This window comes from Lysobacter sp. BMK333-48F3, from assembly GCF_019733395.1.
In the GTDB taxonomy this organism is placed as follows: Bacteria; Pseudomonadota; Gammaproteobacteria; order Xanthomonadales; family Xanthomonadaceae; genus Lysobacter.
Genome location: NZ_JAIHOO010000001.1, coordinates 230687 through 1143987 on the forward strand (window position 1 = coordinate 230687; position 913301 = coordinate 1143987).

Sequence of the window (913301 nt, forward strand, 5' to 3'; positions counted from 1 at the left end):
CGCGCAGGATGGTGTCGATGTCGGTTTCTTCTTTCAGGCAGGCGTCGTGCCCGTAGATCGAGCGCAGCACGCGCAGCCGGGTTTCGCCGCGCAGGCGCTCGATCAGGTCGTAGGACTCGCTCAGCGGGATCAGCCGGTCCTCGCCGACCGCGACCACCGTGACCGGCAGGCGGATGGTCGAGGGGTCGACCTGCTGCAGGTCGATCGATTCGGACAGGCGCAGGAAGGCGGTGGTCGGGGTGCGCGCGACGTACTTGTGGCCGCAATGGTCGAGGTAGTCCTCGGCGTCGACGCGGACCCGGCCGTCGCGCACTTGCGCGGCGCCGAAGCGTTCGGCGAACTCTTCCGGGGTGCGGTAGCTCAGCACCGCCAGCTCGCGCGCCAGCGCTAGGCCCTGGCTCTCGTCGCACTGCAGGGCGCCGAGCGCGACCGCGCGGCGCTGCAGCGCGCGCCACGCCGCGGCATAGGGATGGGCGCGGTGGGTGCCGCTGATCGAGACCAGTTCGCCCAGCCGCGAGGGGTGGCGCGAAGCGAACTGCAGGCCGACCATGGCGCCGTAGGAGTAGCCGATGAAGGCCTGCAGGCAGGAAATGCGCAGCGCGTCGAGCAGGGCCGCGATGGCGTCGGCCTGATCGGCCGGGTCCAGCGGCGCGTCGAGTTCGCCGTCGGCGCCGACCCAGTCGAACGAGACCAGATGGAAACGCTGCGGGTCCAGCGCGCGGCCGGCGCCGACCTGGCTATGCCACCAGCCCGGCTCGGCGAACTCGCGGCTCGGCGCCAGGTGGCGGTGGGCGGAAATGCCGCCGGCGACGAACAAGGCCGGCAGACCGGCCTCGCCCTGGGTTTCGTAACGCAGCGTCACGCGGCGGCGGCCGGCGTGGCGCAAGTCGAGTTCGATCGCGATTTCGCCGCGGGTCGCGGCGCCGCGCGCGCTCAGGCGCTCGACGGCGGGAGCCGGGGCCAGCGCGCTGGCTTCGTGGGAAACGAAGCGTTCGCTGGCGTCGAAACTGGCAACGGGGCTGTGGGCGAAGCTCATGGCGGGCATCCGATAGGAACGGGGCCATCGAGCTTGCAAGTCGCAGGTGCGCCGCGAGGGGCGCACTTCGCAACCATCTTCCGACCGACGCCTCCACACCTCTAGGGCGGGGGCGGGCCGCAGGAATTGGCACCTTCGCGCGGCTTGCGCCGCGTTGGGTTGCCCCGGCTTCTAAGGGCCTGTCCCTCAGCCGGTCTCGATGGATGGGCACAGTCTGCCGGCGCCCCCGGGGGCTGTCAATCGCTTCATCCGCATATAGCGATTTATTATGAGACCCTGCCCCGGCCGACGCTCCCGGCAACCGGACCGCGGTCGCAATCGCAACCGTCCCCCGGTCGCCATGCGTCGCGCATACACTTGCCACGATGACTAGCCGCCTCCTTGCCGTCGCCCTCAGCGCGACCCTGCTCGCCGCCTGCGCCAGCCGCCCGGTGTTGGAATCGGAAACCCGCACCACCTCGGCGGGGCCGGTGCGGTTGCGCACCGTGCCCGAGCGCTTCGTGTCCGCGCCCAGTCCGCAGGACGAGCTCGACTCGCTGGCGACCTGGCCCGGCGAAGACGGCAAGACCTGGCTGATCGCCAGCGCCAAGTCCACCCACCAGTTACAGGTCTACGACGCCGATACCGGCGAGCGCCTGCGCAGCGTCGGCGGCAAGGGCACCGCCCTGGGCCAGTTCAAGCGCCCCAACGGGCTGGCGGTGTTCGGCGACCACGTGTTCGTGGTCGAGCGCGACAACCGCCGGGTGCAGGTGCTGCGCCTGCCCGACTTCGCCCCCTTGGCCAGCTTCGGCGAGGCCCAGCTGCGCAGCCCCTACGGCCTGTGGCTGCACGAGACCGCGCCCGGCGAACTGGAGGCCTACGTCACCGACAGCTTCATGTACGGCGACAAGTACGACCAGGTGCCGCCGCTGAGCGAACTGGATCAGCGCGTGCGCCGCTACCGCCTGCATTTCGACCAGGACGGCCGCCTGAGCAGCGAGTACCAGGGCGCGTTCGGCGACACCAGCGAGGACGCCGCCCTGCGCGTGGTCGAGTCGATCGCCGGCGACCCGGCCAGCGACCGCCTGCTGATCGCCGACGAGGACGAGCGCCATCTGTCGACCCTGCGCGAGTACACCCTGGCCGGCCGCTACACCGGCCGCCGCCTGCCCGACCGCAGCTTCGACGCCCAGGCCGAGGGCGTGACCCTGTGGAGCTGCGCGGACGGCGGCGGCTACTGGATCGCGGTCGACCAGCTGATGCCGCGCACCGTCTTCCACGTCTTCGACCGCACCACCCTGGCCCCGCGCGGCAGCTTCCGCGGCGAGGTCACCGCCCACACCGACGGCATCGTCCTGCACGCCGCCGGCACCGCCGGGTTCCCGTTCGGCGCGCTGTACGCGGTGCACGACGACCGTTCGGTGGCCGCGTTCGACCTCGGCGAGATCGCCCGCACCCTGTCGCTGTCCTCTTCCTGCCTGAACTGACGACCCGCCTCCGATCCGCTCATGCGTGCCTCTCATTATCTTGCCGCCCTGCTCTGCCTGACCGCGCTCGCCGGCGCCGACGCGCGAGCGGGCAAGCTGTACCGCTGGACCGACCGCCAGGGCATCGTCCATTACGGCGATCGCGCGCCCGACCGTGCGCCGCCGGCGGAAATCGAACGCATCCCGTTCCGCACCGAGCCGGGCGCGATCGCCCGCCTGCGCGTGCTGCAGGAAGGCGAGCGCTACCTGGCCTGGGCCGACAACAGCCTGGCCGGGCCGATCGAGGTGCGGCTGGATTTCACCCACAGCAACAACATCGTCGGCTCGCCGCACCTGCCGGCGCGGGCGATCCTGGACGCGCGCAGCAGCGCGGTGGTGGCGGTGCTCAGCGCCCAGGATCCGACCCGCGGCGGCGACTTCGAACTGAACATGCGCAGTACCCCAGGCGACCCGGACGCGCGCGCGCGCAACGTCGACTACCTGCTGCCGCTGCAACAGCAGCAGTTCCGCATCGACCAGGGCTACGGCGGCCACTTCAGCCACAGCGAGCCCGAACACCGCTACGCGGTCGACTTCGCCGCCGACATCGGCACCCCGGTGCTGGCCGCGCGCGACGGCACGGTGATGCAGGTCGAATCCGATTTCGACAAGGCCGGGCTGAACCTGGAGAAGTACGGCGACCGCGCCAACTTCGTCCGCATCCTCCACGACGACGGCAGCATGGCCCTGTACGCCCACCTCAAGGACGACGGCGGGGTGCTGGTCCGGCTCGGCCAGCGGGTCCGCGCCGGGCAGCAGATCGGCCTGTCCGGCAACACCGGCTTCAGCACCGGCCCGCACCTGCACTTCGCGGTCCAGGTCAACCGCGGCATGCGCCTGGAATCGATCCCGTTCCGGATGAGCGGCCCGCAGGGCCCGCTGCACCTGGGCGGCGGGGCGCGCTGAGCCCCGCCCGGCGGCCGCGGGCCGCCCCGCGGACCCGGCCCACCCGGCGCCGGCGGCGCACGCGGGTATAATCGCCGCCTTCCTCTCGACTCCCGACGCGCCCCGGGCGCGCCGTTCCCATGTCCGAAGTCACCCAGCAAGCCCTCCGCCGCCGCACTTTCGCGATCATTTCGCACCCCGACGCCGGCAAGACCACCCTGACCGAAAAGCTGCTGCTGTTCGGCGGCGCGATCCAGATGGCCGGCTCGGTCAAGGGCCGCAAGGCCGCGCGCCATGCGACGTCCGACTGGATGGCGCTGGAAAAGGAGCGCGGCATCTCGGTGACCTCCTCGGTGATGCAGTTCCCCTACGAGGGCCGCATCGTCAACCTGCTCGACACCCCCGGCCACGCCGACTTCGGCGAAGACACCTACCGCGTGCTCACCGCGGTCGACTCGGCGCTGATGGTCATCGACGTGGCCAAGGGCGTCGAAGAACGCACGATCAAGCTGATGGAGGTGTGCCGCCTGCGCGACACGCCGATCATGAGCTTCATCAACAAGCTCGACCGCGAAGGCAAGAACCCGATCGACCTGCTCGACGAGGTCGAGTCGGTGCTCGGCATCCAGTGCGCGCCGATCACCTGGCCGATCGGCATGGGCCAGCGCCTGAAGGGCGTAGTCCACCTGATCAGCGGCGAAGTGCACCTGTACGAGCAGGGCCGCAACTTCACCCGCCAGGACTCGACCATCTTCGCCTCGATCGACGACCCGGCGCTGGAAGCGCGGATCGGCGTCGGCATGCTGGCCGAACTGCGCGAGGAACTGGAACTGGTCGAAGGCGCCTCGCATCCGTTCGACAAGGCCAAGTACCTGGCCGGCGAGCAGACCCCGGTGTTCTTCGGCTCGGCGGTCAACAACTTCGGCGTGCAGCTGCTGCTGGACTTCTTCGTCGAGCACGCACCGTCGCCGAAGCCGCGCGAGACCACCAGCCGCGACGTGCAGCCCGACGAAGACAAGCTGTCCGGCTTCGTGTTCAAGATCCAGGCCAACATGGACCCGCAGCACCGCGACCGGGTCGCGTTCATGCGCATCTGCTCGGGCAAGTTCAGCGCCGGCATGAAGGCCTTCCATCCGCGCACCGGCAAGGAAGTGAAGCTGGCCAACGCGCTGACCTTCATGGCTAGCGACCGCGAGATCGCCGAAACCGCCTTCCCCGGCGACGTGATCGGCATCCACAACCACGGCACGATCTCGATCGGCGACAGCTTCAGCGAAGGCGAGAGCCTGGCCTTCACCGGCATCCCCAACTTCGCCCCGGAACTGTTCCGCCGCGCCCGCCTGCGCGACCCGCTCAAGCTCAAGCAGCTGCAGAAGGGCCTGGCCCAGCTGTCGGAGGAAGGCGCGACCCAGTTCTTCCGCCCGCTGATGAGCAACGATCTGATCCTCGGCGCGGTCGGCGTGCTGCAGTTCGACGTGGTCGCCTACCGGCTCAAGGACGAATACGGCGTCGACGCCAGCTTCGAGCAGGTCTCGGTCGCGACCGCGCGCTGGATCCGCTGCAGCGACGCCAAGAAGCTGGAAGAGTTCCGCGACAAGAACGCGCTCAACCTGGCCGTCGACGCCGCCGGCCAGCTGGTCTATCTGGCGCCGACCCGGGTCAACCTGCAGCTGGCCCAGGAACGCGCCCCCGGCGTCGAGTTCCTGGCCACCCGCGAACACGCGCACGCGGTGGCCGTCGACTGATGTCGCCGCTGCGCCAATGGTGGTTGTACTTGTTGAGCAAGCGCAGCGAAGTCGCCGCGCTCGACTACAAGGACGCCTACATGGCCAAGGTGATCATGGACATCCACCGCCTGCGCGCCGACAAGGCGCAGGCGCTGGTGCCGCTGCGCGAGCTGCACCCGATCCACCGCATCGACCGCGAATCGGCGCAGCAGGCCACCGCGGCGCGCGCCCTGGCGCTGCTCGCGCGCCGCGACGAACTGCTGGCGCGCGGCAAGCTCGATCTGGCCGCGCTGAGCGAGATCATTCCCTCGGTCTCGCAGATCAAGGTGGTCCGCGACGGCGCGCGCTGGCTGGCCTTCGAAGGCAACGGCCGCCTGTATGCGATGCGCCAGGCCTTCGGCGCGGAGTGCGCGCTGCCGGTCGAAGTCGAGGAGTACCGCTTCGCCCGTCCGGCCAAGATCCAGCGCCGGCTGCGCCGGATCCGCCGTCTGAACGAACTCGAGTAAGTCCGCCCGCTCCGATGCTGCGCGGCAGCATCGACTAGCATCGTCCGGTCGGCCGAGCCGGCCGGCGTCCATACGGGAGGGGATCATGTACTACCTGGGCATCGCGCTGTGTCTGATCGGCGGTCTGTGGATCGTGGTCAACGCGTTCCGCAAGAGCATCTGGTGGGGGCTGGGTTCGCTGTTGATACCGTTCGTGGCGCTGGTGTTCGCGATCATGAATTTCGCCGCCAACAAGATCCCGCTGGCGATCTATGTCGTCGGCATCGTGCTGATCCTGGTCGGCATGCCGTCGATGTCGCAGTACGCGACGGCGCCGGCGGGCTGAGCGCATCGGCCCGGTCCGCGGAGTCCCGGCCGGGATTCCGCGGACGACGTGCGCCGCAGCGCCGGCGTGATGCGCTTGGCGAAACCGGACCGCCGTCGCCTTACCGCGTCGGTCGGTTCGCGCCGGGGCCGAGCATTTGCTCCAGACCGCGCTAGGATGCTGGGACCATGCCTATCGCCCATGCCCCCGCTCACGGCGACCATTCGATCCGCGAAGAGATCGCCAATGCCCTGACCCACGGCCTCGGCGCCACCGCCGCGCTCGCCGGCGGTTCGGTGATGATCACCCTGGCCGCCCTGTACGGCGACGCCTGGCAGCTCGGCAGCTCGATCGTGTTCGGGATCAGCCTGTTGCTGCTGTACCTGGCCTCGACCCTGTATCACGCGATCCAGCACCCGATCGCCAAAGGCCGGCTCAAGGTCTTCGACCATTGCGCGATCTACCTGCTGATCGCCGGCACCTACACCCCGTTCACCCTGATCGGCCTGCGCGGCCCCTGGGGCTGGGGCCTGTTCGCGGCGATCTGGGGCCTGGCCCTGGCCGGGATCGTGTTCAAGCTGTTCTACACCGGCCGCTTCAAGCTGTTGTCGACCCTGATCTACATCGCCATGGGCTGGCTGGTGCTGGTGGCGATCAAGCCACTGGTGCAGGCGCTGGAGCCGTGGACCCTGGGTTGGCTGCTCGCCGGCGGCCTGTGCTACACCCTCGGCACGGTGTTCTATCACCGGCCTTCGCTGCGCTACTCGCACGCGATCTGGCATCTGTTCGTCGTCGCCGGCAGCGTCTGCCACTACATCGCGGTGCTGTCGCAAGTGGTGCCGTCGCCGGCCTGAACGCCGCGGCGCCCGTCCACGGCGCGTTCACTTCCGCTTTACCGGGGTCTGGCGATGGTGGGCCCATCGTAGCGAACAGGTCCCCACGCGCGGGCCGAATGGAGTGCGCCGAAGCGCCTCCGGCACGATCGGCCGGCGCCAGCCCCCGCGATGAGCCAGCTCCCGACAAGCCAGCTTCCGATAAGCCAGCTCCCGACAAGCGAGTCCCATCCGCAGACTCCGCAGTCCACCGACGCCGCCGCGCCGTCCTGGCGCGCGCGCCTGCGCCGCCACCCGCTGCGCACCGGCTTCGGCCTGCTCGCGCTCGCCGTGCTGGCGCTGATCCTGCTGTGGGACTGGAACTGGTTCAAAGGCCCGATCGAACGCCAGGTCGAGGCGCGCACCGGGCGCCGGCTGGAAATCGCCGGCGACCTCGACGTCGACCTGGGCCGGACGCCGGTGATCCGCGCCGACGGCCTGAGCTTCGCCAATGCGTCTTGGGCGCGGCGGCCGCTGATGGCCAGCGCGCAGCGCCTGGAGTTGGCGATCGAGCTGTGGCCTTTGCTCAAGGGCAAGGTCCGCATTGCCGAAATCCGCCTGCGCCAGCCGCGCCTGAACCTGCAGGGCGACGCCAAGCACGGCGGCAACTGGAAGTTCGAACGCGGCGGCGACGGCGAGTTGCCGGTGTTCCGGCGGATCTGGATCGACGACGGCCGGATGGAATTCCTCGATCCGGCCGGCAAGACCGATCTGAACCTGCGCGTCGCCAGCCGCGCCGCGCAACGCGCCGATGCCGCGCCGCCGGTACAGGTCGAGGGCAGCGGACGCTGGAAGGGCAATCCGTTCAAGCTGCACGGCCGCGCCGAATCGCCGCTGGAACTGCAGCACGCGCAGCGACCGTACCGACTCGACCTGCGCGCCAGCGCCGGCGCGACCCGCGCCCACGCACGCGGCGAGGTGGTCGACCCGTTCCACCTGCGCGACTTCGAGCTGCAACTGGCCCTGGCCGGCAAGAACCTGGCCGACCTGTATCCGCTGCTCGGCCTGGCCATTCCCGACACCCCGCCTTATGCGCTCGACGGCCGCCTGAGCCGCGAAGGCGCGAACTGGCGCTATCGGCGTTTCAGCGGCCGGGTCGGCGACAGCGATCTGTCCGGCGACGCCAGCGTCGCCACCGGCGGGCCGCGTCCGTACCTGCGCGCCGACCTGGTCTCCAAGCGGCTGGACTTCGACGACCTGGCCGGCTTCGTCGGCGCGCCGCCGCAAACCGGACGCGGCGAAAGCACCAATCCCGAACTCGCCGCCGAGAACGCGCGCCTGCAGGCCAGCCCCAAGCTGCTGCCGGACACGCCCTACCAGCTCGACAAGCTGCGCGCGATGGACGCCGACGTGCGCCTGCGCGCCAACCGCATCAACGCGCCGGGCTGGCCGTTGGACGACATGCAGGCGCACCTGCTGCTGGAGAACGGCCTGCTGCGCCTGGCGCCGCTGAACTTCGGCGTCGCCGACGGCGAGATCCGCTCGAGCATCGTCATGGACGCGCGCCAGGCGCCGATCCGCACCCGCGCCAACATCGACGCGCGCGGCCTGACCCTGGCCAAGCTGTTGCCGAAGGTCAAGCTGGCCAGCGACGCGGTCGGCAAGGTCGGCGGCCGGATCGCCCTCAACGGCCAGGGCAACTCGATCGCGCGCATGCTCGGCAGCAGCGACGGCGAGGTCGCGGTCGGCATGGGTCCGGGCCAGATCAGCAACCTGCTGATGGAATTCACCGGCCTCGACCTGGCCGAGATCCTCAAGTTCAAGCTCACCCGCGACCGCAAGATCCCGATCCGCTGCGCGTTCGGCGATTTCGCCGTCGCCGACGGAGTAATGACCGCGCGCGCGCTGGCCTTCGACACCAGCGACACCTTGCTGGTCGGCAAGGGCACGATCGATCTGGCGCAGGAAAAACTCGACCTGACCATCCGCGCCCGGCCCAAGGACCGCAGCCTGTTGGCCCTGCGCACGCCGCTGTACGTCGGCGGCAGCTTCAAGCAGCCCAGCGCGCGCCCGGACTTCGGCCGCCTGGGCCTGCGCGGCGCGGCGGCGCTGGCCCTGGGCAGCATCGCCCCGCCGGCGGCCTTGCTGGCGACGCTGGAACTGGGTCCGGGCAAGGACGCGAGCTGCGCCGGGCACGCGGCGAACTGAACGCCGGCGCGGCTACGGCTACAGTTCGATGTCCCGGCCGGGATGCGCCAGGTCGTAGACCAGGTTCGCCTGCATGTCGCTGCCGTCGTCCAGCTTCTGCCTGAGCGCGTACTCGCTGCGTCCGTCGCCCAGGCGGCGCTCGCCGACCAGGCGAATCCGATTCAGGCAGGAGGCAATCACCGAGGTGTTGCTGACCGAGCCGCCTGCGGCGTCGAACGCCAGGTTCAGCAGCGTCGTCTCGCGCCCCTTGCGGCAGCGTCCGTGGTCGACCTCCGGATCGCTCGACGCTTCCACCCGCAGCAACAGGTCAAAACGTTCGCCGCGATCTTCCTGGCCCAGGATCGCGACGCGTTCGATCCGGCGCACCGGGTCGGCGAAGATCTGCTCCATCGGCAGCGCGAACGTGCGCACCGCGCTCGTCAGCTGCAGGCTTCGCCCATCGCCGGCGACATCGACCTGCGCCGGGCGTTGCGGTTCCCGCCGCGGCGGCGGCGGCTTCGGACGCTCGTCCTCGTCCTGCCGAATCCGCTGTGTCGAATCGTCTGGCGCACTCGATGGCGCGCGCCTGCGCTCGGCGGCCTCGTCCGCGGCAGGCGGCGCGGCCGCCGGGGTGCAGCCCAGCGCGGCGACGACGATCAAGATCGCGCTGGCGCAGCGCACAGCGAAGCGGTATCGATTCATGCGGTTCCTTGGTCAGACAGGCAGGAACGCTTCCGCCCAGATCCGTGGATTCGCGAGGCGCGACGAAAGCATTCGGCTTAGGGTGTGCGCCGCAGACCGTCGCCTATGAAGCGATCCGATCGGACCGGAACCGCCGGACCAGCGAGGTCGACGCGACGGCGCCGCGCGATCTACAGGGTGATGTCGGCGCCCGGATGGCGCAGGTCGTACACCAGGTAAACCGGCCAGGTATCGCCTTCGGCATAAGTGTGTTCGAGGTCGTACTCGACCCGATCGCCCTGGCGGCGCTCGGCGACCAGGCGGGTGCGCTTGAGGCAGGATTCCAGATCGTGGCTGCCGCTGACCTGGTTGTCGTTGCCGTCGAACGCCAGGGTGCGCAGCACCACCTCGCGGCCGTCGCGGCAGCGGCCGCCCTCGGCCTTGGGATCGCTGGCGCCTTCGATGCGCAGCAACAGGTCGAAGCGCTCGCCCTTGTCCTCCTGGCCCAGGATCGTCACCCGGTCGATCTTGCGCACCCGGCCGTCGAACACATCGGCGATTTCGATCGGGAATTCGCGGATCGCCGTGACCACGTCGACGCGTTGGCCGTCGGCGGCGACCGCCGCCTGGGCCGGACGCGCCGGCGGCTTGGCGGGAACCGGCGCGGCGGCGGGCTTGACCGCCGCGGCGGCCGGTTGCGACTGCGACGAGCAAGCGGCCAGAACGGCGACGGCCAGGGCGGCCAGCGATGGGCGCAGCATTACGAAACGACCGGAACGCATGGTGATCCTTCACTCGGGCATGCGACGAAGCGTCGCCGCCGCGCAGCATAGTCGAATGCGCGCCTCGTGCGGCAAGGCTGCGCCGCACTACGGTCGCGCTCAGCTGGCGATGTAACGCTGCAGTTGGTCGAGTTCGAGCTGCTGGTCTTCGATCACCGCCTTGACCAGGTCGCCGATCGACACCACTCCGACCACCCGGCCGGCGTCGACCACCGGCAGGTGGCGGATGCGGCGCTCGGTGACGATCTGCATGCAGCGGTCGGCGCTGTCGCCGAGCCCGACCACCACCACCTCGGCGGTCATGATCGCGTGCACCGGCGTGTCCGCCGACGAGCGTCCCTGCAGCACGATCTTGCGCGCGTAGTCGCGCTCGGAGAGGATCCCGGCCAGTCGCGGCCCCTCCATCACCAGCACCGCGCCGATGCGTTTCTCGGCCATCAGCCGGATCGCGTCGATCACCGGCGCATCGGGCCCGATCGCGTGGATCTCAGGCGCTTTCGCCTCCAACAACTGTCGTACCGTGCGCATGGCCGTCTCCTTCCGCAAGCTGGGGAAACCGCTTCGGCTCCGAGCATACTCCTGGCGCGGGCTGCCAGGTGTCGATCAGGTACAGGGGCCGCTGTTTGGACTCCTCGTACAGCCGGCCCAGGTACTCGCCGATCAGGCCGAGCGCGATCAACTGCACCCCGCCCAGGAACAGGATCACCGCCATCATCGTCGGCCAGCCCTGCACCGGGTCGCCGAACAGCAACGCCTTGAGCACCACCTTGATCGCGAACGCGAACGCCACCAGCGCCGTGGCCAGGCCCAGGTAGGTGGCCAGGCGCAGCGGCGCGGTCGAGAAACTGGTGATGCCCTCCAGGGCCAGGTTCCACAGCCGCCACAGGTTGAACTTGCTGGCCCCGGCCACCCGCGCCTCGCGGTGGTACGGCAGGGCGACGCGGTTGTAGCCGACCCAGCCGAACAGGCCTTTCATGAAGCGGTGCCGCTCGCGCAACTGGCGCAGCGCATCGAGCGCGCGCGGCGAGAGCAGGCGGAAATCGCCGGTATCGGCCGGAATCGGGGTGCGCGAGAGGCGGCCGATGATCCGGTAGAAGGCGTGCGCGGTGCCGCGCTTGAGCCAGCCCTCGCCTTCGCGCTCCATGCGCGTGCCATAGACGTCGTCGTAGCCCTGCCGCCACAACGCCACGAACTGCGGGATCAGTTCCGGCGGGTCCTGGCCGTCGGCGTCCAGGATCAGCGCCGCGCCCTGCTCGACCCGGTCCAGGCCGGCGGTCAGCGCCGCTTCCTTGCCGAAGTTGCGCGACAGCCGCAGCAGGGCCACGCGCGGATCGTGCGCGGCGAACGCCTGCAGGATCTCCCAGGTGCGGTCGCGGCTGCCGTCGTCGACGTACAGCACGCGTCCGTCGACGCCGTCCGCCGCCAGCGCGTCCAGCGCCGCGGCGATGCGCGGCTGCAGCAGCGGCAGGCTCTGCTCTTCCTCGAAGGCGGCCAGGACGACGGTGACGCGTTCGCGATTCATGCCGCGCATAGTAGCCGCGCCGCGGCGTTGCGGAACGTGATCGCGCCGGCTGCGGCGGGCCCCGCCATGGCGGCCTCGGCCGCCGGCCTCATTCGATCCGCTTGAGGTAGCCGTCGCCGCCGATGTAGCGCATCTGGCGCTGGATGGCGCCGGCCCGGCGCTGCACGTAGGGGCCGGGGCGGGCGATGCTGTAGCGCTTGGGATTGGGCAGCACCGCCGCCATGCGCGCAGCCTCGGCCGGCGCCAGCCGCGCGGCGTCCTTGCGGTAGTAGGTGCGCGCCGCCGCCTGGGCGCCGTACACGCCGTCGCCGAACTCGGCGATGTTGGCGTAGACCTCGATGATCCGGCGCTTCGGCCACAGGGTCTCGATCAGCAGGGTGTACCAGGCCTCCACGCCCTTGCGCACCCAACTGCGCCCGCTCCACAGGAACAGGTTCTTGGCGGTCTGCTGGCTGATCGTGCTGCCGCCGCGCACCTTGCGGCCGCGGGCGTTGTTCTTGCGCGCCTTCTCGATCGCCTTGAGGTCGAAGCCGAAGTGCTCGGCGAAGTTCTGGTCCTCCGAGGCGACCAGGGCCACCGGCAGGTTGGGCGAGATCTGGTCCAGGTCGCGCCAGTCGTAGGCGATGCGGAAGCCGAACTCGCCCTGGCCCCAGGCCTCGAACTGGCGGATCAGCATGAACGCCGACAGCGGCGGGTCGACGAAGCGCAGGGTCGCGACCTGCAGGATCGAGGCCAACACGAACAGCAGCGGCAGCGCCATCAGCCAGCGCAGCCAGCGCCGCAGCCGGCGCGGCCGCGGCGCGGAAACGGCGGCCGCCCCGGTCGCGGCGGCATCCGGACGGGGGGTCAAGTCTTGCACCGACGCCCCTCCGACCCCACTGTGGATGCGACGCGCGCCCGCATCGCTGCCCTCGGTACCGATCGCGTCGGCATGCCTACTCCCCCTTTCACCAGAACGCCTACAGGAACGCGCGCATTATCCGCGAAGCCGCGCCCGCATTCGCAGCCGGGGCCGCTCGCGCGTTCGAGACCGCCAAGATGACCGATTCCCAGACCGCCCCCGCCGCCGACCACGACCGTCTGACCCGCTTCCTGATCGAGGGCGCCGGGGTCCGCGGCGTGCGCGTCCACCTGCACGACACCTGGCGGCAGATCCGCGAACGCGCCGAGTACCCGGCCGCGGCGGCCGAACTGCTGGGCGAGGCCGCCGCTGCGGCGGCCCTGTTCACCGGCCACGCCAAGGTCGACGGGCGGCTGTCGGTGCAGCTGCGCGGCGACGGCGCCCTGCGCACCTTGTTCGCCGAATGCACCTCCGCCGGCACCCTGCGCGGGATCGCCCAGCTCGCCGAGGACGGCGGCACGGTCTCGCGCGACCTGCGCGAACTCGGCCCCGAGGCGATGCTGGCGATCACCATCGAAAACCCCGGCCTGCACGGCCGCGAGCCGGTCCGCTACCAGGGCCTGGTGGCGCTGGAGTCGGACTCCCTGGCCGGCGCCTTCGAGGGCTATTTCCGCCAGTCCGAACAGCTGCCGACCCGGCTGCTGCTGGCCGCCGACGAGCGCCAGGCCGCCGGCCTGATGCTGCAGAAGCTGCCCGGCGACCAGGGCGACGACGACGGCTGGGCCCGGGTCGGGGCGCTGTTCGACACCCTGCGCGCCGGCGAGCTGCTGGAGCTGCCCACCGAAACCCTGCTGACCCGGCTGTTCCACGAGGACGGGGTCCAGTTGCTCGGCGGCAAGCCGCTGGGCTTCGCCTGCTCCTGCTCGCGCGAGCGGGTCGAGGCGATGCTGGTCTCGCTCGGCCGCGAGGAGGCCGACGCCGCCGCGGCCGACGGCGAGGCCCGGGTCCGCTGCGAGTTCTGCGGCCAGAGCTACCGCTTCGACCAGGGCCAGATCGCCGGCCTGTTCGCCGCCGCCGCGGCCGAAGTCGAGGCGCCGCAACGCCTGCAATGAGCGGCCGGATCCGCGACGAACGGTCTCGTGGATCCGAGATTTGGGATCCATATCCGATTGTTAAATAAACATAAACCGACTATAGTCGGAGTTGCCTAACGGGGAACTTCGACCGGCTTCATCCGGTCATAACGGTCGGTCCACGCACTGCGAGATCCATGCTCAAGCTCCTGCGCCCATTGTCGCTCGCCCTGACGCTCGCCTTCGGCGTGGCGACGGGCGCGCACGCGCAGGTCATGCCGGGCAAGCGCGCGGACACCACTTACTTGCCGGTCTGGAACCACAACGGCAAGCTCGAATACCTGTTGCAGCTGGAGCCGGCCAATCAGCAGGCCGCCACCCGCTGGAAGCTCGGCGACAGCTCCGTCGACGCCACCCTCGGCCTGGATGCGGGCGACGGCCTGGGCCTGGTCTGCGACCGCAGGACCGGCCTGGCCGGCGCGATCGGCAACCTCGCCAATCACTGCCTGCTCGCCGCCCTGGACGACGACGGCGACGACAGCCGCCAGATCTCCGCCGGCGCCAGCCTCAACCGTCCGGGTGGACGGGTCGGCGTGACCCTCGGCAGCGGCCGCGACACCTTGCCCGCCTGGCTCAGCCCGAACAGCCGCACCAGCCGGGTCGATCAGAACACCCTGACCGTCTACGTGCAGAAGAAGATCGGCGACGAGGCCATGGTCTCGATCGGCGGCACCAAGGCGCGCGCGCGCCTGATCCCTGCCGGCGAAGTACCGAACGTGGCCGACCGCTGGAGCAGCAAGAGCTTCAGCATTGGCGCCGGGATCGGCAACTTCGCCGCCAACATCGTCGGCCGGGTGGTCAACACGCCCGCGCCCGGCCAGTGGGAAGCGCTGGGCGTCGGCCTGACCTGGCGCACCCCGTGGAGCGGCCAGCTCACCGTGGGCGCCGAGAACGTCGTGACCCGCGGCAAGAACCCGTTCGCGCCGAGCAACGGCAACAAGGACGAGGGCACCGTGCCCTACGTCCGCTACGAACAAGACCTGTAAGTCCGGCGTCGTCGCGGCGCAGCGAGCGCGCTTCTTTATCGAGCGCCTTTTCTCTTTCTCTATATAGATAGCGGCAGGCCGGCGCCTGCGGCGTTCGCGCGCCTTGCCCGACTGCGGCCTGCACGGCCGCCATCCGGAAGCGACGGTCATCGTCGCCGATGATTCCCGGGCGAACCCCTTCGAAGCACGCGCCGCGGGCCCGGCCCCGCCGGCCGCTCGCACTCGGCACATTGTCGTAGGCACGCCGCTGCGCCGGTACCTCGGCCGGGCCGCCCCGCGACGGGAGCAGGAACCGCGGCCCGCGCGCACCAGGCCTCCGGCATCGGCGCCGGGACGGCGCGCCACCTACCCCAGACCGCTTCGCAGCGCCGCCCCCAACCGACGGATCGCCCAATTCAGCAAAGACCGGCGCCTGACGAGAATCGGTTGCATTCAGGCCCCATTTCTGGGTCTAAACACGATTTTTACCACCCTAACTCCCTATTCATAATTTATCTACCGACCTGTTTGCCGATTCACTTTGCTGCACCTGCTCACACAGATGCCACAAATCGACAATTCGCGACGCTTAACAACACTTTAATTTTCCGAAGTGTGCAGTTACGATCCGGCGAGCTTGCTGGATTTGGTGTGCCTATTTGCCCCACCCAGCGGGTCCACGGGTAACACAAAACAGACTCGGAGAGAGAGAAATGACCTTCAAGACCACCCAGCTCCGCGACGCGATTGCATTCGCGCTCGCGGTGGGTAGCACCGCCCTGGTCGGCACCGGCGTGGCTTTCGCGCAGGAAACCGAGAGCAAGGAAGCCACCACGCTCGATCGCGTCGAAGTGACCGGTTCGCGCATCCGCCAGGTCGACATCGAAACCGCCGCGCCGGTGCTGCAGATCAGCCGCGCCGAGATCGAGAAGCAGGGCTTCAAGTCGGTCGCCGACATCCTGCAGAACATCACCGCCGCCGGCTCGCCGGCGATCAGCCGCACCTCGCCGCTGAGCTCGGGTGAAGCGGTCGGTGGCTACTACATCGATCTGCGCAACCTCGGCGCCAACCGCACCCTGGTGCTGGTCAACGGCAAGCGCCTGGGCGCGACCAACGACGGTCTGCAGGACGTGGCCTCGATCCCCTCGGCGATCGTCGAGCGCATCGAAATCCTCAAGGACGGCGCTTCGACCATCTACGGTTCGGACGCGATCGCGGGCGTGATCAACATCATCACCCGCAAGAACTTCGAAGGCGCCGAAGCCAACGCCTACATGGGCCAGTGGGGCCAGGGCGACGGCACCCGCCAGAACTACGACTTCACCATCGGCTTCACCGGCGACCGCGGCTCGGTGACCATCGGTGCGGAATACACCAAGGAAGATCCGGTGTGGGCCCGCGACCGCTGGTTCTCGATCGCCCGCTTCCCGACCGGCGACAAGAGCGAGCCGCGCGACTTCGGCTTCTCCGGCACCACCCAGTGGGGCGCGCTGCTGATCCCGACCGGCGCCACCCTGCCGAACGGCACCCCGGCCATGGGCGCTCCGCGCTTCCTCGCCCGCGAAACCCCGGGCCTGGATCCGCGCAACATCGCCAACTTCCGCGCCCGCAACGGCTCGGACGTCTCGCTGCCGGCCGAACAGTCGACCGTGTATAGCGGCATCGAGCGCAAGTCGCTGTTCGTCAACGCCAGCTACGACATCGCCGACTGGCTGCGTTTCGAAACCGACATGCTGTACACCGACCGCGAATCGTTCGCCCAGAACGCCGGTTATCCGTACCAGTCGGCCGTGCTGTCGCCGGGCTTCAACAGCCCGATCTCGGTCGACAGCTACTTCAACCCGGTCGGCAACCAGCGCACCGGCGCCCTGCCCGCCGGCGTGACCGCTCCGACCTTCGTGCACTTCGTGCGCCGCGGTTGGGAAGTGCCGCGTCAGGTCCGCAACAGCCTGACCACCTACCGCTTCACCGGTACCTTCAGCGGTTCGTTCGAAGTCGGCGACAAGATTTGGGATTGGGACGCCGGCTACCTGTACAACCAGAACAAGGGCGTGCAGATCAGCACCGGCAACCTCAACGTCGCCAACGTGCGCCGTGCGGTCGGCCCGTCGTTCCTCAACGCCAACGGCCAGGTCCAGTGCGGCACCCCGGGCGCGCCGATTCCGCTCGGCGTCGGCGGCGGCCAGTGCACCCCGTGGAACCCGCTGCTGCCGTTCGGCTACGCCGGCTCCAACGGTCTGAACGACCCGAACGTGCAGAAGTTCCTGTACCAGAACGGTCAGGCCACCTCGGAAACCAAGACGGTCGACTACTTCGTCAACCTGAGCGGCGCGATCGCCACCCTGCCGGCCGGCGACCTGAGCCTGGCGGTGGGTTACGAGCACCGTAAGGAAAGCGGCTTCTTCTCGCCGGACGCGATCTCGCAGACCGGCGGCTCGACCGACCTGGCCAGCGGCCCGACCTCCGGCGCCTACAACCTCGACGAGTTCTACGCCGAGTTGCAGATCCCGGTCCTGGCCGACGTCACCGGCGCGAAGGAACTGACCTTCAACGTCGCGACCCGCTACTCCGACTACGACACCTTCGGCAACACCACCAACAGCAAGTTCGGCTTCAAGTGGAAGCCGATCGACTCGCTGCTGGTCCGCGGCACCTGGTCGGAAGGCTTCCGCGCCCCGACCATCGCCGACCTGTACGGCGGCCTGGGTCAGTCGTTCTCGTTCTACACCGACGCCTGCGACACCCTGTTCGGCGACGCCGCCGGCAACACCCGTTGCCGTCGCGACGTGCCGGTCGGCTTCCGTCAGGCCGCCAACACCCCGAGCGGTCTCGCCCCGGGCCCGGGCACCCAGACCAACACGCCGTTCCTGTCGGGTTCGAACGACAAGCTGGTTCCGGAAACCTCCACCTCGAAGACCTTCGGCGTGGTGTGGAGCCCGACCTTCGTCGACAACCTGAACCTGTCGCTCGACTGGTGGAACATCAAGATCGAGAACGCGATCACCGCCGACACCCCGACCCAGGTGCTGGCCGACTGCTACACCCGTGGCATCGAATCGCGCTGCAACACCGCCCAGGATCCGGCCCGCTCGCGCTTCGTGCGTGATCCGATCACCGGCAACATCACCAGCTTCATCTTCGCGCCGATCAACGTGGGCTACAACGAAGTCGAAGGTTTCGACTTCGATGTGAACTATCGTCTCGACACCGAGTGGGGCCGGTTCGGCGTTGCCTGGCTCAACAGCTACACCACCAAGAACGAGCTGCAGACCGACATCCTCGGCGAAGCCGCTCCGACCCAGCAGAACGGCTTCGGCGGCTTCTTCCGCATCCGTTCGAACCTCAACCTGAGCTGGGACAAGGGTCCGTGGGGCTTCACCTGGGGCATGCGTTACTACTCCGGCGTGAAGGAAGAGTGCTACTTCGACGACCGCTGCTCGCTGCCGGACTACATGGCTCCGGACACCAACGGCGAAGTGTCGCCGAAGAACGAGATCGGCTCGAACACCTTCCACGACATGCAGGTCCGCTTCAACGCGCCGTGGAACGCCACCATCGCGGTCGGCGCCAACAACGTGTTCGAGCACTACGCCGCTCCGCAGTACGATCAGCCGAACTCGGGCTACTCGTACTACGGCGGCTACGACATCGGCCGTTTCGTGTACTTCAAGTACCAGCAGCGCTTCTAAGCAACACCGCGGCACCGCAACATGAACACGGCCCCCTCGGGGGCCGTGTTTTTTTGTGCCTGCGGAACTGCGTCGCAGAACGACAAGCGACAGAAATTCGCACTTAACAACACTTTAATTAGTGCGCCAAGCCGTCTACTATCGACGCGGCTTTGCCAACTTAGGCCTGTTTTTTCACGCCCCTTGGCCAGCCCCCTTACGGGATCCGTTCGTTCAGGACACTTGGAGAGAGAGATGACCCTGAAGACCACCAAGCTGCGCGACGCGATCGTTTTCGCGTTGTGCGTGGGCGCCACCAGCCTCGCCGGCACCGGCCTGGCCTCCGCCCAGGACACCCCGGCCCCGGCGCCGGCGGCGTCCGAAGACGCCACCACCCTCGACCGCATCCAGGTCACCGGCAGCCGCATTTCGATTCCCGGCCTGACCACCAACAGCCCGGTCATGACCGTCGATCGCGAAGAGATCGACCGCAACCAGCCGGTCACCGCCGAAGACTTCCTCAAGATCGTGCCCGGCGCGGTTCCGGCGATCGGCCCCGGCACCAACAACGGCGCCAACGGCGGCGCCACCATCAACCTGCGCGGCCTGGGCGACAACCGCACCGTCGTGCTGATGGACGGCCGCCGCGTGGTTCCGTTCAACCTGTTCGGCGTGGTCGACACCAACGTCATTCCGGTGGCGCTGATCGACAGCGTGGACATCGTCACCGGCGGCGCGTCCGCGGTGTACGGCGCCGACGCGGTCGCGGGCGTGGTCAACTTCGTGCTCAAGCGCAACTTCGAAGGCGTCGAGGTCAACACCAGCTACGGCCAGTCGAGCAAGCAGGACGGCGACCGCCGCAACACCACCGTCACCCTGGGCATGAACCTCGACGACGGCCGCGGCAACTTCGTGCTGAGCCTGGGCAAGACCGATAACGACCCGCTGCTGCAGGGCGCGCGCGGCTTCTCCGAGTTCAACCTCGACTCGACCAACGGCGAAGCCGGCGGTTCGGGCACCTCGATTCCGACCCGCGTCGGCCCGCTCGGCCAGATCAATCCGGCCACCGGCCGCTTCGACGGCATCGTCACCCCGTTCAACTACAACCCGTACAACTTCAACCAGACCGCGCTGGATCGTTGGCAGGCCACCGCGCTCGGCCGCTACGAGATCAACGAGCACGCCGAGGCCTACACCCAGCTGCTGTACACCCGCTCCAACGTGTTCTCGCAGATCGCTCCGGGCGGCCTGTTCGGCGGCCGCTTCGACCTGGGCATCGGCAACCCGCTGATCCCGAACGCCGCGCGCCAGCAGATCTGCAACCAGTTCGGCGTTTCCGCCGCCAACTGCGTGGTCGGCAGCACTGCGACCGTCAACACCACGCTGAACCGCCGCACCACCGAACTGGGCACCCGCTCGACCGACTTCCAGAACAAGGTCTTCCAGGCCACCCTCGGCCTGCGCGGCGACATCAACGACCGTTGGCGCTACGACGTCAGCTGGTCGCACGGCGAAGCCGATCAGCTGACCGTGTCGGCCGGCTTCCTGTCCAAGGCCCGCACCCAGCAGGCGCTGCTGTCGACCGACGGCGTCAACTGCGTCGACCCGACCAACGGCTGCATCCCGCTCAACCTGTGGGGCCCCGAAGGCTCGATCAGCAAGGACTCGAAGAAGTTCCTCGAAGTGCTGACCTTCGCCACCCAGCGCGTCGAGCAGGAAGTGTGGTCCGGCTCGGTCAACGGCGACCTCGGCGACAACTTCAAGAGCCCGTGGGCCGATTACCCGATCGGCGTCGCGTTCGGCCTGGAAGGCCGCAAGATGGAAGCGCTGAACCGCGCCGACGCCGCCTCGCGCGATCCGGAGGAAGTGCAGGGTTCCGGCGGCGCCAACCCGGACGTGGAAGGCAACTTCACCCTGCGTGAGGCCTACGTCGAAGCCATCGTGCCGCTGATCAGCGGCCGCACCGGCGCGCAGGCGCTGAACTTCGAAGCCGGCTACCGCCACAGCCAGTTCAAGTCCGGCCAGACCGACACCGACTACGGCAGCTACAAGTACGGCCTGGAGTGGGCGCCGATCGAACAGCTGCGCTTCCGCGGCATGTTCCAGCGCGCGACCCGCGCCCCGAACGTCAACGAGCTGTTCCAGCCGGTCGTGACCGGCCTGGACAACACCGCGGTCGATCCCTGCGAAGCCTCGCAGCTGGCCAAGAACGGCGGCATCACCGGCCAGGTGGCCGCGCTGTGTCTGGCCACCGGCGTGCCGCAGGCGATCCTCAACAGCCAGGGCGGCGTCGACGGTCCGAGCGCGGGTCAGGCCAACGCCTTCGTCGGCGGCAACCCGATCCTGGGCCCGGAAAAGGCCGACACCCAGACCCTGGGCCTGGTGTGGCAGCCGATGGACGACCTGTCGATCACCCTGGACTACTGGAAGATCGACATCAAGGACGCGATCACCCGTCCGGTGCTCGGCGACGCGCTGTTCGGCTGCTACGACCGCGAATTCAACCCGACCCTCAGCGTGTCGCACCCGATGTGCCAGCTGATGATCGGCGCGCGCGAAGCGGTCGACGGTTCGCTCAACGGCGAAGCGCGCGGTCCGTTCCTGAACCGCTCGAACAAGGGCCGCATCACCACCGACGGCTGGGATCTGGGCGTGCGTTACGGCTTCCCGCTGGCCAACGAGTGGGGCCGCCTGGACTTCGCCCTGGACCTGACCAAGACCGACTCCTACGACTACCAGGGCGACCCGCAGGTGGCCAAGCACGACTGCGTCGGCGTCTACGGCGTGTCCTGCAACGTCATCGCCGGCATCGTGTACGACTACAAGTCGAACTTCCGCGCGGTGTGGTCGATCAAGGACTTCGAGCTGGGCTTCAACTGGCGCCACCTGAGCTCGGTGGACGTGGAAGACGGCCCGATCGAATGGTTCCCGGCCTACACCTCGATCGATGCGTACGACTACTTCGATCTGACCATGGCCTACGAACTGCCGTGGAACGCCCGCATCAACTTCACCGTGAACAACGTCGCCGACAAGAAGCCGCCGGTCGTGGGCAGCAACATCGGCAGCACCGGCTTCAATAGCGGCAACACCTTCCCGCAGTACTACGACACCCTGGGCCGCTACTACACCCTCGGCCTGACGATGCGCTTCTAATAAAAAGCATCATCCGAGTCGAATTGAGGCGGGCTTCGGCCCGCCTTTTTTTGTGCCCGGCCGAAAACAATGGGATGTGCCGTAGCAATTGCTGTTGCTGTTGCTGTTCCGAAGAGCTTGGCGCAGCACCGAACTAGCGAAGCCGCCTGCTGACCCGGAGGGCGGCGCACAGGACGTGCGCCGTTTTTCGATAGGACAAGAATGTCCTATCGAAAAATCCCGGCGCGCGCTGCGAACTCGCAGGGGAGCCTTGTCAAGGAAAGCCCTTTTCTTTGGTTACCTTTCTTTTTGGCTCAGCAAAAGAAAGTAACCAGGCCGCGCCAGCGGACGGAAGCTTTGCTCTCGTTTGAAGAGGGAAGCACCGAACCCTACCCTATAGGAGCGACGCAAGTCGCGACCGCGATGGCTCAGTTTCGCGCCGCTGCCGGCTGGAAACCGGACAGGCGCGGCGCAAGCCGCGACCGCGCCAACTGGGTCAAGCGCCAATCCGCGCCTACGCCCCGCCCACGTCCGTCAGCCCGCCAGGAACTCCCGGTGCGCGCGCATCATCGCGTCGACCATCTCGCGTTCGGCCAGCGACAGCAGCGGGTTCCAGACGTCGAAGATCAGCACCACGCGCAGTTCGTCGCTGTCGTTGCGCGCCTCGTGCTCGATCGAGTCGTCGAAGATCAGCACTTCGCCGACGTTCCAGCCGCGGCGTTCGTAGCCGACCCGGTAACTGCAGCCTTCCGGCACGATCAGCGGCAGGTGCACGACCAGGCGCGCGTTGGTCTCGCCGTGGTGCGGCGGGATGTGGGTGTGCGGGGCCAGCACCGAGAACATCGCGTTCGGGCAGACGTCGGCGATCTGGGCCATCTCCACCGCTTCCAGCGCGGCGCGGGTCTGCGGGCAGCGCTGCAGGTGCTCGTGCACCGGCTGGGCGTAGCTCCACAGCTTGTAGGTGCTCCAGCGGCGCGAGTGATTGAGTTCCTGCCACTGGTTGACCGGGTCGCCGGGCTGGTACTCGATGTACGGAGTGAACTCGGCCTGCTCGTTGCGCAGCACCTCGCGCATTTCGCGCTGGATCTCGTAGGTGCGCGCCTCCAGTTCCGGCACCCAGGAAAACTGCGCGCGATCGTAGAACGGGATCGCCGGCAGCCGCGGCACGCACAGCTGGTTGCAGTCGGAGTGGTAGGGCTTGCTGCGCCCGACCATGATCGAGGCGGCCTCGTCCCAGCGCCCGCGCACCCCGGCGTCCAGCGCCGCGCGCGGTCCGCCGACGTGGTGGGCGAGGAACTCGGCGAACTCGTCCTGGTACTGGCCGACCCGCGCCTTGGCGTTCGCCAACTGCTGGCGCAGCATGTCCGGCCAATGCGGCTCGGGCGGCGCCACGGTCAGCGCGTTCTTGTACGCCTGCGCGGCCAGGCGCGCGCGCCCGTGCCGTTCCAGATGGTTGGCCTTGGCCAGCAAGCCGGCGAGGAAGTACGGGTCCAGCGCCAGGGCGGCGTTGATCGCCTGCCACTCCGCGTCGGCGTCGCCGCGCTCGCGCTGCACCATGCCCAGCGAGAGCAGGACCATCGGATCGCTCGGCGCGGCCTGGTGCGCGGCCTGCAGCAACCCGACCGCGGCGCCGGCGTCGCCGCGCTGCAGGGCGTGGATGCCGAGGCTGTACAGCGCCTGCGGATGCTGCGGCGCCAACGCGCGCACCTGCTGCCACAGCCGCTCGGCTTCCTGCCAACGCCCCGCGCGCGAAGCCAGGCCCGCGGCCTGGACCAGTTGATCGATCTGTTGGCTCAAGCGCGGCCCCGCCTCGTTGGAATACCGGCGCACGATACCGCGCCCGGCGCGCGCTGTGGTCGCGCAAAGCGAACGGGCAGGAGCGGCCCGCCCCTGCCCGTCGCTACATGCCTATCGCTACATGCCTATCACTACAGGTCCATCGCCAGCCGGCCTGTCACCCGCCGCATGCTGCCAGCCGCCTGGCGGGCCGGCTCAATTCAGGTCCAGCCTCGCATCGCCGGAGAAGGTCTCGATCCGGACCTTGCCGCTGCCGCTGCCGTAGCGGTGTTCGAAGCTCGAACCCGGGCCGTGCTTGGGACGCTGGATCTGCGCGTCCGGCGCTTCCAAGTCGCCGCTGAAACTCTGCCCGCGCACGTTCGCCGACAGGTTGCGCGGCAAGCTCAGGCGCACGTCGCCGCTGACCGTTTCCAGCGAGATCTCGCCGCCTTGGGCCAGACTGACGTTGGCGCGCAGGTCGCCGGACACCGAATTGCCCGACAGCTTGGTCAGTTGCGACTCGTGGGTGGCCAGGTCGATCTTGCCCGATACGGTTTCCAGGTCGACTTCGCCGCCGAGCCGGCCGCGCAGGCTGAGGTCGCCGCTGACCGTCTGCGCCGACACCTTGCGGCTGTTGAGGGTCAGGCGCAGGTCGCCGCTGACGCTGTCGATCTCGGCGCTGCGCGGCGCGCCGGCGACGGTGACGTCGCCGCTGACGCTGTCGATGCTGAGTTCGCGCGAGGCCACGCCGTTGACGTCGACCGTGGCCGAAACCGCATCGATCTCCAGCGCGGCCTGCAACGGCAGGGTCACCCGCAGTTCGGTGGGCTCGCCGCTGTCGCCGCCGCCGACCAGGAAGCCGATGCCGCTGCCGCGATTGGGATAGCGCACCTTGATCGACAGGCGCTCGCGATCGCCCTCGATCTCCAGCTTCTCGACGCCTTCGCCGAGACTGCCTTCGATCTTGACCTCGGGGCGGTCCCAGACCCGCACCTGGATCAGGCCTTTGACGTTGTCGATCTCGACGCTGCCCAGCGGATCCAGCGGCCGGGTCTGGTTGATCGGCGTCGCCGCCAGGGCCGGCAGGGCCGCGGCCAGCCCCAGGCTCAGCAGGCCGAGCGCGGTGCCTGCGCGGAGAACGCGGCGGAACGAAGAATGGACATGAGACATGGGCGTCCTCCTGGTCAGGTGTAGGCCACGCGCTGGGCCAGCGCGAGGCGACGTGCGTAGGTGCGGCGCAGCTGGTCGAGCAGCAGCCGCGAATCGGGGTCGTGGGCGAGCGCATCGAGGATCAGCGCCGCGTTGCGGTCGAGCTCGTCGAAGGCCGGCTGCAGTTCGCGGTGCTGGCCGGCGGCCGGGGCGACTTCCTGCAGCGCCGCCTGGTACTGGCGGGTCATGCCGGCGGCCTCGCGCTGGACCAGGCTGGCCGGCGCGCCGGCCTGGGCCGCCATGCGCTCCGTCGCAGGCCCGGTGTCGGGCGCGCGGAAATGCGCGGCGATGCCGATCGCCAGCGCGGCCACGCCCGCGGCGAGCGCGACCGGCGCCATCCAGCGCGAACGCACGTCGCGCTCGCGGCGCGACAGAGCGACGACGCTGGCGGGATGCGCTTGCGCGGGAGCCTCGGCGAGGGGGACGGTGCCCGGAGCCTGTTGCGGGCCCAGCCGGGCGGCGATGCCCGGCCACAGGTCGGCGGCCGGCGGCTGGTCGCGGCGCATCGCGCGCAGCTGCCAGCGCAGCGCGTCGGGCAGCTCGCCTTCGCGCGACGGGACATCGTTGGGGGGAAGCTCGCGCTCGTTCATGCCTGTTCTCCGAGCCGCGCGCGCAGCAGATTGCGCGCGCGATGCAATTGCGCCTTGGAACTGCCGACCGCCATGCCGAGTTCGGCGGCGATCTCCTCGTGTTTCCAGCCTTCTACGTCGTACAGCACCAGCACCGCGCGGGCCCGCGGCGGCAGGGTCGCGACCGCGCGCTCCAGGTCCATCGACAGGGCGGTGACATGGCCGGCGGAATCGGCGCTGCCGATCCCGTCGAAGGCGTCTTCGTCGTTGTCTTCCAGCGGCCGGCTGCGGCGCCCGCGCAGCTCCATCAGCGCGGTATTGACCGCCAGCCGGTGCAGCCAGGTGCCGAAGGCCGACTCGAAGCGGAAGTTCGGCAGCGCCTGCCAGGCGCGGACGAACGCTTCCTGGGTCAGGTCCTCGGCGCGGGCGCCGGCATGGCCGACCAGGCGCGCGATCACGCCGTGGACGCGGCCGGCATGGCGCCGGTACAAGGCCTCGAAGGCGGCCACACCGCCGGAGGCGGCCGCGGCGACCAGGGCGCGGTCGTCGTCGGCCTCGGCCGGGGCGGCGAAATCGGGAACGGAGTCGGTCACGGCGGTCAGCATACTGAGTCCGATGCGGGGCCGGGGCTCAGGGTTTAAGCGGTTGAGAGGTGTTGACAGCGGGATCGGGGCGGAACGGGGGCGAATCGGGATGCCGGCCCTGCCAGCGCTGGCAGGGTGGGGATGGCGACACATCTTTTTATGCCGTCGTCCCCGCGAAGGCGGGGATCCAATGCCTCACCGCGACAGAACTCTGAAGTCTCTGGATCCCCGCCTTCGCGGGGATGACATCGGGGAAGGACGACGGCCCGCAGGAAAGAACACAGCGTCAAACAACACGGCCCGAATGCGGGGCATTCGGGCCGCGAGGTCGAGGCTCGGCGCCCCTTCTCACTTTCTCGCAGAAGGGGCCGGCAGTGCGATCAGCCCTTCAGCGCCGCCGCGATGCGCTGCTGCTCGTCGTGCAGGGCCTGCGGCATGCGCGGGCCGTACTCGCGCAGGTATTCGCCGATGCTGTCGAACTCGGCGCTCCAGCCGGCGTGGTCGAAGCCGAACAGCTTGGCGTGGGCTTCCTCGCTCAGGCTGACGCCGTCGAGGTTGAGGTCGCCGGCCTGGGGCAGATGGCCGATCGGGGTGTCGCTGGCGCCGGCCTCGCCCTTGACCCGGCCGATCATCCACTCGATCACGCGCAGGTTGTCGCCGAAACCCGGCCACAGGAACTTGCCGTCGTCGCCCTTGCGGAACCAGTTGACGTGGAAGACCTTCGGCAGCTTCGCGCCGGCCTGGTCGAACGACAGCCAGTGGCCGAAGTAGTCGGCGAAGTTGTAGCCGCAGAACGGCTTCATCGCCATCGGGTCGCGGCGCATCACCCCGACCGCGCCGGTCGCGGCGGCGGTGGTTTCCGAGCCCATCGCGGCGCCGACCAGCACGCCGTGGGTCCAGTCGCGGGCCTCGAACACCAGCGGCACCAGCGAGGCGCGGCGGCCGCCGAACACGATCGCCGAGATCGGCACGCCGGCCGGGTTCTCGGCTTCCGGCGAGTAGCTCGGGCACTGCTTGGCCGAGACGGTGAAGCGCGCGTTCGGATGCGCGGCCGGGCCCTTGGCGGCGTCATAGGCGTTGCCGCGCCAGTCGGTGACCGGGGTCTGGCCGTTGTCCAGGCCTTCCCACCACGGCTGTCCGTCGGCGGTGACGCCGACGTTGGTGAAGATGGTGTTGCTCTGGATCGACTTGAGCGCGTTCGGGTTGGACTTGGCCGAAGTGCCCGGGGCGACGCCGAAATAGCCGGCTTCCGGGTTGATCGCGTACAGGCGGCCGTCGGCGCCCGGGCGCATCCAGCAGATGTCGTCGCCGACCGTCCACACCTTCCAGCCGTCGCGGCGGTAGCCTTCCGGCGGAATCAGCATGGCCAGGTTGGTCTTGCCGCAGGCCGACGGGAACGCCGCCGCGACGTAATGGGTCTCGCCCTGCGGATTCTCGATGCCGACGATCAGCATGTGCTCGGCCAGCCAGCCTTCCTGGCGCGCCTGGTGCGAGGCGATGCGCAGGGCGTGGCACTTCTTGCCGAGCAGGGCGTTGCCGCCGTAGCCCGAACCGAACGACTTGATCGTCAGTTCGTCGGGGAAATGCATGATGAAGCGGCGCTCCGGATCGAGCTCGCCGATCGAGTGCAGGCCGCGCACGAACGAATCGCCGCGCTCGATGCGCTCGAGCGCCGCGGCGCCCATCCGGGTCATCACCCGCATGTTGGCGACCACGTACGGCGAATCGGTGATTTCCACGCCGCAACGCGCCAGCGGCGAGTCGATCGGGCCCATGCAGTACGGAATCACGTACAGGGTGCGGCCCTGCATGCAGCCGTCGAACAGCGCGTCCATCTTGGCGTGCGCTTCATGCGGCGCCATCCAGTGGTTGTTCGGACCGGCGTCGTCGGGTTCGCGGGTGCAGACGAAGGTCAGGTGCTCGACGCGGGCGACGTCGTCGGGATGCGAGCGGTGCAGGTAACTGCCCGGATGGGTGTCCTGGTTCAGCGTTTCCAGGGTGCCGTCGGCGAGCATCTGCGCGATCAGCGCCTGGTTCTCGGCATCGCTGCCGTCGCACCAGTGGATCTTGTCCGGACGGGTCAGCGCAGCGACCTGCGCCACCCAGTGATTGAGGGCCGGCAACGAACTGCCCGCGCTCCCCGGCACGGCAGTCGCGGGGGCGGGATCTTTCAAATTGGCATTCACGGCATTGCTCTCCAGCCGGGGAAACGATGGGTAACTTGTTTACGACGAAGGAATGAGCGTGGCCATCATGTGCTCGACATAGGCCTCGAATTCGTCGTGTTGCATGCGGGTCTGGTGCAGCTGCAGGTTCAGCTGCAGGAAGCCGACGTAGGCGGCGTAGAGCAGGCGGGCGCGGTGCTGCGCATCGGTGCGGCTGAGGCCGGCCTGGCGGAAAGAGGCGGTGAGGTAATCCAGGCGGCGTTCGGAGACGCGGCCGATCACCGGCTGCACGGCGGGATGATCCAGCGCCTTGAGCAGCTCGGAATAGATGATGTGCGACTTGACCTCGTGGGCGACGAGGTGGAACAGCGAGCGCAGGCGCTGGCGCGGATCCGGAATCGGTTCGAGCTGGCCGAACACGGTTTCCTGCTCGACCTTTTCCCAGCGCTCGAGCGCGGCGACCAGCAGCGCATCGCGCGAGGGGAAATGCCAGTAGAAGCTGCCCTTGGTGACGCCGAGCCGGCGCGCCAGCGGTTCCACCGCGACCGCGGCGACGCCTTGTTCGGCGATCAGATCGAGCGCGGCCTGCGCCCAATCGTCGGCGCTCAATCGTCCGCTGCGCTCGGGCTTCGCTTCGGCCTTGGACTCGGTCGCGGCGGTCGTGTCGAGCTTGTGCTCGGGCTTGGTCGGGGCGGGCTGGCTCATGGATGACAAGTTTAACCATACGGCATGGTCGGGAACAGTACGCAGTGCAGCAAAAGCGACGCAATTGGGGATTTGCGATTCGGGATTCGTTCAAGCAAAAGCCTGAGCCCCCATTCAGAAACCCCGCGCCACCCTCCCCCGCGACGCCGACTCCCCATTCCCCATTCCCGATTCCCGCCGTCTGGTTGACAGCTCGGAAACGCGATTCCATACTCGGCCGTATGTTACGCGTTTGATGCCAGCGTTTGAATGCCGGGGCGCCGCACGGAGGTCGGTCCCGCCATCGCCGCCGGCGTCACGCGCATCCGACTAGCTTGAGTCTTAGCCGCATCCTCCGGAGCGCCGCCATGAGTATCGCGATCCCCTTCCTTGCTTTCCTTTTCGTCGGCGCCATCGCCGCGTATCACCGCCTCCGCCTGCCGGTCTGGGCCGCGCTGACCGCCACCGTGCTGGTCGGCTGCTACCTGCTCGGCGCCAACCCGACCGCGACCGTCGTCGCCGCGGTGCTGGTCGCGCTGATCGCGGTGCCGCTGCTGATCCCGCAGATCCGCCTGCCGCTGATCACCAAGCCGCTGCTCGGCTTCTACACCAAGATCCTGCCGCCGCTGTCGGAAACCGAACGCACCGCGCTGGAGGCCGGCACGGTCGGCTTCGAAGGCGAGCTGTTCTCGGGCAAGCCGGACTGGCAGCAGCTGCTGTCCCAGCCCAAGCCGGAGCTGACCGCCGAGGAGCAGGCCTTCCTCGACGGCCCGACCGAAGAGCTGTGCAAGATGACCAACGACTGGCAGATCACGCACATCGATGCGGACCTGTCGCCGGCGCTGTGGGACTTCGTCAAGAAGAACAAGTTCTTCGGCCTCAACATCCCGAAGGAATACGGCGGCCTGGGCTTCTCGGCGCTGGCCAACCACAAGGTGATCCAGAAGCTGGCCTCGGTGTCGAGCGTGGTCAGCTCCACCGTCGGCGTGCCCAACTCGCTGGGCCCGGCCGAGCTGCTGATGCACTACGGCACCAAGGAACAGAAGGATCACTACCTGCCGCGCCTGGCCGACGGCCGCGAAGTGCCCTGCTTCGGCCTGACCGGCCCCTGGGCCGGCTCCGACGCGACCTCGATTCCGGACTACGGCATCGTCACCATGGGCGAGTGGAACGGCGCGCGCGTGGTCGGCGTCAAGCTGACCTTCGACAAGCGCTACATCACCCTGGCCCCGGTCGCGACCCTGATCGGCCTAGCCTTCCGCATGTACGACCCGGACGGCCTGGTCGGCGACAAGCGCGACATCGGCATCACCCTGGCCCTGTTGCCGCGCGACACCCCCGGGGTCGAAGTCGGCCGCCGCCACTTCCCGCTCAACTGCACCTTCCAGAACGGTCCGATTCACGGCAAGGAAGTGTTCATCCCGCTGAGCCAGCTGATCGGCGGCGAAGCCTACGCCGGCAAGGGCTGGCAGATGCTGGTCGAATGCCTGTCGATCGGCCGCTCGATCACCCTGCCCTCCTCCGGCAGCGGCGGCGCCAAGATGGGCGCGGTCGTGACCGGCGCCTACGCCCGCATCCGCAAGCAGTTCGGCCTGTCGGTCGGCCGCTTCGAAGGCGTCGAAGAAGCGCTGGCCCGCATCGCCGGCAAGGCCTATGCGATCAGCGCGCTGTCGCAGGCCACCGCGGCCGCGGTCGCGCGCGGCGAAAACCCGGCCGTGCCCTCGACCATCGCCAAGTACCACTGCACCGAGATGGCGCGCGAAGTCGCCACCGACGTGATGGACATCCACGGCGGCAAGGGCATCATCCTCGGCCCGAAGAACTACGCCGGCCGCAACTGGCAGGCGCTGCCGATCATGATCACGGTCGAAGGCGCCAACATCATGACCCGCTCGCTGATGATCTTCGGCCAGGGCGCGATCCTGTGCCACCCGTGGGTGCTCAAGGAAATGAAGGCGGCGATGCTGCCGGACAAGGCGCAGGCGCTGCGCGAGTTCGACCAGAACCTGTTCGGCCACATCGGCTTCGCGATCTCCAACGCGGTGCGCAGCTGGTGGTTCGGCATCACCGGCGCCAAGCTCGGCGCCGCCCCGGGCGACACCTACACCCGCCGCTACTACCGCAAGCTCAACCGCTACTCGGCGACCCTGGCGCTGATGGCCGACACCTCGATGCTGCTGCTCGGCGGCAAGCTGAAGTTCAAGGAATCGCTGTCGGGCCGCCTGGGCGACGTGCTGAGCCAGTTGTACATCGCCAGCAGCATGCTCAAGCGTTATGAGGACCAGGGCCGCCCGGCCGGCGACCAGCCGCTGCTGGCCTGGGCCTTCCACGACGCCGTGCACAAGATCGAGCTGGCCCTGTCCGGCGCGCTGCGCAACTTCCCGATCCGTCCGGTCGGCTGGCTGCTGTGGGCGCTGATCTTCCCCTGGGGCCGTCGCGCCCAGGCCCCGAGCGACCGCCTCGGCCACCGCGCCGCGTCCTTGCTGATGTCGCCCAACGACGCCCGCGACCGCCTCGCCGAGGGCGTGTTCACCACCCCCTGCGCGAACAACCCGGCCGGCCGCATCAACAGCTACCTGCAGAAGGTGATCCTGGCCGAGCCGGTCGAGCGCAAGTTCCTCAAGGCGCTGAAGAACAGCGACATCCAGGCGCTGGACTTCGCCAGCCAGCTCGACGAGGGCGTGCGCGAAGGCTGGATCACCGCCGAGGAGCGCAAGCAGTTGGAAGAGCTGCGCGAGATGACCATCGACACCATCAGCGTCGACGACTTCGACGCGGCGGAACTGCGTTCGGCGGGCTACAAGCCCTACGCCGACGACGGTGGCCATCACGGCGATACCCGCGCCGCGGCGTAAGCCTGGCGGAACCAAAAACGGCGGCCTGGGGCCGCCGTTTTTGGTTCTGGAATGGGAGTCGGGAGTCGGGAATTGGGAATTGGGAATTGGGAATCGGGAATTGGGATTTTGGGTTCTGAAGTTGGCAGGCGGAACTGGACCCGGGGATTAGCGATTGGGGTTCGTAAAACGAGGTACTGAGGACCTCGGAACCGCACTCCAGGCATCTCTACCGAATCCAGCAGCGCCCGCGCCTCCCACCTACCGTCATCCCCGCGAACGCGGGGATCCAGGGCTTTACCGCAGCATGCCCCTGAAGTCTCTAGCTCCCGCTTTCCCCCGTGCCCCCCGCAAACGCCGCGTCGCTCATCACTCAATTCAAACAGACCTCATAACCGCCGCCATGAGCGCCAACGTCCTCGCCCTCTACCGCAAGCTCACCCGCTACCCCGCCGGCCACTGGCTGTTCACCCGCGCCGTCTGCTTCAGGGCGCCCTACTTCGCCAGCATCTCGCCGCGCTTCGAATCCCTGGAACCCGGCCGCTGCAGCGCCACCATGCGCCACCGCCGCGCCATCACCAACCACCTCGGCACCGTCCACGCCATCGCCATGTGCAACCTGGCCGAACTCACCGGCGGGGTGATGACCGACGTCAGCATCCCCCAGTCGATGCGCTGGATCCCGGTCGGCATGAGCGTGGAATACCTGAAGAAAGCGGTCGGCACCGTCCGAGCCGTCGCCACCCCGGCCACGCCCATCGTCGAATCCGGCAGCGCCTACGACCTGCCGGTCGACGTCGTCGTCACCGACCCGAGCGGCGACGCCGTATTCCGCGCCCGCATCGCCATGCGCGTCTCGCCCAAGCCCAAGCGCGGCTGATTCGCGCTCCTGGCACAATCCTCGGCCGGACGCCGGCGTAGCATCCCGCCACAAGGCATTCCGCACCGGGAGACCCGTCATGAGCGCAAGCGCCTGGATCTGGCTCGGCGGCCTGCACAGCCTGGCCTTCGCCGTCTTCCACATGGCCTTCTGGAAACTGTTCGGCTGGCGCCGAACCCTGCAGACCGCCACCGTCGCCGACCGCGCCATCCTGCAGATCCTCAACCTGCGCCTGATCTACGTCCTGCTCGGCATCGCCGCGCTGTGCTTCTTCTACACCGACCAACTGCAGAACACCGCGCTGGGCCGCGCGGTGCTGATCGGCATGGCCTTGTTCTGGGTGGGGCGGACGGTGGAGCAGTTCGTGTTCCTGCGCATCAACCGGCCGATGGTGCATGCGCTGACTGCGCTGTTCGTGTTGGGAGCGGCGATTTTTGTTGCGCCTTTGTTCTACTGATCGGGGCGCGTCGGCATCCGTTGGAGGAGGATTGGGCTCGGACTGCCTTGCCCTCGCACGTACTGCGACTGATTGCTTCTCATCTCCCGAAAAATCAAAGGGGCTCCGGCTCGTCTTTGCTATCGGGGGGCCTGATGAGAAACAAGGCTGACAGTCGTTGCCACGTTGAACGACGTATTGTCGCCCGCCGGCGAGGCCGGGGCGTGGCTCACGGGGTCTAAGGCCTCCTTTGCAGAGCCCCTTACCCTAGTTAGGACGCACTGACCGTAGTCATAGGAATTCACCGCCAAGTTCTACCCAAAAGAGGCTCTGCCCCCATTTTTATCTATGAAAGTTGGACGATCACCCTAACCCGTCGCCGACATCTCTCCATTACTGGGTTTCCAGCTTCTCAGCGACCGCCTGCATCAGTTGCTTTACCACCCCCAGATCTTTCGGATGTTGGGCCAGGTACATCTCAGCGGCATCATTGAGCAAACGAAAGAAATGCTCGCCAGACACAACCAGCTCTTCGGAAAAAATATAAAGCTTAACCCCCTCAAATTTTCCCTCGTCGAAACCAACCTCTCCCGGAAACTCGCAAACCGCATCATTGAACCCCACCCCGACGCCCCGGGAAAACGCCCTTAAAGTTTCGACGAAATCCCTACTTGGCATAGCATTGAAAAAGGCCTGCACGGGAAACATGTCCGCGTCAAGAACCAGAGGGAAATCCATAAAAGTCCTTGATTCAAAATCTGGGAAGAAAGAAAGCAACGCGCCTTGATTATAGAGATACCCATGAAGCGCAAGCCACTAGGCGCCGCTCCCGCCCTTCCGCGATTCAAGGGCCCGAGTGAGTGCGCTTCAATTGTAGCTTGATAAAACCGGGCACAGCTACTTTTCAACGACTGCGGATAAAGTGGCATTCGCGGTCGGCGCGCAGACCTTACTGTGTAAAGTGACTGAGCTGCGGCGCCATTGCATGCTGAAACTTCGGACCGCCCATGCTCGCTGCTGCGACGGATAGGCTCGAATACATCTTGCTCACTCAGGACTTCTTCGAACAGTCCGCGCTATGCGGCTGTTCGCATCTCGGCTTGCCGCCCCAGCCCCGCAATGTCGAATCAGTAGGCCGGGTCGACGCCGAGGCAGGTGCCGGAGCCGGACATCTGCTCGTGATACTCGACGGCGCGGTTGCCGCGCAGGTCGTAGCCGCTGTACTGCACCTTCAGCTGGATGCCGCGGCAGAAGGTGCGGTTGGTCGCGTTGTCGCCGGCGTCGTAGCCCAGCAGGCAGGAGTCGCCGCCCCCTCGGCGGCTAGCAACAGAGCACGGTCAAGAGACCTACCCAGAGGCACTCTGAACCCTTAACTCCGTTTTCGCTTCTACCCCTATCTAGCCAAGACTCGACCACTAATTACAACATCCTCCTCACGCAACAAAATCGACTCCAAACTGGTAATGAACCAGCGAGCATCCGCCGTCATTTTATCCTCAGCAAAGAAAATTCCGAGGACATCGAAGACAAAGAAAGCGCGAACCATCTCCATGCGAGAACTTTCAGGCAATCGTAAAAACTCATAAAGCGTGGGATAGCCGACCGCCCCCTCATAGGGCGGGTTAAACTTACCGACAATCACATCATCGCGAACCAGCTCATCTATGCACTCATTATAAATCGAATCAAATACATCAACAAAGCACCCCTCCGTTAAATGCAATTCATAACTGCATGCGCCTTGCGGATCTGAATCAAAATGAGCCAACTCCGAAAACGTAACGGAAGAAAAACTTTCCTGCACTCCATCAACAACCAACTTCATCCCCCCCCAGGGGGAATTAGAACAACACGCCCACCCTTCGTGACTGTGAGCGGCCCAGAAGGAACATAAGGCTCACCAGTACGCAAACCGCCCCCGGCCCTGGCACCAGATCCCTGAAAAAATCCTCCCGGATTTATAATACTCTGGCGTCGTAGCCCAGCAGGCAGGAGTCGCCGCCCTCGGCGGTCAGCATAGAGCTGGATCAAAGGCTTTTCACTGTCGAAAATTCACTCCGACCTCGTTTATTTACTATCGGAAAGGGGCTCTGACCCCGTTTTTGGCCGATGGCGCTCCGGCCCCGCTCCTAATGCACATTGACCCCATTGTTATTTCAAAGAAGATCTTTCCACTCCGGGATGATGTCATCCCGATGCAACGACTGAAATTTTCGCAGCGCCGCCCTATACGTTTCGTCAGCACACCCGTCAACATCGGCATGCATCAGATTATATAGCTTCAACGGCCTATCGCGCTCGGGAACGCACTGATACAAAGCCTCTATATTGCCCTCATCCACAAAACGATCCATGAGGCCATAAATATAGAGAGGAGAGTCTTCAAAAACTTTCGCGGCGACGGCATCGGCCAGATCAAAAAAATAGCGGATCTATCTGACACATATCGCGCGACCATTCCCCTACCCAGATCATTCAACTCATCAGAGTATTTATCAAAATTAACAGGCAGCTCAGGGTACCGCTTGAAAGCATCGATAATTACATCAACAACCCATTGATTATTGCTCCCGACCGCCACCTCCGAAACAGAAAAACCCGAGCTCAATTTTGAAAATATCTCCCGAACCAACGGGACGGTAGCCAGTAACGACTCTCCATAGTGCCTTTGCATAAATATCACCGCCCAAACCCCTTCATTACACCACTGTCTACGCGCATCTGAAAAAGCTCAGCAGGGCAGTCCATTCCAACCCCATTGCTAAGAAAGCCTTACCTATCCAAGACCCCAATCAGCTGGGCCACGAAATCACTTCTATCAACCGCCCCAAGGCTCGAGTAGGAAATTACCGCGCCGTCCCTTTTGTATACATAGATCATTTCCTCAATCACAGCCACTACTTGTTTCGGAATCGAATCCAGCAACGCTGGATCCTTGTACCTGATGATGCATTCGCCGACTCGAAATGCCACAACATCAACAGGAAACAACCCTTGACTCCATTTCAGAACCAGCCCCTCCAACTCACAAACCTCACCTTCAGGAGTTCCCATAGAAAAATCTCACCATCTATCCAGTATCCCGCACTGCCCCAACCTGGCACAGGAACCCTCAACCTACCATCTGCTGTGCGACTGGCAATATTGCGCCCGAACGAAACGGGCTTGGCACCCGATGGGCATTGCATGCTGAATTTCGAACTGCCCGATACTCACTACTGCTACAGGCAGGTTCGGATCTCGCCTGTACCCTGCTCACTCGGTACTTCGTCGAACACCCCGCGATATGCGGCTGCGCGCTACTCCGACAAACGGGTCTGATCTCGCTTTGCTGTCCCCTGCAGACCGCCGCCGTCGCCGACCGCGCCATCCTGCAGATCCTCAATCTGCGCCTGATCTACGTCCTGCTCGGCATCGCCGCGCTGTACTTCTTCCACACCGACCAACTGCAGAACACCGCGCTGGGCCGTGCGGCGCTGATTGGCATGGCCTTGTTCTGGGTGGGGCGGACGGTGGAGCAGTTCGTGTTCCTGCGCATCAACCGACCGATGGTGCATGCGCTGACCGCGCTGTTCGTGTTGGGAGCGGCGATTTTTTCTGCGCCTTTGTGCTATTGATCGGAGCGCGTCGGCACCCGTTGGTGGAGGATCGGCCTCGGACTGCCTTGCCCTTCCCGTTGACGGTGACTGACTGCCACAGGATCAGCAGAATCAAAAAAGAGGCTCTGATCTCGTTACCCCGAGCGTTTCTCCGCGCCCTGAGCATGGCTCGCGGCAACGTCGCCCGAAGCCAGGTGCAACTACCCTACAGATTCGTACAGACCACCATCCATGTCGGCGATATCGCTATCCATCTCGACCCGAACGGCGGCAGTACTCGAATCGATCAGAGCGCTGAACAAGACGATAGGACAGACGCCAGAGCGATGAATGATGATTCTCTTCTGACCGCTGCAGACATCTATCTTCGCGAGTACTTTTCGCCCATTACGCATCTCCCAAAATTCGCCCTCCTTCAAGCGAACTCTCGGGTTCACCGTTAGCTCAATCAGCCAAGAACCCGAGGCCCTACGGCCGCCGATGGTTACGCATCGTTCGACCCACTCAGGCAGATGCTCTCTTGGGTGGAGCGCAAAGAACGACTCAAGCGCGAACTGTTTAGCAGCTGAGAAATCCATTAAACCCTCCAAATAAAAATCGGATCACAGCTACCTTCAACGGCTACGGATAGAACGCACTTTCGTGGCCGGTGCACAGGCCCCACCTGTGCAAATCGGCCGAACTGTACCACTATCGCATGCTGAAGCTTCGGACTGCACCATTCTCGCTGCTACAGATGGGTTCGAATGCACGTGATCAGTTATGAGCACATAGGCGTGGACGGCTACGCCGTACCGTAGCGGCGCTTCACGCAACGCAACGAGGCAGCATGCGTAATAGGCTGACCTGAAGAAACAAGGCTGACGGTCGTTGCCACGTTGAACGACGTGTTGGGGCACGCCGGCGAGGTCGGGACGTGGCTGGCGGAGCATAAGGGCCTCCTTTGTAGAGACCCTTACCCTAGTTAAGGCGCACTGTCCTTAACCATAGGAATTCGCCGCTCAACTCTATCAAAAAGGGGCTCTGACCCCTACAGGGACGTCAGACGGCCGACCAGGTCGTAGCTCAGGGTGTTGGTGGTCGGCTTGTAATTGCTGTTAGTGCTGACGCCGCTGACGGTCTTTTCCTTGTAGCTCTCCCAGCCCTCGTAGGTGGTGGTGTAGGTGTGCATGTAGCCCGGGGCGTAGGTGCGGAAGCCCTTCGCCTTGCCGGTGCTGTCGTAGATGCTGTTGCCGGCGGCGTCGACGTACTCGACCCGGCTCTTGAGCGTGTCGAGCACGCTGGTGTCGTAGGTCTGGCGGTTGTCGGTGTTGTACTGCGACGCCAACGGCACCCAGCCCTCGTAGTTGTCCTTGCGGCGCCAGCTCTCCTGGTAGATCAGTCGGCCGTCGGCGTCATAGGAATAGTTTTCGGCATCGCTCAGCCAGCCGCTGAAGTCGTAGGTTTCGTACTCCTCGTAGATCTCGCCCGGGCGCGAAGTCCGGGTCCAGCTGGAACCGGCGGCGAAGTAGCGGCGCGTACCAGTCAGGCGGCTATTGGCGTCGTAGCTGAAGGTGCGGTCGATGCCGAAATAGCCGCCGGCGCCGGACAGCTGCTCGTGGTACTCGACGGTGCGGTTGCCGCGCAGGTCGTAACCGCTGTACTGCACCTTCAGCTGGCTGCCGCGGTAGAAGGTGCGGCTGACCGCATTGCCGCCGGCGTCATAGCCCAGCAGGTAGGAGTCGCCGCCCTCGGCGGTCAACATAGAGCTGGATCAGAGGCTTTTCACTGTCGAAAAGTCACTCTGACCCGGTCTATTGGACTCCGCCCGAACCCGAGGTGCGGGTGCAGGTGGAGTCGAGGGCGAAAAGGCTTACCGCCGTTTGCAACAACACCACCGCCCGGCTGTGCCGGGCGGCGAGTGGACTTTCAGCAGCTGGCGCGAACCGCTAGATCACTATGAAGCCCATTCCAAAACTTCGGGCAAAACTCCCGCCTTCCATTCGCGCGCAACCTTAATGGCGGCGCGGTTGAAGCAATGAAGCCTTTCATCACCCGGCATTGGTTCAATCAGACTTGCCTCACCTGTCACCTTATCGAAGCTAAGCACGCCGCGACGTCCTTGATCGCTCTCAAAAACATAGCGAGCAGACGATTCGCTTTCACCCGTTTTGTTCAGTCGAACATAGAAGGCCATGGTCTTAATCCGGAGTCCAAGTGCGTCGAAAATCGGGGTCAGAGCCACTTTTAAACATCTACAGCTTAAACTGCCTTTCGTGGCCGATGCACCAGCCACACCTCCGACACCATATTTTCCAATCATCTAGTGAGCTTACTCTCGAACCATCCACTCGCAAGAAGCTTTTCTCTGTAGACAGCATCCGCCAAGAAATCTGTTTTTAGGTCCAGGGAGAGAACCGCATCCAAATACTCTTTTGGCGGCGAATAGCCATGCGCCTCAATGTAATGAATGACAGCAACTGGAGATGAGTAAATTCGGCCACTCCCAGGAATCCAAATTTCAGCACCGGGGAGATAACTATCATTGCATTTGATGTACAGCGAACCACATTCTGGACAGCTCGGCGGAGCTCGACTTGGCTCGACTAGCGCTTTTAGCGGGCCGTCAGAGCAGGCTATTCGCTTAAGCTTCTCTGTAAATTCCGACGGCACCTCGCCAGTTGGCACGGGCCCACGAACATCTAGCCAGCCGATGCATACAACATCATCAAATTTGAAATGGCCGAGCATGTGCCCGTAAGGGACGAGATCTTCGTATGCGCAAATCAAATTCATCTCAACCTTCGTGTTCCTGCGGATCAGCCGACCGATGGTGCATGCGCTGACTGCGCTGTTCGTGTTGGGGGCGGCGATTTTTTCTGCGCCTTTGTTCTATTGATCGGAGCGCGCCGGCGCCCATTGGTAGCGCATTGGACTCGGATTGCTGTGCCCTTACCCGTTTACGGCGACTGGTCGATTCTCACCTCTAGCAGAACCCAAAGGAACTCCGCGCCCCTATCCTGCTTACAGCACCACAAGCCGATCGAGGACAGAGTCCTTCGGCACCGTCATCAACCGGCTCAGCTCCTCCAACAAACGCTCAAAAGCGATGTCGTTGGACTCGATCACCAAACCATCCGGCGCCGGGACAATCTCGTAATGCTGGAAGAATCGTTTGGCGGTGTACTCGATCAAGCGCCGAGACTCTTTTTCGGTCAAGACCGAAAAAGGGACTTTGAACCTAACCTGATGCGGCGGCACGAAGATCATATCCCGCAGATCGAGATGCTCGATTCTCGCGCCACACTCGGTACACAATTCCGGACTCGCGGAGTCCATCAGACACACGCAACATGCGAAAGACTCGCCACTACCGGCATTCGCGGCTCGTTTCTTGATGCCCGCCTCAACCGGCTCTTGCAAAGCAAAAACCTCGGCACCCCTGAAAACCCTAAAATCCGACACCTCGCGCAGAGCAAGCCCACCTTCGCCGGCATACAGGCTCCCCGTAATCAACGCCGGGTCACAGTAAAGAAACTGCCCACCCACATAGCAAGGAACACTCTCCAGAAGACGATCCAGAATATCTTGATCTGAAATGGTCAGTTGTGCCCCGCCCCATCGATCGACGCACAAGGCGACGCCGCCGTGTTTCACGGCGAGAAGGCCTCTAATGGAAACCCGAGCATCAAGGAATCGATCGGAGTCCAGAAGCAGGTCTTCGAGCTTGATCTCGTGAGCGTCCATCATCCGTCCAGTCAGCCGTCAAGAAATCAGGGCGCGTTTCGCCCTCTGAAGGCACAACGGCATCCACGGTCGGCTCCACCGAGATCCCATAGCCTTGGGAGCGACGCCCAATCTGTGTGACACGTTCTTTGGCACTGCCAGTTCTGCCCGCCGCGCACCGATTGTTACGCCTTTTTCCAGAGTCCTTGGCGGACTCGAACTCGACCGCCATCTACCGGATGGCTCGCAGCAAAGAGGCAGCCCTCGGTCCGCCGCTTGAGCTCAGTAGATGAAGTCCCCCGAGCAGACCGGACAGACGGGCGGCGAATGAAGTATGTCGTGCACCGCGCAATGACAGGCTGAATTGTTCGGGTCGCAATCGGATTCAGTGACAACCACCGTCTCGTCGATTATCCAGGCGGGCATTTGGGACAACAGCTGGGGCAACTGACTCGCGCCGCGATAGAAATAGAGTCTGACGTAAGCTCCAGCTTCGACAGCCGACCTAATCGCGCGATAGGCTCCCATCTTGCCAATGGAGCACTGTGCCGAAAGCCAGTCTGCGAGCGATACCGCGGATCCTTTTTTCACCTTCGCCCAGACATCGAAAGCCGCCGGATCATGGATCACCTCGCCCTCATCCGCAACGTGTTGCTGCGCCTCAACGGTGCGGCCGTGCTGACGCGGCAGCGACATCCAGGCTTTGATCGCGCCCATCGCGAATATCCCCTTCAGAAGCGCGACAATTTCTTGAGTGTACTCGCCGGGGAAGCCCCCCCGCCGCTGGAGTCGGAATAGGCCACAGCACCTTTAGATAGCCCGCGCATTCGGCGATACCAACCCCGCCGCCAAAGCCTCTCATCCGATCGCGCATTGTATAGCACCATTTGCGAACCGATTTTCCTCCGGACGGCGTGCCCTGGCCCCCCATCTTGTCGGGACAGGGTTCGGCCGATCCCTCGACTTCGACCTCGATCACTCCACTACGCAGCGCCATGGGGCCGAGGCCGACGAGCGTTCAGCGCACCTCCAAGCCGCGCCCATCCTCGGTCAAGTAACGACGGAAGATGTCGTGCATGAGATAGGCGTCGACCACCCGCTTCCTGGCGCTCTGCGGCAGATCAAGCAGCCCATGCAGCGATGGGTAGGCGACAGCCCAGAGATAGAGCGAAGGGGCTCGAATTGCCCAGTCGTCGCATCGTCGCGCGCCACCCCGTCCACGCATGCGTCGTAAACAGCCCGGAGCCTGCCGACGAATTCGTCCGCGGCCAGTCGCCAGAGCGCGCGATCCCGAACGCCGGCCTTGCCCGGCTCAACTCGGAAAGCGGCTGTCGCCACAAGGCGCGTTGCGGCAACTCGCCGGCGTTCGCCGCCCGCCAGTCGGCTGGCTTTTGCCTGCGAGCCGGCTACCGCCGGTGCCATGGCTCACCCGGCAAACGGCGCGGCAGCGAAGAAAGTGTCTGCGACCTTATAAGCGCAGGCGGTTTCGTACATGAAAGAAAGCACGAAATCGCAATCGGCTTGTCGCCGCAATAGTCCTATCAAGCCGTCGATTTCCCGATACGACTGCGTCAGGCGGGCATTGTGCAAGGTAAACAGGACATAGGCGGACAGCAGCCAGCCTTCATCGCGGAACATGTCGGCCGATACCGCCGATCTGCAGGGGTAGAACGAAGCAAGCATGAGCGTTTCAGGAAAGCGCGTGCTGAAGGCTCCATCCGGCCCGCCTCGCCGGATCGCGCCCTGCGGACCGACCGACAGCAGTGCCGCCCTGACCATCTCGGCACCTGCGGCGCCGACTATTTCCAGCGCATAGAAATTCGACACGGACTGTTCTCCCGGACATCGCCGCTGATCATAGCCCCGGCGCGACAGCATGGCCGTTCCGGCGGAGCGACCCGGCTTTCATCAGGCACCGGGGCCGCGCCTGGGCGAAGTGACGAATCTCCGAGGGCGATAGAGCCGCTGCGCCATTTCCAACGCCGCAGCGATATCGGCCTCGGCCAGTTCGCCGCGAAGCGACACCCGGCCTTCATCCAGACAGAAAACGGCTGCGATCGCCGGATCCGATCGCAACAGCGCAACTGCCGATTCGCGCCCCGACCCGAACTCACCGACACGCATCGTCGTCATGCGCGGGAAACGCGCACGCGACTTCAGCCAAGACAGAAGCGTAATACAGACGAACCGCAAATCCTGGCGTCCGACAAGCGCCTCGGCCGGCGCCAACATCGCGTCCGTCGCGCCCGAAGCGACATATTCCGCCATGGCGATCACCAGAGTTTGGGGAAACCGATCTTTGGAGCCACCGATCACTCGACACCCCATATCCCATGGCCGCAGGAGCACCTCGTATGCGCCTGAGGACCTCGCTCGCTTCGGCCAGTTCCTCGACGGCGTGCTCTCTTTCGCGGCCCGCGTTGCGCAACGGCCTTCGGCGTAGCCCGGCCCACGCTTCGGCCCCGATGTATTGCATCGTGCCGCGCGCCGCTCGTCGAAAATCGATAGACGACGTCGCAACGGTACGACGAGACCTTCAACACGTGGGGGAGCGGCGTGAGAATACGCATCGCGTACCAGTTGAAATCCACCAGGTTCGTGGACCCGATGGATCGCCGGTGGATGCACAGGCTGACGAACATCGTATTACCGGCTTCGAAGACGAAGTTTCCGCCGATTCCGCTTTCCTCCCATACCAGCGATACGCCGACCCACTCGCCGGCCGCGGCCTTTTGCTTCGCCAGCGATTCGACCGTCATCTCGCCCGTGCGCCAGTCGAAATCCTCTTTGTCGCCCAGCGGCAGGTAAAGCTGCGCGGGCTCGAGCCGCCAACCCGCATCGATCAAGACAGGCAGCGCGACCCAGGCCAGGCCCTGCGCCGGCGCGGCGTCGACAAAATCCATGTCGATCGAGGCCGATATCGACATTCGTTCCCCTAAACCGTCTTGGTCGAAGCTGTCGCACATTCTATTGGAACAAGCAGCGATCCAGCCTCTCTGAACAAACCGGCCGTTCGGCCGCACTCAAGAGTCGTCGCCAATGGAAGCAGGCCGACCAGTCGGTCATGCCGGTTCGGCTTGGACCGGCGACGGCCCGGCCGCCAGCAGCCCCACCCCCACCAGCACCGACAGCCCGACGATGGCCGCCGCGGCATAGCCCAGCGCGCCGACCCCGATCGCGTCGATGACCCGGCCGCCGACGATGGCGCCGACGCCGATGCCGAGGTTGGCGCCGGAGATGTTGAGCGAGGCGGCGAAGGCCGGGGCTTCGGGGGCCGACTTCATTACCCGCACATGGCTGACCGGGAACAGCGCGGCCTGAGTCACGCCCCACAGCGCCAGGGTCGCGGCGAACAGCGGCAGCGACTGGATCGAGGGCACCACCAGCACCAGGCCCAACGCCATCGGCGCGCTGAAGAGCAGCGACACCGCCAGCGGGTGGCGGTCGACGTAGCGGCCGCCGAGGCTGTTGCCGATCAGGCCGACCGCGCCGAAGGCCATCAGCGCCCAGCCCACCACCTGGCCGTCGAAGCCGGCCAGGCGCTCGAACAGGTCGGCCAGGTAGGTGTAGGCGGTGAACATGCCGGTGAACAGGATCACCGACAGCAGCACGTGGCCGCCGACGCGCGGGTCGCGCAGCACCCGGAACTGTTCGCGCAGGCGCGGCTGCGGCTTGTCGTTGCGGTGGTCGGGCAGGAACGCGAACAGCATCGCCGCCTTGGCCAGCGAGGCGATCGCCAGGGCGACGAAGGCCGCGCGCCAGCCGAAGGCATCGGCGATCAGGGTGCCGGTGGGTACCCCGATCACGGTGGCGCAGATCACCCCGAACGAGATCACCGAGATCGCCCGGCCGGCGCGCTCCTGCCCGGCCAGGTCGACCGCGGTCTCGCTGGCCAGGGCCCAGAACACCGGCACGCCCAGCGCCGGAATCAACCGCGCCAGCGCCATCACGCCCAGGCTGGGGGCCATCGCCGCGATCGCGTTGGACACGGCGAACAGCAGCAGCACCACGATGAACAAGCGCTTGCGTTCGAAGCGCGAGAAATAGGCGGTCAGGAACGGGCCGCTGGCGGCGACCGCGAAGGCGAACAAGGTCACCAGCAGGCCGGCCTGGGACACGCTGACCCCGAGGTCGCGGGCCAGCGGCGGCAGCAGGCCCACCAGGATGAATTCGGTGGTCAGCACGGTGAATCCGGCGGCCGACAGCAGCAACAGGGGCAATAGCACGGGAGGCTCCGAAAGGCGCAGGGACGCCGGACGACGGCGCGCAGCCGTCGCGGCGAGAGCAAAGGGGAAGGATTCGCGGAAGACCGCGCCGCGGTGCGGCGCATGCGGGCCAATCTAGGCGACGCGCGCACGGCGATAAACCGGCCGCGTGCGGCCGCATCGTTCCGCGACGCGAACAGCGCTTTCGCGCTTTGCGAATCGCGCACTTAGCGCGATCGCGGCGATCCGGGAAGGTTTATCCCGCGATGCGCTCTAGTCGCGGCGCGGCGACTGGCTCAGGCTTGCGCCGTTATGCCGACGCGATCGGCGCAAGCCATCGCCCTGCGGACGGCGCAGCGCGCTTCAGCAGCGCCGTGCCGGATCGCTCGCCAACAGCGATCCGAGCGCGCTTACAACAGCCACAGCGCCGCCAGCGCGGCCAGGGCCGGCACCGCCTGCACGTAGAAGATGCGCCGGCTCACCGTCGCCGCGCCGTACGCGCCGGCGACCGTCACGCAGACCAGGAAGAAGGTCGCCACGTCGGTGCGCGCGCAGACCAGGCCCCAGACCAGGCCGGCGACCAGGAAGCCGTTGTACAAGCCCTGGTTGGCCGCCAGCACTCGGGTCAGCTCGGCTTTTTCAGGGCTGTTGCGGAACACCTTCATGCCCAGCGGCTTGGTCCACAGGAACATCTCCAGCACCAGGAAGTACAGGTGCAGCAGCGCGACCAGGGCGATCAGGGCGATGGCGATCCAGGGCATGGCGCGGCGGTCCGGGGCGGGTGTGCGATGGAACAGAAGATAGCGGATCGGGAGATGGAAGGTGACGGGTCGAAAGCCGCCGAGCGGCGGCGGCCGACGCCGCTGCGCTCTTCGCTATCTCCTACCCGCCTTCTGCCGACGCCTGGCGGTATCTCCTACCGAGCCCGCGCATGCCAGGCCTTCAGCACCTGCGCCTCGCGCTCCGGCGCGATGCCGGCCTTGGGCTTGGCGCGCCGGTCGGCCGGCAGTTGCCGCCAATAAGCCAGGGTATCGCGCACGGTTTCGCCCAGCGGGCGGTGGCGCAGGCCGGCGGCCTGGGCCTTGGCCACCGAGGTGCGGCCGAAACCGGCGTACTCGCCGCGCGCCGGTATCCACGCCGGCATGTCCTGCCACGGCGAGACCTTTTGCGTTTCCAGGAACTCGGCCGGCACCCAGGTCAGGCTCGACTCGGCCCCGGCCGCGCGCTGCGACTCGCGCAGCACCGCGCCCATGCTCAGCGTGCCCGGCGCGGCGTCGGCGTTGTAGATGCCGAAGTGGCGGCGTTCGATCGCGGTCAGCAGGAACTCGGCCAGGTCGCGCACGTCGATGAACTGGGTCGGGTCCTCGGCGCTGCCCGGGGCGAGGATCTCGCCGCCGCGATCGGCGCGCGCCGGCCAATAGGTAAACCGATCGGTGCGATCGCCCGGGCCGACGATCAGGCCGGGCCGGACGATGGTGGTGCGGCCCGGCGCCTCGCGCTCGGCCGCGGCCTCGCACAGCGCCTTCAGCCCGCCGTAGGTCTCGCCGGTCACCTCGGTTACGTTCGGATCGGCGAGCTGGGCCAGCGGCGAGTTCTCGTCGGCCGGCACGTCGTTGCGGGCGTAGACCGAGATCGTCGACACCAGCAGGTACTGGCCGATGCGCGGCGCCAGCAGGCCGGCCGAACGGGTCACGTCGGCCGGCAGGTAGGCCGAGGTGTCCAGCACCGCGTCCCAGCGGCGCTCGCCTTCCAAGGCCTTCAGGTCGGTCTTGCGGTCGCCGTGCAATTGCTCGATGTCGCTGAACTCCTCGCCGGCGAACTTTTCCGGCGCCGTCTTGCCGCGGTTGAACAAGCTCAGCTTGTGCCCGCGGCGACGCGCGGCTTCGACGAAATGCGGACCGAGAAAACCGGTGCCGCCGAGCACCAGCAGGGTCATCGGCTTGAGCTTGGGCTTGAGCTTGGCCGTGGCCTGGGCAAAGGCCGGCAACGCCAGCAGGCCGGCGCCGGCCGCGCCGGCGGCGAGAAAGTCGCGGCGGCTGGTAGTCATGTCTCACCTCGCAGGGGTTGGGCAGAAGTCGATAAGGCTGAAGTCGATAAGGCCGAAGCGGATAGGGTCGAAGCAGGCAGGCCCGGACCGGGCGCAGGCGCCGCTTCGCCGAGACCGCGGCGCGCGCGCAGGATCGCGCAGACCCCGCCGAGCATGCCGGCCGCGGCCACCGCGCCAGCGGCGAACACCGTCGCCGTGCCGGCCGCGGCCACCGCCTTGTGGATCCAGACGAAGGCCAGGTCGGTGCCGCGGAACACCGCGGTGTCGATCACCGCCTTGCCCTGATAGCGCGAAGGCCGATCGACCCGGGTGTACAGGGTTTCGCGCGCCGGCTTGGCCAGGGCGAACTCGCCGGCGCGCTGCGCCACCTGCACGATCGCCACCATCACCGGCAGCGGCGAAGCCAGCAGCAGGCCGAAGCCGAGCAGCAGCACCAGCGCCGGCAGCAGCAAGGCCGGCGCCACTCCGAAGCGGCCGAGCAACCAGCGGGTCAGCAGCAGTTGGGTCAGGATCGCCAGCAGATTGACCGCGCTGTCGATGCGGGCGAAGTACGCGGTCGCCGCGGCCGGGTCGGGATAGAACTCGCGCGCGATCGCGGCCTGCTGGTTGTACAGCAGGGTCGCCGCGCCGACGCTGAAGAACAGGGTGATCGCCATCGCCCGCAGCAACGGCCGCTGCCAGACCAGGCGCAGGCCGGCCCAGACCGATCCGCCCATCGCCGCCTCGCCGCTGGCCAGGCCTTGCCGGCGCTCGCGCCGGATCGCCCAGCCGCGCAAGCGCACGATGCACAGCACGCACACCGACAGCAGCGCCGCCGACACCAGCAACAACTGGGCCACGCCGATCCGGCCGACCAAGGCTTGGGTCAGCAGCGGACCGAGCACCGCGCCGGCGGTGCCGCCGGCGCCGATGTAGCCGTACACGCGGCGCGCCTGGGCCTCGTCGAACACGTCGCCCATGTAGCTCCAGAACACGGTCACCGCGAACAGGTTGAACACCGCGATCCAGACGAAGAACAGCATGCCGCGACCGGACAGCTGGGCCTGGAAGGCCCAGTGGAAACCGAGCAGGCAGACGATGAAGCACAGGTACACCAGCGGCAGGAACACCCGGCGCGGAAAGCGCGCCACCAGGGCGCCGTAGAGCGGCTGCAACAGCAGCATGACTACGAAGGTGCAGGTGAACAGCAACTGCAGGACGAAGTCCTTCAACGCCCATCCATGCGCCTGCGCCCAGTCGATCCACGCCGCCGGGAACACCGTCGCCGCATCGGCCGCGGCGCCCATCGCGTCGCGCACCGGCCGCAGCACGTAATAGCCGCACAGCAGGCAGAAGAAGTACAGCAGCGACCACCACAACGGCGGGCTCGCGCTCGCGGCGGCGCGCAGCCGCGCCAGCGCGCTCATGCGCACGCGCCGGCCCCGGGCGAATCGCGGCCGGCGGCGAGCGCGACCATGCATGCCGGCACCGTGGCGTCCTCGCGCATTGCCCGTTCTCCCGTTGGCCGCCGCTCACGCTAACGCCGGCCCCGCGCTCGGCCATCTGCGGATGGTCATCCCAACCTTCGGCAGGGGCTCCGACCGCGGCCTCGTTTTGCCGACGCAGGCGGCGGCGCGGCGATCAGCGCGCGGCGGGAGCGGCGTCGGCGCGGTTGGGAGCGCTGGCCGGCTCGCGCGCCGCCGCGCGCAAGGTCAGCTGGGAAATCTCCGGCGGCACGCCGAAGCGCACCGGCAGGATGCTGGTGCCGATACCGGTGCTGACGAACAGATGCTTGCCGTGTTCGATCAGATAGCCGCCGGCGTAGCGCTGGTCGGCCGGCAGCACGGGCGTGCCGATCCAGGGCAGTTTCACCTGGCCGCCGTGGGTGTGGCCGGCCAGGGTCAGCGAAGCGCGCGGCGGGATGTCGGGGAAGATGTCCGGATTGTGGGTCAGGGCCAGCGCCGGCGCGGCGTCGTTGACTGCGGAAAAGGCCCGGACCACGTCGTGGCGGGTCTCCCATTTATCGCCGATGCCGACCACCCACAAGCGGCAGCCGCCGAGCTCGGTCGCGCGCGCCTCGTCCTCGAGCACGATCACCCCGGCCGATTCCAGCGCCGCGCGCACCTTGTGCCCGTCCTTCCACCAGTCGTGGTTGCCGAGCACCGCATACACCGGCTTGCGCGCGGTCAACGGCTTGAGATGCGGCGCCATCTGGTCGGCGGAGACATAGGTACCGCCGAGCACGCTGAGAATGACGTAGTCGCCGGCCATCAGCACCGCGCGCGCGTCGCTGGCGATCAAGCGCTCGACCAGGCGATCGAGCCGGTCCAGGCCGTTGTGCGGCGAGCCGGTGTGGATGTCGGCGACCACGTCGATGCGCAGCCCCTCGCACTGCGGGCTCCAGTGCGGCAGGCGCAGGTCGTAGCCGCGTTCGACCAACTGCCGCGGTTCCCAGAAGAAGCCCCAGCTCAGGCAGCCGACCGCGATCAGCACCGTGCCGACGAACAGACGTTGCAGCCACGGCTGGCGCGGCCAGGGCCGCCAAGCGCGGTTCACCCGCGCGGCCCGGGTTCGGCGGCGGCGCCGCGCTGCACCCAGCGCGCCAGGTTCCAGCCGATCAGGCCGGCGCCGGCGGCGACCGTGGCGCTGATGCCGGCCAGGCCGGCGACGCCGACGCCGGCGCTGCGCAGGGCCACCATCGCCGTCGCCACGGCCACGTCGCCGAAGCGCCAGGCGGCGGTGTCGACCGCGTTCTTGCCCTTGTAGCGCAGGCTGCGCGCGGCGCTGGCGAACAGGCTTTCGCGCGCCGGGTTGGCCATGCCGTAGGCCAGGCCGCGGCTGACGATCAGGGCCAGCGCCACCGCCGGCATCGCACCGATCGTCGCCGCCACGCCGTCCGGCAGCCAGGCCAGGCCGGTGCCGAACAGCGGCAACGCGCGCGCCAGCGGCGCATGCGGATCGGCGACCAGGGCCACGGTCAGCAGCGCCGCGACCGTGACCAGGGACCAGGCGCCGATCACCGTCGCCGCGCCGCGTCGCGCCAGCAGCCACGGCGTGATCAGCAACTGGGTCGCCAGCGCCAGCAGGTTGGTCATCAGGTCCAGGTCGGCGGCGAAGCGGGTGCGCGCGACCGCATCGACGAAGGTCGCCTTGGAGTAGTCCACGACCAGGCCGTAGTTGACCGTGCCGATCCAGTCGCCGAGCAGCAGCAGGATCGCCATCGAGCGCATGAACGGATTGGCGAACACCTGCTTGAGGCCGTCGAACATGCCGCCGCCGATCGCCGCGTCGTGCGCGGCCTCGTGCCGGCGCGCGCCGTGCACGCGCGCCCAGCGCCCGAGCAGGCCGACGAACAGCAGCGACGAAGCCAGCAGCCCGGCCGAGACCAACAGCAAGGGCGCCACGCCGATGCGTTCGACCAGCACCCGGGTCAGCGCCGGGCCGGCCAGCGAACCGACCGTGCCGGCCACCGCGATCAGCGGGAACAGCCGCCGCGCCTGGCCCTCGTTCCAGATGTCGGTCATGAAGCTCCAGAACACCGACACCACGAACAGGTTGAACACGCTGATCCAGACGAAGAACAAGGTGCCCAGAGCGCGCGGGCTGAGCGGGCCGTGCTCGGCGAACAGCGGCACGAAGCCGAGCAGGCAGGCGATGAAGAAGCCGTACACCAGCGGCACCACGACCCGGCGCGGGTAGCGCGAGACCAGGCCGGAGAACACCGGGGTCAGGGCCAGGGTGGCGACCAGGGTCGCGGCGTAGAACCAGGGCAACTGGGTCGAGCCGACCGCGCCGCTGAGTTGATCGCGCAGCGGCCGGATCACGTAGTACGCGGTCAGCACGCAGAAGAAATACCCCAGCGAGAACGCGACCGCGGTCCATTCTCCGGTGTGGACGCGCCCCGGCCGCAGGCTGGCGTCTTGGACTGCCGACATTCCGTCGCTCCGTGAGGGCGCCGGCACGCGGCCGGCGCTTCGGGGATGTTCGGCGCGGGTCGGCGCGGCGCAAACCGGGCCCGACCGCATCGCCGTCGGCGGACCGGTCGCCGCCGGTCCTCCATTGGCCGGCACGGTAGCCGAACGGGTCGAGGACCGCCACCACTGCGCCGGGCGGCAAGCGCGGCGGCGGCGCCGAGCGCGCATTGGGAGCATTTGCTCTAGTTTTGCCGCTTACGGTCCCCGCACGGCGCCGCACTCGGCGCACAACGGCTTCGGATACCGTGTCCCAAGAGTTCGACTACATCGTCATCGGCGCCGGTTCGGCCGGCTGCGTGCTCGCCAACCGCCTCAGCGAAGATCCCGACGCGCGCGTGTTGCTGATCGAGGCCGGTCCGCGCGACCGCCACCCGTTCCTGCACATGCCCGCCGGCCTGGCCAAGCTGGTCGACAAGAAGGGCGTGAACTGGAGCTACGACACCGCGCCGGAGCCGCAGTTGAACGGCCGCAGCCTGTGGTGGCCGCGCGGCAAGGTGCTCGGCGGCTCCAGCTCGATCAACGCCATGTGCTACATCCGCGGCGTGCCCGGCGATTACGACGACTGGGCCGCCGCCGGCGCCGACGGCTGGAACTGGAACGGCGTGCTGCCGTTCTTCCGCCGCAGCGAGCGCAACAGCCGCGGCGACGACGCCCTGCACGGCAGCCTGGGCCCGCTGTACGTGTCCGACCTGCGCTACACCAACCCGCTGTCGTCGGTGTTCATCGAGGCCGGGGTCCAGGCCGGCTACGTCCGCAACCAGGATTTCAACGGCCCCGAGCAACAGGGCTTCGGCTTCTACCAGGTCACCCAGAAGAACGGCGCGCGCTGCTCCAGCGCGGTCGCCTACCTGGACCCGGCGCGCGAACGGCGCAACCTGCACATCGTCACCGGCGCCCTGGTCGGCCGGATCACCTTCGAACGCGGCCGCGCCACCGGCGTGGTCTACAGCGCCGGCGGTCGCGCCTACCACCAGCGCGCCGCGCGCGAAGTGCTGCTCAGCGGCGGGGCGATCAATTCGCCGCAGTTGCTGATGCTGTCCGGCGTCGGCCCGGCCGCCGAGCTGCGCCGGCACGGCATCGAGGTCGTGCACGACGCGCCGCAGGTCGGGCAGAACCTGCAGGACCACCTCGACGTCTGCACCCTGCAGCACTCGACCCAGCGCATCACCTACGACCGGGTCAGCGATGTGCGCATCGCCTTCGACTACTACCTGCGCGGCCACAGCGGCCCGGGCAGCAGCAATATCGCCGAGGCCGGCGGCTTCGTCCGCTCGGCGCTGGCGCCGGACGCGCGCGCCGACGTGCAGTTCCATTTCGTCCCGGCGATGCTCGACGACCACGGCCGCCGCCGCCTCGCCGGCGACGGCTACACCGCCCACGCCTGCTTCCTGCGCCCGCGTAGCCGCGGCGCGATCTCGCTGGCCAGCGCCAGCGCCGGCGACAAGCCGCGGATCCAGGCCAACTACCTCAGCGATCCGGAAGGCTTCGACCTGAAGATGATGGTCGAGTGCGCCAAGCTCTCGCGCGAGCTGTTCGCGCAGAAGGCCTTCGATCCCTATCGCGGCGCGCCGATCTTCCCCAAGCGCAACGACCTCAGCGACGCCGAATTGGTCGAGTTCGTGCGCGCCAAGGCCGAAACCGTCTACCACCCGGTCGGCACCTGCCGGATGGGCAACGACGAGGCCGCGGTGGTCGACCCGCAGCTGCGCGTGCGCGGCGTCGAGGGCCTGCGGGTGATCGACGCCTCGGTCATGCCCAGCCTGATCGGCGGCAATACCAACGCGCCGACGATGATGATCGCCGAGCGCGCCAGCGACCTGATCCGCGGCCGGCTCTGAGCCGCGGCGGCCGGCCCGGCAGGGTCGGCGCCCCGCTTCCCGGCCGCTTGCGCCGGCCGCTTGCGCGACGGTTTCGCGACGGTTTCGCGCATCGGCCATGACGCAGCGCCGCATGCCGGCGCCGCCCGCGTTCGCGGCGGCGCCGGCGCGACCCTTCGTCGGCGTTTTTCGCGCGCTGGTAGGCCGATCGGCGCACCGGCCATTAATCCCTGAAAAAACAGAAACCTGAACACGCTTGTTGTTCAATTCCCTGAGATCGGAGCTAGAATCGGCCCATCCGATCCATGCAGGCGCCGAGCGATGAAACACGACTCCTCACGACGCTCATTCACTCCCTGGCGCCTCGGCACCCTCGCCGCCCTGCTCACCCTGACCCTGGGTTCGAGCGCGCAGACCTCGCTGCGCTGGGGCAGCGGCCAGGATCCGGCCACCGCGGTCGCGCGCAGCCAGGGCGTCGACGGCAGCGTGCGTCCGGGCCAGTTCTCCACCGCGCGCAGCGTCGGCAACACCCGCGCCCAGCCGCTGGCCGCCGGCTTCGACGTGCAGCAGTTCGAGTCGATGGCCCAGGCGATGGTCGCCGACCAGCGCATCCCCGGCATGGCGATGGCGATCGTGCACAACGGCCAGGTCCTCAGCGCCCGCGGCTACGGCATCACCGACGTGCGCAACGCCGAGCCGATCGACAGCCACACCGTGTTCCGCCTGGCCTCGCTGTCGAAGAGCTTCGCCGGCACCCTGACCGGCCTGCTCGTCAACGACGGCACCCTGCGCTGGGACAGCAAGCTGGTCGACTACATGCCCAGCTTCCAGTTGGTCGACCCCAACGCCGCGCGCACCATCACCGTCGCCGACGTGCTCAGCCACCGGGTCGGCCTGAGCCACAACACCTACGACCGCGACCTCGAGAACTACGCCGACTACCGCAGCCTGACTCAGAAGCTGGCCTATGCGCCGATGACCTGCCAGCCGGGCACCTGCTACGGCTACCAGAACATCGCCTTCAGCCTGATCGGCGACGTGGTCTTCGCCGCCACTGGCGACTTCTACAGCCAGGAAGTGCAGCGCCGCCTGTTCAAGCCGCTGGGCATGAACGACGCCAGCCTCGGTCTGGAAGGCATCACCGCCAGCGCGCGCTGGGCCAAGCCGCACGTGCGCGGCCGCGGCGGCTGGGCCTCGCTGACGCCCAAACCGACCTACTACCAGTTGCCGCCGGCCGCCGGCGTCAACGCCAGCGCCAGCGACATGGCGCAGTGGCTGATCGCCCAGACCGGGCATCGTCCGGACGTGCTGCCCCTGCCGCTGTTGGCGACCCTGCACCAGCCGCTGGTCGACACCCCCGGCGAGATCCGCGGCTCCAGTTGGCGCCGCCAGCGCCTGAGCTCGGCCGGGTACGCGCTGGGCTGGCGCGTGTTCGACTACGCCGGCCACCGGGTGGTGTTCCATGCCGGCGCGGTGCAGGGCTATCGCGGCATGGTCGCCCTGCTGCCCGAACGCGACCTCGGCTTCGCGGTGCTGTGGAACAGCGAAAGCGCGCTGCCGACCGGCCTGCTGCCGACCATGCTCGACCGCGCCATCGGCATGCCGGCGCAACGCTGGCTCGATGTGGACGGCTTCGACGAGACCCTGCTCTACGCCTCCGAAGGCGCGCCGCAGAACCCCAGCGGCAGCAACGCGCAGAAGTCGACCGCCGCGCCGCAGTAAGCGCAGCGGCATCCAAACGACTCAACGGGCCGCGGCATGCCGCGGCCCGTTGCGTTTGCGCCGCCCGCGAAGACTGCGGGCTCAGTGCGGGGCGTCTTCCAGGGTCTGCTTGAGCTTCAGCAGGCCCTTCTCGTAGTCCTTACCGACCATCGAATCCATCGCCAGGCCGAACCAGCGCGAGACCAGGTTGTAGCCGTGCTGGCTGTCCAGCGACCAGGTCACGCGGGTGCCGGCGCCTTCTTCCTGCAGGTCGAAGCGCGCCGTCGCCTCGGTGCCGCCGAAGTCCAGCGCGTTGACGATCCGGCTCGGCGGAGTGGACTCGACGATGCGCTGGCTGCCGCTGCCGACCTTGTCGCCCTGCCACGACATCGCCGCGCCGACGCCGGCCTGCGGGCCGCTGTAGGCGTACTTCGCGGTCGGCTCCATTTCGTACCAGGGCGACCACTCGTTGAAGCGCTGGAACGAGTTGAGCATGGCGTGGACCTCGCCCGGCGGCCGCTCGATCACGATCGAACGTTCGACATGGCTGCTGGCGGGCAGCAGGAAGCCGCCGGCCACGAACACGATGCCGAGCAACAGCAACAGGTACAGCGCCCCCTTCAACAAGGTCTTCATCGCGGCTCCCCCGAGGTTGGATTGCGGCCGAGTCGCGGCCGGTCTGTCCCGGCCGATCCTAACCGCTGCCGCGGCGGGACGACGCCGATGCCCGGCCTCGGCCGACGAGAGGTCGGCCGCGGTGCGTGCCGATTCGCTTGGCACACTTCGGCGGGGGGGGCGGGAGTCGGGAATTGGGAATCGTGGTCGGCGGCGGCGCCTGGTGAGATGCGACGTGTCGGCCGCGGGGCGCGACTGCGCTCGCTCACCCAAGCTCACGCGGTGCGCTACCGCCGATCGGCTGCGGACGGGGACGAGGCGCGGCGAGCGCGTACCGCTCCGATGCCGCATTTCGCCGCGCCCATAAAAAAACTCTCCCCCCGCCTGGGCTGCGGGGAGAGAGCTGGATTACGGCGTATCGGGGTTTCTTATTAGATCAGCGGCGCCGGGGTGGCCGGAAGAGCAGCCGAGGACTTCGCCTTGCGGGCGCGCTTGGCGGCCTTCTTCGGGGCCTTCTTGGCGGCCTTCTTAGCCGTCTTCTTGGCGGCCTTCTTGGCGGTCTTCTTGGCGGCCTTCTTGGCGACCTTCTTCGCGCCAGTCTTCTTGGCGGCCTTCTTGGCAGTCTTCTTGGTCGCCTTCTTAGCCGCCTTCTTGGCGGTCTTCTTGGCAGCCTTCTTGGCGGTCTTCTTGGCGGCCTTCTTCACGGTCTTCTTGGCGGCGGCCTTGCGGGCGGTCTTCTTCACGGCCTTCTTGGCGGCCTTCTTGGCGGTCTTCTTGGTGGCCTTCTTGGCGACCTTCTTCGCGCCAGCCTTCTTGGCGACCTTCTTCGTCGCCTTCTTGGCGGCGGATTTCTTAGCGGCTTTCTTAACGGCCATGGGATGGCTCCTCGTCAGTGGTGATCAGGGATTGATCAGTGGTAGTGCGGTAGGCCCAGTGGAAAGGGACTCTGTGAAGACAGAGCCGCGGGAGTCGGACCCGCGTGCAGCCGCCGACGCGCAAGGCGCGCCGGAACGGATCGGGGATCGCGTCCGGCCGCGGGCGCGGCGGGGGCGATGGCGCGTCGGCCGGAACGGCGGACGAAGGCGGCCGCCAGAACCGGCGGCCAAACAAAAACCCGGCGCGCCGAGTGCGAACCGGGTTGCAGGGTGCGGGACGCCAGCGATGTCATCGGGAAGGTGGATGTCATCGGCGAAGAGAGTGCGGTCAACATTTCTGCAGAGGAAGCGAACCCTGCGTCCACCGTTTTGACTGTCCGGGCGGAGGTCCGATTTGTGCTGCATGTTGTCGCGCTGGGTTTTCTCACTCTCGTCTGCAGGAAACGTCTGCTGGGCGAAACCTAATCACGCTTTTTCGCACTGTCAACAACCCCGCCGTTTTTTCTTTCCGCCGCCCCCGCCCCGACGACGCCTCGCGCGCGTCGCCGGCCGCTTCGACAAACGCGCGCGCGTATCGCGAACGCATGCGGAAGTTTTTTTTCGAGCGCGCTGAAACCCAAGCGTGGCGCGGGTTTCAGAGCGAATCAAGAAATCGATTCGACAATTTCCGCAAGCGTTTCGGGTTCGCATCGCGCATGTCGAAGCGGCGATCGACGGACGTTTCCGGAAGAAAAAATTCCTTCCCCTCGCCCCGGTCGATTTCGCGTCGCACAAGCCGATTTGCGCAAAAGTGCGCGAACGGTTTTTAGCCGCGAGCGCGACGCCGACGAGGCGCGCGCGGCGCGTGCGCGCGCAAACCGCCGACCGCGCGCGGCGCGAAAACCCGGTCGCGCTCGCGCCGGCCGCGCGGCGCCGGCGACCTCCGCGCGGATCGCGACGCCGCCGCGGCGAAACAGAAAATCCCTGCAAATAAGCGGTTTTCCATCGCCGCCGGCGAAACCGCTGCGGACGCGCGTGACGACGACGCGAAGCCGCCCGGGCGCGCGGCGAGCGCCACAGCGCCGGCGCGCGACGCGCCCCGGTTGCGGTCGGCGCGGCCGACGGCGAACGCCGTGCCGAAGCGAAGACGTGCCGAGGCATCCACTGTGAAGCCCGCGCGCGCCGGCCACCCACCGACGACCGTTCGTCGGCGCGCGTTCGATGCCGGTCGCGCGCCGTCGGCGATCGCGCGGCCGACGCGGGAGCATGCGCTCGGAGGCAGGACGCGGCCAACGCCGCCGCACCCGGGCGGCGCGACGCGCGCGGCGCCGACGGTGGAGGTGGGCGCTGCCTCGGTCGAGGCCGCTTGTCTATCGCCACTCCGACGAACAGACGCGTCCTACTGCGTCGGGTGCGAGCAACTGCACCGCGGTTTGCCGGCGGTGCCGCTCAAGGCAGAGTCCAGAGCAAATCCCCCCTGCCCCCCTTTTTCAAAGGGGGGAACAGCCGCATCCGGACGACGACAGCGGCGCCCCATCGAGCAGGGCGGGACGTTCGCATCGCCGCTCACCGACCAAGCCGACCCGTCTCCATCGCCCCCTTCGACAAAGGGGGCGCGCGCCTTGCGTCGCCGGACCCGGGACGCGAGACCGGCGGCACGGGGGATTTGCTTCTTGCCGCAGCTCACGCGAGGCGGAAACCGAAGCAAGTACCTGCCCCGCTACCGCAAGGCAACCGCGAAGCCGGACGACAGTGGGATGCGATGCCGGCGCCGCGGATCGCTCCCTTCGCCCAAGCCGGCCCACCCGCATCGCCCCCTTTTACAAGGGTCTTAGGAAGCAAACAGCCCCTCAGAGTGGGTTGGATCGTAGCAACTTGAGGGTCGCCCGGTAGAGGTCTTCGTGGCGGTGGTTGAAGCGGAACTCGCACTCCTTCAGGTGCAGGTAGAAGGTGGCCTTGGGCACCCCGTTGAATTTGGCCAGGCGCCGCTTGGCGAAGCTCCAGAAGCTCTCGATGCCGTTGATGTGGTTGTCGCCCTCGGCGAAATGATTGCCGCTGTGGCGAATGCGCCAGTGCTTGGCATAGCCCAGGTCGACCAGGCCGTCGTAGCTGGACAGACAGTCGGAGAGGATTTCGCTCTCCAGGCGAATATGCCCACGAATTAAGGCCTGAAGCGTGGCGGTTTTGCAGTTGGGGACGATCTGGGTGTAGACGTGCTGGCCGCGTTTGAGCATGCCGAAGACGATGGTTTTCTTGCCGGCGCCGCGGCCGCGTTTGCCGCGCACGCGCCACGGTCCGAAGAAGGATTCGTCGACTTCCACCTGGCCGGTGAACGGCGAATGCTGCTCGCATTCGGTGGCGATGGCACGACGCAAGGCAAGGAAGATCGAGTTGACCGATCGCACGCTCAACCCGGTCAGTTGCGCGGTGCTGGTCGCGGTCAGGTCCAGGGCCCAGCAGCGCACGAGGGCCCGAAATCGGGCCTCGCTGATTTTCGAACGGCTGTAGTACCTATTTTTCTTATTCATTTCAGGAAGATAGCTGCGTTATGAGGCAGCTTTGCTTCCTAAGACCCTTTACAAAGGGGGCGCGCGCCTTGCGTCGCCGAATCCAGGCGCGATACCGGCGGCGCGGGGGATTTGCTTTTGCCGTCTGGGCCGCGGGAGGCAGACCGAAGTCGTTGCTTCGGCCTCGTTCGGAAAGGCAACGGCAGCCGTCGCCGGCGCAGGCGCGTGGGCGCACCCGGTGCCCACAAACGAAAACGGGGAGCGCCTGGTCGGCCGCTCGCGGCCGCAGTGCGCTCCCCGTGGTTCCGGCGCCGCCCGCAGGCGGCGACGGCGACGGATCAGTGATCGTCGTCTTCGAGCAGTTCGGCGTAGTCGTCCGGGGCGAGCAGTTCGTTGAGCTGGTCAGGTTCCTCGATCGCCACCGCGAAGATCCAGCCTTCGCCGTAGGCGTCTTCGTTGATCGTCTCGGGCTTGTCGGCCAGCGCCGAGTTGACCGCGGTCACGGTGCCGGTGACCGGGGAGTAGACGTCCGAGGCCGCCTTCACCGACTCGACCACGGCGCAGGCGTTGCCGGCCTCGACGCGGTCGCCGACGTTCGGCAGTTCGACGTAAACCAGGTCGCCGAGCAGGCCCTGGGCATGGTCGGAGATGCCGATGGTGACTTTGCCGTCGCCTTCGACGCGGGCCCACTCGTGGGACTTCATGAACTTCAGATCGCCGGGAATTTCACTCATGGCTGGCCTCGAACGTGACGGGAGCGGCTGGTTGATGGCGCGTAGTTTAACGATGCGGAGCGGACATGCGACAGGGGCGGCGCCGGAACTTCAGCGCGCCGCGCCAGGGGCCTCGCTGCGATAGGGCGCGCGACCGCTGCGCAAAGCCTCGCGCAGCGCCTCGACGCGGTCCTGGCCCCAGAACGGTTCGCCGTTCAACACATAGCCGGGCAGGCCCGGCAGGTCGGCGGCGATCGCCGCCTCGGTATTGCGCCGATACCGTTCGTCGGCCGCTTCGGACTCGGCGGCGGCGAGCACCGCCGCCGCGTCGTGGCCGTGCGCGCGCAGCAGCGCGGCGACGGTGTCGCGGTCGGCGAGGTCGCGGTCTTCGGCCCAGACCGCGCGGAACGCGGCATCCATGTAACCGGCCGGATCGGCGCCGGCCTGGTCCAGGACGATCGCGCAGCGGTCGGCCAGCGACGGGTCGACCGGGAAATGCTTGGGCGCCAGGTTCAGCGGCAGCGCGCGCTCGGCGCGCGCGCGCTGCAATTCGAACAGGCGGTAACGCTGGCGCGCCGGCGCGCGCTGGCCCAGCGGCAGGCCGCCGTTGGCGGCGAACAGTTCGAAGATCCGCACCGGCCGGTAGGCCAGGCGCGCGCCGTGCTCGCGCGCCACCGCGACCACCGCGGCGTGGCCGAGGTAGGCGTAGGGCGAGAGCAGGCTGAAGTAGTACTCGACCTGGACCATGTCCGCCGCCTCCGGCTCAGCCGAGCACGCCGTCCTGGGCCTGGCCGTCGCGCACGAACGGGAACTTGACCACCCGCACCGGCACTTCCTTGCCGCGGATGTCGACGCGCACGTTGCCGGCGGCGCCGAGCGGGATCTCGCCGGCCGGCACGCGGGCGAAGGCGATCGACTTGTTCAGGGTCGGCGAGAAGGTGCCGGACAGGATCTCGCCCTCGCCCTGCGCGGTCAGCACCTTCTGGCCGTGACGCAGCACACCCTTCTCGTCCATCACCAGGCCGATCATCTGCCGCGCCGCGCCGCTGGCCCTGAGCTGTTCCAGCGGTGCGCGGCCGATGAAGTCGCGGCCTTCGTCCAGGGCGATGGTCCAGGCCAGCGCCGCCTCGTAGGGCGACACCGCATCGTCCATGTCCTGGCCGTACAGGTTCATGCCGGCTTCCAGGCGCAGGGTGTCGCGCGCGCCCAGGCCGGCCGGCTTCACGCCCGCGGCGAGCAGCGCGTCCCACAACGCCACCGCGCGGTCTTCCGGCACCACTACTTCGAAACCGTCCTCGCCGGTGTAGCCGGTGCGGGCGACGAACAGCTCGATGCCGTCGGCGGTACGGGCCTCGCCGGCGACGAACTTGCCGAGCTTGCCGATCCGCGCGCGGTCTTCCTCGCGCAGCAGGCCGACCACCTTGTCGCGCGCGTTCGGGCCCTGCACCGCGATCATCGCCAGTTCCGGCCGCTCGGTCGCTTCGACCGCGAAGGCCTGCGCCTGCTCGCCGATCCAGGCCAGGTCCTTGTCGCGGGTGGCGGCGTTGACCACCAGGCGGAAGTGGCTTTCGTCGAGGAAGTACACGATCAGATCGTCGATCACCCCGCCCTGCGGGTTGAGCATGCAGGTGTACAGGGCCTTGCCCGGCTTCTGCAGTTTGTCGACCGAGTTGGCCACCAGCCGGCGCAGGAACTCGCGCACGCGCTCGCCGCGCAGGTCGACCACGGTCATGTGGCTGACGTCGAACATGCCGGCGTCGCGGCGCACCTGGTGGTGCTCCTCGATCTGCGAGCCGTAGTTGATCGGCATGTCCCAGCCGCCGAAATCCACCATCTTGGCGCCGAGTGCGCGGTGGGCGTCGTTGAGGATGGTCTTTTGGCTCATGGGGGCGCGGCCTGCTGGGTCGGGGAGATGGAGCCGCCGATTATCCCAGAAGCGCGCGCCGCGCGCGTTGCCCGCGATTGAGTACGCAGGCGAATGGAAATTGCGCGCAGCGGCGCCGGCCCTCGCGCCGGCACGGCGCGCGGTTCACTCGCCGTCGATGCCTTCGTTGTAGCACTGCACCTGGCGCGGATCGAGATCGACGAAACGGCCGCTGGCGCGATCCAGCCGCACCGCCCAGCGCACCGCGGCGAAGGTCTCGCGCGCCTGCGCGTCCTCGACCGCGGTGTCGACGACCGCGATCGCGCCGGCGTCGGCGACTCCGTCGACGGTGCAGGTAGAAATCGACACCCGCTCGCCGCGCTGCAGCTTCGGGTAAGGCACCAGGTCGGTGATCTTCCAGCGCGCCTCGTTGCCGTTGCGGCCGGCCAGCTCGGCGGCATACAGGCGCACCGAGCGGTCGTCGGCGTCGTCGACGGTGCCGATGCTGCGCGCGCAGATCTGCTCGGCATTGCTGCCGGAACCGACGCAGCCGCCGGTATTGGAGCGGAAACCCTCGGGGAACGGCGGCACCACCCGGCCAATCCAGTTCGCCCAGTTCGTGGCGTTCGCCAAATCCGTGCGCGCCGGCTCCTGCGGCTCCTGCGGCTTGTGCGGGCCGTGCGGCGCGGCGCCGACGGCGCCGGCCGCGGCCCACAGCAGCGCGGCGATCGCCGGGGCGCGCAGCGCGTTCATGGCCGGTCCGCCGCCTCGACCTGCAGGTTCATGCCGTCGGTGCCGATCACCCGCACCGGCGTGCCGACCGGCAGGTCGGGGCCGCTGACGTCCCAGAACGCATCGGCGATCTGCACCCGACCCACGCCCTGCACGATCGCCCGCTCCAGCGGCACGACCCGGCCGACCAATTGCTCGGCGCGGCGATTCAGCAAGGGCCGGTCGCTGGCGCGCTCGCGGCCGCGGAACCAGGTCCGGTAGACCTGGATCGAGACGAAGCTCAGCAGCACGAACGCGGCCACCTGGGCCAGCACGGTCAGCCCGGGAAACACCAGCACCAGGGCGAACACCGCGGCCGCGGCAAGGCCGAGCCAGAGCATGAACGCCCCCGGCGCCAGCGCCTCGGCCGCGAACAACAGCAGCGCGATCGCCGCCCAGGCGATGGTCTGCCAGTTCCAGATCATCTCAGCCCCCCGACCGCGGCGGCACGCCCGGGCCGCGCGCCGGCGCCTGCCGGTCCATCGCTTCCTTGGCCAGTTCGGCGATGCCGGCCAGCGAGCCGATCACCCCGGCCGACTCCATCGGCATCATCACGAACTTCTGGTTCGGCGCCTCGGCCAGCGACTTGAACGCCTCGATGTACTTCTGCGCGACGAAATAGTTGATCGCCTGCACGTTGCCGCGCGAGATCGCGTCCGACACCAGTTGGGTGGCCTTGGCCTCGGCCTCGGCCAGCCGTTCGCGCGCCTCGGCCTCGCGATAGGCCGCCTCGCGCTTGCCCTCGGCGGCCAGGATCGCGGCCTGCTTGTCGCCCTCGGCGCGCAGGATCTCGGACTGGCGGTGGCCCTCGGCTTCGAGGATGTTGGCGCGCTTTTCGCGCTCGGCCTTCATCTGCCGCGCCATCGAATCGACCAGGTCGCGCGGCGGCTGGATGTCCTTGAGCTCGATCCGGTTGACCTTCAGGCCCCAGGGATGGGTCGCCGCGTCGACCGCGTTGAGCACTTTGGTATTGATCTCGTCGCGCTTGGACAGCGACTCGTCCAGGTCCATCGAGCCGATCGCGGTGCGGATGTTGGTCATCACCAGGTTGAGGATGGCGATCTCCAGGGTGGCGACCTCGTAGGCCGCCTTGGCCGCGTCCTGGACCTGGAAGAACACGATGCCGTCGACCTTGACCACCGCGTTGTCCTTGGTGATCACGTCCTGGCTCGGAACTTCCAGAACCTGCTCCATCATGTTGATCTTGCGGCCGACGCCGTAGATCACCGGAACCAGGAAGTGCAGCCCGGGGTCCATGGTGTGGGTGTAGCGGCCGAAGCGCTCGACCGTCCACTGGTAGCCCTGCGGGACCATGCGCACGGTCTTGAACAGCAGCACCACCCCGGCGAACACCAGCACCATGGCCAGCAACGACGTACCCATGACTCCCCCTTCTCCTTGTCCGGTGGCCTCAGTATAGGCCTGCCGACCGGCTGCGACCCTTCACGCCCCTGCTGCATCCTTGTCCTGGAATGCCGCCCGAATCCCAGCCCATGCCGCTGTCCCCGCCGGAGCCGACGCGCCCGCTGTCGAGCTTCGCCATCGACGTCCCGGAGACGTTGCTGGCCCGCGCCCGCGCCGGCGAAGGCCCGGCTTTCGAGCAGATCTACCGCTGGTTCGAGCGGCCGGTGTTCACCCTGGCGATGCGGATCGCCGGCGACCGCGACGAGGCCACCGAAGTGCTGCAGGAGACGATGCTCAAAGTGCTCACGCGGATCGGCGACTTCCGCGGCCACCGCGACGGCAGCGGCACGCCGTTCTGGGGCTGGCTGCGCCAGATCGCGGTCAACGAGGCGCTGATGCGGCTGCGCAGCCAGCGCCGCCACGAGCACGCGGTCGAGGCCGAGGACGAACACCTGGCCGACGACCGCACTCCGCCGCCGCCGGCCGCGGCCGACGCCGCCGCGCTCGGCCGCGCCCTGGCCCAGCTGCCCGCCGCGACCCGCAGCGTGCTGTGGCTGTACCACGCCGAGGGCTACACCCACGAGGAGATCGCGTCGCTGATGCAGCGCACGCCGAGCTTCTCCAAATCGCAACTGGCGCGCGGCGGCCGCCGCCTGCGCCAATTGCTGGAACCGGACATGCAACGCAACTCCCTGGAGCAGGCCCATGCCTGACCATTCCCTCTCGCCGCCGCAGGACTGGTCCGACGCGTTCGCCCGGCTCGGTCCGGAAACCCCGCCCGCCGACGGCTGGGCGCGCCTGTCCGCGCAGTTGCAGGCCCACGCCGCGGTCGAACCGCTGGCCGCGGTGCCGGTGCAGCGCCGACGCGGCGCCGTCCAGCGTTGGGCCTGGGCCGCTGCTGTCGCCGCGGCGCTGCCGCTGGCTGCGTTGTGGCTGGTCCAGCGCGAGGCCGATGTGCCGTCGCCGCTGCCGGCCGCGCCGGTCGCCGCGGTCGATGCCGCCGCGCTGCCGGCGACGCAGACGCCTGCGGCCGGACCCACGCCGGCGATCACACCGTCTATTGCGCCGACTATTGCGCCGGCCGTCGCGGCCGACACCCGCAGCGCGGCGGCCGCCACCGTGCCGGCCGCCGCACCGGGCCAGCGGCGCACGCCCGCGGCATCGGCGCCGGCCGCCTTGGCCCAGCGAACGCCGCGTGGCGCGACGGGCGCAGGCGACCGCGAGCGCGCCGCGGCGCCCGCACCGGGTGCCGCTTTGTCTACCGATTCGGCCGTCGACACCGCCGTCGCCGGCACCAGCGCCGAGGACGGCGCCGCCGTCGACCGCATCGCAGCCGCTGGCGGCAGCTTCGGCGCCGCCGCATTGGCGCGCCTGCAAGGCGAATCGGCTCAGCTCGAATCCCTGGTCGCCCTGGCCCGCGACGACCGCGTCGGCAGCGGCGCGGCGACCCTGATGAGCGCCGAACTCGACCACGGCATCGCCGCGATCGACGCCGCCCTGTCCGCCAGCGGCATCGGCGAAACCGAGCGCGTCGCACTGTGGCAACAACGCGTCGACGCCTTGCGCGCGCTCGCCGGCGTCGAAGGCTCGCAGCGCTGGTACGCGGCCCGCGGCGAGCGCTACGAAGACGCGCTGGTGCGGGTCGACTGAGCCGTCCAGCATTCGCCCGTCGCCCTGCCCCGCTGCCGCCCTCCTCCCGTCTTACCCGACCCACCCAGCATCACCGCGGAGACCGCCATGCAACGCCCGATCCTGATTCCCTTGTTGCTCGCCGCAGCCGTCGCCGGCGCGCTCGCCAGCGTCGCCGCGGCCAGTTCCGCGGCCGAACCGGCCGGCGCCGCGCCGCAGGTGCAGCGCAAGACCATCGTCGTCGCCCATCCGGACGGCCATCCGGCGCCGCTGGCGCAGCGGGTCAAGCGGCCCTTGCTGGGCGTGATCATCGACGCCGACGACGCCGCCGGCGTGCGCGTGCTCGCGGTCACTCCCGACGGCGGCGCGGCCAAGGCCGGGCTGCGCAGCGGCGACCGCCTGCTGTCGATCGACGGCAGCGCGATCGACGGCGCCGACCAGGACGCGCGCCTGGCCAAGGCCCGCACCCTGCTCGGCAAGCTGCAAACCGAGCGCGCCGCGCAACTGCGCTACCGCCGCGACGGCCGCGACGCCACGGTCGCGGTCGTCCCGCAGCTCGGCAACCGGGTAGTGGTGCTCGATCGCGCCGACGGCGCCGGACCCGGCCCGCGCCGCGAAGTGCGCATCCACCGCATCGGCGACGGCGAGACCTTCGAGTTCCACGACGCCGGTTTCGACTTCGATTTCGATGCCGCGGTCGCCCCGGCCGTGGCCGCGGCGGTGGCGCCGCAGGTGCGCAGCGAGGTGATCCGGCTCAGCCGCAACGACCGCTGCAAGGGCGGCGATTGCAAGTGGCCGGCGATCAGCGAAGCGCTGCGCTGGAACGGCCTCAACCTGGCCTCGGTCGACGCCAAGCTCGGACGCTACTTCGGCGCCCAGCGCGGCGTGCTGGTGCTCAGCACCGGGCCGGAACTGGCCGGGCTGGAAGCCGGCGACGTGATCCAGAGCATCGACGGCCGTCGCGTCGACACCCCGCGCCAGGCGATGGAGGCGCTGCGCGGCAAGTCCGAGGGCAGCCAGGTCGCGGTCGATTACCTGCGCGACCGGCGCAACGCCCAGACCCAGCTGAAAGTGCCGAAGGCGATCAATTGGACGCCGCCGCGCCCGCCGGCGCCGCCGGCACCGCCCGCGCCGCCGTCCGCACCCGACCTGCCGCCTCCGCCGGCGCCGCCGTCCGCGTCCGACCTGCCGGCTCCGCCGACGCCGCCGGCGCCGCCCGCGCCGCCCAAGCGCAGCGCATCGGCCCGATCGCCGGCCATGGCCTTCGCGCCGCCGGCGCCGCCCGCTCCACCGGCGCCGCCGAGCTGGGCCGACAGCGCCCGGATCCACGCGGTGTATTGAGCCGGGTGCGGACCGGAACGCAGAAACGACGAAGGCCGGAGCTCGCGCTCCGGCCTTCTGCATTGCGCCGGTCGGCCCGGCGCGCGGCGCGCATCCGCGCTTACTCGGCCGGCGCGCGCTCGACCCACTTGGCGAACACCGCGTCGATCTGGCCGGCGCCGACCGGCTTGCCCGCTTCGCGCTGGCCGGCCTGCTCGAACAAGGGAATGATCATGGCCATGCCGTCGACCTTGGTCTTCAGGCGCACGCCCGGGGCCTGGCCGAGATAGCGCTCCCAGCGCTCGCGCACCTGCGCCCAATAGTCCTTGGTCGCAGTCCAGTACGTGTAGGCCGGCTTGAAATCGACTTCGCGGGTCTTCTGGTAGTCGTTGAAGCCGAACTCGCGCGCCAGCTCCTCCTGGCTGCCGTCGGGCTTGCGCAGGACCTTGGTGTTGAACTGCTCGTGGGTCCAGCCGCCCGGGGTCAGGGTGTGGCGGTTGACCGCGACGATGGCGTTGTAGTCGCTGCGCTTGGTGTACTCGCGTCGCGGCAGCGGCCGCCAGCTCGCGTCGCTGGTCCAGGTCGCCACGCCGTTGGCGTAGTCCCAGCGGCCGGTGCCGCAGTAGCGCGGCGCGTCGCTGACTTCGTACACGCATTGGGTCCAGGCGCCGCGGTTGAGCTCGGCCGCGATCGGCCGCACCTGCCAGGTCTGGTCGGCGCTGAATTCGAAGCGCTGCGGGGCCTCGAAGCTCCAGTCCTGGCGCCAGTGCTTGGTCACATGGCCGCTCTTGGCGTCGACCAGGATGTGCTGCAGGACGATCTTGCCGGGCCGGTCCTCGACCACGATCACGGTCTCGTTGCCGCCGCTGCGCATCGCCGGCGCGCGCTCGTAGCCCGGCTTGAGCAGCACGGTTTCGTCGAAGGCGAAATCGACGATGTATTCGCCCTGCATCGCCAGGATCGAGGCGCGATCGCGCTCGGGCGCGGACGCCGCCGATGCGGCGAGCGGAGTCAGCAGACAGATCGCCAGCAGGCTGGCGCGGTGAGTTAGTCGGGTCATGGCGGAAGCTCGTAAGTCGTCGGAGTAGAAAGAAACAAAAGAAGAACAGGGAATGCGGCGCGGCTCAGGCCGGTGCCGCGGCCTCGGCGCGGTCCGACCGGCGCGAGGCCAGGCAGCAACAGGCGTCGGCCTGCGCGTGCAGGCGCGCGCCCTCGGCCGCGGCGATGCGCCGCGCGTGCGCCAGGCCCAGCGCCGACGGCTCGGCGCGATCGGCCAGCAGGATGCAGTGGCCGGCCTCGTCGGCCAGCACCTGCAGGCGCAGGATCTGCGCCTGCCAGGGCCCGCGCAGCCGGCGCAGCCAGCGCCGGCGCAGGCGCGCCCAGGCGCTGCTGCGGGCCTCGCCGCCGCGGCAGGCCGGCAGCGCCGCGATGGCGTCGTCCCAGGCCAGGAAATCGCTGTCCGGCAACAGGTACAGGCACCAGCAGGCGCGCCCGGCGCGGTCGCGGAACAGCACCGCCTCGCAGCGGTCCTCGCCGTCGCGGCGCAGCAGGCGCTCGGCGCGCTGCGCATGCAACCAGCCGTCCAGCGCATCGCGATGGCGCGGCGGATACACGCACAGCACCGTCGCCACCGCGGCCAGATGCTCCGGCGCCGGCATGGCGGCGCCCTCTGCATCGGCGGCAACGGCGGGCGACGGCGCGCGCATGGCTTACCAGCTCACCGAGACGCTGGCGCCGACGTTGCGGCCCGGCGCGGTATAGCGGTCCAGGATGGCGCTGCTCGCGCTCAGGCCCGGCAGGTCGCCGGCGTCCCAGTAGGTCTTGTCGGTCAGGTTGAACACGCCGACGTTGAAGCGCGCGCCGGGGGCGAAGTCCCAGTGCGCGAGCAGATCGAGTGCGCCGTAGCCCGGTGCGGCGAAACGGCCCGGCGCCGGCAGCTCGGTCTTGTGGCGGGCGAAACGACCCGCCAGTTCGACGCCCCAGGCCTCGCGGTCGTAAGCCACGCCCAGGCTGGCGGTGAGCGGCGCGATCGATTCCAACGGCCGGTTCGCGGTCTTGTCCTCGCCCTTGCTGTAGGCGGCCGCGCCGCGCAGCGACCAGCCCGCCAGCGCGTCGTTCCAGGCGCCGAAGTCGATGCCGCCGCGCAGCTCGACGCCGCGGATCCGCGCCTTGGCCACGTTCTGCGACTGGAACACGATCAACGGCGTCTGCGGCGGCGCGCTGACCTGGCGGTTGGATTCGATGAAGTCCTGGTAATCGTTGTAGTACGCCGACAGCTGGGCGTAGCCGACCGAGTTGCTGAAGCGCAGGCCGAGTTCGTAGCCGTCGCTGGTCTCCGGCTTCAGGTTCGGGTTCGGAATCGCGGTGTAGCCGAACTGCAGATTGGTGAAGCCCAGGTTGACGTCGCTGTAGGGCGGCGCACGGAAGCCGCGCTGGTAGCCGCCGTACAGCGACCAGTCCGGGGCGAAGTGCCAGACCGCGCCGAGCTTGGGCGAGACGCTGGTCTTGCTGAGATCGCTGACCTGCACGCCGGGGTTGTCGCCGTTCCAGATCGCGTCCTTCTGCGGCCGCAACTCATAGCGGTCCACCCGCACCGCCGGCACCAGGCGGAAGGCGCCGTCGGCGAAGCGGATCTCGTCCTGGACGAACACGCCGGCATTGCGGGTCTTGCTGACCGGGAAATCGCGCACCGGGAACACGTCGGGCAGGATCGCGTTGCTGACCGCGCCGGTGGTCAGGTTGACCGCGCGGCCGTCGCGCTTCTGGCGGAACTCGGTGGCCTCGTACTCGAAGCCGTAGGTCAGGGTGTGTTCGACCGCGCCGGTGGCGAAGTCCTTGTGCGCGGTGGCCTCGGCGCCGTAGACGCGCTGGTCGAAGTCGAACTCGCGCAGGCGCAGGGTCGGGCTGGTTTCGCGGCCGCCGATCACGCTGACCCGGTGCTCGCGGGTGCGCTGGTTGGTTTCGCTGTCCTGGCGATAGACCTGCCAGCGCAACGAATCGGCCAGGGCGCTGTCGAGCGCGTCGATTTCGTGCGCGAACGCGACCCGGGCCCGGGTCTGGCGGTCGTTGCCGGTCTGCGACAGCACCCGCACCGCCGGCGCGCCGGGCATCGACAAGGCGGTGCCGCGCGCGCTGTAGACGTCGGTGTCGGTCTGGTCCTCGCTGCCTTCCACGGTCAGACGGAAGCGCTGGTTCTCGCTCGGCGCGTACACCAGCTTGGTCAGCAGGCTGCGGCCGTCGTTGCTCTGCGGGTTGGGCCGGGTGCGGCGCGCATCCAGCGAGGCGCGTTCGCCCTGGTTGTGGGTCTCCTCGCCCTGGTGGTGGTTGAGCACCACCAGGCCGGACCAGCGCTCGCCGCCGAACGCGGCGGTGGCGCCGCCGAACAGGCTCTCGTTCTTGCCCTCGTAGCCGAGCTTGAGGCCGAAATAGCTGCCGGCGCCGTCCTTCAGATAGTCCTGCGGGTCCTTGCTGACAAACGCGACCACGCCGCCGAGCGCGTCGGAACCGTGCAGCGCGCTGCTCGGGCCACGCACGATCTCGACTTCCTTGACCGTGTCCAGGTCGACGAAGTTGCGCCCGGCGCTGGAGAAGCTGCCGATCGAGAAGCCGTCGGAGATCGAGATGCCGTCGACCAGCACCCGCACCCGGTTGCCGCCGAGACCGCGGATGCGGATGTCGCCGAGGCCGAAGCGTTCGCGGTTGGAGCCGACCTCGATCCCGGGCTCGTAGCGGAACAGGTCCTTGAGGTCGCGCACCAGCTCACGGTCCATGCGCTCGCGGTCGATCGCGCTGACCGTCGCCGGCACGTCCTGCACCGCGCGTTCGGTGCGGGTCGCGCTGACCACCACGCGCTGCAGTTCGTTGACGTCGCCGGAGGCGTCGGCCGCGTCGGCGGCGTGGGCCAGCGCAGGCAAGGCCAGGCTCAAGGCCAGGGCGAGCGCGCAGCGGGCGGGATGGGAGCGGGCGACGGAAGACAAGGAGGCAACACGGGCGTGGACGCGGGACATGCTTCGACTCGGATAGGGAAGTGGGGCCGAGGCGAGCTGGCGTCCGCATAGATCGGGGCTGGCAGCCTTTGGAGAGAGAAGGTGCTGGCGGGTCGGCGGGGCCGACGCATCGCACCGCGCCCATGCCGGGCGCGGTGCGGGTGGTGCGGGCGATGGCGTTGCGTGCCGGCGCCTCGGTCGCGCTGCGCCGTGCACGGCGCAAGCGACCGACGTGGGGAGGGAGCGCCGTCGGGTGCGTTGGAGCGTGCCGGCCTGGGCGGAGAGCGAATGCCTCTCGTGCCTGATCGGGGCGCATCGAACGCGGGTTTGTTTGGAGCGGACCGGCTTGAGCGAGAAAGCGGGATGTTGCCTTCTCGTGCTTGGCCGGGGCGCGCCGAACGTGGGCTTACTTGGTCAAAATCAACTTGTCGTTGCGGGTATGGCGCAGGCGGTAGACCTCGCCGCCGTGGCGGATCAGCACTTCGCGCGCGCCGCGCAGCAACGAGGTGCTTTCCAACAGCACGCCCTGGGCCGCGGCGACGACGGCCGAGGTCACGGAGGCGGGGGCGACGGCGGCGACCGGCGGGGCCGGCGCGACGATGGACACGGAACGATCAGTACGGGGCTTCAGCTGCAGCACCGGGTTGCGCATGGACATGGCGGTGACTCGTTCGGGGGTGGGCTCGGTAAAAATGATAATGATTCTCATTTAACCGTCAACACCCCGGCGGCCGGAACTGCGACTGAGGTCAAACGCGGCAAAGCCGGGCTCGCGCCGCCCGGCAGCCCTGCCCTGTTCATGCCCCGGCTCAGGCCACCGCGTTCTCGATCCGCAGCCAGTCCGCCTCGCCGATCCGCCCGGCCAGTTCCAGCGCCTGCAGGTTCTGCCGCAGCTGATCGCTGCGGCTGGCGCCGAGGATCACGCTGGACACATGCGGGTTGCGCAGGCACCAGGCGATCGCCAGCGGCGCCGGCGGCTCGCCGAGTTCGCGCGCGATCGCCGCGAAGGCCTCGACCCGGGCCAGCCGGCGCTGCTCCGAGCCGCCGACCACCAGCCGCTGCAGCCAGGCGGTATCGGCCAGGCCGAGCCGGCCCTGACCGGAGAAGCCGTCGCGGTATTTGCCGCTGAGCAGGCCCGAAGCCAACGGCGACCAGGTGGTGGTGCCCAGGCCCAGCTCGGCGTACAGCGGCGCGTATTCCAGTTCGACCCGCTCGCGGTGCAGCAGGTTGTACTGCGGCTGCTCCATGGTCGGCGGATGCAGGTGCTGGGTGCGGGCGATCTTGTGCGCTTCGCGGATCGACGCCGCCGGCCACTCCGAGGTGCCCCAGTACAGCACCTTGCCCTGCCGGATCAGGCCGTCCATCGCCCACACCGTTTCCTCGATCGGCACGTCCGGATCGGGGCGATGGCAGTAGTACAGATCCAGGTGCTCGACCTGCAGTCGGCGCAGCGCATCGTGGCAGGCTTCGACCACGTGCTTGCGCGACAGGCCCTTCTGGGTCGGAAGCGGGTCCTCGACCGAACCGAACATGACCTTGCTCGACACGCAGTAGCCGTCGCGCGGCAGGCGCAACTGCGCCAGCGCCTGCCCCATCACCCGCTCGGCCTCGCCGTTGGCGTAGCCCTCGGCGTTGTCGAAGAAATTGATCCCGTGGTCCCAGGCGGTGGCGATCAGCTCGCGGGCCAGATCGGCGCCGATCTGGCTGCCGAAGGTGACCCAGGCGCCGAACGACAGCGCCGACAATTGCAGCCCGGACGAACCCAGTCGACGATATTGCATGGCGGCGCTCCGCGGATCGGCGATTGCGGGCATGCTACGCCCACGGACGTAAAGGCGAAGGACGGCTTGTGGCGAAATCGGGCATTCGAATCCTGCCGGCGGCGCTGATCGCGATCGCGGTCGCGTTGTTGGGTTGGCAGCTATGGCGCGCGAAAGCGCCGCCACCGGCGGGCCCGGCCGAGCCGGCGCAGACCGCGGACCCGGCGCCCGCCGGCGAGGACGCGGCCGGCGCGCCGGCCGCGACGCAGGCCGAGCGCAAGATCCAGCCCAGCCGCGGCCCGGCCTATCGCAATCCGCAGTTGGCCGATCTCAAGCAACGCGCCGACGGCGGCGACAGCCGCGCCGCCTGCGAACTCGGCGTCGACCTGCTGCGCTGCGTCGACCTGACTCCGGCCGAGCAGGTGCTGGCCAATGCCGAAGCCAATTCGCGCACCCAGATGCCGGCCGAGCAGCGCGCCTACCACGAACGCACGGTCAACCGGGCGCGGCAGTTGTTGGCCGAGTGCCGCAACGCCCCCGAGGACGCCTGGCACCAGGGCAATCACTACCTGCGCCAGGCGGCGCTGGCCGGCGAACCGGAGGCGATGTACCGCTATGCGCGTGGCGATTCGGTGCTGGCCGACTACTCGCGCATGGCCACGCCGGAGTTCGACCGCTGGCGCGCCGAGGCCGGCAACATGCTGCAACTCTCGTTCGAGGCCGGCTATCTGCCCTCGGTATTCGACCTGATGGTCGCCTACAGCGACAACTCGTCGCCGATCGCCGGGCTGGTGGCGAACGACCCGACCAAGGCGCGGGCGATGCGGCTGCTGGTCGGCCGCCTGGCGGGCAAGAACGCCGATCCGCCGGAGGCCCGCTACGCCGCGCTGGAACCGGCAGCCGCGGCGCTGGCGGCGCAATGGCAGCGCGATTACTTCCCCACGGTCAAACCGCCGCTGCAGCGCTTGCCGCGGATCATGCCGGGCGGCTTCGCGACCCTGTTCTCCGAAGACAACGCCGGACCGCCCTGTTCGCAACCCTGACAGGCGCGCTGGCCGACGCCCGCAACGCCGCCGCGCCGTCTGCAGGAGCAGCGTAAGCCGCGACCGGGGACGCGCAGAGCATCCCTCGCCTGCGTCGCCGACCGACGCCGTGCACCATCGCGCGCCGCCACCGCCCAAGGGGTAGGAGCGACGCAAGTCGCGACCGCGCCGCTTCGGCGTCGACGCCGCTGGCCGGAAATCCTCGCGTCTCCGGTCGCGGCTTACGCCGCTCCTACAAGAGCTACCCCTTCGCCTGTAGGAGCGGCGTAAGCCGCGACCGGGGACGCGCAGCGCATCCCTCGCCTGCGTCGCCGATCGACGCCGTGCACCACCGCGCGCCGCCACCGCCCAAGGGGTAGGAGCGACGCAAGTCGCGATCGCGCCGCTTCGGCATCGACGCCGCTGGCCGGAGGACGTCGCGTCTTCGGTCGCGGCTCACGCCGCTCCTACAAGAGCTACCCCTCGCCTGCAGGAGCGGCGTAAGCCGCGACCGGGGACGCGCAGAGCATCCCTCGCCTGCGTCGCCGACCGACGCCATGCACCACCGCGCGCCGCCACCGCCCAAGGGGCAGGAGCGACGCAAGTCGCGACCACGCCGCTTCGGCATCGACGCCGCTGGCCGGAGATCCTCGCGTCTTCGATCGCGGCTGACGCCGCTCCTACAGGGAGCGGTCGGCGCGGGCGACGCGGTGCCGGCAGCCGGCGCGGTAGCCGGGTTGGCGCGGTCGCGACTTGCGTCGCTCCTACCCCGCTCCTGCCCCGCTCCTGCCTCGCTTCGGCTCGCGGCTTGCGGCCTGTCCCAATCGGGCGGTTGCGAAACGTTCTCATTCGCCGGGTATCGCCGAAGCTGACGTACAATCGCCGCACTTTCCTCCTCCGGGGAGTAGCCCACCCGCCGACGCGAGTCCGCGGGGGCATGCGTCAACACACTTGGCCAACCGGCCATGGCGCATGAGCGGCAGCCAGCAGGTCCGCGATCCGGCATTCCGGCGCGGCCGCCAGCCACCACGGGCAAGACCGAAGGCAGGCGTTGCGCGTAACCCGGGTCGGGCCGCGCGGCGTCCGCCTTCGCGTCCACGCGAATGCCCGACCCCGGAGTTTCCATGGATCTGTCCTTCCTGCCGGCCTCGGTCGCCACCACCGCGGTCTCGACCGGCACCGTCGCGCTCGCCGAAATCGGCGACAAGACCCAGTTGCTGGCCCTGCTGCTCGCCGCCCGCTTCCGCAAGCCCTGGCCGATCATCGCCGGCATCCTGGTCGCGACCCTGCTCAATCACGCCCTGGCCGCCTGGTTCGGCACCCTGATCGCGCAGTGGCTGCGCCCGGAAATGCTGCGCTGGGTGGTCGCCGCCAGCTTCCTCGCGGTCGCCTTGTGGACCCTCAAGCCCGACCAGCTCGACGACGAGGAACCGCGCTTCTCCGCCCGCGGCGCCTTCCTCGCCACCACCATCGCCTTCTTCTTCGCCGAGATCGGCGACAAGACCCAGGTCGCGACCGTGCTGCTGGCGACCCGCTACGAACCGCTGTGGGGCGTGATCGCCGGCACCACCGTCGGCATGCTGCTGGCCAACGTGCCGGTGGCCCTGCTCGGCAGCCGCTTCGCCGACCGTCTGCCGCTGAAGACCGCGCGCCTGCTGGCCGCGGCGGTGTTCGCCGCCCTCGCGATCTGGGTCGCCCTGCGCGGAATCGGCTGATTCCCGGCCGATTCCTGCCCCGGCGGGAGCCGCTCGCGCGGCTCTCGCGCTATGCTCGCGGCGACCGCAAACAGGGGAGTCGGGTAGGGATGCACGGCATCGGCGGGAGGCTGCGCGGCGTGGTGCTGGCGCTGTTGGTGCGGCCCGACGAAATCATGCTCGAGATCGGCGCCGGCGGCGAGCTGCTGGTGGCGCGGCTGCGCGCGCTGCTGGCGGCGATGCTGCTGTTGCTGCCGCTGTTCAACGCGATCGGCGGCGGCAGCGTCAAGGAAACTCTGATCGGGCTGGGCGGGGCGATCTTCGTCAACGTGTTCTCGCAGTTGTGGCTGGCCCTGGCCCGGCGCCAGCGCCGCTACCGCTGGCTGCCCTTCGTCACCGCCGCCTTCGACGTCACCACCACCACCCTGGTGCTGATCGCGCTGGCGGCGCAGCACCTGCCGGCCGGGCTCAACAGCCTGATCGTGTGGTGCGGCTATCTGTTCGCGATCCTGCTGACCGCGCTGCGCAGCGACGGCCGGGTGGCGCTGTTCGCCGGCCTGCTGGCCCTGGTCGAGTACGGCCTGCTGATCGTGGGCGTGTTCGCCGCGGCGACCTCGCCGGAAGACCTGCTGTCCAGCGACTACGGCGCGGTCACACTCGGCAGCCAGACCCAGCGCCTGGTGCTGCTGGCGATGATGACCGTGGCCACCTCGATGGTGGTGTACCGGATGCAGCGCCTGATCGAGATGTCCGGCACCGACGGCCTGACCCGGCTGCCGAACCGGACCTGGCTGACCCATCGCATCCCGCGCCTGTTCGACACCGTGCGCCGCGACGGCGGCAGCCTGACTCTGGCGCTGATCGACCTGGACCACTTCAAGCGGATCAACGACGAGTACGGCCATCGCCTGGGCGACCGCAGCCTGCGCCACCTGGTCGCGGTGCTGCGCGAGCAGGCCGAGCCCAGCGAATGGCTGGTGCGGCTGTCCGGCGGCGAGTTCCTGCTGGTGATGCGCAAGCCGCTGGGCACGGCGTTCGAGGAGGTCGACGCGATCCGCCGCACCGTCGCCGAACGCCCGTTCGAACCCGGCCGCGGCGCCGAGCCGCTGTGGCTGAGCTTCAGCGCCGGCCTGGTGACCTTTCCGCAGGAAGGCGGCGACCTCTCGCGCCTGCTGCGCCGCGCCGACCAGCGCCTGCAGCGGGCCAAGCAGTCCGGGCGCAATCGGGTCATGGCGCGGGATATCTGAACCGAATCGCCGCAAACGGCACGGTCGGCTCGTCCGTCCGCGCCGCGGGCGGCATCGGCGCGCCGCCTGCGGGCCCGCCCGGCGTCGCCGGAATGGGCGCATCGTGCGCCGATCCGGCCCGGATCGAGCCCGGTTCGGGGCCGATTTTCGCGCTTCCGAGCCAGCCGCGGCTTGCCGCTGGCGCGGCCAGCCACTAGGCTGCGCCGACTATTAGAACGCTGACAAGCCGCCGGGGCTCCGGCGCCGGGGAGAGTGGAGTGGATTCGATCGTACGCGTGGGCTTCGGCCTGTTCGGTTTGGCGGTGCTGGTCGGCATCGCCTGGCTGTTTTCGGTCAACCGTCGTTCGGTGGACTGGAGGCTGGTGGTCACCGGCATCAGCCTGCAGATCGCCTTCGCGGCCGTGGTGCTGCTGGTGCCGGGCGGCAAGGACGTGTTCGACGCGATCGGCAAGGGCTTCGTGCACGTGCTCGAGTTCGTCGGCGCCGGCTCGAAGTTCATCTTCGGCGACCTGATGGACGTCAGCAAATTCGGCTTCATCTTCGCCTTCCAGGTGCTGCCGACGATCATCTTCTTCTCCGCCCTGATGGGCGTGCTGTACCACCTGGGCGTGATGCAGGCGGTGGTGCGCGGCATGGCCTGGGCGATCACCAAGGTCATGCGCGTGTCCGGCGCCGAGACCACCAGCGTCTGCGCCAGCGTGTTCATCGGCCAGACCGAGGCGCCGCTGACCGTGCGGCCGTACATCCCGAAGATGACCGAGTCGGAGCTGATCACGATGATGATCGGCGGCATGGCCCACATCGCCGGCGGCGTGCTCGCCGCCTACGTCGGCATGCTCGGCGCCGGCGACGCCGACGCCCAGGCTTTCTACGCCAAGCACCTGCTCGCCGCCTCGATCATGGCCGCGCCGGCCACCCTGGTGATCGCCAAGATCCTGGTGCCGGAAACCGGCGAGCCGCTGACCCGCGGCACGGTCAAGATGGAAGTCGAGAAGCACACCGCCAACGTCATCGACGCGGCCGCCGCCGGCGCCGGCGACGGCCTGCGCCTGGCGCTCAACATCGGCGCCATGCTGTTGGCCTTCATCGCCCTGATCGCCCTGGTCAACGCGCCGCTGACCTGGATCGGCGAGCAGACCGGCCTGGCCGCGGCGATCGGCAAGCCGACCGACCTGTCGACCCTGCTCGGCTTCGTGCTGGCGCCGATCGCCTGGGTGATCGGCACCCCGTGGGCCGACGCCAACGTGGTCGGCGGCCTGATCGGCGAGAAGGTCGTGCTCAACGAATTCGTCGCCTATACCCACCTGGCCGACATCGTCAACGGCAAGGTCGCCGGCGTCGCCCTCAGCGACGAGGGCCGCCTGATCGCCACCTACGCCCTGTGCGGCTTCGCCAACTTCAGCTCGATCGCGATCCAGATCGGCGGCATCGGCGGGCTGGCCCCGGAGCGCCGCCAGGACCTGGCCCGGTTCGGCCTGCGCGCGGTGCTCGGCGGTTCGATCGCGACCTTCATGACCGCGACCATCGCCGGCGTGCTGACCCACTTCTCGGTCTGAGCGCATGAGCCAGCCAGTTTCCGGCCGGGTCGTCGTGGTCGGCTCGTTCAACGTCGACCACGTCTGGTCGCTGCCGGCGCTGCCGCGCCCGGGCGAGACCCTGGCCGGCACCTACCACACCGGCCCCGGCGGCAAGGGCTTCAACCAGGCCATCGCGGCGGTGCGCGCGGGCGCGCCGACCCGCTTCGTCTGCGCCCTCGGCGAGGACGCCGGCGGCCAGCTGGCGCGCGCGCTCGCCGCCGGCGACGGCCTGGAACTGCACGACCTGCGCAGCGATCTGCCGACCGGCACCGCCGGCATCTACGTCGACGCCGACGGCCGCAACAGCATCGTCATCGGCGCCGGCGCCAATGCCGAGCTGTCGCCGGCCTGGGTCCAGGCCCAGGCCGATGCGCTGGACGCGGCCCAGGTGGTGCTGAGCCAGTTGGAGACCCCGGTCGACTCGGCCTGCGCCGCGTTCGAACGCGGCCGCCGCGCCGGCGCCGTCGCCCTGCTCAATCCGGCCCCGGCCGACGCGGTCGCCAGCGACGCCTTGTGGGCGCTGGCCGACGTGATCACTCCGAACGAAACCGAGTTCTGCGCCCAACTGCGCCGCCGCTGCGGGATCGAACTCGATCCCGACGCCCTGGCCGGGCTCGACGACGCGGTCTTGCACGGCCATTGCCGCGCCCTGCTCGCGCACGGCAGCGTGGTGGTGACCCTGGGCAAGGCCGGCTGCTTCGTCTCCCATCCCGACGGCGCCCTGCGCGGCGACGTCCGTGCGCACTACCGCTGCCCTGCGGCTGAGGTGCGGGCGGTCGACACCACCGGCGCCGGCGATGCCTTCAACGGCGCCCTCGCCGCTGCTCTGGCGCGCGACCCGTCGGCGGCGTTCGAACGCCATATCGCCTACGCCAGCCGCTACGCCGGCCTGTCCACCGAGCGCCCCGGCGCGGCCGCGGCGATGCCGCGCGACGCCGAGGTCCGGGCGCGGTTCGGCTGAGGCCGCGGGGCGGGCGAACCACGGTCCGCAGCGCAGATTCTGTCGCAGTCGGATTGTCGCGGCTCGCGCCGTAGGTTTCGCCGCAGCTGCGTTGTCGCGGTCGCGGCTTGCGCCGCTCCTACAAGGGGGCTCCGGCACTACGCGATCTCCCTGTAGGAGCGGCGCGAGCCGCGACCGCGGGGACGCACCCACGACGCAGGCTTCGCCTCCGAACCCGCTCCGGCCGCGCGCCGATGCAGCTAAGCATCTGAAAAAATTGGTGTTTCTTCCCTTCGAGGACGCACGTCCCCGGCCTCGGCCTCAGCCAAGCCTTGATTTGAGAATGGTTCGCATTAACATGCCAACCCTGTCGCAGTTCCCAGGCCCCCTTCGATGCCCCGCCTTCCGCTTCTCGCCAGCGCCGTGCTGGCCGCCCTCGCCGCGCCCCTCGCCCACGCCGACGAGGCCAAAGACCTCGACCGGGTCACCGTCTCGGCCAGCACCAGCCGGATGCCGAACTCGGAGGCCGCGCTGGCCAACACCATCACCGTGATCGACCAGGAACAGCTGCAGCAGCAGTTGGCGGTGACCCAGGACGTGTCGCAGGTGCTGGCCAACCTGATCCCCTCGTTCGCGCCCTCGCGGCAGAAGCTGACCAACGGCGGCGAGACCCTGCGCGGACGCAAGCCGCTGTACCTGGTCGACGGCGTGCCGCAGTCGACCCCGCTGCGCGAAGGCGGCCGCGACGGCCACACCATCGACCCGGCGATGATCGAGCGCATCGAGGTCATCCACGGCGCCAACGCGCTGCAGGGCCTGGGCGCTTCCGGCGGCATCATCAACATCATCACCAAGCGCGCGCCGCGTCAGGACGGCGAGCGCTTCCAGGAGCTCAGCCTCGGCGCCAGCACCGCGCTGCCGAACCGCAGCGACAGCGTCGGCTACCGCGGTTCCTACCTGTTCGGCGTCCGCAGCGGCGCGGTCGACTTCGTCGGCGGCCTCAGCTACGCCAGCGAAGGCCTGTACTACGACGGCAACGGCGAGGCGATCGCGGTCAACGACATCCAGGGCGACCTGATGGACGCGCGCAGCTACAACCTGTTCGCCAAGACCGGCTGGGACATCGACGACGACAAACGCCTGCAGCTGACCGCCAACCGCTACCAGCTGCGCGGCAACAACGACTACATCACCGTCAACGGCGACATCCGCACCGGCAAGCTGGCGACCTCGGCGCCGGGCAGCCGCGAGGGCCGCGGCGCGCAGAACCGCTCGACCTCGCTGACCCTGGATTACAGCGACAAGTCGCTGGCCGGCGGCTACTTCAACGCCCAGTTGTTCTGGGTCGACTTCAAGGGCCTGTACGGCGCCACCGACTGGGAAGACTTCTGGCGCGACGGCCGCGACCGGCACTGGTGGGACCAGTCGCAGAACGTGTCGGAAAAGCTCGGCGCCAAGTTCGGCTGGTCGCGCGACAACCTGTTCGGCCTGCGCCTGCGCACCACCTTGGGCCTGGACTGGAACCGCGACAAGACCTATCAGGAGCTGGTCGTGGCCAAGCTCAAGTGGGTGCCGGAAACGCAATACGAATCCTGGTCGCCGTTCGTCCAGGCCGAATGGTGGGTGGCCGACAAGCTGATGCTGACCGCCGGCGTGCGCCACGAGCGCGGCAAGCTGCAGGTCGACGACTTCACCACCATCCCGGCCAACGCCGGCGGCAGCCGCTTCGTCCGCGGCGGCTCGCCCAAGACCCGCGAGACCCTGCCCAACTTCGGCGCGGTGTTCGAAGCCAGCGACGCGCTGAAGTTCTACGCCTCCTACTCCGAAGGCTACACGGTGGCCGACATCGGTCGGGTGCTGCGCGGCATCACCGCGCCGAACCAGCGCGTCGACAACCTGGTCGACCTGTCGCCGGTGGTCTCGGACAACCGCGAAGTCGGCGTCGACTTCGACAACGGGCGTTGGCTGGCGCACCTGGCCGCGTACTGGTCCGATTCCGACCTCGGTTCGCGCCTGGCCTTCGACCGCAACACCCAGAGCTACAACGTGGTGCGCGAGCGCACCGAGATCCGCGGCATCGAAGGCAACGTCGCGTTCCAGTTCTCCGAGGCCGGCCGGGTCGGCCTGGGCTACGCGCGCGCCAAGGGCCGCTACGACAGCGACGGCGACGACCGGGTCGACAGCGACCTGCCGGGCATCAACATCAGCCCCGACCGGCTGACCGCGTTCTGGGACCACACCTGGAACGACCGTCTCTCGACCCGGGTGCAGGGCAGCCGCGCCTTCGACCGCGATTTCGACGCCAAGGGCGTGCGCGTGGCCAGTACCGACGGCGTCACCACCGTCGACCTGCAGGCGCGGGTCAGGTTGCCGGTCGGCCAGCTCAACCTGGGCGTGGAAAACCTGTTCGACGAACAGTACGTGACCTACTACTCGCAGAGCACGCCGCGCAACGACACCTACGTCGCCGGCCGCGGACGGGTGTTCAACCTCAACTGGTCGTATCGTTTCTAAGCCGCCCCCGCCGTCGCGCCCAGCATGAGCCCACGCCAGGCCCCCATCCCCTTCCGCCAGCGCCTGCGCGGTGCGCTGAAGTGGCTGCACCTGTGGCTGGGCCTCGGTGCGGGCGCGGTGTTCGCGGTGGTCGCGCTGTCCGGCACCGTGCTCGCGTTCCAGCGCGAGCTGATGCTGTGGGCCTATCCGCAACTGGGCGAGCACGCCTTGCCGTCGCCGGCGCAACGCGCGCAGGCGCTGGAGCGCATCGTCGGCCATTGGCAGGCGCAGGGCATGAGTTCGCTGGACCTGCCCAGCACGCAGTTGCCGGTGTGGCAGGGGTATTTCCCCGACAACGAACGCCGCTACTTCGACCCGGCCAGCGGCGAACTGCTGCTGACCCGCAACACCAGCAACGACCTGCTGCTGTGGCTGCGCGACCTGCACATCCATCTGCTGGCCGGCAAGACCGGCGAGCAGGTGCTGGGCGTCGCCGGCGTGATCGCGCTGTTCCTGCTGCTCAGCGGCCTGTACCTGTGGTGGCCGCGCTGGTCGGCCTGGCGCGCCAGCCTGCGCTGGTACGCCGGGCCGCCGACCCGGCGCTGGTTCAGCTGGCACCGCGGCCTGGGCCTGTGGCTGTTGCCGCTGACCCTGCTCGCCGCGCTGACCGGCACCGCCATGGTCTACGACGAGATCGCCCGCAACGCGCTGCGCGCCGCCTTCGCCGAGGCCAAGCCGGCCAAGCCGCCGAAGCTGGCGGCCGGCGAAGGCCCGGTCGACTGGGCCGCGGTGTTGCGCGCCGCCGACGCCGCGGCGGCGCCGGGCGGAGCGATGGCCGGCGCGCAGTTGCGCCGCATCGGTTTGCCGAAAGCCGGCAGCGGCCTGGTCTCGATCCGCGCCCGGATGCCGGGCGAATGGCATCCGGTCGGACGCTCGCAGGTGTGGATCGACCCGTATCGCGGCGCGCTGCTCGGCACCCTCGATGCGACCCGCCAGGGGCGCGGCTCGCGCATCTACGAATCGATCTATCCGTTGCACGGCGGCTTCGTCGGCGGCCTGGCCTGGCAGACCGTCACCGCCGTCGTCGGCCTGGTACCGCCGTTCCTGCTGGTCACCGGCTTCCTGTTCTGGCGCCGCCGCCGCGGCCGCTGAGCCTTTTGTAGGAGCGGCGTCAGCCGCGACAACCGAAGCGGTGTACGCGAGCGTTACGGCCGAAATTGCAATGCCGCACGCCCGAATTGGTGGAGCGTTTCGCCTCGAGGCACGGCGTGGGACTACACCGCTTCGGCTGTCGCGGCTCATGACCCGAAGGAAATCCCTGTGGGACGCCGCTCCTACAGGAGCCGGAGCGCTGACAACGCGCTGCGCCAATGCGAAAATGATAAGCATTATCGTTTTCCTGGACGCTCGATGAAGTCGCCGTACCGCTCCGCCCTCGCCGCGCCGCTGCGCCGCAACCTGCTCGCCCTGCTCTGCGCCGCCTTCGCCGCGCCCGCCCTGGCCCAGTCCGCCGCCGACAGCGACAAGACCGCTGCTCAGGACACTATCGAGACCCTCGACGAAGTCACCGTGCAGGCCCAGCGCCAGGCGCGCTATCTGCAGCGCTGGAGCACCGGCGTGACCAAGGCCAACACGCCGCTGCTGGAAACCCCGATCTCGGTCTCGGTAGTGAGCCGCCAGCAGATCGACGACCAGAAGCCGCGCAGCGTGTCCGAAGCGCTGCGCTACACCCCCGGCGCCTTCGTCGGCCTGGTCGGCTCGGCCGACCGCTACGATTACATCGCCCTGCGCGGCTTCATCGACAACAGCACCGACAACAGCATCCTCGACGGGCTCAAGCTGCTCGGCGATTCCTCGGCCTACAACTCGGTGCAGATCGACCCGTATTTCCTCGAGCGCATCGACGTGTTCCGCGGCCCGTCCTCGGTGCTGTACGGACGCGCCTCGCCCGGCGGCTTCGCCGCGTTGACCAGCAAGAAGCCGCAATTCGATTACCTGCGCTCGGTCGAGATGACCGTCGGCAGCCGCAGCCAGGCCGGCGCCGCGTTCGACTTCGCCGGCCCCTTGCGCGAAGGCGACGGCGTGCGCGCCGCCTACCGCCTGACCGGCCTGGGCCGCGCCTCCGACACCCAGGTCGCGCATACCCGCCGCGAACGCTACGCCCTGGCGCCGTCGCTGCTGCTGCAGTTCGGCGAGGACACCAGCCTGTTGCTGCAGGCCAATCTGCAGCACGACCCCAGCGCCGGCTTCCACAGCGGCCTGCCGGCCGACGCCACCCTCAACACCCACCACAACGGCCTGCGCATCTCGCCGCGCTTGTTCGACGGCGAACCCGGCAACGACGACTACTCGCGCACCCAGCGCCTGTACGGCTATCAGTTCGAACACCGCTTCAATCCGGACTGGAGCTTCCGCCAGCACTACCGGCACCTGGATTCGGACGTCGAGCTGCGCCAGATCTACGGCTATGGCTGGGCCGGCGAGCGCGAGCTCAACCGCTACTACACCGGCGGCGACGAATCGCTGCGCGCGCATGCCGTGGACAACCAGGTCCAGGGCCGCTTCGACACCGGCCGGATCAAGCATACCCTGACCGTCGGCGTGGACTATCAGAACCGCGACAACATCGGCTACTGGGAATCCGGCCTGGCCGAACCGCTGGACGCGTTCGCGCCGCGCTACGGCCGCAGCCAGGTGCTGTCCGGGCGCAGCCACTGGCGCCACGATTTCGAGCAGACCGGGCTGTACCTGCACGACCAGCTCGCCCTCGACCAGTGGCGGTTCTCGTTCAGCGGCCGCGAAGACCGCGTGCACATGGCCAACCTCGACCGCGACTTCGGCACCCGCTCGACCTGGAGCGGCTCGCGCTTCACCTCGCGAGTCGGCGCGGTGTACCTGTTCGGCAACGGCGTCTCGCCCTACCTCAGCTACAGCGAGTCGTTCAACCCCAATCTGTATTCCGACCGCAACGGCCAGTTGCTCGATCCGACCGAGAGCCGGCAGAGCGAGATCGGGGTGAAGTACCAGCCGCCGGGCAGCGAAACCCTGCTCTCGCTGGCCGCCTACGACCTGGTCCAGGACAACGTCGCCTCGCGGGTGCTGGCCACCGACTACTACGAGCCGGCCGGCCAGGTGCGCTCGCGCGGCATCGAGCTGGAAGCCAAGTCGCAGCTCAGCGACCGCTTCAGCCTGATGGGCGGCTACACCTTCACCGACATGGAATACCGCCGCGGCGAGATGGCGCCGCGCGGCAACACCCCGTACCAGGCGCCGCGGCACATGGCCAGCCTGTGGGGCGACTACGCCTTCGCCGGCGGCGTCGGCCTGGGCGCCGGCGTGCGCTATGTCGGCACCAGTTGGGCCGACAACGCCAACACCCTCAAGGTGCCGGCTTACACCCTGGTCGACCTGTCGCTGCGCTACGAGCTGGGCCGCCTCAGCCAGGCCATGCGCGGGCTGAGCCTGCGCCTGAACGCCAACAACCTGCTCGACAAGCGCTACGTCTCCTCCTGCGCCAGCCTGCTGTACTGCTACTACGGCGAGGAGCGCAACCTCAGCGCGACCCTGCGCTACGAGTTCTGAGCCTCGCGCGCCCTGCGGACCGCCGACCCTCGCGGCGGTCCGCCCGGCCGGGCGCCGGGCTTGCCGCCGGGCCATCCGGCCGGATCGCATTCACGACTGCGTTCTACGGACGTATAGCAGGAAGTCGGGCCGCTCAATCCGGAGCGGCCGTCCACATCGCGAGGGAAGGACTCATGGCAGGCAAGTACGTCATCAGCAAGCGCAGCAACGGCGAATTCCAGTTCGTGCTCAAGGCCGGCAACGGCGAAACCATCCTCGGCAGCGAGGGCTACGACGACAAGGGCGGCTGCCGCAACGGCATCGCCTCGGTGCAGACCAACAGCGTCGACGACGAGCGCTACAAGCGCAAGACTTCGAGCAACGACAAGCCCTACTTCGTCCTGACCGCGGCCAATCACCAGGTCATCGGCACCAGCGAGCTCTACTCCAGCGAAAACGCCCGCGACAACGGCATCGCTTCGGTCAAGCAGAACGGCCCGACCACCACGATCGAAGACACCACCGCCTGATCGCGGCCGGGCCCATCGCCCCGCCGCCCGCCGACGGCGCCGCCCCGCGGCGCCGTCGCCGCGTCCGGCCTGCGAACCCGTCGGCTCTCCGCGCCGGGCGCCGGTCGCGGAACGCCGCGCCTTCGCGGCCCGCTCCCGCCCGAGCCGATACAATGCGCCGATGCAGATCGGCCGCCATTCCATCGTCCCGCGGGTGATCCTGGCCCCCATGGCCGGGGTCACCGACAAACCCTTCCGGGTGCTGTGCAAGCGCCTGGGCGCCGGCCTGTGCGTGTCGGAGATGACCACCAGCGACCCGCGCTTCTGGACCACGGCCAAGTCTCGCCACCGCATGGACCACGCCGGCGAGCCCGACCCGATCAGCGTGCAGATCGCCGGCACCGTGCCGCAGGTGATGGCCGAGGCGGCGCGCTACAACGTCGACCACGGCGCCCAGATCGTCGACATCAACATGGGCTGTCCGGCCAAGAAGGTCTGCAACGCCTGGGCCGGGTCGGCGCTGATGCGCGACGAGGGCCTGGTCGCGCGGATCCTGGAGGCGGTGGTCGGCGCGGTCGAGGTGCCGGTGACCCTGAAGATCCGCACCGGCTGGGATCACGACCAGCGCAACGCGCCGGCCATCGCCCGCATCGCCCAGGACGCCGGCATCGCCGCGCTGACCGTGCACGGCCGCACCCGCGACCAGCAGTACACCGGCCAGGCCGAGTACGACACCATCGCCGCGATCAAGGCCGCGCTGACCATCCCGGTGATCGCCAACGGCGACATCGACTCGCCGCGCAAGGCCGCGGCGGTGCTGGCCCATACCGGCTGCGACGCGGTCATGGTCGGCCGCGCCGCGCAGGGCCGGCCATGGATCTTCCGCGAGATCGCCCATTACCTGGAACACGGCGAAGAACTGCCGCCGCCGACCCTGGCCGAGGTGCGCGACTGGCTGCTCGGCCATCTGCAACACCTGCACGCCTTCTACGGCGAAGTCTCCGGCGTGCGCATCGCCCGCAAGCACCTGGGCTGGTACGCCAAGGACCGCCCCGAAAACGCCGCCTTCCGCGCCGTGGTCAACCGCGCCGACAGCGCCGAGCTGCAACTGCGCCTGACCCGCGACTACTTCGACGCGCTGGTCGCCGGGGTCAGCCCGGCGCTGGCATCCGCCGCCTGAGGCCCCATGAGCGAATCCCCCGCAACCGCCGACTTCCCCTACCTGCATGGATTCTCGCCGACCGAGCAGGCGCGGCTGATGAAACAGGCGCGGCTGGCCGAATCGACGATCTTCCACAACATCGACTACGGCAACGCCCGCCGGCTGCTTGAAGTCGGCAGCGGCGTCGGCGCGCAGACCGAAATCCTGCTGCGCCGCTTCCCCGACCTGCACGTCAGCTGCGTCGACCTCAACGCGGCCCAGCTCGACGCCGCTCGCGACAACCTGGGCCGGATGCCGTGGCTGCAGGGCCGCTACTCGCTGCAGCGCGCCGACGCCACCGACCTGCCGTTCGAGCCGCGCAGTTTCGACGCGGCCTTCCTGTGCTGGGTGTTGGAGCACGTGCCCTCGCCGGCGCGGGTGCTGAACGAGGTCCGCCGGGTGCTGTCGCCGGGCTCGCCGGTGTACATCACCGAGGTGATGAACTCGTCCTTCCTGCTCGACCCCTATTCGCCCAATGTCTGGCGCTACTGGATGGCGTTCAACGACTTCCAGTACGAAAGCGGCGGCGATCCCTTCGTCGGCGCCAAGCTGGGCAATCTGCTGTTGGCGGGCGGCTTCCGCGACGTCGGCACCGAGATCAAGACCTTCTACTTCGACAACCGCGAGCCGGCGCGGCGCAAGACCATGATCGCGTTCTGGGAAGAATTGCTGCTGTCGGCGGCCGACCAACTGCTCGCCGCCGGCTGCGTGACCCAGGACGTGGTCGACGGCATGCGCCGGGAAATGCACCAGGTGCAGAACGACCCCAACGCGGTGTTCTTCTACTCGTTCGTGCAGGCGCGCGCGACCGTCTACTAAGCGGGCCGCGAGGTCAACGCGCGGCGGCGGCCGGCGCCGTCCGCGCCTCCGCCGGCGCGCCGACCGGCTCGGGCTCGCGCCAGATCCGGCTCCACATCGCCGGCAGCTTGCGCGCCGCGTCCCAGGGCCACTTCAGTTGCTGCGGCGGCACTTCGCGCCAGCCGCCGCCGTCGCGCTGGGCGACCACGAAGCGGAAGCTGTAGTCGGGTTCGGCGCCCATCCGCAGGTCAGTCAGCACGATCTGCCCGTCGCGCTGCTCGGCCTTCATGAAGCCATGGTTGAACCAACGCAGCCGGCGCACCGCCGGGTAGTCGGCGACCGCGGCGAACCCTGCCGTATCGGACGGGTAAAAGCGGAACCGCATCGGCCCGCGGTCGGCGGCCAACGAACGCTCGCCCTCGACGAAACCGTCCGGCGTCATCGCCACCACCCGCCACAGCAGGATGTTGAACGGCATCGGCACCGAGAAACGCGGCGCGTCCTGCAGGCCGAGCCCGGCCAACGCCGGTTCGGCGGCGCGTTCGACCTGCTGCTTGGCCCACAGCGAACCGCCCAGGTACAGCGTGCTCAACGCCAAGCCCAGCAGCAGCGCGGGTTGCGCGCTGCGCCGCTCGCGCGCGAACCAGGCCCACACGCAGGCGATCGCCAGCCACAGCGTGTACAGCGGGTCGATGATGAACACGCTCGACCACATCGCCGGCGGCGGCTGCAGCGGCCACCACAGCTGGGTGCCGTAGACGGTGAAGGCGTCGAGCACCGGATGGGTCAGCAAGGCCGCCTGCATCGCCCAGAACCAGCGTTGCGGCGCCTGCGCGACCCGCCCGCCGCAGCGCCGGAACAGGGCCCAGACCAGCCAGCCCACGAACGGCAGCACCAGCAGCGAATGGCTGAGGCTGCGGTGCCAGGTCATGCGCTCGACCGGGTCGGCGGTGAGCAGGTTGACCGGAATCACGTCGAGGTCCGGCAGGGTCGCCAGCGCGGCGCCGGCGAGCAGGGCGGCGCGGCGATGTTGCGGCGGGGCGATGGCGGCGCTCAGGGCCGCGCCGAGCACGATCTGGGTCAGGGAATCCATGCGCGGATGCTAACCGCAGCCGCGACCGGGCCGGGTTTGTTTTTCGTTGCCGCGCGGCCCTGCACGCGCAGACGCCGGCGACGCATACTCGCAGGCCCGCCCCGACCGACTCCGCGCATGACCGACGCCCCGCCCCTGCACATCGGCATCGTCGCCTGCTCCGCCGAAGGCGCCGCGCTGTGTTACCGCACGATCTGCGCCGAGGCCGCGCCGCTGCTCGGCGCGCACGCGCATCCGACCGTGTCCCTGCACGGCCTGTCGCTGGCCGATTACGTCGAGTGCCTGGACCGCGGCGATCTGGCCGGGGTCGGCGAGCTGATGCTGCACTCGGCCCAGGCCCTGGCCCGGGTCGGCGCGCAGTTGCTGATCTGCCCGGACAACACCATCCATCAGGCCATGCCCTACGTGCTGCCGCGCTCGCCGCTGCCGTGGCTGCACATCGCCGAGGTGGTGGCGCAGGAAGCGAAGGCGCGCGGCTACCGCCGGCTCGGCCTCACCGGCACCCAGTGGCTGGTCGAGAGCGAGGTTTACCCGGAAAAGCTCGGCGCGCTGGGGCTGGACTACCGCCGCCCGGATGCCGGACAGCGTGCGCGGATCGGCCGGCTGATCATGGACGAGCTGGTGTACGGCCGCTTCGAAGCCGACACGGTCGCCTATTTCCTCGAGGTCATCGCCGGGCTGCAGGCGCAAGGCTGCGACGCGGTGGTGCTGGGCTGCACCGAGATCCCGCTGATCGTCGACGACGCCAATTCGCCGTTGCCGACCCTGGACTCGACCCGGCTGCTGGCGCGGGCCGCGCTGCGCCGCGCGCTCGGCGCCGCGGCGGCGACGCCCTGACCGTCCCGCCCTCGCCCTCTCCCCTTCCGTCCTGGAAAGGGAGAGGGCCCTCGTGCCCGGTGCGCGGCGCCGCTCAGGCCGCGTGCGGCAGCGCGCCGCCCAGCCGCCGCGGCGCGCGCGCCGGCAGCAGGGCCAGGGTTTCGCCGGTGTGGGCCAACAGGCGCAGCGTGCCGTCGGGATCTTCGGCCAAGGCGGTCAGGCTTTCGACCCAGTCGCCGTCGTTGGCGTAGACGCAGCCCTCGCGCTCGAACAACGCGGCGCGGTGGATGTGGCCGCAGACGATGCCGTCCAGGCCGCGCCGGCGCGCGTCGCCCAGGCCGGCCTGGACGAAGCGGGCGATGTAGCGTTCGGCCGCGCCGCTTTGCCGTTTGAGGAAGTCGGCCAGCGACCAGTAGCGCAGGCCGAAGCGGCGCCGCACCCGGTTGGTCAGGCGGTTGCCGGTGAGGATGCGCTCGTACAGCCAGTCGCCGAACTTTTCCTGCATGCCGCCGAACTGGGTCGCGGCGTCGTAGTCGTCGCCGTGCACCACCAGCAGGCGGCGGCCGTCGGCGGTGAGGTGGATCGCGCGCCGGCGCACCTGCATGCGCGGCAGCGCCAGGCCGCAAAAGCGGCGGATCGAACGATCGTGGTTGCCGGGCACATAGATCAGCTCGGTGCCGGCGCGGGTCAGCGCGTGCAAGGCCTCGACCACCCGGTATTGGGCCGCGCCCCAGGCGGCGCGATGCTGCGCCATCCACCACAGGTCGACGATGTCGCCGACCAGGTACAGGCGATCGCAACGCAGACTCTGCAGAAAATCGGCGAGTTCCGCCGCGTGGCAGTGCTTCGAGCCCAGATGCACGTCGGACACGAACACCGCCCGGCGGCGTACCGGCAATTGCGCGATCGATGCAGGACTCATGGCACGGCCTCGCTGGCGACGGACTCGGCGTCGGAATCGCTCGCGGAACCGCCGGCGGCCGGCGCCGTCGCGCCGAGATAGCGCTCGCGCTTCTTCGGCCGCAGCCGCAGCAGGTCCACTTCGATCAGGCCGTCGACCGCATCGCTGAACGCCGGATCGACGCCGAACGCGAGGAAGCGCGCGCCGCCGGGTTCGCACAGGTCGGTGTATTGCTTGTACAGCATCGGCAGGGTGGCGCCGAGCGCATCGAGATTGTTCTTGAGCACGCGGAACGCGGTCGCCGCGTCGACGGCGTCGAACTGCGGCGGCGCGGCGCGATAGACGAAGGGCTGGCGCGAGACCGCATCGGCTGCGGCCGCGCCGTAGTAGCGGGCGTAGTAGGCGACGATCTGCTCGCGCGCGTCGGCCGGCAGCGCGGCGCTGATCGACACCGGGCCGAACAGGTAGCGCACGCCGGGGTGGCGCATCAGATAGGCGCCGATGCCCTGCCACAGGTAGTCGATGCTGCGGCTGCCCCAGTACTCCGGCACGACGAAACTGCGCCCCAACTCCATGCCCTGGGCCAGGCGCGGCACCGCGTCGTCGGCGAAGCGGAACAGCGAGGCGGTGTAGAACCCGGCCAGGCCGCGTTCGGCCAGGATCCGGCTGCCGCGGCCGATCCGGTAGGCGCCGGCGATGCGCTGCGCGGCGGCGTCCCACAGCACGATGTGTTCGTACCAGCCGTCGTACAGGTCCACGTCCAGGCGCTGGCCGGTGCCCTCGCCGACCGCGCGGAAGGTCAGCTCGCGCAGCCGGCCGATCTCGCGCAGCAGCGGCGCGCCGGCGTCGAGTTGGCCGACCCGGATCTGCTTGCCGTCCAGGGTGTGGCCCAGCGACTCCATCGCCTCGACCCCGGCCCGGACCAGGGCCGGGTCGACCGCCTCGACCAGCGGTTCGGGACCGACCGGCGCGGCGCGCTCGTGCGCGGTGCCGATCGCATGCAGCTCGCGCCGCACCTCGCGCAGCAACTGCTGCGGGTCGCCGTCGCTCGGCAGTTGCAGCGGCCGGCCGATGCGCAGGGCGATGCGGCGGCTGCGGCGGGCGAACATCTCGCGCGCCAGCAAGGCGGTGCCGGCCGGCTTGAACAGGGCCGAGGCGCCGTAGAACAGGGCCGAATTGCGCGCCTCGATCCGCACCGGCAGCACCGGCGCGGCGGTCTTGCGGGCGAAGCTGAGGAAGCCGCGGCGCCAGCGCCCGTCGGCGACCCCGCGCAGGCCGAGCCGGGCGACTTCGCCGGCCGGAAACACGATCACACACTGTTCGGCGCGCAGCGCCGCCTCGATCGCCTGCAGACTCTCGGCGCTCGGCCGGCCGCCCAGGATCCGCACCGGCAGCAGCAGCCCCGACAGCGGCTCCAGCGCCGACAGCAGGTCGTTGGCGACGATGCGCACGTCGCGCCGGACCCGGCCGACCGCGTCGAGCAGGGCCAGGGCGTCGAGCGCGCCGGAGGGATGGTTGGCGACGATCAGCAGCCGGCCGCGGGCCGGGATCCGCTCCAGCTCGGCCGGATCGACCAGGTAACGGGCCTGGAGGAAATCCAGCGCGCCGCCGACGAAGGCGAAGTCGCGCAGGTGGCCGTTCTCGGCCAGGAAGCGGTCGACCAGGTCGAAACGCGACCAGCGCCCCAGGGTGCGCAACAGCGGCCGGGCCAGGCTGCCGCGGCGGCCCCGGAACCATTGCGGGAAGCGCTCTTGCAGTCGGCGTTCGAGAGGCAGCATCGGCGTCGCAGTCGGCGGCGGTATGCCGCGGAGCCTGCGCCGGGGCGGCGACAGGCCTGTGGCGGTTTGCGGTCAGTGCGATGACAGCCGCCGGCCGGGTGCCCGGCGGCTTTGGCCGAAGATGACCGGCGTAGACCGGCGTTGCCCGCGATCGGCCAGCGAATTAACCCCCGGCAACCCCCGAAAGCGGCACAATGCGCGTTCGCGGCCGAGCCTGTATCATATCCGGCCATCTTTCTATCCGAATACGAGGATATAGCCTCGATGTCCAGCAGCTACCTGTTCACCTCCGAATCCGTCTCCGAAGGCCATCCGGACAAGATCGCCGACCAGATTTCCGATGCCGTCCTCGACGCCATCCTGGCCCAGGACAAGCGCGCGCGCGTGGCCTGCGAGACGCTGGTGAAGACCGGTGCGGCGATCGTCGCCGGCGAAGTCACCACCACCGCGTGGGTCGACATCGAGGCTCTGGCGCGCAAGGTCATCAACGACATCGGCTACAACAATTCCAATGTCGGCTTCGACGGCCACACCTGCGCGATCATCAACATGCTCGGCAAGCAGTCGCCCGACATCGCCGCCGGCGTCGACCGCAAGAAGCCGGAAGAACAGGGCGCGGGCGACCAGGGCCTGATGTTCGGCTACGCCTGCAACGAAGCCCCGGAATTCATGCCGGCGCCGATCTACTACTCGCACCGCCTGGTCGAGCAGCAGGCCAAGATCCGCAAGCAGAAGAACTCCAAGCTGCCGTGGCTGCGTCCGGACGCCAAGTCGCAGGTCACCCTGCGCTACGACGCCGAGCACAAGGTCGTCGGCCTCGACGCGGTGGTGCTGTCCACCCAGCACGACCCGGGCATCAAGCAGAAGGACCTGGTCGAGGGCGTGTACGAGCACATCCTCAAGCCGGTGCTGCCGAAGGCGTGGCTGGAAAAGCTGCCGAAGAACAAGGTCCACATCAACCCGACCGGTATCTTCGTGATCGGCGGCCCGGTCGGCGACTGCGGCCTGACCGGCCGCAAGATCATCGTCGACAGCTACGGCGGCATGGCCCGCCACGGCGGCGGCGCGTTCTCGGGCAAGGATCCGTCCAAGGTCGACCGTTCGGCCGCCTACGCCGCCCGCTACGTGGCCAAGAACATCGTCGCCGCCGGCCTGGCCGACAAGTGCGAAGTGCAGGTCTCCTACGCCATCGGCGTGGCCGAGCCGACCTCGATCTCGGTCACCACCTTCGGCACCGGCAAGATCAGCGACGACAAGATCGAGAAGCTGATCCGCAAGCACTTCGACCTGCGCCCGTACGGCATCGTCAAGATGCTCGACCTGATCCACCCGGTCTACCAGCTGACCGCCGCTTACGGCCACTTCGGCCGCAAGCCGAAGGAAGTCAGCTACGTCGACGCCGCCGGCAAGAAGCACACCGCGACCGCATTCTCGTGGGAAAAGACCGACAAGGCCGAGGATCTGCGCAAGGACGCCGGGCTGAAGAAGTAAGCCCGCGCCGGCGCTATATCGCCGAAGCCACGAGAAAAGGGCCGCGAACGCGGCCCTTTTCTTTTGCCCCGACGGCGGCGGCCTAGTGCGTCTGGGCCTTCTGCTGCTGCATCGGCAAGCCCAAGCCCGGCGGCGGCGCATCCAGAGTTTCCTGGCTGGCTTTGGCCAGGCTCTGCGCATCGGTCTCCAAGATGTTCACGCCCACGCCGGTGTAGGACGATTCTTGCGGCCCCTTGAACACGAACAGTTCGTGGCTGCTGTCGCCCTGGCCGTAGCGGACGGCATCGATCGAATCGTAGATCTTGGCGGCGACGCAACCGCGGGTCAGCTCTGCGGCGACCTGCTCCTGCCAGTACGGGCAGTCTTTCAGCAGCCCCGGCGCCTCCATTTCGCCGATGCATCGCAGGATCGAACCATACAGACCGCCGTGAGGGTGCTCGGTGTGGGTCAGCAGCGTCCCGCCGCTCGCGGACGGCTGCGGCGAGATGTCGGCGAAGATCTTGGTCGCCGCTCCGCCATGTTCCGACAGCAGCGCTCGTTCGACGCCGTCGCGGCCGTCCTCGCTGGTTTGATAGCCGCGGTCGTAATCCGACGCCTTGTCGCCGCCCTTGAGCAGGTAATGCGTCCCGGAGCCGTCCGGCGAGGCCAACACCCGACAGCCTTCGTCCCGGAGCAAGTCGATCTGTTGCACGCCCTTGTCCTGCAGCCATTGGGCCAGCCGCTGCGGCAAGAACTTGCCGGTGTCGTCGACGTCGACGATCACCGCCTTGATCTGCCCGGGAGGGCCCAGCGCCGAGGCCTCGAAGGCCGCATTCAACCGTTCCTCGTAGGCCCGCCAACCGGCCTCGTCGTTGCACGCCGAATACACGTGGCTCAGGGCGAGCCGGCCGTTGCCGGCCAGGCCGACCGCCACACAGCCGAGCAAGCCGTCGGTGATCAGATCGGAGCCGCCTGCCTGCACGCTCAACCATTCGTCCACGCCCACCTTGACCCGGTCGTTCATCGCTCGCTCTCCGCCACCCGCATCGCTGTCCTGCGTCCTGGCACCCGCCGCCCGTGGATCAGACCGTCAGCGCACCGCCGTTGCTCTGCGCCTGCGACGGCTGAGCCGGAGCCGATGCGCCTAGCGCCGGCAAGGCCGCATGCAAACGCCGCGCTTGCGCGCTCAGCGCCGGCATCGACAGGTCGAGCGCGTCGTCGGTGACCACCGAAGCGTGCTGCATGGACTCGCGCCGGCTGCCCTTGATCGCGAACAGCGAGGCGTGGTCCTCGCCGCCGGTGATCACGGTATCGACCTGGCCGATCTGCTGCTTCAGGCATTCCACGGTCAGCGCCGCCGCGGCCTGGCGCGCGGCGTAGGAACCGGGCAGTTCGCCGGCGTTGTCGGCGCCGACCGCCTCGGGCGGAATCTTGGCCAGGATCTGCCGATACAGGCCGTAGGCCGGATGCCCCTCCTCGGTCAGCGCCGCGCCGCCCGCGGCGAGGTCGGCGCGCGGCGGATGCGCGGCGCCGGCCGGCTTGGCCTGGTCCGACAGCGCGCCGACCCGGCTCGCCGCATCGCCGGCGTCGGCGGACACCTGGTAGCCGTAGCGGTAATCGTCCTCGCGATCGGCCTGCTTGAGCGTGCAGCGCAGGCCGGCCCCGCCGGCGCCGATGCGGCAGCCGTTGTCCTGGCGGATCTGCGCCTCGATGCCGTGGCCGTGCAGCCAGTCCTTGAGTTTCCACGGCAGCCAGGCGTTGCTGCCGAGCTGGCTGTCGCCCTGCGCGCAGACCAGCACCGCCTGCGGCCGGTCGCCGAGATCGGACGCCGCCAAGGCCTCATCGAGCCTGGCCCGGTAGCCCTCCCAGTGGCCGGCATCGCAGCCGGAGAACACGTGCGACAACGCGATCCTGCCGTTGCCGGCCAGGCCGACCGCGACACAGCCGGACAGACCGTCGGTGATGAGGTCGGCCTTGCTGGCATCGGCCGCCATCCATTCGTCCAGGCCGACCTTGACGCGTGCGTTCATCGTTCTCTCCGTGTGGGTGGGCGCACGCCGTTCGCGCGCGGCATCGGTGTCTACGCAAAACACCCGCGCGGCCGGCCTGGCGCGCCGACCGCCGTCACAGAACCCCCGCATCGGCCTCACACCGGCCTCATCCTGCGCCCATCGCCGCCGCCGACAGTGCTCGCGCCGGCGCGCCGCCGGCTTGCCCGCGACCCGCCATGTCCCCGCTTCGCATCCTCCTGCTCAATCCGCCGCATACCGCGATCGGCAGCCGCATACCGCGCGAACAACTGCCGCCGCTGGGCCTGCTCAGCATCGGCGGCCCGCTGCTCGACGCCGGCTTCGCGGTCGAACTGCTCGATGCCGAGTTCGGGCCGATGCCGATCGACGAGATCGTCCGCCGGGTGCTCGAACGCGCGCCCGACCTGCTGATGGTCGGCCACTCCGGTTCGACCTCGGCGCACCCGACCATCGCCCGCATCGCCGCGCAGCTGAAGCAGGCGCGGCCGCAACTGCGGATCGTCTACGGCGGCGTATTCCCGACCTACCACTGGTACGACATCCTCAGCCGCGAGCCGGCGGTGGACTGCATCGTCCGCGGCGAAGGCGAGCGCACCGCGGTGCTGCTCGCCACCGCCCTGGCGCGCGGCGACGACCTGGCCGGCGTGCCGGGCCTGGCTTACCGCCGCGACGGCCGCATCGTCGATACCGGCCAGGCCGAAATGCTGACCGACCTGGACCAAGCCCGGGTCGGCTGGGAGCTGATCGATCACGACCGCTATTCCTACTGGGGCGGAATGAAGGCGGTGGTGGTGCAGTTCTCGCGCGGCTGCCCCTATCTGTGCAGCTACTGCGGCCAGCGCGGCTTCTGGACCCGCTGGCGCCATCGCGATCCGGTCCGGTTCGCCCGAGAGCTCGCGCGCCTGTATCGCGAACACGGCGTGCGCCTGATCAATTTCGCCGACGAGCTGCCGACCGGCTCGCGCAAGGCCTGGAAGGCGTTCCTGGAGGCGCTGATCGCCGAGAACGTCGAGCTGACCCTGGTCGGCTCGACCCGCGCCGGCGACATCGTGCGCGATGCCGACATCCTGCATCTGTACAAACGCGCCGGGGTGATCCGCTTCCTGCTCGGCATCGAAAGCTACTCCGAAACGACCCTGCAAACGATCCGCAAAGGCGCCAGCGTGCGCGAGGACCAGGAAGCGATCCGGCTGCTGCGCGAGCACGGCATCATCTCGATGGCCACCTACGTGGTCGGCTTCGACGAGGACCGCGATCGCGACTACTGGAACTCGCTGCGCCATCTGCTGCGCTACGACCCGGACCAGATCCAGTTGCTCTACGCCACCCCGCACCGCTGGACGCCGTACTACGACAGCGTCGCGGCGCGCCAAGTGATCCAGACCGACCCGCGCAAGTGGGACTACAAACACCAGGTGCTGGCGACCCGCGGCGTGCCGCCGTGGCGGGTGCTGCTGTGGGTCAAGGCGATCGAGGCGATCATGCAGCTGCGTCCGCGCGCCTTGTACCGCAGCCTGTTGCACCCCGACCGCGAAGTCCTGCGCGGCATGCGCTGGTACGTGCGCATGGGCCGGCGGGTCTGGTTGCGCGAGTTGTTCGAGTTCTTCTTCGCCGGCGGCCGCACCCGCCGCGGCCCCAGCGTCGAGGAGTTCTGGGGCTCGTCCTTGGCCGAGCACGAGAACGCCTTGGCCAAGCCGAAGCGGCGGCGGATTCCGATCACGACGCTGCCGCAGGCATAAGCGGGCGACGGCTCGACGGTCGTCGGCGGGCGGGCCGGCGAGCCGCGCCCCGGCTTCAGCCGGGAACCTGCTACCCCACGTCCATGTCGAGGCGGACGAAGCCGCGCCCCGCATGGCCGTCGGCCGCATCGGAAATGTCCAGCAGGGTCCCGGCGAAGCCGTACTTGTTCTGGTTCATGTTGCGCGCCATGCCGATCGCGAACTGCAGGGTGCTGGCCGAGCGGCCGTCGCCGTCGTCGGTGAAGTGGGCGATCTGCGGCATGGTGTCGCCGGCCTTCTCGGCCTTGGCGTTCAGGGCGCCCATTTCCGCCTCGGTGAAGGTCAGCTTGAGTTTCTGTCCCGGCTGCGCCGGGCCGCTTTCGGTGACCCCGCCGCTGAGCACCCAGTTGATCTGCTGCGCGGAATGATTGCCCTGCCCGCCGGTGTCGACGGTGTATTCGTAGGTCCGCTCCGACCGCACCTCGTTGCCCTGGGCGTCGAAACGCTGGGTGATAGTCAAGGGCACGTTGTCGCCATAGCTGAATTCGCGGGTCAAGGCGATCGAACCGTCGGGATAGGTGGTCTGGACGACGCTGCCGGCGTTGGCGCCGCCCATGGCGATATCGCCTTCGAGTTCGGCCGCGCCGGTGGCCAGGTGGAGCTTGACCCGGCCCTGCGAAGACACGTCCAGGCGCTGCACCGTCGCCACGCCCTCCACGCCCGGGTCTCCCTGCTCGGCGCGGCCGGTGACGACGAAGCGCTCGTAGGCGGCGCGGCCTTCGGAGCTGTCGAGGTCGAAACGCGCCGTACGCAGGGTCGAATCGCTGACGTTGGTCTGCCCGCCGACGCTGATCGAAGCCTCCACGCCATGCTGATTGAAGCGCAGGCCGCCGCCGCTGAACGACTCCAGCGCCGAGCACGGCCCCTTCATCACCGTGACTTGGTTGCTGTGCGGGTCGCGGGTGATCACATAGGCGGAGCCGCGCGCATCCTTGACCTGGCTCTCGCCGCCGATGTGCTTGAACGAGCCGGCCAGATCGGTCTGCTCGTACTGCTGTCCGTCCATGATCACCGAAGCGCCGGGCGGAATCGTGCTGGGGTCGAAGGGATTGATCTGCGCGACCTTGGCCGGATCGTGGTTCTCTCCGGGCAGGATCACCTTGTAGCGGGCGCGGAAGCCGATGCCGGTGGCGCCCTCCGCCTCGAACTGTCCCGCCCGCCCCTCTGCGCGTACCAAGGTGACGTTGGCGCCGACCACGCTGAACTCGGTGCTCCCGTCCTTCTTGGTCCAACCCACTTCCACCGATACTTCGTTGCTGATCTTGAAGATCGAGTAGTTGCCGGTCTCGTTGGTCTGGGTCGTCCGGGTGACGTTGTCGCCCGGGTTGTGCATGACCTTCACCGAACCGACGGCGCCGGCGTACTCGCTCTTGCTGGTGCCGTGGCCGGCGTCGTAAGGGCTGTCGATCGGCCCCTCGGTCACGCTCATCGCCGCCGCCGGGATCTTCAGCGTGTCGCCGTAGAAGATCGGGTCGGCGCGGCCGGCCTGCTGGGCCTCGTCCTGGCGCCATTTGTCCTGGAACAGTTCCGGATTGGCTTCGCGTAGGGCCTGCGGGGTGACGCCATAGGTGTCGGCGATCTGCAGCAGGGTTTCGCCGGGACCGACCGTGTGCGTGGTCGGGGTCGATTGCGGGGTGAACACCGGCGCGCCGCCGATGCTGTCTGGAGCAAGGTACATGGAGGACCTCCGGTGCGAGTGGGGGATCGCGCCGCAGCGCATGCCCAGGCATGCGGGGTGCGGTACGCGATCAGCCTGCGCTCCTGCCTCCGCCGCGCGCTGTGCGCGGATCGCGCTTCGGCGCCGATCTCGCGATGAGGACAAAATCGCGCGCATCCGCGGCAAACGCGGATCCCGCCAGGCCCGAGCGGCGCGATTGGCCCGTGCGACGCCCCGCGGATTGGCGCTTGCCTCGCGGCTCGCACGACGCTGTCGTGGGCGGATCCGCCGCCCGTCGCCGCATCGCGGCCGATCCGGCGGCGCAAACAGAAACGGAGCGCCAGGCGCTCCGTCTCCACTGCCTCGTCGGCGCCGCGGCGATCGCGCGGTGCCGCTGCGCGATCGCCGTCGCGATGTCTACGGCGCGCTTATTTCGATGCCGCCGCCTTGCCCGTCGCGGCCTTGCCGGCCGCAGCGGGCTTGCCCGCCTGCGGCTTGGCGGTCTTGACGTACAGCTCGAGCCAGCGGTTGGTCTCGGCCAGCATGTGCAGGATCGACTCGCGGGCGCGGTAGCCGTGGCTTTCGTTGGGCAGCATCACCAGTCGCGCCTTGCCGCCCAGGCCCTTCATCGCCGCGAACAGGCGTTCGCTCTGGACCGGGAAGGTGCCGGAGTTGTTGTCCTGTTCGCCATGGATCAGCAGCAACGGGTCCTTGATCTTGTCGGCGTAGTTGAACGGCGACATCGCCTGGTAGGTCGACTGCGCCTGCCAGTAATTGCGCTCTTCGGCCTGGAAGCCGAACGGGGTCAGGGTGCGGTTGTAGGCGCCGCTGCGGGCGATGCCGGCCTTGAACAGGCGGGTGTGGGCGAGCAGGTTGGCGGTCATGAACGCGCCGTAGGAGTGGCCGCTGACCGCGATCCGCTCGCGGTCGGCGACGCCGCGCCGTACCACTTCCTCGACCGCCGCCTCGGCGCTGGCGGTGAGCTGCTCGATGTAGCTGTCGTTGGGTTCGCGCTCGCCTTCGCCGACGATCGGCATCGAGGGGTCGTCGAGCACCGCATAGCCCATCGCCAGGTACGGCAGCGGCCCCCAGAAGCTGACCAGATTGAAGCGGTACGGCGAACCGGTGACCTGGCTGGCCGCGGCGGCCGACTTGAACTCGCCCGGGTAGGCGTACATCAGCATCGGCAGCGGGCCGTCGCGCTTGGGGTCGTAGCCCGGCGGCAGGTACAGGTTGGCGGTCAGCTCGACCCCGTCCTTGCGCTTGTAGCGGATCTGCTCCTTCTTGATCTGCTTCAACTGCGGAGTCGGATGGGCGAAGCGGGTCAGCGGCGCGGGCGCGGCCTCGGCGCGCGCCAGCTCGCGCAGGAACAGATTGGCCGGCTCGGTCGGCGATTCGCGCAGGGTCAGCAGGCGCTGGCCGGCATCGTCGAGCAGCGCGTACGGCGCTTCGTAATGCGGCGCCTGCGAATGGAATAGCCGGGTCTTGGCCTTGCTGGCCAGATCGTAGCGGTCGAGGAAGGGACGGTCGCCTTCCGGCGAAGCGCCCTCGCCGGCCAGGAACAGGCTGGCGCCGTCGGCCGACAACTGCAGCCGCTCGCGGCCGGCCGCGTCGCGCTGCAGCAGCGGGTCGCCCGGATCGTTGTAGCGGTCTTCGCTCAGGCCGCTGTGCAGCAGCTCCGGCTCGCGTCCGCCCTCGTCGGGAGCCACGCGCCAGCGCTTGGCCTGGCGGGTCTTCCACCAGAATTCGTCGATCAGCGCCAGGTCGCCGCGGCCCCAGCGCGCGCGGGCGAAGCGCGACTGCAGCCGCATCAGGGTCTGCGGCGGCTTGTCGAACGGCGCGGCCTGGATCATCACCGCATCGCGGATCTCGGCCGCGCGGCCCGGGTCGCCGCCATCCTGCGCTTCGGCCCAGACCAGGCTCGCCGGCGCGTCGCTGCGCCAGTCGATGTTGCGCACCCCGGTAGGCACGGCGTCGTTGCCGCTCGGCAGGCCGTCGATCAGCGGCAGGCGCGCGACTTCGTGCTCGAACTTGCCGTCGGCGTCCAGCACCTCGATGCGTTGCGGGAACATGCTCGCCGGCACCTGGTAGGAGAACGGCCGCTCGATCTTGGTGGTCAGCAGATGGCGGCCGTCCGGCGAAGGCTTGGCGCCGGTGTACAGCGCCGGCGCGCCGAGCCGGGCGACCGCGCCGGTCAGGTCGACCACGGCCAGCTGCGAACGCAGGTAGTACTCGAACTGGCGCGCATCGCTTTCGTTGCGCAGCAGGTCCTGGAAGGTGCGGATCTGGCGCACGGTCGCGCTGGCTTCGGTCTCCTGCACCGCCGGGCCGGTCGGCACGGTAGCGCTGGCCGGCGCCTCGCCCTCGCCTTCCGGCCGCAGTTGCACCAGCAGGCGGCGGCTGTCGGGCATCCAGGCATAGCCGCGGCCGGCGACGGTGTTGAGCCCGGACGCCACCCGGTGCGCGCGGCGCGAAGCGAGCTCGACCAGCCACAACTCGTTGGCACCGCTGCCGGCGTCGACGCGGTTGAACGCCAGCCAGCGCTGGTCCGGCGACCACTCCAGCGTCGCCAGCGACAGCGGCGACGGCAGGCCTTCGATCTTGTGGGTCTTGGCGCCGTCGATCTGCAGCAGGCTCAGATCGCTGCCGAAGCTGAAGCGGCTCTGCGCGCGCATGCGCGGATGCAGGCGCATGCCGGCGAGCTTGAGTTCGGGCTGGGCGACCACGTCGATGCCCGGCAAAGACGGCGTCTGCACCAGCGCCATCCAGTCGCGGCGCGGGCTCAGCGCCAGCTGCGGCGGACGCGGCGCATCGACGATCGCCTGCAGGGGCTTGGGCGGCAATTGGTAGCCCGCGGCGGCGGCGGTCTGCGCGGTGGCACCCAGCGGCAGCACCAGCAGCAGGGCCGACAGCAGCAAGGCCTGCGGCAGGCGGATCGAAGCAGGCCGGCGGTCGCAGCCGCGGCGTCGCGCAAGAGGTCTCATCGGCGATGGGTTCCTGAGTGAATGAGCGTAGGAGCCGCGGCCGCCGACGCGGACGGCCGCCGCATGGCGCGGGCGCGCTCCCCGCCCCGAGCTTAGCCGGCGTCGACGGCCGCCGGCCTATGCCATTCGGGCTGGTTCGCAGGCGACGGCGCGACGACCGCTGCGGCCGCCTGCGTTCAGGCTCGGCCTGGCCGTCGTGCGGCACTCGGGGAGGCCGCGATATACTGGTCGCTCAGCCCGCCGAGGGGCGCTGCGACCGTGCGATCCACGGCCAGGCTCGGCGAGGCCTAGTCCCAACGGCGCCCGGTTTGAGCTCCACCGCAGACCGCGGTGGCTCGCCGGACCCGGCATCCGCCGGCTCCCCAAAGAACTGGAGCACCCTCGATGAACGCAGTACCCAAGACCTTCTCGACCGAAGGCGACTACAAGGTCGCCGACATCTCCCTGGCCGACTGGGGCCGCAAGGAGCTGGACATCGCCGAGCACGAAATGCCGGGCCTGATGTCGATCCGCAAGAAGTACGCCGCCGCGCAGTCGCTCAAGGGCGTGCGCGTGACCGGCTCGCTGCACATGACCATCCAGACCGCAGTGCTGATCGAGACCCTGCGCGACCTCGGCGCCGACGTGCGCTGGGCCTCGTGCAACATCTTCTCGACCCAGGACCACGCCGCCGCGGCGATCGCCGCCAGCGGCACCCCGGTGTTCGCCTGGAAGGGCGAGACCCTGGAAGAGTACTGGGACTGCACCCTGGCCGCGCTGACCTTCCCGGGCAACGGCACCGACAAGTACCTCGGCCCGGAGCTGGTGGTCGACGACGGCGGCGACGTGACCCTGCTGATCCACAAGGGCTATGAGCTCGAGAAGGGCGACACCTGGGTCGACACCGCCTCGGGCAACCACGAAGAACAGGTGATCAAGAACCTGCTCAAGCGCGTCCACGCCGAGCGCCCGGGCTTCTGGCACACCGTCGTGCGCGACTGGAAGGGCGTCTCGGAAGAGACCACCACCGGCGTGCACCGCCTGTACCAGCTGGCCGAAGCCGGCACCCTGCTGGTCCCGGCGATCAACGTCAACGACTCGGTCACCAAGTCCAAGTTCGACAACCTGTACGGCTGCCGCGAGTCGCTGGCCGACGGCCTCAAGCGCGCGATGGACGTGATGCTGGCCGGCAAGGTCGCGGTGGTGTGTGGCTACGGCGACGTCGGCAAGGGCTCGGCCCACTCGCTGCGCGCCTACGGCGCCCGCGTCGTGGTCACCGAGATCGACCCGATCAACGCCCTGCAGGCGGCGATGGAAGGCTTCGAGGTCAACACCGTCGAGAGCACCCTCGGCCGCGGCGACATCTACGTCACCACCACCGGCAACAAGGACGTGCTGACCCTGGCCCACATGCAGGGCATGAAGGACCAGGCCATCGTCTGCAACATCGGCCACTTCGACAACGAGATCCAGGTCGACGCGCTCAACGCCTCCGGCGCCAAGCGCCTGAACATCAAGCCGCAGGTCGACAAGTACACCTTCGCCAACGGCAATTCGATCTTCCTGCTGGCCGAAGGCCGCCTGGTCAACCTCGGCTGCGCCACCGGCCACCCGAGCTTCGTGATGTCGAACTCGTTCTCCAACCAGACCCTGGCCCAGATCGACCTGTGGGCGAACAAGGACAGCTACGAGGCCAAGGTCTACATCCTGCCGAAGAAGCTCGACGAAGAAGTCGCGCGCCTGCACCTGGAGAAGATCGGCGTCAAGCTGACCACCCTGACCGACGACCAGGCCAAGTACCTGGGCGTCTCGGTCGACGGTCCGTACAAGCCGGATCACTACCGCTACTGATCGGCTTCGCCGCAAGGCGAAACGATGCGACGCAGAAACGGGCGCCCAGGCGCCCGTTTCTGTTTGCGCCTGCGCGGCGCCGGAATCGGATATCGTCGTCGAACCGCGGCTTTCGGGGCGACACGCTCGCCCCCGGGGCCGCCGCCGACGCCGGATGCGCCCATGACGCCCTTGCTCGTTCGTTTGCAGACCTACGCCCACGACCGCGACTACCTGCCGCATGCCGACCCGGCCGATGCCGACTCCGAGCGCATGCTCGACGGCTTCGAGCGCCACTACCCGCAACTGCGCGCGCATCGGCCGGGCAACGACGCCTACAGCCATCGGCTCGATATCCGCTTCGGCCCCGAAGCCCGCGCCGACATTCTGTTGCGCTTCGATCTGCGCGTGTTCGTCGTGCTCGCCTACCGGGTCGAAGGCGCGCTGCGCCACCTGGCGATCGACGACGACGAGCTGGAACTGCGCTGCGCGCCGTTGCTGGACGAGTTGCGCCGCCACGGTTTCAAACGGCTCGCCTTCGCCGATGCCTGCACCAGCCTGTCGCGGCGCATGCTGGCCCACGGCTTCATCGACGACACGGTGCTGGCTTACTTCTTCGAGAGTCTGTAGGCGGCGCGGCACCCCGGGGCCGCGAGGCGGTGTCCCGCCTGCTGCGCCTGGGCCCGGGCTTGCCCTGGCCTTGGCGTTTCAAGACAGCAACGGCAAATCCCCCCTGCCCCCCTTTTTCAAAGGGGGGAACGGCAAGAGCACGGCGCGCGTGGAGACCGAGGTAGGAGCGGCGCGAGCCGCGACCGCGAACCCGCAGGCGTACCGCAAGCCGCGTACCCGCGGACGTGCCGCAGGCCGCGGAAAGGTAGAGGCGCTCGTCCTACCTTGATCGACCCAGTCTGCGCGCCCAGAATCGCCTTGCCCCGCTCCGGGCGCGCCGACGAGACTGCCGATGAAGAAGTCCGTTCCTGCCGCCTCCCCCGACGCCTACGTCGCCGCGCTCGACGGTTGGCACCGGCCCCTGGTCGAAAGCCTGCGCCGCGCCACGTTGGGCGCCGGCACGCTCGACGAACGGATCAAATGGGGCCATCTGGTCTACTTCAGCAACGGCCCGGTGCTGCTGATCCGGGCCGAGGAAAAGCGCGTGCTGTTCGGCTTCTGGCGCGGCAAGCGCCTGGTCGGACTGGAACCGCGGCTCAAGCCCGGCGGCAAGTACGAACTGGCCACGATGGAGCTGCGGGAGGGCGACAAGATCGCACCTGCGCAGGCCAAGAAGTTGGTCAAGGCGGCGATCGAACTCAATCGCAGCGTCGGCGACCCGACTGCTATTTCAGGCGACGGCTGACGCAGCGACGCTCGCGGATCCGCCCGCTCAACCCAGGCTCGGCCCGCTGCGCTGCTGGCTCTGCGCGAGCGCGCGTTCGCGCTCCTGTTCCTGCGCGATGGCCTGGTTGGCAGCGGCGAGCTTCTGGTCGGATTGCTCGACCGGGGTGTTCAACGCTTGCTCAGCGGACACGCAGACGCGCTTGCTGGCCGGGTCGTCCAGCCGACCCTCGACCGCGAAGACATGGCCGTTGTGGCCCATCGCCACATGGTCCACCCGGGTCAGGGCATTGGCCGACAGCGACACCTCTCGGCCCGGATACATCTCGCGGTTGTCCTTGCATGCCGCCAGCAGGCAGCGGCTGATCCGCTCGCTGGCCTCGTCGTAGGGCTTGCCGATGCCGGCGTCGATCGTCCGCATGCCGCGGCGGATCTGCTCCAGCATCTCGTGGTCCGGATGCGCGGGCTGGCTCGGGTCGCGCGCCAACCGCCGGTCGTCGCCCCGCGCCGGCTCGGCGTCGCCGTATTGGCGAGGCAGCGTCCTGCCGTTGGCGACGTCCTCCTGGAACGCACGCGAGATCCGGCTCATGTCGTGGCGCTCGTTGGCGTCGGCGCCGATCGCCGCGCCCTTGGACAGATACTCCACCCACTTAGCGCCCGTCCCCAGCGTCCGGCCGAGCGTCTGATCGAACAGCGGCGTTTCGGCGATCGCGCCGCCGACCAGGCCCAACGCCCATTGCCCGTGCTCGAGCACGCCCTGGCGGCCGGCCAGGCTGGAGATGGACAGCTTGGGGCCGATATGGTCGCCGGTGCGGGCGGAGACGGCGCTGTTGTTGACGGTGTAGTTGAGCAGGCTGGCCTGCTGGACGGTGCCGTGTTCGTAGGCGGGGGCGCCGGGGGGAACGATGCCGTTTTTGTTGCACCAGTTTCTATAACCTTCCGATTCAAGGATGTTCTTCGCGCCTGGCGCATCGAAAGTGCGCCCGCCCCAGCCGAAGGTATGCGCGACGATCTGGGCGTGCGCGCCGCCGAGCGAATGGCCGGTTACTTCGATCTTATGATCGGCGCCGTACTTCCTGTGCATGGCCAAGGCATAGTTCAGTGCCGCTTCTATTTGTGTGTCCCAGTCCTTGCCGCCGCGGGACGAGTACCCTGCGACGGAGCGTTGCACATCGCCTAGTTGCTGCTCGGTGTGCTTGTTTTTGGGTCCGGGCAGCCCCACCGCACCCAGTAAATCGCCATCCGCCGCCAGTTGGATGTTGGGACCGGTCCAGTCCTGCCTTTCGTCGCTACCGCGAAACGCCAGCACGATGCGCCGCTCCGGATCGTTTTGTTTTTCGAAGGCGGCAACCGTTAATCCGTTTCCGCGGTCGTCCTCAAAGTTGTCTCGCTGGAGAGACTCCATCGCACCCAGCAGGGACCACCTTTCGGGAAGCTGATACTCGGCGCTTTTGCCGTCGCGCGCGGCCACCAAGTCGGCATGCTCGCCATAAACGGCGTCGGACAGCATCGCATACGCAGCATCTTCCTTGAGATCCAGCATTGCTCCTGGAAAAGTAGGAACCTTTGCATTCATATCACTGCGTCCTTGTTAGCCGATCTACTCACTCGGTCGGATCGCGTTCCTGGTCTAGATCGTAGAAATCGATTACCACGACTTTCTGACCGCGTTCAATTCGATGCACCCTTTTGAAATCAGCTTTCGTGGACGAGGTCGCCGGGCAAAAGAAACTGGGCGGCGTATCCGGGAAGCTCTTGTAGCTCTGGACCTTGCACGGGACGATGACCGGCGCATCAAGGGAATTCTGCTCGGTCGGACAACGCCTATGGTCTCCGGATCGCGGACTCAAGCTGCAGCCGGAGGCGTCGTACTCATCGTGGTAGAAGCTGCGCGCCTGGATGACCTGCTCGACGACGTCCATCTCCTCGTCGGGTTTGTCGGCTTGCCTGATCCCGGCATTGACCCGCCAGAGTATCCAGTTGCAAGGCCCCGGCAGATACTTGTCGATGACCAATTGAGCGGTGTACCGCCCCTTGGACCTCGCGATATCGAGTTCGTCCACCTGGTAGCTCAGCCCTGGTACCGTCATCGCTTCGGGTAGCTTGAAGCAGGCACTGTCCTTACTGTCGGCGATGTAGGCGGCATCCAGGACGATCTGCAAGGAATCCGGCACCCGCCCTTCGATGCGGACGATGTGCTTGGGATTCTTGTTGAGTACCCGGGTCACATCCTTGGCTTCGCTCGCCGCTTGTTTGCCTTGCGCAGGCGGCATCACGCCCCCGGGCGACTGGTAGCCCGCCAACGACGGCGCGAGCAGCAGCGATACAGCGAGAACGCAGTGGTTGATGCGTTGGCTCATGGAATCCGTCCGTTCATGCGATTCAGTGCCGCTGAAGTCCGGCGGCCGCCGGAATCATGTTGGTCCGGTCCGACGCCCTCCCGCAACTCCGGGCCCGGCCGCGATGCGGGGTTCATCGGCTTTGCGGCAGCGTTTCCAGGCTGGCCGGAGCAGGAATATCGCTCCAGGCCATCAAGGCCTGCTCCACCGTCGCCCCATTGGCCTGCAGCCAGACGCCGAAGTCCTGCGCGGCGGCCTCGCCGTAGTTGCGGTGGGCGTAGATCGCCATCACTCCGGTGCCGTCGACCAGCTTGAACCGCACGAACACCGTCTCGAGGAATCCCTGGCCCGGCAGCAGCGCGATCAGGAAGTGCTCGGCGGGCCGGCTGTCGGTGCGCGGCGTCGATCCGGTCTTGATGATCTTGCCGGCGGACTTGTATTGAGCCAGCAGGGATTCGGCCAGCGCGGCCAGCGTTTCACCGTCGCGGACCTCTTGCCGCGGCACCAGCGTGATCATGTCCCGCCAGGCGGACAGGTCTTCCTGCCCGGCGGGCGTGAACTCGTGCTGATTGCCCTTGGACCAGCGATGGGCGTAGCGAGCGCCATTGAAGGCGAGGCTCGACGGCGCTGGCGCCTGAGCGGCTTCGCGCTGCGGCTTGCGCGACTCGGCCAGTGCGGACGGCGAAACCGCGAACGCCACGACGGCGGCCAGCATCAGATGGAACGGTATGCGGGTGATCGACACTTTGCTCTCCTGTCGCGACGGCGACAGGACCAGTCTCGCCAACCCGCTGGCGGCTGTCCGTAGGAAAAGTCTGATTTTGCAGTGGACGTTCGTCTACGAAGCACACTTGTCGACGCGTCGACATCGTCGTTCGTTTCGCTCGCTTCCGCTTGCCGATCCGCCGTGTGCGCGACGCGCTCAGCTTGCCTATGCGCTGCGCCGCAACGCCCAGAACGGAATATCTCGCCGCAGTTCGAACCCATTGCGCTCGTACAAATCGATCGCGCGCGGGTTGTCGCGGCTGACGTGCAGGAATGGCACGCGGTCGCGGGCGTGGTTGTCGTTGGCCAGGAACACCAGCAGGCGGCGCGCGTAGCCGCGACCGACGAAGTCAGGATGGGTGCAGATCGCGCTGAGTTCGGTGTAGTCGTGAGTGCCCATGCGCTCGCCGGCCATCGCCGCCAGGCGGCCGTCGCAGTAGAGGCCGAAGTAACGCCCCAGCTCGGGCGTGCGCGGACGGAAATAGTGCGGATAGACCAGAGCGGTCAGCGCCAGGATGTCGCCGTGGTGTTCGGGGCCGAGTTCGACGATGCCGTCCGGGTCGGCCTCGCCGGCGACCGGCGCGGCGCAGAGCATCTGCGCCAGGTTGGCCAGGTGGCGCAGCTCCCAGCCCGGCGCGGCCGGCGGCGGCACGCCGAGCAACAACGCGGTGTCGTCGGCCGGAATCAGGGCGGCGAACGCGGCGCCGAGCGCGTCGGAATCGGCGCCGTCCGCAGCCACGCCCAGAAACGGCGCGACCTGGGCCGGGTAGCGCGCCGCCGGCTCGTGGCGCTGCGCCAACTGCAGATGCCGGCTCAGCAGCGACTGCCAGATCGGGTTGTCCAGGACGTGCGCGCTCATGCCGGGCCGGACGCTGGGAGGAATGAACCATCTATAGCGCAGCCGCGCCGCGGCCGCAGCCGACGCCGGACCCGCGGCCGGGACAGGCGCATGGACGGCGCCCCGTGCCGCCAGGCCCGCGGGCCGGAGATTTTCCCCGGCCGAACGCACAGTTTTATTTCATCGCGATAAAGAGATATTATCGGCCTCATCCTTCGCCGCGGCCCTCGCCCATGCTGCCGATCAGTTTCGAGTTCTACCCGCCCAAGACCGACGAACAGCGCGCGCAACTGGACAAGACCGCCGCCAAGCTCAAGCCCCACGCCCCGCACTACGTGTCCTGCACCTTCGGCGCCGGCGGCTCGACCCTGAGCTACACCCCCGAGACCATCCGCCGCCTGCGCCAGGAGCACCGGCTCGACGCCGCGCCGCATCTGTCCTGCGTCGGCGGCACGCGCGGCGAGATCCGCGAGCTGCTCGGCCTGTACCGCGAATTGGGCTGCAAGCGCCTGGTCACCTTGCGCGGCGACCTGCCCTCGGGCATGGCCAGCGCCGGCGACCTGCGCTACGCCAACGAACTGGTCGAATTCATCCGCGCCGAAACCGGCGACCACTTCCATATCGAAGTCGCGGCCTATCCGGAAACCCATCCGCAGGCGCGCGACGCGCTGTCGGACCTGGAGAACTTCAAGCGCAAGGTCCGCGCCGGCGCGAACGGCGCGATCACCCAGTACTTCTACAACCCCGATGCCTACTTCCGCTTCGTCGACGATGTGCGCGCGGCCGGAATCGATATCCCGATCGTGCCGGGGATCATGCCGATCTCCAATTTCAGCCAGCTGCGCCGCTTCTCCGACCTGTGCGGCGCCGAGATCCCGCGCTGGATCGGCCAACGCATGCAGGCCTATGGCGACGACGCCGACAGCATCCGCGAGTTCGGCGCCGACGTGGTCGCGCAGTTGTGCCGCCGGCTGGTCGAAGGCGGCGCGCCGGGCCTGCACTTCTACACCTTGAACCTGGCCAAGCCGACCCAGACCGTATTGGCGCGCCTGGCCTGAGCGCGCCGGCTTAATCGTTCAGCCACGGCGAAAGACAAGCGCAGCCGTCGCAGTTTCGTCTGACCCGGTACGGCCGTTCGTTCGAACTGCCAGCCCAGTTCTCAACCCGCATTTGCGGTCGGACAAGTTCGTTCTTGAGCCCTGCGACGCCGCGGCGGCTCACTGGGTGCAGGATGCATCGCCGCGACGAGCGATGCCCTCGCGACCGCCGCCGCGGCTCCGGCTGCGGCGAGCCGCGGTCCCTCAAAGGAGAGAACGCACCATGTCCGCACGCCACACGTCGTTGTCCCTCAGCGTCGCCGTCGTACTGTCCCTGGGCCTGGCCGGAGCCGCCGCCGCGGCCGAGCCCGCCCCGCTGTTCGGTTCCCCCGCCGCCAGCCTGGCCCGCAGCGTCGGCAGCGACTCCGCCTACCGCGCGGTCCAGGCCGAACGCGCCGCGGTCCGGGTCGACCTGGTCCGCGCCGACACCGCGCAGATCACCGAGACCCAGGACGAACTGCTGCTCAACCTCGCCCCCGGCGTCGTGCTCAAGGCGCACAAGCTGGAGGCCGAGCGCAAGGCCGACGGCGTGGTGATCTGGCAGGGCCTGGTCGGCGACCCGAACAAGCAACTCAAGCGCATCAACAGCTTCACCGGCGCCGAGCTGATCGACGATCCGGAAGAGTCGGCGATCATCGTCCGCAACGGCGACAAGATCGCCGGCACCGTGCGCAGCGGCGGCAAGCTGTACCGCATCGATCCGCTCAAGCACGGCGGCCACACCGTCAGCCTGATCGACGAATCGCGGCTGCCGCCGGACCACCCGGCCTCCGGCTACCGCGCCAAGCCCGTCGTGCCCTTCCTCAACGATCCCAACTTCGACGAGGCCGCCTTCAACCAGAAGGCGCCGTACACGGTGCGGGTGATGGTGGTCTACACCCAGGCCGCGGCCAACGCGGTCGGCGACACCCTGGCCAAGGCCAACCTGGCGATCACCGAGAGCAACCAGAGCTTCGCCAACAGCGCGGTCAACGTGCGCTTCCAGCTCGCCGGCCAGTACACCAGCAGCTACGTCAGCGCCGGCTTCGACAGCGACCTGAGCCGCTTCCGCGGCACCAGCGACGGCTACCTCGACAGCTACCACACCACCCGCAACACCATCACCGCCGACGTCAACGTGTTGATCATCACCGACAACGCGTACTGCGGCCTGGGCTATCTGAACTCGAACGCGGCCAGCGCCTTCAGCGTGGTCAGCCACAGCTGCATGACCGGCTACTACAGCTTCGCCCACGAGATCGGCCACAACTTCGGCGCCCACCACGATCCCAACAGCGGCACCAACACCGTCTACCCCTACGGCCACGGCTATTGGGCGCCGAACAAGACCTGGCGCACCATCATGGCCTACAACTGCGGCTCGAACTGCCCGCGCCTGAAGTATTGGTCGAACCCCAACATCACCTACAACGGCGTGCCGATGGGCACCGCGGCGAAGAGCAACAACGCCCGCGTGCTCAACGAACGCGCCGCGACGGTGGCGGCGTTCCGCTGAGCCCCGGCGCAGGCGGCGCTCGCGCGCGCCGCCTGCGCAATCGTTCCGCACAGACCGGAGCCGGTGCCGCACAGGCGACGGCGCCCGTCGCCTGCGGCGGCTACCGCACCATTCCTGTATGGGCGCACTGTCCCCCGGACGCGCGCGGCGCTAGGCTGGGCGGATGCCTTGGTACGCCCGCTCCCGATCCGATCTGCGCCTGTCGCTGCCGCTGTCCGCGCTTGCCGCCGTCGCGTCCGTCGCCGCCGCGCTCCACTGCGCGCCGGCCGCGGCGCAGATCCGCCGTTGCACCGATGCGCACGGCAATTCGGTCTATACCGACCGCGAATGCAGCGCGGTCGGCGGCGTCGACCGGCTGCCGCGCGGCGCCGCCCAGACGCAGAGTCCGGCCCAGAGCGGCGGCGGCTGCGCGCGCAACCTGCGCGATCTGGTCGGCCAGATCACCCAGGCCATCGACGCCCAGGACGGCAATCGACTGGCCGCGGTCTACCACTGGACCGGAATGTCCGACGACCAGGCTTATGCGGTGATGCAGCGGCTGGACGCGATCGCGCACCGGCCGCTGCTCGACATCGCCCCGGTGCTGCCGGCCGCGCCTGCGTCGCCGCCGCCGGAACCGGGCGCCTGGACCACCCTGCCGCCGCCGGCGCCGAACGCCGCCACCGCGCCGCTGCCGCCCGTGGAGCCGCCCGCGCCTGCCCTGGCCAGCCCGCTGGGCCGCCCCAGCGGCGCCGCTGCGGCCGAGGCCGAAGGCGAGGCCGCGCAGGCCGAGCCCGCCGTCGCGGGCGCCGGCACGGCCAGCGCCGCGGCCGCGGTCGCCGCGACGCCGCGCCGGCGCGCGCCGGTCGGCCTGCGCCTGGAGCAGACCCTGGGCAACGGCATCACCCCGTCGCGCACCGTGTTCGGCCTGACCCGGCACTTCGGCTGCTGGTGGATCAAGGGCTGAACCCGCCTGCGACCGACTCGGCACGCACCGGCACCGCACACAGACTGGCCCGTACGTTGGGCCTGCGCACGCGCGCAGGGCACAATAGGAGGTTCTCCACCCCACGACGGAAGCCGACGATGCAATACCCCGAATGGATCTGGCACAACGGCGCGATCAAGCGCTGGGCCGAAGCGACCACCCACGTCATGTCGCACGCGCTGCATTACGGCTCGTCCGTATTCGAGGGCATCCGCACCTACGACACGCCGCAGGGGCCGATCATCTTCCGCCTCACCGACCACAACCGGCGCCTGTACGCCTCGGCCAAGATCTACGACATGGCCGTGCCCTACTCGCTGGAACAGATCAACCAGGCCTGCCATGAAGTGATCAAGGCCAACGGCCACAGCACCGACTACCTGCGTCCGGTCGCCTACCGCGGCCTCGGCGGTTTCGGCCTGTCCGCCGACACCCCGACCGACGTCGCCGTGGCGACCTGGAAGATGGGCCAGTACCTCGGCCCGAGCGTGCTCGAGGAAGGCATCGACGCCTGCGTGTCGAGCTGGCAGCGCTTCGCGCCCAACACCATCCCGGCCGGCGCCAAGGCCGGCGGCAACTACCTGTCCGGCCAGTTGGTCGCGCGCGAAGCGCGCCGCCTGGGCTTCGGCGAAGGCATCGCCCTGGCCTCGACCGGCCTGCTCTCGGAAGGCGCGGGCGAAAACCTGTTCCTGGTCTTCGACGGCGCCCTGCACACCACCCCGGTCAGCGCGGCCCTGCTCAACGGCATCACCCGCAACACCATCATCACCCTGGCCCGCGACGCCGGCATCGAAGTGATCGAACGCGACCTGCCGCGCGAGTACCTGTACCTGTGCGACGAGCTGTTCATGTGCGGCACCGCCGCCGAGATCACCCCGATCCGCTCGGTCGACGGCCGCCAGGTCGGCAGCGGCCGCCGCGGCCCGGTCACCGAACGCATCCAGGAGCTGTTCTTCGGCCTGTTCAACGGCAAGACGGCCGACAAGTACGGGTGGCTGGAACCGGTGGCTTAAGAGCCGGGAATGGGGAATGGGGAATAGGGAATCGTAGAAGCGGTTCGTCCTGTCCTGCTGATCCTGCGCCCCCCCGTACCAAACAAGAACGCCCGGCTCCTCGAAGCCGGGCGTTCTGCTTTTAGCTCTAAGCCTTTACCTATTCCCGATTCCCGATTCCCAGCCCTCAGAACGTCAACGTCGCCACCACCCCGCGCGCTTCGCCCGGCTTCACCCGCACGTCCCAGCCGTACAGGGCGCACAGGCGGCGGACGATCGACAGGCCGATGCCGCCGCCCTGGGAATGGCCGGCGTGGGTGCCGCGGTAGCCGCGCTCGAACAGCTTGGCCGCGTCTTCGGCGCTGAGGCCGGGGCCGGAGTCGATCACCTCGACCGAGTCGGGGTGCAGGCGCACCACCACCTCGCCCTCGGTGGTGTACTTGACCGCGTTGCCGATCAGGTTGCCCAGCGCCACCGCCACCGCCGCCTCGGGCGCGTCGACCACCAGCCCGCGCTCGCCCTCGATGCGCAGCGCCAGCGGCTTGCCGCCGAGCTGGGCGCGGTGGGCGTCGAGCAGTTGTTCGGACAGCTTGGCGATGTCGGTCGAGCCGTGGCCGCGCTCGTTGCGCGACAGCAGCAACAGGGCGCTGATCAGGTCGGTGCACTGCTGCTCGGCGCGCTGGATACGCAATAGTCGGTTGCGAGTCTTGTCCTCCAGGTCCGGCCGCGACAGCAGCAGTTCGACCGCGCCCTTGATCACCGCCAGCGGGGTGCGCAGCTCGTGGCTGACGTCGGCGTTGAACTCGCGGTCGCGCTGGACCACGTTGGTCAGGCGCTCGGCGTAGTCGTCCAGCGCCTCGGCCAGCTGGCCGACCTCGTCGTCGGGGAAGTGCGCGGCCAGGGCTTCGGACTGGGCGCTGCGGCCGGAACGCTTGAGCCGGTTGGCCAGTTCCGACACCGGGCTCATGACCCGCGAGGCCGCCCACCAGCCGACCAGCAGCGAGAACAGGGTGAACACCAGCACCGACAGGTACAGGGCGCGGTTGAACTGGGCCTCGCCCCGGCTCGCCTGAGTCATGTCGTAGGCGAGGAAGAACCACTCGGTCGGCGTCTTGCGCACCCCGAGCTTGTACGAGAACGGGCTGCCGTCCGGGTCCTTGCCCTGGATGTTGTGGATGCCGTCGGGCAGCGCGTACCAGTCGGGCTGCTCGACCCGCAGCTGTTCGAAGCGGTCGCTTTTGACCACCCGCGCGCGGGTCTGCTGGAACGGAACCTGCGGATTGGAATCCGGCGCCAGGTAGAACTGGCGCGCGTACTCGTCGATATTGCGGTTCATCACGTCCTCGACCAGCTGGTTCTCGACCCGGGTGCGGGTCCAGTTGGTCGCGAACGCGAACATCGTGGTCAGGCCGAAGCCCAACAGCACGAACGACAGGATGATGCGGCTGCGCAGGCGCCGCCGGAAGCGCTTCTTCTTTCTCAGCCGCGCGCTCGCGGCGGGTTCGCCTGAGGCCACGCGTCAACCGTTGTCCGGAGCGGCGATCCGGTAGCCGATGCCATGGCGGGTCTGGATCAGCGGCGTGTCGAAGGGCTTGTCGACCACCGCGCGCAGGCCGTGGATGTGCACGCGCAGGCTGTCGGAGTCGGGCAGTTCCTCGCCCCAGACCCGGGTTTCCAGTTCCTGGCGGGTGACCACCGCCGGCGAGGCCTCCATCAGCGCCTGCAGGATTTTCAGCGCGGTCGGGTTGAGCTGCAGCAGCTTGCCCTGGCGCCGCACTTCCAGCGTGTCCAGGTTGTATTCCAGGTCGGCGGCGTTGAGCACCCGGGTCTGCACGCCGCGGCCGCGGCGCGACAGCGCGTTGAGGCGGACTTCCACTTCCTGCAGCGCGAACGGCTTGATCAGGTAATCGTCGGCGCCGGAATCGAAACCGGCCAGCTTGTTGTCGAGGCTGTCACGCGCGGTCAGCATCAGCACCGGGGTCTGCTTACGCGCTTCGTTGCGCAGCTTGCGGCAGACCTCCAGGCCGTCGATCCCGGGCAGGTTCAGATCGAGGACGATGGCGTCGAAATCGTGCACCACCGCCAGGTGCAGGCCGGTGATGCCGTCGGCGGCGAAGTCCACGGTATGCCCGCGGTCTTCGAGAAAGTCGCCGAGGTTGGCGGCGATGTCCTGGTTGTCTTCGATCACAAGTATGCGCATGGGCTCGTCCCAGTGGGTTGGCGTTCGACCGCGGCCGCACGCCCGGGTTCCGTAGGCGTCGCGCGCGAGGCCGCGACGGCAAGCGAAGGATGATGCCAGAGCGTTTGTAAAATGAACGGGAAACGCCCCGCCCCCATCCGCCGGAAGTCACCCCGGCGTTCATCCCGAATCCCCAATCGCGGCCCAAAAAACAAAGGCCCAGACGCGGGGCCACCGCGCCTGGGCCAAAAGGGTATTGCCCCGATTACCGTAACCTGCTTCGACCAGATACGTCTGACGAGGAGCGTGATTTGGTGGAGCTGCAGTGCTTCGGTCCGGGTAACGCTACGCGGATTTCGATTAAACGGTCGTTAAAGATCGCGTTAAAAGCAAGTTAAATGCAACTTGAAATTGGCCGAGGCCCGGCCCAGCCCTTCCGCGCCGGGGCGCTGCCGTTCGGCGGAGCGCCGACAGATGACCTGCCAGGCTTGCCATTGACGAGGATCGGGCAAGGCCCCGGCCTGGCCGGGGCCCTGTTCAGCGTCGCACCGCAGCGCGGCGGGGGGCCTTTTCGCGCAGCCGGCCGGCCACGTACTGGACGATTTCCCCGGCCACGTCGACCCCGCTGGCCTCCTCGATGCCCTCCAGGCCCGGCGAGGAATTGACCTCCAGCACCAGCGGGCCGCGGGCCGAGCGGATCAGGTCCACGCCGGCCACCCCCAGTCCCAGCACCCGCGCGGCGCGGATCGCCACCTCCTGCTCGGCGGCGCTGGCGCGCACGCCCTTGGCGCTGCCGCCGCGGTGCAGGTTGGAGCGGAAATCGCCCTTCGGCGCCTGCCGCTTCATCGCCGCCACCACCTTACCGCCGACCACGAAGCAACGCAGGTCCGCGCCCTTGGCCTCGGCGACGAACTCCTGCACCAGGAAATTCGCGTACAGCCCGCGCAGGGCCTCGATCACGCCCTTGGACGCCGACAGCTTCTCGGTCAGCATCACCCCGGCGCCCTGGGTGCCCTCGTTGAGCTTGATCACGTGCGGCGGCGGGCCGAGCATCGACAGCAGGTCGGCGGTGTCGTCGGGGTTGTCGCCGAACACCGTCGCCGGCAGGCCGATGCCCTCGGCGGCCAGCAGCTGGTGGCTGCGCAGCTTGTCGCGCGCGCGCAGGATCGCGTCGGAGCTGTTCGGGCTGTAGGTCTCCATCAGCTCGAACTGGCGCAGCACCGCCGAACCGTAGCGGGTGATCGAGGCGCCGATGCGCGGGATCACCGCATGGTAACCGGCGATCTCGCGGCCCTTGTAGTGCATCTGGAACCCGTCCGAAGCGATGCGCATGTAGCAGCGCAGAGGGTCGAGCACGCGCACGCTGTGGCCGTGCTCGCGCGCGGCCTCGACCAGGCGGCGGGTCGAATAGAGCTTGGTGTTGCGCGACAGGATCGCAAGCTTCATCGGGCGGGATTCGCGGAGAGAGGGTGGGAACGCGCGCTCAGACGCTGGACGCGCGGCGGCGCAGCCGACCGTGCAGGAACGAGCGCGCCGGGTCGACCGTGAACGCGCCGATGACCGCGGTGCGGCCGAGCAGGATCGGGAAGCGCATGCCGCGACGATCCGCCAGGTTTATTTCAATTTCGCGTTCGGTGCCGGCCAGGCTCAGCACAGTACGAATGAACAGGCGCCGGGTGCGATGGCCGCCGGAGTCGGTGACCCAGCGCTCGTCGAACACCGGTGCGGCGGCCTCGACCAGGGCGCTGCCGCGACGCGGGCGCAGGCGGAACCCGACCCAGGGCGCGCCGGCCTCGACATAGCTCCAGTGCGACTCCACGTGCAGCGCCGAGCTGCGCGCGCCGGTGTCGATCTTGGCCCGCATCGCGGCGATGCCCAGGCCCGGCAAAGCGGCCAGCTCGCGCCAGCCGAGGACGATCATCGATGACATCGAACCTCCGCTGCAGAGCGAGCGCGACCGAATGGGAACCCTCGGACGATGGCGCTTGGACCGCGGACGGCCGGCGTCGTTCCATCGCGCCGCAAGGCGACAAAAAAAGCGACCTCATGGTCGCCCTCTGGGAGTCCGTTCCGTCGCGACCGGCGCCGCCGCCAGGGCGGCCGCGCCACGTCCCGGAACGGACCGGGCGCGCAGTCTAGCGTGCGTCCCGCGTCAGGTCGATGTGCGCCGCATCGCCGCCTCGACCGCCTCCCGGCACGACAGTGCTCGCCCCGGCATTAGCAAGGCGTGAGCGCAGGTGAGCGGTCCCCGGGACGGAGGGCGTTAAGCCGCCCGATAGCCATCGCCTCCCTCCATCGACCGGTCGGCTTGACGCCCTCCGTCCCTTCCGCAACCCGCCCGGCTTCGCTTGCGGCTACGGTGCCGGTCGGTATCGCGAGCCGGCGACACCCCGGCGCCGGCAACTGCCCAAGAGACCCCGCCGCCGCGGCGAGCGCGATTTCGCCGACGCCAACACCCAGCACCCGCAGCGGGGCGGCAAGCGCCCCGGCGTGGCCTGCGCCGGCGGCAAATATCGTTGGGGTCCGATACGGGTGCATGGACGGACGGTGGATGGCTAGGGGCGATCGGGTGTCGGGCACCTTGGTGCGCTGGAACGACGAGCGCGGCTTCGGCTTCCTCGCGCCGGACGACGGCGGGCCGCAGGTGTTCCTGCACATCTCCGCCCTCGCCGCCGACAGTCCGCGGCCCCTGCTCAACGAACGCTTCAGCTTCGACACGGTCGTCGACCGGCATGGCAAGCTCAGCGCAGCGCAGGTGCGCAGGCCCCACGAATCGGCCCGCGCAACCGCCAGGCCGCACAAGCGCCGCCCGCGCGCGGGTTCGGAAGGCTTTCCCTGGAGCGGCGCCCTGCTCGTGCTGATCGCGATCGGCGGCGCCGGCTGGTACGCGCGCGACCGCCTCGCCAAGCCTTCGTTCGCGCATGCGCAGCCGACGATCGGATCGCGGCCGGCCCGCGCCGACTACGCCTGCGACGGCCGCACCCATTGCAGCCAGATGCGGTCCTGCGCCGAAGCCCGCTACTTCCTCGCCCATTGCCCGAACGTCCAGATGGACGGCAACGGCGATGGCGATCCGTGCGAGCAGCAATGGTGCAACTAGGGCAACGGACCGACGCAGAAAAGTCGCGCGATGGACGATTTCGAGCGGCGAGCGCCGTTCGATCCGAGCTATCGCGGCAATGCGCGCGCGACGCGCGTCGTCGCACTGCGGTGAGACCGGGCGTGACTCCGATTCCGGAAAGGACTTGTGCCGATCCATAGACAGAATTCGAAACGCCAGCGTCGTTCAAAAAACCAAACAAACGTTGCTCGTATAGTGCGGCCGGCACTGCGTCACGCAGATTCCGGGCGCTTGCGCAACGACCGCAAGACTCCTTCATGAGGGCAGGAAGCACTGTCATGGGCATCGGGCAAGGCCAGCAACACTACGCCGACTTCATCGGCGGCTTGGACACCGCAACGCGCACCCAGGACGAGGTGCTGTCGCGCCTCATCGCGCGCGGACGCGACACCGCCTTCGGCCGCGAACACGGCTTCGACCGCATCGACAGCCTGGCCGACTTCCAGCGCCGGGTGCCGTTGCGCGACTACGAACAGCTGCGTCCCTATGTCGACCGGATCGTCGCCGGCGAGCGCGACGTGCTGTTCGCCGGCGACGTGTTCCGCTTCATCTCCAGCAGCGGCAGCACCGCCGGCAAGGCCAAAGTGCTGCCCCTGCCGCGCGCCTACTTCGCCGAGGCGTTCAATCCGTTCTACCTGACCTATCTGGAAGGCGCGATGCGCGCCCATCCGGGGTTCGCGGCCAGCCGCGACCGCACGGTCAACTTCAAGTGGGACCCGCTGCGCGACACCTCGGTGCTGGCCAGCGGCGCGCCGCACGTCGGCCTGAGCCAGGTCAACCTGGCCAACGAATTCGGCAGCGCGGCCTTGCTGGAACCGGGCACGCAAGGCCCCTGGGCCACGGTGCCGGCGGACATCCCGGCCGACCTGGATCGGCTCTACTTCCGCCTGCGGATGGCCGCGGGCCACGACATCCGCCAATTCATCGGCATCAACCCGGCGATCCTGGCGGCGATACCGCAGCTGCTCGACGCCAATGCCGAGCGCCTGTTCGCCGACCTCGCCGACGGCAGCTTCGCCGGCCGCCCGGTCGCCGAGCCCGATCCCGCGCTGGCCGAGCGGCTGGCGGCGCGCCGCGCCGCGCGCGGCCGCCTGCTGCCGGCCGACGTGTGGCCGCAGGTCGAGCGCCTGCTGTGCTGGGACGAAGGCATCGCCGGGATCTACCTGCAACAAGTGGTCGCCGACTACGGCGCCGACGTCGCCGTGCTTCCGGCGCCGCTGGCCGCCTCCGAAGTGCCGCTGGCCATGCACCTGCTGGCCGACGGCCTGCGCGGAGTGATGGCCTACAACGCCGCGTTCTTCGAGTTCCTCGACGTCCAGGCCGGCGACTCGCAGACGCCGTTGCGGCTGCACGAGCTGCGCGAAGGCGGCAGCTACGCGGTGGTGGCGACCCAGGCCGCGGGCTTCTGCCGCTACGTGCTCGGCGACCTGCTGGAAGTGACCGGACGCGCCGGCAGCGTGCCCACGGTGGCCTATGCCGGGCGCCTGACCCAGTCCGCGGCGGTGCCCGAGTCGGCCCTGCTGCGCTTCATGCGCCGCTACAACGACGAGTACGACCTGCGTCTGCGCAACTTCACCTTCGTACCCGCGGCGCAGGGCGTGCTCGACCTGCTGGTGGCCTGCAACGACACCCAGCCGGTCGATATCCGCGAGGAAACCTTGCGCCAGGCCTATGCCGCGGACGCGGCGATGGCCGGCACCCGCCTGGGCGAGGTGCGGCAAGTGCCGCCGGCCTACTTCACCCAGCAATGGTGCGACCGCGTCGCCGCCGGCCTGCGTCCGCCGCAGGTGAAGGACCGCATCGTGAGTCCGCTGCGATGATCGGCTTCGTCCTCGCCATCCTCGGCTGCTTCCTGCTCGGCGACCTGGTGCGCCGCTTCGGCGCGCCGGCCGAAGTCTCGCGCAAGTCGGTGCACGTCAGCAGTTGCCTGGTCATCGCGGCTTTCCCGCTGTTCGGCATCGGCTACCGCGATCTGTTCTGGATCGCCGCCGGCAGTTTCGCCGCGATCGCCCTGTTGCGCGGCACCGTGCTGCTGCGCTCGATCATGGGCGTGGAGCGCAAGTCCTACGGCGATCTGCTGCTGCCGCTGTCGCTGATGGTGGCGACCTCGATCGACCTGTCCTACCCCGCCTTCGTCGCCGCCTACCTGGTGCTGGGCATTTCCGACGCCCTGGCCGGGGTGATCGGCGAAGCCTACGGCCGCCGCCGCTACACCTTGTTCGGCCACGCCAAGTCGTACGCCGGCAGCGCGGCGTTCTTCCTGTCGGGGCTGGCCATCCTGGTGCCGGCCGGCGTGTGGATGGGCCTGCCGGCCACGACCGCCGTGCTGGTCGCCGTGGCGCTGGGCGCCGCGCTGACCCTGATCGAGGCGTTCTCGCACCAGGGCACCGACAACCTGTTCCTGCCGCTGATCGCGGCGATTTCCCTGCAGACGCTGTTGTCCCTGCCACTCCAGGATGCGGCGGTGCGCGCGAGTACATGATGGCCAAGATTCTGGTGGTGATCGGCCCTTCCGGGGTCGGAAAAAGCACCCTGTTCGGACCGCTGCGCCGGGAGGGGCTGGTCCAGCTGGTGCCGACCTGGACCACGCGCAAGCCGCGCCATTACGAAGACCCGGCCAACGCCGACCATGTCTTCGTCGACGACGAGGAGTTCAGCGCGCGCGAACGGGACGGTTTCTTCCTCGAAACCGCGCAGCTGTTCGGCCTGCAGGCGCGCTACGGCTTGCCCCGCCAGGCCCTGCAGAGCGACGGCGGGCGCATCCGCGTGCTGATGATGCGGGCGATGCTGGTGCAGCGCCTGTCGCGCTACTTTCCGACCCATGTGGTCTACCAGGTCGAAGCGCCGCGCGCGCGGGTCGAGGCGCACCTGCGCACGCGCCTGGAACGCGACGGCGACATCGGCTCGCGCCTGGCCGGCTTCGAGGACGAACTGCAGATGGGCCGGCCGCTGGCCCAGCGCATCGTCGACAACAGCCAGGCGCCGGCGCTGGCCCAGGCGCAGCTGCGCGCCTGGTTGCGCGAAGACTTCGCCGAGAGCGGCATGACCGCATGAGCACGCTGTACGCGCCGGTCGGCATCACCCCCACCAAGCCGCTCACGCCCTCGCATCTCAAGGGCGCCTTGCTGCTGGACTTCATGCGCCGCTTCGAAGGCTTGTTCACCCCCGGCGCGATCTGGCACAACCGCCGCCCCTGGGACATCTCGCTGCAGACCATCCGTTTCTGGGACTACCTCGACCGCGAACAGGCCGGCACCGACTTCGAAGCGATGAGCGAGGGCGAGATCGGCGCGCTGTACGTGGAATGCCACCGCAGCGGCCCGCTGCCATCGGCCGAACGCATCGCCGCCTACGCGCGCCGGATCGAGAACGAAGGCTATGTGCATGCCGCTTCGCGCCGCATCCTGGCGCTTTGGGGCCGGGTCTTCGTCACCCTCGGGCTGGCCCCCGACGCCCTGTTCCACTCGGTGCCCTTCGGCCTCGACCAGGACGCCGTGCTGGCGCGACTGCAGGCCCAGGACCTGCTGCTGGACCAGCGCCGCTTCGGCGGCGGCGTCTACCTCGACCTCACCGACCAAGGACGCCCGTTGCGGGTGCTGATCTCGGAACAAGGCCTGCCCAACTACCTGCTGGCGATCCTGCGCGACCTGCTCGACCGCGCACCACAGCACGACCAGGTCTGCCTGTACCACGACGCCAACATCGAGCGCGACTACGAAACTCTGCTGCAGGTGCTGCAGCGCTTCGGCCTGTCCTGCCGCCGGGTCGGCTTCAGCCGCGTGCCGGTCGAAGGCCTGGTGCTCAGCGCCAAACAAGGCGGCTGGGAGCAATACACCGGCGCGCGCCTGCTCGAACGCGTCGCCGGCGGCGCCAGCGACGGCGAAATCCGCCTCGGCTTCCGCCTCTACTTCCTGCATGCGCTGGGCCTGCGCGAACCCGCCAACTACTCCGACGCCGGCCTGGGCCAAAGCCTGGAACGCGCGCGCCGGTTGCTCGCCGCCCACCAGCCGGCGCCGCTCACCGCCGCCGACCAGGCCGCGCTGGCGAAACTGATCAAGCGCGACGGCAGCGCCAACGTCTACGGCGCGCTGTCGGTACTGGAACAGAAGAAAGCCGGCCCCGGCCTGCGCCACGCGGTGATGCAATGTCTGCTGTGACGACCCCGACCGCGACCATGCCGAACGACCTCGATCCTCTGCACGAAACCCTGATGCAGCGGCGGCTGGACGCGGTTGCCCGCGCCGGCGAACACGCCGCCACCCGCCGTACCCTGTTCGTGGTCGTCCGCGAACCCGACCTCCCCGCCCTCGCGCGAGGCCTCGCCCGGGTCATCGCCGACATGCCCGGCGACGACCGCCAAGCCTGGCTGGCCAACTTCACCAAGGTCCGCCTGTTCGCCGGCCACCCCGGCCGCGCCGCCGTCGCCCCGTTGCTGAGCCAGATCGAAGCCGACGCCCTCGGCTTCGCCCTGATCGACGCCGAAGCCCGCCACCCGCGCCTGGCCGATCTGTTGGTGCCGCTGAAGACCCGTACCGGGCCTGCGCCCGACACCGAGATCGAGCTGATCTGGGACGAAGGCGAAGCTTGCTGGGAACTGGAGATCGACGTCAGCGGCCTGGATTGGCCGCGTTATCTGGTGCATGTTCTGCACCTGCTGGCCGAGGCGGCGATCGGGGATCCTAGTTTCGGCGGACGGATCAGGCTGATGCATCGCAGCGCTGCGCCGGTTTGTACCGAGGGTGTGGTGCAACTGCGCTTGGACTTGGATGAGTCGCCGCCGACTTGTCGAGCGGTGCTGCGGCCCGGAGCGGTGGCGAATCAATTTTGAAGCACGGCCTGCTAATGGAAGTTCGCTCGCGCGCAGCTTCATTAAACGCAAGCATCGATGAAGCGATAGACGAAAAGTCGAGCAGTCCTTGTGTCTGGCCTGATGCGAAGCGCGTCGAATGTGTCACCCGACACGAACGTCGATCAACGCCATTCTGGCGCCCTACTCTGCCCGTCCGCTTGACTGGCCGCGAAAAAACGGCCTTGATGCGGAGGTCGGAGCCACTCGCCGTCCGCGCGTCCTGATTGCGTACCGGGCGCTCGCGAAAACAGGACATTGCATGGCACGGAAGACCCCCAACTCTATACCCGTCTTCTCGACCACCTACCGGCGCTCTTCGTGGCTGCTCGTGGCGTTATCCACCGCAGCCCTGGGAGCGTGCGCACGGCCGCCGGCCGCCTCCGCCCCCGAAAGACCCAAGGAGACTCCCGCCATGACGGCATCGACCGCTGCTCCTCTTCATGTCGACGCGACCCCGCAACACGGCGCCGATACGGCCGCAGCGGCAGCCGACCGGGCCGCGGAGTTGGCCACGCGGGCAGCCCAGCCGGCGAACATCGCTCAAGCATCCTCCCCATCGTCCCCTTTGGCTCAAGGCCCCGCCCTGGCGACCGAGCAACTGCGGGCGCGCATGCTGACGCTGATCGGAAACCTGAAAACCGCACGAGACACCGAGCCGTCCCAGTTGGCGCAGGTCCTGGGCGTGGTCCTGGGTCCGGACCCGGAAGACGCCAAGAGCCAGTTGGCCGTAGGCCCGCTGACCGATGGCGGTCGCTACAGCGTCACGGTAGATGCCTTGCATCCAGGCACGCCCGGTCGGCATGTCGCGATCCACTGGACGCCCCCCGGCTGGAAGGGCGACCCGCGCAAGCCCGAGAACGCACTGGCCACGTGCAGTCTGGAGTTCGCACCGCTGAACAACGATATCGCGGCGCTGGGCTACTCGCGCTCCAAGAGCGCGCCGCATCTGAAGGAGTCCTGGTCGTTCCGGAAAGATATGCCCAGCAACAACATCGCCTTCTACCTGGTTGTGAACCTCTATCGCGCGATCGACAGCGCAGATCCAAAGGGACGGCCTTGCGTGCTGTCCGTCGAGATCGACGCGGACCACGCCGAGTCGAGCCATGGCTGAGCCGCTGCCTCCGCAGCTGCGCGCCCTCGTCGGCGAACTCTCCAAGCAGAACGGCGTTCCGCCGAACGCGGCCCAGGACGTCCAAGCGGCGATCGCAAGTTCGCCCTACCTCGCCAGCATCATGATCGATGCCGCCAGCCAGCAGACCCTCAAACACATCGGCGTCACCACCGAGCAGAATGAGGGCGGCCACTACGACAAGGAAACCGGAACGGTCTTCGTCAGCATCGACAGCTTCACGGACAAGACCGCCAGTCCCCAGGCACGTATCGACAACATCACCAGCACCCTGGGGCATGAAACCGGCCACGCGCTGACCGCGAAAGCACGATCGGCGGAGATCGCCCGGCTCGCGACCCTGGGACGCAAGTACGGCGCTATACGGTGCGCCTGGTAGTTGCGCTGGCGGGGGGACAAGCCGAAACAACCCATCTATAAAGGCGTGCAGAAATTTTCGCGATAGAAATTACTCGCGACCATCAGGCTATAAGAGCGTCGGCAGCTCTACGATCTCAAAGTCTCGCGGATTCAGCAGTCTGGCAGTTCTGCTCTTGACATGAACATCCCCCCGGCATCGGACGATCAGCTTTCTATCGTGAGCCAAGACTCCCAAGTGATAGTCCTCGGGCCCAAGCTGGATTTGCACACTGCGCTCAGACTCTCCAACGACCGTTTGAACTGTAATGGTCCCAACTTCATCAACTTGCGGTCGATGCAGATGCTTCACAGACCCCATTATTTCTCGATTTAACAGGACGTAATCGTTCTTGTAATAGCTAGACGCCAGCTCCAACGTCTCAACGTCACTAGAACCGAAAGAGAACGTCTTTGTATCCCGAACAAACAAGGGCCCCGAAGGAGCTGACACCTTGATCTCAAATCCCCGAGTTCGATCCTTCCCGCTGAACCCAAGAAGGGCATCGCACATGTTGGCACTAGCCCCCAACGCAACAGCTCTCTCAAAAGTGCCCAGATCATTGCTCAATTGATAGCGCCCACTAGCTTCGGTCAACGCGGACAAGCCAGCGACCAAGCTATGAGCAACTAATTCCGTCAATGAACTATCGCTATGCCCCTCGTCCGACGACGCCGGAATCGGATGGATTGGAGCAATAATTTTTACAACGTAGCTACCAATCTCCGTTTGGCCTAGCAGCAGGGAATCCATGTATTCCTTTGCGTCTTTCGGCGGCACACCGCTGAACTGTCGCCTCTTGGAATACACAGCCATCGCAGCGGCGTAAAACAGCTCTTTCGCCTTCCGAATGAGCAGGACGCCATCGTCTATGGGTATGCTCCCATCGGAAGTGTCCTGGCCGATCACCCGAACCGCCACCAGATTGACAGCGGCTCCGACGATGTCGTCCGCTACGTCGATAATCTCTCTTTGCTCATATGCAGCCAGCGAGACCAGGGCATCTTTCAGTCTCTGGTCGTAGTCTTTGACCTTGAGGGAAAGGGGGAGCACGACCTCAGCATCGTATGAGTCGTTCCGATGCCAGACAGTTGCCACCCGGCCGATGGCTCCATCGCTCACCCAATTCTTCATCTGAAGATAGGTCTGGATCTGATCAGCACTAACGCGGGGAAGCGGCCGATTGTTCACACTGACCTCCCGTGACTGGCCGCCACGATCATGTCCCTTAGTACATTCGTTGTGAGCCGTTGTGACATCGGGACGTCGACTGTCACGTTTGTTGTGTTACTCGACGCGGGGGCGTCGCGTAGCGAAACCCAGAAGCAAAGGTTGTGAAGTGCCACGCAGTCTTCGTGGTGCAGCACCCACTCTGCGACCTGATCGGGGACGACCAATATTGCGAGATAACGGGGCACGACCACGTCATCGCCGCGCAGATCATCGTAGTTCTTCTTTGGCAAGGGGTACTTGATCACGCCCCCCGAGATGAGGCCACGAGAAGTGCACTTCAGCTGCAGCTGGATTTGCGGGTTCCTGTATGGAGCTACGAACCCCCTTCCTTGGAAGGTGACATCCACGCTGTCATTGTCAACACGGAAGTCTCCCCGGTTGAGACCGGCGTGGGCTGCAAGTGCAGCCACGTATGCGTACTGGAACTCTTCCTTCTGCCTGCTCGGATCCATGGCCATCCAGCCGGCGCCCCCCATTGAGCGATCTGCAGCGTAGTTCAAACCAAACTGCAAAAACAAAAGCCCGCACTTGGCGGGCTTTGATCGGTGTAACGATGCAACGGCAAGGTGTAACGATCCGCCCTGCCTAAGCCTTTCCAAGCCATTGATTGAAAAGGACTTCCTAGTTCTGGAGCGGGTGATGGGAATCGAACCCACGCTAGCAGCTTGGGAAGCTGCAGTTCTACCATTGAACTACACCCGCTTTGCCGGACCAGTCTAAGCCGCGGCCGCGGCGCTGGCAATGCGGGGCCCGGGCGTGCGGCGGTTAACCGGCAAGCCAAGAAAAAACCGGGCCTTGCGGCCCGGTTTTTCGTTTGCAGCCTTATTCGACGACGGCGGCAATCAGAAACCGCTGCCGATCTGGGCGAACACCGTGGTGTTGTTGCCGGCGCCCTGGCCGATGGTGGCGCTGGCGCCGACGTTGGCGTCCAGGCCGAACAGCTTGGTGCGCACGCCGAACAGCATGGTGCCGTAGTTCTGGTCGAAGTGGCGGCCCTTGACCGCGTAGTCGCCCAGGCCCTGCACGCTCTGCAGGCGCGCGAACGCCTGGTCCGGGGCGTCCTCGAACTCGCGGTCCAGGGTCAGGCGCGCGTAGGGGCGGAAGCTTTCGCTGTGGGTGTAGTGGACCTGGTAGCCGACGCTGCCGATCAGCGAGTCGAACTCCTGCTTCGGATAGGCCAGCGAGGTGGCCAGGGTCGGGTCGCTTTCGGCGAAGCCGTCGACTTCGATGGTCTGCGAGACCAGGCCCAGCACCGGGCCGTGGCGCAGCGCGTCGTGGCCGAATTCCCAGCCGCCGTTGACCGCGACGGTGACGTTGTCGCCGTCGGCCGAGCCGTGGTGGACGCGGGAGACCGGGCCGAGGTTGGCGTTGCGGTCGATGTCGTAGTCGAGCTTGGTGTAGCTGACCTGGCCGTTGACCCAGGCGCGCTCGCCGTACCAGCCGGCGAAGCCGCCGATGCTGGCTTCCTTCTGCTCGAACTCGCCGTGGCGCAGGCCGAAGTCCTGCTTCTGCTGGCCGTAGCCGGCGAAGGCGCCGAACACCAGGTTGCCGCGGTGCCAGTCGACACCGCCGGTCAGCGCCGGGCCGGCGCCGTCGTACAGGTCGCCGTGGCCGTAGCGCTGGAAGTCGCCGCGCAGGCTGGCCCACCAGCGCATGCCCTCGCCGTCCGAGCGCTCGCCGATGTGGGTGGTGACCTGGTCGGCGCGGGCGCGGCCGGTGGCCGCGGCCGAGTTCGGCAGCACCGCGATGAAGCGCGGCGCTTCCAGCACGCCTAGGGCGTAGTCGGCGAGGATCTTGTGCGCCTTGCCCGAGGGGTGCACGCCGTCGGCGAAGGCGTAGGTTTCCGGCGCGTCCGGGGTGGCGTAGTTGACCGGGCTGCAGGTCACCGAGGCGGCGGTGATCTGCGGGTTGCAGGCGGTGCCGGTGACGTTGGTGATGCCGTACGGGGCCGGGTTGGCGACGATCTCGCGCAGCAGGCTGAAGGTGTTGAGCGGGATCACCCGCAGGCCGGACGCGGCCAGGCCGCTGTACAGGGCGTTGTTGTAGCTGGTCGCCAGCTGGGTGCCGGTGGCCTGGGCGGCCGCGCCGCCGGCGCGGAACTGCGGGGTCACGCCCAGGTCGGGCACGGTCGGCACCAGGATGTATTCGGCGCCGGCGTTGCGCAGCGAGGCGACCACGCCGATCTGGGCGGTGACGGCATTGGCGATGGTGGTCTGCGCCGGGGCGCCGGCGACCACCGCGAACAGGTCGTTGGCGCCGCCCCACACGCTGTACAGCGCGTTCGGGTCGGCACGGCCGCCGGTGCTGGCCAGGTAGTTCGCGGTCTGGGTGGCCAGCGACGGAATGGTGCCCAGTGCGCCGGTGGTGTTGGTGCCGGTGCGGGCGCCGCCGACGGCGTAGTTGTCGCCGCCCTGGTTGGCGCTGGCGGCGTTGCCGCCGTAGTACTCGCCCAGGTATTCCGACCAGACCAGGCCCGGGTTGGTGGTGAAACGGCCCAGCAAGGCGCCGTTCGGGCCGACCGCCTGGATCAGGCGCGGACGGAACCAGCCCGAGTCGGTCAGGCTGTCGCCGATGAAAACGGTCTTGGAATAATCCTGGGCCAGGGCCGGGACGGTCGCCAGCAGCAGAGCGGCGGCCAGCGCGGTACGAACGGGTTTCATCATGAACTTCCCTGCGGTGATGTGACGGGTGATGGCGGCGGGCGCGGCCCGCGGACGGGCCGGCTCGGGCCGGAAGGAGCTCCGCCCGGGCGACATACGCCGGCGGATGGCCGATCCAAACACGCGCGCACCGGCCAAGGCAAGGCGCAGCGCGTCAAAACGGCGCGGCGATTATCGCCGCTACGGCGGCCGACGACCGCGGCCGAAGGTCACGAACCGGGCAACGCGCCGCCAGCGCCGGCACTGGCCGCTGCGCGGCGCGCACGCGACAATGCGCGCATGAACATCCAGCTCAACGGCGAGCCGCGCACGCTCGCGGCCGCGCTTACCGTGGCCGAACTGCTGCACCAGGAAGGGCTCGGCGAGCGCCGGGTCGCGGTCGAAATCAACGGCGAAATCGTCCCGCGCGGGCGCCACGCCGAGCAGGCGATCGGCGAAGGCGACAAGGTCGAGATCGTGCACGCGCTGGGCGGCGGCTGAGGCGGCGGTCTTCCCCCGCGAGCGGCGCAGCCCCCCCCTGTAGGAGCGGCGTCAGCCGCGACACCGAAGCGGTGGGATACCACGCCGCCGACCGAAGCGTCGCTTCCTCACAGGTCCGAAAGCAAAGCACCGCAGACCGGGCTTCGGCGACGGCGCTTACGTGCGTCGCTGCGGTTGTCGCGGCCGACGCCGCTCCTACAGGTGGCCAAGCACGGCGCTGCTGCCCTGCAGGAGCGGCGTCAGCCGCGACAGCCGAAGCAATGGATACCACGTCGGATCCGAAGCCGCGAATCGTCCGACACCGAGGGTAGGAGCGACGCAAGTCGCGACCGCCATGCCCCAGGTCGCGCCGTAGCTGCGAGGCCGCGGTCGCGGCTTGTGACCGAAGGAAATCCCCGAGGGACGCCGTTCCTACAAGAAGCCGGGCCGCGGCGCCCAAGAAACCAGGCCACGGCGTCGCCCTCCCCTTGTAGGAGCGGCGTCAGCCGCGACAGCCGAAGCGGTGCAATGCCACGCCGCTGTCCGGAGCCTCGAACCGTCCGTCGCCACCGCAAAAAAGAAAAGAGCCCCGGCCGAAGCCGGGGCTCAAGTACGACCTCCAAGCACGCATTCGTATCAGGCGTATCAGGTACCGGCGTCGATGATGGTCGCCGGCGAGCTGGAGCAATGCCCCGGCCCGATGGTGCCTTCGTTGTAGGCAGCCAGGATGCCCGCGAGGTTGATCGCCGTGTCGCGCGCTGCGCCCTTCGGCGCGGCGCTGCTGCGGCCGGTGAACCACGCCGTGGCCTGGGCGATCGCGCTCTGCACCGCAGGCGGCGCACTACCGCCGGCTTCGACGTTGAGGCGAGCGGCCATGTACTGGTGCGCCAGGATGTAGTACGCATTACCACCCTTCGGCGGCGTCCAGAACACCTTGTACCAGGTCTGACCGGAGCTGAAGAACAGCGTATCTTCTCCGATGATCGCCCAGGTCGCGTCGTACGGCGCAGGACCGTACTTCGAGTGGGTCTTCCAGTAACCCTGGGTGTAGGTACAACCCGCGGCGGCGCACAGTTCCGGCACCTTCACGGTGATGATGGCCTCGTCGCTGGCGTTGACGCCGCCCGCTTCGCCGATGCCGCTCACCGTCAGCACGTTGGGAACCATGAACTCGCAGGTGTTGCCCGGACCGGTCTGGGTCGGCAGGATCCACGCGGCGAAGATGTCCAGGCTCTCGACGATGTTCGGATCGGGGTTGATGTCCCCGGTGACGAACTTGGCGAAGCTGTCGCACACCAACGGCTCCACGATCCAGCCGAAGCTGCCACCGAGGTTGAGGCCCGGCGTCCCGTTGAACAGGTCGCTGGCCACGACGCAAGCGTCGGCTTCAGTGGTGGGCGCGCCGAACGAGAACGCGGCCTGGTTCGAGGTGTAGCTCTTGAAACCGCAGTCGCTGGCGTTGCCGGCGGCGTCGTAGCACTTCAGCACGCGCTGGATGCTGGCTTCGTTGTAGCCGGCAGTCTTGTCGGCCACGTCCGCAGCGTAGTCGCAGCTCAGCGAGGTCGCGCCCGGCGGTTCGCAGGTCGGAACCACGGCCTGAGTCGCGCCGCCATCGAAGTGCAGCGTGTCGCTCGGGTCCGCGGGGCTGAACTGCGGCGTCACGTCGCCCGGCCAGGTGATCAGGATGTTGCCGCTGACCCTGAAGCCGCTTTCCGACTCGATGCTGCGGGTCGCCGCGAGACGATAGACCGTCTCGTAGTTGCCGCCGGCATTGAGCAGGACCTGCACGTCGTCGCACAGGAAGTTGCCGGCATAGATGCCGCCCACGATCGGGTTAGGCAGGCAGCCCTGCATGCCGACCACCTTGGCGTCGGCCGGCGAGACCACCACATGCTTGTCCGGAGCCCAGGCATAGTCGCGGTCGTAGCGGGTGTTCGCGTTCTTGATGATCGACACGGTCCGGCAGGCCACGGTGACCATCGCCGAATCGCTGGCGGTGGCGTTGGTGCTGGCGCTGGTGCTCCAGGTGCCGGTCGCGGTGTTGGTGTGCTGGCCTTGATCGGCGCCGCACACGAACGGCTGCGGACGCGGATACGTCCACACGTACGGTCCGTTGCCGAGGCTGAAGCTATGGTCCGGATTGTTCGGCAGGATCGAGTCGTCGATCGCGAAAGTATCGCCGTAGCTCTCGGCCGGGTTGGCCGGGATCGTGAACGGCGCGCTCGCGGTGAAGGTGTAGCTCGTGGTGCCTCCGCTGCTGCCGTCGTCGCTGCAGTCGCAGGACTTGCGCTCGGTGGTGATGCCCGCGGCGTTGATGCCGCCGGTAGCGCTAAGCAGGAACGGATGACTGATGCTGCTCAGCTCGAACGCGTAGCTGCAGGACAGGATGATCTTGTCCGCATTCGGCGCCGGTTTGACGCAGTTGAGGGTGTCGGTGTCGCCACTGGCCGCGGTCCATTGCAGCGTGAACTGGGTCGCGCTGTTGTTGAACTGCAGGGTGTCGACGACCGCGGTGGCCTTCCAACCGAAGCTGAAGGGGTCCTTGACCGTGATGGTGCCGGCGACGCGGTACAGGCCGCGGGTGGTCGGCGTCGCGGTGACGGTGTACTCGACCTGGTGGCTGTCGCCGTCGAGCATGGTGATGCTTTCTGGCGTTACGGTCTTTTCGATCTGCCAGTCGGTGTAGCGCTTCCAGCTGGCCTCAGCGGTCTTGACGCCGGTGGGCTTGGGCAGGAAGCAGAACGCGACATGGCTGACGCCCGCGGGTTCGCCGCTGGAGTTGTTCGGCGCATGCAGATTGATGTCGCTGAGGACCGCAGGGTCGTAGTGGAAGACGTTATAAGCGTTGCCGCCCTTGACCACGATGTAGTCCATCGGGATGGTCGAAGTGAAGCCGATGTACTTGTTTTGCCCGGAGGGCGTGTAGTTGAAGGTGATGGTCTGGCCGTTGCCCAGGTTGTAGACCTGGCCGTCGATGGGTGCGCCGCCGGAACTGGCCCCGCCGCCCTGCCAGGTGCCGACGCCGGGTAGGTCGTCGCAACTGGTGAAGTTGCCGGGGTAGGTGGTGGGTTGCACCGAGGCGGCCCAAGCCGCGGTTGGCAAGGCTCCGACGGAAGCCATTAGCAGCGCCGCTGCGAGCAGCGGACGCCAGCGTCGGTTGGTGGACATGTCAGAACTCCGTGAGCGGGGCAGTAGGCGCCCAGTTCTTCGCGCTCGGTAGCTCGGCCATGCCGCCCCCTAGTACGGATCGGCATCCGTGGCTTTGCGACGCCGGCTCGCGCCGGTTGTGCCTTTTTCGAGTCCTGTACAACGGCGGCACCCGCTTCCCCTGGCGGGCGCCGCGACGGCACTGCAGAGCGCTGTATCGGCAACGCCCTCCCCAGGTACCGCTAGGCCGGACTATACGCCGCATTTTGCGACGTCAATCACATTATTTGAGCCGGACGACGAACGGTCGCCGATTGCGATGGGCGGCCCGCGCAGGCCTCCGGAGTGGCCGGTTTCTGCCGTCGCTGCCGTTGTTGCGCCCCTCGCGTCTGGCGACCGCCCCAGGGACGGAGGGGATTAAGCGAGCTTAATCCCCTCCGTCCCTTTCGCTCCCTTTCGCTCGCCGCTCGCTCGTCAGTCCCCGCTCAGCCCCGGGGTCCAAGCGCCGGCCGATATCCGACATAATTCAACGATGACGAATACCGCCTTCTCCGATCCGCTGGTCATCGCCGGCAAGACCTACCGCTCGCGCCTGTTGACCGGCACCGGCAAGTTCACCGACCTCGAACAGACCCGCCTGGCCACCGAGGCCGCCGGCGCCGAAATCGTGACCGTGGCGATCCGCCGCACGAACATCGGCCAGAACCCGGGCGAACCCAACCTGCTCGACGTGCTGCCGCCGGACCGCTACACCCTGCTGCCCAACACCGCCGGCTGCTACACCGCCGACGACGCGGTGCGCACCTGCCGCCTGGCGCGCGAGCTGCTCGACGGCCACAAGCTGGTCAAGCTGGAAGTGCTGGGCGACCAGCGCACCCTGTTCCCGGACGTGGTCCAGACCCTGGCCGCGGCCGAGACCCTGGTCAAGGACGGCTTCGACGTGATGGTCTACACCTCCGACGACCCGATCCTGGCCAAGCGCCTGGAGGAGATCGGCTGCGTCGCGGTGATGCCGCTGGCCGCGCCGATCGGCTCCGGCCTGGGCGTGCAGAACCGCTACAACCTGCTGGAGATCGTCGAGAACGCCAAGGTGCCGATCCTGGTCGACGCCGGCGTCGGCACCGCCTCGGACGCGGCGATCGCGATGGAACTGGGCTGCGACGGCGTGCTGATGAACACCGCCATCGCCGGCGCCCGCGACCCGATCCTGATGGCGCATGCGATGAAGCTGGCGATCGAGGCCGGCCGCGCCGCGTTCAAGGCCGGCCGGATCCCGCGCAAGCGCTACGCCAGCGCCTCCTCGCCGGTGGACGGATTGATCGGCTGATGACGGACTCCGGCTCCAGGGACAAACCCGGCTCGGGCGAAGGCAAGGTCCCGCCCAAGCCATTCACGATCGAGGAAGGCCGCCGCCAGGTGCGCAGCTTCGTGCTGCGCCAGGGCCGCTTCACCCCGGCCCAGCAGCGCGCCTTCGATGAGTTGTGGCCGCGCTTCGGCATCGACTACCAGGGCGCGCCGCGCGACTACGACGCGATCTTCGGCCGCCAGGCCAGGCGCGTGCTCGAAATCGGCTTCGGCAACGGCGAGGCGCTGCGCTACGCCGCCCAGCACGACCGCGAGCGCGACCTGATCGGCATCGAGGTCCACGCCCCCGGCGTCGGCCGGCTGCTGAACGCCCTGGCCGAGGACGCCAGCGACCACGTTCGCCTGTACCACCACGACGCGGTCGAGGTGCTCAACCAGGAAATCGCCGACGGCTCGCTGGACGAGATCCGGATCTACTTCCCCGATCCGTGGCACAAGAAGCGCCACAACAAGCGCCGCCTGGTCCAGCCGGCGTTCGCGCAGTTGCTGGTGCGCAAGCTCGCCGCCGACGGCCGCTTGCACCTGGCCACCGATTGGCAAGACTATGCCGAGCAGATGTGGGACGTGCTCGACGCCACCACCGGCCTGGCCAACCGCGCCGGCCCGCGCGGCAGCGTGCCGCGGCCGGACTGGCGCCCGCAGACCCACTTCGAGACCCGCGGCCAGAAGCTCGGCCACGGCGTCTGGGATCTGTTGTACGACCGAGTCCGGGAATCGGGAATGGAGAATGGGGAATAGGACCGGAGACTGGCTTGGAAACCGTGGCGGACTATTCGCGACATTCGCAAAGGCCCGAATCGCCGGTCGGCGGGTTCGTTCGCTTTAACGATTCCCAACTCCCCATTCCCCATTCCCGCCGCTGATGGACACCGCCCTCGCGCTCACCACCGACATGAAGCTCGTTCTCGGGCTGGTGGTGTTCACGATGGCGATGTTCCTGTTCGAGCGCATCCGCGCCGACGTGGTCGCGCTGGTCGTGCTGGTGCTGCTCGGCCTGTCCGGGCTGGTCGAGCCGGACGAGTTGTTCAACGGCTTCTCCGGCAACGCGGTGATCAGCATCATCGCGACCATGATCCTCGGCGCCGGGCTCGACCGCACCGGCGCCCTGAACCGGCTGGCCGGCTGGCTGCTGCGGCGCGCGCACGGCATCGAACAACGCCTGTTGCTGCTGACCACCGCGGTGGCCGGGCTCAATTCCTCGTTCATGCAGAACCCGTCGGTGATGGCGCTGTACATGCCGGTCGCCTCGCGCCTGTCCTCGCGCACCGGCCTGTCGCTGCCGCGGCTGCTGTTGCCGATCGCGGCCGCGATCGTGATGGGCGGCGCGCTGACCATGGTCGGCAATTCGCCGCTGATCCTGCTCAACGACTTGCTGCTCAACGCCAACAGCAACCTGCCCTCGGGCGCGGCGACCATCGAGCCCTTGAAGATGTTCGCGCCGCTGCCGATCGGCCTGGCCCTGCTCGCCGCCTCGCTGGCCTACTTCCATTTCTTCGGCGACAAGCTGCTGCGCGACGACGGCGAGAAGGGTGCGACGCCGGCCCGTACCCAGAGCTATTTCGCCAAGGCCTACGGCATCGAGGGCGACGTCTACGAGCTCACCGTCACCGCCGACAGCCCGCTGGTCGGCATGTCGCTGGGCGAGGCCGAGGCCCTGCGCGGCGCGCCGCTGCTGCTGGCGTTGAAGAGCGACAACGAATCGCGCCTGGCGCCGCCGGCCGACACCCGGATCTGGGTCGGCAGCGTGCTCGGCGCGATGGGGCCGAAGCAGCAGGTCGCCGACTTCGCCCAGAACCATTTCCTGCGCCTGTCCTCGCGCCTGCGCAACTTCGCCGACCTGTTCAATCCCAGCCGCGCCGGCATTTCCGAGGCGGTGGTGCCGGCGACCTCGGGCTACATCGGCAAGACCGCCGGCGACCTGCACCTGCGCAAGCAGTCCGGGCTGAGCCTGCTGGCGATCAACCGCGACAAGAGCGTGCTGCGCGAGAACGTGCGCAGCGTGCCGATGCGCGCCGGCGACATGCTGGTGTTCCACAGCATCTGGACCGACCTGGCCAGCGCTGCGGCGAGCAAGGACCTGGTGGTGGTCACCGACTACCCCAAGGGCGAGCAGCGCCCGCACAAGCTCAAGATCGCCCTGGCGATCTTCGCCGTGGCCATGCTGCTGGCGCTGTCCTCGCGCCTGCCGGTGTCGATCGCGCTGATGACCGGCGTGGCCGGGATGCTGATCGCCGGGGTGATCAACATCGACGAGGCCTACGCGGCGATCAACTGGAAGACCGTGTTCCTGATGGCCTGCCTGATTCCGCTGGGCTGGGCGATGGATTCCAGCGGCGCGGCGGCGTGGATCGCGGGGCACAGCATCGAGCGGCTGCCGCACGGGACGCCGGTGTGGCTGCTGGAGATATTGGTCGGACTGCTGACCACGGCCTTCTCATTAGTGATCAGCCACGTCGGCGCGACCATCGTGGTGGTGCCGCTCGCGGTCAACCTGGCCCTGGCGGCCGGCGGCAACCCGACCGCGTTCGCGCTGATCGTAGCGCTGTCGGCGTCGAACAACTTCATGACCGCGTCCAACCCGGTGATCTCGATGATCACCGGCCCGGCCGGCTACAGCGGCAAGGAACTGTGGAAGATCGGCGGCCCGTTGTCGCTGATCTACACCGTGGTGACGGTGCTGATGGTCAACGTGTTGTTCTGGGGCAAGTAGGCGGGCCAGCAGCAGCGGGCGGCCTGGACGCGGGTTTGGGCGAGCAAGAGCAAATCCCCCCCTGCCCCCCTTTTTCAAAGGGGGGAATGCTTCGGCGGGATTCGTCGCAGCCACAAGAGGAATGCTTCGGCGGGATTCGTCGTATCCACGAGGGGGAATGCTTCGGCGGGTTCGTCGCATCCACGAGAGGAGTGCCTGCGCACGGCCCCGCTGCCTACCCGAATCGCTCACGCCGCAACGTCGCCACCTATCAGCTTCCCCCCTTTGAAAAAGGGGGGCCAGGGGGGATTTGCTTTTGAGCTTTTGAGCTGTGCAGTCTTCGAACCCTACCCGCTCACCCCAGCCACACCGCCCCGTCGCGTACCGTCACCGCGACCGCGCGCAGCGCTTCGCCGCGGCAGGGGCCGGCGGTGCACAGCCCGGCTTGCAGTTCGAAGCTGGCGCCGTGCGCGGCGCAGACCAGCAGGCCGTCCTTGCTCTTGAGGAACTGGCCCGGCGCCCAGTCCAGACGGCGTCCGGCATGCGGGCAGATGTTGAGCCAGGCGCGCACGGCGTCGCCGTCGCGGTACAGCACCAGCGATTCGGCGTCGCCGTCGAGGGTCGCCTCGACTTCGGCGAAACCGCCGTCGGCCAGGCGCTCGAGGGCGATCAATAGTTGACCGCCGGGGTCGCTGCCGCCGGCCGGGTTTAACGAAGTTCTCACACCCTCGTCCATGCCTGCAACGATACTCACGTGTCCGGCGAATGGCCGCATTGTCTCACGACACCCGAAATGTTTGCCCACAGCTTCCGCTTCACCGATCACCGGTCGCAATGGAATGCGTTCCAGTCGCGCATGCGCAGCGCTTTCGAGCCGCGCAAGCCGCGCCATCGCCTCCTGCGGTTCGCGCTCGGCGTGGTCGGGCTGGGGCTGCTCGCCTTGCTGGTGATGTTCAGCGTGTTCGTCGGCGCGGCGATGATCGCCGCCGGCCTGGGCTACAAGCTGTGGAAGCGCCGCGGCCGGCCGGTCGCGCGCAGCCGCGGCGGCCGCGACGTGGTCGAAGGCGAGTACCGCGTCGTCGCGCCGGCCCTGCTCGGCCGCTCTTCCACGCCGAATGCCCGCTGAGCCCATGACCGACGTCGTCGCGGCGCCGCCGCTCACCCGCATTCCGGTCCGCGGCGCCGATGTCGCCGACGGCACCTTCTTCCCGGTCCGCCGCGTCTACTGCGTCGGACGCAACTTCGCCGAACACGCGCGCGAAATGGGCGCGGCGGTGCCGACTTCGGCCGCCGACCGCGGCCGGCCGGTGTTCTTCCTCAAGCCGCACGACGCGATCGAGCTCGGCGAGGACGTGCCCTACCCGCCCGGCACCGACGACCTGCACCACGAGGTCGAACTGGTGGTCGCGATCGGCCGCGACGCGCCGCTCGGCGAACTGTCCGTCGCCGACGCGCCGGGGCTGATCTACGGCTACGCAGTCGGCCTGGACCTGACCCGCCGCGACCTGCAGGCGCAGGCCAAGGCCAAGGGCCTGCCCTGGGACATCGGCAAGGCCTTCGACCACGCCGCCCCGATCAGCGCCATCGTACCGGCCGCCGACGTCGGCGAGCTCGGCGCGCGCGCGCTGACCCTGGAGGTCAACGGCGAGCTGCGCCAGCGCGGTTCGCTCGACGACCTGGTCTGGAACGTCGAGGAAATCCTGCACGAGCTGTCGCGCCTGTACGCGCTGCGCGCCGGCGACCTGGTCTACATGGGCACCCCGTCCGGGGTCGGCCCGCTGCAGCCGGGCGACCGCTATCGGGCGACGCTGGAAGGCGTGGCCGAACTCCACGGCCGCATCACTCCGGTCCGGGCATAGTCCGCGCCGGCGCGATGGCGCCTCATTCATGTCGTCAACCAGGGAGAGCATGCGATGGGCATGATCAGCGAGTTCAAAGAGTTCATTGCGCGCGGCAACGTGGTCGACCTGGCGGTCGGCGTGGTGATCGGCGCGGCGTTCGGCAAGATCGTCACCGCCCTGGTCGACGGCATCGTCATGCCCGCGGTCGGTTATTTCAGCGGCGGGGTCAACGTCAGCGACTGGAAGCACGTGCTCAAGCCGGCCCAGTTGGACGCCGCCGGCAAGGAAGTCGCGGCCGAGGTCGCGATCAAGTACGGCAGCTTCCTGCAGACCGCGATCGACTTCGTCCTGATCGCGTTCGTGATCTTCCTGTTCCTCAAGGCCTACAACCGCCTGCGCAAGCCGGCCGCCGACGCCCCGGCCGCGGTGCCGGAAGACGTGCTGCTGCTGCGCGAAATCCGCGACTCGCTGAAGAAGTAAGCCGCATACGCCGCAACTGCGAACGGCCGCGCCCTGCGCGGCCGTTCGCGTTTGCGCCCAGCGCTTTTGTAGGAGCGGCGTGAGCCGCGACAGCAGAAGCGATTGACGCCAGCGCGGCGTCCGAAGCCGGTGTCGCCGTGCGCCGGCTCGTTTGCTCACCGAATCGGTCTTCGGACAAGACGCTCTCGCACACCGCTGCGGCTGTCGCGGCTCATGACCGAAGGAAATCCCTGTGGGACGCCGCTCCTACAGAAAGCGCGCATACCGCCAATTTCGGCAAAGCGTTGCCGCGATCGCCTCAAACGCGGCGATAGCCAGCGACAAAAACCGCTCAAGTCCGACGTGACTTTCCTCAGATAGCGACGCCCATCGCGGTTGCTAAGCTCGCGGTTTCGCCTTATGCCGACCGACCTCCCGGGCGGCGGGCCAGCACCAGGAGATGGGGATGCGCGCACCGTTGTGGGCAGCGTTGGCTGCCGTGTTGTTCTCGGGTTCGATCGCGGCCGGCCATGCCGCGGCCGCCCAGCGCGAAACGCGCATTCCGCAGACCGCGCTGGACGCCGTGCCCGAGCTGCGCGAACGCGCCCTGGCCAGCGACCTGGGCTATCGCATCACCGAGTCGCTGACCACCGAAGTCGGCCCGCGCCTGGCCGGCAGCGAGGCCGATGCGCGCGCGGTGCAGTGGGCGCAGGCCAAGTTCAAGGAGCTGGGCTTCGACAAGGTCTGGATCGAACCGGTGACCTTCCCGAAGTGGGAGCGCCGCAGCGAACACGCCGAAGTGCTGGGCGTCCATCGCCAGCCGTTGGCGCTGACCGCGCTGGGCGGCAGCCCGGCCGGCAAGGTCGAGGCGCAGGTGGTGCGCTTCGCCGACCTGGCCGCGCTGGAGGCCGCACCGGCCGGTTCGCTGGCCGGCAAGATCGCCTTCGTCGATTACCGCATGGAGCGGGCCCGCGACGGCGCCGGCTACGGCCCCGGCGGGCGGGTGCGCAGCCGCGGTCCGTCGGCGGCGATCCGCGCCGGCGCTTCGGCCTTCCTGATGCGCTCGGCCGGCACCGACTCGCACCGCAATCCGCACACCGGCATCACCCGCTTCGACGACGGCCTGACCCCAATTCCCTCGGCCGCACTGGCCGCGCCCGACGCCGACCAGCTCGCCCGCCTGGCCGCGCGCGGGCCGGTGCAGGTGCGCGTCGCCCTGGACTGCGGTTGGGACGGCCAGGCCAGTTCGCACAACGTGATCGGCGAGATCCGCGGCAAGAGCAAGCCCGACGAAGTGGTGATCATCGGCGGCCACCTGGATTCCTGGGACCTGGGCACCGGCGCGATCGACGACGGCGCCGGCGTCGGCCTGACCATGGCCGCGGCCAAGCTGATCGGCCAGACCAAGCTGCGTCCGGCGCGCAGCGTGCGGGTGATCGCCTTCGCCAACGAGGAACAGGGCCTGCACGGCGGCAAGGCCTACGCGCTCAAGCACGCCAAGGACGTGGCCAAGCACCAGATCGGCGCCGAGAGCGACTTCGGCGCGGGCCGCATCTACGCCTATTCCAGCTCGGCGCCGGACTACGCCCGGGCGGCGGACAAGCAGATCGCCGAGGCGCTGGCGCCGCTGGGCATCGAGCACACGCCCGGCAAGGGCGGCCCGGGCCCGGACATCTCGCCGTTCGCGGCCGGCGGCCTGGCCTGGGCGCGGCTGGCGCAGGACGGCAGCGACTACTTCGACTACCACCACACGCCCGACGACACCCTGGACAAGATCGACCCCAAGGCGCTGGCGCAGAACGTCGCCGCCTACGCGGTGTTCGCCTATCTGGCGGCCTCGGCCGAGGGCGATTTCGGCAGCGCGCCGAAGCAGGTGACGCCGCCGGAGGAGTGAGGCTCCAAGAGCGGGAACGAGTAGAGAGGAACGAGCGGGGTCCGCTCGTTCCTTTTTTTTGCCGCCGGAGCGGCGCGCTCGGGGACGGAGGGGGTTAAGCGCGCTTAACCCCCTGCGGCCCCTGCCCTATCGGCGCGGATAGTTTCTGCTCGGTCACAGAATCGTCGCGAAGCGCGCCCGGTTGCGGCCGCGCTTTGCGTTATTCCAGGACGCACGGCTGCATGCCGCTCACTTTCACAGGGGGAATCCAATGCCGGACACCGTCGTAAATCCGCAAATCACCGACGCCATCACCCAGGCCAACGTCAAAGTCCTCGGCCAAGCGCCGGCCATGGCGATGGGCTCGATCTACCAGTCGGTCGCGCACGCGCTTTCGATCCTGTACATGGACGCCGTGACCGGCCAACAGCAGCTGCAGATCACCGCGCAGGCGTCCCTGACCCAGGGCGTGATGCAGCTGTATAGCGTGGACACCGCGTCCGACGCAGGCCCGCAACAAGTGGAGACCGCCGTGAACGACACCGCACAAGCGCTGAACGCCTTCGCCTCGACCAAGAACGCCCAGTTCGGCGGCGAAGTCTCCGGCCAGGTCAAGGACGCGGTGAATTTCACCCAGGAAAAGGTCCTGAGCGCGGCGGGCGATTTCGCCTATGGCCAGCGCGCCTGCAGCGACGCCTTCGTCGCCGCCCTGGAGCAGGTCGGCGCCGCCCAGCACCGGCAGCGGATGCAGGTGCTGCAGGAAGCCGCCAGCGCGGTGTGCCTGAGCGCGATGCTGAAGTCGCCGGAGCAGGCCGAGGCTTACGCCGAGCTGCTGGAACGGATCAAGCGGCTGGTCTGAAACCGCGCCGCGGCGGCGCGTGCGCTCAACGGCGCGCGCGCCACGCCGCCAGCAGCACCGCGGTGGCCGCGGCGACGTTGAGGCTTTCGACCTGGCCCGAACCCGGAATCGACAGGCGCTGGTCGCAGGCCGCGGCCAGTTCGCGGTCCATGCCCTCGCCCTCGGCGCCGAGCACGTAGACCAGGCGCTCGGGCAGCGGCGCGCGGAACAGATCGTCGCCGCCCTTCACCACCGTCGCGGCCAGGGCGAAGCCGGCGCCGCGCAACTGCGCCAGGGCATTGTCGCTGCGGCCCATGCGCACCATCGGCACCGCTTCGGCGCCGCCCTCGGCGACCCGCGCGGCGGCGCCGGACAGGGCCAGGCTCGCCTCTTTCGGCAACAGCACCGCGCTCACGCCGAAATGCGCGGCCGAGCGCAGGATCGCGCCGAGGTTGTGCGGATTGCCGACCCCGTCCAGCCACAGCGCCAGCTGCGGCCCGGCCGGCAGATCGCGCAGCCATTCCGACAGCGACACCGGCTCTTCGCGCAATACATCGGCGACCACGCCTTCGTGGTGGCTGCTCGCCGCCAGGCGGTCCAGGTCTTCCTGCTCGACCACCCGGTAACCGACCCGGTTGGCCACGCACCAGGCCAGCAGCGGCTGCAATTGCGGGATCCGCGGCGCGTCCAGATACAGCTTGCGGATCGCCTGCGGACGGCGCGCGTACACCGCGCGGATCGCGTTGAGCCCGTACAGGCGCACCTCGGCGTCGCGGCGCGCGCGCTGCGGCGAGGGCGCGTCGTAGCCTTCGTCGTCGCCGTCCTCGAAACGGGCGCGGACCTCGTCGCGGGCCCGATGGCCGGCGCGCTCCGGTCGCGGCGCGCGCTCGCCGTCGCGGCCGGCGTCGCGATAAGGGCCGTCGCCGTGGCGATGGCGCTGCTCGCGGCGTTCCGAACGCGAATGCGGATGGGCGTGGCCGCGGTGCGGCACGGCGTCGCGACTGTGCGGCTCTTCGCCGGCCGGCCGCGGCGGCCGCGCGTCGTCGCGGCGCTCATCGCGACGGGGCGCGCTGCGCCAGGGGCTCTCGCCCGTGCCGCCGGGCTTGCGCGGGCCGCGCGGGGGATCATGTCGCATCGTCCAGACTCCTTCTAACCTTAGCGAACACCCGCAGATCGTGCAGTTGCCCGCGCTTGTACACGGCGCAGCGTTGCGCGCCTTCTTCGTCGAAACCGTTCTTCAACAGCACCCGCGCCGAGGCCGGGTTGTGGTCGAGCACCGTCGCATACAGGCGATACAGCGACAGCTCGCGCATCGCCCAGGGCGCATACGCGGCGACCACCCGGGTCATCACGCCGCCGCCCCACAGCCGGCGGCCGAGCCAATAGCCGAACTCGGCGCAATGGGCGCGCTCGCCCTGGCCCGGACGCGCGCCGATGCCGCCGACCGCCTGGCCGTCGACCTCGATCGCGAACACCGAGGCGTTCAGATCGACCACCTCGCCGGCAAGGAAGCGCTCGCCGTCCTGGCGCGTGTAGGGATAGGGAAAACGGTCGCTGGTCGCGCGCGAAACCTGCTCGTCGTGCGCGTGCGCCACCAGGCTGTCCAGGTCGTCGCGGCGCCAGCGGCGCAGGACGAAGCCGTCGCCCGTGAGGGGGCCGGCAGGGGAAGCGGGGGCGTTCATGCGGTAAGCCTAATTAGCCGGCCGCCGGCCTGCAAACGGCAAGCCGAAATGCCGCTCCGCTCCCTTGTAGGAGCGGCGTGAGCCGCGACAGCCGAAGCTGCAGACGAAAGCGCACGGGCCGAAGCCCGGAACCCCGGCCAGCCGTCGCCTTTGCCGTTCATCCGGTCTGCGGACACGACGCTTGCGTACACCGCTTCGGTTGTCGCGGCTCACGCCGCTCCTACAAAAGCCCGTCAGGCGTGGCCACCGGCCTGCGGGGTTTCCTGTTCCAGCTTCTCCAACTCGTGCGCGACGGCTTCGGGCGACTTGGTGTAGCGCGCCAGCAACACGTAGAACGCCGGCACGATGAACAGCGACAGCAAGGTCGAGAACGAGACGCCGAAGATCACCACCACGCCGATCGTCGCCCGGCTGGCCGAGCCGGGACCGCCGGCCAGCACCAGCGGCACCGCGCCGACCACGGTCGCGATCGAGGTCATCAGGATCGGCCGCAACCGCACCGCCGAGGCCTCGACGATCGCGTCGTGGATCGACCGGCCTTCATCGCGCAACTGGTTGGCGAACTCGACGATCAGGATGCCGTTCTTCGCCGCCAGGCCGACCAGCATGACGATGCCGATCTGGCTGAACAGATTGAGCGTGCCGCCGGTCATCCACAGGCCGAGCAAGGCGCCGAGCACGCCCAGCGGCACGGTCAGCATGATCACGAACGGATGGATGAAGCTTTCGAACTGCGCCGCCAGCACCAGATACACCACCAGCAAGGCCAGGGTGAAGGTCATCAGCACCGCGCCGCCGGCCTTCTGGTATTCGCGCGACTCGCCCTTCCAGTCGATCTGGGCCTGCTCCGGCAGTTCCTCGGCCACCACCTGATTGAGCCAGGCGATCGCCTCGCCCATGGTGTAGCCCGGCGCGAGGCCGGCGCTGATGGTGATCGCGCGCAGGCGGTTGAAGCGGTTCAGGCTGCCGGGCTCGGCCAATTCGTTGAGCGTGACCAGGTTCGATAGCGGCACCAGGCCGCCGTCGCGGGCGCGCACCTGGATCGCCGCCAGGTCTTCCGGCGAGGCGCGCAGCACCCGGTCGGCCTGGGCGATCACGTCGTACTCCTCGCCGTTCTGGACGAAGGTGGTGACCCGGCGCGAGCCCATCAGGGTCTCCAGGGCGTGGCCGATGTCGGTGACGCTGACGCCGAGGTCGGCGGCGCGCTGGCGGTCGATCTCGACCCGCATCTGCGGCCGGGTTTCCTTGTAGTCCGAGTCGGCCGAGAACATGCCCTTGTTCTGTTCGATCCGCGCCAGCAGGCGGTCGCGCCACTGCGCCAGTTGCGCGTACTCGGGGCCGCCGAGCACGATCTGGATCGGCTGGCCGCGGGTGCGCACCAGGCCGCCGCCGACCTGCGGCAGCGCGCGCACGCCGGTCAGCTGGCCGAGCTCGGCGCGCAGGCTGTCGGCGACCTGGGCCGTGCTCTGCTCGCGCTTGTCCCAGTCCTGCAGGAACACCGCGATCCGGCCGGTATGCATTTCCTCGCTGGCGCCGAAGCCGCCGGGCACGCGCGGGTTGTAGCGCTGGATGGTCTGGTCCGGGCCGGTGTGCGAGGCGACGATCTTCTCGACCTGCTGCACCTGCTTGACCGTGTAGTCGAAGCCGGCGCCTTCCGGGCCGAGGATCGAGATCTGGAACGAGCCGCGGTCTTCCTGCGGCGCCAGTTCCGAGGGCACCAGCTTGAACAGGCCGAAGCTCAGCGCCAGCGCGGCCAGCATCAGCGCGCCGAACAGCCACGGCCGCTCGACGCTGTGGTCGAGCAGGCGCCGGTAGCGGCGGCCGATGCCGTCCAGGCGCGCGTTGACCCAGCGGTTGATCGGGTTGGACTTCTCTTCGCTGTGCGGACGCACGAACTTGGACGACATCATCGGCGTCAGGGTCAACGCGACGAAGGCCGACAGCGCGACCGCGCCGGCCAGGGCCACCGACAGCTCGCGGAACAGCCGCCCGGTGTTGCCTTCCATGAAGCCGACCGGCAGGAACACCGCGACCAGCACCGCGGTGGTCGCGATCACCGCGAACGCCACCTGCTTGGTGCCGCGCGCGGCGGCGACCAGCTTGGGCTCGCCCAGGTCGGCACGGCGCTGGATGTTCTCCAGCACCACGATCGCGTCGTCGACCACCAGGCCGATGCACAGCACCAGCGCCAGCAGGGTCAGCAGGTTGATCGAGAAGCCGAACGCGTACAGCGGGATGAAGGCCGCGATCAGGCATACCGGCACCGTCACCGCCGGGATCAGCGCGGCGCGGAAGCTGCCCAGGAACAGCCAGATCACGATCAACACCAGGGCCATCGCCTCGAACAGCGTGTGGTACACGCGCTCGACCGCCGACTCGATGAAGATGGTGGTGTCGAAGGCGACGAAGATGTCGGTGCCTTCCGGCAGGCTGGGCCGGATCACGTCGGCCTCGTCGCGGATCGCCCGGGCCACGTCCAGGCTGTTGGCGGTGGAAGTCTTGACGATGCCCAGGCCGATGTTGGGCTCGCCGTTGCTGCGGTAGTAGGCGCGGCGCTCGGCCGAGTCGAGCTGGATCCGGGCCACGTCGCCCAGCCGCACCACATAGCCGTCGGCGCCCTTGCTCAGCGGAATCTGGGCGAAGTCTTCGGGCTTCTGGTAGCTGCGCGCCACGCGCAGGGTGAAGTCGCGCGATTCCGATTCGATCCGGCCGGCCGGCAGTTCGACGTTCTCGGCGCGCAGCGCGGCCTCGACCTCGTTGACGGTGATGCCGCGCGCGGCCAGCGCGTTCTGGTCCAGCCAGATCCGCATCGCGTAGCGCTGCTGGCCGCCGATCCGCACCTGAGCCACGCCGTCGACCGAGGACAGCCGGTCGACCACGTAGCGCTCCGCATAGTCGGACAGCTGCAGCGTGTCCATCTGCTTGGAGCTCATGTTCAACCACAGGATCGGGTCGGCGTCGCTCTCGACCTTCTCGATCTGCGGCGGGTCGGCCTCTTCCGGCATCCGGTTCGACACCCGGCTGACCGCGTCGCGCACGTCGTTGGCGGCGGCCTCGATCTCGCGCTGCAGGGTGAACTCGATGCTGATCGAGGCGCGGCCGTTGACGCTGCGCGACTCGATGCTTTCGATGCCCTCGATGCCGGCCAGGGCGTCCTCCAGCACCTGGGTGATGCGGGTTTCCACCACCGCCGCCGAAGCGCCGGGATAGGTCACGTCGACCGAGACCACCGGCGGGTCGATCGCCGGCAATTCGCGCAGGGTCAGGCGCGAGAACGCCATCACCCCGAGCACGATCAGCAGCAGGCTCATCACCGTGGCGAACACGGGACGGCGGATCGAAACGTCGGAGAGCATCACCGGCCGTCGCTCCGGCCGTCGCGGCGCTTGGGCGCGATGTAGACCGGCGCCGGCTTGGCGCCGTCGCGGTCTCGCTCGGCGGCGGCCGGGTCCGCCGCCGCGTCATCGCGCGCCGCGCCCGGCAATGCCGGCAGCAGCGCGCGCAGCCATTCGGACAGGCGCGAGGGCTCAGTCATGCTTGCGGCCCTGCTCGCCGGCGGCCTGGGCCGCAGGCGCCTTGCCGGTGGCGGCGGCGATCTTGCTGCCGACGCGCAGCTTGCCGGTGCCGTCGACGACGATGCGGTCGCCGACCTTCAGGCCTTCGACGATTTCGGCCAGTCCCTCGCGGCGCGCGCCGACCCGCACGTCGGCGCGCTCCACCGTCTGGTCGGGCTGGACCCGGAACACGTAGGAATCGGTACCGACCTGGACCACCGCGATCTCCGGCACCAGCAAGGCCTGGCGCTCGGGCTGCAGCAGGGTCACCTGGATCAGCATGCCCGGGCGCAGCAGGTGCTCGGGGTTGGCGAACTCGCCGCGCACGGTGATCGCGCGCGTGGCCGGATCGACCCGCGCATCGACCGTGCCGACCGTGCCTTCGAACTTGCGCCCCGGATAGGCGGCGCTGCCGCCGTCGACGCGCTGGCCGCGGGCCAGGCTCGCCAGGCGGGTTTCCGGCACCGGGAAATCGACATAGACCCGGTCGGTGTCGTCGAGGGTGGCGATCGGCGTGCCCGGGGTGACCAGCGAGCCGGGGCTGACCTGGCGGATGCCGAGCACGCCGGCGAACGGCGCGCGGATCACCCGGTCGCCGATGTCGGCTTTCATCTGTTCGACCCGGGCGCGGGTGGCATCGCGGGTGGCGCGCTGGGTGTCCAGCGCCGAGCGCGCGATCAGCTGCTGCGCGGCCAGCTCGCTCTGGCGCTGGTACAGGGTGTCGGCCTCCTTGGCGGCGGCCTCGGCCTGGGCCAGGGCGGCCTGCTGGGCCTTGCCGCTGAGGGTGACCAGCGAGGCGCCGGCGGCGACCCGGTCGCCGCTGTCGAAGTGCACGGTCTGGACGATTTCGCTGACCTTGGCAGTGACCGTGATCGACTCGCGCGCCTTGACGTTGCCCAGCGCCTGCAGGCTGTCGTTCCACGGCCGCAGCCGCACCGATTCGACCGTCACCGGCACCGGCCGGTCGCCGCCCTGGCCGCCTGCGGCAAGGGCGAGCGCGGAAGCGAGGACGAAACACAGGGGAAGGCCGGTACTGGATCGCATGCGGTTCTCTGAACGGGGGCCCGGAGGGGCGACGGCGCGGACCGGCGCGGCCCGATCGGGGCTGCGGCGGACGGAACGCGCGGCGGACGCGACGCGCGCGGCCAGCAAACCGCGCGAGTCTAGCGGTGGGTCATGAACGCATGCGTGGGCCATTGGTTGACCACCGTATCGGCAAAGTCGTGCCGGCCATGTGTTCGGGCCGCGACCGGTGTTGCAGTCCGGTAACCGCGGCGGCGCCGCCGCGGTTACCGGACTGCAACACCGGTCGCGGCCCGAACACATGGCCGGCACGACTTTGCCGATACGGTGGTCAACCAATGGCCCACGCATGCGTTCATGACCCACCGCTAGACTCGCGCGGTTTGCTGGCCGCGCGCGTCGCGTCCGCCGCGCGTTCCGTCCGCCGCAGCCCCGATCGGGCCGCGCCGGTCCGCGCCGTCGCCCCTCCGGGCCCCCGTTCAGAGAACCGCATGCGATCCAGTACCGGCCTTCCCCTGTGTTTCGTCCTCGCTTCCGCGCCTCGCCCTTGCCGCAGGCGGCCAGGGCGAGCGCGGAAGCGAGGACGAAACACAGGGGAAGGCCGGTACTGGATCGCATGCGGTTCTCTGAACGGGGGCCCGGAGGGGCGACGGCGCGGACCGGCGCGGCCCGATCGGGGCTGCGGCGGACGGAACGCGCGGCGGACGCGACGCGCGCGGCCAGCAAACCGCGCGAGTCTAGCGGTGGGTCATGAACGCATGCGTGGGCCATTGGTTGACCACCGTATCGGCAAAGTCGTGCCGGCCATGTGTTCGGGCCGCGACCGGTGTTGCAGTCCGGTAACCGCGGCGGCGCCGCCGCGCCGGCCGGCGAAGTTCATACTCGCAGCACTTCCCCCAAGGATTAGGTCAGGAGTCTTCGCCATGATCCACGACAGCATTCTCGACACCGTCGGCCGCACGCCGGTGGTGCGCCTGCACCGCCTCGCCCCCGACCACGTGACCCTGTACGCCAAGGTCGAGGCCTTCAACCCCGGCGGTTCGGTCAAGGACCGCCTGGCCCTGGCGATCGTGCTCGACGCCGAGGCGCGCGGCCTGCTCAAGCCCGGCGACACCGTGATCGAAGCGACCTCGGGCAACACCGGCGTGGCCCTGGCGATGGTCTGCGCCGCGCGCGGCTACAAGTTCGTGGCGACGATGAGCGAGACCTTCTCGATCGAGCGGCGCAAGCTGATGCGCGCCTACGGCGCCAAGGTGATCCTGACCCCGGCCGCCGAACGCGGCAGCGGCATGGTCCGGCGCGCCGCCGAACTGGCGCAGAAGCACGGCTGGTTCCTGGCCCGCCAGTTCGAGAACCCGGCCAACCCCGCCTACCACCGCAGCACCACCGCCGCGGAAATCCTGCAGGACTTCGCCGGCCGCCGGCTGGATCATTTCGTCAGCGGCTGGGGCACCGGCGGCACCCTCACCGGGGTCGGCGAGATGCTGCGCCTGGCCCGCCCCGAAGTGCAGATCACCGCCTGCGAGCCGGCCGGCGCGGCCCTGCTCAGCGGCAAGGAATGGCAGCCGCACAAGATCCAGGGCTGGACCCCGGACTTCGTCCCGGCGGTGCTCAACCGCAATGCCGCGCACGCGATCCTGTCGGTCGACGACGTGCTCGCCCGCGACACCGCGCGCCGGCTCGCCGCCGAGGAAGGCGTCTTCGTCGGCATCTCCGCCGGCGCCACCGCGGCGGCGGCGCTGGAAGTGGCGCGCACCGCCGAACCCGGCGCGGTGATCCTGGCGATGCTGCCGGACACCGGCGAGCGCTACCTCAGCACCTTCCTGTTCGAAGGCATCGCCGAGGGCAGCGACGACGAGTGGCTGGCGTCGCTGGGATAAGCGCGGTTATAGGCGTGGTTACAGGGACGGAGGGGGTTAAGCGCGCTTAACCCCCTGCGTCCCTGCGAGTTCGGAGTCATACCCGGATAAAGCCCTGGATGCCCGCCTGCGCGGGCGTGACCTCAGGCGGGATCGGCGGCGTCTCTTGCGGCTCGCCTGCGCCTCAGGCCAATACGTACCAGGCGCCGCCGGCCAGCAGGGCCGCGAGCGCGGCCCACACCAGCCAGCGTCCGCCGCCGTCGCCGGCGGCCACGGTGGCCTGCTGGCGTCCGCCGCCGCGGCCGATCCGCTGGCGCTCGTGCAGCAAGACCTGGCGCAGGGCCTCCATCGGCTCCAGGCCGTGGCGGTTCTGCAACAGTTCCAGTGCGCCCTCGCGGTCGCCGCGCAACAAGGCCATGGCGACATCGCCCGGCACCGCGGCCATCACCGGCGCGCGGCCGGAGACGAAGGCCTTGTCTTCTTCCGCCTCGAACGCTTCGACCTTGGACAGGGCGTCGCGCAGGCCCAGCCCCAGCGCCTCGCGCACCCGCTTCACCGCCTCCAGCCGGCGGCCGCTGCGCAACAGGCTCACCGCGTCGTCCGGCAGCCCGCCGGTGGTGCGCGGCGCCGATGCCGGTTCGGCCGCGGCCGGCGCGGCGTTCCAGCCGCCCGCCTCGATATAGGCCTCGACCGCCTCCTTGGCCTCGGCCAGGCGCATGCCCGGGTTGGCCTCCCGCACCAGCTTGATCGCCTCGATCGTGTGTCCGGCGCGCACCGCGGCGGCGGCGGCCGGCGGGATGGTCGGCATGGAGGTCTCGGTCATGGCATGGCTTCCCTGCGGCAAGACCCGCAGCTTACGGCCGGCGCCGGTCGCGCGCACCGGCGGTGCGCGGTCTGCGGCGCAAAAACGAAAACGCCGGCGCAGGGCCGGCGTTTTCGAAGCTGGATCAGCGGACGGGGTCGGCTCAGGCCGCCTTCTGCCACTGGCCCAGCGCGGCCAGGCCGTTGGCCTTGGCGCGCTCGTACACGGTCTGCTGGGCCTTGGCGACGTTGCCGGCCAGGTCCTGCGACCACAGCTTCAGCGCCGCCGACTGCATGGCGCGGCCGTAGGAGAACGACAGCGGCCACGGGTTCGGGCCCATCAGGTTCATCGCGTTGAGGTGGGCGGTGGCGTCCTCGTCGGACTGGCCGCCGGACAGGAACACGATGCCCGGCAGGGTCGCCGGCACGGTCGACTTCAGGCACTGCAGGGTGGCGGCGGCGACTTCCTCGACGCTGGCCTTGTCCGCGGCCAGGGTGCCCGGCAGGACCATCGAGGCCTTCAGGATGGTGCCTTCCAGCAGCACGCTGTGCTCGTACAGAGCGCCGAACAGCGAGCGCAGGGTGACTTCGGTGACTTCGAAGCAGGTGTCGATGTCGTGGCTGCCGTCCATGATCACTTCCGGCTCGACCATCGGCACCAGGCCCTGCTCCTGGCACAGCGCGGCGTAGCGCGCCAGGGCGTGGCTGTTGGCCTCGATGCAGGTGCCCGAGGGGATGTCGTCGCCGATGTTGATCACCGCGCGCCACTTGGCGAAGCGGGCGCCGAGCTTGTAGTACTCCTCCAGGCGCGCGCGCAGGCCGTCGAGGCCTTCGGTGACCACTTCGCCCGGGAAACCGGCCAGCGGCTGCGGGCCCTTGTCGACCTTGATGCCCGGGATCACGCCGTTGTCCATCATGATCTTGGTGAACGGCACGCCGGCCTTGGTCGACTGGCGGATGGTTTCGTCGTACAGGATCGCGCCGGAGATGTAGTCGCCGATCTTCGGCGTGGTCAGCAGCAGCTCGCGGTAGGCGCGGCGATTTTCTTCGGTGTTGTCGATGCCGACGCCGGCGAAGCGCTTGGCGATGGTGGCGTTCGACTCGTCGATCGCGATGATGCCCTTGCCCGCGGCGACCATGGCCTGGGCGGTTTCGGCAAGCTGTTCGATGCTCATGGAGATCCTGCGGGAGCGGTGGGAAGCCCGCGATTATAGCCGCTGCCGGTGAACACTGCCCTGACTGCGCCCTGTTCAATCAGGGACTTGCGACGTGCGGCGCGGGTAACCGGTTACAAAACGGGGCGGCCGTAGCGACCGACACCGATGTCATCGGGAGCATCGCACCCCGATCCAGCCCGCAGCCGAGGCATGCGGGCCGTCAACTCGACGGCCGAGGCACGCTGCTTACACAGTTGCGTCCGCCTCCGCCCGCACGCGAGCCGACGCCGGGGCGCTCCATGCCGAAATCCCGTCGGGCACCGGCGGACGGTCTGGCCGTCCGCCGGCGGTTACACCTCAGAACGGAATGCTCTCCAGCGAGTAGCACCCGGTGTACTGGCAGAACAGATTCGACGACGGCGACGGCGTGTTGTTGTCGCCCTTCAAGATGCCGTAGTGGTGCTCGGGATCGGGCGCCGTGATCAGGTCGCTGTGCACGTCGCTCATCCGGAACCAGATCAGATAGGTCAGCCACGGCATCGCCGAGGCCTCCGGCGACTGGCTCAACTCCAGGGTGTGCTGCATCCAGTCGCGCAACTGGGTCGCCGAACGCTCCTGGCACGAGCCGGCGCTGCAGGACACTGACGAATTGCCGGCCTCGGACAGGATCACCGGCACATCGCCGTCGCCGTAATTCTCCAGCACGTCGTGGATGGCGTTGTTGGTCTGCAGCCAGCTGGCCGCGGTCGCATCGCCGAAGATGTACGGATGCCAGGACACGCCGTCGAAGTAGTCGCGCGCGCTGGTGCTGGGCCGGTTGCCGGCGGCGATGTTGGCGTAGACCGCGCCTATGAAATTGGCGATCGGCGCAAGGCTGACGTCGCCGAGCGGCGACGGCGGCGGGAAGAAGGCCAGCGCCTGCGGATTGCCGGCCTTGATGCCGCGGCGCGCATGCAGCATCAGGTCCATGGTGATGTCGACCCGGTCCTGGTCGTTGAACTGGACGCGCCCATTGGCGCAAGCGCCGGGCTGCCCCGCCAGCGGCGCCGCGAACACGTTCACGCCATTGGTCTCGTTCGCGACCTGCCACAGCTTGATCTGCGGATAGGTACGGGCGATGGTAGTCCAGCTCTTTTCGTAGCGCTGCAGGAAGCTGGCATACGTCGCCGAACCCGATTCCGGACACGGCAGGATCCAGGCCCCGCCGGACCGCTCCGGCACCCCGGTCAGCCAGGCAGGAAACGAATTGTCCACCCCGACCAGGGTGATGTTGGCGTCGGCCAAGGCCTGTACCGCGCGCTGATGCAGGTGGGCATAGGGCCCCAGGGTGTTTTCGTCGGTCAGGATGTGGGTATTGAGCATCCACATCCGGAACACCCGCGGACGCAGCCCCTTGGCCAACAGCACCTGCCGGTCGACGTCAGCCTGCTGTTGCGCCGGATCGTGCGGATAACGCGAGACCGCATTCGGCACGATCGGCTCGCCCAGCCCCAGGCTGCCCTTGCCCGCCGGCTGCAGGCTCGCGTTCTGCGGCTTGCCGCAGTAGTAGAAGGTGTAGTCGATGTTGGGGCTGCCCAATGCGGTGTAGCGCGAATAGCCGCTCGGGCAGGTATGGGCGACGCCGGTGGCGGGGTTGGCGTACGGCGCGGCGCCGTCGCCGGTCATGCCGGCGAAATCCATCCGCAACCCGCCCTCGACGTGCGGCCGGTAGCAATAGAACAGGTTGTGGTCGACGTTCGGCGTGCCCAGCGCCTGGCGGCGCTGATAACCGTCCGGGCACTCGTGGGTGCGGGTGAACGGATTGACGAAGTAGTGATAGCCGCGCCACGGCAAGGCGCCGTTGTCGGCACTGTTGGCCAGGCCGATCATGCCGCCGAAGTCGTACAGCGGCGCGCGTCCGGCGAGGTGCGGGCGGGTGCACAGGTACATCGACCAGTCGACGTTGGCCGTGCCGTAGACCAGGTGGGCGTCGTAGCCGGTCGGGCAACTGGCCGCGCCGGTGGCCGGGTTGGCGTAGTACTGCACGGTGCCGCCGGCCGGGTACAGGCCGTACATGCCGCCGAAGTCGTAGGCGTCGCCGTCGGCCGCCCAGGCCGAGCCCGCCGAGGCCAACAGAGCGGCGGCCAGCGTCGACCGCACGATGGTTGCGAATTCCTTGTTCATTGCTTCCTCGATTGCATGGTGTTCGAAGCGGCGCCCGCATGCGGCTGCCGCGCGCCCCTTTTACCCCACCGCCGTCGCTGCCGGCGAGATGTGCCATCGATGGGCGCGGCAGCGGTCCGATCCGGGCTGTACAGCGCGACCGCCGCCGCCCTAAGCTCTGCGGCCGAACCAACGCCGCACAAGGACCGCGCGCATGTCTTCGAATTCTTCGTCCCGCCCCCTGCTCCGTCCGGCCCTGACCGCGCTTGCGCTGAGCGTTCTGGCCGCCGCACCCGCCGCCCAGGCCCAATCCAGCGACGCCGACCGCGAGTACCGCGATGCGGTCGCCAAATGCCAAGCCCAGCCGCAGCGCTCGACCCGCTACGTCGTGGTCGACGCGGCGCGGATGCGCTCGCTGCCGCGCGCCGACGGCGGCGCGGTGACCTCGGTGCCGATCGGCGCCGAGGTGCTGGTGCAGTGCTTGCTCGGCGACTGGGTGCGGGCGACCTCCGAACGCCCCAACCCCTCGGTCGGCTGGATCCGCGCCGATCTGCTCGGCCCGCGCGCGCCGACCGCGGCTTCGCTGGAACAGGACTACCGCCGCGCCGCCGGCGCCGAACGCCGCACCGTCGCCGAACGCGCGATCGCGCTGAGCCCGTTCTCGCGCGCCAGCCACCAGTTGCTGATCGACGCCCTGCAGGCCGACGGCGACAACGCCGCCGCGAGGGCGGCGATCGAACGCCGCGAGCGCATGACCGCGCCCAAGGTCGAGCGCCTGGCCGGCGAGCCGCGCCTGCTGTTCGGCGTCGACCACGGCTACCTCACCGCGATCGCCCGCATCGACGGCCGCGGCCGCTACGCCGAGGCCACCACCGGCGACGACACCTACCCGGTCTGGCGCGGCTTCCACTTCTACCGCCACGGCGCCGGCGACGGCCTGGTCCAGGTGATCGAACGCGGCGAAGAGGTCGGCCTGGGCCTGGAGGCCAAGGTCCGCCATCCGCCCGCGACCGAACGCGATGAGAAGTTGGCCGGGCTGGCCAGCAACGAAACCCTCGGCACCGGCGCCGCGCGGGTCGAGGCCAAGCTGTCGGCCGACGAACGCCGCGCGGTCGAGCGCGAACTGCGCGCGATGCTGACCGGCAAGCGCCTGGACCGCGCAGCGATCGACAAAGCCCTGCGCCCCTACGACGAAGAACAGCGCGCCGGCCTGCGCGTCAACGCGGTCGTACTGGCCGGCGGCCAGCGCCTGCTGGTCGCCACCGCCGACGCGGCGGTGCCGCCCAAGCGCGCCGATCAGGCCGACACCGTCCTGGATGCGGTCCTGGTGCTGGAGGCCACGGGCAAGCAGTACCGCAATGCCGGCAGCATCGGCGACGAAACCGGCGGCGACATGATCGAGACCCACTCCTTCCACGACGCCCTGGACCTGGACGGCGACGGCGAAGCCGAGCTGATCTTCCGCCTGCACCAGTACGAAGGCAGCTCGTACCAGATCTGGACCCGCCAATCCGGCCAATGGAAGCCGGTGTACGCGGGCGGCTACACCGGCGCCTGAGCCGCAAAGACCCTGTCCTGCGGCGGATACGGAAAGGCCCAGCGCGAGCTGGGCCTTTCGTTTACGCGATGAAAGCCGCGACGGGCCGGCTTACAACTCGCCCAGCCCCTCGGCGCAGCCGCCCGCGCCGACCTGCAACAGGCGCAGGGTATTGGTCGCGCCGTGCTGCTCCATGGTGTCGCCGCTGGTGAAGATCACCCGCTCTTCCTGGGCCAGCTTGCCGGTGTCGAACAGCTGCTTGACCGCGCTGCGCGCTGCATCGCGCGAGGCCAGGCCGCGACTGTCGAAATCGATCGGATACACGTCGCGCATCAGCGCCATGCGCCGGCGCGCGCCGGCGTGGCGCGAGAAGGCGTAGATCGGCGCGTTGGAGCGGAACCGCGACAGGAAGCGCACGGTGCCGCCGGACTCGGTCATGGCGACGATCGCGCGCACGCCGATGTGCTCGGTCAGGAACATCGCCGCCATCGCGATCGCCTGGTCGGCGCGTTCGAGATTGCGCGGCGCGGCCTCGAAGTCGGTGTCGTGGTCGAACTGGCGCTCGGCGCCGAGGCAAATGCGCGCCATCGCCTCCACCGCCTTGACCGGATAGCGGCCGGCGGCCGATTCCTGCGACAGCATCACCGCGTCGGTGCCGTCGATCACCGCGTTGGCGACGTCGAGCACTTCGGCGCGGGTCGGGATCGGGTTGTCGACCATCGACTGCAGCATCTGGGTGGCGGTGATCACCACCCGGTTGCGCGCCAGCGACTCGCGGATGATCTTCTTCTGCAAGCCGGGCAGCTCGGCGTCGCCGATCTCCACGCCCAGGTCGCCGCGCGCGACCATCACCACGTCGCTGGCGTCGACGATCTCGCCCAGGTTCTCGATCGCCTCGGCGCGCTCGATCTTCGACACCAGGGCGGCGTCGCAGCCGGCCTCGCGGGCGATCCGGCGCGCCTCGTGCATGTCGTCGGCGTTGCGGCAGAACGACACCGCGATGAAATCGGCGCCGAGCTCGGCGGCGATCTTGATCAGCTCCTTGTCGCGCTCGGTCAGCGCGCCCAGCGACAGGCCGCCGCCGAGCTTGTTCAGCCCCTTGCGGTCCGACAAAGCGCCGTCGTTGAGCACGGTGGTGATGATGCGCGCGCCGTCGACCGCGCCGACCCGCAGCTGCAGCAGGCCGTCGTCGAGCAGCAGCACATCGCCCGGGGCGACGTCGTTGGGCAGGCCGAGGTAGCTAACCCCGACCTCGCGCAGATTGCCCGGCGGCGCGTCGGTGCTGGCGATCAGGTCGAAACGGTCGCCGGCCTTGAGCAGCACCCGGCCTTCGGCGAAGCGCTCGATGCGGATCTTCGGCCCCGGCAGGTCGACCAGGATCCCGACCTCCACCCCCTGCCGCTGCGCCGCCTCGCGCACCGCCTGCGCCCGCGCCACCTGCCCCGACGGATCGCCGTGGGAGAAGTTCAGGCGGACGACGTCGACGCCGGCATTGAGCAGGGCGTCCAGCACGCCCGGCGGATCGGTGGCCGGGCCGAGGGTGGCGAGGATCTTGGTGCGACGCAGATTCGAGGACATAGGGGGCTCTCAGGACTTGGCCCAAAACTAGCACAGCTGGGCCGGCGGCCGGAGGCGCGAATCGGCGCTGCGCAACGGCCGCGACGATGCGGTGGCGAATGTCATGATCCGGGGCGTTGGTTTCGCCCGAAACGCTTTCTCGCAACGATCGCCGGCACGGACGTTTTTCGACGTTTTTACGCGTTCGCGCCGATGGCACATTCGTTCAAACCGATGCGGCAAAACTGCGGCTCGCAGCGCCCGCGACGCTTGCCTTTTAGCCTGCCGTCTTCGACCATGATCGCGCGGCCACGGAGCATGGCCCGCCACCGATCGATACCGTCGCCAAGGAAGGAGGACGCCGCTACTCGGTTTTCTGCGTCACTCGCTTTCCCCCTCCCCTATCAGGCTTGCGCCTCGCTCATCCCGGAGAGCGAGCGGCAGCCGTATATCTCGAACCAAGGATCAGGTATGTCGATCAGACATTTCGAGCCGCCCCGGCTCGGCCCGACAGCCCGTCGGGCAAGCAAAACACGACCCACCATCGCCCGTTACCTGCTGGCTGCTGCCTGCGCCTTGAGCGCCGGCGCCCATGCGCAGGAAAGCGGCATCAAGTGGAAGATCAGCCAGCCCATCGGGCACGCAACCGTATACGACACCCAGAACCTCGCAGCGGAAGCGATCTGGGAACTGCCGGCGCCGACGCCGGAGTTGGACGGTGCCTTTCTCTACGTCGACAAGGTCAAGGACACCAAGGTCGACGAAGACGGGAACCTGCACGTCACCTACTGGATGGGCGAAGGCCCGCCGAAGGATCCCGACTGGAAATACGGTTCCGACCTGGGCGGAGGCTTCGCGACCGAAGCCGAAGCGCTGGCGCTCTGGATTCAAATGCTCGACGACACCAGTCCGGCTTGCGCACCCTCGGCGGCGATGACGCCGACTCAGGCCTGGACTCCGGCATCCCCGGAACAAGAAGGCAAGTTTGAGCGTCGCGGCTACCTACCATCGGTGAAAACGGGCGAGAACACGCCTGAGAATCCCTGCACCGTCCAAACTCTTCAGCCGACTGAGCTGTCCCGGCAGCGACGTCTGCAATGCCCCAATCCGTTCATGGTCTGGAACGACGACAAGGGCACCTGCATTGATCCGGCCGAACTCACGGCGACCTTGGCCTCCGGGGTCAACTCCTGCGAGACGGACGGCGGCAGTTCATCGGCGGGCTTGGTCGGCAATCCCTGCGACGTCAAGACGGGCGAGAAATTCCAGATCGAAGCGGATTTCGACCTGGGCTGGATCAGCCTGACCCGCTACTACCACTCGGGCAGCTCCACCAGCACGGCCGGGTTCGGTCCTGGATGGTCGCACTCCTTCGGCACTCGCCTGGCGATCGGCGGTACGGCGATCGGCCTGCTCGATGCCGGCGGCTATCAACAGCGCTTCAAGAACACGGGGGCCGCGTATTTCGCCACCAACGACAGCGGAGACCGGATCGTCTCTTCCGGTACCGGCTGGACGCTTTACCGCAACGGCAGCGTCCTGCAGTTCGATGCCGCCGGGCGGCTCGTCTCCGAGACGGCCGAGGACGGAACGTCGCTGAGCCTGACCTACGATCCGTTCGGCCGGCTGGATCGCGTCACCCATTCGACCGGGCGTTCGATCCAATTCCATTATGTCGACACATCCAGCGACGCCCAGATCTCATCGATTTCGTCGGAAGGCACCACGCTGGTCAGCTACACCTACTACTTCGAGTACCCGGAGTTCCCTGTAGGGCTGGTTGAAACGGCGACCTATGCCGACGGGAAGCAGCGCAAGTATCACTATGAGGACACCCGCTTCACCCGCCATTTGACTGGGGTGACCGACGAGAGCAATACGCGCTTCAGCACCTTTGCCTACGACGCCAAGGGCCGGGTCACCTCCAGCGTCCATGTCGGCGACAACGATGGCGTGACTCTGGCCTACTCTCCGCAGGGCGGCGGTACGGTCACGGATGCGCTCGGCGCTCAGGAAAGCTTCGGCCTTACGGCGGTTGCAGGCGCTCTTCCACGCAAGATTTCCGGCCTGACCGACAGCCGTGGCCCGGTGTCCCAGACCTTCTACGACGCCGCCAGCGACTTCCGCCGCCGCCTGGACACCGTCATCGACCGCAACGGCACCCAGACCAAGCACAGCTACGCCGAAGCCAACGACCCGGTCACCGGCCAGCCGGCGCGCACGCATACGGTCAAGGAAGCCGTCGGCCTGGCCCAGGAGCGCACCAGCCTCGAACGCCGCGACATCGCCGGCAACCGCACCGTGCTGACCCAGCTCGGCAACCGCGAGACCCGGATCGTCCGCAACGCCCGCCTGCAGCCGGTCACGGTCACCGTGCGCGACACCACCACCAACCAGACCCGCACCACCACCTACGCCTACTGCGAAGCCGCCGACGTCGCCGCCGCCAACAGCACCTGCCCGACCCTGGGCCTGCTGAAGTCGGTCGACGGCCCGCGCAGCGACGTCAGCGACTTAGTGACCTACCAGTACTACGGCAGCGACGACAGCACCTGCGCCACCCAGCCGGCGCTGTGCACCTACCGCAAGGGCGACCTGCGCAAGACCGTCGACGCCCTTGGCCGCGCCACCGAGATCCTCGGCTACGACCCGCAGGGCCGGCCGCTGTCAATCCTCGATGCCAACAACGTGGTCACCGACTACGAGTACCACCCGCGCGGCTGGCTGGCCGCGACCAAGTTGCGCGGCGCCGACAACGCCGTCGAAACCGACGACCGCATCACCCGTATGGAGTACTGGCCGACCGGCCTGCTGCGCCGGGTCACCCCGCCGGGCGGCGCCTACGTCACCTACAACTACGACGCCGCCCAGCGCCTGACCTCGGTGACCGACAAGGCCGGCAACAAGCTCCAGTACACCCTGGACAAGGCCGGCAACCGCAAGCAGGAGGACACTCAGACCCCGACCGGCACGGTCCGCCAGACCCTGTCGCGGGTGTTCGACTCGCTGGGCCAGCTGCACCAGGCCAAGGACGCCGCCGCCCACGCCACCACCTTCAGCTACGACGCCGACGGCAACCCGGACCTGACCACCGACGCCCTGGGCCGGATCAGCGACCAGAACCACGACCCGCTCAACCGGCTCAGCCGACTGCTGCAGGACGTCAACGGCCTGGCGGTCGAGACCCAACTGGCCTACAACGCCTTCGACCAGGTCACCCAGGTCACCGACCCCAAGGGCCTGAACACGGTCTACGCCTACAACGGCTTCGGCGACCGCACCCAACTGAGCAGCCCGAACACCGGCATCACCGATTACAGCTACAACCCCGCCGGCCAGTTGGCGACCAAGAAGGACGCCAACGACGCCATCGCCCACAGCTACACCTACGACGCCCTGGGCCGGCCGAAGACGATCTCCTACGGTTCGGGCAGCAACGACGTCGAATACGACTACGACACGGTCAACGCGGTCTGCGCCGCGGACGAGACCTTCGCCCTGGGCCGCGTCACCGCGCTGCGCACCGAAGGCACCGAGCTGAAGTACTGCTACGACCGCTACGGCCAGCTGGTGCGTAAGGTCCAGGTGGTCGACAGCAAGTCCTTCGTCCTGCGCTACGCCTACACGACCTCCGGCCAGGTGCGCACCATCACCTACCCGGACAACGCCATCGTCGACTACGTCCGCAACACCCTGGACCAGGTCACCGAAGTGGGCGTCAAGCCGGCCGGCGGCGTGCGCACGGTGCTGCTCAACGGCGTCGCCTACGAGCCCTTCGGCCCGGCCACCGGCTGGACCTACGGCAACGGCCGCAGCCTGGCCCGCAGCTACGACCTCGACTACCGCGCCAAGACGATTCATGACAACGCCGCCGGCGGCCTGTCGCTGGGCTACGGCTACAACGAAGTCGGCGAGCTGACCGAGCTCAAGGACGGCCTGCAGAGCGCGGTGCTGGCTAAATACGACTACGACAACCTGGGCCGGCTCAAGATCACCCGCGACGGCCCCAGCAACACCCCGATCGAAACCTACGGCTACGACGCCACCGGCAACCGCACCAGCCTGCTGCATGGCGGCACCACGACCACCTACACCTACCCGACGACCAGCCACCGCCTGAGCAACGTCGGCGGCGTCGCCCGCGGCTACAACGCCGTCGGCAACACCACCAGCATCGGCGGCACGGCCAAGGAGTTCGTCTACAACGGCAACGACCGCATGAGCCAGGTCAAGCTGGCCGGCGTGGTCAACCGCAGCTACCGCTACAACGCCAAGGGCGAACGCGTGGCGGCGAGCAACGGCGCCAGCGGCCCGGTCGCCATCTACACCCTGTACGACGAAGCCGGCCACTGGCTCGGCGACTACGACGCCAACGGCGCCACGAAACAGCAGGCCGTCTGGCTGGGCGAGTCCCCGGTCGGCGTCCTGGCCGGCGCCGGCACCGCGCAGAAACTGCACTACGTCCAACCCGACCACCTGGGCACCCCGCGCACGGTGATCGACGCCACCCGCAACGTCGCCATCTGGTCCTGGAACGCCAAGGGCGAAGCCTTCGGCAACGACACCCCCAACCAAGACCCCGACCAGGACGGCTCCGCGTTCGTGTTCGACCTGCGGTTTCCGGGGCAGCGGTATGACGCTAACACTGGGCTGCTCTACAACTACTTCCGGGATTACGATGCGGCTAGCGGAAGGTATGTGCAGAGTGATCCGATTGGATTCAACGGCGGGATATCAACATACGCTTATGTCGAATCTGATCCATTGACTGGAATCGACTCCAACGGACTGCAAACGATACGATCGGGAGGCGGTCCTCGGACCTGGGGTAACGGTGGAAGTGTGACCTATGTTTACACTCCTCTAGCCACTCAGGCCCGATCAACGATTAACCAAATACAAGCTCTCAACCCAACTTTCAGGTTTCAATCGATCGGTCCGAGAGGAGGTAGTGCTAATCAGCAGGATGTAAATTCACTCAATCAAACCCTGTACCTAACAAGGGCTGCTCATCAATCACTCTGGCCGAATAGCTGCCCTACACGCAGCAGGCAAAATAGCGACCGGCTCAATGACGAGATTACGAGGCGCCTAACGGGGCAGAATTATGACGTCAACGCCATGGCTCAAGCTGCTGCGGCCCCTGATCGAAGTGGATTAACGCGAGCTGGGCGCGCGCTCGACAAACATGGTGCTGGCCAGCGTAGTGACACCTCTCCATTTCCTGCTGTGAGAGGTGGCCCCGCCGCGAAAAATGCAGCAGGACAGTTTCAGGTAGAAGATATTCTTACACACCCCAACTCTGTATTTACCCCATTAGGGCGAGGAGGAGTAAGTGTACGGGCGCCAGATGGCAGAGAGATAAGATTTGACGCCAATGGACGATTCTCTGGGTTTATAGAATAGACACAAATATGAATAATTCATCAGAATTTCAAATAGCCCCATTCAGCGACCTGGATTACGAGGGGATGACCGTGGAGATTCGCTACAAAGGAATTCCCATCGCTGAGCTCAATAAAGACAAGGGGCTGGATGCATGCGAGCTCGTTATTCCGTCCAGGTTCTCGCCTGTTGACGCTACTTTCGAACTTCCTCTTGACGCCTTCTTGGAGACACTAAATTCGGCGAAATTGTTAATCGCCGAGCTTGGCTAGCCCCCGAGAATAGTTAACAGAGAGAAAGGCCTCAGCTTGCCAGGCCTTTCTTTTTGGCAGTTTCGTGCCAAATATAAACAAAATTAGAGAGGCGTGCTGCAAGGCAAATAGTTATCATTATTTTCTGGTCAGTCCACCTACGCCCTGACTGCCCCACTGGCTAACGGCGCCAATTGCCACCTGAGACTACGGTGCCGCACAGCACCCGACCGCGTTTACCATCAGGGTGAACCCTCGCCAAGACGAAAACTGGGAAAACCGGGTCAGAGCACCTTTCCATTTAGCCTGTCGGAAAGTCGCTCTGACTCGGTTCTTCCGCTGACCCGGTTCCTCCAGATCACCTGCGACGGCCCCAGCAACACACCGATCGAAACCTCCGGCTACGACAAGACCGGGAACCGTACCAGCGTCTTGCAAGGCAGCAAGACGACTAACTACACCTACCCGGCCACCAGCCACCGCCTGAGCAACGTCGGCGGCGTCGCCCGCGGCTACAACGCGGTCGGCAACACCACCAGCATCGGCGGCACCGCCAAGGAGTACCCCGCGCACGGTGATCGACGCCACCCGCAACGTCGCCATCTGGAGTTGGAACGCCAAGGGCGAAGCCTTCGGCAACGACACCCCCAACCAGGACCCCGACCAGGACGGCACTGCGTTCGTGTTCGACCTGCGCTTCCCGGGGCAGCGGTATGACGCGGCTACGGGGCTGAATTACAACTACTTCCGGGATTACGATGCGGGGAGTGGGCGGTATGTGCAGAGTGATCCAATTGGCTTATCAGGGGGAATCGGAACTTTTCTTTACGTCGATAATTCACCCTCAGCCAGCCTCGATCCTTTTGGACTCAGCAAGGGCGAAAAAAGAAATCTAAGCGTCGGAAGCCTTAACAAAAAATCCAGTGCCAAAGAGGTTGAAGCCGCACTCAAAGACGCAAAGAAAAACGGCGCAAGCAAGTCTCACATAAACAACCTCAGAGGGCTCCTAAAAGTAATCAAGCGTGGCGGCACAATGGCTGAGGGAGCCCTCCCTCTTTGGCTCCTTGAAAATCTCTGGAAAGAGCAGTGCGAGGCAGGCGATTACAACGCATGCTCGTTCTACTGCCAGTTCAACGAATGCACCATCGAACAGCCTCCCGTAGCAACGATTCAAAATATTAGAATGCCCTTCATGAGCAACTCCCCCATGGGGCCCGACCAGAACGAACAAGAAGGTATTTGCGAATGAGAAGAAGATATGCCGCAAAGTTACTTTTCCAGTTCAGATACTCGAACGAAGATAGCAGCTATTCCCTGCGCACAGTCGAGGAACGAATCATCCTGATCGAGTCAAAGAGCGCAAAATCGGCTCTTTCCGAAGCCCGCAGACTGGGAAAATCCGAGCAATTCTCGAACCATGAAAATCCAGATGCAAGCTATCATTTTGAATTTATCGGCATAATGGACCTTTTGCACTTAGGCATTGAGACCGACGCCAATCAAGTCTGGTATGACATTCGCCGCATGAAGAATCCAATGGAGCGCAAGGACGACATCTTGCCAAATGAAAGCGATTTGAATGCAATCAGAGAGGAAGCCGCGCCAGTCAGAACGAAAAACATAAAGAAAACTAATCGACAGCGTCGATAGGTTGCCGACAACATTGGGCTTCCAGTATCTAATGGAGTACCGGGTCAGAGCAATTTTCCGTCTAGACATGCCGGAAACCTCTCTGACCCGACCCTTTCCAACTGCATATCCAGCAACGAATCGGCAATGAACGTCCATCTGATTGTCGACGCCGCCAACATTGACGCCCGCGCATCGCGACCAGCACTAGGCTGCATCTACATATCAATGGACGGAACGGACTTTCCAAGCTCGGACTGGAGCGACTTCGTTGTAGTGGTTCTAAGGTGGTGGCTAAGAGCCGTTTACAACTTGACCGTCGGAGGCCGTAAGCGGGAGATCGTGAATTTCATGGACGGTCCGTACAGCGTGGAGATCGAGAAGGAAGCCGACGGCATCCTCCGATTCAGGGCTTTGACCGGGGATGGCCGGCGAAACGTGTTCGCTGAAGCGGAAGCGGATGCTGCGTCTTTCGCTGGCGATTTGCTGAAGCGGGCCAAGGCTGTCCTCGCCGCGTGCAGGGAAAGCGGCTGGACATCTCCCGACCTCGACGAGTTGCAGAACTCTGCGGACGCACTGGAACGCGCGTTTGCCACGCAATGACTCTCAAGCCTCGGCGGACGCGCAACTTTACCGAACTGATCAAAGCGTTTTTCCGTTCAAACTTGCGGAAAACGCCCTCAACGGGCCTTCCAGAAAATGAGCACCGATCAAATCACTATCAACTTCGGCGACGAGCACGACGACGCTCTTAGGGACGCGCTTCGGACAGTCCTTATCGAAAATCAAGCGATCTTCCTTAACGGGTCGTGGGGGATGGGCGGCTCGCAGCAACTCGAAACGCTCAAGGTAGGGCTAGGGGAGGTCCTGGTTACGATCGAGTCCGAAACATACATAGGACTTACCATCACAGGCCCGACCTCGACCGTTGAAATGCTTGTCGAAGAGGCCCGGGGCAAGCTCAACTACTCGCAGCACCATTAGATCGGGTCATCAACGTCTCGCCGGGGACGCATGGACCTTAACTGAATTTCCCTCGCGCCCCGAAGATCAATATGAATGACACAAGGGTTCTGCATACGGTAGCGATCTACCTGAAAGGCGACGATTTGGTTCCAGAGGAGTTGAATGCACGGATAGGTACTGAAGCAGATGAGTCGCACAGGCGCGGGGACAATTACATCTCAGCGAACGGAAGGGAGATCACCCGGCGCACAGGCCTCTGGAAGCTGACCAGAACCGAGAAGTCGACAATAGATTTACCGGCATTGCTGAAGCAGCTCACCTCTGAACTTTCGGTCAATAGTGCCGACCTCTCCGACCTCCCCGGAGTCGAAGAGGCCTTTGTGGATGTCTTCATTGCGCAGGCCGCCGAAGCTGGCGGCGGTGGAACAAGCGAGTTCGCGATCGACTCGCCATCAATTGCAGAGCTTGGCAAACTTGGCCTGCCGATCCGCTTCACGGTTGCGATTATTCGCGACTAGTGCCACCGCCTCTTAACGCTGCCGGATGATCTTCAAAGCATCAGTTGCAATGACGGGAAGCCCCTCTAGCCCCATCACAGCCTTAATCAGGAGCGGCTGAGTGCGATATCTAAAGGCCATATGGCATCGTGCAGGCAAGCACGATCCAATCGTCCTGATCAGCGAACTGGACGACGAGCGATACGAGGTCAGAAAGGTCGAGGTGTTCGCCGGTGGCTTGCTCGGGTTTGCCGGCGAACAGGCATCGGCCAGGGGCACCCGGCTTGGGACCGACCGTGCGTGAATGAAGCAGGCGTTGGAACATCGCGACCGTTTGCCGACGCGCGAGGACGATCCGGACGCGATGCGCGAGGCAGTGGTTGGCGATCCGAAGCGAGGTGGACGATGACGGGGAACGGCAGCGAAGCAGGTCCGACCGACGAGCGCGGCGGCGAGGGTTATTGGTACGCGGCCAGTCTGATGTACCAGGCCTGTCATCGGCCGCCGCGCAAGGATGGGTTGTGGGAGGAGCGGATCGTGCTGATTCGGGCCGGATCGCAGGCGCAGGCGCTGGAGCAGGCCGAGCGGCTGGGACCGGCGGACGAGGTCGGTTATGCGACCGTCGAGGGCGAGGTGCAGTGGCGGTTCGCGCGGGTCGAACGGGTTTGCGCGATCGAGGCCGAGGTGCTTCGTTCGGGCACGGAGGTGTTTTCGCGGTTTCTCAGCGCGGGAGAGGCGGAAAGCCTGGGCCGGCCGCTGGAGTGAGCGTCGTGGGAAACGCCTTCGCGCGGGTTCGGCGCGAGGTGCGGCGGCGTGGTCGCGGCTTAAGCCGCTCCTACCCTTGCTGGCGTCGGGGCTTGGGTGCGGCGGCGACGAGGCGATGCGGTGGTTTCGGCGCGAGGTCGCGGCGACGCGGTCGCGGCTTGCGCCGCTCCTACCCCTTGGCGCCGGATCGGCGGCTGCGAAAACAAAAAGCCCCGGGCTGGCGCCCGGGGCTTGGTGTTTGGTGGGTCGTGAAGGATTCGAACCTTCGACCAAAAGATTAAAAGTCTTCTGCTCTACCGACTGAGCTAACGACCCGAAAGCTCGATTGCTGGCCCCAGCGCGCGGCCGGGGTCGGTCATTCTAGCAAAACCCGTGCGGCCGAGTCAGCGCCCCCGTTCGCGGCGCGGTTCAGGCGCGCCGGCTCAGACGTAGCGGGTCGGGTCCGGCACGCCGGCGGCGGCGAAGCCTTCGGCGCGCAGGCGGCAGGCGTCGCAGTGGCCGCAGGCGCGGCCGGCGTCGTCGGCCTTGTAGCAGGACACGGTTTCGGCGAAATCCACGCCCAGGCGCACGCCTTCGCGGACGATGTCGGCCTTGCTGAGGAATTGCAGCGGCGCCTGCACGCGCAGGCCGGCGCCTTCGACGCCGGCCTTGGTCGCCAGGTTGGCCAGGGTCTGGAAGGCCTCGATGAACTCGGGGCGGCAGTCCGGGTAGCCGGAATAGTCGACCGCGTTGACGCCGCAGAAGATGTCGTTGGCGCCCAGCACTTCGGCCCAGCCCAGGGCGATCGACAGCATGATGGTGTTGCGCGCCGGCACGTAGGTGACCGGGATCGCGTCCTTGGCCGCGTCCTGGCCGATGGCGTGGCCGTCGTCGTCCAGCGGCACCGAGATGCTCTCGTCGGTCAGGGCCGAGCCGCCGATGCTGCGCAGGTCGACCGCGACGGTCTTGTGCGCGACCGCGCCCTGGGTGGCGGCGATGCGCGCGGCGGCGTCGAGCTCGGAGGTGTGGCGCTGGCCGTAGCGCACGCTCAGGGCATGCACGGCATAGCCCTGCTCGCGGGCGATGGCGGCGACGACGGCGGAGTCCATGCCTCCGGAGACGAGTACTACGGCTTTTTTCATGGTCGGGATTCGGGATTCGGGATTCGGGATTCGGGATTCGGGAAAAGGCTAAAACGGCGACTTTGCCTTTCGCTTGTTCTTGCTCGTCATCCCCGCGAAGGCGGGGATCCAGGGCTTTACCGCGGCATGGCTCTGAAGTCTCTGGATCCCCGCCTTCGCGGGGATGACGAGCCAGAGCAACGCCGGTGAATGGAAACGTCTGTCGGCTTCCGATCCAACACCAGATGGCGCTACAACATCAGACGCCGCTCTATCCGCGGGGATCGATCCGCTCAAAGCGAATCCCGAATCCCCAATCCCGGCTCCTCAGCGCCCCGGCTCGTCCTTCCAGAGGATCTTGTGCAACTGCAGCTGGAACCGCACCGGCAGGCGGTCGGCGACGATCCAGTCGGCCAGGTCGCTGGGCTTGATCTGGGTGAAGCTGGGCGAGAACAACACGTCGCAGACTTCGGTCAGGCGGTGCTCGGCGACCACGGCCTTGGACCAGTCGTAGTCTTCGCGGCTGCAGATCACGAACTTGACCTGGTCGCGCGCGGTCAGCAGCGGCAGGTTGCTCCACAGGTTGCGGTGCACTTCGGCCGAGCCCGGGGTCTTGATGTCCAGCACCCGCGACACGCGCGCGTCGACCGGGCCGATGTCGATCGCGCCGGAGGTCTCCAGCGAGACGTCGTAGCCGGCGTCGCAGAGCTTTTCCAGCAGGGCGATGCAGCGCTTCTGCGCCAGCGGCTCGCCGCCGGTGACGCAGACGTGGCGGGCGCCGTGCTTGGCGACCTCGGCCAGGATCGCTTCGAACTCCCACCACTCGCCGCCGTGGAAGGCGTAGGCGGTGTCGCAGTACTGGCAGCGCAACGGGCAGCCGGTCAGGCGCACGAAGACGGTCGGCCAGCCGATGCTGTTCGATTCGCCCTGCAGCGACAGGAAGATTTCGGTGAGCCGCAGGCGCTCGGACGGCGCGGCGGCCGTCTCGGAGGTAACGGCGGTATTCACGGTGGGACTCAGTTGCGCAGCCGGCTCAGCTGGATCGCGTTGAGGCGATCGGAGGCGGTGCGGGCGGCATCGGTGCCCGGATAGCGGGCGGCGACGTCGGCGAGGGTGCGTTCGGCGGCGTCGACCTGTTTCAGCCCGAACTGGGCCAGGCCGATCTTGAGCAGGGCGCCGGCGGCCTTGTCGTGGGTCGGGTAGCGGTCGAGCAGGGCCTGGAACTGCTCCTGCGCGAGCTGGTAGTTCTGGGTCACGTAATAGCTTTCGCCCAGCCAGTACAGCGCGTTGGGCGCGTAGGCGCCGCCGGGGAAGTTGCCGAGAAAGGCCTGGAACAGGCGCGCGGACTCGACGTACTGGCCGGCCTTGAGGGCGTTGAACGCGGTGTCGTAGGCGCCGCGCTCGTCGCCGCTCTGGGCCAGCAGGCCCGGATCGCCGTGCACGCTCGGCGCGCTGTCCTTCACCGCCGGCGGCGGCGGTGTCGGAGCGGCGGCCTGCGGCGCGGCCCCGGCCGCCGGCGCCGCGCCCGCGCCGCCTTCGAGGCGGTTGAGGCGGCCGTCGGTGTCCAGGTACTGGGCCTTGCTGGTTTCCTGCAGCTGCCGGTTGAGCTGCTGCAGTTCCTCGACCTGGGCGCGCAGGGACTGCAGCTCGGTCTTGAGCTGGGTCACCTGGTTGAGCAGATCGAGATTGGCCTGGTTGTCGGCGGCGCGCTGCTCGAGGACCGCGACGCGGTCGGCGAGGCTGGCGCGCTGCGCGAACGCGGGCGTGGCGGCCGAGAAGGCCGCCACGATCGCCAAGGCTAGTGCGAACTTACGCATCGCTGTGAGCCTCGTGGTTCTGCGTGGACGCTACGACGGCCGATTACTTGGCGGTGTAGACGATCTCGACGCGGCGGTTCTTGGCCCAGCAGTCTTCGTTGGACTCGGTGCAGACCGGGCGCTCTTCGCCGTAGGAGGTCACGGTGATCTGGCTGCCCGAACCGCCGTTGGCCTGGATCGCCGAGGACACCGCGTTGCCGCGGCGCTCGCCGAGGCCGAGGTTGTACTCGCGGCTGCCGCGCTCGTCGGCGTTGCCTTCCAGGGTCATGCGCGAGGACGGACGGTCGCGCAGGTACTTGGCGTGGCAGCCGACGATGTTCTGGAATTCCGGCTTCAGCGAATCCTGGTCGAGGTCGAAGTACACCACGCGCTGACGCAGGCAGGCGTCGGTGTCCAGGTCGTTCGGGCCGTAGGCGCCGGAGGCGACCGGGCCGGTGTCGCTGGGCACGGAGGTCGACGGGCCGGTGCCGGTGTCGGTCGGCGGCACTTCCTTGACCTTCTTCGAGCAGGCGACGGCCGCGGTACACAGCACGGCGGCGAGCAGGAGGCGAGCGGTGTTGTTCATGGGGTTTCCTCGTCAGATGGAGCTGTGGGGCAGGAGTCGTTCGGGGGTGTGGCGCGATCCGCGCGCGGGGCGTCCCGGCGCGGCCGGCGGGTCAGCGCGGCAGGCGGTAAGGTCCCCAGGCCGGTTCGCGCACATCGCCATCGGCGAGGACCAGGCGCTGGCGCACCCGGGCATCGGCGGAAACGGCATAGAGCACGCCACGGCGTCCTTCGCGCGCAGCATAAATGATCATGGAGGCGTTCGGGGCAAAGCTGGGGGACTCGTCCAGCGAGCCCGGCGACAGGGTGGTCCAGCGCGGCGAGCCCAGGCTGGCGTCCATCATCGCGATCCGGTAGGTGTTGCCGGCGCCCTGGGCGGTGGCGATCTTCTTGCCGTCGAAGGACACGCTGGCGCTGGCGTTGTAGCTGCCCTGGAAGGTGACCCGGGTGGCGCCGCCGCCGCTGGCCGCGACCTGGTAGATCTGCGGCTTGCCGCCGCGGTCGGAGGTGAAATAGATCTTGCTGCCGTCGGCCGACCAGGTCGGCTCGGTGTCGATGCCGAAGTGGTTGGTCAGCTGGTTCAAGGACTTGCTGCCCAGATCCATCACGTAGATCTCGGGGTTGCCGCTGCGCGACAGGGTCAGGGCCAGGCGGCGGCCGTCCGGCGAGAACGCCGGCGCGCCGTTGATGCCGCGGTACTTGGCGATCAGCTCGCGGCTGCCGGTGCCGATGTTCTGGATGTAGATCGAGGAGTTGCCGCCCTCGAAGCTGACGTAGGCCAGGCGGCTGCCGTCCGGGCTCCACGACGGCGACAGCAGCGGCTCCGGCGAGCGGACCACGGTCTGCGGGTTGTAGCCGTCGGAGTCGGCGACCATCAGCGCGTAGTTGCTGCTGCGGCCGGTGCCGGTGGCGGTGACGTAGGCGATGCGGGTGAAGAACGCGCCGCGCACGCCGGTGATCTTCTCGTAGACCGCGTCGGCGATCTGGTGGGCGACGTCGCGCATGGCGTTGGAGCGCGCGGTCAGGGCGAAGCCGAGCAGGCGCTGCTGCTTGGCCACGTCGAACAGCTCGTACTCGACCCGATAGCTGCCGGCGCCGGCGTCGGCGACCCGGCCGACCACGATGTAGTCCTGGTTCAGCGCGCGCCAATCCGGGTAGCTGATTTCGCTGCCGCGGGTCGGCTTGGCGGCCATCTGGTCCACCGGCAGGCCGCGGAACTGGCCGGAACGATTGAGATCGTTACGCACCACCTCGGCGATGTCGGTCCCAGGCGCGGCCGCGCCGCCCTGGTAGGGCATCGGCACCACGGCGATCGGCAGGGCCGAGGCGTTGCCGCCGACGATGTCGATTTCCAGCCCCTGCTGCTGGGCCGAGGCCGCCAGAGGAAGCAGGAGAGCCAGCAGCGTAGCCAGCCAGCGCGCGGGTCGTTTCATCGGCACTCCGTGACAGTTCGACGGGGATTTGTTCAGGTTCGGCATTGTTAACGCTGAAGAGTGAACGTGGGCTCAAAGCCGGGGGTCAATCGTGTGGCCAGGGCGGTTTCGGCCGCAAAAGGCACGATCGGCATGGCGCGGATCGGGGCAGCGGCAGGCGGAAGTGCCGCCCTGCCCTGTTCAGCGATCCCGGCCGCGCTCGCGCAGGCGCTGCCACCAGCGTTTGGGCGGCGGATCGTCGGGGTCGGGGCCGCGGATCTCCAGCCGCAGCACCGGCCGGAACGCCTGCTCGTAGCCCTGGTAGGGCAAGGGCTGGGCGGCGCGCGCGGCGGCGATGAAGGACTCGCGCGCCGGCATGTCGAAGGCGCAGGGCGAGACCGCGGCGACCGAGTCCAAGCGGCCGCCGGGGCGCTGGCGCAACTCGAACACGCAGACCCGGTCGGCGCCCAGGCCGGCCGGCGGCTGCCATTGCGCCATTACCGCGTTCTGGATTTCCTCGGCGTAGCGCTGGGCCTTGTACGGCGCGCAGCGCTCGGGCCGGGCGGCGCAAGGATCCGGCGCCGGGCCAGCCGCGCCAGCGGCGAAGGCGCAAGCGGCCAGGACCGCGACGGCCGGCCAACGGGCGCCGCGCATGCGGGTTCGATCGCCGTCCGTGGCCGCCACTCAGCGGTCCTCGGCTCTGAAATTGAGGTTGAGGTTGCGCGAGAACACCTTCTCGAAACCGGCATAGGGCAAGGGCTGGGCCTTGAGCACCGCGGCCTCGATCGAGCGCCGGCCCTGTTCGTCGTAGGCGCAGGGCTCGACCACCTCGACCCCGCTGACCTGCCCGCCGGGCAGCTGGCGGATGTTCAGGCGGCAACCGGCGCCGACCGGGATCGACTCGGGCCGGGTCCACTTCTGGACGATCGCCGCCTGCAGGGCCGCGGCGTAGCGCGCGGCCAGGCCGGTGTCGACGCCCTGGTTGCCGCTATTGGCCAAGGTCGACGCCGCGGCGGCCTGGCTGGCCTGGTTGGCGCGGGCGTCGGCGATCTGCTGCAGCTTCTGCGCGCTGAGGTCCTGCTCGCGCTGCAGGCGCGCGCGTTCGCGGCGGATCTGCTCGAGCTTCTTCTGGTTTTCCAGCAGTTGCTGCTCGGCCAGGCGCTGCTTCTGCTGCGCTTCTTCCTGGCGCTTCTGCTCGGTCAGGTCGACCTGGGCCTGCTTGGCCTTGGCCTCCTGCACCTTCTGCTCTTCGGCGCGGTTCGGCGTGGGCGTGTCGACCACCTGTTCCTGGGTGGTCTCGTCGGGCACCGGGATGAAATCCTGCGGCGACTGCTGCTGCGGCGCGACCGCGTCCTGCGGCTTGGGTTCGGGCACCGGCTGCGGCAGCGGCTGCGCCTCTTCGGGTTCCGGCTCGGGCTGCGGCAGCGGCTCGGGCCGATTGCGCAGGGTGCGCTGCATCGCCGCCGACAGGTCGCTGAACTCGGTCAACTCGGACGACAAGGGCGAACCGGCGGCGGACACCTGCTCGCTCGGCCGCCACAGCATGCTCAACAGGATGGCCGCGACCAGCAGGCCGTGCAGCAGCACGGCCAGCAGCACCGCTTGGGTGGTGTCGGCGCGGGTTTCCCTCATCGCTTGGCGCCCTTCTCCGGCTGGCTCATCAGGCCGACCTTCTGCACCCCGGCGTCCTTCAGGATGTTCATCGCATCCATGATCGGCTGGTAGTTAGCGCGGCCGTCGCCGGCGACGAACACCTGCAGCTTGTCCTTGCCGTTCTGCTGGACCAGGGCGTGGACCTTGGTGCGCAGGGTGTCGCGGTCGACCGCCTCGTTGCTGCCGGCCTTGACCGCGAGGAAGAAGTTGCCCTTCTCGTCGACCTGGACCACGACCGGGTCGGTCTTGGTGTCCATCGACTTGAGGTTGGAATTGGGCAGGTCGACGTCGATGCCGAGCGTCAGCAGCGGCGCGGTGACCATGAAGATGATCAGCAGCACGAGCATCACGTCGATGTAGGGAACGACGTTGATCTCGGCCTTGAGCTTGCGTTTGCGATGGCGGCGGATGGCGGTGCCGGACATGGCGGACTCCTCGGTTAGGCGCGTTGCCCGCGGCGATGCGGGCGCGGGCGGGTCGGGGCGACGGGCTTGCGCCGCATCACTCGTCCAGGTGCGCCTGGCGCTGCAGGATCGAGGAGAACTCTTCGGAGAACGCGTCGTAGCGCACCGCCAGGCGCTCCACGCCGGTGGCGAAGCGGTTGTAGGCCCACACCGCCGGGATCGCCACGAACAGGCCCATCGCGGTCGCCAGCAGCGCCTCGGAGATGCCCGGAGCGACGTCGGCGATGCCGACCTGCTTGGACGCGGAGACCAGCGAATGCATGGTCACCATGATGCCGAACACGGTGCCGACCAGGCCGATGTAGGGCGAGGTCGAGCCGATGTTGGCCAGCAGTTCCAGGTTGTGCTCCAGGCCGTCGAGTTCGCGCGAGCCGGTCGCGCGCATCGCCCGCTGGGCGCCTTCGAGCTGGGCGCGGGCGTCGACGCCGCGGCGCTGGCGGATGCGGTTGAACTCGCGGAAGCCGGATTCGAAGATCGCCTCCAGGCCGCCGATCGCGCGGCTGCGCTCGGTGCTGCCGGCGTACAGCTTGGACAGCTCGGCGCCGGACCAGAAGCGCTCTTCGAACTGATCGGCTTCGGTCTTGGCGCGGCGGATCACTTTCCACTTGCGGAAGATGATGATCCAGGACGTCAGCGAAGCGACCACCAGCAGCAGCATGATGAACTGCACCGGGATGCTGGCCTTGATCACCAGATCCCACAGGTTGAACGAGGCGGCGGCGTTGCCGGCCGCGGCCGCGCCCTGCGTCACGGCCTGGGCGGCTTCCTCCGGCAGGGCTTCCACGGTCGTGGCCAGAAGCGCGATCAGCGATGACGTCATGCTTGGTTCTCCATAGCCCGAAACGCGGGCCTGTGTCGGGGCGGGCGGTGCGTGGGAAGTAACGTACCGCCGGTCAAAATGGGGTGGATGGCGCCGGGATCAGCCGGCCGGGTCCGGGGCCAGCTGCGCCTGCAATTGCGCATACAGCTCCGGCGGGATCGGGCACGGACGCAGCTGCGCCGCGTCGACCGCGGCGACCCGCACCTCGGCCTCGATCAGCGCCTCCTCGCCGCGCCGCACCGTCTGCGCGAAGATCAGGCTGGCGCGGCGGCAGCGCCGCAGTTCCACCGTGACCTCGAGCGCGTCGTCGAGCCGGCCCGGCTTGAGGAAGCCGATCTGCATGCCGGCGACCACGAACAACAGCCCATGCTGCAGGCGCAGACCGTCCTGTCCGTACCCGAGCGCACGCACCCATTCGCTGCGCGCGCGCTCCATGAAGGCCAAATATTGGGCGTGATACACCAGCCCGCCGGCGTCGGTATCTTCCCAGTAGACGCGTGTCGGCCAACTGAACATGAGGGATGGGGGCTGGGGGATCAGGGATTCGGGGGACATGGCGACTTCCAGGTTCGCGGGGACGGGACTCAGAACAGTTCGCCCGGCTCCCCGTTCCCGATTTTCGATTCCCTGGGGTCCAGGCCGATATGACGGTAAGCGCGCGGGGTGGCCATGCGGCCGCGGGCGGTGCGGACCAGGTAGCCCTGCTGGATCAGATAGGGCTCGATCACGTCTTCCAGAGTGCCGCGCTCCTCGCTCAGCGCCGCGGCCAGGGACTCGACCCCGACCGGGCCGCCGTCGAAGGCCTCGATGATCGTCTTGAGCAGGCGCCGGTCGAGCTCGTCGAAGCCCTCCGGGTCGACCTTGAGCATGGCCATCGCCGCGTCGGCGGTGGCGCGATCGATCATCCCGCCGGCGCGGACCTGGGCGTAGTCGCGGACCCGGCGCAGCAGGCGGTTGGCGATGCGCGGGGTGCCGCGCGAGCGCTTGGCGATCTCGGCCGCGCCCTCCGGTTCGCAGGCGATGCCCAGGATCTGCGCCGAGCGGCGCACGATCCGGGTCAGTTCCTCGGCGTTGTAGAACTCCAGGCGCTGGACGATGCCGAAACGGTCGCGCAGCGGCGCGGTCAGCAGGCCGGCGCGGGTGGTCGCGCCGATCAGGGTGAACGGCGGCAGGTCGAGCTTGATCGAGCGCGCCGCGGGGCCCTCGCCGATCATGATGTCGATCTGGTAGTCCTCCATCGCCGGGTACAGCACTTCCTCCACCACCGGCGAGAGGCGGTGGATCTCGTCGACGAACAACACATCGTGCGGCTGCAGATTGGTCAGCAGCGCGGCCAGGTCGCCGGCCTTCTCGATCACCGGACCCGAGGTCTGGCGCAGGTTGACCCCGAGTTCGTTGGCGATGACATGGCTGAGGGTGGTCTTGCCCAGGCCCGGCGGGCCGAAGATCAGCACGTGGTCGAGCGCCTCGCCGCGGTGCTTGGCGGCCTCGATGTAGATCTTCAGCTGCTCGCGCACCGGTTGCTGGCCGAGGTATTCGTCCAGGCGCTTGGGCCGGATCGAGGCCTCGATGGCCTCGTCTTCGCGGGTGGCGCCGGCGGCGATGATGCGGTCGTTCATGCGGCTATGTTCGCATGGGACGGGCGCGGGCGCAGGGGTGGGAAGTGCCGGCGGGCTTCGGCTTACGACTTCGCTTAGGCAGGCGGCCCGCGTTGCAGAACCGTGACCGCCGGGGTTCGCATGCGCGGGAATCGGACCTGGAGAAACGGGCGCATCAATCGGCGCCCCCTTTGGAAAAGGGGGCTGGCGCCCGGCGAGGGCACGAAGTCGGACCTGACAGGCGGCGCGGGGGATTTGCTTTTCGGCTTTTTGCTATGAAAGCAGAAGCAAATCCCCCCTACCCCCCTTTTTCAAAGGGGGGAATTGCAAAGGCGATGCCGGGCTAGCTCAAACGAAAGGCATGCGGCGGGCCGGGCGCTCAAACGAAATGCACGTCGTAGCGTTCGTGCATTTCGGCCAGGGACTCGGCGTCGACCTCGCCGCGCAGGATCGCCGGCAGGGCGCGGAAGTAGTCGAAGCGGTCCACGCCCGGGGTCAGGGTCACGAACACGTCGGCGACCTGATCCGGGCCGGCGGCGAAGGAGTGCACCACGCCGGCGGGAATCACCGCGTAGCCGCCCTGCTCCACCCGCACCGGCTCGCCGTCGATGACCATCTCCAGCGCGCCGTCGAGGACGTAGAAGGCTTCGCTGGAACGTTTGTGCAAATGCGGCCGGGCCCCGGCCGAGCCGGGCTCCAGGCGCAACCGGTTGGCGCCGAGCGCGCCGCAGCAGTCGCTGGCCTCGGCCAGCAGCCACAGCTGCGAACCGTTGCCGTGCAGGGTTTCGGCGTCTCGTTCCTGGATCACGAAAGCGCGGGGCTGGGACATCGCGGACACCTCGTCGTCGGGAAAGTGCCGACGAAGCTAGGCGCAGCCGGCGCCCGGCGGAATCCGCCGCCGCTGCAACGGTGCTTCCCGTCGCGCCCGGCGCACCGCAGCGTTGCCCGCGACGCTATTGCCTTGGGCGGGGATTGGGATTGGGGATTGGCCAAGCGGTGGCGTCGTAGCTGGGCCTGTGGAACGCCTTCGCAGCTTCACTGCCTAGGATTCGAGCTGAAATCCGCCAGAGCCAAAGATCCCGCCCTTGGCTCTTACCATTCCCAATTCCCTATTCCCCATTCCCGGCAGCGCGCTGCGCGCGCTTAGATCTCCACCTGCGCACCCAGCTCCACCAGGCGATTGCCCGGGATGCGGAAGAAGCCGGTCGCCGGCGCCGCGTTGCGGTGCATGAAGGCGAACAGGCGGTCGCGCCAGATCGGCATGCCGCGGTGGCGGCTGGCGACCACGGTCTCGCGGCTGGCGAAATAGGTGGTGTCCATCGGGTCGAAGTAGATCCCGCCGGCGTCGCAGGAGCGCATCAGCGCCAGCGGCACGTCGGGCACTTCCATGAAGCCGAAGCGGATCAGCACCCGGTAGAAGTCGTTGCCGATCGCCTCGATCTTGAGCCGCTTGTCCTTCGGCGCGTACGGCACGCCCAGGGTCTCCACGGTCAGGAACACGTTGCGCTCGTGCAGCACCTTGTTGTGCTTGAGGTTGTGCAGCAACGCGTGCGGCACCACGCCCTTGTCGGCGGTCATGAAGATCGCCGTGCCCGGCACCCGCACCGGCGGCGCCAGCATCAGCCCGGGCAGGAAGCTGTCGAGCTGGATGCCTTCCTTGCGCACTTCCTCGTGCAGCAGCTCGCGGCCGCGGCGCCAGGTGCGCAGCAGGGTGAACACCACCAGGCCCAGCACCAGCGGGAACCAGGCGCCGTCGAAGAACTTGGCGCCGTTGGCGATCACGAAGCCGACGTCGACCACGAAGAACACCACGCACAGCGGCAGCACCCACTTGCGCCAGCGCGGCCACAGCGCGCGCGCGACCAGGGCCAGCAGCAGGGTGTCGATCAGCATCGTCGCCGACACCGAGATGCCGTAGGCGCTGGCCAGCGCGGTCGAGCTGCGGAACGCCAGGACCACGGTGATCACCGCGATCGCCAGGATCCAGTTGATGTAGGGCACATAGATCTGGCCGATGGTGCTGCTGGAGGTGTGCTTGATCTGCATGCGCGGGATGTAGCCCAGCTGCATGGCCTGGCGCGCGACCGAGTAGGCGCCGGTGATGACCGCCTGCGAGGCGATCACCGCGGCCATCGTCGCCAGCACGATCATCGGGTACAGCGCCCAAGACGGCACCGCCTCGAAGAACGGGTTGACCACCGCGCGCGGGTGCTGCAACACGAACGCGCCCTGGCCGAGGTAGTTCAGCATCAGGCTCGGCAGGACCATGATGTACCAGGCCCAGCGGATCGGCTTGGCGCCGAAGTGGCCCATGTCGGCGTACAGCGCCTCGCCGCCGGTCACCGCCAGCACCACCACGCCCAGGATCAGCACCGACTGCGCGCCGTGCTCCATGAAGAAGCGCACGCCCCACCACGGGTTCAGCGCCTTCAGCACCTCGGGCTCCTGGACGATGTTGTAGACGCCGATCGCCGCCAGCGAGACGAACCAGATCATGGTGATCGGCCCGAACACCTTGCCGACCTTCTCGGTGCCGAAGCGCTGGGCCAGGAACACCATCACCAGGATGACCACGGTGATCGGCACGATGAAGCGGTGCAGGCCGGGCGCGGCGACTTCCAGGCCCTCGACCGCGCCGAGCACCGAGATCGCCGGGGTAATGACGCTGTCGCCGAAGAACAGCGAGGCGCCGAAGATGCCCAGGATGCCGACGACATAGGCCGAGCGCCCGCCCTTGGCCAGGGTGCGCTGGGCCAGGGTCATCAGCGCCATGATCCCGCCTTCGCCCTCGTTGTCGGCGCGCATGATGATGGTGACGTACTTCAGCGTCACCACGATCATCAGCGCCCAGAACACCAGCGACAGGATGCCGAGCACGGTGTCGTGGTTGCTGGTCAGGTGGAAATGCGGCGAGAACGCTTCTTTCAGCGTGTACAGCGGGCTGGTGCCGATGTCGCCGAACACCACCCCGATCGCGCCCACGATCAGGCCGGGCAGCCCTTGCTTGGGATGGTGGCCGTGATGGCCGCCATCGGCGGAGGGCGCATGCTTGGACTGGGAACTGGGAACCGTGGAGGACATTCGTATGCTTCCGGGAACGACCCGAGGGGGCTCAGCGCAGCGCGGACTTTAGCGCTTTGCGGATGATGGCGGCAGCATCGTCGCCGGCGGCGGCGGCATCGCGGACCATGCGCGCGGCTTCGGCCGGCTTGTAGCCCAACTGCTGCAGGGCCACCACCGCCTCGCTCTGCGGGTCGGCCGGCACGCCGCCGGAGCCGCCGAGCGTGGCGCCGGCACCGGCCAGGTCGGCGGCGCGGTCGCGCAGCTCGACCACCATGCGTTCGGCGGTCTTCTTGCCGATCCCGGGGATGCGGGTCAGCGCGGTGACGTCGCCGGCCTGGACCAGGCGGGCGAATTCCTCGACCGGCACGCCCGACAGCACCGCCAGGGCGATCTTGGCGCCGATCCCGCTGACCTTCTGCACGTCGCGGAACAGGCGCCGCTCGGTTTCGCGCAGGAAGCCGTACAGCGAAACGCTGTCTTCCTTCTGCGCGTAATGCGTGAACAAGGCCACTTCGCGGCCGAGTTCGGGCAGGTCGTAGAACGTGCTCATCGGCGCTTCCAGCTCGTAGCCGACGCCGTGGACGTCGACCACCAGCCACGGCGGTTGCTTGTGGACGAGAATGCCTTTGAGGCGACCGATCACGACCTGACTCCAGATGGACGATGCGGCGCGCCACGCGGGGCGCAACCGAAGAACGAGAAGACGGGCGGCGGGACAGCATCCACGCCCGCCCCGGATACGACGCAGCCGCGCGCGCGGCACCCTACCCCGTGCGCCGGGACCGATGCGCCGCCGCCGGCGGCAGGATGGACGGCGGCCATCTCAGGCGCCGCGCCTGCGCAGCTGATGAGTGGCGATGCCGGTGCGCTGGGCCGTGGCGCTCATGTGGGCATGGGTCAGGGCGACCGCAAGCGCGTCGGCGGCGTCGGCCTGCAGCTTGGCTTCGGGAATGTTCAGCAACAGCCGCACCATGTGCTGGACCTGCTGCTTGTCGGCGGCGCCGCGGCCGACCAGGGACTGCTTGATCACCCGCGGCGGGTACTCGCTGATCGGAATGCGTCGGCGCACCACCGTGGCCAGGGCCGCGCCGCGGGCATGGCCGAGCTTCAGCGCCGAGGTCGCCGACTTGTCCATGAACACCGTTTCGATCGCCATCTGGTCGGGCCGGAACTCGTCCAGCACCGCCTCCAGGCCCTCGCACAGCAGGCCCAGGCGCGAAGGAAAGTCCTCCGCGTCAAGCAGCTTCAGCGCCCGCGCATGCACGTAGACGCAGCGCCCGTCGGCGCCGACGTCGATCACGCCCACGCCGGTGCGCTGCGACCCGGGGTCGATGCCCAGGATGCGGCGGCTGCCGGGACTCGGGACTCGGGACTCGGGACTCGGATTGGAAGCGGGAGGCGACATGAGGGCTGCGGTCGGCTCTGGGGCTCAGCCGCAGAAGCCGCAAGCGGCTGTGCAAGCCGCTCGCGAGTCCCGAGTCCCGAGTCCCGAGTCCCGCGCGTCACGCATACGCGTCTTCGCCCAGGTCGGCATTGGAATAGACGTTCTGCACGTCGTCCATGTCTTCCAGCCAGTTCAGCAGCTTGACCACCTGCTGGGCGGTTTCGCCGGCGACGGCGATGTTGTTGTCGGCGCGGAAGGTGACCTCGGTCTGGCCGGCGGCCAGACCGGCGGCGTCCATCGCCGCCTTGACCGCGGCGAAGGCGTCCGGCGCGGTCAGCACGTCGATCGAGCCGTCCTCGGGGTAGACAACGATGTCGTCGGCGCCGGCCTCGATCGCGACCTCGGTGATCTTCTCTTCGTCGGCGCCGGCCGGGAACCACAGCACGCCGCGCTTGGCGAACATGAACGACACCGAGCCGTCGGTGCCGAGGTTGCCGCCGAACTTGCCGAAGGCGTGGCGCACGTCGGCGACGGTGCGGACCTTGTTGTCGGTCAGGCAGTCGACGATCACCGCGACCCCGCCGGGGGCATAGCCCTCGTAGCGGATCTCTTCGTAATCCACGCCTTCCAGCGCGCCGGTGGCCTTCTTGATCGCGCGCTCGATCACGTCCTTGGACATGTTGGCCGACAAGGCCTTGTCGACCGCGCTGCGCAAGCCGGGATTGCCGTTGGGGTCGCCGCCGCCGCGGCGCGCGGCGACGCTGATCTCGCGGATGATCTTGGTGAAGATCTTGCCGCGACGCGCGTCTTCGGCGTTCTTGCGTGCTTCGATCGACGGACCTCTACCCATGGCGCTACCGGCGTATTTTGTGAACGAACCGGTGATTTTACTCGATTGCGCCGCGCCGCCGGCGATCGGCTGCGATCGACCGGCGCCGCCGCCTCAGTCGCCGAAGCGCCCGCGACGGAAAAAGGCCTCGGCCAGACCCGCGGCCTGGGCCGAGAACAGCAGGCCGCTGTGGCTGGCCGGGATCACGGTATGCGCGGCCAGGCCCGGCAACCGGGTCTCGTCCACCGCCACGGTGCCGTCGCTGTCGCCCTGGAAGCGGCCGAAGAACTGGCCCAGGCCGTGCGGGCTGCGGCCGGCGATCACCCCGACCTCGGCCGCGCCCTGCCAGGGCGGGCAACCGCGCTGCAGCAGCTCGGCGGCGCGGCCCAGGGCCGGCGCGCTCCAGGCGTGGCGGGCCAGGCCGCCGGCCGCGGCGCTGCCGCACAGCGGCGAGCCCAGGCACACCACCCGCCGCACCGGCAGCCGCGGGCGCTCGCCCAGGGCGCGCAGGGCGATCAATCCGCCCAGGCTGTGGGCGAGCAGATGGCAGGGCGCGTCGAGCCGCTCGATCTGTTCGATCAGGCGCGGCACCACCGCCTCGGGACCGGCGCCGGCGCCGGCGTAGGCAAACACTTCCGGCTCGAACCCGGCCCGGGCCAGGCGCGCGCCCAGCCAGGCCATCGACAAGCCCGGCATCCAGATGCCGTGCAGCAGCAGCACACGGCGCGGACCGCGCGGGCGGGCGGAGGGCTGGGCGGGTGCGGCGGCGGCGACGGGACTCATGCCCGGACTATGGTCGCCGCCCGCGCCGAAACCAAGCCCGCGGCCGGCGCGCGATCCGGCGCCGGCGGCCGCGGCCATCCGCAGCGCGACCGGTGCGGGCAAAGACGCAGATAAAAACAAACGTCCGGATGGAATGTGACTCAGTTCCGATCCAGCGCAGGCCGGCGGCCGCGACCATGCACGACCTCCCCTCGCCCCCGGACGTCCCGTATGACTCTGCGGCACTCGCCCCTGCCTATCGCCAACGTACTCGCTTCGGCTCTGCTGGCCGCGCTTACGGTGTTTCCAGCAGTACGCGCGGATGCAGGCGAACTTCGCCCCGCGCAAAGCAGCGACGACCTGTCCAATCCTCATCGCGGCTTCCTGCTCTGGGGCACCACCGTCGCCGCCGACGGCGGGCTGCCGGACAACCACTACGGCGCGACCATGTACCAGGTCTACGTCCCCTGGCGGGAAATCGAAACCGCAGACGAGCAGTACGACTGGGCGGGTTTCGAGAAACGTCACCTGGAACCGATCCTGAAGGAGAACCCGAACGCGACCTTCGTGCTGCGTCCGGTCGCCGACTATCCCGATGGCGTGTCCAACAACATCAGCCACTTCTTCAACGCCGCCGAAGGCCAGCTCGAGCGCGACTACCCGAAGTTCCTCGAGCAGGCGCCGTTCAACGTGGTCGGCCACGACTACAGCAGCTGCGGCGGCGACGGCCCAGGCCGCGCGCCGGAGTACAACACCCCGGCAATGCGCGAGCAGTTGCGCCAGTTCGTGCGCGCCTTCGCCGCGCGCTACGACGGCGACCCGCGCATCACCGCGGTGCACGTCGGCCTGCTCGGCTTCTGGGGCGAGTGGCACACCTCCGGCTGCGAAGCCTGGGAGCCGGACGCGACCACCCGCGCCGCGGTGCGCGACGCCTACGCGAGCGCGTTCGTGCAGACCCCGGTGCACACCCGCTACGCCCGCGCCAGCGACATCGGCGGCGCCGACTTCGGCATCAGCGAAGACTTCTTCCCCTCCTTCACCGCGATGTGCAACCTGTTCGCCACCCGCATGCCGCGCTGCGACGACACCGGCTGGTGGAACCTGGAATGGGGCTACCGCAACGAAGTGCCGGCCGCGCGCGCGAACTGGAAGACCAACCCGATCGGCGGCGAAAGCCCCTACGCCGACCAGAAGAAGACCTGGACCTCGCGCACCGCCGACATCGTCAAGCTGCTGCGCGACTACCACTTCAGCTGGCTCGGCCCGGCCGGCCAGCACGAGAACACCGGCACCGGCTTCCCGGCCAAGATGCGCACGATCAAGCGCGCGCTGGGCTACGAGTTCACCGTGCGCCAGGCCAACTGGCCCGACGCCATGCAGCCCGGCGCGACCATCGCGCTCAAGCTCGCGCTCGAGAACACCGGTTCGGCGCCGCTGTACCACGTCTACGACACCCAACTGCACTGGGTCGACGGCACCGGCGTGACCCGCGCCAAGGCCGGCTTCGACTATCCGCTCAACGCGCTGCTGCCGGGCGCGCCGGCGACGCTGACCGACGCCAGCGCGCAGGTGCCGGCGACGCTGGCGCCGGGCAGCTATTCGCTGCGCCTGGCGATCGCCGACAGCTGGCCGGGCCGTCCCGGCATCGCGCCGCAGAACCTCGGCCGCGACGGCAGCGGCCGCCTGGTCTTGGGGACGGTGACCGTCGCGACGACGGCCCGTCGGTGACCGCGGCGGGCCGGCGTGGCGGTGGTCGCGCGCCGGTCCGCCCGCTCATCGGGCAGCGCTGCATAAAGCACATTCACACGGTGGTTCCGGTACGAAGCCGGTCCCGCTCACACATGCGCGCGCCGCTGCTGCGGCGGCGCGGCGGGCGCCTGCGAAGCGCGCCGCCAGTCACGGTCCGCGCCCCGGCCCCCGCCTAGATTGCCGACGCCCGCATCGGGCATCACCAGGGAGTCGGTATGAATCGATCGTCATGGTTTCTGGCGCTGGGCCTGGCCCTCGCGCCCTGCTTCGCCGTGCACGCCGCGCCGCCGCGGGTCACGCAGGGACTGGTCGGGGAATGGCATCTGGACCTGTCAGGCACCACCGCATTCGACACCAGCGGCTACGGCCGCAACGGCACGCTGGTCGGCGGCACGGCCTCGTCCTGGGGCTGGCTCAACACCGCCGGCGATTTCAGCGGCGGCAAGTACGCGCAGGTGCCGAACTCGGCCAACCTCAATTTCGGCACCGGCAGCTTCACCCTCGCCGCCTGGGTGCGGATGGCCAGCCCGTCCTCGTCCTCGGTCAAGACCATCATCGACAACCGCGCCAGCGGCGCCGGCCGCGGCTACTCGTTCACCGTCTACAACGGCCAGCACCTGTTGCTGCAGCTCAACAACGGCACCACCTGGGACAACTACGTCTCCAACGGCAGCCGCACGCTGAGCCCGAACCGCTGGCACCACGTCGCGGTGGCGGTCAACCGCAGCACTTCGCCGGCGACGATCTCGTTCTACATCGACGGCTACCGCACCACCGACCAGCAGACGCCGCGGCTGGACAACATCGACAACTTCGACGGGCCGTTCCTGATCGGCGGACACAAGGACATCGCCTCCTACCGCTTCAGCGACCGCATCGACGAGGTGCTGGTCTACAACCGCAGCCTGATCCCGGATACCGCCGGCGGCATCGGCCAGATCATGGCGCCGGGGCGTACCGCGTTCCAGCCGACCTACTGGAACGACGGCAGCACCCGCCAGCGCAACAACAACTGCTACAACTACGCCAACAACAAAGCCACCAACACCTTCGCCCAGCCCGGCCGCGCCGCCGGCGCGATGTACACCTCGCTCAGCTGCACGGCGGTGGTCGCCGCGGCCAACCGCGACGGCCTGGAACCGGTCGCCGCGACCCAGATCAACGACCTCAGCCACAAGAACATCGCCGCCCTGGTCGTCGCGCCGGGTTACGACTACCACTGGTATCGTCGCGATGCGAACGGCAAGTGGACCCACAAGCCCGGCGGCACCGCAGCCACCAACCGCGACAACTCGGGCAACGAGATCCTCGACCCGCGCAACGCTAACCGCGGCCCGTACTCGGACTTCTGCGGCTTCTACCGGGTCTGGTCCGACAGCATCGAGGGCGCCGGCCATGAGCAAGTCAACTGAATCCCAGGCTCACGGAGGAACCACGACCATGTCCAAGTTCAAGACCCTGTGCGCGTCCCTGCTGTTGCTCGCCGCCCCGGCCCTGGCCGGCGCCGCCGAATCGCCCGGGCTGCGCATCACCTACCTGGTGTATTCGGGCCGGCCGAATCCGGAGCTGACCGTCACCGACCCGGCCTCGCTGCGCGCGATCGAAAGCCGTCTGGCCGATGCCCTGGCCGCGCCGGCCAAGCAAGGCGCCGCGGCCGAACCGGTGCTGGGCTACAACGGCATCCTGATCGAGCACGTCGGCGGCCCGGCGGCGAAAGTCCAGCCGCAGCCGCTGACGATCAAGGGCCGCGAGGTCCGCATCGACACCGCGCCGGCCAGCGATTTCAAGGCCGCCGCGGCGACCACCCGGGTCTCGGCCGCGGCCGGCGATCTGGAGGCGATGCTGCTCAAGCTCGGCCACAAGCGCGGCGCGCTCGACGCCAAGACCCTGAACGTATTGCTCGACCAGCCCTGAGCGGGCGCACGGCTCCGCCCTCGCGGGCGGAGCCGTCTCGCCGCGCATCGCCGGAAGCGGCAATCCGCTTCTGTAGGAGCGGCGTGAGCCGCGACCACCGCAGCGGTATACGCAAGCGGTTCGTCCGAAAACCGGATATCCACACCTTCGGATGCCGCGCTTTCGATCGTCGCTGCGGCGGTCGCGGCTTACGCCGCTCCTACAGGGGGCAGTCGTCGCGCCCGGAGCGGGCGCTCAGCCGCGCGCGTCGCGGCGCAGGATGAACTCGTGGTCGCGGGTGTCGCCGACCACGAATTCGTAATGCCCCACTTTCTCAAAACCGTGCCGGCCGTAGAAGCGCTGCGCGCCGTAGTTCTCCGACCACACCCCGATCCACAGCCTGCGCGGGCCGTCGCGCTCCAGCCAGTCCAGCACCGTCTGGAACAGGCGCCCGCCCCAGCCGCCGTTCTGCGCCTCGCGCAGCACGTACAGGCGCTTGAGTTCGCCGTCGCCCGGCGCGACGTCCGCATGCGGCAGGCCGCAGGGGCCGGCCAGGGCGTGGCCGACCGCGACGCCGTCGCGTTCGAGCAGCCAGGCCGCGTAATGCGGATCGGCCAGCAAGGCGTCGATCGCCGCGTGCGAATAAGTCTCGGCCAGAAACCGGGTCAGATCCTCGGGCGGATACGAATCGCCGAAGGTTTCGACGAAGCTGCGCGCGGAAATCTCGGCCAGGACGGCGGTGTCGGCCGGCGCGGCGCGGCGGATGCTGAAGTTCTCGGGCTGGGCGTCGGCGTTCATGTGCGCGGTCGTTCGACTCGGTGGGTTGAAAATTCGACGCGAAAGGGCCTCGGCGCCGGCGCATCGGCCCGGGCGGTACGGCCCGATCGAATGCGCCGGGGCCGAGGCCCCTGCTCCAAGACGCAACGTCGCGACGACGGCCCGGCCTCCGCCGGACCGCCGCGCGCGTGGCTCAGGCCGGGTCCTTCGGTCGCACCATCACATGCACTTCGGCCAACTGCGCGTCCGGAATCGGCGACGGCGCGCCGGTCATCAGGCATTGCGCGGTGGTGGTCTTGGGGAAGGCGATCACGTCGCGGATCGACTCGGTGCCGGCCATCAGCGCGGCGATGCGGTCGATGCCGAAGGCGATGCCGCCGTGCGGCGGCGCGCCGTACTTGAGCGCGTCGAGCAGGAAGCCGAACTTGGCTTCGGCCTCCTCGGCGCCGATGCCGAGCAGGTCGAACACCGCCGACTGCATCTGCGGGCGATGGATGCGGATCGAACCGCCGCCGATCTCGTTGCCGTTGAGCACCATGTCGTAACCGCGCGAGACCGCGGTCTTGGCGTTGGCGCGCAGGTCGGCGATGTCGTCCACCGCCGGCGCGGTGAAGGGATGATGCAGGGCGACGTAGCGCTGCGCTTCCTCGTCCCACTCGAACATCGGGAAGTCGGTGACCCACAGCGGCTTCCAGCCGTCCTGGACCAGGTTCAGGTCGCGGCCCAGCCTCAGGCGCAGCGCGCCCATGAAGTCGCTGGCGGTCTTGTAGTCGGCGGCGCCGAAGAAAATCATGTCGCCGGTTTGCGCGCCGGCGGCGGCGACGATCGCCGCCAGGGTGGCGTCGTCGAAGAACTTGGCGATCGGCGAGTTGATGCCCTCGCGGCCCTTGCCGGCGTCCTCGATCTTCATCCACGCCAGGCCCTTGGCGCCGTGCTTGGCCGCGTGCGCGCCGGCCTCGTCGATCTGCTTGCGCGACCAGCCCGCGGCGCCCGGCGCGCGCAGCGCGATCACCCGGCCGTCGGCATGGTTGGCCCAGTCGGTGAAGACCTTGAACTCGCAGCTCTTGACCCGTTCGGCGATGTCGACGAACTCCAGGTCGATGCGCAGGTCGGGCTTGTCCGAACCGTAGCGGCGCATGGCCTCGGCATAGGTCATGCGCGGGAACTGCGCATCGAGTTCGACCTCGATGGTTTCCTTGAACACCTCGCGGATCATGCCTTCGACGGTGTCCTGCACGTCGCGCTCGGAGACCCAGGCGAACTCCATGTCGAGCTGGGTGAACTCGAGCTGGCGGTCGGCGCGCAGGGCTTCGTCGCGGAAGCAGCGCGCGATCTGGTAGTAGCGGTCGAAGCCGGCCACCATCAGGATCTGCTTGAACAGCTGCGGCGACTGCGGCAGGGCGTAGAACTCGCCCGGATGCATGCGCGCCGGGACCAGGAAGTCGCGCGCGCCTTCCGGCGTGGCCTTGGTCAGGATCGGGGTTTCGATGTCCTGGAAGCCGCGCGCGTCCAGCCAGCGGCGCAGCGACTGCACCAGGCGGATGCGGGTGCGCATCATCTTCTGCATTTCCGGACGGCGCAGGTCCAGGTAGCGGTAGGTCAGGCGGGTCTCTTCGCCGGCGTTCTCGTGGGCGTGGAACGGCAGCGGCTCGGCCTTGTTCAGCACTTCGATCGCGCTCGGCAGCACTTCGACCTTGCCGCTGCGGATCTTGTCGTTGGCCGCGCCGCGCGCGCGCACCGTGCCGGTCACCCGCACGCAGCTTTCCACGCTGAGGTCGCCGGCGGCCTTGAACAGCTCGCCCATGTCCGAATCGACCACGATCTGCACCACGCCTTCGTGATCTCGCAGATCGGTGAACACCACGTGGCTCTGGACGCGATTGGTGTTGACCCAGCCGCACAGGGTGACGGTCTGGCCGATCAGCGCCTCGTCGACGAGGCCGCAGAAGTGGGTACGCATGAAAGCTCCGTTTGGTCGATCGGTGAATCGTGGGGGTTGCAGCAGGAGGGCGGGCCGCAAAACGCCGGCGGCCCGCGCCGGCTTGGGGCCGGGACCGACCATTCTAGTCCAGGCCGCACGCCGGCGAAGGGTCCGGCGGCGCCGGCGCGGCGCCGCAATGCCGAACGGCCCTGCCCCGGGGCCCAAAGGGGACCGCTAGCGGCCGAAACCCCGTCCCGATGCGCAGCAGCGCCTTGCGGCCGGCCGTGGCCCAAGCGAAGGGCGCCTTGCGGCGGGAGTGGGCCTCATCCAAAACAAAGGGGCGCCTTGCGGCGCGGGGGGCCTCATCCAAAGCAAAGAGGCGCCTCGCGGCGCGGGGGCCTCCTCCAAAGCAAAGGGGCGCCTCGCGGCGCCCCTGCGACAACGACCGGCGGCGGCCGGTTCAGGCCGCGCCGGAGGCGGGCTTGCTGGCCGGGGCCGGCGTCGGGTCGGCCTTCTTTTCGGCCTTGGCCTCGGCCGGCTTGTCGGCGGGCTTGGCCTCGCCGGCGCCCGACGAGGCGCCGCCGTCGGCCAGATTGCGCTTCTTGTCGCCATCCTTCTTGAAATCGGTCTCGTACCAGCCGCCGCCGGCGAGGCGGAACTGCGGCGCGGTCAACTGGCGCCCGACTTTCTCGGCGCCGCATTCGGGGCAGACGGTCGGATCGGCGTCGGACAGCTTCTGCAGGCGGTCGAAGCTATGGCCGCAGGCGCTGCACTGGAAGGCGTAGATCGGCATGGCGGTAACGATTGGAGCGGGTGGGAGGGGCACAGTGTGGGGCCGGACGGCGCGGATGCAAGCGCCCGGGGCGCCGGCCGGGAGCTTCCCTGACCCGCAATCCCAAGAACCTCAAGGCTCAGGCAGTCTCGTACATCGCCATCCAGTCGGCTTCGGCCCGGGCCAGCTCGGCGGCGACCTGCTCGCGCTGCCGGGCCAGTTCGGCGGCGTTGTCGCCGCCGCCGGCGTACTTGGTCGGGTCGGCCAGATCCATGTCCAGGGTATGCAGCTTGGATTCCAGCTCGGCCACGCGCTTTTCCGCCTCGGCCAGCTTGGCCGGGTTGACCTTGCGCCCGCCCTTGCCGGAACCCGCGCCCTTGCCGGACGCGGCCGCCGCGGTCGCCTTGGCTGCGGCCTTGGCCACCGCCGCGCCCTTGCCGTCGTTGCTGTTGTCGCGCGTGCGCAGCCACACCGCATAGGCGTCGAGGTCGCCGTCGAACGGCTGCGCCACGCCGTCTGCCACGCGCCAGAAGGTTTCGCAGACCAGGCCGATCAGGTGGCGGTCGTGCGAGACCAGCACGATCGCGCCGGGGAAATCCGACAGCGCTTCGGCCAGGGCCTCGCGCACGTCCAGGTCCAAGTGGTTGGTCGGTTCGTCGAGCAGCAACACGTTGGGCTTGCGCCAGGCGATCATCGCCAGGGCCAGGCGCGCGCGCTCGCCGCCGGAGAACCCGTCGACCGATTCGAAGGCGCGGTCGCCGGGGAAATTCCACTTGCCGAGGAAGTCGCGCAGTTGCTGGGTCGGCACGCCCGGGGCGATCTCGGCCAGATGGTCGATCGGGCTGACCCCGGCGTGCAGCGACTCGACCGTGTGCTGGGCGAAGTAGCCGATGCGCAGGTCGGGGTGGCCGCCGCGTTCGCCGGTGAGCAGTTCCAGTTCGCCGACCAGCGACTTCACCAGGGTCGACTTGCCCGCGCCGTTGGGGCCGAGCAAGGCGATGCGGTCGCCGGCTTCGAGAATGAAGCTGACGTCGTCCAGCACGACGTGGTCGCCGTAGCCGCAATCGGCGTGGATCAGGCGCAGCAGGGCGTGCGGCAGCTTGACCGGCGCCGGGAACTCGATCCGCATCGCGCGCTCGACCCGCACCGCCTCGGTGCCGACCATCTTGGCCAGGCGCTTGACCCGCGACTGCGCCTGCTTGGCCTTGGCCGCGCTGGCGCTGAAACGGTCGATGAAGCTCTGCAGGTGGGCGCGTTCGGCCATCTGCTTTTCGTGGGTGATCTGCTGCAGGCGCAGGTGTTCGGCGCGCTGGCGTTCGAAGGCGGTGTAATCGCCGGTGTACAGCTTGGCCTTGCCGTCGTGCAGATGCAGGGTGTGGGTGGTGACTTCGTCGAGGAACTCGCGGTCGTGCGAGATCAGCAGCAAGGTGCCCGGGTACTTGAGCAGCCACTGTTCCAGCCACAGCACCGCGTCCAGGTCCAGGTGGTTGGTCGGTTCGTCGAGCAGCAGCAGGTCCGACGGGGTCATCAGCGCGCGGGCCAGGTTCAGGCGCACCCGCCAGCCGCCGGAGAACTCCTTGACCGCGCGTTCGTGGGTGTCGGCGCTGAAGCCCAGGCCATGCAGCAGCTTGCCGGCGCGCGCGGTGGCGTCGTAGCCGCCGAGCTCTTCCAGCTGATGGTGGGCCTCGGCCACCGCCTCCCAGTCCTCGCGTTCGACCGCTTCGCGCTCGGCGACGATGACCTGGTAGACCCGGCTGTCGCCGGACAGGACGAAGTCCAGCGCCGGGTCGGACAGGGCCGGGGTTTCCTGGGCCACGCTGGCGATGCGCACCCGGTTGGGCACGTCGATGTCGCCGCGGTCGGCCTCGACTTCGCCCTGGATCGCCGCGAACAGCGAGGACTTGCCGGTGCCGTTGCGGCCGATCACACCGACCCGCCAGCCCGCATGCAGGGCCAGGTCGACTTGGGACAGCAGCAGGCGTTCGCCGCGCCGCAGGGCGAAATCACGGAAGGAAATCATCCCGATATGGTCGCATGACTGATCGGCATTTGCTCATGAGGACATGTTCGGCCGCGGCCGCGACCGCCGTCGAATAATCGCTCCGTCGGTATCCGACCGCCCCCACGCGCCAATCCGGACGCCTTCTGCGGCAAAGCGCGCCACGCGCCGGCCGCAGCGGCGGCGTTCGGCCCGGCGTCCCCCGCTCGATCCGTCCGGAGTCTCCATGCAACGCCGCAACCCGTCCCTGCTCGCCAGCGCCGTCCTGCTCGCCCTCGCCGCCTCGCCCGCCTGGGCGCAGGCCCCGGCCGACGCCCCGGCCGAGGCCAACCCGACCAACCTCGACACCCTGATCGTCACCGGTACCCGCGTGTCCGACCGCACCGTGGCCGAATCGACCGCGCCGATCGACATCATCACCCCGCAGACCCTGGAGGCCACCGGCACGGTCGAGCTGGCCACCGCCCTCGCCCGCGCCCTGCCCTCGCTGAACTTCCCGCGCCCGGCGATCACCGACGCCACCGACGCGGTGCGTCCGGCGCAGTTGCGCGGCCTGGCCCCGGACCAGGTGCTGGTGCTGGTCAACGGCAAGCGCCGCCACACCACTTCGCTGATCAACCTCAACGACAGCATCGGCCGCGGCTCCTCGCCGGTCGACCTCAACGCGATCCCGATCGCGGCGATCGAGCGGGTCGAGGTGCTGCGCGACGGCGCCTCGGCCCAGTACGGCTCCGACGCCATCGCCGGCGTGGTCAACGTGGTGCTCAAGGGCGCCGGCGAAGGCGGCTCGGTCGCCGCGCGCTACGGCCAGTACAGCGCCGGCGACGGCGAGCAGTACCAGCTCTCCGGCGACGCCGGTTTCTCCTTCGGCGAGAACGGCAAGCTGCACTTGGCCGCGCAAGGCGGGCACCAGGACAACACCAACCGCGCCCGCCCCTACCTGGGCACCGTCACGCCGACCAGCAATCCGCCCGGCAAGGTCGTGCACCGCTACGGCGACCCGGAAATCGACCAGGCCGCGCTGGCCTACAACGCGCAGTGGAGCCCGGCCGAAGGGGTGGAGTTCTATTCCTTCGGCACCGCCAGCCGCCGCCGCGCGATTTCCAACGGCTACTTCCGCGCCCCCGGCAACCCGAACAACATCCGCTCGGTGTACCCGGACGGCTTCCTGCCGCAGATCGACAACCTCAGCCAGGACCGCGCCTTCGTTTTCGGCCTGCGCGGCCGGACCGCCGGCGGCTGGAACCTGGACCTGAGCTACAACTACGGCCAGAACCAGCTCGACTTCGACGTCCGCCACAGCCTCAACCGCAGCCTCGGCGCAGGCTCGCCGCGCGATTTCTACATCGGCGCGCTGGAAGTCACCCAGAACGTGCTCAACGCCGACTTCAACAAGGCCTTCGACCTGGGCTGGCTGGACTATCCGCTGACCGTCGCCTTCGGCGCGGAATGGCGCAGCGAGAAGTTCAACCAGTCGCCGGGCGAGTTGGCCTCCTACGTCGCCGGCCCCGAACCGGGCGCGCCGGGCGCGCAAGTGTTCCCCGGCTTCACCCCGGCCGACGCCAGCCGCCGCAATCGCAACAGCCACGCCTTCTACCTGGACCTGGAGACCGACGTCACCGACAAGCTGTCGCTGGGCGCAGCGGCGCGCTACGAAAGTTATAGCGACTTCGGCCAGACCACTTCGGGCAAGCTGTCGGCGCGCTACGCCTTCACCGACAAGGTCGCCCTGCGCGGCACCGTGTCCACCGGCTTCCGCGCGCCGTCGCTGCAGCAGCAGTTCTACCAGTCGACCCAGACCGTGATCGTGCTCGGCGACCCCAACCCGTTCCAGGTCCGCACCTTCGCCGTCGACGACCCGGCCGCGATCGCGCTCGGCGCCGAGCCGCTCAAAGCCGAGGAATCGACCAACATCGGCCTGGGCCTGGTGCTGCAGCCGCTGGAATCGCTGTACATCACCGTCGACGCCTACCAGATCGACATCGACGACCGGATCATCCTGTCGGAGAACCTGCGCGGCCCGGCGGTGGCGCGTTTCCTGGAAGCGCGCGGCTACCCCGGCATCAACGGCGGCCGCTACTTCACCAACGCGGTCGACACCCGCACCCGCGGCCTGGACATCGTCGGCAGCTACCGCTGGCCGCTGGCCGGCGGCGCGCTGGACCTTACCGCCGGCTACAACCGCAACAAGACCACCCTGGAGCGGATCGCGCCGAACCCGCCCGGCCTGACCGCCGGCGGCCTCAACCTGCAGCGCATCGGCCGGGTCGAGCGCGGCCGCATCACCCAGGGCGCGCCGCGCGACAAGTTCTTCCTCGGCGGCAGCTGGAACACCGGCGGCTGGCGCTTCGACGCCACCGCGACCCGCTACGGCGAGTTCCACACCTTCAACGACGACCCCAGCGGCGCGCGCGACCAGACCTTCGCCGCCAAGTGGACCCTCGACCTGGCCGCGACCTACGCGGTGAACGGCTGGGAATTCACCGTCGGCGGCGACAACGTGCTCAACGAGTACCCGGACGAAGCGATCTACGCCAACAGCGAAAACGGCCAGCTGCCCTACAGCAGCTACGCCCCGTTCGGCTTCAACGGCGCCTTCGCCTACGCCAAGGTCGGCTACAAGTGGTGAACCCGCTACGCGCTTGAACCGCCCCCCGAAGGCCGCATTGCGGCCTTCGTTTTTGCCGTTGCCGTTGCCGTTGCCGTAATGAGCTTGGCGCCGTATCGAACTCGCGATAGCAACTCGTAGCCCCGAAGGGCGGCCCGCAAGGATGCGGGCCGTGCGCAGCCAGGCCAGGGATGGCCTGTGCGGAGCAGCCCCGCGCGAACTTCGTCCCATAGTGGCTTTTGATTCGAAACAGTTATGGCGTTTTCTTTGGTCACTTTCTTTGTCGCCTTGGACAAAGAAAGTGACCCGGCCGCTTGCGGACGGAAGCTTTGCTTTTGAAGCCTTCGAATACAGACGCCGCGAGACCGCAGCAGCTCGGTCGCGGCTTGCGCCGCTCCTACAGGGGGCGCAGGACAAAGACGCGGCGAACGGGCTAGATGGCGGTCGCGGCTTACGCCGCTCCTACAGGGGCGCAGGACAAAGACGCGGCGAACGGGCGGGATGGCGGTCGCGGCTTACGCCGCTCCTACAGGAAGCACGCGCCGCCGCTGCGCGGTCTCGCGCAAATTCACATGGCGCATACGCGAAGCGGCGCATCGGGCTGAATCGGCATTCATGCGCGCGGCCTAGCCGCGCCGCCGCACACCGCCTGCGCCCGCTTGCGGACAAACCCCTGAAATCCAGGCCCGCAGCCTGCGCGCCGTTCGTCGCCGGCCCGGCCGACCGGATAAAAATCAAGCAGAAACAATCATTTGCAAGCATCGAAATCGGCGAAAACACTTGCGCCGAAACCCTGCTTGCACACATTCTTGCAAGGACCAGACCACAGGAGAGCCGATGCACCACACGTCCCTGATCGCGATTCTGGTAGCCGGCTTCGTCCTGGCCTTCATCTTCGGAATGATCGCGCAACGCCTGCGGCTGTCGCCGCTGGTGGGCTACCTCATCGCCGGCATCGTCGCCGGCCCCTTCACGCCCGGTTTCGTCGGCGACCAGACCCTGGCGCCGCAGTTGGCCGAGATCGGCGTCATCCTGCTGATGTTCGGCGTCGGCCTGCACTTCTCGCTGCGCGACCTGCTCGAGGTCAAGGGCATCGCCCTGCCCGGCGCGGTGGTGCAGATCGTGGTCGCCACCGCCCTGGGCTGGGGCATGGCGTGGATGTTGGGGTGGTCGCACGGCGCGGGACTGGTGTTCGGCCTGGCCTTGTCGGTCGCCAGCACCGTGGTGCTGTTGCGGGCGTTGGAAGAACGGCGCCTGGTCGAGACCGGCAAAGGCCGGATCGCGGTCGGCTGGCTGATCGTCGAGGACCTGGCGATGGTGCTGGCCCTGGTGCTGCTGCCGGCGCTGTCGGGCCTGCTCAAGGGCGAGGCCACCGACGGCGCGCAGATCTGGTCGCAGTTGTTCACCACCCTGGCCAAGGTCGGCGCCTTCATCGCGGTGATGCTGATCGTCGGCCGGCGGGTGATCCCGTGGATCCTCGAGCGCGTCGCCGGCACCGGTTCGCGCGAACTGTTCACCCTGTGCGTGCTGGCCATCGCCCTGGGCGTGGCGTTCGGCTCGGCCGAATTGTTCGGGGTATCGTTCGCGCTCGGCGCGTTCTTCGCCGGGATGATGCTCAACGAATCCGAATTCAGCCATCAGGCCGCCAACGAAACCCTGCCGCTGCGCGACGCCTTCGCGGTGCTGTTCTTCGTCTCGGTCGGCATGCTGTTCAACCCGATGATCCTGATCCAGGAGCCGCTGGAAGTGCTGGCGGTGTTCGCGATCATCGTGCTCGGCAAGTCGGTGGCCGCGTACGCCATCGTGCGCGCGTTCGGCAAGCCGCACACCACCGCGCTGATGATTTCCGCCAGCCTGGCCCAGATCGGCGAGTTCTCCTTCATCCTCGCCACCCTCGGCCTGGACCTGGAGATCCTGCCCAAGGAAGGCCAGGACCTGATCCTGGCCGGCGCGCTGCTGTCGATCATCGTCAATCCGCTGCTGTTCGCCTGGCTGGACCGCAAGCAGGCGCGCGAAGCCGCGGCGCTGCAGGAGGCCAAGACCGATCCGGTGGTGCCGTCGGTGCCGGCCGACATCGACCGGCACGTGATCCTGATCGGCTACGGCCGGGTCGGCAGCGAACTGGCGCGGCTGCTGACCGACCGCGGCGTGCCGCTGGTGGTGATCGACGGCGAAGACAGCCTGATCGCCAAGGCGCGCGCCGCCGGCCTGCCGGCGATCCTCGGCAACGCGGTCAACGAGCGGGTACTGCGCGAGGCGGTACCGGAGCGCGCGACCACGGTGATGCTGGCGATCCCGCAGGCGCTGGAGGCCGGCGAGATCATCGCCAAGCTGCGCGAGATCAACCCGGGCCTGAGCATCGTCGCCCGCGCGCACAGCGACAACGAAGTCCGGCACCTGCTCGAACACGGCGCCGACGGCGCGGTGATGGCCGAGCGCGAGCTGGCCCACAGCCTGGCGGAAATGGTCATGGCCGCGCCGGTGTATCGTGGCGGCCGCCATCTGCCGCCGTCGACCGCGCTGACCTGAGCCCGCGCCCACGACTCTTTCCCACGACCTGCTGCGATACCGTCATGAGCGAAGCCACCGACCCGACCCCGACCCAGGACGCTTCCGAATCCGCCGCGCCGCAACTCAGCGCGGCCGAGGCGCGGATCGTCGCCTGCCTGATCGAGAAAGAGGCGACCACGCCCGACGTCTACCCGCTGACCCTCAACGCCATCGTCACCGCCTGCAACCAGAAGACCGCGCGCGAGCCGACGATGCAGTTGGAGCAGGGCGAGATCGCCAACGCCCTGCGCCGGCTGGAACCGCGCGGCTGGGTCAAGTCGCAGCACACCGCGCGCGCCGAGCGCTATTCCCACCGCGCCGCGGCGGTGCTGGACCTGACCCGTCCGCAGGCGGCGCTGGTCGCCCTGCTGATGCTGCGCGGCCCGCAGACCGCTTACGAGCTGCTGTCGCGCAGCGAGCGCCTGGCCAAGTTCGATTCGGTCGGCGACGTGCAGTACGCGCTGGAGCGCCTGGCCCAGCACAGCCCGCCGCTGGTGCGGATGCTGGGGCGGCAGAGCGGCCAGCGCGAAGACCGCTACGGCCATCTGCTTAGCGGCGAGCCGGTCTGGCACGGCAGCGCGCACGACGCCGGGCATGGCGACGGCGGCGGCTCGGCCGAGGCGCAGTCGGCCCTGGTCGAACGGATCGAAGCGTTGGAAGCGAAGCTCGCCGAACTGGAAGCGCGGCTGGAGGCGGCGGGGGCCTAGCTCCGTCGACGGGATGCCCTTAGCTTCTGCTGAAGCGGCGTCCCACGGGATTTGTTGCGCTCGTAAGCCGTGGCTCAGGCTTGCAGCGGCAGGTAGACGTCGGTGCGCAGCAAGGCCTGCGGCACTTGATCGGGATCGTCCAGGTAATCGTGGTAGAGCGGCGCGTCGCCGATGCGCTCGCCGCTGGCCGGCAGCCAGCGCGCGAGCAGCGCATCGGTCAACGCCTCCAGGCCGTCGAAGGCGCCGACATGGCGCACCCGAGCGTAGCGCCCGCCGCCCAGCCGCAGCAGGCGCAGGCCCGGTGCGCCCGCCAGGTCCAGGTCCGCGCCCAGCGCCAGCATGCAGTCGAAGCGGCATTGCGGCTCGGCCACGTCGCGACGGTCGTCCACGGCCACGCCGTACAGACCCTGCAGCCGGTCCAGCAGACCGTGCTCGCCGGCCCAGCCGAACAGGCGCTCGTAGCCGGCGTGCTTGGCCTGGTAACCGCCTTCCACCCGCAGCGCCACGACCTGGAACGGATCGATGCTGACCACTTCGACCCGCAGCGGCGGAGCGTCTTCGCCCTGCTCCGGCTGCGGCGGCTGCGCCAGCCGGTCGATCTCGCGCCATAGCCGCTGCGGTTCGGCGCGCAGCTCGCTAGGCGCGGTGCCCAGGCTTTGGCGCAGCGCGCGGGTGAAGGCCTGCGGGCTCTGGTAGCCGACCGCGAGCGCGGCATCGGTGACGCTGCGCTGTTCGCTGGCGAGCAGGCGCAGCCCCTGCAGCAGGCGCAGCCGGGCTACGGTCTGGCCGGTGGTCTCGCCGGTCATCGCGCGGTACACGCGGTGGAAGTGGAACGGCGAGAACGCCGCCGCTTCGGCCAGTCGGCCCAGCTCGGGCGGCTCTTCGCCCTGGGCGATGGCGCGTTCGATCAGGGCGATCGCGCGCTCGATGCGGCGCTGGTGCGCGTCGCGGGTGCCGGCTTTGAGCGCGGGACGTGCGGCTTCGTTGACGGGGGCCATCGCGGTGTCCTCTGGGAGGTCGGGCGGGATGCGGCCAGGATGGCCCGCGCCGGCGCCGCCGGCGGTTCCGATCTTGCGCTTTCGCGCCCCGCCGCGGCTCAGACGCTGGCCGCGAACCCCACCAGCACGGCGGCCTCCACCGCTTCGGCCAGGGCGCCGCAGCAATCGCCGGTCATGCCCTGCAGGCGCTCGCGCCAGGCCCGGCGCCACAACGCGAACACCAGCAGCGCCAGGCCCAGCGCCAGCGCACCGCGCCAACCCGCCAGGGCGCAGGCCGCGGCGCTGATCAGCAATGCGGCGATGCAGGCCGCGCGCGGCGCGGCGACCAGGGACTGGCCGAGCCCGCCGCTGCGCACATAGGGCGTGCTCAGAAACGCCAGGGTCAGGGCCGCGCGCGCCAGCACCGGCGCCAGCAGCAGCGCCGCCCAAGCCGGCGCCGGCAGGCTGGCCAGCGCGGCGAATTTCAGCACCAGGACCAGCACCACCGCGACCACGCCGACCGGGCCGCTGCGCGGATCCTTCATGATCGCCAGGGTGCGCTCGCGCCGTTCCTGCGCGGTCGCGCCCATGCCGCCGACCCAGCCATCGGCGCTGTCGGCCAGGCCGTCCAGGTGCAGGGCTCCGGTCAGGCCGACCCAGGCCGTCAGCAGCAGCGCCGCCGACAGCAGCGGCGGCCGGGTCTGCAAGGCCCAGGCCAGTGCGCACAGCAGCGCGCCGATCGCCAATCCCGCGGCCGGGTACCAGGCCAGCGAGCGCGTCTGCGCCTGCGGATCCTCGAACACCCGCGCCGGCACCGGAATCCGGGTCAGGAACCCGATCGCCGCCAGCAGCGCGCGCATCAACCGCCGACCGGGTCCGCTTCGAGGCGTTCGCTGCGCTCGGCGCGGTGCAGCGGATGGCCGGCGCCGAGCGGCGCGCTGGCCGACGCCGGCGGCGGCCACGGCAACGGGTGCAGCGAGGCGTGGCCGACGTCGATCGCCAGCATGTCGCTGTAACGGCGCCCGGCGGCCAGGCAGCGCAGCAGGCGGATCACCCCGCCGTGGGTGATCACCAGCACGCGTCGGCCGGCATGCTGCTGGGCCAGGTCGTGGGTCGCCGCGACCAGCCGAGCGGTGAAGGCCTCGAAGGTTTCCGCGCCCGGCGGCGGGTAGGCGACCGGGTCGGCCCAGAACTGCGCCAGCGCCTCGCTCTGGTGGGCGGCGATGGCGTCGACCGAGCGCCCCTGCCAGTCGCCGAAGTCGTACTCGACCAGGCGCGGTTCCAGGCTCAACGGCAGCCCGCGCGACTGCGACAGGTCGCGCGCGAACGCGGCGCAACGCTGCAGGGGCGAGCTGACCACCGCATCCCATTCGCGCCCGCGCACCGCGTCGCGCATCTGCCGCCAGCCGAGCTCCAACAGGCTGTCGTCGAGCTGTCCGCGATAGCTGCGATGGCCGGTGTCGCCATGGCGCAGCAGGTCGATCTGGGCAAGCGTCATCGCTTCGGCTCCGTTCCGTGTGCGCGTCGAGCGGTGGGAGCCCCCATCATGCCCGCTCCGCGTGACCGGTGGAGACGCCGGCTTGTATGAAAGTCGCCATTTCGCCATGCAGCGCACAGGACAGGCGCAGCAGCGGTACCGCGACCGCGGCGCCGCTGGCTTCGCCCAGGCGCATGCCCAGGTCGAGCAAGGGTTGCGCCCGCAACGCGTCCAACACCGCGGCGTGGCCGCGCTCCTGCGAACGGTGCGCGTACAGCAGCCAGGGCTCGCAGCCCGGATTGAGCGCGCGCGCGGCCAGCGCGGCGACGCTGGCGATGAAACCGTCGACCAGCACCGCCAGGCCGGCCTGGGCCGCGGCGAGGTAGGCGCCGGCCAGCGCCGCGATCTCGAAGCCGCCGAGCCGGCGCAGCCGCTCGGCCGCGACCTGCGCCGCATCGCCCGGCCCGGCCGACGCGTGCAGGGCCAAGGCGCGTTCGATCACTACGATCTTGTGCTCGATCCCGGCCGCGTCCAGGCCGGTGCCGGCGCCGGCCAGTTCCGCCGGCGCGCGCCCCAGCAACGCGCAGGCCAGGGCCGCCGCCGCGGTGGTGTTGGCGATGCCCATCTCGCCGCCGACGAACAACTGCGCGCCGTGCTCGCGCGCCCGGCGCACGCTGTCGGCGCCGGCGGCCAATGCGGCTTGCAGCTGCGCCGGAGTCATCGCCGCGTCCTGGCAGAAGTTGGCGCTGGACGGCGCGATCCGGATGCGCCGCACGCCGGCGATCGGGCCGGGGTCGTTGACCGTGCCCAGGTCGACCACGTCCAGGTGCGCGCCGAGGCTGCGCGCCAGCACCGCGATCGCCGCGCCGCCGCCGGCGAAGTTGCGCAGCATTTCGCCGGTCACCGCTTGCGGAAACGCCGATACGCCCTCGGCGGCGACGCCGTGGTCGGCGGCGAACACCGAAATCCAGACCCGATCGACGGTCGGCGTCGACGTGCCTTGCAGGCCGGCCAGGCGGATCGCCAGGTCCTCCAGCCGGCCCAGCGAACCGGGCGGTTTGGTCAGTTGGCCCTGGCGCGCCTGCGCCTGCGCCTGGACCTCGGCCTGCGGCTGCGCGCACGCGCGCCGCCACCACGATGCATCGTCGTTCATTGTTCGACTCCTGCTATCGCGCCCGTCCCGCCCAGCGCGGGCGGCGCGCCTTTCAAAACCAGAGGAAGGCCCGCGGCGACGAACAGCACCTGCGGGCACAACGCGCCCAGCGCCTGGTGCAGCCGCCCGGCCTCGTCGACATAGCGGCGGCTGACCTCGCCCATCGGCACCACCCCGAGCCCGACCTCGTTGCTGACCAGCAGCACCCGTCCCGGCAGCGACGGCAGGGTCGCCAGCAGGTCGGCGCGTTCGCGCTCGAACGCGGCCGGTTCGGCGCCGAACAACAGATTGCTCAGCCACAGGGTCAGGCAGTCGACCAGCACGCAGCGCTGCGGCGCGGCATGCGCGCGCAAGGCCGCGGCCAGGGCGATCGGCTCTTCGATACAGCCCCAGTGCGCCGGCCGGCGCGCGCGGTGATGGGCGATGCGTTCGGCCATTTCCGCGTCGCCGGCCTGGCCGGTGGCGATGTAGACCACCTCGGCATGCTCGCCGGCGATGCGTTCGGCCAGCGCGCTCTTGCCCGAGCGCGCGCCGCCGAGGATCAGGCTGTGCATGCGGGCTCCTCCAATCCGAAGCATTGCGCCAGGCGTGCGGTGTCCAGGTGCGCCTCGACCGCGTCGGCGAGCCGCTCGATGCCGGCTTCGCGCAAGGCGGCCAAGTCCAGCGGCTGCGCCTGTTCCAGCCCGGCCCAGCGCAGCAGCGCGGCCAGCGCCTGCGGCGTATCGAACAGACCGTGCAGATAGGTGCCCAGCACCTGCCCGTCGGCGGACAGCGCGCCGTCGTCGCGGCCGTCGTCCAAACGCAGGGCGGGCCGCTGCAGCGCGAGGCCGTGGCTGACCCCGCAATGGATTTCGTAACCGGCGACAGTCGCGGATTCGTCGTCGAACGCGAACCGTCCCTGCACGTTGCGCAGTTGCTTGTGCGGCTCCAGCGTGGTCTCCAGCTCCAGCCAGCCCAATCCCGCGCTCGAGCCCGCCTCGCCCTCGATGCCGTGCGGATCGTGCACCGCGCGGCCGAGCATCTGCAGCCCGCCGCAAATGCCGATCACCCGCCCGCCATAGCGCAGATGGCGGGCGATCGCCTCGGCCCAGCCGTGGCGGCGCAGCCAGTCCAGATCGGCGCGGGTCGACTTGGAGCCCGGCAGCACGATCAGGTCGCAGGCCGGCGGAGTTTCGCCGGGGCCGACGAAGCGGCACTCGACCTGCGGGTGCGCGCGCAGCGCATCGAAATCGTTGTGGTTGCTGATCCGCGGCAGCGCCGGCACGACCACGCGCAGGCGCGCGCCGGCCTTGGCCGCCGGTTCGCGCGGCAAGGCGTCCTCGGCCTCCAGGTGCAGCCCGTGCAGATACGGCAGCACGCCGAGCACCGGCTTGCCGGTCTCGCGCTCCAGCCAGTCCAGTCCGGGTTGCAGCAAGGCGATATCGCCGCGGAACCGGTTGATCACGAAGCCGGTCACCCGCGCGCGCTCGCTGTCCGACAGCAGGGCCAGGGTGCCGACCAGATGGGCGAACACGCCGCCGCGGTCGATGTCGGCGATCAGCACCACCGGGCAGTCGACCGCCTCGGCATAGCCCATGTTGGCGATGTCGCGGTCGCGCAGGTTGATCTCGGCCGGGCTGCCGGCGCCTTCGACCACCACCGCCTGGAACCGTTCGCACAGGCGCGCGTGCGAGGCCAGCACCGCGGCCATCGCGGTGCGTTTGTAGTCGTGATAGGCGCGCGCGTCCAGGTTGGCCACCGCGCGGCCGTGCACAATCACCTGCGCGCCGGTGTCGCTGTTGGGCTTGAGCAGGATCGGATTGAAGTCGGTATGCGGCGCCAGCCCGGCGGCCTGCGCCTGCACCGCTTGCGCCCGGCCGATCTCGCCGCCGTCGGCGGCGACCGCGGAATTCAGCGCCATGTTCTGCGGCTTGAACGGCGCCACCGCCACGCCGCGCCGGCGCAGCCAGCGGCACAGCGCGGTGACCAGGGCGCTCTTGCCGGCATCGGAGGTGCAGCCCTGCACCATCAGCACGCGCGCGCTCAACGCTGCGTCTCCATCGTTGCTATCTCCTCCACCGCAGCGGCCAGCGCCGCATCGAGCCGGCGCCACTCGGCCTCGTCCCCGGGCAGGCCGAAGCGCAGGCTCGACGGCTGCTCGAACAGGCGAGTCAGCACGCCGCGCCGGGCCAGGGCCTGGTGCAGCGCCGCAGCCTCGTCGCAACGGCGCCATTGGAAGAATGCGCTGCCGCCGCTCGGCGCCAAGTCGTGCGCGCTCAGCAACGCGGCCAGGCGCGCGCCTTGCGCGAGCAGGCGCTCGCGCTGCGCCGCCTGCCAATCGCGGTCGGCCAGCGCCGCGCGCACCACGTGCCGGGCCGGGCCGGTCAGGGTCCACGGCCCCAGCCGTTCGCGCAGCGCCTGCAGCAGCGCCGGCGCGGCGCAGACGAAGCCGGCGCGGGCCCCGGCCAGGCCGAAGAACTTGCCGACCGACCGCAGCACGATCAGCCCCTCGCCTGCGCTGTCGGCGCACAGGCTGTGCTCGGGGGTCGCATCCATGAACGCCTCGTCGACCACCAGCCAGCCGCCGCGCGCGGCTAACGTGGCCTGCGCCTGCAGCAATGCCTCGCGCTCGAAGCGGTCGCCGCCAGGATTGTTCGGATGGATCAGCACCAGCACGTCGAACTCGTCGACGCGGCGCAGCAGTTCGGCCGCCGGCAGGGACTGCACCGCGTGGCCGCAACGCCGCCAGGCGTGCGCATGCTCGGCGTAGCCGGGCGCGAGCACGCCGACCCGCGCCGGCGCGCGCAACTCCGGCAAGGCCTGGATCGCCGCCTGCGAACCGGCTACCGGCCACAGCGCGGGCGCGCCGTAGTAGGCGCAAGCGATCTCGACCAGGCCGTCGTCGTCTTCGGGCAGGCGCTGCCAGGCGCGCGCCGGGATCGCCGGCACCGGCCACGCATACGGGCTGATTCCGGTCGACAGATCGAGCCAGCGCTCCGGCGCGATGCCGTAGCGCTGCGCCGCGCGCAGCAAGCGCCCGCCGTGTTCAAGCATGGGTCGACTCCGGATCGGGGCCGCTGCACGAGGCAGCGCAACGGCCGATGGAAAAGCGGAACTCAGGATACCGACGCGCCCGCAGCGGCCGCGCCCGCAGCGCCGGCAGGACGATAGCGCGCTCAAGCCGCGGCATCGGCCAGCCTCCGCGGCAGCACGGCCGCGCCGCGCGCACGCCGTGCGGCGCGCGCCAGGGCGATCGCACGCAGGCGCTTGCAGGCGACCAGGATCGCAGTGACCGCCAAGGCCGCGCCGATCGCCAGGCCGCCCAGCAACAGACCCAGGCGCAGGCGCGGACGTTGCAGCAGCCACGGCAGGTCCCAGCTGTGCAGGCCGTGGTAGAGCCAGCGTTCGACGCGGCTGCGGCGGTCGCTGCTGGCGACGATCTCGCCGCGCGCCGGTGCGATCTGCACCCAACTCGCGGCCGGATCGGCCAAACGCAGGCGCCAGACCGGCAACGGCGGCGGGTCGCGATGCGCGGCGTGCAGGTAGTAGGCGTCGTAGGCGCGCAGTTCCTGCCGCGCAGCGATCTTCACCCCGCTGGCGGCTTCGGCGCGGCGCAGCGCGGCGCCCAGGTCCGGCGCCTGCGCGGCATCGGCCAGCGCCGGTGCCCAGGCCGTCGCGCCCTGGCGCGACTCCAGGCGGTACCAGGGTTCGCCGGCCAACCACAGCAATTCGGCTTCGAGCCAGCCCGGGCCCGCCGGCAGGCGCGCGCTCCACTGCGCCGGCCATGTCGGCGGCGGCGCGGCATAGGCCTCGCGCCAACGTTCCAGCGCCGGGTTCGGCGGCGCGCGCAGCGGCCCCATCGACATCCAGCCGCTGAACAGCCAGCTCAGCATCAGCAACCCGCCGCCCCAGCCGAGCCAGTGGTGCCAGGCGTACACGCCGCGGTACTGAGTGACCCGGCGCACGCGCCGCCAGGCGTCGACGCTGCGCCAGGAGCCGATCGCCACGCCGGCCAGCGCGGCGAGCAAGGCCGCGCCCGACAGCCACATCACTACTTGCCGCCACAGCGCCGGTTGCGCGCGCAAGGCGGTCGGATAAATCCAATGCACGATCGCGCCGACCCAGTTCCAGCCGCGCTCGCTGCGGGTGCTGTCGCGCACCACCTCGCCGGTGGTCGCCGAGACGTACAACTCGGTCGCCCGCGCATCGGCGAAACGCAGCTTGTGCAAGGGCGGACGCAGGCCGGACAGGCCGTTGAGGGTCCACTGATCGCGCTCCAATCGGCCGAGGTAGCGCGGCGTCGCGGCCGGTTCGCCGCGCCGGCGCTGGAAATCGCGCGCTACCGCCGCCGCGGCCGAGGCGTTGAGCGCGGGCAGCACGCGGCCGTCGTCGGCGCCGACCAGATGCCAGCGCTCGTCGCGATCGCGCAGCCGCCATACCGGCCGTGCGCCGAGCATGCCCAGCCGCGCGCGCTGCGGCGGGCCGTCCAGCCCGGCCGCCTGCGCCGCCTGTCGCGCGTCGATGCGCACCGCCGCCAACGCCAGCTGCGCACGCCCGGCGCGCGCCTCGGCTTCGCTCAGGCGCGGGAACGGCACGAACAGCAACACCGCACCGGACACGAACCACAGCAACACCGGCAGCGCCAGGAACACGCCCAACCAGCGATGCCACCACTGCAACTGGCGCTTGAGTGCGTTCAAAAACGCTGCGCCCATTCCAGCTCGAACTCGCGTCCCGGGCCGAGCAGGGCCTGCGAGCGGCCGGAGCCAACGTACAGCGCGTCGCCGAGGTTGCGCGCGCGCAGAGTCAATCGACTGCCGACGCGCGCACGCCAGGACAGCTGTGCGTCGGCGACGGTATAGCCGTCGATGCGCGAGCTGTTGGCGTTGTCGTTGTAGCGATGTCCAACTCGGCGCAAGCCCAGCGAGGCGTTCCAGGCCTCGATCGGATCGAAGCCCAGCCACAGGTTGAATACCCGCTCCGGGGTGTTCGCCGGAGTCCGGCCGTCGCGCGAAACCAGACGGCCGGCGACGACTTCGCTGAAATCGTCGAAACGCGCGTCCAGCAGCGCGGCATTGGCGTCGATCCGCCAGCGCGGCGACAACGCATAGCCCAGGCCGAGCTCCAGCCCGCGCGAACTGCGCTGGCCGATCTGCTGGACCCGGTTCGGGTCCTCTTCGTCGCGGCTGAGCAGGTTGCGCTTCTCGATCCGGTACGCGGCCAGCGTCCAATCGCCGCGGCCGCCGGCGAAACTCTGCTTCAGGCCCAGCTCGATCTGCCGCGCCGGGGTCAGCGACCAGTCCTTCTGCGCCAGCGGCAGGGTCACCAGCCCGGAAATCGGATCGATGCCCTTGCTGGTCTGCGCGTACAGCGAGGTGCGCTGGTCGAGCGCGAACACCGCACCCAGGCGCCAGGCGGTGAAATCGAACCGTACGCCGAAGCCGGTACCGGTCAGCAGCTCCTTGCGCTGCAGTTCGATGCGCTCGCGGCGCAGGCCGCCGACCAGGGTCCAGCGCGGCCACAGCTCGACGCTGTGTTCCAGGTACAGCGCGCGCTGGCGGGTGATGGTGCCGAAACGCGGCTGGGTGCCGGCCAGGTTGACGAAGCCGCCCGGGGCGAAATCGAACGCCGGCACGGTGTCGCGGCCGCCGTAGGGGCCGTTGTTGCTGTGGGTGAAACGCACCCGCGCGCCTTCCACACCCAGGTTCAGGCGCTGCGCTCGGCCCCACAGCTCGCCCGCGGCGAGCAGGTCGAAACGCTGGCCCCATTGTTCCTGGTCGTGGCCGATCTCGATGAAGTCGCTGCGTACGACCAGGTTCTTGCGCGGATCGAAGGCGTAGCTTTCGGCGTTGCGCCAGCGCCGGTCGATCGCGACATGGTAGGTCTCGGCGACCAGTTGGGCGCGTTCGCCGAGGGCGTAGTCGAAGCGCAGCCGCGCCAGGCCGTCGTCGTAGCGGATATGGCTGTCGGCGACGTCGTAGTTGCGCTCGCGCAGGCGACGGTCGAGGCGGCCGTCGGCCAGCGGCGTGCCGAAGTAGCGCGGATCGTGGCGGCGCCCGCCGTCGTACTTCAGCGTCGCGGTCAGGCGCGGGCTCAGGTCCCAGGCCAGGGCGCCGGAGAAGCCGTAGCGTTCGTAGCCGGCGCGGTCGATCTCGCCGTTGCCGCCGGCGCCGGTCAGGTCGGCGCGCCAGCGCACGCGCTCGCCCACGCCCTGCCCCGCGCCGAGGCCGAAGCGGTAACCGTCCCAGCTCGACATCGCCAGCATCGCCTCGCGCCGCGGCGCGCTTTGCAGGGCGCGCGGCACGTAGTGCACCACGCCGCCGACGCTGCTGTCGCCGAACAGCACCGAGGCCGGGCCGCGCAACACTTCGATCCGATCGAGCTGCCAGGTGTCGCCGGGAAAGCTCAGCGTGCCGGAGGCGACGAACACCCGGGTGCCGTCGTAGACCTGTGCCACCGAACCGTGACCGGAGAAACCGCGCAGGCTCAGCGAAGAATTTCCGTTGCCGGGCGCGCCCATCGGCACCACCCCGGCGGCGCGCGCCAGCGCGCGTTGCGGCGTATCGTCGCCGCGTTCGCGCAGGGTTTCGCCGTCGAGAATCTCGACCGCGGCGGGCAACTCGCGCAGGCTCAGGCCGAGCCGGCTGCCGGCCTCGGCGACGCGCTCCAGCGGCGACTGCGCGCGCACCTGCACCGCGTCGAGGGTGGTGGAATCGTCGGCGCAGGCGGCCTGCGCGAACGCCAGGCCGGCCAGGGCCAGGCCGAGGCGGCGCAACGCGGGAGCATGGCGGCTGAAGCGGCGGGTACTGCGATGGGAAGTTCGGACGGACAAGCGGGCGGTCTCCGGTGCTGGCGCACGGGATGCCTGCAGATCCGGAGCGGCCGGCGCCGGCGCGCCGCTGTGCCGCGACGCGTCCACGCACGAACCCGGCCCGCGCGCGTACGCAGCGGCCGGGGCCGGGCGCGACGCGATCGGGATTCGACTCCAGTCCCGCGCCCGCACCCCGGAGCGCATGTTCGACTGATCGCCGCAGGGTCGGTCTTCTGGCTCGCCGTCGACCTCCTCCGCCGGCCTTCCCGGTCGCGGCGACCAGTGGCATGTGGGCGGATTCGTCAGGCTTACAGCAGCGGGGGCTGCGCCGGAATGGCCGGGCCGCATCGCGGCGCCGGCGTCACCGGACTTCCCTTCGGCCTTGCGGCCGATGCCGCGCGATGGCTTGCGCGGCGAACCCTGTGGACGGCGCGAGCTTAGGCGAGCGCTGAAGGCGCCGCAACTGCACAGCGCGGTATGGCGCGAAGCTCGCGCCGCGCGGCCGACGCGGCGCGTCACAGCGCGCGCCAGGCCCATGCGCCGAACGCGATCGCCGCCAACCACAGCAACACGCCGCGCCCGACCAGGCGCTGCGCGCGTTCGACCGAGCCCGCATCCGGCGGCTCGCCTTCGCCCAGCGATGGCCGCGGTTCCCACACGCCGTGATACGGCGCGGCGCCGCCCAGGCGAACGCGCAGGGCGCCGGCACCGGCGGCCATCACCGGGCCGGCGTTGGGGCTGTCCCAGTGCGCCGCCTGCGTGCGCCAGCAGCGCCACGCCGCGGCGGTGTCGCCGAGCGCGGCATAGGTGATCGCGGTCAGTCGCGCCGGCACCCAGTTCAGCACGTCGTCGATACGCGCCGCGGCCCAGCCGAAGCGTTGGTAGCGCGGGGTGCGATAGCCCCACATCGCATCCAGGGTATTGGCCAGGCGATAGCCGACCGCGCCGGCCGGGCCGAGCAGGACGAACCAGAACAGCGCGCCGAACACCGCGTCGTTGCCGTTTTCCAGCACCGACTCGGTCGCCGCCGCGGCCACGCGCTCGGCATCCAGCGCGGCGGTGTCGCGGCTGACGATGCGCGACACCGCGGCCCGCGCCGCTTCCAGGTCGCCGTCGCGCAAGGCGCAGGCCACCGGTATCGCGTGTTCGTCGAGGCTGCGCAAGCCGATGCACAGATACAGTGCGACCGCGCCGAACAGCACCTGGGCCCAGGCCGACCACGCGGCCAGCGCCAGTTGCACGTAAGCCGTCGCCGCGACGATGGGAACCACCGCCAGCACCCAGGCCAGCACGCCGCGCAGGCGCCCGTCGGCGTGCGCCTGGGTTTCGATCGCCCGCGCCAATCGGCCGAAACCGACCAGCGGATGTGCGCGCCGCGGTTCGCCGAGCGCGGCGTCGAGCATTACCCCGGCGAACAGGGTCAGCACCAGCAACGCGGCGCTCATGACGACAGGCTCATGACGGCGGGCTCATGGCAGAGCATTCATGGCAGGGCATTCAAGGCAAGAACAGACGCACCGCCGCGTCGGGATTGGAAGGGAAATAGAAGTGCACGAAGCTGGCGTTGAGCCGGCGGTCGCGGTACAGCGCCTCGCGGCTGGGGCCGCCGTTGGGGTTGTGCGAATGCGCGATCGGCGCAGCGGCTATCTCGGCGCGCGCGTAGTGGAAGGTGTGGCCGCGCAGTTCGCCCTCGGGCAGCGCGACCGATTGCAGCCCCAGCGCGGCCAGCTTCGGCTGCAACGCGGCGTGGCCCGGCAGCAGGCCGGCCATCTCGCCCTGGGCGCCGTCGCGGTCGCTGAGCCGGTCCAGCGCGTACAGCAGGCCGCCGCATTCGGCCAGGATCGGCGTGCCGGCGTCGCGGCGCGCGCGCAGCTCCGCGCCCAGGTCGGTGCGCGCCGACAAAGCCGGCAAATGCAGTTCCGGGTACCCACCCGGCAGCCATACCGCGTCGCAGGAAGGCAGCGCATCGCCCGCCAGCGGCGAAAAAAACGCCAGTTCGGCACCGGCTTCGCGCAGCAAATCGAGGTTGGCCGGATACAGGAAGCAGAACGCGGCATCGCGGGCGATCGCGATGGTCTTGCCGCGCAACGCCGGCGGCACCGGCGGCACCGGCGGCGGCGCGCTCGCGGCGAACTCGACCGGCGGCGGCAGTTCGGCGTCGGCGTGTCGGCCCCAGGCGTCGGCGAGCGCGTCCAGACGCGCATCCAGATCGCCGAGTTCGCCCGCCGCCACCAGGCCCAGGTGCCGTTCCGGCAAGGCCATCGCCGGATCGCGCGGCAAGGCGCCGAGCCAGCGCAGCGACTCCGGCAGGCTCTCGCGCAACAGCCGCGCGTGATACTCGCTGCCGATCCGGTTGGCGGCGACGCCGTACACGCGCACGTCGTCGCGGTAGCGCGCCAGGCCGGTGGCGAGCGCGCCGAAGGTCTGCGCCATCGACGAGCCGTCGATCACCGCCAGCACCGGCACGCCGAGCGCGACCGCCAGGTCGGCGCTGGACGGCTTGCCGTCGAACAGTCCCATCACCCCTTCGATCAGGATCAGGTCGGCCTCGCCGGCCGCCCGATGCAGGCGCGCGCGCACCTCGGCCTCGCCGCACATCCACAGATCGAGTTGATAGGCCGGATAACCGCTGGCCGGCTGCCCGCTGGCGCGCTCGAGCACCATCGGGTCGAGAAAATCCGGCCCGGTCTTGAATACCCGCACCCGCCGCCCCTGCCGCGCGTGCCAGCGCGCGATCGCCGCGGTGACGCTGGTCTTGCCCTGGCCGGAGGCGGGGGCGGACACGAGCAGGGCCGGACAGGAAGCGGGATTCGGGACTCGGGACTCGGGAGCTGTAACGGCAGGGTTCGCGGTTGCTTCAAGCGCGACGGCGATTCCCGATTCCCGATTCCCGTTTCCCGCAGTGCTCACAGCTCGATCCCCTTCTGCGCCTTGATCCCCGCCTTGAACGCATGCTTGACCATGCGCATCTCGGTGACCGTGTCGGCGGCCTCGACCAGCGCGTCGGGCGCGCCGCGGCCGGTGATCACCACGTGCTGGCGCTCGGGCCGGGCCGCGGTCGCGGCCAGCACGTCGTCGAGGGCGATGTAGCGGTGCGCCAGGGCGATATTGAGTTCGTCGAGCAGGACGAAGTCGTAATCCGGGTCGGCCAGCATCCGCGCCGCCACCGCCCAGGCCGCCTGCGCGGCGGCGATGTCGCGCTGCTTGTCCTGGGTCTCCCAGGTGAAGCCCTCGCCCATCACGTGATAGTCCAGTTCCTCGAACTTGCGGAAGAACGCTTCCTCGCCGGTCGAGAAACTGCCCTTGATGAACTGCACCACGCCGCAGCGCAGGCCGTGGCCGAGCGAGCGCGCCAGCATGCCGAAGCCGGACGAGCTCTTGCCCTTGCCGTTGCCGGTGTTGACCACCAGCACGCCGCGCTCGACCGTGGCGCGGGCGATCTTGCGGTCGATCAGTTCCTTCTTGCGCTGCATGCGCTCGCGATGGCGCTCCTCGGTGGTCGCGGCATAGCCGGCGCGCGATTCCGCAGCGTCGTCGGCAGGCCCGTGCGCGCTCATGCCGCCGCTCCGACCCGCTGGCGCTGGCCGGCCAGCCGGGCCAGCGCGTACACGGCGAAACCGGCGCCGACATAACCGGCCAGGGTGCCGAGGCTGCGCGGGTAGTACTGCGGCACGCGCTCGAGGAAACCGGCCAGGCTGGCGTCGGGATAGCGGCCCGACAGGAAGTAGAAACCGCCCTTGGAAATCAGGTACGCCGCCACCGAGGTCGCCAGCAGCACCAGCGCCAGGCGCGGCACCGCGCTCCAGGCGTCGCGATGCGCTCGCGCATAGATCCGGCCGCCGAACCACAGCGCGCCGTAGGCGAAGGCCAGCGCCCAGTACGCCGGCGACAGGCACCAGTCGGTGATCCGCCCCTGCGCCAGGCTGCCCAGGTCCAGCGCCGAGGACAGCAGGAACAGCGCCGGAAAGCTCCAACCCGGGCGCAGCAACGCGCCGGCGAGGAAGAACACCGCCCAGGACGCGCTGGGCAGCGCGTCGACGCTGGCGAAGTGCTGGCCGCGGGTGCAGATCATCAGCACCGCCAGGGCCAGGCCGACGCCGATCTGGGCGGCGCGCGAACGCAACGGCAAGGGGGCGGAAGCGGTGTGTTCGTGGGTCGTGGACATGCTCGGACTCCGGTGGCGGAACGGATGGATGGCGGCGCGTCGCGGTTCTCGGCGAACTCAGCCGCGACGCTGGGCGATGGCGAGCTGGCGCAGGTGATGGGCGATCACCGCGTAGAAACCCAGGGCGACGGCGACGTAGCCCAAGGTGGTGCGCACGAACAGCGGACCCCAGCGCCACAGCCGGCTCAGGTACTCGGCGAAGTTGGGATCGGCGTAGCGTCCGCCGAACCAGTAGAACGCGCCGTTGGAAATCAGGAACGAGACCGCGGCGGCGAGCGCGGCGACCGCGAACACCGTCGCCAGCGCGCGCCATTGCGGCGCCAGCCGCGGCGCGATCCAGCGCCCGCCGTACCACAGCGCGGCATAGGCGAGCAGCAGGAAGGCATAGGACGGGGTCACGCAGTAGTGCTGGAAGAAACCCAGCCCGCGCGAGGTGATGGCGAGGTAATCGACCGCCACCGCCATGCCCAGGTACGCCACGAAGCCCGCGTGCCGGCGCAGCAACAGGCCGCCGAGGAAGAACACCGCCATCGAGGCATCCGGCAGGTGCAGCAGGCTGCCCAGATGGTGGAAGCGGGTGCCGAGCATCAACACCAGCAAGGCGCCGGCCACCGCAGCGCGGACCGGCGCGGACCAGGCGGTCGCAGCCGCAGGCGCTACGGCGTGGGCATGGGCGGCGATCGGGCGGGACGATGGGTTCATCGGCGGATCTCGGTGGGGCCGGCGCACGCCGGCGGTGGCGCTGGTTCTCAGCGGGAGGGCCGGTAGCGCAGGCTCAGCAGGTAGTTGCGTCCGGGCTGGTTGTAGAACGCGGCGGTCTCGTAGCGGCGGTCGAACACGTTGTTGGCGCTCAGTTGCACGCTCCAGGCCGGATGGAAGGCGTAGCCCAGGCGCAGATCGGCCAACGCGTAACCGCCCAGCCGGCGGCTGTTGGCGAGGTCGTCGTAGCGCTCGCCGGCGGCGTAGACGCTGGCGCCGAAGGAGAACGCGGACACGCGCCGGTCCAGGTCGATGCGCGCGCTGTGCCGCGCGCGGCGCGGCAGCCGATTGTCGCGATGGGGGCCCGGGCTGAGGTTGCGCGGGTCCAGCCAGGTCGCGCTGGCGCGCAGGTCCCACTGCGCCAGCTGCGTGTCCAACGCCGCCTCCAGGCCGCGGATGCGCGCGCTGTCGACGTTGCCGGGCAGGCCGATCGAGGCGTCGTAGGCGATCAGGTCGTCGATCTTGTTCTGGAAGGCGTTGAGCGACCAGACGTGCTGGCGGCGCTCGCCCCAGGCGGCGCGCAAGCCGAGTTCGACGCTGCGCGAGGTTTCCGGGCCCAGCTCGCGGTTGCCGTAGTTCGGGTAGTACAGCTCGTTGAAGGTCGGCGCCTTGAACGCGGTGCCGTAGCTCGCGGTCAGGCGCCAGGTGTCGTTGAAGTCCCAGCCCCACAGCACGCTGCCGGTGGTCTTGCCGCCGAACTGGCTGTCCTCGTCGCGGCGCAGGCTGGCCTGCACGGCGTGGGCGCCGAAGTCCTGCTGCCACTGGCCGAAGGCGCCGCGCAGGATCCGCCGGTCGCGGGCGTAGGCGACGTTGCTGTCGATCCGGTCGCGCTGCCAGTCGAATCCCAGGCTCAACAGGCCCGGCCCGAGGCCGAGGTCGGCCTGCAGCGAGCCCAGCTCGCGCCGGGTTTCGAAGGTGCTGGAGTACTTGCCGTTGCGATAGGCCTCGCTGAGATCTTCGCTGCGCCCGGCGCTGGCGCTGAAGCCGACGCGCTCGCTGGGGCGATAGCGCAGCTTGGCGCCGAGCACCTGCTGCACGCTGTCGGCCTGGTTGTTCTGGCTGCCGTCGTATTCGTTGTAGGCCTCGGCGCGGAACGCGCGCGCTTCTGCTTCCCAACGGTCGTCGAAACGGTAGCCGCCCTGCACGGTCAGCGACTGGTTGCGGTAGCCGTCGCGGTCGGGCGAGTGGGTGAAGCAGCCGGCGCCGCGCGGCGCCGGCTTGCCGCGACAGGCGTTGATGGCGTCGGTGTCTTCGTGCGCGGCGTTGACCGAATACCAGCCGCGCTCGCCCTTGCCGGCCACGCCGGCGCTGGCGCGATGGGTCTGGTAGCTGCCGATCGCGGCGCTGAAGCTGGGCGCGAACGCACCCTGCGGGCGGCGGGTGAACACCTGGATCACTCCGCCCAAGGCTTCGGAGCCGTACAGGCTGGAGAACGGCCCGCGCACGATCTCGACCCGCTCGATCTGCTCGACCGGAATGTCCTGCAGCGCGGTGCCGCCGCTGGTCGCCGAACCGAGCTTGATGCCATCGACCAAGACCAGCACGTGGTCGGATTCGGTGCCGCGCAGGAACAGCGAAGTCTGCTTGCCGGCGCCGCCGTTGTTGGCCAGCGACACGCCGGGCGCGCCGCGCAGCAGGTCCGGCAACGAGGCCGGCTGGCGACGCTCGATCTCGGCGCGGTCGATCACCGTCACCGCGGCGAGGGTGGCGTCCTGGGTCTGGGCGGTGCGGGTGGCGGTGACCACGACCTGGTCGAGATCGACCGCGGCCGGCGCGGCGAGGGCCAGCGCGGGAGCGGCGAGCACGCCGCCGGCGAAACACAGGGAAGCAAGACGCAGACGCGGGGCGTAGCAAGGCAAAGTCACAGGCGGTCTCCATGACCGCGCTCTCCCGCGCGGCCGTGATCGGTCGTGACAGAAGGCGGAAACGGCCAGGAGACGGCGCACGCGCGCCTTCGCCCCGAGACCGGCCCACCGCCTGTCGGTTCGCGCTCCGGGCCGGTCTCCGGGCTCGCGAGCCGATGCGGTCCTGTGCGGAACCGGCATCGCGTACCGCGCCTTCCCGTGTCGAAACACAGTGGCTGCGTGCGGTACGTCTACTCGCCTACCGTTGCGGGGGCAGCTCCGGCTTGGCCGCCTGCGAGGCAGGACGACGACCGGATTCCCGTTTCAATCGCCGGCGAATGTGCCGGCGATCACCTTGAGCGCGGGCATCTTAACAGTCGGGCCAGGTGGCGACGCCAGCGTATGGGGTCGCTTGGCCTGAATGAGCGACGCTGTATGGGGCAACGGCGACCAGGCGGAACGCCGAATCGGCGCCAAGATGTGTTTCGTGGCGCACTACCACTTTTGGACTATTGCCGATAGTCGGATTTTGGCGGCTTTATTGACCGATTGTTATGCGCGTGTTAAATCGCAATGACATCGCTGTCAGTCCCTCAAGGAGTCGCCATGCACGTCCGCCGTACCCCCGCCGGCCCGCGCCATCCCCTGGCCCTGGCTCTGCTGCTCGCTCTCGCTGCCCCGGCCTACGCGCAGGACGCGCCGCAAAGCGACGCCAAGACGCTCGACCAGGTGATCGTGACCGGCACCCGCGTGTCCGACCGCACCGTCGCCGAGTCGACCGCGCCGATCGACATCATCACCCCCGAAACCCTCGAGGCCACCGGCACGGCGGAGCTGGCGACCGCGCTGTCGCGCGCCCTGCCCTCGCTGAACTTCCCGCGCCCGGCGATCACCGACGGCACCGACGCGGTGCGCCCGGCGCAGCTGCGCGGCCTGGCCCCCGACCAGGTGCTGGTGCTGGTCAACGGCAAGCGCCGCCACACCACCGCGCTGATCAACCTCAACGGCAGCCAGGGCCGCGGCTCCTCGCCGGTCGACCTCAACGCGATCCCGATCGCCTCGATCGAGCGGGTCGAAGTGCTGCGCGACGGCGCCTCGGCCCAGTACGGCTCCGACGCCATCGCCGGCGTGGTCAACGTGGTGCTCAAGGGCTCGGGCCAGAACGGCTCGATCGCCGCGCGCTACGGCCAGTACAGCGCCGGCGACGGCGAGCAGTACCAGCTCTCTGGCGACGCCGGCTTCAATCTCGGCGAGAACGGCTGGCTGCGCCTGGCCGCGCAAGGCGGCCACCAGGACCAGACCAACCGCGCGCGCCCGTTCCAGGGCCGGGTCGAACAGCGCTACGGCGACCCGGAAATCGACCACGGCGCGTTCTCCTACAACGCCGAGTACTCGCCGGTCGAGTACCTGAGCTTCTATTCGTTCGGCAGCTACAGCGAACGCGACGTGCTGTCCAACGGCTACTTCCGCTTCGCCGGCGACCCGCGCAACATCCCCTCGATCTACCCCAACGGCTTCCTGCCGCAGATCCACAACGTCAGCAAGGACCGCGCCGCGGTGCTGGGCGTGCGCGGCGAAACCGCCGGCGGCACCCAGATCGACTTCAGCTACAACTACGGCCATAACGGCCTGACTTTCAACATCGAGAACACCCTCAACCGCAGCCTGGGCCCGAGTTCGCCGACCGAGTTCTACGCCGGCGCCCTGGAAGTCACCCAGCACGTGCTCAACCTCGACTTCACCCGCGCCATCGAGCTGGGCTGGAAGTACCCGCTGACCCTGTCCTGGGGCGCGGAATGGCGCGGCGAGGAGTTCAGCCAGCGCGCCGGCGAGCCGCTGTCCTACGCCAACGGCGGCGTCGCCGCGCCGAACGGCCAGATCATCCCCGGCGCTCAGGTGTTCTCCGGCTTCCGCGCCAGCGACGCCGGCGACTTCGACCGCCACAGCTACTCGTTCTATCTCGACGCGGAAACCGACGTCACCGACAAGTTCTCGATCGGCGCCGCGGCCCGCTACGAAAGCTACAGCGACTTCGGCGAAACCACCTCGGGCAAGCTGTCGGGCCGCTACGCCTTCACCGACAAGGTCGCCCTGCGCGCCACCGCCTCGACCGGCTTCCGCGCGCCGTCGCTGCAGCAGCAGTACTTCCAGTCGATCGCGACCAACTTCATCAGCGGCATCCCCTACGAGATCGGCACCTTCCGGGTCGACAATCCGGCCGCGGTCGCGCTGGGCTCGGAGCCGCTGAAGGCCGAGGAATCGACCAACTACAGCCTGGGCCTGGTGCTGCAGCCGGCCGACGCGCTGTACATCACCGTCGACGCCTACGACATCAAGGTCAAGGACCGCATCCTGCTGTCGGAAAACCTGACCAGCACCGCGGTGCGCAACTACCTGCAGGCCAACGGCTATCCGGGCATCGGCGGCGGCCGCTACTTCACCAATGCGGTCGACACCAAGACCCAGGGCGTGGACGTGATCGCCACCTACGGCTGGGAGCTGGCCTCCGGCAAGCTCAACCTCACCGCCGGCTACAACTACTCCAAGACCGAGATCGACAAGATCGCGCCGAACCCGCCGCGGCTGGCGGCGATCGACCCGGCGGCGGTGCGCATCGGCCGCACCGAGATCGGCCGCATCACCAAGGGCGCGCCGAAGGACAAGTTCTTCCTCGCCGGCGACTGGAAGACCGGCAACTGGAGCTTCAACGCCACCGCCACCCGCTACGGCCAGTTCACCGAACTGCACGCCACCGACCCGCGCCAGGACCAGACCTTCGGCGCCGAGTGGACGCTGGACCTGGCCGCGACCTACCGCCTGGACCGCTGGGAATTCACCCTCGGCGGCGACAACGTGCTCGACGCCTATCCGGACGAGTCCAAGCTGGTGCGCGGCACCCGCAACTACCTGCCGTACAACACCGCCTCGCCGTTCGGCTTCAACGGTGCGTTCGGCTACGTCAAGGTCGGCTACAAGTGGTGAACCTCCGGGCGTGACGGACTCACGCTGCGAACGGATGCGCGAAGGCCCGGAACGATCCGGGCCTTCGCTTTTGCGGCGGGACGTTCTTCGCGGTTCGGACCGGCCCGGATCGAGGCGCGCCGGCGGCGCGTAGCGAACGCCCAGCGGCCGGGAGCCGCGTTTTCGTGTTTCCGGCACATCCCGGGCGCAGCGGATCGGCTATACAACGCCGGGGCGCATCCGCGCCGCCGCACGCCAGAACACCCTGCCGGAGCCCGTCGATGCGCCCGATCGTTGTGCTGTCGCTGTGCCTGTCCGTCGCCCTCGCCCTTCCCGCCGCCGCTGCGCCCGGCAAACGCGACTACGTGGTGCTGATGCAGGGCCGCGTCGCCGGCGAGCAGAGCGTCGCCACCGCCGCCGACGGCTCGGTGCAGGTCGAGTACCAGTTCGCCGACCGCGGCCGCGGCGACCGCAGCAGCACGCGCTGGCGGATCAACGACGACGGCACCCTGCGCGAGTACAGCGGCCAGGGCAACGACTACCTCAAGACGCCGTTCGAGGAGAGCTACCGGGTCGACGGCAGCCAGGCCCGTTGGAGCAATCCCAGCGAGCAGGGCCGGCGCGACCTCGCCGCGCCGGCATTCTTCCTGCCGCTGCAGGCCGCGCCCGAAGCCACCGGCGCGCTCGCCCGCGCCCTGCTCAAGGCGCCGCAGCGCCGGCTCGCCCTGCTGCCGGCCGGCGAGGCCAGCAGCCGCGATCTGGGCGAACACGAGATCGCCGGCGCGCAAGGCCCGGTCAGGCTGCGCCTGCAGGGCATCGAGGGCCTGGACTTCACCCCGCGCCTGGTCTGGCTGCGCGAGGACGGCAGCACCGCGGCGGTGATCGCCGCCGCCGGCTGGTTCTCGGTGGTCGATCGCGAGTTCGAGGCGGCCACGCCGAAACTGATCGAGTTGCAGGAAGCCGCCGCCGCGGGCTGGGCCGCCGACCTGGCCCGGCGCCTGACCCATGCGCCCACCGGCCCGCTGCTGATCCGCAACGCGCGCGTGTTCGACCCGCGCGACCTCAGCGTCGCCGCCGGCAGCAGCGTGCTGATCGAAGGCGAACGCATCGTCCGGGTCGCGCCCGACGCGCAGTTGAGCGCGCCGGCCGGCGCCGAAGTGTTCGACGCGCGCGGGCGCTTCCTGATGCCCGGCCTGTGGGACGTGCACAAGCACTACACCGGCGCCCACGACGGCGCGCTCGACATCGCCGCCGGCATCACCAGCGCGCGCGACGTCGCCAACGACTTCGAAGCCTTCCCGGCGCGGGTCAAACGCTTCGACGCCGGCAGCGAAATCGGCCCGCGGGTGATGATGGCCGGCTTCATCGACGGCCCCGGCCCCTACGCCGGGCCGACCAAGATGCTGGTGGCCACGGCCGAGGAAGCGCGCAAGGCGGTGGATTTCTACGCCGACCGCGGCTACATGCAGATCAAGAGCTACTCCTCGCTCAAGCCCGAGCTGGTGCCGGTGATCGCCGACCGCGCGCACCGGCGCGGCCTGCGCTACAGCGGCCACGTGCCGGCGTTCATGTCGGCGCGGCAGTTCGTCGAGGCCGGCGCCGACGAGCTGCAGCACCTGCTGTTCGTCGAACTCAATTTCATGTATCCGCGGGTACAGGACACCCAGACCATGAAGCGGCTGACCGAAGTCGCCGCGCATGCGCACGAGTACCCGCCCGAGCACCCGCAGGTGCGCGAGTTCATCGACTTCCTCAAGCGCCACCGAACCACGCTCGACCCGACCATGGCCCTGGCCGAGGACCTGTTCGGCGGCGATCCCAGCGACAAGACCCCGCCCGGTCTGCGCGGCGTGGCCGAGCGGCTGCCGCCGCAGGCGCAGCGCAATCTCAGCTGGGGCGCGCTGAAACCGCCGCAGGGCGAGGAGCAGGCCTACCGCCAGGCCTTCCCGAGCATGCTCAAGCTGCTCAAGGCCTTGCACGAGGCCGGGGTGATCCTGCTGCCGGGCACCGACGCTCTGGCCGGCTACATGCTGCATGCCGAGTTGGAGGTGTACGCGCGCGCCGGCATCCCGAATGCCGAAGTGCTGCGCCTGGCGACCCTGACCCCGGCGCAGGTGTTCGGCGTCGATACCCAGCGCGGCGCGATCGCGCCGGGCCGCTACGCCGACCTGGTGCTGATCGACGGCGATCCGCTGCGCGACATGCGCGACATCCGCAAGGTCGACGCGGTATTCAAGGGCGGCAAGCGGTTCGACCCGGAGCAGATCGAGCGGGCGCTGGGGATCGTGCCGCGCAAGGCGGCGCAGTGAGGCGCCTTTTGTAGGAGCGGCGTAAGCCGCGACCCCAGTGGCGACGTACGCGAGCGTAGCCGTAGTCGCCGCAGCCCAGGCAATAGGGTTTCTTCGCCTTGTCGCGTGGCCGCAGTATGGAAATCCGTGGCTTCGCCGGTCGCGGCTTACGCCGCTCCTACAGGACCGGCTGCACAACGAAAAACGGCCCGCATCGCGGGCCGTTTTTTCTCGATCGCCGTTGGCTCGATTCAGCCCTTGCGGAACACCAGGTGCCCGCCCTCGGCCTCGACCTGGATGGTGTCGCCGCTGACGAACTCGCCGCCGAGGATGCGCTGCGCCAGCGGGTTCTCGATCTGCTGCTGGATCGCCCGCTTGAGCGGACGCGCGCCGTAGACCGGGTCGAAACCGACGTTGCCGATCAGGTTCAACGCAGTCTCGCTCAGCGCCAGCTTCAGGCCGCGTTCGCCCAGGCGCTTCTCCAAACCATGCAACTGGATCTTGGCGATCTCGCGGATCTGGCCCTTCTCCAGCGGGTGGAACACGACGATATCGTCCAGGCGGTTGATGAACTCCGGGCGGAAATGGGTCTGGACCACCCCCATCACCGCCGCCTTCATCTGCGTATAGGCCTCGGCCGAAGTGTCGTTGCTCAGCTCCTGGATCATCTGCGAACCCAGGTTCGAGGTCATCACGATCACCGTGTTGCGGAAGTCCACGGTGCGGCCCTGGCCGTCGGTCAGGCGGCCGTCGTCGAGCACCTGCAGCAGGATGTTGAACACGTCCGGATGCGCCTTCTCGACCTCGTCGAGCAGGATCACGCTGTACGGGCGGCGGCGCACCGCTTCGGTGAGGTAGCCGCCCTCTTCATAGCCGACATAGCCCGGAGGCGCGCCGACCAGGCGGCTGACCGCGTGCTTCTCCATGAACTCGCTCATGTCGATGCGCACCATCGCATCCGAAGAGTCGAACAGGAACTCGGCCAGGGCCTTGCACAGCTCGGTCTTGCCGACGCCGGTCGGGCCCAGGAACAGGAACGAGCCGCTGGGACGGTTGGGATCGGACAGGCCGGCGCGCGAACGCCGCACCGCGTCGGACACCACCCGCACCGCCTCGTCCTGGCCGACCACGCGCGCGTGCAGGGCCTGCTCCATCTTGAGCAGTTTCTCGCGCTCGCCTTCGAGCATCTTCGACACCGGAATGCCGGTCCAGCGCGCCACCACCTCGGCGATCTCTTCCGCGGTGACCTTGTCCTGCAGCAGCTTGAAGCCCTGGGTCTCGGCTTCCTGCGCGGCCTTGAGCTGCTTCTCCAGCTCCGGCAGCTTGCCGTACTGGATCTCGCTCATCCGGCCGAAGTCCTGGGTGCGCTGGGCGGCCTCCAGGTCGAGCTTGGCCTGCTCGATCTGCTCCTTGATCTTGGTCGCGCCCTGCAGGGTCGCCTTCTCGGCCTTCCACACCTCTTCCAGGTCGTTGAACTCGCGCTCGAGCACGCCGATCTCGGCTTCCAGGTCGGCCAGGCGCTGCCTGGATTCGGCGTCCTTCTCCTTCTTCAGCGCCTCGCGCTGGATCTTGAGCTGGATCAGCCGGCGTTCCTTGCGGTCGAGCTCTTCGGGCTTGGAGTCGATCTCCATGCGGATGCGCGAGGCCGCTTCGTCCATCAGGTCGATGGCCTTGTCGGGCAACTGGCGGTCGGCGATGTAGCGGTGCGACAGGGTCGCCGCGGCGACGATCGCCGGGTCGGTGATCTCCACGCCATGGTGCACCGCGTAGCGCTCCTTGAGGCCGCGCAGGATGGCGATGGTGTCCTCGACCGAGGGCTCGCCGACGAACACCTTCTGGAAGCGGCGCTCCAGCGCGGCGTCCTTCTCCACGTACTTGCGGTACTCGTCCAGGGTGGTCGCGCCGATGCAGTGCAGCTCGCCGCGCGCCAGCGCCGGCTTGAGCATGTTGCCGGCGTCCATAGCGCCTTCGGCCTTGCCGGCGCCGACCATGGTGTGCAGTTCGTCGATGAACAGGATCACCTGGCCTTCGTTCTTGGCCAGGTCGTTGAGCACCGCCTTCAGCCGCTCCTCGAACTCGCCGCGGAACTTGGCCCCGGCGATCAGCGCGCCCATGTCGAGCGACAGCACGCGCTTGCCGCGCAGGCCTTCGGGCACTTCGTTGTTGATGATGCGCTGGGCCAGGCCCTCGACGATCGCGGTCTTGCCGACGCCGGGCTCGCCGATCAGCACCGGGTTGTTCTTGGTCCGGCGCTGCAGCACCTGGATGGTGCGGCGGATTTCCTCGTCGCGGCCGACTACCGGATCGAGCTTGCCGTTCTCGGCGCGCGCGGTCAGGTCGATGCAGTACTTCTCCAGCGCCTGGCGCTGTTCCTCGGCGTTTTCCGATTGCACGCTTTCGCCTCCGCGGAGTTTGTCGATGGCCGGCTCGAGCTTGGCCTTGCTCGCGCCGGCCGCCTTCAGCGCGCGGCCGGCGTCGCCGCTGTCGTCGAGCGCGGCGAGCAGGAACAGTTCGCTGGCGATGAAGGCGTCGCCGCGCTGCTGGGCCAGCTTGTCGGTGACGTTGAGCAGGCGCGCCAGGTCGTTGCCGACCGAGACCTGACCGGCCTGGCCGGACACCTTGGGCAGTTTTTCCAGCGCTTCGCCGAGGCGCTCGCGCAGCAGCGGCACGTTGACGCCGGCCTGGGCCAGCAGGGGCCGGGTGCTGCCGCCGTTCTGCTCGAGCAAGGCGGTCAGCAGATGCGCCGGTTCGATCACGCTGTGGTCGCGCCCGACCGCCAGCGACTGCGCGTCCGACAGGGCCTGCTGGAAGCGCGAGGTCAGCTTGTCCATCCGCATGGAGGGTTCTCCGTAAGGTAGGGGCGGCTGGAGCGCGAGTGTCGCGCGGCGGCCGCGAATGAGCTGTTAATGCGGCCGCAGGGACGCCTTTCAAGGCGCGCGCAGCCGGGCCGGCCTCAAGGCAAGGGGGCCGCGACCGGCGCCTGGCGAGCGGACCGGTCGATGGTCGGGGCGCGGGGGATAAGCGTCGGGGCGCGACGGGGCGGCTGACTTTGGGGCGATGGGCAAGAGCAAATCCCCCCTAGCCCCCTTTTTCAAAGGGGGGAACTGCGGTGTGGCGGTTTACAGGCGGGGAACTGCTGTGCGGCGCTTGAAACGGCGCTCGCGAGGCGGGGACGACGGTCGTGGAGCGTCGTTGCCCCCTTTGGAAAAGGGGGCGGCGAGCGCGCAGCGGTCGCGGGGGATTTGAGCTTTTGCGGTTGAGAGCTACGGCAACAGCAAATCCCCCCTAGCCCCCCTTTTTCAAAGGGGGGAACGGCCGGCGCAAGGGGCGAGGCTCATCAGGAACCGGAGCGGGGTTGGGTTCGCGGCGCTCAGATCCGCGAGGTCGGCTGCAGGATCTCGACCCAGTAGCCGTCCGGATCCTTGATGAAGGCGATGTCCTTCATCCGGCCATCGGTCAGGCGCTTCTGGAACGCTACGCCGAGCGCTTCGAAGCGGGCGCAGGCGGCCTCCACGTCGGGTACCGAGACGCAGATGTGGCCGAAGCCGCGCGGTTCGCTGTTGCCGTGGTGATAAGCGAATTCGGCGTCGGTTTCGGTGCCGTGGTTGTGGGTCAGTTCGAGCACGCCGGGCTGGCTCAGCAGCCATTCGCCGCGCGCCGGCTCCTCGGCCGGGATCGCGCTCTTGTCGGCGACCAGAACCAGGAAGTACAGGCTGAACTTGGCCTCGTCGAAGTCGCGCCGGCGCACCAGGGTGAAGCCGAGCACGCGGGTGTAGAAATCCAGCGAGGCGGCCGGGTCCTTGATCCGCAGCATGGTGTGGTTGAACACGAAGCCGCGGGTCGCGGCTTCGGGCGCGGCGGTCACGCCGGGCACGGCGTCGAGTTGGGTCTGCAGGGACATGGCGCGGGCCGGTTCGAAGGGGAACCGGCTATTTGCGGACTGCCGGCGCCGGTCTCAAGCCGACGGCGCCGACGCCACCGGATCGCGCTGCAAAGACAGCAGACCCAGCAAGATCGCCAGCCCCAGGTAGGCGCCGATGAACTGCCAGGCGATGGTGCGCTGCAGGCCTTCCAGGGCCCAGGGCAGGTACACCCCGCCGCGCGCGTCGACCGAATGGATGATGCCGAACAGGCTCAGACCGGCGCCGCCGAGCAGGAAGGCCGCAGCGCGGCGCAGGCGGCCGTCGACCATCGCCGCGACCGCCGAGGTCCAGATCATCGAGGTCATGATGAAGCCGTTGCCCAAGGCCACGATCACCGCCAGCTCCGGCAGGCCGTGGCCGTCCAGCGCGCCCATCAGCTGGGCGTGCCGGGCCGGGTCGATCCAGGCCGGGTTGCCGGTCTTGATCGACAGCATGTAGGCCACCGGCGGCAGGAAGCCGAACACCATCGCGGTGGCGTGCTTGGCGGGCGTGGCCTGGAAGGCCTGGGTGGTGATGTCGAGCGCGACGTAGACGATGATCGGCGCCAGCACCGTCAACGGCAGCCACTGCACCAGGCCCGAGATCAGCCCGAGCATGCCGCCGAGGCCGACGAACAGGCCGGTCAGCAGGGTGTAGCCGCTGCGCGCGCCCATGTGCTTGTAGGCCGGCTGGCCGATGTAGGGCGTGGTCTGGGCGACGCCGCCGACGAAGCCGGCGATCAAGGTCGAAAAGGCCTCGGCCAGCAGGATGTCGCGGGTGCGGTAGTCGTCGCCGGCGGCGCGCGCGCTCTCGCTGACATTGATGCCGCCGACCACCATCAGCAGGCCGAACGGCAGCAGCAGCGGCAGATACGGCACGGTGTAGGGCAAGCCTTCGAGGAAGCCCAGCGTGGGCAGCGGCAATACCGGCTGCAGCGGCTGCGGAGTCGGCCACTCGAAGCCCGGCGCTCCCCACCCCAGCGCCCCGAAGCCGTAGAACAGCACGGTGCCGAACACGAACGCGACGAACACCCCCGGCAGCTTCACCGGCAACCGCCCCTTCGCCACCAGCACGTACAACAGCAGCCCCAGGGTCATGAATCCGACCAGCGGCGAGCGCAGGGTTTCGATCAGCGGCAGGAAGCCCATCAGCACCAGCGCGGTGCCGGCGATCGAGCCGAGCAGGCCGGCGCGCGGAATCAGCCGGGTCACCGCATCGCCGGCGAAGGACAGGACGAACTTCAGCGCGCCCATCACGATCAGCGAAGCCATGCCGAGCTTCCAGGTGGCGTCGGCGGCGGCGGCCTCGTCCATGCCGGCCTGCTTGAAGCCGACGAAGGCCGGGCCGAGCACCAGCAAGGCCATGCCGATGCTGGTCGGCGCGTCCAGACCCAGCGGCATCGCGGTGACGTCCTCGCGCCCGCTGCGCGCAGCCAGGCGCCGCGCCATCCGGGTGTAGATCAGATTGCCGACCAGCACGCCGAACGCGGTGCCGGGAAACATGCGCGTGTACACGACCTCGGCCGGGAAGCCGAAGATGCCGATCAGGGCGGCGGCGATGAAGCCGAGGATCGACAGGTTGTCGACCACCAGGCCGAAGAAGCCGTTGAGATCGCCGGCGACGAACCACGAGCGCCGAGAACGCTGCATACCGCCGTTCACCGTCCGCGTCCCCCGTACCTCTTACCCGACCCCAGCCATCCCCGGCCACTCCACGCCGGCCATGCCCCGCACAGCGCCCCCCGCCCCGGCTCCGGCGCGGACTCGAAACAGGATGCCAACCAACCAGCAGGAACGTAGCTCATCGACGGTACTCGGGACGCGGGAGGGGCGCTTCCATGCCGGGCGGGTCTGCGATCAGTGCGCAGCCGCGAGTGTGCCGCGATTCGGCCGGCTTGGGGCGGTTGCGCGCCGGCGAATGGGTTATCGGCTTATGTCGGAATGCGCGGCCGGCGCCGGCCGCGCTTCAGTCGTCGACGTCGAGCCAGCCGCGGTAGCGCACCAGCAGGCCGACCAGCGGCAGCCGCGCGGCGACGTCGAAGTGGTAGCGGCCGTCGCGCTCGAACTCGCGCGCGCGCACGCCGGAGAACCAGCTCGTCGGCAGCGGCAGGCCGAGCGCGCGCACCCGCATCAACCGCCAGCACAGGCCCGGATCCTCGACCTCGACCTCGGCGTCGCCCTCGCCCGCTGCCGGCAGCGGCGTCACCGCCGAAGCCACGGTCACCTGCGCGCCGCCCTGCAGCGACAGCACCCCCGACGCGGCCGCCTCGGGCAGGTCGCCGGCCAGTTCCAGGGCGAAGCCGAAGCGCATCGGCCCCAGCCGCTCCAGCACCAGACCGTTGCGCTCGACCAGGCGCGAACGCATCGTCGACTTGCCGAACCGGCGGGTCCAGGTTTCGCCGCGCGCGCCGGCGTCGATCTCGACCTCGATCGGCCCGGCATGCGCCTTGGGCAGGCGGGCGATGCGGGCGAACAAGCGCGCGCACAGGCCCTGGCCGCGCTCGACCTGGGCCTCGCCGCGATAGCTGCGGCGCCCGTCGCGGCCGTGCAGTTGGCGCAGGGTCGGCGGTAGGAACACGAAGCGCACGCCGAGCGCGCGCGGGTACAGACCGGCGCGCGCGCCCAGCCGCGCCGCGTCGCGCGGCGCCTTGTCGACTGCCTGGTTTCGCATCACAGCCCGCGCAGCGCTTCCGGCACGACGTATTGGCGGCCGTCGAAGGCCAGGCGCAAGCTGCTCTTCTCGGTCTTGCCGGGCACGTCCGCGCAGTCCTTGCCCTTGGCCACGTTGCGCCGATGCTCGGTCGTGCTGTTGATGCGCAGCCCGGCGTAGCCGCGGTCGCGCTTGGGGTCGATGGCTACGGTGCGGCGCACGGTTTCGAATTCGCCGGCGCAATTGGTGTCCCACTCGCCGCGCTCTTTTTCGACCTCCAGCTTGCTCAGCACCGGCCGCAGCCGGCCGGCGGCGTCGGCGGCGTACAGGTTCAGCACCGTGCTGCCGTAAGGGTTGGCGCGCGAGGAACCGCTGTAGCCGATGCGCAGGCCGAACGCGGTGGTGCGCTCGTCGAGCTTGTAGCGGGCGGTGTCCAGGCTCAACGAACTGATCTGCACCGCATCGGAGGTCAGCGCGCCGTTCTCGCGGTAGCGCTGCAGGATGCGCGGGCGGACCGAGTCGACCACCAGCACTTCCAGGTCGGCGGTGTCCACGTCCAGGCCGGTGGCGGCTTCGTGCTGCAAGGGCACGGCGAGCAAGGTCTTGTCCGGCGAGGCCGGCCAGACCTTGCAGACGACCTTGCCCAGGTTGACCCAGCGCGTCGACGCGCCGGCGGTGCGCAACAACTCGCCCTCGTCGCCGGTTTCGCCGACCGCGCCGGGATAGGCGGCGCGCAGCAGGTCGTAGGTGCGGTGCTGGCAGTCGACCGCGGCGGCATCGGCGCTGACCAGCGCGGCGAGGGACAAAGACAGGGACAGGACCGTCCGTTGGGCCAAGAGCATCGTCAATCCATCCAGATCAGGGTCGCCATGCGCCCGGTGATGCGGTCGCGGCGGTGGGAGTAGAAGCGTTCGCGGTCGGCGATGGTGCACAGGCCGCCGCCGTGGACATGATCGGCGCTGAGTCCGGCGCGCGCCAGACGGTCGCGCGCCAGCCGATACAGATCGACCCGCCAGTGGCCGGGCCGGGTCGCCGCGAAGGCCGCCGCGGCGGCCGGGTCGGCGGACACGAAAGCGTCGTAGACCTCGGCGCCGATCTCGTAATGCTGCGGACCGGCGGCCGGGCCCAGCCAGGCGTACAGGCGCGAGGGCGCGGCGCGCATCGCCGCGACCGTGGCCTCGAGCACGCCGCCGGCCAGGCCGCGCCAACCCGCATGCGCGGCGCCGACCTCGCCGCCGTCGTCGGCCGCGAACAGCACCGGCAGGCAGTCGGCGGTGAGGATCGCCAGCACCGTGCCCGGGGTCGAGGTCACCGCGGCGTCGGCTTCGGGCTCGTCGCCGTGCGCCTGGCCATCGAAACGCAGCACGCCGGCGCCGTGCACCTGGTGCAGCCAACGCGGCTCGCCCGGCAGGCCGGCGCGCTGCGCCAGCAGTTCGCGATTGCGGCTCACCGCGGCGGGGTCGTCGCGGTGCTCGCCGTAGCGGGTGCCGAGGTTGAGCTGATCGAACGGCGCGGCCGACACGCCCAGGCCGCGGCGCACGGTGGTGAAACCGCGCACCGTGGCCGGCAGCGGCCAGTCCGGCTCGATCCAGGGCGCCGCGCCGGCGCCTGCGCTCATCGCCCGGCCTCGGCCGCCGCGCGCGAATCGGCGCGCAGTTCGGCGACCAGGTGCGACAGATCGGCCGGCACCGGCGCGGTGCAACGCACCGGTTCGCCGCTGAGCGGATGGACGAATTCCAGGGTTTCGGCGTGCAGGGCCTGGCGCTTGAAGCCGCGCAGGGTTTCGATCAGGCCGTCGCTGGCGCCCTTGGGCAGCTTCAGCGGGCCGCCGTACAGCGGGTCGCCGACGATCGGGTGCTTGAGGTGGGCCATATGCACGCGGATCTGGTGGGTGCGCCCGGTTTCCAGCCGGCATTCCAGCAGGGTGTGGGCACGGAAACGCTCGCGCAGGCGGTAGTGGGTGACCGCGTCGCGGCCGTCCTCGCGCACCGCCATGCGCAGGCGGTCGCGCGGGTGGCGGTCGATCGGGGCGTTGGCGGTGCCGCCGGAGACCAGCGCGCCGACCACCACCGCCAGGTACTGCCGGTGCACTTCGCGCGCCGACAGTTGCTCGACCAGCGAGGTATGCGCCGGCAGGGTCCGGGCCACCACCATGACCCCGGAGGTGTCCTTGTCCAGGCGGTGGACGATGCCGGCGCGCGGCAGCGCGGCCAGGCCGGGGTCGCGGTGCAGCAAGGCGTTGACCAGGGTCCCGGCCGGGTTGCCCGCGCCGGGGTGCACGACCAGGCCGGCCGGCTTGTCGAGGACGATCACCTGCTCGTCCTCGTACAGGACGTTCAGGGCGATGTCCTCGGCCACGGCATGGGTCTGGGTGTCGAGCACGACCACCAGTTCGACCGATTCGCCGCCCTGCACCGGGTCGCGCGGCCGGGCTTCGCGGCCGTTCAGGCGGGCGTCGCCGGACTTGATCCAGGCCGCCAGCCGCGAGCGCGAGTAGTCGGGGAACAGTTCGGCCAGCACCGCGTCGAAGCGGCGCCCGGCGGCGCTGTCGGGCACGGTGGCGGTCAGGGTCTCGCGGGTCGGGGTCATCGGCAGGATCTGTGCAGCGAAGGGGAGTACGGGTTCGGTTAAGGGGCTCGACCCGCGGACTGCTATTATCGGCTCTTCGTGCCTCCGGCGCCCGTCGATGCCTGCCATGACCGTACGCTCTGCCCCGTCCCGCGGTTTCATTCGCCTGCTGTCCCTGCTGTTGGTCGTGGCCGTCGCCGGCACCGGCTGCAGCCGCGTCGGCAAGTTGTTCAAGAAGGACAAGGACGCGGACGAGGGGCAGCCGGTCGAGGCCATCTACCAGAAGGCCCACACCTCGATGACCAACGGCAACTGGGCCTCGGCCGAGGTCAGCTTCAAGCGCCTGGTCGCCCAGTACCCGTACGGCCCCTACACCGAGCAGGCGCTGATCGAGACCGCCTACGCCCAGTACAAGTCGGGCAAGCACGACGACGCGATCAGCAGCATCGACCGCTTCATCCGTACCTACCCGACCCACCGCAACATCGCCTATCTCTATTACCTGCGCGGGCTGGTCAATTCCAGCCGCGACACCGTGTTCCTGCAGCGGGTCTGGCGCCTGGACGTCAGCCGCCGCGACCTGGCCACCCCGACCCAGGCCTACAACGACTTCCTGATCGTGCTCGAGCGCTATCCGAACAGCCGCTACGCCGAGGATTCGCGCAAGCGGATGATGGTGCTGCGCGACACCTTCGCCCGCCACGAGCTCGACGCCTCGCTGTACTACCTGCGCCGCACCGCCGACGTCGCCGCCGCCGACCGCGCCAAGTACCTGCTGGAAACCTACCCGCAGAGCCGCTACCAGTACGACGCCGTGGCGGTGCTGCTGACCGCCTACGAGCGCCTGGGCAACCAGACCCTGGCCGCGGACGCGCGCCGGGTGCTGCAGCAGAACGACCCCAACCATCCGGCGCTGAGCGGCGAATGGCCGGACTACCCGAGCAACCTGCGCAAGCTCAACCCGTTCGCGGGCGAGAAGTCGGCGGTGGACAACCGCGACAAACTGGAAGCCGAGCGCCAGAAGCAGTAAGCGCTCCTCGCGCAACGCCGGACACGAAAACGCCGCCCTCGGGCGGCGTTTTTCGTTGCGGCGCGGCTGCGCGGCTTCCTGTGGGGGCGGCGCGAGCCGCGACAACCGGAACGGTTGGATACCGCGCCCCAGCCGAAGCCAGCCCGCGGCAAGACTGCGGGCCCGGACGGCCCGGGCTTCGGCCGCGGCGCTCGCGTACACCTCTGCGGTTGTCGCGGCTCACGCCGCTCCTACAGGGGCGGGGCGGATCCGCTCAGCCGGCGTAGCCGTTGGTGATCGGGTAGCGCCGCTCGCGGCCGAACGCGCGCCGCGACACCTTCGGTCCCGGCGCGGCCTGATGCCGCTTCCATTCGCTGATCCGCACCAGGCGCAGCACCTTGTCGACGATCGCCGGCTCGAAGCCGGCGGCGACGATCTCCTCGCGCGACTGCTCCTGGTCGACGTGGCGCAGCAGGATCGCATCGAGCACGTCGTAGGGCGGCAGCGAGTCCTGGTCCTTCTGGTTCTCGCGCAACTCGGCCGAGGGCGGCCGGTCGATCACCGCCCAGGGAATCACCGGCGCCCCGGCGATCGCGTTGCGCCAGCGCGCCAGCGCGAACACCTCGGTCTTGTACAGGTCCTTGATCGGCGCATAGCCGCCGCACATGTCGCCGTAGATGGTGGCGTAACCGACCGCGTACTCGCTCTTGTTGCCGGTGGTCAGCAGCAGGCCGCCGAACTTGTTGCTCATCGCCATCATCAGCGCGCCGCGGGTACGCGACTGCAGGTTCTCTTCGGTCACGTCCACCGGCTTGCCCTCGAAGGCCTCGGCCAGGGTGTCGAGGAAGCCCTGGAACGGCTTCTCGATCGGCAGCGCCAGCAGCCGCACGCCCTGGGTCGCGCACTGTTCGGCGGCCAGGTCGTTGGACAGGTCGGCGGTGTAGCGCGAGGGCATGCGCACCGCGATCACGTTCTCCGCGCCCAGCGCGTCGACCGCGATCGCCATCACCAGCGAGGAGTCGATCCCGCCCGACAGCCCCAGCCAAACCTTGTCGAAGCCGTTCTTGCGGCAGTAGTCGCGGGTGCCGCGCACCACCGCGCGCCAGGCCAGCGCGTCGCGACCCTCGTCGGCCTCGGCCGGCCAGGCCACCGGCACGAAGCGCCGCTCGCCGTCGTCGTAGTCGGCGATCAGCCAGTGGTCCTCGAACGCGGCCGCGGCCGGGTGCACATGGCCGTCGCCGTCGGCCAGCACCGAGGCGCCGTCGAACACCAGCGCGTCCTGGCCGCCGACCACGTTCAGATAGGCCAGGGCGACCCCGGTCTCCTGCGCGCGCTGCTCCAGCAGGGCATCGCGCTGGGCGTGCTTGTCGCGCTCGAACGGCGAAGCGTTCGGCACCAGCACCAGGCGCGCGCCGGCCGCGGCGGTCGCCGCCAGCGGTTCGGCGAACCATAGGTCTTCGCAGATCACCACCCCGACCGGCACGCCGGCGACCTCGAACACGCAGGCCTCGCCGTCCGGGTCGACGTCGAAGTAGCGGCGCTCGTCGAACACCGCGTAGTTGGGTAGTTCGCGCTTGCGGTAGGTGGCCGCGACCCGGCCGTCGCGCAGCACGCTGGCGGCGTTGTAGACGATCGCCCCGGCCGCCTGCGGCCAGCCGACCACCGCGACGATGCCGCGCGCGGCGCTGGCGATGCGCTGCAGCGCCGCCTCGCATTCGGCCAGGAAGCTCGGCCGCAGCAGCAGGTCTTCGGGCGGATAGCCGCTGATCGCCAGTTCGGGGAACAGCACCACCTCGGCGCCGTGCTCGTCGCGGGCCTGGGCGATCATCGCCGCGATCCGTTCGGCGTTCTTGGCCACCGCGCCGACCGGGAAGTCGAACTGGGCCAGGGCGATGCGCAGGGTCTTGGGCATGGGAATCTACAGGCAGGCAAGTCAGTCGTCGCCGACACGATCGCGGCCGAGGGCGGCATGGATCTGCTCCAGCACCGTTTCGGTCCGCACCAGGACGGCATTGTTCCAGAATCTGAGCACGCGGTAGCCCCGCGCATGCAGATAGGCCGTTCGCGCCAAATCCGGACCCGAGCCGGCATGCTGGCCGCCGTCGGCTTCAACCACCAGAGCGCGTTCGATGCAGACGAAATCCGCCACGTACGGGCCGATCGGGTGCTGACGACGGAACTTGCACCCCATCAGGGCGCGGTTGCGCAGGTGGAACCAGAGCCGGAGTTCGGCATCGGTCATGCGCCGGCGCAATTCTCGGGCGAAGTCGCGTTTTCGGCCTGCGCGCATGAGAAGGACGATCCGGGATCCGGAACTTCAGTCTGATTGCGCGGGATCGTGGAGGACCTAGGAAAGCCCCGGCCCTCACCCCAACCCCTCTCCCGCAAGCGGGAGAGGGGCATTGCCGCGGTCCGACGTAGGGAATCGCCGCCAGGCCGCTCCCAAAACCCGCTAATACCCGGCTCCTGTCGGGCTTCTACCCAACTCCTGTCCAGCTCCTGTCCGGGTACTACCCAGCTTTGGGCCCGGCTCCGGCTTCATTCCCGCCCGGCCCCTCCCCGCTGCTGCCCGCATCCACCCGATCCCGGCGATGCCTAGCCCCTCTCCCGCTTGCGGGAGAGGGGTTGGGGTGAGGGCCCGCCCAACAACGAAGAGCCGCCCGGAGGCGGCTCTTCGAGGCTTCGGCCCGCCGCAGCCGTCTTACTTGGCCAGGCGCGCAGCGATCGCCGCGCCCAGGTCGCCCGGCGACTTGACAGTGGTGACGCCGGCCTTTTCCATCGCCGCGAACTTGCCTTCGGCCGTGCCCGAACCGCCCGAGGCGATCGCGCCGGCGTGGCCCATGCGCTTGCCCTTCGGCGCCGAGGCGCCGGCGATGAAGCCGACCACCGGCTTGGTCACGTACCGGGCGATGAACTCGGCCGCTTCTTCCTCGGCCGAACCGCCGATCTCGCCGACCATGATGATGCCTTCGGTCTGCGGGTCGTCCTGGAACCACTTCAGCGCGTCGATGAAGTTGGTGCCGTTGATCGGGTCGCCGCCGATGCCGATGCAGGTCGACTGGCCCAGGCCCACGTCGGTGGTCTGCTTGACCGCTTCATAGGTCAGCGTGCCCGAACGCGAGACGATGCCGATCTTGCCCGGCTGGTGGATGTGGCCCGGCATGATGCCGATCTTGCACTCGCCCGGGGTGATCACGCCGGGGCAGTTCGGGCCGACCAGGACCACGTCCTCGAAGCCGTTGAGCACGTTCTTGACCCGCAGCATGTCCAGCACCGGAATGCCTTCGGTGATGCAGACGATGACCTTGATGCCGGCGTCGGCGGCTTCCAGGATCGCGTCGGCCGCGAACGGCGGCGGCACGTAGATGACCGAAGCGTCGGCGCCGGTCTCGGCGACCGCGTCGGCGACGGTGTTGAAGACCGGCAGGCCCAGGTGCTCGGTGCCGCCCTTGCCCGGGGTCACGCCGCCGACGACCTTGGTGCCGTAGTCCAGCATCTGCTGGGCGTGGAAGGTGCCTTGCGAGCCGGTGAAGCCCTGCACGATGACCTTGGTGTTTTTGTTGATCAGAACGGACATGTCATCGGCCTCTTACTTACCGGCGGCGGCGGCAACCGCCTTCTTCGCGCCGTCGTTGATGTCGTCGGCCGCAGTGATGGCCAGACCCGAGTTCTTCAGCAGTTCCTTGCCGGCTTCGACGTTGGTGCCTTCCAGGCGCACGATCACCGGGACCTTGACGTCGACTTCCTTGACCGCGGCGATGATGCCTTCGGCGATCATGTCGCAGCGGACGATGCCGCCGAAGATGTTGACGAAGATCGCCTTGACCTTGTCCGAGCTCAGGATCAGCTTGAACGCCTCGGTCACGCGCTCCTTGGTGGCGCCGCCGCCGACGTCGAGGAAGTTGGCCGGCGAGCCGCCGTTGAGCGAGATCACGTCCATGGTCGCCATCGCCAGGCCGGCGCCGTTGACCATGCAGCCGATGTTGCCGTCCATGGTGACGTAGTTGAGGTCGTGCTGGCTGGCCTTGACCTCGGTCTCGTCTTCCTGGCGGATGTCGCGCATCGCGGCCAGTTCGGCGTGGCGGAAGGTCGCGTTGTCGTCGGAGTTGATCTTGCCGTCGAGCACGGCCAGGTCGCCGTTGGTCAGGATCGCCAGCGGGTTCAGCTCGACCAGCGCCAGGTCCTTTTCGTTGAACAGCTTGTACAGGCCCAGCATGATCTTGGTCAGCTGGCCGACCTGCTTGGCGTTCAGACCCAGGTCGAAGCCGAGGTTGCGGCACTCGTAGGGCTGCAGGCCCTGGACGTAGTTCACGTTCAGGGTCTTGATCGCTTCGGGCTTCTCGTGCGCGACCTGCTCGATGTCCATGCCGCCTTCGGCCGAGGCGATGAAGGTGATCGAGCGGGTGCTGCGATCGACCAGCACCGACAGGTACAGTTCCTTGGCGATGTCGGTGGCCTGGGTCACCAGCACGCTGTCGACCGGCAGCTCGACGCCGGCGGTCTGGTAGGTGGCCATCTTGGTGCCGAGCATGCCCTTGGCGTACTCGCGCACTTCGTCGTAGGTCTTGGACAGCTTGACGCCGCCGGCCTTGCCGCGGCCGCCGGCGTGGATCTGCGCCTTGACGACCCAGAAGTCGCCGCCGATCGCCTTGGCAGCGTCGACCGCTTCTTCCGGAGTGCGCGCAACGCGCCCGGCCGGCACTGCGATGCCGTAGTCGGCGAACAGCTGCTTAGCCTGATATTCGTGAAAATTCATGCGTCACCGAGGGGAGTGAAAGACGTCCCGCGCGGACGCGCGGCCAGGGGGCCGGAGCGCGCGCGAGGGGGCCGCATTGTCGCCGATCGGGGCGGGCCGAGCAAAACCCCGCCGCCCGGGCCGCCCGGCCGGGGCCGCAGCGGCCAGGGTCGGGACCGGTCCGGCCAAGCCGCTCGCCCTATACTGCGTGCCATTCCGCCCGCGCCGGGAAACTCCGCTTGCCGTCAGGTCTCGCCCATTCCAGTCCGGCCGATGCCGATCTCGCGCTACGGCGCGAACTGTACTTCTTCACCCTGTACCGGCTGCTGGAAGCCGCGTTGCTGGTGTTTTTCCTGTTCGGCCCGGTCGAAAACCTGATCGGCAGCCCGCGCCACGACCTGTTCGCCCGCTCGCTGGCCCTGGCCTACCTGTTCATCGCCGGCCTGCTGTTCCTGTTCAACGGCCGCGGCGAGCTGCGCAGCCAGGTCTTCTCCGGCATCGCCAGCGACCTGTTCTTCGGCATCCTGGCCATCCACGCCCTGCCCGGCGCCGGCACCGGCATCGCCCTGATGCTGATGTTCAACGTCGGCGCCGCGGCCCTGCTGCTGCGGGCCCGCTACGGCATCGGCGCGGCGGTCGTGGCCTGCCTGGGCCTGATCGGCGAATGGATCTGGAACTGGATCGGCGGCGAAAGCCTGAGCCGGACCATCGCCGAGCCGATCATGTTCGCCCTGGCCTACCTCTCGATCGCCCTGCTCACCAGCGCGCTGGGCCGGCAGATGCGCGAGAGCCAGGAGCTGGCCGAGCGGCGCGGCGCCGAGGCGGCCAACTACGCCGAGGTCAACGAACTGATCATCCGCCGGATGCGCACCGGCGTGCTGCTGGTCGACGGCGAGGGCCGCCTGCGCCTGGCCAACGAGGCGGCGATGCTGCTGCTCGGCGACAGCGGCGAGTACGACGGCCAGCGCCACGGCCACCGGGTGCTGGCCCTGGCCGCGCCGGAACTGGCCCGGCGCCTGAGCCGTTGGCGCACCGAGGGCCGGCCCGACGAAAGCCCGATGCAGTTGGCTCCGGACCTGCCCGAGGTGGTGCCGCGCTTCACCCGTCTGCTCGCCGGCAGCGACCAGACCCTGATCTTCCTCGACGACACCTCGCTGGTCTCGCGCCACGCCGAATCGATCACCCTGGCCGCGCTGGGACGCTTCTCGGCCAGCCTGGCGCACGAGATCCGCAACCCGCTGGCGGCGATCAACTATGCCGTGCAGTTGCTGGAGGAGTCGCGCGACATCGCCGTGTCCGACCGCCGCCTGCTCGAGATCGTGCGCCAGCAGGGCGTGCGCATGAACGGCATCGTCGAGAACGTGCTCGGCATGGCCCGGCGCGAGCCGGCCAAGCCCGAGCACGTCGAGCTGATGGGCTTCGTCCGCCAATTCGTCGACGAATACCGCGCCAGCCACCCGATCGAGCAGGACACCCTGCGCGCGACCGGACCCGACCACCGGGTCGAGACCATGGTCGACCCGCGCCAGCTGCATCAGGCGCTGACCGTGCTGGTGCACAACGCCCTGACCTACGGACGCATGCCGGGGCAGCCGGCGCGGGTCACCGTGAACGTGTATTTCGACGACGTCGGCCTGCCGGCGATCGACGTGCTCGACCGCGGCCCGGGCATTCCCGACTCGGTCGCCGAGCGCCTGTTCCGGCCGTTCTTCACCACCTCCAGCCACGGCACCGGCCTGGGCCTGTATATCGCCCGCGAGCTCTGCCGCGCCAACCAGGCCTCGCTGGATTATGTGCCGGTGCCCGGCGGCGGCGGTTGTTTCCGTATCCGCCTCACCGGCCCCAGCGCTTTGCCGACGCGTTGACCGTACCGCTGCGCATCCCATTCCGGACATATTCAAGCAGAGCATGCTTGGCCGCCACCGCCACGTTAAGATATCGTGGTCGGTGGAGGGCTCATGGCTGAAACCCGTAGTGCATTGGTGGTCGACGACGAACGCGATATTCGCGAGCTGCTCGTCATGACTTTGGGCCGGATGGGCCTTCGTTGCGACACCGCGTCCGGCATCGGCGAGGCGCGCAGTCAGCTGCTGCGCAATCGTTACGATCTGTGCCTGACCGACATGCGCCTGCCCGACGGCTCGGGCATGGAGCTGGTCGCCGAGATCAGCCAGAAATATCCGAATACCCCGGTCGCGATGATCACCGCCTTCGGCAACGTCGAAGCCGCGGTGGAAGCGCTCAAGGCCGGCGCCTTCGATTTCGTCGCCAAACCTGTGGACCTGGCGGTGCTGCGCGACCTGGTGCGCCATGCGCTGGAGCTCAACGAGACCCGGCGCAGCGCAAGCGAGGCGGTCGGCTCGCGCCTGTACGGCGAGTCGCCGGCGATGATCAAACTGCGCCAGACCCTGGCCAAGGTCGCGCGCAGCCAGGCGCCGGTGTATATCGCCGGCGAATCCGGCGTGGGCAAGGAACTGGTCGCCCGCACCATCCATTCCGAAGGCGGCCGCGCCGACGGCCCGTTCGTGCCGGTCAACTGCGGCGCGATCCCGGCCGAGCTGATGGAAAGCGAGTTCTTCGGCCACAAGAAGGGCAGCTTCACCGGCGCCCACGCCGACAAGCCCGGCCTGTTCCAGGCCGCCGACGGCGGCACCCTGTTCCTGGACGAGGTCGCCGAGCTGCCGCTGCCGATGCAGGTCAAGCTGCTGCGCGCGATCCAGGAAAAATCGATCCGCCCGGTCGGCGCCCAGGCCGAGGTGGTGGTCGACGTGCGGATCCTGTCGGCGACCCACAAGGATCTCGCCGCCCTGGTGGCCGACGGCCGCTTCCGCCAGGACTTGTACTACCGCATCAACGTCATCGAGCTGCGCGTGCCGCCGCTGCGCGAGCGCCTCGACGACCTGCCCGGCCTGGCCGCCAAGATCCTGCAGCGCCTGGCCGGCAACCAGGGCCGCGCGGTGCCGCGCCTGGGCGACGACGCGCTGGACGCGCTGCGCGCCTACGGCTTCCCCGGCAACGTGCGCGAGTTGGAGAACATCCTCGAACGCGCCCTGGCCCTGGCCGAAGGCGAGGTGCTCAACGCCAGCGACCTGCGCCTGCCGCGCCTGGCGACCCAGGGCGCCCCGGTCGAGACCGGCGCCGGCGCTGGCGCAGTGGCCGGCTCCAGCGCACCGGCCGCGCCCGCGGCCGTCGACCCGCGCACGCTCAACCCCCGCGACACCGCCACCAGCGCCCTGCCCTCCTACATCGAGGAGATCGAGCGCGCGGCGATCCAGCAGGCGCTGCAAGAGAACCGCTACAACAAGACCCGCACCGCCGCGGCGCTGGGCATCACCTTCCGCGCCCTGCGCTACAAGCTCAAGAAGCTCGGCATCGACTGACCCGGCCCGGTCCGTCGCGGCTCGCGACGGCCCCCTGGCGAACCGCGGCGGTTCGCCACGGCCGCAGCCCCTGCGGCGAAAGCAGCAATGCCGTCGTCCGCAGACATCCACCGGCCGCACCGCTTCGGCCGACCCATCGCCTCGATGGGCCCGGCTGCGGCCGCGGCGCTGGCCGCCACACGTCCAACCCCACTCCGGGCAAGAACTCATCCGGCCAGCGCTTGCCTGGCGACCGCACCGGCGGCCCGCCCGCGCGCGCCGATCCGGCGCAGACCGTCCTCCTCACGCCGTGCCGCGACCACCGGCATGCGCGTGTTCGTACGCCCCCAATGCCGCCCCGTCCGTACAGCAAACACGGCCGCTTCCGGCCATCGTATTCAGCCTGTAATGTGATTCACGTCTCGATTCATGCACGCAACACCGAAATCGAGCGGCGGGCTCAAGCACCTCGCCGGCAAGTCGCGAAACCATTGCGCGATAAAGCTCACGCTTTTTAACGACGAATGTTCAACCTGACACATTTGGTCACCGTGAAGCCCCCGTGACTGACCTTCCACGTCACTTCATCCGGACCCTATGCCCGGCGATACGTGACCTCGCTATCAGTTTCTGACCGGGGCCTTCGCAGCCACGAGGTTGGCATGGGATGTGCGTATTCCCTGGTGCACGTGCGGCACGCACGGCTGCCGAAGGACCGAGCAACGGACCTGCCGGCACGTGAAGCAACTCAATCACTCCTAGGGGATACACCATGAAGAAGCAGCAAGGCTTTACCCTGATCGAACTCATGATCGTCATCGCGATCCTCGGCATCCTGATCGCCATCGCCCTGCCGGCGTACCAGGACTACACCATCCGCACCAAGAACGCCGAGTGCCTGAACGTCGCCGCCGGCGCCAAGCTGGCCGTGTCGGAAACCGCTCAGGACCGTGGCTCGCTCGCCGCCGTGACCCAGGCCAACTCGGGCTACAGCTTCGTCGCCAGCAGCTACTGCAACAGCATCGCGATCGCCAACGGCGGCACCATCACCGCCACCACCGTCAACACCGGCGGCCCGAACATCGCCTTCACCCTGGATCCGACCATGGGCGCTGGCCGCATCGAGTGGGATTGCTCGGCCACCGCCGGCGTCAAGCAGTCGCTGCTGCCGGCCGAGTGCCGCGCCAACTAATGCTTTACCCAGGTCTCGCCTAATCGCTGGACCCAAGAAACCCCGGTTCGCCGGGGTTTCTTCTGGCAATACCGGCAATACCGGCAACACCGCTCCACGGACCGCACTGCCCCTGCGTTCCGGCACTGATCGGATCACCCCCCTGACGATCCGCCTTCCAGGCTCGCACCACCGTCCAGATTCCGGGGTTCCATCATGAAGCGTCAAAACGGCTTTACCCTCATCGAACTGATGATCGTCATAGCCATCGTCGGCATCCTCAGCGCGATCGCGCTGCCGGCCTACCTGGACTATGTCTCCCGCACCAAGAATGCGGAATGCCTCAACATCGCCGCCGCGGCCAAGCTGTCGGTCTCCGAGACCGCGCAGGATCGCGGCTCGCTGAGCCTGGTGACGGCGACCAACACCGGCTACAGCTTCATCGCCTCCAGTTACTGCGCCAGCGTCGCGATCGGCAGCCGCGGCGTGATCACCGCGACCACGTCCGCTCCGAGCGGTGCGATCACCTACACCCTGCGCCCGGTGGCCGCGGCCGGCTCCCTGGAGTGGGACTGCAGCGTGCCCAGCGGAACCAATCTGACTCTCGTTCCGGCCGAATGCCGTTGAATCCAGACCAGGGGAAGCGGGGCGAACAAAACGGGATTGCATCACGGCGCGGATAGGCAGCGATCAGCAGATCTGGTCATCTCCCGTATAGTCGCCCCAGCCTTTCTCAGGATCAGGATTCATGCAGGCCCGTATTCTGCTTTGCGTCGCTCTGGCGCTGACCGCATTCGTGTACTGGACGGGGCTCTCCGGCCCGTTCCTTTTTGACGACCTGCCCAACCTCAATCCGATCCAGAGTTGGCTTGACGGCACCGCCACCTGGCAGTCGATCGTGTTCGGCAACGCCTCCGGCGTGCTCGGCCGTCCGCTGTCGATGGCCAGCTTCCTGCTCAGCGCCGAGCTGAGCGGACACACCCCTTACGCCTACAAACTGGGCAATCTGGTCGTTCATCTGCTTTGCGGCCTGCTCGGCTGGCAGGTGGTGCGGCGCCTGCTGGCCCAGGACGAGCGCCTGGCGCCGCGCGCCGACCTGCTGGCGAGCATCGTCATCGCCCTGTGGCTGCTGCATCCGATCAACGTCAGCACCGTACTGTATTCGGTGCAGCGCATGGCCCAGCTCAGCACCCTGTTCGTGCTCGCCTCGCTGCTGGCTTACCTGTTCGCGCGCCGTCAGCTCGCCGAAGGCCACACTGGACGTGCCGGCATCGCGTTGTTCGCCCTGTTCCCGCTGTTGGTTCTGGCCGGCCTGATGAGCAAGGAGAACGCCGCGGTCGCGCCGGCCTTGTGTTTGGTGGTTGAATTGGGCTGCTTCCCCGCTGCGCGCGCGCAGCGCGGCAAACTGATCAAGGGCTTTTTCGGGGTATTCCTGATCCTGCCCGCCATCGCCGCCGCCGGCCTGCTGGCATTCTTGCCCAGCCGCTTGCTGGTCAATTACGCCGAACGCGACTTCACCCTGGTCGAACGGCTGCTCTCGCAGTCGCGCGCGCTGATGGACTACGTGGTGACGCTGCTGATCCCGCGCACGCCGCTGCTGGGCCTGTATACCGACGACTTCCAGTCCTCGACCGGATTGCTGTCGCCGCCGACGACGCTGATCTCGCTGCTGGCCTTGCTGGCGATCAGCGCCGGTGCGATCGCCCTGCGCAAGCGTGCGCCGATGGTCTTCGTCGGCTGGTTCTTCTTCCTGGTCGCGCACGGCGTCGAATCCGGCATCCTGCCGCTGGAGCTGTATTTCGAACACCGCAACTATTTGCCGGCGATCGGCTTGATACTGGCCGTCGTCGGCCTGACCGCGCTGATCCCGAAGGACTTGCCGACCAATGTCCTCACGCCCAAGCAGTTGGGCATCCTCGCCGCCGCGGGTTTTTGTCTCTCGTTCGCTTTTGCAACCAACGGTCGCGCGCGCGTCTGGCAAGCCGAAGATACGATCCTGGCGCAGGGCCTCAAGCACCATCCTGACTCGATGCGGGCACAATTGCTGCGCGCGACCATCGCGATGCACCAGGGCAATAACCAGGGGGCGTACGACGCCTTCGCCGACCTACTCGCCAGCAAGAATCCGCGCAACAGGGTAGTCGGCCGCATCAGTTGGATCACCCTCGACTGCATCCGCGGCCTTGATGTACCGGTCGAGGACTTGAAGCGCGCAGTGGCGGAAGCCCGCCCCAGCGTCACCATGGCAGAAGTGCCGGCGCTGCGCCTGCTCGCACGCGTGGTCCGCGAACGCGGTTGCGGTCGGATCGATCAGGGCGTGCTTGCCGGCGGCCTGGCTTCGATGCTGGAAAAAGCCTCGTCGCAAGCCGAGCGCTCGCGCTCGAAATGGCTGACCCGGTTCCTGACGGCCGAAATGTATCTGCACTCCGGACGCCTGCCCCAGGCGCGGCAACAGGCCGAGCTGGCCTGGCGCGCCAGCGGCGACCTGCCGGTCGGCGTGTTGCTGGCCCAGATTTACGCCCTGCAGGGCGCGCGCGAGGACGCGCAGCGATTGATCGCCGAACTCGACCGGCGGATCAAACCCTACGATACGGCCGGCCGCGCCGAGCTGGCCAAGGCGCAAACCCTGCTGCAACAGGCACGCTGAAGCGCGCTCGCGTTTCCATGTCGTCGGCGGCCGGATTCGACCGGCCGCCCATACTCCGGCCCATCGAATGACGTTCGCGCCCACCGCCAAAGCCTGGACGATCGCCGCGCTGATCATTGCGGTCTGCGCATACTGGATCGGACTCGACGGTCCGTTCCTGCTCGACGATCTGGCCAACTTGACGCCGGTGCAGCAGTGGGCGCATGGCCGCATTCCGTGGCACGAGGCGGTGTTCGGCAACTATTCCGGCGCGCTCGGCCGGCCGGTCTCGATGGCCAGCTTCCTGCTTACCGCCGGCCCGCTCGGCAATCATGCCTTCACCTTCAAGCTCGGCAATCTGCTGGTCCATCTCGGCTGCGGCTGGCTGATCTGGCAACTGATGCGTCGCCTGCTCGCCCGCGACGCGCGGCTGTCTCCGCGCGCCGACGCGGTAGCCGCGCTGATCGCCTCGCTATGGCTGCTGCACCCCTTGCACGCGAGCACGGTGCTGTACGCGGTACAACGCATGGCGCAGTTGGCCACGCTGTTCAGCCTGGCCAGCGTGCTGATCTACGTCGAGGCGCGCACCCACGCCCTGGCCGGCGACGACAAGGGCGCCCGACTCAGGCTGTTTCTGGGCTTTCCGCTGCTCTACGCCGCCGGCTTGTTGAGCAAGGAGAATGCGGCGGTCGTGCCGGCGCTGTGCGCGGTCATCGAGTTGGCCTACTTCGCCGGCGCGAAGCGAGATCGCGCGGTCGTCGCCTTCTATTCCGTATTCCTGGCCCTACCCGCGGCGGCCATCGCAGCCATATTCGTCTTCGCACCCGAGCGGCCGCTCGGCGGCTATGCGGTACTGGACTTCACGCCGGTCGAGCGCCTGCTGAGCCAGGGCCGAGCGCTTGCCGACTACCTCGGGCAACTGCTGTTCCCGCGGATCGATTCGATGGGGCTGTACACAGACGATTTCCGCGCCTCGACCGGCTTGCTCGCACCGGCCTCGACACTCGCCTGCCTGACGCTCCTCTTTGCGGTCACCGTCGGTGCGTTCCTCTTGCGGCGGCGTCTTCCCAGCGTGTTCGCCGGCTGGATGTTCTTCCTCGTCGCCCATGCGGTCGAGTCCACGATACTGCCGCTCGAGCTGTACTACGAACACCGCAACTACCTGCCCTCGGTCGGCGTTTTCCTGGCGATCGCGGGCTTGATCGGCGCGTCCCTGAGCGGCCGGCGGCAGGCCTGGCGAGCGGCCACCGCCGTTGCGATCGTCGCGCTCGCCACACTGTCGTGGCTGACCCTGCAACGCGCCCTGACCTGGCGCGACAAGGACGCCATCGTCGATCTGGCCTTGACCCATCATCCCGAATCCCTGCGCGCCAGCCAAACCAAGGCCATGCGCGAACTCAACGCCCGCGCGTTCGAGCCGAGCATGGCGATCCTGCAGCGGATCGCCGACGGCGACCGCCCACGCGACCGGCTGCAGGCGCGGATCGATCTGGCCACGGTGCGGTGCTATGCCGGCCTCGGCGTGCCTGCGGACTACTTCGGCCAAGACGTAATGGCCGATGCCCGTCCCAAGATCACCGTCGGCGAAGTCCAGGCCTTCGATGTCCTGGCGCGAGCCAGTCGCGACGGCCGCTGCGGCGCGCTGACCGATGATGCGGTGCTTGCCGCGATGGAGCGGCAGTTGCAGACAGCCCGCGACCAGCCCGAGCGCGCCCTGCCCAAGCAGCAGTTCCGCTTCCTTACCGCGATCGTCGCGGCGCAAACCGGACAATGGCCACGCGTCGCTGAACAAGCGCAACTGGCATGGCGTCACGGCGGATCGGCTGAAGTCGGTCTGTTGCTTGCGCGCGCCCGCGTCCATCTCGGCGATCTCGACGGCGCGGCCGAGGCCTTGCGCGCGGCCGAACCCCGGATCGCAGCCGGCAACCGCTTCCAGCGCCGGCAAGCCGATGAGGTGCGAGGGTTGATCGAGCAGGCACGCACCCCATCCAACGCTCCTGCCGGAGATTGAGCTTGGCCACCAATATCGCGCCGTCCTTCCGCGCCGATCGCCCTAAGGATCTGATTTCATCGACGCAACTGGCCTGGGCTGCGGCCGTCGCACTGGCGTTCTTGCTCGGCTTCCGCTTCGATGCACAGGCCGCCGGCTACGACATCGACCCGTCATGGGCAGCGGTGACGACCTGGGGATTCGAACACGGCGCGCAATGGGGGCGCGACCTGGTGTTCACCTATGGGCCGCTGGGCTGGATGAGTCCGCAATTCAGCTACTTTCCTTCGATGGTGGCTACCGCCGCCATCGCCCAGGTGGCGTATGCGGCGTTGTACGCGGTCATGCTCGGCCTCGCCGTACGTGCATTGGCGCGCCCGGCGCGCTTCGCCCTGGTCGCTGTGCTGCTCTGGTTCGGCATGCACTGGGCCGGCGACGTATTGTGGCTGACCGTGTTTCCGCTCAGCGCCATCGCCTTGTGGCATTGCGACCAGAACCACTCGCGCTGGACGCCCGCAGTCGCCTTGCTCGCCGGTTTGGCCTGCGCGCTGCCATGGCTGATCAAGTTCAGTCTGTTCCCGCTATGGCTGGTCTGGCTGGCGGCCAGCCCATGGCTCACCCGCCGGACGCGCTGGGCCGGCACGGCAGCGGCGCTGTCGAGCGTGCTGGCTGCAATGGTGTGCTGGCGGCTCGCCGGACAAGCGTGGTCGGGTCTGCCCCGTCATCTGCAGTTGTGCATCGACGTCGCAGTGGGCTACGGCACGGCCATGCAGCGGCCGGGACCCGGCTGGACCGATGCGCTGGGGCTGGCGGCCCTGGCCTGGGCGATCGCCGTAATGGTCGCGACCGCACTGCGCAGCCGGATCGCGCTCGCTCCGCGCCTGGCCTCGACCGCGATCGGGTTGGCCACGCTGGGGCTCGCGTTCAAGGCCGGCTTCACCCGGGTCGACACGGTCCATCTGATGATTTTCTTCCCGGTGCTGGCGACGACGCTGGTGGTCTTCACCGCGCTCAGCGCGAGCGCGGCGGCAACGCGCGCTGGAGTCGCTGCAGCGCTGCTCGGCGCCGCAACGGTGTGGGCCTTGCCGACGCTGCCGAGCGGGCAGAAGTTGTTCATGGCTACCGGCATGCCCAGCGCCGACACCGCGCTGACCCGCCTGAACCTGTTGTTCGATTGGAATTCGCGGGCGCAGCGGCTGGAGCAGGTACGCCAGCGTCTGCAGCAGGAATCCTCGCTGCCCCGGACGCGCAGCGCTGTCGGCGATGCCCCCATCGACATCGTCTCGGTCGGCCAGGGCGTGATCTTCCTCAACGACCTCAACTACCGGCCGCGCCCGGTCTTCCAGGGCTATTCCGCCTATACGCCGCAGCTGGCCGGACTCAACCGCGATTGGTTCGCTTCGAAGGCGGCTCCAGCCTGGGTGTTGCTCGATCTGCGCGCGATCGACGGGCGGCTCGCGACCAGCGAGGATCCGCAGGCTCTGCTGCAGATCCTGTCCGCCTATCAGCCGCGCTTGCGCGAGCGCGGACTGCTGTTGATGCAGCGCCGGCCTTCATCGGCCTCGGCTGTTTCGGACTTGGCGCAGAGTCAGGCGCGCCAGGGCGAGGCGATCGCAGTTCCCGATCCGGGCGAGGCGGCCGTGGCGGTCTCGATCGAAGCGCAACCGACCCTGTGGAACCGCGCCGGGTCCTTGGTGCTGCGCGCGCCGCGACTGTACCTGGAGTTGGAACTCGACGACGGCCGTACGTTCAGCCGGCGCATCGCCCCGGGCGCGGCCGCGGCCGGCTTCCTGATTTCGCCTTCTATCGAGTCCACCGACGGCCTGTGGCGTTGGCTGGCTACCGGGGAGGCGCCACGGGTGCGCCGCTTGCGCCTGCGCGAAGAGTCATGGGGCGGCCTGCCGGGCTTCGAGCCGGCCTACCGTATCCGCTACCAACGTTGGCCGGTCGCTGCGCGCGCCGCCGCGGGCGCTCAGGTATCCAGTGCGTCCCAGGCGCGCAACAGCGCCTCCGCGCCCAGCCAACGCTCGAAGTAGCCGGCGCCGGCGGCGGCCGCGGCGAGGCGGCGCTGCGGATCGTCGGCCAGCGCGACCAGCCGCTCGGCCAAGGCCTCCGGGTCGTCGACCGGCACCGCCTCCAGCGGCGGTGCAGGCGCGCCTGAGGGCACGGAGAGTTGCGCTTGGCTGACGACGGCCCGGCCGCTCGCCAGGTACATGTAGAGCTTGAACGGCAACACGCGCGCAGCCTTGCCCGCGCCGCCGAACACGCCCAGGCAAATGTCGGCTGCAGCGATTTCCCGCGCGACGGCATCCAGCGGCTGCCACTCACGCACCCAGGCAACGCGCTCGGGCTCGTGACGTTGCACGAACTCGTTCAACAACGGGCCGAGCTGGCCGTCGCCGAGGAAGCGGAAGCGGAAGCGGTCGCGCTGGCTCGGCGAATCCAGCAAGCACTGCAGCGCCTGCAGGATCGTGGGCACACCGTGCAGCGGAATCAGGGTGCCGACGAACAGCACCGTCAGCGCCCGATCCGGTTGCGACCGATAAGCGGCGGCGGCGCGGAACGCAGCGGCGTCGATCGCCAGCGGCAGCGACCGCACCCGGTTCGGGTCCAAACCGAAATCTTCGATCAGGCAGGCCCGGTTGGCTTCGGTGTCGACCAGCACTCGCGCCGCGCTGCGCAGCGCGCGCCCCTCGATCCGCTTGATCCAGCGCGAGGCCGCCGAATCGCCGCCGCGGGCCCGGTCGCGGAACATCGAGTCCCATACCGAGATGTAGGCGTCGGCGATGCAGTACGGCCGCCGCGCGGCCGGCAGCCACGACAGCAACCACAGAAAGAACACGCTCGGGTACGGCACGTAGACGCGGCTGTCCGGGGTCGCCGCACGCAGCACCCGGACCAGGCTGAGCAGGTTGCCCAGGCCCAGGCGCGCCAGGGCCAGCAACAGCCGATGCGGCGGCAGGCGGCTGAGCTTCCACAGATGCAGGTCGGCCGGCAGGGCCCGGCCGAGGTCGCGGATCGCGTAGTCGCCGCGCTCGCCCAGCAGGCGGATGGTCTGCTCGGCGTTGGGATATCCCTCGCCCGAAGCGCGCAGGCCCGCGACGATCAATTCGGCCTTCACCGCGGTCCGCTCCGCGTCCGCAGCAGCGCTTGTCCGACCAGCGAAGCCAGCACTTCGGCGCTCAGGATCAAGGCCCGCGCGGCGACCACTCCGGCCAGCACCGTTTCCGCCGCACCCGCACCCGACCATGCCGCCACGACCGACTCGCGCACTCCCAGGCCGCCGGGCACCAGTACCGCCAGAACTCCGGCGACGGTGCCGGCGAACAAGGCCTGCACGAATCGCAGCGGTTCGGCCGGCTGCACCAGGACCAGATAGGCGGCCGCATACGGCAGCATCGCGATCGCGTAGCAAGCCAGCGCCGCCAGCCACAGCATCGGCCGCAGGGCGGTGCGCCGGCGCAACCACCAGGCCGCACCGAGCAGGACGCCGCCGCCGGAGATCGCCAGGGCCGACCCGACCGGCCACCCGGCGGCGTGGCCGGCGGCATAGGCCAGCAGCGCGATCGCCGCGCACAGCCCCAACGAGACCGCTTGTTCGAACAGACCGACCCAGGCCGTGGCGCGGGCGGGTACGCCGTATCGCGACAGCACCAGGCCGCGTCCGAGCACATGGCCGATGCCGACCGGCACGTACTTGGCCAGCAGCGTCGCCAGCCAGGCGCCGGCCAGGACCCGTGCCGGCGCAACCACCGACAGGGCCCGGTTGGCCAAGGCGAAGCCCAGGGCGTTGACGCCCAGGCCCAGCGCGAACCAGGCCAAGGCCAGGGCCAGGTGCGCGGGCGGCAGGCGTCGCAGCGCTTCGACGAAACCCGCGCCCTGCACGCCCAGGTAGCGCACGCAGAAATACAGCGCCAGCGCGGCCAGCGCATAGGCCGCCGCCAGCCGTCGCCAGCCGCTGCGCTCAGCCGTCATGGCCGGCGCAGGTCCAGCGATGCAGATACTGGAAGGTGACGAAGCCGCGAAACGGCCAGAAATCCAGCGGTTTGGCCAACACCAGGCTCCAGGCGCGCGACTCGAACAGACGCACGTTGCGCCGTTCGGCGCGCAGTTCCAGGCCGGCCTGCTCGCCCAGGCGCAGGATGTCGCGGCGAGCGAAGAAGCGCAGATGGGTACGGTCGTGGATGCCGCGGTCGCGCGCCGGCCAGGTGCCCAGCAAACCCAGCGCCACGAAGGTGGACAGATGGCGGACGTTGGGCAGGCTGGTCACCAGGCATCCGCCCGGCGCCAGGCGCTGCGCCAACGCGCGCAGCACCGGCAAGGGCTCGGCCACGTGCTCGAGCACGTCGGCGCAGACGATCGCATCGAACGGCGCTTGCGCGGCCAGTCGCTCCAGTACCGCAGGATCGTCGATCCGGCCGACGATCAACTCGTCGACCTGGGCACGCGCATGCTCGGCCAGCTCGGCCATCGGCTCGACCCCGACCACCTGCGCGCCTGCGCAGCGCTCGCGCACCAGGGCTGCGGTCATGCCGGCGCCGCAACCCACGTCGAGCACCCGGCCGAGCCCCGACTCCGGCAGCAGCCGGATCACGTCGGGACGCGCACCGGAGTAACCGCGAAAGCGGCCGCGCAGTCCCGCGCCCGCGGCTAGCGCCATTCGGGATTCTCTTCAGGGTCGATCGAAGCGTCGCGGCCGTGCAGATAGGTCAGGCCGGTGATCTGCTCGGACACCAGCCCGATCAGGAACACGATCACCGCCGCGCTCAGCAGCAGCACGCTCATGTTGGTGAAGCGGCCCTGGGTGGCGAACGTCCAGGCGTAATGCCCCAGCCCGAGCGCGGCGAAACCGATCGCCGCCGGGGCGAACAGCTTCAGCGGCGAATACAGGGTGGCGATCTTGAAGATGATCAGCAAAAAGCGGATGCCGTCGCGCAGGGGACGGATATGGCTGTTGGTGCCGACCCGGCGCGCCACGTCCACCGGGACGTAGGTCACCGGATAGGCGCTGCGGAAGAACGCCATGGTGCTGGTGGTCGGGTAGCTGAAGCCGTTCGGCAGCAGGTGCAGGAACTCGCGGAACTTGTTCGCGCGCACGGCGCGGAAGCCCGACGTCAGGTCCTGCACCTTGTGCCCGGTCATCCAGGTGGCCAGGCGGTTGTACAAGGCGTTGGCGGCGCCGCGGCCGACGCTGGCCTGGCCGCTGGCGTTGCGCGCGCCCACGACCATGTCGTAGCCGGCTTCGAGCCGCTCCAGCAGGCGCGGGATCTCGTTCGGGTCGTGCTGGCCGTCGGCGTCCATGAACACGATGACCTCGCCGCGGGCCGCCCGGGCGCCGCGCTTGATCGCCGCCCCGTTGCCCATGGAATACGGCGAAGACAGGACCTTGGCCCCGAGCCCGGCCGCGACCGCAGCGGTGTCGTCGGTCGAGCCGTCGTCGACCACGATGATTTCAGCCCCAGGCAGAACCTGGCGCAGCAATGGCAGGGTACGACCCAGCCCCTCCGACTCGTTCTTGGCCGGCAATACTACGGATACGTGCATGTCACCTCCCCAGGGCGCAGGATAGCCGGTGTGCGCTGGGGCTCAAACCACCCGGCTCCAGAAAAGCGACACAGGTCAGCTCGCCAACCACTGAGATTCAGGTAAAGTCAGGGTGGGGAAAACTGAGGGCTGCAATGTCCATCGCAACTGCCAATCTGGTGGGAATCACCGGCATTGCCCGGCGTCTGGTTATGGACGGCGCCCTGGACGAGGTCAAGGCGCGCGAGGCCATGGCCGCGGCCAGCGCCGACCGCAAGCCGATCGCCACGTATCTGGCCGAACAACGCCTGGTCACGTCGGGGCAGTTGGCGGCCGCCAACTCGATCGAGTTCGGCGTGCCGCTGTTCGACCCATCGGCCATGGACCCGAGCCAGTCGGCGGTGCGTGCGATCAGCGAGGAGCTGATCCGCAAGCACAATGCCCTGCCGCTGTTCAAGCGCGGCAACAAGCTGTTCATCGGCCTGGCCGACCCGACCAACACCGGCGCCCTGGACGAGATCAAGTTCCAGACCAATGCCGCGGTCGAGGCGATCCTGGTCGACGAGGAGCTGATCCGCCGCACCCTGGACCGCTGGCTGGAAAGTTCCGACAGCCTCGGCAATGCGGTCGGCGACGGCGAAGGCCTGGAAACGCTGGAGATCGGCAAGGACGAGGACATCGCCAGCGTCGGCGGCGACAGCGGCATCGACGCCAAGGGCGACGACACCCCGGTGGTGAAGTTCGTCAACAAGGTGCTGGTCGACGCGATCCGCCGCGGCGCCTCGGACATCCACTTCGAGCCTTACGAAACCGACTACCGGGTGCGCCTGCGCATCGACGGCCTGCTCAAGCAGGTCGCCAAGGTGCCGAACAAGCTGCACGCGCGCATCGCCGCGCGCCTGAAGGTCATGGCCCAGCTCGACATCGCCGAAAAGCGCGTGCCGCAGGACGGGCGCATCAAGCTCAACCTGTCCAAGACCAAGCAGATCGACTTCCGCATGAGCACCTTGCCGACCCTGTTCGGCGAGAAGATCGTGCTGCGTATCCTCGACGGCAGCGCGGCCCGGCTCGGCATCGAGAAGCTCGGCTACGAGGACGACCAGAAGGAGCTGTTCGTCGGCGCGGTGGTCAAGCCCTACGGCATGGTCCTGGTGACCGGCCCGACCGGCTCGGGCAAGACGGTGTCGCTGTACACCGCGCTCAACATCCTCAACGACGAGCAGCGCAACATCTCCACGGTCGAGGACCCGGTCGAAATCCGCGTGCCGGGCATCAACCAGGTGCAGATGAACGTCAAGCGCGGCATGACCTTCGCCGCGGCCCTGCGCAGCTTCCTGCGCCAGGACCCGGACGTGATCATGGTCGGCGAAATCCGCGACCTGGAGACCGCCGAGATCGCCATCAAGGCCGCCCAGACCGGCCACATGGTGCTGTCGACCCTGCACACCAACGACGCCCCGCAGACCATCGCCCGACTCATGAACATGGGCGTGGCGCCGTACAACATCACCTCCTCGGTCACCCTGGTGATCGCCCAGCGCCTCGCCCGCCGTCTGCACGACTGCAAGCGCGAGGTGCACCTGCCGGAACACGCGCTGCTCGCCGAAGGCTTCAGCCACGAAGAGATCGCCTCCGGCTTCAAGCTTTACGAGCCGGCGGGATGCCCGGACTGCACCGAAGGCTACAAAGGACGTACCGGCATCTACCAGGTCATGCCGATGACCGAAGAAATCCAGGCGATCGTGCTCGAAGGCGGCAATGCGATGCAGATCGCCGACGCCGCTCAGCGCTCGGGCGTGCGCGACCTGCGCCGCTCGGCATTGGTCAAGGTGATGAACGGCGTCACCAGCCTGGCCGAAATCAACCGCGTAACCAAGGACTAAGCCATGTCCGCGACCCGATCCGCCACCCGCGCCGCAACCAAACAACAGCCCCAGGTGCGCCGCGCCAACCCGCTCGACGTGTTCGTCTGGGAGGGCACCGACAAGCGCGGCGTCAAGATGAAGGGCGAGCAGGCGGCCAAGAACGCCAACCTGTTGCGCGCCGAGCTGCGCCGCCAGGGCATCACCCCGACCGTGGTCAAGCCCAAGGGCAAGCCCCTGTTCGGCGCCGCCGGCAAGCGCATCACCCCGGGCGACATCGCCATCTTCAGCCGCCAGATCGCGACCATGATGAAGTCCGGCGTGCCGATCGTCGGCTCGCTGGAGATCATCGGCGAGGGTCACAAGAACCCGCGCATGAGAAATTTGCTCAACGCCGTGCGCACCGACCTGGAAAGCGGCCTGTCGCTGCACGAGGCCATGTCCAAGCACCCGGTCCAGTTCGACGAGCTGTACCGCAACCTGGTCAAGGCCGGCGAATCGGCCGGCGTGCTCGAGACCGTGCTCGACACGGTCGCGACCTATAAAGAGAACATCGAAACCCTCAAGGGCAAGATCAAGAAGGCGCTGTTCTACCCGGCCACCGTGGTCGCGGTCGCTATCCTGGTCAGCGCGATCCTGCTGATCTTCGTGGTGCCGCAGTTCCAGTCGACCTTCAAGAGCTTCGGCGCCGACCTGCCGGCCTTCACCCTGATGGTGATCGGCATGAGCGATTTCATGATCGCCTGGTGGTGGGCCATCCTGCTCGCCGTGATCGGCGCCGCAGTCGCCTTCATCATGGCCAAGAACCGCTCGCCGGCGTTCGCTCACTTCCTCGACCGGGCCATGCTCAAGCTGCCGGTGGTCGGACAGATCCTGCACAACGCCGCGATCGCCCGCTTCTCGCGTACCCTCGCGGTGACCTTCCGCGCCGGCGTGCCGCTGGTCGAGGCGCTGGACACGGTCGCCGGCGCCACCGGCAACGTGGTCTACGAAAAGGCCGTCAACCGCATCCGCGACGACGTCTCGGTCGGCTACCAGGTCAACATGGCGATGAAACAGGTCAACCTGTTCCCGCACATGGTGATCCAGATGACCGCGATCGGCGAAGAGGCCGGCGCGCTCGACACCATGCTGGTCAAGGTCGCCGAGTTCTACGAGCAGGAGGTCAACAACGCCGTCGACGCCCTGTCCAGCCTGCTCGAACCGCTGATCATGATCATCCTCGGCGTGATCGTCGGCGGCATGGTCGTGGCCATGTACCTGCCGATCTTCAAACTTGCTGCGACGATCTGATCGGCGAAGTATCCTGACCGCATGGCATTTCTAGATCAGAACCCCGGCCTCGGGTACCCGCTCGTGGCCGGCTTCGGACTGCTGCTCGGCAGCTTCTACAACGTGGTCATCCTGCGCCTGCCCAAGCGATTGGTGTGGGAATGGAAGAAGGACGCCCGCGAAGTCCTGGAGTTGCCGGAGGTCTACGACCCGCCGCCGCCCGGCATCGCGGTCGAGCGCTCGCACTGCCCGCATTGCAAGCGCCAGCTGTCCTGGTACGAGAACATCCCGCTATTCAGCTACCTGGCGCTGCGCGGACGCTGCCGCACCTGCAAAACTCCGATCTCGATCCAGTACCCGGCGGTCGAGCTGCTGACCATGCTGGTGATGCTGGCCTGCGTGGCCTGCTTCGGCTTCGGCTGGCAGGGCTTCGGGGCGATGGTGTTCACCAGCTTCCTGATCATCCTGTCCGGGATCGACCTGCGCACCCAGTACCTGCCCGATAGCCTGACCCTGCCGCTGATGTGGCTGGGCATCATCGCCGCCAGCGACAACCTGTATTTCCCGCTCAAGCCCTCGGTGCTCGGCGCGATCGCCGGATTCGCCGCGCTTTGGCTGGCCGGCGAATTGCACCGGCAGTATCAGATCGTGGTCAAGCGGGTCAAAGTCCCCGAAGTCGGCATGGCGCCTGGCGATATGAAGCTGCTCGCGGCGATCGGCGCCTGGGTGGGGCTCAAGGGCGTGCTGCCGGTGATCCTGTTGTCCTCGGCGGTCGGCGCGGTCTTTGGCTCGTTGTGGCTGCTGTCGAAGGGGCAGAGCCTGAAGATCCATATCCCTTTCGGCCCCTACCTGGCCATCGCCGGCGCGATCGTGTTCTTCAGCGGCGACTCCCTGCTCCAGGCCTACCTGCGCTTCTCCGGCCTGGCCTGAGCCGATGGCCGGGTTCTGCGTCGGCGTCACCGGCGGTGTGGCCTCGGGCAAGAGCGAGGTCACTCGCCGCTTCGAGGCCCTGGGCGTCGCGGTCGCCGATGCCGATCTGGCCGCGCGCGCCGCGGTCGCGGCCGGCAGCGCCGGCCTGGCCGAAATCGTCGCCGCCTTCGGCGTCGAAGTGCTCGATCGCGACGGCGGCCTCGACCGCGCCGCGATGCGCCAGCGCGTGTTCGGCGACGAAGCCGCGCGCAAGCGCCTGGAAGCCATCGTCCATCCGCGCGTGCGCGAGATGCTGCAGTTGCAGTGCCGGCAGGCGCCGGGATCTTATACCATCGCCGCGATCCCGTTGCTGACCGAAGGCGGCGGCCGCGAGGCCTATCCCTGGCTGCAGCGGATCCTGGTCGTGGACGTGCCGGTCGCGACGCAACAGGCGCGGGTCATGCAGCGCGACCGCATCGATGCCGAACTGGCCCAGCGCATGATCGCCGCCCAGGCCACGCGCGAGGCGCGGCTGACGATCGCCGACGACGTGATCGTCAACGACGGCCCGCTGGACGCGCTACAGGCCCAGGTCGAAGCCCTGGACCGGCGCTACCGCGCCCTCGCCGCAGACGCCTGAGCAGGAGGCGGGCTCAGCCCGCCGGCCACAGCGAACGGATCGCGGCGATGCCCTGGGCGCCATGGCGCCGCGCCTGGGCCAGATCGTCCGGCGCTAGGCCGCCGATGGCATAGATCGGCAGCGACACCGACTCGCGCAGGCGCGCGAACGACTCCCAACCCATGCCCAGTCGGCCCGGATGGCTGGGGGTCTCGTGTATCGAACCGAGCACGGCGAAGTCGCAGCCCAGGGCCTGAGCCGCGCGCAGTTCGTCGGCATCGTGGCAGGACGCCGCCAACGGCAAGCCGTCGGCGAGCGGCCGACGGTCGAATTCGCGCAGTTGCGCCGCACGCAGGTGCAGGCCGGCGCCGAGCGCGGCCGCCAACGCGGCGTCGCCGCCGATCAGCGCCTCGGCCTTGGCCGCACGGCAACGCTGCACCGCCGCGCCCGCCAGGCGCTGCCAGCGCGCGCCGTCGAGCCCGGGCGCGCGCAAGTGCACGCGCCTGACTCCGCCCGCCAGGGCGCGGCTCAGCGCGTCCAGCCAGGCGCCGTCGTCGTCGCCGGGGGGCGGCGTGACCAGGTAGGCCGGCGCCTGCTGCAAGGCCGCCACCACCGGCCGATCGGCCGGCGGCATCGCATAACTGGCCAGCTTGTGCGGCGGCGCCCAGACCAGGGCCTGGCCCTCGCGGCCGCGCGCCGCGCCGCGCCAGGCGCGGATCTCGCGCACGTCCAGCACCAGTCGCTTGTCGGGATAGGCCTGCGGCACCCGGATCAGCTCGGCGCCGGGTTCGACCTCGATGCCGAGCTCTTCGTGCAGCTCGCGGACCAGGGCCGCCTCCGGCGTCTCGCCGGCCTCGCGCTTGCCGCCCGGAAACTCCCACAACCCGGCCAGGTCCCGGCCCTCGGTGCGGCGGGTCAACAACACCCGCCCGCGCGCGTCGCGGATCACCCCGGCGACGACGTCCACCACGCGGGCATGGGGAATGGAGGATGGGGAATCGGTCGCGGCTGCCGCGGCGGAAACTGCGTCGACGGGAGTCGAATCGGCCCCCGCTCTCCTATTCCCTACTCCCGATTCCCGACTCCCGGATTCAGGCCAACTGCCCATGGCAGTGCTTGTACTTCTTGCCGCTGCCGCAGGGGCAGGGATCGTTGCGGCCGACGTTGGCGAAGGCTTCCTCGGACACCTGCGCGGCCTCTTCGTCGGCGCCGAAGCCGCCGGCGGAGGCGTGCTGGAACTGCATCTGCCGCGCCTGCGCCTCGGCCTGGGCGCGCTCGGCGGCCTCCAGCTCGGCGATTTCCTGCTCGCTCTGGATCCGCACGCGGGCCAGGATGGTCACCACCTCGCGCTTGACCTTGTCGAGCATCTCCGAGAACAGCTCGAAGGCTTCCTTCTTGTACTCCTGCTTGGGCTGCTTCTGCGCGTAGCCGCGCAGATGGATGCCCTGGCGCAGGTAGTCCATGCGCGCCAGATGCTCCTTCCAGTTCTGGTCGAGCACGTTGAGCATGATGTGCTTCTCGAGCATGCGCATGGTCTCGCTGCCGAGCTGCTGCTCGCGCGCGGAGAAATGCGCGGTCACCGCATCCTGGACCTGCTGGGCGACGGTCTCGGCGTCCAGCTCCTCGGCCTTGCGCGCGGTCTCGACCAGCGGCACCTGCACGTTGAGCTCCTGCGCCAGCGACGCCTCCAGGCCCGGCAGGTCCCACTGGTCGTCGACCGAGTTGGCCGGGACGTGGCGCTGGACCAGGTCGGCGACCACGTCGCCGCGGATGCCGTCGACGTTGTCCTGCACGCTGTCGGCTTCCAGCAGCTCGTCGCGCTGGCCGTAGATGACCTTGCGCTGGTCGTTGTTGACGTCGTCGAAGTCGAGCAGGTTCTTGCGGATGTCGAAGTTATGCGCTTCGACCTTGCGCTGCGCGTTGGCGATCTGCTTGGTCACCAGCGGGCTTTCGATGATGTCGTCTTCCTTCAGGCCCATCCGCGCCATCACCTTCTGCACCCAGTCGGCGGCGAAGATGCGCATCAGATTGTCTTCCAGCGACAGGTAGAAGCGCGACGAGCCCGGGTCGCCCTGGCGGCCGGCGCGGCCGCGCAGCTGGTTGTCGATGCGGCGCGACTCGTGGCGTTCGGTGCCGATGATGTGCAGGCCGCCGGCGGTCTTGACCTGATCGTGGCGCTCCTGCCAGGCGGCCTTGAGCCGCTGGTGGCTGACTTCGTCGACGGCCTGGCCGCCGTTCTGCGCGGCCAGGTCGGTCAGTTCGGCCTCCAGCGAGCCGCCGAGCACGATGTCGGTGCCGCGGCCGGCCATGTTGGTGGCGATGGTGATCGCGCCCGGACGGCCGGCCTGGGCGATGATGTTGGCTTCGCGTTCGTGCTGCTTGGCGTTGAGCACTTCGTGCTTCACGCCGGCTTCGGTCAGCTGCTGGCTCAGCATCTCGGAGACTTCGATCGAGGTCGTGCCGACCAGGACCGGCTGGCCGCGCTCGTGCGCCGCCTTGATCTCGCCCAGCACCGCCCGGTACTTGCCGTTGCGGTTGAGGAACACCTGGTCGGAGTGATCCTTGCGCTGCGCCGGCCGGTTGGTCGGGATCACGATCACTTCCAGGCCGTAGATGCTCTGGAACTCGTAGGCTTCGGTGTCCGCCGTACCGGTCATGCCGGCCAGCTTCTTGTACATGCGGAACAGGTTCTGGAAGGTGATCGAGGCCAGCGTCTGGTTCTCGCGCTGGACCGGCACGCCTTCCTTCGCCTCCACCGCCTGGTGCAGGCCGTCCGACCAGCGCCGGCCCGGCAGGGTGCGGCCGGTGAACTCGTCGACGATCACCACTTCGCCGTCGCGGACGATGTAGTCGACGTCGCGCTGGTAGATCGCGTGCGCGCGCAGCGCGGCGTTGAGGTGATGGACCACGCTGATGTTCTGGCCGGCGTACAGCGAGTCTTCGTCGCTGATGATGCCGGCCTTGCGCAGCAGTTCTTCGGCGTGTTCCTGGCCGGATTCGGACAGGTGCACCTGCTTGCCCTTCTCGTCCACCCAGTAATCGCCCTCGCCGTCCTCGGCGGTCTGCCGGGTCAGCGTCGGAACGATGCGGTTGACCTTGATGTACAGCTCCGGCGATTCGTCGGCCGGGCCGGAAATGATCAGCGGCGTGCGCGCCTCGTCGATCAGGATCGAGTCGACTTCGTCGACGATCGCGTAGTGCAGGCCGCGCTGGAAGCGGTCGTCCTTCGACAGCGCCATATTGTCGCGCAGGTAGTCGAAGCCGAATTCGTTGTTGGTGCCGTAGGTGATATCGGCGGCGTAGGCGGCGTGCTTGTCCGAGTGCGGCATGCCCGGATAGACCACGCCCACGCTCAGGCCGAGCCAGTTGTACAGCTTGCCCATCCACGCCGAGTCGCGCCGCGCCAGGTAGTCGTTGACCGTGACCACGTGGGTGCCCTTGCCTTCCAGGGCGTTGAGGTAGACCGGCAGCGTGCCGACCAGGGTCTTGCCCTCGCCGGTGCGCATTTCCGCGATCTTGCCCAGGTGCAGGACCATGCCGCCGATCAGCTGCACGTCGTAATGGCGCATGCCGAGCACGCGCTTGGACGCCTCGCGGCAGACCGCGAAGGCTTCCGGCAGCAGCTTGTCCAGCGCCTCGCCTTCGGCGATGCGCTTTTGGAATTCCGGCGTCTTGGCCTGCAGCTGGGCGTCGGAGAGCTTTTCCATCTCCGCTTCGAGCGCATTGATCTTGACGACGGAGCGTTGCAGTTGGCGCAGCAGGCGGTCGTTGCGGCTGCCGAAAACGCGGGTAAGCAAGCTGTTGAGCATGAACGGGTCCGTGTAAAGCGAACGGGGTTGCGCAGGCGGGACGTTCTAAGAGCGCGCCGCCGGCGGCAAGTTCCCCAGGAATCCAGGACGACCGGCCCTCCCGACCGTTTCGGTGTCGCCGAAACGCGATCGGGGGCGCCGTGCGCCCCCGATCGGATCGAGCCTGGTCTTTGGCCACACCCATTCTAGCGTGGGGGGCGACCTGAACGGTATCAAGGGGGTTGGATGCCGCTGAATCGCGGAACTTTGCCGAATGCTGCGGTTCGCGACGGGAGTCGCTGAATCGGGGGGCGGGGTGTGTTGGCCGATCGCCTGTAGCCGACCCCGCTCGTCGAGGGCGCCGGCGTGACGCTTTGCCCGAGCTAGGAGACGAGTCTTGGGCGGCGACTTCCGCCGGGGGCGGTCGCGGGTCGGGCCCGCCGCAGCGCGGCGGGCGCTCGCCCTTGCTTTACTGCTTGATCTTCAGGCTCGCCTGAAGCGGGGACTGCTGGCTGAGGAACTGCTTCGGGTTCACCACCCGGCCGTTCTCCCACACCTCGAAGTGCACGTGGGCGCCGGTCGAGCGGCCGCTGGAGCCGGCCTTGGCCACTTCCTGGCCGGCGCGGACCAGCTCGCCGACCTTGAGCAGCAGGCGCGAGTTGTGCGCGTAGCGGGTCGTGTAGCCGTTGCCGTGGTCGATCTCGACCACGTTGCCGTAGCCCGAACGCACGCCGGAATAGCTGATCACGCCGTCGGCCACGGCCAACACCGGGTCGCCGACGTCGGCTTCGAAGTCGATGCCCTTGTGGAAGGCGGCGCCGCCGTTGAACGGATCGGCGCGGCCGCCGAAGCCGGAGGTGATGTAGCTGTTGGCGATCGGCGCGCGCGACGGCACGGCGTTCATGTCCAGCTGACGGTTGAACAGCAGCGATTCCAGCACCGACAGCTGCTCGCCGGAGGCCTTGAACTGCTGCTGCAGCAGGTCCATGCCGGCGTCGAGCTCGGGCTTGGCCATGTCGCGCACCGGGCCGGCGCCACCGACGCCGACCGGCTTTTCGAAGTCGAATTCGCCGTCCTGCAGCTGACCGATGCGGGTCAGGCGCTCGCCGAGGGCGTTGAGGCGGTTGGCCTCGGCCTGCAGTTCGCCCATGCGCGCGGCCAGGGCGTTGATCTCGCGTTGCGCGTCGCGGCGGGTGGCCGCGATTTCCGCCTGCTGCTGCGACAATTGCCCGCGTAGCATGCGGTTGTCGGCGATGCCGGCGCCGGCGCCGATGCTCAGGCCGGTGCCGAGCAGCAGAGCCATGGCGAGCGCCGGTCGGCGGGCGCCGAGGCGGCCGGCGTGCTGGAACCAATCGCCCAGCCGGGCTCGCGTGTTGTTTACGATGGATTGATAGGTCATGTGTCCGATGTCTGATTCCAAGCCCAAGCGGCCGGCCCGCGGTCCGTCGAACGCGCGCATCGCCCTGGATGCGTTGCTCGAGGATCCGGCCGGCAACCCGATTCGCCGAGCTTTGTGGCTCGACGAAGTGGACCGTCGGTTACGCCCCTACCTGCCGCCTTCGCTCGCCGCGCATGCGCGGCTGGCCAACATCGAACGCGGCAGGCTCGTATACGTCGTCGATGCCCCGGTGTGGCGCGCCAAACTGCGGCTCGCGGCTCCGGAACTGCTCGACGCAGCCCGATCCATCGGACTGGAAGTGGCCGAATTCGTCGTCAAGACGACGATCCCGCCGCCGGCGGCAGCGCCGGTGCGGAAGGCCAAACCCATGTCGGCCACGACGCAGAAAGCGTTGCAGGCCGCGCTGGCGTCGCTGAAGAAGCCCGATCCGTCGGGTTCCAGCGACGCCGGCTGACATTCGGACGGGCCGCGTACCGACGCGGCCGGCGGGGGTTCCAAATGCCGGGTCGGGGCATCCTACTGACCCCAACCCGCAGGAATGTTAAAGGGAAGGAAGCATTCCGGAAAAGTTTCGTTAGAAAATCGTTAATCCGTCACGTGCCGTTCACGACTGTGATCAGGTTAACGTTCCTGACTTTTCCGGCCCGCGATCGGCTCGCGGGTGCGACGCGCGTCGCAGCCCCGGACGGGGCGGACGGCTGCAGCGGCTCAGGCGAAGGCCGGTTCGGGCGAGCCGTAAGCGACCGGAGTGGGCTCCGAGCCGGTGTAGCTGACCAGTTCCCAGGCCGAGCGTTCGGCCAGCAGGGCCCGGACCAACTTGTTGTTGAGAGCATGACCGGACTTGTAGCCCTCGTAGGCGCCGATCACGGCGTGGCCGGCCAGGTACAGGTCGCCGACCGCATCGAGGATCTTGTGGCGCACGAACTCATCGGCGTAGCGCAGGCCGTCGTCGTTGAGCACGCGGAACTCGTCCAGGACGATGGCGTTGTCCATCGAGCCGCCCAGGCCGAGGTTGCGCTCGCGCATGTACTCCAGGTCGCGCATGAAGCCGAAAGTGCGGGCGCGGCTGACTTCGCGGATGTAGTTCTCGGTCGAGAACTCGACTTCGGCCCGCGACTGCGAGGCCGGGATCGCCGGATGGTCGAACACCACGGTGAAACCGAGGCGGAAGCCCTCGTACGGCTCGAAACGGGCGATCTTGTCGCCGTCGCGGACTTCGACCGGGTGCTTGATGCGGATGAAACGCTTGGGCGCGTCCTGCTCGGCGATGCCGGCGGACTGCAGCAGGAACACGAACGGGCCGGCCGAGCCGTCCATGATCGGCACTTCCGGCGCCGACAGCTCGACGTAGCAGTTGTCGATGCCCAGCCCGGCCATCGCCGACAGCAGGTGCTCGACGGTCATGACCTTGCCGGCGCCGTAGGTCAGGCCGGTGCACAGCGTGGTCTCGGTGACCAGGTCGGCGCGCGCCGGCATCTCGACCACCGGGTCGAGGTCGACGCGCCGGAACACGATGCCGGTGTCCACCGGGGCCGGACGCAGGGTGAGAAACACCTTCTCGCCGCTGTGCAGGCCCACGCCGGTGGCGCGGATCACGTTCTTCAAAGTGCGTTGGCGCAGCATGGTCGTGGGGACTTCCGCGATGGGGGGCGGCCGGCGCCCGGCGGGGCGCGACGGCCCGAAGGGGGCGACGGACCAAATGGGGGCGTCACGAAACCGCGCAAGATTAGCACGCGGGTCCCTGAACCTGAACGGAAAAGACACACTGTCCTGCCCTTGTCAACAGCGGCGGACAAAGTGACCGGTCGACCTGCCCTCGCGGGCGGGCCGACCGGCCCAAACGCCCCGTGCGCCTGAGCGCCGGGGCAAGGTGCCCTGCGGGCCGGGGACGAGTCCGGCCCGGGTTTGAGGCAGAGACGAGCGGGAAGCAAAGAGCGGCGAGCGATCGGCCCTGCTCGCTCCTGGTTACTCCACCCTCGTCCCTCGCTTTCAGTCCGCCTGCCGGCGCAGGAACGCCGGGATGTCCAGGTAGCTGTTGTCACTGCCGAAGTCGGCCACCGCCGGACCGGTTGGCTCCTGGCGAGCGCTGCCGCGCAGGCTGCCGCCGAAGCTCGGCATCGGCGCATGGCCGACGTCGTCCATGCCGAACTCGGCCTGGCCGGTGGTGGCGTTGCGCACCAGCTGGATCGGCGCGCGCTGCGCTTCGCGTTCGTAAGCGTGGCCGTGGCCGCGCACCGACTGCTTGGCGGCGACGCGGTTGAGGCCGGTGGCGACCACGGTGACCTTGACCTCGTCCTGCATGTCCGGGTCGAGCACGGTGCCGATGACCACGGTCGCGTCTTCGGAAGCGAAGTTCTCGATCGTGCGGCCGACTTCGTCGAACTCGGCCATGGTGAAGTCCGGACCGGCGGTGATGTTGACCAGGATGCCGTTGGCGCCTGCCAGGTTGACGTCGTCGAGCAGCGGGTTCTGGATCGCCGACTCGGCCGCGGCCTGGGCGCGATCGTCGCCGCGCGCGGCGCCGGTGCCCATCATCGCCAGGCCCATCTCGCTCATCACCGTGCGCACGTCGGCGAAGTCGACGTTGATCAGGCCCGGGCGCACGATCAGGTCGGCGATGCCCTGGACCGCGCCGAGCAGCACGTCGTTGGCGGCGCGGAACGCCTGGATCATGGTCGCGTTGCGGCCGAGCACGGTGATCAGCTTTTCGTTCGGGATCGTGATCAGCGAGTCGCAGTGGTGCGACAGCTCTTCGATGCCCTTGAGCGCCACCTGCATGCGGCGGCGGCCCTCGAACGGGAACGGCTTGGTGACCACGGCGACGGTCAGGATGCCCATCTCCTTGGCCAGCTGCGCCACCACCGGCGCGGCGCCGGTGCCGGTGCCGCCGCCCATGCCGGCGGTGATGAACACCATGTCGGCGCCGGTCAGCGCGTCCATGATGCGCTCGCGGTCTTCCAGCGCGGCCTGGCGGCCGACTTCCGGGTTGGCGCCCGCGCCCAGGCCCTTGGTGACGTTGCTGCCGAGCTGCAGCTGCAGCTTGGCGCCGCAGTTCTTGATCGCCTGCGCGTCGGTGTTGGCGGTGATGAATTCCACGCCATCGACATTGCCGCTGACCATGTGCGCCACGGCGTTGCCGCCGCCGCCGCCCACGCCGACAACCTTGATGACCGCGTTCGGGGCCATTTTTTCAACCAGTTCGAAATGTGCCATGTCCTCGTCCTCTGTGAGCCGGGATTTCGGGATTGGGGATTCGGGATTCGCAAAGCGCGACCCGATCCGATATCACCTTCCCGGCGTTTATGGTTTTTATGTTGAACAGCTAAAACGAATGCCGCTTCGCTACGACTTCCTTGCCTTGTCCGGGATTCGGAATCAGAGATCGGGATTCGCGCCCTGCTCCGCCGCCTCGTCTCGGTTTTCCACTTCAGGTTGAACCGCTACGGCGCGCGTCTCGTCACCCACGCCGCCCCTGTTCCGCTTTTGCCTAGCTTTGTCTTTTGCTCTAACCAATCCCGAATCCCGAATGCCGACTCCCGGCTTTCAGAACTCGCCGCGATACCAGTTCTTGATCTTGTTGAAGAAGCTGCCGGCGCGGCCGGTGGAGATCACCGGACGGCGCGGGTTCTCGATCTGGCTGCCCATCAGCAGCAGGCCGACGCCGGTGGCGTGGACCGGATTGCCGACCACCTCGCCCAGGCCGGTGACGTGCTGGGGAATGCCCACCCGCACCGGCATCTGCAGCATTTCCTCGGCCAGCTCGACCACGCCCTCCATCTTGGCCGCGCCGCCGGTCAGGACCATGCCGGCGCGGACGTGATGCTCGAAGCCCGAGCGGCGCAGCTCGGCCTGGATCATTTCGAAGATTTCCTCGTAGCGCGCCTGCACCGCCTGCGCCAGCGAATGGCGCGGCATGCGCCGCGGCGGACGGTCGCCGACGCTGGGCACCTGGATCGACTCCTCGGCGGTGGCCATCTGCGCCAGCGCGCAGGCGTAGCGCACCTTGATCTGCTCCGCTTCCGGGGTCGGCGTGCGCAGCATGTGGGCGATGTCCTCGGTGACCTTGTCGCCGGCGATCGGCAGGCTGGCGCTGTGGGCGATCGCGCCCTGCACGAACACCGCGATGTCGGTGGTGCCGGCGCCGATGTCGACCAGGACCACGCCGAGCTCGCGCTCGTCGCTGGTCAGCACCGCGTTGCTCGAAGCCAGCACGCCCAGGATCAGGTCGTCGACCTGCAGGCCGCAGCGCTGCACGCACTTGCTGATGTTGGCCGCGGCCGACTGCGCGCACACCACCAGGTGCGCGTGCACCTCCAGGCGCACGCCGGTCATGCCGACCGGGTTGCGGATGCCTTCCTGCGAATCGTCCAGCACGTAGTCGCGCGGGATCGCGTGCAGGATCTTCTGGTCGGCCGGGATGGCCACGGCCTTGGCCGCTTCCAGCACCCGGTCCAAGTCGCCGTAGGTGACCTCGCCGTCGCGGATCGGGGCGATGCCCTGCGAATTGCGGCACTGGATGTGGTTGCCCGAAATCGAGGCGTAGACCGAGCGGATCTCGCAGCCGGCCATCAGCTCGGCTTCCTCGATCGCGCGCTGGATCGACTGCACGGTCGATTCGATGTCGACCACCACGCCGCGCTTGAGCCCGCGCGATTCGTGCGAACCGATGCCGATGACTTCGATCGGGTTGCCCGGCCGGCCGTCGGAAGGCGAATACTCGCCCACCAGCGCCACCACCTTGGAGGTGCCGATGTCGAGGCCCACGATCAGCGACTTGTCGCCTTTGCGATTCATGACTGTCCTTGCTGCTGTTGCGGTGCCGCCCCGGTCGCCTGCACCGGCGCCCAAGACAGCGAAAAACCATTGGTGTAGCGAAGATCGGCGCGCGCCAGCACCTGCGCGCGCTGGGTCAGCAGCTGCGGCAGCAGGCGCACGAAACGGCTCAGCCGCGCCCGCGCCTCGCTGCGCCCGACCACGACCTGGGCGCCGTTGCCCAGGGCCAGGGTCCAGCTGCCGCGCTGGTCGACTTCGACCCGGCGCACGTCCATCCCGACCGGCGCGAACAGTTCGCGCGATTCGTTGTACAGCGCGACCACGTCGGCGACCCGCGCCTCGGGGCCGTTGAACTGCGGCAGGCCGTCGGGCACCTGGATGCCGGCGACCGGGAACAGGCGGCCGTGCTCGGACAGCAACCGGTCCTCGCCCCAGCGCGCGAACGGCTTGTGCTCGACCACGCGGACCTCCAGCACGTCCGGCCAGCGCTTGCGCACCTCGGCGCGCTCGACCCACGGCAGCCTGGCCACCGCGTCCTGCGCCGCCGGCAAATCGACCGCGAAGAACCCGCGCTGCGCGTACGGCAGCAGGGTCTTGCGCAGTTGCGTCGCATCCACCCGCTCGAACTCGCCGGTTACGCGCAGGCGCTTGAGCGGCCACTGGTCCGCGCCGATCCAGCCGTTGAGCACGGCGACGACCGGCAGCGCGACCAAGGCCAGCGCAAGCAACCAACCGACCAGGCGGAGCATGGCGTTCACGCCGCGTCACCTCCTCGCACGGTCGCTTCCAGCACGCGCCAGCACAGCTCGTCGTACTCGATCCCGACCTGGCGCGCCGCCTTGGGCACCAGCGAATGGCTGGTCATGCCCGGCGCGGTGTTGACCTCGATCAGGTAGAGCTGGCCGCTGTCGCGATCGCGCATCACGTCGACCCGGCCCCAGCCCTTGCAACCGGCGGCGACGAAGGCTTCCATCGCCAGGCGGCGGATCTCGTCCTCGGCCGCGCCGTCCAGGCCCGGGCACAGGTATTGGGTGTCGTCGGCGATGTACTTGGCGTGGTAGTCGTACCACTCGCCCTTGGGCACGATCCGGATCGACGGCAGCGCGGTGTAGGCCTCGCCGTTGACCAGCACGGCCACGGTCAGCTCGTCGCCGATCACCATCTGCTCCATCAGCATCTCGCCGGGGTAGCGCGCGGCCAGCGCGACCGCCTCGTCGATGTCGGCGTCCTTCAGCACCCGCGACACGCCGACGCTGGAACCCTCGCAGGACGGCTTGATGATCACCGGCAGGCCGATCTCGCGCGCCGCCGTATGGACGTCGCCGCCCTTGGCGATGCGCTTGTAGCGCGGGGTCGGCAGGCCGGCGCCCATCCACACCTGCTTGGTGCGGATCTTGTCCATCGCCAGCGCCGAGCCGAGCACGTCGGAGCCGGTGTAGGGCACGCCGAAGGCTTCCAGCACGCCTTGCAGCACGCCGTCTTCGCCGCCGCCCTTGTTGCCGTGCAGGATGTTGAACACCCGGTCGACGCCGCCGCCGCGGATCGCATCGATCAGCGCCGGAATGCCGTCGACCGCGAACGCGTCGACCCCGCGCGAGCGCAGCGCCTCGAGCACGCCGCGGCCGGAATCCAGCGACACCTCGCGCTCGGCGCTGGTGCCGCCCATGAGCACGGCGACGCGGCCGAACACGGCCGGGTCGGTCACGCGCAGCGGTGCGAACTGCAGACTCACTTCGATTCTCCCTGGAAACCATTGGACGCCAGCTGCTGCGCGGCGGCGCCGATGTCGCCGGCGCCCATCAGCAACAACAGGTCGCCGTCGTTCAGAACGTCCGGCAGCACGCCGGCCAGATCCGCGGCGCCGCCGACCACCACCGGGTCGATGCGGCCGCGGGCGCGGATCGCGCGCGCCAGCGACTTGGCGTCGGCGCCGGCGATCGGCGCTTCGCCGGCCGGGTAGACCTCGGTCAGCACCAACGCGTCGACCGAGGACAGCACCGCGGCGAAGTCGTCGAACAGGTCGCGGGTGCGGCTGTAGCGGTGCGGCTGGAACGCCACCACCAGGCGCTTGTCCGGCCAGCCGCCGCGGGCCGCGGCGAACACCGCCTCCAACTCCTTGGGGTGATGGCCGTAGTCGTCGACCAGTTGCACGGTCGCGCCCTTCTCGGTCTTGAGCTGGGCCAGCAGGTTGAAGCGGCGGCCGATGCCGGCGAACTTCTCCAGCGCGCGCGCGATCGCGTCGCTGGTGACGCCGAGCTGCCAGGCCACCGAGGCCGCGGCCAGCGCGTTGAGCACGTTGTGCCGGCCCGGCAGGGCCAGGGTCACCGCGGTCCGGCTGGCGTCGGGCAGGCACAGGGTGAAGCGCATCGCCCCGCCCTGCTGGCTGACCTCCTCGGCGCGCACGTCGGCTTCCTCGCTGAAACCGTAGGTCATGACATGGCGCGGGGTTTCGGCGGCGAGCCGGGCAACGTTGGCGTCGTCGATGCACAGCACCGCCAGGCCGTAGAACGGCAGCCGGTGCAGGAATTCCTCGAACGCGGCCTGGACCTTGGCGAAGTCGCCGCCGTAGTTCTCCAGGTGGTCGGCGTCGATGTTGGTGACGATGGCGATCTGCGGATTCAGGCGCAGGAAGCTGCCGTCGCTCTCGTCGGCCTCGGCGACCAGCCACTGGCCGCCGCCGAGGCCGGCGTTGGCGCCGGCGGCGAGCAGCTTGCCGCCGATCACGAAGGTCGGGTCGATCCCGCCCTCGGCCAGCACGCTGGCGGTCAGCGAGGTGGTGGTGGTCTTGCCGTGGGTGCCGGCCACCGCGATGCCGCGGCGGAAGCGCATCAGCTCGGCCAGCATCTCCGCGCGCGGCACCACCGGAATGCGCTGGGCGCGCGCTTCCATCAGTTCCGGGTTGTCGCGCTTGATCGCGCTGGACACCACCACGCAGTCGGCGCCGAGCACGTTGGCCGCGGCGTGGCCGCGGTGCACGGTCGCGCCCATCGCCGCCAGGCGCCGGGTCACCGCGTTGTCGGCCATGTCCGATCCGGACACCTGATAGCCCAGCGTGCACATGACTTCGGCGATGCCGCTCATGCCGGTGCCGCCGATGCCGACGAAATGCACGCGCGGAAACGCCTTGGCCAGGTCGCCGGTGTGCTGCAGGCGGCGGCGGAGGGCGGTGCTCATGGTGTCGAATCCGGGAATGGGGAATGGGGAATGGGGAATCGGTTCAAGCGAATGCAGCCACTGCTGAAAATACGATTGCGAAAACGAACAGCCGAAAAGGCAGGGGTGCGAGCGCTCAAGCGCCCATTCCCCACTCCCGATTCCCTATTCCCGCGCTTCATCGCGAAGCCTCCAGCACCGCGTCGGCCACCCGCTCCGCCGCATCGGGCTTGGCGATCAGGCGCGCGGCCTCGGCCATCTGCAGCAGCACGCCGCGTTCGGCCAGGATTTCGATGGTCGCCGACAGGCGCGCGCCGAGGTCGTCGCCGCCCTGCGGCAGCAACTGGGCGGCGCCGCGGTCGACCAGGTAGCGCGCGTTCTTGGTCTGGTGGTCGTCGACCGCGAGCGGGAACGGCACCAGCACGCTGCCGACGCCGGCCGCGCACAGCTCGGCCAGGGTCAGCGCGCCGGAACGGCACACCACCAGATCGGCCCAGGCATAGGCGGCGGCCATGTCGGCGATGAACGGTTCCAGCGTAGCGATCACCCCGGCCTTGGCATAAGCCTCTTGCGCATCGGCGAGCAGCTTTTCGCCGCACTGGTGGCGCACTTCGCAGGGCACTCGCCCGCGCAGCCCGGCGATCGCTGCGGGCACCGCGCGGTTCAGCGCGCGCGCGCCCTGGCTGCCGCCGAGCACCAGCAGGCGCAGCGGACCGCTGCGCTGGGCCAGGCGCTGCGCCGGCGCGGCGATCGCCGCGATCTCGGCGCGCACCGGGTTGCCGACCACGGTCTCGCGTCCGCCGGCGAAAGTGTCCGGGAACCCGGTCAGCACTTGCCGGGCCAGGCGCGACAGCACCCGGTTGGTCATGCCCGGGGCGCGATTCTGTTCGTGCACGATCAGCGGCAGGCCGGCCAGGCGCGCGGCCAGACCGCCCGGACCGGCGGCGTAACCGCCGAAGCTGATCACCGCGCGCGGCTGGCGCCGGCGCAGCACGCTGCGCGCGGCCAGCACCGAGGCGGCCAGCCGCGACGGCGCGCGCAGCAGCGTCGCCAGGCCCTTGCCGCGCACCGCGCTGATCGCGATGGTGTCGATGTCGATGCCGTGCTGCGGCACCAGGCGGGTTTCCATGCCGCCGTCGGCGCCGAGCCAGGTCACCGCCACGCCGCGCGCGCGCAGCGCCTTGGCCACGGCCAGGCCGGGGAAGATATGGCCGCCGGTGCCGCCGGCGAGAATCATGACCGGACGCTCGCTCATGCCGACCTCCCGAGCGAGGGTTCGACCCGCTGCTGCAGGCGGCTGGTGCCGCGCGCGGCCGCGGCCGGCGCCGGGCTGGCGACCGCGGCGCCATTGCCCGCCGGCGCCTGCGCCGCGTCGCCGCGCAGGCGCGCGACCTGGCGCTGGGCGCGGTCGAGCTCGTAGGACACGCGCAGCAGCACGCCGAGCGCGGCGCAGCTCATCAGCACGCTGGAGCCGCCGGAGGAAATCATCGGCAAGGTCAGGCCCTTGGTCGGCAGCAGGCCCAGGTTCACCCCGATCGAGACGAAGCTCTGCAGCCCCATCCACAGGGCGATGCCGAACGCCACGTAGCCGGAAAAGTGCCGGCGCATCTCCACGCACTTCAGGCCGATCCACAGCGCGCGGCCGGTCAGCAGGGTGTACAGGCCGACCACCGCGCACACGCCGACGAAACCGAATTCCTCGGCGATCACCGCCATGATGAAGTCGGTATGCGCCTCGGGCAGGTAGGACAGCTTCTGCACCGACGCGCCCAGGCCGACCCCGGTCCACTCGCCGCGGCCGACCGCCATCAGCGCATTGGTCAGCTGGTAGCCGGTGCCGAACGGGTCGACCCAGGGATTGAGGAACGAGGTCAGGCGGGTCACCCGGTAGGGCTCGGCGATGGCGACGATCGCCAGCAGCGGCAGGCCGACCAGCACCGGGCCGAACATCCGCGGCATGTTGACCCCGCCCAGCACCAGCATGCCGGCGGTGATCGCCAGCAGCAGCGAGGACGAGCCGAAGTCCGGCTGCATCAGCAGCAACGCGACCAGCACCGCGGCTACGCCGATCGGCTTGAGCATCGCGCCCCAGGTGGCCGAGATGTCTTCGCTGAAGCGCTTGAGGTAGCTGGCCAGCCAGACGATGTAGAGCAGCTTCACCGCTTCCACCGCCTGGAAGCCGACCGGGCCGACGTTGATCCAGCGCTTGGCGCCGTTGACCTGGCGGCCGATCACCGGCACGAACACCAGCAGCAGCAACACCAGGCAGACCAGCAGCAGCCACTGGTTGTGGCGCTCGATGGTCTTCAGCTCGGTGCGCATCAGCCACACGCCGATCACCAGGCCGACGCCGAGGAAGACCAGGTGGCGGTTGAGGAAGTACAGCGGCTCGACCTCGTGGGTCGAGGCCACGCCGAGCGAGGCCGAACCGACCATGATCACGCCGACGCAGGCCAGCACGACGGACACGGCCATCAGCCACGGGTCGTAGCGCCCGTGGATGGCGTCCAGTCGCGTTGCCTGGCGTGCGGCGTTTTCCATCAGCGCACCTTGAGCGTGGCCAGGCCGACCAGGACCAGCACCACCGAGATGATCCAGAAGCGCACGATCACCCGCGGCTCCGGCCAACCCTTGAGTTCGAAGTGGTGGTGGATCGGCGCCATCCGGAACACGCGCTTGCCGGTCAGCTTGAACGAGGCGACCTGGATCATCACCGACAGGGTCTCGATGACGAAGATGCCGCCCATGATCACCAGCACCAGCTCCTGGCGGACGATGATGGCGATGGTGCCGAGCACCGCGCCCAGCGCCAGCGCGCCGATGTCGCCCATGAACACCATCGCCGGGTAGGTGTTGAACCAGAGGAAGCCCAGGCCGGCGCCGGCGATCGCCGCGCAGATGATCACCAGCTCGCCCGCGCCCGGCACCGCCGGAATCTGCAGGTACTTGGAGAACTCGGCGTGGCCGGAGGCGTAGGCGAAGATGCCCAGGGCGCAGGCGACCAGCACGGTCGGCATGATCGCCAGGCCGTCCAGGCCGTCGGTCAGGTTGACCGCGTTGGAGAAGCCGACGATCCAGAAATAGGCGATGGCGACGAAGCTGATCCCGGCCAGCGGCAGCGCCACCGACTTGAACAGCGGCACGTAGAAGGTGGTCGCCGCCGGCACGTCGGCGTACAGCCACAGGTACAGGCCGGCGGCCAGGCCGAACACCGACTGCAGCAGGTACTTCCAGCGCGACTTCAGGCCGTTGGGATCGCGCTTGACGATCTTGATCCAGTCGTCGTACCAGCCGATCGCGCCGAACGCCAGCATCACCAGCAGCACGATCCACACGTATTTATTGCGCAGGTCGCCCCACAGCAGCACCGAGGCCATCACCGTGAACAGGATCAGCGCCCCGCCCATGGTCGGCGTGCCGGCCTTGGAGAAATGCGACTGCGGACCGTCCTTGCGGATCGGCTGGCCGCCCTTGAGCTGGCCGAGCTTGCGGATCACCGCCGGGCCCCACCACAGCGACAGCGCCAGCGCGGTCAGCGCGCTGAGGATGCCGCGAAAGGTCAGGTAGCCGAACAGGCCGAACAGGCTCTGGAGCTGCTCCAGCCATCGAGTCAATTCAAGCAACATGCGTCGTGCCCTCCCCTTGCTTGGGCTTCTGTGCGGACAGCAACGCCGTCACGATCTTGTCCATCGCACTGCTGTGCGAGCCTTTCACCAACACCCGCACGCCGTCGCCGAGCTCGGCGGCCAGCGCCGCGGCCAGCGCGTCGTGGCTGTCGAACACCTGCGCGCCCTCGCCGAAAGCCTCGGCCGCGGCGGCCGGCAGCGGCCCCAGCGCGTACAGCCGGTGCAGGCCGGCGGCCTTGGCGCGGCGGCCGATCTGCGCATGCATGGCGATCTCTTCGTGGCCGATCTCGCGCATCGCGCCGAGCACCAGCCAGTTCTGCCCGCCCATCTCGGCCAGGGTGTCGATCGCCGCGGCGGTCGAGCCCGGGTTGGCGTTGTAGCTGTCGTCGATCAGCACCGCGCCGTTGTCCAGGCGATGGGTGATCAGGCGGCCGTCGACCGGCTCGGCGGCGTTGAGGCCTTCGGCGATCTGCGCCAGCGGCACGCCGGCGCCCAGCGCCAGCGATGCGGCGGCCAGGGCGTTGCGCACGTTGTGGCGGCCGACCAGCTTCAGCGCGATCGGCGCACGACCGAGCGGGGTGACGAGCACGAAAGTGGAACCCTCGGTGCCGACCCGGACTTCGTGCGCGGTCACCTCGGCGCTGGCGTCCAGGCCGAAGCGGACGATCCGCCGGCCCGCCGCGCGCTGCTCGAAGTAAGGCGCGAACGCGTCGTCGGCGTTGACCACCGCGACGCCGCCGGCCGGCAGCGCGTCGTAGATCGCCGCCTTGGTGTCGGCGATGCCGAGCAGGCTGCCCATGCGCTCCAGGTGCGCCGGGGCGATGTTGTTGACCAGCGAGACCTGCGGCTGGGCGATGTCCACCAGGTAGGCGATGTCGCCCGGCTTGCCGGCGCCCATTTCGTAGACCGAGTAGCGCGCGTCTTCCGGCGCGTCCAGCACCGCCAGCGGCAGGCCGATCTCGTTGTTGCGGTTGCCCGGGGTCGCGTAGGTGCGGCCGGCGCGCTCGAGGATCGCCTGGGTCAGGGCCTTGACGCTGGTCTTGCCGTTGCTGCCGGTGATCGCGACCACGGTGTTGCCGGCGCGCTGCGCCTGCACCGCGGCGGCGAACGCGGCCAGGGCGCGCTCGGTGTCGGCGACCAGCACCTGCGGCAGGGCGGCGCCGGTCTCGCGCGACACCAACGCCGCGACCGCGGCGGTGCCGGCCAGCTTGGGCAGGTGATCGTGGCCGTCGAAACGCTCGCCCTTGAGCGCGACGAACAGCGCCGCGCCCGACGCCGGCAGGGCGCGGGTGTCGGTGGCGACGGCATCGATCGCGACGTCGGCGCCGATCAGGCGGCCGCCGGTCATGCGCGCGATCTCGCTCAGCGGCAGGCGCTTCATGCCCTGGCCTCCAGCGCCGCGTGAGCGACCAGTGTGTCGTCGAAAGGATGGCGCACGCCGTGAATTTCCTGATAAGGCTCGTGGCCCTTGCCGGCCACCAGCACGATGTCGTCGGGACCGGCCTGGCCGATCGCCTGTTCGATCGCGGCGCGGCGGTCGCGCTGCACGATCGCCCGCTGCGGGTCGCGCAGGCCGGCCACGATGTCGGCGACGATGGCGTCGCCATCCTCGCCGCGCGGGTTGTCGTCGGTGATCACCACCAGGTCGGCGCCGTGCTCGGCGATCGCCGCCATCTGCGGGCGCTTGCCGCGGTCGCGTTCGCCGCCGCAGCCGAACACGCAGATCAGCCGCGCGTTGGCGTGCGCGCGCAGCGAGGCCAGGGCCTGCTCCAGCGCGTCCGGGGTGTGGGCGTAATCGATCACCACCAGCGGCAGGCGGCCGTCGCCGCCGAGCCGGTTCATGCGGCCGTGGATCGGCTGCAGCTGCGACAGGGTTTCGGCGATCCGCGCCGGCGCGTCGCCCAGCGCGTACAGCGCGCCGGCCACCGCGAGCAGGTTGTCGACGTTGAAGCGTCCCAGCAGCGGCGAAGCCACCGGGTGCGCGCGGCCGTCGGCGACCAGGTCGAAACCGATGCCGCGGCTGTCGAAGTTCAGCCGCTCGGCGCGCAGGCTGGCGCCGTCGCGGCCGCGCGAGCTCAGGCCGAGCGCGCGCACGCCCTTGGGCAGCTGCGCGATCAGTTCGCGGCCGAACTCGTCGTCGAGGTTGATCGCCGCCGCCTTCAGCCCCGGCCAGGCGAACAGGCGGGCCTTGGCCGCGCCGTAGCTGGCCATGTCGCCGTGGTAGTCCAGATGGTCGCGGGTGAGATTGGTGAACACGCCGACGTCGAAATGCACGCCGGCCACGCGGCCCTGATCGAGCGCGTGCGAGCTGACTTCCATCGCGATCGCCTGCGCGCCGGCCTCGTGCATCTGCGCCAGCAGCTCGTGCAGTTGCAGCACCAGCGGGGTGGTGAAACCGGTCGGCACGATCCGCCCGTACAGGCCGGCGCCGAGGGTGCCGACGGTGCCGCAGGCGATGCCGCGCAAATGCCAGGCCTGGGCGATCAACTGCACGGTCGAGGTCTTGCCGTTGGTGCCGGTCACCCCGACCACGTCCATCGCCGCGGTGGCGCGACCGTGGAAGCGGTCGCCCATCTCGCCCAGGCGCGCACGCAGGCCGGGCACGGCGATCGCGTCGGCCGGCGCCGGCAGCTCGGCGGGCGCCGGCGGCTCGAACAGGATCGCGGCCGCGCCGTTGGCGCGCGCCTGCTCGACGAAGCCGAGGCCGTGCGCGCCGAAACCGGCGATGGCGACGAAGGCATTGCCCGGGCGCACCGCGCGGCTGTCCATCACCAGCCCGGTGATGCGCAGATCGCCGGGGAGGCCGGCGATGTCGGGCAACAGTTCGGCCAGGGGCAGGCTGCGGTTCATCGCGCGCCTCCCTGGGCCAGGCTGGCGGCCGCGATCGGCGGCGGCGCGGCGGCGGTCGTCGCCGCCGGCAGCACCGGCCCGGTCGGCTTGCCGCCGTTGAGCTTGATCCGCTTGGCCTCGGCCGCGGCCTGCACCGCCAGCCAGGTCTCGATGTCGTCCGGGGCCACGTCCATCAGCCGCAGCGCGCCGTCCATGACGTTGCGGAACACCGGGCCGGAGACCGAACCGCCGTAGTAGCCGCGCTTGGTCGGATCCGGCTCGCTGACCACCACCACCATCGAGAAACGCGGCTTCTCCACCGGCACCACGCCGGCGAACAACGACACGTACTTGCGCGAGTAGCCGCCGGTGGCGCTGAACTTGCGCGTGGTGCCGGTCTTGCCGGCGACGTGATAGCCCAGGATCGCCGCCTGCTTGGCGGTGCCGCCCGGCTCGGTCACGGTCTGCATCATGCGCATGATCTCGCCGGCCACGGCCGGCTCGAGCACCCGGCGCGGTTCGTTGCGCTGGCCCTTGATGAAGGTCGGCTGGATCAGCTGGCCGCCGTTGGCCATCGCCGCGTAGGCCATGGCGATCTGCAACGGCGTGGCCGACAGTCCGTAGCCGTAGGACATGGTCGCCTTGGTGGTGCCGCTCCAGCGCGACGGCGGCGCCAGCAAGCCCGAGGACTCGCCCGGGAAGCCGCTGCCCGGCTTGTTGCCGTAGCCGAAGTTGTGGATGAACTTGTAGTAGTAGTCGTTCGGCAACGGCAGGGCGAGCTTGGCGGCGCCGATGTTGGAGCTCTTGGTGATCACCCCGGTCACGGTCAGCACGCCGTTGTTGTGGGTGTCGGTGATCCGGTAGCGGCCGTTCGGCATCCACCCCGGCGAAGTGTTGACCAGGGTGGTCGGCTTGACCGTGCCGGCAGCGAGCGCCGCGGCGACGGTGATCGGCTTCATCGTCGAACCCGGCTCGACCACGTCGGTGATCGCGCGGTTGCGGTGGGTGTCGCGGTTGCCCGCGCCCGGCAGGTTCGGGTTGTAGGTCGGCAGGTTGGCCATCGCCAGCACTTCGCCGGTCTCGATGTCCAGCACCACCGCCGAGGCGCTGGACGCGCCGGTGTCGGTCAGCGCGCGGCGCAGTTCGCGATAGGTCAGGTACTGGATGCGCCGGTCCAGGGTCAGGGTGATGTCCTTGCCCGGTTCGGCCGAACGCACCAGGTCGACGTTCTCGACGATGCGGCCGGCGCCGTCGCGGATCACCCGCTTGGTGCCGGGCTTGCCGCGCAGCTCGTGATCGAACGCCAGCTCCAGGCCTTCCTGGCCCAGATCGTCGATGTTGGTGTAGCCCAGCACGTGCGCCATCGCTTCGCCCTGCGGGTAGAAGCGGCGGAACTCGCGCTGCGAGAACACGCCCGGAATCTTGTGGGCCAGGATCTTGCGCGCCTCGTCCGGATTGATCCGGCGCTTGAGGTACATGAATTCCTTGCCGGCGCGCTGGGCCAGCTTGCGGGTCAGCTCGTCCGGCGACACGCCCAGGGCCTTGGCCAGCTCCGGCAGGCGCGCGGGGTTCTTGGCCAGCTCCTTGGGATTGCCCCAGATCGACTCGACCGGCGTCGACACCGCCAGCGGCTCGCCGTTGCGGTCGGTGATCATGCCGCGCGAGGTCGGGATCGGGATTTCGCGCAGCGAGCGCGCGTCGCCCTGCTGGCGATAGAAGTCGTTGCTGATCACCTGCAGGTCGAGCGCGCGCGCCACCAGCGCCACCGCGCACAGGCCGAGCGCGCCGCCGACCAGGATCAGCCGGTTGCGCAGGTTGAACTGGGCGCTGCGGCTGCGCGGCTTGGCGCCGCCGCGGCCGCGCTCTTCGCGCATCTGGGCGATGCGCTCGCGCAGCGATTCGGCCAGCCGCCGCACGCCGCCGCGGCCGGCGCGCTCGCCCAGCACCCGGTCGAGCGGGCCGCTGCGGCGGGAACGGTTGGAATTGCGGCCGGTCATGGACGGATCACCACGGTTTCGGCGCCCTCGGGAAACTTCATCCCGATGCGCTCGCGCGCGACCTGGTCGATGCGGTTGCTCTCGGCCCAGGTCGCCTGCTCCAGCTGCAAACGGCCGAACTCGATGTTGAGCTCATCGCGCTCGCGCTGCAGTTTGTTGAGCTGAACGAACAGTTGGCGATGCTCGTGACGGGCGAACACCACCAACAGCGCCGAGACGACGTTGGCGACGATCAGCAGGGCCAGCAGCAGGCGGGTCATCGGGCGCCTCCTGTCGGAGTCGCCGGGAATCGGGAATCGGGAATGGGGAATCGGGAAAGCGAGTGCGCGCTGAAGCTTCGGCCGGACGCGGCGTGGCCCTTGCCGATTCCCGACCCCCGATTCTCGATTCCCGGCTGCTCCGCCAGCTTCTCGGCCACCCGCAGCACCGCGCTGCGCGCGCGGGGGTTGGCGGCAAGCTCGGCCTCGTCGGCCTTCTGCGCGCCGTCGATGGCGAGCAGGGTCGGGGTGAAGGCGACCTCCACCGGCATCCGGCGGTTGGCCGGCGGGGCTTTGGAATGGCGGGCGATGAACTGCTTGACGATGCGGTCTTCCAGCGAATGGAAGCTGATCACCGCCAGCCGGCCGCCCGGCTTGAGCCGCGCCAGCGCGGCGTCGAGCCCGACCTCCAGGTCGGCCAGCTCGCGGTTGATGAAGATGCGGATCGCCTGGAAGCTGCGCGTGGCCGGGTGGATCTTCTGCTCGCCGCGCGGCATCACCGAGGCGATCAGATCGGCCAGTTGGGCGGTGCGCAGCAGCGGCTGGGCGTCGCGGCGGGCGACGATGGTGCGGGCGATCTTGCGGCTCTGGCGTTCTTCGCCGTAGGTCCACAGCACGTCGGCGATCTCTTTCTCGGTCGCGCTCGCCAGCCATTGGGCCGCGCTCTGGCCGCTGTCCGGGTCCATGCGCATGTCCAGCGGGCCGTCCTTGCCGAAGCTGAAGCCGCGCTCGGCGACGTCCAGCTGCGGCGACGACACGCCCAGGTCCAGCAGCACGCCGTCCAGGCCGGCGGCGGTCGCGTCCCAGTGGCCCAGCTCGGCGAAGCTGCCGCGGTAGATGGACACGCGCGCATCGCCGCCGAACTCGCGTTCGGCCACGGCGATCGCTTCCGGGTCCTTGTCCATCACCAGCAGCCGGCCTCCGGCGTCCAATTGGTCGAGCACGCCGCGGGCATGCCCGCCGCGGCCGAACGTACCGTCCAGATAGGCTCCGTTCCCGTGCACCCGCAGGCCGTCCAGCACCTGCCGATACATCACGGGAAGGTGGCCGGACCGCGCGTGCGTGCGTTCCATGCCACCCCCCGTCATAGCTGCAAATCGAGCAGCTCGTCGCTCAGATCGTCGTCGGTGATCGTCTGACGGATCTGGGCGTGATGCGCTTGCTCGCTCCACAGCTCGAATTTGTCGCCCATGCCCAGCAACACGGCCTTCTTGTCGATGCCGACCGCGGAACGGTGGCTCGGCGGCACGGTGATGCGGCCGTTGCCGTCGAGTTCGACGAACGCGGCCGCACCGACCAGCTTGAGCTGCATGTTGCGGTTGACCTTCTTGGCCTTGGGCAGCTTGTTGACCTGGTCGCGGACGCGTTCCCAGATCGACAGCGGGTACAGATAGAGGGAACCGGCCTCGAACGGGTTGTAGGTGATGACCAGGCGGTTGCCGCATTCGCGCGCGACAAGATCTCGGTAGGCGGTGGGCACCGCCAGCCGGCCCTTGTCGTCGATCGTGATGGCGGTTTCGCCTTGGAACATTGCGCACCTATGCGGCTCCCGTCTCTACCGGACGGGTCACCTCAGTTCATCCGCCCGGCTGAGCGGCTGGCCTCGAAACCCCACAAAAACCCAGGATTTCCCTCGGATGTCCACATTAGCAGGGCGCACAGGGTTGTCAACAACTTTCCGGGACAAATTTCGCCTGTCGCATCAATGGCTTGCAGCGAACTTCAGAGTCTTATTCAAGAGTTATCCACTAACCTTTGTTTAGTCTCAGGTTTTGAGACTCTGAACGTCACAAAGTGACCCTCGCGCGATGTCCGTCACAGTTGTTAAGACCTTGTTGCGCAGCAGCAATCCCTGCCGATAGACGCAAAAGGTCGAAGTTCGATACCTGATCGGCGGCAGCTATCGGAACATCCGCGAGCGCACAGGCGGCCTGGAGCTGCCGCGCTGGGACACCCGACTGGAGGGGTCGCCCGCCGCGCGGGCCGCAGTTCCCGCCGAGCCCGCCTGCCCTCACCCCGGCCCTCTCCCGCAAGCGGGAGAGGGAGACAAGCCCGGGAATCGGGAATCGGGAATCGGGAAAGGCAGCAAGCAACGACACTCTTACGCAACCGAGAGCCCCCTTTAGTAAAGGGGGCGCCCCGAAGGGGCGGGGATTTGGAGACACATAGCGGGGCCCGAAATTTGCAAAGCAAATTTTGGGTTTGTAGGGCGAAGCCCGAAAAACGCCGCCCCCAACGGGGGCGGGGATTTGGAGATGCGGAGCGGGGCCCGAAATTTGCAAAGCAAATTTTGGGGCTTTTCCAGGCGCAGCCTGGAAAAGCGCGGAGCCGGCCGATAAGCCGGGTTCTGTCGTGGACAGTCATTCCTCTAGGCGCCGCGTCGCCGCGACGCTCAAGCAACCTACCCGGAGACACCGCGGGCCGCGGCATCGTCTCCCTATTTGGTTTTGCTCCCGGTGGGGTTTGCCGTGCCGGTCCGTTGCCGGACTCGCGGTGCGCTCTTACCGCACCGTTTCACCCTTACCACGCACCCTTTCGGGCCGTTCGGCGGTCTGCTCTCTGTTGCACTTTCCGTCGGCTCGCGCCGCCCAGGCGTTACCTGGCACCGTGCCCTGTGGAGCCCGGACTTTCCTCGGCACCGGAACTTGCGCTCCGATGACGCGACTGCCTGGCCGACTCCGCGGGCGCATTGTCGCATGCCGGGCCCGCTCACGCGCCGATGCGCTTCATGTCCGCCTCAGCCGCAGGAATGCACGCGCATCGAGCCGCCCTCGCCCGCCCGGGGCGTCAGTCCTCGTTGCGCCCATACAGCGCCTTGCGCGGCGCCCCGCTCAGCTCGGCGGCCAGCTTGGCCGCGGTCGACGGCGGCAGGTGCTCGCTGAGCTTGGCGTAGATGCGCCGGCCCTCGACCACCTTGGCGTCGGCGTCGTCGCCGGCGCCTTCGACGATCAGCACGAACTCGCCCTTGCGCTGGTTGGGGTCGGCGGCCACTTTCTGCGCCAGTTCGCCCAGGGTCCCGTCGAGCACGGTCTCGAACAGCTTGGTCAGCTCGCGCGCTAGCACCGCCGGGCGCTGTTCGCCGAACGCGCCGGCCATGTCGGCCAGGGTTTCCTCGATCCGGTGCGCCGATTCGTAGAACAGCAGGGTCTGCGGCTCGGCCGCCAGGCGCGCCAGGCGCTCGCGCCGGGCCGAGGCCTTGGCCGGCAGGAAGCCTTCGAAACTGAACCGGTCCGAGGCCAGGCCGGCCACGCTCAGGGCGGCGATCGCGGCGCAGGCGCCTGGCACCGGCGAGACCCGGATCCCGGCCGCGCGCGCGGCGCGGACCAGGCGGAAGCCGGGATCGCTGACCAGCGGGGTGCCGGCGTCGGAGACCAGGGCCAGCGAATCGCCGCCCTGCAGCCGCGCCACCAACTGCGCCGCCTGCTGGTCCTCGTTGTGCTGGTGCAGGGCCAGCAGCGGCCGCTCCAGGCCGAAGTGGGCCAGCAGTTGGCGGGTGTGGCGGGTGTCCTCGGCGCAGATCGCCGCGACCGAGCGCAGGGTGTCCAGCGCGCGCGGAGTCAGGTCGCCGAGGTTGCCGATCGGGGTGGCGACAATATGAAGGGTGCCGGAAGTGAGCATCGTACGGGTGCGGTGAGGCCGGGTAGAATCCTAACCGGTCCCACAGGAACGCCGCTGGACGGCGGAAGCAAGCCGATGAATCAGAGCAAGAACCGGCCCGCGATGACATGGATGTTCAGCCTGCTCGCCGCCACCGCCGTGCTCGGCGGCTGCGCCACGGTCGAAACCCGCCCCACCGCGGCGGTCAACGCCTCCAATCCGCTGGTCGCCCAGGCCGGGCACCTGGCGCGCAACAACGCCGACCTCAGCGGCGCCCAGCGCACCGAGAACGAGCGCCAGATCGAGCGCCTGCTGTCTCAGCTCGACAACGCCGCGCTGGCGCGCGAGGCCGAAGCGCTGCCGGTCGGCGACCCGCTGTACAACTTCGTCGGCCGCCAGCTGATGCAGCGCGGCCTGCCCCTGCCGCGGCCGTTCGACCAGACCTCGAACTGGCGCTACCAGGCCTCGGCCCAGCGCCCGCCGGCCGACAGCGACGGCTATCGTCCGCCGCTCAAGCTGGCCGTGCTGCTGCCGCTGTCGGGCTCGCTGGCCACCGCCGCCGCGCCGGTGCGCGACGGCCTGCTCGCCGGCTACTACGGCGAGACCCGGCGCCGCCCGGAAATCATCTTCTACGACACCAACGGCACCGCCGGCGGCACCCTCGCCGCCTACGACAAGGCCGCCGCCGAGGGCAACGACTTCATGGTCGGCCCGCTCGGCCGCGACGAAGTCAGTGCGCTGTTCGGCAAGGATGCGCTACCGGTGCCGGTGCTGGCGCTCAACCGCGGCAACGTCGCCCCGCCCAGCGGCACCGTCAGCTTCTCGCTGACCCCCGAGGACGAAGGCGTGGCCGCGGCCGACTACCTGCTCGAGCGCAAGGCGCTGCGCGTGCTCGCGATCGGCGGCGGCGACGACAGCCAGCGCCGGGCGATCGCCGCGCTCAAGGAGCGCCTCGGCGCACGCGGCGCCCAGGTCACCGACACGATCGGCGAAGGCACCGCCGACCTGGCGCCGTTCGCGAGCAAGGAAGGCGGCATCGACGCGGTGTTCCTGGCGGTCAAGGGCAGCGCCGCGCGCGGCCTGATCCCCAAGCTCGCCCTCGCCGGCCTGGCCGACAAACCGCGCGTGGCGACCTCGCAGCTGCTGTCGGGCACCGGCAAGCCGGAGCAGGACCGCGTGCTCGACGGCATCGCCTTCCCGTCCGAATCCTGGACCAGCGGCGGCGTGCGCGGCCTGCCGCCGGCGCCGGGCGTCGCCGCCGGCCTGCCGACCGCGCGCGGTCCGGCCGCGCGCCTGTTCGCGTTCGGCTACGACGCCTGGTTGCTGTCGGCCTACCTGGAACGCCTGGCCGGCCGCTCCGACGCCTTCGTCGCCGGCGCTACCGGCGTGCTGCGGGTGGACGGTTTCGGCAGCGTGCTGCGCACCCCGGCCTGGTCGACCTTCAGCAGCGGCGTCGCTGTGCCGCTGGCGGATGCCTCGCGCCGCTGACCGCGACGCCCACCCCGCGGGTGCGCCGTCGCGGCGCGCCCGCGGCGCCGCGATCGAAGCCGCCGCGCGCCGCCACTTGCGCGATGCCGGGCTCCGCGAAGTCGCCGCGAACGCCAACTACCGCTGCGGCGAACTCGATGCGGTGATGCTCGACGGCGCGGTGCTGGTGTTCGTTGAAGTGCGCTATCGCCGCGACGACCGCTACGGCGGCGGCGCCGCCTCGGTCGACGCGCGCAAGCGGCGCAAGCTGCTGCTGGCCGCGCAATCGTTCCTGCTCGCCCATCCGCATTACGCCGATCACGCCTGCCGTTTCGACGTGATCGAAGCGCAAGGCGACCCCGCCGCGCCGCAACTGCGCTGGCTGCGCGACGCGTTCCGCGCCGACGACGCCTGAAGCCCCACCCATACTCGCCCCATACTCGACCGAGACCGAGCCGTACGATGCCGACCGTGATGACCCATGCCGCCGTTCCGCTGGCCCTGGGCCTGGCCTTGGGCGCGCGCGCGATTCCGCCGCGGCTGCTGGTCGCCGGCGCGCTCGCGGCGATGCTGCCCGACGCCGACGTGGTCGCGTTCAAGTTCGGCATCGCCTACGCCGACGATTTCGGCCACCGCGGCGCCAGCCACTCCTTCGTCTTCGCCGCGCTGATCGCCGCGCTCGGCGCGCTGGCCGCGCCGTGGCTGCGCGCCCCGCCGTGGCGCGCCGCGGCCTGGCTGTTCCTGTGCACCGTCTCGCACCCGCTGCTCGACGCCTTCACCAACGGCGGACTCGGCGTCGCCCTGTACTGGCCGTGGTCGGAGCAGCGCCTGTTCGCGCCGTGGCGGCCGATCGAAGTCTCGCCGATCGGCGCGCGTTTCTTCAGCCTGCGCGGCCTGCAGGTGCTGTGGTCGGAAGCGCGCTGGATCGTCCTGCCCGCGTTCGCCCTCGGCCTGTGCGGCGTCGCGCTGCGGCGCCTGACCGCGCCGCGCGCGGAGGCGGCGCGATGATCGCCCTGCCCGACGCCCTGCAACGCGAGCTGGCCGCCGTATTCGGCGACGGCTGGCTGACCGACCCGGGCGAACGGCTGGCCTACGCCTACGACAATTCGCGCCGCCAATCCCTGCCCGACGCGGTCGCGCTGCCGCGCACGCGCGAGCAGGTGCAGGCGCTGGTGCGCGCCTGCCGCCGCCATCGCGTGCCGGTGATCGCGCGCGGCCGCGGCACCAACACCACCGGCGCCTCGGTGCCGGTGGCCGGCGGCGTGGTGGTTTCGTTCGAACGCATGGACCGGATCCTGGAGATCCGCCCCGGCGACCGCTGCGCGGTGGTCGAGCCCGGCGTGCTCAACGGCGACCTGCAGGCGGCGCTGAAGCCGCACGGCCTGTTCTGGCCGCCGGACCCGACCAGCGCGGCGTTCAGCACGGTCGGCGGCAACCTGGCCTGCAACGCCGGCGGCCCGCGCGCGGTGAAGTACGGCGCCAGCCGCGACAACGTGCTGGCGCTGACCGCGATCACCGGCGCCGGCGAGCTGATCGTCTGCGGCACCGCCACCACCAAGGGCAGCACCGGCTACGACCTGCACCGGCTGCTGGTGGGCAGCGAAGGCACCCTGGCCCTGATCGTCGAGGCCAGCCTGCGCCTGACCCCGAGCGCGCCGGCGCGGGCGGCGTTGCGCGGGATCTATCGCGACGTGTCCAGCGCGGCGCGCGCGGTGGCGCGGCTGATGGCGCAGCCGGTCACGCCGTCGATGCTGGAATTCATGGACGCGCAATGCGTGCGCCTGGCGCGCGACGTCGGCGGCGCCGACCTGCCGCACCAGGCCGGCGCGCTGCTGATGATCGAAGCCGACGGCGACGCGTACACCCTGCCGCACGCGCTGGAGGCGCTGCGGCGCGCGGCGGCCGGCGACGGCCTGATCGCGCTCGACGACGCCGTCGACGAGGCCGCGCGGGAAAAGCTATGGGCAGCGCGCAAGGCGCTGTCGCCGGCGCTGCGCACCCTGGCGCCGGGCAAGATCAACGAAGACGTGGTGGTGCCGGTATCGCGCATCCCCGAACTGGTCGACGGCGTGCAGGCACTGGCGGGCGAGTTCGACCTGCCCATCGTCTGCTTCGGCCATGCCGGCAACGGCAATCTGCACGTCAACCTGCTCTACGACCCGGCCGACGCCGCGCAGAGCGAGCGCGCGCACGCGGCGATGGCGCGGGTGTTCGCGCTGGCGCTGGCGCTCGGCGGCACCTTGTCCGGCGAGCACGGCATCGGCCTGGCCAAGCGCGATTTCATGCCGCAGGCGGTGGGCGCGCAGACCCTGGCGCTGATGCGCCAGCTCAAGCAAGTGTTCGACCCCGACGGCATCCTCAACCCCGGCAAGCTGCTGCCGGATCCGTAGCGCGCCGACCGAAGCCTGCCGGCGCGCGATTCATAGCGGACGCACTCCGGGCAACCCACTGAAATACGCTCCGACCTCGCCCGCATTCGCCTCGGCCTGTCCCGGCCGGCCGGGCGCCCCGGTCGGGCCGGAACGGCCGGAGAAGCCATGGCGGCCGGACCTGCCGCTATGGCCGCCGTTCGCACTGCCGCCGCTGCCTTGGCTGCCGGCACTGCCGCTACCGCCGCCCGCGCCGCCCGGACCGCCGGCCACATCGAACCGCAGCCATTGCGCCAACTCGGGATAGCGTCGGTCGTAGGTAAGTTCGATCCGTCCGCCGCTGCCTCCGACGCCGCCGGGTGCGCCATCGCCACCGTCGCCGCCGTCGCCGCCGGAACCACCGTTGCCGCCACTGTCGAAATGGCGCTTGCCGCCTTGGTCCCGCACGCCTTCGCCCCGGCCGCCATCGCCGCCGCGACCGCCGTTGCCGCCGTTGCCGCCCGCGCCGCCGATGCCACCGGCCGCGACCAAGGTCAGCGGACGATCGGCAGGCGCCAGCACGAAGTCGTCGAAATCGCCGGTCACCCGCACTGCGATCAATTTCGGATGCGAGCGCGTGCTCACGTAAGTGGCGTACATGCGCAATCGCGGCCCTTCGTACCCCGGACCGCCGAGTTCGCCACCGCCGCCGTCGCGGCCGTGGTCGCCTTGCTCTCCGTCGACGCCGCTGCGGCCGTCGCGGCCGTCGTAACCGCTGCTGCCGTCGCGGCCCCGCTGGCCCGGCCCGCCGGGCGTGCCGACGCTGACGATGCAACCGTAGTCGGCCGGGTAATGCCGCGATTGCGCCAGTTGCGCGCGCGGATGCAGCAATCGCGTGGATATCGCGAAACCGCTGTCCACGCTGACCAACACGTCGGGATCGGGCGTGTACCAACCCAACTCGTCGAACCGGCCTTGCGCGCTGGAAAAGGCGAAGTTGCGGAAATCCAGCATGCCGTTGCGGCGGGTGCCGTTGCCGCCATGCCAGGTTTCGTATTCGGAAGGCGCCGACTCGCGCCCCAGCCGAGCGCTGACTGCCACGTGCATCTGCACCGGCTGACGCGGACAGATAGTAGCCACGCCCGGGCCTATGTCGGCTTCCATCGCGCTGACCTGCGCGTCGCGCAACTGAACCGTGTTGATGCCGGCGATCGAACGCACCGCGCCGCAGCCGCTCGACACGACGCCGATCGCCAAAGCCAGCGCGATATTGAAGCCGGCGCAGACACCGCCGGCGCGCTCCGATTCCAGGGTGAACAGACCGCGTTTCGGAGCGGAGTGGCGCATCAGCGGGGGCTCGGTTTAGAAGTTTCGCCACCCTCGCACTCAGGCGATTAAGCAGGTCTGAACTCTTCAGAAATCCGGCCTAAACGACGGCACACATTCCGATGCGAACAACGATCAGCCGAAGTGCTGATATCCCTTCCGGCTCGGTATCCACGTCGAGCCATCGCTCGTGTGCACGCGCACCGCGCACTCCGCCCCTACCGGCCGCGCTTCGATCCGGCCGATCACCCGTGCCGCCGAATCGACCCGACTCAAAGTCTGCTCGATCGCCGCGTGTCGCCCCGGCGATGCGGTGAAACACAGTTCGTAGTCGTCGCCACCGCTCAGTTGCAAGGTCCTGCGCGCATCGCCGATGCAGGCCGCGGCCAAGGCGCGCGACACCGGCAGCGCATCGGCATCGATGCGCGCGTCGACGCCCGAGGCCGCGCAGACGTGGCCGAGATCGGCGAGCAGGCCGTCGGAGACGTCGATGCCGGCCCGCGCCAGGCCGGCCAGCGCACGCCCGGCGGCGACCCGCGGCGTCGGCCGCGCCAAACGCTCGTGCAGGCGCGCCGCATCGGTGGCCGGATCGCCGGCGCAGCGGCGCACCGCCTGTTCGCGGTAAGGCGCGATGCCGTCCAGGGCCAGCGCCGCGGCGGCGTCGCCGAGGGTGCCGGTGACCCAGATCTCGTCGCCGGCCTGGGCCGCATCGCGGCGCAAGGCCGCGCCCGGCTCGATCAGGCCGAGCACGGTCACGCACACCGACAGGGGCCCGCGGGTGGTGTCGCCGCCGACCAAAGCGACCCGATGCTGCGCCGCCAGGCCGAGGAAACCGTCGAGAAAACCGTCGAGGAAATCGCGCTGGTCGGCCTGGCCGGGCAAGGACAACGACAAGGTGCACCAGGCCGGCTCGGCACCCATCGCGGCCAGGTCGGACAGGTTCACCGCCAGCGATTTCCAGCCGATATCGGCGGCCGCGGCGGCCTCGCCGAAATGCACGCCGCGGTTGAGGGTGTCGGTGGCCACGACCAGTTGCCGGCCCGGCGGCGGCTGCAGCAGGGCGGCGTCGTCGCCGATCCCCAACGCGACGTCGCCGCGCGTGCCGGCGCGCGCGCGGATGCGCGCGATCAGGTCGAATTCGGCCGCGCTCATCGCGCCGCCCGGCGCGGCGCGCGCCGACGCGCGACCGCGCTGTGGCGCTGCGCGTCGGCGCAGCGCCGGCGCATCAGCGCTTCTTCGACGCGGCGAATTCCACCGCGCGCCAGTCGGCCGCGGCGTGGTCGAGCACGCCGTTGACGTAGGTGTGGCCGTGCTCGGCGCCGAAACGCTTGACCGTTTCGATCGCCTCGTTGATCACCACCCGGTAGGGCACGTCGAGGCGGTGGCGCAGTTCGTAGGCGGCGATCCGCAGCGCGGCGCGCTCGATCGGGTCGACCTGCTCGACTTCGCGGTCCAGGAACGGGGTCAGCGCCTTGTCCAGCTCGGCGCGGTGGCTGTCGACGCCGCGCACCAGGTCTTCGAAATAGGCCAGGTCGGCGACTTCGTGGGCCTGTTCGTGGGCGAACTGGGCGATGACGTCGTTGGCCTTGGCGCCCGACATCTGCCAGGCGTACACGGCCTGCAGCGCGCGGCGGCGAGCGCGCGAGCGCGCGACCGGATCGATTCCATCCTGACGACGGCGGTTCATGGCAGTTGTTCCAGCAAGTGACTCATCTCGAGGGCGGCCAGCGCCGCTTCCTCGCCCTTGTTGCCGTGGCTGCCGCCGGCGCGGGCCATGGCGTCCTCGTGCTTCTCGACCGCGAGCACGCCGTTGGCGATCGGCAGGCCGTAGTCCAGCGAGATGCGCATCAGCCCGTCCGAGCAACCGTCGGCGACCTGTTCGTAGTGGCGGGTGTCGCCTCGCACCACGCAGCCCAGCGCGACCACCGCGGCGTGGCGGCCGGCCGCGGCCAAGCGCTTGGCCAGCACCGGAAGCTCCCAGGCGCCGGGCACCCGGATCACGTCGATCGCGTCCTCGGCGATGCCGTGTTCGGCGAAGGTCTTGCGGGCGCCGGCCACCAGGGTGTCGGTGATGCGCGGGTTCCAGCGGCTGGCGATGATGGCGTAGCGCGCGCCCGGGGGGCTGCGCAGGTCGCCTTCGTAATGGGGCATGGTGGGGGATCGACCGGACGAAAGGGGTAGTTTAACGGGTTGGCGGCCGGCTCAGGTCCGGCGGCCGCGCCGGCGGCAGGCCGCCGCCGACGCTGGCGCGTGCGCGCGGGGCTCAGCCGAGCCCGTGCGGATCGACGTACTCGACCACTTCCAGGCCGAAACCGGCCAGGCCGATCTGCCGCCGCGGGGTGCCGATCACGCGCAGCTTGCCCAGGCCCAGGTCGGCCAGGATCTGGCCGCCGGCGCCGTTGCGGCGCCATTCGGCCAGGGCGTGGCCGCGGGTCGGCGGCACGGCCTCGTCGTGGCCGCCCTCGCCGGCCGGCTCGTGCGCGGCCTGGCCGCGCACCCGCGCCAGCAGCGCCTCGGCGTCGGCGTGGTCGGCCAGCACCACCAGCGCGCCGCGGCCCTCGCGGGCGATCGCGCCGAGCACCTCGCCGATCGCCGGACCGAAGTCAGCGCGGCGCCAGTGCAGCGCATCGGCGAGCGGGTTCTGCAGATGCACCCGCACCAGGGTCGGCTCGGCCGGGTTGGGCTCGCCGCGCAGCAGGGCGAAATGCAGGGCGTGGCTGAGCCGGTCGCGGTAGCTCAGCAACTGGAACGGGCCGTGCTCGGTCTCGATCGTGCGCGCGTCGACCCGCTCGACCGTGTGCTCGGTGGCCAGGCGGTAGCGGATCAGCTCTTCGATCGAGCCCATCTTCAGGCCGTGCTCGGCGGCGAAGGCCTCCAGCTCCGGCCGGCGCGCCATGCTGCCGTCGGGGTTGAGCACTTCCACCAGCACCGCCGCCGGCTCCAGCCCGGCGAGCAGGGCCAGATCGGTACCGGCCTCGGTGTGGCCGGCGCGGCTGAGCACGCCGCCGGGCTGCGACATCAGCGGGAAGATGTGGCCGGGCTGGGCCAGGTCGCTGGGCTTGGCGTCGGGACGCACCGCGGTGCGCACGGTGTGGGCGCGGTCGTAGGCCGAGATGCCGGTGGTGACGCCTTCGGCGGCCTCGATGCTGACGGTGAAGTTGGTGTGGTGCGGCGAAGTGTTGTCGCGCACCATCGGCCCCAGGCCGAGCTGCAGGCAGCGCTCGCGCATCAGCGACAGGCAGACCAGGCCGCGGGCGTGGGTGACCATGAAGTTGATGTCGGCCGGGCGCACCAGCTCGGCGGCCATGATCAGGTCGCCTTCGTTCTCGCGGTCCTCGTCGTCGACGATCACGACCATGCGGCCGGCGCGGATCTCTTCCAGCAATTCGGGAACGGTGGCGAAGCTCATGCGGTTTCCTCCGCGCGCGCGCCGAGCAGGCGCTCGACGTAACGCGCGACCAGGTCGATTTCCAGATTGACCGCGTCGCCGACCGAGGTCGCGGCGAAGGCGGTGTGGGCGACGGTGTGCGGAATCAGCGCGACCTCGAAGCCTTCGGCGTCGACTTCGTTGACCGTCAGGCTGACCCCGTCGACGCAGATCGAGCCCTTCTTGGCGATGTAGCGCAGCAGCGACGCCGGCGCGCGGAAGCGCCAGCGCTGCGCGCGCGCGTCCTCGTGCACGCCCAGCACCGCGCCGACGCCGTCGACGTGGCCGCTGACCATGTGCCCGCCGAGGCGGTCGGTCGGGCGCATCGCCCGCTCCAGGTTGAGCACGGCGCCGGGATGCAGCGCGCCGAGCGTGGTCAGCGACAGGGTTTCGGTGGAGGCGTCGGCCTCGAACCAGTCGCGCTCGAACGCGATCACGGTCAGGCACACGCCGTTGACGGCGATGCTCTCGCCGAGCTTGGGAGCGGAGAAATCCAGCGAGCCGGTGGCGATGCGCAGGCGCACGTCGCCGCCGAGGTCCTGGGCGGCGGCGAGCGCGCCGACGCCTTCGATGATGCCGGTGAACATCAGCCGGCCTCCGGGCGGTGGGCCGCCGGACGGGAGTTGCGAACGAACTGGGTCATGAAACGTTTCCCGCGTGATGTTGAGCGAAAAACGCCTCAAGGCTCGAAGACAACGCACGGGCCGCGGCGTCGCCGCAGCCTCGGTCCGCCCGTCCTCGCGGCGGGCGTCGCGCGTAGCCGTCTTCTTTCATCCGGACTATGACCGTCGGCTCCGGCATCGGACCGGATCTGCTGACCCGCCCGGCCGGGACGTCCTGGGACGCGGGGCCGGGCAGCGCTCGCGGGCTCGCGCGTCGCCGCGCCTACCGCCGGTGGGGAGTTCCGCCCCGCCCTGAAGACGTTACCTGTGGGTGCCGGCGAACCGGCGCGCGTAGTTTAGCACCCGCCGCCGGGACGGCCCGGCGCTGGCGCCGCCGCGGGCGCGATGCAGCGTTCCGCGGCGCCGGCCCCCGACCGGGCCCGCCGGACCGGCCGACCGGATCGGCCTCAGCCCGGCTTGCGCCGCAAATGCAGGTGCAGCGGCCACTGGATCGTGCGCAGGTCTTCGGCCGCGCCCCAGGCCGCGCTCAGCGCCGTGCGGTGCAGCGCCACCGGGTCGTCGCCGGTGGCGGCGCGGCAGCGCTCGACAGCCGACAGACTGTGCAAATAGCCCAGCCAGCGGCCCAGGCTCCATTCGGCCTCCAGCCACAGCTCCGGCGCCGGCAAGGCGGCGAACGGCCAGGCGTAGCCGGCATAGCGGTCGCGGACCTCGGCGTTTTCCGGCTGCCAGTACGGGTCGATCCGGGCGCGGAACGCCTCGACCGCCTCGACCATGCCTTCGGGGGCGAGGAAATCGCCGTAGGCCCAGACCGCCAGCACCCCGCCCGGCACCAGCACCCGCTCGCATTCGGCGAAGAAGCGCTCGCGCTCGAACCAATGCATCGCCTGCGCGACCGCGACCAGCTCGACGCTGGCGTCGTCCAGCGAACACCGCTCGGCCGGCTCGATCGCCAGCTCGACCTTGCCCTCGCCGCGCAACGCCGCTTCGCGCGCCCAATGGCGCTCGATCTGCGCCGCGCTGGGCTCGGTCGCATGCACCCGCTGGTAGCGCGCGGCCAGACCGCGGGTGGCCTGGCCGCTGCCGCAACCCGGTTCCCACACCCGCACCGGTCCCGCCGGCAGATGCGCGCCGATCGCGTCGAACAAGGCGTCGGGATACTCCGGACGCGAGGCGGCGTAGCTGCGCGCAAGAGCGGAGAAGTGGTCTTTGAAGGGATTCGTGCTCATGAGGCTGGCAAGACCCGGCTGATAGCTGATGGGAGTAGCGAAGCGGCTTCGCTCGTCCGGGAAGGAAGTCGCGGCCCGCGTCTGCCGCCTTTCGCCGACTCCTGCCCGCTCGCTTCTAGCCCTTGGGCCGCAACAGCACCCGCATGTCGCCGCCCAGTTGGCGTACGTCGACCAGTTCCAGATGGCGCTTGTCCGCCATCGCCTCGATGCCGAGGCCGTCGAACAGCGGTCGGGCGTGTTCGCCGAGCAGAACGGGGGCGACGTAGAGCAGCACTTCGTCGACCCAGCCGCCGGCCAGGAAGGCGCCGGCCAGGGTCGCGCCGGCTTCGAGCTGGATCTCGTTGACGCCGCGCTCGGCCAGCAGCTTGAGCACGGCTTCCAGGTCGATCCGGCCTTCGCGCATCGGCACCGCGGCGTGCTCGGCGGCGAAACCGCGCGGCAGCTTGGCGTCGGGCGCGTGCAGGTACAGGGTCGGCGCGTCGCCGCCGCGCACCCGGCCGCGGGCGATCGTGGCCAGGCCGGGGTCGAGCACCACCCGCAACGGCGCCACGAACGGCGTGTCGTCGCCCAGGCGCACGGTCAGTTCGGGATCGTCGGCGAGCACGGTGCCGGCGCCGGTGACGATCGCGCCGCTGCGCGCGCGCCAGCGCTGCACGTCCAGGCGCGAGGCCGGGCCGCTGATCCATTTCGACTCGCCGCTGGCCAGCGCGCTGCGGCCGTCCAGGCTGGTCGCCAGCTTGACCCGCAGCCACGGCCGGCCGCGTTCGATCCGCGACAGGAAGCCGCGATTGAGCGCGCGCGCCTGCGCCTCCATCAAGCCGTCGGCGATCTCGATGCCGGCCGCCTGCAACTGGGCGAAACCGGCGCCGTCGACCTGCGGGAAAGGATCGCGCATCGCCGCGATCACCCGGCCCACACCGGCCTCGATCAGGGCCTGGCTGCAAGGCCCGGTGCGGCCGGTATGGGCGCAGGGCTCCAGGGTCACGTAGGCGGTGGCGCCGCGCGCGCGCTCGCCGGCGGCGCGCAACGCGAGCACTTCGGCGTGCGGCTCGCCGGCGCGTTCGTGCCAGCCTTCGCCGACGACCTCCTCGCCATGCGCCAGCACGCAGCCGACCATGGGATTGGGCTTGGTGGTGTAGGCGCCCTTTTCGGCCAGGCGCAACGCGCGGGCCATCAGGGCGTGATCGATGGCGCTGAAGGAGGCGGTCATCGGCTCATTTTGGGCCCGATGCGCGCGAATAGCGACCCACGGCGGCGGGGCGGCCCATCGGGTCGTCGGGTCGTCGGGCGGGCCCGGCTGGAGCATGCCCATTGCAGTCAGGCCCACTGCAGTCAGGCCGATCAGAACAGGCCGATCAGAACAGGCCGCTGCAACGCAGCGGCTTCGCGCTCAGCGCTTGCGGTTGCGCTCGTGCGGCTCGTCGCCGAGCAGGGGCAGCTGGCCGTCGCCCGGCGCATCGCGCTCGAGCCGGTCGAGTTCCTCGCGGAAATCGGCCACGTCCTCGAAGGCGCGGTAGACCGAGGCGAAACGCACGTAGCCGACATGGTCGAGTTTGCGCAGCTCGTCCATGACGAAATCGCCGACCCGGCGCGAAGCCAACTCGCGCTCGGCGGTCATGCGCAGCCGGTGCACCACCGCGCGCACCGCGGCTTCGACCTGCTCTTCCGAGACCGGCCGCTTGTGCAGGGCGCGGTCCATGCTCAAGCGCAGCTTGCGCGCGTCGAACGGTTCGCGGCGGCCGTCGCCCTTGATGATCATCGGCAGCTTGAGCTCGATGGTCTCCAGGGTCGAAAACCGCTCGCCGCAAGCCTCGCAAACGCGCCGGCGCCGGATCGTGGCGCCGTCGTCGGACACCCGCGAGTCGATCACGCGGGTGTCCTGGTGCTGGCAGAAGGGACAGTGCATCAGCGTCGCCGCCTGCGGGACTCGGGACTCGGGATTCGGGACTCGGAGGAAAGGCACGGGCAAGCCGGTCGGAAAACGACCGCGCCTACTAGGTCGGGACGCGGCTTTATGCCGAGTCCCGAGTCCCGAGCCCCGAGTCCCGTCAGGTCAACCATAGACGGGGAACTGCGCGCACTGCTTGGTGACGTTCTCGCGCACGCCGGCGATGACCTGGGCGTCCTTGGGGTTGTCGAGCACGTCGCAGATCCACTCGGCCAGGGCCACGCAGTCGGCTTCCTTGTAGCCGCGGGTGGTCACCGCCGGGGTGCCGATGCGCAGGCCCGAGGTCACGAACGGCTTCTGCGGGTCGTTCGGCACCGCGTTCTTGTTGACCGTGATGTGGGCCTGGCCGAGCGCGGCCTCGGCGTCCTTGCCGGTGATGCCCTTGCCGATCATGTCGACCAGCATCAGGTGGTTGTCGGTGCCGCCGGAGACGATCTTGTAGCCGCGGGCGATGATCGTCTTGGCCATCGCCTGGGCGTTCTTGACCACCTGTTCCTGGTAGGCCTTGAATTCCGGGTCCAGCGCTTCCTTGAACGCCACCGCCTTGGCCGCGATCACGTGCATCAGCGGGCCGCCCTGGATGCCCGGGAAGACGATGCTCTGCAGCTTCTTGGTCAGCTCCTCGTCGGCGCCCTGGGCCAGGATGATGCCGCCGCGCGGGCCGCGCAGGGTCTTGTGGGTGGTCGAGGTGACCACGTGGGCGTGCGGCAGCGGGTTCGGGTAGACCCCGGCGGCGACCAGGCCGGCGACGTGGGCCATGTCGACGAACAGGTAGGCGCCGATCTTGTCGGCGATGGCGCGGAAGCGCGCCCAGTCGATCTTCTGCGAATAGGCGCTGAAGCCGGCCACGACCATCTTCGGCTTGTGCTCCAGGGCCAGCTTCTCGACTTCGTCGTAGTCGATCAGGCCCTGGGCGTCGACGCCGTACTGGACGGCGTTGAACAGCTTGCCGGAGGCGTTGACCTTGGCGCCGTGGGTGAGGTGGCCGCCGTGGGCCAGCGACATGCCCAGGATGGTGTCGCCCGGGTTGAGCAGGGCGAAGTACACCGCCTGGTTGGCCTGCGAACCCGAATGCGGCTGCACGTTGGCGTACATATCTGCCGTGGAGCCCGCGCCGAACAGCTGCTTGACCCGGTCGATCGCCAGTTGCTCGGCGATGTCGACGTATTCGCAACCGCCGTAGTAGCGCTTGCCCGGGTAGCCTTCGGCGTACTTGTTGGTCAGCACGCTGCCCTGGGCTTCCAGCACGCGCGGGCTGGCGTAGTTTTCCGAGGCGATCAATTCGACATGGTCTTCCTGGCGGCGGGCCTCGGCGGCGATGGCCTGGGCGAGCTCGTCGTCGAATCCGGCAATACGGGTGTGGCTGGGGAACATTCGCGGCCTCGGAAAGAAGTACGGACGGGAGGGGGGGAGGTACGCCGCGCCAGGCCGGGCCCGTGTGGCAGGGGGTGGGCTTGACGTAAGACTTGAAATGTTAGCCTAGGGGCGTATGGCGGCCAACCGCCAAAGCCGGGCTGCCGCGGCGCCCCGGCCCGGCGGACAATGCGCCGACCTCCCCTTCCCAGGCCCGCCGCTCCCCGGCCGGCCCGTTCGACCTTGGATGCCCCGACCGTGAAATGGGTCTTCGTCTTCGCGTTCCTCGCCAGCGCCGTGTACGTGCACTTCCGCGGCAAGGTCCGGCACCGGCTCGGCCGCCAGCTGCTCGACCATTCGACCTTCATGGCGCCGGTCAACGTGCTGATGTACGCCTGCTCGCGGGTGCCGACCACCGCCTTCCTGAACCCGGACCAGTACTTCCCCGAGCTGGAACCGCTGCGCGCGCGCTGGCGCGAAATCCGCGCCGAGGCCCTGCACCTGCGCGAGCTGCAGCAGATCAAGGCCGCCGACGGCTACAACGACGTCGGCTTCAACTCGTTCTTCCGCCGCGGCTGGAAGCGCTTCTACCTGAAGTGGTACGACGACGCCCACCCCTCGGCGGCCGAGCTGTGCCCGGTCACCACCCAGCTGCTGCGCGAGATCCCCGGGGTCAAGGCGGCGATGTTCACCGAGCTGCCGCCGGGCGGCGAACTGCGCCCGCACCGCGACCCCTATGCCGGCTCGCTGCGCCTGCACCTGGGCCTGGACACGCCCAACGACGACGCCTGCTTCATCGACGTCGACGGCCAGCGCTACAGCTGGCGCGACGGCGAATGGACCATGTTCGACGAGACCTATATCCACTGGGCCCAGAACGGCTCCGGCCAGAACCGGATCATCCTGTTCTGCGATATCGAACGGCCGATGCGCTGGGCCTGGGCGCGCGGCCTGAACCGCTTCATCGCCCAGCGCCTGATCGCCGCCGGCGCCTCGCCGAACCAGGAAGGCGACAAGACCGGCGCGATCAACAAGCTGTTCAAGTACTTCTACGCGGTGCGGTTGAAGACCAAGGCGCTGAAGGAACGCAGCAAGGGCACCTACTACGCGCTCAAGTACCTGGCGGTGCTGGCGGTGGTGGCTCTGATCGTGTGGTGGTGAGCCGCCGCGGAGCGCGGCGGCCTGGAAACCTCGCAGGGACGGAGGGGGTTAAGCCCGCTTAACCCCCTCCGTCCTTTCTTTCGCCGCGGCATGGCATTGCCGGGACATGACGCTGAAGTCTCTGGATCCCCGCTTTCGCGGGGATGACGGCCCGGGAGTACGCGTCGGAACCTACCTGTCGTCATCCCCGCGAAAGGAAAGGCCGCAGGGACGGAGGGGGTTAAGCTCGCTTAACCCCTCCGTCCCTTCTCTCGCCGCGGCATGGCAGTGCTGCGGCATGGCGCTGAAGCCTCTGGATCACCGCGTTCGCGGGGATGACGGCCCGGGAGTACGCGTCGAAACCTACCTGTCGTCATCCCCGCGAAAGCGGGGATCCAGGGCCTCATCGCGACACGGCTTCGGGCTCCGGATATCGGCCGCGCAGGCAGGGCGGCCAGGCCCGAGCGGCGGATCCGCCCGCCGGCCGCGGTCGTGCGTCCGCCCGCGCCCCGCCGCCCGCAGATTCACCTTCCCGCAAGACCCCGCGCTGGTACCCGCCCGCCGGCTGCGGGATAATCGGCTATTCGCAACGCCCCCCGCCCCGCCTCCCGGCCGTTCCGGCCCGGCTCGGCGCGCGCCTCTGCTTCGGAGTCTGCATGCAATACATCTACACCATGAACGGCGTCAGCAAGACCGTGCCGCCGAAGCGTCAGATCATCAAGGACATCTCGCTGTCGTTCTTCCCGGGCGCCAAGATCGGCCTGCTCGGCCTCAACGGCGCCGGCAAGTCCACCGTGCTCAAGATCATGGCCGGCGTCGACACCGACTTCACCGGCGAGGCGCGCCCGGCCAACGGCATCAAGGTCGGCTACCTGGCCCAGGAGCCGCAGATCGATCCGGAGAAGACCGTGCGCGAAGCGGTCGAGGAAGGCGTGGGCGAAGTGCTCAACGCCCAGGCCGCGCTGGAGGGCGTGTACGCCGCCTACGCCGAGGAAGGCGCCGACTTCGACGCCCTGGCCAAGGAGCAGGAGCGCCTGGAGGCGATCCTCGCCGCCGGCGACGCCCACACCCTGGAAAACCAGCTCGAAGTCGCCGCCGACGCGCTGCGCCTGCCGCCGTGGGACGCGGTGGTCGGCAAGCTGTCCGGCGGCGAGAAGCGCCGCGTCGCCCTGTGCCGCCTGCTGCTGCAGAAGCCGGACATGCTGCTGCTCGACGAACCGACCAACCACCTGGACGCCGAGTCGGTCGAGTGGCTGGAGCAGTTCCTGGCCCGCTACACCGGCACCGTGGTCGCGGTCACCCACGATCGCTACTTCCTCGACAACGCCGCCGAGTGGATCCTCGAACTCGACCGCGGCCGCGGCATTCCGTGGAAGGGCAACTACACCGAGTGGCTGGTGCAGAAGGACGAGCGCCTGAAGCAGGAAGAGAACCAGGAAAAGGCCCGCCAGAAGGCGATCCAGAAGGAACTGGAATGGGCGCGGCAGAACGCCAAGGGCGGCCGTTCCAAGGGCAAGGCGCGCCTGGCCCGGATCGAAGAGCTGCAGGCGGTCGACTATCAGCGCCGCCAGGAAACCAACGAGATCTTCATCCCGCCGGGCGAGCGCCTGGGCAGCAAGGTGATGGAGTTCAAGAACGTGTCGAAGAAGTTCGGCGACCGCCTGCTGATCGACGACCTCAGCTTCGTCGTGCCGCCGGGCGCGATCGTCGGCATCATCGGCCCGAACGGCGCCGGCAAGTCGACCCTGTTCAAGATGATCATCGGCCAGGAGAAGCCCGACTCGGGCGAGATCGACATGGGCCCGACCGTCAACCTGGCCTACGTCGACCAGAGCCGCGACAAGCTGGAAGGCAACCACAACGTCTTCCACGAAGTGTCCGGCGGCCTGGACATCCTCAACATCAACGGCATCGAGATCCAGTCGCGCGCCTACATCGGCCGCTTCAACTTCAAGGGCCAGGACCAGCAGAAGATGGTCGGCAGCCTGTCGGGCGGCGAACGCGGCCGCCTGCACCTGGCCAAGACCCTGCTCCAGGGCGGCAACGTGCTGCTGCTCGACGAACCGTCCAACGACCTCGACGTGGAAACCCTGCGCGCGCTGGAAGACGCCCTGCTCGAGTTCCCGGGCAACGCCTTCGTGATCTCGCACGACCGCTGGTTCCTCGATCGCATCGCGACCCACATCCTGGCCTTCGAAGGCGACTCGCACGTCGAGTTCTTCCAGGGCAACTACCGCGAGTACGAAGAGGACAAGAAGCGCCGCCTGGGCGAGGAAGGCGCCAAGCCGCATCGCCTGCGCTTCAAGGCGCTGAAGTAAGCCGCAGCCGCCCGCACGGGCGGCCGCCGCAGCGACCCAGGCGACGGGACCGGCGACGGTCCCGTCGCGCTATCCGGCGCCCTCCCGCGCCGAGGCCGCGACCGCACCGCCGGCGACCGTGCCGCGAACTGCGCCGCAGCGCGGTTTTCCCCGCTCGCCGCCGGCGTTACCCTGCCACCAGCACCGTCCCGGGATTCCGCCATGACCGTACTGCACGCATTCGAACTCGAAGGCCTGCGCCGCGCAGGCTCGCTGGTCGCCTCGATCCTGGCCGCCATGCGCGAAGCCGCGGTGCCCGGCGCGGTGTCGCGCGACCTCGACGCGATCGGCGCGGCAATGCTGCGCGAAGCCGGGGCGCGCTCGGCGCCGCAGCTGACCTACGACTTCCCGGGCGCGACCTGCATCAGCATCAACCAGGTTGCCGCGCACGGCATTCCCGACCTCAGCGTGTTGCGCGAGGGCGACCTGGTCAACATCGACGTCTCGGCCGAGCTGGACGGCTATTTCGCCGACACCGGCGGCAGCTTCGTGGTCGGCCAGGCCAGCGCCGCGCAGCAGAAGCTGCTCGACGCCACCCGCGAGGCGCGCGACGCCGCGATCGCGCAGTTGCGCGCCGGCCAGCCGATCAACAGCATCGGCCGCACGGTCGAGTCGGTCGCGGCCCGGCGCGGCTTCAAGGTGATCCGCAACCTCGGCAGCCACGGCGTCGGCCGCGCCCTGCACGAGGCGCCGGGCAACATCCCCGGCTATTACGACCCGCGCGACACCCGCCGCCTGCACGAGGGCATGGTGATCACGGTCGAACCCTTCCTGGCCACCCACACCACCCGCACCGAAGAGGCCGAGGACGGCTGGTCGATGCTGTGCCGGCGCGGCTTCGCGGCACAGTTCGAGCACACCGTGGTGGTGACGTCGGGCGAGCCGATCGTGGTGACCTGAGAGCCGGGAATCGGGAATCGGGAATGGGGAATGGGGAATCGCAGAAACCAGAGCTTTTTTGTTTGAACTTGCATTCGCATAGGACTTGATCGCCATGAATTTCATGCAGACGTTGCGCAACCGCTGGCAGCAGGCCGGCACCCTGGTCTGCGTGGGCCTGGATCCGGAACCGGCCAGGTTTCCGGCGCGCTTCGCCGGCGACGCCGATGCGGTGTTCGCCTTCAACCGCGACATCGTCGACGCCACCGCCGAGTACGCCTGCGCGTTCAAGCCGCAGATCGCCCACTTCGCCGCGCTCGGCGCCGAAGCCGCGCTGAGCCGGCTGATCGAACACATCCACGCCGCCCATCCGGGCATTCCGGTGATCCTGGACAGCAAGCGCGGCGACATCGGCAGCACCGCCCAGCATTACGCCGCCGAAGCCTTCGACCGCTACCGCGCCGACGCGGTCACCGCCAATCCGTACCTGGGCCGCGATTCGGTCCAGCCCTTCCTCGACCGCGCCGAGCGCGGCGTGGTGGTGCTGTGCCGCACCTCCAACCCGGGCGCCGGCGACCTGCAGGACCTGATCGTCGACGGACGCCCGCTGTACCAGCACGTCGCCGAGAAGGTCGCCCGCGACTGGAACGGCCACGGCAATTGCGCGCTGGTGGTCGGCGCGACCTGGCCGGCGCAGCTGCGCGAAGTGCGCGCCATCGTCGGCGACGTGCCGTTCCTGGTTCCCGGCGTCGGCGCCCAGGGCGGCGACGTCGAAGCGGTGGTCGGCAACGCCAAGACCGCCGACGGCAGCGGCCTGATGGTCAGCAGCTCGCGCGCGATCCTGTACGCCTCCTCGGGCGACGACTACGCCGCCGCGGCCGTGGCCGCGGCGCGCGAGTTGCGCGACCAGATCAACCGCTATCGCTGAGCGCTTCGACGCCGGCGAATTCGTGCAGCCGCCCGTCGCGGTGCACGTATAGGCGCGGCGACAGGTTGTAGGCCGAGGATTGGGCGATTTCGTCGGCCACGCCCTGCAGCGAGGCCAGGCTGTCGGCGTCTTCGCTGCCGCAGATCATCAGCTCGTCGCGCGCGGCGATCGCGAACACCGGCTCGCCGCGGATTTCGATCCGGTCGCGCCAATGCTCGAACAGCAGCACCATGCTGGCGTCGTAGTTGCGGTCCAGGCGCGCGGCGTAACGGCCGCCGCCGCCCTGCAGTTCCAGCTCGGGCAGGAACCGGGTCAGGTTCTCCAGCGCCTGGCTGCGCAGCGCCTGCGCATCCAGGCCGCGGCGCTCGGCCTCGGCCGGCGACAGGTAGCTCATCGAATCCGGCGAATCCTCGACGTAGGTCAGCACCAGGTCGCCGGCCAGCGGCTCGACGATGAACGGCATCGCGTTGCGCATCCCCATCGAGCGGGTCTGCTGCAGGGCGATCTCGTGCCAGCCGCGGGTCTTGAGCACCGGCAGGATGGTCGCGCGCGCCGCATCGCTGCCGCGGCCGATGCCCAACTGCAGTTCGCGCGCCGAGGCGATCTGCTCGGCGAACACCGCTTCCGGCCGGTCCGGCGCGTCCAGATAGCGCTGGTAGCTGTTGCCGAGGAAATGGGTGGCCTGGAAACCGTCCGGCAATCGCCAGTCGATCCTGGCGTCGGCCGCGCCGGCGCCGTGCGAGATCGCGACCTCGGCCTCGGGCCAGGCCGCGCGTATCGCCTGCGCATAGCGCTCGGCGAACACCACCAGATCCATCGGCTCGGCGTGTTGCGCCACGTCCTGCCTGCCGCCGAACAACTTGCTGAAGAACGACATGACCTACCCCCTGTGGGCCACCGTCCCGGGACTATACGGTGCATGTGACAGGCGCAATCGTCGCCGCAGCGGTTTTCCGACTGACGGCACACGTCTTCGGAGACGCTAGCCCGCGCGGCCGCAGCGCGCTGTGACGATGGCCCTCGCGGCCACGCTCGCCGCCGACGGTCGCGGCCGCGGCTCGCTGGGGCCGAGGCCGGGCCGGCGTTGCGGGAGGGCCTGCGCGGCAGGCCCCGCGGCCGCCGCTCAGCGCATCCAGGCGCGCAGGGCGGCGACCGGAAAGCGCAGCCAGATCGCCGCGAACACCCCGGCGCGCATCGCCGCGCCGCGCCGCGGCGCCTCGAACTTGCGGAAGTAGCGCCACAGCCCGCGATGCTTGTGCCACTCGACGAAGAACGGCCGCGAGCGGCTGGACACGCCGCGCACGTGCACCACCGGCACGCCGTTGGCGACCGCGACCGCGGCGCCGGCCTGGCGCACGCGCCGGCACAGGTCCAGGTCCTCGGCGTGCAGGCGGTAGGCTTCGTCGAAGCCGCCGATGCGTTCGAACAGGCGCCGCGGCATCAGCATCAGTGCGCCCGAGGTCGCCTCGACCGGCTGCAACTCCACGCTGTCGTCCGGCGCGATCGCCATCTTCGGCGCCGCCCACGGCCGCAACAGGCCGGCCAGCATCGCGCCGAAATCCGGATCGCGCCGGCGCACCGCGGCGTCGCGCTCGCCGTCCTCGCCGACCAGGTCGGCGCTGACCAGCGCCTCGCCCAGCGACACCGCCGCGGCGCGCAGGCGCTGCAGGGTGTCCGGCTCGACCATGCAATCGGGATTGACGAACGCCACCCAGCCGCAATCGCGGCCCGGCGGCGGCGGTTCCAGCTCGGCCACGCCCTGGTTGCAGCCGACCGAGAAGCCGGGGTTGTCGGGGTTGGCGATGAAGCGCACCCGCGGGTCCAGCGAGGCGTGGCGCTGGACGATTTCCAGGGTGCCGTCGTCGGACTGGTTGTCGACCACCCGGATCGCGTCGACGCCGTGGGCGTTGCGCAGCCGGGTCAGGCACTCGTCGATGGTCGCGGCGCTGCGGTAGCTGACCACGACCGCGCCCAGTTCGACCCCGCTGTCGCCGGCGGGACGGACGGAGGGATCGGGTTCAGAGGAAAAAATCACGTTGCGGTTCCGGTGGGCCGACGCGCTCCAGGCGCTCGGCGAGTTGTTCGCGCAGCCCGCGCAGCGGGTCCTGCATGAGGAAATGCGCCAGCCGCGGGTGCCAGTCCGGCCAGCGTGCGGCCAGCGCTTCCATGTCGCCGTCGCAGGGACGGCCTTCGCCGCCGCGGGCGACGTAGGCGGTGTCGCACAATACGTTGCGCCAGCCCAATCCGGCCAGCCTCAGCGACAGATCGGTCAACGCCGCGTACCAGGAACCGTAGCTGGCCGCGTCCAGGCCGCCGGCGCGGCGGCGCGCCTTGCCGCGCAACAGCACCGCATGGCCGACCGCCGCCGGCAGTTCCGGGTGCGCCGCCGGCATCTGCGCCAGCGCGCGCGCCAGGCGGTCGGCGTCGTCGCCGTCGGGATGCGGCGCGATCTCGCCGATGCGCGGCCAGGCCGCGGCCTCGCCGGCGTTGCACCACGGCGTAGCGGTGGCGATCGCGCCGTCGGCGGCGAAGCAGGCGCACAGCCGCGACAGCCAGCCCGGCGCGGGCACCGCGTCGGCCGCCAGCACCGCCACGTCGGCCTCGCCGCAGGCGCCGAGCACTTCGTCCAGATGGGCGACCTCGCCGATGCTGCGCTGGCGGCGGCTGTAATCGGCGCGCAAGGCAGTGCGCGCCAGCCAGCGCTCGATGATCGCGTAACCGCGCGGCCCGGCCTGGGCGTCGTCGGCCAGCCAGACCCGCGCGCCCGGCGGCGTGCACAGGTCCAGCGCGGCCAGGCAGGCGTCGAGCGCGTCGTCGTCGACCCCGACCGGCACCACGACGATGGGCAGTTCTGTCATGCCGCGGTTCTATCACGAACCCGCGCCGTCCCGCAGCCGGGGCGGCCGCAAGGCCGCCGCCGGACCGCCCCGCTTACTTCTTCTTCGGCTGCAACGGTTCCATGGCGCGGAAGCGGCGGCTGTACTCGTCGGTCAGGTCGCGCGACTCCATCGGATTGCGGACCAGGGTCGGGGTCAGCAGGATGATGGTCTCGCGGCGGGTGGTCTTGGAGTTCTGCCGGCCGAACAGGCCGCCGACCACCGGGATCCGGCTCAGCCCCGGCAGGCCCTTGGAACCGCGGTCGGTCTGGTCGGCGATCAGGCCGGCCAGCAGCACCGTCTCGCCGCTCTGCACCGCGGCCTCGGTCTTGAGCTTCTTGGTGTTGATGGTGACGTTGTTGCTGTTGGCGTTGATCGGATTGCCCGCCGAGCTGACCTCCTGGACGATGTCCAGGAACACCATGCCGTCGCGGCTGACCCGCGGCCGCACCTTGAGGATCACGCCGGTGTCCAGGTACTGGACCTGGCTGTAGGTGTTGTTGTTGCCGACCCCGGCGTTGACCGACACCGACTCGATCGGAATGCGCGTGCCGACGTTGAGGGTGGCCTCGGCGTTGTTGCGCACGAACACCGACGGGGTCTGCAGGATGTGCACGTCGGTGACCTGGTCCAGCGCCGTCAGCACCGCCGCGGCGTTGTTCTTGATCAGCGACCAGGCCAGGCCATCGCCGCTCCTGCCGCCGATGCTGCCGGCGATCGTGCTCCACTTCGACGGCACCAGCGGATTGGTGCGGCGGTTGAGGTCGCCGAAGCCGTTGTCGATGGTGGCGCGCTCCAGGAACCACTGCACGCCGTATTCCAAGCCGTTGTTGAGCTCGACCTCGGCGACCTGGGCCTCGATGTGGACCTGCATCGGCATGACGTCGAGCTTGTCGATCACGTCGCGGATCGACTTCCACGCCTGCGGGCTGCTGCGCACCAGGATCGAATTGGTTTCCTCGACCGCGGCCACGCCGACCTTGGCGCCGTCGACCTCCAGGGTGACCGCGCCGTTGCCGGCCTGGCGCGAGCCCAGCGACATGCCGCTGCCGAGGCCGCCGCCGCTGCTGCCACCGCTGGAACCGCTGTCGCTGGAGCCCTTGCCGATGTCGGCGGTGGAGCCGCCGTCGCCGTCGCGCAGCTCGACCGACTCCAGGCCCGGCATCAGCGAGGGCGCGCCGTCGCCGTTGCCGCCACCGCCGCTGCGGCCGGCGCCGTAGACCTCGGCCAGCCGGTCGGCCAGGTCCTTGGCCTTGATGTACTTGAGCTCGCGGGTGTACAGCTGGACGTTGTCGCCGGCGCTGTCGATCCGGTCCAGCCAGTCCTTGATGTCGTCCAGGTAGTCGGCCTGCGGGGTGATCACCATCACCGCGTTGGCGCCTTCCAGCGGCATGAAGCGGAACATGCCCGAAACCGGCGACTTGCTCTGCTCGCCGAACACCTTCTCCAGGTCGGCCACGACCTTGGTCGCCTTGCCCGACTGCAGCGGGAACACGCCCACCGACATGCCCGACAGCCAGTCGACGTCGAACACCTCGACCGTGCGCAGGTAGTTCTCCAGCTCGGCGCGGGTGCCGCCGACGGTGATCACGTTGCGCGAGTTGTCGACGTTGACGATCGCGTTGGGGCGCGCGTACGGCTTGAGGATCTTCTCCATCTCGGTGGCGGAGATGAACTTCAGCGGCACGGTGCGCACTTCGAAGCCGCGCGCCGACGCCGGCGAAGCGGTGCTCGGGGCGACGTTGCCGGCCAGGGCCTGGTCGGACGGAACGATGTTGTAGCGGCCGCCGGTGTAGACCAGGCGCGCGTTGTTCCAGCTCAGCACCATCTCCAGCAGGTTCAGCGCTTCCGAGGCGCTGACCGGCTTGGGCGTGGCCAGGGTCACGGTGCCCTGCACGCCCGGGGCGATGACGTAGTTCTGCCCGAGCATGTCGCCGAGGATGGCCTTGGCCACCGCGTGCACCGACTCGCCTTCGAAATTGAAGGTGGCGCTGCCGCTGGTCGCGCCCAGCCCCGGCGGCGGCGAGGCCGCGGCGCGCCGGTTGATGGTCTGGCCGGTGCCGCGGCGGATCTGCGCCTGCGGCCCCTCCTCGCTGGCCTGGCCGTCCAGCGGTTGCTGGACCACGCCGTCGCGGGTGACGCGCACGCCGCTGTCGGCGGGCTCGCCGGCCTGGTTGCCGCGCAGCGCGGCCGGATCGCCGTCGCGATGCACGCGCGGCGAGACCACGCTGGCGCACGAGGCCAGTTGCGTGGCGATGATCGCCGCGACCAGTGCGTTGCTTGCGTATTTCTGGGGACGTGGCTTCATGCGTTCACTCTACGGCGTATTGGCCGGGGGTTGAGCGGCTTGCTGCTGCCGCAGTTGCGCGCGTCGCGCCTCGATCCGCTTGCGGATCGCTTCCATCTGCGCTTGCTCGGTCAGCGGCGCGGAATTGTTGCCGTCGGTCTGCGTCGCCTCGGCCGGCTTGACCGGCTGCGGCGGCGGTACCTGCGACACGCTGCGATTGGGCGGCTGGGGCTGCGGTTGGGGTTGCGGTACCGGTTGCGGCGGTTGCGGCGGCGGCATCGGCCGTCCCGGCTGCGGCGCCGCGCCCGGCACGCTGCCCGGCGCGGGGCCGGCGACCTGGGTCGGCGGTTCGCCGCCCTGGCCGTTGAACACGCGCAGGTCCAGCTCGCGCCGGCCTTCGGGGCCTTCGAACACCGCCCGCCGCGGCTCCAGCGAGGTCAGGCGCCAGGCCGGATGCGATTCGGGCACTTCGCCCAGCTTGACCCGCACCGACTCGCTGCCGTCGGCCGGCTGCAGGAAGGCCATCGACAGCTGCGGGGTGATCAGCACGCTGGTCAGCAGGTAGTCGAACGCCGCGGCCTGGTTCTCGCCCTCGCCCTTGCCCTGCATGAAGAACGGCTTCGGCCGGCGGTCGTCGACGAACAGCGGCCGCGCCGCGATCTCGCTGTACTTGGCCAGCGGGCCGAGGCTGTCCGGCGCGCTCTTGCCCAACTGCGGCAGCGGCTTGATCAGGGTCGGGTCTTCGTCCAGCTCGGCGACGCTGCGGCCCATGCCGGCCAAGGCCAGCACCCAGGACAGCAGCGCCCAGCCGGCCACGGTGGCCAGCAGCCAGGTGCGCGGGCTGGCGTCGTCAAAGCGCATCGGCGTCCCCCGCGGCGGTGCTGGTGGTGGCGGCGTCGGCCGCGGCGCCCGGGTTCGGACGCAGGTAGCCGTACAGGTCGAAGCTCACGTCCAGGCCGCCGTCGTTGGCCGGGCCGGCGGTGCCGGGCACGAAGTAGCCGCGGGTGGACAACAGGTTGAGGTTGCCGACGAACAGGCGCGGCGAACCGCTTTCCAGCGAATGCAGCACCGCCGCGGTCTCCGGCGCGCCGCAGCGCAGGCGCACCTGCACCACCACCCGCGCGTAGCGGTCGCGGCGCGGTTCGGCCAGCGGCGAACGGTTGACGATGCCGCAGCTGCGGTTGCCCGGGCTGGCCTGCAGCACCACGGTTTCCAGGCGCTGGACCAGGCCGGCGGTGGCCAGCTCGGCGGTCGCCTCGGGCAGGAAGCCGGGGCGGTCGGCCTGGCGCTTGCGCACGTCGTCCAGACGGTTGCGGATCTGCGGCGCCTGCCTGAGCTCCATGCGCTGGCGCAGTTCGCGCTGCTGCAGGCCGGACAGCTCGTCGCCGGCCTCCATCATCGGCACCGTCCACCAGGGGTGGATCAGCACCGCATAGGCGAGCGCCAGCGTCGCCGCCAGCAGGCCCAGGGCCAGCCAGCGTTCGCGGTCCGCGCCGAGGGATCGCCAGTTACGGGCCACGCGCGGCCTCCGGATTCTGTTTGGGCGGGCCGATCTCGGCGGTCAGGGTGAAACGGTCGCGGTTGGTGGCCGGGTCCGGCTGCACCGCGCCGGTCAGCGCCGGCGAGCGCCACAGCGGCGTGCCCTGCAGCTTGCCGATCAGCGACGAGGCCTCGCCGCTGAGGCCGATCATCAGCAGGCTCTCGTCTTCGATCGCCAGCTTTTCCAGATAGGTGCCGTCGGGCAGGCGACGGCTGAGTTCGTCGATCACCTCGACCGTGCTCGGCCGCGCCTTGCGGGTGCGGTCGAGGAAGGCCTGGCCCTCGATCAGGTCGACCAGCTGCTGGCGCTGGATCGCGGCCTGGCGCGCGCCGGCGGCGTTGCGCGAAATGGTCTGCTTGAGGTCGGCGATCGCCTCGCGGCGGTTCTCCAGCACCTGCCACAGGGTCGCGGCCAGGGCCAGCACGGCCACCGCGGCCAGGGCCAGGTTCCAGTAGCGGAACGGGTCGCTGCGGGTGCTGCGCTGCGCCGGCGGCAGCAGGTTGACCCCGAGCGGGGCGCCGTCGGCGCCGGCGACCTCGATCCCCGACAGGGTCGAGGCCAGCGGGCCGATCGCCGCCAGCTGCGGGTCCAGGGCCTGGCGCGGCACCGCGACCAGTTCCGCATCGAGCTGGCCGTCGGCGTCGCGCCGCGCCAGCACGCGCGCGTCGTAGGCGACCGCGTCGGCGGTGAACGGGGTTTGCCGGTCGATTTCGAAACCGACCACGTCGCGCAGGCGCTCGGCCGCGGCGGCCGGCAGGTTCAGGCGCCGGCGCAGGCTGGCCGCCGGCGGCAACAACAGCCAGCGCGGCAGTTCGGCCACCCGAGGCGGCAACAACGGCGCCAGCGGATCGGAGGCCGTGGCCGCGCTCAGGTCGGCCAGGCTCGGCAGCACCGCCAGGTCGCGCACCTCGCCGGCCTGTTGCAGGCGCAAATGCACACTGTCGCCGTCGACCTGCAGCAGCAAGCGGCCGCGGTCGACGCCGAGCGCCTGGCGGGTCCGCAGCGGCAGCCACGACGCCAGGGTGCGCCCCCACCAGGAAAAAAAGCCGCCCGCTCCCGGCGCGAGCCGGGCGCTTAGACGTCGCAGCCGGTCGTTGCCCGACCGGCCTTCGGCAACCTGCGCATTCATCGTGACGAAGCTCCCTCCTCCCAACGCAGCGCCGTGTAGGCCATCCCAGGCATGGAACCGCCCCCTGCCCGAACCACCGCTCGCAACACCGCCTCGCGGCCATCCGCTAGCCGGGCGCGGCTGTCGATACTATAGGTGCCGCTGCGTTCGCCGACGAGACCGGGAAGATCTCCGCCGCCGGCGCCGCCCGGCAATTGTGATCCGGGCTGCGTTCTGCGCCGTTGCTCGACGATCTGCGCACCGTTCATGCCGATAGCATCGAGCACTTCTCTGGACGCGAACGCAGGTTCGGGCCGGGTGCGGCCGCTGTAAACCGTGACATGAGGCTCGATCTTCTCGTACAGCGCGGGCGTGAAGCCCAGTACCTGCTCGAGTTCGGCCACGCTTTCGAACTCCGCATCCTTGGCGCCGTAAGGGCGGCCGGCCGATGCGTAGTCGGCGTCTTCGGCGCCGCCGGCCGGCTGGGTCAGGGTGTCGGCATCGCGCCAGTCCATGATCGCCGCGGCCAGGCGCGCGGCGTCGGCCTGCTCCAGTCCGCCGGCGCTCTGCATCAATCCGACGAGCACGGTGAGGTCGCCCTGGTTGAGGTCGACCTTGCCGTTCTCGTCGACGATGCCGATCTCCAGCTGCGCGTCGCCGAAGCGCCAACGATGCGGGCGTCCGTCGGGCTGCCACTGCAGCCTGGGGTCGTTCATCGCGACCCGGGTCATGGCGTATTCCAGTCCGGCCCGGGCCGCGTTCTGCGCCACCAGGCCGCGCACCATCACCCGCCCCTGCAGGTTCTCGGTGCGCGCGGTCAGGGCGAAGGCGCCGATCAGCGCGGTCAGCAGCGCGATCAGCCACAGCACCAACAGCAGCGCCGCGCCGCGCGAACCTCGCGCGATGCCGCCGGCTGTCGTCCTGCTGGCTCGAAGCGCGCTCATCACAACTCCGGCACGAAGCCGCCGCTGGCGCTGGCCAGCGGCAGGGACACGATCAGCGGCGGCCAGGCGCGACCGTCGCGATCGACCAGGTTCACTTCGACGAACAAGGGCAACTGTTCCGGCGTCGCCCAGCGTTCCTGCCATTCGCCCAGTTCGCCGCGTTGCGGGTCGATCGAGCGGTAGCGGAAGCGCGCCGACTTCAGTCCGTCGATCAGCAGCTCCGGCGGACGCGGCTGCGGGTCCTTGATGGTTTCGCCGGCCAGCACCATCGACAGCGACAGCAGCATGCGCGCCTGGTCGCCGTCGTTCTCGATCGCGAAATCGTGCAGATAGGGGCCGCCCTGGCCGAGGTAGTCGGGCAGGTCGGCGACGAAACGCAGCCGGTCGGGCTCGCCGACGAAGCGTTGCGGCACCGCGGTGGCCTGATCGAAGGCGAACGGGATCGGCCGGGTCGCGGCGATGCGCTTGCGCAGGAACCCGGCCACCGCGCGCTCGCGTTCGCTGCGCTGGGCCAGGGTTTCGCCGCGCGAGGCGGTCTTGGTCGCCGCCGAGAGGGTGGCGAAGGCCAGGGTCAGGCCGGCCACCAGCAGCACCATCGCCAGCAGCACTTCGATCAGGGTGAAGCCGCGCGCGCGCGGCGCGGCCGTGCCCGCTCGCCGGCGCAGCCGGCTCACGACGACGACGCCCATGGCGACGCCGCTCATGGCGAAATCTCGTTCGAAGCCGGCGCGCTGCGCAGGCTGCGCAGCAACAACCGCCGCCCCGGGCCGCCGTCGCCCCACTCCACCGCCAACTGCACTTCCATCAAGCGCAGCGCATTGGGATCGATCGGCTGGGTCGAAGCCGGCGTCGGGTCGCGCCACGGCCGGACCCCCAGCGTCCAGCGATAGCGCCCCTGTTCGAAATCGCCGCTGCGCTGGCCGGGCTTGAGCGCCTGGCCGACGCCGACCTGGTCGATCAGCGATTGCGCGTACATCGCCGCGCGCCCGGCATCGCTGGACCAGCGCACTTGGCGGGCGGCGCCGGACAGGGTGCCGAGCAACAGGGTCAGGGCCATGGCGAGCAGAGCGAAGGCGACGATCACTTCGAGCAGGGTATAGCCGCGCGATCGCGCAGGCCGCGACGCCGCGACGCGCATCCGCCGCCGGCTCATCGCGGCGCCTCGCTGCGCTTGAGCTTGACCTCGCCGGTCAGCCAGGCGACGTCGACGTTCCACGCCGCCTGCTCGATCGACAACCGCACCCGGCCGCCGGTGGAAGCGCCGTCGGCGAAAAACACGATCGCGCCTTCGCCGCGGCGCGGCTGCACTTCGCGCGCGCCGGTGAAAGCGATCCGCACCTTCTGCGGGATCTCGCCGCTGCGCCCGTTCGGCGCGCTCCAGGTGTGCGCGGACGGGTCCAGGGTGAATTTCTGCGGCCGCCCGGTGGAGATCGCCTGGCTGCGGGTGAAGCGCAACTGGGCGGCCACTTCCTTGGCCGCGCTGCGCAGCTGCATGCCGGCCACGCCGCCGGTGAGCGCGGCCACGGTCAGCACCCCGATCGCGGCGATCAGCGCGATCACCAGCAGCATCTCCAGCAAGGACATGCCGCGCGAGCGACGGCGCGGCGAGGCCGCGCGCGGTGAGCTACGGTGAGCGAACGCCGCGCCGTCGCGGCCGGCCGCATTCCGCGCCGCGGTTGCGTTGCCGCACCCTCCGGCGCTGGAAAGGCTATGCCGCGGGCGCGTCATGGGCGGTGGGCTCAGTTGTTCTTGATGTCGGCGTCGACGCTGCTGCCGCCGGCCTTGCCGTCCTTGCCGTAGCTGACCAGATCGTAGGGGCCGCTCTCGCCCGGCTGGCGGTACTCGATCGGATGACCCCACGGGTCCTTGAGTTCGGCGTCCTTGGCGTAGGGGCCGAGCCAGCCGTTGGCGTCGGCCGGCTGCTTGACCAGTTCTTCCAGCGAGCCCGGCAGGCGGCCGGTGTCCATCTGGAACGAATCGACCTTGCCGGCCAGCGTCTGGATCTGGCCCTTGGCCAGGTTGTAGTCGCCGCGGTCCTTGCCGCCGAGCACGCGGTTGCCGACGAAGGCGAGCACCGCGCCGATCAGCACGATCACGATGATGATCTCGATCAGGCTCATGCCGCGCTGGCGGGCCGGGGACGGGGAGCGGGTCATCGAACGGGGATTGCGCATTTCGATCGTCATCCGTAGGTGGTGGTAGCTGAATAAGACGCGGGCCGGCCAGGGGTTCAAACGCGCCAGCGGCGGCCGCGGGGTCGAGCGCGCACAGCGGCTCGCCCAGGAGTGTGTTCCGCGTGGATTTGCAAAGTTCGGCCAGCGCCGGCGCCGGTACAGCCGGCGTTCAACCAGGCGACGGCGAATGGCGGCGGCGGCAGGCGCTCCATGCTCATCCGATCGCGTTGGTCAGGTCGTACAGCGGCAGCAGCACCGCCATGACCACGGTGGCGACGATGCCGGCCAGCAGCACGGTCACCACCGGCACCAGCGCCGCCAGCATCCGGTCCAGGGCCATGCCGGTGTCCTGCTCGAAGGTCTCGGCGGTCTTGATCAGCATCGCGTCCAGCGCGCCGGACTCCTCGCCGACCTGGATCATCTGCACCGCCAGGCGCGGGAAGCGCTTGCCCTTGCCGAGCGCGGTCGACAGGGCGACGCCGTTCTTGACCTCTTCGCCGGCCGCATCGACGTCGGCGGCCAGCACCCGGTTGTCGAGCACGTTGCGGCCGATGCCGATCGCGGTCATCAGCGGCACGCCGTTGCGCACCAGGGTGCCGAGGGTGCGCGCCAGGCGCGCGGTCTCGATCTTGCCGATCAGCGGGCCGACGAACTTGCGCTGCAGCAGCCAGGCGTCGAGCGCCTCGCGGAAGGCCGGGTCGCGGCGCTTGCGGTCGAACCACCACACGGCCAGCGCCGGGGCGACGATCAGCACGATCCACCAGTCGCGCACGAACAGGCCCAGCGCCAGCACCACCTGGGTGAACATCGGCAGTTCGGCGTCCAGGCTTTCGTACATCGCGCCGAACTGCGGCACCACGTAGCCGAGCAGGAACAGCAGGCTGGCGCCGACCATCAGCAGCAGGATCGCCGGATAGATCAGCGCATTGATCACCCGCCCCTGCAGCTGGCGGCTGCGTTCCAGGTAGTCGTCGAGCCGGGCCAGGGTTTCGTGCAGGTTGCCGCCGGCCTCGCCGGCGCGGACCATGTTGATGTAAAGGCGCGAAAACGTGCCGTGCTGGCGCTCCAGCGCCACCGACAGCGAGGTGCCGCCGCGCACCGCGTCGCGGATGTCGGCGACCGTGCTCTTGGCCGCCTCGTCCTCGGGCAGGTCGAGCAGGATGGTCAGGGCGCGGTCCAGCGGCTGGCCGGCGCCGAGCAGGGTCGACAGCTGCTGGGTGAACTGCACCAGCCGCGCGCCGGTGAACGGCTTGGGCTTGAACAGGCCCTTCCACGACGAAGCCGCGCCCGCCTCCGACGCCAGCTTGGCCTCGACCGGCAAATGCCCCTGCTCCTGCAGGCGCTGCACCACCTCGGTATTGCTCGCGGCCTCCATCTGGCCGTCGAGCAACTCGCCGCGCGCGTTGAGGGCTTTGTAGTGGTAGAGGGGCATGGCCGGGGAATCGGGAATGGAGAATGGGGAATCGGTTAAAGCAAAGGCCGCGGAACCTGGAGGATGGCGGAGACGGGACCACTTCGATTCCCGAATCCCGATTCCCCATTTCCGGCTTCAAGCATCCTCGGTCACCCGCAGCACTTCCTCGATCGTGGTCTGCCCGGCCAGCGCCTTGACGATGCCGTCCTCGTACATGGTGCGCATGCCGGCCTGGCGGGCGATCTGCTCGATCTCGCCCATGCCGGCGTGGCGCATCACCGCGCGGCGCAGTTCGTCGTTCATGACCAGGAATTCCATGATCGTGGTCCGGCCGAGGTAGCCCGACGGCGCCAGCGCCGAGCCGCGCGGGCGGTACAGGTAGATCTCGCCCTGCGGCTGGTAGCGGCGCAGGCCGAACTTGTCGATTTCCTCCGGCGAGGCCGGGTAGCGCTCGGCATGGGTCGGCTCCAGCCGGCGCACCAGGCGCTGGGCCAGGATGCCGTTGATGGTCGAGGTCAGCAGGTAGTCCTCGACCCCCATGTCGAGCAGGCGGGTGATGCCGCCGGCGGCGTTGTTGGTGTGCAGGGTGCTGAGCACCAGGTGGCCGGTCAGGGCCGACTGGATCGCGATCCGGCAGGTCTCCAGGTCGCGCATTTCGCCGATCATGATGATGTCCGGGTCCTGGCGGACGATCGAACGCAGCGCATGGGCGAAGTCCAGGCCGATCTGCGGCTTGGCCTGGATCTGGTTGATGCCTTCGATCTGGTATTCGACCGGATCTTCGACGGTGATGATCTTGACGTCGCTGGTGTTGAGCTTGCTCAGCGCGGTGTACAGGGTGGTGGTCTTGCCCGAGCCGGTCGGGCCGGTGACCAGCATGATCCCGTGCGGCTGGTCCAGCACCTTCTGGAACTGCGGCAGGAACTCGTCGGTGAAGCCGAGCTTGTAGAAGTCGAACACCACCGTTTCGCGGTCGAGCAGTCGCATCACCACCGACTCGCCGTGCGCGGTCGGCACGGTGCTGACGCGCAGGTCGAGCTCCTTGCCCTGCACCCGCAGCATGATCCGGCCGTCCTGCGGCAGGCGGCGCTCGGCGATGTTGAGCTTGGCCATGATCTTGATGCGGCTGATCACCGCCGCGGTCAGGTTGGCCGGCGGGCTCTCGCCCTCGGCCAGCACGCCGTCGATGCGGTAGCGCACTTTCAGCCGGTTTTCGAACGGTTCGATGTGGATGTCCGAGGCGCGCAGCTCGACCGCGCGCTGGATCACCAGGTTCACCAGCCGGATCACCGGCGCTTCCGAGGCCAGGTCGCGCAGGTGCTCGACGTCGTCCAGGTCGCCGGCGCCCTCGCCCTCGGCGGTCTCGACGATCGCGCCCATCGCGCTGCGGCCCTGCCCGTACCAGCGCTCGACCAGGTCGCCGACCTCCGAGCGCAGGCCGACCAGCGGCCGGATCTCGCGCCCGGTCGCCAGGCGCAGGGCGTCGACCTGGTAGGCGTCCTGCGGATCGGCCATCAGCACGTCGACCCGCGACTCGCTCTCGGCGACCGGGCAGACGGCGAACTGCTTCATGAATTTCGGCGTCAGGCTGACCCCTTCCGGGGGCAGCTCGGGCGCGTCCTTGACGTTGACCAGCGGCAGGCCGAGCACCGCGGCCACGGTCTCGGCGTGGTCGCGCTCGGACACCAGGCCGAGCCGGGCCAGCAAGGCCAGCAGGCTGCCGCCGGTCTCCTCCTGCAGACGCCGCGCCCGCGCCAGGTCGGGCTCCTTGAGCCGCCCCTTGGCCAGCAGCGCATCGACGATGCGCGCGTCGACCGCAGCCTGACCGTCTTCGGCCGTGCCGCCCCCGATCCCGCCGACGCTCGCGTCGGCACTGTTCACTACTGCGTTCACGTCACCCTCCTGCGCGTGAACCTTGGACTTTAGCAGCTTCGCCTGCGGTCTCTACCAGACCGCGCGCGACCGCTTCCGGTTCCCGGCCGACCTGTCCCACCGCGCGTTCGCACAGAGTGCGCGAGAGTTGTCGCACGAGTTCGGATTCAGGCGGCAAAGCACGATCGGACTGGACGGATCATCACATTTCCCATGCCTTCCGCATCGAACGGACACGCCGCCGACGCCGGATTCATGCTACGCCTTTCAGACCCTCGAAACCGCAACCGCAAGGCACATCGGGCGACCTGCGCCGACCTCGCCGATTGCCGCTCCGGCGAAGGCACCCCCGCGGGGCGAACCGGCTCGCCTTGAGCCGCATGCCTTGGCGGCGATCGGCGGTCAGGGCAGCGAACGCACGCCCCGCTCGGCCGGGCGACGTGCGGCGAGGCGGAGGCGGTGAGGAAGCAACACTTAGTGTTAGAAACCGAGAGCAGGACTTGCGGCCGGGGCGATTTCGGTCCAGGCCAAACACAGCGCCCCACGGCCGCCAGGACTCGCATCCCGCCGCGGAACCGCAGCTTGCGGCCGCATGAGCGCATCGCGGCACTCGATGACCGATGTTACGGGAACCGTCGTGACCCTCCCTATCCGCGCAGTTCCGGAAACAGCAAACGCCGAAAGAACAGGTCCATATCCGGATAGGCAGCCGCATCGCCCAATAGGAACTCCTGCCGCATGTGCTGCAACAACCGCCCTGCCCCGCCTAAGTCGGCGAGCAGGGCCGTCATCGGCTCCGGCTCTCCGCCGAACACGGTGAGGTCCGCATCCGCCCAGCCTCCGCACATCCGATCGGAGCTCGCCATCCGATATTCGATCGAGCCTAGCTCCGGCCGTGACATGAATTCACGGTAGCGATCCCACTCGAAAGGCACGACACACACGTCCACAAACCTCGCCTGGGCGAAGCAGTCGCCTGCGATCAACAGTCTTACCGCGCCGTCTCCATTGAAGCGCTTCGCCGCCGCTCGGAAAAACCACTCCGGCATGCGTGCGTGACCGTGGGCATTTCTCTCGAACGCCACGGCGATCCAGCCGCTGTCCCGGAACGGGAAATCGGACTTCCCCGGGCCGGTGAACACGCTGCCGAACGCGTCGGCAGACATCAGGTGTCGCGGCCTTCGAAATGAGGTCGACCCTGGCCCGAGCCGGCGCTTTCGTCGCCCGCCGCCGCGACCAAGGGTCGGGACCAGACGAAGCGCTCGGCTTCCAGGCGCAACCGGTCGCCGGACTGGAGGCGCAACTCCAGCCCGAAGACACCGTCCTCGAGCGCGACAGGACCGATCATCTCGTGCACCGAAACGCTGAAACCCCAGGGCAGATCCCGATCCACCACCAATCGGCGCAGGCCTTCGGCGACCAGGGTCTTCGGCGAAGACGCGCCGTCGACGAAGCCGATGGCCGCCGTAGCGCCGGTCCAGTCCATCTCTATCCCAATCAGCACCCAGTCATGCACACACATTTGTGCGATAGGCATCGATTCGATCCTCACCTCTCGACGGTGGTCCTTTCGATCCGCCGAGTTATGCGCCGGCCTAGCGAAGACGGGCGCCTATTCGGGCGCCCGTCTTCGTTGCGAACCGATGCGAACGCCGGCTCAGCCCACCCACACCCGCGCGTTGCGGAACATCCGCAGCCACGGCGAGTCGCCGCTCCAGTCCTTCGGCGCCCAGCTGAAGTTGGCGCTGCGCAGGGTGCGCTCGGGGTGCGGCATGAGGATGGTGGCGCGGCCGTCGGCGCTGGTCAGGCCGGCGATGCCGTCGGGCGAGCCGTTGGGGTTGAGCGGATAGCGATCCGCGACGCGGCCGTCGCCGTCGACGTAGCGCAGCGAGACGTTGGCCGCGGCCTGGTCCAGGCCGCTGGCGAAGTCGGCGCGGCCTTCGCCGTGGGCGACCGCGACCGGGATCCGCGAACCGGCCATGCCGCGCAGGAACAGCGACGGCGACTCGACCACTTCCAGCAGGCCCAGGCGCGCTTCGAACTGCTCGCTGCGGTTGCGCAGGAACACCGGCCAATGCTCGGCGCCGGGCACGATCGGCTTGAGCTGGGCGAGCATCTGGCAGCCGTTGCAGACGCCGAGCGAGAAGCTGTCTTCGCGGGCGAAGAACGCGGCGAAGGCGTCGCGCAGCGCGCTGCGCTCGAGGATGCTGGTGGCCCAGCCGCGGCCCGCGCCGAGCACGTCGCCGTAGCTGAAGCCGCCGCAGGCGGCGAAGCCCTTGAAGTCTTCGAGCTGGAAGCGGCCGGCGATCAGGTCGCTCATGTGCACATCGAAGGCTTCGAAACCGGCCTGGTGGAACGCCGCCGCCATTTCGATCTGGCCGTTGACGCCCTGCTCGCGCAGGATCGCCACCTTGGGCCGCGCGCCAGTGTTGATGAAGGGCGCGGCGATGTCCTCGTTGGCGTCGAAGCCGAGCTTGGGCTTCAGCCCCGGGGCGTTGAAGTCGCGCGCGATCGCGCGCTCCTCGTCGGCGCAGTCGGGGTTGTCGCGCAGCTTCTGCAACGCGTGGCTGGTCGACCACCAGGCGTCGAACAGGTCTTCCCAGCGCCATTCGACCAGGACCTTGCCGTCCTCCTTGACCCGCACCGAGGCGGCGGTGGTCGGCTTGGCGATGCGCTGGGCGCAGTCGATCAGGCCGTGGCGGGCAACCAGGTCGGCGAACTCGGCGCGGTCCTCGTCGTGGATCTGCACGATCGCGCCCAGTTCTTCGTTGAACAGGGTGCGGAACGGATCCTCGCCCCAGCCGTCGAGGCTGATGTCCAGGCCCAGGCGCGAGCAGAACGCCATTTCCGCCAGGGTCGCGAACGCGCCGCCGTCGCTGCGGTCGTGGTAGGCCAGCAGCAGGCCGGCCTCGCGCGCGTCGCGGATCAGTTCGAAGAAGTCGCGCAGGCGCTGCGGGCTGTCGAGGTCCGGCACGCCGGTGTCGAAGCGCGCGCCCTCGCCCGGCACGCCGGCGAACGCCGGCAGGCCGTCGGCCGCGCCGGCTTCCGGATGGACCTGGGCCAGCACCGAGCCGCCGAGGCGCTGCTTGCCGGCGCCCAGGCCGATCAGCCACAGCTCGGTCTCGGCCTCGCGCGACAGCAGCGGGGTCAGTTGCTGGCGCACGTCGACCACCGGCGCGAACGCGCTGACGATCAGCGATACCGGCGACACCGACTTGTGCACGGCGGGATTCGGGACTTGGGACTCGGGACTCGCAACAGCCCCCGCTCCCTCTTGTCCTTCATCCGCCTGTCGAGTCCCGAGTCCCGAGTCCCGAGTCCCGAGCCACTGCGCCTGCATCGACAGCGAATCCTTGCCGACCGGGATGCTCAACTCGAGCTCCGGGCACAGCTCCAGGCCGACCGCCTTGACCGCATCGAACAACAGCGCGTCTTCGCCCGGATGCGAGGCCGCGGCCATCCAGTTCGCCGACAGCTTGATCCGGTTCAAGGACTCCACCGGCGCCGCGCACAGGTTGGTGATCGCTTCGCCGACCGCCATGCGCGCGGCCGCGGCCGTGTCGAGCAGGGCCAGCGGGGTGCGTTCGCCGATCGCCATCGCTTCGCCGACATGGCCGTCGAAGCCGCTGAGGGTGATCGCGCAATCGGCCAGCGGCAGCTGCCAGGGGCCGATCATCTGGTCGCGCGCGACCAGGCCGCCGACGGTGCGGTCGCCGATGGTGATCAGGAAGTTCTTCGCCGCCACGGTCGGATGCGCGAGCACGCGCAGGCCGGCCTGGTGCAGGTCCAGCCCGTCCCAGTTCAGCGCCGGCCACGGCGCCGCGGCCGGGTGGCGGGTGTCGCGGTGCATCTTCGGCGGCTTGCCGAACAGCACGTCCATCGGCAGGTCGATCGACCAGCCGGCATCGGCCTTGGCGCCGGCGCCGTAGACCGACTCGACCGTGGCGCCGTAACCGACCACCAGCCGCTCTTCGGCGGTGGCGTAGCCGACCACCGCGAACGGGCAGCGCTCGCGCTCGCAGATCGCGGCGAAATCGGCGACCCGGTCGGCCGGCAGGCCGAGCACGTAGCGCTCCTGCGATTCGTTGCACCACAACTGCATCGGCGACAGCGACGGGTCGTCGTTGGGCACGCGGTCCAGGTCGATCACGCCGCCCAGGCCGGAGTCGTGCAGCAGCTCGGGAATGGCGTTGGACAGGCCGCCGGCGCCGACGTCGTGGGCGCTGTCGATCGGATTGGCCTCGCCGAGCGCGACGCAGCGGTCGATCACTTCCTGGCAGCGCCGCTCCATTTCCGGGTTGTCGCGCTGGACGCTGGCGAAATCCAGTTCCTCGGCGCTGTCGCCGGAGGCGACCGAGCTGGCCGCGCCGCCGCCCAGGCCGATCAGCATCGACGGGCCACCGAGCACGATCACTGCATGGCCCGGCTTGAGGCCGAGCTTGGCCACCTGGACCCGGTCGATCGCGCCGAGGCCGCCGGCGAGCATGATCGGCTTGTCGTAGGCGCGGGCGATCTCGCCCTGGCCGAGCTCGAAGCTGCGGAAGTAGCCGGTCAGGTTCGGGCGGCCGAATTCGTTGTTGAACGCGGCCGCGCCGATCGGGCCGTCGAGCATGATTTCCAGCGCCGGGGCCATGCGCGGATTGAGCGCGCGCGGGCTTTCCCAGGGCTGCGGCAAGGTCGGGATGCGCAGGTGCGAGACGCTGAAGCCGCACAGGCCGGCCTTGGGCCGGCCGCCGCGGCCGGTCGCGCCCTCGTCGCGGATCTCGCCGCCGTTGCCGGTGCTGGCGCCGGGGAACGGCGCGATCGCGGTCGGGTGGTTATGGGTTTCGACCTTGATGCAGAACGCCGAAGGGATTTCCGCCTCGGCCGCATAGGCCTGGCTGCCCGGCTGCGGCCGGAACCGGCGCGCGGCATAGCCTTCCACCACCGCGGCGTTGTCGCTGTACGCCGAGAGGGTGTTCTCCGGCGTCTGCGCGTGGGTGTGCTTGATCATCTTGAACAGCGACAGCGACTGCTCGCGCCCGTCGACGGTCCAGGAGGCGTTGAAGATCTTGTGCCGGCAATGCTCGGAATTGGCCTGGGCGAACATCATCAGCTCGACGTCGGCCGGCTCGCGGCCGAGCGCGGCGTAGCGCTCGCGCAGGTAGGCGATCTCGTCGTCGGCCAGGGCCAGGCCGAGGCGGGCGTTGGCCGCTTCCAACTGGTCCAGCGGGATGCGCTCCAGTTCGCCGCGCGCCGGTACCGCGAACAGCGCCGCGGCATCGTCGCGGTCGTCCAGCAGCGACTGGGTCATCGGGTCGTGCAAGGCCTTGGCCAGCGCGCCCTGGGTGGCCGCATCGGCCGGCCAGCCGGACAGGTCATAGCGGGTGCCGCGTTCGACCCGCTTGACCGGCTGCCCGGCGCCGCGCAGCAGCTCGGTGGCCTTGCTCGCCCACGGCGACAGGGTGCCCAGGCGCGGGGTGACGTAGCGCGAGACCGCGCCGTCGGCGCGCACGGCGGCTTCCGGGGCGGCCTGGAGGATGCGGCGCAGGGTCGCATCGTCGGGCGCGGCGCCGGCCTCGGGCTCGACCCAGTACACGGGCCAGGCATCGAGCAGACGCACATCGGGGTGGATGATTTGCAGGCGGGCTTGAAGCCGATCGCGGCGGAACGAAGACAGGGCCGAAGGGCCCTCGAGGACGATCATGTCCGGGGAACCGTGCAACGCAGGGCCCGGTATTGTAACCAAAACGCCGCCCCGGCTCGGGCGGGCGGCATCGGCGGCCGCTTCGGCCGGCCCGGCCGGACCGATTGCCCTGGCCGGATGGCCGAAAGTCGGACCGGCCGGCCCGGGCCGGAGCCTGCCGCGGCCGGCCCTGCCCCTCCCGAGACGCCCCAGCCGCACAAACGACGACGCCGCCCGGAGGCGGCGTCGTGCGATGGCAGCGGCCCGGGCCGGTGTCGGCTTAGAGGCCGCCGGCCGGCGCCGCGACCGCGGCGGTGGGCTTGGCGCCGGCGGCGGCCGGCTTGTTGTCGGCGGCGATCTTGTCCAGGGTCTGGCGCAGCTGCGCCGGCGGCACGTAGCCGCCGACCTGGATGCCCTCGGCGGTGAGGATCATCGGGGTGCCGGTCAGGCCGGCGCGCTGGCCGACGTTGTACTGCTGGGTGACGCTGTTCTTGCAGTCCTTGTTGGGGACGTTCTGCTCGCTCTTGGCGTCGGTCAGGGCCTTGCGGCGGTCGGCCGCGCACCAGACCGACACCATCTTCTTGTAGTCCTCGCTGCCGATGCCCATGCGTGGGAACGCCAGGTACTCGATCGCGATGCCCTGGCGGTTGTACTCGGCGATCTCGCTGTGCAGCTTGCGGCAGTAGCCGCATTCGACGTCGGTGAAGATGGTGACGGTGTGCTTGGGGTTGGCCGGAGCGAACACGATGCGCTCGCTGGCCGGGATGGTCTTCAGCAGGTCCTTGCGCATGCCCGCCAGGCTGTCCTCGCTGAGGTTCTTCTTGGCCTGGGTGTCGAACAGCGCGCCGCCCGAACCGGGCAGGAACAGGTAGCGGCCGTCGTCGCTGATGTAGACCACCTGGCCCTGGGCCAGGGCCTCGCGGAAGCCCGGCATCGGCGCGGCGCCGACCTTGTCGATGGTGATGTTGGGGTTGAGCTGGCGGATCGCCTCGACCGCGCGCGCATCGGCGCTGCCGGCCTTGACCTCCGGCGCCTTGCCGGTCGGTGCGGCGGCGGCCGCATCGGCCTTGGCGGCCGGCTCAGCCTTGGCGGCGGCGCCCTGCGGCGCCTGGGCGCAGGCGGACAGGCTGATCGCGCCGAGCACGGCGAAAATGATGCGCTTCATCCATCGAATCCTTGGTTCAGAGGTCGGTCTTGGACCGCCCGACGGGAAATAGGTTCTGTCGATTGTGGCACGGGCGGCACCGCGTTCGCGGTTCCGCGATCGGATCGCCGCGCGAGTGGCGATGCCGGTCTCGGTTTGCCGGCGCGGGCCGCCCGTTGCGCCGAGTGTGCGCCGGGATCGGCGGGCGGGGGTGAATGCGCCGATGTGCGGGCGCTGGGGGGTGGCAGGCGGAACCCGGGTGCCCCCAGGGACGGAGGGGGTTAAGCGCGCTTAACCCCCTCCGTCCCTTTCGCGACACCTTTCGCGACAGGGTCGGACGGGCCCGGCCCGGCGCAGCGCGCCGGGCGTTCGCCAAGCCCAGGCGGCAGTGCCGCCTAAGCGGGCTTGGCTCACCCCCTCGGGTGATGTTTGGCGTGCAGGCGCTTGAGCTGTTCGCGCGCCACCAGGGTGTAGATCTGGGTGGTCGACAGCGAGCTGTGGCCGAGCAGCATCTGCAGCGCGCGCAGGTCGGCGCCGCGGTTGAGCAGGTGGGTGGCGAAGCTGTGGCGCAGGGCGTGCGGGCTGATCCGCGTCGGGTCGATGCCGGCGACGGCGGCGTAGCGCTTCACCAGGTGCCAGAACTCCTGCCGGCTCGGCGCCTCGCCGGACGTGCCGATGAACAAGGGCGCCAGGGCGCGCTTGCCGGCCAGTTGCGGGCGGGCCTGGTTGAGGTAGCGCTCCAGCCAGTGCTGGGCTTCCTCGCCCAGCGGCACCAGGCGCTCCTTGCTGCCCTTGCCGGTGACCCGCAACACGCCCTGGCGCAGGTTGACCGCGGTCGCCGGCAGGTTCACCAGTTCGCTGACGCGCAAGCCGGCGGCGTACATCAGCTCGAGCATGGCGCGGTCGCGCAGGCCCAGCGGCGCGTCCGCGTCGGGCGCCGCCAGCAGGGCGTCGATCTGGCTTTCCGCCAGCGCCTTGGTCAGCGAGCGCGGCAGCTTCGGCGGCTCCAGCAAAGCGGTCGGGTCGTCGCTGCGCAGGCCGCGGCGCAGGCGCCAGGCGTAGAACGCGCGCAGGGCCGACAGCAGGCGCGCATTGCTGCGCGGCGAATAGCCCTCGCGGGTGCGCCAGGCCAGATACTCGAACAAGGCGGCGCGATCGGCGCCGGCCAGGCCGCGCCCGTCGCGCCAACGCGCCAGGCCCTCCAGGTCGCGGCGATAGCTGTGCAGGGTCTGCTGCGCCAGGCCGTTCTCGGCCCAGATCGCATCCAGGAACCCGGCGATGTCGGCGTCGTCGCGCTCCTCCAGCGGGGGCAAGGCCATGGCCAGGCTGCGGCGGTCGGCGGGAGTGGCGGGCATGGGGGAAGCTTAAGGCGGGGAACGCGTGCAAAGAAACGAGCGACGAGTCCGATTGGCGCCTGCGTTTTCGCCGCGGCCCCGTTCCTGCGCACTCGTTATTCGCCGCAAGCCTTATCCTGCCGCGATGAGCGCAACCGACTCCGCCGCCCCGCCCCGCCCCGCCGCCCTGCTGCATTGGCGGCTGTTCTCGCTGTTCTACGACTTCTGGCCGGTGCTGGCGCTGTGGATGCTGATCGGCCTGGCGGTGGTGCTGGCCTACACCCTGGCCGGCCACGACACCCACGAGAACATCCGGCCGCTGACCGGCTGGTGGTGGCTGGAATGGAGCCTGTGCTGGCTGGCGGCCGGCGGCTACGCGACGCTGAGCTGGCGCCGCGGCGGCCAGACCCTGGGCATGCGGCCCTGGCGGTTGCGGGTGATCGGCGCCGACGGCGCGACCCCGGGCTGGAAGGCGCTGTGGATCCGCTATGCGGTCGGCACGCTCTCGCTGCTGGCCGGCGGGCTCGGCTTCTGGTGGGCGCTGTTCGACCGCGAGCGCCTGACCTGGCACGACCGCGCGAGTGGGACGCGGGTGCTGCGGATGCCGAAGCGGTAGTTGCGAGGGGACGGAGGGGATTAAGCGCGCGCGCTTAATCCCCTCCGTCCCTTACTCAGGCGGCAGTGCCGCTTGCGGCTTCGGGCGGCTATGCATTGGCTGGGAGTTGCGGCCCCGGCCCGGCGCAGCGCGCCGGGCGTTCGCCGAAAGCGCGAGCCAGTGGCTCGCCTCCGTCCCTTATTCAGGCGGCAGTGCCGCAGGCGGCTTCGGGCGGCTATGCGTGGGCCGGGAGGTTGCGGCCCCGGCCCGGCGCAGCGCGCCGGGCGTTCGCCGAGCCCAGGCGGCAGTGCCGCATGCGGCTTCGGGCGGCTATGCACTGGCTGGGAAGTTGCGGCCCCGGCCCGGCGCAGCGCGCCGGGCGTTCGCCGAAAGCGCGAGCCAGTGGCTCGCAAGCTTGCTTTCGGCTCACCCCGACCGACGTTTGAACAGGTAGGCGGAGACCGCCAGCATCACCACGGTCGGCATGGCGTAGGCCAGGCGGAAGTCGAAGTGGAACACCTTGGCCAGTTCGACGAACTGGGTCTGCAGTTGCCAGAACACCAGGGCGAACACGATGCCGATGAACAAGCGCTTGCCCAGGCCGCCGCTACGCAGGCTGCCGAACGCGAACGGCACCGCGGCCAGGCACAGGGTCAGCACGTTGAGCGGGTAGAACCAGCGGCCCCAGTAATGGGCCTCGAACTCGGCCGCATCCAGGTCGTTGCGTTCGCGGTCTTCGATCGCCTTGTGCAGGGCCTTGGCGCTGAGGTAGCGCGGGCGGTTGGTGCCGCTCATCAGCGCCGAGCTGTCGAGCTTGGACTCCCAGCGCTCCTGCGCGACCCGGGTCTGCTCGGCCGACTTGGCATGGAAGGTGGTGCGGGTGACGTCGCGCAGCAGCCAGCCGCCGGGACGGTGCTCGGCGATCTTGGCGATCGCGTACGAGGCCAGGCGGCCGTCGGCGCCGAACTGGTACAGGTTGACGTTGCGCAGCTCCAGCCAGCGGTCCTGGCCATTGCTGCGTTCCTGGCCCTGGCTGGCGCTGAGGATCACGTCGCCCTCGCGCGCCCACAGGCCGGAGTACTCGGCCACGACCTGATTGTTCGACTTGGCCGCCGACTTCAGCGCGTCGGCGCGGCGCTGGCCTTCCGGCGCCAGGGTCTCGCCGTTGACCACCATGACCAGGGTCAGCACCGCCAGCGCGCCGGCCACCGCCAGGCTGAGCCGGCGCCGCGACAGGCCAACCGCGCGCAGCACGGTCAGCTCTGAGGTCGAGGCCAACTGGCCCAGGGCCATCAGCGCGCCGATCACCGCGGCATAGGGGAACAGGCCGTAGGCGCGGCGCGGCACCGTCATCAGCATGTAGGCCAGGGCCTGCATCAGGCCGTAGCGGCCCTTGCCGATGTCGCCGAATTCGCCGACCAGGCTGAGCATGAAGTCCAGGCCCAGCAGCACCGCCCAGGTCAGCAGCACGGTGCCGAGCACGGCCCGGCCGACGTAGACGTCGTGGATCTTGGGGAAGGGCCTCATCGCGCCTTGCTCCGACGCGCGACGCGGCCGTCGCGCAGGTACAGCCAGGCCGACACCGCCAGCAGCGGCAAGGTCAGCCACCACAGGCCGAGGGCGCTGGGGATCTTGCCGTCCTCGATCCAGCCGGTGCCCATCATCATGAAGTTATTGCCGATCAGATAGGCCAGAAAACCCATCAGCACGCTGCCGTAGCGGGCCTGGCGCGGGGTGGTGCGGGCCAGCGGCACCGCCAGCAGGGCGAAGGCCAGGGCCAGCAGCGGCGGCGCGATGCGATAGTGCAGCTGCGCCGCGGCCTCGCGGCGCGGATCGGTCAGCAGCTGCGGGGTCGACATCATTTCCGGCAGCGAGGGGTCGTAGCGGTCCTCGCTGGCCGGCATCAGCACGTCGTTGCTGGCGTAGCGCATCAGCCGGTAGTCCAGGCCGCCGTCCATCGGCCCGTCGACCTCGAAGCCCTCGTCCAGGGTCAGGTAGCGGTCGCCGTTGGCGCGCACGGTCAGGTGGCCGCTCTTGGCGGTGGTCACGGTCTGCCGCTCGGGCTTGTTGCGGTAGATGAAGATGCGCTCGAAACGGCTGCCGTCGCCGGACATGGCGCCGACGTAGATCACCCCGTTGTCGTTAGGCAGGCCGGTGAAGGCGCCCGGCTCCAGGCCGGCCACGACCAGGCTGCGGCTGGCCTCGTTGATCATTTCGCGCGACACCCGGTCGGCCCAGGGGCCCAGCCACAGCGAGCAGGCGCCGACCACGGCCACGATCGGGCCGACCACGTACAGCAGCGGGCGCAGCAGGCGCTTGGGGCCGACGCCGATCGAGGCGATCACCGGCATTTCCGAGTCCCGGTACAGCCGGCCGATGCCCAGCATCAGGCCCAGCATCAGCGCCAGCGGCAGGATCAGCGGCAGCCACTTGATCAGCACCAGGCCCAGCTGCATCAGCATCAGGCCGGCCGGGACCTTGCCCTTGGCGATGTCCTCGAGCACGTCGGTGAAGGCACCGCCGACGCTCACGATCAGCAGCACCACCAGGGTCGCGAAGACGGCCTGGGCGAATTCGCCGGTCAGGTAACGGTCAAGCTTCTGCATGAGGCGTGGGGGCGCGCTTCGGGTTGGGCTTCGGCATCGGGCGGGCTTGCTTTAAACTCGGGGGTTCGTTCGATGGCCGGCCGGCCGACCTCGCCCCGATCCAGGGGCCGCCGATCGGCGCTGCGCCGGACGGCACCGGCTTCGGTCCTGGCCTCAGGCCCTTAGGCAAAGCCGGCCGATTGTACGAGACAACTCCTCTTTTCTGCTGGGAATCTGTTGGATGGCCCTCGAATTCGACCTGAACCGCGACACGCCCGCGGCCGCTCAAACCGATTGCGTCGTGGTAGGCGCCTTCGCCGACAAGACCCTGACCGCTGCCGCGCGAACGCTGGATGAAGTCAGCGGCGGACGCCTGACCGTGCTGCTGGAACGCGGCGACATCAGCGGCAAGACCGGCAAGACCGCCCTGCTCCACGACGTCCCCGGCATGGCCGCGCCGCGCGTGCTGGTGGTCGGCCTCGGCGAGCCGGGCAAGTTCGGCGTCGCCCAGTACCTCAAGGCGGTCGGCGACGCCGCCCGCGCGCTCAAGGCCGGCCCGGTCCAGCACGCCCTGCTGACCCTGACCGAAGAGCCGGTGCAGGGCCGCGACGCCGCCTGGGCGATCCGCCAGGCCGCGATCGCCGCCGACCACGCCTGCTACCGCTACACCGCCACCCTGGGCAAGAAGAAGGACGAGCCCGGCCTGCGCCAGCTCTCGCTCAGCGGCACCGACGCCGTCGCGCTGGCGCGCGGCCAGGCCATCGCCGCCGGCGTCGCCTTCGCCCGCGAGCTCGGCAACCTGCCGCCGAACATCTGCAACCCGGCCTACCTGGCGCAGCAGGCGCAGGAATTCGCCGACCGCTTCGACAACGCCTCCTGCGAGGTGCTCGACCGCGAACAGATGCAGGCGCTGGGCATGGGCTCGCTGCTCGCGGTCGCGCGCGGCTCGGCCAACCCGCCCAAGCTGATCGTGCTCAAGTACGACAACGGCGGCGACGCCAAGCCCTACGTGCTGGTCGGCAAGGGCATCACCTTCGACACCGGCGGCATCAACCTCAAGGTCCAGGGCGGCATCGAGGAGATGAAGTTCGACATGTGCGGCGCCGCCTCGGTGCTGGGCACGTTCGTGTCGGCGGTCGGCATGCAGTTGCCGATCAACCTGGTGGTGGTGGTGCCGGCGGTGGAGAACATGCCCGACGCCGACGCCTACCGTCCCTCCGACGTGCTCACCAGCATGTCCGGCAAGACCATCGAAGTCGGCAACACCGACGCCGAAGGCCGCCTGATCCTGTGCGACGCGCTGACCTACGCCCAGCGCTTCGAACCCAAGGCCCTGCTCGACGTGGCGACCCTGACCGGCGCCTGCGTGGTCGCGCTGGGCAAGTTCGCCACCGGCCTGATGAGCAAGGACGACGACCTTTCCGCCGAACTGCTGCAGGCCGGCGAACAGGTGTTCGACCGCGCCTGGCGCCTGCCGCTTTGGGACGAGTACCAGACCCAGCTCGAGTCCAGCTTCGCCGACGTCTACAACATCGGCGGCCGCTGGGCCGGCGCGATCACCGCCGGCTGCTTCCTGGCCCGCTTCACCGAAGGCCAGCGCTGGGCCCACCTGGACATCGCCGGCGTCTCCAACGAGGAAGGCAAGCGCGGCCTGGCCACCGGCCGCCCGGTGGGTCTGCTGTCGCAGTGGTTGCTGGATCAGGCCGGGATTTGAAGGTCGGAAGCCGGGAATGGGGAATAGGGAATCGGGAGTCGGCAACAGCGGTTTGCGCCGCTGCCGGTTCCCGCCCACTCCATTCCGGTTTTTTCCAGCTCCGGCTGTTTGCTTTTCGCTTCCGCTCGACCCATTCCCCATTCCCGATTCCCTATTCCCGGCCCCCAAATGCCCCGCGCCGACTTCTACCTGATCCAATCGCCGCGCTTCCGCGAGGAGCCGATGCGCTTGGTCTGCGAACTGGCGCGCAAGGCCCACGACGCCGGGCTGCCGACCCTGATCCTGGCGCGCAGCCCCGAGCAGGCCGAGCAACTCGACGACATGCTCTGGGACATGGGCGAGGACGCCTACATCCCGCACCAGATCGCCGGGCTGGACGAGGACGAGGAGGAAGCCGACGTGCTGATCGCCGCGCCCGAATCCGACCCCGCCCTGCGCCCGCTGGTGATCAACCTGCGCGACGCCCCGGTCGGCGAAGGCTTCGACCGGGTACTGGAAGTCGTCCCCGCCGACGACTCCGCGCGCGGCCCGCTGCGCGAACGCTGGAAGCAGTACCAGGCGCGCGGGCTGGCTTTGAATAAGCACGATATGTAAGAAGCGGGAATGGGGAATAGGGAATAGGGAATCGTCAAAGCCCTTCGCCGCCCCCTCCTGCGCTCTTGCTGTTGCCCTACCGACTCCCCATTCTCCATTCTCCATTCCCGGCCCCTATGTCCCTCGCCCCCAGCTACGACCCCAAACAGTTCGAAGCCCGCCTCTACGAACAGTGGGAAAGCAGCGGCGTATTCCAGCCGCGCGGCGAAGGTCCGGCGTACTCGATCCTGCTGCCGCCGCCGAACGTCACCGGCACCCTGCACATGGGCCATGCGTTCCAGCACACCCTGCAGGACGCGCTGATCCGCTACTACCGCATGCGCGGCTACGACACGCTGTGGCAGATGGGCACCGACCACGCCGGCATCGCCACCGAGATGGTGGTGGCGCGCAATCTCAGCCAGGAAGGCCTGACCCGCGACGGCCTGGGCCGCGACGGCTTCATCGAGAAGGTGTGGGAGTGGAAGGCGCATTCGGGCGGCACCATCGAACGGCAGATGCGCCGCCTCGGCGCCTCCGGCGATTGGACCCGCTCGGCCTTCACCATGGACCCGATGGCCTCGCAGGCGGTGATCGAGGCCTTCGTGCGCATGCACGAGCAAGGCCTGATCTACCGCGGCCAGCGCCTGGTCAACTGGGACCCGGTGCTGAAGACCGCGATCTCCGACCTGGAAGTGGTCAACGAAGAAGAAGACGGCTTCCTGTGGTCGATCAGCTACCCGCTGAGCGACGGCAGCGCCACGCTGACGGTCGCGACCACGCGCCCGGAAACCATGCTCGGCGATACCGCAGTGATGGTGCATCCGGACGATGAGCGCTATCAGCACCTGATCGGCAAGAGCGTGACCCTGCCGCTGACCGGGCGCGAGATCCCGGTCATCGCCGACGCCTACGTCGACCGCGAATTCGGCACCGGCGTGGTCAAGGTCACCCCGGCCCACGATTTCAACGACTACGCGGTCGGCCAGCGCCACGGCCTGCCGCTGATCAACATCTTCACCCCCGACGCGACCGTCAACGGCAACGCGCCGGAACGCTTCGTCGGCCTGGACCGCTACGAAGCGCGCAAGGTCGTGCTGGCCGAACTGGAAGCGCAGGGCCTGTTGGTGGAAACCAAGCCGCACAAGCTGCAGGTGCCGCGCGGCGACCGCACCGGCCAGGTGATCGAGCCCTATCTGACCGACCAGTGGTTCGTGCAGATGGACGGCCTGGCCAAGCGCGGCCTGGAACTGGTCGAACAGGGCCAGGTGCGCTTCGTTCCGGGCAACTGGATCAATACCTACCACCACTGGATGGAGAACATCCAGGACTGGTGCATCAGCCGCCAGCTGTGGTGGGGCCACCGCATCCCGGCCTGGTACGACGCCCAGGGCAAGTTCTACGTCGGCCGCGACGAAGCCGATGCGCGCGCCCGCGCCGGCCTCGGCGCCGACGTCGTCCTGACCCAGGACAGCGACGTGCTGGAAACCTGGTTCTCCTCCGGCCTGTGGCCGTTCAGCACCATGGGCTGGCCGGACCAGGCGACGATGGACGCGCGCGGCTTCGAGCGCTACCTGCCGACCTCGGTGCTGGTCACCGGCTTCGACATCATCTTCTTCTGGGTCGCGCGCATGATCATGCTGACCGACCATTTCACCGGCCAGGTCCCGTTCCGCGACGTGTACATCCACGGCCTGGTGCGCGACAAGGACGGGCAGAAGATGTCCAAGTCCAAGGGCAACGTGCTCGACCCGATCGACCTGATCGACGGCATCACCCTGGACGAGCTGGTCGCCAAGCGCACCACCGGCCTGATGCAGCCGAAGATGGCCGAGAAGATCGAGAAGAACACGCGCAAGGAGTTCCCCGAAGGCATCCCGGCCTTCGGCGCCGACGCGCTGCGCTTCACCATCGCCGCGCTCGCCACCCACGGCCGCGACATCAAGTTCGACCTCGGCCGCGCCGAGGGCTATAAGAACTTCTGCAACAAGCTGTGGAACGCGACCCGGTTCGTGCTGATGAACACCGACGGCGCCGGCTTCGCCGGCGCGCCGCAGCCGAAGACCGACGCCGAACGCTGGATCCTGGCCCAATTGGCCAAGGCCGCGGCCGAAGCCGAGACGCACCTGGCCGGCTACCGCTTCGACCTGCTGGCGCAGAGCCTGTACGAATTCGCCTGGAACGCGTTCTGCGACTGGTTCGTCGAGCTGGCCAAGCCGGCGCTGCAGGGCGAGGACCGCGCCGCCGCCGACAGCACCCGCCACACCCTGCTGTACGTGCTCGAGCGCCTGCTCTGCCTGTTGCACCCGCTGATTCCGTTCGTGACCGAGGAGCTGTGGCAGCAGGTCGCGCCCAAGCTCGGCGAGGCCGAATCCACGATCATGCTGCGCGCCTATCCGCAGGCGGCCGAATTCGGCGGCGACTACGCCGGCGCCGAGGCCGACGTGGAATGGCTCAAGGCGATGGTCTCGGCGCTGCGCAAGGTGCGCAGCGAGCTCAACGTCAAGCCGTCCGACCTGGTGCCGCTGCTGCTGGCCAAGGGCGACGCCAGCGACCGCGAGCGCAGCGCGCGCTTCGCCACCCAGCTCAAGTTCCTCAACAAGCTCGAGCGCATCGATTACATCGACGACGTGGCTTCGGCGCCGCCGGCCGCGCCGGCGGTGGTCGGCGAACTGACCCTGCTGGTGCCGCTGCCGGCGGAGAAGCTCGACGCCGAACGCGTGCGCCTGGACAAGGAACGCAAGCGGGTCGAGGGCGAGATCGGCAAGTGCCAGGGCAAGCTGGCCAGCGACACCTTCGTCCAGAACGCGCCGCCGGCGGTGGTCGAGCAGGAGCGCAAGCGCCTGGTCGACTGGACCACGATGCTGGAAGAGCTGGTCGCGCAGCGCGCCAAGCTGGACTGAGCGGCCGCTGCGGTCGCACAGGCGAAAAAGCCGCGGTCATGCCGCGGCTTTTTTGCGTCCGCGCGTTGCTCCTGTAGGAGCGGCGTGAGCCGCGACCACCGCAGCGACGGACGCGAGCGTGGCAGCCGGAGCGCGGATATCCGCGATTAGGGCAGGCAGAGCGGGAAGGGTCGGGGCTTCGGAAGGAGACGTGGTATTTCGTCGCTTCGGTTGTCGCGGCTCACGCCGCTCCTACAGGGGCAGCGTCGCGCTTTGCCGATCCCGAATCCCTAATCCCGTCCCTCGGGCAACAACTCGATCGCCATCACCAGCGCGTCCTCGCGGCCGCCGCGGGCCGGGTAGTAGCGCGGGCGGCGGCCGATCTCGTTGAAGCCTTCGCTGTGGTACAGGGCGATCGCGCCGGCGTTGGAGGGGCGCACTTCCAGGAACACCCGCTCGGCGCCGCGGCCGCGGGCGATCGTGACCAGGGCGCGCAGCAGCTTGCGGCCGAAGCCCAGCCCATGCGCTTCCGGGGCGACGCAGACGTTGAGCACGTGCGCCTCGCCGGCGGCCACGCTCATCAGGAAATAGCCGACGATGCGCTCGTCCTCGACCAGCACCCAGGCCGGGTAATCGGCGCGCAGGCAGTCGCGGAAGATGCCCGGGGTCCACGGGAATTCGTAGGCGCGGATCTCGATCGCATGGACCGCGTCGAGATCGTCTTCGCGCATCGGCCGCAGCGCGGCCGGGGCCGTGGGACGTTCCAGGTCCGAGGCCAGCGCGATCATCGCGGCGCGTTCCCGCGGCGCAGGGCGCGCAGTCGCGGCCACAGCGCGCGCTTGGCGGCCGGGTCGCCGCGCAGCGCGGCGACGTCGAACAGGGCCAGCACCGCCGCGTCGCCGGGCGCGCGGCGCGCGGCGCGCAGCAGGTTGCGCAGCAAGGGGCTGTCGGCGGTCGGCCGGGCCGGGTTCGCCGCAGCGGCGGCCGGGGCAAGCTCCGGCCTGGGCGCGGAAGCGCGCCCGGCGGTCGGCGCGACGGCCGGCGCCGGCTCGGCCTCGTCGCCGGCCAGGCTCAGCACGCTGTGGCCCATCGCCTGCAGCCACTCGCGCTGCTGCGCGCTCCACAGCCCGCTCATGGCGTACCGCCCTCGATCGGCGGCGGCGGCGGAATCCGGCGCACGCGGCGGTAGATCGCCTGCACCGGGCCGGACAACGCGTACGGGGCGAAGATCGCCAGCAGCACCCGCGGCGGGTCGATCGCGATCGCCACCACCACCGCCACCACCACCAGGATCGCCAGGAACGGCACCCGGTCGTTGCGCGGGCCGCTGCCCTTGAAGCTGACGTAGCGCATCCGGCTGACCATCAGCAGGCCGGCCAGCACGGTCACCGCCAGCGCGCCGTAGCGCAACTGCTCGCCGACCAGGCCGAAGCTGTGGCAGGTCCAGACGAAACTGGCGACCAGGCCGGCCGCGGCCGGGCTGGCCAGGCCGATGAACCAGCGCTTGTCGACCTGGCCGACCTGGGAATTGAACCGGGCCAGGCGCAGCGCGGCGCAGGCGGCGTAGAGGAAGGCGCCGACCCAGCCGATCTTGCCGGGGATGACGCCGTCGAGCTTGGTCGACTCCAGCGCCCAGTGGTACATCACCAGCGCCGGCGCCAGGCCGAAGCTGATCAGGTCGGCCAGCGAGTCGTACTGCACGCCGAACTCGCTCTGGGTGTTGGTCAGGCGCGCGACCCGGCCGTCGACGCCGTCGAGGATCGCGGCGATGAAGATCGCCACGCAGGCGTCGTCGAAACGGCCCTGGGTGGCGGCGATGATCGCGTAGAAGCCGGCGAACATGCCGCCGGTGGTGAACAGGTTGGGCAGCAGATAAATGCCGCGTCCGCGGGGGCGGGGCGTGTGATGGGGTTCCATACTGCGAAGTGTAGCGCTTGCCTGCATCCGGACAGGATGCTGCAATCGTAGCTTCCCCCCGCCCGATCGGCGTCTGCCGCCCCGTTCCGCCCGTTGCCCCGGAGCTCCGTCATGTCCCGCCCGACCCGTCCTTCCGCCCGCCGCGCCCTTCCGGCGCTGGGCTTCAGCGCCGCCCTGCTCGTCCTGCTGGCCGCCCCGGTCGCCGCCACCGAGCTGTACCAATGGAAGGACGCCAAGGGCGTCACCCATTACTCCGATTCGCCGCCGCCGAACCAGGCCGGGGTCAAGAACCGGGTGATCAAGAACCGCTCCGGCACCGCCGCCCAGACCGCCACCGCGGCCGACGCGCCGGCGGCCGAGAACCCGCAGTGCGTGACCGCGCGCGGCAACCTCAAGCAGTTGCAGAGCTCGCGCACGGTCGGGGTCGACGCCAACAAGGACGGCAAGCCGGACAACGTGCTCGACGCCCAGCAGCGCGCCGCCCAGGTCCAGTTGGCCGAAGCCGCGGTGCGCGCCTACTGCACCCAGCCGGCCGCGGCGCCGGCCACCGCCACCCCGGCCGCGTCGCGTCCGGCCGCCTCGCAGGGCGACGCCTGAGCGAGCCCCGCTGAGCGCCGGAGCCGCCCGGCGCGGCTTCGGCGCCCGCGCCGGGGTACAGGCCCCGGCCCGGTTCGCGAACGAGCCCGGCGCGCCGGCATGGCAAACTGTTCGCTTTCCCCATCCGCGAACCCCTGCCGATGCGCCTGTCGCAGTTCCATCTCCATACCAGCAAGGAAACCCCCGCCGAGGCCGAGATCGTCAGCCACAAGCTGATGCTCAAGGCCGGCATGATCCGCAAGCTCGCCGCCGGCCTGTACACCTGGTCGCCGCTGGGCCTGCGCGTGCTGCGCAAGGTCGAGCGCGCGGTGCGCGAGGAGATGAACGCCGCGGGCGCGATCGAAGTGCTGATGCCGGCGGTGCAGCCCAAGGAACTGTGGGAAGAGACCGGGCGCTGGGAGAAGTTCGGCGGCCAGTTGCTGAAGATGCAGGACCGCAAGGAGGCCTGGTACTGCTACGGGCCGACCCATGAAGAGGTCGTCACCGACTTCGCCCGCAACGAGCTGGCCAGCTACAAGCAGCTGCCAGTCAACTTCTACCAGATCCAGACCAAGTTCCGCGACGAAATCCGGCCGCGCTTCGGGGTGATGCGCGCGCGCGAGTTCCTGATGAAGGACGCCTACTCCTTCCACGTCAGCGACGAGGACCTGGGCCGCGAATACCGCAACATGTACGACACCTACGGCCGCATCTTCACCCGCCTGGGGCTGAAGTACCGCGCCGTGTTCGCCGACACCGGCGCGATCGGCGGCAGCGCCTCGCACGAGTTCCATGTCCTGGCCGACTCCGGCGAGGACGCGATCGCCTTCTCCGACGGTTCCGACTACGCCGCCAACGTCGAACTGGCCGAAGCGGTGGCGCCGGGCCCGCGCCCGGCCGCGGCCGAGGCGATGCGCAAGGTCGACACGCCGACCCAGAAGACCTGCGAGGACGTCGCCGCCCTGCTCGGCATCGAGCTGGCGCGCACGGTCAAGTCGGTCGCGATCGTCGGCGCCGACGCCGACGGCCAGGCGCAGTTCGCCCTGGCGCTGGTGCGCGGCGACCACGCGGTCAACGAGATCAAGCTGTCCAAGCTGGCCGGCCTGGCCGAGTACCGCCTGGCCAGCGAAGCCGAGATTCTCGAGCACCTCGGCGCCCAGCCGGGTTTCCTCGGCCCGGTCGCGCCGGCCAAGCCGGTGCGGGTGATCGCCGACCGCAGCGTCGCCGCGCTGGCCGACTTCGTGGTCGGCGCCAACGACAACGGCTACCACCTGGCCGGGGTCAACTGGGGCCGCGACCTGGCCGAACCGGCCGAGGTCGCCGACATCCGCAACGCGGTCGCCGGCGATCCGTCGCCCGACGGCCAGGGCACCCTCGGCATCGCCCGCGGCATCGAGGTCGGCCACGTGTTCCAGCTCGGCCGCAAGTACGCCGAAGCGATGAAGCTCAGCGTGCTCGACGAGACCGGCAAGGCCGCGACCCCGGCGATGGGCTGCTACGGCATCGGCGTGTCGCGGATCGTGGCAGCCGCGATCGAGCAGAACTTCGACGACGCCGGCATCGCCTGGCCGGAAGCGATGGCGCCGTGGCAGGCGGTGGTGTGCGTGATCAATCCCAAGAACGACGCCGCCGTCGCCGAGGCCGCGCAGGCGCTGTACCGCGACCTGCTCGCGGCCGGCGTCGACGCCGCGCTCGACGACCGCGGCCTGCGCCCGGGGGCGATGTTCGCCGACATGGAACTGATCGGCGTGCCGCACCGGGTGGTGGTGTCCGAGCGCGGCCTGGCCGCGGGCAGTTTCGAATACCGCCACCGCCGCGCCGCCGAGGCGGAGAATCTCGACCGCGCCGCGGTTCTGGCCCGGATCGCCGGCGCCTGAGGCGACGGTTGCCGATTACCCGCGCCGCGGCGCGGGTAATCCTCCGGCGCCGCCGCAGATAGCGTGCCGCGGCGCACCGGTAATGATGTTCGAAAATATGACGGCAGGCACGCTTTATCGCCCGCCCCGCCGCGCCGATTTTCGTCGCGGCGATGCCGCCGGCCTCGCCGCGCGGCCGCCGCGAAAGCGCCGCGCCCGCGAAAAAACCGATGATTCCGAACGCCGCTGGATTAACCGCTGCCGTTCGCACTAATCGTGCCAACCGACTGCGAATCCGCAAGCGAATATGTCGCGACCATCGGCACATTTACGCCCGGGGTATGTCCCTCTATTATGCTGGCCGCGCGCCAGGGACTGGCCGTATTCCGTCCATACTCCCGGAGGCTTCATGACGATCGATATTTCCTCGTTGTCCGCCAAAGAACTCGAATCCCTGATCAGCCAGGCCAAGAAGCGCAAGACCACGCTCAACAAGCGCAAGCCGCTTGCTGCGGTGCGCAAGAAAATCGCCCAGCTGATCAAGGCCGAGGGCTACACCGCCGAAGAACTGTTCGGCGCCGCGGCCGCGCCGCGCGCCGCCAAGGCCGGCCCCAAGGCCGCCAAGCCGGCCGCCGCCGGCGCGCGCAAGGCGCGCAAGCCGCTCGGCAAGGTCGCGCCGAAGTACCGCAACCCGGCCAATACCGGCGAAACCTGGACCGGCCGCGGCAAGCAGCCGCGCTGGCTGGCCGCCTATACCGCCGCAGGCCGCAAGCTCGACGATTTCCTGATCAAGTAACCGGCCTCGGCCACAGGCGCCGGCAGTAGCCGGCGTTTTCTATTGCGCCGGCGAAAATCGGCCGCGCCGCTGCCCGGGGGAGCGGCGCGGCGGATTCGGTCCGCCAGGGAATCGAAGCCGGCCGGATTCGGCCGGGGACGGAAGGCGGCCGGATCGGACCCCGGTGGAAGCCGGATCAGAGATTGCGCCGCGCCGGCAGCAGCAGATTGCCGAATATCAGCCCGGCGATCAGCGCCAGCAGGATATTGACCACCGCCAGTATCGCGTCCTGGCCGACGTGGACGTCCTGCTGCTGCAGCATGGTCAGCAGCCCGCGCAGGCTCACGCTGCCGGGCACCAGCAGGATGATTCCGGGCACCCGGATGATCGCGCCGGGCCGATTGCCCCAGCGCGCATAGGCGTTGCCCAGCGCGGTCATGACCAGCGCGGCGAGGAAAATCCCGGCCGGATTGCCCCAGGCCAGGCCGCCGAAACGCGAGATCAGATAACCGCCCGCGGCCGCCGCCATCACCTTGGGATAATCGCGGCGATCGGCGCGGAACAATACCGCGAAGGCATAGGCCGATACCGCCAGGCCGCACCACTCCACCCAGGAATCCTGCGGACGCCAGGCCCGCACCACCGGCTCCAGGCCGATCAGGTCGGCCAGGTACAGCCCGATCACCGTGCCCACCGCGAGTTTGACCACGGTGGTGACCGCGCCGGCGAAGCGCGCCGTGCCCGACACCAGGTGCTGGCTGGTCAGCTCGTTGACCGCATTGGTCAGCGCCATACCGGGCAGCAGCACGATCAGCGAGGCGATGATCACCGTGTTCTGGTTCAGCGGGGCGACGAAGTTGGCCGCCAGCACGGTCGCCGCGGCGGCGAACACGCCGGCGATCGCCTCCAGCGCCTCGCGCAGGCGCGGGCGCTGGCCGGAGAAGTCGACCAGCAGGCCGATCATCAGGCCGTTGACCGCGGCCACGCCGATGTCCAGCCACGGCAGGCGCAGCAGGCTGGCCACCGCGCCGGCGGCCAGGCCGTAGGCGATCACCTGCATCGCCCGCCAGCGCCGGGTGCGCGGCCGGTCCAGCGCCTCCAGGGCGGCATGGCCGGCGGCCAGGTCCAGCCGCCCGGCCATGACCTCTTCGGCGATGCGGTCGGTTTCGCTGAGCCGGTACAGATCGTTCTCGCCCGGCGGCAGGCGGATGACCCGGGTGGTGTCGCTGTCGCCCAGCGGCCGTTGCGGATCGCTGAAGGTCAGGATCAGCCCGGTCGGGTTGGACCAGGGTTCGCATTCCAGGCGCAGCTTCTGCGCCACCGCGGTCACCGCCGCCTCCAGGCGCTGGGCGGTGGTGCCGTAGCTGTGCAGGCGCTCGGCCAGCTCGACCACGAAGGCGATGCGGGCCGCGTAGCTGGTGGCGCTGAGCGGATGCGGGACGGACATAGCCGCGAAGCATCGCATGCGCGCGCGCCGCTGGGCAGACGCGGCGCCGGATCGGTGCATGCGGCAGTCAGGCGGACGCGGCCGGTCGCGGCGCAGCGCGTCCGGCATGCCGCGCTGCACTCGGCTCCGCACGCCCCCGCACGGCCGCACACCCGACACTCACCTGTCCGCTTCTAGCCTGTATTCTCCCGCCCGAGAGCCTATGACCGCACCGACCTCGCACGCGCCGGAAATCGCCGCCGACGGCCAAGCGCCTTCGCGCCTGCGCCTGTCCGGCTGCTGGACGCTGGAACATGCCCTGCGCATCGGCGAGGCGCTCAAGCACGCGCCGGAAGGCGCGACCGAGATCGACGCGCGCGGGGTCGAGCGCCTGGACTCGGTCGGCGTGCTGCAGCTGATGCGCTACGCGCGCCGCCACGAACTCGATTTCGACGCCGCGTTCTCCTTCCACGACAGCCACCGCGCCCTGGTCAGCGCGATCGAGGACGTCGCCGACGAGCGGCCGAAGAAGAAGCGCGAATACGGCTTCCAGGCCGCGCTGGCGCGGCTCGGCTTCGCGGTCACCGACAACTGGAAGGAAGTGCTGGCCCTGGTCGCCTTCTTCGGCGAAACCCTGGTCAAGATGCTGCGGCTGTTCAAGAGCCCGGGGCGCTTCCGGCCGACCGCGACCGTCCACCACATGGAGCAGGTCGGCCTCGACGCGGTGCCGCTGATCGCCCTACTGTGCTACCTGGTCGGCGCGGTGGTGGCCTTCCTCGGCTCGACCATCCTCAAGGACTTCGGCGCGACCATCTTCGTGGTCGAACTGGTCAGCATCGCCTTCCTGCGCGAGTTCGGCGTGCTGCTGACCGCGATCGTGCTGGCCGGCCGCACCGCCAGCGCCTTCACCGCGCAGATCGGCGCGATGGTCAGCCGCGAGGAGGTCGACGCGATCCGCACCCTGGGCATGGACCCGATCGACCTGCTGGTGATCCCGCGCGTGCTGGCGCTGCTGGTGATGCTGCCCCTGCTGACCTTCATCGCCATGGTCGCCGGCCTGCTCGGCGGCCTCACCGTCGGCGCCTACGGCCTGGACATCCCGCCGCAGCAGTACCTGGCGCGGATGCACGACACCATGCAGCTGCGCCACTTCCTGGTCGGCATGAGCAAGGCCCCGGTGTTCGCCCTGCTGATCAGCCTGATCGGCTGCCTGGAAGGCCTGCAGGTCAAGGGCACCGCGCAATCGGTCGGCGAACGCACCACCTCCAGCGTGGTCCAGGCGATCTCGCTGGTGATCGTGCTCGACGCGTTCTTCGCGATCTGGTTCATGGAGATGGGCTGGTGAGGCCGGGAATGGGGAATCGGGAATCGGGAATCGGCGAAAAGCGCGCCTCGCCCGCGTTCCTGCACGTCGCGAGGTACTCGCTGTGACGATTCCCGATTCCCGTTTCCCGATTCCCGGCGAAGCCGGCGACGACGTGATCATCCGCATCCGCGGCCTGGTCAACCAGTTCGGCGAACAGCGCGTGCACGACGGGCTGGACCTGGACGTGCGCCGCGGCGAGATCATCGGCGTGGTCGGCGGCTCGGGCACCGGCAAGTCGGTGATGATGCGCTCCATCCTCGGCCTGCGCCGGCCCGACGCCGGCGAGATCGAGGTGCTCGGCATCGACGCGCGCACCCCCGATCCGCGCCTGCGCCGCGAGATCGAACGCAATACCGGGGTGCTGTTCCAGGACGGCGCGCTGTTCTCCTCGCTGACCGTCGGCGAGAACGTGCAGGTGCCGCTCAAGGAGTACCACGGCGAACTGCCCGACTCGCTGCGCTACGAACTGGCCCTGCTCAAGGTCAAGCTGTCGGGGTTGCCGGCCGATGCGATCGACAAGCTGCCCTCGCAATTGTCCGGCGGCATGCGCAAGCGCGCCGGCCTGGCGCGCGCGCTGGCGCTGGACCCGCCGCTGCTGTTCCTCGACGAGCCCACCGCCGGCCTCGACCCGATCGGCGCGGCCGCCTTCGACCGCCTGATCCGCACCCTGCAGCAGGCGCTGGGCCTGACCGTGTTCCTGATCACCCACGACCTCGACACCCTGTACGCGATCTGCGACCGGATCGCGGTGCTCGCCGACAAGAAGGTGGTCGCCTGCGCGCCGATCGAGGAGGTCGAGCGGCTCGACCATCCCTGGGTGCAGGAGTACTTCCACGGCCCGCGCGCGCGCGCCGCCCAGGTCGCGCGCGAGCGCAACCTCCGCGACGCCGACCCGGCCGGCGCATGAGCGGCTGGCCCCTCGACCCGGCGCAACTGCCGAGCCTGGCCGCCTGGGGCGTGCTGTGCCTGGCCGCGGCCCTGCTGTGGTGGCCGCGCGCACATACGCTCAGCGCGGCCCTGCTCGCCGCTGCGGTCGGCGCCGGCTTCGCCCTGGGCCTGCTCGCGCTGCCGGCGCTGGCCGCCTTCGCCCTGCTCGGCCTGGCCGCCTGGCTGGTGCGGCCGGCGCGGGCCCGGCCGGCGCGGATCGCCGGCCACACGCTGTTCGTCGTGGTCGCGTTCGCGCTCGGCCTGCACCTGATGCCGGGCTTCCACAACCCGCAACTGGCCGACGGCCTGCAGCTCAGCGCCGGCGCCGCGCCGATGTCGCTGTACCTCAACTTCGACAAGCCGCTGGCCGGGTTCTGGCTGCTGCTGTGCTGGATCGGCGCCAGCGCCCGCCACAAAGGCGGCGGCGATGTCGCCGCGCCGGCGCATTCGCCGCTGCTCGGCGCCGGTGCGGGCGCGGTCCTGGGCGCCGGCGCGATCGGCGCGGGCGCCGCCGCCCTCGCCTGCCTGGGCCTGGCCCTGCTGCTGGGGGTGGTGGCCTGGGCGCCGAAATGGCCGGCTTTCGCCCCGCTGTGGGCGGCCAACAACCTGCTGCTGGTGGCGCTGACCGAAGAAGCGATGTTCCGCGGCTATCTGCAGCAGGCGCTGCAGCAACGCTGGCGCGCGCTGCGCCACGGCGACGCCCTGGCGATCGCGGTGTCGGCGCTGGCCTTCGGCCTGGTCCATGCCGGCGGCGGCGCGCGCTGGGTGCTGCTGGCGACCCTGGCCGGGCTGGCCTATGGCTGGGCCTACCGCCGCGGCGGCCTGTTGGGCGCGGTGTTGGCCCACTTCGGGCTGAACTTCATTCATTTCACCGCGTTTACCTATCCCATGCTGGCATGATGCCGGCCAAAGCGGCGGCGACGCCCAGTCGCACTGAAGGTGCCTGATGGAAACCAAGGCCAATTACGTCCTGATCGGCGCGTTCACGATCCTCGTGACGCTGTTCCTGCTGCTGTTCGCGTTGTGGGCGGCGAAGTACTCCTCCGAACGCAGTTGGCGCGAGTACGCGGTGATCTTCAACGAGCCGGTGACCGGCCTGTCCGAAGGCAGCACCGTGCAATACAACGGCATCTCGGTCGGCACCGTGCAGCAGCTGAGCCTGGCCCCGGACGACCCGCGCCGGGTCATCGCCAAGCTGCGCCTGCAGGCCGACGCGCCGATCAAGACCGACACCCGCGCCAAGCTGTCGATGACCGGCATCACCGGCAGCCCGATCATCCAGCTCACCGGCGGCAGCCCGAACAGCCCGGCCCTGGCCGACGCCGAGCGCGGCAGCGAGATCCCGATCATCCAGACCGAGGCCTCGGCGCTGCAGAACATCGCCGACACCGCCAACCGCCTGGTCGCGCGCCTGGACCAGGTGCTCAGCGACGAGAACGTCCAGCACGTGTCCAAGACCCTGGCCAACATCGAGACCCTGACCGGCTCGATCGCCGACCAGCGCGACGACCTGCGCGCGCTGATCGCCAACGCGCGCAAGTCCAGCGAGCAGCTCAGCGCGACCCTGGACACCACCAACCGCGCGGTCGAGACCGTCGACCGCGAGATCGCCGGCAAGCTGCCGGGAATCGTCTCCAAGCTCGACAGCACCCTGACCAAGCTCGATTCGGCCGCCACCGGCGCCAACGGCATCCTCAACGACAACCGCGCCGCGATCAGCAGCTTCGCCAACGACGGCCTGGCCCAGCTCGGCCCGACCCTGGCCGAGTTGCGCGTGCTGGTGCGCGACCTGCGCCGGATCAGCGATCGTCTCGACAGCAACCCGACCCGCTACCTGCTCGGTCGCGACGCCACCAAGGAATTCGAACCGGAGCCGGCCGCCCGATGATCCGCATCCCGACCCTGACCCCGTCCGCCGCGCGCCGCCCGGCGCCGTTGCGCGCGCTCGCCGCCGCGCTGTTCGCCGTCGCCCTGCTCGGCGGCTGCTCGATCCTCGACGAGAAGCCGAAGAACCCGACCACCCAGTACGCGCCGGATCCGCGCGTGCCGGACGACCCGGCCTGGCCGCAGGCCGACTGGCAACTGTCGCTGACCGCGCCGACCGCCGCGCGCATGATCGACAGCCTGCGCATCGCGGTGCGCCCCAACGGCGACGAGTTCCAGGTCTACAAGGGCGCGGCCTGGGCCAAGCTGCCCAGCGCGATGATCGAGGACGCCTTGCTGCGCACCCTGGAAGACTCCGGCAAGATCGCCGCGGTCGCGCGCCAGGGCAGCGGCATCGGCGCCGACTACAAGCTGGTGCTGGACTTGCGCCGGTTCGAATCCGACTACGCCGGCCAGGCGCTGCCGTCGGCGGTGATCGAGCTCAACGCCAAGCTGCTGCACAACGCCGACCAGAAAGTGGTCGCGCAACGCACCTTCCTGCAATCGACCCCGTCCGCGAGCACCCAGGTCGGCGACGTGGTCGCCGCGTTCGAGCGCTCGCTGACCGCGACCACCGGCGAGTTGGCCGGCTGGACCTTGAGTTCGGGCGAAGCGCACGAGAAGGCCGCGCACAAGCGCTGAGGCGAGAAGCGAGCGCGCAGGAAACAGGAACGAGTAATCGGCTCTACTTAACCACTCGTTCCCCTCCACTCGTTCCCGCCTTTCGCCGGCCGAATCCAGCGGAACGTCAGATTGATCCGTTCGCCCACCGGCCGCGCCGTGCGCGGCAAGGCATGGCGGTAATTGGCCTGGGTCGCTCCGGCCATCACCAGCAGGCTGCCGTGGCCGAGTTCGAGCGCGCCCTTGAGGCCGTCGCGGCGGCGGTGCTTGAGCGCGAACCGGCGCGTCGCGCCCAGGCTCAGCGAAGCGATGACCGGCGCCGGTCCGAGTTCGGGTTCGTCGTCGCTGTGCCAGCCCATCGCATCGCGACCGTCGCGGTAGCGATTGGCCAGCACGCTGTTGAAGGCCACGCCGAGCTCCTCGCTCAATCGCGACCGCAGCGACGCCAGCGCCGGCGGCCAAGGCCGCGGCTCGAACAGCGCGCCGGAATAGCGATAGCGCGCCTCGGCGTCGCCGATCCAACTGCTCAGCCGCGGCGAATCGTGCTCGCGCCCGAACAAGCGGATCCGGTGCACTTCCCAATCGATCTCCTCGCGCAAGGCCGCGAACAGCGCGTCGGCCGGCTCGCGCGCCAACCAGTGCGAATCGAAGCTCAGTTCGGCGTCTTCCAGCGGCAGTCGTTGCAGGGTCATGAACCACGCTAGCACGCGGCCGGCGCGCGCCGCGTTCCGGATCCTGCGCCGCCGCGGGCGGGCGCCTTGCATACGCCGTCCGCCGCCCGGGCCGCGGACGCCCGCAGGCTCGCGCCTGAAACCGCATTCAAGCCGTTTTAAACGCGACGCCGGCCGCGGGCCGCGGGATCCGCGCCGTCCCGGCTTGGCGCTGCCGGCGCAAACCCGCGACAATGGCGTATTGCACGCCAGAGTCCCGCCAGCATGAGCGAACAGCCGATCGACACGGTCCAGCCGTCCGACACGCCAGCCATCGAAATCGAACGCGACGTCATGGAGTACGACGTCGTCACCGTCGGCGCCGGTCCCGCCGGCCTGTCCTTCGCCATCCGGCTCAAGCAGCTCAATCCCGAGATCTCGGTCTGCGTGATCGAGAAGTCGAGCACCATCGGCGCGCACATCCTGTCCGGCGCGGTCATCGAGACCGGCCCGCTCGACGCGCTGCTGCCGAACTGGCGCGACAATCCGCCGCCGATCTGCGTGCCCGCGACCGAGGACGAGTTCTGGCTGCTCAGCAAGACCGGCGGGCGCAAGCTGCCGGTGCCGCCGGGCATGAACAACCACGGCAACGTGATCGTCAGCCTCGGCGCGATGTGCGCCTGGCTGGCGCCGCAGGCCGAGGCGCTGGGGGTCGAGATCTATCCCGGCTTCGCCGCCGCCGAAACCCTGCACGACGCCGACGGCCGCGTCGCCGGCGTGCGCATCGGCGACATGGGCGTCGCCAAGGACGGCAGCCACAAGCCCGGCTTCACCGCCGGCATCGACATCCGCGCCAAGGTCACCGTGTTCGCCGAAGGCGCGCGCGGCCACCTGACCAAGCGCCTGATCAAGCGCTTCAAGCTCGACGCCGACAGCGACCCGCAGGGCTATTCGATCGGCATCAAGGAACTGTGGCAGGTGCCCGAAGACCGGGTCACCCCGGGCAAGATCGTGCACAGCTTCGGCTGGCCGGCCGACAGCCATACCTACGGCGGCAGCTTCCTGTACCACCTGGACAAGGGCCGGATCGCGCTGGGCTACGTCAGCGGCCTGGATTACCGCGACCCGGACTACAAGCCCTGGGAAGCGTTCCAGCAATGGAAGAACCACCCGATGGTCAAGCCGCTGCTGGACGGCGGCAACCTGGTCTCCGCCGGCGCGCGCGCGATCGTCACCGGCGGCTTCCAGTCGTTGCCGAAGCTGGAAATGCCCGGCGCGCTGCTGATCGGCGACACCGCCGGCCTGCTCAACGTGCCCAAGATCAAGGGCACCCACCAGGCGATCCGCAGCGGCATGCTCGCCGCCGAGCACCTGGCCGGCGCGGAACTGTCGCCGCAGGGCTTCGACGCCAAGCTGCGCGGCTCCGAGGTGATGAGCGAGCTGAAGAAAGTCCGCAACATCAAGCCGGGCTTCAAGCGCGGACTGTGGTTCGGCATGCTCAACGCGGCCTGGGAAACCCTGACCGGCGGCGCTTCGCCGTGGACGCTGAAGAACAAGCCCGACTGGTCCTCGCTGCAGAAGCTCGGCGAGGCCGAACAGCCCAAGCGCGATTACCTGGAGCGCAGCCTGGTCCCGCGCGACCGCCTGGCCGCGGTGTACTTCGCCGCGACCGAGCACGACGAAGACCAGCCGGTGCACCTCAAGGTCGCCGACACCAACGTCTGCGTGACCCGCTGCGCCGAGGAATACGGCAACCCCTGCACCCGCTTCTGCCCGGCCGGCGTGTACGAAATCGTCGAAGAAGCCGGCGCCAAGCGCCTGCAGATCAACGCCGCCAACTGCGTGCACTGCAAGACCTGCGACATCAAGGACCCGTACGAGATCATCAACTGGGTCACCCCGGAAGGCGGCTCGGGGCCGAACTACCAGAACCTTTGAGCGCAGCGGCGGCCGAGCGTCGCCGCGCCGCCCGGAACCGAACGGCGCGATCGATCCGACCGCGCCGTTCGCGTTTTCGGCGCGCGCCGGGTTGCGCCGGATCGCAACCTGCGCCCGGCGCGATGCCCACGGCGCAAAAAAAGACACCGCGCGCAGGCTGCGCGCGGTGTCCCTCAGAGCGCTCGGTTACCGCCCGCGCCGCTTTACTTCCAGTGGAAGGTCCACTGCTGGTTCAAGCCGCGATGGCAGTCCCACATGTGCACCCGCGAGCCGTTGTACTGGCCGTAGCCCGGATCGTCGATGCAGCGGTCGCTCAGCCGGCTGCGGATTTCGCCGCGCAAGGCCCAGGACTGGTGCGCCAGACCGTTGCACGACCACATCCGCACGCTGGCGCCATTGTCCGAACGCCCGTCGGCGACTTCCAGGCAGTTGCCGCCGTAGCCCAGCAGCTGGCCGCCCGGCCCCAGACGCCATTTCTGGTTCGCCGCGCCGCTGCAGTCCCACAATTGCACCGGCGTGCCCGGCCAGGTGCCGCTTCCGGCCACATCCAGGCACTTGCCGTCCTTGCCCTTGATCTCGCCGGTCGCCGGGTTGTACGCCCAGGTCTGATGAGCGCCGTTGCTGCTGTCCCAGATCTGCACCCGGTTGCCGTTCGCCGATGAACCTGCGATCAGATCGAGTACGCGCCCGCCGTTGGCGACGATCGCGATCGAATTGAAGTACCAGGCCTGGTTGCTGGTCCCGTTGGCGTCCCACAGCTGCAGTTGGGATCCGTTGGCGGTGCCGTAGGCCACGATGTCCAGCACCCGACCGCTGGCGACGCCGGCGATAGCGGCCAGATTGTTGGCGAACGACCACTGCTGGTGCGTCTCGCCGCTGCAGTCCCAAACCTGGATCGCGGAGCCGGCGCTGGAGGACTTGCCGCGCACGTCGAAACACTTGCCGCCGACGCCCACGATCCAACCGGCGCGCGGCATGTCCGCGATCGCGGTCGCGCGGAAGGTCGCGATGATCGGCATGGTCTGCGCCAGCGCGCGCGCGTTGTCGGCCCAGTCGGCCACGCCGCAAGGCTGACCGCCGCAGAAGGTGATGCGCGGATTGGAGAACGCCAGATAGCCCGGCTGGCCCGAGTCGCCGTACGCCATGATGGTGTGGAACGACACCGGGCTGCTCTGCTTGTGCCCGAACGCGTAGGCGAACGCGCCATACTGCAGCGTGCCGCTCGAACTGGCGGTGGCGCGGTCGTGCTGCGCGCCCATGTTGTGGCCCATCTCGTGAGCCAGGGTGTCGTCGCTGCAGAAATACGTGGTGCCGCCGCTGCCCGCGTCGCGGCCGTCGCTGACCACCGAATAGCCGTTGCCGGCGTCGGCCGCGCTGATGGCGCGTTGGCCGCCGCCGATCAGCCAGGCGATGCCGCAGCCGCTGTTTTCCGGCTCGTTGAACTTGCGCACCAGCGACACCAGATCGGCGCCGTATTGATCGCGCGCGGCGCGCAAGGCGTTGAACGCCGGATCCACCGGCACCGTGCGGGTGCCGGTCAGGGCTTCCAGGGTATCGCCGTTGTCGGTGTTGTCGGCGTAGTTCACCTGCACGGTGTGCACCAACCGCACTCGCGCGTCGAGCTGGCTGTTGCGATAGCCGTTGTTGGCGACCTCGACCAGATAGTTCAACCGGGTCACCGCTTGCGAACTGCCGCCCAGGCCGGCGGCGAAGCCGTTGGTGTAGCCGAGCACGACGTCGATGGTGGTCGAACCGACCGCGGCGGCGGCCGAGGCGGTCGGCGCGCCGGCGGCGACCGGCGCCGACGACGCCCCTGCCGCCGCCTTGGGCGGCAGCAGGTAGTCGGGCTTGCTCGGCCGGGTCGCGCTGTTGTCGATCTGGGCGATCTTGGTCGGGTCGGTTTCCACCAGCCAGGCTTGGCCGTCGCGCAGGGTCAGCCGCAGCGGCGCCTTGCCCGGTTGGGCGATGCGGCCGAACGCGGCGCGGTCGCCGAAGGTGATGATGGCCTGGTCGGCCGCGGCGCCGTGTTCGAGTTGGCCGACCCAGGTCCAGTCGCCGGAGGCGTGCTCGACATGGCGCTGGTAGCGGAATTGCAGCTTTTCGCCCGTGGGCGCGGTCAGGCTGAGCCGGCCGCCGACGATCGCGGCGATCGCGTGCGCTTCGCTGAGGTCGGCGCGATGCCAGGTATAGGCGCCGTCGCGGACCGCCGGTACCTGCCTTGGATAGGCGACCAGATCGCCGCGGTCGGGCAGCTTGGCGAAGCCCTGTCCCGATACCCGCGGGGCGGGCAAGCGCCAGGGCGCGGTACGGTAGGCGCGGGCGGTAGCCGACGCGGATGCCGGCGCGCCGTCGGCCGCGGCGGCCTGCGTTTGGGCCGAAGCGGCCGTATTCCGACCGGAGTCGGAGGACGAACAGCCGGCCACGAACAAGGCCAGCATCCCCAGAGAAAACCACTTGCGCATTGCGAACCGACCGGAAAAGAACAGCGAGCCATCCTGCATGGCCGGTTCATACACTTCAATGACCGCTCGTGCGGCCCGCCACGCTGAATGCGATGAATGTCTCAATTCGCACTCAGCGTCGCGGCGCGTGATCGGCGCGACCCGCGTATTCGGCCGTTCAGGCGGCCAGCAGGGGCACGCCGGTCTTGGTCCGCAGTTCGTCTTCGTTCACCCCCGGCGCGGCTTCGACCAGGACCAGGCCGCGCTCGGTCACGTCCATGACCGCCAGCTCGGTGATGATCCGGTTGACCACGCCCAGGCCGGTCAGCGGCAGGGTGCACTCGGGCAGGATCTTGTGTTCGCCGTTCTTGGCGGTGTGCTCCATCAGCACCACCACCCGCTTGACCCCGGCGACCAGGTCCATCGCCCCGCCCATGCCCTTGACCATCTTGCCGGGCACCATCCAGTTGGCCAGGTCGCCCTTGCCGGTGACCTGCATCGCGCCGAGGATCGCCAGGTCGATATGGCCGCCGCGGATCATCGCGAAGCTGTCGTGGCTGCCGAAATAGCTGGCGCCGGGGCGCGCGGTGACGGTCTGCTTGCCGGCGTTGATGAGGTCGGCGTCGACTTCGTCCTCGCTCGGGAACGGGCCGATGCCGAGCAGGCCGTTCTCGGACTGCAGCCACACGTCCATGCCCTCGGGAATGAAGTTGGCCACCAGGGTCGGCAGACCGATGCCGAGATTGACGTAAGCGCCGTCGGTGAGTTCCTGCGCGGCGCGCTGCGCCATTTGATCGCGGGTCCAGGGCATGGGGATTCGTCTCTGTATTGAGGTCGAGCCTGCGGCGGTGCCGCGAAGCGTCGATGGTTTTCAGGAACGAGTGAAGAGGAAACAGGAACGAGTGGCGGCCAGAGGCTCGACTCGTTCCTCGTTACTTCCGACTCGTTGCTCGCTTCTGCGGCCGCTCAGCCGGCCCGCACCGTGCGCTGTTCGATGCGCTTCTCGGGCGTGGCATTGACCACGATGCGGTCGACGTAGATGCCCGGCAGATGCACTTGGTCGGGGTCGAGCTGGCCGATCTCGACCAGTTCCTCGACCTCGGCGATGCAGACCTTGCCGGCCATCGCGCAGGCCGGATTGAAATTGCGCGCGGTCTTGCGGAACACCAGGTTGCCGGCCTTGTCGGCCTTCCACGCCTTGACCAGCGAGACGTCGGCCTTGAGCGCGGTTTCCATCACGTAATGGTGGCCGTCGAACTCGCGGGTTTCCTTGCCCTCGGCCACCACCGTGCCGTAGCCGGTGCGGGTGAAGAAGGCCGGAATGCCGGCGCCGCCGGCGCGCAGGCGCTCGGCCAGGGTGCCCTGCGGATTGAACTCGAGCTCGAGTTCGCCGGACAGGAACTGGCGCTCGAACTCCTTGTTCTCGCCGACGTAGGACGAAATCATCTTCTTGATCTGGCGCGTTTCCAGCAGCAGGCCGAGGCCGAAACCGTCGACGCCGGCGTTGTTGGAGATCGCGGTCAGGCCCTTGGCGCCGCTGTCGCGCAGCGCGCCGATCAGCGCCTCGGGAATGCCGCACAGGCCGAAGCCGCCGACGGCCAGGGTCTGCCCGTCGGCCACTACGCCCTGCAGGGCGGTCTGCGCGTCGGGGTACAGCTTGCTGTTCGCGCCGCGGGCGGGCGACGCGGGGGTGGCCTGGGCCATGGGACAACTCCTTTGCGGGATGGGCGAAGTTTAGCCTGCCGCCAACGACGGACGTAGCGGACTTTCGGGCAATACCGCGACAATGCCGGCACCGCCCCGCCCTTTCGCCGCGCCGACGCTAGACTTGCGCCATGAGCCGAATCGCCCTGGTCACCGCCATCGCCGCCCTCGGACAGGACCACGACCTGCTGCCGTTGCAGCGGGCCTGCGCCGACCTCGGCCTGAGCGCCGAGACCCGCGCCTGGGACGACCCGAGCGTGGCCTGGAGCCGATACGACGCCGTATTGCTGCGTTCGCCCTGGGACTACACCGAGCGCCTGGACGAGTTCCTCGACTGGTGCGCGCGCGCCGATGCCGCCGCGCGCCTGCTGAACCCGCTGCCGGTGGTGCGCTGGAACAGCGACAAGCATTACCTGGCCGACCTGGCCGCGCGCGGCGTGCCGGTGGTGCCCAGCGCCTTCGTCGAGCCCGACGCGGACCCCTTGCCGGCGTTGCAGGAGTTCCTCGCTGCGCACCCCGAGTGCGAGGAGTTCGTGGTCAAGCCCGCGGTCAGCGCCGGCTCGCGCGACACCCAGCGCTATGCGCGCGCGCAGGAGTTCGCCGCCGCCAACCACGTCGCGCGCCTGCTCGACGACGGCCGCAGCGTGCTGCTGCAGCCGTACCTGGCCTCGGTCGACCGCGACGGCGAAACCGCGCTGATCCACGTCAACGGCGCCTTCAGCCATGCGATCCGCAAGGGCGCCATGCTGCATCGCGACGACGCCCTGAACCTGCGCGCCAGCGAACGCATCGCCGCGCGCGAAGCCGGCGAGGACGAACGCACCGTGGCCCTGCACGCGCTCAGCGCCGCCAGCGCCCGGCTCGACCTGGAAGAGCCGCTGCTGTACGCCCGGGTCGACCTGATCCGCGACGGCGAGGGTCGCCCGCAGCTGCTGGAACTGGAGCTGTGCGAACCGTCCCTGTTCTTCGCCCACGCCCCGGGCAGCGCGGCGCGGTTCGCCGAGGCGCTGGCGGAGTTGCTGCAGACCATCGCTGCATCCTGAGCCGCGGGCGCGTATCGCCCGGCCGTCCGGACCCCGCAAACGAGAAGACCGGCCGAAGCCGGTCTTCCGTCGAAACTCGCCCGCGCCGGTCAGGACCGCCCGTACACGTCCTCAAGGCGGACGATATCGTCCTCGCCCAGATAGCCGCCGGACTGCACCTCGATCAGCTCGACCGGCTCGGTGCCGCGGTTGCGCAGCCGGTGCGCGCTGCCGAGCGGAATGTAGGTGCTCTGGTTCTCGTGCAGGTCGAACACGCGCTCGTCGCAGGTGACCTCGGCCACCCCGGACACGACGATCCAGTGTTCGGCGCGATGGGCGTGCTTCTGCAGGCTCAGCGCCGCGCCCGGCTTGACCACGATGCGCTTGACCTGGAAGCGCGCGCCGACGTCGATCGAGTCGTAATAGCCCCACGGCCGGTACACCTTGCGGTGGAACAGGTGCTCCTGGCGGCCGGCCTTCTTCAGCTTGTCGACGATGGTCTTGACGTCCTGGACCCGGTCCTTGCGCGCGACCAGGGTCGCGTCGGGCGTATCGACGATGACCAGGTCTTCCACGCCGATGGTCGCGATCAGGCGCCGCTCGGACGCGCGCACCAGGCTGTCGCGGGTGTCGAGCGAGATCACGTCGCCTTCGTAACGGTTGCCGTCGTCGTCGCGCTGCGCGACCGACCACAGCGACGACCAGGAGCCGATGTCGCTCCAGCCGCAGCTGACCGGCACCACCGCGGCGCGCTCGGTCTTCTCCATCACCGCGTAGTCGATCGAATCGCTGGGGCTGGCGGCGAAGGCTTCGGCCTCGACCCGGATGAAATCCAGGTCGCTGCGGGCGCGGGCATAGGCCTGGCCGGCGGCGGCGCGGATCGCCGGCGCCCAGCGCGCGAGCTCTTCCAGGTAGCGCGCGGCGCGGAACAGGAACATGCCCGAATTCCAGGCATAGGTGCCCTCCGCCAGGTAAGCCTGAGCGGTGGCCAGGGCCGGCTTCTCGACGAAACGGGCGACGCGGTAGCCGCCGTCGCCGAGGGCTTCGCCGCGGGCGATGTAGCCGTAGCCGGTTTCCGGATAGTCCGGCTGGATGCCGAAGGTCACCAACCAGCCCTGGTCGGCCAGCGCGGCGGCGCGCCCGACCGCGGCGCGGAACGCCGATTCGTCTTCGATCAGGTGGTCGGCCGGCAGCACCAGCATCACCGCCTCGGGATCGCGCGCCAGCAGGTGCTCGGCCGCCAGCGCGATCGCCGGCGCGGTGTTGCGCGCGGTCGGCTCGAGCAGGATGCCGCCGCTGCCGACGCCGATGCCCTGCAACTGTTCGCCGACCATGAAGCGATGGGCGTCGGCGCAGACCGTGACCGGCGCGCCGGTGTCGGGCAGCGCGCAGGCGCGCAGCACCGTTTCCTGGAACAGCGACCGGTCGCCGATCAGCGACAGGAACTGCTTGGGCTGGTTCTCGCGCGATAGCGGCCACAGGCGCGAACCGCTGCCGCCGCTCAATACGACAGGATGAAGCATCCCGGCTCCGCGAAGCATGGAGGAGCGGCAAGAATAGCCCGGCCGCCGCTGCGCGGCTGCACCCGCGCTGAAGCGCCGCGCCGCCCGCCCCACTCGGCAATACCCCCGCAGCGCGCCCGGCCGCGCCGTTAGAATGCGCCGCCGCCCGGCCGTCGCCGGGCCTTCGCCGAGGAACCACCGCATGGCCGCGCCTGCAGCCCCGATCCGCCTGGCCGGTCCGGCCGACAGCGAGCTGCAGGCGACCGCGTTCGGCGCGCAGCTGTTGTCCTGGCGTTGCCGCGGCCGCGAGCGTCTGTACCTGAGCCCGCGCGCGGACTTTTCCGGCGCGGCGATCCGCGGCGGCGTGCCGGTGATCTTCCCGCAGTTCGCCTCGCACGGGCCCGGCCCGCGCCACGGCTTCGCCCGCACCCGCGACTGGCGTGCGTTGCCGACCGACGCACGCATCCCGCGGCTGGCGTTCGCGCTCGACGACGACGAAGCGACACGGGCGCTGTGGCCGCACCGTTTTCAGGCCGTGCTGGAGGCCGAAGCCGAACCGGACCGGCTGCATATCGGCCTGAACGTGCGCAATCGCGGCGACGACGCGTTCGAATTCACCGTCGCGCTGCATACCTATCTGCGCGTCGACGACCTCGCCGGCGTGCGTCTGGAAGGCCTGGAAGACCGTCCTTACCTGGACTCGGCCGCGGCCGGTCGCGCCTGCCCCGCCGCCGCAACGCCGCTGCGTTTCGAGGGCGAACTCGACCGCATCTATCCCGATGCGCGCGCGCCGCTGCGTTTGTGCGACGGTGAGCACGTCCTGCGCGTGGAAGCGCAGGGCTTCGCCGACGCGGTGGTGTGGAATCCCGGCGCCGCGCTGGCGGCGGGGATGGCCGACCTGGGCCAGGACGAGCAGCGCCGATTCGTCTGCGTCGAAGCCGCCCGCATCGTCGAGCCGGTGCGGCTGGCGCCGGGCGAGTCCTGGCGCGGCCGGCAGAGCCTGATCGTCGAGAGCTGAACCGCAGCCGCGCCGGCCACCGTGCGGCCGGCGCCGATCCGGAACGGAACCGTGCCCATGCCCTGGGTTTCGACGCCGTCCGGCCTCTGCGCCGAGCCCGGCGCAGCCCCCGGCGACTGCGGCCGACTCCCGTCTCCGCTAGAATTGGGGGTTCTCGGCCGCCCGCGGCCAGCACCCCCACAAGGAACCCCCGCACGATGAAGATCCTCGTCGGTTACAAGCGCGTGGTGGACTACAACGTCCGCATTCAGGTCAAGCCGGATGGCTCCGGCGTGGTCACCGACGGCGTCAAGCTGTCGGCCAATCCGTTCGACGAAATCGCCCTGGAAGAAGCCCTGCGCCTGCGCGACAAGGGCATCGCCACCGAGGTCGTGGTGGCGACGATCGCCCCCGCCGACGCCCAGGCCCACCTGCGCAACGGCCTGGCCATGGGCGCCAACCGCGCCGTGCATGTAGTCAGCGACCAGCCGATCCAGCCGCTGACCGCCGCGCGCGCCCTGCTCAAGCTGATCGAGAAGGAACAGCCGGACCTGGTCATCCTCGGCAAGCAGGCGATCGACGACGACGCCAACCAGACCGGCCAGATGCTCGCCACCCTGTGGGGCCGCCCGCAGGCGACCTTCGCCTCCAAGCTCGACGTCGAAGCCGGCAAGGCCACGGTCGTGCGCGAAGTCGACGCCGGCCTGGAAACCCTGGAAGTCGACCTGCCGGCGGTGGTCACCACCGACCTGCGCCTCAACGAGCCGCGCTTCATCAAGCTGCCGGACATCATGAAGGCCAAGAGCAAGCCGCTGGAGACGATCCAGTTCGGCGAGCTCGGCGTCGATACCGGCGACACGCTCAAGACCACCCATTACGCCGCGCCGGCCAAGCGCAGCAAGGGCGTGATGGTCAAGGACGCGGCCGAACTGGTCGCCGCACTCAAGGCTAAGGGGCTGCTGTAATGAGCAAGGTACTCATCGTCGCCGAACACCTGCAGGGCAAGCTCAACGCCTCGACCGCCAAGTGCGTGTCGGCCGCGCAGGCGCTCAAGCCCGAATCCATCGACATCGTCGTGCTCGCCGCCGACCCGGCCGGCGTCGCCGCCGAAGCCGCGCAGATCGCCGGCGTCGCCCGCGTGCTGACCGTGGCCAACCCGGCCAACGCCGATGCCGTCGCCCAGGTCCAGGCGCCGCAGATCGCCGCGCTGGGCAAGGGCTACAGCCACGTGTTCGGCCCCTCGACCACCTTCGGCAAGGACCTGATGCCCTGCGTCGCGGCCCTGCTCGGCGTGTCGCAGGTCTCCGACGTGATGGCGGTCGAAGGCAGCCACACCTTCAAGCGCCCGATCTACGCCGGCAACGCCATCGTCACCGTCGAAGCTCCGGCCGATCATGCCGTGGTCGCCACCGTGCGCACCGCGTCGTGGCCGGAAGCGGCCAAGGGCGGCAGCGCCGCGGTCGAAGCCGCGGCGGTCGACGCCGCGCTTCCGACCCACACCCGCTACCAGGGCCTGGCCGCCGGCAAGTCCGACCGTCCCGACCTGCAGAGCGCCAAGCGCGTGGTGTCCGGCGGCCGCGGCGTCGGCTCGGCGGACAACTTCAAGATCATCTACGACTTCGCCGACAAGCTCGGCGCGGCGGTCGGCGCCTCGCGCGCCGCGGTCGACGCCGGCTATGTGCCGAACGAGCTGCAGGTCGGCCAGACCGGCAAGATCATCGCTCCGGAGCTGTACGTCGCGGTCGGCATCAGCGGCGCGATCCAGCACCTGACCGGGATCAAGGACGCCGGCACCATCGTCGCGATCAACAAGGACGGCGATGCGCCGATCTTCGAGATCGCCGACATCGGCCTGGTCGGCGACCTGTTCAAGCTCCTGCCGGAACTGGAAGCGGCGCTGGCCTGAGCGCATGGCCGCACCCGGCCGCGCCGCGCTCATGCCGCGGCGACGGTCGCCAGGGCAAACTGGCCGGCACGGGTTCGCCCGTGCCGGCTGCGGCCCGGACCTCCGACCCGCAGGCCCTCCCCTCGATCCAGGATGTCCGAGCTTTGACGCAAGACCCGTCCCCTTCCGAGCAGACCGGCGTCGCCCTGTGCGTCGACCTCGACGGCACTTTGTTGAAGTCCGATCTGCTCTACGAATCGCTGCTGGCCCTGCTCAGCAAGCAGCCGTTGCTGCTGTTCCTGCTGCCGCTGTGGCTGCTGCGCGGCAAGGCGGCGCTCAAGCACGAAATCGCCTCGCGGGTGGAGGTCGACGCGACGACCCTGCCTTACGACGAACGAGTGGTCGAAGCGCTGCGCGAGACCGACGCTCGGCCGCGGGTGCTGTGTACCGCAAGCAACACTAAGTTCGCCCAACAGGTCGCCACCCATCTGGGCGTGTTCGATCTGGTCCTGGCCAGCGACGACGGCGTCAATCTGTCCGGCGCGGCCAAGGCACAGGCCCTGGTCGAACGCTTCGGCGAACGCGGCTTCGATTACATGGGCAATGCCGGTGTCGACCTCAGCGTGTGGGCGCGCGCGCGCCATGCCTGGGTGGTCAACGGCTCGCGCGGACTGGCCGAGCGCGCGGCGAAAGTCGGCACGGTCGCCGAGCAGCTGCCGCCCGCCGCCGCCGGCCTCAAGACCTGGATCAAGGCGCTGCGCATCCATCAGTGGCTGAAGAACCTGCTGGTGTTCCTGCCGCTGCTGGCCTCGCACCGGTTCCTGGAACCCGGGGCGGTGATCGCCTCGGCGCTGGCCTTCGTCGCCTTCGGCCTGTGCGCCTCCGGCGTGTATGTGCTCAACGACTTGCTCGACCTGCCGTCGGACCGCCAGCACCCGCGCAAGCGCCTGCGCCCGTTCGCCGCCGGCCGCCTGCCGCTGCTGCACGGCCTGTTCGCGGCGCCGCTGCTGACCCTGGCCGGCCTGGCCCTGGCCCTGCTCGCCAGCCCCTGGTTCGCCCTGGTCCTGATCGGCTACTACGCGATGACCCTGGCCTACTCGCTGCGCCTCAAGCGCATCGTCATGGTCGACGTGGTGTTGCTGGCCGGCCTCTACACCGTGCGCATCATCGGCGGCGCGGCGGCGATCGGTACGCCGCTGTCGTTCTGGCTGCTCGCGTTCTCGATGTTCATCTTCCTCAGCCTGGCCATGCTCAAGCGCCATGCCGAGCTGTCGGCGATCCTCGGCACCGGCCGCAACAAGGCCAGCGGCCGCGGCTACGCGGTGGAGGACCTGCCGCTGATCCAGTCGCTCGGCGCCGCCGCCGGCTACCTGGCGGTGCTGGTGTTCGCGCTCTACATCAATAGTCCGGAAAGCCTGGCGCTGTACGACCGGCCGCAGGTGCTGTGGCTGATCTGCCCGCTGCTTCTGTACTGGATCAGCCGGATGTGGATCATTTCCCACCGTGGCGCGATGGACGACGACCCGGTGGTGTTCGCGGTGACCGACCGGGTCAGCCAGGTCGTGATCGCGCTGTGCGGCCTGCTCGCCCTGGGCGCGATCGGATGACCGAGCCCGGCCAGTCCTGGGGCCGATATCCGCGCGCGCGCCAGCGGATCGCGCCGCTGACCGACCGCCGCCGCGAACTGCCGTCCTTCGACGGCAGCGCCCTGCCCTACGGCAACGGCCGCAGCTACGGCGACAGCTGCCTCAATCCGGGCGGCACCCTGCTGCACGCGCGCGGCCTGGACCGTTTCCTGGCGTTCGACCCGGCCACGGGCGTGCTGCGTTGCGAAGCCGGGGTGAGCTTCGCCGAGATCATCGCCATGGCCCTGCCGCAGGGCTGGTTCCTGCCGGTCACTCCGGGCACCCGCTACGTCACCGTCGGCGGCGCCATCGCCAACGACGTGCACGGCAAGAACCACCACGGCTCGGGCAACTTCGGCCACCACCTGCGCTGCTTCGAGCTGCTGCGCAGCGACGGCAGCCGCCGGGTTTGCACACCGGCGGACGAACTGTTCGCGGCGACCGTCGGCGGCCTCGGCCTCACCGGCGCGATCACCTGGGCCGAGGTCCAGCTCAAGCGCGTGCCGGGGCCATGGCTGGAGGCCGAGTCGATCCGCTTCGGCCATCTCGACGAATTTTTCGCCCTTTCGGCGGAATCGGCGCACAGCCACGAATACACCGTCGCCTGGATCGACTGCCTGGCGCGCGGCCGCTCGCTCGGCCGCGGCCACTTCCTGCGCGCCGACCATGCGCCCGGCGAGCCCGGCCTGCGGCCGCCGCCGTCGACGGCGCGGCTGTCGATGCCGTTCACGCCACCGCTGTCGCTGGTCAACCGGCTCAGCCTGCGCCCGTTCAACTGGGCCTACTACCATCGCCAGCGCGCGCCGCGGCAACGCGCCAGCGTCCACTACGGGCCCTACTTCTATCCGCTCGACGGCATCCGCGACTGGAACCGGATGTACGGCCCGCGCGGCTTCCTCCAGCACCAGTGCGTGCTGCCGCCGGGCAGCGCGCGCGACGGCATCGCCGCCCTGCTCGGCGAAATCTCCCGCAGCGGCAACGGTTCGTTCCTGGCCGTGCTCAAGGAGTTCGGCGACATTCCCTCGCGCGGGCTGCTGTCGTTCCCGCGTCCCGGCACCACCCTGGCGCTGGACTTTCCCAACACCGGGCCGGCGATCTTCGCCTTGCTCGACCGTCTCGACGCCGTCGTCGCCGAAGCGGGCGGCGCGGTCTACCCGGCCAAGGACGCGCGCATGTCCGGCCGCTTGTTCCGCAGCGCCTTTCCGCAGTGGGAGCGCTTCCAGACCCACATCGATCCGCAGTTCTCGTCCGGCTTCTGGCGCCGGGTGATGGAGTGAGCATGCAAAGAGTCCTGATCATCGGCGCCGCCTCGGCGATCGCCGAAGCCACCGCTCGCGTCTACGCCGCGCGCGGCGCGGCGCTGTTCCTGGTCGGCCGCGACGCCGAACGCCTGGCCGGCATCGCCGCCGATCTGAGCGTGCGCGGCGCGGCCAAGACCGCCGTCCGCGCGCTGGACGTCAACGTCTACGAAGCCCACCAGGCCGTGCTCGATGCGGCCTGGAGCGAGTTCGGCGAGATCGACCTGGTGCTGATCGCCCACGGCACCCTGCCCGACCAGCCGGCCTGCGAGGCCTCGGTGGAGCTGGCCTTGCGCGAGTTCTCGACCAACGGCCTGTCGACCATCGCCCTGGCCACCGCGATCGCGCCCAGACTCAAGGCCGGCGCGACCCTGGCCGCGATCTCTTCGGTCGCCGGCGACCGCGGCCGCGCCAGCAACTACCTCTACGGCAGCGCCAAGGCCGCGGTCAGCACCTTCTTCAGCGGCCTGCGCCAGCGCCTCAACGCCGACGGCATCAACGTGCTGACGATCAAGCCGGGCTTCGTCGACACGCCGATGACCCAGTCGTTCAAGAAGGGCGCGCTGTGGGCCAAGCCCGACCAGGTCGCGCACGGCATCGCCGCCGCCGTCGACCGGCGCCGCGGCGTAGCCTACCTGCCGTGGTTCTGGTGGGGAATCATGCAGGTCATCAAGAACATCCCCGAATTCGTCTTCCGCCGCGTCAAGCTTTGAACCGCACACCGATGAACGATAAGCACGCCAAGATCGTCCTCACCGGCGCCGCCGGCCTGGTCGGCCAGAACCTGATCGTCGAGCTGAAGGCGCAGGGCTATACCCGCCTGGTAGCGATCGACAAGCACGGCCACAATCTGCAGATCCTGAAGTCGCTGCACCCCGACGTCGAGGCGATCCACGCCGACCTGGCCGAGCCCGGCGACCTGCCCAAGTGGGAGCCGGCCCTGCGCGAGGCGCGCTGCCTGGTGCAACTGCACGCCCAGATCACCGGCAAGCACACCGAACTGTTCACCCGCAACAACCTCGACGCCACCCGTATCGTGCTGGACGCCTGCAAGCGCAACCAGGTGCCCTACCTGGTGCACATCAGTTCGTCGGTGGTGAACTCGGTCGCCAACGACGATTACACCAACACCAAGAAATCGCAGGAAGCGCTGGTGGTGGAGAGCGGGCTGCGCCACTGCGTGCTGCGCCCGACCCTGATGTTCGGCTGGTTCGACCCCAAGCACCTGGGTTGGCTGTCGCGCTTCATGGCGCGCACTCCGGTGTTTCCGATTCCCGGCGACGGCAAGTTCATGCGCCAGCCGCTGTACGAGCGCGATTTCTGCCGCTGCATCGTCAAGTGCATCGAGCGCGAGCCGGACGGGGAGGTCTACGACATCGTCGGCGACACCCGCATCGACTACGTCGACATCATCAAGACGATCAAGCGGGCCAAGGGCCTGCGCACCTGGATCGTGCACATCCCGATCGGCTTCTTCGCCTTTCTGTTGCGCACCTACTCGTTGTTCAGCCACAAGCCGCCGTTCACCGCCGACCAGCTCAAGGCGCTGTCCGCCGGCGACGACTTCAAGGGCGTCGACACCCGCGCGGTGTTCGGCGTGAGCCAGCATTCCTTCGAGGACGCGGTGCGCGAGAGCTACTGCGATCCGACCTACAGCCACATCGTCCTCAAGCGTTGAGTCCCGCCATGACCGTTAGCAAGAAGAAATTCGCCGTCGTCGGCGCCGGCCCGATGGGCTTGATGGCCGCCATGGACCTGCTCGAGCAGGGCCACCAGGTCGATATCTACGAGCGCGACGACCGCATCGGCGGCATGTCGGCCAGCTTCGATTTCGACGGGCTGAAGATCGAGCGCTATTACCACTTCATCTGCAAGACCGACTACCCGCTGTTCGAGCTGCTGGCCTCGCTGGGCCTGTCGGACCGGTTGAAGTGGACCGACACCAAGATGGGCTATTACTACGACGGCAAGCTGTACAAGTGGGGCACGCCGTTCGCCCTGCTCGCCTTCCCCAAGCTCGGCCTGATCAGCAAGTTCCGCTACGCCCTGCACGTGATGGTCACCAAGGGCGTGCAGGACTGGACCGCGCTGGACAAGGTCAGCGCCACCGTCTGGCTGCGCAAATGGCTGGGCGAGCGCGGCTACGACGTGCTGTGGCGCCGCACCTTCTACCTGAAGTTCTTCGAGTACACCGAGAACCTCTCGGCCTCCTGGATCGGCACCCGGATCAAGCGCATCGCCCTGTCCCGGCGCAGCCTGCTCAGCGAAAGCCTGGGCTACATCGAAGGCGGCTCGGAGACCCTGCTCGAGGCGATGGAGCGATTCATCCTCCAGCGCGGCGGCCGCATCCAGCTCAAGCAGGGCATCGACCAAGTCAACGTCGAACGCGGCCGGGTGACCGGCGTGCGCGTCGCCGGCGAGGACCGGCCCTACGACGCGGTGATCTCGACCGCGCCGATCCAGTACGTGCCGGCGATGGTCCCGGACCTGCCGCAGGAGTTCGCCGACCAGGTGCGCAAGATCGAGAACATCCCGGTCGCCTGCGTGATCCTCAAGCTCAAGCACGCGGTGAGCGAGAACTTCTGGATGAACATCAGCGACGAGAACGTCGAGATCCCGGGCGTGATCGAGTACTCCAACCTCAATCCCGGCACCCGCGAGGGCGAGCACGTCCTGTACGCGCCGTTCTACATGCCCAAGACCCATCCCAAGTGGTCGCTGCCCAACCAGCAGCTGATCGACGAAGTGATCGGCTACCTGTCCAAGCTCAACCCCGCCTTCCGCCCCGATTGGGTGCTGGCGCGCCACTGCCATCGCTACGATTTCGCCCAGACCATCTGCCCGCCCGGGTTCCAGGACATGCTGCCGCCGATGAAGACCCCGGTCGAGGGTTTCTACATGGCCGACACCTCGTACTACTACCCGGAAGACCGCTCGATCAACGAAAGCATCGCTACGGCGCGCAAGCTGGTGGCGGCCGCAACCGGCGCGCAGACGGCGGCGGCATGATCAGCCGGCAGTTCCTCGCCTTCGTCGTCGCGGGCGGCCTCGCCGCCTGCGCCAACTTCGGCTCGCGCATCCTGCTCAGTCTGGTCCTGCCCTACGTGGCGGCGATCGTGATCGCCTATCTGATCGGCATGCTGACGGCCTTCGTGCTCAACCGCCTGCTGGTGTTCACCGAAGCCAAGAACGAACTCAAGCACCAGGCATTCTGGTTCACCGTGGTCAACCTGGCGGCGGTGGCGCAGACCATCGTCATCAGCCTGCTGTTCGCTCGCTGGCTGTTCCCGGCCGTTGGCATGGATTTCCATCCCGAAACCATCGCCCACGGCATCGGCGTGGCGGTGCCGGTATTGACCAGCTACCTGGGCCACAAGCGCTTTACGTTCCGTTCCACGCCCTGAACGCCGCGATGCGCCGCCTTGCCGGCGGCGCAGCCTGGTTACTCCTGCGGCGTTCCCGGCCGCTCGCGCCACAGCGGCATCTGCCTCAGCAGCGGGATCGCCTCGGCCACCGCCTCCCGCGAAGCGGGATCGTGCAGGTAGTAGTACTCCTGGATGTGCTTGTCGGCCACCTCGGCCGCGCTGCGCTTGCTCAACAGCGCGGCCTGCGCCGCCGCGACCTGGGGATAGCCGTCGCGCAACGAGCCGATTCGCCAGTCCGTGTTGTAGCTGAAGATCCATGCCGCGCCCGCCAAGGCCAGCAGCGCCAGCGCGCGCTGGGTGCGCGGCCCGGCGCCGGCGGAGATCAGCGCCCAGGCCGAAAGCGGAATCAGCGTGGTCAGGAAGCCGTAGTGCAACTCCAGGCCGGGCGACCAGGGCTGTGCGACGGCGCGCGATACCGCGACCACCATCAGCGTCAGCAGCGACTGACCGAGAACCGCAAGCACGATCAGCGTCTCGAACCCCCGCCGCTCGCGCAGGCGCCAGCGCCGCCACAGCGTCCACACGCCCACCAGCACCGCGGCCGCGACGATCGCGGCGGTCAACGCGAGCTTCGGCCCATCGTCGGCCATCGCATAGACGCCCATCCAGGACTTGAGCATGCCGGCGAGGAACGGCGGCAACTGCTGGGCCAGACCGTGCTCGGACTGCGCGGTCGCGCCGGAAGGCTTCCAGGTCAGCACCAGCCCCGCCAGCGTCGCCGCCCACAGCCCGACCGCCAGGAAGCGGACCCGAGTGCGCAGGCGGGTCGCAGCGCGATGCTCGGCCGCGCATAGCAGCAACAAAGGCGCGCCCAGCGCCGCAGCGCTGATGATGCCGTTGCCGCCGCACCAGGCGCACAGGATCAACAGCAAAAAGGCGTACTCGACGCCGTAGCTCAAACGACCGCGCAGATACGACACCGCCGCCCATGCCGCCAGCGAGGCGAACGCGACCGAGGAAATGAACTGAAAGCTGAAACCCCAGCTGACGCCGTTGAACCCGCCGCCGAGCAGGATCAGCGGCGCGCAAGCGTCGCCCAGCGACGGGCGCCCGTCGCGCAGCAGCCGGGCGATCCGGATCCAGCACCAGGCCGCGATCGCGGCGAAGGCCATGTTCAGCAGCATCAGCGCCCGGAAGTCGCCGCCGGTCGGCATCAGCAAGAAGTAGTGCAGCAGCTTCTGGATCGGTATGCGGTGGTCGTTATGCAGGCCGAACAGCCATTTCAGGCTGAGCGATCCACCGCCCGACAACGCTTCCAGGTAGGACCAGTCGTCGCTGAACGGATACGGCTTCAGCAGCGGGAACATCAGCAGGAAAAAGACGCCCAGCGCGCCTGCCAGCGCCAGCTTCGGCACCGCCGCTTCCCATCCCCTGTACTTCACGGATACCCCCGTTTCCACCGAGTCACTGCGAGCCAGCCGCTGCCTGGACCGTCACGTTCCACTTCAGGTCGCACTGAATCAAGCCGGCCCTGGTCTGCAGAACCAGGTACAGGCGATAAGCGCCCGGCGGCACGTCCAGCAAGGCTCCGCTACGCCCGTAACCGACGTTGCGATGAATCTCCGAGGCCTTGGCCGCGGCGACGTCCGCGCGTTCCAGCCCGGAATTCAGTTCGACGAAACCACCGGGAGACGCCGCGCCGTCGGCGGGCTTCCACTCCAGCAGCACGCGCTCCACGCTCTCCTGCGGATACGCGCCCCAGCCGGAAATGCCGGTCGGCCGCCCCTGCACCAGAACCTGCGGCGCGGCGCCCTCCTGCCCGAGGTAGTCGAGATTGCATTCGCCGCCCGGCGTGGACGCGCCCCGGATCCCGGCCGCATCCGCGCTCAGCAAGCGGATGTCTTCGCCGTCGCGGTACTTGTCCACCCGCTTGGGTTGGACCAGCGCCGGTTCGGCGCCGGGCCGGGTTCCCTTCACCGCGACATAGAGGCCGGCCAGCGAGAAGCTGCCCACCGCCGCCAACGCGAACGCAAAAAAGAATCTGTTGTCTCTCATATCGCTTGCCTCGCCGAGGGCACCGCTGTCGGCGGCGCCCTGCGTCGCCGCGCTAGGACGTTCCGCGCGAATCCGCCGCTTCGCCGTCGGCGCTTACGCCGGCAGCGGTCTCGGCCGCCGTATCCGTCGCCGCCAGCGCCGGCTCCTGTTCGGAGGGCTCGGATTCGGTGGACGATTCGGACTCCGCAGCCGCCTCGACCGCCGCAGCCGCTTCCGCGACCGCGGCGGCGCCGGCCTCATCGGCGTCCGCCGACGATTCGTGTTCGGTTTGCTCCGCGACGCTCGCCACCGGCACGCCGTACCCGACCAATTCCAGGTTCACCGGCGTGGCCTTGATGAAGAACTGCAGCGCGCAGAATTCGGTCAGCTCGCGCGGCGTCACGCCGTCGATGCGTATCCGGTCGAAGCGCAGCGCCTTGTCTTCGGGCACGCCGGCATTCAGCACCCCGGACAGCGGCGGATCGACGTTCGCCTGGACATGGCGCACGCCGTAGCCGGTCTCCTGCAGCATGCGCACCGTACCGTCGAGGGTGAAGAAGCGGATATGGGTGATGTCCAGCAACCCCCACTTCTGATAATCGAAGCGCCCGTCGGCCAGATCGGACAGCAAGCCGAGATTGCGCACGTTCGGAATGCTGATCACCACCTCGGCGTCGGGCGCCAGGAACGGCTTGATCTGCACCAGCGCGCGCCACGGGTCGTACATGTGTTCGAGCACGTCCGCCAACAGGACCGCATCGACGCTGCCGTAAGCCAGGCCTTCCGCCGCCAGGTCGATTTCGTCCAGGCGCTTGGCGAACACCCGGTCCAACTGGCCGGCCGCCAGCGCCGCCGCCTCGGCCTCGGGCTCCACGCCCCAGGCCTGCAGGCCCGGAATCAGGTGCTTCAGATAGGCGGACGTCGCGCCGCTGGCGCAACCGATGTCCAACAACAGCTTGCGGTCCCTCGAAAACAAACCCGTCAGCTCGAACCGGGCCTGCCCCCGGTACGAAGCTTCGAATTGGTCGCCGGAGGCGGTCTGCCCCAGATGCCGCTCCCACGTGTACATGTCGCTCTCCGCGAAAATATCTACGAGATGGATCTCCAATACGTCCCCGCTCGCATTGGGCCTGATCACCGTTACCGCCCCCCCGCGCCGATCCGGCCGCCGCCTACGGCGCAACGGATGCCGCGGATCGTCGGCATCCGCCCGCCAAGCGGGTCGCTGGCGCGGAACTCACGCATCAATAGCGTGCCTTCAGCACCATCACGGCCTGGGGAAGATAGGCGCGGTCGTCGATGAAATCGACCAGCTCGAAATACTTGGACCAATGAGCCCGGACATAACCTTCCGGAATCACCGCCTCGCCGTAGATCTCGCTGGGCAGTTCGGGACCGCCGCTGCTGGGTTGGTAGAGGTACTGGCCGTCATCATAGTCCTTGCGCGCCTGGTCTGCGTCCATGAAAGCCTGTTGCAGGACCCGATGCCACTCCGTCGCCGGCGGCTCGCCGCGCAACGACTCGCAAAAATCGATGAAGGTGCGTCCCTGGGTGGTCAGGACCAACAGGCCGCCCGGCGCGACCACGCGCGCGAACTCGGCCATCCAGGCGTTGGCCGCCTTCGGGCTGAGATGCGAGAACACCGAGTAGGCGAACACCAGCTTGAACATGCCGTCGCGCAACGGGGTCGGCGGCATCAGATTGCACTTGACCAGTTGCCCGTAGACGCCGGTGCGCTTGCAGATCTCGATCGCCTCGAACCAGGGATCGATTCCGTACAGGCGGTCCCAGGACACGTCGCGGTAGAAGTACCGCATATAGCGGCCCCAGCCGCAGCCGAAATCGAGCACATTATCGCTTTCGCTCAGCGCGATGCCGTTCTTCTCCAGGTGCTCGTGCACGATCCGGTAGAAGACCGAAGCCTCGGTCAGCGCATGCTCGTTCGACGAACCGACGAATCCCGCCTGAACTTCGTCCGGAGGAAAGCCGGGCAGAATGAAGCCGTTCCACTCCCGTTCGGCCACCGAGCCGATCAGGACCTGATACCACTCATCGATACTCGTGATGCGTGCAGCTTGGAAGAAATCCGCCGGCTTCACTCCGCCCTCCGTCAGTCGTCTGTCAGTTCATAGTACGCGCGATATTGGTCCGACCCCATCAACTCCTGGAACGCGACATTCTTTCGCAGCAGTTCCTGTTGCGGATGCTGATCGAATTTGCCGAAGAATTCAGTCAACAACGTTTCGGTTTCGGGCCCGGAAAGGTGGCCCGACGACGAGAACGTATTACTGGTGTGCATCCGGTACAGATACCCGGGCGAATCCACCATCAACAGTTTGCCGTAGAAACTCGCCCGCAGCACGAAATCCCAGTCGTGGCACAGACGCAGCTGGGAGAAACCGCCCAACCGGTCGAACAGGCTGCGTTTGAACACCAGATTGCCGGTGGTGACGCAGACGTTGTACTGCAACAAGTGGACCATTAGCGGGTCGGCGGAGCTGAAGCACTTTTCCTGCCGCCGGTACACTTCGGCGGCGACGGGATGCGCCTCGTCCAGCGGCGCGCCGTCCTGGTCGATCACCGAAATCCGGCTGAACGCCAGACCGGCCCCGTCCTTCTCCATCGCCCCGATGATGGTCGCCAACCGATCCGGGGTCCAGGCGTCGTCGGAATTGATGACCGTGACGTACTCGCCGCTGGAGTTGGCGATGCCGTAGTTGATGACGTTGTACGCGTCGGAATTGATCGGCATGCGGTGCAGCGAAGCCTTGCCGGCGGCGTCGTACTGGGCCAGCACACGCTCGGCGACCGCGTAGGTGCCGTCGGGAGAGCAGTCGTCGATGACCAGCAATTCGAAATCGTCGTAGGTCTGGTCCAGCACGCTGCGGATCGCCTGCTCGACGTACTGCTCGTGCTTGTAGGTCGGCATGATCACGCTGACCTTCGGACGCGCGGCCTTTTCGACCCGGGTCAGGGCGCCGTGGCAAGCCATGAGATTGGCGTAGCCGTAGCGGCGATCCGGTTCCAGATACGCGCCTTCCGCCCATTCGTTCCAGGCGTTGACGAAAATCAGACGCTCGCCGGCCGGCACGTGGCGCATGCTCTGATCGATCAGCGCGTCCAGCCAGCGCCGGAAGCCGCCCGGACTGGAATTGGAGAAGGCATGGGCGCGCTTGCCCTTGCGCGCGGTGTTGTCCCAGCCCGGCATCGCGCAGCGGTACAGCCGGTAGTCCGGGTAGTCGCGGGCCGACTCGGTCTCGACCACGTCGCGGTAGTCGTAGATGGTCATCTTCGAGTCGTCGTGGAAGTGCAGATACTCTTCCTGACGCTCCGGAATCCGCACGCCGTGCGGCGGGAACTCGACGCCGGCATCGAAGCCCAGCGACAGCGGATCGGTCAGGCCGAAACTCTGCGCGGCGACCAGGTGGATCTCGCCGATGCCCTGCTCGATGCAGCGCCGACGCCAGCGCGCCAGGGTCTCCTTCACCTCGGGCAGGATCGCGGCGCGATAGATGATCATCACCGGCTTGCCGTCCACCCGCAGATAACGCGGATCGCGGAACGCCCGGATCAGGTCGTCGATGATCGCGATGTCGTCTTCGGGGGAATGGTTCTGGGCGATCAGGACGTCCTGCTCCGATCCATCCCAGCGCCGGCTCCAGTTTTCGTTCGCCCAGCACAGGCAGAAGCCGATGTCGATCGACGGATCCTTGAGGAAGGCCTCGACCGGCGATTCGAGCAGGCGATGCCCGTCGAACCAGTAGTAGTGGAAGCAGAACGCCTCGATGCCGTGCCGGCGCGCGAGCGCGGCCTGGTCGCGCATGATTTGCGGGTTGCGCAGGTCGTAGTAGCCGAATTCGCCCGGCAAACGCGGCTGATAATGCCCTTCGAACATCGGCATGGCCTTGCCGACGTTGGTCCACTCGGTGAACCCCTTGCCCCACCACTTGTCGTTTTCGGGAATCGGGTGGAACTGCGGCAGGTAGTAGGCGACCAGCCTGACCCCGGCGTCCGGGGCCGGCGCCAGCGCGGGAGCGGCGATGTACTCGCGTGCGCGCTTGGTCAGGTTGTCGACCAGTTGCTTCTGGAAGGCGCCGGTGTCCTGGGCCATCTGGCCCGGCAGGCCGCGCCCGGAGGGGTCGCCGTTGAGCACGCGGTTGGCGACGCCGAAAAGACCGTGGTTGCGCCACACCCGCGCGAGTTTGCGGGCGGCGCCGAGCAAGAGCCGGAAACGCTGAATGGTCACAGAGGGCTTGAGTACGAAGGTGCCGGCAGCGCAGGTCGGATCGAACCGGATCTGCCTGACGTTCGGCGGGATGTTGACGAGATAGGACACCAGGTGCGTGCCCGGCGGCCGCGGCTCTGGCTTGAGCAGGATTTTACCCGAGTCGACCCAGCCTTCGCCGAGATCGAAATACATCAGCGGGTCGATCCACTTGGCCGACCCCGGTTTGGTCTCGAATACGAAGCGGCACGGCCCCGGCGCGAAGCCTCGGCTGCCGGAACGAATCAGAAACTGAGGATCTGCGGCGAGACTTTCCCAGACCCCGTCCGAAGTACTACCGACCGCCTTGCAGTCGTAGTAAGGCTCCAATCTTATCTTCACTCACAACTCCCCGGGCGATCACTGCGCAGCGGAACGCTCTTCCGCAATGATCTTACCGTGCTCCAATGTGATGACGCGGTTACAGACGCTGCGGATCAGATCGAGATTGTGCGACGCCAGAACTATTATCTTGGCGTTGTCGATCAGATTGCGCAGACGCCCTTCGGCCTTGGCGGAGAACTCCGCATCGCCGACGCTGAGCCATTCGTCCATGAGGATGATGTCCGCAGAGACTGCGGTCACGATCGAGAACGCCAGCCGCATCTGCATGCCGCTGGAGTAAACCCGCACCGGCAAGTCGAGATAGTCGCCCAGGCCGGAGAATTCGGCGATGTCCGAACGCAGGCTCTCGATTTGCTCTCGGCTCATGCCGTGGAGCAGGCCGCGCAGGGTGATGTTCTCGTGCCCGGAGGCATCCAGCTCGAAGCCCATCGCCGGGTCGATAAGGCTCGCGACCGAACCGGTGAGCTCGATCGAGCCTTCGCTGGGCGCGTAGATGCCGGCCAACGCGCGCAGCAAGGTGGTCTTGCCGGAGCCGTTATGGCCCCACAAGCCGACCCGGTCGCCAGGCAACGCCTCCAGGTCGAGCGAACTCAGCGCGCGCACCACGGTGATTTCACGCGAGTTGGCGGCGATGCGCCCGCCGGTCGCGGCGCTGATGACCATTTTCTTCAGCGAGCGGCTGGACACCCCGTACAGCGGGTAATCGAGCGTGCAGTTCCGTACCGAAATCTTAGCCATGCGTTCTTACACCCAATACGCGATGCGGCGGCGGTAGCGCGCGAAGAAAACCAAGCCCACGGCCGCCACCGCGACGGTGAGGCCAACGGCACCCGCGTAATGCATGGGCTTGGCGACGTAACCCAGCATCGGCGCGCGGATGATCTCGATCAGCCAGAAGAACGGATTGGCGTCGATGATCGTCGTCCGGCCGTTCAAAGCGCCGGGCTTCCAGATGATCGGGGTCAGGAAGAAGGCGAACTGCAGGACGTTCAGGATGATCTGCTGCATGTCGCGGAAGCGCGCGCAGAACGTGCCCAGCAAGTATCCGGACGCGACGATGAAGGTCGACAGGATCAGCAGGCCGACCGGGAACAGCAGCAGCTCCCAGCCGGGATTGACCCGATAGATCAGCAGAAACGGAATCAGCGCCACCAGGTTGTGCACGAACAGCAGCAGACTGCGCGTGGCTGCGCGCAACACGTGCACGGTCATCGGCGCGGACGTCGACTTGATCAGGTTGTCGGAACCGATGAAGGCGTTGCAGGCCTCGGTCAGCCCGCCGGAAATCAGCGACCACGCGATCAGCCCCGCGGCCAGGTTGGGCACGTAGTCGGACGCGGCGATGTTGAACAGCCGGGCATAAAGCGGCCCCAGCCCGGCGATCACCACCACCATGGTGATGGTGATCCAGAACGGGCCGATCATCGACCGGCGATAGCGCTGACGGATGTCCTGGGTAGCGAGCATCCACCACAGGTCGAAGTTGGAGAATCCGTCGCGCAGATCGTCCCAAACGTTGGCGGCGAACTTCACTGACCCAATCCTCGGTCCAGGTCCGCGCGCAGGTCCGCCGCATCCTCCACGCCCACGCTCAGGCGCACCAGGTTGTCGGCGATGCCGAGGGCGGCGCGGCGGTCGGGCGGGATCGAGGCGTGGGTCATCACCGCGGGATGGTTGATCAGGCTTTCCACGCCGCCGAGCGACTCGGCGATGGTGAACAGCTCGCAGCGCTCCATCATCCGCCGCGCGCCGTCCAGGCCGCCCTTGACGAAGATGCTGATCATGCCGCCGAAGCCGTGCATCTGGCGCTGGGCCAGGGCGTGCTGCGGGTGCGACTTCAACCCGGGGTAGATCACCTTCTCGACCGCCGGATGGGTTTCCAGCCATTCGGCCAGGACCTGGGCGTTCTCGCAGTGCGCCTTCATCCGCAGATGCAGGGTCTTGAGCCCGCGCAGGGCCAGGAAGCTGTCGAACGGCCCCTGGATGCCGCCGACCGCGTTCTGCAGGAAGCCCAGGCGCTCGGCCAGGTCGGCGTCGTCGCCGACCACGGCCATGCCGCCGACGATGTCGGAGTGGCCGTTGAGGTACTTGGTCGCCGAGTGCATGACGATGTGCGCGCCCAGTTCGAGCGGGCGCTGCAGGATCGGCGAAGAGAAGGTGTTGTCGACCACCACCACCAGGCCGCGCTTGCGCGCGATCGCGGCGATCGCGGCGACGTCGACCAGCTTGAGCAGCGGGTTGGTCGGGGTCTCGATCCAGACCAGCTTGGTTTCCGGGCGGATCGCGGCCTCGAAGGCGGCCAGGTCGCTGAGGTCGACCCAGCTGAAGTCCAGCCCGGCGGAACGGCGGCGGACGCGCTCGAACAGGCGGTAGGTGCCGCCGTAGACGTCGTCCATCGCGATCACGTGGCTGCCGGCGTCGAACAGCTCGAGGATGGTCGAGGTCGCGGCGAGGCCGGAGGCGAAGGCATAGCCGCGGCTGCCGCCTTCCAGGCCGGCGACGCAGCGCTCGTAGGCGAAGCGGGTCGGGTTGTGGCTGCGCGAGTACTCGAAGCCCTGGTGCTCGCCGGGGCTGCTCTGGGCGTAGGTCGAGGTGGCGTAGATCGGCGGCATGACCGCGCCGGTGCTCGGGTCGGGCGACTGCCCCGCGTGGATCGCGAGGGTACCCAGGCCGAGCTTGGACGCCCCGCCCTTGGCCTGCTGTTGGCTCATTGAATCCGTCCCATTCGCTGGATGTCGCGCCATTTGGCGTAACCGCGAATTCTAACATCGCCGCCGTGACCGGCTCTTCGCGCCGGCCTCGACTTCAGCCGGGGTGCAGCCGGCTTATGCCCGGACCGTGCGCCCGGTCGCGAACTGAATGGGCGGGGCCGAGCCGTACTCGGGCCCCCGGAGCGGGCACGCCGCCGCATCGCGGCGCGCCCGCCGGCCGGTCACTGGACCCGGCGGCGCAGGAAGTTCAGCAGATCGATGCGGGTGATCAGGCCGAGGAAGCGCTCCCCGTCCATGACGATGGCGACGTGGCCCCGGTCGAACACCGGCAGCAGCGATTCGATCGGCTCGCCGACCTGGATCTTGTCGAGCTTGCTGACCATCGCGGTCGAGACCGGGTCGCGGAAGCGCGACTCGTCGCCGTAGACGTGCAGCAGGACGTCGCTTTCGTCGACGATGCCGACGATGTGCTCGCCGTCCATGACCGGCAGCTGCGACACGTCGTACAGCTTCATCCGCTGGTAGGCGGTGACCAGCAGGTCGGCCGGGCCGACCACGACCGTGTCGCGCTGCGAGTACGGGCGCAGGATCAGGTCGCGCAGGTCGCCCTGGCGCGGGCGCTCGATGAAGCCGTTGTCGAGCATCCAGTAGTCGTTGTACATCTTCGACAGGTACTTGTTGCCGGTGTCGCAGACGAACACCAGCACCTTCTTGGGCTCGGTCTGCTCGCGGCAGTACTTCAACGCCGCGGCCAGCAGGGTGCCGGTCGAGGAACCGCCGAGGATGCCCTCCTTCTCCAGCAGCTCGCGCGCGGTCAGGAAGCTTTCCCGGTCGGAGATCGCATAGGCCTGCTTGACCCGGGTGAAGTCGGAGATCGGCGGCAGGAAGTCCTCGCCGATGCCCTCGACCATCCAGCTCGCCGACTTGTCCGACAGGGTGCCGCGGTTGATGTACTCCTCCAGGATCGAGCCGACCGGGTCGGCCAGGATCAGTTCGGTCGACGGCGACAGCTTGGCGAAGGCGCGCGACAGGCCGGTCATGGTGCCGGAGCTGCCGCAGCCGAACACGATCGCGTCGAGCCGGCCGTCCATCTGCTCGAGGATTTCCGGGCCGGTGCCGAACTCGTGCGCGGCCGGGTTGTCGGGATTGCCGAACTGATTGATGAAGTACGCGCCCGGGGTCTCGCGGGCGATCCGCTCGGCCATGTCCTGGTAATAGTCCGGATGCCCCTTGGCCACGTCGGAACGGGTCAGCACGACCTGCGCGCCCATCGCCTTGAGGTTGAAGATCTTCTCCCGGCTCATCTTGTCCGGCACCACCAGCAGCAGCTTGTAGCCCTTCTGCTGGGCGACCAGGGCCAGGCCGATGCCGGTGTTGCCGGCGGTGCCCTCGACCAGGGTGTCGCCGGGCTTGATCTTGCCGGCCTTCTCGGCGGCTTCGATCATCGACAGACCGATGCGGTCCTTGATCGACCCGCCCGGGTTCTGCGATTCGAGCTTGAGGTAGAGCTCGCAGACGCCGGTGTCCAGGCGCTGGGCCTTGACGATCGGGGTCTTGCCGATGAGTTCGAGTACGGAAGAGTGAATGGCCATGCGGATCCTGCAGCCGCTCCATGCGGCGGTTCCCGGCCATTCTAGCGGGGCCTCCGCGGGCTGCGCCCGGCGCCGGCGGGGAACCGGCATGCCGCCGCCGCGAGCCGCGACGGGCTCGGCGGTTTCGGCGCCGGCGTTCTCGGCCGGGGGCTTCGGAACGGAATTTCGCGAGGGGATGTCGTCGCGGGAGGCCGCAACGGGCCCTGGCGGCCCGCCTTTCGCTGCGGGCGCCTTAAAGCGGGCGTGGTAGCCGCGGGCGGCGGCGGCCGACGAGGATGGCCGCCGCCGCCCGCGCTAAGGGCGGAACCGCGACCGCTACGGGCCGGGGTTCGCTTGGGTCCTGGGCCGGGAGGTCCTGCCCGGCCGTCGCGACACCGGCCTCGCGCCGGCGCCGCAGCATCTGTCGTCAGTGATGCTGATCGTACAACTGGACCAGCCGGTCCTTCGCAGCCAGCTTCTCGCGCTTCATCTGTCCCAGGGTCGTGTCGTCGATCGGCAATACGCCGAGCTCGGCGTCCATGACCTTCTTGTCCAGGTCCTTGTGGCGCTGGTAGAGCTGCTTGAACTCGGGGACGCTCTTGATGAGCGCGTCGATCTCGGGCTGCGGTCGTTCTTCGAACATGAAAGCCTCCTTCAGCACTAATGCAAACGCCCCGGCCGTGAGACCAGGGCGTCGCGGGGGAGCGCAAGGTGGGTCAGGCGGGACGCGGCGCCGGGTTCACGCCGTCCGGCCGCCAGCGAATGCGCGGCGGCGGGATCCTGCGTCAGGGGCGTATCGGTCATCGGCCTGGCTCTCGCCAAGCGGCTGCGGAACCGCTTGGTCATTCGACCCTACTCCTGTCCCCGGCATCCGGCAAGGCCGGCTGCAACCGTTTTCAGGGTCCAGCCAGGATCGGCCGTGGGCTTTGCCGAATCCGGCCAGGCCATTGTTTTGACGAAGATTTGACCGACCCGGCCCGATCCGGAAGCGAGCCGGGCCGGGCACCGCGGCCCAGGCCCGGCGGGCCCGGCCGTTCGTCGGGAGCGGCCGCGCCGTCCGCCGGACGGCGCCGGGCTTACTTCTTCTTTTTCGGCTTGGGCTTGGGCGTCGGCGCGGTCTGGCCGAGCAGTTCGGCCTCCTGCCGCGCCAACTCGGCGTCGCGCTCGCGCGCGGCCTTGAGCTTGGCCGCCTGCTGGCTGGCGACGTTGTCCAGCAGGCCTTCGGCCTCCTGCCGGGCCAGGGCTTCCTGGTCGGCGGCCTGGCGCAGGCGCTCGGCCTCCTCGGCCTGGATCTGCGCCTGCACCCGCAGCCGCTCGGCCTCGGCGCGGGCGCGCTCGGCGTCGCGGCGGCTGGCTTCGACCAGCAGCTCGCTGCGCTCGCGGTCGAGCCGGTCGATCTCGCGCTGGGCCAATTGGGTGCGGGACACGATTTCCGCGGTCTCGACCCGGCGCTCGGCGATCCGCAGCGCCCAGGCGCGGTCGCGGCTGCGCGCTTCGCGCACCGCGTCGATGGCCTGGCGGGCGCGCAGGCGCTCGTAGGCGCCGAACTGGGCGGCATCGGGGCGGGCCTCGATCGCGCTCAGGCGCTGGCTCAGGCGGGCCAGTTCGGGGTCGTCGGCCGGGGCCGCGGCGGCGATGCCGCAAGCGCAGGCCAGGGCCAGGCTCAGGCCCAGGCGGTGGGCGTAACGGCGCGCGCTCATCGGCTGCCCTCCTGCAGGCGGCGCCGCAATTCGGCGATTTCGGCCTGGCGCTGGTCGAATTCGGCCCGTACCACGGCCTCGCGGCTGCGCGCATAGGCCAGGTCGGCCTCGGCCGCCGCGGTCAGCGACAGCCGCCGCGCGTCCTCGTCCTTGCCCTGGGACATCGCCGCCTGGGCCGCGCTGAGCGCGCTGCGGGCGGCGTTGAGGTCCTGCGGGGCGTATTGGTCGGCGTCGGCGTCGTCGGCGCGCATCACCGCCTGACGGGCGCTGGAAAGCTCGCCGGTGGGCGGGGGCGTGGAGGCGCAGCCGGCCAGCCCCGAAGCGAGAACTGCGGCCAGCAGCGGCAAACGAAAGTGTGCGAAGCTTGCGGTCATTGGGGAGCGCCGTACGGAATGGATGTCGCGCGGCCATTGTCGGAAGCCGGCAGCGTGCTTGCAACGGTACGCGCCGTCAACAAGGGGTAAGAATGCATGGACATCGGCTATTTCCTTAAGCTGATGACGGAAAAGAACGCGTCGGACATGTTCCTGACCACCGGCGCGCCGGTCTACATCAAGGTCGAGGGCCGTCTGTACCCGCTCGGCAACACCGGCCTGCCCGCGGGCATGGTCAAGAAGATCGCCTATTCGCTGATGGATGAGGGCCAGGTTCCGCAGTTCGAGCGCGACCTGGAGCTCAACATGGCCCTGGCCCTGCCCGACGCCGGCCGCTTCCGCATCAACGTGTTCAAGCAGCGCGGCGAAGTCGGCATGGTCATCCGCGCCATCCGCAGCATCATCCCGAGCATCGAGGAGCTGCAGCTGCCGCAGGTGCTCAAGAGCATCATCATGGCCCCGCGCGGCCTGGTCCTGATCGTCGGTTCCACCGGTTCGGGCAAGTCGACCACCCTGGCCTCGATGATCGACCACCGCAACAGCAACACCGCCGGCCACATCCTCACCATCGAGGATCCGATCGAGTACCTGCACAAGCACAAGAAGTCGATCGTCAATCAGCGCGAGGTCGGCCTGGACACCCACGCCTTCCACAACGCGCTCAAGAACGCGATGCGCGAAGCGCCGGACGTGATCCTGATCGGCGAAATCCTCGACGCCACCACCATGGAGGCGGCGATCGCGTTCGCCGAAACCGGCCACCTGTGCCTGGCGACCCTGCACTCCAACAACGCCGACCAGACCCTGGAGCGCATCCTCAACTTCTTCCCCGAGGCCGCGCACAAGAACGTGCTGATGAACCTGGCCCTGAACCTCAAGGCGGTGGTCTCGCAGCGCCTGGTGGTCGGCGTCGACGGGCGCCGCATGCCGGCGGCGGAAGTGCTGATCAACACCCCGCACATCCGCGACCTGATGCGCCGCGGCCAGGTGCACGAGATCAAGCAGGCGATGGAAGAGTCGCTGGAAGACGGCATGGAGTCGTTCGACCAGTGCCTGTTCCGGCTGTACAAGGAAGGCCGGATCGAGATGGAGGAGGCGCTCAAGGCGGCCGACTCGCGCGACGGCCTGGCGCTGAAGTTCCGCCTCTCCGAAGGCGGCAGCGGCGAGCACGACCCCTACGCCGACATGTACGACGCTTCGGCGACGCACTGAACCGCCTCGGCGGGCAGCGGCAGGACCACAGGCCGGCGGTCGCGAGACCGCCGGCTTCGTTTTGCCCGGAACGCGCCGGCTCAGGCCGGCCGGTCGGGCTGGTTTTCCGGGCGCGCGGCCTCGAACGCCGGCAGCGCCAGGCAGGCCTGCTCGATCCTTTGCAGGGTCGGGAACGGCTCCAGCGCCACGCCGAAACGGCGCGCGTTGTACATCTGCGGCACCAGGCAGCAATCGGCCAGGCCGGGCGCGTCGCCGGCGCAGAACGCGGTCTCGACGGGGCGCGCGCCGAGCATGGTTTCCAGCACCGCGAAACCGTCGTGTATCCAGTGCTTGACCCACTCGTCGCGCTCGGGCTGGGGCACGTTCCAGGTGCCGTCCAGGTACTGCAGCACGCGCAGGTTGTTGAGCGGGTGGATCTCGCAGGCGATGGTCTGGGCGATCGAACGCACCCATTGGCGCTGGCCCGGGTCCTGCGGCAACAGCCGCGCCTGCGGCCAGACCTCGTCGAGGTACTCCAGGATCGCCAGCGACTGGCTCATGTGCCGCCCGCCGTGCTCCAGCATCGGCACCAGGCCCTGCGGGTTGAGCGCGCGATAGTCGGGCCGGTGCTGCTCGCCGCCGTCGCGGACCAGGTGCACCGGGACGATGTCGTAGTCCAGCCCCTTCAGATTGAGGCCGATGCGGACGCGGTAGGAGGCGCTGGATCGCCAGTACGAATAAAGACGCAATTGATCGCTCACCGGGACTGCCTGGGCTGAGGAACGGTTGAAGAGTAACGAGTAAAGGGCGCGCACGGGGTCGCGGCGGCGCCGGCCTGCGACTCAGGCCCCGTTTCGGCGCGGCCGGCGTCGCGCACCTTGGCCGGCGGCGCTACGGCGGTGGGCGGAAAGCGCGCCGGCGGCACCAACGAAAACGGGCCGCGCGTGCGGCCCGTTTCGCGGCGCGGCGCCGGGGAATCAGGGCTTTTCGATGCGCTGCTCGATCGCGCCGAAGATGCTGGCGCCGGCGCGGTCGAGCATTTCGATCCGCACCGTGTCGCCGAAGCTCATGAACGGCGTGACCGGCTTGCCCTGCTCCAGGGTCTCGACGGTGCGGCGCTCGGCGAAGCAGGACGCGCCCAGCGAGGTGTCCTGGTTGGCGACGGTGCCGGAGCCGACGATGGTGCCGGCCGACAACGGCCGGGTCTTGGCCGCGTGCGCCACCAGTTGGGCGAAGTTGAACTGCATGTCGACGCCGGCTTCCGGCGCGCCGAACCATTCGCCGTTGATGTGGGTCAGCAGAGCCAGGTGGACCTTGCTGTCCTGCCAGGCGTCGCCGAGCTCGTCCGGCGTCACGAACACCGGGCTCAGCGCCGAACGCGGCTTGGACTGCAGGAAGCCGAAGCCCTTGGCCAGTTCGTTCGGGATCAGGTTGCGCAGCGAGACGTCGTTGACCAGGCCGATCAGCTGGATGTGGCCGGCGGCCTGCTCGGCGGTCGCCGCCATCGGCACGTCGTCGGTGACGATCACCACTTCGGCTTCCAGGTCGATGCCGTAGTCCTCGCTGACCACCCGCACCGGGTCGCGCGGGCCGTAGAAGCCGGCGCTGACCGCCTGGTACATCAGCGGGTCGACGTAGAAGCTTTCCGGCACCTCGGCGCCGCGCGCGCGGCGCACGCGCTCGACGTGCGGCAGGTAGGCGCTGCCGTCGACGAATTCGTAGGCGCGCGGCAACGGCGCGGCCAAGGCGGCGGGATCCAGTTCGAAGGCGCCCTCGGCCTGGCCGGCGTTGAGCCGGTCGGACAGCGCATTGAGCCGCGGCGCGGCGTTGGACCAGTCCTCCAGCGCGCGCTGCAGGGTATCGGCGATGCCGGCGGCGCGCACGGCGCGGCTCAGGTCGCGCGAGACGACGATCAGCGTGCCGTCGCGGCCGCCTTCTTTCAGGGATCCGAGTTTCATCCAGGCCTCGAGGTTCGGTGCAGTCGGGTCGATTGGTTTCAATTGTAACGGATTAGCCGGGCGCTCCGCTGGCGTCGCGCCCGTCCCGCTCCGGCCGCGATTGTCGCCCGGGCGGGCCCGCCGCCGCCGCCCTGGCCGCAGGGCATCGGCGCTGTCCTTTTCGAATCAATCACTTGCGATAAACCGAAAAAAAGTTCGCCGGGCCGTGATGGGACCGCGCCCCTTTCGCCGGTTGTTTGGATCAAGCGCGGCGTGGTCACGCCCGGGTCCACCGGGGCAGGCCCAGCCGATGCGGCGGACCGCGCGTCCGCCGCGGCGGTTGAGGGCACGTCCCTCTGCGACCGCGTGAACCCAACCGACAAGGAGTCTTCTCATGAAATCGCAGTCTTCCGCTTCCCTGTTCGCTCTGCGCTCGCTGCCGGCCGCGCTGCTGCTCGCCCTGGGCGCCGCCGGCGGCGTCCAGGCCCAGGCCCTGAACGTCACCGTGTTCAACCCGCTCGAGTCCGGCAAGGTCGTGCTCGAACCGATCGGCCCGGCCAAGGTCGGCGGCGTCATGCAGGGCCGCATCTCGATGGGCATGACCCTGCGCAACAACGACACGATGCCGCTCAAGGTCGTCAAGGTCGAAATCCAGGACCAGATCGCCTCCAACTACCTGACCCCGGCCGAGATCGCCCCGGGCACCGAAATCGAGTTCTGGAACTGCCGCTGCAACTGGTACAACCCCGACGAGACCGCGCCCAAGATACCGAGCTCGTTTCCGATCGTGATCAACGCGCCCTACCCGGCCTCGGTCAAGATCGCGGTCTATCTGCAGGGCTACGCCAACCCGGTGGTGAAGACCCTGCCGCTGGCCACCACCACCAACCAGGGCGGTCCGCTCAACTACGCCGCCCGCGCCAACGACCTGCGCCCGAACGAAGCCTGGCAGACCTCCAGCAACCACCTCGGCAACACCCAGGCGTTCGGCCTGGACACCAGCGTCGCCGGCTGGAACGGCAGCGCCTGGGACGCCAAGCGCCCGGGCGCTACCTCGACCCAGACCGAAGGCCAGCGCGCCTACGGCCTGCCGGTGTACGCCATGACCGACGGCACCGTGTGCAGCGCCCTCAACGACTTGCCGGAGTGGAAGAACTTCCCGCGCGTGTCCGACGAACTGGAGCCCGCGCCGGTGTCGCCGAGCACCGGCAAATACTCCAGCGGCGGCAACTTCCTCAACCTCAAGAACGGCAACGAGATCACCCTGTACGCGCATCTGCAGCCCGGTTCGATCCCGGCCGAACTGCTGGTGCCCGGGGCGACGGTCAAGCGCGGCCAGTACCTGGGCAAGGTCGGCTACACCGGCGCCTCCAGCGGTCCGCACCTGCACGTGCACGTGAGCAAGGAAAGCGGCACAGCGTGCGTCGGCTTCGACAAGCGTCCGCGTCCGATGACCTTCGACGAGATCCAGAGCCTGACCCGGGGCGAAGCCACCACGATGGCGGGGCTGGGCAGCATGGACCCCAGCGACTGGACCGCACTGAGCAACCACTCCGCGCCGCATCCCTACAGCCTGATCTATCCCTCCAGCGCCGCATTTCCGTTCGACGCCGCGGAGAAGGATGAGAAGACCTTCATCGGCGTGTGGCGCCCGAGCAACGCGATCGAGATCCGGATCAACAAGCCCGGCTGGAGCAGCTTCGTCGCCAAGCGCAACGAACTGGTCGGCGACGGCTTCCGCCTGGAGAACATCGACACCTACCTCGAGAACGGCGACCGCCACTTCGTCGGCGTGTTCAAGCGCGCCAGCGGCGGCGGCGCGCTGTACAACGCGCCCAGCTGGGAGCAGTTCACCGCGGTGTGGAAGGAGCTCAGCGACGACGGCCAGCGCCTGGTCGACCTGACCACCTACCTCAGCGGCAGCGAACGCCACTACGTCGGCGTGTTCCGTCCGGGCACCGACCACGCCGGGCTGTGGAGCCACACCGGCTACAGCGCCTTCGCCAACCAGCGCGAGATCGCCGAAGGCCTGGGCCTGCGCCTGATCGACATGGAAAGCTTCGACCTCGGCAACGGCCAGCGCCAGTATGTCGGCGTGTACCGGGCCGGCAGCGACAACACCGAGCTGGCGCGCTCGGCGTCCTGGAGCGAGTTCGTCGCCAAGTGGAAGGAGCTGTCCGCCGCCGGCCAGCGCCTGATCGACGTCGACAGCTTCGTCGAAGCCGGGGTGCGCAACTACGTCGGCGTGTACCGCGCCGGCGGCGGCGTCAGCGCGCTGGAAGCGGTCAAGGGCTGGCAGGGGCTGTTCCAGTCGTCGGAGAAGTACGCGACCCAGAACCTGCGCCTGGTGGACGTGCAGGCGATCGAGTAAGCCCGGATCGATGCGTCAACGCGAAACGCCGCCCGCGAGGGCGGCGTTTCGTCGTTTCGGCGACGGCGCATGCGCAGCCGGCACGATGCGTCGGCCCGGCCGGCGCGCGTCGCTGCCGGACCGACTCAGCGCGCGGCGAGGCCTGCGGCCTTTACCGCGCGCTCCAGCGCATCGACCCGCCGCAGCAATGGCGCGTCGCGGTGCAGTTCCTTGCGCAGCACCGGCGCGGCGGCATCGAACTGCGCCAACGCCGCCGCGCGATCGCCGCGCGCCAGCAGCGATTCGGCGTACGGAACCCGCGCCTTGGCGGTGAGGATCTGCGCCTCGCCGTGGTTCCGCGCGCTATCGGCCACCACCTGCGCCCAGCCGGACACCGCGCGTTCGCGCTCGCCGCGGCGTTGCGCCAGCTCCGCGCGCAGCGCCGGGATCCGCGCCAGCAGGAGATCGTTGTATTCGCCGCGGCCGAGGTCGATCGCATCCAATCCGGTCGCCGCTTCGTCGAGGCGGCCGCTGCTGAGCAGCCATTCGATCCGGACCAGGTCGGCGATCAGCACCCCGACCCGATCGTCGGCGTAGCGCTCGCGCCACAGCGCGAACGCGCGCTCGACCAGCGGCCGCGCCTCCTCGCCGCGGCCGGCGCGCGCGAGCAACCGGCCCAGATAGCTTTCCACCCGCAACACGCGCCGCTCCCGAGGATCCAGGTGCTCGCGCCGGATCGACAGCGCCTCGCGCCACAGCCGTTCGGCTTCGCCGACGTCGCCGCGCTCGTCGGCGAGCGTGGCGGTATTGTGCAGCACCCGCGCATAGTCCAGGCTGCGCGCGCCGGCCACCTTCGCCATGATCGCCAGCGCGACGCGGTAATGATCGCCGGCGATGCGGTAATCGCCCATGTCCTGGGCGGCGTCGGCGATGTCGACGTGGATGTTGGCGACCATGTCGCTCTGCTCGCCGTACAGGTCTCGCGCCAGGCCGAGGTTGTCGGCCAGTTCGCGCCGGGTCTCGGCGAGCCGGCCCTGGCCGAACAGCACCTTCGCCAGGTAGAACTGCTGCACCTGAGCGGCGACGCTGTGCGCGCCGCCGGCGCGGGCCAGATCCAGGGCTTCGCGGAACGCGGCCTCGGCGCGCCCGAGTTCGCCGCGGCGGCGGTACAACTGGCCGAGATTGCCCAGCATCGCCGCGCGCTCCTGCGGCGACTCCCGTATCGCGTGCCTGCGCCGCAACGCCTGCGATTGCGCGAACGCGGCCGCGGCCAGGTCGTAGCGGCTGTCGGCGACGCGGGCCAGGCCGAGCGCGTCGTAAGCCTCGGCCAGCCCGCGCGCGTCGGCCTGGCCCTGGCGCAGCGCCAGCGCGCGCTGCGCGGCCGCCACCGCCTGGGCGCCGTACTGGCGCTCGCTGAGCGAACGCGACAGGTCCAGCAGGGCCTGCGCCGCGCGCTCGGGCTGCGCCACCGCCGGGTCGAGGAACTCGCGCGCGGCGCGATCGAGCAGGGCTTCCGCACGCTGCGGCTGGCCCAGATTGCGGTAGGCGCGGCCCAGCACCGCGCGCAGGCGGGCGCGGATCGCCGGGGTCTCGTCCAGGCCGTGCTCGATGCGCGCGGCCGAGGCGTCGAGCACCTGGCGCGCGCTGACGTCCTGGCGCGCACGCGCGCCACGCATGCTCGGGTCGGCGGCGTCGAACGCCGAGACCAGGAATTCGCCGACCTGTTCGGCCACCGCCGCTTCGCGTTCGGCGCGCGCGCGCTCGGCGCTGACCTGCCAGACGAAACCGGCCGCCAGCGCCAGCACGGCCGCGGTCGCCGTGGCTTCGCGCCAGTGCCGGCGCAGGTACCGGCTAAAGCTATAGCGCCAACTCGGCGCGCGCGCCGACACCGGGCGCCGGCGCTGGTGGCGCAGGAGATCCTGGGCCAGCGCTTCGACCGAGGAGTAGCGCAAGCGCGGGTCCAGCGCACAGGCGCGCTGGGCGATGGCGTCGAGATCGCCGCGCAACTTGCCACGCCACGGGCACTGCGGCGAAGCCAGCGCGCTCGGCGCCGGCACCGCCCGCTCGCGGTCGCCGACGCCGCGGCCGAGCGTGCGGCAGGCCAACAGTTCGGTCAGCAGCACGCCGAGCGCGAACACGTCGCTGACCACGCTGCCCCGCGCGCCGCCGAGCAGTTCCGGGCTGGCATAAGCCGGCGTGCAGAACGCATTGCCCTGCTCCGGATCGCCCTGCTGCCGATCCAGCGCCTGGGCGATGCCGAAATCCAGCAGCACCGGCTCGCCGTCCTCGGCCACCAGCACGTTGGCCGGCTTCAGGTCGCAGTGCACGATCAGGCGTTGGTGCGCGCTTTGCACCGCGCCGCAGATGCGCTCGAACAGGCGCAGGCGTTGCTCGAGGCCGGGCCGGCAGCGTTCGCAGTAGTCGTCCAGCGGCTCGCCCTGCACGTACTCCATGACCAGGTACGGCTGGCCGCAGGGCGTGGTGCCGCCGTCGTAGAGTCGGGCGATGTTGGGATGCTGCAGTTCGGCCAGCAGCTGCCGCTCCGCGGCCAGGCGGCGGGCGAATTCGTCGCGATCGATCCCGATCCGGTAGCGGCCGTCGCCGCGCAGCAGCTTGATCGCGGCTTGCTGGCGGAACAGGCCGTCGGCGCGTTCGGCCACGAACACCGTGCCCATGCCGCCGCTGGCGACGCGTTCGACCAGCAGCCAGGCGCCGAGCCGGTCTCCGGCGCGCGGCTCGGGCGCTCCGTCCTGCTCCGTCGCGTCGCCGCCGGCGGCCAACAACGCTTCCAGCGGCCGCGCCACCGCGCCCAGTTCGTCGGTCTGCGCGCCGAGCAGTTGCAGCGCCTCGTCGATCAAGGCCGGATCCTCGCTCAACCCGGCCAGCGTCTCGCGCCAACGCTGCGGCGGCAGGTCGCAGGCCGCGTCGAACAAACGCCGCAACTCCCGCCAACGCTCCGTCTGCATGCACTCTCCTGCGCCGCGCGCGCGGCCGCTCAGCTCAGTTGCCGGCTCAACCAGGCGCGGGCGAAGCGCAGGTCGCGCTCGACCGTGGGCAGCGAAACCTCCAGCACGCAGGCGATCTCGCCCTGGGCCATGCCGCCGAAGTAGGCCATCTCCACCGCGCGCGCCGCGCGCGGATCGTGTTCGGACAAACGTTGCAGCGCCTCGTGCAAGGCCAGCACGTCCAGCCCGGCGGTGGCGCCGCCGTCGAGGTCGGCGTGCGACAGGGTCAGCATCAGCGGGTCGGCGCCGCGCTTGTCGGCGGCGCGCGCGCGCGCTTCGTCGACCAGCACCGAACGCATCTTCAATGCGGCCAGGGCGAAGAAATGCGCGCGGTCCTGCCAGTCGATCTCGCCGCCGAGCAGCCGCATCAGGGCTTCGTTGACCAACGAGGTGACCTGCAGCGTGCGCCCGCCGCCGCGCGCGCGCAGCCGCGCCGCGGCCATTCCGCGCAGGGTGTCGTAGACCTGCACGAACAGGCGATCGCGCGCGACCGCATCGCCCGCGCGCCAGCCGTGCAGCAAACCGGTCAGATCCTCGCCCATCCGCGTCCCCCGACGCCGTTCCCCGCGCCCGAGACGGACGCGCACCGAGCATCGCCCAGTCGGCCTGCGCGCCGACGCGACCGGCGCCACGATTTCGCATCCGCCGTCGCGCGGCGGCGGCGCGCGGCAACCGCCGCATCGCGCGTCGTCCGCCGGCGGCGCAGCGTTTACAGTCTCCGGCTGGCTCCGATGCCGCCTCGACGGCGCGGGCCGTCCGCTCGAACCGACCCGACGAACCACGCCATGACCGAACTGCGCCCGCTCGCCCCCGCCGACCGCGACCTGGTCCGGCGCTTCCTCGCCCTGCGCTGGGGCAGCGCCACGGTCATGCTCGACGGCCGCGCTATCGACGCCGCGGCCCTGCCCGGCTACATCGGCCTCGACGGCAACGGCGTCGCCGCGCTGGCGACCCTGCTCGACGAAGCCGGGCACAGCGAAATCGTCACCCTCGACGCCGTGCGGCCCCAGTCCGGCCTCGGCACCGCGCTGGTCGAGCTGGCCGCGCAACGCGCCCGCGCGCTCGGCCTGGGCCGGTTGCTGGCCCGCACCACCAACGACAACCTCGACGCGCTGCGCTTCTACCAGCGCCGCGGTTTCCGCCTGCACCGGCTGGCGCCGGGAGCGATCGATCGCGAGCGCGAAGCCGACCCGGCGATCCCGCTGCTCGGCCGCCACGGCATTCCGCTGCGCGACGAGATCAGCCTGATCCGGCCGCTGGGCTGAGGCGCGGGCCCGCCGCGGGGCTGGCGGACCTGCGATCGGAACTGCGATCGGAACTGCGGACCGGAATCCCCCGCCGTGCCGGCGCCGCGTTCAGAAAAACCTTCGGCCAACAAAAAACCCGCCGTGAGGCGGGTTCTTCGTTGCGGCTACGCTGCGCTGCGCGCGACCGGCTTTTGTTTGGCAGCCCCGGATGGATTCGAACCACCGAATGTCTGAGTCAGAGTCAGATGCCTTACCGCTTGGCGACGGGGCTATAAAACGGATTCTAGCGCAAAAATTCGCGACTGCAAAAGCTTGAAGCCGCGAATTCGGCAGTAATCGAAGATTAGCGCTTCGAGAACTGGGTGGCGCGACGCGCCTTGTGCAGACCGACCTTCTTACGCTCGACTTCGCGGGCGTCGCGGGTCATGAAGCCGGCCTTGCGCAGCTCGGACTTCAGGGTTTCGTCGTACTCGACCAGCGCGCGGGCGATGCCCAGGCGGATCGCACCGGCCTGGCCGGTGATGCCGCCGCCGGCGACGGTGACGGTGACGTCGAACTTGTCGGTCGACTGGGTCAGCTCGAGCGGCTGGCGCACGATCATGCGCGCGGTCTCGCGGCCGAAGAAGTCTTCGATCGAACGCTGGTTGATGGTGATCTTGCCCTCGCCCTTGCGCAGGAACACGCGAGCGGTGGAGGACTTGCGGCGGCCGGTGCCGTAGTTCTGCTGGATAGCCATGTTCGTATCTTTACCTTAGATGTCCAACGGCTGCGGCTGCTGGGCGGCGTGCGGATGCTCGGAGCCCTTGTAGACCTTGAGCTTGCGATACATGGCGCGGCCCAGCGGGTTCTTCGGCAGCATGCCCTTCACGCCGATCTCGATCACGCGCTCCGGGTGGCGCTCCAGCGCCTGGCCCAGGGTTTCGCTCTTCAGGTTGCCGATGTAACCGGTGAACCGGTGGTACATCTTGTCCTGCAGCTTGTTGCCGGTGACCGCGATCTTCTCGGCGTTGATCACCACCAGGTAATCGCCGGTATCCACGTGCGGGGTGTAGACAGGCTTGTGCTTGCCGCGCAGGCGGCGCGCGAGTTCCGAGCACAAGCGGCCGAGCGTCTTGCCCGACGCGTCGACGACGTACCAGTCGCGCTGGACGGTCTCGTTCTTGGCGGTAAAAGTCTTCATTGAGAATTCTGCTGTGGGTGACTGGTCGGGCTGATTCCGGACGCCGGCCGCGTGGCCTGGGCGGGCGGAATTTCGCCTCGCGTTGGAAAGGTGGAGCGAAAGAGGCGAGATCATAGCGGTCCCGCCCCGCCGCCGCAAGTCGGCCCGGCCCGGTGCTAGCATTCGCCGATGCCCGCCGCCCGCCCGCCGACCCCGGACCCGTTGCCGCTGGTCGCCCTGGCCGACCGCTGCGTGCAGTGCGGGCTGTGCCTGCCGGCCTGCCCGACCTACGGCCGCGACCGGCTCGAGGCCGAGTCCCCGCGCGGCCGGATCGCCCTGGCGCGGGCCTTGGCCCTGGCCACCATACCCCCGACCGGGGTCGCCGACACCCACCTGGACCACTGCCTGGGCTGCCGCAGCTGCGAGGCGGTGTGTCCGGCCGGGGTCGACTACGGCGCCCTGCTGGTTGCCGCGCGCAGCCGCCAGCGCCAACGCCGGCCGCCGCCGTGGCGGCAGCGCCTGATCGAGGCTTTGGCGCGGCGGCCGCGCCTGCTCGGCGCCGCCCTGGGCCTGTATCGCCTGGCGCACCCCGCCCTGCCGGTCGCCTGGCGGCCGCTACCGCAGCCGCCGGCACGGCCGAGGACCGCGCCCGGCGCACCTGCGCGGGTGCCCGAGGCCCGCGCCGCGGTGTTCGTGGGCTGCGTCGCAGGGGCCTACGAGCGGCCGCTGCGCGAGGCCCTGGCGCGCCTGGCGGGGGCCGCGGGCCTGGCCCTGGACACGCCCGCCGGCCAGGGCTGCTGCGGCGCCCTGCACGCCCATGCCGGCGACCCGGCCGGGGCGGCCGCGCTGGCCGCGGCCAATCGCGCCGCCTTCGCCGGCCACGCCACCGTGCTGACCCTGGCCAGCGGCTGCCACGAATCGGTGGCGCGATCGGTGGCCGGCGTCCGCGACGCGCTGGAGGTGCTGGCCGAGCGCGGCGAGCGCCTGCGCTTCCGCCCCACCGCGCAGCGCGTGGCCCTGCACCTGCCCTGCAGCCAGCGCAACCTGTCGCGTTCGGCGCCGGCGCTGCGCCGCCTGCTGGCGCGGGTGCCGCAACTGCAGGTGGTCGAACTCGACGCCGGCTACGGCTGCTGCGGCGCCTCCGGCAGCCAGATGTTGACCGACCCGGCGCGCGCCGCCGACTTCCGCGCGCCGCTGCTGGAACAGTTCGCGAGCAGCGGCGCGACGGTCTTGCTCAGCGCCAATATCGGCTGCCGCCTGCACCTGGCCGGCGGCACCGCGTTGCCGGTGCGGCATCCGCTGGAGTTTTTGGCGGAGCATCTGGACGAGGAGCGGCCGGCGTAGCCGCCGCTCCCGCCGCTGCCCGATCCATCCCCCGCCGCGCCCGCGAAGGCGGCTTCGCTTCACTTCGGCGTAGCCGACCACCCAGGGCCTCACCGAGGCAGGGCGCTGAAGTCTCTGGATCCCCGCTTTCGCGGGGATGACGGCTGGGGAGCGCGCGCCGAAACCTTCTCCCGCCGTCGTTCCCGTGCAGGCGGGCTCCGCCTCATTTCGGCGCGGCCACTACCCAGGACTTCACCGGAGCAGCGCTTCGAATAGCCGCTGCGCCGGAACAACCACCGGACCGCCCCCGCGCCCCGGACGATTTGTCCACCCGTCTGGCCCGCAACCCTTCCGCGCGCGCCGTAGAATCGGCCCATGACGACTCGCAGCCTCAGCCCCCTGGACCGCGCGCTGGCCGAAGCGCAGCGCGCCCTGGACACCGTGTTCGGCGCACCCGCGGCCGAGCGCCCCAACCCCGCCGGCAGCACCGCCGAGCTGGTGCTGGAAGCGGACGAGCGCCGCCATTCGGCCGGGCTGATGCGGATCAACCACGTCGGCGAGGTCTGCGCCCAGGCGCTGTACTGCGGCCAGGCCGCGGTCGCCCGCGACGAGGCCACCCGCGAGCACCTGCTGCACGCCGCGCAGGAAGAAACCGATCACCTGGCCTGGTGCGCCGACCGCCTGCGCGAGCTCGACAGCCGCCCCAGCCTGCTCAACCCGCTGTGGTATGCCGGCAGCTTCGCCATCGGCGCCCTCGCCGGCCTGCGCGGCGACGGCTGGAACCTCGGCTTCGTGGTCGAGACCGAGCGCCAGGTCGAGGCCCACATCGACGAACACCTGCAATCGCTGCCCGAAGCCGACCAGCGCAGCCGGGCGATCCTGCGCACCATGAAGGCCGACGAGGCCCGCCATGCCGAGAACGCCGAAGCCGCCGGCGCGCGCATCCTGCCGATGCCGGTGCCGGCGCTGATGGCGGCGGCGTCGAAGCTGATGAAGACGGTCGCTTACAAGATCTGAACGGCCGGGATTCGGGATCGGGGATTCGGGATTGGCCTAAGCCTCGCCCCACCCGAAAGCTTCGCCCCCACCCGGAGCCTTCCCCCCTTTGAAAAAGGGGGGCCAGGGGGGATTTGCTTTTCGCCCCACCTCCCCAGCCGCCGCCCCCACAAACGCGAAGCCCGCCTTTCGGCGGGCTTCGGCGTTGCGGCGCAGCAACCGGCTCAGTCGGCCAGGTTGCGGCCGTGGTAGAGCTCTTCGATCTCGCGGCGCAGGCGCGCCTCGATCTTCATCCGTTCCTTGAACGACAGGTTCTTGGCCTTTTCCTCGAACAGGTAGGTGTCGAGGTCGAACTCCTTCAGGTGCATCTTGGTGTGGAAGATGTTTTCCTGATAGACGTTCACGTCGAGCATTTCGTAGCGCGACTTGATGTTCTTGGCCAGATAATCCTGAATCGAATTGATCTTGTGATCGATGTAGTGCTTCTTGCCCTTGATGTCGCGGGTGAAACCGCGCACCCGGTAATCCATCACCACGATGTCGGATTCGAAGCTCTCGATCAGGTAATTCAGCGCCTTCAGCGGCGAAATCACCCCGCAGGTGGCGACGTCGATGTCGGCGCGGAAAGTCGCGATGCCGCTGTCCGGATGGGTTTCCGGATAGGTGTGCACGGTGATGTGCGACTTGTCCATGTGCGCGACCACGGCGTCGGAGATGATCTCCTTGCCGGCCGCCTTCTTGTCGATCACCGGTTCCTCGGAAATGAGGATGGTGACCGACGCGCCCTGCGGGTCGTAGTCCTGGCGGGCGATGTTGAGGATGTTCGCGCCGATGATTTCCGCCACATCCGTCAGGATCTGGGTGAGGCGGTCGGCGTTGTACGCCTCGTCGATGTATTCGATATAGCGCCTGCGCTCGTCTTCCGAGGCAGCGAAGCAGACATCGTAGATATTGAACGAGAGGGCCTTGGTGAGGTTGTTGAAACCCTGCAACCGCAGGCGCGGCAACGGCTTGACCACTGTAGGAGGATCCGGACGGACGGCGAGGGCCGCGATTATGAGGCAATTGGCCTCGGGGGGAAACGCACCGCGTTTTTGGGCGCGGTCGATTACAAAAGCGTGACCGCTTCTGCGCTTCCATCATCGCTCTCTATCGGACCGGGATTTTCAGGGGCAGGATTTGCCCCAGCGGCCGGATCGCCCTAAGCTCGGCCGACAGACGAAGCCCATTCCCAATGTCCGCCAACCCGGTAGCTCCCTTGACCGCACTGCGCCGAACCAACAGCCCGTTGTTGCCTGACGGCGCAACGATCGAACGTTTCCTGGCCCACTGCCATCGCTGCCGCTACCCGTCCCGTACGGACGTGTTCCGCCCCGGCGACCCGGCCAGCACCCTCTATTACGTCGTCTCCGGCTCGGTCAGCATCATCACCGAAGAAGAGGACGGCCGCGAACTGGTCCTGGGCTATTTCGGCCAGGGCGAATTCGTGGGCGAACTCGGCCTGTTCATCGAGAGCGACCATCGCGAGGTGATCCTGCGGACCCGCAGCACCTGCGAGCTCGCCGAGATCGGCCACGAGCGCCTCTACGACCTGCTGCTGACCCGGCTGTCGCTGGACGCGCCCAAGCTGCTGTACGCGATCGGCGCGCAGATTTCCCGGCGCCTGCTCGATACCAGCCGCAAGGCCGGCCGCCTGGCCTTCCTCGACGTGACCGACCGCATCGTGCGCGCCCTGCACGACCTGGCCAAGGAACCCGAGGCCATGAGCCACCCGCAGGGCACCCAGTTGCGCGTGTCCCGCCAGGAGCTGTCGCGTCTGGTCGGCTGCTCGCGCGAAATGGCCGGCCGCGTGCTGAAGAAGCTGCAGGCCGACGGCAAGCTCCACGCCCGCGGCAAGACCGTCGTCCTGTACGGGACCCGCTAAGTCCCGATGGGACGAGTCGCATCGTCCGCCGAGACCGCACCCCGGGTGCGGCTCGCGGAACTGGGCGACGCCAGCGACGTGGCCGAGCTGCTGAGCCAGCTCGGCTACCCCTGCACCCGCGACGAAGCAGCCGAGCGCATCGCCGTGCTGCGCGAAGACCCGCGCCATTACCTCCTGCTGGCCGAGCTCGACGGCCACGCCTGCGGCCTGATCGCCAGCCACACCCGCTATTCGCTGACCCACGGCGCCGACCTGACCCGGATCACCGCGCTGGTGGTGGCCCGCTCCTGCTATCGCCAGGGCATCGGCCGGCTGCTGCTGCGCGAGGTCGAGCGCCGCGCCCGCCGCGACGGGGTCAGCCGGATCGAAGTGACCAGCAACAGCGGCCGCCTGGAGGCCCACGAGTTCTACCGCCGTTGCGGCTATGCCGACGGCTCGGTGAAGTTCGTCAAAACCCTCGGCGATTGACCGGCGATAGATGGCGTTTATCGAAACGCCCCCAGCCCCGCTCCAAATCCCGCGGATCGACCGATCCGGCAAAGCCCGTCCGCACCGTCTCGAAAGCTGAACAGGCTTTCCGCGCCCGTCATGCGCGCGCCGGCGCGGTCGATTTCTTGTTAAGTCCGGCTCAGATCTGCACCGGGCCGGCCGGATCGCCGGCGCGGTCGGGGCAGCCCCAATTGAGGATCGGCGTGCCCGGCGGCAACACCCGGCGGAACATCTCGACCCGTCCGGCCTTGGGGTTGACCACCACCGGCGCGCGCGCCGCCTTCAGCAACGGCAGGTCGGCGCTGCTGTCGGAGTAAGCGATCTCGACCGGGGCGTCGAAACCGACCTCGCGCAGCATGGTCATCTTCATTTCCGAATGGCAGTGGCGGCGCGCGGCCAGCGCGCCCAGGCGCGGGCCGACCAGGGTCCCGACCACCGGCACGTCCTCGTGGGCGACGAAGGCCAGGATCGCCCGCGCCAGCTCCGGCGGTGCGCCGGTCGCGACCACCACCCGGTCGCCCTGCACCCGGTGCCGGTGCAGCACGTCCAGGGCGATCGGCAGCAACCGCGCGCGGATCTGCTCGGTGTGCAGGGCCACGTAGCGGTCGATCATCGCGTCCAGGCTGCGCACCCGGCTCAGGCCGACCGTGCCGATCCAGACGAAGGCGGAAATGCCGCGCCGCCGGGTCGGCAGCCAGGCCACCATCGGCCCGGCCACCGGCGCGATCAGCAGCGCCAGCAGCATCCGCCACCACGAGCGCTTGATCAGCCAGGCGAACAGGTGACTGCCGGAATCGCCGTCGTAGAGGGTGTGGTCGAAGTCGAACACCACCAGCGGCGCGCCCTCGCGCACCGGCGGAAAGTGCGCGGGCCGGACCGCGCTCACGCCGCGAACAGCCGCTGCAGCGCCGCGCCCGGGTCGCGTTCGCGCATGAAGCTTTCGCCGACCAGGAACGTCTCGATGCCGGCCGCGCGCATGCGCGCGACGTCGGCCGGGGTGGCGATGCCGCTTTCGGTGACCAGGGTGCGGTCCGGCGGCACCGCGCTGCGCAATTCCAGGCTGGTGTCGAGCGAGACCTGGAAGGTGCGCAGGTTGCGGTTGTTGACCCCGATCAGCTCGCAATCGGTCTGCAGCGCGCGTTCGAGCTCGTCGATGTCGTGCACTTCCACCAGCACGTCCATGCCCAGCTCCATCGCCAGCCCGGCCATCTCGATCATCGGCCCGTCCTCGAGCGCGGCGACGATCAGCAGGATCGCGTCGGCGCCGATCAGCCGCGCCTCGTAGATCTGGTAAGGATCGACGGTGAAATCCTTGCGCAGCACCGGCAGCGCGCAGGCTTCGCGCGCCTCGCCGAGGTAGGCGTTGCTGCCCTGGAAGAAATCGACGTCGGTCAGCACCGACAGGCAGGCCGCGCCGCCGGCCTCGTAGCTGCGGGCGATCTGCGCAGGCTTGAAGTCGGCGCGGATCAGGCCCTTGGACGGGCTGGCCTTCTTGACCTCGGCGATCACCGCGGCCGCGCCTTCGGCGTGCTTGCGCTTGATCGCATCGACGAAGCCGCGGGTCGGCAGCTGCATCGCCTGCGCGCGCGCGCGCACGTCGACCAGCGGACGCACCCGGCTGCGCTGTTCGATCTCTTCGCGCTTGCGCGCCAGGATGGTGTTGAGGATGTCGCTCATGCCCTGCTCTTGCTCCCGTACGCGCGCTCGACCTTGGCCACGCGCAATTCGAAATGGTCGTACCAATGCTCGCGCCCGTAGGCGCGGGTGGCGGCGTGCTCGGCCTGGCGCTTCCAGGCCGCGATGGCCGCCTCGTCGGCCCAATAGCTTACGGTGATGCCGTAGCCGTCGTCGCCGCGCACCGACTCGACGCCGAGGAAGCCCGGCTGCTGCGCGGCCAGTTCGACCATGCGCTGCGCGGCCTGGCCGTAGCCGGGGTCGTCCTCGCCGTTGCGTTGCGAGCTGAAGATCACCGCGTAGTACGGCGGGCTGGGCAGTTTGGCGAAGCTGGCGCTCATGCTGGCTCCTGGGGGTTCAGGGGTAAAGCGAAGGCAAGGGCAAGGGCAAATCCCCCCTGCCCCCCTTTGCAAAGGGGGGAACGGCAAAGGCGGCGACTTGAGCGAGACGGCGCTTGCGCGATGCGGCGCTTGCGCGACTCGTCCCCCGTTGCGACGCAACGGTTCCCCCCTTTGCAAAAGGGGGGTTAGGGGGGATTTGCTCTGGCCGACCGCCATCACGCCCCCGCCAACTCCCGAGTCAGCGCCACGAACTCGTCCAACTTGGCCCGTGCCGCGCCCGAGGCGATCGCCTGGCGCGCCAGGACGATGCCTTCGGCGATGCTTTCGCTCTTGCCGGCCGCGTACAGCGCCGCGCCGGAGTTCAGCGCGACGATCTCGCGCGGCAGGCCGTCGCGGTTCTCCAGCGCCTGCAGCAGCAACACCCTGGACTCGGCCGCGTCGGCCACGCGCAGGTTGCGGCTGGCGGCCATGGCGATGCCGAAATCCTCCGGGTGCACTTCGTACTCGCGCACCTCGCCGTCGCGCAGTTCGCCGACCAGGGTGCCGGCGCCGAGCGAGAGCTCGTCCATGCCGTCGCGGCCCCACACCACCAGCGCGCGCTGCGCGCCCATCTCCTGCAGCACGCGCACCTGGATGCCGACCAGGTCGGGATGGAACACGCCCATCAGGATGCTCGGCGCGCCGGCCGGATTGGTCAGCGGGCCGAGAATATTGAACAAGGTGCGCACGCCCATCTCGCGCCGCACCGGCGCCACCACCTTCATCGCCGGGTGGTGCACCGGCGCGAACATGAAGCCGATCCCGGCGCGCTCGATGCACTGCCCGACCTGCTCGGGCTGCAGCTCGATCGCCGCGCCCAACGCCTCGAGCACGTCGGCGCTGCCGGACTTGGACGAGACGCTGCGGTTGCCGTGCTTGGCGACCTTGGCCCCGGCCGCGGCGACCACGAACATGCTGGCGGTGGAAATGTTGAAGGTGTGCGCGCCGTCGCCGCCGGTGCCGACGATGTCGACCAGGTGGCTGCGGTCGGCGACCTCGACCGGACGGGCGAACTCGCGCAGCACGGTGGCCGCGCCGGCGATCTCGCCGACGGTTTCCTTCTTCACCCGCAAGCCGGTCAGGATCGCCGCGGTCATGGTCGGCGAGACTTCGCCGCGCATGATCGTGCGCATCAGCTCGACCATTTCGTCGTGGAAGATTTCGCGGTGCTCGATGGTGCGCTGCAGGGCTTCTTGCGGGGTCAGGGGCATGGGATCGGGGCCTGATGGATAGACGGGACGGGCTCGGCGCTGCGGGGCAGGATCAGCCTCGCCATCGCCGCCGGCCGCGTCCGTGGCGCAGGTCGCGCAGCGAACACCGCAGCCGCGCGCTCATCGCTGCAGGAAATTGCGCAGCAGGGCGTGGCCGTGCTCGGTCTTGATCGACTCGGGGTGGAACTGCACGCCCTCGACCGGATGCTCGCGGTGGCGCAGGCCCATGATCTCCTCGAAGCCGCCGTCGTCGAATTCGGTCCAGGCGGTGACCTCCAGGCAGTCCGGCAGGCTTTCGCGCTCGACCACCAGCGAGTGGTAGCGGGTCGCCTCGTAGCCGTCCGGCAGGCCGGCGAACACGCCCCGGCCCTGGTGCCGGATCGGCGAGGTCTTGCCGTGCATGATCCGCTTGGCCCGGATCACCTGGCCGCCGTAGGCCTGGCCCAGGCTCTGGTGGCCCAGGCACACGCCCAGGATCGGGGTGCTCGCGCCGAGCCGGCGAATCACCTCCAGCGATACCCCGGCCTGGTCCGGCGTGCACGGGCCGGGCGAGATCACGATCCGCTCCGGCGCCAGGCGCTCGATCTCGTCCACCGACAGCTCGTCGTTGCGGATCACCTGCACCGGCGCGCCCAGCGCCTGCAGGTACTGGACGAGGTTGTAGGTAAAGCTGTCGTAGTTGTCGATCATCAGGACGGACATGACGCGCCTCGAATGCGGAGGTTGCCGGGGTGCGGGCCGGCCAGGATGCCGGCGTCGGGTTGCGTCGGCTGCGACGCGACGCGGCCGCGTGCGGGCGCGAACGCCGGCGCACGCCCGCGCCGGCGCGAGGGCCGGTGGAGACGGGGTTTACGGGAAGCGATGCAGGCTCCGGCCGGCATGGGACCGGCGGGGCGGCGCGCGCAGGCGCGGCGGGGGGAATCAGCGTCCGGCGGGACGGGGGTCGTAGGCGGGGTCACGCAGCGAATCCTCGGAGGGCGGCAAAGCGGGGACGAAGGCGGCACGCCACCATCGCCAGCCCAGGCCGGCCCCTGCGGATTTCTGCGGAATTGCGCGAACGATCATGGCCCTACTGTAACCGCTAGGCTCGGGTCTGCGCGAGAGGCCCACCCCGCGCCGGCCCGACCGTACGGGGCCCACCGGGCCGACCGCGGCAGCACGGTCTCAATCCGCGCTCGCCAGACTCACCCGCACCCGCAACCCCGGCGCCTGATCCAACAGCGCGATGCGGCCGCCGTGGCGGTGCGCGATCGCCCGCACCAGGCTCATGCCCAGGCCGATGCCGGGCGAGCCGCGATGCGCCTCCAGGCGCTGGAAGCGGTCGAACACCCGCTCGCGGTCGGCGGCCGGGATGCCCGGGCCGCGGTCGCCGATCTCCAGCACGATCTCGTCGCGCTCGCGGCGCAGCGCGACCTCGACCTCGCTCGCCGGCGGCGCGTACTTGACCGCGTTGTCGAGCACGTTGACCAGCAGTTGGAACAACTGATCGGCGTCGCCGCGCACCCGCGCCTGCGCCGTCGCGGCGATGCGCAGCGCGATGCCGCGCTCGGCGGCGATCGGCGTGTACAGCTCGACCGCATCGGCGGCCAGCGCGGCCAGGTCCAGCGCCGGCTCGTCGTGGACCGGCGGCTGCGCCTCGATCCGCGCCAGCCGCAGCAGCGCGCCGAACGACTGCAGCAATTGGTCGGTCTCGGCGATGGCCGCGTCCAGGCGCGCGGCGGTATCGCCTTCGGCGCGCGCGCGCAGTTCTTCCAGGCGGTTGCGCAGCCGGGTCAGCGGCGTGCGCAGGTCGTGGGCGATGTGGTCGGTGGCGTGGCGCACGCCGCCGAGCAATTCCTCGATCCGGTCGAGCATGGCGTTGAAGCGGCGCGCGAGCCGGTCGAAAGCGTCGTCGCTGCCGTCCGGCGTGGCGCGCAGCGCGAGCTCGCCGCGGCCGACCCGCTCGGCGGTGTCGTCGAGATGGCGCAGCCGGCGCGAGACCCAGCGCGAGGTCAGCCAGCCGACCAGCGCGCCCAGGCTGGCCGCGACCAGCAGCGCCACCAGCGCGGTGCGCAGCATCAGCGCCAAGAACCGGTCCTGGCTGCGGGTGCGGGTGCCGGTCAGCAAGGTGCTGCCGTCGGGCAGGCGCTGCAGCTGCGCGACCACGCGCAGCTTGCCGTCGCCGCCCGGCTCGGCGAACTCGATCCAGCGCGCGCCGCGCCGATGGGTCGGCAGGCGCGGATAGTCGCCGACGATCATCCGCCCGTCGTGCGCGGTCAGGGCGTAGACCGCGTCGGGGTCTTCGTCGCTGGCGATGCGCTCGCGCAGTTCGCTCAGCAGCGCGGCGCGGCCGTCGTCGCGGTACAGCTCGACCAGGCCGGCGGCGTCGACCCGGACCAGTTCGCGCGCGTCCTGGGTCAGCAGCGCCGACACCGCGTAATGCACGCCGGCGCCGAGCAGGACGAAGGCGAGCAGGAAGGAGGCGGTCACCGCCAACGCCAGCCGCGCGCTGGTCGAACGCGGCCACGGCCGCCAACGGCTCATGCGCCGAGCCGGTAGCCGGCGCCGCGCACGGTGTGCAGCAGCGGCCGCGCGAAGCCCTGGTCGATCTTCTGCCGCAGCCGGCTGATATGCACGTCGATGACGTTGGTCTGCGGATCGAAGTGGTAGTCCCACACCGCCTCCAGCAGCATGGTCCGGGTCACCACGCGCTCGGCCTGGCGCATCAGGTATTCGAGCAGGCGGAATTCGCGCGGCTGCAGCTCGATGCGCTTGTCGCCGCGACGCGCCTCGCGGCTGAGCAGGTCCAGTTCCAGATCGGCCACCCGCAGCCGGGTCGGCTCGCTGCCGCCGGCCTGGCCGCGGCGGGCGATGCTGTCCAGCCGCGCCGACAGTTCGGCATAGGCGAAGGGCTTGACCAGGTAGTCGTCGGCGCCGGCGCGCAGGCCTTCGACGCGCTGGTCGATGTCGCCGAGCGCGGTCAACAACAGCACCGGCACGCGGTTGCCGGCGCCGCGCAGGGTCTGCAGCAGGGTCATGCCGTCCAGTCCGGGCAGCATGCGGTCGAGCACGATCGCGTCGAAGGGCTCGGTGGTGGCCAGGAACAGGCCGTCCTTGCCGTTGTCGGCATGGTCGACGGCGTGGCCGTCCTCGCGCAGCCCCTTGGCGATGAAACCGGCGGTGTGGGGGTCGTCTTCGACGATCAGGACGCGCATGCCGACTCCGGACTCGCGACGGCGCAACGGGGACGGCGACAGGATACGCCGCCGGCTTGCGGCCGCGACGTAAAACCGCCGCGGCGCAAAGGCGATGCCCCGCCGGCTCGGCCGGCGGGGCATCGGGCCCACGCCGACGATGCGTGGGGCTCGGGGGCTGGAGGCCAGGGCCGGCCGCCGTTCGCAAGGCGCACGGCGCGGACCGGGGGAAGAGTCCGTGCCGCAAGCCCCGGTGGCGGCCGGCGCGGGCTCAGTTCGACGCCGGCGCGGCGACGGCGCGCTTGGCCGCCTTCTTGGCCTTGTGCTGGGTGTGCTTGACCGTCTTCGCGGCCGGCGCGGCGCCGGCGGCGGTGGGAGCCGGCGCGGCGGCGAAAGCGGAACCGGCGAACGCGGTCATGGCGACGGCGATCAGGGCGTTGCGGACGTTCATGGGATAGCTCCTTGCAGTTCGGGGTTGGGAGTCTGGACCGGTGGGGCGAGTCCCCATCGCCGGCTCAGATTGCGCCCCCGCCCCTGCCGGGCGGCTTTCGGGCACATGAACTTTTTTTAATCCGCCGACGCTGCGAACCGCGCCGCGCGTTCTTTGTAGGAGCGGCGTCAGCCGCGACAGCCGCAGCGATGTACGCGAGCGCCGGAGCCGAAGCCGCAAGCCCGCGGGCATGGCACGAAACAGCCGCCAAGCATCCTCGCTTCGACGGCTGCGGTGGTATTCGCTCTCTTCGGGTGGTCGCGGCTAACGCCGCTCCTACAGGGGCACGCGCGGCGCTTACAGGCCGCGCGCTGCCTCGGCCACGGCGCGGAACAGCGCGCGGCCCTTGTTCATCGTTTCTTCCCACTCCTTCTGCGGGTCGGAGTCGTAGACGATGCCGGCGCCGGCCTGCACGTGCAGGCGGCCGTCCTGGATCACCGCGGTGCGGATCGCGATCGCGGTGTCGGCGTCGCCGTGCCAGCCGATGTAGCCGACCGCGCCGGAATAGACGTTGCGCTTGACCGGTTCGAGCTCGCGGATCACTTCCAGGGCGCGGATCTTCGGCGCGCCGCTGACCGTGCCGGCCGGGAAGGTCGCGCGCAGCACGTCGGCGTAGCTCAGCCCCTGCTGCAGGCGGCCGGTGACTTCGCTGACGATGTGCATGACGTGGCTGTAGCGTTCGATCACGAACTGCTCGCCGACTTCGACCGTGCCCGCCTCCGACACCCGGCCGACGTCGTTGCGGCCGAGATCGATCAGCATCAGATGCTCGGCGCGCTCCTTGGGATCGGCCAGCAGCTCGGCTTCCAGGGCGTGGTCTTCCTCGATCGTCTTGCCGCGCGGGCGGGTGCCGGCGATCGGGCGCACGGTCACCTCGCCGTCCTGCAGGCGCACCAGGATCTCCGGCGAGGAGCCGACCACCTGGGTGCCGCCGACGTCGAGGAAGTACATGTACGGCGACGGATTCAACGCGCGCAGAGCGCGGTACACGTCGACCGGGCGCGCCTTGAACGGCACGCTCAGGCGCTGCGACAGCACCACCTGGAAGATGTCGCCGGCGCGGATCAGTTCCTTGGACTTCTCCACCGCCTCGATGAAGCCTTCGCGGGTGAAGCCGGAAACGAAATCGCCCTCGTCCAGGCCGGCCGGATCGAGCGTCTCGGGGTAGCTGGCGCCGCCGATGCGCAGGCGGTGCACGAGCTGGTCGAGGCGGCGGTTGGCGCGGGCGAAGGCCTGCGGCTCGCGCGGATCGGCGTGCACGATCAGGTACAGCCGGCCCTTGAGGTTGTCGAACACCGCGACTTCCTCGCTCTGCATCAGCAGGATGTCGGGCGTGCCGAGCTCGTCGGGCTTTTCGCCGCCGGCCAGGCGGCGCTCGATGTACTGCACGCACTCGAAGCCGAACCAGCCGACCAGGCCGCCGGTGAAGCCCGGCAGGCCGTCGATCTTCGGCACCTGGTACTCGGTGCGCAGGCGCTCGACTTCGGCGAAGGGGTCGTCGACCACCCGGCTGTCGACCAGCTCGCCGTGCTCGCTGACGAACAGGGTATGCCCGGCGAAAGCGTACACGCGCTGCGCCGGCAGGCCGATGATCGAGTAGCGGCCGAAGCGCTCGCCGCCCTCGACCGATTCGAACAGATAGGTATGCGGGCCGTCGGCGAGCTTGAGGTAGACCGACAGCGGCGTATCGAGGTCGGACAGGACCTCGCGCACGACCGGAATGCGGGTGTAGCCGTTAGCGGCTTGCTGCTGGAAGAGTTCGTGCGAGATCACGCGGCGGTTCCTTCATGGGCGAGTGGGCAGGAGCGACGATGGCCGACGGCCACCATCGCCAACCCACGTCGGCGCAGAAGGAGTGCGGGTTCGCCCAGGCGTTCATGGCCACACTGTAACCGCTTCGCGAACGCCGCGCGACGGGTCAGCCGGCGAGCGCGCCGGGCAGCGCCTCGGGCTGCGAGGCGGCCAGCAAGGGGCACCCGGCCGGCAGGTGCATGCGCACCCGTCCGGGCACGCAGTCGACGCGGAAGTGCCGCGCCTGCACCGGTTCGCCGTCGAGGTTGAGGGTCAACGGCGCGGCGGCGTCGATCTCGACCCGGCGCAGGCGCGCGCGCGTCGCGACCCGGTCCAGCGCGGCGTGCTTGCCCTCGGTCAACAGGGTGCGCACGGTCGCGCCGACTTCGCCGGACAGCTCCGGCACGATGGTCAGGTCGAGCAGGCCGTCGTCGATCAGCGCATCCGGGCACAGCGCCTGACCGCCGCCGGCCTGGCGGCCGTTGCCCAGGCCCAGGGCGATGAATTCGCCTTCCCAGTCGAAGCCCTCGCCGTGCAGGCGCGCGCGCAGCGGCTGGATCCGGCCGAGCTTGGCGACGCCGGTGATCAGGTAGGCCAGGCCGCCGAGCATTTTTTTCAGGCCCTCGTCGGTCTCCAGGGTGACCTGGGTACCGAAGCCGCCGCTGGCCAGATTGGCCGCCCAATGCAGGCCGTCCGGCGCCTGCAGGCGGATCAGGTCGATCGCCTGCGCGGGCCGGCGCCGGATCAATCGCAAGGCCTCGCGCGGCGCTTCGGGGATGCCGGCCGCGCCGGCGAAGTCGTTGGCCGTGCCCAACGGCACCAGGCCCAGGCTGGGCAGTTGCGCGGCGCGTTCGTCGCGATGGGCGAGCGTGGTCGCGACCTCGCTGAGGGTGCCGTCGCCGCCGGCGGCGACGATGGTGTCGACGCCGTCGGCGATCGCCTCGGCGACGTAGCGCTCGGCATCGCCGCCTTCCCAGGTGACCCGCACGTCCAGCGCCACGCCGTCTTCGCGCAAGCCCGCCACGGCTTCGCGCAGCGCTTCGTCGCCGGCGGATTTGCCGTTGAGGATCAGACGCCAGCGCGGTGCGGACATGGGCATTCGGGGCGGGCCAAGGTCCCGCGAGGCTAACAGCCGCGGCTCAGGACGCGGTGAACATCAAGATTCGCAACGGCTGTCACACACTTGTCATCGTCGATCCGGAATATGGGAGGCCATATCAGGGACGACGGGCGGAGGCGGGATTGCCTCCAAATCTTCCGGACGCGGGCCATCAGGCCCGCGTCTTTTTCGTTGCGCCGGCAGGGACGCAGGGCGTTAAGCCGCATCACGCTCCCGCCCTCACCGATCTGTCCGTACGGCTTAACGCCCTGCGTCCCTAGCGCAGTTCCTCGTCGGCCAGCACCACGCCGTCCTGGTCGGCGCACAGCCAGTCGCCGGGATGGATCCGCAGGCCGCCGAACTCCACCGGCACGTCGCGCAATCCCTGGCCGAGCTTGTCGGTCTTGCGCGGATTGGTGCCCAGCGCCTTGACCCCGAGCGCCATCGCCCCGATCGCGCCGCTGTCGCGGATCGCGCCGAACACCAGCACCCCGGCCCAGCCGTTCTCCAGCGCCTTGGCCGCGAGCAGATCGCCGAGCATCGCCCGCCGCATCGAGCCGCCGCCGTCGATCACCAGCACCCGGCCGCGGCCGTCCTCGGCCACCGCCTCGCGCACCAGCGAATTGTCCTCGTAGGCCTTGATCGTGCTGACCCGGCCGTCGAAGGCCAGGCGCCCGCCGTAATCGCGCAGCGGCAACTCCAGCACGCGCACCCGTTGCTCGTGGAGATCGCACAGATCGCAGGTGTTCATCGCCTCGCCCCCAGGGCTATCCGATGCCGTCACCATGCCACGCCGTCGCGCCCGCGCCTACCGCATCGGCCGCGTCCTGCGCGGCAGCCGCCGAAGCCATCGCCGGTCGAAGCCGGCCCCTGTAGGAGCGGCGCCCCACGGGGATTTCCTGCGGTCACAAGCCGCGACCGGAGATGCGCAGCGCATCACGCCTCAGCGTCGCGGATCGAAGCCGGAACCGCCGCAGCCGAATCGGGGGTATCGCTCAGCCGCGCGCGCCCGCCACCGCGGCCTTCATCTTGCCGATCACGTCGGCGTAATCGGGCGCGTTGAAGATCGCCGAACCGGCGACGAAGGTGTCGGCGCCGGCGGCGGCGATTTCGGCGATGTTGTCGGCCTTGACCCCGCCGTCGATCTCCAGCCGGATCGGCTTGCCGCTGCGGTCGATCATCTCGCGCACCCGGCGCAGCTTGTCCAGCGCCGAGGGAATGAAGCTCTGCCCGCCGAAGCCGGGGTTGACCGACATCAGCAGCACCAGGTCCAGATCCTGCAGCACCCACTCCAGCACCTCGACCGGCGTGGCCGGGTTCAGCACCAGCCCGGCCTGGCAACCGTGCGACTTGATCAGCTGCACGGTGCGGTGCACATGCGCGCTGGCTTCGGGGTGGAAGCTGATCAGGCTGGCGCCGGCCTTGGCGAAGTCCGGCACGATCCGGTCGACCGGCTCGACCATCAGGTGCACGTCGATCGGCGCGGTCACGCCGTGCTTGCGCAGCGCCTCGCAGACCATCGGGCCGATGGTCAGGTTGGGCACGTAGTGATTGTCCATCACGTCGAAGTGCACCCAGTCCGCGCCGGCCTTGAGCACGTTGTCGACTTCTTCGCCGAGCTTGGCGAAATTGGCCGAAAGGATCGAAGGGGCGATGACGGTGGATTGCATGGGCGGGGCTCGGCGAGGACTTGAGGGAGTATTGTCCCGCAAAAGGCAGGGATCGCGTCGAGGAGCCAGGAATCGGCGCAAGCTCCGCTCCGCCGTTTCCAGCGCCTATGCGCTCACTTCTTGCCCTTGCGCAGGGTCTTGATCCGGTCGTAGGCCCGGTTGATCTCGCGGGCGCGGCTCTCGGCCTGCGCGCGCAGCTCGGGCGCGGCGTTGACCACCCGGTCCGGGTGGTACTGGGCGATCAGGCGGCGGTAGGCCTGATCGACCTCGGCGTCGCTGGCCTCGCGGGTCAGGCCCAGGGCCGCATAGGGGTCGTCGCCGCGCAGGCGGAACCAGTCCGAATCGAAGGCGTGGCCGATCAACAGGCCGATCACCGCGCCGAGGAAGGGATTGGCGCGCAGCAGCGCCGCGCCGGCGAAGAAACCCAGCAATTTGCCGTACCAGCGCTGCATCGCGCCTGCCGTCCCGGGCCGTCGCGGCCGCGTCCAGGCCCGCCCGGGGCCGCCGGACGCCAGTCTACCTGCACGCGGCGCCCAGCCGGCGTACACTGCCCGGCCCTGTCGCGCACGCGCGCGAGCCTCACGGGCTCCGGCGACCGCGGCGGCAGGGGGTCCACGCACCGCCATCAGGGGTTTTCGCCTTGACGACCACACTGCTGCAATCCGAACTGCCCGGCCTGCCCTTGCGCCATCGCGGCAAGGTCCGCGACGTCTTCGACCTGCCCGCCGAGCGCCTGCCGGCCGGCGCCGCCCCCGGCGGCGACTGCCTGCTGATGGTCGCCACCGACCGCCTCAGCGCCTTCGACGTGGTCCTGCCCGACCCGATCCCGGGCAAGGGCGAGATGCTGTGCCAGATCAGCAACTTCTGGTTCGGCAAGACCGCGCACATCATTCCCAACCACCTCACCGGCATCGACGTCGCCGCGGTCCTGCCTGAGGGCGTGGACGCCGCGCTGTACGCCAAGCGCGCGGTGGTGACCAAGCGGCTGAAGCCGGTGGCGATCGAGTGCATCGCCCGCGGCTACGTGATCGGCAGCGGCTGGAAGGACTACCAGCGCACCGGCCGGATCAGCGGCATCGCCCTGCCCAGCGGCCTGCGCCAGGCCGAGCAGCTGCCCGAACCGATCTTCACCCCTTCGACCAAGGCCGCGGTCGGCGACCACGACGAGAACATCGACTTCGACACCGCGGTGCGCACGGTCGGCGCCGAACTGGCCGAGGCGGTGCGCGACGCCACCTTGCGCCTGTACCGCTACGCCGCCGACTACGCGGCGCAGCGCGGCATCCTGCTGGCCGACACCAAGTTCGAGTTCGGCACCGACGCCGACGGCCGCCTCTACGTCATGGACGAGATGCTGACCCCGGACTCCTCGCGCTACTGGCCGGCCGACCAGTACCAGGTCGGCACCAGCCCGCCGAGCTACGACAAGCAGTTCGTGCGCGACTACCTGGAAACGCTGGACTGGGACAAGACCCCGCCGGGCCCGAGCCTGCCGGCCGAGGTGATCGAGCGCACCCGCGCCAAGTACGCCGAGGCGCTGCAGAAGCTGGCCGGGATTTCTGTCGACTGAGGTTTCGGTCGATTGAGATCTCGGTAGATTGAGATTCCGGCAGATCGAAAGCCCGGCCGACCGATCCGGTCCATCCCGAGCGGACGTCCCGGCGCGGGGCGTCCGCGGCCAAGCAGGGGCGGCGATGCGGCCAATCTGCCGCCGCGCCGCACCGGCCCGCGCCGATCCGCGCCACACTGCGCCTGTCCCGTCGGTCACGGATACAGGCCCGAACATGCGCGTTACCCTGCCCGCACCTCCCATCGCACGGGCACCGCATGAACATCGGTTATCTCTACCTGGCGATCGCGATCGTCGCCGAGGTGGTCGGCACCACCGCGCTCAAGGCCTCCGACGGCTTTACCCGCACCGTGCCCTCGCTGATCGTCGCCGCCGGCTACGGCACCGCGTTCTATTTCCTGTCGCTGGTCCTGCGCACGGTCCCGGTCGGGGTCGCCTATGCGATCTGGTCGGGCGTGGGCATCGTCCTGATCGCCGCCATCGGCTGGCTGTTCATGAAGCAGACCCTGGACGCCGGCGCGGTGCTCGGGATCGGCCTGATCGTCGCCGGCGTGGCGGTAATCCAGCTATTCTCGAAAGCTGCGGCGCACTGAGCGCCGCCCTGGCCGGCCGCGCGGACGCCCGTCCGCCGGCGCCGGCACCGTTCCGCCTCACCGGGAGCCGAGCATGAACGCCGTCGCCGAATCGCAACGCCCCATCGACCGCTGGTTCGCCAGCTATTCCGGCGATCACCGCAACGCCGTCAACCAGCGCATCCACGTGGTCGCGGTGCCGGCGATCCTGTGGAGCGTGATCGCCCTGCTGTGGTGCATCCCCGCGCCCGGCACCTGGTTCCGCCCCGGCATCTGGGCCGCGGCGGCGATGTTCGGCGCGATGCTGTATTACTACCGCGCCTCGCGCTCGCTCGGCCTGGGCATGCTGATCCAGTTCGCGCTGTTCTCGGCGCTGACCTGGTGGATCGCGCAAAGCTTCGGCCTGAGCGCGCTGCTGTGGACGGCGGTGGCGGTGTTCGTGGTGGCCTGGATCGCCCAGTTCGTCGGCCACAAGATCGAAGGCAAGAAGCCCAGCTTCCTGACCGACCTGACCTATCTGCTGATCGGCCCGGCCTGGGTGCTGGCCAAGCTGTACCGCAAGCTCGGCTGGCGTTACTGAGCGCCGCTCAGGCAGCGGCGTAACGGGCCGCCGCCAACGCCGCGCCCCACAGCCACAGCGCCGGCAGCAGCGACACCGCCAGCGCGCGCGTCCAGCGCAGGCGCGCGCCGTCGGGCCCGGGCAGGAACAGGCGCACGCCCAGGGCCAGCGCCAGCAACGACAGGACGAAGGCCAGGGCCGCGAACGGCAGGCCGGAACCCAGCGCGCTGTCGTGGGTGAGGATCAAACCGGTTACGGCCAGCATCGCCCACACCACCGCGCCGAACAGCACCGTCCACAGCACCGCGCCGAACGCCGGCCGCGCGCCGAACGCGCGCGCCACGCCGGCACGCAGCCACCAGGCGCCGATCGCCCACCAGGCGAGCGCCGCGACGCCGCCGACGACGATCGCCAGCGGCGGGATTTCCGCTACATGCCTCACAATGCCCTCCTCCGCCCCGCCGTTCGGGCCGCCGTCCAGCCGGCCACGATAGCCCAGCCGCCGTCCCCATGCCCGCCCGCGATCTCGTCCTGCTGCTGCTCGTCGTCCTGTCCTGGGCGCTCAACTTCCTGACCTCGGCCTTCGCCCTGCGCGAGATCCCCCCGTTCCTGTTCACCGCGCTGCGCTTCGCCCTGCTCGCGCTGCCGCTGGTGTTCCTGCTCAAGCGCCCGGCGCCGGGGCAGTGGCCGCGTCTGATCGCGGTCTGCCTGTGCATCGGCGTGCTGCACTTCGGCCTGAGCTTCAGCGCGCTGAAGGCCGCCGGCGATCTGTCTTCGCCGGCGATCGTGCTGCAAAGCTATGTGCCGATGACCGCGCTGCTGGCCTGGTGGCTGCTCGGCGAGCGCTTCGCCTGGCGCACCGGCGCGGCGATCGCGATCAGCTTCGCCGGCGTGCTGGTGCTGGGCTTCGATCCGCTGGTGCTGGACCGGCCGCTGGCGCTGGTGCTGATGCTGGTCTCGGCCGCGTTCCTGGCCCTGGGCACGGTGTTGATGAAGGGCCTGCGCGGGTTGGACATGGTCAGTCAGCAAGGCTGGACCGCATTGATCGCGGTGGCGCCGTTGCTGGCCGTGAGCCTGGTGCTGGAACCCGGCGGCCTGGCCGCGTTGGGCTCGGTCAGCTGGGTCGCCTGGCTGGGCGTGGCCTACGCCGCCTTCGTCTCGTCCTTGTTCGGCCATGGCCTGTACTACGTGCTGGTGCAGCGCTATCCGGTGGCGCAGGTGACGCCCTGGCTGCTGCTGGTGCCGGTATTCGCGATCGCCCTGGGCATCGCCTTCTGGGGCGACCGCCCCGGCCCGCGGCTATGGATCGGCGGCGCGATGGTGCTGGGCGGAGTGTTCGCGATCGCCTTGCGCACCCTGGCCAAGTCGCGCGCGGCAAAGTGATCGCCGTTGCCGTTGCCGTTGCCGTTGCCGTTGCCCTCAAGAGCTTGGCGCAGCAGCGACCTCGCGAGAACGCCCTGCAGCCCCGGAGGGCGGGCCGCAGGGATGCGGCCCGTGCGCAGCCAGGCCATGGATGGCCTGTGCGGAGCAGCCCCGCGCAAGCCTCGTCCGATAGTGGCTTTTGATTCGAAACAGTTATGGCGTTTTCTTTGGTTACTTTCTTTGTCGCCTTGGACAAAGAAAGTGACCCGGCCGCTTGCGGACGGAAGCTTTGCTTTGGAGCTTTAGAAGCCTTCGAACGGCACACGCCGCGAGACCGTAAGAACGTGGTCGCGGCTTACGCCGCTCCTACAGGGGCGCAGGACAAAGACGCGGCGAACGGGCGGGATGGCGATCGCGGCTTGTGACCGAAGGAAATCCCTGTGGGGCGCCGCTCCTACCCCTTGAAGCATGCCGCGCCGGCCGCCGCGGTCATTCGCTCGGCGTATCGAACATCTCCGCCGTCGGCCGGAACGGCCGCGGGGCGTAACCGAAATCGCGCTGCGCCGGCGCCGCGTCGAAAGCCATGTCGCTGCGCATGCGCCGCACCGCCGCCTCGCCGAGCCCGGTCGCGCGCCCGGTCGCCTGCGCGGCGAGCAGGGCCAGGTTGAAGATCGGCGACGGCAGTTCGATCAGCCGCACCGGCGGGCGCAGACAGGCCAAGGTGCGCGCCACCATCTCGCGATAGGTCAGAGTCTCGCCGCCGGGCACGGCGTACACCTGGCCGTAGGTCGCCGGCGCGGCATACGCGGTGAACGCGGCCTCGGCCAGATCCTCCACGTGCACCGGCTGGCGCAGGCCGTTGGCGCCGCGCGGCAGCGGGAAATAACGCAGCCGCCGCGCGAGTTGGACGATCCGGGTCAGGGTCTGGTCGCGTCCGGCGCCGTAGATCAGGGTCGGCCGCAGCACCGTCGCCGCATCGCTGCGCGGCTGCGCGGCGGCGAACAGGTTGGCCTCGCCTTCGCGCAGCTCGGCCGCGACCCGGCGCTCGTCGGCGTCGGCCGAACCGCGCTTGGTCTCGGCGCTGGTCGAGCCGAACGCGATCACCCGCGAGGCCTCGATGCCCGATTGCGCGTACCAGCGCGAGAACTTCAGCAGCGGCCCGCAGCTGAAGATCGCATCGACCCGCGCCGGCAACGCCGGCATCGCGTCCAGGTCGCCGTGCAGCCAGTGCAGGCCGGGGCGATCGTACTGCTCGTGGCGGGAAATCGCGGTCACCCGCCAACCGGCGTGATACAGCCGTTGCAGCAGCGGAATCCCGATCTGGCCGCTGCCGCCGAACACCAACGCATGCTTCATTCGTGCGAACCCTGCCCGCCGCGCGCCGGCAACACCGCGCGCAGCCAGAAATAACCGATCAACGCCGACAACAGCGACGCACCGAGGATGCCGAGCACCGCCTCGTCGTAGCGCAGCGGGTCCTGATACGCCAGCGAGGCGATGAACAGGCTCATGGTGAAGCCGATGCCGCACATCAGGCCGAGCCCGAACATCGCCCGCAGGTCCATCCCGGCCGGGAACCGCGCCCAGCCCAGCGCGCGCATCAGCAGCGCCGCGCCGACGATGCCGACCGGCTTGCCGACCACCAGGCCCAGCACCACGCCCATCGGCAGCGGATCCAGCATGTCCTGCAGCTGGATCCCGCCCAGGGCCAGGCCGGCGTTGACGAAGGCGAACAGTGGCAGGATCGCGTAGGCCACCCACGGATGCAGCGCGTGCTCCAGGGTCTCCAGCGGCGAATGCTCGACCTCGTCGTCGATCGCGTTGCGCTTGTCGACGTGCGGGATCAGCAGGCCGGTGGCGACGCCGGCCAGGGTCGCGTGCACGCCGGACTTGAGCACGCACACCCACAGCACCGCACCCAGCGCCAGGTACGGCGCCAGCGCGGTCACTCCGCGCCGGTTGAGCAGCCACATCGCCGCCAGCGCGACCGCGGCCCAGATCAGCGCGGTCGTCGACAGACCGTGCGAATAGAAGAAGGCGATGATCAGGATCGCGATCAGGTCGTCGACCACCGCAATGGTCGACAGCAGCAGCTTCATCGCCACCGGCACCCGCGAGCCGAGCAGGGCCAGCACGCCGAGAGCGAAGGCGATGTCGGTCGCGGTCGGCACCGCCCAGCCGCGCATCGCCGCCGCGTCGCCGCGATTGAGGGCGAAGAACAGCAGCGCCGGCACGACCACGCCGGCGCTGGCGCAGACCAGCGGCAGCACCAGTTGCGAACGCTCGGCCAACTGGCCGCTGAGCGCCTCGCGCTTGATCTCCAGCGCGACCAGCAGGAAGAACACCGCCATCAGGCCGTCGTTGATCCACAGCAGCAGCGGCTTGTCGATGTCGAGCGGACCGATGCGCAATTGCACCGGGATCTCGCGGAACGCCTGGTAGGCCTCGCGCAGCGGCGAGTTGGCGGCGATCAGCGCCAGCACCGCGGCGGCGATCAGGACGATGCCGCCGGCGGCCTCGAGACGGAAGAATTCGCTGAGCGCGCGCAAGGCGCGCCGCGGCGGCGGGGTGTGAGGGGTTGCGCTCATCCGCCCATTATAGGCGCAGCCCTTGTGGTCGCCCGGCGAAGACCCGGCCTCGCCGGCCCGCTCAGCTGCGCAGCATCGCCACTTCGAAGCCGACCCAGACCAGCAGCGCGACCAGCAGGATCGCGCCCTCGCGCTTGCTGATGCGCAGGTCGCCCTTGAGCATCGGGTACAGCATCAGCGCGAACAGCGCCGCGGCCGGCAGCTCGAAACGCACGAACGAGGCCGGCAGCGGCACGCTGCGCAGCGCCGCCATGCCGCCGATCACGATCAGCAGGTTGAACAGGCTGGAGCCGATCACGTGGCCGACCACGATGTCGCCCTGGCCGCGGCGCGCGGCGGCGATCGCCGCGGCGGCCTCGGGCAGCGCGGTGCCGATCGCCACCGGCAGCAGGCCGGTCAGCAGCGGCGACAGGCCCATCGCCGCGCCGATGATGGCCGCGTTCGGCGAACCGAAGCCGCCGCTGAGCGCCGGCGAGGCGCCGAAGCTCCACAGGCCGTTGCCGCCGACGATCAGGTACGCGCCCAGGTGCAGCAGGAACACCGCGATCAGCACCCGCAGCAGGTTCAGGCCGAGGTGGGTCTGGGTCATGGCGAAGGCGGCGATCGCGTCCTGCAGTTCCGGCGCCTCGCGACGGGTGCGGGCGATCGCGAACGCGACCACGGCGACGAAGACCAGCAGCAGGCCCAGGCCCTCGCCGCGGCCGAGCACGCCGTCCAGGCCCAGCGCGACCACCGCCACGGTGCCCAGCAGCAGCACGATCAGCAGCGGCGCCAGCGCCCGCCAACGCACCAGCAAGGGCGCGGCCAGCGCCGCCAGGCCCAGGGTCAGGCCGAAGTTGACCACGTTGCTGCCGACCGCATTGCCCAGCGCCAGCGCCTGCTGGCCGCGCACGAAGGCCTGCAGGTTGACCGCCAGCTCGGGCAGCGAGGTGCCGAAGGCGACCAGGATCAGACCGGCCGCGAACGGCGAGGCGCCGAAGCGCTGGGCCAGGCCCGAGGCGCCCTTGACGATCGAATCGCCGCCCAGCGCCAGCAGCAGCAGGCCCAGTACGAACAAGCCGACGGCTTCGAACATGACGGTCTTCCCCTTGCGGTCGTTGCCTGGATTCTAGCCACTCTCGGCCGCGACCGAACGCCGCAGCGCGGCGCCGTCGCGGCGCATCCGCTCCAGTGCGCCGCGGCGCACGCGGCGCCGACTCAGGAGCAGCCTTCGACGTAATCGACCTGCGGCGGCTGGCCGATCCGCCAGGCGGTGACCTTGCCGGCGGCATCGGTCTCGAACACCAGCGCGCCGGCGCCTTCGCTCACGCGCAGGTTCTTGGCGCCTTGCACGTATTTATGCGGCTGCTCTTCGATCCGGCCCGGGTACAGGGCGCGGATCTGCTCCGCGCTCATGCCGCGGCGGCCGCCGCCGGGCGCGGTTTCCTTGTCGTTGCCGACGTCGACCCGGACGAACTTGCCGTTCTCGAACATCAGGCCGAATTCGGCCGCGTTCTTGGCCCATCGCGGCCGCAGGTAATAACAGCCGCCATCGGCCGCGGCCTCGCCCTCGAGTTCGCCGCCCCAGGCCTGGCGGGCCTGCTCGGCGCTCATGCCGAAGCGCAGGTCGCCGTAGCCGTCGAAACGGGCCAGGGCGTCGGCCGGCGCGGGCGCAGGCGTCGGCATGGGTGCGGTGGCCGGCGGCACGTCCTCGGCCGGCTGATCGGCGCTGGCCGCGGGCGGCGCGGGCGCGGGCTCCGCCGCGGGCGCGGCCTCGCGCTGGCAGGCGCTCAGGCCGAGCGCGAGCAACACCGCGCAGGCCAGGCTGGGAACGGACGCGGACGGCACCAATTTCATCGGCAAGGCTCCAGCGCGCGCGGCGCTTGCGAAGGCCGCTGCAGCCTAGCCCGGCGGCGTGAATGCAATGCGAAAGACACCGGCGCGAGCCTCGGCGTCATTCGCGTATCCCGGCAGGAGCGGCCTCTTGCGAAGATTGCCTTCGGCCATCCGCCGCGACCGCCGAAGCGACGTTCCGGCGACCGAGGTCGTCGGCCCGGGATCGCTTTCGCACCGTAGCGGCAATGCCGCCGCTGCGCTCGATCAGCCCGCGACGTAGTGCTTGCGCAACCCGGCCCAGCAGGCCTGGTAATCGCGCTGCCGATGCGCCGCCTCGAAGGCCTGCCGGGTCGGCCGGATCACCGCCCGGGTCTCGAACATGAAGGCCATGGTGTCGACGATCACGTGCGGCTGCGAAAGATCCGCGGCCGAGGCCTTCTCGAAGGTCTGCGCGTCCGGGCCGTGGCCGGTCATGCAGTTGTGCAGCGAGGCGCCGCCGGCGGCGAAGCCGTCGGCCTTGGCGTCGTAGACGCCGTGGATCAGGCCCATGAACTCGCTGGCGATGTTGCGGTGGAACCACGGCGGGCGGAAGGTGTCCTGGGCCACCAGCCAGCGCGGCGGGAAGATCACGAAGTCCAGGTTGCTGGTGCCGGCGGTGTCGCTGGGCGAATGCAGGACCAGGAAGATCGACGGATCGGGATGGTCGAAGCTGATCGAGCCGATGGTGTTGAAATGGCGCAGGTCGTAGCGGTACGGCGCGTAGTTGCCGTGCCAGCCGACCACGTCCAGCGGCGAGTGGTCGATCGGCGCGCGCCACAGGTGGCCCTGGAACTTGGCGATCAATTCGAACTCGCCTTCCAGGTCCTCGAAGGCTGCGTTCGGGGTTTCGAAATCGCGCGGGTTGGCCAGGCCGTTGCTGCCGATCGGACCCAGGTCGGGCAGGCGCAGCAGGGCGCCGAAGTTCTCGCATACGTAGCCGCGCGAGGCGCCGTCGGGCAGGCTCACCGCGAAGCGCACGCCGCGCGGGATCACCGCGATCTGCTGCGGCTCGACCTCGACCACGCCCAGTTCGGTGGCGATGTGCAGCCGGCCCTGCTGCGGCACGATCAGCAGCTCGGCGTCGGCGTCGTAGAAATAGCGCCCGCGCATGTCGCGGTTGGCCGCGTACAGGTGGATGCCGACGCCGGTCTGCGCCGCCGGGCCGCCGTTGCCGGCCATGGTGTAGAGGCCGTCGAGGAAGTCGGTCGGCGCCTGCGGCAGCGGCAGCGGGTTCCAGCGCAGTTGCTCCGGGCTCACCGCGCCGTCGCCGAAGTCGTTGTGGAACGCCGGCTGCGCATAGGGCGAGAACGCGCCGTGCATGGCCGCCGGACGGATCCGGTACAGCCAGCTGCGGCGGTTGGCGTGGCGCGGCGCGGTGAACGCGGTGCCGGTCAGCTGCTCGGCATACAGGCCGTGGGCAACGCGCTGCGGCGAGTTGCGCCCCAGCGGCAGGGTCCCGGCGATCGCCTCGCTGGCGAACTCGTTGCCGAAACCGGTTTGGTAGCCAGTGCTGATCGGTGCCATGGGGTCGCTTCGCTCGCTGCGTCCGCAGCCGTGGAAAGAATCGGGGTCGAATACCGGGTGAACCGTGCCGGGGCCGGCGCGGCCGCGCAAGGCGGCCTCAACGGCCGCCGTCCGCGCGCGTCGCCGCGCCTTGCGGCGCGCCGATCCGGCGCGCCGGCTCAAGCCCGGCGATTACAGCACGCCGCGCTTGATCTGGTCGCGCTCGATGCTCTCGAACAGGGCCTGGAAGTTGCCTTCGCCGAAGCCCTCGTTGCCCTTGCGCTGGATGATCTCGAAGAAGATCGGGCCGATCGCGTTCTGGGTGAAGATCTGCAGCAGCTTGCGCTGGTGGGTCTCCGGGTCGGCGTCGATCAGGATCTTGTTCCTGGCCAGGCGCGGCACGTCCTCGCCGTGGTTGGGCACGCGCTGGTCGATCACGTCGAAGTAGGTGTCCGGGGTGTCGAGGAACTCCACGCCCTGGGCGCGCATCGCTTCGACGGTGTCGTAGATGTTGTCGGTGAAGCAGGCGATGTGCTGGATGCCCTCGCCCTTGTACGCGTCCAGGTACTCGTTGATCTGCGACTTGGGGTCGCTGGATTCGTTGAGCGGGATGCGCACGATGCCGTCCGGCGCGGTCATCGCCTTGGACACCAGGCCGGTCTTGGCGCCCTTGATGTCGAAGTAGCGGATCTCGCGGAAGTTGAACAGCCGCTCGTAATAATCCGACCACTTCTGCATGTTGCCGAAGTACAGGTTGTGGGTCAGATGGTCGATGAAGGTCAGGCCGAACCCGGCCGGGTTGCGCTCGGCGCCCGGGATCGGCTCGTAGTCGGCGTAGGGGTCGCCCTTGGCGCCGTAGGTGTCGACCAGGTACAGCATGCAGTCGCCGATGCCCTTGACCACCGGCGCGTCGATCGCGCGGGTCTCGGCGCGTTCGGTCACCGCTTCGCCGCCGTTGCCGAGCACGGTGTCGTAGACCAGTTGGGCCGGCTTCTGGAAGCGGATCGCGAAGCCGCAGGCGCAGGGGCCGTGGGCTTCGGCGAAGGCCGAGGCGAAGCTGTCGGGGGTTTCGTTGACCAGGAAGTTCACCCCGCCCTGGCGGTAGACCGTGATCGGGCGCGACTTGTGGCGCAGCACCGCGCTGAAGCCGAGGCGGCGGAAGTAGTCGTGCAGGCGCTCGCCCTGGCCCTGGGGGGCGGCGAACTCGACGAACTCGAACCCGTCGATGCCGAGCGGGTTGTCGAAGGTGGTGACCTGCATGCCGAGGTTGGGCTGCGCATTCATGGCATTGTTCTCAGGTGGCGGCCGGGTCCGCTGCGGACGGCCTTGGCTAAGGGGTCGTTATAGTTTCACATGAAACCATAAGCAAGGCACAGTGCAGCATGAATCGACCACCGTCCCAGTCCGAATCGCCAGACCCTGAACAGCGCAGCGGCGCCCCCGCCCGCCGTGGCGCGCCCCCGCGCCATGCCGAGCTGGATCTGGACCACTTCCTGCCCTACCGGCTCTCGGTGCTGTCCAACCGGGTCAGCAGCGCGATCGCCCGGGTCTATTCCGAGCGCTTTGCCCTCAGCGTGACCGAGTGGCGGGTCATGGCCGTACTCGGCCGCTTCCCCGGCCTGTCGGCCAACGAGGTCGCCCAGCGCACGGCGATGGACAAGGTCGCGGTCAGCCGCGCCGTGGCCCGCCTGATCGACGCCGGCCGGTTGGAGCGCGACACCCACGACGACGACCGCCGCCGCTCGGTGCTGCAGCTGTCGGCCGACGGCTACAAGATCTACGACGAGGTCGCGCCGATGGCACTGGCCTTCGAGCAGCGCCTGCTGGCTGGGATCGAAACCGCCGAGCGCGAGGCCCTGTTCCGCCTGCTCGACCGCCTGGACGAGCTGGAGATCCAGGCCGAGGCGGAGTTGGCGGCTGTGGGGCGCTGAGCCGGGATTCGGGACTCGGGACTCGGGACTCGGGACTCGGGACTCGGCAGAGCATAGGCCCGGCGATCTCGCGTCGGCGCCCAACGAAATCCCCAGGCCGTTGCCGTTGCCGTGAAGAGCTTGGCGTCGCCACGAACTCGCGAGAAGACCTGAGGCCCCGAAGGGCGGCCCGCAGGGATGCGGGCCGTGCGCAGCCAGGCCAAGGATGGCCTGTGCGGAGCAGCCCTGCGCCAGCCGCGTCCCATAGTGGCTTTTGACTCGAAACAGGAATGGCGTTTTCTTTGGTTACTTTCTTTGTCGCCTTGGACAAAGAAAGTGACCCGGCCGCTTGCGGACGGAAGCTTTGCTTTAGAGCTTTAGAGCTTTAGAGCTTTAGAGCTTTTGAGCTTTGTAGCTTTAGAAGCCTTCGAACGACAGACGGCGCTAGACCGCAGCAGCGCGGTCGCGGCTCACGCCGCTCCTACAGGGGCGCAAGACAAAGACGCGGCAAACTGGCGAGATGGTGGTCGCGGCTTGCGCCGCTCCTACAGGGGGCCTAGGACAAAGACGCGGCGAACGGGCGAGATGACGGCGCGGCTTGTGACCGAAGGAAATCCCTGTGGGACGCCGCTCCTACAAGGGCGACGCCTCGATCGGGCGCGCAAACGAAAAAGGCGACGGCCGCGGCCGTCGCCTTTTCGGATCGCTGCGCGGGGGCCGCGACGCCCGACGGGCGCCGCAGCCGCGCAGACGCTTACTTCACCCCGTGCATCAGCTTCTGCACCAGCGGCGCGACCAGGAACAGCAGCGCGCCGGCGCCGACCAGAGCCCAGAAACCGAAGGTGTAGCCGCCCAGCGCCGAGGTCGTGGTCATGCCGCCTTCGCCGCTGACGTGGCCGGCGAAGATGCCCGACAGGTTGTTGCCGATGCCGGTCGACAGGAACCAACCGCCCATGCCGAAGCCGACCAGGCGCACCGGCGCCAGCTTGGTCACCATCGACAGGCCGATCGGCGACAGGCACAGCTCGCCGATCGACTGGATCCAGTACACCGCGAACAGGGTCCAGAACGGGATCTTGCCGTTGTCCAGCAGGCTGCCCAGGGCGAACATCAACAGCAGGAAGGCCAGGCCGTTGAAGATCAGGCCGAGGCTGAACTTGCGCGGGATCGACGGGTTGGCCCGGCCCATCGCCACCCAGATCCAGGCGATCAGCGGCGCCAGGGTGATGATCGCGACCGAATTGACCGACTGGAACCAGGCGGTCGGGAACACGCGCTCGCCGCTCAGGGTGTAGACCAGGTCCGCCATCGCGCCGGAGAAGATGTCGCGATCGACGATCTTGTCGGCGAGGAAGGTGAACGAGCTGCCGGCCTGCTCGAAGAACATCCAGAACAGGATGTTGAAGGTGAAGATGATCAGCATCGCGATCACCTTGTCGCGCTGCACCGCGCCTTCGCGGAAGCCTTCGACCAGCAGCAGGCCGCACAGGCCCAGGAACATCGCGGTCAGCACGCCCTGCAGCGCGCCGGCGCCCATCGCCAGCAGGAAGTAGACGATCGGAATCGCGACCAGCGCGCCGAGGAACACGTACAGCACCTTGCGGCGGTCGCCCTGGTTCTCCGGCGGACGGCCGATGCCCTGCAGGCCGGCGCGGCCGATCCAGAACCAGACCAGGCTGATCAGCATGCCGACGCCGGCGGAGATGAAGACGATCTTGTAGTCCGGCATCGATTCGCTGCCGAAGATCTTCTGCGCCAGGTACTGGGTCAGCAGCGGCGCCAGCATCGCGCCGAGGTTGATGCCCATGTAGAAGATGGTGAAGCCCGAGTCGCGGCGCTCGTCGCCGACCGCGTAGAGCTTGCCGACCATGGTCGAGATGTTCGGCTTGAACAGGCCGTTGCCGCAGATGATCGTGGCCAGGCCGAGCTTGAAGATCTGCTCGTTCGGCAAGGCGATCATGAACAAGCCCGCGGACATGATCACCGCGCCGAGCAGGATCGAGCGCTGATAGCCGAGCACGCGGTCGGCGATGTAGCCGCCGAAGATGGCCGCGGCATAGACTAGGGCCAGGTAGGCGCCGTAGATGCGGTTGGCCGACGCTTCGCCGGCGGCGTCGCCGCCGTGGAACTGGTGGACGATGTACAGCACGAGCGCCCAGCGGATGCCGTAGAAGGCGAAGCGCTCCCAGAACTCGGTCATGAACAGCATCCACAGGGGCTTGGGATGCCCGAGTCGCTGCTGGAATTCCGGAATGGGCGCCTGGCCCGAGGTGGTTGTAGCGGCTCCGCTCATGCGGTGTCCCCTGTCGTGTGGAAACTGAATAAAAATCCCACGCCGACGGCACGGGCCGGGGAGATTTACCGGCCCGGGGCGGTCCCGTCAAACCTTAGTCGTAGGCGCCGTTCCGTGCTGCGCCGCAACAAACGCCCGCATCCAGGCCTGAATGGGGGAGATTTTTGCGCCATCGGGCGGCTGAAAGTTCGCCGTTCGGGGCCTGGGCCCAGGCGAACGTCGGCGATCGGCCGCGCAATTGTCGGGCCTGATGCGGTCGCCGGCCGCTCGGGCGCGGCGACCGGCGCTGTCCGAACCGGCCCGCGCAGCCGGGCCTCGCCCGCCGGGCGGGTCGCGGCCGCGAACTGCGGCCGCGGTCCGCTGCGGCGCGGCCGGGCTCAGTAGCCCTCGCCGCGCTCCGGGCCGGCGCCGATGGTGGTGCGGACCTCGAACAGCTCGGGGAAGAAGGTCAGCTCCAGGGCCTGCTTGAGGAAGCCGACCCCGCTGGAGCCGCCGGTGCCGCGCTTGAAGCCGATGATGCGCATGACCGTGCGCATGTGGCGGAAGCGCCACAGCTGGAACTGGGTCTCCAGGTCGACCAGGTCCTCGCACAGGGCGTACTCGCGCCAATAGCGGTCGGTGTTCTCGTAGATGCGCTCGAACACCGGCTGCAGGGCGCGGTCGCTGACGTGCGGCCGGCGCCAGTCGCGCTGCAGGTGCTCGGCCGGAATCTCGTGGCCGAAACGGGCCAGGTACATCAGGAACTCGTCGTACAGGCTGGGCGCCGCCAGCGCCTGCTCCAAGGTCGCCTGGCCCTGCGGGTCGTAGGCGAACACCCGCAACATGGCCTCGTTCTTGTTGCCGAGCATGAATTCGATGGTGCGGTACTGCAGCGACTGGAAGCCCGAGGACGGGCCCAGGGTCTCGCGGAAGCCCATGTACTCCGACGGGGTCAGCGTCTCCAGCACCGACCACTGCTCGGTCAGCTGGCGCAGCGCCTGCTTGCAGCGCGCCAGCACCTTCTGGCACTGCCAGACCTGGTCGCGGCGCAGGTGCTCCAGCGCGGCGGTCAGCTCGTGCACGATCAGCTTCATCCACAGCTCCGACACCTGGTGCTGGATGATGAAGAGCATCTCGTCGTGGTGCGGCGGGTCCGACATCCCGCGCTGCGCCGACAACAGCTTGTCCAGCTGCAGATAGCCGCCGTAGGTGATGCGTCCGTGCAGGTCGGTATGGATACCGCTTTCCAGTTCGCGCTGGTTCTTTTCGACGGACATACGGCGGGGCTCGCGGCAGGGGCGCAAAGCGTAGCGCAAACCCAGCCGCGACAGGGCCCGGCGCGCGCAACGCCGGCATCGCGCGGGCGCAACGGTCGCGGCCGGTGCGACGCCTGAATCGGATAATGAGCAGGCCTGCCCAGCACGTCCTGCAGGCGCACTCTCAAGGGGAATCCATGCACGAATTCGCAAGCCGCGCCCTCGCGGCCGGCATCGCTTTGGCTTTGGCCGGCGCGGCCGAAGCACAGGTGGTCATCTCGCAGGTCTACGGCGGCGCCGGCCAGAGCGGCGCGCGCTACAACGCCGACTTCGTCGAACTGCACAACAACGGCAACGCGCCGGTCGACCTCGCCGGCTGGAGCCTGCACTACGCGCCGGTCAACGGCGCCAGCGCCTGGCAGCGCACGCCGCTGAGCGGCGTCATCGCGCCCGGCGGCTATTTCCTGATCCGCCAGCGGGTTTCGCTCGGCTCCACTCCGGTCAGCGCGTACGACCTCAGCGGCAGCGTGTCGCTGAACCAGATCAACGGCAAGCTGGCCCTGGTCAATCACGCCAATCCGATCGCCGTCGCCTGCCCGACCGGCTCGATCGACTTCGTCGGCTACGGCAGCATCGACTGCGCCGAAGGCTCGGCGCCGGCGTCCTCCGCCGGGCTGGTCAGCGCGCAGTTGCGCAAGGACGGCGGTTGCGCCGACAGCCAGGTCAACGCCGCCGACTTCGCCCTCGCTTCGCCGCTGCCGCGTACCCGCAGCTCGGCCACCCGCCTGTGTCCGTCGGGCCCGCCGCCGCGCCTGAGCGCGCTCGACGTCGCCCAGGCCGAAGGCCAGGACGGCATCGCGCCCTTGCTGTTCAAGCTCAAGCTCGATCGCCCCGCCGGCGTCGGCGGCGTCAGCTGGAGCGCCTTCAGCAACGGCCAGGGCACGGCGCGTCCGGACCAGGACTACCTGCCGATCGATCTGCGCGGCACCATCCCTGCCGGTCAGAGCGAAGCCAGCTTCGCCCTGCCGGTCAAGGGCGATGCGCTGATCGAACCCGACGAAACCGTGGCCCTGCAGATCAAGGTCCATTCCGGCGCGGTCACCGCCAACGGCGACTACCTCAACGTCCAGGCCACCATCGTCAACGACGATCCGCAGCAGGCGCCGCCGCAGCTGTCGCTGCACCCGGTCGCGCTCAAGGAAGGCGATGCCGACATCGCGCCGTTCCCGATCGAGCTGCGCCTGGATCGTCCCGCCGACGGCAACGGCGTGCGGGTGCGGGTGAGTTCGAGCGACGGCGGCACCGCCAGCGCGGACGAGGATTACCTGCCGTTCGACTACGAAGCGGTGATCGGCCCGGGCCAGGACCGAGTCCACCTCAGCTTCGGCGTGCGCGGCGACGTCCGCTACGAAGGCGACGAAACGGTCAAGATCAAGGCGCAGATCCTGTCCGGCGCGATCGGCGAGGGCGGCAGCCTCGTGCTGGAAAGCGTCAGTACGATTCTCGACGACGACCTGCGGGTGGTGCCGATCGCGGCGGTGCAGGGGCCCGGCGCGGTCTCGCCGCTGCGCGGCGAGTTCGTCGCGGTCGAAGGCATCGTCACCGCGCTGGGCGAGGACGGCTTCTATCTGCAGAGCGAAGAGTTCGAAAGCGACGGCGATCCGAACACCTCGCAGGGCCTGTTCGTGCAGACCGGCGGCCGTCCCGATCCGCAATGGCGCGGCTTGCGCGTGCGCGTGGGCGGCACGGTGGCGGAACTGTCCGACGGCGGCGTCCATCCCTTGCGCGGCACCATGACCGCGATCGCCGGCTCGCCGGCTGTCGTCCCGCTGACCACCGCGCCGCGGCCGCTGCCGCCGGCGCCGTTGCTGCCCTGGCATCCGACCCTCGGCGCGCCGGATTACGAGGCCTTCGAGGGCATGCGCGTGGGCTTGCCCGAGGCGCGCGTGGTCGGCCCGACCGGCGGCAGCTTCGATGCCGCGCAGGAACGCACCCGCAGCGACGGCCGCTTCCATGTCGCGCTCGGTCCCTACGATCAGCCGGCGCCGATGCGCGAGCCGGGCACGCGGTATCCGCCGATCTTCCGCGGCCAGGTCCAGGGCTGGCTGCCGCGTTGGGACGGCAATCCCGAAGTGATCGGCGTCGACAGCGACGCCGACGGGCATGCGCCGGTCGACCTCGGCGTCGGCGCGCGCGTCGACGGCGTGATCGGTCCGCTGGACCAGCGCAGCGGCCGCCATACCGTGATCCTGCAGCGCGAAGCGCAACTGATCGTGCGCGAATCGCCGCCGGCGCCGCCGCGCATCGAGGAAGGCGATCCGCAGCAGCGCCAGACCAATGTGGCCAGCTACGACCTGAGCGACCTCTACGACGAGTACAGCCCGCCCGGCTCCGGCCAGCCGGCGACGCCGCCGCACGCCTTGGAGCGGCGTCTGGGCAAGATCTCGCGCAGCATCCGCGACGACCTGCAGACGCCGGACCTGGTCGCGATCACCGGCATCGAGAACGAGCCATTGCTGCAGCGCCTGGCCGAGCGGATCAATCGCGACGCCGTCGCCTTCGGCCGTCCCGACCCGCAGTACCGCGCCATCGCCCTGCCCAACGTCGATCCGCTCAAGCCGCAGATCGGCTTCCTCGCCCGCAGCGAGCAAGTCGGCGTGTGGGGCTCGCGGGTGGTGGTCGAGCGCATCGCCCAAGTCGGCCGCGACGCGCTGCTGCCGGGCGGCAACGGCCCGACGGCGATGCTGTTCGACCAGGCGCCGCTGAGCATCGACGCGTCCACCCAGTCCAACGACGGCCACCGCTTCCGCCAGCGCCTGCTGCTGGTGCAACTGGCACCGATGGCCGGCAGCGAAGCCGACACGCCGGAAGCCGAGCGCCAGCGCGACCGTCGCCACCTGCAGGCCGAGTTCGTCGCCGGCTGGGTGCAGCAACAGCAGAACGATCCCGACGCGCTGCCGTTGCTGGTGCTCGGCAAGTTCGACGCGCACGGCTTCAACGACGGCCTGGTCGATCCGGTCGGCACCCTGACCGGCCGCCCGACCGAAGGCGTCTCCACGATGGTCCTCGGCGACGGCATCGATCGCTACGATCCAGACCTGCTCAAGCTCGCCGCAACCGAACCCGAGTCCGAGCGCTATTCCTCGATCGACGAAGGCAACCGTCAGGAACTGCAGCACGCCTTCGCCGACGAGCGCCTGATCGGCGCGACCGACCGGATCCAGGTGCAGCGCCTGCGCAGCAATGCCGGCTACCCGGCGGTGCTGCGCGACGACGACTCGGTGCCGATGCGCGCCGGCGACGTCGACCCGCTGCACCTGCGGCTGGTGCCGCGGACCCACGCCGACGTGCGGGTCTGGGCCGGCCCCTTGCACGGCGAATCCAGGCTGGAGGCCGGACGCCCGCTGGAACTGTCGGTGTCGGTGGACAACCAGGGCCCGGACTGGGCGCGCCAGGTCGGCCTCGGCCTGGCCTTGTCCGGCGCCTGGCCGAACCTGGAGGTCAGCGCGGTCATGCCGGGCTGGCGCTGCGAAGCGCCGACGATCGTGGGCGATCACACCAGCGTGGCCTGCACCGGCGAGCTGGTCGACAGCACCGGCCACCAAAGCCACTGGTTCCACCTGCGCAGCGCCACCGACGCGGCGATGGCCGGGCGCACGGTCGAGCTTGCGGCGTCGGTGACCTCCGCGTCCGCCGATCCGGACCCGGCCAACAACGCCGCCCAGGCGGCGCTGTCGATCGTCGCCCCCGGCACGCCCCAGCCCTGAGCCCTGTTCAGGCCTGAACCGCAGTACCGCCCCCCGGCTCCGGCCGGGGGGCTTCGCCGACGGACGGGCCGGCCGTGCCGGCCCGAACCGGGCCTGGTCCAGAGGCGCCGGTCGGCCGGGCCGGTGCGGTTCGCGACGGCCGTCGAAAAAACCCGGCAGCGGCGTCATCCCGGTGCAACGCCAAGAAGTGAGCATTAGGGCACAATCCACCCCGTCTGTCCGGGGGGATCCAGGCGTTCACATGGGGAGAAACATGGATAAGTGCTTCAGCCGCCTTTCGGCGGCATTGTTGTTGGCTTTGGCCTCGGCTGGATCGGCCCACGCCCAAGTCGTCATCAGTCAGGTCTACGGCGGCGGCGGCAATTCCGGCGCCACGCTCAAGAGCGATTTCATCGAGCTGCACAACAACGGCAGCGACCCGGTCGACCTGACCGGCTGGAGCGTGCAGTACGCCTCCAGCACCGGTTCGAACTGGTCGCGCACGCCGCTCGCCGGCACCATCGCGCCGGGCGGCTATTACCTGATCAAGCAGGCCGACGGCAGCGGCGGCACGGTCGCGCTGCCGACGCCGGACGCGACCGGCACCCTGGCCATGGCCGGCGGCGCCGGCAAGGTCGCCCTGGTCAACCACAACAACGCGCTGGCCGGCGCCTGCCCGCTGGGCAGCGTCGACTTCGTCGGCTACGGCAGCGGCACCAACTGCGCCGAAGGCAGCCAGCCCACCGCCACGCTCAGCGCCATCCTCGCTGCGCTGCGCGCCGGCAACGGCTGCACCGACACCGACGTCAACGGCGCCGACTTCGCCGCCGCGCCGGCCGCGCCGCGCAACAGCGCCAGCGCCGCGTTCTCGTGCGCCGGCGCCAACCTGCCGGTGCTGAGCATCGGCGATGTGCTGCGGCTGGAAAACGCCGGCGAATTCGTCTTCACCGTGACCCTGTCCGAACCGGCTCCGGCCGGCGGCGTCAGCGTGCGCTACGCCACCGCCGACGGCAGCGCCACCGCCGCGGGCGATTACAACGTCGCAACCGGCACCGTCACTTTCGCCGAAGGCCAGACCAGCGCCACGCTCACGGTGCAGGTCAACGACGACAGCGAGAGCGAAGCCGACGAGACCTTCTTCGTCCGCCTCAGCGCGCCCACCGGCGCCCGCCTCGGCGACGCCGAAGCGATCGGCACCATCGTCACCGACGACGTCGAGCTGACCGCGATCCACGCCATCCAGGGCAACGGCCCGACCTCGCCGCTGGTCGGCCAGCGCGTCTACACCTCCGGCATCGTCACCGGCCGCAAGAGCAACGGCTTCTTCCTGCAGGCCCCGGACGACGCGATCGACGCCGATCCGGCCACCTCCGAAGCGGTGTTCGTGTTCACCGGCAGCCCGGTTCCGGCCGCGGCCGCGGTCGGCAACACCGTGCGCGCCAGCGGCCAGGTGATCGAGTACATCCCCACCGCCGATCCGGGCCAGTTGCCGCTGACCGAACTGGGCAACGGCGTGCAGGTCGTGCTGTTGTCGCAGCCGGTGGTGATCGGCCCGAACACCCTGCCGCAGGCGGTCGCGCTGAGCACCGCCCTGCCCTCGCCGGACGGCGGCCTCGACCAGCTCGAGCGCTACGAAGGCATGCGGGTGGTCATCCCCAGCGCCACCGTGGTCTCGCCGACCCAGGGCTCGAAGAACGAAACCAACGCCACCGGCAGCGGCAACGGCATCTTCAACGTGGTCGTCACCGGCCTGCCGCGTCCGTTCCGCGAACCGGGCATCCAGGCGCCGGACGCCGCGCCGGGCGGCGGCAGCATTCCGCCGATCCCGCGCTGGGACTTCAACCCCGAGCTGATCACCGTCGACAGCGACGCGCTCGGCGGCACGCCGTTCAACCTGTCGACCGGCGCGGTCATCACCGACCTCACCGGCCCGCTGGACTACGGCTTCCGCCGCTACACCATCCTGCGCGATCCGGCCGCCCTGTCGACCATCGCCCAGGGCATGCAGCCGGTCGCCTCGCGCCTGCCGCTGCCGTGGGAATTCACCATCGCCGCCTACAACGTCGAGCGCTTCTTCGACGCGGTCAACGACCCGGCGATCGGCGAACCGGTGCTGACCCCGGACGCCTACGCGCGCCGCCTGGGCAAGATCTCGCAGGGCATCTCCTACCTGCAGCAGCCCGACATCCTGGGCCTGATCGAAGTCGAGAACCTGACCGCGCTGCAGGACATCGCCGCGCGCGTCAACGCCGATGCGGTCGCCGCCGGCAAGCCCGATCCGAAGTACGTCGCCCACCTGCTGGAAGGCAACGACATCGGCGGCATCGACGTCGGCTTCCTGCTCAAGACCGCCGAGCTCGGCGGCCAGGCCCGGGTCGAAGTGCAGGCGGTGACCCAGGTCGGCAAGGACGCGACCTGGACCCAGCCCGACGGCAGCAGCGGCCAGCTCAACGACCGTCCGCCGCTGATGCTGCAGGCGACCGTGCACGGCAACGGCGGCCGCAGCTTCCCGGTCACGGTGATCCTGGTCCACCAGCGCTCGCTGATCGACAGCGAACTCGACGACGCCGCCGGCCACCGCGTGCGCATGAAGCGCCAGGCCCAGGCCGAGTTCCTGGCCCGCTTCATCCAGGAGCGCCAGGTCGCCGATCCGGCCGAACGCATCGTCACCCTCGGCGACTTCAACGCGTTCGAGTTCAACGACGGCCTGACCGACGTGATCAACACCGTGGTCGGCACGCCGACGCCGGACGATCAGACCGCGGTGCCGGGCGACGGCGCCGACCTGGTCGAGCCCAACCTGGTCAAGCTCGGCGATCTGGAAACCCCGGATCAGCGCTACAGCTACACCTTCGGCGGCAGCGCCCAGACCATCGACCACGTGCTCGCCAACCAGGCCCTGGTCGGCGCCGCGGCCGGGCTCGCGCTCGACCACGCGCGGATCAACGCCGACTTCCCGGAGATCAACCGCAGCCTGGCCGATTCGCCGTCGCGCCTGTCCGACCACGACCCGGTCGTCGCCTACATCGACGCTCGCCGGCGCGCGGACCTGGCGGTGATCGCCTCGACCTCGACCGCTTCGGTGCGGATCGGCCGCCCGGTGCAGTTCAGCGCGACGCTGAACAACGCCGGTCCGGAACAGGCCGACTACCCGGGCATCGGTTTCGCGATCAACGCCGAATTGCCGGCGCTGAACGTGACCGCTCCGTCCGGTTGGAACTGCGACACCCCGCAGGTGAGCGCCGGTTCGACCCACGTCGCCTGTAACCGCGATGTCCTGGCCAACGGCGAAGGCGCGACCTTCGCCCTGTCGGCGGACGCGACCGAAGCGATGATCGGCAAGACCACCACGCTGGCCGTCGCCGCGCAGGCGCAGTCGTTCGATCCGAACGACGGCAACGACCAGGCCCTGGTCAACGTGGAAGTGACCGCGCGCGCCGACCTGGCGATCGACGTCGACGGCCCGCGCGTGCTGCGCGGCGGCCAGAACGGCGCGTTCTCGGTCGCCCTGCGCAATCGCGGCGGCGACGTCGCGGTGCTGCCGAGCGTGACCCTGTACGGCGACGCGCCGGCGGGTAACGTCTCGATCGCCGCGCCGTCGGGCTGGAACTGCACGGTCGCGCCGCAGAGCGGCGGCTTCGAAGCCACTTGCGAAGGCGCGCGTCTGGCCGCCGGCGCGAGCCAGCGCTTCGACTTCGCCATCGTCGCGCCGCGTCCGGGCCTGTTCGACCGCCGACTGCTGCTGACCGGCCTGGCCGCGTCGGCGGTGGAAGATCCGAATCCGTTCAACGATTTCGACTTCCACCTGGTGCAGTTGACCGGCCGCTGGTGGTGATCGCCGGCAGGAACCGGGCGTTCGCGCCCGGTTCCTCGCCGCAGCGCCGACCCGCCATCGACATCGTGCGACCCAAGCGCGGCTCCGGCCGCGCTTTTTTGTTGCCGCGACGCGCGTCGCGCGGAGCGGACGGCGGCCGGCCGAAACCCGACCGTCGGCGCGTTCGCCGCGTGCCGCAGCGCCCGAATCCATACCGGGCCGTCCTGACCTTATCTGGCGTCTAGCGCGTTCCGGCGAAACTTGCATGCCGCAGCGCGCAACGGCGCTTAACGCGCCTTTGGGTATCATCCGCGCCATGACGCAGCGCCCGCCCAGCGGGCGCCGCGGCTTTAGCCCGGCCCGGAATTCCCGCCCCGACGCGCGGAATCCGGACCCAGCCAGTCTGAAGCTGACCAGCGCGCCCGGCACTGGATCCGGGACCGGAACGATTCGGACCTCATCCCTTTTCCGTGAGGACCTTTCCCGATGACCGTCGCCGCGACGTTCGAAATCGAATACCTCCAATATCTCGGCGCAGACGGCCAACCCGTCGCCGAGATTCCGGCCGCGTTCAAGGACCCCAACGTCCTGCTGCCGCTGTTCAAGCAGATGCTGTTCGTGCGCACCTTCGACAGCAAGGCGATCGCCCTGCAGCGCACCGGCAAGCTCGGCACCTACGCCGCCTGCCTCGGCCACGAGGCCACCCACGTCGGCATCGGCGCCTCGATGCGGCCCGAAGACGTGTTCGCGCCGAGCTACCGCGAATACGGCGCGCAGTTCATGCGCGGCGTGCAGCCGCGCGAAGTGCTGATGTACTGGGGCGGCGACGAACGCGGCAACGACTTCGCCGGTCCGCGCCACGACTTCGCCTGGTCGGTGCCGATCTCGACCCAGTGCCTGCACGCCGCCGGCGCCGCGCTGGCGTTCAAGCTGCGCAAGGAAAAGAGCCTCGCGGTCGCCTGCTGCGGCGACGGCGGTTCGTCCAAGACCGACTTCTACGCCGCGCTGAATTCGGCCGGCGCCTACCAGTTGCCGCTGATCCTGTGCGTGATCAACAACGGCTGGGCGATCTCGGTGCCGCGTTCGGCCCAGACCGGCGCCAAGACCCTGGCCCAGAAGGGCCTGGCCGGCGGCCTGCACTGCCTGCAGGTGGACGGCAACGACCTGATCGCGGTGCTCGAAGGCATGCGCCGCGCGGCCGAACTGGCGCGCAACGGCGGCGGCGGCAGCGTGATCGAATTCATGACCTACCGCCTGCACGACCACACCACCGCCGACGACGCGCGCCGCTACCGCGACGAAGCCGAGGTCAAGGACGCCTGGACCCGCGACCCGGTGCCGCGCCTGCGCGCCTACCTCACCGCCCAGGGCGTGTGGAACGAGGAACTGGAAAAGGCCTGGGCCGAAGAATGCGGCGCCAAGGTCGACGTCGAGATCAACGCCTACCTGGAAACTCCGGTGCAACCGGTCGAAGCCATGTTCGATTACCTCTACGCCGACATGCCGGCGGATCTGCAGGCGCAACGCGCCGAAGTGCTCGCCCAGGAGGGCCGCCGATGAACGCCGCCAGCCAAGCCAAGATCGACACCGCGCAGCCGCTCGCCACGCCGGCCGCGATCACCCTGATCGAAGCCATCACTCAGGCCCTGGCCTACGAAATGCGCCACGACGACAGCGTCCTGGTGCTGGGCGAGGACGTCGGCGTCAACGGCGGCGTGTTCCGCGCCACCGCCGGCCTGCAGCAGCAGTTCGGCCCCGAGCGCGTGCTCGACACGCCGCTGGACGAGACCACCATCGCCGGCCTCACCGTCGGCCTGGCCGCGCAGGGCATGAAGCCGGTCGCCGAAGCGCAGTTCGACGGCTTCGTCTATCCCATGCTCGATCACATCATCTGCCACGCCGCGCGCTTCCGTCACCGCACCCGCGGCCGGCTGAGCTGCCCGATGGTGCTGCGCGTGCCGTGGGGCGGCGGCATCCGCGCCCCGGAACACCACAGCGAAGCCAACGAGGCCTTGTTCACCAACGTGCCCGGCCTGCGCGTGGTGCTGCCGTCCTCGCCGGCGCGCGCCTACGGCCTGCTGCTGGCGGCGATCCGCGACCCGGATCCGGTCATCTTCATGGAGCCCAAGCGCATCTACCGCCAGTACAAGGAAGTGGTCGCCGACGACGGCGAAGCGCTGCCGCTGGACGTGTGCTACGTGCTGCGCGACGGCAGCGACATCACCCTGGTCAGCTGGGGCGCGCAGGTCAAGGAAACCCTGGAAGCGGCCGACAAGCTGGCCGGCGAAGGGATCAGCGCCGAAGTCATCGACGTCGCCACGCTCAAGCCGCTGGACTTCGCCACCATCGCCGAATCGGTGGCCAAGACCGGCCGCTGCGTGATCGTGCACGAAGCGCCCAAGACCGCCGGCTTCGGCGCCGAGATCGCCGCGCGCCTGGCCGAGGAGTCGATGTACGACCTGCTCGCGCCGGTCGAGCGCGTCACCGGCTACGACACCCACATCCCGCTGTTCCGCCTGGAGATGAAGTACCTGCCCAGCGTCGACAAGATCGTCGCCGCGGCCAAGCGCGCGCTCGGCCACGGCTGACATGCGCGCGCTCGTCGTCGCCGGCTACCGCGCCCAGTACCACGACCCGATCGCGTTCGAGCGCGGCGCGGTGGTGCGGCTCGGCGAACGCGACAGCGAGTGGCCGGCGTTCGTGTGGACCACGCTCGACGACGGCCGCGCCGGCTGGGCGCCGCTGGATTGGCTGCGCCCGCTCGACCCCGCTGTCGACGGTGCGCTCCGCGCGCAGGCGCTGCGCGACTACGACGCGCGCGAGCTCGACGTCGAGGCCGGCCAGCGGCTGCGCCTGATCGACGAGCTCGGCGGCTGGTGGTGGGCGCAACGCGAGGACGGCGCGCAGGGCTGGGTGCCGGCGCGCAACCTGGGAACGATCGACGACGGCGCCTGACCGCGCCGATGCCAAGGACGACGCCGGCCCGACCGCGTCGCCAACTTACTCAAGAGACCAACGAGTTATGAGCGATACCAAGACCTTCCTGCTTCCCGACCTCGGCGAAGGCCTGCCGGACGCAACCATCGTCGAATGGGCGGTCAAGGTCGGCGACACCGTCCGCCTCGACGACACCCTGGTGTCGATGGAGACCGCCAAGGCGGTGGTCGAAGTGCCGTCGCCGGTGTCCGGCAAGGTGCTCAAGCTCGCCGGCGGCCCCGGCGACGTGATCGTCACCGGCACCATGCTGGCCGAGTTCCAGATCGACCCGAACCTGCCGCAGCGCGCCGACGGCCAGGACACCGGCCACCACCACGGCGGCGGCCATGCGCCGGCGCCGCAAGCGCAAGCCGCTGCCGCTGAACCTGCCGCCGCGCCGGCCAAGGCCGAAGCCGCCGAACGCGCCGACAGCGGCACCGTGGTCGGGGCGATGCAATCCTCCGACGCGGTGCGCAGCGAACAGGCGGTCGCGGTCGGCGGGGTCAAGGCGATGCCGGCGGTGCGCGCGCTGGCGCGCAAGCTCGGCGTCGATCTGAGCCGGGTGCGCGCCACCGGCGCCGACGGCACGGTCAGCATGGACGACGTCAAGCGCGCCGGCGCCGACGGCTCGGCCAAGGTCGGCTCCGCGCCGCCCGCAGCGGTCGCGCCGCGCGCCGCCGCGGCCGCCGAAGCGCCGGCCGCCGCGCCCGCGCGCAGCACCCTGTCGCAATCGGGCCGGCCGATGCGGACCCAGCCGCCGGGCGTGGCCGCGACCGGCCAGCCCGAACAGCTCAAGGGCGTGCGCCGCAACATGGCCCGGGTCATGGCCGATGCGCACAGCAAGGTCGTGCCGACCACCCTGGCCGACGACGCCGACATCCATGCCTGGGCGCCGGGCAACGACATCACCGGCCGCCTGGTGCGGGCGATCGTGACCGCGTGCAAGGCGGTGCCGGCGCTCAACGCCTGGTTCGACGGCGACAAGCTCACCCGCACCCTGCACCCGCAGGTCGACATCGGCATCGCCGTGGACACCGACGACGGCCTGTTCGTGCCGGCGCTGCGCAATGCCGACGTGCTCGACGCCAACGGCGTGCGCGCGGCGATCAACCGCCTGCGCCAGCAGGTCGAAGACCGCAGCATCCCGGCCTCGGAACTGACCGGCTACACCATCTCGCTGTCCAACTTCGGCATGTTCGCCGGCCGCTACGCGACCCCGGTGGTGGTGCCGCCGACCGTGGCCATCGTCGCCGCCGGCAAGGGCCGCCACCAGATGACCCCGGTGATGGGCGGCTTCGAGTCGCACAAGGTCATCCCGTTGTCGCTGACCTTCGACCACCGCGCCTGCACCGGCGGCGAAGCCGCGCGCTTCCTCAAGGCGATGATCGACGACCTGGCGCGGCCGAACTGAGCCCGCCGCTGCGGCGCGCCACGGCGCGTCGCGGCCGGCCGGCGCGCTGCGCGCCGGCTCCCGCCGACGCCGCTTTCGGGCGGCGTCGGCGTTTCTGCGCGGCCGCGGCCTGCCCCGCGGCCCTCGCCGCAATGGCGTCTCCAGCGCGGCTGCGACCGCGATCCCGATCACGCTCGACGCGTTCGCGGCGTCCAGGAATAAAAAATTCCCTCAAATAACGGATTCGGAATCGCGCTAGCGTCGGCGCGCAATCCCGCTGCCGGCTGCGTCCCGCGCCGGTTCCGCCTGTCCACCTCATCGTCCCTCGAGAGGTTTTCCGATGATCCGTTCCCTGCGTCCGATCCTGACCGGGCTGTCGCTGGCCCTGTTCGGCCTGGCCCTGCCCGCCGCCCACGCCGCCCGCCCGGCGTTCCAGATGCCCTTCCCCTGCGGCCAGACCTGGTACGGCGACACCTATCCCGGCCATGGCCTGCGCTATGCGGTCGACCTCAACCACAAGCCGCGTCCGCTCAGCGACGCCGACCTGGGCTCGACCGTGGTCGCCTCGGCCAAGGGCGTCGCCCACACCTACAACCCGCACCAGGGCACCGGCTACGGCAAGCTGGTGGTGATCGACCACGGCGGCGGCTGGCAGACCTACTACGCCCACCTCAACAGCATCTCGGTCGCCAACGGCGCCAGCGTCGAGCAGGGCCAGAAGATCGGCACGCTCGGCAAGACCACCCGTCCCGGCAACAGCATCTCGGCGCATCTGCACTACGAGCAGCGGCTCAACGGCGACGACCAGAAGATCGTCTGGAACGGTTCGACGATCGTGTACGACCAGTACGAAGTCGCCTACAAGAGCCGCAACGCCTGCAGCGGCGGCGGCGGCCACGCCGGCACCGTGCGCACCAGCGGTTCGCCGTTGAACGTGCGCTCGGGCCCGGGCACCGGCTACAGCATCGTCGGTTCGCTGGCCAACGGCGCCGCCGTCACCATCCGCTGCCAGAAGACCGGCGAGTCGGTGACCGGCACCTACGGCACCAGCAACCTGTGGAACAACGTCGGCGCCAGCGGCAGCAACCGCTATATTCCCGACGCCTACACTTACACCGGCTCCGACGGCCGGGTCGCGCCGGATTGCTGATCGCGCCGGGCCCGTCGCAGCGAACGGAGCGTCCATGAGTCCACGCGGGTTCGGATTCGCCCTGCTCGCCGCCTTGGCGGCAGGCGTCTGCATAGGCCGCCTGCTGCCGCGCGACGACGCTCCTGCAGCCGCTACCGTCGCCGCAACGCCGGCGGCGGCCGCAACGCCGCGCTCCGCTCACGCCGCCCAGGCGTCGTCGTTCGCGACGGCGTCTGCCGCGGCGCGCGGCAGCCAGGACCTCGATCGCGCCATCCGCCGCGCCGCGCAGGACCCGGCCCACTTGCGCGAACTGCTGCGCGAGTACGCCTTCGCCACCGAACTCGACCGCCGCGGCGCACTGCTCTCGGTGTTGCAGGGCGTGGCCAACGACGAGGTGCTGGAGTTCGGCCGCCAGTTGGCCGGCAACGCCGACCCGGCCGTGCGCGGTCAAGGCTATGCCCTGCTGCGAGCGTTTCCGCTCGACCGCGAACAAGCGCGCGCGGTCGTCGCCGACGGCTTGCGGCGCGAAACCGACCCGGCCCTGCTGGCCGAGTTGCTCGCCGGCCTGGAGCCGGCGGTGATCGCCGACGAAGACGCCGCGCCCTTGCTCGAACGTGCCGTCGCCCTGACCCGCCACGCCGATCCGTCGGTGCGCGCCAGCGCGGTAGAGCAATCCGCGCGCTGGAACCGGCGCGACGACGGCGCCGCCGTGCTGGAGCGCGCCCTGCTCGACCCCGCGCCGGAAGTGCGCGCCGCCGCGGTAACCGGCATCGAGGCCTCCGGCGCGCGTTCGCCGCGTCTGCGCGACGCCTTGCTCGACTTGGCCAGCGACGCGAACGCGCAAGCGCCGCTGCGGCGCAGCGCCTGGTTCGCGCTGCAGCGCTTCGCCCTGGGGCGGGAGGAGTACGCCTTGTACCGCCAGGCCGATGCCGAGATCGCCGCTGCCGAGGCCAGGCACGACGCGAACGCGATGCGGCACTGAGCGCAGCGCAAGCCCGGCACTTCCCGCGCCGCCGCCGGCGCGGCACTCTGGCCCTCCCCTACCGCAGCGGAGCAGCGTCATGGCCCATCGCAGCCGACTGGCCGGATTCATCATCGACTGCCAAACCGGCGAGATCGACCAGGCCGCCGAATTCTGGAGCCGGGCGCTGGGCCTGGCCCGGGTCGACGAAGCCTACGACGACGATGGCGCGCAGTACGCCCCGCTGGCCGAAGGCCCGGCCGGACTCAACATCGAAGTGCAGATGGTCGAGCATCCCTCGCGCGTGCACCTGGACATCGAAAGCGACGACATCGACGCCGAGGCCGCGCGCCTGGAAGCGCTCGGCGCCACCCGCATCGGCTTCGTCAAGCGCTGGTGGGTGATGCAGGCGCCGACCGGGCACCGGTTCTGCGTCGTGCGCATGAAGCATCCCGAGCGCGGTCCCGCGCCCACCCTCTGGGATTGAGCCGTCCGGCCCGGGCGCGCGAATCGCGCGCTCAACCCTCGTCCACCGCCAGCCGGTCGCGGCCTTGCGCCTTGGCCAGGTACAGCGCGCGGTCGGCGCGGTCGAACACCTGTTCGGGACGCTCGCGCGAGGGATCGCCGCCGGCGACGCCGATCGACACCGTCAGCGCGAACGGCAGCGAAGCGCGCGCCAACCGCTGGCGGATGCGTTCGCCGACTTCGGTCGCGGTCGCCAGATGGGTGCCCGGCAGCACCACCAGGAACTCTTCGCCGCCGAAACGCACCGCCACGTCGCCGTCGCGGATCGAGGCGGCGATCGCATCGGCGACCGCGCGCAGGGCGCGGTCGCCGAGCAGGTGCCCGTAGCGGTCGTTGACCTGCTTGAAATGGTCGACGTCGACCAGCAACAAGGTATACGCGGCGCGGCGCAAGGACTCCATCGCGTCCTCGCTGCCGAGCAGCTGGCTCAAGGCCGAGCGGTTGAGCAGGCCGGTCAGCGCGTCGTGGCGGGCGCTGTGCTCGAGCAGTTCGTGGCGCCGCTGCAGATCGGCCTGGGCCGATTCCAGTTCCCGGGCGAAGGCCTCGCGCTCGGACAGCAGGCGGCGCTGCTCGATCGCATAGCGGCGCAATTCGAACAGGTGCTGGACCTGGCGCGCGATCACCGCCACGCCGTCGCGCTGGGCCGCGCGCAAGTCGTGCGGCCGATGATCGAGCACGCACAGCGTGCCCAACGCGTAGCCGTCGGGGCTCATCAGCGGCGCGCCGGCGTAGAAGCGCAGCGGCCGCCCGTCGAGCCGCAGGCCGAGTCCGGCGAAGCGCGGGTCTTCGGCGGTATCGGCGATCACCAGCAAACGGTCGGCCTCGGCGTCGGCGATCAACTGGCTGCAGATGCTCTGCGAGCGCACCCGCTCGGTCTCGCCGAAGCCGTGGCGCGCCTTGTACCAGATCCGGCCGTTGTCGACCAAGGCGATCGCCGCCGCCGGCGCGTCGCACAGCGTCGCCGCCAGCCGGACCAGATCGTCGTAGGCCGCCTCCGGCACGCTGTCGAGCAGTTCGTAGCCTTCCAGCGTCGTTTGCCGGGCCGCCTCGTCGTGCGGCTCGGGCAACAGCGGAAACGGGCTGGGGCGCAGCGGCACGATGGGCATCGGTGGGCCGGACCGGGCTTTCGTTGCGACCAGCCTAAATCCGCACCGATTCATGCCCCGTGACGAATCCGTCCGCCGGATTGCGACCGGGTCGCCAGTCCGGCTCAGGCGCGGCTGCGATTCGGGCCGACGCCCCGGCCGCGCCGCCGCTCAACCGCGGTCGAGCCAGACCTGCAAGCCCTGCGCGTTGAGTTCGATGTCCATCGCCAGGATCGCGCGCACCTGCGACTCGTCCAGGCCGCAGCCGTGAGCGCGCACGCGCGCAGCGTAATAGTCGCCCAGTTGCGCGACCAGGCGCGCGTGGCGGTCGCCGCCGGCGGCCTGCGCGGCCAGGGCGATCGCCACCATCGCGTCGATCTGCTCGATCAGCTCGGCGCCCAACCGCTGCACGTCGCCGACCGCGCCGTAATGGGTCAGGCGCATGGCCGCGGGATCGCGCGCCAGCAGCGTCCGGATCGAAGCCTTCAACGGCTCGGGCTCGAACTGCACCGGGGTGCTGGTCGGCAGCGCGTACGGCCCGCGCGCGCTGTCGAACTCGCGGTAGGACAGGCCGAAGGTGTCGCCGGTGAACCAGCTGCGGCTGCGCTCGTCCCACAGGCACAGGTGATGGCGGGCGTGGCCGGGCGTGTCGACGCACAGCAGCGGCCGCCCGGCGAGTTCGGCCACATGGCCGTCGCCGGCGCTGACCACGCGCTCGGCCGGCACCGGCACGATCTCGCCGTAGCTGCGCGCCATTTCCTCCGCGCCGTACACCGCGGTGGCGCCCGCGACCAGGCGCGCCGGGTCGATCATGTGCGGCGCGCCGCGCGGATGCACCAGCAGGCGCGCGTTGGGCAGCTGCCGCATCAGCGCGCCGGCGCCGCCGGCGTGATCGAGATGGACGTGGGTCAGGATCAGCCAATCGACCTCGGCCGGGCTCAGTCCGCGCGCGCTCAGCGCCTGCAGCAGCCTCGGCACCGAATGCTGGGTGCCGCAGTCGACGAAGGCGGCGCGGCCGCGCTCGACGATCAGGTAGGCGGCGTCGAAGGCCGGACGGAAGAAGCCGGTATCGACGGTGTCGATGCCGTAGTCGGCGCAGGCTGCGTTCATGGCGGGGGCCGTCGGGAACGAAGGCCCCAGTCTATGCCGCGCTGCCGATCGCGGCGATGCGGCCCGCGTCGAAAAAACGGCGTTGCGCTCGCCCCGGCTCAGTCGCCGCGCGGATAAGTGCGGCGCAGCCAGTGCCGGCGCAAGGCCCAGGCCAGGGTCAGCACCGCCAGGAACACGCCGTAGCCGAGCGAGGTCGCCAGGATCTGCGGCCACATCGCGCCGTAGTTGGCGCCGGCGTGGGCATGCGCCCAATGCACCGCGAGCACGAAGGCGCACACCGAGACCATCAGCGCCACCGCATCGAACAATTGCCGCGCCGGCGTGCGCGGCCGGCGCGGATACAGCCAGAACAGCGCGCCCAGGATCGCGAACCAGGGCAGGAACAGGATCAGCGCCAGATTGAGCTCGACGAAACGGCTCACGGGGCGGCGCCGGCCTTGGCCGCTTCGGCCTGCGCTTCGGCGTCCACGATCGCCGCCAACGCGGCGGCCGCTTCCTCGCGCTGCGCCGCATCCAACGGCTCGGCCGCGGCCAGCAGCGCATCCAGATCCTGCCGGCCGCTCTTGACCGCGGCGATCAGCTGCCCGGCGTCCTTCGGCGAGGCGAAGCCGCGGCTCTGCACCAGCACCCGTTCGCCGTCGGCGAGCTTGAAATAGAAACGGCCGTCGGCCTCGCGGTACTGCTTGAACAGCGGCAACGCGCGGCGCGTATCCGCCGCGGCCGCGGACGGGCCGGCGACCTGCGACAGATCGCGCAGACCCACCGCCTCGCGCAGCCGCCTCATCGAGGCCAAGGCATAGCGCTCGCGCACCCGCTTGGCGCCGTCGATCAGGATCGCCTCGATCTTCTCCGGCTGCGCCATCAGCGCTTCGTACTTCTCGCGCAGCGGCGCGATCTCGGCGTCGATGCGCTCGAACAGCGCCTGCTTGGCCTCGCCCCAGGCGATGCCGTCGGCGAAGGCCTGGCGCATCGCCGCGGTCTCGGCTTCGCTGGCGAAGGCCTGGTAGATCTGGAACAGCGCCGAGCCCTCGGTCTGCTTCGGCTCGCCCGGCGCGCGCGAATCGGTGACGATCGAATAGATCAGCTTCTTCAGCTGCTCGCGCGGCGCGAACAGCGGAATGGTGTTGTCGTAGCTCTTGCTCATCTTGCGCCCGTCCAGGCCCGGCAAGGTCGCTACCGCTTCCTCGATCTGCGCCTCGGGCAGGACGAAATGCTCGCCGTACAGATGGTTGAAGCGCTGGGCGAAATCGCGCGCCATCTCGATGTGCTGGATCTGGTCGCGGCCGACCGGCACCTTGTGGGCGTTGAACACCAGGATGTCGGCCGACATCAGCACCGGGTACATGAACAAGCCGGCGGTGATGCCGGCGTCCTCGTCGACGCCCTCGGCGTTGTTCTTGTCCACCGCGGCCTTGTAGGCATGGGCGCGGTTGAGGATGCCCTTGCCGGCGACGCAGGTCAGGAACCAGGCCAGTTCCGGAATCTCGACGATTTCGCTCTGCCGGTAGAACCACACCTTGGCCGGGTCCAGGCCGCAGGCCAGCCAGGCGGCGGCGATCTCCAGGGTCGAGCGCTGCACCCGCGCCGGCTCCTGCACCTTGATCAGCGCATGCAGGTCGGCGAGGAAGTAGTAGCTCTCCACCCCGGGAGTGAGGCTGGCGGCGACGGCCGGGCGGATCGCGCCGACGTAGTTGCCGAGGTGCGGGGTGCCGGAGGTGGTGATGCCGGTGAGGACGCGGGTCTGGGTCATGGGCAGCGCGGGGTGGAACGTGGCCGGCCAGTGTACCGCCTGGGCCGGGCCCGGGCGGCGCGCGCCGGCCGCCTGCGCCGGACCGGCTGAGCGGCGGCTGACCGCGCCCAGGCCGGCGCCGGCAGCGCAACCCCGTTGTCGCCGCTGCCGCGTTTCACCTCACGACCACCCTGGAGACGCCGCCATGTTCCGCTCGCTCGTCCTGCTCGCCGCAGCCGTCCTCACCGCCAGCGCCTGCTCCCCGCTGCACGCCCGCCCGCTGGTCGACGTCGCGGTGGTCGACCGCGACAACGGCGACTGGCTGCCGGCCTGGCCGCACCGCGGCCAGCAATGGATCGCCGGCACGCCCGGCCACCGCTATTCGGTGCGGCTGACCAACACCACCGGCGAACGCGTGCTGGTGGTGCTGTCGGTCGACGGCGTCAACGCCGTCAGCGGCCAGACCGCGCATCCCTCCCAGGCCGGCTACGTGCTCGACCCCTGGCAATCGACCGAGATCAACGGCTGGCGCAAGTCGCTCGACGACGTCGCCCAGTTCGTGTTCACCGACCTGCCCGACAGCTACGCCGCGCGCACCGGCCGCCCCGACAACGTCGGCGTGATCGGCGTGGCCGTGTTCGAGGAGTCGCGCCCGGTCTACCGCGAGCCGCGCTATCCCTATCCGGCGCCGGCGCCCTATCCGCCGTACGCGCGCGACCAGGCGGCCAAGGCCGAGCGCCGCGCCGCCGGCAACGCCGCGCCGTCGGCGGCCAGCGAGGCGGCCGCCGACACCGCCGCGCAATCGATCGGCACCGGCCATGGCGCACGCGAATGGTCGCCGGTCGGGCAGACCGAGTTCGTGCGCGCCAGCCGCTCGCCGGCGCAGGTGTTCGAGTTGCGCTACGACGACTACCGCAGCCTGGTCGCGCGCGGCGTGGTGCCGCGCTACCGCGCGCCCTACCGCGAACCGCAGCCGCGCGCCTTCCCCAACGGCTTCGTCGCCGACCCGCCGCCGCGCGGTTGGTGAGGCCCTCGCCGATGGGAGCCGGCGACGGCAAAAGCGAAGGGCCGGACGGAGCCGGCCCTTCGTTCCTCGTCGTAGCGAACGGCATCGGCGATGCCGTCGCGGCGCCACAGCGCGGTCAGTTCAAGGTCTTGCCGAAGTCGCGCACTTCCTTCTCGGCGCGCTCGCGCTCCCAACCGTAGCGTTCCTGCAGCTTGCCGGCCAGGTATTCGGAGTTGCCTTCGGCGATGTCGAATACGTCGTCGGTGAGGTCGCCCCACTTGGCCTGGGCCTTGCCCTTGAGCTGGGTCCACTTGCCGGCAATGATGTCTTTGTTCATCGTTCCACTCCTTCGTTGGGGGATGGATCTGCTTAGCAGCTGGATCTCGGCGCGGTGCGACCGCGCTGCGGCGCGCATCGGGCTTGCCGATATCGCGAAGACAGTGTCGCGGCGCATCCGTTCGCGAACGATCACGATTGCGTTAGCCGGCGCTTGATGTCGGTGAACCGCTTGAACGCTTCAGCCGGCATTCGTGCGCCGGTTCGCATTCAGCAGGAGAGCGGGGGTGAGTCCGCGCCGCGCGCGACGACCGGTGGACGACGAAGCTGCGCATGGGCGCTCGCGCACGACAAAAAAAGGCCGGATCGCTCCGGCCTTTTCGTGTGACGCTGTCGGCGGCTTATTTGCCGTCGCCCGCCTTCTCGGCGGTCTCTTCGACCTTCTCGCCGGCCTTCTGCACGTCCTTGCCGGCGCCGGCGATGGTGTTGCACGCGGACAGGGTGCCGATCGAGAACAGGGCCAGCAGCAACAGGGCAGTCAAACGCTTCATGGGATCTCCTTGACGGTCTGATGGGAACGGCCGATGCGAATACGGCGTCTGCCGCGAGGTTCGTCGGTGGCCGGTGCCGGTCGCGCACTCGTCGCGTCCTGAAGATCATGAAACGCGAGCGAATGTGAAGCCGGCGTGCAATCCGGACCGCCGTCACCGCCGATCAAGGCCTTGCCGCAGACCGTACCCGGGCCGCCGTCAGCCGCGATTCATCGCCGCGGCTGTGGTCGCCGTCCTCAGTCGCGCATCAGGGTCGACTTGCCGAACAGGCTCTCGACCAGGTCGACCGCGAGCTTGGCGGTGCGGTTGCGCTTGTCCAGGATCGGATTGAGTTCGACGATGTCCAGCGAGGCCAGCCGGCCGCTGTCGGCGATCATCTCCATCACCAGCTGCGCTTCGCGATAGTTCGGCCCGCCCGGCACCGTGGTGCCCACGCCCGGAGCGATGCTCGGGTCGAGGAAGTCGACGTCGAAGCTGACGTGCAGATGGGTGTTCTCGTCCACGCCTTCCAGCGCTTCCTCCATCACCCGGCGCATGCCGATCTCGTCGATGTAGCGCATGTCGTACACGTCCAGGCCGTGCTGCTGGATCAGCTGCTTCTCGCCCGGATCGACCGAACGGATGCCGATCTGGCGGATCTCGTCGGCGCGCATCGCCGGCGCCGATCCGCCCAGATGGGTCAGCGGTTCCGGGCCCAGGCCGCACAGGCACGACACCGGCATGCCGTGGATGTTGCCCGAGGGCGTGACCTGACTGGTGTTGAAATCGGCGTGCGCGTCCAGCCACAGCACGCGCAGTTGCTTGCCGGTATCGCGGCAATGGCGCGCCACCGCGGTGATCGAGCCCAGGCCCAGGCAGTGGTCGCCGCCGAGCAGGATCGGCATGCGCCCGCCCTTCAGCTCGGCGCCGACCGCGTCCATCACCAGGCGGTTCCAGGCCACCACTTCGGGCAGGTGGCGATAGCCCTCGACCGGCTTCTGCCATGGATTGCGCGGACCGTCGAGATTGCCGCGATCGACCACGTCGACGCCGCGCGCGCTCAAGGCCTCGCCCAGGCCGGCGATGCGCAGGGCTTCGGGCCCGAGCCGCGCGCCGCGATGGCCGGCGCCGACGTCGGTGGGCGCGCCGATAAGCGAGACCGGGGGGTAGGTACGACTCATGCTGATTCCTCAGGCGGCGCGCAGCGAGGGCGCCGCCTATCGAAGGTGAACGCAGACGATGCCCGCGGCATCGCGCGATCGCCGCAACAGGGCCGCGCGTTGCGCTGCGGCCGCCGACGATGCGGGCATTCTAGCGCAGGGGTGGGGTTGGGCTGGGCTGGGGTGAGCGGCGGGTGTGGATACGGCTAGGCGATGTGCGGATGGTCTACGACGATGCGGGTGCGTAGTGGTCTGGCGGGCCGCGGGTGTGGCGCTGCGCTTGCATACCGCGTCTATCGAATCGCACGAAGTGAAAAGCGCCGGGAGCGATCGCGGCCTTCGGATGATCGGCCGGGCGGTTGTTTTGTTCTCGGGGTCACGTGACCGGGCGGTTGCGCGGAAGCGGTCGTCGCGCTTGAGAATCGAGGGTAGATGTAGGGACTGTCGAAAAAGCACCGGCTGGTTCGCGGCCTTCGGATGGTTGGCCGGGCGGTTGGTTTGTTCTCGGGGTCACGTGGTGCCGCTTGTCCGAATCGAACGGACGACCGCTCGCTTACAAGGCGAGTGCTCTACCAACTGAGCTAAAGCGGCAGGTTGTGACGAGGCCGGAACGGCGACGGACGCGCGAGCGGCGGTCCGAGGCGGCGCCATTCTACTGCCTATCGCGTCGCCGCGGCGCGAGGCCGGAGCGCCGGTCCGTACGCCGCCGGCGAATGCGGCCTGTGCCGCTCAGCCCATCGCCGAACAGGACAGACTGCGCCAGCGCTGCGCGCCGGCGGCGCGGCGCAGCGCGTCGCCGTCGGCGGCGGTCGCGGCGACGTCGATCCAGGTCGCCGCCGAGGTTTCGCCCAGCGCCTGCACCTGCGCCGGGAAGCCGGCCTGGCTCAGCGAGGCGGCGCGTTTGCGCGCCGAGTCTTCGTTGCGGAAGCGGCCGAGGGCGATGCCGTTGGCGTCGGCGCCCTCGCCCATCACGAACAGATCGTCGAAGCCGGCGGCGCGGATGCGCTGCGCGGTCGCCTGCGCGGCGTCGCGGCTGGCTGCCGGCGGCAGGTATACGCGCCAGCCGCGCGCCGCCGTCGCGGCGCCCTGGCTGCGCGTGACCAGCTTCTGCGCCAGCGGCTGCAGTTTGGTCCGCGCGGCGTCGGCGGCCGCGGCGTCGGCGAATGGGCCCAGGCTGTAGCACTGCGCCGGGGCCTGCGCCGCCAGCGCGGCCTCGACCGGCTTGGCGGCTTCGCTCGCGGCCGCGGCCGGCGCGGCAGCCGGTTCCGCCACGGGCGGCGCTGCCGCAGGGTCGCGCGGCGCGGTCGGCGCGGCGACGCCGCTATCGATCGGCGTGGCCGCAGCGGCTTGCGCCGGCGTCGGTGCGGGTGACGCCGCGCCCGTATCGGCGCGTTCGTCGACCAAGCGCAAACGGGCCACGCCCAGCGGCAGCGCGGCCTCGGCCGTTGCGGTCGGGGCAGGACGCGCGATCCACCAGGCGGCGACGCCGATGTTGAGCGCGATCAACAGAACGATGAGAGCACGAACGAGCATGCGCGGATTCTAGCCTCAGCGCCTAGGTCGGCGTCTCGATGCCGGCCCAGATCGCAAGTCCCTCCAGCACCAGGGCCGGCTCCAGGGTCGCCTCCGGCAGCCAGGGCGCCAGCGCGTCGCCGCCGCCGCCGTGCAGCAGCAGCCGCGGCCGCTGCCCCAGGCGCGCGCCGGCGCGCTCCAGGCTGCGTTCGATCAGCGCCAGCGCCGCGCCGTTGGCGCCGGACGCCAGCGCGTCTTCGGTATCGGCGGCGAAGTCGAGCGTCTCGCCGCCGTCCTCGGGCAGTTGCGGCGCGCGCGCGTGCAGCGCTTCGCGCATCAGGGTCGGCGACGGCGCGATCAGGCCGCCGTGGTGCCGGCCCTGCTCGTCGAGCAGGTCGATGGTCAGCGCCGTGCCCACGCCGCAGATCAGCGCCGGGCCGCGCCGCTGCGCATGCGCGCCGAGCAGGGCCAGGAAACGGTCGACGCCGAACTTGCGCGGGTCGGCGTAGGCGATGCGCACCCGGCCATAGCCGTCGCGGGCGAAGCTGGCCTGGGTGCGCGCCAGCGAGATCCGCCGGCAGCGCGCGGCCAGCGCCTGCAGCACCGCCATGCGCAAGGCCGGATGGGCGACGCTGGCCAGGTAGGCGGTATCGATGCGCTGCTCCGGCAAGGCCTCGCCCAGCGCCGCGGCGACGTCGTCCTCGCGATGCGGCAAGGCGCAAATCGGGCCCGGACCACCGTCCGCGCCCAGCGGCGCGCACTTCAACCGGGTGTTGCCGAGGTCGAACAGCCAGGCCGTCATCGCCCCGGCTCCGCGCGGCGCACGCTGACTTCGCCGGCATGGAAGCGGCGCTCCTCGCCGTCGCCCAGGCGCACCCGCAGCGCGCCGTCGTCGGCCAGGCCGAGGGCGACGCCGTCGTGGCGCGCGTCGGCGCCGTGCACGCTCACCGGCTGGCCGGCCAGCGCGTCGAACAGCGCGTAGCGATCCAGGAACGGCTCCAGCCCGGCGCGGTCGAATTCGTCCAGCGCCGGCAGCAGGCGCGCCAGCACCGCCGCGGCCAGCGCATCGCGCGACAGCGCGCGGTCGCCGGCGAGCCCGGCCAGATCGCACCAGGGTTGGTCGATCGCCGCCGCGGCGTCGGCCGGCATGCGCACGTTGAGGCCGAGGCCGATCACCGCGCGCGCCGGTCCGGCGTATTCGCCGCCGCCTTCGATCAGCAGGCCGCCGAGCTTGCGCAGCCCGGCACCGCCGAGCACCACCAGGTCGTTCGGCCATTTCAGCCGCACCGCGGCATAACCCAGCCCTTGCAGGGCTTCGACCGCGGCGATACCGGCGACCAGGCTCAGCCCGCCCAACCGCGCCAGCCCGCCGCCGAAGGTGCGCGCCAGCGACAGGTACAGGTGCGCCGCCAAGGGCGAGGCCCAGACCCGGCCGCGGCGGCCGCGGCCGCCGGTCTGGCGTTCGGCCAGCAGCACCAGCGCGCCCTCGGCCGGGGTCGGCCGGCGCAGCAGTTCGGTATTGGTCGAGTCCAGGCTCCAGGCCACCTCCAGCTCGGCCAGTCGCGCGCGCGCGGCGCCCGGCAAGGCGGCGCGGATGGCCTCGGCGTCGAGCAGATCCAGCGGCTGCGCCAGCGCGTAGCCGCGCCCGGGCTTGGCCTCGATCGCGACCCCGGCCTCGCGCAGGGCTTCGATCCGCTTCCACACCGCGGCGCGGGTCTGCCCGGCCGCGCTGGCCAGCGCGTCGCCGGTCGCCGGACCCTGGATCAGGCGTTGCAACAAAGCACGGTCGTCCATCAGCCGCGCCGCCAGCGATGCAACAGCCGCGCCCGGGCGAACCGCGATTCGGTGCCGGCGCGCAGCCGGGCCAGGTTGCCGCGATGAGTGAAGGCGATCAGCAGCGCCGCAGCGACGGCGAAGCACCAGCGCGGCGCGCCGGCGTCGCCGAGCCAGGCCAAGAGCGGCAGGCAGGCCGCGGCCAGCACCGTGGCCAGGCCGACGTAGCCGCTGAGCACGACGGTCGCCCCCCACGCCAGCAGCAGCCACGGCACGGCGAACGGCCACAGCACCAGCAACGCGCCGACCACGGTCGCCGCGCCCTTGCCGCCGCGGAAACCGTGCCAGAGCGGCCAGATATGGCCGAGCACCGCGGCGAAACCGGCCAGGTAACCGTGCGCGGTCACCGACAGCGCGCCGCCGACCGGGGCGTAGCGCAACGCCAGCCAGGCCGCCAGCGCGCCCTTGCCGATGTCGATCGCGACCACCCCCAGGGCGAAGCGCCAGCCCTGGGTGCGGAAGGCGTTGGTGCCGCCGGCGTTGCCGCTGCCCTGTTGGCGGATGTCCACGCCGCGCCGCCGGCCCAGGACCAGGCTGCCGGACACCGAGCCGATCGCGTAGGCGGCCAGCAGCAAGGCCAGCGTCGCCGGGGCGAGGTCGGACAGGACGGGAATCGGGGCGGTGGGCAGCATGCGCGGATTATGCGCGAGCCGGCCGCGATCCGAGCCCGGTTCGGGCCCGGCGCGGGCCGGCCCGCGCCGAACCGCCGCGCGCGGTCACACGTCGGCGGCCGGCGCCGGCTGCAACGAAACCAGCAAGGCGCCGCGGCCGGCGTGCGCGCCCAGCGCGGGCCCGGTTTCGACCAGCCAGGCCTCGCTCAGCGCCAGCCGGCGGCGCAGTTCGGCCAGCAGGCGCTCGCCGTCGGCCCGCGCGTCGCAATGGCCGACGATCGCCCGCCAGCGCTCGCCGGCAGGCAGTTGCCGGACGACGTAGCGGGCCAGCGCCTGGGCCGCGCCGGCGCGCGCGAACAGGCCGGTGCGCACGCCCAGACGGCCGTCCGCGCGCATCGCCGCGACCGGGGTCAGGCCGGTCCAGCGCACCAGCGCGCCGGCCCAGGCCGGGATGCGGCCGCCGCGCACCGCGTGGCGGATGTCGCGCGCCATCGCCCAGGTTCGAGTCGCCGGACGCAGGCGCTCGAGCTCGCTCACGATCGCCGCCGTGTCCCAGCCGGCCTCGGCCAGTTCCGCCGCGCGCCAGGCCAGCAGGGCCTGGCCGCCGGCGGCGTTGAGGCTGTCGAACACCCGCACCCGCTGCGGATCGGCGCGACTGGCCGCCTGTTCGCCGGCCTGCAGGGTGCCCGACACCGCCCGCGACAAGCCCACGTACAACACCTGGGCGCGATGGCCGAGCAGGAAGTCGAAACAGCGGCGGAAGTCGCCCGGCGGCGGCTGACTGGTGCGTGGCAGATCGGCGCTGACCGCCATCCGGCGGTAGAACTCGGCGGTGCTCAGCGCGGTCTTGTCCAGGTAGTCGCGGCCGTCGATCGACACCCGCACCGGCACCACCTGCAGCGCCAGGCGCTCGGCCAGTTCGTCCGGCAGGTCGGCGGCGCTGTCGGTGACCACCGCCACGCGCTGGCTGCGCTCGACGCTGCGCTGTTGCTGCAGCATGTCGTCGGCCTTCATCGCCTCGACCCCGCCGTGGCCGGCGCAGGCGTCGAACAGGCGTTGCGGCGCGCCGACATGGGCATGCACGCGCAGTCGCTCGCCGCCGCCGGCCAGCACCACCGAATCGGCGCCCAGCGCCTCCAATTGGGCGACCAGGACGGCGCGGTCCATGGCCTCGCCGATCAGCAGACATTCGCAGCACCAACGCCGCTGCGGATCGACCGCCTCGTGCACCGCCGGTACCGCCGCGGCATGCCCGGCGCAGGCGTCGTTGGCGGCGCCGCCGGCGCCGCGCATGCGCAACGCACGCGGGCCGCCGTCGACGAATTCGGCGATGCCCTCGAGCAGGTCGACGAAGCCGCGCGCACCGGCGTCGACCACCCCGGCCCGCTGCAGCAACGCCAGTTGCTGCGGCGTCCTGGCCAGGGCGACGCGGGCCCGCTCCAGCGCCGCGGCGAAACCGGCGCGCGGATCGCCGTCGCTGGCCTGGGCCGCCTCGTCGAGCGCATCGGCGAAGGCGTTGATGACGCTGAGGATGGTGCCTTCGACCGGATGGGCGAGCGCCGCGCGCGCCTGCTCGGCGCCGTGCCGGACCGCGCCGGCCAGGGCGGCGGCGTCGAGTTCGGGCTGGGCGCGGGCGTACTCCGCGACCCCGTACAGGAACTGGGCTAGGATCGCGCCGGAGTTGCCGCGCGCGCCGTCGACCGCGTCGTCGCCGACGCGCTGCAGCAGTTCGCCGATATGCCGGCTGCGCCGGCTCAGCGCCCCGTTCAGCAGGCTGCCGAGGGTGTGGGCGAGGTTGTTGCCGGTGTCGCCGTCGGCGACCGGGAACACGTTGATCCGGTTGAGCCGGTCGCGCCCGGCGATGACCCGGCGCGCACCGGCGATCAGGGCCCGGCGCAGGGCCGGTGCGGTCAGCGGCGGGCGGGCGGTGGGCATGGCGCGAGTCTCGCCCAAACCCGCGCCGGCGCTTGCTGCGGCGCAGCACGCGCGCCGTCGGTCGCCCACCGCCGAAGGGCCGCCGACGCGGTCCTGGTTTCGCGCTATAGTCGGCAATCTCCCGAGGCCGGACGCCGGCCGGGACGACCTCCAAGGGATTCCGCCATGTTACGGATCTGCCTGTGCCTGCTGTTCGCCTTCGCCAGCGCGACCCTGGCCGTTGCGGAGGTCGGTGCGCGCGAGGTCAACAAGCTCAGCCCCAACGACGCCTGCTCCAGCAACGCCAGCGCGCAGCGCAAGGACGCCGCGGCGCGCCCGAGCTCGCGCAACGCCGCGCCGGCCACCGCGCGCGACACCAAGGCCAAGCCCAGCGTGCACAGCGACTCGGAGAGCAACAACCGCCTGCAGTCGCCGCGCTGGCACAATTTCCTGCCGGGCATGTTCCGCTGATTCGCTGACGGTTCGCGCTTGTTCGAGTTCCTGCGCCGGTTGCGGCGCCCGCCCCGCCCCATCGACGACGCCCTGTGGCGCGACACGGTCGCGGCCTTGCCATGGGCGCAGGCGCTGGATCCGGCCCGGCAACAGCGCCTGGGCGAACTCGCCGCGCGCTTCCTGCACGAGAAAACCATCAGCCCGATCGGCGAATTGAGCCTGGACGAGTCGCAACGCGCCCGGCTCGCCGCGCTGTGCTGCCTGCCCCTGCTCGAGTTCGGCGAGGAAGGCCTTCGCGGCTGGTCGCAGCTGATCGTCTATCCCGATGCGTTCCGGGTGAACCGCAGTCACACCGACGCCGCCGGCGTGCTGCACGAGTGGCAGGACGAGTTGATCGGCGAGGCCTGGGAACAGGGGCCGCTGATCCTGTCCTGGGCCGACGTCGCCGCCGACTGCGAGGATCCGCGCGCCGGCTACTGCGTCGCCGCGCACGAGATGGCGCATAAGCTCGACGTGCTCGACGGCCTGCTCGACGGCACTCCGCCGCTGCCGCGCGCCTGGCAGCGACAGTGGGCGCGCGATTTCCAGCGCGCCTACGACGCTTTCGTGCAAGAGGTCGACGCCGGCCGCGAAACCGCGATCGACGCCTACGCGGCCGAAGCCCCGGAAGAATTCTTCGCCGTCGCCACCGAATACCATTTCAGCGACCCACAGCTGCTGCGCGCGGAAATGCCCGAAGTCGCCGCGCACCTGGAGCGCTTGTACGGCCCCTCGCCGTTCGCCTGAGCCGCTGCTGCACAACCGCGCGGCTCAAGGCCTGCGTCGCGACGCGCCCTCTCCGTGTAGGAGCGGCGCGAGCCGCGACCGCGCAGCGATGGTCTCGCCTCGCCCGCCTCAGATTGGAGCACACGATACGAACGCCGGGTTCGGCGCGAGGCCGAAACATCGCGGTCGCGGCTAACGCCGCTCCTACAGGAAGCCGCGCGGTCGCGGCCGGCGCCTACAACCCCGGCGGCAGCTTCACTTCGAAACGCGTGCCGCCCAGTTCCTGCGACGGGGTCACGTCGAGGGTGCCGCGGTAGCCGCGCACCAGGTCCTGCACGATCGCCAGGCCGATGCCGTGGCCGTGCACGCGTTCGTCGCCGCGCACTCCGCGCTGCAGGATCATCGCCACCTTTTCCGGCGGGATGCCCGGGCCGTCGTCGTCGACCGCGATCAGCAGGCCGGGACGGCGGTTGGCCGCGATCTCGCCGGCCTGCACGGTCAGCAACACCCGCGAACGCGCCCACTTGAAGGCGTTCTCGAGCAGGTTGCCGAGCAGTTCCTGCAGGTCGCCCGGCTCGCCGTGGAACTGCACCCCGTCGGCGAGTTCGAACTCGCACAGGATGCCCTTGTTCGAATAGACCTTCTCCAGCCCGCGCACGATCTCCTCGGCATGCGGCTCGATCGCGATCGGCGCGGCGAACAGCGCGTGGCCGCCGGAAGCGGCGCGGGCGAGTTGGTAGGAGACCAGGTCGTTCATGCGCCGCAACTGCACGTCCAGGTCTTCGCGCAGGTCGTCGTCGATCGTGCCGCCGCCGTTGCGGTCGTCCAGGCGCGCGCGCAGCACCGCCAGCGGCGTCTTCAGGCTGTGGGCCAGGTCGGCCAGGGTGTTGCGCTGGCGATCGAGGTTCTCGCGCTCGCTCTCGATGAAGGCGTTGATGCTTTCGGTCAGCGGCTCCAGCTCGCGCGGGTGGCGCTCGCTCATCCGCGAGGCCAGACCGCGCTGGACCCGCTTGAGCTCCTCGATCACCCGCCGCAACGGGCGCAGGCTCCACTGCATGATCAGCGCCTGCAACAGCAGCAGAATCACCCCGGCGCCGCCGAGGTAGTTCCACAAGGCCTTGCGGAACACCGCGACCTGGGCGCGCAGCGCGCTGGTGTCTTCGAGGATGTAGATCGTGTACTGGAACTCCGACTTGCTGTCGCCGTCGACGCTCCAGATCAGGCCGCGGCCGTAGCGGTAGGCCTCGCCGGAGCGGCCGCTGATCTCGTTGATCGGCAGCGGGCCTTCGAAGGTCTCCTGGGCCGGCTTGAGCATGCCGCCGTCGGGCAGCACCGGGCCCTGCGCCGACATCGAGTCCCAATGCCCGTTGGGCAGGATGACTTCGGCATACAGGCCGCTGCCCGGCCGGTCGAAACGCGGATCGGGCGGGTCGTAGGGCGGAATGATCTCGCCGCTGCGGCCGAAATCGGTATCGGCCGCATACGCCAGCGCGTAGCTGGTCAGGCGCTGGCGCAGGTTGCTTTCGGCGGTCTCGAGGAAGGCCCGGTCGAGCGCGTAGCCGGCCAGGGCCAGGAAGGCGAGCAGGCCCAGGCTGGCGGCGAGCAATTGGCGGGCGCGCAACGAGCGCGGCTGGCCCCAGCTCATCGGGCCGCACGGGCCGGCGGGCCCGCCTCGGTTGGGGACGCGGGCCGCATGGGTCGGGTTGCGCTCCTGGATCCAGTTCTTAGTGCGAGGGTTTTCGGTGCGAGGCGGAGCACCGCCCCGCCCGCTTCAATCGCGGCAGGGCAACCTGCTATCGGTGGGGCGCCGCGCAGCTAGCGCCACACTGCGCGCCTTGCCTTGGTCCCCGCTGCGGGGCCGTATCGCTGGGTCCCCGCCGCGCGATCGTAACGCTAAATCCCGGCTGCGCGGCGGTACCGCTTAATCCCCGCTGCGCGATCGTGCTGTTTAGTCCCCGCTTCGCGGCCGTACCGCTTAATCCCCGCTTCGCGGGATGGCGAAACGATAGCCGCGGCCGCGCACGGTCTCGATCGGCTTCAAGGCGCCGTCCGGGTCGAGCTTCTTGCGCAGGCGGCCGATGAAGACTTCCAGCACGTTGGAGTCGCGGTCGAAGTCCTGCTGGTAGATGTGCTCGGTCAGGTCGGCCTTCGAGACCAGCTCGCCGGCGTGCATCATCAGGTACTCCAGCACCTTGTACTCGTAGCTGGTCAGGTCGACGTTGCCGCCGTTGACGCTGACCGTCTGCGCCGCCAGGTCGAGCATGACCGGGCCGCATTCCAGGGTCGGCTTGCTCCAGCCCGCGGCGCGGCGGACCAGGGCGTTGAGCCGGGCCAGCAGTTCCTCGACGTGGAAGGGCTTGACCAGGTAGTCGTCGGCGCCCTGCTTGAGGCCCTCGACCTTGTCCTGCCAGCTCGAACGGGCGGTCAGGATCAGCACCGGGAATTTCTTGCCCTCGTCGCGCAGGGCCTTGATCAGCTCCATGCCCGACATCTTCGGCAGGCCCAGATCGATGATCCCCAGGTCGAACGGCACCTCACGGCCCATGTACAGGCCTTCCTCGCCGTCCTGCGCCGCGTCGACCGCGAAGCCCTCGCGCTTGAGGCGCGCGGCCAGGGTCTCGCGCAAAGGCGCTTCGTCTTCGACCAGCAGAATTCGCATGGGCACTCCCTAGATGTTTGCGGGCCCCGACAGGATCGTGAGGACCGTCGAAGCGAAGGTTAGTCGTTATCGCTGTCTTCACGGCGTGTAGGACGGTCGTTCTCCCGTCCGCCGCGCTGCTGCGGGTCGTCCATGTAGACCCGGACCCGGCCGCTGGAGTCGACGACCTTGATCCGGTTGACGTCCCGCCCGTCGAAGGGGACGCGCTCGGCGCTGAGCACCTGCCCGCCGCCGCTCTCGCGCTCGTAGCGGCGAACCGAGTCCGACAGGGAGCGATGATCGTCGCGCCGGTCGTGCCCGCGGCCCTGCCGCCCGTCGTCGTCGTGCTGGGCCGCAGCCTGGCCGGCCGCCGCCAGCGAGGCGACGAGCAGCAACGAGGACAGGACTCGGGCGGACCGGATGCTCATGACGTTCGACGAAGACCCCAGCGCAACAATAATGGACGAACTAACGACGTGTCGGCATTTTCGAAACGCAGCGGTGAATCCGATCTGAACTTTTCCGCGCCGCCGTGGCCGGTGTTCAGCCCGAGCCGACGGGCGTCACAGGCCGCGCCGCAAACGGCGCGCGGGTGAGAATCATTCCCGGCCCATCCTGGTCCGGAATCCGGCTGAAAACCGGGCAAAAACCCTAGAAAATCTCGCCGACGCAGCAGCGCAGCGAGCCGCCGCCGGCCTCGATCGCGTCCAGTTCGACCGTGGCCACGGCGAACCCGGCCGCGGCCAGGGCCGCGCGGCTGTCCGGGCTCAGCGCGCACCCGGCGGCGGCGCTCATCCAGACCCGATAGGACGACAGCGCGATCGCATTGGCTGCGAACGCACCCTGCTCGGCTGCCGACAATACGATTCCGTGCGGCGCATAGAAAGCCGCGATCGCCGCCGCCACCGCCGGGTCGGCGAAACCGGCCGGGGCGATCAGGGCCGCCCGCCCGGCCAGCACCGCCAGGACCACGTTGGCGTGGTACTCGCCCGGCGCCAGCTCGAACAGCAGGCTGGCGCGCAGGCCCAAGGCCTGGTGGATCAGCCGCGCGCCGGCCTCGTCGCAGCGCTCGGACAGACCGATGTAGCCCAGCCCACGGGCGCGGTCGATCACCGCCGAGCCGGTCAGCTCGCAGGGATGCGGCTGCAGCGACAGGTCGACCTCGGCATAGCCCAGCACCTGGCCGAAGAAGTCGCGGATGTCGGCGCGCGCGGCCTCGCGCTGGCGCACCGGGTGGCGCATGCGCCCGACCACGTAGCGCGCCGGCGGCGTCGGGCCGGCCGGTGGCGAAGACGTTGTTCGGGAACAGCGCGTCCGGGGTGTCCGGATCGCCGGCAAAGCACACCGTCGGCAGGACCTGCGCCAGCGACCGGTGCAGTTCGCGGTGCTGGGCGCTGGCGCGGCCGGGGTCGAAGCCGTCCGCGGCGGCCATGTAGCGGTTGTCGCCGGCCGACTGCTCGGCGCGGGCGAAGCCGTCCGGCGCGACCAGGAACGCGGCGCGCGCCACCGCCGGGCCGAAATCGGCGGCCAGGCCGCGGGCATGGGCGAAGAAGGCCTGCGGGTCACGGCTGATCATGACCGTCTCAGGCCGCGTCGCGCGCGGCGAAGGACTCGGTCACGTCCAGGGCGCGCTCGATCAGCGACCAGTCCGCGCCGGGCTTGTGCGCGCCTTCGCTGAGCACCTGGCGGAAGGCGCGGCCGCCGCGCTCGCCGTGGAACAGGCCGAGCATGTGCCGGGTCATGTGCTTGAGGAACACCCCGCGCTCCAGCTGCGCCTCGACATAGGGCCGCAGCGAGCGCAGCAGTTCGGCGCGGCTGCGCAACTCGCCGCCCCACCAGGCCACGTCCAGCCGGTGCAACAGGTAGGGGTCGTGATAAGCGGCGCGGCCGAGCATGGCGCCGTCGGCATGCGCCAGATGGGCGGTGGCCTCGTCCTGGCCGGCGATGCCGCCGTTGACGATCACCTGCAACTGCGGCCGCTCGCGCTTGAGCCGGTAGGCCCAGTCGTAGCGCAACGGCGGCACTTCGCGGTTCTCCTTCGGCGACAAGCCCTGCAGCCAGGCGTTGCGGGCATGGACCACGAACAGCCCGCAGCCGGCCTGCGCGACCTGGTCGACGAAGGCCTGGAACACCTCGTAGCGGTGATCGTCGTCGACCCCGAGCCGGCACTTGACCGTGACCGGCACGTCGCAGGCACCGATCATCGCCGCCACCGACTCGGCCACCACGCCCGGCTCGCGCATCAGGCAGGCGCCGAAACGCCCGGCCTGGACCCGGTCGGAGGGACAGCCGCAGTTGAGGTTGATTTCGTCGAAACCGAGCTCGGCGCCGATTTGCGCCGCCTGCGCCAGCAAGGCCGGCTCGCTGCCGCCCAGCTGCAAGGCCACCGGATGCTCGACCGGATCCATCGCCAGCAGCCGCGCGCGGTCGCCGTGGATCACCGCATTGGCGTGCACCATCTCGGTGTACAGCCGCGCATGCGGGGCCAGGGTGCGGTGGAACACCCGGCAGTGGGTGTCGGTCCAGTCCATCATCGGGGCCACCGACAATCTAAGCGCCCGAGCATCAATATATTTTTCTTTTAACTCAGGCACTTACAAAAACCCTCGTATTCTGTCCAATCCCTAAAAAGCCGGCTGAATCCGCCCCCCGATGTACCATTAGTGCCCCAACGACAGGGGTGGTACACCGGGTGGCAACACTGCAACCACGCGGCACCAAGTGGCCGGCCATTGTCCGCCGAAAGGGCTTCAAAGCCCAAACAAGGACGTTCCCGACAAAGACCGCCGCTCGGGAATGGGCCGAGCGCACCGAGCGCGAACTAGGCGTGCAAGAGGCACGCGAGAACTGACGCCCGCATATTTCCCTACAACTCTAAGTCTATTGGCACCGCATTCAGAAGAAACTGCGTTGCTCTTGGAATCAAGAACCCAACATTCCACGACTTGCGACACGAGGCCACGCCTCGCCTGTTTGAACAGGGTTACAGTATCGAGCAAGTAGCAGCGGTCACGCTGCATAGAAGCTGGGAAGAACTGAAACGCCACACCCAGCTCAGACCGGAAACGTTGCATCGCGACGAACTCGCCGAGCAGCGACGCCGTAAAGCCGCCTAGGGGAACCCGGAAATGGACGCAGCCGAGTGGAAGCGATGGATTGATGACCTGATCGCGACTGGCGCCGCCGAAACTAGCACTCTCGATTTCAAGGCGAAGCCTCCCAACCTGAAAGAACCAGAAGCCAGAAAAGAATTCCTACAAGACATTGCGGCCTTTGCGAATGCGAGAGGCGGCAGAATTGTCTATGGGATAAAGGAAGCCAAGGGGATCGCATCGCAGGAAGTCGCGTTTCAAGAGAACCCAGACACGATAGCCCAACAGATGCTGGCGGCTGTGGCCTCGATCGAACCTCGAATAACCGGAGCTCAGTTCATCCCGATTCAACGACAGTCGGGATACATGCTCATAGCCGAGATACCGCAGCAGTTCACAGGTCCATTTCTCGCCACGATGGGCAACGAACAGTGGTTTAAAATTCGCAACGGCTTAACCAGGGCCAACATGACACATGAGCAAATTCGTAGCGCTTTCGGTGCCAGAGCTCAGACGATTGCAAATCTACGATCTTGGCGGCGTGCACGTCTGGACGAGTTAAACAGGCACATAGCTGGCGGCCGGATGGCTAAGGTTCCCTGGGGCGTGCTGCATGTGATGCCGATTGCCGCCTTTGCCAGTCCTACAGCACTCGACTTGACCAACACTTACCCGACTTACTCCCGATACCCGGACTCTAGATATAACTTGGACGGAAGATTGTTCCAGCTTGGAAACGATACTCGGGCGCGTCGAATGCAGGTCTTTAGAAACGGAGTCGTAGAGACTTCGTGGCCGGCCGCTTCTAAGTTCGAAGGAACGCGAGAGGGAACGATCTTGTCTAAGAGGGCCGCGCAAGAAACGTGGACCGGACTACGCAATGCTGCCGCGACACTCAAACATTGGGGCTTGGGAGGACCAGTTGCAGTATCGCTGGCGCTATTGAATGCGAGCAACACGGAACTGCACTACGAAATTGATCATCCGACCAAGAGCCATCACGCGTTTGTAGACGACGAGGCGGTTTTTTCCGAGGAGTTTGTCGATAGCTCCGACGCTCTGGAAAACGGGACCGGAACAGTGGCGAAACCGCTAATGGACACACTCTGGCAGGTCTACGGTCTGGATGAGTGCACCTACATCGCGGCAGATGGAACCTGGAAACTATCCCTCGAACACTCAACGATGGCATAGGACTAACGCGGCACTCGGCCGGCACGGAGCCAATCTCGCTCAAGCTGACTCAAAGTCCGAAGGCGCCAGCCTTGCAGGACACCGTTCGCGAGACCACGCAGTTCAACTACGAACAGACGCAGAAGCAGGCTCAGGAGCTGGCGCAGCTGCAGCAACAGCAGAACCAGGAGCAAACGGACAAGGCTCTCAAAATTTCGTTGATGTGACCGATTTAGCCGAACCCAACCGATCAGACGCGATCATGAAAAGGAGGCACGAGCTAGCATAGGAGGTACGGCAGCACGAGAAGCAAGCGGAACAATGCGGTCGCAACCACTAGCGGCCGCTCGATTACATGATCGATTCGGGCACGCATTGCCCTTCACAAGGAGCAGGTGAAATGTGGCGAACTTTGCTATTCGCAGCGGTAATTGGCGGACTCTGTATGTCCAACCCGGCACAAGCCGAGCTTAACGGCACGACGCCAGAAGCGAGGCGCCAATACGCCCAGAAACTCCAGCAAGATCGCCTACAAGCGTTAACGCGGCGCGGCCGTCTGGACGTCTATCAGCAGCTGATTGGAGCCAACAGCAGGGTAAGTGCAGCCCTCCCGGCCAACGCCGAGGCCGCTTCGCGAGATGCCGCGATCGATCTGGCGGCACTTGGCATCACCGCCGCAGATGTGAAGTCCTATCGCGACCTCAACAAGGATCTATTCGATATCGCCTACCGGTTCTTCGTCGGGAGCAGCACCACACCGGCCGAACAGATGCTGCTGGCCGATACGGTGGTTATCGCTACGGCCGGAAAGACCCAAGCAAGCAGGGCGCGCACCGATGGGTTTCTAGCTGAGATTCCTTTCACCGTTGTAAGGTCGCTCAAGGGCAATCGTGCTGCGGGCGACGTGATATTGGTGCCGCGTCACTCTGGACCCACGGGGCCAGAAACCGAGCAGATCGACTTTTCTGAGGCAAAGTTTGCTCCAGGAAAGAAATATCTGCTGGTGCTTTCCAAAAACTGGTACGAACAGTATGTCGCGCTGAAGAACAAGCAAGCCGAACCCCACTTCACAGCTTTGCCCTATCTCGCTTACGAAGTGTCACCCGCTGGCACGCTGCTGCCCGGCCCTCAACCTGCCCGATCCGGCGTCGCGCCCAAAGACCTCAAGTCGATTGAAGCCGAACTGAGGCGATATCAGGAGAAGCACCGGACTGGAGGTGCACTGTGAGGGTCGTAACTCTCCAGTTGATGGCGGCGGCAATTGCCTTGACATGTGCAAGCACAGCAAGTGCCACGCCCCCTGTGATCTTCGGGAAATACGGAGTTCGGTCGGTCACTATCGGATTTCACACCTCTATCCCGACTGACTGCGCGAGCGCCAGCATCTTCGCGGCAAACGAATGGAATGCGGCAGGGGCCGACTTTGATCTAAAGACCACTACAACCTCCCATGCTCGTTTCGAAGATCAGCCCCTGACGTTCGATTACCAGAATGTTACGGTTCAAGATGGCGCGCCGCCCAACCCCAATGCAATCATGACCGCCCGAGTCAAGCGCAACACGACAACGGGCATCATTGAGAATGCCGACATAATTGTTGACCAGCGGCGCATCAATCAAACCGGCCCCCAGCCGGTCGACAAACTCAACTGCGCCGGGCTCAATCCGACTCCCGTTAACGAGGTTGACTTCCATTCCGCCGTCCTCCACGAGCTTGGCCACGTGGTCGGCCTGGAAGATGTTTTGGACGAACCATCCTGCGCCCTCTACTACAGCTTGCCATCCGGGGTTAGGCGTCGCGCCCTGTGTGCAAGTGAGAAGCAAGCCCACATAGCCAACTATGGAAAGAGATTCCAAATAGTGTCGATCCCGAATGTGACTGGCCCACAAGGCGTCAACATTCCGGCACAGATCCACTACGAAGGCACGCCGACGTTTCCCGTCCAAAGGAATACAAAGATCATCCAGTGCGCGAGCGGATGGACTTGCAGTGATTACAACGGCACGTATTCCTCAGCCACCCCATCCCCGCTAAACTTCAACTTCAGGTGTGGGAACTCCTCATCGTTGCCGACCGCCACGTTTCTGTGGCGCACGACACTGACCGATGCCAAGGGCGTCGTGACCAACGCGGTCGAACATACGAGCACATGCACCAGCACGACAGGAGCTAGAGGCACGAACGCCACACCGAAGGCGGTCAACCGGGTCATCATCACCAATTAGGTCGTGCATCTAGCACTACGGTGGGGCGCCCGATGGCGCCCCGTTCTTTGCGTCACATTCGGTGAGAACTAGCTCGCGAGTTCATAGGGCGTGAACCGTACTACTTCCTGGCCGATCGGCCCGCGCGGAGGAATCGCGCTCATTGTCCGTGGAAAGCCCCCTGACCCCAAACTCGGGGCGCGCGCAGGGGCAGCCGCGACGACAGGCGACGCCGGGAATCGAGCCGGACGCTGCCGCCGCATCCCAGCCCCCTGAGCGGCGCCGAGCCGCGTCTGTCGATCCCAAGGCCTGTCGCGACGCATCGCCGTCGCTATCGACCTCGCCGGAATAGACCGTCACCCGCTCCACGATGCTGGGCAGACGCATGAGGCCTTTCGTCGGCCAACGCCGCTCGCCGCGCCTCGATACTCATGCTTCGATCCGAATCGTCATCGCCTGGCGAAGAAGACGTCGAATCGATTTGTGACGCACCTCGCGATCGAAGCACGCGCCGCAGCCGAAATGCGGCACGCGACCGAAAGTCCGGCCGCTGAGTCGATCGCGAAGATTATCCTGGGGTCCATACGAACCGCGATGCGCTGCGCATCGCTCCACCACGCATGGCCGGCGCGCGATCGCGCGATCCGATATCGCTGCCGCATGGCGCTCGAGTCGCCCTGCATCGCTACGCCCCTAACCGGCACCGAACGCTGCGCACGCAGCGTCGCAGCGGCGATGGTTGAACTTTCCGCCGGCCGCCACGCTCAAAACCGAATCGCAACAGGAAGCTACGATGGGAAAGAACGACAAGAACAATGTGATCGAACAGGTCGAGCGGGAATTCGTGACGCCGGAACACCGCGCCGCGATCGAAGAAGCCTCGCGCAAGGGAAATTTCGCCGTCAGCTTCAGGGCGGCGGGCGCGGCGACTCTGGCCGCGCTGGAGCAAGGGGCTGCGGCGAAAGGACACGACATCCTCGAGAAGACCATCAAGTCGTCCTCGATCGCCAAGGCTTATCCGGAGAACTCGGCGGACATGCTGCAGAAAGTCCGCGATGCCGGCATCGAGGGCTATGTCGGCCACTGGGATAAGACCAGCGGGGAACTCAAGGGCATCTACCTCAGCAGCGGCCATGGGCTGGGCGAACAGGTGCAGGGCAAGATCTACCCGCTCGACATGAACCGACTGGACGAGTCGCTGTCCGCGCTCAAGGCGCAGCCGGACTGGAAGGCGTTGCCGTTCACCGGCGACTACGACATGCACGACATGCTGACCTTCCGCGGCGCGGGCCGGCCGCATACGCCGCTGGTCGGGTCCAAGGAAGAAAAGCAGATCATCGACAAGATCAACGAGGAAGTGGCCAAGGTCGATGGCAGGCGCCCGTTCGGCGATACCGAGCACAACGTGATCCGCCACGGCCCGCAGGTCAATTTCCCCAGCTACATGATCGACCACGAAGCCTCGGTGGTGAAGAAGGACGGCGGATTCGTCGGCGCCGTCGCCAAGCCGGGCGAATTTCCGGTCGCGTTCGTCAACCGCGGCAACTGGGCGGTGCTCAACAACGCCCAGGAATTGTCCGAGTACTACACCAAATCCGGCGCGGTGCTGAAGGAAACCTGGAAGCCGGACGGGGTCAGGTCGTTCGCCGATGCGGACAAGCCGGGCATGGTGAAGTTCGGATGGAGCAGCGACCTGCCGTCCAAACCGCCGGTCCCCAAGGCTTCGAACCCGGCCGACGACCTCTCGCAGAGTCTGGATCGCATGCTGTCCGCCGCGCACAGCGGCGATCGCGAAGCGCTGCGCCAGGCGACCCAGCAAGCCGCCGCGGCGACCCCGGGCCGCGAGCTGCGCAACGAGGCGGTGGCGACGGTCGACCGGCAGGAGCAGCAGGCGCGCACCCAGCAAGCGCCCGAGCAAGCCGCGCCGCAGCAACCCGCCGACCACGCCGCGCCCACGCGTACCGGGCCGCGCATGTGAGTTGACCCCGACCCGGGCGCCAACGCTGCGCCGCTCCGATCGGGCGGCCAGCGTTGCGATCGCGTCGCACCGGTTATCCGCTCAAGCGCAAGGCCATGCCGAATCCGATCTCGCCCCGCCTCGCCGCGATCGTCGCCGCCCTGCCCTTGCGACCCGGCCTGCGGGTGCTCGAAATCGGCTGCGGGCCGGGCGTGGCGGCGCGCGCGGTGCTGGAGCGGATCGGCGACGACGGGCGGGTGCTGGCGATCGACCGTTCGGCCAAGGCGATCGCCCAGGCGCTGGCCGGATCGGGCGAACGGCTCGCCGGCGGGCGGCTGGAGTTTCGCCGGGTCGCGGTGGAGGACCTGGTCTTGGAGGACGGCGAGGCGCGCTACGACCTGGCGTTCGCGGTGCGCGTCGGCGCGCTCGACGGGCGCCATCCGCAGGCCTGGGAGGCGGCGTTGGCGCGGATCCGCGCCGCCCTGACGCCGCGGGGCCGGTTGTTCGTCGACGGCGGAAATCCCTTGCGCGAAATCCGTTTGCCGCGACGGCGCCCTTCGGCTTAGGCGAGCGCGCCGGTCGCGCTTGCGCTGGTCCGTCAAGGCCCGTTCCGGCTGACGCGAACGGACTAGGCTCGCGGCACTGCGGCCCAGCCGATCAACGCCGTCCCGATTCGAGCCGCTCCTGTTCCTGCCGGCAGTTCGGCGACACATGGTGGATGTAGGTCGCCCGCTCCTGCTCGCCGCCGCCGCGCGCGTGCTCGGAGGCTTGTTGGTACTGCTGTGCGCACAAGGGCGACAACTCGGCCACGCCGAGGCCGTCGCCGCTGGCGCAAGCGGACGACAGCATCGCGGCGGACAGCGCCGCTGCGCCGAAAAGGACTCGATTCATGCTCGTCTGGCTCGCGTCGATCGGGATGGCCGTCGATCTTAGGCCACCCGCATCGCTCAGGCGGGCGCGCTCCGCGAACGGAGGTCAGCGGTGATTCACTCCGCCATCCGCGGCAAAAAACACACTATCTGCGATCGATCTTGCGTGCCGCCGATTGCCGCTCGCCACATCGACCGATCGCGCCGCATGGCGCACCTGCGGCTCGGCCGCCCGCAGGCGCGGCAGCGAACCGCACCCCGCATCGGAATGCGGCGACACGGACGCGTCGATACCGGCGGCCGGTCAACGGCCAGGTGTAAGTTGCGATATCCATCACGGATTCGATTTTTTCCGGCCGCGCCTAGGGTCGTCCCTGAATGCGTCTGCGCCGTCGCCGTCCTAGCCTGCCCTGCATCGCGGTAACGCACCGCGCCGGCGCGCCGCAGGCGCGGCCGCCATCTCGCCAGGAGCCTCCCATGAGCAGCGTCGACTCCGCCGTATCCACCGCCAAAGACCGGCTCAGCCAGGGCGTGTTCGACTGGGACGTCAGCAAGGGCGATCTCGACGCGATCAGCGCCGAGGTCGACAAGCTCTCGCCGCAGGAGCGCAACGAGTTCATCAGCAAGCTCAGCGACGACGACATCAAGAACTGGACCCAGGAAGTCGACGGCATGATGGGCTCGCTGAGCAAAGGCGAGCGCAGCGACCTGTTCAACAAGCTCGCCGAAGGCATGGACGCGACCCAGACCGCGCGCTTCGTGCGTGCCTTCGACGGCGACAACGGCGGCCGCGAAGCGCTGGCCGACGCGATCGCCAGCCACGGCAGCAGCGACGCCAAGACCGGCTTCGTCGATGCGGTCAAGGGCGACATCGGCGACGAGTACAGCGCCACCCAGGGCACCTGGGGCAACGCCGAGACGGTCGCGGTCGGCAAGGTCCTGGCCAGCCTGGGCAACGACCCAGCCGCGTTCCAGGAGGCGGTCGGCTCGCTGAGCAAGGAGCAACTGCAGGATGTGATGAGCGTGGCCATGGGCCGCCGCCACATCGTCGACTTCAGCGGCCGCACCGCCGGCACCAACCAGTACGATCCCAGCGCGCTGACCGGCATCCTCAACGCCGCTCAGGGCGCCGACCTGCCGACCCGCACCGCGGTGTTCGAAGCGGCGATGCCGCAGCTCAAGACCATGCAGAACGACGATGTCGGCCTGCTCGGCGCCAGCGCCAGCATCGACGGCGTGGCCCAGGCGATGGGCAAGGTGCTGAGCATGGAAGAGGCCGCCAAGGCCGGCCTGATCAACGTGCCCGAAGCGCCCCCGGGGGTGTCGATGGACGCCAACATCGCCGACACCCACAAGCACGAGTTCCCGAACCCGGGCGACATGCAATGGTTCAAGCAACAGGTGCAGGGCGGCGGCCCGTGGGACTTCAAGACCCAGGGCGCGCAGTACGAAAACTACGGCAACTTCCATTTCGGCGTGATCGCCGCGGCGATGGACATTCCCGAGCAGATCGGCCTGCGCGGCGCCGGCTACGTGCAGATCGAGTCCAACACCACCCAGGACGGCTGGGGCAAGCCCTACGACCTGGGCGACAGCAGCTACGGCGACGACCCGCGCGACCAGGCGCAGATCAAGGCCGGCTACGAGTACTACAACTCGGGCATGTGGCGGGTGTGGTCGGACTGAGCCAGGTCCGCCAGCATCGCTGCGAAGACGCCGGCCTGGGGCCGGCGTTTTCGTTTTGGGCTCCACCGCAGCGCGCTTGCTCTATGCTTGCGCCAGCGACGCCGTCCGGCGTCGCCCGGATTCGAGGCCGATCATCATGACGACCCGCCGCCGCTGGGCCGCCGCCGCAGCGCTGTGTTTCGCCCTGCTCGCCGGCTGCGCGCGCGACCCGGCCGCGGACGACGTCGAAGTCGCCCGCGTCGCCTCGCCCGATGAGCGCGCCGACGCGGTGCTGACCGAAGCCAACGCCGGCGCCACCGCCAGCTTCGTGTACCGGATCCGACTGGTCGCGCATGGCGCCGACTGGCGCGCCGCGCCGGCCCTGGCCGAACTGCACGGCGCCACCCGCAACGTCAGCGCCTACGGCGTCGACCTGCGCTGGCAGGACGCGGACACGCTGCACGCCGACTACCTGAAAGCGCGCCTGGTCATCGCCCATAGGGCCACGGCCGAGGTCGCCGGCCACCGCGTCGCGCTGCAACTGCGCAGCGGCATCGCCAACCCGGCCGCGCCGGCCGGCGGCATGGCGCCGCGCGAGCCCTGAGTCCTTGCAGGGCCCGCGCGATCGGCGCGACGGCAGGCACCGCCGCCGCGCCGCCGCGCCGCCGTGCGGTCAGGATTGCACCGTCACCCGCCACAGACGCTCGGCCTGCTGGGTCCAATCGATCTCCACCGGCAGGAATTTCTCGATCAGGCGCGCGTTGCTGATCAGGTGTTCGCTGATCGCCGCGGTGGTGAACTCGCCGGCGCCGGCCAGCGCCATCGGCAGCAGCAACTGGTCCGACAAGTGCTCGCCAACCGCGGCCGGCGAAGCCAGATAAGCCGAGACCTGCCGCGCCAGACCGGTCGCGACCTGCTCGGCGCTGACCCCGCGCTCGCCGAAGGCGGTGAACAGCTCGGTGTGCTGGCCCTCGCCAGCGACCTGCAGGCTCAACACGTTGGCCGGGCTGTGCGCCTGGGCGACCCGGCGCAGTTGCAGCTGCGCCTCGTCCAGGCCCAGGCGCTCGCCGAGCACGCGCAACTCGCGCTGGCCGATCTCGTCGTGCAGCGCCGACAGCAGCACCGCCGCCTGCAGGCTCGGCGCCGGATCGCGCTGGACGAAGGCCTGCGCCTGCAGGGCCGCGCAGGGGCGCACCAGCGCCTGCACGCAACCGCCGCCGGCCGGGTAGAAACCGTAGCCGCGCAGGGCGAAGTCGACCTCGACGCCGATCCGGCGCAGCGCCGGCAGATAGCTGGTGGCGATGAAGTCCGCGCTCGGCGCCAACGGGTTGTGGGTGCCGCCCTCGATGCTCAGCTCCGACGGCTCCGCGCAGCGCCACAGCGCCGGCAGCACGGTCTGCAGCACCAGCGTCGCCGAACCGGCGGTACCGATCGAGAAGCGGTAGCGGCCGGCGCGCACTTCGCCGGGAATGAAGCGCAGCTCGGTGGCGCCGAGCTGGGCGCCGTCGACGTGGGCGCGGCCGATCTGCGCCGCCGCCCCGACCGCGGTCAGATGCTGGCGCATCAGGCCCGGGCGCGAACGCTTGGCGCGGATATGCTGCATTTCGAAGGCCGTGCCGGTGCACAGGCTCAGGCTCAGAGCGGTGCGCAGCAATTGCCCGCCGCCCTCTATGCCGCTGATTTGTATCGTTTCCATCTTGCGGTCCATGACATCCGGGCGGCCCTCCGGCCGCCCTTGCTCCTAGTGTCTTGTCGTTGTTGCGGTGCGCTTCGCCCGTCGCCGGTTCAACCCTTCACGCACACCACCTGACGCAGGGTATGCACGATCTCGACTAGGTCGCTCTGCGCGGCCATGACCGCGTCGATCGACTTGTACGCGGCCGGCGATTCGTCCACCACCTCGGCGTCCTTGCGGCATTCCACGTGCGCGGTGGCCTGGGCGTGCTCTTCCAGGCTGATCCGCTTCTTGGCCTCGGTGCGGCTCATCACCCGGCCCGCGCCGTGGCTGCAGCTGTGGAAGCTGTCCGGGTTGCCGAGCCCGCGCACGATGAAGCTCTTCGCGCCCATGCTGCCGGGAATGATGCCCAGCTCGCCCTTGCGCGCGCTCACCGCGCCCTTGCGGGTCACCAGCACGTCCTTGCCGAAGTGATGCTCGCGATTGACGTAGTTGTGGTGGCAGTTCACCGCCTCGGCCTGGGCCTGGAACGGCTTGTCGATCACCCGGCGCGCCGCCTCGACCACGTGCCGCATCATGATCTCGCGGTTGCTGCGCGCGAACTGCTGCGCCCAGTCGACCGCGAACACGTAGTCGGCGTAGTGGTCGCTGCCTTCCGGCAGATAGGCCAGGTCCTGGTCCGGCAGGTTGATCATCCAGCGGCGCATGTCCTGCTTGGCCAGCTCGATGAAATGGCTGCCGATCGCGTTGCCGACCCCGCGCGAACCGGAGTGCAGCATGAACCAGACCCGGTTCTCCTCGTCCAGGCAGACCTCGACGAAGTGATTGCCGGTCCCGAGCGTACCCAGGTGGTTCAAGTGGTTGCTGCGCTCGAGCTTGGGGTGCTTGGCGACGATGCGCTCGAAGCCCTCGTGCAGGGACGACCAGCGGTCGAGCGAGGCCTGCGGCGGGTTCGCCCAGGCGCCCTTGTCGCGCAGGCCGCGGCCGACGGTGCGGCCATGCGGCACCGCCTTCTCGATCGCCGCGCGCAGCGGGCCCAACTGGTCCGGCAGGTCGTCGGCGGTCAGGGTGGTGCGCACCGCGATCATGCCGCAGCCGATGTCGACCCCGACCGCCGCCGGCACGATCGCGCCCACGGTCGGCACCACCGAGCCCACGGTCGCGCCCTTGCCCAGGTGCACGTCGGGCATCACCGCGACCCAGCGGTGGATGAAGGGCAGCTTGGCGATGTTCTGCAATTGGCGACGGGCTTCGTCTTCCAGCGGCACGCCGCGGGTCCAGTGCTTGATCGGCACCGCGCCTTGCTCGTGGATGACGTCGTATTGGCTGCTCTGGGTGTTCATGGGGTTCGCTCTCTTCGTTGCGGGCGTCCGGCCCAGGCTCTTGCGAGCCCTGATGGGGATGCTGCCTGTCCGTACTTGCCCTGTACTAGAGCAATCGCCGTGCCAACCTCTCAACACAAAAAATAAGCTATTGATTAACAACATATTTCATGCAGCACCTGCCGATCGACTGGCATTCTATCCGGCCGCACTTCTATACTTTCAGATACGAACTTATATTTCTGGATAACCCATGAAACGCCAGGTGGTGATCGGCATGCTCGGCACCCAGCTCGACGCCGGCTCCGGCGCGGGACGTTGGGAAAAGTGGCGGCCGACCGTGGCCCTGGGCATGCACGAGGACCTGTTGCTGGACCGGGTCGAGCTGCTGCTGGACGAACGCCGCTACGGCCGGCTGGCCGAATCGGTCGCCGCCGACCTCGGCCTGGTGTCGCCGGAAACCCAGGTCCGCCGGCACGACACCTTCCTCGCCGACCCCTGGGATTTCGAAAGCGTCTACGGCGCCCTGCACGACTTCGTCCGCGCCTACCCGTTCGACACCGAGCGCGAGGACTACTACGTCCACATCACCACCGGCACCCACGTCAGCCAGATCTGCTGGTTCCTGTTGGCCGAAAGCCGGCTGTTCCCGGGCCGGTTGCTGCAGACCGCGCCGCCGCGCAAGCAGAACGGCCAGACCCCGGGCAGCTATGCGGTGATCGACCTGGACCTGTCGCGCTACGACCGCCTGGCCCAGCGTTTCGCCGAACAGCGCCTGCACGACCGCGAACTGCTCAAGAGCGGCATCGCCACCCGCAACGCCGCCTTCAACCGGATGATCGAGCAGATCGAAACGGTGGCGACGCGCTCGAAGTCGCCGATGCTGCTGATGGGTCCGACCGGCGCCGGCAAAAGCCAGCTGGCCAAGCGGGTGTTCGAGCTGAAAAAGCAGAAGCACCAGTTGCCCGGCCGCTTCGTCGAGGTCAACTGCGCGACCCTGCGCGGCGACGGCGCGATGAGCACCCTGTTCGGCCACATCAAGGGCGCCTACACCGGCGCCTCGGCCGATCGCGCCGGCCTGCTGCGCTCGGCGCACCAGGGCCTGCTGTTCCTGGACGAGATCGGCGAACTGGGCCAGGACGAACAGGCCATGCTGTTGCGCGCGCTGGAGGAGAAGCGGTTCTTGCCGGTCGGAAGCGACAAGGAAGTCGAAAGCGATTTCCAGCTGATCGCCGGCACCAACCGCGACCTGCAGCAGGCGGTACGCGAAGGCCGCTTCCGCGACGATCTGCTGGCCCGGCTCAATCTATGGACGTATCGCCTGCCCGGCCTGGCCGAGCGCGCCGAGGACATCGAGCCGAACCTGGAATTCGAACTGGAGCGGCATTCGCGCGAGCATCGCCATCGGGTCACCTTCAACCGCGAGGCGCGCGAGCGTTATCTGGCCTTCGCCCGCAGCGGCGAGGCGCGCTGGAGCGGCAATTTCCGCGACCTCGGCGCGTCGGTGATGCGCATGGCCACCCTGGCCGACGGCGGCCGCATCCGCATCGACCTGGTCGAGGAGGAGATCCAGCGCCTGCGCCGGCAATGGCAGGACGGCGACGGCGGCCCCGGCTCGGGCGAGAACTCGCTGGTCGAAGACCTGCTGGGCGCGCAAGCCGCACAACTGGACCGCTTCGACCGGGTCCAGCTCGAGGACGTGCTGAAGGCCTGCCGCGGCGCGGCCTCGTTGTCGCAGGCCGGGCGCGAACTGTTCGCGGTCACCCGCGCCCAGCGCGCCAGCACCAACGACGCCGATCGCCTGCGCAAGTACCTGGCCCGCTACGGCCTGGATTGGGAGCGGGTGCGCCGGCGCGATTGAGCCGGACGCCACGGCGCCCGCGCCTCAGGACGCGCCCCTTAGATTTAAAGCACGCGCCTCACCGCACGCAGCTCAGAACACCCGCGCCTCGCGCAGCGCGTGGTTGGCCAGCACCGCCGCGGCGTTTTCCGGCAGGTTGCGCGGCCCGGTCACGCAGCTGACGAACACCAGCTGGCGGGTGCCGCGCCTGACGTGGCCGACCAGCCAGCGCACCGCTTCCTTCTTTTCCTTTTCCTGCATCACCACCGAGCCGCTCTTCGCCGACACGGTCAGGTCGGGGCGCCACGGCATCGGCCCGAACGGCGCCGCGCCGAACGAGCCGACCACCACGCCGGAAGGCTGGCGCAGCGCCGAACGCACCTCGGCCATGGCCTGGCGCTCGATCGGCAGCTCGTCGCGGAACAGCTTGAGCAGGAAACCGAGCTGCTCGCTGGGCGAAATCTTCAGCGCGCCGTCGTTCCAGAACGCCCCCGCGCCGCGGCCGACGTCGCCGTTGCCGTAGCCGAAGCGGCTGAGGTACTCGCGCTCGCGGGTCGGCCCGAGCCGGCCGGCGACGCCGACGAAATACGCGTCGGCCGAGTAGCGCAGCACGGTGTCCACGCCCGGTTCGTTGCCGCGCGCGGTGGTCCTCATCAGGCCGGCGTCGAGCGCGGCCAGGGCGTGCGGAATGTCGAAGGTCGCGGCCGGGCTGACCTGGCGCTGGCAGGCCGGGGTCGGCGCCGGGCCGATATTGCCGGCGCTGAGGTCGTAGAGCAGGAAGCAGGACTGGGTGCGCGGCTCGGCGTCGGCGGCATGCGCCGCGGTCGCGGATCCGAATGCGCAAACGGCCGACACGATGGCGGCGGCGATGGCTCTCATGCCTGCGTAGCTCCTTGCTCGACGACGGGTTCGAAAACGGCGGGTCGGACGGCAGCGGGGCCGGACATCGCCGCGGGGCCCAAGGATGGCATGTCCGCCGGCCGCATTCGACCCCGGCCGCGCCCGCGCTTGACCTCGAGCACAGTCGAGGTCCTATGCTGCGCCCTTCCCTCGCCGCTGCAGGACCGCATGGCTGCCGCCCCTCCCGCCCCCGACCCCATCGCCGACGCCGACGGCGCCGCACCGGTCGACCGTGCCGCCGGCCGCCGCGGCGAGTGGTCGGTGATCGCTTCGCTGCTGCCCTACCTGCGCCCCTATGCCGGCCGCATCGTCATCGCCCTGGCGATGGTGGTCGCGGCCAAGCTGTTGAATCTGTACGTGCCGCTGGCGCTCAAGCAGCTGATCGACCGGCTCAACATCCAGCCCAGCCCGCTGCTGTTGCCGGTCGGCCTGCTGCTGGCCTACGGCGCGGCGCGGGTCGGGGTGACCCTGTTCACCGAGCTGCGCCAGGTGGTGTTCGCGCGGGTCATGGCGCGCAGCTCGCGCCAGGTGACCCTGCAGGTGTTCCGCCACCTGCACGGGCTCAGCCTCAAGTTCCACCTCGCCCGCCGCACCGGCGGCGTCGCCCGCGACGTCGAGCGCGGCGGCAGCGCGATCGGCGACCTGCTCGACTGGACCATCTACACCATCATCCCGGTGCTGTTCGAAGTGGTCATGGTCACCGCGGTGCTGGTGTGGATCTACGACTGGCGCTACGCCGCGATCGCGCTCGGCACCCTGGTCGCCTACGGCGCCTGGACCTTCTCGGTCACCGAGTGGCGCACCCGCTACTACCGCGCTTCGGTCGAGGCCGACACCCGCGCCAACGAGCGCGCGGTGGATTCGCTGCTGAACTACGAGACGGTCAAGTACTTCAACAACGAAAACCACGAGGCGCTGCGTTACGACGACAATCTGCGCCACCTGGAGAACTCCCAGGTCATGGCGATCAAGACCCTGGCCGTGCTCAACCTAGGCCAGAGCCTGGTGGTCGCGCTCGGCGTCACCGCGATGATGTGGCTGGCCGCCCGCGGCGTGGTCGCCGGCGAGATGACCGTCGGCGACCTGGTGCTGGTCAACGCCTATCTGCTGCAGTTGTCGGCGCCGCTGTTCATGCTCGGCATGATGTACCGCGAGGTGAAGCAGGCGCTGACCAACATGGAGCGCCTGTTCGGCCTGCTCGACGAGCGCCAGGACGTGCGCGACGCCGACGATGCGCAGGTGCTGGACGCGCGCCGGCCGACGGTGAGCTTCCGCGGCGTGCGCTTCGGCTACGACCCGCGCCGCGAAATCCTGCAGGGCATCGACTTCGAGATCCCCGCCGGCGCCACCGTGGCCGTGGTCGGCCATTCGGGCTCGGGCAAATCGACCCTGGCTCGGCTGCTGTACCGCTTTTACGACGTCGACGCCGGCGCGATCGAGATCGACGGCCGCGACCTGCGCCGCTTGACCCAGTCCTCGCTGCGCGGCTCGATCGCGATCGTTCCGCAGGACACGGTGCTGTTCAACGACACCATCGGCTACAACATCCGCTACGGCCGGCCCGAGGCCAGCGACGCCGAGGTCGAGGCCGCGGCGCGCTCTGCCCACATCCACGACTTCATCGTCCATCAACCCGACGGTTACGACACCCCGGTCGGCGAACGCGGGCTCAAGCTGTCCGGCGGCGAAAAGCAGCGCGTGGCGATCGCCCGTGCGCTGCTCAAGAACCCCTCGATCCTGATCTTCGACGAGGCCACGTCGGCCCTGGACTCCAAGTCGGAGCGCGCGATCCAGGCCGAACTCGACCGGCTCGCGGTCGGCCGCACCACCCTGGTCATCGCCCACCGGTTGTCGACGGTGATGGACGCCGACCAGATCCTGGTCATGGACGCCGGCCGCATCATCGAGCGCGGCAGCCACGCGCAGTTGCTGGCCCTGGACGGTGTCTACGCGCAGATGTGGGAGCTGCAGCAGCGCCAGGCCGACACCGCGCCGGCCTGAACCTCACTCGGCGCCGGCGTCCGCTTCCCAGACCATGTACACGTCGGCGCGCCGGTAATGCGAGCCCGGCCGCGGCGCCGGGCGATGGCGGAAGCCGACGCTCTCGTACAGGTGCAGCGCCGGGCCGAGCTTGGAGCTGGATTCCAGGAACAGTTCGCGCCCGCCCATGTCGTGGAAAGCGTCGATCGCGCCGGCGATCAAGCGGCGGCCGATGCCGCCGCCGCGCAGCGCCGGCTCCACCGCCATCTTGGTCAATTCGACCAGGCCGTCGTCGTAGCGCTTCAGGGCGACGGTGCCGAGCACCCGGTCGGCGTCGTCGACCGCGAACAGGATCCGGCCGCCGTCGTCGAGCAGGTGGGTCTGCGGGTCGCCGAGCACTTCGCGATCGATCGGCTCGACCGTGAACCAGCGTTGCAGCCATTCGATGTTGAGGCGGGCGAAATCCTCGCGCCAGCGCGGCTCGAAGCCGACCACACGGACCGTGCCGGTGATCGCGAGCGGCGCCGGGCCCGGCCCGGAGGTATCGTCGTTCATGACCGCATCATAGACCGGGCGCGGACGCTGGCCGCAGGGCGCGGAACCGGCCCGGCCGCGGGCTCGCGGTACGGGCCGCTCAGGCGCCGTTCTTGGCCGCGGCCTTGCCGCTCTTTCCTGCCGGCTTGGCCGCCGGCTGGCCCTTGTGCTTGCCCGGATCCTTGCCAGCCGCGGCCGCCGGCGGGTAGTCGCGATAGGGCCGGTTCGGGTAATCGCGGCGCAGTTCGCGGTCGATCGTGATCGGCCGGCCCCAGCGGTCGTAGGTCGGCACGAAGCCGCGCTTGAGCCGGTGGAACTCGGTCGAACCGGGCTTGATCCCCAGCCGTTCGGCGACCGCGCCCCAGCCCATGGCGTGGTCGCGGTTCCACTCGTCGACCACGTAGCGGCAGGGCCGGCCCAGCACCTGGGCCAGGGCGCAGGCGTAGTAGACGTCGCCGGGGGTCCAGCCGCGGTTGCCGAGCAGGTCGCCGACCAGTTCGCGCGGCGCGCCGTAGTAACGCACCATCTCGTCGACGAAAGGCTCGCGGTAGCGGCTGCCGTAGCGGTTGATGTCGCCGAGCCAGGCATCGACCCAGACGTCGCCGCTGCGCGGGCTCCAGCCGCCGTCCGCCGGCTGCGCCGGCAGCGGGCCGGCGCCGATCAGCGCGGCGGCCGAGGCGGCGAGAGCGAAGAGATAGCGTTTGATGAAAGGCTGGCGTTTGATAGCGTGGTTCATGGCGGATCTCCCGAGGTCGCGCGCCGACCCCGTCCGCGCCCGCAGGCGCGGCGGTTCAGCGCGAGATCGTGAATTTGCCGAAGGCGACGCCGACGTCCCAACCCTGGCCGGTGCCGGCCAGGGCCAGCGACACTTCGCCCTTGGTCATGACCTGGGCCTTGCTCGAACGCACCGCGCCGGCGTGGGCCTCGGCGGTGGCGTAGCTGCCCAGGGTCTCGCCGATGTTGCGCACCCCGGAAAACTCGCCGGTGCCGTTGACGATGCGCGACTTGCCGAAGCTCAGCCCGCCGCCCTTGGCGCTGATCTTCACCGCCATGCTCTGGCCGTTGCTGCAGCTGATGGTGCCGCTGCCGGAGGAGGTCTTGTAGAACACCGACCAGCCGGACATGTTGAACTTGAGTTTGCAGTCGACCGAACCGCCCGCGCTCGCGGTGCCCGGCAAGGCGGTCGCGGCCAGCGCCAGCGCGGCGCCCAGGCCCAGGCGGTGCGACAGGCTGCGGAGGGAATGAGGACGGCGATCGTTCGAACGGCGCATGACGGGCCTCGCGGATGGGGAAGCGGCGGATGGGGACGGCTCCGGCGTCGGGCGACGGCCGGGAGCGGCAGGCTAGCACTCGCCGGCCGAAGCGGCGACGGCGCCCGAGGGCGCCGTCGCATCGCAACCGGACGGCTCAGGGCCGGACGAAGGTAACTCAGTCGTCGTCGCGGTCGCGCCAACGGCGGCCGTCGTAGCGGTAGTCGCGATCGCGGTCGTAACGATCATAACGGTCGTAACGGTGGTAGCGATCGTCGTAGCGGCTGTAGCGATAGTCGTTGCGACGGTCGTAGCGCGGGTCGTAGTAAGTGGCCCGGCACTTGCCGTTGTGCTTGCAATCGCGCTTGTTGTAGTAGCCGTGCGCCACGCCGTACGGCGGACCCGAGCGGTAGCGATGGTCGGCGTAGCGCGGCACGTTGCGGTAATAGGTCGAGCGGCCGTAGCGGTCGCGGACCACGATCAGGCGATCGTCGTAGCCGAAGTTGCCGTAGCGGTAGTACGGGGTGTTGTTGCGGACGATGACGTCGGCGATGTCGACGATCACTCGGGCGAGGTCGTCGGCGCGCGCCGGCGCCGGCACCATGGCGACTGCGCCGAAACCGGCGGCGAGTACGAACGGTGCAAGCCAGCGGGACAGGGCGGTCATGGCAGTCTCCTCATTCGGGGGACCTGCTCTGCGGCAGGTACGGTGCGAATGTGCCTTTGCCACGGTGAACCGGCTTGGAATGGTTCCGGGGTCGCCGCCGGCCGCTCAGTCGCGGTTGGGACAGCCGCCGCCGGCGCCCGCCCTCCCCCGCTCGCGCGGCCTCAAGCCGTGCGGTGGAACCGCGCGATCGCCTCGGCGACCGCGTCGGCGCCGGCGACCGTCTGCAGCCGCGGATGCTCCTGGTTCATCCCGTGCTCCATCTCGTGCGCCCAGGTCACGTGGTAGGGCATGTGCACGCCCCAGCCGCCGAGGGCGACCACCGGCTCGATGTCCGAACGCAGCGAGTTGCCGACCATCGCGAACCGCTCCGGCGCGACGCCGAACTCGGCCAGGACCCGCGAATAGCTGGCCTCGTCCTTTTCCGAGACGATTTCGATCCGATGGAACAGGTCGGCCAGGCCGCTGAGCGCGACCTTCTTTTCCTGGTGGAACAGGTCGCCCTTGGTGATCAGAACGATGCGGTGCTCGCGCGCCACCGCCTCGACCGCCTCGCGGATCCCCGGCAGCAGTTCGACCGGGTGGTCGAGCATGTCCTTGGCCAGGACCACGATGCGGTGGATATCGGCCGCGCTGATGCGCGCCTGGGTGATGTCGATCGCGGCCTCGATCATCGACAGGACCATGCCTTTGACGCCGTAGCCGAACAACGCCAGGTTGTTGCGCTCCACCGCGTACAGCCGTTCGCGGATGGCCGCATTGCCGATGTCCACCCAGGCCCCGAGGATGCGTTCGAACTCGACCGCCGCCTCCTGGTAATAGCCCTCGCTGTGCCACAGCGTGTCGTCGCCGTCGAAGCCCACCAGTTCCAACATGATCCCGCCCTGTTCGATGGCGGGCGGCACGCGCCCGCCGGAAGGCGACCCGCGCCCTCGACGGGACGGATCGCAGAGCGGCGATTATCGCCCAAGCCCGCCCGGCCCGCCTGTGCGGCGCCGGGCGAACCGGCCCGGCTGGGCGGGCGCTACAGAACGGGCGGCATTACCACGGGCGGCACGAGTTGCAGGCGGGCCCGCGCCCGGACGGCCGCCGGAACGCCGCCGCCCCGTACGGGCAACGTTCCGGTGGCGGCCGCCGGGCCGCAGCCGCGGACCCGCCTGCGCTGCTCGCAACCCCGGCTCAGTCCTCGCCGTCGAGACGGAAGTCGTTGCGCCGGCCGAGCTTCTGGTGCCGCTCGACCTGGGTTTTCACGTAACGCGAGATCATCGTCGACAACTCGCTGTCCGGGCCCAGGGCGCCGATCACGCCCTGCCACATGCCGCGGTAGATCCAGCGATTGCTGCGCACGTAGTTCTTGCGCCAGGGCCCGTAGACGGCCTGCGGCAGTTCGGTCCAGAACCGGCCGGTGGCCATGACCCAGAGCGCGGCCTCGACGAAACGCCGCGCGTCCTCGGTGTCGGTATTGCGGGTATAGACGGTGCGCGGCAGCACGGCCTCGATCGCCGCCCACTGCTTCGCGTCCAGCCGGGTGTAGATGGATTCTTCGTGTTCGTCGGGAATCATCGCGGCGATCTCCGGTTGATCCACGACGTCGTCAACATGATCGTTATAGGAATGGATAGTGCACACGGCGTTCTACTTCTATTTCGAGGTCTTATGGGGGAGTCCGGCCGCGCAGCGGCGGGCGATATCCCGCTCGCGATGCAGATCGGACGACTGGACGCAGTGCATGACCTCCCTGGAATCGGACTGCTTCGATTCGGGCAGCGGCCGACGATGGTCGGCGACATTCGCGGTGGCCGGCGCCTCCAAGGCCGGCATGGACGTTCGGGCTGCGCCTGCCTTCCATGGCGCTGTTTCAGTTGAGCCTGCCGGCACCGACGTGTATGGGAGATTCCTTCCCCCGTGTCGCGACCGGACCCACTGATCCGCTTTCCTCACGGCTTCCAACAACAGCTTCGGCGACAGGGGGCTCCACCCGATTCCGGCCCCTGCGCTCGTTCGCATCGCCGATCGACTCGACGAAGCCCCGTTGCTCGCACCCTCGCCGGAGCACACTCCGGTACGCAACGCGGAATTGAACCAACTTCCGATTGCGAGTGAGAAATCGAAACCAAGCAGCGAAAGCCTGCGTTCTACCGAAGGCGATTCGAAATGAAAAATTGATATGTGCATCGACATGCGCATGTTCACAAGTATTTGACGTCACTGTCTTTCAGCGGACAAAGCGACACCGTGAATACGGCATCCCGCAGGACACGCGTACTCTCTGGGATTGACAACGATTACCAGACGCTACCGTTCTTTATCGGCGAACAACTTGGAACATTCGTCCAAACGCCGTCGTCGCTTTTTTCGCGAGCGAATCCCGCTCGATTCGAGATCGGCCCCGGTAGAACCATGGTGCAAACCTGCGCCGGTCGGGCGGAAATCCTCTCGGCCTTGCGGCTGAAGTAACCGAAGATAATGCAGGCGGGTAGTCGAACCGGCAAAACGAACTGCGACTGCTATCGCACTGTCTTCGCAAAACCGCGAACCGTCGCCACGATTCGCGCGCGTCGTCGCCCGAGCGAGGTCGCGCGTTCGCGCGCTCGCGCCGACCACGAGACCGGGCAGGCAATGCGACGGGATTGACGGTGGACGGGAGTGGCTCATCACGCTTTGCAGTTTTTGCTGTTATCCATAACACTGCAAATTCTGTGCCAACCATCACGAAATTACGCCCGTCCCAGTCATAAATCTGACATAGACCGGTGAAACGTTTACATCGTCAACACCATGTGAAGGCGCACAAAAAAACGACGCTTTTCGGCCGTCAATTGACATCGATACCTAATGTGCCAAACGCAACCGGTCGCTAATTGACCGTGCACGTCAGTATTTTGGCCGCCGCTGAGGGGCGGTAACCTCAGCCAGGATTTCGGCCCTCATCCTATTAAGCTGCTTCAGGTATCCGGCGGCAGGTTCCGATCGGGAAATCGTGAAGCGCTCGGCCAAGGCTCGGCATCGAGTCGGAGAAAACGTGGACGAATGTGTCTTTAGCCTTGGCGGCGCGGCCGCGGTGGCGCCGGGCCGAGGCTCGGCAGCTGACTGGAAATAGGTAGACGAATGCGTCGCATACCCCGGCCAGCGGTGCTGGCAGACCGACACGGCCAGGTCTAAAAGCCGCCGGCCTCCCACCGCAGCGGCGGGCGCGCCGCAGCGGCGACGAACGGCTGCCGGCTTCTGCCAGGCGGGTGCACAGCCGCGACAAACTCAGTCGACGGTGCAGGTCAGAGCCACCGTCACCGACGCGCCGTTGGCCAGCGCGCCCAGCGGAACGCCGCTTTCCAACTGGGCTAGGGTCAGTCCCGCCGGGCACGCCGCGCCGGTGCAACTCGGCGGCGATGTGCAGGTCAGGCCGCTGCGGCTGCCGGGCGGGTCGGTCAGGATCGCACCGGTGACCGCGTCGGGGCCGTTGTTGGTCACCACGATGGTGTAGGTCGTGCTCGCACCGCGGATCAGCGTGTCGCCGGCCTGATCGATCTCGCCATTGGCGCCTGGCGTATTGGTCTTGGTGATGGTCAGGTCGGCCAGCGGATTGCGGGTATTGGTGAAGATGCAGGTCAGATCGTCGCCGGCCGCGACGGTCAGGCTGAACGTCGTGCCGCTGCCGCTCGGCGCCTGGCCGCCGGCCAAGGCGTTGGTGCAGGCATAGGTGGTGACATAGCTTCCGAGATTGGCGCCGGACGAACCCGTTTCCGACAACGTGTACGTCGCTCCGACCGTGGCCGGATTCAGTTGCGCTTCTTCGCTGGGGTTCGTGCCGTTGCCGGTAGTGGTCGCGCTGGCCGGGCCGCCGGGGCCGGCGATGCTCAAGGCGAACTGATCGCCGGCGACGAAGCGTCCCAGCGGCAGCGCCTTGCGCAGGCGCAGCTGCGGTTGCTTGCTGTTGCTGAAGGTGCAGGTCAGGTCGTTGCCGTCGTCGATCACCGAGGCCGGCACGGTCATCGTCGCGGTGGTGCCGGCCGCCACTTCAGTGCCGCCGCCGGTGACGCAGGACCAGCCGGTCAACAGCCAGCCGCTCGGCACGGTTTCGCTCAGGCTCGCCGGCTGGGTCGCATCGCTGACCGCGAAGGCGCTCGAGCTGCGCGGGTTCGACACCGCCGTGTCCAGGCTCAGGCTGGCCGGCAGGCCGTTGCTGCCGCCGGAGAAGGCGAAACTGCCGGTGCCGCCGACGCTGAGCTTGGCGACGGTGATGGTCGGCTTGCGCAGATTGACGAACACGCAGCTGCCGACCGTGCCCGGTACCGCGGTGATGTTGACCGTAGCCGTGGCCAGGTTGGTGCTGTTGGTGGTCAGGGTGCCGCTGGTCGCGCTGCAGCTGATCGAGATCAATTGATAGCCGGCCGGAACGGTCTCGGTGATGTTGACCGTGCGGCTGACGTTGTTGGGCACGCTGAAATCGGCGTCGGCCGAACCGGTGCCGCCGCTGGTGGTCAGGCTCGGGGTCGAGATCGTCGTGCCGGAGGGGCTGTCGCTGACGGTGTAGCCGACCGAGGTATTGCCGCCGATCGCGTTCTTGACCAGGGTCAGGTCGACGTTCTTGACGTTGGTGAAGGTGCAGCTGAGGTTGGCGCCAGGCACCAGGTTGACGGTGATGTTGCCCAGCGTGGTCGCGTTGTTGGTGTAGTTGGGCGCGCCTACGGTGCTGCCGGGCGCGCCGCTGTCGGCGCAGCTGATGTTGGTCAGGGTGTAGCCGGCCGAGGTCGGTGTGTTCTCGGTGATCAGGATATCGCTGCCGACCGCGGCGTTGGCGTAGGTCTTGGACACCGACGGCACGCTGGGCGGATTGGGGTTGGGCTGGAAGGTGGTATCGCTGATCGCGCCGCTGAGCACGAACGGGAAGGTGGCGCCGCCGCCGATCGCGGTCTTGGTGACGGTCAGCGTCGCCTGCTGGGTGTTGACGTAGGTGCAGGTCACCGTCTCGCCGGCGGCTAGGGCGACGCTGGCGACACCGGTACCGGTATTGCCCGTGCTGTTGCCGGTCGGATCGCTGCAGCTCAGGCCGGTCAGGTCCCAGCCGGTCTGTGCGGTTTCGGTGATGGTGTAACTGCCCGGCTCCAAGCCGATGAAGGTGCGCGTACTCGGCAAGGTCGCGTCGGCATCGTCGTCGAGGCTGAAGGCGCTCAGTCCGGTGCCGGTCGTGGTGAAGGCGAAATCCTGGGCGGAGTTCGGTACCGCATCCTTGACGATCACGATCGTGCCGGTCGGCGTGTCGGTGTCGGTGGCGCTGTTGTTGCCCGGCGTGGCGTCGCTGGTGCCGGCGCCGGCCGCGACGTTGGCGACATTGGCCAACGCGCCGGTCGCGCCGGCGCCGATGGTGCCGGTCACGGTGAAGGTGACGCTGCTGGAGGTGTTGCTGCTGTACGGCAGCGAGGGAATCACGATGCCGCTGCCCTGCATCAGCGCTGCGGTGGTGTTGGCCACGCTCGGGCAGACGCCGCCGCCGGCCGGGCTGCCGCAAGTCACCGAACTCACCGTGAAGTTGGCGATCGCCGGATCGGTGAACACCGCATTGGCGGCGCCGAACGGGCCGGCGTTGGTGACCACGATGGTGTAAGTGCGCGCAGCACCCGGGGTATAACTGTCGTTGGCCTGGTCGGTCGGCCCCGAGGCGGGCGTATTGGTTTTGGTGATCTGCAGGTCGGCGCCGAAGGTGATGTTGGCGGTCGGGCAGTTGGCCCCGTCGTTCGAGGTCGAACTCGGCGCCGCCGAGATCAGTGTCACCGCACCGGTCGCCAGGTCGATCTTGTAGAACCCGCCGTTGTTCCAGACGCCGTAGAGACCGTTCGGGGCGCCGAACAGGGCGCCGATGTACGCCCCTGCCGTCGTGGTGTTGGGCGCTCCGATGTTGGTCACCGCACCGGTCGTCTGATTGATCGACACCAACTGACCGTTCTGCTCCACGCCGTAGAACAGGCCATTGACGAACGCGAGATCCGCCACATTTATCGATCGACTCAAGTTGATTAGCGTAGCCGTCTTCGCAACCGTATTGATCGCGTACATCTGCGTAGCCGGCAGCGGCAGCACGTATAACGTGTTGCCGGCGGTATTGAACGCACCGCTGAAGTAAGTCTGAACCGGCAGTCCACTGACCGTTCCGATAATGTCCACGCTGCCATCGGCAGCGATCCGCAGCAGCTGATTGCTGGCGACCGCCATGGCGTACATGTAATTGTCGGTCGGGTTGTAGCCGAGCGCGTTGTAGTTCGTCGCGCTTGCCGGCCCCACTGGCGTGTAGGTAAACGGATTGCTGGCCGTGCTGATGAGCGTCATCTGCGTCGGCGTGTTCTGCGCCACCCACATCCGCGAATCGCAGGTGCCGAAGCTCGGCGGTTCCTGAAACACCAGCGGCCCGCTGGCGGTGTCGTTGCCGGTGTTGTAATCGTTGTTGGTCGCGTCCGCGTCGCCGTCGGGCACGCTGCGGCCGAGCGCGGCATTGACGGTGTACGTGCCGCCCAGCGTCGGCGAATTGACCGTAACCGGGATGGTGAAGCTGACCGTGCCGCCGTTGCCGCCGGGCGATGCCGAGCCGGCCAGCGGGGTCGGATTGAGCGCGCAGGTCACCACTGTGTTGGCGCCGTTGGCGGTGCAGTTGGCCGGCAGGGTGCCGGCGGTCCAGCCGGCGGGCAGGGTCGCGACCACGGTGAAGCCATCGTTATTGTCGGTGGCGCCGGGGCCGACGTTGGTCGCGGTCAGGACGATGTTCTGCAGTTGGCCGTAGTTGCCGTAGGCCGTGCCGGGCGTCGACAGCGACACCGCAATGTCGGGCAAGCCGTTGACCACCAACGGGCAGGCCAAATCCTGTTCGTCGCTGCGGGTGGCGTTGGTGCAGCTCGTGGTCACCACGTAGGTGTTGGCGGCGATGCCGGCCGGGGCGATCGGGGTGGCCGAGTAGCCGGCGCCGGGAATCACGTACAGCTCGTTCGCGCTCTCGAACTGGGTGACGTCGTTGGTCCCGCTCGGACGCGGCGTGCGGATCGCCATGTTGCCGCTGGTGTGGGTCAGCTGCGCGTTCCAGCCGGCGCCGCCGAGGGTCGTGGTCCAGGCGAAGTCGGTGAAATTGAGTGCGGCGGAAAAACGCGCTTGGACAAACTGACCGCAGCGAATCTGGATGCCGTCGTAGCCTTCGCCGCCACCGTGCGCCAGCCACCCGGTCACGACCACGTCGTCGGAGCTGGCGCAGAAAGGGCCGCGAAATATATGCGTCGCCACGGAATTTTCCAGAACGCCCAACTGCTGGGTGACGGCGCCAGCCGTCGACCGCTTCACCCAATCGTTTGCATTCAACGTCGCAACATAACAGTCGTGCCGGATGGCGCTCGCCCAAGGGTCGGTACCCGGCGCCAAACGATCCCATCCTCCCGCGCGCCCTACCAACTGCCCCGCTGCACAGTCGTTCTGCGCCTGAGTACCCGGCTGGTCGTAGGTGGTGAAATCGGTCAATGACGCATCGTTAGTCACGGTAGCCGTAACGCCGTTGCTGCTGATCGACGCGCAACGGACGTCGTAGTTCGTCGTCATGCCGTCGGCGCTGTTCGGAGCCGCGAAAGCGCGATCCGTATGCTGTCCGCCGACGACGAACTTGTTCGCGGCGCAGTTGTGGATGGTCGTGCCGGTACGCGCGACGCCTATGATCCCCGATCCGTCCGTCGCGACATTGCCGATGCCGATGCCCTGCTGCGCGACCGCCCCGCCGCTGGCCAGCCCCAAGCAAAGCAGCAAAGGCGCGCTCGTGTACTTTTTCATACCGGTCCCCTTCATTCGATGGCCGCTTTCGCCTACCTATGGCCATCAGTTCGTAACGCACGACAAAGTCACGGTGATCGACGATCCGTTGGCCAACGTGCCCAAGGGAACGCCGGCTTCCAATTGCGCCAAGGTCAATCCGGCCGGGCAGGCCGCGCCGGTACAGGTCGGCGGCGCGGTGCAGCTGAGGCTTTGACGGCTTCCCGGCGGGTCGGTGAGGATCGCGCCGGCCACCGCATCGGGGCCGTTGTTGGTGACCACGATGGTGTAGGTCGTGCTCGCGCCTCGGGTCAGGGTGTCGCCGGCCTGATCGTTCGGCCCCGAACCGGGCGTATTGGTCTTGCTGATCGACAGGTCGGCGATCGGATTACGGGTGTTGCTGAAGGTGCAGGTCAGGTCGTCGCCGGCCGCGGCGGTGAGGCTGAAGCTCGCGCCGCTGCCGCTAGGCGTCTGGCCGCCCGCCAGAGCGTTGGCGCAGGCATAGGCAGCAACGTAATTGGCGAGATTGGCGCCTGCAGCGCCGGCTTCGGCGAAGCTGTAGACCGCGCCGATCGCCCCGGAACCCAAGGTCGCCACGCCGGTCGCGGTGCTGCCGCTGCCGGCGGTAGTGACGGTCGCCGGACCGCCGCTGCCGGCGATGCTCAGATCGAACTGGTCCGTCGCCACGAAGCGGCCCAACGGCAACGCTTTCTGCAGACGCAGGATCGGCTGTCGGCCATTGGTGTAGGTGCAGGTCACCGTTTCGCCCGAGTCGATGTCGATCGTCGCCAGCCTATTGGCCAGATCGACGGCGGTTCCGTTGTCGGGATCGGTGCAGCTCAACGCGGTCAAGCTCCAGCCGACGGTAACCGCCTCTGTCACCGTATAGCTGCCCGGCTCCAGTCCGGTGAAAGTACGGGTGTTCGACAGAGTGCCGTCGGCATCGTCGTCCAGGCTGAAGGCGCTCAGGCCGGTGCCGGCGGTGGTGAAAGCGAAGTCCTGGGCGTCGTTGGGCACCGCATCTTTGACGATCACCACAGTGCCAGCCGGCGTATCGTTGTCGGTGGCGCTGTTGTTGCCGGGCGTGGCATCGCTGGTTCCGGCCCCCGCCGCGACATTGGCGACATTGCTCAGCGCGCCGCTCGCACCGGCAGCGATGGTCCCGGTCACGGTGAAGGTAACGCTGCTGGAGGTGTTGCTGCTGTAAGGCAGCGACGGAATCACGATGCCGCTGCCCTGCATCAGCGCCACAGTCGTGTTGGCCACGCTCGGGCAGACGCCGCCGCCGGTCGTGCCGCCGCAGGTCACCGAACTCACCGTGAAGTTGGCGATCGCCGGATCGGTGAAAACCGCATTGGCGGCCCCGAACGGGCCGGCGTTGGTGACCACGACGGTGTAGGTCCGCGCCGTGCCCGGGGTATAGCTGTCGCTGGCCAGATCGTTCGGTCCGGAGGCCGGAGTATTGGTCTTGGTGATCTGCAGGTCGGCGCCGAAGGTGATGTTGGCGGTGGGGCAGTTGGAACCGTCGTTCGCTTGCGACCCCGGCGCACCGCTGATCAGGGTAGCGGCGCCCGTGATCAGATCGAACTTGTAGAACCCGTTTGGCGGATTGTTGCCCGAGCCGTACAGGCCGTTCGGTGCGCCGTAGATCGCGCCGAAGAAGCCGGCCGGCAGCCCGTTCGGCGCGCCGATGTTGGTCACCGCGCCGGTGGCGGGGTTGACCGACACCAGTTGGCCGCCGTTGGTAACGCCGTAGAGCAAGCCGCCGACCCAAGCCCAGTCGGCGATGTTGATCGCTGCGCTCAAGGCGACGGGCGTCGCGGTCAACGTGGTCACGTTGATCGCGTACATGGCCGTGCCCGCAGCCGTATTGTCCTTGACGTAAAGAATACTGCCGGCGGTGCCGAATGCGCCGGTGATATAGACCGCCGAGGGCAAGCCGGTCACCGCGCCTACGGGCTGGGCGGAGCCGTCCGCTCCGATCCGTACCAAGGTATTGCCGGCCGGATTGGTGATCAGACCATACTGGTAATTGTCTGTGGTGTTGTAGCCGACCGCATTGTAGGTGGAGCTTGCGATGCCGATCGGATTGAACGTCAACGGATTGGCGTTGGTGTCGATCTGGTACAGCGTGGTCGGCGTGGTGCCGTTGGGCGCCTGTTCCAGCCACAGCCGCGAGTCGCAGGTGCCAAAACTGGGTTGGGCGATCACGGTCAGGCTGGCATTGGGCGCGAGCACGAGGTTGCCGATGGTGCTGCTGGCGTTGCTTGCGGTATTGGTATAAGTACCGCCTGCCGAGGCGGTGACGCTAACGGTCAGAGTGCAGCTGGCATTGACCGGCACCGTGAACCCGCTGATGCGGACGCCGGTATCGCCGGCGCCGAGCGTTCCGCCGCCGGCATCCTGGAACACCGCGCCGGCGCAGGTGCCGGAGACGGTCGCATTGGCGATGGTCAGGCCGGCGGGGAAGGTATCGGTGAAGTCCAACGGGCTCAGCGCGGTGGCGGTAGCGGCATTGGTGCCGTTGGTCGCGTTGGTGTTGTCGATGGTGAAGGTCAGCGTGGTGGTATTGCCCGACAGGATCGAGGCCGCGCCGAAGGCCTTGGTAAGCCGGGCGAGTTGGAACGACACCGACCAGGCCCAGCCGTCGCTGAAATTGGTCGCCAAGGTTCCCGGCGTCGCGTTGACCGCGCTCCAGTTCTGGACCGGACCGCCGCCGAAGCGAAAGCTTCCGCAGGCGCCGTTCGGGTTGGTGACGTTGTCGTTGGCCTCGCAACCGGTATTGATCGCCTGTTGAACGGTCGAATTGAAGGTCGTTGGCAGTGTCGCCCCGGTGACCTCCATTTCGTTGTTCTTGGCCATCTGTACCGGCGTAATGGCTCCGCCGGTGGTCGTGGTTCCGGATACCAGGTAGTTGGAGGAATCCAGGTTGACCAGGTGCAGGATCGGCGCGATGACCGGCTTATTGAAACTGAAGGCGTGTCCAACCGAAGTCGCGACCGGCGGAGTTCCGATGATGCATTGGGCGACCGATACGCTGCCCGCGGGCGGGTCGGGATCCAAGAAGGCGAGCACATTCGTCCCGGACAGGATCCCAGCGGCAGACGCATACGTTCCGCCGCACGACACTGGGGTGTTGGCCGTTGCCGTCTTGGTGTAAGTCGCGGTCACCCCGTTGCCGAAGGTCAGCGACATCGCATCGCCGTTGTTCGTGGTGCTCCCCGTGGCTGTGGTCATCCACTGATCGGCCGACGCATCGGGGGCGAACCCGACGGCGGCGACCAGAATCAAAATCGTCAGGCCATGGCTACGCCCGCGCCGCCCCACCGTCGTCAGGACCCGAGCTTTCATCGATGTCACCTCAAAAGAAGCAGAACCACCTCGATCTCGCATTGGCCGAGGCTTTAGTGTCCGGCTATGCGCAGAACCGCCGCTTCAGCGCATGTCGGCTATATCTTGCGAAACTCGCCGCGCCGCTCCCTGCGCATCAGTTCACCACGCACGTCAGCGTCACGGTAATGGAAGCGCCGTTGGCCATCGCGCCCAAGGACGCCCCGGTTTCCAACTGCGCCAAGCTCAGCCCGGCCGGGCAGGCGCTGCCGGTGCAGGTCGGCGGCGCAGCGCAGGTCAGACCGGCCCGGCCGGCCGATGTATCGCGAAGGACCGCGCCGGTCACCGTGTCCGGTCCGTTGTTGGTCACCATGATCGTGTAGGTCGTATTCGCGCCGCGCACCACCGTATCGCCGGACTGATCGTTGGGCTGCGTGGCCGGCGTGCTCGAGTTGGTCTTGGTGATGGTCAGATCGGAAATCGGGTTGCGGGTATTGGTGAAGGTACAAGTCAGATCGTCGCCAGCTACGGCGGTCACGGCGAACGTGGTGCCGCTGCCGCTTGGCGCCTGGCCTCCAGCGAGCGCATTGGTGCAGGCATAGGCGGTGAGGTAGTTGGCCAGGTTCGCGCCGGCGGCCGCGGTCTCGGCGAAGGCATAGCTGGCGCCAACAGCCCCCGGATTCAGTGTCGCGACGTCGCCAGGCGCATTGCTGCTGCCGGTGGTCGTGGCGCCGGCGGGTCCGCCGCTGCCGACGATGCTCAGGGCGAACTGGTCGGTGCCGACGAATCGTCCCAGGGGCAGCGACTTCTGCAAACGCAGGATCGGCAGCTTGCGCAGGCCGAAATTGAAGCCGGTGACGGTCGAAGTCGGCGTGTCGGTACGGATCACGTTCTCGATGCCGTCGGTGGGATTGGTGCCGCGCGAGCCGTAGGTGGCCGGCGGCGTTTCCGAAACCAGCTGATAGCCGGCAGGAAAGCTGGCGCCGGCGAGCGTGCTGCCGATCGCCGGCAGGGTCGCGCTCAGTATCAGACGCTGGCCCACGTCGGCCGAAGACCATAACGCCGCCGGCAGGACGAAGTCGCCGCTGGCGTTGATCGCGGCGGCGTCGACGACCTTGCCGCTGACGCCCACCGAAGCGACGTAGTACGGCTGCGGAAACGCCGCTTCGCCGGCGTCCTGGATCCCGTTGGCGTTGTTGTCGAGATAGACGCGCCCCTGCAGATTGGCGTCGGCACGCTCTACCAGAAGATCGTCGATGACGAGATCGTTGCCGCTGGTGGTCACGCCGGGCGGGGCGGAGTTGTAGAAGTTGAAGTACAGGGTCGGCGACGTATAGTTGAGCGGCAAGGTGAATTGCGCCGTGCGCTGCACCCAGGGCAGATTGTTCTGGTCGTTGACCGCTCGCGGCAGCACGCCCTCGGGCGAAGCGACGGTGTCCTGGGCGTACTGCGTGCCGGCGCCGGAGCTGCTGTCGCGTACCGAGAAACGGATGTAGCCGTCGAAATAAGCCGCCCCGGCGTTGTAGCGGATCGCGTTCGCCGCCCAGTAGCGGGCGCGATAGGTCGCACCGGGAATATCCGCGGTCGAAGTTCCGTAGATGTAATAGGACCCGTTGGTCTCGCCGGTCCGGCTCGGATTGGCGTTGAACAAGGCCATGTAGCCGGTGCCGCTGGTGTGGTCGCCGGCGTGCTGCCATTGATTCGGGCCGCCGCCGAAATCGTCGACGAAATCGGGGTTTTTGGTTACCGCGTACTCGCCGTCGGACACTGGGGTAACGGTCCTGACCGTGTAGTCGGTGGTGCCCGGCGCAAGCTGCGCGGCGGGGTTCGTCGATACGTCCTCGGTGCCGGTACCGAAATCCTCCTGCAGGATCGGCGTCCAGATCTGCGCCCCCGCGTCGCTTGCGGCGAAAAACGCCGCGCCGACGGCGATCGCAAGCGCACGAGTTCGTATTGCCGACATCACTTCCCTCCAGCGTCTTCCGATTGTGTTTTCACAATCCATTGCTGCAAAAACGACGGGCAGCTACAAGAGCCGCCCGCCGATCGGTCCTGATGGCTCGTTCCGCCGCCGATCGCGGCGGCCGCGCGGCCATCGCCGCGACCTGCGTCCTCAGTACGTCCCCAGCAGGTTCAAGAACCAGCCCTTGTGGTCGTAATCGAAGTTGGTCATGTCGTCGCTGAACTCGGTGAAGTTGTAGCCGACGCCAACGCGGAAGTTGCGGCCGATGTCGCGGTCGACGCCGACCAGGAAGCCGCGGCGGGTGCCGCCGTCCTTGACGTCGAGCCAGCGGTACTCGGCCAGCGCGTGCCAGGTTTCGGCGAACTCGTAGCGGGTCTGCACCGCAGCGAAGGTGGTCGCCGAGTCCGCCCACTGCCCGGTCAGGCGGCCGTAGCGCACCTCGCCTTCGCGGCGCGCCAGCTTGCCGGCGAACTCCCAGTGATGGTTCGGGTTGTAGATGCCTTCCAGCGACAGCACCTGGGTCTTCTGGTCGTAGAAGGCGACGTTGTCGCCGACCTGCGGCAGCGCCGACACGTCGTACAGATACGTGTACTTGCCGAGCAGGGCGTACTTGGTCGTGTTCCACGGCCGCCAGGCGAAGCCGACGTTGCCTTCGATGAACTTGGCCCCGGCCTGCGCGTTCAGATCGTCGGTGGTCTTGGAGTAGTTGAAGCGGCCGGCGACGCGGAAGCTCTCGTTGAACTTGTGGGTGATGTGGTTGGTCGTCACCCACTGCTCGCGCTGTTCGGCGCCGCGGTCCTCGCGCCACTCCAGCTTGCTCTGCCACTGGGTGTCGTTGGAGGTGTGGCCGCCGCTGACGCTGACCGCGCGCCGGTCGACTTCGCCGATCGCCTTGTCCAGGGTCGCGCTCTGCAGGGTGAAGCCGATGTTCCAACCCTGGCTGGGATAGAAGTCCATGCCGAAGGTATGCGCCAGGCCCGACTCGTTCGGCGCCTTGAGGAACTGGCTTTCGTTGAACATGTTGACCTGGTTCGACAGGCGCCAGCGCTGGCCCAGGGTCCAACCCGAGTTCAGGCGGTTGTTGAACAGCGGGTCGTAGTCGGTGCGGTCGGTCGAATAGGTGTAGCTGCCGTAGATCGTGTGGTCGGGCTGGATCCGGTACTCGGCGTTGACCTGGGCCGCGTCGCCGCGGTCGCCGGTGGTCAGCTCGGCGCCGACGCTGGACAGATTGCCGAACACGTACTTGCCGCCGAGGGTGAAGGCGTCGTTGTCGCGGTAGCGGCCGCCGTCGTCGTCCAGGGTCACCTGGGCGGTGCCGTACAGGTCGAAGCTGCTGCCGAAGCGGTGCTTGTACTGCAGCGCGCCGAGCACGCCGGCGGCGTCCAGGCCGTTGCGGTCTTCCTCGACCCGGCGGATTTCCGCCGCCCAGGTGGTGGCGTCGGTGATGCGCCATTCGCCGGTCAGCTGGGCCTGGGTCAGGGCATCCTCGCCGCGGGTCGCGCGGCTGTAGCGGCCGTAGATGTTGAAGGTCGGGCTGAACTGACCCAGCACCTCGAAACCGCGTTCCTCGACCTTCTGGCCGATGTCGTAGCGCGAAATCGAGTAGCCGGCATCGACCTGGCGCCACCAGGCGCCGGCCGACCAGTCCAGCTGGGTCCAGCCCAGTTCCTTGAAGTTGGCCCGCGCCTCGACCGAGCTGGCGCTGCCCTCGCGGGCGCCCAGGCCGGAGTTGATCTCGCTGAAGCTCAGGCCGCCGTTGTCGGAGTAGAAGATCGGCGCGCTGGTGGCTTCGGTCTTGCTGTGCTCGAGCTTGAGGTAGGTGCCGCGGCCGGCCTGCAGGGTCAGGTCGGCGCCCTTGAGGGTGTAATCCTCGCCGGCGCGGTTCTCGTCGATGTAGGTGCCGCCCAGGGCGAGGTGATCGCCGAACCAATGCTTGCCGCGGAAACCCGCGGTGACCGAGTCGGCGTCGAAGCCGTTGGGCACGAATTCGTAGTCGACCAGCAGCACCTGGCTGTAGCCGTCTAGGGGCGCGTCGCGGGTCAGGGTCGGGATGTTCTCGCGGGTCACCTGGGCCAGCGGACGGGTCAGCAGCAGGCGGCCCTGCATCTCGTCGATCTCGTAGTCGGCGCCGCGGATCAGGTCGATGCGGTTCTCGACCCGGCCGGTGGTGGCGTCGCGCACTTCCAGCACGACCTTGTCCGACCCCGGCAGCACGTCGGTGTGCTTGAGGTAGTACAGGCTGCCGCCGGTGCCGAGGAATTCGCTATGGCCGGGCGCGGTCTGCGCTTCCGAGCCGAACAGGCGCAGTTCGCTGCCGGGCTCGCCGAGCGCGGTGCTGCGGCGGCTGCGCCAGTTCAGCGCGGCGCCGTACAGCGAACGGCTGTACTGGCCGTACTCGGTGCCGGTGATGCCGGTGTCGTAGTTGCCCCACAGCGCCTGGCTCTTGTCCCAGTCGACCCGGACGTACAGCCGGCCCATGGTGTCGACGTCGCGATACGTCGTCGAATCGTCGCCGTAGACCGGGTAGTACAGATCCGGGTCGAGGCGGCGGAAGATGTTCTGCGGGTCGGCCTTCCAGAAGCCGTTGAACAGCTGCTCGACCTCGCGCTCGCGGGTGTCGGCCTGGGCGGTGACCAGGTACTTGCCCTTGATCTTGCCCTTCAGATAGAAGGCCAGGCGGCCGTCGACCACCAGGTCCTTGTCGAAATGCTCGTCGCCGGCCAGCGGCTCGATCGAGCCGGAGGTGCTGCCCTTGGAGGCGGTCAGGTCGGCGATCGCGACCGCGAACATGTAGCGGCCGCTGACGTCGAGGTCGAGCGTGTGCTTGATCTCGCCGCCCTCGCCCTTCATCACCAAGTCGTACTGATGGCGGCCGACCGGCTCCAGGTACTCGGCGACCAGCTTGCGTTCCAGGTCGACCGGGAAGCTGCGGCCGTTGATGGTGACCGCGTAGTTCTCGGGGATATTGCGGCCCTGGATGCGGATGCGCGAACCGTAGATGCCGATGTTCTGCTGGCGCAGGGTGCTGCTGCCGAAAGTCGATTCGGTCAGGCTGCGGCGCTGCGCCTCTTCGATGCCCAGCGAGGTGCCGTCCTTGCGCTCCATCGCGTTGCGCAGGGTCTGCAGGCCGCGTTCGGCCTCTTCCGGACGCACCAGTTGCATGCGCTGCGGGAAGGTTTCGTCGACGCTGCCGTCGGCGCCGTAGGCGCGCACCAGGTACAGCAGCTCGTCGCCGGCGCGGGCGGCGTAGCCGGCCGGCAGGCTGCCGTCCCATTCGACGTCGCTGACCGCGCCCACCGGCAGTTCGACCTTGGCCAGCGGATCGACCAGATCGGTGTCGGTGGCGCGGTAGATCAGCACTTCGGCGCGCTGGATGAACGACGAGTAGTTGTTGTAGGCGTAGAAGCGCACCGGCTTAAGAATCCGGGTGCCGTCGAACGAGACCAGGCTGGTCGCGCTGATGTTCATCTCCGGCCGGCCGAGGGTGGGATCTTCGGTCGCCCAGATCACCCCGCCGTTGGGCAGGCTGACCGACCACTTGCCGATCGCCACCGCCTTGCCCGGCTGCTCCATCGCCACCGAGACCCGGCGGTCGGGCTGCAGCGCCTCGGACGAGGACTGCTTGCCCGTGCCTTCGGTCACCGGCTTGCTGTAGCTGCGCGTGCGCAGCTTGAACAGCAGGCCGTCCTCGCCGCTGCATCCGTCTTCGGTGCACTTTCCGGCATCGACGTAGCCGGCCTCGGCCTTGGCTTGCGTGTGTCCGGAGTCCTGTGCGGCTGCGAGCGGAGCTGCGCCCGCGAGCAGGCCGATCAGGGTGTAGTCCAGCAGCTTCATCTTCATGTTCGTCTTCATGATCCAGCCCCCTCAGTTCCGCTTCGCGCCGACAGGAGCTGTCGGATCGTTACTGGACTCGACCCGCACCTTGGCGCGAACCTCGGGGCTGAGCCGCTGAGCCAATGCCTCGTAGACCGCCTTGGCGCGTCGCATGCCGAGCGCGGTGTTGTACTCGTAGGACGCACGCACGTCGGTGTGGCCGACGATGGCGATGACGCCGCCCTGCATGCTTTCCAGGGCCTTGGCGACCTTGTCCAGCAGCGGTTCGAACTGCGGCTTGATGGTCGACTGGTCGGTGTCGAACAACACCGTGCCGAGCAATGCGCCGCCCTCGCCCAGGCCGACGATCAGCGAATCCGGATCGTCGGCGTTGCCGCGCACGCTGACCTTCAGCGCTTGCGCCACGTCGGCCGGCAGTTGCTTGACCAACGCGTCCTTGACCGCGCTGGCGCGGTCGAAGGCCAGCGACTGCGTATCGCCGTTGGCGACGATCACCACTTCGCCGCCGCGGTGGCGCTTGACCTGCTCGGCCATCTTCTCGACCGCCGGCAGGTACTGCGTCCGCACTTCGGCGCTGCCCGGGGTGAAGAAGACTTCGCCCAGTTCCATCTCGACCTGCTCCTGGCCGCCTTCGATCAGTCCGGCCGGCAGCTTGACGCCCCAGTCGAAGCGGACCGGCAGGCCCGGAGTGACGCGACGGACCAGCGGGTTGTCGGTGGTGAACACGCTGCCCGGCGGCAGGGTCGAGGGATCGACCTTGAGGATGAAGTTGCGACCGCGCTCCAGGGTGCCGACATCGACGCCCTCGAGGTGGTAACGGCCGAACTGGTCGGTTTCCATCAACAAGCCTTCCACCGAGGCGATGCGCACGCCCGGGATGCCGCGTTCGTCCACGCCGGCATTGCTGACGACGTAGTCGACCACGTAACCGCCCTCGCCCTGGCTGACCCGACGTTCGACCGTCGGCGCCGCGCCGGTGAGGTTCTTGGCCGCATCGCCGCTGCGCTCGATCCGGGTGGTTCCGGCCGCATCCATCCGCACGGTCACGCCCTGCTTGGTGGTCAGCTTGAACTCGTCGTTGAAGCTCAACGCGTTCAGGCGCTGACGGATCACCACGCTGTGGGCCGAGACCGGATCGGCGTCGGACTGCCGACCGGCGATGCTGCCCAGGGCGATGCCATGCAGCATCGGCGAGCTCGCATCCGGCTCGGGCTTGGGACCGGCGCCGCGATCGACCGTGGTCGAATTCGCCACGTAGGCCTCGGCCGCGAAGCCGCCCTGGATCCGCACGTCGTCCATCGCCGCGCTGTCCTGCCAGCCGTCGCCGTCGCGATCGTCGAACACCGTGCCCACGATCAGCGACTCGTCGAGCAGCGGATCGGCGATCAGCTGGACCTCGGCGGTGGCGACGTTCGAGACCACCTTGCCGTTGTCGCGCATCAACGCATGGTTGGCGTGGATGCCCGGCCGCACGCCGGCGCCGACCCGCAGCAGGTAGGCGAACGTCGCCCGCTCGCCGGCGGCGATGTCGACCTGGTCGACCTGGATCGGATAGGTACCGACCAGGCGGCCCGCGCCGTCGCGATCGGCCACGCTCAGCGAACCATCGACGAAGCTGAAGCCGGCCGGCGGCGTATCGACCAGGGTCGCGTCGATCGCGTCGACGGTGCCGGTGTTCTCGACCGTGACCGTGTAGCGGACCAGGTCGCCGATCTTCACGTCGCGCGGCGAAGCCTGCTTGATCACCCGCAGGGTCGGCGGCGGCGCCACCGTGGTGCTGGTGGTGCAGCTGCCCTGGCAAGTCGGGTTGTCCGTGCCGGTGCCGACGACGGTGTTGTTCACCGTCTCAGCCGCCTGCGCGTTGACCCGCGCGGTGTAGGTCACCGTGTAGTTGCCCGGCACCGTGCCCGCCGGCAGCGTGCACACCAGCGGGTTGGCCGCGTTGCAGGTGTAGCCGGCCGAGCCGGTCACCGCGACGAAGTCCAGGCCCGTGCCCAGGGTGTCGGTCAGGGTCAGGGCATTGCGCGTCGGCGCGTTGCCCACGGTGGTGGTCAGCGTGTAGGTGATCGTGTCGCCTTCCGCCACCGGACCCTGGGTGCTAGCGGTCTTGTTGTAGGTCACCACCGGCGGCGCGACTTCGGTCACCGTGGCGCAACCGGCGGTCGAGCAGCTCGGCGCGTCGGTACCGGTACCGACCACCGCATTGTTGACCGTGCCGCCCGCCTGGCCGTTGACCCGCGCGGTGTAGCTCATGGCGTAGCTGCCCGGCACCGTACCGGCCGGCAGCGTGCACACCAGCGGATTGGCCGCATTACAGGTGAACGGACCGGCGTTGGTCACGGCGACGAAGTCCAGACCCGAACCCATGGTGTCGGTCAACGTGGTCACGTCGGTGGTCTGCGCGTTGCTGATCGTCACCGTCAAGGTGTAGGTCAGGGTGTCGCCGACCACGACCGGACCGGTGGTGCTCACCGTCTTCTCGTAGGTCACCGCGGGCGTGGCCACCGGGGTGGTGGTGCCGCAGTTGCTGGTGCAGCCCGGGTTGTCCGTGCCGCTGCCGACCACCGCGTTGGTGACCGAGCCGCTGGCCTGGTTGTTGACCGTCGCGGTGTAGCTGACCGAGTAAGTGCCCGGGACCGTACCGGCCGGCAGCGTGCACACCAGCGGGTTGGCGCTGTTGCAGCTGTACTGACCGGCGCTGGTCACCGCGCCGAAGGTCAGGCCGGTGCCGAGGGTGTCGGTCAGGGTGACGGCATCCAAGGTCTTGCCGCCGCTAACCGTCGTCGTCAGCGTGTAGGTGATCGTGTCGCCCACCACCACCGGGCCAGCGGTACTGGCCGTCTTGACATAGCTCACCGAGGCAGGAATCACCGGCGTGGTCACCGTCGTGGTGCAGGCCGGGTCGGTGCTGCCCGCCGGGCAGGCCGGGCTGGTCGACGTCGCGGTGTTGCTGATGCTGCCCGCGGTCACGTCGGCCGCCGTCACCACGTAGGTGCCGGTCAGCACGCAGGTCGCCCCCGGCGCCACCGTGGCGCAGGTGATCGTGCTCGGGGTGATCTTGCTGTCGTTCACCACCACGTTGGTCAGGTTGCCGCTGGCGCTGGTGTTGGTCACGGTGACCGTGTAGGTCAGCGTGTCGCCCAGGCTCACCGTGCCCGAACCGTCTTCGTCGGCATTGCCGGTCAGCGCCTTGGCCAGGGTCTGGCTCAGCGCCGTCACCGGCGTGGTCACCGTCGTGGTGCAGGCCGGATCGGTGCTGCCCGCCGGGCAGGACCGCTCCGGCCTGCACCACGACGGTGACCACGCCGGTGACGGCGCTGAGCCAGACCCTGGCGAAGGCGCTGACCGGCAACGCCGACGAAGACGGTTCGGGCACGGTGAGCCTGGGCGACACGCTGACCTACACGGTCACCGTGACCAACACCAGCGCCAGCGGCAACCTGACCAACGTGGTGGTGAACGACAGCAAGATCACCCCGAGCACGATCACCTGCGCCACGGTGGCGCCGGGGGCGACCTGCGTGCTGACCGGCACCTACGTGGTGACGGCGGCCGACGTGACCGCGGGCAGCATCAGCAACACCGCGACGTCGACCAGCCCGGCCTGCCCGGCGGGCAGCACCGATCCGGCCTGCACCACGACGGTGACCACGCCGGTGACGGCGCTGAGCCAGACCCTGGCCAAGGCGCTGACCGGCAATGCCGACGAAGACGGTTCGGGCACGGTGTCGCTGGGCGACACCGTGCCCGAACCGTCTTCGTCGGCATTGCCGGTCAGCGCCTTGGCCAGGGTCTGGCTCAGCGCCGTCACCGGCGTGGTCACCGTCGTGGTGCAGGCCGGGTCGGTGCTGCCCACCGGGCAGATCGCGCTCGTCGACGTCGCGGTGTTGACGACATTGCCCGCAGTCACGTCGGCTGCGGTCACCGTATAGGTACCGACCAAGGTGCAGGTGCCGCCCGGCGCGACGCTCGCGCACGGCGTCGTGCCGCCGGTCGGAGTGATCTTGCTGTCGCTCACCACCACGTTGTTCAAATTCGTGGTCGTGCTGGTGTTGGTCAAGACGGTGACCGTGTAGGTCACAACGACAGTGGTGGCACGGCGACGATCAACGACTTCCCGCTGACCGCGACCGGTCCGACCACGATCACCGGCGTCAGCGGCACGGCGGCGGTGACCAATGCGCCGGTCAGTGCCGGCGTCTACACCCTGACCGAAGCGTCGGTGGCCGGCTACACCGCCGGTAGCTGGAGCTGCACCGCGGGCACCTTGTCGGGCAACAGCCTGACCCTGGCCAACGGCGTCAGCGCGACTTGTACGATCGTCAACGACGACCAGGCGGCGACGCTGACCCTGGTCAAGACGGTGACCAACGACAACGGCGGCACGGCGACGATCAGCGACTTCCCGCTGACCGCGACCGGCCCGACCACGATCACCGGCGTCAGCGGGACGGCGCTGATCGTCGCCGTGCCGCCGTTGTCGTTGGTCACCGTCTTGACCAGGGTCAGCGTCGCCGCCTGGTCGTCGTTGACGATCGTACAAGTCGCGCTGACGCCGTTGGCCAGGGTCAGGCTGTTGCCCGACAAGGTGCCCGCGGTGCAGCTCCAGCTACCGGCGGTGTAGCCGGCCACCGACGCTTCGGTCAGGGTGTAGACGCCGGCACTGACCGGCGCATTGGTCACCGCCGCCGTGCCGCTGACGCCGGTGATCGTGGTCGGGCCGGTCGCGGTCAGCGGGAAGTCGCTGATCGTCGCCGTGCCGCCGTTGTCGTTGGTCACCGTCTTGACCAGGGTCAGCGTCGCCGCCTGGTCGTCGTTGACGATCGTACAAGTCGCGCTGACGCCGTTGGCCAGGGTCAGGCTGTTGCCCGACAGGGTGCCCGCGGTGCAGCTCCAGCTGCCGGCGGTGTAACCGGCCACGCTGGCTTCGGTCAGGGTGTAGACGCCGGCACTGACCGGCGCATTGGTCACCGCCGCCGTGCCGCTGACGCCGGTGATCGTGGTCGGGCCGGTCGCGGTCAGCGGGAAGTCGCTGATCGTCGCGGTGCCGCCGTTGTCGTTGGTGACCGTCTTGACCAAGGTCAGCATCGGCCTGATCGAGTCGCTGTCGGTCGCGCTATTGCACGGCGGATTGGCGACATTGCAGGTCGGGTCGGTCACGCCGGTCGGCGTCTGCACCGTCGCGGTATTGGAGGCCGTCTGCGCCGCCACGGGTCCGGAGGAGAACAGCAGGGTCGCGACGACCGCTGCCGGCATGATCAGGCGACGGCTCACCGCTGTCGCGAGGGCTTGGAATTTGGCGATCACGCTGTCTACTCCCCGGTTGTCGCCGCGCCCCGAGCTCTGGGACAGGCGACGTGTCACTCAACTGATTCAGAAGGATCCGAAACCGCTCCCCACTCCCCTGCCCGTGCCGGAGGCCGCTCGCGGAGTACCCGCTGCGTCGTTCGGCCCGGTCTGTCGTCCTGCAGCTGCCTGAACAGGCAAATCCGACAAATCGGGAACAAAGGCCGTGGCCATGCAGGCTGCGAACGCAAAAACCGTGCCACCGTTCTCATTTCGGAAAACTGGTGATACCGATATCAGTCTTCCTGACGGCAACTGCCCCAAAGTGTCAGTTCCGTCACAATTCTGGCCAATTTGAGACTCATGTCTCAATTTTGGCCGACCCGTCTCACTGCCGCCCATACGCGAGCGCCGCCCCCTCTCGGGGACGGCCGGCTGCGTGAACGAAGAAATCAGGAACGGGCACTCAGATTCGCCACGAGCCATACCCCTCCCCCCGGGACCCGTATCGCGTTCTTTCCTTGATAGACAGCACGCTCCGCACGGGAAGCGCCTTCGGCTTTCCGAATCGGGCCCGGTCGGACGGGCACGGAGCGATTCGAGCGCTGGTGAGGCCTTTCAGCCTCAAAAATACGATGGAGCGCTCACTTTCCGTGCAACGATCCGCCTCCTGAAGGCCGATTGCCATTGCCGATGAAAAACAGCCTGCGCGCAATGCCGATGTAAAAGGCGACCGCTCGTCGCCTGAATGTCGACTACGTCACTTAACTCAATGAACGGCGAGACAACCTGAAGAATTCATCATTCCAACTGGGGCTCGCCCGCCGCCTGGCCGCTGTTGAGCCTTGATTTCGTTGAGAACTCGCGCCCGAACGTCGGTCCGGACGCCTCCCTTCCCCCTCGCTCGACGGGCGAGGTGCCGGCCGCGGCGCCCCCCGACGGCCCGGCTCGGACACAAAAAAAAGGCGGCCCGAAGGCCGCCCTCGCACACAACGCAGGAAAACCTGCCCCCAAGGGCAGCGGGGTCAGCCGCCGCTCTTGCTGGCGCCGCCGCCGTTGGACTGGACCTTGGCGACGTAAGACTTGTATTCGTCCGGGGTCAGCGAGCCGTTGGCGTCGGCATCGGCCTGGTCGAAGACCTGGCCCAGCGCCGGTACGGCCGAAGCCTCGCTCTTGCTCAGGTTGCCGTCCTTGTCGCCGTCCACATCGGACCAGCTCTTCTTCTGCGGCGCGGCGGCCGGCTGAGCGGCAGCGGCCGTCTCGCTCTGGGCCCCGGTCGCCGGGGACGCCGCATCGCTCGCGGTCGGTGCGGTCTGGGCCATGGCCAGCGGCGCGGACAGCGAAGCGACCACGGCCAGCGCAGCGAGCAGCGACTTGCGGGAATGAAGGGTCATGGAAGTCTCCTTATTGAAAGGGATACGACAAAGGAATGCATTTGAGGGGATGCGGATCGCGCGGCCCTCGGCCGGTGGCGTGGTGTCCGCCGTGGGCGCCTGCCGCACGGGGCCCACCTTGCCGCGACGGTTCTGAACCGATCGGGCGCCGTAACCGTTAAAGCTACGTTGGCTTAACCACAGCCCCGGCGAATGACGTTAGGCCGGCGCGGCTTGTGCCGCGTTGCGGCCGTCAAACCGTGATCTGCGCGCGGCTTTGCCGCATTCGCGGCGTGCGCCGGCGGCTGAACGCAACACAACCTTTACGAACTCGGGCATTCACGCCTGCGCGGCGAGGAACCGCACCTCATGCCGCGCGCACTCGGGCGCGGCCGCCGCCATGCAGTCCAGCGCCTCGCGTTCCAGCGCCGCACGCACCTCGCTCGGCAGGCGCGATGCGAACGGCGCGATCGTCGCCGTCGCCGAATCGCCGCTGCGCTGCAGCTTCCAGGTGCCGGCGACGAAGCCGTCGACCAGAAAGGTCGCCGCGACCAGGCCGTTGCGGGTGAAGATCGCGCCGCGCCGCTGCGCATCGAAGATCCGCGCGCGTTCGGCATGCGCGAGCAGGACGTTGTCGAACTCCGGCAGCAGCCGCGGCGGCGCCGGCAGGGACGGATCCGGACGCGGCGCCTCGGGCAGATCGAACAGCTCGATGCCGGCCTCGTCGCGCCCGCTCCACAGCCGCGGGCGCAGCCGCTCCAGCCGCTCGCGAGTCCCATTCAGGCCGGACCAGACCGCGGCGTCGCGGGCGCTGGCCGGGCCGAAGGCGCCCAGGTAGCGCAGCAACAGGGCATCGGTCGCCTCGTCGCCGCCGTCTTCGTCGATGACCGTGCCGAGCCAGTCCGAGGCCAGGGCGAAACGCGCCGGCGCATGCTCGTCCCAGATTCCCGCCGGCGGTACGTGCACCACCGGCTCGGCGCCGCGCACCAGCAAGGCGAGTTCGCCGGTGTCGTGCCCGGGCCAGCGCGCACGCAGCGCCTCGCCCAGCGCTTTCGCGCTCAACGCGGTGCCGCGCAAGGCGGCGCGCCCGGCCTCGCGCACGCTGGCCAGTTCGAGCCCATTCAGCGCGCGCGCATGGCCGCTTTGCAAAGACAGACGCTGCAGCATCGGCTGCAGCGCCGGGCGCAGCGCGCGGTAGTCGGCGACGCTGACCAGGTGCAAGGTGCCGCGCATCATCGTCGCGCGCACCACGCGCCGCGCCTGCATGGCTTCGCTCAATTGTTCCAGGCGGAACTCGCGCAACCGCGTCCACAGCCCCAGATACGGCGGATTGGGCGCCTGCGCCTGCAAGCCGACCAGGCGCTCGATCATCGCCAGCGGCGATTCGTCGCTGCGCTCGATCAGGCTTTGCCGGGCCAGCAGGGCACGATTGAGCGCGCGTGCATCCAGGCACTGCGCGTCGCGGGACCGGCTTGCGGCACCGGCGCGGCCGCCACGCGTACTCGACGCCATCGGCTCAGCGCCCGCGCGGGCGGCGCCGCGACCGCGTTTCGCGAGCCCCGAGCGAGGCCGTCATGCTTCGTCCTCGGCGTGGACCGTCACCTGCGGTTCGCCGTCCTCGTCCAGATACGCATCGACCACGATCGGCCGGCAGCAGACCTGGCAGTCCTCGATGTAACGCTGGTCGCCGGCCGAGTCGTCGATCAGCAGCACGATCGCTTCGCCGCAGTAGGGGCATTGGACTTCGACGCCGGGCAACATGGCGGATCTCCTGCGGACGGGTCGCGACGGAACGCGGCGAAAGCATGCGACGACCGCCGCGCAGCGTCCAGTGACGAAGCTCACCCGGCCGCGGGCTCCGCCACCGTTCGTCGCCTGCCGCGCCTCGCTCACCCCGCGCTAACCGAGCGCGGCGGATGCTCATGACAGTACGGCCCGGACCGGCATCGGCCGTCGTGCCGGTTCCGGGCGAACCGCGTCCGCCGCGACGCGACGACGGCGCAGCGACTCGTGTCCGGAGACCGACATGAAGACCCGCCACGTGTTCAGCACGCCCGACCTGGCCACCGCGCAGGCGACGATGGACGCCGCGCGCCAAGCCGGCGTGGACGACAACGACATCCTGCTGATCGCCCGTTCCGACATCGAGCTCGAATCGATTCCGAACGAGCGCAAGGAAGCCGACACCGACCTGATGCCCGCGGCGCTGCGCGGCGCCGGCTACGGCGGCGCGGCCGGCCTACTCGCCGGCCTGGTCGCGGTGGTGGTGACGCCGATCGGCCTGACCATCGCCGGCGCGGCGGCGGCGGCCGCCGCCGGCGCGATGGTCGGTTGCTGGGCCTCGGCGCTGATGGGCTCGGCCCTGCCCGACCCGATCCGGCGCAAGTTCGACGAGCAGATCCGCCAGGGCCGGATCCTGGTGGTCATCGACGGCGACCGCGAGCTGTTGACCCAGGCCGAAGCGAGCGTGCTCGCGCGCACCGCCGGCGCCGAGCTGTTGCCGTTCGACGCGCCCAAGGCCTTGGCCTGAGCCGCGCGCGCCTTGAGCCGTTCGCCTCGCGCCCCTCGCGCCGCGCCGCGGCGCGCACCGCCCTAACGTCCGCATAGCGCCGCGTCCGCATTGCGCGCGTGATCGCGTTTGCGTTTCCTCGCCGCGCCCGAGCCTGCGCCGCGAACTGCAGAACCGGTCGCAAGACCGGACCTTGTTCGATGTCAATCTCGGCCGGCTTTCCAACCCCGACCCGGCCATCGAACACGGAGATCCGCAATGAAACGCTCGATGCTCTCCACCGTCTGCTTCGCCGCGCTGTTCGGCGCCACCGCCGTCGCGGCGATCCATTCCGCCGCCGCATCCGCGCAGGAAGCCGGCGCCGACGCGGCCAAGGCGCCGCCGTTCACCGCCACCGAAGTCGCGCGTTTCAACGAACCCTGGGCGATGACCTTCCTGCCCGACGGCCGCCTGCTGGTTACCGAGAAGCGCGGCGTGCTGAAGCTGCAGACCATCGGCGGCAGCGCGATCACCGTCAGCGGAACGCCGGCGGTGGCCTACGGCGGCCAGGGCGGGCTCGGCGACGTGATCCTGCATCCGCAATACGCCACCAACAAGCTGATCTACATCAGCTACGCCGAGCGCGGCAGCACCACCGGCACCGCCGGCGCGACGGTGATGCGGGCCAAGCTGGGCTATGGCGCGACCGGTGCCTGGCTGACCGAAAAGCAGATCATCTGGCGCCAACCCAAGCTCAGCGGCAGCAACCACTACGGGCATCGCCTCGCCTTCGGCCCAGACCGCAAGCTGTGGATCACCTCCAGCGAGCGGCAGAAGTTCGACCCGGCGCAGGACCTGAACTCCCCGCTCGGCAAGGTCATCCGCCTCAACGACGACGGCAGCGTGCCGACCGACAACCCCTTCTACAGCCGCGGCGGCGTCGCGGCGACGGTGTGGTCCTACGGCCATCGCAACCTGCTCGGCATCGCCTTCGACTCGCAGAACCGGTTGTGGACCCACGAGATGGGCCCCCGCGGCGGCGACGAACTGAATCTGATCGAGCGCGGCAGCAACTACGGCTGGCCGCTGGTCTCGCAGGGCGATCATTACGACGGCACGCCGATCCCGCGCCACAGCACCCGCCCGGACCTCAACGCGCCGGAGAAGTGGTGGACGCCGGTGATCGCGCCGGCCGGCTTCGTGATCTACTCCGGCACCCGCTTCCCGGCCTGGAACGGCAGCGGCCTGATCGGCGGCCTGGCTTCGCAGGCGCTGATCCGAGTCACCTTCAGCGGCAGCGGCGCGGCCGAGGCCGAACGCTACGCGATGGGCAAGCGCATCCGCGAGGTCGAGCAAGGCCCGAACGGCGATGTCTGGCTGCTGGAAGACGGCACCGGGGCGCGGCTGCTGCGGCTTACGCCTTTGTAAGCAGGAGCGAGCGTATAGGAGTGAGAAGCGAGCGATTGCTTTCGCTCGCTGCTCGCTCCTCTCCGCTATTTCCTCGCTCTCACTGCGCCGCCCGCAGCGCCGGCTTGCCGGTGCCCAACGCCAACCGGTACAGCTGATGCAGCGCCTGCACCTTGGCGATGTAGTCCTGGGTTTCGCGGTACGGCGGCACGCCGCCGTAGCGCGACACGGTGCCGATGCCGGCGTTGTAGGCCGCCGCCGCCAAGGTCAGGTCGCCCTTGTAGCGGCGCATCAGGCTCTTGAGGTGGCGCGCGCCGGCGGCGATCGATTCGGCCGAGGAAAACGGATCGGTCACGCCGTATTCCTTGGCCGTTTCCGGCATCAGCTGCATCACGCCCTGGGCGCCCTTGCTCGACACCGCTTTGGCGTCGAAGCCGCTTTCGGCGTGGGCGATCGCGCGCAGCCAGGCGTCGTCGAGGCCGTTGGCCTGGGCGGCGGCGCGGAACTGGCCGGTGAACTTGTCGGTCTGCGGCTTGCCGACCTTGCCCAGGCCGGGATGGGCCGGTTCGCCCGGCGGCGTTTCGACGCTGAAGCCCATCACCCGCACCGAACCTGGCAGCTTGCGCGTGCTGTAGACGGTCTTGCCGTCCTGCTGGCGCTCGTACAGCGAGCCGTTGATGACGCCCATCTCGCCCCACAGGTTGGGCAGTTTGACCGCGTCGTCGGGAATCTCGCGCGGCTCGCAGCGCGAGCCCGGCTCCGGCGCCGTGGCCAGGCTGACAGTGCCGTCGCGCACGCAGCGGTACACGGTGCGCGCCTGCGCCGCGCCCGGCAGCGCCCAGGCCGCAACCGCCAGCACGGCGACCAGGACGGGAACGGCGGAGGCGGAACGGACGCTCATGGGGCGCGATTCTAGGCCGCGACGGCCGCCGCGCCAGCGCCGGTGGTCATGTCATGGGCGCGGCATTCACGATCGCGAAGACCGGGAGCTGAAAGCGTTCAGCCTCGCGGCCGCGGTCCAACCCCTTCATGCGACGGGGCGGCGCGGCGCACCGCCCCGTCGCCTCGCACTCAGGTGCCGGAACCGTCGCCGCTGGCCGGCGGCGGGGTCGTGGTCGCATCGGCCGGTGCGGCCTCGGCGGCCGGCGGCGTGCTCGATGCGGCCGGCGCGTCGGTGGTCTCGCCCTTGCTCGCGCAGGCGGTGAGGCCGAGCAGGCCGAACACGGCCAAGGCGTATAGCGGAGTGCGGGTATCGATCTTCATGGTGCGGTCTACCTCCGTTCGAAATCCTGGCTACGGCGCGAAGCGCCGTTCGGTGCGCGCCGTTGCGGTGCGCGTCTCGACACTGCCGTCGCCTGGATGAACCGCGCCGCCGCTGCGAATCGCATTGCGACGATTCCTTAACCCCCTACGCAGCGATCCGCGCTAGCCCCTGCGTCCGAACCGTGACCGCTTGCGCGTTCGACGGCGCCGCCGGCGCGCGGGCGCGCTGAACCCAACACAACGTTTACGAACCGACCCGGCGCCAGGCTCATGCCCCGCGGTTGGGCGCAGATGCCGCAGTGCGGATTGAAAGCCGCCGCCCGCAGGCTCTAAGGTGGGGCGGAACCGGCACGCCTGCGCTCCTTCGCAGCCTTGGCCGCATCCGCCACGAGCGAGGGGAACCATCGTTTGAGCCAGCCGACGCCGCACGCGCCCGATTCGTCCCTGCCCGCCGCCGACGCGGCCCCGATCCCGGACGACGGTCGCCCCGGCACCGTCCGCGCGGTCAGCCGCTGGCAGATCGTCGGCCTGTCGATCAACGACGTGATCGGCAGCGGCATCTATCTGTTGCCGGCCACCGCCGCCGCCCTGCTCGGCCCGGCCAGCCTGTGGGCGGTGCTGCTGGCCGGCTTCGCGGTGGCCTTGCTGGTGCTTTGCTACGCCCAGGCGGCGAGCTATTTCGACCAGCCCGGCGGCGGCTATCTGTATGCGCGCGAGGCCTTCGGCCCCTTCGCCGGCTTCGAGGTCGGCTGGATGCTGCTGGTCACCCGCATCTCCACCGCGGCCTCGCTCAGCAACGGCCTGGCCGAGGCGGTGGGGCTGTTCTGGCCGGCCGCGCGCGAAGGCGCGGCGCGGGTGTTCGTGGTCGCCGGCTCGCTCGGCCTGCTGGTGCTGATCAACGTGCTCGGCGTGCGCACCGCGGCCCGCGCCGGCGTCGCCCTGGCGATCGGCAAGCTGTTGCCGCTGCTGCTGTTCGTGGTGCTGGGCGCGTTCTATGTCGATCCCAGCCTGCTGCGCAGCGATGCGCCGATGCCGGTCGACCACCTCGGCGAAGCCGCCTTGCTGCTGCTGTTCGCCTACGCCGGTTTCGAGAACCTGCCGGCCGCCGCCGGCGAGTACCGCAACCCGCGCCGCGACGTGCCGTTCGCCTTGCTGACCATGATCGTGCTGGTCACCGTCATCTACTTCAGCGTGCAACTGGTCGCGCTCGGCACCCTGCCGGGCATCGCCCAGTCGACCAGCCCGCTGGCCGAGGCTTCGGCGCAGTTCGGCGGCACCGCCCTGGCCCTGGTGCTGACCGTGGGCGCGGCGATCTCGATCCTCGGCACCAACAGCAATACGGTGATGATGGGACCGCGCTATCTGCTGGCCCTGTCCCAGGACGGTTACGGCCCGCGCGCCCTGTCGGCGATCCACCCGCGCTTCCGCACGCCAGCGCGGGCGGTGCTGCTGCTCGGCGCGATCGCCCTGGTGCTGGCGCTGACCGGCTCGTTCAAGCAGCTGGCCCTGCTGTCGGTGGTGGCGCGGCTGTGCACCTACATCGGTACCGCGGTGTCGGTGCTGGTGCTGCAAAAGCGCCATCGCGGCCGCGAAGGCGCCCTGCACCTGCCCGGCGGCCCGCTGATTCCGCTGGCGGCGATCGTGCTGTCGCTGGGCCTGCTGGCCAGCGCCAGCACCCAGAACCTGATCGCCGCGGCGATCGCGCTGGCGATCGGCGCGGTGATCTACAAGTTCCGCCGCGCGCCGGCCGCCTGATCCGCGCCCGGGACGCGGCCGCGCGCGCAGCGCGGTCGCGTCTTCGCAGCCATAGGCGTCGTACCCGCGCCGGCGGCGCGCGCCCCCGCCCGAACGCACCGCCGGGCCGAAGCCGCCCCCTTGACCTCAACCAAAGCTGAGGTCTTAGCCTGCGCGGGTGTTCCTTCACCGAACTTCCGATGAACTCCGATATCCGATTGGCGCTGATCTACGGCAGCGTCCGCGAGGGCCGGTTCTGCGACGTGGTCGTCGACTGGGCGCAGCGCAGGATCCAGCGCCACGGCGGCTATACTGTCGAGCGCATCGACCCGCGCGACTGGCCGCTGGGCGGGCCCTCGCTGCGCGGCGACGAGGCGCGCCTGCAACAGTTGCGCCAGCGCCTGCACGCCGCCGATGCCTACCTCGTGGTCACGCCCGAGTACAACCACGGTTACCCGGCGCCGCTGAAGGCGCTGATCGACGCCTGCTACGAGCCCTGGCGGGCCAAGCCGGTGGCCTTCGTCAGCTACGGCGCCAGCTCCGGCGGGATGCGCGCGGTCGAGCAACTGCGCCAGGTCTACGGCGAACTGCATGCGGCCACCCTGCGCGACTGCGTGCACCTGATGCACGCGCGGCGCCTGTTCGGCGCCGATGGCGAACTGCGCGAACCGCAGGCCGTGCACGAGGCCATGGGCGTGCTGCTGGCGCGGCTGGGCTGGTGGGCGCGGGCCTTGCGCGATGCGCGCACCGCCCTGCCCTACGAGGCGGCCGCGTGAAATTTCCGGCGGGCCGGTGGCTCAGCGCGGCGCCGGCGCGCCGTCCGGCAAGGCCATCGACTGCAGCTGCAGGTCGTACAGCACGGCGGCGTCCTCGGGCTGCCATTCGCGGCCCTCGTGGCCGCGATAGCGCCGATGGAACGCGGCCAGCGCGGCCGCGGGGTCGCTGAGGTCGTAACCGATCAGGCGCAGCGCCGCCCACGGGTCGAAGCCGGGCGGCGGCTCGGCGCGCGGTTCGCGCGGCCACAGGCCGTAACCGGCCTGGGCCAACTGCGGCCAGGGAAACAGCACGCTCGGGTCGCTCTTGCGCCCGGGCGCGAGGTCGCCATGGGCGACGAGAGCGTGGCGCGGGATGCCCAGCCGCGAGGTGAGATCGGCGAGCAGGCGCAGCAGGCTCTGGATCTGCGCCGGCGCGAACGGCTCGCTGCCGTCGTTGTCGAGCTCGATCCCGATAGAGGCCGAGTTCAGATCGGTCAGTTCGCCCCAGCGCCCGGCCCCGGCGTGCCAGGCGCGCGCCTCGTCGGCGACCAGCTGGTAGATGCGGCCGTCCTCGCCGATCAGATAGTGCGCGCTGACCGGCCCCTGCGAGTTGCGCGTCTGCAAGGTGCGCAAGGCGCGCTCGGCGCTCTCCATCTGGGTGTGGTGCAGCACGATCAGCTGCGCCTTGCGCGCATTGTGGTTGGGCGAACCCTGCCATTGCGCCAGCGGATTGCGCGCCGGCTGCACGCTGGCGCAGCCGACGGCGAGCGATGCCGCCAGCAATACGCCGACGCCGCGCCGGGAAAATGCCGTTCCGATCATGCGAGCGATACCCTTACCGCGAACTGCAGCGACGATGGCACGAACGCGCCATCGCGGCAATTCGGTCCGGCCGCAGACGCGTGCGTGCCGGCGCCGGAGGACTTACCGACAGCCTTCCGGACCGCAAGGCGAGGCGGAGCGCCCCTGCAGCATCTGGTCGGCGTTGTTCTTGTTGGCCTCTTTCTCCGCGCGCCGCTGCGCCACCGTCTTGCACACCCGTTCGACCCGGTTGCTGCCGGTGGTGCGGATGCGCTCGCACACCAGGCGATCGTCGTCCTGCTTGCCGGCGTATTCGATCCAGGCCATGTTCAAGCGCGCCTGATCCTGTTCCTCGCCGCTCAGCTGCTCGTAGCTGCGGCCGTCCAACAGCTTCAGCAACTGGTCCTGGCGCTCGCGCACTTCCTGGCGGGTGGCGATATCGAGCTTGCCGTAAGCGCCGCGCTTGGCTTCGATATCGGCGCGGATCTGCTGCTGTTGCGTGATCACCGCCTGGGCGTCGAACGGCGTGCGTTCGGGCGCGGCAACGGCGCCGGTGCAGGCCGCGGCCAGAATCAGGGTCAGTACGAATTTGCGCATGGTTCCTTTGCCTCGTCTGTAGCGGCGCGAATGCCGCGACCGGGTCCGTCGCCGCAGCGACCCCGGCGTGTCCGTGGTTGGTGGCGCCACCGTCCCTCGGTGGCGCTTCGATCCTAACCGCGACTAGCGACACACTCCATAGGGTCTAGCGCCACGATCGGCAAAGTCATGCCTGGCCACGATTCGGCCGGGGCGGAACGCTCCGCCCCGGCCGCCGTACTCAGGGCCGCAACCAGTTGTTCGATACCGCCAGCATCGACAACAGGCGCACGCTGTCGCCGTAGTAGTCGCCGGCGCCGCTGGTGGCCATGTGGTTCCACAACCGGTCCAGCCAGGCTTGTCCGTCCGGATCCACGGTTGCGGCGACCGCGAACGGCGCGGTGAAGAACATGCTGTTGTAGTTCTCCACCACCGAACCGTCGAGCTTGTAGCCGCTGCGCACCCGCAGCGGATCGTTGCCGGTCTTGGCGCGAATCCACTGGCTGAGCTTGCGCGCTGCGGCGCGCGAGCGCGCATCGCCGCTGGCGGCGGCGTCGATGCCGATCCGCCACGGCACCCGGCCGGCGTTCCAGGAGTAATAGCCGTCGTAATCGCCTTCGAGGAACCCCGCCGGCGCCGGCCGCGCGCGGGTGTGGGTATCGACGACGAAGTCCGGCACCAGGCCGGTGCTGGCGGCGTAACGGCTTTGCATATCGGCCAGCGCGGCCTGGTGCGCGTCGAGCACGCCGGTCCAGTAGCTGTCGCCCAGGCGCGAGGCGAAGGCGCGGAAGTGGCCCATCATCCAGTCCGAGCTGCGGCTGCCGTTGTAGCGGACGGGCGATCCGGAATCGACCCAGTCGCCCAGGTGGGTGAGCTTGGTGGTCGGGTGGATGTTGCTGCGCCGGATCGCCGCGATCGTCCGCTTCGCCTCGGCCAGGTAATTGACCGTGCCGGCCGAGCCCCACTGGCGGTCGGCCAGCAACAGGGCATAGGCGATGTCCAGATCGCCGTCGGTGGCCGAGGCGGTGCCGCCGACGTTGCGGCAGGAAGCATCCTGCGCCCAGGCGGTCAGGTCCGGATCGATCTCGCTGCGATGATTGCGGTTGTAGCGGTGCAGGCCGTCGAACAAGGTCTGCGCCTCGGCGTCGCTGCCGGCCATCATCGCCGTGATCAACATGCCGTAGCCCTGGCCTTCGGAGACCACGTAGGCATCGTCGGTGTTCGCCACCACCCGGTACTCGCCGCTCTTGCAACCCGGCTTGAGGTGGCGCTGCTTCCAGGTGCGGTAGAACGACGCGGTGGACTGGTCGGCGGCGGCACGGCCGACGCTGGGGCTCAAGGTGCCGGCGACATAAGGCTGGCGATGGCTGCCGAACGGGAAGTTCGGCGCGGCCGCGGCATTGCCGGCGAACAAGGCGGCCGACAGCGCCAAGGCAAGGCCGTACAGGCCACGGCGCAACGGCGCGCGCGGGATGGATCGCGATAAGACGGGCATGGCGAGTTCTCCGAAGTGGACGGGGAGGCGAACCGCCGCACGCAACGCTCCACGCGCGACCGCACAAGACGGACGCGCGAACACTCGCGGATTCGGAAAGCGGGCGGCGACGGCGTCCGCTCGCTGACGCGGCGGACGCGAGCGCAGGCTAGCGCGCCTGTATTACGGCCACCGTGACCGCCCGTGTGAAGCCGGCTTGCCCGGCGCCACAGATCGACCTTGGTCTAGGGGGCCGGGAATGGGGAATCGGGAATCGCAAAGCAGCACATCAAGACCCGCTTCTAGCTCCTAGCTCCTAGCTTTTAGCTTTTAGCTTTTAGCTTTTTACTATTCCCTATTCCCGATTCCCGTCTTCATTCCCGCCTTCGGACCTCACTCCTTACGCACCGCATGACCGCCGAACTCATTGCGCATCGCCGCCAGCAGCTTGTCGGCGAACGAGTCTTTCTCGCGCGAGCGCAGCCGCTCCATCAGCGAGGCGGTGATCACCGGCGCGGACACGTCCAGGTCTATGGCTTCAGCCACGGTCCAGCGGCCTTCGCCGGAGTCCTCGACATAGGGCGCGATGCCGTCCAGGTGCGGGTTCTTGGCCAAGGCGTCGGCGCTGAGGTCGAGCAGCCAGGAGCGGACCACGCTGCCGTGGCGCCAGATCTGCGCGATCTGCTCCAGGTCCAGGCCGAATTCGGCCTTGCGGCCGAGGATGGCGAAGCCTTCGGCATAGGCCTGCATCAGGCCGTATTCGATGCCGTTGTGGACCATCTTGGTGTAGTGGCCGGCGCCGCTCGGGCCGACCCGGCCCCAGCCGCGTTCGGGCGCCGGCGCCAGGGTCTCGAAGATCGGCCGCAAGCGCTCCACCGCCGCCGCTTCGCCGCCGATCATCAGGCTATAGCCTTCCTTCAACCCCCAGATGCCGCCGCTGGTGCCCGAGTCGACATAGTGCAGGCCGTGCTCGGCCAGCCGCGCGGCGCGGCGCTGGGTGTCCTTGTAATTGGAATTGCCGCCGTCGACGACGGTGTCGCCCGGCGCCAGCAGCGGCAGCAGGGCGTCCAGGGTCGCATCCACCGGCGCACCGGCCGGCACCATCAGCCAGACCGCGCGCGGCGCCGGCAGGGCCGCGATCAACTCGGCCAGCGAGCCCGCCGCCTCGATGCCGCGCGCGGCGGCCTGTTCGCGAGCCGCCGCGCCGGGGTCGAAACCCACCAGCCGATGCCCGCCGCGCACCAGGCGCTCGGCCATGTTGGCGCCCATGCGACCCAGACCGACCATACCCAGTTCCATGCCGTCTCCTTCGTTGCCTTGGTTGCGCAGCGGCGTCGCCGTTGCGGGTGCGCGGCCATTGTCGTGGCGCGCGCGGTAATTCGCCGTGATCGTCCGCCACATGAGCGCGGCGCCGGCCCGCTTCAACCGCAGCGACTGCAACGCTGCGATCCAGCCCGGCCGTTGCGGCATCCCGACGTGGCCGGCAGTGCCGACGGCCGCAAAGAAAAATAAAAAAACTTCCACGCCGTTGTCGATCCGTGCAGCCTGGGTTCGTCGCCTAGGCAAGAGCGGCGATCGGGCCGCACTGACAACCCAACCTCACCGGAGTACACCCATGCGCTTCATGCTGCTGATGATTCCCCAAGGCTACGAAACCGCCGCCGCCGACGCCCAGCCCAGCGTCGAGCAGGTCGAAGCGATGACCGCCTACAACAACGCCCTGATCGAGGCCGGCGTGCTGCTCGGCGGCGAGGGCCTGCACCCGCCGGCGACCGGCGCCCGGGTCAGCTTCGCCGGCGGCAAGCCGAAAGTGGTCGACGGCCCGTTCCCGGAAGCCAAGGAAATCCTCGGCGGCTACTGGATGATCGACGTCGCCTCGCGCGAGGAGGCGATCGAGTGGGCCAAGCGCTGCCCCGGCTCGCCGAACGAGATCATCGAGGTGCGCAGGGTGCAGGAGTTCGAGGATTTCGCCCCGGAACTGCAGGCCGCCGCAGGCGTCGAAGCCCAGCGCAGTTGAAACCAGGCGGGCTTGCGCGAGTTCGGCCGGGCGAGGCGGCTCAGGCCACCTCGCGTCCGGCGCCGGCCTGCCACACCGCGTACCAGTCCTCGGCGCTCAGGCGGATCGACAGGGACGCCGCCGCCTCGCGCAGGCCCTCGATGCGGCCGCTGCCGGCGATCGGCCACGGCCGCGACGGATGCCGCAGCAGCCAGGCATAGGCCAGGGTCGCCGCACTGGCGTCGCCGTAACGCGGCGCCAACTCGGCCAGCGCCGCGCGCACCCGTTCGGCGCGCTCGTCGCCGCCGCCGAACAAACGTCCGCCGGCCAGCGGCGACCAGATCATCGGCCGCAGGCCCAGGGCCTGGCATTGGTCCAAGGTACCGTCGTCCAGCGGCGCCAGATGCAGCGGCGACCATTCGATCTGATGCGTCGCCAGCCGGTGCCGCGCATGCAGCAGGGCCAACTGCGAGGGGCTGTGGTTGGACACGCCGACATGCAGCACCTTGCCCGCGGCCTTGAGCGCCTCGAAGGTCGCCGCCAGTTCGTCGGCGTCCATCAACAGGTCGGGCCGGTGGATCAGCAGCAGATCAATGCGGTCGGTGCGCAGCGCGCGCAAGGAGTGCTCGACCGAGGCCAGGACGTGCTCGCGCGAGCTGTCGTAGGACTTGATCCGGTGCTGCGGCCGCTGCGCCGAGGTCAGCCTGATCCCGCACTTGGTCACGATGCGGAGCCGGTCGCGCAGCCCGGGCGCGGCCGCCAGCGCCTCGCCGAACAAGCCCTCGACCGAGTAGTCGCCGTAGATGTCGGCATGGTCGAAGCTGTCGATGCCCAGTTCCAGGGCCGCCTCGATCCAGCGCTGGCGCTGGGCTAGGTCGAAGTTCCAGTCGCGCATGCGCCAGACGCCGGCGACGATCGGGGAGAGTTGCAGGTTCGGCATGGGGTAAGGGCCGGGAATAGAGAATGGGGAATGGGGAATGGGCGTAGGCGGCCAGTCTAGCCGTGTCCTCATGCTCGCATCGCACGGCGCGCCACCGCCTGTAGGAGCGGCGTAAGCCGCGACCCGGGGGCCGCAGAGAATCGTCTATCGCCGTCACCGCCTTCGCCCGCGCGCAAGCCACCGCTCCCTGGTCGCATCGGCGTCGCCTTCCGCAGCGTTACAGCTCCCCCACCCGCGCCAGCAGGCCGTCGAACACCTGCTCCAGCCCCGGATGCACCCCGCGCACGCCGGCGATCACCTGCGCCGACCAGGCGAAGTACTCGCGCTTTCGCTCGACCGACCAGTCCTGCGGCGTCGCGGTCAGCAGGTCGCGCAGGTTGCAGATCTTGTCGGCCAGCTTGACCAGTTGCGCCTCGCGCGAGGCGTGGGCGGCATGCTCGACCTGCAGGCGCTTGCGCTCGGCCTTGGCCAGGCTGCGGTCGTCGCTGACTTCCGCCACCACCGCGGCGATGCGCGCGCCGAACGCGGCCTCCAGTTCGGCGGCGGTGGTGTCGGTGTCTTCCAGGGTGTCGTGCAGCAAGGCCGCGCACAGCACCACCGGATCGTCGATGCCGCCTTCGTTGGCCAACACGTCGGCCAGCGCGATCGGATGATTGATGTAGGGCGAGGCCTCGGCGTCGCGGCGCCGCTGCTGCCGATGGCGTTGCGCGGCGAAGGCGGCGGCGCGGATCAGCAAGCCGGCGACGCCGGGCTGCGGACTGCTGGGGGCAAGGCCGTTGGCGGTCGAGCTATCGGAAATCGGGCTCCTGTACACCGGGGTTCTGAACATGAGGTCTCCTGGCGGGGCATGGGTTCGCGTGCAGCCCTCGGCGCCACGCAGCGGAAGCTGCGCGGCGCGACGGGAGCGAAGGGGCGGCCGGGCGCGGAACCGCGGGGCCGTGGCCCTATTGTACGCCGCCCCGGCAGGATCAGGCCGCGACCGCAGCCAGCGCCTCGATCTCGAACAGCATGCCGTCCAGGGCCAGGCGCGGCACCGGAATCAGGGTGCAGGCCGGGCGATGCTCGCCGAACGCGGCCGCCAGTTCGGCGCCGAACACGTGCAGCCGGGCTTCGCTGTGATCGACGATCAGCACGGTCAGCTTGGCGACATCGCGCGCCTGCGCGCCGGCCGCGGCCAGCGCGGTCAGCAGATTGCGCAGCGCCTGACGCACCTGGCCCCCGAAATCGGGATCGAGCGCGCCATCGGCGGTTTCGCCGCCCTGCCCGGCGACGAACAGCCAGCGCGCCGGCGTGGACACTTCGGCCAGGTGGGAATAACCGTTCGGCGCCGGGTCGTACAGGCCGGCCGGGTTGCGAAGAGCGACAACGGAAGCGGTTGCTACAGCGTTCATGAAAATCCTTGCGCTAGCGAGAGGGATCGAATCGGATTGGCCCGGCCGAAGATTCGGCCGGTGCGACGGCATCGGCCGCCTGCATGGATACGACGATCCACCCCGAACGCCCGTGACATGCCACCTGGCTTCCGGCGCGGACCGCACCGGGCGGGCGCGCGCTCAGCGCCGGCGCTGGCTGCGCTGGTCGGCGTCGTTGCTGGCGGAGCGCTCGTCCGCCTGCCAGATCGGGGTTTGCGCATGAGCGCACAAGGCCCCGGTTTGTTCCAGCCATTGGCGCAGGCCGGCTGGATCGCGGTAGTGATGGCCGTGCGCGCCCAGTGCGGCGGCGGCGGCGACGTTGGCCTCGTCGTCGTCGACGAACAACGCATGGCCGGCCTCGACGCCGGCATAGGCGAAGGCCGCGCGCAGGCAATAGCTGTCCGGCTTGGCGTGGCCCAGTTCGCTGGAATTGACCACCGCATGGAACCGTTGCGCCAGGCCCAGCGCCTGCAAGTCGCGCGGCAGCCGCGAGGTCGCGTTGCTGACCAGCACCAGGCGCAGTTCGGGCCGGCACGCATCGAGCACGGCCAGCACCTCGCGGTCGAGTTCGCCGACCGCGGCCGACCAGCGCGCGACCGCCTGCCGGGCCTGGCTGTCGGGATGCTCGCGCTGCAGGTCCTGGGCGATGCCTTCGCGCCATTGTTCGTCGCTGATCCGGCCGAGCACCGCCGGCTCGACCCGTTCCGGCGCGAAGGCGATGCGGCGCAGGCTGCCGGCCGGCAGGCCATGCGCGGCCTCCAGTTCGGCATCGTCGTCCGGCCAACGGCGCAGCACGCCGTCGAAATCGATCAGCAGGGCGTCGAATCGCGTCACGCCGCAGTCCTCGTTGACCCGGCACCGATTATGCGCAGCCGCCGTGCTGCATGTCGTGACGGTCGCCGGACCGGCGCCTGCGTGACCGGCGTCGCAATACCGCACATCCGCGGCTGCGCGGCTGTCCGCTCACCGCCGCTTCGCCCGTGATTGATCTACCGAGGCCGCCCGCAACGCGCCGGCCATCGTTTGCGATCCCTGCCAGGACGGCACTGCCGCGACGCCCCTGCCGGGGCGCGCGGCAGGGGGTCGCGTTTGCGCCCTCGCCTGCGCTTACTTCGCCTGCGGTGCCAGCCGCTCGGCCAGATCGCGTTCGAACGCCGCATCCTGCGCCAGCAGCGCCTCGATCCGCTCGCTCGGCCACCACTGCCCACGCACGAACACACCGGCGATCCGCGACACGTGGTGGATGTCGGCCAGCGGATCGGCGTCCAACAGCACCAGATCGGCGCGCTCGCCTTCGCGCACCGCGCCGCGGCCCTGCGCCGGGTCGAACAGCCGGTGGGCGTTGATCGAGGCCGCGCGCAGCACTTCGACCGGGCTCAAGCCGATCTCGCGCAGCTCGATCATTTCCTGCTGCACCGACACGCCGAACGCCAGCCCCGGCAGGGCCGCGTCGGTGCCCACGGTCAGCGGCACGCCGCGTTTCCATAATTGCCGGGTCAGCACGCGGGCGAAGTCGTAGCCGGCGGAAAAGCTGTCGGCGCCGTCCTGGGCGCGGAAGGCCTCGCTCAGGTAGCGGTTGGCCGGCGGGATCCATTCGCGCCGGGTGACCGGATCGACCCGCTGCGCCCAGTCGCCGGGCACCGCCGGCACCGTGCGCTGCACGTACATGGCGACGATGGTCTTGAGCGTGACCAGGGTCGGGGTGACCGAGGCGCCGCTGGCGGCCACTGCCTGCGCCAGCGCGTCGACGTCGGCCGGCGCCAGGTCGCTGCCGATGCGGGCGTAACGCGCCAGTTCCTCGCTGTGGGCGATGTTGCGCAGCGGATGGGCGAAGGCGAAATCGCGGTCGGCGCAATCGGCGCAGCCCAACTCGGGCAGATGGCCGGTGGTGATCATGCCCTGCCGCTGCGCTTCCTCGATCACCGCACGATAGGTCTGGCGATTGAGGTGCTGATAGGGCTTGATGAAATCGTAGCCGCGCTCGCGCGCCCGCCGCACCGCGGCGATGCCGTCGGCGGCGACGGTCGGCGCGTCCACGGTCGAGGCCGGCGCCGCGCCTTCGGGCCGGGCCGCGACCGCCGCGCGCGGGCCGTTGATGCGCTTGCCGACGTACAGCGTCGGCCCCGGCATGCGCCCGGCGGCGATCTCGTCGCGCAGCCACAGCAGATGCTCGTCGCTGGCCGCGCTGCCGCCGAGGTTGGCCGCGCCGGTGACGCCGGCGCGCAGCAGGTTCAGCAGGATGCGGCGGTCGTAACGATGGCCCTCGCCCAGGGGCAGGCCGGCCAGCACCGGATCCTTGCTGGCGCGGATCGCGCCCTCGTTGGCCAGATGCAGGTGCGCGTCGACGAAGCCGGGCACCAGGTACCTGCCGCGCCCGTCCACCACCTCGCCGTCTTGCGGCCGCAGCGCCGCGCCGGCGTCGAGGATGCGGGCGATGCGTCCGTCGCGGATCAGCACGGTGCGGTGCCGCAGCACTTCGCCGGTGTCGGCAGGAATCACGGTGACGTCGCGCACCGCCCAGGCCGGCGCGGTCTCGGCGCGCGCGGCCGCGAAGGCCGGCGCCGCGGCCGCGCCCAGCCACAGGCCGAGGATTGCGCTCCAGGCGCGTTTGCTCATGCTGCTCTCCCGTCTTGCCCGATTCGAAGGATAGTCGCGGCCGCGGCGTCGCCGCACGCCGCGCCGCTGCGACCGCCCGGTCGCGCAACAGCAGATGCGCCGGGCGGCGATATAGTTGAAACACGATAGTCCGGCGCCGATCTGGCCGCCCGGCGGGAGAAGCCCCATGAAAGACAAGATCGTGGTATTCACCGGCGCCGGCGTCAGCGCCGAAAGCGGCCTGAAGACCTTCCGCGACATGGGCGGGCTGTGGCACCAGTACCGGCTGGAGGAAGTCGCCTCGCCGCAGGGCTGGCAGCGCGATCCCGCCACCGTGCTGCGCTTCTACAACGAACGCCGCAAGGCGGTGCTGGCGGCGCGGCCCAACGCCGCCCATCGCGCCATCGCCCGGCTGGAAGAAAAGTACGAGGTGGTGGTGATCACCCAGAACATCGACGACCTGCACGAGCGCGCCGGTTCCAGCCAGGTCGTCCACGTCCACGGCGAAATCCTCAAGGCACGCAGCACCGCGCTGCCGGAACGGATCTACCCGCTGAAGGGCCCGACGATCGAACTGGGCGACCGTTGCGAGCGCGGCAGCCAACTGCGCCCGGACGTGGTCTGGTTCGGCGAAGCGGTGCGCTACATGGACGAGGCCGAAACCCATTTCTCCACCGCGGCCAAGGTGCTGGCGATCGGCACCTCGCTCAGCGTCTACCCCGCTGCCGGCCTGGTCGCCCACGCGCCGTTCTCGGCCGAGCGCTGGTTCGTCTCGCCCGAGCCGCAGGAGATCCCGCACGGCTATCGGCTCCTGGAGGGCAACGCCGCCGCCGTGGTGCCGCCGCTGGTCGAGCAATGGCTGGGCTGAGCCCGCCCGGTCGTCGCATCGGTCCGGACTGAGGCGCGCCGGCGAGACCGCCGCCGCCGGCGAAACCGGCCGGCCTGCGCAGAACCCGCGCCGGCGCGTGGATTTGCCGCCGGCGCCTGCCTAGACTGGCCGCATGCACGTCTCCCTGCTCGCCGAACGCAGCATCGCCGCGGCGCCCGCCGCGGTCTACGCGCTGGTGCTCGACGGCAACCGCTTCGCGCCGCTGTTCCAAGGCCACGGCCCGATTCCCGGCCTGGATCGGATCCAGCCGCTGGGCCCGGTCGGGGTCGGCGCGGTACGCGAAGTGCGCGACCTGCGCGGTGCGGTCCTGCACGAGCGCATCACCGCGCTGGAGCCGTCCGAGCGCCACGCCTACACCTTGTACGACCTGCCCGCGCCGCTGTCGTGGCTGGCGCGCGAGGGCCGCGCCGAATGGCGCTTCCAGGCCATGGCCGACGATCCGGGCGCGACCCGGGTCAGCTGGCGCTACGACTTCGAACTGACCGGCCCCTGGGCCTGGCCGCTGGCCTGGCCGGTGCTGCGCGGGGCGATGCAGCCGGCGATGCGCGGCTGCCTGGAACGCATCGCCCAGGCTCTGGAGCAGGCCTGGCGCGCGGAGCGGCGTTGATGGAAGAGTGGATCCTGCTCGGCCTGGCGCCGGTGTTCCTGATCCTGATCGCGGTCGAAGCCTGGTACTGGCGCCGGCGCGCGCCGGAGCGCTACAGCCTGCGCGACACCGCCTCCAACGCGGCCCTGGCGCTGATGCACCAGGCCAGCGACGCGATCGCCTGGCTGCTGGTGATCGGCCTGTATTACGCGGTCTACGCGCACCGCCTGTTCGACCTGCCACCGGCCTCGCCGTGGACCGTGGCCGCGCTGTTCGTGGCCCAGGATTTCTTCTACTACTGGTTCCATCGCGCCAGCCACCGCATCCGCTGGCTGTGGGCCTCGCACGTCACCCACCATTCCTCCGAGCGGCTCAACCTGTCGACCGCGTTCCGGCAGAGCCTGACCTATCCGATCTCCGGCATGTGGCTGTTCTGGCTGCCGCTGGCCTGGATCGGCTTCGAGCCGCGCCACATCGTCGCGGTGGTGGCGATCAACCTGGCGTTCCAGTTCTTCGTCCACACCCAGGCGGTGGGCAAGCTGGGCTGGCTGGAAAAGGTGTTCAACACCCCCTCGCACCATCGCGTCCACCACGCCCGCAACCCGCAGTACATCGACCGCAACTTCGCCGGCGTGCTGATCGTCTGGGACAAGCTGTTCGGCACCTACACCGAAGAGAACGACGCGGTGCCCTGCGAGTACGGCATCGTCGGCCAGGTTCGCGGGCACAATCCGATCCGGCTGACCTTCCACGAATGGATCGCGATGTTCGGCGATGCCTGGCGCGCGCGCGGCCTGCGCGGCGCGCTGGGGCAGTTGTTCGGCCCGCCGGAGCGCTCGCACTCGCATTTGCGCGCCGGCGCCGCGATCGCGGACGCGCCGGCTCAAGTCTTGGGCGAAAGCCCGAAGTAGGCGTAAGCCGCCGACACCGCCAGCCCCAGCCAGGCCTGGCCGTGGGTGGTCAGCGCCGGCAGTTCCTTCGGGTGGTACAGGCCGACCAGGAACGCGCACAAGCCGGCGCCGATCCAGACCAGCACGTACAGCACCGACACCACGGTCACCGCGCGGGTGGCGTTGCTCGAGGCGCCGGCGTCGAGCACGCGCGCACCGGGCGCTTCGCCGGGCTTGGCCAGGGCCAGCTCGGCGATCACCAGCGCCGACACCAGGCCGCCGATCACCGACAAGGCCTGGGCCATGCCGTCGTTGAAGTAGCTCAGGGGATACAGCGTGCAGCCGGGGCCGGACACGCAGTCCACCACCCGCACCGCGACGCTGATCAGGTGAACGTAGACGCCCAGCAGGATCACCGAAACCAGACCGCCGAACAGACTTTTCATGCGCCCCCCCGGACCGCTCGCGCCGTTGCGGCAAGAGCGGCGCCGTCGCGGCGCGCGTCGTCGCCGGCGCGGCCTGGCGCCGCGCCGTACCCCTGCCCTGCCTGAGTCAACGCGGCGCCGGCCCGGCGCAGGCCAGCGGCCGGCTCAGTCGTGGGTCTCGCCCGACAGCGGCGTGGCGCGCATCGAATCGCGCCGTTCGAAGGCGTCGAACCAGGCGCTCAGGCGCGGCCGGCCGGCGCGGAAACCGGGCAGTTCGCGGAATTCCAGCCAGCTCAGCGCGGTCGCTATCGCTACGTGGCCTACATGCAGCGGCGCCGCGTCGTCGAGCTCGCGCTCCAGCCAGTCGTAGCTTTCGATCAGCTTTTGGGCGTAGCCCTCGCCCAAGGCCGGGTAGCGCAGCGGCTCGGGCCGGCGCACGGTTTCCCAGCGCACCTTGATGCCGAAGTCGGCCAGGCCCTGGGCGAGCGCTTGCAGGCGCAAGGCGTGCCAGCGCGCTTCGCCCTCGGCCGGAATCAGCTTGCGGCCGCCGTGCAAGGTGTCGAGATAGGCGCAGATGATGTCCGAGTCGAAGATCGGCGCCTGCCCGGGGCGCAGCAGCACCGGCACCTTACCCAGCGGGTTCTGCGCATACACCGCTTCGTTGCGCAGGGTCGGGCTGGTCTCGTGGTGGATCACTTCGATCCGCTCGGCCAGGCCGGCCTCGTAGGCGAACACCAGCGCCTTGCGCGCGTAGGGGGAATGAGTCTGGTAGAGCAGTTGCATCGGGGGTCTCCACGACAGTAACAAGCAAAGGACCGCGGCTCAGGCCGCGGCGGCGGCCTGCGCTCGTGCAGGCCGCCGCGCATCGGCATCCGCCGCATCGTGCAGCACCTGGGCCAGCGCCGCGGTCAGCCGGCGCGCGGTCGGCAGGTGCAGGAACTCGTTCGGCCCGTGCGCGTTCGATTGCGGCCCGAGCACGCCGGTAACCAGGAACTGCGCCTGCGGATAGCGTGCGCCGAGCATCGACAGGAACGGGATCCCGCCGCCTCCGCCGATCAGCGCCGGCGGCTGCGCGAACGCCTCCCGCGAGGCGCGTTCCAGGCTGGCCTGCAGCCACGGCGCGGTCTGCGGCGCATGCCAGCCGGGACTGAGCAGATCGAGCGAGAACTCCAACTCCGCAGCGTACGGCGGATCGGCCAGCAACAAGGCCTGCAACCGTTGCCCGGCTTGCACCGGGTCGACCGTCGGCGGCAGGCGCAGGCTCAGTTTGAGTCGCAGCGACGGCTGCATCACCGCGGCCGCCGCGGCGACCGCGGGCAAGCCGTCCAAACCGGTCACAGCCAACTGCGCGCGCCAGGCGCGGTTGAGCGCGAGTTCGCCGGTTTGGTCCGCGGCCGCGCGCACGCCGGGGCGGAACGGGAAGCCGTCCAACAGCTCCGTTCCCAGAGCCTGCGCCGCCGCTTCGGCCTCGCGTCGCCGCTGCGGCGGAATCTGCGCCTGGAAATCGGCGATCACCTCGCCGCTGTGCGGGTCTTCGATCCGCGACAGCAACTGCCGGGCGATGCGGAAGCTCGACGGCACGATCCCGCAGGCGTCGCCGGAATGCACGCCTTCCTCGAGCACGCGGATGCTCAAGGTGCCGGCGACCTGGCCGCGCAGCGAGGTGGTGGTCCACAGTTGCCGGTAATTGCCGCAACCGGCGTCGAGGGCGACGATCAACCCCGGCGCGCCGAGCCGCGGCGCCAACGCCTCGATGTAGGCCGGCAGGTCGACGCTGCCGGATTCTTCGCTGGCCTCGATCAGGATCAGGCAGCGCGGATGCGCCAGGCCTTGCGCGCGCAGGCCGAGCAAAGCGGCGACCGCCGCGAACAGCGCATAGCCGTCGTCGGCGCCGCCGCGCCCGTACAGGCGCTCGTCCTCGAACACCGGCGTCCAGGCCGCGCGGCCGGGCGCCCAGCCGTCCATCGGCGGCTGCTTGTCGAGGTGGCCGTAGATCAGCACCGGCGCGGCCTCGTCGCCGGGCACGTCGATCAGGATCAGCGGCGTGCGCCCGGGCAGGCGCAGCGTGTCCACGCGCGCGCCTTCGACCGCGGCCAGTTGCCGCTGCGCCCATTGCGTCATCAGCGTCGCGGCCGCCTCCATGTGGCCGCTGCGCTGCCAGTCCGGATCGAACGCCGGCGATTGGCAGGGAATGGCGATGTAGTCGCACAGCGCCGGCAGGATCTGCGCCTGCCAGTAGCCGTCGACGAAACGCTGCAGTGCCGTAAAGTCCATGACGTCGCCTCGGGAAGAGGCGAAAATCCTAGCCGCGCGCCGGCGCGCTTTCGCCGCGATCGGCCGCCGCCCGGCGCGGATTTTCCGCGTCGCGCCGCCCTAAGATGCCCGGACCATGAAACTCGACCGATTCGACCGCCAATTGCTCAACCTGGTGCAGGAAGACGCCGGCCAGACCGCCGACCGTCTGGCCGAGCAGGTCGCGTTGTCGCCGTCGGCGATCCAGCGCCGGCTGCGCAAGCTGCGCGAACAGGGCGTGATCCAGCGCGACACCGTCGTGCTCGACCCCAAGCAGGTCGGCAAACCGACCTTCTTCATCGTCGCCCTGCAGGTCGAACGCGAGCGCCCCGAGCTGCTGGCGCAACTGCGCAAGTGGCTGACCGCGCAAGCCCAGGTGCAGCAGGTGTTCTACGTCACCGGCGAGGCCGACTTCGTCCTGGTGGTGACCGCGCCCGATACCGAAAGCTACGACGCGCTGATGCTGCGCATGGTCGCCGACAACCCCAACATCAAGCGCTTCACCACCAACGTCGCGCTGAGCCTGGTCAAGCGCGGGCTGACCATCCCGGTCGCGCCGGACGAAGACGACTGAGCGCGGCGCGGCCGCGCGGTACGCCGGCCGCGCGCGTTTTTCCCGCGCGCAGCGGCGGCGAACGCGGCGCAAGCGCGCGGCCCGGCGCCGACACTGTCGGCATGAACGATCATTGGCTCGACGATCCGGCCGCGCTATGGCCCGACTACCGCCCCACGCCCTTGTTGGACCTGCCCGCGCTGGCCCACCGCCTGGGCGTGGCGCGAGTGCTGGCCAAGGCCGAGAACGAGCGTCCGCTCGGCAACTTCAAGGCGCTCGGCGGCCTGACCGCCGGCCTGCGCGCGCTGGCGCGCGCTACCGGCGCGACCGATCCGGACGATCTGCGCCGTCGCTGCCGCCAGGCGCCGCCGCGGCTGTTGTGCGCCAGCGACGGCAATCACGGCCTGGCCGTGACCGCCGCGGCCCAGCGCGCGCAAGCGCGGGCCAGGGTGTATCTGCCGGCGGCGGTGAGCGCGGCGCGCGCGCAACGCATCGCCGCGCTCGGCGGCGAGGTCGTGCGGGTCGGCGGCAGCTACGACGACGCGGTGCTGGCCGCGCGCGCCGCGGCCGGACGCGGCGAGGGGCTGCTGATCGCCGATACGTCCGACGACCGCGACGACCCGGTGGTCGCCGACGTCATGGCCGGCTACGGCCTGATCGCACGCGAGTTGCGCGCTCAATTGCCGACCGAAGCGCGCGACCGGCCCAGCCATGTGTTCGTCCAGGCCGGCGTCGGCGGCCTCGCCGCCGCGTTGGCCGACGGCCTGCACGGCACGTTGCAGGCCACGGCGCGGATCGTCGTGGTCGAGCCGGCGAGCGCGGCCTGCGTGATGCGCGCCCTGGCCGCGGCGCGGCCGGTGCGGTTGCCGGGGGAGCTGGCGACCGTCGCCGAAATGCTGTCCTGCGGCTTGGTCTCCAGCCCGGCCCTGGCGGTGCTGGCGCGCCATCGCGCCGCGGCGCTGACCGTCGACGAAGACGAACTGCTCGCGGCGCCGCAGCGCCTGCGCGAACACGGCGGGCCGGCGAGCACGCCGTCCGGCGGCGCGGGCCTGGCCGGCTTGTGGCGCGCCGCGGCCGATCCGGCGCTGCGCGAGCGCCATGCGCTCGACGCGCATAGCGTGGTGCTGCTGACGATCACCGAAGGCGCGGCGCCGGCCTGACGCCGCGATCTACGCCGGCTCGCCCAGGCATTCGATCAGGAACTCGACCGTCGCGCGCACGCCCGGCAACTGGCCGCGCCGGTGCGGCATCACCAGGGTCGTGGTCACCCGGCCCGCATGCCAGTCCGGCAACACCCGGCGCAGGCGGCCGTCGCCGAGTTCGGCGCGGCAGATCTTCGCCGGCAGGCAGGTCAGGCCCAGGCCGGCGACCGCGGCCGCGGTCAGCACCCGGCCCTCGTTGGCGGTCAAGCGCGGCTGCGGTTCGACCTGCACCGTAGTGCCGGCGGCGTCGCTCAGGGTCCAGACGCTACGCGCCGACTGGCCGGTCATCAGCGCGTCGTGCCCGGCCAGTTCCTGCGGCGTGCGCGGTTCGCCGCGTTCGGCCAGATACCCGGGCGCGGCGACCACGACGATGTCCTCGACCGAGGCCTGGCGCTGGATCAGGCCCGAATCCGGCAGCGGCGCGAAATGGCTGCGCACGGCGATGTCGTAGCCGTCCTGGACCACGTCGACCATCCGGTCGCTGACGTCCAGCTGCAGGTGCAGGCGCGGATAGCGCCGCGCCAACTCCGGCAGATGCGGCGCCAGGTACTCCTGCGCGACCGGCACGTTGCAGGTCATCCGCACCCGTCCGCTGGGCTCGGCGGCGCGGCGCCGGACCAGGTTCTCCGCCGCCTCGGTTTCGATCAGCGCCGCGCGCGCGTGCTCGTGGAAAGCCTGGCCGGTGTCGGTGAGGACGAAGCTGCGCGAGGTGCGATGGATCAGGCGCACGCCCAATTCTTGTTCGAGCGCGGCCACGCGCTTGCTGACCGTGGACTTGGGCACGCCGAGCCGGCGCGAGGCCGCGGCGAAACCGCCGTGTTCGACCGCGGTGGCGAACAGGACCAGATCGTTGAGGTTGAGCATGCCGGCAAAGTACACATATGTGGACTTTGAGTCCATTTTTTGCCGACTACACGGCCAAAGTCCACGCGCCTACAGTGAGCTCACCCCGCAACGACGGGCCCGAACCCCCTCACTGGAGAGTCCCAATGTCCGCTGCCAAGACCGCTACCTCGACCGCTGCCGCTCCGATCCTGTTCTACGGCGTCCCGTCCGGCTGTTCGTTCGGCTCCATCGTCGCCCTGGAATGGGCCGGCCAGCCTTACCGCCTGGCCCGGGTCGAAATGCCCGAACAGATCCACACCACGGCGTTCAAGGCCCTCAACCCGGTCGGCGAGACCCCGGTGCTGGTCAGCGACCGCGGCGACGTGGTCACCGAGAGCATGGCCATCCTCAACCACATCGGCGCGCGGGCGATCGAACGCGGCATCGCCTTCGCCCAGGGCACGCCGCAGTTCGACGAACTCAACCGGATGCTGGCCTTCCTCAACACCACCTTCTTCGGTTCGTTCTCGTCGCTGTGGCACGTGCTGGAACACGAAGTCGACGAGGCCTCGCACGAGGCCCTGGTCGAGTACGGCCGCGGCCGGGTGGTGCAGGCCCACGCCAAGCTGGAGACCATGCTCGGCGACAAGCGCTGGCTGCTCGGCGACCGCCCGACCCTGGCCGACGCCTACTTCGCCGGCATCGCCCGCTGGACCAAGTACCACAGCGTCGTCGACCGCCGCGATTACCCGAACCTGCAGCGCCTGTTCGATCAGCTCGAAGCCGATTCGGCGGTGATCTTCGCCCACGCCATCGAACAGCAGCGCCCGGCGATCAGCGCCGGCGGCTTCCAGGGCGAGGTCGCGCTGGAAGAGGCGATCGCGGACTACCGCCTGGCGGCGTAAGCGGTGCGGGGGGATGGGCTGGAGCACAAGCAAAGCAAAAGCAAATCCCCCCTGCCCCCCCTTTTTCAAAGGGGGGATGCTTCGGGAGAGTTGCTCGATACTCGATCGGCGACGCTTCGGAAGGCCTGCCGCACAAGGCCTGCCGCACTTCGCCGTCGAAACGGCAACCGCTAAACGCGCACTCAGGGGCCTTACCTTTCTCCGATGACGCAGCGGCTGTTGCCCCCTTTGAAAAAGGGGGCGGCGACCGCGCAGCGGTCGCGGGGGATTTGCTGTTGCTGTTGCTGTTGTTGTTATGGCCGTGGCGCGACTGTCGCCCCCGCAGCGCCTCAGGCCTGCGCTTCCGCCCGCACCAACGGCCGTCGCGCGCGCGGACGGCTCGGCCAGGCGTGGCGCAGGATCCGCCACACCACTTCGCCGAACTGCCGCGGCAGCGAGCCGGTGTCGTAATGCTGACCGTAGCGGCCGCAGATTTCGCGCACTTCCACCGCCATCGCCGCGTAACGCCAGGCGGGAATGTCCGGATAGAAATGGTGTTCGATCTGATGGCTCAGATTGCCGGTCATCAGGTCCATCCACTTGCCGCCGCTAAGGTTCGACGAACCGCGCAACTGGCGCAGATACCAATGCCCGCGCGACTCGTTGCGCACCGACTCCTTCGGGAACACTTCGGCGTCGATGGTGAAGTGGCCGCAGAAGATCACCGTATAGGTCCACACGTTGCGGATCAGGTTGGCGACCAGATTGCCCAGCAGCACCGGCAGGAAGAACGGCCCGGCCAGCAGCGGGAACAACACGTAGTCCTTCAACAGCTGCTTGCCCATTTTGCGCCCGACCGGCACGAACTTGCGCCACATCGCCCGATGCTTGGTCTTGCCGGTCAGCCAGCGGCCCAGGCGCAGATCCTGTATCGCCACGCCCCACTCGAACAGCAGCGCGAACACCACCGCGATCACCGGCTGGGCGAGGAAGAACGGCTTCCAGCGCTGCTCCGGGAACAGACGCAGCAGGCCGTAGCCGATGTCGTCGTCCATGCCGCGCACGTTGGTCCAGGTGTGGTGCTGGTAGTTGTGGGTTTTGCGCCAGTTGTCGCCGGTGGCGACGATGTCCCACTCGTAGGTCTTGCCGTCCAGGTGCGGGTCGCGCATCCAGTCGTACTGGCCGTGCATGACGTTGTGGCCGACCTCCATGTTCTCCAGGATCTTCGACAGCGCCAGCGACAGCGTGCCCAACACCGCGGCGGTCCACAGCAGCCAGGTCAGGCCGAACGCCAGGCCGGCGGCGGCGACGAACAGCAGCAGCCGCCCGCCCAGGCCGAACCAGCGCACTGCCGCGACCACGCGCCGGATGTAGGCGGCGTCGATGCGGCCGACCTGGGCCAGGGTGCGCGCGCGCAGCGCGTCGAGTTCTTCGCCGAAGCGGTCGAGTTCCTGCGCGCCCAGCGCGCGGTTGCGTGGTTTGGCGGTCATGGTCGGTACGGGTCGAATTACAGGTCGAGAACGAGATCGCTGCTGGCGGCGTTGACGCACAGGCGCAGCGCGGACGCCGGTTCGCTGTGGACGTCGCCGGTATGCAGATGGCGGGTGATGCCGGAGGCCTTGCCGCAGGCGCAGGTATTGCACAGCCCCATGCGGCAGCCGGACGCCAGCGACAGGCCCTGCGCTTCCAGCGCGCTCAGCAGGGACTGGCCGCGCGGCAGTTGCAGGCGGCGGCCGCTGCGCGCCAGTTCGACTTCGACCATGCCGGTCTCGTCGTCGCTGCGCGGCGGCGGAGTGAAGGCTTCGGCGGCGAAGCCGGCGGCGCGGGTTTCGGCCAGTTCGCGCGCGGCGGCGACGAAACCGCCGGGACCGCAGGCGTAGATGCGCCGCTGCGTCCAGTCCGGCGCATGCTGCGCCAGCAGGTCCGCGTCGATGCGGCCGGCCGCTTCGCCGGGATGCTGCGGCGCCTGCCGGGTCAGCAGCAGGCGCAGGCGGAAATTCGGATGCGTCGCGGCGAGTTCGCGCAGTTCGTCGACGAAACACAGCTCTTCGCGCTGCCGCGCCCAGTACAGCAGGGTCAGCGGCACCGGCATGCCGCGTTGCGCCAGCGCGCGCAGCATCGCCATCAACGGGGTGATGCCGCTGCCGGCGGCGAGGAACAGCCAGGCGCCGTCGACGCGCTCGGGCAGCACCATCTCGCCGAACGCCGGGCCCAGCTCCAGCACGTCGCCGACTTGGGCGCGGTCGTGCAGATGGCGGCTCAGGCGCCCGCCCTCGATCGCCTTGACCGTGATCGCGATGCGCCCGTCGGCGCGCGGCGCGTCGCACAGGCTGTAGCTGCGCGAAACCGTGGCTCCGTCGATGCGCGCGCCGATCATCAGGTGCTGGCCGGCGACGAAGCCGCGCCAGTGCCGGTTCGGCTTCAGGACCAAGGTCACCGCATCGGCCGAGGCCAGCTCGCGCGCCTCGATCCGCGCCAGCGGGCGCTCCCAGCTCCAGGTCGGATGGAGCCTGGAAGCCCAGAAATCAAAGACTTGCGGCTTCACAAAGGGGGCCACCAGGCCGCGCAGGCGGCTGCGCGGGCGATGGACGGCGGGGCGGACGACGGCGTTCATGGGCACAACTATACACATATCCGCACAAATATATGCACACGTGTATAGCAATTCAGCTTAGGGAGTATCATGTCGGCTGCCGCCCCTGTGCCCGCCAGCCCGCCGCCCGTGAGCCAACGCCTCCACCCCGACATCGACGTCGATTCGCACCCGGGCCGCAAGGCGACCATTTCGCGCGAGGACCTGATCGCCGCCGCGCTCAAGCTGATCGGCCCGCATCGCAGCGTGTCCAGCCTGAGCCTGCGCGAGATCGCGCGCGAAGCCGGCATCGCCCCGAACAGTTTCTACCGCCAGTTCCGCGACACCGACGAATTGGCGGTGGCGCTGATCGACCTGGCCGGCCAGTCGCTGCGCAAGATCGTCGGCGAGGCGCGCCAACGCGTCGCCACCCGCCGCAGCGCCGTACGCAGCTCGATCGAAGCTTTCATGGAGCAGTTGCGCGCGGATGACAAACTGCTGCACGTTCTGCTGCGCGAAGGCACGGTCGGCTCGGACGCGTTCAAGCGCGCGGTCGACCGCGAGCTGTCGTTCTTCGAAGAAGAACTGCGGGTCGACCTGATCCGCCTGGCCGGCCACGACGGCGTGACCCTGCACGAACCGGCCCTGGTCGCCCGCTCGATCACTCGCCTGATCTTCGCCATGGGCGCCACCGCGATGGACATGACCCCGGAGAAGGACCGCGAGCTCATCGAAGAGATGAGCACGATGGTGCGGATGATACTGGCCGGTTCGCGGGCGCTGGCGCAGCGGGGCGAAACGCGCGCCAGAACCTGAGGTCACGGTCATGCGGCGTCCGCCTGCGACATACGCAGGCAGACATGGCGCGGTCAGGCCAGCGGAATCTCGATGAACGACATCGGCCGAAGATCGCTATCGGCAACGATGCGGGCGATCGCTTGTAGAAAGTCCGCTACCGCAGCCCTGGGGCCAGTCCCCCAGTTCGCACGCCCATTGCTTGCGAACTCAGCGATCATGGTGATTTCGCTGCGATCCGCTACGCAGATCGATTTCTCCAGGCAAAACACGCGCACCCCTTCTTGCGTCGCCACTGCCGCCAGGTAGTGCGCTTCATTCCGCTCCGGCGGAGGAAAAGAGATCACCACCGCCGGTGCCCCATCGGGCAATGCGGCTCGCCGAGCGCTCAAACCCTGCGGTTCAACTCGCGCCTCCGGCGGCATGTCCTGCGCCAACAGATGCCAGAATTCTTGCAGCGCCTGATCGCCGTCCTCGCTGCCGAACGTTTGCACGAACCATGCAGTGTCGGTAAGCGCAGCACGTGCGAGGAAGTACTTCGCCTGCATAGGCTGCTGACGCTTGCTCTCTGCCATAACTCCCCCTGCGAGACCGGCCAAGCCGCCGGCTTGCCTATTCTGCCGCAGAGTCCCCATGTGCTTCGAGTCAACTGCCTGCGCCCAGATCAAGCCGAATTTCAACAGGGCGCCTGCGGTGTGCTCAGTATCCCCCCGAGGTCGGGGTTGGCGGAATCCGGCGCCGCCTTCCAGTTCGATACCAATCTGATCTCCCGCCGCGAAGCTAGCCGTCCTCTCTTCGCTCAGCCCCTGGATGCAAGCCTCGCTGGCTCGCACATCCGCTCCAACAGTGCGCGCCAGATCGCCTGCGGCGACGCAGCGGCATAGCCCGACTCCTGGGCATCGTTGCATTCGATCACGATCCATCGTCCCTCGACGGTCTTGGCGATATCCACCACGAGGAATGGAACCGCCAATCGACGCGCAGCTTCGCCGGCCAAGGCCAGCCCCACCTCGATATCTCCGCAGGTATACGCAGGTGCTTGATACCAGTACCGCCCCCACCCCAGGCACTCCCCCTGCCACCAGAAACTACGGAATTCCATCGACGCCGGAACTTTACCGGCAATCCCACCGGCAACCGGTTGCAAGGGTACGAACTCGCGGACTGCGGGCCGCTGCCAGGAGAGCACCGGATCCCGCCGGTAACGCTCGGCGACCCAGGCGTATTGTTCGCGATCGCGGATCACCGACAACTGGGCGTTGTGCCGGTTGGTCTGTCGAGAACCCTTCAGGAAGATCGGCCAGGCGAACTCGCTTTCGATCTCTTCGACTCCAGGCAAGGCATCGAAGACCCGAGTTCGCGGCGTCAGGTCGGACAGCAGGGGATACCAGTGCTCGAGTTCGCTCGCACGCGCGTACTCGGCCGGCGAATTGACCGCATGCAGCCCCAGTTCCAGCAGGCCGCTGTAACACCGCGAATAGTCTTCGACGGCACCGATCCGCAACACGCACGGCGTGCCTTCGTCGAAGGACGGCGGGTGACGGCACTTGAAATGGAGTTCGAAATCGAAGTCGTATACGGCAATACCCACTCGCCGCGTAGCCAGCACGAGCGTGTCTTCAAGCAAGGCATAGTCCATTTCGAACGCGATCCGGTGTCTTGCGAAACAGTCTGCCTGCATTGGTGCGTCTCTCCCATCCCGACCGCCCGTCGGAAAACTAAGCCGAACAGGAAACCATGCTTGCGCCGGCCGCCCGGCCCGGCCAATACTTAGCCAATGAGGAAACTATAAGGTCGCCCACGCCATGTCCCTGCATCTGCACTCCCATCCCCTGGCCTCGTTCTGCCACAAGGTGCTGATCGCCTTGTACGAGCAGGGCACGCCGTTCGAGAACCACCTGCTCGACCTCGCCGATCCCGGCGCCAAGGCCGATTTCCTCGAGCGGTGGCCGGTCGGCAAGATGCCGCTGCTGCGCGACGAGGCGCGCGATCGCACCGTGCCGGAGACCAGCATCATCATCGAGTACCTGCAGCGGCACTACCCCGGCCCGCGGCCGCTGCTGCCGGCCGATCCCGAACGAGCGCTCGAGGTGCGCCTATGGGATCGCTTTTTCGATTTGTACGTGCACACGCCGATGCAGAAGATCGTGCTCGACCGCCTGCGCGACGAACACGAACGCGACCCGCGCGGCGTCGCCGAGGCGCGCGCCACCCTCGCCACCGCCTACGCGATGATCGAACGCCAGGCCCGGCACGAGTGGATCTGCAGCGAGGAGTTCGGCCTGGCCGACTGCGCGGCGACGCCGGCGCTGTTCTACGCCGGCATCGTCGAACCGTTCCCGGCCGACCATCCGCGCCTGCACGCCTATTTCGAACGCCTGCTGGCGCGGCCGTCGGTGCGGCGCGTGCTGGCCGAAGCGCGGCCTTACTTCGACCTGTTCCCCTACCGCGAGGCGATGCCGGCGCGGTTCCTGCATGAGGACGCGCCGGCATGAGCCGCGCCGAGGACGCACGGCAACTCGACCGGCTGTTCCATGCCCTGGCCGACGACAGCCGCCGGCGCATGATCGACCGGCTCAGCGAAGGTCCGGCCTCGGTGTCGGAACTGGCCAAGCCGTTGGCGATGGCCCTGCCCTCGGTGGTCAAGCACCTGGCGGTGCTGGAATCCGGCGGCATCGTGCTGTCGCAGAAGAGCGGCCGCGTGCGCACCTACCGCCTCGCCCCCGATGCGCTGGCCCGCGCCGAGGCCTGGGTCGGCGAACGCAAGACCCGCTGGAACGCGCGCTTCGACGCCCTGGAACGCTACCTGCTCGACACCGCCGACGAGGACACGCCGTGACCGCCGTAACCACCGTCCACACCGACTTCGTCATCGAACGCGAACTGCCGGCGACGCCGGCGCGCGCGTTCCGCGCCTGGGCCACGCCGGAGGCCAAGCGACGCTGGTTCGTCTGCCACGACGACATGGTCAACGTCGGCTACGAGCTCGACTTCCGCCCCGGCGGCCACGAGCTCAATCGGGTGCGCCGCCCGGACGGCGTCGAGCACCTGTTCCAGGCCCGCTTCTTCGACATCGTGCCCGAGCGCCGGATCATCTACGGCTACCACATGCAGGTCGGCGCGCAACGCTTGTCGGTGTCGCTGGCCACGGTCGAATTCGAACCCAGTGGCGCCGGCACGCGCATGCGCTTCACCGAACAGGTGGCCTTCCTCGACGGCTATAGCGACCGCGAAGACCGCATTCGCGGCACCGCCGAAGGGCTGGACCGGCTCGCCCTGCTGCTGCACGAACCGGAGCGCGCGCACTGAGCGCGCGCTCCGCTGCCGCATCGGCGCTCAGCGCACCGGCAGCGCGATCGGCCGCAGCGGCGCGGCGTCGCCGCCGCGGATCTTCAGCGGTCCGCCGATGAAGGCGAACTCGTAGACCTTGTCGCGCGACAGTTCCTCCAGCGCGACCAGTTCGATGATCGGCACGCCGTGCTGGGCCAGCATATAGGTGTGCACCGGAATGTAGTCGCCGGCGACTTCCGAGGGGAAGGTCTCCAGGCTCAGGTTGTCGGCGCCGACGATCATCGCCCCGCCGTCCTCGACCAGGAACTTCGCCGCATCCAGGCCCAGTCCCGGCGGGTTGGCCATGTAGCCGGCGGCGTCGCCGAAGCGCTGCATGCGGCCGGTGCGGATCAGCACCACGTCGCCGCGCTGCAGGCGCAGCTTCTGCCTGGCCAGCGCGTTCTGCAGGTCCTGGCGGGTGATGCGGTAGTTCTCCGGCAGCATCGGCAGTCCCTGCGCCGCGGCCACGTCGATCAGCACGCCGCGCGCGATCAGCGGCGGGAACTTCTCGATCCCGGTCTTCTTCCAGCCGCGGTCGCCCAGATGCTCGTCGGCGCTGAAGCCGTTCCAGATCTTGCCGTCCAGGCCGAAGTGGTTGAGCGCGTCGATGTGGGTGCCGCTGTGGCTGTACATCGAGAACGCCGCGCCGGTGTAGCTGACCTTGTGGTTCATTTCCCGGCCCACGCCCATCGGGTCGTCGGCGATGGTGCCGCGCGGGGTGTGGGTCATCCAGAACTGGTAGTGCGGGTCGCCCGCGGCCTGCCAGCTCGGCATGCCGATGTAGTAATCGGTGGCCAGGTCGTAGACCCGCTCGCCCTGCACCCGCGACAGGATCGCCGCGCGCGATTGCGGGGTGATCAGGTTGAGCCGGCCGATCTCGTCGTTCGGGCCCCAAGGGCTGGTGCCGACGCGGTCGGCGGCCTGGACGGAAGCGGCGACGCCCAGGGCCAGCAGGCCCAGGGTCGGCAGAAGAGTACGCAATTTCATTTCGGCTCCTGAAACGCGCCGGCCTCGTGGGCGGCGCTGACGTGGGGGCCGGCGCCGCGAACCGCAGCGCCGGAACGACGTCAGGATGGGCCCCGCCCCTGCGGCGAAACAGCGCGCGCCGGTTGCGACAGTTTTCGCCCGCGCTCAGCAATCGGCCGGCGGCGGTTCCAGCAACGGCGGCAGTTCCGCGGCCAGGAACTCGACCAGCGCCCGCACCTTGGGCTGCAGATGGCGCGTGGTCGGGTACACCGCGTAGATCTGCCGCGGCGCGAAGCGATGATCCGGCAACACTCGCACCAGCCTGCCCGCCGCCATCGACGGCCGGGCCAGGAACGACGGCAGTGCGCCGATGCCGAGTCCGGCCTCCAGCAGGTCGCGCAGCACCAGGCTGTTGCCGACCGCCGCGCGCGGCACGCCCTGCACCACCACCGGCCCCTGCGGACCTTCCAGCGGCCACACGCCCGGCGGCTCGGCCAGGCTGTAGTGCAACAACGCATGCCCCGCCAACGCCGCCGCATCGGCCGGCACGCCGTGCGCGGCCAGGTACGACGGCGACGCGCACAGCATCTGGCAGGCCTGCCCCAACCGGCGCGCGATCAGCGACGAATCCGGCAACTGCGCGCGCAACCGGATCGACACGTCGAAACCCTCGGCCACCGCATCCAGCAAGCGGTCTTCCAGCACCAGGTCCAGCTGCAGCTGCGGATAGCGCTGCAGGAACCGCGCCAGCAACGGCGACAACACGCTCAACGCGAACGACAGCGGCGCATTGACCCGCAACCGACCGCTCACCTGCTGCGACTGCCCGCGCACCGAGGCCTCCAGCGCATCCAGCTCGTCCAGCAGCCGTACGCATTCGCGGTAGTAGGCCTCGCCGACCTCGGTCAGGCCCATCCGCCGCGTGGTGCGCTGGATCAGCACCGCGCCCAGATGCGACTCCAGCGCGCGCAACTGCTTGCTCAAGCCCGCCGCCGACACGCCCAGGTCCTCGGCCGCCTTGGCCAGCCCGCCGAGTTCGACGATGCGGCGGAACGAGCGCATCAGGGTGAAGGAGTCCATGGGCAACCAAGAAAAAACGGGCCGCCATTGTCGGCGGCCCGCTCCATCCAGCCAACATCTGCGGTCGACATCAGGACCGACCCGTCCCGCGACCGCGTCCCGCTGGGGGCAAGGCGACGGCCGCGGAACGGGCGCAGACTTCAGCGGCTTACTCGACCTTGACCAACCCGCGCCAGGTGTTGCCGCCGCCGCTCATGACCGTGTCCGGCCAACCCAGCCACAGGTTGAGGTTGAACCAGTCCTCGTCGTCCTGGTGCACCCAGCCGTGCGCCAGCGCCCAGGGCTTGGGGAAGTTCGACGGCGCGTGCACGCCGTGGGCGAAGCCGAGCTTGGGGAAGCTGCCCATGTGGCCCAGCCACGAGGGCGCGCCGCCGTCGAAGTGGCAGTACCAGGTCATGGTGAAGTTTCCGAATTGCGCGCTCGGGAAGATCCCGCCCGAGTTCCAGTTCTGGTTGTTCCACAGCTCGTTTTCCTGCAGCCGGATCACCCGCCGCGCGCCCGAGGGGCACAGCGCGCCCAGGCTCAGCACCGAGTAGTCGTACTGATTGCCGAAGTACGGCAACGGCCGGTACGACAGCGCGCGCAGCGAATCGATGCGGCAATAGCGCCAGGTGGTGTTGTTGTTCGACACGGTCGCGCCGATCCAGCCGCCGCGGCCGTTGGCGTTACGGCGGTCCTCGTCGTCGTGATAGAACTGCACCAGCGGATACTGCGAGGGGCAGTTCAACCGCTCCGGGATCACCCCGATCGAGAACAGGCGCGGGTCCAGCCAGGCCCACCAGCGCGCCAGACTCGCCTTCGCCGTCTTGGCCGCGGCCGGCACGTAGGGCACGAACACTTCCTGCCCGTCGCGGATTTCGACCACGCAGGGGCCGTCGAAGCCGATCGCCTGGCAGTAGCGCAGGGCCACGCCCTCGCCTTCCTCGGTCAGGAACTTCTCCGGATCGACCTGGGCGCTGTCCGGATAGCGCCGGTCCAGCTCGGCCATGTGATCGGCGAAGGCCTTGATCCGCGGCGGCATCTGCTCGAGGGTTGCGGCGTAGTCGCGCTCCTCCTGCGGGGTTTCCTCCTGCGAATCCTCGGCGAAGGCCGACGGCGAGGCCGCCGCGGCCAGCGCCAGCAACGCCAGTCCCAACACGTTCTTGTTCATCACGCGATTCCTTTGAGAGAGAGAACGCCGGACCGTCTCCCGGCCCGCCGCGCCGGCCCCGCCGGCAGGAATCACGCTAGGCCGCGCCAGCGGGCCGCGGCCAGGAACAATCCGGGAACGAATCGGCTCGGGATGGGAAGCGATGAGTGCAATCTGCGATGACGGCACTGCGAAAATGTGATGTTGCCTACGCAGGGCGTACCGTTTGCAGGCATGCCCGGCTTGAGATCACACCCGAGGCGTTGCGATCCGTTGGCTATCCTGAGCCTGTTGAGCCTGGGCCAGACTCTGCTCCCGATCGCGCTGGGCCTGCATGGCTTCCAATCGCTGCATCGACTCCGACACCGGCGTAATTGCGGCCTGCTGACCCGCAACGTCGGCGCGCAAATGCGCCGGGCTACCCGGCTCGCCCTCGACTGCGAACACATGCCGCCCCGATCCGTCGACCGCCGGGTGCCCCACCACGATGTGGTCCGGGCGTCCAAGCCCGTTGCGCGCGCACTCGACTGCCAGGCAGGCAGCGATTCGGTCCAAGTCCTGTGGCGGCGGCACCGGGCCATGTTGGGCAAAAGCGCCCGGCAATCGATCGCGAATGGTCTTGATGACACGGTGGTCAGCGCCTACCACCGGGAGTGCCTCGGACCCGACATCGCTGGCGTTCGCCCCCCGTCCGGGCGGGCCCTGGGGCAATACGCGAGGCTCTAGGTGATCCAAGGTGTCCGGCGCTCGACGTTCGGGCTGGGGATGGGCCAACTCCCAACCCTCGGCCGTCAACAAATAATCCACGTCTCGCGTGCTGCTCATCGTCAGCACGCCGTCGCGCCCCACACGAACGCTTGCCATTTCCAACCGTGCCAGTTCGTTCGCACCGTCGATCATAACTGGAACGTACGGCGCTCCTTCATCGAACTGGGCAAAAATTCGCCTTCCGCTGGCTGGGGCGCGCATCATCGCATCGAGCAATTGCGAGTCGTTCCTGAAGCTGAAACCCTGAGTCAGCCCCACATTGCCCTGGGTATGAACCTGCTCGCGCCAGGCCCGACTGAGAGGGCCGCTACCCAGTTCCAGAGAGTTCATCAGCTGCACCGCCGACAGTGCGGCATCTCGGCCGCTCACGATACTGTCGCGATCGGCCGGCGCTCGTGCGCTATGCGTTCCGATCCAGTCACTGAGCTGCTGCGAGGTCGTTTCGTTCTGCCGCAGATGTGAAATCAGCTCGCGTCCGCGTACTTCGCCCTGGTTGAACCGCTTGGAAGCCATCGCCACGATCTCCGCGGCCTCGCTTGGATCGTTGCGGCTGAGTTCCTGAAGCCAGGGAATCTGCGACAGGGGCTGCCCGACATTGTCCCATTTGTAGGCTATCTGCTCGCGGTCCAACCCGTTTACAAATTCCCGACCCGGATCGGAACGAAGGTACTCGTTCAGTCTGTTCTGCTCGTCTCGACTCAGCGCGTTTCCGCCTTGTCCCGACGTCTGCAAACGTGTGGTCAGCGAAGCGACCTCGGCGGCGGTGAACGCGTCGCCGCGCGCCCACTGCTGATAGCCAGCCAGAAGTTCCGGCACTTTCTCCCGTCGTCCTGGCTGGCCGAAGTCCCATTGCATCAGGCCGACGGACCAGCCGGAACCTGCGCTGCTGTGGCTCAAGCGATAGGCCGGCAGCGTATTGATCTCGCTTCCGCGGCCTATGGCGTTGTACGCAATGGCCTCGAAAGTGGCCCGCTCTAGCGGGTTATAGACATACCGATCCGATTCATCGCTCATGGTCTCCATCCTCCAACGGCTTCAGTCCCTGAAGTAGCGTTTTCATTTCCTCGATCCGCGCTTGCGTCAGCTGTGCCCGGCATGCCTCAGCCAAGTCGCCGATATCCTTGCGCGTGGTCCCGGCGTAGAACTGCTCGGCCGTGCAATGGCTGTCGCGATACACGCGCCAAGCCGAGTTTGACTTGGTGAAACTTTCTTTCATGTCGACCAAATAGGTCTGATCCCACATCTTCAGATTGCCGTATGCCTTGTCGGCCAATGCATAGGCATCGGCCTCCAATTTGGCAAGCTGCCCGCGCAAGGCATACATCTTTTTGTAAGGCGCGCAATGCAGATCACTATCGGCGCATCGCCGGTAGTCTTCTGAAAGAGCAAAGCACTCCTCACGTGCATCCAGATCGGCGATCGCCATGCAATCGTCGCCCGTTTGATAGTGCTGGGACTTCTGCGTTGCCTGGCCAATCCGCGACTCGCCTTGATTGGCGCGCATCTGCGCCTGGCGAATGCGTTCGGCCGCTTCGACGGCCTCCACCGAAGCGGCGACGCCCGGGTCGTTCGCGGCCATGGCGGGCTCCTGGCCCTTGGGTTCGCGTCCCGGGGGCTGAGCGCAGGCGGACAACGCGCCCAGGCCCAGCGTCAGCCATAGCGGCCAGACGAATCGGCTGCGTTTCACACATCCTCCATGCCGTGCGGGGCTGCGATGAGGCTGCCTTAAGCGCGACCAGGCTGCAAGGCGTACTTTTAGTTGCGCTACGGAGAGTGCGAATCACCCAATATCAACTTGCGTTCGCCGAAGCGTAAATACACAAACGCTAAGTCTGCGGGTGAATTTCCAGGTGCAAGCCTGAGATCGTTCGCCGGGCCACAATCTGCACGGACGATTCCGGTTCAAGTTCGAACTCCACGGTGTTGGAAGACTCACGATACGAGCTGCCGCCATAAGGCGTCCGCAAAGTCACTCTATGCGCACCGGAGGGCAAACGCACATGAATCCCGTTAGCCGGTGCCCGATCCACGTCCAACCGGGACGAAACAACGACGTTCCCATCCAGGTAAACCGAATAGTGGGCCAGAACCAGTCCCTCCCCGCGCACCACCATGCCGCAGGGCAGATCTCGCAGGGCGGTTTCGGCTTCGCTACGAAACGTGGGCGGCCACTCTCGCTGCCCCAGGTCACGCCCCAGAACGTATTCGTCGCGACTCAGCTTGAATAGCCACTGGTCACGAGACTGCACTACGCCGCCTCTTACCGGAACCATTACTACGGAATCGCGCACTTTCCCACTGAAGACGAGCCAGGCGTCATCGCGCATGGGCTCATCCACGACATCGTTTGATCGCCTGCTATCAGACGGATACTCGAATGCGATCAACGATATGCGCGCGGAAGTATCTATTCGATATACCGACCGGTATCCCTTCCACAAGGCGGAGCACATGATTTTTGGATTCGGCGTCGCCCTGGCCTGGTGTTTATAGTCTTCAGTCCAAACCCAGCCGTGCTTCGAACCCGGAACATCCGCAAGCAGCCTACGCAAGTACAGACCTGTGAAGTCCAATGCTTCGCATTGATTGAGCAAGCGCTCTGGCATTTGCATGGTCATTGCGTAGCGTTCTCGCGACAAGCCGCTGTTGCCGTCCTTAACGAGACAGAAGCCGCGGGGAGCCAGCCCCGCGGCTCAAGCGAACGCCGTACCGGACGCTCACGGCGTTGCGTCGGCAACTATTTCCCCGCCCGCTCCCCCGCCGTCTCGTCCCGCGCCCCGCGGAACTCCGAGTCCTGGGCCCAGTTCGGCCAGCGGCGCGAGTTGGCCAGGTCGTTGCCGAGGGTGTAGAGGATCTGCAGGTCGCGGGCCATGCCGGTGAAGGTCCAGCTGGCTTCCCATTGGTCGGCCGGCTGGTGGTAGCGGTCCTTGACGTAGGCCGCGCTCTCGGCCTTGCCGGCGTCGACGCCGCCGTCCGCCTTGTCCTCGCCCGAGCCGAACGACACCGCCGGCACGCCGCGCTTGGCGAACGGGAAATGGTCGGAACGGAAGAAGTGGCCGGCCTCGGGCTTGGGATCGGTGACGTAGTTGAGGTTCCAGCGCTGGGCGGTGGCGATCAGTTCGTCCAGCAGTTCCTGCTTGGCGCTGCCGGAGGTGGTGAAGTCGCGCGCCGGACCGGTCGGGGACAGCGCGTCGGTGTTGATCACCGCGACGGTCTTGGCCAGCGGGTACAGCGGCTTGGACGAGTAGTACTCCGAGCCGAGCAGGCCCTTCTCCTCCGCGGTCACGGCCAGGAACACCACCGAGCGCTGCGGCTTCTTGCCCTTGGCGAAGGCGCGGCCCATCTCGATCAGGGCGGCGGTGCCGGTGGCGTTGTCGACCGCGCCGTTATAGATGGTGTCGCCCTTGGCGTCGGGCGCGCCGACGCCGAGATGGTCCCAGTGGGCGCTGTAGATCACGGTCTCGTCGGGCTTCTTGCTGCCTTCGACGCGGCCGACGATATTCTGCGAGGTGATGACTTCGCTCTTGACCGCGTAGTTGGCCGACAGGGTCACGCCCTTCAGGGTCACCGGCTTGAACTCGCGGGTCTGGGCCTGCTGCTTCAGTTTTTCGAAATCCAGGCCGGCGCTCTTGAACAGGCTCACCGCCAGGTCGCGCTGGATCCAGCCTTCCATGCTCGGGTGGGCCTTGCCGGGCTGGTCGCGAACCACGTCGAACATGGTGTTGGTATTGGAGTTCTTGACCGTGGCCCAGCCGTAGGACGCCGGCTCGGTCTCGTGCACGATCAGCAGGCCGAGCGCGCCGCGGCGCGCGGCTTCCTCGTACTTGTAGGTCCAGCGGCCGTAATAGGTCATGGCCTTGCCGCCGAATGCATTCTGATCAGAGCCGCCGTCGCCGGTGTCGAAATCCGGGTCGTTGATCAGCACGACCGCGATCTTGCCCTTCAGGTCGACGCCCTTGAAGTCGTCCCAATCGCGCTCCGGCGCGCTGACGCCGTAGCCGGCGAACACCAGCGGCGCGTTCTTGAAGGCGACGTTGTCGGCGCCGTTGAGCGCGGCGCGCACGGCGATCTCGTTGCCCTGGGTCAGCGCGCGCGACTTCTTCTTCACCGTCAGGGTCAGCTTGGGCGAGCCCTCGATGTTGGAACGCAGCAGCGGCACGGCCTGGGTCCACAGGCGCTTGCCGTCCTTGAGGTCGCCGCCGGGCTGCACGCCGGCCGCCTTGAGTTGGGCGACGACGTAGTCGATGGTCTTGGTTTCGCCGGCGGTGGCGGGGCCGCGGCCTTCGAACTCGTCGGAGGACAGCACCTTCACTTCTTCGGACAGGCGCTTGGTGTCGAACACCGGCGCCTTCGGCGGCTTGGGCGCCTTGGCCGGCTTGGCGGCGAAAGCGGGCATCGACAGGGCGGCGGCGCAGAGCACCGCCAACGGTGTGGCGATCGGCAACTTCATGGGGAGGCCCTCGGGTGGTCGGGCCGATACTAGCCAGCCGCCCGGAGCCGGTCCATCGGCCAGAGGGCATGGCGCCGGGGCGGAAGGCGGATTTGCGTAGTTTGGCGTGAAGGCAGGATGGGAGGACGCGCCGGTGCACAACGCGGGCGGGGCGGCCTGTGTAGGAGCGGCGCAAGCCGCGACAACCGAAGAGGACGGATACCACGTCCGCCGCCAAGACTGCGTTGGGTCAGGCAACCAGGCTTCGGCGGCGACGCTGGCGTGCACCGCTGCGGTTGTCGCGGCTCATGACCGGAGGAAATCCCCGTGGGACGCCGCCCCTACAGAAAAGCGTCGTGGCCCCTGTAGGAGCGGCGTGAGCCGCGACCGCCGGAGAGGACGAACAGCACGCGCGTCGCCCGGACAGGAAAGCGCCGCCGCCCTGGTGGGAGCGAGGGCGCGGCACTCACAGCAAGCGGCAGCCGAGTTCGTACCAGCGGTGGCGGCGGGCGCTGCGGTGCAGCGCTCCGGGGGCGGCGAAGTCGGGGTCGGCGAAGGCGCCGACCGAAATCACCACCGCGTCGGGCAAGGCTTCGGCTTCCATATAGACCAGGCTGCCGCAACGTGGGCAGAAGCAATGCTCGACCCAGCGTCCGGCGTCGCTGCCGCGGCGCCAGCGGCGCGGCTCGCCGTCGACGGCGATGCGGTCCTTGGCGTAGCGGGCGCGGTAGGAGAACGCCGACCCGGTGGCGCGCTGGCATTCCAGGCAGGCGCAGGCATAGACGCTGAGCGGTTCGCCGCGCGCGGTCACGCGCAGGTCGCCGCAGGCGCAGGCGGCGACGCGGGCCGGCGCTGTCGCTGCGGCGGCATCGGCCGACGTGGCGGCCGGCGCTGCGACGGATGCGGTGTTCGTCGGGATCGCGCCGCGGCTGTCGCCGCTATCGGCGAGCGCAGGGGTTCGCGCGTCGTTCGAGCCGGAGAAGCGACGCTCAGCGCCATCGACCTCGTTCGCGGGGTCCGGGTTCATGTCCTGCTCCTGGAGCGTCCGCGGCGGTCCGCCGCGCGCCGCACAGCGTGCCCCTCCCCGCGACGCCCTGTAAATTAGCCACTTTCCGGTAAGCGCTTACCTGCACGTAAGGAGTCTTCGCGATGAAACGCCTGCCCGGCGACGCTTGCGGCCTGGCCACCGCGCTCAATGCGATCGGCGGCAAGTGGAAGACGATGATCCTGTGGGAGGTCAATCTGGCGCCGCGCCGCTTCGGCGAGCTGCGCCGCCTGCTGCCGGGGATCAGCGAGAAGGTGCTGACCGAGCAGTTGCGCGAGATGGAGGCCGACCTGCTGGTCCGGCGCGAGGCGTTTCCGGGCGCGGTGCAGAAGGTGGTGTATTCGGCGACCGAGTACGGCATCGGCCTGAACGAGGCGGTCGCGGTGATGTCGGCCTGGGGCAAAGCGCACGAGGCGCGCCTGGCGCAACGCGACGAGGCCCTGTAGCAACGGCGTCCTCACGCGGCGGCAGCGGGCGCTGCAAGAAAATCTTTCGGCAGCTCTTAGAAATCGTCGTTTGCGGCGATCGCGCGGCGGTTTCGATAATCGCCGCTCCTCCGAGGAGAGACTTCCATGCATCGACGCGACTTTTTGCAACGCAGCGGCGCCGTATTGCTCGCCGCCGGTTTCGGCGGCTCCAGCTTCGCCCTGCTGGCGCGCTCGCCGGCCAAGGAGATCGGCGCGCACTGGACCGCGCAGCTGACCCGGCTGGAACGCGACAGCGGCGGCCGGCTGGGCGTGGCCGCGCTGGACACCGGCAACGGCCAGCGCCTGGCCTGGCGCGGCGGCGAACGCTTCCCGATGTGCAGCACCTTCAAGTTCCTGCTCGCCGCGGCGGTGCTGCGCGAGGTCGACCGCGGCAGGCTGGACCTGCAACGCAAGCTGCCGATCGCCAAGAGCGACATCATCGCTCACTCGCCGGTGACCGGGCCGCTGGTCGGCGTCGGCGCCAGCGTCGCCACCCTGTGCGAGGCGACCATGACCCTCAGCGACAACGCCGCGGCCAATCTGCTGCTGCCGCTGATCGGCGGTCCGGCCGGGCTGACCCGCTTCCTGCGCGGCATCGGCGACCCGGTCACGCGCCTGGACCGGACCGAGCCCGAGCTCAACGTGGTCGGCCCGGGCGACGAGCGCGACACCACCTCGCCCGATGCGATGCTCGACAGCCTGCGCAAGCTGGCGTTGGGCGACGCGCTCAAGCCGGCCTCGCGCGAACAACTGACCGCCTGGCTGGTGGCCAACAAGACCGGCGACAAGCGCCTGCGCGCGGGCCTGCCCGCCGGGCTCAAGGTCGGCGACAAGACCGGCACCGCCAACACCACAGCCAACGACCTCGCGGCGATCTGGCCGGCTGCGCCGCGCAAGCCGGTGCTGCTGACTTGCTACCTGACCGATGCCGGCAAGATCGACGCGGCCGGCCGCGACCAGGTGCATGCCGAAGTCGCGCGCACCCTGGCGCAGATCTGGCTGTAAGCCGACCTTTGTAGGAGCGGCGCAAGCCGCGACCCACCGCAGCGGTGTACGTCAGCGCCTTCGCCGAAGCGCCGAACCGCCAGCCCTGCCCACCGATCCTCGCTTCGGCGGCCGGCATGGCGATACACCGCTTCGGCGGTCGCGGCTGACGCCGCTCCTACAGAAGCCCGGAGCAGGACACGGAAGCCACCGCGCGTTCTAGAATCGGCCGATTCGCGAAAGCGCCGCCAGCCTGGGCGGCGCGCGCAATGAGGACGCGCATGACCCGAACCCATTGGCTGTGGCTGGCGATCGGCCTGACCGCGGCGGCCCTGGCCGCGACCTATGTCTACGAGTGGCAACGGCGCGAGTCCGCACCCGCCGCGCCGCGCGGCCCGGCGCCGACCCCGTTCGGCTGGCAGGGGCAGTTGCAATCGATCGCCGGCGACGGCATCGCCGGGCTGCGCGACGGCGCCGCGGCGCAGGCGCGCTTCGCCGATCCTTACGGCCTGGCGCGCGCCAGCGACGGCAGCCTGTACATCGCCGACGGCGGCGACAACAACCGCATCCGCCGGATCGCGCCGGACGGCCAGGTCAGCAGCTTCGCCGGCGGCGGCGAAGGCTTCGCCGACGGCAACGGCGCGGCGGCGAAGTTCCATACCCCGTCCGGCCTGGCCTTCGATCGCGCCGGCAATCTGTATGTCGCCGACACCGGCAATCACGCGATCCGCCGCATCACCCCGCAGGGCGCAGTCAGCACCGTCGCCGGCACCGGCGCGGCCGGCTACCGCGACGGTCCCGGCGCGCAGGCGCAGTTCGACGGACCGGTCGGCGTCGCGGTCGACGCGCGCGGCCGCATCTTCGTGGCCGACACCTACAACGACCGCATTCGCGTGATCGGCACCGACGGCAACGTCAGCACCCTGGCCGGCGGCGCGCACCCGGGCTTCGTCGACGGCGCCGGCGCGACGGCGCGGTTCGACACCCCGACCGCGCTCGCGGTCGGCCTGCGCGGCACGGTCTGGGTCGCCGACACCCGCAACGACGCGATCCGCCGCATCGACGCGCAAGGCACGGTGACCACCCTGCCCGGCACCGGCCCCGACAGCGAGAGCGGCGCGCCGCACCGTCCGATCAGCCTGGCGCTGAGCCACGACGGTCTGCTCTACGTCGGCGAAATGACCTGGGGCCGAGTGCTGCAGTTCAAGCCCGACGGGCAATGGCGGCCGATCAGCGGCCGCGAGCAGGCGCAGCGCCTGCCGCGCCCCTCCGGCCTGGTGCTGGACGGCGCCGGCGGCCTGTACGTCAACGACGCCGCCAGCTATCGCGTGCACCGCGTCGCCACCGCCTCGGCGCCGGCCTCGGCCTTGCCGCTGGAAGTCGGCCCGTCGCTGGACAACCCCTTGCCGGCCACCGCCGGGCGCTGGCCGCTGCGGCCGCAGAACGGCTGGCACGAAGTGGTCGGCACGCTCGGCGAAGTGCGCGGCGACGGCCGCGGCGAAAGCCGCCACCACCTGCACGGCGGCCTGGATATCCGCGGCGACGTCGGCCAGGAGGTGCTGGCGATCGCCGACGCCAAGATCGGCAACCCGGCCGCGGCCTGGGGTTATGGCGGACTCGGCGAAGGCCTGATGCTGGATGCGCTGAGCTATATCCACATGCGCGTCGGCCGCACCGCCCAGGGCCAGCCGCTGGACCCGCAGCGCTTCCAGGCCCTGACCGACGACGCCGGCGCGAAGCCGCGCATGCGCGTGCGCCGCGGCGCGCGCTTCCAAGCCGGCGACGCGCTGGGCACGATCAATCCGATGGCGCACGTGCACCTGGCCTACGGGCCGTTCGGCTTCGAGCGCAACGCCGCCCTGCTCGGCTTCGTCAACTACGCCGACAGCTACGCGCCGCGGATCGAGCGCATCCAGTTGCTCGACCCGTCCGAACAGCCGCTGGCCGAACGCCAGGACGGCCGCCTGCTGCTGTCGCGCGCCCTGCCCGGCGTGCACATCGTGGTCGAGGCCTGGGATCAGGTCGACCGCAACCTGCCGCGGCGCCGGCTGGGCCTGTACGCGGTCGGCTATCAGTGGCTGAGTGCGGCCGGGCAACCGCTGCCGGGCTACGAGAGCCCGCGCATGAACATCCAGTTCGACCGCATGCCGGCCGCCGACGATGCGGTCAAGGTGGCCTATGCGCCGGACAGCGGCATCACCGTGCACGGCAGCGCCATCACCCGCTTCCGCTACATGGTCAGCAATACCGTGCGCGACGGCCGCCTGGCCGCGGGCAGCTATTCGCCGAGCGAACTGCCGGCGGGGGATTACCTGTTGCGGATCACCGCGCGCGACTACAGCGGCAACGTCGCCGCGGCCGGGCGCGATCTGGCGGTGCGGGTGCAGTAGGCGGATCGCGCACTCGGCGACTATGCCGGGACATCCGGCCTCTCGCGTCCGATCCGGCCGGGCCGGACCCGGCTCAGCCGCGCTCGATCGCGTACAGCCGTTCCGGACGCGGGTCGCCGGCGAGCATCAGTTCGCCGGCGGGCCGCAAGCCGAGCTTGCGCAGCCAGGCGTCGGCGGCGACGTGATCGGGATCGATCGAGGCGACGATGCGGCGCAGGCCCAGGTGGTCGAAGCCGTAGTCGAGCACGGCCTGCGCGGCCTCGCTGCCGTAGCCGCGCCGCCACCAGGCCGGGGCCAGGCGCAGCATCAGTTCGGCCTCGCGGCCGCCGTCGCCGGGACGCAGCGCGGTCAGGCTGGCGTAGCCGATCACCTGCTCGTTGGCGCGGTCGGCGACCGCCCAGGTGCCGAGGCCGCGTTCGCCGGAAAGATGCGCGATCCAGCTTGCCGCGTACTGCGCCGGCTGCGCGCCGATGCGGCTGTAGCGCATCGCCTGCGGATCGCCGAACACCGCCTGCAGGGCGTCGGCATCGGACGCGAGCACGGGACGCAAGGACAGGCGGCTGCTACGGAGCATCATGGACGGCGATACGACGGCGGAGTGCAAGCCGCATTGTAGGCCGCGTACGCGGCCGCGGCTTGTCCGCTTTCAGCCGGGAGTCATCGAAAGCGCACAGCGCGAACGACCGCATCGGCACAGTGCGTTCGTGCGCAAGGGCACGTAGCGGCGCCGCGCGCGCGCATTCCGCGGCCCAGGCACGCGCGCGGCACGACCGCGGTCACGCCGGGACGGTGTGACGGCAGCGCGTTCGGGCTTGGAGATCCGCCTGGATGCAGCCCTGGGTTCCCGCCTGCGCGGGAACGACAGCAGGAGGGTCGAGCGGCGGCTGGAGGGAGGGCCACCGCGCTATGCCGTCGCCATCCCCGCGAAAACCGGAAGCCTGGCCGCACCGTCATCCCCGCGAAAGCGGGGATCCAGAGACTTCAGCGCCATGTCTCCGCCGGGGCGAAGGAGCGCGCCGCAGACGCGAACGAGTGCGTCTGCGCTGGTTGCCCTCACCCCAACCCCTCTCCCGCCAGCGGGAGAGGGGCTCGCGGTACGCACGGTGCAGGGCCGCCGTTACAACGTCGGCGCCGTCCCGATTCGATCCCACCCCCAATCCCAACCGCCCATCCGATGCGCTCACGCCGCCTGCGGCCAGGGCTCGGCCCAGGCCGGCAGCGCCATCAGGCCCTCCAGCCAGGCCAGCAGGTGCGGGTAGTCGTGCAAAGGCATCTGCGCCTGGCGCCAGTCGCAGGCCATCGACGCGGCCTGGAAGTCGGCGATGGTCAGGCGGCCGCAGGCGAGATGGCGACGGCCGGTCAGATGATCGTCGAGCACGCGCGCGTAGCGGTGCAGCGCGGCTTCGCTGGCGGCCAGCAGATCCAGGTCCGGTTCGCCGATGCCGAACTGCGGTTTGACCACGCGTTCGAAGTAGAACGGCGACACCGTCGGGTCCCAATGCTGATCGTTCCACGACAGCCAGCGCAGCACTTCGATCTGTTCGTCCGCTCGGCTCGGCCACAACTCGGAGCCGGCGCGCCGGCACAGGTAGGCCATGATCGCCGACGACTCCCACAGCGCGTAGTCGCCGTCGACCAACAAAGGCGCCTTGCGGTTGGGATTGAGCGCGGCGTAGTCGGCGGCCTGCAGTTCGCCCGCCATCAAGTCCTTTTCGACCAGCTCGACCTCCAGGCGCAGATGCTTGGCCAGGGCGAGGACGCGGCGCGGGGCCTGGGTGCGGATCCAATAGATCTTCATGCGTAGCGATTCCTTGGGAGGTATCGGTACGACGAAGCGGGGGACGGCGGATCGACAGGGGGCGTGCGGGAAGAGCGAGAGCAAATCCCCCCTGCCCCCCTTTTTCAAAGGGGGGAAGAACAGGGGGAAGGCGTGGGGCTCAGCGCTCCAGCAGGTCCTGGGTATTGGCCGAGTTGTTCAGGATGTTGGAGAACGGCAGCAGCTGGTTGACGAAGCGGTTCCAGCGGGTGACGCCGGCCGGGCCGACGAACACCACGTCGCCGGGCCTGACCGAGAACTGGCTGGCCAGGGCGAAGGTCGCCGGCGACTTGGCCGCGAGGTGGTAGATCTTGGCCGGCTGCTCGCGCAGGTCCTGGCTGCCGCCGCGGATCACGTACACCGCGTCGCCGTTGGCGGTCAGCGGGTTGAGCCCGCCGGCGCGGCCGAGCACCTGGCTCAGGCTCATGTCGGTGGTCTTGAAGCCGATCGCCGCCGGGCGCACCACTTCGCCGACCACATAGACTTCCTTGCGGTCGTTGTAGGGCAGATAGATGTGGTCGCCGGCCTTGAGGTAGATGTCCGGCGCGACCGAGGTGCGGTTGAGCGCGTCCAGGTCGAGCGGGTACTGGTGGCCGTCGCGGGTCAGCACCAGGCCGGACAGGTCGGCGCGCAACGGGTCGATCGTCGCCGAGCCGATCGCCTGGGCCAGGGTCAGCGGCGTGGCGGTGATGCGCTGGCGCTCGGTCTTCACGAACGCGCCCTGCAGGGTCACCTGCTGGCTGCCGTAGTCGATCACGGTGACGTCGACCTGCGGCGATTCGACCACCGCCGCGATCCGCTGGGTGATCAGCGAGCGCAGCTCCTCGATGGTCTTGCCGCGCGCCTGGATCACGCCGACGTAGGGATAGAACAGGGTGCCGTCCGGGCGCACCAGGCGGCCGTTGGCGGCCGGCTGCTGCTGGTTGCCGGCCGGCGAGGTCAGCTCGGGATGGTCCCAGATGGTGATGTACAGAGTGTCGCCGGCGCCGATCCGGTAGGCCTCGGGCTGGTAGTCGAGCAGCTCCGCCGGCACCGCCGCGGTATCCGCCGAGGCGCGCTCGCTGGCGACCAACTGGGCGTTGATCGGCACCAGTTCGACCTCGTCTGCCTGCAACGCGTCGCCGCGCAGCAGTTGGTTCGGGCTCATGTGCTGGCCCGGCGCCCACATGCAGCCGTTGAGTCCGATGGCGGCCAACAGCGCCATGCCAACTGAAAGCTTTCTCATGAACGAATCTGTCTCTAGGTCGTGTCTTGCCGTGGTAAAGCCGGCCGTGATGAAGCCGCAAACGCGCGCTGCGGCGCCGGCCGCGCCGCCTTCCCTGCGGTGCGACACGGCCGAACCGAGCGCGAAAGCCCGCCAGCGCTGCATCGGCAACGAAGTACGGACGTCGAAAGTGGAACGCTGCGCCGGAACTGGCGCAGCCGTGGCGGAAACCGGATCGGCCGGCCCGATGGACGGGGCGCAGGGACGAGATCGGTGACGCGAATCTGTGGCGGGACGTGACTCCTGATATTGCGTGCGAACGGATCGCGCGAGTTAGCCCCTGGGCGCAGTATAGCCAGCGACGGCGGCTGCGGCGGGAGGCGACGGCTTCGGTAAGAGCATCGCATCACAGTTATGAATCCTCGCTACCCGTCGGCAACCGGCCGCGGACCGCACCGCATCGGCGTATGACGCGGCGATGACGAGCGCGCCGCTCGATGCATCGCGCGGCCGCGCATTCGGGTTTCGTTCACTTGCCTCGTCGCGGCCCGCGCGCATCGCCGCAAACGCAACAGCGGCGGGGATTCGCCGCGCGCGAGGCCTCGTTCACGATTGCGCGCTCGGCGCGAGTTCGCAGGTGACCGACGTCACGTCTCGACGGTCGCGCCGATATCGGCGGTTGACCCTGCCGGAGGCGGCTCGTACATTCCGCACCGTCGTAATTCGATGCACCGCAGCATCGCGGCCCCCGCGTGTCGGCATGCGTCGCTGTTCGGTTCACTGCCGGGCGAACGGTCCTCCGGGCCGGTCGCGCCATCAACCAAACGCTGTCGGCGCCGTGCGCGCCGTGGTTCAACAGTGAGACGTAGCGCGCGTGTTCAAACGGGTATTGATGGTCTGCATCGGCAACATCTGCCGAAGCCCAACCGCCGAAGTGCTGCTGCGGCATCGTATGCAAGGCAAGGACGTCGTCGTCGAATCGGCCGGGCTAGCGGCATTGCGCGGCCATCCGATCGACGCCACCGCCCTGGCGCTGCTCGAAGAGCACGGCCTGGACGGTACGTTGCACAAGGCGCGGCAGATCGATCGCGAGATCATCGACGCCGCCGACCTGATCCTTACGATGGAACGTAAGCACCTCGACGGCGTGCTGGCGCTTGCGCCGCACGCGCGGGGGAAAACGTTTCTGCTGGGCAAGTGGTTGGACGATGCCGGCGTGCCGGATCCTTACCGCCAGTCGCACAGCGCGTTCGAACGGGCCTACCAGCTGATCAACTCAGGGGTGAGTAGCTGGGTGCCCTACTTATGACGTAGGACTCCACTTTTTTAAGGCCCTCACCCCATGCCGACCAGTTCCGCCGCCCTCGACGTTCAACGGGACGGCAACGAAGAAATCGACCTGGCCGCCCTGCTCGGTACGCTGATCGACCACAAGTGGCTGATCGCCGGCGTGACCGCGGCCGGTTTCGCTCTCGGCACCGCTTACGCCCTGCTCGCGCCGCCGGTGTACCAGGCCAACGCGATGATCCAGGTCGAGCCGAACACGCCGACCCTGCCGGGTCTGGACGCGGTGTCCCAGGTGCTGACCGATTCGGCGCCGCAGGCGGTGACCGAAATCGCCCTGCTGACCTCGCGCACCGTGCTCAGCAAGGCGGTCGACGACCTGCGCCTGGACGTGCAGGTCGAACCCAGGCAGTTCCCGCTGATCGGCGGGGTGATCTCGCGCCGCTTCGAGCCGGCGACGCCCGGCGCGGTGGCCGAGCCCTGGTTCGGCCTGGACGGCTACGGCTGGGGCGGCGAGCACCTGGACGTATTCAAGCTGTCGGTGCCCGACGCGCTGGTCGGCACCGAGATGGAGCTGGTCGCCGACCAGGCCGGCGCCTACCGTCTCTACGACGAGGACGGCGGCCTGCTGCTCAACGGCAAGGTCGGCGAGGAAGCCAGCGGCCGCGGAGTCAAGCTGACGGTCAAGGCGCTGGCGGCCAATCCGGGCATGCGCTTCGAAGTGATCAAGCTGCAATCGCTGGCGATCATCACCTCGCTGCAGCGCAACCTGACCGCGGGCGAAAAGGCCAAGGACTCCGGCATCATCCAGCTCAGCTACGAGCTGCCCGATCCGGTCAAGGCCACCGAGACCCTGGACGCGATCACCCGCCAGTACACCCGGCAGAACGTCGAGCGCAACTCGGCCGAAGCCGCCAACCGGCTGGTGTTCGTCAAGGAGCAGCTGCCCAACGTACGCCGCGAACTGGAAAAGTCCGAGCAGGCGCTCAACGCCTATCAGTCGCAGTCGCATTCGGTCGACATCAGCCTGGAAACCAAGTCCTACCTGGACCAGATCGTCTCGCTCGACACCAGCATCTCGCAGCTGAAGATGCAGCAGGCCGAAGTCAGCCGCCGCTACACCCCGGCGCACCCGGCCTACCGCGCGCTGATGGCGCAGCTGGGCGAGCTGGAAGGGCGCAAGAACGAGATGAGCAAGCGCATCGAAGGCTTGCCGGAAACCCAGCAGGAACTGTTGCGCCTGACCCGCGACGTGCAGGTCGGCACCCAGACCTACACCAACCTGCTCAACCAGGCCCAGCAGCTCGACATCGCCCGCGCCGGCACGGTCGGCAACGCGCGCATCGTCGACCGCGCCGTGGTCGACGTCAGCCAGCCGGTCAAGCCCAAGCGGTTGATGATCGTGCTGATCGCCACCTTCCTCGGCGGCGCCCTGGCGATGGCCTGGATCCTGCTGCGGCAGTTGCTCAATCGCGGCATCGAGGACGCCAAGGAGATCGAACAGCTCGGCCTGCCGGTGTACGCGTCGATCCCGATGAGCTCCTATCAACGCGATCACGAAAGCGTCGACAAGAACTCGCGCACGCCGTCGAAGATGAGCCGCGCGCGGCTGCTGGCGGTGGACGCCCCGGGCGACCTGGCGATCGAGGCGATCCGCGCCCTGCGCACCGGCCTGCACTTCGCCCGCCTGGAAGCCAAGAACAACGTCCTGATGATCTGCGGCGCCAGCCCGAACGCCGGCAAGACCTTCGTCTCGACCAACCTGGCCTCGGTGATCGCCCAAGGCGGACAGCGCGTACTGCTGATCGACGCCGACCTGCGTCGCGGCACCCTGCACCGGGTGATGGGACTGAACGGACAGGAGGGACTGTCGGACCTGCTGACCGGGCGCATCGACTTCAACAAGGCGATGCACGCCTCGTCCGTCGAGGGCCTGCACTTCATCGCCCGCGGCCAGGTTCCGCCGAACCCGTCCGAGCTGCTGATGCATCCGAACTTCCCAGCGCTGCTGAACACCGTGTCGCAGCGCTACGACCTGGTGATCGTCGACACGCCGCCGATCCTGGCGGTGACCGACGCGGCCATCGTCGGCCGCCACACCGGCACCAACCTGCTGGTCGCGCGCTTCGGCTTCAACACCGCCAAGGACATCGCGGTGGCCAAGCAGCGCTTCGAACAGAACGGCATCGAACTCAAAGGCTCGATCCTCAACGCGGTCGAACGCCGCCACGGCGCTTATCACGCTTACGGCTACGATTATTCTCCGATCGAAAAATGATCGACGACCATGGCGTTCGCGCGGACATCGCGCATGAACCCGTCGCCACCCACGAAGCGCACGCGCGAAGCGCCACGCCGGCTAGCGCATCGCCCACGCACGCTCACGCGGGTTCGCGAACCCGCTCGCAATTTGTCGCCTACCGATGAACGAAAGCAAAACGAAGAACGACTCCACGCGCATTTCGCGCGCCCACGAAGTGAAGAAAAACCCCGCTAAAACTGGAGTTTTCGCAGATTCATTTGCGGATAACGAAATCGCATAAAGCGAATTACGCAGCGCACAAACGCGACGCGTCGGCGCGCGATCGCACATTGCCGCGTAATGTCGCCGTTATTCCGCGCCGCGCATCGCAGACGCGATTTGATCGAAGACCGCAAGCGCGATCCGGCGGATGAATCGCAGCTGACACAAAGCAGATTCGCGCACGAATCGGCCCCGTCACCGCGACCGCACAACAAAAAGCCTTACGGTTTCACAGTATTGATCGCGCGACGAATGGCAGTCTATTCGCACAAAACAGCAGTTCGTGCGCACTCGTAGGGGGAGCGCGACGCGGACGCAGACCGACGGGATGTCATAAAGATCGGGCACAAAAGCAAGAGCGGAACGTTGTACGTAGCGCATCGAACCCACGGCGGACGGACGCGCCACTTCAATCCACCCCTACCACCACAGCGACAACAACCCAGCATCACTTCGCCCGACGCGGCCTCGCCGCTGCGTCTGGCTGCGGCACCACTACGACTCTTAGAAAATTCAGAACACATCGATGGATGATCGACCGCGGGGGGGCGGCGATCGTTGGCTTTGTCTAACGAAGACTTATTCCCCGGACCTTACGTCATGCTGGACACCAAGATCGCGATCGCATGCGCCCTGGCGCTGTGCATCACAGGCATCGCCATCTACGCGATGCGCCCCCTGGCCAAGTCGTTCGGCCTGGTCGACCGCCCTGGCCAACGCAAGCGGCACCAAGGCGACATCCCGCTGATCGGCGGGCTGGCGATTTTCGCCGGCCTGTTGTGCGGGGCCGCCTTGCTCGGCCTGGCCGACCGCTTCACCCTGTCGCTGCTCGGCAGCACCGCGCTGATCGTCATCGTCGGCGCGATCGACGACTCCAAGGACCTCAGCGTGCGCGCGCGCCTGTTGGTGCAGAGCGGCGCCTGCGTGCTGATGATGATCGGCAGCGGCCTGTACCTGAACGACCTGGGCAACCTGTTCGGCCGCGGCCCGGTCTCGCTGGGCCTGCTCGGCGTGCCGTTGACGGTGATCGGCGTGGTCGGCCTGATCAACGCCTTCAACATGCTCGACGGCATCGACGGGCTCGCCGGCAGCCTGACCCTGACCTCGATCGTCGCGATCATGCTGTTCGCCGACGGCATCGCGCCCTCGTCGATTTCGCTGCCGCTGCTGCCGGTGCTGTTCGCGGCGATCGTGCCCTACCTGTTCGCCAACCTCGGCCTGTGGCGCGGGCACAAGATCTTCATGGGCGACGCCGGCAGCATGGCGATCGGCTACCTGCTGGCCTGGAGCCTGGTGTATCTGAGCCAGCGCGGCGGCGCGCGGCTGGACGCAGCCGACGCACTGTGGTGCGTGGCGCTGCCGGTGCTGGACACCCTGGCGGTGATGTACCGGCGCATGCGCAAGGGCCTGTCGCCGTTCAAGCCGGACCGCCAGCACCTGCACTACATGCTGCTCGACAGCGGCTGCTCGCCGCGCACCGCGCTGGCGATCCTGGTCGTGACCGCGACCGCTCTGGCGGCGGTCGGCTATTCGTTGCGCAACCTGCCGCTGGGCGTGGACCTGGCGATCTTCGCCGCGCTGCTGATCGCCTATACCGTCGGCCTGACCCACGGCTGGAAGTTCGAGCCGCGCCTGCCGAACTGGCGCCCGGAGAACGACACGATGGAGCTGGAAGCCGCGCACGCGCCGGGCCTGAGCCTGCCCGACGCCGCCGCCCTGCCCGCGCACGCGCGCACCGGCCTGGCCGAGGACGCCTCGGCGGTGACCAAGCTGCCGGCCGCGATGCCGGCCGCCGCCGCGGTCGCCGCGCCGCGCAAGATCAAGACCCTGTGCGTGTTCGGCACCCGTCCGGAAGCGATCAAGATGGCGCCGCTGGCGCTGATGCTGAACGCCGATCCGCGCTTCGAAGCGCGGGTGTGCGTGACCGGCCAGCACCGGCAGATGCTCGACCAGGTGCTGAGCCTGTTCGACATCCGGCCCGATTACGACCTGGCGATCATGAAGCCGGGCCAGGACCTGACCGACATCACCACCGCGATCCTGACCGGCATGAAGAAGGTGCTGGCCGAGCTGAAGCCGGACGTAGTGCTGGTGCACGGCGACACTTCCACCACCATGGCGACCACCCTGGCGGCCTACTACCAGCAGGTGCCGGTGGCCCACGTCGAGGCCGGCCTGCGCACCGGCAACCTGTACTCGCCGTGGCCGGAAGAAGCCAACCGTAAGCTCACCGGCGCGCTCGCGGCGATGCACTTCGCCCCGACCGACCTGTCGATGCAGAACCTGCGCGCCGAAGGCATCGCCGCCGACCGCATCTCGATCACCGGCAACACCGTGATCGACGCGCTGAAGGAAGTCGTTCACCGGATCGAGCGCACCGACTCGCTGCGCGAGCAGCTGTCGCAGCAGTTCGGCTTCCTCGACCCGAAGCGGCGCATGATCCTGGTCACCGGCCATCGCCGCGAAAGCTTCGGCGGCGGTTTCGAGCGGATCTGCCACGCCCTGCGCGACATCGCCCTGCGCCACCCGGACGTGGACATCGTCTACCCGGTGCACCTCAACCCGCAGGTGCGCGAGCCGGTCAACCGCCTGCTGCGCGACATCAAGCAGATCCACCTGATCGAGCCGCTGGATTACCTGCCGTTCGTGTACCTGATGAACGCCGCCCACATCATCCTCACCGACTCCGGCGGCATCCAGGAAGAAGCCCCCTCGCTGGGCAAGCCGGTGCTGGTGATGCGCGACACCACCGAGCGCCCGGAAGCGGTCGCCGCCGGCACGGTCAAGCTGGTCGGCACCGACCGCCAACTGATCGCCGACGGCGTCAGCGCCCTGCTCAGCGACCGCTCGGCCTACGAGGCGATGAGCTTCGCCCACAACCCCTACGGCGACGGCAAGGCCTGCGAACGCATCGTCGAAGCGCTGGCCACGATCAAGGTCGAGGTCTCGCAGTTGGCCGCCTGATCCGCGCCCCATCCATCGGGCGCGGGCCGTTCCGGCGCGCGCGACGCACAGGCGGCGAGATCCCTCGCCGCCTTGTGCGTTGAACGAACCGGCCGCCCGCGCCGCCGCATCCCCCCGCTCCACGGGAGCACCTCGGAGTCCTTATGCAATTCGAAACCGTTTCGGTCATCGGCCTGGGTTACATCGGCCTGCCCACCGCCGCCGCGTTCTGCGCCGCCGGCAAGCGCGTGATCGGCGTCGACGTCAACCGTCGCGCGGTCGAGACCATCAACCGCGGCGAGATCCACATCTTCGAGCCCGAGCTCGACGTCGCCGTGTACGCCGCGGTCAACAAGGGCCTGCTGCGCGCCACCGACACGCCGCAGGCCGCCGACGCGTTCCTGATCGCGGTACCGACCCCGTTCAAGGGCGACCACCAGCCCGACCTGAGCTACATCGAGGCCGCCGCCAAGGCGCTGGCGCCGGTGCTGGCCAAGGGCAACCTGATCGTGCTCGAGTCGACCTCCCCGGTCGGCGCCACCGAGCAGTTGGCCGCATGGCTGGCCGCCGCGCGTCCAGACCTGAGCTTCCCGCAGCAGGCCGGCGCCCAGGCCGACGTCAACGTCGCCTACTGCCCGGAGCGCGTGCTGCCGGGCCACGTGATGCGCGAGCTGATCGAGAACGACCGCATCATCGGCGGCATGACCCCGCGCTGCGCCGAACGCGCCTGCGAGCTGTACCGGGCCTTCGTCCGCGGCGAGTGCATCGTCACCGACGCGCGCACCGCCGAGATGTGCAAGCTGACCGAGAACGCGTTCCGCGACGTCAACATCGCCTTCGCCAACGAGCTGTCGATCATCTCCGACAAGTTCGGGATCAACGTCTGGGAACTGGTGCGCCTGGCCAACCGCCATCCGCGCGTCAACATCCTCCAGCCCGGCCCGGGCGTCGGCGGCCACTGCATCGCGGTCGACCCGTGGTTCATCGTCGACAGCGCGCCGGAAGAAGCGCGCCTGATCCGCACCGCGCGCGAGGTCAACAACAGCAAGCCGCACTGGGTGATGGACAAGGTCGACGCCGCCATCGCCGAGGCCAAGGCCGCCGGCAAGGAAGACAAGAACCTGACCATCGCGGTGTTCGGCCTGTCGTTCAAGCCCGACATCGACGACCTGCGCGAAAGCCCGGCGCTGGACATCGCGATCGAGCTGGCCCAGCGCCATCCGGGCAAGGTGCTGGCGGTCGAGCCGCACATCGACGCCCTGCCGGAGAAGCTCAAGTCCTCGCCGAACGTGATCCTGGTGGACTTCCCGACCGCCAGCGCCCAGGCCGACATCGGCCTGCTGCTGGTCGACCACAAGCCGTTCAAGGAGCAGGCGGCGCCGACCCATCTGCGCCTGGTCGACACCAAGGGCATCTGGACCTGAGCCCGGCGCCGGCCGCCCGCACCGACATGACCGAAGTCCGATGATCCGCAGACTGATCACCACCGCCAGCCTCTCGGCGATCAGCGCCATGGCCTCGCGCGGCGCGATCTTCGCCGGCGTGCTGCTGATCGCCTACTTCCTGGGGCCGGAGGCCTTCGGTCAGTTCACCCTGATCCAGACCACCGCGCTGCTGTTCACCACCTTCTGCGCCCTCAGCCTGGGCCAGATGGCGACCAAGATCGTCGCCGAGGCGGTGGACGGCCCGCGCGAGCGGCTGCAGGTGGCGTTGTCGGTGTCGTACGGCTCGGCGCTGCTGATCGCGCTCGGCTTCGCGGTGCTGATCGTGGCCCTGTCGCCGCTGCTATCGCGCCAGGTCGGCCACACCGCGGCGCTGACCCCGGTCTACGCCAGCGCCAGCATCCTGGTCCTGGCCGGCTTCGTCACCGCGATCCAGAACGGCGTCGCCCTGGCCCTGCACCGGGTCAAGGAGCAGGCCTACGCCAACATCGCCAGTGCCCCGATCGCGTTCGCGATCATGGTGCTGGCGGCGATGCGCCACGACCTGCACTGGGCGGTGTACGGCTACATCGCCTCGCAGGCGGTGATCGCGATCGGCCAGGAACGCAGCCTGCGCCGCTATCGCCGCGAGCACGGCCTGCGTCTGTCCTGGCGCGCGACCCGGCGCGAGGACTGGGCGGTGCTGTGGAAGCTCGGCCTGCCTTCGTCGCTGGCCGGCCTGCTGACCGTGCCGGCGATGTGGATCGTGATGGTGATGCTGTCGCACACCGCCGACGGCGCGGTCGACCTGGGCAACTTCGCCCTCGGCAACCAGGCCCGCTCGATCCTGCTGTTCGGCATCGGCGTGGTCGCCAACGCGGCCCTGCCGATGCTGTCGGCGGCGCTGGCGCGCGGCGACCGCGACAGCGCTTCGACCGTGCTGCGCCATTCGATGCTGCTGCTGATCGCGGTCACCGGCGGCATCGCCCTGTTCGCCGGTTTCGCCGCGCCGCCGCTGATCCATGCCTTCGCTCCGGACTACGCCGGCTCGACCCAGCCGCTGCAGTGGCTGCTGGCCTCGGTGGTGGCGACCGCGCCGACCACGATCCTGATGCGCAAGGCCACCGCCGACGGCCGCCCGGGCATCCTGTTGGCCGGCAACGCGGTGTTCTGCATCGTCCTGCTGGCCGCCGCCGCGGTCGCCCTGCGCCTGCACGGCGGCGCGACCGGCCTGGCCCAGGCCTATTTCGTCGCATCGATCCTGCAATTGCTGACCTTCGCTTTGTTCAACCGCAACGAGCTGCGCTTCAAAGCGGTGGCCCGGAGTAATCCATGAGAGTCGTACGTCTGCTGAAGAAGTCCGTGATCCTCGGCGCGATCCGGGTCGGCTGGCTGATCAAGCCGGGCCTGGTCACGCGCATGTTCACCTGGTACCTGAAGTCGGAGGGCGCGCAGATCGACGGCATGCCCAACTATCTGTCGGCCAAGATCTGGTTCGACGGCACCGATTACTCGCTGATCCGGCTCGGCGAGGGCTGCACCATCTCCAGCAACGTGCGCATCCTGACCCACGACGCGGCGATCAACACCGCGGCCAAGGAGCTCGGGCTGCGCTTCGAACGCCCCGAGATCCGGGTCAAGCCGGTCTCGATCGGCCGCTACAGCTTCGTCGGCACCGGTTCGATCATCATGCCCGGCGCCGACATCGGCCCGGGCTGCATCATCGGTGCCGGCAGCGTGGTGCGCGGCAAGATCCCGCCGCTGAGCATCGTGGTCGGCAGCCCCGGCCAGATCGTCGGCTCGGTGACCGAGTACGTGGCCAAGCTCTACCCCGACCAGGTCCGGGCCGGCTGAGGCGCGCATGTCGTCCCTGTCCAAGACCGCCTACGTGATCGCCCGCACCCTGTCGGCCTTCGGCCTGCCGGGGCTGCGCGGACTGCGCACGCGCATCTACGCCTGGCATTTCCGCGCCACCGGGATGAGCGTGTCCGACCGGGTGATGGTGGTCGCCGCGCACCGCAGCGACAGCGCCTCGATCGCCTTCGGCCACGGCGTCGAGCTCGGCGCCGACAGCTACATCGACTACTCCGGCGGAGTGCGCCTCGGCGACCACGTCGCGGTGTCGGAGGGCGCCAAGGTCTTCACCCACAACCACGTGGTGCGGCGCGGCCACGCCAACTGGCACCGCAACCCGATCGAATTCTCGTCGCTGCAGATCGAGGATTACGCCTGGATCGGCGCCGGCGCGACCGTGCTGCCGCGGGTGCGCCGGATCGGCCGCGGCGCGATCGTCGGCGCCGGCGCGGTGCTGGCCGAGGACGTGCCGGATTTCGCCGTCTACGCCGGCAACCCCGCGCGCGAGATCTTCCGCCGCGACATCACCGAGCAGGACTGAGGGAGGCCGGACCGGTTTGGCGACGCTCTACGTCATCTTCTTCATGAGCCTGGGACTGCTGGCGTTCGCGCGCATCGGCAGCCGGTTCGATCGCCTGTTCGTCAACCCGATCCTGGCCTTCGTCCTCACCGTGGCCTTCATCTACGGCTTCATCCCGTGGCTGAAGGACCTGCAGCAGGTGCAGACCTACCCGTTCTACTACTCCTTCGACGCCAAACTGTTCGCCCTGCTGTTCTCGCTGGTGTTCTGCCTGTCCGGGATCGGCGGCTACCTGCTCGCCGGCGGCGGCGCGCGGCCGGCGCTGCCGCAGGTGCGCGCGCTGACCAAGCGCGAGCGGCGCCGGGTGCTGGTGCTGGTCGGCATTCCGGCGATGTGCGCGGTGCTGTATCTGGCACGCACGGTCTCGGCCTACGACCTGGCCGACTACATGAAGGACCGGATCATGATCCGCCGCGGCATGGGCCCGGCGGTGGTGCTGGCGTTCGCGGCGATCTGCTACGCCGCGATCCTGGTCACCGACTACTTCGCTTCGCGGCGCACCTCGAGCCGGCCGATGTCGCGCTGGCGGCTGCTGCCGATCGGCGGCGTGGTGCTCCTGGTCGCGGTGGCCTTCGTCGCCATGGGCAACCGCAACTTCGTCTTCATCTTGATCGCGATCGTTCTGTTCGCCTCGTTGTCGATCTTCAAGGGCCGGATCAGCCGCGCGCTGATGCTGCTGCCGGTGATGCTGGCGATCGCCCTGGGCCTGTCGGCCTGGGCCAAGATCCGCACCACCCTGGACAGCGCCGACGCCTCCAGCGTGACCAGCGAGGGCCCGGTGCAGTTGCTGGTGTACGGCCTCAACGGCGCCTTCGGCAACGCCGAGAACCTGATCTGGCTGGCCCAGCACGAACGCGACTGGGACCCGGTCTACGGCGCCACCGTGGTCGCCGCCGCGCTCAATCCGATCCCGCGCGCGTTCTGGCCGGACAAGCCGTTCGGCGGCGGCCCGGCGCTGCGCAACATGATCTACCCCGGCAGCTACACCCTCGACGGCGAAAAGCTGACCTCCTACACCACCGGCCTGCCGACCGAGGGCTATATGAACTTCGGCCTGCTCGGCCTGGTGCTGTTCGGCCTGGTCAACGGCGCCTGCCTGGCGGCGATCCGCAATCTCTACGCGCGGCGGCGCGAGGTCACGCCGGTCGGCGTGGTCGTCTACAGCTTCTCGATCTTCATGTTCTCTTCCGGATTTCTGTATATGGAACTGCTCGGCGGCTGGAGCCGTTACTTCATCACCGTGCTGCTGTTGTTCGCGGTCACCTGGCTCGGCAACCGGCCGATCCGCATGCGCGGGGTGCCGGCATGAACGCGATCATCCTCGGCCAGGGCAACCCCTATCTGAAGAATCCCTACCTGAGCAAGCTGTCGCAGGTGCTGGATGCGGCGGCGATCCCGTACGAATTCTGGATCTGGAGCCGCGACAAGCAGGCCGCCGAGCTGCCCAAGGTCAAGGTGCTGCTGAGCTTCGGCTCCTGGGGCGGCGGCGCGGTCAACGCGATCGGCTATGCGCTGTGGGTGGCCTGGCTGACCCTGCGCGTATTCGTCCAGCCGCGCGCCGGGGTGTACTTCTGCTCGCGCCTGGACGCGGCCCTGCCCTGCGCCCTGGTCGCCAGCGTGCGCGATTGCCAGTACGTGTTCCTGGACCGCGACAAGCTGTCCAAGAGCTATGCCTGGCCGAGCCCGGTCAAGCGCGCGATCGAGGCGATCGAACGTTTCGTCGGCCGCCGCGCCACCTTGCACGTGGTGCCGGGCGCCTCGCGCGCGGTCGACGGCGACGGCGGCAACATCCGCATCGTCCGCAACACCCCGCACAGCGACGTGATCCAGCGCGCGCGCGGCCTGGTCGCGAGCATGCCGCCGCGCGACGGCCGTTTGCGGGTGCTGATCAGCGGCCTGATCTCGCCCGAGCGCGGCGCCAGGATGATGCGCGAAGCGGTCGAGGCGGCCGGCGACCGGATCGAATTCGTCGCCGCCGGGCGCCTGCTCGGCGAGGACGCCAAGCGCCTGGCCGAACTGCTCGGCGAGCGCTACCGCGGCATCGTCAGCAACGAGGACGCGCTGGCCCTGCTGCTCAGCGCCGACCTGGTGCTGGCCTTCTACGACCCGTCGCTGGAGATCAACCGCCTGGCCGAACCGAACAAGTGGTTCGACTGCGCGGCGCTGCAGATCCCGTTCGTGACCAATCCCGGCCTGGACACCTCGCAGCCGTTCGAGGCCGCCGGCGCCTGCTTCCTGTGCGACTACGGCGACGGCCGGGTGCTGGCCGAGGAACTGCTGCGCATCGCCGCCGACCCGCAGGCGCTGGAACAGCGCCGCGCCGGCTTGCGCACCCTGCGCTACGAGGCCTGGGACACCGCGATGGCGCGGGTCATCGCCGAGTGCGCCGGCCTGAGCCGCGCCCGCTGAGATCGCGCATCGAGCCGACCGACCGATAACGCGCCGCCGCCTGCCCCGCCGCGACGCCCCACCTTCCCCCTTCGTACTGGAACCACCATGCAACAGGTCCTGCAAAATCTGCGCGACGGCAGCACCGAAGTCGTCGACGTCCCGGTCCCGGCGCTCAAGCCCGGCCATCTGCTGATCCGCACCGGCACCACCCTGGTCTCGGCCGGCACCGAACGCATGCTGGTCGAGTTCGGCAAGGCCAACATGCTGCAGAAGGCCCGCCAGCAGCCGGACAAGGTGCGCATGGTGCTGGAAAAGGTCCGCACCGACGGCCTGGCCACCACCATCGACGCGGTCCGCAGCAAGCTCGACCAGCCGCTGCCGCTGGGCTACTGCAACGTCGGCACGGTGATCGGCATCGGCGCCGGGGTCAACGGCTTCGAGGTCGGCGACCGGGTCGCTTCCAACGGCAAGCACGCCGAAGTGGTCGCGGTGCCGGCCAATCTGTGCGCGCGCATTCCCGACGGCGTCGACGACGAGGCCGCCTCGTTCACCGTGCTCGGCGCGATCGCCCTGCAGGGCATCCGCCTGGTCCAGCCGACCCTCGGCGAGGCGGTGGTGGTGACCGGCCTGGGCCTGATCGGCCTGATCACCGTGCAGCTGCTGCGCGCGCACGGCTGCCGCGTGCTCGGCATCGATTTCGACCCGGCCAAGCTGGCCCTGGCGCGCAGCTACGGCGCCGACACCGTCGACCTGTCCAAGGGCGAAGATCCGGTCTCGGCCGCGCAGACCTTCTCGCGCGGCCGCGGCGTCGACGCGGTGCTGATCACCGCCTCGACCAAGAGCAACGAGCCGGTCTCGCAGGCCGCGCACATGTGCCGCAAGCGCGGCCGCATCGTCCTGGTCGGGGTCACCGGCCTGGAGCTGTCGCGCGCCGACTTCTACGAGAAGGAGCTGAGCTTCCAGGTCTCCTGCTCCTACGGCCCGGGCCGCTACGATCCATCCTACGAAGAACGCGGCAACGACTATCCGGTCGCGTTCGTGCGCTGGACCGAACAGCGCAACTTCGAGGCCATGCTCGACATGATGGCGGCCGGTTCGATCCAGACCCAGCCGCTGGTCAGCCATCGCTACACCATCGCCGAAGCCGAACAGGCCTATGCGGTGCTCGGCGGCGCCGAGCCCTCGCTCGGCATCCTGCTCGACTACGGCCGCCCCGACGACGTGCTGGCCACGCCGCTGCGCCGCACCGTGCCGCTGCCGACCGCGGTGCAGGCGCCGGCGGCGCCGACCACCGTCGGCAACGGTTCGGTCGCCTTCATCGGCGCCGGCAACTACGCCGGCCGGGTGCTGATCCCGGCCTTCGCCAAGGCCGGCGCGTCGCTGCACACGGTGGTCTCCAGCGGCGGCGTCAGCAGCGTGCACTTCGGCCGCAAGTTCGGCTTCCGCAACGCCAGCACCGACACCGACGCGACCCTGCGCGACAGCGGCAACGATTCGGTGGTGATCGCCACCCAGCACGGCAGCCATGCCGCGCTGACCACCAAGGCGCTGCGCCAGGGCAAGCACGTCTTCGTCGAAAAACCGCTGTGCCTGACCCTGGACGAGTTGGCCGAGATCGAGAAGGCCTATGCCGATTGCGCGGTCTACGGCCGTCCGCCGGTGCTGATGGTCGGCTTCAACCGCCGCTTCGCCCCGCAGGTGCGCAAGATGCACGCGCTGCTGGCCGGCGTGCAGGAACCCAAGAGCTTCATCATGACGGTCAACGCCGGCGCGATTCCGGCCGACCACTGGACCCAGGATCCGAAGGCCGGCGGCGGCCGCCTGATCGGCGAGGCCTGCCACTTCGTCGACCTGTTGCGCTACCTCGCCGGCGCGCCGATCGTCGGCCACCAGCTGACCGCGGTCGGCAACGTGCCCGGCGTCGGCATCCGCAGCGACCGGGTCAGCTTCAGCCTCAGCTTCGCCGACGGCTCCTTCGGCACCGTGCATTACCTGGCCAACGGCGACAAGAGCTTCCCCAAGGAACGCCTGGAAGTGTTCGCCGCCGGACGCGTGCTGCAGTTGGACAACTTCCGCCGCCTCAAGGGCTACGGCTGGCCGGGCTTCAAGTCGATGAACCTGTGGCGCCAGGACAAGGGCCAGAACGACTGCGCCCAGGCCTTCATGGCCGCGGTCAAGGGGCGCGCCGAATCGCCGATCCCGGCCGAGCAGTTGTTCGAGGTCGCCCGCGCGACCATCGAACTGGACGCTGCGGTTCGCGCATGAACGCCTCGGCGCGCGCTCTGCGGCTGTGGCACACCGTGCGCCATCTGCGCCCGGTGCAGATCTACGGCCGCGCCTGGCACCGGCTGCACCGGCCGCGCATCGACCTGTCGCCGGCGCCGCCGCCGATGCCGGCGCGGGGCCAGTGGCAGGGCTGCGCGCGCGCGGCTTCGATGCTGGGCCCGAACCGGTTCCGCTTCCTCAACGCCGAACACGGCCTGCGCAACGGCGACTGGAACGACCGCGCCCTGCCCAAGCTGTGGCTGTACAACCTGCACTACTTCGACGACCTGGTCGCCGACGGCGCGCCCCTGCGCGCCGGCTGGCACCTGGAACTGGTGCGCAGTTGGATCGCCGCCAATCCGCCCGGCGCCGGCAACGGCTGGGAGCCGTATTGCCTGTCGCTGCGCATCGTCAACTGGATCAAGTGGCTGCTGTCCGGCCACGCGGCCGGCGACGAAGCCGCGCGGCGCGAGCTGCTCGACAGCCTGGCGGCGCAGACCCGCTACCTGGCCGGCCGCCTGGAACGGCACCTGCTCGGCAATCACCTGTGGGCCAACTACAAGGCGCTGCTGTTCGCCGGGCTGTTCTTCGACGGCGAGGAAGGCGCGCGTTGGCTCGACATCGGCCTGCGCGGCATGCGCCGCGAGATCGGCGAGCAGATCCTCGCCGACGGCGGCCATTTCGAACGCAGCCCGATGTACCACGCCACCCTGCTGGAGGACCTGCTCGACCTGATCCAGCTCGGCGAGCGTTACGCCCCGGCGGTGTCGCGCGAGGACCTGGAGCTGTGGCGCTCGCGCGCCACCGCGATGCTCGGCTGGCTCGCGGTGATGACCCACCCCGACGGCGGCATCGCCTTCTTCAACGATGCCGCCCACGGCATCGCCCCGGAGCTGGCGCCGCTGCAGGATTACGCGCGCACGCTGGGCCTGGATCCGCCCGAACGCTCCGGCGAATCCCTGCAGTTGCTGCCCGAGTCCGGCTACGCGCGCCTGGAGTACGGCGAAGCGGTGCTAATCGCCGATATCGGCGAGGTCGGCCCGAACTACCTGCCCGGCCACGCCCACGCCGACACCCTGAGCTTCGAACTGTCGCTGCGCGGACGCCGGGTGCTGGTCAACGCCGGCACCTCGCGCTACGACACCGGCGCCGAGCGCCTGTGGCAGCGCGGCACCGCCGCGCACAACACGGTGCAGGTCGACGACCAGGATTCCTCCGAAGTCTGGAGCAGCTTCCGCGTCGCCCGCCGGGCGATGCCGCTGGCGATCAGCCATGGCCAGGACAGCGGCGGCGTCTGGCTGGAAGCCGCCCACGACGGCTACAAGCGCCTGCCCGGCCGCGCCGTGCATTACCGCCGCTGGCGCCTGCAGGAGGACCAACTGCGGGTGGAAGACCGGATCGAAGGCGGCTTCTCCCGCGCGATCGCCCGCTACCGCACCCCGCCGGGGCTGCGCATCGGCGCGGCGCGCATCGCCGGCGAAGGGATCGAGGCGCTGCGCTGGCGCAGCGATCCCGAGGGCCTGACCGCGAACGTCGCCGCCAGCACCTACCACGCCGGCTTCGGCCGCAGCGAGGCCTGCGACGTGCTCGAACTGGCCCTGCCGCGCGACCCCGGCAGCGCCGCCATCGTGTTCACCTGGACCAGTTGAGCCCTCATGCGCATCCTGTTTCTCACGGACAATTTCCCGCCGGAAGGCAACGCGCCGGCCACCCGCACCTACGAGCACGCGGTGCGCTGGGTGCGCGCCGGGCACGAGGTGACCGTGATCACCTGCGCGCCGAACTTCCCCGAAGGCAAGCTGTTCCCGGGCTACCGAAACGCCTGGCGCAGCGTGGAAACCGTCGACGGCATCCGCGTGGTCCGGGTCAAGACCTACATCACCGCCAACGAAGGCTTCGCCAAGCGCACCCTGGACTACCTCAGCTTCATGGCCGCCTCGGTCGGCTTCGGCCTGTTCGAACGCCGCCACGACGTGGTGGTGGCGACGTCGCCGCAGTTCTTCTGCGCGCTCGGCGGCTGGGCCCTGGCGCGGCTGCGCCGGCGCCCGTTCGTGTTCGAACTGCGCGACCTGTGGCCGGCTTCGATCACCGCGGTCGGCGCGATGCAGCGCAGCCCGGCGATCCGGGTGCTGGAAAAGCTGGAGATGTTCCTCTACCGCAGCGCCGACGCGATCGTGCCGGTGACCCAGAGCTTCCGCGACGAGCTGATCCAGCGCGGCGTCGACGCCGGCAAGATCCATGTCGTGCTCAACGGCGTCGACCTGCAGCGCTACCGGCCGAGCCCGCGCGATGCGGAACTGGCGCGCCAGTACGACCTGGACGGGCGCTTCGTGGTCGGCTACCTCGGCACCCACGGCATGGCCCACGGCCTGGAGAAGGTGCTCGACGCGGTCGAACGCCTGCGCGACGAGCCGCGCATCGCCTTCTTCTTCGCCGGCAGCGGCGCAGAACGCGCCCGCGTCGAGCAACTGGTCGCCGAGCGCGGCCTGGACAACGTGCGCATGATTCCGCGCCAGCCCAAGGAAATGATGCCGCGGCTGTGGAGCCTGTGCGACCTGTCGCTGATCCCGCTGCGAGACACGCCGGTGTTCAGCAGCGTGATCCCGTCCAAGCTGTTCGAAGGCATGGGCATGGGCATTCCGGCGCTGATGTCGCTGCCGCGCGGCGAAGCCACCCGGATCGTCGAAAGCACCGGCTGCGGCGTGTGCGTGGCGCCCGAAGACGGCGCGGCGATGGCCGAGGCGATCCGCGAACTGGCCGCCGATCCCGAACGCATGCGCCGCCTGCGCGAAGCCAGCCTGGCCGCGGCCCCGGCCTATTCGCGCGACCGCCAGGCGACGCTGATGACCGACGCGCTGAGCCGTCTGCTCGACGACGACACCGGCGGCCTGCTGCGCGCCTCGAAGTGAGGCGATGAGCGGGCTGGGCGAGCTGCTGCGCTGGCCGGCCGAGCCCTTGCACGGCTCGCTGTGCCTGGCGGCGCTGGCCCTGCTCGCCGCCGCGCTGCGCTGGCGGCGCAGCGCCTGGGCCTTGCTGCTGATCGCACCGCTGTGGTCGCTGTGGTGGTCGCTGCCGGCGGCCGCCGACGGCCTCGCCGCGCTGCTCGCGCGCGGTTATCCGAGCGCGAGCGAAACCCTGGCGCGGCGCGCCGACGCCATCGTCGTTCTGGGCGGCGACATCGGCCGCGCCGATCAGTACGCACAAGGCGATGCGGGCGCTTCGGACCTCGCCGGCAACCGTCTCGCGCTCGGCGCGCGGCTGTGGCGGCGCGGCCTGGCGCCGCAGTTGCTGCTCAGCGGCGGTCCGACCGCGCACACTCCCGGCGGCAGCGAGGCGCAGCGCATGGCCGACTCGATCCGCGGCTTCGGCGTGCCGGCCTCGGCCCTGGTACTGGAAAGCCACAGCCGCAATACCGCCGACAACGCGCGCCTGAGCCGCGCGATCGGCGAAGGCCGCGGCTGGAACTCGATCATCCTGGTGACCTCGCCCGAGCACATGCCGCGCGCAGCGCTGGCATTCGAACGCGCCGGCTGGCGCGTGCAAGGCGTCGCCACCGCAGCGACGCCGCTCGGCGATGCGCTGCCGCCGTGGCAGCCTTCGCCGCGCGCCCTGCGCCGCAGCGGCCGCTTTCTCAAGGAGGCCGCCGGACTGTGCATCGCCAGACTGGACACGCTGCATTAGCGGCGCCCGTCGACGAACGCTCCCATCGCAGACACGGGCGCACGGCGACGCTGCGCCGCGGCGCGCAAATCCGCGCGCCGCGAGCGACGCTTTCGCGATAGCAGTGATGCCTATCGGCTTTCGCGCGACGCTTCGCGATAGCCGATCACCGACCCTCACTTCTCGCTGAATTCAGTCAGATAGCACACTATCGACGTGCGCGATCCGGCGATTCCAATCACGGTTCGACGCGGCGCGCGCGAGTAGTTTGTGCGCCGAACGAAGTGAGGGGTCCGTCCGACGCGACGCTCGCCGACCGATGACGCCGGCGGCGTCCGCTCCCCGAATCGATACCTGCGCAGCGCGGCGCAAGCCGTGCACGGCGACGGCGTCTGTCGCCTTCGCATCGCCCTGAGCATCGATCTTCGCCATCGCTTTCGCCCTTCCGCCACCGGAGTCGCCGCGATGCACCTGATGAGCACCGATCCCACCGCCGTCCCCGCCTCGCCGCCGGAACCGGCGCAGGCGCAGCCTTACACTGCGCGTTGCCGCGCGCTGCTCGATGCCGGCGAACACGCCGTGATCGGCCTGAGCCCGTTCAACGGAGCGTTCAACCCGCATACCGTGCAGCGCCTGATCGGCTGGGGCGTCGGCCGCTTCCGCCGCATCGACGTGCTGCTGCCCGGCTATGAAGCCATCCACACCCTGGTCGCCGCCGGCATGCATCCGCTCGATGCCGCGCGCCGGCTGCGCCGCGCGCTCAATGGCCTGCGCAACAACGCCGTCAGGCAACTGCGCGAACACGGCATCGGCGACGCCGAAGCCCGCGTGCATACCTGGACCCGGCTGCAGGAACGCAACGCTTATTTCGATCTGCGCCGCAGCCTGGAGCAGCGCTATCGCAGCCAGCCCTGGTTGCGCCAGGCCTGCGACCGCGCCGCCGCCGCCGCGGTCCGGGCCAATGCCGTCGGCGAAACGGTCGCGCCGGCGCAGGCCCTGCGACAGGCGGCGCAGTACGCGCTGGCCGAACTGCCGTTCTTCCTCGACAGCCCGACGATCTTCGCCGCCGACAGCTCGGTGTTCGTCTATCCGCGTCCGATCGCGCTGGTGCACGACCTGCTCGAACGCAACGAGATCCTGCCGCGCCATCGCGGCCAGGGATACGTCAGCTTCCACCACCTGCCGTGAGCGCCGCCGCCATGAGCCAACCCCTGAGCCAACAAACCGAACTGATCGATTACCCGTTCCCGATCGGCCCGCTCGGCACGCCGCCGCAGACCATCGCCTGGGCGCGCAAATACCGGCCGCTGTGCCCGATCCGCCTGCCCAGCGGCACGCCGGCCTGGATGCTGACGCGCAAGCAGGACATCGCGCTGGTGCTCAGCGACCGGCGTTTCTCGCGCAACCTGACCTTCCACGGCGCGCCGCGTTTCGTCGGCGAGGACTTCACCGCCGTGCCCGGCGGCATCTTCAACCTCGATCCGCCCGACCATACCCGGGTGCGTCACGTGATCGGCCCGTTCTACACCCGCGCCGGCGCCGAGCGCTATCGGCCCTTGATCGAACGCCATGCCCAGGCCCTGCTCGATGCGATGGCCGCCGGCAGCAATCCGGTCGATCTGATGCAGGCCTATTCCAACCTGCTGCCCCTGCACAGCAACTGCGAAATCCTGCAGGTGCCGGTCGAATTCCGCGCCCAGTACCTGGAGTACTTCCATACCCAGACCAACTACGAAGCCAGCGCCGCCGAAGTCGCCCAGGCCACGGCCAAGGTGATCGACTTCGCCCGCCAGATGATCGAACTGCGCCGCAGCAGGCCGCAGCACGAGGACCCGATCGGCGCGCTGATCCAGGCCGAGCGCGAGGGCACGATCAGCGAGCAGGAACTGCTGGGCACGGTCTGCTACCTGTTCGTGACCGGTTCCGAGCCGCTGATCCCGCCGCTGTCGACCGGCCTGCTGACCTTGTTCGTGCATCCGCAACAACTGCGCCAATGCATCGAAGACCCGACCCTATGGCCGCGCGCGGTCGAGGAAGTGCTGCGCTATCACCACAACGGCGTGCTCGGCCTGCCGCGGGTGGCGACCGAGGACGTCGAAGTCGGCGACGGCCTGATCCGCCGCGGCGAAGCGGTGTGCGCGACCATGCTCGGCGTCACCTGGGACCCGAAGTACTACCGGCATCCGGAAAAATTCGACATCCACCGCGACACCGACGGCACCGCCACCTTCGGCAGCGGCCCGCATTTCTGCCTGGGCTCGTCGCTGACCCGGGTGTTCCTGGAATCGGCCTACCGCCTGCTGTTCGCGCGCTTCCCCAGCCTCGCCCTGGCCTTGCCGCCGAACGAGATCCCCTGGGAGCGCAACATTCTCTTCATCCGCCCGGTCAGCCTGCCGGTGGCCTGGTAATCGCGAGGACTCCGCTCATGAATCACGCCGACAGCCAATTCGACGCCCTGGCCGATGCCTACGAAGACAGCATCGAGCAAATGCCGTTCCGCAAACACATCGAGATGCACAGTTTCCTGCAGGTGCTCGGCGACACCGGCGGCCTGCGCGTGCTCGACCTGGGCTGCGGCAGCGGCCTGTACACCCGCGCCATCGCCCAGCGCGGCGCGCGCCGGGTGGTCGGCCTGGACGTGTCCGAGGGCATGATCGACTACGCCCGCCAGCGCGAGGACCGCAACCCGCTCGGCATCGGCTACCGCTGGCGCGACGCGACCCGCGCGCCGGACACGGTCGTCGACGACCTCGGCGAGCGCTTCGACCTGGTCACCGCGATCTACGTGCTGCCCTACGCGCCGACCCTGGATGGGCTGACCTCGATCTGCCGCACCGCCTATCACGCCTTGTCGGCGCCCGGCGACCGCTTCGTCGCCGCGGTGCTCAACCCGGAGTTCTCGCGCGACCGCGGCTGGTACCGCCATTACGGCATGGAGCTCAGCGCGCCGCCGGACCTGTACGAAGGCGCGCCGGTGCACCTGCACGCCTGGTTCGGCGGCCACGTGCTCGACCTGGATGCGTTCTATTGGTCGCGCGCGGCGCACGAACGCGCCTTCGCCGACGCCGGCTTCGCCGGACTGCGCTGGCATGCGCCGGTGCTGGCCGACAGCGGCCGCGACCTGCAGCCGAGCGAGTTCTGGCGCAACTACCTGCACTGCCCGCACGCGATGATCGTCGAGGCACGGCGCTGACGACGCCGGCCCGAGGCAGGCCGGCTTGAAGCAGGCCTGCCCGAAACAGGCCGGCTCGAAACGGAGCGGCTCGAAGCGGACCGGTCCGCGGCGCCGCTATTCGGCGAACATCACCACGCTATTGGAGGCCGGCGCCTCGCCGCGGCGTTCGTGCGCGGCGCCGGCCGCCGGCGCCTGCCAGCGCTCGCGGCCGAGCCGGTCGATCTGCGGATAGGCGCCGAGCCGCTCGAAGCGTTCGAACTCGAACGGCAGCCCTTCCGAGGCCAACGGCCGGGCGCCGTCGGCGACATGGAAGTGCAGGTGCGGGCCGGTCGAGTCGCCGGTGAAGCCGAGCGCGGCGATGGTCTGGCCGCGCCGCACCCGCTCGCCGACACGCACGCGCAGGCTGCCGGGACGCAGATGTTCGTACGTCGCGTAGCGGCCGTCGGCCAGCGCCAGCACCAGGTAGTTGCCGGGCGCCTGGTCCAGCGAATGCTTGCGCCGACCGGAGAGCGTCGCGCTCTCGGCGATGCCGTCGCGCGCCGCGACCACCTGGGCGTCGGCCACCGCCAGCACGTCGGCGCCGTAGCCTAGCGAGTTGGCCGCACGGTCCGCGTCGCCGCGGGCGCGGCGCCCGGCGCTGTCGATCGCGACCCAGTCGATCGCGTGCCGGCCGGGCAGGCGGGCGCGCCCGTCGAGGGTGTAGAACACGCGCCGATGGCCGCGCGGCCATTGCGGCGCGTGGACCGCCGCCCACGGTCCGCCGCGCAGCGGCGGCCCGAGCAGCAGCGTCGAGGCCGGCGCGACCGCGACCGGCGCGCCCTCGACCTCGTCTTCGCCGCGTTCGCCGAGCAGGCCGATGCGGTGGCGCAACGCCGTCGGCGGCGCAGCGCCGGCGGCCAGGTCGAACTCGACGAACACCACCACCCGCTCGCCGGGGCGCAAGGCCGCGTCGGCGGTCGCGGCCTGGCCGATCGACTGCCGGCGCGCGCCCAGTTCGGCGCCGGCGAAACTCGCCAATACCGCACCGCCGTCGCGGTCCAGCGCTTCGACCCGCTGCAAACGCACCGGCTCGGCGCTGAAGTTGGTCAGGTGCAACTCGTACATCAGCCGCTGCCGTCCCTCGACCCGGAACGGCGCCGGCGCCTGCGGCACCGTCATGTCCAGCGATTCGTTCATCGCCGCGGCGGCCGCCGGCGAGGCGGACAACAGCAGCACTAGGGCGCAGGCGAGCGAGCGCAGCATCGGGGACGGTTCCGGATCGCGGACGGGACACGCGCGGGCACGCCGCCTGCGCGAGGCCCGCATGATCCCACGGCCGCCGCGGCGCGGCAGCATGTCTGTGGTACTAGGTCTTTTGGCGGGGGGAGCCGGGAATGGGGAATCGGGAATCGGGAATCGGGAATCGTAGAAGCAAAAGCGACCCAGGCTCTGCTTTTCCGATTCCCCATTCCCGATTCCCGATTCCCGATTCCCCGTGCCGCCCTCAGGCGGCACCGAACAACTGCGCCAGCGCGCGGCGCTTGCCCAACAGATCGACCAGAGTGTAGCGGTCCAGCACCTCGAAGAAGGCGCGGGTAGCCTGGGCCAGGATCCCGGGCAAGCCGCAGGCCGGGGCGATCAGGCAGTCGCCGCAGTCGACCAGGGCGACCACGCCCTCGGTATGCCGCACCAGGGCGCCGAGGTTGATCTGCGCCGGCGGGCGGCCCAGGCGGATGCCGCCGTTGCGGCCGCGCACGGTCTGCACATAGCCGGCCGCGCCCAGGTCCTGCACCACCTTCATCAGATGGCTGTGCGAGATGCCGTAGACCTCGGCGATTTCGGCGATCGAGGCCAGGTCCTCGCCGCGGGTGCCCAGATGGATCAAGACCCGCAGCGAATAGTCGGTGTAGCGGCTGAGCTTCATCGGGGTGATCTTCGGCGGATCGGGGGCGGCGCGGCTGCGACATTCGGTCGCGGCAGAATAACATTCAAACGATTTACATGTTTAAGCCGGCGGCTATATGATTCATTTGAAAAGAATCTTTAAGCCGCGACCATCATGCTCCCCGACCTGACCGAAGCCGACCTGCGCGCCCTGGTGCACGGCTTTTATGCCCGCGTACGCCAAGACCCGGAGCTGGGCCCGGTGTTCGCCGATGCGGTCGCGGACTGGGACGAGCACCTGCAGCGGCTGACCGACTTCTGGACCTCGCTGATGCTCGGCAGCGGCCGCTACCGCGGCCATCCGGCCGGCGTCCACCTCGCCCACGCCGCGCGCATCCGTCCGGCGCTGTTCCAACGCTGGCTGGCGCTGTGGCGCCGCAGCAGCGACGAACTGCTGCCGCCCGCGCAGGCGCGTGCGGTGCAAGAGCGCGCCGCGCGCATCGCCGATCACTTGCAGCGCGTGCTCGCCGCGCGCGCCGTTCCCGCCTTTTCCGATCAGGAGTCCACGCCATGAGCCACGCAACGCCCCGTCCCGTGTTGAGCGAAGCCACCCGCGCGCTGGTGCGCGCCTCGGTGCCCGCCCTGGCCGAGCACGGCACCCTCATCACCACCACCATGTACCGGCGCCTGTTCCAGGATGCCTCGATCCGCGCCCTGTTCAACCAGGCCAACCAGGACGGCGGCAGCCAACCCGCCGCGCTGGCCGGGGCGATCCTGGCCTATGCGCGCCACATCGACGACCTCGGCGCGCTGACCGGCGCGGTCGAGCGCATGGCCCAGAAGCACATCGCCTACCACATCCTGCCCGAGCACTACCCCTCGGTGGCCAAGGCCTTGCTCGGCGCGATCGGCGAAGTGCTGGGCGAAGCGGCCACCCCGGAACTGCTCGCCGCCTGGGGCGAGGCCTACTGGTTCCTGGCCGATCTGCTGATCGCGCGCGAAGCGGCGATCCGCAGCGAGATCGAAGCCGATGCCGGCGGTTGGCGCGGCTGGCGCCGCTTCACGGTCGCGCAGCGCATCGTCGAAAGCGAACTGATCGTCTCGTTCGTGCTGCGTCCGGCCGACGGTGGCGCGGTGCTGCCGCACAAGCCCGGCCAGTACCTGACCCTGCGCCTGGCCACGCCGCAGGGCGAGATCAAGCGCAACTACTCGATCTCCTGCGGCCCCAACGCCGACCATTACCGGATCTCGGTCAAGCGCGAAGCGCAGGGCCATGGCGGCTCGCGCTACCTGCACGACGCGGTCGCGGTCGGCGACAGCCTCGAGGCCACCCCGCCGTCGGGCGACTTCTATCTGCCCGACGCGCCGTCGCGGCCGGTGGTGCTGCTGTCCGGCGGGGTCGGCCTGACCCCGATGGTGAGCATGCTCGAAACCATCGCCGCCAAGCACCCGCAGCTGGAAACCCACTACGTCCACGGCACCGCCAACAGCGCCAGCCACGCGATGGACGCGCACGTGCGCCGCCTCGCTTCCGGCCACGGCCGGATGCGCGTGGCCAGCTTCTACTGCGAGCCGCGCGGCGGCGACGCGCCGGGCAAGACCCACGACGTCGACGGCCTGATCGACATCGCTTGGTTGCGCAGCAATACCCCGCTCGACCAGGCCGATGTCTACCTGTGCGGACCGCGCCCGTTCCTGCGCCGCTTCGTGCAGGAACTCGCCCAGGCCGGCGTGCCGGGCGAACGCATCCATTACGAGTTCTTCGGCCCCAGCGACGAAGCGCTGGCGGCGTAAGCCGCACCGATCGAGCCACGCCGGCAGCGCCGCGGCGCACGGACCGTCCACGCGGTCCGCGCGCCGCTTCGCTCCCGGCCGCGGGTCAAGCGCCCAGCATGTCCTGCAGGACCTCGCGGCTTTCTTCCACCGGCGTCTGCACCGCGTTGCTCAGGCTGAAGCCGGCCGCACCGTCGTCGCCGACGGTCTGTTCGATCACCATCTGGTCCGCGCCCTCCAGGCGCATCCGGTCGATCCGGGTCATGCCGGATGCAGCCGCGATCGCCGCGGCATAAGCGGCCAGGCGCGCTCGGTCGCCATCGAACAGGTTCACCAGGCCGTTCTCGTCGCGCAGCGTCGCCGCCTTCTGCATGCTCTGCAGCAGCAGGTCCACGGCGTCGCCGCGGCGCCGGCGCGGCGCCACCACCGGCGGGCCGCGGAACGGATCGATATGACGATAGTTCAGGCCGGCCTTGGTGTCGTTGCGCCGCTCGCCTTCCAGCGGCCAGGCGCCGGTGTGGTAGATGTACTTGCGGTCCTGCACGCGCGGCTTGCCCCACCAGGTCAGCTTGCCGTTGCGGTACATGTTCGGCGGCGCCAGGTTGGCGTCGCGGCCGCCGTCGAGCTGGCGGTTGCCCTTCTTGCGGCGCCAACCGCCGGGCACGGGAATCAGGTCTTCCTGGTGGGCGATATTGCTCGGGTCGTCCAGCGGCACGCTGCGCCGGGCCAGGAACGGCACCTCGCTCAGACCATTGAGGTAGTCGATCATCAAATCGCCGGCCTGCGCTTCCAGGCCGCCGCCGGCATAGCCGCCGCCGACGTCGGAATGCGAACCGGGCAGCACCACCGACAGGAAGCGGCCGTTCTCGCTCAGCCCCGGCGGCAGGATCGGATTAAGCGGAAATTCCTTGCGCTCCTCGTCGCGCGACTGCAGCTGGAAGCCGGACACCACCGTCGACGGCAGGCGTCGATCCTTCTCCTGCGGCGTGCCGGTGGCGACCGGGTCGAACAGGCCGATCGCCTGCGGCACGTCGGCCGGCGCGCGCAGCTGCACGCCCTTGCCGGTGGTCACGCCGCGCTCGCCGACCATCACCGCGAAGCCGGCCGCCTGCACCGCGCCGCGGCTGAAGCCGATCGTCACCAGGCGGATCTTGGCGCCGGGGTCCTCCTCGATCCAGCGCTTGGCCTGGCGGACGAAACGGTCGTACATCTCCTCGATGCGGGCGCCGTAGGTCGAGCCATACAAGGTGTCGCGGATGCGTTCGGCGCGTTTGCTCTGGGTGCCCGGCCCGGCCAGGTAGGAGGTCACGATGCGCGGATCGTCGCGCACCTCGATCTGGCGCGCGATCACCGCGATATTGGTCGGCGCGTCCGGCTGCTGGGCGACGTCGTTGCCGGTGCCGTCGAAGGCGGCGACGAACATCCGTTCGTTGACGCCGTCCGGCTGCAGGAACAGCGGAATCCGCAGCCCCAGCATTTCCTCGCGCGCCGCATCGTACAGCGCCATATCTTCCGCTTGGGGTACCCAGGACATCGCAGCCTCGTGTTCGTGTAAGGGACGCCTTCATCAACGAATCAGCGCAGGCTGCGTGAAGAGCGGCCTAGGCCGCCAGCAACCCCGGGCGCTCCTCGAGCAGGGAGCGGTGCGCGCTCAGCCCGGCCATCGCGCCCGCCGCCAAGGCCAGCGCCGCGCTATGCATCGGCGCGGCCAGGTCGCCGGCGGCGAACACGCCCGGCACCGAAGTGCGCTTGAGCTCGTCGACCTTCAGGTAAGGCCCGAGCAGGCCGTCGGCGAACTCGCAGCCCAGTTGCTGCGCCAGGTCGCCGACCGGCTCGATCCGCGGCGCGACGAACATCGCCTCCACCGGCAAAGCGCGGCCGTCGGCGAGCACCGCCTCGGCCAGGGCCTGGCCTTCGCCGCGCAGGGCGAGCACCGGCACCGGCTCGATCCGCACGCCCAGCGCCTGCAACTGCCGGCACGTCTCGGCGTCGGGGTCGGTCAGTTGCTGGGTGAAATAGGTGGTCGGCCCCCACTCCGGAATCAGCATCGCCTGGTGCAGGCTGACATCGCCGGTGGCGAGCACGCCGAGCGGCCGGCCGGCGTACTCGAAACCGTGGCAATAGGGACAATGCAGCACGCTGCGGCCCCAACGCTCGCGCAAGCCGGGCAAGTCCGGCGCTACGTCGCGCACCCCGGTCGCCAGCACCAGCTTGCGCGCGGATACGCGCTCGCCGGAATCCAGCCGCAGGGCGAAGCCCGTCGCGGTGCGCTCGGCCGTGGTCGCGATGGCCTGCTTCAGGCTCACGCTCGGGTATGCCATCAACTGCGTCAACGCCTCGGCGAGCAGGTCCTGCGGCGCCTTGCCGTCGTGCCCCAGCACCCCGTGCGAATGCGCGGCGAAGCGGTTGCGCGGCCGCCCGGCGTCGATCACCAGCACCCGCTTGCGCGCCCGCGCCAGCATCAGCGCCGCCGACAGGCCGGCGAAGCTGCCGCCGACCACCACCACCTCGTAGTCCGAACCCTCGATACCCATGGCGGATCTCCAATTCGTAACAATTGAAGACCCAATATAGGGCGCGCCAAGGCAATATGCAACTTCAGATGATATGATTTGCCCGGACCCGACCCGACGAGCCCCCATGAGACTCGACAGCCGCCTGTCGCGGATGCTGCACGTGCTGGTGCATATGGACAGCCACGAGCAGCGCGCGACCTCCGAGACCATCGCCGGCATGCTCGGCACCAACCCCACCGTGGTCCGCCGCACCCTGGCCGGCCTGCGCGAGCACGGCATCGTCGCCGCCGAGCGCGGTCCCGGCGGCGGCTGGGTGCTGGCGCGGGCGCTGTCCGAGATCAGCCTGCTCGACGTCCACCACGCCCTCGGCAGCCCCAGCCTGTTCGCGATCGGCGTCGCCGACCGCAAACCCAGGTGCCTGGTCGAACAAGCCGTCAACGAGCGCATCGACTCGGCCCTGGCCGAAGCCGAAGCCACCGTCCTGGCCCGCTTCGCCGCGGTCAAGCTGGCCGACCTGGCGGCCGATTTCCACCGCCGGCTGAAGGCGCGCGGCGGCTGGACGCACGAGTTGTAAGCGAAGTGCGGGGCGGGCCATCGCCCGCCCCGCGGCCTTTCAAGCCAGTAGCTGGCTTATTCCTGCGGCCTCACGCCGAGATAGGCGCCGGCGACGTACTGAGTCAGCCAAGGGTCCTTGCCTTCCAGTGCGAAGGCCCGGTCGAACAGGCGCTCGGCGGTCGCGCGATCGCCCTGCAACAGGTAGTTCGCCCCCACTTCGGCCAGCGCCCTGGCGTCGTCGTGGTTGTTGGCGAGGAAGCGCTCGAACAAGGGCTTGGCCTTGTCCCATTCGCCGGCTTCGGCGTACACGCGGGCGATGCGGTACACGTCGCTGTCTTCGTGCTTGCCGCCGAGAATGGCGTCGAACACGGCCTGCCCTTGCGGCTTCAGCCCACCGAGGTAATAGACCCGGCCGGCGCCGATCCGCTCCCAGCTGCCGTTCTTGCCCGCTTGCACCAGCGCCAGCTGCAGCAACGACTTGGCGGCGTCCTCGCCGGCCTGGCCGCGATAGGCCTCAGGCGCGGGCTGCGGCTTCTTCGCCGCATGGCCGGCACCGGTACCGGCAAGGAATAGGACCGCGGCAGCCGCCGACATGATGTGTGCTTTCATACGCCCCCTGATGACGTGCATGGTTCGCAAAACTAACACGCAATCGGTCACATTTCGATCTGCGCCAGGGGGCGCTACGGCACAGAGCGGGGCGACGGGCAGGCGACGCCGATCCGTCGCCGGGACCGGCGTCGCCGAGCGGCGCGATCAGCGCGCCGCGTCGCTGCTCAGCTCTTCGAACACGCTCTTGCCCACCGACGCCGACAGGTGGTTGAGGCCCATGACGATATTGGCCGAGGTGTCGGACACTTCGAATACGCGGTCGCGGTACTTCACCCGCAGGCCGAGGCGGTCGCGCCCGGCCATGACGCCGAACATCACCCGCACCCCGGGCGGACGCTGGCGGATGTCGACGATGGCGACCTCGGCGACGTCGTTGTCGGACACGCGCGCTTCGTTCTCCGCCGCTTGCTCGGCGTACGCCTGCTCGATCAGCGGCGGCACCTTGTCGTTGTGTTCGCATTCGCCGCAGTCCCAGCGGATGCTCAACTTCGGCACGCTGCGCGCGGCGGCGGCCGTGGGCGCGGCGGCGGCGGCCGTATCGGCGGCGGCATCGGCCGATTGGGCCAGCGCGACGGGCGATGCCGCGGCAGCCAGCAGGGCGAAACAGAACCACACATCCTTGCGCATACATTCCCTCGTATGAACGTTCCCGGCCCGGGCCCGGCCTCGCTGCGCGGCGATCCATCCGGGCCTGCGCAGACCCGCGCGGATCATAGCAATGCGTCGGCGCCGCGGTGCATCGGCATTGCCATCGGAGCGTCCACACGCGGGCGTACGCGCCAAGCCGCCGCGCTGACGTTGCGTGGCGGCCTGGCTGAAAAACGGCGGCGGCATCGCGCCCCGCCGAACCGCTCAGCCGATCAAGGCCGATGCCGCGCCGCTCAGATACAAGGCCAGGACCAGGCTCAGGATGAAGAACGGCGCCCGGAACATGTAGCGCTTGGCGATCCAGACCAGGCCGGCGAGGAAGGCCGCGCCGATCGCGCACAGGAACGCCGACCCGGCCAGCCATTGCGGATGCGCCCAGGCCAGATACGCGTAAGCGGCGCCGAACAGCATCATGCCGGCCGAATGTCCGGCGTTGAAACCGACCCAGGCCCGCCACAGGTCGGTGGCCGGACTGACCCTCAACGGCGTGCCCGCCATGGCCTGCTTGACGGAATCGACCGCCGGTTCGAGCTTGCGTCCGAACAGGGTGTACAGCAGATGCACGGTGCCGATGTAGAGCATGAGCGCGGCGCCGATCAGGACCAGCCAGTTGGTTGTCATGAACCGATCTCGAGGTGGGAAGCGGTGTCCGCGGCGAGCCGCGCCTAGGCGGCGGCGCCGGCGAGGAAGAATTCGAAGGCCTCGGCCAGGCCGTCCTGCAGCGCCGATTCCGGATCGCCGAGCCAGGCCATCAGCGCCGACAGGTACAGGTAATGGAAGTAATGCGCGAGGCGCTCGGCAGGGCGATCGCGGCTCAACTCGCCGCGTTGTTGCGCCTGCTCGATCAAGCGCGCATAAACCGCGATCGCGCCCGAGGAGGCTTCGCCCTCGCGCCGCGGCCCGGCTTGCTGGAACCGGTAGCGCAGGTACGGCGCCGCGTACTGGCGGTTCGCTTCCCACCACAGCGCCGCGCCGCGCAACAACGCCGACATCTGGCCGGCGAACCCGGCCTGCGCGGGCGGCGCCGTCGGCCGGTCGCGCTCGAACTGCGCGTGCATCCAATGCACCAGCACCGCTTCCTTGACCGGAAAGTGGTTGTACAGCGTGCCGCGCGCGACATCGGCCTCGGCGGCGATCTGCTCCATGGTGATCGCGTCGTAGCCGTCGCGCTCGAACAACCGGTGCGCGGTCTCGGCGATGCGGTCGCGAGTCTGATCGCGCTTGCGCGCTCGGCGCGGCTCTGCGGGCATGTTCGCCTCTAATTATGGACAATGATTATTTTTAGACAATGTCTATAATTGGTCAAGCCCACTTCTTTCGCCCGAGACCCGCCATGACCCGCACCGCCGCCTACGCCTTGATCGTGCTCGGCCTGTTCCATCTGGCGGCGATGGCCCCGGATGCGTGCGACCACCTCGGTGTCTGGCTGCGCGGCGGCCTGTGGACCACCGCGCATCTGCAACCCGTCGCCACCCAGGCGCAGGCCCTGGCCGCGTCCAATGCGGCGTTCTGGCAGTCGCTCGGCGGCCCCGCCCTGCCCCTGATCGTGCTCGGCGCCCTGTTGCTGCACCTGGAACGCCGTGGCGTGCCGATCCCCGCCTTCGTCGGTGCCGCGCTCGCCGCCTGGGCCGCGCTGGCGGCCCTGGTCATGCAGCCCAGCGGATTCCCGTTGCTGGTCGCGATCGCGCTGATGCTGCTGGCGGGGTCGCGCCGCGCTCGTCGCGGCTGACGCCTCGGTCGCGCCGCCCCTGCCTTCGCGCCGTTGCGCCTGGGTTTGGTCGCGTACTGATTGACGGTCGCGCAGACCCGCTCGACCATCGCGGCCAGCTTGCGCCGGACGCGCGCCGACCACACAGGGAACTTCATGCCGCATCGCCGCCGTATCGGCCTGACCGTGTTTTTCGCCGTCGCGTTCGCCGTGCCTTGGTTCGGCTGGACCCTGATCGACAACGCGGCGCTGAGCTTGTGGCTGTTCCCGCTGTGCGTCAGCGCGGCCGGATTCGCCGCGGCCTGGGCCGAAGGCGGCCGCACCGGCCTGGGCGAATTCTGCCGGCGGACCTGCCGCGTGCGCGGCGCGATGCGCTGGACCCTGCTGGCGGCCTTGATAGCGCCGGCGCTGGGACTGGCTTATCTGCTCGCCACCGGCACGTCGCTGGCGGCGCTGCGGCCGGCGTACGAGGCCGGCCTGGCGACGACGCTGGCGGCGGCGGTCGTGACCGGCCCGCTGGCCGAGGAGTTCGGTTGGCGCGGCTATCTGCAGCACCGCTTGCTGGATAGGCTGAGCCCGTTGGCTACGGCGCTGTGCATCGGCGCGGTCTGGTCGCTGTGGCACGTGCCGCTGTTCGGCGAGGCGGTGTTCGGCAGCGTCGCGTCCTCGCTGCGCTACCTCGGCTACCTGAGCGTCTGGTCGGTGTTCATGGTGTACCTGGTCCGGCGCGGCGGCGGCTCGGTGTGGCCGGCGGTGGCCTTCCACTGGGCCGCGAACGTCCACGCCGATCTGCTCGCCGCGCTGTTGCCCTCGGTCGACGGCAGCCTGCTGCCCGGCGGTTCCAAGGGCCTCGGGCTGTACCTGCTGCTGGCCGCGCTGTTCGTCGCGCTGCGCTGGCGTTTCTTCGCCGGGCGAGGCGCGGCGACCCAACCGGCCGAGTGCGCGCCACTGGCAGCGACGGCTGCGGCCGAACGCTGAGCGCCCGGCCGCAGCCGCCGCGGCGGCTCAGCTCTGGTGGATCTCGATCGAGCCGTCGAAGCCGTTGGCCTGGGCGACGGGGAAGTTGCCCGGCAGCGCGCCGAGCACCGCGCCGCCGGCGACGTTGCCGGCCGCCGGCAGCACCGCCGCGCCGTTCATCACCGCCGGCAACTGCGGCAGCAGGAAGCCCTGCGGGAAGTTCACCACGCCCGCCATCGGGTAGTTGTCGATGTTGGCCGCCGCGGCCTGCGGCATGACGTTGACCGGCTTGGTGATCGCCACCGCGCGCCAGGAGATCTTGATGAAGGCCGGCGCGTAGGAATACAGGTTGGTGTCGGCGGTGGTGTTCGCATCCGACCACGGGTCCTGCGAAGCCTGGACGCAGTAGTACACGCCGTACCACACCGGTTGCTGTCCCTGGCCTGAGATCTCGAATTGCCGGCAGGCGGCGAGATAGGCGTCGATATAGCCCTCGACGGTGGCGTGGTTGGCGTTGCCGGTCGCGGTCAGCGGGGTCAGGTTCTGCCAGGTGTTGCCCGGCCCGCCCCAGCGGCCGTTGATCAGATGCGCGCGCACCCAGGTGTTGTTGGCGTCGGTGGTGAAGGTTTCGGCCGGCCCGGCGGGCAACAGCTGGTCCCAGGGCGCGCCCAGGGCGGTCGGCAGGTTGTTGCCCTGCACCCCGGGCATGACCAGGTCCGAGCCCAGGATCGCCGCGGCGCTGGCGGCGCCGAAGTTGATCTGCTGCCGCGGCGCCAGGCCGCCGGTCTGGTATTGGGTCATCGTGAAGATGACCTGGTCGGTGCTCCAGCGCGGGTTGTTCGGCGACCCGGTATAGATGATGCGGCTCATGGCGGTGTCCTGTCGGGTCGTGGGCGGCGGGATCGGCCGGATGACGCGCAAGACACGACCCTTCCTCCGTGCGCAGCGGTCCGAAGCCGTGGCCGCCGCGGTACGGGCTCGCGCCGTCGGGCGACGAGCGGCCTTGCCGGCGGCGGCACGAACTCGTCGGTAAACAACGCACGGTCGAGGCGAACGTGAAGCGCGCGGCCGCCGCAGCGGACGCGCGGGCTTCACGGCGCCCCCCGCGCGAACCGGCCTACGCGAAGCAGCTCAATCCTGGTGGACCTCGATCCCGCCGTCGAAGCCGTTGGCCTGCGCGGCCGGGAAGTTGGCCGGCAGCGCGCCCAGCACCGCGCCGCCGGCGACATTGCCGCGCGCCGGCAGCGTCTCGGCGCCGTTCATCACCGCCGGCCGCTGCGGCAGCACGAAGCCCTGCGGGAAGTTCGCCACGCCCGCCAGCGGGTACCTGTCGATGTTGGCCGCCGCAACCTGTGGCATGACGTTGACCGGCTTGGCGATCGCGACCGCGCGCCAGGAAATCCTGATGAAGGCCGGCGCATAGGAATACAGATTGGTGTCGCCGGTGCCGTTCGCATCCGACCACGGCGCCTGCGAGACTTGCGCGCAGTAGTACGCGCCGTACCACGCCGGGCGCGGCCCACCCTGTTCGTACTGGTAGCAGGCGGCCAGATAGGCGTCGATATAGCCTTCGACCGCCGCATGGTTGGCATTGCCGACACCGGTCAGCGGCGTCAGGTTCTGCCAGGTGTTGCCCGCCCCGCCCCTGCGGCCGTCGATCAGATGCGCGCGTATCCAGATGTTGTCTGCGTCGGTGACGAAGGTGTCGGACGGCCCGCCGGGCAACAGTCGGTCCCAGGGCGCGCCTCTCGCCGTCGGCAGGTTGTTGCCCTGCGCGCCGGGCATGATCAGGTCGGGCCCCAGGATCGCCGCGGCGCTGGCCGCGCCGAAGTTGATCCGCTGCCGCGGCGCCAGGCCGCCGGTCTGGTATTGAGTCATCGCGAAGATGAACTGGTTGGTGCTCCAGCGCGGGTCGTTCGGCGCGCCGGTGTAGACGATGCGGCTCATGGCGGTATCCCCTGATGGACGGAATCTGCGGAGACCGACGACGCGGCAAGCGCGCACGGCGCGCATCGGCGGGCCGGATCCCCGGCGCACGGTCTCTCGATACTGGACGCCGTATCCGTCGCATTCAGGACAGCGCCGCGACTGGGCGGGTATCGGTTGCGGTGGTCGTCAGGCCCGGCGAGGCCGGCGCGCCAGCGCCGCGGCGATAGCGCCGGCCAGCAGCGCGAACGCCAGCCCCAGCGCCAGGTCGGCGGCGAAATAGCCCAGGTGGAAGTCGTAGTTCTCGCAGCCCGCCGCGCCGCAATCGCCGCCGATGCGGCGGAACGCGTACGGAAACCCGGCGACTTCCTGGCCGTCGTAGCGATAGGCCTCGCGGGTGCGCCAGTAGGGCCAGGCGTTGACCGCGGCCGCCGCTGCGAGCGCGAGGGAGAAGATCGAAACGAAGGCGATTTTCGCGCGCATTGGGCTGACGTCCTGGTCGTTCCCTGGGCCGGCGGGGCTTGCCGGGCGTTGTTCGCGCCCCCTTGGCGAAGCCCCTATCGCAGGCGTCGCCGCAGGCAGGCACTGTACACGAGCATCGCCAGGCCGCCCGGCCGGACCACAGCCGAGCCGACGTGGCCGCAGGCCGGAAGCGGCTGCGTTCCCCCAGTAGCCACGCCCGCAGCCGACGCGGGCGGCGTAGGAGTACGCGATGATCACCGACGCCTTCGATACCGGGCCGACCGGCAAGTTCAGGACGCTGTGCCGCAACTACCCCGACGACTCGGTCTACAACGGGGCCGACGGCTTTCGTTCGCTGTGGGGACCGATCTTCTACCGCGGACGCGCCAACGGCAGCGCGCGCCTGCTGGTCATCGGCCAGGACCCGGCCCAGACCGAGGCGGTCACGCGCCGGATCCTCTCGGGCCAGGCCGGCCGCCGCGTGCAGGGCTTCGTCGAGAAGCTGGGCATGACGAAAAGCTATCTGATGATCAACGCCTTCCTGTACGGCATCTACAACCAGAGCATGGCGATGCCGCACTTGAACGACGCCGGCATCCTGGCCTATCGCAATCAGTGGCTGGAGGCCGCGTTCGCGCCGGGCAAGATCGAAGCCGTGGTCACCTTCGGCAACGCCGCGTTCGACGCCTGGAAGGCGTTCAAGACCACGCCGGCCGGCCAAAGCGTGAACGTCTTCCAGCAGCGCGCGCTGCACCCGACGGCGGACAAGCCCGGCGGCCCGATCACCCGCAAGGACCTGCTCGACAACTGGAACATCGCCCTGCAGCACCTGCACGCCAACCTGCAGACGCCCGACACGGTCCAGCCGCTGGCGCTGTACGGGAACAACTTCACCGCAGCCGAACTGCCGGAAATTCCCAGCCGCGATTTCCCGATGGGCCTGCAAGCCTGGATGCGCAGCCAGGATTTCTGGGCCGGCATGTCCTCCGCGCCGGGCACCCAGCGCGCCAACATTTCGATCGAAGTGCCGTAGTCGCGCGGCCGTCCGGCGCCGGCCCGATCAGCCGGCGAAGTAGCCGGAGCGATCGAGATCGGCGAGCAAGCCCGGGCCGCCCGGCTGCCAGCCGAGCGATGCGCGGGTGCGCGCGCTGCAGGCGGCCATGTCCGCGGCGGCGAAATCGGCGAACCAGCCGAAGTGCTCGCGCTCGCGCGATTCGACCGGCAGGCCGAGCCCGCGGCCGATCGCCTCGGCGATGGTCTTGAACGGCAGGCCCTCTTCCGCGACCGCGTGATAGACCGGCTCGCTCGCTCCTTGTTCCAACGCCAGCCGGTACAGGCGCGCCGCATCCCGGCGATGCACGCCGCCCCAGCGGTTCGCGCCCTCGCCCAGGTACGCCGACACGCCCTTCTCGCGCGCCAACCGGATCAGCAACGGCACGAAACCGTAGTCGCCCCGGCCGTGCACCGACGGCGCCAGCCGCACCGTCGCCGCGCGCACGCCGCGTTCGGCCAAGGCCCTGGCGGCGGTTTCGGACTGCCGCGGCGCCGAGGCCTGCGGCAGGTCGCTCTCGCTGGCGGCGCGGCCTTGCGCGATCCGCGCCAGGCCCGAGGTGACCAGCAGCGGGCGTTGCGTGCCCTGCAACGCGCCGCCCAGGGTTTCGATCGCGCGCCGGTCCTGCTCGGCATTGGCCGCGAACCTGGAAAAATCGTGATCGAAGGCGGTGTGGACCACCGCGTCCGCCGTCGACGCCGCGCTGCGCAAGGCCGCGTGGTCGTCGAGCGTGGCCCGGAGCACACCGGCCCCGGTCGCGGCCAACGCGGCCGCCTTGTCGTCGCTGCGGGCCAGGCCGGTGACCCGGTGGCCGCAGCGCAACAGCTCTTCGACCACGGCCGAGCCGACCCAGCCGGTGGCGCCGGTTACGAATACATGCATGGTGGAATCTCCTGGATCGTCGCTCGGATCGCTGCGGATCCGGCGACATGCGCTTCAAGTCGAGTCGCTTCGCCGCGTCGCGAAGGGCTCTGCGGTTTCAACCGAGCTTCATGCTCAGTTCGACGTCGTCGCCGAACGGCGTGGACAGGTAGCCGCTCGCGGGCGCGCGCACTCGCGCCAGGTAGTCCGGGCTGTAGTCGGCGTTGTCGGCGACGATCAGCGCGCCCGGCCGCAGGCGGTTTTCCACCAGGGCCAGGATCTGCGGATACAGGCCCTTGGCGCCATCGAGCAGCAACAGGTCGATCGTCTCGGGAAGATCGTCGGCCAGCGTCTGCAGCGCGTCGCCGACCCGGATTTCCACCAGATCGGCGACTGCGCCGCTGATCAGGTTCTCCTGCGCGCGCGCCACCTTGGACGGCTCGAACTCGGTGGTGATCAGGCGCCCGCCGCCGTTGTCGCGCAGGGCCGCGGCCAGGTGCAGGGTGGAGATGCCGAACGAGGTGCCGAACTCGACGATCGTGCGCGCGCCGCAAGCGCGCGCCAGCATGTACAGCAGGGCGCCGGTTTCCCGCGACACCGGCAGGGCCAGGTCCTTCATCCGCCCGTAGTAGTCCAGGTATTCGGTCTTGCTTTGCATCAGCCGCGTGCGCTCCTCGCGCGAGATGCCGGCCAGCGCGGGGCTGGCGGCCGAGGGGGCGGCCTCGGCCTGGGCGAACAGGCGATCCAGCAAGGGAGCGATAGGGGTCGAAGTCAGGGTCGTCATGTGGGGATTTCCAGTAGAAATGCGCGAATCGTTGCGCCGGATTAGAATGCGACTAATCCGTCAGGTTCGCTATTCGCATTGCAGGCGCCGTCATGACCGACCAGCGAAAACCCAAGATTTCCCTGCGAAAACAGCCCAAACAGGCGCGCTCGAACGAGCTGATCGCGATCATTCTCGAAGCGGCAGTTCAGGTTTTGCAGAAGGAAGGCGCGCAGCGCTTCACCACCGCGCGGGTGGCGGAGAAGGCCGGCGTCAGCGTCGGTTCGCTGTACCAGTACTTCCCGAACAAGGCCGCGATCCTGTTCCGCCTGCAGAGCGACGAATGGCGGCAGACCGCCGAACTGTGGAGCGGCATCCTCGCCGATATCGAAAGGCCGCCGCTCGAGCGCTTGCGCGTCCTGACCCACGCCTTCATCCGTTCCGAATGCGACGAGGCCCAGGTGCGCGTCGCGCTCGACGACGCCGCGCCGCTGTATCGCGACGCGCCCGAAGCCTTGGACGCAAGAGCCTCGGGCGAGCGCGCCTTCGAAACCTTCATGCGCGAGGCCCTGCCCGATGCTGCGGGGCCGACCCGCGCAGTGGCCGGCGAACTGATTACGACCACGCTCAGCGCGGTCGGCAAGAGTTTCTCCGAAAGCCCGCGTACGGCCGCGGAAATCGAGGCCTATGCCGAAGCGATGGCGGATATGTTTTGCGCGTACCTCAAGCGGCTTGGGAATTGCTGAAACGAGCCGGGACGGCGGCCGGAAAACACCCGCAGGCTGCCCGCAGGCTTGCCCGAAGGCCGGCCCGCCGGCCGCGGCCGGCCGCCCCCGAGCCCCATCGTCCGACCGGCGCCATCCGCGCTGCGCGCCGACGCCGAAACGGCGATTCTCGCGCTCAAAGACGGGCGTTCGCCCCTCGAAAACGGCGATTCGTCCCTTACCGCCATCGTCGCCGCCTCGAGCTGCAACCGACCGCGACGCCCCCGTATCTGCTTGATCGCACCGCTTACCAGCGACCAAGGAGAACCTCATGCGCAGTACCCCCGCCTTTGCCGGGCTTGCACTTGCACTTCTGTCGTACGCCTTCCCCAGCCTGGCGCGCGAGTCGCCACGCTCGCACGTGGAAGGCGTGGCGAGCGCAATCGAACAGAACTACTTCGATGAGAGGCGGGCCAAGCAGATCTCGACCGGGCTGCGCGGCGCGGCGGCGAAGGGCGAGTTCGACAAGCTCACCGACAAACGCGAACTCGCGTCCGCGTTGACCATCAAGCTGGAGCCGTTCGACCGGCACTTCCGCGTGGGCTGGACGGACGCACCGCGCGAGCAGCCGGCAGCGGACAGCCCGGTGATATCGCCGGCGCAATCGCAGGCCAAGCACCGTCGCGGCAACTACGGTGTGCGTCGCGCTGAAGTGTTGTCCGGCAACATCGGCTATATCGATCTGCGCGGGTTCGCGCCGTTCGAGTTCGGCGTCGCCGGGCAGCCCGAGCGCCAGGCCATCGAAGCGGCATTGCAGTTGCTCGCCGGCACCGACGCGCTGATCATCGATCTGCGCGACAACGGCGGCGGCGCGCCGCAGATGGTCGGTTACCTCAGCAGCGCCTTCGTCAAGAAGGACGCGGACATCTTCAATACCTTCCATGGCCGCGACCGCACGATGAGCGAAGCGCCGCTCGACTGGTATCCGCAGCCGCGCCTGGACACGCCGCTGTTCGTGCTGACCAGCGCGCGCACCGCGTCGGCCGCGGAGGCGTTCGCGTATACGCTGCAGAGCGCCAAGCGCGCCACCGTCGTCGGCGAAACCAGCATGGGCGCCGCCAATCCGGGGGGCGAAGTCGATGCGGGGCATGGCTTCTCGGTGTTCGTGTCCTTCGCCACGCCGATCAATCCGATCACCAAGGCCAACTGGGAGGGCCGCGGCGTGACCCCGGACGTGGCGGCGGAGCCAGCCGCCGCCCTGGTCACGGCGCGCCGTCTGGCGCTGGAAGCGGTGCTCGCCAAGGGCCTGTCGCCGGAGCTGGCCACCGACACCCGCTGGGCCCTGGACGCATTGCGCGCCGAAGCCGGGGCATGGCCGCAGGTGCCGGCCGACGACTATGCCGGTGCTTACGGAATGATGGCGGTCGACACCGACCAGGGTCGCCTGGTTCTGCAGCAGGGCCGCCGGCCGGTGCGCACGCTGCTGCCGTTGGGCGGCGACAACTTCGCCGTGCTGGAGAACGCAAGCCAGCGCGTGGTGTTCCAGCGCAATGCCAAGGGCCTGGTGGAGGCGCTGGAACTGCGGCACTCGGACGGAGACGTCAAGCGCCATCGCCGCGGCGAATAGTCCGCCGCTGGCGAGAACCACGCCGAAGCGGCAGCGCACTTTACCGACTGCGAGGACGGAGGGCATCGACAGATCCCTCCGCCCCCGCTTTGTTGTCGCGGGCAATTTCCGCGGCCCACCAAACTTCACCTGCAGACGCCAATCACGTTCCGATTTCACGAGCGACGCTAGTTTTCTGCAGCCGCATCATCAGAAAACACAACGCTCAGGAGAGTGAAATGAACCCGCAAGCGAAGATGATTATCGGCCTTCTGCTGGCCATGTCGTTTTCCAGTGCTTCGTGGGCCGAGAGTCTGGTTTCTCCGCCTGTGTTCTCAAAGGGTGGACCGACCGGCGGAACGGTGACCTGCAGAATCTTTCAATTTGCTCCGACCGTGGGCGAACCGCTTCGGGCTTTGGCGATCTACACCAATGCAAGCGCCGCTCCGCTCCCCCTGATCTTCAACACATGCAATGTATCGGCTGGATTGAGGCAGAACGAAAACTGCAGTTACGGCGCCCGAATCGCAGGCAATTTGTCTCATACCTGCGTTTTCATCTCCGCCGGCGGGGCTGGCGCTCAATACACTGGCTCCATCGAGATCCAAGATAGCCAGTTCAATGTCCTGGAGCACGAGGCGATGCGGATAGTCCCGTAAGCGATATCTGAAGCGACTCCCCCGGCCATCCTCCGCTTTTAGCGGACCTCAGAAGTGGAACCAGGCAGCGATTGCCAGTTGGCCAGATGCTCGTCTGTTTGAAGCCTGCATCGGGGTCGGGCCAAAGCAGGTTCGTTGGCCTGCGCGGTTTACCCGGAACCAGCCGAGCAATGAGCAAGCCCCCTCCGCAGCGTGCGAGAGGGGGCTTTCCCGATACAACCGTTTAGGCCCGCGATTGCGAGCGGCGGCTTACTGGTAACGCGCCACCACGAAAGCCGCCGGCGAGTTGCCATAGCCCGCCACGACGATCTTGCCGTCGGCTTGAATGGCGAGCCCTTGAACCGCGGCATTGGCGCTGCCGACGGCGGTGACCACCGGCCCGAAGCTGGCGTCCGGGTTGCCGGACGAATCGTAGCGATTCAAGGTCAACTGACGGTAGATGCCCGCATTGGAGTAGCCGCCGACCACGATTCCGCCGTTTGCGTCGATGGCGACATCGCCGCCGACCGCATCGCTGCTGCCGATGGCGGTCAGGACCTTTCCGGTGCCGGAGCCGAAGTAGCTGTCCAGCGCGCCGGCGCTGGTGTAACGAACCACGGCGAATCGGTAGTAGTCGGCGCTCGCGCCCTTCGCGTAGCCGGCGGCGACGATGTTGCCGTCGCTTTGGATCGCCAGCGAGGTGGCGATGGCGGAGTTGCCGGCGGAGGTACCGCCGACATTGGTCAGGACTTTGCCGCCGGTGCCGAACGTGGTGTCCAGCACGCCCTTCGTGGTGTAACGCGTCAGCGCGAACACGGTGCCGCCGCTCGACGCGTAGCCGCCCAGCACGGGTTTGCCGTCGGCCTGGATGACCAGGCTATTGGCGAACGCGGAGCCGGTGCCGACCGCCGAGGTGACGGTACCGGAACCGCCGCCGAAGCTGTAATCCAAGGTGCCGCCGCTGGTAAGGCGGGCCAGCGCAAAACCGGAACCGGCGTAGCCCGCCACCCAGATCGAGCTGCCCTGCACGGCAACGGCGTAGGCCTCCGAAGCGCCGGCGTAGAAACTGACCGTCGCCTTGCCCGAACTGCCGAAGCTGGCGTCCAGCGAACCATCGGTGTTGTAGCGATAGACCGTGAAGTTGCGGGTGGAGTTGAAGTTCGGACACGAGGTGCCAGCAACGACGATCTTGCCGTCCGCCTGCAGGGCGAGCGCACGCGCCTGCCCCGAGCAGCTGCCGGAGGGCGCGGTGGTGACCTTGCCGGTACCGTTGAAGCTCGTATCCAGCGCACCGCTGGCCGTGTAGCGCGCCAGCGTGAACTCGCCCACTGCGTTCTGCCCGGCGGTGACGATCCGACCGTCCGGCTGGATCGCCACCCGGGCGGCGGCGCCGTAATAGCCGAACGCGGTGGAGGTGATGCCTCCCGTACCGAACGTCGGGTCCAGCGATGCGGCCTGGGCGGGCGTTGCGAGTGCGCCGATGGCGCCGAGGGCCATGCCAAACGATACCTTCATCGTATTGCTGATCACTGCGTGTTCTCCCTGTTGAACTCGATGGAATCCATTCTTGGTTCGGCTCGACCCGCCGCCGCTTTCCGTGCGGCGGCGTGCCGAGCACGCAAGACTTTGAAGGGGCCGCGAGGCTGGCCTCGCTCGCCCAAGGTATCCGTGCTTGATTACAGCTATCGCGCAATCAGCCGTGCAGCGCGGCGTGGGTCGCACCACCGCACCGACGATCCGTTCGCGTAGTCGCACTCCCCCTTTGCAGGACCGCCTCGCCCTGCGTCCCGGTCCAGCACCCGCTCATGTATGCGCTGGCGAACCGGTTCCAGGTTCTGCGCGGCTACTCAGCGCCCCCTTGCGCCAAGTATGGCCCAGGCGAATCTCCGTCATTGAGACGTTCCGGAGACGGAGTCCGCGCCAACCTGGCGAGCTCTTTCCGACCGGCGGAAAGACGCCGTAGAGAACCCCTTGCATGCGCCTTCGACAATAAAGCTTGGGGCCCCGAAGGGCCCCAAGACTTGCGATCCACAAGTGCAGCTCACCGCGCGCGCGATCCCGATCGGGTCGGCGCTGTGCGTTTGCCCAGAAGGCGCTACCTGAGGCTCTGCATCGCGTGCATTTTCGGATAAATGGACACTTTGCGAGGCCAATGATTTGCACCCATTAGCCGCTATTTCCATAGGTCCTGGCACCCCAAAGGAGCTACTTTCCTACGAACTCGAACCATTCCTAATTGGATCAACTGGTTAGCTCGGCGGATACTATCTACGGAATCCCTCTTATTACTTTGACCCATGGCGACGACTGGCCAAGACCTGAACCGCACTTTTTTTGATCTGCCCACAGATGAAAACACTCAAATCGAGACCGCCGAGCTCTTGGCTGATCTCGCCATTGGGGGAAGGATTGGCTGGTCTACCCTGCTGGATTCCGAGCGCATCCTGATCGTCTCTGAAGCTGGCATGGGCAAGACATACGAGTGCCAGCGCCAGCAGAAAAGGCTTTGGGAGGAAGGTCGATCAGCCTTCTTTGTGGAGTTGGCCATGCTGGCTACGGACCCGCTGGAAAGGCAGTTCTCCGCCGAGGAGAAGCAGCGCTTCGACAACTGGAAAACAGCGCAGACCGAACGAGCATTCTTCTTCCTGGACTCGATCGACGAGTTGAGGCTCACCCAGCGCTCTTTCGAAACGACCCTCAAGCAGTTCGCCGCAACCCTGAGCGACAACCTTGAACGAGCGTGCATCGTACTGACGACGCGACCAACCGCATTCGACTTGAATATCGTTAGAAGGCGGCTCCCGGTTCAACCACCTCCGGATGTGTTCGTACCGGAGGACTACTTCGCCAACGTGGCGATGAACGTAAATAGAGAGAAGTCGGCCAAGCGATCACCGCCTGACTGGCGATTTGTCGCCCTATCGGCGCTGGACGAGAAGCAGATGCGTGCACTCGCAGTTGCCCAAGGCGTGGGAGACCCGGATGCGCTGCTGAACGCCGTCAATGCCCACCATGCTAACGACTTCGCTAAGCGTCCGTTGGACTTTCTGGAGCTTTGTGGTGACTGGAAGGTTCACGGACGCATTCGTGCCCACCGGGAGCAAGTGAATAGCAGCATAGATATCAAGCTTCGGGCCCGCGGCGACCGACCGGAACGGACGCAGCTGCCCCCACAGCGGGCACGCGACGGGGCAGCCCGATTGGCCTTGGCTGCCCTTCTCTCGCGAAAATTGACGCTCTGGCACAGCAGCGACAATGACCGTGGTCGAGGGGACGCGACCCTGGATCCAGCCAAGATCCTGGACGACTGGTCAGACGATGAGGTGAAAACGCTGCTCGAACGTCCCTTGTTCGGCTTCGCGACCTACGGGCGCGTTCGATTCCACAATCGATCCATAGTCGAGTTCCTAGCGGCGGAACGGCTCAAGTTGCTCGTGGATCGCGGACTTCCGATCCGGGCGTTGATGCGCCTGCTGTTCGCGACAACACCGGAGGGCCAGCGGATCGTCAAGCCCTCGCTTCGGCCCGTTGCGGCTTGGTTGGCACCCCACATTTCTACGGTTCGCGCCCACCTGCTCGAGCATGAGCCGAGCGTACTGCTGCGATATGGCGACCCCGGCTCGTTGAACCTGACGCTGCGGACGCAGGCGTTGGAGCGATACGTTCACATGTACGGCGCCGGCGGCTGGAGGGGCCAGGGAATTCCGAATCTGCAGGTCCAACGCCTGGCGACGAACGATCTCAATGACGTCATTGCCCGCCTGTGGGCTGGCGGCGTCAGGAATCCCGAGGTTCGGGAGACGCTGCTTGAACTGATCGGCGCTGGACAGATGACAGGGTGCGCAGACATCGCTTATGGCGTTGCCACCGATTCGGACAACGATGCGCGCGATCGTTTGAATGGGCTGCTGGCGCTCGCGGAACTTCAGGATTCGCGCCTATCGGCATTGCTGGATCTGATCGCCGCATCATCGCCAGATTGGCCGGAGGATCTGGCGCGGTCTGTCATCCCCCACCTGTTTCCCCATCACCTGTCGGTTCCACAACTCGTCAAGACACTTGCTCGCCTCTCTCCAAAATCGCGTGAGATCGATGGCGTCTCAACCATGCTTCCGTTGAATATCGCAAATGCGAAATTGGAGCCTACTGCCCTGGCGGAGCTGCAGCACGGACTGACAGCACTTGTATTCAACAGTTGCAGCTGGCACGACCAGTACTATCGGGTCACATCCGGACGCCAGGATCTAGTGCCGGCGCTGCTGATCGCCAGCCGACGCCGACTGGAGATAGGAGAAACCGGGTCCGATCTGTTCGACGCCGTCGCGTTGGCCGGATTGTTGGCGAGACTGGATCATAACGCGACCGAAGACACCAAGACCCTGAGGGCTGCTCTCACCGAAGCGCCGAGTGAGGCTCGGGCGGGCGTTTTCTGGGCCAATGACCGCCTGGTCAGGGAGCACTACCCGAAGGCCGACTGCGAACCGTTCCTTCGTCTCCATCAGTTCCAGTCGCATGGCGCATACCAGATCGAGCTCCAAAAGGATTCCGACTGGCTGCTGGGGGCGCTCTCCGACACCTCCAGGTCGCTTGCAGATCGCGAGCTCGCCTTGGAAACCTCCCTCCGCTACTCGGGTGACCACCGGGATCGCCTGGCATTGCTGAAGCAACTCGTTGCGATGTCCAGCGACAGCGAAGTTCTGGAGAACCGCGCCAAAGGGCATCTGAACGCGGTGGAGAACCCGAGCCCTCCCCCTGCGTGGCAGATAGAAGATGAAAAGCGTAGGGAAAGATCTCAACGAAAGCACGCCAAGGATCTGGCCAGCTGGAAGCTATTCTGGCGAGAGCTGAACAATGATCCGGAGACCGCCTTCTCGGAGAGCCGCATCGACAACACCAATTGGAACCTTTGGCGTGCCATGGAGAAAGATGCTCAAGATCGCTCGTTCTCCGGTTGGAACCCTGGGTTCATCGAGCGCGTCTTCGACAAAAACATGGCGGATCGCTTCCGGATCGCGCTCGCAGCAGCGTGGCGCAAGGACCGGCCCACCCTGAAGTCAGAGCGGCCGGCAGACCACAGAAACAGCTATCTGATGCGATGGCGCATGGGTCTCTCTGGTCTCTATGCGGAGTCGGAAAGCGCCTCGTGGGCGTCCAAACTCACGACGGAAGAGGCTGACCTTGCTTGCCGTTACGCATTGCTGGATCTGAATCGACTGCCAGCTTGGCTCGAAGCGGTTTCCCAGATGCATCCGACCGTTGTCGATACAACGATCGGAAATGAGCTCATGGCCGAATTGAAGGACGAGGATGCGAAGCATTCGATGCTCTTGCAGGATATCTCCTATGCACCCCGCTCGGTCATCTCGCTGTTTCTCGGACGCATTCGATTCTGGCTGAAAGACTCCCTTGCCAATGGAGGCGCTTTCATTCTGGAAGCCGACAAAATAGATCGTGCAACGAAGCTCCTTCTCGACCATGGAGATGACCAAGACGTTGCGTACGTACGAGCAACTGGGATACCGAAGTTGCAAGGCCTCCCGGAACCGTCAGAAATCCTGTTCTGGCTCCCGATCCTCGCGCGGCTGGATCCAGCGGTATGCGTCGAAGAAATGGAGCGGCTGGCCGCGTCGATCTTGCCTGCGCAGCAATCGCAGGTGGTCGAATGGTTCTCGTCGCTATTCGGTCACGGATCCGATCTGGATCTATCCAAGCTCGAAGTATCACCTGAACTGCTGTTGCGGCTGGTCAGAATGGCCAATCGCCACGTCAGGTTCGAGGACGATCTGAATCATGAGGGCGTCCACTCGCCCGTCTCCCGGGATCACGCGCAGCGTGCCCGGAGTATGTTGGGGAACGCCCTATTGGGCATCAGGGGGCCCGGCGCATGGGACATCAAGATGCAGTTCGCCGATGACCCCGAAGTCGTGCATTACCGCGACCGTGTCCGGGCGGTTGCCCTTGAGAAGCTGGCGGAAGACTGGGATGCCGTCGTACTGAGCGAGGCCGATGTCTTGCTGTTGGAGCGGGAGCATGACTTCTCGCCAACCAGCCGCGTGGAGATGGCGGCCTTGCTCGACACGAGGCTTGCCGACGTCGAAGATCTTCTGCTACAGGACGCGTCACCGCGGGAGCTTTGGGCGACGATCAGCATCGAACGATTGCTACGCCGTGCACTGGCGGCAGAATTGCAGAAGATGGCCCGGTGCGCCTACACGGTCAATCAGGAAGCCGTGACGGGCGACGAGAAGGAATCCGATATCCGCTTGGCCTCTACTGCAGCCTATCTTGAGGCGGTGATCGAACTCAAGATCGGCGATAAGGACTACTCTTTCTCCGATCTGCGGGATGCGCTTCATGCGCAACTGGTTGGCAAGTACATGGCACCAGAGCACCGGCGGGTAGGATGCCTATTGATCTCGGTCTCGACCGATCGATTCTGGAAGGATCCGGACACCGGAAACCGGATGGAATTCGAAGAGGTGATCGCTCGCCTAGATGCTGAAGCGAAAGTATTGGCGGCCAACTTGGGATACGGGGCGTTTGTTGCCGTCAGGGGCCTCGACCTGCGCCCCAGAAGTTGGATGTAGCGCCATTTAAACAACGATGCCGGATGACCGCTTTGCGTCGGAAACCGCTACTCTGATCTGATCGCGCGCCCATTGGATCACCATGAAATACCGGGCCGCCAGGGCATTGCTCCTTGTGCACCCCATTAGGAGCGATCTTGTCTATTGAAAATGAAAAAGGGGCTCGTAAGAGCCCCTAGTAGAGTTTCAAGAGTGGAATAGCGTCTTATGCCAGCCCCGGTAGCGGCTTATAGATGCCCGACTAGCGACTTTTGGCTATCCGCACACGGCGCCCGCAGCGGCCGTGTTACCCGCAACGCATCAGCCGCACTTGCTGTAACCACAGTTCAAGCAGGTCGCGCAGCCGTCCATGATCACCACCGCCTTGGTGCTGCACTTGTGGCACATGGTGGCGGTGGGCGGGAACGAGGCGCCTTCGCCGGTGACGGCGACGTCTTCGTTGCGGGCCTCGTCGCCGGCCGGGCCGGCGGGGCTCACGTCAGAGTTTTTTTTTGCGCGGTCTTCGTAGGCGCGGCGCTTTTCGGCGATCAGCGCGCGCTGGGCGTCGCTCATCTCCGGGTCGTGCAGCATGCCGATCGACTTGAGGTGGTCTTCGACGATGGCGCCCATCTCGGCGACCAGCGAGGGCATGTACACGCCGCCGGCCTTGAAGTAGCCGCCGCGCGGGTCGAACACGGCCTTCATCTCGTCGACCAGGAAGGTCACGTCGCCGCCCTTGCGGAACACCGCCGACATGATGCGCGTGAGCGCCACGATCCACTGGAAGTGGTCCATGTTCTTGGAGTTGATGAAGATCTCGAACGGACGGCGCGATTCGTGTTCGGTGCCGGCGTTGAGCACGATGTCGTTGATGGTCACGTACAGCGCGTGCTCGAACAGCGGCGATTTGATCTTGTAGGTGGAGCCGACCAGGATCTCGGGGCGCTCGATGCGCTCGTGCATCTGGATGACGTTGTCGGCCGGCGCTTCTTCCGCCTTCGCCGACGGGGCGCTGGCAGCGGCCGCCTTGGCCGCTTCCTTGGCCTTGTCTTCCGGGGTGACGACGCTGTAGCCCTTGATTTTCTTCTCGATCTTGACGGCCATGGGCCCGACTCCTGGTGCTGTATTGCTTGTTCTTGTGGGTGTTGCGGCGGGTGCGGCCGGGGATCGGCCGGCCCCGCCCTAAGCCCTCTCCCGCAGCCGCGGGAGAGGGAGGGTGCCGATCAGCGCTTGGCGGCCTTCTTGGCGGCCTTCTTCGCCGGCGCCTTCTTGGCCGCCTTCTTTACCGTCTTCTTGGCTGCGGCCTTCTTGGCCGGCGCCTTCTTGGCTGCGGCTTTCTTCGCCGGAGCCTTCTTGGCGGCCGCCTTCCTGGCCGGGGCCTTCTTCGCCGCCTTCTTCACCGCTTTCTTGGCGGTGGCCTTCTTGGCGGCCTTTTTGGCCGCTTTCTTGGCGGTCTTCTTGGTGGCCTTCTTCGCGGTCTTCTTGCCGGTCAGGTCGGACACTTCCTTCTTGGCCTTGGCGCTGGCCTTGGCGAGCTTCTTCTTCGCCGTGCCGACCGCCTTCTTGGCGGCCTTGCGCGCCTTGGTCGCGGTCTTCTTGACCGTGGCCACGGCCTCCTCGGCGCGCGTGGCGATCGCGCTGCCGATGTTGGACGCGGTTTCCTTCACGTTCTCGGCGGCCTGGGTCAGCGTCGCCGTCACTCCATTACCGTTGCTCATGGTGCCCTCCTGGTGGGCAGACTGCTCTGGGCGATGAATGCGATTACTGCAATCGGGGTGTTGCGGTGACGATGCTATACCTGCTGCGAGCGTGCGGAACAGTGGCCGGTTCCGCCCGCCCGGGCCTGGCTGAATGTGCCCGCGGACCGGCCCGGGTTCCGCGTGCGGGCGGTGCGGCCGCCGACCGGACGGAGCGCCGTCGCGCGCCCGCCCGCCGAGCGGCGGACGGGGCGGCGGCGGACGCCGTCAGAACTTGCCGTAATACCCTTCCTTGAGCGCGTCGAACAGGTTGGCGGCGGTGTGCATCTCGCCGTCGTATTCGATCTGTTCGTTGCCCTTGACCTCGAGCACGCTGCCGTCTTCGAGCTCGAAGCGGTAGGTGGTGTTCTCCAGGTCCGCTTCCTTGACCAGCACGCCCTGGAAGGCGGCCGGGTTGAAGCGGAAGGTGGTGCAGCCCTTGAGCCCCTGCTCGTGGGCGTAGCGGTAGATGTCCTTGAAGTCCTCGTAGGGGTAGTCGGTCGGGACGTTCGCGGTCTTGGAGATCGAGCTGTCGACCCACTTCTGCGCGGCGGCCTGGACGTCGACGTGCTCCTTCGGGGTGATGTCGTCGGCGGCGATGAAGTAGTCGGGCAGCTTGGCCTCGGCCTCGTCGCTGAACGGCATCGCCTTGGCGTTGATCAGCTCGCGGTAGGCCAGCAGCTCGAAGGAGTAGACGTCGACCTTCTCCTTGGACTTCTTGCCTTCGCGGATCACGTTGCGGCTGTAGTGGTGGGCGAACGAGGGCTCGATGCCGTTGGAGGCGTTGTTGGCCAGCGACAGCGAGATGGTCCCGGTCGGGGCGATCGAGCTGTGGTGGGTGAAGCGGGCGCCGATGTCGGCCAGCTCCTCGACCAGTTCCGGGGCGACCTCGGCCACGCGCTGCATGTAGCGCGAGTACTTGGCGTGCAGCACCTTGCCCGGGATCTCCTGGCCGACCTTCCAGCCGTCGGCCTTCATCTCCGGACGCTTGCGCAGCATCTCGGCGGTGACGGCGAAGATCTCGTCCATGATCGGCGCGGCGCCCTTCTCCTTGGCCAGGGCCAGGCCCATTTCCCAGCCGGCCACGGCCATTTCGCGGGCGATGCGCTCGGTGAACTCGCACGACTGCGCCGAGCCGTACTTCATCTTGAGCATGGTCACGGTGCTGCCCAGGCCGAGGAAGCCCATGCCGTGGCGGCGCTTGCGCATGATCTCGGCGCGCTGCTGCTCCAGCGGCAGGCCGTTGACCTCGACCACGTTGTCGAGCATGCGGGTGAACACGCGCACGACTTCCTTGTATTCCTCCCAGTCGAACTCGGCCCGGTCGGTGAAGGCGTTGCGCACGAACTTGGTCAGGTTGACCGAGCCCAGCAGGCAGGCGCCGTACGGCGGCAGCGGCTGCTCGCCGCAGGGGTTGGTGGCGCGGATGGTCTCGCACCACCAGTTGTTGTTCATCTCGTTGACGCGGTCGATCAGGATGAAGCCCGGCTCGGCGTAGTCGTACGTCGAGACCATGATCATGTCCCACAGGTGGCGGGCGCGGATGTGGCCGTAGATCTTGCACGCCACCAGGCCGTCGTCGCGGACGATGTAGTTGCGGTGGGTCGGCCAGTCGCGCCAGACCACGTGCTCGGCGTCGTCCAGGTTCAGGTCGCCCTGCTCCTTGATGTTGACCGGGAACACCAGCGGCCAGTCGGCGTCGGTCTTGACCGCGTCCATGAAGCCGTCCGTGATCAGCAGCGACAGGTTGAACTGGCGCAGGCGGCCGTCTTCGCGCTTGGCGCGGATGAAGTCCTTCACGTCCGGATGGCTGACGTCGAAGGTGCCCATCTGGGCGCCGCGGCGGCCGCCGGCCGAGGACACGGTGAAGCACATCTTGTCGTAGATATCCATGAAGGACATCGGGCCGGAGGTGTAGGCGCCGGCGCCGGCGACGAAGGCGCCGCGCGGGCGCAGGGTGCTGAACTCGTAGCCGATGCCGCAGCCGGCCTTGAGGGTCAGGCCGGCCTCGTGGACCTTCTCCAGGATCCCGTCCATCGAGTCTTCGATGGTGCCCGAGACGGTGCAGTTGATGGTCGAGGTCGCCGGCTTGTGCTCCAGCGCGCCGGCGTTGGAGGTGATGCGGCCGGCCGGGATCGCGCCGCGGCGCAGGGCCCAGACAAAGCGCTCGTACCAATACTGCTGCTTCTCGGCGCTGGGCTCGGCATCGGCCAGGGCGCGGGCCACGCGCTGGTAGGTCCCGTCGATGTCGGCATCGACCGCCTCCCCGCTCTTGGTCTTGAGGCGGTATTTCTTGTCCCAGATGTCCTGGGACGCGGGTTGCAGGGCGATGTCTCGTTCCACCGCCGCGTTCTTGACCGCCTCGAGGCGCACCGTGCTCATGCCTGTTTCGTCTCCTCAATCTTGACGACGGGCCGTTGGGTTGCGCCCGCCATCGGTGGTTTCTTATGTACGTGGCAACCGGGTCAGGGCTCGGCGCGCGCGGCGGCGAGGGGTCTTAGCGGGTGCCGGAACGTCTTGTGTAACGCTTGTTTCGTCTAGGTCGTGTCGCGGTGTTGCGACCGGCCTCCGGAAGCGCGTCCCGGACCCCGGTCCGCCGTCAGCCCCCCGCCGACGGCAATGCGCGCGATCGCGTGGTTACGCGCCGCGTGCGGCTGTTTATGGTCGTGTTTCGAGGTTCGCGCCGGTACTCGTCATGCGCCCGCTCACTGTCAAGGCGACGCCTAACCGACCCAAGCCGAACCCCTAAGCTTGGGCTCCCTCCGCGGGGCCGACCACTAGATGTTGTGGCCTCGCAGGGACCTCAAGCTACGCCCGGCGTTGCGGGAAGTCAACGCCTTTTTGATGGCTATCACGCTTTATCCGGAGCCGCGCGGGCACGCATCGCAGTTCCGGCGCGGGCCCGGAGAAGTGTGCCGAGCGGGCCCGCGCGGCCGCGCCGGACACCCTGGGCAGCGGCCACTTCATCGGCTATTTATTGCCGCTCTCCGACACTGGCGGACGGAACCAGATCGGGCCGGCACGGTCCAAGCCGGCGGCACGCGCAGGCTCGTCCGAGCCGGCGCCGCCCACTTGATCGACCCCGCTGCCGCCACGATCTCGTCCCCGACAGCTCCGCCACCGACCACCGCCGACCGGAACCGCTACGCGATGCGCCCCTTGCCGACCCTGCTGACCCTCGCCCTCGCCGCCGCCTTCGGCGGTTTCGCCGCCACCGCGATCCGCGACGGCCTGCAGGCGCCCGCGCAGGCCTCGCCGGCGGCCGCGGCCCTGCCCCTGCCGACCACCGCGGCCCTGCCGGCCTCGGTCGGCGGCCAGGTCTTGCCGTCGCTGGCGCCGATGCTGCAGCGAGTCACCCCGGCGGTGGTCAGCGTGCACACCAAGCAGACGGTGCGGATCCGCAACCCCTTCGCCAACGATCCGTTCTTCCGCCGCATGTTCCCCAACATCCCGCAGGAGCGGATCAACGAGTCGCTGGGCTCGGGCGTGATCATCGACGCCAAGAACGGCTACGTGCTGACCAACCACCACGTCATCGAAGGCGCCGACGAGGTGTCGGTGACCCTGGCCGACGGGCGCACGGTCAAGGCCGAGTTCCTCGGCTCCGACCCGGACACCGACGTGGCGGTGATGCGGATCCCGGCGCAGAACCTCAGCGCGATCGCCCTGGCCGACTCCGACGCGCTCAAGGTCGGCGACTTCGTGGTCGCGGTCGGCAACCCGTTCGGGATCGGCCAGACGGTCACCTCGGGCATCGTCTCGGCGGTCGGCCGCAGCGGCCTGCGCGGCCTGGGCTACCAGAACTTCATCCAGACCGACGCCTCGATCAATCCGGGCAATTCCGGCGGCGCCCTGGTCAATCTCAACGGCGAGCTGATCGGCATCAACACCGCCAGCTTCAACCCGCAAGGCAGCATGGCCGGCAATATCGGCCTGGGCTTCGCGATCCCGGCCAACCTGGCGCGCAACATCAAGGACCAGCTGATCGCCAACAACGGCGTGGTCCGGCGCGGCACCCTGGGGCTGGAATCGCAGGACGTGACCGCGCAGCTCGCGGCCGCGCTCAAGCTGGCCGAACCGCGCGGCGCGCTGGTCTCGCGCGTGTTCGGCGGCAGCGCCGCGGCCGCCGCCGGGCTCAAGCCGGGCGACGTGATCCTCAGCGCCAACGGCCAGCGCATCGACAACCGCGATGCGCTGCGCAACTTCGAAGGCCTGCAGGCGATCGGCAGCAAGATCGCCCTGGAGGTGCGCCGCGAGGGCCAGACCCTGCAGCTCAACGCCAGCCTGCGCGAGCAGCCCAAGGCGGTGGCCGGCACCGAACTCGATCCGCGCCTGACCGGCGCGACCTTCGCCGAGATGCCCGAGCGCCTGCGCCAGGCCGGCTACGCCGGCGTGCTGGTCGAGAGCGTCGCCCGCGGCAGCCGCGCCGAGGCCAATCAGTTGCGCAAGGACGACATCGTCGTCGCCGCCACCAGCGGCGAATTCGACGATCTGCCGGGCTTCCGCGCCAGCTTCACGCGCAACCCGGCACAGTTGGTGTTGCGTATCGTGCGCGGCAACCGCCGCGGCGACCTGCAAATGCAGTAACGTCGCGGGGCGAACGCGCCGCCGCGAACGGCATGAACGCGCGTCGCACGATGCGACGACGACCACCGCCGCCTAGGAACGGGCCCCGCCCGCGTCCGACCGCGGTCCGCCAGAACCCTGGATTTGTTCCGCGGTTCGTCCCTTGCACGGAGGAAGACCCCGATGACCCCCACCTCGACCGACGCGATCAAGAGCAACCTCGGCCAGGCCGGCTCCCACCTCAAGCAGGCCGCGGTCGACGCCGGCGATGCGCTGCGCAGCGCCGCCAGCGTGGCCGGCGACGAACTCAAGATCGGCAAGGCCAACGTCAAGTCCGACCTGGCCGACGGCGCCCTGGCCGGGATCGCCGCCGCCGAGCATGCCGGCGGCGCCGCGCGCGAACAGGTCGATGCGCTGATGGACAAGGGCCGCGACCTGATCGAAAGCGCCGCCGACCTGGTCCGCGAGCGTCCGCTGGCCTCGTTCGGCATCGCCTTCGCCGCCGGCTTCATCATCGCCAAGCTGGCCCGCGGCAGCGACAAGTAAGCGTGAGCGATCCGCACCGCCCCGCGGACGACCCCGCGCCCGACGACGGCGCGGCGCCGGACCCGGCCGCGCCGGGCCCGCGCTCGCCGTCGATCGAGGAGTCCTACCGCGAAATCCGCGACGCCGGCCGCGAAGGCCTGGACGCGGCGATCGACACCGGCCGCGCCCTGCGCGGCCTGTTGATCGCCGACTTCGCCCTGGCCCGCAGCGCGCTCGGCCGCGCCCTGCTCTGGGTCAGCGTGGCGATCGTGTTCGGGGCCTCGTCCTGGCTGCTGCTGATGGCGGCGCTGATCGCCCTGCTGCAGGGCGTGTTGGGCTGGTCGTGGATGGCCTCGATGGCCGCTACCTCCGGGCTCAGCCTGATCGTCGCCGCGGTCGGGATCTGGCAGGCCATGCGCTACTTCGAATACACCCGCCTGCACGCGACGCGTCGGCAGTTGCGCCGGCTCGGCCTGGGCGATCTGGACGAAGAAGAACTGCAGGCCAACCTCGCCGCCGACGCCGCGCGGCACAAGGAGCGCGCATGAGCCGGTTCCAGCGCCTGCAACGCCGCGTCGCCAAGCGCGAGCAACTGCTCCAGGGCCGCTACGAACAGGCGGTGGAGCGCAAGGACACGCTCAAGGCGCGCTGGCGCGAGGCCTGGACCCCGGGCCGGATCGTCGTCGCCGGCGTGGTCGCCGGCTTCGTCATGGGCCGCGCCGAGCCGGTCAAGCTGGCGGCGAAGAGCGGCAACCTGATGCAACTGGTCACCCTGCTCTCGGGCCTGTTCGCCGGCAGCAGCGCGCAACAGGCCGCCGACCAGGCCGGCCGCGCCGCCGGCGAAGCCGGACAGGCCGCCGACAGCGCCGAGGCCGCGGTCGAAGCGGTGGTCGCGCCGGGCTATACGGCAGTAGCGTCCAAACCCGGCAAGGCGCACAGTTCCACCACCGAACAGGCCTGACGGTCCCGCCTTGAGCACGCCCTCCCCTCCGTCGGCCGCGGACGCGCCGGCGTCGCCGGCCGCCGACGAACCCGCGCCCCCGTCCGCCTGCGAGCCGCCCCCGGCGCGGCCGCGCGCGCCGCTGTCGCTGCGCATCCTCGCCGCGCTGGCGGTCGGCTTCACCCTGTGGGCGGCGCAGGAACTGATCCTGCCGATCCTGCTCGCCGCGTTCTTCGCCCTGGTCGGCAACCCGATCCTGCGCCTGCTGCAGCGGCTGTACCTGCCGCGCTTCGTCGGCGCGGTGCTGGTGCTGGCCGGCGGTCTGGCGGTGTCCGGCGTGCTGGCCCTGCAATTGGTCGAACCGGCCGGCGAATGGGTGCGCCAGGTGCCGCGCGAGATGAAGCAGCTGGCGCCCAAGCTGCGGCAGATGACCAAGCCGATGCAGGAGGCCAACCGCGCCGCGCAGAACATCGCCCGCGCCGCCGGCGGCGAGAGCACCAGCAAGCCGGTGCAGGTGGTCAAGACCGAGCTCAACGACCCCTACCGCTCGCTGACCGCGACGCCGAAGTACCTGGCCCAGGTGCTGGCGGTGATCCTGCTGACCTTCTTCTTCATGGTCTACGGCGAGTCGCTGCAACGCAACGCGATCGCGCTGCTGCCGGGGCCGCAGCAGAAGAAGCTGACCATCGACATCCTGCACTCGATCGAGCGCGAGATCTCGCGCTACGTGCTGACCATCAGCCTGATCAACACCGGCCTGGGCCTGGCCCTGGCCGGCGCGCTGTACGCGCTGGGCGTGCCGCTGCAAGAGTCGCTGCTGTGGGGCACGATGGCGGCGATCCTCAACTTCGCCCCCTTCGTCGGCCCGCTGATCGGCATCATCATCATGCTGCTGATGGGCTTCGTCGCCTTCGACGAGCTGTGGCCCTCGCTGTTGCCGGCCGGCGTCTACCTGTTGCTGCATACGATCGAGTCGCAGGCGGTGACGCCGATCGTGCTCGGCCGGCGCATGCGCCTGTCGCCGCTGGTGCTGATCCTGGCGCTGATGCTGTTCGGCTGGCTGTGGGGCATCGTCGGCCTGCTGCTGGCGGTGCCGCTGCTGGTCTGCGTGAAGCTGGTGCTGGCGCGGATCGACGGCCTCGAGGGCTGGTCGCGGTTGCTGGAATGAGTACCGCCGCACCCCTGCTCGCTCTCGACGTCCACTACGGCCAGTCCGGCGCCTGCGTCGCCGGCGTGCGGTTCCGCGACTGGAGCGACTGCGTTGCCGCCGCCACCCACCGCCTGCACGTGCCGCAGGTCGAGGACTACGCTCCGGGCGAGTTCTACCGCCGCGAGCTGCCCTGCCTGCTGGCCCTGCTGGCCAGCCTGGAAGGGACCGGGCCGGCCCCGGACTGCATCCTGGTCGACGGCTACGTCTGGCTGGACGGGCACGATCGGCCCGGCTTGGGCGCGCGGCTGTGGCAGGCGCTGCAAAAGCGCTGCGCGGTGATCGGCGTGGCCAAGACCCGCTACGCCGGCATCCCCGAGCGCGCCGCGCTGTGCCGCGGCGACAGCCGCCGGCCGCTGTACGTCACCGCCGCCGGGATCGACGAGGACGCCGCCCGCGCCGCGGTCGCCGCCATGCACGGCGCGCACAGACTGCCGGAGTTGCTGAAACAGGCCGACCGGCTGGCCCGCGACGGCGCCTGAAGCCGCGCCCGCGCCGGTCCGCGACCGCGGTGCCGGCCGCCGGCGCCGGGCGCGCTAAACTGGCCGCATGAGCTTTCCCGTCCGCGCCATCACCCTGGACCTCGACGACACCATCTGGCCGATCGCGCCGGTGATGGTGCGCGCCGAGGCGGCCCTCGACGCCTGGCTGCGCCGGCACGCGCCGGCGACCGCGGCGCGGTTCCCGGTCGAGGCGATGCGCGCGCTGCGCGACCGCATCGCCGCCGAGCGCCCGGACCTGGCCCATGACTTCACCCAGCAGCGCCGGCTGACCCTGGAGCACGTGCTGCGCGAGTCCGGCGACGACGTCGCCCTGGTCGACGCCGCCTTCGACGCGTTCTTCGCCGCGCGCTGCGAAGTCGAGCACTACGCCGACAGCGAGGCCGCGCTGGCCCGCCTGGCCGGGCGCGTGCCGCTGGCCGCGCTCAGCAACGGCAACGCCGACCTGGTCCGGATTGGGTTGATGCCGCTGTTCCGCTTCCAGCTCGGCGCGCGCGAGCACGGCCGGGCCAAGCCGGACCCGAGCATCTTCCTGGCCGCCTGCGAACGCCTCGGGGTCGAGCCGGCGCAAGTGCTGCACGTCGGCGACGACATCGAGCTGGACATCGTCGGCGGCGCCCGCGCCGGGCTGCGCACCTGCTGGATCAACCGCGAAGGCCGCGCCTGGCCGCACGCCGGGCTGCGCCCGGATCTGGAATTCACCACCCTCGCCGCGTTGGCCGACTGGCTCGACGCGGGCCACCGCACGGATACCGCTGCCGCATGACTCTGCCCCTGGGTTTCACCGACGACGCCAGCGACGCCCTGCCGCTGGTCCTGGTCAGCCGCAACAGCCTCAAGACCTGGCGCGAATCGCTGGCCGATACCGCCGCCGCCTGGCTCGACAGCCAGGGCTTCGACGGTACGCCCGGCACCGCCGTCACCCTGCCCGGCAGCGACGGCCGCATCGTCGCCGGCGTGCTCGGCATCGGCGATCCGCTGGACCCGTATTCCTACGGCCACGGCCCGTTCGCCTTGCCGGCGCGGCGCTGGCGCGCCGAAGGCCAGTACGACGCGGCCACCCTGGACGCGCTGCACATCGGCTGGGGCCTGGGCAGCTACCGCTTCGACCGCTACAAGGCCGCGCCGCGCGCGCCGGCGCAACTGGTGGTCGACGCCGCCGACCACGCCGAAAGCTTCGCCGTGATCGCCGCCAGCCTGCGCGTGCGCGACCTGATCAACACCCCGACCGAGCACATGGGCCCGGACGAACTGGAAGCGATCGCGCGCGAGATCGGCCAGCGCCATGGCGCCGCGGTCGAGGTGGTCGCCGGCGACGACTTGCTGAAGCAGAACTTCCCCGCGATCCACGCGGTCGGCCGCGCCTCGCACCGCGCGCCGCGCCTGATCGCGCTGCGCTGGGGCGACGAGCGCCATCCGCACATCGCCCTGGTCGGCAAGGGCGTGTGCTTCGACACCGGCGGCCTGGACCTCAAGCCGGCCGACGGCATGCGCTGGATGAAGAAGGACATGGGCGGCGCCGCGCACGCGATCGGCCTGGCCGAGCTGATCATGGCGCGCAAGCTGCCGCTGCGCCTGACCCTGCTGGTACCGGCGGTGGAAAACGCGGTCGGCCCGAACGCGTTCCGCCCCGGCGAAGTCATCGCCACCCGCCAGGGCGTCAGCGTCGAGATCGACAACACCGACGCCGAAGGCCGGGTGATCCTGTGCGACGCGCTGACTTACGCCGCCGAACAGGCGCCGGAGCTGCTGCTCGACTTCGCCACCCTGACCGGCGCAGCGCGCATCGCCCTGGGCCCGGACCTGCCTGCGCTGTTCGCCAACCGCGACGAAGTCGCCGAGGCCTGGCTGCAAGCCGGCCAGGCGCAGCGCGACCCGCTGTGGCGGATGCCGCTGTGGCGCCCCTACCTGCGCTACCTGACCAGCCACATCGCCGACCTCGCCAACGGCGGCCCGTCGAAGATGGCCGGCTCGGTGACCGCGGCGCTGTACCTGGAGCGCTTCGTTCCCGCCGAGCTGCCGTGGGCGCACCTGGACGTGTACAGCTGGAACGACGCCGACCGCCCGGGCCGCCCGGCCGGCGGCGAGGCGCAGGGCCTGCGCGCGGCGTACGCCATGCTCAAGGCGCGCGCGGCGGGCTGACCCGCGCACCGCGTCCGCCGGCCGCGACCGCCCCTACCCCGCCTTTGCCGTTCCCCCCTTTGAAAAAGGGGGGCAGGGGGATTTGCTCTTGCTCTTCCCACCGCAAAGCAAATCCCCCGCGCTCCGCAAGCCACTCAGAAACGCATCGACGCCGGGCGCTAGCCCCCTTTTGCAAGGGTCTTAGGAAGCAAACAGCCCCTCAGAGTGGGTTGGATCGTAGCAACTTGAGGGTCGCCCGGTAGAGGTCTTCGTGGCGGTGGTTGAAGCGGAACTCGCACTCCTTCAGGTGCAGGTAGAAGGTGGCCTTGGGCACCCCGTTGAATTTGGCCAGGCGCCGCTTGGCGAAGCTCCAGAAGCTCTCGATGCCGTTGATGTGGTTGTCGCCCTCGGCGAAATGATTGCCGCTGTGGCGAATGCGCCAGTGCTTGGCATAGCCCAGGTCGACCAGGCCGTCGTAGCTGGACAGACAGTCGGAGAGGATTTCGCTCTCCAGGCGAATATGCCCACGAATTAAGGCCTGAAGCGTGGCGGTTTTGCAGTTGGGGACGATCTGGGTGTAGACGTGCTGGCCGCGTTTGAGCATGCCGAAGACGATGGTTTTCTTGCCGGCGCCGCGGCCGCGTTTGCCGCGCACGCGCCACGGTCCGAAGAAGGATTCGTCGACTTCCACCTGGCCGGTGAACGGCGAATGCTGCTCGCATTCGGTGGCGATGGCACGACGCAAGGCAAGGAAGATCGAGTTGACCGATCGCACGCTCAACCCGGTCAGTTGCGCGGTGCTGGTCGCGGTCAGGTCCAGGGCCCAGCAGCGCACGAGGGCCCGAAATCGGGCCTCGCTGATTTTCGAACGGCTGTAGTACCTATTTTTCTTATTCATTTCAGGAAGATAGCTGCGTTATGAGGCAGCTTTGCTTCCTAAGACCCTTTGCAAAGGGGGCCATGGTTCTAAGGGGCCATGGCTCTCGCGCGCCACGCAGCCACCCCGCGCCTTTGCTGTTCCCCCCTTTGAAAAAGGGGGGCCAGGGGGGATTTGCTCTTGCCCTTCCCACCGCAAAGCAAATCCCCCGCGCTCCATCGGCCACTCAGAAACACACTGACGCCGGGCGCTGGCCCCCTTTTGCAAAGGGGGCCTCGGTTTGCGCGCACGGCGCACCACCGCCCCGCCCTCGCCGTTGCGTGACACCTGTCATGAAAAACCGACGACTGCAGGGCTGACAGTTCCTGACTTTCCGCAGGTTGGCGGGCCATCGCGCCACGGTCACACTAGGCCGGTTCTGGCGTCTTGGTTGAGATCATGAGTGCATCGGCTGATCTGCTGAAGGAACTTCGCATCGACCGCAACCGGCCGCCGGAGCGATCCGGCCCCGGGCGCGGCCTGGTCATCGGCCTGGTCGGCCTGCTCGTGCTGGTGCTCGGCGTCGCCGCCTGGGCGCTGTTCGGGCGCAATGCCGCGACCCAGGTGGAAACCGCCACGGTCACCGCGATCGGCGGCGGCAGCGGCGCCGGCGCTTCGGTGCTCGACGCCACCGGCTATGTGGTCGCGCGGCGCATGGCCACGGTCTCGGCCAAGATCACCGGCAAGGTGCGCGAGGTGCTGATCGAAGAAGGCCAGCGGGTCGAGGCAGGCCAGGTCATGGCCACCCTGGACCCGATCGACGCCAACGCCCAGCGCGAGCTCAGCGCCGCCCAGCTCGGCGCCGCGCAGAGCGAAACCGCGCGGGTGCAGGCCCAGCTCAAGGAAGCCGAAGCCAACGCCGGCCGCCTGGCCACCCTGGCCAAGCAACAGTTGGTGTCCAAGGCCCAGTACGACCAGGCGGTGGCCACCCGCGACGCGCTGCGCGCGCAGTTGTTGACCGCGCAGCGCAACGTCAAGGTGTCCGGCGACAGCCTGCGCATCGCCGACATCGGTGTCGACAACACCGTGGTGCGCGCGCCGTTCGCCGGTGTGGTCACCGCCAAGGCGGCGCAGCCGGGCGAGATCGTCTCGCCGCTGTCGGCCGGCGGCGGCTTCACCCGCACCGGCATCGGCACCATCGTCGACATGGACTCGCTGGAGGTCGAAGTCGACGTCGGCGAGGCCTACATCGGCCGGGTCCAGCCGAAGATGCCGGTCGAGGCGGTGCTCAACGCTTACCCGGACTGGAAGATTCCGGCCGAGGTCATCGCCATCATTCCGGCCGCCGACCGCGGCAAGGCCACGGTCAAGGTGCGCATCGCGATCAAGCTGCGCGACGCGCGCATCGTCCCCGACATGGGCGTGCGGGTCAGCTTCCTGGAAGCGGCCAAGCCGGCCCAGGCGGTGCAGGCCAAGCCCAGCGCGATGGTGCCGGCGGCGGCGCTGGCCCAGCGCGACGGCCGCGACGTGGTGTTCGTGGTCGAGGACGAAAAAGCCCGCCAGACCGCGGTGACCCTGGGCCGCAAGCTCGGCGAGGACCGCGAAGTCACCCAGGGCCTGAGCGGCGGCGAGACCGTGGTGCTGTCCCCGGCCGACGGCCTGAGCGACGGCGCCGCGGTGCGTGTCGAAAACGCCGACGCCGGTTCGTCGGACAAGAGCGACTGATCGCGATCGATTCACCCGGACGGCGCGGCAAGCGCGCCCCGCTTCCTATCCGCAACACGTACGAGGACTTCGACGATGGCCGACACCTTGGTTTCGATCCAAAACCTCACCAAGACCTACCAGCGCGGGCCGGAAAAGGTCGAAGTCCTGCACGGCATCGACCTGGACATCGCCAAGGGCGATTTCGTCGCCCTGATGGGGCCGTCCGGTTCGGGCAAGACCACCCTGCTCAACCTGATCGGCGGCCTGGACACGCCCAGCAGCGGCGAGATCACCGTCGAGGGCGAGCGCATCGACCGGATGAGCGCCGGCCAGCTGTCGCAGTGGCGCAGCCGCCATGTCGGCTTCGTGTTCCAGTTCTACAACCTGATGCCGGCGTTGAGCGCGCAGAAGAACGTCGAGCTGCCGCTGCTGCTGACCCATCTGGGCGCCGCCCAGCGCCGCCGCAACGCCGAGATCGCGCTGCAGCTGGTCGGCCTGGCCGAACGCGGCAAGCACCGCCCGAACGAACTCTCCGGCGGCCAGCAGCAGCGCGTGGCGATCGCCCGCGCGATCGTCTCCGACCCGACCCTGCTGATCTGCGACGAACCCACCGGCGACCTGGACCGTCATTCGGCCGAGGAGATCCTCAACCTGCTGCAGCTGCTCAACCGCGAACACGGCAAAACCATCGTCATGGTCACCCACGACCCGAAGGCCGCCGAGTACGCCACCCATACCCTGCACCTCGACAAGGGCACCCTGGTCGAGCAGCAGTCGCACGCAGCCTGAGCCGGGAGCGTCCGAGATGAAATATTTCCATCTGATCTGGGCGGAGCTGATGCGGCGCAAGACCCGCACCGCGCTGACCCTGATGTCGATCATCGCCGCGTTCCTGCTGTTCGGTCTGCTCGACGGCGTGCGCGAGAGCTTCGAGCAGGCCGGCCAGAGCGCCAACGGCGCCAAGCGCCTGCAGACCGGTTCGCGGCTGTCCTTCATCCAGACCCTGCCGCAGGCCCTGCACGGCCGCATCGGCCAGGTCGACGGGGTCAAGCAGGTCACTTACGCCAACTGGTTCGGCGGCGCCTACCAGGACCCGCACAACCAGATCTTCAGCTTCGCCGTGGCCGACAACTACCTCGATCTCTACCCCGAGATGAGCGTGTCCAAGGCGCAGCGCGAGGCCTTCGCCCAGACCCGCACCGGCATCCTGGTCGGCGAAGGGCTGATGAAGCGCTTCGGCTGGAAGGTCGGACAGAAGATTCCGCTGCAGTCGACCATCTTCCCCAACCGCGACGGCAGCAAGAACTGGAGCTTCGACATCGTCGGCACGCTCGCCGTCACCGACAAGAAGTCCGGCGGCTGGTACGACCAGATGCTGCTGATGCACTGGAAGTACTTCGACGATTCCACGCCCTACAACCGCGGCACGGTCGGCTGGTACGTCAGCGAAGTCGCCGACGTCAACCGCGCCGACCGCGTGGCCAAGGCGATCGACGCGCTGTCGGCCAACTCCGACCACGAAACCAAGACCCAGACCGAGCAGGCCGCGACCGCTTCGTGGATGAAGCAGATGGCCGACATCGGCCTGATCGTCGGCTCGATCATGGGCGCGGTGTTCTTCACCCTGGTGCTGCTGACCGGCAACACCATGGCCCAGGCGGTGCGCGAGCGCACCTCCGAGCTGGCGGTGCTCAAGACCATGGGTTTCCCCGACCGCAGCGTGCTGCTGCTGGTGCTGGCCGAATCGGTGCTGCTGATGCTGATCGGCGGCGTGATCGGCGTGGCCATCGCCGGCGCGCTCGGGCCGATCGTCGCCACGATCAGCGGCGGCGCGATCAACGTGCCGCCGATCGGCCTGAACAGTTGGGCCCTGGGCCTGAGCCTGATGCTCGGCATCGGCGTGCTGGTCGGGCTGTTGCCGGCGATCCGCGCGATGCGTTTGAACATCGTCGATGCGCTGGCCGGACGCTGAGGAGAACGCACTCATGAAGAAACTCAAATCCCTGCTCCGCGGCGCCCTCACCGGCCTGTGCCTGATCGTCGCCCTGGCCGCGTGGTCGTTGCTGCCCTGGCCGGCCCTGCTCGGCCTGGCCGCCGCGTTCGCGCTGTGGATGCTGCTGACCCGCAGCGGCCGCCAGGCGGCCTCGGTCGCCGGCGTCGGCATCAGCACCCTGAGCCAGCGCCTGGGTTCGTCCTCGGTGGTGGTGATCGGCATCGCCGGCGTGGTCGCGGTGCTGGTGGCGATGCTGTCGATGGCCGAGGGCTACCAGGAAACCCTGCGCCGCACCGGCAGCGACGACAGCGTGATGGTGCTGCGCGGCGCGTCCGCGGCCGAGGTGATGTCGAACCTGGACCTGGCCAGCATCAACGTGATCGAACAGGCCCCGGGCATCGCCCGCGGCGCCGACGGCCGGCCGCTGGCCTCGCCGGAAACGGTGGTCGCGGCCAACCTGCCGATCAAGGGCGGCGCCCCCGACGAGGACGGCAGCGTGCAGTTGCGCGGCGTCGGCGACCGCGCCTGGCAGGTGCGGCCGCAGGTCAAGATCGTCCAGGGCCGGCGCTTCGAGACCGGCAAGCGCGAAGTCGTGGTCGGCAGCGGCGCCCAGCGCCAGTTCGCCGGACTGGAGGTCGGCAAGCAGATCCGCCTGGGCAACGAGCGCTGGAACGTGGTCGGCGTGTTCAAGTCCGGCGACGCGATGGACTCGGAAGTCTGGGCCGACGCGCAGATGGTCGCGGCCACCTACGGCCGCGGCGCCTCGCGCAACTCGGTCGTGGCCAAGCTGTCCGACGCCAAGCAGTTCAAGGGCTTCAAGGCCGCGCTGGCCGGCGACCCTCGGCTGCAGGTGGATACCAGCACCACCGCCGAGTATTTCGCCAAGCAGAGCGAGGCGATGACCAAGGTGATCCGCATCATCGGCATCGTGGTCGGCTCGATCATGGCGATCGGCGCGGTGTTCGGCGCGCTCAACACCATGTTCGCCACCGTCGCCACCCGCGCCCGCGAGATCGCCACGCTGCGCGCGATCGGCTTCCGCGGCGTGCCGGTGGTGGTGGCGGTGATGCTGGAGACCATGCTGTTGGCGCTGCTCGGCGGCCTGATCGGCGGCGCCCTGGCCTGGCTGGTGTTCAACGGCTACACCGCCTCGACCATCGCCGGCGGCGTCGGCCAGCTGACCTTCGATTTCCAGGTCACCGGCGCGCTGCTGTGGAGCGGGCTGAAGTGGGCGCTGGCGATCGGCTTCGTCGGCGGCCTGTTCCCGGCCCTGCGCGCGGCGACCCTGCCGGTGACTACGGCGCTGCGCGCGCTGTAAGCCGCAGAGCCGCATCGGTTCGGCATCGGGGCCCTCTTCGCGAGAAGAGGGCCTTGTTGTTTGTGCCTGGGCGTCGGGGGTTCGACGGCGACGAAACGCAGGGGCAAAGCCAAAGCAAATCCCCCCTACCCCCCTTTTTCAAAGGGGGGAATTGTTGTCGCGGGGGGTTTATTGCTGCGCGGGTTTATTGCTGCGAGAGGGTTGTTGCTGCGAGGGCACTGTTGCCGCGAGGGGGGTGTTGTCGTGGCGGAATCGTTGTCGTGGGAATGCGTTGGCGCGGACGCGGGACCACCACGTCGCTGCGCTTGCAGCGTCCCCCATCGCTGCAGATGCAGTTCCCCCCTTTGAAAAGGTAATTCCTAACGTTTCTGGACCAAAAGTGGAGTGATTTGGTCAAGGTCTATGACCCGCAGAGCCTTGTCCAGCAAGGCTTGCAGGTCTTCGGCCCGGTGGTTGTAGCGGTAGCAAACTTCACCCAAATACAGATGGAAGAATTGGCGGGGCACCCCACGGTACGGGGCTAACCAGTTCTTGGCGTAGCTCCAGAAGCCTTCGATGCCGTTGATGTGGTCGCGTCCGACCGGCTTGCCCTTCTCCTTGCGGATCATCACGTGGTCGCCTCGTAGCTTCAGCGTGGCGTACGCCTGCCAGCGGTCGGTGTAGTACAGCGACCCTTCGCGGGTGTGCGCCTCGATCTGCTGCATCACGCTGTCGCGATCGTGCGCCGCGATCGGCATGGCCTTGACCTGGCCGTTGCGCTTGACGATGCCGAACACGATCACCTTGCCGGCGGCGCCCCAACCGGTTTTGCCATGACGTATGCCGCCAAACGTAGTTTCGTCGCATTCCACGACCCCATCGAACGGCCCTCGCCACTGCTCTTCGAAGGCGCAGCAAGCCCGCAGGACGCGGTAGAACTTTTCTGCCGTGGCCGGGCTGCATACGGGCCGGAATCGCTGCCGGTAGACCGGTACGCCCAGAGCGAAACGTTCGATCAGTTGCCGCTTCTGGGAAGCGCTCAATCGGACCGATTCCCAGGCCAAGACGGCCGGACGAAAGCGATGGGCGCACGCCCGGCACTTGAGCCGTCCATCGCTCAATTTCCATGGCCGCGCACGTTGGCAAACAGGACATTTTTGCATCTGGAACCAGCCTAATCTGGTCCAGATTCGTAGGGAATTACCTTTGAAAAAGGGGGGCTAGGGGGGATTTGCTTTTGCCAGGCCCCAAGCAACTTTGGAACCCGCCCCTCCACCGACGAAACGCGCCCCGAACCGGCCGCCGCCGCGACGGAGCCCGCTTCTGCCCTGCCCTCAACTGGGTTAGCGTAAGCGCTCGCGCAAGGAAGCCGTCACGAATGAGCGCCGCTGCCCGCCGACTCCTCTATCGCGCCCTTGGCATCGTATTCGGCGCGGCCGCCCTGCCGCTCACGTTCAACGAACACGGCTTGTCGTCGGGCCACCCGCCGTGGCTGACCCTGAGCCTGCTGCTGGTTTGCTTGGCCGGCGTCGCCGCCAGCCTGATCGCGGTGTATCGCATCGACCACCCCCGCGGCGACGAGCTCGGCCGGCTCACCCGCGAAGCGCTGCGTCGCGGCTCGGTGAGCGGCGCTGTGCATCATTCGCCGGGCTCGTTGTGGCAGCTGGCGGGCGGGGGCGCGCTGATGGCCGCGCTCGCCGCGCTCGCCTGGCGCCCGGGCAGCCACAGCACCTCGGTGTTCTTCGGCCTGTGCGCGGCGCTGTTCGCCGGCGGCGCGATCCTGCTGCGGCGCGCGAACCGGACTCCGCGCGAGCTGCGCATCGACGCCGCCGGCATCCATTCCCCCGACTACGGTCTGATCGCCTGGGAGGACGTGGTCGGCCTGCGGCGTCATTACCTCGAAGCCTTCGGAGCGCAGAGCGAAGCCCTGCAAGTCTGCCTGCGCGACCCCGGCCGCTACATCGCGCGGCTGCCCGCCTGGCAACAACGCCATCACGAACTCGAAGCCGCCTCGCTGCGCCGCTACGCACCGGTGCTCATCCCGCTGGACTCGCACCGGATCCCGGCCGACCTCGCCTACGCCACGGCAGTGTCGCTGCGCCGGCGCGCGGTGCCCCCGTTCGTCAACGACTGGGAACCGCGGATGGACGACGCGGAAATCGCCGAGTACCTGGAGGCGCGTTCGCCTCTGGCGGCTCTGACCCACGCCGACGGCGCGGACGACGTCCTGCCGGCGCCGGACTTCGCCGTCCGCCTGCAGCAGCACGCGCAGGCGGTCGCTCTGGCCGCGGCCTCGCAGCGCCGCCAACAGGTGCGGCAGCGCGAGCGCCAACGCCGCTGGCACGAAGGCGCCTGGCGCCGCGGCCTGATCGCCGCCACGGTGGCGGCCGCCTACGCCCTGGCGCGCGCCTACTTCGAAGGCCTGCTCGGCTGAACCGACGCCGCCGCGCTCAGGCCGCCTGCGCCGCCGCAGCCAGCCGCCGCGACCGCAGCATGCCCTCGCCGACGAACACGATCAGGCCCAGCCAGATGATCGCAAAGCCTATCGCGCGGGTTTCGTCGAACGGCTCGCGCAGCACCCACACGCCGATCAGGAACTGCAGCGACGGGGCCAGGTACTGCAGCAGGCCGATCGCGGTCAGCGACACACGCCGCACCGCGTAGGCGAAGCCGATCAGCGGCAGCGCGGTCAGCGCGCCGGCGATCACCAGCAGCAGGTCGGTGCCCAGGCCCCATTCGCCGAAGAAGCCGCCCTGGCCGTGGCTTTCGCCCCACAGCATCAGGCCCAGCGCAGGCAGGAACAGGTATACGTTCTCGACTCCGAGCCCGGTCACCGCCTCGACCGCGACCAGCTTGCGCACCAGGCCGTAGATCGCGAACGACACCGCCAGGCCGAGCGCGATCAGCGGCGGCTGGCCGTAGCGCAGGGTCAGCCACAGCACCCCGGCGAAGGCCAGCGCGATCGCCACCCACTGCACCGCGCGCAGGCGTTCGCCGAGGAACAGCACGCCCAGCATCACGCTGACCAAGGGGCCGATGAAATAACCCAGGCTGCCTTCGAGCACGTGGCCGGCGTTGACCGCCCAGATGTACAGGCCCCAGTTGAACGCGATCAGCACCCCGCTCAGCGCCAGCATCGCCGCCTTGCGCGGCTGCGCCAGCACCTCGCGCAGCCAGTGCCGGCCGACCTTCCAGCTCAGCCAGGCGGCGACCAGCAGGGTGCTCCAGACGATGCGGTGGGCGACGATCTGCAGCGACGGCACCGACTTGAGCAGGTGCCAGTACAGCGGCATCACGCCCCATAGCGCGAACGAGGCGATCGCGATCCACAGACCGCGGCGGTCGACGGCGAGGTTCATGAGCGTTCCTTTTCCTGCGCCGGCAGCGGCGCCGCCGGCTTGGCCGCGCGCGCGCGGGCCAGGGTGATGATGACCACGCCGGCCAGGATCACCGCCATCGCGCCCAGGTCGTGCGAGGTGAAGCGTTCGCCGGCCAGCAGCGCACCGAACAGCACCGCGATCGGCGGGTTGACGTAGGCGTAGCTGGTGGCCAGCGCCGGGCGCACGTGGTGCAGCAGCCAGATGTAGGCGGTGAAGCCGAAGATCGAACCGGCCACGACCAGGTACAGCAGGGCCGCGGTGGCGCCGACGGTGGGCACGGCGACGATGCGTTCGCCGGTCAGCAACGCCGCGCCGAGCATCCACACGCTGCCGGTCAGCATCTGCGCGCTGGCGGACATGAACGGCGACGGCAGGTCCTGGTCGCGGCTCCAGATCGAGCCCCAGGCCCAGGCGATCGGCGCCACGATCAGGCACACCAGGCCCAGGGTCGAGGCCGCGAGCTTGCCGCCGGCGTTGAGCCAGACCACGCCGACGAAGCCGATCGCCAGGCCGACCCATTCGATCTTCGACGGGTGGCGCCCGCGCAGCATCGCGAACACGCCGGCGAACAGCGGCATCGACGCCACCGCGATCGCCGCCAGGCCGGAGTCGACCTGGGTCTCGGCCAGGTTCACCAGGCCGTTGGACAGCAGCACCATCCAGATCGACAGCACCCACAAGGTGCGCCACTGCTTGCGCGTCGGCGGCGCGACGCCGCGCCAGCGCAGCACCGCGTACATGATCGCGCCGGCCAGGGCCATGCGCCCGGCGCCGAGCAGGAACGGCGGATAGCTGGCCAGGGCGAAGCGGATCGCCAGGTAGGTCGAGCCCCACAGGACGTAGACCGAGGCCAGGGCGAAGGCGACTGCGAGAGGACCGGGGGCGATGCGTTCGGCGGTGGGGGCGGCGGCGCTCATGACGCGGGGGTTCCGAAGGCGAAAGACGGCGGGAGAAACCGGCCGACGGGATCGGCCGATGGGGCTAGTGCGAGTCGGGTCGCGCGAGAGCGAACGCGCGACGCAATGCAGCGGTGGTTCCTCGCCGCCGGATTCGCTGGCGCGAGCCGGCGGCGGCCAGTCTAGGGATGGGGTTGGTAACGCGACACCGCGGTCCGGCGGCTGCCTGCGTCGCGGCGGCGCGGATCGTCGAACACGTCGATGACCACGAAACCGGCCTTGCGCATCATCCCCGCCGAGCCCTCGTTCTCCTCGTGGCGCTCGACGTAGATCTCGCTCATCCCCATCTGCCGCAAGCGCGCGACCGCGGCCTGCAGCAGTCGCGAACCCAGGCCCTGGCCGCGGTGTTCGCGGTGCACCACGGCCTCGCGGACGTGCCCCTGCCACTCGACTTCGCGTCCGGCCGGTTGGTAACGATGGAACGCATCGCTCGGCTCGAACGTGACCGCGGCCACGATCGCACAATCGCATACGGCCACCACCGCCTGGGTGCGTCCGCGCCGGATCGCCGCCAGGTGCTCGGCCAGCTCCAACTCGGGCAGGAAGTTCCAGGGGTTGGGGCCGTGCTCGCGGATCAGGGCGAGGATCTCGCCGATCTGCTCGGGCGCGGCGGCTTGCGTCACGTACCGGGACATCCCGGGGGCGTCCGTCTTGGGGGGTGGGGAGCGAGTCATCACATAAAAATTCTTCATGCGATGAGATCAAGAATAGCGTATCGATGTCAGTCAAATTGCGGTTGAAAATTTGCCCGCATCAACGCAAAAATCTTGCATGACCGCACCCCTGGCCCTGGACGAGTTCGACCACAAACTACTGGAGCTGCTGCAGCGCGACGCCTCGGCCACGCTCAGCGAGCTCGGCGACGCCGTCGGCCTGTCGCCGAGCGCGGTCCAGCGCCGCATGACCCGCTACCGCCAGGAAGGCCTGATGCGCCAGGTCGCGGTGCTCGACCCGATGGCCCTGGGCAGCACCCTAGCCGCGGTCTGGGTGACCATGGAGCGCGAGTCGGCCGAGCGCCACGCTGCCTTCCACGCCCGCGTGCGCGCCGCCCCGGAAGTGCAGCAGTGCTACACCCTGGCCGGCGAATGGGACTACCTGGTGATCCTGGCCACCACCGGCGTCGCCCACTGCCGCCAGGTGGTCGACCGCCTGTTCCTCGACGAAGGCAACGTCAAGCGCTACGACACCCACCTGGTGTTCGACGTGGTCAAGCACGGCCTGGAGCTGCCGACCCGGGACGCGCCACGGGCGGCGCGTAAGAGGCGGTGAAGGCCGGGAATGGGGAGTCGGGAATCGGGAATCGTAAAAGCGGGTACGAACCGCTCTAGTTCCGACCCGGCCTCAGGACGGCACGCCCCAGATCGCCGCGAACGCGCTTTACCGATTCCCCATTCCCTATTCCCCATTCCCCATTCCCCGCCCTAAGCCCTCTCCCGCTCCAGCAACCTTTCCTTCAACGGCAAGCCCCAGCGATAGCCGCCGAGCGAGCCGTCGCCGCGAACCACGCGGTGGCAGGGCACGACCACGGCGATGCGGTTGTTGGCGCAGGCCTGGGCCACCGCGCGCGCGCCGCGCGGGGCGCCGATCTGTTCGGCGATGTCGGCGTAGCTGCGGGTCTGGCCGGGCGGGATCTTCATCAGCGCGTCCCAGACCTTCTTCTGGAAGGCTGTGCCGATCAGGTCCAGCGGCACCTCTTCGCGGCGGCCGTCGAGGGTGTCGGCGACCGCGCGCAGGCGCGGGGCCAGGAACTCGTCGCGGCCGGCGTCTACGCGCTCCAGCTGCGCCTGCGGAAACTCGCGGCGCAGCTTGGCCTCCAGCGCAACCGGGTCGTCGCCGAGCTCGACCATGCAGATGCCGCGCGCGGTGGTCGCGACCAGGGCGATGCCGATCGCGGTCGGCGCCAGGCTCCAGCGGATCTGCTCGCCGGCGCCGCCGGCGCGGTAGCGCGCCGGAGTCATGCCGAGCTTGGCCGCACCGGCCTCGTAAACCCGCGACGGCGAGCCGTAGCCGGCGTCGTACAAGGCCGCGCTGACCTCCTGGCCGTCGCGCAGGGCCGAGCGCAGGCTGCCGAGCTTGCGCTGGGCCAGGTACTCGGCCGGGCTCAGCCCGTAGCGCGCGCTGAAGCGGCGCTGCAGGTGCGAGGCGCTGAGGCCGACCGCCGCGGCCAGTTCGTGCAGGCTGGGCTCGCCGGTATCGAGCAGGACGCGGGCGCGCTCGAGCTTGTCGGCGGCCGGGGTGCCGGCCGGAGCCGGTCGAAATGCGGACTTGGCGTTCATGGCGCCCAGACTAGGCTCGCCCGGCAGCCGCGGCTATCCGCTTCTTGCGCGCCGTCGCGGGCGTTCAGCCTGGACCGCATCCGGCGGGCTTCGGCCGCAACGCTGGCGCACACCGCTGCGGTGGTCGCGGCTCGCGCCGCTCCTACAAGGGCCGGCGGCGTCGCTCCACTGTAGGAGCGGCGTAAGCCGCGACAGCCGAAGAGGAGGCGATACCACGCCACCGGCAGAAACGAGGATGGCCGGGCAACAGGCGCTCGCAGGGCAGGGCTTCGGAGAAAACGCTGGCGCACACCGCTGCGGTGGTCGCGGCTCACGCCGCTCCTACAAAGGCCGGCGGCGTCGCTCCACTGTAGGAGCGGCGTGAGCCGCGACCACCGCAGCGGTGTGCGCCAGCGTTTTCTCCGAAGCCCTGCCCTGCGAGCGCCTGTTGCCCGGCCATCCTCGTTTCTGCCGGTGGCGTGGTATCGCCTCCTCTTCGGCTGTCGCGGCTTACGCCGCTCCTACAGTGGAGCGACGCCGCCGGCCCTTGTAGGAGCGGCGCGAGCCGCGACCGCCGCAGCGGTGTGCGCCAGCGTTGCGGCCGAAGCCTGGCCCCGGGAGCGCGGCTCGCGCACCGCCATCCCTGGTTTCTGCGGGCCGCGTAGTATTCGTCCTCTTCGGCTGTCGCGGCTTACGCCGCTCCTACAGTGGAGCGACGCCGCCGGCCCTTGTAGGAGCGGCGCGAGCCGCGCTCCCGGGGCCAGGCTTCGGCCGCAACGCTGGCGCACACCGCTGCGGCGGTCGCGGCTCGCGCCGCTCCTACAAAGGAAGCGTCGCAGCGCTCGGGGTAGGAGCGGCGCGAGCCGCGACCGCGCTGTGCCCGGATCGCGACGCAACGCCGCCAACACAGCGCCGTTCCGGATGAAATCCCATGGCGCGCCGCTCCTATCCCACCGCAGCGATGCGTGCGCGCCGGGCAAAAAGAAACGCGCCCGGCGGGCGCGTTTCGGTGCTGATACCCGCGCTCGGCGCGGGCGTCTTCGATCGATGCGGCGGCCTCAGTCGGCCCAATGCCCCGGCCGGGTCGCGGTCGGCAGCACCTGCGCCGACAACTGGCGGTCGTTGTTGAGCAGGCGCACCGCGTCGGCCAGGATCGTCGCCGATTCGCGCAGCAACGGATCCGGACGCTTCTCGGCCAGCTTCTCGCGCGCCGCGTCCTTGACGATGTCGCGCTCGTTGCCGGACAGGCCGTCGTCGTTGGCGTCGTCGGCCAGCGGGTCCAGGGCCAGGCCCAACTGCTTGCGCTCGGCCTGGCGCTGCTTGCGCTTGGCGTCGTCGCGGTCGCGCTCGGCGCGGCGTTCGGCCTCGTTGAGCGACACCGACTTCTTGGCCCGCTCGGCGCGGAACTCGGCCACGTCCTGCGACCACCACTGGAACTCCTTGTCCGAGCCCATGCGCGCGCTGTGCAGGCCTTCCAGCTTCGGCAGCAACGGCGCGAAGTTGCCGTAGCTGGTGTGGTCGACCGCGGCGATCTTGGTCCACGGCAGGGCGTTGTCGTAGGTGCTTTCGCCGTATTCGGTGGCGTCGACCGAGACCGGGAAGGCGATGTCCGGCACCACGCCCTTGTTCTGGGTCGAGCCGCCGCTGACGCGGAAGAACTGGGCGATGGTCAGCTTGACCTGGCCGAAGCGCGCGTTCTCGTTGGCCGGCCAGCGGTCGAGGTCGACCAGGTTCTGCACCGTGCCCTTGCCGAAACTGGTTTCGCCGATGACCAGGCCGCGGCCGTAGTCCTGGATCGCGCCGGCGAAGATCTCCGAGGCCGAAGCCGAGCCGCGGTTGATCAGCACCGCCAGCGGGCCTTCCCAGGCGATGCCGGTGTCGCTGTCGCCTTCGACGCTGACCCGGCCGCCGGATTCGCGCACCTGCACCACCGGGCCGCGGTCGATGAACAGACCGGTCAGCTCGATGGCCTCGTTGAGCGAGCCGCCGCCGTTGTTGCGCAGGTCCAGCACCACGCCGTCGACCTTGTCGCCGCGCAGCTTGATCAGCAGCTTGGCCACGTCGCGGGTCGCCGAGGCGTAGTCGTTGGCGTTCTTGCGCCGGCCTTCGAAGTCCTGATAGAAGCCCGGCAGCTTGATCACCCCGATCCGCTTGGCCGGCGCGTCGCCGGCCGCCGGGATGTCGATGATCTCGGACTTGGCGGCCTGGTCTTCCAGGCGCACCTTGTCGCGCACCAGGACGATGCGGTTGGGCTTGCTGTCCAGGCCCGACTCGGCCGGAACCACGTCCAGGCGCACCTTGGTGCCCTTGGCGCCGCGGATCTTGGCGACCACGTCGTCGATGCGCCAGCCGATCACGTCCTCCATCGTCCCGCTCTCGCCCTGGCCGACGCCGACGATGCGGTCGCCGGCCTTGAGCAGGTTGCTGCGCGAGGCCGGGCCGCCCGGGATGATCTCGCGGATCGCGACCACGTCGTCCTGCTTCTGCAGCTGCGCGCCGATGCCGTCCAGCGACAGCGACATGGTCATGTTGAAGTTGTCGGCCGACTTCGGAGTCAGATAGTCGGTGTGCGGATCGATCGCGTTGGCGTAGCTGTTGACGAAGGTCTGGAACACGTCCTCGCCCTTGAGCTCGGCGATGCCCTTGCTCAGGTTGGCGTAGCGCTTGTCCAGGGTCTTGGCGATGTCGTCGCTCTTCTTGCCGGCCAGCTTCAGGCGCAGCCAGTCGTTGCGCACCGACTGCTTCCACAGCGCGTCGAGCGCGGCGCCGTCGGCGACCCACGGCGCGTCCTTGCGGTCGTACTCGTAGCGGTCGCTGCCGTCGAATTCGAAATTGCCCGGCTGCTTGAGCAGGCCGCGGGCGTAGGCGACGCGTTGGTCGACGCGCTGCTTGTAGGTGGCGAACATCGCGTACGCCGGGCTCAGGTCGCCGCTCTTGATCGCGTCGTCGAGCTTGGTCTTGTAGGCGTCGAAACGGGCGATGTCGGCGGCGGTGAAGAACTGCTTGCCGGCGTCGAGCGCTTCCAGGTAGCGCTTGTACATGTCGGCCGACAGCGCGTCGTCGAGCGCGCGCGGGCGGTAGGCGTAGCGGCTGTCGGACAGCAGGCCGTAGACCAGCTTGGCGGCCATGGTCTGGTCGGCGGTCGGCGCGGTCGGCAGCGCCGCCGAACCGGCGGCCGGGGCCGTCGTCTCCGGCCGCGCCAGCAGCGCCAGCGGGGCGGTCAGCAGGAGCCCTGCGAACAGGGTAAGGGCACGCGTGTTCTTGGGGGTCATCGCGGAATCTTCTCGGCGTGGGCCGGCGTCGAAAGCATGGTCCGGCCTTGGACAGGCCCACAGTGCCGAAAGTTGCCGGCGCTGTCACGCCCGTCCGGCGCGATTGCGTGTTGCAGCCGTGAAAGCGGTTCAGTTTGGCCGGCCGAAGCGTTAGCGATCGGTTACACGGCCGTTTGCGGACCCCTGCCCATGTCCACGACGCCGTATGAATGCGAACGGCAGCGGCCGGACGTCCCGGCCGGACTTGCGGCGCCGCCGCCCGGCATGCGCCAATTCCGCGGTCGCGGCCCGGCCGCGCTCCAAGGATCCGGAATGACCGCCCTGCCCCTGCGCCCGGTGCGTGCCCTGAGCTGGCTCGCGCTCGCAGCGCTCCCCGTCCTGCTCGGCGCCTGCAGCGGCGACCCGCTCCGGGACGAGGTGCAAACGCGGATTCAGCGCCTGCTGCAGGCGCGCGACGACGCGGCGGTGCCGGCGGCGGACCTGACCGGCTTCGCCTGGCAACGGCTTTGTTTCGGCGAGGACACCCCGCCGCAGCTGCGCTTCCGGAGCGGCGACGGCGAACGCGTCGCGACCCTGGACCGGGGCTATTTCATCGCCGAGGCCTATGTCGCCGGCTCGCCGGCCGGGCGCTGCCTGGGGCCGGAGACGCGCCTGCGACTGCTTCGCCGCCAGGCCGGCGGCGAGGCCGCGATCGAGCTGCGCCTGGCGGACCCGCCGGCTCAGTGATTGGCGGTTTCGGCGAAGCCGGCTTCGATCGCCTGGCGATCGGCGTGATAGGACGAGCGCACGAGCGGGCCGGAGGCGACGTGGGTGAAGCCCAGCGACATGCCGTAGACCTCGAGCTGCTTGAACTCGTCCGGGGTCCAGTAGCGCAGCACCGGGTGGTGGTGCGCGGTCGGCTGCAGGTACTGGCCGATGGTGATCATGTCGACGTCGTGGGCGCGCAGGTCGCGCAGGGTCGCCTGCACCTGCTCCATGGTCTCGCCCAGGCCGAGCATGATCCCGGACTTGGTCGCGACCTGCGGGTGCTGGGCCTTGAACTTCTGCAGCAGGGTCAGCGACCACTGGTAGTCGGCGCCCGGGCGCACGTTGGCGTACAGGTCCGGCACGGTCTCGACGTTGTGGTTGAACACGTCCGGCGGGTCGTTGGCCAGGATCTCCAGCGCCCGCTCCATCCGGCCCTTGCCGCGGAAATCGGGGGTCAGGATCTCGATCTTGGTGCGCGGGCTCTGGGCGCGGATCGCGGCGATGCAGTCGACGAAATGCTGGGCGCCGCCGTCGCGCAGGTCGTCGCGGTCGACGCTGGTCACCACCACGTACTTCAGCCCCATGTCGGCGACGGTATTGGCCAGGTTGACCGGCTCCTGCGGATCCGGCGGCTTGGGCCGGCCGTGGGCGACGTCGCAGAACGAGCAGCGGCGGGTGCAGACCTCGCCGAGGATCATGAAGGTGGCGGTGCCGTGGCCGAAGCACTCGTGGATGTTCGGGCAGCTGGCTTCCTCGCACACCGTGACCAGGCGGTTCTCGCGCAGCTTGGCCTTGAGCTGGGCGACCGAATTGCCGGACGGAATCCGCACCCGGATCCACGACGGCTTGCGCAGCACCGGCGCCTCGGCGAACTGCACCGGCGAGCGGTTGATCTTGTCGCCGCCGAGCTGCTTGGCGCCCGGGGTCATGGTGGTGGATTGCAACACCGCCGGGGCCGCGACCGGGTCGGCCGCGCCGACGACGGTGAGCGGGATGGTCTTGGTCGCGGTGTCGCTCATGGGTGCATTCGACTCTGGAGATTGAACCCCCTCTCCCGCGGGCGGCAGAGGGCTGGGGTGAGGGCTTCGGCGGCGATGCGCGGCGCCGGGTGGAGGCGCGCGCCCTCATCCGCCCTTCGGGCGCCTGCTCCCGCCAGGCGGGAGCGGGGAAAACCGGCGGTCTAGGCGAAGTTCGGCGGCGCCGCGTCCTCGACGGTCAGCCCGAACTGGCGCGCGATCTGCGCCACCAGCACCGGCTTGACCTGGTCCATGCCCGAGGGGCCGCCCAAGTCTACCACCGAGGTCACCTGCAGCCCCTGGTAGCCGCAGGGGTTGATCCGGCGGTAGGGCTCCAGGTCCATGGCGATGTTGAAGGCCAGGCCGTGGAAGGTGCAGCCGCGCCGGACCCGGATGCCCAGGGCCATGACCTTGGCCCCGGCCACGTACACGCCGGGGGCGCCGTCGCGGCGCGCGCCCTCGATGTTCCATTCGGCCAGGGTGTCGATCACCGCCTGCTCGATCCGGTCGACGTACTCGCGCACGCCGACCTTGAGCCGGCGCAGGTCCAGCAACGGGTACAGCACGATCTGGCCGGGGCCGTGGTAGGTCACCTGGCCGCCGCGGTCGACGTGGATCACCGGGATCTCGCCCGGCATCAGCACGTGCTCGTCCTTGCCGGCCTGGCCAAGGGTGAACACCGGATCGTGCTCGACCAGCCACAGCTCGTCGGCGGTGTCGCCGTCGCGGGCGTCGGTGAAGGCCTGCATCGCCCGCCACACCGGTTCGTAGGGCTGGCGGCCGAGGTCGCGCAACTGCGCCGGCGGCGGCGCCGCGGCGCCGGCGCCCAAGACCTCGGCGACGGTGTCGATCAGAGCGTCCACTTCACTTCCGGATGCTCGCGCAGCACCTGGTGGGCCAGGTCGTACTGGGCGCGGTCCTGGGCGCGGAAGCTGATCCGTACCGACACGTACTTGCCGGTCGAGGAATGCTTCCACTGAATGGTTTCGGTCAGCACGTCGAGCCCGGCCTGCAGCAACAACTGCGGCAGCTCGCGCTCCAGCCCGGCTTCGGCCGAACCCATCGCGCTGAGCTCGAAAACGCCGGGAAACTGGAAGCCGTGGTCGGGATTGTCGGAATGAGGGTCCATGGCCGTCATTATGGGTCCGCCGCCGGGGCAACCCAAGCGCAGCGGTGGGACGGCGGCGTGCCGGGGCTGGAACGGCGGGCGGGCCGGGCGGGATGCCGCCAGGATCGGCATGGAGCCCAGGAATCAATGCGAGGCAAACAGGAGCGAGCGGGCATCGGCTTTACCCGCTCCTTTCCTGCGCACTCGTTTCTCGCTCGCCGGTCGTCCATGCCAGACTCGGACCATGCCTCCCGCCCCCGACCGCCTGCTGCTGGTGCTCGATCTCGACGAGACCCTGATTCATGCCAGCGAGGTGGAACTCGATCGGCCGGCGGACTTCCTCGCCCTGCACTATCACGTCTACCGCCGGCCGCACCTGCAGCGCTTTCTCGACCACGTGCTGGCGCGATACGACGTCGGCGTGTGGACCTCGTCCGGCGAGGTCTACGCCGCGGCGGTGGTCGCGGCCCTGTTTCCGCCCGGCGCGCTGCGCTTCGCCTGGGCTTCGCCGCGCCTGACCCTGCGCCGCAACTGGGACACCGGCGAGTACGAAGGCCGCAAGCGCCTGAGAAAGCTCAAGCGCCATGGCTATCGGCTGGAGCGGGTGTTGGCGGTCGACGACAGTCCGTTCAAGCACGCCGACAATTACGGCAACCTGGTGTGCGTGCGCGAGTACCTCGGCGAGGACGAGCACGACGACGAACTGCTGCGGCTGAGCGAATACCTGGACCGGCTCGCCGACGAACCGAACGTGCGCCGGATCGAGAAGCGGCGCTGGCGGGGCTGATGGCGGGGGAGCCGCTGCCAAACCCACCCAACGTCGTTCCCGCCCAGGAAGGCTCCGCTTCGTTTCGGCGCCACCGCACATCCTGGGCTTCACCGCGACACCGACCACCGTCATTCCCCCGAAGGCGCGACTCCAGGGCTTCGCCGAAGCATGGCTCTGAAGTCTCTGGATCCCCGCCTGCGCGGGGATGACGGCTTGGGGCGCCGCCGCGCGCGCGTCGCCGCTATTCACCGCCGCAGCGGCTGCGACCCGCGACCGGTTTCTCACTATCCGCTCCGCGTTTCTCAACGCCTGCAATCCCCATCTGCTATCACTGTGGACCACCGACCACAGAACGGCGCCCCCGCGCCGCCGGGATTCAGCGCCATGCCCGTCGCCCAATCCACCGCCCTGTCGCTGCGCGGCCAGTTCCGCAGCCTGTACGCCTCGCTCAAACGCACCGGCCTGCTGCAACGCACGCCGGTGGTGTTCTGCGAGGGCGATTCCTGGTTCTCGACCCCGCTGGCGATGAACCTGCTCGACTGGATCGTCTCGCCGGCGCCGGACGAGGAGGAGCGCGGGGTGCCGCTGTTCGGCCAGGGCGGGCTGTTCTTCCGGGTCGAACGCAGCGGCGACCATGCCGCGCGCAATCCCGAGGCGCCCAAGCGCTCGATGTTCGTGCGCGAACACATCGACGAGCTGATGGGCTGGTATGCGCGCTTCGAATTCGACCTGATCCTGCTCAGCGCCGGCGGCAACGATTTCGTCGGCCCGTTCCTGGCCCGCACCTTCGCCGGACAGAGCGGCCTGGACGCGGACGCGGCGTTCCAGCGCGTGCTCGGCAGCGGCCAGTACCAGCGCGTGCGCGAGGCCTATGCGCTGTTCCTGCAGGCGGCGATCGCGGCGCGGCCGCGGGTGCCGGTGCTGGCCCACACCTACGACTACCCGCGCCTGATCGGCCGCGCCGGCCCGCTGACCCTGGGCAACATCGGCGTGGCCGCGGCGTTGAAGAAGAGCGTCGGGCCGTGGATCGGCCCGCACCTGGGCGCGATCGCCCAGGCCGACCCGGAGCGCACCGCGGCCGAGCGCAGGCGCTTCGCGCGCCTGCTGATCGACGGCTTCGAGCTGCATGTGCTGCGCGCGCTCAAGGCCGACCCGCGCTTCGCCGCCACCTTCGATTACGTCGACTTGCGCGGCGTGCTCGCCGACGACGGCGACTGGTTCGACGAGATGCATCCCACCGAAGCCGGCTTCCACGACCTGGCGATGCGGTTCCGCCCGCGCATCATCGCCGCCCTGCCCGCGTCCAAGCGCTGACCGCGCCGCCGGCGACCCCGCCGCGGCGTTCACAGCCGCCGCGCCGGGACGCTTGAACCGGTACCGCCGCGCGCTGCGCGGCGGCGCGCGCGCCCGCGTGGACGGTGCGCGCGCTCGTCGCCACTACGCGGGATTCCCTCATGAGAAACGTGTTCTTCGGCCTCGGCCTGAAATACGCCGACGATGCCGCCTATCCGCGCATCGCCCTCGGCGACGACGGCCGCCTGATCGCCGTGCACCAGGACCAGGGCGCCAACCTCAGCTATCGCATCGGCCGGCTCGACCAGATGGCGATCGTCTGGGGCGACGGCGCCGACTACGGCCGCGGCCAGCGGCCGGCGATCGCCCTGCACGGCAACCGCCTGGTCGAGGTCCACCGCGGCGAGGACCGCGACGGCCTGTACAGCCGGATCGGCCTGTGGACCGAAGAAGACGGCGTCGCCTTCGGCGAAGCCCGCCGCTACGCCAGCGGCACCAAGCCCAGCGTGGCGATGAACCGCGAGTGGGTGATCGAGGTGCACGAGTCGTCCTGGAATCCGACTTTGTGGTGCAACATCGGCCGCTTCTCGCTCGACCGCGACGAGATCGAATGGAGCGGCAACCTGCACTTCGACGACGGCGCCCGCCCCAGCGTCGCGATCAACCCGGCCGGGCTGATCGTGATCGCGCACGAGTCGGCCGACGGCGGCGAGCTGTATCTGCGGGTCGGCCAGATCGAAGCGCTCGACGACGACCACGGCCGCGACCCGCAGATCGTCTGGGGGCCGCCGCAGCGCTACGCCGCCGGCGCGCGGCCGAGCGTGGCGATCAACCAAGACGGCGACGTGATCGCGCTGCACGAATCCGGCACCAGCGCCGCGCTGATGCAGATGTTCGGCCGCATCGCCGAGGGCCGGGTCGAGTTCGCCGGCGAGCCGGTGCAGTTCGACGACGGCCTGCGCCCGGCGGTGGCCTGCCGCGGCAACAAGGCGGTGCAGGTGCACGAGTCGGAGAACTTCTACACCGTGTGGGCGTCGAGCTCGCGCATCGTCGACCGCGCGCGCTGGATGCAGGATCACCTGCCGCAGATCGGCGCGCTGACCCTGCCGCAGCTGACCACCGGCGCCTCGCACGACGCCGGCATGTACCAGCACGGCGCCCTGATGACCCTGGGCAAGACCCAGGACCTGGACCTGTACCAGCAGCTCAGCAACGGCATCCGCTACTTCGACCTGCGGCCGAAGTGGAGCGACGGCCGGCTGTACGTCGCCCACGGCCCGATCACCGGGCCCGCGCTGAACCAGATCGTCGACGACGTCGCCCGCTTCATGGCCGAGGGCCACCGCGAGCTGGTGATCCTCAAGTTCTCCCACTACGCCGGCTTCGACAGCCCGGTGTACGAACGCCTGGTCGAACTGCTGCAGAGCAGGCTCGGCCCCTGGCTGTACCGCGGCCTGCCGCGCGGCCGACGCCTGGCCGACGTTTCGCTACGCGATTTCGTCCATCACAGCGGCGTGGTGCTGGCGGTCTGCGACGAGGAGTACCCGGTGCGGATCCCGGCCGCCGGGATCTGGGTCTACCGCGATTCCGAATCGGCCACGGTCGCGCAAGGCGACCTGCGCGTGTTCGACCGCTATTCCAACACCACCAGCTTCGACAAGATGAGCGCCGACCAGTTGCAGAAGTTCGCCGAGTACGACGGCCGCTGCATCGGCGACCCGGAATTGCCCTGCGACCAGTTCCTGCTGTCGTGGACGCTGACCCCGTACACCGGCGTCTGGCTGGTGTCGCAGGAGGCCAACCGTCGGCTCGGCGCATGGATGGCCAAGACGCCGCGCGAGAACGGACACGACCGGGTGATCAACCTGCTCTACGTCGACTACGTCGAATACGCCCGCGCCACCGACGTGGCGATGAGCATGAACGGCATCGACTGAGCCGCGCGCGCAGGGACGCAGGGGGTTAAGCCCATGGCTTAACCCCCTCCGTCCCTTTCTCGTTGAGCCGCGCGCACTTTTCTCGTCTTTCTTCGTTCCAAACGACAACGAGCCGGCAATGCCGGCTCGTTGCGGTGTCCCCTGCTGTTGCCGTTCCCCCCTTTGAAAAAGGGGGGCCAGGGGGGATTTGCTCTTGCTCTTGCTCTACCTCAGCGCAACAGCCTCAAGACTCCCACCACATCCAGAACTCGTCCCACAGACGCTTGAAGAAGCCGCCTTCCTCGACCGCGGCCAGCGCCACCAGCGGACGCTGCGCGACCACCTTGCCGTCGAGCATGACCTTGACCGAACCGATGGCCTGGCCCTTCTTGATCGGCGCGACCAGGGTCTTGGGCACGTCCATGCTCGGCTTCAGCAGCGGGTACTTGCCGCGCGGCACGGTCACCAGCAGCGGCTCGGCGACGCCGAGCTGGATTTCCTCGGATGCGCCCTTCCACACCTTCTGCTTGGCGATCGCCTTGCCGGCGTCGTACAGCTTGTGGGTTTCGTAGAAACGGAAGCCCCAGTTCAGCAGCGCCTGGCTGTCGGTGGCGCGCTGCGCCTCCGAGGTCGAGCCCATCACCACCGAGATCAGGCGCTGGTCGCCGCGCTTGGCCGAGGCCATCAGGCAGTAGCCGGCCTTGGAGTGGTGGCCGGTCTTGATGCCGTCGACCGAGCTGTCGCGCCACAGCAGCAGATTGCGGTTGGGCTGGGTGATCGGCCCGACCGTCAGCTCCTTGATCTTGTTGTAGGAATACGCGACCGGGAAGTCGCGCACCATCGACCGGCCGAGCAGGGCCAGGTCGCGCGCGGTCGAGAAGTGGTTCGGGTCCGACAGGCCGTGCGGATTGACGAAGTGCGAGTTCTTCAGGCCGATCCGCGCGGCGTACTGGTTCATCAGCGCGGCGAACGCGTCCTCGCTGCCGGCGACGTGTTCGGCCAGGGCGATCGCGGCGTCGTTGCCCGACTGCACCACCATGCCCTTTTCCATCTCGACCAGCGGCGCGCTCTTGTTGACCTCGAAGCCCGAGTAGCTGCCGTCGGTGCCCGCGCCGCCCTTGCGCCAGGCGTTCTCGGTCATCATCACCTGGTCGGTTTCCTTGACCTTGCCGCCGGCCATTTCGGCGGCGATCACGTAGCTGGTCATGACCTTGGTGATGCTGGCCGGCTCGACCCGCAGGTCGGGGTTGTGGCTGGCCAGGACGTTGCCGCTGGCGGCGTCCATCAGCACCCAGGCGGTGCCCTGGATCGCCGGCGGCGGCGGCACCGGCAGCGCGTCGCTGGCCGGCGGTTGCGCGGCGGCGGGGGCGGCGGTCGCCGCAGCGGGCGCCTGCGCCGCGGCCAGGCCGGCGGCGGTGGTGACCAGGAAGGCCGAGGACAGCGCGAGGACGGCCGCGCGCGGGGTGAAGCGGAATTTCATCGTTGAACTACTCCGGGGGCCGCTGGCGCAGCGGCCGGGGACGGGAAAGGTCCGGCGCCGCCGTCCTGGCGCGCGCTGCGGATCGGGCCGGACCGGGCGCTCCTACCCGGTCCGCGAAACCGTGCATCCTGCCTCAGATCGACCGAGCTTGCAGCCCAAAAGGCCGTTGACGCCCGGTGCGCGCGCTCAATCGCGCACGCGCTGGGGCTGGCCGAAACCCAGACCGACGATGCGCGCGGCAAGTTCCGGCGCGGCCGCGGCCTGCAGCGGGCCGACCCGCAGACGCCAGACCTTCTGGCCGTTGGCGGCGTTGCCGTCGAGCAGCCGGGCCTCGTCGATGCCGGCGCCGCGCAGCATCGACAGGGCGCGGTCGGCATTGCTGCGGGCGGAGAAACTGGCCACCTGCAGGGTCACGTCGCCGTCGCGCGGGGCGGCGGCGGCGACCACCGCGGCGGCCTTGGCCGGGCTGGGCGGCGGCGGCGCGGCGGCCGGCGCCGGCAGCGCCGCCGCAGCGGCGCTGGCTGTCGCGACGGTCGCCGGAGCGGCCTTGCCGGCCTTCCGGGCGGCCTTTTCGGCCGCGGCCAAAGCCCGTGCCTGTTCCTTCTGCTGCTTGGCCAGGGCGCGCTTTTCGGCCCGGGTCAGCGGCTTGGGCGGCTCGAGCTGCACGCCCTTGCCGGTGGCGACGCGGACCTGGCGCGACTTCATCCAGGCGTCGAATTCGTCGGCCGTCATCGACTTGCCGTTCTGCATCATGTCGAAGCGGTAGTCGCGGGCACCGCCGGCGGACTTGGCCGCGCTCGCGGTCGCGGCGGTCGCGGCCACGGCGGCCGGCTTGCCGGTCGCGACCGTGGTCTTGACCGGAGCGGCCGCTACCGCGACCGGCGCCGGCTTGCCGGTGGCCACGCGCACGCCCGGCGGCAGTTCGCCGGCGTTGGCGCTGGCGATCGGCATCGCCGAGACCAGGCGGTCGATCGCGCTCGGCGCGGCCGGCTTCTCGCTGCCCGGCGGCGGGTTGTTGCCGGCGCGGGCGTAGACCGGCGGCGGCGCTTCGCCCGGATGCAGGGCGCGCACCTCGACCCGGCCGGTGCCGCGCTGGGTGATGCCGAGCTTGACCGCGGCGGCGTAGCTGAGGTCGATCACCCGGCCGTCGTGGAACGGGCCGCGGTCGTTGACCCGCACCGTCACCGCCTTGCCGTTGTCCAGGTTGGTGACCCGGGCGAAGCTCGGCAGCGGCAGCGACTTGTGCGCGGCGGTGAAGGCGTACATGTCGTACACCTCCAGGTTGGAGGTGCGGCGGCCGTGGAATTTCTGTCCGTAGTAGGACGCGGTGCCGGTCTCGACGTAGTCCTCGTGCGAGTCCAGCACCTTGTAGCTCTTGCCCAGCACCTTGTACGGCGAACGGTTGCCGAACTGCGAGCGCGCCTCGGCGACGACTTCGGGCTCGGGGATCGCATCGACGTCGGGGACGTAATCCGGCGTGGTGTCCTTGACCCCGGGCGCGTACAGGCCGCCGGCCTTGTAGTTGCCGCGCTTACTCAGGTCTTCCTGGGCCGGCGCGTAGGGCGACTTCTTGCCGCGGCCGGGCGCGTGCGCCGGCAGGCCGCTGGCGTGGACCCGGTCGCGGTCCGGCAGGGCCAGGGCTTCGGAGTTGGATTTCTTGGGAGCGCTGGCGCAGGCGGCCAGCGCCAGCGGCAGCACGGCGGCGGCGAGCCGCCCGATCGTCGCGATCGGCGGCCGCTTCATGCCGTGGCCGCTCATGCCTGCGGCGCCTTGGAAACGTTCGCTGCGGCCGCCGGGCGGGCCGGCGCGGGGGCTGCGGGATTTGCGCTATCGGTGGCCAAGGGATTCTCCCGTCCGGCGATCGCTTCCGCCAACTGGTACACCGCCATGCCGTAGTGCTTGGAGATGTTGTAGCGGGTGATCGCGTAGAAGTTGCGGAAACCGAGCCAGTATTCGGGACCGTTGACGCCGTCCAGGTTCAGCAGCGTCGCGGTCTCGGCCGGCGCCACCGGAGTCAGCGGACGATAGCCGCGCGCGGCCAGGTCGCTGAGCGAGTACACCGGGTCCATGTTGTCCGGCACGAAGTCCTGCGCGGTGGCGTCGCGGTTGGCGCGCGCCACCACCGGGCCGCCGCGCACCCAGCCGCCCTTCTTGACGAAGTAATTGGCGACCGAGGCGAACACGTCGTCGAGATCGGTGAACAGGTCGCGCTTGCCGTCGCCGTCGCCGTCGACCGCGAATTCGCGATAGCTCGAGGGCATGAACTGGCCCCAGCCCATCGCCCCGGCGTAGCTGCCGGTCAAGGTACTGATATCGATCTTTTCTTCCTTGCCGAGCGCGAACAACTGCGCGAGCTCGCCGCGGAAGAAGGCCTCGCGGCGGTTCTCGCGATCGGCCTTGGCCGGGTCGCCGCTGCGCGGATAGGCGAAGGCCAGGGTGTACAGCGCGTCGACCACGTTGTACTTGCCGGTGTTCTTGCCGAAGCTGGTTTCGACCCCGACGATCGCCACGATCACCTCGCCCGGCACGCCGGTGGCGGCCTCGACCCGCGCCAGTTGCGCGCGGTGTTCGGCGAGGAAGGCCTTGCCGCCGTCGATGCGGGCCTGGGTGATGAAGATCGGCCGGTAATCGCGCCACGGCTTGGCCTCGGCCGGCCGCGACATCGCCGCGACGATGCTGTCGCGGATCTGCGCCTTGGCCAGCACCGATTCGATGTAGGCCGGGTCGACCCCGTACTTGGCCGCGGTGTCGCGCACGAACAGCGCGCGCGCCTGCTCGATCGGCATCGGCACCACCGGGTCGGGCAGGGCCGGCGTGCCGACCACCGGGGTCGGCGCCGCAGCCGGAGCCGGGGCCTGTTGCTGGACGGGGGTGGAAGCGATCGGCGCCGTCGGCGCCTGCGTAGCGCAGGCGGCCAACGCCAAGGTGAGGGCGCCGAACACGGCGCAACGGGCGTAGGGACGTCGGGTCATCGGGGCGAGGTTAGCACGCGACCGCGACGGAAAAAAACCTTGGCCCTTCGGGACTTAACGGATTTTATTCATGTCAGGTTGTCGAAGCGGAACACCGGGCCGCGGCGGCATGGCGGAGCGCTTGCGGCCGGTCGAACATGAACAGGCTGAAGGGTCGGGTGAAAGGGACGCAGGGGGTTAAGCGCTCGCGCTTAACCCCCTGCGTCCCTGCGCGGCGCGGTCTCGATCATCCGCCCGCCGAGTTCCTTGACCAGCTTCGCCGCCACCACCGCAGTGAGGTTGGAGAGGTCGCAGCTCGGGTTGTACTCGACGATGTCGCCGGCGACGATCGGCTGGGCGATGCCTTGCAGCAAATCGATCACCTGCCGCGGCGAGGCGCCGCCGGGCTCGCGGTGCGACACGCCCGGCGCATAGGCCGGGTCCAGGCCGTCCAGATCGATCGACACATAGACCGGCGTATCCAGTTGCAGGCGCAGGCCCTCGCGCCATGCTCCCGCTTCGATCACCTCCACGCCGAAGCGCGCGAACTGCGCGCGATGCTCGTCGTTGATCGTGCGCAAGCCGATCTGGATCAAACGGTCGGCCAGGCCTTCTTCCATGATCCGCGCGAACGGCGAAGCGTGCGAACGCGGATTGCCCTGGTAGGCGTCGTACAGGTCGGCGTGCGCGTCGACGTGGACGATGGTCAGGCGCGAATGACGGCGACGCACCGCGCGCAGGATCGGATGGGTGATGGCATGGTCACCGCCCAGGCACAGCAGGGGACCGCCCGCGGCCAGCGCACGCTCGACGCCGCGCTCGATCGTCCGCCACGGGTCGACGCCGTCGTCGAAGCGCAGATCGCCGTGGTCCAGCAGCCGCCCGGGCGCGCCGAAATCGATCCCGCTTTCGCTGCGGATGCTGTAGGCGTCGCAGTGCAGTTCGCGCCGGATCAGCGGCGGCGCCAATGCGCTGCCTTTCAGGTACGAGGAGTTGTCGTCGTTGGGAATGCCCAGCAGCGATAGCGCGGTCATGGCAGGGAGTCTCGCAAGGCGGTGAAAGCACCGGCGGCGACCTTAGCCCCGGCCTTTGCGCAGGTCTACTTCGCAAAACTAATCGATAGCGTTAGATTTTCTTTATGTTCGACCTGACCCGGCTACGCCTGCTGCGCGACCTCGCCCGCCTGCGCACCATGACCGCGGTGGCGCAGGCGCATCGGCTGACCTCCTCGGCGGTGTCGCAGCAATTGGCGACGCTGCAGCGCGAGGCGCGCACGACCTTGTTCGAACAGGTCGGCCGGCGGGTGCGCCTGACCGGCGACGGCGAACGCCTGGCCGCGCATGCCGACGCCATCCTGCAGGCGGTCGAGGCCGCGGCGCTGGACCTGCGCGGCGCCGCGCAGTCGCCGCAGGGCGAGCTGCGGGTCGCCTGCTTCGCCAGCTACGCCAAGCACCATCTGCTGCCGGCGATCGTGCGTCTGCGCCAACGTCATCCGGCGTTGCGCGTGGCGCTGCGCGAACTCGAACCGCCGGATGCCCTGGACGCGGTGCGCGACGGCCGCTGCGACCTGGCCTTCGGCTTCGCCTACAGCCTGGTGCCGCGGCCGCCCGTGCCCGGCTTGAACGTGCGCACGGTGTTCGAAGAACCGGTGCGGCTGGCGCTGCCGCCGTCGTGGCGGCGCCGTCGCGGCGCGGTCGCGCTGCAGGAGTTGGCCGAGGCCGAATGGATCGTCGGCTCGCGCCAGAGCGACGACGGCCTGCTCGCCGAGCGCGCCTGCGCCGCGGCCGGCTTCGCGCCGCGGATCGGCCACACCGTCGACGACTACGACCTGATGCTGCGCATGGTCGCGGCCGGGCTGGGGGTCGGTTTCGTGCCGCAACTGGCGCTGGAGCAATCGCGCGTCGACGGCGTGGTGGTGCGCTCGCCGGCCGGCGCGGCGCTGAGCCGCCGCGTGCAGGCCTCGACCCGCCCGGCCCTGGCCGCCTCGCCGAACCTGCGCGCGCTGCTGGCCGAACTGGGCGCGGCGCCGATCGAATGAGCGCGCCCGCTCAGACCGTCATCGCGGTCTCGAACACGATCACCGCATCGCCGCCGATCCGCACCGACACCGGCGCTTCGTTCTCGACCGCGACTTCGACCCGCACCCGGCCGGGCCGGCCGATCGCCTCGCCCTGCCCCATCGTCGCCGCCAGGCCGTCGCGGTAGCGCGCGCGCTCGATCAGGCCGTAGCGCACCAGGTAGGCGCCGAGCGGGCCGTTGGCGTTGCCGGTAACCGGATCCTCGGCGATGCCGATCGCCGGCGCGAACATGCGCCCGTGCGCGAGCACGCCGGGCTCGGCCGCGTCGAGCGCGAACACGTGGAAACCGTTGCAGCCGATCGCGCGGCTGATCGCGGCCAGCTTGGGGCCGTCCGGCGTCAGCGCGTCCATGCGCCGGCGCGAACGCAGCGGCACCATCACCTTGGAGTGGCCGGTGGACACGACCTGGATCGGGCCCTCGCCGAACTCCGCAGGCTCGATGCCGAGCGCGAGCGCCAACGCCTCGCGCTGCGCCGGATCCAGTTCGTGTTCGAACACGGGCGGGTTCTGCCGCATCCACACCCGCACCTCGCCGTCTTCGACCGGCTCGATTTCGATCTGCATCACCCCGGCGCCGGTCAGCTGGCGCAGCCGGCCGCGCGCGCCCAACACCTGCGCGCGCACGTAATGCGCGGCGACGGTGGCGTGGCCGCACACCGGCACCTCGACGGTCGGAGTGAAGTAGCGGATCCAGACCTCGTGGCTGTCGTCGCGCGGCGCCAGCACGAAGGCGGTTTCGGAATTGTTGAGCTCGCGCGCGATCGCCAGCATCTGCGCCTCGCTCAGCCCATCGGCGTCGAGCACCACCCCGGCCGGGTTGCCGGCGTAGCGCTGGCGGGTGAAGGCGTCGACCTGGAATACGCGGTAGCTGCGGCTCATGAAGTGAAGGGACGTGACAGGGACGGAGGGGGTTAAGCGAGCTTAACCCCCTCCGTCCCTGCGCGTCAGTGCGGCGCCTTGGCCCGCGTCGCCACCGTGTCGGCGCTGGCCGGCTCGCGCAACGGCAGCAGGTACATGCGCCAGATCGACGGCTGCTCCGGGCCGATCCCGGTCTGTTCGACCGCGCCGCGGCCGTAGGTGCCGAACAGACGATCCCAGACGATGGCGTTGCAGGCGTAATTGCTGTTGCTGTGCTCGAACACCTGCGAGTGGTGGCGGCGGTGATGGTGGCCGGCGGTGAACAGGACGTTCCACAGCGGCGTATGCAGGCGCAGGTTGGCGTGGGCCAGGGTGGTGTTGAGCAGCGACAGCATCGCCGCCGCGACGACGATCTGCGCCGAGATCCCGGTCAACGCCGCGACCAGGGTCAGCGGCAGGGCCAGGAACACCGCTTCGAAGGGATGGTTGCTGCCGACGTTGAGCGCGTGCAGGTTGTGGAAGCCGTGGTGGAAACCGTGCCCGGTCAGCCGCCACAGCCAGGCCCAACGGTGGATCGCACGGTGGATCCAGTAATAGATCAGGTCGCCGACGAAGAACAGCAGCAGCGCCTGCAGCGGCCACGGCCAGCTCTGCGGCCACAGCGCCGCGCCCACCGGCCCGCGCGCGCCGGCCAGCCACCGCGGCAGCCAGGCCTCGTACAAGCCGATCAACAACGCGGCGACCGCGACGCCGAACAGATACACCCCGACCAGCTTGAGCTTGGCCACGCCGCTGAGCCGCCACTGCGGCATCGCCGGCAGCCAGCGTTCCAGCCCTTCCATCGCCAGCAACAAGGCGGCCGCGGTCGCCAGCATGGCGCCTTCGCCGCCGCCCAGCGCCCACCACAACGCCAGACCGGCGGCGATCAGCACGGGGTGGCCGCAACGTTCGAACAGACGCACGAACAGCGAAGGCTGGGACATCGCGGACGATCCATCGGCGGGCGCGCGCCACGGCGGCGCGCATCCCTGGCGAGAACGCACGATAGCGCCCGCGCCGGCCGCCGCCTTGGTCCGCGATTGCGAATCGGCGCCAGACCGGGCGACGCCGGCTAACCGTTGGCGTTGCCGATGGTCAGGTGCAGCGCCGGCTGCGGCTCGCGCAGCAGGCCCAGCTCCTCGCGCAGATCGAGCAAGGCCGGGCAGCGCACCGGGCACCAGACATAGCCCTGCGCCTCGTGCACCTGCGGGTCGTACTCGAAACCGACCGTCGCCCCGTCCAGGCGCCTCCACGCCGCCGGCCGCGGCGGCGTCTCGCCGCGGATCACCGAGATATGCGGCCCCCACAGCGGCGCCTGCAGGCCGCGCGTGCGCCGATGGCCGAGCAGGTACTGATGGCGCAGATAACGGCCCAGCTCGGGATCGCAGTCCACGATCAGCCACCACAAGGTACTGCCGCCGTCGCGGCGCAGATGCCCGCCGCGGCCCAGTTGCGGGCTGTAGCGCAGGGTGCCGGTGGAGGGGAGCCAGAGGGGAGTCATGGGAATGCGACAGGAGAATGCGACAGGGACGGAGGGGTTAAGCGCACGCGCTTAGCCCGCTGTGTCCCTACCGGCGCGCTGGAACGCCGCCTGCACGAACCCCAGCCCGGCCAGGATCTGCGCCACCCGCTGCGGCGACAGCGCGCCGATACGCTCGCCCAGCCGCGCCTTGTACAACGACGACACCTGCGACACCACCACCACGCTCTGCCGCGGCAACCCGCCCTCGCCCGGTTCCAGCAACACGTTGCCCGGTTCGCTGGCCCGGCCCAGGTTCGAACTCAGCGCGCACACCACCACGGTCGAGATCCGCGAAGCGTTGAACAGATCGTCCTGCACGACTACGTGCGGATGCGGCACCCCAGGCACGGAACCGCGCGAGGGGTCGGCTTCGATCCAGAAGATTTCGCCTTGGCGGATTAGCGTATGCCTGGGGCGATCTAGGGCAGCGGGTGCTCGGTCCATGCGGGCGCAAGATAAGAGGAATCATTTAAGGAAAGCCGGCCTAATCTCTCAACCCTAACTAGCAGGGACACGCTAAAGAAAGCAACTATAGGAAGGCGACATGGCGCCAGCGCTACAGGTAGAACACGCACTCTTGCTATCAGGGCCAACCCAACTTCATAGCAAGCGAAGGTGCTGAGGCAGTGCATTCTAAAACCCAGACTTCCAGGCCACCCCGGGTCCACGACCCGATGTAGCCAAACCCTTTTTAGTTCAACCAAACCGATGCAAAGACCATGAAAACAATCGTTCCTTGCCCAACATGTGGCGAATCAGAAGACACGCCAACTCTGTTCTTCGCAGACTACTACGATGATCATACGATCAGGGCTCAGTGCCCTCTCGGCCATCCGGTTGTTGCAATTGTACAAAATCCAAAGTTCGAAACACTTCTCGAAACAGGAAGCGACTCACTTGTCCTGGGCCAGACCCTCCAAGCTTCAGCCGCATTCTCTAGCGCAAGAGAACGCGCATTTGAATTCGCTACGCAAGTATTACTGCGGAGGCTCGGCATCTCACGCGACGTCTACCGAGCAATGTTCAAGGACATGTCAAGCCAATCCGAGCGACAGCTTGGCGCGTTCCTCACAGCCCACCTAGCCGTAACAAAGACCGCATTCACACTCAATCAGAGCATCCCAAAGTTTCGAAACAATGTAATACACAAGGGAAAGATCCCTCCTCCCGACGAGGCACTTTCGTTTTGCTCATCGGTTTTTGATGAAATACGCCTAGTTTGCGAAGTCCTACGCGCTCACTGCAGGGAGCAAATTGGTGCAGTGATCCTTGAGAAAAATTCCGATCGCGTGAGGGACCTAAAAGGAAGCACCAGAATCGCCACAGTCTCACTCTTCTCAATTTACTCCATCACCTCCGACCCCACTCCTGACAGCTTCGAAAGCGCCTTGGAGAAGTACAGAGAATGGAAACAATTGTTCTCCGAGAACAGCGTTTCATCGCTAATGTATTTTTTGCAAAAGAACCACAAGAAACAGGAGAACTCATAGCTCGCCATACTCAAGAGCCCCTGGGACGACGTGCTTAGCGGGAGCCGGCATAGTGATCAATCGGAGCCGGTACAACTTGACCTATAGCGCTATCCGTGGGCCGTTCTGCGCCTGCACCGATTCTGGCGATTGCGCTTGTGCGCGCTCTTGCGCCCGCTGCTGGTTGATCTGCTCTACCTGGGTTAGGCTCTGCTCAGCAGGAACCTGCGATGCGATATGAGCATCCACGTGCGCAGTAAAAAATGGCCCCTGCTTGCCGAACGGCGCATAGACCGCGAAGACATTCACCTCACCTTGGGCCTTAGGACGGCCGATAGACACCTCATCCAGCCGCTTGCTCAGCGGATCGGCCTTGTGTTCCCGCAGCAACGCAGCCGCTATGTTGTCGGACTGCTGTTCGTTCCATCGCCCGTCGCTACGGACGGCTTGTCGGATCAAATCGTAGGCCGCGAAGTCCGGATGCGATGGATGATCCGCACGCGGCTGACTGGGCACTGCCGGTTGCGCGGCCTCGGCCACGTCCTTGCGTGAACCCGACGCGACGCGCGAGTGGGTGTGCGAGATGGCCTCGTAGTTACGATGCCCGTGGCTGATATCGACATAGGCGAACGACTGCCCCGCCCCACCCAGGTCGACGCCGGCCCGCTCGATCTTGCGCGGGTCGAGCTTCAAGACGGCCAAGTCTAGTTCTATGTCGGGCACATGCATCGTCGTGCCCCGAGCATAGTCGCGCCTAGCCTCGTGCAAGGTTTCCATGGCATAGGCACCGTAGTAGGCCGCGTAGCCGGAATCGCCATGCAGGCCCAGGCGCGACGCCCGATCGGTATAGCACTGCGCCACGGCTTCTACCGCCGGGCTGACCAGCTTGTTGCCGGTTCGCTGGATCCCATCGGGGGAGAGGCGAACCCCGGACGCCAACACGCCGTTCTCCACACAAGGCGTGGAAGGGTCCACCCGCCGCAGAAATTCCTCCCGATTGAAGTCGGCTGCCTGTCCGCCACTGGTACGGCTGGCCAATGCGTTCATGCCCACCAGCTCGGCCATCGCCTCGTTGCGCCGCGTGAACGCGAGATAGCGCTCGACTGGGGCGGTTACATCTGCAGACGTTCCATCGTGTGATGCCTGCCGCACGACCTCGGTCGCTTCGTAGCTAAGCATGTAGCGCTCGCGGCGCTCGGCATCCGCCAACAACGCGTGCCCGGCCTCATGACCCAATACCACCGTGATGTTGTCCTGGCGCAATTGCGGGTCGTGCCAGCGCTGGCGGTCGAAATTGTCGGCGGCCAGGGAAATGGTGCCCGTCTTGCTGTCGTAGCGCCCTGCTTCGTTGGGATGGTTCAAGATCGCCAGATGCTTGAGGTCGCCGTTCTGGATCGACGACGCCAAGACGTTCGCCAGATACGGCGAGCTCGCTATGGCCACCTCCAAATCCTTCGCCGCCCCCGGAGGCAGCCCCGGTTGACGAGCCAGCTCGTCGATCAAGGGTCGGATATCAGCGCGCATCTCAGTCATTTGCCTCATCGTCCTTGAAGGCATCGATGCGCAGGCTGCGCACGCAAGACTGGCCCGACACCGTAATCACGTCCGCCAGCAGTGCGATCACGGTCCCGTCGGCGGTTTGCCTTGAGTACGACGCGTGTTCGTCGCCGGCGCGGTCGCGCCAACCTTCCTTGCCCGTGTAGCCCAGGGGCTGGACGTGCCGACGCAGGCTGTCCAGTTCAAACAGGCAGGCCCGCGGGCCCTCGTACACGACCTGCGACAGCCCCACCGTCCACTTGTCCGGTGATTCGCGATACAGCGCGTCCACCCAAACCTTGTAGATGGCGCCGCCCGGCAATGCACCGTTCGCCTCGTGACTGCCGTTTCTGTCGACTAAGGTCAGCCCCAGTGCTTCGGCGACGCGTGCAGGCCGGGTATCCATCGGGGTTTTCAGGCCATCGATAAGCCGCAGGATGCGTTCGCGCCAAGCTTCGCCGGTCAGATCAGGACCGGGCGGTGCTGGCGGCGGCGGGGGCACCGCCGCGGTCGAAGGCCGGGAGCGCGAAACGGATTGCTCCGCGATGCGATCCAACTGCGCGGCGACAGCATCGGCGGCCGCTTCGCCGCCCTGGGGAGCTTGTGCTTGGGTCATGGCGGCGTCCGTTTCCGTATCGGCGGCGGCTTGCGCGGGTTGCCGTGCGCAACCGAGCAAGGCCAAGCCTGCGATCAATGCGGCGGCGGGGTGGAGCCATCGAGCAGGGGGCATGGCAGCGTCCTTCGTCCCGGGTCCTGGCGGCCGCGCGATCTTAGTGCGTCCAGGGGGCGGCCTGTCGTCGAGTCTACCTACGCGAATGCTGCGTGGCTGTAGTCGAATGTGCATCCCGCGCGGCGAAACTACTGTCGAATTTGCGGCTGCCTGCGTGCGGTTTGCGCCGGCATGCGCGGTCCGCGGTCGCGGCTCGCGCCGCTCCTACCCCTGGGGATCCGGGAGCGGCGCGGCAGTCGGCTCAGCGGCCGCTATGCACGGGGCGGTGCGCCTTGACCGCCATCACCACGCCCAGGCCGGCCAGCAGGGACACCGCCGAGGTGCCGCCGTAGCTCAGCAGGGGCATCGGCACTCCGACCACCGGCAGCAGGCCGGAGATCATGCCGCCGTTGACGATCACGTAGACGAAGAAGGCCAGGCCCAGGGCGCCGGCGATCAGGCGCGAGTAGCCGTCGCGGGCGTCGGCGGCGATCCACAGGCAGCGACCGACCACGAACAGGTACAGGGCCAGCACGGTGGCCACGCCGACCCAGCCGAATTCTTCGCTGAGCACGGCGAAGATGAAGTCGGTGGTGTGTTCGGGCAGGTAGTTCAGGTGCGACTGCGAGCCCTGCAGCCAGCCCTTGCCGGTCATGCCGCCGGCGCCGATCGCGATCTTGGACTGGATGATGTTCCAGCCGGTGCCGAGCGGGTCGGTTTCGGGGTTGAGGAAGGTCAGGATGCGGTCTTTCTGGTACGGCCGCAGCAGCCAGAACCAGGCCACCGGGGCGATCGCGGCGACCGCGCTGAAGGCGGCGCCGAACCACCACCACGGCAGGCCGGCCAGGTACAGGGCGAACGCGCCGCTGATGCCGACCAGCATCGCGGTGCCGAAGTCGGGCTGGAGCAGGATCAGCCCGGTCGGCGCGCCGATCAGCACGCCGGCGATCAGCACCGTGCCCAGCTTGGGCGGCAGCGATTGGCGGTTGAGGAACCAGGCCACCATCATCGGCAGGCTGAGCTTGAGCAGTTCGGCCGGCTGGAAATAGAACACCTTCAGGTCGATCCAGTGGCGGCCGTGCTTGCCGGTGCCGATCAGCAGCACCAGCAGCAGGGGCACCATCGAGAACGCGTAGGCCATCGGCGTCCAGTTGCGCAGCTGCGACGGCGGCAGCCGCGACAGGCCCCACATCGCCGCCAGCCCGACCGCGAAACGCGAGCCCTGGGCGAAGACCATGCGGGTGGAGTGTTCGCCGGCGCTGTACAGCACCGCCAGGCCGATCGCCATCAGCGCCAGCAAGGCGCCCAGCAGCGGCAGGTCGAGGGTGCGGGCGAAGCGTTGGATCAGGTCCCACAGGTAGCGCAGGATCACTCTCATCGCTGCGGCTCCGTCGCCGGCGCGGCGCCGCTGTCGGCGGCGGGCTCGGCCGGCGCTTCGGCGGCCGGCGCGGGATCGGTTGCGGACTCGGCTTCGGCGTCGCCGCCCTCGCCCGCCGCGCTCGGCTGCGGCGCCAGCAGGCCCGGCAACGCCGGCCGCGCCAGCGCCTGCGGCGCGCGACCGGGTTGCGCGGCCACCCGCGCATTGGCCTGCGCGACCGCCGCCGCCCAGGCGCCATTGACCGCCACCGGCATCACCGCCGGCTCGGCCGCGGCCACGGTGGCCGCCTTGACCGAGACGTCGGCGAAGCTGGGCACCGCCGGCGCGTCCTTGGACGGCTCGGTCTCCGGCATCTTGCCCAGCAGCCAGGCGTCGAAGATCTTGCGCGCGATCGGCGCCGCGGTGCTGCCGCCGTAGCCGCCGTGCTCGACCACCACCGCGACCGCGATGGTCGGGTTCTCGGCCGGCGCGTAGCCGACGAACAGCGCCTGGTGGCGCAGGTGATAGGGCAGCGAATGCGGGTTCATGCTGACGTTGCCCTTGCGGCTGACCTTCTGCGCGGTGCCGGTCTTGCCGGCCATGCGGTAGGGCGCGCCGCGGGCCATGATCCGCGCGGTGCCGCGGCCGCCGTGGATGGTCGACTCCATGCCCTCGCGCACCGCGCGCAGGTGCTGCGGGTGGTCGGTGATCAGGCTCGGCGGCTTGACCACGTTCGGCACCCACGGCTGCTCATAGCCGGTGCGGATCTCGCGCACCAGGTGCAGCTGCTGCAGATGCCCGCCGTTGGCGATCGCCGCGGTGCCGCGCGCCAGCTGCAGCGCGGTCACCACCCAATAGCCCTGGCCGATGCCGGCGATGACGGTTTCGCCCGGGTACCAGCCTTCCTTCTTGTTGCGCTTGGCCTTCCACTCCGGCGACGGCAGGATGCCGGTGTTTTCGCCGGCCAGGTCGATGCCGGTCTGCTGGCCGAAGCCGTAGCGCAGCATGTACTGGTCGAAGCGGGCGATGCCCATCTCCAGCGCCAGCTTGTAGTAGTAGGTGTTGACCGACTGAGCGATCGACTCGCGCAGGTCGACCCAGCCGTGGCCGCCGCCGTGCGAGTCGCGGTAGCCGCGCTTCTGCCCGGGGATGTGGAACTCGCCGGTCGACAGGGTGCGGTCCTCGGCCCGGCGCAGGCCGCTGTCGAGGCCGGCCAGGGCCACGAACGGCTTCATGGTCGAGCCCGGCGGGCCGCCGCCGAGCACGTTGCGGTTGAACTGCGGCCGCGAGGGGGCTTCGTTGAGGCGCTTGTAGTCGGCGCTGGAAATGCCGTTGACGAACAGGTTGGTGTCGTAGCTGGGCAGGCTGACCATGCCCAGCACTTCGCCGGTGCGCGGGTCGACCGCGACCGCCGAGCCGTCCATTTCGCCGAACGCGGCCACCATCGCGCGCTGCAGGTCCATGTCGATGCTCAGGCGCAGATCGGCGCCGGGCTTGGCCGGGACGTGGCCGACCTGGCGGATCGGCCGGCCGTCGACGTTGGTCTCGATCTGCTCGTAGCCGATCTGGCCGCGCAGCTGCGATTCGTAATAGCGCTCCAGGCCGGTCTTGCCGGTGTGGGTCAGCACCCCGGCGTTGGCGCCCATCGACTCCTGGTCCTTGGTGTCGACCCGGCCGACGTAGCCGATCACGTGCGCGAACAGGTCGCCGTAGGGATAACGGCGGTTGAGATAGGACACCAGCTCGACGCCGGGAAAGCGCCAGCGGTCGACCGCGAACGCGGCGACTTCTTCGTCGCTGACCCGCATCTTCAGCACGATCGGCTTGAAGCCGCGGGTGGCCTTGCGCTCGTTCTGGTAGCGCTTGACGTCCTCCGGCGACAGGTTCACCACCGAGGCCAGCTGCGGCAGCCACTTGTCGCTGTCGCCGGCCTCCATCGGGGTGACTTCGAGCCGGAACGCGGGCACGTTGTCGGCCAGGATCCGGCCCTGGCGGTCGTAGATCAGCCCACGCCCGGGCACCACCGGGCGCAGCTTGACCCGGTTGGCCTCCGAGCGCATCGCGTAGTCGGCGTGCTGCCAGACCTGCAGGCGGAAGTACCAGAAGCCCAGGCCGATCACGCCCAGCAGGACGAAGCCGAAGGCGATCGCGGCGCGGGCGCGGAACTGGTCGGCCTCGGCCGCGTTGTTTTTCAGCACCCGTCGGCGCGGCCGCATCTCAGCGCCTCCGCCAGCTGCCCAGGCGCAGCGCGTCCAGCAGCAGGAAGATCGGCGGCCACAGCAGCATGCCGGCCACCGGCGCCAGCCAGAACGCCGCCGGCAGGGTCGGCTCGCGCAGCACGGTGTGGATGGCGAACACGACGATGCGGTCGTTGAGCATCAGCCCGCCGATCGCCAGCGCCTGCTGCGACAAGGGGAAGAAGCGCAGGCGGGCGCGGAAGCGCTGCAGGATGAAGGCCATGATGACCAGCCGCAGCGCCTGCTCGCCGAGCAGGCCGTCGGAGACCAGGTCGCCGGCCAGGCCGACCAGGAACGAGAAGCCCAGCCCGACCCGCTCGGGGTCTTCGATCACCCAGTAGGCCAGCACCAGGCCGAGCCAGAACGGCCGCAGCGGCTGCAGCAGCTGCGGCAGCGGCAACAGGCTCAGCGCGAGCGCGACGACCAGGCTGGTCGGCAGCACCCAATGGTGGCGGGCGCGGGTCACTGCGTGCTCTCCGAAGTGATCGGCTCGGCGGGCGCGGCCGGGGTGGCCGCGGGCGATGCGGGGCGGCGCGACGGCGTAGCGCCGCGCTCGGCGGAGGATGGGTTGCGCGGCGGCGTGGCGGCCGGCGCGCGGCGGGCGGCGTTGCCAGCAGGCACCGCGACAGCGTCGGGCCGGGCCGCGGCGTTCGCGGCGGCGGCTGCGGCCTGGTTCGCGGCGGTCGCAGCGGGCGCGCCTTCGGCCATCGCCGGCTGGGTGTCGAAGGGTTCGCTCGGCGCCGGCGCGGGCGGCAGCGACAGCAGCACCAGCACTTCCCGACCGCGATCCAACTGCGCCGCCGGCTGCACTTCGCCGACCAGGAAGGCGCGGCTGTCGTCGGGCTTGAGCGCGGTGATGGTGCCGACCGGGAAGCCCGGCGGGAAGCGCCCGCCCAGTCCGGAGGTGACCAGCACGTCGCCCTCGCGCACGTCGCTGGACAGCGGCACGCTGCGCAGGGTCAGGTGGTCGCTGCGGCCTTCGCCGTACACCACCAGGCGCACGCCGTTGCGCGCCACCGCCACCGGCACCGCGTGCGAGGGGTCGGTGATCAGCAGCACACTGGCGTGCATGGCGGTGACGCCGGTGATCTGGCCGAGCAGGCCGCCGGCGTCGATCACGCTCTGGCCGACCCGGATCCGGTCGCGGCTGCCGGCGTCGAGCACCAGCCGCTGCTTGCTCGGGTCCAGGTCGATGTCCAGGATCGGCGCCAGCACCACGTCCAGGTTGCCGCGCTCGGCCGCTTCCAGCAGCCCGCGCAGGCGCTGGTTGTCGGCGGCGACCGACTGCAGCCGCGCCATCCGCGCCTGGTTGACCAGGGCCTCGTTGCGCAGGCGGCGGTTCTCTTCGGTCAGCCGGCTCAGGGTGCCGGCGTCGTCGCTGACCCGTTCGATCAGGCGTCCGGGCATGCCGGCCACCGCCCACAGCGGCGCCACCGCGGTGGCGACCTGCTTGCGCGCCTGGCTGAGCCAGCCGCCGCGATGGTCGAGCACGATCAGCACCACGGCCAACGCCAGGTACGCCAGCAGGCGCAACGTGTCGGCGACTTCGCCGCTACGGGCTGCGGTGGGGGGACCGGCGTAGGGGGGCATTAGAGCCGGGAATGGAGAAAGGGGAATGGGGAATCGGAACAGCGCGACGCGGCGACCGTCGGGCGCCGCATGCGAAACCTTACTTCAACTGCAAGCCGTGCGAACGGGAACAGAACCGGTGCCGCGACGAAACCGCCTTGCGCGATTCCCGATCCCCCATTCCCTATTCCCGGCTTCACTCGGGAGCGAAAAACTCGTTGCCGTGCATGTCGACCAGCTCCAGCGCGCGGCCGCCGCCGCGGGCGACGCAGGTCAGCGGGTCGTCGGCGACCTGCACGTGCAGGCCGGTTTCCTCGCTGATCAGCCGGTCCAGGTCGCGCAGCAGGGCGCCGCCGCCGGTCAGGACGATGCCGCGCTCGGCGACGTCGGCGCACAGCTCCGGCGGGGTCTGCTCCAGCGCCAGCTTGATCGCCGAGACGATGCCGGCCAGCGGCTCGCGCAGGGCCTCGAGCACTTCGTTCGAATTGATGGTGACCATCTTCGGCACGCCCTCGGCGAGGTTGCGGCCGGAGATCTCGATGGTGGCGGCGCGTTCCTGCGGGTAGGCGCAGCCGATTTCGAGCTTGATCCGCTCGGCGGTGGCTTCGCCGATCAGGGTGCCGTAGGTGCGGCGCACGTAGTTGATGATCGACTCGTCGAAGCGGTCGCCGCCGATTCGCACCGAGGCCGAGTAGACGATGCCGTTGAGCGCGATCACCGCCACCTCGGTGGTGCCGCCGCCGACGTCGACCACCATCGAGCCGCGCGCTTCGGTCACCGGCATGCCGGCGCCGATCGCCGCGGCCATCGGTTCCTCGATCAGGTAGACCTCGCGCGCGCCGGCCTCTTCGGCCGATTCCTTGATCGCGCGGCGCTCGACCTGGGTCGAACCGCAGGGCACGCAGACCAGCACCCGCGGGCTGGGGCGCAGGAAGCGCGACTTGTGCACCTTGCGGATGAAATGCTTGAGCATTTCCTCGGTGTAGGTGAAGTCGGCGATGACGCCGTCCTTCATCGGCCGGATCGTGGTGATGTGGCCCGGGGTACGGCCGAGCATCTGCTTGGCCTCGCCGCCGACCGCCGCCACCGTACGGTTTCCGCCGATCATCCGGTCCTGGCGCACTGCGACCACGGACGGCTCATTCAGCACGATCCCCTGGCCGCGGACGTAAATGAGGGTGTTGGCCGTGCCCAGGTCGATGGACAGGTCATTGGAAAACATGCCGCGAAACTTCTTGAACATCGGGGGATTGGGCCGTCAAAAGTAAGGGCGAAGCGGGGCCGTTAGCCTAGCAATCGCCCCCCCTGCGAGCAAGGAAAATCAACGGTTTCACGGCTGCCCGGCTGTTCAGGAGCGGCGCCCGCCCCCTGGGGATAACCCTGGGTCGGCGGCCCCGGATCGGGCCGGCCGGCGGCCCGTCGCCGGTCCGGATCCGGAGCGGCCGGCCGTCGCCGCCGGACCCGCCCGTCGGACCCGGAAAAGCGCCCCGCGGCCTCCCGCCCATCCCTCGCCGTACGCAAAAACTGGCCGCGCGCCGTCTCAGCCGCTACCCTACGCCGCCGGGCGGTCCTGCGACCGCCCGCTTTTGCGTCGCGACTTCCAAAAATTTCGGGGTGAACATGTCTGCGCTGATCTGCGGCTCGCTGGCCTACGACACCATCATGGTGTTTCCGGACCAGTTCAAGAACCACATCCTGCCGGACAAGGTTCATATCCTGAACGTCTCGTTCCTGGTCCCGCGCATGCGCCGCGAGTTCGGCGGCTGCGCCGGCAACATCGCCTACAACCTCAAGCTGCTCGGCGGCGATCCGATCCCGATGGCCACCGTCGGCCAGGACTTCGGCCCCTACCGCGAGTGGTTCGACGAGCACCAGATCCGCCTCGACCACGTCAAGGAGATCCCGGAGCTGTTCACGCCGCAGGCGTTCATCACCACCGACCACGACAACAACCAGATCACCGCCTTCCATCCGGGCGCGATGATGCGTTCCTACGAGAACCACGTGCGCGACGTGCAGGGCGTGAGCTTCGGCATCGTCAGCCCCGACGGCCGCGAAGGCATGCTGCAGAACGCGGTCGAGTTCGCCGAGGCCGGCATCCCCTTCATCTTCGATCCGGGCCAGGCCATGCCGCTGTTCAACGGCGAAGAGCTGCGCGCCTTCATCGAGCAGGCCGACTACGTCACCGTCAACGACTACGAGTCCAACCTGCTGCAGGAACGCACCGGCTGGAGCGAGAGCGACATCGTCCAGCGGGTCAAGGCCTACATCACCACCCGCGGCCCGCACGGCTCGCAGATCCACACCCGCGAGAAGACCTACGACATCCCGCCGGCGCACGAGCGCCGCGTGACCGACCCGACCGGCTGCGGCGACGCCTTCCGCGCCGGCCTGATCTTCGGCATCGAGAAGGGCTACGACTGGCTGACCGTCGGCCGCATGGGCAACCTGATGGGCGCGCTGAAGGTCGAGCACCCGGGCACCCAGAACCAGCGCTTCGATTACGACGAATTCGCCGAGCAGTTCAAGCAGCAGTTCGGGTACGCGCTTTAAGCCGGGATCGGGGATTCGGGCTTGGGGATCGGTTTGAGCCGGATACTGGCGAACTGAATCTGCGTACCAGTGCCCGCGCGGTATCGCTATCGAAAAAATCCCGGCCCCGGCCGGGATTTTTTTCGCCTGCGATTCGTTCGCGCCGCCCGCTCCACTGTAGCAGCGGCGTAAGCCGCGGCAAGATCGCGCAGAACCTCGACAACGACGCCCCCCACCGAAGCAACGCCCTCGCCCTGGAGTAGGAGCGACGCAAGTCGCGACCGCGCCCCAGCGACAACGGCGCAACCTGCGGCATCACGGTCGCGACTCGCGTCGCTCCTACCCCGGAGTTCGTCGCAGCCCTTGTAGGAGCGACGCGAGTCGCGACCGTGATGCCGCAGGTTGCGCCGTTGTCGCTGGGGCGCGGTCGCGACTTGCGTCGCTCCTACAAGGGCTGCGACGAACTCCGGGGTAGGAGCGACGCGAGTCGCGACCGTGATGCCGCAGGTTGCGCCGTTGTCGCTGGGGCGCGGTCGCGACTCGCGTCGCTCCTACCCCGGAGCTCGTCGCAGCCCTTGTAGGAGCGGCGTAAGCCGCGACGAGACCGCGCAGAACCCCGGCAACGACGCCCCAACCGAAGCAACGGCCCCTCGGGTTCGCTGTCTGCGCTACAGGCGCTTGCGGAACACCGCCACCTGCACGTCGTGCTGCGGGGTGGTGTCCAGATACTCCCAGCCCAGCCGCCGCATCAGGCTGCCGGCGGTCGCGGTGCCGGTGTAGATCGCGCGATGGCCCAGCCGCATCGCCTGCGCCTCCAGGGCGACGATCAGCTGCGCGCCGATGCCGCGGCCGCGCCAGGCCGGCGCGACGCACGCAGCGGCGGCCCAGGGCGAGAACTGCGGATAGGCGTCGATCGAAGCGGCCTTGAGCGCGGCCACGCCGACCGCCTCGCCGTCGAGCAAGGCGACCAGCCCCAGCGGCAGCGCGTCGTCGCGACAGAACGACGCCAGGTCCGCCGCCGCATCGCCCGGGCCGTCGTCGCCGTAGTAATCCGGCCACTCGCTCTCGAACAAGCGCTGCAAAGCCGGCAAGGTCCAGCGGTGCGCGGCCAGCAGCCCGACCCGCACCGGCACGCCGCCGCGGCTCATGCGCGCCCTGCGGCGGCGCGACGTAGGCGCAGCCTCGTCGTCGAATCGAAAACGGCATCCATGGCCTCGATCATATCGGCCGCCCCGCCCGCCTCCGCCGCGCCGAGGTCACAGTTCGCTCAGCGCGCCGCCGCCACGCCCGCGCGCCAGGCCGCGAACGCCGCCGCATCGCCGACGTACACGTTCAGATCCACCGGCCCGTCGATGCCCGCGACCCGCGCCCGGTTGTGGTACTGCCACAACGTCCACGCCGCCGACGTATCCGGCGCGCGCAGGATCGAGCGCCGCCACAACGGCCGCGCCGGCAACGCGGCGCGATAGGCCTCGAAGAACTCCAGCGTCACGTACAGCAAGGCCGGCTTGGCGTACGCCGCCTCGACCGGGGCCAGGAACGCGTCCAGCTCGGCGCGCATCGCCGCGGCGTCGGGCCGCCTGCCGCAATTGCCGCCGAACTCCAGATCCACCGCCGGCGGCAGCGCATCGGCGCGCGCCGGCGCCGCGGCGAGGAAGTTCGCCGCCTGCTCGGCGCCGCTGCGGCAGAAGGTGAAGAAGTGGTAAGCGCCGACCGCGATCCCGGTCGCCCGCGCGTCGCGTTCGTTGTCGGCATAGCGGCGATCGCGATGGTCGCCGCCTTCGCTGGCCTTGAGGTACACGAACGCGACGTCGTCGCCGGCGACGCTGCGCCAATCCACCGCGCCCTGATGATGCGAGACGTCGAGACCGCGCAAGGGATGCAGCGCGCGATCGGGCTGCCAGCGCAAGAACCAGTAGCGCCCAACGCCGACTGCGAGCAGCGCCAGCGCAGGCCCGACAAGTACGGCCAACGCGATGCGCCGCCTACGATGAGCCTTCGTTCGGATCATCGCTGGTTCACCGCTCTCGCGTCGGCGAAGACCGTCGCGTTCACCACGACCGCCGCGCCAGCGCGATGCCTTCACGAACGAAGATCGCATTTCAAGGCGCCCAGATCCCCCATCGAAATCGCCTGACCGCTATCGCGGATCTCGCCGTCGACCATCAACTGGAACTGGCCGCACTGGTAGCACAGCAGCAATTCGTAGCGCTTGCCGCCGTTGGCGAAGGCGATCGCATGACGGTACTCGGGTGCGCACGACGACGCGTAGTCCGGTACCAGCTTCAGGGTCTCGCGTACGGCGCGTTCCGCCTCGGCGCGGTCCCGGCCTTCCAGTTCGACCCGCCCCAATACGCGGGTGTCGTAGAAGCAGGCCTCGTCACGGCACCATTGCGCCTGGCTGCGCGTGAAGTCGTCTTCATGCCGAACCGACCGGCTGGCTTCGACTTCGCTGCCCGGTTCGCCGGCCGAGGGTTCGTAGAACCAAGGCTGCAGCGAATACAGCGTCCATCCGGTCGCTCCATCGAGCGCCGCCAACGCCTGTTGGCGTCTGCTGCCGGGCTCGGGTGGCCACAGGATGGGCCGGTTCAAATCGATTTTCTCTACCGTAACCGACGTCGCCTGAGGCGGCGACGTCGAGGTGGCCATCGCCGGCAGGGCCAGCAACAGCCCTACAGCAGCGCTGGTCAAACGTCGGTACGCATCCATTCGAACCTCACCTTGCGATCCGGCACCGGCAAACTCGCCGGCGACGCGCCGCTGCCGCGCACGCGCGGCAATGGCGCTCATTTCCAACCAGGCATCTTCTCAGGCTTCAACCCGCCGACCTCGAAGGTCGCCGTGCGCAGGCCGCCGGCCTTGACCGGGAACTCGATGCTCAGCTCCTGCGCGCCGCCGGCGATGCGCCACAGGCCGCGCTCGTCTTCGACGAACATGGCGATGGCTTCGTCGGTCTTGGGCCGGCTGCCGGGCAGGGTCTTGGGCTTGCCGTCGGCGACGACCTTGAGCTTGCAGCCGCCGTAGCAGTTGAAGTCGCCGGTCTGCAGCACCAGGTAGGCGCTGCGGCCCCAGTCGGGATGATCGCGGAAGATCAGCTGCACCGGCCGCGGCACGCTGCCGTCGGTCTCCACGTTCGCCTTGGCGTAGATCGACGCCGACAGCTGGGTGCCGACCTTGCCCTTGGCGGTCTTCACCGGCGTGCTCATGTAAGACCACAGCGATTCGACCCGGCGCCGTTCGCGCTCTTGCTTGGCCTTGGTCCTGGCTTCTTCGTACTGCGCGGCGATGCGGTCGGCGGTGGGCGTGCCGGCGTAGCGCGAGGTGACGATCTCACCGTAGGCCGAGGCCATTTCCCAGTTCTGCTGGCCGTAGGCGGTGTCGAAGTTCTTGGCTTCGGTCGCGGCCGCCTGCTCGCGCTGCGCGGCCTTGGCCGCCTCGGCGATCTTCGGGTCCGGCTTCTCGCACGCGGCGAGCAGCATCGCGGCGGCGAGCAGGAGCGTGGCGTGACGCAGTGTCATCGTGCTTGGCCCTTGGCTATCAGTTGGTTGACGGCGTCGGCGGACGCGTCCGGACGCTCGACGATCGACATATGGCCGCAGCCGTCCAGCAGCGCCCGCTGCGCCTGCGGCAACCGCGCCGCGTACAGCTCCAGCGCGCTGGGGTCGATCACCGCGTCCTGCCGGCACCATAGCAGCAAGGCCGGCTGGCGGATGCGCGCGGCCTCGTTGCCGGGCAGGAAGCGCTCGTCGCTGCGGCCGATCTTGTCCAGCACCGCCTGCTCGAACGCGGCGTCGCGCTTGCGCCGGTCGATGTAGATCCGGCTGGCCGGCCAGGGAATGAAGGGCTTGGCCGCGTCGTCGTAGAACACGATGTCGATGTAGCGCTGCAGCGAAGCGGCATCGGAGACCGCGAACGGATTGCGCCCGCGCAGCACCGCCAGGCCGAAGGCATTGTCCTGGAAGCGCACGCCGGCGGCGTCGAACAGGCCGACCCGGGCCACGTCCCGCGGGTGCCGCGCCGCGGTCAGCGCGACGATGCCGCCGCCCATCGAATGGCCGAGCAGCACGACCTCGCTGCCGGGCTTGCGCGCGACCTGCTCGATGAAACGCGCGACGCGTTCGCTCTGGGCCAGGAAGCCGTAGTCGGCGCCGGCCCGGCGCTCGCTTTCGCCCCAGCCCGGCAGGTCCGGCGCGAACAGCCGGTAGCGGCCGCGCAGGCGCTGCGCCAGCGGATACCAGTTTTCCTTGCTGCCGGTGAAGCCGTGGACCATGACCACGGTCGGCGCGCCCGGCGGCGCCTCGTCGTTATAGGCGTAGACCCAGCGGTGGTCGCCGACTTGGGCGGCGTTGCGGGTCAGGCCGGCGACGGCGCGCTGGCGCGCGTAGTCGGCCAGCACCACTCGATAGGGATCGCGCCACAGCCAGAACGCCAGAGCGCCCAGCAAAACGGCCGCCACCAGGGCGGCCGTCTTGAGCGTGCGACGCAGGCGCATGGGCGTGCGCGGCGGCGCGGCTTACTGCGCCGCGGCCGGGTTCTTGGCCTTGGCGATGGTCGCCTCGACCGAACCGGTGGTGATCGGGTGATAGCCCGGCTTGGCCTTGGCGAAGATCTCTTCGGCCAGCTTCAGCCCTTGCGGGGTTTTCACCAGTTCTTCGTAGGTCGGCATGATCAGCTTGCGCCGGCCGATCTTCTGCAGGAACGCCGCGATCGCCTGGTCCGCCTCGCGATAGCCGCTGCGCACCGTCAGCGGATACCAGCGCTGGGCGATTTCGCCGTTCGGCGTGCCGGTGAACTTGTAGGCCGCATCCAGCGCCTTGAGCTGATCGACGCTGAGCTTTTCCGGCATGCCCTCGATGAAGTGCACCCATTCCTGGGTGCTCCACTTCGCGGTCAGCGCCGCGTCGGGCAGCGTGCCGCCCTCGACCCAGGCCTTGCGCGCGGCGTCGACCGCATCGAAACGCGGCGACACCGTAGCCGGCGCCGACTTCGGGATGCCCGGGCCGTAGATCCACTCTTCCAACTCGGCCTCGCTGACCTTGCCCGGATGCTTGGCCAGCAGGTTGGCCTTGGCGTACTCGACGAACTTGGTGGTCGGGATGCTCTGGAAGGCGAAGTGGTCGAAGTAGCCGCGCAGGAACGGGTCGAACACTTCGCGGCCGTAGCGCTGTTCGAGGAACTGCAGGAACCAGGCGCCCTTGGTGTAGACGGTGGCGCTGCTGGCCTCGTCCGGATCCTTCAGGGTGCCGGGCTTGAGCGCCAGCGCCTGCAGCTTGGGATCGATAGTCTTGAACTCGGCGGCCAGCTCGTTGCGGCCGATCACGTTCTCCATGTCGGAACGCTCCTTGCCGTACAGCGCCTCGACGATGCGGTTCTCGACGTAGCTGGTGAAGCCTTCGTTGAGCCAGCCGTCCTTGCTGCTGGAGAAGGTGACCAGGTTGCCCGACCAGCTGTGCGCCAGCTCGTGCGCGACCAGCGAGACCAGCGACTTGTCGCCGACGATCACGGTCGGGGTGGCGAAGGTCAGGCGCGGGTTCTCCATGCCGCCGTACGGGAACGAGGGCGGCAGGACCAGGATGTCGTAACGCTCCCAGCGATAGGGACCGTACAGCTTCTCGGTGGTCTCCATCATCTTTTCGGTGTCGGCGAACTCGGTCGCGGCCTTCTTGACCATCGCCGGCTCGGCCCACACGCCGGCGCGCGCGGAGATCGGCTGGAACACCAGGTCGCCGGCCGCGATCGCGAGCAGATAGGACGGGATCTTCTGCGGCATCTTGAAGCTGTAGTCGCCGTCGCGCGCCGCCTTGGGATCGTTGTCGGCGCTCATCAGCACCATCGCGTCCTTGGGCGCGGTGACCTGGGCGGTGTAGGTGAAGCGCACGCTCGGCGTGTCCTGCAGCGGCACCCACGAGCGGGCGTGGATCTGCTGCGACTGGCTGAACATGAAGGGCGTCTTCTTGCCCTCGGTCATCGACGGCTCCAGCCACTGCAGGCCGGAGGCGCCGGGCGAGGTCGCGTAGCTGACCCGGATGCGCTTGTTGCGCTCCGGCGCTTCGATGGTGAGCTTGCTGCCCAGGGTCTTGTCGGCCGGGGCGAGGCTGAAGCTCAGATCGGCCCACTTGCCGTCGGCGCGCTCGCCGACCACTTTCTCGATCTTCAGCTCGCGGGTGTCGAGCACCAGCTGGGTGGCCTTCGGATCGGTCCAGTCGAGGGTGTAGGTGGCGCTGCCGGTCAGGGTCTTGGCGGCGAAATCCACCGCCAGCAGCAGGGCGAGGTCGTCGATCCGGACCAGGTCGGGCTGGGCGTAGGAATGCTCGTCGCGGTCGGCCGCGGCAACGGCGGTGTCGCTCACTTTGGCCTCCGGTGCGGCGCTCTGGGACGGATCGGTAGCGGGCGCCGCGCTGTCGCGCGAGCAACCGGCGGCGGCGCTGAGGGCCGCGACGAGACAGACGGTGAGGATCGAAGAACGCATGAACGGACCACGGCTGCGGGTGAAGCGCCGAGTGTAGCGCCTCGCCCCGGGGCGGGGCTTGTGCAGGTTGGCCGTTGCGCGGGCCTCGCCGGCGCAGGATCGGATGCCTGGGCGACCCGGGCCCGGGCGCTCGCTGCGGTCGTGTGCAGGCCAGCCTGGACGGGGCGGTTCGGATCGGCCGGCGTCCGATCGCGGCGCCGGGCGCGACGACGCGACGGCCGACAGCCTTGCGGTTCTGCGGTACGCATCATCCCAAAAATCCCGGCTGCCCAAGCCGCGGCGATGGCGCTAGCCTGGACGTCCTACTTCCATTATTCGGAACTTCAGACATGAGCCTTCCCCTCGCAGGCAAAGTAGCCCTGGTCACCGGCGCCAGCCGCGGCATCGGCGCGGCGATCGCGCGCCGCCTGGCCGCCGACGGCGCCGACGTGGCGCTGACCTACGTCAGCTCGGCGCAGCGCGCCGAGGACCTGGCCGAGCAGATCCGCGCCGGCGGCCGGCGCGCGGTCGTCATCGCCGCCGACAGCGCCGATGCGGCGGCGGTGAGCGCCGCGGTCGAGCGCACCGTGGCCGAACTGGGCCGGCTCGACATCGTGGTCAACAACGCCGGCGTGTTCGCCTACGGGCCGTTCGAAGAGGAATCGCTGGAGAACTACGAGCGGGTCATGGCGATCCACGTGCGCGCGCCGTTCGTGGCCGCACAGGCCGCATCCAAGCACCTGCCGCGCGGCGGCCGCATCATCACCATCGGCAGCTGCCTGGGCGAGCGCGTCGGCGCGCCGGGCATGGCCCTGTATTCGCTGAGCAAGGCCGCCGTGGTCGGCCTGAGCAAGGGCCTGGCGCAGGACCTGGGCAAGCGCGGCATCACCGTCAACACCGTGCAGCCGGGTCCGATCGATACCGACATGAACCCGGCCGACGGCGAAGGCGCCGACCACCAGCGCGCCGGCTTGCCGCTGGGCGAGTACGGCCAGGCCGACGACATCGCCGCCGCGGTGGCCTACCTGGCCGGCCCGGGCGGCGCGTTCGTCACCGGCACCCAACTGTCGGTGGACGGCGGGTTCTCGGCCTGAGGCCGGGGTATTCGTCGCGGGAGATGCGCAAGGGACGAATGCGCAAGGGACGGAGGGGGTTAAGCGAGCTTAACCCCCTCCGTCCCTGTGTCTTCAGAGCCATGCCTGGATGAAGCCCTGGATCCCCGCCTTCGCGGGGATGACGGCATGAAGGGTTCGTCGTCGTCGCGGGCAGAGCTTGGCGAATCCCCAAACCCGTCATGCCCGCGCAGGCGGGCATCCACAGACTTCAGCGTCGTGCCTGGGGATGCGCAAGGGACGGAGGGGTTAAGCTCGCTTAACCCCTCCGTTCCTGGGTCTTACCCGATGTTCTGATTCAATCGATGCGGCCGCAACGCTTCAAGAGCAAGCCACGGCCAGCACGAAACCTGCGCCGCCGAGCACGGCATATCCGACTAGCGCAAGAAAAGTCAGACCCGCGCCGCAATCCTTGCAGCGCTCTGCCCCGAACCGTATCGGCAGCAACAAGCACCAAGGCGCCAACAGCGACCAGCTCACCGCATCGGCCTGCGCCGGCTCGCGTCCGCACTGGCTGCACTGGCCGTGCACCGAACTCAGGCCTTGTAGCCGGTATGGATCGCGCAGATCCCGCCCGACAGGTTCTTGTAGTCGACCCGGGCGAAACCGGCGTCGGCCATCATCTGCTTGAGCTCGTTCTGCGGCGGATGCTTGCGGATGCTCTCGGCCAGATAGCGGTAGCTCTCGCTGTCGTTGGCGAACAGCTGGCCCAGGCGCGGCAGCACGTTGAACGAATGGAAGTCGTAGATCGGCTTGAACCACTGCGCCGTCACTTCCGAGAACTCCAGCACCCGCGCCTGGCCGCCGACCTTGAGCACGCGCAGCATCTCGCGCAGCGCCGCGTCCTTGTCGGTGACGTTGCGCAGGCCGAAGGCGATGGTGACCAGGTCGAAGCTGGCGTCGGGAAACGGCAGCGACTCGGCGTTGCACTGCACGTACTCGAAGCCGGACACCCGGCCGCGGTCGGTCATGCGGTCGCGGCCGACCCGCAGCATGTCGTGGTTGATGTCGCCGAGCACGATCATGCCGCGCTCGCCGACCCGGTCGCGCAGCAGCGCGGCGATGTCGCCGGTGCCGCCGGCCAGATCGAGCACGCGATCGCCGCGGCGGACCTGCGCGGTGGCGGTGAAATAGCGCTTCCAGACCCGATGGATGCCGAGGCTCATCAGGTCGTTCATCAGGTCGTAGCTGCCGGCGACCGAGGAGAACACTTCGCCGACCAGCTTGCGCTTCTGCTCGCGCGGCACGTCGCGGAAGCCGAAATGGGTGGTCTCGGGCTGGGGCTTGGATTCGTTCATGGGCGCGATTATCGCACGCTGGCCGGGCCCGGGCTTCGCGGCGCGGCGACGGTTCGGGCCCGCCGCCCGGGACACAGCGTCGCGGGCCGGCGCCGGGCGCAGCTCATGCTGCCGATCGCCGCTCTACCCCGAAAGCACTAGCCCCGCCCCGCTCCGGCCAGCGGCGGCTTTGGCATGATGCGGTCATGACCGCCTCCGTGACCTGGCAAGCCAAGCGCTATGCCGACCTCAGCCTGGACGAGCTGTACGAGCTGCTGCGCCTGCGTTCGCAGGTGTTCGTGATCGAGCAGAACTGCGTCTACCTCGATCCCGACGACAAGGACCGCCATCCCGAGGCGGTGCACCTGCTCGGCCGCGCCGAAGACGGCCGCCTGGCGGCGTATTTGCGGATCCTGCCGGCCGGGCTCAGCTATCCCGAAGTCAGCTTCGGCCGGGTGCTGACCGCGGCCAGCCACCGCGGCCAGGGCCTGGGCGGGCCGATGCTGGAAGCGGCGCTGATCGAGATCGAGCGCCGCTGGCCGGGCGCCGACATCCGGATCGGCGCCCAGGCCCATCTGCAGGGCTATTACGGCCGCTACGGCTTCGCGCCGGCGTCGGAGGTCTACGACGAGGACGGTATTCCCCACGTCGACCTGCTGCGTCCGGGCCGCGCGCAGGCACACTGAGCCGCGCCGCACAGGCGGCGTACTCGACCGCGTCGCTCCGGCAGCCCAAACTGGCCGCCATCGACACGGAGTCCCTCATGATCGCCACCCCCGACTATCGCGCCCTGCTCAAGACCGCCGTCGCCGAAGCCCGCCAGGGCCTGGCCGAAGGCGGCATCCCGATCGGCGCGGCGCTGTACCACGACGACGGCCGCCTGCTCGGCTGCGGCCACAACCGCCGCATCCAGGAAGGCGACCCTTCGGTGCACGGCGAGACCGACGCGTTCCGCAAGGCCGGCCGCCAGCGCCGCTACCGCGACACCATCATGGTCACCACCCTGGCGCCGTGCTGGTACTGCAGCGGCCTGGTGCGCCAGTTCAACATCGGCACGGTGGTGGTCGGCGAATCGGTCAACTTCCAGGGCGGCATCGACTGGCTGCGCGAGTCCGGGGTCAAGGTGATCGACCTGGCCGACCAGGAATGCATCGACCTGCTCGGCGGCTACATCGCTGCCAATCCGGACGTCTGGAACGAGGACATCGGCGAGGACTGAGTTCCCCGCCCGCAACGGAAAAGGAGTTTCCATGCACCCCACCGCTTCCTGGCCCCTGCTGTTGCTCGTCGCCGCGCCTGCGGCGGCGGTGCAGCCTCCGGCCTGCGGCGCCACCGCCGAACTCGCGCTGATCTGCCAGCAGTCCGACGCCGGCGCCAAGGCCACCCTGGTCCGCACCGAATTGCCGGCGCGCGGCGGTTGCGCCCAGCCGCAGGTGGAGAGTTTTCCCGCCGGCGATCTCGACCGCCCGCGCAGCCTGGCCCTGGCCGCCGGCCAGACCGGCGAATGCCGCTTCGCCAACGGACGCACCCTGCGGGTGCGCCTGCAGCAGGAATCCGAACCCGTGCTCGGCGCGTGCAATGCCGATGCGGCCACGCGTTTTTCGCTGTGGGTGGACGGGCGCAAGCTGATCAGCCGGCACAGCGTGCGCGAACGCTGCGAAACCGCAGCGGCGCCGTGGAGCTATCGGCTCGAAGGCGAGCTCGTCCACGATTGCAGCAAGCCGGAGGCCTGCACCGCCTGGTCCGGCCCCGACCACAAGATTGGCTCGCTGCCGATCGACACCGCCGAGTACCCGCCCGACGCGCCGGGCCCGGCGCCCGGCAGCCTGGAACGGCTGCTCGACCGCGGCCCGGTCTGCGCCGAAGCCGAACGCGAGTTGGCCGCCTCGTGGTCGGCGTTGGACGCCTACGGCCGGCGGACCGTGCCGGGGCCGATCCGGCGGCTCAACGCCGGCGGCCCGCAGGCCGGCGCGGCCCTGCCCGACGGGCTCGAATTCGCCTACGGCGGCGCGCGCGTGGACGAGTTCGATTTCGACAACGACGGCCGCATCGACCGGGTCTATTCCGGCGACAGCGACGGCCAGGGCGGCTGGTACTACGCGCCGCTGCTGGTGCTGGCCGGCGCCTCCGCCGACGGCTACGTCGCGCGCGACGGTGCGGACGCGGTCCGCGCCCTGCCCTGTCAATGGGATGCCGCGCAGCCGACGCTGTCGCAGTGCGACGATCTGCGCAACCCGGCCTGGAACGATCATCGGCCCTCGACCCAGTCGGTGCCGGCGCCGTTGCCCGGCATCGCCGGCGGCGACGAATTCTTCCGCACCCGCTACACCACCGCGCTGCCGTTCCGGTTCGGCGATGCGACCTATGTCGCGCTGGCGAGCGCAGGCACGCCGTCGCGCGATTACGTCGGCATCTATCGCCCGCGGCCCGGCGGCGGGCGCGAAGCGATGTGCCTGATCCGGCGCGTGCCGGCCAACCTGTGAGGCGCCGCGCGCGGGCCCTGGCCGTGGATGACCGGTCCGCGCGCTTACCTTCGTCACTGGGCAAGCACCGGGTACCGGCGCAGAATCGCCCGCACATGCCCGCCGCCCCCGTTCCGCTGTCGATCCGCGCCTACCAGCTCAGCGACTGGCCGCGCCTGTGCCAGATCCACGACCGCGCGCGCCTGGACGAACTGCAGCGCAGCGCCGGCGTCGCCGCGTTCCGCAGCCTGGCGCGCACCGCGCACAGCGAGGGCCTGTTCGACGGCCGCCTCGACGTGGCCGAGGTCGACGGCGTGGTGCGCGGCTTCGTCGCCTTCCAGCCCAAGTCGCTCAACTGGCTGTACGTGGACCCCGACAGCTACCGCCAGGGCGTCGGCCGCGCGCTGCTGCGCCACGCCATCGCCTGCTCCGGCCCGGTGATCTCGACCCAGGCGCTGGAAGGCAACGAACCGGCGATCGCGTTATACCGCTCGGAAGGCTTCGTCGAACTCGAACGGCGGCCGGGGCGGTTGGCGGGCAGCGACGAGTTTCCGGCGGTGGGGGTGATCTTGGAGCGGCGGGTTCGGGGGTGAGTGGTACCGGCTGAGGCGTTTGGCGCCGACTCAGATGCGGGAGGGCTGCGCGAGTACGACCAATGGCGCGGCGAGTGCGGTGTTCTGCGCTTTAGCGCTCGAGGTTCCTGACTTCGGCAGGATCGGCAGGGCTACACCGCTGCGGTTGGCTTGACCACCATCAGCCAGAAAATCGCGATCACGCTCAGGAACGCCGGCCACCCCAGCCAGAACCACCACAACATCGTGCGGCGGTAGCTCGCCGGCAACGGCGCTTGCTCGGCCGCGGCCTGCGCCGCCAGCCGCCGCGCGCGCGCCTGCAGCCACAGCACCGGCAACCAGCAGGCGCCGACCACGAAGAACAGGATCAGCGCGGTCTTGAGCCAGAACACCGTCGGCGGCATGCCCAGCAGGTGCATCAGCCACAACCCGGTGCCGAACTGCACCACCACCGCCGGCGCGGTGAAGCAGGCGTCGGCGATGACCACGGTGCGCGCGGTTTCGGCGATGACCTTGGGATCGCCGCGGCGGTGCGCGATCCAGAAGAAGAAGGCGATGCCCAGGCCGGTGCCGAACAGCAGGGTCGAGGACAGGATGTGGATCCACTTCACCCACAGATAGATCATCGGCTTATCTCCGCTCCGCCAGCACCCAGGCCACCGCCAGCGCCGGCAGCAGGACCAGGTTCTTGGCCAGCCCGCCGAGCGGGTCCAGCCACTGCCCCGGCAACAGCGCGCCGAACGCCAGGGTGTAGGCGAGCACGCTGAACCCCATCAATCCCAACATCAGCCGCGGCCGCCAGCCGAACAGCAGGCCCAGCGCCAGCGCGGCGTCCAGGCCGGCGGTGACGCGCGCCAGCGCCACCGGCTGCCAATGCGCCAGCGGCGAACCGGCGACCATCGCCTCGATCGTCGCCGCCGGGGTCAGCCAGCCGGCCGCGGCCGAGATCAGCCACAGCGCGACGATCGCGACGGGCAAGCTCGGCGCCAGAAAATACAGCTGCGCCTGCCAGCGGTCCTGGACCTGGCTCGGCGTCGCCGCCAGCGCCTCGTCCAGGGCGACCGGCGCATGATCGAAATCGGCCCGCACCCGCGCATGCGCACCGGGCCGGGTGACGTTGCCGCGGCGGAGCATGCGCCACATGGTCTCGCCGACCGGCCCGCGGCCGAGCCGCTCGCCGATCGCCACCTGCAGGCTCACCAGCGACTCGGGAAACGCGACCGTAGCGTCGCCGTCGATGCGCAGCCAGCGCCGCCAGGTCGCCTGATACTCGCGCAGGCTCAGGGGCTGCGGCGCGCCGATCTCGTACACGCCGCGCTGGGCTCCGCCGGCGGCGCGCGCGGCGATCTCGCCCAGGTCTTCGGCTGCGACCGGCTGCAGCGGCCAGCGCCCGTCGCCGGGCAGCAGATGGCGTCCCGGGAACGCGGCCAGCGCGCGCAGCAGCGAGGTGCCGCCATAAGACCCGGACGCCGCGTAGACCACCGACGGGCGCAGCGCCACCGCGCTCAGCGGCAGTTGCAGCAGGGCCTCGTCGAAGCGGTGCTTGGAGGCGATGAACTCGCCGTCGGCCGGCTCGCCGAGCGCGGACAACTGGACGAAGCGCGGCACCCCGCCGTCGACGCAGGCCCGTGCCAGCGCCAGCGGGCCGTCGACGTGGATGGCCTGGAAGGTTTGCGCGCCGGTCTCGCGCAGGATGCCGGCGGCGTTGATCACCGCATCGACCCCGCGCAGGGTGTCGCGCCAGTCCTGCGGCGAGGTCATCCGCGCCAGATCGGCGCGGCGTTCGTCCGCGCGCAGCGGGCGGTGGGTATCGCGGATGCCGCGCAGCACGCGCCAGCCGTGGCGGCGCAGGGCGGCGATCAGGTAACCGGCGAGAAAGCCGTTGGCGCCGACGACGAGTGCGGTCTTGGTCGGAGCGGCGTCGGTCCGTGGCGCGCTTGCGCAAGCAGGGTCGTCCATGGGGCGACACGGTAGCAGAGCGCGTCGACGGCGGGGACTGTCAGAACCAGCGGCTTGCGGCGCGGGCTATCGCGGCCCTGCGTTGCCCTCACCCCAACCCTCTCCCGCAAGCGGGAGAGGGAGCGGTTGCGTCGCAACGGGATGCCTCATAACAGCCCCTCCGCACACGGGGCAGGAGCGGTTGCGTCGCTACGGAAGCCTTGCGGCAAAGCCCCTCTGTTATGCGCGAAAAGGGAGCGATTACGCCGTTACGGAAACCCTCGTATGCAAAGCCCCTCTCCCGCTTGCGGGAGAGGGGTTGGGGTGAGGGCTGCGGCCGGCCTCAGAGGATGTAGCGGCTCAAATCCGGATCCTGCACCAGCTCGCCCAGGTGCTGATCGACGTAGGCGCGATCGATCGTCACCGCCTGGCCGTCGCGGTCCGGCGCTTCATAGCTCAGCGTATCGAGCAGGCGCTCCAGCACCGTGTGCAGGCGGCGCGCGCCGATGTTTTCCTGACGCTCGTTGACCTGCGCGGCGATCTCGGCGAGGCGATCGACGGCGTCGGCGCTGAACTTCAGCTCGACGCCTTCGGTCTTGAGCAGCTCCACGTACTGGGTGGTCAACGCGGCCTTGGGCTCGGTCAGGATGCGGACGAAATCGTCCTTGCTCAACGCGCCGAGCTCGACCCGGATCGGGAAGCGGCCCTGCAGTTCCGGGATCAGGTCGCTGGGCTTGGCCAGATGGAACGCGCCGGAGGCGATGAACAGGATGTGGTCGGTCTTGACCGGGCCGTACTTGGTGCTGACGGTCGAGCCTTCGACCAGCGGCAGCAGGTCGCGCTGCACGCCCTCGCGGCTGACGTCGCCGCCGACCGCGCCGGCCTCGCTGCGCTTGGCGACCTTGTCGATCTCGTCGATGAAGACGATGCCGTGCTGTTCGCAGGCCTCGATCGCCGACTGGCGGATCTCGTCCTCGTTGACCAGCTTGGCCGCCTCTTCCTCGATCAGCTGCGGGCGCGCGGCCTTGATCGTCAGATGCTTCTTGTGGGTCTTGCCGCCGGCGACCTGGGAGAACATCTGCCGCAACTGCTGGCCCATCTCCTCCATGCCCGGCGGCGCCATGATGTCGACGCCGAGGTTGACCGCGGTTTCGATCTCGATCTCGCGCTGGTCCAGTTCGCCGGCGCGCAGTTGCTTGCGCAGCTTGGCGCGGGTGTCGCTGTCGGGCGCGCTGGTGTCCTGGGCCGGGGTCTCCGAACCGAAGCCGAAGCCGCCCGGCACCCGCTTGGGCAGCAGCGCGTCGAGGATGCGGTCCTCGGCGCGGTCTTCGGCCTGGGTGCGCAGACGCGCCTTGGCCTGCTCGCGATACAGCTTGACCGCGGTGTCGGCCAGGTCGCGCACGATCTGCTCGACGTCCTTGCCGACGTAGCCGACCTCGGTGAAGCGGGTCGCCTCGACCTTGACGAAGGGCGCGTTGGCCAGCGTCGCCAGGCGCCGCGCGATCTCGGTCTTGCCGACGCCGGTCGGACCGATCATGAGGATGTTCTTGGGCATGACCTCGTTGCGCAGATCGTCGGCGAGCTGCATCCGGCGCCAACGGTTGCGCAGCGCGATCGCGACCGCGCGCTTGGCCGAATGCTGGCCGACGATGTGACGGTCCAGCTCCTGCACGATCTCGCGCGGGGTCATGGTGGCGTGTGAGTTGTCGGGTTTCATGATGGGGGGCGGGAATGGGGAATGGAGAATCGGGAATCGTTGGAGCTAAGCGGACGGGCGGGGCGGAACGGGACGAATCGCTCTTGCGATTCCCTATTCCCTATTCCCGATTCCCGGCTTACAGCTCCTCGACCACCACGTTGCGATTCGTATAGATGCACACGTCGCCGGCGATGCCGATGGCTTCGGTGGCGATGGTGCGGGCATCGAGCTGGGTGTGGGCGATCAGCGCGCGCGCGGCGGACAGGGCGTACATGCCGCCGGAGCCGATCGCGATGATGCCGTCTTCGGGCTCGATCACATCGCCGGTGCCGCTGATGATCAGCGAGGTTTCCTTGTCGGCGACCGCGAGCAGCGCTTCGAGCTTGCCCAGGCGACGCTCGGTGCGCCAATCCTTGGCCAGCTCCACGGCGGCGCGGGTCAACTGGCCGTGCTTCTCGAGTTTGGCCTCGAACAGTTCGAACAGGGTGAAGGCATCGGCGGCGGCGCCGGCGAAACCGGCGAGCACCTGGCCTTCGCGGCCGAGCCGGCGCACCTTGCGGGCGTTGCCCTTCATCACCGTGTGGCCGAGCGTGACCTGGCCGTCGCCGGCGACGGCGACGCGGCCGTCGCGGCGGACCGAGACGATGGTGGTGGCGTGGAAAACGTTGGGATTCTGGCTGGGGTCCATGGCGGGCTCCGGGGTAACTCTCCCGAAGTGGGGCTGGCCCCGGCCGGTTCAAGCCCCGAGCCGGGAGCGGCGACGCCGCTCCCGGGCCGCGTTCACTCGGCGTAGTCGCGCTCCCGGCACTCGGTTTCGGCGTCGGGCTCGGCTTCGTAATCGAGGTAGTAATAGGCGTGCCACAGGCGCGCGCTGCGCAGCGGCTTGCCCTTCCAAGCGGTGAAATGAATGCCTTCGCGGCTGCCGCAAGTGCGCAGGGACGCAGGCGCCGCACCGTCGAACGCGATCATGCCGGTCCAGTAGCTGTTCTCCTCGTCCGGCGTCTTGTCCAGGCGCACGGCATAGGCTTTCGCCGCCGGTTCGTCGGGCTCCACGCTGGCGTTCTCCAGCGATTCGCACGGTTTGGACAAGGCCGACACCACCTGCCCACGCAGCGGCGGCGACCCGTCGAACGCCGGCCCCGGGCTGAGAATGCTCACCGCCAGCGGAAACCGGACGATCTTGCGATGGGTCATGACGCAGCCGACCCGGTCCTGGCCGCCGGCCAGGCCGTAACTCTCGCGAGCGGGCGCTTGCTTCGCCGCCGGCGCATTCGTCGCCGCGCCCATCGCCAACACCACCGCCAATAACGTTTGCATCGCACCATTCCTTGGTTTGCTGAGAAGTGCGGAATCTTAGTTCCGGCCGCCCGCATCCCGCTTGCCGATAGTGCCGATGCGGTCACGCTTGCACAGTTGCAGCGAGAAAACGGCGCGCGGGCATGCCCAGCGGGCGAAAGCCCGGCCCTCGCTGCTGCCCGCTTACTCCTCGCGCTTGCGCTTGGCCCGCGGATGCGCCGCGTCGTAGACCTTGGCCAGATGCTGGTAATCCAGATGGGTGTAGATCTGGGTGGTGGCGATGTCGGCGTGGCCGAGCAGCTCCTGCACGCCGCGCAGGTCGCCGGAGGATTCGAGGATGTGGCTGGCGAAGGAATGCCGCAGCAAGTGCGGGTGCACGCGTTTGAACAGGCCCTGGCGCTGCGCCAGTTGGCGGATGCGCAGTTGGATCGCGCGCGGCGTGATCGGACCGCCGCCGCGGCCGGGGAACACCGGCGCGTCGTTGCCGGCGCCGTTGGAGGCGCGCCATTCGCGCAACGCCGCCGACGCGTACGAGCCCAGCGGCACGCTGCGCTGCTTGTTGCCCTTGCCGAGCACGGTGACCAGGCCTTCGCCGAGGTCGAGGTCGCGCCAACGCAAGGCGCACAGCTCGCTGAGGCGGATGCCCGAGGAATAGAACAGCTCCAGCAGGGCGCGGTCGCGCAGGCCCAGCGGCGCGTCGGTCGGCACCTCGACCAGGGCCTTGGCCTCGTCCGGGTCCAGCACCTGCGGCAGCTTGCGCGGCGCCTTGGGCGCGCGGATCGCCGCCGCCGGGCTGGCCGCCAGCGCGCCCTGCTTGACCTGCCAGCCGTAGAAGCTGCGGCAGGCCGACAGGCGCCGTTGCAGGCTCTTCGGGGTCAGCCCGCGCCGATGTTCGGCGGCGATGAAGCCGCGCAGGTCCTCGGCCTGCAGCGTCAGCACGTCCTCGTCGCCGCGCTGGCGCTCGCTCCACTGGCTCAGTGCGTCCAGATCGCGCCGGTAAGCGTCCAGGGTATGCGCGGACATGCGCTTCTCGACCTGCAGATGGGCGAGGAAAGCTTCGACGGCGGCGACGGACACGTTACGGGCGCTCCACGACGGCGAACGCCGTCGTCGACCGCATCTTGCGACCGCCTGCTGTAGATGTCGAGCGTGACGGCCGAAGCGAGGTCAGTTACCGGGCTGCAGGCTCAGCCGGTCGAGCCGGTAACGCATCTCCTCGCGTACTTCCGGCTCCGGATGCGAAAGCGCGTAATGCCGCAATGCCGCGATCGCGTCGGGCGTGCCGATATCGGCGAAGGCATGGCTGAACCACTTGGCGATCGCGCCGAAACTGGAGCAACTGCCGTCCTGCATGACCTGCAGGTCTTCATCGAAGGCGCGGCGCAAGAACGGCAGGCTGTCCGGGTCGGCCGCCAATTGCAGGCTGCGCACGATCTGCTGGTGCCGCCGATGCCCGGGCAACGCCAGCAGGCGATGCAACGCATCCAATCCCGGCGATACCTCGGGCCACAGCGCCACGTCGACCAGCAAATCGATCCGGTCGGAGTCGCCCGCGGCCGCTGCGCGCTGGAACTCGGCGATCAGATGATCGCTGCGTCGCGACGGTGGGATCGGGTTCTCTTGCCAGAACGCCCGCACCTGGCGCTGGTAGGCGTCCCACCACGCCTTCGCCTCGGGCGAATGATCCGAAGCCATGTCGGCCGCTTCGACGTTCAGTCGAACCGCTTCAGCGCCACCGCCAGCGACTCGCCCATCATGCGCAGGAACAGCGTGCCCATGCCGGGGAAGAAGCGGTTGGCATCGCGGCTGCCGACCGCGATCAGGCCGGTGCCGGGCAGCGGCAGCAAAGCGGTGGATTGCACGTCGTCGGCGCGCTCGCCGTACAGCAAGGCGTGCTTTTCCGGCTGCAGCCGGCCGCACAGCGGTTCGCCGCTGGCCAGGGCGTCGCGGAACGATTGCAGGCGCGGATCGGTCTCGTCGACCAGTTGCAGCCAGTCGCTGTCGTTCAAGCCCGGGACCGGCTTGAAGATCACCAGCCGCACCAGGTCGCCGTTGAAGTCCTCGGCCAGGCTCGCGGCCATCGCGCGCAGGGTGTCGGCGGCGCTGTCCTGGCGCAGCAGGGCCAGGGTCAGTTGGTGGGTACGCACCGCCAGGCGTTCGTTCTCCTGGGCGTTGCCGAACAATTCCTGCAGGCGCCGCGACAGTTCGCGGTTCTTGTCGCGCAGCACTTCCAGCTGATAGCTGGCCAGCGACGAGGCCGAACCCTCTTCGCGCGGCACCACCAGGCTCATCGCCAGATCGGGAAACTGCTGGAGGAAACGCGGGTGCCGGCGCAGCCAGTTGGCCACTTCATGCGCGCCGAGCGCGTCGGCGGGCTTGTCGGCGAACCTATCGCTCATCGATTCCACTCTCCTTCGAACACGAATGCGGCGGGACCCGCCATCGACAGCGGCGCATCTTCGCCGCTCCAGTCGATGCGCAGTTCGCCGCCGGGCAGTTCCACCGCGACTTCGCGGTCGATGCGGCCGCGCCGCATCAGCACCGCGGCCGCGGCGCAGGCGCCGCTGCCGCAGGCCAGGGTTTCGCCGACGCCGCGCTCGTACACGCGCAGGCGGATGCGGTCGCGCGCGACCACCTGGGCGAAGCCGACGTTGGCCGACTCCGGCAGGGCCGAGCTGGACTGCAGCAGCGGGCCGATGCTTTCCACCGGCGCCGCGTCGACGTCGTCGACCTCGATCACCGCATGCGGATTGCCCATCGATACCGCGCCGAAGCCGATCACGGTGTCGTGGATGTCGACCACGTACTGGTCCAGCGGCGCGTCGTAGCCGCGCAAGGGGATCCGCGACGGCTCGAAGTCCGGGCGGCCCATGTCGATGCGGAAGCGGCCTTCGCCGAGCGGCACCACGGCGTGGCGGCCGGCCGGGCTGTCGACCGCGAACGCGCCGTCGCCGGCGGCGCCGTCGCGCACCAGCCAGGCGGCGATGCAGCGCGCGCCGTTGCCGCATTGCTGCGAGCCGGAGCCGTCGGCGTTCCAGATCCGGTAGGACGCCGCCGCGCCTTCGCTGAGCGGCGCCTCGATGGTCAGGATCTGATCGCAGCCGATGCCGAAGTGTCGGTCGGCCAGGGCGCGGCACAGGCTCGGGTCCGGAGCGGGCTCGCCGCCGCGCAGGTCGAGCACGACGAAATCGTTGCCGGCGCCGTGCATCTTGCTGAAGCGCAACGGCCCGCTCGCGGTCGGCTTAGCCATCGCCTTGTCCGTCGCTGGGCACCGGCTCGGCCGGCTTGGCTTGGTCCTGGGCCTGGTCGGCCTCGGTCTTTTCGGCCTCGGTCTTGTCGGCGTCACTCTTGGGCGGCGGCAAGGCCTGGTCGATCGGCGGCAGCGACGGCACCGAACCGCGCGCCTTGGGATCGGACGCGACCGGCGGGTCGTTGACGTTGGAAATGGTCACCGGCACTTCGCCGGGCTTGGTCGGCGGCGCTTCCTGCGGCGCGGGCTGGGTCGGCAGGACCAGCGGGCCCTTGTTGCCGCAGGCGGCCAGGGACAGGGTCAGCGCGGACAGGAGGAGCGGCGTAACGAGGCGTGCATTCATGAGCCGAAGTGTAGCCCGCAGAAACGACGGAAACGAACCCGTCCGGTCCGCCGCGCGGCGAGCCGGCTGGGCAGGTTCAGCTGCGGCCGCGGCGCACTGTGACCCGGGTCGCTGCCGGCGTTGCGCGACGGCTCAACGCGGCGGCGGCTCCGGCCGCCGCCACAGCCAGATCGCGACGACGGTCATGATTGCCGTGCCGGTGGCGGCCATCCACCACTTCGGCGCGGTCAGGAACATGACGACCGCACACACCGCCATCATCGTCGTCGCCAGCCGCTTGGCCCGGCGGCCGACCGCGCGGTACGCCTCCCAGTCGCGGATCATCGGCCCGAAGCGCGGGTCGGCGAGCAGCCGCGCATGCAGCCGCTGCGAGCCGCGCGCGGCGGCGAACGCCGACAGCAGCACGAAGGGCACGGTCGGCAGCCCGGGCAGGACGATGCCGACGATGCCCAGGCCCAGGCTCAGATAGGCCAATAGCCACCAGGCCCAGCGCCAACGCCGCGGCGCCGGCGCGCCGGGCGCCTCGCGGGCGGGGCCGGCCGCGGATTCGGGCTCGACGGGAGGCGGCGGCAGGGGCATGCGGACAGTATGCGGTCGGCGACGGCGGCGGGAGTGGTTCAGATGGCGCGGGCGCGGCGCGGTTTCAAGCGCTGCGGCGGGCGGCGGCAGCGGCCGCGCGATCCGCACGCACCGTCCCGGCCCCGCAAACGCCGACGCCCGGCCACGGGGCCGGGCGTCGAGGCGCGCGCAGGGCGCCGGCGCGGTTCAGCGCGCCGTCGGCGCGTTGACCCCGAGCTGGTCGAGCATGAAGGCGTACATCTCGGCCTGTTCGCGGTAGCGGCGGAACCGGCCCGACTTGCCGCCGTGGCCGGCTTCCATGTTGGTGCGGAACAGCACCGGCTGCTTGCCGGTGTCCAGGTCGCGCAGGCGCGCCACGTACTTGGCCGGTTCCCAGTACTGCACCTGCGAGTCCCACAGGCCGGTACCGACGAACATCGCCGGGTAGTCCTGCGCCTTCAGGTTGTCGTAGGGCGAGTACGACAGCATGTAGTCGTAGTAGTCCTTCTTTTCCGGGTTGCCCCACTCGTCGTATTCGTTGGTGGTCAGCGGAATGCTCGGGTCGAGCATGGTGGTGACCACGTCGACGAACGGCACCTGCGACAGGATCGCGCGGTAGCGGTCCGGCGCCATGTTGGCGATCGCGCCCATCAGCAGGCCGCCGGCGCTGCCGCCGTAGGCCGCGACCCGGTTCGGCGCGGCGTAGCCGGCCTTGACCAGTTGCTCGGTGACGTCGATGAAGTCGGTGAAGGTGTTCTTCTTGTGGAACAGCTTGCCGTCGTCGTACCACTTGCGGCCCAGTTCCTGGCCGCCGCGGATGTGGGCGATGGCGTAGACCATGCCGCGGTCGAGCAGGCTGACCACGGTGTTGTTGAAGCCCGGGTCGGACGAGGAGCCGTAGCTGCCGTAGGCGTACTGCAGCATCGCCGCCTTGCCGTTCTTCTCGAAGCCCTTCTTGTACACCAGCGACACCGGGATCTTGACCCCGTCGCGCGCGGTCGCCCAGAAGCGCTCGGTGACGTACTGCTCGGGGTCGTAGCCGATCACCGGCTGGCGCTTGAGCAGCTTGCGCTCGCCGGTGCGGGTGTTGAGCTCGTAGGTGGTCGCCGGCGTGGTCATCGAGGTGTAGGTGTAGCGCAACCACTCGGTGTCGTGCTCGGAGTTGGTCGACAGGCCCATCGAGAACGCCGGCTCGTCGGCCTTGACGAACTCTTCCTTGCCGTCGGCGCCGAGCAGGCGCAGGCGCTCGAGCGCGTTGGAGCGCTCGGCGATCGCGGTGAAGCCGTCGAACAGCTCGAAGCCCTCGACGAACACGTCGTCGCGGTGGGCGACCCAGTCCTGCCAGTCCTTGCGCGAACGCGCGCCGTCGGCGGCGGTCACCAGCTTGAAGTTCGGCGCCGGCTTGCCGTCGGCGCCCGGCGCGTTGGTGCGGATCACCCAGCGCCCGGCCAGATGGTCGGCGTCGTACTCGACGTCGCGCTCGCGCGGGGCCAGGACGAAGAACTCCTTCGGGTCGACCGCCGGCGCGCAGCGGAACTCGCTGGACACCGTGCTGTGCACGCTGATGCAGATGTAGGCGTCGTCGCGGGTGCGGTCGATGCCCATGTAGAAGCTGTCGTCCTTCTCCTCGTAGACCACCACGTCGCTGGACGCCGGGGTGCCGAGCACGTGCTTCTTGACCCGCACCGTGAGCAGGGTTTCCGGGTCGTTCTCGACGTAGAACAGGGTCTTGTTGTCGTCGGCCCAGACCAGGTTCGGCGACACGCCTTCGATGACGTCGGCGTAGGCCTCGCCGGTGGCGAGGTTCTTGAAGCGCACCGTGTATTGGCGGCGGCCGACCGCGTCGTCGGCCCAGGCCAGGATCGCGTTGTCCTGGGTCACCGCATAGTCGCCGACGCTGAAATAGCCCTTGTCCTTGGCCATGACGTTGACGTCGAGCAGGATCTCCTCGGCGCCTTCCATGCTGCCCTTGCGGCGGGCGTGGATCGGGTAGTCCTGGCCGGTCTCGAAGCGGCTGTAGTACCAGTAACCGCGCTCGCGGTACGGCACCGAGCTGTCGTCCTGCTTGATCCGGCCGACGATCTCGCCGTACAGCGCGTCCTCGACCGGCTTGAGCGGTTGCATGAAGGCGTCGACGTAGGCGTTCTCGGCATTGAGATACGCCAGCATCTCCGGGTTCTTGCGCTTGTCGTCGCGCAGCCAGTAGTACTCGTCGCCGCGTTGGGCGCCGTGCGGCGCCTTGACCGTGTACGGCTTCTTGGCCGCGTCGGGCGGGGCCGGCAGACCGGCGGCGGTGGCGGTGGCGGAAAGGGTCGTGGTCATCAGGAACGTGGCCGCAAGCGTGAACAGGATCGGTTTCATATGGGGTCCGGACGCGGGAGACGCAATGGCGGGGGTCGCCGCGCCGCCGCGGCGCGCGCCGCGGCGGCGACTGCGGTCACTTCTGCGACAGCTGTTCCCACAGGAAGGTGTAGGCCAGCGCGTTCATGTGCGCGGCCTGGGCGTTGTTGGCCGCGCCGCCGTGGCCGCCTTCGATGTTCTCGTAGTAGCGCACGTTCTTGCCGGCCTCGAGCATCTTCGCCGCCATCTTGCGGGCATGGCCCGGATGCACGCGGTCGTCCTTGGTCGAGGTGGTGAACAGCACCGGCGGGTAGCTGCGCTTGGCGTCGAACAGGTGGTAGGGCGAGAAGGTCTGGATGAACGACCAGTCGGCGCTGTCCGGATCACCGTACTCGGCCATCCACGAGGCGCCGGCCAGCAGGTGGCTGTAGCGCTTCATGTCCAGCAGCGGCACCTGGATCACCACCGCGCCGAACAGGTCCGGGTACTGGGTCAGCATGTTGCCGGTGAGCAGGCCGCCGTTGCTGCCGCCCTGCACGCCCAGGTGCGGGGTGCTGGTGATCTTGCGCGCGATCAGGTCGCGGCCGACCGCGGCGAAGTCCTCGTAGGCCTTGTGCCGGTTGGCCTTGAGCGCGGCCTGGTGCCAGCGCGGGCCGTACTCGCCGCCGCCGCGGATGTTGGCGACGACGTACACGCCGCCCTTCTCCAGCCAGCCCTTGCCGATGCTGCCGGAGTAGTTCGGGGTCAGCGAGATCTCGAAGCCGCCGTAGCCGTACAGGATGGTCGGCGCCTTGCCGTCGTAGGCCAGGTTCTTCGGCCGGACCAGGAAGTACGGCACCCGGGTGCCGTCCTCGCTCTTGGCGAAGTGCTGCTCGATCACGTTCCTGGACGCGTCGAAGAAGGTCGGCATGGTCTTGAGCGTTTCCGGCGGCTTGCCGTACTCGGCCAGGGCCAGGGTGCTCGGGGTCAGGTAGTCGCTGGCGCTGAGCCAGACCGCATCGCTTTCGTCGTCGTCGACCGCGCCGACCATGATCGTGCCGAACGCCGGCGCGCCGACGAACTCGCTGCGCTTCCATTCGCCCGCGCCCGGGGTCAGCACGCTGAGCTTGTACTTGACGTCGTCGAGGACGTTGAGCACCAGGTGGTTGCGGGTCCAGGTCGCGCCGGTCAGCGAGGTGGCGTCGGTCGGCTCGAACAGGCTGACGAACTCGCGCTTGCCGGCCTGGAAGTCGTCGAAGCGCGCGGCGATCAGGCTGCCGGCCTTGTAGCGCTTGCCGCCGGCCTCGTAGGGATCGCGCAGCTCGGCGATCAGCCACTCGCGGTGCACGTACTTGTTGGCCGAATTGGGCAGGTCGATCTTGCTCAGCTTGCCGTCGGCGCCGCGCAGGTACAGCTCGTCGTTGTAGAACGCCAGGGTGCGCTGGACGAAGTCGCGCTCGAAGCCCGGCGTGTGGTCGTGGTAGGCGCCGATCATCATGTCGCTGTCGCGGCCTTCGTACACCGGCGCGGCCGAGGCCATCGGCGTGCCGCGCTTCCACAGCTTGACCGTGCGCGCGTAGCCCGAGGTGGTCATCGAGCCGGGGCCGAAGTCGGTGGCGACGTAGACGTGGTCGCGGTCGATCCAGTTCAGGCTGCCCTTGGCCTCGGGGCGATAGAAGCCGTCCTTGACCCAGGCCTTGTCGACCAGGTCGAACTCGCGGGTGACGTCGGCGTCGGAGCCGCCGCGCGACAGCGCGATCAGGCAGCGGCGGTAGTCCGGGCGCAGGCATTCGGCGCCGTGCCAGACCCACTGCTCGCCCTCTTCGCGGTTGAGCGCGTCCAGGTCGATCACCGTCTCCCACTGCGGCTTGTCCTTGCGGTACTCGGCCAGGGTGGTGCGGCGCCACAGGCCGCGCTGGTGCTGGGCGTCCTTCCAGAAGTTGTAGTAGTGCTCGCCGATCTTCTGTACGCCGGGGATCTTGGCGTCGGAGTCGAGGATCGCGCGGATCTGCCCTTCGAGCTGCTTGAACTGCGGGCTCGCGCCCAGCTCGCCCTCGGTCTTGGCGTTGCGGGCGCGGACCCAGTCGAGCGAGCGCTGGCCGTCGACGTCTTCGAGCCAGGCATGGGGATCGGCGGCGGGGCTGGTCACGGCGGACTCCTTGGCGGGGGCGGCGCCGGCGGCCGTCGCGGCGGCGAGACCCGCTGCGAACAACAACGACTGGCAGGTCTGCGACATCGTGGACATGACGGCTCCGGACAAAGGAAGGCCGCCACGCTAGCACAGCCTCCCAGGGCCCCTGCCCTGCCCAAGGTCACGTAGGGACTTGCCCAGTCTGGCGCGTTGCCGGGCCGCGACCGGCATCGCGCCGGGGCCGGATCGGGGGCAAAAAAACGGCCCGCCGGAGCGGGCCGCAAGGGCTCGAACGAGAGACCGATAGGAGGAGCGAGGAGGAGGAAACAGGGGCCGCCGCGGCCGGGCGCCCCGGTCGGGCGCCGGCGGCCGGGGCTGGGACGGCCGGTTCAGGCCGCCCGCGGCCAGGCGCGCACGCCGGCCGGGCCGCGCGCTCGGCGGCGGGCCTGGACCGCGCCGCGACGGCGGCGGCGCAGGCCGGCGGCGACCGGATCGGCGGCGCGGCGGGCGCGCAGCGGCAGGGCGAAGCGGTGCAGGGCCCACCAGGCCACCGCGGGCATGGCCACCAGCCACAGCGGCAGCCAGCCCAATGTGCCGTGATGGCCGCGCGCGGCCGGCAGCATCAGCACCAGCAAGGTGCCGATCGCCACCGCGTAGCGCAGCACGGTGTCCAGTTCGGCGCGGACGGTATCGGCGTGGTGGTCGGCGGCGGTCATGGCGGGCTCCGGTAGCGGCTTCAAGGGCGTTGAAGCCACCTTCGCCGCGCCACGTCTCAGAAGCTGCGATGCCCCGCGCCGTTCGTCGGCGCTTCGGCCGGGCTCAGTAGCCGGCCTTGTCCAGCGCCTTGTCGGCCTCGGTCCGGCCGAGCGCGATCAGTTCCTTGGCCCGCCAGAACTCGTAGAACTGGCAGGCGTCGCGCGGAATCCGGATCACCAGCTCGGGCGGATCCAGGGCCAGCTGCACCCGCGCGATCTGCGCCTGCATCATGTCCAGCGAGCGCGCCATCAGTTCGCTGAAGCCGAGTTCGTTGGGCCGCTCCTCATCCTCGGCCGGATCGCTGGCGATCGCGTCGCGGCGCAGCCAGCGGGTCAGCAGCGAAGGCTTGGGCCGGGTCTGCGCGCTCTCGTCGCCGGCCACCGGCAAGGCGCCGGGCGGACGCTCCGGCCAGCCGTGCATGTCGACCGCGATCAGGCGGTGCGCGTCGCTCAGGCGGGTGGCGGCGATCGGCAGCGGCGCCAGCAGGCCGCCGTCGACCAGCTCGCGGCCGTGCAGTTCGTAAGGCGGGAACACGCCGGGGATGGCGATCGAGGCGCGCACCGCATCCCACAGGTCGCCTTCGCGCAGCCACACCTCGCGCTGCCGGATCAGGTCGACCGCGACCGCGGTGAACGGCACCGGCAGGTCTTCGATGCGCGGTTCGCCGGCCAGCTCGCGCAGCGCCTGCATGAGTTTTTCGCCGCGGAACAGCCCCGGCTGGCCGATCCCGGGATCGAGCAGGCGCAGCATGTCGGTGCGGCTCATCCGGAACAGCCAGTCGCGGTAGACCTCGAGCTTGCCGGCGGCGAACAGGCCGCCGACCAGGGCGCCGCTGGACGAGCCGGCGACCGCGACGATGCGCAGGCCGCGCGCCTGCAGGGCTTCGATGACGCCGATCTGGGCCAGGCCGCGCGCCCCGCCGGCGCCCAGCACCAGGGCGACCGGTTCGCCGGCGGCGATGTGCGGGGCGTCGGCGCCGGGCATCAGCGTTCGTAGTTGCTCAGCGCCAGTTCCAGCATCGACTTGGCTTGTTCGCGCAGCACCACCGGCTCGACGATCTCGGCGTCGCTGCCGTAATGCATGACGTCCATCAGCAGCTCGCGGCCGGCGCTGTAGGGCACCTTGAGCTCGTAGCGGCCATCGGGCAGGAAGCGACCCTGCTGCTGCGAATGCCAGTGCTCGTCGGCGACCCAGCGCGCGGCCTTGGCGCTGAACACGATCGTCGCCCAGCCCTTGGGCGTGCCGGAGAAGATCCCGTAGCTGGAGGCCAGATGGCGGTCGAGCTCGTCGTCGGCGACGTCGCGCGCCGCCGCCTCGCCGACCTTGGCCGCGCTGATCCGGTCGACCGAGAAGCTGCGCAGCGCGTCGCGCTCGTGGTCCCAGGCGTCGAGGTACCAGTTTTCGCGGTAGTGGGTCAGGCGCTGCGGCGAGACGCTGCGGCGGGTGCGCTCGTCGGTCGAGCGCGCCCGGTATTCGAAGGTTAGCTGCTTACGGTCCAGCACCGCGGTGGCGACGGTGCGGAACGCGGTCTCGTCGAGGCGGCGGGTGCGGTGCGGGATCACCCGCACCCGCTCCACCGGCAGCCGGCGGCCGCCGGCGTGCTCGTCGAGCAGCTTCTCGATCCGTTGCTGCAGCGGCGCCAGCGCGTTCGACAGCACCCCGCCGCCGCTGCGCATCAGCAATTGCTGGGCGGCGAGCAGCGAGTGCAGCTCTTCCGAGCTAAGCCACAGCCCGGGCAGCTCGAAGCGGTCGCCTTCGCTGGTGTCGTAGCGGAAACCGGCCTCGCCGTTGCCCACCACCGGCGCCATCAGGTAGTCGCGCAGGTAGGCCAGGTCGCGATACACGGTCGCGCGCGAACACTCCAGGTCTTCCTGGAGTCGCTGAACCGTGACCGGGTACCGGGCCGCGGTGAGAATCCTGTGCAACGCGTGGATGCGTTCGATACGTTCCATGTCGGCGGGGTCTGGAGGAGGCGGTGGGGACGCAATTAGCATGGCACCGGCCGCTGTCCGGCCGCCACCATCGAACTGAAGGATCGTACGTGATCAAGCCCGCATTATCCGCAACGCCGGCCCAGGCGGCAGTGCTGATCGCCCTGCTCGCCTCGGCGCCGGCCGCGGCCGGCCCCAAGGAAGAGCTGATCGCGGCGGTGGACCGGCTCAACGCCGCTCGCAGCTACCGCTCGGTCATGAGCGCAGACACCGGGCTGACGGTGGAAACCCAGTTCGTCGCCCCAGACCGCCTGCTCGTGCGCATGGGGCAGTTGGGCGAGCGGGTCGTCATCGGCAGCACGATGTACGAGACCTCTGCAGGCAATACGCGAAAAACGCCGATGCCCGGCAACTGGGCGACGACGATGCACAGCCGGACCAAGCTGCTGGGCAGCGAGGCGGGCCTGAGCGTGACCCTGCTCGGCAGCCAGACCGTGGACGGCCAGCCGATCCGCCTGTACCGGGCGGACAACACCCAGCCGCGGATGTCGGCGACGTTCTGGATCGGCGCTCACGGCTACCCCCTGCAGGTCAAGACGACGCTCACCACGGCCAAGGACAAAAGCTACACCTCGACCGTGCGCTACTCGCGCTACAACGATCCGGGCCTGCGGATCGAGCCGCCGGCGATGCCGGCGCCGAAGCGATAGTAGACACCGCGGCGGTCGCACAAGTTGCGACCGCCGCGCGCAAACGTTTGCTGCAATGCGATAAAAAGCCGTGTCCGGCTGGCACAAGCCCGGCGCGGGCGCAAGCTCGCCGGACCCCATCGGGGTGTGCACAATGCCCGCATGCGAGAGCGCGCTCCCCCTGGGCCGGGTCCCCAAGAGCCAGCCATCGATCTGTCGCCCTCGCCCGGCGACGAGGTCAAGACCACGACCTGCTACATGTGCGCCTGCCGGTGCGGGATCAAGGTCTGGCTGGCCGACGGCGGGCCCGCGGGCAAGACGATCCGCTACATCCAGGGCAACCCCGCACATCCGGTCAACCAGGGCGCGCTGTGCGCCAAGGGCGCGGCCGGGATCATGCAGCACTACTCGCCGGCGCGGCTGCGCAAGCCGCTGCTGCGGGTCGGCGAACGCGGCCTGGGCGAGTTCCGCGAAATCGAGTGGGAGCAGGCGCTGCAGATCGCCGCCGACTGGCTGGCGCCGATCCGCGCGCGCAATCCCGACGAGCTGGCCTTCTTCACCGGCCGCGACCAGTCGCAGGCGCTGACCGGCTGGTGGGCGCAGCAGTTCGGCACGGTCAATTACGCCGCGCACGGCGGTTTCTGCTCGGTCAACATGGCCGCCGGCGGGCTGTACACGCTCGGCGGCTCGTTCTGGGAGTTCGGCGAGCCGGACTGGGAACACACCCGCTATCTGATGCTGTGGGGCGTGGCCGAAGACCACGACTCCAACCCGATCAAGCTCGGCCTGGGCAAGCTCAAGGCGCGCGGCGCCAAGATCGTCGCGGTCAATCCGGTGCGCAGCGGCTACGGCGCGATCGCCGACGAATGGATCGGCATCCGCCCGGGCACCGACGGCCTGTTCGCGTTCGCGCTGATCCACGAGTTGCTGCGCGCCGACCGGATCGACCTGGACTATCTGGTGCGCTACGCCAACGCGCACTGGCTGGTGATCCGCAATCCGGGCGGCGCCGACGACGGTTTGTTCGCGCGCGACGAGCAAGGGCGTGCGCTGTGCTGGGCGAGCGGCCGCGCGCTGCCGGCCGACGGCATCGATATTTCCCCCGCCGTGGTCGGCGAATACGTCCTCCCCGACGGCCGCCGCGCAGTGCCGGCCTTCCACCTGGTCGCCGAGCGCTACCTGGATCCGCAGTACGCGCCCGACGCCGTCGCCGAACGCTGCGGCATTCCGGCCGACACCATCCGCCGCATCGCCCGCGAACTGGCCCAGGCCGCGTTCGACGATCCGCTGCGGCTGCCGATCGCCTGGACCGACGCGCACGGCCGCGAGCACCCCGACATGCTCGGCCGCCCGGTCGCGATGCACGCGATGCGCGGCATCAGCGCGCACAGCAACGGCTTCCACACCTGCCGCGCCCTGCACCTGCTGCAACTGCTGCTCGGCGCGGTCGATACGCCGGGTTCGTTCCGCTATCAGCCGCCGTTCCCCAAGCCGCTGCCGCCGCCGAACCGCCCGGGCCGCAAGCGCCAGGCCAACGGCGCCCTCGACGCCGCGCCGCTGGGCTTCGTCCACGGCCCCGAGGACCTGGTGGTCGACGACGACGGCGCGCCGCGCCGGATCGACCACGCCTACTCCTGGGCCTACCCGCTGTCGGCGCACGGCATGATGCACACCGTGATCCGCAACGCCTGGGCCGGCGATCCGTACAAGATCGACACGCTGATGATGTTCATGGCCAACATGAGCTGGAACTCGGCGATGAACACCGGCCAGACCATCGCCTGGCTGACCGACCGCGGCGAGGACGGCGAGTACCGCATTCCGCGCATCATCTACGCCGACGCCTACGCCTCGGAGATGACCGCTTACGCCGACCTGGTGCTGCCCGACACCACTTACCTGGAGCGCCACGACGCGATCAGCCTGCTCGACCGGCCGATCTCCGACGCCGATTCGGCCTGCGACGCGATCCGCCATCCGATCCTGGACGCCGCCCGGCAACGCCTGGACGAGAACGAGCCCGAACGCGACGTGCGCGGCTTTCAATCCGTCCTGCTCGAGCTGGGCGCGCGCCTGGGCCTGCCCGGCATGGTCCACGACGACGGCGGCCCGCGCTATCGCGACTACGCCGACTACATCGTCCGCCACGAACGCGCGCCCGGGGTCGGCCTGCTGGCCGGCTGGCGCGGCGAACATGGCGAGCTGGAGGCCAAGGGTCCGCCGAACCCCGAGCAGCTGCAGCGCTACATCGAGCACGGCGGATTCTGGAGCAGCCCGGTGCCGGAGTCGGCGCGCTATTACAAGATGGCCAACCGCGCCTATCTGGACTGGGCGCAGAAAATGGGCTTCCTCGGCCATGCCGAGCCGATCGTGCTGCAGCTGTATTCGGAGACGCTGCAGAAGTTCCGCCTCGCCGCGCAGGGCTTCGGCGAGCGCCGGCCGCCGCCGGCGCAGCGCGAGCGCGTGGCGACCTACTTCGATCCGCTGCCGATCTGGTACGAGCCCTTCGAAGGCGCCCAGCTCGGCGATGCGCAGCGCTACCCGCTCAGCGCGGTGACCCAGCGGCCGATGTTCATGTACCACGCCTGGGGTTCGCAGAACGCCTGGCTGCGGCAGATCGCCGCACGCAATTATCTGTACCTGCATCCCGACACCGGCGCGCGTTTCGGGCTCGCCGACGAGGACTGGATCGAAGTCGAATCGCACCACGGCCGCATCGTCGTGCAGGCCAAGTTCGCCGCCAACGTCCAGCCCGATACGGTCTGGACCTGGAACGCGATCGGCAAGCGGCGCGGCGCCTGGCGCCTGAGCAAGGACGCGCCGGAAGGGCGCAAGGGCTTTTTGATGAACCATCTGATTTCCGACCTGACTCCGCGCGGCGATTACGCCAACGCCGATCCGGTCACCGGCCAGGCCGCCTGGTTCGACCTGCGCGTGGCGATCCGCAAGGCCGAGGCCGTGGCCGACGGCGATACCGCCCAGCCGCAGTTCGCGCCGCTGCATTACCCGCCGGCCGCGGTCGCGCCGCTGCGCTACGGCGCCGCTTTGCGCGCCGCGCGCGAGGGACGCGACGATGACGCGGCCTGAGCGCGAACCCAAGCGACGCCTGCGGCCGGTGCGGCTGTTCGCCGGAGTGCTGTGCCTGCTGCTCGGGCTGACGCTGATGCTGCTGCTCGGCCTGGGCGTGCTCGGCCCGGGCGCCGGCGTCGGCGGCGCGCCGGCATTGATCGCGCTGATGCCGAGCGTGGCGATCGGCGCGACCGTATTCGCGCTCGGCCTGTGGCTGGTGGCGACCGGGAGAGGGCGATGACCGACCTGCCGCCGCCGTCCAGGAAAAAACTCGGCCTGGTGATCGACCTGGACACCTGCGTCGGCTGCCATGCCTGCGCGGTCAGCTGCAAGGAGTGGAACGCCGGCGGCTTCGCCGCGCCGCTGACCGACGAGCAAGCCTACGGCCGCGAGCCGTCGGGGGTGTGGTTCAACCGCGTGCACAGCTACGAGCTGGAGGCGATGCCGCTGGCCGATCCGGTGCGCGCGCCCGCGCCCGCGGCTGCGGCCAGCCCCTGCGCGACGCCGGCGCAACCGGCGATGACCCTGCACTTCCCGCGTTCGTGCCTGCACTGCGAGCAGCCGGCCTGCGTCACCGTGTGCCCGACCGGGGCCAGCTACAAGCGCGCCGAGGACGGCATCGTCCTGGTCGACGAAGACAAGTGCATCGGCTGCAAGCTCTGCTCCTGGGCCTGCCCCTACGGCGCGCGCGAGTACAGCCCGGTCGAAGGGGTGATGAAGAAATGCACCCTGTGCATCGACCGCATCTACAACCAGAACCTCAGCGAAGCCGAACGCCAGCCCGCCTGCGTCCAGGCCTGTCCGACCCGGGCGCGGCATTTCGGCGATCTCGGCGATCCCGAATCCGCGGTGTCCAAGCTGGTCGCCGAACGCGGCGGCGTCGACCTGATGGCTTCGCTGGGTTATCGGCCGACCAACAAATACCTGCCGCCGCGTCCGCGCCGGGCCGGCGGCGAGGCCGCGCCGGCGCCGGCCGAAACCCTGGACACCGGCGCCCTGCCCGGCGTGCTGCGCTGGCTGGACAAGGTGCTGTCGCGATGACCGCGCGCGCTGCCGGCGGGCGCCTTCGCCCGACCGGCCTCGCCCGCACCGCCGCGCCGCTTTCCGTATTCCGCTCGTCCGCAGGCTGATATGCACCCCGCGTTCTCGGTCATCTTCTTCACCACCCTGTCGGGCGCGGGCTACGGCCTGCTGACCTGGCTGAGCGCGCTGCTGTTCTGGCGCAGCCTGTCCGGCGACCAGGCGACCTCGTTGCCGTCGTCCAGCCTGGCCTGGGGCCTGGCGCTGGCGTTGCTGCTGGTCAGCGTCGGCCTGCTCAGCTCGACCCTGCACCTGGGCAAGCCCGGGCGCGCCTGGCGCGCGTTTTCGCAATGGCGCAGCTCCTGGCTGTCGCGCGAGGGCCTGCTCGCGGTCGCGACCTACCTGCCGGCGCTGGGCCTGGGCCTGTGGCTGATCGGGCCGTTGCGCGGCGCCGGCGCATGGCTGCCGGCGGCCTTGGCCGCGGCGACGGCGGTGCTCGCGCTGCTGACCGTGGCCTGCACGGCGATGATCTACGCCTCGCTGCCGCCGATCCCGGCCTGGCGCCATCGCCTGGTCGTGCCCGGCTATCTGCTGTTCGCCCTGCTCGGCGGCGCCGCCTTGCTGGCGGCCCTGCCCGGCGTCGCCGGTCAGGCGCGCTGGGCCTGGGCCGCGCCGGCCCTGCTCGCGCCGTTGGCGGCGCTGTTGAAGCTGGCCTACTGGCGCGCGATCGACCGCCAGCCGCTGCCGGTCGATCGCGGCGACGCGCTCGGCCTGCCAGGGCGCGAGGCGACGGTGTTCGAGCGCCCGCACACCGAGGCCAACTACCTCACCCGCGAGATGGGCTACGTGCTGGCGCGCAAGCACGCGGCCAAGCTGCGCGGGATCGCGGTCGCGCTGTTCGCGCTGGCGCCGCTGCTGGCGGCGGTGCTGGCGTGCTGGCTGCCGGCGGGACCGGCGGCGGCGTTGGCCGCGGTCGCGGCGCTGGCGGTGCTGCTGGGAACCCTGGTCGAACGCTGGCTGTTCTTCGCCCAGGCCCGCCACGTGGTCACGCTGTATTACTGAGCGGCCCGATTGCCGCGCGGCCCGCGGTTCGCCCCAAGCCCTTGATCGCCAAGGCGATCCAGGGCGCTTGCCGGGCGCGTGCGGCGGGCCGGGCGCTTGAACGCCGCCTATCCGCAGGCGACCGCCGTCGCAGGCCTGTAATCGCTTTCATGGCATGATGGCGGCCGTTTCCGCTGAACCCTTCAGACGACGATGCTCGGTGCAATCGGGCTCGCCCTGCTCGGCGCGCCCCTGGTTACATTGCCGACGCCCGCCTTCGGCGGCGACCCGACCCTGATCGCCATCGCCAGCGATCCGGCGCGGATGCGCCTGTACTGCCTCTCGACCCGATGCGGCGACGAGGAATGGCGCCTGGCGCTGACGCCGCCGCCGGCCAAGGCCCCCGACATCGACCCGCTGGACCTGCCGCCGCTGCGCAACGTGCAGTTGCCCGGCTCGCAGCGCCGGGTCGGCGGCATCAGCGCGCCGGCGACCTCGCGCGAAAGCCGCGCCATGTACTCCAACGACTACCGCATCGGCACCCGCTACGGGGTGCAGGCGCTGCGCGACGGCCCGACCCAGATCGGCCTGACCTTCGGCGCCGGCTACCGCCTGGCGCCGCTGTACGACGACGGCATCAACCGCCCGGGCGCGGTGTTCCGCGGCGAACTCAACCTCGGCCAGAAGATCGGCGACCGTGCGCGCTGGACCCAGCGGGTACAGGTCGAGAGCGGCCACGGCGACACCTTCGTCAAGCAGAGCGTGCGCCTGGACGTCGACGTGTGGCGCAACTGGAAACTGGAAACCGACTTCGCGATCCGCCACGACTCCAACGGCGGCGGCGGCAGCGAAAGCGCGGAAAGCTCGATCGAGCTGATCCGGCGCTTCTGACGCGGCCCCTGTAGGAGCGGCGTAAGCCGCGACCGCCGCAGCGGCGTCATACCACCCGCGCGGTTCGAAACCGATTAGTCGATGAAACGCCCCGCTTGCGCGAGCTGCGGCGATTCGCTGGTCGCGGCCATGGCCGGAGCAAATCCCGCAGGACCGCCCCTGCTGCCGAAAAGCGGCGCGGCTCAGTCGGCGGCGTCGGCGATCGCCGGCAGCGACTGGGCGATGAAATCGGCCGCGCCCTGCTCGAGCAGGCGCTGGGCGACCTCGATGCCGAGGCAGTCGGGGGCATCGCCGCGGCCTTCGCCGTGGGCGCGCACGGCGCGGCCGTCGCCGGCCGAGCCGACCAGGCCTTCCAGGCGCAGGTGGACGCCGTCCAGGCGCGCGTGCGCCGCCACCGGCACGTGGCAACTGCCGTGCAGGGCGCGGTTCATCGCCCGCTCCGCTTCCACGCAAGTGCGGGTGTCGGCGTGGTCGAGCGCCGCGCACAGCGCACGCGTGTCCAGGTCGTCTTCGCGGCATTCGATCGCGATCGCGCCCTGCGCCGGCGCCGGCAGCCAGTACGGCGATTCCAGGCGGCGACGGATGCGCGCGTCCAGCCCCAGCCGCTGCAGGCCCGCGCAGGCCAGCACGATCGCGTCGTAGTCGCCTTGGTCCAGCCGCGCCAGGCGGGTGTTGACGTTGCCGCGCAGGTCGAGCAGTTGCAGGTCCGGACGCAATGCGCGCAGTTGCGCCTGGCGGCGCAGCGAGGACGTGCCGACCCGCGCGCCGGCCGGCAGGCTGTCGATGCCGTCGTGGGCGTTGCTGACGAAGGCGTCGGCGTAGTCGGCGCGCTCCAGAATCGCCGGCAGGGCGAAACCCGGCTCCAGCTCCATCGGCACGTCCTTGAGCGAATGCACCGCGCAGTCGGCTTCGCCGCGCAGCATCGCCAGCTCCAGTTCCTTCAGGAACAGGCCCTTGCCGCCGATCGCGGCCAGCGAGCGGTCCAGCACCTCGTCGCCGCGCGTGCTCATCGGCACCAGCTCGACCGCCAACCCGGGGTGGGCCGCGCGCAGGCGGTCGGCGACGTGCTCGCTCTGCCACAGGGCGAGCGGGCTCTTGCGGGTGGCGATGCGCAGGGTCTTCATGCCGCCATTATCGCCGCTGGACGGGGTTTGGCCCAAGGGCCGGAATCATCGGGGCGGGAACCGGGGCAGGTTCGGCAGCGCCGTTGCCGTTGCCGTTGCCGTTGCCGTTGCCGTGAAGAGCTTGGCGCAGAACCGGCCTCGCGAGAACGCCCTGAAGCCCCGGAGGGCGGCCCGCAGGGATGCGGGCCGTGCGCAGCCAGGCCAGGGATGGCCTGTGCGGAGCAGCCCCGCGCAGGCCTCGTCCCATAGTGGTTTTTGATTCGAAACAGGAATGGCGTTTTCTTTGGTTACTTTTGACCGAAGGAAATCCCGTGGGACTTTGTCGCCTTGGACAAAGAAAGTGACCCGGCCGCTTGCGGACGGAAGCTTTGCTTTGGAGCTTTGAAGCTTTAGAAGCCTTCGAACGACAGACGGCGCGAGACCGTAAGAACGCGGTCGCGGCTCACGCCGCTCCTACAGGGGGCCGAGGACAAAGACGCGGCGAACGGGCGCGATGGCGGTCGCGGCTTGTGACCAAAGGAAATCCCTGTGGGACGCCGCTCCTACAGGGGCGCAGGACGAAGGCGCGGCGAGATCGGGGCGATGGTTTCGGGTTTCGATCATTGGCGTTGGCCTTGGATTTTCTGCGCGTCCCTTGGTCGCGGCTTATGACCGAAGGAAATCCCTGTGGGACGCCGCTCCTACAAGGGCCGATCCGCCGCTCCCGACCGCCGCTTTATCGAATCCCCAATCCCGAATCCCGAATCCGAATCCCCGCCACCCGCTCAAAGATGCTTGAGCGTCTCGCGCAGCGCCGCCACGCAGCGGCGGCTGACTTCCAGCGGTTGCTTGCCGTGGCGAAGCACCGCCTGGACATGCCCTTCCGAATCGCGCTTGAGCTCGACGATCTCGTGCCGGGCGACCAGGCAGTTGCGGTGGATGCGCACGAAACGTTCGCCGAATTCGTCCTCCAGCGACTTCAGCGACTCCTCGATCAGGTCCTCGCCGCGCGCATGGTGCACGATCACGTACTTCTCTTCGGCGTGCAGGTAATGCACGTCCTCGATCGGGATCAGACGCAGGCTGCCGCGCAGCCGCGCGCACAGGTGGCTGCGGCTCTGCCCCGGCGCGGTCCCGGCCTCGCCGTGGCGCTCGCGCCCGGCGGCGAAAGTGCGTACCCGTTCCAGCGCCGCGTCCAGGCGTTCGGCGCGCACCGGCTTGACCAGGTAGTCGATCGCCTCGGCCTCGAACGCCGACAGCGCGTGCGCGTCGTAGGCGGTGCAGAACACCACCGCCGGACGCGGATCGAACGCGGCCAGGTGGCGCGCCGCCTCCAGGCCGTCGATGCCGGGCATGGCGATGTCGAGCAGGACCAGATCGGGCCGGTGCTCGGCGCAGGCGTGCAAGGCGTGTTGGCCGTCGGCGGCTTCGGCGACGATCTCGACGTCGTCGCGTTCGCTCAGCAGGCCGCGCAGGCGCTCGCGCGCCAACGGTTCGTCGTCAGCGATCACCACTCTCATGGACTGCCTCATCGGACCCTTCATCGGCTCTGCGCCTCCACCCCGGTCGGCACGTGCAGTTCGCACAGATAGTAGCCCCCGTCCCAGCCTGCGGTCATCCTGGCCGTGGGTCCGTAGGCGTAACGCAGGCGCTGGCCGATGCTGTGCTGGGCGTGGCGCGAGCCGCCGGCCCGGCCCTCGGCCGGAGTCGGCGCCGGGTTGCGTATACGCAACAGCAACCGGTCGGCGAGCTGGGTCAGCTCGATCTCGACCTCGCCGCCGGCGGGCAGGCGCGAGACCCCGTGCAGCACCGCGTTCTCGACCAGGGGCTGCAGGATCAGCCGCGGCAGCGGCATCTTCCACGGCAAGGGCTCGCGCTTGCGCCACACCACCCGCAGCCGCTCGCCCAGGCGCAGTTGCTCGATCGCCAGGTAGCGCTCGGCCAGCTCGACCTCCTCGTCCAGGCTGGAATCGCTCTGCGAGGCGCCCAATGCGGCGCGGAACAGGTCGGACAGGTCCAGCACCGCGCGCTCGGCCACCACCGGGTCGCTGCGGACCAGGCCGGCGATGGTGTTCATGCTGTTGAAAAGGAAATGCGGCTTGATCCGCGCCTGCAGCGCGTCGACCTCGGCGCGGGCGTTGGCGCGCACCTGCGCCTTCCAGCTGTCGTTGACGTACAGGTAGCGCAGGACCACGCCGACCGCGAGCGCGGCGACCGCGGTGGTGCCGCCGACGAAGCGGGCGAAGCTGATCCCCTCGGGCACCAGCGCGACCGAGGTCGCGTCGTCGATCCGGTGGGTGACCGCCGCCAACGCGGCGGCGATCGCGGCCGCGCTGATCGTGGCCAGGAAGCCGCCCAGCGCCGGCGGCAATTGGGCGAGCAGGCGCCGCGAGCCGCACAGCAGGACCGAGATCGCCAGCGCCAGCCACAGCGCGAAGGCGCTGGAAGACACGAACCGGCCATAGTTCCAGTGGCTGCCGTCGGGCACCAGGGCGAGCACGATCACGATCAGCTCGGCCATGCTCAGCATGACCAACAGGCGCGGCAGCCGGCACAGGTCCGGCAGCCAGGATTCGCGCTCGCCGACCGGTTCGCTCATGGCCCGGGACGCTCAGCCGGCCGCGAAGCGTTGCGACATCCAGTCGCCGAGCGCCGCGATCTCTTCGGCGCAGACCTGGTGGGCCATCGGGTAGGCGTGCCAGTCGACCTGGGCACCCAGGGTGCGCAATCGCGCCGCGGCCAGTTCGCCGCCGCGGTAGGGCACCACCGGGTCGTGGCTGCCGTGGGCCATGAACACCGGCTGGGCGCGCACGGCCGGACCGGCTTCGCGGATCAGCCGATCGGCCATCGGCAGGTAGGTCGACAGCCCGACCAGCCCGCCCAGCGGCTCGCTGCGGCGCAGGCCGGCGGCCAGGGTGACCGCGCCGCCTTGCGAGAAGCCGGCCAGCAGCACCCGCGCGGCCGGCACGCCGCGCTCGCCTTCGCGCGCGATCAGCGCCTCGACCTGGGCCACCGATTCCTCGACCCCGGCCTCGTCGGCGCGGTTGGCCAGGTCGTTGAAGTCGCGGATGTCGTACCAGGCGCGCATGCGCAGGCCGTTGTTGATCGTGACCGGGCGCACCGGCGCGTGCGGGAACACGAAGCGCAGCGCCGGCCAGTCGCGGCGGACCAGTTCCGGCACGATCGGGGCGAAGTCGTGGCCGTCGGCGCCGAGGCCGTGCAGCCACAGCACGCTCCAGGCCGGCGCCGGGCCGGTGGCGTGTTCGACGGTTTCCAGCAGCTCGGGAGCGGGCAGTTCGGGAGCGGACGTAGTCATCGGCCGCATTGTGGCGGTGCGCGCACGCCGCGCCAAGCGCGGGCGGCGCCGGCGTGTCCGCCGTCGCATTCGCCCGCGCCGGGGGTCAGCGCGTGGGCAGCTTGAAATTGAGCGTGCGGCGGGCGCTGTGGGCCTCGCCGGTGGCCTCGAAGCGCAGCCGCGACACCGCCGCCAGCGCGGCCTCGTCGAAGATCCCGGCCGGTTGCGCCGAGACCAGCCGCGGCGCGCCGACCCGGCCGTCGGGCAGGATGGTGAAGCTGACCTCGACGCTGCCTTCGATCTTGCGGTTCAACGCCGACAGCGGATAGCGCGGGCTGGCGTCGGCGAGCAAGCGCGGCGCGCTGCGGCCGCTGCGGGCCGCCGCCGGCGCGGTCGCGGCCGGCGCCGCGGCCGGGGTCGAGGCCGAAGCCGGCGGCGCCACGGCGGGGGTTTCGGTCGCGGCGATCGCGCTGGCGCGCTGCGCGGCCGCGTCGGCGGCGGTCGCGCTGGCGGCGGCCTCGGCCTTCAGCGCGGCGCTCGACAACAGCGCCGCCTCGCGCCGCGCCGGCGCGGTCTGCGCGCGTTCGGCGATCAAGCGCTGGGTTTCGTCGCGGCCCTGCTGCTGGCGCGCCAGTTCCGCCCGGTGCAGGCCGTCGCGCAGGCGCGGCAGCGCCGGCGCCTGCGGATCCATCCGCGCCAGCAATTCGAGCAAGCGCCGGGTTTCGACCAGATCGTCGTCGACCAGGGCCTGTTCGCCGGCGATGACCACATAGGGCTGCAGTTCGCTGAGCGCGCCGATTACGTCGATCTGCCCGGCTTCGCGGTCGCGCAGGGCCAGGTAATAGTCGACCGCGCTGTCGCCGGCCGGGGTGTGGATGCGCTGCTCGCGCAGCGCCTGCGAAGCGCGCGCGCGCAGGCCTTCGGAATCGAGTTCGACCAGCGGCGCCGGCAAGGCCACGGCCGCATCGAGTTCGGCGCCGGTCTGCGGCTTCTCGTTACCGCCGCCCGAGCCGCATCCGCCCAGCAGGACGGCCAGGCTCAGGGCGGCGCCGAGCGCGGCGCCGCGGCGCGTTCCGGCGGCGCGACGGCGCGCCGGTGTGGCAACTAGCTTCACTGCACAAATCCCCTGTACCGCCCACTGCAGAAATCGCGCGCAGACTAGGCCCGGGATGTGACGGCGGTACTGCATCGCCCTTGCCAATCCTGGTGAACGCATGACGTTCTCCGGTGCCGAGCTTCCTGCCGCGAACCGCGGATTATGCGGCCAGCCGGAACGTGACGCGATGCTCAATCGGGCCATACGGTCAGCTCGCGCTCCGGAAGCTGACCGGGGCACATTAGCCTGCGTACGGTCGCCGGGGCGCGGTGAAATTGTATTGCGCCGCGGCCGGCGCCTATCCTCTGGCCCCATGTCCGCCCCTTCCGCCCTCGCCGCCGCGCTGCGCTACCTCGTATTCGGGGTGCTGATCGCGGTGATGCTGGTCAAGCCGGCGCTGGCCTTCGCCAGCGAGGCCGGCGAACCGGCGGCGGCCGTCGCCGCGCACGCGGGCGAGGCGGGCGACGAGGCGCCGACCGCGCCGCACGACGAAGACGGCTGCGGCGACGCCAGCTGGCATCTGAGCCACTGCTGCGCGATGCAGGCGGCCTTGTTGCCGCGGATCCAGCTCGGCCTGGCCGCCGAGCGCGCCGCCGCGCCCTTGCCGGCCGGCGCCGGCAGCGACGCGATCCGCCCCACCGCGAACCCGTTCCGCCCGCCGATCCGGGCCTGATCCCGAACTCGCTTCCGCACCGCCCTGGCCGACCCGGCCAGTGCCTGCCGTGCGCGGCCGCCAGCCGCCGCGGCGCCCCAAGAGATTCTCGGAGATCGCTCCCATGTGGTTACGTCCGGCGGCCTTGGCCGTCCTGACGGCTGCGCTGTGCCTGTCGGCACAGGCGCAGCCGCGCCCTGCCCTGTCCGCTCCCAAGCCGGAGCCCGCCGCGCCGCGGCCGGCTTCGGTATTCACCCTCGACGACGCCCTCGCCCGTATCGGCCAGGCCCACCCCGACCTGCGCATGTTCGGCGGCCAGCGCGACGTGCTGCTGGCCGAACGCGATCGGGCCGCGCAAACGCCGCCGTGGATGGTCGGCGTCGCGGTCGACAACGTGCTCGGCAGCGGCGCGGTCGCCGGCGCCAAGGCCGCCGAGGTCACGTTGAGCCTGGCCTCGGTGTTCGAACGCGGCGGCAAGCTCGATGCGCGCCGCGCCGTCGCGCAAAGCCGGATCGACGCGCTCGCGGTGGATCGCGAAGGACGGCGCCTGGATCTGCTGGCCGAAGCCGCGCGCCGCTACCTGGCCATCGTCGCCGCGCAGCGCGGCATCGAGCTGGCCCAGTTCGACATCGGCCAACGCAAGCGCGCCGTGGCCGCCGCCCGCCAACGCCTGCAGGCCGGCGCCTCGCCCGAATCGGGCCTGTTGACCGCGCAGGCCGCGCTGGCCCGGGCCGAACTCGACCGCCGCCGCAGCGAACAAAGCCTGCTCGCCGCGCGCCAGCATCTGGCCGCGCTATGGGGCGAACGCGACCCCGGTTTCGCCAACGTCGCCGGCGATCCGTACGCGCTGCCGGCAATCCAGGACGCGACCGCGCTGGCCGGCCTGCTCGACCGCACCCCGGAGCTGGCCCGCTTCGCCGACCAGGCGCGCATCGCCGAGGCGCGCCTGCGCCTGGCGCAAACCGAGGCCGCCCCCGACCTGTCCTGGCAGGTCGGCCTGCGCCGGCTGCAGGACGGCAGCGACTTCGGCCTGGTCGGCAGCGTGTCGATGCCGCTGGGCGCGCGCCGCCGCGCCGAACCCGGCATCCGCGGCGCCCAGGCCGAACTGGCCCTGCTGGAGACCGAGCGCGAAGCCAAGGGTTTGTCGCTGTATTCGACCCTGGTCGAAGCGCACGGCCGCTATCGGGTCGGCGCGCTGGAAGTCGCGCGTTTGCAGGACGAGGTGCTGCCGCGCCTGGTCCGCGCCGAGGCCGCGGCCGACTACGCCTACCGCGCCGGCGCGATCGGCTATCTGGAACTGGCCTTGTTGCAGGCCGAAAGCGTGGCGGTGCGCAGGCAGCGCCTGGATGCGGCCGTGGCCGCGCAACTGGCGCTGATCGAGATCCAGCGCCTGACCGGCGAGGGCTTCCTCGCCGCCTCTTCCGCCGAGCCCGCAGGAGCCGCCCGATGAAGTACCCACTGTTGATCGCCGGCATGCTGGCGCTGTCGCTGAGCGCCTGCGCGCCGTCGAAACCCGCGGCGCAGACCGGCGCCGGCGAGCACGCCGACGAGAATGAAGCCGGCCACGAACACGGCGCAGGCGAAGCGGGCCACGGCGAAGCCGCGGGCAAGGAACAACCCGAGTCGACCGTGATCGCCGCCGAGATCGCCCGCCGCTCCGGCATCGCGGTCGCCGCCGCCGGCCCCGGCACCATCGCCGACGAGCACGAAGTGCAGGGTCTGGTTACGCCGCTGGAAGGCCGCGTCGCCCGCATCACCGCGCGCTATCCCGGCCCGGTGCGCTCGCTGCGCGCCAACGTCGGCGACCGCGTCCGCGCCGGCCAGACCCTGGCCACCATCGACAGCAACCTCAGCCTGACCACGTATTCGGTCGCTACTCCTATCGCCGGCGTGGTGCTGGCGCGCAACGCCTCGGTCGGCGAGGTCGCGGTCGAAGGCACGGCCTTGTTCGAAATCGCCGACCTGTCGACGCTGTGGGTCGACCTGCACGTGTTCGGCGCCGACGCCACCCATCTGCGCCCGGGCCTGCCGGTGACGGTGATGCGGATGGGCGACGAACGCGGCGTGCAGACCACCCTCGACCGGATCCTGCCCGGCACCGCCACCGCCAGCCAGAGCACCGTCGCCCGCGCCTCGATCGCCAACGCCGACGGCCTGTGGCGGCCGGGCTCGGCGGTGCGCGCGCGGGTCACGGTCGAGCAACAGCCGGTGGCCCTGGCCGTGCCGCTGACCGCGCTGCAGCGGATGGACGAACGCGACGTGGTGTTCGTGCGCCAGGGCGAGCGCTACCTGGCCCGCCCGATCCGCACCGGCCGCCGCGACGCCGCGCGCATGGAAGTGCTGGAAGGACTCAAGCCCGGCGAGCAGGTGGTGGTCGAACAGAGCTTCCTGATCAAGGCCGACATCGAAAAATCGGGGGCCTCGCATGAGCACTGAGCCCCTGCCCGCTGCCCCGCCCGGCCTGCTCGAACGCATCCTGCGCTTCGCCATCCGCCAGCGCTGGCTGATGCTGGCGCTGACCCTGGCCCTGATCGGCATCGGCGTGTGGAGCTTCGGCAAGCTGCCGATCGACGCCACCCCCGACATCACCAACGTCCAGGTGCAGATCAACACCCAGGCGCCGGGCTATTCGCCGCTGGAAGCCGAGCAGCGGGTCACCTTCCCGATCGAAACCGCGCTGGCCGGCCTGCCCAGGCTCGACTACACCCGCTCGCTGTCGCGCTACGGCCTGTCGCAGGTGACCGTGGTGTTCAAGGACGGCACCGACCTGTACTTCGCCCGCCAGCAGGTCGCCGAGCGGCTGCAGCAGGTGAAGTCGCAGATCCCGGCCGGCCTGGAACCCGAGCTCGGCCCGACCGCTACCGGCCTGGGCGAGATCTTCATGTACACCGTCGACGCCGATCCCAAGGCGCGCAAACCCGACGGCAGCCCCTACAGCGCCACCGACCTGCGCACCCTGCAGGACTGGGTGATCCGGCCGCAGTTGCGCAACACGCCCGGGGTCACCGAGGTCAACACCATCGGCGGCTATGCGCGGCAGATCCACATCACCCCGGATCCGGCGCGGCTGATGGCCCTGAACCTGAGCCAGCGCGACCTGGTCGCCGCGCTCGCGGCCAACAACCAGAACGTCGGCGCCGGCTACATCGAACGCAACGGCGAACAGTTCCTGGTCCGCGTGCCGGGCCAGATCCCCAACCTGGCCGCGATCGGCGACATCGTCCTGGACCGCCGCGACGGCGTGCCGATCCGGGTCCGCGACGTCGCCGCGGTCGGCGAAGGCCCGGAGCTGCGCAGCGGCGCGGCGACCCAGAACGGCCACGAAGTCGTGCTCGGCACGGTGTTCATGCTGGTCGGCTCGAACAGCCGCGAGGTCTCGCAGGCCGCCGCGGCCAAGCTCGAAGCGGCCAACGCCAGCCTGCCCAAGGGGGTCAGCGCCAATCCGGTCTACGACCGCACCTCGCTGGTCGACCGCACCATCGCCACGGTGTCCAAGAACCTGGTCGAAGGCGCGTTGCTGGTGGTGGTGGTGCTGTTCCTGCTGCTCGGCAACATCCGCGCCGCGCTGATCACCGCGCTGGTGATTCCGCTGGCGATGCTGTTCACCATCACCGGCATGGTCCGCGGCGGCGTGTCCGGCAATCTGATGAGCCTGGGCGCGCTCGACTTCGGCCTGATCGTCGACGGCGCGGTGATCATCATCGAGAACTGCCTGCGCCGCTTCGGCGAAGCCCAGCACGCGCTGGGCCGGGAAATGAACGACGAGGAGCGCCACGACCTCACCGCCGCGGCCACCGCCGAGGTGATCCGCCCCAGCCTGTTCGGCCTGGGCATCATCACCGCGGTGTACCTGCCGATCTTCGCCCTCAGCGGGATCGAGGGAAAGATGTTCCACCCGATGGCGATCACCGTGGTGCTGGCGCTGACCGGCGCGATGCTGCTGTCGCTGACCTTCGTCCCGGCGGCGGTGGCGATCTTCCTCGGCGGCAAGGTCGCCGAGAAGGAGAACCGGGCGATGGCCTGGATCAAGCGCGGCTACGCGCCGGCGCTGGCCTGGGCCTTGCGCAGCCGCGCCTGGGTGATGGGCGGCACCGCGGCGCTGGTGATCCTCAGCGGCGCCCTGGCCCTGCGCATGGGCAGCGAGTTCGTGCCCAGCCTGGACGAGGGCGACGTCGCGGTGCAGGCGATGCGCATCCCCGGCACCAGCCTGAGCCAGTCGGTGACCATGCAGAAGCACATGGAGCAGGCCTTCCTGGCCCTGCCCGAGGTGCAACGGGTGTTCAGCAAGATCGGCACCGCCGAAGTCGCCAGCGACCCGATGCCGCCGTCGGTGGCCGATACCTTCCTGATGCTCAAGCCGCGCGAGCAATGGCCCAACCCGGGCAAGTCCAAGGCCGCGCTGATGGCCGAGATCGAGTCCATCGCCGGCACCCTGCCCGGCAACAACTTCGAATTCACCCAGCCGATCCAGATGCGCATGAACGAGTTGATCTCGGGCGTGCGCGCCGACGTCGCGATCAAGGTCTACGGCGACGATCTGCAGCAACTGCTCAAGCTCGCGCAGCGGATCGAGGCGGTGGCGAAGAACGTGCCGGGCGCGGCCGACGTCAAGGCCGAGCAGGCCACCGGCCTGCCGATGCTGAGCATCGAGCCGGACCGGCGCGCGCTGGCGGTGTACGGCCTCAACCCGGCCGCGGTGCAGGAGACCGTCGCCACCGCGGTCGGCGGCGAGGTCGCCGGGCAGTTGTTCGAAGGCGACCGCCGCTTCGACCTGGTGGTGCGCCTGCCCGAACGCCTGCGCCAGGACACCGCGGCCCTGGCCGACCTGCCGATCCCGCTGCCGGCGGACACCGGCGATCGCGACGAGTCCAGCTTTGATGCGACCTGGAGCGGCGGCGCGCCGCGCACCGTGCCCCTGCGCGAGGTGGCGCGGATCCAGAGCGTGCTCGGGCCGAACCAGATCAACCGCGAGAACGGCAAGCGCCGCATCGTGGTGACCGCGAACGTGCGCGACCGCGACCTCGGCGGCTTCGTCGCCGAACTGCGCCAGCGCATCGACGCCGAAGTGCAGGTGCCGGAGGGCTACTGGATCGGCTACGGCGGCACCTTCGAGCAGCTGATCTCGGCCAGCCAGCGCCTGGCGGTGGTGGTGCCGGTGACCCTGGTGCTGATCTTCGCCCTGCTGTTCATGGCCTTCGGCTCGGCCAAGGACGCCGCGATCGTGTTCAGCGGGGTGCCGCTGGCGCTGACCGGCGGGGTGATCGCGCTGGCCCTGCGCGGGATCCCGCTGTCGATCTCGGCCGGGGTCGGCTTCATCGCCCTGTCCGGCGTGGCGGTGCTCAACGGCCTGGTGATGATCGCCTTCATCCGCAAGCTGCGCGAACAGGGCGACCCGCTCGACCACGCCGTGGTCGACGGCGCGCTCGGCCGCCTGCGCCCGGTGCTGATGACCGCGCTGGTGGCCTCGCTGGGCTTCCTGCCGATGGCCTTCAACGTCGGCGCCGGTTCGGAAGTGCAGCGGCCGCTGGCGACGGTGGTGATCGGCGGCATCGTCTCTTCGACCCTGCTGACCTTGCTGGTGTTGCCGGTGCTGTACCGCTGGCTGCATCGCGGCGATGCGCGGCGCAATGCGGCCGCCGACGAAGACGGCCCGTCCCCGGCGCCGTTGCCGGCCGTCTGAGCCGCCACCGCGCGGATCGCGGCGACAGCGCGATCCGCGTCCTCGCCGGCCGCTCACGGGCGGCCGGCTTCAATGGGTCTTCGCGACATCGACTGGTGGAGCATCGATATGGGCAGCGGACACGATCACGGCAGCAGCGCGATCCGCCACGAACGTCCGCTGTGGTGGGCCTTGGGCCTGACCGGCGGCTTCCTGATCGCCGAAGTCGTCGGCGCCTTCCTCACCGGCAGCCTGGCGCTGCTGTCGGACGCCGCGCACATGGGCACCGACACCCTGGCGTTGAGCATCGCCCTGGTCGCGGTGCGCCTGGCGCGGCGCCCGCCCGACGCCCGGCGCAGCTACGGCTATGCGCGGATGGAAGCGATGGGGGCGATGGTCAACGGCCTGCTGCTGTTCGGCGTCGCCGGCTACATCCTGTGGGAAGCGGCCGCTCGTTTCCGCGAGCCGAGCGAAATCGCCACCACCGGCATGCTGATCGTCGCCGCGCTGGGCCTGGTCGTGAACCTGATCGCGATGCGGCTGTTGCGCGCCGGCAGCGGCGAAAGCCTCAACCTCAAGGGCGCCTACCTGGAGGTGTGGAGCGACATGCTCGGCTCGGTCGCGGTGATCGCCGCAGCGATCGCGATCCGCGTCACCGGTTGGGCCTGGATCGACCCGGCGCTGGCGGTGGCGATCGGCCTGTGGGTGCTGCCGCGCACCTGGACCCTGCTGCGCGAAGCCGGCAACGTGCTGATGGAAGGCGTGCCCGCCGGCATCGAGTTGGAAGCGCTGCGCCGCGACCTGGCCGGTCTCGACGGGGTGATCGACGTGCACGACCTGCACGTCTGGTCGCTGGCCTCGAACGCGCCGGCGCTGAGCGCGCACCTGAGCGTCGCCGCCGGCACCGACATCGACGCCCTGCGCCGCGCGGCGAACGCGCGGCTGGACCAAGGCTACGGCATCGATCACAGCACCTTGCAGATCGAGTACGAGCGCTGCGACACCGCGCATGCCTGAGCCACGGCTTCGGTCATTGGCGACGTGTCGGCCGCGCCTGCGCGTCCCGGTCGCGGCTTACGCCGCTCCTACGGCCGACCCGCAACCTGGTTCCTGATTCCTCTCTTCTCACTCCTTTGCGCTCGCTCCTAGCTCTCCGGGCAGGGGCCGCCCGCGTCGGCCCAGGTCTTGAATGCGGCGACGAACTCCGGATGCGGTACCGGCACCGGCGCGCGGTTGCCGCCGGGCGCCCAGCCCCACAGCACCAGCTTGTCTTCGCTGACGTGCTTGATCAGCGCGGCGAAGTCGCGGCCGCCGTTCTGCTTCTTGTCCTGGATCATCGCGCACAGCTGCGGCGCCGGCAGGCCGATCCAGGCCATCTTGTGCTCGGGCGGCGGCAGCTGCCAATGCGGCGCGCCCGGCGGCGCGTTCGCGCCATAGCTGGCCGGCAGGTTGGCTTCGCCATGGCAGGTCGAGCACGGCAGGCCGGCCGCGCCCTTGCCTTCCGGGCCGCGCACCACGCCCATCGCATGCGGCAGGCCGGCGTCGAATTGCAACGGCTGGTCGCCGGGAATGTGGCAGTTCTGGCAGCGCGGATGCTGGAACACCTTCTGCACGGTGGCGAAGGCCGCCACCGCCTGGGTGCGTTGTTCCGGCGAGATCTTGGGGCCGCAGGCGCTCAGAGCCAGGGCGGCGGTCGCGGCGATCGCTAGGGTTCGCATTCGTCGGTCTCCCTCAGGCCAGGCGCAGCGGCAGCTCGCGCAGCCGCTTTTGGGTCAGGGCGAACACGGCATTGGCCACCGCCGCCGCCACCGGCGCGGTGCCGGGTTCGCCGGCGCCGCCCATCTTTTCGCTGCTGGGCACGATGTGCACCTCGATCTGCGGCGACTCGTCCAGGCGCAGCACACGGTAGTCGTGGAAGTTCGACTCCTGCACGCGTCCGTCCTTGAAGCTCAGCGCGCTGTACAACGCCGCGCCGAGGCCGAAGTTGATGCCCGATTCCATCTGCGCGCGCACCCCGTCGGGATTGACCGCCAGGCCGCAGTCGATCGCGCAGACGAAACGGTGCACGCGGATCGCCTTGCCGCCGCCGGCGACGTCCTGCAACGAGACCTCGGCGACCTGGGCGATGTAGCTGCCGAAGGATTCGTGCACGGCCACGCCGCGCGCGCGGCCCTCGGCCGGCTTGGCGCCCCAGCCGGCTTTCTCCGCGGCCAGGTTCAGCGCGGCGAGATGGCGCGGATGATCCTTCAGCAAGCCGCGCCGGTACGCGACCGGGTCCTGGCCCGCGGCGTGGGCGAGTTCGTCGATCAGGCTTTCCATGATGAAGCCGTTGTAGCTGTGGCCGACCGATCGCCACCACAGCACCGGGATCCCGGTGGACGGCGAATGCAGGTCGACGCGGTGATCGGCGATGGCCTTGATGTAGGGAGAGTCGGCCACGCCCTCGACCGAGGTCGCGTCGACCCCGTTCTTGACCATCACCGCTTCGAACGGCGAGCCGGCGGCGATCGATTGCCCGACCAGGACATGTTTCCAGGCCACCGGGCGGCCCTGCCCGTCCAGGCCGATCTTGGCCTGTTGCAGGTACATCGGCCGGTAGTAGCCGCCGCGCACGTCGTCTTCGCGCGTCCACACCGTCTTGACCGGCTTGCCGGCGGCCTTGGCCACCTGCACCGCTTCGGCGACGAAGTCCGAGGTCGGCGTCGCGCGCCGGCCGAAGCCGCCGCCGAGGAACATCGTGTGGATCTTGACCTGCTCGGGCTTGAGCCCGGCGATCTTGGCCGCGACCTGCTGGTCCAGGGTCTGGAACTGGGTGCCGGTCCAGATCTCGCACTGGCCGTCGGCGATCTTGACCGTGCAGTTCAACGGCTCCATGGGCGAATGCGCCAGATACGGCACGTGATACTCGGCCTCGACCGTGCGCGCCGCCTTGGCCAGCGCCGCGTCGACATCGCCGGCCTGGCTCGCGACCGCGCCCGGGGTGACGGCGAGCCGGCGGAACTCTTCGCGCAACTGGCCGGTATCCAGGCCGGCGTGCGGGCCGAGGTCCCAGTCGATCTTGAGCGCGTCGCGGCCGAGCTTGGCCGCCCAGTAGTGATCGGCGACCACGGCCACGCCGCTGGGCACCTGGACCACGTCGCGCACGCCCGGCACCGCCTTGGCCGCGGCGGCGTCGAAGGATTTGACCGTACCGCCGAACACCGGCGCGCGCGCGACCAGCGCGGTCAGCAAGCCCTCGAACTGCACGTCCATGCCGAACTTGGCCCGGCCGTCGATCTTCTCCGGGCCGTCCAGGCGCTTGGTCGGCTTGCCGATGATCTTCCAGTCCTTGGCGTCCTTGAGCTTGGGCGGTTGCCCCGGCGCCGGCAGCTTGGCCGCGTCGGCGGCGAGCTCGCCGTAGCTCGCGCGGCGCTCGCCGGCGATGGCCATGCCGTTTCCGGTGCGGACCTGGTCGGCCGCCACGCCGAAGCGTTGCGCCGCGGCCGCGACCAGCAGCGCGCGCGCGGTGGCGCCGGCCTGCCGATAGCGGTCGAACTCCGACCAGGTGCTGGTCGAACCGCCGGTCATCTGCATGCCGAACGCGGTATGCGCATAGGCCTGCGCCGCCGGCGCGTGCTCGACCCGGATCTTCGACCAGTCGGCGTCGAGTTCTTCGGCGATCAGCATCGCCAGGCCGGTCCAGATGCCCTGGCCCATCTCCGAGTGCGACAGCAATACGGTGACGGCGTCGTCCTCGCCGATCCGCAGGAACGCGTTCGGCGCGAACCCGGCCGACACGGCCGCGGCCTGCGCCGGCGCGGCGGCGGCGAAACGGCGCGCGCCGGGAACCACGAAACCGACCACCAGGCCGCCGCCGATCAGCGCGCCGGCCTTGAGGAATTGGCGCCGCGAAGGCGCGGGTACGGTGCTCACATCGACCTCCTGAACGTGGCGGATCGCTCGGGCGGCTGCGCTGCGCGCAGCGGCGCCGGCGGATCGGCTGCGTAAGACGGAACGGCGGAAAGCGGACTACGGGACGCGTCAGGCCTTGCCGATTTCGGCCGCGCGCTTCACCGCCGCGCGGATCCGCGGATAGGTGCCGCAGCGGCACAGGTTGCCGGACAAGGCCTGGTCGATATCGGCGTCGCTGGGCGCGGGAATCTTCGCCAGCAAGGCCGCGGCGGACATGATCTGGCCGGACTGGCAGTAGCCGCACTGGACCACGTCGACCTCGGCCCAGGCGCGCTGCACCGGATGGCTGCCGTCCGTCGACAGGCCTTCGATGGTGACGATGGTCTTGCCTTCGACGCTGGACGCCGGGGTCACGCAGGCGCGGCGCGGGGCGCCGTCGACGTGCACGGTGCAGGCGCCGCACTGGGCGATGCCGCAGCCGAATTTGGTGCCGGTGAGCTGCATCAGGTCGCGCAGTACCCACAGCAGGGGCATGTCCGGCGGCGCATCGATCTCGTGCTCGCGGCCGTTGACGTTGAGCTTCATCGGAATCCCTCGCGGCGGCTGGGGTCGCCCGAGCCTACTCCGCAAATATCGCAGCCGCCATATCGGCGCGCGCGTCCTGCGACCAAAGGACGATGCGCCGCAGCAACGCCGACGCGGCGACGCGGTCGCGAGCGCTTGCCGGATTCTGCGCGTCGGATCGGCCTCGGCCGGAAGGGTGGACGGCCGCGGCGCGGCCCAACGCGCATCGGCGCAGGCTCCGCGCGCGCGGGCCGCGCTTGCCCAAAACTGCCTGCCGCGGCGCAGCATCGCCGAGCCGCGTGCGGCCGGCGCGCAGATCGTTCTAGACTCGGCCAACTCCGTCTGCGCGAGCTCCGCATGGCCGATTCGCCGGACCCGACGATCCCGCAGCGCAGCGCGCCCGGCGGCGCGCGCGCGGTGCTCGAAGCCAGCGCCGCGGCGGCCGCGCGCGGCGATCCCGCGGCGCTGGCGGTGGTGCTGGAAACCCAGGGCTCGACCTATGTCCGCCCGGCGGCGATGGCCTTGTTCGGCGCCCGCGGCGGTCAGGTCGGCTGGCTCAGCGGCGGCTGCATCGAGCCGGAGATCGAGCTGCGCGCGCAGGAAGTCGCGCTCAGCCAGGGCATCGACTGGCTGGAGATCGATACCCGCCACGACGAAGACCTGTTCGCCGGCTCCGCGGTCGGCTGCCGCGGCCGCCTGCGCCTGGCCCTGCTGCCGCTGGCCGGCTTGCGCGACTGGCCGGTGCTGGTCGACGAATGGCGCCGCGGCCATGGCGACCTGCGCCTGGAGATCCGCGGCGACGGCGCGCTGCGCGCCGCGGTCGGCGACGAGCGCTTGCGCTGGACTCTCCCGGTCAACACGCCGCCCTGGGCCGGCGGCGCGACGGCGGCCTGGTCGCTGGAGATCGCCGCGCCGCCGTCGGTGCTGGTGCTCGGCGCCGGCCCGGAAACGCCGGCGCTGCTGCCGCTGCTGCGCACCCTGGGCTGGATGACCAGCCTGGTCGAACGCCGGCCGCGCTGGGCCGGCCTGGCCGCGCTGGCCGATCATGCGATCGAACGCAGCCCGGCGCAGGCCTTGGCCGTGACCCGTCCGCACGACGCGGCGGTGGTCATGCACCACCATTTCGAACTCGACCGCGAAGCCCTGGAGCACCTGGGCGACAGCCCCGGCGGCCAGGCGATCGGCTTCGTCGGCCTGCTCGGCCCGGCGGCGCGGCGCGACGATCTGTTCCGGGTGCTGCCGGCCAGCGCGCGCGATTCGCTGCGCCCGCGCCTGCACGCGCCGATCGGTTTGCCGCTGGGCGGCCACGGCCCGGAAGCGATCGCGCTGAGCGTGGCCGCGCAACTGCAGCGCCACCGCCACGGCGGAGACTGAGCGATGGCGCATGTGGCGGTGGTGCTCGCTGCCGGCGGCAGCCGGCGCCTGGGCCGGCCCAAGCAATTGCTGACCCGCGCCGGCGAACCGCTGCTGCGCCGCAGCGCGCGCCTGGCCCTGGCCAGCGGCGCGGCGCGCACCCTGGTCGTGCTCGGCGCCGAACCCGACACCATGGCCGTGGCCTTGTTCGGCCTGGATCTGGAATGCGTGCTCAATCCCGACTGGGCGGACGGTTTGGCCGGCAGCCTGCGCTGCGCCGCGCGCGCGCTGGGCGCAGATGCGGCCGCGGTGTTGGTGCTCGGTTGCGATCAGCCGGCATTAGAAGCCGATCACCTGCAGCGGCTGCTGCACGGCGCGGCGACCGCGGCCAGCGGATGCGCAGCGACGGTGCATGGCAAAGAGTTCGCACTCGACTCGAGGGTCGGTTCGGCCTCAGTCGTGGCGGCGGCCGACGCGCAGATCGCAGCGATCGCGGCGAGAAGGCCGAACACACCGCGGATTCCGGGCACCGCGATCGCGCCGGCCCTGGGCGTACCGGCCGTGCTGTCGCCGGCGTTGTGGCGCGAAGCCGCGCAACTGCACGGCGACCGCGGCTTCGGCGCCGCCCTGCGACGGCTGCCCGCCGATGCGGTGTGGCGGTTGCGGGCACCGGAGCTGCAGCACGATCTCGACACGCCAGAAGACCTGGCGCTGGCGGTCGCGTGCGGTTGGATCGATGCGCCGGTGGCTTGAGTCGGCGGCAATGTCGCCACTCCAGGCCCGTGACGCCCAATCCTGGGGTTTGCGACCACGCCATTTCGATTACGACGCCATCGTCAGCCGTTGGGTTCGTCGGATTACGGTCGCGGCTCACGCCGCTCCTACAGGGGTGGGGCTGCGCGTGCGGCCAGGCAGCAAATGCACACCGACAGGCGCCCGGGCTTCGGTCTTCGAATCCCGAATCCCCAATCTCGAATCTCGAATCCGGCAACAGGAGGCCCGCGCCGCCCGGCCAGACTCCCTGTCGGCCGGGCGGCGCAAACCGCACGCCGGCCCTAGGGAACCAACGTGCCAAACACGGGTCGCGACTCGTCGTCGACGACATGCAGCCACAAGCCCTGCGGTGCGTGCGCGGCGTATTTGCGCGCCTGCGGCAACACCGCGCGCAGCGCCGCTTCCGGGCTGCGGTATTCCTGCGCGATCTCGGCTACCGCTACCGCCAGCGCCTGATCGTCGCTGCCATCACGTTGCTTCAGTTCGACGCGAAACATGGCTCATCCTTGTGAAAAGCGACCGGCTCGGTCTGGGGGATTGCCCGCTTGCAGCGGGTCTGGATCCGGGTGCCGTCGTGCAGATCAAAGATGCGTCGTGCGTGAACAAGAAACCGTCGTCGGAGTCCTCCTAAGCGTGTAGGAATTTTCCGAATCATGTGTGCTACGAGTCACAAGTTTCAAAAGAAACAGTGGACTTCCGTGAGTAAACGGATAGGCAACGCGATTCCGGCCGTTTCCGTCCGGTCTCGGCGCCTGGAAAGGCCGCCTTGCGTCGCAGCCATTCTCGGCATCGGCTGAGCGCAGGCCTTGCCGTTGTCCCGGCCCGCAAGGGACGCAGGGGATCAAGCCCGCTTAATCCGCTCCGTCCCCGGCCCCGTCCAGCCTCGTCCGCAAACCGGCGAAGCCCTCGCGCATGGCGTCGCTGAAGGCGCGGACGCGGGCGTTGCGGCGCAGGTCCGGGTGGCTGAGCAGCCACAAGTCGGAACCCAGGCCGTCGATCGGCGCGCCGACCCGCGCCAGGCGCCGGTCGGCATCGCCGAGGTAGCACGGAAGCACGGCCAGGCCGATCGCGCTCGCCGCCGCTTCGCGCAGGGCCAGCAGGCTGTCGGCGCGCAGCGCCGCGCGCTGGTCGTAGCCCTGCCGGCGCAGCCACTGCGCCATCGCGATATGCGCCAGGCTGCCGTCCGGCACCACCCAGTCGGCGCGGTCCAGGGCCTCGGCGCCGCCGCGCAGGCGCAGGTTGCGCGCCCGATACACGGCGACCGCGATGCGCGCCAGGCGGCGCCCGATCAACCCCTCCGGCGGCTGTCCGCCGGGACGCAGGGCGACGTCGGCCTCGCGCCGGCCGAGGTCGCGCACGGCGTTGTCGGCGTACAGCTCGATGACGATGCCGGGATGATCGCGGCGGAACTTCGCCAGCAACGGCAGCAGCAGCCCGTGCAGCAGCGGCTCGACCGTGGTCACCCGGATCCGCCCGCTCGGTCGCGCATCCGCGCCGGCGAGACGGCGCTCGGTCTCGCCGATGCGGGTCTCGATCTCGGCCGCGACCGCGATCACCTCGTCGCCGGCCGGCGTCGGCGTGTAGCCGTCGCGGGCGCGTTCGAACAGGCGCGCGCCGAGGCGGCGCTCGATCGCGTTGATCCGGCGGAACACCGTGGGATGGCTCACGCCCAACCGCTTGGCGGCGCCGTTGAGCGAACCGGCGCGGCCGATGGCGAGCAGGAACCGGTAGTCGTCCCAGGCCAGGGATTGTTCGTTCATGCAAACCCAGCTTGCATTACTTGCGGAATGTATTTCATCGACGAACATCCTAGCCTGATCCGGCCGCATCCCCCGATGCCTCCTCAAGGAACCACCGATGTCCGCCCGCCTGGATTACAACGCCGTCGACCCGCAAGGCACCCGCGCGCTCGCCGGCCTGCAGCGCTACGTCGACCACAGCGGCCTGGAGCGCACGCTGATCGACCTGGTCAACGTCCGCGTCTCGCAGATCAACGGCTGCGCCTACTGCATCCGCCTGCACACCGAGGAAGCGGTCGCGCGCGGCGAAAGCCACCGCCGGCTGCATCTGCTGCGGGTCTGGGCGGAAGGCCCGTTCAGCGCCCGCGAGCGCGCCGCGCTGCGCTGGGCCGAGGCGGTCACCGACGTCAACCGCGCGCATCCCTCGGACGACGCCTATGCCGAAGCGCGCGCGCAATTCGCCGACCAGGATCTGGTCGCGCTGACCTACGCGGCGATTGCGATGAACGCCTGGAACCGGCTCGCCATCGCCTTCCGCAAGCCCGATCCGGCGCTGGCCGAGCCCGCGACGCAGGGGTAGCAGCGACGCGAGTCGCGACCAACCGCAGCGCGGCGATACCACGCTGGCTCCGAAGCCGCGCAGCCCCATGCCCTCGAAGCATCGGCTATGCGGTTGCGGCTGCAGCGCTCGCGCACGTCGCTGCGGTTGGTCGCGGTTCGCGTCGCCCTTACCCCTAAGCGCCTAAGCGCGGGCTCAGAACCGGTAACGCACCACCCGGCCGAGGCGGCGCAGCCAGACCCAGCGGTCGTACAGCGCGAACGGCCAACGCTGCGCCGGCGGCAGCGCGGCGATCTCCGGCAACTCCGATACCCGCGGCTCGTCGACGAACTGCAGCCGCGGATGCCAGCGGCCCAGGTCGGTCTGCGCCCAGTCGCCGATCCGCGCCTGGGTGGCGCGGATCATCGGCGCCTTGCGCAACAGGCGCAGCGCCAGCGGGCTGTAGACGTCGCACAGCAATTGGCCGCCGTGCGGGAACGCCTCGATCAGCCGGCGCACCAGTTCGCGCGCGCGGTCTTCGTCGAGGTAGGGAAACAGGCCTTCGGCGATCACCAGCACCGGCCGGTCGCCGTCCAGGCGCGCGATCCAGTCCGGCTCCATGACGTTGATCGGCAGCGTGCGGTAACGGCCGGCGCGCTGCGGCAGCAGTTCCTGCCGCAAGCGGATCACTTCGGGAAAATCCAGGTCGATCCAGTCGACCTCCACGCCCGGTTCGACCCGGAACACGCGCGAGTCCAGTCCGCAGGCCAGATGCAGGACCAGGGTGTCGGCGCGCGACTGCAGCGCGGCGCGGGTCCAGCCGTCGATGACCCGCGCGCGCAGAGCGATGCCGCGGATGTCGACCGGGCGCAGGCGGAAACGGGCGAAGTCGTAGTCGACGCGCCGGATCAGGTCGTCGGCCAGGCCGTCGCGCAGGATCGACGGCGTGGCGCGGTTGTCCATCGCCTTGGCGTACAAGGTGATCAGCAAGGTTTCCTGGCTGCCTTCCAGGCGCATCGGCGGCTCCGCGGACGCCGCCCGCGGATCGGGCGGACCCCGGCATTGTGCGGCCGGCGATGTTACGCGGCAGCGTAGGCGCCGGACATAGCGCAACGGATTTGCGCGAGCGGGTTCACGGACGCGAAGTTGCCGGCGCGCCCGCCGGTGGGCACGACGGCATCGGCGCCTCATGCGCGCGGGCGGCGGTCGTTCGCCGTGGCGCGCGCCGCCGGCGCAGTAGGCGCCCGAACGCTGCCGCAACACTGCGTCGCCGCGAAGCGATTGCGCCGCCGCCGGCGCCGGCCGAGACTGGCGTCCGCCCCGCCCGGAATCGCCCGATGGACACCCTGCTGCACCTGATCCAGACCTACGGCCTGCTCGTGGTCTTCGTCAGCGTGCTGCTCGACCAGGGCGGGCTGCCGGTACCGGCCTATCCGCCGATCATCGTCGCCTCGGCGATCGCGGTCGACCAGCACCAGCCCTTGTGGCCGATCGTGCTGATCGCCGCGCTTGCCGCCCTGCTCGCCGACAGCCTCTGGTACCTGGGCGGGCGCCGCCTCGGCGCCGCCCTGCTGCGGCTGATGTGCAAGGTCTCGCTGTCGCCGGACTCGTGCATCCTGATGACCCGAGGCGTGTACGCACGCTGGGGCGCGCCGTCGCTGATCGTGGCTAAGTTCGTGCCCGGCTTCGCCGCGGTCGCCACCACCCTGGCCGGCGAAACCGGCACCGGCGCGCGCCGCTTCGCCTTCTACGACGGCCTCGGCGCGCTGTTGTGGGCCGGCGTCGCGGTGGCGATCGGCGCGGTGTTCCATCGCGCCGTCAATCAGGTGCTGGCCGGCCTGGAGACGGCCGGCCGCTACGGGTTGCTGGCGATCCTGGCCGCGATCGCCGCCTTCGTCGGCTACAAGCTGCTCAAGCGTCAGCTGTTCCTGCGCGAGTTGCGGATGGCGCGGATCTCGGCCGGCGAACTGTATCGCTTGCTGGAAGACGGCGCCGGCCCGCTGATCCTCGACGTGCGCTCGCACCAGCAGCGCGATGCCGCCGGCTGGATCCCCGGCGCGGTGTTCGTCGCCTCGCTCGACGACGTCGGCGTGGCGCCGCGCGACGAGGTCGTGGTGTATTGCGATTGTCCCAACGAGGCCTCGGCGGCGACCCTGGCGCGCGCGCTGCGGCGGCGCGGCTTCAAGCGGGTGCGGCCGCTGGCCGGCGGCTTCGAGGCCTGGCGCGCGCAGGGTCACGCGGTCGCGCGCGGCTAGGATCAGCGCTCGTAGAACTCGATCGGCAGGCCGTCCGGGTCGGCGCAGAACGTGAAACGTCGACCGGTGTACTCGTCGACCCGCACCGGCTCGACCGCGACCGCATGCGCCTGCAGCTCGGCCACGCAGGCGTCGAGATCGGCGACCGCGAAGGCCAGGTGGCGCAGGCCGCAGGCCTCCGGATAGGACGGCCGCGGCGGCGGATCCGGGAACGAGAACAGTTCGATCTGGCCGCCGTCGGGCAGGGCCAGGTCGAGCTTGTAGGAGCGCCTGGCCTCGCGGTAGACCTCGGCCAGCGGACGCAGGCCCAGCACCTGGGTGTAGAAGCGCTTGGAGCGCGGGTAGTCCGAACAGATCAGGGCGACGTGGTGGATGGCCGACAGTTGCATGGCGACTCCGGCGAACGGCGGGGGTCGCTCGCGATCGGCCGATTGTCGGATACTGGGCGCATCCTGTCGCCGCCGCGCGACGTCCGCATTGCAGGGAGCCCCACCGTGGCCGTGTACGTCGACGATGCCGTCTGGCCCTGGCGCGGCGAGCGCTGGGCGCATTTGATGGCCGACACCCTCGACGAGCTGCACGCCTTCGCCCAGCGCCTGGGCAAGCCGCGGGTGTCGTTCCAGAACAAGGCCAGCGGCTGCCATTACGACGTCAACGCGCCGATGCGCGAGCGCGCGCTGGCGCTCGGCGCGATCGCGATCTCGCGCCACCGCGACCGCGCCCAGGTGCGGGCGATCATCCAGCGCGCGCGCGACCAGGCCGCCGGCCGCGCACCCTGAAGCGCGCCGGTTTCGGGTCGCGGGGACAAAATCGCCGGCGTTCGAGCGCCTGCCCGCCGGCACGCGGCCGGCGGTTCAGCGGCGCGCGTCGGCCGCCATGCGCAGGGCCAGGCCCGACAACACCCCGCCCATCACCCAGCGCTGCGCCGCGATCCAGCGCGGCCGCCCGGCCAGGAACGCGGCGATCGCGCCGGCGCCGGCGACGATCAGCGCGTTGACGCTGACGCTGACCGCGATCTGCACGCAACCCAGCGCCAGCGACTGCAGCATCACGTTGCGCTGCGGGTCGATGAACTGCGGCAACAGGGCCAGGTAGAACATCGCCACCTTGGGATTGAGCAGGCTGGTCAGCAGGCCCATGACGAACAAGCGACGGGTGCTGTCCGGCGGCAGGTCGCGGACCTGGAACGGCGAGCGCCCGCCCGGGCGCACCGCCTGCCAGGCCATCCACAGCAGGTAGGCGGCGCCGCCGATGCGCAGCGCGTCGTAGGCATAGGGCACGGCGAACAGCAGCGCGGTGATGCCGAACGCAGCGGCAAACAGATAGAACAGGAAGCCGACCGCCACCCCGGCCAACGACACCAACCCCGCCTGGCGGCCCTGGCAGATCGAACGCGAGACCAGGTAGACCATGTTCGGCCCCGGCGTCAGCACCATCACCAGGGCCAGGCCGACGAAAGCCAGTAACGACGACAGCTCGAACATGGGCATCTCCGGGTGAGATCGGGGTCGCCGGCCTGCGACGCAACGCCTGTCGTGCCGGGGGTTCATCATCGCCGATGCGGGCATGCGGGGCGAGTGCGCCGGCGTGCCGTGGACGGTTTCAGTGCGGAAAGAGCAAATCCCCCCTGCCCCCCTTTTTCAAAGGGGGGAACAGCAAAAAGCGATCGACATAGGACGGCTGCAAATCGGTCCGGTCGCCTCCCCCCTTTGAAAAAGGGGGGCAGGGGGGATTTGCTTTGGCTTTGGCTTTGGCTTTGGCTTCGCTTCTCCCCACCCGCGACCTAGGCCAAAAACAAAACGCACCGGCCCGAAGGCCGGTGCGTTCTGCCTGGATCGCCTCATCGGCGGAAAAGGGACGAAGGCATCGAGTCGGCCCGATCCCCTCGCCCTCCGCGTCAGAACCGCAGCGAGTAGCGCGCGTTGATGCCGTGGTCGCGCGCCTCGTCGGCGAACTGGCCGGCGTAGTGCAGCTCGAGCAGGCTGTTGGCGCTCAGGCGTGCGGCGACGCCGGTTTCGACCAGGGTCGCGTTGTCGGCCAAAGGCGCGCCGTGGATACGGAACGCTTCGCCGCCGCGCCAGGCCACGTCGACCTCCGGACGCAGGTCGCCGCTGGCGTGGCGACGGCCGATGCCGCCGCGCAGGCTCAGCCAGCTGTCGTCCTGCTGCGAACCCTTGAGGTTGACGTTGAAACGCACGCCGAGCGTCGACAGGTTGACCCGGCTTTCGCCGCTGCGGCCGCTCAACGCCGCCGCGCCGCCGTCTTCCTGGAAGCGGTCGCTGTCGACCCGCACCTGGGCGAACTGGGCGTAGGGCTCGAATTCCCACGCACCGCGCGCCAGGCGGTAGCCGCCTTCGACGAAGGCCTGCTGGCTGTCGGCATCGTACGAAGCGCGGGTGCGGTCGACGAAGCCGTTGAAGCCGATCCGGCGGTCCAGGTCGATGTCGTGGCGGGCGAAGCTCAGGCCGGCGCTGAGGCCGAACGCGCCCCAGTTCTGTCCCGCGTACAGGCCCAGGTGGCGGGTGTCGACGCGGCCCTTGTCGTTGCGGTTGGAGTCGCTGTCGGTGCGGCCGCTGCCGGCGAGCACGCCGATGCGCCAGCCGCCGTCGAAGCGGTAGTCGTAACCGACCAGGGTCGCCGAACCGTTGTACTCGTTGCGCGCGGCGTTGCCGTCGCCATCGAGGGTGCCGCCGGACTTCAGCAGTTCGATCCAGGCGCCCTGAGCCCCGCCCTCGGCGCTGTAGGCAGCGAACGCGCCGCGACCGGCACGGGCGCGGTTCAACGCCGCATCGCGCACGTGGCGACCGTCGTCGACCAGGATCGAACGCAGGCTGGCGTGGCTCTCGCCGCTGAGCGAGCCCAGCGCGACCAGCGCCTGCGCCGGGAACAGCTGGGTCAGCGGCTGCGGAATGCCCTGCCCGACCGCCAGGCGATCGGCGGCGGCCGCGGCCGCGCGCTGGTTCTCGGTCTGCGCCGCGGTCGCCAGCGAAGCGCCGCGGGTCACGTCGACCGACACCGCATTGGCGGCGTAGCTGAGGCCGAACTTCAGGAACGGCGAGAACGCGGTCTGGTCGACCGAGGCGAACTGGCCGACGACGCCGCCGGCGGCGTTGAGGATGTTGAAGTTCTGGCCGAGCAGGTACTGGCCCGGCGCATGCAGCACGATCAGCTTGCCGTCGAGGCTGGCGCGGCCGGTCACGTCGAGGCGGTCGGACTGACCGCCGGCCGAGAGTTCGGCGACGTAGCTGCCGCCGGCGCCCTGCACGTAGTCGCCCTGCACGGTCAGGGTGCCGATCGAATTGCCCGGCGACAGCGCGCCGTCGAGGCGCACGTTGCCGACGATGCGGCCGCTGCCGCCGAGGCCGCCCTTGGCCAGTACCGGCAGCTGGGCCGTGGTCAGGGTGCCGTTGACCACCAGGGTGCCGCTTTCGACCTGCGCCGCGTAGGCGTTGTTGCCGGTCAGCTCGAGCACGCCCTGCTTGACGACGAGGCCGCCGAAGCTGTTGTTGCCGCTCAGGCGCAGCCAGCCGGCGCCGGACTTGGTCAGCTTGCCGCTGCCGCCGATGTCGTTGCGCCAGTCGTCCCAGGCCTTGCCGTCCCAGACCTTGGCGCCGCCGCCCGGACGGTCCATGACCACCTCGGTGTCGACGCGCATCTGACCCGGGCCGTCGATGGCCTTCTTCAGATTGACCAGGCCCCAGCCGTAGACGTCGTCGATGCCGGGCGCGCCCAGATCGGTGGCGGTGGTCAGCAGCACGTCGCGCACCTGGGTGTTGGCCAGGTAGGGGAAGCGTTCCATCAGCAGGCCGAGCGAGCCGACCACGTGCGGGGTGGCCATCGAGGTGCCGCTGAGGTTGCCGTACTCGTGGGTCGGCGTGCCGGCGGTGACTTCGAACGAAATCGTGCCGTCGGGGTTGCGCACCAGGCCGCCGGCCAGGGTGTCGTCGCCGCCGAGCACGGTGGAGTTGATCACCGAACCCGGCGCGGCCACGCACCAGTTGGCCGCCTGCGCGCAGCGCATCGACGAAGCGCTCAGCACCAGGTCCTTGTTGACGTTGACCACGGTCAGCCAGTACGGCTCCAGGTCGGGACGGCCGCGCGGCAGGCTGGCGTACAGGCCGGCCTGCGGCGCGGTCTGCGGGGTCACGCCGGCGACGCCGTGATTGCCCGCCGCCCACACCTGCAGCATGCCCTTGTCCAGCGAGCCGCGGGCGAAGACATCGAAGTACGAGGCGTTGTCCGGGTCGAACAGGTAGCCGTCGAGCTGGGCCAGAGTGTTCGGCTCGGTGGCCAGGCCCCAGCTGTGGTTCAGCGCGCGCACGCCCTGGTCGTTCATGTCGCGGTACATGCCGGCGACGGTCTCGTCTTCCGGACCGACCCGGGTCAGGCTGACCACGCTGTAGCCGGTCGCGGTGCGCTGCCATTCGCGCGCGCTGTTGAACGACCACTTGGCCGCGGTCAGGTCGGCGCCGAAGGCCACGCCGTGCATGCCCTTGCCGTCGCGATTGGCGGCGATGGTGCCGCCGACGTGAGTGCCGTGGGTGTTGAACTCCCAGCCCGGCTGCACGTAGGGGCCGGCCATGATGATGTCGCGGATCTGCTGCGGTACGTTGGCGTTGAAGCCGACGTAGGTGATCTGGGCCTGATCGCCGCGCGAAGTGAAGCAGGCGTTGGCGCCGGTGACCAGGGTGGTGTTGGTGCACAGGCTGCCGTCGGCGAGACGGTCGGCCATCAGCACGGCGCGGTGGTCCTTGCCGGCGAACTCGGGATGAGCGAAGACGGTGCCGCTGTCGTAGACGCCCAGGCGGACGCCCTTGCCGGTCAGGCCGCGCGCATAGGCGTACTGGGCGTTGATCGCGGCCAGGCCCCAATCGGCCTCGAATTCGGCGCTGCGCCAGCTGTCGGGGTTGCCGAGCTGGCCCATCGCGCTTTGCGCGGCGGCCGGTGCGGCGGCGGCGAGCAGGCCGCCGAGGATGGCGAGGGACAGCAGCGAGCGCGGCTGCGCGCCGCGCGAGGAGCGCCCGTCCGTGGCGCGGGTAGTGCGAATATCGCCTTGCATCTTGCAGTGATCTCCTATCGTGTCGAATGGGCGCCGCCTAGCGACGCCCGCTGTCGTACCGGCGCGCAAGCGCCTCGTCCTGGTAGTCGGCATCGGCGCGTTCGGCGCGCCGCTCCGTTCGAAGTCGCGCAGGGCGACCGGCATCTTCACTAACGCGAAGATGCGCGTATCACCCTACCGTCACATGGGCGCGGAGCGCACATGACTTTCGTCACGCGCGCAACGACGCGGTCGCATGGCGCCGCCTTCGACGCTCAGTCGCCGTCGTATTCGGCGTGCATCAGTCCGCGTCGCCAGGCGAACGCCACCGCCTCGGTGCGGTCGGCCAGATGCAGCTTGGCCAGCACGTTGCCCAGATGGGACTTCACCGTCTTCTCGCCGATGTTCAACGCCGCGGCGATGCGCGCGTTGCTGCCGCCTTCGGCCAGTTTGCGCAGCACGTCCAGCTCGCGCTCGGTCAGGCAGGCGAAGGGATCCTCGCGCGGCTCGCGCTTGCGCCGCACCGCCTTGAGGATGCGCTGGGCGACGAAGGGATGGATCACCGCTTCGCCGGCGGCGATCCGGCGCAGGGTCGCCAGCAGCTCGTCGCCGAGCATGCTCTTGAACAGCAGCGACTGCGCGCCGGCCTCGATCGCGGCGAAGGCCAGGTCGTCCTGGTCGGTGGAGGTCAGCACAGCGATCGCGCTGCGCGGGCTCAGCACCTTGATCGCCCGGATCGCCTCGACCCCGTCGACGTCGGGCATCATCAGGTCGATCACGATCAGGTCCGGCGCCAGCTCGCGCGCCAGCTCGATCGCCTCGGCGCCGCCGCCGGCCTCGCCGACCACCTCGAAGTCGTCGGTCAGCATCAGCAGGCTGCGGATGCCCTTGCGTACCACGTCGTGATCGTCGGCCAGCAACACGGTCGTACTCATGCCGGAACTCCTTGCGATTCCAGGTTGAAGGACACGGTCACCACCGTGCCGCTGGAAGAACTGGCCAGGCGGAAGCGTCCGCCCGGCAGGCCGCGCGCGCGCAGGCGCATGTTGGCCAGGCCCATGCCGCGGTCGCGCTCGTCGGCGACGAAGCCGCAGCCGTCGTCCTGCACGGTCCAGCCGTAGCGCGAGCCGGCGCGGTTGAGCACGATCTCGATCCGGCGCGCGCCGCTGTGGCGCAGGCTGTTGGACACCGCTTCGGTGGCGATCAGCAGCAACTGGCCGGCGTGCTGCGGCCATCCGGCCAGGCCGCGCTCGGCCTCGTCGTCGAGCAACAGCCGCCACTCGATCTCGCTGCCGGCGAGCAGGTGCTCGCAGGTGTCCTCCAGGGCCTTGCGCAGGCCTTGCTCGGCCACGGTCGGCGCGGAGAAGCGCTGGATCACGTCGGCGAGGTCGCGCTGCAACTGGCCGGTCAGGCCCAGCGCGGCCTTGATCAGGGTGTCCTGGCGCGGGTCGCGCTGGCCGTCTCGGCCGGCCAGGTGGTCGAGCACGCTCAGCTGCAGGCCGAGGGCGAAGCTGCGCTGCTTGGCGGTGTCGTGCAGGTCGCGCGCCAGGCGATTGCGTTCTTCCGAGACCGCCAGCGCCTGGCGCACCTGGATCAGCTCGCCGAGCCCGTCGGCCATGCGGTCGAAGCGCTGCGACAGGCGGCCGAATTCGTCGCGGCCCGGGTCGTGGATCCGGGCGTCGAGCTGGCCCGCGGCCCAGGCGTCGGCGGCGCGTTCGGCATGGCGGAAGCGGCGGGTCAGCAGGGTCGCCACCGCGACCGCCGACATCGCGCTGATCACCGCCAGGTACAGGGCGATGCCCTCGAAGTCGCCGGAGTCCATGCGGATGAAGCTGGCCAGCGAGCCGCCGACGTGCTGGCCGACGGTCAGGGTCGCGGCGCCGTCCATGCCCACCGGCACCGCCACCGCGGTGATCCAGTCGCCCTGGCGCTCGTGCCTGCGCGGGGTGGACTCGCGCGTCGCCACCGCGTCGCGCTCGGCCTCGCCCAGGGCGCGGGCCAGCGGCGGATCGATCAGCGCCGGATAGGCGCAGCGGCGGCCGTTGCGGTCGCGGTAGCGGATCGCGATGCGGCCGTCGTGAGTGCTGCCGGCGAAGCTGTACAGCGCCATCCACTCCGGCGTGTCCATGCCGACGATGCGCACCAGCAGCGCCTGCAGCACCGCCTCGCATTGCTCGTCGGACATCGCGCCGGTGGCCGGCACCGAGCCCAGCCGTTGCAGCTCGCGCCGCATCGCGCCTTCCAGGGCCGGCGGCGCCATGTCGCGGCGCAGTTCGGCGCGGGCCACGTACAGGCCGAAGCCGGACAGCAGCGCGGTGCTGATCCACGACGCGACCAGCATCCACAGCAGGCATTTCCAGAACAGCCCGCTCCACCAGCCGCGCGCCGGCGTGCGGACGGCCGGCGGCGGGGGTGCGGCGGTTTCGCTCATGACGCCAGTATTCCAGGTTCGGCGCAGGACGAATCCGCCAAACGTCCCGGGTCGGCACCGGCACCGGCCCGATGCGGGCGAACCGCCCCGGCGCGCACGATCGCCGCCGTTCTCCGCCACCGCGATGCCGCCATGACCCGCCCCGTTCGCACCGACGCGCAGCGCATCGAGCAGCTCGATGCGCTGCGCGGTTTCGCCCTGTTCGGCATCCTGATCGTCAACATCGGCGCGTTCGCCTCGCCCTACTACGGCCTGGGCCTGGCCGACCCGGCCTACGACGGCGCGGCCGACCGCGCCGTGCGCTGGCTGGTGGCGGCCGGATTCGAACTCAAGTTCTACCTGCTGTTCTCGTTCCTGTTCGGCTACAGCTTCACCCTGCAGATGGATTCGGCGCAGCGCGCCGGCCAGGCCTTCGTGCCGCGCATGCTGCGCCGCCTGGCCGGCTTGTGGCTGATCGGCCTGGCGCATGCCCTGCTGTTGTTCCACGGCGACATCCTCACCACCTATGCGGTGCTGGGGCTGATCTTGCTGGCGCTGCGGCGGGCGGCGCCGGCGCTGGCCTTGCGCATCGCCGCGGCCTTGTTGCTGCTGACCGCAGCCGGCTGGGCCGCGCTGGCCGCGCTGGCGGCCTGGGACGGGACGGCCGCCGATCCGGCCGCGGCCGCGCTGGCGGCGCAGGCCAACCTGGCCGGCTTCACCGGCGATGCGGCCGCGGTGATCGCCCAGCGCAGCCGCGAACTGGCCTCGACCGGGGTCCTGCTGGCCCTGCTGCAGGCGCCGTGCGCGCTGGCGATGTTCCTGTGCGGGCTGGTCGCCGGACGCCGCCGGCTGCTCGCCGATCCGGAATCCCATCGGCCGTTGCTCCACCGGCTGCGCTGGCTGGGCCTGTGCTGCGGACTGCCGGCCGCCGCGGCGTACGCCTGCGTCGCCGTGTGGCGGCCCGGCGGCGCGCTGGAACTGTTGGCTCTGGCCGGATGCGTATTGACCGCGCCCTGGCTGAGCGCGGGCTACCTGGCCTGGGCGATGACGGCGTTCGCCACCCGCGCCGGTGCGCGTGTCGCCGCCTGGCTGGCGCCGGCCGGACGCATGGCCCTGTCCAACTACCTGCTGCAGTCGCTGGTCTGCGCCTGGGCGTTCAGCGGCTATGGCCTGGGCCTGATGGGGCGCGTTTCGCCGTTGCAGGCCTCGATCTTCGCCCTGCTGCTGTTCGGCGCGCAGACGAGCCTGAGCCGCTGGTGGCTGCGGCGCCGCGCTTACGGCCCGCTGGAGTGGCTGCTGCGCGCGATCACGCTCGGCGCCCGGCCGCGCCGGCGCGTCGCGACCGATGCGACGCGCTGACGCGCGACGCCGAACCGGGACACTGAACCGGGACACTGAAGCGAGACACTCAAGCTAGACACTGAAGTGAGATCGGGCGCGGCTGTAAAACCGTGACCGTCATCGTGCCGCGGCTCTGGCGAGAGCGCGCCGCGATGTCCCACACTCAGCGCCCGGCCCTTCGCGGCAGGAGACACGCAAGCGCTCGTGATCGTCCCCTCATCCGCATTCGCCCGCGCCGCCGCGTCGCCGGTTCCGGACTGAACCGGCGTGCACGACGACCTGTTCCGACGCGAAGCGCTGGATGCGCGCCGGCAACGCTGGCTGGGCCGGATCCGGCTGCCGTTGTCGCGCCTGGGCACGGCGATGGCGGTGCTGGCGATGGCGCTGCTGTTGTCGTTGATCGCGCTGTTCGGTTTCGGCCGCTACACCCGCACCGAACGGGTCGAGGGCGTGCTGGTGCCGCGCGACGGCCTGCTCGCGGTGACCTCGCCCGCCGCCGGCGTCCTGCTGCGCGCGACGGTCGCCGAAGGCCAGCCGGTGCGGCGCGGCCAGGCGCTGCTGGAGATCTCCACCGAACTCGACAGCCCGGCCCTGCGCGCCGGCATCGGCGCGGCGGTCGGCGCCGGCCTGGCCGAACAACGCACGCGCCTGCTCGCCGACCGCGATGCGCTGGAACGCGACCGCGGCACCGAACAAGCCAATCTCGACCAGCGCCTGGCCGCGGCGAAGCGGCGCATCGACCTGGCCCAAGACCAGCTCGCGCTGCGCCAGGAACAGGCCGAACAGGCGCGGCGCCTGGCCGCGCAGGTCGAGCCGCTGCGCGGCGACAAGCTGCTCAGCGAGGTGCAATGGCAGCAGTACCGCGACACCCTGGCCGAAGCGCAGGCGCGGGTGCAGGCGGCGCAACGCGAACGCCTGGACGCCTTGCGCGAACAAGCCGACGCGCAGGCCGAACGGCAGCGCCTGCCGCTGCGGCTGAGCGAGCGCCGCAACCGGATCGAACGCGAGTTGGCCGACGTCGCCCAGGACGATGCGCGCAACGAAGGCCGGCGCCGCCTGGCGGTGCTGGCGCCGCGCGACGGCCGCGTCTCCGGCCTGGCCCTGGTCGAAGGCCAGGCGGTGGCGCCCGGGCAACGCCTGTTGCATCTGCTGCCGCCGCAGGCGCCGCTGCTGGCCGAACTGTGGGTGCCGGACCGGGCGATCGGCCTGATCGCGCCGGGCACCGCGGTGCGTCTGCGCTATCGCGCGTTCCCCTATCAGCGTTATGGCGTGCACGACGGCCAGGTGGTCGAAATCGCGCGCGGCGCGCTGTCGCCGGACGAAATCCGCACCCGCAGCGGTCTGCGGGTCGAGGCGCCGGCCTGGCGCGTGCTGGTCGCGCTGGACCGGCAGCGGATCGGCGCGCATGCGCTGCAGGCGCAGATGCGGGTCGACGCCGACCTGGTGCTGGAGCGGCGGCGGCTGTACGAGTTCGTATTCGCGCCGCTGGCCCTGGCGACGCCGGCCGACGTCGCGGGAGCGCGCCGATGAGCCGGCGCGCGCTGCCGGTGATCCAGCAGAACGAGCTGGCCGAATGCGGCCTGGCCTGCCTGGCGATGATCGCCGCGCACCACGGCCACGACCTCGACCTGGCCAGCCTGCGCCGGCGGTTTCCGGTCTCGCCGCGCGGCGCCACCCTGGCCCGGTTGATCAAGACCGCCGGCGCGCTCGGCCTGGACAGCCGGCCGTTGCGCGCCGAGATCGAGCACCTGGCCGGCGTGCGCCTGCCCTGCATCCTGCACTGGGACCTCAACCACTTCGTCGTGCTCAAGGCGATCGCCGGCGAGCGGGTCGAACTGCACGATCCGGCGATCGGCGCGGTGACCATGTCGCTGGCCGAGTTCGGCCGCCATTACACCGGCATCGCCCTGGAGCTGAGCCCGCGCGCGGATTTCGCGCCGATGCGCGAACGCCGCCGGCTGAGCCTGTCGGCCCTGGCCGGGCGCATCGACGGTCTGCGCCGCGCCGGCGCCCAGGTGCTGGCCCTGGCGCTGTGCCTGGAAGCGTTCACCCTGCTGCTGCCGCTGGCGATGCAGTGGGTGCTGGACCGGGTGCTGGTCGCCGCCGACGTCGATCTGCTGCACCTGCTCGGCGCCGGCTTCCTGGCCGTGGTCGTGTTCCAGTCGGCGCTGACCGCGATGCGCGGCTGGCTGATCGCCGACCTCGGTTCCGCCCTCAACTCGCAATGGCTCAGCAACCTGTTCGGGCATCTGCTGCGCCTGCCGCTGGATTTCTTCGAGAAGCGCCATGTCGGCGGGGTGATGTCGCGCTTCGTCTCGGTGCAGGCGATCCAGCAGACCCTCACCGGCAGCTTCGTCGAAAGCCTGCTCGACGGCCTCACCGCCTTGCTGGTGCTGGGCCTGCTGCTGTTCTACAGCCCGTCGCTGACCGCGCTGGTGCTGGTGGCGCTCGCGCTCTACGCCGGCCTGCGCTGGCTGGCGTTCCGACGCCTGCGCCGGCTCAAGGAAGAGCAGCTGATCCAGGTCGCGCAACAGCAGAGCCTGTTGATCGAGTCGATCCAGGGCATCCAGACCATCAAGCTCGGCAACCAGCAGGAAGAGCGGCGCGCGCGGATCGCCAACGCCGCGGTCGAGGTCGCCCGCCGCGAGGCGGCGATCGGCCGCACCACCGCCGCGTTCGGCGCGCTGTCCAAGCTGGTGTTCGGCGCCCAGCGCGTGCTGTTGATCTGGCTGTGCGCCTGGCTGACCCTGCAAGGCCGTTTCAGCGCCGGCATGATGGTGGTGTTCGTCGCCTACGCGGATCTGTTCGCGACCCGCACCGGCAGCCTGATCGACAAGCTGGTCGACCTGCGCCTGCTCGGCCTGCACGGCCAGCGCATCGCCGACATCGCCCTGGAGCCGCCGGAGCCGCACGTGCACACCGACTACGCCGGGCCGGCGCCGGCGCCGCGGATCGAGGTGCGCGGGGTCAGCTTCCGCTACGCCGACGACGAGCCCTGGATCCTGCGCGACTGCAGCTTCGCGATCGAGGACGGCGAGTCGGTCGCCATCGTCGGCCCGTCCGGCTGCGGCAAGACCACCCTGGCCAAGCTGATCCTGGGCCTGCTGCGGCCCAGCGAAGGCGCGATCCTGATCGGCGGCGTCGACATCCATCGTTACGGCCTGGGCCCCTACCGCGACCGCTTCGGCGCGGTGATGCAGGAGGACGTGCTGTTCGCCGGCTCGATCGGCGAGAACATCGCCGGCTTCGACAGCGCCGCCGATCCGCAGCGGGTCGAGGCCGCCGCGCGCGCCGCGCGCATCCACGACGACATCGCGGCGATGGCGATGGGCTACGAGTCGCTGGTAGGCGACCTGGGCTCGTCGCTGTCCGGCGGGCAGAAGCAGCGCGTGCTGCTGGCGCGCGCGCTGTACCGCCAGCCTTCGATCCTGTTGCTGGACGAAGCCACCAGCCACCTCGACGTCGGCCGCGAACACGAGATCAACCGCGAAGTCGCCGCGCTGCGCATCACCCGCATCGTCATCGCCCATCGTCCCGACACCATCCGCAGCACCGACCGCGTGGTGTCGCTGCGCGACGGCGTGTGCGAACACTTTGAAACATCTCGTTACACCTTGCCGAACCTGTCGCGTATTCAGGGTGAAACTGCGATCACGATTAGCAAACCGCGTGTTTCATAGTTGCTAGGATCGATGCCCACGCCGATGCCGGGACGGCGTTTCATCTTCCTGGCAATCTACGATTCAGGAGAACGCTGCATGAGCAAGCAAGACGTGAATCGCAACAACGAAGCCGTACGTCCGCTCGCCCGCGTCGCCGCGCGCGAACTGTCGCTGGAAGAGATCGCCGCGATCTCGGGCGGCAAGGGCGACACCACCCACGCCACCGGCCCGAACGGCGACGATCCGGGCGATCCGGACGACGGCGCGGTCTGATCGCGCATCGTCTCAGTCGATGAAAAGAGCATGACCCACGCTGCGGCGGACTCGCGTGCGAGCGACGCGCGCGGAAACCTCAGCGACCCGTCATGACGCCGCACGCCCCGCTGGTCGGGGCGTGCGTTTTTCCGCAACCCGATCTTTCCGCCGCCATGCCGATGACCGCTTTCCGCACGCCGCTGATCCTTTCCTCGCTGGCCCACGACATCCACGCTTCGGCCGCGCGCTGGGCGCTGCGCGCCAGCGGCCTGGATGCGGTCTGGGCCGGCTCGCTGGCCGAGTCCGAACTGGGGCCGATGTCGCTGCACTGCGACCCCGACCTGGGCCTGCGCAGCAGCGGCGCGCTCGACCACGAACGCATCGGCGCGATCTGGTACCGCCGGCCGCGCAACCCCGAACACTTCCCGCGCGCCCATCGCAGCGACGAACCCTTCCTGCGCGGCGAGTGGGGCCGCTTCCTCAAGAACCTCTACGCCCTGACCGACACCGGCGCCGACCGGCTGTGGATCAATCGTCCCGCGGCCGCGGCGATGGCCGAGAACAAGCTGGTGCAGCTGCGCGCCGCGCACCGCTGCGGCCTGCGCTTTCCGGCCACGCTGGTCTCGCACGACCCCGACGAGATCCGCCGCTTCGTCGCCCGCCACGGCCGGGTCGTGTACAAGCCGTTCATGACCCACACCTGGCAGGACGCGGAAACCGGGCGCATGTTCAGCACCTATGCGCGCATCGTCGAAGCGGCGATGCTCGACGACGACCAGAGCCTGCTGCACTGTCCGGGCATCTACCAGGTCTACGTCAACAAACGCTGCGACCTGCGCGTGACCGCGATCGGCGACCGCTACTTCGCCGCACGCCTGCATTCGGCCCAGGACGACGGCGTGGTCGACTGGCGCGCACGCCAGGCGGTCGGCGGCCTGCGCGCCGAAGCCGGCGAGCTGTCCGCCGCCGATCGGACCAAGCTGGCCGCGCTGATGCGCGAGCTGGGCCTGGTGTTCGGTTGCATCGACCTGGCTATCGACGGCGACGGCGAAGCGCATTTCCTCGAGGTCAACCAGGCCGGACAGTTCCTGTTCGTCGAAGACCTGCTGCCGTCGCTGCCGCTGCTGCGGGCGATGAGCGCGATGCTGGCCGAAGGCCGTCCGGACTACTCGCTGGCGACGATCGCGCCGGTGTCCTACGCCGACTACTGCGCCAGCGACGAACACCGCGCCTGGTGGGCGCAGGCCAGCGAAACCCTACAGGATCGCAACCCCGCGGCGGCCGGCATCAGCCTGGAATAGCCGGCCGCTTCCAACTCATGGGGTAGGAGCGAGGCGAGTCGCGACCACGGAACGCGCATAGAAGCCCAAGCCGGCGCCCCTCATCGAAGCCGCGTCCCTTCCCTCTGTAGGAGCGGCGTAAGCCGCGACAGGGAAGACGCAGAAAACTCGTTAGCGACGTCGCCACTCGAAGCGCACCGGCTGGCAGTGGCGGGCGCGGATCAAGAGCAAATCCCCCCTGCCCCCCTTTTTCAAAGGGGGGAGTCGTTGGCGTTTCGAAGGGGGCATGCGCCGGGCGAGCGGCGCGGCGGGTTTCGTGCCGCGCCGTCGGTCAGGCGCCGTCCGCCAATGCGTACTCGAATCGATAGAAGTGCGCCCCGCCTTCGCGCACCTCGATGCTCATGCGCCCGCTGAGCCCGAGCAATTCCTCGGTCCCCGAGTCCGGCACCACGTCGATGCTGAGATCGGCGGCGCCCCGGTCCATCACCCCGCGATGCAACAGCAGAAAACTGCCGCGGCGCCCGTCGAGCACGCCCTGCACTTTCTCGAACGCGACATAGCCGGCCGAGCCCTGCACGGCCGTCCCGCCCGCCAGCATCTCGCCGCGGCTGGCGGCGTCGAGATCGCCGTGGAAGCGTTTGTCGATCGCCATCCGCCCGAACAGGCCGACGGCCTCCTCGTGCAAGGGTTGCGGGCTGAGCTTGACCTCGAACGGGCCTTCGGCAATACGGTTCATCGGCGATCCCATGGTGGCGGACACCGGCGCGCTGATCGTGGCGATGCGCGCCGTCGGCACACGATGCCATGCCGCGCATCCGGCCGCGAGCCGCGTATGCCGGACACGCCGTTACGGCACGCGCACCCGCAACGCGAACCCGTCCAATCCCCAATCCCACCAAAAGGCGACTACCGATTCCGGTCCAGCGCACCGGAATCGGTAGCGCCACCCTGTCTGCGGCGGGTGCAATCGACCCGGGGTCATTGGCTCCGGGCCGAAGCCTCGTCGCACCAGACCGCAGACAGGGGCACCGCGCCCGACGGAGGGGCGGACGACGGTGTGCGTGCGGCGAGCCGCGCCGGCGCGCGGCGCGGCTTCGCCTTGTTCGAGGTGCCGCGGCTGGCGACACGCTGGGTCTTGCCGATAGGCCGTGCGCCGCGCGGCTCGGCCTCGGCGGCCGGGCGCGTCGGGCAGGCACCGCCGGCCGGCTTGCTGGCCGACAGCGCATAGGCGGACGCGGGCGCGGCGGCGGGCGCCGTAGCGGTAGAAGTCGCAGCCGCGACCGCATTCGCCGCCGTCGCGGCGGCGATCGCGCCGCGCGCGCTGGCGCTGGCGCCGGGCGAGGCTTGCAATCCGAGCGCCATCATCGCCTTGGCACTCGTCCCGGCGCCGCAGCCGGACTCGGCGCCACGCTCGCCGTCGCGACCGGCGCCGGCCGCGCCATCGCCGTCGCCGGCGCGCCGCCCCAGCCCAGGCGCAGGCCGAGGTTGAGCGAATGGGCGCGATCGTCGCTGCCGATGTCGCCGCGGTACTCGACGAAACCGCTGCCGTACCGGCTTATCCGATAGTTCAGTCCGAGGCCGACGTTCCAGCGGTTGCGCTCGGCGACGAAGCCGCGCACGCCGAAATCGGGCACGTTGGCGCCGACGAAGGCGTTGCGCGCGAACGGCGCGTCGTCCTGCAGGTCGTGCAGGTAGCGCAGGTCCGCAGTCGGCTGCCAGCGCCGGCCCTGCCCCGGGGCCATCGACAGGCGCACGCCGATGCCGGCGGTGGTGGCGTCGTAGCTGGCCGCGGCGACCGCCAGGTCGGCATCGCCGGCGCCGCGCTCGCGCAGCCGGATCGATTCGAACTTGTGGTAGTACACGCCGAGCAAGGGTTCGACCCGGACGCTGCCGCCGTCCCAGCGCCAGCCCGCTTCGAGCACGGCATAGGCGCCGTCGCCGCTGAAGTGCGCATCGCTGCGCGCATTGAAGGTGCCGACCGCGATCTCGCGCTCGGCGTCGTAACTGGCGTAGCTGTAGCCGAGCGCGCCCTGGGTCCAGAATCCGCCCGGCGCGTACAGCCAGTGGATGCCGACATTGAACTGATCGCCGTCGATGCGGTCGTCGCGGCGCTCGGTTTCCAGCCTGGAATGCGCCAGGCCGATGTGACCGCCGAAGCGGAACGCTTCGCCCGGCGAACCTTCCAGGCCGAACAGCACGCCGGCCAGGCGGTTGTCGATGCCGGCCAGGCCGTCGCCGTCGAACTCGGCGCGGCCGCCGTAGCCGGTCGCCCACAGCGTGCCGAGGCTGCGTTCGTCTTCGACGCCGAGATCGCGCACCAGATCCAACTGCCGCGTCACCCCGCGCTGCAGTTGCTCGGCGTTGTACCGCTGCGCGCTGGCCAGCGAGGCGTAGGTCTCGCCGCTGAGGGTGTCGAAGGCGCGCGGCGCCTGCGCCGCGCTGAGGCCGCGCGCGGCGGCGATCAGGGTCGGCAGCTGGCCGCTGTTGGCGTCGGCGATCGCCTGCAGCGCGTCGGCCACCGCCTGCTGGTTGTCGCTCAGGCCGGGGAATTGGTTGAAGCGGATGCCGGTGCCGCCGGCGTCGTGCTCGCTCAGGCGCAGGAACACGTCGTTGCCGATCACGATCAGGCTGGCGTCGAGGAAGGGCAAGGCGTTCTGGACCACGCCGGCGAAGGCGCCGTTGATCGCGCCGGCATCGACGATGCGGTAGTCGGTGACCGGCGCGTAGCTGCCGGCGAGCGGAATCGCCACCACCTGGCCGCCGCTGAGGTTGGCGGTGCCGGCGACGATCACGCTGTCGGTGGCGCCGGCGCCGTTCTGCCGCACCTGCAGCACGCCGCCCGCGGCCATGCTCAGGCTGGCGACGTTGAGCGACGCGCCGACCGAGGCGCTGCCGCCCGCCGCTCCGGTCGCCCCGGCCAAGCCGGAAGGCGCCAGCGTGCCGCCGAGCGTCAGCGCGCCGGTCAGCGCGCCATCCCCAACGAGTGCGCCGCCTGCGAGTACGGCGGCGTTGCCGGTCAAGCTGCCGTCGAGCACCAGGTTGCCGGCGATGGAACTGTCGACGAAGTTGGCGGTGCTGGCCGCAGCCAGCACCAGGGTGCCGCCGCTGGCGACGTCGAGCTGTTCGAAACCGCTCAACGAGGCCGCGGGCAGCGTGCCCTGGCCGCCGCCGCCGACGGCGAAGGTGTCGCTGCCGGCGCCCGCGGCGATGCTGCCGGTCAGGCCGGACAACAAGGCCAGGCTGCTGTAGTAGCGGTCGTCGCCGCCGCCCAGGTCGACCGCGCCGGCGACCGCGCCGGTGGCGCTGAGCCGGTCGTTGCCGGCGCTGAAGCTGGCGCTGGTGCCGGCCGCGGAGGTGAAGCCGGCGACGATCGGATTGGCGACGGCGAGCGCGCCGCCCTGTAGCGACAAGCCGCCGCCGAAGCCGACCAGACTGCCGGACAGGGTCAGCATGGCCGGGCCCGACTTGATCAGGGTACCGCTGCCGCTGATCGTGCCGCTGAGGTTGAGCGGGTTGCTGCCGGTCACGTCGAGCGCGGTGCCGGCGGCGACGTCGACCGCATTGGCCACGTTCAGGCCGGCGATCGCGGCGCTGAGGCTGGCGTTGCCGCTCACCGCCAAGGTGCCGGTGCCGAGCGCGGTATTGCTGCCGATCGCCAGAGTACCGGCGCTGAGGTTCACCCCGCCGCCGAAGTTGTTGGCGCCGCTCAGGGTCAGGGTGCCGCTGCCCGAGTACGCCAGGCTGCCGGCGCCGCCGATGGTGCCGCTCAGCCCCAGATCGTTGCTGCCGGCGATCGCCAGTTCGGCGCCGGAGGCCAGGCTGATCGCATTGCCCAGGGTCACCCCCGCGGCGCTGGCGCTGAGGCCGGCGTCGCCGCCGACCGCGAGCGCGCCGGTGCCGAGCGCGAGCGAATCGCCGACCGCCAGCGCGCCCGAGTTCAGGGCCACGCCGCCGCCGAAGTTGTTCGCCGCGCTGAGGCTCAACGTGCCGGTGCCGTTCATCGCCAGCTCGCCGGCGCCGCCGATCGTGCCGTCCAGGGCGAGGTCGTTGCTGCCGACCACGGCGAGCGTGGTGCCGGCGCCGAGATTGACCGCGTTGGCCAGTTCGATGCCGGCACCGGTCGCGCTCAACTGCGCGCTGCCGCCGACATTGAGGCTGCCGCTGCCGAGGGCCAGATCGTCGCCGACCGCGAGCGTGCCGCCGCCGAGCGCGACGCCGCCGCCGAACGCATTGGCGCCGCTCAGGGTCAGGGTCGACGGTCCGTTGAAACTCAACCCGCCGCTGCCGCCGATCGCGCCGCTCAGGGTCAGATCATTGCTACCGGCGATGCTCAGGCCGGCGTTGAGCACGATCGCATTGCCGACGCTCAACGGCGCCGACGCGGCCAGGGTCGAGGCGCCGCTGACGGTCAGCGTGCCGCTGCCGAGCGAGCTCGACTGCGCCAGCGCCAAGGTGCCGGCCTGCAGGTCGACGCCGCCGGCGAACAGGTTGGCGCCGCCCAGCGACAAGGTGCCGCTGCCGCTCTTGATCAGGCCGCTATCGCCGGCGACGGTGCCGTTCAAGCTCAGGTCGGCGCTGCCGCCCAGGTTCAGTGCGGCGCCGCTGGCGAGGTTGACCGCATTGGTCAGGGTCAATGCGGCGCCGGTGCTGGCGAGCCCGGCGTTGCCGGCGACGTTGAGCGCGCCGGTGCCGAGCGAGCTGTCGGTGCCGAGCAGCAGGTTGCCGCCGGACAAAGTCAGGCCGCCGCCGAAATTGTTCGCCCCGCCCAGGGTCAGGCTAGCGCTGCCGGCGTAGGCCAGCGCGCCGGCGCCGCCGATCGGGCCGTTGAGCGCCAACGCGTTGGCGCCGCCGATGGTCAGCGTGGTGCCGCTAGCGAGATCGACCGTGTTGCCCAGCGCTACGCCGGGCACGCCGGCGCTGAGCCCGGCGTTGCCGAGCACGCTCAGCGTGCCGCTGCCGAGGGCGAGGCTGTTGCCCACCGACAGGTTGCCGCTGGCCAGGTCGACGCCGCCGCCGAAGGTGTTGGGACCGTTGAGCGCGAGCGTGCCGGTGCCGTTGTAGCTCAGCCCGGCGCCGCCGGAGACCAGGCCGCCGAGAGCGATGTCGTTGCTGCCGCCGACCGCGAGATCGGCATTGAGCACCACCGCGTTGCCGAGGTTGACCCCGGCGCTGGCGCTGAGGCTGGACGCGCCGTTGACGGTCAGCGCGCCGAGGCCGAGCGAGGTGTTGGTGCCGACGTTGAGCCCGCCGCCGAGCAGGTTGACCCCGCCGGCGAAGCCATTGGCGCCGCCCAGGCTCAGCGTTGCCGCGCCGCTCTTGGTCAGGCCGCCGAGTCCGCCGAGGGTGCCGTTGAGGCTGAGGTTGTTGCTGCCGAGCACGCTCAGCCCGGCGTTGAGGTTGAAGTTGTTGGTCAGGCTGACCGCGGCATTCGCATCGAGGCTGCCGGCGCCGCTGACCGTGACCGCGCCGCTGCCGAGCGCGGTGTTGCTGCCGACCACCAGGGCGCCGCCGCCGAGATTGAAACCGCCGGAGAAATTGTTGTTGCCGTTGAGGGTCACGCCGGGCGCGCCGGCCAGACTGAGGCCGCCGGCGCCGTTGATGCTGCCGTTGAGGGTCAACGCGCCGCCGCCACCGCCGGCGCCGAGGTTGAGGGTGTTGTTGAGCACGATGTTGTTGGTCAGCGTCACCCCCGCCGCACCGGTCAGGCTGCCGGCGCCGTTGACGGTCAGGCTGCCGATGCCGAGCGCGCTGTTGTTGCCGACATCGATCGAACCGGCTTGCAGCACGGTGCCGCCGCTGTAGTTGTTGCTGCCGGTCAGGGCCAGGTTGCCGCTGGCGAGGGTCAGGCTGCCGGCGCCGTTGATATTGCCGCCCAGGGTCAGGCTGCCGGCGCCGTTGAGGGTCAGCGCACCGTTGAGCTGGACCTGATTGGTCAAGGTACCGGTGAAGGCGGTATTGAGCGCCGCCGGACCGCCGACCAGGAACAGGCCGGTGCCGAGCGAGCTGGCGTTGCCCAAGGTCAGGCCGCCGCCGTTGAGCGCCAGGCCGCCGCTGAAGTTGTTGCTGCCGGCCAGGGTCAGGGTGCCGGCGCCGTTCTTGATCAGGCCGCCGCTGCCGCCGACCGTACCGCCCAGGGTCAGGCTGTTGGCGCCCTGCACGATCAGGCCGCCGGTCAGGTTGACGTTCTGGGCCAGGGTCAGCCCGCCGACCGAGGCCTGGATCGCGCCGCCGTTGGCGGTCAGGGTGCCGGCGCCGAACGACAAGGCATCGTCGAAGATCGCGGTGCCGCCGTTGAGCGTCGCGCTGCCGCTGACCAGCGCGCCCTGCAGGGTCCAGGTGCCGCTGTTGACGGTCAGGTTTTCGAAATTGAGGTACTGCAGCGCCGACACCGTGCCGCTGCCGCCGCTGCCCGAGCCGGGCCCGGCGACGGTGTTCTGCAGCACCAGCGTGTCCAGGCCGCCGATGCCGGCGTCGACCGTGCCGCCGGCGGCGTAAGTCAGGAAGCTCACCGGCACCGAAGGCGTCGGAATGGTCACGCCCGGCAGCGGCACCAGTCCGCCGTTGATGCTGGACCCGGTCACCGCGACGAAGGTGTCGTTGCTCAGCGTGGTGCCGAGCGAGACGCTGCCGTTGATGGTGCCGGCATTGACGAAGGTGTTGCCGCCGCTGGTCGGGCTGGAGAACGCGACCCGGCCGGTGATGGTGCCGGTGTTGGTGAAGTTGACGTTGCCGCCGCCGTAGATGCCGACCGCGATCGAGTTGATCGGGTCGAACAGGCCCAGCGCGGTCATGCCGATGGAGCCGGAATTGGTGATCGTGGTGGCGCCGGTGTTGGCGATCACCATCGCCGCCCCGGCCAGGCCGAAGGTGCCGTCGAAGGTGCCTTCGATGCTGCCCTGGTTGTTGACGACGACGTTGCCGCTGCCGGGCACGACCAGGTTGCCGACCGACAGCGCCCGCGCCAGCACCAGCGAGCCGGCGGCGTTGGCGTCGATCGCGCCGAGGTTGTTGAGGGTCAGGCCGTTGCCGCCGAAGGTCATGGCCGTGCCGCCCGGCAGCGTGCTCATGATCGCGCCGGCCTGGACGGTGACGTTGAGGTTGTTGGCGTTGCTGAGGAAGCTGTTCGGGTTCGGCGGCAGCAGGATCGGCACGCCGGTGCAACTGACCACGTCGTTGTCGACCGGCGCCGCCGGCGTGCACGCGGCGTGGGCCTGGCCGGACCATAGTTGCAGCGCTAGCAGGAGCGGAATCGCCTGGGTGATGCCGAGGCTGAGCGGGTGCAGGCGAAAGCGGGCTGGTGCGCGTGCGGGCATATCCGTTCCTCCATTTTACGGACGGACACGGACGGGACGGCCGAAGGACGAGGACCTTCGTGGGGGAGACGCCGCGCCCGTGTCAGCAAATCGCCGGGTCGCGCCCGGCCGGGACTGACAACGACCGAATCGAATACTAAAGCGAATCGACTGCGTATCGACGACGGGGATTGCGCTGGTTGTTGCGTGCCGCCAGGTCGCTGGACCCGAATGCGGTTGGATCGCGATCGGAGAAGGGAGGCACCTCGCGCGGACGGCTGGGCGTCGCCGCAGTGTATTCGCCGTGCGCGCGGACGAACTCACCGACGCTCACCGGGCCTGCACGCGGATTTCACGCCGATGCCGCGGTTCGCCGTGCACGGGATCCGTGGTGGCTTCTTCGTCGGCGCATGGAGGGCGAAACGAAAGACCCGGACGCTCGCGCGTCCGGGTCTTCGCTGTCGCTGCAGAGTCGTTCGGATCGGCTCGGGCCGAGCCGGCGCCGATCAGACCAGGGTCAGGGTCACGTCGATGTTGCCGCGGGTCGCGTTCGAGTACGGGCAGACCACGTGGGCCTTTTCGATCAGCGCCTGCGCCTGTTCGCGCGGCAGGCCCGGCAGCGAGATCTTCAGCTCGGCCTGGATGCCGAAACCGGTCGGCAGCGGGCCGATGCCGACGCTGCCGTCGATCGCGGCGTCGGCCGGGAAGGCGATCTTCTCGCGGCCGGCGACGAACTTCATCGCGCCCATGAAGCAGGCCGAGTAGCCGGCGGCGAACAACTGCTCGGGATTGGTGCCGGCGCCGCCGGCGCCGCCGAGCTCGCGCGGGGTGCTCAGCTGCACTTCCAGTGCGTTGTCGGAGGAGACGGCGCGGCCGTCGCGGCCGCCGGTGACGTGAGCGTGGGCGGTGTAGAGAACGGTGTCGAGGGACATGGCGGAATTCCTTGGATCGGGATGAGTGGGAGGGAGCGGTGGTGCCGACGGTGAATCTATGCTTCGCTATCTAATAGCGCGCTATTTTTTAGCTGGAACTACTGTTTTTTGCAGATTCGGAGAGCAGGAACGGGTAAGGGAACGCGGTAGCGGGTCAGGCATGGCGCAGAAGGCTGCCGCGCAGGCTTTCCAGTTGCGCCTTGAGCACGGTCAGCTGCTCCAGGCTGCAGTCTTCGACCGCACAGGACACGCCGTTGGGCACGCCCTGCGCCTTGGTCTTGAGCGCGCGGCCCTGCTTGGTCAGCTCGATCACCACCTGGCGCTCGTCGCTGGCGGAGCGGGTGCGGGTCAGCAGGCCGGCGGTCTCCAGGCGCTTGAGCAACGGAGTCAGGGTGGCCGAATCCAGGAACAGGCGCTCGCCGATCTCCGAGACGGTCACGCCGTCGCGCTCCCACAGCACCATCATCGCCAGGTACTGCGGATAGGTCAGGCCGAGCTTGCCGAGCAGCCCGCGGTAGACCTTGTTCAGCGCCAGCCCGGTCGAGTACAGGGCGAAGCAGAGCTGATCGTCGAGCAGCAGGCTCGAACGCGGCGGCTTGGCGGTGGCGGGTGAGGTCTTCATGGGCTCGCAATTTACATAGCGCGCTATTCAATAGCAAGCGCCTGATGCGAACCGGAGCGGGCCGCAGCGTTCCACGATCGGGGCGAATCCGTCTGCGCGCCCTGGCGGTCGGGCGGAACAGGGACGACGAAATAGGGACGGAAAGGGGTTAAGTCTTCGGCTTAACCCCCTCCGTCCCCATGCAGGTACCCATGCAGGTACTGCGACGCGTCTCGCGCATCGCGCGCCTGCGCCGGCGGACCGCGGCGGCGCCACTTCCCGCGCGACGCATCGCGCTGCACTATCGGCCGATGCGCACGCTCATCCTATCGATCGCGGCCGCTACGCTCGCCGCCTGCTCCACGCCGTCCTCCCGCAATGCAGCCGCCCCCTCTTCCGGCCGCGACGCGGCGGTCGCGGCGCTGATGCACGACTACGCCGGCCGGTTGCCCGGCGCCAGCGTGCTGGTGCTGCATGAGGGCCGTCCCTTGTTGCGGCGCGGCTACGGCCTGGCCGATCTCGAGACCGGCGCTGCGGCGACGCCGGACACCCACTACCGCCTGGCCTCGATCAGCAAGCAGTTCACCGCCGCCGCGGTGCTGTTGCTGATCCAGGACGGCAAGCTGGGCCTGGACGATCCGGTCAAGCGCTGGCTGCCGAGCCTGCCGCCGGCCTGCGATGCGATCACGATCCGCCAGGTACTGAGCCACACCTCGGGCCTGATCGATTACGAAGACGTCATGCCGCCCGGTCGCTACGACGACGGCGAACGGCAGATGCGCGATGCCGACGTGTTGCAGGTGCTGGAGAGTCAGGACCGGACCTACTTCGCTCCCGGCCAGGGCTACCGCTACAGCAACAGCGGCTATGCCCTGCTCGCCCTGATCGTCGAAAAGGCTTCCGGCCAGGGTTACGCCGTATTTCTGCGCGACCGCATCTTTCTGCCGCTGGGCATGCGCGAGGCGGTCGCCTACGAGCGCGGCGTGTCGGAAGTGGCGCAGCGCGCCTACGGCTACAGCCTCGAACAAGGGCGGTGGCGCCGCACCGACCAGAGCCCGACCAGCGCCGTTCTCGGCGACGGCGGCATCTATGCCTCGATCGACGACCTGGCCAAGTGGGACGCGGCGCTGTACGACGACCGCCTGCTCAGCGCGGCCTCGCGCCAGTTGGCGTTCGCGCCGCACACGCCGACCGACCAGGCCGAGGTCGAGTACGGCTACGGCTGGCGCATCACCGGCGAGACCCTGTGGCATTCCGGCGAATCGATCGGCTTCCGCAACGTATTCGTGCGCTGGCCGCAGCGCCGGCTCAGCGTCGCGGTGCTGAGCAACCGCAACGATCCCGAACCCTACCGGCTGGCGCTGAAGATCGCCGAGTTGTACCTGCCCGGCGCGCCGATCCATTAGCGTTCGATCACCAGGCAACCGGGCTTCGTAAGCATGCGTGGCATCGCACCACTTCGGCTGTCGCGGCTCACGCCGCTCCTACACAAAGCCGCCTCCCCTTGTAGGAGCGGCGTAAGCCGCGACAGCCGCAGCGAGGTACGCGAGCAAAGCCGGCCGAAGCCTGATCCGCGAGCGATCGGCAACCAAACAACCGGAAAGCCGGGCTTCGGGAACGTACGTGGTATCGCACCGCTTCGGTTGTCGCGGCTTACGCCGCTCCTACAAAGAGCCGCCGCTCCTACAGCCGGTCCGTTACCGCACCGGAAAATCGTACGCGGTCTGCGGGGTCGGTTCGGGGCGGTAGGTGTAGTGCCACCATTCCAGCGGGTAGTTCTCGAAGCCTTCGGCGGCCATGGCCTGGCGCAGGCGCTCCCGATTGGCGCGTTGCTCGGGGCTCGCCTCCGGCGACTCGGTATTCGCCGCCGGATCGAAGAAGTCGAAGCCGGTGCCCATGTCCAGGGGCGCGTAACGCCCGTCGCGCGGCGCGAGCAGGGTCAGGTCCACGGTCGCGCCGCGGCTGTGGCCGGAGGTCGGCGAGATGTAGGCGCCCAGCAGCGCGCTCTTGTCCAGGTGCGGGTAGTACTCGGATTTTCCGCTCTGGTCGTCGGGATCGCCGGCCCAGGCGACGAAATCGCGCACCGCCCGCACCGGCCGGTAGCAGTCGTAGACGCGCAGGCGCAGCCCTTGCGCGCGCAAGCCGCGCTCGACCCGCGCCAGGGCCTGCGCGGCGCGTTCGTGCAGATAGCAGGCCGGCGCCTCGTAGCCGGCGACCGGACGGCCGACGAAGTTGTCGCTGCCGGCGTAGCGGATGTCCAGCGACAGGTCGGGCGCCAGGCGACGGATCTCGACCATGCCGGCCTCGGCCGCGCGCTTCGCCGGCGACACCGTCGGCGCCACGGCCGCATCTGCCGTCCGCTGCGCCTGCGGCGAACGCACCGCGGCGACGCAGCCGATCAGCACCAGCAGGGCGCAGGCCTCAACCGCAATCGCCGATACGCGCGAACGCCAGGTCCTCGTAGTCGTAGCTGAAGTCCGCATCCGGGTCGACCTTGCTCATGCCGAGGGTGATGCCGCCGTCGGGCGCGCGGGCGAAATCCAGCCAGGCTTCGGCGTCGACCTCGTCCGCGTCCCAGTCGACCAGCCAACGCCCGCCGACCTGCTGGATCTTACCGCTGAGCAGCGGCGACTTGCCTGCGACGAACCGCACCGTATCGCCCTGCGCGCAGACCGAGGCCTCGCCGAACCAGGGGTCGCGGTAGCGGCCCAGCCAGGGCGCCAGGCCGGCGCGGCGCGCAAGCCGGCGCGCCGAGGTGTCCGGCCCGCGCCGCTTGGCCGGCGCCGCGGCATCGCGCGCGATCGCCTGCGCGTACCACGACCAGTCGCGCGGCTGCGGCGGCGCCGCGTAGCGCTCGCTCAATACTTGGTCGAATACGCTGCGCGCATCGCCGGCATCGCCGTTGATCAGCACCACGAAGCCGCTGCGCCGCTCCGGCAGCATCGTCGTCAACGAATACATGCCCATCAGGGTGCCGGTGTGGGAGACCTTGAACTGTCCGTGCACGTCGCTGAGCCGCCAGCCGTAGCCATAGGCGGAGAACCGGGTCTGCGACCAGTCGCGCTGCCGCGCGGACACCGGCATCGGCATCTGCGCCGCCCACACCGCCTGGCGCTGATCGGCCGACAGCCAGCGCCGGCCGTCGGCGCCGCGACGGTCCGGATCCAGCCAGGCCTGCAGCCATAGCGCCATGTCGTCGAGGCTGCAGCGCACCCCGCCGGCCGGGTCCATGGTGCTGGCCGGAATGCCGGCGCCGTCGCGGCGCACCACGACGTAGTCCCGGCCGCGCCGCGCATGCGGCTGGGCCAACTCGTCCCCGGCGCCCGGCGTCCACGCGCCGACCCGGCATCCGCGCATGCCCAGCGGCGCGAACACCTCGCGCTGCAGCACGGTTTCGTAGGGCGCGCCGGCGGCGGCCGCGGCGACCTCGCCGGCGACGATGTAGAGCAGGTTGTCGTAAGCGTAGCGCGAGCGAAAACTATGCTGCGGGCGCAGATAGCGCAGGCCGTGCAGGATGTCGGCGCGAGTGTAGGCGTTGGGCTCGGGCCACAGCATCAAGTCGCCGGCGCCGGCGCGCAGGCCGCTGTTGTGTACCAGCAGGTCGCGCACCTGGAACTCGCGGGTGACCCAGTCCTCGCTCATCCGGAACTGCGGCAGATAACGCGTCACCGGGTCGTCCCAGCGCAGCTTGCCGGCATCGACCAGCCGCGCCAGCGCGGCGGCGGTCATGGCCTTGGTGTTGGAGGCGATCTTGAACAAGCTGCGCGGGCCGACCGCGCCGTCCTCGCCGAGCGCGCGCACGCCGGCGGTGCGCCGGTACGTCACCCGTCCGTCTTCGACCACCGCCACGGCCACGCCGGGCAAGGCGTAGTGCGCGCGGATCCCGTCGACGATGCGGTCCAGCTCGGCCTGCGGCGCGGCCGGCGTGGCGCTGGCCGCCAGCGGGGCCGCGAGCAGGGAAACAAAAAGCAGGACCGCCCGCGGGAGTCGTAGTCGTCGCATCGGGCAGTCCTGAACGAAAAGAAAGGGCGGCCCGTTCCTGGGCCGCCAAGGGGGTCCGCGGGATCAGAAGTCCAGGGACACCGTCAATTGCGCGTAACGCGGCGATTGGTAGCCGGTGCCGAAACGGTAGAAGTCGTTGCGCACGCCGATGCCGCTTTCGAATTCGTCGTCGACCTCCAGCACCCGCTGCTGGTTGAACAGGTTGTAGACGGCGAACTTGACCCGCAGGTCGGCGGCGGCGAAGGAGCGTTGGTAGGTCACGCTGGCGCCGACGTCGAAGGTCCAGGGCAGGTCGCCGCCGGAACCGCGCCGGCGCAGCTGGTAGACGCGCTGGTCGAAGTCGGCCTGGCAGTTGGACACGCAGACGTAGAAGCTGTGGTAGCTGGTGCCGTCGAACGGGTTGCCCTTGCCGAAGGCGTTGATCGGCCGGCCCGACTGGGCGTTGAGGGTGGCGCCGAGCGACCAGTGGTCGTTGATGGCGTAGGCGCCGCGCAGCTTGATCTGGTGCCGGCGGTCGTTGGGCAGCGGGCCGTCGCCGTTCAAGTTTACGAACGGATCGTCGAAGGACTCGGTGCGGCCGGTGTTGTCGAAACCGAAGTCGGAGTTCGACGGGCCTTCGGCGTTGCCCTCGCTCTTGGACCAGGTGTAGGAGGCGTTGAACGCCCACTTGTCGTCCCAGGCGCGGTCGAGCATGAACTCCAGCGCGCGGTAGGTGCGCTTGGGCTTGACCCAGCCGCGGTCGCCGACGTAGTTGCCGTCGGCGTCGTACAGCGCCCAGCCGGCGCGCGAGGTGTCGATGTTGACGTAGCCGTCGTTGACGCCGTCGCAGTTGGTGTCGGTGTAGACCGTCGCGGTCTTGCCCGGGTTGCCCATGATGTAGCCGATGCTGCCGGGCTCGCCGCCGCAGAGGATCCCGTTCGAGGTCAGGTTCATGTCGTCGATGGCGTTGTGCAGGCGGCGGTAGATGCCGCGCACGCCCCACGACCAGGTCTCGTCGAGCATCGACTGGAAGCCCAGGATCAGCTCGTCCTGGTAGACCGGATCGATGTCGGCGTCGACCTCGCTGCGCAGGTCGCCGACCGTGCCGTCGCCCTGGCTGTTGTCGACCGGGCCGATCTGCGCGCCGAGGATCGGCCGCTGGTAGGTGGCGCCGTTGTACTGGAACGACTCCAGGCCGTTGAACACATAGAAGGTGCGCTCGTCGAGGAAAGCGCCGGCCTGCTTGACGTTGATCTGGTTGACGATCGGCAGGAAGTAGCGGCCGACGTTGCCGAACAGCTTGGAACGGCCGTCGCCGCGGAAGTCCCAGGAGAAGCCCAGCCGCGGCGCCAGCATGTCGTCGATCTTGATGTAGGTGTTGCCTTCGCCGTTCTTGTTGTCGAAGGCCTCCATGCGCAGGCCGGCGTTGAGCATCAGGTTCGGCGTGACCTGCCAGTTGTCCTCGATGTAGTAGGCGCTGTTGATCGACTCGAAGCTGCCGCTGACCTCCTGCTGGCGCGCGCGCACGTAGGCGTTGACCCCGGCCGGGACGATGCCGCCGTTCTCCAGCCGGGTGCCCGGCAGGGTCGGGTAGATCTGGTAGTAGCGCCGGGTCGGGCCCGGGTAGAAGCTTTCGTTGTCGGAGGTATTGACCTCGCGGTCCAGGCCGAAGCGCAGCAGGTGGTCGCCGAGCTGCCATTCGAAGTCCAGCCGCGCCGCCTCGCGCCGGTCCTCGCCCTTCTCGATCTGAGCCGAGGACACGCAGCCGATCTGCGGCAGGCCGGCGCGGCGGCGGTCCTGGACCGCGTCGCACTGCACGTCGTTGACGCTGGTCTGGATGCGGTCGCGCTTGTTCTCGCCGTACAGCGCCTTGACCGACAGGCTTTCGGTCAGATAGCCGGTGTAGGTCAGCGCCCAGTTGACCCCGCCGCCCTCGCTGAACTGGGTATTGGTGCGCGCGCCGCGCTGGCCGGCGGCGAAGTCGTAGCGGTAGTTGTCGGTGGTGGTCTCGTTCTTGTCGGAGAAGGCCAGGAACTCCAGCAGGTGGCTGTCGTTGATCTGCCAGTCCAGCTTGGTGCCCCAGAAACCCTTGTCCGACTTGCCCTTGAAGAAGGTGCTGCCGGCGTCGTTGGTGCTCTCCGGCTGGTAGTCGCGGAACTCGTACATCGCGTAGAAGAACAGTTTGTCCTTCACGATCGGGCCGGACGCGTACAGGTTGAGGTTGGTGCGGTCGTACTGGTCGCGGCTGGCGACCCGATAGGGGTTGCCGTCGGCGTCGAAGTGGTTCTTGCCTTCCGACTGCAGCGAGGACGGCTCCCACACCAGTTCGGTGCCGAACTTGAATTCGTTGGTGCCCGACTGGGTGACCGCGTTGATCACGCCGCCGGTGGTGCGGCCGAACTCGACCGAGTAGCCGCCGGTCTTGACCTGGAACTCCTTGAAGAAACCGAACGGCACCGAGGAGAAGCCGACCCGCTTGTAGAAGTCGGTGACGTTGAGGCCGTTGATGTAGACCGCGTTCTCCGACACCGAGGAGCCGCCGAAGGAGGCGCCGCCGTACTGGCCCTGGATCACGCCCGGCGCCAGCAAGGCCACCGACTGCGCGTCGCGGCCGACCGGAACGCGTTCGAGTTCGGCCTTGGTGACGTTGGTCGCCGATTCGGTCGAGCGCACGTCGACCGGCGAGATCACCCGCGAGCCGATCACCTGCACCGCGCCGAGGTTGGTCGCGTCGCCGAGGTTGATGTTGGCCTCGTTGCCGAGGCTGACCACCACCTCGACCGCCTCGCCGACCGGCGCGCCGTCCTTGCTGGCCTGCAGCTTGTAGGTGCCGATCGGCAGGAACGGAAAGCGGTAGTGGCCGTCCGCATCGGCGCGCACGGTGCGGGTGAAGCCGGTCTCGGGATTGTTCACCGTGACTTCGGCGCCGGCGTCCACCCGGCCGGCGAGCGAGCCGTCGGTATTGGCCGCCAGCGCCGGCAACGCCATCGAAGCAAGGCAGATCCCCATCGCCATGCTCAAACCGGTTCTGACCAAGGTCTTGCCTTTCATCACCGCACTTCCTCCCCTTCATAGGTTGACGCGGGCCGCGGGCTTACTTCGTTGCGGGCAGCACCTGCGCTTGGTAGTCGTAGTCCCATTGGTCGAAGTAGAGATTTCCCCCTTCCCACTCGACCTCGCCCCGTTGCGAATCCACGGTTTCGGAGCGTTCGTGCGTCTTGGCCGGAACGAATTCGCGGCCGTAATCGTCGTTGTAGGCCACCCGGTACGCGTCCAGGCCGCCGAAGTAGAAGTCGGCCAGTTGCGGATCGGCGCTGTCGAAGCGGCCGGTGGTCACGTCCACCGGCACCCAGCCGTACGGCGCCAGGTACATCCAGGCCCAGTCGTGCATGTTGGTGTAGCCGTCGTCGCCGTACACCCAGCCCGACTGCCAGCGCGCGGGAATGCCGTTGAGGCGCAGCAGGGCCATCAACAGCAGGGTCTGCTGGCCGCAGTCGGCGTGGCCGGCGTGCAGGGCGTAGTCGGAGATGTTGGAGATCGTCGAGTACTCGCGCGCGCCGGCCCAGGGAATGCGGTCGACCGCGGCGTAGAGTTTCTTGGCGATGTAGTAGGGCCGGGTCTCGTCGCCGACCGCCTCGCGCGAGAACTTGCGCAGCGCCTGGGTGTGGGCTTCGTGCGGCAGGCGCTCGCCCAGGTACGGCCGGGTCGTCGCGTCGACCGGCGCGGCGACCACCTTGTCGGGATCGATCGCCCGGTACTGGCCGTAGACGGTGAGCTCGTAGCTGACTTCGAACCGGGTCGGCTGGCCGGCGCGCGCGGTCTGCTCCAGGTAGACCGTGCGCTGCAGCGCCGACTCCGGGGCGATGCGGTGCTGCGCCGGCGCGCTGGCGAGGAAGCGGATGGCCTCCTGCTGGTGGGCGATCGCGCGCGGGTACGGCAGCCAGGCGCGCAGGCGCTGCCCGGCCGGCACCGCATCGGCGGCGACGCTCAGCGACTGGGTGATGCGCACCCGCCGCGGCGCGCCGTAGCCGCGCGCCAGCGCGGCGTCGCGGACTTCGGCGTGATGCGGACCGAGCCGCTCCATCGGGCCCTGGCTCAAGGGCTTGGCGTCGGGCCGGCGCCGCGCCAGGGCCTCGCCGCTGAGCCGGAACAGGTTAGACGGCGCGCGCTGGAAATAACGCTTGTCGCCGTCGATGACCTGGTACTCGAGCAGGCCGGCGGCGTCCCAGGCGGCGAACTCTTCGCCGCGCAGGTCGGGAATCTGGTTGCGGACCTTGGCCTCGGCCTGTTCGCGGTCGAGACTGAAGTCCAGGCGGATCCGGCGCATGCGCTCGCGTTCGAAGGCGATCGCCCGGCGCAGCTTGGGGCTGAGCCCGGGCAGGCTGAGCGAGCGTTCGATGCGCGCGCCGGCGTCGCGGAAGTCGCCGCCGTCGATCAGGGCGCGGATCGCGGCCAAGGTCTGCTCGGCCTGTTGCGAGGCCGAGGCGGCGGCATCGGCGCCGGCCTCGCTCTGCGCCGCCCAGGCCGGCACGATCAGGTCCAGCACCAGCGCCGCCGGCAGGGCGAACGTCAGGCCGAGCCCGAGCGCGGCGGCGCGGCGGCGCGCGGACAAAGCGATGGCCCTCGCGCGGGGAGCGATAAACAGCAGGTCAGTCACGGGATCCATACCTGGTGTCACCCACGCGGGGGCCATCGGTTCATGGCTGTGTAACATGGGCGGTGGGCGTGGTCAATAAATTATTCCCTATCAATTCACGTCTCGAAGTATGTATTCTCAGATCGGCCCGGTGCGCACGGTTGGCGTTCCGGGTCGGTGCCGGACGACCGGCATCGGGCCGAGCAGGCGTCCGGACCGATCCGGCGCACCCGGAGCATGCAGCGATGCGTAGCGCTTTCCGCCAGCCACCCGCCGGCCGCCCGCCAGGCGCCCGTCGCAACGCCGCGTTGTGGAGCGGCACCCTCGCCGTCGCCCTGACGCTGGGCCTGGCCGCACAGGCGCGGCCGCCGGCGACCGGGGTGATCGGCATCGAGGAGGGGCAATTGAACGCCGACTACTGGATCGGCCAACAGGCCACGCCGGATACCGCGATCCTCGACCGCGCCGCGATCGCCGCGCAGAACCGGCGCCTGCGCGAACTCGACCCCTCGGTGCACGACATCGAACGCCTGCCGGCGCAGTTGCCGCGCGAGCAGGTGCGGTCCTGGATCCAGGCCCTGTCGCAACCGCGCGAGGAAACCCTGTACGACGAACGCGGCGAGGCGGTGCCGGCGGCGACCCTGCAGGCGCTGGCCGACGCGCTGGCGCTGGAGGCGATCCCGGCCCGGCAGCCGCGCCGCTACGGCATGGTCGTGCGCCGCGCCGACCTGCGCACCTTCCCGACCCGGCTGCGGGTGTTCACCAGCCGCGGCGACACCGACATCGACCGGTTCCAGGAAAGCGCGCTGTTCCCCGGCACGCCGGTGGCGATCGCGCACGAAAGCGCCGACGGCCGCTACTGGTTCGTGGTCAGCGAGCTGTACGCGGCTTGGGTCGAGAAAGACCGCATCGCCGAAGGCGAGGCCAAGGAGATCTTCGCCTATGTGCGCAAGGCGCCGTACCGCATCGTCACCGGCGCCACCGCCCGCACCGTGCACGCGCCCGAACAGCCCGGCGTGTCCGACGTGCAACTGGAGATGGGCGTGCGCGTGCCGTGGCTGGCCGACTGGCCGGCGCAGCGCGAGGTCAACGGCCAACACCATTACGCTTCATATGTGATCGAGCTTCCGTATCGCGATCAGGAAGGGCGGCTGAAGTTCTCCCCCGCCCTGCTGCCGCGCACCGCCGACACCGCCGCCGACTACCTGCCGCTGACCCAGTCGCACCTGGTCCGGCAGGGCTTCAAGTTCTTCGGCGAACGCTACGGCTGGGGCCATTCCTACAACACCCGCGACTGCAGCGGCTTCGTCTCCGAGATCTACCGCAGCTTCGGCGTGCAGCTGCCGCGCAACACCCGCGACCAGGCGGTCAGCCCGGCGCTGAACCGCATCGACCTGGCGCAGGACCTCAGCCACGACGACCGCCTGGCGCTGCTCAAGACCTTGCAGGTAGGCGACCTGATCTACATCCCCGGCCACGTGATGATGGTGGTCGGCCACCAGGACGGCTGGCCCTACGTGATCCACGACACCACCGGCATCACCTTCCGCGACCGCACCGGCGAGCTGGCCCGGGTGCGCCTCAACGGCGTCTCGGTGACGCCGCTGGTGCCGCTGCTGTTCGACCGCCAACACCCCACCGTGGACCGCATCACCAGCATCCAGCGGATCCGCCCATGAGCCTGCGCCCGCGCTCAGGACGAGCCGCCCCGCACGCCCGCCGCGCCGCCCGCCGGCCCGGCTTCACGCCTTCGTGCGCGCCCGGATAGTGAACTTTCCGCCGCCCGCGCGCCTCTCCTCTTTCCGACCGACGAACCAGTCCAGACCATCGACCACATGAAGATCACCGACATCCGATTCGGCATGCTGCGGGTACCGCTGAAGACGCCGTTCAAGACCGCATTGCGCACCGTCGACACGGTCGAGGACATCGTCGTGACCGTCCATACCGATACCGGCCACATCGGCTACGGCGAGGCGCCGGCCACCGCGGTGATCACCGGCGACACCCACGGCTCGATCGTCGAGGCGATCCGCAAGTTCATCTCGCCGCGCCTGATCGGCCAGGAGATCGCCAACCTCAACCGCATCACCGGCCTGATCCAGGGCGCGATCGAGAAGAATTCCAGCGCCAAGGCCGCGGTCGAGATCGCGGTCTACGACCTGTTCGGCCAGCTCTACGGCGCGCCGCTGTACAAGATGCTCGGCGGCGGCGACCCGGTGATCACCACCGACATCACCATCAGCGTCGATTACATCGAGAAAATGGTCGCCGACTCGATCGCCGCTTGCGACCGCGGCTTCGAGTCGCTGAAGATCAAGGTCGGCAAGGACATCGGCGTCGACATCGAGCGGGTCAAGGCGATCTACGCCGCGGTCGAGGGCCGCGCCCTGCTGCGCCTGGACGCCAACCAGGGCTGGACCGCCAAGCAGGCGGTGTACGCGCTGCAGACCCTGGAGGATGCGGGCGTGCGTCTCGAACTGGTCGAGCAACCGGTCAAGGCCCAGGACCTGGACGGGATGAAGTACGTGACCGACCGGGTGCATACCCCGATCATGGCCGACGAGAGCGTGTTCGGCCCGGCCGAGGTCATCGACCTGATCCGGATGCGCGCGGCAGACATCATCAACATCAAGCTGATGAAGACCGGCGGCCTGTCCAAGGCGATCCAGATCGCCGACATCGCGGCCATGTACGGCGTCGACTGCATGATCGGCTGCATGATCGAGACCAGCATCAGCGTCGCCGCCGCGGTCCACCTGGCGGTGGCCAAGGCCAATGTGATCACCAAGGTCGACCTGGACGGTCCCTCGCTGTGCGCATTCAATCCTGTCGACGGCGGGGTTATCTTCAACGAGTCGGAGATCACCGTCACCGACGCGCCCGGGCTAGGCATCCGCGAGATCCGCGGGTTGGAGCCGCTGCCGGCCTGACCCCGCGGGGCTGGCCGCCGGCCCCCGCTTCGCCCGTACCGCCGAACAGGACCGCTGCACAGGACCGGACCCGCCGATGTCGCCCTTGCTCAAGATCCGCTCCGAACGCGACCAGATGTCGGCGATCGAACGCCGGATCGCCGATTACCTGCTGGAGAACGCGCACCTGCTGCGCGACTACTCCTCGCAGCAGCTGGCCAACGCGCTCGGCATCAGCCAGTCCAGCGTGGTCAAGTTCAGCCAGAAGCTCGGCTTCAAGGGCTATCCGGACCTGAAGTACTCGATCGGCGAGGCGGTCGCGCGCGGCGACGCCCAGGACGAGGGCGCGGTCGCCGAGGCCATCGACTGCGACCCGCACGTGGCCCTGGCCGAACGGCTGTGGCACGCCAAGGCCCGCGCCGAGGAAGAGACCCGGCTGATCAATCCGCCCGAGCGCATCGAGGCGATCGCCGAGGCGGTGCAGAACGCGCGCCGGGTGTTCATCATCGGCCTGGGCGAGGACGGCATCCCGGCGCGCGCGCTGGCGCTGAAGCTGGCGATGATCGGCATCCTCGGCGTGCACCACTTCGACCCGGTGCTGATGACCGCCAGCACCGCCAGCGCCAACGCCCAGGACGTGCTGCTGGTGTTCTCCGAATACGGCAAGCAGACCGCGCTGTGCCACCTGGCGCGCGCCTTCGCCGCGACCGGCGGCAAGGTGATCTCGGCGACCCGGCACACCCCCAACCCGCTGCGCGCCCATGCCGACCACGCCCTGCTGGTGTCGGCCCACGACGAGCGCGCGCACATCGAGCCCTTGCTGTACCAGTCGGCGCTGCAGCAGTTGCTCGACCTGATCTTCATCCTGCTGTGCGAGCACGGCCAGGGCCGGCTCAGCCAGCTCGACAGCAGCGCCGAGCGGATCCAGGACATGCTCGATACCTGAGGCACCGACCGCCCCGGAAACGTGGTCCCGCCCGGCTCGAGTACGCTCGATCAGGCATGCCCGATCGAGTACGTCCGATCCGATGCCCCCGCTCCGAACCGCCCGACGCCCAGCGACGACTGCCCCGATGTTTCGCGAGGATCCGCCATGCCCAAGCTGCCGTTCCTTTCCCGCCCCTGGCGGCGCGCGCTCGTCCTCGCCGCGGCGGCGCTGATGACCGTCGCCTGCGCCACTCGCGGCGACCGCGCCGGCCCCGGCCCGGAGCAGGCGCAGCAATTGGTCCTGGTGGTCACCGCCGACTGGGACGCCAGCGGCGGCCGGCTGCAGCGCTACGCACGCGACGGCGCCGGCTGGCGCGCGGTCGGCGAGGCCGCCGCGGTCACCGTCGGCCGCGCCGGTTCGGCCTGGGGCCGCGGCCTGCACCAGGTGCCGGCCGGCGATGCCGGCCCGGTCAAGCGCGAAGGCGACGGCCGCGCCCCGGCCGGCCTGTTCCGCATCGGCACCGCCTTCGGCTACGCCGAGCACGCCGCCACCGCCCTGCCCTACAGCGCGATGACCGTGTCCGACTACTGCATCGACGTCGCCGATTCGCCGCTGTACAACCGCATCGTCGATGCGCGCGAGGTCGGCGCCGCCGCGGTCGCCGGCTCGACCGAACCGATGCGCCGCGACCTGCACGCCGACGGCGACCAGCGCTACCGCCAGGGCTTCGTGATCGAACACAACGCCGACGGCGCGCGCGGCGCCGGCAGTTGCATCTTCGCCCACCTGTGGAAGGCGCCGGGCGAAGCCACCGCCGGCTGCACCGCGATGGACCCCGGCCAGATGAGCGAACTGCTGTCCTGGCTGCGGCCCGAAGCGCACCCGGTGTTCGTCCTGCTGCCGCAGGCCCAATACGACGCGCTGTGGCGCAGCTGGGGCCTGCCGGCGCCGGACGATACGCGCTGAGCCCGCTTGCGGGGTAGCAGCGCCGCGAGTCGCGACCCCGGGATACGCAGGCGGGCCGACGCCTGAGGCGGCGATCGAAGCTGCGACCGGTGTTCGGCTGGGAATGTGGGCGAAAGCCAAAAGGCAAAAGCCAAAAGCCAATCCCCCCTGCCCCCCTTTTTCAAAGGGGGGAACAGCAACGGCACGGCAACAACAAAAGCAGCGTGCTCGCCGAATGCGCCGAATGCGCCGACTGCCTTCTCGCCTTTGAAACAGGAACGCGCCGACTACTCCCGCCCTTGAAAAAGGGAGCCCGCCGACCACTTCCCCCCTTTGAAAAAGGGGGGGCCAGGGGGGATTTGCCGTTGCCGTTGCTGTTTCTGTTGCCGCGGTTGCTGGTCGCTGGCCTAGCTCCAACTGCCGCACTCGCCCTCGCCGCCGCTCCGCAACCCCATCGCAGCTGGTGCCGCCTCTCCCGCAACCACCGCGCCGACGATCAGCGTCGGGCCCCGCTCCCCGCCTTGCCGCTGCCGGCGCCGACCTGGGCCTGCTTCGCCGCCGCCTTCTCGCGGCTTTCGACGATGAACCGGTCGACCCGTTGCTCCAGCACCGGCAACGGCACCGAGCCCAGGGCCAGGATCGCGTCGTGGAAGGCGCGGATGTCGAAGTCCCGGCCCAGCGCCTGCTCGGCCTTGGCCCGCGAGCGTTCGATGCTCATCTGGCCGAGGTAGTACGACAAAGCCTGCCCCGGCCAGCCGATGTAGCGGTCGACCTCGGTCTGGATCTCGTGCTCGCTGAGCGCGGTGTTGTCGCGCAGGAAGGCCTGGGCGCGCTCGCGGCTCCAGCCCAGGTGGTGCACGCCGGTGTCGACCACCAGCCGGCTGGCGCGCCACATCTGGTAGGTCAGGTAGCCGAAGTAGTCGTAGGGCGTGTCGTACAGGTTCATCTCGATGCCGAGCTTCTCCGAGTACAAGGCCCAACCCTCGCCGTAGGCCGAGATGTAGGTGTAGCGGCGGAAATCCGGCAGGCCCTCGTGCTCGGCGGCGAGCGAGGTCTGCAGCGAATGGCCCGGCGCGGATTCGTGCAGGGTCAGCGCGGCCAGATTGAACAAGGGCCGCGACGGCAGGTCGTAGGTGTTGAGCAGGTACACGTCGCGGCCGCCGCGGCCGGCGGTGTAGAACGGCGCCAGGTCCGGCGGCACCGGCTTGATCGCGAAGCGCTGGCGCGGCAGCAAGCCGATGAATTCGCCGATCTGGCCGTCGACGCGCTTGGCCAGCCAGGAGGCGCGCATCAGCAGTTCGTCGCCGCTCTTGGGGTAGAACTTTGGATCGGTGCGCAGATGGTGCAGGAACTGCGCGAAGCTGCCCTTGAAGCCGGTCTTGGCGATGGTCTGGTCCATCTGCGCGCGGATCTTGGCCACTTCGGCCAGGCCGATCTCGTGGATCTTCGCCGGCTCCAGGTCGAGCGTGGTGTATTCGCGGATCTTGGCCCGATACAGCGCCTCGCCGTCGGGCATGGCCTCGGCGGCGAGCGTGGTGCGCGCGCGGGTCATGTACTCGTCGCGCATGAACGCCAGCAGCTTGCGGTACGCCGGCAGCACCGATTCCTCGATCGCGCGTGCGGCCTCGGCGCGCAAGCGAGCCTGCTCCGCCGCCGGCAGGTTGGCCGGCATCTGCTTGAACGGGGTGTAGAACAGGTTGTCCTCGAGCTTGGCGTCCAGCACTTCCTTGATCGACACGTCGCGCCCGCCCAGGGTCGCGCGCGGCACGCTGTAGCCGCGATCCAGGCCGGTGCGCATGTTGCCGATCTGTTCGTCGAAGTAGCGCGGGATGTCGCGCAGCTGGCCGAGGTAACGGCGATAGCCTTCGGCGTCGCGGATCGGCCGGCGCGCGGTGAAGCCCAGGTTGGTCCAGAACGCGCTGTCGCTGTTGAACGGCATTTCCCAGCTGCGCAAGCGCTGGTTGGCGAGCAGGCTCTGGATCTGCTGGCGGAACACCGCGTAGTTGACCGGGTCCTCGCCGCGCAGTTGGGCGGGGTCGATCGCGTCCAGCTCCTCCATCACCTGGGCCCAGTAGCGCTCGCGCGCGGCCTGGCTGGCGGGATCGACCTTGGGCAGCTTGTCGGAAGGCTGGCCTTGCACGTCCTCGTCGTCGCCGCCGGCGAACTGGACCTGGCGCCATTTCCATTCGCGGGTGTACAGCGCCTTGAAGCGCGCGCCGGCGGCCTCCTCGCTGCGGCTGTCGGCGGTGGCAGGCGCGGGCTCGGCGGCGAGCGACGGCAGCGCGCCCAGCGCGAGCGACAGGGCGACGGTCAGCGCGGCGCGCGAGGCGCGCAGGCGGGAGGAGCGGCTCGGGGTCATCGCGGCACTCGGTAGCGGGACACGGAAGCGCCGATGATGCGCCATCGGCGCGCCGCAGGGATGTGCCTGAAGTGTCCGCCGCGCCGCCGGCTCAATCCGCGAACGGCCGGTCGATCGCCGGCGCGGGCTCGGTGAACCAGCGCGCGCCGTCCTCGGTGACGTAGAAGTGATCCTCCAGGCGCACGCCGAAACGGTTCGGCACCACGATCATCGGCTCGTTGGAGCAGCAGTTGCCGCTCTCCAGCCCCTGCGTGTTGCCGCGCACCAGGTACGGCGCCTCGTGCACGCTCATGCCGCAGCCGTGGCCGGTGCGGTGCGGCAGGCCGGGCAGCCGGTAGTCCGGGCCCAGGCCGGCGCGCTCGAGCACATCGCGCGCGGCGCGGTCGACCGCCTCGCCGCTGACTCCGGGCCGGACCGCGGCGAAGGCCGCCGCCTGCGCTTCGCGCTCCAGTTCCCAGATCCGGGCCTGGTCGGCATCGGCGCGGCCGCAGATGTAGGTGCGGGTGATGTCGGACTGGTAGCCCTGCACCGCGCAGCCGGTGTCGATCAGCACCAGCTCGCCTTCGCGCAGCGTCTGTTCGCCGGGAATGCCGTGCGGATACGCGGTGGCTTCGCCGAACTGGACGATGCAGAAGGTCGAACCGTTGTCGGCGCCGAGCGCGCGGTGGGCTTCGTCGATGAAACGGCGCAGGGTCGTGGTGGTCGTGCCCTCCTCGGCCAGGCCGGCGGCGAGGCGGTGCACCTGCAGGGTCATCGCCATGGCCTGGCGCATCAGCGCCAGCTCGGCCGGCGACTTGCGCGCCCGGCAACCGTCGACGATCGCCGCGGCATCGGCGATGTCCAGGTTCGGCGCCGCCGCGCGCAGGCCGGCGTAGATCGCGAACGCCGCGCCGGGGTCTAGCGCCAGCCGGCTCGCGCCGCGCTCGCGCAAGGTCTTCGCGACCAGCGCGTAGGGATCCTCGTGTTCCTCCCACAGCCGCGGCTGCGCGGGAATCTTCAGCACATGCGACAGCGAGCCGGCCTCGAAACCGGGTGCGATCAGCACCGGGTCGCCGTCCAGGGTCAGCAGCATCGCCACCAGGCGCTCGTTGGCGCCCCAGGGCACGCCGGCGAAGTAGCGCAACGAGGTGCCGGCGCCGATCAGCAGCGCGTCGCTGCCTTGCGCGCGCATCAGCGCGCGGGCGCGCTCGATGCGCTGCTGGTGCTCGTCCGCGCCGATCGCCGGCGCGCGCTCGCGCCATGGCGCCAGCTGGGCCCGCGCCTGTTCCAGGGTCAGACCGCCGATCTGGCTGCGGCTCATGCTTGCGCTCCTATCGTGTCGGTGGTCCAGCGTCCGTCGATCTTGCGCATCAAGCCGGCCGGGCCGCGGTCGCGCAGCTCGGCGGGCAATTGCGCCTCGTCGATGTGGTCGTAGCAATGCAACGCGGCGAAGCGGCGGATCGCCGCCGGCAGGCCGACTGCGGTGAAACCGGGGTGGCCGGTGCTCGGGAACGGACCGCCGTGGTTCATCGCCGGGCTCACCGCGACCCCGGTCGGCATGCGCCCGCCGATCAGGCGCCCGACTTTCGGCCGCAGCGTCGCCGCGACCGCATCGCGCGCCTCGCGGTCGTCGGCATCCGCGTACAAGGTGCCGGTGAGCTGGCCGTCGAGCGCGCGCGCGACCGCCACCGCTTGCGCCGCATCGGCGACCCGCACGATCAGGCTGGCCGGGCCGAAGGCTTCGGCCTGCAGGCCAGGCGCGGCGAGAAAGACAGGTGCGTCGATCTCGAACAGCGCCGGGCGCACCCGATAGCCCGCGCCCTCGGCGGGTTCGCCGCCGGCCAGGGCGCGCGCGCCGAGCGCGCGCCATTGCGCCAGCGCACCCAGGTAGTGCTCGCGCACGCCATGGGAGAACAGCACTCCGCCCGCACTGGCGCCGATGCGTTCGGCCGCCGCGGCGACGAAGGCGTCGCCGGCCGCGCCTTGCGGCACCGCCAGCAGGCCCGGATTGGTGCAGAACTGGCCGACGCCGAGCGTGCACGAGGCGACGAACTCCTGCGCCAGGGCCGCGCCGCGCGAACGCAGCGCGGCCTCGAACAGGAACACCGGGTTGACACTGGACAGTTCCAGATACGCCGGCACTCCGGCCGCGTCCGCCGCCGCTTTCAGCGCCAGTCCGGCGCCGCGGCTGCCGGTGAAGGCGATCGCGCCCAGGCGCGCGTCGCCGGCCAGGCGCAGGCCGTCGGCGTTGTCGAGCTGGTACAGCGCTTGCACCGCCGCCGCCGGCAGGCCGGCGTCGAGCAGGGAGCGATGCGCCAGTTGCGCCAGGCGCCGGCCGGTCGCCGGATGCGAGGGATGCAGCTTGGCGATCACCGGATTGCGCGCGGCGATCGCCGAGGCGAAGTCGCTGCCGGAAATCGCGTTGAAGGCGAGCGGGAAGTTGTTCGGCCCGAACACCAACACCGGCTTGTGCAACGGCGCCAGATGGGTGCGCAATCCCGCCGCGGTATCGATGGTCGGTTCGGTCCAGGCGTACTCGCGCGCCGCACGCGCGGCCTGGCGCAGTTGGCCGGTGGTGCGCGGCAGTTCGACCTGGGCCAGGCGCGGCTCGACCGGCAGGGCGGTCTCGCGGTGCGCCAGCGCGACCAACTGCGCCGCATCGTCCTCGATCGCCTGCGCATAGCCGTCGAGGAAGGCAGCGATGCGCTGCGGATCGGCCGCCGCCAGTTCGTCGGCGACCGCGGCGGCCGCGGCCAATGCCGCCTGCGCGTCGCCGGCGCCGGACACCGGGAACGCCGGCGCCAGCGCCTCGCCGGTGGCCGGGTCGTAACCGCGGAACTCGCCGGCGCCGTCGCGCGACGGCTGCCAGCGGCCTTCCAGCAAAACCTCCGCGCGCGCGTCCATCAGACCGCCGGCCGGGTCGCGCCGGCGCGTTCGATCACCGCCAGCGCGGCGGCGCGCTCGGCGCCTTCCAGGGCCATGCGCGGCGCGCGCACCCGCTCGCTGCCGAGGCCGACCTGCTCCTGCACCAGTTTGATCAGCTGGACGAACTTGGGCACGGTGTCCAGGCGCAGCAGCGGCAGGAACCAGGCGTACAGCTCCTGCGCCGCGCGCGCGCCGCCGTCGCGGGCCAGCTCGAACAGGCGCACCGACTCGTGCGGGTAGGCGTTGACCAGGCCGGCGATCCAGCCGGTCGCGCCCATCGCCACGCCCTCGACGATCGCGTCGTCCATGCCGACCAGCAGCTCCAGGCGCTCGCCGAGCAGGGCGCGGATCGCGGCGAAGCGGCGCACGTCGGCCGAGGACTCCTTGACCGCCTGCAGGTTGGGCAACTGCGCGGCGAGTTCGGCGATCTGCTCCGGCACGAAATCGGTCTTGTAGGCGACCGGGTTGTTGTAGAGCATGCACGGCAGCGAGGTGGCGCGGATCACCGCCTCCACATGCGCCTTCATCTCGCGCCAGTCGGTCGAATAGACGTACGGCGGCAGCACCATCAGCGCGGCGCAACCGATCTTCTCGGCTTCGCGCGCCAGCCGCACCGCCTCGTCGGTGGACAGCGCGGCGATTCCCGGAATCACCGGCGCCTTGCCGTCCAGCGCGCCGACCAGGGTGCGCAGGATCGCGCACTTGTCCTCGAAGCTCAGCGTCGCCGCTTCGCCGAGCGAGCCCAGCGGGACGATGCCGACGCAGCCGGCCTCGATCAGGGTCTGCGCATGGCGGGCGAGGAAGGCGTGGTCGATCGAGCCGTCGGCGGCGAAGGGCGTGGTGATGGCGGGGATGACGCCGCGCCAGAACGGGGCATTGCTCATGAAGTCGATCCTTGCGGTGCGATGGAAGAGGAAGCAACGGACGCCGACGCGTCGGCGGGAGAAAATCCGGCCAGGGCCAATCCGGCCAGCCGGGTCGGAAACAGCGGCGGGCGCATGAGGGATGCGCTCGCAGCCGAGTCCGAAGATGCGGGGAAGACGTCCAGCTCGGCCAGCGCCGCGCCGCAGATGCGGCCCTGGCAGCTGCCCATGCCGCAGCGCGTGGCGAGCTTGGCCGCACGCGGATCGGCCCAGCCTTGCAGGCGCGCCAGCGGCACGTCCTCGCAGCGGCAGACCAGGGTGTCGGCGGTGGCGCAGGCGCGCACCTCGTCGCGGACCGGGAAGTGCGCCGCCAGCAAGGCGGCGAACGCGCGCGCACGCTGCCGCCGCGGGTACAACGCGCGCGCCGCATCGTCGGCGCCGGCGGCGTGATGGCCGGCGATCGCGCCTTCCAGGCGGGCGACGTCCACGCCGCCGATGCCGCAGGCCTCGCCGGCCGCGTACACGCCGGCGACGCTGGTCGCCTGGCGCGCGTCGACCCGCACGGCGGCGTGGCGGCCCTGCGGCGTCAGCGCGCAACCGAGTTGGCGCGCCAGCTCCAGGTTCGGCACCAGGCCGTAACCGACCGCCAGCTGATCGCAGGCGATGCGCTCGACGCCGCGCCCGGTTTCGATCTCGACCTCGCTCACCCGGCCGTCGCCATGGGCCGCGCGCACCCAGGCGCCGCAGCGGTACGGCACGCCGGCCAGGCGCGCGCGCAAGGCCGCGGCCTGGGCCAGCTTGCCCGGCCAACGCCACAGCCGCGCGGCGAATCCGCGCACCGCCGCGGCCGGCGCCTGTTCGCAGATCGCCAGCACCTGCGCGCCGTGCGCGCGCAGGGTCGCCGCCGCGGCGAGCAACAGCGGACCGCTGCCGGCGACCAGCACGCGCTTGCCGGCGATCGGCCAGCCCTGCTTGACCAGGGCCTGCAGCGCGCCGGCGCCGCTCGCGCCGGGCAGGGTCCAACCGGGAAACGGCAGCAGCAGTTCGCGCGCGCCGGTCGCCAGGATCAGCTTGCGATAGCGCAGCTCCAACAGGCCTTGGTCCTGCTCGATCAGGATCCGGTCCGCGCCGGCGGCGAAGGCCTGCGCGGCCAGATGCCAGCTCACCGGCGCCACCGCATCCAGCGCCGCCAGCGCGCGGTGCAGTCCGGGCGCGAGGCCGCGGCGCAGGTCCGGCCGCCACACCTGGCCGCCGGCGCGCGCCTGCAGATCGACCAGCGCGACCTGGGCGCCGTGCGAGGCGGCCGCGCGCGCCGCGGCCAGACCGGCCGGGCCGGCGCCGATCACCAGCACGTCGACGACGGCGTCGTGCGCTTCAGTCATCGCAGCGCACCCGCATGCCGTCGCGGGCGAGCGTCAGGCAGGCGCGCCGATGCGCGACGCCGTCGATCTCGACCCGGCATTCGAAACACACGCCCATGCCGCATAACGGCGCGCGCGGCTGGCCGCCGCAGGAGCGGCGGAAATGCGCGCCGGCGCGCGCCACCGCGGCGGCGACATTGGCCCCGGCCGGCACTTCGACCGCGACCTCGTTGATCCACAACCGCAGCGGCGCGCTCATCGCAGGCTCCGCGCGGGCGAGAACGGCGTCATGTCGATTTGCGGCTCGCGGCCCAGCAACTGATCCACCAGCAAGCGCGCGGTGCCCAGCGCCGTGGTCACGCCCAGGCCCTCGTGGCCGGCGGCGACCCAGGTATGCGCGCGGTCGGCGACCGCGCCGATGTAGGGCCGGCCGTCGGGCGTGGTCGGACGGAACCCGGTCCAGACCCGCAAGGCCTGCAGCTCGCGCAGCATCGGCAGGAATTCGAACGCGCGCTCGAGCATGCGCTGCAGCATCGGCCACGACACCTCGCGCCCTTCGACGCCGAATTCGCGCGAGGAGCCGATCAGCAACTGTCCGGTCGGACGCGGCTGGACGTTGAAGGCGACGCTGCTGTCGGCGTCGCCGTGGGCGCTGTCGGCATAGCCCAGCTCCAGCAGTTGCCGATGGACCCGGCCGGGATAGCGCTCGGTGATCACCAGGTGGCCCTTGCGCGCGCGCATCGGCAGTTGCGGCAACAGTTCGGGCAGGGCGCAGCCGGTGGCGAGCAGCACCGGGCCGGTCAGTTCGCTGCCGTCGTCCAGGCGCAGGCCCTGCGTGCTCAGCGCGACAGCGCGCCGGCCGAGCCGGCAGTCGGCGCCGCCGGCGCGGGCGCGATCGAGCAAATGCAGCGCGACCCGCGGCGGATACACCACCGCCTCGTCGGCGACCAACATGCCGCCGCGCAAGCCCGGCGCCAGCGCCGGCTCCAACCGGTACAACTCGTCGGCCTCGATCCGCCGCGCGCGCACGCCGGCCGCGGCCAGGCGCGCGATCTTGGCGGCGATGCCGTCGTATTCGTGCTCCCTGCGCGCCACCCACAGGGTGCCGCAGCGGCTGAATTCCGCCGCGGCCAGGCCGGCGTAGGCCTCCCACAGCTGCAGCGAATAACGCGATAGCGCCAGTTCGGCCGGGTCGTCGTCCATCGCCACCAGATGCCCCATCGCCGCCGCGGTCGCGCCGCCGCCGACCGGCCCCGGCTCGATCACCGCCACGCGCAGGCCTTCGGCCGCGGCGCGCTCGGCGCAAGCGCTGCCGACGATGCCGGCGCCGACCACGATGAGGTCGTATGCGGCCATGGCTCAGCGCGCCACCACGCCCCAGGCGAAGGCGTCGTTCGGGTCGATCAGCAGCTGCGCGCGCGCGGTGACGTAAGCGCTGCCGGTGATGGTCGGCAACACGCCGCGTTCGCCGGCGCGATAGCGGCCTTCGAACACGCTGCCGATCACGCTCTCCTGGCGCCAGGTCTGGTCCGGCGCGAGCTTTCCGTCGGCGGCCAGGCAGGCCAGCTTGGCGCTGGTGCCCGTGCCGCAGGGCGAGCGGTCGTAAGCCAGGCCCGGGCACAGCACGTAGTTGCGTCCGTCCAGGCCCGGGGTGGGCGAGGCGGTTTCCAGTTCGATGTGGTCGATCTCGGCGCCGTCGGCGCCGGTCACGCCGTGCGCGACCAGGGCGCGGCGGATCGCCTCGGCGTAGGCGCGCAGTTCGGGCTCGTGCTGCAGGCCGATCGCGCGCTCGGTGCGGACGATGAAGAACCAGTTGCCGCCCCAGGCAACGTCGCCGCTCACCTCGCCGTAGCCGGGCACCTCCAGGCGCACGCCGGCGGCGTGGCGCCAGCTTTCGACGTTGTCGATCGAGACCCGGCCGTCTTCGTGCAGGCGCGCGCCGACCGTGCCGACCGGCGTGTCGATGTAGTGCTGCCCGGGTTGGATCCGGCCCAGGTACTGCAGCGTGCGCACCAGGCCGATGGTGCCGTGGCCGCACATGCCCAGGGTGCCGACGTTGTTGAAGAAGATCGTCGCCGCGCAGGCCTGCGCCGACTGCGGCGGCAGCAGCAGAGCGCCGACCACCGTATCGGAGCCGCGCGGCTCGCACGCCACCGCCCGCCGCCAATGGTCGAATTCGGCACGGAAGCGGTCGCGTTGCGCGGTCAGCGGGCCGGGGCCGAGATCGGGCAGGCCGGAGACCACGACCCGGGTCGGTTCGCCGCCGGTATGGGAGTCGATGACATGGACGGTGTGCATGCCGGACATGCTCGCGTCGGGGCCGCGGCCGGTCTAGCGCGGCTTGCCGGCGCTGGATGCGGAATTCGGCATAATCGCATCGACCCCGCCCAGCCCCGCCGACGATGCCCGCCCTGCCCGCCGAACCGGTCCGGATCGATGCCGACCTGATGCAGACCCTGTGCGACGCGCTCGCCGACGTGGTGTTCTTCGTCAAGGACGAGGCCGGCCGCTACACCCACGCCAACCTGACCCTGGTGCGCCGGCTCGGGCTGAAGCGGCGCGAGGACGTGATCGGCCGCGGCGTCGAGGACGTGTTCCCGGCCCGGCTCGCCGCGCGCTATGCGCAACAGGACCGGCGCGTGCTCGAAGGCGGCACGATCGAGGACCAGCTCGAAGTGCATCTGTACCCCAACCGCCGTCCCGGCTGGTGCCTCACCGGCAAGCGGCCGCTGCCGCTGGCCGGCGGTCGGCACGGACTGATCGGCCTGTCGCGCGACCTCGGCGCGCCCGACGGCCGCGACCCGACCTTCGAACGCCTGCGCCGGGTGGTGGCGCATATGCAGGCGCACTACGCCGAACCGCTGCGCGTGGCCGCGCTGGCGCGGCTGGCCGACCTGTCGGTGGCGCAGCTGGAGCGGCATTTCCAGCGCGTGTTCCAGCTCAGCCCGCAGCAGAGCCTGATCAAGCTGCGGATCGAGGCGGCGATGCGCGAGCTGTGCGGACAGGCGCGCATCGCCGACGTCGGCCTGGCCTGCGGCTTCACCGACCAGAGCGCGTTCGCGCGCCAGTTCAAGGCCACCGTCGGCATGACCCCGCGCGATTACCGCGCCCTGCACCGCGACCCGGGCTGGCGCGGCGCCGCGCGCTGAACCGCACGCGCTGCGTGCTTGGCGTCCCGGCTCAGGCCAGGGCGATCGCCTCGATCTCGATCCGCCAGCTTTCGTCGTAGATGCCGGTGACGATCACCCCGACCGACGGCCGCACTCGGCCGCCCAGGCGCGCCTGGCGCAGCGCGCGTTCGCGGCGGCGGTCGTCGGCGCGGGCCAGGAACACGTTGACCCGGACCAGATCCGCCAGGCCCATGTCGGCCGCGGCCAGCTGCCGCTCGACGCCGTCCCAGGCCAACGCGCATTGGGCGTCGAAATTCTCCGGTGCGGCGCCGTCGGCGTCGGTCGGCACCTGGCCGCTGACGAACAGCAGCCGGCTGCCGGCATGCAGCCGGTGCGCCGGCGAGGCGTCCGCGCCGGCGCTGCGTTCGGGGACGACGCTCAGCGTCGCCCCGCCCAGGCCCGCCAGCAGAAAACCGCGGCGGCGCATCTCAATGCCCTGCGCAGGCCGGGACGATACGGATGCGGGCCATAGCCATAACCTGTAATGATTACATTAAAGGTTATGCCTACCCAGTGAAACCTGTCAACGCAGCTTTGATGGTTTCCGACCAAAGGAGGCCTACCCAGCCTCCTGTAGGAGCTGCGTAAGCCGCGACCACCGAAGCGAAGCACGAAAGCGCCCTTCCCCAGGCCGAAGCACCCGCAGCTGGGCCACGCAAACCGACTCCTGCGCATTCGTCTACAACGCTGTCGACCATCGCTCCGGTGGATCGCGGCTTATGAGCGGAGAAAAGCATCCGGCACGCCGCTCTCGCAGGCGAGGCGACAGCGATCCTCGAAGGCGAGGACTCGTTGCACAAAGCACACTTTCGCCGGCCGCAGCCGTTGCGGACGCCGTCGCCGACCGCCCTGTTTTCAGCGCACAAGCCACGCGTGACGCTGGTCTCTTCTCCGCCGTCGCCGATTCGCCGCCCTGGGTGCAGCGCAGCAAACCGGCGCCGAAGATCGCCGTCGTTTGCGGTCAATTCGCCGCCGGAACGACCCGCCATGTCCGCTAACTTGACAGCGCTGTCAAATGGAGCAGGCTGCGGTCAAAGCCGACCCGATGCCCCGCCAGATCGGCGACGGGCGTCGGCGAGGCATCGAGGAGGGACCACCCTCCCGCGCCAGGGCTCGGCCCCTTGAAGAGGGAACCAGGTACCGCTCCTTGCAGAGCGGGCCCGCATCTACTTCGCAACGGAGGCAGAAGATCAGGTACGCAAGCCCCGAACCCCCTGCACCGGCCGCCGATCCGCGACCGGCGACCAGCCGCGAGACGGCGACCACGCCGTGAGATCGCCTGCGGCGTAGCGCGCCCGGCGACGCAGCCAGCACGTTCGATCCCTGCCCGCACCGGCGACCCCGTGTGCGGGCGGCAGGGCCGCGTGCGCCGCGTCGGCAGGCCCAACCAATGAGAGGACCACACATGAGACCCGCGACCCAATGCATCGCCTTGCTGATGTTTTCCCTGCTTTCCGGCAGCGCCTTCGCCCAGAACTGGCAGTTGGTGTGGAGCGACGAGTTCAACGGCTCCATCGGCCCCGACTGGGTGTTCGAGACCGGCAACGGCAGTAACGGCTGGGGCAACAACGAGCTGGAGTACTACCGGCGCGAGAACGCGACGATCGAGGACAACGCCCTGGTGATCACCGCCAGACGCGAAGACTTCGGCGGCTATCGCTACACCTCGTCGCGGATGAAGACCCAGGACCGTCGGACGTTCAAGTACGGGCGCATCGAGGCGCGGATGAAGCTGCCGTCCTTCAAGGGCGCCTGGCCCGCCTTCTGGATGCTGGGCGCCAACCTTCCGCAGGTCGGGTGGCCCGCCTCGGGCGAGATCGACGTGATGGAGCACGTCAACGACGAGAACAAGACCTACGGCACCATCCACTGGAGCGACCACAACGGCACCTACGCGCAGTACGGCGGCAACACCGCCGCGACCGTGCAGGACTGGCATGTCTACGCCGTGGAGTGGGACGCCAACGCCATCCGCTGGTACATCGACGGCAACAAGTTCCACGAAGCCAACATCCAGGGCGGCGTCAACGGAACCGAGGAGTTCCACAAGGACTTCTTCCTGCTGCTGAACTTCGCCATCGGCGGCAACTGGCCGGGCTTCACCGTGGACGAGACGCGCCTGCCGGCGAAGATGCACGTCGACTACGTGCGCGTGTACTCGGCGGGGGGCGCGACCCCCGGCGTCGCCACGGCGTACCAGCATTGCGACTTCGGCGGCTGGGGCGTGGCCCTGCCCGAAGGCCGCTACACCCTGGCGCAGCTGCAGGCGCGGGGCATCGGCAACGACCAGATCTCTTCGCTGCGGGTCAATCCGGGCTACCAGGTCACGCTGTACCAGGACGACAATTTCGGCGGCGCCAGCGTCACCAAGAGCGCGGACGCGTCCTGCCTGGCGGGCGACGGCTTCAACGACCGCGCCACTTCGCTGGTGGTGGCGCCGTTCTCGCAAGCCTGGTCGCTGACCCTGCAGGCGGAGAACTTCAGCGCCCAGCAGGGGGTGCAGACCGAAGCCTGTTCGGAAGGCGGCCAGAACGTCGGCTGGATCGAGCAGGGCGACTGGATGGCCTACAACGGCATCGCTTTTCCCGCCACCGGCAGCTACCGCGTCGAATACCGGGTCGCCAGCCCCGCCGGCGGCGCGCTGTCGCTCGACCTCAATGCGGGCGGCATCGTGCTCGGAACGGTGCAGATTCCCGCGACCGGCGGCTGGCAGAACTGGACCACCGTCTCGCACACCGTGAACGTCGGCGCCGGCACCTACAACCTCGGCGTGTACGCGGCGCAGGGCGGATGGAACATCAACTGGCTGCGGATCACCCGCCTCTAGCCTGCGACCGCTTTGGCGTCGCCCGCTCCGGGCCATTGCCGCGGAGCGCTGCCTGCCCTCGGGCAGCGCTCCGGATTTTCCCCGAGAGCGGGCTGACGGCTGGAGGAGATCCCTCGGCACGCCGCTCCGCGCAGGAGCGGCGCAGGCCTCGACCGCCGCAGCGGCCCAGGCGAAGGACTCAATAACGGTCGTCGAAAGCGAAGATCGGCTTGCGGCCCTTCCACTTGCCTTCGGTGAAGTCGGGGAATTCCAGGGTCTTGTGCTCGGCGATCGACTGCTCGGACAGCGGCGTGATCGCGCTCCAGGCGACCGCGTCGTAGATGTCGATCGGCATCGGCGCGCCGGCCTTGAGCGCTTCGACGAAGGCGTGGATCACGAAGTAGTCCATGCCGCCGTGGCCGGCGCCGGCGGCGGCATCGCCGTAGCGCTTCCACAGCGGGTGGTCGTACTTCTGCAGCCAGGCCTCGGCCGGGTCCCATTCGTGCGGCTTGCTCTTGCCTTCGATGTGGATCGAGTCGTTGACGTCCATCCACAGCCCGTCGGTGCCTTGCACCCGGAACCCCAGCGAGTAGGGGCGCGGCAGCGAGGTGTCGTGCTGTAGCAGGATGGTCTCGCCGTTCTCGCATTCGATCTGGGTGGTGACTAGGTCGCCGAGCTTGAACTTGACCTTGGCGTTGGGATGGCCCTGGCCGCCCTTCTTGACGATGTAGTCGTGCAGGCCGCGCGCCTTGCTGGCGAAGGCGCTGAGGTAGGTGAAGCGGTTGCCGCGGTGGATGTTGGCGACCATCGCGCAAGGGCCGATGCCGTGGCTCGGGTACAGCTCGCCGTTGCGCTCGACCGAATGCTCGGTGCGCCAGCGCGCTTCCGACCAGGCCTTGGGGCCGAACTCCAGGCCGCTGCCGTAGGGCTGGTCCGGGTTGCCGTTGTTGAACTTCACCGCGCGCAGGTCGTGCTGGTAGCCGCCCTGCAGGTGCACGATCTCGCCGAACAGGCCCTGGCGGACCATGTTCAGCACCGCCAGCACATCGCGGCGGTAGCAGACGTTCTCCAGCAGCATGTACGGCGTGCCGGTCTTCTGCTGGGCGCGCAGCACCTGCCAATGGTCGTCCAGGGTGATGCCGGCGACCACTTCGCAGGCGACCGCGATCCGCGCCTGCATCGCCGCGATCGCCATCGGCGCGTGGAACTCCCACGGCGTAGCGATGATCACGCCGTCCAGGCCGCCCTTGTCGAGCATCGCCCGGTAGGCGTCCTGGCCTTGCGTGCCGTAGCTGGCCGGCTTCGGCTTGCCCGCCTGGTCGATCATCTTCAAGGCGCGCTCGAGCATGATCGGCTCGATATCGCACAGCGCCACCACCTCGACATCGTCGCGCCGCACCAGTTCGCGCAGCAGCACCTGGCCGCGCATGCCGGTGCCGATCATGCCCAGGCGCAGCTTGGAGCGGGTGCGCGCGAACGCCGGGGTGAACGCGTTGCTGGCCAGCAACGTGCCCGCGGTGGCGGAAGTGGCGAGGAAGTCGCGTCGGTTCATTACGGGGTCTCTATAGAGGAGGGGAAAAAGCAGCGAAGCGCATAGCAACGAGTCGGGAGCCGGGCGCGCGGCGCCGCATTCGTTACTCGTTTCTCTGCGCCGTTTCTCGGCCCAGCGGGCTGTACGCGATGGCTTCGATCTCGATCTTGCAGTCGACCATCATCTGCGCGCGCACGCAGGACCGCGCCGGCGGCCGGTCGCCGAAGTACTCGCGGTAGACGCGGTTGAAGCTCCAGAAGTCGCGGGTGTCGTCGAGCCAGACCGTGACCTTGACCACCTGCGCCAGATCGCAGCCCGCCAGAGCCAGCACCTTGACCACGTTCTGCATCGTGCGGCGGGTCTGCGCCTCGATCCCGCCGGGCTCGATCTCGCCATGCTCATTCATCGCCACCTGGCCGGAGATGTAGACGAAATCGCCGGCGCGCACCGCCGGCGAGAACGGCAGGGTCTGGCCGCCGGCCCCACTGGGCTCCAGGCCGTAACGGACGATCGGATCGCTGTCGCTCATGCGCACCTCTGGCAGGAAAGGACGACGCGGGCCGGCCGCGCCGGGCGCCGCACGGCTGCGCGGCCCGCCCCGGGGCCGGCAAGACTCGATTGTGCTTCGAGGGCCATTAGCCGGGACTGCCCGCAGCCCGACGTGAAACTATCCTACACGCCATGTAATTACATTTTGCAGCGCACAATGCTTTATTTATCCGACGATTGCTACCATCAAGACAAGCCGCCAAGGCATTCTGTCAGAAATTTACAAGGAACTCAGATGAGCGCGGTGGCGTCGCCGGTCCGGTCTCTGTATGCCTACCCCTGGGACGTGGCGGCGCGCGGTGCGCGCGAATTCGCCTCGCAGGTGCGCGAGTTCGGCCTGGACGGCGTGACCCTGGCGCTGAGCTACCACGCCGGCAAATTCGTCAGCCCGCACCATCCGGGCCGGCGCGTGGTCTTTCCCGAGGACGGCGCCACCTACTTCGCCCCCGACCCGCACGGCTACGGCGAGATCGCGCCGTTCGCCCACTCCGACCCGGCCCTGCTGCGGATCGCCGCCGACCTCGCCGAGGACGGCCGCATCGCGGTGCGCGCCTGGACCGTGCTGCTGCACAACAGCCGGCTCGGCGAACGCCACCCGCGCCACGTCGCCCGCAATGCCTGGGGCGACCCGTACGTGTACAGCCTGTGCCCGTCTTCGCCGGCGGTGTTCGACTATGCGGTCGCGCTGTCGGCCGACGTCGCCCGGCAACCGGTGCGCGGGCTGGTGCTGGAAACGCCGAACTGGCTGCCGTACGCGCACGGCTACCACCATGAGTTCGCCCAGGTGCGCGGCAACCTGTGGCTGGATACCTTGCTCGGGCTGTGCTTCTGCGCCGATTGCCGGCGCCTGGCGATCGCCGCCGACCTCGACGCCGACGCGCTGGCCGCGCGCGTGCGCCTGCGCGTCGACGCCTATCTCGGCGCGCCGATCGACGCCAGCCCCGACCAGGCGGCCAGTTGGCTGATGGCCGACCTGCTCGACATGCCGCAGTTGGCGGCCTACCTGAAACTGCGCCAGCGCCGGGTCGCCGAACTGGTCGCGGCGATCCGCGCCGAGGTGCCGCGCGATCGCGAAGTCGTGGTCATTCCGACCGTGCAACGGCCGACTGCCTCCGCCTGGCTGGAAGGCAGCCAACTGGCCGCGCTGGCCCAGGCCGCCGACGCGATCGAAGTGCCGCTGTACGAACCCAACGCCGCGCGCGTGGCCGCCGACGCCTTCGACACCGTGCAACGGGTCGGTGCGGCCGGACGCGTGCGCGCGATCCTGCGTCCCGGCCCGCCCGACCTCGGCGACGGCCACGAACTGGAGGCCGCGCTGCACGCGGTGAAGGCCGCCGGCATCGCCGATATATCCTTCTACAACTACGGCCTGCTGCGCCCCGACCGCCTGCGCGCGCTTGGCCGAACGTTGCGGCGGTGCGACTGAGAACACAGGAATCGAACGCGCATGAGCCTCCCTCCCCGCCCCCGCCTGACCCTGATCACCGGTGCCGCCGGCGGCATCGGCCAGTCCCTGGTCACGCGCTTCGTCGCCGGCGGCGATCGGGTGCTCGCGCATGACCGCGACGGCGCCGCGCTGGCCGCGCTGGCCGCGCGTTTCGAACCCGAGCAGGTGCTGACCGCCGTGTCGGAGCTGTCCGACCTGGAGGCCTTGCGCGCCGCACTGGCGCCGGCCTTGCGGGCGCAGGGCGCGATCGGCGCGGTGATCGCCAACGCCGGCAGCGCCGAAAGCCTGAGCCTGGCCGACACCAGCGCCGATTCGTGGCGGCGCGACGTCGAGTACAACCTGCACGCCGGCTACAGCACGGTCGCCGCCGCACTGGAAGGGCTCAAGGCCAGCCGCGGCAACGTGGTGTTCATCGGCTCGGTCAACGGCCTGGCCGCGCTCGGCCATCCCGCCTACAGCGCGGCCAAGGCGGCGCTGATCAGCTACGCGCGCTCGATCGCGATCGAGTACGGCCGCTTCGGCGTGCGCGCCAACGTGGTCTGCCCCGGCACGGTCAAGACGCCGGCCTGGCAGGCGCGCGCCGACAAGCACCCGCAAGTGTTCGAAGACCTGCGCAAGTGGTATCCGCTGGGCGATTTCGCGACCCCGGAGGACGTCGCCGAGGCGGCCTGGTTCCTGGCCTCGGAACAGGCGCGGATGATCAGCGGCGCGGTGTTGCCGGTGGACGGCGGCCTGATGGCCGGCAACCGGCTGATGGCGGCGGAACTGACCCTCGAGCCCTACTGATGAGCGACATCGCAGCGATGAACGACGCATTGCGCGGCCTGGACGAACAATGGCTGCTGCCCGGCACCAAAGGCCTGGCGCTGCAGGCGCCGCTGCGCCAGAGCGCGCTGGCCGGACGCGGCCTCAACGTGCTCGACGGACGCCTGTCCTATCCGGTCGCGGTGCTGCGCGACTCGACCGTCGCCCACAACATCGCCTGGATGCGCGAGTTCGTCGAACGCGCCGGCGCGCTGCTCGCGCCGCACGGCAAGACCACGATGAGCCCGCAGTTGTTCCGGGCCCAGCTCGACGCCGGCGCCTGGGCGATCACCCTGGCCACCGTGCCGCAGTTGCAGGTCGCTTACCGCTTCGGAGTCCGCCGGGTGCTGCTGGCCAACCAGCCGGTGGCGAGCGCCGATATCGAAAGCCTGGCCGCGCTGCTGCGCGACGATCCCGGTTTCGAGGCCTGGGTGCTGGTCGATTCGTCCGCCGGCGCGCAGCGACTGCAACAAACCATGCAGTCGATCGCGCCGCTGCGCCGCCTGCCGGTGCTGGTCGAACTCGGCGCGGCGCAGGGCCGCACCGGCGCGCGCGGCGTCGACGCGGCGCTGGCGCTGGCGCGCGAAGTCGCCGCCGCGCCGCGACTGCGCCTGGCCGGCGTCGAAGGCTACGAAGGCCTGTGGGTCGGCGCCGACCGCGAGGCTGACCTGCGACGCGTCGACGCGCTGCTCGCGCAACTGGTCGAACTGACCCGCCGCTGCGACGCGGAGCGGTTGTTCGACGGCGAAGAGATCCTGCTCAGCGCCGGCGGTTCGGCGTATTTCGACCGCGTCGCCGCGGCCTTCGCCGAACTGCGCGACAGCTCGCGGCCGTTGCGGCGGGTGCTGCGCTCGGGCTGCTACCTGACCTCCGACCATGGCTTCTATCACGGCCTGCAGCGGGAGATGCGCACCCGCCACGACGCCAGTTTCCGCCACGGCCTGCAGCCGGCGCTGGAGGTGTGGGCGATGGTGCAGTCGCGGCCGGAGCCGGAACTGGCCCTGCTGACCCTGGGCAAGCGCGACGCCTCCTACGACATCGACCTGCCCAGGCCGCTGTGCTGGCACCGTCCCGGCGACGGCGCGCCGCGGCCGCTGCGCGAAGCGCGCATCGTCAAGATGAACGACCAGCACGCCTATCTGGAACTGCCTCCCGACCACCCGCTGCAGGTCGGCGATCTGGTCGCCGCCGGCATTTCGCATCCCTGCACCACCTTCGACAAATGGTCGGTCCTGCTGACCGTCGACGACGGCTATCGCGTCACCGGCGCGATCAACACCTTCTTCTGATCGACAACTTCTTCTGAGGAGCGCGCGCGTGTCCGACAACCTGATTCCGGCGATCCGCGACGCGCTCGGCCAGCTGCGTCCGGCCGAACGCAAGGTCGGCGAGGTGGTGCTGGCCGACCTGGACTTCGCCATCCACGCCAGCATCGGCGCGCTGGCCGCGCGCGCCGGCGTGTCCGAGCCCAGCGTGACCCGCTTCTGCCGCGCGGTCGGCTGCGACGGCCTGCGCCAGTTCAAGGTCCGCCTGGCCCACAGCCTGGCCGCCGGTGTGCCCTACCAGGCGGTGACCATCGACAAGGACGACGACGCCGCGACCCTGGTGCACAAGGTCTGCGACAGCATCTCCGCGGCGCTGCAGGACGTGCGCGAACGCACCGATCCGGCCGCGCTCGACGCCGCCGCGGCGCTGATCGCCGGCGCGCGGCGGGTCTGTTGCATCGGCGTGGGCTCGGGTTCGGGGGTGGTCGCGCAGGACGCCTTCCTGCGCTTCGTGCGCCTGGACATCGCCGCCAGCGCGCACAGCGACGGCCACTTGCAGCGGCTGGCCGCGGGCATGCTCGATCCCGGCGACGTGCTGTTCGCGATCTCGCTGTCCGGACGCAGCGCCGAGATCAACGACAGCGTGCGCATCGCCAAGGAGCATGGCGCCCAGGTCATCGCCCTGACCCAGGCCGGCACCCCGCTGGGCTGGGACGCGCACGTGCCCTTGCTGCTGCCGCCGTCGAGCGCGGCCACCCAGTACTCGCCCGGCGTGTCGCGGCTGATGCAGTTGGCGGTGGTCGACATGCTGGCGATCGCGGTCGCCCTGCGCCAGCAACCGGCGGTGCTGGAGAAGGCACGCCGGGCCAAGGCCGAACTGGAACGCCTGCAGGCGCAAAGCCGGGCATGAACCCGACGCGCGAATACGACCTGGTCGTCGCCGACGCCCGGATCTACGACGGCAGCGGCGGCCCGGCCTGGCGCGGCGACGTCGCCGTCGCCGGCGGGGCCATCGCCGCGATCGGCGCGCCGCGCACGTTGCGCGGACGCGAGATCGAGGACGCCCGAGGCCTGGCGTTGGCGCCGGGCTTCATCGACGTGCACACCCACGACGACCGCGCCGTGCTCGACGACCCGGGCCTGTTCAACAAGCTCAGCCAGGGCGTGACCACGGTGATCGCCGGCAACTGCGGCATCAGCCTGGCGCCGTGGCGGGCCGAGCGCGAACCGCCGGCGCCGCTGTCGCTGATCGGCGCGCGCAAGGATTTCCGTTTCGAACGCTTCGCCGACTACCTCGATGCGGTCGACGCGGCGCGGCCGGCGGTCAATGTCGCGGCCCTGGTCGGCCACACCACCCTGCGCGTCGCCGAGGTCGCCGACCTGTCGCGGCCGGCCGATGCCGAAGAAATCGAGCGCATGCGCGCGCGCCTGAGCGAGGCGCTCGACGCCGGCGCGATCGGATTTTCCAGCGGCCTGTTCTACAAGCCCAGCCAGGCCGCGCCGAACAGCGAGGTGATCGCGCTCGCCGCGGACAGCGGCGCGCGCGGCGGCATCTACGCGTCCCACATCCGCGACGAATACGACGGCGTGCTCGACGCGCTCGACGAAGCCATCGACGCCGGCGTCGCAGCGCGCACGCCGGTGGTGCTGTCGCACCACAAATGCGCCGGGCCGGCCAATTGGGGCCGCAGCGTCGAGACCCTGGCGCGGATCGATCGGCGCCGGCGCTCGCATTGGGTCGGGCTCGACGCCTATCCCTATACCGCCGGATCGACCGTGCTCGACCCGGACTACGTCGACGGCGTCATCCGGATCCTGGTCAGCTGGTCGCAGCCGCATCCCGAACAGGCTGGGCGCGATCTGGCCGACATCGCCGCCGACTGGGGCGTGGATCAGAAACAGGCCGCACGTCGGCTGCATCCGGCCGGCGCGGTGTACTTCCAGATGCGCGAGGACGACGTGCGCCGGGTGCTCGGCCACGACCGCACCATGATCGGCTCCGACGGCCTGCCGCACGACGCGCATCCGCATCCGCGCCTATGGGGCGCGTTCCCGCGCGTGCTCGGCCACTACTGCCGCGACGAGGGACTGTTCACTCTCGCCGAAGCGGTGCGGCGCATGACCTCGTTGTCGGCCGACAGCTTCGGCCTCAAACGCCGCGGCCGGATCGCGCCGGGGCTGGCCGCCGACCTGGTCCTGTTCGATCCGGCCACCGTCGCCGACCGCGCCAGCTATGCCGAGCCGCGGCAGCCGGCGGCCGGCATTCGCGCGGTCTGGGTCGCCGGCGCTTGCGCGCTGCGCGACGCCCGCGCCACCGGCGAACGACGCGGCCGCGCATTGCGGCGCGAGGAGGAAAGACATGGCCGCTGATCCCACCGCCATTTCGCCCGGCGCGGTCGCCCTGGTCGGGGTCGACTGGGGCTCGACCCACCTGCGCGTGCACGCCTTCGACGAACTCGGCGGAGTGATCGCCACCCGCTCCAGCGCGCACGGCATGGCCGGCCTCGGTTCGCCGGACGCCTTCGCCGCGGCGCTGGAGGAGTTGCTCGGCGCCGATCTCGACGACGGCACCGCGCCGATCCTGCTGGCCGGCATGGTCGGCGCGCGCAACGGCTGGCAGGAGGCGCCCTACGCGGCGCTTCCGGCCGATGCGCCGACGCTGGCCGCGGGCTTGCAGCCGCTGGCGTTCCGCGGCCGGCGCGCGGCGATCGTGCCGGGGGTCAGCGGCGACAGCGACGGCTTCGCCGATGTGATGCGCGGCGAAGAAACCCAGGCGCTCGGCGTGCCGCCCGGAACCCGCCGCGTGGTCGCCCCGGGCACCCACAGCAAATGGGTCGGCCTCGACCGCGGCGCGGTAACCGACTTCGCCACCTATCCGACCGGCGAGCTCTACGCCTTGTTGTTGAATCAGAGCCTGATCGGCCGCGGGCTGCCCGTGCAAGCCTGGTCGGAACGCGGGTTCGTCAGAGGCCTGGACACCGCGCGCGAGCGTCCGGACTGGCTGCATCAGCTGTTCGGCGTGCGTGCGCGCCATGTCCGCGACGCGACCCCGGCGGACGAATTGCCTGCGTTCCTGTCCGGCCTGCTGATCGGCTACGAATGCCTGGCCGCGAGCGCCGGCCGCGACGCCGCCGCCGACGGCGAGATCGCGGTGATCGGCGGCGCGCGCCTGGCCGCCGCCTATGCCCTGGCGCTGCGCCGCTACGGCCGGGCGCATTACATCATCGAAGGCGACACCGCGTTCTGCCACGGCCTATGGCGCATCGCGAAGGCGGCGCGAATCGTATGAACCTCGACCTGCGAACCTCGTCGCTGCCGCCCCTGCGTACCTGGCTGGAGCACTCGCCGTTCGTGGCGATCCTGCGCGGCATCACGCCCGAGGAGGCGCTCGATGTCGGCGCCGCGCTGGTCGGCGCCGGCTGGCGCCTGATCGAAGTGCCGTTGAACTCGCCCGGCGCCTTCGACAGCATCGCCCGGCTGCAGCGCCGCTACGGCGATGAAATCCTGCTCGGCGCCGGCACCGTGCGTCGTACGCAGGAGGTCGACGAGCTGGCGCGCGTCGGCGCGCGGCTGATGGTCTGTCCGCACACCGATCCGACGCTGATCCGCTACGCCAAGCGCCTGGGCCTGCTGGCCCTGCCGGGCGCCGCCACACCCAGCGAATGCCTGACCGCGCTCGACGCCGGCGCCGACGCGCTCAAGCTGTTCCCGGCCGACGCGCTGGGCCCGGCCATGCTCGCCGCCTCGCGCGCGGTGCTGCCGGCGGATACCGCGGTGCTGCCGGTCGGCGGCATCCACATCGACTTGCTCGCGATCTGGCGCAAGGCCGGCGCGACCGGTTTCGGCATCGGCGGCACCTTGTACCGCCCCGGCCGCAGCGCCGCCCAGGTCGCCCAGATCGCGCGCGGTTTCAACCAGGCCTGGCGCGAGACCGAAGCCGCGCGGCGCGCGCCGCGCTGACCTCATCCCCCACCGTTACGCCGGAGCCTGCACGCATGCCGTCGATGTCCGTTTCGCGCTCTCTCGCCGCAGCCCTGCTCGGGCTGGCCCTCGCCCTGCCGGCCCAGGCCGCGGCCGCACCGCGCTTCGCCATCGACGGCGACCGCTTCCTGCTCGACGGCAAGCCGCACCTGATCCGCTCCGGCGAACTGCACTATCCGCGCATCCCGCGCGCGTTCTGGCGCGAACGCCTGCGCCAGGCCAAGGCGATGGGCCTGAACACCGTCACCACCTACGTGTTCTGGAACCTGCACGAACCCGAGCCCGGCCGGTTCGACTTCAGCGGCGATCTGGACATCGCCGCGTTCGTGCGCACCGCCGCCGAAGAAGGCCTGGACGTGATCGTCCGTCCGGGCCCCTATATCTGCACCGAGCTCGACTTCGGCGGCTATCCGGCCTGGCTGCTGCGCACGCCCGGACTGCGCGTGCGCAGCATGGACCCGCGCTACCTCGCCGCGGGCGAGCGCTACCTGCGCCGCGTGCACCAGGAACTCGGCCCGCTGCTGAGCACGCGCGGCGGCCCGATCCTGATGATGCAGGTCGAGAACGAGTACGGCTCCTACGGCCGCGACCGCGACTACATGGCCACCGCCAAGCGGCAGATGATCGAGGCCGGGTTCGACCTGCCGCTGTTCACCTCCGACGGCGCCGGCCCGCACTACTTCGAGGGCGGCCCGCTGCCCGGGGTCACCGCGGTGATCAACTTCGACGGCGACGTCGCCGATGCCGAAGCCTCGTTCGCCCATCTCAAGGCCTTCCGTCCCGACGGCCCACGCATGGTCGGCGAGTACTGGGCCGGCTGGTTCGACCACTGGGGCGAGCAGCACCACACCACGCCGCCGGAACGCGCCGCGCGCACCGTCGGCTGGTTCCTCGAGCGCGACATCTCCTTCAACCTGTACATGTTCCACGGCGGCACCAGCTTCGGCTGGATGGCCGGCGCGAACTACAGCCGCGACATGCCCTATCAGCCCGACACCACCAGCTACGACTACGACGCGCCGGTCGACGAGGCGGGCCGGCCGACGCCTAAGTACCACGCCCTGCGCGAAGTCATCGGCCGCCATCTGCCGGCCGGCGAAACCCTGCCGCCGCTGCCGGCGCCGGCCGCGACGACCGTCGCGGTGCCGCGTTTCGCCCTGAGCGAATCGGTGTCGCTGTGGGACGCGTTGCCGGCGCTGAGCCGGCCGGTATCGGCGCAGCTGCCGCGCACGATGGAAGACCTGCAGCAGAACTACGGCTTCGTGCTCTACCGCAACACCGTGCCGGCCGGCGCGCAGGGCAAGCTCAGCGTCGACGAAGTGCGCGACTATGCCAACGTGTTCGCCGACGGCAAGCCCGTGGGCACGCTGGACCGGCGTTTCGGCGAACGCGAGCTCGAAGCCGGCCTGAAGCCGCAGCAGCGGCTCGACCTGTTGGTCGAGAACATGGGCCGGATCAACTTCGGCACCCGCCTGGACGAGGAACGCAAGGGCATCACCCGTTCGGTCGCGGTCGGCGGCCGCGCGCTGTACGACTGGAACCACTACCCGCTGCCGCTCAGCGACCTGTCCGGCCTGCGCTACGCCAAGACCGGCGCCGGCGCGCCGGCCGGCCCGCGCTTCTGGCGCGGCGGCTTCCAGCTCGAGCGCGTCGGCAGCACCTTCCTCGACACCCGCGGCTGGGGCAAGGGCCACGTCTGGGTCAACGGCCATCACCTCGGCCGCTACTGGAAGATCGGCCCGCAGCAGACCTTGTTCGTGCCCGCGCCGTGGCTGCGCCCGGGCCGCAACGAGGTGGTGGTGTTCGAAGTCGAAGGCGGCGCCGGCGCGCGCAGCCTGCAGGGGCTGACCGATCCGGTGTACGCGACCGATCCGGATGGGTTGAAGCCGGTCAGGCGTTGAGGCGACGGCGACGCAAGCCGTCTCGCTACGTCTCGTTGTCCGATGCGGGTTCGTCGCGACTGCGCAGGCAAGAGCAAATCCCCCCTACCCCCCTTTTCCAAAGGGGGGAACTGCGGTTGCGAGGCGAGCGCGAAACACCGCCGAACGCAGGCTGTTTGCTCAGTTCTCCCAGCAAATTCTCGACCACCCCGCCTTCGCCCTTCCCCCCTTTGAAAAGGGTGAGAGCGTGCGCTTGCGAACCGCAGGTTCGCGCACGATCGAACGCCAGCAGGCTATGCCTGCTGGCCGGACGGGCAGGGGGATTTGCTGTTGCTGTTGCTGTTGCTGTTGCTACCACCACCGCAATAAACCATCGCCCGCCAAACCGCGCAGCCGCACTCCGCGATACGCCTACTCCGACGGCGACGAAGGCCGATGATCGAAACTCAGCACCCTCGCCAGCCGCCAGGCGCCGTTCTCCTGCTTCCACAGATGCACGAACTGGGCCACTTCCGAGCCCGGCTCGCCCTTGCGCGCGAACACATGGCGCCCGATCTGGATCGCGCCGTAACCCTTCATCGGATAGACCTCGAGACTTCCGGGCACCAGGCTGCGGGTGACGCCGTTGTCGCGAGGGCACGACTTCAAAGTCCGAACGGCCTCGCCGACCTCGGCTCCGGTCCGGTCGTGATAGAACTCCGCGTCGGCGGTGAAGATCGCCCGGAACCTGTCCGCATCGCAGGCCACGAAGGCGGCGTCGAACAGTTCCGCATCCATCCGAGCAAGCTCATCGAACAGTTGGCGCGACCGGGTCGTGTCCTGCGCCCAGCCCAGCGAGGCCCATCCGATCAACAGCGCCCCGAGGATTCGAGCGTGCCGGCGGGCGTTACCGGAACCGGAACATTCCAGCGTGGCGAGTTCGCGCATGGCAGTCCTTGTCGGCGTTTGACGAATGAATTGGCTGAGGCGCACAGCGGCGCCGGCTCGATCGACCTGTTATGCGCGGATCGGCTAGCGAGCGACTGACCATGCTCCAGACTCGCGCATGAAAATCACCGCCGCTTCTCGTTCCGTGTCGTCGACGTGGCGATATCTAACCCTGAACGTCTGTGCCGCCACCTCATCCTCGTCCAGGCGCGCCACAACGCCGATACAAGAAGCATTGCAATGCTTCTGAAAGAATTCGGCGGCATCCGCTTCGGTCCTGGACCGCTGCGAACACCCCTGCATCCCCGAAACGGTCAGCGCCAACAGCAGGGCAAGTACATGGAGTTGCAACTGCATCGGTAAGCGGTCCCAAACCTGAACTCGGCTGCGCCGGGAATGCGTCCAATTCGATCGAACCGTTCCGCGCCCGCCCGATCTGGTTAGCGCACGGACGACGGCCGGCGTTTTCATCAATCGTCGCCCCCATCCCACCCGTCCGGCGCGTCACTGGAGCCGCGCGATCCTATTTTCGCGAGCCAGACGGCGTCATCCGCCGCGTCGTACCTGCTCCAGTTCCGCAACTGGATCGCGGCTAATACGCACAGCAGGCCAGATCCCAGCGCCAGCCAGAAAATCCATCTCGGCACGGAACCTGCGACCGGGTGCGCGACGATCGCAAGCACGCTGCCGATCAGGACGAGCGCTCCCACGCCGAAAACGGCCGCCCACCGCTGGCGGTGCGAGGTGGCCTCCTTGCTGGCCTTGGCTGGACGAGCATCCACTCATCTCTCCTTGCCGCTTGAGATCCATCCATCCCGGCATCGGGACCTTGCGCGGAGTGTAGGGCAGAATTTTGCGCGCTTCCAATCGAAATATTCGCCCGCCTAATCAATAGCTTGCGCATCGGGGCGATGAGCAGTCCGAGCCTTGGGCGGCGCTCCTGCCAGCCGCGCATCCCCAACAGCGCGAACTCAACCTGCCGCCGGCGCCTCCGCCAACGCCAGCAACCCCAAGGCCATCGCCTCGATCTCTTCCCGCATCGCCAGCCGCTCGCGCCAGGCCGCTGGGATCGCCCCCACGCCGTAATAGGCGCCGGCCAGCTGGCCGCAGATCGCCGCGGTGGTGTCGGCGTCGTCGCCGAGGTTAGCCGCGCGCAGCACCGCCGAGGCGTAGTCGTCGGTGTGCAGGAAGCACCACAGCGCCGCCTCCAGCGAATGCACGCTGTAGCCGGTGCCGGCGATCTCGTCTTCGCGCTTGCCGGCGTAGTCGCGCGCGTGCAGCGCAGCGATCGACGGACTCTGCGGCGCGGCCATCGCCGGGGTCAGCACCGCCTCCTTGCCGGCGCCGAGCAGGGCCGCGCGCAACTGCATAGCGAACAGGCGCGAGGCGTCCAGCGCCTCGGCCGCGCCGTGGGTGGTGCGGGTCGATTCGGCGGCGTAATGCAGGCAGGCCTGGGCGTCGGCGCGATAGGCCATCGGTACCGGCGCCAGCCGCATCAGCGCGCCGTTGCCGGCCGCGCGCGACCCCGGGTCGCCGGCGTAGGGATCGCCTTCGCGCAGATAGCGGTCCAGCGCCGCGCCGACGGTCATGCCGATATCGAAGCAGTCGCCGGTGCTGCTGAGGTAGCCGTGCGCGCGCCAGTTGCAATAGCGGTTCATCTGGTCGCGCGCATCGAAGCCGCGGCAGTGGATCAGGCTGGCGCCCAGGCACAACGCCATCGAGGTGTCGTCGGTCCACTGCCCGGCCTGGAGCCGGAACGGACCGCCGCCGATCATGTCGCGCAGCGGCGCGAAGCTGCCGCGCGGGCTGAACTCGACCGTGGTGCCGACCGCGTCGCCGCAGGCCAGGCCGAGCAGGCAGCCCAGGTAGCGTTCGCGCATATCCGCACGCTGCGCGCTCATGCGGCCTCCGGATCGAGGTCCTGGTAGCACTCGGGCGCGAAACGCGGGGTGCAGATCGCCGCGAACAGCAGATCCTCGTCGCCGATGTTGGCGATGCGCTGCGCCACGCCGGGCGGAATCACCACCACGTCGCCGGCGCCGACCTCGACCGGCGCCAGATCGCCGATCTCGGCGCGGCCGCGGCCGGCCAGGATCAGGTAGCGCTCGGTGGTGCCGAGCAGGCGGTGCAAGCGGGTGGTCGTGCCCGGCTCGACCCGGGCGCGCGCGATCGATGCCTGCGCGTCGTCGGGATGGTTCCACCACTCCAGGATGTGGCAGCGCTCCTGGAAGTAATACTCGGCGTGTTCGTCCTGGCGGACGATGCGGGCGTCGGTCATCGCGGGGCTTCGGCGCGGGCGGGCCGACAGCTTAGCCCGCGCCGCGCGACTCAGGCGCCGACGCCGTGCGGCTGGACCACGCCGGTGGCGATGCCGACCACGACCAGGGCGATCAGCGCGATCGAGAAACCGATCCGCCGGGTCAGCGCATTGACCGTGCGCTTGCTGCTGCCCTTGTCGACCAGCATGTAGTACAGGCCGGCGCCGAGGTTGTAGAGGATCACCGCCATGAACGCGGCGACGAACAGGGTTTTCATGGTTCGACCTTGCCCGCGAGCGGGCGCGAGGAGAAAGGGACGGCCGCCGCCGCGCGACGGCGCAGCCAGCGCCAGCGCAGGACCAGCGCTGCGGTCATGACCGCGAGGAACAGGCCGTAGGCGACGGAGGTCGCCAGCACCTGCTTCCAGATCGCGCCGGCGTGCGGATCGGCGTTGTAGAAACCCCAGTGCATGCCCCAGCCGGTGGCCAGCGTGGCCAGGACCAGGCTGGCGCTGTCGAAGACGGTGCGCGCGCGCCCGCGCGGCTGGCGCGGGTAGGCCCAGAACAGCCAGGCCAGGATCGAGAACCAGGGAATGAACAGGATCAACGCCAGGTTGAGTTCGACTTGCGGGTTCATGGCGGAAGGACGATTCGCACAGCTTTTGCTGCGGGAGCCACTATCCGCCAGCCAGATCAGATGGCGTAGACTCAGTTTCCGAGCAAAAAACCGGATCAGTCTCTTAGGAAGGCGAGAATCGGGAATGGGGAATCGGGAATCGGAGTGGCCAAAGCCGAAGCGGCTTGGCTCTCCCCGACCTTCGAGTCCCGGCTTTTCCGATTCCCCATTCCCGATTCCCCATTCCCGGCCGCCAACATGAAGCGCTACCAAGCCCTGGCCGACGACCTCGCCCGCTCGATCCGGCAAGGGCTGTTGCGGCCGGGGCAGCGGCTGCCGTCGGTGCGCCAGACCAGCGCGGCGCGCGGGTTCAGTCCGGCGACGGTGTTCCAGGCGTATTACCTGCTCGAAGCCCAGGGGTTGGTGCAGTCGCGGCCGCGTTCGGGCTATTACGTGCGCGCGGCGGCGCGGCCGCTGCCGCCGGAACCGGACGCGGCCTCGGCGCCGGACGGCGAGTCGCGGCCGGTCGATGTCAGCGCGCTGGTGTTCGAGGTGCTGGAATCGGCGATGGCGCGCGAGGTCGTGCCGCTGGGCTCGGCCTTCCTGAGCCCGGCGCTGTTTCCGCTGGCCCGGCTCGGCCGGGCGATGGCGCACGAGGCGGTGCACCTGGACCCGCGCAGCACCGTCGACGACCTGACCCCCGGCAAGCACGAACTGCGCCGGCACATCGCCCTGCGCTACCAGGTCGAAGGCATCGGCCTGGGCGCGGGCGACCTGGTGATCTGCAACGGCGCGATCGAGGCGCTGAACCTGTGTATCGCCGCGACCACCCGCCCCGGCGACGCGGTGCTGGTCGAATCGCCCTGCTTCTATGTCGCCCTGCAAACGCTGGAACGGCACGGCCTGCGCGCGGTGGAAGTGCCGACCCATCCGCGCGAGGGCATCGACCTGGGCGCGCTGGACGCGGCGATCCGCCGCCACGCGCCGAAGGCCTGCTGGCTGATGACCCGTTTCCAGAACCCGCTCGGCGCCAGCCTGCCCGAGGCCAAGACCCGCGAACTGGTCGAGTTGCTGGCGCGGCACGAGCTGCCGCTGATCGAGGACGACGTCTACGGCGAGCTGCACTACGGCGCGCAGCGTCCGCGCCCGGCCAAGGCCTTCGACAGCCGCGGCCTGGTGCTGCACTGCTCGTCGTTCTCCAAGACCCTGGCGCCGGGCTACCGGATCGGCTGGACCGCGCCGGGGCGCTATGCGCAGCAGGTGGCACGGCTCAAGCTGACCAACACCCTGGCCACCTGCGTGCCGGCGCAATTGGCGATCGCCCGCTATCTGCAGCGCGGCGGTTACGAGCGCCATCTGCGCGCGCTGCGCAAGACCCTGGCCCAGCAGCAGGCCGCGTACCTGGAAGCGGTGGCGCGCCACTTCCCCGCCGGCACCCGGGTCACGCGCCCGGACGGCGGTTATTTCCTGTGGATCGAACTGCCGCCGGACCGCGACGCGCTATGGATCCAGCGCCAGGCCGCGCAGCGCGGGGTCAGCATCGCGCCCGGGCCGATCTTCTCCGCCCACCGCGGTTACCGGCATTGCCTGCGGCTCAACTACGGCCACCCGCTCGACGAACGGGCGGAGACAGGCTTACGAGTCTTGGCCGAGCTTTCGGCGGCGCGACCGGGCTGAGCCGCTCGCGCTGCGCTTCGTCGGCATCGACCAGCGCCTCGGCCTGGCGCTTGCGGCTGAGGTTGCCGAGCGCGCGCCGATACGACCAGTCGACCAGTTCGGCCAGGTAGTCCTCCGGCAGGCGACGCACCTGGACGATCGTGACCCAGTGGTGCCGGCCCATGAACCGCGCCGGCTTGGCGCCGGGCATGTCGGTGAGCTCGACGAAGCGTTCCGGGGTGACCTTGATGCTGAAACGCCAGCGCTCGGGCTCGCTGGTCTTGAAGTAGGCGAAGAACTTGCCGCCGACGCTGTAGACCAGGATGTTCGACGGCGCGGCGTGCAGGGTCTCGACCGCGCCGGGATAGGCGCGGCACCAGCGTTTGAGGGCTTCGGTATCCATCGGCGAAGGGCAGGCGGCGTGGCGCGCCAGGGTCGCACGCGCGCGTGCGCGCGGCGAGCCCGGCGGTCACATATGCGCGGTGACCGCGGGCGTTTCGAACCAGTTGTTGTGCAGCCCGTCCATGAAGCGCACCGGCGCCGCCGCCAGCACCGCGTGGTCGACGTCCAGGCAGGCGACGTTGACCGCGTAGTACTTGCCGCCGAGCACGTCGAGCTCGCCGCTGCCGAAGGCATGGACGCCGCAATGCTTGCAGAACTGGTGGTGGCCGCTGAAGGTGCCGAACTGATAGTCGCCCATGTCCTCCGGCTTGCCGGCGAGCAGGCGGAAGGCCTCGGGCTTGGCCAGCGCCGTCCACTTGCGCAGCTTGGTGCAGATCGAGCAGTTGCAGCGCGAGGTGCCTGCCTCGAGGTCGAGGTCGACTTGGTAACGGATCGCGCCGCAGTGGCAGCTACCTTGGTAGGTCTGGACGGTCATGGCTTGGCTCCGGGATTCGGGATTCGGGATTCGGGAAGGAAAAGCCGGGGGGCGGCGCGTTTCCGGGTGAGTGCAGAATAGCCCCTATCGAGGACAGGATATGTCCTCAATCGTCGTTAGACTGGGCCCATGCTCAAGACCTCCGCCCGCCTCCTGCGTCTGCTCTCGCTGCTGCAGCAGCGCCGCCACTGGACCGGCAACGAACTGTGCGAACGGCTCGAAGTCGACGGCCGCACCGTGCGCCGCGACGTCGACCGCCTGCGCGAACTGGGCTATCCGATCCAGGCCTCGGCCGGGGTCGGCGGCGGCTATCAGCTCGGCGCCGGCGCCTCGATGCCGCCGCTACTGCTCGACGACGACGAAGCGGTGGCGATGGCGGTGGCCTTGCGCAGCGCCACCGCCAGCGTGGCCCGGATCGAGCAGACCGCGCTCGGCCTGCTCGGCAAGCTCGACCAGCTGATGCCGGCGCGGTTGCGGCGGCGGATCAGCGCGCTGTACTCGGTGACCGTGTCGCTGGCCCAGGACGAGCCCGGCCCGGACGTCGACACCCTGACCGAGCTGGCCGGCGCCTGCCGCGACCGCCAGACCATCGAACTGGAGTACCAGGACCGCGGCGGTCGCGCCAGCCGGCGCACGATCGAGCCGCTGCGCCTGGTCAGCAGCGGCCGGCGCTGGTACCTGCTGGCCTGGGACCGCAGCCGCGAGGACTGGCGCCTGTTCCGCGCCGACCGCATCCAGAGCCTGCGCTGCGGCGCCGGCTTCGCCCCGCGCGAGTTTCCCGAGGACGTGGCCGGCTACGTCCAGCGCAGCCTCAGCCAGGGCATGACCGGCGACGTGCTGCGCGCGCGTCTGCGCGGTTCGGCCGAAGCGCTGGCGCCGAGCCTGCCGCCGTGGTGCGGCGTGCTCGAACACATAGACGAGCACAGTTGCCTGCTGCACGTGCGCGGCGAGACGGCGGAGGATTTCATCGCCCTGCTGGCTCTGACCGGGGTCGAATTCGAGCTGATCGGCGCCGAAGAACGCCTGCCGCAGCTGCGCGCCGTGGCCGAACGCCTGGCGCGCGCCCTGGCCTGAAGCCGGCCCATCCGCGGTGCCGATGCGCTGCAAAAACGATGCCCGCCTTGCGGGCGGGCATCGTCCGGACCGGCGCGCGGATCCGCGCCGCTGTCGCGGCGCGGTCCGCCGAACGCGGGCTTACTGCGCGGCGGCGTTGGAGCAGGCCGCGTCGTTCTCCTCGTGCAACACGTCGTAGCTCTTCTGTCCCGCCGGCAACGGATTGGCCTGCGCCGGCAGCAGAGCGCGATAGGTCGGGTCGTACAGCGCGGTCAGGAAGCAGGCCTGCGACTGGGCATGGAACTTCAGCCGGCCGGTGCCGTAGCTGCTGTCGAAACCGGCCGCGCCCAGGTCGTTGCCGCCGGTGCCGGCCACATAGGCCAGCGAGTCGTACACCGACCCGGTCAGGCTGACGTTGCGTTGCCGCACCGCTGCCGTGTGAGCGGCGCGCTGGGCGTCGGTCGGGTTGGCCGGCAGCACCGGCACGGTGGCGTTGGTCAGCTGGCGCTGATGCTGCAGGCCGAGCAGGGCCAGCGCGGCCACGTGCGGAGTCGCCGAGGAGGTGCCGTTGAACTCGTTGTCGCCGTAGGACACCGTATCGACGTTGGCGAAGTTGGCCATGTCGGGCTTGGCGTTGCCGGCCGCCTGTCCGTTCGGACGCGCGCCGCCGGCGGCCAGCACCGGCCCGCGCGAGCTGTAGGCCTCCAGGTTCGAGGTCGCTGCGTCCAGCGCCGCCACCGTGATCACGCTGGCCGAGTCGGCCGGGTGAATCAGCGAGCGCTCGGCCTGGGCGTACTGCGGAGTGTAGTAGCCGCTGACCATCAGGCGCAGGAAGTTGTTCGCCCCGGCGGTCTTGCGGACGATGCGCAGACCGAACTTGCCGCCACCGGCGAAACGATTGGCGTTGAACACGCCGTTGCATTCGGCGGTGCGGGTGGCGGCCGGCGGAACATAGGAGATGCCCTCCAAAGGCGCCTGGCCTGCCCCTCCGTCCTGAGCTTCGTCGGATTGCGTCGCCACCACCCATCCCGCCGGGGTGACGATCCGGCCATTGCGACGGACCGCATCGGCCCAGCGCACCAGTTCCAGCCGATAGTCGGCGTCGGTGGCGTTGTTGGCGTTGGTCCAATCGTTCCAGCCCAGGAGCGCGCTGATGTCGTAAGCGTTCTGGTCGTCACGGCTGAAGGCGCCGACCGGAATGCAGCCGTTCAAGTTGGCGCCCAGGTTCAGCCGATTGACGTTGTCGACCCCGGCCGCGCTGAGGTCGAAGTCCTGCCGCACGTTGGCGACCGCCCCGGCGGTGCTGGCGCCGTCCCAATGCTTCTGCGCCTCGTTGCCGGCGGCGTTGAGGACCAGCACGCCGTTGCGCGTAGCCGCTTCGATGGCATCGTACAGCCCCTTAAGGAAGCTGCCGGTGCCGGTGCCATCGCCGGGCGCCCCCAGGTTGAACCCCAGCGAGGCGGTGATGACCTGCGAGCGTGGCTCGCCCAGGATCGCGTTCTGGTCGTCGAGGTTGGCCGCATCCTGGATCGCGCCGACCCAATCGGCCGCGCCGACGTTGTCGTACAGGCGCAACTTGGCTGCGGGCGCGATGTCGTGGACGATTTCGGCGACCGCGTTGCCGTGGTTGGCGAGCGGCCGATAGCCGAATACGCCTCCGCTCGACGGCGTCATGGTGATCTTGTCCGGCTCGGCGGCGGTGTTGCTCGGCCATTCGCCTTCAGCCTGCAGCGCGGCGATCTGACCTTCGACGTTGCCGAAGTGGTCGATGATCGCGATGTTCAGGCCTTCGCCGCGCAGGTCCCTGCGCAGGTTCTCGGCGATCTGCGGATAGTTGCCGAGCGAACGCAGCCGATCCAGGTCGCTCGCCGCCGCACCATCGGTGAAGACGGCGGCCTGCGATAGGTTCGCCAACGAGACCCGCGCCACCGACGGCAGGCTAGCGACCCATTCCAGGCGCGCCAGCGGCACCGCCGCTTCCAAGGCCGGCGAGCCGTTGATCTTGGTCGCCTGCAGACCGGCGGCCAGCAGGCTCTCGCGCAGCGTCGAGGTCGCGCGGTCGAGCAGACTGGGGTTCTGCACCTCTTGGTGGCTCAAGGCCAGTCCGAGGCTGACCTTGACCTTTTCGCCGTCGCGGAACCGCAAAGGAATGCCGGCCCGATCGAGCGCAGCAATCTGCGCAGCGGCACTGATCGCATGGCGCGCGGCGCCTGAGGCACCGCCTGCGCCCGCCGCGCCGCCGGCATGCCCAGGCATCGCGCTACCGGCACCTTGAGCCGTCGACGCGGCAGCGGCCGTTTGCGTCTGCGCCAACCATTGCACAGCTTCCAGCAACTGGCCGCCGCCGAGCTTGGCTTGCGCGTCGTTGCGCGGCGTCGGCGCGGTGTAGGCGACGCTGCGCAGGCCGGCGCCGGGCAGGGAACCGGAGGCCGTGGCAGCGGCGAACGCATCGCCGGGCGCGCCGAGCGCAGCCGGGCCGGCGTCGCGTTGCGAGCCGAGCAATACGGCCGCGCAGGCCGCGGCCAGGCCGAGCACGGCGAATGTCTTCTTGGAAGAGTTCTTCATTGCTTTGGATGTCCTATGCTTTGACTGCCGGCACGAAACGACGCCGCCGACGGATCACCGCGGCAGATCTGTTCCGGTTGTGGGAACCTCGAAGGGAGCGGTCCGGCGCGAGGCGTTTCGAACCGGCTCATGGAATCAAACGTGAGCCGCGATCCACTCCCCTACCGCGACTTCGGATCTTGCATAGAACCAATCGCAATGACGGCGCGCGTGGGGAGATGCCGCGAACCTGCGTTGGCCGCGAACGGACGATCCGGATAACGCGGCGCGCGGACGGCCATCGCGACGCCGTTGCGCGGCGTCGCGATGGCGTCGAAATGCGAATTCGCGGCGGCCCGCGCCGACGGCGGGAATCTGCGCGCGCAAGTTCCGGGCGAAGCCGACACGGCGCATCGCTTTCATCCGGCCGTCCGCCGGACGCAGCGGCAAAACGCCGATACGGGCGCATGCGCCCGCGTATAGACGCACCGTCGCGGGCGCTCGCGCGATCGGCGCGACGGGCGTCGCCGGCCGCGCCGGCGACTCCGTCTTATCGGCTACGAGGGCCGATCCGGGGCGAAGGCCGGAGCAGTCGCGTCGGCGATGCCGGGGTGATACGAGACGTCCTCGCTCTGCGTGGACGCGAGGTCTTGCAGGATGTTGTCGGCCGCCTGCAGCGCCAGCGCGGCGATGGTCAGGGTCGGGTTGGCGGTGGCGGTGGTCGGGAACACGCCGCTGCCGACCATGTACAGATTGGAATGGTCCCAGGACTGCTGGCGCGGGTTGAGCACCGAGTCGCGCGGCGTGGCGCCCATGCGGTAGGTGCCGATGATGTGGCCGGCGCCGTAGAAGGTGAAGCGGTCGCCCTTGTACTCGAACGTGCTGGGGGTGACGTTGAAACCGTGCATCTTCACCGGACCCGGCAGCTGGGTGTATTCCTTGGCGCCGAGCGCGCCGAAGATCTGAGTCGACACTTTCTTGGCCGAGACGAAGGCCTCGCGCACATAGTTGTCGCGGATGCGATAGGTCACCGACGGCCGCGGCAGGCCGAGGTGGTCGCGCAGGTTCGACAGCTGCACGCGATTGTCCGGGTCGGGCAGTTGCTCGATCAGATAGCCCAGGCGCAACTGGCGCACGTAGATCGCATTGAGGGTCTGCACCAGCTGGGTGCCGAACAGCTTGCTGAACGCCGGCAAGGCCGGATTGAAGCGCAGCGGCTGGTTCTGCTGGTTGACCGAATCGCCGTTCAACTGGGCGTTGTTCTGGCCGAAGACGAAATCGGCCAGGGTGGTATTGGGATCGTTGGTTGCCCAGTTCCAGCCCTCGTTGCCGATCTCGATCCGGTAGGCCGCGCGCTGGCTGCGGAACGCGCCGTCGCGCAGCGCCTCGATGCCCGCGGTCGACAGCGGGCCGCGGAAGGCATAGATCGGGTCCTTGGACAGGCCCCAGGCCAGGTACATCACATGGTCCATCAGGTTGCGGCCGACCTGGTCGGAGCTGTTGGCGACGCCGCGGTTCCAGCCCGGGTTGCGGTTGGACATCAACAGCAGTTTGGGCGTCTCGATCGCGTGCGCGGCCAGCACATAGCGCTTGGCGGTCGCGGTGCCGGTGCCGGTCGCCGGTCCGGTCTGGGTGTCGTAGGTGATGTAGTCGATGCCGCTGACCTTGTCGCCGTCGAGGCGAATGTTGCTGGCCACCGACTGGTACTGGATCTGCACGTTGCCGGTCTGCAGGGCCTGAGCCAGGGTCACGGTGCCGTCGTACTTGGCCTGGATCGGGCAGATCGGGATGCAGTTGGTGTTGCCGGCGCACTGGCGGCGGTTGCCGGGACGCGAATTGCGCCCCTGCGGCGTCGGGGTGACGAACAGCGGGATATTGTCGACCTTCAGCGCGCCGACCTTCTGCGCGTACAGCGCGTCGTTCATCGATTCGATGATGCCCGGCATCGGGTAGTCGTAGTTGTCGCCGTAGACGCCGTCGGATTCGACGCCGAAGGTCTTGTACAGATCGACCATCGCCTGCTTGTCGGCGGACACCCCGATCACGTCCGCCGCCTTGCGGTAGTACGGCAGCAGCCGGCGGAAGAACTGCGAACCGCCCGGCCAGTCGACGCCTTGGCCGTACTGGCTCTTGAGCCGGAAGTCGTTGGGCAGGTTCATCAGCGACGTGCCCAACCAGTGCCAGGTGGTGCCGCCGGCGACGCGCTCGTAGGAACTGCCGAAGGCGAAGGTCAGCTCCGGGCTGTCCGGGGTGACGTTGTTGGGCTGGGCGAAGTAGGTGAAATAGCTGATTCCCGGGTCCTGCCAGGAGTTGATCTGCAGCACCGTGTAGCGCGGCGTGTTGAGGCTGGACGGATTGGGCTGGCCGAGCGCGTTGTTGGCGCCGGCCGCGCCCTGATTGACCGGCGGATACGGCGATTCCGGAGTCTTGGCGTTGGCCATGTAGAAGGTCTGCATGTATTCCTCGCGGCTCTTGGGCACCGGCGGCCCGCCTTCGAGGATCAACACCTTCTTGCCTTGCTTGCCGAGCTGGTAGGCGACGATCGAACCGGCGATGCCGGAACCGACGATCACCGCGTCGAAGCCGCCGGGAGGCGTGACGATGCTCATACCGGGTTCTCCAGGTAGGCGCTCAGCGGCGCAGGCGGCTGCGCCCAGTAGCCGTAGTGGTAGGTCGACCGGCCCATCGGGTGCGACTGCATGACCCGCCAGACCAGGCCCTGGGTGTAGCTGTCGGCCGAAATCACCTCGCTGAAGGTCTGCCCGCCCGAGGGCGAGCCGCCGTCGGTGACCGTCGGCCAGGCGCCGGCGTACCACAGGAACAGCAGTTGCCGGCACGGGAACTCCTGGTCGGGCGTCTCGGCGAACAGGATCCGCACCACCACCTCTTCGCGGTTGGCCGGATTGCCGGCGATGTGGCCGTCGATGATCCGGTAGTGGGTCAGGATGGTGGTGACCAGGCCGGCGCCGACGCGCTGGCGGAAGGTGTCCAGGTACAGGGTCTTGATGTCGTGGGTGTCGTCGGAAGGCGCGAGCGCCCCGCGCTTGAATCCGGTCAGGCCGATGCTGAGCCGGATGAAATACTCCATCTCGTCCATGGTGGGCTCCTTATTGCGCGCGCTGCAGCAGGTAGGTGAAGTCCGCCGCCAGGCCGTTGTTCATGGTGGCGTCGTTGTGGCAGTCCATGCAGCTCGACGAGACCCGCGGCACCTTGCCCTGGATGTAGGTTTCCAGGGTCGCGTTGGCGAGGAAGGTCGGCGCCGGCGTGCCGGTCGGGTCGATCGGGTTCTTCGGCTTGGTCGGCCACTGGGTGCTGATCAGCTCGTAGTTCGCCCACACCGAATTGGCGTTGGCGCTGCGCAGCAACGCCTGGTACTGGGCGTTGAGTTTCTTGGTCGAGTCGGTCAGCGGGATATCGCGCACCACCTGGGTCGGCTGGGTGCCGGTAGCGTTCGGGTTCCACGGCCGCGGCGGCGGCTGGTTGGGCAGGCAGGTGGTGCAGGTCTTGTCGTAGAAGTTGTAGTGCGGCTTGGACGGCGTATCGCCCTTGCTCGGCGCGTTGTCGACGTGCTCGAAGGTCGACCACACCCACTGCGGCGCCGAGCCGGTCTTGTGCACGATGTGCAGGCCGACCAGGCCCACCGTCTGCAGCTTGCACGCGGCGCTCACGCCTTCGTGTTCGTTCGGGTTGGTGTAGACCAGCGCCTTGATGGTGTGGAAGCGGCTGGCGTCGTCGTTGGCGCCCATCACCTTCCACGAGGACTTGATCATGATCGCGCCGACGTGGGCGTTGGTCTGCGGCTGGGCGAAATCGGCGGGCTTGTTGAAGGCCGCCTGCCCGGCCTTGCTGTACAGCCGGTCGCGGACGATGCGGTCGAACATGTCCTGGTTGGTCATGATCGCGAAGCGCACGTACTGGCCGTTCTGGTCGATCAGCGGGCCGGTCTCGAACGGCTCGGCGCTTTCGTCGAGCACGTCTGGGGTCTTGCCGACCTGGGTCAGGTTGAGCGTGCCGTCGCCGAGCCCGGCGCAGACCGCCGGCGGCGGCGTATCCTGCCCCCACGGCAGCGGCGCGGCGCCGCCGGGCAGGAAGATCTCGCGGCTCTCCTTCCAGTTCTCCCACACCGTCGGCAGGTTGGCGCCGATGGTCGCGCCGGTGTTGGGGTTGCCGTTGGCGTCGGCCGGCCAGTTCACCGCGACGAAGGTCTGCCACGACAGCAGGTCGAAGTCGTCCTGCAGGTCCTGCAGGCTGGGCTTGGTCTGCGGCACGTTGACGTCGAGCGGAATCTGCCAGCTCAGCGGCGGCAGGCTGGCGTCGGCATGGGCGCGGATGTCCGCGCCGCTCAGCCGGTCGTGCGGCTCGGACTTGACGCCGCCGTCGGCGCACCCGCCCAGGGCGAGCGCCAGCGGCGCGACGGCGGCGAACGCCGCCAATGACGATCTGCGACGGTATCGTTGGGTCATAGCGCTTCCTGCTCCTCGGTCGAGCGAAGCGAAGGCGTTCGCTTCGTCGCGGTGCAGGCAGCGTTCCGTGCCGATGCTCGTCGGCCGTTCTGCAACGGCCGACGCGGACGATGCAATGCGATCGACCGTGCCGACGAACCCGGCTTGGCTGGCGATCGCAATCGCTGGCTCCACTCGCGTCGAGCGCAGACGCTACCGATGCCAACGCGGCAAAAACGCGACACGCGCGGCAAAAGAAAAATATCTTCGCGCGGTTCGCAGAACGCGCGTTCGCGCTGTCCTGCAACGAGGATCGTTTACGTAGTCGAATCCAGCGCACACGCCGCGCGCTAGCGAACGTGGCGTCGGCGTGATCGAAGGTGAGTGCGCATCGCCGGCGCATGTGGCAGCCCGCGCAGGCCGAGCGGATACCCATGCGCGCAGCGCAGCGTAATCGCGCGCGTCGCGCGGCGCCGGGCTCAGCTCTGCGGCGCGCTGCGCGCCTGCACCACTTCCGCGCGCGGCGGCGCGCCGAACAGGCGCTTGTACTCGCGCGAGAACTGCGACGGGCTTTCGTAGCCGACCCGGTGCGCGGCGGTCACCGCCTCCATGCCGTTGACCATCATCAGCCGGCGCGCCTCGTGCAGGCGCAGCTGCTTCTGGAACTGCAGCGGCGACATCGTGGTCACCGCCTTGAACTGGTGGTGCAGCGAGGAGGTGCTCATGTGCACCTGCTCGGCCAGTTCCTCGATGCTCAGCGGCTGCAGGTAGCAGCGGCGCAGCACCGCCACCGCCTTGGCGATGCGGCTGGAGCGGCTGTCGGTGACCGCGATCGCGCGCAGGCGATGGCCGAGGTCGCCCATCAGCACGCGGTAGAAGATCTCGCGCAGCGCCAGCGGCGCCAGCACCGGCAGGTCCTGCGGCGTGTCGAGCAGGCGCATCAGCCGCAGCACCGCTTCCATCAGGATCGGATTGACCCGCGCCGCGTACAGGCCGAGATCGGCGGAACGGTCGGCGCCGCGCTCCAGCGGCGCCTGGCCGGCGTCGACCAGCAGGCGCGCGATCTCTTCCGGATCGACGTCGATGCGCAGGCACAGATAGGGCTTGTCCGGCGTCGCCTCGACCACCTGGCCGATCATCGGCAGGGTCACCGACACCACCAGGTAGTTCAGCGGGTCGTAGTGATAGGTGCGGTCGGACAGGGTTACCACCTTGCGGCCCTGCGCAACCACGCACAGGCGCGGCTCGTAGACGCTGGGCGAGCATTCGGTGGGGCTGCTGATGCGGATCAGCTGCAAGGCCTTGACCGCGGTCGGATGCAGTCCGTCGCCTTGCGTCAATCGGGCAATCCGGTCGACCAGTTCGGCCTGCGCTGCGCAACTGCCGCGCTGGGCGATGGTTTCGGCGGAAGTGTTGGCGTTCATGGCTTCCCGCGTTGGTTCCGGGTACGGCGATTATCGTGAGGAATCTGTCGTGTGACTGTGCCGGGTCGGCCAAATTGCAGAAATAGGCAACGATGCGACAGTAATGAACTAACGCCCCCGCGATTCAGGGAACTAATTTACCCCCACTCCCCCTGCGCACCCGCATCCTCGGGCCGGCGGGCGACGACCGGCATCGGGCCTCCGCCCGGCGGCGGCCGTTTCTGCCGGCGGCCCTGCGTTTCGCGCCGGCGGGAAGCCGCTTCCCCGTCGCCAGCGAGGGCCCCCACCCGCCGTCCAGCCACGCCCCGGATCCCGTCGCCGCGCCGATGCGTCCGCCTGACGGTTTTGTCAGGTACGCGTCAGTTCCGCGTCCGCATCGCGCGTCTACCCTGAGCGCAAGGTCCGCCGCGCCGCCTGCGCGGACCGTCCGGCGGACGCGTGCGGCGTCGCCCCAGCCAACCCCATCGTTCGATGCCGCGACGCTGCGCGAGCCGCGCGGCGTGCGGACACTGCGCCCCCATCCCCCGACGCCGGAATGCCTACGCGATGTGGATAGTCCAATACGCCCTCAGCCGTCGCTACACGATCGGCGTGCTGGCGATCCTGATCCTGCTGTTCGGCGTGCTGTCGGCGCGCAAGATGCCGACCGACATCCTGCCGGAAGTCGGCATTCCCTCGGTCAATCTGGTGTGGACCTATAGCGGCCTGCCTGCGGCCGACGTCGCCGCCAAGATGACCTCGTTCTCCGAGGCGGCGATCCTCAATACCGTCGACGATCTCAAGGAAGTCCGTTCGGAAACGATCAACGGCGCCAGCATCGTGCGCATCGAGTTCCAGCCCACGGTCAGCCTGGACCGCGCGCTGGTGCAGATCACCGCGGTCTCGCAGACCATCCTGCGGCGCATGCCGCCGGGCACTTCGCCGCCGCTGGTGGTGCGCAACAACGTCTCCTCCACCCCGGTGCTGCAACTGGTGCTGTCGTCCGACTCGCTGACCGAGGCGCAGCTGTACGACTACGCGCGCCTGCAGCTGCGCTCGCAGATCCAGACCATCCCCGGCATCCGCATGACCCTGCCCTACGGCGGCGCGCCGCGGCAGATCATGGTCGACCTGGACCCGGCCAAGCTGCAGACCTACGGCCTGACCCCGGCCGACGTCACCGGCGCGCTCGAACGCGGCAGTCCGACCCTGCCCTCCGGCGCGATCCGCGAAGGCCGGCGCGAGATGCAGATCTCGATCGACACCAGTCCGGCGACCGCAGCCGAATTCCTCGACATCCCGGTGGCGATGCGCGCCGGCACCGTGGTCTACGTGCGCGACGTCGCCTCGGTGCGCGACGGCGGCGCGCTGCAGACCAATGTCGCGCGCATGGACGGCTCCAGCGCGGTGTCGGTGGCGCTGATCAAGCTCGGCGGCGCCTCGGCGGTGGAGATCGTGCGCGCGGTGCGCGAGCGCCTGCCCGAGATCGAGGCCTCGGCGCCGCCGGGCACGCGGATCCACGCGATCTTCGACCAGTCGGTGTTCGTCGACAACGCGATCGGCTCGATCCAGCACGAGGCGATCCTGGTCGGCCTGCTGGTCGCGCTGGTGGTGCTGGTGTTCATCGGCTCCTGGCGCTCCAGCCTGATCGTGCTGTCGGCGATCCCGCTGGCGCTGCTGGCCTCGGTGGCGATGCTGCACCTGCTCGGCTACACCTTCAACGTCATGACTCTGGGCGGGCTGGCGCTGGCGATCGGCATCCTGGTCGACAACGCGGTGGTCGACGTGGAGAACACCAACCGCAACATCGCCCTGGGCAAGGACGTGCGCACCGCGATCCTCGACAGCGCGCGCGAAGTGGTGTTCCCGGAGATGGTCTCGACCATTTCGATCTGCATCGTGCTTACGCCCATCCTGCTGATGACCGGCCTGTCGGCCTGGGTGTTCGCCCCGCTGGCGCTGGCGGTGATCTTCGCCATGCTGGCCTCGTTCCTGCTCTCGCGCACCCTGATTCCGGTGCTGTGCTACCTGCTGCTGCCGGCCGACATCCGAAGCCGGGCCAATCCGCGCTGGGCACCGGAAAAGCTGCTGCTGGGCATCAACCACAAGGTCGAGCACGTCCTCGACTCGCTGCGCGACAAGCACCACGCCCTGCTGGTCCGGCTCGGCCACCACGGCGGCCTGCTCGCCGCCGCGGCGCTGCTGGTGTTCGCGCTCGGCGCCGGCGCGGCGATGTCGCTGGGACGCGAGTACTTCCCCCAGGTCGACGCCGGCCAGCTGCGCCTGCAGGTGCGCCTGCCGACCGGCACCCGGCTGGAGGAAACCGCGGCCAAACTCAGCCAGATCCAGCGCGAGATCCGCGCGATCATTCCGGCCGACGAGCTGCAGACCGTGTACGAGCAGATCGGCGTGCCCGACGCGATCAACCTGTCGCTGGTCGACAGCACCGTGGTCGGCTCGTTCGAGGCCGAGATCATGCTGCAGCTGCGCTCGCCGCACGCCAACAGCCACGACTATCTGGTCAAGATCCGCCAGCGCATCGCCGAGCGCTTCCCCGATGTCAAGCTGTTCGAGCGTCCGCCGGACGCGACCAGCCGGACGCTGGCCGGCTCGGCCGCGGCCGCGTTCGAAGTGCGCCTGATCGGCCGCGATGTGCCCGGCAACATGGCCCTGGCGCGCGAAATCGAACAGCGCCTGCACCAGGTTCCCGGCGCGGTCGACATCTCGCTGCGCCAGGTGCTGGACCTGCCCGAGTACCAGGTGCGGATCGACCGTACCCGCGCCGCCCAGCTCGGTCTGGACCCGCAGCAGGCCGCGCGTGCGGTGTTGGCGGTGCTCGGCTCGGCCGGCACGGTGTCGCCGGTGTACTGGACCGACACCGTCAACGCGATCGCCTACACCGTGCAGGTGCAGGCGCCGATCAACGACCTGCGCGACATCGACGCGCTGCTGAACTCGCCGTTGCGGATCGGCCCGAACGGCGAGGCGGTGTTGTTGCGCAACATCGCCACGGTGATCCCGCGCCAGGTGCCGGCCAGCATCGCCCGCACCACCTTGGCGCCGACCATCAGCGTGATCGCCAACGTGCAGGGCACCGACCTGGGCTCGGTCTACGACCGGCTCAGCGCGATCACCGGCGAACTCGATGGCAAGCTCAAGCCCGGCAACCGGATCGAGATCGTCGGCCAGGCCGGCGAAATGCAGAGCGCCTACGGCGAGCTCGCCGCCGGTCTGCTGATGTCGGCGGTGCTGGTGTTCCTGGTGCTGGTGGTCAACTTCCAGTCCTGGATCCAGCCGGCGGTGGCCATGTCCGGCCTACCGATCGCGATCGCCGGCGCCGCCATCGGCCTGTTCGTCACCGGCACGCCGCTGAGCGTGCCGGCGCTGATGGGCGTAATGATGGTGATCGGCGTATCGACCGCGAACTCGGTGCTGGTCACCAGCTTCGCCCGCAGCCTGATCGCCGACGGTCACGACCCCGAACTGGCCGCTTACGAATCCGCTGCGGTGCGCCTGCGCCCGGTGCTGATGACCGCCAGCGCGATGGTGCTCGGCATCGTGCCGATGGCGATCGGCCTGGGCGACGGCGGCGAACAGAACGCGCCGCTCGGCCGCGCGGTGATCGGCGGCCTGCTGTTCGGCACGCCGGCCACTCTGATCCTGGTTCCTTCCATCCTGGCCGTGCTCGGCCGCCGCCGCAAACCGGCCGCGCCGGTCGCGTCCGACGACATCGCCGTGCCCGCCGCCCCCGCAGGAGTCGCCCCATGAACCGCACTGCCTCCCCCGGTCCCGTGTTGCGCCTGACCGTCGCCGCCGCCGTGTCGGCGGCCCTGTTCGGCGCGCTCGCCGGCTGCAACCGCAGCACCGCCGCGACCGCGCCGGCGGCGAGCTTGCCGCAGGTGCTGACCGTCGCCGCCAAGGCTGCCGATCCGGCCTTCGAGCTGGCCCTGCCGGCGCGCGCGCTGGCCGGCGAATCGGCGCAGATCTACGCCCGCGCCACCGGCTTCGTCAGCGAGCGCAAGGCCGAACTCGGCGACCGGGTCGCCGCCGGCCAGGTGCTGGCGACGATCTCGGCGCCGGAAATCGACCAGGCGGTGCGCGAGGCGCGCGCGGTGCTGGCCCAGGCCAGCGCCGACCAGGAACTGGCCAAGGTCAACTACGACCGCGCCCAGGCGCTGATCGGCACCGGCGCGGTGTCGAAGGAGTACTTCAGCGATCGCAAGGGCCATTACGACGTCGCCGTCGCCGCGCGCAGCGCGGCCCAGGCGCGGCTGACCTCGGCGCTGGAGCGGCAGTCGTTCCAGGCCGTGCGCGCACCGTTCGCCGGGGTGGTGGTGGCGCGCAACATCGAGCGCGGCGATCGCGTGGTCGGCGATTCGGCCGCCGCCGCGGCGCCGATGTTCGAGATCGCGGTACTCGACCCGCTGCGGGTGGTGGTCGACGTGCCGCAGAACGTCGCCCTGCAGATCCGCAACGGCCTGGAAGCGGAAGTCGGCTTCGCCGAGCTGCCTGGGCAGCGCTTCAAGGCCCAGGTCGTGCGCAGCGCGCGCACGCTGTCGCGCGAAGCCGGGGCGATGCGCACCGAATTGCTGCTGCCCAACCCCGACAGCCGCATCCCCGCCGGCATGGTCGGCACTGCGCGCCTGCAGCTGCCGCGTCCGGCGCCGGCGGTGATCCTGCCGGTCTCGACCGTGATCCAGCGCGCCGCCGGCGCCCAGGTCGCCACGCTCGCTGCCGATTCGACCCTGGCCTTCCGCAGCGTCGTGCTCGGCCGCAACCTCGGCAACGACATCGAAGTGCTGGCCGGCATCGCGCCCGGCGACACGGTGGTCCTGGCCCCGAACGCGCTGCTCGCCGACGGCAACAAGGTGCAGGCCAAGCCGCTGCCGGCGGCGAAGAAGTCGTGACGCTTGCGGGCGCCGCCCTTGTCTACTCCCTGTAGGAGCGGCGTAAGCCGCGACAGCCGAAGCGACGCACGCAAGCGCCTCCGCCGAAGCCCGGATCGGCTGTTGGGCACGATCACTTCGGCGAAGCCGCGTTAATTCATCGCTTCGACTGTCGCGGCTTATGACCGGAGGAAATCCCCGTGGGACGCCGCTCCTACAAGCGCTGGTTTCGGGCTTGGATGGACGACGCAAGCGTTGAATACGCTGCGCGTCCCGTGGTCGCGGCTTGCGCCTGTCCTACCCTCCCTTCGCGGCGAGGTTTCGTCTGGACAGCGGTGGCTGCCAGCCGACGCTAGCCGTCGCGCGCTTCGTCGTTGGCGCTGCCGGGCGCTTCCAGCACTTGCAACTGCAACACGTCCGCGGCCGCCGGCAGCGGCGCGCCCATCGCCTTGCGCACTTCCGCCAGCAGCGGCAGCAGGTTGTAGAACGAATTCGCCACCGCCCGGCGTCCGAGCGCGGAATAGCGGTCGCCTTCGCACAGCGCGAACCAGGTCGCGGCGTGCAAGGCCTGCAGGGCACGACTGGAATCGCGTTCGGTCGCATCGACGCTCACGGCGTCCTCCTTCGCTCCACAGCGGTCGGCCTTCGGTGAAGACACACTAATCCGCGGCAGTCTCATACGCCGACACGTTGGCCGATTCCGGCTGAACCGCAACCCCGCTACCGGGGTCGGAGCGCGCTTTTGTGCGCGCCGCCGCAACCCGCAACGCCGATTCGATCGGCTTCGTTCAGAACCGATCCGGTTTCAGTGTGTGGGACGACACGATGGAACGCTGCGCGCCACGCGTCGGCCTCGACGCGCCCTTCACGCGCCGTGGCCCGGCGCCCCATCCGCAGGGAACGCAATGAGCGACATCATCGATCAGGCGCAGTTGTTCGAGCAGATCAACCTGACCCAATCGCTGCAGGCGCAGCGCCAGTCCGCGCAAGCGCTGCAGACGCCGGCCGCGGCCGGCTACTGCCTCAACCTCGCCTGCCTGGAGCCGTTCGACGGCGAGCCGGCGCGGCTGTACTGCGGGCCGGCCTGCGCCGAAGCCCACCATCGCCAGTTGCAACGCGCGGCGCGACCGCGGCGGCGCGGTTGAGCCGACGATCGGGTCATCGCACCCGCAGCGGCAGACTGCAGGCGGCGTAGTGCGAGCGGCAGTTCGCTTCGGCGCGGGCGCGGCATTCGTGCAGGGCGCGTTCGACCGCGTCCTCCTTGAGTTCCGACGGCAACACGAACACCCGGCGGTCGCTGATCGCCACCGCGACGCATTGGTTGCTGTAGACCAGCTGGATCGCGCAGTCCTGGCCGCCCTGCGCGGCGCAGTGGTCGAGCGCCTCGCGTCGCGCCTCGCGCTTGCTCGGCGCACCGTGCGCGGTGCCGATCGCGCCGCGCGCGCCGTCGAGCGCGATCGCGCCCCAGCGCGAGCCCCAGACCTCGCGCGGCGCGGCCGGCTCGGGGTAGTAGCCGGGCGGCGCCGGCGCGCAGGCCTGCTCATTGCCGGTGCGGTAGGGCAGCATGCCGGGCGGGCAGACGCCCTCGCCGTGCGCGCGGCCGGACAGGCAGGCGACGGCCAGGCTCAGCGCGATCGTCCACGGCCGCGTCGGCAGGCGGATCACGGCGCCCCCGCGGCGATGCGCGACGAGGACGGCGACGAGGTGCGGATGGGTTCGGCAGGCGCTCGCTCGGTCGCGCTGGTCGCCGGCGGCATCGCCGGCATCGGCGCGGCGCCGCTGTGGGTCGCGCCGGCCGGGTGGCCGGCGAACGCCGAATGGGCCTGGAACTGCCCCAGGGTGCCGTTGAAGAACAAGGCCGACGCCGGCGGCGCGACGACGATGAAGACGGTCAGGATCAGGCCGATCCCGCCCTGCTGCAGGGCCAGGGTGCTCATGCCCTCGGCGTCCAGCCCGGGCAGGCCGCCGGCGAGCTTGCTCACCCAGAACGCCACCGCGATCTTGCCCATCAGCTTGGTGGCCATCGCCGTGACCACGCTCAAGGTCGCCATCGAGAACAGGGTGCCGATGCCGTACAGCAGCCAACGCCGGAACAGCTCGCGGGTCTGCTCGAAGATCAGGCACAGCACGAACAGCGGTCCCAGGCCGATGAACACCGCGATGCCGAACTTGTACAGCAGCAGCATCGCCGCCGCGGTCATGGCCGGGCCGGCGGCGCCGAAGCCGGCGAACAGCAGCGCGCGCGCCTTCTCTTCGCGCAGCGCCTGATCGCCCTCGACCACCTGCACCGCATCGATCGCGTCCATCGCGACCTGGGCATAGGCCAGGTTCTCGTCGATGCTCTGCGCCGCGGTGCGGCCTTCGATGCCGGTGAACAGCTCGTGGATCTCGCGGTCCAGGTCGACGGTGAGGAACTCGTGCAGCCGCACGCCCGACAACGACATGCCGGTGGCGACCGCGACGATCACCGCGATCCGGCTCAGATCCGCGACCAGGGCCGGCATCGATTCGCGCGAGCGCCCGGTAACGATGCGGTAGCCGGCGACCAGGATCCACAGCGTGACCAGGCTCAATGCGACCGCGCTGGCCCAGGCCATCGCCCGCGCCATCAGCTGCAGGCCGAAGCGGTCGATCTCGGCGCGGAAGTACTCGTCGATCAGACGGAAGAACACGAAGTCGCCGATGCCAGCTGCGAGCGCATCCCATTGCATCCAGTCCATGCCCAGCGCCCCGATCGTCTTGGTGGGCGATCGCCGCGACCGCCAGGGCCAAACGCTAGCAGCGCCGCTGCGCCGCTTCGGGTAGGAGTAATCTGATTCGGCGGACGCGTTTGACTACACGTTGTGGACGAACGTCCACAACGATGTGGACGCGAAGCAATTTCAGCTGGCACACATTGCCAATTTACGGTTTTAACGGCGTAGTCGTCCTCGGAACCAGCCGCAAGGACGCCATGTGATCCGGGTATTCGCCGTCGACGCCCAGCCCCTGATCCGCGCCGGATTGCGCTGGATCGCACAGGAGGCCGGCGACATCGCCGTGGTCGGCGAGGCCGACCGCGGCGAGGCGGCGCTGCGCGCGGTGTTCGAGGTCGAGATCGACCTGGTGGTGTGCTCGACCCAGTTGCCGGACATCGACGGCGTCGATTTCCTGCACCGGCTGCCGGGGCGGCCCTGGGTGCTGGCGCTGGCCGCGGCCCACGACGGCGTCCTGCCCAAGCATTTGTTCGCCGCCGGCGCGCGCGGCTATCTGTCCTACGGCTGCGCGCTGGCGACGGTCGCGCGCGCGGTGCGCGAAGTCGCCGCGGGCCGGCGCTATCTCGACGACGGCCTCGCCAGCCGGGTGCTGTTCGGCGAATCGCCGTTCGACCGGCTCAGCGCGCGCGAGCTGGAGATCGCCCGCATGACCGCGCGCGGCCACGGCATCCAGCACATCGCCCTGGCGCTCGGCCTGGTCGATTCGACCGTGCGCACCCACCGCTCGCGCCTGTTCAACAAGCTCGGCGTGCGCAGCGACGCGGGGCTGACCCGGCTGGCGCTGGAACACGGGCTGCTGCTGTGAGTCCGATGCCTCCCGCGACGTCGCGCGTTCGACGCTCCTGGCGGCCTGAATCCTTTCTCCCGTCGAAGGAACCGACGCCATGAGCCTGCCCAGCCGCCACTACGCCGTACTCGTCGAACACGCGGCCCGGCCCGCTCCGCCGTACGCGGACGATGCGCTGCGCATCGACGGCGCGAGCTACGCCGTGGTGCAGCGCGTCGACCGCGCCTGCGGCTATCGGGGCACGCTCTATCGTCGCGCCGACACCGGCGAATATGTGGTCGCCCACGGCGGCGATGCGCTGCGCCAGGCGGACCGGGACGACGCCGGCCTGGCGACGGCCGGCCGGCGCATCGCCGCGCACAGCGACGGCGCGCTCGCCCTGACCCGGCAGGCGCTGATGCTGGCGCGCACCCTGCCGCCGGCGACGCCGGTCAGCGTCACCGGCCATTCGCTCGGCGGCGGTCTGGCCCAGATCGCCGCGCATCGCTTCGGCCTGCGCGGCGAAACCTTCAACGCCTATGGCGCGGCCGACCCGACTTGGGGCATTCCCGAAGGCGGCCGGCAGATGCTCAATCACGTCATGGCCGGCGATGCGGTCAGCGCCGCCGGCCGGCACTTCGGCCGCGTGCGCGTGTACGCGCTGGCGCAGGAGGTCTGGCGCCTGCACGAGATCGACCGCCACGCGCCGTGCGGCGCCAGCGCCGACCTGCGCCACCCCTTGCCGGCCGCGGCGGCCTTGCGCGATTCGCACCGCCTCCAGCATTTCCTCGACGGCGGCGGCGACGGGCGCAGCCGCGCGGTGCTCGACGATCCGCTGGCGCGCTATCGGGCCCAGGCGCATCAGCCGATGTTCGAACGCTACCGGCACGGTGTCTTCGCGCTGTGCGAACGCCTGGCGCGGGCGCCCGCGCGGCACGGCTCCGGCGGCTTCGACGCCGGGCCCAGGTCGGACCGTCCGGCCTGAACGGCGCGGACCGTGCTTGCGCGATCGGCGCTATGGCTGCGCGCAATCGGCTGGATCGGCCGGATCGGCCGTCGACGAACTGCACGACGCCGGCGCGGAACCGCCGCGCCGGCTCGCGGCGGCTGACCCGGGGGCGACATCTCACTACAATGCCGCCCCCAGTTTTACGTAGCCGCAGCGCATGAACATCGTCGTCAACGAAGACCTCAAGGCCTATATCGACCCGCTGACCGCGGAGGAATACGCCGCGCTGGAGCGCAGCCTGCTCGCCGAGGGCTGCCGCGACGCCCTGGTGCTGTGGGGCGACGTGCTGGTCGACGGCCACAACCGCTACGGCATCTGCAAGAAGCACGGCCTGCCGTTCCAGACCGTGCAGAACCCGCGCTTCCAATCGATGGAAGACGTCTACCTGTGGATGATCGACCAGCACCTGGGCCGCCGCAGCGTGTCCGACTTCCAGCGCGGCGTGCTGGCGCTGCGCAAGCGCGAGATCCTGGCCGAGCGCGCCAGCGCCAAGGCCAGCGCGGCGATGGCCGCGCCGGCGCCGATCCCGCCGCCGGCCTCGCCCGACGACGACCAGGCGCCGTGGGATCCGCCCGCCGAGGGCGAAGCCGCACCGGCGACGGCCGCAGCCACAGCCGCACCGGCGGCGCCGGCCGTCGCCGCGCGCAAGCAGCGCAGCGAGATCGCCCGCGAGGCGCGGCTGAGCAGCGCCCAGGTCGGTCTGATCGAAACCATCCACAAGCAGGCCGCGCCGGAAGTGGTGGCCGCGGTGAAGTCCGGCGGCTTGTCGATCAATGCCGCCGCTGCGGTGGCGACCCTGCCGGAAGAGGAACAGCGCGCCGCCGCGCTGGCCGGCAACAGCGAGCTCAAGGAAGCGGCCAAGCGGGTGCGCGCGTCCAAGCGCAAGCCGCGCGAGAACGCCGAGGAGGACGCCGAAGAGGCGGCCGACGCGGGCCGCGACGAAGAGAAGCGGATCCTGCTGCGCCGGGTCGCCGAACTCAGCGCCGAGAACGACGCGCTCAAGCGCGAGAACGCCGAACTGCGCGCGCAGCTGGCGGTCAGCGAGATCGCCGCCGGCGCCTGATCGGTCGGCGCTGCGGTGCCGGTGCGCAAGCCGCCGGCATCGCGCGGCGGCGCCGGCGCTGCCGGCCCGACTGCGCGGCCGCTGGACCGGTCGGCGCTATCGACCGGCCCGTATCGGTTTGCTTCTATTGGCCTGCTTCTATTGGCCTGCTTCTACCGGCTTGCTTCTACGGGCTTGCTTCTATTGGCGCGCGGCTACCGACTCGCCGCTGCCGGCGCAGCACAGCCGACTCGTCCCGACGCCCTGGTTCGTCTCGACTCGCCGCCGCCCGGGCTCAATTGACCGTGCAGGTCAGCGTCACCGTGATCGAGCCGCCGTTGCTCAAGGTGCCCAAGGCCACGCCCGCGTCGAGCTGGGCCAGGCTCAGCCCCGCCGGGCAGGCCGCGCCGCTGCAGCTCGGCGGCGCGGTGCAGCTGATCCCGCTGCGCCCGGCGATCGGGTCGCGCAGGATCGCGCCGGTCACCGCGTCCGGGCCGTTGTTGCCGACCACGATGGTGTAGGTGGTCGAAGCGCCGCGCACCAGGGTGTCGCCGATGGCATCGTCGGCGCCGGCCGCGGGCGTATTGGTCTTGCGGATGGTCAGGTCGGCCAGCGGGCGGCGGGTGTTGACGAAGCTGCAGGTCAGATCGTCGCCGGCCACCGGGGTCAGGACGAAACTGCGGCCGTTGCCGCTGGGCGCCTGGCCGCCGGCCAGCGCATTGCTGCAGGCATAGGTGGTGGTGTAGCCGGCCAGGTCGGTGGCGGCGGCGCCGGTTTCGCTGAAGGTATGCGCCGTGCCGATCTCGGCCGGATCGATCAGCACGGTTTCGGCCGGCGCGTTGTCGCTGCCGCTGGTGGTCGCCGATACCGGCGCGCCGCTGCCGGCGATGCTGAGCACGAACTGGTCGGCGGCGACGAAGCGGCCCAGCGGCAGGCTCTTGCGCAGGCGCAGCAGCGCCGGCCGGGCATTGACGAAGTCGCAGGTCAGCACCGCGTCCAGCGCGGTGGCGCTGCCTGGAATCGTATAGACCGTGCCCGCCAGGCTGCCGACGGTGGCGCCGCCGGCGTCGGTGCAGCGCGCCGAACTCAGCCGCCAGCCGGCCGGCAAAGCGTTCTCGTCGATCGTCACCGCGCTGCCGGCAGTCTGCACGGCGAACGCCTGCACCCCGGCGGTCGCGCTGTCGCCGTCGACCTGCACCGCGCTGCCGCTGGCGGTGGTGGTGGCGCTGCCGCCGGCCTGCACGGTGTTGCTCAGGGAGAAACCGAAACTGCCGGTGCCGCCGAGGCTGGTCTTGCGCAGCACGATCCGCGCCGGCTCGGCCAGTTGCACCAGCGCGTCCTCGACTTCGCCGCTGTCGGCGCGGCCGCTCGGCGTGGCCGCGCTCAAGGCGCTGCCGTAGGCGACCCGCAGGCGCGCCATGCGCTGGCCGACGACGGCGCTAGCCGGCGCCGCGACGCTCAGCGGCACGCTGGTCGCACCGGCGGCGAAACCGGCGCAGACGCCTTCGCCGGCGGCGAAGCTGCCGTTGTTGTCGAAATCGACCCAGCCGCAGGCGGTGCCGGCACGGCTGGCGCCGGCGATCGGCACGGCGAAATTCGCGCTGCGGCCGCGCAGCAGGGTCGGCCAGGCGAGGTCGTCGCTGTCGGCGTCGGCCGCGGCGCTGGCCAGCGGGCTGTTCGTCGCCGCGGCGACAGTCGGGTTGTCGGCGCTGACGTTGCCGCCCAGGCTGAGGTCGCTGAGCACGTGCACCGCGGCCTGGCCGGAGTCGTAGCTCGCCGGCGCGTCGCCGAAGTCTTCTTCGACCGTCACCGCCAGGCTCAGCGCATCGACGTGGCTGCTGTCCAGGGTCACCGAACCGTTCTGCAGCAGAGTGTCAAGGGCGACGTTGATCACCAGTCGGGTGATCGTGCCGTTGATGCGCAGGCTGCCGCAGGCGGCGGGGTTGCTGGCGACGGTGCAGCTGGTGTTGCCGGCCAGCACGTTGCTGTAGGCCTGGGTCGCGGTGACGGCGAAGTTGGCGTTGCCGGCGCTGCGGGTCCAGGTCAGGCCGCTGACCGGGGTCGCGCCGTTGGCGGCCGAGGCGATGGTGAAGCGCGCGGCGTGATTGGCGCGCACGCCGCCGGATATGTTGCCGCCGAGGCCGCTGAAATGCAGCGAGGGATTGCGCACCGGCTGCGGGAAGCTGAGGGTGATCGTGCCGCGGTTGGCGCAGGTCTGGCGCGCGCTCGAGATCGGGCAGCCGCCGGCGTTGGCGTCGAGCTTCAGCGCCGGCGTGGCCGGGGCGATGCCCGGCGCGTGCTGGCTGGCGACCGGCCCGCCGATGCCGTCGAAGCGGGTCGAGCCGGTGTCGATGGCGAGGTTGCTGCCGGCGACCGCGAGGCCGACCAGGTAGTTGTTCGGCAACACGTAGGTGCCGCCCGACGCGGTCAGGCCGGCGGCGATGGAGGTCGGCGCCTGGTAGGCGCGCACCGGCGCGATCGGGGCGACCGCAGCCGCCAGCAGGCACAACACGAATGCGACCGCACCGCTGCCCAGACGCGCGCGCGCCGGCGCCGACCGCCGGCGCAACGCCGCGGCCCCGTGACGAATTTTCACCAACAGTCCCCTGTGCGGCGCGACCAGTCGCGCCACTGAATGCGAAAGCGAACGGAGTTGCTGCCGGGCGAAACCCGCCGCGAGGCGTCGGATGGCCCAGTCAGGGTTCGACTACGGCGCGCATCCTGAATCAGTTCACAGAAATGTTCAATGCGTCACATTAAAAATCTGACGCCAATCGACATTTGCGGCAAACAGGCGCCGTCCGAGCGCCGACGTCGCGGGCGCCGGAACGCAGCGCAGGCGCGTCCCTGGGCCAGACAACGGCTTGTTCCGCCGTGCCGAGGGCGTAAGATGATCTCAATCATATAAAGGCCGCCGCGATGCGCTACACCGCCGACCGCAAGCCCCAGACCCGCCAGCGCCTGCTCGACCACGCCGCCCGCGCCCTGCACGCGCAAGGCGCGCACCGGCTCGGCGTGGCCGCGATCATGCGCGAGGCCGGGCTCACCCACGGCGGCTTCTACGCCCACTTCGCCTCGCGCGACGCTCTGCTCGCCGCGGCGATCGAGCGCATGTTCGAGCAGGCCCGCGACTACTGGCGCGAGGCCTTCGCCGGGCAGACCCCGGCGCAGGCGCTGCGGACCTGCATCGACCGTTATCTGTCGCCGGAACATCGCGACGGCGGCCGCCTCGGCGGCTGCCCGCTGCCGCCGCTGGCCGCCGACCTGCCGCAGCTGCCCGAGGCCGCGCGCGCCGCCTACGAGGCCGGCGCGCAGCGCATGCACGAAGGCTTGCGCGCGCTGATCGCCGCGCATCGCCCCGGCGACGACGCCGAACGGCAGGCGCTGTCGGTGCGCGCCGAGTTGGTCGGCGCCTTGTTGCTGGCGCGCGCGCAGGCCGAGCGCGAGCGCTCCGACGCCCTGCTCGCCGCGTCGCGCGAAGCCCTGCGCGCGCGGCTCGGCCTGGACTGAACCGCGCCGGCGCGCGATCGGTACCGACGCGCGCTGCGCATCCACCGGGAGTTCCGCCATGAGCCTGATCGATGAAGTCGCCGCCGGCCTGCCCGGCCTGGCCCAGTTGCAAGCCCTGCTCGCCTCGGGGCGCAAGCCCGGCATCCTGCGCGCGCTGGAGTTCGACTTCGTCGAAGTCGGCGACGGCGTCGCGGTGTTCGCCGGCACGCCCGGCGATCACGCCTACAACCCGATCGGCAGCGTGCACGGCGGCTATGCCGCGACCCTGCTCGATTCGGCCTGCGGCTGCGCGGTGCATTCGCGGCTGAGCGCGCAGCAGGGCTACACCACCCTGGAACTGAAGATCGCCTACCACCGTCCGCTGACCCGCGACTGCGGCCCGCTGCGCGCGGTCGGCCGAGTGCTGTCGATGGGTCGCCGCGCCGCCTTCGCCGAAGCCCGCCTCACCGATGCGCAGGACAAGCTCTACGCCTCGGCCACCTCCACCCTGCTCGTGTTCGAGCGCTGAACCGGAACGCCCCCATGTCGTCGGATCCCATCGTCGTCTGCGCCGCCGTGCGCACCCCGCTCGGCCGTTATCTGGGCGAGTTGTCGCCGCTGCCCGCGCACCGCCTCGGCGCGCACGCGATCGCCGCCGCCCTGCAACGCGCCGGCATCGCCCCGGAGCGCGTCGACGAAGTGCTGATGGGCTGCGTGCTCGGCGCCGGCCAGGGCCAGGCGCCGGCGCGCCAGGCCGCGCGCGCGGCCGGCCTGCCCGACGCGACGCCGGCGGTCACGATCAACAAGGTCTGCGGTTCGGGCATGAAGGCGGCGATGCAGGCGCACGACGCGCTGGTCGCCGGCTCGATCGACGTCGCCGTCGCCGGCGGCATGGAATCTATGTCGAACGCGCCCTATCTGCTGCAACGCGCGCGCGCCGGCTATCGGGTCGGCCACGACCGGATCTTCGACCACATGGCCCTGGACGGACTGGAAGACGCCTACGAACCGGGCCGGTCGATGGGCGAGTTCGGCGAAGCGCTGGCGCGCGACTACGGCTTCGACCGCGCCGCCCAGGACGCCTACGCCCACGAGACCCTGCGCCGCGCCCAGGCGGCGATCGAAAGCGGCGCGTTCGCCGGCGAGATCGTCGCCGTGCCGGTCGCCGACAAGGCCGGGCCCCGCCTGGTCGAGCACGACGAGCACCCGCGCAAGGTGTCGCTGGACAAGATCGCCGCGCTCAAGCCGGCGTTCGCCGCCGACGGCAGCATCACCGCCGCCAGCGCCTCGGCCAATGCCGATGGCGCCGCGGCCCTGCTGCTGACCCGGCGCTCGACCGCGCAACGCGAAGGCTGGCCGGTGCTGGCGCGGATCGTCGCCCACGCCAGCCACAGCCAGGCGCCGGCGCAGTACACCACCGCGCCGATTCCGGCCGTGCGCAAGCTGCTGGCGCGCGCCGGCTGGAACGCCGAAGACGTCGACCTGTTCGAGATCAACGAAGCCTTCGCGGTGGTGGCGATGGCCGCCGCGCGCGATCTGGGCATCGCCCGCGAACGGCTCAACGTCAACGGCGGCGCCTGCGCGCTCGGCCATCCGATCGGCGCCACCGGCGCGCGCCTGCTGGTCACCCTGATCCATGCCCTGCGCCGGCAGGGCGGCCGTCGCGGCGTGGCCGCGCTGTGCATCGGCGGCGGCGAAGCCACCGCCATGGCGGTCGAGATCGACCCGGGCTGAGGGCCGCCGTCGCGACCGCGCGCACGGCGCACACGCAAATCGCGCACCGGCCGGCCTGCATCGGGAGGCCGGCACGAAAGCACATTGCGATCGTCATCGGCCCCATCCCGGCGCGCGCGCTCCGGGGCGACCGGCAGCGGCTACTTGCCGGCGCGGACCTTGCGCGCCGGCACCGGCACGCAGCGCAGGCAGCGCCCGGCCAGGCCTTCGTCGACCCGATAGAACTGGTGATGGCTGAGGTCGTTGTAGCTCCACGGCCGGGTCACCTCGACGATCGAACGCGGCGCCAGCCGGGCGCACTCTTCGGCCGCGGCCTTGGACGCGCTATGCCAGTGGTCGTCGACGATGCCGCAGGTCTTGGTCCCGACCTGGCCGCTGCCGGCCGGACAGGAATCCGGGTCGCTGGGCGGCTGGCGTTGGTGATAAGCCTTCAGATACGCCGGGCTGAGCTCGAACTTGGCGACCTCCTGCTCGGTCGTGCCCGGGTCCAGGCACCAGCCGACCGGACGCGGGTCGTGGGCCTGCGCAGCCGAGGCGGCGACGGCGAGAACGAGCGACACGAACAGCGGCAGGGTACGCATGGGACTCTCCTTATCGAGGGACGCGTTGGCGAAGATGCGGTCGGACTCCAGGGCGCGGTCACGCTAGGCCCGCCCCTGCCCACTGTCCAACGAATTCACGGGACAAACCGGGAACGAATGCCGCCGCGGCAATGCCGGCGCGGCTTGGCGACGGGCCACGAAGCACATTCAAAGCGCGTGAGTTGCGGCACACCGCCCCCGGGGTTCACTCTCCAAATCGAGAACTCGATCACAAGATCGCCGCTAGACCCGCAGCCGCATCGCGATCCACCGACGCGGCGCGCGTAGCGACCGCCCTACCCCCAGCTGTGCTCCACCCTCGTATGAACGCCATCGACGCCACCCCTCCCGGACTCATCGCCCGCCGCATCGCACCGGATCAGTTGCTGGTCCAACTCGCCGAGCGTCAGACCGTGCTCAGCGACGAAGAAGCGAACTGGCTGTTGAAGCAGCTCGACGTCGCGCTCCGCGCCGCGTGCGCGCCGGCGATCGGCGACTGACCGTCGCCGACCGAAGCCGACGCGCGGCCGCATCGCCGCGCCCTAGGGCCTGCCCCAGGACTGGGGCACGCCCTAGTTATGCAGCGACCACGCCCGGCCTAACCTGCGCGGCATCCCCCACGCAGCGCCGGAGCACCTCATGGAACTGAACAGCGCCAACCTGTACGCCTTCCGCCCGATCAATCTGCCGGCGGAAATCGACCATGAGAAAGCGGCCGAGGCGAACAAGACCGAGACGCCGTTCGTCCAGGGCGACGGCGACGCCAACCCGATCGACGCCAACGACGTCAACCAGGACGGCTACGGCAGCTGCGCGGTGATGTCGACGATCAAAGCGATCGCGGCGCAGAACCCGGACGTGATCAAGAACATGATCCGCGACAACGGCGACGGCACCTACACCGTCACCTTCAAGGAATACGACAGCGGCTTCCTCGGTTTCGGCTCGGGCTGGGACAAGAAGGAAGTCACCGTGTCCGGCCCGTTCGACGGCTCCGCCGCCGACGTCGGCGACATGGGCAAGGACGGCCAGGGCGAAGTGTGGCCGGCGATCATCGAAAAGGCTTACGGCCAGTTCGCCGGCGACGGCTACAAGACCTACGACGACGGCGAAAGCCCGGCCAAGGTCCAGGAGGCCATCCTCGGCCGCGACGCCAGCACCGAATCGCCGTCGGAATACAGCTCCGGCGATCTCAACGAGAAGCTCGAGAACGGCGAGGCCGTGGTCGCCTGGACCGCCGGCGACTGGAACGACGAGCAGACCAAGCTGGCCCAGCAGTACGGCGTCGCCGGCGGCCATGCCTACCGGGTCGAGGACATCTACGTCGACGGCGACGGCAACACCCGGATCAAGCTCGACAATCCCTGGGGCCACGGCGACGTCGACATGCCCTATTCGGATTATCAGAAGCTGTACCACGAAGTGAACTCGACGCCGACCCGCTAAGCGCGTCCGCCATCGCCGGTACACCGCGCGCAAGCCGCAGCCCTGCGGCTTGCGCGTTCGGCGTCCGGGTGATTACATGCGCTAGCCTTGTTGCGTGCCCTCTCATGCAGACGATGACGCGATGAACGGCCGATTCCCGCAAGCCGGCGCGGGCCTGTTGCTGAGCCTGACCCTGCTGTCCTGCGCCGCCGAGCCGGCGCCCCCCACCGCTGCCCAGGCAGGAGCCTCCATGAGCGACAGTATCCAGATCATCCAGGGCCGCACCGCGTCCCACGATCAGGCCAAGCTTGGCCTGGTCAACGTGTTCGACGGCCACGACGTGCGCCTGGACGTGTGGAATCCGGCCGACAAGCGCTGGCTCGGCAAGCTCAAGCTCAAGCGCTCGGACATCTTCCCGGTCGGCGGCGGCTTCCTGCGCCTGCAGGACGTCGGCGGCGACGGCCAGCGCGCCAACGTCTCGCTGGTCGAATTCTCCGCCGCCGGCATCGGCGCGCCGGCGGCCGATGCCCTGGCCCTGGTCGAAGGCGGCGAACTCGACATCGGCGACGACGCGGTGCGCATCGTCGAAGTCGACCGCGACGGCGCCACGGTCGAAACCTGGCCCAAGCGTTATCCGCGCGACGTGGTCGAGGCCGACAAAGTCGTCAGCCAGCGCCTCGAACCCGGCGCCGTGCTCGCGCTGGGCGGCAGCTCGCTGCAGGTGCGCCGTCTGCAACCGCGCGCCGGCGAAGTGCTGGGCTTCATCGAATTCGATCTGCAGCACTGAGCCGGCATCCGGCGCACTGCGCCGCACGCCTCCCGACGACGGCCGCTGCGCTTCGCAGCAGCCGTCGTCGCATCGGCTCCAGCGACCCAGCATCTGCCGGCCGATCCCCCATTCTCGACTCCCGATTCCCGATTCCCGATTCCCCATTCCCGGCTCACTCGGCCGGCGAAGCCAACCCGCCCAGATCGCTGACGATGTTGATGCACTTGCCGCCGGCATCGCAGGCGGCATGGGCGATGTTGCGGTCGTTGCAGTTGCCGTAGGTGCGGGTGGTCTGGCCGGTCGCGGGCACGTTGCCGTTGGCCACCGGCAAATAGAACACCGAAGACTGCGCGCCGATCACGCTGCACGAGGCGAGCTGGTTGCTGCCCTGGCTGTACTCTTCGACGAAACTCACCGACTGGTTCTTGAGCCCGCTCCACGCGGTCGGAATCAGGATCGTCGCCACGGTGATGCTTTCGCCGCTCATCAGGTCGGTGACCACGCCGCTGACCCGGTTCGAGGCGCGGACGATGTCGAGCCGGTACTTGTGCCCGGTCTTCCAGTTCCACTTGATCTGGCACTGCACGCCGCTGCCTTCGTGGCTGAAGTGGCCGCAGCTGGCGCGGCTGGCCGGATCCCAGCCGCTGGCCAGCCAGATCGAGAAGTTCAGCCAGCGCTGGCCGGAGCGGTTCTGCAAGCCGATGTAGCCGCCGTCGCCGCCGACGAACCAGAACTGGTTGGCCCAGTAGTAGTTCGAGCGGCTGCCGCCGTCGTGGTTGACCTGATCGTAGAAGCTCAGCCGGTCGTAGCCGCCGACCGCTTCGGGCCATTGCGCGTGGGTACTGACGATGCCGCCCACCACCACCGCCTGCGCGCTTCCGCAGACCAACGCGCTCAACGCCAACACGCCGCTCAGCAGCCAGTTCTTCATTGCGACCTCCCTCTCTCGGTTCGGAATGCGTCCGCGGATGCGGACGGCGGATGCGCGTGCGGCGCCGTCGCGACCGGCGCTGTCCACGCGGCGGCCGAGCCTAGTCGCGCCGAAGACGAGTAAGAAAAGAACCTTTTTTCATAAGCGCGGACGCGGCGCGGCGCGTTTTCGCGCCCGCTTCGGGACTGGCCTTCGAGACAACGATGTCATGCGTCCGGTTCTGTGCGGGCCATTGCAGGCGACTACGCGGACAGCTCGCTCAGCGCGCGTGAGAAAGCGTCGATGACATCAATATTCGCTGTCGCGGCTGTTTCGCCTGGATCGATGAAAATTTCCTTCATCGCCGCCATCGGCGCCGGCGAAGACGCGGATTTGCGCGAAGTCGCGACGCACCGCTCGGCGGCGACGCCACTCTTCTGTAGGAGCGGCGTAAGCCGCGACCGCCGAAGCGACGCACAACGCGTCAGGTCCGAAATCAGGATCGGCGCATGAGGGCTTGTAGATCGGCCGCTTCGAACACAACGCTGGCGTACACCGCTTCGGCGGTCGCGGCTTATGACCGCAGGAAATCCCGTGGGACGCCGCTCCTACAAAAGCCGGGGGGTCGCATCGGACACGCAAAAAAACCACGGGGCCGATCGGCCCCGTGGTTCGTCGTCATGCTCGGTGGCGCCGGATCCGGCCGGCGGATAGGCCTGGCCGACGGGCACTTGCGCCATATGTCGTGTTACGGCGCCCCGCGCAGTGCCCGCCGGCACCGGCCGGTTCGCGATGTCTACGACGATCTGCGCTACGGCTCAGGCATGCGCGCACAGGCGCAGGCTTTCCGCCGGACCGATCTGCGCCGCCAGCGCTTGCGCGTGGGCGCGTTCCCAAGCCGCGCGCGCGGCCGGCTTGGCCTGCGCCCAGTCCAGGCAGGAGTTGCCGCGCACTTCGCGGTAACGCCGTTCCAGGCTCAGGCGCGGATCGTCGAAACAATATTCGGGATGTTCGTTGAACACAGCGACGCCCAGGTACAGGGCCGGACCGTAATCGCGGAAACTCACCCCGGCGCGATGGAACGACGCGGTGTGATAAGCGATGGCCCAGTAGCCGAGATCGCTGGCAGGCGCCTTGCGTGGCAGCCTGAATGGGATCGTGGTCATCGGTGTAACTCCGACGGGATCCGCCTTGGGGAATAGCACTTTGGTCGAAGCCAGGGGCCAATTCCGTGACCGCAGGCCTAGTTCCTGAGCCGGGTGTGCCACGGGCACCACCACTCGTCGGAAACGCAACCGGGCGCGCATACCCGGCGCGACCGGGCGCACCGGCGCGGCGGACGCAGCGCAAATCCGCCCGCGGCGAGGCCGTGCCGGCCGCGCCGCGGGCGCCTGCAACGCGTTTACAGGCCGCGGAACAGGGTGCCGAACAGCAGCAGCACGAAACCCAGCGCGACCAGCCAGAAGGCGAAGCCCGCCAGCGGCAGATAGCCCAGCTTGGCGGCGATGCCGGCGCCGCCGGCGAGCACGGAGAGGAAGAAGATCGGGAAGCTGGGCGGAGTCAGGTTCATGGGCACCTCGTGGCAGTGGGAAGGACCGGCCGCGGACAGAGCAGCCGATCAGTGATATCCATCACAAAATCATGCCGATCGGCCCGACGATGCCACTCCGCTCCCCTACCGCACAATCTGTGTGTCGAAGCACACTGCGCCGCTTCAATGGGCTTCAGCCGCCGCCCCTGCGCTGCGCGCTCACCCGCGCACCTCGGCGACGAACGCGCGCAGCGCGCGGCCGATCTGCTGCGGCGAATCCTCCTGCGGGTAATGCAGGCCGGCGACGCCGACCTCGCGCTGGTTCGGCCAGCCGCGGCAGAACTCGCGCGCGCGGCCGGTCAGCAGCGCGCCGGGTTCGACGTTGACGAACAGCTTCGGCAGAGCGCTGCGCGCCAGCCACTGGCCGTAGGCCTCGACCGCGGCGGCGACATCGGCCGGCTCGCCTTCGATCGGCAAATCGCGTGGAAACGCCAGGGTCGGCGCGCGCGACTCGCGGCTCGCGAACGGCGCACGGTACGCCTGCATCTCCTCGGCCGAGAGGCTGCGCAGGATGCTCTTGGGCAACACCGTTTCGACGAAGAAATTTTCGTCCAGCAGCATGCGTTCGCCCTGCTCGGACCGCATCGCGCGGAACAGCGCGTCGCGGCCGTGGGCAAAATCGCTCCACAGACGCGGCTGCACCAACGCTTCCATGTAGGCGATCGCGGCGATCCGCTCGGGGTGGCGGTGCGCGTAATGGAAGCCCAGCGCCGAGCCCCAGTCGTGCAGCACCAGGACCACGTCCGAGCGCAGCTCCAGCGCCTCGAACCAGGCATCGAGATAGCGCGCATGGTCGAAGAAGCGATAGCCGCCGCCCGGCATCGGCGCCGAGGCGCCCATCCCGACCAGGTCCGGCGCCAGGCAACGGCCGAGACCGCTGAGGTGCCCGATGATGTTGCGCCACAGATAGGACGAGGTCGGGTTGCCGTGCAGCAGCACGATCGGCGCGCCCTCGCCGACGTCGACATAGCTGATCTCGCTGTCGAGCACGCGCACACGCCGGCGCGGCCAGGGGTCGAGCGGCGAGATATCGTCCGGCATCGCGTCGTTCGGCATCGCGTCTTCGGACATCGACGCATCCGACCGGTCGGCGGTCAGTGGCTGCGCAGCGGCGGGTGTGGGCATGGCGGTCTCGGCGCGGGATAGGGAAACCCAGTCTGCCCAGCGCGCCGCCGCCGCCGGGGAGCCAGGCCCGGCGATTTGCAGGGAGCCAGCTCAGCGCCGGCGCTGGCTCAGCCGGCGCCGGTTCTGCGCCACGGTGCGCGCCACCGGCCGCAGCCCCGCGGCGATCCAGCGGTCGCCCTCGCGCCAGGCGCCGGCCCAGGCCCGGGCGGGGTCGTGCCAGCTCGCGGCCGCGACCGGCGTCGACCAGGCATCCAGTTGCATGCGCCACCACTGGGTCGACATCGCCCACCACGACTGGCCGAACGCGGCCCACTTCTCGTCGAGCATGCGCTGCCACTCGCGCCGCTCGCGCGCCGACGGCGGATACGCCGCCATCGACAGCGACCACAGACGCATGCCGATCACCCACGGCGCACCGGTCCAGATCGCGGTCAGCGGCGGCAGGGAACGGGAGAAAGACAGCGTGCTCGGGTTCGGCATGGCGGCCTCGCGATGGGCTGCAGCGGACGGGAAGCGGCTTGGCGGCCGGCGCGAACCGCCCGCCCTCGGATCCGGCGGCGACAGGCGGATGCCGGCGCACGCGCATCGGCTTCACCCTGCCATGCCGCTCGCGCAGACTTGATGACGATGCGATGTCGTCTCGGCCGCGCGCGAAGTCTCGTTTTCGAGTTGCGACGACGCATTGCGGGCGCTGGCGCGGCGCGTTCCAGTTCCGCACATCGCCGGCATTTTCGCTTGCCTGCGCATGGCCGAGCCGACCAAGGTGTGCCGGCCGCCGCCCCGGCGGCCCACGAATGGAGTCGGCAATGCAATCGGTGATCAAGAAGATGTCGCGCAGCGCGATGCTGGTGTTGGCGATCGGCACGGCCTACAGCTCGTCCGCCTCGGCGGCGCGCATCGAGCAGGTGTACGGCAGCGGGTTCTGGGCGGACAGCACCACCGCCACGGTGATCGCGGTCAATCAGGCGATCTCGATCTGCCAGACCAACGGCGGCACGGTGCTGTTCGGCTACCAGGTGCACAGCATGCGTTTCATCCATCCGAACTGGTTCGTCAACGTATCGATCAACTGCCAGTACCCCTGAGCCGCGTGCGCGGCGTCGCCGCAGGCCGATCCCGGTCTGCGGCGCTTGCGGGCCGGTCGGCTTTTCGAGGGGCGGCCTTTCAAGAGCAGGCCTTTTAGGAGTTGGCCTTCTAAGAGCCGGCCAACCGCGCGCCGATCCGGCGCGGACTGAAGATCGCCAGGCCCAGCGCGGCCAACAGCCACACGCCGACGCCGCCGTACAGCATCGCCAGGTCGAAGCCGTGGGCGAGCGCGGCGCGCGCCGCCTGGCGAGCGGCTTCGTCGCTGCCGAGCGCGCTCAGATCGCCGGCGGCGATGCGTTCGGCCGCTGTGGGCGCGAACGCGCCGTAACGCTCGCGCAGGCTGGCGCCGATACCGGCCAGCAGGATCAATCCCATCACCGCGATGTTCACCGTCAGGCTGATGAAGCGCGCGCTCATGTCCATGCCGGTGGCCATGCCGGCGCGTTCGCTCGGCACCGCCGCAGTGGTGGTGTTGGTCACCGGGGTATTGGTCAGGCCCAGGCCGATGCCGGCCAACAGCAGGCCCGGCAACAACTGCGCCCAGCCCGGCTCGGCCGCGCGGCCGCCGTAGCGCATCGCCAGGAAGCCGGCGCCGATCGCGAACAAGCCGATGGTGACCGTCCACCCCGGATGGAAGCGCAGGCTCAGGCGTTCGGCCAGCGGCGGCATGACCAGGGTCGGCAGGGTATAGGCCAGCAGCAGCGCGCCGGCGGCGAAGGCGTCGTAGCCGAGCACGCCGTGGAAATAGATCGGCAGATACACGATGAACGGCCAGAAGCTGATGTTCATCGCCACCGCGCCGACCATCGCTCCGGAGAAGTCGCGCAGCTTGAACACGGCGAAGTCGAACATCGGGTGCGCCTGCGCGGTTTCGATGCGGACGAAGGCGATCAGCGCCACCGTCGCGACGGCGGCCACCGCGAGCACCGCGGCGCTGGCGAAGCCGGCCGCCGGCCCCTGGATCAGGCACCAGGTCAGGCCGAACACGCCGACCGACAGGGTCGCGATGCCGGCCGCGTCGAGCCGGCCGGCCTGCGGGTCGCGCGATTCCTGCACCCCGCGCAGCAGCGGCCACAAGGTGATCGCCGCCAGCGCGACATGGATCAGGAACACCCAGCGCCAGTCGGCCAGGGCGAGGATGCCGCCGCCGACGATCGGGCCGAAGCCCAGGCCGACGCCGAACACCACGCCCCAGGCGGCGAAGGCGCGCGCGCGTTCGCGACCGGCGCGGAACTGGTGCGCCAGCACCGCGGTGCCGCAGATCAGCATCACCCCGCCGCTGCCGCCTTGCAGGAAGCGCGCGACGATCAGCGTCTGCGCATCGCTCGCCAGGCCGCAGGCCAGCGAGGTCGCGGCGAACGCGAGCAGGCCGGCGACGAACACGCGTTTGCGGCCGTAGCGGTCGCCGAAGGTGCCGGCGGCCATCAGCACCGTGGTGCAGGCCAGGGTGTAGGCGTTCATGATCCACTGCAGTTGGCCGAAACCGGCAGGCAGTTGCCGCTCCAGCACCGGCAGGATCACCGGTACGCTGGAGATCTCCAGGCCGAACATCAGCGAGGACAGGCAGACCGCGGCCAGCGCCACGGTATTGCGCGAAAGCGGCCGCGACGCGGGCGCGGCGGAAGAAAGCGGCATGGCAGGAACTCCGGGCAATAAGGACGAATCCCGCCGACGCCCGCTCGCCGCCTGCGCTCTGGCGCAGCGGCGTAACGCCGTCGCGGCGAGGCGAACGGCGGGCGGATCGGACGACGGGCCCGCTGCAGCGGAGGCGGCCATTGTCGGCAAGCCCGGGCGATGAGAGAAATGATTTAATTTCGGCCAGGCCATTAACGGCCGTCATCTATCCGCTGCCATGGACTTCGATCCCAGCCTGCTGCGCGCCTTCGTCGCGGTCGTCGACACCGGCGGCTTCACCCGCGCCGCGCAACGCCTGCACCTGACCCAGTCGGCGGTCAGCCATCAGATCCGCCGGCTCGAAGCACAGGTCGGACGACGCCTGCTGGTGCGCAGCACGCGCAAGCTGAGCCTGAGCGAGGACGGCCGCGAGTTCCTGCGCCACGCACAGCAGATCCTGCAGGCGCTGGACGCGCTGAGCCGGCGCTTCGATCCCTCGCCGGTGTCCGGCACGGTGCGCTTCGGCGCGCCGGAGAACTTCATGCGCGAACGCCTGCCGCAGTTGCTCGGCCGTTTCGCCCAGGCCTATCCGCAGGTGCGGCTGGAAGTCAGCGTCAGCGCCAACCTCGATCTGCCGGCGATGCTCGATGCCGACGAACTCGACCTGGCGGTGCTGATCGCCGAACGCGCGAACGACACACCCTCGCCGGGGCAGCTGCTGCGGCGCGCGCGGCTGGTCTGGGTCGCCGCCGAAGGTTTCGTGCCGCCGCCCGGCGCGTCGCTGCCGTTCGCGTTCTTCCCGCCGCCGTGCGTGCACCGCCGGGTCGGCCTGCAGGCGCTGCAGCAGGCCGGCATCGACGGCCATATCGTGTTCACCTCGCACAGCCAGGAAGGCATCCACGCCGCCGCCCTGGCGGGACTGGCGATCACCGCCATCGCCGAGGACGACATCGAGCCGGGCCTGCTGCCGGTGGCCGAACGCTACGCCCTGCCGCCCTTGCCGGAAGTGGATTTCTCGCTGGTCTGGAGCGAGCGCGGCCGCAGTCCGGCGGCGCAGTCCTTCGGCGAGCTGATCGGCGAGATCGCCCGGACGGCTCCGGAGTCGGTGTATCCGCGCCCGGCCCAGCGCACCGCACGCCGCTGAAAATAGCGAAGATCATCACAGAACCGGCGACTGCCGCACCGAAACCGCCGCCACCGGCCGCACGCGCCGGCGGCATCGACGCCGGCTTGATCATCCAGTCACATTAACTTCGGCATGCTCAGGCCTGGCCCCGCAGGAGCATGCGCGAGCGCGGGTGCGGCCTCCGGCTCGTCCGCTCGCGCCGACCAACGCGACCGTGCTTACCGAACCCAAACGTATCGGCTGGGACGCGCTGTTGATGGCGCTGTTGACCGGCGTGTCGGCCTGGGGCGCGATCGCGCTGGCGCGCGGCCCCGGCGAACTGTCGGCGGTGTGGATCGGCAACGGCATCCTGGTCGGCTGGCTGCTGTCGCGGCGTACCGCGCGCTGGCCGGTCTATCTGTGCGCCGCGCTCGCCGCCGAATTGATCGTGCGCCTGGGCTCCGGCGACCTGCTCGCCGGTGCGGCGATCGTGACCGGCGCGAATCTGCTCGAGGCCCTGATACTCGCCGGTTTGGTCCGCCGCTTCGTGCCCGACGTCGGCGACCCCAAGCGCTGGATCAGCCTCGGCGGCATCGCCACCTCCAGCACCCTGCTCGCCTGCATCGTGTCCGGTCTGATCGCCGCCGGGGCGATGCGCCTGCTCTACGGCGCGGCGTTCTGGTCGGGGTTTTTGACCTGGTTCTCGGCCCACGTGGTCGGCCTGGTGATCTTCGCCACCACCACCCTGGTCGCCCAGCGCGAGGGCCGGCGCATGTTCACCGCGCCGGGGCGCGGCCTGTCCTTCCTGTTGACCATGGGCCTGATCGCGGCGATCGCGCTGGCGGTGTTCGTGGCGCCGTATCCGGTGCTGTTCCTGGCCTACCCGCCGCTGCTGCTCGGCGCGATCCGGCACCGCTTCGCCGGCATCGCGCTCGGCGTGGTCCTGCTGACCCTGATCGGCAGCGTCGCCACCGCGCTCGGCCACGGCCCGCTGTGGCTGGCCGAGGTCGGCACCTCGGGCCGCCTGGCCCTGCTGCAGCTGTACATCGCCGGCGGCTGCCTGATGACCATCCCGGTGGCGCTGGCGATGGCCGAACGCAAGCGCCTGGTCACCGGCCTGCGCGACAGCGAGCGCCGCTACCGCATGCTGGCCGACTACTCGCACGACGTGGTGGTGCGGATGCGCGCCGACGGCCAGCGCCTGTACGTATCGCCGTCGGCGCGCGACATCCTCGGCTGGGAGCCGGCGCAGATGCTCGGCTCGCGCGAGTCGCTGGTCCATCCGGAGGACCTGGACCGCCAGCAGCGCCTGTTGGCCGAAGTCATCGCGACCGGCGAGCCGCGCACCGCGGTCTACCGGATCCGCCACAAGGACGGCCACTACGTCTGGATCGAAGCGGTGACCCGGGCGATTCCGGCCGAGGACGGCAACGGCGTGGAAGCGATCTACGCCGGCCGCGACATCAGCCGCCGGGTCGAGACCGAACGCGCGCTCGAAGCCAGCCGGCAGGAACTCGAACGCCTGGCGCGCTTCGACACCCTCACCGGCCTGGCCAACCGGCGCCAGTTCGAGGAGCGGATCAGCCTGGCCGTGCTCGGCCTCAACCGCGGCGCCGCGCTGTCGCTGCTGTACCTGGACATCGACCACTTCAAGCAGATCAACGACAGCCTCGGCCACGCCACCGGCGACGAAGTGCTGCGCAGTTTCGCCCAGCGCCTGCTCGGCTGCGTGCGCTCCAGCGACCTGGCCGCGCGCCTGGGCGGCGACGAGTTCGTGGTCCTGATCGAGGACGCCGCCGTGCCCTCGGCCGCGGAGGCAGTGGCGCGCAAGCTGATCGAACGCATGCGCCGGCCGATCGAGATCGGCGAGCGCGAACTCAGCGTCACCACCAGCATCGGCGTGGCCTATGCCAACCGGCCGACCGAAACCGCCAAGCTGCTGGCCACCGCCGATGCGGCGCTGTACTGCGCCAAGCGCGAGCGCAATACCTATTGCCTGCAGGCGGTCGGCGCCGACGCCCCACCGCGCAGCGTCGCGCGGCGCTGAGCGCTCAGGCCGCGTCCAGGAAGCCGAGTACTTCGGCGAGGAATTCGGCCGGGTACTCGACATTGCTCAGGTGCACCGCCGGCAGCACCACCAGCCTGGCGTCCGCCACGGTCGCGGCGATCGCCGCGCTGTGGCTGGCCGCGGTCACCGGATCGTGTTCGCCGGCGACGATCAGGGTCGGACTGACGATCAGCGCGACGCTGCGGCGCAGGTCGGCGTCGCGAACCGCGGCGTAGCTGCCGGCGAAGCCCTGGCGGTCGGTCGCCAGCAGCATGGCGCGGAACGGCGCGACCGCGGCGTCGCCGCGCTCCAGCATCGACGCCGGGAACCAGTTGCGCAGGAAGGTCTCGGCGGTCTCGGCCAGATCCGGCGCCTGGGTGACCGCGGCGATGCGCTCGTCCCACTGCGGCGCCGGGCCGAGATAGGAAGAGGTATTGGCCAGCACCAGCCGGTCGATGCGCTCGGGCGCGTGCACGCCCAGCCACTGGCCGACGAAGCCGCCCAGCGACAGGCCGAGGAAGTGCGCGCGGCCGATGCCTAGCCCGTCCATCAGCTCGATCACGTCGCGGCCGAGCCGGTCCAGCGAGTAGGCGCCGGCCGGCACGTCGGAGGCGCCGTGGCCGCGCGCGTCGTAGCGCAGCACGCGGAAGTGCCGCGCCAGCGCGTCGACCTGCCCGTCCCACATCCGCAGGTCGGTGCCGATCGAGTTGGACAGCACCAGCACCGGCGCACGCGCGTCGCCGTCGAAGCGGTAGGCCAGGCGCACGCCGTCGCCGGTGGTGAAGAAGGACAGTTCGCTGTTCATGGGTCGGGTTCCTGTATCGATGGCTGAGGAGCGCCTTGCGCGCTCCCGCAACGGCCTCGCCGTGACCCAAAGCCTAGTTGCGGCCGACCCGGCTTGATATTACAAAGCTCACACAGTCTCTGTAAGAAAAGCCGACATGAGCGGATTCACCCTGCACGACCTGCAATGCTTCGATGCGGTGATCCGCGAAGGCGGCTTCCAGGCCGCGGCGGCGGTGTTGCACCGCTCGCATCCGGCGGTGTTCGCCGCGGTCGCCAAGCTCGAACGCCAGCTCGGCCTGAGCCTGCTCGACCGCAGCGGCTACCGGGTGCGCGCGACCGACGCCGGGCAATCCTTGCACCGTCGCGCCCAGGCCGTGCTGCGCGAATGCGAAGGCCTGCGCACCCACGCCGCGCAGTTGGCGATGGGCGCAGAAAGCGAACTGCACGTGGTGATCGGCGACCTGTGCCCGCGGCCGCCCGTGCTCGGGCTGCTCGGGCGCTTCTTCGCCCAGGTGCCCGGCACTCGCCTGCATCTGCATTTCGAGGCGGTCGGCGGCCCGGCCGAACGCCTGTTCGACGATCGCGCCGACCTGATCCTCCACTGCATCGACAAGAGCGATCCGCGCCTGGACTGGATCGACCTGGGCCAGGTGGCGTTCGTGCCGGTGGTCGCGCCGGGCTTCCTGCCGTTCGCGCCGTCGCGCGCGATCCGCCCGCAGCAACTGCGCGACCGCACCCAGTGCGTGATCCGCGACAGCGCCAGCCATTCGCCGCGGCGCGATTACTTCCTGGTCGAGGGGGCGCAACAATGCACCGTCGCCGATCATGCGATGAAGAAGGAAATCGTCCTGCAGGGCCTCGGCTGGGGCCACCTGCCGCGGTTTCTGATCGAGGACGAACTGGCCGACGGCCGACTGCTGTCGATCGCCGGGCGCTATCTGCCCGGCCGCCGCGAGGAACTGGTCGCGGCCCGGCGCCGCGACCGTCCGCAAGGCCCGGTCGCGGCGCGGCTGTGGCGATACCTGGCCGAGCACGCGCCGCTGGCCGCGGCGTCTTCGGCGCGCACGTCCGGCGTTGCGGCGAAGACGCCATCGCCGGTGCGCCGACGCGCCAAGGCCTAAACGCACCGGCGCGCGCACCGATCCGGCGACGACAGCGCGCCGCCGCCGCCGTTAGCCGCCGCCGTACGCCGCCGGCTTACCAGCCGTCGATCAAACGCACCGCCAACTCGGGAGTGAAGGTGCCGGCCGGCGTATTCGGCGCGATGCCGCATTGGCCGTCGGAATCGCCCGGCACCTTCAGCCACAGCAGCATCTCCGCGCCGCTGGTGCTGGCCTGCGAGCTGACGCCGAGCTTGCGCCCGGCCGGGTTGCACCATTCGCCGTTGGAGCCGTTGCCGTTGCGGCTGGTGTCGACCACGAACGGCTTGGCGTAGCCGAACTGGCGGTTGAGCGAGGCGGCGACCGCGGCGCCGTAACTGTTGGACGCGGCGGTGGTGTGGTAGTTGGACACGTTGAGGGCGAAGCCGCGGATATCGCGCACCCCGGCCGAGTTCAACCGCCGCGCCATCTCGTCGGCGCCGATCCAGGTGGCGTTGCCGCCGTCGTGGTAGAGCTGCGCGTTCGGCGCGCGCAGTTTGAACTCGCGCGCCGCGTACTGCAGCAGGCCGATGCGGATGCTGCGCTGGTCGGCGGCCAGGCAGTCGAGCTGGGCCAGGGCGTCGGGCTCGATCACCACCACCGCGCGGCGGTCGCCGATGCCCGAGGCGAAGCTGGAGATCCAGGTGCGGTAGGCCTCCGGGCTGCCGGCACCGCCGCCGGAGTGGCTGCCGCAGTCGCGGCCGGGGATGTTGTAGGCGACCAGGATCGGCCGCTTGTCGGCGGCGCGCGCGGCGTCGACATAGGTCGCCACCGCGGTGCCGATGTTGCCGCTCCAGTTGCCGAACCAGCGCCCCATCGGCTTGGTCGCGATGGCGTTGCGGATCTTGCTGGCGCGCGCGTCGGCGGGATGATCGCGGACCCAGATCGCCGGGTTCGAGTTCGGATCGACGTAGAAGCCGCTGCCCTGGTTGGCCGCGACCGCGGCGCCGGGCGCCAGCGTCGCCAGGGCCCAGACCAGTGCGCCGGCCGCGAGCCGGCGCGGCGCGCGCGCGGATATTCCGTGGTGCTGTTGCATCGTTCCTCCTGCGGATGGCGTCGGGTGGGGGATCGCCGCGGGACGCGCAGCGCCACGAGGCGATGCCGGCCGCGCGACGCCGCGCGGCCGGCATCGCGCACCATGACCCGCCGCGCCGGCCTGCGCATCCGCGGCGCTCACAGTTTCGAATATCGCGTCGCCACGCCGGCGCCGCTTGGCGACGGCGTTCACCGTGCAGCGCAGTTGGCTTACAAACGTCATGTCGCGACCGGATTGCGACCGCGTGCGCAGCGCGCGCGGCGATCAGGCTTCGGCGCCGGCTTCGCTGCGCGCAGCGGCTTCGACCGCGACGACGAAGTCCGGATCGGCGATCGCGAGCGCGGACAGCATCGCGCCGGCATCGCCGGCCTGCGCCGGCGCGATCACGCCGCGCCCCGCTCCCCGCAAGGCCCGCTCCATGGTCTCCACCACCAACGGCGCGCTGATCGCGTAGATGTCGCGGCCCTGGGCGCAGGCGCGGCGCTCCTCGCCGCCGCGGCGGACCAGCACCTCGACCGCGAAGCGCTGCGCCGAACGTCCGCTGGCGTCGGCCGGGCGCGGCGGCGGCGTGGCCTGGTCGCGCAGGTCCTGCAACGGCGCCAGGTTCATGTAGGAATGCAGTCGCCGGCACGACAGATGGCGCGACACGGTGACGACTTCCGACAAGGGCAGCAGGGTCATCGGCTGGGCGCCGAACGGCGCCTGGAACCGCCAGTCGCGCTGCGGCGGCGGAGTCGGCACCAGAGCCTCGCGTCCGTCCTCGATCACCCAGCGCGGCACCTGGTTGCGCTGGCCGGTGAGGCGGGTGCCCAGGGTCGGCTGCCAGGAGTCCAGCGCCACCGCGATCTCGATCGCGTCGGCCTCGCTCCAGTCGGCGCAGGCGGCGCTGGCGAGCAGGTCGGCCAGGCCGCCGTAGAACGCGGCCGCCGGCACCGCGACGATGCCGGCGGCGATCGCCTCGTCGTGGCGCCGGTAGGCCGCGGCGACCGCGGCCTGTTCCGCGCACACGTCGAAGTAGCCGATGCCGGCGCGCAGAGCCGCGTCCAGCACCGGCGCACCGGTGTCGAGGAAGGGGCCGGCGCAGTGGATCACCGCCTGCGCGCCGGCCAGGGCGCGATCCAACGCCGCCGCATCGTCGGTGGCGGCGACCGCGATCTCCAGATCCGGGAAGTCCGTCCTAAGCGCCTGCAGCTGCGCGCCATCGCGACCGCACAGGCGCGGCGTCCAGCCGCGCCGCAGCAGCTCGGCGACGACGAAGCGGCCGGTGTGGCCGTAAGCGCCGTAGACCGCCACCGGCGCGGCCGGGTCCGCCGCACCGGTTCGCTGCCCCTGGATCGTCGCTGCGCTCATGCTCGCGCCCCTTCGACGGCAGCGGCTTCGACGGCGGTCTTCGCCGGCGCCACCGCGGCGGCGTGCCAATGCGCGCGCAGTTCGCGGTTGAACTCGGCCGGACGCTCTTCGGGAAAGAAGATCCGCGCCCCGTCGAACTCGACCCGGCGCCGGGTGCCGGGAATGGTCTGCTGCAGCCAATGCGACCATTGCAGCGGGAAGTACACATCGTCGCTGCCCCAGGCGATCAGGGTCGGCGCCTGCAGCCGGCGCAGGCCGTCCTCGATCGCCAGAGTGTGGCGGCAGTCGAACGCGCCGACGAAGCGCTCCAGCTCGCCCAGCCGCTGCGGCGAGCGCAGGAACGGACGCAGATAGGTTTCGATGGTGTCGTCCTCGACCGACTGCGGCCGCTCATAGGCCGGCCCCAGCGCCTGCGGCGAACGGAACACGTCCTTGTCGGCCAGCATCGCCGCCAGGGTGTCGCCCAGCCCGCCGGCGGCGACCATCGCCACGAACGGCTGGAACGCTTCCGGCGGCCAGTTGTCGTGCGCATCGCAGTTGCTCAGGGTCAGGCTGCGCAGGCGCTGCGGATACAAGGCGGCGAAAATCTGGCAGATGCCGCCGCCGCTGTCGTTGCCGACCAGGTCGACCCGGTCGATGCCGAGCGCGTCGAGGAACTGCGCCAGCATGTGCGCGTTCGCGGTCACCGACAGGTCCTGGCCGGGGGCGGCCTCGGTGTGGCCGTGGCCGAGCAGGTCCGGGGCGATGCAGCGGCGCACCTCGCTCAGCTCGTCGAGCTGATGCCGCCACAGGTAACCGTTGAGCAGCACGCCGTGGACGAACAGGGCCACCGGGCCGCTGCCGCGCTCGACGTAGCCGATCTCGCCGGACGGCGTCGCCACCGTCCGGCGCGCGGCGAAGAAGTCGGCGCCGCTCACGGCTGCGCCTGCGCTTCGCGCAGCTTCTGCGCGCATTCTTCGCAGCAGACCTCGACCGTTTCGCCGCCGATCCGCACTTCGATCGCGTTCTCGTCCAGCGGATAGTCGCAGGCCGCGCAAGTCTTCTCGTTCATGATGTTCTCCGGTTCTCGCCCGTCGATCGGGCGAACACAGGAGACCATCGGCGCGCCGGCGGCGCTGTCGGAATCTTTAGCGATCGTCGCGGCGGCCTGGCGGCGACGGGCGCGCTCAGCCGCTCTTGGCGCGCGCGGTCTGGCGGAACGCGCTCGGGCTGCGCCCGTAGGCCTGCTTGAAGGCGGCGGCGAAATGGCTGTGGCTGGAGAAGCCCAGGTCCTGGGCCAGCGCCGACATGTCCGGCGCATCGGCGACCAGATCCAGCGCCCGCGCCAGCCTCAAGCGCAGGTGGTAGCGGTACAAGGGCACGCCCTCGACCTGCTGGAAGGCCTGGGTCAGGTACACCGCCGAACCGCCGATCTCCGCGGCGATTTCGTCCAGGCTCCAACGCCGGCCTAAGTCGCTGGCGAGCAACACCTTGACCCGGTCCACCAGCCGCCGCCGCGCCGGCCCGCCGCCGCCGTCGTGGGTCGAGCGCGGCCCCAGGGTGCGGCAGACCAGGGTCAGGGCCAGGCTTTCGGCCTCCAGCGGTTCGATATGGCGGTGCTCCAGGCTGTGGCGCAGCAAGGCGACCAGGGCCTGGGCGCGCGGATCGATCTGCAGCGCCTGGCGCCGGAACGCGAGCTCGTCGCGGGCCTGCAGCAGGCCCGCAGGCGCCAGCTCGCGCAGCAAGGGTTGCGATATCGCCAGCACCAGGCTGGCGTCGCCGCCGCTGACCGGGTGGCTGACCTGATAGCCCTCGCCGGCGTTGAACAACAAGGCATGGTTGGCGTCGGCGACCGACTGGTCGCTGCCGACATGGCGCAGATACAGGCCGCGATAGGGAAACACCAGGTGGGTGGCCGAGACGCACTCCTCGGCGCTGCGATGCCGGCACTCGCCGCGGCAGCGGACGTTGCGCACCGAGACGCTGGCGGTGTCGAGCAGGCGGCTGACTTCAAACTCGGCCATCGCCGCCCCTCGCCGCCAGATGCCGCTCGCGCAACAGCAGGAACAAGGGCAGCGCCAGCGACACGCCGACGCCGAGCCCGAGCAGGGGCAGCCACAATCGGCGCATGCCCAGGCGCCGGCCCTCGGCCAGGACCAGCGCGACCACCGCCACGCCGGACACCAGCACGTCGCTCCAGGCGAACGCGGCGACCGGGTTGGCGGCCGCCTGCCGAAGCATCAGCGGCAGGTCCAGGCCGTGGGCCGCCAGCCACGGCGCGAACTGCGCCAACGGCCATAGCGTGCCGGCTACGCACAGCAGGGCATACACGACGCGCACGCGACCTCCGGCTTGGACAGGGCAATCGGTTCGGCGACGAGCATAGACGCCGGGCGCCGCAGGCACCATGGCGAGCGACGGGACGAAGTTTTGCGGCGGCATGGCCTTGCGGCCGCCTGCACCGTCATTGGATCCCGGATCCGCAGGCGGCGCTGTCGGAATCTTTAGCCATGCGCCCGGCGACCGCCGCTGCGCGAAGCGGCCTGTGCGGTCTCAGAACAAGCTGCGAACTCGTCGGCGATGCAATCGACTGGGATGAATGCGCCCGCGCAGGGGACGAACGCTGCGCGACCAGGGTCGTCCCTAGCTGCGAGCGCGCAGGCTGCGGCCTGTAATCGCAGTCCGCTTCCCCACCATGGAGTCGTCATGTACCCGGATGGAATCCGCCCGCAACGCCCCGCGCAGCTGCCCTCGGCCGCGTCCGACCCCAAACCCGGCGACGCCGTCGCGACCGCGCCGAGCGCGCCCAGCGATCCGCCCACCGCGCCGGCCACGCCGGTCGACGAGGCCGCGCGCAAGTACGACCAGGCCCAGGACAATCTGGACAGCTTCAACCGCACCTGGTCGGCGCAGGCCGTGCGCAACGACCCCGACTTGCAGGAACTGCGCGCCGGCTACCAGAAACAGGTCGACCACGGCCGCGGCGAACTCAAGCAGGCGATCGAAGCCGAGATCAAGGCCGGCTATCAGCGCGAGTTCGACGCGCGCCCGACCGGCGCGGTCTACGACGGCAAGAGCATCGAATTCCACGGCCGGGCGATCGCCGAGCGCTATGCCGGCGATCCGCAGATGCAGGCCCAGGTCGAAGCGCTGGTACTGGAGATCAAGACCGACCACGAAGTCAATTCGACCCTGCAGATCGCCCAGTCGTTCGACGACCCGCGCCAGGCGCTGTCGTACCTGGGCGGCGCCATGCCCGGCTTGTCGCCGCAAGCGCAGCAGCGATTGGCCGGCAACGAGGAGATCCGCGGCTGGAGGCAGCAACTGGGCCAGGACGACGGCGAAGCGGTGGCCAAGGCCTGGACCGAGTTCCAGGACACCGACCCGCAGCGACCGGATTACCTGCAAAAACGCGAGGCGCTGCGCACCGCGCTGGACGCGTTGCGCGCCAACGGCGGCGATGCGACCTACGCCGAGGCCGCGCTCAAGGCGATCGGAGCGCAGAACCTGCACGACATCGTCGGCGTGTTCCCGCCCGACATCCGTGCCGACAACCCCTACCTGACTCCCGGCAACTTCGACTTCGTCAAGGACCACTTCGGCCCGCTGGCGCAGTTGGTCGCCAGCGCCGATCGCGGCGGCGTGCTGCCGGGCGAGATCCGCCAGGCGCTGCTGAACACCGGCATCGCCGAACTGGCGGTGTTCCTGCGTTCCTCGCCGCAGACCGAGGGCCTGATGCGCGACGCCCTGCAGCAGGCCCTGCAGCGCGCCGGCTCGCCGCTGGGCCAGTTCGCGCTGCAGCAGCTGATGGTCGGCATGGACCAGCACCCCAGACTGATGCAGGAGCTGTTGGCCGACCCGAAGTCCCGCGAGCAGTTGTTCGACACCAACCTGTTCGGGCCCGATCGCGGCACGAACTACGAAGCCGACCTGGCGCGCGCGCTCGGCGCCGCCCTGACTCCGGGACGCGGCGACGCGCAACTGCAGCAGCAGGCCTGGACCGGGCTGATCGGCGCCGCCCAGGACGGTGGCTTCCGCGGCAAGGTCAACGATCATCCGCAACTGGCCCAGGCGATGGCCGAACAGTTCAAGGTCTACCTGCCCTGGGCGGCGAACCGGCAGGCGCAGGAGTACTCGGCCAACTACGGTACGCCGAGCCTGGCCGCCGGCGCGCCGACCCTGTCAAACCAGATCAACGTCGACCAGCTGACCAACTTCCTCGGCGTGCTCAGTTCCGACCCCAAGGCGATGCAGAGCCTGCTCGACGAAACCGCGCGGCTGTTCCAGCAAGGCGGTCTCGCCGGCCTCACTCCGGAGTTGCTCAGCCAGGGCAACGCCCTGCAGTTGCAGGGCAAGCTGGCCAGCGACTTCTCGCTGTACGCGCTGGTGATGTCGGGGTTGACCCGCGCCGATATCGACGAACAGGATCGCCGCGACGCGATGGCCGACGCGATGAAGACCCTGGTGGTCGGCTACGGCCTGATGCTGGTGCCCGGGACCAAGGCCGTCGGCCCGCTGATCGACGTGGCGCTGTCGCAGTTCACCACGCCGCTGTCGAAGGACCTGGCCGGTTTCCTGCAAAAGCTCGGCGACGGCCAACAGGTCGACGGCAAGCAGATGTACGAACTGACCACCCGGCTGGTGCGCGAAAGCGTCGAGCAACGGCTGGCCCAGCTCGCGCCCGGCATGCCCGCCGACGAACGCAAGGGATTGGTCAACGACATCATGAACCAGTTCGACTCGACCACCTTGCGCGAGATGATCGAGGAGTTCTGGAAGGGCATCAACTGACGCGCTCCGCCGGCGCCCCGCACGACCCGGGGCGCCGCGGCGCTCAATCGGCCTGCTTGGCCGCGTCCAGCTCGTAGCAATGGCGGCCGGCCGGGTGGCGCCAATCCGATTGGATGCCGTAGTGGCCGGCGTCGCGGCGGCGCTCGTCGCCGGTGTCGGTGGCGAAGTTCGCGCACAGCCGGTAGCGGCCGGCCGCGCCGGGCTGGTAAGCGTAGGGTTGCGCGGTGTCCGGATCGGCCACCGACAAGGCCACGCCGGGCTGCGCCGCCAACGCCGGCAGGTCGTCGGGCAGGCGGTTGTTGGCCTGCCAGTATTCGCGCAGCTCGCGCTTGATCTGCTGCAGCTCGTGCGCCCGCCTCTGGTCCAGGCGCAGGTCGCGCTGCGTCTCCGGCCCGCCCATGATCGCCACCGCGGCGATGCACGAGGCGGCCACCGCGGCGCCGACGACCATCAACAGCCAACGTCCGACCGGCGCGCTCATGCCTGATTCTCCTCTCGACGCAGATCCCACAGGTAGTAACCGAAGATGGTCCCGGCGATCGCGCCGACCGCCAGCGACTTCATCGCGAAGCGCAGGCTGATCTCGCCGCCGAGCAGGTTGTAGACCAGCACCGTCATGTCGCCGACCAGCACCGTCGCGGCCAGGAACAGGGTCAGATAGGTCAGCCAGCGCCGCACCGGCGACAGCCGCTTGATCGGATGGCGGGCGACGTCGCGGGCGACCCGGTGGGCGACGAAGGCGAACACCGGGAAGCCGATGCTCAGCGCCGACACCGACCAACGCAGCGAGTCGTCGATGCTGCGCCGCCAATAGCCGAAATCGTCGACCGCGTCCGGCCAGGCCAGGTTGATGAAATCGAACCACAGGCTGCCGAGGCTGCAGGCGACCAGGTACAGGGTCGAAAACAGCACCAGATAGGCGAAGGCCTCGCGCGCCGACAGCGAAGCGCGCGGCTTGGGCACCGGCAGGACGAAGCCGACGTCGGCATAGGCCTCCAGTGCGCCGCGGGTCTGTTCGGCGCTCCAGCCCGCCGCGGCCAAGGCCTGCGCGGTGGCCTCCTTGCTTTGTCCGCGCATCAGGGCCTCGCGGACGAAGCCCTCCAGTTCCTGACTGCCCCCGGCCATGATCGGCGACTCCGTGAGAAGGACGCCCCGACCTTAGCAAGGCCGGCGCCGCCGCGGAGCCCGGCCGAAACAAGTAGCGCAAAACGATACCCGCAGGCGCCCCGGCCGCGCCCTGCCCGCTGCGTCCGGGAACTTGCGCGCGCAAGCGGCATGGATCGCGCCCCGATCCGGCGCACGCTGCGCCGATCTTCGCCGACGCGTCGGCCATCGGCGGACTGCCGTCCTCCGCCCGCGCGCCGTGCGCCACTGCCTGCGCAGGCCGCGCCCGCCGACGAGATGCGCCGGCGCGTGACATCGAGCGCCATGCGTAGCGTTCGCTGTACGGCAGATTCACTCTTCGCTAACGGCGGATCGGCGATGACTGAACTCGTCCGCGAGCCGCGCGCTCGCTTCATCCTCGGTTGCCCATGCCCACCGCCGCCAGCCGTCCCGCTGCTGCCCCGCCCAGCGCGATCCCGGAGAGCGAACGCCAACGCGCGCTCGACCGGTTGCGCATCGTCGACAGCCTGCCCGAGCCGGTCTACGACGATCTGGTCAAACTCGCCGCCACCGTCTGCGACACGCCGATCGCGCTGGTCTCGCTGATCGATCGCGACCGGCAGTGGTTCAAGGCCCGGGTCGGCCTGGACGACCGCGAGACCGCGCGCAGCGTCGCAGTCTGCGATCACGCGATCCGCAGTCCGGGCGCGCTGCTGGAAGTGCCGGACCTGGCGCGCGACCCGCGCTTCGCCGACCTGCCGGTGGTGGAGAACGAGATCGCCCGCTTCTACGCCGGCGCGCCGCTGGTCACCGACGAGGGCGTGGCGATCGGCACCGTATGCGTGCTCGACAACGAACCGCGCGAACTCGAGCCGCGCCAGCGCCAGGCCTTGGAATCGCTGTCGCGGATCGCGATGGAACTGATCGACGCGCATGCCCGCGAGCACCAGGCCGAAGTCGGCGCGCTGCTGGCCAAACCGGCCGCGGCCGAGCCGCCGGCGGCCGCCGCTGCCGCCGAACCCTATACGGTGGCGATCCTGGAACTGCAGAACTACGCCGGCACCGTCGAGCGGCTGGGCGAGCGCGCGACCGAGAAAGCGATGGAAACCCTGGGCCTGTCCCTGGAGCACTGCCTGCGCCCCGAACTCGGCGATCACATCGACCGGGTCACCTCCAGCCCCGAATTCGTCGCCACCCTGAGCGGCGGCGACGTCGAAGCGCGGATCGAAGCCTTGCGCGGCACCGTCGAACGCCATCGCGGCAACGGCCTGACGGTGCTGCTCGGCAGCGCCGCGGCTAGCAGCGCCGAGGAAGCGCCCAGCGCGGTGTTCCTGCGCGCGGACGCGGCCCTGAGCCGGGAGAAGAACCGGCTCAAGGCCGCCTGAGCGGCGCGGCTACAGCGGCGGCAGTTCGTCGCAATCCGGCTCTTCCGCCGCGACCGCGGCCGGCGCCGGTTGCGGCGCGCGCACCGGCGCGCTCAGGCCAGGAGTCGGCGCGCACGCCAGCAGCGGCGGCGCCAGCGCCGTACCGCTCCATGCCGAGGCATCGCGCGTCGCCGCCGTCGAGGCCGCACTGAGATCGCGCATGAAGTCGACGGTCTCGGCGACCCAGGCGCGATTGCTGCCTACGGTCTGCGAACACTGCACCGGGCTCCAGACGACGAAGCCGCCGGCCTTGACGCCGAGTTGGTCGAGCTGGCGGCGCCAGCGATCGGCCGGCAGATAGGCCGGGTTCGGATTCTGGCCGCAGGTCGCTTCGTACTGCGGTCGGATGTACGGAATCAACGGCTTGCTCGAATCGACGTTGCGCGCCGAAGCGACCCGGTTGTCGAGCCGGCGCTCCCAGGTCGCCTGGTCCAGGGTGGTCGCGGTGTACAGGTGCGGAAAGAAACCGTCCTGGTACTGGGCCAGATCGCGCGCGCAGTCCAGGTACTGATCGGTGTTCGGGCCGAGCAGGTCGTAGGCGCCGATCATCCGACCCGGCGCGGCCTCGCGCGCCCACAGGAACAACTGGCGCCAGATCCGGTAGCGCAGGTGGGCCTTGGCCGGGTCGACGTTCTTGATCCAGATGTTCTCGAAATCGAGCACGATCGGGCCGGGGTGCTTGTCCGCGGCCGCCGCCACGGCGGCCTTGAACGCGGCCTGGCGCGGCAGCTTGTCGATTACGGTGCAATCGGCCCATTCCTGCGCCTGGTAGACGATGTTCGATTTGATCAGGCCGGCCTCGCCGACCAGGTCGACGTCCTGGTAGCGGCTGTTGTCGTAAGCATGGAAGACGCGGCCGAGCGTGCCGGTCTGCGCCTGCGCGCCGTTGAGGCCGCAGGCGGCCAATGCCAGCGCGAGCGCGCCGGTCCTTCGCAATCCAGAGAGGGGCATGTCGCGGGGTCCTTGCGATATCGGCCGCGCGCCGGGCATGGCGCGCAGCCAGGGGGAGCCCGGATTCTAGCCAGCGCCACCGTTCGCTACGATGTCGCGAAGACGACCGCGCGCACCGTTTCGAGCATTCGTTCGCGCGCATGCGCCGTGCGCGGCCATCCGGCCACGCACGGCACGACCATCGGCGCTTACTGCATCATCGTGCGCGCGTTGTTCTGGTGTTGCTGCTGCGCATTGTGGACCGGGTTCTGCTGCTGCGGCAGCTCTTCCAGCTTGAACGTGCTGATCCCGACGGACTGGCTCATCGCTTCCTGCTTGGCCACGGGCGCTAGGCCCAGCGGATGCTGCTGCGAGCCATGCACCGCGAACAGGGTCTGGCCGTCGATGCTCTGCGCCACCGAGTCGATCGCGCCCAAGTTCCCCTGCCGCGCCGCGACCACCAGCGCGCCGGCCGCGTTCTGGCGTTGCTCGCCGCTCATGTTGCGGCCGAAGTCGGTCTGGCCGAGCTTGTCCAGGACATCGTCGTACTGCGCTTTAAGCGGATGGCCGTCCTCGTTCAGCCACGGCATCGGCTGATAGGTCCGTCCCAGGTCGCGGGCCTGCTGGGCCAGGTCCTGCGGCAAGTCCTCGTCCATCGCGTCCGGATCGAGGAAGCCATCGAACTCGCCCGGGATCTCCGCTTCCTCGAAGTCGCGGTACTCGTTGTGGATGTCGACTTCGAATTCGTGCGAGCTGTTGGTGCTGCGGCTTACCAGGCGCAGATTGGACACGTCGTTGTAGGCGTCCAGGGCGTCGGCCTTGCTGAGCGAACCGTTGGGCGCGTGCTTGAGCATCTCCTGCGACAGCAGCTCGAACGGCACATGATGGTCGATGTCCAGCGCATCGCGGGTGCACAGCTGGCCCGAGGCGGCGCAGCGGAACAAGGGCACCGTTTGCACGTCGCCGGCCTGGTTGGTCAGGTTCACGCTGCCGGCGTAGGAACGGCCCAGCTCGGCCTCGAACCACTGGCCGAGCACCTTGCTGTCGAAGCTCAGTCCCTTGCGGCCGTCGTCCGGCGACCAGGACTGGCCCAGGGTGGTCTGGGTGCGCCGGGCCTGATCGCGGTCGGGATCGAAGCCGGGGCGGTCGGCGTCGGGATCGAAACCGAAACGCCGGTCGACCCAGGTCTTCCACTCCTCCGAATCGGCGCCGTAGTGGCTGAGCACATGGTCGGCGCTGTCGCGGGCGCGGTTGATCACCGACGGCAGCATGCGCAGATTGTCGACGTCGTTGTAGGCCATGTGCGCTTCGGCATGGCTGGCCACGCCGAGCTTGTCGAAATGATCGCGCCACTGGCTGATGTGGTCGATGTCCAGCGCATCGGTGCTGTGCCAGCTGTTGCTGTCGGCATGATGGTAGAGCAGCACGCTGCCGATATTGGGCAGCGTGGCCTGCTGCGGCTGCATGTGCTGCAGCGCCCAGTCGTTGCGCATGTACTCCACGGTCGAGTCGTAGAAGCCGATGCTCGAACGCGTGTCGGCCGCAGTCCACGGTTTGACCTGCAGACCGTGGCCGTGCTGGGTCGGCGCCAGGTCGTCCCAGCTGACCAGACGCACCTGCTCGCCGCTGCTCAGGGTCTTGCTCTCGAATTGGTATCCCATGGCGTCGCTCCTGGTTGGCCGGCCGTTTTACGTTCGCCTTTACGCGAAATCCGCACCGCGCCGGCCATCTGTGGCCACCGCCGCGGGCGCGGCCAGGGAGACGACGCAGCGAGCCTATCCAGGCCGCAAACCCCGCCGCCAACGGGTCGACGCTCTACCGCGACTGGATCAGCGGACCTTGGGCTTCGATGCCGGGGGCTTCGATGCCGGCGGGTCCTGCGCGCGCAGCAGTTCGCGCACCGCGTCGGCCACGGCTTGCGGCCGGTCCAGCGGCACCTCGTGGGAGCTGCCAGGCAGGTCCACCCGCCGACTGGCGCTGGACGCTGCGAGGATGCGCTGGTGGGTTTGAGTGCGCGCCTGCTGCAATACCGCGCGCGCCTCCTCCGGAACGCCCGCATAAGCGGCGTCGGCGACCAGCATCCGCAACGGAATCGCGCCGTAGCTTTCGTCGGCCGGTACCGGCGCGGCGAACAGGCTGCGGTTGGACTCCAGCTCCGAGCGCAGGCTGCGCCAGTATCCGGGCTTGAGTTTACTGCTGCGAACGGCCTCGGCCACCGCCTCGCCCATCCACGGCGGCGGCGCGCGCAGGCAGCTCTGCGTCGCCGGTTCGGGCGTGTCCAGGCGGCCGGCCTGGGCCGCGCTTTCGCACGCCGTCAGCAGCGCATCGCGGCGTGCGCTCATCGCCGCATCCTGTTGTCGCCATTGCGCCGGCATCGCCGGCTCGGCGCCCTGCTCCGGCGGGTCGAGCAGGACCAGTCCGGCGACGCGCTGCGGATGCGTCTGCGCGTAGCGGCGGACGATATTGCTGCCCAGCGAATGCCCGACCAGCACGACCGGCGCGCGGCCGGCGGCGGCGCGCACTACCTGATGCAGGTCGGCGACGTCGGCAGCCAGATCGCGCGGCATCGGCCCCTCGTTGCTGAAGCCGTAGCCGGCACGGTCGTAGGCGCAGACCCGCGCCGCGTCCTGCAGCAAGGGCACGACCCGGTACCAGGTGGTGGAATCGGCGTTGCCGCCCGCTTCCAGCACCACCACCTGCGGCCCGCGGCCGAAGCAACGCAGGTTCAGGCGTCGGCCGGGCAGATCGATCGGGCGGCCCGGCTCGGCGTAATCCTCGGGGATTGGCGTTGGCGTCGGCGCGATCGCCGCGGACTCGGCGGAGACGGGCGTGCAGACGAACAGCGACATCAGCAGTACGGCCAAAGGCGACGGCTTCAAGGGCGTTCTCCTGGGTGGGCGATGGGCCCGCGCGGTCGCTGCGAGGCGCGGCGCGCGGACGACCGCGCGAGCTTAGCAAGCGGCTCATGCAGCGCGTCCGCGTCGGCGCCATCGTCGTTCATCCGCCGGCAGGCGATGCGCAGCCGCGCGATATCCGCGGGCCGCGACACCGGTTCGCCGGCGTATCATCGGAGCCAACGCCCCGCACAGCCCCGGGTCGCCGCCATCCCGCATGCCCGACATCGCCGTAGACGAACTTCGCATCGACACCGACCGCGGTCGGCTCTACGCCAAGCGCTGGAATCCCGCGCGCGGCCACGACGACGCTCCGATCGTGCTGTTCCACGACTCGCTGGGCTGCGTGCAGCTGTGGCGCGACTGGCCCGAACGCCTGGCCGCGGCCAGCGGGCGCGAGGTGATCGCCTACGACCGGCTGGGCTTCGGCCGCTCCGATCCGCATCCCGGCCGGCTCGCGGCCGACTTCGTCCACGACGAAGCCGAGCGCGATTTCCGCCGCGTGTGCGACGCCTTGGCGCTGTGCGAGTTCGTCGCCTTCGGCCACAGCGTCGGCGGCGGCATGGCGATCGCCTGCGCCGCGAGGTGGCCGCAGCAGTGCCGCGCGCTGATCACCGTCTCGGCGCAGGCTTTCGTCGAGGACCGCACCCTGGACGGCATCCGCGCCGCGCGCGAGGCGTTCGCCCGGCCCGGCGAACTCGAGCGGCTGCGCAAATACCACGGCGACCAGGCCGCCTGGGTGCTCGGCGCCTGGATCGATACCTGGCTGGCGCCGGACTTCGCCGACTGGAACCTGGACGAGGCCTTGCACCGAGTGGTCTGCCCGACCCTGGCGGTGCACGGCGACCAGGACGAATACGGCTCGCCCGCGCAACCGCAACGCATCGCCGCCCAGGTGCGCGGCCCGTCGACGCTCATGCTGCTGCCCGGCATCGGCCACGTGCCGCAGCGCGAGCGGCCGGAACTGGCCGACGACATCGCGCGCTGGCCGGGACTGGACCGAGGGCTGCGGAACGAGACCCCGAACTGAGGCATTCGGGATGGAAACGGCAGACGAAGCCCCGGGCGCGGCGGCCCGGCGCTTCGTCCCGATCCGCTCAGCCTTCGTACTTGCGATCGCCCTTGTACCAATCGCCGTCCGGGCGGCGATACCAGTCCGGCGACTGCGCCGGTCCGAGCGCGCCCGGACCGCTGCGGCTCTCGTCGATATAGGTGATCTTGTCGATCGGCACCCACACGTCGTGGTTGTAGGTGGTGCTGTACAAGGTCAGGCTGCCGGCGGCGAAATCCACGCTCTTGAGCTTGCCCTGCTTGGCGGTCTGGCAGATCGCGCCCGGGAACTGGCCCCAGATCATCAGGTACTCGCCGATCGGAATGCGCTTGATCTGGCCCTCGATGGTCTCCGGCTCGCTCTCGCCGTTGTCCACCTGCACGCCCTCGACCTGATCGAGCAGCAGCTTGAACGGTTCGCCGGATTCGACCATCAACACGTCCACCTGTTCGGCGGGAACATCCACGCTCTCGATGTAGGCGTCCAGGATCCGGCCGTCCTTCAGCCAGAAGATCGCGTAATCACCCGGCTTCATCGCTTCCAGCACTTGTTGTTCGCTCATGGTCTGCTCCCGGTCGTCGCGACATCGCGGCAAGCGGATGCTACGTCCGCTCCCGCGTGAAACGGTGTGCGCGCAGGCACGGCGGATCGCAGCGGCGATCACGAATCCAGGACGATTTTCGCGTTAGCCGATAAGCGGCACGATTCGGTTCTGTGATCGGCCGCCGGCCCGGCGCAGTCGCGGCCAACAAAAAAGCGGCCGGTCGAACCGGCCGCCTTCATGACGGACTCCGAGCGCTACGGCGGCTCAGTCGTCCTCGCCCTCTTCTTCCTCTTCCTCGTCTTCGTCCTCGTACGGCAGGCCCATCACGTACTGGATCCACGGCTCGCCGCCCGGACGCTGGCCGGTGCCGATCGCGAGGATGACCCAACCGTCCTGCAGGCGTTGATTGACGTCCGCCACCTGGTCGACCTGCACTACTTCTCCGATCGTCTCGAACTCCACGCGCATCGCTCCGGTGTGTGAAAGGGCGCCAGGATACGACACCGCGCCGCCGCCGATAAGCCAGCCGCCGATCAGTCCAGGTAGGCCGGCAGCACCGGCAGCTTCGCGAAGTCCTCGGTCGAGTGCTGGATCACCAGCCGGGCGCGGTGGTGGCGAATCAGGCCTTCGACGCGCTCGATCGAGGCCAGGGTATCGCTGCGGCTGACGTTGAACACCGGCATGCGGCGATGCTTGCGGTTCTCGTGCGAATGGAAGAGATCGCCCGACAGCACCACCGCGCCGCTGCGCGGCAGCTTGACCAGCAGCACCTGGTGGCCCGGCGAATGCCCGGGCGCCTTGAAGATCCGCACCGAGCCGTCGCCGAACACGTCGTGATCGCCGTCGATCAGCACGGTCTTGGCCTCCTGCCGGGCCTGGATCAGCTTGAGGTTGGTGCGCGCCGGCGCCGGCGTGGCGCTGAGCCATTCCAGTTCCTTGCGATTGACGATCCAGGTCGCGTTCTGCAGCCGGTTGGCGTTGCCGAGGTGGTCGCCGTGGCCGTGCGAGAACGCGAAATAGTCGATGTCGTCGAAGCTCAGGCCCAGTTGCTGCAGCTGCGAGGCCGCGGTCTTGGAGACGACGGCGCGGAACAGCGGCAGGCGCACGCCCTCGGGCGAGCCGGCGTGCTGGTCGCCGAGGCCGGCATCCCACAGCAGGTCGCCCTGGGGATGGCGGATCAGGAAGCACGACGCCATCAGCGTGCCCGGATGGCCTTCGTATTCGCCGGTGTCGGCGAACGGGGCCAGGTCGTCGAACTGAGCGCGGCCGCAATCGATCGCGTACAGGCGCAACTGTTGCGCCGCTTCGGCCGCCGGCGCCGACGAAAATGCGCCGCACAGGGCGAGCGCGAGCGAAAACCGCTTCAACCAAGAAGTCATGGCTTAGTCCTGAAAGATTTGAGGAGGGGGAGAATCGAAGGGGCGTCAGGCGCCGCCGGGCTGCGCCGGCTTGCGGCGACGGCGGACGACAGGCTGGGCTTGCTGCAACAACATCGCGGCGATCGCCTGCGCCGAGGCCGCGGGCGCGGCCGAACCGGTGCGCAGCGCGGTGACGATGGCGCCGTCGACCAATAACATCCATTGCTCCGCCAGCAGCGGCGCCCGGTCGACGCCGGCCTCGGCCAGCAGGCCGCGCAGATACTCGGTGACGCGCCGCTTGTGATCGTCGGCGATGAAGTGTCCGGCGTGGCTGCGGTCGGCCAGTTCGACCATCGAATTGATGAACAGGCAGCCGCGGAAATCGTCCCGGCCGAATCGCTCGGCCAGAGCATCGAACACCGCCAGCGGCCGGTCCTGCGGCCGCTCGCACAGGCGCTCCACCGCCTGCGCCAGCCAGCGCCGCCAGTCCTCGCCGCGCTGGGTCAGGATCGCCGCGACCAGGTCGCTCTTGGACGGGAAGTGCTTGTAGAAGCTGGCCTTGGCCACGCCGGAACGAGCGATGATCAGGTCCACCCCGACCGAGTGGATGCCCTGGGCGTAGAACAGCGCCGAGGCAGCCCGGAGGATGCGTTCGCGCGGGGAGTCGGCGGGGGCTGGGGCGGCGGGCATGGACGCAGTGTACAGACAGGTCTGTCTACGTCAAGTGCAGGAAGAAGCGAGGATGGGGGCGCCCGCAACACGCGCCCTTCCGGATCGCTCGCGCCAGCGAACCCGCCGTTCCTATCGGGCCTGGACCGCGGCAGCGGCCGCGTCGTCCTGGCGCAGCGCGGCGTCCGTCGCCGCGCTGGCAAACCTGGGCCCGCATCCCAGCGTACCGGGCCCGTGGCCGCACCAAGGTGCGCGAGCGCCGCCGCAGCGACGCTCGTTTGCGCGCGTCCGCCGTTGCAACGGTGCGGACCGCGATACCCGATGGCTGCGCCGGCGAGGCTCAGCCGGCGCTCTTCTTCGCCGCCAGTTGCTGCTTGGCCACGATCGCCGTCTTCTCCGACAGCTGCTTCTTGGCCTCGAGCTGCTGCTTGCCGACCAGGTCGGTCTTCTTCGCCAGCTGCTTCTTCGACTCGAGCTGCTGCTTGACCACCAGGTCGGCCTTGTTGGCCAGCTGTTTCTTGGCCTCCAGTTGCACCGCGCTGAGCTTCTCGGCTTTCACCGCCAATTGCTTCTTCGCTTCCAGTTGGGAAGCGGCGACCTTGTCAGTCATTTCGGCTCTCCTCTTCGGTATCGAACACGTGGCGCAATACGAAGGCCCGCTGATCCGCCGACAAGTCGGCGAGCAGGCCGTCGCGGGTCAGGGCTTCGTCCGGAAACACCTTGCATTCGGTCAGCGACGGATTCTGCCCGCTGGTCACCAGCCGCACCTGCTCGTGGAAGCCGGCTTCGCACAACTGCCCCAGCGGACAGGTGATGCAGGGGGTGCGGTCGCGGTCGGCGGGAAGATAGGCCTTCTCGCTGATGCAGTACTCCATGAACTCGGGGCCGTCGTAGCGCCGGCGCGGATCGACGTTGAAACCGGACACCTTCATGGCGATGCCTCCCCCTGGTTGGATCGCTGCTTGGATCGCTGCCTGGACCGTTGTTCGGATCGCGGCCCCGGCGGCGGTCGTCCGACCGCTGCGGCCGCCGCGCACGGGTGCAGGCGCGAGCCTCGCACCGATCCGCCTCGCGTTTCGCGCCGCCGGTAGCAGATAAGCGCGGCGGTATCTGCGGCCACGGTCCGCTGCCGACTGCGCGCCTGCGACGGACGCAAGCGCCTTTCCCTCGGCGGCCGCGGTTTTCCGATTCCGCCCACCGCTTGCCTCGCCGGCAAATCCGCCGCCGACGCGCCGCCTGCACACGCTTCTGCCAACGCCGCGCTGCCGCGCCTGCGGCCAAGCGACGCCGGACGATCCGACGGTCGGCATTCACGGGCCTCGCCCTACCGACGCTCACCTCAACGACCGCATCGCCCGGAGAGCTCCGCATGCAGCGCCCGTACCGTAGCCGCCGGCATCACGGCCCGCGGCGTGTGCCGCCGGCTCGGCCCAGACCGGTGCCGCGCGGCTTCCGCCGAAGTCGCGAGGACGACGAAGAAGAAAACGACGACGACGGCGACGACGAGGACCGCGAAGACGACGAACTGATCGGGCCGGCCCGCGTCGGCGCCGCGCCGCGACCGGCAGTCGGCTAGGAAACCACGAACGCCCGCACTACCGGCCGCGCGCCGTCCAGCGACACTTCGATGCGGTAGGTGCCCGGCTTCCAGCCCGCCGGCTCAGCGACGCGGAAATCGTAGACGCCCTCGCCATGGAACGCCGGCGTGCGCGCTTCCTGGTTGAACACCCGCCCGGCCGGATCGAACCAGCGCACGCTCAACCGCCCGGGCACGCGGGTCTGCGCGTCGCGGGTGGCGGTGCGGATGGTCGCGACCACGGTATCGCCGGGGGCGAAACGATTCTTCGGCGAGGTCGCGCGGTCCGATCGCGGGCGGGCCGGGCCGAGTTCGACCCCGCGAATGGCTACGGCGGTCGCGATCGGCGCGTTCTCGCCGCTGGCGCCGGGCGAGGCGGCCGCGGAGGCTGCAGATGCGTCGGTCGGCCGGTCGCAACCGACGGACGAACACGCCGCTGCGATCAACGCGGCAGCGGCGATGCGATGCAGGATGGGTTTCATCTCGGGTGTCCGCTGACGGCGCTGGCCGCGACTCGCACGGCCAGCGCCGATTGTCGACAAGACGGCGGACCGCCGAAGCCGGCGGCCCGCCGTGCGGGTTTACTGCACCGTGCCGTTGAGGTCGAACGGAAGTTCCTGGGCCACGTCGGGCGCCGACGAGGGCGTGCCGACGTCGATCACCGAACTCCAGCTGGACGTATCGACGTTGTACTGGCGCGCGTTGGCGCCGCTGCGGCCGCGCGCACCGACCACGGTCATCGGCGGCGCGAAGTGCGCGCCGGCGCTGCTGTCGATACTGCCCCACACCAGCCAGTAGCTGCCGGCGGTGAAGAAGCCGGACCCCGCGCAGGCCGTAGGCATGCTCAGGCGATTGCGCCAGACCTTGCGGGTGGTGACCGGGTCCACGCCCGGCGAGGGATACAGGCTGTTGCCGATGCGGTACAGCTTGGCCTCGGTCGAAGAGGCCAGCACGTTGCCGCTGGTGCTGCCGCACAGCAAGGTGCTGCCCGAATCGCCCGGACGGCCGCGCCAGACCTGCAGCACGCCGGCGGTGAACGGTGAGGTCGAACCGGTGGAGCCGGTCTTGTAGGCGTAGACATCGACCGATGACAGGGTCCAGCTCTGTCCGCTGGGCACGACGAAATCGTCGGCCAGGCGATAGGTCGCGCTGCTGACCGCATAGCCGGTGTTGGTATTGCTCTCGGCGGTGTTGCCGTCGTTGTTCTGCACCTCGCTCCAGGTCGTGCCGGTCGGCGCGGCGGTGCCGTCCTTGGCGCTGGCGCCGGTGCTCAGGCCGCCATTGCTCCACACCGTGCCGCCCGAGGGACCGGCCGAGTAGCTGCCGGTCAGGCCCAGGCCGGAGTAGGCGGCGTAGCCCAGGATCATTACGTGGTAGGTCCCGGCCTGGACGTTGGCGATGCTGCAGGTTTCGTTGTTGCTGTCGCTCTCGGACTTGCAGTCGAACACCGAGGTCGTGGGCGCGGCACCGAAGCGCACGAACAGGTCCGCATCGCCGCTGCCGCCGGAGGTGACGAAGCGCAGATTGCTCGCCCCGGCCGGCACCTGCAGGGTCCAGAACCGCTGGCTGTCCTTGGCCCCGGCGATACCGGTCACCGGCACGCCATTGCTCAAGGTATTGCCGCTGGGCGCGTCGGACACCGTCACCGCCTTGGTGATCGAATGGCTGGCGCCGTCGTCGTCGGTCACCTTGAGGGTCACGTTGAACGTGCCCGCGGCCGCGTAGGTATGCGCGGGGCTGGTCGTGGTCGAGGTGACACCGTCGCCGAAGTTCCATTCGCGCGCGACGATGCTGCCGTCGGAGTCGGTGGAGGCATCGGTGAAACTGGCGGTCAGGTTCGAGGTGGAGAAGGTGAACGCCGCGACCGGGTTGGCGTTGCCGGGTGCCGTCACGGTCACCGGCTTGCTCGCGGTGTGGGTGGCGCCGCCGTTGTCGGTGACGGTCAGCGACACCGTATAGGTGCCGGCCGTGGTGTAGGCGTGGCTGGGGTTGGTCGCGGCCGAGGTGCCGCCGTCGCCGAACGCCCAGGCGCGCGACACGATGCTGCCGTCGCTGTCGGTGGAACCGTCGCTGAAGTTTGCGGTGAGGCCGTTGGTCGAGGCGCTGAAGTTGGCCACCGGCGGCACATTTCCGCCCGAGGCCTTGTTGCAGGTGCCGGTGAAGTTGTCGGTCCAGGTCTTGCCGGCCACCGGGACGAAATCGCCGGTGTAGCCGCTGGCGGTCAGGGTCAGCTTGAGCACCCCGAAGGTGTGGTCCTGACTCTTTTCCAGCAACGAATGGCTGCCGTCGAGACCGTAGAAGTCGCGACCGCCGGTGCCGACCAGGATCTGGCGCAGGCCGTCGGTCTTGGCGGTGCCGGCGCCGTCCATCTTGCCGTAGCGCTGGTAGTTGTGGTCGTGGCCGACCAGCACCAGGTCGGCCTTGGCCGCGTACAGCCGGTCGTAGATCGGCTTGACCGAGCTATAGCCGCTGTAGTTGCCGCGGCTGACCAGGGGATGATGGAAGTACGCCGCGGTGCAGGGTTTGGTGTTGGCGGCCAGGTCGTTGCTGAGCCAGGTCAGCTGGGTCGAAGAGATGCTGCCGCCGGACATGGTGTTGAGGGCGATGAAATGCCAGTCGCCGACGTCGTAGCTGTAGTAGCCCTGGCTGCGGTTGCCGGCGGGACCGGTCTGCTGTCCCGAACCGTTGTAGTAGTCGAAATAGCCGGAGGCGCCGCTGGTGTTGTAGTCGTGATTGCCGGGGGTTGGCCGGGTCAGCTCCTTGAAGCGGCCCCAGCGCGGACTGTAGAGGTTGTTGTACTCCGACAAGGTGCCGCTGCCATAGGCGTTGTCGCCGGCGGTGAACACCGAGGTCGGGTTGATCGCGACGATCAGGTCCGAGGTCTTGCCGCAATCGGCCGGCGAGCTGTCGCAGATGTCGCCGGCGCCGGCCACGGTGACCGTGGTCAGGTTCAGGTCCTGGGTGCCGGCGTCGTAACTCTCGACGGTGTAGCGGCTGTCGGGATCGCCGAAGTAAGGCTCGATGGTCACGCATTCGCCGCGCAAGGCGCGAGTATGGAAGGCGCGATCGTTCCAGTGCTCGCCCTGGAACACGTAGCGGTCGCCGCCGGAACTGGTGATGCGCAGCGAGTCGTAGCCCTGCAGCACCAGTTGCTTGAAGCCCAGGCGGATCCATTTCGCGCCGGCTTCGCAGATCCGGTTGCCCGGCGTCGCCAGTAAGGCAGATGGCGCGGCCTGCGGGCGCTTGCTGATCACGCCGTCCTCGCTGAGCTGGACGGTGCGTTGCGTCGCCGTGGCGCTCTGCAGGGCGACGATCGAACCTGCCAACAGCAACAGCGCGCCGAACGATCTGCGTCGGCGTATTCCGGGTAGAGCTGGGGTGGCCATCAGAGTTTCCTCTTAGCTTCCGATTGGGGAAGGCCGCTGGCGCGCCGGCGGGCCGGCGCGCAGGGCATGCGCTCATCGCACAGGCGGACCTGCGCCGACGGGCCATGCCGCAACGGCCGGCGAATGGGGATGACGCCATCGCCGCGCACGGCCAAACCGGCCCTGCCCTGCATCGAACGATGGGTAAGCCGAACGCCGCGATGGCCGCCGGCGACGCGCAAGGATGCGAACGTCAATGTGTTCGACATCGATGCCATCGACATCTGTTGTGAATGAACGGCGAGGCGGCAACCGCGCGACGGGCATTGCGACCGTGATGTTGGAGCGCGCGTGCGAACTAGCCCGCGCGCCTGCGCTTGCTGGCATGACCTGGCCTCGCGTCTGGCGAACGAATCGCCCCCTGTAGAGACGCAGACGAAGCCGATCGCCGATACCTCAGCTGCGATCGCCCGTATTTTTCATGATCTTTGGTTATTTGACTCGGCCCACCATCGAGTGAAACAAACACTGGAAAACAAGGGATTTTTCGCGTTTTACCGGCACCCAGAAACGTGACCACCGCCATGAATCCAGCCTTGCGCGCGTGGCCGCTTCGCGTCCGCATCGCCATGCGATTTGTCGCCGCGACACGCCCGTTCCGGTCCGATTGCGCCTTCCATCCACGCCCACGCCTTGTCGCCAGGAGCCTCGCCATGAACCGCGCCGCCCACGCCCTAGCCCTGTGCCTGCTGGTCCTGCCGGCCGCCTGCGGTTCCGACACCCGGCCCGCGGCCAGCGCGGCCAAGGCCGCTACGCTGGCGCTGGACGGGCCGCGCGACAAAGTCAGCTACATGGTCGGCCTGGATCTGGCCAAGCGGATCGGGCCGATCGAGGACGAGGTCGACATCGACACCGTCGTCGCTGCGCTGCGCGCCGCTCACGCCGGCGCGCCGGCCCAGCTCGACGACAAGCAGATCGCCGCGATCCGCAGCGAGTTCGTCGCCCACCTGCAGGCCAAGCGCGACGCCGCGCAGAAGGCGTTGGCGCAGAAGAACCGCAGCGAAGGCGAACGCTATCTGGCCGACAACGCGCGCCGCGACGGCGTCGCCACCACCGCTTCCGGCCTGCAGTACCGCATCGAACGCGGCGGCCGCGGCACGGCGCCTTCGGCCGCCAGCACCGTACGGGTGAACTACGTCGGCCGCCTGCTCGACGGCCGCGAATTCGAAAGCACCTACGCCACCGACCATCCGGCCGAGTTTCCGCTCAACCGGATCATGCCCGGCCTGCGCGAAGGCCTGATGCTGATGGCGCCGGGCGCGAAGAGCCGGCTGTGGATTCCGGCCGCGCTGGCCTACGGCGAGGCCGGCGTGCCCGGGCAGATCGAGCCCAACGCGACCCTGGTATTCGACGTGGAACTGCTCGAGGTGGCGCGCTGAGCGCGCCCCGCGATCTCAGTCCGTTTCGGCGTCGCGCGCCATCGCCTGCAGGGGCAGGCGCTTGCCCTCGGGCGTGGCGCGCTGCATCCGGCCGCGCTCGATCAGCAGCAACTCGCCGTACTCGCCGTTCTTGATGCTGCTGTCGATGCCGATCACCCGGCCATCCAGGTAGCTGCCGACCTGCTTGTGCGAGGTGTGGCCGACGACGATGCGGCGCACGCCGAGCCGGGCGAGCAGCGCCTCGACCTCGGCCTGGCCCAGCGCGGCGTCGTTGAAATAGCCGCGATACCAGATCGGGCTGGTCTTGCCGTTGTACAGCGGCGCCAACGCCGGATCCTGCTGCCAGACGGTCTTGGGCGTGCCCAGCGAGGCGCGGTAGCGCGCGTTGGCATCCGCGCGGCTCAGGCCCAGGTCGAGGTAGGCGGCGGAAATGCCGCCATGGACGAACAGCAGGTCGTCGATGCGCAGGATCGTCGGCCGGCTGCGCAGCCAGCGGCCGAGCACGGTGTCGGGCCCGTACAGCTCGGCATAGGGCGTGCCCAGCTCGGCGGCCGCATGCTGGTAGCGCTCGTTGACGTAGCGCAGGTCGTTGGCCAGCACCATCGCCTCGTGGTTGCCGATCAGCAGATGCACCGCGCCGCCGGCCGCGCGCGCCTGCTGTTCCAGCCCGTACAGCAGCCACAGCACCTGGTTGACCTGGGGACCGCGGTCGAACACGTCGCCGGCGATCACCAGATGGCCGCGGCCGTAGCTCCAGTCGAGCCGGCGGTCGACGATGCCGTTGCTCTGCAGCAGCTTGCGCAGCAGCTCGTACTGGCCGTGCACGTCGGACAGGGCGGCGATGCGCGCGACCCGGCCCGGCACCGTGTCCGGCGCGGGCTCGGCCGGCGCCCGCACGCTCACCGGCTTGGCGTAGCCGCATTGCGCCGGCACCGCCACCGGCCAGCCCGGCGCGGCGTAGCTACGTTCGACCGTGCGGCCGGCGCAGACCCAGCGCGCCTGGATCTCGCCCGGCGCGTAGCGCAGATAGGGTCCGTCGTCGAAGGATGCCGCCGCTGCCGCGGCGGCCGCGGCGGCGTCCGGTTCGGTTTGTGCGGCGGCCGCGAACGGCGCCGACAACCCCCAGGCCAACGCGGCGCGGAATAGGAAAGCAGGCAGTTTCATCGTCGTCAGTATCGCCATTCGTCCGCGCAGGGCCAAGCCGACGGCCCGGAGAAAGCAGGGGCGCGATGCGCCCCTGCGAACCGCTCAGCGGAAGCGGTACTCGTACTCGACCGCGACCTCGCGGCCGATCGGGTTGTACACGTCGTAGAAGTACGGGAAGCTGGTGTTGGTCTCGTCGTGCGGGTGGGTGTTGTCGAACAGGTTGTTGACGAACAGCTTCAAGGTCGCCTGTTCGGTGATGCGCTTGGCCAGGTTCGCGTTCCACAGGATGTGCACGCCGGTGCGGCCGACGCCGCTGAACTTGGGCAGGCTGCCGTAGCGGGTCATGAACAGGCTCGACGACCAGTCGCCCGCGTGCCAGTTGGCGCCGGCGCGCAGCCGGCTGCGGAAGTCGAGATTGTCCGGGTCGTCGCGCCAATCGCTTTCGACCGGGTCGGTGGCGAACACCTGGCGCTCGGACTTGAGCGTGTGCGACCAGTTCAGGTCGAAGCGGAAGTCGCCGTAGCGCTCGGTCTTGAGCCGCCAGTTGACCCCGGCGTCGATGCCGGTGACGCGTCGGTAGGACTGGTTGAGCGGCGCCGACTTGACCTGGACTACGCGGTCGATCGGCTCGCTGCCTTCGGCGCGCCGGGTCACCAGGGCGGTGACGTTGCGGCAATAGCCCGAGTCCGGCGCGAACGCGAACGGCTGGCCGTTGAGCCGCTTGCCGGTGCGGCAGCCGGCCTCGCCTTCGAGGATGCTGGTCGGGCTGAGGCGCTCGATCGCGCCTTCCAGTTCGATGCTCCAGTAGTCGGCGGTCAGGGCCAGGCCGTCGGCGACGTCCCAGACCGCGCCGACGTTCCAGGACTTGCCGGTTTCCTCTTCCAGGTTCGGATCGCCCTCGCTGAGGCTGAAGACGTTGTAGCTGTAGCCCGAGCACCCCGGGTTGGCGCCCGCGGCGATGCAGCGCCAGGGATCGACCGCGGTGCCGAAACTGCCGCTGCCTTCGCTGAACACCCAATGCAGGTCCGGCGCCTTGAAGCTGGTGGCGTAGCTGCCGCGCACCAGCAGGCTGTCGAACGGACGCCATTCCAGGCCGGCGTTCCAGGTCTTGGCGTCGCCGACCGCGGTGATGTCGTCGTACTTGTCGAAGCGGCCGGCCAGGCTGGCCTTGAGCGTGCGGTGGAGCGGAATGCGCAGCTCCGCGCCGGCAGCGTAGCGGTCGCGTTCGCCGCCGCCGTTGGTGCCGGTCAGGTTGTACAGCTGGACCACGCCGGGCTGCACGCGCGGGTCGCTGGACAGGTCGTAGCCCTGCGAACTGGCTTCCAGCACCGCGGCCGCGCCGACCGGGCCGGCCGGCAGTTCGAACAGATCGCCGCTCAGCACGAAGCTGGCGGTGTTGACCCAGGACTCGGCCTCGTACTTGGCCACGGTCGAGATCGAGGCGTATTCCTGCGGCGTCATCGGCCGGTACCAGCGATCCAGATTGAGCCGGTAGATCGGCACGCCGTTGGACCGGGTGCCGAGTTGCGGGCCGAAGAAATAGTCGTTGACCCGGTTGCCGACCATGCGCCGACGGGTGCGCTCGAACCAGTAGTCCGCGCGGCTGAAGGTGGCGTCCCAGTCCCAACGTTCGCCGAGCTTGCCGCGCAGGCCGACCGCGACGTCGAGCGAGCGCTCGCGGTAGTGCTGGTTCATCGGTTCCACCCCGCCCAGGTCGACCGGGGTCAACAGGCGGTTCGGCGCGATCACCGCATTGAATTGCGGATCGTAGAAGTCGCCGCGGCGGCCGACGCCGTCGGTATGCGGCCCGGTGACGCTCTCGAATCCGCCCAGCGATTCGACCCGCGAGCGCCAGGCCTGCACCGACGCCCAGCCCTGCAGACCGTCGCTGAAGTCCCAGGTGCCGAACACGTAGCCGGCGAGCTCGTTCTTGCCCTTGCTCAAGTGCTGGTAGGTGGCGTCGCGCCAGGTGCCGCAGCCGTCGCCGAGGCTTTGCACGGCGTTGCCGCTGATGCGCTTGTAGGTATGGCGGAAGAACTCGCCGCCCCAGCGTTCGCAGGTGCCGGCCGGCGGCGCGATCAGCGGGCTGCTGCTACTGGTGCTGCCGCGGCGGATGCGCAGGCCGGCGTCGGGCTGCACGCCCAGGCGCGGATCGGGGCCGGGATGCGCGCGCAGGTCCCACTCGTCGCGCTGGAAGCCGTACAGCAGCTCCTGGTTGTAGTACTGGAACGCGTAGGTCAGGCCCCAGCGTTCGCCGGTCTTGCCGCCGGTCCATTGCAGGTCGATGCGATCGCGACCGCCCTGGGTGCTGGTGCCGGCGCGCAATTTGACTTCGTCGCCCTGGTAGCCGCGCTTGAGCACCACGTTGACCACGCCGGAGACCGCATCGGCGCCGTAGATCGCCGACGCGCCGCCGGCCAGGATCTCGATCCGGTCGACCGCACCGGAGGGGATGTTGCCGAAGTTCTGGAAGTTGCTGCGGCCCTCGTACGGGAAGGGATAGTCGGCGGCGCGGCGGCCGTCGATCAGCAGCAACGAGCGCCCCGGCCCCAGCCCGCGCAGGTTCAGCGGATGGGCGTTGGCCGAGAAACCGCCCGACAGCTCGGTCTCGACCTGGCCGTTGGCCATCACCAGCGTATCCAGGGCTTCGAACACGGTGGCGTGGCCTTCGCGTTCGAGCTGCTCGGCGCTGATCACCGTCACCGGCGAGGGGCCTTCGATTTCCGCGCGCTTGATGCGCGAGCCGGTGACCTGCACCGTTTCCAGTTCGGTCGGGTCGGGGTCGGCCCGCGTCTGCGGCTCGCGCGGCTGGGTCGGTTTGGCCGGCGCGGCCTTGGGCGCGGCGACGATCGCGATCACTCCGCTCGCGGTCACCCGGTACGACAGGCCGCTGCCGGCGAGCAGCCGCGCCACCGCTTCGCGCACGGTGTAGCGTCCCGACAGCGCCGGCGCGCTGCGCCCGCGCACCAGGTCCGGCGGGATCAGGATCTGCGCGTCCGCGGCCGCCGCGACTTGGTTGAGCGCCGCCGCCAGCGGCTGGCTCGGCAGGACGTACTGGTGCGCCGGATCGGCGGCGGGCTGCGCCGCCGCCGGCGCGAACGCGGCGGCGAGCGCCACGCCCAAGGCCAGGGCGAGCGCGCTCGCCAGCGGACGCCGGCCGGCGCGGGCCGGGGTTGCGATGTGCGAATCCCTGGGTTTGCTGTACTGCGCCTGCGTCCGACTGCCCTGCTCCGCCTGTTGCGGTGAAACGATCCCCATTGCAACGCTCCCCGATGAGTGACGACGACGCCGCTCCCTGGCACTCGATCTCCTTCCCCAATCGATGCAGACGCAGCCCGGCGCGGATTCCTCACTCGCCTTTCGGCAGGGTTGCCGGCGGCCAGCCGGTGGCTTAGCGTAGCCCCCGCTTGTCCGGCCGCGGGAGGGGCGATGAACAACAGCGAAGCCGGCGACGCGCCGGAAGCTGGCGCTGCGCCCGGCGCCGCCGACCTGCCCTTGCTGGCGGCGCGCTATCGGCCGGCGCTGGTGCGCTACTTTACCCGCCACCTGCCCAGCGCCGACGACGCCGAGGACCTGGCCCAGGAGGCGCTGGTCCGGCTGGTGCGGATGCCGTCGCTGGATGGAGTGAGCAACGTCGAAGCGTTCCTGCTGCAGATCGCCTCGAACCTGCTGCGCGACCACTTCCGCCGCGACAAGAGCCACCAGGTGCAGCATCACGTCTCGATCGACGAGGTGGCGCGCGACTGGCCGAGTGAGGATCCGCACGGCGAGTGCGTCTACGAAGGCAACCGTCGCCTGCAGTCGTTCCTGGCCGCGTTGGACGAACTGCCGCCGCGTTGCCGCCAGGTATTCCTGCTGCAGCGTTACGAAGGCCTGACCTACAGCGCCATCGCCAAACGTTTGCAGATCAGTGTCAGCGCAGTGGAGAAGAACATGATGCGCGCGTTGCTGCATTTCGACGCCCGTCTGGGAGAAGCGTGAAAACCCCGTTGCTCAACGTGATCGAAGGCGGCGACCCGTCGCGGCGCCAGGCCGCGGCCTGGTTCGCGCGCATGCACGCCGACGACGTCGCCGAACGCGACCGCCAGGGTTGGCAGCAGTGGATGGCGGCCGACCCGCGCCACCGCGCCGCTTACGAGCGCATCGAGCGGCTGTGGTCGGCGGCCGGCGAGCACGCCCAGCATCCGCAGATCGCCCAGCGCCTGCGCGAGGCGGTGGCGCCGCCGGCCGCGGCGCCGAAACGCCGCAGCCGCGCCGGCTACGCCTGGGGCGCGGCCGCGGCCGCCGCCGCGTTGGCGCTGGCCCTGTTCGTGCCCGGCCTGCTGCGCCGGCCGGCGCCGGAGCAGAGCTACCTGACCCAGGTCGGCGAAAGCCGCACCATCGCCCTCGACGATGGTTCGCGGATCAGCATGGACACCGACAGCCGGCTGGTCGTCGCCTATTCCGACGCCGAACGCCGCATCACCCTGTTGCGCGGCCGCGCCTACTTCCGCGTCGCCAAACAGGCGCGGCCGTTCCTGGTCCGCAGCGAAGAAGGCAGCGTGCGCGCGGTCGGCACCGAGTTCGAGGTTTATAGATATGGCGACGCGCTGGAAGTCGCCCTGGTCGAAGGCCGGGTCGCCTTGCTCGCGGCGCCGGCGAGCGCGGACGCGGAACCGACCCTGTTGGCGATGCTCGATCCTGGCCAGAAAGCGCGTTTCGGCAAGCGCCGGCCGCTGCAACGACTGGCGCCGGCGGCCCCCGGCACGCGTCCGGGCTGGCTGTCGGGCAAGCTGGTGTTCGACGACCGCAACCTGGCCGAGGCGGTGGCCGAGTTCAACCGCTACAGCCGGCGCCGCCTGGTCGTGGACGGCGACGAAGCCGCGCAACTGCGGGTCAGCGGCGTGTTCCGCAGCGACGACCCGCACGCCTTCGCCGAGGCCTTGCAGGAGTTGTATCCGGTCGCCGTGGACGAGTCGGCCGAACGGATCCGGATCAGTTCGCGGCGCTGACGCGCGCGACCGCACCCGCGGCATCGCCCGCCGTCCTCGCCGACCACACGCTGTCGGCATGGCCGGCGCGCGCGCGTGCGCGGGCATGGCGCGCGATCAGCGCGAACGCCGGCACCGCGGCCAGCGCGACCAGGTCGATGACGATGCCGGTGCCGGCATGGTTCCAGGTGCCGCCGATGCCCCACAGGCCGGCCAGGCTCGAGAGCGGAATCGCCAGCGTCGCCGCCGCGCAGACCCACAGCAACTCGACCGCAGCGCGCGCCGCACCGCGCACGAAGGCCCAGGCGACGGCGGCGGCGAACACCGCGTAGTAGATCGCCTCGTGCCACAGGGCCAGGTCCTGCACCAGGGCCGGCAACCACTTGGCCGCGGCGACCGTGGCCGAGATGCCGGCCACGCAGCCCAGCGACACGCCGATCGTCAGCGCGCCGAGCACCCGTACCGAACGTTTCTGCGTCACCGGGCCGGCGCCGCGGTCCTTCCTGCGCCGCGATTCGATCCACAGCAGGTTGCCGGTGTAGAACAGCATCGCCCCGGCCAGGCCCAGCAGCAGGTACATCCAGCGCACCGAGTTGCCGCCGTAACTGCCGAAGTGGAGCATGAAGAAGGTATTGACCGCCGAATCCCAGCCGCCGAGGTGGCCCGGCAGGTCGTGCATGTCGACCTGGCCGGTATAAGGGTCCAGATGGGTCGAGGCGTAAGTGCGCGCACGCGTGCCGTAACGCGTGTCCAGGCCGGTGACGTGGCCTTCCAGGCGATCGTCGCCCTGTTCGAAACTGAAACCGTAGACGCGGAAGCCGGGCAACTGTTCGTTGACCCGACGCAGCAGTTCCGCCGCCGGCAACGGCCTGGCCCCGGCCGGCGGCGGCGGTTCGGCCGCCTCCTCGCCCCATTGGATGCCGTTCGGATAGACCACCCGATCCTGCGCATCGTAGAACTGGTCGTGGAAGGCGAACACCACGCAGGTCAGCGCCATCACCAGATGGAACGGCAGGCTGACCAGGCCGAGCGCGTTGTGCACGTCCAGCCACATCCGCTTGATGTTCTTGCCGATCCGCAGCGCGAAGACGTCCTTGACCAGGGTCGGCAGCAGGATGATCAGGCCCGACACCAGGGCCAGCGCGTACAGCAGCGATACCGCGCCCATGATCGGTATCGAGACCTCGGCCGGAAACGGCAGGCCGACGTGCTGATGCAGGGTGTCGACCAGTTGCGCGACCGGCGTCTTGCGGATCCGTTCGACCTGCAGACGCCCGTCGGGACCGAAGCTGGCGCCGTAATCGGTGTAGTCGCCGCGACGCTCGCCGCGCACCCGCCACAGCACCCGCGCCGGCGTGTCCGGCGCGGTCTCGACCAGCACGATGTAGTGCCTGGCCGCCTCCGGATGCGCGGCCAGCACCGCGCTCACCAGTTCCGGCGCGCGCTCCAGCGGCACCGGCGCGGCCAGCGACGAGGGCGGCGTCGCCCAGCGCTCCAGCGGCTTTTCGAACATGGTGATCGCGCCGCCGTAGAAAGCGACGAACAGCATCAGCCCGGCGACGATGCCGACCCAGATGTGCACGTCCTTGTAGACCTTGACGATGTCGTTGCGGATCTTCATCGCGTCCTCAGATCAGGGTGGCGCGCACCATCCAAAGCAAGCCGAACGCGAGCGCGTTGGCCGCGCCCAGCCACAGCCAGGCGCTGGCACTGCTGCGGAACAGGAACACGCACGACAGCACCGCGCACCACACCGGCGCGATCAGCCACATGTTGAACTGGACCTTGCCTCCGCCGCCGTCGATGCCGTCCGGCCCCAGCCAGGCGAACAGGCCGGATACGGCCAGCGCCAGGCCGAAGCCGAGGATCAACCCGGCCGAACTCTTGCCGAACCAATGCCGGCTCTGCAGCCGCAGCGCTTTCTCGCTCATGCGCGCGCTCCGCGCCGGCGCGCGCGCCAGGCGCCGAGGAACGGCGCCGCGGTCATGACCAGCATCAGCACCGTCAGCCACAGCGCCACCGCCGCGGCATGGCCCATCGCCGGCCACAGCAGGACCAGCGACAGCAGCGCGCAGGCGCTGCCGGGCAAGGCGCGGCGGCGCGCAGGCCAGGCGCCGGCGGCGCGCCATTGCTGCTGCGGCGTGGCGAGATAGAACAGCCAACCGGCGGCGAGGCCGCACAGCAGGGCGGAAACGAGCAGCCAGACGTTCATGAGCCTTCCTCGTGCGCGGCCGCGCGCTTCACCAGCCCAACCGCAGCGTCGCCGTCAGCGTGCGGCCGGTGCCGTAGAAACACGAGGACACGCCGCCGCAGGTCGATACGTAGGTCTTGTCGGCGAGGTTGCCGAGGTTGAGCGCGAGCTGGGTCGACCTGCCGTCGGCGCCGTCGATGCGATAGCGGATCGCCGCATCGAATACGGTGTAGGCCGGAATCCGGTACAGATTGGCGCTGTCGCCGTAGCTCTCGCCGTTGTGGCGCACGCCGGCGGCGATGCCCAGCCCGGCCAGCGCGCCGCCCTGCACGGTGTAGTCGGCCCACAGCGAGGCGGTCCAGTCCGGCACCATGCCCAGGCGCTTGCCCTGCACGTCCGGCGCGCCGCGGCTGACTTCCGAATCCATCCGCGCCGCCGCACCGATCACGCTGAAGCCTTGCAGCGGCGTCAACCGCCCTTCCAGCTCGACGCCGCGCACCCGGCCCTCGCCGCTTTGCACCTGGCAGCGGCCGGCGCCGGTGGCGCCGCAGTTGGCATGGCTGGGGTCGGGATCGTCGGTTAGGATGTTCTGCTGGCGCAGGTCGTAGGCCGACAGCGTGATCAGGCCGTCGAAGGCCGAGGGCTGGTACTTGAGTCCGCCCTCCCACTGCTTGCCGGTGATCGGCTCGAACGGCGTACGGGCGTAGCTCTGGTTGATGTCGGTGGTCGGCGGCTGGAACGACTCGGCATAGCTCAGGTACGGCGACCAGCCGCCCTCGCCGGCGTACAGCAGGCCGGCGCGGCCGGTAAAGGCCTCGTTCCTGAGCCGGGTGCGCTGCCACGGCGTGACCGCGCCGGTGGCGACCGTGCGGGTCGCGGTCGCGGTGTCGTCGTCGGCCCAGTCGTAGCGGCCGCCGAGCAGCACGCGCCAGCGTCCGAACGCGATCTGGTCCTGCAGGTAGGCGCCGGTCTGCTCGTTGACGCCGCGCGACAGCGACACCGAACGGGTGACCGGCACGTAGCCGGTATAGACCGGCTTGAAGATGTCGATCGGACGCGGGTTGCTCATCGCGCCGCGGCCGCCGTGCCAGTCGGCCTTCTGCCAATCGACGCCGACGATCAGGGTGTGGACGAGCGCGCCGGTGTCGAAGCGGCCTTGCAGGCGGGTATCGATCGTGTCGCCGTCGGACACGCCCTCGCCCCAGGTCGCGCGCCGGTTCTGAGTGCGGCCGTCGGGGTTCAAGGCGCCGTTGGTGACCACGGTGCGGAACAAGGAATCGGCGTGGGTGCGGCGCGCGCTCTGGCTCAGCGTCCAGCGCGGGTTGAAGTCGTGCTCGAACAGCCAGCCCGCGGTCCAGATGCGGCGGTCGTAGGTATTCCAGTCCGGTTCGCCGATGAAGGCGGTGTTCTTCATCCGCCCGTAGCGGGTCGCGCGCAGGGTGCCGTCCATCGGCAGGAACTGATAGGTCGAACCGCCGTCGTCGCGCTGGTACAGGCCGAGCAGGGTCAGGCGGGTGCTCTCGGCGATCTGCCAGGTGTAGCTGGGCGCCAGGAACCAATGCTTCTGCTCGGTGCGGTCGATCTGGGTCTCGCCGTCGCGGTACAGGCCGACCAGCCGCACCAGGTGCGCGTCGTCGGCGCTGCCGGCGCCCAGATCGAACGCAGCGCTGTATTGGCCGTGCGCGTCCAGGCCCAGCTGCAGGATCTGTTCCTGCCCCGGCGTCGGCGTCTTGCTGACCTGGTTGACCATGCCGCCGGGCGCGACCTGGCCGTACATCACCGCCGACGGTCCCTTCAGCACCTCGACCCGGTCCAGGTTCCAGCTGTCGAACATGGTCCGGTTCCACTGGCTGCCCTGCGGCGCGCGCATCCCGTCCAGGGTGACGTTATTGCTCCAACTGCCGGCGTCGTAGCCGCGGATGCGGAAGTCGTCGACCCGGTTGTCGATGCCGCCGCTCTCCAGCGACACCCCGGCGACGTAGCGCATCGCCTCGTTGAGGTTCTGCACCCCGCGCGCATCGAGTTCGTCGCGGGCGATCACCGCGATCGACTGCGCGGTTTCGGCGATCGGCGTATCGGTCTTGGTCGCGCCCTGGGCGTGGGTGGTGGTGCGATAGGCGTTGACCTGCACCGCGTCCAAGGTCGTCGCATCGTCGACCGGCCCGGCGAGCGCGTCCTGCGCCAGCGCCGAAGTCGGCCAGGCCAGCGAGATAGCGAGGGAGAGGTACAGCGGGGAGTGCGCCAGCGAGCGCAGGCTTCGGTTCGCGAACACGGAGTCGGCCTGTCGGAGAGGGCTGGCTGACTGCGCGGGCAGCGGCTGATCTCCGCAAGCTTATCAAATGAGAACTATTCGCGTTACCGAACAGGGCAGCCGCCACGCCCGGCAAAGCCACGACGACGGCGCGCGGCCGGGCCGAACCCGTGCGGTACAGTGGCCGCCGTCCGGCGCGACGCCGTGGCGCGCCCACTTCTCCGCGAGATCCCGATGGCAGCCAGCCGCGACATCGACATCCTCAACCTGGTCAACACGGTGGCGCACCAGGCCACCGCCGGCATGCAGCGCGCGCTGCGCGAGGCCGAACTCGGCCTGGTCGCGATGGAGGCGCGCACCCTGCGTTTCGTCGCCCGCCATCCCGGCTGCACCCAGAACGACATCGTCCGCGAGAGCGGCCGCGACAAGGCGCAGATCGCCCGCGTCATCAAGGCCTTGCTGGACCGCGGCGAGATCCGCCGCCTGGCCGACGAGCCCGGCGAGAAGCGCCTGCGCCTGCAGATCACCGACGCCGGCGCGGCCACCCATCGCCATGCCGAGTCGCTGCGCGGCAAGGTCGCCCAGTCGCTGCTGCGCGGCCTGGACGCCGGCGAGCGCCGCAGCCTGCAAGCGCTGCTGCAGCGCATGACCGAAGCCGAGCCCTGACCCGGGCCCGGGACATGCACCAGGTTGACTTTATCAACCAATTGGCCGAAAGTTGATAAAGTCAACCCGGCAGCGGCCCGTCCGCGCCCCCATCCTGCAGGCGCCTTGCATGACTCCAGTCTCCGCCGACACCGAAGCCTACGACGCTCACGCACTGGACGCGCTGCGGGCCTCGCTCGCGCAACGGCCGCCGGCGCTGCTGATCGACGGACGCTGGCAAGCCGCCGCATCCGCCGCCGCCCTCCAGGTCGACGCGCCGGGCGACGGCCTGCCGCTGGCGCACATCGCCGCCGGCGACGCGCGCGACATCGACCTGGCCGTCGCCGCGGCCCGGCGCGCGTTCCGCCACGGTCCCTGGCCGCGGCTGCCGGCGACGCGGCGCGCGGCGCTGTTGTTCGCCCTGGCCGACGCGATCGAACGCGAGCGGATCGAGTTGGCGCGGCTGGAGTCGCTCGACGCCGGCCATACCCTGCGCTCGATCCTCGCCGGCGACCTCGCCCTGGGCCTGCGCTCCTTGCGCGACTACGCCGGCTGGGCGACCAAGATCGCCGGCGAGACGCCGGCGCAGTCGGCCGATGCCGGGGCGATGGACTACTTCCTGCGCGAACCGATCGGCGTCGCCGGCCTGATCACGCCGTGGAATGCGCCGTTCCTGATGGTGCTGCAGAAACTCGCCGCCGCGCTGGCGGCCGGTTGCACCGCGGTGATCAAGCCGGCCGAACTGGCGCCGTTGAGCGCGCTGCGCATCGGCGAGTTGTGCCTGCAGGTCGGCATCCCCGCCGGCGTGGTCAACATCGTCACCGGCACCGGCGCTGCGGCGGGCCGGGCGCTGGCCGAGCATCCCGATGTCGACCTGGTCAGCTTCACCGGTTCGACCGCGGTCGGACGTTCGATCCTGGCCGCCGCCGCGCACAGCAACCTCAAGCGGGTGGTGCTGGAACTGGGCGGCAAATCGCCGGTGCTGGTGTTCGCCGACGCCGACCTGGACCGGGCCGCGGCCGCCATCGTCGCCGAGATCGCGTTCAAGAGCGGCCAGTACTGCGCCGCCGGCTCGCGCGTGTACGTGCAGGCCTGCGTGCGCGAGGCCTTGATCGAGCGCATGCAGGCGGCGATGGACCGGCTGCGGGTCGGTCCCGGCCACCTCGCCGACAGCGATATGGGGCCGATGATCTCGCAGGCCCAGCGCGAACGCGCCCTGGACATCGTCGGCCACAGCCGCGCCGCCGGCGCGCGCCTGTTGCGCGGCGGGCATGCGCTGCCCGGGCCGGGCTATTACTTCGAGCCGACCTTGTTGACCGACCTTACCGCCGACATGCGCGCGATGCGCGAAGAGATCTTCGCCCCCGCCTTGGCGGTCGCGTCGTTCGCCGACGACGCCTCGCTCGACCAGGTCGCAGCGCTGGCCAACGATTCGGCCTACGGGCTGTCGGCCAAACTGTGGGCGCGCGATGTGGGCACGGTGCACGGCCTGATCCGCCGGCTCGAATCCGGCCAGGTCGTGGTCAACGGCGGCGGCGGCGAGGCGGTGCTGCCGTTCGGCGGCGTGAAACAGTCCGGTTACGGCCGCGAGAACGGCCATGTCGGCCTGTCGGCCTTCACCGAAATCAAATCGGTGCGCCTGGGCTACTGACGGCGCGCCGGCGGCGCGATCGCCGCGTCGCGCTCATTCGCGCCGCTTGCGCGGCTTGTCGCGGCCGCGTTTGCCGTTGCCCGTCGGGCGCGGCGCATCCTCGGGCTCGATCACCCCGTCCGCCTGCAGGTGCTCGATCCAGGCCAGGGTATCGACGTAGGACAGGAACTGCTGCAGATACTCCGGCGAGGCCTCGCGCATCAGCAGCAACGAACGGTGCACCAGCCGGCCGGAATTGAGCGGCCCGGCGTTCTGCGGCGCCTGCTCCAGCGATTGCCGCAACTGGCTGTCTGCGCGCAGGCCGGCCCACAGCGTGCGGAACTCCGCCAGCGCGCCGAGTTCGGGAAACGGCGTCGACGAAGCAGCCGCGTCGATGCCGAGCGAGCGTTCGCGCGCCGCGGCCTCGCCGGCCGCGTCCCGGGCGAGCGCGGCGAGCGAATCGGCGGCCGACGGCGGTTCGGCCATCGCCGCCTCGGCGCGCGCCTGCACCACGACGGCGAAGTCCTCGGCCAAGGCCTCCAGGCGCGCCTCCAACAACCGCCGCGCCTCGCCGTCGCGGCTGCGCGCGCGCCGGGCCAAGGCCTCGATGCGATGGAAACGCAAGGGCTCGGCGCGGTCGGCGCCTTGCGCGCGCCAGGCCTCGAGCCGGGCGACGATCTGCGCGGCTTTATCGTCCACGCGCGGCCGTGCCGGTCTTGGACGGCTGCGGCACCGGCGCGATTTCCACCCGCCGGTTCCGGCTGCGGCCGGCCTCGTCGGCGTTCGAGCCGACCGGCTGTTCGGCGCCGAACGCGGCCGCGAACAGCGACCCCGAGGGCACGCCCTCGGCGATCAACGCGCGGGTCACGGTCAGCGCGCGCTGCGCCGACAGTTCCCAGTTGTCGGCGAACTGCCGGTTGTCCTGGCTGACCTGGCGGTCGTCGGTGAAGCCGCTGACCATCAGGATCTCGTCGCGCGAGCGCAGATATCCGGCCAGCGGACCGGCCAGGCTCTTGAGCAGTTCGCGCCCTTCCGGCTGCAGTTGGTCGGAATTCAACGCGAACAGCACGCTGCCGCTGATGCCGATGCGGCCATCGACCAGGGTCACCCGGCCCGCGGCCAAGGGCCCGGCCAGGGCCTGCTCCAGGGTCTGGCGGCGCTGCGCCTCCTGCTGCCGGCGCTTGACCTCCTGGTCGAGGCGGTCGGACAGCTGCAGCTGCGCGCCGATCACGCCGACCAGGATCAGCACGAACACGCCCAGCAGCACCGACATCAGGTCGGCATAGGCGGCCCAGACCGGCGCCGAAGTGCCGGCTTCGGCCTCGTCGAACTCCACGCTCATGCCGCTTCGGCCCCGGCGCGGCGTTCGGCCAGCTGCTGCAGGTTCTCGATGATCTGCTTCTGCGACAGCACGCTCAGGTCGATCACCTCGCGCGCCTGCGCCACGTAGTAGCCCAGTTGCTCGTCGCTGCGCGACAGCGACTTCTCGAGCGCGTTCTCGACCCCCAGCAGGCGTTCGGACAGCTGCTCGCTGGATTCGCCGAACGCCTGAACCGCCGCGCCGAAGGCCTCGCCCAGGCTGGCGACTTCGGCCGCGCCGACCGAGACCTGCGCGGCCAGGCCGCCGAGCTTGCCGGTTTCGGCCTCGACCCGTTCGCTGAAGCGGCTGCCGACCTGTTCCAGCGCCTGGGACGAAGCGGCCAACAGGGCGTCGACCGCCGCGCGCTGTTCGGTCGAGGCGTGGTCGACCGCGTCGAGCAGGGTTTCCAGGGTCGCCAGCAGGCGGTTGCGCTCTTCCAGCATCGCGGTATCGCGGACCATGCTGTCGGACAGCTTCTGGCGCAGCTCGGCGACCACCTCGGCCGCGGCCTTGGGCGCTTCGGCGGCGGCATCGACCAGGCGCGAGATCTCGGCGATCGTGTCGCGCGCATGGCCCTGAGCCTGGGCGGCGATCTCGTCCGCGGTGCGCGCCAGGGTGTCGCAGATCGCCTGCTGGCGCTCGCTCGCCTGCTCGCCGGCCTGCTCCCAGCGCTGGCCCAGATTCGCCGCCATGCCTTCGAACGCGCCGGTCCACGCGGCCAGGCGCTGCTCGTCGCGCGACTCCAGCGTCGCCTGCAGCTCGGCATGCGAGGTCTGGGCGGCGTGCAACAGTTCGGCTGCGGCCTTGGGCGCTTGCGCAGCGGCATCGACCAGACGCGCCACCTCGGCGAGGGTGCCCTCGGCATGGGTTTGCGCCTGCGCGGCGATGTCTTCGGCGGTGCGGGCCAGGGCGTCGCAGATCCGCTGCTGACGCTCGGCGACCTGCTCGCCGGCCTGCTGCCAGCGCTGGTCCAGCGCGCCGGACAGGGCTTCGAAGCGCTCCGACCAGAGCGCCAGGCGCTGCTCGTCGCGCGCCGCCAGGCTGGCCTGCAGCTGCGCATGCGAATCGTCGGCGCCGCGCACCAGCGCAGCGGCCTGGACCTGGAAACCGGCGGTCGCCGCGCTCAGCGCTTCGCGATTGCTCGCCGCCAGTTCCTCGTGCGCAGCGGACTGGCGCGCCAGGGCGTCGCTCCAGGCCTGCTCCGTGCGCTGCGCATCGGCCTGCATGCGCGAAGAAAGGTTGTCGAGCAGATCGGTCGCGCCGCGACCGAAGGTTTCGGCGACGCCGTCCAGGCTCTGGCGCAGGTCGCGCACCAGCGCTTCATGGGCGCGGCCCTGGTCGGCCAGGGCGCCGTTCCAGATCCCGCTCACCGTGCTCGCGGTGGCGGCGAAGCCCGCCGCCAATCCGTCGGCCTGGCGTTGCACCGCCGACTCGACCGAGGCGTGCAGCGCGCGGGTCTGCTCGGCGATCGCGCCCATGGTGGCGTCGACCATCGGCTGCAACGCCGCGCCGCTGGCGCGCACGCTGTCGCCGATGCTGTCGCGCAGCGAGTCCTGCACCGACGAGGCCAGGCGCGCGTAGGCCGCTTCGGTGCGCTCGTGGAAGGCTTGTTGCGCCGCCGTCTGGCGTTCGTGCGCGACCTGGCTGTGCTGCTCCAACGCGGTCATCATCGCCTGCATCCGTTCGATCAGCGTCGGCATGGCCTCGGCCTGGCGCTGCAGCAACTTGAACGACTCTTCGCGGCGCTGCGCCTGCGAATAGCCGCGCAGATCCGTCGCGATGGCCGCGTCCAGGCCCTGCACCGCCTGGTTGCGTTCGCGCCGGCACAGCGCCGACAACAAGCCGAGTATGGCCGAGGCGGCGACGCCGGCGATCGAGGTGCCGAAGGCGAAGCCCAGGCCGGCCACCGGCGCGGCGATCGAGTCGCGCACCGCCTGCAGGTCGGCGGCGCTTTCCAGCGCCAGACCGGTGCCGCGCAAGGTGGTCATCATGCCGAGCAGGGTGCCGAGCATGCCCAGCAGCACCAGCAAGCCGACCAGGTACGGGGTCAGCCCCGGCGCCGGCAAGGCCACGCGCTCGCCTTCCACGCGCAGGCGCACCGCCTGGCGCAGCGAAGGGTCCAACGCCTGCAGCCATTCGCCCAGCGCCGGCGGCGGCGCGGACAAGCCGTCGAGCGCGCTGCGCAGTGAGCCGGTCGCCTGCCGATAGCGGTGCAGCTCGAAGGCGCCGGCGCAGTAACAGGCGCCGATCAGGACCGCGACTGATAGCGCCAGCGGATGGCTGCCGACATAACCGGCGGCGACCCAGACGATGGCGGCCAGGCCGGCGAGAAAGACGAAGGCGTGCAGCGGGTGCTTGGACATATCGTTCTTATGAATTGTTGCGCAGGGCCGAGAGCAAACCCTCGGCCGGTTGAAGTCGTACATCCAGCTCGGCCAGCAGCAGGCTGCGCATGTCGCGGCGGAACCTGTCCAGCCACGCCTGAGCGCGCGGCGCCGCGGCCGCCTCGTCCTGCGCCGCCAGGCGCAAGCGTTCGAAGTGTTCGCCCAGCAAGGCCGGCGCCGAGCCCAGCAAGGCGCGTTCGCGCCGTGCCAGCGCGCGTTCCATCACCTGGTCCACCGCGGCCAGCTGCGCCATGCCCGGCGTGCCCAGGCTGAGCCGGTCGCGCAGGCGTTCGCGCAGGCGGCCGGCGCCGGCTTCCATGGTCTGCTGCAGGGCCAGGTAGCGTTGGCGGAAGAACGGGTAATCGGCGGTTTCCTCGACGCGCAGCGCAGCCGGCGCGCCCGCTTCGGCGGTGGCGAAGGCGCGGTCGCCGGCGATCGCCTGGCTCAGCGCGCTGCGCACCTTGGCGCACTCGGCCGCTTCGCTGTCGGCGCACACGCGTTCGCCCGGCGCGGCGGCCAAGGGGGCGGCGTCGAGCGCGGTCGACAAGGTCAGCGAATGCGTCCAATCGACCCACTGGCTCAAGCGGTCCGACAGCGGCTGGCTCGGCTGCGGTATATCGGCGTGGGTCAGGCGGGCGAGCAGGCGAATGAACGTCGGGCCACGGACCGTCGCCCGTCGTGAAGCTTCCATCTTTACCGCAGGCTAAAAAAGGCGGCTATTTTACACGGCGAAGGCGACCGCTTGCTGACCGCTGCCCCGACGCGCCGGGCAGAAAACGCTGCCCGATTCAGCGGATTCATATTCATGCCCGGATTGCGGCGATATACCCCGGCAACCCCGAGGCGACCGGCGCCCGGGGCCGCTCGCGAGGCGCCCTGTATCAATTGATATAGGCCAGCACCGCATCGCCGCGTTGCGCGGCCTCGCGGTAGAACGCCGCCAGCTCCAGATAATACCCAAGCACATATTCCCGCCCTTCCTGGTCGTCGCGCTGCCAGATCTGCGGATAGATCTCGGCCGCGTCCAGGGCCGCGGGCGAGAATCGCGCGCCGAACTGGGCCGCGTCGATCGCCGACAAGGCCGCCGACACGGCCTGGACCTGGACCGGACTGAGGTAGCGCACCGGCCCGTAGCCGACGTCCTCGCCGATCGCCTGCCCGCCCAGCACCGCCAGGAACAAGGGCGCTTCGCCCTCCCAGGCGCTGCCGTTGAGGGTGTAATGGATCGCGTGCCAGGCCTTGTCGATGTCCAGATGGTTTTCCGGTTCGTCCTCATCCGGATAGATGAAGCTGTGTACCGCACCGGGATCGTCGAGCAGGGTTTGCAGTTGCGCCGGCGACAGCGCAGCGAAGTTTCCGATCATCCCCATTACGTTTCTCCGTCCCACTGCGCACCCGGCCGCGCGGCCGGCCGGGGCAAGCGCCGCAGGGCGCGGCAACCGCGCGGGACGCCGTTGCCGCCCTGTCCGCAGGCGACGGCGCTCAGTTTGCGGTACAGGTCAGCGTCACGGTAAGGCTGTCGCCATTGGCCAACGTACCCAGGGTCACCCCCGACTCCAGTTGCGCCAAGGTCAGCCCCGCCGGGCAGGCGGCGCCGCTGCAGGTCGGCGGCGCCGTGCAACTCAGGCCGCTGCGGCTGCCGGCCGGGTCGGTCAGCAGCGCCCCGGTCACCGCGTCGGGACCGGCGTTGCTGACGACGATGGTGTAGGTCGTGGCCGCCCCTCGCTCCACGGTGTCGTCGGCCTGGTCGAGCTCGTTGTTGATGCCGGGCGTATTGGTCTTGGTCTTGCCCTCTTGGCCGGGGCGACAATCACAAATGACAATCACTCTCATTTGAGCTAGAGTCGCGCCGATTCCGCCCAGACCTTTCCTCGCCGCCGCATTCCGGGCGGCGCCGCCCCCATGCCTTCCAACGCCGCCGTCCTCACCTCGCTGCTGGTCACCGAGCGCGAGCGGTTGCTGCGGTATCTGGGCCGCTACCTCGACCGCGCGAGCGCCGAGGACGCGCTGCAGTCGATGTACTTCAAGGTGATCGCGGTCGCCGGCGAGCCGCCGATCGCCGACGCCCGCAACTACCTCTACCGGCTCGCCCACCACCACGCGGTCGACCAGGGCCGCAGCGAGGCGCGCCGGCGCAAGCTGCGCGAAGCCGCGGCGGCCTGGCTGGACGAGGAACAGGAGCCCGACAGCGCCCAGGTCGCGCTGGCGCGCGAGGAACTGGAACGGGTCGCGCGCGCCGCGCGCGCCCTGCCCGAGCCGTCGAAGCGGATCTTCCTGCTCAATCGCTTCGAAGGCCTGACCCAGCGCGAAATCGCCGAGCGCCTGGGGGTGTCGACGACCACGGTCGAGAAACACATCCAGCGCGCGCTGCGCCTGCTCGACCAGGCGCGCAACGGTTGAACGCCCCGGGGGTTGGGTCCGGCCGCCCCAGGTTCGTCCTTAATCGAGTCCAGGCAGCCATCGCCACCGCATGACGTCCTCTCCGCCCAACGATCCCGCCGCCCCGCCCTGCCTCGATGCCGACGATCTCGCCGGGCAGGCCCGCGCCTGGGTCGCCCGGCTGGCCTCCGGCGAAGCCGACGAGGCCGAGCTGGCCGCGTTCGAGGCCTGGCATCGGGCGCCCGCGCAGCGCGCCGCGTTCGCGCGGCAACGCGCGCTGTGGCAGGCGCTGGCGCCGCTGCGCGCGGCGTTCGAAGCCGAATCGGTCGCCCTGCCGGACGCCGCCGGCGCCATCGCAACGGCAGCGTCCGGCGTAGCGCTCGCGCCGCTCGTTCGCCGTCCGCGCCGTCGCCGCATCGTCGCCTGGGGCATCGCCACCGCCGCCTGCCTCGTCGTCGCCGCCGCCGCGCCGGGCCTGATCCTGAGTCTGCGCGCGGACTACCGCAGCGGGCCGGCGACCGCGCGGCACGTCCTGGCCGACGGCAGCGTCCTCGCCCTCGACGCCGACTCGGCCGTTGCCGTGCGCTATGGCGATCGCGAGCGCCGCATCGAACTGCTGCGCGGCAACGTCTGGGTCCGCGTCGCCCACGGCGACGCGCGGCCGTTCCGGGTCGACGCGCTCGGCGGCAGCGTTCGCGACATCGGCACCGCATTCGAGGTGCGCCGGCGCGACGCCAGCGTGCAGGCCGCGGTCAGCGAAGGCCTGGTCGAGGTGAGCTCCGGCGCCGGCGCACCGGTGCGGGTGGCCGCCGGCCAGTCCGTCGCCTACGCCGAAAACGCCCCGGTGTCGGCGCCGCGCGCCGTAGCGGCGGCGGACATCGCCGGCTGGCGTCGCGGCGAACTTTCCTTCGATGCGGTGCCGGCCGATCAGGCGTTGCGTCGGATCGCGCGCTATCGGCGCGCGCCGCTGTGGACCCTGGGCTCGTTCGAACGCGCGCCGCGGATCAGCGCCAGCCTGCGCATCGACCGCAGCGACGAGGCGATCGCCGCGATCGCCGCGATCGCCGAACGCGCGCGCCTGCGCGTCCAGCGCCTGCCCGGCGGCGCGTTGCTGGTGCGGCCGCCCGCCGACTGAGACCGCGCCGGCGATTTTCGCCGGCGGGGTTGGGTAAACGCCTTCGCCGGTCGTCCTGTAGTTCGTAGCCGCGAGACGCGCATCGCTTCTCAAGCCAAACGCCGCTCGCTTCTGCGCCGACGACCCGGCGCCGGAGCCGGGCTCCGATCCGACTTGAGGAGTTGTTCGCATGTCTTTCGCTCCGGCCCGCCGCCGGCGGCCGTTCGCGCGCGTCGCGCCGGCGGCCTGCATCCACCTGGTCCTGACCGGACTGTTCGCGCCGAACGCCGGCGCGCAGCAGGCGCCGGCGCGCCGCTACGACATCCAGGCCCAGCCGCTGTCCGCCGCGCTGCGCGAATACAGCCGGATCAGCGGCGTGCAGGTGGTGTTAGACAGCGCCGACGGCGCCGGCCTGCGCTCGGCGCCGCTGCACGGCGAACACAGCGGCGCCGACGCGCTGCAGCGTCTGCTTGCCGGCACCGGCCTGGACCCGCAAGCGCGCGGCGCGGGCACCGTGGTTCTGCGCCGCGCCGATGCCGGCGCGGACGACGGCACCCTGCGCACCGACACGCTGAGCGTCGGCACGGCCGCCGACGAGGCGGGCGGGCGCGACGAACGCGGCTACGACGCGGTCTACGACCAGGACCTGTCGACGGTCTATGCCGGCAAGACCCAGATCGAGCGCTACAAGGGCGCCGCGCCCGCCGACGTGTTCAAGGGCATGCTCAATGTCTACAGCGGCGACGCGCGCAACAGCGGCGCGCTCGACCCGAACATCCGCGGCATCCAAGGACCGGGCCGGGTGCCGCTGACCATCGACGGCACCGAGCAGGCGCTGACCGTGTGGCGCGGCTACAACGGCGCCAACAACCGCAACTACATCGATCCGAACCTGATCGGCGGCATCCAGGTGATCAAGGGACCGAACCTCACCCGCAACGTCAGCAGCTCGATCGGCGGCGCGGTGGTGGTCAACACCCTGGAAGTCGCCGACATCCTCGCGCCGGGCGAGCGTTTCGGCGGCGAGCTCAAGCTCGAGAGCAGCGACAACGCCGTCGCCCCGCGCCTGCCGACGCTGTCCACCGGCCGCGACTACCGCAGCATTCCCGGCTTTCCGGCCAATCCGCAGGCGACCTACTACGATCCGACCCTGTACCGGCCGGTGCGCAGCGGCGGCGGCCGCGACCTCATCGGCGGCGGCGACCACGCCCTGCGCCTGGCTCTGGGTATGCGCGAAGAACGCGTCGACCTGCTCGCCGCCTATGCCTACCGCAAGAAGGGCAATCACTACTCCGGCGACCGCAGCGGCGACTTCTACGCCCGGCCCTACGATCCGGCCAAGAGCCTGAACTACATCACCAGCCTGGCGCGCTTCTACCATCCCGGCGACGAAGTGCCCAACACCTCCAGCGAGATGGAATCCTGGCTGCTCAAAGCCACGGTCCGCGCCAGCGAGCACCAGACCCTGAAGTTCGGTTTGCGCGACACCCGCTCGGCCTACGGCGAAATCCTGCCGACGCGGATTTCCTGGCGCGACACCACCGGCAGCGGCGCGCCGCAATGGCCCTTGAGCCGGGTCGAGGCCAAGGCCTACAACCTCGAATACGCCTGGCGCCCCGGCGGGCGCTGGTTCGACGTCTACGCCAACCTGTGGACCACCCGCACGGTCAGCGACACCTACAGCGCCGGCGGTTTTCCGAACTGGGCCACCTTCGACGAACCGATCCTGCGCAACACCGCCCTGGCCAACGCCCGCCACGACCGCAGCGGCCTGACCTTCAGCAACAAGAGCGCGCTGAGCGAGAACCTGGACCTCACCGTCGGCCTCAACTACCAGCACGAGCGGCTGCGCTCGGACGATACCTACAACGGCGTCGCCGACGGCTGGCGGATGTTCCCGCGCGCCGGCCGGCGCGAAGAGCGCGACTTCAGCCTCAAGCTGGACTGGCGCGCCAACCGGCGGCTGAGCCTGAGCGCCGGCCTGCGCCACCAGTCCTACTGGGCCTACGACGACTTCCTCGCCGACCGGCTGGCCCGCGGCGACGCCCGTCTGGGCCAGGTGCTGTTCCCGCAGCGCTACGCGATGAGCTACTACACCCGCGACCCGCGCGTCGGCCAGGCCGCGCTCGACGCGCGCATCGCCACCATCCGCCGCAACGCGGCGCGCTTCAACTGGACGCCGCAGGTGGTGGCGACCCAGATCGAGCAGGCCACCTACAGCGTGCGCAACGTCGGCCCGGACTGGCGTCCGGACGCGCGCGGCCGGTTCCGCCGCGCCGACAACGTGTTCCTCAACGGCAGCCTGGACGGCATCGACTACGGCCGCGCCAGCGCCTCGCTGCAACCGCAGTTCCTGCAGCAGTCGGCCGGGCACCACGACGGCAGCGGCTGGACCCCGACCCTGGCGGCCACCTTCAACCTGAGCGACCAGGCGCGGCTGTACCTACGCCACAGCCAGGCCCGGCGCTATCCGAGCATGTTCGAGAGCACGCTGGGCTTCTCCGCCAGCCTGCCGGTGGCCGCGCTTGAACCCGAACACGCCTATAACTACGAACTGGCCTACGTGCACGACTTCAGCCGCGCCCTCGGCGCCGACTACGCCGACCTGAAGCTGAGCTACTACCACCACCGCACCCGCAACGTGATCGAGCGCAGCGGCCAGCTGCAGTTCTCCAACATCGACCGGCAGACCCTGCGCGGCCTGGAGTTCCAGGGCCGCTACGACAACGGACGCTATTTCGCCGACCTCAGCGTGGCGCGCAACCTGGAGAACGAGGTCTGCGACGAAAGCGTGGCGGCGACCAACGATCCCACCGGCCGGATCGGCGTGCCGAACTGCGTACAGGCCGGTTTCGTCGGCGGCTATCTGATCACCCAGGCGCTGCCCAAGTTGTCGGCCAACGCGACCTTCGGCGCGCGCCTGCTCGAGCGCAGGCTGGAACTGGGCGCGCGCGTGGTCCACCACAGCCGCTACCAGAACGCCGACTACGACCTCTACCAGGAGCAGCGGCTGGGCGCGTATTTCAACGTGCCGCTGGCCTGGGACCGGATCACCACCTACGACGCCTACGCCAACTACCGCCTCAGCGAGGCACTGGCGCTGGAGCTGGTCGGCACCAACCTCGGCGACCGGTACTACGTCGATCCGCTGACCCGCTCGGCGATGGCGGCCCCGGGCCGCACGCTGAAGTTGAGCCTGACGGCGAAATTCTGAAGGCGTCGCCGCGAGCCGCGGCGACGTCGCGCGCCGGCGACGGCGCGCAGCACCGGATCTGTTGCGCACGAAGCAATGGATGAGCGACCGGGCGCAGACCGCGCTCTAGCCAAAGTTCATCCCATCGTTCCCATCTCTCAAGGAGTTCCACATGAAGCGCATGAGCCTCGCCCTGTCCGCCCTGGCCCTGGCGACCCTCGCCGGCACCGCCCAGGCCGCCGTGGTCGGCGACCAGAGCGACAACACCTACGTCGAAGCCGGCGTGTCGACCGTCAACGCCGGCCCGCACATCGCCGGCCGCCCGGGCATCGGCGTATACACCATGGGCACCGACCGCAAGGTCGACTTCCAGGCCCTGCAGAGCTTCGCCCCGGCCGACGGCAACGGCGTCTCCAGCCTGGTCTCGCCGATCACCCCGCCGAGCCATAGCGGCATGGGCGTATTCCACTTCGCCAAGGTCGCCGGCCACAACGTCTACTTCGGCGAGTGGTCGCAGAGCGCGCCCACCGACGGCACCCACACCGTCTATTACGCCGGCGACAACGCCGGCACCAGCGTGCCGGCCTCGGGCAGCGCGACCTACACCGTCGCCGGCCTGAATCAGTACAACGGCGGCAACAAGCTCAACGGCAGCTTCACCGCCAACTTCGGCGCCGGCCAGCTGAGCGGCAGCCTCAGCAACGGCACGGTGACGGTGAACATCGGCACCGCGGCGATCAGCGGCACCGGCTTCTCCGGCAGCGGCGCCAGCGCCTCGGTCGGCGGCGCCACGGTCGCCAGCGGCGGCGTCAGCGGCCAGTTCTTCGGCGCCAACGCCGCGGCGCTGGCCGGCGTGACCCGCTTCGACGACCGCCTGTACGACACCGCCTTCGGCGGCACCAAGAATCCCTGAGGGATTCGCCGGTAACGGTGCGCGGCCGGCCTGTCCGGCCGCGTTCCGCCGTACCGCCGCACGCCGGCGGCGCGCGGCTCCGGCCTTCGACGATGAATCGCCACCGCAACCCACCCCGCGCGCTGATGCGCGCCGTCCTGGCGTTGGGCCTGTTCGCCGCCGGCGCCGCCGCGCCGGCGCAGGACCGCGACGACACCCGCCTGCGCCTGGACCACGGTCTGGAACTGCGCCAGGCCGAACGCGAGCGCGCCTTGCTCGAGGCGGAGAACGCCGCGCGCGATAGCGCCGCGGCGCCCGCCGCAGCCGAGCCTGGCGACCCCGACGCGCTCGCCGCCGCGCTCTACCACGCGCTCGGCGCGCGCCGCTGGGCGCAGGCGCGGGAATGGCTGCGCCGCTATCGCGCCCTGCCGCAACCCGACCCGATGCTGGTGCTGTACGCGCAAGGCGCGCTGGCCCGCGCCGACGGCGACCTGAGCGGCGCCGAACGCGACTACCGCGCCCTGTTGGCGCTGCAACCGGACTTCCTGCCGGCGCAATTGGAGCTGGCGCGGGTGCTGTTCGAGAACCAGCTCGACCGCGAAGCCGAGCGACGCTTCCAGGCCATCGCCGCGACGCTCGATGCCGGCGACCCCAAGACCGCCGGCGTGCGCCGTACCGTCGAGTCCTTCCTCGATGCGCTGCGCAACCGTCGCGCCTGGCACGGCAGCTTCGCCGCGGGCCCGACCTGGAACGACAACATCAACCAGAGTTCGGCCAGCCGCACCTGCCTGCTGGCCGCGCCCGACGGCCAGTGCGCAATCGAGCGCAGCCTGCCCGCGGCGATCCGGGGCGGCGGACTGGACTACGACGCCAGCCTGAGCCGGCGCCAGCCGCTGCAAGGCCACCACGGCCTGTACCTGCGCTCGCTGCTGTATGGCTATGCCTACCGCGACCAATCCCGGCACGACGAAACCACCTGGACCGGCAGCGCCGGCTACGCCTACGCCAGCGCCCGCCACGCCTTCAGCGCGGCGCCGCAGTTCGAGTACGCCGCGTACGGCCGCCGCAGCCTGCACGGCGCCTGGGGCGCGCGCGCGGACTGGACCTGGACGATCTCGCCGCGCTGGCTGTTCAAGCTCGAAGGCGAGCACAAGCGGCTGCAGTATCGCCGCGCCGAACTGGCCGGCTACGACGGCGGCAGCAGCGCCGTCTACGCCACGGTATGGCGCGCGCTGCCGCGTCGCTGGCTGCTGTTCGGCGGCCTCGACCTGGTCCGCCGCCAGACGCGTCGCGACACCGAGGCCTACCGCCAACACGGCCTGCGCCTGGGCCTGTCCAAGCCGTTCGACGCCGGCGTGTCGCTGCTGCTGTTCGCTTCGCTGCGCCAACGCGAGCACGAACGCTGGAATCCGACCTTCCAGGCCCGCCGCCGCGACGACGAGTTCAACGCCACCGCGATCCTGCGCCTGCCGCGCCTGGCCTTCGCCGGACTGGTGCCCAGCCTGACCCTGAAACACCAACGCACCGCCAGTTCGATCGACTGGCTGTACGGCTACGACCGCGACATCCTCAGCCTCAAGCTGGAGCGCGCGTTTTGAAGCGGCGCCGCACTTGCGCCCGCGCGACGGCCGCGACTGCGCCGCGCAGGACGCGCCATGCTCGCTGATCTGGCCGGCACGCCGAATGCCACGCCTGCGCCGCGGCGGCGCGCGCCCACCCAAGCCCGCGCCGCGCCGACCGTGTCGCGGCCGCGGTCGGATCCGCGGCCGCGCGGCGAACGGGCCTGGCCTGCTGGCCTGGCGTTGTCGCTGATCTTGCACGCCGCGATCGGGGCGCTGCTGTGGCAGTGGCGTCCGGCGCCCTTGCCCACGCCGCCGCCAGCGAGCGCAGCGGTGCTGCTGGAGCTGTCGCTGCTGCCGCGTGCGCCGGCGGCATCGCGGCACGATCTCGTACCCGGGCCAGCGCGCCCCGAACGCAGTGCGGCGGCAACGCGAACGCCGCCGCACGCGGTCGCGCCGCCGCGCCGCGTCAGCGCCGAACCCGACACGCTCGCCGTCGCCGCGCGACCGTCGACGCAGCAGCCGGCCGAGAACGCCCAAGCCACGGCGCCGTCCGAGCCGTCGGCGGCCTCCGCGCCGCCGGCCGTGGCGGCGACGCCGGCCGCGCGCCCGGCCGCGACCGAGGACGCCAGCGGCGTCGGCGCCGAGCCGTCGCGGCAATGGCAGCAGCTCCTGCTCGGTCATCTGCAGCGCTACAAGCGCTACCCGCGCCAGGCGCGACGGCTGCGCCAGGAAGGCGTGAGCCAAGTGCGCATCAGCGTCGCCGCCGACGGTCGCGTGCTGGCGGTGCGCCTGGAACGCTCCAGCGGCCACGCATGGCTCGACGCCGAAGCGCTGGCGGTGGCGCAACGCGCCAGTCCGGTGCCGGCGCCGCCACCGGACGGGGACCGCGCGCAGGTGCAGGTAGTGGTGCCGATCGAGTTCTACATCGCCTCCTGAGCCGCACCGGCGGCTCAGCCGCGCATCGCCAGGATCGCGCCGGCGATCCCCAGCGATGCGGTCCAGCCGTGCCGCACCGCGCGTGCGCCGGCCCATGACGACAGCGCGGCGAGGCCGCGGGCGACACCGGTCGCGACCGCGGCGACGACGAGCAGCATCGCCGCCAGATGCACGGCGGCCATGGCCAGGGCGAGCGCGAGCGGTCCGCCCGGCGCGGCCGCATCGCCGCTCGCGCACATCGGTCCCAGGGTCGGCAACAGGATCAGTCCGGCGCCTTGGCCGGTGGCGGTCAGGCACGACCACAGCGCGAGTCCGGCATGGCCGCCGCGCCAAGCCGGCGCTATACGCATCGATGCGGCAGGCGCTGCGGATAGGTCGCTACGGACCGCACCGGCGTCCGGCAGGGCTCGATACACCGCGGTCGCGATCAGCAGCGCCGCGGCGCACCGCCGGCTGAGCCCGGCATCAAGCCACAGCCCCTGGGCGAAGGCGAACGCGGCGATAGCCAAGGCCGCGGCGTGGCCGGCGGCGAGCGCGATCACGCCGCGCGCCGTCGCGACCGCGTCGTGCGCGCCCGCATCCCGCGCGGCGAGCAGACACCAGCCGTTGATCGGGCTGAGCCCATGCAGCGCGCCGGTCGCCGCCATCAACGCCCAGGGCCACCACCCGTCCACGCGCCGGCACCGGTCCGGCTCAGCCTTGCGAACCGCAACACGCGCCCGCCGCGTCCGTCTCATAGCGGTCGTGGTGGCGCACCCAGGCCATCGAATACTCCAGGCCGTCCTCGTCGCGCCCCTTGGGCGTCAGATCGAGCAACGGATAGGTATGCATCATCACTTCGACGCCGCGGCCGTAGCAGGAATAGGTGTGGAACACCGCGCCGGTCGGGTCGCGGTAGAACACGCTGACGCCCGGCGCTTCCTCGTGCGGGAAGGCCTGGCGCACGTAGTTGTAGTTCACCTGTCCGGACGACATCTCGTCCTGATCGAAATTGACCCCGAAGTCGCGATTGAAATCGCTGCCGTAGGACGACGCCCAGGCGAAACCCCAGCCCATGCGCCGGCGGAAGGCTTCGATCTGCGCCAGCGGCGCGCGCGAGATCGCGACGAAGGCGACGTCGCGCTGGGCCAGGTGGGCGATCGCGCCGTCGTTGTGATCGGCCATGAAGGAACAGCTCTTGCAGCCCTGCTCCCAGCCGGGCGCGAACATGAAGTGCTGGACCAGCAGCTGGCTGCGGCGGCCGAACAGCTCGCCCAGCCGGCGCGGTCCCTGCGGCGTATCGAACAGATAATCCTTCTCGACCCGCAGCCACGGCAGCGCGCGGCGTTCGCGCGCGACCTGGTCCTGCAGGCGGGTCAGTTCCTTCTCGCGCATCAGCAGCCGGCGGCGTTCGGCCAGCCAGCGCTCGGCGGGAACCACGGCATGGCCGGCGAGGCCGGCGTCGGCGGTGACAGCGTTCATCGTGTACTCCTCGGCCCGAGGGGCCGTCGTAGGGAAGGCGAGGCGAAGGTTCGTCGAGCCGGATCGGTGCCGTTCGGAACCGTACCGTTCGGAAGCGGCGCCGTTCGGCAAGGGCGTGCCGTTCCGGCCCGCGAACCGGTGAGGGGGAGATCGGATCCGGCGCGGCGGCAGCGAGCCGCCGCTGGCGCGATGCGGGCGCTAGCCGGTCTTGGCTTTCGGCCGGCGCACCGCGCGCACCCGGCCGCTGGAACCGCCGCCGCAATAGAACAGCTCCGCGCCGTCGGACTCGAGCCCGCTGACGAAGGTGTCGGCCGGCATCGCCAGCCGTTGCAGCACCGCGCCGCTTTGCGGTTCGATCCGGCGCAGTTCGCTTTCGTCGCCTTCCCAGGTGGCGTGCCAGAGCTCGCCGTCGACCCATGTCACGCCGGTGACGAAACGATTGGATTCGATCGTGCGCAACACCGCGCCGCTGGCGGGGTCGATCTGGTGGATCTTGCGTTCGCGGTACTGGCCGACCCACAGGCTGCCTTCGGCCCAGGCCAGGCCCGAATCGCCGCCGGCGCCGGGCGCCGGGATCGTCGCCAACACCTCGCCGGTGGCCGGGTCGATCTTGTCGATGCGCGCTTCGGCGATCTGATAGAGGTAGGTGCCGTCGAATGCGGTGCCGGCATCGGCCGCGCGCTCGATGCTGCGTTCGACCCGGCCGCTGGCGGGGTCGAAGGCCAGCACCTGGGCGCCGGTGGCGGCCCAGACATGGCGGCCGTCGTAGGTCACTCCGGCGATCTTGTCGACGCCGTCGAACGGGCCGTATTCGCGCACGATCTGCGCCGGCAACGGGTCGGGCTGGTGGGCGTTGCGGGCCATGCTGGACTCCCGAGTGCGCCTCGTCGCGGCGCGGTGAGGCCAATCTACTCAGACGGCAGCGAAGCGGGGAGTAACAAGATCGTCGTGAATCCGAGCAGCGGCGGCGCCAGCCAGCGCTGGGCGCGGGCGCGGCCGACCGAACGCACCCGGCCCTGGTCCTGCAACTCGGCCAGGGCGCGCTGCACCGAGCGCTGGCTGGCGCCCAGCGCCTGCGCCAGGCCCGAGGTCGACCAGGCCGCGCCGTCGGCGAGCAGGGCCAGCAGCGAGGCCTGGCCGCCGTCGATCGGCGGCGCCAGCACCTCCACCCTGCGCCCTTGCCGCGGCCGCAGGGCGAAGCCCTGCGCGGTCGCTTCGATCGCAGCCGCCGGCGCCAGCAGCGCGCGCAGCCGGCCGATCTCGACCCGCAGCCGCGCGCGATGGCTGTCGTCGGCGGCGCGAGTGCGGAACACGCGCGCGATCAGCTCGCCGCGCTCGGCCTCGCCGGGCCAGGCTTCGGCGAGGGCGCGCAGCAGGGCGAACAGCACCGGCCGCCGCGCCAGCGGGCGCCAGGCCTCGCCCGCCTGCCAGCCGCGACGGCAGGCATCGACGACCAGCGCGTCCGAGGCGAACAAGGCTTCGACCTGCTCCAGGCGCAGCGGTTGCTCGTGCCCGGCGCGGATCAACCGCGCCGCGACGGATTCGAGCGCGCCGCGGGCCTCGGCGGTCTCGGCGACCAGCGAGGCCACCCCGGCATGCCGCGCCGCCGCTTCGGCTCGATCCAGGGCCGCGTGCGCGGCTCGGGTGCGCAACGAGCGCAAGGCCAGTTCGGCCTCGACCAATGCCGCCACGGCGCTCAGCGCCGGCGGCAGACCGGTCGGGTCCAGCGAGGCCAAGGCCGAAACCGCTTCGTCCAGGCGACCGAGCAACAGCGCCCGGCGTGCCGCGATCAGCCGCGCCTGGCCGGCGTTGGCGCGGTCGCCGCGTTGGGCCAGCGCCGCCTCGGCCTGGGCGAGGGCTCGCGGCGAACCGCCGAGCTCGCGCATGGCCAACGCCGTTTCGGCCTCGGCCACCACGCAGCGCGCCCGCGCCCCGGCCTCGCGCGCGCCGAACCCGCGCGCGGCGCGGCGCAGCAGCTCGCGCGCACGCGGGTAATCGCCCAGTTGGGCCATGGCGATGCCGCGCAGGGCCAGCGCCGGCGGGTCCTCGCGCAGGGCCACCCGCTTGAGCGCGGCGAGCGCATCGCCGACGGCCAATGCGCGTCCGGCGGCGGCGATCAGCGAGTCCATCGCGCCACGCTACGCCGGCGCCGCGGCGGCGTACAGGGCAGCGACCGCGGCGACGCATGCCGCCGAGGTCTCTGCGTGCCCGCGTGCGCGGCACGACGGCCCGAGACCCGGGGCGCAGGGGGTTGCGCGCGCTTGCCCCCTGCGTCCCTTTCGCAGCCGCTCGGACCAGTGAAGCGAAGCAGCGGCTAAGCGGAACGCGCGACGAAACCTTCCGCCGTCGTTCCCGCGAAAGCGGGAACCCAGGGCTTCACCGAGACATGATTGCGAAGCCGCTGCCTGCCTGTGCTGTGATTACGCCACTCGCGCTGGCGACCTCGCCGTGGCAGGATCGCCGCCGTGACCAGCCGACCCACCGCAGCCGCCGCCACGGTGCACTTGCGCGATCTCGCGCGGCTGCGCCGTGTGCGCGACCGGATCGACCGCGAGTACGCGCAGCCGCTGGACGTGGAAGCCCTGGCCCGCGCCGCCGGCATGTCGGCCGGCCATCTCAGCCGCCAGTTCAAGCTCGCTTACGGCGAATCGCCCTACGCCTATCTGATGACCCGGCGCATCGAACGCGCCATGGCCCTGCTGCGCCAAGGCGAGCAAAGCGTGACCGAGGTCTGTTTCGCGGTCGGCTGCTCCTCGCTCGGCACCTTCAGTACCCGCTTCGCCGAACTGGTCGGCATGCCGCCCAGCGTCTATCAGCGCCAGCACGCGCAGGCCACCGCCGGCCTGCCGTCGTGCGTGGCCAAGCAAGTGACAAGACCGATCAGGAATCGAGAAGCGCCGGCCGCCGAGCCCGCCTAGGATGACGGCTCACTCACCAACCGAGACGGCCATGAACCTCAACATCCACTCCAGCTTTCTGCCGCACAACGATCCGGAAGCCTCGCTGGCCTTCTACCGCGACACGCTCGGCTTCGAAGTGCGCAAGGACGTCGGCTACCAGGGCCTGCGCTGGATCACCGTCGGCCCCAGCGGCCAGCCCGCGACCTCGATCGTGCTGTACCCGCCCAACGCCACCCCCGGCATCACCGACGAGGAACGCCGGGTGATCGCCGAGATGATGGCCAAGGGCACCTTCGCCATCCTGATGCTGGCCACGCCCGACCTGGACGGCGTGTTCGCCCGCCTGCAGGGCGGCGAGGTCGAAGTCGTGCAGGAACCGACCGATCAGCCCTACGGCGTGCGCGACTGCGCGGTGCGCGATCCGGCCGGCAACTTGATCCGCATCCAGGCCCAGGGCTGAGCCGAGCGGCGGCCGCGATGCCACGCGGCCGCCATCGCCCACAGCCGCTGCCGCTACCGTCTCTCCCCGGCTGCGCGCCGGGGCCCATCGGTCGTCCCGCCCAGGAGCGCTCATGAACGCGAATCAGTGGATCCGGCAATTCCACCGTTGGACCTCGATCGTCTTCACCCTCAGCGTCATCGCCACCTTCATCGCCCTGGCGCAGGAAAAACCGATCGTCTGGGTGTCGTATGTCCCGCTGTTGCCGCTGGCCTTGCTGGCATTGACCGGGCTGTACCTGTTCGCCCTGCCCTATCTGGCCAAGCGGCGCCGGCCCGCGGCCGGCGAATGAGGCCTCACGCGCCGGCGCCGGCGTCCATCGCCGTCGCTTCCGCGCGCAGCCAACGGCAGAACGCGTCGATCGCCGGGTGCGCGTCCGCGCCCGGCCGGCGCACGATCCAGAACGCATAGGCGTTGTCCAGCGACAGCGCGAACGGCCGCACCAGCCGTCCGCGCTGCAGGTCTTCCGCGACCAGCGGCGCCACCCCCAGGGCCACGCCGTGGCCCGCGGCCGCCGCTTCCTGGGCCAGATAGATGCTGGCGAACAGCGGCCCGCGGCCGGCGTCGATGCGGCCGGCGCCGGCCGCCTGCAACCACGCGCGCCAATCGGGCACGCCGGCGCGGCCGGCCGCGCTTTCGTCGTGCAGCAAGGTGTGCCGGCGCAAGTCCTGCGCGCGCTGCAGCGGCCGCGCCGCGTCCTTCAGCAGCGCCGGCGCGCAGACCGGAAACGCCGGCGCCGGCATCAACCGCTCGGCGCTCAGGCCCGGGTACGCGCCGACGCCGTAACGGATCGCCACGTCGATGCCGTCGCGGACGAAATCGGCGTGTTCGTTGCCGGTTTCGATGCGCAACTTGAGTTCGGGATGGGCCTGGTGGAACCGGTGCAGGCGCGGCGCCAGCCATTTCGCCGCGAACGACTCCATCGTGCTCACCCGCAGATCGGCCGCGGCCGGCGCGGCGACCCGGTCCAGGGCCAGATCTAGCAGGCCGAACAACTCGCCCAGCGACGCGGCCAGGGTCGCGCCTTCGCCGGTCAGTTCGATCGCGCGGTGGCCGCGGTGGAACAGCTTCGTCCCCAGATACGCCTCCAGGCGCTTGACCTGATGGCTGACCGCGGCCGGGGTCACGAACAACTGCGCCGCCGCATCCTGGAAGCTGCGGCAGCGCGCGGCGGCCTCGAAGGCGCGCAGGGCGTTGAGCGGAACGGGAGGACGCGGCTTCACGGTGGCCTCGGGCGCGGAACTCGGGCGCGGAAGCCGGCATCGTATCAAGTTAGTTTTTCTAATGTGTACGCGAAAACATCTCGTTTGTCGCGCCGGCCGGCGCTGGCCATCCTGGCCGCCCCGCCCCCGCAGGCACGCGCCATGAAAGTCGAGCCGCTCCACCCGGATGTCGTCATGTTCGTCGGCGACGAGTACGAATCGGTCGCCACCGCCTTCTTCGACGGCGACGACGCCCTGCTGGTCGATGCGCTGGCCGGCGAGGCGGATGCGCGCCGCCTGCGCCAGGTGCTGTGCGAGGAACTGGGCAAGACCGTGCGGGCGGTGGTCTCGACCCACCGCATGAGCGACCACATGGCCGGGCTGGCCCTGTTTCCGCAGGCGCTGGGCATCGCCCACCGCCACCACCGCCATACCTTCCTGTCGCAGAACCGACGCGTCGACGCGTACTACCGCGAACCGAAACTGGTGTTCGACGCCGCGATGAGCCTGCGCTGGGGCCGCCACGAACTGCATCTGCTGCACAACCCCGGCAAGACCCTGGACCATCTCAGCGTCGACGTGCCCAGCGCCGACCTGGTCTGCGCCGGCGACAACATCGTCGGCCGCATCGTCTACCTGTCCAAGGCCGACCCGGCGCAGATCCGCGCCGCGATCGGCCGGATCGCCCAGCTCGGCCGCGGCACGGTGATCGGCGGCCACATCGGCCGCTTTCCCGCCGCCGCGCTCGGGCAGGCGTTGCACTACCTGGACCGGTTGCAGGACACCGTGGTGGGCATCCGCGGCGAAGCGGTGCCGGAGCGGGCCGAACGACGCATCCGCGCGATCGCGATCGAAGACTGCCTCGCGCCCGGCGTGACGCCGACGGCGTTCGAGCGCGAATGGCACGGCCACAACCTCGACGTCATCGTCGCCCAATCGGTGTTCGCGCTCGACGCCACGCTGGCCGCAGGCGAGGCCCGCGCATGAGCGCCGGCCGCGATCCGTCCGCCTACCGCCTGCAGCGGCGCCGTTTGCTGCTCGGCGGCGTCGGCCTCGCCGGCGCCGCGCTAATGGGTGCGCGCTCCGCCTTCGCCGCCGCGGGCCAGGGACTGCGCATCCAGCGCCTGGCCTGGGCCGGCATCCGCCTGCAACTGCCGGCCGCGAGCCTGTTCGTCGATCCGCTGATCAATCCCGAGGAATGGGGCCAGGCTTTGGCCGACCCGTTGATTCCGGTCGAGGTCGCCGACGGCGATGCTTATGTCCTGGTCACCCACGCCCACGGCGACCACTTCGACGCCAAGGCCGCCGCGCAGGCCCTGCGCAACGGCGGCGTGCTGGCGCATCCGGCCGGCACCCATCCGCTGCCGATTCCGCCCAAGGCGCGGGTGCGGCCGAGCGCGCTGTGGGAGCCGCAGTTGCTCGGCGACTTCACCGCCACCGCCGTGCCGGCCTCGGACGGCTACGGCGACCCGCAGGCCTCGTGGGTGATCTCGGCCGGCGGCCGACGCATCTTCCACGGCGGCGACACCCTCTGGCACGGGCACTGGTGGCGCATCGGCCGCCAATACGGCCCCTTCGACGCCGCCTTCCTGCCGATCAACGGCGCCCGCTTCGGCTGGCGCAAACCGGTCAGCGGCCAACCCGGCGTGCTGACCCCGGAACAGGCGGTGGCCGCGGCGACCATCCTCGGCGCCAAACGCCTGGTGCCGATCCACTACGGCGTGTCGGGCCTCGCCGAGTACGTCGAGGTCGACGACCCGATCGGACGATTGCGCGCCGCCGCGCGCGGCCAGGCCGTCGAGATCCGTCCGCTCGCGCCCGGGCAATGGCTGGATTGGGATTGATCCGCACGTCTGGCGCTCCCTCCATCGCGTGCAAACGGCTCGGCGTCGATGACGGCTCGGCAGTTTCCTGTCCGCACGCAATCGCTTAGTCTGACTGCGTACCGGACGACGCCATGATGCTCGCTCCCGGCCAACAAAGATTCGGAAAGGTCCGGCGGCGCCGCATGAACGATCACAATCCCTATCGCGCACCGGCCGGTCCCGCCGGTTCCACTCGTCCCGCCGGTTCCGCCGCCTCCGACACTCGCTGGCAGCTCGCCACGGCTTTGCTGGTCACCATCCAGACCCTGCTTTCTGCAGTCTACGGTTACAACTCGATCGAGCTGCTGCGCCACGGCGACATCAGCTTGGTCGCCCTGTTGTTCGCGGTATTGGCTACCGCCCTACTGATCGCAGGCGGGGTCCTGGTCTTGCGCAGGCGCCGCTCCGCGGTTTACCTGTCCGCATTGTCGGCGGCTTGCTACGCCCTCGCGCTGCTGCAGTGGTACGCCGACCTCGCTTTGACCGGCATGGCGATCGCCACGGCCACCGCCGTCGTCGGTTTCCTGATCGCCCGACCGAAGGCATAGCGTCGCCCCTGATCCACCACCATCCAGGCAACGGCTGGATCGGGATCGCTCCACCTCCCCTTGTAGGAGCGGCGTCAGCCGCGACCACCGAAGCGATGGACGCGAGCGAAGCATCCGATGGAAGCTTGCGGCAGATACGCTTTCGAACACCGCTTCGGTGGTCGCGGCTGACGCCGCTCCTACAGGCTGCTTGCGGTTGGCGACGCAATCGGCTCGGCGGCAAAGGCGCGCACGCAAAGCTTGCGACCTAGGCCTCCAACCGCCGCCGGTTGCGCAAGCGGTACTGCGCCGGCGTCACCCCGGTCTTGCGCTTGAACAGTTTGCGGAAGAAGGTCGGATCCTCGTAGCCGACGATCGCGGCGATCTCGTCCACGCCGGCGTCCTCGCACTCGAGCCGCTGCTTGGCCGCTTCGATCCGCAACGATTGCGCGTACTCGACCGGGCTGTAGCCGGTGGCGGCCTGGAAGCGCCGCTTGAAGCTGCGTTCGGCCAGGCCGGAATACGCCGCCATCGCCGCGACCGGGTTGGCGGCCGCGTAGCGCTGCGCGATCCAGGCCTGGACCTTGGCGATCGCCGCATCGTTGTGCTGGCGCGGACGAGCCATGGACGCGAACGGCAACTGGCCCTGGCCGCGGTCGCCGATCAGGAACAGCCGGGCGACGCGCGAGGCTTCTTCCTGGCCGCAGAACCGGCCGATCAGGTACAGCGCCAGGTCCTGCCAGGCGGAGGCGCCGCCGGCGGTGATCAACTGGCCGCCGCGGCCGCTGTCGCACAGGATGCGCTCGGGACGGAACTTCACCTTGGGGTAGCGATCGCGGAACAGGTCCGCGAGTTGCCAATGCGACGCCACCTCGGCGCCGTCGAGCAGGCCGGCTTCGGCCAGCAGGATCGCTCCGCTGCATGAGGAGCACACCAGCGCGCCCTGCTCGGCGTGCCGGCGCACCCAGGCGATTTCCTCGCGCCAACGCCCCGCCGGAGACTCCTGCGGCGCGAGGTGGATGTCGCACACGATGACGATGTCGGCGGGGGCCTCGTGCAAGCCGTCCTGCGGCGTGACCCGCAGGCCGGTGCTCGACGCGAACGGCCGGGCGCGGCGCGCCACCAGGCGCGGGTGCAGCGCGCGCGGACCGGCCTCGGGATTGCTCGCGGTGTCGCCCAGCACTTCGTGCAGCCCATAGGCCGCCATGGTCCCGCCCTCGGGCAGGGACAGGATCGACAGGTTCAGCGCGGTCTTGGGTCGGGGACGGACGGGCACCCGGCGATCGTGGCACAAAAGCCCCGATTCCGGCGAATCCGCCTCTCGTTCCGGGCCGCTGCGCGAGCGATCTTGTCGCCACCCCAACCACTGCCCAGGACAACACATGCACGCGCAAGAAGGCCTCGTCGACATCACCCGCCAACTCGCCCACCCCACCAGCGCGGTCTACGCCGCGTGGTCGCAGCAAGAGGCGCAGCTCGCCTGGGGCGACCCCGGCGATGGCTGGCAGCTGGCGTTCGACGACTTCCGCTTCGCGGTCGGCGAAGTCGACGTCTGCCGTTTCGGCCCCGTGGACGGGCCGCAGTACCTCAATCGCAATCGCTACCTGGTCCTGGACCCGGAGCGGCAGATCGTCTACGCCACCTCGCTGCAGACCGACCAGGGCTTGAGCTTCTGCGGCACGGTCGAGGTCGATCTGGAACCGCACCAGGGCGGCACTCGGCTGCGTCTTCGCGAACGCGGCTATTACCTCGGCGACGGCGACAGCGCCGAAGCGCACCGCGAAGGCTGGGAAAGCATGCTGTCCGCGCTGGGCGAGTATCTCGACGCCCGCGCCGGTTGAAAGCCGCGGAGCCGAAAGTCGGTAGCGCGAGCGAAACGGTCCCCCGGCCGAAGCCGGGGGACCGCGGGTTGCAACGATTCCGATCCGCTGCCGTCGGTGCCGGACGCCCACTCGAGAATGCGGCGGGACGATGCGGCGACCGAAGGCGCGGCCGACGTGGGACGGGCCGAAGAGAACGGCCCGGAGGTTACTGGGCGGTCACGCCGACCTGGGCGAATGCGTCGATCACGTCGGCGGTGCTGTAGCCCAGGTCGCTGGCGGCCTGGCGCACGCCGACGCCGCCCTGGTTGAAGGTCGTGCTCGGGGTCCAGTAGTCCTTGTTCGCCTTGGCGAAGGCCTTGAACGCCTTGACCGTGCCCCAGTTCGGCTTGTTCGCCAACAGGTAGAACGCCTTGTTGAACACGCCCGAGGAGTAGTGCACGTCCAGGCCGGCGCGGTAGTCGCGGGCATGGCCGATCGAGCGGCCGTCCTGCGGCGGATTGGCGAAGTAGCGCAGCGCGCGGCCGCTGGCCTTGAAGATGTCGGCGCCGACCAGGAAATCGTTGCGGCCGCGGTGGTAGAACTCGGCCGCTTCGCCGGCGATGTCGGAGAACGACTCGTTGATGCCGCCGGACTGGCCGGAGTAGATCAGGCCCGACTGCTGCTCGGTGAACCCGTGCGAGGCCTCGTGCGCGACCACGTCCAACGAGACCAGCGGATAGAACGTGCTGCGGCCGTCGCCGAAGGTCAGGGTGCGGCCGTCCCAGAACGCGTTCTCGTAGCTGTTGCTGTAGTGCACGCGCAGGTTCAGCTGGAAGTTCAGCGGCGAAACGCCGACGTAGGCCCGGTAGGTGTCGAACACCACCTTGCCGAAGAAGTGGGCGTCGTTGAGCGGCGAGTAGGCGCCGTTGATCGGCTTCACCGTGTTGCGCGGACCGGTGTAGGAGTACGCGGTCGAGCCGCTGGTGCCGTGGTTGAGGTTGATGGTTTTGACGTTCGGGGTGTTGAAGCTGTAGCTGCTGCCGCTCTGGGTGACGTCGATGAAGCCGCGCCCGCCGCTGCCGTACTCGTACTGGCCGATCTTCTGGTTGCCGCCCGGGCCGGTGCCGACCTCGGCGTGGTTCAGGCCTTCCCACTGCTTGAGCACCCGCCCGCTGACGGCGTCGACGATCGCGAACGGCCGGGTCGGCTCGCCGCCCTGCGGCGCGTCGGCGAAGAAGTCCACCGCGTAGGCCAGGTGGGCGCGGTCGGCGTCGTCCAGGTAGATCACCTTGCGGCTGTTCTGCTGGCCCACGCGCAGCGACGCCGCACGCTGGCCCAGGGCCGCGCTCTTCGCCAGGCCCAGCGCCTGGGCGCTGTCGATCCTGGCCTGCAGCTTCGGCACCTCCGCGCCGATCCCCGCGACCGAGCGGCCGAACAGCGCGCGCACGTTGCCCTGCGCGTCCTCGCGCACGACCACGTGCTCGCCGAACACCGGAATGCCGCGCCAGCTCTGCTGATAGCGGTAGTTGCGCGAGCCGTCGGCGTCCTGGCTGCTCTTGAGTTCGCCCAGGCTGGAGTCGGCATCGAGCGCGATCAGTTCGGCATGGCGCAGCGGCGCCTTGGCGACGGCGCCGGATTGGGCCGTGGCGGCCTGGTACTGCCGGTTGAGCTTGGCCACGTCGACGCCGTGCAAGTCGACGCGTTGCGCCGCGCCGGCGGCGCCGGCGGCCAGGGCCAGGGAAACGGCGAAGCTCAGTACCGATACGTTGCGGTTCATTGGAATACCCCCGAAGGTCAGCGATTGAGTGACGGCCGCGGGCGCGGCCGATGTGCGGCGTTCCGCCGGCGCGTCCGGGCAGCGCGCGCCGGATATCGATTCACCGATTCCGGCGGGGTCGCGACTGCCGCGGACGAGGACGTGCGGCGGAATCGACGCTAGGGGGCGGGCGAAAAACGAATCAAACCCGACTGCCGTCGTCACGTCGCGGATGAGACGGCGATTTTCCCGATTCCAGAGGGCATAGGACGAAACTCCTTGGCGGTCCGGCACTTCGGAATTTCCCGTGTTTTCGCACTGAAAAACCCGCGTGCCGCTGGCGACCCAGGCCTATGTTGCAGTGCAACATAGTTCGGGCGCGCCGCTTGCGCCGATTCCGTTCGATCGGCACGACTGCGACGTGACCGAGTGGGTGATTCGAGTTGGCCGAAGGTCGATGGCGTCGGTGGCGAGATCCGTTCCTGGCCAAGATTCATCGCGTCGCCGATCCGTCAACCCGGCTTCGTGACCGACGTGGCCGCGTGACTGCGATATATTCGAGCACTAATCGAAATCGGCGGCCGCTATAACGTTTCGTCATTGCAGGGGCATAAGCACCGCTACCGTTCGACGGCGGTCCCGATCGATGAGCCGCACACCCACCCGATCGCCACTTGATCGGCTCACCGCAATCGCCGATATCCATTCCCGATGAAACACGTCGACGAGAAGACCCTGCTGCGCCACGCCCTCGCCGAGCTGGATGGCAAGGCCAAGCACCCCAGCCGATTCGCGCACGTCCTGACGACGCTCTCGCTTTGGCTGCTGACGTTCTCGGTCGCCATGCTCTACTTCCGCTACGGACAGCCCGCGCACTGGACCGACGCCCTGCTGGCGACAGTTTGCCTCGGCGTCGGCGTCTGGCTCACCCACGACCTATATCGCAGCACCTCGCGCCGGCACTGGTCGCAACTGGCGCCGTACATCGATCGCGCCAAGCTGGAGCAGCGCTTGCGGCGGCTCGATATGCCTGAGACGGCTGGCCCGGACCCGACTCGTCCCTCACCCGACGACAAGACACCATGACCCGAAAACGACTGCAAGCTGTCCTCGTCGCGCTGTTTTCAGCCGGCTGGCTGGTCCCGCTCGCGTTGGGGGTCGATATCTGGCTGAACTTCTGGCAACTCGAAGCCCGGCCGCTGTTGTCCGGCGTCCCGCGCGGCAATTCCTTTCCCTTCATCGACGCGACCAAGGACTGCCTGCGCTGGGCCTTGCTCTGGATCGGCGCCGTGGTCGCATTCTGGTCCTATCGGGCTTTTACCGCGACTGCCCGGACTGGCGCCCCATGAAGCCGGCGCCAGCTAGGCGCCAGACGAATACCGGCGCGAGCGGCCCGCTGTACTCGTGCTGCCCGCAGCGGACTTCCCTAAACTACGCGTTTTCGCTTAGATCGCCGGCACATGCTCTGGAAACGAATAGCAAAATTCTCTGCTGCACTGCTGCTGGCACAAGGGGCGATCGGGTTCTTCGAGGGATCGTTGATGCCTACCGTTCCCAGTCCTGAGGAGGCGATCGGCCGCTGGCTGGCGACGGCTGCTCTAGGCGCTCTGGCCTCGGCGATCCTGTTCGCCGCGTTCACGGCTAACGGCGGCTCCCGCCCCTGGCTGCAAGCCGGGCTGGCGTTGTTCGTTTACGTCGTTGCTGATTGCGCTATCGCCACCTTGATGCCGATGCAACTCGGCCGCACTCCGACCATCCAGCACTGGATCGACTTCGCAGTGACGGCCCTTGGAGCCTCTGTCGGCACGGGGCTGGGCGTTCTAGCGCGCAAACCTCCCGTGCCGGAGCCAGAAGCCGCGCCGTCGCCCCGCAGCTCGGGATAAGGCCCAAACCGAAGCCCGGCCTGTTTCGCTAGCGGCTCGATCCGGCTTAGAGCTCGCCCGTAGCCACTCAAAGCGGAGCGATCTGCTTGTCGCTTTCTTCTCCGGCGGACGGATGCAGATGCACCGCCAGCCACAACGCCCCCTGCGACACCCGGCGCACGCTGTGCGGCGTTCCGGCGGGCAGGAACAGGTGATCGCCGGCGCGCAGCTCGACCGATTCGCCCGCGACTTCCAGCGTCGCCTCGCCCTGCAGCAGCGCCACCCATTCGTCCTGGGGCTGCACGTATTCGGTCGGCTCGATCGCCGCGGAGCTGAGGATCCGCTCTACCACCAGGTTGCGGTGGCTCAGCAGGGCTTCGAAGCGCTCGCCCTCCTCGGGCGCTGGCGCGCCGGCGAACAAGTTGCCGATCTTCATGTCGTATCGCTCCGCTGCGCCCGTCGTCGTGCGCGATCTTCTACCGCAACGCCCCGGCAACGGCAACGAACCCATCGCGTCTCCTCCCTTTGTAGAGGCAGGGGGGATTTGCTTTCGCTCCCCAAGGCCGCCGAGACGACCCGCGGCCTGCCACCCCATCGCCCCTCTGGCCGCCCCCGCCCACCCGGGCCGTTGGAACACACGTCGGCCGCATGCAGCGAATACGGCCGAGCCGGATCGCCCCCACCGAACGGCCCACCGACGAGTTCCGCCCAGGCCCCCTCATGGACGACGACAAACTGCGCACCGAATTGCAGGCCGAGTATCTCTACTTGCAGAAGGTCATCGAGGACTTCGACGCCCGCGCGTTGACCATCAAGGCCTGGAGCGTGACGTTCGGCCTGAGCGCCGTCGCCGGCGCTTTCGCCAGCAACGCCCGGGAAGTGTTGCTCGTCGCCGCGCTCAGCGCCCTGGCGTTCTGGTTTCTGGAAGCGATGTGGAAGTCGCTCCAGCTCGGCTACGTCGAGCGCAGCCTGGCGATCGAGCAGCATCTTCGAAACGCGGCGCCGGTCGCCGCGCCGTTCCAGATCGGCACGGCCTGGAAGACGTACTGGGACCAGCGTGGACGCGCGATGTGGGCGCGCACCCTGTGGTGGCCGCATGTCGCCTTCCCGCACGCCCTGGTCGCGGCCGCCGGCGCGCTGCTGTACCTGCTTTCGGGATACGGCGCGGTCGAACTCTAGCGCGGCCTTGCGCGGCCGATCGGCCGGTCGTACTCGATCTGCGGCCCGAACACAGCGCGATCTACAGGTCTATCGCGACGCCCCGGACTTTGTTCGAAACCGGGCTTTTTCCCGGATTTTTCCGAAACGGATAACGCGGTCACAGGGTGCGGCACGAGCGCGCGCGACCCGCGACGAACTGTGATGCCGCCAAGGGAAAACTTCCGTGGCGCAGCATTAGATTCCAACGACACCGGTCGTTTCGCGGCGACCCGGCGCACGCCGCCCGGGGACCGAACGTCCGGCGATTCCGTTGCAGCAAGACCCGCGTCCGACCGACGGATCCCGTCCCGGGTCCGCGACGAGCGCGGGCGGACGCCAGCGGCACAAGCCGGCCATCGCGGCCGCGGGCCGAGGGCGCGGCACGACGCTCCGCGGGCGGACTTCGCACGGCGGGCGCGACATCCACCGTCAGAAGAGGCTGCGATTCACCCATGAGCACGCGGGCGCCGATCGCCATCTTCACCATCGGAACCCAGGGCGACATCCGTCCCCTGGTCGCGCTCGGACGCGGGCTGCGCAGCGCGGGCTACCCGGTGCGCATCGTCACCAGCGACAACTTCGCCGAGCTGGTGCGCGGCGCGGGGCTGGAGCACTACCCGCTGACCAGCGATTTCCACGCCATGCTCCACGCCGACCGCAGCATCGCCGACCGCGGCCTGGACATGCGCGAAATGGCGCGCGTGTTCCGCCGCCAGTACGCGCAGTGGGCGCGCAGCTGGGTCGCCGAAGGGCGCGCGGCGATCGAAGGCGCCGGGCTGCTGATCGGGGTCGGCAACAGCACCTTGCTGGCCAAATCCCTGGCCGAGGCCCACGGCATCCCGTTCGCCGCCGCGCAGCTGCAGCCGCTCACCCCGTCGCGGCTGGTGCCGCCGGTGGTGCTGGCCGGCAAGAAACGCAACCTGCCGCCGCTGCTCAACGTCGCCAGCTATCACCTGTTGCGTCACCTGGTCTGGCATGTGATGAAGCCGGCGCTCAACGACATCGTGCGGCCCCAGCTCGGGCTGAAGAAATATCCCTGGTACGGCCCGTACTACCGCAATGCCGACACCCGGGTGGTCTACGGCTTCAGCCGCCACGTCTCGCCGCGCCCGGCCGACTGGCCGCAGAACGTGCAGATCGCCGGCTACTGGTTCCTGGACGACGCCGGCTGGCAGCCCTCGCCGGAACTGCAGGCGTTTCTCGCCGCCGGACCGAAACCGGTCTACATCGGTTTCGGCAGCATGGTCTCCAGCGACGCGACCCAGTTCACCCAGACCGTCGTCGACAGCGTGCGCAAGAGCGGTCGGCGCGCGGTTCTGGCCACCGGCTGGGGCGGACTGGACCATCCCGACGGCGCGCTCGACGAGCAGATCTTCTTCATCCGCCAGGCGCCGCACGACCGCCTGTTCCCGTTGATGTCGGCGGCGGTGCACCACGGCGGCGCCGGCACCACCGCGGCGGCGGCGCGCGCCGGCATCCCTTCGATCATCGTGCCCTTCTACGGCGACCAGCCGTTCTGGGCCCATTCGCTCAACGCCCTGGGCGCCGGTCCGGCCGCGCTCGACCGCAACCGGCTCGACGCCGACATCCTGGCCGACGCGCTGGAACAGGCGCACGACGTGCCGATGCAGCAGGCCGCGGCCGCGCTGGGCGAGCGCATCCGCGCCGAGGACGGCGTGGCCGAGGCGATCCGCCACCTGCGCAGTTGGGGCCTGCTGGAGCCGGCCGTGGAAGAGCGCGGCAAGGCGTCCCTGCAATGGTTGGGGAACACCGCATGACCGGCGCGGACCGGACCGCGTCGCCCGATGCCGCGCAGGCCCTGCAGCGGCCGCTGAGCCTGTTCGAGCGCGGCATGTACCTGGAAGGCCAGGTGCCGGTGGCGATCGTGATTCCGGCGCGCATCGAGGGCCGGCTGGACGAGGCGCGCCTGCGCCGCGCCCTGGCCCGGATCCAGGCCAAGCACCCGGTGTTGCGCAGCGTGGTGGAGGCCGTCGACGGCCGGCCCTGGTTCAAGGAGCAACGACCGGCGCCGCCGATTCCGCTGCGCGTGGTCGAGCGCGACGACGACCAGCGTTGGGAACGCGAAAGCGAACTCGAGCGCAATCGTCTGTTCGCCGCCGAGCGCGAACCGCTGGTGCGGGTCGTCCTGGTGCGCGGGGCCGACGCGAGCGAACTGCTGCTGACCTGCCATCACTGCGTCTGCGACGGCGTTTCGGTGCTGACCCTGCTGCGCGAACTGCTGCTGTTGTGCGACGACCCGGAGCGCGACATCGGCCGCCACGACGCGATGCCGCCGGTCGACGCCTTGCTGCCCGATTCCGTGCTCGGCGACGGCGCGATCCGGCGCCGGCTGCGCTGGAAGACGGTCCTGTTCAACCTGTGGGTGCGCACGCGCCGGATCGGCCCCGCGGTCGGCTATGGCCCGGTCTACAGCACCCGCTGGCAGTTGGACGCCGCCGACTACCGCGCCCTGGCCGAACGCTGCCGGCAGGAACAGGTCACCGTGTTCAACGTCGTCGGCCTGGCGCTGATGCTGAGTTTCCGCGACATCCTGGGCAAGCAGGCGATCGAGCAGTTCTCGCTGCCGGTCGACGTGCGCCGGTTCCTGCCCAAGCTCGGCGCCGATTCGCTGTTCGCGATGGCGCCGACCATCCAGCTGTCGCCGGCGATCGCCACCGGCTTCGGCGGCGACGAGGGCGAGTACTGGACCGTCGCCCGCGGCATGCGCAAGGACATCGACGCCAAGATCGGCGAGCTCGGCCCGCAGGTGCACGAGAACCTGCTCGGCATGGAGCGCGTGCACGCCCTGTTCGACCGCCTGATCGCCTATTCGCGCTCGCGCCGCGGCGGCCGCGGCGTCACCCTGTCCTACCTGGGCAAGCTCGACCTGGCGCGCGATTACGGCGATTTCCGGCTCAAGGCGGTGCTCAGCCCGACCGCGGCGCTGGCGCCGACCCCGGCCAACCTGGTCACCATCGTCGCCGACCAGGACGTGCTCGATTTCGCCCTGACCTCGGACGAACAGTCGCTGCCGCGCGCGCAGGCCGAGGCGATCCGCGACCGCACCCTGCAACGGCTGCGCCGGCTGGCGCAGCGGGAGACCGACGCATGAGCGAGTCCCAGGCCGACTCCGCGGCGCTGCCGGCCGCTGTCGCCGCGCAGCCCTCGCCGTCGCCCGCGCTGGACGACGACACCGCCGGGACGACCGTGTTCGGGCTGATCTTCGTGCTCTACCAGCCCACCGCCGAGTTCGTGCGCAACCTCGACAAGGCGCGCGCGCAGTGCCGGCACGTGGTCGCGGTCGACAACTCGCCGCAGATCGATCCGGAACTGCACGAGGCCCTGCGCCGCGGCGGTACCACGGTGATCGCCAACCACAACCGCGGCGGCTTGGCCGGGGCCTACAACCGCGGCACCGAGGCGCTGCTGGCGCAAGGCTGCGAGGTGGTGTTCCTGCTCGACCAGGACTCCGATATCGCCGAGGACTTCTTCGCCGACATGATGCGCGCCTGCGCCGAAACCGGCAGCCGCACCTTCCTGATCGGCCCGAAGATCTACGAGATCAACCTCGGCAAGTGCATGCCCTCGATCCCGCCGGGCCGGCGCTTCCCCAAGCCGCGGCGCATCGACGACGAGCCGCAGGGCCTGTTCCCGTCGCTGTTCGTGATCTCCTCCGGCTCGGCATTCTCGGCCGAGACCTTCCGCCAACTCGGCGCGTTCCGCGAAGACTATTTCATCGAGTACATCGACATCGAATACGGTTTGCGCGCCTCCGATCACGGCATTCCGGTGTACATGAACGCCGGCGTGACCATGCGCCAGACCACCGGCGCGATCGAACGCCACGGCAAGATGTTCACCACCCACCACGTCGCCTGGCGCCGCTATTACGGCGCCCGCAACGCGGTGCACGCGCTGGGCCTGTACCGGCGCAAATGGGCGCTGCACTGGCTGCCGGGCCTGCTGGCCGTGCACCAGTCGGTCTGCGTGCTGCTGTTCGAACCGCGCAAGCTGGCCAAGGTCGCGGCGATCTGGTGCGGCTACCTCGACGGCCTGTTCGGCCGGCTGGGCACCTTCGAAAGCCGCCACCCGCGCATCCACGCCTTCTGCACCCGGCGCTGACCCGGCGCGCGTGCCCGTCCCGATACGAGGTCGACGATGAAGCGCAAGATGTCCACGATCGAACGCATGATCGACGGCAACGTGGTGTTCGCGGTCACCCTGGCCGGCGACCTGGACGAGTCCCGGCTGCGCGCGGCGATCGACCGGGTCCAGGCCAAGCACCCGGCGCTACGGATGCTGATCCGCGAGCAAGGCGGTGCCCTCCTCTACGAGATGGACTGCGCGCCGCCGGTGCCGCTGCGCATCGTCGAAGGCGTCGATCACGAAACCCATGCCCGCGAATGGCGCCACGAGGCCTACGCGCCCTTCGTCCACGAGCTGCCGCAGCTGCGCCTGACCTGGCTGCGCTCGGACGAGGAGCACGAGCTGCTGATCGCCGCCACCCACCGCATCTGCGACGGCATGAGCCAGCTGACCATCGTCCGCGAGTTGCTCGACGGGCTGGAATCCGGGCAGGCGCTGGTGCCCTATCGGGCCATCACCCCGACCGACGTGATCGGCGACTTCGACGACGGCAAGCGCTGGAAGCGGCGCGCCGCCGCCTGGCTGATCAACGCCGTATTCGCCCTGCTGCCGCCTACGCGCCGGCCGGTCGACAAGCACGAACTGCACATCCACTGGAGCGTCGGCGCCGAGCTCACCGAGGCCCTGCGCCGGCGTTGCAAGGCCGAGGCCGTGTCCTTGCACACCGCGCTGCTGCTGGCCCTCAGCCAGGCCCAGCAGGCCACCTTGCAGCGCAAGATGCCGGACTGGATCGAAAGCCCGATCGACGCCCGTCGCGAACGCCTGTCCATGCTCAAGAGCGACATGCTGTTCTTCGGCGGCGGCAGCTTCAAGGTGCCGGCGCGGCAGAGCGCCGACCCGGATTTCTGGAGCGCCGCGCGCGAACTCAACCGCCACATCCTGCAGCAGGTCGCCCAGGGCATCGACGACATCCCAGGTAAGTACCAGTTCTGCGAAATGATCCGCCCGCCCTCGCAGGCCAAGATCCGCACGCTGGTGCGGCTCGGCGATGCGATCAGCCGCAACCGCAACTGGAACCTGTTTTCGTTCTCCAACCTCGGCAACATCCAGTTGCTGCAACCCGGCTCGCCGCTGCGCGTGCGCCGGCTGCGGATCTATGTGCACTCCTTCGCCAGCCGCGTGCTCGGGGTGATCGCCTACACCTTGAACGGCGAACTGAACTTCATGTACACCGGCGACGACCAGTGCCTGAGCCGGCCGGAAGCCGATGCCCTGCGGGCGGCGTTCATGGCCCAGTTGGAGGCCTGCCTGGCCCAGGACAGCACGCTCGTGCCAACGCAGGACGCTTTGGACGCCGAGGCCGCCTAGGGCTGATCGCCGGTCCGACGGTCAGCCGCGCAGCGCGGCATCGAGACGATGGATCAGCACCGCCCTCGCGCCCTGGGCCGGCGCCGGCGCGGGCAACCTGCGCACTGCCTCGCGGACTCGCTCCGGCACCTGTTCGATCGCCCAACCCAACGCGGCGTCCAACGCCGCGGCGTCCGCGCCAGCCGCCAGCGCCTGCGCCTGCGCCGCATAGGCCGCCGGCCCGAGAATGTGGTTGAGCTGATGCGCGCTGGCGATCGGATGGGTATAGGCGGCCGCCGCCGCGAGCGAGGCCGCGCGCGCGGCGGCCTGGGCCACGGGATCGCCCGCTTCGCGCGCCGCGACGTGAGCGGCCCAGCTCAGGCTGCGCAGCCGCGCCGTGCGTCGTTCGCCGGCGGCGAACTCGCGCGCCGCCGCGATCGCCGCGCGCGGCCGCGCATCGCCCGGCACCGCCGCTTCGAACAGCGGCAGCGCACGCTGCGCGCAGTCGGCGCCCCAGCGCGCGATCTGGCGCAGGTCGTCGAGATCCAGCAGCGCGCGCGGCGATGGGGCATCCATTTCAAACCTCTGCCGCGGCGGCGAAGCACTGCGATCCGGCTGCGCAGTGTACTGCGTTCGATGCGCCCCTTCGCCGCGCGGAAACGTTCGTGCGTTCGCAGCGAAACCACCGGGAAAACGACCGAATACGGGGCCGATCATCGATGCTAGTCCACGTCACAAAGCCTTAATCGCAATCGGCGGACGATCCGACAGGATCTCCGTCGGGCCCACCCGCATGGCCGCCAACGCCCCCAACACCAGGATCGAGCAGTTCTTCCGCCGCTATCAACGCTGTTTCCAGCGCGCCCTGGACGACCCTCACGACGTCGACACCGACGCGGTGACCGGGGCCTTCGCCGACTACTTCGTCCAGTCCAGCCCGGCCGGCGTGTACGGCGGCAAGAACGGGTTGAAGTTCAAGTTCATGATCGGCCGCGGCTTCGCCCGGTATCGCAAGATCGGCATGACCTCGATGGCGATCGCCAAGATCGAGACCACGCCGCTGGACCCGGCGCATGCGCTGGCCAAGGTGAATTGGGACTCGCGCTACCGCAGGCGCAAGGACGGCGCCGAAGTGCGGATCGTGTTCGCCAACCTCTACTTCCTGCGCCTGCGGCCGGGCAAGCCGAAAATCTTCGGCTATGTCACCGGCGACGAAGCGGCGCTGCTGAAGAAGCACGGCCTGAGTTGAGCGCGGGCAGGCGGGCGGAACAGCAGCGGCGATGCCCTTGCGTCCCACCGGCGTGAAAGAAGCGCCGCCTCGCGCTCAAATCAGGACGCCAGGCCACGCAGGTAGGACTGCGCGGCGCCGCGCGCGCTGGCGGCTTCCTCGGCGACCCATTCGCGGAAGCGGGCGATCTTGGGCTGGTGCTGGCGCGCGGACGGACTGACGAACCAGAACGCTCGGCCGTCGCCGGCCGCGCGCTCGTGCGCCGGCACCAGCCGGCCGGCGTCGATTTCGTGGCGGAACAGGATCGGCGAACCGATCGCGATGCCCTGCCCGGCCACCGCAGCGGAGATGTCCAGGTACTCGGCCGGCAATTGCATCGCGAAGCTGCCCGCCGGCAGGTTGCGCTCGCAGCCCACCGCCGCGAACCACAGCGCCCACCAATCGCGCCGGCCGATCAGCGGCAGGTCGAGCGCCTGCGCGGGATCGGTCAGGCCGCGCGCCGCGTCGGCCAGCGCCGGCGCGCACAGCGGCACGAACACGCTCGGGAACAGGGCGGTGGCCTGCAACCCGGGCCAGTCGCCATGGCCGTTGCGGATCGCCGCATCGAAGCGGCCGCCGGCCAGGTCTTCGGCCTCGACCGACAGGTCCAGCTCCAGTTGCAGTTCCGGATGGCGTTGGCGGAACCGGCCGAGCCGCGGCATCAGCCAACTCGTGCCCAGCGTCGGCAGGGTGGTCAGCGACAGATGCGCGCGGTCGGCGTCGGCGGCGCGGACGAAGCTGGCGCGCAAGGCGGCGAAGGCGCCGATCGCCTCGCGCGCGACGATTTCGCCGGGCACGGTCAGGCTGACCCGGTTGGCGCTGCGCACGAACAAGGGCATGCCCAGCTGCGTCTCCAACCGGCGCACGTGGTAACTGACCGATGCGGCGGTGGTGTCCAACTCGTCGGCCGCCTTGGCGAAGCTGCCCAGCCGCGCCGCGGCCTCGAAGGCGCGGATCGCGGACAGGGACGGGAAGCGGCCGGTGCCGAGCATAAGTGTGGCTTAGCCTGCGCAGCGGAAATTGCGTTGTCAACGCGGCGCCGCGCTGCCGATGATCGATGCATTCCCCGCCAGGACCCACGCCATGCCCTTTCTGCGCACCCGCCGCACCTTGCTGGCCGCGCTCGCCAGCGCAGGCGCTGCCGCCGCCACCGGCCTGCCGCTGTTCGCCCGCACCGCCCACCCGGCGCGACCGGCCCGTGGCGGCGACCCGGCACAGGACTGGGCCTGGCTGACCGGCAACTGGGACGTGCGCCATCGCCGGCTCAAGGAGCGATTGACCGGCAGCCAGGACTGGGAGGAATTCGCCGGCACCAGCACGTTCCGGCCGATGCTGGACGGCCTGGCCAATATGGACGACAACATCGTCGGCCTGCCGTCCGGCAGCTACCGCGGCCTGACGCTGCGCGCCTTCGATCGCGCCAGCGGGCAGTGGTCGATCTGGTGGCTGGACGCGCGCCGTCCCGACCGCATCGACCCGCCGGTGCGCGGCGCATTCGATGGCGACGTCGGCACCTTCGTCGGCCGCGACACCCTGCGCGGCCGTCCGATCCTGATGCGCTTCCGCTGGCGCGACCTGCATGGCGCGCGGCCGTGGTGGGAACAGGCCTTCTCGCCGGACGATGGCGCCAATTGGGAGGTCAATTGGCGCAACTGGTTCACCCGCACCGCGGCCGAGCCCACCCCGCTGCCCAAGCTCGCCGGCGCGCCGAAGGATTTCGATTTCCTGATCGGGCGCTGGAAAGTCGCCCATCGCCGCTTGCGCCGGCGCCTGGCCGGCAGCGACGACTGGGACGAATTCGGCGGCCGCTTCGAGAACCTGCCGGTGCTCGGCGGCTACGGCAACATCGGCGACAACCTGATGGAGTTCCCTACCGGCACCGTGCGCGGCATCGGCCTGCGCGCCTACGATGCGCAGCGCCGGCGCTGGTCGAGCTGGTGGCTGGACGGCCGCGAACCGACCACGATCCAGCCGCCGGTACTCGGCGGCTTCAGCGACGGCGTCGGCACCTTCATCGGCGACGACAGCCTCGACGGCCGTCCGATCCGGACCCGGGTGATCTGGTCGCGCATCACCGCACGTTCGGCGCGCTGGGAACAGGCCTGTTCCGACGACGGCGGACGCAGTTGGGAAACCAACTGGATCAGCGATTTCGAACGCCTGGCCTGAGCGAACTCTTCGGCCGGCCCGTCGGTCGAGCGGCCTTGCCCCAGCCTAGCCCGCGTCGGGGCCACGGTACGCCGCACTCACCGGGGCATCGACGATTCGTGGCCGGGCCTGCGAGTCGGACGCATTGCGCCAGCGCGTACTCGTTGCCGCGTCCGTCCATGAAGACCGCGACGAACGCGCTCGCCGCAGGCCGATCAAGGCGCACCGAGCTCGCGCAGCAACTCGTGGACGCGCTCCAAGTCCTGCTCGACCTGGTCGATGCCCTGCCAGGGATGCCGGCGCAGGCGCTTGACTCGCGCCACCGCCGAGACGATGTCGAAGGCGTGCCCGCTCTTGACCTTGCCCAGTTCCTCCCAGCGCAGCGGCATGGCCACCGGCGCGCCTTCGCGCGCGCGCAGCGAGAACGAGGCCACGCTGGTCGCGCCGCGGCCGTTGCGCAGGTAGTCGACGAAGATCCTCTTGTTGCGGAACTTCTTGCTCGAGGTGGCGACGTATTTCAGCGGCTCCATCGCCGCCAGGGTGTCGGCGAAGCCGTGCGCGAAGGGCTTGACCAGGCTCCAGTCGCAGCCCGGCCTGACCGGCACCACCACGTGCAGGCCCTTGCCGCCGGAGGTGCGCACGAACGACTGCAACTGCAACGATTGCAGCAGCTTGCGGATCTGCCGCGCCGCATCGACCACCTCGCTCCAGGCCACGCCCGGCCCCGGGTCGAGATCGAACACGATCCGGTTGGCGCGATCGGGCCGCTCGGCGGTCGAGCCCCAGGGATGGAATTCGAGCGCGTTGAACTGAACCAGCTCCATCAGCCCGCGCGCGTCGCGCACCACCAGGTAGTCGGCGTGGTTGCCGGCTTCTTCCTTGAGCTTGACCCGGTCGACGCGCTCCAGTCCGGCGGTGTGGTGCTTCTGGAAAAAACACGGCCGGCCTACGCCCTGGGTGCAACGGACGATCGACAGCGGCCGGTCGACGATCTCCGGCAACAGCCAGTCCATCATCGCCAGGTAGTAGTCGGCGACGTCCTGCTTGGTCGCGCCGATATCGGCATACACCACCCGGCTCGGGCTGGACACCTGGAAGCCGGACAGATCCTCGTCGCCCGGCGGCGGCCTGCGCGCCGGGGTGACTGCGTACGTGGATTTGGACTTGGATTTTGACTTGGACTTGGATTTTGACTTCGGGGCCGACGCCCTGGCCGCGGATGCGCGCTTGCCCGATGCCGTCGCTCGGTCCGAGTCGAGCAGATCGGCCGGCGCCTTGTCCGGCCGCACGGCCTTCAACGAGGGTTGCCGCAGCAGCCCGTGCGAGCCCAGGCCGCGGTAGAACACCTCGACCACCGCGGCCGGTTCGAACCAGCGCGCGCTGCGCAGGTCGGTGTCGTGCGGCGGCATCTGCACGGTCGGCGCCTTGCGCCCCGCCTGCAGGCGCGCCGAGACCTGGGCGATCAATTCGTCGGAGAAGCCCGAACCGACCTTGCCGGCGTAGATCCAACCGTGCTCGCGGTGCGGACGCGCCAGCAACAGCGAGCCGAAGCCCTGGCGCGAGCCTTTCGGTGCGGTGTAGCCGACCACCGCGAACTCGTCGCTGGCCAGGCTCTTGGTCTTGCGCCAATCGTCGCTGCGCCCGGCGCTGTAGGGCCGGTCGGCGCGCTTGGAGATCACGCCCTCGAAATCGCGCGCGACCGCCAGCCGGTAGGCTTCGTCGCCATCGCCCTGGATGTGCGAGCTGTAGCGCAGATGGCCGTGCGCGCCTTCCAGGAGGCGTTCCAGCAAGCGCTTGCGCTCGATCAGCGGCGCGCCGGTCAGGTCCCAGCCGTCCAGATGCAGCAGATCGAACAGCACCAGCGACAAGGCACCCTGCTTCTCGCCCGACAAGGTCGCCTGGAGCAGGTTGAAATCGGTCTTGGCGCCGCCGCCGGCGATCAGCTCGCCGTCCAGCGCGGCGGACTTCAAGTCCAGCGCGGCGACGGCCGCGGCGATCTCCGGGAGCTTGTCGGTCCACTCCAGCGCGTTGCGCGACCACAGCCGCACCTTGCCCTTGGCCACCGCGGCGCCGATCCGGTAGCCGTCCCACTTCAGCTCGTGCAGCCATTGCTCGCCGCGCGGCGGTTCCCGGCCCAGCGTGGCCAATTGCAATGCGAAGGCTTCGCCGCTCAAGCTCGCCGCCTGGGCGCCCGGCAGTTTCTTCGCTTGCCCGGCCCAGCCGCGCCGCGCCGCCTTCGCCGCCGGCACTTCGCTCAGCCGCCGCTTGCGCGGTTTGCCGGCGCCGGAGCGCTTGAGGTCCGCGGCCGGCGGCGGGGTCACGTCGGCAAGCAGGTCGTCGGCCTCGACCTCGCCGGCGTACTCGTCCTGGTCCTTGAACAGCAGCCACTGCGGCTGCCGCGCCGCCTTGCCCGAACGCACCAGGTGCCAACCGCCCTTGAGCTTGCGCCCGAACAACTCGAAACGCAGATGGCCCTTGGCCAATTGCGCCTCCGGGTCGCCGTCGCTGGACCAGACCCCCGCATCGAACTGGGCGACGTGTCCGCCGCCGTAGTGCCCCTGCGGGATATGGCCTTCGAACTCGGCGTAATCGACCGGATGGTCTTCGACCTCGACCGCCATGCGCTTGACCGCTGGATCGTAGGACGGCCCCTTCGGCACCGCCCAGCTCTTGAGCGCATCGCCGATCTGCAGGCGGAAGTCGTAATGGCGGCGGCTGGCGTGGTGCAACTGGACGACGAAGATCGCGCGCTTGCCCTTGGGCAGGCGCTTGCCCGGCTCCGGCTCGCGGGTGCCGGCGAAGTCTCGCTTGCGGCGGTACTCGACCAGGCTCATCGCCGGCGCGCCCGGGCGCTGCCGGACACTGCGGCCCCGCGGTTCGCGCGGGCGCTGGGGGGACGCTGCAAATGCGGGGCGGCCATGGCGCGCTCCTCGCCGCCGAACGGGTCGCTGCCACGCTGGCGGGACCGGCGTTAGCCAGGCGCGAAGGCCGCACGCCGGCCTAAGCGGCGTGGACTGTGGGCCAGTGCCCGGCTTTGCGCTGAACGGTTCACGGATCTGCAGTTTTTTCACTCCTGCCGGCCAGACCGGGGACCGCAACGCCATCTCGGCCGCAGCTCGCGCCACGGCACGGTACTTGCGTGCTCGTCCAGCGAGGCGTGCGCCTGGACCTCCGGCCGGGCGCGCGAACCGGTGGACGGACACGGCGTTTCGCGGCAGGCTGATTTCCCCCTGGCGACAGCGCCGAGCGAGCCATGACCTCTTTGGACATCCCCGCGCCCGCCACTGAGGCCGCCATGCTGCTGCACCAGCCCCGCCAGCTCGAACTGCTCATCGCCGGGGTCGTGGACTACGCGATCTACATGCTCGATCCGAGCGGCCGGATCGCCAGTTGGAATCCCGGCGGCGTGCGCATCAAGGGCTATCAGTCCGAGGAGGTCATCGGCCGTCACTTCTCGATGTTCTACACGCCGCAGGACAACGCCGCCGGCGTGCCGGAAGCCGCCTTGGCACAGGCGCGCGACACCGGCCGGTTCGAGGCCGAAGGCTGGCGCGTGCGCAAGGACGGCACCCGGTTCTGGGCGCATGTGGTGATCGACGCGATCCGCGAGAACGGCGAGCTGATCGGTTTCGCCAAGGTCACCCGCGACATCACCGAACGCAAGCAGGCCGAACGCGAGCTCGAAGAGGCGCGCTCGGCGCTGCTGCAATCGCAGAAACTCGAGGCGGTCGGCCAGCTGACCTACGGCCTGGCGCACGACTTCAACAATCTGCTCACCGTCGCGCTCAACAGTCTGGAGCGGATGAAGAACGTGCGCGGCGACGCGGAGAAGTTCGACCGCGCCGCCGGCACCGCACGGCGCGCGCTCGACCGCGGCACTCGCCTGACCAAGCAACTGTTGGCGTTTTCGCGCGGCCAGACCCTGCGGCCGAAGGCGGTCGACGTGAACGCCCTGCTCCGCGACGCCGAAGTGCTGCTGGCGCGGGTCTGCGACGAACGCATCCAACTGCTGTTCGAATTGCACAGCCCCCAGGCCACGATCCAGGTCGACCCGAGCCAGTTGGAGGCGGCGCTGCTGAATCTGGTCATCAACGCCCGCGACGCGATCGGTGAAGGCGGCAGTATCCGCATCGGCACCCGCACCGCCGGCGACGCGCTGATCGTATCGGTCGCCGACGACGGGCACGGCATGCCGGCCGAAGTGGCCAAGCGCGCCACCGAACCGTTCTTCACCACCAAAGAAATCGGCCGCGGCAGCGGGCTGGGACTGAGCCAGGTGTACGGCTTCGTCCGCCAGTCCGGCGGCACCTTCGAGCTGCAGTCCGCGCCCGGCAACGGCACCACGGTGCTGATGCATTTCCCCTTGACCGCCAGCGCCGCGCCCGAAGACCGCATCTCGGTGCTGCTGGTCGACGACGACGAAAACATCCTCGACGTGGTCCAGGACAGCCTGGCCGACGCCGGCTATGCGGTCACGGTAGCCAAGAGCGGAAAACAGGCGTTGGAGATCCTCGATACCGACGCCCAGATCGACATCGTTTTCAGCGACGTGTCCATGCCCGGCGGCGTCTCCGGCATCGACCTGGCGAGCCGGCTGCTGGAACTGCGTCCGCAGGTGAGGGTGATCCTGACCTCCGGCTACTCGCCGAACTGGCTGCCGGAAATGCCGCCGAACTGCGAGTTCATGCCCAAGCCCTACGAGTTGTCGGACCTGGACCGGAAACTGAAGCGGCTGCGTCGGCGACGCGCCTGAGGCGGTCGATCGGACTGGGCGCATACCTCGCCACCAGCAGCGCCGGCCGCCGCACATGCAGGGGCGTGCGGGGATCGCGGGCGGCGAAGCAGCGCGAGCTACCGACCTGCATGGGTAGGCGCAAGCAGCCGCCCGGCCCCTCAACCGCCGCTTTCGAACAGCCCCAGGAAAGCCCCGAAGGCGTCCATGACCCACATGCAGGCGAAGTTGTCGGCCAGGCCGAACCAGTTGCAGCCGACCCAGCCGAACGGAACGCACAGGACCGCGACGATAGCCAGACTGGCGATCGCCGCCGCGACCCGCTTTCGCGCCGCCTGCACCAGCAGATCGACGCCGAAGCCGAGCATCAGCAGCACGCAGATCATTCCCAGCAGCAGGGCGATGCCCAGGCCGGTATCGCCGCGGTGCTGCTGAGCCTGGGCATGCTCGAACGCGCTCAAGGCGTAGAAGTACAGGCCGACGAACGGGGCGACGGCAAGGCCGATGCGCAGCGCCACGGCCATCAGCGATCGGCGGAATCTTGCGGCGCGCGTAACGACGGCATTCATGACGGTCCTTGTGGATTCGGCCGCGCGGCGAATCGCGCGACGGGCGATAGGCCTCGTGCCTGCGGTTCGTGCCGGCGTGCGACCTTATCAGATCGTGGCTGCTCCAAAGCGGCGCAACCTGCCGTCCGGCGCATCGCCCCGGACCTATCGGCCGCGCCGCGATCGTGCTGTCCGCCACGCGGATAGTCCCGTTCGCCCCAGACGGATTGATCGCCCGCGCCGGCTCGCCTAGGCTCGATCCGACGACCACCGCGATCCATCGCCGGGTCGCCGCCAACCGACGCAGCCAAGGACGCCGCCATGCGCCCACGCAAACCCACTCAGATACGCATCGCGGTCGGCTTGTTCTACCTGGCGCTGCTGCTGTCGCTGGCGAAACCCTTCATCGAACCCTGGGCCTGGCTGCGCCCGCCGATGATCGTGATCGTCGGCTCCGCCGTCGCCGCCTTGCTGACCGTGTTCCTGATCGAGTTCGTCTCCATCGGCCGCAACTGGGCCCGCATCACCTACCTGGTCCTGACCCTGCTGTCGCTGCCGATCACCGCCCTGGCGCTGAAAGCCGAACTGTCGGCCCCGCACCTCGGCACGGCCTCGATCGCGGTGCAGTTGCTCGCCCACGCCATCGGCCTGTGCCTGCTGTTCACCGCGCCGGGCAAGGCCTGGTTCGCGCCGCGCGGCTGAGCCGCGTCGCGCTAGACCGAAGCCATCGATCCGGCCGGCCTCATCCAGCGGCGCCGACGAGCTCGGGACAGGAATCGTCGGAAGCGACGCAAATCGACACCGGCTCGCCTTGCACGCCCGAGCGCGACACGGGAACCAGTTCCAGTCGCCAGCGCACATGCCCGTCGGCGTCCGCGGCGATGCCCGTCCAAGGCCAGGCGACGGTGATCTTGCCCTGGTAGTCCCTGATCGCCGCCAGCGGATACTCGGGAAACAGGCCGGGGTCGTTGACCCCGGACTTCGCCCGCACCAGCAGCCCGTAGCGCTCGATGTTCCAAGACCTGGGAAGCTCGATGTTGAGGAAACCGACTCCGCCGCAAGTTCCTTCGTCGTCGGAAATCCAAGGGGCGAAATTTACCGCCAGCAGCTTGAGCGGCGGCGGCTTTCGCTCATCGGTCGGAGCGGCTTGCAGATGGAACTCCTGCGAGCGGATCGGGCTGCATGCGAGTGCCGGCGGGGCAACCACAGCCAGCGCAACCACAGCCAGCGCCAGCGCGGCCGCCCACCGGGCGTTCACGCGTCGGCCCGCACGCGCGGCCTGGGGTCCGGACACCGTACTTGCGCTGTGGTCGCTCATTCGGCGGCCCCTGCTTCGAGTGCGGCTTTCAATTCGGCCGGCAGCGCCACGGGCCGTCGGGTCTCGGGCGATACGGCCACTTGGCTGAGCGAGCCGCGGAACGTGGCCTGGCCCTCGGCGTTGCGGGCCAGCATCGACAACGCGAACGAATGCTCGCCGATCTTCTCGACCGCGACCTCGATCTCGATGGTCTCGTCCCAGGTCATGGGATGCAGGAACTCGATCGACAACGCCCGCGCGGGCGGCAGGACGCCCATGGCGAAGATCCGCCGCTCGGCGGGGCCGGCCAGCGCATGCGACAGGAAGGCCAGCCCCGCCTCGACCACGAAATGGGCGATGCGCGGCGTGTAGACCACGCCGCCCGGGTCGCAGTCGCCGAACTGGATGACTCGGGAGATCCGAAACGGCATGGCCCGCTCCGCGCTAGGGTGGAGCGAGCATACGCCGGCCGGCGATGGTCCGGCGGAGATCCGGACTAGGGACTGGGACGCAGGTGGCGCTTGAAGAAATCGACATAGCCGGCGAAGGCCGCGCCCGGATCGCCCTCATAGCGCGAGTCGGCGTCGAACGTGCAGCGCGCGCTGTTGCCGAACGCCTGCAGATAGGCCTGGCACAGCGCCGGGCCGAAGTCCGGGTAGTGCACCGGGTCGCGCTGGGCGATCTCCTCCAGGGTCAATAGCCGGCCGACCTCGGGGCTGTCGTAGATCAGGCGCACCGGCGGGTCCGGCTTCAGGCCGGCGTTGACGCTGCCGATCGCGCTGCCGAACTGGGCGTGCTTGGGGTTCTTCCGGTTGAACAGATACACGAATCGCGGCCGGTCGGCCGGCACGATGAAGAGTTCGGCGAACTCGGCGCCGGAATAGGTCGTCTGCGCGTTCACCGCGTAGACCGCGTTGACCCGGGTCGACTGGCGCGCGACCGGATCGGCGCTGTCCGGATCGCGCATATCGTCCTGCAGCGCGGTCCACACCGCCAGGGTGCCGCGCGACTGGCCGACCAGGAATACGTTGCGCTTGTCGATGTTCAGCGCCTGCGCGTTGGCGCGGATGAACTGCAGCGCATAGGCGATATCGTAGTGCGGCACGCGCGGGTCGGTGCCGCTGTTGGCCTCGTCCTGGTTGGTCACCGGATGGCGGAACTCGAGCGAGGCGAACGAAAAGCCCGCCCGCAGCGCCGGCGCCACCAGGGCCTGGTACATCGGCGAAGCGTCGGACAGGGTCTTGCTCATCCCGTTCGGATGCGCCCAGACGATCAGCGGCGTCGGCGTCGTCGACGGCGCGCGGTAGAAATCGAACTGCTGCTGCAACTGGCGTCCGCCCAGGGTCGGCTCCGGCCAGGTCTGCGCGCCGTAGCACAGGTCCGGCCCCTGCGCGCCCATCGGCAACGGCGTCGGCGTGCAGGCGCCGGCTTCGGCGGCGAACAGGACCAGGGCCGCGGCGCCGCCCAGCAGGCCGGCGCGCAGGCCGCGCATTTTGTGGTTCTCGCTCTCGTTCAAGGGCTGCATCATCGTTAGGCTCCGTGTGTTGTCGTCGTAGCGCGGCGCTGCATCGGCCGTCCCCTGGCCGACACAGCGATTCGCTCGGCGCCGCACGACCGGCCGCGCTATCGCGGCCAGCCGTGCGGCAGTGCCACCGGACGCTCCCCCATCCGGCGGCGTCTTGCAGGGCTCAGGCCGCGCTCAGCGCGCCGCCACCGCGTCCGTGGCGCAACCGTCCCACCAGCACGGCACCGAGTCGCGATACGGCAGTACCGCGCTCCACTTCGGGCTCTCCGCCGCGGTCTTGAACAGGCTTTCGCGCAGGCCCCAGGCGCCGTACTTGCTGTACGCGCCGGCGAAGTTGAACTGCACGAACACCTGGCCGTCGTTGGCCTGCCAACGCTCCATCGTTTGCTCGTAGGCCTGGCCCATGCGCGGATCGCGATTGGCGCGCAGCCACAGGGCCTGCCACTTGGCCTGGAACTCGGCCTCCACCGCGGCGCAGTCCGGCGGATCCTTGATCTTGCACTTGTACGGGCTGCCGTTGATCAGATGCTGGCCGCCCTCGTAGGCGTAGATCGGCTTGGCGTACGTACCGCGGGCGATGACGTCGCGATAGTTGCGCATCCAGATGTCGGACTGGGCCAGAGCGCCGCCGACCGCATCGGGCTGACGCCCAGCGGCGATGTCGCTCAGCGGCGTCTTGGCCAGCGGCTGGCCGTTCTTGTCCCGGGCGAGGATCTCTTCGAACAGCTTGTCCAGGCCGCCGTCGCTCTGGGTGAACCAGGTCTTGACGATGCGGTCGCGGTAAGCGTGCTCGGACATGTAGACGCCAAAATAGGGCGCGATCGCCACCGCATCGAAGCTGGCGGAGCAGGGCTTGCCCAGAATCGCCGCCGCCTTCGGACACGGCAGCAGCTCGTACTCGGCGGTCCAGGTCGTCGCCGCCTGCGCATTCACCACGCATTCCACTCGCCCCGCCTCGGCGCCGAACTCGGCCTTGACCAGGTCGCACAGCTGCGCGGCACGCATCGCGTGCCAGTTCTGCTGCCAGCCGTAAGGCGTGGTGTTCGGATCGTCGTCCGTTTCCGGATCGCCCCACAGGCCGACCGACTGGTCGTACTGCCACTTATAGTTGTCCCAGAAGCCGCCGTTCCAGGGTTCGTTGGTGTATTCGAGGATCAGCTTGGCCTTGGGGTGCAGATTGGCCTTGACGGTGCGCGCGAACCGCTGCGCGTAATCGTCGTTGGCCTGGGTCGGCAGGTTGATCCAGGCGTCGGCCTTCAGCGTATTGGCCAGATCGATCATCACGCCCACCGGCACGCCGTAGGGCCCGGTCCAGGTCGCGTCGGTCTTCATCGGACGATCCGCCCAGTCGGCGAGCTTGGAGCTGTTGGTGCGGCCCCAATCCATGAAACGCAAGGTGCGCATGCCGCTGAGGTCTGCCAGGAAGGTCGGGAACCACACCTGGGTCTTGGACAGCGTTTCCAGGGACACGTAGTCGCCGTCGCAGCTCGCGTCGCCCGGCACGTAAACGTTCCTCGCCGCTGCGCACACGCCGCCCGGCGGAATCACGCGGATATTGCGGATGTGGTCGCCGGCCGTGGTCGACCTGATCCTGACCAGGAAGCCGCCGCCTTCGTCCTGGCCGGAGTTGCTGACCCGCACCAGGTCGCGGCCCTTGGACGCGGAGACCAACGAACCGATGCCGTCGTATTCGATCGTACCGCTGCCCTCGTACAGCACGGTATAGACGCCGGCCGGATGATCGCCGCGGTCGCCCTGGAACAGGTCCGCGACCACGTAGCGATACTTGACTTCGCCGTCGCCGGCCGCGGGCAGGCTCTTGACCCAGCCGTTCTCGTCCAGATCCAGCCGGTCCGCTTCGCCGGTATCCCAGACCCCGTCCTTGGAGGTGATCCAGGGGCTGGCGCGCTTGAACTGGTCGATGGTCGGGAAATCGTTCGACCAGTAATCGAACCCGGACAGGTTCACGCCCATGCCGCCGTAATGCCTTTGCCCCGGCAGCGCCGCGGCAACAGCCGCGACGTGCGCGGGGTCGCGCGGGCTGACCACGGACGGCGCGGCCTGCGGCGGCGCGCTTGCGCTTCCGCCCGGGGCCTCGCCAACGCTACCGCCGCTGCAGGCCTGCAGGGCGCCGGTCATCGCCACCAGGCACAGCCACTGCGGCCCCGGCATCCGCGCTGCGGATGCGATGCGGGACTTCGACTTCGACATGTCTTCTTCTCCATAAGAATGAGCGGAAGCGGGAGAGCTTCCGACGGCCGCCCGCATACGCGGATCGTTCCGATGAAACGCGCAGGCGGTTTCGCGCAGCCGCGCATCGATGCGACGCCGCTGGGCGACGCGCCGCGAGCTTACGGCAGCCGCGGACGCATCGGCGCGGCCGGATGCGTCTTCGACCGCGCGGATGTTCGGAGCTGGGAGCGAGCGCCCGGTCGCCGGCTACGGTCGGCATGGCCGGTGTCGCAATGTCGCGCATGCGGCGTACGTGTACTGCATATCGGCAAAGCACACTGCACTTCCGTTCGTCGCGATCGAGCGTCCGTTCGTCGCGGCGGCGAAATTTCCCGGCGGCGCTGTCAACCCGATCGCGGGCAGGGCGTTCTTGCCGGAGTCGGACGGACCCGCGCGCGCATCGTCGCTTGCGAACGGTTCGCCGCGCAGCCCCGTCGAGGCGCAGCGGATTTCGGTATCCCGCTGCCGCATGCAAGGGCATCCCCCTGCGCTCGACCCAGAACAGAACGATCAGACAAGGACGCACACATGAAGCTCGAGCCGACGCCGCCTCCTCGCGCAAGAACCGCTCCGGCCGGCGCGATGGATATCGCAGTCCTGCATCGATTCCGCTCGGCGCCGCCGCCGATACGCCGTGGCCGCATGCCCGACGCCGGGCGCGGCCACGGCGGTTGCGGCGCGATGCCGCACCCCAGGCTTCGACCGGCCTAGTTTCGGCCGGCGCACGGCTGCGCCGCGCTCGTTTCGGCCGGGCCGAACCGCCGCCGGTCGCGCCCCGCGCAGGCCGTCGGCGGCAACGCGATCCAGACGACTTTCGACTCCGGCCCAGCACCGCCGGCGGACCGGCCGTGCGCGATCGCCCTGCGCGCCGGCATCGCCGGAACCCTCACCGCCGTCCTATCTTCCCTCCGAGCCCCTCATGTCCCCCGCCCACACACGCGAAGGCATCGGTACGCGCCGCTCCCGCATCCTGCGCACCGCGCTCGAATGCTTCCTGAATTTCGGCTACCAGAAGACCTCGATCGAAGATATCGCCCGGCGATCCGGCCTGGCGCGCACCTTGGTCTATCGGATCTTCCGCAACAAAGAGGACGTGTTCTCCGCCGTATTCGAACAGTGGCTGGCGTCGCGCCATCCGGCCGCGCGGACGATCGCCGCATCCAAGCAAACCGCTTGCGAGCGCCTGAGCGCGGTGATGGAACTGCTGGTGATCGCCCCCTGGCGGGAGATGGCCGGCGCGCCGATGGCCGGGCAGTACTACGAAGTCTGCCGCCGGCTGATTCCGGAGCATCTGGACAATCACCGCCAGGTCCTGCGTCGCTGCACCGAGTCGGTGCTGGGCGACGAGTTGGCCGCTGAAGTCTTCCTGCTTGCACTGGATGGCCTGCTCGCCAGCGCACCGTCCGCGGAAGCGCTCCGGCAGCGGGTGGCGCTGCTGATCGATCGCTTCGCACCGCCTCCCGCGCCCCGTTTCGGCCTGCCCAGCGTCGCGCCGGAGCGGCTGGCCGGAGCGTCCCGGCCCTACCGGCCCGCCCTATCGCCATCGCTGTATCGACCGTAGCCCATCGCCGTCCATCGTCCGCGCCCGGCGCCGTCGTTGCCGCGACACCGGATGCGCGACACCACATAGAGGGGAACTCCATGTCCTTGCAACGCATACGCATCCGAGCGCCGGGCTATGCCGCCCTGGCGCTGCTGACATTCGCCTTGGCCGCCTGCGACAGGCCCGCTCCCAGCGCCGCGACCGCGCCGATGGCGCGCGCACCGCAGTCCGTTCGCACAGCCGCCCAGGCGGTATCCGACGCCGCGCCGATGGCGGTCGAATCCGACGCCGCGGCCGCGCGCTTCCTGGCCCAGGCCACCTTCGGCCCGACCCTGGACGACATCGCCCACCTGCGCCGGCTCGGCAGCTACGAGCGCTGGATCGACGAGCAGTTCGCGCTGCCGGCGTCCTCGCATGCGCGCTATCTGCATGCCTTGCAACCGGACCCGCCCGACACCGGCATCGACGACGACCAGCGCCTGGAGGGCTGGCTGCAGATGGCGATCGGCGGCACGGACGGGCTCACTCCCGGCCTGGTCCACCGCGACCAGTTGCGCCAGCGGGTCGCCTTCGCGCTCAGCGAAATCCTGGTGATCTCGGCCGCCGGTATGCAACAGCGCGCCGGCTTCTCGACCAGCAGCTACTACGACGTATTGGTCGAAGACGGGTTGGGCAATTACCGAACGCTGCTGGAACGGGTGACCCTGCATCCGGCGATGGGCAAGTACCTGTCGATGCTCGGCAACGAGAAACCCGACCCGCTGCTCAACATCCGTCCCGACGAAAACTATGCGCGCGAAGTGATGCAGTTGTTCAGCGTCGGGCTGATCCGGCTGAACCCTAACGGCACGCCGCTGCGCGTCGACGGCAAGACCGTGCCGACCTACGGCCAGGACACGATCCAGGGCTTCGCCCACGTGTTCACCGGCTGGTCGTACCGCGGTTGCGTGCGCTTCCGCAACTGCAAGGCCAACCGCATCGATCCGGTGCGCGAGCAGCCGATGGCGGCGTATCCGGAGTTCCACGCCAGCGCGCAGTCCAAGCAACTGCTCAAGTACCCGGGCGTCGCCCTGCCCGACGGCGTACTGGCGGCCGGCGGCTCGCCCGAGAGCGACCTGCGCGCGGCGCTGGACAATATCTTCCACCACCCCAACGTCGGCCCCTTCATCGGCCGCCAGCTGATCCAGCGCCTGGTGACCAGCAACCCCAGCCGTCCCTACGTCGCCCGCGTCGCGGCCAAATTCGACGATAACGGCGCCGGCGTGCGCGGCGACATGCAGGCGGTGGTCAAGGCCATCCTGCTCGACCCGGAGGCTCGCGCCGCGGTCGCGCCGGAACACTTCGGCAAAGTGCGCGAACCGATGCTGCGCCTGACCCACCTGTGGCGGGCCATGGACGCGCGCAGCCGCAGCGGCCGGTATGTCGCGCGCAGTCCCGACTACTACCAGCGCAACCTCGGCCAGTACCCGCTCGGCTCGCCGTCGGTGTTCAACTTCTTCCGCCCCGACTTCATGCCGATGGGCGAAATGAGCGAGCTGCGCCTGGCCGCGCCGGAGCTGTCGCTGGCCAACGATTCGCTGATCCCGGCGACCAACAACCTGTGGTGGACCCTGCTGCGCTCGTACCACACCGGCAACCCCGACCAGCCCGACAGCGCGATCCTGATGGACTACCGCCGCGACCTGCCGCTGGCGGCCGCCCCCGGCGCCCTGCTCGACCGCTACGACCTGCTGTTCCTGTCCGGGCAGATGTCGCCGGCGATGCGCCAGGTGCTGCTGCGCCGGCTCGAAGACACGCGCAACGACGACGGCGGCCTGGCCCGGGTGCAGCTGGCGCTGTACCTGATCCTCAACTCGCCCGAATACAACGTCCAAAAGTGAGGTCCGCCATGAATAGACGCACGTTCCTCGGCCAGTCGCTGCTGGCCGCCGTCGGCGCCGGTGCCGCCTATGCCGCCCCCTCGGGCCTGAACCTGCTCGGCGCGGCGATCGACCGCTACGGCCCCGGTCAGTTCGACGACTACAAGGCGCTGGTGATGGTGTTCCTCCACGGCGGCAACGACGGCTTCAACACCGTGGTGCCGCTGGAAGGCGCCTACTACGACCGCTACGCCGCGGCCCGCGCGACCCTCGCCCTGCCGGCCTCGGCCTTGCTGCCGCTGGACGCGCTGCCGGGCGGCGGCGCCTCGGACGGCGCGCGCTACGGCCTGCAATCGGCGTTGAGCGAAACCGACGAGATCGGCACCACCGGCCTGCAGCGGCTGTTCGGCCGCGGCGCCGCCGCCGTGCTGGGCAACGTCGGCACCCTGATCCGGCCGACCGACAAGGACGCCTACCTCGGCAACCGGGTGCCGCTGCCGCCGCAGTTGTTCTCGCACTTCGACCAGGCCCAGTACTGGCAGATCTCGCGCAACGACGACAGCCGCCGGCTCGGCTGGGGCGGCCGCATCGCCGATGCGATGGCTCCGGTCAACGGCGACACCGCAGTGCCGATGCTCATCTCGATCAATGCCGCCGCGACGCTGGCGCGCGCCGCCAGCCTCGACCAATACGTGCTGCACCAGACCGGCCCGATGCTGATGACCCCGGCCAACGCCGACACCCGCCAGGCCATGCAGGACCTGGTCGCGCCGGACCTGCAGGCGCATGCGATGGAACGCAGCTACGCCGGCTCGTACCGGCGCGCGCGCGACGTCGGCCAGGCGGTCACCGAAGCCCTGGCCAGCGTGGCCCCGCCGACCACGCCGTTTCCCGACACCGGCCTGGGCGGCGCGCTGCAGATGGTTGCGCACGCGATCGCCGCACGCAACGCGCTCGGCCACCGCCGGCAGATCTACTGCGTCTCCCTGGGCGGCTTCGACACCCACGACGACCAATTGCTCGAACACCCGACCTTGCTGAGCACGCTGTCGCAAGCGCTGACCGCATTCCACGAGGCCACGGTCGAACTCGACATCGACCGCGGCGTCACCGCCTTCACCGCCTCGGACTTCGGCCGCACCCTGTCGTCCAACGGCGACGGCTCCGACCACGGCTGGGGCTCGCACCACTTCGTCGTCGGCGGCGCCGTACGCGGCGGCCGCTACTACGGCCGCATGCCCGACCTCAGCGTCGACGGCCCCGACGACGGCGGCCAGGGCCGGATCATCCCCACCACCTCGGTCGACCAATACGCCGCCACCCTGGCCCGCTGGTTCGGCCTGGGCGAGGACGACATCGACTCGATCCTGCCGAACCTGCGCAACTTTCCGGTGCGGGATTTGGGGTTTTTGGGGTGAGCTTACGGGCCGCGCAGTCCTCCTCGCGGCCGCGGAAACCCGCCCTGTTCGACCCGGCCGGCATCGGCCGGGTCGCGCTCTGATTGCCTCGCCTCGGATGCCGCGCCCGGTGCGCGCCTCAAGCTCCAGGCTTCGGTACGATGCCGCGGATCCGCACCAACGGCGCGAAGTAGGCATGGACCACGGCGACCTCCTCCGCCACGTAGGCCTGCGAGACCTCCGGGAAAAAACCGACGTTGCCGCGGAACCCGCCGGTTTTGGAACCGGGGCCGGATTTCTTCACCGTATAGGTGACCTTACGCTGGTCTTGGCTGATCCGGGGGGCGTAGCCCCGAGGGAAATCTTTGCGGATCAGTTGCAGTGGGGGCAGGAAACGAGTTCCAGCCGGGGCTGTTACCGACACGTGGCATTTTCTTGACTGTCCGACTTTTGATTTGCACTTTTTCGTGCTGACGATCGGGCACTGCGCCTGCTCGTACGCCGTCAACCGCTCGTTTCGCAGATCTTCGTAGACCTGGTCGACTCGACGGTTCAGATTCACCGCCGCCGGCTCCGGCCCGAACTCGGCGCTCTCCTTTCGCCATTTGGCCATCAGCGTGACTGCCAGGGCATCCAACTGCTGTTTTCGCTCCTGCAGATGGAAGGCCGGACGCGGCGGCGGCCGGCCGAAGCAAGCCACAACCTCCGTTTTCTCCGTAAGCGACTTGTTTTCGCATCCGGACAATATCGCTGCGGCGGCGCACACCACCAGGCCGCCTTTCAACACCGATTTAAGGTTCATGCGGGCTCCCCCCTTTTTTGGACTCGCGCATCGGCGCACTTCGCCGACGCGTAGTTGATAGAGCCGCGACCGGGGCGGAAGATACTTCCAAATGCGGCTTGACGCCGAGAGGGAAGCCATGGCAGGCACCACCATCGAAAGAGTACTGGAACCGCTTTACGCCTCGATCGCGGAACCGGCACGGCTGCGCGAGTTCTGCTCCCGCCTGGCCGACGCTACGGGCAGCCATGTCGGCGCGGTGATGACGCAGGACCTGCGCCTGCCAGGAGGCCGTCTCGACCTGGTGGTCGGCGGCGATGCGCAGGAAGCAGCACGTTACGAGCTGGAGTTCGCGGCCGATAATCTCTGGCTGCAACGCGGCGCCCACCGTCTGGCGACCGGTGCCGTACTGGATAGCGACGATTTCGTCCCGCGTCGCGAACTCCGTCTCAGCCGGTACTACAACGAGTACCTGCGGGCGCACGATGTCGAGCAGTCCGTCGCCTTGTGCGCGCACTTCGACGGCAAGAACGTGGTTACGGCCACCGTCTGCCGGTCCGGCAGGCTGCGTCCATACACCAAGCAACACTTGGACGTGTTGCGGCAAGTGGCTCCGCATTGGGTCAACGCCTATGCGCTGCTGCGCCGGATCAAGGGCCTGGAACAACGCATAAACTCGTTGGAAAGCGCAGTGGACAGACTGCCCGTTGCCGTGTTTCTACTCGACGCCGCCGGCCGCGTGGTTCGCTGCAATGCCGCTGCGCAGCCGCTACTCAGCAGCGGCCGCCTGCGCAGCACGCCGACCGGCCTGGCCGCCACCGGGCGGGCCGCGGCCCCGTTCCACGCCCTGGTGCAAGCGGCAACGACCGGCATCCTGCACGACGGCCAACTGCAGCGACGCGGCGGCAACCTGACCCTGCACGCAGCCGAAGGACCGGCCGACTGGGTCGCGGCCATTCACCCATTGTCGAGCGCGTTGAGCGCCGACGATCGATCCGTCGCGATGCTGATCGTCCAGCCGAAAATCGCCTCGGACACCCCCTCGTTCCGCAGCCTGCTGCGCAGCGCCTTCGACCTGACCGGGGCCGAGGCCGCGTTGGCGGCGGCGCTGTACCGGCATGCCGACCTGGCCGCCGCCGCCCAGACCTGCGGCATCACCGCACCGACCGCGAAGACCCGCATCCAGGCCGTTTACGACAAGACCGGCGAACACGGGCAAGCGGCCCTTATGCGCTTGTTGGCGGCGATCGCGACGTCGAGCGGCAATCTCTGACGACTACCCATCGCGTTCGACGGATTCGCCCGCAACCGCCCCTCGGACGCCCCGTCGCGACAAACCAGCCCCGCGCCCCATGGCTTACGCCCCATTCGCTTAGCCATTAGAATGCCCGCTCGCGCGGGCCTATAGCTCAACGGTTAGAGCAGAGGACTCATAATCCTTTGGTTCCAGGTTCGAATCCTGGTGGGCCCACCAACCCCCATTCGCCCCCAACAGCCCTCAACAGCTCCCACTGGCCCTCATTGGCCCCAATGGGTCAGGGTGCGGCATGGCCAGTGTGTGCTTTCGACCCAAAACGGACACCAATCGCTGCCAAGGCGCCTCGGTCAGATTCGGGATAGTATTTGACCGACAACCACCAGTTAAACCCAAGATGGCACTTCGGCGAGTTTTGGCGCTCTTTTTTGGCCATTTTCATGCGACTGGGAATTCCGAAGTTCTCGCTAATCCGTCGCTCGTCAAACGCCGCGATCTAGACCCGTCTCGAATCTGCATGGCAGGTATTAGGCTTGGCGGCGCAGCGACGTCGATTCCCCTGAACAAAGTCGCCCAGGTTACGTCGGCTCCAATAGTTGCTTGTAGCTCCAGCAGTGATGGAAGTAGAAAATACTTTGACGCGGCCGGAAAGCAACTGACCTTGCAAGCGGTAATCGCCAACGCGATGGAGTTTCGAGGCATTCTCCATTACGCGAATTGCCTCAGTTTCGGCATCACGGAGGGTGCCGTTTCTGCATTTTCATTCTACGGCGATCACCTTCGAATGTTCGCTCAGATCAAGACCTTTGAAGCGCTTCTCGCGGAGTTCGGCGAGCCCGACATAACCCTGGTCGATGAAGCGTATGGCGACCATATGGGCTATACGATCTATTACAACCAATCCAAGAAGTTGATGGTTTGGGACAGCTGGGCCAATTCCTTGAGCTCAGTCAGATTCGGCCCTCCGACCGACGAGCTGCTCGGTCGCGCCGACGCAGCCCAGCTGGGCAGATCGCTGTCTTGAGGAGTTCCATGCCGCGTCCGCTCCTGGCCTGATGGCATCGGCTAGGCGACGTGTAACGACCCGCATCGACGGTCGCAGAGCGTCAACCTCACGGCCCTTTGCCTCCCATCGGAGTTGTTCGATGATGTGGACACCACTCCGGGATAGTTCAGCGGTAGAGCGCGCGGCTCCTAACCGAGTGGGCGCTGGTTCGAATCCAGCTCCCGGCCCCACCTCTATTGCACGGTTCACAAGCGCATGTCGACGCACGACGCCGAACTTGAGGGGACGCCCGGCATCGGCGCGGGCTGTCACCGAGCTTGATATGAAATTTGATCACTTGTTGTCTGGGAAGCCCTTCACCGATGCCGATAAGCTTAATTATGAAATGAGGCAAGCCAACTTCGAAATAGACGTTTTCAAGGCATAATGGATTGCAGCTCTGCGAGCATCCGTCGCGTGAAATGGACCTCAAGATCAGTCGGGATGTCTAGTTGAGAACTCACTCAATCCTCCTCGGTGCACTAGTTCTATCTACTGGCTGCAGCTCGCGAGTCGCAGTGGACCAGGTGACGATAAAGCTGGGCGAGGAGCGGCCTCGCAATATCGTCAGTCTGATCGAGGGGCGCCTTACCGCTCACGGATTCGAGCGGTACAACATCAGTCACCCTGACGCGCCTGGCTCGCCCTTGGAGGCGCGCTTCTATGAGGGCAAGGGCAACGCCCATGCGAACATTTACATTGAGTCCGGAGATTGCGTCGGATTCGTAACACTGGTCGATCCGGGAGAGAAGGACATGACTCGCGTTAAGGCGCTCTTTGCTGACGTGAGAAATCTACTCAAACAGAACTCGGACCTCTCATTCACGATCGGTGACTGTTCGAATCCGCCCGAGAAATTTTGACTTGGGTGGCCTTAGGGTGAGCGGCCCCGCCGACTACCGGAACCACTCGCCACGCCAGCCTTACAGCAACTAGTGAATCGCCCCGGGTTTACTAGACATCTCCAAGCCGTAAATTACGGAAATCACGGAGGTGGATATGAGTGGCAGGCGGTATTCGGAAGAGTTCAAGGCCGAGGCGGCCAAGCAGGTGGTCGATCAAGGTCGTTCGGTGCGGGAGGTTTCGACCCGGCTAGGGGTCAGCATCGACTCGCTGTACGCGTGGGTCAGGGAACAACGCAAGGTGCCGGCAACCCGCCAGGTGGACGCCTCGCTGGCGGCGGAGAATCGGCGTCTGCAAGCTGAGCTCAAACGGGTAACCGAAGAACGAGATATCCTAAAAAAGGCCGCAGCGTACTTTGCCAAGGGGTAAGGGCGAAGTACGCCTTCATGCAGGCGCATCTGGATCAATTCCACGTTACCAGCATGTGTCGCGTACTGAGCGTGCAGCGCAGCGGGTTCTACGCGTGGCGGCAGCGGCCGCAAAGCGAGCGTCAGCGCGAAGATCGGCGTCTGCTCGGGATGATCAAGCAGGCATGGCTGGAAAGCGGCACGGTCTACGGCTATCGCAAGGTCGCCGCTGACCTGCGCGATCTGGGTGAGCGTTGCGGCAAGCATCGCGTGGCTCGGTTGATGAAAGGCGAAGGTTTGCGGGCGCAGGTCGGCTATAGCCGTCGCCCGCGATCCGGAGGTGGCCGGATATCGACGGTGGCGCCAAATCATCTGGATAGGCAGTTCATGGTGGCCGCGCCGAATACCCATTGGGTCACTGACATCACCTACATCCGCACGCACGAGGGCTGGTTGTACCTAGCGGTAGTGCTGGATCTGTACTCGCGTCAGATCGTGGGTTGGGCGATGCACGGGAGGATGCATGCCGATCTGGTATTGCAGGCGTTGCTGGCGGCCGTGTGGCGGCGCAAGCCGGCCCCCGGCCTGATGCTGCACTCGGATCAAGGCAGCCAATTCACCGGCGCCTAGTGGCAGGCGTTCTTGAAGGCCCACGGAATCGTCTGCAGCATGAGTCGGCGCGGCAATTGCCACGGCAACGCGGTGGCGGAGAGCTTCTTCCAGTTGCTCAAGCGGGAACGGATCAAACGCAAGATCTATCTGACACGTGATGCGGCACGCAGCGACGTGTTCGACTATATCGAGATGTTCTACAACTCCAAACGCCGGCATGGATCCAACGGAGGCGTCTCTCCGGTAGAGTTCGAGCGGCAGGCGGGACTTTCAGACTTGTAGGTGTCTACAAGGCCCGGGGCGATTCATAGAGACCTGGCGGCAGCGTAGAACGCCAATTGTCGAAGGTCGCATTCGGCAAGATACATCTAGCACCGTGCGACTTCGAATTCCGATGGAGCGCGCCGCCGGTGGTGGCAATCAGGAAACATCCGGCCGACCAACTCATGCAGCGAAGTGGGAGTGGCCTCGTAGCCGCCCTCCCTCATGGCAGCGGCTTTTCCTCCGAAGCATCAGCGTCGATTTGGCCGCTGTACGCATGAAACTTCTCACTCGCCGCCCCCGATGCTTTTGCGAGCAGCGTCGCAATGACGCGAAACAGCCGCCGAATTTTGTGAGCCGAATCAAGCATCGATCAAAAACATTGGCCGCCGCTTGCGCTTGACAGCGTAGTAGCTGGCGATGCGCTAGGACCCAGATGCTCGAACCTAAGACGGTCGCCAGGACGGTAGCGCCCATTGGGCGTCCTTTCCGGCATGCACGTGCCATGCGGCGCCGGCTCCACGGAGCCGGCGGCATGACAGCCGATGAAGGCAGCAGCGGCGCCTCACCCAATCCCGGAAGCCAATCAATATAAGGAGATTCCATCGTGGGCATCCAATGGTCGGACCCTCAATCCTTGGACTACATCCCCGACGGCAAGCTGGTGACGTTCACGGCGATGCATCAGGCCGAATACACGCAGTACGTCCAGATCGTCGACTCCAGCGGCAACCCGATCAGTTTCTATCGCCTGGACGGCGTTCAGGAGACCTTCCCGATCTCGGGAAGCGGCGTCAACGTCGGCTTCCTCCAGAACGGCGCCGGCCGGTTCACCATGGCGACCGGGATGCGGGTCCAGTTCGGCAGCAGCGGGCCTTACGTTCCCAAGGTCTCGGCGGGCAACCCCGTCGTGTTCTTCATCAACAAAGTGGTCGGCGGGGGCAACTTGTACGTGACGGAAGACGGTACCGATAACGACTACAACGACACCAACTTCGCCATCCAGTGGTACCAGTACGTGGGCTGACCCGCCCCCGCCCCCTTCCCGACTGAGGCGGGGACGGCACGAAAACTCGAGAATTTCCATGGCTGCCGCGATGGATCGCATGGATTCACCACGGAGCGAAACAACGACGGAGTGCGGCAATGAAGACCAAGATCATCATGTTCGGCGCGCTCGCCAGCGCGCTGGCGATGGCGACATCGTGTACGAAAACCGAACCCAATGTCGCCGTTTCACCGAGCTCCAAGGATCAAACGACATCGTTTCCGGGCGGCGAACCGATCACGCCGGCCGACCTGACCGCGACCCCGGCAGCCCTGCCCGCCGCCCCGCCGGCGTACAACTACGACCCCTATAAGCCCAACATCACCCACGCGGAATACGCGCGCTTTGCCTGGCGGCAGTTCATCCACTTCAATTCCCCCGCGAAGAAGAATGGCGTCGATGCCGCCGGCAAGTCTCCGGTCGTGCGAGGAGCGATCGATCCGACCCGCAACTTCGCCGCATCCGGCGCCATCGACTTCCACCAGAGCGGCAGAACCGCCAGCTCCAACTTCAGCAGCAATCAGTTGGTCTGGGAGACCTTCGCTCATCGGTCCGAGCTGTTCCCCGCGGGATCGGCTCCGAAAGGAAACCTCGCCAACCTGGATCCTCAGTACGCCTTCCAGGAAGGCCTCAAGGTCGCGTCGACCGACGCCCGATTCAACAATCTCGACGAAAATACCCAGATCGGCCAGAACCAGATTTTCTTCCCGAAGAACGGCAACACGCCGTCGACCAATCCCCAGGACGATCACATCATCTTGTTCCAGGCCAAGGTGAGCCCGGTCGAATACGACTACGTGAAATCCATCTACAACGCCGAGAATCCTCCCACCGCACTGGAACTTCCGCCCAACGGGACGAACCAGAACGAGTCCGTGGAGGTCAAGTCGGCGTGGCGGGAAATGACGCCCGAGTTGATCGCGTCCGGCCGCTATCACACCGCCGAGGCGCTGTACTACTACAGGGAGAACGGCAAGATCCAGGCCCGGGTGGCCACCTTCGGCCTGGTCGGCCTGCACATCCTGCGCAAGATGGAGAACTACCCGACGTTCGTCTACACCACCTTCGAACAGGTGGACAGCCTGACCACGCCGGACAAGCAAAAAACCGGCTTGTATGTCATCAACCTCTACGATCAACTGCAATACGATGCATCGGTAGCGCCGGGGACGCGGCCGACGGCCATCCTCAATTCCGGACCCAACCGGACCGCGGTCGTGCTGCCCTTGGCGGGCGCCATAGACACCGCCCACGGCTACGATGTCGTTCCCGGCTCGTTCGACCTGCCTGAGGGATTTACGGGTCCGGTCAGAGTCCAGAATCCGCCGGTAGCGACCCTCGCTGTCAGTACGGTCAACGCCGAAGTCCAGCAAGCCATGGCCGGCTCGCCCGCGTTCAAGGATTCGGTGTGGCAATACTATCGCCTCGTCGGGTTGCAGGTATTGCCAACTAACGAGGACAGCTCGATCACGCCGAGCAAGCCCGATCCGCTGACCCAGGACTATTACCTGGCGAACATCGTGGTCGAGAGCAGCCAGCCCGGCATCCAGTTGTTCAAGGGCGGCGTCAAGGATCCCCACCCCGACAAGCAGGATTTCACCCTGCTGGCCAAGCGCGGGCTGGCGAGCATCCGAAACGTGAAGGGGCTGCCTCCGAAATCCGACCAACTGGTGATGGGCGGATGCATGGGTTGCCACGGCAACGCGCAATATCCCAGGGACAAAGACACCGGTCTGGGCCCGAGTATCTTCAGCTTCCTGATCAACCAGGACACCATGACCGGGCAGGGCTTCAGCGCCGACGTGCGCAACGAATCCCCCGAGGCCTTGCGCGCGAAAAGGCTGGAGTATCTGTCCTACTAGGCAAGGCGTCGACCCGGAAGCGTTCTCGCTTCCGGGTCATGCGTAGTGGTCGCGCGGCGCCATCGAGCCTGGGGCCAAGCCTTGATCACCAGTGACCCCCGTTGGCTCTCGAATGCCTTCAACGGCGCCTTCAGCGAGTTGGAATCGGTGCTTCGCGACTCCACCAACATCGGCAGGCTATCCGCGCCATCTGCGCGACAAAAGTCCCGTTCTTAATGATTTCCCCAGCACCGCGTGCATGCCTAGCGGATGTCCTGCCTTTGCATAAGCGTGTCGGCGTGCCGATGAACGACACGCCAGCCTTCCGGCTCGCGCCGGAAGATGGTGGTGACGCGGTAATCGCGTTGGGCGCCCTCCGGATATCCAGGACGGCGATAACGAATGTGTTCGTACTGCACGATATAGGCCAATTCTCCGCTCACCGCCGTCTGGACCTGCTCGATGCGCTTGGTGCCGTTGGCATCCAGGAACTGGGAGCTCGCCCAGTCGAGCCGGGAGCTGACCTCGCTCCATCCTTTTGCGGTAGCGCCGCCCGCCGCTCCCGACAGCGTTACATCGTCCGAGTGCGACCAAAGTGCCTTAACGGCCTCAGCCCTGCCGTTATAGAACAAGGTCGCGGCGTCGGCATACTTGCGAAGCATGGCCTGCAGGTCCGCATCGGGCACCGACTGCACGGACGTTTCTGCGGCAGAGCTCGCGCTCGCTGCGATCAGGAGCGCGGCTGCGAAAACGAAGGGGCGCAACGATTTCATGATCGACTCCTTGTGGCGGTTGGTACGCGGCGTGCCTCGATCAAGTCGAGCCGCGAAACGGCTTCGGCTTGAATGCATTGCCAGGCGGCATAGTCAGTCTCCTCCCTCCAGCAGCGAACGTATTGCGCTGCGTGCCACAGGCCAGGCCGGCGATGCGGGACGAGCCACGCTCCGTCGAATGAGGCGTAGCAACCCATCGATGGCCCAAACCGGGTCAGGGCAGCATTTACGTCGATGCCACATCCATGGCGCAGCCCACAAACCCCACTCCTAGCCAGGGCCTGCGGCCAAGGCATGGACAACCTCAACCCTACCCAAGTACAGGCCACCCCCTGCATACCCATCAAGCAGGAATAGGGGTCCGGAAACAGGCGCAAACGGAAATCGGAACGGGCTCAATGAAAGTCCGCGCCGGCCCCTGTTTATCCAATCTTCGACACGATCGCGGACGCACGTGCTCATGCGCCGCATGAGCGCGAGTTTCGCGATGTGACGCTCGCCGCATTAATCGGAGATGGACAACTTGACAGGCGGATCGTCGCCCACCACAGTCGGCGGCGTCCTATAGCGCTGCACATGCATGCGGCGCACTGCGCGGTTCGGCAACCGACCGCGCCACCGTCGTCATTGGTTCTCTGGGGGGAACGGCCGCGCCGCAGCGGGTTTGCCGCGCGTGGCTCGAGGTCGGCGCGTCCGCGCCCGCCTCCTTCCCTATCCATCAGGCATCTGGAGAACACACCTAATGAGCGTCAGATTGTCAGGAATCTTGCTGTCCGGCTTTTTGCTGGCGGCCGGGCTGTCGCCCGCGCAGGCGCAGAGCGTCAGCTGCACGGGGATCGCCGAATGGAACGCGGCCACCATCTATAGCGCGGGCAGCAAGCTCGTCTATCAGGGGCGGCTGTACCAGGCGACCATGTCGATCTGGAATACGCCGCCCACGCACTGCCCCAGCTGCGGCTACTACCAGGACCTGGGCGCCTGCAGCGCGGGCGGCAACCCGCCGCCGACGGTCAGCCTGACCGCGCCGGCGAACGGCGCGAGCTTCACGGCAGGCGCCACCATCACCGCCACAGCGAACGCAGCCGATAGCAACGGCAGCGTCGCCCAGGTGCAGTTCTTCCGTGGCGGCACTTCGCTGGGCATCGATACCGCGTCTCCCTACAGCGCGACCTGGACCAATGCGGCCGCAGGCAGCTACGCGATCACCGCGGTCGCCACCGACAACGAAGGCGCCACCACGACGTCCGCAGCGGCAAACATCACCGTCAATGCCGGGACGCCCGACACCACCGCACCCAGCGTGCCGGCCGGACTGGCCGCGACGTCGGTGACCTCGTCCAGCGTCAACTTGAGCTGGAACGCCTCCACCGACAATGCGGGCGGCAGCGGCGTCGCCGGCTACGACGTCTACCGCAACGGCACGCTGGTCGGCTCGCCTGCGGGTACGTCCTTCAGCGACACCGGCTTGGCCGCATCCACGGCCTACGCCTACCGCGTGCGTGCCCGCGACAACGCCGGCAACGCCTCGGCGCAGGGCACGCAGATCAGCGCGACCACCAGCGCCGGCGGCGACAACACCCTGCCGCGGCATGCGCTGGTGGGGTACTGGCACAACTTCACCAATCCGTCCGGTCCCACCATCCCGATCAGCCAGGTCGCCAACGACTTCGACGTCATCGTGGTCGCCTTCGGCGACGATGCGGGCAACGGCGCGGTCAGCTTCACGGTCGATCCGGGCGCCGGAACCGAAGCGCAGTTCAGGGCCGACGTGGCCGCGGCGCGGGCGCGCGGCAAGAAGGTCGTGCTGTCGCTGGGCGGCCAGAACGGCACGGTGACGCTGAACAACGCGACCCAGGTCGCCAACTTCGTCGCCAGCATGGAGGACCTGATCCGCTACTACGGTTTCGACGGCGTGGACATCGACCTGGAAAGCGGCGCGGGCGTCTACCACGGCGCGGCCGTGCAGACCAACCTGGTCGCGGCCGTCAAGCAGCTCAGTACGCGCATCGGTCCGTCGTTCTACCTGTCGATGGCGCCCGAGCACCCGTATGTCCAAGGCGGCTTCACCGCTTACAGCGGAATCTGGGGCGCCTATCTGCCGATCATCGACGGACTGCGCCAGGAGCTGGACCTGATCCACGTGCAGTACTACAACAACGGCGCGCTGTATACGCCGTACAGCCAGAACGGCCTGGCCGAAGGCACGGTCGACATGCTGGTCGGCGCCAGCCTGATGCTGATCGAAGGGTTCAGGACCAACAACGGCACCGGCGTCGTCTTCAACGGCCTGCGGCCGGACCAGGTCGCGCTGGGACTGCCCTCGGGCCCCTCCTCGGCCAACAGCGGACAGGCCTCTTCGGCCACGATCGCCAATGCGCTGAACTGCCTGACGCGGCTGCAGAACTGCGGAACCATCCGGCCCCAGCAAGCCTATCCCACGTTCCGCGGCGTCATGACCTGGTCGATCAATTGGGACCGGCGCGACGGCTTCATCTTCTCCAGGCCGGTGCGGGCGACCTTGAACGCCCTGCCCTGACCGGCAGCGAATAGTCGGAGGGCAAGGCTTCGCCTGCCCTCCGACGCCTCTCTACTCGGCGCCCTCGATGGGCGCCGACTTTTTGTGTCGCTGCCCTGGAGTCGATTCCAAGGCCAGGGCGCAGCCCGGTCGTCCCTGCATGCGGCACGAGAGCCTCGCACCATTAAGAGGGTCGGCCCCGCAGGCTATTCCTGCTGCTCGGGAAATTTGAATCCGATATAGGTGCCGGAACTCAATCCCATCAGCCCCAACAATGTGGCGCTGAACTCCGGCATGGCCAGGCTGTTGTAGACGGACGACAAGAACATGATTCCGAGCACGATCGTCCAGGCGAAGATCTGGAATCGATGGAAGGAATAGCCATGGCGGTCGGCCATGACGTCGCGAAGGAATCCGCGCGTCGCGCGAGCCGGCTTTGTCGACTCCAGCGACGAGAGGCAGCGATCCGCCTGGTCCAGCTGCGCCTTGCCCTGCTGAATCTGCTTGTCGATGCTGTCGCGGCCGGCCGTGTCGTCGGACGACATCGCAGCCGTAGATTCGGCATCCGCGCACTGGGACTGCAAGTCGGCGACGGCCTGCTCCATCGTCTGTCGCCGCGCCAGCATGTCCCGCCGCTGCTCCGATCGCGCCGCTTCCTTGCTGGAATCGATCAAGGCCTCGCTCAGCGCGGTTCCGGCGCTGATCCCCATCAGTCCCAGCAGCGACGGCGTGATCGTATCCAGCATGTCGGTGATCAGCCAGATCACCAGGTAGGAAACGTAGACAAGAAAGAACCAGAACGCCATCTGCGTTCGCCCCAGGTTGTACGCCTTGGCTCTCCCATCGGCCGGATTGGGGCCCGGGTCGCGAACGATATTGGTTTTTCTTGCGAGGCGCACGAACAGCACCAGAGTGACCAAAGCGACGACCGTCGCGACCACTCCCCACTCCGGGGAAATGACCGTCATCTGGATCGGATTGCTCTTGTCGTAGACGGTGTCGAATGGCGAATGATCCTCCAAGCCGACGCTGAACCTCACCGGCCGCCGGATGCTCTCCGGCGCCCCCAGCAAGTCCGTCCAGAGCTCCCGGTTACCCGATGTGATCTTCAGATGGAAGTAGACACGCCCCTCGCGAGGATGGATTTCCTCCGGGTAATTGCCGCGAATCGCCCGGCCGTCGATGAAGGGAACGAGTTTTGTGGGATCGTGAGCGGCCGACCACTCCCTCAAGTTGTCGATCGTGACCTCTGCGATAGCGTCGAGCTGAAGCTCTCCTTCGACGCCGGAGACCTTCGGCGCCGAAATAGATACTGCCGCGGAGCCGGCCGGATCCGGGTTGATAGTGGCACCGCCGTACGCTGCCGCGGCCTGCGCATCGGAAACCTGCGCCCCTGCCTCGGCGGATGCCTCGCACAGGATCATCAGCGCCAACACTGGCGCAAGAACGAAATAGTTCCAGGCTCTATTCGACATGATCGTTCGCTTCGCCAATCCCTGAAGGAGCTCCCCGTCGGCAAACCGATACGGTCACGCACTGCGCATGCAGAACCGCGAATAGGCGGTGGCAAGCTTGGAGTCGTAGCAGTTCCTGGAAAACTCCGGCCCGTTGTACGTGGCCGCGAAACCTTTCCAGTCTTTGCCCCGCAGTGCGCGGATCAGCTTCGGATGGGCGATCAGGCGGGAGAATGCGGCCAGTTGGGCGTCCGCGCTTTCCTTGTTCGCGGCGACGAAAGCTTCGACATCGTCGAACCCGCACATGGCGTAATTGAATCCCATGATCTGAAACGCGCCCCAACTCGCGGACTCCAGCGCGGCCGCGCGATCGAGGACGCAGGCGGCATCCATCCGCCTCCATTCTCCCGCCACCGAGCCGGAGTACTTGGTTCTATCCCAATGGGGATAGCTCAGCTCGGGATGGCTGGAGTCGAAGCGCCCCTTGGTCTGGCGATGGAACACGTGGCCTTCGAAAAGGATCTTGGGCAGTTGCGAAGGCGGCCGCATGAATCCGCTGCCCGAGGACTCGACCTCGGCCACGGCTTTCAGGCTGGCTTCGTCCACGCCCAGCGATTCCGCTAGGGTTTTCCACGCCTGCGGCGAGATGACCCGATTCATTTCAGTCTCCACCTGGATGAGGTCGATGCGAGGGACGAGCCGCGATAGCGGTACGGATGGCCAAGGATGGCGCGCACATCGAGTACAGGCACGCAGCAGTCCGCCATTCAATGCCGTCGGCTGCCTCTGCTTCCGTTCAACGCTGCAACGCCCGACTCGTGAACCGCACCAGCCAAGCAACCGGGCAACGGGAAATCGCGGCAGAGCCCCCCTCCCCTGGATCTCTCGCGCTCTTGGACCGGGAGCGGCCTCGACCAGTCCTTGCTTCGATGGCGCCTTAAACCCTTCGCCGCCGAAACGCATCGCACAGAGGCCGTCGCAAGGACGGCCCAACACCACCCAAGGGGAGTCTGCATGCTGTCCGGAACGAAACGCACCGCCACCTTCTTTGTTGCGATCCTGATGACGGTGCCGTGCCTGGCGTCCGCAGCCGACGCCTTGGACGAAGCCAACGGCAAGGCCCGTCGGTTCGTCCGCCAGACCATGCAGGAGCAGCGGATACCGGGCCTGCAGATCGCGGTCATTCGCGACGGCCGGGTCGTGCTGTCGGAAAGCCACGGTTTCGCCAATGTCGAGAACCGCGTGCCGGTGAACGATACGACGCTGTTCCCGATCAATTCCGCGACCAAGCCCTTCACCGGAGTGGCGCTGATGCAACTGGTCGCCGATGGGCGGGTGGAGCTGGATGCGCCGATCTCGCGCTATCTGGACGATCTGCCGATCGCCTGGCGCGAGATCCGCGTGCGCCAATTGCTCGGCCATACTTCCGGCCTGCCCGACATCGTCGACGGCGACGGGTTGGTGGGAGGAGGCACCGAGTCGCAAGCCTGGGCGGCGGTCAAGCAGCGACCGCTGGAAGCGCCGGCAGGCGAACGATTCGCCTACAACCAGACCAACTACGGCCTGCTGGCGCAGATCGTGACCCGGCTGACCCATCGGCCCTTCGAACGCTTCCTGGCGGAGCGTCAATTCGCCGTGGCGGACATGCCTTCGACCACGTTCGGCGACAGTTACGACTTGGTACCCAATGCGGCGACGGTCTACAGCCTCTCGCCTCGCGGCAGCTTGGCCGCGGACGATAGCCATCGGCTGTCGCATTGGTTCTACGACATCCCCTACAGCCTGTGGTCGGGCGGAGGCATCCAGACCACCGCCGGCGAGCTGTCGCGCTGGCTGCTCGCGCTGTCGAACGGGCGGCTGATCGATCCGTCCGCGGTCCAGCGCATGTGGACGCCGGAAAAGCTGAGCGATGGCGGCGATGCGGACTGGGGCCTCGGCTGGCCGGTGCTGCAGTCGTCTCCGCCTCGGCGGGTGGCGGGTATCGGCGGCGCACGCGCCGCATTCGTCGTCTATCCGGACCAAGGCCTGACGGTGATCGTGCTGACCAATCTTGCCGGATCGAACCCGCAAAGGTTCATACCGAAGATCGCCGAGTTCTATCTGCCGCCCGAGCAAACCGCGCCCCGCCGTTAACGCCGCCGGCCTCGCCGTCGATCCACCGCTTCGCGCCTGCGCGACGCAAAGCGCCGCCGCGTCGAACGTCGTCGCTCGATCGGCGCCGGCAGGTACCGGCAGACCGGCCCGCGCATGATGCGACGCATCATGTGCTAGCGTCGCCCGTTCCAGGCGCGCCGGAAGTCGCCGCCGTTTTCGGCCGGCTCGCGTCGTCGCGATACGCGATGCGCGCGCCGTCACGGCCTGGCCGGGGATGGGTCGCGGCGGCTTTCAACGGAGGAAAACCGCATGAAGGGATGGATTGCCAGAACCGCCGCGCTCGCCTTGTTCGCGGCCCTGATGGGCTCGGCTTCGCCGGTCGCCGCCGAGCCGACCTACGCCTGCACCGCAGCGACGGAAGGCCACTTGTTCCAGGTCGCCTACGACCATCCGTACGACCCGGGCTCGTTCTATCAGTGCCGGGCCGGCGCGTGGCGGCTGATCGGGGTATGCACGCCCAGCCACGGCTGTCCGCCGCCGCCGGATCCGAACGGGCCGATCGTCGAGGTGTAAGCGCGAGATTGCGGCGCAAGCGGCGCGCGCGAGGCGGGGCCAGTCCCGCCTCGCGCTTCGAACGAGCGCGCAAGCGCGGCGATGGTCGATCCAGGCTCGCCATGCGAACATCTCGCGCCCGGCTGGTGAGGCGCGCCGTGGCTGACGGCGTGCAGTCGCAGCCGTGACCTTGCGCCAGTTTTCATTCTGAAAGAGTTTCGTTGATGGACCTGCCCCAACTCGGCGAGTTCCTGCTCGGCGCCTTGCTATCGGCCGTCGTATTCCTGGCCAATGTCGCACGCCCTCGCTTTCTCGGAGTTGTTTCCCCGAACCTGGGCCACGTCGACCGCGACGATCTGGTCAAGTCGCTCAACCAGACCTTGCTGATCTCCGCTGTCGCGACCGTCGCTTGCTTGCTGCTGTACGACCTGGACAGGCCGGAACGGGCGTTTCCGGTACTCGGCGTCGCCGCCGGCACGCTGGCGGTGTATACGGTAGCGATGTTCCGCTTGAAGTAACGGCGCGCCGCCTGCCGCTCCACCCGCCATGCCGCGCACGTACCCAGCCGAGCCGGCGCTCTTCCGCGAACGCGGCTACTTGCCAGGATTCCGCAGCGCCATGACGCTGGAGCCGCTGCGCCGATCGATCCAGGTCAAGCGCCTGATCGAGGGCAAGGGCGGAACGTCCTTGCGCCGGCCACCGGTCTTCCGGCAGACCGGCTCCTGCTCGGCGGCGGTGCGCGTGTCGCAACTGCAGTCCACGCTTTCATCCCTCATCCTCAGCGCTTGCCGCTCATCGAATACGGCCGCGCTGCCGGATCCGTCGCCCAGGCTTTGTCCGGTTCGGCCTGCATGACGAAACGCAGCTCGCCGCCGGCGAGGATCTCGTCGTGGCGCAGGTAGGCGCGGTCCAAGGGCTGGCCGTTGAGGGTCGCGCTGCCGATGTAGGGGCGGGCTGCGTTCAGGCCTTCGGCGACGATGCTGAAGCGCTTGCCATTGGGCAGGTTGAGCGTGGCCTTGGGCAGGAACGGGCGGCCGATGATGTATTCGTTGCTGCCGGGGGCGACCGGGTAGAAGCCTAGCGCGGTGAATACGTACCAGGCCGACATCTGGCCGAGGTCGTCGTTGCCGGCCAAGCCGTCGGGACGCGGCGCGTATTGGCTGGCCATGATCTGGGCCAGGCGTTCCTGGCTGCGCCAGGGTTGGCCGGCGTAGGCGTACAGATAAGCCACGTGATGGCTGGGCTCGTTGCCGTGCGCGTACCAGCCGATCAGGCCGGTGATGTCTTCCATGTGGGCGAAGACCTTCGGGTCGACCTTGGCGTCGAACACCTGGTCGAGACGCTCGATCAGCTTCTGCTCGCCGCCGTGCGCGGCGGCGAGGCCGGCGACGTCCTGCGGCACGTACCAGGAGTACTGCCAGGCGTTGCCCTCGGTGTAGTCGGTGCCGTAGCCGCTGGCGCTGGGATCGAAGGGCTCGCGGAAGGCACCGTCGCGCTTGCGCGCGCGCATGAAGCCGGTCGACGCATCGAAGGCATGGCGCCAGTTCCCGGCCCGTTTTTCGAATCGCTCGGCGATGTCCCCACGCCCCATCGCCCCGGCCATGCGCGCGATGCTCCAGTCGTCGTAGGCGTACTCCAAGGTCTTGGACGCGGCCTCGCCTTCCTCGTCGATCGGCACGTAGCCCAGCTGCTTGTATTGGGCGATGCCGTCGTAAGGGCCGTAGTCGGCGCTGGCGACCATCGCCTGCAAGGCTTCGTCGGCATCGAAGCCGCGGATGCCTTTCATGTACGCGTCGGCGATCACCGGCACGGCGTGGTAGCCGACCATGCACCAGGTTTCCTGGCCATGAAAGGCCCATACCGGCAGCACGCCGTAGGGGCTGTGGCGGCGCGCGGCGAGCAGCGAGTTGACGAAGTCGGCGTTGCGGCGCTCGGGCTGGACCAGGGTCAGCAAAGGATGCAGCGCGCGGTAGGTGTCCCACAGCGAGAAGGTCGAATAGTTGGTCCAGCCTTTGGCTTGGTGCACGGCGTTATCGGGGCCGCGATAGCGGCCGTCGGCGTCCATGAACAAGGTCGGGCCGAGCAGGCTGTGGTAGAGCGCGGTGTAGAAGCTCTTGCGCTGCGGCTCGGGCGCGTCCAGCTCGACCGCCGACAAGGCCTCGCTCCAGCGCTGGCGCGCCTGCGCGCGCACGGCGTCGAAATCGAAGCCGGGCACTTCGGCGTCGAGGTTGGCGATGGCGCTGTCTTCGCTGACCGGCGAGATCGCGAGCTTGACGATCAGCTCCCGGCCCGCGGCTTCGGCGAAATCCAGGCTGGCGACCAGCTGCCGGCCTTCGATCTGGGCGCGCTGGCGCGGGTCTTTCTCGCCCGGCGGCGGGAAGCCCTTGTAGACCACCTCGGCTTCGGTGTCGTGCAAGGCGTGGCCGCTGAGCGGGCGCGAGAAGCGCATGGCGAAGTACAGCTGCCGGCCCGGCGCCCAGCCGCGGGTTTCGCGGAAGCCGGTGACGGTGCCGTCGGCGCGCAGGCGCAGCCGCGACCACAGCACCTTGCCGGGGTAGTCGTACAGGCTGGTGCGCAGGTCGATCAGCAGGTGCGCGCTCTGCCCGGCCGGGTAGCGGTAGCGGTGCACGCCGACGCGTTCGCTGGCGGTGAGTTCGGCGCGGATCTTGTAGTCGTCCAGAGTGACCGCGTAATAGCCGGGCTCGGCGCGCTCGTCGTCGTGGCGGAACGCGGAGCGGTAGCCGCTGCGCGGGGTCTTGGCCTCGCCGCGTTCGAGCTTGACCTCGCCGGCGATCGGCATCAGCAGCACGTCGCCGAGGTCGGAGTGGCCGGTGCCGGAGAAATGGGTATGGGAGAAGCCCACGATGGTGGGATCGCCGTGGCGGTAGCCGGCGGCCCAGCCGTAGGCTTCCTTGCGCGGCTTGATCTCGGTGTCCGGGCTGAGCTGGACCATGCCGAACGGGACCGTCGCGCCGGGATAGGTATGGCCTTCGCCGCCGGTGCCGATGAAGGGGTCGACCGCGCGGTAGGCGCGCTGGCCGGCGTCGCCGGCCGGGGCGGCCAGGACGGGACCGGCGCAGAATGCGGCGCAGGCGCCCCCGACCAGGACGACGGCCAGGCCGGCGCGCCAGCGGCGCGCGGCGGGACGGGACGGGCGGACGGGGGACGACGGGATCGGCCGGGTCATCCGGGCACTCCGTATCGGAACTGGGCGGCAGGAACGCGTCCGGGTCGGCAAAAACGGCCCGGAGGCCTTTTAGATCGTTCTAAATTGAGCCAAGCTAACACGCGTCCCGACCGCGTTCATGCTGCATTGCAGAATGCAGCGGCGGGGCTTAGACCGCAGGATGGCGGCATTTAGAACGATCCAAAAGCCGCCCGGAGCCATGATTTCGGTTCGATCCCCCCTCGCAGCGAGGTGTTCACGATGAACGACGCGCCCGCCCCCCGTGGCCGAGTCACCCTGGCCGACATCGCGCGCGCCTGCGGACTGTCGCGCGCGACGGTGTCGCTGGTGCTGCGCGGCAGCCCGCTGGTGCATGCCGACACCCGCGCCCGGGTCGAAGCCGAACTCAAGCGCCAAGGCTACGTCTATCACCGCGGCGCGGCCAACCTGCGGCGCAAGGTCTCCACCGGTGTGGCGCTGGTGATCAACGACCTGTCCAACCCGTTCTTCGCCGAATTCGCCGCCGGCGTCGACGAATGGCTGGCCACCGCCGGCTTCGTCACCCTGCTCGGCAGCACCAACGAATCGGTCGAACGCCAGCAGGCGGTGCTGACCTCGCTGATGGAGCACGATCCGGCCGGGATCATCCTGTCGCCGGCCGAAGGCAGCGACGGCGCGCGGGTGCGCAACCAGATCGGCGAACGCACGCCGGTGCTGGTGTTCAACCGCGAACTCGACGGCACGCCGTGGGATTTCCTCGCCCTGGACAACATCCACGGCGCGCGCCTGGCCACCCGCCACCTGATCGAGCGCGGCCATCGCCGCATCGCCTTCTTCGGCGGCCATCGCGATTCGTCCTCGTGCCGGCAGCGCCGGCAGGGCTATCGCGAAGCGATGGCCGAGGCCGGGCTGGAGCCGGAACCGCAGTGGCTGGTGGAATGCGCGCCGACCCGGCTGGAAGCGGCGCAGCAGACCGGCGCGCTGTTCGTGCGCGACCCGGCGCCGACCGCGGCGGTCTGCTACAACGACGCGGTCGCGCTGGGCCTGATGGCCGGCCTGGTCGCGCGCGGCCGCCGCCCCGGCGGCGATTTCGCGGTAGTCGGATTCGACGACATTCCCGAAGCCTCGGTCGCCTCGCCGACCCTGACCACGGTCGCGGTCGACCCGCGCGCACGCGGCCGCCAGGCCGCCGAACTGATCCTCAAGCGCCTGCGCGACCCGGACATGGCCCGCGCCCACACCATCGCCCCGGTGCGGCTGCAGGCGCGCAGCAGCAGCGAGGTGCA

Annotated in this window: 789 protein-coding genes, 5 tRNA genes, 1 other RNA gene, 12 pseudogenes and 6 riboswitches (2 of these 813 running past the window's edge); of the genes and pseudogenes, 334 read left to right on the forward strand and 473 right to left on the reverse strand. The window is 69.4% G+C overall.

Features of this window, described 5'->3' with window-relative positions:
- Window positions 1-1036, reverse strand: partial view of a homoserine O-succinyltransferase gene (locus tag K4L06_RS00780; RefSeq protein WP_255594891.1) — the 5' portion only. Its footprint begins 35 nt before the window's first position; only the first 1036 of its 1071 coding nucleotides appear in the window; its start codon is at window positions 1034-1036; the stop codon falls past the left edge of the window.
- Window positions 1037-1106: 70 nt separating this feature from the next.
- A riboswitch (SAM riboswitch) is annotated at window positions 1107-1242 on the reverse strand.
- 159 nt (window positions 1243-1401) lie between these two features.
- Between K4L06_RS00780 and K4L06_RS00785 the strand changes: the two genes are divergently transcribed.
- The 7 genes from K4L06_RS00785 (at window position 1402) to K4L06_RS00815 (ending at window position 8983) form a co-directional block, all read left to right on the forward strand.
- Window positions 1402-2502, forward strand: a complete 1101-nt coding sequence (locus K4L06_RS00785; RefSeq protein WP_221669577.1) for a phytase — start codon at window positions 1402-1404, stop codon at window positions 2500-2502.
- Between the two features lie 21 nt (window positions 2503-2523).
- Entirely contained in the window at window positions 2524-3447 is a 924-nt protein-coding gene (locus K4L06_RS00790) for a M23 family metallopeptidase (protein ID WP_221669578.1), read from the forward strand.
- Between the two features lie 119 nt (window positions 3448-3566).
- On the forward strand, window positions 3567-5171 hold the full coding sequence (locus tag K4L06_RS00795) for a peptide chain release factor 3 (RefSeq protein WP_221669579.1): 1605 nt from the start codon (window positions 3567-3569) through the stop codon (window positions 5169-5171).
- On the forward strand, window positions 5171-5659 hold the full coding sequence (locus K4L06_RS00800; protein ID WP_221669580.1) for a hypothetical protein: 489 nt from the start codon (window positions 5171-5173) through the stop codon (window positions 5657-5659). The genes K4L06_RS00795 and K4L06_RS00800 overlap by 1 nt, the downstream gene beginning before the upstream one ends.
- 85 nt (window positions 5660-5744) lie before the next feature.
- A complete protein-coding gene (locus K4L06_RS00805) occupies window positions 5745-5984 on the forward strand; it encodes a hypothetical protein (RefSeq protein WP_221669581.1) in 240 nt (79 codons plus the stop codon).
- 167 nt (window positions 5985-6151) lie between these two features.
- Window positions 6152-6817 (forward strand): hemolysin III family protein, encoded by a 666-nt coding sequence (locus K4L06_RS00810; protein ID WP_221669582.1) that lies wholly within the window; start codon window positions 6152-6154, stop codon window positions 6815-6817.
- Between the two features lie 150 nt (window positions 6818-6967).
- A complete protein-coding gene (locus tag K4L06_RS00815) occupies window positions 6968-8983 on the forward strand; it encodes an AsmA family protein (protein WP_221669583.1) in 2016 nt (671 codons plus the stop codon).
- Between the two features lie 18 nt (window positions 8984-9001).
- Here the strand turns inward: K4L06_RS00815 and K4L06_RS00820 are convergent, their stop codons facing one another.
- The 5 genes from K4L06_RS00820 to mtgA all read right to left on the reverse strand — a co-directional run bounded on the left by K4L06_RS00820 (window position 9002) and on the right by mtgA (window position 12797).
- Window positions 9002-9664: a hypothetical protein gene (locus K4L06_RS00820; protein WP_221669584.1), complete on the reverse strand. Its 663-nt coding sequence runs from the start codon at window positions 9662-9664 to the stop codon at window positions 9002-9004.
- Window positions 9665-9834: 170 nt separating this feature from the next.
- Window positions 9835-10425 carry a hypothetical protein gene (locus K4L06_RS00825; RefSeq protein ID WP_221669585.1) on the reverse strand — a complete coding sequence of 197 codons (591 nt, stop codon included), beginning with the start codon at window positions 10423-10425 and terminating at the stop codon, window positions 9835-9837.
- 99 nt (window positions 10426-10524) lie between these two features.
- Window positions 10525-10953 carry a CBS domain-containing protein gene (locus K4L06_RS00830; RefSeq protein WP_221669586.1) on the reverse strand — a complete coding sequence of 143 codons (429 nt, stop codon included), beginning with the start codon at window positions 10951-10953 and terminating at the stop codon, window positions 10525-10527.
- On the reverse strand, window positions 10913-11947 hold the full coding sequence (locus K4L06_RS00835) for a glycosyltransferase family 2 protein (RefSeq protein WP_221669587.1): 1035 nt from the start codon (window positions 11945-11947) through the stop codon (window positions 10913-10915). The genes K4L06_RS00830 and K4L06_RS00835 overlap by 41 nt, the downstream gene beginning before the upstream one ends.
- Window positions 11948-12035: 88 nt before the next feature.
- Window positions 12036-12797 carry a monofunctional biosynthetic peptidoglycan transglycosylase gene (mtgA, locus tag K4L06_RS00840; RefSeq protein ID WP_255594893.1) on the reverse strand — a complete coding sequence of 254 codons (762 nt, stop codon included), beginning with the start codon at window positions 12795-12797 and terminating at the stop codon, window positions 12036-12038.
- A 188-nt stretch (window positions 12798-12985) separates the two neighbouring features.
- On the opposite strand from mtgA, the gene K4L06_RS00845 reads away from it, so the two are divergent.
- The 4 genes from K4L06_RS00845 (at window position 12986) to K4L06_RS00860 (ending at window position 21710) form a co-directional block, all read left to right on the forward strand.
- Complete coding sequence (locus K4L06_RS00845; RefSeq protein WP_221669588.1) at window positions 12986-13900, forward strand: Hsp33 family molecular chaperone HslO; 915 nt, start codon at window positions 12986-12988, stop codon at window positions 13898-13900.
- 158 nt (window positions 13901-14058) lie between these two features.
- Window positions 14059-14907, forward strand: coding sequence for a hypothetical protein (locus K4L06_RS00850; RefSeq protein WP_221669589.1), 849 nt, complete (start codon window positions 14059-14061; stop codon window positions 14905-14907).
- Window positions 14908-15599: 692 nt separating this feature from the next.
- On the forward strand, window positions 15600-18575 hold the full coding sequence (locus tag K4L06_RS00855; protein WP_221669590.1) for a TonB-dependent receptor: 2976 nt from the start codon (window positions 15600-15602) through the stop codon (window positions 18573-18575).
- 234 nt (window positions 18576-18809) lie between these two features.
- Window positions 18810-21710 (forward strand): TonB-dependent receptor, encoded by a 2901-nt coding sequence (locus K4L06_RS00860; RefSeq protein WP_221669591.1) that lies wholly within the window; start codon window positions 18810-18812, stop codon window positions 21708-21710.
- 513 nt (window positions 21711-22223) lie between these two features.
- Here K4L06_RS00860 and K4L06_RS00865 read toward each other — a convergent pair.
- From K4L06_RS00865 to K4L06_RS00890, 6 genes are all read right to left on the reverse strand, one after another.
- Window positions 22224-23486 (reverse strand): aspartyl/asparaginyl beta-hydroxylase domain-containing protein, encoded by a 1263-nt coding sequence (locus tag K4L06_RS00865; RefSeq protein WP_255594894.1) that lies wholly within the window; start codon window positions 23484-23486, stop codon window positions 22224-22226.
- Between the two features lie 195 nt (window positions 23487-23681).
- Window positions 23682-24635: a DUF4097 family beta strand repeat-containing protein gene (locus K4L06_RS00870; protein ID WP_221669593.1), complete on the reverse strand. Its 954-nt coding sequence runs from the start codon at window positions 24633-24635 to the stop codon at window positions 23682-23684.
- Between the two features lie 14 nt (window positions 24636-24649).
- On the reverse strand, window positions 24650-25264 hold the full coding sequence (locus K4L06_RS00875) for a hypothetical protein (protein ID WP_221669594.1): 615 nt from the start codon (window positions 25262-25264) through the stop codon (window positions 24650-24652).
- Window positions 25261-25848: a sigma-70 family RNA polymerase sigma factor gene (locus tag K4L06_RS00880; RefSeq protein WP_221669595.1), complete on the reverse strand. Its 588-nt coding sequence runs from the start codon at window positions 25846-25848 to the stop codon at window positions 25261-25263. Before K4L06_RS00880 ends, K4L06_RS00875 begins: the two co-directional genes overlap by 4 nt.
- A gap of 359 nt (window positions 25849-26207) precedes the next feature.
- Window positions 26208-27950 carry a phosphoenolpyruvate carboxykinase (GTP) gene (locus K4L06_RS00885; protein WP_255594896.1) on the reverse strand — a complete coding sequence of 581 codons (1743 nt, stop codon included), beginning with the start codon at window positions 27948-27950 and terminating at the stop codon, window positions 26208-26210.
- A gap of 102 nt (window positions 27951-28052) precedes the next feature.
- On the reverse strand, window positions 28053-28697 hold the full coding sequence (locus K4L06_RS00890; protein ID WP_221669597.1) for a TetR/AcrR family transcriptional regulator: 645 nt from the start codon (window positions 28695-28697) through the stop codon (window positions 28053-28055).
- A gap of 347 nt (window positions 28698-29044) precedes the next feature.
- Between K4L06_RS00890 and K4L06_RS00895 the strand changes: the two genes are divergently transcribed.
- The 3 genes from K4L06_RS00895 (at window position 29045) to K4L06_RS00905 (ending at window position 32847) form a co-directional block, all read left to right on the forward strand.
- Complete coding sequence (locus K4L06_RS00895; RefSeq protein ID WP_221669598.1) at window positions 29045-31531, forward strand: acyl-CoA dehydrogenase; 2487 nt, start codon at window positions 29045-29047, stop codon at window positions 31529-31531.
- A gap of 382 nt (window positions 31532-31913) precedes the next feature.
- Window positions 31914-32390, forward strand: coding sequence for a hotdog fold domain-containing protein (locus K4L06_RS00900; protein WP_221669599.1), 477 nt, complete (start codon window positions 31914-31916; stop codon window positions 32388-32390).
- Window positions 32391-32469: 79 nt separating this feature from the next.
- Window positions 32470-32847: a hypothetical protein gene (locus K4L06_RS00905; RefSeq protein WP_221669600.1), complete on the forward strand. Its 378-nt coding sequence runs from the start codon at window positions 32470-32472 to the stop codon at window positions 32845-32847.
- Window positions 32848-33219: 372 nt separating this feature from the next.
- Here the strand turns inward: K4L06_RS00905 and cdiI are convergent, their stop codons facing one another.
- Window positions 33220-33564 (reverse strand): ribonuclease toxin immunity protein CdiI, encoded by a 345-nt coding sequence (cdiI, locus tag K4L06_RS00910; protein WP_221669601.1) that lies wholly within the window; start codon window positions 33562-33564, stop codon window positions 33220-33222.
- A 655-nt stretch (window positions 33565-34219) separates the two neighbouring features.
- On the reverse strand, window positions 34220-34651 hold the full coding sequence (locus K4L06_RS00915) for a hypothetical protein (RefSeq protein WP_221669602.1): 432 nt from the start codon (window positions 34649-34651) through the stop codon (window positions 34220-34222).
- A gap of 1357 nt (window positions 34652-36008) precedes the next feature.
- Here K4L06_RS00915 and K4L06_RS00920 point away from each other — a divergent pair.
- Window positions 36009-36443 (forward strand): hypothetical protein, encoded by a 435-nt coding sequence (locus K4L06_RS00920; protein WP_221669603.1) that lies wholly within the window; start codon window positions 36009-36011, stop codon window positions 36441-36443.
- A gap of 182 nt (window positions 36444-36625) precedes the next feature.
- Here K4L06_RS00920 and K4L06_RS00925 read toward each other — a convergent pair whose 3' ends face one another.
- The 15 genes and pseudogenes from K4L06_RS00925 to K4L06_RS00995 form a co-directional block, all read right to left on the reverse strand.
- Entirely contained in the window at window positions 36626-37003 is a 378-nt protein-coding gene (locus tag K4L06_RS00925; RefSeq protein WP_221669604.1) for a hypothetical protein, read from the reverse strand.
- 452 nt (window positions 37004-37455) lie between these two features.
- Window positions 37456-38169 (reverse strand): hypothetical protein, encoded by a 714-nt coding sequence (locus tag K4L06_RS00930; RefSeq protein WP_221669605.1) that lies wholly within the window; start codon window positions 38167-38169, stop codon window positions 37456-37458.
- A 192-nt stretch (window positions 38170-38361) separates the two neighbouring features.
- A complete protein-coding gene (locus K4L06_RS00935) occupies window positions 38362-38601 on the reverse strand; it encodes a hypothetical protein (protein ID WP_221669606.1) in 240 nt (79 codons plus the stop codon).
- Window positions 38602-38723: 122 nt separating this feature from the next.
- A complete protein-coding gene (locus tag K4L06_RS00940; RefSeq protein ID WP_221669607.1) occupies window positions 38724-39200 on the reverse strand; it encodes a hypothetical protein in 477 nt (158 codons plus the stop codon).
- 228 nt (window positions 39201-39428) lie between these two features.
- Window positions 39429-40151 (reverse strand): hypothetical protein, encoded by a 723-nt coding sequence (locus K4L06_RS00945; protein WP_221669608.1) that lies wholly within the window; start codon window positions 40149-40151, stop codon window positions 39429-39431.
- A 261-nt stretch (window positions 40152-40412) separates the two neighbouring features.
- Complete coding sequence (locus tag K4L06_RS00950) at window positions 40413-40847, reverse strand: hypothetical protein (protein ID WP_221669609.1); 435 nt, start codon at window positions 40845-40847, stop codon at window positions 40413-40415.
- Between the two features lie 708 nt (window positions 40848-41555).
- The gene (locus K4L06_RS00955; RefSeq protein ID WP_221669610.1) at window positions 41556-42008 is read right to left on the reverse strand and encodes a hypothetical protein; all 453 of its coding nucleotides are present in this window, start codon (window positions 42006-42008) and stop codon (window positions 41556-41558) included.
- Window positions 42009-42038: 30 nt separating this feature from the next.
- On the reverse strand, window positions 42039-42446 hold the full coding sequence (locus tag K4L06_RS00960; RefSeq protein WP_221669611.1) for a hypothetical protein: 408 nt from the start codon (window positions 42444-42446) through the stop codon (window positions 42039-42041).
- Window positions 42443-43057, reverse strand: a complete 615-nt coding sequence (locus K4L06_RS00965) for a hypothetical protein (protein WP_221669612.1) — start codon at window positions 43055-43057, stop codon at window positions 42443-42445. The genes K4L06_RS00960 and K4L06_RS00965 overlap by 4 nt, the downstream gene beginning before the upstream one ends.
- Window positions 43058-43192: 135 nt before the next feature.
- The gene (locus tag K4L06_RS00970; protein ID WP_343225711.1) at window positions 43193-44356 is read right to left on the reverse strand and encodes an MFS transporter; all 1164 of its coding nucleotides are present in this window, start codon (window positions 44354-44356) and stop codon (window positions 43193-43195) included.
- Between the two features lie 389 nt (window positions 44357-44745).
- The gene (locus tag K4L06_RS00975) at window positions 44746-45096 is read right to left on the reverse strand and encodes a DUF1304 domain-containing protein (RefSeq protein WP_221669613.1); all 351 of its coding nucleotides are present in this window, start codon (window positions 45094-45096) and stop codon (window positions 44746-44748) included.
- Window positions 45097-45251: 155 nt separating this feature from the next.
- A complete protein-coding gene (locus tag K4L06_RS00980) occupies window positions 45252-46382 on the reverse strand; it encodes an NAD-dependent epimerase/dehydratase family protein (protein WP_221669614.1) in 1131 nt (376 codons plus the stop codon).
- Window positions 46383-46534: 152 nt separating this feature from the next.
- Window positions 46535-47788, reverse strand: a pseudogene (locus tag K4L06_RS00985) (MFS transporter); the annotation flags it as partial.
- Between the two features lie 214 nt (window positions 47789-48002).
- The gene (locus K4L06_RS00990; protein ID WP_221669616.1) at window positions 48003-48917 is read right to left on the reverse strand and encodes a metallophosphoesterase; all 915 of its coding nucleotides are present in this window, start codon (window positions 48915-48917) and stop codon (window positions 48003-48005) included.
- On the reverse strand, window positions 48914-50296 hold the full coding sequence (locus K4L06_RS00995; protein WP_221669617.1) for an MFS transporter: 1383 nt from the start codon (window positions 50294-50296) through the stop codon (window positions 48914-48916). Before K4L06_RS00995 ends, K4L06_RS00990 begins: the two co-directional genes overlap by 4 nt.
- A gap of 284 nt (window positions 50297-50580) precedes the next feature.
- Between K4L06_RS00995 and K4L06_RS01000 the strand changes: the two genes are divergently transcribed.
- A complete protein-coding gene (locus K4L06_RS01000) occupies window positions 50581-52173 on the forward strand; it encodes a choline dehydrogenase (RefSeq protein ID WP_221669618.1) in 1593 nt (530 codons plus the stop codon).
- Between the two features lie 300 nt (window positions 52174-52473).
- Window positions 52474-53874, forward strand: a complete 1401-nt coding sequence (locus tag K4L06_RS01005; RefSeq protein ID WP_221669619.1) for a serine hydrolase domain-containing protein — start codon at window positions 52474-52476, stop codon at window positions 53872-53874.
- 81 nt (window positions 53875-53955) lie between these two features.
- Here the strand turns inward: K4L06_RS01005 and K4L06_RS01010 are convergent, their stop codons facing one another.
- Window positions 53956-54489, reverse strand: coding sequence for an SRPBCC family protein (locus K4L06_RS01010; protein ID WP_221669620.1), 534 nt, complete (start codon window positions 54487-54489; stop codon window positions 53956-53958).
- A gap of 410 nt (window positions 54490-54899) precedes the next feature.
- Window positions 54900-55343 carry a hypothetical protein gene (locus K4L06_RS01015; protein WP_221669621.1) on the reverse strand — a complete coding sequence of 148 codons (444 nt, stop codon included), beginning with the start codon at window positions 55341-55343 and terminating at the stop codon, window positions 54900-54902.
- A 622-nt stretch (window positions 55344-55965) separates the two neighbouring features.
- Here K4L06_RS01015 and K4L06_RS01020 point away from each other — a divergent pair.
- Window positions 55966-56316 (forward strand): hypothetical protein, encoded by a 351-nt coding sequence (locus tag K4L06_RS01020; protein ID WP_221669622.1) that lies wholly within the window; start codon window positions 55966-55968, stop codon window positions 56314-56316.
- Between the two features lie 856 nt (window positions 56317-57172).
- Here K4L06_RS01020 and K4L06_RS01025 read toward each other — a convergent pair.
- The 7 genes from K4L06_RS01025 to K4L06_RS01055 form a co-directional block, all read right to left on the reverse strand.
- Entirely contained in the window at window positions 57173-57850 is a 678-nt protein-coding gene (locus K4L06_RS01025; RefSeq protein WP_221669623.1) for an IS1595 family transposase, read from the reverse strand.
- 317 nt (window positions 57851-58167) lie between these two features.
- Entirely contained in the window at window positions 58168-58563 is a 396-nt protein-coding gene (gcvH, locus tag K4L06_RS01030) for a glycine cleavage system protein GcvH (RefSeq protein WP_221669624.1), read from the reverse strand.
- Window positions 58564-58653: 90 nt separating this feature from the next.
- Window positions 58654-59289: a 2-hydroxychromene-2-carboxylate isomerase gene (locus K4L06_RS01035; RefSeq protein WP_221669625.1), complete on the reverse strand. Its 636-nt coding sequence runs from the start codon at window positions 59287-59289 to the stop codon at window positions 58654-58656.
- Between the two features lie 16 nt (window positions 59290-59305).
- Entirely contained in the window at window positions 59306-60427 is a 1122-nt protein-coding gene (gcvT, locus tag K4L06_RS01040; RefSeq protein ID WP_221669626.1) for a glycine cleavage system aminomethyltransferase GcvT, read from the reverse strand.
- Between the two features lie 144 nt (window positions 60428-60571).
- Window positions 60572-61159, reverse strand: a complete 588-nt coding sequence (locus K4L06_RS01045) for a hypothetical protein (RefSeq protein WP_221669627.1) — start codon at window positions 61157-61159, stop codon at window positions 60572-60574.
- Window positions 61156-61602, reverse strand: a complete 447-nt coding sequence (locus K4L06_RS01050; protein ID WP_221669628.1) for an NfeD family protein — start codon at window positions 61600-61602, stop codon at window positions 61156-61158. Before K4L06_RS01050 ends, K4L06_RS01045 begins: the two co-directional genes overlap by 4 nt.
- A 1-nt stretch (window position 61603) precedes the next feature.
- On the reverse strand, window positions 61604-62560 hold the full coding sequence (locus tag K4L06_RS01055) for an SPFH domain-containing protein (protein ID WP_221669629.1): 957 nt from the start codon (window positions 62558-62560) through the stop codon (window positions 61604-61606).
- Between the two features lie 110 nt (window positions 62561-62670).
- On the opposite strand from K4L06_RS01055, the gene K4L06_RS01060 reads away from it, so the two are divergent.
- The 3 genes from K4L06_RS01060 to K4L06_RS01070 all read left to right on the forward strand — a co-directional run bounded on the left by K4L06_RS01060 (window position 62671) and on the right by K4L06_RS01070 (window position 65551).
- Complete coding sequence (locus tag K4L06_RS01060; protein WP_255594899.1) at window positions 62671-63294, forward strand: sigma-70 family RNA polymerase sigma factor; 624 nt, start codon at window positions 62671-62673, stop codon at window positions 63292-63294.
- On the forward strand, window positions 63287-64231 hold the full coding sequence (locus K4L06_RS01065; protein ID WP_221669631.1) for a hypothetical protein: 945 nt from the start codon (window positions 63287-63289) through the stop codon (window positions 64229-64231). The genes K4L06_RS01060 and K4L06_RS01065 overlap by 8 nt, the downstream gene beginning before the upstream one ends.
- An 87-nt stretch (window positions 64232-64318) precedes the next feature.
- Window positions 64319-65551, forward strand: a complete 1233-nt coding sequence (locus K4L06_RS01070) for a PDZ domain-containing protein (RefSeq protein WP_221669632.1) — start codon at window positions 64319-64321, stop codon at window positions 65549-65551.
- Between the two features lie 100 nt (window positions 65552-65651).
- On the opposite strand, the gene K4L06_RS01075 is transcribed toward K4L06_RS01070, so the two are convergent.
- The 5 genes from K4L06_RS01075 to K4L06_RS01095 all read right to left on the reverse strand — a co-directional run bounded on the left by K4L06_RS01075 (window position 65652) and on the right by K4L06_RS01095 (window position 71297).
- Window positions 65652-66590 carry a DUF6607 family protein gene (locus K4L06_RS01075; RefSeq protein ID WP_221669633.1) on the reverse strand — a complete coding sequence of 313 codons (939 nt, stop codon included), beginning with the start codon at window positions 66588-66590 and terminating at the stop codon, window positions 65652-65654.
- Between the two features lie 64 nt (window positions 66591-66654).
- On the reverse strand, window positions 66655-67188 hold the full coding sequence (locus K4L06_RS01080; protein WP_221669634.1) for a Hemin transport protein: 534 nt from the start codon (window positions 67186-67188) through the stop codon (window positions 66655-66657).
- Window positions 67189-67239: 51 nt separating this feature from the next.
- Window positions 67240-69450, reverse strand: a complete 2211-nt coding sequence (locus K4L06_RS01085; RefSeq protein ID WP_221673478.1) for a TonB-dependent hemoglobin/transferrin/lactoferrin family receptor — start codon at window positions 69448-69450, stop codon at window positions 67240-67242.
- Window positions 69451-69922: 472 nt separating this feature from the next.
- Complete coding sequence (locus tag K4L06_RS01090; RefSeq protein WP_221673479.1) at window positions 69923-70168, reverse strand: hemin uptake protein HemP; 246 nt, start codon at window positions 70166-70168, stop codon at window positions 69923-69925.
- A 157-nt stretch (window positions 70169-70325) separates the two neighbouring features.
- Window positions 70326-71297: an aldo/keto reductase gene (locus K4L06_RS01095; protein WP_221669635.1), complete on the reverse strand. Its 972-nt coding sequence runs from the start codon at window positions 71295-71297 to the stop codon at window positions 70326-70328.
- 68 nt (window positions 71298-71365) lie between these two features.
- Between K4L06_RS01095 and K4L06_RS01100 the strand changes: the two genes are divergently transcribed.
- The 11 genes from K4L06_RS01100 (at window position 71366) to K4L06_RS01150 (ending at window position 86339) form a co-directional block, all read left to right on the forward strand.
- Complete coding sequence (locus tag K4L06_RS01100; RefSeq protein ID WP_221669636.1) at window positions 71366-72319, forward strand: hypothetical protein; 954 nt, start codon at window positions 71366-71368, stop codon at window positions 72317-72319.
- Between the two features lie 1103 nt (window positions 72320-73422).
- On the forward strand, window positions 73423-74013 hold the full coding sequence (locus K4L06_RS01105) for a TMEM165/GDT1 family protein (protein WP_221669637.1): 591 nt from the start codon (window positions 73423-73425) through the stop codon (window positions 74011-74013).
- Window positions 74014-74102: 89 nt separating this feature from the next.
- On the forward strand, window positions 74103-75239 hold the full coding sequence (locus K4L06_RS01110; protein WP_221669638.1) for a GGDEF domain-containing protein: 1137 nt from the start codon (window positions 74103-74105) through the stop codon (window positions 75237-75239).
- 257 nt (window positions 75240-75496) lie between these two features.
- Entirely contained in the window at window positions 75497-76795 is a 1299-nt protein-coding gene (locus K4L06_RS01115; protein ID WP_221669639.1) for a nucleoside transporter C-terminal domain-containing protein, read from the forward strand.
- A gap of 4 nt (window positions 76796-76799) precedes the next feature.
- Window positions 76800-77777 (forward strand): ribokinase, encoded by a 978-nt coding sequence (locus K4L06_RS01120; RefSeq protein ID WP_221669640.1) that lies wholly within the window; start codon window positions 76800-76802, stop codon window positions 77775-77777.
- A 372-nt stretch (window positions 77778-78149) separates the two neighbouring features.
- On the forward strand, window positions 78150-80270 hold the full coding sequence (locus K4L06_RS01125; protein ID WP_221669641.1) for a TonB-dependent receptor: 2121 nt from the start codon (window positions 78150-78152) through the stop codon (window positions 80268-80270).
- A gap of 24 nt (window positions 80271-80294) precedes the next feature.
- Window positions 80295-81401: a PepSY-associated TM helix domain-containing protein gene (locus K4L06_RS01130; protein ID WP_221669642.1), complete on the forward strand. Its 1107-nt coding sequence runs from the start codon at window positions 80295-80297 to the stop codon at window positions 81399-81401.
- A 258-nt stretch (window positions 81402-81659) separates the two neighbouring features.
- A complete protein-coding gene (locus tag K4L06_RS01135; protein WP_221669643.1) occupies window positions 81660-83831 on the forward strand; it encodes a TonB-dependent siderophore receptor in 2172 nt (723 codons plus the stop codon).
- A gap of 173 nt (window positions 83832-84004) precedes the next feature.
- Window positions 84005-84340: a YegP family protein gene (locus tag K4L06_RS01140; protein ID WP_221669644.1), complete on the forward strand. Its 336-nt coding sequence runs from the start codon at window positions 84005-84007 to the stop codon at window positions 84338-84340.
- A gap of 160 nt (window positions 84341-84500) precedes the next feature.
- Entirely contained in the window at window positions 84501-85499 is a 999-nt protein-coding gene (gene dusB, locus K4L06_RS01145) for a tRNA dihydrouridine synthase DusB (RefSeq protein ID WP_221669645.1), read from the forward strand.
- Between the two features lie 6 nt (window positions 85500-85505).
- The gene (locus K4L06_RS01150; RefSeq protein ID WP_221669646.1) at window positions 85506-86339 is read left to right on the forward strand and encodes a class I SAM-dependent methyltransferase; all 834 of its coding nucleotides are present in this window, start codon (window positions 85506-85508) and stop codon (window positions 86337-86339) included.
- A gap of 13 nt (window positions 86340-86352) precedes the next feature.
- Here K4L06_RS01150 and K4L06_RS01155 read toward each other — a convergent pair whose 3' ends face one another.
- Entirely contained in the window at window positions 86353-87411 is a 1059-nt protein-coding gene (locus tag K4L06_RS01155) for a metal-dependent hydrolase (RefSeq protein ID WP_221669647.1), read from the reverse strand.
- A gap of 117 nt (window positions 87412-87528) precedes the next feature.
- Between K4L06_RS01155 and K4L06_RS01160 the strand changes: the two genes are divergently transcribed.
- Window positions 87529-88248 carry an amino acid racemase gene (locus tag K4L06_RS01160; protein WP_221669648.1) on the forward strand — a complete coding sequence of 240 codons (720 nt, stop codon included), beginning with the start codon at window positions 87529-87531 and terminating at the stop codon, window positions 88246-88248.
- Window positions 88249-88321: 73 nt separating this feature from the next.
- On the opposite strand, the gene K4L06_RS01165 is transcribed toward K4L06_RS01160, so the two are convergent.
- Together K4L06_RS01165 and K4L06_RS01170 are read right to left on the reverse strand one after the other, a co-directional pair.
- Entirely contained in the window at window positions 88322-89149 is an 828-nt protein-coding gene (locus K4L06_RS01165; RefSeq protein WP_221669649.1) for a UDP-2,3-diacylglucosamine diphosphatase, read from the reverse strand.
- Complete coding sequence (locus K4L06_RS01170; RefSeq protein WP_221669650.1) at window positions 89146-90906, reverse strand: lysophospholipid acyltransferase family protein; 1761 nt, start codon at window positions 90904-90906, stop codon at window positions 89146-89148. The genes K4L06_RS01165 and K4L06_RS01170 overlap by 4 nt, the downstream gene beginning before the upstream one ends.
- A 264-nt stretch (window positions 90907-91170) precedes the next feature.
- On the opposite strand from K4L06_RS01170, the gene metK reads away from it, so the two are divergent.
- Window positions 91171-92397, forward strand: a complete 1227-nt coding sequence (gene metK, locus K4L06_RS01175; protein WP_221669651.1) for a methionine adenosyltransferase — start codon at window positions 91171-91173, stop codon at window positions 92395-92397.
- A gap of 82 nt (window positions 92398-92479) precedes the next feature.
- On the opposite strand, the gene K4L06_RS01180 is transcribed toward metK, so the two are convergent.
- Window positions 92480-93400 carry a hypothetical protein gene (locus K4L06_RS01180; RefSeq protein WP_221669652.1) on the reverse strand — a complete coding sequence of 307 codons (921 nt, stop codon included), beginning with the start codon at window positions 93398-93400 and terminating at the stop codon, window positions 92480-92482.
- A gap of 58 nt (window positions 93401-93458) precedes the next feature.
- Window positions 93459-94406: an XVIPCD domain-containing protein gene (locus tag K4L06_RS01185; RefSeq protein ID WP_221669653.1), complete on the reverse strand. Its 948-nt coding sequence runs from the start codon at window positions 94404-94406 to the stop codon at window positions 93459-93461.
- 197 nt (window positions 94407-94603) lie between these two features.
- Here K4L06_RS01185 and bchE point away from each other — a divergent pair, with 197 nt between their 5' ends.
- Window positions 94604-96145 carry a magnesium-protoporphyrin IX monomethyl ester anaerobic oxidative cyclase gene (gene bchE, locus K4L06_RS01190; protein WP_221669654.1) on the forward strand — a complete coding sequence of 514 codons (1542 nt, stop codon included), beginning with the start codon at window positions 94604-94606 and terminating at the stop codon, window positions 96143-96145.
- Window positions 96146-96215: 70 nt separating this feature from the next.
- Here the strand turns inward: bchE and K4L06_RS01195 are convergent, their stop codons facing one another.
- Both K4L06_RS01195 and K4L06_RS01200 read right to left on the reverse strand, forming a co-directional pair.
- The gene (locus K4L06_RS01195; protein WP_221669655.1) at window positions 96216-97862 is read right to left on the reverse strand and encodes a LysM domain-containing protein; all 1647 of its coding nucleotides are present in this window, start codon (window positions 97860-97862) and stop codon (window positions 96216-96218) included.
- 407 nt (window positions 97863-98269) lie between these two features.
- On the reverse strand, window positions 98270-100825 hold the full coding sequence (locus tag K4L06_RS01200; RefSeq protein ID WP_221669656.1) for a prolyl oligopeptidase family serine peptidase: 2556 nt from the start codon (window positions 100823-100825) through the stop codon (window positions 98270-98272).
- A 236-nt stretch (window positions 100826-101061) separates the two neighbouring features.
- A riboswitch (S-adenosyl-L-homocysteine riboswitch) is annotated at window positions 101062-101137 on the forward strand.
- A 72-nt stretch (window positions 101138-101209) separates the two neighbouring features.
- Between K4L06_RS01200 and ahcY the strand changes: the two genes are divergently transcribed.
- From ahcY to K4L06_RS01215, 3 genes are all read left to right on the forward strand, one after another.
- On the forward strand, window positions 101210-102655 hold the full coding sequence (ahcY, locus tag K4L06_RS01205; protein WP_221669657.1) for an adenosylhomocysteinase: 1446 nt from the start codon (window positions 101210-101212) through the stop codon (window positions 102653-102655).
- Between the two features lie 162 nt (window positions 102656-102817).
- Window positions 102818-103264 (forward strand): hypothetical protein, encoded by a 447-nt coding sequence (locus tag K4L06_RS01210; protein ID WP_221669658.1) that lies wholly within the window; start codon window positions 102818-102820, stop codon window positions 103262-103264.
- Between the two features lie 331 nt (window positions 103265-103595).
- Window positions 103596-103988, forward strand: coding sequence for a DUF1801 domain-containing protein (locus K4L06_RS01215; protein ID WP_221669659.1), 393 nt, complete (start codon window positions 103596-103598; stop codon window positions 103986-103988).
- A gap of 27 nt (window positions 103989-104015) precedes the next feature.
- Here the strand turns inward: K4L06_RS01215 and K4L06_RS01220 are convergent, their stop codons facing one another.
- From K4L06_RS01220 to K4L06_RS01235, 4 genes are all read right to left on the reverse strand, one after another.
- Window positions 104016-105509, reverse strand: a complete 1494-nt coding sequence (locus tag K4L06_RS01220; RefSeq protein ID WP_221669660.1) for an XVIPCD domain-containing protein — start codon at window positions 105507-105509, stop codon at window positions 104016-104018.
- A 61-nt stretch (window positions 105510-105570) separates the two neighbouring features.
- A complete protein-coding gene (locus K4L06_RS01225) occupies window positions 105571-106326 on the reverse strand; it encodes a hypothetical protein (protein ID WP_221669661.1) in 756 nt (251 codons plus the stop codon).
- A gap of 112 nt (window positions 106327-106438) precedes the next feature.
- Window positions 106439-107050, reverse strand: a complete 612-nt coding sequence (locus tag K4L06_RS01230) for a hypothetical protein (RefSeq protein ID WP_221669662.1) — start codon at window positions 107048-107050, stop codon at window positions 106439-106441.
- Window positions 107051-107236: 186 nt separating this feature from the next.
- Window positions 107237-107929, reverse strand: coding sequence for a GNAT family N-acetyltransferase (locus K4L06_RS01235; RefSeq protein WP_221669663.1), 693 nt, complete (start codon window positions 107927-107929; stop codon window positions 107237-107239).
- Window positions 107930-108141: 212 nt separating this feature from the next.
- On the opposite strand from K4L06_RS01235, the gene metF reads away from it, so the two are divergent.
- The 4 genes from metF to K4L06_RS01255 all read left to right on the forward strand — a co-directional run bounded on the left by metF (window position 108142) and on the right by K4L06_RS01255 (window position 112480).
- Complete coding sequence (gene metF, locus K4L06_RS01240; protein WP_221669664.1) at window positions 108142-108966, forward strand: methylenetetrahydrofolate reductase [NAD(P)H]; 825 nt, start codon at window positions 108142-108144, stop codon at window positions 108964-108966.
- Between the two features lie 262 nt (window positions 108967-109228).
- On the forward strand, window positions 109229-110500 hold the full coding sequence (locus K4L06_RS01245; RefSeq protein ID WP_221669665.1) for a M12 family metallo-peptidase: 1272 nt from the start codon (window positions 109229-109231) through the stop codon (window positions 110498-110500).
- 163 nt (window positions 110501-110663) lie between these two features.
- Entirely contained in the window at window positions 110664-111446 is a 783-nt protein-coding gene (locus tag K4L06_RS01250) for a hypothetical protein (protein ID WP_221669666.1), read from the forward strand.
- Between the two features lie 119 nt (window positions 111447-111565).
- A complete protein-coding gene (locus K4L06_RS01255) occupies window positions 111566-112480 on the forward strand; it encodes a branched-chain amino acid transaminase (RefSeq protein ID WP_221669667.1) in 915 nt (304 codons plus the stop codon).
- Window positions 112481-112646: 166 nt separating this feature from the next.
- Here K4L06_RS01255 and K4L06_RS01260 read toward each other — a convergent pair whose 3' ends face one another.
- The 4 genes from K4L06_RS01260 to K4L06_RS01275 form a co-directional block, all read right to left on the reverse strand.
- Window positions 112647-113975 (reverse strand): HAMP domain-containing sensor histidine kinase, encoded by a 1329-nt coding sequence (locus K4L06_RS01260; RefSeq protein WP_343225712.1) that lies wholly within the window; start codon window positions 113973-113975, stop codon window positions 112647-112649.
- Window positions 113976-113978: 3 nt separating this feature from the next.
- On the reverse strand, window positions 113979-114659 hold the full coding sequence (locus K4L06_RS01265) for a response regulator transcription factor (RefSeq protein ID WP_221669668.1): 681 nt from the start codon (window positions 114657-114659) through the stop codon (window positions 113979-113981).
- 516 nt (window positions 114660-115175) lie between these two features.
- Window positions 115176-116084 (reverse strand): 30S ribosomal protein S6--L-glutamate ligase, encoded by a 909-nt coding sequence (rimK, locus tag K4L06_RS01270; protein WP_221669669.1) that lies wholly within the window; start codon window positions 116082-116084, stop codon window positions 115176-115178.
- Between the two features lie 37 nt (window positions 116085-116121).
- The gene (locus tag K4L06_RS01275) at window positions 116122-116568 is read right to left on the reverse strand and encodes a RimK/LysX family protein (protein WP_221669670.1); all 447 of its coding nucleotides are present in this window, start codon (window positions 116566-116568) and stop codon (window positions 116122-116124) included.
- A gap of 621 nt (window positions 116569-117189) precedes the next feature.
- On the opposite strand from K4L06_RS01275, the gene K4L06_RS01280 reads away from it, so the two are divergent.
- The 8 genes from K4L06_RS01280 to K4L06_RS01315 all read left to right on the forward strand — a co-directional run bounded on the left by K4L06_RS01280 (window position 117190) and on the right by K4L06_RS01315 (window position 124116).
- Window positions 117190-117738 carry a cold shock domain-containing protein gene (locus K4L06_RS01280; protein WP_221669671.1) on the forward strand — a complete coding sequence of 183 codons (549 nt, stop codon included), beginning with the start codon at window positions 117190-117192 and terminating at the stop codon, window positions 117736-117738.
- Window positions 117739-118037: 299 nt separating this feature from the next.
- The gene (locus K4L06_RS01285; RefSeq protein WP_221669672.1) at window positions 118038-119579 is read left to right on the forward strand and encodes a GH3 auxin-responsive promoter family protein; all 1542 of its coding nucleotides are present in this window, start codon (window positions 118038-118040) and stop codon (window positions 119577-119579) included.
- Entirely contained in the window at window positions 119576-120241 is a 666-nt protein-coding gene (locus tag K4L06_RS01290; protein ID WP_221669673.1) for a hypothetical protein, read from the forward strand. The genes K4L06_RS01285 and K4L06_RS01290 overlap by 4 nt, the downstream gene beginning before the upstream one ends.
- Window positions 120241-120813 (forward strand): hypothetical protein, encoded by a 573-nt coding sequence (locus tag K4L06_RS01295; protein ID WP_221669674.1) that lies wholly within the window; start codon window positions 120241-120243, stop codon window positions 120811-120813. Before K4L06_RS01290 ends, K4L06_RS01295 begins: the two co-directional genes overlap by 1 nt.
- Window positions 120810-121916: a hypothetical protein gene (locus K4L06_RS01300; RefSeq protein WP_221669675.1), complete on the forward strand. Its 1107-nt coding sequence runs from the start codon at window positions 120810-120812 to the stop codon at window positions 121914-121916. The genes K4L06_RS01295 and K4L06_RS01300 overlap by 4 nt, the downstream gene beginning before the upstream one ends.
- Window positions 121904-122587: a DUF6182 family protein gene (locus K4L06_RS01305; protein ID WP_221669676.1), complete on the forward strand. Its 684-nt coding sequence runs from the start codon at window positions 121904-121906 to the stop codon at window positions 122585-122587. Before K4L06_RS01300 ends, K4L06_RS01305 begins: the two co-directional genes overlap by 13 nt.
- Before the next feature lie 433 nt (window positions 122588-123020).
- Complete coding sequence (locus K4L06_RS01310) at window positions 123021-123719, forward strand: hypothetical protein (protein ID WP_221669677.1); 699 nt, start codon at window positions 123021-123023, stop codon at window positions 123717-123719.
- A complete protein-coding gene (locus K4L06_RS01315) occupies window positions 123712-124116 on the forward strand; it encodes a hypothetical protein (protein ID WP_221669678.1) in 405 nt (134 codons plus the stop codon). Before K4L06_RS01310 ends, K4L06_RS01315 begins: the two co-directional genes overlap by 8 nt.
- Window positions 124117-124203: 87 nt before the next feature.
- Here K4L06_RS01315 and K4L06_RS01320 read toward each other — a convergent pair whose 3' ends face one another.
- The 4 genes from K4L06_RS01320 to K4L06_RS01335 all read right to left on the reverse strand — a co-directional run bounded on the left by K4L06_RS01320 (window position 124204) and on the right by K4L06_RS01335 (window position 128006).
- Window positions 124204-125325: a hypothetical protein gene (locus tag K4L06_RS01320; protein ID WP_221669679.1), complete on the reverse strand. Its 1122-nt coding sequence runs from the start codon at window positions 125323-125325 to the stop codon at window positions 124204-124206.
- Window positions 125322-125867 carry a DUF4365 domain-containing protein gene (locus tag K4L06_RS01325; RefSeq protein WP_221669680.1) on the reverse strand — a complete coding sequence of 182 codons (546 nt, stop codon included), beginning with the start codon at window positions 125865-125867 and terminating at the stop codon, window positions 125322-125324. The genes K4L06_RS01320 and K4L06_RS01325 overlap by 4 nt, the downstream gene beginning before the upstream one ends.
- Before the next feature lie 128 nt (window positions 125868-125995).
- Window positions 125996-126069: transfer RNA gene (locus K4L06_RS01330), tRNA-Gly, on the reverse strand.
- Window positions 126070-126209: 140 nt separating this feature from the next.
- The gene (locus tag K4L06_RS01335; RefSeq protein WP_221673481.1) at window positions 126210-128006 is read right to left on the reverse strand and encodes an autotransporter domain-containing protein; all 1797 of its coding nucleotides are present in this window, start codon (window positions 128004-128006) and stop codon (window positions 126210-126212) included.
- A gap of 300 nt (window positions 128007-128306) precedes the next feature.
- Here K4L06_RS01335 and thiS point away from each other — a divergent pair, with 300 nt between their 5' ends.
- Complete coding sequence (gene thiS, locus K4L06_RS01340; RefSeq protein ID WP_221669681.1) at window positions 128307-128507, forward strand: sulfur carrier protein ThiS; 201 nt, start codon at window positions 128307-128309, stop codon at window positions 128505-128507.
- Window positions 128508-129131: 624 nt separating this feature from the next.
- Here the strand turns inward: thiS and K4L06_RS01345 are convergent.
- Complete coding sequence (locus tag K4L06_RS01345; protein WP_221669682.1) at window positions 129132-131654, reverse strand: hypothetical protein; 2523 nt, start codon at window positions 131652-131654, stop codon at window positions 129132-129134.
- A gap of 44 nt (window positions 131655-131698) precedes the next feature.
- A riboswitch (cyclic di-GMP riboswitch) is annotated at window positions 131699-131787 on the reverse strand.
- A 378-nt stretch (window positions 131788-132165) separates the two neighbouring features.
- On the opposite strand from K4L06_RS01345, the gene K4L06_RS01350 reads away from it, so the two are divergent.
- The 3 genes from K4L06_RS01350 (at window position 132166) to K4L06_RS01360 (ending at window position 135708) form a co-directional block, all read left to right on the forward strand.
- A complete protein-coding gene (locus K4L06_RS01350; protein ID WP_221669683.1) occupies window positions 132166-132960 on the forward strand; it encodes a thiazole synthase in 795 nt (264 codons plus the stop codon).
- A complete protein-coding gene (trmB, locus tag K4L06_RS01355; protein WP_221669684.1) occupies window positions 132960-133736 on the forward strand; it encodes a tRNA (guanosine(46)-N7)-methyltransferase TrmB in 777 nt (258 codons plus the stop codon). Before K4L06_RS01350 ends, trmB begins: the two co-directional genes overlap by 1 nt.
- Window positions 133737-133860: 124 nt before the next feature.
- Complete coding sequence (locus K4L06_RS01360; protein ID WP_221669685.1) at window positions 133861-135708, forward strand: SLC13 family permease; 1848 nt, start codon at window positions 133861-133863, stop codon at window positions 135706-135708.
- 334 nt (window positions 135709-136042) lie between these two features.
- Here K4L06_RS01360 and K4L06_RS01365 read toward each other — a convergent pair whose 3' ends face one another.
- Window positions 136043-136411 carry a Rieske 2Fe-2S domain-containing protein gene (locus K4L06_RS01365; RefSeq protein WP_343225713.1) on the reverse strand — a complete coding sequence of 123 codons (369 nt, stop codon included), beginning with the start codon at window positions 136409-136411 and terminating at the stop codon, window positions 136043-136045.
- 132 nt (window positions 136412-136543) lie between these two features.
- Here K4L06_RS01365 and K4L06_RS01370 point away from each other — a divergent pair, with 132 nt between their 5' ends.
- From K4L06_RS01370 to K4L06_RS22460, 5 genes and pseudogenes are all read left to right on the forward strand, one after another.
- Window positions 136544-136813: a hypothetical protein gene (locus K4L06_RS01370; RefSeq protein WP_221673483.1), complete on the forward strand. Its 270-nt coding sequence runs from the start codon at window positions 136544-136546 to the stop codon at window positions 136811-136813.
- 4 nt (window positions 136814-136817) lie between these two features.
- Window positions 136818-137546, forward strand: a complete 729-nt coding sequence (locus tag K4L06_RS01375; protein ID WP_221669686.1) for a fumarylacetoacetate hydrolase family protein — start codon at window positions 136818-136820, stop codon at window positions 137544-137546.
- 54 nt (window positions 137547-137600) lie between these two features.
- On the forward strand, window positions 137601-138008 hold the full coding sequence (gene mscL / locus K4L06_RS01380; RefSeq protein WP_221669687.1) for a large-conductance mechanosensitive channel protein MscL: 408 nt from the start codon (window positions 137601-137603) through the stop codon (window positions 138006-138008).
- Between the two features lie 457 nt (window positions 138009-138465).
- Complete coding sequence (locus tag K4L06_RS01385) at window positions 138466-139881, forward strand: M28 family peptidase (RefSeq protein WP_255595457.1); 1416 nt, start codon at window positions 138466-138468, stop codon at window positions 139879-139881.
- Between the two features lie 250 nt (window positions 139882-140131).
- Window positions 140132-140359: pseudogene (locus K4L06_RS22460) on the forward strand (RebB family R body protein); the annotation flags it as partial.
- A gap of 385 nt (window positions 140360-140744) precedes the next feature.
- On the opposite strand, the gene K4L06_RS01395 reads toward K4L06_RS22460, so the two are convergent.
- From K4L06_RS01395 to K4L06_RS01415, 5 genes are all read right to left on the reverse strand, one after another.
- Window positions 140745-141833 carry an RNA methyltransferase gene (locus tag K4L06_RS01395; protein ID WP_221669690.1) on the reverse strand — a complete coding sequence of 363 codons (1089 nt, stop codon included), beginning with the start codon at window positions 141831-141833 and terminating at the stop codon, window positions 140745-140747.
- The gene (locus K4L06_RS01400) at window positions 141823-142380 is read right to left on the reverse strand and encodes a GNAT family protein (protein WP_221669691.1); all 558 of its coding nucleotides are present in this window, start codon (window positions 142378-142380) and stop codon (window positions 141823-141825) included. Before K4L06_RS01400 ends, K4L06_RS01395 begins: the two co-directional genes overlap by 11 nt.
- Window positions 142381-142613: 233 nt before the next feature.
- On the reverse strand, window positions 142614-145739 hold the full coding sequence (locus K4L06_RS01405) for an efflux RND transporter permease subunit (RefSeq protein WP_221669692.1): 3126 nt from the start codon (window positions 145737-145739) through the stop codon (window positions 142614-142616).
- Window positions 145736-145915 (reverse strand): hypothetical protein, encoded by a 180-nt coding sequence (locus K4L06_RS01410; protein WP_221669693.1) that lies wholly within the window; start codon window positions 145913-145915, stop codon window positions 145736-145738. The genes K4L06_RS01405 and K4L06_RS01410 overlap by 4 nt, the downstream gene beginning before the upstream one ends.
- A complete protein-coding gene (locus K4L06_RS01415) occupies window positions 145908-146978 on the reverse strand; it encodes an efflux RND transporter periplasmic adaptor subunit (protein WP_221669694.1) in 1071 nt (356 codons plus the stop codon). Before K4L06_RS01415 ends, K4L06_RS01410 begins: the two co-directional genes overlap by 8 nt.
- Window positions 146979-147880: 902 nt before the next feature.
- On the opposite strand from K4L06_RS01415, the gene cysK reads away from it, so the two are divergent.
- Window positions 147881-148837 carry a cysteine synthase A gene (gene cysK, locus K4L06_RS01420; RefSeq protein ID WP_221669695.1) on the forward strand — a complete coding sequence of 319 codons (957 nt, stop codon included), beginning with the start codon at window positions 147881-147883 and terminating at the stop codon, window positions 148835-148837.
- A gap of 163 nt (window positions 148838-149000) precedes the next feature.
- On the opposite strand, the gene K4L06_RS01425 is transcribed toward cysK, so the two are convergent.
- The 3 genes from K4L06_RS01425 to K4L06_RS01435 form a co-directional block, all read right to left on the reverse strand.
- On the reverse strand, window positions 149001-149639 hold the full coding sequence (locus K4L06_RS01425; protein ID WP_221669696.1) for a hypothetical protein: 639 nt from the start codon (window positions 149637-149639) through the stop codon (window positions 149001-149003).
- A 142-nt stretch (window positions 149640-149781) separates the two neighbouring features.
- A complete protein-coding gene (locus tag K4L06_RS01430) occupies window positions 149782-150792 on the reverse strand; it encodes a class I fructose-bisphosphate aldolase (protein WP_221669697.1) in 1011 nt (336 codons plus the stop codon).
- Between the two features lie 339 nt (window positions 150793-151131).
- Entirely contained in the window at window positions 151132-152937 is a 1806-nt protein-coding gene (locus K4L06_RS01435; protein ID WP_221669698.1) for a hypothetical protein, read from the reverse strand.
- Between the two features lie 193 nt (window positions 152938-153130).
- On the opposite strand from K4L06_RS01435, the gene K4L06_RS01440 reads away from it, so the two are divergent.
- On the forward strand, window positions 153131-154474 hold the full coding sequence (locus tag K4L06_RS01440; RefSeq protein ID WP_221669699.1) for a hypothetical protein: 1344 nt from the start codon (window positions 153131-153133) through the stop codon (window positions 154472-154474).
- Window positions 154475-154564: 90 nt separating this feature from the next.
- Here K4L06_RS01440 and pyk read toward each other — a convergent pair whose 3' ends face one another.
- Window positions 154565-156031 carry a pyruvate kinase gene (gene pyk / locus K4L06_RS01445; protein ID WP_221669700.1) on the reverse strand — a complete coding sequence of 489 codons (1467 nt, stop codon included), beginning with the start codon at window positions 156029-156031 and terminating at the stop codon, window positions 154565-154567.
- 690 nt (window positions 156032-156721) lie between these two features.
- Between pyk and K4L06_RS01450 the strand changes: the two genes are divergently transcribed.
- The 9 genes and pseudogenes from K4L06_RS01450 (at window position 156722) to K4L06_RS01490 (ending at window position 165503) form a co-directional block, all read left to right on the forward strand.
- On the forward strand, window positions 156722-161416 hold the full coding sequence (locus K4L06_RS01450) for an RHS repeat-associated core domain-containing protein (protein WP_221669701.1): 4695 nt from the start codon (window positions 156722-156724) through the stop codon (window positions 161414-161416).
- Between the two features lie 8 nt (window positions 161417-161424).
- On the forward strand, window positions 161425-161667 hold the full coding sequence (locus K4L06_RS01455) for a hypothetical protein (RefSeq protein WP_221669702.1): 243 nt from the start codon (window positions 161425-161427) through the stop codon (window positions 161665-161667).
- Between the two features lie 345 nt (window positions 161668-162012).
- Window positions 162013-162517: pseudogene (locus K4L06_RS22465) on the forward strand (RHS repeat-associated core domain-containing protein); the annotation flags it as partial.
- Window positions 162518-162891: 374 nt separating this feature from the next.
- Complete coding sequence (locus K4L06_RS01465) at window positions 162892-163296, forward strand: DUF4288 domain-containing protein (protein ID WP_221669703.1); 405 nt, start codon at window positions 162892-162894, stop codon at window positions 163294-163296.
- Window positions 163297-163422: 126 nt separating this feature from the next.
- Window positions 163423-163878, forward strand: coding sequence for a hypothetical protein (locus tag K4L06_RS01470; protein ID WP_221669704.1), 456 nt, complete (start codon window positions 163423-163425; stop codon window positions 163876-163878).
- Between the two features lie 96 nt (window positions 163879-163974).
- Window positions 163975-164259: a hypothetical protein gene (locus tag K4L06_RS01475; RefSeq protein ID WP_221669705.1), complete on the forward strand. Its 285-nt coding sequence runs from the start codon at window positions 163975-163977 to the stop codon at window positions 164257-164259.
- Window positions 164260-164330: 71 nt separating this feature from the next.
- On the forward strand, window positions 164331-164759 hold the full coding sequence (locus K4L06_RS01480; RefSeq protein ID WP_221669706.1) for a DUF4279 domain-containing protein: 429 nt from the start codon (window positions 164331-164333) through the stop codon (window positions 164757-164759).
- Window positions 164760-164859: 100 nt separating this feature from the next.
- Window positions 164860-165042 (forward strand): hypothetical protein, encoded by a 183-nt coding sequence (locus K4L06_RS01485; protein WP_221669707.1) that lies wholly within the window; start codon window positions 164860-164862, stop codon window positions 165040-165042.
- A 101-nt stretch (window positions 165043-165143) separates the two neighbouring features.
- Window positions 165144-165503, forward strand: a complete 360-nt coding sequence (locus K4L06_RS01490; protein WP_221669708.1) for a DUF4288 domain-containing protein — start codon at window positions 165144-165146, stop codon at window positions 165501-165503.
- Between the two features lie 239 nt (window positions 165504-165742).
- Here the strand turns inward: K4L06_RS01490 and K4L06_RS01495 are convergent.
- The 18 genes from K4L06_RS01495 to K4L06_RS01580 form a co-directional block, all read right to left on the reverse strand.
- Window positions 165743-165818, reverse strand: a tRNA-Lys gene (locus K4L06_RS01495).
- Between the two features lie 107 nt (window positions 165819-165925).
- Window positions 165926-166624, reverse strand: coding sequence for a 7-cyano-7-deazaguanine synthase QueC (queC, locus tag K4L06_RS01500; RefSeq protein WP_221669709.1), 699 nt, complete (start codon window positions 166622-166624; stop codon window positions 165926-165928).
- A 306-nt stretch (window positions 166625-166930) separates the two neighbouring features.
- A complete protein-coding gene (queE, locus tag K4L06_RS01505; RefSeq protein WP_221669710.1) occupies window positions 166931-167611 on the reverse strand; it encodes a 7-carboxy-7-deazaguanine synthase QueE in 681 nt (226 codons plus the stop codon).
- Between the two features lie 8 nt (window positions 167612-167619).
- A complete protein-coding gene (gene ybgF, locus K4L06_RS01510; protein WP_221669711.1) occupies window positions 167620-168420 on the reverse strand; it encodes a tol-pal system protein YbgF in 801 nt (266 codons plus the stop codon).
- A gap of 43 nt (window positions 168421-168463) precedes the next feature.
- On the reverse strand, window positions 168464-168985 hold the full coding sequence (gene pal / locus K4L06_RS01515) for a peptidoglycan-associated lipoprotein Pal (RefSeq protein ID WP_221669712.1): 522 nt from the start codon (window positions 168983-168985) through the stop codon (window positions 168464-168466).
- A gap of 91 nt (window positions 168986-169076) precedes the next feature.
- Complete coding sequence (gene tolB, locus K4L06_RS01520) at window positions 169077-170396, reverse strand: Tol-Pal system beta propeller repeat protein TolB (protein WP_221669713.1); 1320 nt, start codon at window positions 170394-170396, stop codon at window positions 169077-169079.
- 180 nt (window positions 170397-170576) lie between these two features.
- Complete coding sequence (locus K4L06_RS01525) at window positions 170577-171029, reverse strand: TonB C-terminal domain-containing protein (protein WP_221669714.1); 453 nt, start codon at window positions 171027-171029, stop codon at window positions 170577-170579.
- A 30-nt stretch (window positions 171030-171059) separates the two neighbouring features.
- Window positions 171060-172007, reverse strand: coding sequence for a cell envelope integrity protein TolA (tolA, locus tag K4L06_RS01530; protein WP_221669715.1), 948 nt, complete (start codon window positions 172005-172007; stop codon window positions 171060-171062).
- Window positions 172004-172453: a protein TolR gene (gene tolR, locus K4L06_RS01535; RefSeq protein ID WP_221669716.1), complete on the reverse strand. Its 450-nt coding sequence runs from the start codon at window positions 172451-172453 to the stop codon at window positions 172004-172006. Before tolR ends, tolA begins: the two co-directional genes overlap by 4 nt.
- A gap of 76 nt (window positions 172454-172529) precedes the next feature.
- The gene (tolQ, locus tag K4L06_RS01540; RefSeq protein ID WP_221669717.1) at window positions 172530-173312 is read right to left on the reverse strand and encodes a protein TolQ; all 783 of its coding nucleotides are present in this window, start codon (window positions 173310-173312) and stop codon (window positions 172530-172532) included.
- Window positions 173313-173411: 99 nt separating this feature from the next.
- A complete protein-coding gene (gene ybgC / locus K4L06_RS01545; RefSeq protein WP_221669718.1) occupies window positions 173412-173867 on the reverse strand; it encodes a tol-pal system-associated acyl-CoA thioesterase in 456 nt (151 codons plus the stop codon).
- A 29-nt stretch (window positions 173868-173896) separates the two neighbouring features.
- A complete protein-coding gene (gene ruvB, locus K4L06_RS01550) occupies window positions 173897-174931 on the reverse strand; it encodes a Holliday junction branch migration DNA helicase RuvB (protein WP_221669719.1) in 1035 nt (344 codons plus the stop codon).
- 358 nt (window positions 174932-175289) lie between these two features.
- Window positions 175290-175739 carry a cupin domain-containing protein gene (locus tag K4L06_RS01555; RefSeq protein WP_221669720.1) on the reverse strand — a complete coding sequence of 150 codons (450 nt, stop codon included), beginning with the start codon at window positions 175737-175739 and terminating at the stop codon, window positions 175290-175292.
- A gap of 314 nt (window positions 175740-176053) precedes the next feature.
- A complete protein-coding gene (locus K4L06_RS01560) occupies window positions 176054-177907 on the reverse strand; it encodes a potassium transporter Kup (protein WP_343225807.1) in 1854 nt (617 codons plus the stop codon).
- Window positions 177908-178022: 115 nt separating this feature from the next.
- A complete protein-coding gene (gene ruvA, locus K4L06_RS01565; RefSeq protein ID WP_221669722.1) occupies window positions 178023-178616 on the reverse strand; it encodes a Holliday junction branch migration protein RuvA in 594 nt (197 codons plus the stop codon).
- A gap of 180 nt (window positions 178617-178796) precedes the next feature.
- On the reverse strand, window positions 178797-179378 hold the full coding sequence (ruvC, locus tag K4L06_RS01570) for a crossover junction endodeoxyribonuclease RuvC (protein ID WP_221669723.1): 582 nt from the start codon (window positions 179376-179378) through the stop codon (window positions 178797-178799).
- Between the two features lie 97 nt (window positions 179379-179475).
- Window positions 179476-180207, reverse strand: coding sequence for a YebC/PmpR family DNA-binding transcriptional regulator (locus tag K4L06_RS01575; protein WP_221669724.1), 732 nt, complete (start codon window positions 180205-180207; stop codon window positions 179476-179478).
- 93 nt (window positions 180208-180300) lie between these two features.
- Complete coding sequence (locus K4L06_RS01580) at window positions 180301-180969, reverse strand: alpha/beta fold hydrolase (protein ID WP_221669725.1); 669 nt, start codon at window positions 180967-180969, stop codon at window positions 180301-180303.
- Window positions 180970-181179: 210 nt separating this feature from the next.
- Here K4L06_RS01580 and K4L06_RS01585 point away from each other — a divergent pair, with 210 nt between their 5' ends.
- From K4L06_RS01585 to K4L06_RS01595, 3 genes are all read left to right on the forward strand, one after another.
- On the forward strand, window positions 181180-182676 hold the full coding sequence (locus K4L06_RS01585) for a DUF4832 domain-containing protein (RefSeq protein ID WP_221669726.1): 1497 nt from the start codon (window positions 181180-181182) through the stop codon (window positions 182674-182676).
- Window positions 182677-182912: 236 nt separating this feature from the next.
- Window positions 182913-184109 carry a LamG domain-containing protein gene (locus K4L06_RS01590; protein WP_221669727.1) on the forward strand — a complete coding sequence of 399 codons (1197 nt, stop codon included), beginning with the start codon at window positions 182913-182915 and terminating at the stop codon, window positions 184107-184109.
- Between the two features lie 28 nt (window positions 184110-184137).
- Window positions 184138-184611, forward strand: coding sequence for a hypothetical protein (locus K4L06_RS01595; RefSeq protein ID WP_221669728.1), 474 nt, complete (start codon window positions 184138-184140; stop codon window positions 184609-184611).
- A 234-nt stretch (window positions 184612-184845) separates the two neighbouring features.
- Here the strand turns inward: K4L06_RS01595 and K4L06_RS01600 are convergent, their stop codons facing one another.
- The 4 genes from K4L06_RS01600 to K4L06_RS01615 form a co-directional block, all read right to left on the reverse strand.
- Complete coding sequence (locus K4L06_RS01600; RefSeq protein WP_221669729.1) at window positions 184846-185388, reverse strand: GNAT family N-acetyltransferase; 543 nt, start codon at window positions 185386-185388, stop codon at window positions 184846-184848.
- Between the two features lie 172 nt (window positions 185389-185560).
- Window positions 185561-187327 (reverse strand): aspartate--tRNA ligase, encoded by a 1767-nt coding sequence (gene aspS, locus K4L06_RS01605; RefSeq protein ID WP_221669730.1) that lies wholly within the window; start codon window positions 187325-187327, stop codon window positions 185561-185563.
- Between the two features lie 421 nt (window positions 187328-187748).
- Complete coding sequence (locus K4L06_RS01610) at window positions 187749-188081, reverse strand: zinc ribbon domain-containing protein (protein WP_221669731.1); 333 nt, start codon at window positions 188079-188081, stop codon at window positions 187749-187751.
- 118 nt (window positions 188082-188199) lie between these two features.
- Window positions 188200-190080: an ABC-F family ATP-binding cassette domain-containing protein gene (locus K4L06_RS01615; protein ID WP_221669732.1), complete on the reverse strand. Its 1881-nt coding sequence runs from the start codon at window positions 190078-190080 to the stop codon at window positions 188200-188202.
- A 205-nt stretch (window positions 190081-190285) separates the two neighbouring features.
- Between K4L06_RS01615 and K4L06_RS01620 the strand changes: the two genes are divergently transcribed.
- From K4L06_RS01620 to K4L06_RS01630, 3 genes are all read left to right on the forward strand, one after another.
- Window positions 190286-192688, forward strand: a complete 2403-nt coding sequence (locus K4L06_RS01620; protein ID WP_221669733.1) for a TonB-dependent receptor — start codon at window positions 190286-190288, stop codon at window positions 192686-192688.
- An 816-nt stretch (window positions 192689-193504) separates the two neighbouring features.
- Window positions 193505-195196, forward strand: coding sequence for a YbaL family putative K(+) efflux transporter (ybaL, locus tag K4L06_RS01625; RefSeq protein WP_221669734.1), 1692 nt, complete (start codon window positions 193505-193507; stop codon window positions 195194-195196).
- Between the two features lie 44 nt (window positions 195197-195240).
- A complete protein-coding gene (locus K4L06_RS01630) occupies window positions 195241-195924 on the forward strand; it encodes a YceH family protein (protein WP_221669735.1) in 684 nt (227 codons plus the stop codon).
- A 74-nt stretch (window positions 195925-195998) separates the two neighbouring features.
- Here the strand turns inward: K4L06_RS01630 and K4L06_RS01635 are convergent, their stop codons facing one another.
- The 15 genes from K4L06_RS01635 to btuB form a co-directional block, all read right to left on the reverse strand.
- Window positions 195999-196922: a GyrI-like domain-containing protein gene (locus K4L06_RS01635; RefSeq protein ID WP_221669736.1), complete on the reverse strand. Its 924-nt coding sequence runs from the start codon at window positions 196920-196922 to the stop codon at window positions 195999-196001.
- Between the two features lie 98 nt (window positions 196923-197020).
- A complete protein-coding gene (locus tag K4L06_RS01640) occupies window positions 197021-197764 on the reverse strand; it encodes an adenosylcobinamide-GDP ribazoletransferase (protein WP_221669737.1) in 744 nt (247 codons plus the stop codon).
- On the reverse strand, window positions 197761-198399 hold the full coding sequence (locus K4L06_RS01645; RefSeq protein ID WP_221669738.1) for a histidine phosphatase family protein: 639 nt from the start codon (window positions 198397-198399) through the stop codon (window positions 197761-197763). The genes K4L06_RS01640 and K4L06_RS01645 overlap by 4 nt, the downstream gene beginning before the upstream one ends.
- Before the next feature lie 46 nt (window positions 198400-198445).
- Complete coding sequence (gene cobT, locus K4L06_RS01650; protein ID WP_221669739.1) at window positions 198446-199531, reverse strand: nicotinate-nucleotide--dimethylbenzimidazole phosphoribosyltransferase; 1086 nt, start codon at window positions 199529-199531, stop codon at window positions 198446-198448.
- Entirely contained in the window at window positions 199528-200085 is a 558-nt protein-coding gene (gene cobU, locus K4L06_RS01655) for a bifunctional adenosylcobinamide kinase/adenosylcobinamide-phosphate guanylyltransferase (protein ID WP_221669740.1), read from the reverse strand. The genes cobT and cobU overlap by 4 nt, the downstream gene beginning before the upstream one ends.
- Window positions 200073-201557, reverse strand: a complete 1485-nt coding sequence (locus K4L06_RS01660) for a cobyric acid synthase (RefSeq protein WP_221669741.1) — start codon at window positions 201555-201557, stop codon at window positions 200073-200075. Before K4L06_RS01660 ends, cobU begins: the two co-directional genes overlap by 13 nt.
- Complete coding sequence (gene cobD, locus K4L06_RS01665; RefSeq protein WP_221669742.1) at window positions 201554-202564, reverse strand: threonine-phosphate decarboxylase CobD; 1011 nt, start codon at window positions 202562-202564, stop codon at window positions 201554-201556. The genes K4L06_RS01660 and cobD overlap by 4 nt, the downstream gene beginning before the upstream one ends.
- Before the next feature lie 122 nt (window positions 202565-202686).
- Window positions 202687-204210, reverse strand: coding sequence for a PepSY domain-containing protein (locus K4L06_RS01670; RefSeq protein ID WP_221669743.1), 1524 nt, complete (start codon window positions 204208-204210; stop codon window positions 202687-202689).
- Complete coding sequence (locus K4L06_RS01675; RefSeq protein WP_221669744.1) at window positions 204207-206342, reverse strand: TonB-dependent receptor; 2136 nt, start codon at window positions 206340-206342, stop codon at window positions 204207-204209. Before K4L06_RS01675 ends, K4L06_RS01670 begins: the two co-directional genes overlap by 4 nt.
- 206 nt (window positions 206343-206548) lie before the next feature.
- Window positions 206549-206696: riboswitch (cobalamin riboswitch) on the reverse strand.
- A gap of 140 nt (window positions 206697-206836) precedes the next feature.
- Entirely contained in the window at window positions 206837-207754 is a 918-nt protein-coding gene (cbiB, locus tag K4L06_RS01680; RefSeq protein WP_221673484.1) for an adenosylcobinamide-phosphate synthase CbiB, read from the reverse strand.
- Between the two features lie 64 nt (window positions 207755-207818).
- Window positions 207819-209111 (reverse strand): cobyrinate a,c-diamide synthase, encoded by a 1293-nt coding sequence (locus K4L06_RS01685; protein ID WP_221673485.1) that lies wholly within the window; start codon window positions 209109-209111, stop codon window positions 207819-207821.
- Between the two features lie 116 nt (window positions 209112-209227).
- Window positions 209228-209878, reverse strand: a complete 651-nt coding sequence (gene cobO, locus K4L06_RS01690; protein WP_221669745.1) for a cob(I)yrinic acid a,c-diamide adenosyltransferase — start codon at window positions 209876-209878, stop codon at window positions 209228-209230.
- Entirely contained in the window at window positions 209875-210486 is a 612-nt protein-coding gene (locus tag K4L06_RS01695; protein WP_221669746.1) for a hypothetical protein, read from the reverse strand. The genes cobO and K4L06_RS01695 overlap by 4 nt, the downstream gene beginning before the upstream one ends.
- A 57-nt stretch (window positions 210487-210543) precedes the next feature.
- Window positions 210544-211188, reverse strand: a complete 645-nt coding sequence (locus K4L06_RS01700) for a hypothetical protein (protein WP_255594917.1) — start codon at window positions 211186-211188, stop codon at window positions 210544-210546.
- A 47-nt stretch (window positions 211189-211235) separates the two neighbouring features.
- Window positions 211236-213068, reverse strand: a complete 1833-nt coding sequence (gene btuB, locus K4L06_RS01705; protein ID WP_255595459.1) for a TonB-dependent vitamin B12 receptor — start codon at window positions 213066-213068, stop codon at window positions 211236-211238.
- Window positions 213069-213222: 154 nt separating this feature from the next.
- A riboswitch (cobalamin riboswitch) is annotated at window positions 213223-213462 on the reverse strand.
- Between the two features lie 233 nt (window positions 213463-213695).
- Here btuB and K4L06_RS01710 point away from each other — a divergent pair.
- Complete coding sequence (locus K4L06_RS01710) at window positions 213696-216071, forward strand: TonB-dependent receptor (RefSeq protein ID WP_221669747.1); 2376 nt, start codon at window positions 213696-213698, stop codon at window positions 216069-216071.
- Between the two features lie 260 nt (window positions 216072-216331).
- Window positions 216332-218359, forward strand: a complete 2028-nt coding sequence (locus K4L06_RS01715; protein ID WP_221669748.1) for an amidohydrolase family protein — start codon at window positions 216332-216334, stop codon at window positions 218357-218359.
- 230 nt (window positions 218360-218589) lie between these two features.
- Here K4L06_RS01715 and clpB read toward each other — a convergent pair whose 3' ends face one another.
- The 7 genes from clpB to rluD all read right to left on the reverse strand — a co-directional run bounded on the left by clpB (window position 218590) and on the right by rluD (window position 227478).
- Window positions 218590-221175, reverse strand: coding sequence for an ATP-dependent chaperone ClpB (gene clpB / locus K4L06_RS01720; protein WP_221669749.1), 2586 nt, complete (start codon window positions 221173-221175; stop codon window positions 218590-218592).
- 533 nt (window positions 221176-221708) lie between these two features.
- Window positions 221709-222239, reverse strand: coding sequence for a lactoylglutathione lyase (gene gloA / locus K4L06_RS01725; RefSeq protein WP_221669750.1), 531 nt, complete (start codon window positions 222237-222239; stop codon window positions 221709-221711).
- 54 nt (window positions 222240-222293) lie between these two features.
- A complete protein-coding gene (locus tag K4L06_RS01730; RefSeq protein WP_221669751.1) occupies window positions 222294-223889 on the reverse strand; it encodes a hypothetical protein in 1596 nt (531 codons plus the stop codon).
- A gap of 316 nt (window positions 223890-224205) precedes the next feature.
- Entirely contained in the window at window positions 224206-224910 is a 705-nt protein-coding gene (locus tag K4L06_RS01735; protein WP_221669752.1) for a DUF4166 domain-containing protein, read from the reverse strand.
- The gene (locus K4L06_RS01740; RefSeq protein WP_221669753.1) at window positions 224910-225731 is read right to left on the reverse strand and encodes a hypothetical protein; all 822 of its coding nucleotides are present in this window, start codon (window positions 225729-225731) and stop codon (window positions 224910-224912) included. Before K4L06_RS01740 ends, K4L06_RS01735 begins: the two co-directional genes overlap by 1 nt.
- 2 nt (window positions 225732-225733) lie before the next feature.
- Entirely contained in the window at window positions 225734-226507 is a 774-nt protein-coding gene (pgeF, locus tag K4L06_RS01745; protein WP_221669754.1) for a peptidoglycan editing factor PgeF, read from the reverse strand.
- Window positions 226504-227478 carry a 23S rRNA pseudouridine(1911/1915/1917) synthase RluD gene (gene rluD / locus K4L06_RS01750; protein WP_221669755.1) on the reverse strand — a complete coding sequence of 325 codons (975 nt, stop codon included), beginning with the start codon at window positions 227476-227478 and terminating at the stop codon, window positions 226504-226506. Before rluD ends, pgeF begins: the two co-directional genes overlap by 4 nt.
- Before the next feature lie 106 nt (window positions 227479-227584).
- Here rluD and K4L06_RS01755 point away from each other — a divergent pair, with 106 nt between their 5' ends.
- Complete coding sequence (locus K4L06_RS01755) at window positions 227585-228487, forward strand: outer membrane protein assembly factor BamD (protein WP_221669756.1); 903 nt, start codon at window positions 227585-227587, stop codon at window positions 228485-228487.
- 253 nt (window positions 228488-228740) lie between these two features.
- Here the strand turns inward: K4L06_RS01755 and K4L06_RS01760 are convergent, their stop codons facing one another.
- From K4L06_RS01760 to sucC, 4 genes are all read right to left on the reverse strand, one after another.
- On the reverse strand, window positions 228741-230378 hold the full coding sequence (locus K4L06_RS01760) for an NAD+ synthase (protein WP_221669757.1): 1638 nt from the start codon (window positions 230376-230378) through the stop codon (window positions 228741-228743).
- 21 nt (window positions 230379-230399) lie between these two features.
- Window positions 230400-230756 (reverse strand): endonuclease domain-containing protein, encoded by a 357-nt coding sequence (locus K4L06_RS01765; protein WP_221669758.1) that lies wholly within the window; start codon window positions 230754-230756, stop codon window positions 230400-230402.
- A 411-nt stretch (window positions 230757-231167) separates the two neighbouring features.
- Window positions 231168-232043, reverse strand: coding sequence for a succinate--CoA ligase subunit alpha (gene sucD, locus K4L06_RS01770; protein ID WP_221669759.1), 876 nt, complete (start codon window positions 232041-232043; stop codon window positions 231168-231170).
- 12 nt (window positions 232044-232055) lie between these two features.
- Entirely contained in the window at window positions 232056-233222 is a 1167-nt protein-coding gene (sucC, locus tag K4L06_RS01775) for an ADP-forming succinate--CoA ligase subunit beta (protein WP_221669760.1), read from the reverse strand.
- Between the two features lie 218 nt (window positions 233223-233440).
- On the opposite strand from sucC, the gene K4L06_RS01780 reads away from it, so the two are divergent.
- From K4L06_RS01780 to K4L06_RS01810, 7 genes are all read left to right on the forward strand, one after another.
- Window positions 233441-235066 (forward strand): ATP-binding protein, encoded by a 1626-nt coding sequence (locus K4L06_RS01780; RefSeq protein ID WP_221669761.1) that lies wholly within the window; start codon window positions 233441-233443, stop codon window positions 235064-235066.
- A gap of 93 nt (window positions 235067-235159) precedes the next feature.
- Window positions 235160-236581, forward strand: coding sequence for a sigma-54 dependent transcriptional regulator (locus K4L06_RS01785; RefSeq protein ID WP_221669762.1), 1422 nt, complete (start codon window positions 235160-235162; stop codon window positions 236579-236581).
- Window positions 236582-237332: 751 nt separating this feature from the next.
- Entirely contained in the window at window positions 237333-237752 is a 420-nt protein-coding gene (locus K4L06_RS01790) for a pilin (RefSeq protein WP_221669763.1), read from the forward strand.
- Window positions 237753-237947: 195 nt separating this feature from the next.
- Complete coding sequence (locus K4L06_RS22470; RefSeq protein WP_305068573.1) at window positions 237948-238358, forward strand: prepilin-type N-terminal cleavage/methylation domain-containing protein; 411 nt, start codon at window positions 237948-237950, stop codon at window positions 238356-238358.
- Window positions 238359-238479: 121 nt separating this feature from the next.
- The gene (locus tag K4L06_RS01800) at window positions 238480-240378 is read left to right on the forward strand and encodes a hypothetical protein (protein ID WP_221669764.1); all 1899 of its coding nucleotides are present in this window, start codon (window positions 238480-238482) and stop codon (window positions 240376-240378) included.
- 67 nt (window positions 240379-240445) lie between these two features.
- A complete protein-coding gene (locus K4L06_RS01805; protein WP_221669765.1) occupies window positions 240446-242368 on the forward strand; it encodes a hypothetical protein in 1923 nt (640 codons plus the stop codon).
- Window positions 242369-242370: 2 nt separating this feature from the next.
- Window positions 242371-244383 carry a hypothetical protein gene (locus K4L06_RS01810; protein WP_221669766.1) on the forward strand — a complete coding sequence of 671 codons (2013 nt, stop codon included), beginning with the start codon at window positions 242371-242373 and terminating at the stop codon, window positions 244381-244383.
- Here the strand turns inward: K4L06_RS01810 and K4L06_RS01815 are convergent.
- Genes K4L06_RS01815 through K4L06_RS01830 form a run of 4 tightly spaced genes read right to left on the reverse strand, consistent with a single transcriptional unit; the run spans window position 244320 to window position 247891 of the window.
- Window positions 244320-245468 carry a glycosyltransferase gene (locus K4L06_RS01815; protein ID WP_221669767.1) on the reverse strand — a complete coding sequence of 383 codons (1149 nt, stop codon included), beginning with the start codon at window positions 245466-245468 and terminating at the stop codon, window positions 244320-244322. The two genes, K4L06_RS01810 and K4L06_RS01815, sit on opposite strands and share 64 nt — an antisense overlap.
- Window positions 245465-246322: a hypothetical protein gene (locus K4L06_RS01820; protein WP_221669768.1), complete on the reverse strand. Its 858-nt coding sequence runs from the start codon at window positions 246320-246322 to the stop codon at window positions 245465-245467. The genes K4L06_RS01815 and K4L06_RS01820 overlap by 4 nt, the downstream gene beginning before the upstream one ends.
- The gene (locus K4L06_RS01825; RefSeq protein WP_221669769.1) at window positions 246312-247007 is read right to left on the reverse strand and encodes a class I SAM-dependent methyltransferase; all 696 of its coding nucleotides are present in this window, start codon (window positions 247005-247007) and stop codon (window positions 246312-246314) included. The genes K4L06_RS01820 and K4L06_RS01825 overlap by 11 nt, the downstream gene beginning before the upstream one ends.
- A complete protein-coding gene (locus K4L06_RS01830; RefSeq protein WP_221669770.1) occupies window positions 246998-247891 on the reverse strand; it encodes a glycosyltransferase family 2 protein in 894 nt (297 codons plus the stop codon). Before K4L06_RS01830 ends, K4L06_RS01825 begins: the two co-directional genes overlap by 10 nt.
- Window positions 247892-248025: 134 nt before the next feature.
- On the opposite strand from K4L06_RS01830, the gene pilB reads away from it, so the two are divergent.
- The 4 genes from pilB to coaE are packed head-to-tail and all read left to right on the forward strand — an operon-like array spanning window position 248026 to window position 252553.
- On the forward strand, window positions 248026-249753 hold the full coding sequence (gene pilB, locus K4L06_RS01835; RefSeq protein ID WP_221669771.1) for a type IV-A pilus assembly ATPase PilB: 1728 nt from the start codon (window positions 248026-248028) through the stop codon (window positions 249751-249753).
- A gap of 3 nt (window positions 249754-249756) precedes the next feature.
- The gene (locus tag K4L06_RS01840) at window positions 249757-251025 is read left to right on the forward strand and encodes a type II secretion system F family protein (protein ID WP_221669772.1); all 1269 of its coding nucleotides are present in this window, start codon (window positions 249757-249759) and stop codon (window positions 251023-251025) included.
- A gap of 21 nt (window positions 251026-251046) precedes the next feature.
- On the forward strand, window positions 251047-251934 hold the full coding sequence (locus K4L06_RS01845; RefSeq protein ID WP_221669773.1) for an A24 family peptidase: 888 nt from the start codon (window positions 251047-251049) through the stop codon (window positions 251932-251934).
- A 4-nt stretch (window positions 251935-251938) separates the two neighbouring features.
- Window positions 251939-252553, forward strand: a complete 615-nt coding sequence (gene coaE, locus K4L06_RS01850; protein WP_221669774.1) for a dephospho-CoA kinase — start codon at window positions 251939-251941, stop codon at window positions 252551-252553.
- A 13-nt stretch (window positions 252554-252566) separates the two neighbouring features.
- Here the strand turns inward: coaE and K4L06_RS01855 are convergent, their stop codons facing one another.
- From K4L06_RS01855 to K4L06_RS01865, 3 genes are all read right to left on the reverse strand, one after another.
- Complete coding sequence (locus K4L06_RS01855) at window positions 252567-253502, reverse strand: Nudix family hydrolase (RefSeq protein ID WP_343225714.1); 936 nt, start codon at window positions 253500-253502, stop codon at window positions 252567-252569.
- Between the two features lie 121 nt (window positions 253503-253623).
- The gene (gene secA, locus K4L06_RS01860; RefSeq protein ID WP_221669776.1) at window positions 253624-256341 is read right to left on the reverse strand and encodes a preprotein translocase subunit SecA; all 2718 of its coding nucleotides are present in this window, start codon (window positions 256339-256341) and stop codon (window positions 253624-253626) included.
- Between the two features lie 448 nt (window positions 256342-256789).
- Window positions 256790-257623, reverse strand: coding sequence for a M23 family metallopeptidase (locus K4L06_RS01865; protein ID WP_255594919.1), 834 nt, complete (start codon window positions 257621-257623; stop codon window positions 256790-256792).
- 103 nt (window positions 257624-257726) lie between these two features.
- On the opposite strand from K4L06_RS01865, the gene K4L06_RS01870 reads away from it, so the two are divergent.
- Window positions 257727-258173 (forward strand): DUF721 domain-containing protein, encoded by a 447-nt coding sequence (locus tag K4L06_RS01870; protein WP_221669778.1) that lies wholly within the window; start codon window positions 257727-257729, stop codon window positions 258171-258173.
- A gap of 254 nt (window positions 258174-258427) precedes the next feature.
- On the opposite strand, the gene lpxC is transcribed toward K4L06_RS01870, so the two are convergent.
- The 17 genes and pseudogenes from lpxC to rsmI form a co-directional block, all read right to left on the reverse strand.
- On the reverse strand, window positions 258428-259342 hold the full coding sequence (lpxC, locus tag K4L06_RS01875; protein WP_221669779.1) for a UDP-3-O-acyl-N-acetylglucosamine deacetylase: 915 nt from the start codon (window positions 259340-259342) through the stop codon (window positions 258428-258430).
- A gap of 366 nt (window positions 259343-259708) precedes the next feature.
- Window positions 259709-260932, reverse strand: a complete 1224-nt coding sequence (gene ftsZ, locus K4L06_RS01880) for a cell division protein FtsZ (protein WP_221669780.1) — start codon at window positions 260930-260932, stop codon at window positions 259709-259711.
- A gap of 330 nt (window positions 260933-261262) precedes the next feature.
- Window positions 261263-262513: a cell division protein FtsA gene (ftsA, locus tag K4L06_RS01885; RefSeq protein ID WP_221669781.1), complete on the reverse strand. Its 1251-nt coding sequence runs from the start codon at window positions 262511-262513 to the stop codon at window positions 261263-261265.
- A 59-nt stretch (window positions 262514-262572) separates the two neighbouring features.
- Window positions 262573-263250, reverse strand: a pseudogene (locus K4L06_RS01890) (cell division protein FtsQ/DivIB); the annotation flags it as partial.
- Window positions 263247-264224 (reverse strand): D-alanine--D-alanine ligase, encoded by a 978-nt coding sequence (locus tag K4L06_RS01895; RefSeq protein ID WP_221669783.1) that lies wholly within the window; start codon window positions 264222-264224, stop codon window positions 263247-263249. The gene K4L06_RS01895 and the pseudogene K4L06_RS01890, both read right to left, overlap by 4 nt.
- Complete coding sequence (gene murC, locus K4L06_RS01900; protein ID WP_221669784.1) at window positions 264221-265666, reverse strand: UDP-N-acetylmuramate--L-alanine ligase; 1446 nt, start codon at window positions 265664-265666, stop codon at window positions 264221-264223. The genes K4L06_RS01895 and murC overlap by 4 nt, the downstream gene beginning before the upstream one ends.
- Window positions 265663-266900: pseudogene (gene murG, locus K4L06_RS01905) on the reverse strand (undecaprenyldiphospho-muramoylpentapeptide beta-N-acetylglucosaminyltransferase). Before murG ends, murC begins: the two are co-directional and overlap by 4 nt.
- On the reverse strand, window positions 266897-268186 hold the full coding sequence (gene ftsW / locus K4L06_RS01910) for a putative lipid II flippase FtsW (RefSeq protein ID WP_221669785.1): 1290 nt from the start codon (window positions 268184-268186) through the stop codon (window positions 266897-266899). Before ftsW ends, murG begins: the two are co-directional and overlap by 4 nt.
- Entirely contained in the window at window positions 268186-269271 is a 1086-nt protein-coding gene (gene mraY / locus K4L06_RS01915; protein ID WP_221669786.1) for a phospho-N-acetylmuramoyl-pentapeptide-transferase, read from the reverse strand. Before mraY ends, ftsW begins: the two co-directional genes overlap by 1 nt.
- Window positions 269261-270652, reverse strand: a complete 1392-nt coding sequence (murF, locus tag K4L06_RS01920; RefSeq protein WP_221669787.1) for a UDP-N-acetylmuramoyl-tripeptide--D-alanyl-D-alanine ligase — start codon at window positions 270650-270652, stop codon at window positions 269261-269263. The genes mraY and murF overlap by 11 nt, the downstream gene beginning before the upstream one ends.
- Entirely contained in the window at window positions 270649-272121 is a 1473-nt protein-coding gene (locus tag K4L06_RS01925) for a UDP-N-acetylmuramoyl-L-alanyl-D-glutamate--2,6-diaminopimelate ligase (RefSeq protein WP_221669788.1), read from the reverse strand. The genes murF and K4L06_RS01925 overlap by 4 nt, the downstream gene beginning before the upstream one ends.
- Window positions 272118-273974, reverse strand: a complete 1857-nt coding sequence (locus K4L06_RS01930; RefSeq protein WP_221673489.1) for a penicillin-binding protein 2 — start codon at window positions 273972-273974, stop codon at window positions 272118-272120. The genes K4L06_RS01925 and K4L06_RS01930 overlap by 4 nt, the downstream gene beginning before the upstream one ends.
- A 119-nt stretch (window positions 273975-274093) precedes the next feature.
- On the reverse strand, window positions 274094-274357 hold the full coding sequence (gene ftsL, locus K4L06_RS01935; RefSeq protein WP_221669789.1) for a cell division protein FtsL: 264 nt from the start codon (window positions 274355-274357) through the stop codon (window positions 274094-274096).
- Window positions 274354-275427 (reverse strand): 16S rRNA (cytosine(1402)-N(4))-methyltransferase RsmH, encoded by a 1074-nt coding sequence (gene rsmH / locus K4L06_RS01940; protein ID WP_255594924.1) that lies wholly within the window; start codon window positions 275425-275427, stop codon window positions 274354-274356. Before rsmH ends, ftsL begins: the two co-directional genes overlap by 4 nt.
- Before the next feature lie 11 nt (window positions 275428-275438).
- On the reverse strand, window positions 275439-275885 hold the full coding sequence (mraZ, locus tag K4L06_RS01945) for a division/cell wall cluster transcriptional repressor MraZ (RefSeq protein WP_221669791.1): 447 nt from the start codon (window positions 275883-275885) through the stop codon (window positions 275439-275441).
- A 789-nt stretch (window positions 275886-276674) separates the two neighbouring features.
- An RNA gene (gene rnpB, locus K4L06_RS01950) (RNase P RNA component class A) lies at window positions 276675-277034 on the reverse strand.
- Between the two features lie 107 nt (window positions 277035-277141).
- Window positions 277142-277972 carry a 16S rRNA (cytidine(1402)-2'-O)-methyltransferase gene (gene rsmI / locus K4L06_RS01955; RefSeq protein ID WP_221669792.1) on the reverse strand — a complete coding sequence of 277 codons (831 nt, stop codon included), beginning with the start codon at window positions 277970-277972 and terminating at the stop codon, window positions 277142-277144.
- 75 nt (window positions 277973-278047) lie between these two features.
- Here rsmI and K4L06_RS01960 point away from each other — a divergent pair, with 75 nt between their 5' ends.
- From K4L06_RS01960 to K4L06_RS01975, 4 genes are read left to right on the forward strand one after another with little or no spacing between them, the layout of a single operon-like run.
- Entirely contained in the window at window positions 278048-279439 is a 1392-nt protein-coding gene (locus K4L06_RS01960; RefSeq protein ID WP_255594928.1) for a penicillin-binding protein activator, read from the forward strand.
- Window positions 279423-279833, forward strand: coding sequence for a YraN family protein (locus K4L06_RS01965; protein WP_221669794.1), 411 nt, complete (start codon window positions 279423-279425; stop codon window positions 279831-279833). Before K4L06_RS01960 ends, K4L06_RS01965 begins: the two co-directional genes overlap by 17 nt.
- A gap of 47 nt (window positions 279834-279880) precedes the next feature.
- Window positions 279881-280426 (forward strand): metal-dependent hydrolase, encoded by a 546-nt coding sequence (locus K4L06_RS01970; protein WP_221669795.1) that lies wholly within the window; start codon window positions 279881-279883, stop codon window positions 280424-280426.
- Complete coding sequence (locus K4L06_RS01975; protein ID WP_221669796.1) at window positions 280423-281808, forward strand: FAD-linked oxidase C-terminal domain-containing protein; 1386 nt, start codon at window positions 280423-280425, stop codon at window positions 281806-281808. The genes K4L06_RS01970 and K4L06_RS01975 overlap by 4 nt, the downstream gene beginning before the upstream one ends.
- Window positions 281809-281838: 30 nt before the next feature.
- On the opposite strand, the gene K4L06_RS01980 is transcribed toward K4L06_RS01975, so the two are convergent.
- From K4L06_RS01980 to glyA, 10 genes are all read right to left on the reverse strand, one after another.
- Window positions 281839-283113 carry a hypothetical protein gene (locus tag K4L06_RS01980; RefSeq protein ID WP_221669797.1) on the reverse strand — a complete coding sequence of 425 codons (1275 nt, stop codon included), beginning with the start codon at window positions 283111-283113 and terminating at the stop codon, window positions 281839-281841.
- Between the two features lie 114 nt (window positions 283114-283227).
- Complete coding sequence (gene thiL / locus K4L06_RS01985) at window positions 283228-284244, reverse strand: thiamine-phosphate kinase (RefSeq protein ID WP_221669798.1); 1017 nt, start codon at window positions 284242-284244, stop codon at window positions 283228-283230.
- Between the two features lie 73 nt (window positions 284245-284317).
- Window positions 284318-284779: a transcription antitermination factor NusB gene (gene nusB / locus K4L06_RS01990; protein ID WP_221669799.1), complete on the reverse strand. Its 462-nt coding sequence runs from the start codon at window positions 284777-284779 to the stop codon at window positions 284318-284320.
- The gene (gene ribH, locus K4L06_RS01995; RefSeq protein WP_221669800.1) at window positions 284776-285243 is read right to left on the reverse strand and encodes a 6,7-dimethyl-8-ribityllumazine synthase; all 468 of its coding nucleotides are present in this window, start codon (window positions 285241-285243) and stop codon (window positions 284776-284778) included. Before ribH ends, nusB begins: the two co-directional genes overlap by 4 nt.
- 112 nt (window positions 285244-285355) lie before the next feature.
- On the reverse strand, window positions 285356-286501 hold the full coding sequence (gene ribB, locus K4L06_RS02000; RefSeq protein WP_221669801.1) for a 3,4-dihydroxy-2-butanone-4-phosphate synthase: 1146 nt from the start codon (window positions 286499-286501) through the stop codon (window positions 285356-285358).
- Complete coding sequence (locus K4L06_RS02005) at window positions 286498-287106, reverse strand: riboflavin synthase (RefSeq protein WP_221669802.1); 609 nt, start codon at window positions 287104-287106, stop codon at window positions 286498-286500. The genes ribB and K4L06_RS02005 overlap by 4 nt, the downstream gene beginning before the upstream one ends.
- 171 nt (window positions 287107-287277) lie before the next feature.
- Window positions 287278-287445, reverse strand: a riboswitch (FMN riboswitch).
- Window positions 287446-287588: 143 nt separating this feature from the next.
- Window positions 287589-288368 (reverse strand): class I SAM-dependent methyltransferase, encoded by a 780-nt coding sequence (locus tag K4L06_RS02010; RefSeq protein ID WP_221669803.1) that lies wholly within the window; start codon window positions 288366-288368, stop codon window positions 287589-287591.
- Between the two features lie 115 nt (window positions 288369-288483).
- On the reverse strand, window positions 288484-289578 hold the full coding sequence (gene ribD / locus K4L06_RS02015) for a bifunctional diaminohydroxyphosphoribosylaminopyrimidine deaminase/5-amino-6-(5-phosphoribosylamino)uracil reductase RibD (protein ID WP_221669804.1): 1095 nt from the start codon (window positions 289576-289578) through the stop codon (window positions 288484-288486).
- Window positions 289579-289758: 180 nt separating this feature from the next.
- Entirely contained in the window at window positions 289759-290274 is a 516-nt protein-coding gene (gene nrdR, locus K4L06_RS02020) for a transcriptional regulator NrdR (protein ID WP_221669805.1), read from the reverse strand.
- A gap of 147 nt (window positions 290275-290421) precedes the next feature.
- Entirely contained in the window at window positions 290422-291690 is a 1269-nt protein-coding gene (gene glyA, locus K4L06_RS02025; RefSeq protein ID WP_221669806.1) for a serine hydroxymethyltransferase, read from the reverse strand.
- Between the two features lie 237 nt (window positions 291691-291927).
- Between glyA and lpxO the strand changes: the two genes are divergently transcribed.
- The 4 genes from lpxO (at window position 291928) to pyrF (ending at window position 296973) form a co-directional block, all read left to right on the forward strand.
- Entirely contained in the window at window positions 291928-292830 is a 903-nt protein-coding gene (gene lpxO / locus K4L06_RS02030) for a lipid A hydroxylase LpxO (protein WP_343225715.1), read from the forward strand.
- Window positions 292831-293465: 635 nt separating this feature from the next.
- Complete coding sequence (gene ettA, locus K4L06_RS02035; RefSeq protein ID WP_221669808.1) at window positions 293466-295127, forward strand: energy-dependent translational throttle protein EttA; 1662 nt, start codon at window positions 293466-293468, stop codon at window positions 295125-295127.
- Window positions 295128-295328: 201 nt separating this feature from the next.
- On the forward strand, window positions 295329-296066 hold the full coding sequence (map, locus tag K4L06_RS02040) for a type I methionyl aminopeptidase (protein WP_221669809.1): 738 nt from the start codon (window positions 295329-295331) through the stop codon (window positions 296064-296066).
- Window positions 296067-296160: 94 nt separating this feature from the next.
- On the forward strand, window positions 296161-296973 hold the full coding sequence (gene pyrF / locus K4L06_RS02045; protein ID WP_221669810.1) for an orotidine-5'-phosphate decarboxylase: 813 nt from the start codon (window positions 296161-296163) through the stop codon (window positions 296971-296973).
- Here pyrF and K4L06_RS02050 read toward each other — a convergent pair.
- From K4L06_RS02050 to xerD, 19 genes are all read right to left on the reverse strand, one after another.
- Window positions 296957-297850 carry a hypothetical protein gene (locus tag K4L06_RS02050; RefSeq protein WP_221669811.1) on the reverse strand — a complete coding sequence of 298 codons (894 nt, stop codon included), beginning with the start codon at window positions 297848-297850 and terminating at the stop codon, window positions 296957-296959. The genes pyrF and K4L06_RS02050 overlap by 17 nt on opposite strands.
- A gap of 246 nt (window positions 297851-298096) precedes the next feature.
- On the reverse strand, window positions 298097-299008 hold the full coding sequence (locus K4L06_RS02055; RefSeq protein ID WP_343225716.1) for a glycosyltransferase family 2 protein: 912 nt from the start codon (window positions 299006-299008) through the stop codon (window positions 298097-298099).
- Window positions 298992-299831: a glycosyltransferase gene (locus tag K4L06_RS02060; RefSeq protein ID WP_221669812.1), complete on the reverse strand. Its 840-nt coding sequence runs from the start codon at window positions 299829-299831 to the stop codon at window positions 298992-298994. Before K4L06_RS02060 ends, K4L06_RS02055 begins: the two co-directional genes overlap by 17 nt.
- 73 nt (window positions 299832-299904) lie before the next feature.
- Window positions 299905-302157 (reverse strand): type II secretion system secretin GspD, encoded by a 2253-nt coding sequence (gene gspD, locus K4L06_RS02065; protein ID WP_221669813.1) that lies wholly within the window; start codon window positions 302155-302157, stop codon window positions 299905-299907.
- Window positions 302158-302166: 9 nt separating this feature from the next.
- Entirely contained in the window at window positions 302167-302997 is an 831-nt protein-coding gene (locus K4L06_RS02070; RefSeq protein WP_221669814.1) for a general secretion pathway protein GspN, read from the reverse strand.
- The gene (gene gspM, locus K4L06_RS02075; protein ID WP_343225717.1) at window positions 302987-303655 is read right to left on the reverse strand and encodes a type II secretion system protein GspM; all 669 of its coding nucleotides are present in this window, start codon (window positions 303653-303655) and stop codon (window positions 302987-302989) included. Before gspM ends, K4L06_RS02070 begins: the two co-directional genes overlap by 11 nt.
- Window positions 303645-304805, reverse strand: coding sequence for a PilN domain-containing protein (locus tag K4L06_RS02080; RefSeq protein WP_221669815.1), 1161 nt, complete (start codon window positions 304803-304805; stop codon window positions 303645-303647). The genes gspM and K4L06_RS02080 overlap by 11 nt, the downstream gene beginning before the upstream one ends.
- Window positions 304802-305728, reverse strand: coding sequence for a type II secretion system protein GspK (locus tag K4L06_RS02085; RefSeq protein ID WP_221669816.1), 927 nt, complete (start codon window positions 305726-305728; stop codon window positions 304802-304804). Before K4L06_RS02085 ends, K4L06_RS02080 begins: the two co-directional genes overlap by 4 nt.
- The gene (locus tag K4L06_RS02090; RefSeq protein ID WP_221673492.1) at window positions 305728-306417 is read right to left on the reverse strand and encodes a prepilin-type N-terminal cleavage/methylation domain-containing protein; all 690 of its coding nucleotides are present in this window, start codon (window positions 306415-306417) and stop codon (window positions 305728-305730) included. The genes K4L06_RS02085 and K4L06_RS02090 overlap by 1 nt, the downstream gene beginning before the upstream one ends.
- An 11-nt stretch (window positions 306418-306428) precedes the next feature.
- Entirely contained in the window at window positions 306429-306881 is a 453-nt protein-coding gene (locus K4L06_RS02095) for a prepilin-type N-terminal cleavage/methylation domain-containing protein (RefSeq protein ID WP_255594929.1), read from the reverse strand.
- Window positions 306878-307312, reverse strand: coding sequence for a GspH/FimT family pseudopilin (locus tag K4L06_RS02100; protein ID WP_221669817.1), 435 nt, complete (start codon window positions 307310-307312; stop codon window positions 306878-306880). Before K4L06_RS02100 ends, K4L06_RS02095 begins: the two co-directional genes overlap by 4 nt.
- Window positions 307313-307467: 155 nt before the next feature.
- Window positions 307468-307902, reverse strand: a complete 435-nt coding sequence (gene gspG / locus K4L06_RS02105) for a type II secretion system major pseudopilin GspG (protein ID WP_064748875.1) — start codon at window positions 307900-307902, stop codon at window positions 307468-307470.
- 214 nt (window positions 307903-308116) lie between these two features.
- Entirely contained in the window at window positions 308117-309334 is a 1218-nt protein-coding gene (locus tag K4L06_RS02110; RefSeq protein ID WP_221669818.1) for a type II secretion system F family protein, read from the reverse strand.
- A gap of 117 nt (window positions 309335-309451) precedes the next feature.
- Window positions 309452-311167, reverse strand: coding sequence for a type II secretion system ATPase GspE (gene gspE, locus K4L06_RS02115; protein ID WP_221673494.1), 1716 nt, complete (start codon window positions 311165-311167; stop codon window positions 309452-309454).
- Window positions 311168-311835: 668 nt separating this feature from the next.
- Window positions 311836-312354 carry a hypothetical protein gene (locus K4L06_RS02120; RefSeq protein WP_221669819.1) on the reverse strand — a complete coding sequence of 173 codons (519 nt, stop codon included), beginning with the start codon at window positions 312352-312354 and terminating at the stop codon, window positions 311836-311838.
- Window positions 312354-312725, reverse strand: a complete 372-nt coding sequence (locus tag K4L06_RS02125; protein ID WP_221669820.1) for a hypothetical protein — start codon at window positions 312723-312725, stop codon at window positions 312354-312356. The genes K4L06_RS02120 and K4L06_RS02125 overlap by 1 nt, the downstream gene beginning before the upstream one ends.
- A 120-nt stretch (window positions 312726-312845) precedes the next feature.
- Window positions 312846-316874, reverse strand: a complete 4029-nt coding sequence (gene purL, locus K4L06_RS02130; protein ID WP_221669821.1) for a phosphoribosylformylglycinamidine synthase — start codon at window positions 316872-316874, stop codon at window positions 312846-312848.
- Window positions 316875-317133: 259 nt separating this feature from the next.
- The gene (locus K4L06_RS02135) at window positions 317134-318018 is read right to left on the reverse strand and encodes a DsbC family protein (protein ID WP_221669822.1); all 885 of its coding nucleotides are present in this window, start codon (window positions 318016-318018) and stop codon (window positions 317134-317136) included.
- Between the two features lie 389 nt (window positions 318019-318407).
- The gene (xerD, locus tag K4L06_RS02140) at window positions 318408-319352 is read right to left on the reverse strand and encodes a site-specific tyrosine recombinase XerD (RefSeq protein WP_221669823.1); all 945 of its coding nucleotides are present in this window, start codon (window positions 319350-319352) and stop codon (window positions 318408-318410) included.
- A gap of 124 nt (window positions 319353-319476) precedes the next feature.
- Between xerD and K4L06_RS02145 the strand changes: the two genes are divergently transcribed.
- Window positions 319477-319947 (forward strand): RDD family protein, encoded by a 471-nt coding sequence (locus K4L06_RS02145; protein ID WP_221669824.1) that lies wholly within the window; start codon window positions 319477-319479, stop codon window positions 319945-319947.
- A 405-nt stretch (window positions 319948-320352) separates the two neighbouring features.
- Here K4L06_RS02145 and lptG read toward each other — a convergent pair whose 3' ends face one another.
- A complete protein-coding gene (gene lptG / locus K4L06_RS02150) occupies window positions 320353-321453 on the reverse strand; it encodes an LPS export ABC transporter permease LptG (protein ID WP_221669825.1) in 1101 nt (366 codons plus the stop codon).
- The gene (gene lptF, locus K4L06_RS02155) at window positions 321450-322532 is read right to left on the reverse strand and encodes an LPS export ABC transporter permease LptF (RefSeq protein ID WP_221669826.1); all 1083 of its coding nucleotides are present in this window, start codon (window positions 322530-322532) and stop codon (window positions 321450-321452) included. Before lptF ends, lptG begins: the two co-directional genes overlap by 4 nt.
- Before the next feature lie 220 nt (window positions 322533-322752).
- On the opposite strand from lptF, the gene K4L06_RS02160 reads away from it, so the two are divergent.
- From K4L06_RS02160 to K4L06_RS02170, 3 genes are all read left to right on the forward strand, one after another.
- Entirely contained in the window at window positions 322753-324225 is a 1473-nt protein-coding gene (locus tag K4L06_RS02160) for a leucyl aminopeptidase (protein ID WP_221669827.1), read from the forward strand.
- 168 nt (window positions 324226-324393) lie between these two features.
- Entirely contained in the window at window positions 324394-324819 is a 426-nt protein-coding gene (locus K4L06_RS02165; RefSeq protein WP_221669828.1) for a DNA polymerase III subunit chi, read from the forward strand.
- A gap of 116 nt (window positions 324820-324935) precedes the next feature.
- Complete coding sequence (locus tag K4L06_RS02170; RefSeq protein ID WP_221669829.1) at window positions 324936-327701, forward strand: valine--tRNA ligase; 2766 nt, start codon at window positions 324936-324938, stop codon at window positions 327699-327701.
- A gap of 269 nt (window positions 327702-327970) precedes the next feature.
- On the opposite strand, the gene rimI is transcribed toward K4L06_RS02170, so the two are convergent.
- From rimI to pssA, 3 genes are read right to left on the reverse strand one after another with little or no spacing between them, the layout of a single operon-like run.
- Entirely contained in the window at window positions 327971-328468 is a 498-nt protein-coding gene (gene rimI / locus K4L06_RS02175; protein WP_221669830.1) for a ribosomal protein S18-alanine N-acetyltransferase, read from the reverse strand.
- Entirely contained in the window at window positions 328465-328815 is a 351-nt protein-coding gene (locus K4L06_RS02180) for an alanine acetyltransferase (RefSeq protein ID WP_221669831.1), read from the reverse strand. Before K4L06_RS02180 ends, rimI begins: the two co-directional genes overlap by 4 nt.
- Complete coding sequence (gene pssA, locus K4L06_RS02185; RefSeq protein ID WP_221669832.1) at window positions 328812-329597, reverse strand: CDP-diacylglycerol--serine O-phosphatidyltransferase; 786 nt, start codon at window positions 329595-329597, stop codon at window positions 328812-328814. The genes K4L06_RS02180 and pssA overlap by 4 nt, the downstream gene beginning before the upstream one ends.
- A gap of 111 nt (window positions 329598-329708) precedes the next feature.
- On the opposite strand from pssA, the gene K4L06_RS02190 reads away from it, so the two are divergent.
- From K4L06_RS02190 to K4L06_RS02205, 4 genes and pseudogenes are all read left to right on the forward strand, one after another.
- On the forward strand, window positions 329709-330194 hold the full coding sequence (locus tag K4L06_RS02190; RefSeq protein ID WP_221669833.1) for a DUF4124 domain-containing protein: 486 nt from the start codon (window positions 329709-329711) through the stop codon (window positions 330192-330194).
- 140 nt (window positions 330195-330334) lie between these two features.
- Window positions 330335-332050 carry a proline--tRNA ligase gene (locus K4L06_RS02195; protein WP_221669834.1) on the forward strand — a complete coding sequence of 572 codons (1716 nt, stop codon included), beginning with the start codon at window positions 330335-330337 and terminating at the stop codon, window positions 332048-332050.
- Between the two features lie 82 nt (window positions 332051-332132).
- Window positions 332133-332303, forward strand: a complete 171-nt coding sequence (locus K4L06_RS02200; protein WP_221669835.1) for a hypothetical protein — start codon at window positions 332133-332135, stop codon at window positions 332301-332303.
- Window positions 332304-332438: 135 nt separating this feature from the next.
- Window positions 332439-332891: pseudogene (locus K4L06_RS02205) on the forward strand (H-NS histone family protein); the annotation flags it as partial.
- Window positions 332892-333000: 109 nt separating this feature from the next.
- On the opposite strand, the gene K4L06_RS02210 reads toward K4L06_RS02205, so the two are convergent.
- A complete protein-coding gene (locus K4L06_RS02210; protein WP_221669837.1) occupies window positions 333001-334251 on the reverse strand; it encodes a threonine/serine exporter family protein in 1251 nt (416 codons plus the stop codon).
- A gap of 202 nt (window positions 334252-334453) precedes the next feature.
- On the opposite strand from K4L06_RS02210, the gene K4L06_RS02215 reads away from it, so the two are divergent.
- The 5 genes from K4L06_RS02215 to K4L06_RS02235 all read left to right on the forward strand — a co-directional run bounded on the left by K4L06_RS02215 (window position 334454) and on the right by K4L06_RS02235 (window position 339088).
- The gene (locus tag K4L06_RS02215) at window positions 334454-335575 is read left to right on the forward strand and encodes an MlaE family lipid ABC transporter permease subunit (RefSeq protein ID WP_221669838.1); all 1122 of its coding nucleotides are present in this window, start codon (window positions 334454-334456) and stop codon (window positions 335573-335575) included.
- Window positions 335576-335657: 82 nt separating this feature from the next.
- Complete coding sequence (locus K4L06_RS02220; RefSeq protein WP_221669839.1) at window positions 335658-336503, forward strand: ABC transporter ATP-binding protein; 846 nt, start codon at window positions 335658-335660, stop codon at window positions 336501-336503.
- Window positions 336500-337423: a CPBP family intramembrane glutamic endopeptidase gene (locus tag K4L06_RS02225; protein WP_221669840.1), complete on the forward strand. Its 924-nt coding sequence runs from the start codon at window positions 336500-336502 to the stop codon at window positions 337421-337423. Before K4L06_RS02220 ends, K4L06_RS02225 begins: the two co-directional genes overlap by 4 nt.
- A gap of 46 nt (window positions 337424-337469) precedes the next feature.
- Window positions 337470-338411: an MlaD family protein gene (locus K4L06_RS02230; protein WP_221669841.1), complete on the forward strand. Its 942-nt coding sequence runs from the start codon at window positions 337470-337472 to the stop codon at window positions 338409-338411.
- A complete protein-coding gene (locus tag K4L06_RS02235; protein ID WP_221669842.1) occupies window positions 338408-339088 on the forward strand; it encodes an ABC-type transport auxiliary lipoprotein family protein in 681 nt (226 codons plus the stop codon). Before K4L06_RS02230 ends, K4L06_RS02235 begins: the two co-directional genes overlap by 4 nt.
- Window positions 339089-339135: 47 nt before the next feature.
- On the opposite strand, the gene K4L06_RS02240 is transcribed toward K4L06_RS02235, so the two are convergent.
- Window positions 339136-339759, reverse strand: coding sequence for an alpha-ketoglutarate-dependent dioxygenase AlkB (locus K4L06_RS02240; RefSeq protein WP_221669843.1), 624 nt, complete (start codon window positions 339757-339759; stop codon window positions 339136-339138).
- A gap of 243 nt (window positions 339760-340002) precedes the next feature.
- Between K4L06_RS02240 and K4L06_RS02245 the strand changes: the two genes are divergently transcribed.
- On the forward strand, window positions 340003-341655 hold the full coding sequence (locus tag K4L06_RS02245; RefSeq protein ID WP_221669844.1) for an electron transfer flavoprotein-ubiquinone oxidoreductase: 1653 nt from the start codon (window positions 340003-340005) through the stop codon (window positions 341653-341655).
- Between the two features lie 203 nt (window positions 341656-341858).
- Here K4L06_RS02245 and K4L06_RS02250 read toward each other — a convergent pair whose 3' ends face one another.
- From K4L06_RS02250 to K4L06_RS02260, 3 genes are all read right to left on the reverse strand, one after another.
- Window positions 341859-343946, reverse strand: a complete 2088-nt coding sequence (locus K4L06_RS02250; RefSeq protein ID WP_221669845.1) for a ricin-type beta-trefoil lectin domain protein — start codon at window positions 343944-343946, stop codon at window positions 341859-341861.
- 328 nt (window positions 343947-344274) lie between these two features.
- Window positions 344275-344907, reverse strand: coding sequence for a CoA transferase subunit B (locus K4L06_RS02255; protein ID WP_221669846.1), 633 nt, complete (start codon window positions 344905-344907; stop codon window positions 344275-344277).
- A gap of 155 nt (window positions 344908-345062) precedes the next feature.
- The gene (locus tag K4L06_RS02260) at window positions 345063-345800 is read right to left on the reverse strand and encodes a CoA transferase subunit A (RefSeq protein WP_221669847.1); all 738 of its coding nucleotides are present in this window, start codon (window positions 345798-345800) and stop codon (window positions 345063-345065) included.
- A 131-nt stretch (window positions 345801-345931) separates the two neighbouring features.
- Between K4L06_RS02260 and K4L06_RS02265 the strand changes: the two genes are divergently transcribed.
- Window positions 345932-346843, forward strand: a complete 912-nt coding sequence (locus tag K4L06_RS02265; RefSeq protein ID WP_221669848.1) for a hypothetical protein — start codon at window positions 345932-345934, stop codon at window positions 346841-346843.
- 89 nt (window positions 346844-346932) lie between these two features.
- On the opposite strand, the gene K4L06_RS02270 is transcribed toward K4L06_RS02265, so the two are convergent.
- Complete coding sequence (locus K4L06_RS02270; protein WP_221669849.1) at window positions 346933-348345, reverse strand: mannose-1-phosphate guanylyltransferase/mannose-6-phosphate isomerase; 1413 nt, start codon at window positions 348343-348345, stop codon at window positions 346933-346935.
- Window positions 348346-348526: 181 nt separating this feature from the next.
- Between K4L06_RS02270 and K4L06_RS02275 the strand changes: the two genes are divergently transcribed.
- The 9 genes from K4L06_RS02275 to K4L06_RS02315 all read left to right on the forward strand — a co-directional run bounded on the left by K4L06_RS02275 (window position 348527) and on the right by K4L06_RS02315 (window position 357533).
- Entirely contained in the window at window positions 348527-349342 is an 816-nt protein-coding gene (locus tag K4L06_RS02275) for a D-hexose-6-phosphate mutarotase (protein WP_221669850.1), read from the forward strand.
- A gap of 197 nt (window positions 349343-349539) precedes the next feature.
- Complete coding sequence (locus K4L06_RS02280) at window positions 349540-350286, forward strand: electron transfer flavoprotein subunit beta/FixA family protein (protein WP_221669851.1); 747 nt, start codon at window positions 349540-349542, stop codon at window positions 350284-350286.
- The gene (locus K4L06_RS02285) at window positions 350286-351227 is read left to right on the forward strand and encodes an electron transfer flavoprotein subunit alpha/FixB family protein (RefSeq protein ID WP_221669852.1); all 942 of its coding nucleotides are present in this window, start codon (window positions 350286-350288) and stop codon (window positions 351225-351227) included. Before K4L06_RS02280 ends, K4L06_RS02285 begins: the two co-directional genes overlap by 1 nt.
- Before the next feature lie 143 nt (window positions 351228-351370).
- On the forward strand, window positions 351371-352813 hold the full coding sequence (locus tag K4L06_RS02290; RefSeq protein ID WP_221669853.1) for a UbiA family prenyltransferase: 1443 nt from the start codon (window positions 351371-351373) through the stop codon (window positions 352811-352813).
- Window positions 352810-354108: an FAD-binding oxidoreductase gene (locus K4L06_RS02295; RefSeq protein WP_221669854.1), complete on the forward strand. Its 1299-nt coding sequence runs from the start codon at window positions 352810-352812 to the stop codon at window positions 354106-354108. The genes K4L06_RS02290 and K4L06_RS02295 overlap by 4 nt, the downstream gene beginning before the upstream one ends.
- Before the next feature lie 2 nt (window positions 354109-354110).
- Window positions 354111-354842: an SDR family oxidoreductase gene (locus tag K4L06_RS02300; protein WP_221669855.1), complete on the forward strand. Its 732-nt coding sequence runs from the start codon at window positions 354111-354113 to the stop codon at window positions 354840-354842.
- An 11-nt stretch (window positions 354843-354853) separates the two neighbouring features.
- Window positions 354854-355807, forward strand: coding sequence for an NAD-dependent epimerase/dehydratase family protein (locus tag K4L06_RS02305; RefSeq protein ID WP_221669856.1), 954 nt, complete (start codon window positions 354854-354856; stop codon window positions 355805-355807).
- An 8-nt stretch (window positions 355808-355815) separates the two neighbouring features.
- Entirely contained in the window at window positions 355816-357138 is a 1323-nt protein-coding gene (locus tag K4L06_RS02310) for an NAD(P)/FAD-dependent oxidoreductase (RefSeq protein ID WP_221669857.1), read from the forward strand.
- The gene (locus K4L06_RS02315; RefSeq protein WP_221669858.1) at window positions 357135-357533 is read left to right on the forward strand and encodes a GtrA family protein; all 399 of its coding nucleotides are present in this window, start codon (window positions 357135-357137) and stop codon (window positions 357531-357533) included. Before K4L06_RS02310 ends, K4L06_RS02315 begins: the two co-directional genes overlap by 4 nt.
- Before the next feature lie 38 nt (window positions 357534-357571).
- Here the strand turns inward: K4L06_RS02315 and K4L06_RS02320 are convergent, their stop codons facing one another.
- The 12 genes from K4L06_RS02320 to K4L06_RS02375 form a co-directional block, all read right to left on the reverse strand.
- The gene (locus K4L06_RS02320; protein ID WP_221669859.1) at window positions 357572-358936 is read right to left on the reverse strand and encodes a hypothetical protein; all 1365 of its coding nucleotides are present in this window, start codon (window positions 358934-358936) and stop codon (window positions 357572-357574) included.
- 22 nt (window positions 358937-358958) lie between these two features.
- The gene (locus tag K4L06_RS02325; RefSeq protein ID WP_221669860.1) at window positions 358959-359549 is read right to left on the reverse strand and encodes a hypothetical protein; all 591 of its coding nucleotides are present in this window, start codon (window positions 359547-359549) and stop codon (window positions 358959-358961) included.
- 52 nt (window positions 359550-359601) lie between these two features.
- Window positions 359602-360636 (reverse strand): methyltransferase domain-containing protein, encoded by a 1035-nt coding sequence (locus tag K4L06_RS02330; RefSeq protein WP_221669861.1) that lies wholly within the window; start codon window positions 360634-360636, stop codon window positions 359602-359604.
- Window positions 360637-360772: 136 nt separating this feature from the next.
- A complete protein-coding gene (locus tag K4L06_RS02335) occupies window positions 360773-361627 on the reverse strand; it encodes a class I SAM-dependent methyltransferase (RefSeq protein ID WP_221669862.1) in 855 nt (284 codons plus the stop codon).
- A gap of 11 nt (window positions 361628-361638) precedes the next feature.
- On the reverse strand, window positions 361639-364134 hold the full coding sequence (locus K4L06_RS02340) for a glycoside hydrolase family 99-like domain-containing protein (protein ID WP_221669863.1): 2496 nt from the start codon (window positions 364132-364134) through the stop codon (window positions 361639-361641).
- A gap of 18 nt (window positions 364135-364152) precedes the next feature.
- Window positions 364153-364875, reverse strand: a complete 723-nt coding sequence (locus K4L06_RS02345) for an ABC transporter ATP-binding protein (RefSeq protein ID WP_221669864.1) — start codon at window positions 364873-364875, stop codon at window positions 364153-364155.
- Window positions 364876-364881: 6 nt separating this feature from the next.
- A complete protein-coding gene (locus tag K4L06_RS02350; RefSeq protein ID WP_221669865.1) occupies window positions 364882-365670 on the reverse strand; it encodes an ABC transporter permease in 789 nt (262 codons plus the stop codon).
- Entirely contained in the window at window positions 365667-366848 is a 1182-nt protein-coding gene (locus K4L06_RS02355) for a cystathionine gamma-synthase (protein ID WP_221669866.1), read from the reverse strand. The genes K4L06_RS02350 and K4L06_RS02355 overlap by 4 nt, the downstream gene beginning before the upstream one ends.
- Before the next feature lie 221 nt (window positions 366849-367069).
- A complete protein-coding gene (locus K4L06_RS02360) occupies window positions 367070-368440 on the reverse strand; it encodes a pyridoxal-phosphate dependent enzyme (RefSeq protein WP_221669867.1) in 1371 nt (456 codons plus the stop codon).
- 406 nt (window positions 368441-368846) lie between these two features.
- On the reverse strand, window positions 368847-369062 hold the full coding sequence (locus K4L06_RS02365) for a YdcH family protein (RefSeq protein WP_221669868.1): 216 nt from the start codon (window positions 369060-369062) through the stop codon (window positions 368847-368849).
- Between the two features lie 433 nt (window positions 369063-369495).
- Window positions 369496-370119 carry a hypothetical protein gene (locus K4L06_RS02370; protein WP_221669869.1) on the reverse strand — a complete coding sequence of 208 codons (624 nt, stop codon included), beginning with the start codon at window positions 370117-370119 and terminating at the stop codon, window positions 369496-369498.
- Entirely contained in the window at window positions 370116-370493 is a 378-nt protein-coding gene (locus tag K4L06_RS02375) for a DUF4398 domain-containing protein (RefSeq protein WP_221669870.1), read from the reverse strand. Before K4L06_RS02375 ends, K4L06_RS02370 begins: the two co-directional genes overlap by 4 nt.
- A 96-nt stretch (window positions 370494-370589) precedes the next feature.
- Between K4L06_RS02375 and K4L06_RS02380 the strand changes: the two genes are divergently transcribed.
- Window positions 370590-371705 carry a PilT/PilU family type 4a pilus ATPase gene (locus K4L06_RS02380; protein ID WP_221669871.1) on the forward strand — a complete coding sequence of 372 codons (1116 nt, stop codon included), beginning with the start codon at window positions 370590-370592 and terminating at the stop codon, window positions 371703-371705.
- Window positions 371706-371785: 80 nt separating this feature from the next.
- On the opposite strand, the gene maiA is transcribed toward K4L06_RS02380, so the two are convergent.
- Window positions 371786-372445 (reverse strand): maleylacetoacetate isomerase, encoded by a 660-nt coding sequence (maiA, locus tag K4L06_RS02385; RefSeq protein ID WP_221669872.1) that lies wholly within the window; start codon window positions 372443-372445, stop codon window positions 371786-371788.
- A 216-nt stretch (window positions 372446-372661) separates the two neighbouring features.
- The gene (locus K4L06_RS02390) at window positions 372662-373642 is read right to left on the reverse strand and encodes a fumarylacetoacetate hydrolase family protein (RefSeq protein WP_221669873.1); all 981 of its coding nucleotides are present in this window, start codon (window positions 373640-373642) and stop codon (window positions 372662-372664) included.
- Window positions 373643-374015: 373 nt separating this feature from the next.
- Between K4L06_RS02390 and K4L06_RS02395 the strand changes: the two genes are divergently transcribed.
- Entirely contained in the window at window positions 374016-375992 is a 1977-nt protein-coding gene (locus K4L06_RS02395; protein ID WP_221669874.1) for a M23 family metallopeptidase, read from the forward strand.
- 125 nt (window positions 375993-376117) lie between these two features.
- Here the strand turns inward: K4L06_RS02395 and K4L06_RS02400 are convergent, their stop codons facing one another.
- Together K4L06_RS02400 and K4L06_RS02405 are read right to left on the reverse strand one after the other, a co-directional pair.
- Window positions 376118-378937 carry a tetratricopeptide repeat protein gene (locus K4L06_RS02400; protein WP_221669875.1) on the reverse strand — a complete coding sequence of 940 codons (2820 nt, stop codon included), beginning with the start codon at window positions 378935-378937 and terminating at the stop codon, window positions 376118-376120.
- Between the two features lie 29 nt (window positions 378938-378966).
- The gene (locus K4L06_RS02405) at window positions 378967-379518 is read right to left on the reverse strand and encodes an ECF-type sigma factor (protein WP_221669876.1); all 552 of its coding nucleotides are present in this window, start codon (window positions 379516-379518) and stop codon (window positions 378967-378969) included.
- A 243-nt stretch (window positions 379519-379761) separates the two neighbouring features.
- Here K4L06_RS02405 and K4L06_RS02410 point away from each other — a divergent pair, with 243 nt between their 5' ends.
- On the forward strand, window positions 379762-380241 hold the full coding sequence (locus K4L06_RS02410; protein ID WP_221669877.1) for a GNAT family N-acetyltransferase: 480 nt from the start codon (window positions 379762-379764) through the stop codon (window positions 380239-380241).
- Window positions 380242-380419: 178 nt separating this feature from the next.
- Here K4L06_RS02410 and K4L06_RS02415 read toward each other — a convergent pair.
- The 3 genes from K4L06_RS02415 to rplM form a co-directional block, all read right to left on the reverse strand.
- Window positions 380420-380494 (reverse strand) — tRNA-Gln (locus tag K4L06_RS02415).
- 72 nt (window positions 380495-380566) lie between these two features.
- Window positions 380567-380959, reverse strand: a complete 393-nt coding sequence (gene rpsI, locus K4L06_RS02420; protein WP_221669878.1) for a 30S ribosomal protein S9 — start codon at window positions 380957-380959, stop codon at window positions 380567-380569.
- 15 nt (window positions 380960-380974) lie between these two features.
- The gene (rplM, locus tag K4L06_RS02425) at window positions 380975-381403 is read right to left on the reverse strand and encodes a 50S ribosomal protein L13 (protein WP_064749136.1); all 429 of its coding nucleotides are present in this window, start codon (window positions 381401-381403) and stop codon (window positions 380975-380977) included.
- A gap of 168 nt (window positions 381404-381571) precedes the next feature.
- On the opposite strand from rplM, the gene K4L06_RS02430 reads away from it, so the two are divergent.
- Both K4L06_RS02430 and coq7 read left to right on the forward strand, forming a co-directional pair.
- Window positions 381572-382726, forward strand: a complete 1155-nt coding sequence (locus K4L06_RS02430) for a (Fe-S)-binding protein (protein WP_221669879.1) — start codon at window positions 381572-381574, stop codon at window positions 382724-382726.
- A gap of 354 nt (window positions 382727-383080) precedes the next feature.
- A complete protein-coding gene (gene coq7 / locus K4L06_RS02435; protein ID WP_221669880.1) occupies window positions 383081-383722 on the forward strand; it encodes a 2-polyprenyl-3-methyl-6-methoxy-1,4-benzoquinone monooxygenase in 642 nt (213 codons plus the stop codon).
- Window positions 383723-383925: 203 nt separating this feature from the next.
- On the opposite strand, the gene speD is transcribed toward coq7, so the two are convergent.
- Window positions 383926-384720 (reverse strand): adenosylmethionine decarboxylase, encoded by a 795-nt coding sequence (gene speD / locus K4L06_RS02440; RefSeq protein ID WP_064747203.1) that lies wholly within the window; start codon window positions 384718-384720, stop codon window positions 383926-383928.
- 239 nt (window positions 384721-384959) lie between these two features.
- Here speD and crp point away from each other — a divergent pair, with 239 nt between their 5' ends.
- Complete coding sequence (crp, locus tag K4L06_RS02445; protein ID WP_255594942.1) at window positions 384960-385625, forward strand: cAMP-activated global transcriptional regulator CRP; 666 nt, start codon at window positions 384960-384962, stop codon at window positions 385623-385625.
- 6 nt (window positions 385626-385631) lie between these two features.
- On the forward strand, window positions 385632-386093 hold the full coding sequence (locus K4L06_RS02450; protein WP_221669882.1) for a global regulator CLP-associated N-acetyltransferase: 462 nt from the start codon (window positions 385632-385634) through the stop codon (window positions 386091-386093).
- A 160-nt stretch (window positions 386094-386253) separates the two neighbouring features.
- Here K4L06_RS02450 and K4L06_RS02455 read toward each other — a convergent pair whose 3' ends face one another.
- The 13 genes from K4L06_RS02455 to K4L06_RS02515 all read right to left on the reverse strand — a co-directional run bounded on the left by K4L06_RS02455 (window position 386254) and on the right by K4L06_RS02515 (window position 398054).
- The gene (locus tag K4L06_RS02455) at window positions 386254-387000 is read right to left on the reverse strand and encodes a haloacid dehalogenase-like hydrolase (protein WP_221669883.1); all 747 of its coding nucleotides are present in this window, start codon (window positions 386998-387000) and stop codon (window positions 386254-386256) included.
- Window positions 386997-387791: an indole-3-glycerol phosphate synthase TrpC gene (trpC, locus tag K4L06_RS02460; protein WP_221669884.1), complete on the reverse strand. Its 795-nt coding sequence runs from the start codon at window positions 387789-387791 to the stop codon at window positions 386997-386999. The genes K4L06_RS02455 and trpC overlap by 4 nt, the downstream gene beginning before the upstream one ends.
- Window positions 387788-388129, reverse strand: coding sequence for an antibiotic biosynthesis monooxygenase (locus K4L06_RS02465; protein ID WP_221669885.1), 342 nt, complete (start codon window positions 388127-388129; stop codon window positions 387788-387790). The genes trpC and K4L06_RS02465 overlap by 4 nt, the downstream gene beginning before the upstream one ends.
- A gap of 215 nt (window positions 388130-388344) precedes the next feature.
- Entirely contained in the window at window positions 388345-389379 is a 1035-nt protein-coding gene (gene trpD / locus K4L06_RS02470) for an anthranilate phosphoribosyltransferase (protein WP_221669886.1), read from the reverse strand.
- A 120-nt stretch (window positions 389380-389499) separates the two neighbouring features.
- Window positions 389500-390081: an aminodeoxychorismate/anthranilate synthase component II gene (locus K4L06_RS02475; protein WP_221669887.1), complete on the reverse strand. Its 582-nt coding sequence runs from the start codon at window positions 390079-390081 to the stop codon at window positions 389500-389502.
- A 462-nt stretch (window positions 390082-390543) separates the two neighbouring features.
- Window positions 390544-391902, reverse strand: coding sequence for a HAMP domain-containing sensor histidine kinase (locus K4L06_RS02480; RefSeq protein ID WP_221669888.1), 1359 nt, complete (start codon window positions 391900-391902; stop codon window positions 390544-390546).
- Window positions 391899-392573 (reverse strand): response regulator transcription factor, encoded by a 675-nt coding sequence (locus K4L06_RS02485; RefSeq protein ID WP_221669889.1) that lies wholly within the window; start codon window positions 392571-392573, stop codon window positions 391899-391901. Before K4L06_RS02485 ends, K4L06_RS02480 begins: the two co-directional genes overlap by 4 nt.
- Before the next feature lie 250 nt (window positions 392574-392823).
- Window positions 392824-393003: a hypothetical protein gene (locus K4L06_RS02490; protein WP_221669890.1), complete on the reverse strand. Its 180-nt coding sequence runs from the start codon at window positions 393001-393003 to the stop codon at window positions 392824-392826.
- A gap of 336 nt (window positions 393004-393339) precedes the next feature.
- Window positions 393340-394815: an anthranilate synthase component I gene (trpE, locus tag K4L06_RS02495; protein WP_221669891.1), complete on the reverse strand. Its 1476-nt coding sequence runs from the start codon at window positions 394813-394815 to the stop codon at window positions 393340-393342.
- A 145-nt stretch (window positions 394816-394960) separates the two neighbouring features.
- On the reverse strand, window positions 394961-395926 hold the full coding sequence (yegS, locus tag K4L06_RS02500; RefSeq protein WP_221669892.1) for a lipid kinase YegS: 966 nt from the start codon (window positions 395924-395926) through the stop codon (window positions 394961-394963).
- A 283-nt stretch (window positions 395927-396209) separates the two neighbouring features.
- Entirely contained in the window at window positions 396210-396683 is a 474-nt protein-coding gene (rraA, locus tag K4L06_RS02505) for a ribonuclease E activity regulator RraA (protein WP_221669893.1), read from the reverse strand.
- A 244-nt stretch (window positions 396684-396927) separates the two neighbouring features.
- Complete coding sequence (gene rpe, locus K4L06_RS02510; RefSeq protein WP_221669894.1) at window positions 396928-397602, reverse strand: ribulose-phosphate 3-epimerase; 675 nt, start codon at window positions 397600-397602, stop codon at window positions 396928-396930.
- A gap of 113 nt (window positions 397603-397715) precedes the next feature.
- On the reverse strand, window positions 397716-398054 hold the full coding sequence (locus tag K4L06_RS02515; protein ID WP_221669895.1) for a DnaJ domain-containing protein: 339 nt from the start codon (window positions 398052-398054) through the stop codon (window positions 397716-397718).
- A gap of 188 nt (window positions 398055-398242) precedes the next feature.
- Between K4L06_RS02515 and K4L06_RS02520 the strand changes: the two genes are divergently transcribed.
- From K4L06_RS02520 to K4L06_RS02530, 3 genes are all read left to right on the forward strand, one after another.
- Window positions 398243-399172: a phosphoribosylaminoimidazolesuccinocarboxamide synthase gene (locus K4L06_RS02520; protein ID WP_221669896.1), complete on the forward strand. Its 930-nt coding sequence runs from the start codon at window positions 398243-398245 to the stop codon at window positions 399170-399172.
- A 257-nt stretch (window positions 399173-399429) separates the two neighbouring features.
- Entirely contained in the window at window positions 399430-399765 is a 336-nt protein-coding gene (locus K4L06_RS02525) for an SMR family transporter (protein ID WP_221669897.1), read from the forward strand.
- Between the two features lie 73 nt (window positions 399766-399838).
- Entirely contained in the window at window positions 399839-400324 is a 486-nt protein-coding gene (locus K4L06_RS02530) for an Mpo1-like protein (protein WP_221669898.1), read from the forward strand.
- A gap of 7 nt (window positions 400325-400331) precedes the next feature.
- Here the strand turns inward: K4L06_RS02530 and K4L06_RS02535 are convergent, their stop codons facing one another.
- Complete coding sequence (locus tag K4L06_RS02535) at window positions 400332-400745, reverse strand: hypothetical protein (protein ID WP_221669899.1); 414 nt, start codon at window positions 400743-400745, stop codon at window positions 400332-400334.
- A 68-nt stretch (window positions 400746-400813) separates the two neighbouring features.
- On the opposite strand from K4L06_RS02535, the gene K4L06_RS02540 reads away from it, so the two are divergent.
- On the forward strand, window positions 400814-401686 hold the full coding sequence (locus K4L06_RS02540; protein ID WP_221669900.1) for an EamA family transporter: 873 nt from the start codon (window positions 400814-400816) through the stop codon (window positions 401684-401686).
- A gap of 468 nt (window positions 401687-402154) precedes the next feature.
- Here the strand turns inward: K4L06_RS02540 and K4L06_RS02545 are convergent, their stop codons facing one another.
- The 6 genes from K4L06_RS02545 to hppD form a co-directional block, all read right to left on the reverse strand.
- A complete protein-coding gene (locus tag K4L06_RS02545) occupies window positions 402155-403021 on the reverse strand; it encodes a nucleoside-diphosphate sugar epimerase (protein WP_221669901.1) in 867 nt (288 codons plus the stop codon).
- Complete coding sequence (nhaA, locus tag K4L06_RS02550; RefSeq protein WP_221669902.1) at window positions 403018-404253, reverse strand: Na+/H+ antiporter NhaA; 1236 nt, start codon at window positions 404251-404253, stop codon at window positions 403018-403020. The genes K4L06_RS02545 and nhaA overlap by 4 nt, the downstream gene beginning before the upstream one ends.
- 61 nt (window positions 404254-404314) lie before the next feature.
- Entirely contained in the window at window positions 404315-405328 is a 1014-nt protein-coding gene (locus tag K4L06_RS02555) for a sodium:calcium antiporter (RefSeq protein WP_221669903.1), read from the reverse strand.
- Window positions 405329-405450: 122 nt separating this feature from the next.
- Window positions 405451-406089, reverse strand: a complete 639-nt coding sequence (locus K4L06_RS02560) for a lectin (protein ID WP_255594948.1) — start codon at window positions 406087-406089, stop codon at window positions 405451-405453.
- A 243-nt stretch (window positions 406090-406332) separates the two neighbouring features.
- Entirely contained in the window at window positions 406333-407631 is a 1299-nt protein-coding gene (hmgA, locus tag K4L06_RS02565; RefSeq protein ID WP_221669904.1) for a homogentisate 1,2-dioxygenase, read from the reverse strand.
- A 171-nt stretch (window positions 407632-407802) separates the two neighbouring features.
- On the reverse strand, window positions 407803-408894 hold the full coding sequence (hppD, locus tag K4L06_RS02570; RefSeq protein WP_221669905.1) for a 4-hydroxyphenylpyruvate dioxygenase: 1092 nt from the start codon (window positions 408892-408894) through the stop codon (window positions 407803-407805).
- 98 nt (window positions 408895-408992) lie between these two features.
- On the opposite strand from hppD, the gene K4L06_RS02575 reads away from it, so the two are divergent.
- Window positions 408993-409541, forward strand: coding sequence for a MarR family winged helix-turn-helix transcriptional regulator (locus tag K4L06_RS02575; RefSeq protein WP_221669906.1), 549 nt, complete (start codon window positions 408993-408995; stop codon window positions 409539-409541).
- Window positions 409542-410274: 733 nt separating this feature from the next.
- Here the strand turns inward: K4L06_RS02575 and K4L06_RS02580 are convergent.
- Together K4L06_RS02580 and K4L06_RS02585 are read right to left on the reverse strand one after the other, a co-directional pair.
- Window positions 410275-411813 carry an oligopeptide:H+ symporter gene (locus K4L06_RS02580; RefSeq protein WP_221669907.1) on the reverse strand — a complete coding sequence of 513 codons (1539 nt, stop codon included), beginning with the start codon at window positions 411811-411813 and terminating at the stop codon, window positions 410275-410277.
- A 377-nt stretch (window positions 411814-412190) separates the two neighbouring features.
- On the reverse strand, window positions 412191-413069 hold the full coding sequence (locus K4L06_RS02585; RefSeq protein WP_221669908.1) for a tryptophan 2,3-dioxygenase family protein: 879 nt from the start codon (window positions 413067-413069) through the stop codon (window positions 412191-412193).
- A 176-nt stretch (window positions 413070-413245) separates the two neighbouring features.
- Between K4L06_RS02585 and K4L06_RS02590 the strand changes: the two genes are divergently transcribed.
- The 9 genes from K4L06_RS02590 to K4L06_RS02630 all read left to right on the forward strand — a co-directional run bounded on the left by K4L06_RS02590 (window position 413246) and on the right by K4L06_RS02630 (window position 427551).
- Window positions 413246-416815: a lamin tail domain-containing protein gene (locus K4L06_RS02590; protein WP_221669909.1), complete on the forward strand. Its 3570-nt coding sequence runs from the start codon at window positions 413246-413248 to the stop codon at window positions 416813-416815.
- A gap of 253 nt (window positions 416816-417068) precedes the next feature.
- The gene (locus tag K4L06_RS02595; protein ID WP_221669910.1) at window positions 417069-420629 is read left to right on the forward strand and encodes a Calx-beta domain-containing protein; all 3561 of its coding nucleotides are present in this window, start codon (window positions 417069-417071) and stop codon (window positions 420627-420629) included.
- Window positions 420630-421094: 465 nt separating this feature from the next.
- Window positions 421095-422168, forward strand: coding sequence for a pyruvate dehydrogenase (acetyl-transferring) E1 component subunit alpha (gene pdhA, locus K4L06_RS02600; protein ID WP_221669911.1), 1074 nt, complete (start codon window positions 421095-421097; stop codon window positions 422166-422168).
- Entirely contained in the window at window positions 422165-423196 is a 1032-nt protein-coding gene (locus tag K4L06_RS02605; RefSeq protein WP_221669912.1) for an alpha-ketoacid dehydrogenase subunit beta, read from the forward strand. The genes pdhA and K4L06_RS02605 overlap by 4 nt, the downstream gene beginning before the upstream one ends.
- Window position 423197: 1 nt before the next feature.
- Entirely contained in the window at window positions 423198-423563 is a 366-nt protein-coding gene (locus K4L06_RS02610; protein WP_221669913.1) for an SH3 domain-containing protein, read from the forward strand.
- A gap of 67 nt (window positions 423564-423630) precedes the next feature.
- The gene (locus K4L06_RS02615; RefSeq protein WP_221669914.1) at window positions 423631-424995 is read left to right on the forward strand and encodes a dihydrolipoamide acetyltransferase family protein; all 1365 of its coding nucleotides are present in this window, start codon (window positions 423631-423633) and stop codon (window positions 424993-424995) included.
- A 319-nt stretch (window positions 424996-425314) separates the two neighbouring features.
- Window positions 425315-426124: a M23 family metallopeptidase gene (locus K4L06_RS02620; protein WP_221669915.1), complete on the forward strand. Its 810-nt coding sequence runs from the start codon at window positions 425315-425317 to the stop codon at window positions 426122-426124.
- Between the two features lie 34 nt (window positions 426125-426158).
- Window positions 426159-427085: a HEAT repeat domain-containing protein gene (locus K4L06_RS02625; RefSeq protein WP_221669916.1), complete on the forward strand. Its 927-nt coding sequence runs from the start codon at window positions 426159-426161 to the stop codon at window positions 427083-427085.
- Between the two features lie 79 nt (window positions 427086-427164).
- Entirely contained in the window at window positions 427165-427551 is a 387-nt protein-coding gene (locus tag K4L06_RS02630; RefSeq protein ID WP_221669917.1) for a VOC family protein, read from the forward strand.
- A gap of 31 nt (window positions 427552-427582) precedes the next feature.
- Here K4L06_RS02630 and K4L06_RS02635 read toward each other — a convergent pair whose 3' ends face one another.
- The 4 genes from K4L06_RS02635 to K4L06_RS02650 form a co-directional block, all read right to left on the reverse strand.
- Window positions 427583-428695 carry a sensor domain-containing diguanylate cyclase gene (locus tag K4L06_RS02635; protein ID WP_221669918.1) on the reverse strand — a complete coding sequence of 371 codons (1113 nt, stop codon included), beginning with the start codon at window positions 428693-428695 and terminating at the stop codon, window positions 427583-427585.
- 150 nt (window positions 428696-428845) lie between these two features.
- Window positions 428846-429784 carry an MBL fold metallo-hydrolase gene (locus K4L06_RS02640; RefSeq protein ID WP_221669919.1) on the reverse strand — a complete coding sequence of 313 codons (939 nt, stop codon included), beginning with the start codon at window positions 429782-429784 and terminating at the stop codon, window positions 428846-428848.
- Window positions 429785-429882: 98 nt separating this feature from the next.
- Window positions 429883-430206 (reverse strand): hypothetical protein, encoded by a 324-nt coding sequence (locus tag K4L06_RS02645; RefSeq protein WP_343225718.1) that lies wholly within the window; start codon window positions 430204-430206, stop codon window positions 429883-429885.
- The gene (locus tag K4L06_RS02650) at window positions 430203-431534 is read right to left on the reverse strand and encodes a tryptophan--tRNA ligase (protein WP_221669920.1); all 1332 of its coding nucleotides are present in this window, start codon (window positions 431532-431534) and stop codon (window positions 430203-430205) included. The genes K4L06_RS02645 and K4L06_RS02650 overlap by 4 nt, the downstream gene beginning before the upstream one ends.
- A gap of 184 nt (window positions 431535-431718) precedes the next feature.
- Between K4L06_RS02650 and K4L06_RS02655 the strand changes: the two genes are divergently transcribed.
- A complete protein-coding gene (locus tag K4L06_RS02655; protein WP_221669921.1) occupies window positions 431719-432540 on the forward strand; it encodes a hypothetical protein in 822 nt (273 codons plus the stop codon).
- A 115-nt stretch (window positions 432541-432655) separates the two neighbouring features.
- Here K4L06_RS02655 and K4L06_RS02660 read toward each other — a convergent pair whose 3' ends face one another.
- The 9 genes from K4L06_RS02660 to K4L06_RS02700 form a co-directional block, all read right to left on the reverse strand.
- Window positions 432656-432856, reverse strand: a complete 201-nt coding sequence (locus tag K4L06_RS02660) for a CsbD family protein (protein ID WP_221669922.1) — start codon at window positions 432854-432856, stop codon at window positions 432656-432658.
- A gap of 340 nt (window positions 432857-433196) precedes the next feature.
- Complete coding sequence (locus K4L06_RS02665) at window positions 433197-433346, reverse strand: entericidin A/B family lipoprotein (protein ID WP_221669923.1); 150 nt, start codon at window positions 433344-433346, stop codon at window positions 433197-433199.
- A 236-nt stretch (window positions 433347-433582) separates the two neighbouring features.
- Complete coding sequence (rocF, locus tag K4L06_RS02670; protein ID WP_221669924.1) at window positions 433583-434506, reverse strand: arginase; 924 nt, start codon at window positions 434504-434506, stop codon at window positions 433583-433585.
- 494 nt (window positions 434507-435000) lie between these two features.
- Window positions 435001-435076 (reverse strand) — tRNA-Thr (locus K4L06_RS02675).
- 138 nt (window positions 435077-435214) lie between these two features.
- Complete coding sequence (locus tag K4L06_RS02680) at window positions 435215-436018, reverse strand: SPOR domain-containing protein (RefSeq protein ID WP_221669925.1); 804 nt, start codon at window positions 436016-436018, stop codon at window positions 435215-435217.
- 22 nt (window positions 436019-436040) lie between these two features.
- Window positions 436041-436799: a type III pantothenate kinase gene (locus K4L06_RS02685; RefSeq protein ID WP_221669926.1), complete on the reverse strand. Its 759-nt coding sequence runs from the start codon at window positions 436797-436799 to the stop codon at window positions 436041-436043.
- Window positions 436796-437791: a bifunctional biotin--[acetyl-CoA-carboxylase] ligase/biotin operon repressor BirA gene (gene birA / locus K4L06_RS02690; protein WP_221669927.1), complete on the reverse strand. Its 996-nt coding sequence runs from the start codon at window positions 437789-437791 to the stop codon at window positions 436796-436798. Before birA ends, K4L06_RS02685 begins: the two co-directional genes overlap by 4 nt.
- Window positions 437791-438462 (reverse strand): glycerol-3-phosphate acyltransferase, encoded by a 672-nt coding sequence (locus K4L06_RS02695; protein ID WP_221669928.1) that lies wholly within the window; start codon window positions 438460-438462, stop codon window positions 437791-437793. The genes birA and K4L06_RS02695 overlap by 1 nt, the downstream gene beginning before the upstream one ends.
- A gap of 84 nt (window positions 438463-438546) precedes the next feature.
- Window positions 438547-440376 (reverse strand): DegV family protein, encoded by a 1830-nt coding sequence (locus K4L06_RS02700; protein WP_221669929.1) that lies wholly within the window; start codon window positions 440374-440376, stop codon window positions 438547-438549.
- A 165-nt stretch (window positions 440377-440541) separates the two neighbouring features.
- On the opposite strand from K4L06_RS02700, the gene K4L06_RS02705 reads away from it, so the two are divergent.
- Window positions 440542-440826 (forward strand): hypothetical protein, encoded by a 285-nt coding sequence (locus tag K4L06_RS02705; protein ID WP_221669930.1) that lies wholly within the window; start codon window positions 440542-440544, stop codon window positions 440824-440826.
- Window positions 440827-440886: 60 nt separating this feature from the next.
- A complete protein-coding gene (locus tag K4L06_RS02710) occupies window positions 440887-441594 on the forward strand; it encodes a M90 family metallopeptidase (protein WP_343225808.1) in 708 nt (235 codons plus the stop codon).
- A gap of 214 nt (window positions 441595-441808) precedes the next feature.
- Here K4L06_RS02710 and K4L06_RS02715 read toward each other — a convergent pair whose 3' ends face one another.
- The 5 genes from K4L06_RS02715 to dusA form a co-directional block, all read right to left on the reverse strand.
- Window positions 441809-443218 carry an ATP-binding protein gene (locus K4L06_RS02715; RefSeq protein WP_221669931.1) on the reverse strand — a complete coding sequence of 470 codons (1410 nt, stop codon included), beginning with the start codon at window positions 443216-443218 and terminating at the stop codon, window positions 441809-441811.
- 330 nt (window positions 443219-443548) lie between these two features.
- Complete coding sequence (locus K4L06_RS02720; RefSeq protein ID WP_031372686.1) at window positions 443549-444232, reverse strand: response regulator transcription factor; 684 nt, start codon at window positions 444230-444232, stop codon at window positions 443549-443551.
- Between the two features lie 59 nt (window positions 444233-444291).
- Window positions 444292-444639: a hypothetical protein gene (locus tag K4L06_RS22475; RefSeq protein ID WP_255594954.1), complete on the reverse strand. Its 348-nt coding sequence runs from the start codon at window positions 444637-444639 to the stop codon at window positions 444292-444294.
- Between the two features lie 223 nt (window positions 444640-444862).
- Window positions 444863-445453 (reverse strand): arginine deiminase-related protein, encoded by a 591-nt coding sequence (locus tag K4L06_RS22480; protein WP_255594955.1) that lies wholly within the window; start codon window positions 445451-445453, stop codon window positions 444863-444865.
- A gap of 341 nt (window positions 445454-445794) precedes the next feature.
- Complete coding sequence (dusA, locus tag K4L06_RS02735) at window positions 445795-446805, reverse strand: tRNA dihydrouridine(20/20a) synthase DusA (protein ID WP_343225719.1); 1011 nt, start codon at window positions 446803-446805, stop codon at window positions 445795-445797.
- A gap of 264 nt (window positions 446806-447069) precedes the next feature.
- On the opposite strand from dusA, the gene K4L06_RS02740 reads away from it, so the two are divergent.
- From K4L06_RS02740 to K4L06_RS02765, 7 genes are all read left to right on the forward strand, one after another.
- Window positions 447070-447327: a tyrosine-type recombinase/integrase gene (locus K4L06_RS02740; RefSeq protein WP_221673499.1), complete on the forward strand. Its 258-nt coding sequence runs from the start codon at window positions 447070-447072 to the stop codon at window positions 447325-447327.
- Between the two features lie 12 nt (window positions 447328-447339).
- Window positions 447340-448497, forward strand: coding sequence for an ATP-binding protein (locus K4L06_RS02745; protein ID WP_221669933.1), 1158 nt, complete (start codon window positions 447340-447342; stop codon window positions 448495-448497).
- Between the two features lie 71 nt (window positions 448498-448568).
- Complete coding sequence (locus tag K4L06_RS22485; protein ID WP_255594956.1) at window positions 448569-448703, forward strand: hypothetical protein; 135 nt, start codon at window positions 448569-448571, stop codon at window positions 448701-448703.
- A gap of 173 nt (window positions 448704-448876) precedes the next feature.
- Complete coding sequence (locus tag K4L06_RS02750; RefSeq protein WP_221669934.1) at window positions 448877-449704, forward strand: hypothetical protein; 828 nt, start codon at window positions 448877-448879, stop codon at window positions 449702-449704.
- Window positions 449701-450702 carry a hypothetical protein gene (locus tag K4L06_RS02755; RefSeq protein ID WP_221669935.1) on the forward strand — a complete coding sequence of 334 codons (1002 nt, stop codon included), beginning with the start codon at window positions 449701-449703 and terminating at the stop codon, window positions 450700-450702. Before K4L06_RS02750 ends, K4L06_RS02755 begins: the two co-directional genes overlap by 4 nt.
- Before the next feature lie 772 nt (window positions 450703-451474).
- On the forward strand, window positions 451475-452659 hold the full coding sequence (locus K4L06_RS02760) for a hypothetical protein (RefSeq protein ID WP_221669936.1): 1185 nt from the start codon (window positions 451475-451477) through the stop codon (window positions 452657-452659).
- A gap of 95 nt (window positions 452660-452754) precedes the next feature.
- Window positions 452755-453204 (forward strand): methyltransferase domain-containing protein, encoded by a 450-nt coding sequence (locus K4L06_RS02765; RefSeq protein ID WP_221669937.1) that lies wholly within the window; start codon window positions 452755-452757, stop codon window positions 453202-453204.
- Between the two features lie 91 nt (window positions 453205-453295).
- Here K4L06_RS02765 and K4L06_RS02770 read toward each other — a convergent pair whose 3' ends face one another.
- On the reverse strand, window positions 453296-453529 hold the full coding sequence (locus tag K4L06_RS02770; protein ID WP_221669938.1) for a hypothetical protein: 234 nt from the start codon (window positions 453527-453529) through the stop codon (window positions 453296-453298).
- A gap of 455 nt (window positions 453530-453984) precedes the next feature.
- Between K4L06_RS02770 and K4L06_RS02775 the strand changes: the two genes are divergently transcribed.
- The gene (locus tag K4L06_RS02775) at window positions 453985-455193 is read left to right on the forward strand and encodes a polymorphic toxin type 44 domain-containing protein (protein WP_221669939.1); all 1209 of its coding nucleotides are present in this window, start codon (window positions 453985-453987) and stop codon (window positions 455191-455193) included.
- A gap of 136 nt (window positions 455194-455329) precedes the next feature.
- Window positions 455330-455776, forward strand: coding sequence for a hypothetical protein (locus K4L06_RS02780; protein WP_221669940.1), 447 nt, complete (start codon window positions 455330-455332; stop codon window positions 455774-455776).
- A gap of 69 nt (window positions 455777-455845) precedes the next feature.
- Here the strand turns inward: K4L06_RS02780 and rtcA are convergent, their stop codons facing one another.
- Together rtcA and K4L06_RS02790 are read right to left on the reverse strand one after the other, a co-directional pair.
- Window positions 455846-456868, reverse strand: a complete 1023-nt coding sequence (gene rtcA / locus K4L06_RS02785) for an RNA 3'-terminal phosphate cyclase (protein ID WP_221669941.1) — start codon at window positions 456866-456868, stop codon at window positions 455846-455848.
- A gap of 89 nt (window positions 456869-456957) precedes the next feature.
- Window positions 456958-458190 carry an RtcB family protein gene (locus K4L06_RS02790; RefSeq protein ID WP_221669942.1) on the reverse strand — a complete coding sequence of 411 codons (1233 nt, stop codon included), beginning with the start codon at window positions 458188-458190 and terminating at the stop codon, window positions 456958-456960.
- A 232-nt stretch (window positions 458191-458422) separates the two neighbouring features.
- On the opposite strand from K4L06_RS02790, the gene rtcR reads away from it, so the two are divergent.
- Entirely contained in the window at window positions 458423-460030 is a 1608-nt protein-coding gene (gene rtcR, locus K4L06_RS02795) for an RNA repair transcriptional activator RtcR (protein WP_221669943.1), read from the forward strand.
- Window positions 460031-460102: 72 nt separating this feature from the next.
- On the opposite strand, the gene K4L06_RS02800 is transcribed toward rtcR, so the two are convergent.
- Entirely contained in the window at window positions 460103-460888 is a 786-nt protein-coding gene (locus tag K4L06_RS02800) for a penicillin-binding transpeptidase domain-containing protein (RefSeq protein ID WP_221669944.1), read from the reverse strand.
- 189 nt (window positions 460889-461077) lie between these two features.
- Between K4L06_RS02800 and K4L06_RS02805 the strand changes: the two genes are divergently transcribed.
- Window positions 461078-462910, forward strand: coding sequence for an ABC transporter ATP-binding protein/permease (locus tag K4L06_RS02805; RefSeq protein WP_221669945.1), 1833 nt, complete (start codon window positions 461078-461080; stop codon window positions 462908-462910).
- A gap of 3 nt (window positions 462911-462913) precedes the next feature.
- Here K4L06_RS02805 and K4L06_RS02810 read toward each other — a convergent pair whose 3' ends face one another.
- The 11 genes from K4L06_RS02810 to K4L06_RS02860 all read right to left on the reverse strand — a co-directional run bounded on the left by K4L06_RS02810 (window position 462914) and on the right by K4L06_RS02860 (window position 485468).
- Window positions 462914-463444 carry a GNAT family N-acetyltransferase gene (locus K4L06_RS02810; RefSeq protein WP_221669946.1) on the reverse strand — a complete coding sequence of 177 codons (531 nt, stop codon included), beginning with the start codon at window positions 463442-463444 and terminating at the stop codon, window positions 462914-462916.
- Window positions 463445-463523: 79 nt separating this feature from the next.
- Window positions 463524-464159 (reverse strand): hypothetical protein, encoded by a 636-nt coding sequence (locus K4L06_RS02815; protein ID WP_221669947.1) that lies wholly within the window; start codon window positions 464157-464159, stop codon window positions 463524-463526.
- Between the two features lie 55 nt (window positions 464160-464214).
- Window positions 464215-464694 (reverse strand): hypothetical protein, encoded by a 480-nt coding sequence (locus K4L06_RS02820; RefSeq protein ID WP_255594958.1) that lies wholly within the window; start codon window positions 464692-464694, stop codon window positions 464215-464217.
- Between the two features lie 157 nt (window positions 464695-464851).
- Window positions 464852-465340: a hypothetical protein gene (locus K4L06_RS02825; RefSeq protein WP_221669948.1), complete on the reverse strand. Its 489-nt coding sequence runs from the start codon at window positions 465338-465340 to the stop codon at window positions 464852-464854.
- A 161-nt stretch (window positions 465341-465501) separates the two neighbouring features.
- Window positions 465502-466212: an HAD family hydrolase gene (locus tag K4L06_RS02830; protein WP_221669949.1), complete on the reverse strand. Its 711-nt coding sequence runs from the start codon at window positions 466210-466212 to the stop codon at window positions 465502-465504.
- Window positions 466213-466516: 304 nt separating this feature from the next.
- The gene (locus K4L06_RS02835; RefSeq protein ID WP_221669950.1) at window positions 466517-466900 is read right to left on the reverse strand and encodes a transposase; all 384 of its coding nucleotides are present in this window, start codon (window positions 466898-466900) and stop codon (window positions 466517-466519) included.
- A gap of 1692 nt (window positions 466901-468592) precedes the next feature.
- Window positions 468593-472543 carry a DUF11 domain-containing protein gene (locus K4L06_RS02840; protein WP_221669951.1) on the reverse strand — a complete coding sequence of 1317 codons (3951 nt, stop codon included), beginning with the start codon at window positions 472541-472543 and terminating at the stop codon, window positions 468593-468595.
- Between the two features lie 633 nt (window positions 472544-473176).
- Complete coding sequence (locus K4L06_RS02845) at window positions 473177-476461, reverse strand: DUF11 domain-containing protein (protein WP_221669952.1); 3285 nt, start codon at window positions 476459-476461, stop codon at window positions 473177-473179.
- A gap of 136 nt (window positions 476462-476597) precedes the next feature.
- Window positions 476598-478403, reverse strand: a complete 1806-nt coding sequence (locus K4L06_RS02850) for a DUF11 domain-containing protein (RefSeq protein ID WP_221669953.1) — start codon at window positions 478401-478403, stop codon at window positions 476598-476600.
- Between the two features lie 150 nt (window positions 478404-478553).
- Entirely contained in the window at window positions 478554-482255 is a 3702-nt protein-coding gene (locus tag K4L06_RS02855) for a TonB-dependent receptor (RefSeq protein ID WP_221669954.1), read from the reverse strand.
- A gap of 12 nt (window positions 482256-482267) precedes the next feature.
- Window positions 482268-485468 carry an isopeptide-forming domain-containing fimbrial protein gene (locus K4L06_RS02860; protein ID WP_221669955.1) on the reverse strand — a complete coding sequence of 1067 codons (3201 nt, stop codon included), beginning with the start codon at window positions 485466-485468 and terminating at the stop codon, window positions 482268-482270.
- Between the two features lie 65 nt (window positions 485469-485533).
- Between K4L06_RS02860 and K4L06_RS22490 the strand changes: the two genes are divergently transcribed.
- Both K4L06_RS22490 and K4L06_RS22495 read left to right on the forward strand, forming a co-directional pair.
- Window positions 485534-486169, forward strand: a complete 636-nt coding sequence (locus K4L06_RS22490) for a hypothetical protein (protein WP_343225720.1) — start codon at window positions 485534-485536, stop codon at window positions 486167-486169.
- Window positions 486170-486181: 12 nt separating this feature from the next.
- Window positions 486182-486313, forward strand: coding sequence for a hypothetical protein (locus K4L06_RS22495; RefSeq protein ID WP_255594961.1), 132 nt, complete (start codon window positions 486182-486184; stop codon window positions 486311-486313).
- A 154-nt stretch (window positions 486314-486467) separates the two neighbouring features.
- On the opposite strand, the gene K4L06_RS02870 is transcribed toward K4L06_RS22495, so the two are convergent.
- From K4L06_RS02870 to K4L06_RS02885, 4 genes are all read right to left on the reverse strand, one after another.
- The gene (locus K4L06_RS02870) at window positions 486468-487511 is read right to left on the reverse strand and encodes a hypothetical protein (RefSeq protein WP_221669956.1); all 1044 of its coding nucleotides are present in this window, start codon (window positions 487509-487511) and stop codon (window positions 486468-486470) included.
- Between the two features lie 1037 nt (window positions 487512-488548).
- Window positions 488549-488917: an EF-hand domain-containing protein gene (locus tag K4L06_RS02875; protein ID WP_221669957.1), complete on the reverse strand. Its 369-nt coding sequence runs from the start codon at window positions 488915-488917 to the stop codon at window positions 488549-488551.
- A gap of 318 nt (window positions 488918-489235) precedes the next feature.
- Window positions 489236-490408, reverse strand: coding sequence for a winged helix DNA-binding domain-containing protein (locus tag K4L06_RS02880; RefSeq protein WP_221669958.1), 1173 nt, complete (start codon window positions 490406-490408; stop codon window positions 489236-489238).
- A gap of 60 nt (window positions 490409-490468) precedes the next feature.
- Window positions 490469-490657 carry a CPXCG motif-containing cysteine-rich protein gene (locus tag K4L06_RS02885; protein WP_221669959.1) on the reverse strand — a complete coding sequence of 63 codons (189 nt, stop codon included), beginning with the start codon at window positions 490655-490657 and terminating at the stop codon, window positions 490469-490471.
- 265 nt (window positions 490658-490922) lie between these two features.
- Between K4L06_RS02885 and K4L06_RS02890 the strand changes: the two genes are divergently transcribed.
- The gene (locus K4L06_RS02890) at window positions 490923-491426 is read left to right on the forward strand and encodes a hypothetical protein (protein WP_221669960.1); all 504 of its coding nucleotides are present in this window, start codon (window positions 490923-490925) and stop codon (window positions 491424-491426) included.
- A 237-nt stretch (window positions 491427-491663) separates the two neighbouring features.
- Window positions 491664-492812, forward strand: a complete 1149-nt coding sequence (locus tag K4L06_RS02895; RefSeq protein WP_221669961.1) for a PQQ-dependent sugar dehydrogenase — start codon at window positions 491664-491666, stop codon at window positions 492810-492812.
- A 79-nt stretch (window positions 492813-492891) separates the two neighbouring features.
- Here the strand turns inward: K4L06_RS02895 and K4L06_RS02900 are convergent, their stop codons facing one another.
- Window positions 492892-493692, reverse strand: coding sequence for a lytic transglycosylase domain-containing protein (locus K4L06_RS02900; RefSeq protein ID WP_221669962.1), 801 nt, complete (start codon window positions 493690-493692; stop codon window positions 492892-492894).
- 170 nt (window positions 493693-493862) lie between these two features.
- Window positions 493863-494054, reverse strand: coding sequence for a hypothetical protein (locus K4L06_RS02905; RefSeq protein WP_064747648.1), 192 nt, complete (start codon window positions 494052-494054; stop codon window positions 493863-493865).
- 468 nt (window positions 494055-494522) lie between these two features.
- Between K4L06_RS02905 and K4L06_RS02910 the strand changes: the two genes are divergently transcribed.
- Complete coding sequence (locus K4L06_RS02910) at window positions 494523-495809, forward strand: APC family permease (protein WP_221673501.1); 1287 nt, start codon at window positions 494523-494525, stop codon at window positions 495807-495809.
- A 179-nt stretch (window positions 495810-495988) separates the two neighbouring features.
- Complete coding sequence (locus K4L06_RS02915) at window positions 495989-496564, forward strand: NAD(P)H-dependent oxidoreductase (RefSeq protein ID WP_221669963.1); 576 nt, start codon at window positions 495989-495991, stop codon at window positions 496562-496564.
- A gap of 21 nt (window positions 496565-496585) precedes the next feature.
- Here the strand turns inward: K4L06_RS02915 and K4L06_RS02920 are convergent, their stop codons facing one another.
- The 4 genes from K4L06_RS02920 to gnd form a co-directional block, all read right to left on the reverse strand.
- Complete coding sequence (locus K4L06_RS02920; RefSeq protein ID WP_221669964.1) at window positions 496586-497365, reverse strand: N-acetylmuramoyl-L-alanine amidase; 780 nt, start codon at window positions 497363-497365, stop codon at window positions 496586-496588.
- A gap of 102 nt (window positions 497366-497467) precedes the next feature.
- The gene (locus K4L06_RS02925; RefSeq protein ID WP_221669965.1) at window positions 497468-497941 is read right to left on the reverse strand and encodes a hypothetical protein; all 474 of its coding nucleotides are present in this window, start codon (window positions 497939-497941) and stop codon (window positions 497468-497470) included.
- A 220-nt stretch (window positions 497942-498161) separates the two neighbouring features.
- The gene (locus K4L06_RS02930; protein WP_221669966.1) at window positions 498162-499415 is read right to left on the reverse strand and encodes a glycosyl hydrolase family 8; all 1254 of its coding nucleotides are present in this window, start codon (window positions 499413-499415) and stop codon (window positions 498162-498164) included.
- Window positions 499416-499787: 372 nt separating this feature from the next.
- Window positions 499788-500864 carry a phosphogluconate dehydrogenase (NAD(+)-dependent, decarboxylating) gene (gene gnd, locus K4L06_RS02935; protein ID WP_343225721.1) on the reverse strand — a complete coding sequence of 359 codons (1077 nt, stop codon included), beginning with the start codon at window positions 500862-500864 and terminating at the stop codon, window positions 499788-499790.
- Between the two features lie 145 nt (window positions 500865-501009).
- Between gnd and K4L06_RS02940 the strand changes: the two genes are divergently transcribed.
- A complete protein-coding gene (locus tag K4L06_RS02940; protein ID WP_221669968.1) occupies window positions 501010-501411 on the forward strand; it encodes a YciI family protein in 402 nt (133 codons plus the stop codon).
- A 40-nt stretch (window positions 501412-501451) separates the two neighbouring features.
- On the opposite strand, the gene K4L06_RS02945 is transcribed toward K4L06_RS02940, so the two are convergent.
- From K4L06_RS02945 to K4L06_RS02965, 5 genes are all read right to left on the reverse strand, one after another.
- Entirely contained in the window at window positions 501452-502330 is an 879-nt protein-coding gene (locus tag K4L06_RS02945) for an aldo/keto reductase (RefSeq protein WP_221669969.1), read from the reverse strand.
- A 217-nt stretch (window positions 502331-502547) separates the two neighbouring features.
- Window positions 502548-503159 carry an HD domain-containing protein gene (locus tag K4L06_RS02950; RefSeq protein WP_221669970.1) on the reverse strand — a complete coding sequence of 204 codons (612 nt, stop codon included), beginning with the start codon at window positions 503157-503159 and terminating at the stop codon, window positions 502548-502550.
- Window positions 503160-503298: 139 nt separating this feature from the next.
- A complete protein-coding gene (locus K4L06_RS02955) occupies window positions 503299-503721 on the reverse strand; it encodes a RidA family protein (protein WP_221669971.1) in 423 nt (140 codons plus the stop codon).
- Window positions 503722-503883: 162 nt separating this feature from the next.
- Complete coding sequence (locus tag K4L06_RS02960) at window positions 503884-504576, reverse strand: HAD-IA family hydrolase (RefSeq protein ID WP_221669972.1); 693 nt, start codon at window positions 504574-504576, stop codon at window positions 503884-503886.
- A 273-nt stretch (window positions 504577-504849) separates the two neighbouring features.
- A complete protein-coding gene (locus tag K4L06_RS02965) occupies window positions 504850-506358 on the reverse strand; it encodes an amidohydrolase family protein (protein WP_221669973.1) in 1509 nt (502 codons plus the stop codon).
- 166 nt (window positions 506359-506524) lie between these two features.
- Here K4L06_RS02965 and K4L06_RS02970 point away from each other — a divergent pair, with 166 nt between their 5' ends.
- The 3 genes from K4L06_RS02970 to K4L06_RS02980 all read left to right on the forward strand — a co-directional run bounded on the left by K4L06_RS02970 (window position 506525) and on the right by K4L06_RS02980 (window position 508723).
- Window positions 506525-507205 (forward strand): NAD-dependent deacylase, encoded by a 681-nt coding sequence (locus tag K4L06_RS02970; protein WP_221669974.1) that lies wholly within the window; start codon window positions 506525-506527, stop codon window positions 507203-507205.
- Between the two features lie 133 nt (window positions 507206-507338).
- Window positions 507339-507833, forward strand: coding sequence for an SRPBCC family protein (locus K4L06_RS02975; RefSeq protein ID WP_221669975.1), 495 nt, complete (start codon window positions 507339-507341; stop codon window positions 507831-507833).
- Window positions 507833-508723: a sterol desaturase family protein gene (locus K4L06_RS02980; protein WP_221669976.1), complete on the forward strand. Its 891-nt coding sequence runs from the start codon at window positions 507833-507835 to the stop codon at window positions 508721-508723. The genes K4L06_RS02975 and K4L06_RS02980 overlap by 1 nt, the downstream gene beginning before the upstream one ends.
- On the opposite strand, the gene K4L06_RS02985 is transcribed toward K4L06_RS02980, so the two are convergent.
- The 3 genes from K4L06_RS02985 to K4L06_RS02995 all read right to left on the reverse strand — a co-directional run bounded on the left by K4L06_RS02985 (window position 508696) and on the right by K4L06_RS02995 (window position 511401).
- On the reverse strand, window positions 508696-509148 hold the full coding sequence (locus tag K4L06_RS02985) for a hypothetical protein (protein WP_221669977.1): 453 nt from the start codon (window positions 509146-509148) through the stop codon (window positions 508696-508698). The two genes, K4L06_RS02980 and K4L06_RS02985, sit on opposite strands and share 28 nt — an antisense overlap.
- Window positions 509149-509292: 144 nt before the next feature.
- Complete coding sequence (locus K4L06_RS02990) at window positions 509293-509910, reverse strand: glutathione S-transferase (protein WP_221669978.1); 618 nt, start codon at window positions 509908-509910, stop codon at window positions 509293-509295.
- A 39-nt stretch (window positions 509911-509949) separates the two neighbouring features.
- Window positions 509950-511401 carry a M20/M25/M40 family metallo-hydrolase gene (locus K4L06_RS02995; protein WP_221669979.1) on the reverse strand — a complete coding sequence of 484 codons (1452 nt, stop codon included), beginning with the start codon at window positions 511399-511401 and terminating at the stop codon, window positions 509950-509952.
- Between the two features lie 115 nt (window positions 511402-511516).
- Here K4L06_RS02995 and K4L06_RS03000 point away from each other — a divergent pair, with 115 nt between their 5' ends.
- Entirely contained in the window at window positions 511517-511993 is a 477-nt protein-coding gene (locus tag K4L06_RS03000) for an Lrp/AsnC family transcriptional regulator (RefSeq protein WP_221669980.1), read from the forward strand.
- Window positions 511994-512094: 101 nt separating this feature from the next.
- Window positions 512095-513132 (forward strand): pyridoxal-phosphate dependent enzyme, encoded by a 1038-nt coding sequence (locus K4L06_RS03005; protein WP_221669981.1) that lies wholly within the window; start codon window positions 512095-512097, stop codon window positions 513130-513132.
- A 9-nt stretch (window positions 513133-513141) separates the two neighbouring features.
- On the opposite strand, the gene K4L06_RS03010 is transcribed toward K4L06_RS03005, so the two are convergent.
- Entirely contained in the window at window positions 513142-514074 is a 933-nt protein-coding gene (locus K4L06_RS03010; protein ID WP_221669982.1) for a LysR substrate-binding domain-containing protein, read from the reverse strand.
- 89 nt (window positions 514075-514163) lie between these two features.
- Between K4L06_RS03010 and K4L06_RS03015 the strand changes: the two genes are divergently transcribed.
- Entirely contained in the window at window positions 514164-514904 is a 741-nt protein-coding gene (locus K4L06_RS03015) for a glutathione S-transferase family protein (protein ID WP_221669983.1), read from the forward strand.
- A gap of 329 nt (window positions 514905-515233) precedes the next feature.
- Here K4L06_RS03015 and K4L06_RS03020 read toward each other — a convergent pair whose 3' ends face one another.
- Window positions 515234-516373 carry an acyl-CoA desaturase gene (locus K4L06_RS03020; RefSeq protein WP_221669984.1) on the reverse strand — a complete coding sequence of 380 codons (1140 nt, stop codon included), beginning with the start codon at window positions 516371-516373 and terminating at the stop codon, window positions 515234-515236.
- A gap of 17 nt (window positions 516374-516390) precedes the next feature.
- Window positions 516391-517497, reverse strand: coding sequence for a ferredoxin reductase (locus K4L06_RS03025; RefSeq protein WP_221669985.1), 1107 nt, complete (start codon window positions 517495-517497; stop codon window positions 516391-516393).
- A 132-nt stretch (window positions 517498-517629) separates the two neighbouring features.
- Here K4L06_RS03025 and fabR point away from each other — a divergent pair, with 132 nt between their 5' ends.
- Window positions 517630-518271, forward strand: a complete 642-nt coding sequence (fabR, locus tag K4L06_RS03030; protein ID WP_343225809.1) for an HTH-type transcriptional repressor FabR — start codon at window positions 517630-517632, stop codon at window positions 518269-518271.
- A gap of 53 nt (window positions 518272-518324) precedes the next feature.
- Here the strand turns inward: fabR and K4L06_RS03035 are convergent, their stop codons facing one another.
- Together K4L06_RS03035 and K4L06_RS03040 are read right to left on the reverse strand one after the other, a co-directional pair.
- Window positions 518325-518825, reverse strand: a complete 501-nt coding sequence (locus K4L06_RS03035) for a hypothetical protein (RefSeq protein WP_221669987.1) — start codon at window positions 518823-518825, stop codon at window positions 518325-518327.
- A 224-nt stretch (window positions 518826-519049) separates the two neighbouring features.
- Window positions 519050-519889, reverse strand: coding sequence for an ATP-grasp domain-containing protein (locus tag K4L06_RS03040; protein ID WP_221669988.1), 840 nt, complete (start codon window positions 519887-519889; stop codon window positions 519050-519052).
- A gap of 166 nt (window positions 519890-520055) precedes the next feature.
- Between K4L06_RS03040 and K4L06_RS03045 the strand changes: the two genes are divergently transcribed.
- From K4L06_RS03045 to K4L06_RS03055, 3 genes are read left to right on the forward strand one after another with little or no spacing between them, the layout of a single operon-like run.
- Window positions 520056-520745 (forward strand): glutathione S-transferase family protein, encoded by a 690-nt coding sequence (locus K4L06_RS03045; protein ID WP_221669989.1) that lies wholly within the window; start codon window positions 520056-520058, stop codon window positions 520743-520745.
- On the forward strand, window positions 520742-521089 hold the full coding sequence (locus tag K4L06_RS03050; RefSeq protein WP_221669990.1) for a metalloregulator ArsR/SmtB family transcription factor: 348 nt from the start codon (window positions 520742-520744) through the stop codon (window positions 521087-521089). The genes K4L06_RS03045 and K4L06_RS03050 overlap by 4 nt, the downstream gene beginning before the upstream one ends.
- Window positions 521086-521559, forward strand: coding sequence for an SRPBCC family protein (locus tag K4L06_RS03055; protein WP_221669991.1), 474 nt, complete (start codon window positions 521086-521088; stop codon window positions 521557-521559). The genes K4L06_RS03050 and K4L06_RS03055 overlap by 4 nt, the downstream gene beginning before the upstream one ends.
- A 27-nt stretch (window positions 521560-521586) precedes the next feature.
- On the opposite strand, the gene K4L06_RS03060 is transcribed toward K4L06_RS03055, so the two are convergent.
- From K4L06_RS03060 to K4L06_RS03095, 8 genes are all read right to left on the reverse strand, one after another.
- Window positions 521587-522567 carry a cyclase family protein gene (locus tag K4L06_RS03060; RefSeq protein WP_221669992.1) on the reverse strand — a complete coding sequence of 327 codons (981 nt, stop codon included), beginning with the start codon at window positions 522565-522567 and terminating at the stop codon, window positions 521587-521589.
- 144 nt (window positions 522568-522711) lie between these two features.
- A complete protein-coding gene (locus tag K4L06_RS03065) occupies window positions 522712-523626 on the reverse strand; it encodes a LysR family transcriptional regulator (protein ID WP_221669993.1) in 915 nt (304 codons plus the stop codon).
- A 148-nt stretch (window positions 523627-523774) separates the two neighbouring features.
- Window positions 523775-524776 carry a hypothetical protein gene (locus tag K4L06_RS03070; protein ID WP_221669994.1) on the reverse strand — a complete coding sequence of 334 codons (1002 nt, stop codon included), beginning with the start codon at window positions 524774-524776 and terminating at the stop codon, window positions 523775-523777.
- Between the two features lie 228 nt (window positions 524777-525004).
- A complete protein-coding gene (locus tag K4L06_RS03075) occupies window positions 525005-526537 on the reverse strand; it encodes an XVIPCD domain-containing protein (RefSeq protein WP_221669995.1) in 1533 nt (510 codons plus the stop codon).
- The gene (locus K4L06_RS03080) at window positions 526527-527102 is read right to left on the reverse strand and encodes a lysozyme inhibitor LprI family protein (RefSeq protein WP_221669996.1); all 576 of its coding nucleotides are present in this window, start codon (window positions 527100-527102) and stop codon (window positions 526527-526529) included. The genes K4L06_RS03075 and K4L06_RS03080 overlap by 11 nt, the downstream gene beginning before the upstream one ends.
- A 247-nt stretch (window positions 527103-527349) precedes the next feature.
- A complete protein-coding gene (locus K4L06_RS03085; RefSeq protein ID WP_221669997.1) occupies window positions 527350-527850 on the reverse strand; it encodes a hypothetical protein in 501 nt (166 codons plus the stop codon).
- Window positions 527851-528260: 410 nt separating this feature from the next.
- Window positions 528261-529919 (reverse strand): M28 family metallopeptidase, encoded by a 1659-nt coding sequence (locus K4L06_RS03090; RefSeq protein WP_255595486.1) that lies wholly within the window; start codon window positions 529917-529919, stop codon window positions 528261-528263.
- Window positions 529920-530418: 499 nt separating this feature from the next.
- Complete coding sequence (locus K4L06_RS03095) at window positions 530419-530979, reverse strand: GFA family protein (protein ID WP_221669999.1); 561 nt, start codon at window positions 530977-530979, stop codon at window positions 530419-530421.
- Window positions 530980-531101: 122 nt separating this feature from the next.
- Here K4L06_RS03095 and K4L06_RS03100 point away from each other — a divergent pair, with 122 nt between their 5' ends.
- From K4L06_RS03100 to K4L06_RS03110, 3 genes are all read left to right on the forward strand, one after another.
- Complete coding sequence (locus K4L06_RS03100) at window positions 531102-531443, forward strand: helix-turn-helix domain-containing protein (RefSeq protein ID WP_221670000.1); 342 nt, start codon at window positions 531102-531104, stop codon at window positions 531441-531443.
- 126 nt (window positions 531444-531569) lie between these two features.
- A complete protein-coding gene (gene bla / locus K4L06_RS03105; protein ID WP_221670001.1) occupies window positions 531570-532469 on the forward strand; it encodes a class A beta-lactamase in 900 nt (299 codons plus the stop codon).
- A gap of 260 nt (window positions 532470-532729) precedes the next feature.
- Window positions 532730-534838: an NHL repeat-containing protein gene (locus tag K4L06_RS03110; RefSeq protein WP_221670002.1), complete on the forward strand. Its 2109-nt coding sequence runs from the start codon at window positions 532730-532732 to the stop codon at window positions 534836-534838.
- A gap of 73 nt (window positions 534839-534911) precedes the next feature.
- Here K4L06_RS03110 and K4L06_RS03115 read toward each other — a convergent pair whose 3' ends face one another.
- The 3 genes from K4L06_RS03115 to K4L06_RS03125 form a co-directional block, all read right to left on the reverse strand.
- Window positions 534912-535415, reverse strand: coding sequence for a GNAT family N-acetyltransferase (locus K4L06_RS03115; RefSeq protein ID WP_221670003.1), 504 nt, complete (start codon window positions 535413-535415; stop codon window positions 534912-534914).
- A gap of 603 nt (window positions 535416-536018) precedes the next feature.
- The gene (locus K4L06_RS03120; protein WP_221670004.1) at window positions 536019-536636 is read right to left on the reverse strand and encodes a glutathione S-transferase family protein; all 618 of its coding nucleotides are present in this window, start codon (window positions 536634-536636) and stop codon (window positions 536019-536021) included.
- A 139-nt stretch (window positions 536637-536775) separates the two neighbouring features.
- Window positions 536776-537879 (reverse strand): polysaccharide biosynthesis/export family protein, encoded by a 1104-nt coding sequence (locus K4L06_RS03125; protein WP_255594969.1) that lies wholly within the window; start codon window positions 537877-537879, stop codon window positions 536776-536778.
- An 853-nt stretch (window positions 537880-538732) separates the two neighbouring features.
- On the opposite strand from K4L06_RS03125, the gene K4L06_RS03130 reads away from it, so the two are divergent.
- The 16 genes from K4L06_RS03130 to K4L06_RS03205 all read left to right on the forward strand — a co-directional run bounded on the left by K4L06_RS03130 (window position 538733) and on the right by K4L06_RS03205 (window position 559973).
- Entirely contained in the window at window positions 538733-539167 is a 435-nt protein-coding gene (locus K4L06_RS03130) for a low molecular weight protein-tyrosine-phosphatase (protein WP_221670005.1), read from the forward strand.
- A 33-nt stretch (window positions 539168-539200) separates the two neighbouring features.
- Window positions 539201-541420 carry a polysaccharide biosynthesis tyrosine autokinase gene (locus tag K4L06_RS03135; protein WP_221670006.1) on the forward strand — a complete coding sequence of 740 codons (2220 nt, stop codon included), beginning with the start codon at window positions 539201-539203 and terminating at the stop codon, window positions 541418-541420.
- 846 nt (window positions 541421-542266) lie between these two features.
- Window positions 542267-544630 (forward strand): UDP-N-acetylglucosamine 2-epimerase (non-hydrolyzing), encoded by a 2364-nt coding sequence (gene wecB / locus K4L06_RS22755; RefSeq protein WP_221670007.1) that lies wholly within the window; start codon window positions 542267-542269, stop codon window positions 544628-544630.
- Between the two features lie 143 nt (window positions 544631-544773).
- A complete protein-coding gene (wecC, locus tag K4L06_RS03145) occupies window positions 544774-546033 on the forward strand; it encodes a UDP-N-acetyl-D-mannosamine dehydrogenase (protein WP_221670008.1) in 1260 nt (419 codons plus the stop codon).
- Window positions 546034-546073: 40 nt separating this feature from the next.
- Window positions 546074-547366, forward strand: a complete 1293-nt coding sequence (locus K4L06_RS03150; protein ID WP_221670009.1) for an oligosaccharide flippase family protein — start codon at window positions 546074-546076, stop codon at window positions 547364-547366.
- Window positions 547363-547884, forward strand: a complete 522-nt coding sequence (locus K4L06_RS03155; RefSeq protein ID WP_221670010.1) for an acyltransferase — start codon at window positions 547363-547365, stop codon at window positions 547882-547884. The genes K4L06_RS03150 and K4L06_RS03155 overlap by 4 nt, the downstream gene beginning before the upstream one ends.
- Before the next feature lie 7 nt (window positions 547885-547891).
- The gene (locus tag K4L06_RS03160; RefSeq protein ID WP_305068574.1) at window positions 547892-548425 is read left to right on the forward strand and encodes an acyltransferase; all 534 of its coding nucleotides are present in this window, start codon (window positions 547892-547894) and stop codon (window positions 548423-548425) included.
- Between the two features lie 16 nt (window positions 548426-548441).
- On the forward strand, window positions 548442-549773 hold the full coding sequence (locus K4L06_RS03165) for an oligosaccharide repeat unit polymerase (protein ID WP_221670011.1): 1332 nt from the start codon (window positions 548442-548444) through the stop codon (window positions 549771-549773).
- Window positions 549770-550873, forward strand: a complete 1104-nt coding sequence (locus K4L06_RS03170) for a hypothetical protein (protein ID WP_221670012.1) — start codon at window positions 549770-549772, stop codon at window positions 550871-550873. The genes K4L06_RS03165 and K4L06_RS03170 overlap by 4 nt, the downstream gene beginning before the upstream one ends.
- 87 nt (window positions 550874-550960) lie before the next feature.
- Window positions 550961-553120, forward strand: a complete 2160-nt coding sequence (locus K4L06_RS03175) for a bi-domain-containing oxidoreductase (protein WP_221670013.1) — start codon at window positions 550961-550963, stop codon at window positions 553118-553120.
- Window positions 553117-554769, forward strand: a complete 1653-nt coding sequence (locus K4L06_RS03180) for a heparinase II/III family protein (protein ID WP_221670014.1) — start codon at window positions 553117-553119, stop codon at window positions 554767-554769. Before K4L06_RS03175 ends, K4L06_RS03180 begins: the two co-directional genes overlap by 4 nt.
- A 6-nt stretch (window positions 554770-554775) precedes the next feature.
- Complete coding sequence (locus tag K4L06_RS03185) at window positions 554776-556029, forward strand: glycosyltransferase family 4 protein (RefSeq protein ID WP_221670015.1); 1254 nt, start codon at window positions 554776-554778, stop codon at window positions 556027-556029.
- 4 nt (window positions 556030-556033) lie between these two features.
- A complete protein-coding gene (locus tag K4L06_RS03190; RefSeq protein ID WP_221670016.1) occupies window positions 556034-556801 on the forward strand; it encodes a YdcF family protein in 768 nt (255 codons plus the stop codon).
- A gap of 453 nt (window positions 556802-557254) precedes the next feature.
- The gene (locus K4L06_RS03195) at window positions 557255-557968 is read left to right on the forward strand and encodes a tRNA-dependent cyclodipeptide synthase (RefSeq protein ID WP_221670017.1); all 714 of its coding nucleotides are present in this window, start codon (window positions 557255-557257) and stop codon (window positions 557966-557968) included.
- An 11-nt stretch (window positions 557969-557979) separates the two neighbouring features.
- Window positions 557980-559188: a cytochrome P450 gene (locus K4L06_RS03200; protein ID WP_221670018.1), complete on the forward strand. Its 1209-nt coding sequence runs from the start codon at window positions 557980-557982 to the stop codon at window positions 559186-559188.
- A 17-nt stretch (window positions 559189-559205) separates the two neighbouring features.
- Window positions 559206-559973, forward strand: coding sequence for a class I SAM-dependent methyltransferase (locus K4L06_RS03205; RefSeq protein ID WP_221670019.1), 768 nt, complete (start codon window positions 559206-559208; stop codon window positions 559971-559973).
- 96 nt (window positions 559974-560069) lie between these two features.
- On the opposite strand, the gene K4L06_RS03210 is transcribed toward K4L06_RS03205, so the two are convergent.
- Complete coding sequence (locus tag K4L06_RS03210) at window positions 560070-561197, reverse strand: peptidoglycan DD-metalloendopeptidase family protein (RefSeq protein WP_221670020.1); 1128 nt, start codon at window positions 561195-561197, stop codon at window positions 560070-560072.
- A 241-nt stretch (window positions 561198-561438) separates the two neighbouring features.
- Entirely contained in the window at window positions 561439-561858 is a 420-nt protein-coding gene (locus K4L06_RS03215; protein ID WP_221670021.1) for an Rrf2 family transcriptional regulator, read from the reverse strand.
- A gap of 135 nt (window positions 561859-561993) precedes the next feature.
- Here K4L06_RS03215 and K4L06_RS03220 point away from each other — a divergent pair, with 135 nt between their 5' ends.
- Both K4L06_RS03220 and hmpA read left to right on the forward strand, forming a co-directional pair.
- Window positions 561994-562392, forward strand: a complete 399-nt coding sequence (locus K4L06_RS03220; protein ID WP_221670022.1) for a group III truncated hemoglobin — start codon at window positions 561994-561996, stop codon at window positions 562390-562392.
- On the forward strand, window positions 562389-563612 hold the full coding sequence (hmpA, locus tag K4L06_RS03225; RefSeq protein WP_221670023.1) for an NO-inducible flavohemoprotein: 1224 nt from the start codon (window positions 562389-562391) through the stop codon (window positions 563610-563612). The genes K4L06_RS03220 and hmpA overlap by 4 nt, the downstream gene beginning before the upstream one ends.
- An 85-nt stretch (window positions 563613-563697) precedes the next feature.
- Here hmpA and K4L06_RS03230 read toward each other — a convergent pair whose 3' ends face one another.
- Together K4L06_RS03230 and K4L06_RS03235 are read right to left on the reverse strand one after the other, a co-directional pair.
- The gene (locus tag K4L06_RS03230; protein ID WP_221670024.1) at window positions 563698-565125 is read right to left on the reverse strand and encodes a DUF2235 domain-containing protein; all 1428 of its coding nucleotides are present in this window, start codon (window positions 565123-565125) and stop codon (window positions 563698-563700) included.
- A gap of 67 nt (window positions 565126-565192) precedes the next feature.
- Window positions 565193-566125, reverse strand: coding sequence for an NAD(P)/FAD-dependent oxidoreductase (locus K4L06_RS03235; RefSeq protein WP_221670025.1), 933 nt, complete (start codon window positions 566123-566125; stop codon window positions 565193-565195).
- 106 nt (window positions 566126-566231) lie between these two features.
- Between K4L06_RS03235 and K4L06_RS03240 the strand changes: the two genes are divergently transcribed.
- On the forward strand, window positions 566232-566681 hold the full coding sequence (locus K4L06_RS03240; protein ID WP_221670026.1) for an Rrf2 family transcriptional regulator: 450 nt from the start codon (window positions 566232-566234) through the stop codon (window positions 566679-566681).
- Window positions 566682-566737: 56 nt separating this feature from the next.
- Here K4L06_RS03240 and K4L06_RS03245 read toward each other — a convergent pair whose 3' ends face one another.
- The 4 genes from K4L06_RS03245 to K4L06_RS03260 form a co-directional block, all read right to left on the reverse strand.
- The gene (locus tag K4L06_RS03245; protein ID WP_221670027.1) at window positions 566738-567271 is read right to left on the reverse strand and encodes a hypothetical protein; all 534 of its coding nucleotides are present in this window, start codon (window positions 567269-567271) and stop codon (window positions 566738-566740) included.
- 147 nt (window positions 567272-567418) lie between these two features.
- Window positions 567419-567901, reverse strand: a complete 483-nt coding sequence (locus K4L06_RS03250) for a hypothetical protein (protein WP_221670028.1) — start codon at window positions 567899-567901, stop codon at window positions 567419-567421.
- Window positions 567902-568126: 225 nt separating this feature from the next.
- Window positions 568127-568543 (reverse strand): hypothetical protein, encoded by a 417-nt coding sequence (locus tag K4L06_RS03255; protein WP_221670029.1) that lies wholly within the window; start codon window positions 568541-568543, stop codon window positions 568127-568129.
- A 44-nt stretch (window positions 568544-568587) separates the two neighbouring features.
- Window positions 568588-569172, reverse strand: coding sequence for a TetR/AcrR family transcriptional regulator (locus tag K4L06_RS03260; protein WP_221670030.1), 585 nt, complete (start codon window positions 569170-569172; stop codon window positions 568588-568590).
- 83 nt (window positions 569173-569255) lie between these two features.
- Between K4L06_RS03260 and K4L06_RS03265 the strand changes: the two genes are divergently transcribed.
- Together K4L06_RS03265 and K4L06_RS03270 are read left to right on the forward strand one after the other, a co-directional pair.
- A complete protein-coding gene (locus K4L06_RS03265) occupies window positions 569256-569651 on the forward strand; it encodes a DUF6463 family protein (RefSeq protein WP_221670031.1) in 396 nt (131 codons plus the stop codon).
- A 135-nt stretch (window positions 569652-569786) separates the two neighbouring features.
- Window positions 569787-570608 (forward strand): CPBP family intramembrane glutamic endopeptidase, encoded by an 822-nt coding sequence (locus tag K4L06_RS03270; RefSeq protein WP_221670032.1) that lies wholly within the window; start codon window positions 569787-569789, stop codon window positions 570606-570608.
- A 27-nt stretch (window positions 570609-570635) separates the two neighbouring features.
- On the opposite strand, the gene K4L06_RS03275 is transcribed toward K4L06_RS03270, so the two are convergent.
- From K4L06_RS03275 to K4L06_RS03285, 3 genes are all read right to left on the reverse strand, one after another.
- A complete protein-coding gene (locus K4L06_RS03275; protein ID WP_221670033.1) occupies window positions 570636-571457 on the reverse strand; it encodes a hypothetical protein in 822 nt (273 codons plus the stop codon).
- Between the two features lie 261 nt (window positions 571458-571718).
- On the reverse strand, window positions 571719-572534 hold the full coding sequence (locus K4L06_RS03280) for a hypothetical protein (protein ID WP_221670034.1): 816 nt from the start codon (window positions 572532-572534) through the stop codon (window positions 571719-571721).
- Window positions 572535-572702: 168 nt separating this feature from the next.
- Window positions 572703-572996, reverse strand: coding sequence for a hypothetical protein (locus tag K4L06_RS03285; RefSeq protein ID WP_221670035.1), 294 nt, complete (start codon window positions 572994-572996; stop codon window positions 572703-572705).
- 229 nt (window positions 572997-573225) lie between these two features.
- Between K4L06_RS03285 and K4L06_RS03290 the strand changes: the two genes are divergently transcribed.
- Entirely contained in the window at window positions 573226-574008 is a 783-nt protein-coding gene (locus K4L06_RS03290; protein ID WP_221670036.1) for a uracil-DNA glycosylase family protein, read from the forward strand.
- Window positions 574009-574035: 27 nt separating this feature from the next.
- Here the strand turns inward: K4L06_RS03290 and K4L06_RS03295 are convergent, their stop codons facing one another.
- Together K4L06_RS03295 and K4L06_RS03300 are read right to left on the reverse strand one after the other, a co-directional pair.
- A complete protein-coding gene (locus tag K4L06_RS03295) occupies window positions 574036-574908 on the reverse strand; it encodes an SDR family oxidoreductase (protein WP_221670037.1) in 873 nt (290 codons plus the stop codon).
- Between the two features lie 97 nt (window positions 574909-575005).
- On the reverse strand, window positions 575006-575671 hold the full coding sequence (locus K4L06_RS03300) for an O-methyltransferase (RefSeq protein WP_221670038.1): 666 nt from the start codon (window positions 575669-575671) through the stop codon (window positions 575006-575008).
- 92 nt (window positions 575672-575763) lie between these two features.
- Here K4L06_RS03300 and K4L06_RS03305 point away from each other — a divergent pair, with 92 nt between their 5' ends.
- The 3 genes from K4L06_RS03305 to K4L06_RS03315 all read left to right on the forward strand — a co-directional run bounded on the left by K4L06_RS03305 (window position 575764) and on the right by K4L06_RS03315 (window position 578619).
- Window positions 575764-576396 (forward strand): TetR family transcriptional regulator, encoded by a 633-nt coding sequence (locus K4L06_RS03305; protein WP_221670039.1) that lies wholly within the window; start codon window positions 575764-575766, stop codon window positions 576394-576396.
- A 289-nt stretch (window positions 576397-576685) separates the two neighbouring features.
- On the forward strand, window positions 576686-577981 hold the full coding sequence (locus tag K4L06_RS03310; protein ID WP_221670040.1) for a S41 family peptidase: 1296 nt from the start codon (window positions 576686-576688) through the stop codon (window positions 577979-577981).
- A 218-nt stretch (window positions 577982-578199) separates the two neighbouring features.
- Window positions 578200-578619 carry a hypothetical protein gene (locus K4L06_RS03315; RefSeq protein ID WP_221670041.1) on the forward strand — a complete coding sequence of 140 codons (420 nt, stop codon included), beginning with the start codon at window positions 578200-578202 and terminating at the stop codon, window positions 578617-578619.
- 249 nt (window positions 578620-578868) lie between these two features.
- Here the strand turns inward: K4L06_RS03315 and K4L06_RS03320 are convergent, their stop codons facing one another.
- Window positions 578869-580128 carry a delta-60 repeat domain-containing protein gene (locus K4L06_RS03320; protein WP_221670042.1) on the reverse strand — a complete coding sequence of 420 codons (1260 nt, stop codon included), beginning with the start codon at window positions 580126-580128 and terminating at the stop codon, window positions 578869-578871.
- Between the two features lie 767 nt (window positions 580129-580895).
- Here K4L06_RS03320 and K4L06_RS03325 point away from each other — a divergent pair.
- Window positions 580896-585185 carry a hypothetical protein gene (locus K4L06_RS03325; RefSeq protein WP_221670043.1) on the forward strand — a complete coding sequence of 1430 codons (4290 nt, stop codon included), beginning with the start codon at window positions 580896-580898 and terminating at the stop codon, window positions 585183-585185.
- 300 nt (window positions 585186-585485) lie between these two features.
- On the opposite strand, the gene K4L06_RS03330 is transcribed toward K4L06_RS03325, so the two are convergent.
- From K4L06_RS03330 to K4L06_RS03340, 3 genes are all read right to left on the reverse strand, one after another.
- A complete protein-coding gene (locus tag K4L06_RS03330) occupies window positions 585486-586268 on the reverse strand; it encodes an NrdJb (protein WP_221670044.1) in 783 nt (260 codons plus the stop codon).
- Window positions 586269-586387: 119 nt separating this feature from the next.
- Window positions 586388-586882, reverse strand: coding sequence for a hypothetical protein (locus K4L06_RS03335; protein WP_221670045.1), 495 nt, complete (start codon window positions 586880-586882; stop codon window positions 586388-586390).
- Between the two features lie 246 nt (window positions 586883-587128).
- A complete protein-coding gene (locus tag K4L06_RS03340; RefSeq protein WP_221670046.1) occupies window positions 587129-589282 on the reverse strand; it encodes an adenosylcobalamin-dependent ribonucleoside-diphosphate reductase in 2154 nt (717 codons plus the stop codon).
- 768 nt (window positions 589283-590050) lie between these two features.
- Here K4L06_RS03340 and K4L06_RS03345 point away from each other — a divergent pair.
- The 8 genes from K4L06_RS03345 to K4L06_RS03380 all read left to right on the forward strand — a co-directional run bounded on the left by K4L06_RS03345 (window position 590051) and on the right by K4L06_RS03380 (window position 596780).
- Window positions 590051-591487: a Do family serine endopeptidase gene (locus K4L06_RS03345; RefSeq protein WP_221670047.1), complete on the forward strand. Its 1437-nt coding sequence runs from the start codon at window positions 590051-590053 to the stop codon at window positions 591485-591487.
- 162 nt (window positions 591488-591649) lie between these two features.
- Entirely contained in the window at window positions 591650-592012 is a 363-nt protein-coding gene (locus K4L06_RS03350) for a hypothetical protein (RefSeq protein WP_221670048.1), read from the forward strand.
- A 2-nt stretch (window positions 592013-592014) separates the two neighbouring features.
- Window positions 592015-592539: a phage holin family protein gene (locus K4L06_RS03355; RefSeq protein WP_221670049.1), complete on the forward strand. Its 525-nt coding sequence runs from the start codon at window positions 592015-592017 to the stop codon at window positions 592537-592539.
- On the forward strand, window positions 592536-592952 hold the full coding sequence (locus K4L06_RS03360) for a hypothetical protein (protein WP_221670050.1): 417 nt from the start codon (window positions 592536-592538) through the stop codon (window positions 592950-592952). The genes K4L06_RS03355 and K4L06_RS03360 overlap by 4 nt, the downstream gene beginning before the upstream one ends.
- A 121-nt stretch (window positions 592953-593073) precedes the next feature.
- Window positions 593074-594099, forward strand: coding sequence for an AI-2E family transporter (locus K4L06_RS03365; RefSeq protein WP_255595492.1), 1026 nt, complete (start codon window positions 593074-593076; stop codon window positions 594097-594099).
- Window positions 594096-594620 carry an endonuclease V gene (locus K4L06_RS03370; RefSeq protein ID WP_221670052.1) on the forward strand — a complete coding sequence of 175 codons (525 nt, stop codon included), beginning with the start codon at window positions 594096-594098 and terminating at the stop codon, window positions 594618-594620. Before K4L06_RS03365 ends, K4L06_RS03370 begins: the two co-directional genes overlap by 4 nt.
- A 67-nt stretch (window positions 594621-594687) precedes the next feature.
- Complete coding sequence (locus K4L06_RS03375; protein WP_221670053.1) at window positions 594688-595404, forward strand: HAD-IA family hydrolase; 717 nt, start codon at window positions 594688-594690, stop codon at window positions 595402-595404.
- The gene (locus K4L06_RS03380; RefSeq protein WP_221670054.1) at window positions 595401-596780 is read left to right on the forward strand and encodes a leucyl aminopeptidase family protein; all 1380 of its coding nucleotides are present in this window, start codon (window positions 595401-595403) and stop codon (window positions 596778-596780) included. The genes K4L06_RS03375 and K4L06_RS03380 overlap by 4 nt, the downstream gene beginning before the upstream one ends.
- Window positions 596781-596979: 199 nt before the next feature.
- On the opposite strand, the gene K4L06_RS03385 is transcribed toward K4L06_RS03380, so the two are convergent.
- Window positions 596980-597657 (reverse strand): IS1595 family transposase, encoded by a 678-nt coding sequence (locus K4L06_RS03385; RefSeq protein ID WP_221669623.1) that lies wholly within the window; start codon window positions 597655-597657, stop codon window positions 596980-596982.
- 417 nt (window positions 597658-598074) lie between these two features.
- Here K4L06_RS03385 and K4L06_RS03390 point away from each other — a divergent pair, with 417 nt between their 5' ends.
- The 4 genes from K4L06_RS03390 to K4L06_RS03405 all read left to right on the forward strand — a co-directional run bounded on the left by K4L06_RS03390 (window position 598075) and on the right by K4L06_RS03405 (window position 602633).
- The gene (locus K4L06_RS03390) at window positions 598075-599340 is read left to right on the forward strand and encodes an efflux RND transporter periplasmic adaptor subunit (RefSeq protein WP_221670055.1); all 1266 of its coding nucleotides are present in this window, start codon (window positions 598075-598077) and stop codon (window positions 599338-599340) included.
- A gap of 75 nt (window positions 599341-599415) precedes the next feature.
- Entirely contained in the window at window positions 599416-600111 is a 696-nt protein-coding gene (locus tag K4L06_RS03395; protein ID WP_221670056.1) for an ABC transporter ATP-binding protein, read from the forward strand.
- A gap of 16 nt (window positions 600112-600127) precedes the next feature.
- Window positions 600128-601294, forward strand: coding sequence for an FtsX-like permease family protein (locus K4L06_RS03400; RefSeq protein WP_221670057.1), 1167 nt, complete (start codon window positions 600128-600130; stop codon window positions 601292-601294).
- Window positions 601295-601307: 13 nt separating this feature from the next.
- Entirely contained in the window at window positions 601308-602633 is a 1326-nt protein-coding gene (locus tag K4L06_RS03405) for an ABC transporter permease (RefSeq protein ID WP_221670058.1), read from the forward strand.
- A 359-nt stretch (window positions 602634-602992) separates the two neighbouring features.
- Here K4L06_RS03405 and K4L06_RS03410 read toward each other — a convergent pair whose 3' ends face one another.
- Entirely contained in the window at window positions 602993-603655 is a 663-nt protein-coding gene (locus K4L06_RS03410; protein ID WP_221669514.1) for an IS1595 family transposase, read from the reverse strand.
- Window positions 603656-603990: 335 nt separating this feature from the next.
- On the opposite strand from K4L06_RS03410, the gene K4L06_RS03415 reads away from it, so the two are divergent.
- The gene (locus K4L06_RS03415) at window positions 603991-605046 is read left to right on the forward strand and encodes a hypothetical protein (RefSeq protein ID WP_221670059.1); all 1056 of its coding nucleotides are present in this window, start codon (window positions 603991-603993) and stop codon (window positions 605044-605046) included.
- A 16-nt stretch (window positions 605047-605062) separates the two neighbouring features.
- Here K4L06_RS03415 and rarD read toward each other — a convergent pair whose 3' ends face one another.
- From rarD to K4L06_RS03430, 3 genes are all read right to left on the reverse strand, one after another.
- On the reverse strand, window positions 605063-605971 hold the full coding sequence (rarD, locus tag K4L06_RS03420; protein WP_221670060.1) for an EamA family transporter RarD: 909 nt from the start codon (window positions 605969-605971) through the stop codon (window positions 605063-605065).
- Window positions 605968-606909 (reverse strand): drug/metabolite exporter YedA, encoded by a 942-nt coding sequence (yedA, locus tag K4L06_RS03425; RefSeq protein WP_221670061.1) that lies wholly within the window; start codon window positions 606907-606909, stop codon window positions 605968-605970. Before yedA ends, rarD begins: the two co-directional genes overlap by 4 nt.
- 161 nt (window positions 606910-607070) lie before the next feature.
- On the reverse strand, window positions 607071-607571 hold the full coding sequence (locus tag K4L06_RS03430; protein WP_221670062.1) for a GNAT family N-acetyltransferase: 501 nt from the start codon (window positions 607569-607571) through the stop codon (window positions 607071-607073).
- A 148-nt stretch (window positions 607572-607719) separates the two neighbouring features.
- Between K4L06_RS03430 and K4L06_RS03435 the strand changes: the two genes are divergently transcribed.
- On the forward strand, window positions 607720-608217 hold the full coding sequence (locus tag K4L06_RS03435) for an Lrp/AsnC family transcriptional regulator (RefSeq protein WP_064745868.1): 498 nt from the start codon (window positions 607720-607722) through the stop codon (window positions 608215-608217).
- 152 nt (window positions 608218-608369) lie between these two features.
- Here the strand turns inward: K4L06_RS03435 and K4L06_RS03440 are convergent, their stop codons facing one another.
- Together K4L06_RS03440 and K4L06_RS03445 are read right to left on the reverse strand one after the other, a co-directional pair.
- Window positions 608370-609224 carry a methylated-DNA--[protein]-cysteine S-methyltransferase gene (locus K4L06_RS03440; RefSeq protein ID WP_221670063.1) on the reverse strand — a complete coding sequence of 285 codons (855 nt, stop codon included), beginning with the start codon at window positions 609222-609224 and terminating at the stop codon, window positions 608370-608372.
- Window positions 609225-610261: 1037 nt separating this feature from the next.
- The gene (locus tag K4L06_RS03445) at window positions 610262-612445 is read right to left on the reverse strand and encodes a carboxy terminal-processing peptidase (protein ID WP_255595493.1); all 2184 of its coding nucleotides are present in this window, start codon (window positions 612443-612445) and stop codon (window positions 610262-610264) included.
- Window positions 612446-612787: 342 nt separating this feature from the next.
- On the opposite strand from K4L06_RS03445, the gene K4L06_RS03450 reads away from it, so the two are divergent.
- Window positions 612788-613201 (forward strand): hypothetical protein, encoded by a 414-nt coding sequence (locus tag K4L06_RS03450; protein WP_221670065.1) that lies wholly within the window; start codon window positions 612788-612790, stop codon window positions 613199-613201.
- On the opposite strand, the gene lipA is transcribed toward K4L06_RS03450, so the two are convergent.
- From lipA to K4L06_RS03465, 3 genes are all read right to left on the reverse strand, one after another.
- Entirely contained in the window at window positions 613195-614241 is a 1047-nt protein-coding gene (lipA, locus tag K4L06_RS03455) for a lipoyl synthase (protein WP_221670066.1), read from the reverse strand. The genes K4L06_RS03450 and lipA overlap by 7 nt on opposite strands.
- A gap of 161 nt (window positions 614242-614402) precedes the next feature.
- Window positions 614403-615089 carry a lipoyl(octanoyl) transferase LipB gene (gene lipB / locus K4L06_RS03460; protein WP_221673504.1) on the reverse strand — a complete coding sequence of 229 codons (687 nt, stop codon included), beginning with the start codon at window positions 615087-615089 and terminating at the stop codon, window positions 614403-614405.
- Window positions 615089-615367, reverse strand: coding sequence for a DUF493 family protein (locus tag K4L06_RS03465; protein WP_221670067.1), 279 nt, complete (start codon window positions 615365-615367; stop codon window positions 615089-615091). Before K4L06_RS03465 ends, lipB begins: the two co-directional genes overlap by 1 nt.
- Before the next feature lie 223 nt (window positions 615368-615590).
- Here K4L06_RS03465 and K4L06_RS03470 point away from each other — a divergent pair, with 223 nt between their 5' ends.
- The 3 genes from K4L06_RS03470 (at window position 615591) to K4L06_RS03480 (ending at window position 619345) form a co-directional block, all read left to right on the forward strand.
- Entirely contained in the window at window positions 615591-616133 is a 543-nt protein-coding gene (locus K4L06_RS03470) for an HAD family hydrolase (RefSeq protein WP_221670068.1), read from the forward strand.
- A gap of 366 nt (window positions 616134-616499) precedes the next feature.
- Entirely contained in the window at window positions 616500-617429 is a 930-nt protein-coding gene (locus K4L06_RS03475; protein ID WP_221670069.1) for a hypothetical protein, read from the forward strand.
- Between the two features lie 140 nt (window positions 617430-617569).
- A complete protein-coding gene (locus tag K4L06_RS03480; protein WP_221670070.1) occupies window positions 617570-619345 on the forward strand; it encodes a hypothetical protein in 1776 nt (591 codons plus the stop codon).
- 223 nt (window positions 619346-619568) lie between these two features.
- On the opposite strand, the gene K4L06_RS03485 is transcribed toward K4L06_RS03480, so the two are convergent.
- From K4L06_RS03485 to K4L06_RS03500, 4 genes and pseudogenes are all read right to left on the reverse strand, one after another.
- On the reverse strand, window positions 619569-620804 hold the full coding sequence (locus tag K4L06_RS03485; protein WP_221670071.1) for a D-alanyl-D-alanine carboxypeptidase family protein: 1236 nt from the start codon (window positions 620802-620804) through the stop codon (window positions 619569-619571).
- Between the two features lie 186 nt (window positions 620805-620990).
- Window positions 620991-622547, reverse strand: coding sequence for a septal ring lytic transglycosylase RlpA family protein (locus tag K4L06_RS03490; protein WP_221673505.1), 1557 nt, complete (start codon window positions 622545-622547; stop codon window positions 620991-620993).
- 92 nt (window positions 622548-622639) lie between these two features.
- Window positions 622640-623776 (reverse strand): annotated as a pseudogene (gene mltB / locus K4L06_RS03495) (lytic murein transglycosylase B); the annotation flags it as partial.
- Window positions 623777-623967: 191 nt separating this feature from the next.
- Window positions 623968-624789: an agmatinase family protein gene (locus tag K4L06_RS03500; RefSeq protein ID WP_221670073.1), complete on the reverse strand. Its 822-nt coding sequence runs from the start codon at window positions 624787-624789 to the stop codon at window positions 623968-623970.
- Between the two features lie 104 nt (window positions 624790-624893).
- Between K4L06_RS03500 and K4L06_RS03505 the strand changes: the two genes are divergently transcribed.
- Window positions 624894-625793: a LysR family transcriptional regulator gene (locus tag K4L06_RS03505; RefSeq protein ID WP_221670074.1), complete on the forward strand. Its 900-nt coding sequence runs from the start codon at window positions 624894-624896 to the stop codon at window positions 625791-625793.
- 10 nt (window positions 625794-625803) lie between these two features.
- Here K4L06_RS03505 and K4L06_RS03510 read toward each other — a convergent pair whose 3' ends face one another.
- From K4L06_RS03510 to K4L06_RS03525, 4 genes are all read right to left on the reverse strand, one after another.
- On the reverse strand, window positions 625804-626712 hold the full coding sequence (locus K4L06_RS03510; RefSeq protein WP_221670075.1) for a PhzF family isomerase: 909 nt from the start codon (window positions 626710-626712) through the stop codon (window positions 625804-625806).
- A 65-nt stretch (window positions 626713-626777) separates the two neighbouring features.
- Window positions 626778-627674, reverse strand: coding sequence for a sterol desaturase family protein (locus K4L06_RS03515; RefSeq protein ID WP_221670076.1), 897 nt, complete (start codon window positions 627672-627674; stop codon window positions 626778-626780).
- Between the two features lie 128 nt (window positions 627675-627802).
- Window positions 627803-628231: a hypothetical protein gene (locus K4L06_RS03520; RefSeq protein ID WP_221670077.1), complete on the reverse strand. Its 429-nt coding sequence runs from the start codon at window positions 628229-628231 to the stop codon at window positions 627803-627805.
- A 51-nt stretch (window positions 628232-628282) separates the two neighbouring features.
- The gene (locus K4L06_RS03525; RefSeq protein ID WP_221670078.1) at window positions 628283-628696 is read right to left on the reverse strand and encodes a type II toxin-antitoxin system PemK/MazF family toxin; all 414 of its coding nucleotides are present in this window, start codon (window positions 628694-628696) and stop codon (window positions 628283-628285) included.
- A 275-nt stretch (window positions 628697-628971) separates the two neighbouring features.
- Between K4L06_RS03525 and K4L06_RS03530 the strand changes: the two genes are divergently transcribed.
- Window positions 628972-629742, forward strand: coding sequence for a hypothetical protein (locus K4L06_RS03530; protein WP_221670079.1), 771 nt, complete (start codon window positions 628972-628974; stop codon window positions 629740-629742).
- An 81-nt stretch (window positions 629743-629823) separates the two neighbouring features.
- Here the strand turns inward: K4L06_RS03530 and K4L06_RS03535 are convergent, their stop codons facing one another.
- From K4L06_RS03535 to K4L06_RS03565, 7 genes are all read right to left on the reverse strand, one after another.
- Complete coding sequence (locus tag K4L06_RS03535) at window positions 629824-631254, reverse strand: XVIPCD domain-containing protein (RefSeq protein ID WP_221670080.1); 1431 nt, start codon at window positions 631252-631254, stop codon at window positions 629824-629826.
- A complete protein-coding gene (locus tag K4L06_RS03540; RefSeq protein WP_221670081.1) occupies window positions 631247-631873 on the reverse strand; it encodes a hypothetical protein in 627 nt (208 codons plus the stop codon). The genes K4L06_RS03535 and K4L06_RS03540 overlap by 8 nt, the downstream gene beginning before the upstream one ends.
- A gap of 355 nt (window positions 631874-632228) precedes the next feature.
- Window positions 632229-633344: a rod shape-determining protein RodA gene (gene rodA / locus K4L06_RS03545; protein WP_221670082.1), complete on the reverse strand. Its 1116-nt coding sequence runs from the start codon at window positions 633342-633344 to the stop codon at window positions 632229-632231.
- A complete protein-coding gene (gene mrdA, locus K4L06_RS03550) occupies window positions 633341-635539 on the reverse strand; it encodes a penicillin-binding protein 2 (protein ID WP_221670083.1) in 2199 nt (732 codons plus the stop codon). Before mrdA ends, rodA begins: the two co-directional genes overlap by 4 nt.
- Window position 635540: 1 nt before the next feature.
- A complete protein-coding gene (gene mreD, locus K4L06_RS03555) occupies window positions 635541-636026 on the reverse strand; it encodes a rod shape-determining protein MreD (protein ID WP_221670084.1) in 486 nt (161 codons plus the stop codon).
- Complete coding sequence (mreC, locus tag K4L06_RS03560; RefSeq protein ID WP_221670085.1) at window positions 636023-637150, reverse strand: rod shape-determining protein MreC; 1128 nt, start codon at window positions 637148-637150, stop codon at window positions 636023-636025. The genes mreD and mreC overlap by 4 nt, the downstream gene beginning before the upstream one ends.
- Window positions 637151-637325: 175 nt before the next feature.
- Window positions 637326-638372, reverse strand: coding sequence for a rod shape-determining protein (locus tag K4L06_RS03565; protein WP_221670086.1), 1047 nt, complete (start codon window positions 638370-638372; stop codon window positions 637326-637328).
- 377 nt (window positions 638373-638749) lie between these two features.
- Here K4L06_RS03565 and K4L06_RS03570 point away from each other — a divergent pair, with 377 nt between their 5' ends.
- Window positions 638750-639682, forward strand: a complete 933-nt coding sequence (locus K4L06_RS03570) for a carbohydrate kinase family protein (protein WP_221670087.1) — start codon at window positions 638750-638752, stop codon at window positions 639680-639682.
- Between the two features lie 647 nt (window positions 639683-640329).
- Here the strand turns inward: K4L06_RS03570 and K4L06_RS03575 are convergent.
- From K4L06_RS03575 to K4L06_RS03600, 6 genes are all read right to left on the reverse strand, one after another.
- Window positions 640330-640809 (reverse strand): GNAT family N-acetyltransferase, encoded by a 480-nt coding sequence (locus tag K4L06_RS03575; protein ID WP_221670088.1) that lies wholly within the window; start codon window positions 640807-640809, stop codon window positions 640330-640332.
- 119 nt (window positions 640810-640928) lie between these two features.
- The gene (locus K4L06_RS03580; protein ID WP_221670089.1) at window positions 640929-641633 is read right to left on the reverse strand and encodes a GH25 family lysozyme; all 705 of its coding nucleotides are present in this window, start codon (window positions 641631-641633) and stop codon (window positions 640929-640931) included.
- Between the two features lie 110 nt (window positions 641634-641743).
- On the reverse strand, window positions 641744-642451 hold the full coding sequence (locus K4L06_RS03585) for a hypothetical protein (RefSeq protein ID WP_221670090.1): 708 nt from the start codon (window positions 642449-642451) through the stop codon (window positions 641744-641746).
- Window positions 642448-643179: a hypothetical protein gene (locus K4L06_RS03590; protein ID WP_255594973.1), complete on the reverse strand. Its 732-nt coding sequence runs from the start codon at window positions 643177-643179 to the stop codon at window positions 642448-642450. The genes K4L06_RS03585 and K4L06_RS03590 overlap by 4 nt, the downstream gene beginning before the upstream one ends.
- A complete protein-coding gene (locus tag K4L06_RS03595) occupies window positions 643176-644153 on the reverse strand; it encodes an alpha/beta hydrolase (RefSeq protein WP_221670091.1) in 978 nt (325 codons plus the stop codon). Before K4L06_RS03595 ends, K4L06_RS03590 begins: the two co-directional genes overlap by 4 nt.
- 21 nt (window positions 644154-644174) lie before the next feature.
- On the reverse strand, window positions 644175-646130 hold the full coding sequence (locus tag K4L06_RS03600) for a M1 family metallopeptidase (RefSeq protein ID WP_221670092.1): 1956 nt from the start codon (window positions 646128-646130) through the stop codon (window positions 644175-644177).
- Between the two features lie 329 nt (window positions 646131-646459).
- Here K4L06_RS03600 and K4L06_RS03605 point away from each other — a divergent pair, with 329 nt between their 5' ends.
- Entirely contained in the window at window positions 646460-647203 is a 744-nt protein-coding gene (locus K4L06_RS03605) for a 3-oxoacyl-ACP reductase family protein (RefSeq protein WP_221670093.1), read from the forward strand.
- Between the two features lie 554 nt (window positions 647204-647757).
- On the opposite strand, the gene ubiE is transcribed toward K4L06_RS03605, so the two are convergent.
- Window positions 647758-648519, reverse strand: a complete 762-nt coding sequence (gene ubiE / locus K4L06_RS03610) for a bifunctional demethylmenaquinone methyltransferase/2-methoxy-6-polyprenyl-1,4-benzoquinol methylase UbiE (protein ID WP_221670094.1) — start codon at window positions 648517-648519, stop codon at window positions 647758-647760.
- 185 nt (window positions 648520-648704) lie between these two features.
- On the opposite strand from ubiE, the gene K4L06_RS03615 reads away from it, so the two are divergent.
- The 4 genes from K4L06_RS03615 to K4L06_RS03630 all read left to right on the forward strand — a co-directional run bounded on the left by K4L06_RS03615 (window position 648705) and on the right by K4L06_RS03630 (window position 651553).
- Window positions 648705-649184 (forward strand): GNAT family N-acetyltransferase, encoded by a 480-nt coding sequence (locus tag K4L06_RS03615; RefSeq protein ID WP_221670095.1) that lies wholly within the window; start codon window positions 648705-648707, stop codon window positions 649182-649184.
- 77 nt (window positions 649185-649261) lie between these two features.
- Entirely contained in the window at window positions 649262-649717 is a 456-nt protein-coding gene (locus tag K4L06_RS03620) for a nucleoside deaminase (protein WP_221670096.1), read from the forward strand.
- 31 nt (window positions 649718-649748) lie between these two features.
- Window positions 649749-650981 (forward strand): hypothetical protein, encoded by a 1233-nt coding sequence (locus K4L06_RS03625; protein WP_221670097.1) that lies wholly within the window; start codon window positions 649749-649751, stop codon window positions 650979-650981.
- Window positions 650982-651076: 95 nt separating this feature from the next.
- Window positions 651077-651553 carry a GNAT family N-acetyltransferase gene (locus K4L06_RS03630; protein WP_255594974.1) on the forward strand — a complete coding sequence of 159 codons (477 nt, stop codon included), beginning with the start codon at window positions 651077-651079 and terminating at the stop codon, window positions 651551-651553.
- Between the two features lie 131 nt (window positions 651554-651684).
- Here the strand turns inward: K4L06_RS03630 and K4L06_RS03635 are convergent, their stop codons facing one another.
- The 16 genes and pseudogenes from K4L06_RS03635 to K4L06_RS03710 all read right to left on the reverse strand — a co-directional run bounded on the left by K4L06_RS03635 (window position 651685) and on the right by K4L06_RS03710 (window position 667774).
- Window positions 651685-652158, reverse strand: coding sequence for a DUF2269 domain-containing protein (locus K4L06_RS03635; RefSeq protein ID WP_221670098.1), 474 nt, complete (start codon window positions 652156-652158; stop codon window positions 651685-651687).
- 4 nt (window positions 652159-652162) lie between these two features.
- Window positions 652163-653491, reverse strand: coding sequence for an NAD-dependent epimerase/dehydratase family protein (locus tag K4L06_RS03640; protein ID WP_221670099.1), 1329 nt, complete (start codon window positions 653489-653491; stop codon window positions 652163-652165).
- A 322-nt stretch (window positions 653492-653813) separates the two neighbouring features.
- The gene (hslU, locus tag K4L06_RS03645; protein WP_221673508.1) at window positions 653814-655160 is read right to left on the reverse strand and encodes an ATP-dependent protease ATPase subunit HslU; all 1347 of its coding nucleotides are present in this window, start codon (window positions 655158-655160) and stop codon (window positions 653814-653816) included.
- Window positions 655161-655305: 145 nt separating this feature from the next.
- Complete coding sequence (hslV, locus tag K4L06_RS03650; protein WP_221670100.1) at window positions 655306-655857, reverse strand: ATP-dependent protease subunit HslV; 552 nt, start codon at window positions 655855-655857, stop codon at window positions 655306-655308.
- 92 nt (window positions 655858-655949) lie between these two features.
- Entirely contained in the window at window positions 655950-656486 is a 537-nt protein-coding gene (locus tag K4L06_RS03655) for a hypothetical protein (protein ID WP_221670101.1), read from the reverse strand.
- 162 nt (window positions 656487-656648) lie between these two features.
- Entirely contained in the window at window positions 656649-657542 is an 894-nt protein-coding gene (gene xerC, locus K4L06_RS03660; RefSeq protein WP_221670102.1) for a tyrosine recombinase XerC, read from the reverse strand.
- A 90-nt stretch (window positions 657543-657632) separates the two neighbouring features.
- Entirely contained in the window at window positions 657633-658160 is a 528-nt protein-coding gene (locus K4L06_RS03665) for a hypothetical protein (RefSeq protein ID WP_221670103.1), read from the reverse strand.
- Between the two features lie 17 nt (window positions 658161-658177).
- Complete coding sequence (locus K4L06_RS03670) at window positions 658178-658864, reverse strand: DUF484 family protein (protein WP_221670104.1); 687 nt, start codon at window positions 658862-658864, stop codon at window positions 658178-658180.
- Entirely contained in the window at window positions 658861-659715 is an 855-nt protein-coding gene (gene dapF / locus K4L06_RS03675; RefSeq protein WP_255594975.1) for a diaminopimelate epimerase, read from the reverse strand. Before dapF ends, K4L06_RS03670 begins: the two co-directional genes overlap by 4 nt.
- A gap of 223 nt (window positions 659716-659938) precedes the next feature.
- Window positions 659939-660058 (reverse strand): annotated as a pseudogene (locus K4L06_RS22510) (lipoprotein); the annotation flags it as partial.
- Window positions 660059-660190: 132 nt separating this feature from the next.
- Window positions 660191-660637 carry a YbaN family protein gene (locus tag K4L06_RS03685; protein ID WP_221670106.1) on the reverse strand — a complete coding sequence of 149 codons (447 nt, stop codon included), beginning with the start codon at window positions 660635-660637 and terminating at the stop codon, window positions 660191-660193.
- 186 nt (window positions 660638-660823) lie between these two features.
- Window positions 660824-662977, reverse strand: a complete 2154-nt coding sequence (locus K4L06_RS03690) for a S9 family peptidase (RefSeq protein WP_221670107.1) — start codon at window positions 662975-662977, stop codon at window positions 660824-660826.
- Between the two features lie 76 nt (window positions 662978-663053).
- A complete protein-coding gene (locus K4L06_RS03695; RefSeq protein ID WP_221673510.1) occupies window positions 663054-665171 on the reverse strand; it encodes a prolyl oligopeptidase family serine peptidase in 2118 nt (705 codons plus the stop codon).
- A 284-nt stretch (window positions 665172-665455) separates the two neighbouring features.
- Entirely contained in the window at window positions 665456-665782 is a 327-nt protein-coding gene (locus K4L06_RS03700) for a hypothetical protein (RefSeq protein ID WP_255594976.1), read from the reverse strand.
- A 103-nt stretch (window positions 665783-665885) separates the two neighbouring features.
- Entirely contained in the window at window positions 665886-666806 is a 921-nt protein-coding gene (locus K4L06_RS03705) for a patatin-like phospholipase family protein (protein WP_221670108.1), read from the reverse strand.
- The gene (locus tag K4L06_RS03710) at window positions 666806-667774 is read right to left on the reverse strand and encodes a YafY family protein (protein ID WP_221670109.1); all 969 of its coding nucleotides are present in this window, start codon (window positions 667772-667774) and stop codon (window positions 666806-666808) included. The genes K4L06_RS03705 and K4L06_RS03710 overlap by 1 nt, the downstream gene beginning before the upstream one ends.
- 89 nt (window positions 667775-667863) lie before the next feature.
- Here K4L06_RS03710 and K4L06_RS03715 point away from each other — a divergent pair, with 89 nt between their 5' ends.
- The 6 genes from K4L06_RS03715 to K4L06_RS03740 all read left to right on the forward strand — a co-directional run bounded on the left by K4L06_RS03715 (window position 667864) and on the right by K4L06_RS03740 (window position 674463).
- Window positions 667864-668463, forward strand: coding sequence for a hypothetical protein (locus tag K4L06_RS03715; RefSeq protein ID WP_221670110.1), 600 nt, complete (start codon window positions 667864-667866; stop codon window positions 668461-668463).
- 141 nt (window positions 668464-668604) lie between these two features.
- Window positions 668605-671529: a molybdopterin oxidoreductase family protein gene (locus K4L06_RS03720; RefSeq protein ID WP_255594977.1), complete on the forward strand. Its 2925-nt coding sequence runs from the start codon at window positions 668605-668607 to the stop codon at window positions 671527-671529.
- Window positions 671516-671752: a hypothetical protein gene (locus K4L06_RS03725; RefSeq protein ID WP_221670112.1), complete on the forward strand. Its 237-nt coding sequence runs from the start codon at window positions 671516-671518 to the stop codon at window positions 671750-671752. Before K4L06_RS03720 ends, K4L06_RS03725 begins: the two co-directional genes overlap by 14 nt.
- On the forward strand, window positions 671749-672552 hold the full coding sequence (locus K4L06_RS03730; protein ID WP_221670113.1) for a 4Fe-4S dicluster domain-containing protein: 804 nt from the start codon (window positions 671749-671751) through the stop codon (window positions 672550-672552). The genes K4L06_RS03725 and K4L06_RS03730 overlap by 4 nt, the downstream gene beginning before the upstream one ends.
- A gap of 90 nt (window positions 672553-672642) precedes the next feature.
- Window positions 672643-673593 (forward strand): DmsC/YnfH family molybdoenzyme membrane anchor subunit, encoded by a 951-nt coding sequence (locus K4L06_RS03735; RefSeq protein WP_221670114.1) that lies wholly within the window; start codon window positions 672643-672645, stop codon window positions 673591-673593.
- Window positions 673594-673785: 192 nt separating this feature from the next.
- Window positions 673786-674463: a DUF481 domain-containing protein gene (locus K4L06_RS03740; RefSeq protein ID WP_221670115.1), complete on the forward strand. Its 678-nt coding sequence runs from the start codon at window positions 673786-673788 to the stop codon at window positions 674461-674463.
- A 182-nt stretch (window positions 674464-674645) separates the two neighbouring features.
- Here K4L06_RS03740 and hemC read toward each other — a convergent pair whose 3' ends face one another.
- From hemC to K4L06_RS22760, 5 genes are all read right to left on the reverse strand, one after another.
- Window positions 674646-675587: a hydroxymethylbilane synthase gene (hemC, locus tag K4L06_RS03745; protein ID WP_221670116.1), complete on the reverse strand. Its 942-nt coding sequence runs from the start codon at window positions 675585-675587 to the stop codon at window positions 674646-674648.
- 764 nt (window positions 675588-676351) lie between these two features.
- Window positions 676352-677086, reverse strand: a complete 735-nt coding sequence (locus tag K4L06_RS03750; protein WP_221670117.1) for a LytTR family DNA-binding domain-containing protein — start codon at window positions 677084-677086, stop codon at window positions 676352-676354.
- Window positions 677087-677106: 20 nt separating this feature from the next.
- A complete protein-coding gene (locus tag K4L06_RS03755) occupies window positions 677107-678165 on the reverse strand; it encodes a histidine kinase (protein ID WP_221670118.1) in 1059 nt (352 codons plus the stop codon).
- A gap of 12 nt (window positions 678166-678177) precedes the next feature.
- A complete protein-coding gene (locus K4L06_RS03760) occupies window positions 678178-678882 on the reverse strand; it encodes an alpha/beta hydrolase (RefSeq protein ID WP_221670119.1) in 705 nt (234 codons plus the stop codon).
- 85 nt (window positions 678883-678967) lie between these two features.
- Window positions 678968-679975, reverse strand: coding sequence for an energy transducer TonB (locus K4L06_RS22760; protein WP_221670120.1), 1008 nt, complete (start codon window positions 679973-679975; stop codon window positions 678968-678970).
- Window positions 679976-680270: 295 nt separating this feature from the next.
- On the opposite strand from K4L06_RS22760, the gene K4L06_RS03770 reads away from it, so the two are divergent.
- From K4L06_RS03770 to K4L06_RS03790, 5 genes and pseudogenes are all read left to right on the forward strand, one after another.
- Complete coding sequence (locus tag K4L06_RS03770; RefSeq protein ID WP_221670121.1) at window positions 680271-680630, forward strand: hypothetical protein; 360 nt, start codon at window positions 680271-680273, stop codon at window positions 680628-680630.
- 103 nt (window positions 680631-680733) lie between these two features.
- Window positions 680734-682059 (forward strand): TolC family protein, encoded by a 1326-nt coding sequence (locus K4L06_RS03775; protein ID WP_221670122.1) that lies wholly within the window; start codon window positions 680734-680736, stop codon window positions 682057-682059.
- The gene (locus K4L06_RS03780; RefSeq protein ID WP_221670123.1) at window positions 682056-683045 is read left to right on the forward strand and encodes an efflux RND transporter periplasmic adaptor subunit; all 990 of its coding nucleotides are present in this window, start codon (window positions 682056-682058) and stop codon (window positions 683043-683045) included. Before K4L06_RS03775 ends, K4L06_RS03780 begins: the two co-directional genes overlap by 4 nt.
- 25 nt (window positions 683046-683070) lie before the next feature.
- Window positions 683071-686289, forward strand: a complete 3219-nt coding sequence (locus K4L06_RS03785) for a CusA/CzcA family heavy metal efflux RND transporter (protein WP_221673512.1) — start codon at window positions 683071-683073, stop codon at window positions 686287-686289.
- Window positions 686290-686397: 108 nt separating this feature from the next.
- A pseudogene (locus K4L06_RS03790) lies at window positions 686398-687255 on the forward strand (cation diffusion facilitator family transporter); the annotation flags it as partial.
- Between the two features lie 158 nt (window positions 687256-687413).
- On the opposite strand, the gene K4L06_RS03795 reads toward K4L06_RS03790, so the two are convergent.
- The 3 genes from K4L06_RS03795 to K4L06_RS03805 all read right to left on the reverse strand — a co-directional run bounded on the left by K4L06_RS03795 (window position 687414) and on the right by K4L06_RS03805 (window position 690744).
- Window positions 687414-687986 (reverse strand): hypothetical protein, encoded by a 573-nt coding sequence (locus K4L06_RS03795; RefSeq protein ID WP_221670124.1) that lies wholly within the window; start codon window positions 687984-687986, stop codon window positions 687414-687416.
- A gap of 13 nt (window positions 687987-687999) precedes the next feature.
- Window positions 688000-690180, reverse strand: a complete 2181-nt coding sequence (locus K4L06_RS03800) for a xanthine dehydrogenase family protein molybdopterin-binding subunit (RefSeq protein WP_343225722.1) — start codon at window positions 690178-690180, stop codon at window positions 688000-688002.
- A 108-nt stretch (window positions 690181-690288) separates the two neighbouring features.
- Window positions 690289-690744 (reverse strand): (2Fe-2S)-binding protein, encoded by a 456-nt coding sequence (locus K4L06_RS03805; protein WP_221670125.1) that lies wholly within the window; start codon window positions 690742-690744, stop codon window positions 690289-690291.
- Window positions 690745-691080: 336 nt separating this feature from the next.
- Between K4L06_RS03805 and K4L06_RS03810 the strand changes: the two genes are divergently transcribed.
- Window positions 691081-692097 carry an XdhC/CoxI family protein gene (locus K4L06_RS03810; protein WP_221670126.1) on the forward strand — a complete coding sequence of 339 codons (1017 nt, stop codon included), beginning with the start codon at window positions 691081-691083 and terminating at the stop codon, window positions 692095-692097.
- 3 nt (window positions 692098-692100) lie between these two features.
- Window positions 692101-692829 carry a nucleotidyltransferase family protein gene (locus tag K4L06_RS03815; protein ID WP_221670127.1) on the forward strand — a complete coding sequence of 243 codons (729 nt, stop codon included), beginning with the start codon at window positions 692101-692103 and terminating at the stop codon, window positions 692827-692829.
- Window positions 692830-693131: 302 nt separating this feature from the next.
- On the opposite strand, the gene K4L06_RS03820 is transcribed toward K4L06_RS03815, so the two are convergent.
- A complete protein-coding gene (locus K4L06_RS03820) occupies window positions 693132-693347 on the reverse strand; it encodes a hypothetical protein (RefSeq protein WP_221670128.1) in 216 nt (71 codons plus the stop codon).
- Window positions 693348-693701: 354 nt separating this feature from the next.
- Complete coding sequence (locus K4L06_RS03825; RefSeq protein WP_221670129.1) at window positions 693702-694610, reverse strand: LysR family transcriptional regulator; 909 nt, start codon at window positions 694608-694610, stop codon at window positions 693702-693704.
- 97 nt (window positions 694611-694707) lie between these two features.
- Here K4L06_RS03825 and K4L06_RS03830 point away from each other — a divergent pair, with 97 nt between their 5' ends.
- Window positions 694708-695169, forward strand: a complete 462-nt coding sequence (locus K4L06_RS03830; RefSeq protein ID WP_221670130.1) for a carboxymuconolactone decarboxylase family protein — start codon at window positions 694708-694710, stop codon at window positions 695167-695169.
- A gap of 174 nt (window positions 695170-695343) precedes the next feature.
- Here K4L06_RS03830 and K4L06_RS03835 read toward each other — a convergent pair whose 3' ends face one another.
- On the reverse strand, window positions 695344-696144 hold the full coding sequence (locus K4L06_RS03835; protein WP_221670131.1) for a class I SAM-dependent methyltransferase: 801 nt from the start codon (window positions 696142-696144) through the stop codon (window positions 695344-695346).
- A 320-nt stretch (window positions 696145-696464) separates the two neighbouring features.
- On the opposite strand from K4L06_RS03835, the gene K4L06_RS03840 reads away from it, so the two are divergent.
- Window positions 696465-697382, forward strand: a complete 918-nt coding sequence (locus K4L06_RS03840) for a DedA family protein/thiosulfate sulfurtransferase GlpE (RefSeq protein ID WP_221670132.1) — start codon at window positions 696465-696467, stop codon at window positions 697380-697382.
- A gap of 2 nt (window positions 697383-697384) precedes the next feature.
- On the opposite strand, the gene K4L06_RS03845 is transcribed toward K4L06_RS03840, so the two are convergent.
- Complete coding sequence (locus K4L06_RS03845; RefSeq protein ID WP_221670133.1) at window positions 697385-697771, reverse strand: VOC family protein; 387 nt, start codon at window positions 697769-697771, stop codon at window positions 697385-697387.
- Between the two features lie 105 nt (window positions 697772-697876).
- Here K4L06_RS03845 and K4L06_RS03850 point away from each other — a divergent pair, with 105 nt between their 5' ends.
- Window positions 697877-698161 carry a DUF4031 domain-containing protein gene (locus K4L06_RS03850; RefSeq protein ID WP_221670134.1) on the forward strand — a complete coding sequence of 95 codons (285 nt, stop codon included), beginning with the start codon at window positions 697877-697879 and terminating at the stop codon, window positions 698159-698161.
- A gap of 75 nt (window positions 698162-698236) precedes the next feature.
- Here the strand turns inward: K4L06_RS03850 and K4L06_RS03855 are convergent, their stop codons facing one another.
- The 4 genes from K4L06_RS03855 to K4L06_RS03870 form a co-directional block, all read right to left on the reverse strand.
- A complete protein-coding gene (locus K4L06_RS03855) occupies window positions 698237-698866 on the reverse strand; it encodes a LysE family translocator (protein ID WP_221670135.1) in 630 nt (209 codons plus the stop codon).
- Window positions 698867-699279: 413 nt separating this feature from the next.
- Window positions 699280-702441, reverse strand: a complete 3162-nt coding sequence (locus K4L06_RS03860; RefSeq protein WP_221670136.1) for an autotransporter domain-containing protein — start codon at window positions 702439-702441, stop codon at window positions 699280-699282.
- Window positions 702442-702695: 254 nt separating this feature from the next.
- The gene (locus tag K4L06_RS03865) at window positions 702696-703355 is read right to left on the reverse strand and encodes a response regulator transcription factor (protein WP_221670137.1); all 660 of its coding nucleotides are present in this window, start codon (window positions 703353-703355) and stop codon (window positions 702696-702698) included.
- Window positions 703352-704851, reverse strand: a complete 1500-nt coding sequence (locus K4L06_RS03870; RefSeq protein WP_221670138.1) for a HAMP domain-containing protein — start codon at window positions 704849-704851, stop codon at window positions 703352-703354. Before K4L06_RS03870 ends, K4L06_RS03865 begins: the two co-directional genes overlap by 4 nt.
- A 132-nt stretch (window positions 704852-704983) precedes the next feature.
- Here K4L06_RS03870 and K4L06_RS03875 point away from each other — a divergent pair, with 132 nt between their 5' ends.
- From K4L06_RS03875 to K4L06_RS03895, 5 genes are all read left to right on the forward strand, one after another.
- On the forward strand, window positions 704984-706189 hold the full coding sequence (locus K4L06_RS03875) for a DUF418 domain-containing protein (RefSeq protein ID WP_221670139.1): 1206 nt from the start codon (window positions 704984-704986) through the stop codon (window positions 706187-706189).
- Between the two features lie 249 nt (window positions 706190-706438).
- Window positions 706439-707701, forward strand: coding sequence for an HlyD family efflux transporter periplasmic adaptor subunit (locus tag K4L06_RS03880; RefSeq protein WP_221670140.1), 1263 nt, complete (start codon window positions 706439-706441; stop codon window positions 707699-707701).
- Complete coding sequence (locus K4L06_RS03885) at window positions 707698-709851, forward strand: peptidase domain-containing ABC transporter (protein ID WP_221670141.1); 2154 nt, start codon at window positions 707698-707700, stop codon at window positions 709849-709851. Before K4L06_RS03880 ends, K4L06_RS03885 begins: the two co-directional genes overlap by 4 nt.
- A gap of 78 nt (window positions 709852-709929) precedes the next feature.
- A complete protein-coding gene (locus tag K4L06_RS03890) occupies window positions 709930-710106 on the forward strand; it encodes a U32 family peptidase (RefSeq protein WP_221670142.1) in 177 nt (58 codons plus the stop codon).
- Between the two features lie 155 nt (window positions 710107-710261).
- Window positions 710262-711389, forward strand: coding sequence for a hypothetical protein (locus K4L06_RS03895; protein ID WP_221670143.1), 1128 nt, complete (start codon window positions 710262-710264; stop codon window positions 711387-711389).
- A gap of 310 nt (window positions 711390-711699) precedes the next feature.
- On the opposite strand, the gene K4L06_RS03900 is transcribed toward K4L06_RS03895, so the two are convergent.
- The 5 genes from K4L06_RS03900 to K4L06_RS03920 form a co-directional block, all read right to left on the reverse strand.
- Window positions 711700-712164 (reverse strand): DUF3224 domain-containing protein, encoded by a 465-nt coding sequence (locus K4L06_RS03900; protein ID WP_343225723.1) that lies wholly within the window; start codon window positions 712162-712164, stop codon window positions 711700-711702.
- 182 nt (window positions 712165-712346) lie between these two features.
- A complete protein-coding gene (locus tag K4L06_RS03905; RefSeq protein ID WP_221670144.1) occupies window positions 712347-712733 on the reverse strand; it encodes a hypothetical protein in 387 nt (128 codons plus the stop codon).
- Window positions 712730-718681, reverse strand: a complete 5952-nt coding sequence (locus tag K4L06_RS03910) for an autotransporter outer membrane beta-barrel domain-containing protein (protein ID WP_221670145.1) — start codon at window positions 718679-718681, stop codon at window positions 712730-712732. The genes K4L06_RS03905 and K4L06_RS03910 overlap by 4 nt, the downstream gene beginning before the upstream one ends.
- 485 nt (window positions 718682-719166) lie before the next feature.
- Window positions 719167-719592 carry an organic hydroperoxide resistance protein gene (locus tag K4L06_RS03915; RefSeq protein WP_221670146.1) on the reverse strand — a complete coding sequence of 142 codons (426 nt, stop codon included), beginning with the start codon at window positions 719590-719592 and terminating at the stop codon, window positions 719167-719169.
- 154 nt (window positions 719593-719746) lie between these two features.
- Complete coding sequence (locus K4L06_RS03920) at window positions 719747-720214, reverse strand: MarR family transcriptional regulator (RefSeq protein WP_221670147.1); 468 nt, start codon at window positions 720212-720214, stop codon at window positions 719747-719749.
- A gap of 290 nt (window positions 720215-720504) precedes the next feature.
- Between K4L06_RS03920 and K4L06_RS03925 the strand changes: the two genes are divergently transcribed.
- Window positions 720505-721599, forward strand: a complete 1095-nt coding sequence (locus K4L06_RS03925; protein WP_221670148.1) for a serine hydrolase domain-containing protein — start codon at window positions 720505-720507, stop codon at window positions 721597-721599.
- 291 nt (window positions 721600-721890) lie between these two features.
- Here the strand turns inward: K4L06_RS03925 and K4L06_RS03930 are convergent, their stop codons facing one another.
- From K4L06_RS03930 to K4L06_RS03945, 4 genes are all read right to left on the reverse strand, one after another.
- Window positions 721891-722598: a M15 family metallopeptidase gene (locus tag K4L06_RS03930; RefSeq protein WP_343225724.1), complete on the reverse strand. Its 708-nt coding sequence runs from the start codon at window positions 722596-722598 to the stop codon at window positions 721891-721893.
- A gap of 16 nt (window positions 722599-722614) precedes the next feature.
- A complete protein-coding gene (locus K4L06_RS03935) occupies window positions 722615-724195 on the reverse strand; it encodes a serine hydrolase (RefSeq protein WP_221670150.1) in 1581 nt (526 codons plus the stop codon).
- 63 nt (window positions 724196-724258) lie between these two features.
- On the reverse strand, window positions 724259-727225 hold the full coding sequence (locus K4L06_RS03940) for a TonB-dependent receptor (RefSeq protein ID WP_221670151.1): 2967 nt from the start codon (window positions 727223-727225) through the stop codon (window positions 724259-724261).
- Between the two features lie 43 nt (window positions 727226-727268).
- Window positions 727269-728630, reverse strand: coding sequence for a transglutaminase domain-containing protein (locus K4L06_RS03945; protein ID WP_255595502.1), 1362 nt, complete (start codon window positions 728628-728630; stop codon window positions 727269-727271).
- 425 nt (window positions 728631-729055) lie between these two features.
- On the opposite strand from K4L06_RS03945, the gene K4L06_RS03950 reads away from it, so the two are divergent.
- The 4 genes from K4L06_RS03950 to K4L06_RS03965 all read left to right on the forward strand — a co-directional run bounded on the left by K4L06_RS03950 (window position 729056) and on the right by K4L06_RS03965 (window position 733616).
- Window positions 729056-730489, forward strand: coding sequence for an SH3 domain-containing protein (locus tag K4L06_RS03950; protein ID WP_221670153.1), 1434 nt, complete (start codon window positions 729056-729058; stop codon window positions 730487-730489).
- Window positions 730490-730645: 156 nt separating this feature from the next.
- Window positions 730646-731743: a dipeptide epimerase gene (locus K4L06_RS03955; RefSeq protein ID WP_221670154.1), complete on the forward strand. Its 1098-nt coding sequence runs from the start codon at window positions 730646-730648 to the stop codon at window positions 731741-731743.
- A 76-nt stretch (window positions 731744-731819) separates the two neighbouring features.
- Window positions 731820-732668 (forward strand): MurR/RpiR family transcriptional regulator, encoded by an 849-nt coding sequence (locus K4L06_RS03960; RefSeq protein ID WP_221670155.1) that lies wholly within the window; start codon window positions 731820-731822, stop codon window positions 732666-732668.
- A 213-nt stretch (window positions 732669-732881) separates the two neighbouring features.
- Window positions 732882-733616, forward strand: coding sequence for a hypothetical protein (locus tag K4L06_RS03965; protein WP_255595503.1), 735 nt, complete (start codon window positions 732882-732884; stop codon window positions 733614-733616).
- Window positions 733617-734091: 475 nt separating this feature from the next.
- Here the strand turns inward: K4L06_RS03965 and K4L06_RS03970 are convergent, their stop codons facing one another.
- The 8 genes from K4L06_RS03970 to K4L06_RS04005 form a co-directional block, all read right to left on the reverse strand.
- The gene (locus tag K4L06_RS03970; RefSeq protein WP_221670157.1) at window positions 734092-735954 is read right to left on the reverse strand and encodes a DUF885 family protein; all 1863 of its coding nucleotides are present in this window, start codon (window positions 735952-735954) and stop codon (window positions 734092-734094) included.
- Between the two features lie 91 nt (window positions 735955-736045).
- Complete coding sequence (locus tag K4L06_RS03975) at window positions 736046-737254, reverse strand: Xaa-Pro peptidase family protein (protein ID WP_221670158.1); 1209 nt, start codon at window positions 737252-737254, stop codon at window positions 736046-736048.
- Window positions 737251-738837, reverse strand: a complete 1587-nt coding sequence (locus K4L06_RS03980) for an aldehyde dehydrogenase family protein (protein ID WP_221670159.1) — start codon at window positions 738835-738837, stop codon at window positions 737251-737253. The genes K4L06_RS03975 and K4L06_RS03980 overlap by 4 nt, the downstream gene beginning before the upstream one ends.
- A complete protein-coding gene (locus K4L06_RS03985; RefSeq protein WP_221670160.1) occupies window positions 738837-739742 on the reverse strand; it encodes a dihydrodipicolinate synthase family protein in 906 nt (301 codons plus the stop codon). Before K4L06_RS03985 ends, K4L06_RS03980 begins: the two co-directional genes overlap by 1 nt.
- Window positions 739739-741103 (reverse strand): FAD/NAD(P)-binding oxidoreductase, encoded by a 1365-nt coding sequence (locus K4L06_RS03990; RefSeq protein ID WP_221670161.1) that lies wholly within the window; start codon window positions 741101-741103, stop codon window positions 739739-739741. Before K4L06_RS03990 ends, K4L06_RS03985 begins: the two co-directional genes overlap by 4 nt.
- Window positions 741096-741341: a 2Fe-2S iron-sulfur cluster-binding protein gene (locus tag K4L06_RS03995; RefSeq protein WP_221670162.1), complete on the reverse strand. Its 246-nt coding sequence runs from the start codon at window positions 741339-741341 to the stop codon at window positions 741096-741098. The genes K4L06_RS03990 and K4L06_RS03995 overlap by 8 nt, the downstream gene beginning before the upstream one ends.
- Complete coding sequence (locus tag K4L06_RS04000) at window positions 741338-742438, reverse strand: FAD-dependent oxidoreductase (protein ID WP_221670163.1); 1101 nt, start codon at window positions 742436-742438, stop codon at window positions 741338-741340. The genes K4L06_RS03995 and K4L06_RS04000 overlap by 4 nt, the downstream gene beginning before the upstream one ends.
- A gap of 3 nt (window positions 742439-742441) precedes the next feature.
- Entirely contained in the window at window positions 742442-743380 is a 939-nt protein-coding gene (locus tag K4L06_RS04005) for a proline racemase family protein (protein WP_221670164.1), read from the reverse strand.
- A gap of 104 nt (window positions 743381-743484) precedes the next feature.
- Here K4L06_RS04005 and K4L06_RS04010 point away from each other — a divergent pair, with 104 nt between their 5' ends.
- Complete coding sequence (locus tag K4L06_RS04010; RefSeq protein ID WP_255594978.1) at window positions 743485-744231, forward strand: AraC family transcriptional regulator; 747 nt, start codon at window positions 743485-743487, stop codon at window positions 744229-744231.
- A gap of 31 nt (window positions 744232-744262) precedes the next feature.
- On the opposite strand, the gene K4L06_RS04015 is transcribed toward K4L06_RS04010, so the two are convergent.
- Window positions 744263-744679 carry a RidA family protein gene (locus K4L06_RS04015; protein WP_221670165.1) on the reverse strand — a complete coding sequence of 139 codons (417 nt, stop codon included), beginning with the start codon at window positions 744677-744679 and terminating at the stop codon, window positions 744263-744265.
- A 978-nt stretch (window positions 744680-745657) separates the two neighbouring features.
- On the opposite strand from K4L06_RS04015, the gene K4L06_RS22710 reads away from it, so the two are divergent.
- A complete protein-coding gene (locus K4L06_RS22710; RefSeq protein WP_221670166.1) occupies window positions 745658-747079 on the forward strand; it encodes a carbohydrate-binding protein in 1422 nt (473 codons plus the stop codon).
- A 178-nt stretch (window positions 747080-747257) separates the two neighbouring features.
- On the opposite strand, the gene K4L06_RS04025 is transcribed toward K4L06_RS22710, so the two are convergent.
- Window positions 747258-748610 (reverse strand): Gfo/Idh/MocA family oxidoreductase, encoded by a 1353-nt coding sequence (locus tag K4L06_RS04025; RefSeq protein WP_221670167.1) that lies wholly within the window; start codon window positions 748608-748610, stop codon window positions 747258-747260.
- A gap of 82 nt (window positions 748611-748692) precedes the next feature.
- Window positions 748693-749118, reverse strand: coding sequence for a RidA family protein (locus tag K4L06_RS04030; protein WP_221670168.1), 426 nt, complete (start codon window positions 749116-749118; stop codon window positions 748693-748695).
- Between the two features lie 255 nt (window positions 749119-749373).
- Here K4L06_RS04030 and K4L06_RS04035 point away from each other — a divergent pair, with 255 nt between their 5' ends.
- The 8 genes from K4L06_RS04035 to K4L06_RS04070 are packed head-to-tail and all read left to right on the forward strand — an operon-like array spanning window position 749374 to window position 758536.
- A complete protein-coding gene (locus K4L06_RS04035) occupies window positions 749374-750564 on the forward strand; it encodes a hypothetical protein (protein WP_221670169.1) in 1191 nt (396 codons plus the stop codon).
- Window positions 750565-750585: 21 nt separating this feature from the next.
- Window positions 750586-751371, forward strand: coding sequence for an SDR family oxidoreductase (locus K4L06_RS04040; RefSeq protein WP_221670170.1), 786 nt, complete (start codon window positions 750586-750588; stop codon window positions 751369-751371).
- A complete protein-coding gene (locus tag K4L06_RS04045) occupies window positions 751371-752678 on the forward strand; it encodes an amino acid deaminase (protein ID WP_221670171.1) in 1308 nt (435 codons plus the stop codon). Before K4L06_RS04040 ends, K4L06_RS04045 begins: the two co-directional genes overlap by 1 nt.
- A gap of 28 nt (window positions 752679-752706) precedes the next feature.
- Window positions 752707-753564 carry a MurR/RpiR family transcriptional regulator gene (locus K4L06_RS04050; protein WP_221670172.1) on the forward strand — a complete coding sequence of 286 codons (858 nt, stop codon included), beginning with the start codon at window positions 752707-752709 and terminating at the stop codon, window positions 753562-753564.
- Window positions 753561-755024 (forward strand): D-aminoacylase, encoded by a 1464-nt coding sequence (locus tag K4L06_RS04055; protein ID WP_221670173.1) that lies wholly within the window; start codon window positions 753561-753563, stop codon window positions 755022-755024. Before K4L06_RS04050 ends, K4L06_RS04055 begins: the two co-directional genes overlap by 4 nt.
- The gene (locus K4L06_RS04060; RefSeq protein WP_221670174.1) at window positions 755014-755943 is read left to right on the forward strand and encodes a 2-dehydro-3-deoxygalactonokinase; all 930 of its coding nucleotides are present in this window, start codon (window positions 755014-755016) and stop codon (window positions 755941-755943) included. Before K4L06_RS04055 ends, K4L06_RS04060 begins: the two co-directional genes overlap by 11 nt.
- On the forward strand, window positions 755940-756614 hold the full coding sequence (locus K4L06_RS04065; RefSeq protein ID WP_221670175.1) for a 2-dehydro-3-deoxy-6-phosphogalactonate aldolase: 675 nt from the start codon (window positions 755940-755942) through the stop codon (window positions 756612-756614). The genes K4L06_RS04060 and K4L06_RS04065 overlap by 4 nt, the downstream gene beginning before the upstream one ends.
- 35 nt (window positions 756615-756649) lie before the next feature.
- Window positions 756650-758536: a beta-galactosidase family protein gene (locus tag K4L06_RS04070; RefSeq protein ID WP_255594980.1), complete on the forward strand. Its 1887-nt coding sequence runs from the start codon at window positions 756650-756652 to the stop codon at window positions 758534-758536.
- 390 nt (window positions 758537-758926) lie between these two features.
- Here K4L06_RS04070 and K4L06_RS04075 read toward each other — a convergent pair whose 3' ends face one another.
- The 7 genes from K4L06_RS04075 to K4L06_RS04105 all read right to left on the reverse strand — a co-directional run bounded on the left by K4L06_RS04075 (window position 758927) and on the right by K4L06_RS04105 (window position 762336).
- A complete protein-coding gene (locus K4L06_RS04075; RefSeq protein WP_221670176.1) occupies window positions 758927-759442 on the reverse strand; it encodes a nuclear transport factor 2 family protein in 516 nt (171 codons plus the stop codon).
- 84 nt (window positions 759443-759526) lie between these two features.
- The gene (locus K4L06_RS04080; protein WP_221670177.1) at window positions 759527-759799 is read right to left on the reverse strand and encodes a hypothetical protein; all 273 of its coding nucleotides are present in this window, start codon (window positions 759797-759799) and stop codon (window positions 759527-759529) included.
- A 113-nt stretch (window positions 759800-759912) separates the two neighbouring features.
- A complete protein-coding gene (locus K4L06_RS04085; protein ID WP_221670178.1) occupies window positions 759913-760224 on the reverse strand; it encodes a hypothetical protein in 312 nt (103 codons plus the stop codon).
- Between the two features lie 189 nt (window positions 760225-760413).
- Window positions 760414-761343, reverse strand: coding sequence for an ADP-ribosylglycohydrolase family protein (locus K4L06_RS04090; RefSeq protein WP_221670179.1), 930 nt, complete (start codon window positions 761341-761343; stop codon window positions 760414-760416).
- On the reverse strand, window positions 761340-761720 hold the full coding sequence (locus K4L06_RS04095; protein WP_221670180.1) for a cupin domain-containing protein: 381 nt from the start codon (window positions 761718-761720) through the stop codon (window positions 761340-761342). Before K4L06_RS04095 ends, K4L06_RS04090 begins: the two co-directional genes overlap by 4 nt.
- Window positions 761721-761770: 50 nt before the next feature.
- Entirely contained in the window at window positions 761771-761977 is a 207-nt protein-coding gene (locus K4L06_RS04100) for a twin transmembrane helix small protein (RefSeq protein WP_221670181.1), read from the reverse strand.
- Window positions 761974-762336 carry a hypothetical protein gene (locus K4L06_RS04105; RefSeq protein WP_221670182.1) on the reverse strand — a complete coding sequence of 121 codons (363 nt, stop codon included), beginning with the start codon at window positions 762334-762336 and terminating at the stop codon, window positions 761974-761976. Before K4L06_RS04105 ends, K4L06_RS04100 begins: the two co-directional genes overlap by 4 nt.
- Before the next feature lie 237 nt (window positions 762337-762573).
- On the opposite strand from K4L06_RS04105, the gene K4L06_RS04110 reads away from it, so the two are divergent.
- Window positions 762574-763992, forward strand: a complete 1419-nt coding sequence (locus K4L06_RS04110) for a PLP-dependent aminotransferase family protein (protein ID WP_221670183.1) — start codon at window positions 762574-762576, stop codon at window positions 763990-763992.
- Here K4L06_RS04110 and K4L06_RS04115 read toward each other — a convergent pair.
- Together K4L06_RS04115 and K4L06_RS04120 are read right to left on the reverse strand one after the other, a co-directional pair.
- Complete coding sequence (locus K4L06_RS04115; protein ID WP_221670184.1) at window positions 763910-764374, reverse strand: MmcQ/YjbR family DNA-binding protein; 465 nt, start codon at window positions 764372-764374, stop codon at window positions 763910-763912. The two genes, K4L06_RS04110 and K4L06_RS04115, sit on opposite strands and share 83 nt — an antisense overlap.
- 66 nt (window positions 764375-764440) lie before the next feature.
- Window positions 764441-764848: a GFA family protein gene (locus tag K4L06_RS04120; RefSeq protein WP_221670185.1), complete on the reverse strand. Its 408-nt coding sequence runs from the start codon at window positions 764846-764848 to the stop codon at window positions 764441-764443.
- A gap of 129 nt (window positions 764849-764977) precedes the next feature.
- Between K4L06_RS04120 and K4L06_RS04125 the strand changes: the two genes are divergently transcribed.
- On the forward strand, window positions 764978-765922 hold the full coding sequence (locus tag K4L06_RS04125; RefSeq protein WP_221670186.1) for a WYL domain-containing protein: 945 nt from the start codon (window positions 764978-764980) through the stop codon (window positions 765920-765922).
- Window positions 765923-766042: 120 nt separating this feature from the next.
- On the opposite strand, the gene K4L06_RS04130 is transcribed toward K4L06_RS04125, so the two are convergent.
- The 5 genes from K4L06_RS04130 to K4L06_RS04150 all read right to left on the reverse strand — a co-directional run bounded on the left by K4L06_RS04130 (window position 766043) and on the right by K4L06_RS04150 (window position 774311).
- A complete protein-coding gene (locus K4L06_RS04130) occupies window positions 766043-768466 on the reverse strand; it encodes a S8 family serine peptidase (RefSeq protein WP_221670187.1) in 2424 nt (807 codons plus the stop codon).
- Window positions 768467-769002: 536 nt separating this feature from the next.
- A complete protein-coding gene (locus tag K4L06_RS04135) occupies window positions 769003-771054 on the reverse strand; it encodes a GMC family oxidoreductase (protein ID WP_221670188.1) in 2052 nt (683 codons plus the stop codon).
- A complete protein-coding gene (locus K4L06_RS04140) occupies window positions 771051-771542 on the reverse strand; it encodes a hypothetical protein (RefSeq protein WP_221670189.1) in 492 nt (163 codons plus the stop codon). Before K4L06_RS04140 ends, K4L06_RS04135 begins: the two co-directional genes overlap by 4 nt.
- 10 nt (window positions 771543-771552) lie before the next feature.
- Window positions 771553-772878: a hypothetical protein gene (locus tag K4L06_RS04145; RefSeq protein WP_255594982.1), complete on the reverse strand. Its 1326-nt coding sequence runs from the start codon at window positions 772876-772878 to the stop codon at window positions 771553-771555.
- A 488-nt stretch (window positions 772879-773366) separates the two neighbouring features.
- Window positions 773367-774311 (reverse strand): AraC family transcriptional regulator, encoded by a 945-nt coding sequence (locus tag K4L06_RS04150; RefSeq protein ID WP_221670190.1) that lies wholly within the window; start codon window positions 774309-774311, stop codon window positions 773367-773369.
- A 546-nt stretch (window positions 774312-774857) separates the two neighbouring features.
- Between K4L06_RS04150 and K4L06_RS04155 the strand changes: the two genes are divergently transcribed.
- Together K4L06_RS04155 and K4L06_RS04160 are read left to right on the forward strand one after the other, a co-directional pair.
- Entirely contained in the window at window positions 774858-778058 is a 3201-nt protein-coding gene (locus K4L06_RS04155; protein ID WP_221670191.1) for an efflux RND transporter permease subunit, read from the forward strand.
- Window positions 778055-779197 carry an efflux RND transporter periplasmic adaptor subunit gene (locus tag K4L06_RS04160; RefSeq protein WP_221670192.1) on the forward strand — a complete coding sequence of 381 codons (1143 nt, stop codon included), beginning with the start codon at window positions 778055-778057 and terminating at the stop codon, window positions 779195-779197. Before K4L06_RS04155 ends, K4L06_RS04160 begins: the two co-directional genes overlap by 4 nt.
- Before the next feature lie 331 nt (window positions 779198-779528).
- Here the strand turns inward: K4L06_RS04160 and K4L06_RS04165 are convergent, their stop codons facing one another.
- Window positions 779529-779789, reverse strand: coding sequence for a hypothetical protein (locus K4L06_RS04165; RefSeq protein ID WP_221670193.1), 261 nt, complete (start codon window positions 779787-779789; stop codon window positions 779529-779531).
- A gap of 292 nt (window positions 779790-780081) precedes the next feature.
- Between K4L06_RS04165 and K4L06_RS04170 the strand changes: the two genes are divergently transcribed.
- Complete coding sequence (locus K4L06_RS04170) at window positions 780082-780321, forward strand: hypothetical protein (RefSeq protein ID WP_221670194.1); 240 nt, start codon at window positions 780082-780084, stop codon at window positions 780319-780321.
- A 13-nt stretch (window positions 780322-780334) separates the two neighbouring features.
- Here K4L06_RS04170 and K4L06_RS04175 read toward each other — a convergent pair whose 3' ends face one another.
- The gene (locus K4L06_RS04175; RefSeq protein ID WP_221670195.1) at window positions 780335-780841 is read right to left on the reverse strand and encodes a DUF4189 domain-containing protein; all 507 of its coding nucleotides are present in this window, start codon (window positions 780839-780841) and stop codon (window positions 780335-780337) included.
- Entirely contained in the window at window positions 780838-781896 is a 1059-nt protein-coding gene (locus K4L06_RS04180) for a type IV secretion system protein (protein WP_221670196.1), read from the reverse strand. The genes K4L06_RS04175 and K4L06_RS04180 overlap by 4 nt, the downstream gene beginning before the upstream one ends.
- Window positions 781897-782131: 235 nt before the next feature.
- Between K4L06_RS04180 and K4L06_RS22765 the strand changes: the two genes are divergently transcribed.
- The 3 genes from K4L06_RS22765 (at window position 782132) to K4L06_RS04195 (ending at window position 784770) form a co-directional block, all read left to right on the forward strand.
- Entirely contained in the window at window positions 782132-782737 is a 606-nt protein-coding gene (locus K4L06_RS22765; RefSeq protein ID WP_221670197.1) for a response regulator transcription factor, read from the forward strand.
- Between the two features lie 79 nt (window positions 782738-782816).
- Window positions 782817-783683, forward strand: a complete 867-nt coding sequence (locus tag K4L06_RS04190; RefSeq protein WP_221670198.1) for a hypothetical protein — start codon at window positions 782817-782819, stop codon at window positions 783681-783683.
- Between the two features lie 181 nt (window positions 783684-783864).
- Window positions 783865-784770, forward strand: coding sequence for a plasmid replication/partition related protein (locus tag K4L06_RS04195; RefSeq protein ID WP_221670199.1), 906 nt, complete (start codon window positions 783865-783867; stop codon window positions 784768-784770).
- Between the two features lie 274 nt (window positions 784771-785044).
- Here K4L06_RS04195 and K4L06_RS04200 read toward each other — a convergent pair whose 3' ends face one another.
- The gene (locus tag K4L06_RS04200; protein WP_221670200.1) at window positions 785045-787345 is read right to left on the reverse strand and encodes a GEVED domain-containing protein; all 2301 of its coding nucleotides are present in this window, start codon (window positions 787343-787345) and stop codon (window positions 785045-785047) included.
- 323 nt (window positions 787346-787668) lie between these two features.
- Here K4L06_RS04200 and K4L06_RS04205 point away from each other — a divergent pair, with 323 nt between their 5' ends.
- Genes K4L06_RS04205 through K4L06_RS04215 form a run of 3 tightly spaced genes read left to right on the forward strand, consistent with a single transcriptional unit; the run spans window position 787669 to window position 789972 of the window.
- Window positions 787669-788259, forward strand: coding sequence for a TetR/AcrR family transcriptional regulator (locus tag K4L06_RS04205; RefSeq protein ID WP_221670201.1), 591 nt, complete (start codon window positions 787669-787671; stop codon window positions 788257-788259).
- Between the two features lie 58 nt (window positions 788260-788317).
- A complete protein-coding gene (locus tag K4L06_RS04210; RefSeq protein WP_221670202.1) occupies window positions 788318-788767 on the forward strand; it encodes a PaaI family thioesterase in 450 nt (149 codons plus the stop codon).
- 14 nt (window positions 788768-788781) lie between these two features.
- A complete protein-coding gene (locus K4L06_RS04215; protein WP_221670203.1) occupies window positions 788782-789972 on the forward strand; it encodes an acetyl-CoA C-acyltransferase in 1191 nt (396 codons plus the stop codon).
- A gap of 140 nt (window positions 789973-790112) precedes the next feature.
- Here K4L06_RS04215 and K4L06_RS04220 read toward each other — a convergent pair whose 3' ends face one another.
- Window positions 790113-790553 (reverse strand): hypothetical protein, encoded by a 441-nt coding sequence (locus tag K4L06_RS04220; RefSeq protein WP_221670204.1) that lies wholly within the window; start codon window positions 790551-790553, stop codon window positions 790113-790115.
- A gap of 323 nt (window positions 790554-790876) precedes the next feature.
- Between K4L06_RS04220 and K4L06_RS04225 the strand changes: the two genes are divergently transcribed.
- From K4L06_RS04225 to K4L06_RS04235, 3 genes are all read left to right on the forward strand, one after another.
- The gene (locus K4L06_RS04225; RefSeq protein WP_221670205.1) at window positions 790877-791053 is read left to right on the forward strand and encodes a hypothetical protein; all 177 of its coding nucleotides are present in this window, start codon (window positions 790877-790879) and stop codon (window positions 791051-791053) included.
- 139 nt (window positions 791054-791192) lie between these two features.
- Window positions 791193-791999: a C2 family cysteine protease gene (locus K4L06_RS04230; protein WP_221670206.1), complete on the forward strand. Its 807-nt coding sequence runs from the start codon at window positions 791193-791195 to the stop codon at window positions 791997-791999.
- A 229-nt stretch (window positions 792000-792228) separates the two neighbouring features.
- Window positions 792229-792765: a hypothetical protein gene (locus tag K4L06_RS04235; RefSeq protein WP_221670207.1), complete on the forward strand. Its 537-nt coding sequence runs from the start codon at window positions 792229-792231 to the stop codon at window positions 792763-792765.
- A gap of 154 nt (window positions 792766-792919) precedes the next feature.
- Here the strand turns inward: K4L06_RS04235 and K4L06_RS04240 are convergent, their stop codons facing one another.
- On the reverse strand, window positions 792920-793678 hold the full coding sequence (locus tag K4L06_RS04240) for a DUF3472 domain-containing protein (protein WP_221670208.1): 759 nt from the start codon (window positions 793676-793678) through the stop codon (window positions 792920-792922).
- 324 nt (window positions 793679-794002) lie between these two features.
- On the opposite strand from K4L06_RS04240, the gene K4L06_RS04245 reads away from it, so the two are divergent.
- Window positions 794003-794170, forward strand: coding sequence for a hypothetical protein (locus tag K4L06_RS04245; protein ID WP_221670209.1), 168 nt, complete (start codon window positions 794003-794005; stop codon window positions 794168-794170).
- A gap of 305 nt (window positions 794171-794475) precedes the next feature.
- Here the strand turns inward: K4L06_RS04245 and K4L06_RS04250 are convergent, their stop codons facing one another.
- The 4 genes from K4L06_RS04250 to K4L06_RS04265 form a co-directional block, all read right to left on the reverse strand.
- Window positions 794476-794823 carry a hypothetical protein gene (locus K4L06_RS04250; RefSeq protein WP_221670210.1) on the reverse strand — a complete coding sequence of 116 codons (348 nt, stop codon included), beginning with the start codon at window positions 794821-794823 and terminating at the stop codon, window positions 794476-794478.
- A gap of 236 nt (window positions 794824-795059) precedes the next feature.
- Window positions 795060-795227, reverse strand: coding sequence for a hypothetical protein (locus K4L06_RS04255; protein WP_221670211.1), 168 nt, complete (start codon window positions 795225-795227; stop codon window positions 795060-795062).
- 180 nt (window positions 795228-795407) lie between these two features.
- Window positions 795408-796319 (reverse strand): haloalkane dehalogenase, encoded by a 912-nt coding sequence (locus K4L06_RS04260; protein WP_221670212.1) that lies wholly within the window; start codon window positions 796317-796319, stop codon window positions 795408-795410.
- Window positions 796320-796463: 144 nt separating this feature from the next.
- Window positions 796464-796853 carry a hypothetical protein gene (locus K4L06_RS04265; protein ID WP_221670213.1) on the reverse strand — a complete coding sequence of 130 codons (390 nt, stop codon included), beginning with the start codon at window positions 796851-796853 and terminating at the stop codon, window positions 796464-796466.
- 326 nt (window positions 796854-797179) lie between these two features.
- Between K4L06_RS04265 and K4L06_RS04270 the strand changes: the two genes are divergently transcribed.
- The gene (locus tag K4L06_RS04270; RefSeq protein ID WP_221670214.1) at window positions 797180-797458 is read left to right on the forward strand and encodes a hypothetical protein; all 279 of its coding nucleotides are present in this window, start codon (window positions 797180-797182) and stop codon (window positions 797456-797458) included.
- Window positions 797459-797567: 109 nt separating this feature from the next.
- Here K4L06_RS04270 and K4L06_RS04275 read toward each other — a convergent pair whose 3' ends face one another.
- Window positions 797568-799094 (reverse strand): MFS transporter, encoded by a 1527-nt coding sequence (locus K4L06_RS04275; RefSeq protein WP_221670215.1) that lies wholly within the window; start codon window positions 799092-799094, stop codon window positions 797568-797570.
- A gap of 217 nt (window positions 799095-799311) precedes the next feature.
- On the opposite strand from K4L06_RS04275, the gene K4L06_RS04280 reads away from it, so the two are divergent.
- Together K4L06_RS04280 and K4L06_RS04285 are read left to right on the forward strand one after the other, a co-directional pair.
- A complete protein-coding gene (locus tag K4L06_RS04280; RefSeq protein WP_221670216.1) occupies window positions 799312-800217 on the forward strand; it encodes a LysR substrate-binding domain-containing protein in 906 nt (301 codons plus the stop codon).
- Between the two features lie 196 nt (window positions 800218-800413).
- Window positions 800414-802225 carry a sensor domain-containing diguanylate cyclase gene (locus tag K4L06_RS04285; RefSeq protein ID WP_221670217.1) on the forward strand — a complete coding sequence of 604 codons (1812 nt, stop codon included), beginning with the start codon at window positions 800414-800416 and terminating at the stop codon, window positions 802223-802225.
- Window positions 802226-802229: 4 nt separating this feature from the next.
- On the opposite strand, the gene pcaD is transcribed toward K4L06_RS04285, so the two are convergent.
- On the reverse strand, window positions 802230-803030 hold the full coding sequence (pcaD, locus tag K4L06_RS04290) for a 3-oxoadipate enol-lactonase (protein WP_221670218.1): 801 nt from the start codon (window positions 803028-803030) through the stop codon (window positions 802230-802232).
- Between the two features lie 136 nt (window positions 803031-803166).
- Between pcaD and K4L06_RS04295 the strand changes: the two genes are divergently transcribed.
- Complete coding sequence (locus K4L06_RS04295) at window positions 803167-804132, forward strand: LysR family transcriptional regulator (protein ID WP_221670219.1); 966 nt, start codon at window positions 803167-803169, stop codon at window positions 804130-804132.
- Between the two features lie 76 nt (window positions 804133-804208).
- On the opposite strand, the gene K4L06_RS04300 is transcribed toward K4L06_RS04295, so the two are convergent.
- The 6 genes from K4L06_RS04300 to K4L06_RS04325 all read right to left on the reverse strand — a co-directional run bounded on the left by K4L06_RS04300 (window position 804209) and on the right by K4L06_RS04325 (window position 808855).
- Entirely contained in the window at window positions 804209-805186 is a 978-nt protein-coding gene (locus tag K4L06_RS04300) for a glycoside hydrolase family 6 protein (RefSeq protein ID WP_221670220.1), read from the reverse strand.
- 264 nt (window positions 805187-805450) lie between these two features.
- The gene (locus K4L06_RS04305) at window positions 805451-806536 is read right to left on the reverse strand and encodes a saccharopine dehydrogenase NADP-binding domain-containing protein (RefSeq protein WP_221670221.1); all 1086 of its coding nucleotides are present in this window, start codon (window positions 806534-806536) and stop codon (window positions 805451-805453) included.
- Window positions 806533-807453 (reverse strand): alpha/beta hydrolase, encoded by a 921-nt coding sequence (locus K4L06_RS04310; RefSeq protein ID WP_343225725.1) that lies wholly within the window; start codon window positions 807451-807453, stop codon window positions 806533-806535. Before K4L06_RS04310 ends, K4L06_RS04305 begins: the two co-directional genes overlap by 4 nt.
- Window positions 807450-807587 carry a hypothetical protein gene (locus K4L06_RS04315; protein ID WP_221670223.1) on the reverse strand — a complete coding sequence of 46 codons (138 nt, stop codon included), beginning with the start codon at window positions 807585-807587 and terminating at the stop codon, window positions 807450-807452. The genes K4L06_RS04310 and K4L06_RS04315 overlap by 4 nt, the downstream gene beginning before the upstream one ends.
- A 115-nt stretch (window positions 807588-807702) precedes the next feature.
- The gene (locus K4L06_RS04320; protein WP_221670224.1) at window positions 807703-808539 is read right to left on the reverse strand and encodes an AraC family transcriptional regulator; all 837 of its coding nucleotides are present in this window, start codon (window positions 808537-808539) and stop codon (window positions 807703-807705) included.
- Window positions 808526-808855: a DUF2834 domain-containing protein gene (locus K4L06_RS04325; protein WP_221670225.1), complete on the reverse strand. Its 330-nt coding sequence runs from the start codon at window positions 808853-808855 to the stop codon at window positions 808526-808528. Before K4L06_RS04325 ends, K4L06_RS04320 begins: the two co-directional genes overlap by 14 nt.
- Window positions 808856-809221: 366 nt before the next feature.
- Here K4L06_RS04325 and K4L06_RS04330 point away from each other — a divergent pair, with 366 nt between their 5' ends.
- The gene (locus tag K4L06_RS04330; RefSeq protein WP_221670226.1) at window positions 809222-811306 is read left to right on the forward strand and encodes a hypothetical protein; all 2085 of its coding nucleotides are present in this window, start codon (window positions 809222-809224) and stop codon (window positions 811304-811306) included.
- Window positions 811307-811349: 43 nt separating this feature from the next.
- On the opposite strand, the gene K4L06_RS04335 is transcribed toward K4L06_RS04330, so the two are convergent.
- A complete protein-coding gene (locus K4L06_RS04335; RefSeq protein ID WP_221670227.1) occupies window positions 811350-811787 on the reverse strand; it encodes a hypothetical protein in 438 nt (145 codons plus the stop codon).
- Complete coding sequence (locus K4L06_RS04340) at window positions 811784-812431, reverse strand: DUF5671 domain-containing protein (protein WP_221670228.1); 648 nt, start codon at window positions 812429-812431, stop codon at window positions 811784-811786. The genes K4L06_RS04335 and K4L06_RS04340 overlap by 4 nt, the downstream gene beginning before the upstream one ends.
- A 407-nt stretch (window positions 812432-812838) precedes the next feature.
- Between K4L06_RS04340 and K4L06_RS04345 the strand changes: the two genes are divergently transcribed.
- The gene (locus K4L06_RS04345) at window positions 812839-813795 is read left to right on the forward strand and encodes a GAF domain-containing protein (RefSeq protein ID WP_221670229.1); all 957 of its coding nucleotides are present in this window, start codon (window positions 812839-812841) and stop codon (window positions 813793-813795) included.
- Window positions 813796-813804: 9 nt separating this feature from the next.
- Here K4L06_RS04345 and K4L06_RS04350 read toward each other — a convergent pair whose 3' ends face one another.
- From K4L06_RS04350 to K4L06_RS04360, 3 genes are all read right to left on the reverse strand, one after another.
- The gene (locus tag K4L06_RS04350) at window positions 813805-814785 is read right to left on the reverse strand and encodes a hypothetical protein (protein ID WP_221670230.1); all 981 of its coding nucleotides are present in this window, start codon (window positions 814783-814785) and stop codon (window positions 813805-813807) included.
- Window positions 814786-814973: 188 nt separating this feature from the next.
- On the reverse strand, window positions 814974-816425 hold the full coding sequence (locus tag K4L06_RS04355; protein WP_221670231.1) for an HNH/ENDO VII family nuclease: 1452 nt from the start codon (window positions 816423-816425) through the stop codon (window positions 814974-814976).
- Between the two features lie 168 nt (window positions 816426-816593).
- Window positions 816594-817643: an alpha/beta hydrolase gene (locus K4L06_RS04360; protein WP_255594983.1), complete on the reverse strand. Its 1050-nt coding sequence runs from the start codon at window positions 817641-817643 to the stop codon at window positions 816594-816596.
- A 232-nt stretch (window positions 817644-817875) separates the two neighbouring features.
- Between K4L06_RS04360 and K4L06_RS04365 the strand changes: the two genes are divergently transcribed.
- Window positions 817876-818688, forward strand: coding sequence for an alpha/beta hydrolase (locus K4L06_RS04365; RefSeq protein WP_221670232.1), 813 nt, complete (start codon window positions 817876-817878; stop codon window positions 818686-818688).
- A 67-nt stretch (window positions 818689-818755) separates the two neighbouring features.
- Here K4L06_RS04365 and K4L06_RS04370 read toward each other — a convergent pair whose 3' ends face one another.
- The 8 genes from K4L06_RS04370 to K4L06_RS04405 form a co-directional block, all read right to left on the reverse strand.
- On the reverse strand, window positions 818756-819271 hold the full coding sequence (locus tag K4L06_RS04370) for a hypothetical protein (RefSeq protein WP_221670233.1): 516 nt from the start codon (window positions 819269-819271) through the stop codon (window positions 818756-818758).
- Window positions 819272-819517: 246 nt separating this feature from the next.
- Window positions 819518-819715 carry a hypothetical protein gene (locus K4L06_RS04375; protein ID WP_221670234.1) on the reverse strand — a complete coding sequence of 66 codons (198 nt, stop codon included), beginning with the start codon at window positions 819713-819715 and terminating at the stop codon, window positions 819518-819520.
- 71 nt (window positions 819716-819786) lie between these two features.
- A complete protein-coding gene (locus tag K4L06_RS04380) occupies window positions 819787-820632 on the reverse strand; it encodes an N-acyl homoserine lactonase family protein (RefSeq protein ID WP_221670235.1) in 846 nt (281 codons plus the stop codon).
- Between the two features lie 45 nt (window positions 820633-820677).
- Entirely contained in the window at window positions 820678-821301 is a 624-nt protein-coding gene (locus K4L06_RS04385) for a TetR/AcrR family transcriptional regulator (protein WP_221670236.1), read from the reverse strand.
- A gap of 319 nt (window positions 821302-821620) precedes the next feature.
- Window positions 821621-821890: a hypothetical protein gene (locus K4L06_RS04390; RefSeq protein WP_221670237.1), complete on the reverse strand. Its 270-nt coding sequence runs from the start codon at window positions 821888-821890 to the stop codon at window positions 821621-821623.
- Window positions 821883-822212 (reverse strand): hypothetical protein, encoded by a 330-nt coding sequence (locus tag K4L06_RS04395; RefSeq protein WP_221670238.1) that lies wholly within the window; start codon window positions 822210-822212, stop codon window positions 821883-821885. Before K4L06_RS04395 ends, K4L06_RS04390 begins: the two co-directional genes overlap by 8 nt.
- Before the next feature lie 640 nt (window positions 822213-822852).
- Window positions 822853-823338 carry a hypothetical protein gene (locus K4L06_RS04400; protein WP_221670239.1) on the reverse strand — a complete coding sequence of 162 codons (486 nt, stop codon included), beginning with the start codon at window positions 823336-823338 and terminating at the stop codon, window positions 822853-822855.
- A 99-nt stretch (window positions 823339-823437) separates the two neighbouring features.
- Window positions 823438-826188: a PKD domain-containing protein gene (locus K4L06_RS04405; RefSeq protein ID WP_221670240.1), complete on the reverse strand. Its 2751-nt coding sequence runs from the start codon at window positions 826186-826188 to the stop codon at window positions 823438-823440.
- A 746-nt stretch (window positions 826189-826934) separates the two neighbouring features.
- Between K4L06_RS04405 and K4L06_RS04410 the strand changes: the two genes are divergently transcribed.
- On the forward strand, window positions 826935-827660 hold the full coding sequence (locus K4L06_RS04410) for an FKBP-type peptidyl-prolyl cis-trans isomerase (protein WP_221670241.1): 726 nt from the start codon (window positions 826935-826937) through the stop codon (window positions 827658-827660).
- Window positions 827661-827675: 15 nt separating this feature from the next.
- On the opposite strand, the gene K4L06_RS04415 is transcribed toward K4L06_RS04410, so the two are convergent.
- Together K4L06_RS04415 and K4L06_RS04420 are read right to left on the reverse strand one after the other, a co-directional pair.
- Entirely contained in the window at window positions 827676-828824 is a 1149-nt protein-coding gene (locus tag K4L06_RS04415; protein WP_221670242.1) for a metallophosphoesterase, read from the reverse strand.
- A gap of 84 nt (window positions 828825-828908) precedes the next feature.
- On the reverse strand, window positions 828909-832064 hold the full coding sequence (locus tag K4L06_RS04420; protein ID WP_221670243.1) for a TonB-dependent receptor: 3156 nt from the start codon (window positions 832062-832064) through the stop codon (window positions 828909-828911).
- 171 nt (window positions 832065-832235) lie between these two features.
- On the opposite strand from K4L06_RS04420, the gene K4L06_RS04425 reads away from it, so the two are divergent.
- Together K4L06_RS04425 and K4L06_RS04430 are read left to right on the forward strand one after the other, a co-directional pair.
- Window positions 832236-832787, forward strand: coding sequence for an RNA polymerase sigma factor (locus K4L06_RS04425; protein WP_221670244.1), 552 nt, complete (start codon window positions 832236-832238; stop codon window positions 832785-832787).
- Window positions 832784-833797: a FecR domain-containing protein gene (locus K4L06_RS04430; RefSeq protein ID WP_221670245.1), complete on the forward strand. Its 1014-nt coding sequence runs from the start codon at window positions 832784-832786 to the stop codon at window positions 833795-833797. The genes K4L06_RS04425 and K4L06_RS04430 overlap by 4 nt, the downstream gene beginning before the upstream one ends.
- Here K4L06_RS04430 and K4L06_RS04435 read toward each other — a convergent pair.
- Genes K4L06_RS04435 through K4L06_RS04450 form a run of 4 tightly spaced genes read right to left on the reverse strand, consistent with a single transcriptional unit; the run spans window position 833781 to window position 838239 of the window.
- Entirely contained in the window at window positions 833781-835397 is a 1617-nt protein-coding gene (locus K4L06_RS04435; RefSeq protein ID WP_221670246.1) for a PepSY-associated TM helix domain-containing protein, read from the reverse strand. The genes K4L06_RS04430 and K4L06_RS04435 overlap by 17 nt on opposite strands.
- A gap of 7 nt (window positions 835398-835404) precedes the next feature.
- The gene (locus K4L06_RS04440; protein WP_255594985.1) at window positions 835405-835707 is read right to left on the reverse strand and encodes a hypothetical protein; all 303 of its coding nucleotides are present in this window, start codon (window positions 835705-835707) and stop codon (window positions 835405-835407) included.
- Window positions 835704-835988, reverse strand: coding sequence for a hypothetical protein (locus tag K4L06_RS04445; RefSeq protein ID WP_221670247.1), 285 nt, complete (start codon window positions 835986-835988; stop codon window positions 835704-835706). Before K4L06_RS04445 ends, K4L06_RS04440 begins: the two co-directional genes overlap by 4 nt.
- 28 nt (window positions 835989-836016) lie before the next feature.
- On the reverse strand, window positions 836017-838239 hold the full coding sequence (locus K4L06_RS04450) for a TonB-dependent siderophore receptor (protein WP_343225727.1): 2223 nt from the start codon (window positions 838237-838239) through the stop codon (window positions 836017-836019).
- A 213-nt stretch (window positions 838240-838452) separates the two neighbouring features.
- On the opposite strand from K4L06_RS04450, the gene K4L06_RS04455 reads away from it, so the two are divergent.
- Window positions 838453-838884: a MarR family transcriptional regulator gene (locus tag K4L06_RS04455; protein WP_221670248.1), complete on the forward strand. Its 432-nt coding sequence runs from the start codon at window positions 838453-838455 to the stop codon at window positions 838882-838884.
- Window positions 838885-838993: 109 nt separating this feature from the next.
- The gene (locus tag K4L06_RS04460; protein WP_221670249.1) at window positions 838994-840514 is read left to right on the forward strand and encodes an aldehyde dehydrogenase family protein; all 1521 of its coding nucleotides are present in this window, start codon (window positions 838994-838996) and stop codon (window positions 840512-840514) included.
- Window positions 840515-840547: 33 nt separating this feature from the next.
- Here K4L06_RS04460 and K4L06_RS04465 read toward each other — a convergent pair whose 3' ends face one another.
- The 6 genes from K4L06_RS04465 to K4L06_RS04490 all read right to left on the reverse strand — a co-directional run bounded on the left by K4L06_RS04465 (window position 840548) and on the right by K4L06_RS04490 (window position 846070).
- Complete coding sequence (locus K4L06_RS04465) at window positions 840548-841192, reverse strand: DUF2894 domain-containing protein (RefSeq protein ID WP_221670250.1); 645 nt, start codon at window positions 841190-841192, stop codon at window positions 840548-840550.
- A complete protein-coding gene (locus K4L06_RS04470; protein ID WP_221670251.1) occupies window positions 841182-841835 on the reverse strand; it encodes an OmpA family protein in 654 nt (217 codons plus the stop codon). The genes K4L06_RS04465 and K4L06_RS04470 overlap by 11 nt, the downstream gene beginning before the upstream one ends.
- A complete protein-coding gene (locus tag K4L06_RS04475) occupies window positions 841832-844216 on the reverse strand; it encodes a DUF802 domain-containing protein (protein WP_221670252.1) in 2385 nt (794 codons plus the stop codon). Before K4L06_RS04475 ends, K4L06_RS04470 begins: the two co-directional genes overlap by 4 nt.
- A 7-nt stretch (window positions 844217-844223) precedes the next feature.
- Window positions 844224-844928 (reverse strand): DUF3348 domain-containing protein, encoded by a 705-nt coding sequence (locus tag K4L06_RS04480; RefSeq protein ID WP_221670253.1) that lies wholly within the window; start codon window positions 844926-844928, stop codon window positions 844224-844226.
- Window positions 844929-845118: 190 nt separating this feature from the next.
- Window positions 845119-845607, reverse strand: coding sequence for a YfbM family protein (locus K4L06_RS04485; RefSeq protein ID WP_221670254.1), 489 nt, complete (start codon window positions 845605-845607; stop codon window positions 845119-845121).
- 112 nt (window positions 845608-845719) lie between these two features.
- On the reverse strand, window positions 845720-846070 hold the full coding sequence (locus tag K4L06_RS04490) for a DUF11 domain-containing protein (RefSeq protein WP_221670255.1): 351 nt from the start codon (window positions 846068-846070) through the stop codon (window positions 845720-845722).
- A 69-nt stretch (window positions 846071-846139) separates the two neighbouring features.
- On the opposite strand from K4L06_RS04490, the gene K4L06_RS04495 reads away from it, so the two are divergent.
- From K4L06_RS04495 to K4L06_RS04520, 6 genes are all read left to right on the forward strand, one after another.
- Entirely contained in the window at window positions 846140-846637 is a 498-nt protein-coding gene (locus K4L06_RS04495) for a sigma-70 family RNA polymerase sigma factor (protein WP_221670256.1), read from the forward strand.
- Window positions 846638-846707: 70 nt separating this feature from the next.
- The gene (locus K4L06_RS04500) at window positions 846708-847751 is read left to right on the forward strand and encodes a FecR domain-containing protein (protein WP_221670257.1); all 1044 of its coding nucleotides are present in this window, start codon (window positions 846708-846710) and stop codon (window positions 847749-847751) included.
- Window positions 847752-847920: 169 nt separating this feature from the next.
- Window positions 847921-850944 (forward strand): TonB-dependent receptor, encoded by a 3024-nt coding sequence (locus K4L06_RS04505; protein ID WP_221670258.1) that lies wholly within the window; start codon window positions 847921-847923, stop codon window positions 850942-850944.
- 151 nt (window positions 850945-851095) lie between these two features.
- Window positions 851096-851836 carry a Slam-dependent surface lipoprotein gene (locus tag K4L06_RS04510; protein ID WP_221670259.1) on the forward strand — a complete coding sequence of 247 codons (741 nt, stop codon included), beginning with the start codon at window positions 851096-851098 and terminating at the stop codon, window positions 851834-851836.
- A gap of 92 nt (window positions 851837-851928) precedes the next feature.
- Complete coding sequence (locus K4L06_RS04515) at window positions 851929-853413, forward strand: surface lipoprotein assembly modifier (protein ID WP_255594986.1); 1485 nt, start codon at window positions 851929-851931, stop codon at window positions 853411-853413.
- Between the two features lie 57 nt (window positions 853414-853470).
- A complete protein-coding gene (locus tag K4L06_RS04520) occupies window positions 853471-854313 on the forward strand; it encodes an energy transducer TonB (RefSeq protein ID WP_221670260.1) in 843 nt (280 codons plus the stop codon).
- Between the two features lie 14 nt (window positions 854314-854327).
- Here K4L06_RS04520 and K4L06_RS04525 read toward each other — a convergent pair whose 3' ends face one another.
- The 4 genes from K4L06_RS04525 to K4L06_RS04540 form a co-directional block, all read right to left on the reverse strand.
- Entirely contained in the window at window positions 854328-854987 is a 660-nt protein-coding gene (locus tag K4L06_RS04525) for a hypothetical protein (RefSeq protein WP_221670261.1), read from the reverse strand.
- Between the two features lie 19 nt (window positions 854988-855006).
- Window positions 855007-855774 (reverse strand): thioredoxin family protein, encoded by a 768-nt coding sequence (locus tag K4L06_RS04530; protein WP_221670262.1) that lies wholly within the window; start codon window positions 855772-855774, stop codon window positions 855007-855009.
- A gap of 198 nt (window positions 855775-855972) precedes the next feature.
- On the reverse strand, window positions 855973-856638 hold the full coding sequence (locus tag K4L06_RS04535; protein WP_221670263.1) for a glutaminyl-peptide cyclotransferase: 666 nt from the start codon (window positions 856636-856638) through the stop codon (window positions 855973-855975).
- A gap of 44 nt (window positions 856639-856682) precedes the next feature.
- Window positions 856683-857903 carry a helix-turn-helix domain-containing protein gene (locus K4L06_RS04540; protein WP_221670264.1) on the reverse strand — a complete coding sequence of 407 codons (1221 nt, stop codon included), beginning with the start codon at window positions 857901-857903 and terminating at the stop codon, window positions 856683-856685.
- Between the two features lie 336 nt (window positions 857904-858239).
- On the opposite strand from K4L06_RS04540, the gene K4L06_RS04545 reads away from it, so the two are divergent.
- From K4L06_RS04545 to K4L06_RS04555, 3 genes are all read left to right on the forward strand, one after another.
- Complete coding sequence (locus K4L06_RS04545; protein WP_221670265.1) at window positions 858240-858692, forward strand: helix-turn-helix transcriptional regulator; 453 nt, start codon at window positions 858240-858242, stop codon at window positions 858690-858692.
- A gap of 31 nt (window positions 858693-858723) precedes the next feature.
- Window positions 858724-859134 carry a VOC family protein gene (locus tag K4L06_RS04550; RefSeq protein ID WP_221670266.1) on the forward strand — a complete coding sequence of 137 codons (411 nt, stop codon included), beginning with the start codon at window positions 858724-858726 and terminating at the stop codon, window positions 859132-859134.
- Between the two features lie 112 nt (window positions 859135-859246).
- On the forward strand, window positions 859247-859465 hold the full coding sequence (locus K4L06_RS04555) for a hypothetical protein (protein WP_221670267.1): 219 nt from the start codon (window positions 859247-859249) through the stop codon (window positions 859463-859465).
- A 4-nt stretch (window positions 859466-859469) separates the two neighbouring features.
- Here K4L06_RS04555 and gcvA read toward each other — a convergent pair whose 3' ends face one another.
- On the reverse strand, window positions 859470-860396 hold the full coding sequence (gene gcvA / locus K4L06_RS04560) for a transcriptional regulator GcvA (RefSeq protein WP_221670268.1): 927 nt from the start codon (window positions 860394-860396) through the stop codon (window positions 859470-859472).
- Between the two features lie 141 nt (window positions 860397-860537).
- Here gcvA and K4L06_RS04565 point away from each other — a divergent pair, with 141 nt between their 5' ends.
- The 3 genes from K4L06_RS04565 to K4L06_RS04575 all read left to right on the forward strand — a co-directional run bounded on the left by K4L06_RS04565 (window position 860538) and on the right by K4L06_RS04575 (window position 862788).
- Complete coding sequence (locus K4L06_RS04565; RefSeq protein ID WP_221670269.1) at window positions 860538-861362, forward strand: MBL fold metallo-hydrolase; 825 nt, start codon at window positions 860538-860540, stop codon at window positions 861360-861362.
- Window positions 861359-862219: an MBL fold metallo-hydrolase gene (locus K4L06_RS04570; protein ID WP_221670270.1), complete on the forward strand. Its 861-nt coding sequence runs from the start codon at window positions 861359-861361 to the stop codon at window positions 862217-862219. The genes K4L06_RS04565 and K4L06_RS04570 overlap by 4 nt, the downstream gene beginning before the upstream one ends.
- A 164-nt stretch (window positions 862220-862383) precedes the next feature.
- Complete coding sequence (locus K4L06_RS04575) at window positions 862384-862788, forward strand: hypothetical protein (protein ID WP_221670271.1); 405 nt, start codon at window positions 862384-862386, stop codon at window positions 862786-862788.
- Window positions 862789-863035: 247 nt separating this feature from the next.
- Here the strand turns inward: K4L06_RS04575 and K4L06_RS04580 are convergent, their stop codons facing one another.
- Window positions 863036-864043: a helix-turn-helix domain-containing protein gene (locus tag K4L06_RS04580; RefSeq protein ID WP_221670272.1), complete on the reverse strand. Its 1008-nt coding sequence runs from the start codon at window positions 864041-864043 to the stop codon at window positions 863036-863038.
- A 106-nt stretch (window positions 864044-864149) separates the two neighbouring features.
- Here K4L06_RS04580 and K4L06_RS04585 point away from each other — a divergent pair, with 106 nt between their 5' ends.
- On the forward strand, window positions 864150-864608 hold the full coding sequence (locus tag K4L06_RS04585) for an SRPBCC domain-containing protein (RefSeq protein WP_221670273.1): 459 nt from the start codon (window positions 864150-864152) through the stop codon (window positions 864606-864608).
- Between the two features lie 187 nt (window positions 864609-864795).
- Here K4L06_RS04585 and K4L06_RS04590 read toward each other — a convergent pair whose 3' ends face one another.
- Complete coding sequence (locus tag K4L06_RS04590) at window positions 864796-866346, reverse strand: M4 family metallopeptidase (protein ID WP_221670274.1); 1551 nt, start codon at window positions 866344-866346, stop codon at window positions 864796-864798.
- A gap of 690 nt (window positions 866347-867036) precedes the next feature.
- Here K4L06_RS04590 and K4L06_RS04595 point away from each other — a divergent pair.
- From K4L06_RS04595 to K4L06_RS04605, 3 genes are all read left to right on the forward strand, one after another.
- Window positions 867037-867411 carry a hypothetical protein gene (locus tag K4L06_RS04595; RefSeq protein WP_221670275.1) on the forward strand — a complete coding sequence of 125 codons (375 nt, stop codon included), beginning with the start codon at window positions 867037-867039 and terminating at the stop codon, window positions 867409-867411.
- Window positions 867408-867674 carry a hypothetical protein gene (locus K4L06_RS04600; protein WP_221670276.1) on the forward strand — a complete coding sequence of 89 codons (267 nt, stop codon included), beginning with the start codon at window positions 867408-867410 and terminating at the stop codon, window positions 867672-867674. The genes K4L06_RS04595 and K4L06_RS04600 overlap by 4 nt, the downstream gene beginning before the upstream one ends.
- 111 nt (window positions 867675-867785) lie before the next feature.
- Window positions 867786-868208, forward strand: a complete 423-nt coding sequence (locus tag K4L06_RS04605; RefSeq protein ID WP_221670277.1) for a hypothetical protein — start codon at window positions 867786-867788, stop codon at window positions 868206-868208.
- 67 nt (window positions 868209-868275) lie between these two features.
- On the opposite strand, the gene K4L06_RS04610 is transcribed toward K4L06_RS04605, so the two are convergent.
- Complete coding sequence (locus tag K4L06_RS04610; protein WP_221670278.1) at window positions 868276-868623, reverse strand: cupin domain-containing protein; 348 nt, start codon at window positions 868621-868623, stop codon at window positions 868276-868278.
- Between the two features lie 284 nt (window positions 868624-868907).
- Between K4L06_RS04610 and K4L06_RS04615 the strand changes: the two genes are divergently transcribed.
- The 5 genes from K4L06_RS04615 to K4L06_RS04635 all read left to right on the forward strand — a co-directional run bounded on the left by K4L06_RS04615 (window position 868908) and on the right by K4L06_RS04635 (window position 874841).
- Entirely contained in the window at window positions 868908-869366 is a 459-nt protein-coding gene (locus K4L06_RS04615; protein ID WP_221670279.1) for a hypothetical protein, read from the forward strand.
- A gap of 473 nt (window positions 869367-869839) precedes the next feature.
- On the forward strand, window positions 869840-871165 hold the full coding sequence (locus K4L06_RS04620) for a glycosyltransferase (RefSeq protein WP_221670280.1): 1326 nt from the start codon (window positions 869840-869842) through the stop codon (window positions 871163-871165).
- On the forward strand, window positions 871162-872499 hold the full coding sequence (locus K4L06_RS04625; protein WP_221670281.1) for a condensation domain-containing protein: 1338 nt from the start codon (window positions 871162-871164) through the stop codon (window positions 872497-872499). Before K4L06_RS04620 ends, K4L06_RS04625 begins: the two co-directional genes overlap by 4 nt.
- Complete coding sequence (locus K4L06_RS04630) at window positions 872496-873509, forward strand: glycosyltransferase family 2 protein (RefSeq protein ID WP_221670282.1); 1014 nt, start codon at window positions 872496-872498, stop codon at window positions 873507-873509. The genes K4L06_RS04625 and K4L06_RS04630 overlap by 4 nt, the downstream gene beginning before the upstream one ends.
- Before the next feature lie 36 nt (window positions 873510-873545).
- Window positions 873546-874841, forward strand: coding sequence for a condensation domain-containing protein (locus tag K4L06_RS04635; protein WP_221670283.1), 1296 nt, complete (start codon window positions 873546-873548; stop codon window positions 874839-874841).
- 21 nt (window positions 874842-874862) lie between these two features.
- Here K4L06_RS04635 and K4L06_RS04640 read toward each other — a convergent pair whose 3' ends face one another.
- Complete coding sequence (locus tag K4L06_RS04640; RefSeq protein ID WP_221670284.1) at window positions 874863-875396, reverse strand: putative immunity protein; 534 nt, start codon at window positions 875394-875396, stop codon at window positions 874863-874865.
- A 217-nt stretch (window positions 875397-875613) separates the two neighbouring features.
- Here K4L06_RS04640 and K4L06_RS04645 point away from each other — a divergent pair, with 217 nt between their 5' ends.
- Complete coding sequence (locus K4L06_RS04645; protein WP_221670285.1) at window positions 875614-876069, forward strand: hypothetical protein; 456 nt, start codon at window positions 875614-875616, stop codon at window positions 876067-876069.
- An 80-nt stretch (window positions 876070-876149) separates the two neighbouring features.
- Here K4L06_RS04645 and K4L06_RS04650 read toward each other — a convergent pair whose 3' ends face one another.
- Window positions 876150-877079, reverse strand: a complete 930-nt coding sequence (locus K4L06_RS04650; protein WP_221670286.1) for a LysR substrate-binding domain-containing protein — start codon at window positions 877077-877079, stop codon at window positions 876150-876152.
- Between the two features lie 91 nt (window positions 877080-877170).
- Between K4L06_RS04650 and K4L06_RS04655 the strand changes: the two genes are divergently transcribed.
- Window positions 877171-878256, forward strand: a complete 1086-nt coding sequence (locus K4L06_RS04655; RefSeq protein ID WP_221670287.1) for a hypothetical protein — start codon at window positions 877171-877173, stop codon at window positions 878254-878256.
- A 194-nt stretch (window positions 878257-878450) separates the two neighbouring features.
- Here K4L06_RS04655 and ligD read toward each other — a convergent pair whose 3' ends face one another.
- On the reverse strand, window positions 878451-881069 hold the full coding sequence (ligD, locus tag K4L06_RS04660; RefSeq protein ID WP_221670288.1) for a DNA ligase D: 2619 nt from the start codon (window positions 881067-881069) through the stop codon (window positions 878451-878453).
- A 461-nt stretch (window positions 881070-881530) separates the two neighbouring features.
- Here ligD and K4L06_RS04665 point away from each other — a divergent pair.
- Together K4L06_RS04665 and K4L06_RS22545 are read left to right on the forward strand one after the other, a co-directional pair.
- Window positions 881531-882598, forward strand: a pseudogene (locus K4L06_RS04665) (PAS domain S-box protein); the annotation flags it as partial.
- 48 nt (window positions 882599-882646) lie between these two features.
- Window positions 882647-882988 (forward strand): annotated as a pseudogene (locus K4L06_RS22545) (response regulator); the annotation flags it as partial.
- 140 nt (window positions 882989-883128) lie between these two features.
- Here K4L06_RS22545 and K4L06_RS04670 read toward each other — a convergent pair.
- A complete protein-coding gene (locus K4L06_RS04670) occupies window positions 883129-883536 on the reverse strand; it encodes a hypothetical protein (protein WP_221670290.1) in 408 nt (135 codons plus the stop codon).
- 300 nt (window positions 883537-883836) lie between these two features.
- Between K4L06_RS04670 and K4L06_RS04675 the strand changes: the two genes are divergently transcribed.
- Window positions 883837-884217, forward strand: coding sequence for a hypothetical protein (locus K4L06_RS04675; RefSeq protein WP_221670291.1), 381 nt, complete (start codon window positions 883837-883839; stop codon window positions 884215-884217).
- A 40-nt stretch (window positions 884218-884257) separates the two neighbouring features.
- Here K4L06_RS04675 and K4L06_RS04680 read toward each other — a convergent pair whose 3' ends face one another.
- The 4 genes from K4L06_RS04680 to K4L06_RS04695 form a co-directional block, all read right to left on the reverse strand.
- Complete coding sequence (locus tag K4L06_RS04680) at window positions 884258-884833, reverse strand: hypothetical protein (RefSeq protein ID WP_221670292.1); 576 nt, start codon at window positions 884831-884833, stop codon at window positions 884258-884260.
- Window positions 884830-885243: a thioesterase family protein gene (locus K4L06_RS04685; RefSeq protein ID WP_221670293.1), complete on the reverse strand. Its 414-nt coding sequence runs from the start codon at window positions 885241-885243 to the stop codon at window positions 884830-884832. The genes K4L06_RS04680 and K4L06_RS04685 overlap by 4 nt, the downstream gene beginning before the upstream one ends.
- A gap of 65 nt (window positions 885244-885308) precedes the next feature.
- Window positions 885309-886340: a hypothetical protein gene (locus tag K4L06_RS04690; RefSeq protein ID WP_221670294.1), complete on the reverse strand. Its 1032-nt coding sequence runs from the start codon at window positions 886338-886340 to the stop codon at window positions 885309-885311.
- 171 nt (window positions 886341-886511) lie between these two features.
- A complete protein-coding gene (locus tag K4L06_RS04695; protein WP_221670295.1) occupies window positions 886512-888548 on the reverse strand; it encodes a hypothetical protein in 2037 nt (678 codons plus the stop codon).
- Between the two features lie 940 nt (window positions 888549-889488).
- On the opposite strand from K4L06_RS04695, the gene K4L06_RS04700 reads away from it, so the two are divergent.
- The 3 genes from K4L06_RS04700 (at window position 889489) to K4L06_RS04710 (ending at window position 893389) form a co-directional block, all read left to right on the forward strand.
- A complete protein-coding gene (locus tag K4L06_RS04700) occupies window positions 889489-890130 on the forward strand; it encodes a TetR/AcrR family transcriptional regulator (RefSeq protein ID WP_221670296.1) in 642 nt (213 codons plus the stop codon).
- 251 nt (window positions 890131-890381) lie between these two features.
- Window positions 890382-891992 carry a DUF1800 domain-containing protein gene (locus tag K4L06_RS04705; RefSeq protein ID WP_221670297.1) on the forward strand — a complete coding sequence of 537 codons (1611 nt, stop codon included), beginning with the start codon at window positions 890382-890384 and terminating at the stop codon, window positions 891990-891992.
- 8 nt (window positions 891993-892000) lie between these two features.
- Window positions 892001-893389, forward strand: a complete 1389-nt coding sequence (locus K4L06_RS04710; RefSeq protein ID WP_221670298.1) for a DUF1501 domain-containing protein — start codon at window positions 892001-892003, stop codon at window positions 893387-893389.
- 118 nt (window positions 893390-893507) lie between these two features.
- Here K4L06_RS04710 and K4L06_RS04715 read toward each other — a convergent pair whose 3' ends face one another.
- Window positions 893508-894170 (reverse strand): hypothetical protein, encoded by a 663-nt coding sequence (locus tag K4L06_RS04715; RefSeq protein WP_221670299.1) that lies wholly within the window; start codon window positions 894168-894170, stop codon window positions 893508-893510.
- A gap of 118 nt (window positions 894171-894288) precedes the next feature.
- Between K4L06_RS04715 and K4L06_RS04720 the strand changes: the two genes are divergently transcribed.
- From K4L06_RS04720 to K4L06_RS04750, 7 genes and pseudogenes are all read left to right on the forward strand, one after another.
- Entirely contained in the window at window positions 894289-895422 is a 1134-nt protein-coding gene (locus tag K4L06_RS04720; protein ID WP_221670300.1) for a hypothetical protein, read from the forward strand.
- 125 nt (window positions 895423-895547) lie between these two features.
- Window positions 895548-895623, forward strand: a tRNA-Ile gene (locus tag K4L06_RS04725).
- A gap of 178 nt (window positions 895624-895801) precedes the next feature.
- Entirely contained in the window at window positions 895802-896428 is a 627-nt protein-coding gene (locus K4L06_RS04730) for a hypothetical protein (protein ID WP_221670301.1), read from the forward strand.
- A gap of 539 nt (window positions 896429-896967) precedes the next feature.
- Window positions 896968-897312, forward strand: coding sequence for a hypothetical protein (locus K4L06_RS04735; protein ID WP_221670302.1), 345 nt, complete (start codon window positions 896968-896970; stop codon window positions 897310-897312).
- Window positions 897313-897448: 136 nt separating this feature from the next.
- A pseudogene (locus K4L06_RS04740) lies at window positions 897449-898593 on the forward strand (IS3 family transposase).
- A 616-nt stretch (window positions 898594-899209) separates the two neighbouring features.
- Complete coding sequence (locus K4L06_RS04745; RefSeq protein WP_221670303.1) at window positions 899210-899599, forward strand: hypothetical protein; 390 nt, start codon at window positions 899210-899212, stop codon at window positions 899597-899599.
- A gap of 119 nt (window positions 899600-899718) precedes the next feature.
- Window positions 899719-901482 carry a hypothetical protein gene (locus K4L06_RS04750; protein WP_221670304.1) on the forward strand — a complete coding sequence of 588 codons (1764 nt, stop codon included), beginning with the start codon at window positions 899719-899721 and terminating at the stop codon, window positions 901480-901482.
- 242 nt (window positions 901483-901724) lie between these two features.
- On the opposite strand, the gene K4L06_RS04755 is transcribed toward K4L06_RS04750, so the two are convergent.
- Complete coding sequence (locus K4L06_RS04755) at window positions 901725-902234, reverse strand: nuclear transport factor 2 family protein (RefSeq protein ID WP_221670305.1); 510 nt, start codon at window positions 902232-902234, stop codon at window positions 901725-901727.
- Between the two features lie 754 nt (window positions 902235-902988).
- On the opposite strand from K4L06_RS04755, the gene K4L06_RS04760 reads away from it, so the two are divergent.
- Entirely contained in the window at window positions 902989-904770 is a 1782-nt protein-coding gene (locus K4L06_RS04760) for a glycosyl hydrolase family 18 protein (RefSeq protein WP_221670306.1), read from the forward strand.
- Between the two features lie 185 nt (window positions 904771-904955).
- Here K4L06_RS04760 and K4L06_RS04765 read toward each other — a convergent pair whose 3' ends face one another.
- Both K4L06_RS04765 and K4L06_RS04770 read right to left on the reverse strand, forming a co-directional pair.
- Window positions 904956-906224, reverse strand: a complete 1269-nt coding sequence (locus tag K4L06_RS04765) for a hypothetical protein (protein ID WP_221670307.1) — start codon at window positions 906222-906224, stop codon at window positions 904956-904958.
- 54 nt (window positions 906225-906278) lie between these two features.
- Window positions 906279-906863: an N-acetylmuramidase family protein gene (locus tag K4L06_RS04770; RefSeq protein WP_221670308.1), complete on the reverse strand. Its 585-nt coding sequence runs from the start codon at window positions 906861-906863 to the stop codon at window positions 906279-906281.
- Between the two features lie 354 nt (window positions 906864-907217).
- Here K4L06_RS04770 and K4L06_RS04775 point away from each other — a divergent pair, with 354 nt between their 5' ends.
- From K4L06_RS04775 to K4L06_RS04785, 3 genes are all read left to right on the forward strand, one after another.
- Window positions 907218-908336 (forward strand): serine hydrolase domain-containing protein, encoded by a 1119-nt coding sequence (locus K4L06_RS04775; RefSeq protein ID WP_255594988.1) that lies wholly within the window; start codon window positions 907218-907220, stop codon window positions 908334-908336.
- Window positions 908337-908606: 270 nt separating this feature from the next.
- Window positions 908607-908870 (forward strand): hypothetical protein, encoded by a 264-nt coding sequence (locus K4L06_RS04780; RefSeq protein ID WP_221670309.1) that lies wholly within the window; start codon window positions 908607-908609, stop codon window positions 908868-908870.
- Between the two features lie 203 nt (window positions 908871-909073).
- Window positions 909074-909367 carry a hypothetical protein gene (locus K4L06_RS04785; protein ID WP_221670310.1) on the forward strand — a complete coding sequence of 98 codons (294 nt, stop codon included), beginning with the start codon at window positions 909074-909076 and terminating at the stop codon, window positions 909365-909367.
- A 260-nt stretch (window positions 909368-909627) separates the two neighbouring features.
- Here the strand turns inward: K4L06_RS04785 and K4L06_RS04790 are convergent, their stop codons facing one another.
- Window positions 909628-912036, reverse strand: coding sequence for a GH92 family glycosyl hydrolase (locus tag K4L06_RS04790; RefSeq protein WP_221670311.1), 2409 nt, complete (start codon window positions 912034-912036; stop codon window positions 909628-909630).
- Between the two features lie 240 nt (window positions 912037-912276).
- Here K4L06_RS04790 and K4L06_RS04795 point away from each other — a divergent pair, with 240 nt between their 5' ends.
- A protein-coding gene (locus K4L06_RS04795) for a LacI family DNA-binding transcriptional regulator (protein WP_221670312.1) crosses the window boundary here: on the forward strand, window positions 912277-913301 show its 5' portion. It continues 28 nt past the right edge of the window; only the first 1025 of its 1053 coding nucleotides appear in the window; it begins with the start codon at window positions 912277-912279; the stop codon falls past the right edge of the window.

Bases quoted from the DNA above. Each gene is read 5' to 3' on its own strand.
- K4L06_RS02940 (WP_221669968.1), top strand. From the start codon at position 501,010: ATGCGCTTCATGCTGCTGATGATTCCCCAAGGCTACGAAACCGCCGCC.
- K4L06_RS04680 (WP_221670292.1), bottom strand. From the start codon at position 884,833: ATGAGCGACCACAGCGCAAGTACGGTGTCCGGACCCCAGGCCGCGCGT.
- rplM (WP_064749136.1), bottom strand. From the start codon at position 381,403: ATGAAGACTTTTACCGCCAAGAACGAGACCGTCCAGCGCGACTGGTAC.
- coq7 (WP_221669880.1), top strand. From the start codon at position 383,081: ATGACGACTCGCAGCCTCAGCCCCCTGGACCGCGCGCTGGCCGAAGCG.
- K4L06_RS03095 (WP_221669999.1), bottom strand. From the start codon at position 530,979: ATGAACCCGGACCCCGCGAACGAGGTCGATGGCGCTGAGCGTCGCTTC.
- K4L06_RS04380 (WP_221670235.1), bottom strand. From the start codon at position 820,632: ATGACTTCTTGGTTGAAGCGGTTTTCGCTCGCGCTCGCCCTGTGCGGC.
- K4L06_RS01430 (WP_221669697.1), bottom strand. From the start codon at position 150,792: ATGAGCATCGAACAGCTTGCCGAAACCGCCCAGGCCATGGTCGCCGCG.
- K4L06_RS04345 (WP_221670229.1), top strand. From the start codon at position 812,839: ATGCCCACCGCCGCCAGCCGTCCCGCTGCTGCCCCGCCCAGCGCGATC.
- K4L06_RS02475 (WP_221669887.1), bottom strand. From the start codon at position 390,081: ATGTCCGTCCTGATGATCGACAACTACGACAGCTTTACCTACAACCTC.
- pcaD (WP_221670218.1), bottom strand. From the start codon at position 803,030: ATGAACAGCGAACTGTCCTTCTTCACCACCGGCGACGGCGTGCGCCTG.
- pyrF (WP_221669810.1), top strand. From the start codon at position 296,161: ATGAATTTCATGCAGACGTTGCGCAACCGCTGGCAGCAGGCCGGCACC.
- K4L06_RS04615 (WP_221670279.1), top strand. From the start codon at position 868,908: ATGGACGACGACAAACTGCGCACCGAATTGCAGGCCGAGTATCTCTAC.
- K4L06_RS01475 (WP_221669705.1), top strand. From the start codon at position 163,975: ATGAGCACCGATCAAATCACTATCAACTTCGGCGACGAGCACGACGAC.
- K4L06_RS04670 (WP_221670290.1), bottom strand. From the start codon at position 883,536: ATGAATGCCGTCGTTACGCGCGCCGCAAGATTCCGCCGATCGCTGATG.
- rpsI (WP_221669878.1), bottom strand. From the start codon at position 380,959: ATGGCTATCCAGCAGAACTACGGCACCGGCCGCCGCAAGTCCTCCACC.
- K4L06_RS03515 (WP_221670076.1), bottom strand. From the start codon at position 627,674: ATGTCCCAGCCTTCGCTGTTCGTGCGTCTGTTCGAACGTTGCGGCCAC.
- sucC (WP_221669760.1), bottom strand. From the start codon at position 233,222: ATGAATTTTCACGAATATCAGGCTAAGCAGCTGTTCGCCGACTACGGC.
- K4L06_RS03235 (WP_221670025.1), bottom strand. From the start codon at position 566,125: ATGGGTATCGAGGGTTCGGACTACGAGGTGGTGGTGGTCGGCGGCAGC.
- K4L06_RS03240 (WP_221670026.1), top strand. From the start codon at position 566,232: ATGAGACTCGACAGCCGCCTGTCGCGGATGCTGCACGTGCTGGTGCAT.
- K4L06_RS03275 (WP_221670033.1), bottom strand. From the start codon at position 571,457: ATGAGCCGCATCATCTATACCGGGTCGCCGAACAACCCGCGCTGGAGC.
- K4L06_RS04005 (WP_221670164.1), bottom strand. From the start codon at position 743,380: ATGCACACCGTCCATGTCATCGACTCCCATACCGGCGGCGAACCGACC.
- K4L06_RS02945 (WP_221669969.1), bottom strand. From the start codon at position 502,330: ATGCCGAACCTGCAACTCTCCCCGATCGTCGCCGGCGTCTGGCGCATG.
- K4L06_RS01165 (WP_221669649.1), bottom strand. From the start codon at position 89,149: ATGAGTCCTGCATCGATCGCGCAATTGCCGGTACGCCGCCGGGCGGTG.
- K4L06_RS03250 (WP_221670028.1), bottom strand. From the start codon at position 567,901: ATGCGCAAGGATGTGTGGTTCTGTTTCGCCCTGCTGGCTGCCGCGGCA.
- K4L06_RS04475 (WP_221670252.1), bottom strand. From the start codon at position 844,216: ATGTCCAAGCACCCGCTGCACGCCTTCGTCTTTCTCGCCGGCCTGGCC.
- ftsA (WP_221669781.1), bottom strand. From the start codon at position 262,513: ATGAATCGCAAAGGCGACAAGTCGCTGATCGTGGGCCTCGACATCGGC.
- K4L06_RS02695 (WP_221669928.1), bottom strand. From the start codon at position 438,462: ATGCTGCCCACCGCCCCGATTCCCGTCCTGTCCGACCTCGCCCCGGCG.
- K4L06_RS02875 (WP_221669957.1), bottom strand. From the start codon at position 488,917: ATGACCCTTCATTCCCGCAAGTCGCTGCTCGCTGCGCTGGCCGTGGTC.
- K4L06_RS03970 (WP_221670157.1), bottom strand. From the start codon at position 735,954: ATGACCCCGAGCCGCTCCTCCCGCCTGCGCGCCTCGCGCGCCGCGCTG.
- K4L06_RS04655 (WP_221670287.1), top strand. From the start codon at position 877,171: ATGCCCTTTCTGCGCACCCGCCGCACCTTGCTGGCCGCGCTCGCCAGC.
- K4L06_RS01425 (WP_221669696.1), bottom strand. From the start codon at position 149,639: ATGACCGAGACCTCCATGCCGACCATCCCGCCGGCCGCCGCCGCCGCG.
- K4L06_RS03295 (WP_221670037.1), bottom strand. From the start codon at position 574,908: ATGCATGTATTCGTAACCGGCGCCACCGGCTGGGTCGGCTCGGCCGTG.
- K4L06_RS02260 (WP_221669847.1), bottom strand. From the start codon at position 345,800: ATGGCCCAGGCCACCCCCGCGTCGCCCGCCCGCGGCGCGAACAGCAAG.
- K4L06_RS03400 (WP_221670057.1), top strand. From the start codon at position 600,128: ATGAAATATTTCCATCTGATCTGGGCGGAGCTGATGCGGCGCAAGACC.
- K4L06_RS04100 (WP_221670181.1), bottom strand. From the start codon at position 761,977: ATGAAAACCCTGTTCGTCGCCGCGTTCATGGCGGTGATCCTCTACAAC.
- K4L06_RS03170 (WP_221670012.1), top strand. From the start codon at position 549,770: ATGAACGCGATCATCCTCGGCCAGGGCAACCCCTATCTGAAGAATCCC.
- nhaA (WP_221669902.1), bottom strand. From the start codon at position 404,253: ATGAGCGCAACCCCTCACACCCCGCCGCCGCGGCGCGCCTTGCGCGCG.
- K4L06_RS01960 (WP_255594928.1), top strand. From the start codon at position 278,048: ATGAATCAGAGCAAGAACCGGCCCGCGATGACATGGATGTTCAGCCTG.
- K4L06_RS03890 (WP_221670142.1), top strand. From the start codon at position 709,930: ATGAGCAAGCAAGACGTGAATCGCAACAACGAAGCCGTACGTCCGCTC.
- K4L06_RS04300 (WP_221670220.1), bottom strand. From the start codon at position 805,186: ATGCAACAGCACCACGGAATATCCGCGCGCGCGCCGCGCCGGCTCGCG.
- K4L06_RS02100 (WP_221669817.1), bottom strand. From the start codon at position 307,312: ATGTCCTTGCTGGAGATGCTGCTGGTGATCGCGCTGATCGCCGCGATC.
- K4L06_RS04040 (WP_221670170.1), top strand. From the start codon at position 750,586: ATGAGCCTCCCTCCCCGCCCCCGCCTGACCCTGATCACCGGTGCCGCC.
- K4L06_RS03035 (WP_221669987.1), bottom strand. From the start codon at position 518,825: ATGGCAGAGAGCAAGCGTCAGCAGCCTATGCAGGCGAAGTACTTCCTC.
- K4L06_RS02095 (WP_255594929.1), bottom strand. From the start codon at position 306,881: ATGAGCCGGCGGCGGATGCGCGTCGCGGCGTCGCGGCCTGCGCGATCG.
- K4L06_RS01125 (WP_221669641.1), top strand. From the start codon at position 78,150: ATGCCCCGCCTTCCGCTTCTCGCCAGCGCCGTGCTGGCCGCCCTCGCC.
- gcvT (WP_221669626.1), bottom strand. From the start codon at position 60,427: ATGAGCCAAAAGACCATCCTCAACGACGCCCACCGCGCACTCGGCGCC.
- birA (WP_221669927.1), bottom strand. From the start codon at position 437,791: ATGGACGACCGTGCTTTGTTGCAACGCCTGATCCAGGGTCCGGCGACC.
- K4L06_RS01280 (WP_221669671.1), top strand. From the start codon at position 117,190: ATGGCTAGGGGCGATCGGGTGTCGGGCACCTTGGTGCGCTGGAACGAC.
- K4L06_RS02745 (WP_221669933.1), top strand. From the start codon at position 447,340: ATGGACGCAGCCGAGTGGAAGCGATGGATTGATGACCTGATCGCGACT.
- metF (WP_221669664.1), top strand. From the start codon at position 108,142: ATGCTGCCGATCAGTTTCGAGTTCTACCCGCCCAAGACCGACGAACAG.
- K4L06_RS04220 (WP_221670204.1), bottom strand. From the start codon at position 790,553: ATGCGTACCCTGCCGCTGTTCGTGTCGCTCGTTCTCGCCGTCGCCGCC.
- K4L06_RS04335 (WP_221670227.1), bottom strand. From the start codon at position 811,787: ATGAGCGCGCCGGTCGGACGTTGGCTGTTGATGGTCGTCGGCGCCGCG.
- K4L06_RS03630 (WP_255594974.1), top strand. From the start codon at position 651,077: ATGCCCGCCGCCCCCGTTCCGCTGTCGATCCGCGCCTACCAGCTCAGC.
- K4L06_RS04090 (WP_221670179.1), bottom strand. From the start codon at position 761,343: ATGAGCGCGCAGCGTGCGGATATGCGCGAACGCTACCTGGGCTGCCTG.
- K4L06_RS01590 (WP_221669727.1), top strand. From the start codon at position 182,913: ATGAATCGATCGTCATGGTTTCTGGCGCTGGGCCTGGCCCTCGCGCCC.
- rpe (WP_221669894.1), bottom strand. From the start codon at position 397,602: ATGCAATCCACCGTCATCGCCCCTTCGATCCTTTCGGCCAATTTCGCC.
- K4L06_RS02990 (WP_221669978.1), bottom strand. From the start codon at position 509,910: ATGCAACTGCTCTACCAGACTCATTCCCCCTACGCGCGCAAGGCGCTG.
- K4L06_RS01695 (WP_221669746.1), bottom strand. From the start codon at position 210,486: ATGTCCACGACCCACGAACACACCGCTTCCGCCCCCTTGCCGTTGCGT.
- K4L06_RS02210 (WP_221669837.1), bottom strand. From the start codon at position 334,251: ATGTCCGTCCCGCATCCGCTCAGCGCCACCAGCTACGCGGCCCGCATC.
- K4L06_RS00785 (WP_221669577.1), top strand. From the start codon at position 1,402: ATGACTAGCCGCCTCCTTGCCGTCGCCCTCAGCGCGACCCTGCTCGCC.
- K4L06_RS03345 (WP_221670047.1), top strand. From the start codon at position 590,051: ATGCGCCCCTTGCCGACCCTGCTGACCCTCGCCCTCGCCGCCGCCTTC.
- K4L06_RS03200 (WP_221670018.1), top strand. From the start codon at position 557,980: ATGAGCCAACCCCTGAGCCAACAAACCGAACTGATCGATTACCCGTTC.
- K4L06_RS03210 (WP_221670020.1), bottom strand. From the start codon at position 561,197: ATGCTGCGCTCGCTCGCCTGCGCCCTAGTGCTGCTGTTGTCCGCCTCG.
- K4L06_RS02760 (WP_221669936.1), top strand. From the start codon at position 451,475: ATGGGAAAGAACGACAAGAACAATGTGATCGAACAGGTCGAGCGGGAA.
- K4L06_RS00965 (WP_221669612.1), bottom strand. From the start codon at position 43,057: ATGTCGATATCGGCCTCGATCGACATGGATTTTGTCGACGCCGCGCCG.
- K4L06_RS01250 (WP_221669666.1), top strand. From the start codon at position 110,664: ATGCCTTGGTACGCCCGCTCCCGATCCGATCTGCGCCTGTCGCTGCCG.
- K4L06_RS01285 (WP_221669672.1), top strand. From the start codon at position 118,038: ATGGGCATCGGGCAAGGCCAGCAACACTACGCCGACTTCATCGGCGGC.
- K4L06_RS03025 (WP_221669985.1), bottom strand. From the start codon at position 517,497: ATGAACGCCGTCGTCCGCCCCGCCGTCCATCGCCCGCGCAGCCGCCTG.
- hslV (WP_221670100.1), bottom strand. From the start codon at position 655,857: ATGGACCCCAGCCAGAATCCCAACGTTTTCCACGCCACCACCATCGTC.
- K4L06_RS01635 (WP_221669736.1), bottom strand. From the start codon at position 196,922: ATGGCCCCCGTCAACGAAGCCGCACGTCCCGCGCTCAAAGCCGGCACC.
- K4L06_RS01925 (WP_221669788.1), bottom strand. From the start codon at position 272,121: ATGAACCGCAGCCTGCCCCTGGCCGAACTGTTGCCCGACATCGCCGGC.
- K4L06_RS03640 (WP_221670099.1), bottom strand. From the start codon at position 653,491: ATGGACGACCCTGCTTGCGCAAGCGCGCCACGGACCGACGCCGCTCCG.
- K4L06_RS04255 (WP_221670211.1), bottom strand. From the start codon at position 795,227: ATGAACCTGACTCCGCCCAGCTTCCCGATCTTCTTCCTCTCCGTGCTC.
- K4L06_RS02970 (WP_221669974.1), top strand. From the start codon at position 506,525: ATGAAAGACAAGATCGTGGTATTCACCGGCGCCGGCGTCAGCGCCGAA.
- K4L06_RS02310 (WP_221669857.1), top strand. From the start codon at position 355,816: ATGACCGTTAGCAAGAAGAAATTCGCCGTCGTCGGCGCCGGCCCGATG.
- K4L06_RS03690 (WP_221670107.1), bottom strand. From the start codon at position 662,977: ATGAAACCGATCCTGTTCACGCTTGCGGCCACGTTCCTGATGACCACG.
- K4L06_RS04605 (WP_221670277.1), top strand. From the start codon at position 867,786: ATGCTCTGGAAACGAATAGCAAAATTCTCTGCTGCACTGCTGCTGGCA.
- K4L06_RS03115 (WP_221670003.1), bottom strand. From the start codon at position 535,415: ATGATGCTCCGTAGCAGCCGCCTGTCCTTGCGTCCCGTGCTCGCGTCC.
- K4L06_RS04120 (WP_221670185.1), bottom strand. From the start codon at position 764,848: ATGACCGTCCAGACCTACCAAGGTAGCTGCCACTGCGGCGCGATCCGT.
- K4L06_RS00845 (WP_221669588.1), top strand. From the start codon at position 12,986: ATGACCGATTCCCAGACCGCCCCCGCCGCCGACCACGACCGTCTGACC.
- K4L06_RS01820 (WP_221669768.1), bottom strand. From the start codon at position 246,322: ATGACGGCTGAGCGCAGCGGCTGGCGACGGCTGGCGGCGGCCTATGCG.
- K4L06_RS04305 (WP_221670221.1), bottom strand. From the start codon at position 806,536: ATGAGCGCAGCGACGATCCAGGGGCAGCGAACCGGTGCGGCGGACCCG.
- K4L06_RS02555 (WP_221669903.1), bottom strand. From the start codon at position 405,328: ATGTTCGAAGCCGTCGGCTTGTTCGTACTGGGCCTGCTGCTGCTGGCG.
- yegS (WP_221669892.1), bottom strand. From the start codon at position 395,926: ATGTCCGCACCGCGCTGGCGTCTGATCCTCAACGGCAAATCCGCCGGC.
- K4L06_RS04425 (WP_221670244.1), top strand. From the start codon at position 832,236: ATGAACAACAGCGAAGCCGGCGACGCGCCGGAAGCTGGCGCTGCGCCC.
- K4L06_RS01415 (WP_221669694.1), bottom strand. From the start codon at position 146,978: ATGCGATCCAGTACCGGCCTTCCCCTGTGTTTCGTCCTCGCTTCCGCG.
- K4L06_RS02160 (WP_221669827.1), top strand. From the start codon at position 322,753: ATGGCCCTCGAATTCGACCTGAACCGCGACACGCCCGCGGCCGCTCAA.
- K4L06_RS03405 (WP_221670058.1), top strand. From the start codon at position 601,308: ATGAAGAAACTCAAATCCCTGCTCCGCGGCGCCCTCACCGGCCTGTGC.
- K4L06_RS00955 (WP_221669610.1), bottom strand. From the start codon at position 42,008: ATGCTGTCGCGCCGGGGCTATGATCAGCGGCGATGTCCGGGAGAACAG.
- K4L06_RS00995 (WP_221669617.1), bottom strand. From the start codon at position 50,296: ATGTCGGCAGTCCAAGACGCCAGCCTGCGGCCGGGGCGCGTCCACACC.
- K4L06_RS04190 (WP_221670198.1), top strand. From the start codon at position 782,817: ATGAGCCTGCCCAGCCGCCACTACGCCGTACTCGTCGAACACGCGGCC.
- K4L06_RS04455 (WP_221670248.1), top strand. From the start codon at position 838,453: ATGGCAGCCAGCCGCGACATCGACATCCTCAACCTGGTCAACACGGTG.
- K4L06_RS04500 (WP_221670257.1), top strand. From the start codon at position 846,708: ATGACGTCCTCTCCGCCCAACGATCCCGCCGCCCCGCCCTGCCTCGAT.
- ettA (WP_221669808.1), top strand. From the start codon at position 293,466: ATGCAATACATCTACACCATGAACGGCGTCAGCAAGACCGTGCCGCCG.
- K4L06_RS03215 (WP_221670021.1), bottom strand. From the start codon at position 561,858: ATGAAGCTCAGCCGCTACACCGACTATTCGCTGCGGGTCTTGATCCAT.
- K4L06_RS04195 (WP_221670199.1), top strand. From the start codon at position 783,865: ATGAACATCGTCGTCAACGAAGACCTCAAGGCCTATATCGACCCGCTG.
- K4L06_RS03950 (WP_221670153.1), top strand. From the start codon at position 729,056: ATGCGTAGCGCTTTCCGCCAGCCACCCGCCGGCCGCCCGCCAGGCGCC.
- K4L06_RS03525 (WP_221670078.1), bottom strand. From the start codon at position 628,696: ATGGACCGAGCACCCGCTGCCCTAGATCGCCCCAGGCATACGCTAATC.
- K4L06_RS03795 (WP_221670124.1), bottom strand. From the start codon at position 687,986: ATGCGAACCCTAGCGATCGCCGCGACCGCCGCCCTGGCTCTGAGCGCC.
- ftsW (WP_221669785.1), bottom strand. From the start codon at position 268,186: ATGGAAAACGCCGCACGCCAGGCAACGCGACTGGACGCCATCCACGGG.
- K4L06_RS03870 (WP_221670138.1), bottom strand. From the start codon at position 704,851: ATGAGCGAAACCGCCGCACCCCCGCCGCCGGCCGTCCGCACGCCGGCG.
- wecC (WP_221670008.1), top strand. From the start codon at position 544,774: ATGCAATTCGAAACCGTTTCGGTCATCGGCCTGGGTTACATCGGCCTG.
- K4L06_RS02430 (WP_221669879.1), top strand. From the start codon at position 381,572: ATGCCCGCCGCCCGCCCGCCGACCCCGGACCCGTTGCCGCTGGTCGCC.
- K4L06_RS03305 (WP_221670039.1), top strand. From the start codon at position 575,764: ATGACCGACCAGCGAAAACCCAAGATTTCCCTGCGAAAACAGCCCAAA.
- K4L06_RS03175 (WP_221670013.1), top strand. From the start codon at position 550,961: ATGCAACAGGTCCTGCAAAATCTGCGCGACGGCAGCACCGAAGTCGTC.
- K4L06_RS03330 (WP_221670044.1), bottom strand. From the start codon at position 586,268: ATGGCCGTCAAGATCGAGAAGAAAATCAAGGGCTACAGCGTCGTCACC.
- K4L06_RS00940 (WP_221669607.1), bottom strand. From the start codon at position 39,200: ATGAATTTGATTTGCGCATACGAAGATCTCGTCCCTTACGGGCACATG.
- pssA (WP_221669832.1), bottom strand. From the start codon at position 329,597: ATGGAACCCCATCACACGCCCCGCCCCCGCGGACGCGGCATTTATCTG.
- K4L06_RS02930 (WP_221669966.1), bottom strand. From the start codon at position 499,415: ATGCCCGTCTTATCGCGATCCATCCCGCGCGCGCCGTTGCGCCGTGGC.
- rocF (WP_221669924.1), bottom strand. From the start codon at position 434,506: ATGAGTCGTACCTACCCCCCGGTCTCGCTTATCGGCGCGCCCACCGAC.
- K4L06_RS03270 (WP_221670032.1), top strand. From the start codon at position 569,787: ATGCCGCATCGCCGCCGTATCGGCCTGACCGTGTTTTTCGCCGTCGCG.
- K4L06_RS04765 (WP_221670307.1), bottom strand. From the start codon at position 906,224: ATGTCGAATAGAGCCTGGAACTATTTCGTTCTTGCGCCAGTGTTGGCG.
- K4L06_RS01580 (WP_221669725.1), bottom strand. From the start codon at position 180,969: ATGAGTCCCGTCGCCGCCGCCGCACCCGCCCAGCCCTCCGCCCGCCCG.
- K4L06_RS04155 (WP_221670191.1), top strand. From the start codon at position 774,858: ATGTGGATAGTCCAATACGCCCTCAGCCGTCGCTACACGATCGGCGTG.
- K4L06_RS01305 (WP_221669676.1), top strand. From the start codon at position 121,904: ATGTCTGCTGTGACGACCCCGACCGCGACCATGCCGAACGACCTCGAT.
- K4L06_RS02925 (WP_221669965.1), bottom strand. From the start codon at position 497,941: ATGCGCAAATTCGTACTGACCCTGATTCTGGCCGCGGCCTGCACCGGC.
- K4L06_RS02850 (WP_221669953.1), bottom strand. From the start codon at position 478,403: ATGTCGGCAATACGAACTCGTGCGCTTGCGATCGCCGTCGGCGCGGCG.
- K4L06_RS01395 (WP_221669690.1), bottom strand. From the start codon at position 141,833: ATGCGACATGATCCCCCGCGCGGCCCGCGCAAGCCCGGCGGCACGGGC.
- K4L06_RS04435 (WP_221670246.1), bottom strand. From the start codon at position 835,397: ATGAAGATCCGCAACGACATCGTCAAGGTCTACAAGGACGTGCACATC.
- K4L06_RS01215 (WP_221669659.1), top strand. From the start codon at position 103,596: ATGAAGAAGTCCGTTCCTGCCGCCTCCCCCGACGCCTACGTCGCCGCG.
- K4L06_RS01105 (WP_221669637.1), top strand. From the start codon at position 73,423: ATGGATCTGTCCTTCCTGCCGGCCTCGGTCGCCACCACCGCGGTCTCG.
- tolB (WP_221669713.1), bottom strand. From the start codon at position 170,396: ATGAAACGACCCGCGCGCTGGCTGGCTACGCTGCTGGCTCTCCTGCTT.
- K4L06_RS02660 (WP_221669922.1), bottom strand. From the start codon at position 432,856: ATGAACAAAGACATCATTGCCGGCAAGTGGACCCAGCTCAAGGGCAAG.
- K4L06_RS03960 (WP_221670155.1), top strand. From the start codon at position 731,820: ATGTCGCCCTTGCTCAAGATCCGCTCCGAACGCGACCAGATGTCGGCG.
- K4L06_RS00795 (WP_221669579.1), top strand. From the start codon at position 3,567: ATGTCCGAAGTCACCCAGCAAGCCCTCCGCCGCCGCACTTTCGCGATC.
- K4L06_RS01075 (WP_221669633.1), bottom strand. From the start codon at position 66,590: ATGACCCGACTAACTCACCGCGCCAGCCTGCTGGCGATCTGTCTGCTG.
- K4L06_RS01490 (WP_221669708.1), top strand. From the start codon at position 165,144: ATGACGGGGAACGGCAGCGAAGCAGGTCCGACCGACGAGCGCGGCGGC.
- K4L06_RS00895 (WP_221669598.1), top strand. From the start codon at position 29,045: ATGAGTATCGCGATCCCCTTCCTTGCTTTCCTTTTCGTCGGCGCCATC.
- K4L06_RS01970 (WP_221669795.1), top strand. From the start codon at position 279,881: ATGCCGACCGTGATGACCCATGCCGCCGTTCCGCTGGCCCTGGGCCTG.
- K4L06_RS03575 (WP_221670088.1), bottom strand. From the start codon at position 640,809: ATGAGCCGCGGCGGCGTGCCGGTGCGGGTCGGGCTGCTGGCCGCGCAC.
- K4L06_RS03465 (WP_221670067.1), bottom strand. From the start codon at position 615,367: ATGGACCCTCATTCCGACAATCCCGACCACGGCTTCCAGTTTCCCGGC.
- bchE (WP_221669654.1), top strand. From the start codon at position 94,604: ATGTCCCCGCTTCGCATCCTCCTGCTCAATCCGCCGCATACCGCGATC.
- K4L06_RS01975 (WP_221669796.1), top strand. From the start codon at position 280,423: ATGATCGCCCTGCCCGACGCCCTGCAACGCGAGCTGGCCGCCGTATTC.
- K4L06_RS01360 (WP_221669685.1), top strand. From the start codon at position 133,861: ATGGACACCGCCCTCGCGCTCACCACCGACATGAAGCTCGTTCTCGGG.
- K4L06_RS02980 (WP_221669976.1), top strand. From the start codon at position 507,833: ATGGAAGAGTGGATCCTGCTCGGCCTGGCGCCGGTGTTCCTGATCCTG.
- K4L06_RS02240 (WP_221669843.1), bottom strand. From the start codon at position 339,759: ATGACCCTGCAACGACTGCCGCTGGAAGACGCCGAACTGAGCTTCGAT.
- K4L06_RS03655 (WP_221670101.1), bottom strand. From the start codon at position 656,486: ATGCAAACGTTATTGGCGGTGGTGTTGGCGATGGGCGCGGCGACGAAT.
- K4L06_RS22480 (WP_255594955.1), bottom strand. From the start codon at position 445,453: ATGCGCCACCCGGTGCGCCAGCGCGAGGCCGCGCGCGCCGACATCCGC.
- K4L06_RS01160 (WP_221669648.1), top strand. From the start codon at position 87,529: ATGACCGACGCCCCGCCCCTGCACATCGGCATCGTCGCCTGCTCCGCC.
- K4L06_RS01080 (WP_221669634.1), bottom strand. From the start codon at position 67,188: ATGCCGGCGCCGGAGCATCTGGCCGCGGTGGCGACGGTGCTGTGCGTG.
- K4L06_RS00930 (WP_221669605.1), bottom strand. From the start codon at position 38,169: ATGTTGACCGCCGAGGGCGGCGACTCCTACCTGCTGGGCTATGACGCC.
- K4L06_RS00945 (WP_221669608.1), bottom strand. From the start codon at position 40,151: ATGGACGCTCACGAGATCAAGCTCGAAGACCTGCTTCTGGACTCCGAT.
- gcvH (WP_221669624.1), bottom strand. From the start codon at position 58,563: ATGAGTGAAATTCCCGGCGATCTGAAGTTCATGAAGTCCCACGAGTGG.
- K4L06_RS02485 (WP_221669889.1), bottom strand. From the start codon at position 392,573: ATGCGCGTCCTGATCGTCGAAGACGACCCCCACACCGCCGGTTTCATC.
- K4L06_RS04790 (WP_221670311.1), bottom strand. From the start codon at position 912,036: ATGACCCGGCCGATCCCGTCGTCCCCCGTCCGCCCGTCCCGTCCCGCC.
- K4L06_RS04215 (WP_221670203.1), top strand. From the start codon at position 788,782: ATGTCGTCGGATCCCATCGTCGTCTGCGCCGCCGTGCGCACCCCGCTC.
- K4L06_RS04135 (WP_221670188.1), bottom strand. From the start codon at position 771,054: ATGAGCATCGTCACGCCTCCCGGCGGCTTCGACGCGGTGATCGTCGGT.
- K4L06_RS01245 (WP_221669665.1), top strand. From the start codon at position 109,229: ATGTCCGCACGCCACACGTCGTTGTCCCTCAGCGTCGCCGTCGTACTG.
- K4L06_RS03435 (WP_064745868.1), top strand. From the start codon at position 607,720: ATGACCGCACCCCTGGCCCTGGACGAGTTCGACCACAAACTACTGGAG.
- K4L06_RS03920 (WP_221670147.1), bottom strand. From the start codon at position 720,214: ATGAAGACCTCACCCGCCACCGCCAAGCCGCCGCGTTCGAGCCTGCTG.
- K4L06_RS03395 (WP_221670056.1), top strand. From the start codon at position 599,416: ATGGCCGACACCTTGGTTTCGATCCAAAACCTCACCAAGACCTACCAG.
- K4L06_RS02835 (WP_221669950.1), bottom strand. From the start codon at position 466,900: ATGATTCCCGACGAACACGAAGAATCCATCTACACCCGGCTGGACGCG.
- K4L06_RS00825 (WP_221669585.1), bottom strand. From the start codon at position 10,425: ATGCGTTCCGGTCGTTTCGTAATGCTGCGCCCATCGCTGGCCGCCCTG.
- K4L06_RS02180 (WP_221669831.1), bottom strand. From the start codon at position 328,815: ATGAGCGGGCTGTGGAGCGCGCAGCAGCGCGAGTGGCTGCAGGCGATG.
- K4L06_RS03160 (WP_305068574.1), top strand. From the start codon at position 547,892: ATGTCGTCCCTGTCCAAGACCGCCTACGTGATCGCCCGCACCCTGTCG.
- K4L06_RS01760 (WP_221669757.1), bottom strand. From the start codon at position 230,378: ATGCCCAAGACCCTGCGCATCGCCCTGGCCCAGTTCGACTTCCCGGTC.
- K4L06_RS03300 (WP_221670038.1), bottom strand. From the start codon at position 575,671: ATGACGACCCTGACTTCGACCCCTATCGCTCCCTTGCTGGATCGCCTG.
- K4L06_RS03845 (WP_221670133.1), bottom strand. From the start codon at position 697,771: ATGCAACTGTCGGCCATCCACCACGTCGCCCTGATCTGTTCGGACTAC.
- K4L06_RS01200 (WP_221669656.1), bottom strand. From the start codon at position 100,825: ATGAGACCTCTTGCGCGACGCCGCGGCTGCGACCGCCGGCCTGCTTCG.
- K4L06_RS03510 (WP_221670075.1), bottom strand. From the start codon at position 626,712: ATGAGCCGCAGCTACCGCGTATTCCAGGTCGACGCCTTCACCCGCCAG.
- K4L06_RS02080 (WP_221669815.1), bottom strand. From the start codon at position 304,805: ATGAATGCGCAGGTTGCCGAAGGCCGGTCGGGCAACGACCGGCTGCGA.
- rtcR (WP_221669943.1), top strand. From the start codon at position 458,423: ATGAAACGCCAGGTGGTGATCGGCATGCTCGGCACCCAGCTCGACGCC.
- K4L06_RS03910 (WP_221670145.1), bottom strand. From the start codon at position 718,681: ATGCCCGCACGCGCACCAGCCCGCTTTCGCCTGCACCCGCTCAGCCTC.
- ftsL (WP_221669789.1), bottom strand. From the start codon at position 274,357: ATGACCCGCCTGCTGCTGGCCCTGCTGATCGTCGCCAACGTCGTCTCG.
- cysK (WP_221669695.1), top strand. From the start codon at position 147,881: ATGATCCACGACAGCATTCTCGACACCGTCGGCCGCACGCCGGTGGTG.
- K4L06_RS01150 (WP_221669646.1), top strand. From the start codon at position 85,506: ATGAGCGAATCCCCCGCAACCGCCGACTTCCCCTACCTGCATGGATTC.
- K4L06_RS01140 (WP_221669644.1), top strand. From the start codon at position 84,005: ATGGCAGGCAAGTACGTCATCAGCAAGCGCAGCAACGGCGAATTCCAG.
- K4L06_RS03750 (WP_221670117.1), bottom strand. From the start codon at position 677,086: ATGAGAGTGGTGATCGCTGACGACGAACCGTTGGCGCGCGAGCGCCTG.
- K4L06_RS03700 (WP_255594976.1), bottom strand. From the start codon at position 665,782: ATGACCGCCGCCGACCACCACGCCGATACCGTCCGCGCCGAACTGGAC.
- K4L06_RS04095 (WP_221670180.1), bottom strand. From the start codon at position 761,720: ATGACCGACGCCCGCATCGTCCGCCAGGACGAACACGCCGAGTATTAC.
- K4L06_RS00980 (WP_221669614.1), bottom strand. From the start codon at position 46,382: ATGACTACCAGCCGCCGCGACTTTCTCGCCGCCGGCGCGGCCGGCGCC.
- K4L06_RS02190 (WP_221669833.1), top strand. From the start codon at position 329,709: ATGTCCCGCCCGACCCGTCCTTCCGCCCGCCGCGCCCTTCCGGCGCTG.
- K4L06_RS03810 (WP_221670126.1), top strand. From the start codon at position 691,081: ATGGCCGATTCGCCGGACCCGACGATCCCGCAGCGCAGCGCGCCCGGC.
- cobD (WP_221669742.1), bottom strand. From the start codon at position 202,564: ATGCTTGAACACGGCGGGCGCTTGCTGCGCGCGGCGCAGCGCTACGGC.
- lptF (WP_221669826.1), bottom strand. From the start codon at position 322,532: ATGCAGAAGCTTGACCGTTACCTGACCGGCGAATTCGCCCAGGCCGTC.
- K4L06_RS04650 (WP_221670286.1), bottom strand. From the start codon at position 877,079: ATGCTCGGCACCGGCCGCTTCCCGTCCCTGTCCGCGATCCGCGCCTTC.
- K4L06_RS03090 (WP_255595486.1), bottom strand. From the start codon at position 529,919: ATGCCCGCTTTCGCCGCCAAGCCGGCCAAGGCGCCCAAGCCGCCGAAG.
- K4L06_RS04330 (WP_221670226.1), top strand. From the start codon at position 809,222: ATGTACCCGGATGGAATCCGCCCGCAACGCCCCGCGCAGCTGCCCTCG.
- K4L06_RS02515 (WP_221669895.1), bottom strand. From the start codon at position 398,054: ATGCAGCGCTGGTACGGCAAATTGCTGGGTTTCTTCGCCGGCGCGGCG.
- rodA (WP_221670082.1), bottom strand. From the start codon at position 633,344: ATGAGAGTGATCCTGCGCTACCTGTGGGACCTGATCCAACGCTTCGCC.
- K4L06_RS01220 (WP_221669660.1), bottom strand. From the start codon at position 105,509: ATGCTGGATCTCAAGGAAGATGCTGCGTATGCGATGCTGTCCGACGCC.
- mreC (WP_221670085.1), bottom strand. From the start codon at position 637,150: ATGCCCCCCTACGCCGGTCCCCCCACCGCAGCCCGTAGCGGCGAAGTC.
- K4L06_RS01235 (WP_221669663.1), bottom strand. From the start codon at position 107,929: ATGAGCGCGCACGTCCTGGACAACCCGATCTGGCAGTCGCTGCTGAGC.
- K4L06_RS04600 (WP_221670276.1), top strand. From the start codon at position 867,408: ATGACCCGAAAACGACTGCAAGCTGTCCTCGTCGCGCTGTTTTCAGCC.
- K4L06_RS02540 (WP_221669900.1), top strand. From the start codon at position 400,814: ATGCCCGCCCGCGATCTCGTCCTGCTGCTGCTCGTCGTCCTGTCCTGG.
- K4L06_RS01130 (WP_221669642.1), top strand. From the start codon at position 80,295: ATGAGCCCACGCCAGGCCCCCATCCCCTTCCGCCAGCGCCTGCGCGGT.
- K4L06_RS03570 (WP_221670087.1), top strand. From the start codon at position 638,750: ATGTCTGCGCTGATCTGCGGCTCGCTGGCCTACGACACCATCATGGTG.
- K4L06_RS04260 (WP_221670212.1), bottom strand. From the start codon at position 796,319: ATGTCCGAAGACGCGATGCCGAACGACGCGATGCCGGACGATATCTCG.
- K4L06_RS04265 (WP_221670213.1), bottom strand. From the start codon at position 796,853: ATGCCGAACCCGAGCACGCTGTCTTTCTCCCGTTCCCTGCCGCCGCTG.
- K4L06_RS01275 (WP_221669670.1), bottom strand. From the start codon at position 116,568: ATGTCATCGATGATCGTCCTCGGCTGGCGCGAGCTGGCCGCTTTGCCG.
- K4L06_RS04070 (WP_255594980.1), top strand. From the start codon at position 756,650: ATGCCGTCGATGTCCGTTTCGCGCTCTCTCGCCGCAGCCCTGCTCGGG.
- K4L06_RS01805 (WP_221669765.1), top strand. From the start codon at position 240,446: ATGACGTTCGCGCCCACCGCCAAAGCCTGGACGATCGCCGCGCTGATC.
- mrdA (WP_221670083.1), bottom strand. From the start codon at position 635,539: ATGCGGCCGCGCCGACGGGTGCTGAAAAACAACGCGGCCGAGGCCGAC.
- purL (WP_221669821.1), bottom strand. From the start codon at position 316,874: ATGATCGTCCTCGAGGGCCCTTCGGCCCTGTCTTCGTTCCGCCGCGAT.
- K4L06_RS02625 (WP_221669916.1), top strand. From the start codon at position 426,159: ATGAGTCCACGCGGGTTCGGATTCGCCCTGCTCGCCGCCTTGGCGGCA.
- K4L06_RS22470 (WP_305068573.1), top strand. From the start codon at position 237,948: ATGAAGCGTCAAAACGGCTTTACCCTCATCGAACTGATGATCGTCATA.
- K4L06_RS03390 (WP_221670055.1), top strand. From the start codon at position 598,075: ATGAGTGCATCGGCTGATCTGCTGAAGGAACTTCGCATCGACCGCAAC.
- hslU (WP_221673508.1), bottom strand. From the start codon at position 655,160: ATGACCCCGCGCGAGATCGTGCAGGAGCTGGACCGTCACATCGTCGGC.
- K4L06_RS04160 (WP_221670192.1), top strand. From the start codon at position 778,055: ATGAACCGCACTGCCTCCCCCGGTCCCGTGTTGCGCCTGACCGTCGCC.
- K4L06_RS02885 (WP_221669959.1), bottom strand. From the start codon at position 490,657: ATGTTGCCCGGCGTCGAAGTCCAATGCCCCTACTGCGGCGAAGCGATC.
- K4L06_RS02060 (WP_221669812.1), bottom strand. From the start codon at position 299,831: ATGACAGAACTGCCCATCGTCGTGGTGCCGGTCGGGGTCGACGACGAC.
- K4L06_RS03230 (WP_221670024.1), bottom strand. From the start codon at position 565,125: ATGTCCTGGGTACCCCAAGCGGAAGATATGGCGCTGTACGATGCGGCG.
- K4L06_RS03340 (WP_221670046.1), bottom strand. From the start codon at position 589,282: ATGAGCACGGTGCGCCTCGAGGCGGTCAAGAACGCGGCGGTGGAACGA.
- K4L06_RS02050 (WP_221669811.1), bottom strand. From the start codon at position 297,850: ATGTCGTTCTTCAGCAAGTTGTTCGGCGGCAGGCAGGACGTGGCGCAA.
- K4L06_RS00900 (WP_221669599.1), top strand. From the start codon at position 31,914: ATGAGCGCCAACGTCCTCGCCCTCTACCGCAAGCTCACCCGCTACCCC.
- K4L06_RS02915 (WP_221669963.1), top strand. From the start codon at position 495,989: ATGAACTCCGATATCCGATTGGCGCTGATCTACGGCAGCGTCCGCGAG.
- cdiI (WP_221669601.1), bottom strand. From the start codon at position 33,564: ATGGATTTCCCTCTGGTTCTTGACGCGGACATGTTTCCCGTGCAGGCC.
- metK (WP_221669651.1), top strand. From the start codon at position 91,171: ATGTCCAGCAGCTACCTGTTCACCTCCGAATCCGTCTCCGAAGGCCAT.
- K4L06_RS00815 (WP_221669583.1), top strand. From the start codon at position 6,968: ATGAGCCAGCTCCCGACAAGCCAGCTTCCGATAAGCCAGCTCCCGACA.
- thiL (WP_221669798.1), bottom strand. From the start codon at position 284,244: ATGAGCGCGGCCGAATTCGACCTGATCGCGCGCATCCGCGCGCGCGCC.
- K4L06_RS02800 (WP_221669944.1), bottom strand. From the start codon at position 460,888: ATGAGAGCCATCGCCGCCGCCATCGTGTCGGCCGTTTGCGCATTCGGA.
- K4L06_RS03315 (WP_221670041.1), top strand. From the start codon at position 578,200: ATGAACCCGCAAGCGAAGATGATTATCGGCCTTCTGCTGGCCATGTCG.
- K4L06_RS02120 (WP_221669819.1), bottom strand. From the start codon at position 312,354: ATGTCTGCCGACGCGTTCGGCAGCGTGTTCACCGGCCCGGGGAAGTCC.
- K4L06_RS02365 (WP_221669868.1), bottom strand. From the start codon at position 369,062: ATGTTCGAAGAACGACCGCAGCCCGAGATCGACGCGCTCATCAAGAGC.
- K4L06_RS01585 (WP_221669726.1), top strand. From the start codon at position 181,180: ATGACTCTGCGGCACTCGCCCCTGCCTATCGCCAACGTACTCGCTTCG.
- K4L06_RS02145 (WP_221669824.1), top strand. From the start codon at position 319,477: ATGAGCGCAACCGACTCCGCCGCCCCGCCCCGCCCCGCCGCCCTGCTG.
- K4L06_RS03835 (WP_221670131.1), bottom strand. From the start codon at position 696,144: ATGCGCCTGGAAGGCAGCCAGGAAACCTTGCTGATCACCTTGTACGCC.
- K4L06_RS04555 (WP_221670267.1), top strand. From the start codon at position 859,247: ATGAACGCGAATCAGTGGATCCGGCAATTCCACCGTTGGACCTCGATC.
- K4L06_RS03205 (WP_221670019.1), top strand. From the start codon at position 559,206: ATGAATCACGCCGACAGCCAATTCGACGCCCTGGCCGATGCCTACGAA.
- K4L06_RS00950 (WP_221669609.1), bottom strand. From the start codon at position 40,847: ATGGGCGCGATCAAAGCCTGGATGTCGCTGCCGCGTCAGCACGGCCGC.
- K4L06_RS02890 (WP_221669960.1), top strand. From the start codon at position 490,923: ATGAAGACCCGCCACGTGTTCAGCACGCCCGACCTGGCCACCGCGCAG.
- K4L06_RS03830 (WP_221670130.1), top strand. From the start codon at position 694,708: ATGTCCGCCCGCCTGGATTACAACGCCGTCGACCCGCAAGGCACCCGC.
- K4L06_RS04395 (WP_221670238.1), bottom strand. From the start codon at position 822,212: ATGAAGGTGTCCGGTTTCAACGTCGATCCGCGCCGGCGCTACGACGGC.
- K4L06_RS00875 (WP_221669594.1), bottom strand. From the start codon at position 25,264: ATGAACGAGCGCGAGCTTCCCCCCAACGATGTCCCGTCGCGCGAAGGC.
- K4L06_RS02270 (WP_221669849.1), bottom strand. From the start codon at position 348,345: ATGCTTCATCCTGTCGTATTGAGCGGCGGCAGCGGTTCGCGCCTGTGG.
- K4L06_RS01785 (WP_221669762.1), top strand. From the start codon at position 235,160: ATGGCTGAAACCCGTAGTGCATTGGTGGTCGACGACGAACGCGATATT.
- K4L06_RS03005 (WP_221669981.1), top strand. From the start codon at position 512,095: ATGAACGATCATTGGCTCGACGATCCGGCCGCGCTATGGCCCGACTAC.
- K4L06_RS04720 (WP_221670300.1), top strand. From the start codon at position 894,289: ATGGCAGGCACCACCATCGAAAGAGTACTGGAACCGCTTTACGCCTCG.
- rsmI (WP_221669792.1), bottom strand. From the start codon at position 277,972: ATGCTCACTTCCGGCACCCTTCATATTGTCGCCACCCCGATCGGCAAC.
- K4L06_RS02810 (WP_221669946.1), bottom strand. From the start codon at position 463,444: ATGAACGACGATACCTCCGGGCCGGGCCCGGCGCCGCTCGCGATCACC.
- K4L06_RS03050 (WP_221669990.1), top strand. From the start codon at position 520,742: ATGAGCCGCGCCGAGGACGCACGGCAACTCGACCGGCTGTTCCATGCC.
- K4L06_RS02235 (WP_221669842.1), top strand. From the start codon at position 338,408: ATGATCCGCATCCCGACCCTGACCCCGTCCGCCGCGCGCCGCCCGGCG.
- K4L06_RS00975 (WP_221669613.1), bottom strand. From the start codon at position 45,096: ATGCCCTGGATCGCCATCGCCCTGATCGCCCTGGTCGCGCTGCTGCAC.
- pilB (WP_221669771.1), top strand. From the start codon at position 248,026: ATGTCCATCGCAACTGCCAATCTGGTGGGAATCACCGGCATTGCCCGG.
- K4L06_RS03665 (WP_221670103.1), bottom strand. From the start codon at position 658,160: ATGGCTTCGGATCATTCGCCCGAGGCGAAGGCGTGGTGGGACGCCTAC.
- K4L06_RS00870 (WP_221669593.1), bottom strand. From the start codon at position 24,635: ATGTCTCATGTCCATTCTTCGTTCCGCCGCGTTCTCCGCGCAGGCACC.
- K4L06_RS04280 (WP_221670216.1), top strand. From the start codon at position 799,312: ATGGACTTCGATCCCAGCCTGCTGCGCGCCTTCGTCGCGGTCGTCGAC.
- K4L06_RS04690 (WP_221670294.1), bottom strand. From the start codon at position 886,340: ATGATGCAGCCCTTGAACGAGAGCGAGAACCACAAAATGCGCGGCCTG.
- hmgA (WP_221669904.1), bottom strand. From the start codon at position 407,631: ATGGCACCGATCAGCACTGGCTACCAAACCGGTTTCGGCAACGAGTTC.
- K4L06_RS00830 (WP_221669586.1), bottom strand. From the start codon at position 10,953: ATGCGCACGGTACGACAGTTGTTGGAGGCGAAAGCGCCTGAGATCCAC.
- K4L06_RS01825 (WP_221669769.1), bottom strand. From the start codon at position 247,007: ATGGCGCTAGCCGCGGGCGCGGGACTGCGCGGCCGCTTTCGCGGTTAC.
- K4L06_RS03190 (WP_221670016.1), top strand. From the start codon at position 556,034: ATGAGCGGGCTGGGCGAGCTGCTGCGCTGGCCGGCCGAGCCCTTGCAC.
- pdhA (WP_221669911.1), top strand. From the start codon at position 421,095: ATGACCGTCGCCGCGACGTTCGAAATCGAATACCTCCAATATCTCGGC.
- aspS (WP_221669730.1), bottom strand. From the start codon at position 187,327: ATGCGTACCCACTTCTGCGGCCTCGTCGACGAGGCGCTGATCGGCCAG.
- K4L06_RS01800 (WP_221669764.1), top strand. From the start codon at position 238,480: ATGCAGGCCCGTATTCTGCTTTGCGTCGCTCTGGCGCTGACCGCATTC.
- ubiE (WP_221670094.1), bottom strand. From the start codon at position 648,519: ATGAACGAATCCAAGCCCCAGCCCGAGACCACCCATTTCGGCTTCCGC.
- K4L06_RS02965 (WP_221669973.1), bottom strand. From the start codon at position 506,358: ATGAGCAAACGCGCCTGGAGCGCAATCCTCGGCCTGTGGCTGGGCGCG.
- K4L06_RS02585 (WP_221669908.1), bottom strand. From the start codon at position 413,069: ATGTCCGTCGAAAAGAACCAGCGCGAACTGGAAAGCGGTATCCATACC.
- K4L06_RS02880 (WP_221669958.1), bottom strand. From the start codon at position 490,408: ATGGCGTCGAGTACGCGTGGCGGCCGCGCCGGTGCCGCAAGCCGGTCC.
- K4L06_RS03565 (WP_221670086.1), bottom strand. From the start codon at position 638,372: ATGTTCAAGAAGTTTCGCGGCATGTTTTCCAATGACCTGTCCATCGAC.
- K4L06_RS03045 (WP_221669989.1), top strand. From the start codon at position 520,056: ATGTCCCTGCATCTGCACTCCCATCCCCTGGCCTCGTTCTGCCACAAG.
- K4L06_RS03620 (WP_221670096.1), top strand. From the start codon at position 649,262: ATGATCGCCACCCCCGACTATCGCGCCCTGCTCAAGACCGCCGTCGCC.
- K4L06_RS02465 (WP_221669885.1), bottom strand. From the start codon at position 388,129: ATGAGCGCCAGCTTCGCCAAACTGCCCAGCCCGCCGTACTACGCGGTG.
- K4L06_RS03500 (WP_221670073.1), bottom strand. From the start codon at position 624,789: ATGACCGCGCTATCGCTGCTGGGCATTCCCAACGACGACAACTCCTCG.
- K4L06_RS04130 (WP_221670187.1), bottom strand. From the start codon at position 768,466: ATGAAGAACTCTTCCAAGAAGACATTCGCCGTGCTCGGCCTGGCCGCG.
- K4L06_RS01010 (WP_221669620.1), bottom strand. From the start codon at position 54,489: ATGAAGACCTTGTTGAAGGGGGCGCTGTACCTGTTGCTGTTGCTCGGC.
- K4L06_RS03010 (WP_221669982.1), bottom strand. From the start codon at position 514,074: ATGGACTCAAAGTCCACATATGTGTACTTTGCCGGCATGCTCAACCTC.
- K4L06_RS01225 (WP_221669661.1), bottom strand. From the start codon at position 106,326: ATGAGCCAACGCATCAACCACTGCGTTCTCGCTGTATCGCTGCTGCTC.
- K4L06_RS01700 (WP_255594917.1), bottom strand. From the start codon at position 211,188: ATGAACCCATCGTCCCGCCCGATCGCCGCCCATGCCCACGCCGTAGCG.
- K4L06_RS00935 (WP_221669606.1), bottom strand. From the start codon at position 38,601: ATGGCCTTCTATGTTCGACTGAACAAAACGGGTGAAAGCGAATCGTCT.
- K4L06_RS01400 (WP_221669691.1), bottom strand. From the start codon at position 142,380: ATGAACGCCCCCGCTTCCCCTGCCGGCCCCCTCACGGGCGACGGCTTC.
- K4L06_RS03385 (WP_221669623.1), bottom strand. From the start codon at position 597,657: ATGAATAAGAAAAATAGGTACTACAGCCGTTCGAAAATCAGCGAGGCC.
- map (WP_221669809.1), top strand. From the start codon at position 295,329: ATGACCGTACTGCACGCATTCGAACTCGAAGGCCTGCGCCGCGCAGGC.
- ribD (WP_221669804.1), bottom strand. From the start codon at position 289,578: ATGACCGCCTCCTTCAGCGCCATCGATCACGCCCTGATGGCCCGCGCG.
- K4L06_RS04240 (WP_221670208.1), bottom strand. From the start codon at position 793,678: ATGAAGAACTGGCTGCTGAGCGGCGTGTTGGCGTTGAGCGCGTTGGTC.
- K4L06_RS04035 (WP_221670169.1), top strand. From the start codon at position 749,374: ATGAGCGCGGTGGCGTCGCCGGTCCGGTCTCTGTATGCCTACCCCTGG.
- K4L06_RS03485 (WP_221670071.1), bottom strand. From the start codon at position 620,804: ATGAAATTCCGCTTCACCCCGCGCGCGGCCGTCCTCGCGCTGTCCTCG.
- K4L06_RS04225 (WP_221670205.1), top strand. From the start codon at position 790,877: ATGAACGCCATCGACGCCACCCCTCCCGGACTCATCGCCCGCCGCATC.
- K4L06_RS02280 (WP_221669851.1), top strand. From the start codon at position 349,540: ATGAAGATCCTCGTCGGTTACAAGCGCGTGGTGGACTACAACGTCCGC.
- K4L06_RS04440 (WP_255594985.1), bottom strand. From the start codon at position 835,707: ATGAGCGAGAAAGCGCTGCGGCTGCAGAGCCGGCATTGGTTCGGCAAG.
- K4L06_RS02595 (WP_221669910.1), top strand. From the start codon at position 417,069: ATGGATAAGTGCTTCAGCCGCCTTTCGGCGGCATTGTTGTTGGCTTTG.
- K4L06_RS01980 (WP_221669797.1), bottom strand. From the start codon at position 283,113: ATGCGCCACTCCGCTCCGAAACGCGGTCTGTTCACCCTGGAATCGGAG.
- K4L06_RS02995 (WP_221669979.1), bottom strand. From the start codon at position 511,401: ATGGACTTTACGGCACTGCAGCGTTTCGTCGACGGCTACTGGCAGGCG.
- K4L06_RS04485 (WP_221670254.1), bottom strand. From the start codon at position 845,607: ATGGGGATGATCGGAAACTTCGCTGCGCTGTCGCCGGCGCAACTGCAA.
- K4L06_RS01290 (WP_221669673.1), top strand. From the start codon at position 119,576: ATGATCGGCTTCGTCCTCGCCATCCTCGGCTGCTTCCTGCTCGGCGAC.
- K4L06_RS00790 (WP_221669578.1), top strand. From the start codon at position 2,524: ATGCGTGCCTCTCATTATCTTGCCGCCCTGCTCTGCCTGACCGCGCTC.
- K4L06_RS02775 (WP_221669939.1), top strand. From the start codon at position 453,985: ATGAGCAGCGTCGACTCCGCCGTATCCACCGCCAAAGACCGGCTCAGC.
- K4L06_RS02545 (WP_221669901.1), bottom strand. From the start codon at position 403,021: ATGAAGCATGCGTTGGTGTTCGGCGGCAGCGGCCAGATCGGGATTCCG.
- K4L06_RS03755 (WP_221670118.1), bottom strand. From the start codon at position 678,165: ATGAGCGAACCGGTCGGCGAGCGCGAATCCTGGCTGCCGGACCTGTGC.
- K4L06_RS02705 (WP_221669930.1), top strand. From the start codon at position 440,542: ATGTTACGGATCTGCCTGTGCCTGCTGTTCGCCTTCGCCAGCGCGACC.
- K4L06_RS01830 (WP_221669770.1), bottom strand. From the start codon at position 247,891: ATGCACGTATCCGTAGTATTGCCGGCCAAGAACGAGTCGGAGGGGCTG.
- K4L06_RS01170 (WP_221669650.1), bottom strand. From the start codon at position 90,906: ATGCTGCCTCTCGAACGCCGACTGCAAGAGCGCTTCCCGCAATGGTTC.
- K4L06_RS04515 (WP_255594986.1), top strand. From the start codon at position 851,929: ATGAATCGCCACCGCAACCCACCCCGCGCGCTGATGCGCGCCGTCCTG.
- K4L06_RS03100 (WP_221670000.1), top strand. From the start codon at position 531,102: ATGAAACGCCTGCCCGGCGACGCTTGCGGCCTGGCCACCGCGCTCAAT.
- K4L06_RS03625 (WP_221670097.1), top strand. From the start codon at position 649,749: ATGCACCCCACCGCTTCCTGGCCCCTGCTGTTGCTCGTCGCCGCGCCT.
- K4L06_RS03770 (WP_221670121.1), top strand. From the start codon at position 680,271: ATGTCCGCCCCTTCCGCCCTCGCCGCCGCGCTGCGCTACCTCGTATTC.
- K4L06_RS03335 (WP_221670045.1), bottom strand. From the start codon at position 586,882: ATGAGCAACGGTAATGGAGTGACGGCGACGCTGACCCAGGCCGCCGAG.
- K4L06_RS01790 (WP_221669763.1), top strand. From the start codon at position 237,333: ATGAAGAAGCAGCAAGGCTTTACCCTGATCGAACTCATGATCGTCATC.
- K4L06_RS02630 (WP_221669917.1), top strand. From the start codon at position 427,165: ATGGCCCATCGCAGCCGACTGGCCGGATTCATCATCGACTGCCAAACC.
- K4L06_RS02285 (WP_221669852.1), top strand. From the start codon at position 350,286: ATGAGCAAGGTACTCATCGTCGCCGAACACCTGCAGGGCAAGCTCAAC.
- K4L06_RS01350 (WP_221669683.1), top strand. From the start codon at position 132,166: ATGACGAATACCGCCTTCTCCGATCCGCTGGTCATCGCCGGCAAGACC.
- K4L06_RS04025 (WP_221670167.1), bottom strand. From the start codon at position 748,610: ATGAACCGACGCGACTTCCTCGCCACTTCCGCCACCGCGGGCACGTTG.
- cobU (WP_221669740.1), bottom strand. From the start codon at position 200,085: ATGCACAGCCTGATCCTCGGCGGCGCGCGCTCGGGCAAGAGCGCGCTG.
- K4L06_RS02490 (WP_221669890.1), bottom strand. From the start codon at position 393,003: ATGAACGTCCGCAACGCCCTGATCGCCGTCGCCATGACCGCGTTCGCC.
- K4L06_RS02305 (WP_221669856.1), top strand. From the start codon at position 354,854: ATGAACGATAAGCACGCCAAGATCGTCCTCACCGGCGCCGCCGGCCTG.
- wecB (WP_221670007.1), top strand. From the start codon at position 542,267: ATGCTGGACACCAAGATCGCGATCGCATGCGCCCTGGCGCTGTGCATC.
- K4L06_RS04045 (WP_221670171.1), top strand. From the start codon at position 751,371: ATGAGCGACATCGCAGCGATGAACGACGCATTGCGCGGCCTGGACGAA.
- K4L06_RS04470 (WP_221670251.1), bottom strand. From the start codon at position 841,835: ATGAGCGTGGAGTTCGACGAGGCCGAAGCCGGCACTTCGGCGCCGGTC.
- K4L06_RS04695 (WP_221670295.1), bottom strand. From the start codon at position 888,548: ATGTCGAAGTCGAAGTCCCGCATCGCATCCGCAGCGCGGATGCCGGGG.
- K4L06_RS04150 (WP_221670190.1), bottom strand. From the start codon at position 774,311: ATGAACGCCAACACTTCCGCCGAAACCATCGCCCAGCGCGGCAGTTGC.
- cobO (WP_221669745.1), bottom strand. From the start codon at position 209,878: ATGAGCGCGCACGGGCCTGCCGACGACGCTGCGGAATCGCGCGCCGGC.
- rimK (WP_221669669.1), bottom strand. From the start codon at position 116,084: ATGAAGCTTGCGATCCTGTCGCGCAACACCAAGCTCTATTCGACCCGC.
- K4L06_RS00880 (WP_221669595.1), bottom strand. From the start codon at position 25,848: ATGCTGACCGCCGTGACCGACTCCGTTCCCGATTTCGCCGCCCCGGCC.
- K4L06_RS03490 (WP_221673505.1), bottom strand. From the start codon at position 622,547: ATGAAGCGGCCGCCGATCGCGACGATCGGGCGGCTCGCCGCCGCCGTG.
- ruvB (WP_221669719.1), bottom strand. From the start codon at position 174,931: ATGAACGACCGCATCATCGCCGCCGGCGCCACCCGCGAAGACGAGGCC.
- K4L06_RS02405 (WP_221669876.1), bottom strand. From the start codon at position 379,518: ATGGGCGAGGATCTGACCGGTTTGCTGCACGGCTGGCGCGCGGGCGAT.
- K4L06_RS02975 (WP_221669975.1), top strand. From the start codon at position 507,339: ATGCACGTCTCCCTGCTCGCCGAACGCAGCATCGCCGCGGCGCCCGCC.
- hmpA (WP_221670023.1), top strand. From the start codon at position 562,389: ATGAGCCACGCAACGCCCCGTCCCGTGTTGAGCGAAGCCACCCGCGCG.
- K4L06_RS03815 (WP_221670127.1), top strand. From the start codon at position 692,101: ATGGCGCATGTGGCGGTGGTGCTCGCTGCCGGCGGCAGCCGGCGCCTG.
- K4L06_RS01035 (WP_221669625.1), bottom strand. From the start codon at position 59,289: ATGGTCCAGGTCGAGTACTACTTCAGCCTGCTCTCGCCCTACGCCTAC.
- K4L06_RS03940 (WP_221670151.1), bottom strand. From the start codon at position 727,225: ATGAAAGGCAAGACCTTGGTCAGAACCGGTTTGAGCATGGCGATGGGG.
- dusB (WP_221669645.1), top strand. From the start codon at position 84,501: ATGCAGATCGGCCGCCATTCCATCGTCCCGCGGGTGATCCTGGCCCCC.
- K4L06_RS02230 (WP_221669841.1), top strand. From the start codon at position 337,470: ATGGAAACCAAGGCCAATTACGTCCTGATCGGCGCGTTCACGATCCTC.
- K4L06_RS01025 (WP_221669623.1), bottom strand. From the start codon at position 57,850: ATGAATAAGAAAAATAGGTACTACAGCCGTTCGAAAATCAGCGAGGCC.
- K4L06_RS01600 (WP_221669729.1), bottom strand. From the start codon at position 185,388: ATGAACGCCGACGCCCAGCCCGAGAACTTCAGCATCCGCCGCGCCGCG.
- K4L06_RS03760 (WP_221670119.1), bottom strand. From the start codon at position 678,882: ATGACTACGTCCGCTCCCGAACTGCCCGCTCCCGAGCTGCTGGAAACC.
- K4L06_RS01615 (WP_221669732.1), bottom strand. From the start codon at position 190,080: ATGATTTCCTTCCGTGATTTCGCCCTGCGGCGCGGCGAACGCCTGCTG.
- K4L06_RS02790 (WP_221669942.1), bottom strand. From the start codon at position 458,190: ATGAACACCCAGAGCAGCCAATACGACGTCATCCACGAGCAAGGCGCG.
- K4L06_RS01120 (WP_221669640.1), top strand. From the start codon at position 76,800: ATGAGCCAGCCAGTTTCCGGCCGGGTCGTCGTGGTCGGCTCGTTCAAC.
- K4L06_RS03840 (WP_221670132.1), top strand. From the start codon at position 696,465: ATGGACACCCTGCTGCACCTGATCCAGACCTACGGCCTGCTCGTGGTC.
- K4L06_RS00835 (WP_221669587.1), bottom strand. From the start codon at position 11,947: ATGAATCGCGAACGCGTCACCGTCGTCCTGGCCGCCTTCGAGGAAGAG.
- K4L06_RS02665 (WP_221669923.1), bottom strand. From the start codon at position 433,346: ATGAAGCGTTTGACTGCCCTGTTGCTGCTGGCCCTGTTCTCGATCGGC.
- K4L06_RS01295 (WP_221669674.1), top strand. From the start codon at position 120,241: ATGGCCAAGATTCTGGTGGTGATCGGCCCTTCCGGGGTCGGAAAAAGC.
- K4L06_RS03085 (WP_221669997.1), bottom strand. From the start codon at position 527,850: ATGCGCGATGACGCCTGGCTCGTCTTCAGTGGGAAAGTGCGCGATTCC.
- K4L06_RS04585 (WP_221670273.1), top strand. From the start codon at position 864,150: ATGCACGCGCAAGAAGGCCTCGTCGACATCACCCGCCAACTCGCCCAC.
- K4L06_RS04530 (WP_221670262.1), bottom strand. From the start codon at position 855,774: ATGAACGCTGTCACCGCCGACGCCGGCCTCGCCGGCCATGCCGTGGTT.
- K4L06_RS04550 (WP_221670266.1), top strand. From the start codon at position 858,724: ATGAACCTCAACATCCACTCCAGCTTTCTGCCGCACAACGATCCGGAA.
- K4L06_RS02605 (WP_221669912.1), top strand. From the start codon at position 422,165: ATGAACGCCGCCAGCCAAGCCAAGATCGACACCGCGCAGCCGCTCGCC.
- ligD (WP_221670288.1), bottom strand. From the start codon at position 881,069: ATGAGCCTGGTCGAGTACCGCCGCAAGCGAGACTTCGCCGGCACCCGC.
- K4L06_RS03685 (WP_221670106.1), bottom strand. From the start codon at position 660,637: ATGCCCCTGCCGCCGCCTCCCGTCGAGCCCGAATCCGCGGCCGGCCCC.
- K4L06_RS02525 (WP_221669897.1), top strand. From the start codon at position 399,430: ATGAACATCGGTTATCTCTACCTGGCGATCGCGATCGTCGCCGAGGTG.
- K4L06_RS04490 (WP_221670255.1), bottom strand. From the start codon at position 846,070: ATGAGAGTGATTGTCATTTGTGATTGTCGCCCCGGCCAAGAGGGCAAG.
- K4L06_RS04505 (WP_221670258.1), top strand. From the start codon at position 847,921: ATGTCTTTCGCTCCGGCCCGCCGCCGGCGGCCGTTCGCGCGCGTCGCG.
- K4L06_RS02830 (WP_221669949.1), bottom strand. From the start codon at position 466,212: ATGTTGGAACTGGTGGGCTTCGACGGCGACGACACGCTGTGGCACAGC.
- K4L06_RS03020 (WP_221669984.1), bottom strand. From the start codon at position 516,373: ATGACCGCCAAACCACGCAACCGCGCGCTGGGCGCGCAGGAACTCGAC.
- K4L06_RS04230 (WP_221670206.1), top strand. From the start codon at position 791,193: ATGGAACTGAACAGCGCCAACCTGTACGCCTTCCGCCCGATCAATCTG.
- rtcA (WP_221669941.1), bottom strand. From the start codon at position 456,868: ATGGAAACGATACAAATCAGCGGCATAGAGGGCGGCGGGCAATTGCTG.
- mscL (WP_221669687.1), top strand. From the start codon at position 137,601: ATGGGCATGATCAGCGAGTTCAAAGAGTTCATTGCGCGCGGCAACGTG.
- K4L06_RS04370 (WP_221670233.1), bottom strand. From the start codon at position 819,271: ATGAGCGAACAACAAGTGCTGGAAGCGATGAAGCCGGGTGATTACGCG.
- K4L06_RS04355 (WP_221670231.1), bottom strand. From the start codon at position 816,425: ATGGGATACCAATTCGAGAGCAAGACCCTGAGCAGCGGCGAGCAGGTG.
- K4L06_RS01755 (WP_221669756.1), top strand. From the start codon at position 227,585: ATGACCGTACGCTCTGCCCCGTCCCGCGGTTTCATTCGCCTGCTGTCC.
- K4L06_RS04350 (WP_221670230.1), bottom strand. From the start codon at position 814,785: ATGCCCCTCTCTGGATTGCGAAGGACCGGCGCGCTCGCGCTGGCATTG.
- K4L06_RS04390 (WP_221670237.1), bottom strand. From the start codon at position 821,890: ATGACTGACAAGGTCGCCGCTTCCCAACTGGAAGCGAAGAAGCAATTG.
- K4L06_RS02450 (WP_221669882.1), top strand. From the start codon at position 385,632: ATGGGACGAGTCGCATCGTCCGCCGAGACCGCACCCCGGGTGCGGCTC.
- K4L06_RS01465 (WP_221669703.1), top strand. From the start codon at position 162,892: ATGAGAAGAAGATATGCCGCAAAGTTACTTTTCCAGTTCAGATACTCG.
- K4L06_RS04495 (WP_221670256.1), top strand. From the start codon at position 846,140: ATGCCTTCCAACGCCGCCGTCCTCACCTCGCTGCTGGTCACCGAGCGC.
- K4L06_RS04635 (WP_221670283.1), top strand. From the start codon at position 873,546: ATGAAGCGCAAGATGTCCACGATCGAACGCATGATCGACGGCAACGTG.
- K4L06_RS02805 (WP_221669945.1), top strand. From the start codon at position 461,078: ATGGCTGCCGCCCCTCCCGCCCCCGACCCCATCGCCGACGCCGACGGC.
- K4L06_RS01375 (WP_221669686.1), top strand. From the start codon at position 136,818: ATGACCGACGTCGTCGCGGCGCCGCCGCTCACCCGCATTCCGGTCCGC.
- mraY (WP_221669786.1), bottom strand. From the start codon at position 269,271: ATGTTGCTTGAATTGACTCGATGGCTGGAGCAGCTCCAGAGCCTGTTC.
- K4L06_RS03775 (WP_221670122.1), top strand. From the start codon at position 680,734: ATGTGGTTACGTCCGGCGGCCTTGGCCGTCCTGACGGCTGCGCTGTGC.
- K4L06_RS02650 (WP_221669920.1), bottom strand. From the start codon at position 431,534: ATGACCCAGACCCGCGTCCTCACCGGCATCACCACCTCCGGCACCCCG.
- K4L06_RS03530 (WP_221670079.1), top strand. From the start codon at position 628,972: ATGAAAACAATCGTTCCTTGCCCAACATGTGGCGAATCAGAAGACACG.
- K4L06_RS04535 (WP_221670263.1), bottom strand. From the start codon at position 856,638: ATGGCCCGCAACGCCCACCAGCCCGACCCGTTGCCGGCGCAGATCGTG.
- K4L06_RS03990 (WP_221670161.1), bottom strand. From the start codon at position 741,103: ATGACTGAAGCGCACGACGCCGTCGTCGACGTGCTGGTGATCGGCGCC.
- K4L06_RS04785 (WP_221670310.1), top strand. From the start codon at position 909,074: ATGGACCTGCCCCAACTCGGCGAGTTCCTGCTCGGCGCCTTGCTATCG.
- K4L06_RS02275 (WP_221669850.1), top strand. From the start codon at position 348,527: ATGGCCGCGCCTGCAGCCCCGATCCGCCTGGCCGGTCCGGCCGACAGC.
- K4L06_RS04520 (WP_221670260.1), top strand. From the start codon at position 853,471: ATGCTCGCTGATCTGGCCGGCACGCCGAATGCCACGCCTGCGCCGCGG.
- K4L06_RS02345 (WP_221669864.1), bottom strand. From the start codon at position 364,875: ATGGCTAAGATTTCGGTACGGAACTGCACGCTCGATTACCCGCTGTAC.
- K4L06_RS01135 (WP_221669643.1), top strand. From the start codon at position 81,660: ATGAAGTCGCCGTACCGCTCCGCCCTCGCCGCGCCGCTGCGCCGCAAC.
- gspG (WP_064748875.1), bottom strand. From the start codon at position 307,902: ATGCGCAATCCCCGTTCGATGACCCGCTCCCCGTCCCCGGCCCGCCAG.
- K4L06_RS04620 (WP_221670280.1), top strand. From the start codon at position 869,840: ATGAGCACGCGGGCGCCGATCGCCATCTTCACCATCGGAACCCAGGGC.
- K4L06_RS03865 (WP_221670137.1), bottom strand. From the start codon at position 703,355: ATGAGTACGACCGTGTTGCTGGCCGACGATCACGACGTGGTACGCAAG.
- K4L06_RS01410 (WP_221669693.1), bottom strand. From the start codon at position 145,915: ATGACTGAGCCCTCGCGCCTGTCCGAATGGCTGCGCGCGCTGCTGCCG.
- K4L06_RS03860 (WP_221670136.1), bottom strand. From the start codon at position 702,441: ATGCAAGGCGATATTCGCACTACCCGCGCCACGGACGGGCGCTCCTCG.
- K4L06_RS03375 (WP_221670053.1), top strand. From the start codon at position 594,688: ATGAGCTTTCCCGTCCGCGCCATCACCCTGGACCTCGACGACACCATC.
- K4L06_RS03695 (WP_221673510.1), bottom strand. From the start codon at position 665,171: ATGTCGCAGACCTGCCAGTCGTTGTTGTTCGCAGCGGGTCTCGCCGCC.
- K4L06_RS04510 (WP_221670259.1), top strand. From the start codon at position 851,096: ATGAAGCGCATGAGCCTCGCCCTGTCCGCCCTGGCCCTGGCGACCCTC.
- K4L06_RS02720 (WP_031372686.1), bottom strand. From the start codon at position 444,232: ATGCGAATTCTGCTGGTCGAAGACGAAGCGCCTTTGCGCGAGACCCTG.
- K4L06_RS02815 (WP_221669947.1), bottom strand. From the start codon at position 464,159: ATGAACCACGCTATCAAACGCCAGCCTTTCATCAAACGCTATCTCTTC.
- K4L06_RS01070 (WP_221669632.1), top strand. From the start codon at position 64,319: ATGCAACGCCCGATCCTGATTCCCTTGTTGCTCGCCGCAGCCGTCGCC.
- K4L06_RS00915 (WP_221669602.1), bottom strand. From the start codon at position 34,651: ATGAAGTTGGTTGTTGATGGAGTGCAGGAAAGTTTTTCTTCCGTTACG.
- dapF (WP_255594975.1), bottom strand. From the start codon at position 659,715: ATGGCTAAGCCGACCGCGAGCGGGCCGTTGCGCTTCAGCAAGATGCAC.
- K4L06_RS03150 (WP_221670009.1), top strand. From the start codon at position 546,074: ATGATCCGCAGACTGATCACCACCGCCAGCCTCTCGGCGATCAGCGCC.
- K4L06_RS04210 (WP_221670202.1), top strand. From the start codon at position 788,318: ATGAGCCTGATCGATGAAGTCGCCGCCGGCCTGCCCGGCCTGGCCCAG.
- K4L06_RS01555 (WP_221669720.1), bottom strand. From the start codon at position 175,739: ATGTCCCAGCCCCGCGCTTTCGTGATCCAGGAACGAGACGCCGAAACC.
- K4L06_RS03875 (WP_221670139.1), top strand. From the start codon at position 704,984: ATGACCCGCCCCGTTCGCACCGACGCGCAGCGCATCGAGCAGCTCGAT.
- K4L06_RS03635 (WP_221670098.1), bottom strand. From the start codon at position 652,158: ATGATCTATCTGTGGGTGAAGTGGATCCACATCCTGTCCTCGACCCTG.
- secA (WP_221669776.1), bottom strand. From the start codon at position 256,341: ATGCTCAACAGCTTGCTTACCCGCGTTTTCGGCAGCCGCAACGACCGC.
- K4L06_RS03955 (WP_221670154.1), top strand. From the start codon at position 730,646: ATGAAGATCACCGACATCCGATTCGGCATGCTGCGGGTACCGCTGAAG.
- K4L06_RS04630 (WP_221670282.1), top strand. From the start codon at position 872,496: ATGAGCGAGTCCCAGGCCGACTCCGCGGCGCTGCCGGCCGCTGTCGCC.
- K4L06_RS01730 (WP_221669751.1), bottom strand. From the start codon at position 223,889: ATGCAGCGTTCTCGGCGCTCGTGGTTCGTCGCCGGCGATCTCAACGGC.
- K4L06_RS04115 (WP_221670184.1), bottom strand. From the start codon at position 764,374: ATGGATACCGAAGCCCTCAAACGCTGGTGCCGCGCCTATCCCGGCGCG.
- K4L06_RS04755 (WP_221670305.1), bottom strand. From the start codon at position 902,234: ATGAAATCGTTGCGCCCCTTCGTTTTCGCAGCCGCGCTCCTGATCGCA.
- K4L06_RS01185 (WP_221669653.1), bottom strand. From the start codon at position 94,406: ATGAACGCACGCGTCAAGGTCGGCCTGGACGAATGGATGGCGGCCGAT.
- pal (WP_221669712.1), bottom strand. From the start codon at position 168,985: ATGAACAACACCGCTCGCCTCCTGCTCGCCGCCGTGCTGTGTACCGCG.
- K4L06_RS02215 (WP_221669838.1), top strand. From the start codon at position 334,454: ATGACCGCACCGACCTCGCACGCGCCGGAAATCGCCGCCGACGGCCAA.
- K4L06_RS03065 (WP_221669993.1), bottom strand. From the start codon at position 523,626: ATGGACTCCTTCACCCTGATGCGCTCGTTCCGCCGCATCGTCGAACTC.
- pyk (WP_221669700.1), bottom strand. From the start codon at position 156,031: ATGTCCTCGAATCTGCGTCGCACCAAGATCCTCGCCACCCTCGGCCCG.
- murF (WP_221669787.1), bottom strand. From the start codon at position 270,652: ATGAAGCGCCTGCCGCTGAGCGAGATCGCGCGCATGACCGGCGGCCGC.
- K4L06_RS02780 (WP_221669940.1), top strand. From the start codon at position 455,330: ATGACGACCCGCCGCCGCTGGGCCGCCGCCGCAGCGCTGTGTTTCGCC.
- ahcY (WP_221669657.1), top strand. From the start codon at position 101,210: ATGAACGCAGTACCCAAGACCTTCTCGACCGAAGGCGACTACAAGGTC.
- K4L06_RS04685 (WP_221670293.1), bottom strand. From the start codon at position 885,243: ATGCCGTTTCGGATCTCCCGAGTCATCCAGTTCGGCGACTGCGACCCG.
- K4L06_RS01710 (WP_221669747.1), top strand. From the start codon at position 213,696: ATGCACGTCCGCCGTACCCCCGCCGGCCCGCGCCATCCCCTGGCCCTG.
- K4L06_RS02640 (WP_221669919.1), bottom strand. From the start codon at position 429,784: ATGAACGCAGCCTGCGCCGACTACGGCATCGACACCGTCGATACCGGC.
- K4L06_RS04480 (WP_221670253.1), bottom strand. From the start codon at position 844,928: ATGGAAGCTTCACGACGGGCGACGGTCCGTGGCCCGACGTTCATTCGC.
- K4L06_RS03705 (WP_221670108.1), bottom strand. From the start codon at position 666,806: ATGCCCGGCGCCGACGCCCCGCACATCGCCGCCGGCGAACCGGTCGCC.
- K4L06_RS03905 (WP_221670144.1), bottom strand. From the start codon at position 712,733: ATGATGGCGCTCGGATTGCAAGCCTCGCCCGGCGCCAGCGCCAGCGCG.
- K4L06_RS03015 (WP_221669983.1), top strand. From the start codon at position 514,164: ATGTCCGCTGCCAAGACCGCTACCTCGACCGCTGCCGCTCCGATCCTG.
- K4L06_RS04295 (WP_221670219.1), top strand. From the start codon at position 803,167: ATGAGCGGATTCACCCTGCACGACCTGCAATGCTTCGATGCGGTGATC.
- K4L06_RS02005 (WP_221669802.1), bottom strand. From the start codon at position 287,106: ATGTTCACCGGCATCATCGAAGGCGTCGGCGCGCTCGCCGCCGCCCAG.
- K4L06_RS01310 (WP_221669677.1), top strand. From the start codon at position 123,021: ATGACGGCATCGACCGCTGCTCCTCTTCATGTCGACGCGACCCCGCAA.
- murC (WP_221669784.1), bottom strand. From the start codon at position 265,666: ATGAGCACCGCCCTCCGCCGCCGCCTGCAGCACACCGGCGACCTGGCC.
- K4L06_RS04460 (WP_221670249.1), top strand. From the start codon at position 838,994: ATGACTCCAGTCTCCGCCGACACCGAAGCCTACGACGCTCACGCACTG.
- K4L06_RS22475 (WP_255594954.1), bottom strand. From the start codon at position 444,639: ATGAGCATCCGGTCCGCCCGAGTCCTGTCCTCGTTGCTGCTCGTCGCC.
- K4L06_RS02325 (WP_221669860.1), bottom strand. From the start codon at position 359,549: ATGAGAGACAACAGATTCTTTTTTGCGTTCGCGTTGGCGGCGGTGGGC.
- coaE (WP_221669774.1), top strand. From the start codon at position 251,939: ATGGCCGGGTTCTGCGTCGGCGTCACCGGCGGTGTGGCCTCGGGCAAG.
- K4L06_RS02135 (WP_221669822.1), bottom strand. From the start codon at position 318,018: ATGAAGCGCATCATTTTCGCCGTGCTCGGCGCGATCAGCCTGTCCGCC.
- K4L06_RS02715 (WP_221669931.1), bottom strand. From the start codon at position 443,218: ATGAGCTGGGGCCAGCCGCGCTCGTTGCGCGCCCGCCAATTGCTCGCC.
- K4L06_RS02580 (WP_221669907.1), bottom strand. From the start codon at position 411,813: ATGAGCGGAGCCGCTACAACCACCTCGGGCCAGGCGCCCATTCCGGAA.
- rarD (WP_221670060.1), bottom strand. From the start codon at position 605,971: ATGAACCTCGCCGTCGACCGCCGCGGTCTGTGGATCGCGATCGCCTCG.
- K4L06_RS03480 (WP_221670070.1), top strand. From the start codon at position 617,570: ATGAGAAACGTGTTCTTCGGCCTCGGCCTGAAATACGCCGACGATGCC.
- mraZ (WP_221669791.1), bottom strand. From the start codon at position 275,885: ATGTTCCAAGGCGAAACCGCCATCACGATCGACGACAAGGGCCGGCTG.
- K4L06_RS03925 (WP_221670148.1), top strand. From the start codon at position 720,505: ATGCGCACGCTCATCCTATCGATCGCGGCCGCTACGCTCGCCGCCTGC.
- K4L06_RS03730 (WP_221670113.1), top strand. From the start codon at position 671,749: ATGACCGACCTGCCGCCGCCGTCCAGGAAAAAACTCGGCCTGGTGATC.
- K4L06_RS01015 (WP_221669621.1), bottom strand. From the start codon at position 55,343: ATGGCCGTTAAGAAAGCCGCTAAGAAATCCGCCGCCAAGAAGGCGACG.
- K4L06_RS03185 (WP_221670015.1), top strand. From the start codon at position 554,776: ATGCGCATCCTGTTTCTCACGGACAATTTCCCGCCGGAAGGCAACGCG.
- K4L06_RS02085 (WP_221669816.1), bottom strand. From the start codon at position 305,728: ATGAGCGCGCTTCGAGCCAGCAGGACGACAGCCGGCGGCATCGCGCGA.
- K4L06_RS02920 (WP_221669964.1), bottom strand. From the start codon at position 497,365: ATGATCGGAACGGCATTTTCCCGGCGCGGCGTCGGCGTATTGCTGGCG.
- ribH (WP_221669800.1), bottom strand. From the start codon at position 285,243: ATGCCCCATTACGAAGGCGACCTGCGCAGCCCCCCGGGCGCGCGCTAC.
- K4L06_RS02845 (WP_221669952.1), bottom strand. From the start codon at position 476,461: ATGAAAGCTCGGGTCCTGACGACGGTGGGGCGGCGCGGGCGTAGCCAT.
- K4L06_RS00800 (WP_221669580.1), top strand. From the start codon at position 5,171: ATGTCGCCGCTGCGCCAATGGTGGTTGTACTTGTTGAGCAAGCGCAGC.
- K4L06_RS03260 (WP_221670030.1), bottom strand. From the start codon at position 569,172: ATGCCCGCAGAGCCGCGCCGAGCGCGCAAGCGCGATCAGACTCGCGAC.
- ribB (WP_221669801.1), bottom strand. From the start codon at position 286,501: ATGAGCTTCGCCACCGTTCCCGAATTGCTGGAAGAGATCCGCGCCGGC.
- K4L06_RS03720 (WP_255594977.1), top strand. From the start codon at position 668,605: ATGCGAGAGCGCGCTCCCCCTGGGCCGGGTCCCCAAGAGCCAGCCATC.
- K4L06_RS02400 (WP_221669875.1), bottom strand. From the start codon at position 378,937: ATGCAGACGGAGCGTTGGCGGGAGTTGCGGCGTTTGTTCGACGCGGCC.
- K4L06_RS01440 (WP_221669699.1), top strand. From the start codon at position 153,131: ATGTCTTCGAATTCTTCGTCCCGCCCCCTGCTCCGTCCGGCCCTGACC.
- sucD (WP_221669759.1), bottom strand. From the start codon at position 232,043: ATGTCCGTTCTGATCAACAAAAACACCAAGGTCATCGTGCAGGGCTTC.
- K4L06_RS03935 (WP_221670150.1), bottom strand. From the start codon at position 724,195: ATGCGACGACTACGACTCCCGCGGGCGGTCCTGCTTTTTGTTTCCCTG.
- K4L06_RS04730 (WP_221670301.1), top strand. From the start codon at position 895,802: ATGGCACTTCGGCGAGTTTTGGCGCTCTTTTTTGGCCATTTTCATGCG.
- K4L06_RS01645 (WP_221669738.1), bottom strand. From the start codon at position 198,399: ATGACGCTTGCCCAGATCGACCTGCTGCGCCATGGCGACACCGGCCAT.
- K4L06_RS03350 (WP_221670048.1), top strand. From the start codon at position 591,650: ATGACCCCCACCTCGACCGACGCGATCAAGAGCAACCTCGGCCAGGCC.
- K4L06_RS03885 (WP_221670141.1), top strand. From the start codon at position 707,698: ATGAGCCGGCGCGCGCTGCCGGTGATCCAGCAGAACGAGCTGGCCGAA.
- K4L06_RS00855 (WP_221669590.1), top strand. From the start codon at position 15,600: ATGACCTTCAAGACCACCCAGCTCCGCGACGCGATTGCATTCGCGCTC.
- K4L06_RS03710 (WP_221670109.1), bottom strand. From the start codon at position 667,774: ATGGAACGTATCGAACGCATCCACGCGTTGCACAGGATTCTCACCGCG.
- K4L06_RS04715 (WP_221670299.1), bottom strand. From the start codon at position 894,170: ATGAACCTTAAATCGGTGTTGAAAGGCGGCCTGGTGGTGTGCGCCGCC.
- K4L06_RS03280 (WP_221670034.1), bottom strand. From the start codon at position 572,534: ATGAGCCGCATCGTCTACACCGGCGCGCCGAACGACCCGCGCTGGAGC.
- trpC (WP_221669884.1), bottom strand. From the start codon at position 387,791: ATGAGCGACATCCTCAACACCATCCTGGCGCGCAAGCGCGAAGAGATC.
- K4L06_RS01060 (WP_255594899.1), top strand. From the start codon at position 62,671: ATGCCGCTGTCCCCGCCGGAGCCGACGCGCCCGCTGTCGAGCTTCGCC.
- K4L06_RS04170 (WP_221670194.1), top strand. From the start codon at position 780,082: ATGAGCGACATCATCGATCAGGCGCAGTTGTTCGAGCAGATCAACCTG.
- ftsZ (WP_221669780.1), bottom strand. From the start codon at position 260,932: ATGGCACATTTCGAACTGGTTGAAAAAATGGCCCCGAACGCGGTCATC.
- K4L06_RS02985 (WP_221669977.1), bottom strand. From the start codon at position 509,148: ATGAAAAGTCTGTTCGGCGGTCTGGTTTCGGTGATCCTGCTGGGCGTC.
- K4L06_RS01455 (WP_221669702.1), top strand. From the start codon at position 161,425: ATGAATAATTCATCAGAATTTCAAATAGCCCCATTCAGCGACCTGGAT.
- queC (WP_221669709.1), bottom strand. From the start codon at position 166,624: ATGAAAAAAGCCGTAGTACTCGTCTCCGGAGGCATGGACTCCGCCGTC.
- K4L06_RS03245 (WP_221670027.1), bottom strand. From the start codon at position 567,271: ATGAAAGCACACATCATGTCGGCGGCTGCCGCGGTCCTATTCCTTGCC.
- K4L06_RS03325 (WP_221670043.1), top strand. From the start codon at position 580,896: ATGGCGACGACTGGCCAAGACCTGAACCGCACTTTTTTTGATCTGCCC.
- K4L06_RS04590 (WP_221670274.1), bottom strand. From the start codon at position 866,346: ATGAACCGCAACGTATCGGTACTGAGCTTCGCCGTTTCCCTGGCCCTG.
- K4L06_RS01265 (WP_221669668.1), bottom strand. From the start codon at position 114,659: ATGCGCATACTTGTGATCGAAGACAACCAGGACATCGCCGCCAACCTC.
- K4L06_RS03440 (WP_221670063.1), bottom strand. From the start codon at position 609,224: ATGAACGCCAAGTCCGCATTTCGACCGGCTCCGGCCGGCACCCCGGCC.
- bla (WP_221670001.1), top strand. From the start codon at position 531,570: ATGCATCGACGCGACTTTTTGCAACGCAGCGGCGCCGTATTGCTCGCC.
- K4L06_RS00850 (WP_221669589.1), top strand. From the start codon at position 14,059: ATGCTCAAGCTCCTGCGCCCATTGTCGCTCGCCCTGACGCTCGCCTTC.
- K4L06_RS02820 (WP_255594958.1), bottom strand. From the start codon at position 464,694: ATGCGCCGTTCGAACGATCGCCGTCCTCATTCCCTCCGCAGCCTGTCG.
- K4L06_RS01315 (WP_221669678.1), top strand. From the start codon at position 123,712: ATGGCTGAGCCGCTGCCTCCGCAGCTGCGCGCCCTCGTCGGCGAACTC.
- gnd (WP_343225721.1), bottom strand. From the start codon at position 500,864: ATGCCGCAACGGCCGGGCTGGATCGCAGCGTTGCAGTCGCTGCGGTTG.
- K4L06_RS01595 (WP_221669728.1), top strand. From the start codon at position 184,138: ATGTCCAAGTTCAAGACCCTGTGCGCGTCCCTGCTGTTGCTCGCCGCC.
- K4L06_RS04385 (WP_221670236.1), bottom strand. From the start codon at position 821,301: ATGCCCGCCGCCCCAGCCCCCGCCGACTCCCCGCGCGAACGCATCCTC.
- tolR (WP_221669716.1), bottom strand. From the start codon at position 172,453: ATGTCCGGCACCGCCATCCGCCGCCATCGCAAACGCAAGCTCAAGGCC.
- K4L06_RS03615 (WP_221670095.1), top strand. From the start codon at position 648,705: ATGACCGCCTCCGTGACCTGGCAAGCCAAGCGCTATGCCGACCTCAGC.
- K4L06_RS04365 (WP_221670232.1), top strand. From the start codon at position 817,876: ATGCCCGACATCGCCGTAGACGAACTTCGCATCGACACCGACCGCGGT.
- K4L06_RS03520 (WP_221670077.1), bottom strand. From the start codon at position 628,231: ATGACTCCCCTCTGGCTCCCCTCCACCGGCACCCTGCGCTACAGCCCG.
- hemC (WP_221670116.1), bottom strand. From the start codon at position 675,587: ATGAAGACCCTGCGCATCGCCACCCGCAAGAGCCCGCTCGCCCTGTGG.
- K4L06_RS04275 (WP_221670215.1), bottom strand. From the start codon at position 799,094: ATGCCGCTTTCTTCCGCCGCGCCCGCGTCGCGGCCGCTTTCGCGCAAT.
- K4L06_RS04010 (WP_255594978.1), top strand. From the start codon at position 743,485: ATGCCCGCCCTGCCCGCCGAACCGGTCCGGATCGATGCCGACCTGATG.
- K4L06_RS03475 (WP_221670069.1), top strand. From the start codon at position 616,500: ATGCCCGTCGCCCAATCCACCGCCCTGTCGCTGCGCGGCCAGTTCCGC.
- K4L06_RS04445 (WP_221670247.1), bottom strand. From the start codon at position 835,988: ATGAACGTCTGGCTGCTCGTTTCCGCCCTGCTGTGCGGCCTCGCCGCC.
- K4L06_RS02685 (WP_221669926.1), bottom strand. From the start codon at position 436,799: ATGACGGCCTGGCTGTTCGACCTCGGCAACACCCGGTTGAAGTGCGCG.
- ybgC (WP_221669718.1), bottom strand. From the start codon at position 173,867: ATGTCCCCCGAATCCCTGATCCCCCAGCCCCCATCCCTCATGTTCAGT.
- K4L06_RS01045 (WP_221669627.1), bottom strand. From the start codon at position 61,159: ATGAACGCGCTGCGCGCCCCGGCGATCGCCGCGCTGCTGTGGGCCGCG.
- K4L06_RS03740 (WP_221670115.1), top strand. From the start codon at position 673,786: ATGCTCGGTGCAATCGGGCTCGCCCTGCTCGGCGCGCCCCTGGTTACA.
- K4L06_RS02125 (WP_221669820.1), bottom strand. From the start codon at position 312,725: ATGCCTATCGCACAAATGTGTGTGCATGACTGGGTGCTGATTGGGATA.
- K4L06_RS02360 (WP_221669867.1), bottom strand. From the start codon at position 368,440: ATGGCCATTCACTCTTCCGTACTCGAACTCATCGGCAAGACCCCGATC.
- K4L06_RS03110 (WP_221670002.1), top strand. From the start codon at position 532,730: ATGACCCGAACCCATTGGCTGTGGCTGGCGATCGGCCTGACCGCGGCG.
- K4L06_RS04080 (WP_221670177.1), bottom strand. From the start codon at position 759,799: ATGCAGTTGCAACTCCATGTACTTGCCCTGCTGTTGGCGCTGACCGTT.
- K4L06_RS03805 (WP_221670125.1), bottom strand. From the start codon at position 690,744: ATGAAGCTCAACGTCAACGGCCGCGAGCACGAGATCGATGCGCCGCCG.
- trpD (WP_221669886.1), bottom strand. From the start codon at position 389,379: ATGCCCCTGACCCCGCAAGAAGCCCTGCAGCGCACCATCGAGCACCGC.
- K4L06_RS03585 (WP_221670090.1), bottom strand. From the start codon at position 642,451: ATGAGCGCCATTGCCGCGCGTGCGCGGCAGCGGCGCGTCGCCGGCGAG.
- K4L06_RS04415 (WP_221670242.1), bottom strand. From the start codon at position 828,824: ATGAAACTGCCTGCTTTCCTATTCCGCGCCGCGTTGGCCTGGGGGTTG.
- K4L06_RS02480 (WP_221669888.1), bottom strand. From the start codon at position 391,902: ATGAGCCGTTGGCGGCCGTGGCCGCGTTCGACCAGCGCGCGGCTGGCG.
- K4L06_RS02610 (WP_221669913.1), top strand. From the start codon at position 423,198: ATGCGCGCGCTCGTCGTCGCCGGCTACCGCGCCCAGTACCACGACCCG.
- K4L06_RS04340 (WP_221670228.1), bottom strand. From the start codon at position 812,431: ATGGCCGGGGGCAGTCAGGAACTGGAGGGCTTCGTCCGCGAGGCCCTG.
- K4L06_RS03220 (WP_221670022.1), top strand. From the start codon at position 561,994: ATGCTCCCCGACCTGACCGAAGCCGACCTGCGCGCCCTGGTGCACGGC.
- K4L06_RS01525 (WP_221669714.1), bottom strand. From the start codon at position 171,029: ATGCGCGGCGCCCGTTGGCCGGCCGTCGCGGTCCTGGCCGCTTGCGCC.
- cobT (WP_221669739.1), bottom strand. From the start codon at position 199,531: ATGAACGACGATGCATCGTGGTGGCGGCGCGCGTGCGCGCAGCCGCAG.
- K4L06_RS01630 (WP_221669735.1), top strand. From the start codon at position 195,241: ATGAGCGAAGCCACCGACCCGACCCCGACCCAGGACGCTTCCGAATCC.
- K4L06_RS01865 (WP_255594919.1), bottom strand. From the start codon at position 257,623: ATGGCTCTGCTGCTCGGCACCGGCCTGAGCATCGGCGCCGGCGCCGGC.
- K4L06_RS03595 (WP_221670091.1), bottom strand. From the start codon at position 644,153: ATGCGCCTGCGTCGCACGCTCAAGACGGCCGCCCTGGTGGCGGCCGTT.
- K4L06_RS04780 (WP_221670309.1), top strand. From the start codon at position 908,607: ATGAAGGGATGGATTGCCAGAACCGCCGCGCTCGCCTTGTTCGCGGCC.
- K4L06_RS02170 (WP_221669829.1), top strand. From the start codon at position 324,936: ATGTCCCTCGCCCCCAGCTACGACCCCAAACAGTTCGAAGCCCGCCTC.
- K4L06_RS00810 (WP_221669582.1), top strand. From the start codon at position 6,152: ATGCCTATCGCCCATGCCCCCGCTCACGGCGACCATTCGATCCGCGAA.
- hppD (WP_221669905.1), bottom strand. From the start codon at position 408,894: ATGAATGCGCAGCCCAACCTCGGCATGCAGGTCACCACCTTCGACAAC.
- rsmH (WP_255594924.1), bottom strand. From the start codon at position 275,427: ATGGAACGCACGCACGCGCGGTCCGGCCACCTTCCCGTGATGTATCGG.
- K4L06_RS03855 (WP_221670135.1), bottom strand. From the start codon at position 698,866: ATGTTCGAGCTGTCGTCGTTACTGGCTTTCGTCGGCCTGGCCCTGGTG.
- K4L06_RS00805 (WP_221669581.1), top strand. From the start codon at position 5,745: ATGTACTACCTGGGCATCGCGCTGTGTCTGATCGGCGGTCTGTGGATC.
- K4L06_RS03825 (WP_221670129.1), bottom strand. From the start codon at position 694,610: ATGAACGAACAATCCCTGGCCTGGGACGACTACCGGTTCCTGCTCGCC.
- K4L06_RS02620 (WP_221669915.1), top strand. From the start codon at position 425,315: ATGATCCGTTCCCTGCGTCCGATCCTGACCGGGCTGTCGCTGGCCCTG.
- K4L06_RS04420 (WP_221670243.1), bottom strand. From the start codon at position 832,064: ATGGGGATCGTTTCACCGCAACAGGCGGAGCAGGGCAGTCGGACGCAG.
- K4L06_RS01845 (WP_221669773.1), top strand. From the start codon at position 251,047: ATGGCATTTCTAGATCAGAACCCCGGCCTCGGGTACCCGCTCGTGGCC.
- K4L06_RS03735 (WP_221670114.1), top strand. From the start codon at position 672,643: ATGCACCCCGCGTTCTCGGTCATCTTCTTCACCACCCTGTCGGGCGCG.
- K4L06_RS02225 (WP_221669840.1), top strand. From the start codon at position 336,500: ATGAGCGGCTGGCCCCTCGACCCGGCGCAACTGCCGAGCCTGGCCGCC.
- K4L06_RS02895 (WP_221669961.1), top strand. From the start codon at position 491,664: ATGAAACGCTCGATGCTCTCCACCGTCTGCTTCGCCGCGCTGTTCGGC.
- thiS (WP_221669681.1), top strand. From the start codon at position 128,307: ATGAACATCCAGCTCAACGGCGAGCCGCGCACGCTCGCGGCCGCGCTT.
- nrdR (WP_221669805.1), bottom strand. From the start codon at position 290,274: ATGCACTGTCCCTTCTGCCAGCACCAGGACACCCGCGTGATCGACTCG.
- K4L06_RS03540 (WP_221670081.1), bottom strand. From the start codon at position 631,873: ATGACCCAAGCACAAGCTCCCCAGGGCGGCGAAGCGGCCGCCGATGCT.
- K4L06_RS02070 (WP_221669814.1), bottom strand. From the start codon at position 302,997: ATGCGCTTTGACGACGCCAGCCCGCGCACCTGGCTGCTGGCCACCGTG.
- K4L06_RS02380 (WP_221669871.1), top strand. From the start codon at position 370,590: ATGGACATCGGCTATTTCCTTAAGCTGATGACGGAAAAGAACGCGTCG.
- K4L06_RS03070 (WP_221669994.1), bottom strand. From the start codon at position 524,776: ATGAACAAGAACGTGTTGGGACTGGCGTTGCTGGCGCTGGCCGCGGCG.
- K4L06_RS03075 (WP_221669995.1), bottom strand. From the start codon at position 526,537: ATGAGCGATGAATCGGATCGGTATGTCTATAACCCGCTAGAGCGGGCC.
- K4L06_RS01840 (WP_221669772.1), top strand. From the start codon at position 249,757: ATGTCCGCGACCCGATCCGCCACCCGCGCCGCAACCAAACAACAGCCC.
- K4L06_RS02390 (WP_221669873.1), bottom strand. From the start codon at position 373,642: ATGAAACTCGGATCCCTGAAAGAAGGCGGCCGCGACGGCACGCTGATC.
- K4L06_RS04245 (WP_221670209.1), top strand. From the start codon at position 794,003: ATGAAAATTTCCTTCATCGCCGCCATCGGCGCCGGCGAAGACGCGGAT.
- K4L06_RS01300 (WP_221669675.1), top strand. From the start codon at position 120,810: ATGAGCACGCTGTACGCGCCGGTCGGCATCACCCCCACCAAGCCGCTC.
- K4L06_RS01110 (WP_221669638.1), top strand. From the start codon at position 74,103: ATGCACGGCATCGGCGGGAGGCTGCGCGGCGTGGTGCTGGCGCTGTTG.
- K4L06_RS02110 (WP_221669818.1), bottom strand. From the start codon at position 309,334: ATGCCCCTCTACCACTACAAAGCCCTCAACGCGCGCGGCGAGTTGCTC.
- ybgF (WP_221669711.1), bottom strand. From the start codon at position 168,420: ATGCGTAAGTTCGCACTAGCCTTGGCGATCGTGGCGGCCTTCTCGGCC.
- K4L06_RS04270 (WP_221670214.1), top strand. From the start codon at position 797,180: ATGCAATCGGTGATCAAGAAGATGTCGCGCAGCGCGATGCTGGTGTTG.
- K4L06_RS04705 (WP_221670297.1), top strand. From the start codon at position 890,382: ATGGCGGTCGAATCCGACGCCGCGGCCGCGCGCTTCCTGGCCCAGGCC.
- K4L06_RS03195 (WP_221670017.1), top strand. From the start codon at position 557,255: ATGAGCACCGATCCCACCGCCGTCCCCGCCTCGCCGCCGGAACCGGCG.
- xerD (WP_221669823.1), bottom strand. From the start codon at position 319,352: ATGCCCGCCACTCCCGCCGACCGCCGCAGCCTGGCCATGGCCTTGCCC.
- K4L06_RS02950 (WP_221669970.1), bottom strand. From the start codon at position 503,159: ATGTTCAGAACCCCGGTGTACAGGAGCCCGATTTCCGATAGCTCGACC.
- K4L06_RS02615 (WP_221669914.1), top strand. From the start codon at position 423,631: ATGAGCGATACCAAGACCTTCCTGCTTCCCGACCTCGGCGAAGGCCTG.
- K4L06_RS04320 (WP_221670224.1), bottom strand. From the start codon at position 808,539: ATGGCCGAGTTTGAAGTCAGCCGCCTGCTCGACACCGCCAGCGTCTCG.
- K4L06_RS01370 (WP_221673483.1), top strand. From the start codon at position 136,544: ATGCGCAGCGCTTTCGAGCCGCGCAAGCCGCGCCATCGCCTCCTGCGG.
- K4L06_RS03965 (WP_255595503.1), top strand. From the start codon at position 732,882: ATGACCGTCGCCTGCGCCACTCGCGGCGACCGCGCCGGCCCCGGCCCG.
- lipA (WP_221670066.1), bottom strand. From the start codon at position 614,241: ATGAGCGACACCGCGACCAAGACCATCCCGCTCACCGTCGTCGGCGCG.
- K4L06_RS03590 (WP_255594973.1), bottom strand. From the start codon at position 643,179: ATGACACTGCGTCACGCCACGCTCCTGCTCGCCGCCGCGATGCTGCTC.
- K4L06_RS03995 (WP_221670162.1), bottom strand. From the start codon at position 741,341: ATGAGCGCGCCGCTGCGGTTGTGGATCAACGAGGTCGCGGTCGAAGTG.
- K4L06_RS04575 (WP_221670271.1), top strand. From the start codon at position 862,384: ATGAACGATCACAATCCCTATCGCGCACCGGCCGGTCCCGCCGGTTCC.
- K4L06_RS02635 (WP_221669918.1), bottom strand. From the start codon at position 428,695: ATGCCCATCGTGCCGCTGCGCCCCAGCCCGTTTCCGCTGTTGCCCGAG.
- lpxC (WP_221669779.1), bottom strand. From the start codon at position 259,342: ATGCTGCGCCAACGCACTTTGAAGAACGTGATCCGCGCCACCGGCGTG.
- trmB (WP_221669684.1), top strand. From the start codon at position 132,960: ATGACGGACTCCGGCTCCAGGGACAAACCCGGCTCGGGCGAAGGCAAG.
- K4L06_RS03600 (WP_221670092.1), bottom strand. From the start codon at position 646,130: ATGCGTTCTTCGATCCTCACCGTCTGTCTCGTCGCGGCCCTCAGCGCC.
- K4L06_RS04410 (WP_221670241.1), top strand. From the start codon at position 826,935: ATGAACCGCGCCGCCCACGCCCTAGCCCTGTGCCTGCTGGTCCTGCCG.
- K4L06_RS03360 (WP_221670050.1), top strand. From the start codon at position 592,536: ATGAGCCGGTTCCAGCGCCTGCAACGCCGCGTCGCCAAGCGCGAGCAA.
- K4L06_RS03380 (WP_221670054.1), top strand. From the start codon at position 595,401: ATGACTCTGCCCCTGGGTTTCACCGACGACGCCAGCGACGCCCTGCCG.
- K4L06_RS03040 (WP_221669988.1), bottom strand. From the start codon at position 519,889: ATGGACTATGCCTTGCTTGAAGACACGCTCGTGCTGGCTACGCGGCGA.
- K4L06_RS04055 (WP_221670173.1), top strand. From the start codon at position 753,561: ATGAACCCGACGCGCGAATACGACCTGGTCGTCGCCGACGCCCGGATC.
- K4L06_RS02770 (WP_221669938.1), bottom strand. From the start codon at position 453,529: ATGAATCGAGTCCTTTTCGGCGCAGCGGCGCTGTCCGCCGCGATGCTG.
- K4L06_RS02200 (WP_221669835.1), top strand. From the start codon at position 332,133: ATGATGTTCGAAAATATGACGGCAGGCACGCTTTATCGCCCGCCCCGC.
- gspD (WP_221669813.1), bottom strand. From the start codon at position 302,157: ATGAAGCCACGTCCCCAGAAATACGCAAGCAACGCACTGGTCGCGGCG.
- K4L06_RS01195 (WP_221669655.1), bottom strand. From the start codon at position 97,862: ATGTACCTTGCTCCAGACAGCATCGGCGGCGCGCCGGTGTTCACCCCG.
- K4L06_RS03120 (WP_221670004.1), bottom strand. From the start codon at position 536,636: ATGAAGATCTATTGGATCCGCACCCAGGCCCCGCGCCGCGTCCTCGCC.
- K4L06_RS03000 (WP_221669980.1), top strand. From the start codon at position 511,517: ATGAAACTCGACCGATTCGACCGCCAATTGCTCAACCTGGTGCAGGAA.
- K4L06_RS03180 (WP_221670014.1), top strand. From the start codon at position 553,117: ATGAACGCCTCGGCGCGCGCTCTGCGGCTGTGGCACACCGTGCGCCAT.
- K4L06_RS04140 (WP_221670189.1), bottom strand. From the start codon at position 771,542: ATGGACGAGATGGAGTATTTCATCCGGCTCAGCATCGGCCTGACCGGA.
- clpB (WP_221669749.1), bottom strand. From the start codon at position 221,175: ATGCGGATGGACAAGCTGACCTCGCGCTTCCAGCAGGCCCTGTCGGAC.
- K4L06_RS02195 (WP_221669834.1), top strand. From the start codon at position 330,335: ATGCGCCTGTCGCAGTTCCATCTCCATACCAGCAAGGAAACCCCCGCC.
- K4L06_RS03310 (WP_221670040.1), top strand. From the start codon at position 576,686: ATGCGCAGTACCCCCGCCTTTGCCGGGCTTGCACTTGCACTTCTGTCG.
- ybaL (WP_221669734.1), top strand. From the start codon at position 193,505: ATGCACCACACGTCCCTGATCGCGATTCTGGTAGCCGGCTTCGTCCTG.
- K4L06_RS03135 (WP_221670006.1), top strand. From the start codon at position 539,201: ATGCCGACCAGTTCCGCCGCCCTCGACGTTCAACGGGACGGCAACGAA.
- K4L06_RS02375 (WP_221669870.1), bottom strand. From the start codon at position 370,493: ATGACCGCAAGCTTCGCACACTTTCGTTTGCCGCTGCTGGCCGCAGTT.
- K4L06_RS04065 (WP_221670175.1), top strand. From the start codon at position 755,940: ATGAACCTCGACCTGCGAACCTCGTCGCTGCCGCCCCTGCGTACCTGG.
- K4L06_RS01610 (WP_221669731.1), bottom strand. From the start codon at position 188,081: ATGCCGATCTACGCCTTCCAGTGCAGCGCCTGCGGCCATAGCTTCGAC.
- K4L06_RS04595 (WP_221670275.1), top strand. From the start codon at position 867,037: ATGAAACACGTCGACGAGAAGACCCTGCTGCGCCACGCCCTCGCCGAG.
- K4L06_RS04540 (WP_221670264.1), bottom strand. From the start codon at position 857,903: ATGGACTCGCTGATCGCCGCCGCCGGACGCGCATTGGCCGTCGGCGAT.
- K4L06_RS01715 (WP_221669748.1), top strand. From the start codon at position 216,332: ATGCGCCCGATCGTTGTGCTGTCGCTGTGCCTGTCCGTCGCCCTCGCC.
- K4L06_RS04250 (WP_221670210.1), bottom strand. From the start codon at position 794,823: ATGACCACGATCCCATTCAGGCTGCCACGCAAGGCGCCTGCCAGCGAT.
- K4L06_RS02255 (WP_221669846.1), bottom strand. From the start codon at position 344,907: ATGCCCTGGACCCGCGATCAAATGGCGCAGCGCGCCGCGCAGGAACTC.
- K4L06_RS03725 (WP_221670112.1), top strand. From the start codon at position 671,516: ATGACGCGGCCTGAGCGCGAACCCAAGCGACGCCTGCGGCCGGTGCGG.
- rluD (WP_221669755.1), bottom strand. From the start codon at position 227,478: ATGACCCCGACCCGCGAGACCCTGACCGCCACCGTGCCCGACAGCGCC.
- K4L06_RS03975 (WP_221670158.1), bottom strand. From the start codon at position 737,254: ATGAGCCGCAGCCAGATCGGCGGTCTGACCCTGGAACAGGCGCGGGCC.
- K4L06_RS01765 (WP_221669758.1), bottom strand. From the start codon at position 230,756: ATGCGCGCAGGCCGAAAACGCGACTTCGCCCGAGAATTGCGCCGGCGC.
- K4L06_RS04610 (WP_221670278.1), bottom strand. From the start codon at position 868,623: ATGAAGATCGGCAACTTGTTCGCCGGCGCGCCAGCGCCCGAGGAGGGC.
- K4L06_RS04570 (WP_221670270.1), top strand. From the start codon at position 861,359: ATGAGCGCCGGCCGCGATCCGTCCGCCTACCGCCTGCAGCGGCGCCGT.
- K4L06_RS03980 (WP_221670159.1), bottom strand. From the start codon at position 738,837: ATGGACGCGCGCGCGGAGGTTTTGCTGGAAGGCCGCTGGCAGCCGTCG.
- K4L06_RS02265 (WP_221669848.1), top strand. From the start codon at position 345,932: ATGAGCCGAATCGCCCTGGTCACCGCCATCGCCGCCCTCGGACAGGAC.
- K4L06_RS01055 (WP_221669629.1), bottom strand. From the start codon at position 62,560: ATGGGTACGTCGTTGCTGGCCATGGTGCTGGTGTTCGCCGGGGTGGTG.
- K4L06_RS01345 (WP_221669682.1), bottom strand. From the start codon at position 131,654: ATGTCCACCAACCGACGCTGGCGTCCGCTGCTCGCAGCGGCGCTGCTA.
- K4L06_RS03605 (WP_221670093.1), top strand. From the start codon at position 646,460: ATGAGCCTTCCCCTCGCAGGCAAAGTAGCCCTGGTCACCGGCGCCAGC.
- K4L06_RS04060 (WP_221670174.1), top strand. From the start codon at position 755,014: ATGGCCGCTGATCCCACCGCCATTTCGCCCGGCGCGGTCGCCCTGGTC.
- ruvC (WP_221669723.1), bottom strand. From the start codon at position 179,378: ATGTCGCCTCCCGCTTCCAATCCGAGTCCCGAGTCCCGAGTCCCGAGT.
- K4L06_RS04180 (WP_221670196.1), bottom strand. From the start codon at position 781,896: ATGGACTGGATGCAATGGGATGCGCTCGCAGCTGGCATCGGCGACTTC.
- K4L06_RS02245 (WP_221669844.1), top strand. From the start codon at position 340,003: ATGAGCGAACAGCCGATCGACACGGTCCAGCCGTCCGACACGCCAGCC.
- K4L06_RS04400 (WP_221670239.1), bottom strand. From the start codon at position 823,338: ATGAAACCCATCCTGCATCGCATCGCCGCTGCCGCGTTGATCGCAGCG.
- K4L06_RS02010 (WP_221669803.1), bottom strand. From the start codon at position 288,368: ATGAGCACGAATCCCTTCAAAGACCACTTCTCCGCTCTTGCGCGCAGC.
- rimI (WP_221669830.1), bottom strand. From the start codon at position 328,468: ATGATCGCGCTGGCCTCGGACCTGGAACGTCCCACGGCCCCGGCCGCG.
- K4L06_RS02315 (WP_221669858.1), top strand. From the start codon at position 357,135: ATGATCAGCCGGCAGTTCCTCGCCTTCGTCGTCGCGGGCGGCCTCGCC.
- K4L06_RS01005 (WP_221669619.1), top strand. From the start codon at position 52,474: ATGAAACACGACTCCTCACGACGCTCATTCACTCCCTGGCGCCTCGGC.
- K4L06_RS00860 (WP_221669591.1), top strand. From the start codon at position 18,810: ATGACCCTGAAGACCACCAAGCTGCGCGACGCGATCGTTTTCGCGTTG.
- K4L06_RS04640 (WP_221670284.1), bottom strand. From the start codon at position 875,396: ATGGATGCCCCATCGCCGCGCGCGCTGCTGGATCTCGACGACCTGCGC.
- K4L06_RS01435 (WP_221669698.1), bottom strand. From the start codon at position 152,937: ATGAACAAGGAATTCGCAACCATCGTGCGGTCGACGCTGGCCGCCGCT.
- K4L06_RS03060 (WP_221669992.1), bottom strand. From the start codon at position 522,567: ATGAAATTGCGTACTCTTCTGCCGACCCTGGGCCTGCTGGCCCTGGGC.
- K4L06_RS01065 (WP_221669631.1), top strand. From the start codon at position 63,287: ATGCCTGACCATTCCCTCTCGCCGCCGCAGGACTGGTCCGACGCGTTC.
- K4L06_RS03895 (WP_221670143.1), top strand. From the start codon at position 710,262: ATGCCGATGACCGCTTTCCGCACGCCGCTGATCCTTTCCTCGCTGGCC.
- K4L06_RS03370 (WP_221670052.1), top strand. From the start codon at position 594,096: ATGAGTACCGCCGCACCCCTGCTCGCTCTCGACGTCCACTACGGCCAG.
- K4L06_RS02750 (WP_221669934.1), top strand. From the start codon at position 448,877: ATGTGGCGAACTTTGCTATTCGCAGCGGTAATTGGCGGACTCTGTATG.
- K4L06_RS01930 (WP_221673489.1), bottom strand. From the start codon at position 273,974: ATGCGCGAAGAGCGCGGCCGCGGCGGCGCCAAGCCGCGCAGCCGCAGC.
- K4L06_RS04700 (WP_221670296.1), top strand. From the start codon at position 889,489: ATGTCCCCCGCCCACACACGCGAAGGCATCGGTACGCGCCGCTCCCGC.
- K4L06_RS04205 (WP_221670201.1), top strand. From the start codon at position 787,669: ATGCGCTACACCGCCGACCGCAAGCCCCAGACCCGCCAGCGCCTGCTC.
- tolA (WP_221669715.1), bottom strand. From the start codon at position 172,007: ATGAGGGAAACCCGCGCCGACACCACCCAAGCGGTGCTGCTGGCCGTG.
- K4L06_RS02560 (WP_255594948.1), bottom strand. From the start codon at position 406,089: ATGAAATTGGTGCCGTCCGCGTCCGTTCCCAGCCTGGCCTGCGCGGTG.
- K4L06_RS01870 (WP_221669778.1), top strand. From the start codon at position 257,727: ATGTCTGATTCCAAGCCCAAGCGGCCGGCCCGCGGTCCGTCGAACGCG.
- K4L06_RS02300 (WP_221669855.1), top strand. From the start codon at position 354,111: ATGCAAAGAGTCCTGATCATCGGCGCCGCCTCGGCGATCGCCGAAGCC.
- K4L06_RS04750 (WP_221670304.1), top strand. From the start codon at position 899,719: ATGAAGACCAAGATCATCATGTTCGGCGCGCTCGCCAGCGCGCTGGCG.
- K4L06_RS00925 (WP_221669604.1), bottom strand. From the start codon at position 37,003: ATGGATTTCTCAGCTGCTAAACAGTTCGCGCTTGAGTCGTTCTTTGCG.
- K4L06_RS04110 (WP_221670183.1), top strand. From the start codon at position 762,574: ATGAAGCGCTACCAAGCCCTGGCCGACGACCTCGCCCGCTCGATCCGG.
- yedA (WP_221670061.1), bottom strand. From the start codon at position 606,909: ATGAGCGCCGCCGCCCCCACCGCCGAACGCATCGCCCCCGGTCCTCTC.
- K4L06_RS02295 (WP_221669854.1), top strand. From the start codon at position 352,810: ATGACCGAGCCCGGCCAGTCCTGGGGCCGATATCCGCGCGCGCGCCAG.
- K4L06_RS04315 (WP_221670223.1), bottom strand. From the start codon at position 807,587: ATGAACGAGAAGACTTGCGCGGCCTGCGACTATCCGCTGGACGAGAAC.
- K4L06_RS02575 (WP_221669906.1), top strand. From the start codon at position 408,993: ATGAATCGACCACCGTCCCAGTCCGAATCGCCAGACCCTGAACAGCGC.
- K4L06_RS03670 (WP_221670104.1), bottom strand. From the start codon at position 658,864: ATGAGCGATAGGTTCGCCGACAAGCCCGCCGACGCGCTCGGCGCGCAT.
- K4L06_RS02700 (WP_221669929.1), bottom strand. From the start codon at position 440,376: ATGCCCACCGCCCGCCCGCCGCTGACCGCACCGGCCCTGCGCCGGGCC.
- K4L06_RS22710 (WP_221670166.1), top strand. From the start codon at position 745,658: ATGAGACCCGCGACCCAATGCATCGCCTTGCTGATGTTTTCCCTGCTT.
- K4L06_RS02355 (WP_221669866.1), bottom strand. From the start codon at position 366,848: ATGAGCCAACAGCAGGCCAAGGGCGGGGCGTCCAAGCTCGGCCTGGGT.
- K4L06_RS01470 (WP_221669704.1), top strand. From the start codon at position 163,423: ATGAACGTCCATCTGATTGTCGACGCCGCCAACATTGACGCCCGCGCA.
- K4L06_RS02165 (WP_221669828.1), top strand. From the start codon at position 324,394: ATGCCCCGCGCCGACTTCTACCTGATCCAATCGCCGCGCTTCCGCGAG.
- K4L06_RS04235 (WP_221670207.1), top strand. From the start codon at position 792,229: ATGAGCGACAGTATCCAGATCATCCAGGGCCGCACCGCGTCCCACGAT.
- K4L06_RS01965 (WP_221669794.1), top strand. From the start codon at position 279,423: ATGCCTCGCGCCGCTGACCGCGACGCCCACCCCGCGGGTGCGCCGTCG.
- K4L06_RS00890 (WP_221669597.1), bottom strand. From the start codon at position 28,697: ATGAGCCAGCCCGCCCCGACCAAGCCCGAGCACAAGCTCGACACGACC.
- K4L06_RS04015 (WP_221670165.1), bottom strand. From the start codon at position 744,679: ATGCGCCGCCGCGGTTTTCTGCTGGCGGGCCTGGGCGGGGCGACGCTG.
- K4L06_RS01620 (WP_221669733.1), top strand. From the start codon at position 190,286: ATGCAACGCCGCAACCCGTCCCTGCTCGCCAGCGCCGTCCTGCTCGCC.
- K4L06_RS03915 (WP_221670146.1), bottom strand. From the start codon at position 719,592: ATGTCCCTCGACACCGTTCTCTACACCGCCCACGCTCACGTCACCGGC.
- lptG (WP_221669825.1), bottom strand. From the start codon at position 321,453: ATGAGGCCCTTCCCCAAGATCCACGACGTCTACGTCGGCCGGGCCGTG.
- K4L06_RS03820 (WP_221670128.1), bottom strand. From the start codon at position 693,347: ATGTTTCGCGTCGAACTGAAGCAACGTGATGGCAGCGACGATCAGGCG.
- K4L06_RS04565 (WP_221670269.1), top strand. From the start codon at position 860,538: ATGAAAGTCGAGCCGCTCCACCCGGATGTCGTCATGTTCGTCGGCGAC.
- K4L06_RS02590 (WP_221669909.1), top strand. From the start codon at position 413,246: ATGCACGAATTCGCAAGCCGCGCCCTCGCGGCCGGCATCGCTTTGGCT.
- pgeF (WP_221669754.1), bottom strand. From the start codon at position 226,507: ATGAGCGCAGGCGCCGGCGCGGCGCCCTGGATCGAGCCGGACTGGCCG.
- K4L06_RS03265 (WP_221670031.1), top strand. From the start codon at position 569,256: ATGACCCGCACCGCCGCCTACGCCTTGATCGTGCTCGGCCTGTTCCAT.
- K4L06_RS03125 (WP_255594969.1), bottom strand. From the start codon at position 537,879: ATGAGAAAGCTTTCAGTTGGCATGGCGCTGTTGGCCGCCATCGGACTC.
- K4L06_RS03985 (WP_221670160.1), bottom strand. From the start codon at position 739,742: ATGAGCAATGCCCCGTTCTGGCGCGGCGTCATCCCCGCCATCACCACG.
- K4L06_RS04105 (WP_221670182.1), bottom strand. From the start codon at position 762,336: ATGAACCCGCAAGTCGAACTCAACCTGGCGTTGATCCTGTTCATTCCC.
- K4L06_RS02955 (WP_221669971.1), bottom strand. From the start codon at position 503,721: ATGAACGCTGTAGCAACCGCTTCCGTTGTCGCTCTTCGCAACCCGGCC.
- glyA (WP_221669806.1), bottom strand. From the start codon at position 291,690: ATGTTCCCCAGCCACACCCGTATTGCCGGATTCGACGACGAGCTCGCC.
- K4L06_RS01255 (WP_221669667.1), top strand. From the start codon at position 111,566: ATGCAATACCCCGAATGGATCTGGCACAACGGCGCGATCAAGCGCTGG.
- K4L06_RS02905 (WP_064747648.1), bottom strand. From the start codon at position 494,054: ATGAAGATCGATACCCGCACTCCGCTATACGCCTTGGCCGTGTTCGGC.
- K4L06_RS03290 (WP_221670036.1), top strand. From the start codon at position 573,226: ATGATCACCGACGCCTTCGATACCGGGCCGACCGGCAAGTTCAGGACG.
- K4L06_RS04075 (WP_221670176.1), bottom strand. From the start codon at position 759,442: ATGCGCGAACTCGCCACGCTGGAATGTTCCGGTTCCGGTAACGCCCGC.
- rraA (WP_221669893.1), bottom strand. From the start codon at position 396,683: ATGAACACCTGCGATCTGTGCGATCTCCACGAGCAACGGGTGCGCGTG.
- K4L06_RS01740 (WP_221669753.1), bottom strand. From the start codon at position 225,731: ATGCTCTTGGCCCAACGGACGGTCCTGTCCCTGTCTTTGTCCCTCGCC.
- K4L06_RS04030 (WP_221670168.1), bottom strand. From the start codon at position 749,118: ATGAGCGACAGCGATCCGATCGTCCGTTACGGCCTGGAGCCCAGTGGG.
- K4L06_RS01210 (WP_221669658.1), top strand. From the start codon at position 102,818: ATGACGCCCTTGCTCGTTCGTTTGCAGACCTACGCCCACGACCGCGAC.
- K4L06_RS01095 (WP_221669635.1), bottom strand. From the start codon at position 71,297: ATGCAATATCGTCGACTGGGTTCGTCCGGGCTGCAATTGTCGGCGCTG.
- K4L06_RS02855 (WP_221669954.1), bottom strand. From the start codon at position 482,255: ATGAAGACGAACATGAAGATGAAGCTGCTGGACTACACCCTGATCGGC.
- K4L06_RS03505 (WP_221670074.1), top strand. From the start codon at position 624,894: ATGTTCGACCTGACCCGGCTACGCCTGCTGCGCGACCTCGCCCGCCTG.
- K4L06_RS02680 (WP_221669925.1), bottom strand. From the start codon at position 436,018: ATGCTCGTTCGTGCTCTCATCGTTCTGTTGATCGCGCTCAACATCGGC.
- K4L06_RS03470 (WP_221670068.1), top strand. From the start codon at position 615,591: ATGCCTCCCGCCCCCGACCGCCTGCTGCTGGTGCTCGATCTCGACGAG.
- K4L06_RS02900 (WP_221669962.1), bottom strand. From the start codon at position 493,692: ATGAGCGTCCGTTCCGCCTCCGCCGTTCCCGTCCTGGTCGCCGTGCTG.
- K4L06_RS02530 (WP_221669898.1), top strand. From the start codon at position 399,839: ATGAACGCCGTCGCCGAATCGCAACGCCCCATCGACCGCTGGTTCGCC.
- nusB (WP_221669799.1), bottom strand. From the start codon at position 284,779: ATGAACCGCCGTCGTCAGGATGGAATCGATCCGGTCGCGCGCTCGCGC.
- K4L06_RS04125 (WP_221670186.1), top strand. From the start codon at position 764,978: ATGCTCAAGACCTCCGCCCGCCTCCTGCGTCTGCTCTCGCTGCTGCAG.
- K4L06_RS02090 (WP_221673492.1), bottom strand. From the start codon at position 306,417: ATGGGCGTCGTCGTCGTGAGCCGGCTGCGCCGGCGAGCGGGCACGGCC.
- tolQ (WP_221669717.1), bottom strand. From the start codon at position 173,312: ATGACGTCATCGCTGATCGCGCTTCTGGCCACGACCGTGGAAGCCCTG.
- K4L06_RS03450 (WP_221670065.1), top strand. From the start codon at position 612,788: ATGACCGCCCTGCCCCTGCGCCCGGTGCGTGCCCTGAGCTGGCTCGCG.
- K4L06_RS03285 (WP_221670035.1), bottom strand. From the start codon at position 572,996: ATGCGCGCGAAAATCGCCTTCGTTTCGATCTTCTCCCTCGCGCTCGCA.
- K4L06_RS02410 (WP_221669877.1), top strand. From the start codon at position 379,762: ATGACCGAACTGCGCCCGCTCGCCCCCGCCGACCGCGACCTGGTCCGG.
- K4L06_RS03780 (WP_221670123.1), top strand. From the start codon at position 682,056: ATGAAGTACCCACTGTTGATCGCCGGCATGCTGGCGCTGTCGCTGAGC.
- K4L06_RS02825 (WP_221669948.1), bottom strand. From the start codon at position 465,340: ATGACCGCCCTGTCCCGCTGGCTTGCACCGTTCGTACTCGCCGCCGGT.
- K4L06_RS04000 (WP_221670163.1), bottom strand. From the start codon at position 742,438: ATGGCCGCATACGACCTCATCGTGGTCGGCGCCGGCATCGTCGGCAGC.
- K4L06_RS01480 (WP_221669706.1), top strand. From the start codon at position 164,331: ATGAATGACACAAGGGTTCTGCATACGGTAGCGATCTACCTGAAAGGC.
- K4L06_RS04710 (WP_221670298.1), top strand. From the start codon at position 892,001: ATGAATAGACGCACGTTCCTCGGCCAGTCGCTGCTGGCCGCCGTCGGC.
- K4L06_RS02655 (WP_221669921.1), top strand. From the start codon at position 431,719: ATGTTCCGCTCGCTCGTCCTGCTCGCCGCAGCCGTCCTCACCGCCAGC.
- K4L06_RS00820 (WP_221669584.1), bottom strand. From the start codon at position 9,664: ATGAATCGATACCGCTTCGCTGTGCGCTGCGCCAGCGCGATCTTGATC.
- K4L06_RS04775 (WP_255594988.1), top strand. From the start codon at position 907,218: ATGCTGTCCGGAACGAAACGCACCGCCACCTTCTTTGTTGCGATCCTG.
- K4L06_RS02370 (WP_221669869.1), bottom strand. From the start codon at position 370,119: ATGAGCGCGCGCCGTTACGCCCACCGCCTGGGCCTGAGCCTGGCCCTG.
- K4L06_RS00905 (WP_221669600.1), top strand. From the start codon at position 32,470: ATGAGCGCAAGCGCCTGGATCTGGCTCGGCGGCCTGCACAGCCTGGCC.
- K4L06_RS03255 (WP_221670029.1), bottom strand. From the start codon at position 568,543: ATGACAACCAACTGGCTGGTCCTGATCGGCGCCGCGCTCATGCTCTAC.
- K4L06_RS01050 (WP_221669628.1), bottom strand. From the start codon at position 61,602: ATGATCTGGAACTGGCAGACCATCGCCTGGGCGGCGATCGCGCTGCTG.
- K4L06_RS04645 (WP_221670285.1), top strand. From the start codon at position 875,614: ATGGCCGCCAACGCCCCCAACACCAGGATCGAGCAGTTCTTCCGCCGC.
- K4L06_RS01180 (WP_221669652.1), bottom strand. From the start codon at position 93,400: ATGAACGACCGGGTCAAGGTGGGCGTGGACGAATGGTTGAGCGTGCAG.
- K4L06_RS01575 (WP_221669724.1), bottom strand. From the start codon at position 180,207: ATGGGTAGAGGTCCGTCGATCGAAGCACGCAAGAACGCCGAAGACGCG.
- K4L06_RS02395 (WP_221669874.1), top strand. From the start codon at position 374,016: ATGAAATCGCAGTCTTCCGCTTCCCTGTTCGCTCTGCGCTCGCTGCCG.
- K4L06_RS01155 (WP_221669647.1), bottom strand. From the start codon at position 87,411: ATGGATTCCCTGACCCAGATCGTGCTCGGCGCGGCCCTGAGCGCCGCC.
- K4L06_RS03415 (WP_221670059.1), top strand. From the start codon at position 603,991: ATGAGCGCCGCTGCCCGCCGACTCCTCTATCGCGCCCTTGGCATCGTA.
- K4L06_RS03080 (WP_221669996.1), bottom strand. From the start codon at position 527,102: ATGGCCGCGAACGACCCGGGCGTCGCCGCTTCGGTGGAGGCCGTCGAA.
- K4L06_RS04675 (WP_221670291.1), top strand. From the start codon at position 883,837: ATGCGCCCACGCAAACCCACTCAGATACGCATCGCGGTCGGCTTGTTC.
- K4L06_RS04625 (WP_221670281.1), top strand. From the start codon at position 871,162: ATGACCGGCGCGGACCGGACCGCGTCGCCCGATGCCGCGCAGGCCCTG.
- K4L06_RS04770 (WP_221670308.1), bottom strand. From the start codon at position 906,863: ATGAATCGGGTCATCTCGCCGCAGGCGTGGAAAACCCTAGCGGAATCG.
- K4L06_RS01735 (WP_221669752.1), bottom strand. From the start codon at position 224,910: ATGCGAAACCAGGCAGTCGACAAGGCGCCGCGCGACGCGGCGCGGCTG.
- K4L06_RS01090 (WP_221673479.1), bottom strand. From the start codon at position 70,168: ATGCGCAACCCGGTGCTGCAGCTGAAGCCCCGTACTGATCGTTCCGTG.
- K4L06_RS02765 (WP_221669937.1), top strand. From the start codon at position 452,755: ATGCCGAATCCGATCTCGCCCCGCCTCGCCGCGATCGTCGCCGCCCTG.
- K4L06_RS03535 (WP_221670080.1), bottom strand. From the start codon at position 631,254: ATGACTGAGATGCGCGCTGATATCCGACCCTTGATCGACGAGCTGGCT.
- K4L06_RS03155 (WP_221670010.1), top strand. From the start codon at position 547,363: ATGAGAGTCGTACGTCTGCTGAAGAAGTCCGTGATCCTCGGCGCGATC.
- gloA (WP_221669750.1), bottom strand. From the start codon at position 222,239: ATGTCCCTGCAGACCCAACTCGACGCCGTGCCCGGCGTGACCGCCGCG.